This window comes from Ornithinimicrobium avium (assembly GCF_003351765.1).
Lineage (GTDB): Bacteria > Actinomycetota > Actinomycetes > Actinomycetales > Dermatophilaceae > Ornithinicoccus > Ornithinicoccus avius.
In genome coordinates this window covers 1,080,767-1,990,335 of the sequence record NZ_CP031229.1, presented here as the reverse complement: position 1 = coordinate 1,990,335, position 909,569 = coordinate 1,080,767, and the positions used below count along the sequence as shown (strand labels likewise).

Genomic DNA, 909,569 nt, shown 5'->3' with positions numbered 1-909,569 from the left:
GGGGACCACGAGCAGCGCCGCCAGCAGCGCCGCGAGGAGCAGGGCCAGGGAGAAGGGGAAGGACGCTGACGGGGACAACCGGGACGGACGGGGCATGCTCCCGAGTGTAGGGAGGCGGCATACCCTCGCGGGATGGACCCCGCGCCCCACCGACCCACGTCCTACCGGACCGTCGCCGCGCCCGTGGTGGCGAGCATCGAGGAGAAGCGGTCGCTGTTCGAGTGCTGGCTGCGCCGTGCGGAGGACGAGCCGGGCGCCAGGGCCGTGGTCGAGGAGGCGCGGGTCACGCACTGGGACGCGCGGCACCACTGCTCGGCGTTCGTGCTGGGGCCGGAGGGTGCTCTCGTCCGCAGCAACGACGACGGCGAGCCGGCCGGGACCGCGGGTACCCCCATGCTCGAGGTGCTCACCGGTGCGGGCCTCACCGACGTCGTCGCGGTCGTCACGCGGTGGTTCGGCGGGACGTTGCTGGGCACGGGCGGACTGGTGCGGGCCTACTCCGACGCGGTCCGCGCCGCGCTCGCCGAGGCCCGGGTGCTCACGCGCGTGCGCGTGGGGGAGGTGGACGTCCGGGTGTCCCACGCCACGGCGGGCCGCCTCGAGCACGACCTCCGGGCGCGTGGTGTCGCGGTCCCCGACGTCCGGTACGGCGAGCACGTCACCCTGCGGGTCCAGGTGCCCGTGGCCGAGCGGGACGAGCTTGCCGGCCTGCTCGCCTCGCTCACGTCCGGGGAGGCCGAGCTGGTGGCGGGCAGCGAGGCGGAGAGCTGGCTGGACGGGCCGGGCTGACAGCCGCGGCCGGTACGCTTCGCGCCATGTCCTTGCCCGACCCGTCCGCGCGTTTCGCCTCGACCGTGCCCTTCGTGCCGGTCGTGCTCGGCGGGGAGCTGGCGACCTACACCCTGGCCCGGGCCTTCCACGCCGAGCTGGGCGTGCGCACCACCGTGGTCACCCGCGGCGTCCCGTCCGCCGTGCGGGGGTCGGCGATCATCGACAACGTCCGCTGCCCCGGCATGGACGAGGACGAGGAGCTGCTCGCCTGCCTGCGGCGGGTCGCCGACGAACGCCCCGACCACCGCGTCCTGCTGCTGGGCACCGTCGACGTATGGGTGGACCGCATCGCCGGGCTGCGCGACCGGCTGGACGAGCGCTTCGTCGTGCCCTACCCCTCCGGCGCGCTCATCGACCGCCTCTCCGACAAGGAGGGCTTCGCCGCCCTGTGCGCCGAGCTGGGCGTCGCCCACCCGGTGACCCGCGCGGTGCCGGCCGACGCGCCCGAGGAGGCGGTGGCCCAGCTGCTCGAGGGCCTGCGCCCGCCGTTCGTGGTCAAGGCCGGCGACTCGGTGGCCTTCGGCGCGCTGCTCTACCAGGGCAAGCAGAAGGTCGCCTACTGCGCCGACCTCGAGGAGCTGCTCGCCCTGCGGCGGACGATGACGGCGGCCGGCTACGCCGGCGGCCTCGTCGTCCAGGAGCGCATCCCCGGCGGCGACGAGCAGATGAGGGTGCTCACCACCTACTCCGACCGGGAGGGAAGCGTCCGCTGGGGACGGCTCGGCCACGTCCTGCTCGAGGACCACGACCCGGCCATGATCGGCAACCCGCTCGCTGTCGTGCACGGCACCAGCGGGACGGCGGTGGCCGAGGCGGCGCGGCTGATGGAGCACGTCGGGTGGACCGGATACGCCAACTTCGACATCAAGGTCGACCCGCGCGACGGGACGGAGTACTTCTTCGAGCTCAACCCGCGGCTCGGGCGCTCGCACGCCTACCTCACCGCCGCGGGACACCCGGTCGTCACGCCGCTGGTGCGGGAGTACGTCGAGGGGCGCGACCCCTTCGACGACGTCCGGACCGGCCCCGAGACCGACGACTGGCTCTACTCGATCGTGCCGGTGCCCCTCCTGCGCCGCTACGTCACCGACCCGTCGACGCGCGAGCGGCTGACGCGCATCCGCCGGTCCGGGCGGGTGCTGCGACCGCTGCGGTATGCCGTGGACGGCGGCCGGGAGCGCGTGCTCGCCCAGCTCAAGAACGACGTGCTCTACACCAAGAACTTCGCCACCCACTACCGTCGGCCGGTGACCTCGTGAGCCCGGCGACGCAGGGCGGGGGCGCGGAGCGGCCGCTGCTCCCCGGCACCTGGGCAGGGCCGGTGCTCGGCGTGCTGGGCGGGATGGGCTCGGCCGCGACCGTGGCCTTCCTCGACGCGCTGGTGCGGGCGACGCCGGCGCGCACCGACCAGGAGCACATCGACTCCGTGGTGCTCAACCACGCGACCGTCCCCGACCGGACGGCCCGGCTGAACGACCCCTCGCAGCCCGACCCCACGCCCTACCTGCTGGGCGACCTGCAGCTGCTGGCCCGGCTGGGCGCTGACCGTGCGGTGATCCTGTGCAACACCGCGCACGCCTTCCTCGACGAGGAGGACCTGCCGCTGCCGCTGCTGAGCATCGTCGAGGTCGGTGCCGACGCGGTGATGGCCGTGGCCCGGGCGAGCGGCGGCGAGCGGCCCACCGTCACGGTCCTGGCGACCGACGGCACGCTGGCGAGCCGGCTCTACCAGGACGCGCTGGAGCGGCGCGGCGCCACCGTGCGGGTGCCCGGGGAGGCCGACCAGCCGCGGGTGATGAGCATGATCTACGACGGGGTGAAGGCTGACGTGCCGGTGCCGACCGAGGAGTTCGCCGCGCTGGTGGACGAGCTGGGGGCCGGCTCCGACGCCGTGCTCCTCGGCTGCACCGAGCTGTCGGTGCTCTTCGCGCAGGCGGCGACCGAGGACCGCCCGCTGCCCGACCGGGTCGTGGACGCGCAGAGCTCGCTGGTCGCCAGGGTCGTGGAGGACCTCGGGCCGCAGCGCTGAGCGCGTGGGCAACAGGCGGCAAGCCGGATCTGCGCAGGGGGACCAGCACTAGGGTTGGACCACCCCCGCCCCACCGAGAAGGAGCCCCGCGTGACCCCTCCCGTGCCCGACCCCGGACCACGGCCCCTGCACCTCGTCCTGATGGGGGTGTCGGGCACCGGCAAGAGCACGATCGCCGCCGCCCTGCGGGAGCTGCTGCGATGGGACTTCTGCGAGGGCGACGACCTGCACCCGCAGTCCAACATCGACAAGATGAGCCGCGGCGAGGCGCTCGACGACGAGGACCGCTGGCCCTGGCTCGAGGCGCTCGTCGACTGGACCGCCGAGCGCGAGCGCGGTGACAGGGACACGATCCTGACCTGCTCGGCGCTGAAGCGCTCCTACCGCGACGTGCTCCGTCGTGGCGGGCCCGGCACCTACTTCGTCCACCTCGTCGGCGACGACGAGCTGCTCGCCGGACGGATGAGCGTGCGCGAGCGGCACTTCATGCCGACCTCGCTGCTCGACTCCCAGCTCGAGACGCTCGAGCACCTCGAGAAGGACGAGCGCGGGATGATCGTCGACGTCGTCCAGGACCCGGAGAGCATCGCCCGGATGATCGTCGCCCAGGTCGGCGCGGTCGGGCAGCGTCAGCGCAGCTAGACCAGCTGGAGCTGGTCGGCGACCACCCGCCCCCGGTGCAGCACCGTTCGGTCCGGCAGCCGGTCCATGACCGCGGCCGTCGGGGTGTCGCCGGCGACGAGCAGCAGGTCCGCCCGGTCGCCGACCGCCAGCCCGGGCCGGTCGCCGACCCCGGACAGCCGGGGCAGCGACCGGTCCATGACCGAGGCGCCGCCGCGCGAGGCCACCGCCAGGGCATGCTCCACGAGCTCGTCGCGGCGGAAGCCGTGGGTGAACGCCAGCTGCCAGGTCCGGTCGAGCATGTCGGCGTTGCCGTAGGGCGACCAGTAGTCCCGCTGCCCGTCCTCGCCCAGCCCGACGCGCACGCCGTGCTCGGCCATCAGCTCCAGCGGCAGCGTCGCCCGCCCGCCCGGCGCGACGGTCGCGGTCGCCACGTCGGCCTCGGCGAACCGCTCGACGAGGTCCTGGGTCTGGCTCTCGGTCCCGTCCCACAGCCCGTAGCCGTGCGAGATCAGCACGTTGCCCTGCATCCCCAGCGCGAGGGTCCGCTCGATGATCAGGTCGGCCGAGAAGCGGCCCAGGTCTCCCGGCTCGTGCAGGTGGACGTCGACGGGCACGCCATACCGCTCCGCGAGGCCGAACACGATGTCGAGGTGGCGCACGGGGTCGCGGTCGAGCGTGCACGGGTCGATCCCGCCGACGACGTCGGCGCCGGCGCGCAGCGCGTCCTCGAGCACCTGCGGCGAGCCCTCCTCACGCAGCAGACCGGCCTGCGGGAAGGCGATGACCTGCACCTCTGCGCGGTCCCGGTGGGTCTCACGGGCGGAGAGGACGGCCTCGAGCCGCTCCAGCCCGGCGTCGACGTCGACCTGCGCGAAGGAGCGCACGCGCGTCGTCCCCCGGGCCACCATGAGGCCGAGGGTGTGCGCGACGCGCTCGACGATCCCGACCTCTGCCTCCCGCCAGTGGGCCCGGTCGTCGAGCATCATCGTCCACACGCCCGGTCCGCCGGTGTGCGGACGGAAGGGCAGCCCCAGGCGGGTCGAGTCGAGGTGCACGTGCACGTCGGCGAAGGACGGGAGCAGCAGTCGCCCGCGTCCGTCCACGTCGTCGGTATGGCGTGTGCCCGCTCCGGCGCCTGCCTCACCGGGGTCGTCGGTCGCCCCTGAACGGCGCACCTCGACGATCCTCTCGTCCTCGACCCGGAGGTCGGAGAGCTCAGCGCCCCACGGGCGCACGTTGCGGATCCACATGACGGTCAGGGTAGGGCCAGGTGCTGACAGGGTCGGGTGCGGGCAGGTCGGGTCTGGCCGGTCGTCGGTGCCGGGTGGCAGGCTGTGGCCATGCCCGACACCTCGCGCCCGTTCCAGGTCCTGCCGGCCGCCGCCGCCCGCGTCACCGACCTCGTCCGCGCCGTTCCTGACGACCGGTGGCGCCGACCGACGCCGTGCGAGGGGTGGGACGTGCGCGCCCTGGTCAACCACCTCACCGCCGAGCACCTCTGGGCGCCGCGCCTGCTGGCCGGCGAGTCGCTGGCGGAGGTGGGGGACGACTACGCCGGGGACGTCCTCGGCGACGACCCCGTGGCCGTCTGGCACCACGCCGTGACCACCTCGCTCCTGGCCTGGGCCGACGTCGCGCCCGAGGACGAGCTGCGCGAGATCGAGGTGTCGTCGGGGCCGATCACGCTGCGGGAGTACGCCGACCAGATGCTCGTCGACCTCGTCGTGCACGCCTGGGACCTGGCGGCAGCACTCGGGCTCCCGCACCTGCCGGTGGCGGAGGCGGTGCACCGGGCCACGGAGTACGAACGGCCCCGCACCGGGCACGGCCAGGGCATCGACGGCCTGTTCCGGCCGGCGGTGCCGACCACCTCGACGGACCCGCTGGACCGGCTGGTCGCGATGCTCGGCCGCGACCCCGGGTGGGGTGCGTGACGGGGCGTCGCCGGACGGCGCACCTCGCGCTGCCGCTCGCCCTCGCACTGACCCTCGGCGGCTGCGGCACGGTCGTCGACTGGCCCGCCCGTGTCCCGGAGGCGACCGTGCCCCCGGAGGCGGTCGGGTCGGCCCCGCAGGTCCCGGCCGCCGTCGACGAGGGCCTGCGCACCGACGGTCCCGCGCCGACCACGGAGGGGTCGACCGGGAAGGAGCCGACCGAGGAGCCGGTCGTCAGCAAGGTCAGCGGCCTGGTGCCGCTGGGCCGGGAGGACCTCGCCGACCTGGCCGCGGAGCTGGACCGCGCGCTGACCTCCGGCGACGAGGAGGAGTGGATCGCCTTCTTCGACGGCGACGAGGACCTGCTCGAGCAGCAGCGACGCTGGTTCCGAGGAGTGCAGGCGGTGCCGATGGACGTGCGTGAGATCCTGCCCGAGACGGTGGTGTCGTCGGACACGCCCGAGGGCACGGTGGTGCAGCTGGTCCTCGCCCACCAGATCAGCGGGGCCGACCCGGTGCCGGCGGTGGAGACCTACCGGGTGACGGTGCAGCGGCCGCCGGGCGGGGAGCCGCGGATCACCCGGATGGCGGGTCAGGACCGGCAGGACGGGCACCCGCAGCTGTGGGACCTGCAGGCGCTTGCCGTCACGGTCACCGACGACCTCGTCGTGCTCGCCCCGCAGGGCCGCGAGAGTGACGTGGCCGCCGTCCTTCCCGGGCTGGAGAGCGCCACGGCCAACGTCTTCCTCGACTTCGACGAGGGTCCGCGCGACCGGCTCGTCGTCCAGCTCGCCGACGCCGACGACCTGCGCGCGATCACCGATGACCAGGAACTCGCCGTCGACCCGGCCGGCGTGGCGATGACCAGTGCCGGGCTGGCGGAGCGCCCGGAGCGGGGCGAGGTCGGCGTGACCTACTCCCGCGACGAGCACGTCGACCGGATCGTGCTCGACCTCGACCTGCTCCCTGGCGACCTGACCTTCGGCACCCCACCGGGGGGCTTCGGGCTGATGCGGCACGAGGGCGTGCACGCCGTGGTCGACGGTGCCCCGGGCGTGCGGCCGCCGGTGTGGGTGTGGGAGGGCCTGGCGCAGTGGTACGGCTTCCGCCGCGACTACGTCCTCGACGACGCCTACCGCGCGGTGGTGACCGGCTCCTCCGGGCAGCCGCTGGAGCTTCCCGACTCCTTCGACGACTACTACTACGACTCTCCCGAGGCCGGTGATCTCGCCTACGCCTCCTCGGCGATGGTCTTCACGTTCCTGGAGCAGCGCTTCGGCTTCGAGACCGCCCGCGACGCCGGCGTGGGGCTGACCCAGGTCGACGGGTGGGTGGACACCTCGGACGCGGACGCGCTGCTCGGCCGCCTCACCGGGATGACGCTGGAGGGCCTGGAGCAGGAGTGGGCCGCCTGGGCGCTCGCCAGCTACGGGTGACTGGCGTGCGGGGCGGGCGGGCACGTCATACCCTGCAAGGATGCTGACCGAGGACCTGCCCAGGGACTGGTGGAAGGGCGTCGTCGTCTACCAGGTCTATCCCCGCAGCTTCGCCGACAGCGACGGGGACGGGGTCGGCGACATCCGCGGCGTCATCGAGCGGCTCGGCCACCTCGAGCGGCTCGGCGTCGACGTGCTGTGGCTCAGCCCGGTCTACTGCTCGCCGCAGGACGACAACGGCTACGACATCAGCGACTACCGCGGGATCGACCCGCTCTTCGGCACCCTCGAGGACGTCGACGAGCTGATCGCGCGGGCGCACGACGCCGGCATCCGGCTGGTCATGGACCTCGTCGTCAACCACACCTCCGACGAGCACGCGTGGTTCGTCGACTCGCGCTCCTCGCGAGACAGCGAGCACCGCGACTGGTACTGGTGGCGGCCGCCGCGCAAGGGCCACGTGGGCGGCGAGGCCGGCGCGGAGCCCAACAACTGGGGCTCGTTCTTCTCCGGCTCGGCCTGGGAGTGGGACGAGGCGACGGGGGAGTACTACCTGCATCTCTTCAGCCGCAAGCAGCCCGACCTGGTGTGGAGCAACCCGGACGTGCGCGCCGCCGTCTACGCGATGATGCGCTGGTGGCTCGCCCGGGGGGTGGACGGCTTCCGGATGGACGTCATCAACCTCATCGACAAGCCGGACGGGCTGCCCGACGGCGACAAGAAGCTCGGCGACCTGTGGGGCCAGGCGTTCCCGCTGGTCAGCACCGGTCCGCGCGTGCACGACTACCTGCAGGAGATGCACGGGCAGGTCTTCGCCGACCTCGGGCGCCCCTACCTGACGGTCGGGGAGATGCCCGGCGTGGACGCGGAGCAGGCGCGGCTGTTCACCGACCCGGCGCGGCGGGAGGTAGACATGGTCTTCCAGTTCGAGCACGTCGACCTCGACAAGGGGCCGTCGGGCAAGTTCGACATCGTGCCGCTGACCATGGCCGAGCTGCGCGCCAACCTCATGCGCTGGCAGGTCGAGCTGGACGACGTGGGCTGGAACTCCCTCTACTGGGACAACCACGACCAGCCGCGCGCGGTCAGCCGGTTCGGCGACGACGACCCGGTATGGCGTGAGCGCTCGGCCAAGACTCTGGGCACCGTGCTGCACACCCTGCGAGGGACGCCCTACGTCTACCAGGGCGAGGAGCTGGGCATGACCAACGTGCCGTTCTCCGCCCCCGAGGACTTCCGGGACATCGAGTCGGTCAACTACATCCGTGAGCAGACGGCGGCGGGCGTGCCGTTCAGCGACCTCCTGCCCGGGCTGCGCTTCCGCAGCCGTGACAACGCGCGCACGCCGGTGCAGTGGACCGCCGGGGAGCACGCCGGCTTCACCAGGGGCGAGCCGTGGATCCCGGTGACGCCCAACCACGAGGAGATCAACGCCGAGGCCCAGGTCGGGGTGGAGGGCTCGGTGTTCGAGCACTACCGTGCGCTCGTGGCGCTGCGGCACGAGGAGAGAGCCGTCTCGCACGGCACGGTCACGCCGCTGGCGATGGACCACCCGGACCTGTGGGCCTTCGGCCGCGAGCACGAGGGGACCCGGCTCCTCGTCCTGGCGTCCTTCACCCGCGAGCCCGTCGAGGTGCCGCCCGAGCTGCTCGAGGGCTGGGAGGGCGCCGAGGCGGTCGTCGCGACGTCCGGGGACGCGGCCGCCGGCGTGCTGACGCACGGCGTCCTGCCCGGCTGGGAGTCGGTCGTCCTGCGGTCGTCAGGCACACTGGCGGAGTGAGCACCCCCGACCCGGAGGCCAACCGCCGCACCCAGACCGAGCTCTACGGCGCGCCCGTCGCCGAGCTCGTCGGCACCGTGCGCGCGGTCACCGGGCTGACGCAGACGGCCCTGGCCAAGGTACTCGGGCTCTCGGCGCCGATGCTCAGCCAGCTGGTCTCGGGCCAGCGCATCAAGATCAGCAACCCCGCGGCGGTCGCCCGCCTCGAGGCGCTGCTCGACCTCGCTCACCGCGACGACCTCGACGCGGGGAAGCGGGAGGAGGAGATCGCCCGGATCGCGCGCGAGCAGCGGACGCTCACCAGCCAGCGGCGGGCGAGCGTGCCGGACCGGCACGAGGTGGTCGCAGCGCTGGTCGCGGCGGCGCCGGCCGAGGAGCTGGCCCGGGTCGCGCGGGCGGCGGATCAGGACGGCGAGCTCGCCCGGCTCCTCGACGAAGCGGCCCGTGCTGCCGCCCCGACCGCCGGGGCCCCCGGCGATGCCTGAGCGCGGTCCCGGGGCGACCGTGCGCGGCCAGGTGCTGGCGGGCCGCGTCGAGCTGCTGGACCCAGTCGGGGAGGGCGGCGGGAGCGTCGTCTGGCGGGCGCGGGACCTGCGGACCGGCGAGGTGGTGGCCGCCAAGCTGCTCCGGCAGGCCGAGGCCGGGTCGCTGCTGCGCTTCGTGCAGGAGTCGAGCACCCGGATCCGGCACGACCACGTGCTGGCGCCGATGACCTGGGTCGCCGAGGACGGGCAGGTGGCGCTGCTCATGGAGCTCGTCGGCGGAGGCTCCGTCGCGAGCCTCGTCGGGGACTTCGGCGCGCTGCCGCCCCTGCTGGCCGCCGAGCTGCTGCGCCAGGCCTGCGAAGGGCTGCAGGCGGTCCACGAGGCCGGCGTCGTGCACCGCGACGTCACCCCGGCCAACCTGCTGCTGCGCGCGACGGGCGCCGGCCGTCCGCACCTGCTGCTCTCCGACTTCGGCGTGGCCGTGCGGCTCGACGGGCCGCGGCTGACGCGCGTCGACCGCGTCGTCGGCACGCCCGGCTACAGCGCACCCGAGCAGGAGCGCGGAGGCGACCCCGCTCCCGCCCAGGACCTGTACGCACTCGGCAGGGTCGCCCACGAGATGCTCACCGGCCTGAGGCCGCAGCCGGACGTCCCGGACGTCGACCTGTCCGGCTCGCTGCCGCGGGAGGCGCCACCCGTGCTGCGGGACCTCGTGCGCAGCCTCCTGGCGCCGGACGTCCGCGACCGCCCCGTCTCTGCGTCGGACGCGCGGGCCAGGCTGGACCACCCGGACCTGGCGTGGCGCCAAGGCGCCATGGGCGAGGTCGAGGTGCTCGACCACCTGGCCGAGGAGGACCCGCCGCCCGAGGACCCCCTTCCCCGACCGGGAGCACGCTCCGCACGCGAGGTGACCGGGGAGCAGGCCGGTGGCCCGGTGGTGGCGCTCGCCGCGGTCGCGATTCTCAGCGCCGCGGTGCTGCTCTGGGCGCTGGTTCAGCTGCTCTGAGAGCGGCCCCGGTTGGCCGCGACCCAGAGGCCGCCGCCGGAGGCGAGGAGCACCGCGAGCGCCCCGCCGGCGACCCACCACAGCAGGGAGCGGTCGCTCTCGTCCTCGTCCGTGTCACCCACCGACGAGGCCTGCGGCGTCGGGGTCGCCGTGTCCGCCGAGGGGTCACCGGTGGTGCTGGTCGCGGTGTCGGTGGAGCCGGCGCCGTCGGTGCTGCTCGCGACCGCCCCGGTCGCTGCTGCGGCGGCGCCCTCGGGGAAGGACGGTACGCCCGTGATCTCGCCCTCGACGGCGACGGTGAACTCCACGGGGACCGGCCGGCCGTCCGCGTTGCCCTGGTACTTCGGCGGGACCGCGAGCGTGAAGTAGTAGGTGCCCGCCTCGGACACCCAGCGGGCCTCGGAGGGGTAGGAGTCCAGCGCGTTGCGGTAGCGGACCTCGGGCACGACCACGGCGTAGCGCTCCGGAGGGGAGCCCAGGTGGTAGGAGGCGTAGGCGCTCGCGTCGGGGTTGCTGACGGCGCGCCGGTCCGGCTCGTGGAAGGTCGCGTGCACCCACAGGTAGTCGTTGGCCTCGTCGCTGAGGTAGCTGTCGTCGGTCGGTCCCTCGACGATCAGCTGGGCGCTCTGGCCCCAGTCGACGGTGGTCGAGAAGTAGGCCTGCTCGCCGGGGACGAGGTGCTCCACGTAGGTGCCGGGCTCCAGCGGGACGGCGTCGCTGAAGCTGCCTCCGCCCACGACGGGCTCCACCTCGTCCTGCGTGGGGGCCAGCTCGTCGGGCACGGTGATCTCCCCGTACACGCCCGCAGGCAGGCTGTCGACGTCCTGGGCGACCGGCACCTCCCGCACGACCAGCTCCACGGGCGCCGGACGCTTCCCGTCCCCTCCGCGCTCGACCTTGAGGAGGAGCGGCTCGCCGGTGAGGCAGTCATCGTCGACGGTCAGGACCGTCGTCACCGCGCCGCTGAGGCCGAGGTCGTGAAACCTGAAGCCGTTCTCGTAGCCGCAGCTGTCCCCGTCCTGGTCCTGCACCTGCAGGGCGAAGGTCTCCTTGTCGAAGGAATCGCCGGTGGAGGGCGGGCGGCTGGTCACCGAGACCTGGAGCCGGTGGTCGCCGGTGGTGGGCGCGAGCGAGTAGTACTCGGCCGCCTTGGTGCCGGTCGTGATGCTGTCGGTGTACTGCCCCGGCTCCAGGACGGGGGCCTCGTCCGTGCTGGTGCGGTCGACCCCCTCGACCGGGGTGCCCTGGACGGCGAATCCGCGCAGCGCACGGGTGGACAGCTTGTCCAGGGCGATCTCCAGGCTCCCGGCGTCCGGGGCCGCCAGATAGGTGCCGCCCGTGGCCTCGGCGATGCAGCGCAGCTGGCTCTGCGCGGTCTCCTCGACGCCGTAGCCCACCGTGTCGATCTGCACCTCGATGCCGTCGGCGCCCAGCTGCTCGACGGTCTCGCACGGGTCGGGGTCGCAGGTCTCCTCGCCGTCGGAGACCAGGATGATGTGCCGGTTGTCCGCGTCGCCGAGGTCGTCCGCCGCCTGGGAGAGCGCGTAGGAGATCGGGGTGAACCCGGAGGGCTCCACGTCCTTGACGGCGTCCTTGAGCGCGGCCGGGTCCGACGGGCCGAGCGGGACGACCACCTGGGTGTCGGTGCACGCGGCCTCGGTCTTCTTCTCGTTGGGCTCGGTCGCACCGTAGACGCGCAGCCCCACCTCTGCGTCCTCGGGCAGGTTGTCGACCGCGTCGGTCAGGGCCTTGCGCGCGGCCTCCATGCGGGTGCCCCCGCCGCCGGCGTCGTCGGCGGCCATCGACCCCGAGGCGTCGAGGACGAGCATGATCGAGGCGGACTGCTGCGCCCTCTCCTGCTCGCTCGTCGTGCTCGCCCATGCTGGTGCGGCGGCCAGGGCCAGCGCCGTCGTGCTCGCGGCGGCCACCCAGCGACGGACTGCGCTCGCCGTCCGTCTCGTGCGCTGATCCCTCATCAGTTCTTCCTCCCTCGGTGCGGATTTGCAAGTGCGACAATAACGAGGACCTATTGCACTTGCAAATTTGACGCGCGTCGGCCCCGCGAGGCCATGACCTGGACGGTCACAGCCCCGCGAGGTCGCGGGTCATGAGGGGCTGACTCAGTCCTGCGGGCTCTGGTCCCAGGGCTTGCGCTCGCCCTCCGGACGCTCCCACGAGTGCGCGCCGGGCTGGTCGCGATGGGCGCCCTGGTCAGCCTGCTCGACCGGCGCCGGGTCGGCGGGGTCGTCCTTTTCCGGAAGGTCCGCGACGACCTGCTCCTGCTGCGGCAAGGTGCCCAGCTGGGCAGAGCCGGACGCACCAGGCTGGCGTGCCGCGGCGCGGGCCTTGCGGGCGGCCTCGGCCACCGCGGCCTCGGCCTCCTTGCCCGTGCGCTGCTTGGTCGCACCCTCGGCGTTGCGGGAGGCGTCCTCGGCCTCGGCCCGGGCACGGCGCAGCGCCTCACGGGGGTCTTCCAGGGTGGGCGCGTCGAGGTCGTCCAGCCCGGTGTAGCCGGCGTCGGCGCGCAGGCTCGCGCTGGGGCCGTCCAGGTAGGCCGAGCCAGAACTCTCACCGCCGCCGAGCGCCTTGCCGATGCCCGAGAGGGCGGCGGTGAGCTCGGTGGGCACCACCCACATCTGGTTGGACTCGCCCTTGGCGATCTCGGGCAGCATCTGCAGGTACTGGTAGGCCAGCAGCTTGCCGTCGGGGTTGCCCTTGTGGATGGCGTCGAAGACCTGCAGGATCGCCCGGGCCTCACCCTGGGACTCCAGGATCGCGGACTGGGCGGTGCCCTCGGCGCGCAGGATCTGGGCCTGCTTCTCACCCTCGGCCGTGAGGATCTGGGACTGCTTGACGCCCTCGGCGTTGAGGATCGTGGCGCGGCGGTCACGCTCGGCGCGCATCTGCTTCTCCATCGAGTCCTGCACGGAGGCCGGCGGGTCGATCGCCTTGAGCTCGACCCGGTTGACCCGGATGCCCCAGCGGCCGGTGGCCTCGTCGAGCACCCCACGCAGCTGGCCGTTGATCATGTCGCGGCTGGTCAGCGTCTGCTCCAGGTCCAGGGAGCCGATGACGTTGCGCAGCGTGGTGACGGTCAGCTGCTCGATGCCCTGGATGTAGTTGGCGATCTCGTAGGTCGCCGCCTTGGGGTCGGTGGGCTGGAAGTAGATGACGGTGTCGATGGAGACGACCAGGTTGTCGCTGGTGATCACCGGCTGCGGCGGGAAGCTGACGACCTGCTCGCGCAGGTCGACCACCGCGCGCGGCCGGTCGATGAACGGCAGCAGGAAGTGCAGGCCGGCGTCCAGGGTGCGGTCGTACTTGCCGAGGCGCTCCACGATCACCGCGGTCGCCTGCGGCACGATGCGGATGGCTCGGGCGATCGCGCTGATCACGAACAGCACGATGAGGGCTACGACTGCCCACACGATCAGGTTGACGGGGTCCATGAGGACTCTCCTTCGGGTCGGTCCTTGGTCAGGTCTGTCGGGCTGGGGGTATGACGTGAGCTCCCGGCCGGGGGTTGCGTCTGCCTCAGCGGTCGGTCGGGGGCTCGGCGTCGAACGGCTTGTCCTCGGGGGTGGCGGCGGTGACGACGGCGGTGGCGCCGTCGATCTTGACCACCGTCACCAGGTCGCCGGGCGCGTAGGTGAGCCCGGCCAGCTCGGACCGGGCGGTCCAGTGCTCGCCGCGCAGCTTGACCAGACCGGTGCGGTCGCTGACCTCCTCGACCACCGTCGCGGCGTGGCCGATGTGCGCCTCGATGCCCATCGGGCCGCCCTTGCCCTCCAGGTGCAGGTGCTTGAGGGCGATGGGGCGCAGGGCGAAGACGAACAGGCCGGCCGCCACCGCGAAGACGAGGACCTGGAGGACGAGCGGCAGCCCGACCCCCGCGACGATCGCGGCGACCAGCGCACCGAGCGCGAGCATGAGGAAGATGAGGTCGAGGGTGTTCATCTCGACGATGCCGAACGCCAGCGCGGCGCCGATCCACCACAGCCACTGCGGGCTGTTGCTCAACCACTCCGGCATGGCTGCTCCTTTCCCCTTGTCGTCCGATCCTACGTGGTGCTCGGCGCGCCGGTGCGTCTGGCCTGCGGCACGGTCAGGACGGCTCCGACCAGCAGCAGCACGGCGGAGAGCACCAGCCCGGCCCCCAGCGACCCGGACACGTCGGAGAACCAGCCGGTCAGCCAGGGCCCGGCCGTCTGACCGGCGCCGAAGGCCACGGTGGCGAACGCCAGGCCGGAGGTCCACAGGGTCGAGGGCAGCGACTCGCGCACGCCGACCGTCATCGCGGTGACGACCGACAGGAAGGTCCCGCCGACGACCGCGCCGGAGACGAAGAACGACCACGTCTGCGGGACGAGCACGGGCAGCGCGGTCCCGGCGGCGAGCACCACCAGCAGCACCGCCATCGAGCGGGCCCCGCCGAGCCGGCCGATCAGCCGGCCCCACGCCAGCCAGCCGCCGGACGCCGCGACGCCCACCACGACCCAGAACGCCGCCACCGTGCGCAGGCCGACGCCCGCCTCCTGGAGGAAGGCGATGATGAAGGTCAGGTAGGCGATGTAGCCCAGCCCGAAGAAGGTGTAGGCCGCCGACAGCCAGCCGATCCGTCGCTGGTCGAAGCGCTGCTCCTGCGCACGGGGCGGCTGCGGGTCGACGGTGTGCCGCAGCGCCCGGGCCGCGACCAGCGTCGCCACGACCGCCAGCGCGGTGAGCGTGAGCCAGCCCAGCTGCCAGCCGGCCAGGTGCAGCCCGGCGGAGGTGGCTGCGGAGGGTCCGCGGTCGAGCACCCAGGGGACGAGCAGCCCGGCGAGCGTCATCCCGCCGCCCGCCCCGCCGTAGTAGAGCCCGAGCATCAGGGCGGCCCGTCCCGGCGTGCCCCCGGCGCCGGCTGCCGCGACGAGCGCAGCCCCCAGCACGAACGCCCATGCCCCGCCGAGACCGGCGACGGTGCGGGCCACGAGGAGGACAGCATAGGCGCTGGTCAGTGCGGTGAGGAGCAGGGAGACCGTGGTGAGCGCGGCCCCGAGGAGGAAGGCGCGGCCGGTGCCGACCCGACGCGCGAGCGGGGCCGCCACCAGCGCGCCCACGAGGTAGCCAGCGGCGTTGGCCGTGTTGAGCGCCCCGGCCTGCGACCAGGACCAGCCCAGGTCGGCCGCCATGTCCGGCAGCAGCAGGGCGTAGGCGAAGCGGGCCAGCCCCAGCGCGATCAGCGGACCGGCCGACAGCGCGAGCGCCACGAGGAGGCGGTCGGCGCGGCTGGTCATGGCCGTCAGTGTGTCAGGCGGGTCGAAGGGTCCGCCGGCGCCCGTCGCCGTCAGTAGGCGGCAGGGGTGGGGCGGACGGCGCCCAGCGCGCCGACGTCCGTGGAGCCCTCGGCGACCCTGGCCCGGGGCGGCCGGTTCGCCGCCGGGACGGGTGCGCTGGCCAGCGCCCGCCCGACGATCCCGAAGACCTGCTCGGTCTCCACGAGGAAGGCGTCGTGCCCGTAGGGGGAGTCGATCGTGGCCAGCTCCCGGCAGGCGGGCGACCCGGCGACGACCTCGCCGTCGGCCGGCGTGAACAGGCGGTCGCTGGAGACCACCCCCACCGTCAGCTCGGCGGTGATCCGGCGCAGCGCCGCCTCGACCCCGCCCCGTCCGCGTCCCACGTCGTGGGAGTTCATCGCCTCGGTCAGCACCAGGTAGGAGTTGGCGTCGAAGCGACGCACCAGCTTGGTCCCGTGGTGCTCCAGGTAGGACTGCACCGCGTAGCGGCCGCCCCGCAGCGGGTCCTCGCCCTCCTGCTCGTCGCGGCCGAAGCGCAGCGACAGCTCGGTGGCCGACCGGTAGGTCGCGTGCGCGATCTGACGGGCGACCGCCAGGCCCTGCCTCGGCCCGGGACCGGGGTAGTAGTCCCCACCGTGGAAGCCGGGGTCCAGCCGGATCGCGTGCAGCTGCGGGACCGACCAGGCGATCTGGTCGGCGGTGGCGGCCGCCCCCGCTGCGAGCACGACGCAGCGCCTCACCCGGCCGGGGAGGGCGACCGCCCACTCGAGCGCCCGCATACCCCCGACCGAGCCGCCGACGACGAGGGCGAAGGCGTGGATGCCGAGCGCGTCGGCGAGCATCGCCTCGGCGCGCACCTGGTCGCGGACCGTGATCCGCGGGAAGGAGGACCCGTAGGGCCGGCCGTCCGGCGCCGGAGAGGACGGACCGGTGGTGCCGCCGCAGCCCCCGAGGACGGCCGGGGCGATCACGCAGTAGCGGTCGGTGTCGAGCGGGGCGCCGGGGCCGATCAGCCCCGGCCACCAGCCGGGGGTGGGCTGACCCGGCCCGCGCTCGCCGACGACGTGACTGTCGCCGGTGAGCGCGTGCAGGACCAGCACCGCGTTGTCGCGCGCCTCGTTCAGCCGGCCCCAGCTCTGCCAGCTGACCCGCAGGTCGTCGAGGACCTGCCCGGACTCCAGCGTGAGGGCGCCCAGGTGCTGGGAGCGGCGTCGCGAGGGGGACATCGCTCAGGCGGCTGACTCGTCGGCGGTGCCTGCGCCCGCAACTCTCGCCGCGGCCTCGAACCCGGTCTGCAGGTCGGCCAGGATGTCCTCGATGCCCTCGATGCCGACCGCCAGGCGGACCAGGCCCGGGGTGACTCCTGCCGCGAGCCGTGCCTCGTCGGAGAGCTGGCTGTGCGTCGTCGAGGCCGGGTGGATGACCAGGGAGCGGACGTCGCCGATGTTGGCCACGTGGCTGTGCAGCTCCAGGGCCGAGACGAAGGCCTTCCCGGCCTCGACGCCGCCCTTGATCTCGAAGGCCAGGACCGCGCCGGGGCCGCCGGGCAGGTACTTCCTGGCCAGCTCGTGCGAGGGGTGGGAGGGCAGCCCGGCGTAGATGACCTTCTCCACCTGGTCGTGACCGTCGAGCCACTCCACGACCTTGGCGGCGTTCTGCACGTGCCGCTCGACCCGCAGCGACAGCGTCTCGACGCCCTGGGCGATGAGGAAGGCGTTGAACGGCGAGATCGCCGGGCCGAGGTCGCGCAGCAGCTGGACGCGCGCCTTGAGGATGTAGGACAGGTTGACCCCGAAGATGCCGTCCTTGCCGAGGGCCTCGGCGTAGACCAGACCGTTGTAGGAGGCGTCCGGCTCGGTGAAGCCGGGGAAGCGGCCCTGCAGCTCGGCCGCGCCGTAGTCGAAGGTGCCCGCGTCGACGATCACGCCGCCGATCGAGGTGCCGTGGCCGCCGAGGTACTTCGTCGCCGAGTGCACCACGACGTCGGCCCCGTGCTCGATCGGGCGGGTGAGGAACGGGGTGGCGATCGTGTTGTCGACGATGAGCGGGACGCCGACCTCGTGGGCGACGCGCGCCACCTCCTCCACGTCCAGGACCCGGCCGTCGGGGTTGCCGATGGTCTCGCCGAAGAACGCCTTGGTGTTGTCCGCGGCGGCGGCGCGCCAGGACTCCGGGTCGGTCGGGTCCGCCACGAAGGCGACCTCGATGCCGAGCTTGGGCAGCGTGTGCGCGAACAGGTTCTGGGTGCCGCCGTAGAGGCTGGGGCTGGCCACGATCTGGTCGCCGGCCCCGGCCAGGTTGAGGACCGCCAGCGTGATCGCGCTCATCCCGGAGGCGACCAGCAGCGCGCCGACACCCCCCTCGAGGTCGGCCAGCCGGTTCTCGACGACCTCCTGGGTGGGGTTGTTGATCCGCGTGTAGATGGGGCCCAGCTCGGCCAGCGCGAAGCGGTTGGCGGCCTGCTCGGCGTCGGCGAAGACGAAGGAGGTGGTCTGGTGGATCGGCAGGGCCCGGGAGCCGGTGGTCGGGTCGGGCGTCTGGCCGGCGTGGATCTGGCGGGTGGCGAAGTCGGTGTAGGTCATGGGTGCGCTGTTCCTTGTCACGGAGGGCGGGTTGGGGCAGGTGCAGGGTGGGGATGACTCTGCTGGGCCCGCCTCGTCAGCGCTGGGGGTATGGCGTCAGGGTGCCGGTCGGCGCCCGGCCGTCGCGACGTCGCGGGGGCAGCTGCGAGGGGAAGGGCTCAGCAGCTGCGCATTCGGCGGCCTGGGGAGGTCATGGACCCAGGTCTAGCAGACCTCGCGAACCGAAGTCAATTCATGACACTAGGGCCTGCGTGAGGGAAGAATGAAGTGTCTTCCACGAATCGATGGTTGCGTGGAGAGTCTTCGTGAACGGAGTCTTCTCACGGCAGGTCGACCGCCCAACCGCCCTCCATACTGTGCAGGTCGAACCTCGCCAGTCCCTGCTGGTCCAGGATCCACAGCTCCTGACCGACCACGATCGTGCGCAGCGGGGCCTCGCCCCACTCCCTGCTCCCCGGGCCGGTCGCCACCCGGGCGACCTCGGCCAGGCGGTCCGCGCCGACGTCGAGCGCGACGAGGCCGCCGAAGCTCTCCGGCTCCCCGCGCGTGCTGTCGGCCTGCTCGGACCAGCTCATGAGCGGCACGAACGCCTGCCCGGTCGTGGGCCAGAGGGTGAACGCCCGGTGGTCCCACTCGACGGGGGAGGAGCCGTCCTTCCAGGTGAGCACCTCGGTCTGCTTCGGCGCAGAGAGGTCGCGGATGTCGAAGAGCGAGGCCTGCAGGCCGCGGGTCTGCCCGGTCCGCTCGTCCGCGTCCTGCCCGATCCCCAGCAGCCAGCCCTCGGCGACGGGGTGCAGGTAGGCCGAGTAGCCGGGGACCTTCAGCTCGCCGGCGACGCGGGGCGCGGTGGGGTCGGAGGTGTCGACCAGGTAGAGCGGGTCGGTCTGGCGGAAGGTCACCACGGCCGCCAGGTCCGGGCGCAGAAAGCGGACCGCCCGGACGTGCTCGGTCAGGCCCATCCCGTCCACCCGGCCGGTCTCGACCAGGCGCTCACCCTCCTCGCGCAGCACGACGAGGGCGGACTGCGAGGGCTCGGAGACGCCCGGCGGGTCGGTCGTGGTCGCGACCCGCACGACCCCGCCCTCCTCGTCGACCGCCCACTGGCTCAGCAGCCGCCCCTCGACCGAGCCGGACGCGGCATACCGGGTCGTGGCCGGGTCGGAGATGTCGAAGGCGTGCAGGTCGGTGCGGTTCACCGGCTCGCCCCCGGGCCAGATCGCCGCGTCGAGCGGACCGGCCCAGCGCCACAGGTCCCAGGGGCTGGTGGCGACGACGACACGGTCGGTGGAGGCGTAGACCGTGTCGCCGGAGGCCACCAGGCCGGCCCCGGAGGTCGGCCCGGGCGAGCCGGAGGTCAGGTCGAAGGTGAGCACGGACAGGGTCGACAGGCCCGCGGGGTCCCGAGGCCGGGAGATCTCCCCGCAGTCCAGCAGGCGCTCCGTGGAGGCGACCGTGCCGTCGGCGTCGAGGACCTGCACGTGCGGCACCCAGTCGTCGATGGAGGTGGCGCGGACCAGGGCGCGGTTCGTCTCCTCGGCCTCGGCCTCGGCCGCCATCGTGTTCTTGCGAGGCTGGGTCTGCTCGACGCCGGGAGGTTCGGTGACCATGACCATCCGCACCGTGCCGCCGACCATCCGCGCGGAGCGGTAGCTGCCCTCGACGCGCACCGACCCCACCGTCCTCGGCGCGGCCGGGTCGGACAGGTCGACCGTGACCACGTGGGTGCGGCTGGAGCCGAAGGGCAGGAAGCGGCCGTCCACCGGCTGGGCGTAGGACCACTCCTGGCCGAGCACGACGAGCGTGTCCCCGTGCAGCAGCAGCTCGGAGGGGGAGACCTGGTCGCGCCGGCCGGGCATCCGGACCTCGGAGACGACCTTGCGGCTGGCGACGTCCACCACGCGCACCCGGTTGTTGAGGACCGAGACGATGACGCGCCCGTCGGTCTTGACCATGTCGGCCTCGTCGACGCCCTCCTCCTGCACGTTGGTGCTCGAGTGCTCAGGCGCACCCGCGGACCCGGCGTCGTCGCCCGCCGCCGCCGCCGCGTCCTCGACGCCGCCCATGGTGTCGTCCGCGGCATACCCCATACCTCCGCCGAGCCCGTAGGGCGTGACCAGCTCGAGCGCGTTGGCCTGGTAGTAGGTGAGCAGGGCGTCGCAGTCCTCGAAGCCGGCGCGCAGCCCGAAGGACGCGGGCAGCGCCGTGACCGCAGCCCGGGCGGCGGTCTCGTCCCACGGTCCCGCGGCGGACACCTGCGCCGGGTCGGGCACCGCAGGGGCCGGCGAGCACGCGGTCAGCGCGAGCAGGGCGGCGAGCGGGAGGGCGGTCACGGCGGTCGGACGAGGCATCGGGGCCTCCTGGGTGCGGGCGGACGGCGGCGTCCGCGGCGGTGCGCTGTCGGGGGTATGACGCAACGTCAACCGGTGCGGTTCCCCTGGGGGGAGTAGCGTCGGAACGCATCCGGTCGGGACCGCCCCGGGCGGGTGCGGGAAGGAGCCCCACGTGCTGATCGGCGTGCCGCGCGAGGTGAAGGACCACGAGGACCGGGTGGCGCTCACGCCGGTGGGCGTGCACGAGCTGACGATCCGGGGTCATGAGGTGGTCGTGGAGAGCGGCGCGGGGATCGGTTCGCAGATCCTGGACGAGGAGTATGCCGCCTCCGGCGCCACCGTCGTGGGCTCCGCCGACGAGGCCTGGGCCGCCGAGCTGGTGCTCAAGGTGAAGGAGCCCGTGGAGCAGGAGTACCACCAGCTGCGCGAGGGGCTCGTGCTGTTCACCTACCTGCACCTGGCCGCCGACCGGCGGTTGACCGAGGAGCTGCTGGCCCGCCGGGTCACCGCGCTTGCCTACGAGACCGTGCAGCTGCCCTCCGGCTCGCTGCCGCTGCTCTACCCGATGTCGGAGGTGGCCGGCTGCCTGGCGCCCATGGTCGGTGCGCACACGCTGATGCGGGCACAGGGCGGTCGCGGCGTGCTGATGGGCGGGGTCGGCGGCGTCGCCAACGCCCGGGTCGTCATCATCGGTGCCGGTGTGTCGGGGCAGAACGCCGCGAACATCGCGCTCGGCATGGGGGCCGACGTCACGCTGCTGGACACCGACCTGGACAAGCTGCGGATGTCCTTCTGGCGCTACAACAACAGGGTGCACGGGCTGGCCTCCTCCGCGCTGGCGATCGAGCAGCAGGTGACCACCGCCGACCTGGTGATCGGGGCGGTGCTGCTGCCCGGAGCGGCCACGCCCACGCTGGTGAGCAACGACCTCGTCTCGCGGATGAAGCCCGGCTCGGTGCTGGTCGACATCGCCGTCGACCAGGGTGGCTGCTTCGAGGACACCCGTCCCACGACGCACTCGGACCCCACCTTCGAGGTGCACGGGTCGACCTTCTACTGCGTGGCCAACATGCCCGGCGCGGTGCCCACCACCGCGACCTACGCGCTGACCACCTCGACGCTGCCCTACGTGGTTGCGGTCGCCGACAAGGGCTGGGCGCAGGCGTGCCGGGACGACCCGAGCCTCGCCCTCGGGCTCAGCACCCACGCCGGGACGCTGACGTGTGCGCCGGTGGCGACGGAGCACGGCATACCCCTGACCGGTCTGGAGGAGGTGCTCGGGTGAGGCGGCCTGCCGACCGTCCGGCAGCTGTGTCATGCAGCGGCAGGGCGCGGACCCCGTGCCTGCCTGACACCGTTGCCTGACACGGCTGCGGGCGTCCCGGACTACTCGTCGATGCCCTTCTTCTTCCTGGCCGCGTAGACGACGTAGCCCACGATCGCGGCGGTGACCGCGACCGGCACCAGCCATCTGAGGCTGTCCAGCAGCGAGCTGATCATGCCGAGGGCGGAGATCCCGGCGAGGACGAGCAGGACGATCGACCCGGCGTTGCCGCCCTTGACGCCCTGCTCGACGTGCGTCTGCCCGGAGTCGTCAGGCAGCAGGGCCCAGGCGATCAGGTAGGCGGCCACGCCGCTGCCGAAGAACAGCGCCAGGGCCACCGCCACGATCCGGACGAGTGCGGGGGAGACACCCAGCTGTCGGGCGATGCCTGCGCAGACTCCCCCGATCATGCCGGCCGAGCTGTCCCGGCGCAGCGGGGAGGCCCGCAGCGCGGAGAGCCCGCGGTCGAGCTGAGAGCTGCCGGGCGGCGGAGTTCCCGGGGCGTCGCGCTGGCCCTGGTCGGGACCGGGATGTCCGGGACCGGGCTGCCCGTGCTCCTGCTGCCCATAGCCAGGCTGCGCCGGGCCGCCCAGGGCCGGCGGGCGCACCCCCCACACGTCGTCCTGAGGCTCTTGCTGCCGCGGCGGAGGGGGAGGCGCGGGTGAGGAGATCGGCGGTGGGGTCGAGGAGCGGCCGGGTGGCGGAGCCGGGCGGTCCGGGTGATCGGGGACGTCGTCGCTCATGACACCAGCATCTCGCGCCGGGCTGGGACCGCGCCACAGTTTTCGCCGGACCGCTGTCGTGCGCGTCGGCATGGACATGGCTGCGCCGGCGGACCCTCCCCTGGGGAGGTCCGCCGGCGCAGGGACGGATGCGGCGCGAGCCGCGGTCCGTCAGCCGTGGGTGTGGGCCGAGGAGCGTCCCTTCTTCCTCATCACCACGTAGACCACGGAGGCAGCGATCGCGACCGGGACCAGCCAGCCGAGACCGTCGAAGATCGTCGCGAGGATGCCCAGCCCCGCGAGGGTGCCCAGGGCGAGGACGGCCAGGCTGCCGGCGCGCCCGCTCCTGACGCCCTGCTCGGCGTGGGTGGTGCCGGTCTGGTCGGGCAGCAGCGCCCAGAGCAGGAGGTAGGCACCGACGCCGGTGCCGAAGAAGAGTGCGAGGGCCACGGTCGCGACGCGGACGGCGGCCACGGAGACGCCGGTGCGCTGCGCGATGCCCGCGCAGACGCCGCCGAGCACGCCCTGGGTGGTGTCGCGGTGCAGCGGCGCCTTCCTCAGGGCCGCGAAGCCGCGGTCCAGCGAGCTGGGGCCGGCCTGCGGACCGTGTCCGGAGCGGCTGCCCCCGCCGGACCAGCTGCCGGGTCCGGAGCTGCCGGAGCTGCCGGAGCTGCCGCCGGGCATGTCCTGCGGCTGCGTGCCGAGGGCGGGTGGGCGCTGGACGCCCCAGACGTCGTCGGGGCGCTCGCCCGGTCGCGGCGGGACGGCGGTCGGGGGCCGGGTGGTGTCGTGCTGGATCTCGTTCATGTCTCCATCGTGCTCGACCAGAGCGGCCCGGTCATCGGGGCTGACCTCCAGATCCGGGCGGGGGACAACCCCCGCCCGCGCGGCGGGGCCCGGGCGCCCGAGGCGCCCGGACCCCACCGGGCTCGGTCCGTCTCAGCCCTTGGGCGGGACCTCGCAGAGCGCGGTCGCGGTGTTGCCGGCCGCGTCGGTGACGGTCATGAGCGCATCACCCTTGAGCCGGAGCTTCCAGTCGACCGCGCCGACGAACGGCGTGGCCTTCGGGGTCGCACCGGGTGCCTGGGTGATCTTGAAGGTCGTCCCGTCCGCGTAGGCGCCGAAGAGCGCGTCCGACCCGGTGTCGTCGACCCAGACCTCCACGGCACCGTCGACGTTGTCGCTCGCGGTGACCATGAAGAACCCGTCGGCGTTGCCGCCCCGCGGGTAGTTGCCCGAGGGGTTGGGCCCCTGCTCGCAGGCGACCACGGGCGGCGTGACGTCGTTGACGTCCACGCTCACCGTCTGCACGAAGCCGTCACCGGCAGGTGTGCCGTTGAGGGTGAAGGCCACCTGGCAGCCCAGGGTGGCTCCCTGCTCGGCGTCCGCGGCGACCGTGATGGTCTCGGAGAAAGACGCGGCGTCGCCGCTGGTCACCGTCCGGGTGGCCGGGTCGAGCGTCGCGGAGAGCCCGGGGTCGCAGGTGGTGGTCGCACCGACCTCGACAGGGAGGGCGGTGATCCCGGCGAGGATCGTGTCGGCCAGGTCGCCGGCATCCACGCCGGAGTAGAGCGCGCCACCGGTGACGTCGGTGATCCGGGTCGCCTGGCCGGTCGCGTCGAGCCGGTCCGCGCCCACGCTCACGGCCAGCACGGTGGCCCCGGCGTCGACGAGCGAGCTGGTGGCGTCGGCCTCGGTGTGCCCGAGGCTGGGGTCGTGCCCAGGGGCGTCGCCGAACCAGACGACGATGCGCGAGGAGTCGGGCCGGAAGGCGACGGCGTCGCCCGTGTCGCCGATCTCCCAGAGGGCGTTGAGCTGCGCCTCGGGCTCGTCGCCGCCTCCGCAGAGCCGGATGCTGTTGACGGCCGCGACGGTCGCGGTCGTGTCGGCCCCGAGGTCGCTGTGCAGCAGGAAGGGGTCGGGCTCGCCGACGTCGCAGTAGCTCGCGACGGCCCACTGGGCGTCCGGCTGGGCCGCCTCGACGGTGCTGACGATGGTGGCCATGTTGGCCTTGACGTTGGTGATGGCCCCTCCCATGCTCCCGGTCCGGTCGACCAGGAGGACGATGTCGGGCTGGGGGAGGACCTCTGGCGTGGTGACCGTCTTGGTGATGGTCACCGACGCGCCCGGGTCGAGCGCGTCGGAGTAGGTGGGTGGGTCGACCGCGGCGTAGGCCGTGGTCGTGCCGATGACGAGGATCGCCGCGGTGGCCGCGGCGGCATGGCGCATGCGTGATCGCATGGTGACGCTCTCCTTCGAACGAGGAGCCCGGGGAGCCCGGGCGGTAGGACTGCACTTCTCCCGAGAACCTCGGTGCCCGTCGTCGGGCACGAGGTGACCTCCACCCCCCGCGGCCGTGTGCACCGCTTCCCCTGCGGTCCCGCGTGTCGTCCGGGTGGCAACACCCCGACCCTAGCCCGGCACGCGTCCCGTCCGCCACCATCGAGGAGGATGACGTCGGCATCTCCTCAGGTCCGACGTCGGCGGCGGCGAAGGGCCCCGGCCGGCCGCGTGCCGGTCGGGGCCTTCGTGCAGACCGAGCCTTCTAGAGGTTGATCATGTGCCCGGCGATGCCGTGCATGGCCTCCTTGAGCGCCTCGCCCAGGGTCGGGTGCGCGAAGACGACGCGGGAGACCTCGTCGGCGGTCAGGTCCCAGGTCTGCGCGACGTTGACCGCCGGCAGCAGCTCGGTGACGTCGGGGCCGATCATGTGCGTGCCGAGGATCTCGTTGTGCTCCGCGTCCGCCACGACCTTCACGAAGCCGACGCCCTCGCCCAGACCCATCGCCTTGCCGTTGGCGCTGAACGGGAACTGCGCGACCTTGACCTCGTGGCCGGCCTCCTTGGCCTGCGCCTCGGACATGCCCATCGAGGCGATCTGCGGGTGGCAGTACGTGGCCCGGGGGATGAAGCCGTAGTCGATCGGCATGGTCTCGGCGCCGGCGATGACCTCGGCGGCGACGACGCCCTGGGCCTCGGCGACGTGGGCCAGCATCAGCTTGGCGGTGACGTCGCCGATCGCGTAGACGTTCTCGACGTTGGTGCGCATGTAGTCGTCGATCGCGATGGCACCGCGGTCGGTGAGCTGCACGCCGGTGCTCTCCAGCCCGAAGCCCTCGGTGCGCGGTGCGAAGCCGATCGCCGAGAGCAGCCGGTCGGCCTCCAACGTCTGGGACCCGCCGCCGTCCCCTGCCGTGGAGACGGTGACCTTGACGCCGGAGCCGGTGTCCTCCACGCCCTCGACCTTGGTGCCGGTCAGGACCTTGACGCCGAGCTTCTTGTAGTGCCGGGCCAGCTCCTTGGAGACCGCCTCGTCCTCGGTGGGGACCATGCGGTCGAGGAACTCCACGATCGTGACGTCGACGCCGAAGTTGGCCATCACGTAGGCGAACTCCACGCCGATCGCGCCGGAGCCGGCGATGATGATCGAGCCGGGCAGCTGGTCGTCGAGGATCTGCTCCTCGTAGGTCACGACGTTCTTGCTCACCTCCACGCCGGGCAGCATCCGGGTCACCGAGCCGGTCGCGAGGATGAGGTTGTCGAAGGTGAGCTGCTGGGTCTCGCCGTCGTTGAGCGCGACGTCCATCGACGTCGGACCGGTCAGCGTGCCCCACCCGTCGATCTCGGTGATCGAGTTCTTCTTCATCAGGAAGTGGACGCCCTTGACGATGCCCGCCGAGACCTGGCGGCTGCGCGCGTGCGTCGGACCGTAGGACATCGTGGCGTCGCCCTCGATGCCGAACTTCTTCTTGTCGTGGGTGAGCGTGTGCGCGAGGTCGGCGTTCTTCAGCAGCGCCTTGGAGGGGATGCAGCCGACGTTGAGGCACACACCGCCCCAGTACTTCTTCTCGACGACGGCGACCTTCTTGCCCAGCTGGGACGCGCGGATCGCCGCGACATACCCGCCGGGACCGGCGCCCAGGACAACAACGTCATAGTGATCGGCCATGGAGGCAAGTATGCCGTCACCCGGGGGACTGCCGCCCCCCGGGCGCTCGCGGGGTAGGTCGTGCGCTCAGTCGTCGATGATCTCGCCGTCGGCGATCTCCTCCTCGTCCCAGGCGGCCGCGGTGTCCGCCCGCTCGTCGTCGCGGTCCACCTCGGCCTCGGCCAGCATCCGGTAGAGCTCGCGCCGGGTCCTGTCCAGCACCTCGGCGGCCTGGGTGCCCAGCTCCTCGTCGCCGGACTGGCCGACCGCCTGGGTGGCCATCGCCAGCCCGCCCAGCGCCTTCCACAGGACGGCGCCGGTGCGGCGCTGCCCGTGGCGGCCGCCGAAGCCGCGGCCTCCCGGACCGTGGCCCGGCCCGCGGCCACGGCGGGGTCCGCCCCAGCCAGGACCGCGCTGGTCGCCGCCCTCCTCGTCCCACGGGTCGTCCGGCTCGGAGCCGGAGCCACGGCCCCAGAGCAGGCTCGGTCCCTTGCCGGCGGCCTCGCGGCCGGCGTCGGTCAGCCGATAGGCCTTGCGTCCGTCGGCCTCGACCTGCTCGACCAGGCCCTCGTCCTCGAGCTGGGCCAGCGCCGGGTAGACCGCGCCGGAGCTGGGTGCCCAGGCGCCCTCGGTGGCCTCCGCGATGCCCTGCATGAGCTGGTAGCCGTTCATCGGCTCGCCCTGGAGGAGCTCCAGGATGGCCGCGCGCACGTCACCGCGCCGGGCCCGGCCGCGGCCGCCGCCGCGACCGCGACGGGCGCGCGGGTCGGGCTCGCCGGACCAGTGGCCGTGCCCCTGGCCCCAGCCGCCGCCGGTGCCGAAGGGTCCCGCGGGTCCGAAGATGCCGCCCGGGCCGAGGGGGCCGCGGGGGCCGAGCGGGCCGTCGGGCCCGAAGAATCGCTCGGGGTCGAAACCGGAGCCTGGGCCCCTGCCGCGGTAGGTCATGTCTCCTCCTGGAGGTCCTCTGCGGTGACCCTGACGACGCACCGCACCTATCCTAGAAGAATGACACGACCGGTCTCGACATGTCAACGACATATCGATAACTGAGTAGATGTGCCGTCGCTCACATATCCATGCAGAAGGGTTGACGTGGTGTCCGTTCTGGGGGAGGGTGGCCGACATGCACCTCTCCGCCCTCGTACTTATTAGCTCAGGACGCCGCACGGCCTAGTCACCAGCCGCGCCGCGTCCTCCCCTCGTCTGCCCTCCGGGCCGAGGGGTTTTTTGTTGCCCGACCCTCCGCACCCGTCCCACCCCCTTCGTCCCAGAGGAACCAAGACCATGACCCTCACGCACAGCGAGCCCGAGGCCGGCGCCGCCACGACCCAGCAGCGCTCGGGGGCCGAGACCCTCGTGGACACCCTGCGCCGCCTGGGGGTCGAACACATCTTCGGCCTGCCCGGGGGCGCAGTGCTCCCGCTCTACGACGCGCTCTACGGGGCGGAGGGCATCCGCCACGTCCTGGTCCGCCACGAGCAGGGTGGTGGCCACGCCGCCGAGGGCTACGCGCTGGCCACCGGCCGGGTCGGGGTGTGCCTGGCCACGAGCGGGCCGGGCGCGACCAACCTCGTCACCCCGCTGGCCAACGCCTACATGGACTCGACCCCGATCGTGGCGATCACCGGCAACGTGCCCAGCACCTCGATCGGCTCGGACGCTTTCCAGGAGGCCGACATCCGCTCGATCTCGATGCCGGTGACCAAGCACTCCTTCTTCGTCACCCGGGCCGAGGACGTCGCCCCGACGGTCGCCTCCGCGTTCCACCTGGCCCTCTCCGGGCGGCCCGGGCCGGTCCTGGTCGACATCACCAAGGACGCCTTCACCGGCATGGTCGGGGAGGGGCCGCTGCAGCTGGCGCTGCCCGGCTACCGCGTCCCGGAGCAGCCGGCGGCGGAGGCGGTCCGCGACGCGGTCGAGCTCATGGTGCGGGCGCGCCGGCCGGTCCTCTACGTCGGTGGCGGCACGGTCGCCTCCGGCGCGCAGGCGGAGCTGCGCTCGCTGGCCGAGCTCACCGGCATCCCGGTCGTCACCACGCTGATGGCGCGCGGGGTCTTCCCGGACAGCCACCCCCAGCACATGGGGATGCCGGGGATGCACGGCAGCGTCTCGGGCGTGGCCACCCTGCAGAAGTCCGACCTCATCGTCAGCCTGGGCGCCCGCTTCGACGACCGGGTCACCGGCGCCAAGCACACCTTCGCCCCGGGCGCCACGATCGTGCACGCCGACATCGACCCCGCGGAGATCGGCAAGAACTTCCCCACCGCGGTGGGGCTGGTCGGCGACGCCCGCGCGACGATCGGCCAGCTGATCACCGAGTGGACCCGCCGCACGGCGGCCGGTGCCGCCCCCGACTACGACGCGTGGGTCGCGCGCACCCAGGGCTGGAAGGCTCGCTACCCGCTCGGCTACGACACCCCGACCACCGGCGAGCTCGCGCCCCAGTACGTCATCGAGCGCCTCGGCGCCATCGTGGGGCCGGACGCCTACTACGCCTCGGGGGTCGGCCAGCACCAGATGTGGGCCAGCCACTACCTCGGCCACGAGAACCCTCGCCACTGGCTCAACTCCGGGGGGCTGGGGACGATGGGGTATGCCGTGCCCGCCGCCATGGGGGCCAAGGTCGCCCTGCCGGACGCCACCGTGTGGGCGATCGACGGCGACGGCTGCTTCCAGATGACCAACCAGGAGCTGGCCACCTGCGCCGTCGAGGGCATCCCGATCAAGGTCGCCATCATCAACAACGCCGCGCTGGGCATGGTCAAGCAGTGGCAGGCGCTGTTCTACTCCGAGCGCTTCAGCGCCTCCCAGCTGCCCTCGATGCAGGTGCCCGACTTCGTCACCCTGGCCCAGGCCTACGGCTGCGCCGGTCTGCGCTGCGACCGGCCCGAGGACGTCGACGCCACGATCGAGGCGGCGATGGAGATCGACGACCAGCCGGTCGTCGTGGACTTCCGGGTCAGCAAGGAGGCGATGGTCTGGCCGATGGTCCCCGCCGGCACCAGCAACGACGCCGTCCAGCACGCCCGCGACCTCACCCCGGACTTCGGGAGCGACGAATGACCCTCCTGCACGCCTACCCGCAGCCCGACGCGGACGTGCCCACCGCGGCCACCCCGTACCTACCCACCAGCACCTCCACCACCACTACCGTCGCTACCGGCGACACCGCACCGAAAGGCACCCCCATGTCCGACCGCACCCGCCACGCCCTGTCCGTCCTGGTCGAGAACAACCCGGGCGTGCTCGCGCGCGTCTCGGTCCTGTTCGCCCGGCGCAACTTCAACATCGACCACCTGGTCGTGGGTCCGACCGAGGACGCCAAGGTCTCCCGGATGACCATCGTGGTCAACGTCAGCGCCGAGCAGCTGCACAAGGTCACCAGCCAGCTGGACAAGCTCGTCGAGGTGATCCACATCGAGGAGCTGCCGGGCGCCGACGCGATCCGCACCCAGCTGTGGGCCATCAACGACCACGGCCCGCGGCCGGTGGGCGCCATGGCCGCCGCCGTCTTCTAGAGCGCAGCACCGGCCGCCCTCGTCCGACCCGGGCGCGGGGGCCGGCCCGGCACCACCCCATACTTGACGCAACGTCATCCCACCCCAGACAGACCAGGAGCTCAGAAGCAGATGGCCACCATGTACTACGACGACGACGCCGACCTCTCGATCATCCAGGGCCGCAAGGTCGCCGTCCTCGGCTACGGCAGCCAGGGCCACGCGCACGCCCTCTCCCTCCGCGACTCGGGGGTCGACGTGCGCGTGGGCCTGGCCGAGGGCAGCTCGAGCCGGGCCAAGGCCGAGGCCGAGGGCCTGCGGGTCGTCACGCCCGCGCAGGCGAGCGAGGAGGCCGACCTGATCATGGTGCTCGTGCCCGACCACGTGCAGCGGCACGTCTACGCCGAGGCGGTCGAGCCGCACCTGGCCGCCGGCAAGGCGCTGTTCTTCAGCCACGGATTCAACATCCGCTTCGGCTACATCAAGCCGCCGGCCGACGTCGACGTGTGCATGGTCGCCCCGAAGGGCCCCGGCCACCTGGTGCGCCGCGAGTACGTCGACGGCCGCGGGGTGCCCGTGCTCGTGGCCGTCGAGCAGGACGCCACCGGCAACGCCAAGGCGCTCGCCCTGTCCTACGCCGCCGCGATCGGCGGGCTGCGCGCGGGGGGCATCGAGACGACCTTCACCGAGGAGACCGAGACCGATCTCTTCGGTGAGCAGTCGGTGCTCTGCGGCGGCATGTCGCAGCTGGTGCAGTACGGCTTCGAGACGCTCACCGAGGCCGGCTACCAGCCGGAGGTCGCCTACTTCGAGTGCCTGCACGAGCTCAAGCTCATCGTCGACCTCATGTACGAGGGCGGCATCGCCAAGCAGCGCTGGTCGATCTCCGACACCGCCGAGTACGGCGACTACGTCTCCGGACCGCGGGTCATCGACGAGCGGGTCAAGGAGAACATGCAGGCGGTCCTGGAGGACATCCGCAACGGGTCCTTCGCCCAGCGCTTCATCGACGACCAGGACGCCGGCGCGCCGGAGTTCAAGGCGCTGCGCGAGAAGGGCGCCCAGCACCCCATCGAGGGCACCGGCAAGGAGCTGCGCGGGATGATGGCGTGGGTCAAGAGCCACGACACCGACTACGTGGAGGGCTCGGCCGCCCGTGACTGAGACGAGGGTCGACCCCAAGCCGCGCTCGCGGGACGTCACCGACGGGCTGGAGAAGACGGCCGCGCGCGGGATGCTGCGCGCGGTCGGGATGGGCGACGAGGACTGGGTCAAGCCCCAGGTCGGCGTCGCCAGCAGCTGGAACGAGATCACCCCGTGCAACCTGTCCCTGGACCGGCTGGCCAAGGCGGTCAAGGACGGCGTGCACGCGGCGGGCGGCTACCCGCTGGAGTTCGGGACGATCTCGGTCTCCGACGGGATCTCGATGGGTCACGAGGGCATGCACTACTCGCTGGTCTCCCGCGAGGTCATCGCCGACTCGGTGGAGACCGTCATGTCCGCCGAGCGGCTCGACGGGTCTGTCCTGCTGGCCGGGTGCGACAAGTCGCTGCCGGCGATGCTCATGGCCGCGGCGCGTCTGGACCTGGCCTCGGTCTTCGTCTACGCCGGCTCGATCCTGCCGGGCTACGCCAAGCTCTCCGACGGCTCGGAGCGCGAGGTGACGATCATCGACGCCTTCGAGGCGGTCGGGGCGTGCGCGCGCGGACTGATGTCCCGGGAGGACGTGGACGTCATCGAGCGGGCGATCTGCCCGGGGGAGGGTGCGTGCGGCGGCTTCTACACCGCCAACACGATGGCCGCCGCGGCCGAGGCGCTGGGTATGTCGTTGCCCGGGTCGGCCGCGCCGCCGGCCACCGACCGGCGCCGGGACGGGTTCGCCCGGCGCTCGGGCGAGGCGGTGGTGCAGATGCTGCGCACCGGGCTGACCGCCCGGCAGATCCTCACCAAGGAGGCCTTCGAGAACGCGATCGCGGTGACGATGGCCTTCGGCGGGTCGACCAACGCGGTGCTGCACCTGCTGGCGATCGCCGCCGAGGCCGAGGTCGAGCTCACGCTGGAGGACTTCCGCCGGATCGGCCGCACGGTCCCGCACCTGGCGGACGTCAAGCCGTTCGGGCAGCACGTCATGGTCGACATCGACCGGGTCGGCGGGATCCCGGTGGTCATGAAGGCGCTGCTCGACGCCGGCATGCTGCACGGTGAGGTGATGACCGTGACCGGCCGGACGCTCGCGCAGAACCTGGAGGACCTCGACGTCCCGCCGCTGGACGGCAAGGTCCTGCGCCAGCTGGACGACCCGATCCACGCCACCGGTGGCCTGACGATCCTCGAGGGGACCCTCGCGCCCGGCGGTGCGGTGGTGAAGTCGGCCGGCTTCGACTCCGACGTCTTCCGCGGGACCGCGCGGGTCTTCGACGGCGAGCGGGCCGCGATGGACGCCCTCGAGGACGGCACGATCACCGCCGGCGACGTGGTGGTCATCCGCTACGAGGGCCCCAAGGGCGGCCCGGGGATGCGCGAGATGCTCGCGATCACCGGGGCGATCAAGGGCGCCGGGCTGGGCAAGGACGTGCTCCTCGTCACCGACGGACGCTTCTCCGGCGGCACGACCGGGCTGTGCGTCGGTCACATCGCACCGGAGGCCACCGAGGGCGGTCCCGTCGCGCTCGTCGAGGACGGCGACCCGATCGTCCTGGACGTGGGCACCGGCCGCCTCGACCTGGAGGTCGACGAGGAGACCCTGGCCGCGCGGCGCAGCACCTGGGTAGCGCCGGAGCCGCCGGCGCGGGCTCGCCGCGGCGTGCTCAACAAGTACGTGCGGCTCGTGGGCTCCGCGTCCCAGGGAGCCGTCACGCACTGAGCAGGCGCCGTGGTGCGAAGGCGTGCCGCGCCCGTCCTCGTGACGGGCGCGGCACGCCGTTGTCGTGCAGCGGTGGAGCTCAGCCCACCTTGTAGGAGACGACCGAGCCCATGCCGCTCTGCAGATCGACGGTGGTCGCGTAGACCCTGTTGCCGTGCACCTCGACGTCCGAGGGGCCGGCGACGGAGAACAGTGTCTCGGCGGTGGTGCTGCCGCGGTGGATGACCGAGACCTCGCCGCCGAACATCTGGGCGACGACGATGTCCTTGCCGAGCAGCGCCAGGCCGGTCGCGCCGGACATGTCGCCGGCCAGCCACCGCACGGTGCCGGACCGCGGGTCGACCTGGTAGACCGAGCTCAGCGGCAGCGCCTCGCCGAGGCCACCGCCCAGGGTGGACACGTAGAGCATGCCGTCCCTGCCGATCTCGACGTCGGTCGGCACCGGTTCGGGCACGAAGTCGCGGCCGACGAGGCAGTCGGGCGCACCGGGGAGCGAGCTAGCCAGCAGTTCGGAGGTGACCGTCACCGGGGCCGGCGGCGGGATGACGGCGACCGTGCTGATCGCGCCGGTGCGGCCGCTGACCTTCAGGATGGCGTTGGCCGCGGCGTCCGCGACGTAGATGTCGCCCTTCCGCGTCACCGCGGTCTTGTAGGGGTGCGAGTCCAGGATCCCGGTGTACTCGACCAGGTGCGGCGCCTCCGGACCCTCGCCGCCGAGCGAGTCCTGGTAGCTCTGCAGCTGCGCCGTGCACTCGTCGCCAAGCCCCGTGAACCCGTAGTGGACGTCGCCGTCCGGGTTGTTGGCGTCCTCGTAGGCCATGAAGTCGTCGCTGACCGTGGTGACCTGGCCCTTCTTGCCGATCCGGTTGACGTGGCTGGAATGGGCGGCGAAGTCGGTGTTGATGTAGTAGGTCCCGTGCGGTCCGAGGCTGACGCCGACGACCTCGCCGGCCCCCGGGGTGCCCTGGTAGGACGCCAGGTCGGTCGTCCTGCCCTTCTTGTCGACGGAGGTGATGATGCCGGCGAAGCTCTGGTCGACGGTGATCTTGGCCGAGCCGTCGTGGACGGCCAGGCTCAGCGGGCCGACCAGGTCGTCGACGACCGTCTGCGGAGCGTGGTCGCGCTGGACGGCCTGGGAGGGTGCTGCTGCCACGAGCGTGGCGGCCATCGCGCCGGAACAGGCGAGGGCCAGGAGTGACGAACGACGCATGCGCGTGCTCCTCGAAGGTGTGGGTCCCTCGGGGCGGTCCCCTGTGGATCACGTACCGGCCGTCCCGCGGCTGAGGCTGGAGGTGGACCCGTCTCAGCGCTGGACAATCTATTCCTGAGGCAAAGATCTTGTAAAGACCTTTCCCGCGTTTTGTTTTCGGCGGGTGACGACGCCGTGGTCAGTCGTGCGTGCCGTCCTCGGTCTCGGCCAGGCCCTGCTCGATGGCGTGCTGAAGCGGGGCGTAGTGGCGCAGGACCGCCTCGTGGTAGGCCGGGACGTCGCCGGCCTCGAGCGCGTCGATCATCTCGCCGTGGGCCTCCACGGTGGTGGCGATCTCGGCCGAGGTCGCGATGCCGAGCATCGGCACCACGCTGGTGTGCACCTCCCAGAACGCGCCGACCAGCTGGCGCACGACCGTGTTGTCCAGCTGGCTGAGCAGCGCGCGGTGGAACTCCCCGTCCTCCTCGACGAAGGTCTCTCCGGCCTCGCTGCGCCGCCGCATCCGGCCGACCAGCTCGCGCAGGTCCTCGTTGGTGGTGCCGCGATAGGTGGAGACCAGCTCCTCGGCGACGGCCATGTCCAGGGCGATCCGCACCTGCACCACCTCGCGCAGGGTCCGGAAGGTCCCGTCCCGGTTGAGGGACCCGCGGAAGACCAGACCGGAGACCAGCGGCGACATCGACAGGCCCCCGACGAAACTGCCGTGCCCGTGCCGCACCTCGACGATGTCCAGCGAGCTGAGCGTGCGCATCGCCTCACGGACCGAGGAGCGGGAGACGCCGAGCTCCTCGCACAGCTCGTTCTCGGTGGGCAGCGGGTCCCCCGGCCTCAGGCCGTGCTCGCGGATGTAGTCCTTGATCTCCTCGACCGTGGACCAGCGCGCCTTGCGGCGTCCGGTGCTGCCGGTCGGTGCGGTCGTGCCGGGCGGGCGGGCGGGGTTCACGGGCGGACTCCTCCTGCGGTGGGCGGACCAGCTCCGGCGCTGGCACCGTTGACGTCGGTCCTGTCCCTACTATAGTCTCGGACCGACGTCAGATGTCCGATGTCATCCGTTGAGAGTCAGCGAGCGCGCTGCAGCGCCCGACGAGAGGTACGCGTACCAATGACGAACGCACTGAACCACCAGGCGAGCCGGCGCGGCTTCCTGCGGCTGACCGGCACCATGGGTCTGGCGGCAGGCCTGGCGGCCGGCCTGGCCGCCTGCGCACCCAAGGACGACAGCTCGGGCACGACCACCACGGACGCGGTCGGCGCCACCGGTGGCGGCGCCGCGGACGAGAACGGCACCATCACCGCCGCCATCTCCTACGAGCTGGGCACCAACGGCTACGACCCGATGACCACGACCGCGGCGCTGACCATCGCGGCCAACTGGCACACGATGGAGGGCCTGACCGAGCTCGACCCGGCCACCCGCGAGGTCTACCCCGCGCTGGCCACCGAGCTGCCGGTCGTCTCCGGGGGAGGGACCTCGGTCGACGTCACCCTGCGCGACGGCGCCGTCTTCCACGACGGCACGCCGGTCACCGCCGAGGACGTCGTCTACTCCTTCGAGCGGGTCCTCGACCCGGAGAACGCCTCGCTCTACGCCGGCTTCATCCCCTTCATCGACAAGGTCACCGCCAAGGACGACACGACGGTCACCATCGACCTGAAGTACCCCGTCGGCGTCCTCGCCGAGCGCCTCTCGGTGGTCAAGATCGTCCCCAAGGCCGCCGCCACCGGCGACAGCGAGGCCTTCGACGCCAACCCGGTCGGCACCGGGCCGTACACGATGACCGACAACGGCGCCGTGAGCAAGATCGTGACCTTCGAGCGCAACGAGGACTACACGGGCCCGCGCCCGGCGCGCGCCGCCACGATGAACTGGCAGATCATCCCCGACCCCGCCACCCGCACCAACGCCCTGCAGTCCAAGAGCGTGCAGGCGATCGACTCGGTCCCCTACCTCTCGATCGACCAGCTCAAGAGCTCCTCGCAGGTGGAGTCGGTGCAGGGCTTCGGGCTGCTCTTCGCGATGTTCAACAACACCGAGGACAACCCCTTCGCCGACGTCCGCGCGCGTCAGGCCTTCCTCTACTGCCTCGACCTGGACGCGATCATCTCCACCGGTCTGTCCGGCCAGGCCGAGGCCGCCACCTGCTTCGTGCAGAAGAACCACCCGGCCTACAAGGAGGCCAAGGTCGTCTACACCCAGGACCTGGAGAAGGCCAAGTCGCTCTTCGCCGAGGCGGGTGTGAGCAGCTTCCGGCTGCTGGCGACCAACCACGACTGGGTCAAGCAGTGCACCCCGATCATCGTGGAGAACCTCAAGGCCGCCGGCGTCGAGGTGAGCTTCGAGGAGAAGCAGTCGGCCGACGCCTACACCACCATCGACGGCCAGCCCGACGCCTACGACGCGTTCATCGCGCCCGGTGACCCCTCGGTCTTCGGCAACGACGCGGACCTGCTGCTGCGCTGGTGGTACGCCGCGGACATCTGGACCGACTCGCGCATGCACTGGAAGGGCAGCCAGAGCTACGACCAGGTCACCTCCTTGCTCGAGGAGGGCCTGCAGGCCACCGAGCAGGACGCCCAGCTGAGCGCCTGGCACGAGATCTTCGACGTGGTCTCCGAGGACGTCCCGCTCTACCCGCTGTTCCACCGCAAGACGCCGACCGCCTGGGACGGCGAGACCCTGGTCGACTTCACGCCGATCTCGCTGACCGGCCTGTCCTTCGTCGGGGTCGCCTCGACCCAGTAGGCCCCGCCACACCGTCCCGGCGGGCGGAGCCCCGAGCTCTGCCCGCCGGGCGCCCCCCGTGCCCGACGCCCGCGTCGAAGGAGATGCCCGTGTCCAACCTGCTCAGACTGATCGGTCGACGCCTGCTGGCGCTGCCGATCATGATCCTGGGTGTCACCCTGCTCGTCTTCCTGGTGATGTCCCTGTCACCGGCGGACCCGGCCCGGCTCGCCCTGGGGGAGTCGGCCTCGCAGGAGGCGCTCGAGAACTACCGGGAGCGCAACGGCCTCAACGACCCGCTCGTGACGCGCTACCTCGGCTTCCTCGCGGGCATGCTGCGCGGCGACCTGGGCACGACCAGCGGCAACGCGCCGGTCACCGACGTGGTCGCCAAGGCCTTCCCGATCACCCTGCAGCTGACCTTCATCGGGCTGGCCATCGCCATCGTCATCTCGCTGGTCCTGGGGGTCCTGGCCGCGCTCTACCGGGACGGGCTGGTCGACCAGGTGATCCGGGTGCTCTCGGTCGCCTCGCTGGCCACCCCCTCGTTCTGGCTGGCCATCCTGCTCATCCAGTGGCTGGGCGAGATCCCCGGCGGCTGGGGCGTCTTCCCCGCGCTGATCCTGCGCTGGGTGCCCTTCCTGGAGGACCCGGGCGTCTACACCAACAACATCTTCCTGCCGGCGGTCGCGCTGGCGGTGCCGGTGGCAGGCTCGCTCATCCGGGTCGTGCGCACCGCGATGGTCGAGGAGCTGGACCGGGACTACGTGCGCACCGCGATCGGCTCGGGCATCCCGCGTCGTGAGGTGATCGCGCGCAACGTCCTGCGCAACGCCCTGATCACCCCGTTGACCGTCCTCGGGCTGCGCGTCGGCTACCTGATGGGTGGCGCGGTCGTCATCGAGATCATCTTCAACATCCGCGCGATGGGCCAGCTCATCCTCGACGGCGTCACCCGCAACGACGTCTTCCTGGTGCAGGGGGTCACCCTCGTCGTCGCGATCGCCTTCATCCTCGTCAACATCGTCGTCGACCTGCTCTACGTGATGGTCAACCCACGGATCAGGAACGTGTGATGCGCCGCAAGCTCACCGACCGTCTCGTCGCCGCCCCGGGTGCCCGCCTGGCTGCGCTGCGGGACCTGCCCGTCGTCTCCAGGATCGCCCTGTCCTTCCTGGCGCTGCTCGCCCTCGTCGCGATCCTCGCCCCGGTGCTGGTGCCCGGAGGCCCCTACGCCACCGGGACACCGGTGCAGCCGCCCGGCGGCGAGCACTGGTTCGGCACCGACTCCACCGGACGTGACATCTTCGCCCGCATCGTCTACGGCGCCCGCTCCTCGCTGCTCATCGGCCTGCTGGCCACCGGCGGCGCCCTGCTGGCCGCGGCCGTGCTGGGCTCGGTCGCGGCCACCGCCGGCAAGGTGGTCTCCGAGGTGCTCATGCGTGTCCTCGACATCATCATGAGCTTCCCCGGCATCGCCCTGGCCGCCGTCTTCGTCGCGGTGTGGGGCAGCAGCGTTCCGGTCCTCGTCTTCGCCATCGGCTTCCTCTACATGCCGCAGCTCTCGCGCGTGGTGCGGGCCAACGTGCTCTCGCAGTTCGGCGAGGACTACGTCGCCGCCTCCCGGGTGCTGGGCGCCTCGACCCCGTGGATCCTGTTCAAGCACGTCGCCCGCAACACCCTCGCGCCCATCATGGTCTTCGCGACCGTCCTGGTCGCGGACGCGATCGTGCTGGAGGCCTCGCTGTCCTTCATCAACGCCGGGGTCCGGCCTCCGGACCCGTCCTGGGGCAACATCCTGGCCGAGGGCAAGCAGCTGCTGCTCTCCGGCTACTGGTGGCCGACCTTCTTCCCCGGCCTGATGATCCTGCTCACCGTGCTCTCCCTCAACGTCCTGGCCGAAGGCCTGACCGACACCCTGGCCAGCCCGCGCATCCGGCACAAGGTCGACGTCGAGGCCGACGAGGCGCGCACGGCGGAGCTGGCCCTGGACGCCAACCCGACCGGCGCGGCCTCCACCGGCACCGGGGAGGAGCTGCCCAGCAGCACCGCCACCGTGGGTGCGACCGGCAACGTCCTGCCCGTCCCGGTCCGCGGCGCCGACGAACGGCAGGGCGAGGAGGTCGGCGAGCAGACCGAGCAGGGCTTCGGCACCCGCGTGCTGGGGCTGACCGACGCCGCACGGGCGCGTGCCCTCCTGGACGAGAGTCTTCATACCCTGCGGGACGCCGAGGAGCGGCGCGCCGACCGCCTCGTCTACACCGACACCGCGGCTGAGCCGCTGCTCGACGTGCGCCACCTGTCGATCGCCTTCCCGCAGGCGCACGGCGACGTGGACATCGTCGACGACGTCTCCTTCTCCGTCCGGCCCGGGGAGACGATGGGCCTGGTCGGGGAGTCCGGCTGCGGCAAGTCCATCACCGCGATGTCGATCATGGGGCTGCTGCCCCCGACGTCGAGGATCACCGGCGAGGTCGTCTTCGACGGTCAGGACGTGCTCACCCTGGACGGCCACCGCCGCAACGCGCTGCGCGGGCACCACATGGCGATGGTCTACCAGGACGCGCTGTCCAGCCTCAACCCCTCGATGCTGGTCTCCGCCCAGCTGCGCCAGCTGATCCGCCGGGGTGGCAAGCGCTCGGCAGAGGAGCTGATGGAGCTGGTCGGGCTGGACCCGAAGAGGACCCTGAAGTCCTACCCGCACGAGCTCTCCGGTGGTCAGCGCCAGCGGGTGCTCATCGCGATGGCGCTGACCCGCAACCCGCGGCTGCTCATCGCCGACGAGCCGACCACCGCGCTCGACGTCACCGTGCAGCAGCAGGTCGTCGACCTGCTCAACGACCTGCGCCGCGAGCTCGGCTTCGCGATGGTCTTCGTCAGCCACGACCTCGCCCTCGTCGCCCAGCTCGCGCACCGGATCACGGTCATGTACGCCGGCCAGGTCGTCGAGCAGGGCGCCACCGGTGAGATCCTCACCGACCCGCGCCACGAGTACACCCGCGGGCTGCTCGGCTCGGTGCTGTCCATCGAGGCCGGGGCCGACCGGCTGCACCAGGTGCAGGGGACCGTGCCCTCGCCGCGCGACTTCGTCGCCGGCGACCGCTTCTCCCCTCGCTCGTCCTGGCCGGGCGTGGGCCAGGACACCCGGCCGGACCTGCGGCTGGTGCCGGGGACCACCCACCGCTATGCCTCCACCGCCGCGCTGGAGGCCGCCAAGGCGAAGGAGGCAGGACGATGAGCCAGAGCGCCCCCGTGATCGAGCTGCGCGACGTGCACGTCGTGCACAAGGCCCGCACCGGCAGCCTCTTCCGCCCCGACAAGGTGCACGCGGTCGCCGGCGTCGACTTCACGGTCGACCGGGGCGAGACCGTCGGCATCGTCGGCGAGTCCGGCTCCGGCAAGTCCACCCTCGCGCGGGTCATGGTCGGGCTGCAGCGACCGACCGCCGGGGAGGTCCTCTTCCGCGGCCGGCCGCTGCGCAGGGGCGCCCGCGCCCGGCACGAGCTGGGCCGCGTGGTGTCCGTCGTCTTCCAGGACCCGGCGACCGCGCTCAACCCACGCATGGTCGTGCGCGAGCAGCTGGTCGACCCGCTGCGCGTCCACGGCATCGGCGACGACCGTTCCCGGCAGGCGCGCGTGCGCGATCTCATCCAGCTCGTCGGCCTTCCCGTCTCCGCCCTGGACGTGCTGCCCCGGCAGATCTCCGGCGGCCAGCGCCAGCGGGTCGCGATCGCCCGCGCGCTCACCCTCGAGCCGGACGTCGTCGTCGCCGACGAGCCCACCTCGGCGCTCGACGTCTCGGTGCGCGCCCAGGTGCTCAACCTGCTCACCGACCTCAAGGACGAGCTCGGCCTGGGGCTGGTCTTCATCAGCCACGACATCAACACCGTGCGCTACGTCTCCGACCGCGTCGCGGTGATGCACGGCGGCAAGGTCGTCGAGACCGGCCCCGTCGCCCAGGTGCTGAGCAACCCCACCGACCCCTACACCCAGACCCTGCTCGCCGCGACACCCTCGCTGCTGTGAGCACCCTGCCCGAAAGGACCCCGATGACCACGCTGACCGGCGTCGTCCCGCCCGTGCTGACCCCGCTGACCGCAGAGGGCGAGGTGGACCGGCCCTCGCTGGAGCGGCTGGTCACGCGGATGATCGAGGCAGGGGTGGACGGTCTCTTCGCCCTCGGCTCCAGCAGCGAGACCGTCTACTTCGACGACCTGCGGCGCACCCAGGTGCTCGAGACGATCAGCGGTGTCGCGGCCGGGCAGGTGCCGGTCCTGGCCGGGGTCATCGAGCCCCAGCTGGACCGGGTCCTGACCCAGGTCCGGGTCGCCGAGCGGGTCGGCGCCGCCGGCGTCGTGGCCACCGCGCCGTTCTACGCGGTCACCGGCCCGGACGAGGTCGAGGCGCACTTCCGCGGGATCGCCGCCGCGACCGACCTGCCCGTCTGGGCCTACGACATCCCGGTGTGCACGCACTACAAGCTCGGTCCCGAGCTGCTCGTGCGACTCGGTTCGGAGGGTGTGCTGGCCGGCGTGAAGGACTCCTCCGGCGACGACGTGTCCTTCCGCCGCCTGGCCATGCAGAACCGGGCCGCCGGGGAGCGGCTCACCCTGCTGACCGGGCACGAGGTCGTCGTCGACGGCTCCTACCTGGCCGGCGCGCACGGCTCGGTGCCCGGCCTGGGCAACGTCGAGCCGGCCGGCTACGTGCGGATGGACCGTGCAGCGAGGGCAGGGGACTGGGCGGCGGTGCGGGCCGAGCAGGACCGGCTGGCCGCGCTCTTCGAGATCGTCTTCGTCCCCCGCGACAAGGTCGGACCCGCCGCCGGCATCGGTGCGTTCAAGACCGCGCTGCGCCACCTGGGCGTCATCGACACCAACGTCGTGGCGCGCCCGATGGTCGCGCTCGGCGACGAGCACGCGCGACGGATCGCCGAGATCTGCGAGGCGGCCGGGCTCGAGCCGCTCGCGCGTGCCTAGGACGCTCGCGGTCGACGTCGGCGGCAGCAAGCTGGCCGCCGCCGTCGTCGAGCTGCCCGAGGGGGGCGGCGAGCCGGTCATCACCCACCGCCGGACCGTGCCCACCCCCGCTCAGGACGGCGGACCGGCCGTCCTCGCCGCCGTCAGCGCGCTGGCCGTGCAGGTGCTCGCCGACGCAGGCCCGGGGATCGACGCAGGCCGGGACGCGGCAGCCGGGGAGCAGCCCGTCACGGCGGTCGGCGTCGCCAGCGCAGGGACCGTGCGGCCGGGGGACGGGACGATCACGCACGCCACCGGCACCCTGCCCGGCTGGGCCGGAACGCCCCTGGGGCAGCACCTCCGGCACCGGCTGGGGCTGCCGGTGACCGTCCTCAACGACGTCCACGCGCACGGGGTGGGCGAGGCCCTGCACGGCGCCGGTCGCGGCCACCGGACGGTCCTGGTCGTCGCCGTCGGCACCGGCGTCGGAGGCGCGCTGGTGATCGACGGCGAGCCGGTCGTCGGGACGCACGGGGTCGCCGGCCACGTGGGTCACCTTCCGGTCCCCGAGGCGGCGGGTATGCCGTGCACCTGCGGCCGCGAGGGCCACCTCGAGGGCTTCGCCTCCGGGCACGGGCTGCGCGCCGCGCACCTGGCCCGGACCGGGCACGACCTGCCCGCCCGCGAGGTCGCGGCGCTGGCGGCGTCCGGCGACGACGCGGCACGTGCGCTCCTCGCCGAGGCCGGGCGAGCCACCGGCCGCGCCGTCGGCGGGCTGCTCAACGTGCTCGACCCCGACGTCGTCGTCGTCGGGGGCGGGCTGGCCGCCGCCCCGGAACCCTGGCCGACCGCCCTGCGCGAGGGCGTGGCGCTCGAGGCGATGGACCCCGTCGCCGCGACCCCGGTGCTGCTCTCCGGCGCGGGGGCCGACGCCGCGCTCGTCGGTGCGGCCCGCGTCGCGCAGGCGCGGGCGCACGACGCGCGCGTGCACCGCATACCCTGATCCCGACCCGAACCGAGGAGCCCGGATGCCCCTGACCACCGAGGACCTGCTGACCAGGACGGCCGGCCGGCTCGTCGTCTCCTGCCAGGCCTACCCGGGCGAGCCGATGCGCACGCCGGAGACGATGGCGCGGGTGGCGCAGGCCGTGGTGGAGGGCGGCGCGGCCGCCGTGCGCGTGCAGGGGCTGGACGACGTGCGCGCCACCGTCGGGGCGGTGGACGTGCCGGTGATCGGGCTGTGGAAGGACGGGGACGAGGGGGTCTACATCACCCCGACCCTGCGGCACGCGCGCGCCGTCGCCGAGGCGGGCGCGCACGTGGTCGCGCTCGACGCGACCCTGCGCCCGCGCCCCGACGGCAGCACGGTGGCCGACCTGGTGCGGATGCTGCACGAGGAGTGCGGCGTGCTCGTCATGGCTGACTGCGACGACCTCTCCTCCGCCGTCGCCGCCGCGGAGGCCGGCGCCGACGTCGTGGGGACGACGCTGGCCGGCTACACCGGGGCGCGGCCGAGGACCGAGGGACCCGACCTGGAGCTGCTGCGCGCGGTGACCCGCGAGCTGGCGGAGCACCCGGTCTTCGCCGAGGGGCGGATCCACACCCACGAGCAGGCGCGTGCCGCGCTCGAGGCCGGGGCGCACGCCGTGTGCGTCGGGACGGCCATCACCCACCCCACCTCGCTGACCAGGTGGTTCGTCGACGCGATCGGAGCCGGATAGATGGAGGTCGTCATCCTCGAGGACGAGGAGCAGGTAGGCAGGGTCGGTGCGGACGCGGTCGCCCAGCACGTCCTCGCCGATCCCAGCAGCGTGCTCGGCCTGGCCACCGGCTCCAGCCCGCTCCCGGTCTACCAGGAGCTGGCGGCGAGGGTGCGGCGGGCAGAGCTGAGCCTGGCCGGGTGCCGGGCGTTCCTGCTCGACGAGTACGTCGGGCTGCCGCCCGGCCACCCGGAGTCCTATCGCGAGGTGATCATGCGGGACTTCGTCGACCACGTCGACCTCATCCCCGCGCAGGTGCAGGGCCCGGACGGGCTGGCCGAGGACGTGCGGGAGGCGTGCTCCGCCTACGAGCAGGCGATCGCCGACGCCGGGGGTGTCGACGTGCAGCTGCTCGGCGTCGGCAGCGACGGGCACGTCGCCTTCAACGAGCCGGGCTCCTCGCTCGGCTCGCGGACCCGCATCAAGACCCTGACCGGCCAGACCCGCCGGGACAACGCCCGCTTCTTCGGCGGCGACGTGGCCGCGGTGCCGCAGCACTGCATCACCCAGGGGATCGGCACGATCCTCGACGCGCGCCACCTGGTGCTGGTCGCCATGGGCGTGGCCAAGGCCGAGGCGGTGCACAGCCTGGTCGAGGGAGCGGTCAGCGCGCTCTGGCCGGCGTCTGCGCTCCAGCTGCACGCGCACGTGACGGTGATCCTGGACGGCGCGGCGGCCTCCCGGCTGCAGCTCAAGGACTACTACCGTGAGGCCTACGCGGTGAAGCCTGCCTGGCAGGGGTTCTAGCGGTGCCGGCCCTCGTCCGCGGTGACCGCGTCCTCACCCCGGACCGGGAGCTGGTCGACGGCTGGGTCGTGGTCGAGCAGGACCGGATCGTCGAGGTCGGCGGCGGCGCGGCTCCGGCCGGCCTGGCCGGGGGCCCGCGGCACGCCGTGCTCGCGCCCGGCTTCGTCGACGTGCACAACCACGGAGGTGGGGGGGCGGCCTTCGGGGACGGGCCGGAGGCGGCGATCGTCGCGCGGGACGCGCACCTGCGGAAGGGGACCACCACCGTCGTCGCCAGCCTGGTGACCGAGTCGATCGAGGTGCTGACCGAGCAGGTGCGGGCGCTGCGCCCGCTGGTCGAGGCGGGGGAGCTGGGCGGCATCCACCTCGAGGGGCCCTGGCTGTCCGAACGGTGGTGCGGGGCGCACCCGCCCGCTCTGCTCGTCGACCCGGCGACGGCCGACGTGGAGGCGCTGGCCGCCGCCGCCGGCGACGCGCTGGTGATGGTGACCCTGGCGCCCGAGCGGGACGGGGCGCTGGAGGCGACGCGGCTGCTCGTCTCGTGCGGGGTGCGGGTGGCGGTCGGGCACACCGACGCGACCTTCGACCAGACCCGGGCGGCCGTCGAGGCCGGCGCGAGCGTGGCCACGCACCTCTACAACGGGGAGCGGCCGCTGCACCACCGGGAGCCGGGGCCGACGCTGGCACTGCTGACCGACGAGCGGGTGTGGGTGGAGACGATCGCGGACGGCGTGCACCAGCACCCCGCGGTCGTGCGCGACACGGCCCGGCGGGCGGGAGGGCGCTGGGTGCTCGTCTCGGACGCGATGGCCGCCGCGCTCGCCGACGACGGCCGCTACCTCCTGGGCCGGCTCGACGTGCAGGTCCTCGACGGTGTCGCCAGGCTCGTCGGGGAGGACGGAGGGCCGGGCTCGATCGCCGGCAGCACGCTGAGCATGGACCGGGCGGTGCGCACGGCCGTCGCGGCGGGCGTGCCGCTGCTCCAGGCGGTGCACGCGGCCACGGCGGCACCGGCGGCCGCGATGGGCTGGTCCGACGTCGGGCGGCTCGAGGCGGGGCGGGTGGCCGACCTGGTGGGGCTGGACGACGAGCTGCACGTGCAGGGCGTCATGCGGGCGGGAGGCTGGGTCGCAGGCTGAGGCCGAGCAGTCTGCAGGGCAGGTCAGCGCGTGCGGCCGGGGGCGTGCTGCACGCAGGTGCGCGCGGTCGGTCGCACCTCCAGCCGGGCCGGGGCGATCGGCTGCCGGCACACCTCGCAGCGGCCGTAGGACCCCTGCGCGACCCGGTCCAGGGCGGCGTCGACCTCGGCCAGGTGCGCGACGGCCTGGTCGGTCACCGCCGCGAGCTGCGCGCGTTCGAAGGCGATCGTCTGGCCCTCGGGGTCGTGCTCGTCGTCGGCGTTGGAGTCCCGGGAGGACTCGACGATGACGCCCATCGCCTCCTGCAGCTGCCGGATGCGGGCGTGCAAGGAGGTGCGCTCGTCGAGCAGGAGGTCGGCAGCAGACACAGGCATGATGTGCCGTCCAACCGCCGTCCGGGGTCCTGCATTCCTGCGGACGGGTCCTGCGGCCTCCGGTCGGCGCCGACCGGAGGCGCGTGCGGTCCTGCTCCTCGTCCCCGCGCCAGGTCACCGGGTGGGAGACTGTCGCGCATGCCGCAGCGCCTCCTCGACCAGATCCTCGCCGACCCCTCCGGGCAGTCCTGGGCGATCCTGTGGCGCGAGGGCGAGGACCGGGCCGAGCTGATCCTGGGCGAGGTGGTCGACCTGGATCTGCTGCGCGACCTGCCGCGGCCCGAGGTCGGGGCACCGGTGCTCGCGCTCGTGCCCTACCGGCAGATCTCCGAGCGCGGCTTCGCCGTCCACGACGACCGAACCCCGCTGCGCGTGCTGCGGCCGGCGGACGCCACGGCCTACCGGAGGATCGCGCTGGAGGACCTGATCGAGGCGCTGCCGAGCGCCCCGGTCGCGGTCACCGACGAGAGCTTCAGCGTCAGCGACGACGACTACGCCGCCACGGTCCAGCGCGTCATCGAGGAGGAGATCGGCGACGGCGAGGGCGCCAACTTCGTCATCCGCCGCGACGTGGTCGCGCAGACCCACGCCGATCCTGCCACCGCCGCGCTGACCTGGCTACGGACCCTGCTCACCGACGAGCGCGGGGCCTACTGGACCTTCGCCGTGCACACCCCCGGCCACACGCTCGTCGGCGCGACGCCCGAGCGGCACGTCAGCGTCAGGGGCGGCCGGGTGTGGATGAACCCGATCTCCGGCACCTTCCGCCACCCCCAGGAGGAGGCCGAGCTCGAGCCGCGGTTCAGGAGCTTCGTCAAGGACACCAAGGAGACCGAGGAGCTCTTCATGGTGGTCGACGAGGAGATGAAGATGATGGCGCAGATCTGCTCGCACGGCGGGCGGATCACCGGGCCCTACCTCAAGCAGATGGCGCACCTGACGCACACGGAGTACCTCCTGGACGGCTCCAGCGAGGCCGACGTGCGCGACGTGCTGCGGGCCACGATGTTCGCGCCGACCGTGACCGGCTCGCCGATGGAGAACGCCTGCAGCGTGATCCGTCGCCACGAGCCGCAGGGACGCGGCTACTACTCGGGCGTGCTCGCGCTGGTCGACCTCGACGAGGAGGGCGGCGAGCGTCTCGACGCGCCGATCCTCATCCGCACCGCCCACGTCGATCACGCCGGCACGATCACGGTCAGCGCCGGGGCGACCCTGGTGCGCCACTCGGACCCCCGTTCCGAGGTCGCCGAGACCGCGGCCAAGGCGCGCGGCATGCTCGCCGCGCTGGGTCTGCGCCCCCGCCGCCGGCCCGGGTATGACGTGCAGCTCGCCTCCCTCCCCGGCGTCGCCGAGGACCTGGCCGCCCGCAACGAGTCGCTCTCGCCGTTCTGGCTGTCGCCGCAGGAATCGCGGCCCGACCCCGACCTCGCGGGCAGGCGGGTGCTGGTCGTCGACGCCGAGGACACCTGGACCCAGATGCTCGCCCACATGGTCCGGCACGTCGGGATGGTCGCCGAGGTGCGGCGGTGGGAGCGAGTCGGGCCGCAGGACGTCCTCGACCCCGGGTGGGACCTCGTCCTGCTCGGCCCGGGACCGGGCGACCCTGCGGACCTGGGCGACGAGCGGATCGTGCGGCTGCGCGAGCTGGCGCAGGCCCGGCTGGACGCCGGCACGCCGCTGCTGGCGGTGTGCCTCTCGCACCAGGTGCTGGCCGCGATGGCGGGGATGCAGATCGTCAAGCTGCCCCGGCCCAACCAGGGCGTGCAGCTTCCCGTGGACCTCTTTGGGCAGGTGCGGCGGATCGGGTTCTACAACACCTTCGTCGCGCAGCCCCCCGTCGGCCAGGTGTCGGTGGGCGGGCGCCCGCTCGAGGTGGCGGTGCACGAGCCGGACGACGCGGTGGTCGGGCTGCGCGGCCCCGGCGTCGCCACCATCCAGGGGCACGCCGAGTCGGTGCTGTCCAGGGACGGGCTCGTCACCCTGCATGGGCTGCTGCGGCACGCGCTGGCCTGAGCCTGCCCGCCGGCAGCACGTGCCATGCGGTGGCCCCGCCAGCCCGGCCCGGGCGCCCCGTCGCGGGGATCAGGCCTGGGAGGGCCGCTTCTCCCGCACGTAGAGCTGCTTGCGCACGCGGGCCACGACCGTGCCGTCGTCGGCGACCACGTCGGTGCTGAACCAGCGCAGCACCTTGGCGCCGCCGGCCGCGGCCTCGCGCAGCTCGTCGAGCACGTCCTCGGTGAGCCCGAACGTCGCGGTGAGCCTCCCGCGCCCGGGGGCGACGAACTCGATCTGCGCCGCCCTGTCCCACACCACGTAGTCCGGGCCCAGGTTGCGCAGGACCATGATCATCCAGAACGGGTCGGTCATCGCGAAGACCGACCCGCCGAAGGCGGTGCCCACGTAGTTGCTGGTGAGGGGCGTGTGCCTGAGCACGACCCGGGTGGAGCGGAAGTCGTCGGACAGGTGCTGCACCCGGATGCCGGTGAACAGGAACGGCGGCCAGAGGTTCATGCCGTGGCGCAGGCCGCGCCCCGACGTCGCCAGGGCCTTCAGCCGGCTGATCTGCTGATCGGGTCTGGCCGTCGTGGTGGGACCCGTCACGAGGGCAGCTCCGTCGCGAGCGCGTGCAGCGGGTCGGCCAGGTCCTCGGCGTACTGCTCCAGGAAGCGCCGCTGGTCGTGCCCGGGTGCGTGGAGCACCAGGTGGTCGAAGCCCGCGGCGACGTAGGGGCGCATCTGCTCGACGGCCTCGGCGGGGTCGCTGGCCACGATCCACCGTCGGGCCACCTGCTCGATCGGCAGCTGGTCGGCGAAGCGTTCCATCTCGACCGGGTCCTCGATGCTGTGCTTCTGCTCCGGCGTCAGCGACAACGGGGCCCAGAAGCGGGTGTTCTCCAGGGCCACGTCGTGGTCGCGGTCGTAGGAGATCTTGATCTCGATCATCTTCTCGATCGGCCGGTCGGGGTCCTTGGACGCCGACCGGCCCTCGGCGACCGCGGGCAGGAGCGTGTCGGTGTAGAGCTCCATCCCCTTGCCGCTGGTGCAGATGAAGCCGTCGCCGGCGCGCCCGGCGTACTTCGCCATGGTCGGCCCGCCCGCGGCGACGAAGACGGGCACCGGCCGGTCGGGCACGTCGTAGAGCGTCGCGCCGCCGGTGGAGTAGAACTCCCCCTCGAAGCTCGTCCGCTCCCCGCCCCACAGCTCGCGCACCAGGCGCACCGACTCGCGAAGCCGGGCGAAGCGCTCCTTGAAGTCGGGCCAGCCGCCCGGCAGGGACCCGGTGGCGATCTCGTTGAGCGCCTCGCCGGAGCCGACGCCGAGGATGATCCGCCCCGGGTAGAGGCAGCCCAGCGTCGCGAACGCCTGCGCCACGACGGCCGGGTTGTAGCGGAAGGTCGGTGTCATCACCGACGTGCCGAGCGTGATCCCGGTCGTGCGCTCGCCGACCGCGCCCAGCCACGCCAGGGCGAACGGCGCGTGCCCGCCCTCGTGCCGCCAGGGCTGGAAGTGGTCGGAGACGAAGGCGGACTGCATACCCGCCTCCTCGGCCGCGACGCCGAGCTCGACGAGCTCGCGCGGCGCGAACTGCTCCGCCGAGGCCTTGTAACCGATCTTCAGGCCGCTCACCGGAACGCCTGCTCCCCGGTCAGGACCTGGCCGATGGTCAGGGCGTGCATCTCGCTGGTCCCTTCGTAGGTGAGGACGGACTCGAGGTTGTTGGCGTGCCGCATCACCGGATACTCCGCGCTGATCCCGTTGGCGCCGAGGATCGTCCGGCTGGTGCGCGCGATCTGGATGGCCTCGCGCACGTTGTTGAGCTTGCCCAGGCTGATCTGCGCCGGCGCCGCGCCGTGCTCGTCCTTGATGCGGCCCAGGTGGAGCGCCAGGAGCAGGGCCTTGCCGTACTCGAGCGTCATATCGGCCAGCTTGGCCTGGGTGAGCTGGAAGGCGCCGATCGGCCGGTCGAACTGCACGCGCGTGCCCGCGTAGTCGAGCGCGGTCAGCAGGCAGTCCCGAGCCGCGCCGACGGCGCCGAAGACGATGCCGAAGCGCGCCTCGTTGAGGCAGCTCAGCGGGCCCTTCAGACCCTGGACGCCCGGCAGCTCGGCCGACGCCGGCAGCCGCACACCGTCGAGGACGAGCTCGCTGGTGACCGAGGCGCGCAGCGACATCTTGTGATGGATCGTGGTCGCGGTGAAACCGGGTGTGGACGTGGGCACGACGAAACCGCGCACGCCGTCGTCGGTCTGCGCCCAGACGACCGCGACCTGCGCCACCGAGCCGTTCGTGATCCAGGTCTTGGTGCCGTCGAGCACCCAGTCCGCGCCGTCACGGCGGGCGCGCGTGCGCATGCCTCCGGGGTTGGACCCGAAGTCGGGCTCGGTGAGCCCGAAGCAGCCGATCGCCTCGCCGGTCGCCATCCGGGGCAGCCACTCGTCCTTGTGCTCCTCGCTGCCGAACGCGTGGATCGCGAACATCGCCAGCGATCCCTGCACGCTGACCAGCGAGCGGACGCCGGAGTCGGCTGCCTCCACCTCCAGGCAGGCGAGCCCGTAGGCCGTGGCGCTCGTCCCCGCGCAGCCGTAGCCCTCGAGGTGCATCCCGAGCAGGCCGGCCCTGCCGAGCTCGAGCGCCAGCTCGCGCACCGGCAGCTCGCCGGCCTCGTACCAGCCCGCGACGTGCGGGCGGACGTGCTCGGCGACGACGTCCCGGGCCGTCGCCCGGATCGCACGCTCCTCCTCGTCGAGGAGGTGGTCGATCTCGAAGAGCTCGTCGGGGGTGACCGGCGGCTTCAGGCGTCGGGTCGGGGAGGCAGTCATCCTCCGAACATATCCGCCCCCGCGCACGCGAAAGCCCCGGGGGCATCAGGGGCGGCCCCGGGGCTTGTCGCTCGTGGCCAGGGGCGGGGTCGAACCGCCGACCTTCCGATTTTCAGTCGGACGCTCGTACCAACTGAGCTACCTGGCCGTGAGGAGTGCATCGGCGCGGTCCGGACCTCTCGGACCGGACCACGCCGCACGCTCTGCGACCCCGACGGGACTCGAACCCGCGACCTCCGCCGTGACAGGGCGGCGCGCTAACCAACTGCGCCACGGGGCCTCGTTCTTCAGGACGAGACCTGGTGTATCCCCAACGGGATTCGAACCCGTGTTACCGCCGTGAAAGGGCGGGGTCCTAGGCCACTAGACGATGGGGACCTGTCCTGCTGGGTCCCTCGCTTCGCAGCCCTGCTCGGATCCCCTGAGGACAGTGAGAGAGCATACGTGAAGGTCGGCGCAAGCACCAAAACGGGGGTCTGCGGTGCCCGTCTGCCCTGGTCAGGGGTTCGGCGCGGCCCACTCGAGGAGCGCCTCCAGCGGCCAGGTGTTGACGATCCGCCCGACCGGCACGCCATACCTCGCGGCCCGCTCGCAGCCGTGGTCGAGGAAGTCCAGCTGGCCCGGGGCGTGCGCGTCGGTGGACAGCGCGAAGACGCAGCCGAGCTCGACGGCCAGGGACAGCAGCTCCCCGGGCGGGTCCTGCCGCTCGGGGCGGGAGTTGATCTCGACGGCCGTCCCGGACTCGACGCACGCCTCGAAGACCGCCCGGGCGTCGAACTGGCTCGGCGCACGACCCTGCCGCCCGCCGCGCCGCCGGGCGGCGTCCCCGGCCCGGTCGCCCGCCCTGGGCATGACCATGCGTCCCGTGCAGTGACCGAGCACGGTGGTCAGCGGGTCGCGCACGGCGCTCACCATCCGGCGGGTCATCGCCTCGCGCTCCATCGCGAGCTTGGAGTGGACGGAGGCGACCCGGACGTCCAGCTGCGCCAGCAGGTCAGGATCCTGGTCCAGCCTCCCGTCGTCGAGGATGTCCACCTCGATCCCCCGCAGCAGACGGAAGCCGTCGCCGAGGTGGGCGTTGACCGCGTCGACCACCCCGAGCTGGCGGCGCAGCCGGGCCGGGCTCAGCCCGTTGGCGACCTTGAGCCGCGGCGAGTGGTCGGTCAGCGCCATGTACTCGTGCCCGAGCTCCATCGCGGTGGCGACCATCTCCTCGACCGGCGAGCCACCGTCGGACCAGTCGGAGTGGGTGTGCAGGTCACCGCGCAGGGCGGCGCGCACCTGCTCACCGCCGGTCGCCAGCGGCGCGTAGTCCGCCTCGAGCTCGGCCAGCCTGTCGGGCACCCGCCCGGCGCAGGCCTGCTCGATCACCGCCGAGGTCGACGGGCCGATCCCGGGCAGGTCCTGCAGCGTCCCGGCGGCCACCCTGCGGCGCACCTCGTCCTCGCCGAGCGGCAGGATCACCGCCGCGGCGTTGCGGTAGGCCTCCACGCGCCGCGTCTGCGCGCGGGTCCGCTCGAGCAGGAAGGCGATCCTGCGCAGCGCGTCGACGGGCTCGGGGGCGTCCGGGTCGTGCATAGGCTCCAGGGTATGCCGCACGTGCTCGCCTCCCGCCTGGTCGACCTCGACCCGCTCACCCTCTACCGGCTGCTGCGGCTGCGCGTCGACGTCTTCGTGGTCGAGCAGGAGTGCGCCTACCCCGAGCTCGACGGGGTCGACGCCGAGCCCACCACCGAGCACCTGTGGATCGAGGCCGACGGCGCGCCGGTGGCGACCCTGCGCACGTTCGTCGACGCCGACGGCCAGCACCACCTCGGCCGGGTCGCCACCGACGCCGCCCACCGGGGACGGGGGTATGCCGCGGCGCTGATCACCGAGGCGCTGCGCCGGACCGGCGGGGAGCCGGTCGAGATCGGCGCGCAGACCTACCTGGAGGACTGGTATGCCGGCTTCGGCTTCCGCCGCAGCGGCCCCGACTACGTCGAGGACGGCATACCCCACCTGCCGATGCGCAGCGAGGCTCGGGGGGGCTGACGGCGCGCCGTCAGTCCTGCTGCTCGCGCAGCCGCACCTGCTCCCCCCGCGAGGTGCGCAGCGAGGAGCGCAGGAAGTCCTCGCCGAGGTACTCCAGCGCCAGGCGCGCGAGCACCTGCTGCTCGGTGACGGTCCGCTCGGCCCGGTCGCGGCCCAGGAAGCTGATCGCCCAGTGCGCGAGCGTGGAGAGCTGGCTCTTGAAGCCGATGATGTAGAAGAGGTGCACCGCCAGCCAGGCCACCCACGCGGGCACACCGGTCAGCTCGATCCTGCCGCGCTTCATCACCGCCCGGAAACGGGAGATCGTGGCCATCGAGCCCTTGTCGAAGTACTCGAACGCCTGCCCGGTCTCCTCCCCGCGCACCCGCCGCAGGATCTGCCCGGCGGCGTGCCGGCCGGTCTGGATGGCGCCCTGCGCGACGCCGGGCAGCCCCTCCATGGAGACCATGTCGCCGATGACGAAGACCTCCGGGTGGCCGGGCAGGGTCAGGTCGGGGTTGGTGCTGATGCGGCCCGCGCGGTCGAGCTCGGCACCGGTCTGCTCGGAGAGCGTGCGCGTCAGCCGGTTGGCCTTCACTCCGGCTGCCCAGACCTTGGTCGAGCACTCGATCCGCTCCCGTGAACCGTCGTGGTGCTCCACCTCCAGGCCGGTCGCGTCGACGTCCACGACCTTGGCGCCGAGGTGGATCTCCACGCCGAGCTTCTCCAGGTCGCGGCGGGTGCGCCGGGCCAGGTCGTCGCCGAAGCTGCCGAGCACCTCCTGCGCCGCGTCCAGCAGGACGATCCGCGCGGTGGAGGGGTCGATGTGGCGGAACTCGTTGCTCAGCGTGCGGCGGCTCAGCTCGATCAGCTGGCCGGCCATCTCGACGCCGGTGGGCCCGGCGCCGACCACGACGAAGGTCATCAGGTCCCGGGCGTCCTCGTCCCGCCCGGCGGCGGCGGCGAGCTCGGCCAGCTCGAAGGCGCCGTAGATGCGCCCGCGCAGCTCCAGCGCGTCGTCGATCGTCTTCATGCCGGGCGCGAACTCGGCGAACTGGTCGTTGCCGAACCACGACTGGGTGGAGCCTGCCGCGACGACGAGGCTGTCGTAGCCGTAGGTCGTCCGGCCGGTCACCGAGCCGGCCGTCACGGTCCGCGCCACCAGGTCGATCTCCTCGACCTCGCCGAGCAGCACCTGGGCGTTGCGCTGCCGGGCGATGATGTCCCGCGTCGCCGGCGCGATGACGCCCTCGGACAGGATCCCGGTCGCCACCTGGTAGAGGAGCGGCTGGAAGAGGTGGTGCCCGGTGCGCGCGACCATCGTCACCGCGACCTCCGGGGCGTCGAGGGCCTTGGTGGTGAACAGCCCGCCGAAGCCGGAGCCGATCACCAGGACCTGGTGGCGCCGGCCCGCGTGCTCGGCGGGGGTGCGGCTGGAGTCAGTGCTGGGGACGACGCTCATGTATGGGGTACGCCCGCGCGGGCGCATTCCTTCCGCTACGACGAGGTTACGTTGATCACGGGGCGGGCGGCAGGCCCGCGCGGGCCCGGCACGGGCCAGACTTGGGGCATGACGAACCTCGACCCCAAGCCGCAGGAGCGGGTGTGCGGCGACGACGCCGTGCGCGCGGGCAGCACCATCATCGAACCGCGCGAGGTGCCGCTGGGCGGCCCGCGCGCGATGACGGTCCGCCGCACGCTGCCCGCGCGCCAGCGGAGCATGATCGGCGCCTACTGCTTCGTCGACCACTACGGGCCGGACGACGTCTCCACGACCGGCGGTATGGTCGTGCCGCCGCACCCGCACACCTCCCTGCAGACGGTGAGCTGGCTGTTCAGCGGGCAGATCGAGCACCGCGACAGCACCGGCGTCGTCGCGACCGTCGTGCCCGGCCAGCTCAACCTGATGACCGCGGGGCACGGGGTGTGCCACAGCGAGGTCTCGGTCGTCGAGCCCGGCGTCGAGCAGGTCCTGCACGGCGTGCAGCTGTGGACGGCCCTGCCCGCGGAGTCGGTCGACGTGGCGCCGCACTTCGACCACTTCGAGCCGGAGCCGGTGCGCGTCGACGGGGCGAGCGTGAGCGTCTTCCTGGGCCGCCTCACCCTCCCTGGCGGGCGGGAGGTCTCCTCGCCCGTCCCGACCTACACCCCGCTGCTGGGCGCGGAGATCCGGCTCGATCCGGGCGCGGAGCTGGTGCTCGGGCTCGACCGGGGCTTCGAGCACGGCGTGCTCCTGGACCGCGGCGGGCTGAACCTCGACGACGGCTGCGACCTGGCGCGCAGCCACCTGCTGCACGAGGCGCCCGGACCGGAGTCGATGACGCTGCGCGCCGGCGAGGAGGGCGCCGACCTCATCCTGCTCGGCGGGCCACCCTTCGGCGAGCAGATCGTCATGTGGTGGAACTTCGTCGGCCGCAGCCACGAGGACGTCGTCGCCGCGCGCGAGAGGTGGCAGGCCGAGCTCGGCCACGACCCGGACGGGCGCTTCGGGGCGTTCGACTACCCCGGCGGCGAGTCGCTGCCGGCGCCGGCGATGCCGCACGTGCGGCTGCGGCCGCGCGGGCTCGGCCCGCGGCGGTAGCCCGCGCCGGATAGTCTGCGCCCGTGGACTTCCCGGCACCGGTGCTGCTGGTCGACAACCTCGACAGCTTCACCTTCAACGTCGCCGACCTGATCCACCGTGTCCTGGGTGCGGCGCCCGTCGTGTGGCGGCACGACCACCCGGCGGACGAGGAGGACCTCGCGCGCTTCGCGGCGATCGTCGTCGGGCCGGGGCCGGGACGCCCCGGCGTCGCCGCAGACATGGGGCTGTCCGACCTGGCGCTGCGGCAGACGGCGGTGCCGGTGCTGGGCGTGTGCCTGGGCCACCAGGGGCTGGCGCACCTGCACGGGGGAGGCGTGCGGCAGATGGTCGTGCCCAGGCACGGCATCGTCAGCGAGGTCGCGCACGACGGCAGGGGGATCTTCGAGGGCGTGCCCTCGCCGGTGCGAGTCGTGCGCTACCACTCGCTCGAGGTCGCCGACCCCGTCCCGGCCGGACTGAGGCTCACCGCGCGGGCTCTCGACGACGGCTGTGTGATGGCCCTGGAGGACATGACCGCACCCCGCTGGGCCGTGCAGTTCCACCCCGAGTCGGTGCTCTCCGAGCACGGCGAGCGGATGCTGGCCAACTTCTTCGGGATGGCCGGGGTGCCGACGGCGGGGGACGAGGGTGCGGGCGGCGCGGTCGGGGTGGGCGACACCCTGGTGGCGCGGCGGCAGGCGCCGGGTCCCCGGCGCGCCCACCTCGGCGTGCGCAGGATCGTCGGCGGCTGCTCCGGTGACGCCTGGGACCTGCGCGAGCGGCTCGTCGGGGCCTCGCCCACCTCGGTGTGGCTGGACTCCTCCGACGGCTCCGGCTGGTCGCTGGTCGTGGACTCGGCCGGGCCGCTGGCGCACGAGCTGACGCACCGGGTGGGGCAGGGGCGGCCGCTGCTGGACCGGCTGGACGAGGAGCTGGACGGCTGGGAGCTGCTCGACGCTGCGGACCTGCCCTTCCCCTGGCGCCCGGGCTGGGTGGGCTGGTGGGGCTACGAGCTCAAGGCCGAGACCGGCGGCTCCGCGCAGCACCGCTCGCCCTGGCCCGACGCCTGGCTGACCTTCGCCGACCGCGGCGTCGTGCTCGACCACGCGAGCGGTGACGTGTGGGCGCTGTGGCTGGAGCCGGAGGGCGACGAGGCTCTCCTCGCGCAGCAGCGGCGCTGGGCCGACGGCGTCGCGGAGGTGGTCGCGCGGGGTGTCCCCGGACCTGGGCATCGAGCTTCGGGGGCCAGGCCGGCCCCTGCGCGGTCCATGTCTCACGGTCAGGCGGTGGCGCACCCGCGCGACGACGAGACGTCATACCTGGAGAAGGTGCGCGCGTGCCAGGAGGAGATCGCGCGGGGCGAGTCCTACGAGATCTGCCTGACGACCACCTGGTCGGCGCGGGGGACCGGCGTGGGGGAGGCCGAGCTCTACCGGGCGATGCGCGAGGTCAGCCCGGTGCCGCACGGGGCGTGGCTGCGGACGCCCGGCGTGAGCGTGCTCGGGTGCTCGCCGGAGCGGTTCGTGTCCGTCGACGCCCGAGGGCGGGTGGAGTCGCGGCCGATCAAGGGGACGCGCCCGCGCGGAGCGACGCCCCAGGAGGACGCGGCGCTCGCGGCCGACCTGGCCACGGCGGTGAAGGACCGCGCGGAGAACCTGATGATCGTCGACCTGCTGCGCAACGACCTGCACCGGGTGTGCCGCTCGGGGAGCGTCCACGTGCCGGAGCTGTTCGCGGTGGAGAGCTATGCGACGGTGCACCAGCTGGTCTCCACCGTGCGCGGCCAGCTGGTGGCGGGCATGCGACCCACGGACGTCCTGCGCGCGTGCTTCCCGGGCGGGTCGATGACGGGGGCGCCGAAGGTGCGGACGATGGAGATCCTGGACCGGCTGGAGGGGGCCGCCCGGGGGATCTACTCGGGGGCGGTCGGGTGGATCGGCCTGGACGGGTCGATGGACACCTCCATCGTGATCCGGACGGCGACCTGGTCGCCGGCGGAGGACGGAGGCACGGGCGGCGAGGTGACCTTCGGGGTGGGCGGCGCCGTCACCGCGCTGTCGGACCCGGCGGAGGAGCACGCGGAGATGCTGGCCAAGGCAGGCTCGGTGCTGCGGGCGCTCAGTCTGGCTGGTCCGGGCCCACGAGCAGCAGAGTGACCGGGTGGCGTCCGGGGACGCCGGAGAGGAAGAGCGAGAGGCCCCCGGCGGAGCGCTCCCAGGAGCCCACCACGACGGCATGCTTGGTGTCGAGCGCGCGCAGCACCCTGCTCAGCGCGGCCGGCGAGGCGGAGACGGCGAGGAAGGCGGTGCCGTCGGCCATCCGCACGCGCGCCACGCCGCCGACGGGGCCGGGCTCCACGAGGCGGAACGGCACGCGCCGGCTCACCAGCCCGGGCAGCAGGACCTGGAGGCGGTCGACCCGGGCCCGGTCCGCCGCCGTCCACTCCTCCGGGTCCCCGGTCGGCATGCCCCCAGTCTGACCGTAGGGTGGGGCGATGACCACTCAGCCCATGCTCGAGCTCAACAACGGTGTCCGGATCCCCCAGCTGGGTTTCGGCACGTTCCGCGTCGACGAGGCGCAGACCCAGCGCGTGGTGGAGACCGCCCTGGAGGTGGGTTACCGCCACGTCGACACCGCCGCCGGCTACTACAACGAGGCCGGGGTCGGTGCGGCCCTGAGGGCCAGCGGACTGCCGCGCGAGGAGGTCTTCCTCACCACCAAGCTGCGCAACGGGGACCAGGGACATGACCGCGCGCTGCGCGCCTTCGAGGACAGCCGCGCCGCCCTGGGCGTGGACGTGGTCGACCTCTACCTGATCCACTGGCCGGTGCCCGCCAAGGGGCTCTACAAGGAGACCTGGCGGGCGCTGGAGAAGCTCTACGCCGACGGCGCCGTCCGCGCGATCGGCATCTCCAACTTCCTGCCCGAGCACGTCGAGGACCTGCTCCGGGACGCCGAGGTCACGCCTGCGGTCGACCAGATCGAGGTGCATCCCTCCTTCCAGCAGCGCGACGCCCAGCGGGCGGCGACCGACGCGGGGATGGTCGTGGAGGCCTACGCGCCCCTCGGGCAGGCCGAGGACCTGGCGCTGCCCGGCGTCGTCGCCGTCGCCGAGGAGCTCGGCGTCACCCCCGCGCAGGTGGTGCTGCGCTGGCAGCTGCAGCAGGGCCGCGTCGCCCTGCCCAAGTCGGTCACGCCGGAGCGGATCACGACCAACTTCGACGTGCTGGGTTTCGAGCTCGACGAGGCGCAGATGGCCACGCTCGACGGGTTGGACTCCGACGTGCGGATGTTTCCCGACCCGCGCACCGCGCAGTTCACCCAGTTCAGGGACTGAGCAGCGCGGCGAGCCCCCCCCCGGACAGCACCGCACCCCCCACCGCCAGGGCGGTGGGGGGTGCGGCTCACCGGAGGTGAGGGGGACAGGCTCCCGGGGAGAAGGATGCGCCTCAGGCGGCCTTGATCGCCGAGACCTCGAACTCCAGGGTGGCCTTCTCGGAGACGAGCACGCCACCGGTCTCCAGTGCGGCGTTCCAGGTCAGACCGAAGTCCTTGCGGTTGACCACGGTCGAGCCCTCGAAGCCGACGCGGGTGTTGCCGAAGGGGTCCTCGGCGGAGCCGGCGTAGTCGAAGTCGATGGTCACCGGCCGGGTGACGTCCTTGATGGTCAGGTCGCCGGTCACGCGCAGGGTGTCGGCGTCCACGGCCTTGACGTCGGTGGAGACGAAGGTCAGGTTGGGGTAGGTCTCGACGTCGAAGAAGTCGGCGGACTTCAGGTGACCGTCGCGGTCCGCGCTGCGGGTGTCCACGCTCGCGGCCTTGATCGTCAGCTCGATCTTGGCGTCCTGCAGGTTCTCGCCGGTGGTGGCGGAGCCGGCGACGTCGTTGAAGGCGCCGCGCACCTTGGTGACCATCGCGTGCCGGGTGGAGAAGCCGACCCGGGTGTGCGAGGGGTCGATGGTGTAGGTGCCGTTGAGGTTCTGGAGCGACATGCTGGGATCCTTGTCGGGTAGGGGTCTTGATGACGTGTCACCCATATTAGGCACAACTGGTTGACATGTCAAGTAGGCACGGGGAACTGCATGACATGTCAAGCAACTGCTAGGATGGGGGCATGACCGAGCATGACGTTCCCTGGCTGGACGAGCGGGAGATGCGGGTCTGGCGGCGCTGGTTGCGCGTCCAGACCGACCTCCAGGCTGCCCTGGGGCGGGAGCTGAGCCGGGACAGCGGACTGTCCCTCCAGGACTTCGAGACCCTCGTGTGGCTCTCCGAGGCTCCCGACGAGCGTCTGCGCATCTCGGCGCTGGCCGAACGGATGCACTGGGAGCGCAGCCGGCTTTCCCACCACCTGCGCCGGATGTCCGCGCGGGGGCTGGTCGGCAAGGAGGGATGCAAGGAGGACGGACGCGGTTCGTTCGTCCAGCTCACGGACGCGGGCCGCAAGGCTCTGGACGAGGCGGCCCCCGAGCACGTGCGCGCCGTGCGGCGGCTCTTCCTCGACGGCGTGGAGGGGCGGGAGCTGGAGGTGCTCGAGGGATTCCTGGAGCGGGTGCTGGAGCGCGTCGCAGAGACCGAGACCGAGACCGAGACCGAGGTCGCCGTCGGCTGACGGCGGGGCCGCGGCGGGGGCGTCGTCAGCGGCGGCGGGTGGCGACCGCGAGCAGGCCTCCGGCGAGGCCGAGGTTCTTGAGGAACTGGATGCGCTGCCCGGCGCGGGCCGCCGCGTCCTCGTGGTCCCAGAACCGGTGCCCGGCGAGGGTGGTCGGCACGAGCGAGACGACCAGGCCCGCGGCGGCCGTGCGGGGAAGGACGTTCGCGACCAGTGCCGCGCCGCCGGCGACCATCGCGGCGCCGTTGGCGCGCACCATCAGCTCGGGCTCGGGCAGCCCGACCGAGGCTGCGGCGTCGACCCGCGCCCCTGGCTCGGCGGCGGCCTGGTAGCCGAGGTAGACGAAGGGGATGCCCAGGGCGATCTGCGCCGCTCGTCGTAGCACTGTCGGATCCTCCCGATCTGTGGTCCGGTACGCGCAGGAGTCTAGCCACCGGGCCCGCCGACCTACCCGTCCTGGACCCGCATCATGGTGGCGACCATGGTGGCGCAGTGGGTCCGCCCCTCGGTGCCGACGGAGTGCACGTCGCCCTGGCAGACCGTGATCGTGCGTCCCGAACGCAGGACCCGGCCGAGGGCGACCAACCGCTCGCCGCGGGCGGGGGCCAGCAGGTTGATCTTGAACTCGACGGACAGCACCTCCGAGCCGGGCGGCATCAGCGTCAGGGCGGCGTAGCCGCACGCGCTGTCCACGACCGAGGTCGTCACCCCGGCGTGGAAGAGGCCGTGCTGCTGGGTCAGCTCGCTGCGGAAGGGCACCTCGATCCGGACCTGCCCCGGGGAGACGTCGGCCAGCTCGGCGCCGAGGTGGCCCATCAGTCCCTGCCTGGCGAAGGAGAGGCGCACCACGTCCTCGAAGGCTTCGTTCCTGACCACCATCTGCGTCATGGCTGCATCCTCCCAGGGCGTGGCCGGCGAGCGGGGGACCGCGCGCTGGGCCACCACCGCGAACAGGCATGATCTGCGGTATGCCGTATCACGTCCGTCAGCGCGACCGCGCGCCGTCGTCCGAGCCGCCGCCCCCGACCCGGACCTTCCGCGGGCCGCCGTGATCGGGGCCGGCTCCTGCGGTCTGGCCGCGACCAAGGCGCTCGCCGGGGCCGGTGTCCCGGTCGACTGCTTCGAGGCCGGCAGCGTCGTCGGAGGCAACTGGGTGATCCACAACCCCAACGGGATCTCCGGCTGCTACGAGACGCTGGAGATGAACACCTCCGGCCCGCGGATGGCCTTCTCCGACTTCCCGATGCCTGCGGACGTCCCGCCGTACCCGGCGCACCACCACGTGGCGGACTACCTCGAGGCCTACGTCGACCACTTCGGCTTCCGCGACCGCATCGTGCTGGACACGACCGTGACCACGGTCGAGCCGGTCGAGGGCGGCCGCTGGTCGGTGACGACGCGCGGCCCGCAGGGTGCGCGCACCGAGGTCTACGACGCCGTCCTGGTGGCCAACGGCCACCACTGGGACCCCAGCTGGCCGGAACCGGCATACCCCGGGTCCTTCGACGGGGACCAGATCCACGCTCACGACTACCGCTCGGGGGAGCAGCTGCGCGGTCGCGACGTGGTCGTCGTGGGCGCCGGGAACTCGGCGATGGACATCGCCGTGGAGGCCGGGCGGGTGGCGCGCAGCGCGACCCTCTCGCAGCGTCGCGGGCAGTGGGTCCTGCCCAAGTACGCGTTCGGCCGCCCCCGCGACCAGGTGACGATGCCGGGCTGGGCGCCCTGGAGGACGACCGCGCTCCGTCTCCGCCTCGCCGCCGTCCTGGCCGGCAGCACGGCCGACCTCGGCCTGCCGCAGCCGCAGCACGCCCCGGGCCGCTCCCACCCGGTCCAGTGCGAGGAGATCCGCTCCACCCTGCGCGACGGCGCGGTGCGCCCGGCGCCCGGGATCGAGCGGCTGGCCCGGGACCGCGTGGTGTTCACCGACGGCAGCGAGGCGGTCGCCGACCTCATCGTCTGGGCGACCGGCTACCGGGTGAGCTTCCCCTTCCTGGACCCCGCGCTCGTCGCGGCGCCCGGCAACGACCTGCCGCTGTGGCGGCGCACGGTCCACCCCGACCTGCCGGGGCTGTTCTTCGTCGGACTCCTGCAACCGTCAGCGCGGGATGCCGCTGGCCCAGGCGCAGGGGGAGTGGGTCGCCGAGCAGCTCACCGGGCGCTACCTGCCGCCCCCGCCGGAGGTGGTGCGCCGGGAGACGGCGGTCGACCACGCGCGCAGCCGGGGCCGTTTCTACGCCTCGCCGCGCCACACGATGGAGGTCGACTTCGACCGCTACCTGTGGGAGCTGGGCCGGGAGCGTCGCCGGGGTGCGCGGCGCGCCGCGGCAGCCGGGGGTATGCCGTCACGCGTCCGCGCCGCCCGCGCCGTCCGCGCCGGGAAGCCGCGGTGATCGCGGTGGGCGGGCGGTCGCGCGGCGGTGCCGTGGTGACCGGTGCCGGGCAGGGCCTGGGGCGTCAGATCGCGGTGCGGCTCGCGCGCGCCGGCTTCGAGGTGCACCTCACCGACGTCGACGCTGACCTGGCCGCGCGTGCGGCGCAGGAGATCGCCGCGGAGATCGCGAGGCAGGCCGCCGGGGACGTGGGTGGGAGCCAGGCGGCTGGCCCTGCCCGGGTCCTCGCCGCCGCGCTCGACGTGCGCGACCAGGACGCCTGCCGCCGGGTGGCGGCCAGCGCGGTCGAGGAGTCGGGCACGCTCGCCCTCTGGGTCAACAACGCCGGTGTCCTGGCGACCGGGCCCGCGTGGGAGCACACGGACGGCGAGCGTCGCCTCATGCTCGAGGTCAACGCGCTCGGGACGATGCACGGCACCGTCGCCGCGCTGGAGCAGATGCGCCCCGCCGGCCGGGGGCACGTGGTCAACGTCGCCTCCCTCGCCGCGCTCGCGCCGGTGCCCGGCGAGGCGGTCTACGCGGCGTCCAAGCACGCCGTCCTCGGGCTGAGCCTGTCGATGCTCGCGGACCTGCGGGTCGCCGGCGAGAAGGGCGTCCGCATCAGCTGCGTCTGCCCGGACGGGATGTGGACGCCGATGCTCCAGGAGCGGCTGGACGACCCGGGCGCCGCGATGTCGTTCTCCGGCGTCCTGCTGCGGCCCGAGCAGGTGGCCGACCTCGTCATGCGCGTGGTGGAGCGCCCGCGCGCGGTCGTCACCGCCCCGCGGTGGCGCGGCCTGGAGGCCAGGGTCCTCGACCTGGCGCCCGGTCTCGCCGTGCGTCTGGCCCCGCTCGTCGTCCGTGTCGCGCGTCGCCAGCAGTCGGCGACCGCCCGCAGGCTCCGGCGGGTCAGCCCAGCCGCTCGAGCGCCTGCTGCACGTCCGTGACCAGGTCCGCCTCGTCCTCGATGCCGGTCGAGAGCCGGATGATGTTGTCCGCCACCTCCAGCTCCGTGCCCCGCACGGAGGCGTGCGTCATCTCGGCGGGGTAGTTCACCAAGGACTCCACCCCGCCGAGAGACTCGGCCAGCTGGAACAGGCTCGTCGACTCGGCGAACCTCCGCGCCGCCGCGGCGCCGCCGGCCAGGGCGAGGGAGACCATGCCGCCGAAGCCGCTCATCTGCCGGGCGGCGATCTCGTGACCGGGGTGGTCGGGCAGTCCCGGGTAGTAGACCCGCTCCACGGCCGGGTGGTCGACCAGCGTCCGGGCGATCGCCGCCGCGTTGGAGCTGTGCCGCTCCATGCGCAGCGCGAGGGTCTTGATGCCCCGGATCGTCAGGAACACCTCCCACGGTGCGGACACGGCGCCCGCGGCGAACTGGAGGAACTGGATCTTCTCGCCGGCCTCCTCGGTCGCGGTGACGACGACGCCGCCCAGCACGTCGGAGTGGCCGCCGAGGTACTTCGTGGCCGAGTGCACCACCACGTCGGCGCCGAGCGCGATCGGCGTCTGCAGCGCGGGCGAGGCGAAGGTGTTGTCGACGACCACGGTCAGCCCGTGCTCGTGACCCAGCGCCGCGACCGCCTCGACGTCGGTGACCTTCATCAGGGGGTTGCTGGGGGTCTCCAGCCAGAGCATCCTCGTCTCCGGCCGGATCGCCGCGCGCACGGCGTCGAGGTCGGTCATCTCGACGGTGCTGAGCTGCAGCCCCCACGGGGCGAGGATCTTCCTGACCAGCCGGTGCGTGCCGCCGTAGACGTCGTTGCCCATGAGCACGTGGTCGCCCGGGGCCAGCAGGGCCCGCAGGGTCGCGTCCTCGGCGGCCAGGCCGGAGGCGAAGGACAGTCCCTGCGCGCCGCCCTCGAGATCGGCCACCAGCTCCTGCAGGACGTCCCGGGTCGGGTTCGTGCCGCGCGTGTACTCGTAGCCCTCGCGCAGCCCGCCGACGCGCTCCTGCACGAACGTGGAGGTCTGGTAGACGGGCGGGTTCACCGCGCCGGTCCTGGGGTCGAACGCCTGACCGGCATGGATGGCGCGGGTGGCGAAACCGGGCATGTCTTTCCTCGCGATCACTGGGAGACGAAGGTGAGCAGGTCGGGGCGGGTCAGCACGGCGACCGGCTTGCCGCCCTCGGTGACCAGGAGGGCGTCGGCCTCGGCGAACGCCTCGCGCGCGGCGGTGACCGAGTCGTTGACGCCGATGAGCGGCAGCGGCGCCCCGGTCAGGTCGGCGACCGCGTCGGTCAGCCTGGTGGTGCCGTGGAAGACGGCGTCGAGCAGGTCGCGCTCGGTGAGCGCGCCGGTGACCTCGCCCATGGTGACGGGAGGCTCGGCGCCGAGGACGAGCAGCTGGGACACGCCATACTCCGCCATGATGTCGATGGCGTCGCGGACGGTGTCGGTGGGGTGGACGTGCACGAGGTCGGGGAGCCGGCCGGTCTTGACGGAGAGCACCTCCCGGACGGTCCGCTCCTCCTCGGGCACCGGGCTGAAGCCGTAGCGGCGCATCCACTGTTCGTTGAAGATCTTGCCCAGGTAGCCGCGGCCGCCGTCGGGCAGCAGGACCACCACGACGTCGTCCGGGCCCAGGTCCTTGGCCGCCTCGAGGGCCGCGACCACGGCCATGCCCGACGAGCCGCCGACGAGCAGCCCCTCCTCCCGGGCCAGCCGGAGGGTCATGTCGAAGGAGGCTGCGTCGCTCACCGCGATGACCCGCTCGGGCACCGAGGTGTCGTAGGCGCCGGGCCACATGTCCTCGCCCACGCCCTCGACCAGGTAGGGGCGGCCGGTGCCGCCGGAGTAGACGGACCCCTCGGGGTCGGCGCCGATTACCGTGACGCCGCCGACCTCCTTGAGGAAGCGGCCCGTGCCGGAGATGGTGCCGCCGGTCCCGACGCCGGCCACGAAGTGCGTGACCCTGCCGTCGGTGTCCCGCCAGATCTCCGGACCGGTGGACTCGTAGTGGGAGGCCGGGCCGTTGAGGTTCTCGTACTGGTTGGGCTTGTAGGCGCCCTCGATCTCGGCGGCGAGCCGGTCGCTGACGCTGTAGTAGGAGTCCGGGTGCTCGGGCGGGACCGCGGTCGGGGTGATGACGATCTCGGCGCCGTAGGCCCGCAGGACGTCGATCTTGTCCTTGCCGACCTTGTCGGGGCAGACGAAGATGCACCGGTAGCCGCGCTGCTGGGCGACCAGCGCCAGGCCGACGCCGGTGTTGCCCGAGGTCGGCTCCACGATCGTGCCCCCCGGGCGCAGCTTGCCCTCCGCCTCGGCGGCGTCGATGATCCTGACCGCGATGCGGTCCTTGACCGAGCCGCCCGGGTTGACGTACTCGACCTTGGCCAGGACGGTGGCGGAGAGGCCCTCCGTCACGCGGTTGAGCCGGACGAGCGGCGTGTTGCCGATCGTGTCGAGGATGGTGTCGGCGACGCGCATCACTGGTCTGCTCCCGGAGTCGAGTGCGGCTGGTGGCCCTCAGGGTAGGCGACCACCGTCGTCACGCCGCCGGGGTGGTGGCGTGCCGGAGGGGTCTGCCTCCGTCGGGCGGCCGTGCGATCAGGTGCGGCCGGTCTCATGAGCCCACATGGCGAGCTCGACCCGATTCCGCGCGCCGAGCTTGCGCATCACGCTGGCCACGTGGGTCTTGACGGTGCTCGCACTGATGTGGAGATCGGCGGCCAGCAGGCGGACGGTGACGCTGGGAGCGATCAGGGCATCACCGTCGGCTGCCGCGTGGATCGCCTGTGTCAGCAGCGCGGGTCCGGCGTCCTTGAGCAGGAAGCCCCGGGCACCGGCCTTCAACGCCCATGGACGTACGCGTCGAGGTCGAAGGTGGTGATCACGACGATCGGCAGCGGGTCGGTGACGTCGGGTCCGGCGAGCAGGCGGGTGGCTTCGATGCCGTCCATCAGAGGCATCCGGATGTCGAACAGGCAGACGTCAGGGCGCAGCTCACGTGCCAGGCTCACCGCTTCTCGCCCATCGACGGCGGCGCCCACGACCTCGATGTCGGGCTGGGCGTTCAGCAGCATCGTCAGGCCGGTGCGCACGATGTCCTGGTCATCGGCGACCAGCACCCGGATGCTCATGAGGAGGCCCGCACCTGGGGCAGCATCGCCTCGACGCGCCAACCACCGCGAGCGGCCGGTCCGGCGTGGAACGAGCCGCCCAGCAGCGTGGTGCGTTCCCGCATACCGACCAGACCATAGCCCCCCGCGCTGCCGCCTGCGGGACTGGGAGCCCCGTCGTCTGCGACGGTCAGCCGGTCGTCCGCGACGCGGAGGGTGCCTCGGCCATCCCGGTCCGGCCGACGAAGAGCGAGATGGTGGCCGGGACCAGGATGATCGCCGTACCCGCAGCCGCCTCTCGACCGGAGCCCCACCGCAAGAGTGAGTAGGGCAGCAGCATGAGGTAGAGCGTCGTGTACATGTCCAGGGCCGGGGCGTCGAGGGCGATGAGGACGAAGTCCACGACCGCGACCACGCCGAAGGCGGTCGCGACCACTGCGAGCGGGTGGGTACGTCGCCAGGGCAGCAGCAGCGCCAGCCCGATCGTCAGCACCACTGACAGCCCCGGTAGCGGCAGGTCCTCACGCAGGACACTCTCCAGCGCTCCGGAGACCGTCACGACCGACAGCAGCGCCCAGTCCCGTCATACCCGAACCGGCGGGAGCGACGACCGGGGTTCCTCCAGCAGGGAACGCAGCGGATTGTCCACCCCCTCAGCGTAGGGATGGAGCGACGACGAGGGATCAGCCGAAAACACGAGACGGCGACCGCCTGTTCGGCCAGGGGAACTCCGGCCCGGGGGCCGATGTGCCCGCCGCCGGCCTCGGCGATCGTGGCACCCGATCCTCACCGCAACAAGGGAGCCCATGATGAGAACCCGTCAACCCTCAGCCGTGCTGGAGACCCTGCGCATACCCGTGCAGGCCAAGCTCGCGGCAGCCTGGACCAGCTTCATGTTTCTCTACGCCTACGTCGACATCCTGGGTTTCTACAGGCCCGGCCATCTCGAGGAGATCCTGGGTGGCTCCGTCCACGAGTTCCAGACCGGCCCGACCTTCATGTCCCTTGCGCTCACCGCTCTGGCCGTCCCGATCCTCATGCCCCTGCTCTCCACGACCCTGCCCGCTCGCGTCAACCGCACCCTGAATCTCGTCGTCGCGACGCTCTACATCCCGTTCTCGCTCTACAACGTCAGTGGGGAGCAGACCTGGGACTACTCCTCCTTCTTCGGCCTCTCCATCGGACTCGAGGTGCTGCTCCTGGCCTTCATCCTGCGTTCCGCCTGGACCTGGCCCCGCCGCACGTCGCCGCCGGCGACCCTGGCGCCCAGCGCTGACCGTGAGGCCGCTCGCATCTAGGTGCAAGCGGCGACCGAGCAGGTCGCGCCCGGGACGCCCTTTTAATCCGTAGGTTGTGGGTTCGAGCCCCACGGGGGTGGGTGGCCCCATTTGCAGGGCTGACCTGCACAAACGCCGCTCATTAGCGCAGCAGGAGCACGATGTTCTGAACCTGTCACGGCCTACTGACGGCCTACGCCAGCGAACACATGGCCTTAAGATCCGCGCGGTTGGCTACAGCCGGACAGGTGGCTCTACGTCGGTGTGGACGCATCGCAGCAACGTGCGCCTCGGGTCAGTGGCGACCGTATACGTCGCGACGGTGCTCGACGCGCAGCACGACGACTTCGCGAGCCTGCTCGTTGATCCGGTAGAGGACTCGATAGGTCCCCCGGCGTGCGGAACGGATGCCGGCGAGCTCGCCGCGAAGGGGCTTGCCCACTCGCTGGGGGTTGTCGATGAGGGCCCCGGTGAAAAACTCGACGACTGCCGCAGCCACGGACTCGGGTAGACCCCGCTGGATCGCCCGGGTAGCCGGGGGGGTCAGGACAAGCTCGAAAGGGAGCGTCACGGGAGCAATGCCCGGACCGCATCTGCTCCGCGGACCACGTCTCCTGCCTGGTATGCGAGGTCGGCTTCGCGGATGTCGGCCAGCGCCTCAGGGTCACTGAGGACGGCCAGGGTCTCTTCGAGCTCGGCCAGGTCTTCCGGGCTGAGGATGACCGCTGCTGCCTTGCCGTTGCGCGTCACCGTGACCCGCTCGTGCTCGCGCTGCACTCGGTCGACAACGTCGCTGAAGTGATCGCGGACCTCGCGCAGGGACTCGATGCTCATGGCCACAATTGTGGCGCGGCCGCTTCGGAGAGTCAACCGGACCGATGCCGCGCGCAGCGGCAGAAGAGCGCGCTGGGGCTTCTGCAACCAGAGCTTCAGGCTCGAAGACCCTTTGCAGGCTGGCTAGCAGGGGAAACCATGCCGGGAGCTTCGTTTCCCTGTGCCACCAGGTCCGCCGCACCGGCCACGAGCCCGTCCCATGAGCCGGCGCCCAGGTCGTACAGCGCGAGAAGATCGCCGAAAACGCTCCAGGCTGTTGAACTTGTGCTGAGCCTAGGTCCATGCTGACGGCGGCAATAGCAGACGGGACTCGGTGTCAAGGTGATGGGTGCCCTTTACGGGGGTCCGGATGCGGCGCAGCATCGTTCCCCAGCGCCCGACCCTTCACCACCGGCTGCGCCAGCGCCGCGGTCTCGTCTGCCCGTCGGGCGCGCTCGACGTGGTCGACGTGCAGTTGCACCACCGGGTGCTCGTGGAACTGACCTTCCAACACCGGTCCGCCGTGGAGATACATGTCGATGGAGCGACCACCCTTCTGCCAATTAGCGGTGAAGCGGTAATCTTCGCCCTCGCGCCGTATCTCGTCCATCGGCTCACCCGCCATTTCGACAAAACGGGCGCGCAGCTCCTCAGCCAGCCCGGGCACGACGTCCTCCCGTAGTCCGTGCCACAGGAACCAGCTGATGCCGACGAACTCGTTCTCGAAGACGTGCCAGCCTACGGCAGGCCACGGGGCGCCCGGGTCACCGCTGTGCCAAGACTCGCTCCCGTGCTCTTCCCGCAATCGTTCGGCGCCCTCTGTCGCAATGCCGTGTCGCTCGAACCACGCGCTCCGCTCGCTCAGCGTCGTCGGCCATTCCGAGTCGACCAGCTCGCCGACGAGCCTGGCGATCTCCTCAACCGACGGTACGACCTGCTCCCCGTTCTCGCCCATGACCGGCAGCGTAGGCCCGCGCGCCGACAAGGGCACCCAGTCCGGGGGTGTATTCGTCCGCTCTGGATCTGTTGCGGCACTAACCCCGGTCATTCATGAGCTCGGGCTGGCGGGGGGTTCTCGAGGGCGTGATCGTCGAGAGCGTCGTGATGGGGCGCACCGGGCATGCGTAGCACCGGCTGGCGCTGCCGGGCTGCGATTCTCCGGGTGGTGATGTCGTGGGTGGACGGGCTTGGTCAGGCAGGTTGTGGGATCGCGGCGATGTTGGCGAAGACGGCTACGATCGAGGCGGCCCACGGCCAGGTGGACGGGATCCGTAACCGTCGGCGGCGACTGCCGTGGGTGAGTCGGGCGGGCACCTGCAGGAAGCGGTATCGCAGCGCCTTGGGTTCGCAGGAGGCGAGAGTCTTTGCCTCGCCGGTGAGCACCAGCAGCCGGGTCCAGGCCACCAGGTCCGCGGCGATGCCGACCAGCAGCAGCCACGCGGCGTTGATCGCGAACTATCGGGAGGGGAAGCGTCCCAGCCCCGAGTCTTTGGCGTGCCGGATGCGGTCCTCGACCCGGGCGTGAGCTCGGTGCCGGGCCTCCAGGAACGCCAGGTGCCCGGTGGTGGTGTTGGTGACGAAGGCTTGGTAGCGCCACCCGTCACCCTCCTCGAACTGGGACAGCTGCGCGCCGGGATGGGGCCGCTCACGCCGGACAACGACCCGCATCCCCGCTGGCCACTTCCCCAGCAGCCGCGGTGCGAGCAGGTCGCTCAGCTCAGCCACGTCCCCGCCGGACCGCACCTTGCCGTCGACGTCCAGCGCGGGCGTCCAGACGTCCTCGGGGACCAGGCTGATCGCCGCGCGGAGCTGCTCGGTGATCGCGAACCCGCGAACCGCCCACCGCCGACGATGCTTTCGTCGGCGGTCATGACCTCGATCGTGACGCTGCGCTTGTGCGGGTCCATCCCGATCACGACCCGCGGGGGACTCCTGCTCGTCCATTGCTCGTGCTCCCTTGCTCGCGACAACTGGTGGTGTCGAGCTGGGAGGGCACCGCTACGGACGGCTGGGCATACCCCTCTTGAGCCTCTCGCAGCCCTGGCGGTGACCGGGACGACGCACGCCAATTGTGAGCCTCACACCAGAAGCGTGGGCAGCCGCGAAGAGAACGACCGCCCCGGCCACCTAGAACCGAGCCTGGCCGGGCCCGATCCTGACGTCAACGAAACACGTAGCCGCAGCGAGGACGCGTAGCGTCCGACCATGCCGCATCCTGCACCGTCGTGCTGGAGGACATCTTCCTGATGCCGGGTTTTCGTTATACGATTTTGCCATGTCAGATGACGACCAGGTGACGGACGAGCAGATCCAGAAGTGGGCTGACGAGGCCGAGTCTGGCTATGACGTCGAGGAGCTCAAACGCCGCGGCCGGGGCCGTCCCGGGCGCGGGGCCGAACCAACGCAGGTGATCGCCGTGCGGCTCACGGCCGAGGAGATCGCGGCGCTCGACGCGTACGCCGCCCGGGAGCACCTGTCCCGCTCCGAGGCGATCCGACGTGCGCTGGCCGGCTACGCCGCGTGAAGGTCCACCGCAGCGCGCTTAGGCACGGGGTCGTTCCCGAGGACGCGGTCCAGGCTGCGGACCTGTCGTTGTGGGTCGAGCCGCTGGAGGACGACGAGTGGCCCCACCGCGAGCTGCGGCTCGGCTTCGACACCCAGGCACGGTTGCTGGAGACGGTCGTGCTCGTCTTCGGCGTTGTGGATCCTCAGTTAGTCGTGAGGGACCTGACGTAGGCGCCGAAGCCTGGGACGGTGAACTGGAGCATTCCGTGGGCCGGTGCGTCCAGGATGCCCTTGTCGAGCAGTGACTGTCGTGCCATGGACAGGGCAGTCGTTCCTACACGTAGCCGTTCGGCGATGGCGCGGCGTGGGACAGGGCCTTCGGGGTGGTTGGCCATGGCCGTGAGGATGTCGCGTTCGCGTGCGGTGGCTCTGGCCCATCGGGTGCGGTACAGCTCGGTCAAGTCGACCTCGACACGTTCCTGGGCGGCGTTGACGTCGGCGAGGGTGAGTTGACCGCCGGCGTCGGGGTTGCCGGCGGCGTGCCATGCCTCATCCCCGTAGACCTGGACGAAGTAGGGATACCCCTGGGCGCGTTCGACGACGGCTGTCAGGGCGTCGGTGGTCCAGGAGACTCCTAGGGCGGCGCTGGGAGCGGTCAGGGCCTCCCGGGTCTCGTGCGGTTCGAGATCGCGCATCGGACGGTACTGGAAGCGCTCGGCGTGAGTGACTGCGCGCGTGACGACGTCAGGGGTGTGGGACAGTCCAGCGGCCAGGAGCGCAGCCGGGACGGGGCTGTCGGAGGCCTGCAACTCCTGCCAGGCGTAGGCGATCGTGCGCAGGGAGTCGGGGTCGGCGGCCTGGAGTTCGTCGATGAGCAAGAGGACTCCCCTGTGGTCGCCGTCCTGTGCCGCGGCCTGGGCGGTGTGGGCGATGAGCTCACGGAACGCGCGCGTGGCTTCGGGAGCTGGGCGTTGCCTGCCCGTGAGTTCGAGGTGACCGACTCCGGGGACACCGGCCGAGAGCTTGACCTGGCTGACCCGCTCTGTCAGCACGTCGCCGTGTCCCCAGGCGCGGGTGAGCTGGTGAACCTCATCGGCGATCACCGCTGTCAGGGTGCCGTTGCCGGCGGTGACGAACACCGACGCCAGGCCGAGGTCGTGCGCCGTACGTTGGGCACGCCGCAGCAGGCTGGTCTTTCCCACACCACGCGGACCGACGTCCACGCGCACGCGGCCGGCGAAGCGCCCCTCGAGGGCGACCCGACCCAGCAGCCCTGTGATGTCGGTGAGCTGGGTCTCCCGCCCGGGGATCTCGCGAGCGGTCTCACCTGGCGTGTAGGGACTGGGCTGCACGAGCTGCTCCTCTTCACTCAGAAGATACGTCCTTATAGACTTCCTCAACTATAAACCCTGATCAGCTGACCGTCGGAAGCTGATGCAACGGATCGGACTGGGGTCCGGTGGCCTGATGGTGGCCAAGGACACCATGCCAAAGGGGACCCGTGACGGAACTCTCGGCCGCGTCAGGGCCCTGACCTGCAGAAACAACGGTGGGCCCCGTGGGGCTCGAACCCACAACCTACGGATTAAAAGTCCGGAGCTCTACCGATTGAGCTAGAGGCCCTGGCCCGAGCAGCGGTACGGCCGTGCGGGCGCCCGACGTAGTCTACGGGCACCGGACCCCGCACCCAGGTGCCGGAAGGAGCCTCGCGATGACCTACCCCACGGCCCGGACGGTCCAGGACTTCACCCGCCACCTCGCCGACGTCCGCTCCCGGGTCGCCGCGGCGGCCGAACGGGCAGGCCGCGCAGCGTCCGAGGTGCGCCTGCTGCCGGTGAGCAAGACGGTCCCCGAGGACCGCGTCCGCCTGGCCGTGCAGGCCGGCTGCCACGAGCTGGGGGAGAACAAGGTCCAGGAGGCCGCCCGCAAGCACCGCGAGCTCGCCGACCTCGACGTCTCCTGGTCGATCATCGGCCACCTGCAGCGCAACAAGGCCCGGGACGTCGCGGCCTTCGCCACCGAGTTCCAGGCGCTCGACTCCCGGCGGATAGCCCCGGACACCGCACGGGTCCGCGAGTGCTTCCGGCTGCTGCGCACCCTTCGCGACCGGGCCCGCCAGACCGACCCGGACCTGATCGGCCCCGGCGAGCTGTCGATGGGCATGTCGGGCGACTACGAGGCGGCCGTCGAGGAGGGTGCGACGGTCGTCCGGGTGGGGCAGACCGTCTTCGGGCAGCGGGCCACGCCCGACAGCTACTACTGGCCGCCGACCTCCTCTCGGGTCTGACCCAGGGGTACGACGTGCGCCGAGCCCCCGCGCGCGCCCGCGCGCGCGTCACGGTGTGCAAGAGTGCAGGTCATGAGCGAGCAGCACGAGGGCACGACCCTCACCACCGCCGAGCGGACCCTGGTGGAGACCACCGGCATCGAGGTCATCGACGAGTCGGAGCGCACCGCCAAGCCCTCGGACCTGTTCTGGCCGTGGTTCGCGGCCAACGTGTCCGTGTTCGGGATGAGCTACGCCGCGTTCGTCTACGGCTTCGGCATCTCCTTCCCCCAGGCGATCGTCGTGACCGTCCTCGGCGTGGTCCTGTCCTTCCTGCTCTGCGGCATCATCGCCATCGCCGGCAAGCGGGGCTCGGCGCCGACGATGATCCTCTCCCGCGCGGCCTTCGGCGTCACCGGGCAGAAGGTGCCCGGCGTCGTGTCCTGGCTGGTGTCGATCGGCTGGGAGACCTTCCTGGCGATCATGGCGGTGCTGGCCACGGCGACCGTCTTCCGCGAGCTCGGCTGGGCCAGCGGCACCGCGACCAAGGTGATCGCCACCCTGGTCGTCACCGCCCTCATCGTCCTTGCCTCGGTCGCCGGCTACCACACGATCATGCGGCTGCAGTCGGTGCTGACCTGGGTCACCGGCGTGATCACCGTCGTCTACATCGCGATGACCTTCCACCTGGTCGACCTGTCCACCGTCACCACCCGCGAGGGTGGGTCGCTGGAGTCGGTCATCGGGGCGCTGGTCATGGTGATGACCGGCTTCGGGCTGGGCTGGATCAACATCGCCGCCGACTGGTCGCGCTACCAGCGCCGCGACGCCTCCGGCGGCTCGATCGTCTTCTGGAACACCCTCGGCGGGGCGCTGCCGGTGGTGCTGCTCGTCGGCTACGGCCTGCTGCTCGTCGGCTCCCGGCCCGACCTCGAGGACGGGATCGCCGCCGACCCCATCGGCACGCTCGCCACGATCCTGCCCAACTGGTTCCTCGTGCCCTTCCTGCTCGCCGCGGTGCTCGCGCTGGTCAGCGGCGCGGTCCTGGGCATCTACTCCTCGGGCCTGACCCTCCTGTCGCTGGGCGTCAAGATCCCGCGGCCGGCCGCCGCCGGCATCGACGGGGTCATCCTGACGATCGGCACGATCTGGGTCGTCTTCTTCGCCCAGGACTTCCTCGGCCCGTTCCAGAGCTTCCTCATCACCCTCGGCGTCCCGCTGGCGGCGTGGGCCGGCATCCTGATCGCCGACATCGCGCTGCGGCGACGCGACTACGACGACCGGGCGCTGTTCGACCCGCGCGGCCGCTACGGGGCCTGGGACTGGACCGCGGTCGGGACCATGGTCGTCGCCTCGGTCATCGGGTGGGGTCTGGTCATCAACCTCTTCGCCGAGGACGCCGCGTGGAACAACTGGCAGGGCTACCTGCTGGGCCCGCTCGGCGGCAAGGACGGCACGTGGGCCTACGCCAACATCGGCGTCCTCGTCGCGCTCGTCCTCGGCTTCGTGGTCACCCTGCTCGCGCGCCGCGGCACGGTCCGTCGCCAGGAGGAGGGGGCGTATGACGTCGCGCCCGCCGAGCTGGGTGACCGGCGGTGATCGCCCCCTGGCTCGTCGTCATCGACGCGCAGAACATCTTCGCCGACCCCGCCTCGCAGTGGGTGGCGCCCCGCTTCGAGCAGACCGTCGGGCCGATCCGCGAGCTGGTCGCCGAGCACGGTGAGCGCAGCGTGGTCACCCGCTGGGTGCCGCCGGTCACCAAGGAGGGCTCGTGGGTGCCCTACTTCCAGACCTTCCCGTTCGCCGACCAGCCGCCCGAGCACCCCCTCTTCGACCTCGTCCCCCAGGTGGCCGACCTCGGGGTCCGCCACGTCGTCTCCGAGCCGACCTTCGGCAAGTGGGGGCCGGGCCTGGCCGCGGTCACCGGCGAGCACGCCCACCTGGTGCTCGCCGGGGTTGCCACGGACTGCTGCGTGCTCTCCACGGCGCTGGCCGCCGCCGACGCCGGCTGCACCGTCGAGGTGGTCGCCGCCGCCTGCGCGGGCTCCAGCGACGAGGCGCACGAACGTGCGCTGGAGGCGATGAAGCTCTACGCCCCGCAGATCAGGGTCCGCGGCTAGCGCGCGCTACGGGGTGCGGTGACGCAGCACCTCCAGCAGCGCCAGGCCGTAGGCCTGCTCCGCGTCCCGGTGCCGGAAGGTCTGCGGCGCGCCGTCGACGAGCGCGACCACGGCATACCCGGAGCCGTCGGTGCCGAGCCCGACGAAGTCGTGGTCGAGGACCGAGCGCAGCTGGTCCTCCCGCGGCAGCCACAGGGTCTCCTCGAGGGCGACCGAGTCCAGAGCCCACTCGGCGACGCCGTTGAACCCGATGACCGCTCCGCCGACGAACTCGTGCACCTCGACCGTCATGTCGGCCAGGTAGTAGACGTCGTCGGCCACCCCGGGGCGGTCGACGACGAAGCGGTCGCCGGGCATCGGCGACCAGTTCAGGCCGGCGTCGAGGAGGTCCCGGGCGAGGTCGGTGGAGAGCACCTGACCAGTATGGCTGTCCTCGCCGAGGGTCGCGGTTCGATGAACACCGGTCGGACAGGGCACAATGGCTGCCCGTGAGTCCCGAACTCCTGATCCTGTTGCTGGTCATCACCACGGCGCTGGCCTTCGACTTCACCAACGGCTTCCACGACACAGCCAACGCGATGGCGACCTCGATCGCCACCAAGGCCCTCCAGCCCAAGACCGCGGTCGCCCTCTCGGCCGTCCTCAATCTCGTGGGCGCCTTCCTGTCCATCGAGGTCGCGCTGACCGTGACCAACGCGGTCATCAACATCCAGAACGCGGACGGCTCGCCCAAGCCGGAGCTGATCGGGGACGGCGGGCTCTCGCTGCTGCTCATCCTCCTGGCCGGGCTCGTCGGCGCGATCCTGTGGAACGTGGTGACCTGGCTCTTCGGGCTGCCGTCCTCGTCCTCGCACGCGCTGTTCGGGGGGATGATCGGCGCCACGGTGGCCTCGCTGGGCTGGTCGGGCGTGAAGTGGGTCGGCGACGGCAGCAAGCTGGACGGGGTCATCGGCAAGGTGGTGCTCCCCGCCTTCATCTCCCCGGCCATCGCCCTCGTCGTGGCCGGCGTCGGGACGTGGCTCGTCTTCAAGGTGACCGAGGGGGTGGCCAAGAAGTACCGCGAGGCGGGGTTCCGCTGGGGCCAGATCGGCTCGGCCTCGCTCGTCTCGCTGGCGCACGGCACCAACGACGCGCAGAAGACCATGGGCATCATCACGCTCGCGCTGCTGGCCACCGGTCACTGGGAGGACACGCACAGCGTCCCCTTCTGGGTCAAGGTCGCCTGCGCGCTGGCCATCGCCATCGGCACCTACCTCGGCGGCTGGCGCATCATCCGCACCCTGGGGCAGGGCCTGGTGAAGATCTCCTCGCCGCAGGGCATGGCGGCCGAGAGCGCGTCGGCCTCGGTGATCCTGGCCGCCAGCCACCTCGGCTTCGCGATCTCCACCACCCACGTGGCCACCGGCTCGATCCTCGGGTCCGGGGTGGGCAGACCGGGTGCCGAGGTGCGCTGGAGCGTGGCGGTGCGGATGGTCACCGCCTGGCTCATCACCCTGCCGATGGCCGGTGCGGCCGGCGCGCTGACCTGGTTCATCGGCCACCTGCTCGGCGGCGGCCTGGCGGCCGCCCTGGCCATGGTGGTGCTCCTGCTCGCAGCGGTGATCTACATGTGGCGGCACTCGCGCAGGGAGCCGGTCGACCACACGAACGTCAACGACGAGTGGTCCGACGAGAAGGACGCCGACCGCTCGGACAAGGAGGTCGGCTGATGGGTTCGCTGCTGGTGCTGACCGCGCAGGGTGCGGTCCAGCTGCTGATCGCCGGTCTGCTGCTCGGCGCCGGCCTGCCGCTGGTCTTCGCGCTGGGGATCCGGTCCCTGGCCTGGGCCGAGGGCGGCAAGGCGGAGAGGTCCCGGGCGCAGCCGCGGCCGGTCGGCAAGTTCCTGGCCTGGCTGTGCTTCGGGGTGGTGATCGTCGGGATCGTCGTCGGCCTGCTGATCATCATCTCCTCCGGGCTGGGGCTCGAGGTCGAGTTCCGGGGTATTCTGCCGACCCTGACGCGGGAGGACTGAGATGACTGAGCAGCAGCGGGAAGAGCAGCGCACGGGGTTCCTGCGCAAGATCGTGGGGTGGCTGCGGGCCGGCTATCCGGAGGGTGTGCCGGACGGCGATTACGTGGCGCTCTTCGGGGTGCTGCGCCGCAAGCTGACCGACGAGGACATCGAGGCGATCGTCGAGGAGCTGACCGCGGACCGGCCGGAGGCGATCACCCACGAGGAGATCCACGACTTCATCCTCGCCCACGCCATGCAGCAGCCGAAGAAGAAGGACATCGCCCGGGTCTCGGCGCGACTGGCCGCCGGCGGCTGGCCGCTGGGCGACCCGGACGAGGAGCAGGGCGGCGAGGACGACGAGCCCGGGACCGGCGAGGCCGACGGCCCGACGACGGGTCGTATCTGAGCGGCCGTCCCGGTCTCCTTGAAGGGCATCAGCCCTTCAGGAGGTCACAGACATGAGCATCGACGTGCAGCAGCCCAGGCGCCACGACATCGTGGGCCGGACGGTCCTGGTCGCGGGTACGGCCGGCGGGGCCTTCGAGGCCAGCTACGTCGTCCGGGTGACGGACGGTCACGACGAGGTCACCCAGGCCTTCATGGCCGGGGACGGCGTCGGCGGCCACGGGCAGTTCCAGGTCCGCGTGGACGTCTCGGGCGCCGGCTTCAGCCGTGCCAAGGCCAAGGTCGAGGTCTTCCACAGCTCGGCCCGTGACGGCTCCGAGCTCGACCGCGTGGTCGTGCCGGTCGTCCTGGGCGGCCAGGTGGTGTCCGGCTACACCTCCTACCTGGAGCACGTGGTGGTGGCGGGGGAGACGCTCTGGGCGATCGCCCAGCACTACTACGGCGACGGGGCCCGGTACCACCGGCTGGTGACCGCCAACCCGCGCATCACCGACCCGGACGTGATCCATCCCGGCGACGTCCTTCGGGTCCCACGCGCCCTCTGACGCGCAGTCCTCGCGCGAGTCGGACCTGTCCGACGGGCCCCTGCCGACCGGCGGTGCCCGGCATACCGGAGAATGGCCGGGATGCCTGCCGACCCGAGCACGACCGAGCCCACCCTGACCGACCTCGTCCCTCCCGGGGACGCGGCGCGAGACCCTGACGCCCTCTACGAGGTCTTCGCGGGCTGGGCGGCGGACCGTGGGACGCCGCTCTACCCGCACCAGGAGGAGTCGCTGCTGCACCTGCTGGACGGCAGCAACCTGGTGCTCTCCACCCCGACCGGCAGCGGCAAGTCGCTGGTGGCGACGGCCGCCGCCTTCATCGCGACGGCGGAGGAACGGGTGACCTTCTACACCGCGCCCATCAAGGCGCTGGTCAGCGAGAAGTTCTTCGAGCTGTGCCGGATCTTCGGTGCCGACGACGTCGGCATGCTCACCGGCGACGCCACGGTCAACGCCGACGCCCCGATCGTGGTGTGCACCGCCGAGGTCCTGGCCAACATCGCGCTGCGCGAGGGCGAGGGCGCCGACATCGGCATGGTCGTCATGGACGAGTTCCACTACTACGCCGAGGCGGACCGCGGGTGGGCCTGGCAGGTGCCGCTGCTCACCCTGCCGCAGGCGCAGTTCGTGCTGATGTCGGCCACGCTGGGCGACATCACCCCGATCGTGGAGGACCTGACCCGCCGCACCGGCCGCGAGACCGCCGAGGTCACCGGCGTGCAGCGCCCGGTCCCGCTGCACTTCGACTGGGTGATGACCCCGGTCAACGAGACCGTCGCCGAGCTGCTGGAGCAGGACAGGGCACCGGTCTACGTCGTCCACTTCACCCAGAAGGACGCCCTGGACCGTGCCCAGGCGCTGATGTCGGTGCAGCTGCTGTCCAAGGAGGAGAAGGAGGCCGTCCGGGACAAGATCGGCGCCTTCCGGTTCACCGCCGGGTTCGGTCGCACCCTGTCCAAGCTGGTGCGCCACGGTGTCGGGGTCCACCACGCCGGGATGCTGCCGCGCTACCGGCGGCTCGTCGAGCAGCTGGCCCAGGACGGTCTGCTCAAGGTCATCTGCGGCACCGACACCCTGGGCGTGGGCATCAACGTGCCGATCCGCACCGTGCTGTTCACCGGGCTGGCCAAGTTCGACGGCACCCGGCAGCGGATCCTGCGCGCCCGGGAGTTCCACCAGATCGCGGGGCGCGCCGGCCGGGCGGGCTACGACACCGTGGGGTATGTCGTGGTGCAGGCCCCCGAGCACGCCATCGAGAACGCGCGCGCGATCGCCAAGGCGGGGGACGACCCCAAGAAGCAGCGCAAGGTGCAGCGCAGGAAGCCGCCGGACGGCTTCGTCTCGTGGACGAAGGAGACCTTCGACAAGCTGGTCGGCGCGCCCCCCGAGCCGCTGGTCTCCCGGATGAAGGTCGACCACTCGGTCATCATCAACACCGTCGCCCGCCGCGGCGACCCGGTCGCCCACCTGGCCCGGCTGCTGCGCGACAACCACGAGGACCCCAGGCGGCAGGCAGGGCTGGCCCGCAAGGCCGTCGCGCTCGGCCGCTCGATGCTCGACAGTGGCATCCTGGTCCGCCTGGCGTCCGCGGGCGAGGACGGCAGGACCGTCGACCTGGCCCCCGGCGTCCAGGAGAACTTCGCCCTCAACCAGCCCCTGGCGCCCTTCGCGCTCGCGGCCGCGGAGCTGTTCGACAAGGACGACGACTCCTACGCCCTCGACCTGGTCTCCGTCGTCGAGGCGGTCCTCGACGACCCGATGCCGGTGCTGCGCGCCCAGCGCTACCGGGCCAGGGGCGAGGCGGTGGCCCGGATGAAGGCCGACGGCCTCGACTACGACGAGCGGATGGCCGAGCTGGAGGAGGTCACCTGGCCGCGTCCGCTGGCCGAGCTGCTCGAGGGCACGCTGGAGATCTACCGCCAGTCCCAGCCGTGGGTGCCGGTGGACGCGCTGTCGCCGAAGTCGGTGGTGCGCGACATGTGGGAGCGGGCGATGAGCTTCACCGAGTTCGTCGGCTACTACGAGCTGGCCCGCTCCGAGGGGGTGCTCCTGCGCTACCTCACCTCGGCCTACCGCACGCTGCGCCAGACCCTGCCCGAGGCGGCGATGACCGAGGAGCTGGAGGACCTGGTCCACTGGCTCGGGGAGACGATCCGGCAGACCGACTCCTCGCTGCTGGAGGAGTGGGAGGCGCTGACCGATCCCGAGCTGGTCGCGGCCGCCGCCGAGCGGGCGGCCTCCGGCGCCCCGGTGGTGCCGACCCGGCCGATCACGAGCAACGAGCGGGCCTTCCGGGTGATGGTGCGCAACGCGCTCTGGCGGCGGGTCGAGCTGGTGGCCGACGACGGCTGGGAGGCGCTGGGCGACCTCGAGGCGCAGGTCGCCGCGCTGCCGGAGCCGCCGCTGGACCCGGTGATGACCCGGGCGGACTGGGACGACGCGCTCGAGGCCTACTACGACGACCACGGGTCGGTGGTGCTGGACGCCGACGCGCGCGGACCGCAGCGGCTGCGCGTGGAGGTGCTGCCGGGGGAGCGCTCGACCCTCACCGACGGCCGCCCGGGCCGGGTGTGGCAGGTCGCACAGACCGTCACCGACCCCGAGGGCGACCTGGACTGGGTGGTCGAGGCCGAGTGCGACCTCGACGCCTCCGACCTCGTCGGCGAGCCGGTGCTGCTCGCGACCGCGATGCGCCGGCTCGGCGGCTGAGCCCTCAGCCGGTCCGGCCTGGCGGCCTCCGCGCCTCCGAGCCGCCTCCCGGCCCGCCGAGCCGCTCGGTGAGGGAGCCGAGGACGGCGCTCCAGCCGCGGCGCGGACTGTCCGTGCCGTCCGACTCGACCGCCATGGCGTGCGTCAGCTCCACCAGGGTGCTGTCGCCGCCCAGGTCGGTGAATCCCACGTGCACGAGGTCCTCCTGCTCGCCCGCCCCCCACGCCCAGGTCATCAGGATGGCGGGCTCCTGGGTGCCGCCGAGGTGCAGGTAGGTCCCCTCGGCCCGCAGTCCGGCCCGCTCGGACCAGATCCGGAACCGGCCCCCCTCCCGGGCGTCGATCTCGAAGCGGGTGTCTGGGTGCTCGGGCCACCACCAGGTGGCCAGGAGGTCGGGGTCCAGCCAGGCGGCATACACGTCGGCCGCCGGGGCGGCCACCATCTGGCTGAGGAAGAGCTGCGGGCCGGGGAGCTCGTCCAGCCGGTTCAGCTCCGGCCCGCGCGGGGCGAGGGTCGAGGCGAGGTTGGCCAGCACGAGCTCCCACCCCGCCCGGTAGTCGTCCACACCCGCCGCGCGGGTCCGGTGCCGCACGGTGACGAGGGTGCGACCGTCGTGCTCCGTCAGCTCGACGCGCACCCGGTCCTGCGCGGCCTCACCCGCCCAGGCCCACGACAGCTCGAGCAGCCGCGGCTGCTCGACGGTGAGCACCTCGCCCTCGACGCCGGTGTCGCCCTCGGCGCTGCGGGCCGACCACCGCCCTCCCGCACGCGCCTCCATCTCGTATGCCGTGTCCTGCCAGTGCGGCCACCACCATCGGGCGAGGCCCCCGGGGGTGGTCCAGGCCGTCCAGACCTGCTCGGGCGTGGCGTCCACGGTCCGGGTCAGGACCAGCTCGGTGGTGCTCTCCTCGGTCGGTGCGCTCATCGTCGGTCCTCCGTGGCGTCGGTGTCGTGCGTGCCGTCGGTGTCGGCGGCGGGCTCGGCACGGTCGTCGTGCGTGCTGTCGTCGGTCGCGAAGCTCGCGGCGAGGGCCTCGAGCCGCTCGGTCCACAGGGAGCGGGTGCGCCGTAGCCAGGCCTCCGAGCCGGCCAGCGTCTCCGGCTGGAGACGCACCGTGACCGTGCGCCCGCGCTTGGTCCGCGAGACGAGCCCGGCCTCCTCGAGCACGCGCACGTGCTTGAGCGTGGCCGGGAGGCTGATCGCCGCCTCGGCGGCCAGCTCGGAGACCGAGGCCTCGGTCGTGGACAGCCGCTGCACCATCGTGCTGCGCGACCGTTCGCCGAGCGCGGCGAAGACCGCCACGTGGTTAACCATGTGGTTAAGTGTGCGCCCGCCCCGGCGTGCCGTCAAGCGCGCCGGTGCCGAGGCGCGCCGGGGGCGACCTGGGCTCACCACCCTGGCGCTGCCGGCGCCTGGCCGCCCGTCTCGGGGTCGGCGCTCAGTCGCGGGCGTGCGAGCGCGCGTGCAGCGCGCGCACGGGCTCGGCGAGTTCGGGCACCGGGCCAGCCACGACCGCCGACGGCACCACGGTCGTGATCGGCAGCGGCGCGACAGGAGCGGGCGGCGCCCCCAGCTCGCCCAGCCAGCCGGTGAGCTGCTCTGAGCTGGAGGCGATGACGATCCGGCCCAGCCCGACCCAGCCGTGCGCCGCGGCGCACATCGGGCAGTGCTCGCCGGAGGTGTAGACCGTCGCCCCCGCCCGCTCCACCGGTGTCAGGTGGTCGACCGCCCACAGCGCGATCGCCAGCTCGGGATGCCGGGTGAGGTCCCCGCCGGAGACGTGGTTGTGGTCCTCGAGCAGCACCTCGCCCTCCTGGCCGACCAGCACCGACCCGAACGGCTCGTCCCCGGCCTCGACCGCCCGGGTCGCCAGCTCGACGCAGCGGCGCAGGTGGACGAGGTCCTGCTCGGTGATCATGGATGCGCTCATGGGCACAGCATCGCAGGAGGCCGTCGAGATGGTCGAGCCCCGAGGTGCGCACGGCCGGCCCGGCCCGTCACCGGCCTGCGCTCTTGCCCGCCCGGGCGCGGCTGGGCAGGAAGTGGAAGATCGTCCAGTAGAGCACGCCGATCATCAGGCCGCCGCCGACGATGTTGCCCAGCGTCACCGGCAGCAGGTTGTCGACGTAGAAGGCCGACCAGGTCAGGTCGGCGAAGTCGCTCTGCTCCAGCCCCGTGCTGCTCCAGAATCCCGCGCCCGCGTCGTTCTTGACGAGGATCGCCAGCGGGATCATGAACATGTTGGCCACCGAGTGCTCGAAACCGGTCGCCACGAAGAGCGCGATCGGCATGGTGACGGCCAGGATCTTGTCGGTCGTCGTGCGCCCGGAGTAGGCGGCCCAGACCGCCAGGCAGACCATCAGGTTGCACAGCACGCCGAGCACGAAGGCCTCGAGGAAGGTGTGGTGCACCTTGTGCAGCGCGGTGCTGAGGACGACCGCACCCCAGCCCCCTTCCGCGCTCTCCCAGGTCCCGCCGACGAAGACGAGCGCCACGATGGTCAGCGCCCCGAGGAAGTTGGCGACGTAGACCACGACCCAGTTGACCAGCAGCTGGGTCCAGGTGATGCGGCCGCTGGCCCGCGCGGTCAGGGTCAGGGTGGAGCTGGTGAACAGCTCGGCCCCGGTGAGCACGACGAGCGCCAGGCCGGTGGAGAAGACGATCCCGCCCATCACCTTGGCCACCCCGTAGGGGAGGTCGGCCGCCCCGACCTGGCTGGTCGTGAAGAAGACGAAGCCCAGCGCGATGTAGCCGCCCGCGGTCAGGCCCAGCAGGAAGGACTTCAGCGGTCCGCCGGTGGCCTTGGCGTAGGCGGCGTCCTCGGCCGCCCTGGCCATCTGGTCGGGCGAGAGGATCGTGACGGAGTCGGACATCGGCTGCTCCCCGGGGTGCACGGCCCGCCCGGACGGCGAGCAATCTACTACATAGAATAGTAAGGAGCGGGTTCCGTCAAATCCACCCGCGACGTGACGTACGACACCCCCGCCGGTCCGGGTGGACCGACGGGGGTGTCGTGAGGTGCGTCAGGCGCGCGGTCGGTGGCTCATTCGGAGCCGGGCAGCGCGGGGAGCACGTCGGGGTTCGCCTCGAGCCAGGCCTCGACCGCCTCGGCCTCCTTGCCCTCGCCGTACTCGTTGACGACCATGTCCTCCAGGGAGCCGTACTGGTCGTCGTCCAGCTTGAGCTGGCCGATCCAGTCGGCGGCCTCCGGGAACTCCTCGGCGAAGCCCTTGTTGCCCAGGAAGTGCAGGCCCTCGGGCTCGCCCATGGCACCCTTCGGGTCCTCCAGGTCGCGCACGGGGAAGGAGCTGTTGGCCCAGAACGGGCGCCACAGGGTGACGACGATCGGCTTCTCGTCGTCGACCGCGCCCTGCAGCTCGGAGAGCATCGCGGTGGTGGAGGAGGTGACCAGCTCGTAGCTGTCCTCGAGGCCGTAGGCCGGCATCATCTCCTCGGAGGTCACGCGGGTCAGGCCGGCGCCGGGCTCGATCCCGATGATCTTGCCGCCGAACATGTCGGCGTTGTCGGCCAGCTCGTCCAGCGAGGTGATCTCGACGTAGTCGGGCACCGCGATGGTCAGCTTGGCGTTGCCGTAGTAGGTGCCGAGGTCCTCGATGTCGTCGCCGAACTCCTCCATGTAGTCGGCGTGCGTGACCTCGGGCCACGCGGAGGGGTACATGTTGACGTCACCCGCGGCCACGCCGGCGTAGAGCAGCGCAGCCTCGGAGACGGTCTGCATCTCGACGGTGTAGCCCATCTCCTCCAGCTGGTTCTGCAGCAGGTAGGCCATGCTCAGACCGTCGGTCCAGGCGGGCAGGAAGCCCATCGTGATGGTGCCGGAGACGTCGCCGCCGGCCGCGGCGCCGTCAGCCTCGGACGCGCTCTGGGTGTCCTCGGCGCCGGTGCTGCCGGTGTCGGTCCCGCCGTCGCTGCCGCAGGCGGCCAGGACGAGGCTGGCGGTGGCGAGCGTGGCCAGCGTGGCCACGGAGCGGCGCTTCATCGTGGTGGTCCTCATGTCGTGTGTTCCTTTCAGTCGGAAGGGGGGTTCAGATGTTCGAGATCGGCAGCTGCTTCGGTGGGGCGGTGGACGTAGCCTCCTCGGCGGCGTCCTCTGCCTCCTCGACCGGGCGCCTGCGCCCGCTCCGGCGTCGGAGGAGGGCCAGCAGCGAGCCGGGGTGCTTGCCGGGCGTGCCCAGCGCGGCGGTGACGCGGTCCAGGAAGATCGCCAGGATCACCACGGCGATGCCGGCCTCCACGCCCAGCGAGGTGTTGAGCCGGGCGATCGAGGAGACGATCAGCTTGCCCAGGCCGTCGGCGCCGGTCATGCCGGCGATGACCGCCATCGACAGGGCCAGCATGATGACCTGGTTGATGCCGGCCATGATCGTCGGCACCGCCAGCGGCAGCTGGATGCCACGGAGGATCTGCCAGGGCGAGGCGCCGAAGGCCTGCCCCGCCTCGACGGTCTCCTGGTCCACCTGCCGGATGCCCAGCTCGGTGAGCCGGACGCCCGGCGGCAGCGCGAAGATGATCGTGGCGAAGGCACCGGGCACCAGGCCGATCGAGAAGAAGATGACGGCGGGGATCAGGTAGACGAAGGCCGGCATCGTCTGCATGAAGTCCAGGATCGGCCGCACGATCGCGCTCACCGTGTCGTTGCGGGCGGCGAGCACCCCTACGGGGACGGCGACGATGACGGCGATCAGGGTGGCGATGATGACCAGCGCCAGGGTCTGCATGGCCGCCAGCCACATGTCCATCGAGATGATGAGCATGAAGCCGATGGCCGTCCCCAGCGCCAGCTTCCAGGAGCTGACGAGCCAGCCGACCAGGGCGAAGATGACGACCATCACCAGGGCCGGCGGCCAGGTGAGCACGTCGATGAGCCCGTTGACCACGGTGCTCACCAGCGTGCTGAACCCGTCGAGCAGGAAGGTGAGGTTGTCGTCGATCCAGTCGAAGGCCTGGTCGGCCCAGTCTCCGATCGGTACCTGGGGCAGCAGGCTCTCCTCGGCGGTGCTCATGCCGGGACCTCCTCACCGGTCGTCGGGGCGTGGGGATCGCGGGCCTCGCCCGAGGGAGGCGCGTCCACCCCGTTGGGCTCGTGGGAGAGCGCCGCGAGCAACGTCACCCTGGGGATGAGCCCGGCCAGCCGGCCCTGCTCGTCCACGACCAGCAACGGCGACTCGCGCCGTGCGGCGTCGGCCAGCAGGTCGGCCAGCGGTGTCTGCAGGGTCACGGTGGTGGCGCTGCGCTCGGTCAGGGGCAGGACCGCGCTGCCCTCGCGCACGGCGCGGGCGATCTCGCCCGGCAGCACCACGCCGACCGGGGTGCGGTCGCGGTTGACCACCGGAAGCGCGTTGAGCTGGTGCTCGCGGATGAGCTTGTGCGCCTGCTGCGGACCCTGCTCGGCGCCGATGACCACCGCGGGCGGCTCCATCACCGAGCCGGCCGTGAGGACCTTCGCCCGGTCCACGTCGTGGACGAACTTGGCGACGTAGTTGTTCTTGGGGTCGTTGAGGATCTGCTCAGCCGTGCCGATCTGCTCGATCCGCCCGTCGCGCATCATCGCGATCCGGTCGCCCAGTCGCATCGCCTCGTTGAGGTCGTGGGTGATGAACAGGATCGTCTTGTCCAGCCGCTGCTGCAGCTCGACGAGCTGGTCCTGCATCTCGCGGCGGATGAGCGGGTCCAGGGCGCTGAACGCCTCGTCCATGAGCATGATGTCGGTCTCGGAGGCCAGCGCGCGGGCCAGGCCGACGCGCTGCTGCATACCTCCGGACAGCTCCCCGGGCATCGAGCCACCCCAGCCGGACAGGCCCACCATGGACAGCGCCCTGGTGGCGCGCGCCTCGCGGTCGGCGCGGTTGATGCCCTGCACCTTCAGGCCGTAGGCGGCGTTCTCGCCGACGGTGCGGTGCGGCAGGAGGGCGAAGTGCTGGAAGACCATCGAGATCTTCTCCCGGCGCACGCGGCGCAGCGCCTCGCCCTTGAGCCGGGCGAGGTTCGCCCCGTCGATGACGACGTCGCCCGCGGTGGCGGGGTGCAGACCGTTGATCATCCGGATGAGGGTCGACTTGCCCGACCCGGACAGGCCCATCACCACGAAGATCTCGCCCGGGGCGACGTCGAAGCTCGCGTCGATGACGGCCGGGGTGAGCCCCTCGGCGCGCAGCTCCTCGCGGGTGGCGCCACGCTCGAGGGCCTCGACGCCGCGTTGCGGGCGTCGGCCGAAGACCTTGTAGAGATGTTGTGCGGAGATCAGTGGCAAGGGCTGGGTCCCTCCTCGGGAGCGGTCTCGGCCCGGCTGGGCCCGGTCCTCACGCGGGTCCCGGGCGGCGATGCACCCGGACGGTCACGGAAGGTCCGGGAGCCAGGCCGTACTCGACCGTAGGACCGTGCGGGTGATGCGCGCCACTCGCTGCCCCCCAAAACAAGGTTTCGTGATCCTTCCGTGATCCTTTCGTTGCTGAGTCGTGATCGAGGTATGCGGTATCACGCGGGCCCGGGCGCGCGCGCCCGCGCGCGGGGTCGCGTGCGGCACCGGCCTCAGCGCAGCAGCGGCCCCAGCCAGCGCTCGGCCTCCTGCAGGGTCCAGCCCTTGCGGTCGGCGTAGTCCTGCACCTGGTCGGCGTCGATCCGGCCGACGGCGAAGTAGCGCGAGCCCGGGTGGCCGATGATCAGCCCGGAGACCGAGCTGTTCGGGCGCATCGCGCCGTGCTCGGTCAGCTCCATCCCGGCGGCGCGCTCCACGTCGAGCAGACGCCACAGGGTGTGCTTCTCGGTGTGGTCCGGCTGGGCCGGGTAGCCCGGCGCCGGGCGGATCCCGTCGTAGCGCTCCTTGATGAGGTCGTGGACCGGCAGGTCCTCGTCCGGCGCGTAGCCCCACAGCCGGGTGCGCACCTCCCGGTGGGCCCACTCGGCGAACGCCTCGGCGAGCCGGTCCGCCAGGACCTGGACCATGATCGCGCCGTAGTCGTCGTGCTCCTCCTCGCGCAGCCGTGCCGCGAGCTCCTCCGCGCCATGCACCGAGACCGCGAAGGCACCCACGTGGTCGCCGGCGGGCGCGACGAAGTCGGCGAGCGCGGCATACCCGCCCTGGGCGCGGTGCCGCTGCTGACGAAGGGTGTGCAGCACCACCCGCTCCGCCGTGCCTGCGTCCTCGCCGACGGGCACCTCGAGCACGATGTCGTCGCCCTCACGGTGCGCGGGCCACAGCCCCACGACTCCGCGCGGGGTGAGCAGGCCCTTCTCGAGCAGCCGGCGCAGCCAGGCCTGCCCGTCGGCCCAGGTGGCCCTGGCCTGCTCCCCGACCTTGGGGTCCTCGAGGATGCGTGGGTAGGAGCCGCGCAGCTCCCAGGCGGTGAAGAACGGCGTCCAGTCGACGATCTCGACGAGCCCCTCCAGCGAGGGCGCGAGCACCCGGGTGCCGACGAAGGTGGGAGGGACGGGCACCGGGTCGCTCACCGCGCGGCTGGAGGAGCGGGCCTGCTGGAGGCTGACCAGCCGCACGTCCTTGGCGCCGTGGCGCTCGCGCAGCTGCGCGTACTGCACGCCGACCCGCTCGCGCAGCTTGTCCTCGTGGTTGATCGCGTCGGCGGCGATGCCCACCGCGCGCGAGGCGTCGACGACGTGCACGACCGTGCCCTCGTAGGCCGGGTCGATCTTGACCGCGGTGTGCGCCGCAGAGGTCGTGGCGCCGCCGACGAGCAGCGGGGTGGTCAGCCCTCGGCGCTGCATCTCGGTGGCCAGCGAGACCATCTCGTCCAGGCTGGGCGTGATGAGGCCGGAGACCCCGACGAGGTCGGCGCCGAGCTCGTCGGCGGCGTCGAGCAGCTGCTCGGCGGGCACCATGACGCCCAGGTCGGTGACCTCGTAGCCGTTGCAGCCCAGGACGACGCCGACGATGTTCTTGCCGATGTCGTGCACGTCGCCCTTGACCGTGGCCATCACGATCCTGCCCTTGCCCGAGGAGGCGCCCACACCGTCGGCCAGCTTCTGGGCCTCCAGGTAGGGGGTGAGGTGGGCGACCGCCTTCTTCATCACCCGGGCGGACTTGACCACCTGCGGCAGGAACATCTTGCCCGCGCCGAACAGGTCGCCGACGACGTCCATCCCGGCCATCAGCGGGCCCTCGATGACCTGCAGCGCCGAGCCGAGCTCGACGTAGGCCTCCTCGGCGTCCTCGACGGCGAAGGTGTCGATCCCGTGCACCAGGGCGTGCCGGAGGCGCTCGGCGACGGGTGCGTCGCGCCAGGCCAGCCTGGCCGCGGCGGCCGCCGACCCGCCGCCGCCCTCGCCGGTCTGCTCGGCCTTGATCTTCTCGGCGAGCGCGACGAGCCGCTCGGTGGCGTCCTCACGGCGGGCGAGCACGACGTCCTCGACCACCTCGCGCAGCTCGGGCTCGATCTCCTCGTAGACGCCGAGCATGCCGGCGTTGACGATGCCCATGTCCAGCCCGGCGCGGATCGCGTGGTAGAGGAAGACGGTGTGCATCGCCTCGCGCACGACGTCGTTGCCCCGGAAGCTGAAGGAGACGTTGGACACGCCGCCGGAGACCAGTGCGCCGGGCAGGTTCGCCTTGATCCACGCGGTCGCCTCGATGAAGTCCAGCGCGTAGCGGTCGTGCTCGCTCATGCCGGTGGCGACGGTGAGGATGTTGGGGTCGAAGATGATGTCGTGCGCCGGGAACGGGTCCGGCAACGCCTCCGAGCCGGTGGTGAGCAGCCGGTAGGCACGCGCGCAGACCGCGACCCGCCGCTCGAAGGAGTCGGCCTGGCCGGTCTCGTCGAAGGCCATCACCACGACCGCCGCGCCGTGGCGCCGCACCACCGCGGCCCGCCGCAGCAGCTCGGCCTCGCCGTCCTTGAGCGAGATGGAGTTGACCACGCCCTTGCCCTGGAGGCAGCGCAGCCCGGCCTCGAGGGCCTCCCAGCGCGAGGAGTCGATCATCACCGGCACCCGGCAGACGTCGGGCTCCCCGGCGAGCAGGTTGAGGAAGTGCGTCATCGTGGCCGGGCCGTCGAGCATGCCCTCGTCGACGTTGACGTCCACCAGCTGCGCGCCCGCCTCGACCTGCTGGCGCGCGATCGCCACAGCGGCGTCCCAGTCGCCCTCGGTCACCGCCCTCTTGAACCTGGGCGAGCCGGTGATGTTGGTCCGCTCGCCGACGTTGACGAAGTTGACCTCCGGGCTCACCGTGAAGGCCTCGAGCCCGGACACCCGCAGGTATGGGGTGCCGCTCGCGTCGGTCGGTCGCGGCGTCACCCCGTCCACGGCCGCCGCGATCGCGGCGATGTGCTCGGGGGTGGTGCCGCAGCAGCCGCCGACGACGTTGAGCAGCCCGTCGCGGGCCATCTCGCCCAGGACCTGGGCCATCTCCTCGGGGGTGTCGTCGTAGCCGCCGAAGGCGTTGGGCAGGCCTGCGTTGGGGTGGACCGAGGTGAGCACGCCGGGCAGGGCGGCGTGGCCGATCTCGCGCAGGTGCGGGCGCATGGCCGCCGCGCCGAGCGCGCAGTTGAGGCCGATGGAGAAGAGGTCGGCGTGCTCGGTGGAGACCGCGAAGGCCTCCGGCGTCTGGCCGGACAGCGTGCGACCGGAGGCGTCGGTGATGGTGCCGGAGAGCATGACCGGGACGCGCGGCATACCCCGTGCCTCCCGGTCGGCCTGCACGTCGGCGACCGCGTGCAGCGCAGCCTTGGCGTTGAGGGTGTCGAAGACGGTCTCGACGAGGATCAGGTCGGCGCCGCCCTCGAGGAGCGCGGCGGCCTGCTCGGTGTAGGCCCCGCGCAGCTGGTCGTAGGTGATCGTGCGGTGCTCCGGACGCCCGACGTCGGGGGACAGGGAGGCGGTCCGGTTGGTCGGGCCGACCGACCCGGCGACGAAGCGGGGGCGCCCGTCCTGCGCCTGCACCTCGTCGGCGACCTGCCGGGCGAGCCGCGCGGCGGCGACGTTGACGTCGCGGACCAGCCCCTGGGTGCCGTAGTCGGCCTGGGCGACCGAGGTGGAGCTGAAGGTGTTGGTGGTCAGGATGTCGGCGCCCGCGCGCAGGTAGGCGCGGTGCACGTCGGCGACCACGTCGGGGCGGGTCAGCCCGAGCAGGTCGAAGTTGCCCTTCAGTGCAGTGCCCTCGTGCGCCTCCCAGGCCGGGCCGGACCCGTGGAAGTCTGCCTCGACGAGCTCGACCTGTTGAAGCATCGACCCGTAACCACCGTCGAGGACGAGGATCCTTCGGTCTGCCTCGGCCCTGAGGGGGTGCGCATGGGCGGATGCTTCGGTGACGAGAGTCTCGGGCGGCACTCCCACACTCTAGAGCGGCCACCCCACGACCGGCGACACGCTCGGTCCGCCCGGGGCGAGCGCCCCGGTCCGGTCGATGCGCCGCGGCCAGGGCCGAGGGCAACCGGGGCGACTGCCCCGGTTCGGTCGATCAGGTGAAGAGGCGCTCGCCCCGCAGATACCGGTCCGCGCGGTCGGCCAGTGCTTCGCGTTCCTCGGCGTCGAGCTCCGCGAAGGTGCACGCCACGTCCAGGGCCGGCAGCCACCACTCCTGGAGCCGCTTCTCCAGCTCCGGCGGGTAGGAGGTCTGGGCCTCGTCCTCGGGCGTCGGCACGGGCGGCGCGCAGCAGCGCCACAGCAGGTCGAAGGAGTTGGTGCGCTTGTCCAGGTAGTACAGCCAGTAGGGGAACCGCTGGTCCAGCGCCTGCGCGTAGGCCCGCACCTGCGGGACCTCGTGGAGCTCGGTGTCGCTCCTGCCGTAGCCGTGGAAGGAGAGGGAGACCCGCTCCAGGAACGTGCGTGAGGTCGTCCGTGAGTGCAGGAGCTGGGTGAGCAGGCCCAGCGGGACCGAGAGGTCCATGGTCTCGACCTCGTGGCCGGAGACGACGACGTGCAGGTAGTCGGTGCCCGAGAGGTCGACGTCGGTGGGGGTGTCGTGGTGCTCGTGCGGGATCGGGCCGTCGCCGGGGACGTCGTGCGGCGCGCGTCCGCTGTCCAGGATGGCCATGGCCAGGGCGGTGGCGTTGGTCGGGGTGCCGAGCGGGCGCAGGATCCAGTAGCCGTCGTGCGGCAGGCTGACGTGCACGCAGTCCCCGTCGGCGTCCTCGCGCGCGGACGCGCGCACCACGTCCGACAGGGCGAAGCCGTCGGTGAACGCATAGCCGGCGCGGCTGTCGACGCAGAGGAGCCGCGCGGTCGTCACCACGAAGAGGTCGTGGTCCAGGTCGGGACGCGCGCCACCGAGGAAGGTCAGCTCCTCACCCGGGTGGAGCCGCTGCCGGAGCTGGAAGAGGTGCCGCGCGATGGACCGCTCGTCGAGACCGTCTCCCACAACGAGGTGCATACGGCCGGACTCTACTGGCTGCACGGTGGGGCCCGCTGCTCGCGACCCTGTCAGACTGGTCGGGCCATGACGACCTACGACCGCACCGAGCGCCGCCCGCTGACCGCCACCTACCGGATGCAGCTGAACTCCGGTTTCACCTGCGACGACGCGCAGAGCGTCCTGCCCTACGTCGAGGCGCTCGGCGCCAGCCACGTCTACCTCTCGCCGGTGCTGACCGCGGTGCCGGGCAGCGAGCACGGCTACGACGTGCTGGACCACACGCAGGTCAGCCCCGAGCTCGGCGGGCGGGAGGCCCTCGAGCGGCTCGCCGAGGACGCGCACCGGCGGGGGATGGGCGTGATCGTCGACGTGGTCCCCAACCACATGGCCCTCGTGCCCCAGGTATGGCGCAACGCACCCCTGTGGGAGGTCCTCCGTGAGGGCCCGAACTCCCCGCGCGCCCACTGGTTCGACGTCGACTGGGCGCACCTGGGCCAGCGGTTCGGCCTGCCGGTGCTCGGCCAGCCGCTCCAGGAGGTGCTCGCGGCCGGCGAGATCACCGTCGGCACCGGGGGCGAGGACGAAGGCCCGGCCGCCGGTCAGCGGGTCGTGCGCTACCACGAGCACGTCCTGCCGCTCGCCCTCGGCACCGAGCACCTCGCCGACGGCGGCGACCTCGCCGCCCTGCTGGACCAGCAGCACTGGCTGCTCGCCCACTGGCTCCAGGCGCCCGAGGTCCTCAACTACCGCCGGTTCTTCGAGGTCGACGGGCTCATCGGCGTCCGCGTCGAGGAGGCCGACGTCTTCGAGGCCACCCACGCCGAGCTGCTCGACCTGCACCACCGGGGAGTGATCGACGGCTTCCGCATCGACCACCCCGACGGGCTCGCCGACCCGCAGGGCTACCTGGAGATGCTCGCCGAGAGCACCCGCCCCGGCACGCCGGTCTGGGTGGAGAAGATCCTCGAGGGCGACGAGCGCCTCCCGGCGTCGTGGGCCTGCCAGGGCACCACCGGCTACGACGCCAACGCCGCGCTCACCGCGGCCCTCGTCGACCCGACCACCGCGGACGTCGTCAGCACCGCCTGGTTCGCCACCGGCGGCGAGCCCGACCTCGACGTCGAGGTCGAGCGCTGCAAGCGCCAGGCGGTGGACGCGCTGCTGCAGCCCGAGGTCAACCGGCTCCTGCGCCGCGCCGTCGAGGCGCTGCCGCACCTTGACGAGCACCGGCTGCGCGCCGCGCTGGTCGAGCTGCTCGTCGACGTGCACGTCTACCGCGCCTACGTCCGTCCCGGAGACCCCGGCAGCGAGGACGACGAGAGCCTGCACCGCCCCCTCGTCGACGCGCTCGAGCGTGCCCGCGCCGCACGTCCTGACCTGCTCACCGAGGTCGACGCGCTCGGCGAGGTCCTGCTCCACCCGGACGGCTGCGCGACCGACCCGGGCGCCGCGACCGACCTGTGCGTCCGCTTCCAGCAGACGACCGGCCCGGTCATGGCCAAGGGCATCGAGGACACCGCCTTCTACCGCTGGCACCGGCTGGTCGCGCTCAACGAGGTCGGCGCCGACCCCAGCGTCGGCGAGCGGCCCGAGGAGGCGGTGGCGGCGCTGCACACCTGGGCCGCCCACCAGGCCGAGCACTGGCCGCTCGGGATGACCACCCTGTCCACCCACGACACCAAGCGCAGCGAGGACGTGCGCGCGCGGATCCTCGCCGTCGCCGGCGACGCCGACGCCTGGCGCGGGCTGTCGCAGGCCGGGGCCGCCGCGGCCCAGCGGCACGGCGTCGACGCGCCGACCGCCCACCTCGTCTGGCAGACGCTGGTCGGCGCGGGGAGGGTGTCGCCGCAGCGGCTGCGCGACTACCTGACCAAGGCGCTGCGCGAGGCCAAGCTGCACACCGCCTGGGTCGAGCCCGACGAGGACTACGAGGGTCGGGTCCTCGCGCTCGCGGACGAGATGGTCTCGCACGGCGGCCCCGTCGACGCGGCCATCGGCGCGGCCGTGGGCGACAACGCGCTCACCATCCGCACGCTCACCCTGGCGCAGAAGATCATCCAGCTCACCCTGCCCGGCGTCCCCGACACCTACCAGGGCTCCGGCCTGGTCGACCTCTCCCTCGTCGACCCCGACAACCGCCGCCCCGTCGACTACCGCGAGCGGGTGGAGCGGCTGGTCCGCCTCGACGCCGAGGGCCGTCCGCAGGACCTCTCCGACGAGATCCTCTGGGTCACCTCCCGCCTGCTGCGCCTGCGCACCTGGCTGCCGCAGGCCTACGGCCCCGGCGCCGGGTATGCCGCTCTCGACGCCGGCGAGCACGTGCTCGGCTTCGTGCGCGGCGGGGTGGCCGCGACGCTGACCATCCGGGCGCCCCGCGCGCTCGGCGCCCGCGGCGGCCTGGGGGACACGCGCATCCCGCTGCCGCCCGGCCACTGGCGCGACGCGCTCACCGGCGCCGACCATCGGGTCGGCGACGAGGGCCTTGCGGCGGTGGACGTCTTCGCGGTGTCCCCGGCGGCGCTGCTGGTGCGGGCGGAGGACCTCGAGGAAGGCCCGCGATGAGCCACCCCTACCGGCTCTGGGCGCCGGAGGCCGACCGCGTCGAGGTGCGCCTCGGCGCCGACGGCGCGACCGGCGTGCCGATGGCACCCGTCGGCGGCGGCTGGTGGCAGGCGAGCACGGACCCGCTCGACGGGCGCTACGCGTTCGCGATCGACGGGCGCCCGCCCGTCCCGGACCCGCGCTCGCGCCGACAGCCGGACGGCGTCCACGCCGCCAGCGCGCTCGTGGACACCTCGACGTTCGACTGGACGGACCAGGGCTGGCGCGGGGTCCCGCTCGAGGGCGCCGCGGTCTACGAGCTGCACGTGGGCACCTTCACCCCGCAGCGCACCTTCGACGGCGTGGTCGAGTACCTCGACCACCTCGTGGACCTGGGGGTCTCCGTCGTCGAGCTCATGCCGGTGGCCGCCTTCCCCGGGCGGCACGGGTGGGGCTACGACGGCGTCTGCCTGTATGCGGTGCACGAGCCCTACGGGGGGCCCGTCGGCCTGGCCCGCCTCGTCGACGCCGCGCACGCCCGCGGCCTGGCGGTCTGGCTGGACGTCGTCTACAACCACCTCGGCCCGAGCGGCAACTACCTCTCGCAGTCCGGCCCCTACTTCACCGACCGCCACCACACGCCCTGGGGCGAGGCGCTCAACCTCGACGGGCCGGGCAGCGACGAGGTGCGCGCCTACGTCCTCGACAACGTCGCGATGTGGCTGGAGGACTACCACCTCGACGGGCTGCGGCTCGACGCCGTGCACGCCCTCCACGACGAGCGCGCACTGCCGCTGCTGGAGGAGCTGGCCGAGCTGGCCGACGAGATCGGGGAGCGCAGCGGCATACCCCGCACGCTCGTCGCCGAGTCGGACCGCAACGACCCCGCCACGGTGGCCCCGCTCGCGTCCGGGGGCCTCGGCGGGCAGGGGCTGCACGGGCAGTGGGCCGACGACGTCCACCACGCGCTGCACGTCGCGCTGACCGGGGAGACGCAGGGCTACTTCGCCGACTTCGCCGACCCGGGGGCGCTGGCCAAGGTCCTGGCGGACACCCCGTTCTTCCACGACGGCACCTTCTCCACCTTCCGCGGGCGCCGGCACGGGCGGCCGGTCGACCCGGAGGTGACGCCCGGCTGGCGCTTCGTCGCCTCCCTGCAGACCCACGACCAGGTCGGCAACCGGGCCGCCGGGGACCGGCTGGTGCACGGCATACCCCTGGGGCGGGCCGCGCTCGGGGCCGCGCTGCTGCTGACCTCCCCGTGGACGCCGATGCTGTTCATGGGCGAGGAGTGGGGTGCCTCGACGCCGTGGCAGTACTTCACCGACCACGCCGAGGACTGGCTGGCGCAGTCGATCCGCGAGGGGCGCGAGCGGGAGTTCGCCGAGCACGGCTGGGCCGGGGAGGTGCCCGATCCCCAGGACGAGGGGACGGTCGAGGCCTCGACCCTGCGCTGGGAGGAGGTGGGGCACGGCGACCACGCGCGGCTGCTCGACTGGTACCGCACCCTGCTGCGGCTGCGCCGCGAGCTGCCCGGGCTGAGCACCCCGCTCGGGCAGGGAGAGGTGCTGCGCGAGCCCGCCGGCGGGGGCGAACTGATCACGGTGCGGCGCGGGTCCGTCCTCGTGCTCGCGACGCTCGGGGAGCGGGCCGGCGCGACGGTGCCGCTGAGCGGTGGCATCGTGACCTCGTTCGGCTCCGTCGAGGACCGTGAGGGGCAGCTGGTGCTCGGCGCGGACTCGGTGGCGGTCGTCCACGGAGAGCCCGAGGGCGCAGCCGGGCAGGAAGGACGAGGATGAGCGAGGACGCGGGACGCAGGGCCTTCCACCGGCCGGTCTACCGACCTGCCGAGTCGCTGGAGAGCGTCGTCGGAGGGATCGACCCGCTGGAGCAGGTCGAGGCCGCCCACCGCACCGCCGAGATCGTCGTGGGCCGCGGACGTGACACCGACGACCCCGAGCTCACCGCGCGGCTGGTCGGGCTGGTGCGCGAGCTGGGGCTGGCCACCGTCGCCGAGATGTGGTCCGACCGGCCCGCCCGCACCCTGCCGGGGGCGCTGTGGCGGCTCTACCTGCTGCACGAGTGGGTGCAGCGCCGGCCCGACGAGGTGCGGCGCCTGTGGACCGCGGGGGAGGGCCGCGCCGAGGTCTACCGGGTGATCGTCGGCGTCGCCGAGCCGCCGGACCCCATGGCGCTGGCCGCGATGACCGGGGAGGTGCTCACCGGCGTCTTCAGCGGCGACCTCGCGGTCGCCCTGGAGCGGGCCGCGGCGTTCTGCCACGTCATGGCGGTCGGGCTGGTCGAGCCCGGCGTGGACGACATCCCGCCCGAGCAGGTGACGCGGGCGGCGCGGATGCGCGACACCGCCGACGACCTCACCGCCTGCGCACGGCTGTGGCGGCTGGACGCCCTCCACTGAGCGGGGCGCGGTCGCGACCGTCCCGGCCGGCCCGGACCCGGTGATCTCACCGGCGCGAAGGGGAGGTGCGGCCCGGCACCGTGGAGGCAGGTCCGGAGGAACCGGACCCCCACCGACCGAGGAGCCACCCATGGACGTTCTGGACCGTCTCACCCTCCACCACCTCGAGCACGAACGCCTCCTGCGCGACCGACACCAGGACCGTCAGGCGGACCTGCGCGAGAGGACGACCCACCAGGTCCCACGGACACGCCGCGCGGGCACCGGCGTGGTGGGACGCCTGCCGCAGCTCGCGCGGTCGCCGCTCAGTCCAGCGTTGCGTGCGCCAGCTCGGCCCGGGAGGTGATCCCCAGCTTGGTGAACACGTTGCGCAGGTGGAAGTCGACCGTGCGGGGGCTGACGAAGAGCGCCGTGGCCACGTCGCGGGTGGGCAGCCCCTGCGCGACCAGCGTGGCGACCCGGCGCTCGGTGGGGGTCAGGCGCGGCATGCTCGCGTCCGCGGCCGTCCGCCTCCTCGCGCGCTCACCGGACGCTCGCAACTCGTCGGCGGCGCGGTCGGCCCATCGGCTCGCGCCGACGTCCTCGAAGGTCTGCAGCGCCGCGCGCAGGTGCGGTCGGGCGTCGACCCGGCGCCGCGCTCGCCGGAGCCACTGGCCGTAGGCGAGGTGGGTCCGGGCGGCGTCCATCCTGCGAAGCGATTCGGCGTGCAGCGCCAGGGCGCTCAGGAAGTGGTGGTCGCTCTCCCCGGACCCGGCCAGCAGGGCCATCCCGTGCTCCGTGACGGCGCCCGCCCAGGGCGAGCCCGTCGCCCCGGCGAAGGCGGCCAGGTGGTCCACCCACCGCTGGGCGAGGTCCCGACGTCCGGCGAGGACGGCCGTCTCGATGCGGTCCAGGGCGATCAGCCGCTCCGCGAAACCGTGCGTCATCTGCTCGTAGTGGTGCAGGGCCGAGGCTGGGGAGCCGGCGAGCTCGGCGCGGATCCACAGCACCTGGTCCTTGACCGTCGCTTCCGTGGACCCCAGCGGTCCCGAGGCGATGGTCTGCTCCAGGTCGGCCAGCAGGTCGGCTGCGTCCGGTCCCCCGCGCAGCGCGCTCACCAGCGCGAGCCAGGCCTGCGGCATGGCCGCCAGCGAGGGTCGGCCGGTCGCGTGAGCCAGGTCCAGCGACTCCCGGGCGCCGGAGGCGAGCTCGTCCCACCTGCCGAGGACGACATCCAGCCCGCCACGGCGGGTCAGCGCGTAGAGGACCATGATGAGAGCGCCCTCGTTCCGCGCCCGGGCCAGGAGCCGCTCGTGCAGGCGGAGGGCGACGTCGTCGACGGCGAGGTGCATCGCGGCCAGTGCCAGGTTGGGCAGCAGCCCGTCGAGCGTCGTCTGCGCGTGGTCGACCTCGGTCTCGGCCGACCGGACCGCCCGCACGGCCTCGAGCCACTCGTGGCGCGAGACGTGGACGAAGGCGCTCAGCACCTGGGCCACGCAACGGTCCCGGGGGCTGGCCGGTGCTCCCACCAGCTGGAGCAGGTCGGCCGTCGGCTCCACGGCGACCATGGCGCCCAGGGCCGCGGCGAACATCCCCATCTCGCGCGCGCGGTCGGGATCGTGAGGTAGGACGGTGAAGGCTTCGGACACCAGGCGCCGGTGCGCCGCCTCGGCCGAGCCGGTGTTCCACTCGACCCTGGCCCGCAGGAGCGCCGCGTCGGCCCGGAGCAGGGGATCGTCGAGGGAGGACAGTGCGGCGTCGGCGAGGGTGGCCGCCCGGTCGGGCTGTCCCACGGTCCAGGCTGACGCTGCGGCCCGGTGCAGGCGATTGCCGCGTGCGGCGGGGTCGCGCGTCAGCTCGGCCGCCCGCTCCCAGGCCGCCGAGGCAGCCTCGTGCCCGCCGGTGGCGGCCGACCGTCGGGCGGCGGCCTCGAGCTCGGCGACCACCTCCTCGTCGGGCTGGTCGGTCGCCGCGGCACGGTGCCAGGCGCGACGGTCGGCGTCCTGCGGCCCGGGGAGCGCGGCGGCGAGAGCTGCGTGGGCGCTGCGCCGCTCACCGGTGCTCGCTCCCGCGTAGACGGCTGACCGCACCAGCGGGTGGTGAAGCTCGACCTGCGAGCCCTCGCGGCGGACCAGACCGGAGCGCTCGGCCGCCTCGACGGCGGTCTCGTCCAGGCCGAGGGCGTGCACGGCCCGGCCCAGCACGGCGAGGTCGCCCGAGTCGTCGGCCGCGGCGACGAGCAGCACCGTCCTCGCAGCCGGCTCCAGCCGCCGGTAGCGGTCCAGGAAGGCCGTCTCGACCGCCCGGGTCACCGGCAGCGTCCGCGGGAGGGGCGCACGCCCCGTGAGCACGTCGAGGCTCAGCTCACGGGCCAGCTCGGCGAGCGCGAGCGCGTTACCTGCGGTGCTCGCGTGCAGCCGCTCGGCCACCTCTCGTGGCACCTCGGCACCGCTCCGCGCCGCCAGCAGGTCGCGGGCGTCGACCTCGGGCAGCGGACCCACGGTCAGCACCGGCAGGTCGGCGGCGTCGAGGGCCAGGACGTCCCGGGCGGCCAGCAGCACCGCCAGATGCTCTCCCTCGGTCCGGCGGGCGACGAAGAGAAGCGCCTCGCGCGAGGCGGCGTCCACCCAGTGGAGGTCGTCCACGACCACGACGGTGGGAACGGCGGCCGAGGTGTCCGACAGGAGGGTCAGGACGGCCAGGTAGACCAGGAACCGGTCGGTACCCACGGGATCGGCCCCCTCACCCATGCCCAGGGCACCGCGGAGCGCGGCGGCCTGTCCGGGCGGGAGCGCCTTCAGCCCGGGCAGGAGCGGTCGGAGCAGCCGGTGCAGCGCGGCGAAGCCCAGCGGCGACTCGGACTCGACGCCACGGATCCGCAGGACGCGCAGGTCGGGGGTGGCGGCGACGGCGTCGGTCAGGAGCGTCGATTTGCCCGCCCCCGGCTCGCCGCGCAGCAGCAGCGCGGCCCCACGACCTGCCCTGGTCGCCCCGAGCGCCTCTGCCAGCGCCGCCTTCTCGCGCTCCCGCCCGACGATCACGGGACACAGCGTAGACCCGCGCGGCGGCGCACCGGCGGGCCGGACCGGAGGAAATCCAGGCAGTTTCACCGGCGCGGGGACCGCCTGCGCGCAGAGAGCCTCGAAGGGTCACTCCAACCGATCACCAAGGAGCACGCCAGTGATGTCCTCCACCCCGCGGATCTTCGTCGGCACGGCCACCGTGCGCGTGGCCGACGCGGTCTGCGGTCACTGCCTGGACGCGGTCCAGGCAGCCGTGCGCCAGGTTCCCGGCATCCGTTCGGTCGCCGTGGACCAGCTCACCGCCACCGTCACCGTCGTCACCGACCAGCCGGTCGACCGGACCGACGTGGACGCGGCGGTCGTCAGCACCGGCCACACCGTCCGCCCCACCCACTGAACACCTACCGAAAGCAGGCATCATGCTCAGCACACCCACCGTCCGTACCACCGCACCCCCCGTCGGTCCGTCGGGGGCGCATCCCGCCACTCGCCCCCCGGCGGCGTCCGCCACCGGCCTGGTCAAGGCCTACGGTCGCGGCGCGACGGAGGTCCGTGCCCTCGACGGTGCGACCCTCGTCATCCCCGCCGGTCGGCTGACCGCGGTGATGGGACCGTCCGGCTCGGGCAAGTCCACCCTCATGCACGCCATGGCCGGGCTGGACTCCGTGGACGAGGGCTCGATCCGCCTCGGCGAGACCGAGGTGAGCCAGCTCTCCGAGCGGCAGCGCACGCTGATGCGCCGTCAGCGCATCGGGTTCGTCTTCCAGAGCTTCAACCTCGTCCCGTCCCTGACGGCCCAGGAGAACATCACCCTGCCGCTGCGCCTCGCGCGGCGTACCGCGGACGCGGCCTGGCTGGAGGAGCTGGTCTCCACCCTGGGGCTGGGGGACCGCCTGACGCACCGGCCCGGTGAGCTGTCCGGCGGCCAGCAGCAGCGGGTGGCCGTCGCCAGGGCGCTGGTGACCCGGCCAGACATCGTGTTCGCCGACGAGCCCACCGGCAACCTGGACTCGCGACACGGCCACGTCCTGCTCGCCTTCCTGCAGAAGGCGGCCCGCGACCTGGGCCAGACCGTCGTCATGGTCACCCACGACCCGACGGCCGCCTCCTACGCAGACCAGGTCGTCTTCCTCGCGGACGGCCGCGTCGCCGGCGAGCTGCCCGACCCCACCGTCCCCACCGTCCTGGCCGCGATGGCCGGGCTCGAGCAGCCCGCTACGCGGGCGGAGAGCTGAGCTGGCCATGTGGCACCTGACCCTGCGCAACGTCCTGGCCCACCGGGGCCGGTTCGCCCTGACCCTCCTCGCCGTCGTGCTGGCGGTGACCTTCGTGGCCGGCAGCCTCATGCTGACGGGCACCTCCGAAAAGCTGCTCGACGAGCAGTTCCGCACCGCCACGGCCGGCGTCGACATCACCGTCCGCGACGCGGCAGCCTTCGACTCGGCGATGGGCGTCGAGGTCGACCGCGACCCGCTGCCCGGCGACGTCACCGACCGCCTCCTTGACGTCCCGGGTGTCGCGGCCGCGCTGCCCGCCGTGGACGGGCAGGGTCTGCTCGTCGTCGACGGCAGACCCGTCGTCCCGTCGGGCGCATCCGTCCTCGCCTCCTGGTCCCCTGCCCCGTTCGGCGCCTTCGAGCTGCGCGAGGGCCGGGCGCCGGGGGCCGCCGGTGAGGTGGCCGTCGACCTTGCCACCGCCCGCACGGCCGGCATCAGCATCGGGGACACCGTCGACGTGGCCACTGACTCGCGCACCTCGCTCCGCGTCGTCGGCCTGGTCGGCTTCGCCGACGCGGACGGTATGACCGGCGCGACCGTCGCCCTGGTGACCCTTGGCCAGGCCCAGCGCATGCTGGGCCTCGGCGACGGCCTCTCCGAGGTGCTCCTCACGACGTCGGGGCCGCAGTCGGTCGACGAGGTCGTCGACGCCGTCCGCTCCGCCCTCGGCGAGGAGTATGCGGTCGCCTCCTCCCGGGACACCGCCGCCGCCAGCGCGGAGGCGGCGCAGGAGCAGCTGGGCCCGCTCGGGATGGTGCTCACCGTCATGTCGGCGGCCGCGCTGCTGGTCGGCTCCCTGCTCATCGCCAACACGTTCGCCATCGTCACCAGCCAGCGGCGTCGCGAGATCGCCCTGATCAGGGCGGCCGGCGCGACCACCGGTCAGGTCACGCGCGCCGTGCTTGCCGAGGCCCTGATCGTCGGGGCGGTCGGGTCGGTCATCGGCACGGGGCTCGGCGTCGTGGCCGCCGACGGCCTGCGGGAACTGGTGGGGGTGTTCGGCACCAACCTGCCCGAAGGCCGCGCCGTCGTCTCCGCGTCCACCATCACGCTCTCTGTCCTCCTCGGTCTGCTGGTCACGGTCCTGTCCGCGGTGGCAGCGGCGCGTGGGGCCGCCCGCATCACTCCGGTGGAGGCCCTGCGGGCCTCGGCGGAGATCCAGCCCGCCGCGCGCGGGCGGCGCCGGCTGCGGTTCGCGGCCCGGCTCGCGCCGCTGGTGGCCGGACTCGCGGGCGTCTCGGCGGTCGTCGCCGGCGCCCCGGTGCTCCTGCTCGTGCCCGCTGCGCTGCTGACCGTCGCGGGCACCGCCCTCCAGGGACGGGCCGTGACGCCGGTCCTCGCTCGGTTCGTGGGTGCGCCCCTGGCCAGGACGGGGGTCCCCGGTCACCTGGCACGGGAGTCCGCGGCGCGGGCGCCGCGGCGGACGACCTCAACCGCGATGGCCCTGGCCCTCAGCCTGGCGCTCATCGCCTTCATGACGGTGGTCGCGACCTCGCTCAGGGACGGTCTGTCCGGCACCTACCGCGAGACGGTCACGGCGGACCTCGTGGTCGAGAGCGCCCGTGGCGAGATGCTCGGAGGCCTCTCGCCGCAGGTGGCCGAGGAGCTGGCGGCGCTGCCGGAGGTCGCGCACCTCTCCCGGGTCCGCTACGGCCACTGGCTGGACGACGGCACGACGAGCGCCCTGTCCGCCGTCGACCCGGCGACGCTGCCGCTGGTGGCGGAGCTCGACCTCGTCGAGGGCTCGCTCCAGGCCTTGGAGGACGGTGGTGTCGTGATCGCGCAGTCCGTCGCCGCGGAGCGCGACCTGTCCGTGGGCGACGAGGTCACGATGACCTTCTCCTACACCGGTGATCAGCGGCTGCCGGTGGTCGGGATCCTCGACTCGCTCGACGCGCAGGCGCTGTCGACGAGCTGGTTCGTCTCGCTGGACACCTACGCACGCAACTTCACCGAGGACGTGGATGCCAGCGTGCTGGTCCGGCTGGTCGACGGTGCGGACGTCGGCCGGGCGACGGCGCAGGTCGAGGCGGCGCTCGAGGACCACCCGACCGCCGACGTACGGAACCAGGCGGCCGCCGCGGCGGCCCGCGGAGCCACGGTCGAGCAGGTGCTCGGACTGGTGACGGTCCTGCTGGTGCTCACCGTGATCATCGCGCTGCTGGGGATCACGAACACCCTGGCCCTGTCCGTCTCCGAGCGGACGCGTGAGATCGGCCTGCTCCGGGCGGTCGGAGCCGACCGCCGCCAGGTCGGCGGGATGATCCGTGCCGAGGCCGTCCTGGTCGCGGCGCTGGCCGGAGTCCTCGGACTCGGCCTGGGTGTCGGCCTGGCAGCCGTCACGGTCTCCGCGCTGGGTCGGGTGGCCCCGCTGGCGATCTCGCTGCCGGTCGGGCGCCTCGCGCTGGTCGCGATGCTCGCCGTCGCCGCAGGGCTCGTCGCCGGGCTGCTGCCGGCCCGGCGCGCAGCTCGCATGGACGTGCTGCAGGCGATCGCCACCCAGTAGCCGCGCGCCGTGCCGCACGCCCCGACGTGACCCTGGTGATCTCACCGGCGCGACCGACCGGGCGTGCGGCACAACCTGGCAGGACAGGACGAACCCCACCCAAGGAGAAGAAACCATGACCGTCGACCACCGTCGGGCCGGAGCGACCCACCACCAGGCCCCGCGTCCCCGACCTGCCACCGTGACCCTGCGACGGGCGGGCGCGGCGGATGCCGACACCGTCCAGAGGCTCGTCGAGGAGATCGCTGCGCACGAGGGTGACCTCGAGCACGTCCAGGTGACCGCCGCCCGGTGGCGCGAGCTTCTCGACCGGGACGACGTGGTCGTCCTGCTCGCCGAGCGGGAGGGCCGTGCGGTGGGCTTCGCCTCCGCCGTGCGCCGGCTGCACCTGTGGAGCGGCGGGGACCTGCTGGCCGTGGACGACGTCTTCGTCCGTGCCGACGCCCGTGACGGGGGAGTGGGGCGGCAGCTCCTCCTCGGGATGGCGCAGCTCGCCTCCGGTAGGGACCTGCTCATCACCTGGGGCGTCGAGACCGACAACACCGGTGCGCAACGCTTCTACCGCCGGCTCGGTGCCGCCCTGCGCCCCAAAGTGCTCGCGAGGTGGGCGCCCGCTGCCTACCGGCCCCTGCTGGGGCAGGACGCCACCGGGGGGCGGGCATGAGCACCGCTAGCGCGCGCGTGGCGGTCCGGCGTCCTCAGGACGTCCCGGAAGGCACACCGCGGACCAGGCGCCGGGCCGCGCTGGCGCTGCTGGTCTCGGCGCAGTTCGTCGTCATGCTCGACACGTCGGTGGTCAACGTCGCGCTGCCGTCGGTGCAGCGTGATCTCGGGCTCGGTCCTGCGGGGCTCGCCTGGGTGGTCAACGCCTACGTCCTGGCCTTCGGCGGCCTGCTTCTGCTCGCGGGCAGGGCCGCGGACGTCCTGGGCCGGCGCCGGATGTTCGTGGTCGGGTCGGCCGTCTTTACGGTCGGCAGCCTCCTGGCAGGGTCGTCGGCCACCGAGGTCGGCCTCGTCGCCGGCCGCATCGTGCAGGGCGTCGGTGCGGCCAGCCTGAGCACGGCGGCGATGTCGCTGCTGCTCGTGATGTTCCCCGGGCCGGCACGGGCCGGCGCGATGAGCGCCTGGGGCGCCGCCTCCACCCTGGGTGGCGCGAGCGGTGTCGTGGTCGGTGGTGTGCTGACCGGGACCCACGGGTGGCCGTGGGCGTTCTTCGTGACCGTGCCGGTGACCGCGTTCGCCGGGCTCCTGGCCCTCCGGGTGCTCGACCCGTCACCGGGCGCCGGCGCTGCCCGACGGTTCGACGGTCTGGGCGCCGCGCTGGTCACCGGCGGGGTGCTGGCGCTCTCGCACGCGGCCCTCAGCCTGCCGCAGCACGGTCTGACCTCTCCGTCGGTGCTCGCCGGGACGGTGCTGGCCGTCGTGTTGCTGGTCGCCTTCGCGCTGGTCGAGAGCATCGTGCCGGACCCGCTCGTCCCGTTGTCGGTCTTCCGTTCCCGGGCGCTGACGGCCGGGGTGCTGACTGCAGTGCTGGGTGGAGCGGCGCGCGCCTCCACCTTCGTGCTGGTCGCGCTCTATCTGCAGCAGGTCATGCACCTTGCGCCGCAGACCGCCGGCCTGGCGATGCTCCCCACCTCGGTGACGGGGTTCGCCGCGTCCCTGGTGCTGCTGCCCAGGGTGCTGCGGGCGCTCGGGCCGGAGCGGACCATGACGGGCGGTCTGGTGGTTCTCGCCCTGGGCCACCTGTGGCTCGCGCGCACCCCGGCCGCGGCGCTCTACCTACTGGACGTACTGCCCGGGCTGCTGCTGGTGGCCGTCGGCGTCGCACTCAGCTTCACGCCGACCACGATGGTCGTCGCCGCTGCGCTGCCGGCAGCGCGCGCGGGGCTGACCTCCGGGCTGGCGAGCTCCTCCACGCAGGTCGGGTCCTGCCTGGGTCTGGCCACGCTCACCGCCGTTGCGATCGCCGCCGGCGGGGCCCCGGACCCGGCACCGTCGTCGCTGACCGGTGAGGGGTTCGCGGCCGCCTTCCGGGCGGCGGCAGCCGTCGCGCTGACCACCGGCCTGCTCGCCTGCACCCTCCCACGGCCGCGGCGGTAGGCATCCCGGCGACCACCGGTCTCCTCAGCAGGCTGCGCCGAGCTCCCGGGCCGGAAGTGCCGCCATCACACCGGCGGCCGGCACGGTCGGCGGCCCAGCCTTCTTCAGCATCCGCAGGGCGCGGTCCCCGAGCGAGGTCGTGGCGGTCGATCGGGGTGACGAGGTGTCGTCGACGAGGGCCAGCAGCCCGCGGCGCAGGTCCTGACCGTGGCGGCGCAGGTGAGGCGACCAGGTCATCGACGCGTGGTGCTGCCGGTGGCCGCACGCGCGCACGGGGCAGGAATCGTGGTTGCGCGCCGGACCGGGAGCGCCTCTCGGCGTGTGGCCGCTCGAAGCGGCATGTGTTGGAGCCCGGGGCTGCCGCGGTCCGGCGCGCAGTGAGGTCCAACGAGGACCCCGGGAGGATTGTTCCATGCACCCGGCGTGAGCCGCATCACGAGGAGGTCAGGACGGCGGGCGGTGGCGCTCGACCGCGACCACGCGGGCGTCCTTCCCCGCGCCGACCATCGTGCAGGCCAGCACCTCGCCCTTGTCCATCGGCGTCTCGACCAGCCGCTTGAGCATCCGGCGGGTGCCGCGCGGGACCTCCTTGCCGGCGCGGCGCCACACCTCCTGGAGCACGGTCGGCAGCAGGGGACGGTGCGTGCACAGGGCGACGGGGGCGGCGTCGTCCATCAGGGAGCGCAGCGTGCGCGCCGCCTTGGTCGGGTCGACCTCGAAGCCCTCCTCCGACAGGCCTTTCCTGGTCACGAGGGGCACGCCGCTAGCCTCCGCCCAGGGCCGCACCGTGGAGGCGCAGCGGACCGACGGGCTGGACAGCACCCGCTCCGGGGCGTAGGCACCCAGCACCCCGCCCAGCCGGCGCAGCTGGGCCTGCCCCGCCTTCGACAGCGGGCGGGCGGGGTCGGGCCCGTCCCAGGAGCCGCGGGGCACGGCGTGCGCGTGCCGCACGAGGAGGAAGGGCCAGGTGTGCAGCCGGTCGGAGTCGTGCAGCTCCACGAGCGCCGCGAGCTGCTCCCGGTCGCGGGGTAGCTGAGCCGCTGCGCCGCGGCCCGCGGGGCGAGCCAGGCCACCTCGTCGACCTCGTGCTCCAGGGCACCGTCGCCGCCGAGCACCTGCCCGACCCAGTAGCGCACCTGCTTGTCCGCGCCGCCGTTGCCGTGGTTGAGGTAGCGCGACTCCGGCAACGGCGCGCCGAGCCGCACGAGCAGCCCGGTCTCCTCGAGCGTCTCGCGGACCGCGGCCGGCGCCCAGTCCTCGCCGGGGTCCAGCTTGCCCTTGGGCCAGGACCAGTCGTCGTAGTGCGGCCGGTGGACCAGCCCGACGCGCAGCCTCCCCTTCCGCACCCGGTAGGGCACGACGCCGGCGGCCCGGACGAGGCGGCGGCTCACGAGCCGGCGGCTCCGGCGGCATACATGACGTCGACGGCGGAGCGCTCGAAGCCGAGGTGGGAGTAGGTCGCGATCGCGGCCGCGTTGTCGCCGTCGACGTAGAGGGTGGCGGCGTCGGCCCCGACCGCGCGCAGGTGCTGCAGCCCCAGGAGCGTGGCGGCGCGGCCGAGGCCGCGGCCCTGGTAGTCCGGGTCGACGCCCACGACGTAGACCTCGCCGGTCACCGGGCCGCCCGCCTGCGGCGGCTCCACCTTGGTCCAGTGGAACGCGGCCAGCCGCGGCCGGCCGTCGGGGTCGGTCCGGGTGAGGTCCTCGATCAGCAGGAACCCCTGCGGGTCGAACCACGGCTCCTGCTGACGCTCGCGCAGGTCCGTCAGGGTCATGCGTCCCTGCTCGGCGTGGTGGGCGAAGGCGCGCGCGTTGACCGCGAGCCAGGGGGCCCCGTCCTCCCCGACGCGGAAGGGGCGCACCGCGAAGCCCTCGGGCAGCTCGACGTGGTCGGGCAGCTCGGCCCACTCCCCGTCCAGGGGACGCCCCATCTGCCACAGCTCGCGGACCACCGACAGGCGACGGGAGGTGTAGAGACGCCGCGCGTCCTGCAGGTCCCCGTGCGACCACAGGCGCACCTGCGGCCAGTCCTCGAGGACGTGGTCGAGCAGCATCCCGCCGAGGCCCTCGCGCCGGTGGGCGGGGTCGACCACCAGCTCGCCGGAGGGAGCCTGCGGGTCGGAGTGGTCGACGTGCCCGTAGGCCAGGACCTTGGCGCCGGGCTCCTCCGCCCGGTCCAGGACCACCAGGTGCGTGGAGCCGGCTGTCGGGTTCTCCTCGGGCAGGCGTCGCGCCTGGAGCACGGTCTGCTCCGACAACGGCCGCACGCCGTCGTGCTGGGCGGCGCGCACCGCCAGCGCGAGCACGTCCCCGGAGAGACGTGGTGGCAGGGAGGGCAGCACCTCGACGGTGGGGTTCTGGCCTGGCATGGGCCTAGTCTGGCACGACGTTCAGCGTTCGCCACCGCGCGGGCCACTGAAGCGGTAGCCGACCCCCCGGATGGTGTGGATCAGCGACTCCCGCTCCGCCCCGAGCTTGGCCCGCAGCCGTCTGACGTGCACGTCCACGGTCCGCGTCCCCCCGTAGTAGTCCTGTCCCCAGACCTCCTGGAGCAGCTGGTCGCGGGTGAAGACGCGCCCCGGATGCTGCACCAGGTGGCGCAGCAGCTCGAACTCCTTGAACGTCAGGTCCAGCCGTGCGCCCCCGGCCCGCACGGTCCAGGCCGCCTCGTCGACGACCACGTCCGCCACCCTGATCTCCCCGCGCTCCTGCGGGTATGAGGTGCGCCCGCCCCCGTGCTCCGGCCTCGGCGGGCGAGGGGTGGTGCGGGCGAGGAGGCGGCGGACCCGGGCGGCGAGCTCGGCGGCGCCGACGGTGGTCAGGACCAGGTCGTCGGTGGGCCACTGCTCGTCGAGCACCGCCAGGCCGTCGGCGTCGAGGACGGTCAGGACCGGCCACCCGGTGCCCGCGGCGGCAAGGGTGCGCAGCAGGCCGCGGGCCGCGAGCGGCCCGGTCACGGCGTCGACCACGACGAGGTCCGGCTCGGGGCCGGCCAGCAGCGGGCCGAGGTCCGGGCCGAGCACGCGCACGCTGTGGGGGAGCAGGGCCAGACCGGGCGCGACCCGCGGCACCGCGGCCTCGGCCGGGGCGCACGCGGTGAGCAGGACCAGGTCGGCCACCGGCACAGATTAGTACCCCCTGGTGATAATGGGTGCATGTCAGTGCCGTCGCCAGCGTCGTCGTCCTCGGGGTCCGGGGCCCGACCGGAGCCGCTCGCGGACCCGGGGTCGGCCGCAAGGGCTCCGCGGCCGCCCCGCCGCCCCCGGGTGCCGCAGCTCTCCACGGCTGTGCACGTGGCCTCCTTCGCGGTCGTGACCGCGGTGGTCCTGGCCGTGGCCGCGCTGGCCTCCCCGGTGATGCTCGCGGTCGCGGTCGCCGCGTGCACGGTCGTCCTGGCGTGGGGCTGGGCCGGCGCCCTCGGTCTGCCGGCACCGCGCGGTTCCTTCGTCGTCATCCTGCTCGGCTCGCTGGCCCTGGTGCTGGCCGTCGCCGCCCGGGACTCCGAGCCGTGGCTGGTGTGGGTGCCCGCGGCGCTGAGCATCGGGATGATCGTGGCCTTCGGGCACCAGCTGCTGCGCGTGGACGGCCGGCCCCGGCTCACCGAGTCGGTCAGCTCGGTCGTGCTCGCGCTCTGGCTCGCGGCCAGCGGCGCGCTGCTCGTCCCGCCGGTCCACAGCGCGGAGGGCCGGGCCCTGGTCGTCGCCGCGGTCGCCGCCGCCCTGGCGTCGGCGCTCACCGACCTGCTCGGCCGCGTCCCGGCCGTGGAGCAGTGGCTGTCGGCCGTGGCGATGGTGGCCGGCGGCGCGGTGGCGGTCGTCGTCGCCCTCGCGACGGACCAGCCCTGGACGACCTGGCTGCTCGTCGGCGTGGTCGCCGCCGCGCTCAGCCAGGCCACGCGCGCGGTCATGGCCCCGCTGCCGACCATGGCGCTGACCCGCCCCCGGCTGGTCTCCGCGGTCGCCTCGGTGCTGGTCGTCGGCGTCGTGCCCTACCTGGTCGCCCTGGTCTTCGTGGGCGAGGCCCTGACCGGCTGACCGGGTCCGCCTACGATGGGGGCGTGCCCATCGAGATCGATCCCACCATGCACCCGCAGTGCGCCCCCCTGGCCTGGATGCTCGGCTCCTGGGCCGGCGCCGGCGTCGTCGGCTACCCCTCCATCGAGTCGCGCCACTTCGGCCAGGAGGTCGACGTCACCCACGACGGACGTCCCTTCCTGGTGTGGACCTCCCGGGCCTGGCTGCTCGACGCCGACGGCAACAAGGAGAAGGCCGCCGCCGTCGAGACCGGCTTCTGGCGTCCGCAGGAGGACGGCAAGGAGGTCGAGCTGCTGCTGGCCCACCCGACCGGCATCGTGGAGATGTACGTCGGGGAGATGTCGCCGGCCAAGGTGGAGCTGCAGACCGACGGCGTCATGCGCAGCCCGCACGCCAAGGAGTACTCCGCCGCCCACCGCCTCTACGGCTACGTCGGCGGCAACATGATGTGGGTGATGGACATGGCGGCCACCGGCCACCCGCTCCAGTCGCACGTCTCCGCCGAGCTCAAGCGCGTCTGAGGCAGGGCCTCCCCGCCCTGCCTCGGACCTGGCCCGTGCCTCAGCCGCAGTTCCCGGCGAAGCCCGCCTTGGGCGAGACGTCGTCGACGTAGGTGTCCATCGTGTCGTTGCGCAGGTGCTCGCTCAGCCTGGCCATCTGAGAGTCGGCCATCAGCACGATCGAGCCGGCCACCGGGTGCATGTCGATCCCGCACCACGGACCCTGCCAGAAGTGGATGTCGCCGCCGCGCACGTCGCGCATCGAGATGGCCAGGTTGCGCATGTCGGAGACCTTGAGGCTGTCGTCGACGGTGAGGTTGGTGGTGGCCGCGTCGACGAGGTTGGCCAGCCGCACCGGGTTGGTCAGGGTGTCCCGGGACAGGGCCTTGCCCAGCACCGCCTTGATGAACTGCATCTGACGCTCGCCGCGGGAGATGTCGCCCTGCGAGAGCGACTTGCGCTCGCGGACGAAGCGCAGCCCCTGCTCGCCGTCCATGTGCTGCACGCCGGCGGAGAAGCCGCCGCCGGACTCGGTCACCGTCACGTCCACGCCGCCGATGGCGTCGGTCATCGCCTTGAAGCTCTCGAAGTCGACGATGGCCACGTGGTCGATCGGCACGTTGATCAGCGGCTGCAGGGTCTGGATCAGCAGCGGCGCGCCGCCGTAGGAGTAGGAGGCGTTGATCTTCGAGCTGCCGCCGGTCCCGGCGATCGGCACGAACAGGTCGCGCGGGAAGTGGATGAGGTCGACCCGGTCGCGGGCGTCGTCGACGTGCGCGAGCACGATCACGTCCGAGCGGCCGCGCTCGACCGACAGGTCGCGGCTGTCGCTGCCGATGATGAGGAAGTTGAGCGCGTCGCCGGCCGCCGCGTCGCGGTCCGGGGTGGTCACCGGCACCGTGGTGCCGTCCACGTCGAGGGCCTTGCCGTCCTCGCCGACGATCGGGGCCGTCCCGTCCTCGCCGTCGGTGTCGACCTCGGCGCCGTCGCCGGTCTGCTGGGCGTCGTCCTGGCCCGGCTGGCGGGCGCCGTCCGGCGAGATCGTGATCTCGGTCTGCTTGTCGGCCTTGAGGTCCTCGTGCTCGACGTTGCCCGCGACCGTGCGCTGCAGGTAGAACAGGTAGCCGCCGACGGCGACCACGGCCAGCAGGACCAGCACGCCGACCGAGCGGGCGGCGATGCCCAGCGGGCCCGCCCTGCGCCGGCCCCGCCCGGAGCGTCGAGGGCCGTGCCCGCCGCGTCGCGGACCGCTGTCCGTGGAAGTGTCGTCGAACCCCATGGGCGTGCAGTCTAGGGCCACCTTCTGGGAGGCCCCCGCACGTGACGTACCGTGGCGGCATGAGCGTGCTGCTGAGTCGTCCGGGGGCCGTCGAGGGCAGGGGCGTCGACGCGGGTGTCGCGGCCCACTACGGCGCTCCGCACAAGGAGCAGGTGCTCCTCGAGGAGGGCCTGGCCGTCGTCGACCTGTCGCACCGCGGCGTGGTCACCGTCACCGGTCCGGACCGCCTCACCTGGCTGCACTCGTTGACCAGCCAGCACCTGGCCGCGCTGGCCCCCCGCACCTCGGTGGAGACCCTGATCCTCTCGCCCAAGGGACACGTCGAGCACGCGCTGCACCTCGTCGACGACGGGGAGAGGACCTGGATGACGACGGAGCCGGGCGACGCGCCCGCCGTGGTCGCCTGGCTGGACTCGATGCGCTTCATGCTGCGGGTCGAGGTCGCCGACGTCTCCGACCGGTATGCCGTGCTCGGCGAGCCCGTGGGCGCCGAGTCCGCCGTGGGCGAGCCGGTCGCCTGGGTCGACCCCTGGCCCGGGGTGGTCGGCGACTCGCACGCCTACGGCCCGCAGGGCGAGGAGCACCCCGGCCACGGGCGGAGGTGGCGCGAGCTGGTCGTCCCCCGCGAGGACCTCGCCACCGCGGTCGGCGACCGTCCCCTGGCCGGCACGTGGGCCGCGGAGGCGCTGCGGGTGGCCGCCTGGCGTCCGCGGGCCGGGATCGACACCGACCACCGCACCATCCCGCACGAGCTGGACTGGCTGCGCACCGCCGTGCACCTGTCCAAGGGCTGCTACCGCGGCCAGGAGACCGTCGCCCGGGTCAAGAACCTCGGTCGGCCGCCGCGCCGCGTGGTCTTCCTGCACCTGGACGGCTCCGGGCACGTGCCGCCCGAGCCGGGCACCGAGCTCGTCCCGGCCGAGGGCGGCCGGGCGGTGGGCCGGCTCACCAGCGTGGCCCAGCACCACGAGGACGGGCCGATCGCGCTGGCCGTGGTCAAGTACACGACCGACCCCGCCGCCGTCCTCCTGGCCGGCGAGGTGTCCGCCGCCCAGACCGAGATCCTGCCCGCCAGCACCGAGCGCCCGACCACACGTCCCCGCCTGCGCTGAGCGCCACCACGGCTGGCAGGATCGGGGCCATGCCTTCGACCCTCATCACCGTGGCGCCGACCGGCGCCGAGACCGCCAGGGCTGACTTCCCGCAGCTGCCGACCACGCTGCAGGAGCTGGTCGAGACCGCGCAGCGCTGCGAGGGCGCCGGGGCGGGGCTGATCCACGTGCACGTGCGCGACCCCGAGGCCGGCCACGCGCCGACGCTGGACCCGGTGCGCCTGCGCGACACCGTCCAGGCGCTGCGCGAGGCCACCGACCTGGTGGTCCAGCTCTCCACCGGAGGCTCGGTCAGGGACCCGCTGGAGAAGCGACTGACCGTGCTCGACGCCGAGCCCGACTCGTGCTCGCTGACCTGCGGCACCGTCAACTTCGGCGACGACGTCTTCCTCAACCCGCACGGGTTCATGAGCGACCTGTACGTGCGTGCCCAGGAGCAGGAGGTGGTGCCGGAGTTCGAGATCTTCGAGCTCGGCCACCTCGCGTCGCTCTCCCGGCTGATCGACGCGCACGGCCTGCCCTTCGGCGGCAAGGTCCACGTCGACTTCGTCACCAACGTCCCGGGCGCCATGCCCGGCACCGTCGAGGCGCTGGTCGCCGGGGCGCAGATGCTGCCCGCCGAGGTCACCAGCTGGTCGGCGACCGGCATCGGCCGCGCGCACCTGCCCATCGCGGCCGCCGCGCTCGCGATGGGCGGGCACCTGCGGGTCGGCATGGAGGACAACCTGATGATGGCGCGCGGCCAGCAGGTGCAGCACAACGCCGAGCTGGTCGAGCGCGCCGCGAGCCTGGCCACCACCATGCAGCGACCGCCGATGAGCACCGACGAGGCGCGCGAGCTGCTGGCGGTCAAGGACCGGAGGGACCGGTGAGCACGGGTATGCAGTCTCCCGCCCCCAGCCCGCTGGCCTCCGCGCCGGTGGTCGCCGAGGTGGTGCGCAACGGCTTCGTGGAGTCCGTCCACCACGGCGTCGTCGCCGCCGTCGGTCCCGACGGGGCTTCCGTCGTCTCCGTCGGGCCGGTCGGCGCCACGATCCTGCCGCGGTCCTCGCTCAAGCCGATGCAGGCGATCGCGATGCTGCGGGCCGGTGCCGACCTGTCCGGCGAGCTGCTGGCACTGGCCAGCTCCAGCCACTCCGGCGAGGACTTCCACGTCGAGGGCGCCCGGCGGATCCTCGCCTCGGTCGGCCTGGAGGAGTCCGCGCTGCAGAACACCCCCGACCGCCCCCTCGACCAGGCCGAGCGCGAGCGCTGGATCGCGGCGGGGCGCGGGCCGTCCTCGCTGGGCCAGAACTGCTCCGGCAAGCACGCCGGGATGCTCGCCGCGTGCGTCGCCGCCGGCTGGGACACCACCACCTACCGCGACCCCGGGCACCCGCTGCAGCAGCTCATCGTCCGGGTCGTCGAGGAGCTGACCGGGGACACCGTCGAGGTCGTCACCGTCGACGGCTGCGGGGCTCCCGCGCTCGGCGTCACCACCCTCGGGCTGGCCCGCGCGTTCGGCCGGATCGCCGCCGCCGACCCCACCACCCCCGAGGGGTGCGTGGCCGAGGCGATCAGGACCCACCCCGGGTGGCTCGGCGGCACCGGCCGCGACGTCACCGACCTGATCCGGGGCGTGCCCGGCCTGATCGCCAAGGACGGCGCGGAGTCCGTCTACGCCGTCGGCCTGGCCGACGGTGGCGGCGTGACGGTCAAGATCACCGACGGTCACGACCGGGCACGGGTGGGCGTCGCGACCGCGGCGCTGCGCCGCCTGGGGGTCCTGGACCTGGGGCCGGACGTCGCCGGCGTGCTCGACGAGCTCGACGCCCGCGCGGTCGTGCGCGGCCACGGGCAGCGCGTCGGTGCCGTGCGGGCCGTGCCGCTGCCGTGAGGGCGGTCCTGCAGCGGGTGAGCCGCGCGAGCGTCACCGTGGAGGGCGAGGTCGTCGGCGCGGTCGGCCCCGGCGTGCTCGCGCTGGTCGCCGCCACCCACGACGACGGCCCGGCCGACGTGGAGACCGTGGCCCGCAAGATCGCCGAGCTGCGGATCCTGCCGGAGGAGACCTCGGTCGTCGACGCCGGGGCGGCGGTGCTCGTCGTCAGCCAGTTCACGCTCTACGGAGACACCAAGAAGGGTCGCCGCCCCTCCTGGTCGAAGGCCGCCCCCGGCGACGTCGCCGCGCCTCTCGTGGACGCGGTCGCCGACGCGCTGCGGGCGCGCGGGATCGAGGTGGCCACCGGCCGCTTCGGCGCCATGATGCAGGTAGAGCTGGTCAACGACGGGCCGTTCACGGTCATCGTCGACACCTGAGGGGAGACCAGGCGCCGGGGCGCGTCCACGCCGCACCCAGGCGCACCGCATACCCTGGGAGCATGCCCGCCCTCTACGGAGCCCAGAACCTGCTGATGACCGCCGTCGGCGTCGCCGTCCTGGCCATGATGGTGTGGGCGCTGGTCGACTGCGCCCGGACGCGGGCCGACGCCTTCGTCGCTGCCGGCAAGCGCACCAAGAACTTCTGGCTGCTGCTGACCGGCGTGGCGACGGTGATCGGGTTCATCTTCGTGCTGCACCCGTTCAACCTGTTCAACCTGGCCGCGATCGTCGCCGCCGGGGTCTACCACGCCGACGTCAAGCCGGCGCTGAAGGCGGTCCTGGGCCGGTCCCGCGGCGGCGGCGACCACATGGGCCCCTACGGGCCGTGGTGAGACCGGGCGTCCCACGCACCGAGCTCGTCCCCGGCCCGGACGGCGACCTGGAGGTCCTCACCACCGGCCGCGGCGAGCCGCGCTCGCTGTTCGTCCACGGGCTCGCGGGGTCGATCGCGACCACGCGGCCGTACGCCTCGAAGGTCCCCGGCACCCGCACCTTCGTGCACCTGCGCGGGCACGGCGCCTCGTTCGCGCCGACGGACGACGACTGGGGGTATGCCGAGCTCGCCGCCGAGGTCTGGTCGGTCGCCGACCGCCTCGGTGCCGACCGCGCGCTGGGGATCAGCATGGGGGCCGGTGCCCTGCTGGCCGGGCTGGTGCAGCACCCGGACCGCTTCTCCCGGATCGTGCTCGTGCTGCCCGCCGCGATCGACCGGCCGCGCGAGGACGATGCCATGCGGCGCCTGGAGCGGCTCGCGGTGCGCGTCGAGGCCGGCGACGTGCGCCCGGTCGCGGCGCACCTGCTCGCCGAGCAGCCCGCGGCGGTCCGCGACGACCCCGGCGTGGTGCGCTGGTGCCGCGAGCAGGCGGAGGCGCTGGTCACCACCGGCGTCGCGGCCGCGCTGCGGGTCCTGCCGCACCGGGTGCCGGTCCTCGACCGGGCCGAGCTGGCGCGGGTGAGGTGTCCCGTGCTGGTGCTCGGGCAGGAGGGTGATGCCACCCACCCGGCCGACGTCGCCCGCGAGCTCGCCGGCCTCTTCCCCCGCGGGACCGTGCACGTGTCGGGGCCGGATGGCATCATGTGGGGGCACCGCGCACAGACCCGTGATCGCGTGGGTGCCTTCCTCGCAGGGTCGTGAGGAGCGCAGGGAGAGTCGCAGGGGCGTGCAGGGCGCCCCGGAGGAGGGCCAGTGTCGCAGCCGATCGAGAACTTCGCCGTCACGTCGCGTGACCGCACGCAGGACGTGTTCGTCGCGGAGCGGCCGTGGGGGCGCTTCCAGCAGTTCGCCACCAACGAGCCGGTGACCGTCAAGACCATCACCGTGGAGCCCGGGCACCGGCTCTCGCTGCAGACCCACGGCCATCGCGGCGAGATGTGGCACGTGCTCGAGGGCGCCGCCGACGTTCAGGTCGACGACGAGGCGTGGGTGGCCCGACCGGGGGACCATGTCTGGGTGCCGCCGGGCGCCCGGCACCGTCTGGGAAACTCCGGAGACACCCGGGTGCGGATCCTCGAGCTGGCCTTCGGCGACTTCGACGAGGCCGACATCGTCCGCCTGGACGACGACTACGCCCGCTGAGGGTCAGAGCGGCGCCACCGATTCCCACGCGACGCTGAGCTCACCGAGCCGCCACCGGGACGGACCGTGCATCACCGGCCAGCCCTCGTCCTGCAGATCCTGGGCGCAGGCCACGAACCGCTGACGGGCGCCGAAGCCGGCCAGCGGGGCCTGCCGCGCCCAGGCGGCGTCGAGGGCTCCCATGAGCGCGTGCACGCCCTCGCCGGGGACGTTGCGGTGGATGAGCACCTTGGGCAGGCGCTCGGCCACGACGGAAGGACGGTCGAGACCGGCGAGGCGCCACGCGAGGGTGAGCGAGCGGGGAAGCGGCGACCCGTCCCCGCCGCGCCGCACCTCGACCCACGCCGCCAGTCGGCCGACCTCGTCGCAGGTCCCCTCGACGAGCACGCCGCCCGCGGCCAGCCGCCCGACCACCTCCGACCACGCGGCGGGCACCTCGCCCTCGGCATACTGCCGCAGCACGTTGAACGCCCTCACCACGTGCGGAGCCGACCCGCCCGGCACCGGGAGCTCGAAGCCGCCCAGCACGAACACCACCCTCGGCGGGTCGGCCACCGCCTCGCCCCGTGCCACCCGCCGGGGGTCGATCTCGATCCCGACGACCCGCACGTCCGGCCGCACCCGGCCCAGGCGGTCGGCGAGCTCGAGCACGGTCACGGGGGACGCGCCATACCCCAGGTCGACGACCACCGGCGGACCGGCGGGGGCGCGCAGGACGTCCCGCAGCGCCCAGCCCATCCACCGGTCCACGCGGCGCAGCCGGTTGGGGTTGGTGGTCCCGCGCGTGACCGTGCCGACCGGACGGCTGCGGGGGCGGGAGGTCACGTGCCCAGGGTAGGCGTGGCAGCGCGTGCGAGACTGGGACGGTGACCAGCCAGGACCTCCCCGTCGACGGTGCACCGGGTCGCACCCGGGGGCTGCGGCACGTCGCGATGGTGACGGTCCACACCTCCCCGCTGGAGCGCCCGGGGACCGGTGACGCCGGCGGCCTCAACGTGTACGTCGTGGAGACCGCCACCCGCCTCGCCCGCCGCGGGGTGCTGGTCGAGGTCTTCACCCGGGCCACCTCTCGCTCCCAGGGCGAGCGCGTTCGGCTCGCTCCCGGGGTCACGGTCCACCACGTCACCGCAGGCCCGCTGGAGGGCCTGGGCAAGGCGGACCTGCCGGGGCAGCTGTGCGCCTTCGCCGCGGACTTCTCCCACCACCTGGCCGGCAGGCCGGACGGGCAGCTCGACGTCATCCACGCGCACTACTGGCTCTCCGGGCAGGTCGGCTGGGTCACCTCCGACCGCTTCGACGTCCCGCTCGTGCAGACCATGCACACGATGGCCAAGGTCAAGAACCGCGCTCTCGCCGCCGGTGACGACCCCGAGCCGCGCGGCCGCGAGATCGGCGAGGAGCAGGTGGTCGAGGTCGCCGACGCGCTCGTGGCCAACACGCCGGACGAGGCGCGCCAGCTCGTCGAGCTCTACGGCGCCGACCCGGCGAGCGTGCACGTGGTCGCTCCGGGCGTGGCGGTGGAGACCTTCCGCCCCGGGCCGCAGGACGAGGCCCGCCGCGCCGTGGGCCTGCCCCAGGACGCGGTCGTCCTGCTCTTCGTCGGCCGGATCCAGCCGCTCAAGGCGCCCGACGTCCTCGTCCGCGCCGCCGGTGAACTGGTCCGTCGCGACCCCTCCTTGCGCGACCGTCTGGTCGTGGCCGTGCTCGGCGGGCTGTCCGGCTCGGGCATCTCCCGCCCCGACGCCCTGCGACGGGTCGCCGACGAGGAGGGCCTGGCGGACGTGCTGCGCGTCGGGCCGCCGGTCTCCCGGGAGGACCTGGCGCAGTGGTACCGCGCCGCCGACCTCGTCGCCGTCCCCTCCTACAGCGAGTCCTTCGGGCTGGTCGCCGTCGAGGCCCTGGCCAGCGGCACGCCGGTGGTCGCCGCCCGGGTGGGCGGGCTGCCGTGGGCCGTCGGTGACGCCGGCGTGCTCGTCGACGGGCACGACCCGGCCGACTGGGCCGACGCGCTCGGGGCCGCCCTCGAGAGACTCTCCCGCCCCGGCCAGCGCGAGGTATGGGGTGCCCGCGCCGCCGCGCACGCAGCGCAGTTCTCGTGGGAGAACACCGTCGACGCCCTCGTCGACGTCTACGCCGATGCGGTCGAGGCACGCCGTAGCGGCAGCCAGCACCACGCCACCAGGGAGAGCGCATGACCACCGTCGGCACCGACCACCTGGCGCGGGTGCGCCAGCACCTGCACGCGCTGGAGCTCGAGCCGGAGGTGGGCGCGCACGAGGGCGAGCTCGTCGTCAGCCTGCCGGGGGAGCGCAAGCTGCGCACCGTCGTCTCGCTCGTCGTCGGCGCACGGGTCATGGAGGTGCGTGCCTTCGTCGTGCGCAACCCCGACGAGAACCACGAGGACTTCTACCGCCACCTGCTGCGCCGCAACCTGCGCACCGCCGGGCTGGCCTACGCGATCGACCGCTCCGGGGACGTCTACGTCACCGGCCGGGTGCTGCTCGCCGGGCTGGACGAGCAGGCGCTCGACGAGCTGCTCGGCGGCGTGCTCACCGCCGCCGACGAGCCGTTCAACGAGCTGCTGCGTCTGGGCTTCTGGACCGCGATCCGCCGCGAGTGGGCCTGGCGGCTCTCCCGGGGCGAGCCGACGGCCAACCTCGAGGCCTTCCGCGCCGAGCTGGAGGCGCTGGACGCCGCAGGGAACGACATACCCCCGTCCCAGTAGTCTGGGAGCCATGACGGACGCCGCGCACACGCTCATCCTGCTCCGCCACGGCGAGAGCGACTGGAACGCCAAGAACCTCTTCACCGGCTGGGTCGACGTCGACCTCACCGAGAAGGGCCGCGCCGAGGCGGTGCGCGCCGGCGAGCTGATGGTCGCCGAGGGACTGCTGCCCGACGTGCTGCACACCTCGCTGCTGCGCCGGGCGATCACCACCGCCAACCTCGCGCTCGACGTCGCCGACCGGCACTGGATCCCGGTGCACCGCTCCTGGCGGCTCAACGAGCGGCACTACGGCGCGCTGCAGGGGCTCGACAAGGCCGAGACCCGCGAGAAGTACGGCGAGGAGCAGTTCATGCTGTGGCGCCGCAGCTTCGACACCCCGCCGCCGCCGATCGAGGACGACGCCGAGTACTCCCAGGCCGGCGACCCCCGCTACGCCGACCTGGGGGCGCAGATGCCCCGGACGGAGTGTCTCAAGGACGTCATCGCCCGGATGCTGCCCTACTGGGACTCCGACATCGTGCCCGACCTGCGCGCCGGCAGGACGGTCGTCGTCGCCGCGCACGGCAACAGCCTGCGGGCCCTGGTCAAGCACCTCGACGGCATCTCCGACGACGACATCGTCGGCCTCAACATCCCGACCGGCATCCCGCTGCACTACGAGCTGGACGCCGACCTGGCGCCGGTGACCCGCGGCGGGCGCTACCTCGACCCCGACGCCGCGGCCGCGGCGATCCAGCAGGTCGCGAACCAGGGCAAGAAGTAGTCGCGGGGTTCCGGAGTCCCTACGCGGGCGAGCCACTCATGTGGGTGGGTCGTGCACGGCAGTTCCGTGCTCGGCGTCGGCCCGCGGAGGCTCAGTGGTCGGCGGCGCCCTCGTCGGCCGGGTGCGGCGCGACCGTGCCGCCCGCCTGGTCGGCGAACTGCTCGTAGGGGCCGTGGGGCAGCAGGACGGGTGCGTTGCCGGCCAGCGTCTCCTCGCCGGTGGTCAGGCGCACCTCGACGCTCTGCCCGGCCGGCGCCTCCAGCGCCGGGACGGTGACAGGGTCGACCTCGCTGCCGTCGGGCTGGACGCCGTCCAGGCGGACGGAGGCACCGGGGTCGACCGTGACCTCTGCGTCGAGCTGCTGGCCGGCCACGGAGACCGTGACCGTCAGCGGCTCGGTGCCGCTGTTGATCAGCGAGCCCGAGACGACGGCGGGGGAGCCGTTGCCGTGGGAGACCACCAGCAGGTCTCGCACGTCCAGCGAGGGGCCGTCCAGCTGGATCCCGTCCGCGGGGGCGTAGTCGATCATGGTCGACACCGGGCTGGCCACCTCGCAGCCGGCGAGGGCCAGGGAGCCCGTCGCGACGGCGACGAGCAGGGCGGCGGAACGGCGCTGGCGGGAGGCACGTGCGGTGATCACGGGCACAGCCTATCGGAGGGTGCGCCGGGAGGCCCGCAGCCCGTCGTGACCTGCGGGGACGTGTCCTGCCTGCGCCCGTCCCGGAGACACCCGGCAAGGGGGTCGCAGCACACTTCGGGCCCATTTGCAAGTCCCTGACCTGCGACGATGCGAGGGATCTGATTCCGTGACGTGGCTCACTCATGCTATCCTTGGGGTCCGCGAAAGGGGCTAACTCAAGATGACGTTCAAGGTCGGCGAGACTGTCGTGTACCCGCATCACGGCGCCGCTCTCATCGAAGAGATGAAGACACGCACCATCAAGGGCGAGGAGAAGATCTACCTCAAGCTGAAGGTGGCCCAGGGTGACCTCACCATCGAGGTCCCGGCGGAGAACTGCGACCTGGTCGGCGTGCGTGACGTCGTCGGCAAGGAGGGCCTGGACAAGGTCTTCGCCGTGCTGCGCGCCGAGCACACCGAGGAGCCCACCAACTGGTCGCGCCGCTACAAGGCCAACCTCGAGAAGCTCGCCTCCGGCGACGTGATCAAGGTGGCCGAGGTCGTCCGCGACCTGTGGCGCCGGGACAAGGACCGGGGCCTGTCCACCGGCGAGAAGCGCCTGCTGAGCAAGGCCCGCCAGATCCTGGTCTCCGAGCTCGCGCTCGCCGAGAAGACCAACGAGGTCGCCGCCGAGGCCACGCTCGACGAGGTCCTCGCCTCCTGACGGCAGAGGGGACGCCGCCGGCCGTGACGCCCGGTGGCGTCGGGCTCGTCCTGGTCGCCGCCGGTGCCGGCACCCGCCTCGGTGCCGGCCGTCCCAAGGCACTGGTGCCGCTGGGCCACGGCGCCCATGCGGCTCCCGTCGTCGTCCACGCGCTGCGCGGTGCCCTGCGCTGCGCAGCCCTCTCCCACGTGGTCGTCGTCGCTCCCGCGGACCACGAGGGTATGGGGCAGCTGGCTGACGCAGTCCGCTCCGTCGCGGTCCCCGCGGGGGTGGGGGTGTCGGTCGTCGCCGGTGGCGCCGAGCGCACCGACTCCGTCCTCCACGGGTTGCATGCGCTGTCGCCCGAGGTCGGAGTGGTCCTCGTCCACGACGCCGCCCGCGCGCTCACGCCGGTGGCGGTCTTCGACCGCGTCGTCCACGCTGTCCACGCCGGGCATCCCGCCGTCACCCCGGCCCTGCCGGTGACCGACACCGTCAAGCAGGTGGCCGCCGACGCGCGCGGTGTCGAGCACGTCGTGGCCACTCTCGACCGGTCCGTCCTGCGCGCGGTGCAGACGCCGCAGGGGTTCCTGCGCGAGACCCTGGAGCGTGCCCACGCCGAGGCTGCGCGCGCCGGTGCCCGGCCCGCGACGGACGACTGCGGCCTCGTCGAGGCGCACGGGGGTTGGGTCACCGTCGTCGAAGGGTCGCCCCGCGCGCTGAAGATCACCACGCCGCACGACCTGGAGGTCGCGGCCTGCTGGCTGGTGGACGGGGAGCCGGCGGACACGGAGCAGGTGCCGCGCCCGCCCGCCCTCGTCGTCCTCTCCGGACTGCCCGGCGTCGGCAAGACCACGGTCGCACGGGCCCTGTGCCGGCGCCTCCGCGCGGCGCACCTGCGGGTCGACACGGTCGAGCAGGGCCTGCTCCGTGCCGGGCTGGCCGAGGGTGCCACGGCCCCGTACGGCTACACCGCGACGTACGGGGTGGCCGCAGACCAGCTCGCCGTGGGTCTGTCGGTGGTGGCCGACATGGTCAACGGCCTCCCCGTGGTGCGCGCGGCCTGGGACGAGGTGGGCGCGGCGGCCGGCGCGCGGGTGGTCCGGGTGCTTCTCGAGTGTTCCGACGCCGGGATGCACCGACGACGGGTCGAGGGGCGCTCCGCCGACATCGAGGGCCACCGCCTGCCGGGCTGGGCCGACGTGCGGGACCGGGAGCTCGAGCCCTGGCCGGAGGCCGACCTGAGCCTGGACACCGCGAGCCTGACGGCCGCGGAGGTCGTCGACCGGATCGTCGCGCTGGTGGAGGAGGAGAGATGACGAGCAGCACCCCATACCCGCTGCCCCGCACGGGGGTCGGGACCGACGTCCACGCCTGGGCGTCCGAGGGGGAGGAGCGTCCCCTGTGGCTGGGCTGCGTCGAGTGGCCCGGGGAGCGCGGCATCGTGGGGCACTCCGACGGTGACGTCGCCGCCCACGCCGCCTGCAACGCGCTGCTCTCCGCCGCGGGGCTGGGTGACCTGGGCTCGGTATTCGGCACCGACCGGCCGGAGACGGCCGGCGCCTCCGGGGCGCAGATGCTGGCCCACGTGCGCGGGCTGCTGGAGGCCGACGGCTGGCGGGTCGGCAACGTCGCCGTCCAGGTGGTGGCCCCGCGCCCGAAGGTCGGCCCGCGCCGCGCCGAGATGGAGGCGGCCATGTCGGCGGCGCTCGGCGGGGCGTCGGTGTCGGTGAGCGCCGCCACGACCGACGGCCTCGGCCTCGTCGGGCGGGGTGAGGGACTGGTCGGGATCGCGACCGCCCTCGTCGCCCGCCGCTGAGGCGTCGGGCTACGGTGGGCGCCAGCAGCCCATCCCGACCAAGGAGTGTCATGTCGCAGATCGTCAAGGGCGTCATCGCCCGCAGTGAGGGAGCCGACGTCGAGGTCGTCGACATCGTCGTCCCCGACCCTGGACCGGGGGAGGCAGTCGTCAAGGTCGAGGCCTGCGGGGTCTGCCACACCGACCTCCACTACCGTGAGGGCGGGATCAACGACGAGTTCCCCTTCCTGCTCGGGCACGAGGCCGCCGGCGTCGTCGAGGCGGTCGGGGAGGGGGTCACCGAGGTCCAGCCCGGTGACTTCGTCATCCTCAACTGGCGCGCCGTCTGCGGCCAGTGCCGGGCCTGCGCCAAGGGCGAGCCGTGGTACTGCTTCAACACCCACAACGCCACCCAGAAGATGACCCTCGCCGAGGGCGACCCGATGGCCGGGACCGAGCTGAGCCCGGCCCTGGGCATCGGCGCGTTCATCGAGAAGACCCTCGTCCACGCAGGCCAGTGCACCAAGGTCGACCGTGAGGCCTCGGCCGTCGCGGCGGGCCTGCTCGGCTGCGGCGTGATGGCCGGCTTCGGCGCCGCCGTCAACACCGGCGGGGTCACCCGCGGGGACTCGGTGGCGGTCATCGGCTGCGGCGGCGTGGGCAGCGCGGCCATCGCCGGGGCCTCGCTCGCCGGGGCCACCAAGGTCATCGCGATCGACGTCGACGAGCGCAAGCTCGAGGGAGCCCGCCGGTTCGGCGCCACGCACGTGGTCAACTCCTCCGGCGTCGACCCGGTCGAGGCGGTCCAGCAGCTCACCGACGGCGTCGGCGCGGACGTCGTCATCGACGCCGTGGGCCGGCCGGAGACCTACCGCCAGGCGTTCTACGCCCGCGACCTGGCCGGCACCGTGGTGCTCGTCGGCGTCCCCACCCCGGACATGGAGATCACCCTGCCGCTGCTCGACGTGTTCGGCCGCGGCGGCTCGCTGAAGTCCAGCTGGTACGGCGACTGCCTACCCTCCCGCGACTTCCCGATGCTCATCGACCTCTACCGCCAGGGCCGCTTCGACCTCGACGCCTTCGTCACCGAGACGGTCGAGCTGGGCGACGTCGAGCAGGCCTTCGACCGGATGAACGCCGGCGAGGTGCTCCGCTCGGTCGTCGTCCTGGACCAGTCCCAGCTCACCAAGGAGGAGCCTGCATGAACGCCCGCATCGACCACACCGTGACCAGCGGTACCTTCAGCCTCGACGGCGGGACCTGGGAGGTGGACAACAACGTGTGGGTGGTCGGCGACGACACCGAGTGCGTCGTCATCGACGCCCCGCACGACGCCGAGGCGATCCTGGCGCTCGTCGGGGACCGCACCGTGCGCGCGTTGATCCTCACGCACGGCCACGACGATCACATCGACGCCGCAGTGGAGGTGGCCGGGCGCACCGGCGCCACGACCTACCTGCACCCGGAGGACCGGATGCTGTGGGACCGCGTCCACCAGGAGGCGCCCGGCGCCGAGCTCGCCCACGGGCAGACCTTCGAGGTCGCGGGGACCACGCTGCAGGTGCTGCACACGCCGGGGCACAGCCCGGGCGCGTGCAGCCTCTACGCGCCGGAGCTGGGCGTGCTCTTCAGCGGCGACACCCTCTTCCAGGGCGGGCCCGGTGCGACGGGCCGCTCGTTCAGCGACTTCCCGACGATCGTCGCCTCCATCACCGACAAGATCCTCACCCTGCCGGAGGACACGGTGGTACACACCGGCCACGGCGACAGCACGACGGTCGGCGCGGAGAAGCCCCACCGTCAGGAGTGGATCGACCGCGGGCACTGAGGCGGGGAGTCGCTGAGCCAGGACCGTCGGCGAGGTATCGGCGCGCCACGGATCTGCCCTCCGCGGGGGGCAGATCCGTGGCGGCTCTCGCTCCCCGCCGCGCCGCCCGCCCCCGGCCGGTCAGGTGCTTGCGGTCGCGCCGCCGGCGAACACCGCGGTCATCACCGCGGCGTTGACGTCCTGCATCGCCTTGTGCACCGCCTCGCCCGCCCACCGTCCGCGCGAGACCTCCTTGGCGGACCGCTTGATCTCACGCATCGTCAGACCGCCGCGTGCCTCCTTGGGCAGACCCCGGCCGAGCTGGTCGGTCGCGAGCAGCAGGGAGAGCAGCGTCCCGGTGCGCAGGTCGGCCCCGCGGCGCCCGGCGAGCACGTCGACCAGCTCCGAGCGGAGACGCTCGGCGGGCTCCTCGTCGAGCGGTCGCCAGCTGGTCCACAGCGTCACGCCGAGCGCGCCGTGCTCCCGCGGCTCGACCAGCTCGGCCCGGGCCAGCTGCTCGTAGGCGCGCTTGGCCATCCCCTTGCCGACCTTCTGGACGGCCGGCTCCGGCTTGCGGCCGACCTGATCGCCCAGGCGGACCATCGCCTCGTCGAGGAGCGCGTCCCCGGTGCCGGTGCTGTCCAGCGTCCGGATCCGCCCCCGCTCGTCGAGGTCCACGCGCTCGGTCCCGGCGAGCTCGGCGAGCAGGGCGCCGCCCACGGCTGTGTCGGCCACGGTAAGGCCGTTGCTGCCGTTGTCGCGGGTGAGCAGCAGGAGCAGGTCCTCGGCGATCGTCGTCATGGGCACGACGCTAGCCGCACCGAGACCCTGCGCACATCGGACCACGGGAGGAGGGCCGCCGTCCGTCGCAGGATGCAGACCGCACCCGGCCGCGGGCGGTAGGGTGCGACCGTGAGCACCCGGTCCGAGCACCTGCCCCTCCCGGGCCTGCTGCTGCCGCTGCTCACCGCGGTGGTCCTCCTGTCGGCCACCGCCCCGGACCACCTCCTGATCACCCTGGCCCTGGCCGGACTGGCGGCGCTCGCCGTCTCCACCGGCGCGCTGCCGGTGACTGGCCAGGTGGTCTCGGTCCGGCGCCGCAGCGAGGTGTGCCGCAGCGCCGGCGTGCGCTCCAGCGACCCGGACCGGCCCGGTCTCCCGCGCCCTCGAGCACCGGGGCTGGACTCCTAGCGGCGTGCCCGGACGGGCGGCGCCGCAGACGCCTGCCCTCCCGCACGCCTTACCCCAGGAGTCCGCCGTGTTCGCCTTCCTCGACCCGCTGCTCGTCCCCGTCCACGACCTGCTCGCCCTCCTCTCCCCGGTCCTGCCGGCCGCGCTCATGATCGTGCTCATCACGCTGGCCGTGCGTGCCGCCCTGCACCCCACCAACCGTCGCAACCAGCGCCTGGCGGTCCGCCGCCGCGATCTCCAGCCGCAGATCGCCGAGCTGCGCAAGAAGCACAAGGACGACGCCCAGGCGCTCCAGCGGGAGGTGATGGCCCTGCACAAGGAGGAGCAGGTGCCGATGGCTCCCGGCTGCCTGTCGATGCTCATCCAGCTGCCGGTCTTCGGCATGGTCTACCGGCTCTTCACGGCTCCCGAGCTGGCCGGCCACCACAACCAGCTGCTCGACCACGCCTTCCTCGGCGTGCCCCTCTCGGAGCGGATGGGGGCTGCCACGCCCGGACAGCGCTGGGTCTTCTTCGCCCTCATCGGCCTCACCGTCGCGGTCGCCGCCTTCGCCGCCTGGCAGATGCGCCGGCACATGGCCGAGGACCGGGCCGCCCAGCACGCGGCGCAGTCCGCCACCAAGCTCAGCGCCCAGCAGCAGCAGATGGCCGACACGATGGAGCGGGCCACCAAGGTGATGCCCCTGATGTCCTTCATGACGGTGATGGCGGTGGCCTCGGTGCCGCTGGCGGCGGGGCTCTACCTGGTGACCAGCTCGACCTGGGGCCTGCTGGAGCGTGCCAGCCTGCGCCGGGTGCGTCACGCGGCGGCTCCCGCGGCGGGTCGGAGCCAGCCCGCCTGACGCCCTGCTGCTCGCGCCGGCCAGGCTTTCGTCGCATCGGGCGTGGCTTCATCGCATCGGGCGTGCTTCGTGGCGCCGGGCACCCCCTTGTGCAACGTTCGGGGACGTGTGCAACGTTGCCAACGCTGTCTGAGGTGCTGCACGTTGTCCATCCCGGTGGGCCCAGGCGCGGCATCGACCGGCAGCTCATGCCATGGCGGCGGCGCGTGCCTCGGCGCGGCCGATCGCACCGAGGATGCGCCGGCGGACCAGGTGCGGCCGGGCCAGGTCGGCCCAGCGCACCCTGACCACCTCGTAGCCCAACCTCCGCAGCCTGTCCTCGCGGTCCTTCTCGGCGACGAGCGCGCCGTCCTCGTCGTACTTCCCCGTGCCGTCGAACTCCACCAGCACGGCCCAGCGGTCCAGCTTGAGGTCGGCCCGGCCGACCAGGTCGCGACCCTCCTGCACGGGGAACTGGGGCGTCATCGGCCCGAACCCGAGCGTCCGCAGCAGCCAGCGGGTGCGGCTCTCACCTGCCGACTCGGAGCGGCCGTCGGCCAGGTCGACGACCAGCGTGACCGTCGGACGAGCCGGTCCCCAGCCCAGAGCGAGGGCAGCCGTGACCTGTCGGCGGGCCTCCGCGCTCTCCGGCCCGTCGCGGCGACCCGTGCTCTCCAGGTCGCGCACCTGTGCCTGGTGCAGCACGCCGTCGAGGGCGACCAGGCCCGCCTCTGGCCCATGGGTCGCCGCGACCTGCAGCGCGGCCAGCACGGGCCTGATCACCCGGAGGCCGTCGACGTCCACCACCCAGTCGGGGTCCTGCGGTCTGTGCACCCAGATGGTGCCGTCGCGGCGTCCGCGACGCCCGTCGGTCCGGACGAGGTGGATCAGACCGTCCTCGCCGAAGTAGGGGAGGTCCAGGATCATCAGTGAGCTCTCGTGGCTGAGCGCATAGGCCGGACCGGCCGCGTCCTGGCCGGAGCCTGGGGTGGAGGGTGTTCCCGCACGTGCCGGCGGCACCGTGGGCGCCAGACTGAGTCCCACTGCTCGGGCCTCCAGCGCTCGCCGGGCCCAGGGTGTGGCGCCGGCGAGGGCCGTTCCCAGGACCAGGGCGTCCTTGCGCACGGCCACCAGCACGCGCCGACGGATCATCGCCTCGATGCTCCTTCGTGGATAACCGGCCTCCTTGAGCTGGCGGCGGCTCGCCGCACCGCCCTGGGCCTCGAACACCTTGATGATCCCCTCCACCGACATCGGCCCAGTGTGTCCCCTCGCAGGGCCCGGCACCCGAGTCTGTCCACAGGCCCCCGACCTGGGTGCGCCGGGCGATGGACAACGTGCGGCACCTGGAGACAACGTAGGCGACGTGGTCTGCGTCCCGCAAAGTTGTCCGTGCCCGCGGCAAGGGCGAGGTCGGCAGGGAAGGGCGCGGCCCGTGCGCGTCGGGCGGAACCCCATGCCCCCGGTAACCTTGACCGGGTGAGCCTGCACCTGTACGACACCGCCACCCGAGAGCTGCGGCGCTTCGAGCCGCTCGAGCCGGGCAGGGTCGGCATGTACATCTGCGGCCTCACCACCCAGGGCAGCCCGCACATCGGCCACGTCCGCTTCGCGGTCGCCTTCGACATCCTGCGCCGCTGGCTGGAGCGCGGGCACGGCTACGACGTCACGCTGGTGCGCAACGTCACCGACATCGACGACAAGATCCTGGCGAAGTCGGCCGAGGCCGACGAACCGTGGTGGGCGTGGTCCTACCAGCACGAGCGGGAGACCAGCCACGCGCTGGAGCTGCTCGGGGTGCGGCCGCCGACCTACGAGCCGCGCGCGACCGGGCACATCACCGAGATGGTCGAGATGATCGGCACGCTCGTGGACAAGGGCCACGCCTACGCGGCGGAGGACGGCAGCGGCGACGTCTACTTCGACGTGCGCTCCTGGCCCTCCTACGGCGAGCTGACCCGGCAGAGGATCGAGGACATGGAGGCCGCCACCGACGCCGACCCGCGCGGCAAGCGCGACCCGCGGGACTTCGCGCTGTGGAAGGGGCACAAGCCCGGCGAGCCGGACACCGCCTCCTGGCCGACGCCGTGGGGCCGCGGCCGGCCCGGCTGGCACCTGGAGTGCTCGGCGATGGCCCGCAAGTACCTCGGCGACACCTTCGACATCCACGGCGGCGGCGTCGACCTGCGCTTCCCGCACCACGAGAACGAGCAGGCCCAGTCGCGCGCGGCCGGGCTCGGCTTCGCCCGGCTGTGGATGCACAACGCCTGGGTGACGGTCAAGGGCTCCAAGATGGGCAAGTCGCTGGGCAACGCGCTCGCGGTGACCGAGCTGACCCGGACCGTGCGTCCGCTCGTGCTGCGCTACTACCTCGGCGCCGCGCACTACCGCTCCACCGTGGAGTACGGCGACGGCAGCCTGGAGGAGGCGCTGGCCGCCGTCGAGCGGATCGAGGGGTATGTCGCACGCGCCCTCGAGGTGGTCGGGGAAGCCTCCGACCCGCTCCTGGCGGAGTCGCGGGCGATGCCCGTCGACGAGGCCTTCCCGCAGGCCTTCCGCGCCGCGCTGGACGACGACGTCAACGTGCCCGAGGCGCTGGCCGTCGTCTTCGGCACGGTGCGCGAGGGCAACAGGGCGCTCGACGCGGCGCCCGACGGGGTCGACCAGCAGGGCACACGGCATACCCTCCTTCAGCTCGTCGCGATGCTCGACGTGCTCGGCGTCAACCCGCTGGACCCCTCGTGGGGCGGCGGGGCGGCCGGGGAGGACCGCGCCGGCGAGGTGCTCGCCGCGCTCGTGCAGGACCGGCTGGACGCGCGGGCGAAGGCTCGCGCCGACAAGGACTTCGCGACGGCCGACGCCGTGCGTGACCAGCTCGCGGCGCTCGGCGTCGTCGTCGAGGACACCCCCGCCGGCGCCCGCTGGGCGCTGGGCTGAACAGGGAGAGACGTGGCAGGCAACCAGCAGCGGCGCAACGCGCGCACCACCAACAAGAAGGGCGCCCTCGTCGGCTCCGGCGGACAGCGGCGCAAGCAGCTCAAGGGCAAGGGCCCCACGCCCCGCGCCGAGGAGCGGGTCGGTCATCCGGCCGCCCGGCGGGCCTCCCGCGACGCACGGGCGGGGCAGGGCGGCCCCCGCGGCGGACGCGGCCACCAGCGTCGCGGCAGCACCCGCGGCGCCAGCGAGGTCGTCGCCGGGCGCAACTCGGTGCTCGAGGCGCTGCGCACGCAGATCCCGGCCTCGACGCTCTACGTCGCCTCCCGGCTGGAGTCCGACGACCGGGTGCGCGAGGCCGTCACCCTCGCCACCGAGCAGGACATCGCCGTGCTCGAGGCCCCCCGCACCGAGCTGGACCGGATCACCGACGGCGCCGTGCACCAGGGGCTCGCGCTGCAGGTCCCGGCCTACGAGTACGCCCACCCCGACGACCTCCTCGACGTCGAGCTGCCCGGCACGCCGCTGATCGTGGCGCTCGACGGCATCACCGACCCGAGGAACCTCGGGGCGATCATCCGTTCCGTCGGCGCCTTCGGCGGGCACGGCGTGGTCGTGCCGACCCGGCGCTCGGCGGGGATGACCGCCTCGGCCTGGAAGACCGCGGCGGGCGCCGCCGCGCGGGTGCCGGTGGCCCAGGCGACCAACCTGACCCGGGCGCTGGAGTCCTACCGCAAGGCCGGCTTCTTCGTGATCGGGCTCGACGCCGACGGCGACGTCGCGCTGCCCGGCCTGGAGCTGGCCGACCAGCCGCTCGTCGTGGTGGTCGGCTCGGAGGGCAAGGGCCTGTCGAGGCTGGTGCGCGAGACCTGCGACCAGGTCGTCTCCATCCCGATGGCCGCCGCGACGGAGTCGCTCAACGCAGGGATCGCCACCGCCGTCGCGCTCTACGAGATCGCGCGCACCCGGCAGGGCTGATCCGGTGCCCCTCGTCCGGCCCGCCACGCGCGGCCTCGTCGTGGCGCAGGACCGGCTCCTGGTCACGGTGATGCGCGGACGCACCGGGGAGTTCTGGCTGACGCCCGGCGGCGGCCAGGACTTCGGGGAGTCCAAGGTCGACAACGTGGCGCGCGAGGTGCTCGAGGAGACCGGCTACCGGGTGCGGGTGGGAGCGCTGGCCTGCGGGCGCGACTACATCGGTGCGCACCACTTCCCGGAGTGGGACACCGGCTTCCAGCAGACCGAGCTGTGGTTCTGGTGCGAGCTGCTCGGGCACGAGGGTGGGGTGCCCCACGAGGAGCTGCCGCTGAAGGCAGCGGTGCTGCCCGACGCCGCCCAGACCGCGGTGCGCTGGGTGCCGCTCGGGGAGCTCGTCGGCTCGCCGCTCTACCCGCGCCGGCTGGCCAGCTGGCTCACCGAGGACCCGGCGACCAGGCCGGTCTGGCTCGGCGACGTCAACTGATCCGGCGGGGTCAGCCCTCCAGGTGCGCCTGGATCGGGATCTCCTGCGTGTCGACGCCGACGACCGCGACCTCGTCGGGACGGCCGGGCAGGACCGTGCCCACGTAGTCGGCGACGGTGTCCTCCAGGGAGGTGTCGTGGCCGGCCCGCTCGGAGAGGTACCAGCGGTGCTCGAGCAGCTCGTGGAAGAGCTCGGCCGGCTCCAGCTTGGCGCGCAGCTCGCGGGGTACCGACCGGGTGACCGGCTGGTAGACCCGGGCCAGCCAGTCGTGGGCCACCAGCTCCTCGTCCTCGCCCTGGCGGTCCGTGGCGGCACGGTAGGAGTCGAGGTCGTTGAGCAGGCGCCGGGCCTGGTTCTCCTCGACGTCGAGCCCGGTGAGGTGCATGAGCCGGCGGGAGTGGTGGCCGGCGTCGACCACCTTGGGCTCGATCCGGATGTGGGTGCCGTCGACGTCGGTGCTCATCTCCAGCTCGTCGATGTCGAAGCCGAGGTTGTTGAGCCGGCGGATCCGCTCGTCCACGCGCCACCGGTCGCCCTGCTCGAAGCGCTCCTCGCCGGTGAGCTCGTTCCACAGCAGGTCGTAGCGGTGCATGATCAGGTCGGCGATCTCGACGGGGTCCTCGCCCTCGTCCAGCTGTCCTCCGGCCTCGAGGTCCATCAGCTCGCCGGCGATGTTGCCGTGCGCGATGACCAGGTCGTGCTCGCGCTGCCCGGGGGAGAGGGCGGGGTGGATCTCGGCCGTCTCGGCGTCCACCAGGTAGGCCGCGAACTCGCCCGCGTCCCGGCGGAAGAGCGTGTTGGACAGCGACACGTCGCCCCAGAAGCAGCCGGCCAGGTGCAGCCGGACCAGCAGCACCGCCAGGGCGTCGAGGGTGCGCCGGGCGGTGTCGGGACGCAGCCGCTGGGAGAACACGGCCCGGTAGGGCAGCGAGAAGCGCAGGTGGCGAGTGACCAGGCAGGCGTCCAGCGGCTCGTCGGCCCCGTCCGTGCGCCCCGAGACCACGGCGAGCGGCTCGACCGCGGGCAGGTCCAGCCGGCGCAGGTTGCGCAGGGTGTGGAACTCGCGCCGGGCCAGCGGCTCGCTGATCTCCTTGACCGCCACCACCTGGCCGGAGAGCCGGGCGAAGCGCACGACGTGCCGGGAGATCCCGCGGGGGAGGGCGGCCAGGTGCTCCTCGGGCCAGTCCTCCAGCGGCAGCGACCAGGGCAGGTCGAGCAGGGCCGGGTCCGGCTTGACGGCGGTGAGGTCGAGCGGCATCCGCCCAGCGTACTCAGCCCCGCTGACGCGCCGGCGCGTCTTGACGGGATGCCGGTTCTATGGTTCATTAGTCATGTAATGAACAGATGAAGATGACGAAGGTACAGCGATGGGGACCGACCCGGTGACCGAGCCGTTCGACGACCGGACGCCGATCTACCAGCAGATCGCCGAACGGCTGCGCGACGCCATCCTCGCCGGCGACCTGCAGGAGGAGGACCAGGTCATGTCGACCACGCAGTACGCCACCACCTACCGGATCAACCCGGCGACCGCGGCCAGGGCGATGAGCGCGCTCGTCGACGAGGGGCTGCTGCACAAGCGCCGCGGGCTGGGGATGTTCGTCTCGCCAGGGGCGCGCGAACGGCTGCGGACGCAGCGGCGAGCCACCTTCTGGCAGGACGCGCTGGGCCCGGTCCTTGCGGAGGCGCGAGCGCTGGGGATCACCACCGAGCAGATCGTCGACCACATCAAGGAGCAGTCATGAACGCGCCGCTGGGCGTCGAGCTCGACGCCGTCACCCACCGCTTCGGTAGGACCGAGGCGCTCACCGACGTCAGCCTCACGCTGCGCCCCGGGGTCGTCACCGGCCTGGTCGGGCGCAACGGAGCAGGCAAGACCACGCTCCTCTCGCTCGTCGCCGGCCTGCGCCCGGCGCAGCACGGCTCCGTCAGGGTGGGGGGCCGCGACGTCTGGGAGGACCCGGCGGTCACCTCGCGGGTCGCCCTGGTGCGCGACCGCGGCGGGGTGCTCGAGGACCAGCGGATACGGCATACCCTCACGATCCACCGGGCGCTGCGCCCGCACTGGGACGAGGAGTATGCGGTGCACCTGCTCGAGCGCTTCGGGGTCCCGTCGCGCAGGAGGCCCGAGCAGCTGTCCACCGGTCAGCGCTCGAGCCTGAGCGCCGTGCTGGCGCTCGCCTCGCGGGCCGAGGTGACGCTGCTCGACGAGGTCTACCTCGGCATGGACGCCGTCGCCCGCCGGATGTTCTACGAGGAGCTGATGGCCGACTACGCCGCGCACCCCCGCACGATCGTGCTGTCCTCGCACCTGCTCGACGAGGTCGAGGACCTCTTCGAGGACGTCGTCGTGCTGGACCGCGGACGTGTCGTGGCCGCCGGCGACGCCGACACCGTGCGCCAGCAGCACTCCACGGGGGACCACCTCGCCTCGCTCACCGACGTGCTGGTGCAGGTCAGCAGCTCCAGCAGTCCCAGCACCCCAGGAAGGACCGCACGATGACCACCACGCACGCGGAGGCAGCCCGCCAGGACCACGCAGTCCAGTGGGTCCGGGTGGCCCGGCTGCTCACGACCGAGGCGCTGCGGCACCTGTTCTGGGCGATCGGTGTCCTGGTCGCCATCGTCGTCGTGGGCAGCCTGGTCGCGTGGTGGCAGGGCTGGGAGATCGTGCCGGCCGACGTGGGGCCGGCCGAGCTGTTCGTCCAGGTCACGGCGGACACGAGCGGTGTGCGGATCGTCGCCTCCTGGGTCGTCTTCGTGGTCGGCGCCGCCATCGCGGCGATCGTCAACCAGGCCGTGCTCGCCAGCAGGACACGCGTCCTGGTCGGTGCCGGTGCCACGCGTCGCTCGGTCGCGACCGGGCTGGTGTCCTCGATGCTGGCCATGACGGCGCTGGTGCTCGTGTACGCGGGCGTGGTGCTGCTCGTCGTCGGCGCGGGCCACGGGCCTGGTGTCGCTGCGGCCGGCGCGAGCAGCGGCTCCGGGCTGCTGCTCCTCATGGTCCGTCTCACGGGCGCGCTGGTGCTGGGCATGACCGGCGCCATGCTCGTCGTGGCGCTCTTCCAGCGCTGGCAGTGGTGGGTGGGAGCGGTCGTGCTCGCGGTCTTCTTCTGGGTGGCGCCGGCGCTGCTGGCGATCGTCCTCCCGCCGGTGTGGGCGTGGCTCGAGGCGGCGGCGGGCTGGTGGGGCTCGAACCTGGTGCTTGCCGTGGGGACGCTCGTCGTCTACTGGCTGGTCGCCCGCCGGGTGCCGGTGCGCTGAGCCGCCCCGGCTCAGCCGTTGCGCCGGGCGAAGGCGTCGAGGACCTCCCCCGGGATCCGCCCGCGGTCGGAGACGGCATACCCCTGCTGGCGGGCCCACACCCGGACCTCTGCGGGGCTCGGGGCGGCCGCCGACGGCAGCGGGGAGGCCTCGGTCTGCGCGTGCACGGTCTCGCCGGCGTGGACCAGCGCCGCCGCCAGGAACCGATAGGTCCACTCCTGCGCCAGGGCCCGCGTCTCGCAGAAGACGACCGGCACGCCGGGGAAGCGTGCCTGGCACTCGCCGAGGGCATCGGCGACCGTGGCGGGACGGACCCGGTCGAGCTTGAAGACGGCCGAGTAGCGGTCCTCCACGACCACCGCGGCCGAGGGCAGGGTCGCCAGGTCGGCGAGCAGGTAGCGCATCTTCCCGCTGGTCAGCGTGGCCACCAGGTCCTGCAGCGACTTGCGCTCCACCGAGGCCACGACCTGGTCCCCCGCGAGGACGGCGTAGTCGCCGGACCGCAGCGCCCGCCGGACGGTCGTGGCCTGCTGGTGCTCGAACTTCCAGGCGTAGCGCTCGTGGCTGTCGACGACGATCTCCAGCCCGGCGACGCCCCAGCCGCGCGCGGTCGGCAGGGACACGGACGGCCGGGCCTGCTTGGAGGTCCGCGCCGTCTGCCAGAAGATCGCCTCCCGCCCGCCGCGCACGCGGGTGAGGACGAACTGGGAGCGGTTCTCGCGCCCGCGGTCCAGGACCAGGTCGATCGCCGCCCCGCGGCGCACGCACGAGCGCACCGGCACCCGCTCGAGGATCTCCGGCTCGCGCGGCCACCCCACCGCGCGGTGGCAGTAGACCTTGCCGGTCCGTGGCCACGTCTCCTTCGCCTTGAGCACGATCCCGTCGGGGCCCAGCGGGATGCGCAGCAGGAAGGGCAGCGTCGTGCCCTCCTCCGGGTTCCGGGCGATGAGGAAGTCGTCCAGCACCCCCTCAGCCTAGGACGCGCGTAGGGTCCGGCCATGGACCGGAACACGCCTACCGCCACCGTCACCGCGTTCACCGACATCATGTGCGGATGGTCGACGCTGGCCTTCCACCGCTTCTACCGGGCGCGCAGCGCCGCGGGGCTCGACGGGCGGGTCTTCCTGGACCCCCAGCTGTTCCTGCTCGAGGACGTCAACGCGACCGCGTGGAACAGCGCGGTGACCGAGGGGGAGAAGCCGGTGCTCGTGGCGCTGGAGGAGGGGCTGGAGCTCCGGCCCTGGCAGCGTGATCCCTCGGAGTTCCCCGTGACCAGCCTGCCGGCGAACGAGGCGGTGCACGCCGCCAAGGAGCAGTCGCCCACGGCCGCCGAGCAGCTCGACATGGCGCTGCGGATGGCCTTCTGGCGGGACGGCCGGTGCATCAGCATGGGGCACGAGATCCTCGACGTGGCTGCCGGCTGCGACGCGGTGGACGTCGACCGGCTGGGCGAGGCGCTCGACGACGGCCGCGCCCGCGGGGCGATGATGCGGGCCTACCGCACCCGCAGCGAGCGGGTCCGGGGCAGTGCGCACTTCTTCCTGCCGGACGGCAGCGACGTCCACAACCCCGGCATCGCGATGCACGAGGTCGGGGAGACCGGCTACCTCGTGGTCGACTCCGACGACCCGACCGTCTACGAGGAGATGCTGCGACGGGTGGCGACCGCCGCGGGCCTGGACTGACTGTGGTCAGCCCAGGATCTGCGCCAGCCGCATCGCGTCGTGCGGGGCGTGCACCTTGGCGTCGTTGTCGAGGTAGACGTAGACGTCCGCCTCCCGCGCCCACCCGCGGATCCGGCCGGCCCACCGCCGCAGCGCCTCCTCGGAGTAGCCGCTGACGTAGAGCTCGGTGTCGCCGTGCAGCCGCACGTAGACGACGTCGCTGGTCACGGCGTCCAGGACCGGGAAGCGGCCCGCCGAGTCCGCGACCACCACCCCGACGCCCTGGCGCCTCATCAGGTCGAGGAAACCGGGGTCCTGCGCGAAGCTCGGGTGCCGCACCTCGAGCACGTGCTCCAGCGCTCGTCCGGGGTCGGCGACCTTCAGGTATGCCGTCTCCCGCAACCGGTCGTCGTGGCCGCGTGCCAGGGCGGCCGCCTCGCCGTGGGTGCGGGGCAGCAGGGTGAGGAAGTGGCCCAGCTGCTCCGCGTCATACCGGTGGGCGGGACCCAGCTGCCAGAGCACCGGGCCGAGCTTCGCGCCCAGGGCGAGCACGCCGGAGGCGAGGAAGTTGGCGAGCGCTGTGTCGACGTCCCGCAGCTTCTTCAGGTGCGTGATGAAGCGGCTGCCCTTCACGGCGAAGACGAAGTCCTCCGGGGTCTGCGCCGCCCAGGTCGCATAGCTGCTGGGCCGCTGGAGCGAGTAGAACGACCCGTTGATCTCCACGGTCGACAGCCGGGAGGCAGCGTGCTCCAGCTCGCTGCGCTGGGGGAGACCGGGTGGGTAGAAGACGCCGCGCCACCGCGGGTAGCGCCACCCGGAGATCCCGACCCTGATCGGGTGGTCGGCGGTGGGCACCTGTCCAGTGACTCACGGAAAGCAGGGTCTTGACAACCGCTCGTCGCGGGGCGGCGGCGACGAGGCGGCGGCCGCAGGCCGATGATGGGTGCATGGACACCTCGGAGCGGCAGACAATCGGTTTCCTCGGTCTCGGCCCCATGGGGATGCCGATGGCCCAGGCCCTGGCGGACGGCGGCTTTCGCGTCGTGGCATGGAACCGGACCGCCAGCAAGGTCGGCCAGCTGCAGGAACGCGCACCGTCGGTAACCGCGGCGCACACTCCGCGGGAGGTGGCGCGGGGGGCGCGCACCGTGGTGGCGATGCTGCCCGACCTTCCCCAGCTGGAGGCACTGCTCGACGGCCCGGACGGGCTGCTGGTGGGGTGGGAGGGCGACGGCGGGCGCGGGGGAGACGGCGGGAGCGGCGGAGGCGAGGCCACCGGGTCCCAGGAGCCACCGCTCCTCGTCGTCACCAGCACGGTGAGCCCGGTGCGCGTCGCGGAGCTGGGCAGCGAGCTACGGAGCCGAGGGGTCCGTCTCGTCGATGCGCCGGTGAGCGGCGGGCCGGGTGGCGCGGAGAGCCGGGGGCTGTCCGTCATGGTCGGCGGCGACCCGGATGACGTGGAGCGGCTGGCGCCGGTGCTTGCCGCGATGGGCAGCACGGTGCGACACCTCGGTCCGCTCGGGGCTGGCTCGCTGACCAAGGCCTGCAACCAGGCGGTCGTCGGCGCCACGCTGGTCGCCCTCGGCGAGGCGGTCCGCCTGGCGCAGGCAGGAGGACTCGACGTCGCGACCGTGCTGGAGGTGCTCGGCGGAGGCCTCGCCGGCTCGGCCGTGCTGCGGCAGAAGGGCGAGCGCTACCTCACCGGGGACTTCAGCGGTGGGGGCAACTGCCGCAACCAGCTCAAGGACCACTCGATCATCCTCGAGGCAGGACGCAGGTACGGCGTCCGGCAGCCGGTCTCCGAGGTCACCCGGGACCTCTACGCGGAGGTGGTCGAGCGCGGGGGCGGCGACCTCGACCACACGGGCGTGATCACCGTCCTGTGAGGAGTCGTCGCGGGGATGCGCTCTAGGACCGGGGCCCGGCCAGCCGCTCCCGGACCACGTGGACACCGTCCCCGCCGAGCTGGTCCAGGTAGGCGGTGCGTCCGGTCATCGTCATGGCCAGCGCCTCGGTCGTCCCCGCGACGACGGGACCTTCACCCCATACCCGGTCGGCGTCGGTCGCCGCCCAGCTCACCCCGTCGAGGAAGCCCCGCGCGGGAAGGAAGGACTCCTGGCCGCGGGGAGAGGTGACGACGTCCACGACGGCCTCCCGCCGTTCGACCGGCACGGTGACGTCCATCCCCCGGGGCTGGGTGAGGTCGCGCAGGTGGATGCAGCTGTCGGCAAAGGGGCCCGCCGCGCCGATGTACCAGGGCCTCGACCTCTCGCCCGCCCGCCGCCGCAGCTCGCCGGCCACCGCGGCCAGCGGCCGGTCGGAGAGCCTGGCCGCGATCACGTCGCAGGCCCGGGCCATCGAGCGCACCCGCGCAGCCGTGAGCAGGAAGCGCCAGGAGGGCACCCTGATCGGCTGGAGCAGGTGGCCCGTCAGGGTGCGCACGTCCCAGCCCTCGCACAGCGTCGGGTCGCCGGCGTGCGCCTCGCCCAGGGCGTCGGCGCTGTCGGCGAAGAGCAGGCGGTGCTCGCTGGTCCAGGCGAGCAGCTGCTCCTCGCTCCGGGTCGTCGAGGCGTCCATTGTCCTACCCTGGCACGAGGGCGCGCAGGGCGGGACCCGCACCGTGCCACCATGTCCGCATGAGAGCAGTGGTGTGGGACGGGCCGGGTCAGCCGATGCGTGTCGAGGAGGTGCCCGTCCCGCGCCCGGGTCCGGGTGAGGTGCTGATCAGGGTGGCCGCGACAGGCGTGTGCCACACCGACCTGCACGTCATCAAGGGAGAGGTGGCCTTCCCGGCCCCCGGGGTCCTGGGTCACGAGACCTCTGGCACGGTCGAGCAGCTCGGTGCCGACGTCACCGACCTGTCGGTGGGCGACCGGGTCGTCGCCGCGTTCATCATGCCGTGCGGCACCTGCCGCCAGTGCGAGGCCGGTCGCGACGACATGTGCGTGCCGTTCTTCGAGCAGAACCGGCTGCGCGGCAACCTGCTCGACGGCACCTCACGGCTCACCCGGGCGGACGGCTCCCGCCTGTCGATGTACTCCATGGCGGCGCTGGCCGAGTATGCCGTGGTGCCCGCCACCGCACTCGCGCGCCTCCCGGAGGGACTGCCGCTGGAGGAGTCGGCGGTGCTGGGCTGCGCGGCGTTCACGGCGTACGGTGCCGTCGCCCGCACGGAGACCGACCTGCGCGGCCGGTCCGTGGCCGTGGTGGCGGTCGGCGGTGTCGGCTCCAGCGTGCTCCAGCTCGCCGCGCACCTCGGCGCTGAGCCGCTCGTCGCCGTCGACGTCGACGACGCCAAGCTCGCCCGGGCGCACGAGCTGGGGGCGACCGTGACCGTCAACTCGCGCAGCGACGACGCGCGGGCGGCGGTGGACGAGGCCACCGGTGGGGCCGGGGCCGAGGTGGTCATCGAGGTGCTGGGTCGGCCCGAGACGGTCGAGCTGGGCTTCTCGCTGCTGCGCGACGGCGGACGCATGGTGGTCGTCGGCATCGCCCCCGGGAGCGCCACCGCAGCGATCCCGATCACCGCCCTCGTGCGGCGGGGTATGTCCGTCGCCGGTTCCTACGGTGCCCGCACCCGGCGTGACCTTCCCGAGGTGGTCCGCCTCGCCGCCGAGGGGGCCTACGACGTCCGCCGGGCGGTGAGCCGCCGGTTCAGTCTGGAGGAGGCGCCGCTGGCCTACGAGCTGCTCGACGCCGGATCGATCCAGGGTCGCGCGATCGTCACGATGGGCTGAGCCGGCTCGGCCTGCGCCGGGCCCCGGCGAGCGTCAGCCGCGCCGGCTGAAGGCGCCGTCCTGCAGGGCGTCCTGCTCGAGGGCGTGCACCTTGGTCGACCCGGTCGACGGCGAGGCTGAGGCTGACCGCGAGACGAGCCGCAGCGGGCGCTCCTCCCCGTGCTGGGCCAGCGCCCTGGGCAGGTTGAGCGCCATGAACGGCCAGGCGCCCTGGTTCTCCGGCTCGTTCTGGACCCAGACCAGCTCGGCGTTCGGGTACTTCTTGGTCAGTGCCGCCAGCTGGGCCCCGGGGACCGGGTAGAGCTGCTCCACGCGCAGGATCGCGGTGCTGGTGTCCTCGCGCTGGTGACGGTCGTCCTCCAGGTCCCACACCAGCTTGCTGGAGGCGAGGAGCACCCGGTCCACCGACTCCGCGTCCAGCTGTGCGCTGTCCGGGAGGACCGGCTCGAAGGTGCCGCTGGTGAAGTCCTCCGGGCTGCTGGCTGCGGACTTCAGCCGCAGCATGGCCTTGGGCGTGAACACGACCAACGGCTTGCGCGGGCGCGCCGTGGCATGCCTGCGCAGCAGGTGGAAGTAGCTGGCCGGCGTCGAGGGGTAGGCCACCGTCATGTTGTCCTCGGCGCACAGCTGCAGGTAGCGCTCGATCCGTGCCGAGGAGTGGTCCGGGCCCTGACCCTCGTAGCCGTGCGGAAGGAGCAGGACGACGCTGGAGCGCTGGTCCCACTTCTGCTCGGAGGAGGAGACGAACTCGTCGATGATCGTCTGGGCGCCGTTGGCGAAGTCGCCGAACTGTGCCTCCCACAGCACGAGTGCGTCGGTCCGCTCCACCGAGTAGCCGTACTCGAAGCCCATCGCGGCGTACTCCGAGAGCAGGGAGTCGAAGACCTCGAAACGGGCCTGGTCCTGGCTCAGGTGGTGCAGCGGGGTCCAGGTCGCGGCCGTCTTGTGGTCGGTGAGCACCGCGTGCCGCTGCACGAAGGTCCCCCGGCGCGAGTCCTGCCCGGAGAGCCGGACCGGCGTGCCCTCGACCACCAGGGACCCCAGGGCCAGCAGCTCGCCCATGGCCCAGTCGATGCCGCCCTCGCGGCTCATCTGCTGCCGGTGGGTCATCAGCTTGGCCAGCTTGGGGTGGATGGTGAACCCGTCGGGCACCGAGGCGAAGGAGTCGCCGATGGTGTGCAGCAGCTCCTCGCTGATCGCGGTGGGCCGCTGATGGGTGCCCATGTCACCCTCGTCCTGGGCTTGCGGGCGCTCCAGGCCGCGGGTGCCGTCACCCTCGCCCTTGAGAGCGGCCTTGGTCTCGGTGAAGACCTGCTCCAGCTGCTTCTGGTAGTCGCGCAGCGCCTCCTCGGCCTCCTCCACCGTGATGTCGCCACGGCCGATGAGGGACTCGGTGTAGAGCTTGCGGACCGAGCGCTTGGCCTCGATGAGGTCGTACATCAGTGGCTGGGTCATCGACGGGTCGTCGCCCTCGTTGTGCCCCCGGCGCCGGTAGCAGACCATGTCGATAGCGACGTCCTTGTGGAACTTCTGGCGGTACTCGTAGGCCAGCTCGGCGACCCGCACCACCGCCTCGGGGTCGTCGCCGTTGACGTGGAAGATCGGCGCCTGGATGGTGCGTGCCACGTCGGTGCAGTAGACCGAGGAGCGGGAGTGGTACGGGGCGGTGGTGAAGCCGACCTGGTTGTTGATGACGACGTGGATCGTGCCGCCGGTGCGGTAACCGGGCAGCTGCGACATCTGCAGCGTCTCCAGCACCACGCCCTGGCCGGCGAAGGCGGCGTCGCCGTGCATGAGCACGGGCAGGACGCTGTAGTCCTTGTCGCCGCCGTCGTGCTCGAGCTTGAGGCGGTCGTGCTTGGCACGGGTGATGCCCTCCAGGACCGGGTCGACGGCCTCCAGGTGCGAGGGGTTGGCCGCCAGGTAGACCCGCGTGCTCTTGCCCTCCTCGCTGCGGAACTCGCCCTCGGTGCCCAGGTGGTACTTCACGTCGCCCGAGCCCTGCACCGAACCGGGGGTCGAGCGACCCTCGAACTCGCGGAAGATCTGCCCGTAGGACTTGCCGGCCAGGTTCGCCAGCACGTTGAGACGGCCGCGGTGCGGCATCCCGATGGTCACCTCCGACAGGTCGTCCTCGGCGGCGTTGGACAGCACCTTGTCGAGCAGGGCGATGACCGCCTCCCCGCCCTCGAGGGAGAAGCGCTTCTGCCCGACGAACTTGGTCTGCAGGAAGGTCTCGAAAGCCTCCGCCGCGTTGAGCCTGCGCAGGATGCGCAGCTGCTCGGCCGGGGCCGGCTTGTCGTACTTGACCTCGAGCTTCTCCTGGAACCAGGCCCGCTCCTCGGGGTCCTGGATGTGCATGTACTCCACACCGGTGGTCCGGCAGTAGGAGTCGCGCAGCACGCCCAGGATGCTGCGCAGGGTCATCCGGGGCTTGCCCCCGAAGCCGCCCGTGGGCACCTCCCGGTCGAGGTCCCACAGGGTCAGGCCGTGGTTCTCGATCTCCAGGTCGGGGTGGGTGCGCTGGACGTACTCGAGCGGGTCGATGTCGGCCATCAGGTGGCCGCGCGTGCGGTAGGCGTGGATGAGCTGCTGGATGCGGCTCGCCTTGGAGATGTCGTCGTCGTGGGTCGCCGCGATGTCCGGGGCCCACCGGATCGGCATGTAGGGGATCCGCAGCGAGGTGAAGATCTCGTCGTAGAAGCCGTCCTGGCCCAGCAGCAGGTGGTGGATCCGGCGGAGGAACTCCCCGGACTGGGCGCCCTGGATGATGCGGTGGTCATAGGTCGAGGTCAGCGTCAGGATCTTGCTCACCGCCGCGGCGGTGATCCGCTCCAGCGCGGCGCCCTGCCACTCGGCCGGGTAGTCGAGGGCACCGACGCCGACGATCGCGCCCTGGCCCTTCATCAGCCGGGGGACCGAGTGCAGCGTGCCGATGCCGCCGGGGTTGGTCAGCGAGATCGTGGTGCCCTGGAAGTCCTCGACGGTGAGCTTGCCGTCACGCGCCTTGCGGACGACCTTCTCGTAGGCGGACCAGAACTCGAAGAACGTCATGTTCTCGGCGCTCTTGATGTTGGGCACCAGGAGCTGGCGGCTGCCGTCCGGCTTGGGCACGTCGATCGCCAGGCCGAGGTTGATGTGCGCCGGCTCGACGAGGACGGGCTTGCCGTCGGCGGTGGTGAAGCCGTTGTTCATCTCCGGCATCGCCTTGATGGCCTTGACCATGGCGTAGCCGATGAGGTGGGTGAAGGACACCTTGCCGCCGCGGGAGCGGGCCAGGTGGTTGTTGATGACGATGCGGTTGTCGATGAGGAGCTTGGCCGGCAGGTTGCGCGCGCTGGTGGCGGTCGGCACCTCCAGGCTGCTCTCCATGTTGGTGACCACGCGGGCCACGGCGCCGCGCAGCGGGGTCATGGTGCCGTCGGTCTGCGGACCGGCCTTCTTCGGGGCCGGCGAGTCGCGCGGAGTGGGGCTCTCCTTGGTTGGGGCCTGCTTCGCGGGATCGGCCTCGGAGGGCTGGGAGGTGGTGGACGTCGCAGCCTTCGCCGGCTGGGACGCGGCGGGCGTCGACTGCGCCTGCTTCTGCTCGGGCCGCGCCTGGGCAGGGACCTGGCTGCTGCGGGGCGGAGCCGGGGCGACCCGGGGGCCCGGGGCGGGCCGCTGGGGCGCGGCCGGCCGTGGTGCATCCTCGGACCGCTGGGCGGCCGGGGCCGTGGTGCTGGGTGAGGCTGTGCTGGGTGAGGCTGTGCCGGGTGAGGCTGACGCTCCGTTGGAGCTGCTGGCACCTCCCTCGAAATAGCTACGCCAGGAGGGGTCTACGGACCCTGGGTCCTGGTCGAATCGCTCGCGCATCTCCTCGACGAGCCACTCGTTGGCTCCGAAGTCCTCGAGGGTCTTGTCGCTGCTCGGGGGGTTGGCCACGGAATTGCGCCTCTTCTCGATCCGTCGGGCTGCCTGACGATGCACGCAGAATGCACCTCGGTCACAGCCTAGCTGCAAGGAGAAGGAGGTCGCGGACCCGGGTTGGCGGCTCCGGTCGGCGTGTCGACCGGAGCCGCGGCGGCCCTCGCGCGGGTCTTTTCGGGTCTGTCAGCCCACGTCGCGGCGCTGGGTGAGCACCCAGCCGATGAGCGTCATCACGGCGGCATAACCGAGCAGCACCAGGGCCGCGACCCACCAGCTGAGCTGGTCGGGATTGCCGCCGGCCTGCTCGATCGTGGTGGCGTCCATCCCCTGGAAGAGGCTCAGGGCGGCCGAGCTGGCCTGGCTCGGGAAGAACCGGGCCACGTCGGCCAACGAGTCGACCATGCCGATGAAGACGCCCAGCAGGGGCTCGATGAGGAAGGCGAAGGCCACCCCCACGAAGAGCGCCGCCACCTGGTTGGGGATCAGCACCCCGAGCCCCAGTCCCATCAGGCCCCAGAGGACGAGCACGAGCAGCAGTCGGGCCAGCACGCCGATCAGGTCGCCCGCGTCGGGGAAGACCGCCCTGTCGGCCGCCATGAGCATCGCGCCGCCGGTGATCAGAGCCCCGGCCAGGTGCGCCAGGCCGTTGATCACGACCACGAGGGTCAGCGCCACGACCTTGGAGGTGATCACCCGGCCCCGGCGTGGGGAGGCCAGGAAGGTGGCGGTCAGGGTCTTGTGGCGGTACTCGGTGCCCATCGACAGGATGCCCAGCACCAGGCTGAGCAGGTAACCCACCTGAAGACCGCCGGTATAAATGGTCCGCGCGAGCACCGCCGGGTCCAGGGAGTCGGCCAGCGGCGCGCCGCCCCCCTCGCCCGTCGGCCCGGGCACCGAGACGAAGAGCATGAACGTGGCCGTGATCCCGACGAAGACCGCGGCGAGCAGGAACTGGGCCAGCGGCATGCCCCACCCCGTGCGGGTGGTGAAGGCCTTGCGCAGCTCGGATCGGATCAGGCCGGTCATCGGGTCTTCTCCTGCAGGTTGCGGTTGCGGTGCTCGGGCGACTCGGTCAGCTCCAGGAACAGCCGTTCCAGGTCGGTGCGCAGCGCGCGCAGCTCGTGCACCGGCTGGCCTGCCGCCAGCGCCACGTCGCCGACGCGGGCCAGGTCGCCGCCTGCACCCTCGACCTGCAGGGCGTCGGGACCGTGCTCGGGTGAGGGGTGCGCGGTCAGGCCGGCCCGGCCGAGCTCCGCCGCGAGCGCCGCGGCGTCGTCCGTGCGCACCAGCGCGGTCTGCTCCCCGTGCAGCTCCTCGATCGTGCCCTGGCTGACGACCTGGCCGTTGGCGATGATGACCACGTCGTCGACGGTCTGCTCGACCTCGGAGAGCATGTGGCTGCTGACCACGATCGTGCGGCCCTCGTTCTCGGCCAGGTGCCGAAGGAACCCGCGCATCCACCGGATGCCCTCCGGGTCCAGTCCGTTGGCCGGCTCGTCGAGCAGCAGCACGCCGGGGTCGCCGAGGAGGCCGGCCGCCAGACCGAGGCGCTGCCGCATACCCATCGAGTAGGCGCCCGCCCGCTTGCGCGCGGCGGCGGGGATCCCGACCAGCTCGAGCAGCTGGTCGACCCGGCTGTCCGGGATGCCGTGGGTGGCCGCGAGCACGCGCAGGTGGTCGCGCCCCGAACGGCCGGGGTGGAAGCCGGTGGCCTCCAGCGCGGAGCCGACGACGTTCATCGGCCGGGGCAGGTCGGCGTAGCGCAGCCCTCCGATCAGGGCCTCGCCGGAGGTGGGCCGCACCAGGCCGAGGAGCATGCGCAGCGTGGTGGTCTTGCCGGCCCCGTTGGGGCCGAGGAAGCCGGTCACGCGGCCGGGGCGGATGTCGAAGGTCAGGTCGTCGACGGCACGGAGCGTTCCGAAGGTCTTGGTGAGCCCCCGGATGCTGATCCCCGTGCCCTCGTGCAGGGCGACGTCGGTCATGGTCACAGTCAACCAGGCTCACCCGGCGCGCACATCCAACCTCCGACGGAGATGCGCCTCCTCCCTCGGACGGGTATGCGGTGCGCCCGGTCAGCCCAGCCTCATCACCACGGTCTTGGTCTGGGTGAAGTGGTCCAGCGCCTCGACGCCCTTCTCCCGGCCGTAGCCCGACTTCTTGACGCCGCCGAAGGGCAGCTCGACGCCGCCCCCGGCGCCGTAGGTGTTGACGAAGACCTGCCCCGCCTCCAGCTCGGCCGCCGCCCGGTGCGCCCGGGACAGGTCACGGGTCCACACCGCTGCGAGCAGGCCGTAGTCGGTCGCGTTGGCGAGGCTGATCGCCTCGTCCTCGTCGGCGAAGGGCATCGTGACCAGAACCGGTCCGAAGACCTCCTCCTGGGCGATGGCGGAGCCCGGGTCGACCCCGTCGATGAGGGTCGGCAGCCAGTACGAGCCGCCCGCGAGACGCTCGTCCTCGGGCGCGGAGCCTCCGGTGACGACCTCCCCCGAGCGGGCGCCCTCCACATACCCCCGGACCCGCTCCTGCTGCTGGGCGGACACGAGGGGGCCGAGGTCCGGGTCCTCCAGGCCGGGGCCGATGGTGGTGGCGCGCAGCCGGGCGGCCACCTTCTCGACGAGCTCGGCCCGCACGCTCTCGTGGACGACGAGGCGGGAGCCGGCCGAGCAGGTCTGGCCGGCGTTCTGCAGGATCGCCCTGGCGACGAAGCCGGCTGTCAGGTCCAGGTCGGCGTCGGCGAAGACGACGTGGGCGGACTTGCCACCCAGCTCGAGGATGGTCGGCACGACCCGGTCGGCCGCCGCGTGCGCGATCGAGGAGCCGGTCACGGTCGAGCCGACGAATCCCAGGTGGGCCACGCCCGGGTGCTGCGCGAGCGCCGCCCCCGCCTCGGCGCCCAGGCCGGTGACCACGTTGAACAGGCCGGCAGGCATCCCCGCCTCGATCGCCAGCCGGGCGACCTCGACGGCGGTGCGCGGGGTCTCGTCGGCGGGCTTGACCACCACCGCGTTGCCGGTGGCGGTCGACGCGGCGACCGCCCGCGAGAGCAGTTGCATGGGGTAGTTCCACGCGACGACGCTGCCGACGACGCCGTAGGGCTCGCGGCGGGTGTAGACGTGCAGGTCCGGCCCGAGCGGGATCGTCGTGCCGTAGTAGGCGTCGATCGCGTGGCCGTAGAAGCGGAAGTAGCGCGCGCACACCGTCGCGTCGGTCCGGGCCTGGCCCAGCGGCTTGCCGGTGTCCTGCGACTCCAGGCGGGCGAGGCGCTCGCGGTCCCGGTCGACGAGGTCGGCGAGCCTGGTGAGGACGGTGCTGCGCTGCTCCGGCGTGGTCCGCGCCCACGCCCTCTGCGCCGCTGCGGCGGCCCCGACGGCCGCGTCGACCTCGCGCACGCCGCCCCGGCCGACCCCGCCGATGACCGAGCCGTCGGCCGGGTCGACGTTGTCGAACGTGTCGTCGGCGGGCAGGTCGGCACCCGCGACGAAGGAGTGGGTCACGGTCGGGGGGCCGGGAGTCATGGTGCGAACGTACCCCGCCCTCCGACGGGCAGGGCCGGTGCTCCGCGGAGCACCGGCCCTGTCCTGTTGCGCCCCCGGCAGGATTCGAACCTGCGCTCCCGCCTCCGGAGGGCGGTGCTCTATCCCCTGAGCTACGGGGGCAACGGCGTGAAACGATACCAGCCAGGAGGGCAGGCGCCGTAACGCCGCCCGTCGGGGGCAGGGCGCGCACGCCACTAGACTCGCGGGGGTGACCCCCGAGCAGCTCGCCGATGCCATTCACGCCGCCCTGACCGCGGCCGCCGCCGACGGTGTGGCGATGCAGGTGCCCGACCGCGGGCGGGTGCGTGTGGAGCGTCCCCGCAGCCGGGAGCACGGCGACTGGTCGACCAACGTCGCGCTCCAGCTGGCCAAGGGGGCGGGTATGCCGCCGCGCCAGCTCGCCCAGCAGCTGGCCGAGCGTCTGGGCGCGGTCCCGGGGGTGGCCCGGGTCGACGTCGCCGGCCCCGGCTTCCTCAACATCACCCTCGACGCGGCGTCCGCGGGCGAGCTGGCGCGGTCGGTGGTCGAGCAGGGTGAGCGCTACGGCACCAACGACACCCTGGCCGGGCACGTGGTCAACCTCGAGTTCGTCTCGGCGAACCCGACCGGGCCCCTCCACATCGGCCACACCCGGTGGGCGGCGCTCGGCGACGCCCTGAACCGGCTCCTGACGGCCAGCGGCGCGGACGTGACCGCCGAGCACTACATCAACGACGCCGGCTCCCAGATGGACAAGTTCGGCGCCTCGATCGTGGCGACGGCGCGCGGCACCGCCGTGCCCGAGGGTGGTTACTCAGGCCCGTGGATCGACGACCTCGCCCGGCAGATGCTCGCCGAGCGCCCCGACCTGCTCGAGCTGCCCGAGGCGCAGGCCAGCGCGCTCGCCCGGACCCGTGGCTACGAGCTGCAGCTGGCGCAGATCCAGCAGACGCTCGAGGACTTCAACGTCCACTTCGACGTGTGGTTCAGCGAGAAGTGGCTGCACGACACAGGCAAGGTCGAGGAGGCGGTCGCGCGGCTGCGCGAGCAGGGCCACGTCTTCGACCAGGACGGCGCGGTGTGGCTGCGCACCACCGAGTTCGGCGACGACAAGGACCGGGTGCTGATCCGCGCCAACGGCGAGCCCACCTACTTCGCCGCGGACTGCGCGTACTACCTGTCCAAGAAGGATCGCGGGTTCCCCCAGAAGGTCTACATGCTCGGCGCGGACCACCACGGCTACGTCGGGCGGCTCAAGGCGATCGCGGCCTGCGCCGGCGACGACCCCGAGGCCAACATCGAGGTGCTCATCGGCCAGCTGATCAACATCAGCGGCGAGCGGATGGGCAAGCGCCGCGGCAACGCGGTGTTCCTCTCCGACCTCCTGGAGTGGATCGGCACCGACCCGGTCCGCTACTCCCTGGCGAGGTTCCCTGCGGACACCCCGCTGGACCTGGACGGCGAGGAGCTGCGCAAGCGGTCCAACGACAACCCGGTCTACTACGTGCAGTACGCCCATGCGCGCACCTGCAACGTCGCCCGGCTCGCCGGCGAGGACGGCGTGCTGCGCGAGGACGGCTTCGACCCCTCCCTGCTGCAGCACGAGACCGAGGCGACGCTGCTGGCCACGCTCGGCGACTTCCCCCGCGTGGTGTCCCAGGCGGCGCAGCTGCGCGAGCCGCACCGGGTCGCCCGCTACCTCGAGGAGCTCGCGAGCGACTTCCACAAGTGGTACGACGAGTGCCGCGTCCGGCCGCTCTCCGCGGACGAGGAGATCACCGACCTGCACCGTTCGAGGCTGTGGCTCAACGACGCCACCCGACAGGTTCTCGCCAACGGGCTCACGCTGCTCGGCGTCTCGGCGCCCGAGCGCATGTGAGCCGCATACCCACCCAGGAGACCCCATGAGCCCCCAGCCCCTGCGCGTCGCCCTGCTCGGAGCCGGCACCGTCGGCGCCGCCACCGCCCGCCTCCTGCAGGGGCGCGCCGATCTGCTGGCCGCGCGCTGCGGCCGCCCCCTGGAGCTGGCCGGGGTCGCCGTGCGCGACGCCTCCCGCCCGCGCGACGGCGTCGACCCCCAGCTGCTGACGACCGACGTCGAGGCACTCGTCGACGGTGCCGACGTCGTCGTGGAGGTGATGGGCGGGATCGAGCCGGCCCGCACCCTGATCGAGCGCGCGCTGCGGCGCGGGGTGCCGGTCGTCACCGCCAACAAGCAGCTCATCGCCCAGCGCGGCCCCGAGCTGCACGCCGTCGCCGACGGTGCGGGGGCGGGGCTGCACTACGAGGGGGCGGTGATGGCGGCGGTCCCCGTCATGGCGGTCGTCCGCGAGAGCCTGGCCGGTGACGAGATCACCTCGATCTCCGGGGTGGTCAACGGCTCGACCAACTACGTGCTCGACCTCGTGGCGCGCAAGGGCGTGCCGTTCCAGGACGCGGTGCGGCAGGCGGGGGAGCTGGGCTACCTGGAGGCGGACCCGACCGAGGACCTGGAGGGGCTCGACGCGGCCGCCAAGATCGTCATCCTGGCCCGGACCGCGTGGGACCTTCCCGTCGCGCTCGAGGACGTGCAGCGCCAGGGGATCAGCAGGCTGACCGACGCCGACTTCCGGCAGGCGGCGGCCCACGGCACCGTGGTCAAGCTGGTCGCCTCCGCCTGGCGCTCGCGCGCCGGCGGCCTCGACCGGGTCGAGGTGGCGGTCCGTCCGGTCGCGCTGCCCCAGGACGACCCGCTGGCGCAGGTGCGCGAGAGCGTCAACGTCGTGGTGATCGAGGCGCGCTCGGCCGGCACGCTGCGGCTGCAGGGAGCAGGCGCCGGCGGCGACGAGACGGCCTCGGCCGTGCTCGGCGACCTGGTCCGCGCCGTGCGCAGCCTGCCCTGAGACACGCCCGGCCGAGGATCACGGCGGGGTGTGGTGCCAGGGCGTGGTCGTGTTATCTTGAGGGTGCCCCGTGAGCGCGGGCGGTCCTTCGTTGGCCGGCTCCGGAGCATCACCATCCACGGACCTGGGCCGTCGTGTCGACGTCTTCGCATCGTTGTCGACGTGGCCGGCGCGCCCGTCATCCGGTCCGTGGCACGTCTCCCGTCCAGCCGACGTCGAAGTGCGCTGGACCACCACCCGAGAACCCCGTGCACCGGACGAGCGTCCGGCGGAGGGGGAAGGACAGTACGTGACCGACATCACCGAGGCTGCAGCGACCAAGACCGGCGCGCTCAGCACACTTCGTCTGGCCGAGCTCCAGCAGCTCGCCTCCAGCATGGGCATCAGCGTCAACGCCAAGATGCGCAAGGCCGACCTAGTCTCGGCCATCCGTGAGCAGCAGCGCGGGGGCCGCGGAGCCGCCAGCGTGGCCGGCAAGAACGGCGCGCAGGCCGCCAGCCGGCCCGCTGCCGCGGCGACGGCTGAGAAGCCGGCCGCTGAGAAGCCGGCCGACAAGCCGGCCGACAAGCCGGCCGCTGAGAAGCCGGCCGACAAGCCGGCCGCTGAGAAGCCCGCCGACAAGCCGGCCGCTGAGAAGCCCGCCGACGAGCAGTCCCGCCAGCAGACTCGTGCGGAGTCCGCAGGCGAGACTCGCGAGGAGACTGGTCAGACCGGTGGCGAGGGCGGCGCCGCCGCCCTCGAGGCGGCGCTGGACCGCGCCCAGGCCGAGCGGGAGTCGGGTCGCACCCGGCGCTCGCGCCGCGCCGGCTCCGGTGCCGGTGCTCCGCGTGCGGTGGAGGGCCGCTCCGAGCAGGGTGGCCAGCAGCAGGGCCGTGGCGACCAGCAGGGCCAGCACGGTGACCAGCAGCGCCGTCAGCAGGGCGACCGTCAGCAGGACCGTCAGCAGAACCAGGGCGACCGCCAGCAGGGCGACCGTCAGCAGGAGCGTCAGCAGAACCAGGGCGGCGGCCAGCAGCAGGACCGTCAGCAGAACCAGGGCGGCGGCCAGCAGCAGGACCGTCAGCAGAACCAGGGCGGCGGCCAGCAGCAGGACCGTCAGCAGGGCCAGGACGGCCAGCAGCAGGGTGGCTACGACGACGAGGAGGGCGGCGGCCGCCGTCGCCGCAGCCGTCAGCGGGGCCGGGACCGCAAGCGCGGCCGCACCGGTCCGGGCGTCCAGGGCCAGCAGGGCGGGCAGCAGCGTGAGGACGAGGAGACCTACACCGACGAGGACGTGCTCGTCCCCGTCGGCGGCGTCCTCGACGTCCTCGACAACTACGCCTTCATCCGCACCACCGGCTACCTGCCGGGGCCGACGGACATCTACGTGCCGCTCAACATCGTGCGCCGCTACGGCCTGCGCAAGGGCGACGCGGTCCAGGGCGCCATCAAGGCGCCGGCCGAGGGGCAGGACAACCAGCACACCATCTCCTCGACCGGGCACAAGCGCGACCGGGGCAAGTTCAGCGCCCTCGTCCGGCTGGACGCCATCAACGGCCGCACGCCCGAGGAGTCCCGCACGCGTCCCGAGTTCGGCAAGCTCACGCCGCTCTACCCGCAGGACCGCCTGCGCCTGGAGACCGACCAGAAGAACCTCACCACGCGGGTCATCGACCTGGTCGCCCCGATCGGCAAGGGCCAGCGCGGCCTGCTCGTCGCCCCGGCCAAGGCCGGCAAGACGCTGATCCTGCAGGCGATCGCCAACGCGATCACGGCCAACAACCCGGAGTGCCACCTCATGGTCGTCCTCGTCGACGAGCGTCCCGAGGAGGTCACCGACATGGAGCGAGCGGTCAAGGGCGAGGTCATCTCCTCCACCTTCGACCGCCCGGCCGAGGACCACACCACGGTCGCCGAGCTGGCGATCGAGCGCGCCAAGCGCCTCGTCGAGCTCGGCGGCGACGTCGTCGTGCTCCTCGACTCGATCACCCGCCTGGGCCGCGCCTACAACCTGGCGGCCCCGGCCTCCGGCCGGATCCTCTCCGGTGGTGTCGACTCCGCGGCGCTCTACCCGCCCAAGCGGTTCTTCGGCGCAGCCCGCAACATCGAGAACGGCGGCTCGCTGACCATCCTGGCGACCGCTCTGGTGGAGACCGGCTCCAAGATGGACGAGGTCATCTTCGAGGAGTTCAAGGGCACCGGCAACATGGAGCTCAAGCTGGACCGCCAGCTGGCCAACCGCCGCATCTTCCCGGCCGTGGACGTCAACGCCTCCGGCACCCGCCGCGAGGAGATCCTGATGGGCTCCGAGGAGCTCAAGGTCATGTGGAAGCTGCGCCGGGTGCTCGCCGCGCTCGACCAGCAGCAGGCACTCGAGCTGCTCCTGGACCGGCTGCGCAAGACCAAGCACAACTACGAGTTCCTCACCCAGGTCCAGCAGACCTCCTCGATCAGGCTGGACGACGAGGACTGAGTCCCCCGGGAATGCCAGCCTCCGGCACGACGTTTTCGTCCGTGCCGCACACATCTGGCAGAATCTCCCCTCGGCCCACCGGTTCACGGCGCGCACCAGGCGATGCCGACCCGGGGGACACACCACCTACAGGAGTGACATGAAGAAGGACATCCACCCGGAGTACGTCGAGACCCAGGTGACCTGCACCTGTGGCGCGTCGTTCACGACCCGCAGCACCGCCCCGTCGGGCAAGATCAACGCCGACGTCTGCTCCAACTGCCACCCGTTCTACACGGGCAAGCAGAAGCTCATGGACACCGGTGGTCGGGTCGCCCGCTTCCAGCAGCGCTACGGCAAGAAGGCCGACGCCAAGTAAGTCTTGGGCACGCCGGTCCCGCGACTCACGGTCGCGGGACCGGCGTTCGCCTTTTCCGACCACCACGAGAGGGGTATGGCGTGTCCTCCTCGGACTTCGCCTCAGCGCTCCCGCTGCTCGCCGAGCACGCGGACATCGAGCGGCAGCTGGCCGACCCTGCGGTGCACGGTGACCCGAGTGCGCTCAAGCGTCTCAACAAGCGGTATGCCGCGCTCGGACCGACGGTGGCCGCCTACCGGGCCTGGGAGCGCGTCTCCGACGACCTGGACACCGCCCGCGAGCTCGCCGCCGAGGACGCCTCCTTCGCCGAGGAGGTCCCCGGGCTGGAGGCGGCCGAGGCGCAGACCGCCGAGCACCTGCGCCGCCAGCTGGTGCCGCGCGACCCCGACGACGACCGCGACGTGATCCTCGAGGTGAAGGCGGGGGAGGGCGGCGAGGAGTCGGCGCTGTTCGCCGGCGACCTGGTGCGGATGTACCTGCGCTACGCCGAGCGCCGCGGCTGGCGTACCGAGATCCTCGACACCACAGCCTCCGACCTGGGCGGCTACAAGGACGCGCGGGTGGCGATCCAGGCGACCGGCACGCCGATCCCGGGCGAGGCGCCGTGGGCGCGGCTGAAGTACGAGGGCGGGGTGCACCGCGTCCAGCGCGTCCCCGTCACCGAGAGCCAGGGCCGCATCCACACCTCGGCCGCGGGCGTCCTGGTGATGCCCGACCTGGACGACCCGGGCGAGGTTGAGCTCGACCCGCACGACCTCAAGGTCGACGTCTTCCGCTCCTCCGGCCCCGGCGGCCAGTCGGTCAACACCACCGACTCCGCGGTGCGCCTCACGCACCTGCCTACCGGGCTGGTCGTGTCCTGCCAGAACGAGAAGTCCCAGCTGCAGAACAAGGAGTCCGCGCTGCGCGTCCTGCGTGCCCGGCTGCACCAGATCGCCGTCGAGGAGGCCCAGGCCGCCGCGAGCGAGCAGCGCCGCAGCCAGGTGCGCACGGTCGACCGCAGCGAGCGGATCCGCACCTACAACTTCCCGGAGAACCGGATCGCCGACCACCGCACCGGCTACAAGGCCTACAACCTCGACCACGTCCTCGACGGCGACCTCGACCCGGTCGTGCAGTCGGCCGTCGACGCCGACGAGGCCGAGCGGCTGGCCCACGTGGCCGACGGGTGAGGACAGACCGGTGGTCGTGACCCTCGACCGGCTCCTGCGCACGGCCACCGCGAGCCTCGCTCAGGCCGGCGTCCCCAGTCCGGCGGTCGACGCCGAGCTCCTGCTCGCTCACGTCCTGGACCGGGACCTCGGCGACGTGCGCCGGGCCCGCGTCCTGGGTGAGGACGTCCAGGACGGCGCGCGGACGGCATACCTGGAGCTGGTGGGCCGCAGGGCCTCCCGGGTGCCGCTGCAGCACCTGACCGGCACCGCCCACTTCGCCGGCCTGGAGCTGGCGGTCGGCCCTGGAGTCTTCGTGCCGCGGCCGGAGACCGAGGTGCTGGTCGGGCTGGCCCTGGAGGCGCTCGAGGGCGTCGAGCGACCCACCGTCGTCGACCTGTGCACCGGCAGCGGCGCGGTGGCGCTCGCGGTCGCACGCGCGCGGTCGGACGCGCGCGTGGGGGCTGTGGAGCTGTCCGCGAAGGCCCACGGGTATGCCGTCACCAACGTCCGGCGGACCGCACTGCCGGTCGACCTGCGGCTCGGGCGGGCGCAGGAGGCGTTCCCCGAGCTGGTGGGGGCGGTCGACGTGGTGACCGCCAACCCGCCGTACATCCCGCCCGACGCGGTCCCCGTCGACGTCGAGGTGCGCGAGCACGACCCGGAGCTGGCGCTCTACGGCGGCGGCGAGGACGGGCTGGAGGTCCCGCTGCAGGTGGCCGCGCGGGCCGCGCTGCTGCTGCGTCCCGGCGGGGTGCTGCTGATGGAGCACGCCGACGTGCAGGGGGAGAGCCTGAGCGCCGCGCTGGCCGCACAGGGGACCTGGAGCCAGGTCGAGGACCACGCCGACCTCAACGGCCGCCCGCGGGTCGCGCGGGCCGTGCGCGGCTGACCCGCCAGCCGTCCCGGTCAGGACATCCCTGTCAGGGAAGCGCGCTGCCCCGGTGCCGCGCTGGGCGGCGACCGGGGCAGCGCTGTGGGTGAGGTTGACCTACTAGAAGATCCAGATCAGCAGGGCGATGATGAGCAGGATGCCCACGATCGTCCAGATCAGTCCGCTTCCACGCATGAGTCTCACTCTCCTCGGGGGTTGACGTCGGCACGCTCTGCGCCGACGGCATCACCTGGACACTCTGTGCGACCGTCCAGGTGTGCGCAACTCTAACCGCCACCACCCCACGCGGTGACTCTCGGGTGTCCGGGGCAGGAGGTGAGAAGTGACAGACTTGGCGTCGGCGTCGGCGCGCGGCCGTCCCACACCAGACCTACAGGAGGATCCATGGCCCAGGGGGCGCACCCGCTGCAGGACCGGCTGCTGGACTGCACCGGGCCGGACGCGCGTGAGGGGGCGCTGGAGCGGGCCGCGGCGGCGGTCCGCGCCGGCAAGGTCGTGGTGCTGCCGACGGACACCGTCTACGGGGTGGGCGCCGACGCCTTCGACGTCGTGGCCGTCGCGATGGTGCTCGCGGCCAAGCACCGCGGACGGGACATGCCCCCACCTGTGCTGGTGCCCGCGCCGAGCACGGTCGAGGGTCTGGCCGTCGACGTGCCGATGTACGCCCGCATCCTGATGCGCCAGTTCTGGCCCGGCCCGCTGACCCTCGTCGTGCGGGCCCAGCCCTCGCTGCAGTGGGACCTGGGCGAGACCAACGGCACCGTCGCCCTGCGGATGCCCGACGACGAGGTCGCCCTGGCCCTGCTCTCGGAGGTCGGTCCGATGGCGGTGACCAGCGCCAACCTCACGGGCAGCCCGGCGGCGACCACCGGGCAGGAGGCCCTGGAGCAGCTCGGCGGCGCGGTGGCGGTCTACCTCGAGGACGGGCCCCGCACCGGGGGCCTTGCCTCGACGATCGTCGACTGCACCCGCGAGGAGCCCGTCGTGCTGCGCCACGGCGCCCTGTCCGCCGACGAGCTCCGCGGCGTGCTGGGGAGCACCGTGCTGCACGACGCGCCCCCGTCGCCGGAGGGGCCCGTGGACGACGAGCCCGGGGACCGGGCGGGAGACCACGCCGACGGCCAGGTCGACGGCCACGGCGAGGAGGTCGTCGGTGCTCGGCTGGTCGGCAGCGTCGTGCCCAGCGGCGTCACCGCGCCCCGCTCGGCGGTGCGCACCCTGACGGACCGAGCAGGAGCTGCACGCACGCCCTAGAGTTGCTCCATGACCACCGCCGTGAACCCCGACACCTACTACGGCCCGAGCTTCGCCGCGCTGCTGGACCAGGACCCCGAGATCGCCGGGCTCCTGGTCTCCGAGCTCGACCGTCAGCGTACCGGCCTGCAGCTCATCGCCAGTGAGAACCAGACCAGTCCCGCGGTGCTCGCGGCGGTCGGTTCCACACTGTCCAACAAGTACGCCGAGGGCTACCCCCACGCCCGCTACTACGGGGGATGCTCGGAGGTCGACAAGGTCGAGGACCTGGCGATCGAGCGCGCGAAGAAGCTGTTCGGCGCCGACCACGCCAACGTCCAGCCGCACTCCGGCGCGAGCGCCAACATCGCCGTCTACGGGGCGTTCACCGCCCCCGGCGACACCGTCCTGGCGATGTCCCTGGACCACGGCGGCCACCTCACCCACGGCTTCAAGGTCAGCTTCTCCGGCAAGTGGTTCAACGCCGTCCACTACGGCGTGGACAAGGACACCGAGGACATCGACTACGACCAGATGGAGGCGCTGGCCAAGGAGCACCGGCCCACGATGATCTGCGCCGGCGGCTCGGCCATCCCGCGGCTCATCGACTTCGAGCGCATCCGGGCGATCTGCGACGAGGTCGGGGCGATCATGTGGATCGACGCGGCCCACTTCATCGGTCTGGTCGCCGGCAAGGTCATCCCCTCGCCGGTGCCCTACGCCGACGTCGTCTCCTTCACCACGCACAAGGTGCTGCGCGGCCCCCGCGGCGGCGCCATCGTGTGCAAGGAGGAGCACGGCAAGAAGATCGACCGTGCGGTCTTCCCGATGATGCAGGGCGGCCCGCTCATGCACGGCGTGGCCGGCAAGGCGGTCAACTTCGCCGAGTGCATGACCCCGGCCTACCAGGCCTACGCCCAGCAGGTCGTCGACAACGCCCGCGTGCTTGCCGAGTCGCTCGGGGAGAAGGGGATCCGCCCGATCACCGGCGGCACCGACACCCACCTCTCGCTGCACGACCTGCGCGGGGTCGGGGTCACCGGCGTCGACGCGGAGGCGCGCTGCGACGCTGCCGGGATCGTGCTCAACAAGAACGCGATCCCGTTCGACCCGGAGAAGCCCAACGTGGCCTCCGGCGTCCGGGTGGGCAGCCCGTCGCTCACCACCCAGGGGATGGGACCCGAGCAGATGAAGGTCGTCGCCGACCTCATCCACCGCGCGGTGACCGAGGGCGACGCCGACCCGGAGCACGCGGTCTCCCAGGAGGTCCACGCCCAGGTCGCCGAGCTGCTCACCAGCTACCCGGCCTACCCGGAGCCGGCGGCCGGCTGACCGGCGGCTCCGCCGCACACCCCGGGTATGCGGTGGAGCAGGGAGACCCCACGTGCGCGAGTTCCTCATGGTGCTGCTGACAGCAGCGGTGGTGACCTATGTCGCGACCCCGCTGGTCCGCAGGCTCGCGCTCGCGGTGGGGGCGATGACCGCGGTGCGCGACCGCGACGTGCACACCGTCCCGATCCCGCGGCTGGGCGGGGTGGCGATGCTCGTGGGCTTCGCCGCGGCGGTGCTGCTCGGCTCGCAGCTGCCCTATCTCGGGCAGCTCTTCGACACCTCCCCCCAGCTCTACGGCGTGCTCGTCGCCGCCGCGATCATCACCCTGCTCGGGGCGGTGGACGACGTGCGCGAGCTGGACTGGATGACCAAGCTCGCCGGTCAGGTGATCGCCGGGGGAGTGATGGCCTTCTTCGGTGTCCAGCTGCTGTCCCTGCCGATCGGCGGGGTGACGGTGCTGCCGGAGCCGGTCATGGTCACGCTGACGATCCTGGTCGTGGTCGTCTCGACCAACGCGGTCAACTTCATCGACGGGCTGGACGGGCTGGCGGCCGGGGTCGTGCTCATCTCCGCCTCGGCCTTCTTCGGCTGGTCCTACCTGGTCAGCACCGACTTCGACCCGCCCAACGTCTTCTCGATGGCGACCTTCATCAGCGCCGCGCTGATCGGGGTGTGCGCCGGCTTCCTGCCGCACAACTTCCACCCGGCGCGGCTCTTCATGGGCGACGCGGGGGCGCTGCTGCTCGGGCTGCTGCTCGCCGCGGCCACCATCTCGATGACCGGCTCGGTCGACCCCAGCTCCTCGCTGGCCAGCGCGTCCGCGGCCGCGGCGATCCTGCTCCCGCTGGCCATCCCGGTGGCGATCATGGCGCTTCCCTTCCTCGACATCGTGCTCGCCGTCCTGCGCCGCACCAGGGCCGGTCAGATGCCGTGGAAGCCGGACCGCGGCCACCTGCACCACCGGCTGCTGGACATCGGGCACAGCCACCGGCGGGCGGTGGTGCTGCTCTACCTGTGGTCGGCGCTGATCGCGGTGGGCGTGGTCTCCTTCGCCTACCTGCCGCCGTGGGCCTCTGTGGTCGGCATCCTGCTGCTGCTCGTCGTCGCGACCGTCCTCACGCGGCGCCCGTCCGGCCCCGGGACGGCCTCCAGACCTGCGGTTTCGTCCCACGGACCCACCTTGTGATAACTTTCACAAGCGCCCCCCGACCCCCTGGCAGGAGCATCCCCCATGACCGCGACAGCGATGCCACGCGCCGTGCGTGAGCCCGCGCTCCCCGCGGTGCGTCCGATGCTCGTGGGCGGGCTGGCGCCCTCGCTGCCCGTCGTGGTGCTGCTGCCCCTCCTGACCTGGGCCGCGGCCGGTGGCTTCGCGGCCGTCTCCGCGCTGCTGGGCGCGGTCGTCTCGGTGGTCGTCTTCGCTCTGGGCGTCCTCGGCATCCGCGGCGTCCTCGCCGGCCCGACGGCCACCACCATGGCCGGGGCGTTCGGCGTCTTCGTCGTCCAGCTCGCGTTGCTCGGCGCCGTCATCTGGTCCCTGGGCCAGACCACCTGGCTGCAGATCGTGCCCCTGGCGGTCGGTTTCCTGGTCGCCGGGCTCGTCTTCCAGGCCGGCCTGGTCGTCGGCTACCTCCGCACCCGCGCGGTGCTGGACGTCGAGCTGCCGGGGGAGGGCCGTTGAGCTACCCCGAGCCCGAGGTCGAGGGCATGGCACGGCAGACCGACATGGCCAACAAGGTCATCGGCTACCTGCTCGGCGGCCCGCTGGCGTTCGGCGGCCTCGGCCTGCTGGGCGACCGGCTGCTCGACACCTGGTTCCTGCTGCCCGTCGGGGCGGTGCTGGGCATGGGTCTGTCCTTGTACACCATCTGGCTCAGGTACGGTAGGTCATGACGTCGGCGCCCCTGATGGGTCGCGTGCGGCCCGGAGGCATGCCGCACCGTGCCCGTGACCGTGATCCTGGCCCACCGTCCCAAGAACACCCTGTGGAGGAGAACGCGTGAGTGCGACCATGGCGGCCGTAGGCCTCATCCTGCCGATGGCGGAGGGCGAGCACTTCCCGCCCACGCCCGGCAGTTTCTGGCAGCCCCTGTTCGCGATCCCGGGCACGGACTACGCCTTCACCCGTCCGATGCTGCTGATCGCCATCTCCGGCGTCGTCCTGGCGGTCTGGCTGTGGTTGACCACCCGCCACGCCGCCGTCGTCCCGGGCCGCGGCCAGTGGTACACCGAGCAGGTCTACAACTTCGCCCGCAACGGCATCGCGCGCGACATGATCGGCAGCAAGGACTTCATGCGGTTCGTGCCGTTCCTGTTCTCGCTGTTCGTCTTCATCCTGCTCAACAACCTCTTCGGCGTCATCCCGGGCTTCCAGAACCCGACCATGGCCCGCATCGGCTTCCCGATCGGGCTGACCCTCATCGTCTACGTGATGTACCACTGGGTCGGCCTGCGCAAGGCCGGCAGCATCGGTGCGTACCTCGGCGGGCTGCTGCCCAGCGGGCTGCCCGGCTGGATCAAGCCGATGATCATGTTCCTGGAGCTCATCACCTTCTTCATCACCCGGCCGCTCACGCTGGCCCTGCGACTCTTCGGCAACATGTTCGCCGGTCACATGCTCCTCGTCGTCTTCATCGTCGGCGGCTGGTACCTGTTCAAGACCTGGGACCCGGCCCTCATGGCCGTCGCGATCCCCGCCTGGATCCTGGGCGCGGCGCTGACCGCCTTCGAGGCCCTGGTGCAGTTCCTGCAGGCCTACGTCTTCGCCCTGCTGGCCGCCTCCTACCTCGGCGGCGCGCTGGCCGACGAGCACTGAGCCACGGCTCAGGGCACGACCCACAACTGAATACGCAACGAAGCCTCCGGCTGGGCGCCGCTCCGCCGGGACATCACACAGAAAGAGATTCGACGTGACTGGTGACATCACCCTGCTCGGCTACGGCGTGTCCGCGATCGGGCCGGCCATCGCCATCGGCCTCATCTTCGCGGCCTACATCAACGGTGTGGCCCGCCAGCCCGAGGCGCAGGGCAAGCTGCAGCCGATCGCCATCCTGGGCTTCGCGCTCGCGGAGGCGCTGGCCATCTTCGGCCTGGTGCTCTTCTTCATCGCCTTCTTCGTCGGCTGACGAAAACCTTCGCCCATCCAGACCAGTCCCTCAGCGCCTCCCGGCCCACCCGGCCGGCAGCATGACGGACACGTACACGTGAGGAGTCGCGCGTGGAGTTCACCACGATCGCGTCGGGCGTCCTGAAGGCTGCCGCGGAGTCCGAGCCGATGGGAGCCGGGGTCGACGCTGTCCCGATCTATCCCTACCTCCCCGAGCTCATCTTCGGCACCATCGTCTTCGCGCTCTTCTGGTGGTTCACCGCCAAGAAGATCGTCCCGAGCCTGGAGAAGGCCTACGCCGAGCGTACGGCCGCTATCGAGGGCGGGATGCAGGCTGCCGAGAAGGCCCAGGCCGAGGCTGCCGCGGCCAAGAAGCAGTACGAGGACCAGCTCGGGGACGCCCGTGCCGAGGCGGCCCGCATCCGCGAGCATGCCAAGGAGCAGGGCGCCCAGATCGTCGCCGAGATGCGCGAGCAGGCCCAGGCCGAGGCCAACCGGATCACCCAGACCGCGCACAAGCAGGTGGAGGCCGAGCGGCAGCAGGCGATGGTCCAGCTGCGCGGCGAGGTGGGCACCATCTCCACCGCCCTGGCGAGCAAGATCGTCGGCGAGTCGCTGGAGGACGAGACGCGTCAGCGCGGGATCGTCGACCGGTTCCTGGCCGACCTTGAGGCTGGCGACGTCCAGCCCGAGAAGCTCGGCGCGGGCAGCGAGCAGGGTTCCTGATGGACGCCACCTTCCGCAGGGCCTACCACGAGGCCGAGCAGGCTCTCGCGCAGGCGCTGGCCCCCGAGCGCGGCGCGGACGCGGCCCGGCTGGGCGAGGACCTCTGGGCCGTGGCCCGGGCGGTCGACGCCAGCCCGTCGCTGCGGCGCAACCTGGCGGACCCCTCGCGTGAGGCGGCCGACAAGGCGGGGCTGGCCCAGCGACTGCTCTCCGGCAAGGTCGGCGACGACGTGCTGGGCGTCGTCGGTGTCACGGTCGGGCAGCGCTGGGCGCAGCCCGGTGACGTGATCGGCGCGCTGGAGCGCCTGGGTGTCGAGGCCGTCCTGACCCACGCCCAGCGCAACGGGCGTCTGGCCCAGGTCGAGGACGAGCTGTTCCGCTTCGGCCGGGTCGTCGCCTCCAGCTCCGAGCTGCAGGGCGCGCTGGGCGACCGGCGGGCCGACGCGGCCGCGAGGAGCACGCTGGTGGACCGGCTGCTGTCGGTCAAGGCCGCGCCGGAGTCGGTGCGGCTGGCCAAGCAGGCGGTCTCCGGCACCCGCGGGCGCCGCTTCGACCACGCGCTCGAGGCCTTCCTCGAGCAGGCCGCGGCCCACCAGGACCAGGTCACCGCGACCGTCACCAGCGCGGTGCAGCTGAGCCAGGAGCAGCACGACCGCCTGGCGCGCGCCCTGAGCACGCAGTACGGCCGCCAGGTCCACACCCAGGTGGTCATCGACGAGGACGTCGTCGGTGGCATCCGGGTGGAGATCGGCGACGAGGTCATCGACGGCACGGTCAGCCACCGGCTGGCCGAGGCGCACCGGCTGCTGACCAGCTGACCACACCGCATACCCCCGAGCACGACCCATCCGGTCCGCCACAGACGAGCACGGACCTACGACGAGGAGAAGATGATGACGGAGCTTTCGATCCGTCCGGAAGAGATCCGCGACGCACTGGACCAGTTCGTCCAGTCCTACGAGCCGAGCGCCGCCTCCCGCGAGGAGGTCGGGCGCGTGGTGGACGCCGGCGACGGCATCGCCCACGTCGAGGGTCTGCCCTCGGTCATGACCAACGAGCTGCTCGAGTTCGAGGACGGCACGCTCGGCCTGGCGCTGAACCTCGACGTGCACGAGGTCGGTGTCATCGTCCTGGGTGACTTCTCCGGCCTCGGCGAGGGCCAGCCGGTCCGCCGCACGGGCGAGGTCCTGTCGGTCTCCGTCGGCGACGGCTTCCTCGGTCGGGTCGTGGACCCGCTGGGCAACCCGATCGACGGGCTCGGCGAGATCGAGACCGAGGACCGCCGCGCGCTGGAGCTGCAGGCTCCCGGCGTGATGGCGCGCAAGTCGGTGCACGAGCCGCTGCAGACCGGTATCAAGGCGATCGACTCGATGATCCCGATCGGCCGTGGCCAGCGCCAGCTGATCATCGGCGACCGGCAGACCGGCAAGACCACGGTCGCCGTCGACACGATCCTGAACCAGAAGTCCAACTGGGAGTCCGGCGACCCGGACAAGCAGGTGCGCTGCATCTACGTGGCGATCGGCCAGAAGGGCTCGACCATCGCCTCGGTGCGCAGCACCCTGGAGGAGAACGGCGCGCTGGAGTACACCACGATCGTGGCGGCGCCCGCCTCGGACTCCGCGGGCTTCAAGTACCTCGCTCCCTACACCGGCTCGGCCATCGGCCAGCACTGGATGTACCAGGGCAAGCACGTCCTCATCGTCTTCGACGACCTGTCCAAGCAGGCCGAGGCCTACCGCGCCGTGTCGTTGCTGCTGCGTCGCCCCCCGGGCCGCGAGGCCTACCCCGGCGACGTGTTCTACCTGCACAGCCGGCTGCTGGAGCGCTGCGCCAAGCTCTCCGACGAGATGGGCGCGGGCTCGATGACCGGCCTGCCGATCATCGAGACCAAGGCCGGTGACGTGTCGGCCTACATCCCGACCAACGTCATCTCGATCACCGACGGCCAGATCTACCTGCAGTCGGACCTGTTCAACTCCAACGTCCGCCCGGCGATCGACGTGGGTGTCTCGGTCTCCCGCGTCGGTGGCGCCGCGCAGATCAAGGCGATGAAGTCGGTCTCGGGCCGCCTCAAGGTCGACCTCGCCCAGTTCCGGGAGATGGAGGCCTTCGCGATGTTCGCCTCCGACCTCGACGCCGCGTCCAAGGCGCAGCTCGAGCGCGGTGCGCGGATGGTCGAGATCCTCAAGCAGCCGCAGTCCTCGCCGGTCCCGGTCGAGGAGCAGGTCGCGATCATCTGGGCCGGCACCAACGGCCACATCGACAGCGTGCCGGTCTCCGACGTGCGCCGCTTCGAGGCCGACTGGGTGGACTACCTGCGCCGCGAGCAGCAGGGTCTGCTGGACGGCATCCGCGAGTCCGGCAAGCTGGGCGACGACACCGAGGCCACCCTGGTGGAGTCGATGGAGTCCTTCAAGCAGGAGTTCGACCCGGACAGCAGCCGTGAGGTCCGCACCGGATCGGACGAGGACTTCGACAACATCGACGGCCTGGAGTCCGAGGACGTCGACCAGGAGCAGATCAAGGTCCGCCGGCGCTGAGGCACCAGGAGGTATGACGCGGGGCCGGCCGGTCCCGCCCGCCGGCTCCACGTCATACCCCACCAGCACCGACCACCACCCTCGACGCACGAGTCCAACGAGAGAGGCGAGATATGGGAGCGCAGCAGCGGGAGTACCGCCAGCGCAGCCGGTCCGTCCAGTCGACCAAGAAGATCACGCGGGCGATGGAGCTCATCGCCGCCTCACGCGTGGTCAAGGCCCGCCAGCGCGTGGCGCAGACGACGCCCTACGCCAACGCGATCACCCGTGCGGTGTCCGCCGTCGCCAGCTATGCCGACGTCGAGCACCCGCTGACGACCGAGCGGGAGACCGTCCGGCGCGCCGGTGTGCTCATCATCACCAGCGACCGCGGCCTCGCCGGCGCCTACTCGGGCAACGTGCTCAAGCGCAGCGAGCAGCTGCGCGAGCTGCTGGTGGAGGACGAGGGCAAGGAGATGGTGCCCTACCTGACCGGGCGCAAGGCCGAGGGCTACTTCAAGTTCCGCGGCCGCTCCTTCGAGCAGAGCTGGTCGGGCTTCTCCGACGCCCCGACCTTCGAGCTGGCGCGCGAGATCGCCCAGCGGCTGACGGCGGACTTCGTCGCCGGGTCCGAGAACGGCGGCGTGGACGAGATCCACGTCGTCTCCACCCGGTTCATCACGATGGTGACCCAGGAGGTGCAGGTCGTCCGCCTGCTGCCGCTGGAGGTCGTCGAGGACGAGGCTCCGGAGCAGGCCGAGGACATCTACCCGCTCTACGAGTTCGAGCCGGACGGTCCGCAGGTGCTCGACGCGCTGCTGCCGAAGTACGTCACCTCCCGGATCTGGAACGCGCTGCTGCAGGCGTCCGCCTCCGAGCTGGCTGCCCGACAGCGGGCGATGAAGTCGGCGACGGACAACGCCGAGGAGCTCATCAAGACCTACACCCGGCTGGCGAACCAGGCCCGCCAGGCCGAGATCACCCAAGAGATCAGCGAAATCGTGGGCGGCGCGAGCGCCCTCGCGGACGCCAAGTGAGAAGGAAGCAACAGTCATGACTGCTACCACTGACGCTCCGGCCAGCGACGCCGGGCAGACGCAGGGCGGCGTGGGTCGCCTGTCCCGGATCATCGGGCCGGTCGTCGACGTCGAGTTCCCCCCCGGCCAGATGCCTGCGCTCTACAACCTGCTCAAGACCGAGGTCGACCTGGGCGACGGGCCCAAGACGATCAACCTCGAGGTCGCCCAGGGCATCGGCGACAACATGGTCCGCGCGATCTCCCTGCAGCCCACCGACGGCCTCGTCCGCGGCGCCGCGGTGCAGGACACCGGCGGCCCGATCACCGTCCCGGTGGGTGACGTGACCCTCGGCCACGTGTTCAACGCCACCGGTGACGTGCTCGACCTGCCGGAGGGGGAGACCCTCGAGATCACCGAGCGCTGGGGCATCCACCGCTCGGCGCCGGCCTTCGACCAGCTGGAGCCCAAGACCCAGATGTTCGAGACCGGCATCAAGGTCATCGACCTGCTCACCCCCTACGTGCTGGGCGGCAAGATCGGCCTGTTCGGCGGCGCCGGCGTGGGCAAGACGGTGCTCATCCAGGAGATGATCGCCCGTGTCGCCCGCGACCACGGTGGTGTCTCGGTGTTCGCCGGCGTCGGCGAGCGCACCCGCGAGGGCAACGACCTCATCGTCGAGATGGAGGAGGCCGGGGTCCTCGGCCAGACCGCCCTGGTCTTCGGCCAGATGGACGAGCCGCCGGGCACCCGCCTGCGGGTGGCGCTGTCCGCACTGACGATGGCGGAGTACTTCCGCGACGTGCAGAAGCAGGACGTGCTGCTCTTCATCGACAACATCTTCCGGTTCACCCAGGCCGGCTCGGAGGTCTCCACGCTGCTGGGACGCATGCCGTCCGCGGTGGGCTACCAGCCCAACCTGGCCGACGAGATGGGCACCCTGCAGGAGCGGATCACCTCCACCCGTGGTCACTCGATCACCTCGATGCAGGCGATCTACGTGCCGGCGGACGACTACACCGACCCGGCCCCGGCCACGACCTTCGCCCACCTCGACGCGACGACCGAGCTCTCCCGCCCGATCGCCTCGATGGGGATCTACCCGGCCGTGGACCCGCTGACCTCGACCAGCCGGATCCTGGACCCGCGCTACATCACCCGCGAGCACTACGACACGGCGGTCCGGGTCAAGTCGATCCTGCAGCGCTACAAGGAGCTGCAGGACATCATCGCGATCCTCGGTATCGACGAGCTGTCCGAGGAGGACAAGATCCTCGTCGGCCGCGCGCGCCGCATCCAGCGCTTCCTGTCGCAGAACACCTACGTCGCCAAGCAGTTCACCGGCATCGAGGGTTCGACGGTCCCGCTCTCCGACACCATCGAGGCCTTCACCAAGGTCGCGGACGGCGAGTACGACCACGTGCCGGAGCAGGCCTTCTTCATGTGCGGTGGCCTCGACGACGTCGAGCGCCAGGCCGCCGAGCTGGAGAAGAACAGCTGAGCGCCTGAACCCTTTCGTCGCTGACGCGGGGCCGGTGAGTCGCAAAGACTCACCGGCCCTTCGTCATACCCCCGCCCACGAGGGGTTCCTACGTGACGTAGGAGGATAATGGGCCCGTGATCACCGTCGACACCGCGACCCTGGGGGCCGAGCTGCGCGCCCTGCCCGAGAGCCCGCGCGTCGTCGCGTCCGGCAACCACAGCATCCCCTGGGAGCTGGTGCGGCTGCTGGACGAGCACGTGGAGCGCTACGTGCTCAACACGCTCAACGGACCGCCCGGGCTGCCGGAGCGGGAGGGCGTGGTCATGGAGACGAGCTTCGTCGGGGCGGGCCAGCGCCGGCACCCGGGGCTGCGCTACATACCCTCCCGGCTGTCGCTGGTGCCGGTGCTCCTGCGGCGCTCGCTGCCGGTGGACGCGGTCCTGCTGCACTGCTCGCCGCCCCGCGACGGCGTGGTCTCGCTCGGGATCGAGGTCAATGTGCTGCCGGCCGCGATCGAGGCGTGCCGGGAGCGTGGCGGGCTCGTCGTGGCCCAGGTCAACGACCGGATGCCCTACACCTACGGCGACGCGCTGGTGCCGGTCGAGCACATCGACGTGGCGCTCGAGGTGAGCAGCCTGCTGCCGACGCCGCCGCCGCCGGGGCCGCTCGGCGACGACGCCCGGACCATCGGTGCACGGGTGGCGGCGGTGGTGCCGGACGGCGCCACCCTGCAGATGGGGATCGGCGCGGTCCCGGACGCGGTGCTCGCCGCCCTCACCGGGCACCGGGGTCTGCGGCTGTGGACCGAGATGTTCTCCGACGGACTGCTGGCGCTCGAGGCCGCCGGCGCGCTCGACCCCGACCACCCGCTGACGACGTCCTTCCTCTTCGGCACCCAGGACCTGTACGACTGGCTGGACCGCAACCGGCGGGTCCACCTGCTGCGCACCGAGCGCACGAACGACCCGGCGCTCATCGCCCGCCAGCGCCAGATGACCTCGATCAACACGGCGCTGGAGGTCGACCTCTTCGGCCAGGCCAACGCCTCGCGCATCGGCGCGCGGATCCACAGCGGCTTCGGCGGGCAGACGGACTTCATCGTCGGGGCGCTGCACTCCCAGGGCGGGCAGGCGATCATGGCGCTGCGCTCCTGGCACCCCAGGGCGGACGTGTCGACGATCGTGCCGATGGTCGAGGAGCCGGTGACCTCCTTCCAGTCCTCGGCGATCATCACCGAGCAGGGGACCGCGCCGCTGCTGGGACACTCCGAGAAGGAGCAGGCCGCTCATCTCATCGAGCAGGCGGCCCACCCGCGCGTGCGCGAGGAGCTGTGGGAGGAGGCTCACCACCTCGGCCTGGCGTAGAGCGGTGGGCGGGGCCGGGAGTGGCCGACGACGGGCGCGCGTGGGCGCCCGCGAGGACCGGTAGACTGGATCCACCTGTCTGACGTCTCCGCTGAGAGGACACAACCGCTGTGAGTGCACTGAGGGTCGAGCTCGTCGCCGCCGACCGCAAGGTCTGGGAGGGCGAGGCCGCGAGCGTCAGCGCCCGGAGCATCGACGGGGAGCTCGGGATCCTGCCGGGGCACACGCCCCTGCTGGGGGTCCTGGTGACCGGTGATGTCCGCATCCACACCGGCGGCGGCGACGAGACCGTCACCATCGACAGCGGCTTCCTGTCCGTCGACCACGACCGCGTGGTCATCGTCGCCGACAACGTCGACGCCGCCTCTCTGACCTCCTCGCAGACCGCCTGAGCAGAGCATGTCGGAGAGCCTCTTCCTGGTGATCCTCGCCGCGCTGGGCGCGCTGATGATCGTGGCTCTCGGGCTGATCCTGTTCCGGCTGTTCGGCGACCAGGGTCTGATCTGTCCGCCGATGCCGGCGGCCTACCGCGGCGAGAGCAGCGGAGACACGTGGCGCCGTGGCACCCTGCGCTTCACCGAGGACCGTCTGACCCTGCGCGGGTCGGGCGGTCTTTCCGTCGGCCCCTGGCTGCGCGCCCACCTCGACCTGGGCATCGCCAGCGCGGTGACGGGGCCGGAGGCCGACGAGCTGGGCCGGGCCGACCTCATCCAGGTGCCGGTGAGCTACGGCACGTCCTCCTTCGACCTGGCCCTGGGTGAGGGGCACTACACCGCTCTGCGCGCGTGGGTCGAGGCCGTGCCGCCCGGATGGCGCGGCGCCCGCGTCGCCTGAAGGTGGACCGGGCGCGCACGCCATACCCCCTGATCAGTCCTGCGGCAGGGGAGCCGGGGCCTCCGGGCCGCTGTAGCGGGCCGAGGGACGGAAGATGCGCGGGCTGGCCGTCTGCTCGAGGATGTGCGCGCCCCAGCCGACCACGCGTGCGGTGGCGAAGGTCGGCGTGAACATTTCGCGCGGGATGCCGCACTGCTCCATGACGACCCCGGCGTAGTACTCGACGTTGGTGTGCAGCTCGCGGCCGGGCTTGAGCTCGGCGAGCGCGGCGACGACCTCCTCCTCGACCCGGACCGCGAGGTCGGCGAGCGGGCCGCCGAGCTCCAGGGCGATCCCGCGCAGCAGCGCCGCCCGTGGGTCCGTGGTGCGGTAGACGGCGTGCCCGAAGCCCATGATGCGCTCCCCGGCGGCGACCCGCCCGCGCACCCACCCCCTGGCTCTCCCAGGGGCGCCGATCTCGTCGAGCGCGTCCAGCGCCCGGTCGGGGGCGCCGCCGTGCAACGGCCCGGCGAAGGTGCCGATCGCGGCGCAGACCGCCGAGGCGACGTCGCTGCCGGCGGAGGTCACCACGCGGGCGGCGAACGTCGAGGCGCTGAAGCCGTGGTCGATCGTGCTGGTCAGGTATGCCGTGATCGCCGCCCGGTGCTCCGGCGCCGGCAGGCGGCCGGTGAGCATCCACAGCCAGCTGCCGGCGGCGCCGAGCTCGGGGCGCGGGGCGAGCGGCTCCTCGCCGCGGCGGAGCCGGAAGAGCGCGGCCTGGATCGTCGGCACCGCCGCCACCAGGCGCAGCACGTCAGCACGCACGCGCTCGGCGTCGGAGCCCCAGGTGGGCGGGAACTGCTCCAGGGCGCCGAGGTGGGAGACGACGGTGCGCAGCCGGGCGAGGGAGGCGCGGCCGGCCCCGGTGCGGGCGACGGCCGGCAGCAGCTCGTCCAGCTCCGGCGGGAGCCAGGAGAGGCCGGACAGGCGCTCGCGGAAGGCGGCCGACTCCTGCGGCGTCGGCAGGTGCCCCTCGAGCATGAGGTGGCAGACGTCCTCGAAGGAGCGCTGCCGCGCGAGCTCGACGGCGGAGTACTGCCGGAAGTGGTAGAAACCCTGCTGCCCTCGCACGTCGCCGGTCGCGGTGTCCGCGACGACGACGCCCTTGAGTCCGGCCGGGGCGATGATCGTGTCCATGGGTCGAGGTTCGCGCTAGTATTGAGTGTCTGTCAACGTTGATCGGGTCAAGGTGGGAGCGCAGCGATGACCCCGGACGGCACGCTGAGCACGGTCCAGGTCGCGGCCTACCTGGGGGTGAAGGTCGAGACGGTCTACGCCTACGTGAGCCGCGGCGTGCTCACGCCGGTGCGACGCGGCGGGCCGGGAGGCAGCCTCTTCGACGCCGAGGAGGTGGCGGACCTGCGCGACGGGGTCCGGCGGCCCGCCGCCCGCGCGGCCGCCGGGGCTTCGGTGGAGGTGCGCACACGGCTGACCCAGGTGATGACCGGCCCTGACCGGCTCGCGTACCGGGGCAGGGACGTCGTGCAGCTGTCGCGGACCGCGACCTTCGAGGAGGTCTGCACCCTGCTGTGGCAGCAGGAGGAGCCGGTGCCCGTGCCGACGGCGCAGGAGAGCGAGGAGCTGGCGCGGCTGCTCGCGGCGCTGCCGCCGCAGACCTCCGCGCTCGACCGCTTCAAGCACGCGGTGCTGCTCGAGGGCGGCACCGACCACGGCCGGCACGACCGGCGGCCCGGGGCGTTCGTGGCCGCGGGCGCGCGGATCATGGGTCTGCTGGTGCGCGCGCTGGCGGAGGGGACCGGCGCGGCGGCTCCGGCTGCTGAGCGCGGCACCGTGGCGGCGCGGGTGGCGGCAGCGCTCGGGACCGACCGGGTCGAGGACGTCGACGCGACGCTGGTGCTGCTGGCCGACCACGACATGGCCGTCTCGACGACGGCGCTGCGGGTCGCGGTCTCGGGCGGGGCCGACCTGTCCACCGCGCTGCTCGCGGCGCTCGCCGCCGCCGACAGCCCGCTGCACGTGGGTGCCCCGTCGGTGGCCCACGGCTGGCTGCGGGCGGCGCTGGAGGACCCGCGCGCGGCGCTCGGTGCCGCGCTGGCCGCCGAGCGGCCGCCGGCCGGCTTCGGGCACGTCGTCTACCGGGAGGCTGACCCGCGTGCGGACGAGCTCTACCGGCGACTGCGGGAGCGGTGCCCGGGCGAGGTCGTCGAGGCGGTCGACCTGCTGGCCGGGGAGCTGCTGGAGCGGCGCGGGTGGCCGATGACGGTGGATCTGCCCCTCGCGCTGTGGGCGCTGGTCGACGGACTGCCGCGGGAGACCGGCTCGGCGGTCTTCGCGCTCGCGCGGACGGCCGGGTGGGTCGCGCACGCGGTCGAGGAGCTGGCCGAGCCGGGGATGCGGTTCCGCCTCACGGGGCTCTACACGGGGGAGCGCTGAGGACAGCGCCTGCCGGTCTCGGGGTGCGCCGCGGACCTCGGTCGTGCTCAGGCGTCGTCGTCGATCGGGTCGTCGGTCTGCCTCGCGCCCGCCCGCGCAGCAGCTCGCTGCGCCCGCGAGGGCGGTGGCGTCAGCTCGGGACGGTTGCCGCCGGGTCGCCAGAGCACGTCGCCCTCGCCGGAGCGGTTGGCCACCCGGGCCAGGATGAAGAGCAGGTCGGAGAGGCGGTTGAGGTACTTCGCGGCCAGCGGGTTGACCCCCCCGACCCCCTTGGGGTCGCCGTCGGCCGCCGGCTGGTCGCCGTGCGCGTCCAGCGCCGCCCACGCGGCCCGCTCGGCACGTCGGGACACCGTGCGCGCGACGTGCAGGTGCGCCGAGCCCGGCGTCCCGCCCGGCAGGATGAACGAGCGCAGCTTGTCCAGGCCGGCGTTGAACCGGTCGCAGTCGGCCTCCAGCTCCTCCACCCACCCGGGCTGCGTCCGCAGCGGCTCCCACTCGTAGCTCGCCCGCAGCGGCATCGCCAGGTCGGCGCCCACGTCGAAGAGGTCGTTCTGGATCCGGGTGAGCACCTCCTGCACGTCCCTGGGCAGGTTGCCGCACGCCAGCGCGACGCCGAGGAAGGAGTTGGTCTCGTCGGTGTCCGCGTAGGCGGCGAGCCGCGGGTCGTTCTTCGAGGTGCGACCGAGATCCCCCAGCGCCGTCGTGCCGTCGTCGCCGGTCCGGGTGTAGACACGCGTCACGTTGACCATGCTGGCATCGTCCCACGGGTGGGCAGGCACGGCGACAGGGGTTCGGTCGAAGGCCCGCGCAGTGGTGGACGTCGCAGGTCAGTGGGTCTGTCAGTGGTCGGTGGTCGAGTGTGAGCATGTCGATCAGGAGCAGTCGGGCGGGTGTCGAGGAGGAGTTCTTCGACCCCGGCGACCGGCTGCCCGCAGCGGACCCGGTCACCGTGGCACAAGCTGCTGCTGCCGAGGCGGTGGCGGCGGAGCAGCTGGCTCTCCTCAACGCCGCCGCCGCTGACGGCGTCGACGGGGTGGACGTGCCGGGCAGTCCCGCTGCGGAGGCTGCGTGGGCCGACATCGTCGCGACGTTGGAGGCGGACCTGCTCGACCCGGGCCGGCTGGGCTGGGCCCCGGAGGTCCTGTCCTCGTGCCTGTCGCAGGCGGGGACCGCGTTGGACGTCGCGACCGGGCTGGAGGACGGGGACCTGACGCGGTTGATGGACGAGGCGGTCCGGGACGCGGTCCAGGAGGCCGGGCGCCTGTCGACCCGCACCGAGCGCCTCACGTACGCCCTCGCGGTGCAGGTGCACGCCCGGGGCCTGCACACCGGGGTCGGCCTGTCGTTGGTGGACTGGGTGCGGGCCCGCTGCCCCTTCATGTCCCTGCAGCAGGGGTCGGCCCTGAAGCAGGTCGTGGAGGCCGGCACCCACCACTGGGGTGCACCGCTGGACCGGGCGGTGCGGGAGGGACGCACGTCGCTGGCGAGGGCGGGCAGGGTCGCCCGGGTCATGCTTCGCCTGCGCCGGGCGCTGGACCCCGACCAGGCCGAGGCCTACGCCCAGATCGCCACCGGCGCCGCCTGCAGCACGAAGATCAGTGATGCGGACCTGGGCAAGGTCTGCACCCGGCTGCTGACCGACCTGCTCGACGAGGACCCGGACAGGGGCGAGGACCCCGACGACAGGACCGGCCCCGAGCCGGCACGCCAGGCGTTGCGGTGCGTGACCCGCACCCCGCTGGGCGAGGGCATGGTCCGCTACACCGTCGACGCACCCGTCGAGGACGCACCGATGTTCGACGGCATCCTCTTCGGGCCGCTGGCGACACCGGTGCCCCGGCCGGAGGGGGAGAAGGACTCCCGTGACGCCGGGCAGCGCCAGTACGACGCGGTCAAGACCGTCGTCTCCCGTGGCCTGGCCAACCCCGGGGCCCCCGCCTCGTCGGCGCGGGCGTCGGTGATCCTCACCGTGAAGGCCGATCCGCGGACGGGCCGGCCGACGGGGACCGCGGAGTCCGCGACCGGTGGCACGTGGTTCACCTCCACCGCCGCGGGCAGGTACGCCTGCATGGGGGACCTGACCCCCGTCGTCCTGGGCGAGATGGGTGAACCCCTCGACCTCGGCCGGACACAGAGGTTGGCGTCCCCGGGCCAGTTCAAGGCGCTCCTGGTCAGGGACAAGCACTGCACGTATCCCGGGTGCACGATCCCCGGGACCTGGTGCGAGGTCCACCACCTGATCTGGTGGTGCCGTCACGGAGACACCGACATCGTTCTCCTCGTCCTGCTCTGCCCGAGGCACCACACCGTGGTCCACACCGAGGACCTGATGGCCACCGTCGTCGGCGACGTCGTCACCTGGCACCTGTGACCACCACGCCCCGGCCGGCCCCGCGCGGGCCGAGTCACAGTCATGCCCAGGGGCGGCTCCGGACCATCCGGACACCGGCGAGAACGCGACGAGGTCCGCCGTGCCCCTGGTCGACGCTCAGGTCACCAGCGTCGCGGCCGCGCGGCGCGGGTCGGCGCCTGCCTCGAGGACCCCGTTCGGGCGCAGGACCGCGCCGCCGACGCCGCCGAAGTACATGACCTGGGGCGGGTGCTCGAACCGGGCCATCCCAGCGGCGTCCAGGCTGGCCGCGATCGTGGCGTCCTGCTCGTGCTCGATCTGCGAGGTCCCGTCCGGCAGCCGCCGTGGATGCATCCGTGGCCGGTCGATGGCGGTCTGCAGGCTCTCGCCGTGCCGCGCCAGGTGCAGGATGACCTGCGCCAGCGCCGTGGTGATCCGGTCCGCGCCGGGCGTGCCCAGCGCCATGACCGTCCCGTCGGCGAGGCGGGCGGTGGTGGGCGACATGTTCGAGGCGAGCCGGGTGCCCGGCGCCAGGGCGTGCAGCCCCAGCCGGTTGAGCTCGAGCTCCCCGAGGGCGTTGTTGGCCATCAGGCCGGTCCCGGCGATCGTCATGCCCGAGCCGTAGCCGGCGGAGGCGGTGAGGGCGCACGCCATACCCTCGGCGTCGACGACCGAGACGTGCGCCGTGGAGGCCGACGTGGGCAGCCCGGTGGAGCCGATGCTGTGCAGGGTGTCGAGCAGCTCGGCCCCGGCGGCGGCCAGGTCCTCGGCCGTGTCGATCCGGTCCAAGCGGATGTCGAGGACGTCCTTCATCACCTGGGCCGCGCGGGCGGGGGTGATCTCCTCCTCGTTCGCGTGGAGCAGCCGCAGGATCGCGGTGAGCACGGGCCCGCCGATCGCGGGCGGCGGGTTGCAGGCGAGGTCCCAGGCTCCCAGGCGGCTGCGCAGCGCCGGCCGCACGACGGGGGTGTAGGCCGCCAGGTCGGTCGCGGAGAGCAGACCGCCGCGCTCGCGCATGTCCGTGTCGATGGTGGCCGCGAGGTCCCCCGTGTAGAGGGTCCGCCAACCCTCGGCGCCGATCTGCTCCAGCGTCTCGGCCAGCAGCGGGTCGGCGAGCAGGTGGCCCACCTGCGGGGAGGTGCCGTCGACGGTGAGCAGCTCACGGGTCGCGGGGTCCCAGGCCATGATGGTGCCGGCGACCAGCACGAGGTAGGACTGCGCGGTCCGGCTCAGCGCGAACCCGTTGCGGGTCACGTCGGCCGCGGGCTGGACCAGTGCCGCCCACGGCGCCGCGCCGAAGCGCTCGTGCGCGCAGCCCATCCCGGCGAGCATGCCCGGCGTCGCCACGGAGCCTGGCCCCACGTAGGTGACCATCCCGCCGCCGTACTCCGAGGCCGCCTCGATCAGGCCGGCGCCGAAGCGTTCCTCCGGCTGTCCGCGCCCGGGCATCTCCACGTTGGCGTCGATGACCACCGGCTCGCCGTCGACCGGCCACACGTTGAGGTAGCACCCTCCCAGCGGCGCCACCACCCCCGGCTCGGTGACGGTGGAGACGATCATCGCCGCGATCGCGGCGTCGACCGCCGTGCCCCCCTCGGAGAGCGCGTGCTCGGCGGCGCTCGTGGCGTGCGCGTTGGGGGCGGCGATCGCGGCTCGACGGACCATGGGGACCATCCTGCCGCAGCGCGACATCTCGGGTAGTCAGGAGCAGACTTCTGCCATGACGGTCGATGAGGTCGATGCCTACCTGGCAGCGCTCGAGGAGCCAGGACGGACCACGCTGGAAGCGCTGCGCCGGTCGATCCGGGCCGTGCTCCCGCACGCCGAGGAGGGCATCTCCTACGGCGTGCCGGCCTTCCGGGTCGAGGGGAAGGTGGTCGCAGGCTTCGCGGCGTTCACGCACCACCTGGCCTACCTGCCGCACAGCGGAGAGGTGCTCCCGACGCTCGCCGACCGCCTCACCTCCTACGAGCGCACCAAGAGCTCGCTGCACTTCCCGGCCGACGCTCCGCTGCCGGACGAGCTGGTCAGAAGCCTGGTCGAGGCCAAGCTCGACATCCTCGGCCGGTGAGGTCGGACGCAGTCCCAGTCAAAGGGGCGTGCGGTCGAGCCCGGTGCGGGCGTGCGTGACCAGGTTCGAAGCCACGCCGTGGTCTTCCCGGCGTGCACGATGGCGGAACAGGGCGCATCGTCCCTGGTCGCTCGGATCGTGCACGCCGCACGAAACCGCCCGCCCCGCTCGCAGGCGTCGTCGTCCGGAGGTCGCCGCTCAGAACAGCCGCGACTCCGCGTCGTCCCGGCCCCGGAGCGCCTCGTAGTCCAGCGTCACGCACCGGATGCCGCGGTCGGTCGCCAGGACCCTGGCCTGCGGCTTGATCACCTGGGCGGCGAAGACGCCCTGCACCGGCGCCAGGTGCGGGTCGCGGTTGAGCAGCTCGAGGTAGCGGGTCAGCTGCTCGACGCCGTCGATGTCGCCGCGCCGCTTGATCTCCACGGCGACCGTGGCACCGGCGCCGTCCTTGCACAGGATGTCGACCGGCCCGATGGCGGTCATGTACTCCCGGCGCAGCAGCGTCCAGCCCTCCCCGAGAGTCACGATGTGCTCGGCCAGCAGCGCCTGGAGCTGAGCCTCGACGCCGTCCTTGACCAGCCCCGGGTCGATCCCGAGGTCGTGCGAGCTGTCCGAGAGGACCTCGTGCAGCCGGATGCGCAGGAAGTCCTCGCGCTTGCCGTGCTGGACCAGCCAGACCGACCGCACGCCCTCCTCGCGCTCCAGCTCGTCCGGCTCCTGCTCGGTCATCGAGCAGGGCGGCGCCATCCAGTTCAGCGGCTTGTAGGAACCGCCGTCGGAGTGGATGAGCACCGAGCCGTCCGCCTTGACCATCAGCAGCCGGGTGGCCAGGGGCAGGTGCGCCACCAGGGCACCCTGGTAGTCGACGGAGCACCGGGCGATCACGACACGCACGCCGGTCACCCTAACCCGGGCGCACCGCGTACCCGCAGGGGCGGGGACCTGCGCGTCTGCGCCGGCCTGGGCGTCTGAGAGGATCGGGGCATGCGTGAGATCAGCACCGTCGGGGTCATCGGACTGGGCACCATGGGTGCCGGCATCGTCGAGGTGTTCGCGAGGGGTGGGTTGCAGGTCGTCGGCGTGGAGACGACGCAGGAGTACGCCGAGCACGGCCGCGCGATCCTGCAGGGCTCCACCGACCGCGCGGTGGCCAAGGGGCGGCTCGACGAGGCCGGGCAGGCGGAGATCCTGGGCCGGATCACGATCAGCACCGAGCTGGGGGACCTCAAGGACTGCGACCTGGTGGTCGAGGCGGTGCCGGAGGTGCTCAGCCTCAAGCACGAGGTCTTCGGCAAGCTCGACGACATCGTCGACGCCGGCGCCGTGCTCGCCAGCAACACCTCGAGCCTGTCGATCACCGAGATCGCCGCGCCCACGCGGCACCCGGAGCGGGTGCTGGGCCTGCACTTCTTCAACCCCGCCCCGGTGCTCAAGCTCGTCGAGGTCATCACCACCCTGCGCACCGACGCCGCCGTGCGCGACGCCGTCGTGGCCGTCGCGGACAAGCTCGGCAAGAAGCCGGTCGTGGTCGGCGACCGCGCCGGGTTCGTGGCCAACTACCTGCTGTTCGGCTACTTCACCTCCGCGCTGCGGATGCTCGAGCACGGCCACGTCTCCCGCGAGGACCTGGACACCGCGATGCGCGTGGGTGCCGGCCTGCCGATGGGTCCGTGCACGCTCATGGACCTCGTCGGCCTGGACGTCTGCGACCACATCGGCGAGGTGATCTACGCCCACACCCGCTCGCAGATGCACGCGCCCAGCCCGATGCTCGGCCGGATGGTCACCTCCGGGCTGCTCGGACGCAAGAGCGGCCGCGGCTTCTACACCTACGCAAGGCCCGGCAGCGGTCAGGTGGTCGAGGACGACCTGACGCCGGTCGCCACCGAGCCGGCCGAGGCCGGGTCGGTCGGAGTGGTCGGCACCGGGGACCTGGCCAGCGAGCTGGTGGACCGCCTCGAGGAGGGCGGGTATGCCGTGGTGCACGTCTCCGACGCCGAGGACTCCGAGGAGCTCGCCTCGCTCGCCGGGGCGGACGTCGTCATCGAGGCCCAGGACCTGGACACCGACGTCGACGACCTCGAGGAGCTCGAGCTCGACCTCGAGGCGGACGAGGACCTGGACGACCTGCTGCCGGGGCGCGACCTGGACGACCTCTTCGCCGAGCTCGGCGAGATCACCGGACCGGACACGGTGCTGGCCACCGTCAACAGCGCGGCCGCCGTCGCGCTCGGGGCGGTGAGCGGCCGCCCCGGCCGCAGCCTCGTGCTGCGCGTGCACGCCCCGACCGGCAACGGCCAGGTCGTCGAGATCGGCCGCACCAGCGCCACCGAGGACGACGCCGTGCAGTCCATGCGCGAGCTCGTCGCGCGGCTGGGCGCCGAGCCCGTGGTGTGCCGCGACCGCGCCGGCCTCGTGGTCGACGCCCTGCTCGTGCCGCACCTCAACGACGCGGTCCGGATGCTCGACGAGGGCTATGCCTCGGTGGCCGACATCGACACCGCCCTGCAGCACGGGCTCGGCTACCCGACGGGTCCGTTCGCGATGATCGACCAGATCGGCGCCGACGAGGTGCTCGCCGTGTGCGAGGAGCTGGCCTCCGGCAGCTCGGGCCTCCCGCGGGACTCCGTCGAGGCATCCCCGCTGCTCGTCGAGCACGTCATCCTGGACCGCCCCTTCATCTCCTGAGGGCGGGTCGTCCGTGCCCCGCTCCAACCGCCGGCGCCGCTCGGGGCGACCCGTGCGCAGGGTGGGGGGCGGCGGTACGCCCCCGCCGTTGCGGGAGCCGACCGTCACCGAGGTGCGCTGGGCCGGGCAGGTCTGGGCGGCCCGGCAGGTGCGGGCCAGCACGACCGGCCGGGTCTACCGGTGCCCCGGGTGTCAGAGCGAGGTGGGTGCGGACACTGCGCACACCGTCGCCTGGCCGGTGGAGACGATGAACCAGGTGGACAACCGCCGGCACTGGCACAGCGTGTGCTGGGCCGCTCGCGACCGTCGTCGGCCCGGCGGCTCCTGGGCCTGACGGAGCTGCTCGCACCGGCGGGGCCTCCTGGACCCGTGCAGCCAGGAGCTCAGGCGCGCTCCTGCCGCGGGACGAGCACCTCGTGGTAGATGAGCAGGAGTCCGGCCGCGACCGGGATCGCGATGAGGGCGCCGAGCACGCCGAGCAGCGTTCCGCCGACGAGGACCGCCACCACGGTCACCGCGCCCGGGACCGACACGGTGCGCCGCATGATGTTGGGCACGATGACGTAGTTCTCGAACTGCTGGTAGATGATGTAGTAGACGACGACGATCAACGCGGTCGTGGGGCTGACGGTCAGCGCGGCCAGGGCGACCACGACCGCCCCGAGAGTCGCGCCGACGAGCGGGATGAGGCCGAGCAGCCCGACGAGGACCGCGAGCATCTCCGGGTAGGGGACGTCGAGGATCTTCATCATGATCCACGAGCAGACGCCGTTGATCGTGGCGACGGCACCCTGCCCGAGGGCGTAGCTGCCGACGCGGCGCATGATCTCCTCGGCGATGACCCGCACGCCGCGACGACGGCTGCGCGGGACCATCCGGAAGGCCGCGTCCTTGACCGAGGGCAGGGTCGCCAGCATGTAGAGCGTGAGGATCCCCGAGGTCAGGACACCCACGAGGCTGCCCGCCACCCAGCCGGCGGCGCCCAGGACGCCGCCGAAGACCGTGGAGATGGTGGCGCGGTCCACCGCGAAGCTCTCGATCTCCTCGGTGATCCGCCCGAAGACGTCGTGCTGGGCGTCCAGCTCGGCGATCCACGGGGTGGTCGTGATGCGCTGCACGTAATCGGGGGTCTTGTCCACCAGCATCGCGGCCTGCGAGGCGATCGGCGGCACGACGAGGGAGGCGACGAGGGCCACCGCGCCCACGAGCCCGAGGAAGACGACGAAGACGGCGCCGAACCGGGGTACGCCGTGGCGGGTCAGCCACTGCACGATCGGCTCCAGCGCGAGGGTGAGGAAGACCGCGACCAGCAGGAAGGTGAGCACCGAGGTCAGCCGCGTGAGGTTCTCGACCAGCAGCCAGGCGACGAGCGCCCCGAGGGCGAAGGTGAAGCCGACGTAGAAGGGGGAGGCCAGCGACGTCGCCCGCACGCCCCGCGGATCGTCGGCGCCGGGACCGGGACCTGCGGCCCCAGGGTCGGCACCCGTGGGCACGGCCACGCCCACGTCGGTGGCGTCGCCCCCGTGGGCGGCGGCGCGACCCTGGGTGGTGCCGCCCGTCCGGGCCGTGCCCGTGCCCGTGCCCGTACGAGGATGCACGACGTGGTCGTGCAGCTCGCGCTGCAGCCGGTTGCTCTCGGCGAGCAGCGCCAGCTGCCGCTCCCGGTAGTCCTGCCAGCGCCGCACGGCGTGCCGGCCCGCCCGTGGGACGTGCTGCGGGCGGAGCCGGGTGAGCAGGCTCCTGCGCCGCCTGGGCGGCGGGGCCTCGACGGGCTCCGGTGGTCGCGGCTGGCTCACCCGGCGGGCTCCACGAGCTCGACCAGGACGCCCCCGGCGTCCTTGGGATGCACGAAGTTGATCCGCGAGCCGGCCGTCCCGCGCCGCGGCTCGTCGTAGAGCATCCGCACCCCGCGCCCGCGCAGGACCTCGGCGGCGGCCTCGACGTCGGCGACCCGGTAGGCCAGCTGCTGCAGGCCGGGTCCGTTGCGGTCGATGAACCTGGCGATCGTGGACTCCGGCCCCGTGGGTGCCAGCAGCTGGATCATCGTGCCCGGCTGTCCGCCGCCGGTGTCGGCCGGCCCGACGGCCACCATCGCCTCGCGCACACCCTGCTCGGTGTTCGTCTCCTGGTGCACCAGACGGTTGCCCAGCACCTGCTCGTGGAAGGCGATGGCCTCGTCCAGGTCGGGCACGGCCAGCCCCACGTGGTCGACGGCGAGGAGCAGCTGGCCGAGTCCCTCGGTCAGGCTCCCGCCGCGGGGCGTCTCGTCCGGGGCGGCAGGTGTGGAGCTCATGGCCGCAAGCCTAGGCCCGACCACCGACGCGGACGGTGGGGACGTGCGGTTAGCGTTGCCCCCCATGCACGACCTCCTGCTGCGCGACGTGCGCCTGGTCGATCTCGACGGCGCCGGGACCCAGGCCGAGCCGGTCGACGTCCTCGTCCTCGACGGCGTCGTCGCGCAGGTCGGACCCCGCCCGGCGACGCGGGAGGGGAGGGGCGGGAACGACGTGCCGGAGCACGCCATACCCGTGCTCGAGGGAGCCGGCCGCTGGGCGGTGCCGGGCCTGTGGGACCACCACGTGCACCTGCAGCAGTGGGGCCTGACCAGAGCACGGCTGGACCTGTCCGCCGCGGGCTCGGTCGAGGACGCGCTCGAGACGGTCCGCGGGGCGCTCGCGAGCGGGTCCCTGCCGCCGACCGGTGTGCTCACCGGGTTCGGGCACCGCTCGGCGACCTGGGCCGAGCAGCCGACCCGCGCGGCGCTGGACGGGGTGACCGGGGAGGTCCCCGTCGTGCTGATCAGCGCGGACTGCCACCACGGCTGGCTCAACGGTGCGGCGCTGCACAGGCTGGGCCTGCCGCCGGGCGACGGCGTGGTCTGTGAGGCGGAGTGGTTCCGGGCCTACGACCTGCTGACCGACCTGCCGGGCTCGGGCACCCAGACCGCGGCCGCCGTGTCCGCCGCGGTCCGCGACGCGCTCGCGCGCGGGGTGGTGGGTGTGACCGACCTGGAGTTCGGGCGTCCGTGGGAGCTGTGGCGCGACCGGCACGAGGCGGGGGGGCAGGTGCTGCGCGCCCGGGTCGGCGTCTATCCCGAGCACCTCCAGCACGTCCTCGACGCCGGCGCGCGGACCGGCGGGCCGGTCGCCGGCACCGGAGGGCTGGTCACCATGGGGCCGCTGAAGATCATCAGCGACGGCTCGTTGAACACCCGCACGGCCTGGTGCCACCAGCCCTACGCCGACGGGCACCTGCTGGCCCACCCCCGCGGGGCCGCCAACCACGACGCCGCCCAGGTGCGCGACCTGCTCGCCACCGCAACGGGCGCAGGGCTCGAGGTCGCGCTGCACGCGATCGGTGACGCCGCGGTCCACCAGGCGCTCGTCGCCTTCGCGCAGACCGGGGCGCGCGGGGGGATCGAGCACGCCCAGCTCGTCGACCCCGCCGACCTGCCCCTGTGGGCCGGTCTGCCGGTGCGCGCGAGCGTGCAGCCGGCGCACCTGCTGGACGACCGTGCCGTGACCGAGCAGTGCTGGCCGGACCGGGCCGACCGCACCTTCACCCTGCGCAGCTTCCTCGACCACGGGATCGAGCTGGTCCTCGGCTCCGACGCCCCCGTCGCGCCGCTCGACCCGTGGCTGGCGATGGCGGCCGCGGTCCACCGGGGGCCGGTCGAGGAGGACAGCTGGCACCCCGAGCAGGCGCTCACGCCGCGCGAGGCGCTCGCCGCCTCCGTCGACGGTCGAAGGCTGTGCCCCGGGGCGCCCGGCGACGTCGTCCTCCTCGACGCCGACCCGCTCGCACCTGCAGGTATGCCGTCGCGCGAGCAGGCGCGCGCACTGCGTTCGGCATCGGTCTCCGCGACCGTGCTCGCCGGCCAGCTCGTGCACGGCCGCTGACCCGGGGACCCGGCTCCCTGGCGCCCCCCGTCCGCACTACGATGGGCCAGGAGCACCCCTCCCCACGACTGCCGCTGGAGGCACATCATGAGCACCCCGACCACCACGTCCGTCCTCGTCGCCGGGGCACGCACCCCGATGGGCCGGCTGCTCGGCTCGCTGTCCGGCTTCAGCGCCGCCGAGCTGGGCGGGTTCGCCATCGAGGGCGCCCTGGAGAAGGCCGGTATCACCGGTGACCAGGTCGACTACGTGATCATGGGCCAGGTCCTCACCGCCGGCGCCGGGCAGATCCCGGCCCGCCAGGCCGCGGTCAAGGGCGGCATCCCGATGGACGTGCCCGCGCTGACCATCAACAAGGTCTGCCTCTCCGGCCTCGACGCGATCGCGCTGGCCGACCAGCTCATCCGCGCCGGCGAGGTCGAGATCGTCGTCGCCGGCGGCCAGGAGTCGATGTCCCAGGCCCCTCACCTGCTGGAGAAGTCCCGCAGCGGCTACAAGTACGGCGACGTCACCGTGCGCGACCACATGGCCTACGACGGCCTGTGGGACGCCTTCACCGACCAGGCGATGGGCGGCCTCACCGAGGACGCCAACACCGCGGACCGCGAGTTCACCCGCGAGGAGCAGGACGCCTTCTCCGCCCGCAGCCACCAGCGCGCGGCCGCGGCGTGGGAGGCCGGCCTGTTCGACGAGGAGGTCGTCGCCGTGGACATCCCCCAGCGCAAGGGCGACCCGGTGTCCTTCAAGACCGACGAGGGGATCCGCGCCGAGACCACGACCGAGTCCCTCGGCAAGCTGCGTCCGGCCTTCTCCAAGGACGGCACCATCACCGCCGGGTCCGCCTCGCAGATCTCCGACGGCGCCGCCGCGGTCGTGGTCATGAGCAGGGCCAAGGCGGAGGAGCTCGGGCTGACCTGGCTCGCCGAGATCGGCGCCCACGGGATCGTCGCCGGTCCCGACTCCACGCTGCAGAGCCAGCCGGCCAACGCCATCGTGGCGGCCTGCAAGAAGGAGGGCATCGAGCCCACCGACCTCGACCTGCTGGAGATCAACGAGGCCTTCGCCGCGGTCGGGCTCGCCTCGACCAAGGAGCTGGGCGTGGACCCGGAGCGGGTCAACGTCAACGGGGGCGCCATCGCGCTGGGCCACCCGATCGGGATGTCCGGGGCGCGGCTCGTCCTGCACCTGGCCCTGGAGCTGCAGCGGCGCGGCGGTGGCGTCGGTGCCGCCTCGCTGTGCGGCGGCGGCGGGCAGGGCGACGCGCTCGTCGTGCGCGTCCCGGCCGGGCAGCCGGCCTGACCGCCCACCGCGCGGGTGTGCGGTGCGGTCGACCGGGCCTCCCGGTCGCCGCACCGCCCTGCGGGCCGCGACGGGGGAGCTGAGCGTGCGCTCCCGCCGGGAGGTCGACGTGCCCGCGCTGGTCGAGGCGGCCAGGGCGGGCAGCCCGCGTGCCCTCGGCCGGCTGATCACGCTCGTGGAGAACGCCGACCCGGCCCTGCGCGAGGTCATGGCCGCGCTGGCCCCGCACACCGGGCGGGCGCGGGTCGTCGGGCTCACCGGCAGCCCCGGCGTCGGCAAGTCGACCAGCACCTCGATGCTCGTCGGCGAGCTGCGCGCGAAGGGGCTGCGGGTGGGGGTGCTCGCGGTCGACCCCTCCAGCCCGTTCTCCGGCGGGGCGCTGCTGGGCGACCGGATCAGGCTGACCGAGCACGCGCTGGACCCTGAGGTCTTCATCCGCTCGATGGCCTCCCGCGGTCATCTCGGCGGGCTCTCCCGCGCCACCCCGCAGGCGCTGCGCGTCATGGACGCGGCCGGGTGCGAGGTCATCCTGGTCGAGACCGTCGGCGTGGGACAGAGCGAGGTGGAGGTCGCCGGGCTGGCCGACACCACGGTGGTGCTGCTGGCCCCGGGGATGGGCGACGGCGTGCAGGCGGCCAAGGCCGGGATCCTCGAGATCGGCGACGTGTTCGTGGTCAACAAGGCCGACCGCGACGGGGCGCCGGCCACCGCGCGCGAGCTGCGCCACATGATCTCCCTGGGGGAGAGGCTCGGCCCGCAGGACTGGCGCCCGCCGGTGCTGATGACCGTGGCCGCCGACGGCGAGGGCGGCACCGAGGTGGTCGAGGCGCTCGACAAGCACCTGGTCTGGCTGCAGCAGCACGGCGAGCTGGAGCAGCGGCGCCGGGTACGGGCCGCGCGCGAGGTCGAGGCGCTGGCTCTGCACGAGCTGCGCGGCCGGATGGGTGGGCTGTCCGCGGACGGCGACGGCGTGCTCGGCGAGGCGGCCGAGGAGGTGCTCGCCGGGCGCCTGGACCCCTACGCCGCGGCGGACCGGGTGGTCGCCGAGCTCAGCGGCCGCGGCTGACCCGCAGCCGTCCGGCCGCTCTCCTGGTCGTTACGCTGGCGGCATGGCTCTCTTCGCGTTCTCCGTCGCACCCTCTGCCGCCGACGGGACCGGCTCGGTCAGCGCCGCCGTCGCCGACGCCGTCCGGGTGGTCCGGGACTCCGGCCTTCCGTACGAGCTGACCTCGATGTTCACCACGATCGAGGGAGACTGGGACGAGGTCATGCCCGTCATCAAGGCCGCCTGCGCCGCGGTCGGCGAGCACGGGCCGCGCGTCTCGCTGGTGCTCAAGGCCGACATCCGTCCCGGTCGCACCGAGCAGCTCACCGCCAAGGTCGAGCGCGTCAGCACCCGGCTGAGCCAGGACGAGGGGTGAGCGGACGGGAGACCGGCGCGACCGCATACCTCCTCAGGGAGCCGGCCGCCGGGGACGTCGAGGGCTTCGCCGAGCTGCACGTGCGGGTGTGGCGGGAGGCCTACCGCGGCCTGATGGCCGACGAGGTCGTCGACGCGCTGTCGGTCGAGACCTTCCGGCCGATCTGGTCCTCGATCGCCAGGGCGCACGCCGAGGGCGCGGTCGTCGACGACGGGCGCGCGATGCTGGTCGCGGTGCTGGGGGAGGAGCCGGTGGGGTTCGTCATGGTCGGCCCGGCGCGGGACGAGGACGCGCCCGCGCCGCGCCAGGTGTGGTCGCTCAACGTCGCCCCGGAGCACCAGGGCAGCGGGGTGGCCCAGCGGCTGCTCGACGAGGCCTTCGGCGACGGACCTGGTTACCTGTGGGTGGCGCAGCGCAACTCCCGCGCGATCCGCTTCTACGAGCGCAACGGCTTCGCGCTCGACGGGACGCAGGCGCAGGACCGGCACGACGGCGTCACCGAGCTGCGGATGGTGCGCCCGGACTGAGCAGACCCGCCTACCGGTCCGCGCTAGCCGACCAGCCCGGCCAGGGTGAGCACGAAGAGCACGGCGAAACCGGTCAGGAAGAACAGTCCGGTCCAGGCGAGCGACCGCAGAACGGGGGAGATGGTCCGCGTGCGGCGGATCAGGCTGAAGTTCAGCCAGGCGAAGACGGGGGCGGTGATGAAGGCGCTGATCATGGCGAAGTTGAGCATGGTCGCCAGCTCGGCCCCCATCCACAGCACGATCGCCAGCCCGACGAGCCCGATGACCACGATCCAGGTGTCCTTGGCGCGACGCTCCAGCTCGGGACGGCCGCGCAGCAGCCGGATCGACTCGCCGACCAGGCGCGCGTAGCCGTCGACCACCGTGATGACGGTGCCGAACATCGCGGCGAAGCCGATGAAGGCCATGAGCGGTACCGCCCACCGGCCGATCGCGTCGGCGTACATCTCCATCAGCTGGGGGATGTAGGCCCCGCCGGAGCGCTGCAGCTCCTCGCCGCTGCCGTACTGGACGAGCACGCCCAGACCGAGGAAGAAGAGCGCGAGCACGGCGGAGGTGAGGAAGCCGACGTTGAAGTCGAACAGGATGTCCCGGGTGGCCAGGCGCCGGTCCTGCTGCTTGGCCTTGACCCACATCGAGTTCATCGCGCTGACCTCGATCGGCGCGGGCATCCAGCCGACGAGGGCGACGAGGAAGGGCAGCGTCGCCAGGTTCCACGGCGAGGGGTCCACGAAGCCGGCCTGGCGCACCGAGGGGTGGGCTGCGGCCATCCCGACGGCGACCACGGTGCTCACCGCCAGCGAGACGACGATGAGCTTGGTCAGACCGTCCAGGGCCTTGTAGTGGCCGGCCAGCAGCAGCACGAGGGTGGCGGCCATGATGATCACCGCCAGCACGGGTACCCCGGTCGCCCAGCTCGCGGGGAGCAGGAAGGAGAGGATGACGACGCACAGCAGCACCACGCCGGCGGTGGAGACGATGCCGGCGAAGATGCTCAGGAGCAGGAAGACCCACAGGTAGGGCTTGCCCTTCTGCGCGTAGCCCTCGACCAGGCTCAGCCCGGTCTCGCCGGCGAACTGGGGCCCGAACCGGAAGAACGGGTACTTCAGCACGTTGGCCAGCACGATCACCAGCGCCAGCTGCCAGCCGAAGAGCGCGCCGGCCTGCGTCGAGGACACCAGGTGGGAGGCGCCGATGGCCGCGGACGCGGCGAGCAGGCCGGGGCCGAGGGCGCCGATCCGGGTGCGCCAGGTGCTGACGGGCTCGGCCTGGACGAGGGGGGAGCTGGGGAGGGCCATGGACGCGGACGCTACCAGCGGGGCTTGACGCGGCGTCACCTCGTGCCCGGTGTGGCCTCGGCGGCCGTCGGCGCCCCTGTGCGCCGTGATAGAGAAGGAACGTGAGCCAGCTGCGGACCTTCTATCCCGAGATCGAGCCCTACGAGACCCTCATGCTGCCGGTCGGCGACGGGCACGAGATCTACGTCGAGCAGTCGGGCAACCCCCACGGCAAGCCGGTGGTGTTCCTGCACGGGGGGCCCGGCAGCGGCACCAGCCCTACCCAGCGCCGCGTCTTCGACCCCGGCCGCTACCGCATCGTCCTGGTCGACCAGCGGATGGCCGGCCGCTCCACCCCGCACGCGTCGACCACGCTGGACCCGCAGGCCTGGGCCACGAACACCACCTGGCACCTCGTCGCCGACCTGGAGCGCGTCCGCGAGCACCTGGGGATCGAGCGGTGGCAGGTCTTCGGCGGCTCGTGGGGCTCGTGCCTGGCGCTCGCCTACGCCCAGACGCACCCGGAGCGGGTGACCGAGCTGGTGCTGCGCGGCATCTTCACGCTGCGCTCCGAGGAGCTGGCCTGGATGTACGAGCGCGGCCACCTCGAGCACGTCTACCCCGACCTCTGGGCGGGGTTCGTGGCGCCCGTCGCGCCAGAGCGCCGCCACGAGATGCAGGTCGCCTACCACGAGCTCCTCTTCGACCCCGACCCTGCCGTGCACGTGCCGGCGGGCAAGGCGTGGAGCGGCTGGGAGGCACGCGTCATCTCGGTGCTGCCCGACGAGGCGGGCTACCGCAGGGCGACGCAGGACGCCCAGGCGGTCGCCTTCGCCCGGATCGAGAACCACTTCTTCGTGCACGGCGGGTGGATGCGGGAAGGACAGCTCATCGCCGACGCCCCCGGCATCGCCCACATCCCGACGACGATCGTGCAGGGACGGCTGGACATGTGCACCCCGGCACGCACGGCCTTCGACCTGGCAGGCAGGCTGCCGGACGCCCGTCTCGTGGTCGTGCCCGACGCCGGCCACGCCTTCTCCGAGCCCGGCACGCTCGACCAGCTGGTGCGCGCCACCGAGGCCTACGCGGGGGCCTGAGAGGGGGTCCGGGACCGACCCTGGGAGATCGCTGATTTGGGGCCGGTGTCCCGGCGTTGTTACCGTTTTGTTATGAAGCTCTCCCGACAGACCGCCGCGGCCGTCCTGGCCTCGGCCCTCGTGCTGACCGCCTGCACGGGTGATGGTGCCACCCCCCAGGACACCACCAGCCCCTCCGCAGCCAGCACGACGACCGAGGACCAGGCCGCGACGGCCGGTCCGGACGAGGACGCCGCGACGACGTCCGCCGCACCGGAGGCCGCCGGTTCCACCGCCGGCCCGACCGATGACGCCGCCAGCTCCACCGCCGAGATGACCACCGACCCCGCCCGCGCCGCGATGAGCGTGGAGGACGCCGAGGCGGTCGCCAGCACCGTCCTGGACGCCCGGCTCAAAGCTCTGCAGACCAACGGCAAGAAGGCCCGCGAGGCCCGGCGCGACGCCTTCGGCCTCGCCGCCCGCATCGCAGCCGCGGGGGCCGACAAGACCGAGAAGGTCTTCGGGCGACCGGCCGAGGCCAAGGACGACCAGGCCGCCACCCCCAACGTGCTGGCGATCAGCCGCGCCGACGGCGAGCTGCCCGTCGTCCTGCTCGTGCAGACCGTGCGCGGCAAGAAGACGGCGCCCGTCCTGCACCTGATGACCAGCTCCACGGGCAAGGCCGAGGACTTCCGGATCACCTGGGAGGCCAGGATGCTGCCCGGCACCGAGCTGCCCGTCTTCGACCGCCGCTCCGTGGGCTCGCCCGTGCTGCGCAAGGGTGCCGGCGACCTGCAGGCCTCGCCGCGCAAGTCCCTGAGCCGGCTGGCCGCCTCGCTGACCTGGCCCCGGCAGGAGGACCTTGCCGACTTCCGCACCAACGGCTACGGGCCGGCGGTGCGCCGCGCCAACAACGAGCAGGCCAACGCGGTGGCCCGGCAGGCCACCATGCGCGAGAAGAACCGTGTGCGCAAGGACGGTACGACCACGCTCGTCTTCGAGGACGGCTCGGCGTTCGTCACCGGAACGATCCGGCGCGACACCACCTTCCGGGTCAAGAACAACAGCATCCTCAACCCGCCGGACTCCTTCAGGGTCTTCGTCGACGACGGCGAGCTGACCGACGAGGCGGTGCTGCGCACCTCGGTCATGGTCGGGCTGCGGGTGCCCGCCGAGGACCAGAGCTTCAAGCCCGAGGTCATCGCGGTGACCGAGCAGCTCGTCGACGCCTGGGGGTCCTGAGCCCGGGCGCACCGCCTACCCTTGGGCAGGGTGCGTCCCCGCACGCACCCCGGACCCGTCCCCCTCCAGGAGGAGCACCATGTCCCAGCAGCCGTTCAGCCCCGCCGCGCTCCGCGGTGCCGTCGACCTGTCCGGGCTCAAGGCCCGAGGGACCCAGCCTCCCGGGGCCGCGCCCGGCGTGTCGGCCGGTGCGCCGGGAGCCACCGGGCCGGACGGCAGCAGCGGGGTCCCCGGGCGCAGCGGGGCGCTGGTGCACGCGACGGACGAGACCTTCGAGAGCGTCGTCAACGCCAGCCTGACCACCCCGCTCGTCCTGGTCCTGTGGACGCCGCAGGTGCCCGAGTCGCTGCAGCACCTGCGCGAGCTGGCCGGGGCCGCCCGGGCGGCGGACGGCCGCTTCCAGGTCGTCGCCGTCGACCTGGCGACCAGCCCAGGGATCATGCAGGCCCTCACCCCCGTGCTCCAGCAGGCCTTCGGGCAGGTCTCCGCGCTCCCCGTGGTCGTGGGCCTCCTCTCGGGCCAGCCGATGCCCTTCTACGTCGGCGTCCAGCCGATGGAGCAGGTGGACCAGCTGGTCGAGAAGTTCCTCGAGGCTGCGGTCACCAACGCGGTCACCGGTCGCGTCGAGATCGGCCCCGACGACGACGGCGCCCAGGAGGACGGAGCAGCCGAGGACGGCGAGGGGCCCGCGCTGCCGCCCCTGCACCAGGCCGCCTACGAGGCGATCGACCGCGGCGACTGGGCCGCCGCCGTGACCTCCTACGAGCAGGCGCTGGAGCAGGACCCGAGCGACGAGATGGCCAGGCTCGGCCTGGGCCAGGTGCGGCTCCTGGAGCGCACCAGCGGCCTCGACCTCACTGCCGTCCGGCAGGCCGCCGCCGACCGCCCCGAGGACGTCCAGGCGCAGATCCAGGCCGCTGACGTGGACCTCGTCGGTGGGCACGTGGAGGACGGCTTCCTGCGTCTGATCGACCTCGTCCGGCGCACCTCCGAGGAGGACCGGGACGCCGCCCGCAAGCACCTGATCGAGCTCTTCGAGGTCGTCGGAGCGCACGACCCCCGGGTGCAGAAGGCCCGCTCCGCGCTCATGAGCGCCCTGTTCTGAGGGTCAGCCGGCCCGAGCGTCGCGGTGCTCGTCGCCGACGCGGAACCGCGCCACCTGCGGGTGGCTGAGCGCCACCACCAGGACCGCGAGCACGCAGAGCACCCCGCCGCTCGTCGCCGCCACCGCCGGTGAGGTCCAGCCGGCCACCACCCCGGCCCGGAAGTTGCCCAGGTCCGGACCGGCGACGGCGATGACGTGCTCCACCGAGGCCACCCGGCCCAGCACCCGGTCGTCGGTGTCCAGCTGCACCATCGCCGCCCGCGTGGTCACCGACGTGGTGTCGGCCGCGCCGGCCAGGGCCAGCATCGCCAGGGCCAGCCACAGCGGTCCGGCGAGCCCGAAGCCGGCCAGCGCCAGACCCCATACCGAGGCGGCGAGGAGCTGGATCCACCCCAGGCGGGCCGCGCGGGTGACCGACCCGGACCAGACGCCCGCCAGCAGGCCGCCGACCGCCAGCGCGGAGAGAAACAGGCCGAGCGTGGTCGGGTCGCCGCCGAACCTGAGCTCGTTGACCATCGGGAACAGCGCGACCGGGAAGGCCAGCAGGGTCGCGGCGAGGTCGGTCAGGAAGCTCCCGCGCAGCACCGGACGGCGCACCGTCGTGCGCACGCCCTCGACGAGGGAGGAGAGCACGGGGCGCAGACGCAGCCGTGGGGACCTGCGCTCCCCCTCACGCGTGGCGGAGAACCCGGGCGGCATCGGCGGGAGCCGGTGGACCGCCCAGAGCGAGACGAGGAAGCCGACCGCGTTCAGGGCGTAGCAGGCACCGACGCCGAGGGCCCCGATCGCCAGCCCGCCGAGCGCCGGCCCGACCATCATGGCGGCCTGGAAGCCGATCATGTGCAGCGCGATCCCGGCAGCCAGGAGCCGCGGCGGCAGCAGCCTGCTGACGAACGTCCTGCGGGCCGGTGCACCCAGGGCGCCGGCTCCCGACTGTAGCGCGACCAGCCCCAGGACGAGGGCCAGCGAGCCGACGTCGAGGACGGCCTGCAGAGCCAGCGCGAGGGCCACGAGCGACTGGAGCGCGGTCGTGCGGACCACCACGGCGCGGCGGTCCAGGGCGTCGGCGACCGCGCCGCCGACCAGCCCCAGGACGATCATCGGGACCGCTTGCACCAGTCCGATCGTGCCGACCCAGACCGGGCTGCGGGTCATCTCCCAGACCTGGTAGAGCACGGCCACGACCGACATCTGCATCGCCAGCCCGGAGACCAGTCCGCCGGCCCACAGCCGCCGGAAGTCCGGGCTGGCGCCGAGCGGGCGCAGGTCGATCAGGCCGCGGCGCAGCCTGTTCACCGGGCCCGGACCCGGGCCGTTGCGAGCGGACGCGCCTCAGCCGCGCAGGGCGGCGTCCACGACCTCCTGCGCCTCGCGCTGCACCTGGGCGAGGTGCTGGGGTCCCTGGAACGACTCGGCATAGATCTTGTAGACATCCTCGGTCCCGGACGGGCGGGCGGCGAACCATGCCGACGCGGTCGTCACCTTGAGCCCGCCGATGGCGGCACCGTTGCCCGGCGCCTGCGTGAGCACGGCCGTGATCGGCTCGCCCCCCAGCGCGTCGGCGGCGACGTCCTCGGCGGAGAGCTTCTTGAGCTTGGCCTTGGCCTCGCGGTCCGCGGGGGCGTCCACCCGCGCGTAGGCGGGGTCGCCGTGCTCGGTGACCAGCTCGGCATACCGCTGGGAGGGGGTCCGGCCGGTGCGCGCGATGATCTCGGCGGCCAGCAGGGCCAGGATGATCCCGTCCTTGTCCGTGGACCACACCGACCCGTCCCGGCACAGGAACGAGGCGCCCGCCGACTCCTCGCCGCCGAAGCCGATCGAGCCCTCGAGCAGCCCGGGCACGAACCACTTGAAGCCCACCGGCACCTCCAGCAGCCTACGGCCGAGCGCCTCGACGACCCGGTCGATCATCGAGGAGGACACCAGGGTCTTGCCGACCGCGACGTCCTGCGGCCACTCCGGCCTGGCCCCGCCGTAGAGATAGTCGATCGCGACGGCCAGGTAGTGGTTGGGGTTCATCAGTCCGCCGTCCGGCGTGACGATCCCGTGCCGGTCGGCGTCCGCGTCGTTGCCGGTGGCGACGTCGTAGGTGGCGCCGTCCTCCATCGCCCCGATGAGCGAGGCCATCGCGTCGGGGGAGGAGCAGTCCATCCGGATCTTGCCGTCCCAGTCCAGCGTCATGAAGCGCCAGGTGGGATCGACGTCGGGGTTGACGACCGTGAGGTCCAGGCCGTGCTCGTCGGCGATCGCCTGCCAGTAGTGCACGGACGCGCCGCCCAGCGGGTCGGCCCCGATCCGCACGCCCGCCTCGCGGATGGCGTCGAGGTCGACGACGCGGGGCAGGGCGCGGACGTACTCGCCCATGAAGTCGTAGGGCTCCACCGCCCCCAGCGCCTCCTCGAGCGGGACCCGGCGCACACCCTCGAGCCCCAAGCGCAGCAGCTCGTTGGCGCGGTCGGCGATCCACCCGGTGGCGTCGGTGTCGGCCGGCCCGCCGTGCGGCGGGTTGTACTTGAAGCCGCCGTCGCGCGGCGGGTTGTGCGACGGCGTGACCACGATGCCGTCCGCCGTGCCGGTGGCACCCGGCCTCTCTCGGTTGTGCGCCAGGATCGCCCGGGACACCGCCGGCGTCGGGGTGTAGGCCGCCTCGCCCTCCCGGTCGACGCGCACGTCGACGCCGTTGGCCACGAGCACCTCCAGCGCGCTGCGCCAGGCCGGGGCGGACAGCGCGTGGGTGTCCTTGCCGATGAACAACGGCCCCTCGGTGCCCTGCTCCAGGCGGTACTCGCAGATCGCCTGCGTCGTGGCCAGGATGTGGTGCTCGTTGAAGGCCGCGTCCAGCGCGCTGCCGCGGTGGCCGGAGGTGCCGAAGGCGACCTGCTGGTCGACGTCGTCGGGGTCGGGGACGATCTGCGTGTAGGCCCGGACAAGAGCCTCCACGTCGACCAGGTCCTGTTCCTGCGCGGGCTGTCCTGCGCGCTCGTGGCGTGCCATCGTGCGTCCTCCTCAGCGCTCGTCGTCCTCGGGGTATGCCGTGGGCCGGCGCTCCCCGTCCGTCTCCTCGGCGGTCATGTCCTCGGTGGCCGCCTCCTCCGGGGCATCCGCGGCGTCGGACGCAGCTGCCTCCTGGGTGCCGTCCTCGACGTCCACGTCCGGGCTCGCCTCGACGGGCTCGGGGCTGTCGGCTTCGGCGGGGTCGGTGACCTCCTCCACGGCGGCCTCGTCGACGGCGGGGTCCTCGACCTCCGGTGCCTCGACCACAGGTGCCTCGACCACAGGTGCCTCGACGACCGGCTCGGGATCGGGCACGAGCCACACGGCGCCCAGCGGCGGCACGGTGACCAGCGCGGAGAAGGGCTGACGCTGGTGCTCCACGTCGTAGGCCTGGACGAAGCCCAGGTTGCCCTGGCCGGAGCCGCCGTAGACCTGGGCGTCGGTGTTGAGCGCCTCGCGCCAGCGACCGCCGTAGGGCAGTCCGACGTGCACGTTCTCCTGCGCGATCCCGGAGAAGTTGACCAGGACCGCGACCACCGGGCGCAGTCCGTCAGCACCCTCGTTGCCCCACCGCAGGTAGGTGTAGAGGTTGCGACCGGCGGCGTTGGCGTCGAGCCAGGCGAAGCCGTCCTCGTGGTGGTCGATCTGCCACAGCGCGGGGAGCTCGTCGTAGAGCCGGTTGAGGTCGCGCACCAGGTGCTGGACCCCGGCGTGGGCCGGCTGCTCGGTGAGCTCCCACGACAGCGTGCTGCCGTCGGCCCACTCGCGCGACTGGGCGAACTCGCTCCCCATGAACAGCAGCTGCTTGCCCGGGTGCGACCACTGGTAGGCCAGGAAGGCGCGCGTGGTCGCGAACCTCTGCCACGGGTCGCCGGACATCTTGCGCAACAGCGAGCCCTTGCCGTGCACGACCTCGTCGTGGCTGATCGGCAGGATGTACTTCTCGCTGAAGGCGTAGACCAGCGAGAAGGTCAGCGTGTGGTGGTGGTGCGCCCGCGAGTAGGGACGCTGCGCCAGGTAGTCGAGGGTGTCGTGCATCCACCCCATGTTCCACTTGAAGCCGAAGCCCAGGCCGCCCTTGTCGGTCGGCGCGGTGACGCCCGGCCAGGAGGTCGACTCCTCGGCGATCATCATCACGCCGGGGTTGCGGCGGTAGGCCGTGGCGTTCGTCTCCTGCAGCAGCGTGACCGCCTCGAGGTTCTCGCGGCCGCCGTTGGCGTTGGGGATCCACTGGCCCGGCTGGCGGGAGTAGTCCAGGTAGAGCATCGAGGCCACGCCGTCCACGCGCAGCCCGTCGGCGTGGAACTCCTCCAGCCAGTAGGTCGCGTTGGCGACGAGGAAGTTGCGCACCTGCGGCCGGCCGTAGTCGAAGATGTAGGAGCCCCACTCCGGGTGCCAGCCCTTGCGGGGGTCCGGGTGCTCGTAGATCGGGGTCCCGTCGAAGCGGGCCAGCGCCCACGGGTCCGTGGCGAAGTGTCCCGGCACCCAGTCCAGGATGACGCCGACGCCGGCCTGGTGGAGCCGGTCGATGAGCAGGCGCAGGCCGTCCTCGTGGCCGAACCGGCTGTCCGCGGCGTAGTAGCCGGTGACGTGGTATCCCCAGGACGGGCCGTAGGGGTGCTGCATGACCGGCATCAGCTCGACGTGCGTGAAACCCATCCGGCTGACGTAGTCGACGAGCTGGTCGGCCAGCTCCTCGTAGCCCAGCCCCTGGCGCCAGGAGCCCAGGTGCACCTCGTAGATGCTCATCGGCCCGTGGTGCGGGTCGGTCTGGGCACGGCGCGCCATCCACGCCGCGTCCCCGTCGCTCCACCGGTGCGTGGAGGCGGTGACCACCGAGTTGTTGAACGGCGGCACCTCGCTGGCGCGGGCCATCGGGTCGGACTTGGCCCGGCGCGTGCCGTCCGGGCCGGTGATGTCGAACTTGTAGTGCGCGCCCGCGCCGACGCCGGGGACGAAGAGCTCCCACACGCCGACGGTCTCGTGCACCCGCAGCGCGTGGGTCGTGCCGTCCCAGTCGTTGAAGTCGCCGATGACGTGCACGGCCAGCGCGTTCGGCGCCCACACGGCGAAGTGCGTGCCGCTCACCTCGCCGATGCTGTCGCGCACGGTGCGCACGTGCGCGCCGAGCACCCGCCACAGCTCCTCGTGGCGGCCCTCGCCGATCAGGTGCAGGTCGGCCTCGCCGAGGACCGGCTCGTGCCGGTAGGCCTCGTCGACGACGCGCTGCCGCCCATCCCGGGTGACCGAGAGCCGGTAGTCAGGGACCTGCTCCTGCTGCACGACCGCGACCCAGATGCCGCCGGTCTCGGCGGTCATCGCCAGCTCGCTGCCGTCGGCCAGCCGCACGCTGACCGCGTCCGCGCTGGGCTGCACGGTGCGGATGGTGACGTGCCCCTCGTGGGCGTGCGGGCCCAGGACGGTGTGCGGGCTGCGGTGCAGCCCGTGCACGACGTCGGTCGCCTCGTCGAGGTCGAGAGGACGGGTATGCGGTGCCGACGGTGCCGTGGGCGGCGCCAGCTGGACCCGGCGCACGACCGTGCTGCGGGTGCCGGGCACGCCGTGCTCGTCGGCCGCGGAGCCCCCGCCGGCCACCCGTCCGGTGACCACCGCGGGGGAGGAGAGCGCGTCGGCCCAGGCCTGCTCCCGCATCGCCTCGGGGTCGACGGGCAGCCCGTCGGGGCCCAGGGCCGGGACGCTGCCACTGGCGGACGGCCGGTCGGCCGTCCCGGCCGCCGCGCTGCGGTCCACCGATGGGCCAGGCTCGTGGCTGACCACGACCTGCTCGCCCTCTGAGCCGGGGGCGCCGCCCGCGGGCGCGAGCCCTGCGGCGGCCAGCATCTGCGCCGGCGCCGGGACGGGTGCGTGCGGGTAGCCGCCGCTGGCGCCGCGCGGGCCTCCGCTCGCGGGCGGGAGGGGTGAGGTCGGTGGGACCGGGGCGGGCGCCCCGTGCGTAGCGGCCTGGTGCGACTCGTCCGTGCTGGTCATCTCAGCCGTGGCGGTGGTCTCGTCCGGGCCGGCCGCCTCGGGCGAGGTCTCGGTCGCGCCCTCCTCGTCCTCGGCGTCACGTGGCGAGGGGCCCTCGGCCGCCGGGTCCAGGTGGGGCAGGGTGCTCTGCGGTGCGGGTGTGGCGGCGTAGTCCTCGGGCAGCGCGGCCGTGCGCAGCCGCCCGGACTCGTCGGTCAACGAGGAGGCACCGTGCCCCGGCAGGTCGGGGGCGACGCCGAAGTCGCCGGCGACGGGCCCTTCGGAGCCGGCCGCCGTGCCCGCCCCTGCGGGGATGTCCTCCGGGGCCCGGTGCCGGCCGACGGACCCGTCGTCCTGCCCGTCCCCGCCCGCGCCGGTGCGCCCGGCCTCGTCCGCCGCATGGTGGCGGCCGGCCCGGCCGCCGGAGGCCAGGCGCTGGACGGCCCCGACGGGGATCGGCATCCAGTCCGGACGGTTACGTGCCTCGTAGACCACCTCGTAGAGCGCCTTGTCCAGCTCCAGCGCGTCGAGCACGTCGTGCAGCTCGCGGGCATCGAGGTCCTCACCGCTGGCCTCGGCGTAGCCCTGCAGGAACTCGGCGCGGGCGTCCTGCGCCCAGCTGGTGCGCTCCGAGGTCTGGGTGGTCCCCTCCTCCAGGTCGGCGGAGGCGGCGGCGTAGTCGAAGGAGCGCAGCATGCCGGCGACGTCGCGCAGGGCCAGGTCGGGAGCGCTGCGCTCCGCCAGCGGCCGCAGCGGCTCACCCTCGAAGTCGACCAGGACCCAGCCGCGGTCGGGCACGTCGAGCACCTGGCCGAGGTGCAGGTCCCCGTGGATCCGCTGCAGCGGCGGCAGGTCGAGGTCCTCGAGGCGGGCGTAGACGGCGTCCACGTCCGCGCGGTAGGCGGCCAGCTCGGGCACCGCGGCGAAGGCCGCCTCGGCGCGGCTGCGCATCTGGTCCAGCAGCGTCCCGCGGACCGCGGCACCGCCGACGGCGTCCGTGGGCAGCGCCTGGCGGAGCGCGGCGTGCACCTGGGCGGTGGCCCCGCCCAGCGCGCGGGCGCGCCCGCCGAAGCTGTCGTGCGAGCGCGCCGCCTCCAGGGCGGTCCGCCACGCGTCCTGGGTGCCGGCGAGGAACTCCTGGGCGAACGCGAGGTGACCCCGCGCCTCGGTGCCGTCCGGCAGCGGCCAACGACCCTCCACGTACCCGATCGGCCCGGCGACCATGCGGTTGCCCAGCGGGGCGACCGCGCTGGGCACGGTGACGTCGGGGTTGGCCCCGGCCTGCAGGACCCGGAAGACCTTCACGATGACCGGGCGGGTCTCGCCGTGGGCCTCCACCACGATGGAGGTGTTCGACTGCTCGCCGGAGAGGACCCGGGAGGCCTTCAGGGCCGGGGCCGCGCCCCCGGCGACCACCCGCCGGGCGAGCGCGGAGGGGACGTCGTGCTCGGCATACATGTGCTGGAGCAGGACCTGGGCGAAGACCGGGTCGTGGGTCGCGTCGTAGATGTAACGGGTGCCCAGCTCGTCGTGCTCGGCGACGGCGACGAGCGCGTCGGCCATGAAGTCCACCGGCTCGGCGCGGTAGGACAGGGGGACCTGGTAGACGACGTCCTCGGGGCCCGAGGAGTCCACGAGGAGGTGGTCCTCCAGACCCACCTCGCCGAGCGGGTCCTCCCACCGGATCGCGGCCAGCAGGTGCAGCTGCGGGTCGCGGCCGGTGCCGCGGTACCAGCGCTGACCGGCGATCCACGGCGGCAGAAAGTCACCGAAGGTGGGGGTGAGGGATGCCATCAGGAGTCCTCCTCGAGAGGGTTGAGACCGAGCCAGAAGAAGTCTCGGGAGCCGAGCGTGAGCCGGCAGGTGCCGTCCGGCTGGACCGGCTGGAAACCGTCGCCGCCGAAGAGGTCGACGACCTCCGCGCCGGCCAGCCGCTCCGGCAGCGTGACGGTGACCGCCTGCGGCCGTGAGGACAGGTTGTTGACGCACAGCACGGCGGGGTGGCCGTCGCGCGGGCCCTCGTCCTCGTGGGGCAGCACGCGGGCGAAGGCGAGGACCGCCTCGTTGTCCGCCTCGCAGAGATGGAACTCGCCCAGGCCGAACACCTCGTGCGCCGAGCGGACCTGCAGCATGCCGCGGGTCCAGTGCAGCAGGGAGCCGCCGCTGGCCATCTGAGCCTCGACGTTGACGCTGTTGTAGTGGTAGACGAGCGAGCTGACCACCGGCAGGTAGAGCTTGCCCGGGTCGGCGGTGGAGAAGCCGGCGTTGCGGTCCGGCGTCCACTGCATCGGGGTGCGCACCGCGTCCCGGTCGTCGAGCCAGATGTTGTCGCCCATCCCGATCTCGTCGCCGTAGTAGAGGCAGGGGCTGCCGGGCAGCGAGAGCAGCAGCGCGTTGATCAGCTCGAGCTCCTTGCGGGCGTTGTCCAGCAGGGGCGCGAGGCGACGGCGGATCCCGACGTTGGCCCGCATCCTCGGGTCGGGGGCGTACCAGCCGTACATCGCCGAGCGCTCCTCGGCGGTGACCATCTCCAGGGTGAGCTCGTCGTGGTTGCGCAGGAAGGTGCCCCACTGAGTGCCCTCCGGGATGGCAGGGGTCTCCTGCATCACGCGCACGACGGGCTCGGCCTTCTCCTCGCGCAGGGCGTAGTAGAGGCGCGGCATGACCGGGAAGTGGAAGCACATGTGGCACTCGGGCGCCTCGGCGGTGCCGAAGTAGTCGACGACCTCGGCGGGCATCTGGTTGGCCTCGGCCAGCAGCACCCGTCCGGGGAACTCCTCGTCGACCATGGCGCGCAGCGAGGCGAGGAACTCATGGGTGCGCGGCAGGTTCTCGCAGCTGGTGCCCTCCTCCTCGAACAGGTAGGGGACCGCGTCCAGCCGGAAGCCGTCGATGCCCATGTCCATCCAGAAGCGCACGACGTCGAACATCGCCTCTGCGACCGCCGGGTTCTCGAAGTTGAGGTCGGGCTGGTGGGAGAAGAAGCGGTGCCAGAAGAACTGGCGGCGCACGGCGTCGAAGGTCCAGTTGGAGGTCTCGGTGTCGACGAAGATGATCCGCGCGTCGGTGTACTTCTCGTCGGTGTCGGACCACACGTAGAAGTCGCCGTAGGGACCTTCGGGGTCGCTGCGGCTGGCCTGGAACCACGGGTGCTGGTCGCTGGTGTGGTTCATCACCAGGTCGGTGATGATCCGGATGCCGCGGGCGTGCGCCTGGCTGATGAGCTCGCGGAACTCCGGCAGCGTCCCGAACTCGGGCAGCACGGCGGTGTAGTCGGCCACGTCGTAGCCGCCGTCCCGCAGCGGGGAGGCGTAGAAGGGAGGCAGCCACAGGCAGTCCACGCCCAGCCACTGCAGGTAGTCCAGTTGGCCGACCAGCCCGCTGAAGTCCCCGGAGCCGGAGCCGGTGGAGTCGTCGAAGGCGCGCACCAGCACCTCGTAGAAGACCGCCTTGCGGAACCAGTCGGGGTCGTTCTTCAGGCCGGGCTGGTAGAGGTTCAGTCCCCGCATGAGGCCGCCTTCCTTCAGTTCCGCGTGACGTGGACGATGTGCACAGGCTCCTCGCCGTAGCCAGGCCCGAGCCGCACGTACGGCGACTCGTCCCAGCGCCAGCGGCCACCGGTGATCAGGTCGTGCGCGGCGAAGGTCTGCCCCCAGCCGATCCCGAGGCCGAGCGCCGGCAGGTCCAGGTGCAGCCGGGTCTGGCGGACGGAGTGCGGGTCGAGGTTGGCCACGACCAGCACCGTGTCCTGGTCGGACCCGTCGTGGGCGCCGCCGCCGTGCTTGGAGAAGACCAGGACGTTCGTGTCCTCGGCGTCGTGGAAGGTGACGTTGCGCAGCCAGTGCAGGCTCGGGTGCTGGGTCCGGATCCGGTTGAGCATCGTCAGCCAGCCCGCCAGGTCGGCCCGGCCGGGCACGTGCTGGCCCCACCTGCGGTCCTTGAACTCGTACTTCTCGTTGTCGAGGTGCTCCTCGGCGCCGGGGCGCGGCCGGTTCTCGACGTGCTCGAAACCGGCGTAGATGCCGTAGGTCGGCACGAGCGTGGCGGCCAGGGCGGAACGGACCAGGTGGGCGGTCACCCCGCCGTGCTGCATGTACGGCGTGAGGATGTCGTGCGTCGTGGGCCAGAAGCTGGGGCGCATGTAGGGCGCGGTCTCGGTCGCCAGCTCGGTCACGTACTCGCGCAGCTCGGCGGCGGTGTTGCGCCAGGCGTAGTAGGTGTAGGACTGCTGGAAGCCGACCTTGGCCAGGGTGCGCATCATCATCGGCTTGGTGAACGCCTCGGCCAGCCAGATGACCTCGGGGTGGTCGACCGCGACGTCGGCGATGAGCCACTGCCAGAACTCGACCGGCTTGGTGTGCGGGTTGTCGACCCGGAAGATCTTGACGCCGTGGTCGATCCAGACCTGGACCACCCGCCGGACCTCGGCGTAGATCTTGTCGGGGGAGACGTCGAAGTTGAGCGGGTAGATGTCCTGGTACTTCTTCGGGGGGTTCTCCGCGTAGGCGATCGTGCCGTCCGCGCGGGTGGTGAAGAAGTCGGGGTGCTCGGTGGCCCACGGGTGGTCGGGGGAGGCCTGCAGCGCGAGGTCGAGCGCCACCTGCAGGCCGAGCTCCTCGGACCTGGCCACGAAGGCGTCGAAGTCGTCCCACCCGCCCAGGTCGGGGTGCAGGGCGTCGTGCCCGCCCTGCGCCGCGCCGATCGCGTACGGGGAGCCGGGGTCGTGCTCCGTCGCGGTCAGCGAGTTGTTGCGGCCCTTGCGGTTGGTCGAGCCGATCGGGTGCACCGGGGTCAGGTAGACGACGTCGAAGCCCATCCCGGCGATGGCGGGCAGCCGCTCGGCGGCGGTGGCGAAGGTGCCGGTGGTCCACAGCCCGGTGTCCGGGTCCTGCCGCGCCCCTTCCGAGCGGGGGAAGATCTCGTACCAGGCGCCGGTGAGGGCCAGCGGCCGCTCGACCCACCAGGTGTAGCTCGGGCTGGCGGTGACCATGTCGCGCAGCGGCGCCGCGGCGAGGACCTGCCGCACCTGCGGGCTGACGCCGGCGGAGAGACGCTCCTCGATGTCCAGGGCGCTGGAGCGGAGGGCGACGATCGCCCCGTCGAGGACCTCGCGGTGCTCCGCGGGGCGCTCGACCTCGTCGATCGCCCGTTCCAGGACGCGCGCGCCCTCCTCGAGCATCAGCTCGACGTCGACCCCCGCGTGCACCTTGATCGGGCCGTCGTGGAACCAGGTCGCGTAGGGATCGCTCCAGCCCTCGACGCGAAAGCTCCACACCCCCTCCCGGTCGGCGTAGACCTCGGTCCGCCAGTGCGACAGGCCGGGATTGACCTGGGTCATCGGGACGTGGTGCTCCACCTCGTCGGGGTCGACGAGCACCGCGGTGGCGCTGACCGCGTCGTGCCCCTCGCGGAAGACGGTGGCGCTGAGCGTGAACAGCTCGCCGGTCACCGACCTCGTCGGGCGACGGCCGCCGTCGACGACCGGCTGCACGTCCAGGACCGGGATCCGCCCCAGCGGGTCCTGGCCGAAGAGCGCCAGGACGGAACGGTCGATGGTGCTCGGGTGCGGTGCGGAGGGGGCGGCGGGCGCGGGCGGGTGCTCGGTCACGCGGCTCACGCTACCTGTGAACGTGACCGTGGGTCATCCTCAGGGCCGGGCGGGGCCGGTCCCCGGCCGACGTGCAGCACCGGGTGCAAGATCTTGCACACCGGTCGCCTATCCTCTCGACTCGTGAAGGCTATCCGTCGGCTGCACGTACGCACCGTCCTCCCAGAGACCCTTGCCCCGCTGCACGAGCTCGCGCTCAACCTGCGGTGGTCCTGGCACCCCCCGACCCGCGACCTGTTCGCCAGCATCGACCCCGAGCTGTGGGACTCGACCGGTCAGGACCCCCGCGCGGTGCTCTCCTCGCTGCGCTCGGACGACATGGAGCGGCTCGCCCAGGACGAGGAGTTCGCGGCGCGGGTGCGCGACGCGCACGAGGACCTGCAGCGCTACCTGACCCGTCCGCGCTGGTACCACGAGCAGGGGGCAGGCGGCCAGGACGGACGGACCCTGGAGTCCATCGCCTACTTCTCCCCGGAGTTCGGCATCACCTCCGTGCTGCCGCAGTACTCCGGCGGCCTGGGCATCCTCGCCGGCGACCACCTCAAGGCCGCCTCGGACCAGGGCATCCCGATCGTGGGCGTCGGCCTGTTCTACACCTCCGGCTACTTCGCGCAGCGGTTCAACGCCGAGGGCTGGCAGCTGGAGTCCTACCCGGTCCTCGACCCTGACGACCTGCCGCTGTCGCTGCTGCGCGAGGAGGACGGCTCGCCGGTCGTCATCCGGCTGGACATGCCGCACGGCGGCCACCTCGACGCGCACGTGTGGCGGGCGCAGGTGGGCCGCGTCCCGCTGCTGCTGCTCGACTCCGACGTCGAGTCCAACGACTCCGCCCGTCGCGAGGTCACCAACCGGCTCTACGGCGGCGGCGGCGACCAGCGCCTCGAGCAGGAGATGCTGCTGGGCATCGGCGGCGTGCGCGCCCTGCGCGCGTTCTCCCGGATCACCGGAGCCCCGGAGCCGACCGTCTACCACACCAACGAGGGCCACGCCGGCTTCCAGGGCGTGGAGCGGATCAGCGAGCTGGTCACCGGGTCCGGCCTGGCCTTCGGCGAGGCCGTCCGCGCGGTGCGCGCCGGGACCGTGTTCACCACGCACACCCCGGTGCCGGCCGGCATCGACCGCTTCGACGTCGGGGCCATCCGCTCCCACTTCGGCGACGAGTCCTGCGCGCTGCCCGGCATCCCGCTCGACGAGCTGCTCCAGCTCGGTGCCGAGGACTACGAGGGCGGCTCCGCCGGCGTGTTCAACATGGCCGTCATGGGGATGCGCCTGGCCCAGCGGGTCAACGGCGTCTCCAAGCTGCACGGTGCCGTGAGCCGGGAGATGTTCCAGGGCCTGTGGCCCGACTTCGACGTCGAGGAGGTGCCGATCGGCTCGATCACCAACGGCGTGCACGCCGGCACCTGGGTCGACCGCCGTCTCTACGACCTCGCGCGCGACCACCTCGGGCCGGAGGTGTCCGGGCGCCGGGTGTTCAACCGGATCCACGAGGTGCCGATCGAGGACTTCTGGTCGACCAAGCGCGAGCTGCGCGAGCAGCTCATCTCCGACGCGCGCCGGCGCCTGCGCCGCTCGCAGCTGGACCGTGGCGCGACCGAGGCCGAGCTGGGCTGGACCGATGACGTCCTCGACCCCGACGCCCTGACGATCGGCTTCGCCCGGCGCGGCGCGACGTACAAGCGCCTCACCCTGATGCTGCGCGACCCCGAGCGCCTGAAGAAGCTGCTCACCGACCCCGAGCGTCCGGTCCAGGTGATCATCGCGGGCAAGGCGCACCCGGCCGACGACACCGGCAAGTCGCTCATCCAGGAGATGGTGCGCTTCACCGACGACCCGGAGATCCGGGGCAAGCTCATCTACCTGCCCAACTACGACATCGCGATGGCGCAGAGGCTCTACCCCGGCTGCGACGTGTGGCTCAACAACCCGCTGCGCCCGTTCGAGGCGTGCGGCACCTCCGGCATGAAGGCCGCGCTCAACGGCGCCCTCAACCTCTCCATCCTCGACGGCTGGTGGGACGAGTGGTACGACGGCCAGAACGGCTGGGCGATCCCGACCGCCGACGGGGTGGACGACCCCGACCGCCGCGACGACCTGGAGGCCTCGGCCCTCTACGAGCTGCTCGAGAAGACGGTCGTGCCGACCTTCTACGAGCGCGACGGCAGCGGCCTGCCGGAGCGCTGGCTCGACATGGTCAGCCACACGCTGTCCACGCTCGGGCCCAAGGTGCTGGCGGACCGCATGGTGCGCGAGTACACCGAGACGTACTACTGGCCGGCTGCGCACGCCGCCTGGGCGGTCGAGGCGGACGACCACGCCGGGGCGCGCTCCCTGGCCGGCTACGTCGCCGACGTCCAGCGCTGCTGGCCCGACCTGCACATCGACCACGTCGACGCGCAGGGTCTGACCGACGCGCCGCAGATCGGCGAGGACGTCGAGGTGCACGCCTTCGTCACGCTCGGCGACCTCGACCCGCGCCAGGTCCGCGTGCAGATGGCCTACGGGCGCGCCAACGCCGAGGACACGCTCACCGACGTCGAGTTCGTCGACCTCTCGCCGACGCAGTCCTACGGCGAGGGACGCCACCGCTTCGACGGCCGGGTGCGGCTCGCGCGGACCGGTGCCCTCGGCTGGACGGTGCGCGTCCTGCCCGCGCACGAGCATCTCTCGGGCGCTGCGGAGCTGGGCCTGGTCACCCTGCCCTGACCTGCTAGGCGGGAGAGCCGACGAGCACGGTCAGGCTGCGGGCCACGACCTGGATCGGCTGGCCGGGCGCCACCGGCGACCCGGCCGGCGCGCCGTCGCTGCTCCAGCGCAGCCGCCAGCCGGTCACCCCCTCGACCTTGGGTGCCACGACGTCGAGGGGGTCCGCCCCGGCGTGCATGACCAGCGCGACCGCTGCCCCCTCCGGCTGGTGCAGCGTGTCGTGCAGCACCACCAGGGTGCGCCGCCACGGGTCGCCCCAGGCGGCGGCGGGCAGCTCCAGGCCCTGCTCCTCGAACCAGCGCAGCCGGGTCCGGCCGGCGACCGGGCCGGGCGTCGGTGCCGCGGCCGGGCGCAGCAGCGCCAGCTCGCGCCGCAGTGCGAGCAGCTCCCGCGTCTGCTCCAGCAGCGCCTCCTGCGCGGGGCTGCGCCGCCACGAGAGCCACGAGGTGGAGTTGTCCTGGTTGTAGGCGTTGTTGTTGCCGCCCTGGGTCCGCCCCGCCTCGTCGCCGGCGGCCAGCATCGGCACGCCGGGGGAGAGCAGCACGGTCGCGAGCAGGTTGCGCACCGAGCGTTCGCGCTCGGCCAGCACCGCGGCGTCGGTGGTGGCGCCCTCGACCCCGTGGTTCCACGAGCGGTTGTCGCCGTGGCCGTCCCGGTTGTCCTCCCCGTTGGGCAGGTTGTTCTTCTGCTCGTACGCCGTCAGGTCGGCCAGCGTGAAGCCGTCGTGGGCGGCGACGAAGTTGACCGAGGCCAGCGGAGCGCGGTGCTCGTGCCCGAAGAGGTCGGCCGACCCCGCGAGCCGGGAGGCCAGCTCGCGCAGCCCGGCGCCGGGGGCGCCGCGCTGGGCACCCGCGGCGTCGGCGAGCCAGAAGGAGCGCACCGAGTCTCGGAACCGGTCGTTCCACTCGGCCAGCGGCGGCGGGAACTGCCCGGTGCGCCACCCGTGCACGCCGACGTCCCACGGCTCGGCGATCAGCTTGACGCCGGACAGGACGGGGTCGGTGCGCAGCGCCACGTGGAAGGGGTGGTCGCGCTGGTAGGCGTCGTCGTCCCCGCGGACCAGGGCGGGCGCCAGGTCGAAGCGGAAACCGTCGACGTGGTACTCCTGCACCCAGTGGCGCAGGGAGTCCAGCACCATCCGGGTGACGAGGGGGTCGCGCAGGTCGACGGTGTTGCCGGTGCCGGTCACGTCGACGTCGCGTCCCTGCGCGTCCAGCCGGTAGTAGGTGCGGTTGTCCAGGCCGCGCCACGACAGCGTCGGGCCGCGGTCGGAGGCCTGCTCGGCGGTGTGGTTGTAGACGACGTCGAGCACCACCTCGATGCCGGCGGCGTGCAGCGCCCGGACCGCCCCCTTGAGCTCGTCGACCACGCCCTGCGGGTGGTCGGCGGCGGCGTAGCCCGGGTGCGGGGCGAAGAAGCCGAGGGTGTTGTAGCCCCAGTAGTTGTAGCGGCCGCGCCTCACCAGGTCCGGCTCCGAGGCGTAGGCGTGCACCGGCAGCAGCTCCAGCGTGGTCACGCCGAGGGAGACGAGGTGCTGCAGGACCGCCGGGTGTCCGAGCGCGGCATACGTCCCCTGCAGCTGCGGCGGGACGTCGGGGTGGCGCATGGTCAGCCCGCGCACGTGCGCCTCGTAGACCACCGTGTCGGTCCAGGGGACCGCGGGCGCCACGTCGCCCTGCCAGTCGAAGCCGTGGTCGACCACCACCGAGCGGGGCACGAACGGCGCCGAGTCGCGCTCGTCGCGCACGTCCGGCCGCGCGTGCCCGCCCTCGTCGACGGCGTGGCCGTAGACCGCCGGCGCCCAGCGCACCCAGCCGTCGACCGCGTGGCCGTAAGGGTCGAGCAGCAGCTTGTGCGGGTTGTGCCGGTGCCCCTGCGCCGGCGACCAGGGGCCGTCCACCCGGAAGCCGTAGCGGGTCCCCGGGCTCAGGTCCGGCACCAGGTCCCACCAGACCCCGTGCGCCGAGCGGCGCAGCGGCACGCGCTCCTCCGCGTCGCCGTCGAAGACGCACAGGTCCACGGCCGTCGCGTGCCGGGCCAGGACCGCCGCCTCGGTGCCGAGCGCGGACCTGCTCACGCCCGGCGGAGGCGGGGTCTGGCTGCTGCGACGGGGACGGGCGGCGACGTGCACGCCCAGCAGGGTATGCCGTGCCGCGCACCGCCGTGCGCACCCGGCCCGGCGTGCTGGATATCCGCGAGGGTCTGCACGCCGGCGCAGGGTCGCAGACGTCGTCGCAGATCACTCCTCGGAGTGACGCGGTCGCGGTCGTGGCGGACGACCGTGGAGGCATGGACAGCACACGCATCCGCCGGGCCGCCGTCGCCGCCGCACTCGTCTCCTTCGTCTTCTTCGGGGTCAAGGACCTCGTCATGGCCGCCGCCGGCGGCGTGGGTCGCACCTGGTGGGAGAACCCACCCTTCTACATCGCCTTCGTCCTCGCGCTGGTCTCCCTGGTGCTGACCGGTCTGGTCGCCTGTCGGGGGCGGACCTGGATCGCCCGCCTGGGCCTGGTGCTGGTGATGCTCCTGTTCTGCGCAGCCGCGGCGGGCGTCGGCGTCCTGGTCGTGGGCGTCGTGCAGCCGGCGGACCCCGGCTGGATCTGGGGCGAGCTGAACCTCTTCATGCTCCCGCTGAGCGCGCTGGCGCTCGCCCTCGTGCTCCCGAGGTGGCCGGTGGCGCAGCTCCCCGGGCGGGCTGGGACCGGGCGCGGGGCGGCAGGTACGTTGGGGGTATGACGGATCCCACCTCCTTCCCCAACTTCCCGCCACCGCCGCAGGACCGCCCGCTGACCGGTCGCGTGCTCGACGCCCTGCAGGACCTGCAGATGAGCCCGAACCTGGACAAGGAGGGCGACGTCGCCTTCGAGGTGCGTGACCAGCGGCTGTTCGTCAAGGTCGTCACCGGCGAGCAGTTCGACATCATGCGCGTCTTCGGCCAGTGGCAGATCGCCCAGAGCGTCCCCGAGGACCTGCTGACCCGCCTCAACGGCTGCAACGACGTGACCCTCGGCGTCAACCTCGTCAAGGCCGGCATCGCCAACGGCAACCTGGTGCTGGCGGTCGAGCAGATCATCGCCCGCCAGGAGGACCCGAAGGCCAAGGTCCAGATCGCGACCGGCCTCGTCCTCCAGGCGCTGTCCCTGTGGCACCGCAACGTCGTGGCCAAGTCCAAGGTCGAGGCCGGCCTGGAGCCCGAGCTGCCCGCCGACGCCCCCGAGGGCACCGAGGTCGGGCCCTGGCTGTCCGTGGGCCAGGGTCAGCGGCCGGGCACCCAGGGCGGCACGCAGGAGGATGAGCGGTGAGCAGGACCGTCGCCACCGCGAGCGAGTTCGTCCGGGTCGAGATCGACTCGAGCATCGCCACCATCCGGGTCGACCGCCCGAAGATGAACCCGCTGTCCACCCAGATCCAGGACGCCCTGGGCGAGGCGGCCGGCATCGTCTCCGCCGACGACGAGGTCGCCGCCGTCGTGCTCTACGGCGGGGAGAAGGTCTTCGCCGCCGGCGCGGACATCAAGGAGATGGAGACCATGTCCTACACGGACATGGTCCAGCGCGCCCCACTCATCCAGGCCGCCTTCTCCCGCGTCGCCCGGATCCCCAAGCCGACGGTCGCGGCGATCGAGGGCTACGCCCTCGGCGCGGGCTGCGAGCTGGCGATGTGCTGCGACTTCAGGGTCGCGGCCAGCGACGCCAGGCTCGGCCAGCCCGAGATCCTGCTCGGCGTGATCCCCGGTGCCGGCGGCACGCAGCGCCTGGCCCGTCTCGTCGGCGCCTCGCGCGCCAAGGACCTGGTCTTCACCGGCCGGATGGTCGACGCCGAGGAGGCCGAGCGGATCGGTCTGGTCGACGAGGTCAGCGAGCCCGGCGGCGCCCACGCCGCGGCCGTGGAGCGGGTGCAGCGCTACGTGCACGGTCCCGCCTTCGCCCTCCGCGCCGCCAAGGAGGCCATCGACCGCGGCCTGGACAACGACCTGGAGACCGGCCTGGCGATCGAGGCGATGCAGTTCGCCGGCGTCTTCGCCACCAAGGACCGGCAGATCGGCATGACCTCCTTCGTCAAGGACGGTCCGGGCAAGGCGGAGTTCGAGGGCCGCTGACCGGCAGGGCGCCGACCGGCGCCCACCCCGACCCACGAGGCCGGGTGCTCCGCGGAGCACCCGGCCTCCGGCCTGCCCGCATCCCCTCCGTCGGACCGGAGCCTTGTGTGGCCAACTAGTTGACATCTCTGACTAGTCAGCTTTACTGTCTACTCATGGACGAGGATCACTGGCCGAGCGAGTGGCTGCGGGGCGTGCTGGGCGTATGCGTCCTGCGCGTGCTGCTCGACGGCCCCAGCTACGGCTACGCGATCATCCAGCGCCTGGCGGCGGCCGGCCTGGGCGACATCAAGGGCGGCACGCTCTACCCGCTCCTGGGCCGGCTGGAGGAGTCCGGCGACGTCGAGGTGGAGTGGCGCCCCGGTGAGGGCGGGCCGGGCCGCAAGTACTTCGCGCTCACCGCCGCAGGTCGCGAGCGCGCGCACGACCAGGCTGCCCGATGGGCGGCCTTCACCACGACCACGCGGACGCTCACCGACGCAGCGCTCGCGGGCACGAGCGGGAGGAACTGAGATGAAGCAGACGACCGACTACCACCGACTGGCGCCCAGCGCGGAGAAGGACTGGGTCGAGGCGTTCGTCCTCGAGCAGCGGCTGCTCGGTGTGCCCGGCGACCGGATCGGTGACGCGCTCGCCGTGGTCGAGAGCCATGTCGCCGAGTCGGGGGAGGGGGCGCAGGAGGCCTTCGGGGAGGCCAGGGCCTACGCCCGTCAGACGGCCGACGGCCGCAAGGTCGACGACCTCGCGCCCGCCTGGGTCGCCGGTGTCGTCCTGGGCCTGCTCGGCATGCTCGTCACGCTGGCCGGCGTCAGCCCGTGGCTGGCGGGGGAGGCCAGGCTGGAGATCACCCTCGGATGGGTCGCGACGCTGGTGCTGACGCTGGCCGGGGCCGGGGCCCTCGTCCTGGCCACCGAGACCGTCCTGCGCCTCGCCGTCGACCGGCCCTGGGCCGGCGCCGGGATCGTCGCGGCCTTCTTCGTGGTGACCGTCGTGCTGGCGGTGGCCCTGCGGCAGCCGGTGGCCGACGTCCCGGTGGTCGCCGTCGTCGTCGTCGGGGCGGCGATGCTGGCGCTCAGCACTGCGCTGGAGCTGCGCGAGGTCCTCCGGGGGGAGGTCGAGGACCCGATCCTCGGACCGGGCGAGACGGCGCCGCTGCGCAGGGTCACCGGCTCCGGCGTGCTCACCGCGTGCCTCATGCCGCTCCTGACCGTCCTGCTGGTCACCCTCGACTGGGCCGTCACGGCGCTCGCGTGAGCGACGCCATACCCGAGTCCGTCCGTCCCGCGCTGTTACCGGGACGGACGGTACCGGGTTTGTCGCCGTGCGTGGACGGGTGACAAGATGGCGGCAACCGACCCCACAACTGCGAGGACGTGACGCGTGAACATCGTCGTCTTGGTCAAGTACGTGCCTGACGCCCAGGGTGACCGGAGCTTCGAGGCTGACAACACCACCGACCGCGAGGGGGTGGACGGCCTGCTCTCCGAGCTGGACGAGTACGCCGTGGAGGAGGCGCTCACGCTCGTCGAGTCCGGCGACGGTGAGGTGACGGTGCTCACCATGGGCCCCGACGACGCCGCCGCCGCGGTCAAGAAGGGCCTGCAGATGGGCGCTCACAAGGGAGTGCACGTGTGCGACGACGCGCTCGCCGGCTCCGACGCGGTGGCGACCTCGCTCGTGCTGGCCGAGGCGATCAGGAAGCTCGGCCAGGTCGACCTGGTGCTCACCGGGCTGGCCTCGACCGACGGGTCGATGTCGGTGGTGCCGGCGATGCTGGCCGAGCGGCTCGGTCTGCCGCAGGTGACCTTCGCCTCCGAGCTGTCCGTCGACGGCTCGACCCTCACCGCGCGCCGCGACGACGAGTCGGCCTCGCTGACCGTGGAGGCGAGCCTGCCGGCGGTCGTGTCCGTGACCGACCAGATCAACGAGCCGCGCTACCCCAGCTTCAAGGGGATCATGGCCGCCAAGAAGAAGCCGGTGGAGACCTGGTCGCTGGCCGACCTCGGCGTCGACGTCGCGCAGGTCGGCCTGGACGCCTCCTGGTCCCCGGTGACCGCGGTCGAGGCCCGGCCGCCGCGCTCGCAGGGCGAGGTCGTCACCGACGAGGGCGAGGGCGGCAAGGCCCTGGCCGAGTTCCTCGCCTCCCGCAAGTTCGTCTGACCCCGACCGGCTAGCACAAGGAGACACCGACAATGGCTGAAGTTCTCGTCCTGGTCGACCACGTCGACGGCGACGTCCGCAAGTCCACCGCCGAGCTGCTGACCGCGGCCGCCCGCCTGGGCGAGCCGTCCGCGGTCTTCGTCGGCGCCGGCGCCCAGGAGGCCGCCGAGTTCCTGGGGCGCTACGGCGCCGCCAAGGTGTATGCCGTGGAGTCCGCCGAGGTGACCGACCACCTGGTGGCCCCGGTCGCCGAGGTCCTCGCCTCCCTCGTGGAGAAGACCTCTCCGGCGGCGGTGCTGCTGCCCGCCAGCAACGACGGTCGGGAGATCGGCGCCCGGCTGGCGCTCAAGACCTCCTCGGGCCTGATCACCGACGCGGTGGACGTGACGCCCGCGGACGGCGGCGTGCAGACCGTGCAGTCCGTCTTCGCCGGCTCCTACACGGTCACCTCGGTGGTGACCCAGGGCAGCCCGGTCATCACCCTGAAGCCCAACTCGGTGCCGGTGGCCGAGGCGCAGGGCGCCGCGACCGTGGAGGCCCTCGAGGCCCAGGTCTCCGACGCGGCCAAGTCCGCACGGATCACCGAGCGCAAGGAGAAGGCCGCCTCCGGGCGCCCCTCGCTGACCGAGGCCGCGATCGTGGTCTCCGGCGGCCGCGGGACCGCGGGCGACTTCAGCCCGGTCGAGGCGTTCGCCGACTCCCTCGGCGCCGCCGTCGGTGCCTCGCGCGCGGCGGTCGACGCCGGCTGGTACCCGCACTCGGCGCAGGTCGGTCAGACCGGTGTCTCGGTCAGCCCGCAGCTCTACGTCGCGGCCGGCATCTCCGGGGCGATCCAGCACCGGGCCGGGATGCAGACCTCCAAGACGATCGTCGCGGTCAACAAGGACGCCGAGGCCCCGATCTTCGAGCTCGTCGACTACGGCGTGGTCGGCGACCTGTTCGCCGTCCTGCCCCAGGCGACGCAGGAGATCCAGGCGCGCAAGGGCTGACCTCCGGCCCCCGACGACAGAACCGGCCGACCGTGGAGCGTTGGTGTCGCCAGGACGACACCAACGCTCCTCACCGCCGCCCGGGTCACGCCCGCCCCGGACGTAGACTCGTCCGGTGCCCTCTGCCACCCACTACCTCGACCACACCGCGACCACGCCGGTGCTGGACGAGGTCGTCGACGTCGTGACCGCGGCGATGCGCCGCACCGGCAACGCCAGCTCGCTGCACACGCCCGGCCGCGAGGCGCGCCGCGTCGTGGAGGAGTCGCGCGAGCGGGTCGCCGAGGCGCTGCGGGTCCGCCCCTCCGAGGTGGTCTTCACCTCCGGGGGCACCGAGTCGGACAACCTTGCCGTCAAGGGCACGTATGCCGCCCGCCGCGCCGCCGACCCCGCCCGCGACCGGCTCGTGGTCAGCGGGATCGAGCACCACGCCGTCCTCGACCCGGTCGAGCACCTCGTGGCCCACGAGGGCGCCCGCGTCACCTTCGTCGAGCCGGACGGCGACGGCCTGGTCGCGCCGGCCGCGCTCGCCGCGGCGCTGGCCGCCGACGGCGGCCCGGGCACCGTCGCCCTGGCCAGCGTGATGTGGGCCAACAACGAGGTCGGCACCGTCCAGCCGGTCCCCGGGCTCGCGGCCGTGGCGCACGAGCACGGCATACCCTTCCACTCCGACGCGGTGCAGGCCCTCGGGCAGGTGCCGCTGGACCTGTCGGTCGTCGACCTCGGCGTCGTCACCGGGCACAAGATCGGCGGTCCGCTGGGCGTCGGCGTGCTCACCGCCGGCCGCGACCAGTCGCCCGTGCCGCTGACCCACGGCGGCGGGCAGGAGCGGCGACTGCGCTCTGGCACCCTCGACACCCCGGGCATCGCCGGGCTGGCCGAGGCGGTCGTGCACGCCGCCGAGCACCAGGCCAGCCACGCGCGGCACCTGGCGGTCCTGCGCGACGCCCTGATCGAGGGGGCGCTGGCCCTGGACGACGGCATCCGCGTCAGCGGCCCGTGGTCGCCGGGCGACACCACGCGCCGGCTCGCCGGCAACGCCCACCTGCGGGTGCCCGACGCCGAGGGCGACTCCCTGCTCTACCTTCTCGACGCCGCCGGCATCGCCTGCTCCACCGGCTCGGCGTGCCAGGCCGGCGTGCCGCGCGCGAGCCACGTGCTGCTGGCGATGGGCGTGCCCGAGGAGGAGGCCCGCGGCGCGCTGCGGCTGACCCTGGGCCACGGTTCGACCACGGCCGACGTCGACGCCTTCCTCGCCGCGCTGCCCCAGGCCCTGGAGCGGGCCCGCCGGGCGCACGCGGCGTCCTCGAGGGTGCGGGCGTGAGGGGGCAGCCATGAGAGTGGTCGCCGCGATGAGCGGGGGGGTGGACTCGGCCATCGCCGCGGCCCGGATGCTCGACGCCGGGCACGAGGTCGTCGGGGTCCACCTCGCGCTGGCCCAGTCCGCCGCCACGCTGCGCGAGAGCGCGCGCGGGTGCTGCACGATCGAGGACGCCGGCGACGCGCGCCGCGTCGCCGACCGGCTCGGCATCCCGTTCTACGTGTGGGACATGGCCGAGCGCTTCCGCGAGGACGTCGTCGAGGACTTCGTCGCCGAGTACGCCGCCGGCCGCACCCCCAACCCCTGCCTGCGCTGCAACGAGAAGATCAAGTTCGCCGCGCTCCTCGACAAGGCCCTCGCGCTGGGCTTCGACGCCGTCGCGACCGGGCACTACGCCCAGGTCGTCGAGGTCGTGGACGCCGCGGCGCCGGGCGGCGTGCGGCGCGAGCTGCACCGCGCGGTCGACGCGGCCAAGGACCAGTCCTACGTCCTCGGTGTGCTCGACGCCGCCCAGCTCGCGCGGGCCTTCTTCCCGCTCGGCGACACGACCAAGCCGCAGATCCGCGAGGAGGCCGCCGCCCGGGGGTTCAGCGTCGCCAAGAAGCCCGACAGCCACGACATCTGCTTCATCGCGGACGGCGACACTCGCGGCTGGCTCGCCCGGCGGCTCGGCGAGCGGCCCGGCCCGATCGTCGATGACGAGGGCACCGTGCTGGGGGAGCACGGCGGCGCGCACGGCTACACCGTCGGCCAGCGGCGCGGCCTGGGCCTGAAGGTCCCGCCCCCGGACGGCTCCAAGAGGTATGTGGTGTCCACCGACATCAGCACCAACACCGTGGTGGTCGGTCCCGAGGAGCTGCTCGGGGTGGACCTGGTCACGGCCGACCACGTGCGCTGGTGCGGCCCGGCCCCCGAGGGTGAGCTGCGGCTCGGCGCCCAGATCCGGGCGCACGGCCAGGAGTACCCCGCGACCGCGCGGGTCGAGGGCCAGCAGCTGACCGTGCACCTGGACGAGCGGGTCCGCGGCGTCGCGCCGGGCCAGTCGGTCGTGCTCTACGACGGCACCCGAGTCGTCGGGTCGGCCACGATCGCCCGCGCCGGCCGGGCCGCGCCGCGCGTGCCGACGAGCTGAGGCGGGTCCTCGAGCGGCTGCTCGCGGAGAGCCGCCGCGGCTACCTCGCTCTGCTCCTCGCCGCCGCACCGCTGCTGCCGTCGGCCATCCTGACCCGCCCGGAGACCGGCGTGTGGGCCTGGGCGACCGACCACGTCTTCGTCTTCTTCGCGACCTACCTGGTGCTCTACGTGGTGCTCACCGCCGCCGCCTTCACGTTGGTGCCGCAGCGACGCGTCAGCGCCTGGGCGGCCCGCACGACGCCCGGCACCTGGGTCGACCACGTCCTCCGCGGCAACCGGCCGGGCCCCGGGCAGGCCGCGATGCTCAGCCTGGTGGCGCTGGTCTCCGTCCTGGCCTGGCACACCGCCGAGCCGCAGCACGGCTGGCTGGCCCCCGGGTGGCGCGCCGTCGTCTCGGTCGCGCTCCTCGCCGCCGCGTGGTGCGCCGTGCTCCTGACGTATGCCGTGGCCTACCTGTGCCAGGACGCCCGCTCCGGACGTCGGGAGCTGGAGTTCCCTGGCGGGGCGGAGCCGGTGTGGGGCGACTACCTCTATGCCGCCGTCGGGGTGTCGACGACCTTCGGCACGACGGACGTCACGGTCGTTGCTGCGGCCATGCGCCGCACCGTCACGGTCCACGCGGTCCTGGCCTTCTTCTTCAACACCGTGATCATCGTCACCGCGGTCACGCTGCTGCTCGGTTGAGGGTGTCGACTACGCTCGCCGCCATGACGACGAGGGAGGGCTCATGACCTACGAATCCGCACCGGGCATGCCGGAGCACGGCCAGCACGTCACCGGGCAGGTGGTGGAAAGACCGCAGAGCGTCTCGCTGGCGCAGAAGCTGATGTACGGCGGTGCCGCCGTCACGCTCGTGAGCGGCGTGCTGGGCCTGTTCGGCGACAAGGACGCGCTGCGCGAGCAGACCCGGAAGCAGCTCGAGGCGGCCGGCCAGGCCGTCGACGACGCCACGCTCGACTCTGCCCTGCAGATCGGGCTGGTGACCGGCGTCGGGGTCATGGTGGTCAGCGTCGTGCTCTGGCTGCTGCTGGGCTGGCTGAACGGCCGGGGCGTGGGCTGGGCCCGCATCGTGGCCACGGTCCTGGGCATCCTGGGCGTGCTGTCGACGGTGGTCGGCCTGGCCGGCTCGGCGATCCTGCCCGGCGGTGCCGCCGGAGGCGCGCTCACCATGGCGCTCTCGGTCCTCACCGGCCTCATCGCGCTGGCCGTGGTGATCCTCCTCTGGCGCCCCGACGCGGGCCGGTTCTTCGCGGCGCACAAGCAGCGCTGAGCCAGGGCCCGGGGCGCCGCGTCCTCAGGTGAGCAGCGCCACGGCCACGGTGAAGCTCACGAAGCTGAGCACCGTCGAGACGAGGATGACCCGGGCGACGCGCCCGTTGTCGGCGCCGAAGCGCTCGGCGAGCAGGCTGACGTTGGCCGCCGCCGGGAGCGCGGCGACCAGCACGAGCACGGTGAGCGCGAACGGGTCCAGCGGCAGGCCGGCCGCCACCGCCGCGAGCCCCAGGAGCCAGACGGCCAGCGGGTGGGCGAGCAGCTTGACGGTCGCCAGCCAGTAGACGTCGCCCCAGGCCACCACGCCGGTCCGCACCCGTCCGGGCGGAGAGTCCGCGGCTGCCCGCGCCAGGACGGCGCCGATCGTGAACAGCGCCACCGGGGAGGCGGCGGTCGACAGCATCGTGACGACGTCGTCGACCGGCCCCGGGAGGTGCAGCCCGGTCATCCCGAACAGCGCGCCCAGGACCAGTGCCCACGGCAGCGGGTTGCGGGCCACCCGCCCCATGGCCCCGCCCAGCTCGGCGAGAACGCCGCCGCTGCGCGCGGCGCCGCGGTGGGACAGGGCGATCGCCGCGGACTGGACGACGATCCCGTCGGCCAGCAGGGTCGCGCCGATCGGCCCGGTGGCGGCCGCGCCGAGGAGCGCGATGAGGAGCGGCACCCCCATGAAGCCCGAGTTGGACATCACCGACACCATGCCGCCGAAGGAGGAGTCCAGCCAGCTCCGGCCGCCGCGCCTGGCGGTCGCGGTGGCCAGCGCCAGGCAGACGAACGACGCGCCCAGCCACACCGCGAGCACCACGGGGTCGACCAGCTGCTGGATCGGCGTCTCCGAGGCGAGCTTGAAGAGCATCGCGGTGAGCGCGAAGTAGAGGACGAAGATGTTCAGCCCCGGCACCGAGGCCATCGGCAGCGCACCGGTCCGGGCCGCGAGGTAGCCGATCCCCACCAGCGCGAAGAAGGGGGAGGTCACCCCGAGGATGTCGAGCACCGGGCGATCGTCTCAGACACACCCCGACGGCACGGCCGCCCGCCGACCGTAGGCTGGGGCGGTGCCCGACCCCGCTGCCCACGAGCCCACCGTCGTCGCCACCGGCATCGGCTCGTGGCCCGGTACCGACGTCCGCGAGGCGCTGCGGGTCGTCCGCGGCGAGCTCGCCGCGTCGGCGCCCGAGGGGGTCACGGGTATGCCGTACCTGTCCGAGCTGCCCGCCCGCGGCCCCGGCGCGGACCTGCTCGGCCGCACCGCCCACCTGCTCGTCGACCTGCCCGTCGACCTGCAGCCGCAGGGCTGGCGGCTGGTCGCCCGACCAGGCCGGGACCACGAGCGGGCGGGCTCGTGGTGGCGCCAGGACCTCGACGAGCTCGCGGAGGCGTTCGACGGCTGGGCCGGACCGCTCAAGGTCCAGGTCGCCGGGCCGTGGACCCTCGCAGCGGGGCTCTGGCTGCCGCTCGGCGACCGCGTGCTCTCCGACCGGGGCGCGACCCGCGACCTCGTCGGGTCGCTGGCCGAGGGCGTCGCTGCCCACGTCGCGGACGTGCGCCGGCTGGTGCCGGGCGCGCAGGTCGTCCTGCAGGTCGACGAGCCGACGCTGCCCACGGTGCTGCTGGGTCGGGTCCGCTCGGACAGCGGCTTCCGGGTGCTGCGCACGCCCGGGCGCGGCGAGGTCGTCGCGGCGCTGCGGACCGTGCTGGAGGGCGGCGGAGCCGACCTCGCCGTCCTGCACACCTGCGCCTCCGACCCGCCCGTCGACGTGCTCGTCCAGGCCGGCGCGGGGGCCCTCGCGCTCGACGTCGCGCAGCTGGACCGCCGTCGCTGGGAGGAGCTGGCCCCCACCCTCGAGGCGGGCACGGCGCTGTGGGCCGGGCTCCTGCCGACGTCCGGCGAGGCGCCTGCCCCGGACGCCGCGCTCGCACCGCTGCTGCGGGGCTGGCACGAGCTCGGTCTCGAACCCCGCGACCTGGCCCGGGTGGCGGTCACGCCCGCCTGCGGCCTGGCCGGGGCCACGCCGGACCAGGCCCGGGCGCTGACCGGCGCGACGGTGACCACCGCCGCCCGGCTGGCCGAGGTGGCCGCGGACTGAGGCCTGTCGTGGGCCGGTGGGAGGATGTCCCCGTGCCCAACGGTCCCGTGAGCCGGACCGCCACCCCGTGGCAGGTCTGGTACGTCGCGCTCGCCCTCGTCTGGGGCTCGAGCTACCTGCTGATGAAGCTCGGCCTCGGCGTGCTCACCGGCGTCCAGGTCGCCTCGCTGCGCATCGTCTGCGGGGCGGCCGTGCTGCTGCTGCTCCTCGCGCTCACCCGCACCCGGCTGCCGCGCGGGCGCCGCACCTGGGGACACCTCCTGGTCACCGGCACGCTGCTGTGCACGCTGCCGTGGACGCTCTTCGCGGTCGGTGAGGAGCGCGTCAGCTCGGCCGTCGCGGGCATCGCCAACGCGACGACACCCCTCGCTGCCGTGATCACGACCGCGCTCATGCTTCCCGGCGAGCCGGTCGGCCGGCGCCGGCAGGTCGGCGTCGCGGTCGGCTTCCTCGGCGTGCTGCTCATCGCCCAGCCGTGGTCGCTGAAGCACGGCCCCGACCTCGTCGGCTTCCTCATGGTGCTGGCCGCGTCGGCGAGCTACGGCGTGGGCTGGACCTACGTGCGCCGCTTCCTCCACGGCGTCGACCCCGGCGGTCTGTCGATGCCGACCGCGCAGGTCCTCGTCGCCGCCGTGCAGGTGCCGCTGCTGCTCCTCCTCGACGGCTGGCGGCGCGGCGCGGACGCCGGTGCCGTGCCGCCCGGCGCGGCGGACGCCGCGGGCTGGGAGCGCTGGGGCCCGGTGCTGGCCGTGGTGGTCCTCGGCGTGGTCGGCACCGGTCTGGCCCAGGCGATGCAGTATGCCGTCGTCCGCGCCGCCGGCCCGACGGTCGCCACGAGCGTGACCTACCCGATCGTCGTCGTCTCGGTGGTCCTGGGCGTGCTGCTGCTCGACGAGCACGTGGGCCCGGCCGTCCTGCTGGGGGCGGGCGTGGTGCTGGTCGGCTCGGTCCTCATCACCGGGGCCCGCCCGCGGCGACGACGGGGGAGCGGGAGGAAGCGCCATACCCCTGGCCTGTCGGCGGACCCTGCGAAGATGGGCGGGTGAGCCAGAGCACCCCCCAGCCACCCACCGACGACGTCCCCGACGAGGCCCGCCACGCGTGGACCGAGCTGGCCGAGGAGATCCGCGAGCACCAGTTCGCCTACTACGTCAAGGACGCGCCGCTCGTCAGCGACGGGGAGTTCGACGCGCTGCTGCGCCGGCTGGAGGCGATGGAGGACGAGCACCCCGCGCTGCGCGTGCCCGAGAGCCCCACGCAGCAGGTGGGCGGGACCTTCTCCACCGACTTCACCGCCGTGGACCACCTCGAGCGGATGCTCAGCCTGGACAACGCCTTCTCCCTCGAGGAGCTCGACGAGTGGGCCGCGCGGATCGAGCGCGAGGCGGGGGGCTCGCAGGTCAGCTACCTGTGCGAGCTCAAGATCGACGGGCTCGCCGTCAACCTCCTGTACGAGGAGGGGCGTCTGGTCCGCGCGCTCACCCGCGGCGACGGGCGCACCGGCGAGGACGTGACCCTCAACGTGCGCACGATCGAGGGCGTCCCGCACCAGCTCCGCGCGCCCGAGCACCAGGAGGCGTCCGGCGTCGTCGAGGAGGGCGCCGTGGTGCAGGACGGTGCGGACGCCGAGGAGCCGGTCCCGGTGCCGCGGCTGGTCGAGGTGCGCGGAGAGGTGTTCTTCCCCGTGGAGGCGTTCGAGGAGCTCAACGCCGCGCTGGTCGAGGCCGGCAAGCCGCCGTTCGCCAACCCGCGCAACACCGCGGCCGGCTCGCTGCGGCAGAAGGACCCGCGCGTCACCGCCTCGCGTGGGCTGCGGATGCTCGTGCACGGCATCGGGGCCCGCGAGGGCTTCGAGGTCGCCCGGCAGTCCGGCGCCTACGAGGCGCTCGCGGCCTGGGGGCTGCCGGTCTCGGACCGGGCCAAGGTGGTCGGGACGATGGAGGAGGTGCGCGAGTTCGTCGCCTACTACGGCGAGCACCGCCACGACGTGGAGCACGAGCTCGACGGGGTCGTGGTCAAGGTCGACGAGGTGGCGGTGCAGCGCCGGCTCGGGACGACCTCGCGGGCGCCGCGGTGGGCGATCGCCTTCAAGTACCCGCCCGAGGAGGTCACCACCAAGCTCCTGGACATCCGGGTGGACGTCGGCCGGACCGGGCGGGTGACGCCGTGGGGCCTGATGGAGCCGGTGCAGGTGGCCGGGTCGACGGTCGAGCGGGCCACCCTGCACAACCAGCACGAGGTCGAGCGCAAGGGTGTGCTCATCGGCGACACCGTGGTGCTGCGCAAGGCGGGTGACGTCATCCCCGAGATCCTCGGGCCGGTGGTGGACAAGCGCGACGGCAGCGAGGTCGCGTTCGTCATGCCCACGCACTGTCCCTCGTGCGGCACCCCGCTGCGCCCCGAGAAGGAGGGCGACAAGGACATCCGCTGCCCCAACAGCAAGGAGTGCCCCGCCCAGCTGCGCGAGCGGCTCTACTCCCTGGCCGGCCGGGGCGCCTTCGACATCGAGGCGCTCGGCGGCGAGGGGGTGGGTGCGTTGCTCGACGCCGGCGTGCTGACCAACGAGGCCACGCTGTTCTCGCTGACCGCGCAGGACATCGCGACCGTGCCGCTCTACACGCGCGCGGCGAGGAAGAACGACCCGCCGGAGAGCGTCGTCGAGGGCCGCGTGCTGTCCGCGAACGGCGTCAAGCTCGCCGACAACCTGCAGGAGGCCAGGAAGCAGCCGCTGTGGCGGGTGCTGGTCGCGCTGTCGATCCGGCACGTCGGTCCGACGGCCGCGCGGGCGCTGGCCACCGAGTTCGGGTCGATGGACGCGATCCGGGCAGCCTCGTTGGAGGAGCTGGCGGCGACCGAGGGGGTGGGGCCGGTCATCGCCGAGTCGGTGACGGCGTGGTTCGACGTCGACTGGCACCGTGAGATCGTCGAGCGCTGGGCGGCGGACGGGGTGCGGATGGCCGACGAGCGCGACGCGACGGTCGAGCGGACGCTCGAGGGTCTCACCGTGGTCGTGACCGGCTCGCTGGAGGGCTTCAGCCGGGACGAGTCCAAGGAGGCCATAGTCACCCGCGGAGGGAAGGCGGCCGGGTCGGTGAGCAGGAAGACCGACTACGTCGTCGTCGGCGCCAATGCCGGGTCCAAGGCCGCCAAGGCCGAGGAGCTGGGGCTGACGATCCTCGACGAGGCCGGCTTCGTGCGGCTGCTGGAGACCGGGCCCGCAGACTGAGCGAGATGATGCGAGTGCTATCGCATCATGATGCTAGGGTTCATGCATGAGGACGACGATCACGATCGCCGAAGACGTCTACGCCGAGATGGAGCGCCTACGGCGTGAGGAGGGCCTGGGGCCGAGCGAGGCGCTGAACGCGCTGGCACGACGTGGGATGTCGACCCGGCGGTCACGGCCGGACTATGTGCACGCCAGCGCCGACCTCGGGATCTCCGTCGACGTCAGCAACGTGGCCGAGGTGCTGGACCTGCTCGACCAGGAGGGCTGAGGTGATCATCGACGCCAACGTCCTGCTCTACGCGGTCGACTCGGCCTCGGTCCACCACGCCCCGGCCGCGGCCTGGCTCGTGGAGGCGCTCAACGGCGACGTGCGTGTCGGGCTGCCGTGGCAGTCTCTCGGTGCCTTCGTCCGGATCGCCACGCATCCGCGGGTCAGCGCCCGTCCTCTGACGGCGGCCGCCGCGCAGGACCATGTCGACTCCTGGCTCGCCGCCGGGCCGGCCTGGGTGCCGCCGGCGACCGAGCGCACCGCGGAGGTCTATGCCCGGCTGGCGCGGAGGCACCATGTCACTGCCAACCTGGTGCCGGATGCCCAGCTTGCCGCACTGGCGCTCGAGCTCGGGGTGCCCGTCGTGTCCGCGGACTCGGACTTCGCGCGCTTCGACGAGGTGAGGTGGATCAATCCGCTGGCGCCCGCGCGCGGCGCCTCATCCAAATAGGTTTAAACTCGGTCCGTCAGGTGGCGGGGCGCGTCCCGCCGCGTTCACGGATGAACGGGAGGACCCGCGATGGAGCTGCTCAAGGTCGAGGATGCCGAGGTCCGCCGCCCGCCGGCGCCCAACAGCCCGACGATCACCGTCTACTTCGGCGGCGAGGAGGGCGGCCCCGACGTCGGCCTGCTCAAGGTCAGCGTGCCGGTCGGTGCCCGGATGGGCGAGCACGTGCACGCCGGCTCCGACGTCATCCTCACCGGTCTGACCGGCCGCGCCCAGATCATCAAGGGCGAGGAGGTCGCAGAGATCGGCCCCGGCGACGCCGTCCTGGTCGGCAAGGAGGAAGGTGTCGGGCTGGCCAACCCCGGCGACGAGGTCGCCGAGGTGCTCGTCGCCGTCGGTCCCGCCAACTTCGTCGCCGCGGTGCGCGGCATGCCCGCCGCCGTCACCTCCGACGTGCACTGACCGGCGCGGCCCGACCGGCGTGCAGGACTGCTCCGCGGAGCACCACCGCCGCTGCTCCGCGGAGCACCGCTGCGCGCTCCCTGCGAGACTGCCGGCGGTGGTCGCCACCGCGGCGGTCCGGACGAGGAGGACTCATGACGCGCCAGCTCACCGACGAGGACTACCTGTCCTTCGTCGACACCGCCCTGGACGGGATGCTGCAGACCTGCCGCGAGCTCGGTGACCGGCTGGCCAACGAGAGGCTGTCGCCGCCGGGCAGCAACACGCCATACGCGATCGTCGTGCACTGCGTCGGGGTGATGGACTTCTGGGGCGGCCACAAGGTGGCCGGCCGGCCCAACCACCGCGACCGGGACGCGGAGTTCCGCGCCAGCGGGACGCTCGACCAGCTGGAGGCGCTGGTGCGCCAGGGCCGGGCCCGGCTGGCGGAGACGGTCGCGGGCGCCGACTGGTCCGCCCCGTGCGTCGGCCAGGACCGTCCCGAGACGCACGCCCGACCCGCGGGTCGCACCCAGGGCGGCGCGTTGGTCCACGTCCTGGAGGAGGTGGTCCAGCACCGCGGCCAGCTCGAGGTCACCGCCGACGTGCTGCGGTCCCGCTGAGCGGGGGGACGGCTCGAGGACGCACAGCCGGCCGTGGGCATACTGGGGCCATGCGTCGCCTCTGGATCGTCCTGCTCGCCCTCGTGGTGCTCGTGGTGGCGACCTCGGTGGCCCAGCGCGACTACGTCTTCGCCCTCGGCTACGCCGTCGGCGGCCTGCTGCTCGTCTGGTGGACCGCCCCCTGGCGCGGCGGGCGCACCACCACCCACCAGGAGGTCCTCGCCATGTCCGACACCGAGCGCCAGGTCGTCATCTACTGGCGGCCCGGCTGCGGCTACTGCCAGCGCCTCAAGGGCGCCCTCGGCAAGGACGGCCAGAGGGCGACGTGGGTCAACATCTGGCAGGACGACGACGCCGCCGCCTACGTGCGCAGCGTCAACGACGGCAACGAGACCGTGCCCACCGTGGTGATCGACGGCACCCCGCACACCAACCCGCGCCCCGGCCTGGTCAAGGAGAGGCTGGCGTCGTGACGAGCGTGCACACCCGCCGCGTCCACGACCACCTCCACGGCCCCGGGGAGGCCGAGGGCTACGTCGTCCTGGTCGACCGGCTCTGGCCGCGCGGCGTGAAGAAGGAGGCGCTGCCCCACGACCTGTGGGCCAAGGAGGTCGCCCCGAGCAACGAGCTGCGGCAGTGGTTCCACGGGTTGTCCGCCGCGGAACAGGCCGAGCGGTTCGACCAGTTCGTGGAGCGCTACCGCGCCGAGCTGTCCGGGGAGTCCGCCGACGCCCTCGACGAGCTGGTCGAGCAGCTGCGCGGCAAGGACACCGTCACGCTGCTCTTCGGGCTCAGGGACGTCGAGCACAACCACGCCAAGATCCTGGCGCAGCGGCTGCGCAGCCGGCTCCGGTAGGAGGGAAGGGCGGTGCGGGGGCGCCTGCCCGCCCGCGGTCGAGGTGCCGCGCCGGGTCGAGGTAATGGAGGGCCGCCGGGCGGGTGCTGCATACCGCGACCCGTGGCAGCCGGCCGCGGTTCGAGGTATGCCGCTGCCGTCGGGCGGTGGCGCTTTACCTCGACCGGGGGGAAGGGGGAGGGGAGGGGGAGGGAAGGGGGCGCGGCCGGCCGCGCCTCGACCGGCTCAGGTAGCGCCGGTGGGCAACCTTAGACTTGCCCTCATGTCCAACCTCTCGCGCGACGAGGTCGCGCACGTCGCCATGCTGGCGCGCATCCAGCTCGATGACCACGAGCTCGACCGCCTCGCCGGTCAGCTCGACCAGATCGTCGGCTGGGTCGGTCAGGTCAACGAGGTCGCCGCCGACGACGTGCCCCCGATGTCGCACCCCCTGCCCCTGGTCAACGTCGTCCGCCCCGACGAGGTGCGGCCCAGCCTGAGCCAGGAGCAGGCGCTGTCCAACGCGCCCGACGCCGAGGACGGCCGCTTCGGCGTGCCGCGGATCCTGGACGAGGAGTGAGGCGGATGACGACCAGCGACCTGACCCGCCTCACCGCCGTCCAGATGGCCGACGGCCTGGCTGCCGGCGACTTCACCGCCGTCGAGCTGACGCAGGCCCACCTGGACCGGATCGAGCGGCTCAACCCGGCGCTCAACGCCTTCCTGCTCGTCGACGCCGAGGGCGCGCTCGCGACCGCGGCGAACGTCGACGAGGCCAGGGCCGCCGGTGAGGACCTGCCCCGCCTGGCCGGCGTCCCGGTCGCCGTCAAGGACATCGCCTGCACGCAGGGCCTGACCACGACGGCCGGCAGCCGGATGCTCGAGCACTTCGTCCCGCCCTACGACGCGACGATCGTGACGCGGCTCAAGGACGCCCGGATGCCCATCCTCGGCAAGACCAACATGGACGAGTTCGCGATGGGGTCCTCCACCGAGCACGCCGCCTTCGGCCCCACCCGCAACCCCTGGGACCTCGACCGCATCCCCGGCGGGTCCGGCGGCGGCTCCTCCGCGGCGGTCGCGGCATACCTGGCCCCGCTCGCGATCGGCTCCGACACCGGCGGCTCGATCCGCCAGCCGGCCGCCGTGACCGGCTCGGTGGGCGTCAAGCCCACCTACGGCGGGGTGAGCCGCTACGGCGTCATCGCGCTCGCCTCCAGCCTGGACCAGATCGGCCCGTGCGCCCGGACAGTCACCGACGCGGCGCTGCTGCACGAGGTGCTCGGCGGCCACGACCCGATGGACTCCACCTCGATCGACGCCCCCGTGCCGCCGGTCCTCGCCGCGGCGTCCGGCACCCGCGACCTGACCGGCATGAAGGTCGGCGTCGTCACGGAGATCGGCGGCGAGGGCTACCAGGACGGCGTCCTCGCCCGGTTCGAGGAGGCGCTGGACCACCTGCGCGCCCTCGGTGCGCAGGTCGTCGAGGTCTCCTGCCCGCACTTCGTCTACGCGATGGCGGCCTACTACCTCATCCAGCCCTCCGAGGCCTCCAGCAACCTGGCCCGCTACGACGCGATGCGCTACGGCGCCCGCACCACCCCGGACGGCGACCCGAGCGCCGAGCAGGTGATGGCCGCCAGCCGTGAGGCGGCCTTCGGCGAGGAGGTCAAGCGCCGCATCGTCCTGGGCACCTACGCCCTGTCCAGCGGCTACTACGACGCCTACTACGGCCAGGCGCAGAAGGTCCGCACGCTCATCGCCGGCGACTTCGAGGCGGCCTTCGGGCAGGTCGACGTGCTGGTCAGCCCGACCGCGCCGACCACCGCCTTCAAGATCGGCGACAAGCTCGACGACCCGATGGCGATGTACCTCAACGACATCGCCACCATCCCCGCCAACCTGGCCGGCATCCCGGGCATGTCGATCCCCTCCGGGCTGGCGGAGGAGGACGGGCTGCCCGTCGGCGTCCAGCTCCTCGCCCCGGCGATGGAGGACCAGCGCCTGTATGCGGTGGGCGCGGCGCTGGAGGAACGGCTCCGCGAGGCGCAGGGCGGCTACGTCCTCGACAACGCCCCGCAGATCGAGGAGGTGCGCGCATGAACGACACGACGGTGCCCTACGAGGAGGCGCTGACCCGCTACGAGCCAGCGATGGGCCTGGAGGTCCACGTCGAGCTGTCCACCGCGACCAAGATGTTCTGCGGCTGCGCCACGGAGTTCGGGGCCGAGCCCAACACCCAGACCTGCCCGGTCTGCCTCGGCCTGCCCGGCGCGCTGCCGGTCGTCAACGGCGCGGCCGTCGAGTCGGCGATCCGCATCGGCCTGGCGCTCAACTGCCAGATCGCGCAGTGGTGCCGCTTCGCCCGGAAGAACTACTTCTACCCGGACATGCCGAAGAACTTCCAGACCTCCCAGTACGACGAGCCGATCGCCTTCGACGGCTGGCTGGACGTCGAGGTGCCGGCCAACGAGGCCGGCGAGCCGGCCTTCACCTTCCGGGTCGAGATCGAGCGCGCCCACATGGAGGAGGACACCGGCAAGTCCACCCACATGGGCGGGGCCACCGGGCGCATCCACGGCGCCGAGTACTCCGTCGTCGACTACAACCGCGCCGGTATCCCGCTCATCGAGATCGTCACCAAGCCGCTCCTCGGCGCGGGGGAGCGGGCGCCGGAGGTGGCGCGGGCCTACGTCTCGGTGCTGCGCGACCTGCTGCGGGCCCTCGACGTGACGCACGGCCGCATGGAGCAGGGCAACATCCGCTGCGACGCCAACGTCTCGCTGATGCCGATCGGGTCCGAGGTCCTCGGCACCCGCACCGAGACCAAGAACGTCAACAGCCTGCGCTCGATCGAGCGTGCCGTCCGCTACGAGATCACCCGGCACGCCGCGGTCCTGGACGCAGGGCGGTCGATCCTGCAGGAGACGCGGCACTGGCACGAGGACACCGGCATCACCACCTCGGGGCGGCCCAAGTCCGACGCCGACGACTACCGCTACTTCCCCGAGCCCGACCTCGTCCCCGTGGCCCCGAGCCGCGAGGAGGTCGAGCGGCTGCGGGCGACGCTGCCGGAGGACCCGGCGCAGCGCCGCCGCCGGCTGCAGTCGGACTGGGGCTACTCAGACCTGGAGATGCGCGACGTCGTCAACGCCGGCGCGGTCGAGGTCATCGAGGAGACGGTCGCCGCCGGTGCCTCGCCGGCCGCGGCCCGCAAGTGGTGGACCGGAGACCTGGCCCGCCGCGCCAACGCCGACGGCGTCGCGGTCACCGACCTGGGCGTCACCCCGGCGCACATCGCCGAGCTCGACGGCCTCGTCACCGGGGGCCGGCTCAACGACTCGATGGCGCGCCTGGTCCTCGACGGCGTCGTCGCCGGCGAGGGCGGCCCGACGCAGGTCGCCGACGCGCACGGCCTGGAGCTGGTCCAGGACGACGGTGCGCTGCAGGCCGCCGTCGAGGCGGTCATCGCCTCCAACGCCGGCGTCGTGGAGAAGATCCGGGGCGGCAAGGTCCAGGCGGTCGGCGCGCTCATCGGCCAGGTCATGAAGGAGATGCGCGGCCAGGCCGACGCGGCCAGGGCGCGCGAGCTCATCCTCGCCACGCTCGGCGTCGAGGGTGAAGTCGGATGACCTCGCCCGTCGCCGCGGTGCCGCTGCCCTTCCTGCCGCACCTGCCCGTCGTCGAGGGCGTCGAGGTGCTGCCCTACGACCCGACGGACATGGACACCCTGCCCGGCGACGGGCGGGAGGTCGACGTCCTGTCGCTGCCGTTCGTCGCCGGCCGCTGGATGACGCGGATGGACGAGGTGCCCGGGCTGCGTGCCGTCGTCCTGGCCAGCGCCGGCTACGAGCACGCGCTGCCGCACCTGCCGTCCGGGGTCGACCTGGCCAACGCGGTCGGCGTGCACGACACCGCCACCGCCGAGCTGGCGGTGGCGATCATGCTCGCCGCGCAGCGGGCGCTGCCGACCTACGCGCACACCCAGGCGGCGGGCCGCTGGGACCGCTCCGGGGCGGGCCAGCGGCGCTCGCTCGCCGACTCCCACGTGCTCGTCGTCGGTTACGGCGGCGTGGGGCGTGCCGTCGCCCGGCGCCTGGTCGCCAGCGAGTGCCAGGTCGTGGCGGTCGCCAGCCGGGAGCGCGAGGGCGACGAGCTCGTCGAGCGGGTCCACGGCATCGACGCGCTGCCGACCCTCCTGCCCGGCGCGGACGTCGTCGTCCTGGCCGTGCCGCTGACCGACGCCACCCGCGGGCTGGTCGGCGCGCAGGAGCTGGCGCTGCTGCCCGACGACGCGCTCGTCGTCAACGTCGCCCGCGGGGGAGTCATGGACAACGAGGCCCTGCGCGTCGAGTGCGCGGCCGGTCGCCTGCGCGCCGCGCTGGACGTCACCGACCCCGAGCCGCTGCCCGACGACCACCCGCTGTGGTCCACGCCTGGCGTGCTGATCACCCCCCACGTCGGCGGGGGCACGCCCGCGTCCTACCCGCGGATGGGGACCTACCTGGGTCGCCAGCTCGCCACATACCGGGACACGGGCCACCTGGAGAACGTCGTCGCGACCGGCTGAGGGCGGCTGGGGGTAGCGTCGTGCCCGGTCGGCACACGGTGGTGCCGCCGAGGGAAGGAGCCCTGGTGTGATGGTCGCCCCTCTTCGACGACAGGCACGTCGCCGTGGCTTCGGCGGGTGAGGCCTACTACCTCCGGCAGGTCGCGCAGATGTATGGCGTGAAGGATCCGCCGGGAGGTCGAGGTCGACCCGGCGAAGTACCCGTCCGACGGCTGCCCCCGCTGCCGCCCGCGATATCCTAGGAGCAGCCCCGGCGCCATCCACATGGATGGCGTATGGAGTCTGTTGGAGTATGGTGGGGCGACCGCACCACGACAGGAGTTCCCGATGGCCCTTCCGGGGGAAGCTGACAAGACCGAGAAGATCACCATCAATCTCGGGCTGATCGACCTCGGCCAGATCGACCTGCTGGTCACCGAGGGCTTCTTCAGCAACCGCACGGACTTCATCCGCACGGCGATCCGCACCGAGCTCGCCAACCGGGCGCACGCGGTGAACCAGACCGTCGCGCGCAAGACACTGGTGCTCGGCACGCGCCACCTGACCAGGACCGAGCTCGAAGCCCTGCAGGACCGGGGTGAGCAGCTCGAGCTCCGCGTGCTGGGCCTGGCGACCATCGCCAGCGACGTCACTCCCGAGCTCGCTCTGGCCACCATCAGTCATGTCGAGGTGCTCGGCGCGTTCCGGGCGAGCGCGGCCGTCAAGGCAGCCCTGCGACCACGCACCGCGTAAGCACCCCCCACCCTCCCGATCGAACGGACGCCCGCACCATGCTCCAGAACCTTCGCTCCTCCCTGCCCGTTTCCTCCCTGCCCGGCTCGCCGGACCCGGCGATGACCGAGGCCACCCGACTCGTCCGCACCGGGCGACTCTCCGACGCCACCGCCCTGATCCGGCGCACGCTGGACGGCCAGCCCTCGACAGCAGCCGGCGCGCCGAACCTGACTGTGGCTCAGGGGCCTGCCGGCGGCCGGACAGGCCGCCTAGACAGAGTGCTGCGCCAGCTCCCCGATGTGCGCGCACACATGACGGGAGCGACGTCTCGCGCTGAGGTCCCGACCACGCTGCCCGGGAGCGTGCGGACCGGGGTGCACCGCAGCGCCGCCGGCAAGCGTCCCTACCGGCTGTATGTCCCGAGCACCGGTGCCACTTCCCCCCGGCCCCTGCTCGTGATGCTGCACGGCGGGACCCAGGACGGCGCCACCTTCGCCGGCTCGACCGGCATGGACGCGGTCGCGCAGGAGCACGGACTGCTCGTGGTCTATCCCGAGCAGGTGACCTCGGCGAACCCGATGCGCTACTGGAACTGGTTCTCCGACCAGCAGCGGACCAGCGGAGAGCCGGCGATCATCGCCGGCATCATCTCGGAGATGGTGGCGACCGAGGATGCCGATCCATCCCGGGTCTACGTGGCAGGCTTCTCCGCCGGTGCGGCGATGGCGGCAGTGCTGGCCGGCACGCACCCCGACGTGGTCGCTGCCGTGGGCATCCACTCCGGCCTGGCGGCCGGAGCAGCCGACGACGTGTCCTCGGCCTTCGCCGCGATGCGTTCCCCCGGCCCGGCCCGGCGCCTGGCCCGGCCCGTCCCGGCGATCACCTTCCACGGCGACTCCGACCCGACGGTCAGCATCGCGAACTCCGGCAGGCTGACCGACCAGTTCGGACCCGGCACCAGACCTGAGATCCAGCGCGGCACGGTCGCTGGCGGCCGGAGCTACACGGTGAGCCGCCACGACGACGGCAACGGCACGATGCTCGAGCAGTGGGTGGTCCACGGCATGGCGCACGCCTGGTCCGGCGGGGCAGCCGGGCATTCCTACACCGACCCCTCCGGCCCGGACGCCTCGGGGGAGATGGTGCGGTTCTTCCTCGACCACCATCGCTGAGGACGGGGCAGGGACCCGGGCACTACCGTGGCCCCATGACCCGCACGCTCGTCATCGTCCGCCACGCCAAGACTGAGCGGGAGCACCGCGACGGCGACCACGAGCGTGAGCTGGTGCTGCGGGGCGTCGCGGACGCCACGGTGCTCGGCCGCTGGCTGGCCGAGCAGGAGCTGCTGCCCGACCTGGTGCTGGTCTCCACCGCGGCGCGTGCCCGGCAGACGGCCGAGCACGTGCTCGAGGGGGCCGGGGCCGCCGACGCCCAGAGGTGGCCGGGCCGCGACCTCTACGACCGCGGGGTCAGGGGAGCGCTGGGTGCCGTGCGCGAGGCGCCCGAGGACGCGGCGACCGTGTGGGTCGTCGGCCACCAGCCGACCATGGGCACCCTCGCGCTCGCGCTGACCGACCGGCGGACCTCGGACCGGGCGGCGCTGAGCATCCTCGAGGACGGGTTCCCGACCGCGAGCGCCGCGGTGCTGCGGACCGAGGTCGCCTGGGATCTGCTCCAGTCCGGCCTGGGCAGCCTCGTGGCCTTCCACACCGCACGGGCCTGACGGACCGCCCGCCTACAGTGGCCGGTATGACGATCAGGATCGGTGCGCACGTCGACCAGGCCGACCCGGTGGCGGAGGCGCTGGCGAGGGGGACCACCCTCGTGCAGCACTTCCTCGGCGACCCGCAGGGCTACAAGGGCCCGGAGGTGCACTACCCGGGCGGGGCCCCCGCGCTACGGGCAGCGGCCGAGGAGGCGGGCGTGGACCTCTACGTCCACGCGCCCTACATCGTCAACGTCGCCACCACCAACAACCGGATCCGGATCCCCAGCCGCAAGCTGCTCCAGCAGCACGTGGACGCCGCCGCCGAGATCGGCGCCAGGGGGCTCATCGTGCACGGCGGCCACGTCAACGCCGGCGACGACCCCGACAAGGGCGCCGACAACTGGCGCAAGGCGGTCGAGGCCACCGACCTCAAGGTGCCGCTGCTGCTGGAGAACACCGCCGGCGGCGACAACGCGATGGCCCGCCACCTGGACCGGATCGCGGCCACCTGGGCGGCGATCCAGGCGGCCGACGGCGCGCAGATGGTCGGCTTCTGCCTCGACACCTGCCACGCGTGGGCCGGCGGCATCCCGTTGGCCGAGGCGGTGGAGCGGATCCACGCCATCACCGGGAGGATCGACCTGGTGCACGCCAACGACAGCCGCGACGCCGCCGGCTCCGGCGCGGACCGGCACACCACCTTCGGCGAGGGTCAGATCGACCCCGACGAGCTGGCCTCGGTGGTCCGCGACGCCGGCGCCCCGGTGATCTGCGAGACGCCCGGCGGCGCCGAGCAGCACCGGGCCGACTTCGCCTGGCTGCGCGAGCGACTCTGAGACGGCAGGACCCTTTGGGGTCCTCGGACCTGCGACGTAGAGTGCTCCGACGTGACGAGACCGGTGATCAGGGCACGGGGCCTGCGCAAGATGTACGGCGACTTCGCCGCCGTGGACGGCATCGACTTCGAGGTGGCGCCGGGGGAGAGCTTCGGGCTGCTCGGCCCCAACGGGGCCGGCAAGTCGACGACGATGCGGATGATCGGCGGCACCCTGGACCGCACCGGCGGCGAGCTGAGCGTGCTGGACATGGACCCGGCCGACCGCGGCCCCGAGGTCCGGGCGCACCTGGGCGTGGTGCCGCAGCAGGACAACCTCGACGAGGAGCTGAGGGTCCGGGAGAACATCGTCATGTACGGCCGCTACTTCGGCCTGCCGCGCTCCTACCTGCTGCCCAGGTCCGAGGAGCTGCTCGCCTTCGCCCAGCTCGAGGCCAAGGCGGGGGAGAAGGTCGGCAACCTCTCCGGCGGCATGAAAAGGCGCCTCACCATCGCCCGCGGCCTGGTCAACGAGCCCAAGATCCTCCTCCTCGACGAGCCCACCACGGGCCTTGACCCTCAGGCCAGGCACATCCTGTGGGACCGGCTCTTCCGGCTCAAGGAGGCCGGCACCACCCTGGTCGTCACCACCCACTTCATGGACGAGGCCGAGCAGCTGTGCGACCGGCTGATCGTGGTCGACCACGGCGCCATCATGGCGCAGGGCACCCCGCGCGAGCTGATCCGCGAGCACTCCACCCGGGAGGTCGTCGAGCTGCGCTTCGGCTCCGACCGCAACGCCCAGGTCGTCGACCAGCTCGAGGGCGTGGGGGCCCGCAACGAGGTGCTGCCCGACCGGATCCTCATCTACGCCGACGACGGCGAGGCGGCCCTGGAGGAGGTCGGCCGGCGCGGGCTGCGACCGGTCACCTCCCTGGTGCGCCGCTCCTCCCTGGAGGACGTCTTCCTCCGGCTGACCGGGAGGTCCCTCGTTGACTGACCGCACGCGGGAGGGCGTCGACGCCCACGCCCTCGCCTCCTCCGGGTCGGCACCCTCGCACACCGTGATGGCGGCGCGCGCCCGCGCACTCGGCGTCTGGTACTACGCCGAGACCGTCCTGCGCGGCATGCGCGCCTACTTCTGGCCGATCATGCTGTATGCCGCGGGCCAGCCGGTCCTCTACATGGTCGCCATGGGCATCGGCCTGGGCACGCTCGTGGACTCCGGCGCCGGCTCGGTGGGCGGGGTGGACTACCTGACCTTCGTCGCGCCGGCGCTGCTGGTCTCCACGGTGGTGATGTCGGTCTCCGGCGAGATGACCTACCCGGTCATGTCCGGCTTCAAGTGGCAGCGGCTCTACTACGGCCCGGCGGCCAGCGCCCTGGAGCCGGGGCAGATCGCGCTGGGCCACCTGGTCGCCGTCGTCATCCGCTTCGTGGTGCAGTCGCTGATCTTCTGGGCGGTGATGCTGGTCTTCGGCGCGACCACCGCGCCGTGGTGGCAGTCCTGGCTGGTGGTGCCGGTCGGCGTGCTGACCGCCACCGCGTTCGGGGCGCCGCTGCAGGCCTACGCCTCGACGCTCACCGACGAGGGCTTCCAGTTCAGCTTCATCCAGCGCTTCGTGGTGATGCCGATGTTCCTCTTCGCCGGCACCTTCTTCCCGCTCTCGGCGATGCCGACCTACCTGCACTGGATCGGCTGGGTCTCGCCGGTCTGGCACGGCACCGAGCTGGCCCGCCTGGCCAGCTACGGCGCCCCGCTGAGCCCGACGATGCTCGCGGTCCACCTCGGGTTCCTGGTCCTGTGCACCGTCGCCGGGCTCCTGCTCGCCGTCCGCTCCTACACCCGGAGGCTGCACTCGTGACCGCCCCCATGTCCCTGCGGGCCCTGTCCTCGGGCAACGTGCGCGCCGTCCTCGAGCGCGGCTTCACGGTCATCAAGAACCAGAACTGGATGATCCTGGTCTCCGGCTTCTTCGAGCCGGTCTTCTACCTGGTCGCGATGGGCGTGGGCATGGGCGGACTGGTCGGCCAGGTCGAGGGCCCCGGAGGGCAGCCCACGACGTACGCCGCCTACATCGCCCCGGCTCTCCTGGCCACCTCGGCGATGAACGGCGCGATCTACGACTCGACGTGGAACGTGTTCTTCAAGCTGCGCTTCGCCAAGCTCTACCAGGCCATGCTGCAGACCTCCCTGGGCCCGCTGGACGTGGCCCTCGGGGAGATCCTGATGGCGCTCTTCCGCGGCTTCATCTACGCCCTGGGCTTCCTGGGCGTGCTCGCCGTGATGGGCCTGGTCACCTCCTGGTGGGCGCTGGCGATGGTCCCGGTGGCGGTGCTGGTCGCCTTCGGCTTCGCGGCCCTGGGGATGGGGATCACCAGCTACATGACCTCCTTCCAGCAGATGGACCTCATCAACTTCGCGCTGCTGCCGATGTTCCTCTTCTCGGCCACGCTCTACCCGATCTCGGTCTACCCCGATCCGATCCAGTGGGTCGTCATGGCGATGCCGCTGTGGCACGCCGTGGAGCTCATGCGCCAGCTCTCGGTCGGCTACCTGACGGGTATGACGCTCGTCCACGTCGGCTACTTCCTGGTCATGACCGCGGCCGGCCTGTGGCTGACGACCGTGCGGCTGCGCAGGCTCTTCCTGCGCTGACCCCGTGGGTGCCGCGCCGCCCGCGCCGTAGGCTGGTGCCATGACCACCGTCCTCGACCCGGAGTCGGCCGACCTGACGCTGCTGCAGGACCGCCAGGTCGCGGTCCTGGGGTTCGACGCCGTGGCCGCCGCGCACGCGCTCAACCTGCGCGACAGCGGCGTCGACGTCTGGATCGGCACCAGCCCCGACGGCCGGGGCGCGGCCCGCGCAGAGACGGAGGGGCTGGCTGTCTCGACCCCGGAGGAGGCCGTCTCCCGGTGCGACATCGTGCTGGTCCCGGTGGGCGCGCTCGGCCACGGGGAGCACGACCTGGAGATGGTGCAGCGGCTCCTGCTCGAGCACACCGAGCCGGGCGACCTGGTCGTGGTCACCGGCGGCGAGCCCGTGCGCACCGGACGGTTGAGCGTGCCGGACGGCGTCGACCTCGCGATGCTCCGGTGCGTCGGGGACGGCGACCGCGTGCGGGAGGAGTATCTCGACGGCCGCGGGAGCCCGGCGCTGGTGGCGGTGGCGCGCGACGAGAGCGGCGCCGCCTGGGCGACCCTGACCGCATACGCGGCAGCCATGGGGTCCCTGCGCTCCGGGGCGATCGTCACCACCCTGGACCACGAGGCGGAGGCGCGGCAGTATGCGGAGTCGCACGTCTTCGCCCCGCTCCGCACCAGCGTCGAGAAGGCCTTCGAGACGCTCGTCGACCGCGGCGTCGAGGAGGAGGTCGCCTACCTCGCGGTCGTGCACGACCTCAAGACGCGGGTCGACCAGATCTACCAGGCCGGCCTCGCCACCCAGTACGGTCCCGACGCCCGGCCCGGCACCGAGCCCGCGGAAGGGGCGCGGAGCCGGCGCGCGGCCCAGCGTGCCGCGCACCCCCTGGAGCACGTGGGGCGGCGGGTCCGGTCGATGATGAGCTGGATCAGGTGACGGCATACCCTGACCCCATGACCATGACGCCGTCGTCCACGTCCTTCGCCGTCACCGAGAACGCTGACCGCGCCACGCCCGAGCAGATCACCACGGTCCTGCAGGACCCGGGCTTCGGCTCGCACTTCACCGACCACATGGCGATGATCGACTGGGGCAGGGGCGAGGGCTGGCACGACCCGCGCGTCGTGCCCTACGGCCCCCTGCAGCTCGACCCCTCCGCCGCGGTGTTCCACTACGGTCAGGAGATCTTCGAGGGCATGAAGGCCTACCGGCACGCGGACGGGTCGGTGTGGACCTTCCGTCCCGAGCGCAACGCCGAGCGCCTCAACAACTCGGCCCGCCGGCTGGCGCTGCCCGAGCTGCCGCCGACGATGTTCCTCGACGCCGTCAAGGAGCTCGTCGCCATCGACCAGGCGTGGGTGCCCTCGGCCGACTCGGGGGAGACCTCGCTCTACATCCGTCCGTTCATGATCGCCACCGAGGAGGCGCTCGGCGTGCGGCCCAGCAACAGGGTGCTGTTCTCGGTGATCGCCTCCCCGGCCGGCGCCTACTTCACCGGCGGTCTGAAGCCGGTGAGCCTGTGGGTCAGCGAGCTCTACGTGCGCGCCGCGGCCGGCGGGACCGGCGAGGCCAAGTGCGGCGGCAACTACGCCGCCTCGCTCGCCTCGCAGGCCGAGGGGATCGAGAACGGCTGCGACCAGGTCGTCTTCCTCGACGCCGTGGAGCGCCGCTACGTCGAGGAGCTCGGCGGCATGAACCTGTTCTTCGTCCACGCCGACGGTCGCATCGTCACCCCCGAGCTGACCGGCACCATCCTGCCGGGCGTCACCCGGTCCTCGCTGCTGGAGCTCGCCCGCGAGCGGGGGCTGCAGGTCGAGGAGCGTCGGTTCACGATCGACGAGTGGCGCGAGGGTGCGGCCAGCGGGGAGATCAGCGAGGTCTTCGCCTGCGGCACCGCGGCCGTCATCACGCCCGTGGGGCGCCTGGCCTGGAACGGCGGCGAGGTGGCGATGCCCGGCACCCACGAGCTGACGATGTCGCTGCGCGAGGAGCTGCTCGACATCCAGTACGGCCGCGCCGAGGACCGGCACGGCTGGATGTACCAGCTGGTCTGAGGGAGGGCGCCGGGACGCTCAGGGCGCCGGCGTCAGCCTGTCGAGCACGTCCAGCAGCTCTCGGCGCAGCGCGTTGGACCGCACCGTGAACGCGCGCTGGGCGGCGACGTACTCGGCCTTGCCCTCGGCCGTCTCGATCCGCACCGGCTGGTAGCCCAGCTCCCGCAGGTCGTAGGGCGCCGCCCTCATGTCCAGCTCCCGCACCTCCCTGGCCAGCTCGAAGGCGCGCAGGGTGAGATCGCCGGGCACGGCCGGGCTGAGCTTGAACGCCCACTTGTAGAGGTCCATCGCGGCGTGCAGGCAGCCGGGCTGCTCGGTGGCCACCTGTCCCTCGCGCGTCGGCGACAGGGTGTTGCGCGCAGCAGCGTCCGGGGTGAAGAAGCGGAAGGCGTCGAAGTGCGAGCAGGCCACCGTGTGCGACTCCACGACCGCGTCCGTCCCTTCGCGCCCGAGCCGCAACGGCCACCCCTGGTGGCGCAGCCCGTCCTCGCCGGCGCGGTAGACCATCGCCCACTCGTGCAGCCCGAAGCAGCCGAACCGCCCGGGCCGCGACAGGGTCGCGCGGAGCAGGTCCCGCACGAAGGTGATCGTCCGCCCGCGCTCCTGCGCGAACCGCTCCGCGTCCAGGTATGCGGTGCCGCCGGTCACCGTGTAGAAGCGCCAGCCCGCGCGCTCCTCCGCGCCCTCCAGCCCGGTGCGGGGGCCGGGGTGCCAGCGGGCGAGCTGGGCGGGACGGAACGGGTAGTACTCCCAGAGGAAGTCGTCGACCGGGTGCCTGCGTCCCTCCACGCGACGGGCGAGCCGGCCGGCGGAGCGCTGCTCGACGGCGGCGGAGTGCGCGGCGGCGAGGGCACGCCATACCTGCTCCTGGAGGACCTCCACGGGCACCCAGCGTAGATCGCGCGGGCCTCTTGGCAGGATGGGGCACATGCCGACCGACGCCTGGGCCGCGACCCGCCCGCTCTCCGAGGACTTCACCACCCCGGTCGCCGACCGGTGGTTCGAGGACTACACCGAGGGGGACGTGCGCACCTACGGCACGATCGCCCTCTCCGAGGAGGAGATCGTCGCCTTCGCCCGCGACTACGACCCGCAGCGCATCCACACCGACCCGGCGTGGGCGGCCACCGGCCCCTTCCAGGGACTGATCGCCAGCGGCATCCAGACGATCGGGGTGTTCATGCGGCTCTACGCCGACCACTACCTGACCCACTGCGGGTCGCTGGCCTCCCCGGGGGTGGACGAGGTGCGGTGGACGCGACCGGTCCGGCCCGGCGACGAGCTGCGACTGCGGGTCGAGACGCTGCGGACGCGCCCGTCCCGCTCCAAGCCCGACCGGGGGCTGGTGGTCACGCTCGCCGAGCTGTTCAACCAGGACGACGAGCTCGTGCTCTCCCAGAAGGTGATGAACCTGGTGGCAGTCCGACCCGCGCGCTAGCCGTGCTCCGCGGAGCAGTCCTGGCCGGGGACGGCGACCCCGGGTCTGTCGGTGCGCGGTCCTAGCGTGGTCGGCACGAGCCGGGGGAGGGCCCGGGCCAGGGAGGAGAGGGACCGATGGGGGACGAGGACAGGGACAGGACCGCACAGGCGCAGGACGGGCACGCCGGTCCGCAGCCGGAGGACAGGGCGGTCGCGGAGGAGGAGGCGGGGGAGCCGCCGCTGCGTCGACCAGTGGCGCAACAGCGGCCGCACGTTCGGGCTCTACGCCGACCCCAACCCGCCGTGGCAGGACCTGTCCAGGTCCGTGGCGGACAGGTGGGCGCAGCGGTACGGCTCGGCGGCGCAGGCCGACGCGGCCTGAGTGCTGCGGCCGAGGACGCGGCAGTGCGAGGATGACCACATGGAGCTGGATCGGCTCGACCGTCCCGCCGAGAACGAGACGAAGGAACGCACCGCATGACCGTCACGACAAGCACGCAGGCACTGATCACGCAGGCCGTCCGGGAACGTCTCGAGGCCGACTACGTCCATCTGCACGCCCACCCCGAGCTCAGCATGCAGGAGCACCAGACCGCAGCCTTCATCGAGGAGCGGCTGACCTCCCTGGAGATCGAGCACTTCCGCTGCGGGGGGACCGGCGTCGTCGGCATCGTGCGCAACGGCAGCGGCCCGACCGTGGCGTTCCGCGCGGACACCGACGGGCTGCCGATCGCGGAGGACACGGGTCTGGACTACGCCAGCACCGCGCGGGGCACCCTCGACGACGGCACCGACGTGCCGGTCATGCACGGCTGCGGCCACGACGCGCACGTGTCCGTGGCCCTCTCGCTCGCGCAGGTGCTCACCGGGCGGCGCGACCTATGGGCGGGAACCGTCGTGCTGATCCTCCAGCCGGGGGAGGAGACCGCTGCCGGCGCCGCGGCGATGGTCGACGACGGACTGTGGGACCGGGCGCTGCGGCCCGAGGTGGTCTACGGCCAGCACGTCATGCCCGGGCTCGCCGGCACGGTCTCCGTGACGCGCGGGACCGCGATGGCGATGGCCGACTCCTGGCGGATCACCCTGCACGGGCAGCAGGCGCACGGCTCGCAGCCGCACAGCTCGATCGACCCGATCGTGCTCGGCGCGCACGTCGTGACCCGCCTCCAGTCGGTGGTCTCGCGCACGGTCAACCCGCTCGACATGGCGGTCGTCACCGTCGGCACCTTCCACGCGGGGCTCAAGGAGAACATCATCCCCGCCAGTGCCGAGCTCGCCCTCAACGTGCGGACCTTCGAGCCCGAGGTCCGCCAGCTGGTGCTCGACGGCATCAGGCGCACCGTCGACGGCGAGGTCCTGGCCTCCGGCGCCCCGCCGGCGGAGATCGAGGAGCTCTACCGCTTCCCCCAGTGCATCAACGACCCGGAGGAGACCGACCGGGTCCTGTCGGTGCTGCAGGCCGAGCTGGGTGAGGAGTCGGCGACCCTGGCCCCGCCGCTGTCCGGCAGCGAGGACTTCGGGCACCTGGCGGCCGTCCTGGGCGTGCCCTCGGTCTTCTGGCTCTTCGGCGGTTACCCGCAGGAGGTGCTGGACGGCGGTCAGGTCTACGGCAACCACAGCCCCCACTTCGCACCCGTGGTCCAGCCCACCCTGGACACCGGCCTGCGCGCTGCGCTCGCGGTGCTGCTCTCGCGGGTCGGGGTCTGATCCGGGAGCGCGGGCCCCGCACCCGAGGGGCCGGCGCACCCCATACCCTTGTCGCATGCGCATCTGCCGATTCACCACCGGGGAGGACCCACGCTTCGGGCTCGTGGACGGGGCAGGGGAGAAGATCGCCGAGATCAGCGGCGACCCCCTCTACACCCGGATCGAGCTGACCGGGGAGACCTTCCGCGTGGACGAGGTGCGCCTCCTCGCGCCGGTCATCCCGCGCAGCAAGGTCGTCGCGGTGGGGCGCAACTACGCCGACCACGCCCGCGAGATGGGCACCGAGCTGCCCGCCGAGCCGATGATGTTCCTCATCCCCAACACCTCGGTGTGCGGCCCGGACGACCCCGTGGTGATCCCGTCCTTCGCCACCGAGATCTCCTACGAGGCAGAGCTGGCGGTCGTCGTCGGGCGGGTCGCCAAGGACGTGGCGGTCGAGGACGCCCAGGGGGTGATCTTCGGCTACACCGTCGCCAACGACGTCACCGCACGTGACCTGCAGCGCGCCGACGGGCAGTGGGCCCGCGCCAAGGGCATGGACACCTTCACCCCGCTCGGGCCGTGGATCGAGACCGAGCTGGACGTGTCCGACCTGCGGATCAGCTCGCGCGTCGACGGGGAGACCAGGCAGGAGGGCACGACCAAGGACATGGCCTTCGGCGTGGCGCAGATCGTGGCGCACGCCTCCGCCGCCTTCACCCTCCTGCCCGGCGACGTCCTGCTCACCGGCACCCCGGCCGGCGTAGGGCCGATCGCCGCCGGGCAGCGCTGCGAGGTGGAGGTCGAGGGGATCGGGACGATGGGCAACCCGTTCGTGTCGGCCTCCGGCCGCGAGCAGGACTGACCCCACGCGCATGACCGGCTCCCCGATCGGGGTCTTCGACTCCGGGCTCGGCGGGCTCACCGTGGCCCGCGAGATCCTCGACCAGCTCCCGCAGGAGTCGGTCCTCTACCTGGGCGACACCGCGCGTACGCCCTACGGGCCGCGCCCGATCGCGCAGGTGCGCCGCTACGCCCTGGAGTGCCTCGACCGGCTCGTCGACCACGGCGTCAAGGCGCTGGTCATCGCGTGCAACAGCGCCTCCGCGGCGGTCCTGGCCGACGCCCGCGAGCGGTATGACGTGCCCGTCGTCGAGGTCATCCGACCAGCGGTCCGTCGCTCGATGGCGGTCACCCGGTCGGGGCGGATCGGCGTGATCTCCACCCAGGCCACCCACCAGTCGCGGGCTTACCTCGACAGCTTCGTCGCGGCACCGCCGGGGGTGCAGGTCTGGTCGCAGCCGTGCCCGCGCTTCGTCGAGCTCGTGGAGGAGGGGGTCACCAGCGGTCCGGAGGTCATCGAGACCGCGCGCGCCTACCTCGCGCCGCTGCAGGAGCAGCAGATCGACACCCTCATCCTGGGCTGCACGCACTACCCGCTGCTGACCTCGGCCCTGCAGTACGTCCTCGGCGAGGAGGTCACGCTCGTCAGCTCGGCGGCCGCCACCGCCGCCGACCTGTTCCGGGTGCTCACCGACGGCGGGCTGCTGGCCGGGCCCGACCACCGCCCGGAGCACCAGTGGCTGACCACCGGCGACCCGCAGGGCTTCACCTTCCTCGCCCGGCGTTTCCTCGGCCCCGAGGTGGAGCAGGTGCACCGGGCGTTCGTGGGGAGGGCCGAGGAGCGGGTCTAGCCCGGGCCGGGGTGGGCCCCCGCGGCGCTGATCACTCCCGGTGCTGCCCGGCCCGGGTCGTGCGGTCCAGGTCGGTCAGGGGCCGACCGGGCTGCTCGTCCCACGGGTAGATGCCCTGCTCCAGCCCGCTCGCCATCGAGGTGATCGCCTGCCGGGTCTGCGGCCAGGTCCCGACCTCGGTCTCCCAGACCGCGCGCAGGTCCGTGGTGACCTCGACGATCCAGTGCCGGCCGAGCAGGACCCTGGTCAGGGCGAGCACCGGCACCAGGAGCAGCAGCAGCGCGAGCTCCGCCGCCGCCACGACCGCCATCACGAGCGTGGGGAGCGCGACGACGAGCGTGATCGCCGTCGGCAGCAGGTCCTCACCGCTGCTCCTCCAGAAGGTCCCTACTGGATCGGACATGCGCGGCAGCATCGTCCTGCGCCGCCACGGCACCCAGCGGCGACTCACCCGCCAGACGCGGCCCTGCGGATCGGTCACCCTCATCGTTGCTCCCCTCCGTCGTCCGCCGAGGCTAGCGAGTCCGGGAGGGGCCTTCCCCGACGTGTCCACAGCCGACCGTCACCGGGGAGGCTCGCTTCGCCATCACCTAGTACTTGACAATGATTGGTACTAGGTCAAGTATGTCCTGCATGGGCACACACGATGCACAGATGCTCAAGGGCGTCCTCGCCCTTCTGCTGCTCAGCCTGCTGTCCACCGAGGACGGCTACGGCTACGGGATCGTCACGCGTCTGCGGGGGGCCGGCTTCGACGGCCTCGCGGAGGGCACGGTCTACCCGGCGCTCACCAGGCTCGAGACCGCAGGGTTCCTCGAGTCCTACCTCTCCCGGTCCGAGTCAGGACCGGCCCGGAAGTACTACCGCACCACTGACCAGGGACGTGCCGAGCTGGCGCGCCGCGGCCGGGCCTGGGACGACCTCGTCCTCTCCGTGGGCCGGGTCACCGCACTTCAGGACTCCACCACCACGACCCAGGGGGCATGAGCCATGGGACTGATCGACACGCTCCGCATCGAAGACACCGTCCAGAGGTACGACTTCTGGCTGGAGATGCGCGGCACCGGCTGGCGCCGGCGCAAGGAGCTGCGCCGTGAGCTGCGCGCCAACCTGCGCGCCGCGACCGAAGACGTCGGCGCGACGCAGGCGCTCCTCAACGTCGGCGCCCCGAAGGAGCTGGCACGCGAGGCCACCGACGGCGAGTACCAGCGCCGGCCGCAGTGGTCCAGGGCAGGCTTCTACGCCGCGCTCACCCTCGGCGCCGTGCTCTTCGCCGTCGTCTACACCGCGACGACCTTCACCGCCGGCGTCGAGGCGGCGGGGATGGTCGGCCAGGATGTCACGGGCCGGGTCTTCCCCTGGCCGTGGGTCGAGTTCCACGCGCGCATCGAGGAGGGACGTGGCGGGCTCACCACAGGTGCCTCCGGCGCGGGCTGGCCGGTGGTCGTCCTGCCGCTGGTCGTCTTCGTGCTGACCGCCCGCCCGTGGCGGGTGCTCACTGCACGCTCCGGGCAGGTCGGCGAGCAGGTCGGGTGAGCTGACCGGAGGCGCACGGGCCCCCCGCGTCCAACAACGGGCACGATGGGGTCATGGACCTGACGATCGTCGGCTGCACCGGCTCGGTGCCCGGGCCCGACTCACCCGCCAGCTGCTACCTCCTCCGTGCCGAGCACGAGGGCCGCACCTGGCAGCTGCTGCTCGACCTGGGCTCGGGCGCCCTGGGCGCGCTGCAGCGGCATACCGACCCCCTGTCCATCGACGCCGTGGTGCTCTCCCACCTGCACCCCGACCACTGCCTCGACCTCACCGGACTGCAGGTGATGCGCCAGCACGGCCCGGTGCCCGCCGAGGAGGACCTGCCCGTCCACGCGCCCGCGGGCGCCGCGGACCGGATGGCTCGCGCCTACGGGGTCGTCGAACCCCAAGAGCTGAGGGGTATGGCGTTCGCCGACCTGGTCGACTCGGTCCCGTTCGCGGTCGGGCCGTTCACCGTCACGCCCTACGCGGTGCTGCACCCGGTGCCGGCCTACGGGCTGCGGGTCGAGGCCGGGGGAGCGGTGCTCGGCTTCACCGGCGACACCGACACCTGCCCTGGGCTGGATCCGTTGCTGGCCGACGCGGACCTGGCCCTGTGCGAGGCCTCCTTCCTCGAGGGGCGTGACGCCGCACGGGGGGTGCACCTGACGGCCCGGCGAGCCGCGGGCGCGGCGGTCCGAGCTGGGGCCCGCAGGCTGATGCTCACCCACCTGCCGCCGTGGACGCCGCCGGAGGAGGCCAGGGCCGAGGCTGAGCAGGTGTGGAGCGGAGAGGTGGAGCTGGCGACCCCAGGTGCCGTCGTGGAGGTGCTCGCGACACGCGAGTGACCTGAGAGCGCGCTGGGAGCGCGTACGGTGCAGACGTGGCCGCGGCCACACCCGTAACGCTGTCTTCCACAAGGAGCAACGCATGGACACCTGGCGCGACTACGACTGGGTCGGCCTGCTGGAGAAGGTCGCCATCGCGATCGTCATCCTCATCGCCACCTGGATCATCGCCCGCATCGTGAAGTGGGCGATCGGCAAGCTCGTGAGCAGGGTGACCTTCCTGCAGCGCGAGTCGCACGACGGAGAGTCGCTCGGCGAGGCGATCGGCACGATCGCCTCACTGCTCGTCTGGCTGTTCGGTCTCATAGCGATCCTGCAGGTCTTCGCCCTCGACCGCGTCCTGACCCCGATCCAGGAGATGCTCGGCGGGGTCCTCACCTACATCCCGAACATCATCGGGGCCGGGTTCGTCTTCTTCATCGGCTTCGTCATCGCCAGGATCGTCAAGCAGATCACCGAGACGGCCCTCGACTCGGCCGGTCTGGACCGGGCGGTGGCGCGCCTCAACGACCGCGCCGCGCAGGAGGGTCTGACCGGCCGGGCGGACGAGGCTGCGGCCGCCGACGCGGCGGGCACCAGCACCAGGACCAGCACCAGCACCCGGCTGTCGACGATCCTGGCCAACCTGCTCTTCGCGGTGATCCTCATCGTCGTGGCGATCGCGGCGCTGCAGATCCTGGGCATCTCGGCGATCTCCGACCCCGCGCAGAGCATGCTGCAGGTCATCCTCGACGCGATCCCGCGGATCATCGCGGCCGTCCTGCTGCTGGGCATCGGCTACGTCATCGCCCGGTTCGTCGGCCAGCTGCTCGAGTCCACGCTGCGCGGGCTCGGCGCCGACCGCACGATCGCCGGCATGGGCATCGTGCCCGAGGGCCGCAGCGCCTCGGCGATCATCGCCAAGATCGCCCAGCTGGCGATCCTGCTGTTCTTCGCCGTGATGGCCGCCCAGATGCTGGAGTTCCCGGCGATCACCGACATCCTGCAGGAGATCCTCCACCTGGGTGGCCGTGTGCTCTTCGGCGGCGCGATCATCGCGGCCGGCGTCATCATCGCCGGCCTGCTGCGCCGCACCATCGGCTCCGGCACGGCGGGCACCGTCATCTACTGGGCGACCACCGCGCTGTTCGTGGCGATGGGCCTGAAGTACATGGGCATCGCCGACTCGATCATCAACCTCGCCTTCGGCGCGGTCGTGGTCGGCGCCGCCCTCGCCGCGGCCCTGGCCTACGGCCTCGGCGGGCGCGAGGCGGCCGCCCGGTCGCTGCAGAAGGTGGAGTCCAAGGTCGACAGCCGGCCGACGACGGACCTGTCCTCGACCCCGCCGACGACCTGACCGTCGTCGCGCACGGCAGGACCCGGGCGCCCCGGACCGCAGCAGCGGTCCGGGGCGCCCGACGGTCGGGGTCACAGCCGCAGCGCCAGCGCGTTCGCGGTGAGACCGGCCGCCGTGCCGCAGAGCACGACGACGTCGCCCCTCCCCACGCGACCTGAGCCGAGACAGTCCGCGAGCACGTAGGGCACCGAGGCGGAGACCATGTTGCCGAGCTCGTCCACCCGGTCCGCGTAGCGCTCCGTCGGGATGCCGATGCGGCGCATCATCAGGCCGAGGGCACGGCTGGCCTGGTGCGGGACGAAGAGGTCGACGTCCTCCCGGCCCAGGCCCGCGTGCTGCTCCAGCCGGTCGAAGAACTCCGCGAAGAACTCGGGCAGCACGCCCACCATGCTGTGCAGCGCGCGGCGCCCGTCCATGTCGAAGAGGTGGTCCCCCGGTGCGTGCAGCGGGTAGTCGCGCGCCGGGAGCAGCGAGCCGCCGCCCCGGATCTCGGTGTCGTGGGCGTGCTCGGCCCAGGTCCGCTGCAGGCTGGTGAGCACGCCGCGGCCCGCGTCCTCGGTGCGGGTCAGCACCACGGCCGCGGCGGCGTCGGAGAAGAGCTCGCGGCTCTCGGCCTGCTCGGCGTTGAGGAAGCGCGAGCCGACGTCGCCGGAGACGACGAGGACGCGCTCGTACTCCCCGTCGGCCAGGTAGCGGGAGGCGACGTCCACCGCCGTGACGAAGCTCGTGCACGTGGAGTTGACGTCGAACGCGGCGACCCTGGACCGGGGCGCGAGCCGCTCCCAGAGGAGGGCGGCCGTGCACGGGATGGGTTGCAGGTCCGCGGCGACGGCGCCGATCACGCAGTCGACGTCGCCAGCCTCCAGCCCGGCCCGGTCGAGCGCGCCGCGCGCCGCGCGCTCGAGCATGTCCAGCTGGGTGACGCCGTCGGTCACCCGGTAGCGGGTCTGGTCGCCGAAGGTGACCACCCGCTCGGCCAGGTAGCTGCCCCATCCCGCGATCTCGCAGTTGCGCACCAGGTCCCCTGCCGGTCGGTCCCCGCGGACGACCCGTGTCGCCCGCCGGGCCGCAGCATACGCCGGGGCGGGCGCGAGGAGACCACGCGTCAGTGCAGCAGGTCGACGCCGGTCGGGTGCTCGTCGTGGGCGAAGAGCAGCCGCAGCCCGCCGCGCTCGGCCTCGAGGAGGAGGCGGCTGGTGGCCAGGTGGGCCGCGTCGTCGTGGGTGATCCATCGGGGCAGCCGCCGCAGCCGCTGCGCCGCGGGGAGCAGGTCGCGTCCCCACGCGGCGTCGCCGGCGAGCAGGGCCGTGCCCTCGACGAGCGCCCCGAGGTGGCCGCGCGCGTGACCGGGGAGGTCGACGAGCAGGTAGCGGCCGTCGCCGAAGAGGTCGTGGGTGGCCAGCCCCCACGGGCCCGGCGTGAAGCTGTCGATGACGACGGCGCGGTCCCGCACCGCGTCGTCGAACCACCCCGGCAGGAGCCCGCGCAGGAGGCCGTCCCGCAGCCGCGGCGACCGCACGGTCTCCAGCTGCCCGCGGTGGAGCACCAGCGTCGCGTCGGGGAAGTGGCGCAGACCCCCGACGTGGTCGGGGTGCAGGTGGGAGAGCACCACGTGGGTGACGCTCGAGGGGTCGACCTGCTCGGCCACGTCCTGCCCTGCCGGCAGCTCGGGAGGCAGCAGCCGCCGGTAGAGGCGCCCGGTCAGCCCGGTGTCCCACGGCTGCGGGGCGTAGCCGGTGTCGAAGAGCACCACGTGGTCCCCGTCGCGGTAGCAGAACACCGTGGACGGGAAGCGTCGGCGCCCGCGGGGGTGGCCCGCCACGAGGCCCGCCATCTCGTGGTGGGTGTGCCCGCACACGTGGGCGTGCAGCTCACCGGGCATAGGAGGCCAGGCTCTCGTCCAGGCTGACCAGCGGGCGGTAGCCGAGCTGCTCGCGCGCCCGGCTGATGTCGAGCGTCTGGGAGAAGGCGACGGTGCTGAGGGTGTAGCGCATGAGCGGCGGCTCGGGGTGGCCGGGGAGCGCGCCGCAGACGCCCTCCATGAGCCCGGCGAGGGCGTACAGCGGTCGGGTCGGCAGCCGGCGGTAGCGGGGCGTGCGGCCGAGGAGGGCGAACAGCTGGTCGATCAGGCTCCGGAAGGGCCGGGGGTCGTCGTTGGTGATGTTGTAGACGCCGCCGGCCACGCCGGGGGTCTCGGCCGCCAGCCGGGCGGCGGTCGCGACGTTCTGCACCGAGGTGAGGTCGACCAGGGCGCGCCCGCCGTCGAGGAGCGGGATCCCGATGCGTTCGTGCACCTCCAGCAGCCGGGGGACGAGGCTGGGGTCGCCCGCGCCGATGATGCCGCGCGGGCGCAGGACGACCACCTCCGGGCCACCCTGCCGCTCCTGCTCGCGCCGGAGCAGCGCCTCGGCGGCGATCTTGGAGCGGATGTAGCCGGTGAGCCGGTTCTCCGGGTCGACCTGGTCCTCGGTGATGCCGATCGCGTGGCGCGGGGCGGCATAGATGCTGGGCGAGGAGATGTGCACCACCCGGTGGACGCCGTTGCGACGGGCGTGGTCGAGGACCCGGGCGGTCCCGGTCACGTTGGCGTGCTCCAGGTCCGGCCACCGCGCCCACGGCGTCGACAGCGCCGCGCAGTGCACGACGACGTCGGCCGGCGCGTCGGCCCCGGCCAGCGCGTCCAGGTCGCCGACGAGGGTCGGTCCGCCCGTGGGGAGGGCGGCGGCGTTGCGTCCGTTGCTGATCACCCGGTAGCCGTGGGCTCGCAGCTCGGCGACGACGTGCCCGCCGAGGAAGCCGCTCGCCCCGGTGACAAGTGCCGTCGTCGTCATCCGGGCATCCTACGGACGGGTAGGTTCGGGTCCGTGCGCGTGGCCCTGGTGACCGACTACTACCTGCCGACCCTCGGCGGGGTCCAGACGGCGGTCGGGGCGCTGCGCGAGGGGCTGGAGCGGGGCGGGCACGAGGTGACCGTGTGCTGCCCCCGTGACCGTGACCGTGACCACGAGCCGGAGCCCGGCGTCGTGGGACTCCCCGTCTCACCGGTCTTCCGCCCGGACGGCTATCCCTTCGCGTGGTCGCCGCGCCGGGTGCGCCGGGTGCTCCGCGAGGAGCTCGCCGCCCGCCGCGTCGAGGTGGTGCACACCCACTCCGAGATGTTCGCAGCCCTCTCGGGCGTCCGGGTCGCGCGCGAGCTCGGGCTGCCGGTCGTGCACACGATGCACGGGCGGATCGACGTCTACACCGACAAGGTGCTGCCGGTCCCGGCGCTCTCCACCGCGCTGCTCGCCTGGCTGCACCACCGGCAGGTGCCGCACTCCGACGTGCGCGTGGCCGCCACGCCCTGGACGCAGAGCAGGGTGGCGCGGCGGATGTGGCGGCTGATGGCCGCCCAGGCCAAGGCCAGCGACCACGTCGTCGTCCCCTCGGCCCACTTCGCCGCCAAGCTGGCCCGCGTGGGTGTGCGGACGCCCACCACGGTCGTCTCCAACGGCGTCGCCGTGGGAGTGATGGAGCAGGAGGACGGGCCGACGCTGCGCACGCTGGGGCCGCAGGACGAGCTGCGGGCGCTCTGGGTGGGCCGGCTCTCCCCGGAGAAGCGGCCCGAGGTGTTCGTCGACGCGGTCCGCCGGACCGGCCACGGGGTGCTCGGGACCGTGCTCGGAGACGGCGTGTCCCGCAGGGACGTGGCTCGGGCCGCGGCCGGTGCCCCGGTCCGCCTCGAGGGCTCGGTGCCGCAGTCGCAGGTGCTCGCCCGGATGCGGGAGAGCCACGTCCTGGTGAGCTCGTCGGTGGACTTCGACAACCAGCCGATGGTCATCCTCGAGGCGGTCGCCTCGGGGCTGCCGGTCCTGCATGCGGACCCCGACCTCGCCGAGGTGGTGCCCGACGGGGGCGGGTTCGCGGCGGACACGCCCGACGCGGCCGGGCTCGCGGCCGTGCTGGGACGCCTGCGCCGCGAGCCGGACCTGGTCCGGCGCGCCAGCGCCGCGATGCTCGCCGCGCGCGGCGCAGCAGCGGTCCCGGTGGCGGCGATGGAGCAGGTCTACCGCGGCGTGGTCGCGGCGCACGGCGGTCAGAGGTAACTACATTCCGTAGTAGAATGGGTGGTTCACCGAGGAAGAGGAAGGACCACGACCATGGGAGACTTCGACAGCAGGACAGCCCTGGTGACCGGCGCGGGTTCGGGCATCGGCGCGGCCTGCGCCAAGGACCTGGCGGCGCTGGGCGCCTCGGTGCTCGTCACCGACATCGACGAGGCGGCGGCGCAGCGCGTCGCCGACGAGATCGTGGCGGCGGGCGGCACCGCGTCCGCGCTGCGGCAGGACACCTCGGTCCCCGAGCAGAACGAGGAGGCCGTGCGGGTCGCGGTCGAGCGCTACGGGGCCCTGCACCTGGCGGTCAACAACGCCGGCGTCGGCGCCGGTCCGGACCCGGCCGGCGAGCTCGACCTGGCGGACTGGAAGCAGGTCATCGACATCAACCTCAACGGCGTGCTCTACGGGATGCGTTACCAGCTGCCCGCGATCGAGGAAGCCGGCGGCGGCGCGATCGTCAACATGGCCTCGATCCACGGGACGGTGGCCACGGGCCTGGGCGCCTCCGCCTACACCGCCGCCAAGCACGGCGTCGTCGGCCTCACCAAGCAGGCGGGCGTCGACTACGGCCAGCGTGGCGTGCGCGTCAACGCGGTCGGCCCGGCCTACATCGACACCCCGCTGCTGGCGCAGATCCCCGACGAGGTGCGCGAGGCCCTGGTCGCCAAGCACCCGGTCGGTCGCCTGGGCCGCTCCGAGGAGGTCGCCGCCCTCGTCAGCTTCCTGCTCTCGGACCGGGCCTCCTTCATCACCGGCGGCTACTACCTGGTCGACGGCGGATACACCGCGGTATGAGGTGAGCCCCGCCCCGCCCGGCACCCGCCGGGCGGGGCGACGAGGCCGGCGGCTGCCACCGCATACCCTGGTGCCATGACCCGTCACGACGGTCGGGACACCGACCAGCTCCGCGAGATCCGCATCACCCGCAACTGGCTCGACCACGCCGAGGGCAGCGTCCTCGTCGAGTTCGGGCGCACCCGCGTGCTGTGCGCCGCCTCCTTCACCGCCGGTGTGCCGCGCTGGCGCAAGGGCAGCGGCAAGGGGTGGACGACCGCGGAGTACGCCATGCTCCCGCGCGCCACCCACACCCGCTCCGACCGCGAGTCGGTCAGGGGCCGGATCGGCGGGCGCACCCACGAGATCAGCCGCCTCATCGGACGGTCGCTGCGCGCGGTCGTCGACCTCGACGCGCTGGGGGAGAACACCATCCAGCTCGACTGCGACGTCCTCCAGGCCGACGGCGGGACGCGCACCGCGGCCATCACCGGGGCCTACGTCGCGCTCGTCGACGCGGTCGAGACCGCCCGCGCCCAGGGGCTGATCAAGGCCGACGCCGAGCCGATCGTCGGCACCGTGTGCGCGGTGAGCGTGGGGATCGTCGCCGGCGAGCCGCTGCTGGACCTCGACTACGAGGAGGACTCGACCGCCGAGACCGACATGAACGTCGTGATGACCGGCGACGGCCGCTTCGTGGAGGTCCAGGGGACCGCCGAGGGGGTGCCCTTCGACCGCGAGCTGCTGGACGCGATGCTCGACGCCGCCGCCGAGGGCTGCGCGGAGCTCACCGCCCGCCAGGCGGCCGCGTTCGGGGGCGACGACATCGGCGGCTCCGACGCGGAGGAGGCCGGCGCGGACGTGGACCAGGGCCCGCCGACGTGGTGAGGCGCCGGTGAGCGGTCGCCGGCTGGTGCTGGCCACCCGCAACGACCACAAGGTCGTCGAGCTGCGCCAGGTCCTCGCCTCCGTCCTGGGGCGCACGGGCCTCGGGCTCGTCGGGCTCGACGCCTTCGAGGGGCTGGAGGACGTCGTCGAGTCCGGCGTCACCTTCGCCGACAACGCCCTCCTCAAGGCGAGGTATGCAGCAGCCGCCACCGGGCTGCCGGCGCTCGCCGACGACTCGGGGCTGGCCGTCGACGTCCTCGGCGGGGCGCCCGGCGTGTTCTCGGCGCGCTGGGCCGGGCCGCTCGCCGGGGCGGCCGGCCTGGACAAGGACGAGGCCAACAACCGGCTGCTGCTCGCCCAGCTCGCCGACGTGCCCGACGAGCACCGGGCCGCCGCCTTCGTGTGCGCGGCCGCGCTCGTGCTGCCCGGTGACGAGCCCGGCACGACGGGCGCCGAGGTCGTGCGCGAGGGCCGGTGCCGCGGCGTCGTGGGCCGCGAGCCCCGGGGGACCAACGGCTTCGGCTACGACCCGCTGCTAGTGCGCCCGGACGGGCGCACGCTGGCCGAGCACTCCGCGGAGGAGAAGAACGCGGTCTCCCACCGGGGCGAGGCGTTCCGGGCGCTGGCTCAGGACGTCGAGGCGCTGCTCGGCTGAAGGCTCAGCCGACCACGTCGATCCGGAACCCGGCCTCGCCGTCGGTCGCCTCGAGCTCGCCCTCGGCGGGCAGGTCCACGGCGTCGCACCCGGTGACGCCGCCCCCGACCTCGTCCGGCCACCGGCAGACGCCGTACTCCCCGGGCGGCACCGCGACCCGGAAGCCGCCCGCGTCGTCGATCGGGACCACCGTGCCCCCCAGCTCGGCGACCTGCGCCTCGCTCAGCGGGAACGCCAGGTAGGACCAACCCCTCGGGTCGTCGACCCGCTCCTGCCCCGTGAGGCCCCAGAAACGGTCGTCCATGGCCTCGACCGGGATCACCGCCAGCCCGCCGCCCCCGAGGGCCGGGTCGCCGGGCTGGCCCGCCACGTCGGACGTGCCGGACATGTGCCCGACCAGTCCTCCCGACACGACCGGTCCGGTCGAACCGGACGGACCGGCCGGGCCTGTCGAACCGGACGGCTCGGCCGGGCCTGTCGAACCGGACGGCTCGGCCGGGCCGACCGTGTGCGTGCCGCAGGCCGCCGGAAGACCCGCCGCGAGAGTCAGGGCGACAGTCACCAGGCACCGGCGGCCGGCGGACGAGCTCATCGGAAGACCAGGTCGAACTCGTGCACAGACATGTCGTCGAGGACCACCCGGAAGGTGCGCGTGGTCCCGGCCCACTCCCTCGGCGTGGCGGCGTTGACGTGCCACGTGGCGCCGCTGCGCACCAGGTCGTAGGTGGCACCGCCGTCCGTGAAGGAGCCGGACACCACCGTCGTGTCACTCACGTCGGTGCCGGTGACGGTCCACTTGATCGGTATGGTCCGGCCGGCGTTGACGCTGCCGTCCGGGGACACGGGCGGCTCGAAGCCTCCGAAGACGTAGTCCGACGGCGGCTCGGCCGCCGCCACGCGCTGCACCGTGACCGTGACGCTGGCGCTGGCCGTGGCGCCGCCGGAGTCGGTCACGGTCGCCGTGATCGTGTGGGTGCCCTCGCTCAGCAGGTCGTCGCGCTGCACCAACGAGGCGCCGGTCCCGAGCCGGCCATCGAGGTCCGAGCTCCAGACGACCGAGGCGCCCAGCTGACCGTCCTCGGCGTCGACCGCGGTCGCGGCGAGCTGGATCATCTGTGCCCCGGTCGCCACGAATCCGTCGGCAGGCCTGTCGACCGCCACCGTCGGCGCGAGGTTCGGCAGGGCGAACGCCGGCGAGGTGTGCGTCGTGCTGCGCAGACCGTCGCTCGCGATGACCCTGATCCGCGCCGCGCTGCTCCCGGGCAGGGACCACCTGGCGACGGACATCGAGGTGCCCCTCAGGTCGATGCCGATCGGGCTCCACGTCTGGCCGTCGTCCGGGCTGTAGAGCACGGTGTGACGAAGCTCGTCCTGGTCCGCGTCCGACGACGACCAGGTGATGGTGAGCCGGTCGGCGGTGCCGGACTGCGGCGCCGGGACAGACACCTCCGGCGCGCTGGTGGAGACGGTGCGGTCGGCCAGCGTCGTACCGCCCGCGAGCAGCTCGACCCGTGCGGCCCCCGCCAGCCCCTCGGGGACCACGACGTTGAAGATCGAGGGTGAGGCTGCGACGTCGCCGCCGGTCTCGGGCTCCCCGTGGGAGGCCACCGGGGTGAAGCGGGTCCGCCACAGCTCGCCCCCGGCGGCGTCCCGGAGGACCAGCGCGTGCGTGCCCGTCGGGTCGTCCGCGACCGGCGCGAGGTCGACCCCGAGCGCGGGCCTGAGCTCGGCGCTCTGCCCGTCCGCCGCGATGACGCCACGGATCATGTCGCCGGCCCCGGCGTCGGGGTCGTCGCTGATCGGTTCGTGGTCGTCGGTCAGCAGCTGCACGTAGTCGCGCTTGCCGATCCACCGTGCCTGCCCCGACTGGTCGGTCCCCCGGCAGTAGGACATGAGCGAGGTGTTCGTGTGTGGCGCGGACAGCAGCAGGTCCTCGTCCGAGTCGAGGTAGCGCGGGTCCACGCCCCAGATCTCGGTCTGCGGGTCACCCACAGGCCCCAGGGCAGCGACGGTCCGGGCGCCCATGCTTGTCCAGTCCGGGTAGTCCGCGGCGCTGCCGTCGGCCACCTCGTCGCACCAGCCCCTCTTCATGTCGTCGAAGATCCAGAGGATCTTCGTCCAGCCGTTCTGGGCGGCGTTCACGCTGTGGTGCAGCCCGTAGGAGTGACCGAGCTCGTGCACCACCCGGTTGCGGGCGTGTCCGCCCTCGCGCTCGCCCTCGAGGTCGGCGTCGAACCCCGAGGCCACCCGGCCCGACGACAGGCCGCCCTCGGTCCCGTCGTCGAAGTCCGGGATGACCCCGTACCAGCGTTGTTCCTGCGGGGCGTCGGCGAGCTCCTTCGCCGTCTGGAGCGTCTCGTTCATGTCGCCCAGGTCGGTCGGACGCTCGTCGACGGTGAGGTTCTGGAAGCCGATGCTGTAGTTCCCGCCGACCGGGAACTGCGCGAAGAACCGGTCGTTCTGCTCCCACAGGTCGGCATGCGTGGGCTCGACGACGGACTCGTCCTCCTCGAAGCTGATCCCGCGGTACTGCACGTCCGGTGCGAAGTCACCCCGAAGCCGACGGTCTCCGAGCACTGCGCGCTGGTGCCGCTCAGCTCCGGGTCGCAGGTGACACCGCCGGGCAGCTCCACGGCGAGCTCCAGGGAGTCCTGAAAGGTCCAGTTGAGCGGGAGCTGGAAGTTGAGGCTGTCCGCCATCGTGCTGCGATCCGCGACCGCGTCCTCGTCCACGAGCACACACCAGTGTCTCCAGGAAGACCCGCACCAGGGTCGTGCGCCCCTGGACGAGCGGCACGCTGTTGTCCCAGTCCTGGATCGCCTGGTTGACCTCGATCGCCTCCACCTGCAGGGGATCACTGAGGCACCCGGAGACGAGCGAGGTGAACTCCGCGGTCGTTCGGGCCACGGTGACGGTCCCGTCCCCGAAGACGTACGGCCCGTACGCGGCGATCGCTGCGGCGGCGGTGAAGGCGCCGTCCTCGATGGCGACGACGCCGTAGCGGTCCACGCCGCCCGCCCGGGCGTAGGACGTCGCGGACGCCATGGCGCGCGGCCCGGGCTGAGCCGGTTCAAGGTTCCCCCCTGGTGAGTGCAGATGCACAGCGAACGAGTCGACAGCGTCATCCAAGCACAGAAGGTGGTCGCCTGGTGGAGTTCCGGGAAATCTCCCTGGGGCCGTCCGCGGGAGCACCGTGTGCCCGCCCACGCGCGCCACCTCATACCCTTGTCCCGAGCACCCCCGACCCGAGAAGAAGAGGCACCATGGCGCACCAGTGGCGCGGCGTGATCGCGGAGTACGCCGACCGTCTGCCCGCGACGATCACCGAGCGCGTCGTCACGCTGCGCGAGGGCGGCACGCCGCTGATCCCCGCCGAGCACCTCTCCGGGCTCACCGGCGCGCAGGTGCACGTCAAGTACGAGGGCCTCAACCCGACCGGCTCCTTCAAGGACCGCGGGATGACCGCGGCGATCTCCGCGGCCGCGGCCAAGGGCGCCAAGGCCGTCATCTGCGCGTCGACGGGCAACACGTCCGCGAGCGCCGCGGCCTACGCGACCAAGGCCGGCATGGCGTGCGGGGTGCTCGTCCCGGAGGGCAAGATCGCGATGGGCAAGCTGTCCCAGGCGGTCGCGCACGGGGCCACCCTCATCCAGGTCGACGGCAACTTCGACGACTGCCTCGACCTGGCGCGCAAGCTGGCCGAGGCCTACCCGGTGGAGCTGGTCAACTCGGTCAACCCGGCCCGCATCGAGGGGCAGAAGACCGCCTCCTTCGAGGTCGTCGACGCGCTCGGCGACGCGCCGGACATCCACTGTCTGCCGGTCGGCAACGCCGGCAACATCACCGCCTACTGGAAGGGCTACACGGAGTACGCCGCCGACGGTCCGGCCACCCGGCGCCCGCAGATGTTCGGCTTCCAGGCTGCTGGCGCGGCGCCGATCGTGCTCGGCCACCCGGTCGCCGACCCGGAGACGATCGCGACCGCGATCCGCATCGGCAACCCGGCCTCCTGGTCGCAGGCCGAGGCGGCGCGCGACGAGTCCGGCGGGCTCATCGACTCGGTCACCGACGAGGAGATCCTCGTGGCGCACCGGCTGCTCTCCGCGCGCGAGGGGATCTTCGTCGAGCCGGCCTCGGCCGCCTCGGTCGCCGGGCTGCTCAAGGCCCACGCGGCGGGACGCGTGCCGGCGGGGGCGACCGTGGTCTGCACGGTCACCGGTCACGGGCTGAAGGACCCGCAGTGGGCGCTGCGCGACGCCTCCGGGGCGGACGTGGAGCCGGTGAGGGTCAGCGTCGACGTCGTCAGCGCTGCTGCCGCGCTCGGCCTGGAGTGATGCCGCCCCTGCAGCCGGGGCTGCGGGTGCGGATCACCGTGCCCGCCAGCACCGCCAACCTCGGTCCCGGGTTCGACGCCGTCGGGCTCGCGCTGGGGATGCTCGACGGGTATGACGTGGAGGTGCTCCCCGAGCCGGGTCACCTGGAGGTGGCCCTCGAGGGGGAGGGTGCCCGCCGCCTGCCGCGGGACGGCTCGCACCTGGTGGCCCGCCGTCTGCGGGACGCGCTGGGGGCGTGCGGCATCGGCTGGCTCGAGGGCTACGGGCTGCGGCTGACCTGTCGCAACACGATCCCGATGTCGGCGGGCCTGGGCTCGTCGGCGACCGCGATCGTGGCGGGACTCGGGCTCGGCTTCGCGCTGGCGCGAGGGGGCGACCTGACCGAGGCCGACCTGGGCCTGGTGAACACGCACGCCGGGATCGCCGAGGGACACCCGGACAACTCCTCGGCGTCCGTCTTCGGCGGTCTGACCGTGTCGTGGATGCCCTCGCTGCTGGTGGTGCGCACGGCGCGGCCGGTCCTGCACCCGGACGTCGTCCCCGTCGTGCTCGTCCCGGTGGACCAGCGGCTGGACACCGCGACGGCGCGCGCCGTGCTCGGCCCGCAGGTGGCCCGCGCCGAGGCGGTGCAGCAGGCGGGCCGCGCGGCGCTCCTAGTCCACGCGCTCACCGCCGAGCCGGCGCTCCTGCTCGACGCCACGCAGGACTGGCTGCACCAGGAGCAGCGACGACCCGCCTACCCGGTGACGATGGGCGCGGTCGACACACTGCGCGGGCTGGGCCACGCCGCAGTCGTCTCCGGCGCCGGCCCGACCGTGCTCTGCCTGACGACCACCGAGCTCGCCGGGGCCGTCGTCGGCGAGGCGCGCACGTGGGGCCGGGGCTGGCGGGTTCTCACCCCTGGGGTGCCGGACGTGGGCCTGCAGGTCCTGGGCTCGGGGGGCGCCCGCGGCTGAGGGGTGCCAGGATGGTGCCGTGACCTCCTCGACGCGGATGGTGGCCCTGGGCTTCGGCACGTTCGCCCGTGCCGACCGGATCTACGCCCTCGAGCGGATCAGCGGCGACGAGCGTGGCGAACGGAGCCGCACGAGGGTGTGGGTCGAGGGGGTGGCCGAGCCCCTGGTCGCCTCCCGCACCGAGGCCACGATCCTGCGCGACATGGGGCAGGGCGCCGCGGTCGCCGCACCGGAGCTGGACGAGGCGCTGGACCTGGCCCAGCGGCTCGCGACCGCGGCCGAGGCCGGGCGGGTGGACCTCAGCGACCTCGGACGACGGGCCCGGCGTCTGCTGGCCTCGACCACCCGGACCGCCAAGGACTGAGGGCCCCGCAGAATGAGGGCATGACCGCGACCGATCCGCACGCGCCCAGAGCCTTCCGCCAGGTCGACGTCTTCGGGGGCGGGTCCGGTCTCTCGGGCAACCCGCTGGCGGTCGTCCACGACGCGCAGGGCCTGGGCGAGGAGACCCTCGCCGCGTTCGCCCGCTGGACCAACCTGTCCGAGACGACCTTCCTGCTGCCGCCGACCCACCCGGACGCGGACTACCGGGTGCGGATCTTCACGACCGCCGGCGAGCTGCCCTTCGCCGGTCACCCCACGCTCGGCTCCGCGCACGCCTGGCTCGAGGCCGGCGGCCGGCCGAGGCACGCCGACCGCGTCGTGCAGGAGTGCGGCGCCGGGCTGGTCCCGGTGCGGTTGGCGCCGCAGCTGGCCTTCGCCGCACCGGCGCTGCTGCGCTCCGGGCCGGTCGACCGGGACCGGGCCGCTCTCGTCAGGGCCGCGTTAGGCCTCGGCCAGGAGGAGATCGTCGCGATGGAGTGGATCGACAACGGCCCCGGCTGGCTCGGCGTCGAGCTCGCCGACGCCCGGGCGGTGCTGGCGGTCGAGCCGGTCGCCGAGCACTTCGCCGCGCCCGGCACCGACGGTGACGTCCTCGGCCTGGCGCTCGGGATCGTGGGCCGGTGGCCCGACCCTGGCGCCGTCGGCAAGGACGTCGAGGTGCGTGCCTTCTTCCGCGACGGGGGCGCGGTCGTCGAGGACCCCGTCACAGGGAGCCTCAACGCCGGCATCGGACAGTGGCTGGGCGGGGCTGGTCGGCTCCCCGCGCGCTACGTCGCCGGACAGGGTTCGCGCCTGCGGCGCGACGGTCGGGTGTCCGTCGAGCTGGAGGGCGACGACGTCTGGGTCGGCGGCCGGGTCAGCACGACCATCCGCGGCGAGGCGCTGCTCGGCTGATCAGGGTGACGGCGCGAGTCAGGCTGACGGCGCGAGCGAGGGGAGCAGCCCATACCACTCCTCGATCGTCCCGGTCCAACCATGAGGGGTGACGGCGAAGACGTCGCCGTGCAGGGCCACGGTCAGGTGGCCGCTGCAGCGCCACGCAGGGAAGAACCGGTGCTCGTCGGCGGTGCTGACGTCTCTGCCGTCGCGGCGGACCACCGTGACACGACATCCGTCCATCGCGCACCACCGTCCGCCCTCGAACGTGCGCTCTGGTGCGAGGTCGCAGGCGATCTCCCGCAGCTGGTCGCTCAGGTCGGCCATCCCGTGGCCCGCGGCCGTCTCGCCAGACCCGCGGTAGGGCACAGGCGTCGCGATCGTGCGTACTCACGCGCCTGCTGGGGATCGCGGCCGACAAGCGCGATGTGGGTCATGCCGGCCTCCGTGATCCGACGAGGAGACCACGATGGGCTACAGCACGCACTACTTGGGGGCGTTCCGGATCGACCCACCGCTCAACCCCGAGGAGACGGCCTGGCTGCGGTCCTTCCGGCGCTCCCACCGGCCGCTGTTCACCGATCCGCACGAGGTGCCGATGAATCCTGGCGTAGTCCCGACGGACCACCCCCTCGTCACCCTGTGGGCAGCGGTGCTGCCTTCTCTGGTGCAGAGCGGGGCGGGCCGTCCACGTGCGATTGGGAGCCGTCCGTCGACGGTCGACAGCTGCTGTGGGACGGGCGGTTGTTCCTGCTCGCCGCAGCCGACAACCACATCGACGAGGTGGTCCTCGAGGAGCAGGCGTGGGCCGACGGCGTGCTCGGGTCGGGGCAGCCTCCGCAGGGTGAGGGATGAGCGGGATCACGCTGGACGCCGGGCCGCTGATCCAGCTCGACCGGGGCGACCGCAGGGTCATCCTGCTGCTCGCGCGCGCCGAGAGCGTCGGCGCGCGGGTCGTGATCCCCCGGCGTCTGCGCTGGCGCAGGCCGTCCGAGACACCGCCCGACAGGCCAGGCTGGCGAGGTTGCTCCGCCAGCCACTGACCGAGGTGGTCCCGTTGGACCGGGTCGAGGCCACGAGGATCGGGCGCCTCCTGGCGCACCGCCGTACCCGTGACATAGCGGACGCCCACGTCGTGGTCTGTGCCCGTCGCTCAGGGACTGCCGTCGTCACCACCGACCCCGACGACCTGCGTGCGCTCGACCCGGACCTCCGGCTGCATGCGCGCTGACCCTCGCCCATGTCAGACATCTGTGTCAGGCATCCGCAGGGCCGGAGCCCCGGCATTGCCTGACACGGCTGCCCGACACAGGCCTGTCGACCGGACCCGCCCTGTGCACCCCCGACCACCTGATCTCTCAGCTGGCCGGGGGCGCGTGAGGACAAGCGAGCGTGGTGGCGCTACGTGAGCTCGACCAGTGCCTCGGTCAGAGCCGGGAGCGCCGCCTCCTCGTGCACCGCGAGGCCGCGCCGGGCCATGGCGGGCGCGAGCTCGGGGTCCCAGGACGCCTCGACGCGGGTGCCGTGCAGCGGCAGCCGGGCGGGCAGGGCGAGGTAGTCGTCAGCCGACATCCGCCACGGCCGGGCGCCGAAGCGTCGGACCACGTCCCGCGCCATCGCGAGCCCGGCCCAGTCGAAGTCGCCGTGGTAGCGCAGCAGCGCGCCGGCGTCCCGCAGCCTGGCCAGCACCTCGAGGGTCACCAGCGCGGGGCGGCCGCTGGTGCAGACCAGCCCGACCCCGGACGGCCCGGACGCGGCGGCCGACTCGACCACCCGCGGGTTCTCGCAGACCAGGACGCTCTGCCCGGGGGCGAGGGCCAACCCCTCGTCGACGTCGCGCCAGGTGAGGTGCAGGACCGCACGCGCCTCGGCATACGCCCCGACCCGCTGCGCCAGCGGCCCCTCGCCGGAGGGCAGCAGACCGAGCGTCAGGCAGGTGGAGGAGATCCGGTCGGTCAGGACACCCACCGACTCCCACTCCTCCCGCGCAGAGCGGGGCTCCTCACCAGCCCCAGCCCCAGCCCCGTCCCCGGCCCCGTCCCCGTCCCTGGCCGTCCCGACATCCTCGCGCAGGAGCCGGGCCGCGCGCAGCACCACGGCGCCCAGCCGGCGGTCGTCGTCGAGGGCGTGGGCGTCCCCGAGCAGCCGGGCCGCCAGCTCGGTGCGGGCGACGGGCGGGGCGGCGATGGCACCGGCGCCGCCACGGCCCAGGTGGTCCCGCTGGTGCCACAGCACCGCCAGCGCGTCCCCGACCAGGGCCGCCGGGTCGGCGTCGCGACCGAGCACCCCGTCCCGGCGCAGCGCGGCCAGCCAGTCGTCGAGCCGGTCGTCGAGGCCGGCGTCGGCGGCACCGGGATGGGCATCGCGCCAGGCGGCGAAGACGGCATACGGCTCCTCCTGCCGGGCCGCCCGCGCCGCCCGGGCGGCAGGACGGTCCGCGAGCGGACGCCCGAGCACGGCGCTGGCCGCCGCGACGAGGTCGGTGCCTGCCCGCTCGCGCAGGCGCCGGTCCACGGCCGCCAGGTCCACCCGGACCCGCCCGGTCAGCACGCTGCGGCCCAGCAGGTCGGACAGGGCGCGCTGCTCCTCACGATCCAGGTCGGGCACGGTGACCAGCCCGCGGGCCTCCAGGCCCTCCCGCTCCAGCCGCTCGGCGAGGAGCGCCCAGGTGCGGGACAGGGCCGGCGCGGCCCACCAGGTGCTGCTCACTCAGTGCGCTCCGACGGCGGTGAGCTGCTGCCCGTCCCAGCGGTGCTCGAACTGGGCGATGCCCCGCTGCGCCGGGCTGCGCAGCGCCTCGTAGATGGCCAGCGAGGGCACGCTCGCGTGCGTCCCCCACAGCCGTTCGCTGGTCATGACGAAGTCCAGGTCGAGGTCGACGAGCAGCCCGAACAGCCGCGGGTGGGTGCGGGCGTCGATCTTGGGGAAGGCGTCGTCGAGCAGCACGAAGCGCGGCGCGTGCGGCGCGGCCCCGGCCAGCGAGGTGAAGTGCGCGGCGGCCGCGGCGAACAGCGGCAGGTAGCACAGCACCTTCTGCTCGCCCTGGGACAGGGCGCTCTTGCGGTGCAGGTCGCGCCACTGCTGCACCTCGGGGCGGAGGTACTGGACGGTGAAGGCGAACCACTGCCGGTAGTCCAGCGCCCGCTCCAGGTGCTCGGCGTAGGAGTCCTCGGGGGCCTCCGAGCGGGACAGGTCGATGAGCCGGTGCAGAGCCTCGCGCAGCTCGGTCCGCTCGTCCGGGAGAAGCGCTCCGAGGGGCTGGCCGAGCAGCTCGACGGCGCGGCGCGCATCGGTGGGGATGTCCTCGCGCAGCCGCCAGCGCAGCCGGACCCGGATGCCCTGGGAGGTGGTGACGGTGGTGAGCTGGTCGTTCATCGCCGCCACCAGCTCCTCGGCCTGGCGGCGGACGCCCCGCAGCGCGTCGCCGAGCTGGCTGAGCACATGGGTCTCGAAGAGGTCCCGTTCGCGCTCGGTGAGCAGCTCCCGGTCGGTGGCCACCCGGGTCGAGAGCACCTCCGCGAGCCGGGCGACCGGCTGGTCGCCGGCGCTGTCGTCGCGGGCCACCGCGGCGAACACGTCGCCAGGACCGGTCTGCACCAGGCGCGGCTCGTGCGTGGACGCCGGCCCGCTCTGCAGCGCGGTCATCGCCTGCAGCACCTCGTTGCTGGTGCGGTGGCCGGAGCCGCTGCGCCCGACGAGCTCCTTGACCTCGTCCCGGTCCGCCGGTGGGCGGTCGGGGTCGGCGCCCACGTCGGCCGACGCGACCAGACCGGGTATGGCGTGCAGCGCCCGGAGCGCCTCGAAGGCCTCCTCCCGGCGCGGCTCGGCGTCGGCGAGCGCCGCCCGCTCGCCGTCCAGCCGCCCCTCGACGGTGCCCTGCGCGGTGAGCAGGGCGTCCCGTGACCTCGCCTGCGCGGCCTGCTCCGCGGCGGCGGCCTCCTCGGCGCGGCGCAGCTCGGTGATCCGGCGCTCCAGGTCGGCGATCTCGGCCCCGGCCGCAGCCGCGAGCTCCTCGTGCTCGGCGTGCACGGGCTGCCAGGCGGCCCCCGCCCGCTCGTGCGCGGACCGCCGCGCGTCGAGCTGCTCGGCGTCCTCCCGGGCCCGCTCGGCACGCTCTCGCCAGGTCGCCAGCTCGCCGGTCAGCGCCGCGGCCGCCCGTTCGAGGCCCGACAGCGCCTCCTCGGCGGACCGCGCCAGCTCGCGGCGGGCGTCGAGCTCCTGCGCGGTGACGGGCAGGTCGTGCCGCTGCGCCAGCGCGACCAGCTCGGTATGCCGTGCCGCTGCCCGCTCCCGTGCCTCCCGGGCGCGGTCCAGGGCGGCACGCAGCTCGGTCTCGGCGCGCTCCAGGTGCTCCCGGTCAGACTCCTCGCGGGCCCACGCGGCGAGCACCCGGTCGTGGCGGGGGCGGGCCGCGAGCCAGGCCTGCAGGGCGGCCAGCAGGTCGCGGGCAGCCTGTGCGGCGGCCGCCGCCGCGTCCCGCCCGGTCTCCTGCTCGGCGATGAGCGCGTCCAGCTCGGCGGCGCGCCGGGCCCGCTCAGCGGCGCGGGCGCTGGCCCCGATGAACTGCGCGGTGTCCTTGCTGGTGCGGCCGTGCGCCGGTCCGACGACCCAGGCGCCCACGGTCGAGACGGCCACCGGCACCCCCTGCGCCGACGCGCCGTCGTCGAGCAGGCCGACGCGGCGCAGCACCCGGACGACCACCTCCGGGGCGACCAGGTCCGACGCGTCCGGGTCGGGCGCGAGGACGGCGCCCAGGCCGTCCCGGTCCTCGCCCGCACCGGTGCGGGCGGCGGCCGTGAGCACGACGTCCTGCCGGTCACCGTCGAGCAGCGCACCCCCCGGGGTGACCCACGCGTCGAGCAGGCCGGCGCCCTCGAGTGCCGCCTCCAGACGCGCGCGGTCGGAGGCGGGCACGTCCTCGCGGAAGTCGACCAGCCGCCACAGCGGCGCCCCGGGCAGCTCGTCGCGCGCGTCCCGGCGCCAGGGCGGGGGAGCGGGCGCCGGGTCGACCTCCCGGTCGACGGCGGCGCGGCGCTCCCGCAGGTCCGCCAGCAGGGTCCGGGCAGCTGACTCCTGCTGCTCGGCCGCCGCCAGGCTGCGCCCGACCTCGGCCTGCCGCGGGGCCGCGGCCGCGGCGACGAAGGACTCCAGGCCCGCCAGCCCGTCACGGCTCAGCTCGGGCAGCTCCAGCGGCACGGCCACAGGGTCGGAGCGCCACGAGCCCAGCGCCTCCGACAGCTCGGTCTCGGCCGCGCGCACCGCGCGCTCCGCCTCCGTGACGAGCGCGCGCGCCGCCTCCGTGCGCGACTGCACCGCCTCCGCGGACTCCTCCGCGCGGCGCGCGTCGGCCTGGGCGGCCTCGCCGGCGCGCCGGGCCTCCTCGACGACCTGGACGGCGGCCTTCACCTGGCCGACGAGCGTGCGCACCTGCGCCGCCCAGCCGGTGTGCGTCTCGCCGGCGGCCGCGAGCTGGTCCTGCGTGGTCGCCAGGTCCGCCGGCGCGGCCCAGACCGGCGCGGAGCTCAGGACCGCCGCCGTTGGGGCCGGCCCCGGGCGGGCGCCGGCGCGCGAGGCCGCCCCGGCTGCCTCGCCGGTCGCCCGATGCAGCGCCTGGGTCCGCCGGTGGACGGCGGTGCACCCCGCGTCCGCATGGTCGCCGCTGCGCACGGCCCTGCCCGCCGCCTGGTCGACGTCCGTGGACGCCCGCTCCAGGGCCGACCCGAGGTCGGCGGCCCGCCGGCCAAGCTCGACCAGGCGGTCGCGGGACCGCGCCTCGGGGCCGGACTCCAGGGCGGCGCGGCGCGCCTGGGACCCGGCGCGCTCCTGCTCGGCCGCGGCGATGGCCTCGGTCGCCGAGGTCAGCCGCTGCGCGACCTCCTCCAGCTCGCGCTCGCTCCCGCGCACCCGGCGCCGCGCGCCGGTGACGGCGCTCGCCGCGTCGAGGGCCGCCTGTCCCCGGTCGGCGATGACCGACCGGGCATAACCGGCATACGTCTGCACGAAGTCCGTCAGCGCGAGGGCGGCGCGTTCGCGCCGGTCGAGGTCCTCGCCGAAGGCCTCCAGCTCGTCGAAGGTCGCGCCGGCGTCGCTGACCGTGCCGGAGTCGAGCACCGGAAGCGCGTTGACCAGCTGCTCGGCCAGCCGGCGCGGGTCGATGTCCTCGCCGACCTGGGGCTGGCGCAGCCAGTAGATGAGCCGCAGGAGGGAGTCGTACTGCTCCGGTGGCAGCCCGAAGAGGATCTGCCCGACGTGCTCGCGGTAGCGCCGCGCGCTGTCGAAGACCTGCCCGAGCTCGTCGTCCTCGAGCGCGGCGGCCAGCGCGGACTGGCCCAGCGGCCCTGCCGAGTCGTCCAGCGCCAGGTCCTCACCCACCCGCCTGGAGGAGGTGAAGAACCACGAGCTGGCCCGCTTGGCCGAGGCGGTCGCCCGCATCCCCACCCCGCAGGTGAGCGTCTGCGGCTCGCCGTCCTCCCCGGTCCGGGCGAACTCCAGCCAGACGTAGCCGGTGCGCGCCTGCCCCTCGTAGCCGTCCAGCAGCAGCCACACCAGGCTGGTGTGGTGCCGGCCCGAGGCGGTGAGCCGGGAGGCGTCCCCGTCGATGACGAAGGGCAGCAGCATCTCCAGCGTCTTGGACTTGCCGGCGCCGTTGGTCCCGCGCAGCAGCAGTCGTCCGTCGGCAAAGTCGAAGACCTGCTCGTCGTACTGCCAGACGTTGAGGACCCCCGCCCGGTTCATCCGGTAGCGGTCCTGCCCGCTCGTCGCGGTCGTCGTCATGCCCTCACTCCTCGTCGCCGGCGTCGCCGGTGTCGTCGAACAGGGACCGCTCCCCGGTGGTGCTCGCCTCGGCCAGCGTGACCTGCGGCGCGTAGCGGGTGGCGGCAGCGTGCACGAGCAGCTGCGCCCCGTCGCGACGGACCAGGCCGAAGCGCACGAGCACCTCCAGGGCGTCCCGTACCGCCCCGTCGGGGTCCTCGCGCTGGTCCCGCCGGAGCCGGTCGATCCAGGTCCGGTGCACCTCGAGCGACTGGTCGAGGGCAGTGGTGGAGGGTATGGCGCGCCAGGCACGGTCGTCCCCGCCGCCTCCGCTCGCGACGGTATCGGCGAGGCGCTCGAGGACCAGGAGCGCGAGCTGCCGGGTCTTGTCGGCCCCCGGGAAGGACTCGTCGGTGAAGCCGTCGTCCGGGTCCACGAGCACGGCGCCCTCGGCCCGCAGCTCCAGCTGGAGCCCGAAGCGGGAGTCGTACCAGTCGCGCTCGCGGTTGCGGTTGCGCCGCCACCACTCCGCGTGCTCCTCCGGCAGCTCCTCAAGAGTCAGCAGCGGCGACTCCAGGAGCCGGCGCCGGGTCTCGCGCCGGGCACCGCCGACCGCCGAGGGCAGCGCCGCCTGCTCGAGCACCTCGCCCGGGCTGCGCGCGGCGGACAGCGGTGCGCTGACCAGCTGGCCGAGCAGGTCGCGGCGGACGTCGAGCAGCGACTGGGTGCGCTGGTCGACCCAGTGCTCCAGGTCACCGTCCCGCTCGCGCAGCACGCCGTGACCGACGAGCACGAGCAGGGCCGCGTGCAGCGACCGGCGGTCGGCGACACCGTCGAGGTCGACCTCCATGCCGGCGTCGACGGCGGCCGAGCGCACCTGCTGGACCAGCTCGTCGACGAGCAGCTGGCTGCGCGCGCGGGTGAGCGCGGCGACGGTCAGGCACAGGAAGGCGTAGGCGCGGGGCGTGAACGGGGCGCCGCTGCGCCGGCGGAGCGGCCGGGTTGGGTCGGCGCCGAGCCCGGCCTTGTAGAGGCGGGCGGAGGTGGGGTCGACCTGCAGCCGGTAGCCCAGCCCCTCGGCGAACATCTTGGTCAGCTCGCCCTGGTGCCGCCGCACCAGGCGCAGGTCGTCGGCGTCCGGCCCGTGGGCCGTGAGCAGCGGACGCAGCATCAGCGCCCGGGCGGCGCGCTGCCGCTCGGCGAGGTCCTGCGGGTCGATGGCCGTCGCGTGGGTCGTGGTGGTGTCGTCGGTCATCCGGTCGCCTCCGTCGAGGAGGTATGGGGTCGCTCGAGCCGGACCTCCAGGCTGCGGCCCACGAGGGTCAGCCGGCCGGAGGGGCTGGCCACCACCGTCCGGGCCGCCGGGTCGGAGTGGACGACCAGCTGCGCCGCCGCGCCCGGGATGCCGGTGACCGGGGGACCGGTGCCGTCGGCGCCCACGGCGAGCGCGTCTGCATACAGGTCGAGCAGGACCTCCCGCGCGGCGTCGCTGACGCGCACGCGCTCCATCCGGCCGGGGTGGGCGAGGATCTCGGCGACCGCGGCGGCGCGGGCCCGCTCGGCCGCCGCCCGCTCGGCCAGGCGCGCCGACTTGGCGGCGGCGAAGTCCTCGCGCTGGGCGCTGCGGCCGCTCACCGTGCGCTTGCCCTGCGTGCGCAGCATCACCGGGACCTCCGCGCGCGGCGCCCGCCACCACGACGTGGTCGGGGCAGGGCGCGCTCGGGGTCGTCGGCGACGAACCCGAGGTGGCGTGCTCCATACAGCCCGAAGACCCCGGCCCACAGCGCGTGGGCGGTGTCGTCGTCGGCGGTGTCGAACCAGGAGGCGAGCCGGACCAGGTCGGCGTACCGGCCGTGCTCCCGGTCGGCCGAGGAGGCGATGCGACGCAGGTTGGTCAGCAGCGAGCGCATCGCGGCGGTGGCGAGGTGGCGGACGCCGTCGGCGTCGCTGGCTCGCGTCCCGTCGCCTGCGAACCAGGCGCGCAGGCTGTGCCAGTCCTCGACCTGGAGGCCGGCCGACCGGCGCGCGGCGCGCCCGTGCAGGTCGAGCAGTCGCTCGCCGGCACCGGCGCGGGCGACGAGCGCGGGGACGGCCGGCTGGATCCGCCGCACCACCTCGGCCAGCTGCGGCATGTGCCGGGAGACCTCGTCGACGAAGCGCTGGAGGTAGTCGATGAGCGCGGTCTTGAAGAGCTGGAACTCGGCCCGGTCCAGGTCGAAGCGGGAGAGCACCTGGGTGAGGTAGGTGTAGAACTCCCGCGTGCTGCGCACCAGCTCGTCGAACTGGGCGAAGATTGTGGTGATGTCGCGGGCCAGCGCGTCGGGGTCGACCTGCCCGAGCTGGCGCGGGTCGAGTTCGACGAGGGCGGTGAGCCCCGCCAGGATGCCGCCGAGCAGCTGGCTGGAGACCTCCCGCGCCGACTCGGTGTGGCCGAGCAGCTCCTCGACCTGGCGGTGGACCAGCTCGCCGCGCTGGGTCAGCTGGTAGCGGGCCCGGTTGCGCAGGTAGTCGGCCAGCGTGCGCGCCTCGGCCTCGCGCGGGCTGCGGGCCAGGTTGCCGTGCTCGACGAGGTAGCTGAGCCGGTCGTCGACGGTGTCGAGGTCGAGCTCGATCCCCTGCTCGGCCAGGCTGGCCTGCACCTCGGCAGCGCCCTGGTCGGACATGAGCCCGGACAGGCCGCCGGTGAAGATCCGCATGATCGCGACGTACTGGACCGCCTCGTCGTTGACGGCATAGCGCAGCGCCTCGAGCCGGTGGCGGTCGACCGGCGTCGAGCGTGCTGCGGGCCCGTGCTGCGTCACGGGCTCTAGCGTAGGCAGTACCCCCGACAGACCTGCCGAGGGTGCCGCCGTCAGCGTCGCAGGCTGTTGGGGTTGATCTGCGAGCGCAGCGCCACGCCGTACTCGTGCTGGCCGTCGACGTTCGGGTGGAAGGGCGCCGGGTCCAGGACGCCGAAGAGGTAGGCGTCGGGCGAGTTCACGCCGTGACCCTTGAACCGCCTCGTGACGTCGACGAACTGGAAGCCGTGCGCCTCCGCCGTGGTGCGGATCGTCGCGTTGAGCAGGTCGGCGGCGTCGTTCATCATCTGCTGCTCGGCGACGGACGCCTCGAGCGAGGAGTCCGGGCTGAGCGGCACCGTGTAGGCGCCGTACTCCGGGGAGAAGAGGCGGGGGTAGCCGGTGACGACCACGTGTGCGTCCGGTGCTGCCGCGCGCACCTGCGTGTAGGCCGCTTCCAGCAGGGCGGGCAGCCCGGCCGTGATCCCCTGCTCCACCTGTGCGACGGCAGCGGCGCACACCGGGTCCGGCCGCGCCAGGCAGGCGAGGACCACCTGTCCCCATTCGATGTCGTTGCCGCCGACCGTGATCGTCACCACGTCGGTGTCCTCGTCCAGCGTGCCGAGCTGCCCCGTCAGCATGGTCTGGACCGTGGCGCCCGAGACGGCGACGAAGTCGTCCAGGGCGATCTTCATCCTGCCGTCGAGCACGTTGGGGTAGGCCTGGCTCGGGTCGACGCCCGTGCCGGCCGCGAAGGAGTCGCCCAGCGCGTCGTAGTCGTAGGTCTTCGGTGCGGCGTTACCCGGAAGGACGCTCCCGACAGAGAGCGCGAACGTAGAGAGCGCGACGGCGGTGAGCCGGATCCTGCCTGCAACACGTGAGTCCATGCCTGGACGTTAGTGCAGGTCATGGCGGGTGTCTATAGCCCGGCAGCTAGTCTTGACCCTCGCGCGCCCGTGGTGGAACTGGTAGACACGCAGGATTTAGGTTCCTGTGCCTCGCGGTGTGCGGGTTCGAGTCCCGCCGGGCGCACCGTCCTCCCGTCCCGGCCGGACGAGACCCGTCTCGTAGGCCAGGACCACCGCCTGCACCCTCGAGGTGAGGCCCAACTTGCCCAGGATCCGGTTGACGTGGGTCTTGACGGTCGCGGGCGAGACGACCAGCGCGTCCTGGATCTGCGCGTTCGACAGCCCGCCGGCCATCAGCCGCAGGACGTCCAGCTCGCGGGGGGTGAGCCCGAGCAGCTCCGCTGGAGTGCCCTCGTGCGGGGGCGGGCCGAGCACGTGCTCCTCGATCAGCCGGCGGGTCAGCGACGGGGCCAGGAGCGACTCGCCGGCGGCGACGGTGGCGATGCCATCGACGAGCCGGTCCGGCGGGGTGGTCTTCAGCAGGAAGCCGGCCGCTCCCGCCCGCAGAGCGCCGTAGACGTAGGAGTCCAGGTCGAAGGTGGTCAGCACCAGCACCCGGGTGGGGCAGCCCAGCCGCGTCAGCTCTGCGGTCGCGGCCACGCCGTCCAGCACCGGCATGCGGATGTCCATCAGGCACACGTCGGGTCCCGTCCTGCGGACCACCTCCACCGCCTGCCGCCCGTCCGCGGCGGTCCCGACCACCTCCACGCCGCGCCCGGTGAGGACCATCTCGAGCCCGGACCGGACGAGGTCCTGGTCGTCGGCGACGACGACCCGCCGCGGGGCGAGCCCGTCGGTCACGGCCCGACCGGGAGGCGGACGTCGAGCTCGAACCGGCCGCCGCGGGTCCCGTGCTCCAGCGTCCCGCCGAGCAGATGCACCCGCTCGGCGAGCCCGAGCAGCCCCAGGCCCGCGCCGACGCTCTCGGGGTCGGTCGTGCCCGCCGCGTTGCTCGTCCGGATGTCGAGGCGGTCGCGCAGCGTCGTGACCGACACCGACGCGCGGTGGTCGGCCGCATAGCGCAGCGCGTTGGTCAGCCCCTCCTGCACGACCCGGTATGCCGACACGTCCGTCCCCGCGGGCAGCGCCGGGAGCTCGGTCGGCAGGTTCAGGTCGACGTCCAGGCCCTCGGCCCGGAAGGCCTCGACGAGCGCGGGAACCTGTGCCAGGCCGGGCACCGGGCCGAGCCCCAGCTCGTCGTCGGGGTCGCGCAGGAGATGGAGCAGCCGACCGGTGTCGGACAGCGCGCGCCGACCGGTGTCCGACACGCCGGCGAGCACCGAGCGGGCCCGCAGGGGGTCGCTGGCGAGCAGCTCGCGGGCCGCGTCGGTCTGCACGACCATGGCGCTGATCGAGTGCGCCACGACGTCGTGCAGCTCGCGGGCGACCCGTTGCCGCTCGGCGTGCACGGCCGCCCGGCGCACCGCCTCCTGCGCGTCCCGCAGCTCCTCGGCCTGGTCGGCCAGGCGCCGGGTGACGCGGCCGAAGACGTAGGGCGGCAGGATCAGCGTCCCGAGGAAGATCACGTCGCCCACCCCGTGCACGCGCTCGTCGACGAGCAGGTAGTCCACCGCGAAGGCGGCCGCGATCACGGCCACGCCCCACAGGCCGCGGTAGGAGCGCACCCAGCGGCCGAGGGTGTAGCCGCAGACCGCGCAGAACAGGATCGGGGCGGCCGCCTCGTCCAGCTGCGGACCGATCCAGGGCATCTGGAGCAGCACGAGCGCGGCGAGGGTGGCCGTCAACAGACCGGCGGCGCGACGCCATACCAGGATGAGGGCGGCGACCACCTCGAGGGCGGCGGCCGCGGCCCAGCCGGAGGGCCGCAGGGCGACCAGCTCCGCCACGCCGATCGTGGCCAGCCCGGCGGGGAGCAGGACGTCCCACGGGCGCAAGGACCGCACGCTGAGGTGCACGCCTCCGAGCGTACGAGCATCCGGGGCCGGACGCCTCAACCCAGGGGTTGAGAGCGGTCCGACCCGCAGGGCGACGACCGCGCCCGGGCGCGTCCCTAGCGTCGGGAGAGCACGGCCCGGTCCACGGGCCCCCACGACCCGGAGGTCGCCATGGCACGCACGTTCCTGTCCACCGAGCAGTCCCAGCAGGCCGTCGGTCGGTTCGCCTGGGCAGCCGCCTGGGCGGGCCTGGTCCTCGGCCAGCTGCACGCCCTCGCCCGCCACAACACCGTCGACGGCCAGGGCGACCTGCAGCAGCCGCTGACCAGGTGGTGGTCCGACCCGGCCAGGCGGGTCCTGCGGCCGCTGCTCGACTGGGCCGACCCCGACACCGTCTACCTGACCTACGGCAAGGTGTGGCTCCCGGTCTTCCTGGCCTTCACCCTGTGCGCGGTCGTCGTCTACCGGAGGCGCCGGCCCACGGGGTGGGAACGGCTGGCATGGCGCGTGCTGCTCGGCGGCTACGCGCTGGCGTGCGTGGCCGTCCTCATCGACTACTGGACCCAGTGGACCGGCTACAACCGGTTCGCCCAGGCGTCCTTCTTCGTGCTGACCGTCCCCAGTCTCGCGCTCGTCCTCCTGGGCGGGACCGTGCTCGGCAGCACGCTGCTGGTGCGGCGCTACCGTCCGCTGCTGCCTGCGCTGCTGCTGGCTCTGCAGGTCCCGCTGGCGCTCGGCATCCTGTCGTTCACCTCGATGGGCAGCGCGGCGCTGCCGACGATGTTCGCCTTCGCGGTGCTCGGGCGGCGCGTGGCACTGGCGCTGCCGGTCGACGGTCGTCGTCGGTCAGGCAGCAGGCAGCCCGACCCCCAGCTGCTTGGCCAGTGAGGCCACGTGGCCCTTGGCCCGCACGTTGTACCTCGCCAGCTCGACCACGCCCCGCTCGTCGAGGACGAACGTCGAGCGGATCACCCCGGTGACGGTCTTGCCGTACAGCTTCTTCTCCCCGAAGGCGCCGTACGCGGTGAGCACCTCCTTGGACTCGTCGGAGACGAGCGGGAAGGTCAGACCCTCCTTCTCGATGAACTTCGCCAGCTTCTCCGGCGAGTCGGGGGAGATCCCGACCACGGCATACCCCGCCCGTTGGAGGACGGCGAGGTTGTCGCGGAAGTCGCACGCCTGGGTGGTGCAGCCGGGCGTCATTGCCGCCGGGTAGACGTAGAGGATGACCTTCTGCCCGGCGAGGTCGGACAGGCTCAGCTCCTTGCCGTCAGCGGTGGGCAGCGTCCAGGCGGGGGCGGGCTGACCGGGCTCGAGGCGGGACATGCGGGTGACCTCCAGGGTTCGGGGACGGACGTTCTGCGTTATCGTCTCAGCAGTACCGCCGACCATCTACCCGAGGGGCACGACGCACATGGCAGGAAAGCAGCCCGCCCGTTCCGTGACCGAGATCGAGGCCGACCTCACAGCCACCCGCAACCGGATGTCTCGCACGGTCGACGAGCTCGCCTACAGGGTCAGCCCCGACACTCTCAAGGCCAACGCGATCGCCTCGCTCAAGGGCAAGGCCAACGACGCCGCCTTCGACGCCGACGGCAACCCCCGCCTGGACCGCCTCGCGGTCGTGCTCGGCGGCGTCGCCGGCACCGCGATCCTGCTGGGTCTGCTGCGCCGGGCCTTCCACCGGGGTTGAGACACCGCGCGGGTATGGGGTGATCGTCGACCAGGCGGTCTACCGCGACGGACAGCGTCAGGACTGCGGCGACCTCAGCGAGGCGCTCGCCGCCCTGCGCGCCGACGGAGCCCCGGACAGCGACTTCGTCTGGGTCGGGCTCAAGGACCCCACCGCCGAGGAGTTCTCCTTCGTCGCCGCCGAGCTCGACCTCCACCCGCTGGCGGTCGAGGACATCCTCTCGGGCAACCAGCGCGCCAAGGTCGAGGTCTACGACAAGACGATCTTCGCCGTGGTCAAGACGCTGCGCTACGACGACTCGACCTCCGACATCGAGACCGGTGAGCTGATGGCGGTCATCGGCGAGCACTTCGCCGTCACCCTGCGCCACGGCGACGTCGCGCCCCTGCACAACGTGCGCAAACGCCTGGAGCGGCACGAGCAGGAGCTGCTGCGAGAGGGGCCGCTGTCGGTGCTGCACGGTCTGGTCGACAAGGTCGTGGACACCTACCAGAACGTCGACGAGGAGGTCGGCAAGGACCTCCAGGACATCGAGCGCGAGGTCTTCGGCGGCAGCAACCGCGCGCACTCCACCACGATCTACCGGCTCAAGCGGGAGGTCCTGGAGTTCCGCCGTGCCGCCCTGCCGCTGCAGATGCCGCTGCGCCAGCTCACCGAGAAGGAGGGTTTCGTGCACTCCAACGAGCTGCGCCTGCAGTTCCGCGACGTGTCCGACCACCTGTCCTCGGTGCTGGCGGACATCGAGTCCTACGACGCGCTGCTCACCGACGCCCTGGCCACCCACCTCTCCCAGATCGGCGTCCAGCAGAACTCCGACATGCGCAAGATCTCGGCCTGGGCGGCGATGATCACCATCCCCACCCTGATCGCGGGCATCTACGGGATGAACTTCGACCACATGCCCGAGCTGCACTGGATCGTCGGCTATCCCCTCGCGGTCTCGGTGATGGCCCTCGTGGTGCTGGTGCTCTGGCGCTCCTTCAAGCGCTCCGGCTGGCTCTGAGACACTCGGGTGGTGAGCACCACCACCCCGACCCCGACCCGCACCACCGCGACCGGCCTGGCCTACCGGGTCCAGGGGGCGCCGGACGGCGTCCCCGTGGTCGCCCTCCACGGCACCCCCGGCTCCCGCTTCAGCGGCACCCCCGGCAGGGACGTGCTGCACGCGCTCGGCCTGCGGGTGGTCAGCTACGACCGTCCCGGGTATGGCGAGTCGCCCGGCTCCGAGGCCCGTCCCGTCCGTGATCTGGCCGCCGACGTCGTGGCCGTGCTGGATGCGGCGGGGATCGAGGGTCCGGTGGGTGTCTTCGCCGGCTCCGGCGGCACCGGCGCGGCGCTCGCCCTGGCTGCCCTGCACCCGGAGCGGGTCGCGGCGCTGACCCTGGTCTGGCCGCTGGCGCCGCGCGGCGCCGATGAGGGCAGTCCCGGCATGGGTGAGCGGGAGTGGCTGCGCGACATGGACGAGCAGCAGCGGATGCTGCACGCGCTGGCGCTGCAGGACCCGGTCTTCCTGCGCGACCAGCTCGAGGTCGGGCTCGGTCAGCACGCCGGGGCGGAGGGCATCGTGACCGACATGGTCCAGGTGCAGGAGCCGTGGGGGCTGGACCCCGCCGACGTGCGCTGCCCCGTGGACCTGTGGTGGGGCGTGGACTCGCAGGTCAGCCCTGCCGGGCATGCCACCTGGCTGGCTGACCGGCTCACGGGCGCCACGGTGACGCGCCACGAGCAGCACGAGCACCGGTGGCACGTGCGCCGGCTCGTGGACGTCTTCGTCCGGCTCGGCGAGCAGGTCGGTGCCCGGCCCCGCTCCGCGGAGGAGCTGGCCGCCGTCACCGCCGGGGCGATGGACACCGACGGTTGTGGCGGCGGGAGCCTGGGCGGCTGCGCCTGCGGCGCCGGCGGCTGCGGCAGCTGACGGGAGAGGCGGGTCAGCCGACCGGCTCGAGGGCCTCCGACTCCGGCAGCTGCTCGCCCGGCTCCGGGGCGAGCGGGTGCCCACGGGCGGCTGCTGCCGCCCTCCGCAGGGTGCGAGCCCCGGAGAGAGCGAGGGTGAGCGCGAGCGCGGTCGCGGCGATCGTGACCGCGAACGCCGGCCGGTGACCGCCGACGTCGGCGAGCTGACCCGCGACGGCGGCGCCCACGGCATACCCGGCACCGGTGGCGGCGGCGAGCAGCGTCATCGCGGCGCCCACGCGGCGCAGCGGGGTGATCCGCTCGGCGAGCGCGAAGGTGGTGATCATCGTCGGCGCGACCGCCAGGCCCAGGCCGAGGAGGGCCAGGGTGAGGCCGGTGAGCGAGTCGACGAGCAGCAGCGGCAGGGCCAGGAGCAGCAGCGCGGCGGTGAACAGCCGCAGGCGACGCTCGTGGGTGAAGGTCTCGGGCACGGCCACGACCGCGAGGCCGGCCAGCACGCTGCCGACGCCGAGAAGGGCGTGCAGCAGGCCGGTCATCCCGGGGACGCCTGCCTGGGTGGCCAGCACCGAGGTGCCGGTCTGGACCGAGCCGAAGACCATGCCGACGGAGAGCTGGGTGGCGGCGAGGATGACCAGGGCCGGCGTGAGCAGCCGTGCGACCGCGCCCGTGCCGGCGGGGGCGGGTCCGACGAGCGCGCCGGTCGGGTGCAGGGCGAACCAGGTGCCGAACGATCCGAGGAGCAGGGCGGCGACGACGAGGGAGGCGACCGGGTCCGCGACCGCGGCGATGACGCCGACGAGCGCCGGGCCCAGGACGAAGGAGGCCTCGTCCGCGGCGCCCTCGTAGGAGAACGCGGCGTCGATCATCCGCGGGTCCTCGTCGCTGCGGCGCCGACTGATCGGGCGCCAGCGCACGCGGGCCATGGTGCCGACCTGCGGGACGAAAGCGCCGCCCAGAGCGGCGACCAGGGGAAGTGGCCACCAGGGCTGGCCGGGGTCGTGCAGCACGGTCAGGGCGGCGAGGGCGGCCAGGCCGACGGTGCCGACGACGCTCTGCACGAGCAGGACGGGGCGCTGGCCGAGCCGGTCGCTCAGCGCCCCCGCGACCGGGGCGAAGATCGCGTTGGCCACGGCCAGCGCACCGGCGGTCGCGCCGCCGGCGGCGTAGGAGCCGGTCGCGGCCGTGACGGCCAGGAGCGAGGCGATCTGGGACATCGCCAGCGGGATGCGGCCGACGAAGGCCACGAGGACGTAGAGGGGACCGGTCAGGGCGAACAGGCGCCGGTAGGACTGGACGGGCGACAGGGCGGGCACACCTTTCGTGCGGTGCGCGCCGTCCCAGCCACCCGGCGCGCGAAACCCTTGATCGGCACGTCAACTATACCGCACGGCCGCGGGTCTCCCGACCGTCCTGGCGGGGGCAAGAGCAGCGCGGACGGAGGTCAGCCGACCTCGTCCCGTGCGGCCCTGAACGCCTCGACGCAGGCGCGCACGTCGTCCTCGGAGTGGGCGGCCGAGAGCTGCACCCGGATGCGGGCCTGGCCCTTGGGGACGACCGGGAAGGAGAAGGCGATCACGTAGACGCCGCGCCCGAGCATCGCGTCGGCGACCTGCGAGGCCTTGCGGGCGCCGTCCTCGCCGGGGAACATCACGGGGACGATCGGGTGCTCGCCCGGCAGCAGCTCGAAGCCGGCCTCGGACATCAGGGAGCGGAAGAGCTCGGCGTTGCGGCGCAGCACCCGGCGCGGCTCGTCGGAGTCGCGGGCCAGCTCGAGCGCCTTGGCCGAACCGGCGACCACCGCCGGGGCGACCGCGTTGGAGAACAGGTAGGGCCGGCCGCGCTGCTTGAGCAGGTCCACGACCTCCTGCGGGCCCGCGACGAAGCCGCCCGAGCCGCCGCCGAGCGCCTTGCCCAGCGTGCCGGTCAGGATGTCGACGCGGTCCAGGACCCCGCACGCCTCGTGCGAGCCGCGGCCGTGCTCGCCGACGAAGCCGGTCGCGTGCGAGTCGTCGACCACGACCATCGCGCCGAACTCCTCGGCGAGGTCGCAGATCTGCTCCAGCGGCGCCAGGTAGCCGTCCATCGAGAACGCGCCGTCGGTGACGATCATCACCCGGCGGGCGTCCCCCTCCCGGGCGGCCTCCAGCTGGGAGCGCAGGTCGTCCATGTCGCGGTTGTGGTAGCGGAAGCGCCGGGCCTTGGACAGCCGGACGCCGTCGATGATCGAGGCGTGGTTGAGCTCGTCGGAGATCACCGCGTCCTCGGCGCCGAGCAGCACCTCGAAGATCGCGCCGTTGGCGTCGAAGCAGGAGGGGAAGAGGATGGCGTCCTGCGTCCCGACGAAGTCGGCGATCGCCCGCTCCAGGTCGCGGTGCTGGGTCTGCGTGCCGCAGATGAAGCGGACCGAGGCCATCCCGAAGCCCCACTCGTCCAGGGCCTCCCGCGCGGCGTCGACGACCTGCGGATGGTTGGCCAGGCCCAGGTAGTTGTTGGCGCAGAAGTTGAGGGCGTCCCCCTGGGTGGTGCCGATGTGCGCGGACTGCGGCGTGGTGATCAGCCGCTCGTTCTTGGTCAGCCCGTCGGCCTCGATCTGGTCGAGCTCGGCACGCAGCTGGTCCTTGACTCCATACATGTTGGTCTCCTCAGCTCCAGTCCATGATGACCTTGCCGACCTGGCCGGAGCGGGCCGCGTCGAAGGCCTCCTGCCACTGCTCGGCAGGGTAGCGGTGGGTGATGACCGACCGGACCCGGTCGCGCAGCAGCTCGGAGGTCTGCAGCATCGCGGTCATCTTGTACCAGGTCTCGTACATCTCCCGGCCGTAGATGCCCTTGAGCGTGATCATGTGCGTGATCACCTTGCCCCAGTCGATCGCGAACGGCTCCGCCGGGAGCCCGAGCATCGCCACCTTCGCGCCGTGCGTGCAGTTGTCGATCAGCTCGGGCATCGCGCGCGGGCTGCCCGACATCTCCAGCACCACGTCGAAGCCCTCGGTCATCCCGAGCCGCTCCTGCGCCTGGCGGATCCGCTCGCGCCCCACGTTGACGACCACGTCGGCGCCGGACGCCACCGCCTGCTCCAGCCGTGCGTCGGACAGGTCGGTGACCACGACGTGCCGCGCCCCCGCGTGCCGGACCACGGCGGTGGCCATGAGCCCGATCGGGCCGGCCCCGGTGATGAGCACGTCCTCACCCTCCAGCGGGAAGGACAGGGCCGTGTGCACGGCGTTGCCCAGCGGGTCGAAGACCGCGCCCAGGTCTGGGTCGATGAGGTCGGGCTGGACCCACACGTTGCTGTGCGGCACCACCACGTGGTCGGCGAAGCAGCCGTCCCGGTTGACGCCCAGGTTGGAGGTGTTGACGCACATGTGCCGGCGCCCCGCCCGACAGTTGCGGCAGTGGCCGCACACCACGTGGCCCTCGACCGAGACCCGGTCGCCGACGTGCAGCCCGTAGCGCTCGTCGGTGGGGACGCCCTCGCCGAGCGCGACGATCTCGCCGTAGAACTCGTGCCCCACCACCAGCGGTGGCTTCAGCATCGAGGCGGCCCAGTCGTCCCAGGCCTCGATGTGCAGGTCGGTGCCGCACAGCCCGGCCCGCAGCACCCGGATCTTGACCTCTCCGAGTCCTGGTTCGGGCTCGGGGACGTCGGTCAGCTCCAGTCCTGGCCCGGGAGCGGGCTTCACCAGTGCGCGCATGCTCCCCATCCTCGCGTATGCGGCGTCCTCCCCGCGCGGCGACCCTCGCCGTCGAGGATTTGGATGCCGGGCGCGAGGCAGGTTAGAGTTGTCCGCTGTCGCGCCTATAGCTCAATTGGCAGAGCAGCTGGCTCTTAACCAGCGGGTTCGGGGTTCGAGTCCCTGTGGGCGCACCATCAGCAAGGGGCAGGTCGAGCAGACCTGCCCCTTGCTGCATACCCATGATTGACTGGCCGCGTGAGTGAGACCGTGCACCCCCAGACCGTCGAGCGTGGACCCGACAGCCCCACCGACCTTCCGGCGAGGCACTGGAAGTCGGTGCTCAAGCGCACCGTGTCGGAGTTCGGCAGGGACGGCGGGCCCGACCTGGGTGCCGCGCTCACCTACTTCTCGATCATGTCGCTGGCCCCGATGCTGCTGGCACTGTCGACCTCGCTGGCCTTCCTGGGGCAGGGCGGGGCGACGAAGCAGGCGGTCGGCGACCTCGGGCGGGACCTCGGCCTGGAGGAGAGCACGATCGAGACGATCACCGGCTACCTCGACAGCATGGCCGAGTCCGGCGGCGCGGGCATCCTGCTGGTCGTCGGCCTGCTCGGCGCGTTCTGGTCCGCGTCCAACTACGTCAACGCCTTCAGCCGGATGATGAACAAGGTCTACAACATCGAGGAGGGGCGGCCGATCTGGAAGCTGCGCCCCTGGCTGCTCGCGCTGACCCTGCTGGTCGTCATCGGGCTCATGGTGATCATCCTGTCCGTCACCCTCTCCGGCAGACTGTCCGAGCTGATCTTCGGGTTCGTCGGGCTCTCCGGGGTGGCCACCGCCGTCTGGAACTGGGCCAAGTGGCCGTTCATCCTGCTCGTGCTCATGGGCATCGTGGCGCTGCTCTACTGGGGCACGCCCAACGTGCGGCAGCCGAAGTTCCGCTGGCTCAGCCCCGGCTCGGCCCTCGCGGTGATCGTCTCGATCGTCGCCGCGGGCGGGTTCTTCATCTACCTCACCGGCTTCGGCGGGGAGGACAGCTACAACGCCACCTACGGCGCCATCGGTGGTGTGATCATCCTGCTGCTGATGATCTTCATCATCAACAACGTCCTGGTCCTCGGTGCCGAGCTGGACGCCGAGCTGGAGCGTGGGCGCGAGCTCGCCGCCGGCCTTCCGGCCGAGAAGGAGATCCAGCTCCCGCCGCGCGACGTCAAGGGCACGAAGAGGAAGGCCGCCAAGGAGGCAGAGGTGGTGCGACAGGCGCGCCAGCTGCGGATGGAGGCCGCGACGCAGCGGTCCGAGGCCGGTAAGAACGGCGGTCCGAAGGACCGGGGAGGCGACTGATCCGGACGATTCTGCGGTCCGGCACCTCTCGGGTACGATGGTCCGCGTTGTCCACGCGCCCTCGGGCGTGCAGGTCGGCATGGTGGGTGTAGCTCAGCAGGTAGAGCGCCGCGTTGTGGTCGCGGATGTCGCGGGTTCAAGTCCCGTCACTCACCCGTAGAGGAATGACGTGATTCACGTCACAGCAGGTCAGGCCCCCGATTCCGCGCAACGGTGCGGAATCCGGGGCCTTGGCTTGTTGAGCAGATGTGGGCAGACGTAGGCTCGTTCGGGCACCCGATTTGTCACAGGGTTGTCACGAGGCACCGACCTGCGGAGGTGGCTAGCTTGCCCACGAAGGAGTCCAGACTGCCCAGGGGCATCACCCTGTACCGGGGCCGCTACCGGGTCAGGTTGCACCACGAGGGCACGACGCACGCGCTCGGTGTGTTTGAGACGCTCATCGATGCCCGTGCCGCACTGGACATCGCTCGCGCCGACGTCGCACGGGGCCTCTTCGTGCCGCCGGCCGAGCGCCGAGCCGCGCGCAAGGCTGACGAAGTGCGAGCCGAGGCCGAGGGCATGACGCTGCGACGGTGGTCCGAGAAGTGGCTGGCCGCCCTGGAGGCCAACCCGGACAGGTCTCAAGGGACGGTGGTCGCCTACCGGTCGGTTCTCAAGAACCACGTTGTTCCCCAGCTCGGGGAGGTGCGGCTCGTCGACCTGACCACCGAGCTGGTGGCCGAGCACCTGGCTGCTCTCGCCGCGTTGCCCAGCAAGAGGCACAAGGGTGCGCGCACGAACGGCATCGCGCCCAACGCGGCCATAGTCCTCCGTTCGTGCATCAACGCCGCTGTGAAGTCCCGTGCCGGTGGACTGGAAGCGTTCACGTTCCCAGAGGCGCCGAAGCACCGCCGGGTCCGCCCGGAGGACGAGCAGGGCGACGTCGCCAGCGCTGAGGAGGTGAGGGCGCTTGGGGAGGCGATGCCAGATCATCTCCGGATCGCGGTGCCGCTGGCCGCGTGGTGCGCACTGCGCATGGGGGAAGTCCTGGGGCTGCAGCGGCGGGACCTGGAGCGCCTTGACAACCCGGACAGGGCGACGCTACACATCCGACGTCAATGGAACAGCCAGGCCAAGGCGCTGACCCCGCCCAAGGCTGGAAGCACACGGAGCATAGCCATACCCGCCGCACTGCTGCCGGCGTTGACGGCGCACCTGAGCGCGTACACCGGGGCCGAGCCGATTGCGGCAGTCGTATGTGGTCCGCGCGGGAATCGAGTCAGCCAGTCGACGCTGGACCGTTACTGGCGCGAAGCTCGCGACAGCGCAGGTCGCCCAGGCTTCCACTTCCACAACCTGCGGCACACGGGCCTGAGCGCGTACGCGGTCCAAGGCGCGACTCTGGCCGAGTTGTTGCACCGGGGTGGCCACACCGACGTGACAGTAGCGCTGCGGTACCAACATGCGACCGCCCAGCGGGACAGGGCGCTGACCGAGCGGTTGAGCAAGGAGATCGACCTCTAGCTGTGCCAGCTGGCAGTGGGGATACGCGTCAGAAGCTTGTCGACATCGTCGGGTTCGACCCGGATGACGCGTCGCCCGCTGCGGTAGGCGGGTAGTTTCCCCTCCGCGATTCTGCGGCGCAGGGTGTAGGTGCTCAGGCCTGTCCGTTCGGCTGCCTCGGAGAGGGACTCGAACCGCCGCTTGGTAGTCGTGTCAATGCGTCGCTTGCTCATGCACCCCTAAGCGGAGAGGGCAGACCAGGGTCTCAATGGAGGGCGGCAGGCGGGGCGCAGCCACCTCTATATTGCTACCGTGGACCGGTCGGAGTCAGGGGTGGACGGCAAGGCGTACGCGAGGGTACCGCTGGACGTTCATCGTCTGCGCGATCTGCGACTACGCAAGGGATGGACGCAGCACACACTCTCTGTGATGGTGGGCGTTCAGGGGGCTGCTGCGGTTTCGGCGTGGGAGAGGGGCCTTGCGGTGCCGAGGCCGGGCACACTGCTGCGCATTGCTCGGGCTCTGGGGGTGGAACCAGTCGACCTCCTGCGGCGAGGCGATGTTGAGGCCATGACGCTACGAGAGTTGCGAGTCGTCCGAGGGATGAGCCTAAGAGAGCTCGCCGTAGCCGCCGGCACGTCGTCGTCGACCCTGCGACGGTGGGAGAGCGGAGACTTCGTGAGAGCGCCAGGCGCGGATGCCATTCGTGCCCTAGCTAATGCCCTGGACGTCGGTCCCGCACGGGTTGAGGAGCTGCTGACGATGGCTCGCAGTCGTGCTGGCGCGCGGTCTCGACCATAGGAGGCACCGTGTCGCCGGCCTTGGTAAAGGTTTGGTAAGAACGCTCGCCGCGGCTGGGTTCGGCCCCTAGGCTCGAGATCACCAGAGTCCTGGAGGGGAGCCCAGCGTGCTGCTTCGCGTTATCCACAGGTCGTTGAAAGCGGCAGCTGACCGCCGGGAACTAGCGGTAATGTGCCAACTTGTGCGGACGTGAGACCCAGACCGCAGGTCGGGCGCTTTGGTAGGTGTGGAAGGAAACAGGACATGGCGAGCACTCGGGTCAGACTGATGGGCTGGCTTGCTGCCGGGACGTTTGCACTGGCCGGCTGCACCGACGAGCCCGTCGACGAGAGCCGCGCACCGGCGCCCACCACCGCTGACCAAAGCGCCGTGACGAGGCAGGCGCCGCCAGACGATGACGCGGTGCAGACCACCGCGGCCGGTCCCACCGCCGCCGAGCTCGATGACCAGGGCCAGCTGAACGCCGCCGAGGCCGTCGAAGAAGCCTGGGCGATGATCGACAGGACTCGTCAAGACCCGGAGCTTGAGGTCGGCGAGCTGGCCAGGGTCGCCCGCGGCCAGGCGGTCGCGCAGTGGGTCTCCAACCTTCAGATGGCCCGCAAAGAGGGAATGATCCAGTCCGGTGACACGAAGGTGACCATCACCGGGGTGGAGACGATCAGCGAGGGGGAGGAGTACGAGGTCACCGCCTGCCTGGACTGGTCGGAGGTGAAGTTCAACGACGTCAAGCCCGACCGGGGCGAGCTCGGTGACCGCCAGCAGATCACCTACGTGGTCCGTCCCGACGCGGGCAGTCCTGAGCTGTTCGTCACCGATGATCCGTTGGAGTACGAGGCATGCGACGACTGACGGGGGGAGTGTGGCTGGCTGTCCTGGCCCTGGGTGCTGCCCCGGCCCAGGTCGCGGTTGCCGGTTCTGCGGGAGGGCTGCTGAGTGCGCCACCGGTCGAGTGCGGCCCTGGCGAGGTGTACGACCCGAGCTTGGGGACGTGCATCATCATCATCGAGGGGCCCGGCCAACCGGGGGCTCCCGACCCTGGACCCGTGGACCCGCCTGAGGAAGGCGGCGGGGGAGGGGTGCCGCCGGGGGAGATCGCCTGCACCGAGACGATCAAGGACCAGGAGGTGCCCTGCGAACTGCCGGGAGGGTGGCACTGGGTCCAGGGGTGGAACGCCTACGCGCGCCTTGCGGACCCCCAGCCACCCCGCAGTGACCCGGTGTGGGAGGGCAACGCCGAGGGCGCGATCTACGACCGCGGCATCTGGCTTGGGGACCCGTCCCTAGACCCGAGTCTGGAGGACCAGGTGTGGTCAGCCGGCCCGCCATGGGAAGACTTGCCCAACCCCCTGGTACTGGCTTACCAGGCGGTCGCGGCGATGAACCTCAAGGCGGTCAGCATCGGGATCGTGCCCGAGGACGGGCCGGGCCGGATCGGCCTCCTCGGCCTGCCGACCTGGATGTGGGCAGAGACACCTTCGGCAGACACCGTGGGGCCGATAACGCGGTCGGCCTCGGCCGGTGGGTACACGGTCACGGCCACCGGCCGCGTCGAGCAGATCGTGTGGGACATGGGGGATGGGACCTCGGTGGTCTGCGCCACCCCGGGCACCCCGTACGAGGACCGCTTCGGTGCCATGGACAGCCCGGACTGCGGACACCGGTACACCGAGCAGGGCCACTACCCGATCTCGGCCACCTCGTACTGGGTCATCAGCTGGGCCGGGCTGGACCAGTCGGGAACCATCGAGATGGAGCTGATCCAAGACGGCCAGATCGTGATGGGGGAGGCGCAGGTGCTGAGCCAGTAAGGCGCCAGCGGGCGCGCAGCGAGCCCTTCGGGCAAAGGATGCCTCGCACAAGTCAGCAAGGTCGAGACGGGAAGAGACGCACATGGCAAAGAAGTTCAGCGCGACCGACGGGCAGGGCGGCGCCGGAGGGTCCTTGCCGTATCCGCCCACACCACCCACGACGGGGACGACCGCGGTGGCGGCACCACCGAAGCTGCGTCGCCGTCCGTTGCTGGCTCTGGTGGGTCTGGGCCTGGTGGTGACGGGCGCCCTGCTGGCCGTGTGGGTCTACCTGTCCAACACCGACGCCACGAGTGCGGTGGCGGTGCGGGACACGGTGATGCGGGGGGAGACGATCACCGCAGCGGACCTGATGACGGTCCAGGTGACCCCGGACCCGGCCCTGCAGCTCGTCCCCGCCGGCGACCTGGACTCCTTCGTCGGCCAGCGTGCTGCCCGCGACCTGTCCGCCGGGGCGCTGCTGACCCCCGACGCGGCCGCTGCGCAGGTCGTCCCCGGGGCAGGTGAGTCCGTGGTGGGTCTGGCGCTGACGTCCGGGCTGATGCCCGGCGAACCGTTGATGGTGGGGGACCGGGTGCGGGTGGTGGGCACACCCGGCCAGGCCGGGGACCCGGCGGCGTTCGAGTCCGCAGACACCGTCTTCGCGGCCGAGGTGGTCGGCGTGACCGCCTCCCTGGAGTCCCCGCAGACGGTGGTCTCGGTCCTGGTCCCGGAGCAGGACGCGGCACAGATTGCGCAATGGGCCTCCGCGGGTCGGGCCGCGCTGGTGCTGGACAGCCGGGAGGGCGGCTGAGATGGCGGTCATCACGCTGACGTCGGCCTCCGGTTCCCCGGGTGTGACGACGACCGCCCTGGGGTGGGCGCTGTCCCGGGGGCGGCCCACCGTCCTGGTGGACGCCGACCCCACCGGCGGGGCATCCATGCTGGCCGGGTACCTGCGCGGGCAGTTGGTGCCCCCGGACGCGCTGCTGGAGCTGTGGACGGCCCAGCAGCAGGGCCGGCTGCGGTCGGCGCTGCCGTCCCTGACCATGTCCCTGCCCGACTCTGCGGTGGAGCTTCTGCCGGGTACCCGCTCGCACGCCCAGGCCCGGGCACTGGTCGGCCTGTGGGAGCCGTTGCTGGCCGCGTTCAAGGCGTTGGAGGGCACGGGGCAGGACGTCATCGTCGACGTGGGGCGGCTGGGCCTGACCGGGTCGCCCACGCCGTTGCTGCACGGGGCCGACCTGGCCCTGGTGGTGTGCCGCTCCGACCTGGTCTCGTTGTCCGCCCTGCGGTCGTGGCTGGCCACCCTGCACACCGAGCTCGAGGAGGTCGGTGGGGCGACGTCGCTGGGCGTGGTGCTCGTCGGACCCGGTCGGCCCTACAGCGAGGCCGAGGTCGGCAAGGTCCTGGCCCCGGCGTGCGGCGGGCGGCCCCCGGTCCTGGGGTCCGTGGCTTGGGACCCCAGGGCCGCTGCCGCGTTCTCCGCCGGCACCCCGGTGCGACGACTGGGCTCGAGCCAGCTCGTGGCCGGCCTGCGGCACCTCGACGAAGCCGCCCGGAAACGGATCGCGAGCAACACCCACGACCTGAGCGAGGTGTCGTCGTGAGCATCGAGAACCACGCAGAGCAGCCCGAGGAGACAGCCAGCTCCGACCCGACCGGGCTGCCACTGTTCACTACCCCGCCCACCACTGGGGGCAGCACCCGCGGATCCTCCCGGGGCCGCCGACGCGGGGGATTCACCCTGAACCAGGGCACGGACGAGCAGTCCAGCCACCCCCCGGCACGTGGTGCTGCACCCGTGCCGGAGCCGGGGCGGGGCGACAACGTCGTGCCGCTACAGACCCGGGACGCGGGTCGGTCGGGCTGGCACGGCCGGTCCCAGGACGGCCTGGACTGGGAGCTGGTCGCCAGCCTGCGGCAGCAGACCGCGGACCGCCTGTCCCAGGAAGGGACCCCCACCGGGGAGGAGGACCGGGGTGCCCAGCAGGAGCGGGGACGGGCGATCATCACCGAACTGCTGGGGCAGGAGGCCACCGAGCGCCTGCGTGCCGGGACCGAGGCCTGGGACATCGAGGAGCAGCACGACCTGGCCCGGGCCGTGTTCGACGCGGTGTTCGGGCTGGGACGCCTGCAGCCGCTGGTCGATGACCCGCAGGTGGAGAACATCATGATCTTCGGCCACGACCAGGTCACCGTGGAGCTCACCGGTGGCCGGCAGGTCACGTCCCCGCCGGTGGCCGACTCCGACCAGGAGCTGGTGGACTTCCTGGCCTTCGTGGCATCCCGCTCGGAGGTCAACGCCCGCCCGTTCTCCCGGTCCCACCCCGAGCTGCACCTGCGCCTCGACGGTGGTGCCCGCCTGGCGGCGCAGGCGTGGGTGACGCCCCGGCCGCAGGTGGTGATCCGCCGCCACCGGATGACGCAGGTGTCCCTGCAGGACCTGGTCGACCTGGGCGCGCTGACCCCGGTCGCCGCCTCGTTCCTGGCCGCGGTGGTCCGCTCCGGCCGGTCGATCGTGGTCTCCGGCGCGCAGGGCGCCGGCAAGACCACGATGGTGCGGGCGCTGTGCAACGAGATCCCCCGGTATGAGGTCATCGGCACCTTCGAGACCGAGCACGAGCTGCACCTGCACCAGATGCCCGAGCGGCATCCGTACGTGTTCGCCTGGGAGGCCCGGCCCGGGTCGGGTGAGGTCGGCCCGGACGGGTCACGGGCGGGGGAGTACACGCTGGACCAGGCGCTGCACGGCAGCTTCCGGATGAACCTGAACCGGCAGATCGTCGGCGAGGTCCGCGGCCCGGAGGCCGCGGCGATGCTCAAGGCCATGCAGTCGGGGTCGGGGTCCATCTCCACCACCCACGCGGCCCATGCGGTCGGTGCGGTGGAGAAGCTGGTGACCTGTGTCATGGAATCGGGGCAGCACGCGACCCACGACTTCGCCCTCCGCGCGGTCGCCTCCGGTGTCGACGTCGTCGTCCACGTCACGAAGGAGACCCTGCCGGCGCCCGACGGGAGCGCGCAGGTGTCCCGGTTCGTGTCCGAGATCATCGCCGTCGCCCTGGGGGAGGAGCAGACCGGCTACGCGGTCACGCACGTGTTCAAGGCCGACCCCGGCTCGGCGACCGCACGGCCGTACGTCCTGCCCGACGACTACCGCGACCTGACCCGGTTCGGTTTCGACCTGGCCGGCTTCACCGAAGCACAGGAAGGGACCGGTGCATGAGCACCCTGCTCGTCGCTGTCTCCGGTGCGCTGGTCGCCGGTGGGCTGCTCGCACTGGTCGCCGGGCTGGTAGCCCGGCCCGTCCCACCGGCCCGGCCACGCCGGGCCGGCACCCGGCGTGCCCGGTTGAGCCCGCGGACCCGGATGCTGGCAGGCATCGGTCTGGGCATCGGTGTCCTGGTCGCGGTGCTGACCGGGTGGGTGATCGCCGTGGTCATCGCCCCGCTGGCCCTGGCCGGTATCCCGGTGCTGCTGGCCGCACCCCCCGCGCAGCGGGAGGTGGCGCGGCTGGAGGCGATGGAGGAGTGGGTGCGGACCGTGGCCGGCACCCTGGGGGCAGGGGTCGGGCTGGAGCAGGCGCTGCTGCGGTCTCTGCGCTCCACGCCTGAGCCGATCAAGCCGGAGGTGACCCGCCTGGCGGGCCGGTTGCGGGCCCGGTGGAGGACCGAGGACGCGCTGCGGGCCTTCGCCGACGACCTGGACGACCCGACCGGGGACCTGATCGCCGCCAACCTGGCCCTGGGGGCCCGCCGCCGCGGCGGCGGCCTGGCCACGGTGCTGGGCGCGCTGGCGCAGTCCGTAGGTGAGGACGTGCGTGCCCGGCGGGAGATCGAGTCCGACCGGGCCAAGCCGCGGGCCAACGCCCGTCTGATCACCGGCATCACCCTGTCGGTCCTGGTCTTCCTGTCCCTGTCCGGAAACTACATCGCCCCCTACGGGAGCCCGATCGGGCAGGTGCTGCTCGGCTCCTTCCTGGCCCTGTACGTCGGGATGCTGATCTGGCTGCGGACGATGGCCCGCGGCAAGCCGATGCCGCGCTTCATCGGCACCTCCGTGCGGGAGCGTGCGGCATGACCGCGCTGCAGCTGCTGCTGGCCGCCGGCGGGCTCGTCGGGGCCGGCCTGGCCCTGGTGCTGTTCCAGCTGGTCCCCTCCCACCCCGACCTGGAGCAGGCGCTGGCCCGGCTCTCCCCGACCGGCGCCCGGGAGGCCCAGGACGCGGCCCGGGCCCTCACCCGGCCCCGAGTCAAGGGTGTCGACGAGGACCGCGACGTGCGCGACGTACTCGGTGCCTGGGGTGCCCGGCACCTGCCGGCCAGTCTGTGGGGCAGGGTGGCGCCCGCCGACCTGGCCGTGCTGGGGATGAGCCCGTCGCGGTTCTACGGCGAGAAGATCCTGTACGCCTTCATCGGCCTGGTCGCCGGGCCCGTCCTGTCCGCCGCGGCCATGTTCTCCTTCTCCATCCCGGTGTACGTCCCGGTCCTGGCCACCCTCGTGCTGACCGTGGCGCTGTGGTTCGTCCCGACCTACAACGTGGTCACCGACGCCCGCGACGCCCGGGTCGAGTTCGCCCGTTCCCTGGGCGCGTTCGTCGACCTGGTCGCCCTGGAGATGGCGTCCGGGTCCGGCCCGAGACAGGCGATGGAGGCCGCGGCCGCGGTCGGCGACTCCTGGGTCTTCCGCCGGATGCGGGAGGAGCTGGCACGCACCCGCTGGTCGGGGATCACCCCCTGGGACGCGCTGCGGCACCTGGGCAACGAGATCGACATGCCCGACCTGCACGAGCTCGCCGACATCATGCGCCTCTCCGGTGAGGAAGGTGGACGTGTCTACCCCCAGCTGAAGGCCCGGGCGGCCAGCATGCGCTCGGCGATCCTGTCCGCGCAGAAGACCCGCGCCAACGAGGTCAGCGAACGGATGACCCTGCCGATGACCCTGCTCGGGATGATCTTCCTGCTCATCCTCATCACCCCCCAGGTCCTGCGCATGGTGGGGAGCTGATCGACACGACACCACCACAGAGCCGCCGCCAGGACACCCGCCCAACGACCCATGAACCATCCGCACCGTCACGAAGGGGAGAACCCATGAAGAAGTCCACTTTTCACTACAGCACCCAGGTCGCGGCCTACCCGCAGCGTCTGCGCCAGGAGATCATCGCCCGCGGTGAGCGGGGGTCGATCTCGGTGGAGACAGTCGTCATCGCCCTGGGCCTGTTCGCCCTGGCCACTCTGATCGTGGGCCTGCTGACCGCCTGGGCGACCGGCAAGCTGGGTGGCCTGAGCTGATGAGCGCCGGGCTCGGCCTGCGGCCCCGGGGGGTGGCGCGTGTTCTGCGTGCCACCCCCCGGGACCGTGGTTCGAGCTCGGTGGAGGTCGTCGTCCTGCTGCCGCTGGTCTTCCTGCTGCTCTTCGCGATGGTCCAGGGCGGCCTGTGGTTCCACGCCCGCGCGGTCGCCCTGGGCGCGGCCACCGAGGGTGCCCGCGTCGCCGCCGCCGAGAGCTCCTCGGCCGGCGCCGGCATCTCCGCAGCATCGTCGTTCATCGCCGACGCCGGCGACGGCGTGGTGCTCGACCCGGCCGTCACCGGGTCGCGGTCGGCCACGACCGCGACAGTGACCGTCACCGGCCAGGCGCAGAGCCTGGTCCCCTTCCTGAACCCCTCGGTCGCCCAGTCGGCCAGCTTCCCGACCGAGAGGATCACCGGATGATCCGCGCGCGCAGGTCCGGGCGTGACCGGGGGTCGGTCTCAGTGGAGATGGTGATCCTGGGCCCGGTCCTGCTGTTCTTCGTCCTGGCGGTGTTCTTCGCCGGCCGGTACGCCCTGGCTCAGCAGTCCGTCCAGGCCGCGGCCGCCGAGGCGGCCCGGGCCGCCTCGATCGCCCGCTCGGCCGGGGAGGCGTCCGGCTCCGCGACCGGGGCAGCGTCGGCCTCCCTGACCAACCAGGACGTGCGCTGCGTGACCCAGTCGGTGTCGGTGGACACCAGCGCCTTCGGCCAGGAGCCCGGCACACCCGGGCTGGTCACCGCGACCGTGTCGTGCCAGGTCGACATGTCCGACCTGGCCTTCCCAGGAATCCCCGGCAACCGCACCCTGGAGGCCACCATGTCCTCCCCGATCGACACCTACCGCTCGAGGCAGGGATGAACGCGGTGACCCAAAAAAGGGTGAGGGCTGGCCAGCGGGAGCAGACAGAGCGCGGTTCGGTGGGGGTGTTCGTCATCGTCATCGCGGCCTCGTTCCTGATCATGGTCGGGCTGGCGGTGGACGTCTCCGGTCACCTGCACGCCATGCAGGAGGCCCGCGCGACCGCCCGTGAGGCCGCCCGCGTCGGGGGCCAGCAGCTGCAGACGCCCACCGGGGTCCGCGGCCTGGGGGCGGTAGCCGACCCCGGCCAGGCGGCGGCGGCCGCGCAGGCGTACCTGGCCAGCGCCGGAGTCGCCGGTTCGGCGTCCGTGACCGGCCCGGCCAGCATCAGCGTCGACGTCACCTCGGTCTACCCGACCAAGTTCCTGTCGATCGTCGGCGTACCCAGCCTGAGCGCGACCGGCACGGCAGAGGCACGGATCACCCGATCCGTGGGAGGAGTGGAGCAATGAAAGTCCGTCAACGCCTCATCGGACTGGGCGCCCTGGTCGTCCTGGCCGGCATCCTGGTGGGTCTGCCCGCCCTGCTGCTGGCCCTCGGCGGAAATCCGCTGCCGGAGACCCTCCCCAGCCTGGACCAGGTCCGCGACGCCCTGCTGACCCCAGACGACGGCACCCTGGCCCTGACCGGGGCCAAGCTCCTCGGCTGGGTGGTCTGGGCCGCCCTGAGCCTGAGCATCGTCGTCGAGGCCGTCTCGGCCCTGCGTGGCGTCCGAGCTCCGAGGCTGCCGGCCCTGTCCCTGCCCCAGTCGGGGATGCGGCCCTTGGTCCTCGCCGCGTTGGCCCTGTTCATCGCCGCCCCCGGCGGGGTCGTTCCGGAGGCCTCAGCGGCACCCGCCCCGGTCACCGCGCCGGCGGTTGCTTCTGTCCCGGTGACGGCCGGGGCCGACACCGGCCCCGCCCCGGTGACGACGACCGCTGCAGCCACCACCGAGCAGGAACCCACCCGTGCCTACGTGGTGCGCCCGGGGGACACGCTGTGGTCCATCGCTGCCCAGCACCTGGGCTCCGGGCACGACTACCACCGCATCGTCGACCTCAACCCGGAGCGCCTGGCCGGTGGTGCCGACTGGGTCACCCCCGGCATGGTGCTGCAGCTCCCCGCGCCCGGGGCCGGGGCAGGCACCGGTGAGCAGGCCGCTCAGGAGCAGGACGTGGTCGTGCAGACCGGCGACACCCTCAGCGGCCTGGCTGCCGAGCACCTGGGCCAGGCCACCCGGTGGCCCGAGATCTACGAGGCCTCCACCGGCACCGTCCAGCCGGACGGGCGACGCCTGAGCGACCCCGACCTGATCTATCCAGGCTGGCGCCTGGACCTGCCCGAGGCAGCCGGAGGCCAGGAACGGCCGGCGCCCACCACCGCGGGCGCGCGGACCGCCGTCGACGCCGGCACTGCCCCGGCGACCCAACCAGACACCCCCGACGCAGCCGAGCCGGAGCAGCAGGTCGAGGCGAGCCCGGCAGGTGGCGCGGCCGCCCGGTCGGGTATCACCCTGGGTGCCGCCGCGGGCGCCACCTCGATCGACGACAGCGCCGTTGACGCCGGACCGGACACAGACGGAGACCTCGGTCGTGGCGTCGACGGGGACGCTGCCGGGGACGGCAGAGACGTTGGCGGGGACGGCAGAGACGTTGGCGGGGACGGCAGAGACGTTGGCGGGGACGGCAGAGACGCTGGGGGAGACCTCGAGGATGACGCCCCTTCGGCGTGGCTGCTGGAGGGCATCGTCGGGTCCGGTGCCCTGCTGGGAGGGGCGCTGTTCCTCGCCCTGACCCTGCGCCGCCGTTCCCGGTTCCGGACCCGCCGCCCCGGCCGGGCCCTCGCCCCGCCCGACCCGCTCCTGGCCCCCGTGGAGAAGACGATCCAGACCCGCGGCCGGTCGGCGGCTCACACCCTGGAGCAGCTGGACCAGGCCCTGCGCCGCCTCGGTGGGGCGTGCGCCACCACCGGGGCTCCCGTCCCGGCCGTGGCGGCCGTGCAGCTGGCCGGTGACGGCCTGTGGCTGCACCTGTGGCGACCGGCCGACCTGAGCGCCCCGTGGCAGGACACCGGGGACGGCCAGCACTGGTTCCTGCCCGCGGGCACCGCGGTGGAACAGATCGGCCCGCTCGAGCAGGACGCTCCTGCACCGTTCCCGCTGCTGGTCTGCGTCGGCGCCGGGGACGACGGGTCGGCCTGGCTGCTGAACCTGGAGGACCTGGAGGTGGCCCTGACCGGCCAGGCCGAGTACGTGGACGACCTGGCCCGCTACCTGGCTGCGGAGGTCGCGGTGAACCCGTGGTCGGCCGGGGTGCGGCTCGACTGCGTCGGAATCGCCTCCGAGGTCGCTGCGATGAACCCGGCCCGGGTGAGCGTCGCCGACGACGGCGCGCTCGAGGACCTGGTCGCCGAGGTAGTCGGCGTGATCGACCGGGTGGGGACCAGGGACGTGCCCACCGCCCGGGTGCGCCAGGACGGTGAGGACACCTGGCCGGCCCGGATGGTCCTGCTCAGCACCGACGGTGCGGCGCCTGCGGCCACCGACCAGCTGCGCCACCTGCTGGCCCAGCACGCCGGGAGCACGGGCGCCTGTCTGGTCGTGCGCAGCGGCACCCCCACCGACACCGCGATGCACATCGAAGCCACCGCCGACGGGCGGGTCCGCATCCCCGCCGCGGGCCTGGACCTGGTCGGCGTGGGCCTGACCGCAGACGAGGCGGCCGGGTGCGCGGCGCTGCTGGCCCAGTCGCACGCCGAGCCCGACGTGCCGATGCCGGCAGCCACCCCCGACAGCGATGAGTACCAGGAGGACCGGCGGGGCTGGAGCGACCAGGCCGGTGCCATCCGCCCTGAGCACAGCACCGGGCGGGAGGCGGCCGTCGACCACCAGGACCTGGCGACGCTGCTGCCCGAGGGGGATGAGGTCTACGAGCAGGAGGCGGCCACCACCGCGCAGGACCTCTCGACGCTGGCCCCGCGGGTGGAGCCCGACGTCGCCCGCCAGGTGCTGCAGGCCGACCCGACCCTGGACGCGGACCTGGCCGCCTGGTGGGACCCGGCTGTCCGCGTCCCCCGGCTCACCCTCCTGGGCCCGGTCAAGGCCAAGGCGTGGGGCAAACCGCTGGCCGAGCGCAAGGGGTACATGACCGAGCTGCTGGCCTACCTGGCGGTGCACCCGCACGGGGTCACGACCGCGCAGACGGCGGAGGCGTTCGGGATCACCGAGGCCAGGACCCGCGACTACATCGGCCGCTGCCGTGACTGGCTCGGCACCGACCCGGTCACCGGGCAGCTGCACATCCCGCACGCCCAGGAGGCCCCCGCCACCCGCGCCCGCGGCGTGAACGTCTACCAGGTGCTCGGGCTGCTGGTCGACGTCGACCTCTTCCGCCGGCTCCGCACCCGGGCCGTGGCCCGCGGCGGCACCGAGGGCATCGAGGATCTCAAGGCTGCGCTGCGCCTGGTGCAGGGACGCCCCTTCGACCAGCTTCGCCGCGGCGGCTGGGGCTGGCTGTTCGAGGGGGACCGGCTCGACCACCACATGACCTGCGCGGTGGTCGACGTCGCCCACATCGTCGCCACCCACGACCTGCAGACCGGCGACCTGGCCGGGGCACGGGCAGCGGCGGAGATCGCCCTCCTCGCCGCACCGGAGGAGGAGATCCCCACGCTGGACCTGGTCGCGGTCACCGCCCGGGAGGGCAACACGGCCGAAGCGGTCCGCCTGCTGCAGACCGACGTCTGCAACCGCACCGACGACCCCGACCTCCCGCCGGGCGACCTGCCCGAACGCACCCAGCGGATCCTGGATCGCCACGGCTGGCTGGAGGACAGGAAGGAAGCCGTCTAAACCAGCGAACCCCACCGGCAGCAACCCCCACGCAACTCTCCCCAGAGTCTCCCCCCTCGCGTGGGGGTTGCTCTATGCCCCGGAATGAGGACCCGGGCACGTCCGGGGTCGGGTTGCGGGCAGTTGGCAAGGGGTCAGCACAAACTTTTCCAGAGACGTCCGGAGACGCGGCCTGACCTGCGGTTTCGTGGCGTCTCCCCCTTGGGGCACCCGCCGGATCGGTCCTGGCAGAGACGGAACCGGGAGCGCCCTCTGGCGACCTTTCTCGTCGTGATCGCACGACGAGAGGAGCTTGAGATGACCCTGGCGACGCAGCTTGGTCTGGAGCAGCCGCACGGGGACCTGCTGGTCTCCGCGCAGGGTCGGTGGCACGAGTGGCAGGACACCCACCCGGTGCTGGGTGTGTGTGAGGACCTCCTGGATCTACCGGGCTGGGTCAGGCAGGCGACCCCGGCGGAGGCGAACGAGGTGCTGCTGGCGCTGGCCGAGCTGGGGGCGGCGGACGGTGGGGACGACCCGGCCGCGGCCGCGGCGTTGGTGTGGCTGCTGATCCCGGGCGCTGTCGGGATCGCCCGTGCCCTGATGCCGTTGAGCGAACGGGTCGACGAGCTCATGGCTGCCCAGCTGTGGATCTGCGCACGCACCGTCAGCTGGGCCAAAGGAGTTCGGGTGGCCGCGACGGTCCTGATGAACGCACGACGGGGGGTGATGACCGACCTGGGGTTGTCGGCGGACGCGCGGGCGTCCCGCACCGAGGTGCCCTCGGCGGACCTCGCGCTCGGCGTCGGGAGGTTCGCCTCGGCAACACCGGTCGGCACCAGCCACCCGCCGGACGTGTGGGCCACTGATGACGCCTTCCTGCTGCGCCGCCTGCTGGACGAGGCCGTCACCGGTGGCGTCGTGAGCCGTGACGACGTCCGCCTGCTGCTGCACCTGGCGCAGGCCGCGGACACGCCCCGGGCCGGCCGCGGCCGCGGTGGGCTGCTCGCACGGACCACCTCCACCGACGTGGCCCGGGAGCGGGGCGTGTCCCGTGCCTCGGTGGCACGCCAGGCCGACAGAGCGCTGCGCGCTCTGCGGCAGACCTACGCCCGCGATGTCCGCGCCGCGTGAGACCCAACGGTCCACCGCCCCGCTTTGGGAGTCATGGTGAGAGATTCAGACGGCGAGGCTGACGTCGAGCGGCTGCTCCAGGTGTCCGCTGACGGGCCGTACCGGCTGGCAGACCTGCTGGACGCCTGCGTGGAGCACCTGCGCGCGGTGGAGTCAGCCCGCGCCGCTCTGCGGCATCTGCCCCCTGAACAAGTCCGGGCGGCCATCACCCGCCGACGCCATCTCCTCGGTGACGGTGACAAGCCGTGACCGTGATCAGCGTCGCCGAGCTGCGGCGCGCCTGGCACGCCGTTCAGGACGGCCGGTTCCGACCCGGGTCCACCGACCTGCCGTCGCGCCGCATGCACGCACCCAAGGACGGAGCGGGCGAGGGCGTCCACTGGAACCCTGGCGTGCCCGTGCTGCCCGTCCTGGGCTGCCACGGGTCGGCCGGGGCCACCACGGTCGCGGCGGCGGTCGCGACCGCGCTCGAGCTCGCGGTGCGGGTGGTCGAGGCCGGTCCGGCCGGGACGAGCGGCCTGACCGGGTTCGCCACCGCCGAGCTGGGGGAGACCGGGTCGGGGTGGGTGCGTGGCCACCGCGACCTGCTGGTCCTGGACCGGCTGCTTGACGGGTCCGCCTCACCCGAGGAGATCCCGGTCCCCGACCAGGACCCGCACCACGAGCTGGCCCTGAACGTCCTCGACGCCGGATGGCCCACAGGCACCCTCCTGCGCTGCGCCGGATGGGTCCGCTCGAGCGTGCTCGACGCCGACCGCCTCGTGCTGGTCACCACCGCCACCGTCCCCGGTCTGCGCCGGCTCGAGGCAGTGCTGCACGACCTCGACCCGGCCCCCGGACAGGTAGCCGTGGCCGTCCGGGGGCCACGCCGCCGTCGGTGGCCCCGAGAGGTGACCGGCGACATCGGCACCCGCACCCGAACCCTGCTCGAGGAGACCCTCGTCGAGGTGCCGCACGACCCCGGGCTGGCCGTCCGGGGCCTGGACACCTCACCCCTGCCAGAGGGCGTGCTGAGCGCCGCCACCACGATCACCCAGCTCCTGCAGCTGGTCAGCAGTCCTGTCCACCACCAGAAGGGAACCATCCAGCATGTTCGCTAACCTCTCCGACGCCGGCCTGCACGCCGCCACGGTGGTCGCCGCCGTCTGCCCCCAGGCGCCCCCCGGCGCGCAGGTCCACGTCGACACCATCCTCGGCTACGTCCTGTGGGGCGTGGGCATCCTGTTCTTCCTCGGCCTGATCATCGGGGTCGGGGCCATCGCCGGCGGGCGGATGTTCGGTATGCCGCACGCCAGCACCGCCGGGATCATCGGCCTGGTCATCGTCTTCATCGCCGTGATCGCCTACCTGATCCTGCCGGGGATCCTCGACGCGATGTTGGGCTCGGGGTGCGTCTGAGATGACGGCCACCACGCCCGCTGCGTGGGGGCGGGGCAAGCTCCTGGCCATCCTGGCAGCCGCCCTCGCCGCCGGGACAGCCCTGCTGGTCGGCCTCGGCCTGTTCCTCTGGCAGGTCCTGGCCCACGACGGCCTGCCCGAGACCCCTACCTCGCAGGGGCCTGCAACGGCGCCCGTCGCGCTCGAGGAGACCACGTTGGCCCAGGACGGGCCGGCACGGCGCGAGCAGATCGCGCAGGCGCAGATGCTGGCCGTGGACGACCCACGCGCCTACCGCGAGGGCCACGTCGCCACCACCGTCGCCGATCCCCTGGCCGTCCCCTCGCCGACGACAACCGGTCCGCTGGACATCCCGACCGGGTACCCCCAGACCCCGCAGGGAGCGGTGGGCCAGCTGGCGGCGATCGACGTCGCCGTCATCCAGGCCATGTCCGTCCCGGCCACGCACGAGATCTACCGGACCTGGTCCACCGGCGAGCCCGACCCCGCCGGCTGGGTGATGACCGCCAACGTCACCGACTTCCTCACCGCCGCCCAGCAGAGCGGCCAGAGCGCCGAGAGCGGCCTGGTCGTGACCGCGGTCCCGGCCGCCGGCCAGGTCAAGGGCAGCGACGGGCAGGACTGGACGGTGGTCTGCGTCCTGCTGGAGCTGCACGCACACCTCGTGGAGGAGGCCCGCGTCGCCTACGGGCACTGCGAGGCCATGACCTGGACCGGCGACCGCTGGGTGATCGACCCGACCTACCCGGTCTCCCCGGCACCCTCGACGTGGCCCGGGACCGAACTGGCCGCCCGGGCCGGGTGGCGCCCCTGGGTCGACAACCACCGGTAGGACGAGAGGGAGTCTGTTCATGTTCGGTATCCCGAACCCGTTCGAGTACCTGGCCGGCAAGGCCGTCGGCGAGCTGGCCGCGGACGTCTGGACCTCCATCATGCTGGGGATCTGGTCCGCAGGACTGTGGTTCCTGCGCACCGTCCTGGGCTTCGTGGACGCCATCCTCACCCCCGACGTCACCGCAGCCGGACCCGCCGGGCAGGTGTACCGGACCACGTTCTGGCTGGCCCTGGCACTGGTCCTCATCCTGGCGATGGCCCAGCTGGGCCTGGCCGCGTGGCGGCGCGACGGCGCAGACCTGGCCCAGGCCGCGGTCGGGGTCGCGCAGTTCGTGGTCGTCTTCGCCGGCTGGATCGGTTACTGCGTGATGATCCTGGCCGCCGCGCAGGGCCTGACCCGTTCTCTGATGCGGGCCATGTTCGGCGTGGAGCTGTTCGCCCACTGGGAACCCTCCGAGGTGTTCGTCATCGCAGGAGAGGACATCACCGACACGCTGCTGGCCACCGTCCTGGGATTCATGGGCCTGGTCCTGTGGCTGGCCGCGATCGGGTTCCTGCTGGTCATGCTGACCCGGGCCGGGGCCCTCCTGGTGCTGGTCGCCACCGGCCCCATCGCCGCGGCCGGCCTGGCCAGCGGGTTCTCCCGGTCCTGGTTCTGGAAATCGTTCCGGTGGTTCCACGCGGCCGCATTCACCCCGGTCCTGGTCGCCCTGGTACTCGGCCTGGGCACCTCGTTGACCACCGGCATCATCGAAGGCGAGGCCGACGGGCCGGCAAAGACGATCGGCACCGCCATCCCCGGGGTCTTCCTGATCTGCATCGCCGCGTTCTCCCCCCTCGCCCTGTTCAAGCTCCTGGCCTTCGTCGACCCCGGCACCTCCTCCGGGGCCGCCATGCGCGCCGGGTACGAAGCACAGGGAGGGCTGCGCGGGTTGGCCGGCCGTGCGACCCGAACGTCCAACGCCGCCTCGAGCGTGGACAGTCACGGCCGCTCGGCCAGCGAGGTCTCCCAGGAGGGGCAGGCCAACCAGCGGGCCGCGCAAGCCACGAGCTCCCTGGCTTCCAAGGGCGGGTCCGCCATCGGACCGGTGGCCGGTGGGATCGGCGCCGCGGTCGGGGTCGGGGTCGGGCTCATGGTGTCCGCCGGCACCCGGGGCGCGGCCGTCGGCGCGGACGTGGCCAACCAGATGGGGGCCGGGCACAACACCTACGTCCCCGACTTCCAGCCGACCCGCCGCACCGGGGACCGGCACCGCCTCACCCACCCCGAGCAACGAGGCGAGGACACCGGCGCGAGCAGCGGCGGCAACGGTGAGACCGGCGGGGCAGCGGTGCAGGCACCGCCCCCGGCGCAGACCAGCCCGAGCACCGGAGCCGGGCCGGTCGCCCCCTCCACCGGTGGCGGTGCGGCCAGCGGGGCTGCAGGAACCGGTGCGGCAGGAGCCGCGGCCGCCGGTGCGGGTAAGTGATGAGTCCCTGGCAGCCGCAGGCCCGCTTAAGGAAGCGACCGACCGAACCCGCCCGCAGGAGGACCCCAAGATGACCGTCTACCGCGACTACACCCGCGCCCGCATCGGGTGGTTCTTCGGCCTCACCGGCCCGCAGCTCGCCCTCCTGGCCACCGCGGTCCTCCCTGTCGCCTGGGCGATCTCCAAGCAGGACTGGGCCTCGGCGGCCCTGTCCCTGCTGCTGTGGGCAGCGCTGTTCGCTCTCGTGGCCGTGCCGGTCAGGGGCCGGTCGATGACCGGGTGGATCCTCGCCACCCTGGCCCTGGCGGCCGGCGCCTTGGCCGGGTGGACCCGGTTCCGGGCGCGGGCAGCCACCGGGCAGGCACTCCCGCAGGAGCAGGTGGACCTGCCGGGGGCCCTGTCCAGCATCGTCATCCACGAAGGCCCACCGACCGGGCACCACCACCGTCGGGTCGCCCTGATCCAGAACCACGCCACCAGGACCTGGGCCGTGACCGCCTCGATCATCCACCCCGGGCTGGGCATGGCCGAGCTCGAGGACCGGGACGTCTACGGCCAGGGTCTGAGCGAGCTGCTCGACGCGGCCGTCCGGGCCGAGCTGGCCTGCGAGGTGATCTTCATGGTCCGCACCGTCCCCGAGGACGGCGCCGAGCGGGCCGACTGGGTGCGGCGCCACCGCGCGAACACCGCCCCGGTACAGGTCAGCCGCATCAACGACGACCTGCACGAGTCGCTGACCGCCGCGACCGTCCGCACCGAGCAGTACGTCACCGTCGTGGTGCCCGAGTCGCGCCTGGGCAAGGTGGCCCGGGAGTACGGCGGGGGCGTCAACGGTCGCGCCAGAGCGATGTACGCAGCCGTCGCCGAGGTCGAGTCCCACCTGCGCGGGGGACTGGGCGTCTCGAGCGTGGAGTGGCTCACCAGTGCCCAGCTGGCCCATGCGTGCCGGACCGGGTTCGCCCCGGGTGACCGTGCCGCCATCATCGACGCGCTGGCCGCCGCGCAGACCGACGACGACGTGAACACCTGTGTGCCGTGGGAGATGGCCGGCCCCTCCGGCGCCGACGCGGCCGTGCGGCACTACTCCCACGACGCCTGGAACTCGGTCTCCTGCACGATCAAGCTGCCGGTCAAGGGGGCCGCGATGGGGGCACTGGCCCCCGTCCTGTCGGCACGGGAGGACGGGGAGCGGCGCAGCTTCATGGTCTGCTACCCACTCGTGCCGCCGGGCCGTGCCGACCGGCAGTCGGCCAACAGCGAGTTCGGTGCCGACCTGGGGCAGTCGTTGCGGGTCGCGGCACGGATGAAGCAGCGCACCAAGAACGTCGACGAGAGCGAGAAGGTGCGTGCTCTGGAGTCCAAGCTGGCCCGCGGCAACTCCCTGACCGTGCCCTATGCGGTGGCCACGGTCACGGTGCCCAAGACGGTCCGGGCAGCCGAGGCCGGCCGCCGCCTGGACTCCTCGATCCGCCAGGCCGGGTTCGCCCCGCTGCGCCTGGACCTGGCCCACGACGTGGCCTTCGCCGCCTCGGTCGTGCCGATGGGCGTCAGCCTCACCCGGAAGGCAGGCTGAGCATGAGCGCCTCACGCGGTCGAATCCATGGCGGCCACCGGGCGAGCACCGGCCGTGACGTAGCACGCCTGCTGGCCGACTTCGGTCACGACGCCCCACCGGCACCGATGCCCGCAAAGCAGGAGCGGGAGCCGCGGGTGTTCCGGCCCACCAGCCCCAGAGGACCACGGAAGGCAGATCGCGGTTGGGCCCCGGCGAGGGCGCCGGTGGCGACCTGGCGGATGACCAGCGACCAGGCCCCCGCATTCTGGCCCTTCATCCCGACCCCGGCCCTGCCCCCGACCGGGGCACAGATGGGGATCGACGTCGCTTCCGGGGCCGCGTTCCACTGCGACCCGCTCGGTTGGGTCGTCCGGGACGACGTGCCGATCAGCAACCCCAACATCATGTGCTTCGGCAAACCTGGCACGGGCAAGTCCGGCACCACCAAGGCCTTCATCCTGCGGATGATGGACTTCGGGTACCGGGCCCTGATCCTGGGCGACACCAAGGACGAGTACGAAGCCGTGTGCGCCTTCCTCGGGGTGGCTCCGATCGCCCTCGGCGCCGGCCTACCCGCACGGGTCAACCCCCTGGCTCTCGGTCCGCTGGGTCACGGCTGGGACCAGCTGGACGCCGTCGAGGCGCAACGTCGCGCCCAGTCCGTGTTCTCCCGCTGGTTGACCCTGGTCCGGGCCCTGGTCGGGTCCCAGCAGATCGGGGAGGACCTGGTCCCGTTCGGGCCTACGGACGAGACGGTGGTCCGCACCGCACTGGCCGACCTGACCGGCTACGCCGCTGGCGCCACCTCCTTGACCGAGACGACGCTGCCCGGGCTGTGGCACGCGCTGGACAACCCTGCCCCTGAGATGGTGGCGGCGACCCGGTTCGAGAACACACGGCAGTTCATGGACGAGACCCGGCTGCTGCGCGACGCCCTGGGCCAGCTGGTCAACGGAACCTTGGCAGGCATGTTCGACGCGCACACGAACGTCGACATCGACTGGCTCGCGCCGATCCAGTCCCTGTCCCTGTCCCGGCTGCCGCAGGAGGCCGTGGGTATCGCCCTGACGTGCCTGGGTTCGTGGGGTGCCGGGCAGCGCGAGGTGGTCTCCCGGGCCGACCAGCGCGTGGTCGTCCGCGACGAGGCGTGGCGCCAGCTGCGGCTGGGCCCGGAGGCGGTCAAGGCCTTCGACGCCGACATGCGCCTGTCCCGCGGCTTCGCCGGCCAGGGCGGGGACATCCAGTACGCCGTCGCGCACAAACCCTCCGACCTGCTCTCCGCCGGCGACGAAGGCACCCAGGCGCAGATGATCGCACGGGACATGCTGCACCTGGCAGACATCAAGATCCTGCACGGGCAGGGGCCCAAGGTGGCTGCCGAGCTCGACGAGATCCTCGGCCTGGGGCCGCTGGCGGTGCATGCCATCACCACCTGGGCCCGCCAGGAACCCGGCCGTGCCGTCTGGCAGGTCGGCGAACGACTCTACAAGGTCCAGACCGTCCTGCACCCGCTCGAGGCCGCACTGGCCAACACCAACCTCGGCATCGAATCGGTTCGGTGACCCGGGGTGAAAGGTGTCCTCGCCGTCCTGGCCGCTCTCGCGTTGCTGCTGGGATCTCCTCTGGTCACCGCGGTGCTCGTGGCGTCGGTGGCCACCCCCGCGATGGACCAGGAGCACCGCACCCTCTTCTGCGAGAGGACCCTGCCGGTCACCGGGCACTGGCGGCCACCGTACGAGACCGCCTATGCCCTGACCCCGGGGTCGGGGTTCGGGCACCGTTTCCACCCGATCCACAAGGAGTGGCGCCTGCACGCCGGTGTCGACATGACCTCCCAGCCGGCGGGCGCCACGGTGGTCGCCGCCGCGGCCGGCACGGTGACCGCGGCCGGGTGGACAGGCGGGGGAGGGAACGCGGTCACCATCGACCACGGCGGCGGGACCAGCACCCGGTACCTGCACCTGGCGGCACCCAGCCCGCTGACCGCCGGACAGGCCGTCCACCAGGGTCAGCGGATCGGTCTGGAGGGATCCACCGGTGACTCCACCGGTTCGCACCTGCACTTCGAGGTCCACGTCCGGGGGGAGCCGACCGACCCGGTGCCGTTCATGGCGCAGCGTGGCGCGGCCCTGACCGGCGTGGCCGTCGCACCACCACCAGCGCCCGAACAGGTCCCGGACCTGCCCGAGGCCGGGGAGGGTGGCATCGGTTTCGAACTGCCTGCCCCCGGGCACCCCCGCCAGGACTCCCTGCACAACCCGCCGCTGCCGATCCCCCCGGCCATCCAGGAGCTGTACGAGCGGGCCGGGTCGGAGTACGCAATCCCGTGGACCCTGCTGGCCGGGATCGGCATGGCCGAGACCGCCCACGGAGCCAACACCGCGACCAGCTCCGCCGGCGCGCGGGGCCTCATGCAGTTCATGCCAGCCACCTTCGCCGCCTACGGCATCGACGGGGACGGCGACGGGCTGACCCAGATCGACAACGAAGCCGACTCGATCTTCTCCGCCGCCAACTACCTGACCGCCTCCGGGGTGCACCGCGGCGACCCGGGGGTGCGCGCCGCGCTCCTCGCCTACAACCACGCCCAGTGGTACGTCAACGACGTCCTCTTCTACGCACACGCCTACGGGGGCGGGCTGGTGCTGGGCGACCCGCTGCACTGCGACGGCCAGGGCGGCAACCCCGACCTGCCCCCGGTCAGCAACGAGCGGGTGGCCAAGATGCTGGCGTTCGCCGCCGCGCAGGAGGGGGACTCCTACGTCCTGGGCGCCGGCGGTCCCGACGCCTGGGACTGCTCCTCCCTGACCCAGACCGCGATGGCCCAGATCGGGATCACCGCCCCCCGCACCGCCCAGGCCCAGCGGGACTGGCTGGCGATGGGCAACGGGTTCCGCGTCCCGCTCGAGGCGGCCCGACCAGGGGACCTGTTCTTCTTCGACTCCTACCTGGGCCCGCACACCATCGGGCACGTCGGGTTCGTCCGGGACCCGGCCACCTACACCTCAATCGAGGCCGCCAACCCCACCAAGGGGGTCGGGCACTTCAGCTACGAGCACGCCCTGGACAACAACATCTTCGAGATCTGGCGCCTGGGCAACATCGACGACAACCCGAAAGCACCCAGCTGAGTCCCTGGGCCGTCCTCGTCCGCTTCAGGAAACAGAACGACCCGTCCAATCGCCGGAGGAGAGAGAGTGCGATGCAGCAGGACAGACTCAAGAACCCGCACCCGTGGACCTACGAGATCCCCCTTGCGATCGCGGTCACCCTGGTGCTGGTCGCGGTGCTGGGCGTGCACACCGGGCGGGCCGTGGCCAACCTCCTCGCCGGCGGCGGCTGGGGCTGGCCCCCCGCCACCGAGCTGTTCAGCAGCATCCCCGGCCTATGGCACGGAGACGCCGGCGCCGGACTGACCAACCCCGGCGTCGTCGCCGAACCTGGCCCACTGCGGGCCTGGGCACTCAGCACTACTGCACTCACCCTGGTCCACGCGCTGATCCTGGCCGTCGTGGTCTACCGGCGCTGGGGACCCGGCCGGCTGCGGGGCATGGCCTCACGGACCGAGGCCGCGTCGCTGCTGGGACGGCCCCGGCTGCGCAAGCACCGCGCCGTCATCCGGCCCGACCTGTTCGGAAGGGACCCGCGATGATCCTGCCCAGCCCCTTCGGTCGCCCTCGTTCTTTCGACCCACGGGACGCGGGGTGGAACCTCGGACGGTCCGCCGCACCCGCCGGCGTCGACCTGTGGGTGCCGTGGGACCGCACCGCAGGGGTCATCGGACCCCAAGGCTCGGGCAAGACCCTGGACCTGCTCACCCCAGCCCTGCTCGACGCACCCGGCGCCGCCCTGGTCACCCTCACCAAACCCGACGACCTGCTCCTGACCTTGACCGCCCGCTCCAGCGACGGGCGACCCTGCGTCGTGCTCGACCCCTTCGGGCTGGTGCCCGGACTGCCCGAGCTCGTGTGGGACCCGATCGAGGGGTGCGTGGACGCCATCGTGGCCGAGCGTCGTGCCAAGGCGTTCACCGCCGGCACGATCAAGGGTGCTGTGGCCGAGGGGTACGGCGACCAGGCCGCCCGGTTCTACGCCGCGGAGGCCGCCAAGGTCATCCAGGCCTACTTCCACGCGGCCGCCCTGGCCGGCCGCACCCTCGACGACGTGCTGGAGTGGGTCGCCGACCCGCGCTCCACGGTCGAACCCTCGGAGATCCTGCGCACCCACCCCCAGGCCGCCCGGTTCTGGCACGGACTGCTCCACGGGGCCCTGCACGGAGACGAACGGACCGCCGGCAACACCGTCACCACGGTGCAGCAGGCACTGTCGTTGTTCTTCCAGGAACCGATGCGCAGACGCTGCGTCCCCGGGCCCGGCCGGCCACCGACCAACATCGAGGACGTGATCGCCGCAGGCGGCACCATCTACCTGCTCGGCCGCGAAGACCCCTACGCCTCGGCCTCCCCGCTGATGACAGCCCTGGCCGAGCACGTCCTGGACACAGCCCTGGGCATGGCCCAACGGTCCCCGTGGGGCAGGTTGTGCCCACCGATGCTCGCCTGCCTGGACGAGCTGCCGTCGACCGCGCCACTACCCACCCTGCGCACCCGCCTGGCCAACGAACGAGCCCTGGGACTCTCATTCATCTGGGCCGCGCAGACCCGGGCCCAGCTGGACTCCATCTTCGGCCAGCAGGAAGCCCGCGCCGTGCTCGGCCTGACCAACAACCTCGTCCTGTTCGGCGGCTCGAAGGACGTCGCCTTCAACCAGGAGATCTCCGACCTCGTCGGCAAGGTCCGCGTCGGCCGGGCCACCTGGAACACCGGACACCGCGGCGGGCGCACCTACTCGGCCGAGGACATCCCCGTCCTGACCGGTTCCGAGATCCGTCAGATCAAGGAACGGCACGCCCTGGTCATCTCCGAGAACGGCAAACCGATGATGGCCCGGCTCCGCCGCTGCATCGACGGCAGACCCGGCAAGCAGCTCCTGACCGACCAGGCCATGCTCCGGGACCAGATCGGTGGGCACCGGCGTGCCACCATCCGCCCCGAGGCCCGTGCCACCGCCGCCCTGGCCGTCGCCCGTCAGCACGGTCTCACCACAGCGGAGTACGACCGGTGAGCACGACCCACCAGGCAGGAGAACAGGGACGGGGACGATACCCGCTGGCCAGGCCCTTCCCGGCCCCCGGGCCGTTGATCGTCCACGCCTACCGGGAGCTCGACATCGCCCTCAACGGCGACGACGCAGCGCGCAGGGCGGTCGGCCACCCCAGCAAGCTGCCCCGGCCGTGGGACCCCGGCTCCATCGACGACCCGCCCATGCGGGCCGAGCTGTGGGAATGGCTCGAGGCCGTCGTCGAATGGGTCAACAGCGAGCACGTCTGGGACCCCTCCTACCTCGTCCCGCCGTGCTGGCCCGCCCACCCCCACCTCATCCACGAGATCGCCGTCCTGGCCGACCAGCGCCGCAAGGCCGGGCAGGCCATCGCCAGCGACGCCCTCGAGGAGTGGCACCGCTACGCACTGCCCGCCTTCTTCGACCGCCGCAAGACCCGGCTGCGCACGGCCTGCGACAGCCGCCACCACGACTGGCCTGCCCGACCCGCCCACGTCCGCTTCCAGGACGCCCACGACCACCGCTGCCGGCATTACACCGGCGACGTCGACCACCACCGTCAGCTGCTGCAACCCCCCGACCAGACCCAGCAGACCCCACGATTGCACGTCGTCGACGGTCACCGGGTCGACCCACTTACCGGTGAGGTGTACTAGGTGAGAGGCTCGGCGACTAAAGGGAGCGGTTGGTGGATCACCTTGCACTCGCGACCGGTCATTTGCGGACGCGCTTGAGACGTTGAAGACAGGCGGCTCGGTTGACCGCTCTCGAGACGGGTGCGTTCGTACAGCCTGGAGGCGGAGCGGAACGATTTCTTGACTCCGGTGGACGGGTTGGCCGAGTGCGAACGGGCCGGGGTGCAGGGTGATTCCATGCCGAGGTGCAGCCGCTCCCCGTACTATCGGTCTCGACGCTCGCCTCTCCCGTCCAGATGGCGGTGGGGTCAGGGATGGGTGCCCTTCTGCGTCGCCCGTGTCGAGAACGCAGATGGACCCCCGCCCAAGGGCCCGTGACAGGACTGGGCGGGGGTCTCTTAAGAGAGCGGGGGCTCACCTGACTTGGGCCAGGTAGTGGGGCGATCGTGGGTCGCGACGTCGTGGTGGTCCTCGGCCCAGTCATCACCCACGAACAACATCGCGTTCTCTCCTTCGCCTCGGGGCAGTCAGTTGCAGCAGCGAGGAGGAGGACTCCCGGCGATCTAGGTCAAGTGCTCACCCGGACGATCTGGAGGCACCTCATCCCAGCAGCGGTCACGCCTCCTCACGACCGGGGCCCCGCGGTCTGCCGCAAGACCTCAACGATCAGATTCGGAGAGTGCTGAACCGCCGGCCGCTACCGGAACCAAGCCTGCCTGCCAGGGGATCGGTACAAGCCAATCGGTACAACCCATCAGATCCGTGCGTCCGCAGCCCGCGTCACTTGCGGTGAAATGACGCGTGCCCGCACACGACTCGCGGGAGGTGTCTTGCGTCCCCAGCTCCCACGCTTGTGAAGGAACGGGCGGGCCTGAGGCCACGCATGACCACGAACGCGGCGGCGCCGCAGTGGGTTCCGCACGCCGAGACGCGTGTCAGTCGGGCCAGGTAGCCTCGGCAGGGCACAGGCGCAGGACGAAGGAGTGGGCCATGATGGAGCACCTGTCGACGGCTGGGGTGGTGCTGCGCAAGGTGCTGGAGCGTGAGCTGGGCGCCCACCATCACAGTGTCAACATCTCGCACGAGTTGTCGAAGGAATCGATCCAATGAGTGTCCTATACCGAGCCCTCTGGTCCGACCAAACTCAGGCAGAGCCAGACGTCTTCATCGACCTGGCAAGGGCCAAGTTCACCTGCTGGGCGTTGGACGATCTGGAGGCTCGTCCGCTCCCGGACGGCACGGCTGAAGTAGTCCTCCCGCCCGACCGAGCCCGTGTCATCGAGATCCGAACCGTCGACGGCGAAGACACCCTGGCAGGTTGGGGACTCGAGTGCGTTACCCGCGACACCACCGCAGGCGGTGACAACAACGCGACCGTGTGGACCACGGTGATGCGCGTGGTGGCCAACGAGGAGGGCGTGAGCGTCTGGATCGAAAATCAAGTCGAGTCGGATGACGTCGCCCAACGTGTGAAGGTGGGTCGCCCCCGCCTGGTGGACGACCTGCTGTCGCTCCCGGGCAAGCCGCACCTCGCCGGATCGGGACTGTTTATCGACGTTCAGTCGATCACGGCAGATCAGGTCCCCGTGCTCATCGAGCACCTACAGTCGGCCAGTCGCAGTTTGCCCGTCATCGTGTGCAGCGAACCAGGTGGCGAGCACGACGGACGGTGGCAGATCTGGGCCGAGCGGATAGCAAGACGTGGCGGGGGGATCGCCAGTGTGTTCACGCTCGACGCAGACGCCGTGACCGCATTCCGCCGAGACATCGGGCCCCTGGCGGTCTGGGGTGGAGGAGTTCGCACCTACATGCCCGGGCCGGTCAGCGACCCCTCGGACGGGTGGCGCCACCGCTACGTCCTCGGCCATCTCATGGCCTCTCGTGAGGACTCCATGATCGACCGCATCGTGTATGGGGTTGCTCAAGCATCCACCCGTCGCCGCGTGCCGGACACCTTCCTCCGTTTCACCGCCATCCCTCCAGCCGCGGAGGCCGACACCGAATCCCGGGAGGCTCGGGAAAAGGAGCTGGCGAGGGAACGCTCCTCCTGGGAAACGGCGCTCGAGGACGAGATCGCCCAAACAAATGCGGCGGAGCGGGAGCTCAATCAGAAGATCGGTCATCTCGACCGGATCCGATCGGCCCTCGAGGGGCAAGCACTCCACGATCTGTTCTGGGGCACTTTGCATGAGACAGGCGACGAAATACCCGACGAGGTTCAAGACACCTCCGAGGCAGTCATGGCTGCACAGATGTACCTGACGGACCGAGTCGTAGTGCACGACGACGCAGCCAGGGATCTGGACGGCATCGACACATGCCCGCAGGCCTACGCGTGGGGAAACAAAGCGTGGCGCGGGTTCAGGGCCTTCGCTGCGTACGCCGAATCGAGAGCCTCCGGCTTCCGAGGAGGGTTCTGGGAGTGGTGCCGCGAGGGCGGTCCCTTCGCATGGCCAGCCAACTCTAAGCACCTGTCCATGACCGAGTCCGAATCCGTGCGGAACAACGAGAAGCTAAGCCGATTTCGAGTGCTCCCTGTCTCGTCCGAAGTAAGTCTTGGCGGCACGCTCACCATGCTGAGCCACCTCAAGATTGCTGAAGGCGGCGGGGACCTCGCGCCTAGGATTTACTTCTACGATGACACCGGTGGGCACACTGGCCGGGTGCACGTGGGGTTCGTCGGGCCTCACTACTTGATGCCAAACACCAAATCGTGAGCGAGTATGGGACTCAGAAGACCCATGAGCTTTTGGACTCGTAGACGTCGTGGCTACGGTCTATCATTTCTTCGTGATCTCCGAACATCTCTCTGCGATGAAGCCGTACCTCTGGAAGAAGGGCTCTTCTCTAAAGCCCTGGCCGCTGCGGACGCTCACAATCTCTGGGCCTTCTTGAATGGATCTTGCGCTTGTTCCGCCCAAATGCTGCGGGTCTGTGGCCGCCTGACTCGGTACATTCCGTTGGCGCGTGAACACCTAACGACTGCCCGGCGCATACCTGGCTTTTACAAGATTGGCAAGCAGGCCCTCCTACTGGTAGCGCCAATTCTCGTCGTACTGTTCGTTGTCCACCTGGGCTGCCTCGTGCTCAGACAACCTCTCCTGCAGAAACGATTCGTACTCGTGGAGGTATGTCATTAGTCCTCCCTCGATCATTTGTGCCGCCCCATGCAACTCAGTGATTGCGTTCTCCAGGTCCATGACCATCAGGGTGGGGCGCACGGGTGCCCAGTGTGCCGACTCACCCTTGCCAACCTTGCGGCTGGCGTATCTGAACGCTAGCCCGCGCTCGTCCTGATCATGGAGGTACTTGAGCGCGTCCTTGGTCTCAGGTGGCAGCTCGCCGGACCCCCCGGAGTCGATCCCGCCGGTCAACGTGCTCAACAACTCGACCAACCTGGCGATCGAGTGCGTCTGGCCAAGCCTGTCCTGAAGATCCGCCGGTCTGACATCCTCCCCGTACCCGAGGTAGCGGCTGAACCCGACAAGCTCAGCCGCCTTCTCGCAGGCTGCCTTCAAGAGTAACTCGATTGCGTGCCGGTAGGTCTGAACGATAGGTATGGCCAACCGGTCCCGGTCAGAGGACGCGTGACTGGCCAGCCACAACTCTCCCAGAGCGTCGGCAGCCTCAAGGAACGAGCTTCCAAGGGCTTCTGATGTCTCTAGCCTCTCCCCCACCCAGACGCAGGCAGACTCCGGCGTCGACCCGACCCGCGCGAACAACGTTGGTCTTGGCATGCGCGACAGTCTCATGCCAAGAGCATGCCCTACTGAACTGAAGGCACTGGCGCGCGCCCCGCCGGGCATCGCTGCCCTTCATGCCGATCATCATTGGCGCCACCAGACATAGCTGCCCCGCGCGAACGTGGCGCCCAGACGTCGGGCAACGCACGGCGTGGACGAGCCCATCGGCCGCCCTGGCGACAAGGCGAATTCGCGGCGAAAGGACGCGCTGGCGGATGTTGACCTCCTGACGATGTCCTGTGTGGTCGTTGGGTCTGGCTGCGGCGTGGTTCAGCTCCGCGGAACGCCGGTGTCGCTGGCGTTGGCCATGTGCCTACCTCCTCCGCCGCAAGCTCGTGGCGTGACTGCGACACAAGAGCGACAAACGCTCGCTATCCTCTGGCCACCTACCAAGGAGGTCCTTGTGCGCATCGTCACACCGTGGTCCTGGTTCGTCTCTGCCGTCGCCAGTCTCGGGCTGCTGACGGTAGGAGGTGGAGCGGCGCAGTCGATGGACGAGGACCGTCCGTCCGCGCCGGTCGTGCATTTCGTGGTCGACGTGTCGGGATCGATGTCTGGAACTCCGCTGGAGATGGCCAAGGAGGCAGTATCTGCCGCGGCGACATCGCTGCCCGAGGGCACTGCCATGGGCCTGCGGTCTTATGCAGGTTCTTGCGACCAGTCTTCGGTAGCGCCCATCGTGCCGATCGACGTGGGCACCGCAGCAGAGGTGGAGTCGGCGGTCCTGGGGCTGGTCGCTGGTGGTGGGACACCGACGACTTCAGCTCTGGGCCAGGCTGCCGCCGACATCCGCGAGTACGGAAGTGACGGCGAGCAGCGCATCGTCCTGCTCACGGACGGGGACACCAGTTGCGGGATCTCGATCTGTGAGTACGTCAAGGGGAGCGCGTTCGACGGCATCGACGTCGCGCTCTACTCCGTCGGTCTGCAGGTCTCGGGGACCACGGCGGCGGATCTGTCGTGCGCGGCTGATGCCACGAACGGGGCGTACATTCCGGCGGGCGACCCCGGTGCGCTCGTCGACGCCCTCCTGCAGGCCACCGGGGGTGTCCTGGACGTGGACGAGGATGGGCTTCCGGACCCGTGGGAGGACAGTCGCCGGGACCTCGGGTATGGGGTTTTCTCCACCGCTCTGCATGACCTTGGCGCGGGCAGCGACAAGAAGGACGTCGTCCTGGTCGTCGAGGCGCAGAAGGGCGTCATGCCCAACGAGGACGTGTGGGAGCGTCTCGTCGACGCCTTCGCAGCAGCCCCGGTTGCCAACCCCGACGGATCGCAGGGGATCCGGCTGCACGTCGTTCAGAAGTCGACACCCCTGACAGCGGAGCAGGGCGATGAGATCGGGTCCCTTGCTACGCAAGCCGACAACGACTGGAGTTTCGCGTTGGAGCGGCTCTCGACGGATGAGCGAGGGTGGGCGCACTACATGGCGTCAATCCACTCTGCTCAGGCTGATTTTAAGGGTCGGGCCCAAGCTCGTGGCCAGGCGCTTGTGGTCAACTTCTGCGCGGGAGAGTCCGGGAAAGGGACACCTCAGAAGTGTCGTGGGAGCGCCAAAAAGCAGGCAGCTGTCATCATGCACGAACTGGGCCACAACTTCGGTCTGCAGCACGGGGGCGTCGTCGAGGGTGAGTGTCCCGGCGCGTCGACGGACTTGGCGTGCGAGGCGTTCAACGCGCACAAGCCGAACTACCTGTCGGTGATGAACTACGACTACATGAACCATGGAGAGATCCCCGGGGCCGGTGTCGACTACTCCCGGTGGGGTCCTGGCGTGGTGTACACCCTGAACGAGTTGAACCTGAACGAGACCGTGGGGCTCTGGATGTCCGGCGCCGACACCGGTGGCGTCAACAAGGTTCTCTACCACTGCGAGGACGGCAACCTGCAGAGAGTGAACTCGAAGGGCGCGATCAACTGGGACTGTTCGGACGAGTGGTTCCCCTGGGAAAAGTACCAGGACGGCGTCAGCGCAAACATCGACCTGGTGCGACCCCCGTACTACGAGTACAACGAGGCCATGATGGACTTCCTCGGGGAGAAGATCGTCATGACCCCGTTCGACGACTGGGCATACATCGACCAGAACAGCCGTCAGCTCAACGGAGGCGAGATCGGGAAGGTGCCGTACCTGCCACCCGACTCTCCCACCGCGTGAAACGGTCGCGCAACGTTACTCTTCCTGCCGATTTGTGACGACGGCATGGAGGGCGCACCTTCCAAGCGACCGTTCGTTCGGATCAGTGGTCGCGAATGGTTAGCCGAGCGAGATCGGGCTCGATCATCCTAGCTAGCTGATAGGCCATGAGGTGGGGCATCGCCTCGGTAGGCGGCCAGCCACCGGCCGGAGCGTGGGAGAGGTCAATGTGGAGCACGCGCAGCGCAGCGAGCATGAACGACATTGACGTCGAGGAGCGCAGGCTGATGGTGGGCCGTCGAGGCGATGGCCTACCGTGACCGCCGGCAAAGGCTTGGTGGCGCGGGCTGAGCACCGTTCGTGCGGTGAGGAGGTCTGTCATGTTGCTTCAGGCGCCCTTGGGCCCCTCGGCTCTGGTAGTGGCGATCGACCCGGGGAAGGTGATGAACCGGGTCTGGGTCTGTGACGGTCAGGGTCTGGTGACCGAGCCGTCCTCGATGCCGGTCTCGCGCGCCGGGATCGGGGATCTGGAGAGCACGGTCACCTCGCAGGTGGCCGGTCACGACGCTCTGGTGATCGCGATCGAGGCGACCGGCAGCCTGCACCGTGCCTGGGCGAGCGAGCTGGAGCGGTTGCACCCCGGATCGGTGCGGCTGTTCGCGCCCTCGGAGACGAAGGCGGCACGCACCCAGCTGGGGTCGGGCCGGTTCAAGACCGATGACCGCGACTGCGCCGCGCTGACAGGCCGCGCGTGATCTGCAGTCTGGGCGACTACTGCCAGGCCGGTCAGCTCGACGCTGGAGGTGTCCCTCATGCCGAGGACGCACCGAGGCGGACCGCGACTTCGTCCTGGATCCGAGATCTCCAAGATCGTCGCTCCTGACGACCCCTGGGGCGCCAGGCACCCGTGGCGTCGATGAGCTGGATCTTGCCCTTGCGGCGCGGCAGCCCGGCCACCGGCACCGCCGCGGCCACGCGGGCGGAGCTTGGTGGCGCCTCGGGGTCGTCCACTGCCACCGCGAACATGATGGCGTCCATCAGATCTACGACAAGCTCGTCGACGCGCTGGCCAAGCTGAGTGCGATCGTGCACGGGACGGAGGCGGCCTGAGACCTACCTGGCCAGGCAAGGAGCGGGACGGGCCCAGGCGCGGGAGTCGGTCGTGGATGAGCTGTGCGCCGCGGTCCGGCACCGACGCGGTCTGGTCGCCGACCGCAAGAAGGCGCAGCAGCGGCTGCACGACCAGCTCAACGCCCTCGTCCCCGGGCTGTCGGCACCGGCCGGGCACGGCCGCTCGCTCGCGGTCGAAGGAGCGACCGGTCAGGCGGTGCTGGCCTGCGCGGTGGCGTTCGCCGGACGGCCGGCATCTGTCCGTTCCCTGACCGCCAGGTCACCGGGCCGGATCGGCCCGGCCACCGCACGCTACTGGGCCGACCGGTGGCGCGGGGCCCTGCCCCCGCCACCGGACGCGCAGGCACGCGCCAGCCGTCTGTGCCGGGACCTGGGCCGCTACCGGACCCTGCAGGCCGACATCACGGCACTGGAGGAGGAGATCACGATGCTGCTGGCGCGCACCGACGGGCAGGTGCTCACCACCCTGCCCGGCGTGGCCACGGTCCGGGCGGCGGCGTTCGCGGCGCACAGCCTGCCGATCGACCGGTTCCCCGACGCCGAGCACCTGTACTCGGCGACCGGGCTGGCACCGGCGATGTATGAGTCGGCGACCCTGCGACGGCGCGGACGGATCTCCCGGCAGGGCCTGGCCGAGCACCGCGACGCGCTGATGGGCATCGCCTGGGGCCTGTCCCGGTTCTCCCCTGCGTTCGCCGAACGTGACGCCCAGCTGCGCGCCCGCGGCATGGCGCCGATTCAGGCCCGCGTGGCGCTGGCCCGCAAACGCCTGCCGCCTGACCTACCGGATGCTCCTGACCCAGCGCCCCTTCGATGAGGAGGCGTATCGTCGAGGAAGGCTCAGCCGCGGACGGTGACGGCCACGTTAGCTATGCCGCACGACGGCGCAACCTAGCTTGCCGCCCGTCCGCGCTGGGCCGCCCCCCGCCACAGCGCACACGAGAGCCTGCCGCCTGACGGCGCCTGATCAGCCTGCCGAACTCGGCGGCCCATAGCACGGAACCTCCCCGACCCCCACCTCCTCATTGCCCCCGCCGTGCGCAGCATCCACACCCTGGTGCACGGCCGATGACGCACGCCCGAACCAACCTCTTGACACGAAGCGCGAAAGCTAGCGGCGGCGCGTCACCGTCGTGGTCGGCGTCGATCGCGGCGCGGTGACGCACCGCCGGCACTTCCGACTCGCGGCAGTAGCGTGCGACCACGCTCAGTCCGGCGGCTCCGCACCCATGGGTGACCCCAAGCACGCCGGTCTTCTCAGTCGACGAGCGGAGGGAACTGGCAGGGCTTCCTGCGGTTAGTTCCGACAAGTTGGCCCCACTGACTACATGCGCGGCTGAAGACGGCGACGCACACTTTACCAGTCACTGCGAGACGAGAACTCGAGTATTCACCGGATTTTCAGCCCCCAGGATTACGTATGACCCATCCTGTAGTCGTTTCGATCGCATGAGCATGAGTTCAAGGATATCTGTCGACCCCCAGTCGGTTCCATTGTCCCAACGAGCCCCGACAAGGTTGCTCCGGCCAAGGACCGATCCAACTAGGATGGCCCCTCGGAGGTCCGCGTCAGCGAGGTCAGAATCGTACAGCCGACTATGCGATAAGTCAGCCTGCTTGAGAGTGGCATGTGCAAGCGACGCGCCATCGATCTTGGTAGCCGACAGGTTCGAAGCTGTCAAATTAGCTTTGCGGAAGTTCGTCTTCCGTATAAGTGCCGCCCGCAGGTCGGCACCTTGGAGGTCGGCACCCTCGAAGGACGCCTCAACCAGATTAGCAGAACCAAGATAACTTCCCCGCAGTCGCGCCCGAGAGAAGGACGCATGCGAAAGGACCGCTGACGTCAGGTCTGCGCCCGTTAGGTCCGCATATTCGAAGTGTGCGCCAGAAGCGTGCGCCCAGGAGAGGACGGCGCTCTGCAGCTTCGCGTCCGCAAACTTGGCGGCCGTCGCATCCGCACCGAACAAGTTTGCCTCACTCATGAGCGCGGCCGTGAGATGAGCTCCAGACAGATTCGCAGATGAGAGATCAGCCCGACTCAAGATGGCGCTGTTCAGTAATGCGCGCTCAAGAAAAGCACCCTGCAAGTCCGCGCTACTCAGATTCGCCCCAGTCAGATCGATGCCCTCTGGTGGCATCGAGTGGGTGCCTTGGTGCGGAATCTTGTCCAGCAGGTTCCGTACGGCACGGCCTAACCTCGGATTGCGCGCCCCATACGTTGTGACAAGGGCCGTTGGGTCCGTGACAATTGCGGGATCGTCATCAAACTCCAGAGGTTCCCATGGCTCAATTTCTGGAGGATCTTCGGGATCAGTGGGCGCGGGGGTGGGCGCAGGGGCCGGCGTGTCCTCGTCCCCCTCCTCTCTTTCGGGGTCTGCACCTTCCCCTTCGTCATCTTCCGGTGAGCCTTCATTCTCCGTCAACTGACGTCCCCGCTACCCGAAACGCAGGGCTAAGGTCGCCCAGGCAGCCAATTGCAGGAGTACTAGGAGAACGAACGCTCGATATCGGAAGTGCACCGCCTGCAGGCTACGTTCATTGAACAACTGCATGCGACGAGCCTGTTGTGTGACGCGCTCGTAGAACTTCGCGGCCGACCTGAGCTTCCCATCTTTTGCCACTACCCAACCGGCGAGGGTGTCACCACGAAGATCAAACATGAACGTTAATTTGTGCTCGACTCGGAAGGGAAAGGGCTTTGACCCAGGGAGTCTTCGCACTACTCCCGGCCTCCCCGTGAGAAGGGACATCAAAAGGAGTACGGCCGCCACCGCCAATACGCAGGCCACCACAAGACCCGAAACGTAGAGCGCATCGTCACGCGCACCAGTCCCTGCCCCGTTTCTTCCAACTATGGTTGTCACGAGAAAGGCCGTGGCTGCGCCGAGGAACGCTACAATGTGAACGGCGCGCGTCCGCGTGGTCGTCAACTCTTGCTCCTGGGACTTGAGGGTTTCCAAGGAACGATGAGCGGCGAACTCATAAAGCTCCGGCCTGTCGGCCGCTATGCCACGGGGCCTTGCCGGATCAGGATCCGCAGGGTAGATTGGCACCACCGAAGTCGGCGCATCGTGCCTCATCATCTCTCCTCATGGCCACGTGAACTAGGTCACGTCAGTCTACTCCAACTCCGGTGAGCATCGGCCAGGGGAGGTCGATTGGCACGCTAGCCGGGCTAGCCGAACAGCCACCCGGCTGTCCGCGGCGCGTGCTCACATGCTGGAGCGCTTAGTGGCCGCGGGCGTTCGAGCACCTACCCCCGCGCTCATCTCACCGTGGCCCCTCGGCGGTGGGGCGGTCCCGCTCGTCCCGTGGCGGTCGGCCCTCTTCGCTTGTTCGGCGGTCGGCACTTCGCGCAGGGACGCCGCTGCTTGACGATCGCTCGTCGACATGAGAGCGAGAAGGTGCGCGCTCCCGGGTAGACCCTTCTGGGCGATGTGACGCTGCCCCGTAGTGGGCGGAAGGACGCGCGTCTGGCGCGGCGGTAACGCATTCGGACGGACGAGCGGCTCACGGCAGTAGAGGATGCCTACAGCTCGTCGAGTAATGCGAGGTCGTGGAGGTCCACGGCGCGCAGGCGATAGCCACTTCGAAGCTGACGGGCTCGCTCGGCGCTAGCCACGGCGACTGCTTGACCGTCGATGAGGCCGACGACTCTCTGCTCAGAAGGGTGGAGGTACACGTCGTCGTCGAGACCTTGCTGGACCCCGTCGCAGGCCGGGTCCAAGCGCATTGCGTGGACGTCTACTTGCCCCAGGGGACTCGATAACTGCACGCGGACTGGTCGCCAATCCTCGGTGACCCGGTAGCCCGGGGAGGTGAGCCAGGCCATGAAGTCGGCTTCGTGAACTTCGTCGATGAACACGTCGAGATCTTGGTGAGGGCGCGTCTGTCGTCCCACCAGCGCATCGACGCCCCATCCGCCGTTGATCTGATAGACCACCCCGTTGGCGTCAAGCCAGGCGACGATCTGCACCACCTCGGCGGCGGTCATCTGAGAGGAGTTCTCCATAGGAGAAGTCTGCCCTCCCGTCCACCAGGTTATCGCGACCCGCGGCATGATCGGACGCGCCGCAGGCTAGCGTCCTCAGCGCGGCATGATCGGACGCGCCGCAGGCTAGCGTCCTCAGCGCGGCAGATGCGGGCGTCCACGGCCTGGCGGTGCTCCGTCCAGCAGGTAGCGTTTCGGGCATGTCCGACGCACTCGAGATCCCCGTCCTGACCGGTCCCGGTGTGTCCCTTCGACCGCACACGATGGACGACCTCGGGCCAGTCCTTGAGCGGTGTATCGATCCCGAGACTGTCCGTTGGACCACGGTGCCGAGGCCCTACTCGAAGGAGATGGCAAAGGAGTACCTCGCGGAGATGATCGAGCCGTCGCCCGATCGTGTCTCTTGGGCGATCGAGAAAGATGGGGCGTATGCCGGCACGATCGATCTACGCTCCGGAGGGGGCGAGGGAAAGCATGCCTCGGGGGATGTTGGCTACGTTACCCACCCACGGACCCGTGGCCGGGGCGCCATGACCGGGGCTGTGGCGCTAGCGCTTGACCATGCCTTCGGCTCGCTCGGCTGGGAGCTGCTGGTCTGGCAAGCGAACGTGGGGAACGTCGCAAGCTACAAGCCAATGTGGCGAAACGGATTTCCCCTGCCGCTCGCCGTCCCGGCGCTGCTGAACCACCGCGGCGTGATGCGGGACGGTTGGCACTCCGTTCTGGAACCGGGGATGGCGCGAGTACCAGCGCAGACCTGGAACGAGGCGCACGCTGCGCTGCTGGTGGACGTCGAGATGGCGCGCCGTCCTGGGTAACGCTTGCTGGTTCCATCGGAAGGGCTCGTGTCGGGGTGCGCCCAAGCGTGAACTCGGTTCTGCTGTCCCCGCAGCGGCACGGTCGAGCAGCAGGCGACCAGCGGCAGATGAGGGCGTCCCGAGGGGTGCGCCGGGTGTCCCTCTTGGTCTAGCCTGTGCGGTGTCGCGACCTCGGTGGGTGTGACCCGTGCGGGCAGAATCGTCGACCTTTATCGAAAGGACGACGACATGTCGCGATCTTCCTCCACCTTTCCGTTTGTGGTTCCCTCTTGGGCGCTGATCCCTAGGGTTCCTTCCCGCACCTCTCCGGCCTGTGTCCCCCGATTAGTGACCTGGTCGAGTTGGGGATCCGGGGCGGAGGGTGACCTCCGTGCCGAAGTTGTTCACCGGGGCGGCACGGTCGACGGCGAGCAGCGGTTCACCGGGCGCGTGCAGGCGGGGTTCCCACGGTGTCCGCCACGGGGCCGAATGGTCGCCCGCGACGGCTCTCCGCACACCGATCCTGGCCTCGGCGGCTTGCAGCTGAGCACCGGTCCCGATCCGCTCGGAGGATGAACGGCATGCACCCCAACCTGCTCCGGCTGGACGACCTCGCCGTGCACGTGTCCACCGACCCGCACGTCAAGGCGGTCCTGGGCCTGGGCTCGGCCGGGGTCCAGACGCACCGGTTCGACGACCACTCTGAGGTGTTTCAGCGTTAATGTCCGCTTCGGGCGTGCGGATCAAACCACATCCGGGTCCTCTGGGTTGGGTTGATTCTTCCGTTGGTTCCGGTTGTAGGCAAGTCGTGCCTGGGCTGCTCGTGCGAGCCCGTCGCGGCGGGCCTGTCGGATGGCCTCGCCGCGGCCGTGGTGCTCGTCGTCCGGAGTCACGTAGCCCAGCGCGGAGTGCAACCTGGTGGTGTTGTACTCGGTCCGGGCGACGTCGAGCTCGGCACGCAGGACGGCCGGGTCGGTGATCTTCGTCAGGTGCGGCCACTCGGCCTTGACGGTCCCGTTGAGGGACTCCACCCAGGCCTGGTCGGTCGGCGTCGAGGGCCGGCCGAAGTGCTGGGCGATGGCGTACATGGCCATGAACTTGCGGGTGTTCGCCGAGATCATCTGGGAACCGTTGTCGGAGACGGCGAGCAGGATCGGGGTGAGCTCGTCCTCCCCGTCCAGTTCCAGGTCCCGGCCCAGCGCCTCGGCCCGTTCCAGCGCCGGCTCCAGCAGCCCCTCGACCTCCAGGGCCTGCTCGAACGCGAGCTGGACCTGGGTGTGGGTCTCCTCGGCGGAGACGACGGTGGTGATCCACTTGCGCGAGACGAGGTCCTCGACGAACAGGGCACCCACGCCGGCGGCGGTGAAGTGCGTCGTGTCGTAGATCCAGATCGACCCAGGGGTGTGAGAGGCCCAGTCCGGGAACGGGCGCCGCTGACCGCGTGGCGGCCGCGGTGGGTGACGAAACCGCAGGTCATGGTCGTTCAGGACGTGCCGCACCGTGGACGGGGCGGCCCAGAACAAGCCCTCGTAGGAGCCGCGGTGCGCCAGCCGGCGGTGGGAGAAGTCCTTCTCGCCGAAGGTCTCGAACGCGGACACGATCGCCTCGACCTCGGCCGGCCTCAGCGCGTTGACGCTCGCGCCGGGACGAGCATCGACCAGCCCGGCGGCGGCGTCGGTCTCCCGACGGCGGGTCCACCGGCGGGCCCGGCGCACGTCCAGGCCGAGCACCGCGCACGCCTTCTCCACCGGCCAGCCACGATCGGTGGCATGCTCGACCAGGCCCAGCAGAGCGCCCTTCGTGGCGGCGTCGACCCGGGCCGGCACGGGTGCCGTGGGCGTCAAACCGACCCCCCTTTTCCCTCGACGAGCGTCAGCTTCACCGCCAGCTCCTTCACCGCCTCCGAGAGCCGTGCGATCTCGGCGTTGGCCTCCTCCAGCTCGAAGTCCCGCTGGCTCTTGCCCGGCGAGCCGGGCCGGGAGGCGGCCAGCGCAGCCAGCGCACCGTCCTTGGCGACCTGCCGGACCCGGATGACCGTCGACCGGTCCACCCCGGCCTCGGTCGCGGCCTGGGCGATCGTGACCTCGCCACGGACCAGCCGCAACCAGATCTCATACTTCGCCGACGGCGACAGGACCTTCTTCGGTCGCCGCTTCCTCGGTACCGAGGCATCGTTGCTGCTCATCGTGCACCCTCCTGAAGGTGTCACGAGGACCGTACCGATGTGGTCTGATCCAGCGCGTCAAACCGGACACGAACGCTCAATCAACTCAACTCCGACATCGACTTCTTCCTCATCACCGACACCACCGACACCAAGGACCGGTACCTGCAGGACACCAGCTGGCTCCAGGGTTTCGGTGGCCAGGTCGCGTACAGCTTCGTCAACGACCCGAACGGGAGAAAGGCACTCCTGGCCGACGGGCTGTTCCTGGAGTATGCGATCTTCACCCCGGAGCAGCTCGCCGCCCTGCCGGTCACCGGTGCGCGTGTGGTCTGGTCACGTGGACGGGTGGACCCGCTCGCCCTCGGGGCGGCCTTGCCGGCCGCCACCGCGATGGACACCGTGGACTTCCACCTCAACGAGGCCCTGACCAACCTCTACGTCGGTCTGCACCGTGAGCTGCGGGGTGAGCACCTGGCCGCCATGCGGTTCATCCAGGTATACGCCGTCGACCGCGTCCTGGCGCTGGTGCGGCTCGACCCCGCCACGGAGCTGGACCACCCGGACCCCTTCGAGGCGACCCGCCGCATCGAGAATGCCTCTCTACCCGGAGGTCTCCCGCTGCACCAGATGATCCCTGGCTACACGGACAACCTCAACGCCGCACGAGCAGTCCTGGCATGGCTCACCACTCACCACCACACCGACCCCGCCATCGTCGCAGCGATCCGGGAACTGACCACGACGCTCGAAACCCAGAGCCAGACCGACAACGCATAGTGCCACCTGCGGCATGACAGTGAACCGGCCCGGGCGCTCGAACGACTGGCGGTACCCTGATATTGAGCCCGCCCAAGGCGCACCTACCCGGTAAGGGTGCGTCCCGCCCGTCGCATGGTGAGGGTGGCTGCCCGTTCAAGCCGGGCCGGGTCCGGGGAGCCCACTGCTCGACGGGAGCTGTCGGGGTTCCCACTGCGCAGGCAGACGGACCCGAACGCCGCACTGCGGACGCCACCGCGTCCGCAGTGCGGCAGAAGGGCGCCTTCGCCCACGCGGCGGTGGGACGCACCCAGGATGGGTGCCGACGAGGTCAGAGCGTGCTGCCACGCCTAGTGCGGCAGGAACGGACGTCGCAGCACGCGTCCCTTGCGGCGGAACGAGGCACGTCGAGGCTTCTGCCTGACGCGCCGCAATACCGGATGCCGCACATGGCTGGCCCCTTGGTGCTCGACGTCGTTCGCGCCACTGGTCGCCCGACGGCCGGGTGGCGTGGCGAGCTTGAGCGAAAGGTCGGTCCTGCTGGGCTGCCAAATAGTCCCCGAGACCTTGTCAGGACCCAGCGCCATACTCCGGAGGCATGGACCTACTGGTAGCCCTTGACCCGTTACAGCAGGCAGATTCCGCCACAGTGTGGGCGGGGGTGTCGGCGTTGGCAGCCGTGGTCACGACGTTGGTAGCGATTTTCTCGCTGAACCAGATCCGCAAAGACAGTCGTGATGCTATTCGACCCGTAGTGGTCGCTGAGCTCCGGGATGAACCCCTTGTCACGGCCACGGCGACATTGGTGGTGCGCAACGTAGGCCGGTCCGTGGCCCGCGACGTGGTGATCTATTTCGATCCACCACTTCCCGAGGTCAACAGCGCACAGGAGGGTCTGGTCCACCCCATCAACCGGCGTTACGCGGACCCGATCCCGACGCTGACACCAGGCATGAGACTGGACAACGTCTGGCGCTTCAGGGGTGACGCAGACGAACGGCACATGGCGGTGCCAGCCGACCGGGTCGTTGCCACCGCCACCTACGAGGACACGCGCGGGCGCACCTATGAAGATCGGTATGTATTGGCGACGGACGTCTTCGAGTCGGGTACGTACCCCGAGCCAGGCGGCACGGACCAGGCTGCCATGGGGAAGCGAACAGCCAAGGCTCTCGAGGCCATCGCGCGGACACTGGCCCGCTGAGCCGTCAGCGCAAGGCGGCATGATCGGACGAGCGTAGCCGTCCTCCACGCGGCACTAGCGTGCGTCCCACGCTCCACGCGGCATGATCGGATGCGGCATCATGAACGTGTGACTGAGCCGAGGCCGATGCCATCAGGTGCTGAGCGTCAGCAGCGCTCCCTCGAACGTAGTGCTTTGGCCGTTGGCCTGGGAGGGGTCGCCGCCTTCCAAGTTGCGCTTGCTGCCGGGGTCCCCTGGGGCCGTGCCAGTTACGGCGGCGCTCACCCCGGCGTGCTGCCCAGCCGCCTCAGAGTGGTGAGCGCAGGCGCCGCGCTTCTCTATAGCGGGCTGTCTGTCGCGGTCGTGAGCCGTCGCACTCCGGTGAGGGTGCGCCGCCACGTGTTGACCGGCGTCACCACCTTGATGGGCGTTGGCGCCGTCATGAACGGCATCTCGCCGTCCTGGCCCGAGCGGGCCATCTGGACCCCCACGACTGCCGTGCTGACGGCACTGGCCTGGCGAGCACGCAGGGACTTCTGAAGGTGGTCGTCCTCCTGGCGGCATGAGCGGACGGGTTCTCAAGGCGGGCATCGGAGCCACGTGCTCCAGCTGCCTGCCGTCATGGGCCAGGACGGCTAGCCCCTTGGGTCTTCGTCCAATCCACCCGACGAGACATCGACCGTGCCACGGAACCGCAATGCGACGCTCATCGACAACAGGGTGGGCGACTTCCGCGTTGACCCGGAGGATGCAGTAATTGATCCATCTCCCACGGCCAGGCCAAAGCCTCCTCACGCCGCTGTCCAGGACGCCACCGGCGCCCTCTGTCCTCACGGACCCGGCGTCGGCCTCGGGGTGCCCGCTCGGCAGCGAAGGCAGCACTGCAGGTCGGTAGTCGAGGGCGTCGTCATCCAGTGGTCCACCGCCACCTCCCAGCATCGCCCATTCGTGTCCGTGCCGGGCCAGGACCCAGGTCTCCGCGACGTTGCACCCGACGCTGCGGCGAGCGAACATCGTGACCGCGATGTCATCGGCGACAGCCACGGCCATGGGGACGTAGCGTCGGCGTCGGCTCAACCTCGTCGCCGGCGTGAGCTCACGAGATGCGACGAGCCGACGACTCTCGGCTACCGCGTCGTATGCCATCCTCCGAACCTACGTCTACAAGGACCCCAACTTCCGGAGCGCCGCCCCCGGAGCGGCATAACCGGATGGACGGCCGGCTGCGGGGGTGGCTGCAACGATCGCGACAGCGGTTACGGGGAAGCCTCTTCCTCGGCGTCGTCTTCGCCCTTTGGCAAGAAGATGATCCCGCGCTCGAGATCCACCCCAGCAGCATGAGGATCGTAATCGGCCTCCGAACCGGGCAGTTGAGCCTCGATCCGCTTCCGCTCACGCTCTTCGGCCAGATGCTTATGGCCAGGGTTGAACATCTCGATCAGGTCGTCCCAGCTCATGGCGCCACCCTTCCTGGCCCTGACCCTAGCGTCGGACGCCGAGAGCGGGGCGGGGTGCGCAAGAGCAACCCACCGCAGGGGCGGGGAGTGTTCCGCGGAACACTCTTGGCCGTAAACCGGTCAACCGACAGGCGGCAGATGAGTGCGCGTCACTCGTAGCCTGTGGCTGCCACAACCATCTCGGCGAACAGCTTCCAGCTGGCGTGCTCCTGATCCGCCCGACCGATCACGCGGTCTTCGGCGAACGATGCGAGTGCCTCCAAGAAGCGGTCGAGGCTCGAGTTCTCCCACTCCGACTCACCCCCGCCCAGTCGAAGATCTCCGAGAACGACCTCCAGGAAGTCCCCAAAGCTGTCGCGATCAGTCACCAAAGACGGGTCGGCGGTGGTCGAACGTCCGGTCTCGCATGCCACGCGAGATTCCTATCACGCGCATCCGGCGCGGCGCGCTCTTCGGCACGAACGTCCGCCCTATCCGCGGCAAAGTCGGGCGAGCGTAGCCGTCCTCCATGCGGTAGTAGCGTGACGGATCCACTCCGACCGACTCTCGGCGTGAGGGTACTGTCACGCACCTCGACGGGGGAGCGTGTCAGGTGTGGAAATCGCTCAGGGCTTCGGGCCTTCGTTCCGGCCTGGGACCTGCGCTGCCCGTTGTTCGTCTTCGGGCCGTGGGTGTGGCTGTGTTCGTTGGCCCGGGGTGATGTTGTGGGTGGCTGGCCTGGCTTGGGCGCGGTCGGGGACGGCTGTGGCGGGGGACAGCAGTCGTGGTCGGCCGGCCGCGTGCGCGGTGGCGGCCAGGACCAGAAGGAGGAGTTCGTCGTCCAGGCCGGAGAGGTCGTTGGACAGGTCGACCGGGTGGTCGGGCGAGCCCATCGAGACGGCGATGTTGAGGAGCCTTCGTTCGCCGCCGGAGAAGACGCTCAGCTCGTGGTGCAGCCGGTCCCAGTCGACGCAACGCAGTGAGGAGGAGGGCCAGGGGCGCTGGATCCATGGTTGTGTCTCGCGGGCGAAGCGTCCGCCCTTGGCGCGGATGAGCAGCTCGACGGCTGCTTCGGTGGGGTAGTCGCCTTGGGCCCATGCCCTGAGCTCGGGTGCGGGGACGGTCATGACCTGACTCCTTCTGGGTGATGGGTTTCTCTTGCTCACCGCGGTACGCCCCCGGAGCGGTCTGGTCCGTGGGTGAGGATGCGGTCGTCTTCGTCTCGTCGTGGCTGCCAGTTGTTGGCGGGCACGTGGCGGGGGTCAGGCACGGTGGAGGTGCTGGTGGCGGCGAGGCGGGCGCGCAGCGCCTGCGCGGGGCGGGAGGACACGAGTGGCTCGTGGGTGATGCTGGCCCGGGCCAGGGTCTCGACGTCGTGGCCTTCGTCGTGCAGTTGCTGCATGGTGGTAGCCAGTGCCGGCCAGTCCTCCTGGGCGGTGAGGCGTGGGTCGAGCCGGTCGGCGAGGGAAGTCCAGCGCTGTTCGGGGGCCGGCCGGGCGGCTGCCTCCAGACGGGCGCGGAGCTCGCGGGTGTTGTCCAGCTGCTGGGTGACCACCGCGTGGGGGTCGTCGTGCCAGGTGTGGACGGCGTGGTGCAGAGCCCGGCGGGCCGTGTCTTCGTCGGTGCCGAGCCGGCCGGCGATCTGCGTGCAGGCGCGGTCCCAGCTGGACGGGTCGGCGGTGGCTAGGGCCCGCGCCGCCGGCTCGAGCGCCTCGTCGACGGGCAGGTGGGTCAGCCGCTCTTCCATCAGGACCTCTGCCAGGGGGGAGGAGCCCAGGATCGCGCCGGTCAGTGCGTCGGCGCCCTGGTCGTGGAGCATGTCTGCGGGGTCGGTTCCTTGCGGCAGGGGTGCGGTGAAGGTGGGGACGTTGTGCTGGGCGAGGAGCCAGTGGGCACGTTCGGCGGCCATGCGGCCGGCCAGGTCGGCGTCGGTGGCCATGATGACCGGGCCGCCGAGCTGGGCCAGCTGCGCGGCCTGGTCTTCGGTGAGGGCGGTGCCCAGCGGAGCGAGGCCGACGTACATGCCGCGGGTGGCCAGGGTGATGGCGTGGGCGTCCATCGGGCCCTCGACGAGGACGGGGGTGGCCCCGGTCGCCATGAGGCCAGCGTCGGTGCCGTAGAGCTGGTGGCCCTTGGAGTACAGGGGGGTGGTGGGGGTATTGAGGTACTTGGGACCGGCGTGCGGGGCGTCCTCGTCGACGGAAGGGTTGCGGCGGCCGACGAACCCGAGAACATCACCGTCCTGGTCGGTGATGGGGAAGACGACCCGGTCGCGGAACCGGTCGATGAGCCGGCCGTCCTTGGTGGTGGTGGCCAGCCCGGTGGTCTGTAGCTCGGTGTCGCTGACGCCTTGGCTGCGAAGGTGGTCGGCCAGCCGGGTCCACCCGGCCGGGGCGTACCCGGGGCGGACGTGCGGGTGGCCGGCGACGTCCTGGCCGAACCGGTCGGCCAGGTATGCGCGGGCCCAGCCGCCGGCGGTCAGCTGCTCCTCGTAGTAGCGCAGCGCCATCGCGTTGACCTGGACCAGCCGCTTCACGGGCACGGGCGACTCCTGCGCCTGCACAGCGCGGTCGTAGGCCCGGTCCAGGTCGGCCTGGGTCGGGTCCAGCGGCCCCATGAGCCGGCGGTACTGACCGGCCCAGGCCAAGGAGGCATCGACTCCCGCAGCGTCCAGGTCGTCCTGCTGGTCGACGGGGCCGCTGGAAGGGACAGCGGCAGTGATGATGTCGAGGTACTGGCGGTACTCGGCGTCGGTGGCCTGCACCGAGACCGGGTCCGGGTCGAGGGCAGCCGCGGCAACGTCGAGGTCCTCCTGCTGAGGAGCGACGCTCTGGTGCAGGTGGGTCGGGTCGTCCAGGAGGGTGCTGATGGTCCAGGTCATGGCCGCGGCGTCGTCGACGTCGGACCCGGGTGCGGGGGCGGTGGCGGCGAGGTCGTCCAGGGCCCAGCCGCGCTGCAGGGCGCGGTCGACGGTGGTGACCAGCGCCGGCCACCAGGGGCTGTTCTGCATCGCCCGGGCCCGGTCGTCCCCGAGCTTGCTGGTCAGGGTCGGCACCCACGCGGTGGACAGGAGCTGGTCGGGCCCGGCGGTGTTGTCCACGGCCGGGGTCAGGTGCTGCGCGACGCGCCACCAGAGCGCGGCCGCGGCGTGGTCGTCCGGCAGGGCCTTGGTGCCGGCGGCGTCCCGGACCAGGGCGGCGGCGCCGATCCCGGCCCGGGTGGCGGCGGCCAGCCGCTCGGCCAGGACGGCGGCGAAGGGGTCCTTGACCGTCCCCGGGGCGACCTGGGCCAGCAGCGGTCCCCACTCGGCCAGTGCGGGGGAGCGGTCGCCCTGGATCTTGGAGGCCAGCTGGCGCTGGTAGGTCGCTGCGGCCTTGGAGGCGTGGGCCGGGCCGGTGGGGCGCAGGTCGGCGGGGTCGACCTGGTTCGCGGCCCGCCAGACGGCGACAGCTGCGAGCACGTCGTCGGCCGGGCGAGCGGTGCCCTGTGCGGCCCACTGGGGGGTGGCGGCGGTGACCGCGTGCTCGGCGACGTCCTGGGCGAGGTCGGTGATGCGCTGGGCGCGGGCGGCCAGGTAGGGCCCCCAGGTCTGGTCGTCGGTCAGGGGGGCGGGGATGCCGGGGATCCACGGCAGCGGCCCGGGGGTGGTGTTGCGCATCCCGGTGTCGTCCAGGCGCCAGTCGAGGACGGCGGCGGGGTCGGCGGCGGTGTCGACCTCCCGCGCAGTCACTGCATCACGCAGCACCGGTATCGGGTTCTGCCCGCCTGCGGCCATGAGGGTCAGGTGTGCCCGCAGGGTCGGCCACGCCGGCGCGTCGCTCATGCCGGGGACCAGGTGCTCGGCGGCTTCGTCGAGGCGCTGGAGGCGCTGGGTGCCGACCGTGGTGGCGGCGGCGGTGTAGAGCGCGTCGACGTACCGGGCGGACGCCTGCCCGAGCAGGAGGGCCGGGTCGTCGGCCTCGCGCAGCAGGGTGGACGCCGAGGCGGGTGCCTCGTCCCGGGCCAGGATGGCCTCGAGCAGGTCGGTGGCGGTGCGCGGGCTGACCGTACCCGGCTTGGTCGCGTCGTGCTCGTCGCCTGTGCCGACGACCTGCAGGTAGACGTGGTTGGCGTCCCGGCCGCGGGTCATCATCGTGTAGAGCTGCTGGCGGGACTCGGCCCCGGTGGCCAGTCCGTGGGTCACGTCGACCGAGACGCCCTGGGCGGTGTGCACGGTGGAGGCGTACCCCAGCTCCACCGACTCCAGTACGTAGTCGGCCGGCAGGGCGATCTTGCGGTGGGTGCGGGTGTGAGCCACGACCAGAGCCCCGGCGCCGGTGGTGTCCAGCACGGTCCACCGGTCACCGTTCTTGACCCAGTCGGTCGGGGCGGTCTGGAGGCGGCGGTCGTTGCGGCGGGTGATGACGGTGTCCCCGACCGAGGCGTGGTTGCCGTCGGACAGGGCGACCTCGTCGGCGGGTCGGGGGGCTCCCTCCAGGCGGTGGTCGCGGGCACGTTGGTTGAGCTCGGCGACGAGCTCCCGGGTGGGGGCGAGCATGATCGCGTCCTTGCCGCGGGCCCGGTCGGCGGACCAGGCACCGAAGACTTCTTCCGTCATGGTGGCCAGGTCTCCGACGTGCACCCGGCCGGCGTCGAGGTAGAAGCCCAGGGCGGAGGGGCGTCCGTCGCGCAGCTCCAGGGAGGCGCCACCCTCGGCGGCCCCGGTGAAGCGCATCAGCTCGGTCAGGTGCAGGGCGCCGTGGGTGGCGCGGATGTCGCGCAGCACCCCGCCGGCGCCGACTGCGGCCAGTTGCTGGTCGTCCCCGACCAGCCGTACCGACGCGCCCCGGGAGGTGATGAAGGCCACCGCCTTGTCCAGGGACAGGGTGTCGACCATCCCGGCCTCGTCGATGACCACCAGGGTCGCCTCGTCGATGCCCTGAGCCCAAGCGGGGAGCTGCTCGGGGTCGTGCTCCAGGTGCCAGACCAGCTTGGCCAGGGTGTCGGCCTGGGTGTCGGCGTTCTCCCGCAGCACCGCGGCGGCCGCCGCGGACGGGGCCAGCCCGACGACGGTGCCGCCGGAGGACTCCCACGCTCGCGCCAGGGCCCGCAGGGCGGTCGTCTTCCCGGACCCGGCGGGGGCGATCGCCAGCTGCACCCGCGCCCCGGAGGTCGCCATGCCCTTGACCAGGGCAGCCTGCCCGGCGTTGAGCTCGACGCCGTTGGCGACCGACTCCAGCAGGGCCAAGTCCACGTCCTGCTCGCACGCGCGCCGCCCGTCCATGACGCCGGCGGCAGCGACCAGCCGCTCCTCGGCCTCCACGACCGCGGTAGAGGTGAACAGCTGCGATCCTGTGACGGTGTAGACGCTGGTCCCGTCGGTCCGACGCAGCGGCTGAGGCTCGCTGATCGTGTCCGCCCTGGCCGAGGTCATGGCCCTGCTGCCTGCCAGCGCCGCCTGAGTGAGCTGCTCGACCAGGTCCTCGACCTGCTCGGCCGGGACGTCCGCGGCGCGGACACGACGCTGGGCCTCGGCGCGCACGTGCCACACCTGCCACGTCGACCGGGACCCTTGCACGGTGCCCACCACGCGCGCCGCGCTCCGCTCGACCCACTGCCCGTCGACCCGCTCACCGAACCCGTGCGTGCGGGCGCCGGTCAGGGCCGCGTCCACCATCGAGTCCAGCGCGTCCTGGTCACCGAGGACGGACAGGGCCTCGGCCCGCCACGTCTGCCGCTGCTGCGCCTCGGAGCGGGGTTCGTGCTTGGCCTCGCGGGTCTCCAGGGTGGCCTGCTGAGCGAGCTGGATCGACTCCACCGGGGTCGGCGGCCGACCGTGCCGGTCCTGGAACGCCCGGGCCAGCTCGCTGCGCCGCGCCTGGATGCTCGCCCGCCGGGTCGACCACGCCTGGTTGAGCCGGTCGTCGACACCGACGACCTCGCGCACCGGCCGCTTGCGGGCCTCCGGTCCCGTAGCCTGCGTCCTGGGGGCGAAGGCGAGGCCCAGGGGGCGCAGGTGCTTCTCCAGGGCCGTGTTGTAGACCTCGGAGGCGGACACGACCGCCTTGAACAGGACCCGCCCGTCGATCGACAACCAACGCCCGTCGGTGACTGTCTGGACCTTGTTGGCCACCGCGACGTGGGTGTGCAGGTCCGGGTCCCCGGCGCGGGAGTCGCGGTGGGTGAACGCCGTGGCGACCATGCCGCGCACGTCCACCTGCTGCACGCCGTCCTTGCCGGTGCGGGTGAACAGGGCGTGCTTCTCGATGTAGGCCAGGGCGTCGCGGACCGCGGCCTGGTGGGCGGCCTCGATCTGCTTGCCCAGGGGACGGTCGGCCACGGCCCACAGGGTGGAGACCGACTTCACGGGGGAGAAGGTCAGGTCGAACCCGGCGACGGCGGTGGTCCGCGGCCGCGACTGCCTGGCGATGAGCCCGGCCAGCTCCCGGTCGTCGAAAGGCTCACGGCCGTGCTCGGTGCGGAACATCTCCAGGGCGACCTGGGTGCGGATGCTCGCGCGGTCATCCACGGGGATGGGGTGGTCCGCCGGCAGCCCGAGAGCCTTGTTGTGCTTCTCGCACCGGCGCGCCACCTCGATGCGGTACGGGGTCACGTCGTCGCGTCCGCCGTACACCCGGAAGGGCCGACCCAGGCTGTAACCCGACGCATCACCCAGCGGGTGCTCGCCCGTGCCGAACAGGCGGGTCATGTGCTCGGCGGTGACCTCATCGCCAACGGCCAGGCCGGCGATCCCGGTCATGCCGGAGCCGACCCAGACGCCGGGAGCCTCGCCCTTGGCGGTGTAGTAGCTGCCCAGCCCGGAGTGGCCGACCTCGGTGGCGTCCTGCCGGGCGACCTGACGGGTCAGGTAGTCATACCCCGACCCTGCGGTCAGCTTGTGGATGGTCGCCGCCATACCTACATAAGCGGAGGACCAAGCCTCAGGGACTCACCTGCGGGCGATTTTCTGGTGCGCCAATCGCCCGTTCAGCGGGCTCGGTGGGGGAGGGGGCGCAGGTAGGGGCGCGAGTCAACTTTAAGTGGATAATGCCTGGTTAACTGGTGGCCCGGTGTGAACAACGGGTGCGAGTGGGCAGGCCGGCAGAGCCTCGGCCAGGGGGTCTACTCGTCATCAGAGCAGACGCTGCGCAGCCACTCTTCGCCAGCTTGGACCATCGGGTTGTCTTCGGAGTCTGTGTCGCCGAGGCGAGGTGGAACGACGATCCCTGGCTGGATACCTTCAGGGAAGCGGTTGCCCTCGACATCGACCATCCAGGCGGTCGTCAGCAGGATGCGTGCGCCGTCCTCCAAGGCCTGAGACACGTTGCCAGTGGCCAGTCCAGCGGTTCTCTGGCCGATGATCTGGGTGTCGGGCTGGGCGTGAAACGCGGTTGTGACGGCCTCGGCCGCACTCGCGGTGCGTTGATCGATCAGCACGGCTACCGGTTGGTCCACGTCCAGCTGCGGGTCGTAGACGAAGCGGAAGTCTTCATCTTGAGAGACCCAGCCGGGTCCGTGGTCGACAGCCAGACGGGTGCCGTCGCGCTCACGGAAGCCACCGAGGGAACCGTCGGGCAGCAGCGGCGCGACGGCGGCGAGCATGGACCACGAGGTCCCGCCCCCGTTGTCCCGAAGGTCGATCACCCAGCCGCAGTCGGTGCTCTCCTTCACCCGGTGGATGGCATCGAGTCCGGCGCGGGCGTAGCGGGTGTAGGCCTCCACGTCCGCGCCACCTCCCTCAGGTAGGACCACGCGGCTGATTCCGTGTCCGGTGGTGACCGTAGGCAACCGGAAGGCCGGGGTGAACCCGGAGTCGCCGGGGGCGAGGTAGTGGCTGTGCCTGCCTCCAGCAGTGCTGACGAGACCCGCGACCTCGGCACGCAGGACGGTCAGTGTGTTCCGTTCGGAAAGAGCACGTTGGGCGGCGTCCACGTCCTGTGCCCAGCTCGATAGGTCGACGAGCAAGCCGTTGCTCCCTAGCCACCCCGCAACGGTCTCGAGGTACTCCCTGCGTCCGTCGGCGGTGGTGACGTCGCCGGTACCCTCGAGCGCCTTCGGGGCATGGACGCTGACCGAGAACGTACCCGCTGGCGCGGTTGTGGCCACGACGCCGGATGGTCGCCCCTCCGGGCTGGCGAGTGCATGGTCGCCGCCGCCCTGGGAGTGGGTCGACAACGAGCTGTCCGGCGAACTCCCCCCAGCCGCGCACGCCGAGAGCACGAGCGCAGCGACACAGGCGAGGCCCGCACCCATGCGCTTCATCACGGCTCCCTTCCACCGGCCTCGATCTAGACCGTAACAACGCTAGGAGTGCGACGGAGACCGTCAAGGAGTCCGATCATCGGTTCGCTTCCGCAGCGTCCGCCGAGGGACGCGACGGCGTCCGCTCGTGCCGTTGGTTGGTCAGGGCCCGAGCCCGTCGGTCAGGTGGACTGGGCGCGGCTGGCTGCGTATCTGGCCCAGGTGGCGGCGGCCTCCTTGCTGCGGCGCTCGGTGGTGGTGGTGGCGTAGCCGAGCATCTGGCTGATGATGGCCGGTGGTGCTTGCGCGGCGAGGTGCCGCAGGGCGCCGATCCGGGCGGCGGCCGGGGCCAGCCCGAGGTGCTGGAGGCGCAGCCGCAGGCTGTTCGGGTGCAGGGGCAGGGTGGCGTGGCGTCCGGGGAAGAGCCAGAGGCTGTGCGGGTTGCCGGTGGTGACGGGGACGGCGTGCTGGAGGTAGTCGAGGAAGACACGGTCGAAGGGCGCGGTCACGGGGGCGGGCGGGTCCCCGAGGTTGATCGCGAGCCGGCCGTCGTGGTCGAGGGTCAGGTCGGTCAGCTTCAGTCGGCTGATCGTGGGGACGGGCTGGGCGTACAGCAGGAGCAGGAGGATCACGACGGCGTCGACGGGGTCGACCTGCGGGTCGTGCACGGCTCGTCGGATCCACCGGATCCGCTCGGCCTGTCCGATGGGCGGCACCTGCTGGTGCAGTGGCAGGGGCACCTCGACCTGCGGGCTCAGCCCGGTCCTGGCGGTCCAGGCCAGGAAGGCGCGGACGGCGGTGCGCTGGCCGCTGGTCGCGGTGGTGGCCCAGGCGTCGAGGTCGGCCTGGGCCAGGCCGTCCAGGCCACCGGGCCGGGCGCGTGCCCAGGTCAGGAACTCGTGGGCCTGGCGGAGCTGGTAGCGGTGGTTGGTGTCGCGTCCGGGGAGCAGCGGGCCGGCGCGGGCCGTGTGCTCGAGGCGCCTGTGCAGGACCCACCGGTCGTAGCGTTGCAGGACCCGGCGCTCCTCCTCGCTCGTGAGGTCGGCCAGGTAGTCGGCCGCCCAGACGGTGGTGCGGTTCAGCGTCGCGTCGACCGGGGTGAGGACGCCGGCGGCGATGAGCAGGTGGCGTAGGTGGGCGACGGCCCTGGGCGGGGACAGCTGGTCCATGCCGTGGTGGGTCAGCGGGACGCGACCGTGGGCGAGCTCGTCCAGGAGCCGGCGGGTGTGGGGCTTGGTCAGCCACAGGATCCCGGTGCGGGGCCTGGGCATCGCGGCCAGGTAGGTCAGCAGCGGGACCAGCGGTGGGCTGACCTGGCCGGTGTCGTCGGTCAGGGCATCGGTGAGCCGGTCGGTCAGGACGCACCGGCCGCAGACCTTCCGGTAGTGGTTCCACCCTTCCTTCCCGCAGCGGCTGCAGGTGAAGTCGCCCAGACCGCCGGCGCAGTCGGTGCAGACCGGCCGGCCCCTGGTGTCCCGCCCCGGCAGCAGCCGGTGGGTGCCGCAGCCGGGGCAGGTGCCGTAGGTCTCGCAGGCGGTCGCGAAGCACCCGGAGCAGACCGGGCCCTCGGGCCAGGACCGGACGGCGACGACCGCGCCGTCGGGGTCGCGCCGCCGGGGCGTGCCGCGCGGGGCCGGTGGGCGCAAGGACCGGCGGCACCTGGCGCAGCATGCTGTGCCCGCCGGCCCGGTGTCGCTCACAACTGGTCGTCGGGCCGGTGGACCTGGGCGCGGACGGGCCGGATGACCGGCGTCCTGGGGGTGCGCCGCGGCTTCTCACCGGTGGTGCCGACCGCCCGCAGCCTGGACCCGATGAGCTGGGTGTCGGTGTCGATGAGCTCGTCCGGGCTGACGGCCAGGATGTGGCACAACGCGGCCAGGACGCTCAGGTTGAGCCGTTCGGGGGTACCGGTGACCAGCCGGTGGGCCTGGGAGGTGGACAGGGTGATCCCGTGCTCGGCCAGCGGGCCGATGATGTCGGAGGTGGCGTGCATGCCGTCGCGGGCCATCAGCTCGCGCAGCCGCCAGGTGTAGGTCACGTTCCACAGCTGGGTCATGGATGCTCCTGAACGGTGGGTGGGGTGCGGATCTGTGCGGCGGTGGCGTCCAGGACCCGGCGCAGGGTGCGGGTGCGGAAGTCGGAGGACACGCACGTGTACAGGCTGGTGGTCGAGGCGTGCTCGTGACCGACCTGGTCCTGGACGAAGCGGGGGTCCCAGTCCTGCTCGAACAGGATCGTCACGTAGGAGCGGCGGAAGGAGTGGAACCCCAGGGCGGGGTCGAGCCCGAGCTCGTCGCAGTACCCGCGCAGCCGCCGGTTCAACGCGTTGGCCGAGACCCGCGGGCCGCGCTCGGAGGGGAACAGGGCGGGGCTGTCGTGATGCTCCATCATCGGGCGGACCTGCTCGACCCACTGCGCCAGGACGTCGGCGGTCCAGGGCCACACGGTCAGCACCCCGCGCCGCTTGGGCGCCGAGCCCCGCTGGGCCTTGCCGTGCCGGACGGCCAGCACCCCGCGCCGCTTGGGCGCCGAGCCCCGCTGGGCCTTGCCGTGCCGGACGGCCAGCACCCCGTAGTCCCCGAACTCCGACGCCTTCGGGTTTGGCGACAGGTCGACCAGGTCCAGCATCCGGGTCTCGTTGCGGCGGGTCCCGAACCCGTAGGCGACCTTGAACATGACCGAGTCCCGGAAGACGGTGGCCCACCCCTTGACGCCCTCTGCCTGGCGCGCGCAGGCCTGGGCGTCGACGTGCTCGAACAGGGTCGCCAGCTCGGTGCGGGTGAACGCCCGCCGCACGGGGGAGCCCTCGTAGTCCGCGACGTGCGCGGCCCTGTTCGCCTCGGTGATCGGCTGGATCGGGTGGCTTCCGAAGTGCTGCTCGCAGACGGCCGGCCACTGGTAGGCCGGGTCGGTGAGGTACTCGCAGAACTGCCGGATGCTCACCTGCAGGCTGCGGATCGTGGACCGGGCCACCCCCTTGACCGAGCGCAGGTCGGCGAACCACTCATCCACCGTCGCCAGCGACCAGGCCCACGGGTACTCGTTCGCGTGCTCGACCAATGCACGGACCTGCCGCAGCCGCGGCTCGACCGTCCCCCGGGACAGGTTCCGGGCCAGCATCTGCTGACGCCACCCCGTCAGCATCGCCTCCAGCACCCGCTCCTCCGGGTGGACCCATCCCACGCCGGCGATGAGGAAGTCACGTGCCGAGGTGAGGGCCGGGGGGTCTTCGGCTGCCACGGGACACCACCTCCTCACATCCCGTTAGAAGGGAGATTATCCCCTCTAACGGGATGTTGCAACGGTGCCCGCGGCCGACCTGCGACGACGCCCGCAGCGCGCCCCGGAGGCGGCCGGAGCCCACTCGCGGGCCCATGGACGTGCCCGCCCCTGGCCTGCGGAAACACCGAAGGGTGCGAGTCCCGTCCGTTAGCACTCGCACGGGTTGGCCCGGCAATGCAAGAGGTGTGTGGCACATGAGCATGGTGGTTTCGGTCAGGCTCGGCGTCGGTGAGCCTGCGCGGGGGCGCGATCGGCTCAGGGTCGGTGAGCCTGCGTGGGTCGTGCTCGGCCTGGCGATGGCGAGGGGGTGGTCGCAGGCAGTGAGTCCCCTGGGAGTGTTCGTCCGCTTTGGGTGGGTGTCAGAAGTTCTTCCTGGATTGAAGGAGAGTCGCATGGATCAGTTGGTGAGACAGCAGGCTCGGGCGCGTGCTCGGCAGGCTCGGGCGAGGGTGCGTCGGGAGCAGGCGAAGCGCGAGCGGCGGTTCGCGAAGTGGGGTGAGGCGGTGGCCGTGGCGCTGGCGGAGCGAGACGCGATGGTGAGCGACTGCGAGCAACGAGCAGGACGGGCGCTGCGGTTCTTGATCGAGGAAGCAGGGCTCAGCACGCAGGAGGCGTTGGCGTGGTGCGGCGATGACGCGCTCACGGGACGGGAGGTCTACCGGCTCATCCGGGGCATCGCTGACGAGGACGAGGGTGGCACCGGCGGTGATGAGGACCAGGGCAAGGACTCGCCCGCGGATGCGCCGGCCCCAATGGGGCCGGCTGAGTGCCTGCCGGAGTGAGTGCGCAGCGGTTGTCCGAGCCCGGCCCAGCGGCACCGTCGGCGGCGCTGGGTGACCCTGGACGCGGCGAACTGGTGGAAGGTCGTGAGTATCAACGGTTCGGCCAGGCCGGTGGTGCAGCCATTGTCGGCGGCAGCCATTGCGACCATGAGTCGAGGAGTCGCTGTGCAGGAGGCGGATCGTCATCGTTACCGCACGCCAATTTCGCCGGAAGCGCGCGTCAGTCACCGGTTGAGGAGTTCTGGATCAACGATCGTCTGGTTGACGGTAGGAGACGGTAGTTCATGAAACTGCTGGTCAGAGCCGTGTCGGGTTGGTGGGTGCGTTGGTTGGAGGTGGTACGAAACGATCCTGCTGCGGACTCGTTGCGGACTGGCGGCGGACTGCTCGTGTGGGAGGACGCCTCGGCGGTGAGCAGCCCCGGTGCTGATCGGGACGTCGGCGCTTCCAGCGTCGAGTGAGAGTCCCCGATGCGGTAGGGGTGGTGAGTGGGAGTCGTCCGTGGAGCACCGGGGCGGTGGAGTGTCGACCTGATCCCTGGGCATGATGCACGGGGCCTCGAACCTTGAGCCAGCTCTTCACGGACCACAACTTCGAGGCGGTCCGGGCGACCGCGGCATTTGCCTGCGTGGTCGAGGCTGGGTAGGTGAGGCCTCCTGCTCGACCGAGGCCTTGCTGTTGGTCCCCGAAGGGGGTGGCTGCTCGGGTACAGTGCGCGATAGATCGTCACTAGGGCGTGGCGAGCAGGAGAGCGGGGCATGGGTATGCGTTGGTTGGCCAGTTTCGTGGCAGCGTGCATTGTGGTCGGGCTGGTGCCGTCGGTGGTCCATGCCGACGTGACGCCGGTGACGCGGTCCGGGTGGTCGCAGTGGTCGGGTGAGGACCGGTACGCGACGGGCGTCGCGGTCTCGGAGGCGACGTTCACCGGGACGGTGCCGCACGTGTTCGTCGCCTCCGGGGTGAACTTCCCTGATGCGCTGGCCGCCGGGCCGGTGGCTGGGTTGGCCCAGGGACCGATCCTGCTGACCAGACCGGGGAGCCTTCCGAGCGTGGTCGCCGCGGAGCTGGCACGTCTCCGGCCGGAGACGGTCACGGTGGTGGGTGGACCGACCGCGGTCAGCGTCGAGACCGTCGCTGCTATCCGGGCGGCCTCTGGGGCGCAGGTCGTGCGGGTCGGCGGGGCGAACAGGTACGGCACGGCTGCGGCGGTCGCCGCGCAGGTCGAGTCCTTGGACACGGTGTACCTGGCCTCGGGCCAGGCGTTCCCGGACGCCCTGGCAGCTGGTCCTGCGGCGGGCAGGCGCGGCGCGGCGGTCCTTCTGTCAAGGCCCGGGAGTTTGCCGGAGGAGACCCGTGCATTCCTTGTGGAGCGGCAGCCGAGCCGGGTCGTGCTGGTCGGTGGCACAGCAGCCTTGTCGGCTGACGTCAGGGACGCGGTGGTCAGGGCTTTGCCCGGTGCCCAGGTCGTCCGGCTCGCCGGGACGGACCGGTACGACACAGCCCGCCGGGTGGCGCTGGAGGCCTGGCCGGGCGGGACCAGGACGGTGTTCTACGCCCCTGGCACGAACTTCCCGGACGCGTTGTCCGCCTCCCCGGCGGCGGTCGTCAACGACGCCCCGTTGCTGCTGACGCGGGAGGGTTGCCAGCCGTACGAGGCGGCGGTCGGCAGCGACTTCCTCAGTCCGACGTCCAAGGTCGCGGTCGGGGGCAAGACCTATACGGGCAGCACGGTGTGCGGGCCGAAGCCCAGCTATCCGTTCCCCGCCGACCTGGACTGCGTGGACTTCGCCTCCCAGCGGAAGGCGCAGGACTGGTACGACTACTGGTACCCCAAGGTCGGGGACATCTACCGCTTGGACGGCGACAAGGACGGCAAGGTCTGCGAGGTGTGGCCACCCCGGTGACGCTGCCCGATGCTCGCCTGAACGGAGGGTCGTCATCGGTGCCGTCACGTCAGAGGCCCCGGTGACGCCGGGCGCGACAGGGGGCGCCGCCTGGGCTGGTAGATCCGTCCCGGCCTGGGCGGGCAGCCGACGGGGGAGACCTCGAGTGGTGCGCACCCCGGCGCGGTTCCTGACGGGCGGGGGTGTGTCGGGGGCGAGTGGGAAGGTCCTGTCATGGGCCGGTCGGTCCAGCGGTCGACGAAGGAGTCGTGAATGAAGAACTTGACGCGCAGGCTCGCGGCGTTTGCTGCCGCGGTCGGGCTGGTCGCAGCACCGGCGACAGGGGCCGCGGTGGTGGCGGCCGAGGAGCAGGCCCAGGTGTCGGCGACTGTGCAGAGCACCGAGCGGCTGTGGGGGAGCAACCGGTACGCCACCGCGGTCTCTGTCTCTGAGCACCTGTACCCCTCTGGTGCCGAGGTCGTCGTCGTGGCTCTGGGCACCACGTTTCCCGACGCCCTGGCCGGTGGGCCCGCGGCCGCCCGCCTGGGTGCCCCGGTCCTGCTGATCAACAGCCCCACGTCCGTGCCTGCTGTCGTCCAGGAGGAGCTCGCCCGCCTGGACCCGAGGCAGATCGTCGTCCTCGGCGGTGAGCAGGCCGTCGGCAGGGCCGCGGTGCAGGTCCTCGACGACCACGCGCCCGTTACCAGGCTGGCCGGGCAGGACCGCTACGCCACCGCCGCCGCCGTCGCCTCACTGTGGACCACGGGCAGCGGCACCGTCTACGTCGCATCGGGGCGCTCCTACCCCGACGCGCTGGCCGGAGGAGCAGCCGCAGCCCACCAGGGTGCCCCGGTCCTGCTGTCGACCGCGACCAGCCTGACCGCCGAGACCGTGGAGCGGCTGCGGGTCCTGGACCCCGGCAAGGTCGTGGTCCTCGGTGGCAAGGCCGCGGTACCCACCACCGTCGTGGACAAGATCCGTCAGACCGTCCCGGGCGCCTCGATCACCCGGTACGCCGGAGCTGACCGGTACGCCACCGCAGCCGCGGTCGCCACCAACGTGTGGACGGCGGGAACGGATGAGGCGTTCTACGCCACCGGTGCCCACTTCGCCGACGCCCTGGCCGGGGTGCCCGCCGCGGCAGCGCACGGCTCGCCGCTGCTGCTGGTCAGGCAGGCATGCGCCCCCGCGCAGACCATGAGCGCCACCGACGAGCTGGGCGTCACCACCCGGTTCGTCCTCGGCGGCCCGGCCGCCGTCGCCGACGGAGCCACGACGACCCCGTGCCGCCCACCGGCTGGCTCGGTCATCTCCGTCCTGAACGACCTACCCGTCAAGGGACGCGCACCCAAGACCGGGTACGACCGTGACCTCTTCGGACCGGCCTGGACGGACGCGGTCGACGTTCAGGGCGGTCGCAACGGGTGCGACACCCGCAACGACGTGCTGCGCCGCGACCTCGACGACCTGGTGGTGCGCACCGGGACCAACGGATGCGTCGCCCAGACCGGGTGGCTCAACGAGCCCTTCAGCGGCCAGAAGCTGTGGTTCGAGCGCGGCGTGACCAGCTCCGGCATCCACATCGACCACCTGGTCGCCCTCTCGGACGCCTGGCAGAAAGGCGCCCAGCAGATCACTCCTGAGCAGCGGAAGAACTTCGCCAACGACCCGCTGAACCTGTGGGCCGTCGACGGCGGCCTGAACATGCAGAAGGGCGACGGTGACGCCGCCACCTGGCTGCCGCCCAACAAGTCCGTGCGCTGCGACTACGTCGCCTACCAGGTCGCGGTCAAGGCCAAGTACAAGCTGTGGGTGACACAAGCCGAGAAAGACGCCATCACCACCGTCGTGAACGGGTCCTGCCCGAACAAGAAGATCCCGATCGCAAACGATGTGCCAGCACTCCGGCCCTGACCGGCTTTCAGCCGGGCACAGCCATGGCCTGTGGACGGCCGACGTCACGACCATGGCCTGTGCGGCACGATGCCTTCATGACGTCACACGACCCTGAAAACGGAGCTTCGGCACGCCACGAGCACCAGAAGCTGGAGGCCGTAGAGGACGCCGCCGCAGCGCTGGCCCGTGCGGTTGAAGCCGAGCGTCGAGCTCGCGGCGTGCGTGACAGGGTTGTGCGTGCCGCCGTGAAGGCCGGGGTCATGCCGTCACGGGTGGCCGAGGCGGCAGGGATCAGTCCAGGGAGGGTGACTCACCTGACGGTGGCACCCAGGCCGTAGGCGTGAGATCTCTCATCCATAGGCCTCCGAGCCACCCATGACCTGGTGTGTCAGTTGTCCCATCTAGGTTTCCTGCATGACGAGGCGCAACAGGTTGGAGTTGCACTGGCAGGTGCGCACGTGCGCACGATGTGGTGGTCAGCGAACGGCCAAGCGTCCATGCCCCGACTGCGGTGCTCGGGCGGAAGCATATGAGATCCAGCCGGATCTCGACCGCCGTTCTCAGATCGTGCGGCGACTCCGGGATGAACGTCGGGCAGTCACGCCGAGACGTCCCCCCGAGGACGTGGCTGGGACGTTCACCGATGTGCTTGACGAAGTCTTGGGCGCCCTCGCAGCGGCCGCTCGCGGTGGTCGGGACGCAACGTCGATGCTCGAGGCCTTCGAGAAGCTCGACCAGCTCGTGGCTGATTTGTCGATCCCGCTGTTGCGACCTGACCGGAATCGCGGCTTTGACCTGCTGGACGGTGTGTGCCTGGTGCGCGAGGGTGTGGAGAAACTGGTGGAAACCTTGACAGCTCCGGACATCGCAGAGGCGCAACGCCTGGATGCAGAAGGTCAGGCGCTCATCGAACTTGGCAGCAGGGAGCTGGAACCCTCACGGCACGACAAGATCAGGGCACTGGCTGAGAAGGAGGAGCTCTCAGCCTTCGAGGCCTTGGGCTTGGATCACCATCGCGGGCTCTCCCGCGGGCCGCTAAGCGGCCTGGGGGAGGGCCTGAAGGAAGTCACGGGACTGCCTGGCGACGACGTCGGGCTACATGTCGCGATCGAAGGCCTGGACTTGGCCTCCTCCTTGGTCGATCGTAGGCGGTATCTGCGACTGTGCCATGCCGTGGAAGAACTGCTCCTGGCCTGTGAGGACGTCCTCGACCACTCTGCGACGTTGCTGGAACTGCAGGTCGCCCTGCTCCAGGTCGGAGCGCGCCAGGCGACCTTTGCGACCGCGGTGGAGTCAGGCGAGGACGACCTCACACTCACCGGTCTGGCGCTCGACCTGGTGAAGTCAGTACGCGAGCGAGGACTTCGCGCTGCGCTGATACCCATCCTTGCCGCCGTCACGGGGGAGCCGGTCGAAAACATCTGGCGGTGGCGGACCGGACGTCTACTGAAAGAAGCCACCGCTCGGGTTCCGCAGCTCGAGCTGGACGTGATGGACCGGGTGCTCAGGGACAGCTCGGCACACGAGGACTACGGGTTCGAGGACGGCGAGGTCCTCCTCCAAGGCGGATCAGTGCGTCTCACGACGGATGAACTGCTGGACCGGGTCCTCGAGGTCCTCGAGTTCTTCACGGGGATGACACGGGGAATCCTGGTCGCCCTGCTCAGGTCGGGGCGTCCTCTGCCTGCTGTCGAGCGCATGCCTCGGCGGGCGCGGTCGGAGCTCATTCGCTACTTCGCCGGACTGCACGGTCTCCGCGACGTCGAGCTTGAGCAGACACATGGGACCGTCAGGCTCTCCGCTGTCGGCTCGCTGACGTCCTGGCCGGGCTTGGTTGGCGCGATCTTCCCGCTGCTCTCCAACGATGCAGTCACGTTGGAGGGAAGGTTCCGTGCACCGGATGGACGCGACGCCCAAGCCACAGCAGACCTCGATGCTTACCGCGCGACGATGCTCCAGCGGCACGAGGAACCTGAGTGCTGCGCAGAACTGCTCAAGTTCTTGCCTCTCTTCGCCACGACTCAGTACGAGGGGGATCACCTGCTCGGAGACCAGGATTGGTTGAACGTGGCGACTCACCTCGTATCCGCGCATGTTGACGACCTGTCGCTCATCGAGAGGCTGCGGCGGGGCAAGGAGGTAATGGCTAGGGCGAGCCAGGCTGGAGCCGACGCCCGCCCTATCGGAGAGCTCATGGCCCGCGTACGTAACCTGGGCTCCGCACAGGGTGCCTCACGGGCCAAGCTCTGGCAGGTCCCGTTGTCCGGGAGTTCCTGCCCTGACATCCGTTCGACGCAATGGTGAGATGCGCGGCGACAGGACGCCGCAGACCCCCGTGTCCAGACGGGACCAAGCACCGCCAGGTGGTTGCCCCAGGCGACCGCTTGAACATGCGCGAACTCGTCACCGCTCTGGTTCCTCCGCTCAGACTGGATGACGTCCGCCAAACGTACGCGACAGCCCGGGCAGCTGCACCAGGGTCCTCCGGTCCCAGTTCTACGGCAGGATGGGCGGCATGGGCCGGTTCGACTGGACGTACGACGAGGTCGTGCTTGCCGCTGATCTCGTCGCACGGAACGACTGGGGCGGGCTGCGGGCGTACAACCCGAAGGTCATGGATCTCTCATCCCTTCTGCGCTCAGCATCCATCCACGCGAACGAAGGCCGCCCTGAGAACTTCCGTAGCGTCAGTAGCGTCCAGCGCAAGACCTTCGACATCGCGACCCAGCACCCGGGCTACCACGGCCGTCCCACACGTGGAGGCAGTCACGAGAGCCGTGTGGTGACGGAGTTCATCGAAGAACCCGAGCGGATGTCTGCTCTCGCACGGACGATCCGTGCCCAGCTCCAGGCCGCTGACTCTCTTGAGGCGGTGGACGAGCCAGACCTGGAGGCGTTGAGTGCTCACGAGGGCCGTGTCCTTGCCGCCACTCACCTCCGCCGTGAGAGGGACCCTCGTCTGCGGCAGGCAAAGTTGGATGCCGTGGTCGCCCAGGGCCTGGCCATCTCCTGCGAGGTGTGCGGTTTCGACTTCGCCGACCGGTACGGAGGTCTGGGGGATGGCTACATCGAGGTCCACCATGTGCTCCCCTTACATGCCTCGGGTCCGGTCATCACTCGGCTGAGGGATCTCGCACTGCTCTGCTCCAACTGCCACCGGATGATCCATCGGGCACGGCCTTGGCTGACCCCTGGCGAGCTCCGGAGAGTCTTGGATCGCTCAGACATCGGGAACCCGGGTCAGGCTCGCCATGACCGACGTCACGGGTGACTGGTCGCAACGACAGTGTCCTGACACAGAAATCCTCAAGGAGACTCATGGATGGGCGGCAACTCTCTTGGTCCAAGCGGGTGCGCGGCCTGCTGCTGGGGCTCACCCTGGGAGACGCGGTGGGAACGTCTCCCAGCGGTCTTCCTGCCAGCTCGCCGCTCCGGGCGGGCGTGAGCAGCCAGTTGGCGGCGTTCACGACGGAGGGATTGATCAGGGCCTCCGTCCGCTTCGCCCACAAGGGCATCTGCCACCCACCGACCGTCGTGTGGCACGCCTGCTGCCGGTGGGCCTACCTGCAAGGCATCGAGCCGGAACTGATGCGGGAGCAGTGGGGACCTGGTTCTTCCCACAGTTGGCCTGACGGCTGGCTGGCGAGAGTTCCAGCCCTCGCCCAACGCAGGGGGAGTGCCCCGGCCACCGTCACCGCGCTCAAGGAATCTGCCCCCGGCACGGCGGAGCACCCCACGACGACCAGTGCGGGTCACCACGCGGTGACCACGACCCTTCCTGGCGCAGCTCTTGTCTCCTGGAAGGACGGCGGGTTCTCCCTCGACCTCGTCCGAGAGCTGGCCGCTCAGACGCACGGATCTCCGGAGGCGCACGAGGCAGCGGCCGTCGCGGCAGCTGTGGCCGTTCACTTCATCGACCGCGGCGAGCTCGATCAGCTGCCTGACGTGGTGGCAAACGCCTCGATGTCTGCCGACGTGGTCGACACTGCGTGCAGGGCCTGGAGCGCGGGGAGAGAGACCCCCGGCAGCGGCGTGCTGCTCGCCAGGCTCGCGCCCCACGCCACCGCCCTTGCCGCACTGTCCGGAAGCCTGTACGTGCTCGCATCTTTCCCCGAGCCCGAGCAGTTGACGCACGCGCTGACCCTCGCTTCGCAGTCGCACCGTCGGGCGGCGGTGACACCCCTGGCCGGTGCCCTGCTCGGGGCCCGTCATGGCGCGGACGCACTGCCGGTGGACCTGGTCAGCAGATCGGAGCTGGCCTGGGTGATGGACACCCTGGCCAGAGACCTCGCCCTGGAGCTCTCCGAGGGCCCGGGCGGCTCGGAGTATTCGCCGCCCACGGACCCGAGCTGGTGGAGCCGCTACCCCGGGTGGTGACGACGGCGGTTCCCGGGCGTCGCAGACGGGTGCCTGGTCCCGTTGGCATACTCAGCGCCATGGACCTTGCCGGAATGAGTTCTCGGGAACTGCTGAGGACCTACGCGTCCATCCTGACCGAGCTCGTGAAGAGGGGTGTGACCCGCTCGCGTAACGCCCCTGTCGGGGAGCTTGCCGAGCTGCTCGTGCAACGAGCCTACGGCGGGATCCTGGCTCCGTCGAACGCGAAGAGCTGGGACGTCGAATCCGCCGACGGTCGCAACATCCAGGTCAAGGCCAGGCTCGTCGTCCCGGGGGCGACACGTGCCGAGCAGTACTCACCGTTCAGGAGCTGGGACTTCGACGTGTGCGTCTTCATCACCTTCGACGCCCACACCTACGACGTGCTCCTCGCCCTCGAGGTCCCAGCGGTCGAGGTGCAGCAACTGGCCACAGCTGTTCCGCACGTCGGTGCCACAGCGGCCCGTGTCAGCACCCGGACACCTCTTGGTGCAGCGCCGGGCGCGGTCGACGTGACACCGCAGGTCCGCGCCGCCATGAGCGAGCTCGAGTAGCCGTCCTCCTTCTTGACCGCTTCCCGCCCAGGGGATCTGCATACCGCTAGAACGGGTTGATGCTAGGACGTCGGGGATCAAGGTGAGCGACCTGTCCGGGTCGCTGCGCGACGCCGCTGAGACGGCGAAGCTGAGGATGGAAGTTCTGGTGCAGAAGTCTCGGCGCCAGCGAGCTGGGCGAATACCCGTCCTAAGGGCTACGCCTCGATGCTGGTGCGCCAGGTTCCGTCGGGGCCGTCGTCGGGGAGAGGGCGGAGCAAGTCCACCGGTGCGCAGCCGCGTGCCGGACCTGGGTGGGGGCTACGTGGTGCTGGGCACAGCCAGGAGCCAGGCGTCCAGCGTGAGCTCAGCGTCCTTGCCCTCGCCGCGATGTACCTCGACGTGCCAGCGGGGCCCGTCAGACAGGGCGTGCAGCGCTCCTGCCGTGGCCTCCCGACACTGCTCGAGAGAATCCAGCGGAACCAGGCCTTCTTCCGTGGCGGTGGTCCACCGCTTGTACCTCAGGCCCCATCGCGCCAGGGCGATGTAGGGGGTCCAGAGCAGGATGAGCGTGGGGACGTTGGGCCCCGCCTTGGCAAGCTTGGCGACGTCGGCCGCCAGCCCGTTACGTCCGTTGACGACCCAGTCGGTCGCGCGGGCAAGGTCGGTGGCGTACCGCATCTTGGCCTCGACCGCGGCAAAGGTCATGCCCGAGCCCATCTCGACCAGGTGCAGGTCGACGCGTCTGAGCTGACCCCGAGTGGCCTCGCGCTCGCACAGCCACCCCTGTGGTCGCACGAGACGGTTGACCGCGTGCCGAAGGCGGTCGTTGAGCTCGGGCTCGGCACTGGTGCGGCAGGTCTCGTAGACCTCGTCGGTGGTGAGGCCGTCCAGGCAGTGGGGGAGGGCGGCCACGAAGGGCGCAGCGGCCCGCTCGCAGGGCCCGGCGATCACGGTCATGAAGGAAACCTAGCCGCTGCACGGCCGTCCCGGGTGGATCGCCGACACCGTGTGAGATCCTGCGTGGCCAGCACGGCAGACGGTGTGCGGGCGCTACTGTTCCCGCATGGGTGACAGGGATGAGATGGGAGCCGGAGGCCGGGCAGCCGCCGGGGAGACGCAGTACGAGACCAAGGTCGTGCAGGCGATCCGCGGCACCGAGAAGAGGGCTGAGGCCAAGTGGCGCAAGCAGGGCTGGGAGCTGGTGAGTCAGGATCCGGGCACCCTGCGCACGCAGATGACGTTCCGGCGCACCAAACCCAAGACGCTCGGCACCTACCTGGCTCAGGGCTACACGGCGTTCCGCGGCCTGAGGCCGAAGACCCAGCGAGTCGTGGCGGCTGCCGTAGGCGGCCTGCTCCTGGTGCTGGTCACCGGCGGGATCGTCGCCGCAACGCTGGGTGACGACGACTCAGCGGACACGGCCTCGACACCCACCGCGACCGCGGCGGCCCCCACCCAGGAGTCAGCTGCCCCGTCGACGGTGACGCTGGAGGCGGCGGAAGAGTCTGCGGAGGACACCGCGGCGGAGGAAGAGAGAGCAGTGGCCGAGCCTGAGCCGTACACCTACGCCGGGCCGGACTACGAGACCGTCGCGGTCGACGAGGACGTGATCCTGGGCGAGCTGGACCAGCACTGGGTCCTCGTGCGCTCGCTCGATGCCTCGGCCGAGGACTTCGAGGACCAGGTGAAGCTGATCATCGCTGACGTTGCGCACGAAGAGGGGACCGCCGAAATCTCGGTCTCGGTCGTCACGGACCCGGAGATCGCCGCGTACCGCTCCGGCGTCACGGGGCAAGGTTTCGTGGCGGAGCACGGGCAGGACTACGTCGACCAGGTCGTCCGCCCGAAGGAGCAAGCGGGCTACCTGGCTTGGTACACCGGCGGGGTCGACCCCAGCAGCCAAGAGCTCAGCGAATCCGACGCCGCGTACGAAGTGCTCTGGTTGCCAGCTTCCGACTCCCCGGGCCTTGAGAACTGGAAGCCCAGCCTGGGGGCGTCCTGACCGTACGACCCTGCCCGGCCCGGCACGGTGGGCGACCGGCAGGACCAAGGACTGGCGCGGGAGCGCGGTGAGCGCAGCTCCGGTGCGACCGCGGTGAGACCCGGTCGTGGCGCTGCTGGTCGGGAGCCCGGTGGTCGGAGGTGGTGTCCGATCCTCCGGACCGCTGCCTGTCAAGCACCCAGGTTCGTCGGTGGTCCTGGGCATGCTGCTGACCATGGAGTGGATCGATGGGGTCTTGACGTTTGTGAACCTCGGGCTGGCGGGCCTGGTCGGGTACGTGGCCAGTGGGCGGCGTGCGCGGCAGTCCGAGGCTCGTGCGGCTCGTTCGGCGGCGGTGACCGAGCTGCGCGTGGCGTTGAGGGCGCTGCGCGACGTGGCACGGCGGTGGGGCAGGAGCCCGGGGGTGCTGGACGAGGACGTCCGGGCCGCGGTGACGGAGTGGGACCAGGTGCTGGAGTTGCACCGTCACCGCCTGCCGCACGAGATGTCGGCCGCGCTGAGGAGCGTCAGGTCCGCGGCGGGCGAGGTGTTCGGGATCTCCGTTCTGGCCTACGTGCTTCCCCAGTTCGAGGAGGCACCGTTGGTGGAGCGGGATGAGACGTGGCAGGACCTGCTGGTCGAGTACGTGGGCTACGTCCTCGCGCACCTGGGTCGGTGGGGGGACGGTGACCACCGGGCCGGGTCGGACGTCTTGGACTTCGACAGGTGGCGCCAGCGGCGATCCGCGGCGTGCGGTGAGGCCTCGTGAGCCGAGGTTTGAGGCTTTGGCAGGATCAGGGCATGTCGACGACGATCTACGAGGTGCTGGAAGAGCTGCGGGGGACCGCGACGTCGGAGGCGGACAAGGGGGCCAAGCTCGAGCAGCTGATGGTCTCCTACCTGCGCACCGACCCGGTGTATGCGGAGCAGTTCAGCGACGTATGGCTGTGGCAGGACTGGCCTGGACGGGACGGCAAGCACGACACAGGCATCGACCTGGTCGCGGTGGACCGGCTCACCGGCGCGAACGTGGCGATCCAGTGCAAGTTCTACGCACCGACGTCGACGATCAGCAAGGGTGACATCGACTCGTTCCTGTCGGCATCGGGCAAGGAGGGGTTCGCCCAGCGGATCATCGTCTCGACCACGGACAGGTGGAACGCCCACGCCGAGGACGCGCTGCAGGGCCAGCAGGTCCCGGTGCGGCGCATCGGGCTGGCCGACCTGGAGGCCTCAGGGATCGACTGGGGGCAGTTCTCCTGGGCGGCCCCGCAGGACCTGACTGTCACCGAGGGCAAACGGCTGCGCCCCCACCAGGTGGAGGCGATCGACGCCGTCACGGCCGGTCTGACGACCGGTGACCGGGGCAAGCTGATCATGGCCTGCGGGACAGGCAAGACGTTCACCTCGCTGCGGCTGGCCGAGGAGATGGTCGGAGCCGGAGGCAGCGTCCTGTTCCTGGTCCCCTCGATCAGCCTGCTGTCGCAGACCCTGCGGGAGTGGGCAAGCGAGGCGCAGGTGCCGCTCGCCCCGGTCGCGGTGTGCTCGGACCGCAAGGCCACGGCCCGCTCCAAGGCGGTGGACGAGGACATCTCCGCGGTCGACCTGGCCCTGCCGTCCACGACGAACGTGGCGGTGCTGGAGGCCCGGTTGAACCAGGCCCTGGGCGATTCCTCGTCGATGACGGTGGTCTTCTCCACGTACCAGTCGATCGACGTGGTTGCCCAGGCCCAGTCCCAGGGCGGACTGGGGCCGTTCGACCTGATCGTCTGCGACGAGGCGCACCGCACCACCGGGGTGACTCTGGCGGGGGAGGACGAGTCCCCGTTCGTCCGGGTCCACGACGACACCTACCTGCGAGGACGCAAGCGGTTGTACATGACCGCGACCCCGCGCCTGTACGACGACACCTCCAAGGCCAAGGCCGGGGAAGCGGCCGCGGTGCTGGCGTCGATGGACGACGAGGAGGTCTTCGGGCCCGAGCTGCACCGCCTCTCCTTCGGCGAGGCGGTCTCGCGCGACCTGCTGACCGACTACAAGGTCCTCGTCCTCGCGGTGGACGAGGCGAGCGTGTCGCGCACCTTCCAGCTGCAGCTCGCCGACGACGGCAACGAGCTGCGCCTGGACGACGCCGCCAAGATCGTCGGGTGCTGGAACGGGCTGGCCAAACGGGGCTCTGCCGAGCACTCCTTCGAGACTGACCCGGCCCCGATGCGGCGAGCGGTCGCGTTCGCCGGGACGATCAAGGACTCCAAAGCCATCGAGTCCCTCTTCGCCGAGACCATCAAGCAGTACGCCGCCGCGCACGACCTCGAGGACGCCGGTGGAGACCCGGTCCTGGCCTGCGAGATCCGCCACGTGGACGGCTCCTTCAACGCGCTAGAGCGCAACACCCGCCTGGACTGGCTCCGGGCACCCGTCCCGGACGGGACCTGCCGCATCCTGACCAACGCACGTTGCCTGTCCGAAGGGGTGGACGTGCCCGCCCTGGACGCGGTCATGTTCCTCTCCCCGCGCAAGTCGGTCGTCGACATCGTCCAGTCCGTCGGCCGGGTCATGCGCAAGGCACCGGGCAAGGAGTTCGGCTACATCATCCTTCCCGTCGGGATCCCGGCCGGGATGAGCCCGGAAGAAGCCTTGCGGGACAACAAGAAGTACGCCGTCGTCTGGGAGGTCCTGCAGGCCCTGCGCGCCCACGACGAACGCTTCAACGCGATGGTCAACCGGATCGAGCTGGTCAAGCAGCGCGACGACAAGGTCAACGTCATCGGCGTCCCCGGCCACGGTGAAGGTGGCGACCGGGACGGGCAGGGCTCCCAGGGCGCGCTGCCGCTGGCGTTCCTGGACGAGTGGCGCGAGGCGATCTACGCCAAGGTCGTCGCCAAGGTCGGCTCCCGCCGGTACTGGCAGGAGTGGGCCAAGGACATCGCCGACATCGCCACCCGGCACACCACCCGCATCACCGCACTCCTGGACGGCGGCGACCCGAAGGTCACGGCTCAGTTCGACGACTTCCTCGACGGGCTGCGGGGCATCCTCAACGAGGGCATCACCCGTGCCGACGCTATCGACATGCTCGCCCAGCACCTCATCACCCGGCCCGTGTTCGAGGCCCTTTTCGCCGGGTACGCCTTCACCGAGCACAACCCCGTCGCCCAGACCATGGAGAAGATGCTCACCGTCCTGGACGAGCACAACCTCGACGACGAGAACCACTCCCTGGCCAAGTTCTACGACTCGGTCCGCATGCGCGTCCAAGGCGTCGACACCGCCGAGGGACGGCAGAAACTCATCGTCCAGCTCTACGACACCTTCTTCGCCACCGCCTTCAAGAAGACCGTCGACCGGCTCGGCATCGTCTACACGCCCGTCGAGATCGTTGACTTCATCCTCCGCTCCGCGGACGACGTGCTCCGCGACCACTTCGGCCAGGGCCTGACCGACGAGGGCGTGCACATCCTGGACGGGTTCACCGGCACCGGCACCTTCATCGTCCGCCTCCTCCAGCTCGGCCTGATCGAGCCGCACGATCTGGCCCGCAAGTACGCGACCGAGCTGCACGCCAACGAGATCCTCCTTCTGGCCTACTACATCGCTGCCGTCAACATCGAGTCGACCTACCAGGACGTCGTCCGTGGGCGACTCGACGACGCCGGGTACGAGCCGTTCCCTGGTCTCGTCCTGACGGACACGTTCCAGTCCTACGAGGACGGCGACACCGACGCCTTGACCGTCTTCCCCGCCACCAGCGCCCGCATCGCACGCCAACGGGAACTCCCGATCACCGTGGTCGTGGGCAACCCGCCCTACTCCGTCGGCCAGGACTCAGCCAATGACGACAACGCTAACCAGTCCTATCCCCACCTGGACGCCTCGATCCGCGACACGTACGCCGCTCGATCGACGGCAACGCTGCTGCGCAACCTGTACGACTCGTACATCCGCGCCATCCGCTGGGCCTCCCTACGCATCGGGGACCGCGGCGTCGTCACCTACGTCACCAACGGTGGCTGGCTCGACTCCAACGCCATGGACGGTATGCGCCTCACCCTCGCCGAAGAGTTCAGCGCCATCCATGTCTACAACCTCCGCGGCAACCAGCGCACCGCCGGTGAGCAGTCCCGCATGGAAGGCGGCAAGATCTTCGGCGGCGGTTCACGGGCTACCGTCGCCATCACCGTCCTCGTCAAGGACCCGACCCGCACGGGACCAGCCGCGATCCAGTACACCGACATCGGCGACTACCTCACGCGCGACGAGAAACTGACCCGAATCGCCGAAGCTGGCTCCGTCACCAGGCTGTCCGCCACGGCCATCGCCCCGAACGAACAGGGGGACTGGCTTAACCAACGGTCTGCAGCCTTCACGACGTTCGCTTCCCTAGATGATGAGGTCTTTGCGACTCGAACCCTCGGCTACTCAACCTCACGTGACGCTTGGGTCTCCGGCTACTCATCCAAGGACGTGAGTGCAAACGTCGCCCGAATGCTCGTCGCATACCATCAGGCCCTCCTAGCTGGTGACGAAAAGGCAGCCGACCCGCACGAGATCAGTTGGTCAAGGGGGCTGCGCGACTTGCTGGGTCGGAGGCAGCCCATACCCATGCCGTCCACCCCCCCGGTACCGACCTCCTACCGGCCGTTCACGAAGCAGTTTCTGCTTCCAGACTCCTCCCTAATCGAGCGACTTGGCCCCACGGTGTCCCAAGCACGTCTCGGCGGAATATTCATTTACACGGTCGGGCGCAGTTCTGCCGTGCCCTTCTCGGCATTGATTACCGATGTCGCACCCAACCTGCATCTCACCGGGGCCGGGAGCGGGGGAGCAGTCTGGAGCCGATGGCGGTACGAAAAGGTCGAGGATGACGGCCTATTGCCCCTCGATTCGGACGAGGGCGAGGTCATCGACGGCTACCGGAAGATCGACAACATCACAGACCATGCCCTGCGCATGTTCTGGGACGCCTACGGCGATCGGGTCACCAAGGACGACATTTTTCACTACTGCTACGGACTGCTCCACTCACCGGACTACCGTGAGTCGTACGCAGCTGACCTGAAGAAGTCCCTGCCGCGCATCCCGCTCGTGGCCGACCCCACGCCATACATGGAGGCCGGTCGACGCCTGAGCGACCTGCACCTCGGCTACGAGACCATCACGCCATACCCCCTGGATGGGCTCGACGTCGAAGGACCCGGTGGCGACCCTGCGTACGACTTCTTCCGCGTGGAGAAGATGCGCTTCGCCAAGGTGCGCGACCCGCAGAACAAGAAGTTGGTGGCGGACCGGTCGTGCATCGTCTACAACTCGAGGATCACTCTGAGCGGAATCCCCGAAGAGGCGTACCGGTACATGCTCGGGTCGCGGTCGGCGGTCGACTGGATCATGGATCGGTACCAGGTGAAGACCGACAAGGCCTCCGGCATCGTCAACGACCCCAACGACTGGTCACGCGAGGTCGCCGACCCCCGTTACATCCTCGATCTGCTGGCCCGCATCGTCACCGTGAGCGTGGAGACGATGAAGGCGGTCGATGCCTTACCCAAGCTGAAGGTTCTGACCGACCCCACGTGGAAGGAGGCCTGAGATGACGATCCCGGACTTTCAGAGCCTGATGCGCCCGGTCCTGGCTCACCTCGGGGACGGGCAGGTGGTCCGGTCGCGTGCTGTGAAGGACTCGATGGTCACGGAGTTCGCGCTGACACCGGAGGAGCGGGAGCAGATGATCCCCAGCGGTCGTCAGCGGGTGATGGACAACCGCGTCAGCTGGGCACTGACCTACCTCGCACAGGCTGGCCTGATCGAGCGGCCGGTCCGGGGGCAGGTGGAGATCACCCCGCAGGGCCGTGCAGCCCTGACACATCACCCGGAGCGCATCGACATGAAGGTGCTCGAGGACTACCCGGGCTACCGGGCGTTCAAGGAGCGGACCAAGGTGGTCGCCGACACACCCTCCGGGGTCGAGACTGCACAGGACGCGATGGCCACCCCGCAGGAGCTTGTCCAGGCCGCTGTCTCGCAGAACAGGGCGGCGCTGGAGGTCGAGGTTCTGAACCGCGCGCTGGCGCTGAGCCCGACCGGGTTTGAGGACCTGGTGATGGTCCTGCTCGAGAAGATGGGCTACGGACGGCTGGGGACCATCGCCCGGACCAGTGCTTCTGGCGACGCCGGGGTGGACGGCATCATCAGCCAGGACCCGCTCGGGCTGGATCGGATCTACGTGCAGGCCAAGCGCTACGCCCTCGACCGCACCGTCGACCGACCCCGCATCCACGAGTTCGCCGGAGCGCTGCTCGGCAAGCAGGGCGACCGCGGAGTGTACATCACCACCTCCAGCTTCACCACCGGCGCGCGGTCGGAGGCCGAGCGGATCAACGCGCGCATCGAGCTCATCGACGGCGCGCTGCTGGCCGAGCTGCTGGTCCGCTACGAGGTCGGCGTGCAGGTCGAGCAGCGGGTCGCCCTGCACAGGATGGACGAGGACTTCTTCGACAGCATCGGGTGACCACTCGAACGGTGCAGAGGTTTGTCTCCCCCTGTGATCGGATACCCGATCCGATCGCGGACGCCCTGACCAGCGGCCGAGCACCGCGCACTCACCGATGCACGGTCCGGTCTCACGAGCGGTCACGCGCGGAACGGCAAGGATCGAGCTCGTTCTGGGAGGGACCTGGCCGTGGAGCCGGAGGACATGGCCGCCCCGACCGTTTGCGTCTCGAGCTGGACCCTGCGCCGACCGCCGATCGAAACCCACTTCTCGGACCTCTCGGTGCCATACGCGCGTTGCCCACAGCGTGCGTCGGGCGTGCGCCCGCCGACACGTGGGACCCTGCCCGGCCCGCGCACCAGCCGTTCAGCGAGTCCAAGGGCCACCCTCTGACCCGCTGGATCGTCTCAGGGTTGTCCGCGGGTGTCCCGGCACACGGCACGCCGGGGTCAGCCATGTCCAGACCCGTCCTCGGGGACGTCCGGGTCATCGTGCGGTCCTGGCGGTGGCTGCGGCAGTGACGCGACCCGCGTGGTGAGGCGCCACAACTGCGCGATGATGATCGCGCCGATGACTGTCTCGGAGTCGAGAGGGAGGCCACCAGGCGACAGCCAACTGCCGACAACGTGGACGGCGACCTGGAAGAGGAAGGAGTGGTCGTTGGACTCCTGATCGTTGGACTTCTTCTCGTTGGTGTTCACGCCTGAATCGTCCGAAGGACCACTGACTGACCCCCCGCGTCCGGTGACAACTCCTGTCACTTCTGTCTCATAGATCACAGATTTGTATGCCCTCACCCGGTCTGCCCGCAACAAATCTCGACCCGACCAGTAAGTGCACAGACCCCCGTGATCGCCCTCAACCCGCGGCTGCTGTCGGAGATCCGGTAGAAGACTCCGTCCTGCGCGACATCCCTGGGATCGCCACAGTTCGCCCCGGTCGTCGACGATGTCGACGTTCTGCGGCGCGGCCGTGCCCATCACCATGATCTCAAGCGTGAAGTGCTCCCGGTGACGAACTTGTGGACGATCTCCTGAACCGCGCCGTGGCTGTCTTTGAGCTCGGTCGCCGAGAACCGCTCGAATTCGACCCTGTACGCGTCCACCTCAGCCTAGTCGTGGATCTTCTCGTAAAGGGGCCGGTTGAAACGCAACGGACACCACCTCTTGGTGAAGCCACTGACGGGGACCATGACCCGCAGAGGTCTGTGGACGCGGCTGACGCGTCCAAAGACCATGTCGTCAGCCTATGCGGCCGACGCCCTGCGCTGCCCCTTGCCCACCGTCCTGCGGGCTGGTTCTCGATCTCGCCGTTCCTAGGGGAGCCGATCTGGCTCGTCCCCCTAACTCGTCCCGGTTGACGGGGTCTGTCTCCAGACCTGGACTTTCGTCCTCGTCGCGATCCGCAGGCCCAGAGTCTGGACCAGCCTGCCGTACCTGGCCTCGAGCCGGTCGTGGAGGGTGTTCGTGTGTTTCCCGTTGAGCAGCTCGGGCAGGAGAAGGAAGTCGAAGGCGGCGGACTCGATCCACCCCACGTCCTTGGCGTACCCGACAACGGCCCGGAACCCGGTGGCCTGGCAGAACTGCCTCAGGTCCTCCTCGAAGCTTCGGCCTCGTCCCGCCAGGACGCTGCACGAGCCGAGGTAGAGGATCTTGCCGTCGCCCCTGACGTCGACCATCTCGACGAGGTCGTCGAGGGTGATGTCCTCGTCACTTGGCAGGGCAAGGGTCCGTCTCTCTCCGTGGAAGGCGAGATAACCGACGGTGTAGGCACCGTAGCCGCGCCCAAGCCAGGTCTGGAGGTAGTACTCGAAGTCCTTGCGCGTGGCGACGTCCCGGTGGATCACCGCGGCGCACTCACCCGGCCTCTTTGAGCATGTCCAACTGCGGCTCGACGCTGAGCCGACTGCGCAGATTCCTGTCCCACTCGCCCTCGAGGCAGAAGACACCGGTACCGCTCATCGCCCGAACATAGCGCGGCTCAGGGATCCTCCGCCGGAAGCGGTGACGGGCTGGAACGATGGGATCGGATCTCCGATCACTGTCACCCTGACCTGCGCGGACGAGCGGGCGTCTCACGGTGGGCTCTGCACTCTCACCGCGCAACGTCCGCGTTTGGAAGAGGCATTCTGCGCCGGCGACGGTTGTTTCGGGCCGCGCACGACCTGCTGCAGAACCGGCGTCGGGCGGCTGCGATGAGCGGGCAGAACTCGACGCCGCACCATTCGCAGACGACGACGGTCCCGGACCGGTAGAGCCCGCGGCGGTCCCTGCCTGCTTGTCGGATCGCTGCGAGGCCGGCGGGCGAGATGGCATTGGGGCCGCTACGCTGCGCCGCGCTGGCGGCGGCGGGGTCGCGGGCCTGGATGAACCGTTCCCGGGTGCTCATGGTCCATCGCGCGTTGGCGGCGATCGTCTGCGCGGTCTCCTTGGCGACGAGGCCGCGACGGCTCAGGCCGTGCGCTCGCCGGTACTCGTCGGCGGTCAGGTCGTGGGCCTTGGACACGTGCAGCCCGAGGTGGGTGAACCGGCGGCCGCACTCGTGGCACAGCAGGCCGTCGGCCGTCTCGTCGACCATGCCGTACCGGCCGTGCCCGTCAGGCTGTCCCACTCGCAGCTGCACGAGCCCATGGTCCCGCGCGCAGATGGCGGTGTCATCCCACAGGGCGCAGCATGGTGAGCCCGCACGAGTGGTGGACTGGCGTTCGATATCGTGGCTGGGTGGCAGGAGGTGCGTACCCGCGTCGGGGTCCTGGTGTTCCGCTCGCGGACCGGGGAGTGGGCAAGGGGCAGGACCCGGCGAGGCCCTGGCTGCGGCCTGTGCGGGAGGACCCGGTGATGCCTCGTCGGCGCCATGCCTGGGTGCGGCTGCCCGGCCGGTCCGGCCCGCAGGCGGCTCTGGTGCTCACGTGGGTCCGGGACGCGGACGGGTGGTCGGCGTGGGTTGTCGTGGCTGAGGAGGACGGTCGCGTCGAGCTCCTCCAGGTCGGCGCGGCGCAGCTGCGACCCGCCTGAGGTCATCCGGCATGGGGACAACCCCCAGCCGTGAGGGCTCCACGGTTGGCTGAGACCCGCGGGGGCTGCTGGGGCGCTTCAGGTCGTATGAGGCGGACGAATCGCGGCCGGCGATGATCTGGGCGGGCTGCCGACCGGGGCACACGGTGGCCGACTGCGTGGACGTGCACGCGGGCCGGGAGCACACGCGCCAGCCCTGCGTCCGTCAGCGCCGGGCCCCGGACCGCCGGGGCGGTGGCCCTCCCTGCACTGCCCGGGGCGATGCGCGAGGACCGTCCGCATGACTGACCGTGGGGGTCCGCCGTCGGTGGAGCGGCTGCCGGGCTGGTACCGGGAGGAGACGGTCGCGGCGCTGACGGGCTTGCGTCACGTGCTGGCTCGGGCCGGGGAGGGGATCCAGGAGCTGCAGGACGGTATCGCGCGCGCGGCCCGCCGGCTGGAGGACGTCGACTGGGCCCAGCGTGGCGGTGACTGGCCACCGGCCGTGGACCGTCGGATGCTGCTGTCCGAGTTCGCCGACCTGTGCGAGGCCGCGGCCAGGGCCGGTACGCGGGTGGCCTCAGACCTGTCGCTGGCCCAGGAAGGACTGACCTCGGCACGGCACGCCGTGCAGGAGTGGCAGCCACGCACGGAACCGGACCGTCAGGAGCGGGCACGGCTGCACCATACGGCGCTGGGGTTGCACCGGTTGCTGGAGGAGGCCCGACTGGAACTGGACCGCACGAGCGCGGCCCTGGGCCGCTCGGGGGCCGAGGCACGGGAGGCCGTCCCGGCCGACCGGTCCAGGGTCGAACCCGTCCACGTCGACCTGCTCGCCCAGACCCTGCGGGCGGCTGCGGGGGAGGGGCACCGGGTCGACGCAGCGTTCTCCCGCGTGACCAGCCAGACCCGGACCGCGGTGCCACCGGGCGACGACACCTCCCGGGCCGCGCGCGAACGGATGCACGCCCACCGGCACGGCACCGGCCGCCCATCCTGGCCCTCACCGGGGATCGGCCCGTGAACCCCATGCGCCCGGCCGGGCCGCATCCGCACGGAAAGGCCCAGCACGCAGACCCGTCCTGGGAGAGAAGGAAGGAGCCAGAGATGAGCACGCAGAACCCGGAGGCAGGGCCCCTGGCCCGCGCCGGCATCGACCTGCACGAGGCCAGGCAGGCCGCCGCGAGGGTGGAGGAGCTGCTGGAGCAGGTCGAGACGGACCTGCGGGCGGTGCTGGAGGTGGAAGGGCATGAGTGAGCCGGGCGGGCCGTTGGACCGGGATGGGTGGGAGCGGGTCTCCTCCAGGACCCGGTCCGCGCTGAGGGAGGCTGGCGACAGGGTCGCGGTCGCCCAGGACGCCGCCCGCGGCATGGAGAACCTCACCTCCCAGGCCCTCTGGGCCCTGTCGAGGGTGGTCCTCGTGCAGGAACGTGGCCAGGAACGGTCGCGCGAGGCCGAGCTGCGTGCGCCCCTGCACCAGTTGGCCGAGGCCTGTCAGGACGCCGTGCTGATCGGCCGGCAGATCCACCGGCTCCTCGGCGAGGCCGTCGAGGAGATCCGCACCGCCACCGCCACGATGGCGGCGGTCCGCCCGGACCTCGCCGGGCAGGACCTGGTCCACCACGTCACCCTCGGCGCGAGGCTGGCGGTCCTGGAGGAGGGACTGGTCCGTTGCCGTCCCGTGCTCGAGCAGGCCGTGGTCCGCCTGACGTCGGCGGCCGAGCACGCCCACCAGAGCGTCCCTGCATCGGAGGGGACCGTGCCGCGGTTCCCGGTCGAGGCCGTGGACCGTCGCCTGTCCGTGGCTCTCGAGGTCGGCGAGACGCTGCGGCGGGACCTGGCCGCCGCGCAGGCCGACAGCGGCCGTGCCCGTGGCCGGGTAGACACATTGTGCCGGGCCGCCACGGCCCGGATGGCCGCGCACCACGCCCGGGCCCCGTTCCCGGACCAGACCGCTACCGCGCCGGGGGTTGGCAGATGAACCCGGAGGCACCGACCCAGGCCCCTGGCCTGTCGCGGCTGCGTGACCAGGTCGGTGCAGCCGCCGACCGGTATGCCGCCTGGGTCGACCAGCTCGGTAGGTCCCGGGCGCTGGATGCTGGGGTGGTGATCGACGAGGCCGAGGAGCTGCGGCGCCAGCTGCGCACGGCAGCCGGCTCCGCCCACGACCTCGGCGCCCGGGACAGGGAGACCGCGGCGTCCGCGTCGGCACAGGTGCGGGCGAACCGTGGGGTCGGCACGGCGGCGGCAGCCCTGGACGCGGCAGCGCGCGCCCTCCACCCGGTCTCGTCCGGGCTGCGCGGCGACGACGACCTCGCCGGGGTCGCCCACGCGTCCGCCCGGGCGACCGGACGCTTCCTCCGATCCGCCCTCCAGGCCCTCGACCAGACCGACGGACCAGGCCGTCAGAAGGACCCGGGGGCCGGAGAGGCACGCACGGGCCTCGGCACGCCCACGGTCGGGCATGAACATGCAGACGTCGAGCACCACGGGAGAGGACGACCGCAGATGAGCGAGGAGGCTGCACGCCACAGGCGGCACCGGATCGACGAGCGACGGGTGGCCCGGGCGGCGGAGGCCCGCTCCGCGGCCCGGCTGCGCCAGGCGCAGGAACGGCAGGACCAGGACGTGCTGACCGAGGAGCCCGGTGAAGACCGGTCGCTCGGGGCCGGGTGACGCGAGCCTGCTGCATGTCCTGTCTGACCGACCCGGGCGGTGCAGACCCCTCGGATCAGAAAGGGCCAGCACCATCATGACTGATGCACCAGGACGATTCGGCGGTATCGACTCGCACAAGGACACCATCCACGTGGCCGTCATCACCAAGGTCTGCCAGCACGTGGAGGACAAGGAGTTCCCGACCACCCAGGCCGGTTACCGGCGCACAGTTGCCTGGCTCATCGGCCACGGCCCCCTGGCCGCGGTCGGAGTGGAGGGCACCAGCAGCTACGGCCGCGGCATTGCCACCGAGCTGACTGGAGCCGGGATCCGGGTCGTGGAGGTCAACCGGACCCGTCCGGCCGAACGCCGCAAGCAGGGCAGGACCGACGCCTTGGACGCCTAGCGTGCCGCCCGCTCCGTGCTCTCCGGCGAGGCCCGCACCGACCCCAAGTCCGCTAGCATCGAGCCCCTGCGCGCGCTGAACATCACTCGACGCTCGGCCATCAAGGCCCAGCAGGCCACCTGGCGCCAGATCGGCTGCGTGCTCGTCAACGCCCCCGCCGCCGTCCGCGACCGTTACCGGAACCTGCCGGACGCCAAGCTGCTGAGTGTCCTGGCCGGCCTGCGACCAGGCCGGTGCCTCGACCCTGACGAGGCGGACCTGCTGTACTCCCTGCGCGTCCTGGCACGCCGCCACCGCGACCTGGGCACCGAGATCAAGGACATCGAGGCCCGGATGCTCGCCCGCGCCACCCGGGCCAACCCCGGACTGATGGCCATCAAGGGCGTCGGACCCGTCACCGGGACCCAGCTGCTCATCACTGCCGGCGACAATCCCGACCGGCTGCGCAGCTCGGCCTCGTTCGCCGCCCTGTGCGGGACCTCACCCATGCCCGTCAGCTCCGGACGCACCGATCGCCACCGGCTCTCCCGCGGAGGCGACCGGCAGGCGAACTCTGCCCTGCACCGGATCGCGAAGAACCGCATGACCCACGACCCGGCCACCCGCGCATACCGCGACAGCCACCTGGACAAGGGATGGACGCTGCCCGCGGTGTACCGGGCGCTCAAGCGCGCAGTCGCCCGCGAGATCTTCCAGGCCCTCACCGGCCACTGCTCTGTCCCGGACTACTCCGACCTGCGACCGAGCAGGCAGGCCAAGAACATCACCCTCACCAACGCGGCCACAGCCCTGGGCGTCTGGCCCGCACGAGTAGGAGAGCTCGAGCTCAGCAGGCGCCGCGACGACGACTTCGCCGACCGCTACCGGGCATGGCTTGCCGCGGCTTGACACCCCATAGGAGCATCAGTCCCTACTTGAGCGGGTGGGCCTGGGTACGTGAGAGCTCGTGGCTCCAGGCATGCTGATGGTATCTGACCACCTTCAGCTGATGGAGCCACGAGCATGTCTGCCGATGCGTTAGTGCTGATCGGTCTGGAGGACGGGTTCGTCGTCAACGGTGTTCGAGCGGGAAGCCGGCGACCGGGTGCGGGTCGTGATCGAGATGATGGCACGGGAGGACGCCTGCCCGGCCTGCGGGGTCCTGCCCTCGACGGTGACCCCGCTGCCCGGTCGCCTGTGACAACTCCAGGACCACCGATGAGCTTGCACCGTGCAGGGTTGCTGCACTGTCACAGGACTGGCACACGCTTCATGGTGCCTATTGCCGCAGGTCAGGGCGTTCTGAGCGCGTTTTCCGCCACCTCCACCCACGTGTCTCACGCCGTGCAACTCGTGCCACAGTCCCCGGTCTCCGCGCAACGACGCGGAGATCGGGGGTTTTGTCGTGGGAGCCTGCGTGGAGCAGGTCGAGCCGGTCGGGTCGCTGCGACACAACTGCGACAGTCACCCGCTAGTGTCTGCAATCAAACCCTTGTGGTCGGTGCGACTGTTGCCTAGGTGGGTGCGAGTGCTATGACGAGGTTCGTCAATCCGTACAACTTCGTTCCCCTTGCGGGTGACGTCGATTCTCGGCGTGAGCGCCCGCGCGGGCATCGCCACGCGAAGGGTGCGCTCAGCGGCTGGCTCGACGTGACGATGGAGGCCACGACACCGATCTCCACGCAGACGGTCGCGGGTACGGCACGACCGGAGGAGATGCCGATCCGGGGGTCGTCGTTGCGGGGGGCGCTGCGGTCCATGCACGAGGCGTTGACGGGTAGCTGCCTGCGCGTCTTCGACACCGAGTTCGTCCCCGTCTACCGCGAGCACATGTCCACGGCGGCGGGGCGCACCCTGGCGCTGGTCCAACAGGTGCGGCACAAGCCCGGAACGGGGGAGGTACTGTCCCTGGACCTGTACCTGCCTCCTGCCCGGGACGTCGTGTCTGTGCCGATGAGCGCGTGTCCGGGACTGCCGACGGACCGTGACGGGGTCCGGACAGGGACCAGGCTGTCGGTCGTCGGGGTGCGGGGCGAGGAATGGTCTGGGCGGGTGGCGACGCAGGTGACGCTCTCGGCCGATGGTGATCATGTTCTGCTCGTCTCGAGCACTGCGGCCCGACCGCCGGACAAGGTCGACAGGTGGAAGTTCCGGGCGGTCAAGGCACCAGGGAGCATCGAGGAGGAGGAGCTGAAGCAACGCTCCCGTTCCGTGGGGAGGCTGGTCCTCACGACCCTGAACGCTGCGGCGGGCTCGATGGTCGACCGCAAGATCACACCGGTACTTCGGGATCCTGTCATGGGGCCGGACGGCTGGACCTATGACGGAGTCGGTAACGACGCGTACAACCGGGGTGCGGGCGGCGTGCTGTTCGGTCGCCGCCTCGTGGCTTGTGGTCCGGACCGTGAGCTCCTCAAAGACGGACAGCCGGTTTGGGTGAACCTGGACGAGCACGGCCAGATCGCACGGGTCGGCCTGTCGCAGATCTGGCGGGCCCCGGGGGAAGGTCGTGCGGGGGAACGGGCGGGTGAGGCGACGCCGTGCCGCGGCCCGGAGCTGTGCCCGTCCTGCCGGGTGTTCGGGTCGGTCGAGCACCTCACACCGGACGAGAAGGCAGATGTGGTGGCCAACCGGGGCGCGGAGCAGAACTCGTACATGGGGCACGTGTGGATCGGATCGGCCGACTATGCCGAGATCCCTCAGGTCCACCTCGTCGACCTTCCTCGTGTGGACGCGCCTCGTCCGGGAGCAGGTCAGTTCTACCTGGTTGACCGCACCATCGACGTCCACGACAAATCAGCCAGCCGTCTTCCCGAGCGCGGTCAGGCACGTCGCGAGTGGGGGTCCGCGGCGGACAGGGGGCGACCGCGGGAACTGCGTGGCAGGAAACGCTACTGGACGACGTCGCAGACCCCTCGGGTCACCGAGGTGACCGGGGAGATCTCGGCGGACGACCATGTCAGCCGTCGTGCTTGTGTTCCAGCAGGTACGAGGTTCACCTGGCGGGTGGTGTTCGAGGGTTTGTCCCCGGAGCAGGTCGGGGGTCTGGTCGGGGCATGCGCTCCACGACTGTGGCTGGAGGCGTGGCAGGGGCACGAGGGGGATCCAGCCGACGCCAGGTTCCGTCTCGGTGGCGGCCAACCGTTCGGGTTGGGGGCAGCCATCGGCGAGGTAGAGCTGCACGTGGAGGATATGCGGAAGCGGTGGACCGGCCTGCCTGGGGACGCAACTGCCCAGGTCGTGGATCTGAGAACGCTGGTCGAGGAGTTCGTCGCCTCGGCTCCGCAGAAGGTGCGGGAGACGTGGCTGGCGCTGGCCAACCTCGTGAGCCAGGACCACGTCGACCCTGACATGGTGTCCTATCCCCGTCACGGCGGTGTGCCGATGGAGGAAGCGCCCTTCTACTTCTGGAAGGGGTCAGTCGGTCGGAGGCGCACGAACCGCGACGGGACCCGGATCACCCCCTTCATCGCGCTGCCGACGGCCGACCTGGCAGGCGACAGCCAGGTGCTTGACACTGCCACGGCCACCGTCCCCGAGGGCAAGAAGCTGGGGGGAGGCCGGGCATGAGTGGCTTCTACTTCGTAGACGTCGGGGTCGGGGGGATCCAGCAGTGGCTCAGCCGCAGCTCGAACCTGCAGGGGCTGCGAGGCGCCTCGTCCATGCTCGCCGGGGCTACCGACATGCGGGCATGGGCTGCACGGCTGAAGGAGGACGGCACGGGATGGGAGTGGAACGCGGAGGCGGGGAATGTCTCGGGTGTGGTCAGCCTCCGGGCAGCGACGCCCACGGTGAAGGCAGAGCATCAGGCCGCCCAGGTGCTGCAGGTCCTGCGCAACGCCTTGCCCGCGGCTACGCTCCAGGCACACTGGTCACCTAAGCCACAGGGCTCCTACGCACAGTTCAGGGTCGACACGGCGAGGCAGGCGTCGTCCCGGTCGCAACCGGCACTCATGGAGAACCCTGCAGCCCGTCCCTGCAGCGACTGCAGGCAGAGCGCTGCTTCCCCTCGCGGAAACCGAGCCTCCCCGCGGCTGGGATCCGGTGAGGAGCGTTGTGACGACTGCTGGGCACGGGACGAGCACGCTCTTCTGCGGGCCCGGGAGCGAGCGTGGTCTCTGCGCCCGCTGTGGGGGGACCTGAAGATGTCTCGCGAAGGACTGAACCTGAGGGTTCCGGACGACCTTGGGGCTCTGGCACGGCTGGGGGAGCAGAAGACAGGGTCCCGTCCAGGGGATGCCTCGACACGGGTCGCCGTCGTCAGCGCCGACGGGAACGCGGTCGGGCAGTTCGTCGCAGAGGCGTCATCACTGGCCAATAAGGACAAGGTGGCACTGATCATCGACACGGCCACCCGGGAGGCCATCCTGGCAGCGACCGGGCGTCACTGCCTGGTCCACGACCCGGCACGTCCCGGAACGTGTGACGTGGCCATGATCCCGCACATCGTGGGCGGTGACGACATCCTTGCCTCGGTCAGCGCACACGTCGTCTGGGACTTCGTCAACACCTTGTGGACGGAGTTCAGCGCCCGGATGGACCAGCACTGGAAGCAACTCGGCATTCGGAGGAGCATCAAGCTGCCGACGTTGTCGGTCGGGGTCGCGATCCACCACGCAAGGCGGCCTCTGCGGACGGCGATCGAGGACGCTGAGCACTGCCTGGCCTCGGCGAAGCGGTCCGGCGAGGGCGCCTGGCTGGCATGGTCGGACTCGGTGGCAGGGGACTCCTCACTGGCCCCGCCGGCTCCTCGGCCGGCGGCCTGGGTGGACCGGAACCTGGCAGCACTGCGGCAGCTGGCCTCGACCCCGCTCGCGCACCGGGCGATGCTGCGGACGGTCCTGAACGATGTCGAGGATCGTGAGGAGGCGGTGCAGGTCATCAGCGAGGTGACCCGACGCCATGGGACCAGGGAATGCATGGACGCGCTAGTCGGGCCCGAGGACTCTTCCGGAGTCAAGCTCGGTGCCTGGAGGTGGGCACTGCAGATCGCCACAGACCTGACCCCGGAGGCGACCGCATGAACCGACTGCGATTCACCATGTCCTTCCACTCCGCGTTCCTCAGCGCGACTGGCCAAGCGGCCGACGGCTACGACCTCACTCTCGACCTGGAGAATCCCGTCCGCGAGAGTCACCTGAAAGGTGTCATGAGCGATGCAGCCGCCCGCGTCTTGCGATTCCCCCCGGCCAGGATCGAACAGATCTTCGGGTCACCTGCGCAGGAGAGTCCGTGGCGGTGGCAGGTCACCGAGCAGCAATGCGCACGGGCCGTGGTGCGCCACCGCGTCGGGATCGACGATGACACCCACTGCGCCCACCAGGACATGCTCGTGCGTGCCCGGGCTGGTCACCTGGACACCGTGGCGTTCGAGGTCTACCGGGTCACGGATCCGGAGGACCTGATGGAACGGACGGCCATCACCTGCTCGGCGAGGGCGGTGCACCGACTGGGCGGGCAACGTCGTCGCGGGTTCGGCTGGGTCGGCGTCGAGGGTGGGGACGATCTCGACACCACCAGTCTATCGAGGCTGCGGACGTGGGTGAGCACGGCGTGAACGACTACTGGTATTCGATCACCGCGACCCTCGACCAAGCAGCCACGCTCGGCCGAGGGCCGAGCGGAGGCTCGACCCGACTGACACTCAGGCACGTCCCCGGGTCGGTCCTGCGGGGGGCGTTGGCCAAGTCGTGGATCGACCGCCACGGGCCGCCGAGCACTGCCGCCCCCGCGGAGCGCCGTCAGTTCGAGGCTCTCTTCGAGGGTGGAGCAGTGTTCCGCCCCCTGTTCACCTCCGGGCCGCCCGTGCCGCTGTCGGTCAGGTTCCACAAGAGGACTCCCCGACAGGGCTGCACCCTCACGTGGGACGCGGCACTCAGCGACGCTGACCTCCCGGCGACCTGCCCCACGTGCAGAGGGCCGCTGACCTCGTCCAAAGGTGAGCTGCCCGAGACACTGCAGTCCCTGGTCGCCGGTCTCGACGACCCTGCCCCAGCCGCACCTGTCACCCGGCGTGACCTGCACGTGCAGATCTCCCGGACGGGAGATACCCAGGTCACCGGCAACCTCTTCGAGCAACACGTCGTGCGCCGCGGGACCACCGTCACCGGCCGGCTCGCCACCACACCTGAGGCGGCCGAGGTGCTGCATACCCTGATCGCCTCGTGCGAGGGCAAGATCGTCCTGGGTGGTTCCCGGTCCACCCAAGGGGCGGCGACCCTGGTAGTCAGTGACGCACCCACGCCCACTCTGGAGCGGGTCGGCGGGACCACCGATCAGGTGATCGTCCGGCTGGCAGCGCCAGGGGTGTTCGTGGACCGCCTCGGGCGCCCGGCCGCAGCACCTTACGGGGCAGAGCTCCGACAGCAGCTGGGTTCGCCGGTCACGGTCACCCGGGCGTGGTCGGACAGGTGGACGGTGGAGGGCGGCTGGCACGCGGCCTCGGGACTGCCCAAACCGCAGGAACGGTGCGTCGCGGCGGGTGCGTCCTACGTGCTGGCCAGTCAGAACCCAGTCACTGACGATGCGCTCACCCGACTTGCGATGCGCGGCGTCGGCCTGCGCCGGTACGAGGGCTTCGGAGCTCTGGCCGTGACCGAACGAGCGGAGAGCTGGTCATGACGGACCTCGAGCAGGCGGCTCCTCTGGACGCCTTGACCCTCTTCACCCTCCGGCTCCGACTGGTCACCTCGACCGCGGTCGCCACTCCGAAACTGCCGTCTGCCGCACCGGACGCGGACGAACCCGACTCCGTCCCAGTCATGGACGCCGACGGCCACCCTATCCTGCCCGGCACGTCCCTGGCAGGCAGCTTCCACCGTCACCTCGCCAGACGGGTCGACGCCGACCAGTTGACCAAGCTCCTCGGACGTGGCGGCACGGACGCCGTCGCCGGCACCCTGCACATCTACGACGCGACCCTCACAGGGCCGCACCGCTGGCTCGACGAGCACTCCACCGCGATCGACCGTCACACCGCGGCAGCGAAGGAGAGCACCAAACGACACGTCAGACGGGTCGCACGTGGTGCGGAGTTCATCACGCACTGGCGGCTGGACAACCCCACCGGGACCGATGAGCAGGCCGTTGTTCAGGCACTGTCCACTTGGGCCCCGCTCCTTGGCCAGAGCGTGACCAACGGCCACGGTGACGTCATCTTCCTCTCGGTCACCCACGGGTCCCTCGACCTGACCGAAGACGATGACCTCCTGACCTACCTGACGCTGCACGGACCGGCACTGCACGAGCAGGTAGCAACGCATCCTGTCGACTCTCCAGAGCCGACGACGCGCGAGAGGTTCACCCTGCCGCTGCGGATCGTCGAGCCGCTCCATGCCGGGACCGGGCAGGCGGACCGGGGCACGACTGACGCCCCGAAGGTGAACAGGGTCGCCCGGGACGGCGGCCAGTTCGTCCTTCGCGGCAGCTCCGTCCGCGGAGTGCTGCGGTCCCGGATCGACTACCTGCTCCACTCCCTGGATCTGGCCGAGTGCCCCGAGCAGCGATGCGGGACGTGCCTGACCTGCAAGATCTTCGGCTTCACCAACGCCGAGGCTGCAAGGAGGGGGTCAGTGCGCTTCCTCGACGTGATCGTCACCGGGGCCCCACCGGAGCCGGATCAGATCCAGCACGTCGCCCTCGACCGGTTCACCGGCGGTGCCCGGGACACGGCACTGTTCACCGACGAGGTCGTCCCGACCGGCGACATCGACGTGGTCGTGGAGGACCTGGACTCCAGCTCGCAGCAGTGGCGCCAGCTCGGCGCCCTGCTTCGGCTGGTCGCAGCCGACATCGACGACGGGTTCGTAAGGCTCGGCGGTGGAGGGTCCCGTGGGTACGGCCGCATGCAGTTGCGCGCCGAGGACCTGCCAACCTCAGGACTCCCACAGCTCAAGGACGCCCAGGCGCTGATCTCGGGCATGATCCCGGCAGAAGGAGAAGGAGCGTGATCCACTACCTGGTCGGCGAGGTCTTGGACAGCTGGGAGCGGGTTCGAGACCTGTTCCCCGACCACACCTGCCAGTGGCAGGACCTGGACGGCTTCCACCACGCCCCGATGCCACCGACCCCACCGAGCACCTCGCTCCTGCACGGATGGGACTCCGAGGGCACAACACTGATCCGGGTGCGCTGGGACGGGGACCGCGCTTTCGTCGCACGACTGAGCCAGGACCCGGAACCGCTGGGCAAGAGGAAACCGGAAGAGGTACAGGTGCGTACCGGAACCACCGTGGCGTGGGGTGCTCTGGGCCAGGTCGCACAGGCAAGGGGCCCGGCGGCCCAGGTACGTCACCAGGTCTTCGAGCACCTGGAGGTTCCTGACACCGGCCAGGGCGGCCTGCTGTTCATCCGGCCAGGCGCTCTCCCATGATCAAGAAGCGCGTACCCCCGCGGCTCCAGCACTGGTTGCTCGCGAACCGCTGGCTGCTGCTCATCACCATCGGCATCGTGGCGCTGGGCACCAGCAGCATCGCCGCGCTGGTGATCGAGGACTGGACGGTGGACCGAGAAGGGGTGCGTGTGACAGCCGTGGTCCTCGGCGGCATCTTCCTGGTCATCCTGTACTTGGCGTCCTGGTACGTGACCAAGCGTCGCGGCACCCTGTACTACGTCCGACTCCTGGAGGAGTGGATGCCGGACCTCTACCGGGACATGCAGTCCCAGTTCGGCGCTGAGTACAGCAACGAGATGGTCGTCGCCGAGCACCTCACGGCCCGGTCGAACAGGGGAGTCCTCGACATTGCCGACCAGGTCACCTCGGTGACCCGACGACTGCAGATGCTGATGTCCGGCGACGACCTCCGGACCAGCTACGACGTCGCGCCCAACATGATCTGGCCGGCAGCCCTCGCAGCCGGCTACCACATGCACTTCCCGTTGGAGACCAGGCTGATCGAGTTCGCCGGGGAGAAGATGGGCTGGAAGCTCCGCTCACGGGCCAACAGCCCCGCAGGGCACGACCCGAGGCTGCGGGTTCATCCAACACTGCCCTCAGAACCAGACCCTGACGTGGGGTCTGTCCTCCTGACCGTGTACATGACACCGACCAAGGACCCCACCCGGCCAGCCGGGCTCACCGTGGACAGGGAGCACACCTTCGGAGCCCTGGACGAGGCGGACCGGCCCCGAGCGGTCCTGATCGTCAAGAAGCCCACCAAGAGCGCCAGCGGCGAGGTGGCCGTCGAGGCGCGAACCGGCACCACCGCCCTGGTCGAGACGATCACCCAGACCCTGGCGGCATACCCGAACGCCAGCGTGTTCCTGTTCGCGCGGGTCGCGAAGACCGTGGCCCTGGGCGCGGGGCACGGTCTGAGCGGTCCGGGACGTGCAGACCAGATGAAGCGGGAGATGCCCGTAGAGTCCAGACGGCCGTGGACCAGGCTCGTCCCGGTGAACGTCGTCCAGGCCTACCCACACAACCCGCGCGACCCCTCTCCAGCATGCGACCTGGTCCGCGCAGCACCCGGCCAACCCCCGTCGGACCAGCTCGCCCGACTGGCCCAGAAGCACGGACTGTGGCCAAGACCCTGTGACCCGAAGACCGTGCCCGCACAGCCGGAGGACGCCCTCGATGAGCGCTGAACGGGAACGACCCGCACGCATCGTCAACCTCACACCCCACCCCGTGCGGCTGTACGTCGACGAGACCATCACCGCCACCTGGGAGCCCGAAGGACTTGCCCGGGTCACGGACGTGCTCCAGGAGCAGACACCGCTCCGTACCCAGGACGGGGACGTACCGTTCCTACGGATCTCAGGGGACGGTTCCACCACCGGTCTGCCGGCACCGGAGGAAGGGGTGGTGTACCTCGTCTCCCGGCTGATGGCCATGGCCATCGAACGGGACGACGTCGTCTTCCCCTTCGACGAACACCGGGACGAGCAGGGCCGAGTCGACGGGTGCCGTGCGCTCGCACGGTGGGTGCTCCCAGACCACCACGGTGACGTCGATGCCTAGCGCGTGGCAGGTCGGGATCGAGTACGTCGTCCCGACGAATTCTTGCCTACCGGGTACACCGGCATGTTGACCGCCCTGCCTGACCCTGTGCCTGGAGCCCAGTTCATCGCGTCCACGACCACCCCCGCTGCCAGCCCGCAGCGTGGAGACCAGGTCTTCCCCATCGAGAAACGCGATGGCGGCGGGCGGGTCGTCGGCTGCTCCGGGTTCGGCACGTTCGCAGCAGCCCCGGAGGCGGTGGGGTAGGTGCCGAGCCGATGGTGGATCCCGGTCGAGGGCGTCGACATGTCGTGCGTGCGCATCGAGCACGTCCACGCTGCGATCTCGCGATGGTTCGACCGCTCTCTGGCCGAGCATCACAGCGGGTCGAAGCCATACACCATCTCGCCGCCGGCCACCGACGATGAGGGGCGCTCCGGCATCGAGCTGTCCGTCTTGAGCGACGAGGCGCACCGACGCTTCTTCCAAGGGGCGGAGGTCGGTGCGGCGATCCGGCTCGGGCACCAGCAGGGCGCCATCGGTATGCCTATCTCCATGCACCGTCACTCGTGGGCCGACATGGCTCAGTCCGTGGTCGCTCGTGCGTGGAATGTAGATCTGATCACGCCGACGACGTTCCGCAACGGCGATCGATCCAGCCCGCTGCCGAACGTGCGCACCATCATGACCAGCCTGTCCCAGTCGTGGGCGACCTGGGGGGCCACTCCTGCACCAGACTCGCTGACTGCCACCCGCGGCACCTGGGTGTCGGGTCTCGAGCTCAGCTCGACCAGCGTGTCCTTCCCGGTCAACCAGCGCGGCAAGCGCACCATCGCGGAGGTGGTGGGGTCGCTGGGCACCTTGCAGCTGATGGCCACGGAGGAAGCCGCGAGGGCCACCGGTCCGCTCCTGCAGTGGGCCGCCTACACCGGTCTGGGTGGGATGACACGCAGAGGGCTGGGGATGGTGCGCATCGAGCCTCTCGCGGTCGGATCACATGGCCGCCCCGGCTAACCCCTTCACCCCGGACCTGCTGCGGACCGCGTGGAAGGGCGTCCGGGACGGGGTCGACGAACGCGAAGCACCCAGTCCTGCGATCGCCAGGTTCGAGCAAGACCTCGACGCCAACCTGGAGCTCCACGACCGAGAACTGTCCACGTGTGAGTACCGACCGCGCGACCTCACCCAGGTGGCTCTCACCGAGTCTGACCGCGTCAGGGTGCTGTCGGTTCCTGCTGTCCGTGATCGGGTCGTGGCGCGTGCCGTGCTGGCAATCGCGACACCGGTCGTAGACCCGCTTCTCGGTCCTGCTGCATACGCGTTCAGGCCGGGGCTGGGTGTCTCGGACGCGGTCCAGGCGGTGGCCAGGCTCCGGGACGACGGCAACGAGTGGGCTGCACGGCTGGACGTGGACGAATGCTTCCCGACGATCCCCGTCGCATATGCCCGCCGTCTGCTGCAGGCAGCCCTGGACGGCCAGGACCATGTCCTGTCGGTGGTTGACTTTCTGCTCGATCGCCTCGTCGTCGTGCCGAGGAAGGGCAGACGCCACCAACTCGGCCTACCGCAAGGCTGCCCGCTCTCACCACTGCTGGCCAACCTCGTCCTCGCGGAGTTCGACAGCGATCTGCTGGACCAAGGCTTCCCTGTGGTCAGGTATGCCGACGACATCTGCATACCCGTCGCCGACGAACAGGATGCCTGGGAAGCACTCCGGGAGGCCCATCATTCACTGAGGAGGCTCGACATGGCCCCTGGAGCAGAAGACTCCCAGGTGATGTCCTTCGCCCAAGGCTTCAGCTTCCTGGGCGAAGACTTCGGCCCTCGCTACCCGCCTGCGATCGAGGAGCTCCGTGTTGCCGAGCCGGCCGCGAAGACGCTCTACGCAGCACGGCAAGGAGGAAGGGTCCGGATCGCCTCCGGCCGCGTCATCGTCGAGGACAAGAAGAGCAACAGCCTGGTCGACGTCCCCCAGTCCCACGTCGGAAGGATCGTCTGCTTCGGCTCGATGGGCCTCAGCGCCGGTGTCCGGGCCTGGGCGCTGAGCAACGACGTCGAGGTCGTCCTCGCATCGCGACGAGGCACCTACCTCGGAGCGATGGTGGGCGCAGGGACCGCCAGGGCATCACGCATCCGAGGGCAGATCATCGCCGCAGGGTCCGAACGCGCACAGGCGATCGCCACGGCCATGGTTGAGGCCAAGATCCGCAATCAGATTGTCGCCCTGCAAAGGTTCGGACGCAGGGCGCACAAAGAGCAGGTCGAGCCCGCGATCAGGAGCATGCGACGGCTCCTGCCGATGACCAGCGAGGCAGGAACCCGGTCCGAGCTCATGGGCCTTGAGGGTGCCGCCGCAGCAGCCTACTTCCCCGCCCTGGGGGCTCTGGTCCCCGAGACCCTGAGATTCGACCGCAGGTCGCGGCAGCCACCCCTGGACGTACCGAACGCCGCACTGTCCTTCCTGTACACGATCCTGCACGGCGAATGCATCACCGCACTGCACTCGGTGGGTCTCGAACCAGCCTTCGGCGTGCTCCACAGCGAGGCGGACGACCGGCCAGCGCTCAGCCTCGACCTGATGGAGGAGTTCCGCCCACTGGTCGTCGACCAGGTCGTCCTCCGACTGTGCCGTTCCGGTGCGCTCACCCCTGCGTCCGCACGGACCGAGAAGAACCGGAGCGGCATCTGGCTGACCAAGACTGCTCGGGCGAGCATCTTGCACAGCTACGAGACCCGGATGCTGTCACGGACGAGCGGCGGACTGCCAGGCTTCACCGGAACCCTGCGCCGGCACGTCTATCGTCAGGCGCAACGACTGGCGTTGGCCCTCACCGACTCGTCCAAGACCTGGACCGGGATCTCCTGGCGATGATCGTCGTGGCCGCCTACGATGTCCGAGCAGACGAGCGACGAAGCCGCATCGCTGCCACCCTGCAAGCATGGGGCGACCGGATACAGAAGTCAGTCTTCGTGCTCGACATCTCGAGCGAGGACCTGGATGAGTTGTGCAGCCGCATCGGCGCCGTGATGGACCCGGACGAGGACTCCTTCTACGTCTTCACGCAGTGTGGCACCTGCTGGTCCAGCACCCGGTGCATCGGACAGGCGAACAAGCCAGAACAGACCCTGTACTGGCTCGCTCTATGAGCACCAGGGAGTCCCGATCCTGGGTGGGCGCACCGCCAAGCCTCTCACCCGCGAAGTGTACAAGCCCATGACCAGGCCTGATGCCGTTCAGGCTCCAGGTGCTGCCCCCGTCCCCGCTCAACAGCGACCCAACTGTGCAGAACCTCGACGAACACGCTGGTCAGAGGGGTCTCATCTAGGGTAGGGTCAGGAAGCATCCGCCATCACAAGGCGAATAGAAACGTCTCGCAGAGCTCCATCGGGCCGTTGAGGTCGACGTCAGGAAGCATCCGCCATCACAAGGCGAATAGAAACGCTCCGAGGTCGTCGGCTCCGGCTCCGAGGTCGTCGTCAGGAAGCATCCGCCATCACAAGGCGAATAGAAACGGGGCAGTCGAGCTCCCCCGCCGTGTAGACATGAGTGCCGGTCAGGAAGCATCCGCCATCACAAGGCGAATAGAAACGCCATCCACACCGGGTCACACCACGACTGGTCGTGTCAGGAAGCATCCGCCATCACAAGGCGAATAGAAACGCCACTCGGGGCAGCCATCAGCGATGACGAGGTTGTCAGGAAGCATCCGCCATCACAAGGCGAATAGAAACCGCCGGGCGAGGCGGCACACCCGCTCGTCCTCGCGTCAGGAAGCATCCGCCATCACAAGGCGAATAGAAACCAGCGTCGGGTGCCGGAGTGACCTGGACGTACTGTCAGGAAGCATCCGCCATCACAAGGCGAATAGAAACGAGGCCGCTGAGCGTCTCGAGCTGCTCGTAGAGCTTGCGGCCGAGTCAGGAAGCATCCGCCATCACAAGGCGAATAGAAACTCGGCGGGGTCGTAGCCGTCCCAGTCGCGCTCGGGTCAGGAAGCATCCGCCATCACAAGGCGAATAGAAACAGGCCGAGACCGACCTTGGCGCTGATACTCAGTCAGGAAGCATCCGCCATCACAAGGCGAATAGAAACCGCCGAGCCGCGATGGGTGGTCTGCCGGGATTGTGCGAGGTCAGGAAGCATCCGCCATCACAAGGCGAATAGAAACCGATGTGGGCGAAGCCCTCGTCGTCGAGCACCATGTGGGTCAGGAAGCATCCGCCATCACAAGGCGAATAGAAACCGTCGAGCCCATCATGAGGAGCGGCAGTAGGAGCAGGAGTCAGGAAGCATCCGCCATCACAAGGCGAATAGAAACGAAGTCGTCCTTGTTGAGGTTGGTCAACTTCTGCGAGTCAGGAAGCATCCGCCATCACAAGGCGAATAGAAACAAGAACAAGGCGCGGGCTCCCCGCGCAGACAAGTAGTCAGGAAGCATCCGCCATCACAAGGCGAATAGAAACGCGACGAGGGTGGTGGCGACCGTCTGCGCGGTCCGGGGTCAGGAAGCATCCGCCATCACAAGGCGAATAGAAACCAGCCTCGAGGAACTTGTGGCCGAACTGGCAGAGTCAGGAAGCATCCGCCATCACAAGGCGAATAGAAACTTGCACCAGTAGCCGGCCTGCTGGAGGGTCATGTCAGGAAGCATCCGCCATCACAAGGCGAATAGAAACCAGGTGCGGCAGCCCCGGTCAGGAAGCATCCGCCATCACAAGGCGAATAAAAACGCATCGGCCCGACCAGCTGGATGTGGATGTAGCTGCCGTCAGGAAGCATCCGCCATCACAAGGCGAATAAAAACGGTGCAGTTGATGTTTTACCTCTCTGCGGCTGGTGAAGTCAGGAAGCATCCGCCATCACAAGGCGAATAGAAACGTAGATTAGGATCCAGCTGCTGAGCGGTAGCTCATCGTTGAGTCAGGAAGCATCCGCCATCACAAGGCGAATAGAAACGTCGGTGATCAGCACCTGTTCCTCGACCTCGCCGGTGAGTCAGGAAGCATCCGCCATCACAAGGCGAATAGAAACGATTAGCTGCTAGTGTTGCGCAGTGCACCATCTCACGCGTCAGGAAGCATCCGCCATCACAAGGCGAATAGAAACGCCTCGCCCAGCCCGAACGCCGTGCCCTTCACCGAGTCAGGAAGCATCCGCCATCACAAGGCGAATAGAAACAACATCGGAGCCGAAGCTTCCGACCCTGCAGCGCGTCAGGAAGCATCCGCCATCACAAGGCGAATAGAAACGGAGGAGGCGGCGGCGTGTAGACCGGGGGCGGCGAGCTTGTCAGGAAGCATCCGCCATCACAAGGCGAATAGAAACATCTCCACGTCCCGGCCACCGACCATCACCTGGTCAGGAAGCATCCGCCATCACAAGGCGAATAGAAACGGAACCACTGCCCGGGATCGGTCAGGCTGAGGGTGATGTCAGGAAGCATCCGCCATCACAAGGCGAATAGAAACTCCCCAGGCGGACTAGTCGTCTCCTCCACAGGGGTCGAGTCAGGAAGCATCCGCCATCACAAGGCGAATAGAAACAGGTTGTCGACGACGGGCGAGTTGTTGACCGTGATGTCAGGAAGCATCCGCCATCACAAGGCGAATAGAAACAAGCCATCGCCAGCGGTACGGACTGCTCGCCGACGGTCAGGAAGCATCCGCCATCACAAGGCGAATAGAAAGAACAGGCAGCCTCCGTCGATCAGCGTCTGCAGATCACGTCAGGAAGCATCCGCCATCACAAGGCGAATAGAAACAGTAGGGACAGAAGTGTTGACTTAGCCGCAGACGGGTCAGGAAGCATCCGCCATCACAAGGCGAATAGAAACGAGGTCGCCGTCGCGCGAGTAGTCAAACTCGCGGACGTCAGGAAGCATCCGCCATCACAAGGCGAATAGAAACGGAGGAGGCGGCGGCGTGTAGAGCGGGGGCGGCGAGCTTGTCAGGAAGCATCCGCCATCACAAGGCGAATAGAAACGATTTCGCCGCTCTTGATGACTGCGAGGACGGTCCTGGTCAGGAAGCATCCGCCATCACAAGGCGAATAGAAACAGCTGCCCTTTCCGCCATGAGGACTCCTGCTGGATGGGTCAGGAAGCATCCGCCATCACAAGGCGAATAGAAACGTGGCGCCGTAGCGCCTCCTGGACTGAACGGTGTCAGGAAGCATCCGCCATCACAAGGCGAATAGAAACTCAGCCTCAGGCGGACAGCACGTCGAGCGCCTTCTGTCAGGAAGCATCCGCCATCACAAGGCGAATAGAAACGGGATGACGGGAATCGAACCCGCGATCTCAGGTGTCAGGAAGCGTCCGCCATCACAAGGCGAATGGAAACCATCTTCTTGGCTGCGTTGATCGCCTGGTCCTTGGTCAGGAAGCATCCGCCATCACAAGGTCGATGCCGAGGCGGCAACGGCCGAAGAAGATCCTGTCACCATCGGCGAAGTATGAGATCTGGCTGCGGCTGGTCCGGGTCGATCGGGCGAGCATCAGCCCGCACCCGGTTCACGTTGTCCCCGAAGCACCGGATCGAGCCGGTCCACCCGACCCGCTCGGCGAGCACCGTAGCGGGCATGTCCGGGGTCTCCGCCAGCAACGCCCGCACCTGAGCCTCGAACGGCGTGAACGACGTCGGCCCGCTCTTGCGGACGTACCGCGGCGGCCCCTCGGAGTTGGCGGCCTTGATGACCGTGGTCCTCGAGATGCCCAGCTGTCGGGCGATCGCCGCCTTCGGCACACCGTCCCGAGCCAGCCTCCTGATCAGCGCCCAGTCCTCCATAGTGATCACTCTCCAATCGTTGTTGGGGTGTCCACTTTTCGAGCGCCGTGACCGTCCAGTTCTCAAGCGCCGCTGACAGCGTGCAGGGTCTGTGCGTCACGAGCAATGATCAGAACCTGGTGTGCCACGAACGTCGGAGGTGCGATGTGTAGGTAGTCGTTGCTGAGGACGGTGCTGTGCAGCTGATGAAGGAAGGCCCTTCGGAGTCGCCCTGCGTGGGGGAGGCTCCAAACCGCCTCATGCTGCCCTGGCTGCAAGGCCGGGGTGGTGAGCGATGAGGAGAAGGCACCGGTTGAGGTGTCAGGTAGGGATCAGGAAGGCGAACGTGAGTGAATCGCCGTTGAAGTGTCGAGATGATAATCAACACGACATCGAAACCGGGGTTTCAGGTTGTCCCCGGGATGAGCCTGGCGGGAGCCCGCTGACTGGCCAGGTGGTGTCCGGCATGAAGGCGACGCGAGCCTGGTCTGCGGCTGCTGCACGGAACGTGGGAAGGCCCATCCCGATACGTCTACCCGTGGGGGTGGAGAGAGGAAGACCACCAAGCAGCAGAAACTGCGAGGTGCTGAGTACCGATGCGGGATGGGTTGGCGGACTGGCTCGTAGTAGCGGCGAAGTGCCTGTAATGGGCGTGGAGCGAAGGGGCCAGGCCACCGTGATCTGTTCGTCGGGTCAACCACAAGGGTGGGAGGAACCGCGGTGAGCACGTCACTGACGGAAGGCAAGTCGTTCGAGATCTCCAAGTGGGAGGTGTGGCAGGCGTATGAGCGGGTGAAGGCGAACAAGGGCGCTTCGGGGGTGGATGAGGTGACCATCGAGGAGTTCGAGGCCGATCTACGGGGCAACCTGTACAAGGTTTGGAATCGGATGTCCTCGGGGTCCTACTTCCCGCCGCCGGTGCGCGCGGTGCCGATCCCCAAGCCTGACGGCAAGGTCAGGGTGCTCGGGGTACCAACTGTCGCGGACAGGATCGCCCAGACCGTGGTCGCGGCCCGGCTGGAGGCCAGGGTGGAACCGATGTTCCACCCTGACTCCTACGGGTACCGGCCGCGGCGGTCGGCCCTGGATGCGGTAGCGGTGACCCGGCGACGATGCTGGAGCAAGGACTGGGTGCTCGATCTGGACATCCGCGCGTTCTTCGACAGCGTCGACCATGACCTGCTGCTCAAGGCGGTGGAGGCCAACACCGAGGACCGTTGGGTGGTGCTGTACGTGCGGCGCTGGTTGGCTGCGCCGATGGTGCATCCCGACGGCAGCGTTCAGGACCGAGACCGTGGCACCCCGCAGGGGTCCGCGGTTTCACCGGTCCTGGCGAACCTGTTTCTGCACTATGCGTTCGATGCCTGGATGGCCCGGGAGTTCCCCTCCGTCCAGTTCGAACGCTACGTCGATGACGTGGTGGTGCATGCCGCCACACGCGGCCACGCAGAGCGGCTGCGTTCGGCGATCGCTGCCCGGATGATCGAGGTCGGGCTGGAACTGCACCCGGACAAGACCAAGATCGTGTACTGCAAGGACGACAACCGGCGCGGCTCTCACGAGCACGAGTCGTTCACGTTCTTGGGCTACACCTTCCGGACCCGGTCGGCGCGGAACAAGCACGGGCGGAAGTTCGCCTCGTTCTTGCCCGCGGTGTCCCGGGAAGCCCTGGTGGCGATGGGCAGACAGGTTCGCAGGTGGCGCATCCACCTGCGCACCGGTGGAAGCCTTACCGACCTCGCCCGATGGATGAATCCCATCGTGCGGGGCTGGATGCAGTACTACGGGGCGTTCTATCGCTCTGAGTTGTATCCCCTGCTGCGCCGCATCAACACCTATCTGGTGCGGTGGGCCCGCAAGAAGTATCGAGCGTTGCATGGGTTCAAGAAGGTCAAGGCATGGTGGCGGGCGCTGGTCGCTCGCTACCCGCGTGGGTTCGCCCACTGGGCCTGGACCCGGGACTTCCTTCCGACAGGGTGGTAAGAGCCGTGTGACGGGAGACTGTCACGCACGGTTCTGTGGGAGCCGGGGGGTGAGATTCCCCCCGGCCACCCGACTGGATGGCCCTCGGCGGGGTGACGTGAAAGTGGCGTACCTCCCGAGCAAGATCTGAAAGCCCATAGAAGTTCTGATCAGGGTCGGCGTTGGCGCGCCGGCTCGGGAAGGTACGCCCATGCTCAAGGTAGTCCAGGAGAGCACCGAGTCCAACGTCGACGCGACCGCTGGGGGGTGGGTCGCTGCTGGATGAGATCGTGCGCGACGGCGCCAGGCAGATGCTCGCGGCCGCACTGCAGGCCGAGGTCGCCGCCTACGTCGAGCGGTACGCGCACGAGGTCGATGAGCACGGCCACCGGCTGGTGGTGCGTAACGGGTACCACGCGCCCCGGGTGGTGACCACCGCCGCTGGTGCGGTCCCGGTGCGCCAGCCGCGGGTCAACGACCGGCGGGTGGATGAGGCCACCGGTGAGCGCAAGCGGTTCGCCTCGGCGATTCTGCCCGCGTGGGCCCGCAAGAGCCCGCAGCTGGCCGAGGTGCTGCCGTTGCTGTACCTGCACGGCCTGTCCTCCAGCGACTTCGCCCCGGCGCTGACCCAGTTCCTCGGCACCGCCTCGGGGCTGTCGGCCAAGGCGATCACCCGGCTGACCGAGCAGTGGCAAGCCGAGGCCGCCGCGTTCAACAAGCGGTCGCTGGCCGAGACCGACTACGTGTACGTGTGGGTCGACGGGATCCACCTCAAGGTCCGCCTGACCCAGGACAAGGTCTGCCTGCTGGTCATGGTCGGCGTCCGCGCCGACGGCACCAAGGAGCTCGTCGCGCTCGAGGACGGGCACCGCGAGTTCACCGAGTCCTGGGCCGACCTGCTGCGCTCGTGCAAGCGCCGCGGCATGGCGGTTCTTCGACTTTGAGCGTGGTGGGGGCCCTGAAGGAGGGCTCGCGGCCCTGCGCCAGCATGGGTGTTGTCAAGGCATCCAAGTAGCGAGGACCGCGAGCGTGCACAAGCCTACGTTCGACGTCGATGCGGCGTCGATCCTGTTCAACCTGCCCGGCTACCAGGTGGTCTCGGCCAGCCCTGCCGTCGGCGACCAGCCGCGGCAGGTGATCGTCGAGACCATCGCGTCCGAGGGCGCCTGCCCGTCCTGCGGGGTGCTGTCCTGCCGGGTCCAGGCCCGCCCGGTCCAGCACGTCAAGGACGTGCCCTGCGGGGGTGAGCGCCTCGACGTCGTCGTGCGCAAGCGCCGCTACGCCTGCACCGAGGAGCTCTGCCCGCGCCGCTCGTTCACCGAGGAGACCGACCAGCTGCCGGTCCGGGCCAGGGTAACGGGCTCTTCACAATCGAGGGTGTAGTTGGGGTCTGAATCCACCGGCCTCGAGGAGTGCTCGGGCGATGTAGTGGGTGAGGTTGCGGAAGCCGAGGGCCAGGCCGCGGAGATGCTCAAGGCGACCGTTGATCGCTTCGCTGGGTCCGTTGCTGGTGCGGGGCCGCTCGAAGTAGGCCAGGACGTCGCAGGCGCGTCTGGCCAGGGTGCGGCCCAGCTTGCGCAGCTCGACCAGCCGGGCGGGGACGCCGCTGCTCAGCGCTTCGATGACCGAGGCCATCTCTGCCCGGCCGGCGGTCCGGTCCGGGGCGCGGTAGGCGTAGATCATCCGCTGGTAGATGCCCCAGGTGCACTCCACCTCGGTGTGCTGCTCGGTGGCGAAGAGCTTCTCGACGCGCTCGTGCTGGCGGTCGGTGAGCAGGTCGGCGCCGGTGTGCAGGGTCCGTCGCGCGGAGTACAGCGGGTCGCCCTTGCGGCCCCGGTGGCCGTGCAGCTCCTGCTGCACCCGGCGCCGGCACTCGTCCAGTGCCTCCCCGCCCAGGCGGACCACGTGGAACGGATCCATCACCGGCACAGCGTCTGGCAGCTCTTCGCTGGTCGCCGTCTTGAAGCCGGAGAAGCCGTCCATGGCCACGACCTCGATCCCCTCGCGCCAGGCCTGGTCGCGCTCGGCCAGCCAGGTCTTGAACGCCTTCTTGCTGCGGCCCTCGACCATGTCGAGCAGCCGCGCGGGGCCGGTGCCGTCGCGGACCGGGGTGAGGTCGATGATGACGGTGACGTACTTGTCGCCCCGGCGGGTGTGCCGCCAACAGTGCTCGTCGACGCCAACGACGCGCACGCCCTCGAGGCGGGCCGGGTCGTCGATCAGCAGCCGCTGGCCTTCGGCCAGGACGGCGTCGTTGGCGGTGTTCCAGGAGACCGCCAGTCCCTCGGCGACGCGGGCCATCGACAGGTGCTGGACCACGATGCCGACCAGTCCCCACCGCAGCCCGGCGCGGGAGATCTTCGCCCGCGGCGGCGCCGCGGCGGTGGTGTCCTGGCGCCACACGTGAGAGCACCCGGTACACCGGTACCGCCGGACCGTGATGAGCAGGATGGTGGGTCGCCACCCGAACGGCACGTGCGCCAGCTGCCTGGTCACGGTGTCGCGCGGCACGCCCTGGCACCCGCACCGACGGCACCAGTCATCCGGCTCCAGGACCCGGCAGGCCAGGACCGCCCGGTCGGGCTCGAGCAGCTGCCCAGTAGCCGCCAGGCCGAGGGCGTCCAGCCCGGTGAAAGTAGTCAGGTCGGGGCGCGTGAAGGTAGCGTCGTGCACGTCGAGGTCTTTCGGATGGCTGCGTGTAGGAACCTCCATCTTCGGAAGACCTCGACGCCTACCCCCGTACCGACGCGCCGATCCCGCTCACGCCACCCCTACACCCTCGTTTGTGAAGAGCCGCCATACCTACTCCTCATCGAACAGGGTCCCGCCGCGTAGTTGGCGTCGAGTTCTTCGCCGAACAGTCACCACATGCGGGAACATCCCAAGCCCCCCTGCTGGCGAGGCTGGGAAGATCATCGATAAAAGTCGGGCAAATGCTGGAAGACACGCCGAGGCCATCCCCGATCATTCTTATGGGGGCTGGCGGCAACAATGCCTGGGACGCTGGCTACCTCAGCCTCGATCCGCCGACTCTGTTTTCTTGAGCGGGGTGGAGTACTGCTGAAGGGGATCGGTGGACCGGTTGTGCATCTGGGCATGGCGGACCTGCCGGTCTGTCCGGCTTTTCCACTTGGGGTCGTTCCTCGTCGGGGCGGGGGGTCGGCGCCAGGCGGGGTTGAGAATGACAAGTCCATTTGGCCCCACTGTGCTGTTCTGATTTGGCCCCACCCTCGGGGGGTTGGGGCGTGCGGGTCGGTCAGCCCGTTGGGGCGTGCCCGACCTGGTGGTCAGGTGGTGGCGGCTCCTTTCTTGGCTGCGCGGGTCGCGGTGAGGCGGTAGGAGTCGGTGCCGGTGTTGATGATGTGGGCGCGGAAGGTGAGGCGGTCCACGACAGCGGCGGCCAGGCGGGGGTCGGTGAAGGTGGAGCCCCACTCACTGAAGGGTGCGTTGGAGGCACAGGCGATCGAGGCCCGTTCCTCGCGGGCTGTGATGATCTGGAAGAGCAGCTCGGCGCCGCGGGGATCGAGGCTGACGTAGCCGATTTCGTCCAGGCACAGCAGGTCCAGGCGGGTGTAACGGCCGACCAGGCGGGAGAGTTGTTTCTCATCGGCGGCTTCGACGAGTTCGTTGACCAGGGCCGCGGTGGTGACGTACCGCACGCGGCGGCCTTGCTCGGCGGCTGCGGTGCCCAGCCCGATGAGCAGGTGCGTTTTCCCGGTGCCGGAGTCCCCGAGCAGGACCAGGGGTTCTCCGGCGTCGATCCAGGCTCCGCCGGGGACGACCTTGCCGGGTGGAACCTGCACCGGATGGTCTGGGTCGCCGACCGCGGCTTCGCCACGGCCACCAACCGGGCCTACCTCACCAAGGGCGGCGGGCCCTACATCCACGCCGAGAAGCTGCGGCACACCAACACCGAAGCGAGGGCTGCGCTGGCCCGGGCCGGCCGGTACAAGACGGTCGCGGGCAACCTGCGCCTCAAGGAGGTCCACGTCAACCCGAACGACCCCGCCACCGGCGGGGACGGCGACGGTGGGATGCGCGCGCAACGGTTCGTGATCGCTCACAACCCCGAGCAGGCCGACCGCGACGAGGCTGTCCGGGCCAACCTGGTCAAGCACCTGGAAGGGTTGATCGCCGGCTCCGACGACTGGACCGCCCGCAAGCGAGACGAGCTGGTCGGGTCGCTGAAAGCCAAGCCCGGCCTGCGCCGCTACCTGCGCCGCACCGCCTCCGGGCTGCTACGCATCGACCAGGGCGCGATCAAGACCGAGGCGCACCTGGACGGCAAGTGGCTGCTACGCACCTGCGACCCCACCCTGTCCCCCGAGGACCTGGCCGCGGCGTACAAGCAGCTCCTGGCGGTCGAGCGCGGCTGGCGCGACATGAAGGGCCACCTCGGGCTGCGCCCGGTGTTCCACCACCGCGAGGATCGCATCCCCGCCCACGTCCAGCTGTGCTGGCTGGCGCTGCTGTTGATCCGCGTCGTCGAGAACGCGACCGGCGACACGTGGCGCAACGTCCGCCACGAGCTCGACCGCCTGCACCTGGTCACCCTGGCCACCGGTGCCGGCACCGTGGCCCAACGCACCGCCCTGACCGCCGGGCACAAGAACATCCTTGCCGCGCTCGACCTCCCCGAACCACGCCGCTACCACGACTTCAGCACCACGACCTGAGGCCAGCGCGCGCCTCCTGCCCACCGGCACTTGCCGGCGGCCTGTAGTAACACAACCCTCGCACGCCCGAGGGCCGCTATTCCGCGCCATCACCGGGAAGAACGCCGATCCGCGTGCCTACCATCTGCGGAACTCCGGCCTGATGACCGGCACGGGGAGCAAGCATCGAAGGGTGATCCAAGTTGAGGACCCTACAGACGCCCGCTCGCTCGCGGCGCACCAGCAGTGCTGGCGGCCCAGCGTGCCGCGCGAAGCATAGCGACGCACGCGCCGAGGAGTCCGATAACTCCCGACGGCTCCAGAAGGCGCGGACGCGCCGGGAGCATGAGGAGCTGGCCAGGGAGGGCGCCAGGCCGGGAGCGGGCGGCGCGACCCACAAGGCACCACTCGTCAGCGACCCGTCGTGCTGAGCAGGTCCTGCGCGCCCGGTGGACCGGCCGTGAAGGCCGAGGGCTGGTGCTGCTGCTGGGGGTGCCGTAGTCGCACGGCGCGGTCGCGGGTGTGGTCGTCGGTGAAGGTCGCCGTCAGCAGGTCTGCGTAGACGCCGGCCAGGTCGTGCTGCAGGAGGTACTGGTCACCGACCTGGGCGCGGGCGCGGTCCCAGGACCGTATGGCCCACCAGGTGGCGAGAACGACGACCATGACGACGGTGGAGACGTACATGGCAGGGTCCTCGGTGACCCCCAGCCAGATCCCTACGCCGGCGTTGATGACCAGGCACGCCACCATCACCCGGTGGCTCAAGAAGGTCGAGGCGATGCCCCACATGATGGCGATCCACGTGATCCAGATCTTCCACGGTGCCAGCAGGACCATCATGGCTGGGTCGTGACGGGTCAGCCCGGAGCGCATCACCCCGACCTCGTGCGCGATGAGCGCCGCTGCCTGCTGTGGTCGCCGCTGCCCTGACCAGAGCGCGTCGACCAAGCCTTTGCTCACCACGACGGTCCGCCGGCCGAGCGCGGTGACGTCCACCTGCTGGCAGGGGCCGACCAGCAGCTCGAGCTGCTGGGGTGGGACACCGTGGCGTAGCAGGACCTGGGCCACGGGCGCCAACGCGTGCCGTTGGTGGAGCCGGTGTGCGCGTGCACGCAGGAAGACGCGGGCCAGCCACCGCTCCCCGGGCCTGGTGTCGGCGGCCGCGGCCAGCAGGAGCACGGCCACCACTGTCAGGGTCGCCGTCCCGTACCGCCCCAGGTGACGGACGGGGTCGTACCAGCCCAGAGCCCCCTCACCGATGACCAACCACATCGGGCCACTCATGAGCATCGGCACGACCAGGGCCCTGGCCCGTGCCCGCCGTGCCCTGCGCACTGCTGTCATCGCGTCACCTCCCTGAGCGACCCACGCCCCTGGGTGCCGACCAGCCACGTTCGGATCGGTGAGTCCCAGGCTTTCCGTCCCCCGCTTTGGGGGTCATGAACAGCGTGCACGCCGGCACCGACAACCCGCAGGGCTTGTCCACAGGCCGGCCCGTCCGGCTCCTCCTCCCCAGGCGGGGCCAGACCTGGTCCGTTCCCCTGCCCGACCACGTAGCCAGGGACCGGATGCCGTCACGAACGAGACACGAGAAGGGGAGCGACCACATGAGCGACACGACACCCCAGGCCGCCCGGGTCCTGGTGCAGATGCACCAGCTGCTGCGGCAGGCAGGCGCCGAGGCCTACCGGCGGGCCCGGCAGAGCCTCGACCTGGACACGGTGGCACTGGCGAGCAACCTGACGTACGCCTGCGACCTGGTGTTCCACCTGGTCCCTGAGCCATACCGAGATGCGCTCGTGGACGGGCCGGAGGTGGACGGAGCCGATCCTGTCGAACTGGCCCGACGGGCCGAGGAGCTGAGCCGGACGGCACCGGTCAACCACTTTCCCCCCGGCATGGTGCCGGTCGTCGAGATCCTCATCGAGACGGTGCGGGAGTTCTCGTGAGCCGGCGACGCCAGCCCACGACCTACCCGCCCAGCGCGGGAGAGCTGATGGACCGCGCCAACGTCCTGGCCCGCGGCCTGCTGTACGAGGCACCCCATCTGGACGGGCGGGCAATGCTGCAGGCCTGGGGAGAGGTCGTCGAAGGAGCCAGCGAGCTGTGGCGCCAGCTCCCGCAACGCTCGGACCTGCCCGGTAGCGGCAGGCAGGTCATCGACCAGCTCGAACGGTCGGCCAGGACGCTGCACCGTTCGGCCGGTGGGGGGATCGACGTGGACCCCACGCTGCAGGAGATCGGCCAGATGTTCACCGAGGCTGGCGAACTGATCACCCGCAGCGGCGTCGCCGAGCGCCGCGAGCCGGACCGGTGGACCGACGCCCAGCTGCGCGACTCCTTCGCCGCGCGCGTCAACATCATGCACACCCTCTACGTCGCTTCCCACGCCGTCTCCGTCGGCCTTGCCCAGACCGCGCTGGCAGAGCAGTTCGACCCCCGTCTGCGGGTGCACCGGGTGACCGCTGAGGAACTTCGCCACCAGGTCCTCGGCATCGAGGAGATCACCTACTCCTACATCAAGGGCCACTACCCCCAGGCGCTCGACGGGAGGCACCGCGAACCGACGGACGACACCAGGATCCCCGGCGCCATCGCCGCCTGGGACGTCCACGCACAACGGGCCCTGACCCGGGAACCCACGACCCACGCGATGACCCGGGTGGCTGGGGCAGCGTTCAGCGCGTCCGTACACGTGCACGCGCTGTGGCGTGCCGCCGTCCAGACCGGACACGTCGACCCCTGGACCTTCGACAACGAGATCAGTCCAGCGCTGGAGACCATGATCGAGACGTGGGGCGAGGCACATACCTACTTCCAGCAGCTCACCCACCATCAGGACTCGAGCCCCCTCGCGCTGAGCAGGGCAGGGTGGGAACTGGCGGACGCCATGCGCGAAGTCACCGCCACCGGGCGCATGCCCGCCTCGGTCCAGGACATGAGTGATCGTGTCGACGGGGAGTCCTTGGTCAAGTCCCTCCACCGGTTCCACGCCACCCTGACCGGCGTGGCCGGGGTCTTTCACGACGCCACCCGCAACGCCCCGCTGCTCGTGGACGCCAGAGTGGCCAACGACATACTGCGGGCCACGCCCGAGGACAACGGCCCGGGGACCCCACCCGTTCCGGACGCCACGGTCGCCCCGCGCGACGTCCTGCACAAACGCGCCATCCCACTCCCAAGAACGATCCGAGGTCGCGCCGAGGAGATCGGCCGCCAAGCGACCATGGCGACACGCGCCGCCATGCGCTCCACCCTGGCAGCAAGCGACGGCAAGCCTGACGCCATGAGCCTCCCCGCCAGCTGGACCCGCCCCGTCGAGACTGCTGGCCGGCTGTCCAACGGCCGGAGGTATGAGCGCCTCGGTGCGGCAGGAGGCAAGGTGCGTGCCATCACCGGGCAGGTGCCCGGCTGACGCATACGGAGGACCCTTGCGGCTCCGCGCCGACGAGTGGACCATCCGCTCAATAGCGGCCCCGACGTAAGTATGGCCGCCCGATCACGGACGGGGAGAGCCAGTATCCCGGGTTACCGTGGGGCGCATGCTGGCCGGGGATGACGCACTGAAGGTGAGACGTGCGGTTGAGCGCGTCGAGGAGGCGGGCCGGGAGCTGGAGGTTGCGCGCGCCAGAGTCGTGCTCCACGCGGACGTCGCGATCGCCGCCGGGGCCACTCTTTCAGCCGTCGCAGCGGCAGCAGGCTTGCGGCCCGCGACATTGCACGCATGGCTGCGTGGCCGCAGGACGCTCCCGCCAGTGTGACAGTGTCTTTCGCTTGGATCGTAATGCTTTCGGGCCTGCCCGGCGTCCGAGGCGGGGCGCGACGGTGGAGGCGCGTAGTTGAATGGCCCAGGAGCCGCGGCACCCTACGGCGCCCGCCGGGTGCACGCGGTCCTCACCCGCAGCGACGACCCGCGGGTCGGAAGCGCCGGGCTCGACCTGGTCCGCGACATCATGCGCCAGGAAGGCCTGGTCGCCGCGCCACCACGACGCTGGACCTCGGCCCGGCACGCCAGTCGGGAGTCGTCGGGCAGCGTGGCGAACTGTCACACTGCTGACACGGACCGCGTAGTGGCTGCAGCGTCGCAGGTCAGCGAGATTCAGGTGAGATTCCCGTCACTCACCCGTAGAGGAATGACGTGATCCACGTCACAGCAGGTCAGGCCCCCGATTCCGCGCAACGGTGCGGAATCCGGGGTCTTTCCGCCTACGGGCCGCAGCGCCTACGCGGTTCGAGGCGCGACTCCGGCTGACCGGTCTCAGCACGCGACGGCCCCCGAGGTCTTGCGACGAGATCGTCACTGCGGTGGAATCTGTCTCACGGCAAGCCCGGTCTCGGGTCGGCCAGACGGAAGGGGACTGCTCATGTCGGAGGAACTGCGGCGCCGCTCGACGAAGGAGGTCTTCGAGGACCACCTTCGGCTCGCCGGCGAGCACCGCTTCGAGGACGACATCGCGCGCAACGTCTCACCGGACTGTGTCGTGCTCGAGCGACGAGGAGTGTTCCGTGGACGCGAGGGGGTGCGCGAGCTGGCCCGACTGCTGTCGGAGGAACTCCCGAACGCGCCGTACACCTACACCAACGTGCTGTGCGACGGGAAGGTCGCATTTCTCGAGTGGACCGCCGAGAGCGACCACGCCCGCGTCGGCCGGTCAGGACGTGGAGCGCACTGCGCCGGACGTAGCGTCGTCGGCGAGCACGTCACCACGGCGGTCACGCGGCGCCTGCCCGCGCCCGCGGCCACCGGGAGAGGCCGTGGCTGGTCAGGAAGTAGAAGACCGGAAGGGCCAGCAGCACCACGAGCGGCACCGCGACGGGGGTCAGGAATCCCAGCACGCCCGCTGCGGCATAGCCCACCACGCCGGTCCATGCACGCAGCCTCTCCCGGGCGAAGAACGAGGAGTCCACGCCCACCAGGAGATGCGAGTGACGGTTGAGGTAGGAGAAGATCAGCAGCCACGAGGCGCACATCAACCCTGCGACCAGGGCGTAGAGCGCGACGGCCACACTGATGTTGCGCGGGTCGCCGTCCTGCGTCGCGGTCGCGAGCACGGAGGTGGGGAAGGGCAGGACCACCGTGGTGAGCAACAGGGTGAGGTTGGTCAGGTTGAGGCCCTTGTCGACCCGTTGGACACGGTTGAACAGGGCATGGTGGTTGAGCCAGATGACACCGACGTAGAGGAACGAGGTCAGGTAGCCCAGGTATGCCGGCCACTGCGCCAGAAGGTCCCTCAGCAGGCCGGACGGCTCGGAGTCGGGCGCGCGCAGGTCCAGGACCAGCAGCGTGATGACGATCGCGAACACGCCGTCGCTGAAGGCCTCGACGCGTCCGGTCTCGGCCAGTCGCGCCGGGTCCATGAAGTCAGCTGGTCCTGCATCCATCACTGTCCGCTTCCGCTCCAGGACTGTGGGGGAGATGTTGCCGCGTCAGCGGAGGTGGTCCAGGCGGGACGGATCGTCCTCCAGCGACTCCCTGTCCCACCCGCCCAGATCGGCGGCGGCCTCGTAGGTGGACTGCAAGAACTCCAGCAGCGTCCGGTCGGGGTCGGGCGCGGTGCGCACCACCTCGTACGGCAGGAGGAACTGACCGAACTCCTGGCTGAAGAAGGCTCCCTCGGGGCCGACGGGGTGATCGGCGAAACCGTCCGGGCCCGGGTAGGCGTAGGAGTAGAACGCACCCTCCTCCCCGCCCCCTGGCCAGAACCCGCAGCTGCTCAGCTCGTGGGAGTAGCCCTCCTCCATCACCCAGTCAGCACAGTTGGGGGCGCCACCGGGGTGCGTGGGCGCCGTCCCGCCGGAGAAGCGGGTGCAGGCCAGGTCCATGGCGCCCCAGAAGAAGTGCACCGGGCTGACCTTGCCGAGGAAGTGCGCCCGGAACTGGTGGAGCACACGGTCGGCCTGGACCAGCTGCCGCCAGAACAGGTGCGCGGCCTCGGCGTCGTAGGAGGCGTGCTCGTAGTCCTCGGCGAACGGGATGGCCGGGTCGACCTCGTTGGGTCCCGACTGGATCTGTGTCTGCAGGCCCAGCTCCTCAAGCGCCTTCATGACCTCGGCGTGGAACACCGCCACCGGCTAGGGCGCCAGTGCGACCGTCCGGGTCCGACCGTCGTCGAGGCGGATGCGCAGCTGGTGGTCGACGAAGTCGAACTCGATGTCGAAGGCACGTGCGCCGTACGGGATCGTCGATGTCGTCAGTCCGCGCGGGCTGACGTACAGCGTCACCTGCCGCCAGTGATTGACCAGTGGTGCGTGGGCCAGCCGGATCTTGCCCACGATCTGGGTCCACATGTGCAAGGTGTCGCGGGTCGCGGTCCAGTCCTCCACCCGCAGGCTCGGCCACACCTGCTCGGTCTGCGTGGTCTGTCCAGTCATGATTCGTCTTCCATGCTCATCGACGCCCAGTCGGCGAACGAGGTCCAGGATAGGTCGGGGTGGGCGCCGTGCAGCGCGGGCAGGTCGACGCGGTAGCCCTTGTCCGCCAGGAACCGCCACATGGCGTGCATGTCCGGGTCGTCGATCGAGCTCAGCGGTATCTCCTCGTGCCGCACCTGTCGGCCGAGCGCCGACCCCAGGGCGGTCGCCATCCGGGCCGGAGTGGGATCGTCGCTGGCCAGCTCGATGCGCCGCCCCGCGAACGCCTCCGGCGAGAGCAGCACCGCAGCGGCGAACCGGCCCAGGTCGCGGCGGGCGAGCTGCTGCAGCGGGCGGTCCGCGGGCAGCGGAAGCTCCAGGACCCCTTCGAGGATCTGCCTCTTCCCACCCAGCGCGTTGTCGAAGAAGTAGACGGGACCCAGGATGGTGTGCGGCACCTGCCCCGCCACGAGCTCGCGCTCGATGACGGCCTTGCTCTCGAAGTGCGGCACGCCGCTGTCCTCGTCGGCACCCGCCACCGAGCTCAGCACCAGGTGCGGCACGCGAGCGTCCCCTGCCGCTCCCAGGATCGCACGTCCCTGGGCGACCTCCGCCTCCGCGCCCGCCTCGAACGGGGTCGTCACGGCGAAGACGTTGGCGACGCCACGCATGGCGGTGCTCAGCGAATCGCGGTCGTCGAGGGAGCCGGGAACCACCTCCACGCCCCTCGACCGCAGACGGCGCGCCGCGGGCGAGGCAGGGTCGCGGACCAGGGCCCGGACCGGGGACCGGTGGGTCAGGAGCGCGTCGACGACGGCTCCACCCTGGCCGCCGGTCGCGCCCAGCACCAGCACCGGGGGTCGCGTCTGCTGCACAGCAGTTCCTCTCCTGGCTCGCGGGATGGGTCACCCGACATTACCGTCAGGCGGAAAATGCGGTGTCCTACCGGTGCCAGGACCGGGTGCGCGCTCGCTAGCGCTCCGGGGAGCGGACCTGCAGCCACAGCCGGTGGGCGGAGATGACGCAGAGCGCCCAGGCCGCGCCCACCAGCCACCCGCCGAACACGTCGGTCAGCCAGTGCTGGCCCAGGTAGACCCGGCTCAGTCCGACGCCTGCGGCGAGCACCACCGCCCCGACGACCATGGCCGTGCGAAGGACCCGTCCGCGCACGGTCACCAGCACGAGGTAGCCGACGATGACGGCCAGGGCGGTGGCGTTGAGGGTGTGTCCGCTGGGGAAGGACGGGGACGTCTCGTAGGGCGGGAGGGCGAGCGCGGCCGGCGGACGGACGCGGCCCACGTAGCTCTTGCCCGAGACGGTGAGCAGCAGGGACCCGCCCATGGTGGCGCCGATCAGGGCCAGCGGGGTCCAGTCTCTGCGGCGCCACCACAGCAGCGCCAGGGCCAGGAGCGCGAGCAGCGGGGCACCGACCCTGCCCCCGAGCAGGGTCAGCGCCACCGCGAGGTTCGTCAGGGCGGGAGAGCGCAGCTCGACGGCCCGGTTCAGGACCGGGTGGTCGACCGCCGCGACCCCGTCCCCCTCGGTGACCGCCTCGTAGAGCTCGTGCCCCAGGTAGCTCAGCGCGATCACCAGGCCGAGCAGGACGGTGAGGGTGACGGCGAAGACGAGAGTCGCGCGCGTCCATCGAGAGGTCCCGCTCGGGGATGGTGGGACGGGCACCCGTGCAGTGTCCCACGTGGCCGGGCGCCGGGCCCACAGGGCAGGCGGCGCTCAGCCCTCGACGTGCGTGTGCCGGGCGGCGATCGCCTTGAGCGCGACGCTGTCCAGACCGGGGGGTGGCAGGAAGACCGCCTCGCGGTAGTAGCGCAGCTCGGCGATGCTGTCCAGGATGTCGCCGAGCGCCCGGTGACCGCCGGTCTTGGGCGGGGAGGCGAAGTAGGCGCGGGGATACCAGCGCCGGGCGAGCTCCTTGACCGAGGAGACGTCGATGATCCGGTAGTGCAGGTGCGCCTCGAGCTCGGGCATGTCGCGCGCCAGGAAGACGCGGTCCGTGCTCACCGTGTTGCCTCCCAGCGGAGCCCTGCGGCCCTCCGGGACGTGCTCGCGCACGTAGGCGAGCACCCGGGCCTGCGCGTCCTGCAGGGTGATGCCGGACTCCAGCTCGGGCAGCAGGCCGGAGCGGGTGTGCATCTCGCGGACGAAGTCGCCCATCTGCTCCAGCGCCTCCTGCGGCGGCCGGATCACCACGTCCACGCCCTCGCCCAGCACGTTGAGCTCGGCGTCGGTCACCAGGCAGGCCACCTCGACCAGGGCGTCGTCCTGCGTGTCCAGCCCCGTCATCTCGCAGTCGATCCACACGATCCGCTCGTCAGTCACGGACCCGAGCGTAGCCATCCCCGGTTCGCGATAGCCTCGCGGCCATGCCTCCGCCCGCCCCGACGCCCACGTCGCCCCCGCCAGCGGGACCGCCGCACCCGGACGGCTCGCCGCATACCCCCGGGCAGCAGGGGGACGCCTGGCAGCGCGTGATGGCCCTCCAGCCGCAGGCCCCCTCGCCCCGCAACGCCACCCGGCGCCCGCTCATCCGGCGGATCATCGTCACCAGCGCGGTCGTGACCGTCTTCGGGCTGGCGGCGCTGGTGATGGGCGGCCTCGTCTTCGACCTGCTGGGTCTGACCGCTGCGGGGCTGGCGCTCGTCAGCGCCTCGATCGCGATCGGGGTGGTCGTGCCCACCTTCCTGTGGGTGGACCGCCTGGAGCAGGAGCCCGGGCGGCTGCTGTGGTTCGCCTTCCTCTGGGGCGCGCTCATCTCCACCCTCCTGGCGCTGGTCCTCAACGAGCTCGGCGTCGCCTTCTTCGCCGGCCTGCACGCCGAGGACCCGCTCGTGCTCGGCGCGGTGGTCGTGGCACCGGTCGTGGAGGAAATGGCCAAGGGGCTGGGAGTGCTGCTGATCTTCTGGCGCGCGCGGCGGGAGTTCAACGGCGTGGCCGACGGGATCGTCTATGCCGGCATCGTGGCGGCCGGGTTCGCCTTCGTCGAGAACATCCTCTACCTGGGCAGCGCCTACGTGGAGATGGGCACCCCCGGCCTGGTCGGGCTGTTCGTCGTGCGCTGCCTGGTCAGTCCGTTCGCCCACCCGATGTTCACGGTCTGCACCGGGCTGGCGCTCGGCCTGGTCGCGCACCGGCGTCGTTGGTCCTCGGCATGGATCGTCCTCATCGGCCTGGCTGCGGCCATCTTCCTGCACGCGCTGTGGAACTACAGCGCGGTCGTGGCGGCCGACGCCTACCTGGAGATCTTCGTCGTCGTGCAGGTGCCGCTCTTCGTCGCCTTCCTCCTGCTGCTGCGCTGGGCCCGCCGCCGCGAGTCGCGGATCCTGCGCGACTCGCTCACCGGTTACGGCCTCGCCGGCTGGTACACCCCCGCCGAGGTCGCCATGCTGGCCGACCCGGGCGAGCGGCGCCGGGCCCGCCGGTGGGCGCGCGCCGCCGGCGGACGCCCCGCGCAGGCCGCGATGACCGCCTTCCAGGACGAGAGCGGCGAGCTGGCGATGGTGCGCCACCACCTCGAGCAGGAGGGGGGCGGCGACGTCGAGTGGCTGCGCCGCGAGCGGGTGCTGCTGGAGACGGTCACGGCCCACCGCCGGGTGTTCGTCCCGGGGGTATGACGTGGACCGCCCGGCCGGTGCCGGGCGCGGGCCACGCCGACTGCGCCGCTCAGTCCTCGATCGGCGCCCTGCCCTCGCGCTGCAGGGCGGCGAGCCCCTCTCGCATCGTCTGCACCTCCTCCGGACGGTGGCCGACCCAGCGGGTCAGCTCACCCACGACGCGCACCGGCTCGCGGGTCCGGAAGGACCGGGTCGGATTGCCCGGGAACTTCTTGTCCGTGACGTTGGGGTCGTCCTCGAAGTCGCCCGTCGGCTCGACGACGTAGATGCGGCCCCGGCCCTGACCGGCGGCCAGTTCCGCACCCCAGGTCGCCGCGTCCAGGGTCTGGGTGAAGTAGACGTGGTTCATGAGCCGACCCGCCTGGAAGTTCGATTCTCGGCCGGGCGTGAGCATCTCTCCGACAGCCAGGCTCGCCTTCGTGCCGTGTAGGTAGACACCCTCCTGGTAGACCTCGAAGGGCACCGGCTCGGTCGCCTCGTCCACGGGCCCGACACTAGCGGTCCCGACCCCCTGGTGGCTCGCACGACCAACCCGGTCAGGTCGTCGGTCCGGCGGGCACGACCCAGATCGCGCCGACCTCCTCCGCGGTCAGCCCCGTCGGGTGCCCACCTCCGCGGCCGGGTCGAACGACCCCACCGGCCGCCGCACGCAGGTGTGCGCCCGGGGCCACGCCCCGCCGGCTGAGCCGGACCAGCACTCCAGGATCGCTGTCGGAGACGCGGACGACGACGTACTCGCCCTGCGACACGTCCGCGAGGGGCGCCGCCCCCGGTGGTCGGTGCACCTTTCCCGTGGCGCTGGGTATGGGGTCTCCGTGCGGGTCTGCCTCGGGATGGCCGAGCAGGGCGGAGATGCGCTCGATCATGGTGTCGGAGACGGCGTGCTCGAGGCGCTCGGCCTCGTCGTGCACCTCCTCCCAGCGGTAGCCGAGGCTGGTGACCAGGAAGGTCTCCAGCAGACGGTGGCGGCGGACCATCGCGACGGCATACCGCTCGCCCAGGGTGGTCAGCGCCACCGGGCGGTACGGCGTGTACTCCACCAGCCCCTGGCTGGCCAGCCGCCTGAGGGTGTCGGTCACGTTGGGCGCGGTGGTGCCCATCCGGCGCGCGAGACCGGTCGTCGTGATGGCGGCTCCGGCCCACTCGGTCGCCGACCAGATGACCTTGAGGTAGTCCTGGGCGACAGGGGTGATCTCGCTCAGCTCCACGGCAACAAGGCTAGCCATGCCAGCGGTCAGCCGCCGCCGGCCGCGGTCAGGACGAGCAGCGCGAGGTTCAGTGCCACGATCAGCGCGACCACGACCCAGGCGACGACGCTGACGCAGGCGCGGTTGACGAACACCCCCATCACTGCCCGGTCGCCGGTCAGCCGGACCAGCGGGACCAGCGCGAACGGGATGCCGAGGCTGAGCAGCACCTGGGACAGCACGAGCGCCCAGGTCGGGTCGACGCCGGCGGCGATGACCACCAGTGCCGGGACCAGCGTGATGAGCCGGCGCGTGAAGACGCTGAGCCGCACGTGCAGCAGGCCACCCATGATCGCCGAGCCCGCGTAGCAGCCCACCGACGTGGACGCGAGCCCGGAGGCCAGCAGGCCGACGCCGAAGGCGATGCCCACACCAGGTCCCAGGGCCGCGACGATCGCGGCGTGGGCGCCCTCGATGCTGTCCGTCCCCGGCACGCCGGACAGGTTGCCCGCAGCGAGGAGCAGCATCGCGATGTTGACCGAACCGGCCACCAGCAAGGAGAGCAGCACGTCCCACCGGGTCGCGGTCAGCAGCTGCGGCAGCGCCGCACGGGCAGGTGGGAGACCGTGCCGGTCCCGAGCCAGGGCAGAGTGGGCGTAGATCGCGTGCGGCATCACCGTCGCCCCCAGCATGCTGGCCGCCAGCAGCACCGTCGGGGTGCCCTCCAGCCTGGGGAGCACGCCGGCCACCGCCTCGCCCCAGTCGACCGGGCCGAGGAACAGACCGGTCACGAACCCCACGGTGATGATGGCGAGCAGACCGCTCATGACGAACTCGAAGTGCCGCGGGCCGCGGTGCGTCTGCACCGCCAGCAGCAGCATCGAGACCACCCCGACGATCACCCCTCCGGCCAGCAGCGGGATGCCGAAGAGGATGTGCAGGGCGATCGCGCCGCCGATCACCTCCGCCAGGTCGGTCGCGGCAGCCACCACCTCGGCCTGCGCCCAGAAGGCCAGCCGGCGACCGCGCGGCAGCCGCTCGCCCAGCTGAAGCGCCCCAGGTTCTCTGCCGCTCTCATACGGGCTGCGGCTCGGGGTTGAGGGCAGCATAGTGGGCTTGCTCGTACTCGATCGGTGGGACGTTGCCCAGCGACCCGTGGAGCCGACGGGTGTTGTACCAGTCGACCCAGCCGGCGGTGGCGTACTCCACGTCGGCGAGGGTCTTGTAGGGCCCCGCGTGGAAGACCGTGGTGCGGATGCACTCGGCCTTGTAGAGCCCGTTGACCGTCTCCATGAGCGCGTTGTCGTACGCGTCGCCCACGGACCCGATCGAGGGCCGGATCTCCTCCAGCGCGAGATGCTCGGTGAGGCGGATCGAGGTGTACTGGCTGCCCGCATCACTGTGATGTATCAGCTGCCCGGGCACCCTGGGGTGGCCGTCCCGTTCTCGTTGCCAGATCGCCATCCGCAGCGGGATCATGACCAGGTCGGTGTGCTTGGTGCTGGCGGCGTGCCAGGCCACGATCCGCTGGGAGAACACGTCCAGGATGAACGCGACGTAGACGAACCCGGCCCACGTCCTGGCGTAGGTGAAGTCCGTGACCCACACGAGGTTCGGTGCGTTGGCGGTGAAGTCACGATTCAGCAGGTCACCGGCCCGGATGCCGTCCTTGGCCGGGATCGTGGTCCGGGTGCCCTTGTCGCGGCGCACCCCGACCAGCCCGAGGGTCCTCATGGCCCGGTCCACGGCCCCGGCAGACGCCGCGGGCATCGTCGTGCGGCGCACGTACGCGGTCATCTTCCGGCGCCCGTACAGGCCCTCCGGGGCCAACTTGCGGCGCCCGTGCGGCGTGGTGGTCCAGGCGATGTCACGCACCGCGTCCACAACCTGGGCGTCGGTCACCGTACGTGCCGCGATCGTTCGACCGGTCTGCTTCCAGGATCGGTAGGTCCGCGCGGCAACCTGGCAGCCCTGCTCACGCAGCACCACACAGACCGACTCGACCGCGTGGCCCTGGGCTCTCATGGTGTGGATGAATCCCATGATCATCGGTTGCGGGGGTCGAGCTCCCCGACGAAGAAAACCGTCGCGGCCTTCAGGATCGCGTTGTCCTCCTCCAACCGGCGGACCCTGGACTTCAAGGACTTGATCTGCTCCAGCTCCTCACTGGTCACACCGTCGCGGCCACCGGCATCGACCTGGGCCTGGATGACCCAGCGACGCACGGACTCCCTCCCGACACCCAGCTGCTTGGCCACCGCGGCCGAAGCGGCCGTCAACGACGGGTACTCGGACAGGTGCTCGGTGACCAGACGCACAGCGCGGGCCTTCAACTCTGGATCGATCTTCTTGGGCATGGTGCTCATCCTCCTGGACTCAAACAGGAGCGGCATCGAACCTGGGGCGCTTCACCGCCTTCGACCTGCTCCGCAAGCGCGCCCGCTCCAGCCGCCAACGACTCGCCGATGTCGCGTTGGCCATACTCAACGAATAGCCCCGACACCTCACTGGCTCTTCACAGTTGAGCGAGCAGGCCCGGCGCCCGCCCTGACGTGAGTTGCCCGTGACCTCGGTGAGCATGGTGGTGTCAAGACCGGCTGCTCGGGGCTGGAGGGAGTCGCGGTCCAGTCGAGGTGGGTGACGTCCTATCCTGCCTCGGAGAGCAACTGATCAGGCGGGTGCTGCGGCACTCGACGAGCAGGAGCCGCACGCTGTGGCGCGCAGGAGGGGCTGCCGCCCGCTGAAGGCGATGGCGGCGAACTCCAGGCTGGCCTGCGCGTCGTCGTCAAGCAGCTGGGCGTGGTCGTCGTCAAGCAGCTGGGCGTGGTCGGCGACGACACGGGACTTGGAAATGAGTTCAGTATGCCCAGCGCGCTGGTGCTGTCGGGTCGAGGGCCTCACCCTGGTGCTGTCCTGCCTGGGGCTTGATCGATGGTGCGCTCGGGGCGTCTGTGTCAGTTCCAGGGGCGTGCTGATGCCGATACCCAGCAAGAGTGAGCAGAAGGCTGCTAGGAGTGTCACAGAACTGGCGCGCGTCGCACAGGCCCCGCATCGTCGCAGGTCAGAGCATTCGTGGTGCGTTTAACGCCACCTCGAGGAGCGTCTTTCAGGCTGCGCGATACCACCTTGGGAGCGCCGAAAATCCGCACAACGACGCGGGTTTTCGGTCATGCGCAAGAGGTGTGGTGAACGTGATTGAAGAAACCAAAGTGCACGGTTCCGCCGGTCGTTCTGGCACACAGGTGGCTAACGAGCGCGTCGAAGAACCCAGCGGGCGACCTCCCGCTGACGGCGTGCCGCCAGTTCGACAGCGAGGGTGTCCACGCCTACGACGACAGGCGTTCCGCGCGGAGGCGGCGGATCCTGGCGGTGGGGCGGTGGGGCGGTGGGACGGTGGGACGGTGGGACGGTGGGACGGTGGGACGGTGGGACGGTGGGGCGGTGGGACGGTGGGGGGATGGGGCAGCGGCGGCAGCCAGGGATGCCGCCTCTGGCTCCATGCCAGTTCCCGCCACGGCAAGTGAGGCACAACGGCAACATCCTCGCCGGGGACTGACCACCAAACCGTGCTTCTGGCCTGACGCTCCGGCTCAGTTGGCGGGGGAGGTCAGAGGATGACCGGGAGATCTCAAGCATGGGCTCGAGGCCCAGGGAGGCGAAGAAGACGACCTCGTGCAGTGTGAACCGAGCGGTCCGCGGTCCGGGAACTGGTCAGGCTGCATCCGCGCCGCGAAGGGTGTTCCCGCTCCTGTCCTCCACGTTGCCCAGCGGTGACCGCACCCTGGCTCGGCGTCGGTGAGGTCGGTCGCTGCCGCCGGGTCCCCGGCCAGACCGGCGCCAACCAATGCGGCCATCGTGGTCACGGGACCCGAAACAACGAGTGAAGTCCTCGTCCACAGAGACTCCGACAGCCCTTTGGGGGCGTCGGGCGCGATGCGCGGTTTGGTTCGGCCAGTGATCCGGCAAAGACTGGGCACACAGAACAAGGGAGAACGTCGTGGAGATCAGTTGGACCCGCACCGCCGGATCTGCTTTGGGGGCCGTGTCCTCTGCGGTTCTCCTATCCACCTTGGGTGTCGCGGGGACACTGATCGGTGCGGCCCTGGGGAGTTTGATCATCACGATTGGTGGGGCGATGTACTCCAACACCCTGCAGGCGACCCAGGAGCGGGTCCGCAAGGCTGCGGGAGTCCGCGCCGGCAAACCCGGAACCCGCGTGCGAGGAAGTCGCGACCCTGACGCTGGCGATGCTGGCCCGTCGCAGGAGCAGGCGTCGCTGCCGGAGCCCGCAGAAGACGGCGCCTCCCCGAGCACCTCGTGGAGCGAACGGCTTCACGACCTGCCGTGGAAGCGCCTCACCGGGGCCACCGTCGCGGTCTTCGTGGTCGCGATGGGGTTGATCCTGGCCTTCGAACTGACGACGGGCCGCGCGGTGTCTTCGTACACCGGCGGCAGCAGCAAGAGCACTGGCACCTCCGTCCCGGGGTTCGACGGCCGTAGCGACACGAGCACTGATCTCGACCCGGAACAGCAGGATGAGCTGCCCCAGGACACGCAGCTCGAAGACGCGCCGCAGGAGCGGGACGAGGTGCCGCAGAACACACAGCAGGAGGAGCAAGCGCCCCGGGAGGTACTCCCGCCCGACCCGGCACCTCAGCCGGCGGAGCCCGAGGAGTAGCCCGCGCACGACCTACATCACCCAGCGCCGCTGCCTCGTGCCGCAGTCGGGCGACCGCGGCTGAGCCTGGTTGTGAAGAGTCGATTATCGTGCGGTTCGGCATCCGTGCGCGCCAAAGAACTCTCATCTTGAGCGGCTTCGTCCACCAAACGGGCCACGAACGTGTCAATGGCACGCAGCTACGCTGCCGAGAGCGGTCTGCGGCTCCTCTACTACTGGGTGGTCTCGGCCGACGCCGCCGCGATCGGCTTCGCCGAGCGGAGTCTGATTACGTCCGAAGGCGAAGCGTCGACCGGTCCGGGTCGCCGATGGCGCGAGCGAGAAGGAGCGGGCGGTGGCCATCTGGTCGCCAAGGACACCACGTCAAGTTGGCCCGTGACCCAACTGCGTCCGTGTCAAGGCGCTCACCAGCCCAAACAGGGCGCCCCCGGCGCGACTCGAACGCGCAACCTACGGATTAGAAGGCCGGTGCTCTATCCATTGAGCTACGGGGGCTGACCGGTCCGAGTGTAGGTGAGCGGCGCCGTAGGATCGGCTGCCATGACCGACCCGCTGGCCGCGCTGCGCGCACAGATCGACGACGTCGACGGACAGATCATCGAGCTGCTCGCCCGCCGCCTCGAGCTCGTCACCCAGGTGGGCGAGGTCAAGGGCCGCCACGGCCTGCCGATCTACGCCCCCGAGCGTGAGCGGGCGATGATCGCCGCCAAGCGCGCCGTCGCCCACGAGCGCGGGGTCCCCCCGGACCTCGTCGAGGACGTGCTGCGCCGGTGCATGCGCGAGGCGTACGGGCACGAGAAGAACATGGGCTTCACCCGCCAGGCCCCCCATCTCGGGCCGGTGGTCGTGGTCGGCGGGCGCGGACGGATGGGCTCGCTCTTCGGCCGGCTGCTGACGCTCTCGGGGTATGACGTGCGCGTCGTCGAGCGCGACGACACCCCCGCGCAGGTGGCGGACGCGGTGGCCGACGCGGGGCTGGTGCTCGTCTCGGTGCCGATCCACGAGACGGTCGCGGTGCTGCGCTCTCTCCCTCCGCTGCCGACCGACTGCCTGCTCGTGGACCTGACCTCGACCAAGCGGGAGGCGATGGCCGCGATGCTCGAGGTTCATCCCGGCCCGGTGCTGGGGCTGCACCCGATGTTCGGCCCCGACGTGGACTCGCTGGCCAAGCAGGTGGTCGCGGTGGTGCCGGGGCGCGACGCCGAGGCGTCCGCCTGGCTGGTGGAACAGATGCGGTTGTGGGGCGCGCGGCTGCACGAGGTCTCCGCCGAGGACCATGATCAGCTCATGGGCCTCATCCAGGCCCTGCGGCACTTCTCCACCTTCGTCTACGGCTGGCACCTGGCGCACGAGGACCACGACCTGTCCGAGCTGCTCGCGCTGTCCTCGCCGATCTACCGGCTCGAGCTGGTCATGGTCGGTCGGCTCTTCGCCCAGGACGCCGAGCTCTACTACGACATCATCACCGCCTCCCCGGACGTGGTGGCTCTGATCCAGCGCTACCTGACCCGCTACGCGCAGGCCTTCGAGCTGCTGCTGCGCGGGGACCGCGAGGAGTTCGTCGCCCGGTTCGCCGAGATCGGCGAGTGGTTCGGTCGCTCCGCCCAGGACTTCCTGGGGGAGTCCCGGGCGCTGCTGGCCCACGCCGACTCCGCCCGGTAGCACAGGAGCAGCCTGGCGTGCACCGGCGGTTCGTCTTGGTGGGTGCCCCCCGCTTTGGGACACTGGCCGGGTGACAGACAAGGACCACGCCGCGCTGCTGGCAGCCGTCGAACGGCTCAGGGAGGCCGCGGGCGGGGTCGACCTGCCGCTCGACCTGGACGGCGTGCAGGAGGCCCGCGGTTCGCGCACGGAGCTGGTCCAGCAGCTCGACGACTACGTGCTGCCCCGCCTGCGCTCCCTCGACGCACCCCTGCTCGCGGTGGTGGGGGGCTCCACCGGCGCGGGCAAGTCGACGCTGGTCAACTCGATCGTCGGCGAGGAGGTCAGCCGCCCCGGCGTCATCCGCCCAACCACGCGCGCCTCGGTCCTCGTGCACCACCAGGAGGACACCCGCTGGTTCACCGGCAAGCGGGTCCTGCCCGACCTGTCCCGGGTCGCCGGCGGCGAGGGTGCCGCGGACGACCCCGGCTCGGTGCGCCTGGTCACCAGCGACGCCCTGCCTGCGGGCCTCGCCCTGCTCGACGCCCCCGACATCGACTCCGTCGTGCGGGCCAACCGCTCGTTGTCCCGCCAGCTGCTGGCCGCCGCCGACCTCTGGCTCTTCGTCACCACCGCCGCGAGGTATGCCGACGCCGTCCCCTGGGACCTGCTGCGCGCCGCCTCCGAGCGGGGGACCTCGGTCGCGATCGTGCTCAACCGCGTGCCCCCGGAGGCCCTGCAGCAGGTCCGGGTGCACCTGGCCTCCCTGCTGCGCGACCAGGGGCTGGGCCAGTCGCCCATCTTCACCGTGCTCGAGGTAGACCTCGAGGACGGCCGCGTCCCGGCCGCGCACGTGCAGCGGCTGAGCGGCTGGCTGGACTCCCTCGCCAGCGACGCCCGCGCCCGCTCGGTGGTCATCCGCCGCACCCTGGCCGGCACGCTCCGCTCCCTGGAGGAGCGCGCCGACGGCGTCGCGGACGCCGGGGCCGCCCAGGTCGCCGCCCGGGAGGTGCTCGAGGAGGCGCCGCGCACGGCCTACCAGGACGCCCTGAAGGCGGTGGCCGAGGGGATGCAGGACGGCACGCTGCTGCGCGGCGAGGTGCTCGCCCGCTGGCAGGAGCTGGTCGGCACCGGTGAGTTCCTGCGCTCGGTCGAGGCCGGCGTCGGTCGGCTGCGCGACCGCATCGGCGCCTGGTTCAGCGGCAAGCAGGTCACCTCCGAGCCGCTCGGCGAAGCCCTGCAGACCGGCGCCGCGGCACTCATCACCTCGCACGGGCAGGTGGCATCGAGCACGGCGGCCCGCGCCTGGAAGCAGGCGCCCGGCGGCGCCGACATCGTGCGGGAGCAGCCTGGCCTGGCCAAGGCCTCGCCCGACCTGCCCGAGCGGGTCGAGCGGCTGATGCGCGACTGGCAGGGCGAGGTCCTGGAGCTCGTGCGCGACGAGGCGGGCTCGCGGCGTGCGACCGCGCGCTACCTGGCGTTCGGTGTCAACGGGCTGGCGGTGCTGCTGATGATCGTCGCCTTCAGCATGACCGGGGGGCTGCTCGGCACCGAGATCGCGATCGCCGGCGGTTCGGCGGTCCTCGCCCAGCGGCTGCTGGAGGCGATCTTCGGCGACCAGGCGGTGCGGTCCATGGCCACCAAGGCCAGGGAGGCACTGCTCGCGCACGTCGAGCGGCTCTACGACGACGAGAGGGCGCGGTTCGACCGCGTCCTGGAGGAGGTGCCGGTGCGCGAGCAGTCGGTCACGGCGCTGCGGCAGGCCGCGGGACAGGTGGAGGCGGCACGATGATCGGCCGACGCAGGAAGGACGCCCCGGCCGTGCCGCTGGCGGAGCGCGCCGAGCGGCTGCGCTCGGCGCTCGACGTCGGGGGCGAGGAGCTCGACCCCGACGCGGCCGAGCACGCCCGCGGCGTGGTGCAGCGGGTGCAGGAGCGGTGGGCGCTGAAGGGTGGGCGCACCGTGGTTGCGCTCGCCGGAGCGACGGGTTCGGGCAAGTCGAGCGTCTTCAACGCGCTCGCCGGGGCGGACGTCGCGATGATCAGCCCGCGCCGGCCGACGACGGCGGAGGCCTCCGCGGCGGTCTGGGGCGAGGAGCCGGCGGGCGAGCTGCTCGACTGGCTCGGCGTCCACGAGCGTTACCACGTCGAGGACGGCGAGGCGCAGCTCGACGGGCTGGTGCTCGTCGACCTGCCCGACTTCGACTCCCGCGAGGTGCGCCACCGCGTCGAGGCCGACCGGATCCTGGAGCGGGCCGACGTCTTCGTCTGGGTGGCCGACCCGCAGAAGTACGCCGACGCGCGACTGCACGACGACTACCTGCAGCCGTTGCGGCACCACGAGACCGTGATGCTCGTCGTGCTCAACCAGATCGACCGCCTCCGCGAGCGCGACGACGTGGAGCGGGTGCGCGAGGACCTGCGCCGGCTCGTGCAGAGCGACGGGGCCGGCGACCACGAGGTCATCGCCACCTCTGCGCGCACCGGCGAGGGCATCGACGTGCTGCGCTCGCGGATCGCCGCGGTCGTCGGCGCCCGCAACGCGGCCGAGGCGCGCCTGGTCGGCGACGTGCGCACCAGCGCCGAGAGCGTGGGCCAGAGCGTGGGGCAGAGCACTCCCCAGCTGGCCGACTCGGCCGACCAGCGCCTGCACACCGCGCTGAAGGCGGCCTCCGGGGTGCCGGTCGTCCTGGACGCGGTGGAGCGCGACTACGTGCGTCAGGCCAACGCCCGCGCTGGCTGGCCGTTCACCCGGTGGGTCGCCTCGCTGCGCCCCGACCCGCTCAAGCGGCTGCGGCTGGGCGACGACTCGCCCGGGCCTGCCGGCATCGCCCCCTCCGACGTGCGGGCCGTCCTGGGTCGCTCCTCGCTGCCGTCGCCCACCCCCGCGGCGCGGGCCAACGTCCAGCTCGCCACCCGGCAGGTCGCCGAGGACGCCGGCGCGCAGCTGCCGGTGCGCTGGCAGGAGGCGCTGCTGGAGGCCGCCGGCCCCACGGGCGAGGACCTGGCCGACTCCCTCGACCAGGCGATCGTCGCCACACCCCTGCGCGCCCGTTCCCCCGTGTGGTGGTCGGTGCTCGGCATCCTGCAGATCGTGCTCGCGCTGGCCGCCGCGGCGGGGCTGCTGTGGCTGGTGCTCGTCGCCGCCCTCGGCTGGGCCGGCATGCCGGTCGACACGCCTTTCTGGGGACCGGTGCCTGTCCCGCTCGCCCTCCTCGTCGGCGGCCTGCTCGGCGGGCTGCTGCTGGCGCTGCTGGCCCGGCTGCTCGCCCAGGTCGGAGCTCGCCGTCGACGCCGCAACGTCGAGGAGCGGCTGGACGAAGCGGTCGAGGAGGTCGCCTACCAGCGCGTCCACCGGCCGGTCCTCACCGTGCTCGAGCGCCACGAGAAGACACGCGAGCTGCTCGAGCGCGCCGCGTCGTGAGGCGCAGCCCGGGGAGGCGTGTCGGTCTCGCCCGTGCCGCCCATCGGCCGCGCCGCCTCCCTGCGGCCGGGTAGCCTGCCTGCTACCCGACCACGAGGAGCCACGATGGCCATCGGCTGCACCCACCTGGACCAGGTGAAGGACGTCCGCCCGTCGGCGCAGGGCTGCGAGGACTGCCTGCGCACGGGCGACCGCTGGGTCCACCTGCGCATCTGTATGACGTGCGGTCACGTCGGCTGCTGCGACAGCTCGCCCAACCGGCACGCCACCGCACACTTCCACGCGACCACGCACCCGCTGGTCCGGTCCTTCGAGCCCGGCGAGGACTGGTGGTGGTGCTACGCCGACGAGCTGGCCTTCGAGGTGCCCGACGCGCCGAAGGCGCCGTCCCACGCCTGAGCGGCGGTAGGTCGCGCGCCCCCGGCCGTGCACATCCTGACCGGCGTGCCCTCCGTCGTCCACAGGCTCGCATCCGCACCTTCCCCCGGCAGCTCCTGGAGCGACAGGCTGGAGCGCACACGACCCGTCGCCGACGGGTGCGACCAAGGAGGGGAAGCACATGCTCAACGACATCAGGATGACCGTCTCCGGCAACGTCACCCGCGAGCCCGAGGTGAAGTACCGCCGGTCTGACGGCCGACCGTTCGCGGTGGTGCCGATCGCGGTGAACGAGCGCCGCTTCGACCCGGCCACCCAGCAGTACGTCCAGGCCGGCGTCACCTACTACGACATCATCTGCCCGGGTTCGCTGGGGGCCAACGCGCTGCACTCGCTCGCGATCGGCACCCCGGTGGTCGCGCACGGCCGCTTCAGCGTGCACGAGTGGACGAGCGAGACCGCGCGCGGCGCCCGCCCGCAGGTGCGCGCCGACAGCATCGGTGTCGACCTGACCTGGGGGACCACGAGCTACACCAAGGGCAGCCGCGGCTACCCCGAGCTCGAGGACGAGTACGGGACCGCGACGCCCCCGCAGTCCGAGGGCGGCCCGGCCGACCGTGGCCCGTCGCCGGACTTCATCGACGAGGACGACGACCTGCCCGCCGGCCTCACGGTCGACGCGAACGGGGAGGTCCACGGCGAGGCCCACGAGGAGGTCGAGGAGGAGCCGAGCCGGGCCGCCTGACGCCGGGACCGGGACCGGGACCGAGACCCCGGACGTCCGCTCGCGGGCGGTGTCCCGCCGCATGAGGCCGACCTGGGAGGAGGTCGGGCGATTCGGAGGGGCACCGCCTGCCGGATACCCTGGGAGCCATGGCCGAATTCATCTACACCATGACGCGTGCCCGCAAGGCGGTCGGCGACAAGCTGATCCTCGATGACGTCACGATGTCCTTCTACCCCGGCGCCAAGATCGGTGTCGTGGGCCCCAACGGCGCCGGCAAGTCGACCATCCTGAAGATCATGGCAGGGATGGACCAGCCCTCCAACGGCGAGGCCCGGCTCAGCCCGGGCTACTCGGTGGGGATCCTGCTGCAGGAGCCCCCGCTGAACGAGGACAAGACGGTCCTGGGCAACGTGGAGGAGGGCCTGGGTGACATCAAGGCCAAGGTGGACCGGTTCAACGAGATCGGCGACCTGATGGCGGATCCGGACGCCGACTTCGAGGCACTGATGGCCGAGATGGGCCAGCTCCAGGAGGAGATCGACCACGCCGACGCGTGGGACCTGGACGCCCAGCTGGAGCAGGCGATGGACGCCCTGCGCTGCCCGCCGCCGGACGCCGACGTCACCGTCCTCTCCGGCGGTGAGCGCCGCCGCGTCGCGCTGTGCAAGCTGCTGCTGTCCAAGCCCGACCTGCTGCTCCTCGACGAGCCCACCAACCACCTGGACGCCGAGTCCGTGCAGTGGCTCGAGGCGCACCTGGCCGCCTACCACGGCGCCGTCCTGGCCGTCACCCACGACCGGTACTTCCTGGACAACGTGGCGCAGTGGATCGCCGAGGTCGACCGCGGCCGCCTCTACCCCTACGAGGGCAACTACTCCACCTACCTGGAGAAGAAGCGCGAGCGTCTCGAGGTCGCCGGCAAGAAGGACGCCAAGCTGGCCAAGCGGCTGGAGAAGGAGCTGGAGTGGGTCCGCTCCAACGCCAAGGCCAAGCAGACCAAGAACAAGGCCCGACTGTCCCGCTACGAGGAGATGGCCGCCGAGGCCGAGCGCACCCGCAAGCTCGACTTCGAGGAGATCCAGATCCCGCCGGGTCCCCGCCTGGGTTCGCAGGTCATCGAGGTCAAGGACCTCAAGAAGGGCTTCGGCGAGCGCGTCCTCATCGACGGGCTGTCCTTCACCCTGCCCCGCAACGGGATCGTGGGCGTCATCGGCCCCAACGGGGTGGGCAAGACCACGCTGTTCAAGACGATCGTCGGCCTCGAGGAGCCTGACTCCGGCACCGTGAAGGTCGGCGACACGGTCAAGATCAGCTACGTCGACCAGAACCGGGCCAACATCGACCCGGAGAAGTCTCTGTGGGAGGTCGTCTCCGACGGCAACGACTTCATCCAGGTCGGCAACGTCGAGATCCCCAGCCGCGCCTACGTCAGCCAGTTCGGTTTCAAGGGCCCCGACCAGCAGAAGAAGGCCGGCGTCCTCTCCGGCGGCGAGCGCAACCGTCTGAACCTGGCGCTGACGCTCAAGGAGGGCGGCAACCTGCTGCTCCTGGACGAGCCGACCAACGACCTCGACGTGGAGACCCTCGGCTCCCTGGAGAACGCGCTGGACTCCTTCCCCGGCTGCGCGGTGGTCATCAGCCACGACCGGTGGTTCCTGGACCGCGTCGCCACCCACATCCTGGCCTGGGAGGGCACCGACGCCGACCCCGCCACCTGGTACTGGTTCGAGGGCAACTTCGGCGCCTACGAGGAGAACAAGGTCGAGCGGCTCGGCCCCGAGGCGGCCCGTCCGCACCGGGTCACCTACCGCCGGCTCACCCGCGACTGACCCGTGCCGCGCCGCCGTCGGCCCGGGCCGCCGCTCCCTCCCCGGGACGGGCTCGGGCCGGCGCGCGTCCGGATGCCGCACGTCCACCGGTGCTCCGCGGAGCAGTCCTTCGCCACCGTGGTCGACTTCCTCCTCCACGTCACCGGCGACGAGGACGGGGTGTGGCGTCGCCTCCGCGCCGGTGAGGTGCTCCGGGGCGACGGCACCCGGGTGGGGGAGCGCACCCCGTACCGTGCGGGCGCGTCCGTCTACCTCTACCGGGACCTTCCCGTGGAGGCGGAGGTGCCCGGGGCGCTGACCGTGCTGCTGCACGACGAGGCGACCGGGCTGCTCGCGGTCGACAAGCCGCCCTTCCTGGCCACGATGCCGCGGGGCCGGCACGTCGCGCAGACCGCTGTCGTCCGGCTGCGCCGCGAGCTCGACCTGCCCGAGCTGTCGCCGATGCACCGGCTCGACCGGCTGACCAGCGGGGTTCTGCTGATGACGACCCGGCGCGAGGTGCGGGGCGCCTACCAGCGCATGGTCCAGGCAGGCGGGCTGGCCAAGACCTACCTCGCGCTGGCGCCGCTGCCCGACGACCTCGACCTGCCTGTCCTCGTGCGCAACCGGATGGTCAAGCAGCGCGGGGAGCTCCAGTGCGCGGTGGTGCCCGGCCAGGTCAACGCCCAGACTCTCGTGGAGCTGGACGAGGTCCTCGGCGCGGGGGCCGACGGGCGGCCGGTCGGCCGCTACCGACTGACGCCGACGACGGGGCGGACCCACCAGCTGCGCGTGCACCTCGCCGGGCTGGGCGTGCCGGTCCTGGGCGACCCGCTCTACCCGCGGGTGCGGGACGTCGCCCCGGACGACTTCTCCACGCCGCTGCAGCTGCTGGCCGCCGGGGTGTCCTTCACCGACCCGGTCAGCGGCGTCGGGCGGCACGTCGCCTCGCGGCGGGCCCTGCCTCTCACGCCGTCCGGCTGAGCCACCGACGGCCCCTACTTCCTTATGGCCCGTCGCCCGCTCAGCATGCCGAGCAGCGGCGAGCCGGCGCCGAGGAGGAAGCCGAGGTCGTACCAGTTGCCGACGCGGTCGACGTCGTAGACGGGGAAGCGGTCCCACGCGCCGAAGACGTGCGCGATCAGCACGACCCAGGCCGTGATGCCGTTCCAGAGTCCCCAGAGCAGGTCCTGCCACCACATACGACCATGCAAGCACGGGCGGCGCGGCTGGACCAGGGGGATGTCCCCCCTGTCCACGCGGGGCGGCACCAGTCTGGCGCGCATGACGCAGCCCCGGGTCCTGTGCGCCACCTGCGGCGTCGAGAACGACAGCGGCGAGGAGGTCTGCACGGTCTGCGCCGACGAGCGCCAGTACCTCCCGTCCGGCGGCCAGCGGTGGACGACGCTGGCCGAGCTGGCGGCCGGGGGCTGCCGGGTCGAGGTCATCGAGCGCGATGCTCGTGCGCACCGACGGCGGCAACCTGCTCTGGAGGCGCCCGGCTTCCTCGACGACGCGGCTGGGTGACGTTCATGCGGTCCTACCCCAACGCCATACCCCTCTCCGCGGTGGTGGTCGCCCGGGTCGCCCGCGCGGTGGACGGGCTGACCTTCGAGCGGCTCTACGCGCTACGTCTCCTGGGTCCGCGGCGACCACGACGACCTCGCCTGAGCGGCGTGGGCCGGGCGCCCGCGCGCACCGGTGCGCCTCCTGAGACGATGGGCAGATGCCCGAGGATGCTGCTGACCCCACGCCGACCCCGATCGGCGACTACGCCTTCATCGGCGACCTGCGCACCGCCGCGCTGATCTCGCCGGAGGGCTGCCTGGACTGGCTCTGCCTGCCGCGCTTCGACTCACCGTCGGTGTTCACCGCGCTGCTGGGCACCCGGGACAACGGCCGCTGGCGGATCGGCGTCGTCGACGGCGAGGTCGAGGAGCGCAGCTACGTCGGCGACAGCTTCGTGCTGCGCACCACGTGGAGCGCGCCGCGCGGGCGGGCGGAGTCGCTGGACTTCATGCCGGTCGACGGGACGCGCTCGGACGTGGTCCGCCGGGTGCGCTGCACCGAAGGGACCGTCGACGTCGACCACGAGCTGTGCATCCGCTTCGCCTACGGCAAGATCGTGCCGTGGGTGCACCGGGTGCCGGCCAGCCGGGACGACGGGCGCGAGGAGCAGGTGCTCTACGCCGTCGGCGGCCCGTCCGCGCTGGCGCTGCACGGTCCGCTGCCGCAGGCGGTGCCAGGAGAGCGACGCCACGCTGCGCGGCATACCCTGCGGGCGGGGGAGGAGCTGACCTGGGTGCTCACGGGGCAGGACTCCTGGCGCGAGGTGCCGACCGCGATCGACGTGGAGCAGCACCTGGAGGACACGCTCGCGGACTGGCGGGACTGGGCGCGTCCGATCGAGGTGCGCGGGCCGTGGGCGCAGCAGGTCCGGCGCTCGCTCCTCGTGCTGCGCGCGCTGACCCATACCGACACCGGCGGCATCGTCGCGGCGGCGACCACGTCCCTGCCGGAGGACCTCGGCGGCAGCCGCAACTGGGACTACCGCTTCACCTGGCTGCGCGACTCGGCGCTGACCCTGGAGGCGATGATGGCGCACGGCTTCGACGGTGGCGCCGCCGCCTGGCGCGCGTGGCTGCTGAGGGCGGTCGCCGGCGACCCCCAGGACCTGCTCATCATGTACGGGCTCGGCGGGGAGCGGGACCTCGTCGAGCGCGAGCTGGACCACCTCCCCGGCTACGCCGGGTCGCGGCCCGTGCGGGTCGGCAACGGCGCGGTCGGGCAGTACCAGGCCGACGTCGTCGGGGAGGTCCTCATCGCGCTCGGCCAGCTGCGGGACAGCGGCGAGCAGGAGGACCGCTACTCCTGGGGCCTGCAGCTGGCGATGCTCGAGCTGCAGATCCGGCGTTTCGACCACCCCGACCACGGCATCTGGGAGATGCGCGGCGACCCGCACTTCTTCACCCACGGCCGGGTGATGATGTGGGCCGGCTTCGACCAGGCGATCCGTGGGGTGGAGGAGCACGGCCTCGACGGCGACGTCGAGCGGTGGAAGGAGCTGCGCGAGAAGCTGCGGCGCGAGGTCGAGGAGCAGGGGGTCGGGCCGGACGGGGCCTTCCGGCAGACCTACGACAACGACGAGGTCGACGCCTCCCTGCTGCAGATCCCGCAGACCGGCTTCTGCGACTACGACGACCCCCGGATGCTCGCCACGGTGGAGCGGATCGAGAAGGAGCTGGTCGGCGACGGGGGGATGGTGCACCGCTACCGCACCAGCCACGGCACCGACGGCCTGCCCGGCGACGAGGGGTCCTTCCTCATCTGCAGCTTCTGGCTGGTGGAGCAGTACGCCCACACCGACCGGCTCGACGACGCCGAGGAGCTGATGGAGCGGCTGGTCGGCATCGCCGACGGACTGGGCCTGCTCGCCGAGGAGTACGACCACGGCACCGGCCAGATGCTCGGCAACTACCCGCAGGCGTTCAGCCACCTCGGCCTGATCCGCGCCTCGGACGCCATCTCGGTCTGCCGCGGCAGCGTGGAGGCCGAGCGGCACGGCGGACGCTACGGCACCTCGGCGCGCACCTGAGGCGAGGGCGCTGCGCCCTTCATCCGGACCATGCCCTCCTGGGCGACCGTGGCGAGCAGGCGGCCGTCGGTGGCGAACATGTGGCCCAGCCCGAGCCCCCGGCCCGAGCCGGCCGACGGCGAGGACTGGGTGTAGAGCAGCCACTGGTCGGCCCGCGCCGGACGGTGGAACCACATCGCGTGGTCGAGGCTGGCGGGACGCAGGCGGGGGTCGGCCCAGCCGATGCCGTGCCGGCGCAGGATCGGCTCGAGCAGCACGTAGTCGGAGGCGTAGGCCAGCACCGCGGCATGCAGCAGGTCGTCGTCGGGCAGGTCCTGCTGGACCTTCATCCACACCGCCTGCTCCGCCGGGCCGGGCTCGGCCGGGCCGAGCAGCAGGCGCTCCACGTGCCGGACGTCGACCGCCTGCCGGTGCGCCCGGTGCTGGGCGACGGGGTGGTCGATCTTGGCCAGGACCTCCCGGTCCGAGCGCAGCGTCTCGGGGTCCGGCGCCGACGGCATGGGCAGGTCGTGCTCCAGACCCTGCGCCGGCTCCTGGAAGGAGGCCGTCATCGACAGCAGGATGCGGCCCTCCTGCATGGCGTGCACCCGTCGCGCGGAGAAGCTGCGCCCGTCACGCATCCGCTCCACGACGAACTCGATCGACTGCTTGTCGTCGCCGGGGCGCAGGAAGTAGGCGTGCATGGAGTGGATGGCACGCTCCAGGCCGCTCTCGTCGGGCTCGACCGTGCGGCCCGCCGCGATCACCGACTGGGCCAGCACCTGCCCGCCGAAGGCGCGGCCGTGCGGCTGGGGCTGGCTGCGGCCGCGGAAGACGTCACCGGCGACGGCACCCAGGTCGATCGACAGCCCCTCCGGCGCGGCGGCGTGGATGGTAGTCGGCCCCTCCCACGACAGGTCGAGCACGTCGAGGAGGTCGTCGATCGGGTCGAGGTCGGGTCCGTCGCTCACCCGGCAGAGCGTAGTCGGCGGGAAGGCCCGCGGCGGACCCAGGTGAGCCGGACCGGGGCCGGCGGCGACACAATGGGCCGCATGAGCCCGCTGCCCGAGGTCCCCGCCGCCGCCGGCGTCTACCCGATCACCGTGCGGTGGTCCGACATGGACGCCTACCGGCACGTCAACAACGTGCAGTACCTGCGGCTCTTCGAGGAGGCGCGCGTCTACGCCTTCAAGGACTGGTTCGGGGCGGACCGCGACCTCATCGACGAGGGCCTGCTCGTGGTCTCCCAGGCGATCGACTACCTGGTCCCGATGGAGTTCGCCTACGCGCCGGCCCGGGTCGCGATCTGGTGCAGCGGGACGGGCGCGGCCTCCTTCGACCTGGGGTATGCCGTGGCCGGGCCGGAGGGGGACGACACCGTCTACGCGCGGGGGCGGGTGACGCTGGTGGCCTACGACCTTCTCGAGCAGCGCCCACGACGCCTCGGGGAGGCCGAGCGGGAGGTCCTGGGCACCGTCCGCGGCGAGCCGCCGGCGCTGCGCGGCGACCGGTCCGCGGCCGGGAGCAGGGGGCACCGGTGAGCCCCTCGCGGCACGCCACCCTGACCTTCACCGACGCCGAGTCCCTGCTCGACCTGTCGACCTTCGTCAGCCGCGCCCGGGCCTACGACGCGACCGGTGCGGTCCGGCTCCAGGCCGTGGGTGCCGTCCTGGCCGCGTGGGTCAGCGTCCTGCCGGGGCGGGACCTGGTGGGCACCGGCGCAGTCCTCGGCCTGCGCACGACGCCGCTGGAGGGGCACCACGAGCTCGACGCGACCGTGCTGCTGGCCGCCCTGACCGACCGCTTCGCCCGCCGGTCGGTCACCCAGGACACCAGCACCGTGCTCGCGGTGCCGCCGGCGACGGTGAGCCCGCCGTGGAGCGGCGTCATGCCGCCGCGCGCGGGCTGGGAGCCGGTCGGGCAGATCTCCTCCACGAGCCTGCTGTCCGCCGCGCGCACCGGCGTGGCCGAGGTCGCCGAGGGGACGCCGGACACCGCCGGAGGACCGGCTGTCGCGGCGCTGCGGGCGGCCGTGTGGGGCCGCCCGCTCGAGCACGACGTCCCGGCCGGGGCCGGCCTGGCCGCGCTGGCCCTCGGTTTCGCCGCGGAGTCCCAGCCCCAGCAGGCGAGCGTGCACCGCAGCGGTCCCTGGACCCGGGTGAGCCTGCCCGCCGGCTACGTCGTCTGCAGGTAGGGCTGCGGTGCCTCAGCGGCCCGTGCGGCGCTGGCTGGTGTCGGGGTGCAGCGAGAGGAAGAAGGACCACGGCTGGGCGTCGGGGTCGCGAGGGCGGTCGTGGAACTCCATGATCAGCGCGTGGAGCCGGTCCCGGAACTCCTCCATCTGCTCCTCGGGCAGGCGCAGGCCGAGCCTGGTCATCGCGCCCCGCTCATCCTCGGGCACGAGCGCGATCTCGGCCAGGAAGGCCTCGAGCATCGAGCTGGCGCCCACCGGGCTGCGGGTGTACCACGACTTGCCGGTCGCCCGGTAGGGGATCTCGCGGGCCCCGCGCCGTCCCCGGCGGACCTCCAGCGCCTCGAGGAAGCCGGTGTCGACCAGGGTGCGCACGTGGTGCAGGCAGGTGGCGGGGTTGAGGTCGAGCGCCTCGGCGATCTCCCGGTTGGTCAGCGGCTCGTCGAGCGTGGCCCGCAGGATCCGCAGCCGCACCCCGGAGGCCAGCGCCCTGGCCTCGGCGTCGGTGGCGTCGCGGTGCTCGTGCAAGCCCGCGGGCGGTCCGCCCGCGACGTCGTCCCCCGCCCCGGTCACGGCGCCACCGCCCCGGAGCGTCGGAAGAGCTCGGCGAGGAGGGCGGCATACCCGCGGGCGTCGTCGATGGCGCGGTGGCTGTGCGGCACGTCGCCGTACCACTCGGGAGGCAGGGTGTGGGGGGAGATCTCACCGACCGGGCGACCGGTGACCGCGGCGGCGTAGCTGCGGATGCACACCGCGCCGTGGTCGAAGAGCGGGTTGGTCTCGTAGGGACCGGAGACCACGCCGCAGCGGGTGAACCGCCGCAGGTAGTAGTCCATCCAGATCCCGTCGAAGATGATCGGCGAGGCCGCGAAGGCCCTCGGTCGGGGGAGCCCCCGCACCCAGGACACCCAGCGGTCGAGCACCTGCGGGACCGGCTCGGGGTCGGTGGTCGCGGCGGCCCAGGCCTCCGGGTGCGTCTGGAACCAGGCGTAGGTGTCCGGGTCGGGCGCCGCGCCGGGCAGCGGCTCGAGCACCGCCTCGAACTCGTCGTGCACCGAGCCGTCCGCGCCGACCGCCACCGAGGCGAGGGCGAGCATCGAGCTCGGCCCGGGCCAGGGGCCGTCGACCTCCACGTCGGTGACCACGTAGAGCCAGGGGTCGTCGCTGCTCACGAGCCTCACCCTAGCAGTGATTGACAAAACCCAACCGGTGTTCCACGATAGTGGTCGGCAAGGGCCGATCACTCAAGGCAGGACCGCCGTGGACCGTGCACCCAGCACCGCAGCACCCAGCACCGCCGCAGCGACGCACCGACGCACCCTGTTGCGCCACCACGACTTCCGCCAGCTGTGGATGGGCGACACGGTGTCGGTCTTCGGTGTGCAGTTCGTCGGCTTCGCCCTCCCGCTGCTGGCCGTCCAGCTCCTGCACGCGGACGCCTTCGAGATGGGGGTGCTGGCGATGCTGGAGTCGCTGGCCTTCCTGCTCATCAGCCTGCCGGCCGGCGCCTGGGTCGACCGCTGGCGCAAGAAGCGCGTCATCGTCGCCGGTGACCTGCTGCGCGCCGCCCTGCTCGTGACGATCCCGGCGGCCTGGCTGCTCGACGTGCTGACGATGGGCCAGCTGTTCGTGGTGGCCTTTGCGGTGGGCTGCATCACCGTCTTCTTCGACGTCGCCAACCAGTCCTACCTGCCCGAGATCGTCGAGGGCGAGCAGATCAGCGAGGGCAACGGCAAGCTGCAGGCCAGCCAGCAGACCGCACACGTGGCCGGGCCCGCCGCCGCCGCGGCGCTGGTCCGCCTCGTCGGCTCGCCGCTGACCATCCTCGCCACCGCGGTCTGCATGGCTCTGTCCTCGCTCTTCGTCAGCCGGATCCGGCACCGCGAGCAGCGCCCCGACCCGGCGGCCCGACGGCCCCTGGTGGAGGAGATCAAGGAGGGCCTGGCCTTCGTCCTGCGCCATCCCCTGCTGCGCCGGATCGTCGCCTGCACCGGCACCTCCAACCTCGCCTCCTCGGCGGTCTTCGCGCTCTTCGTCCTCTACGTCGTCCGCACCCTCGGCCTGTCGGAGACCACCCTCGGCCTGGTCCTGTCCCTCGGCGCCGTCGGCGGCCTGCTCGGCGCGGTGAGCTCGGACCGCTTCGGCCGGCTCGTCGGCGAGGGCCGCGCCATCCCGCTGTCCGCGCTGCTGGGCGGCCTGACCATGCTGGCCATCCCGCTGGCCTCGGTGCTGCCGGCCGTGCCGACCCTGCTCGTCGGCAACTTCCTGCTCTCCTGGTCGGTCGTCGTCTACAACATCGCCCAGGTCAGCTTCCGCCAGCGGCTGTGCCCCAAGCCGCTGCTGGGGCGGATGAACGCCTCGATCCGCTTCCTGGTCTGGGGCCCGATGCCGATCGGCGCGCTGCTCGGGGGGTGCTCGGCCGGGGCCTGGGCATCGTGCCGACGCTGTGGCTCTTCTCCGCCGTCTCCATCCTCGCCGCGGTGCCGGTGCTCCTCTCCCCGCTGCTGGGGATGCGCGAGCTGCCGCGGTCGCTGGACGCGCTCGCCGGTGACCAGAAGGACGCTCCGGCCACGGCGAGCGGGCCGACGGAGCAGGAGACGGACCCGCTCGACTGAGCTGCACCACCCCATACCCTTCTCGGTATGGACGCCACCCTCCTGACCAACATCGCGCTCGTCCTGCTGTTCGTGCTCATCGGCGGCGTCTTCGCGGCGACCGAGATGGCGATCGTCTCCCTGCGTCCCAGCCAGGTCGACCAGATCGAGCGCGCGGGCGGCAGCGGGCCGCGCATCGCCAAGCTCGTCCGCGACCCCAACACCTTCCTCTCCGCGGTCCAGGTCGGCGTGACCGTCGCCGGGTTCTTCTCCTCGGCCTTCGGCGGTGCCACGATCGCTCCCTACGTCTCCCGGTGGCTGCAGTCGGCCGGTCTGGGCACGGGCGTCGCGGACCCCCTCGCGCTGGTGCTCATGACGCTCATGATCGCCTACCTCTCGCTGGTGCTCGGGGAGCTGGCGCCCAAGCGGCTGGCGATGCAGAGGTCGGCGGGGTTCACCAAGGTGCTGGCCCCGCCGCTCGGGTTCTTCGCGACCGCGCTCAAGCCGGTCATCTGGCTGTTGTCGGTATCGACCAACGCGGTCGTCCGGCTGCTCGGCGGCGATCCCGGTGGCAGCGGTGAGGAGATGTCGATCGAGGAGCTGCGCCGCGTCGTCGAGGACAACAGCGGGCTGCGGCCCTACAGCAGGGAGATCCTCTCCGACGTCTTCCGGGCCTCCGAGCGCACCCTCGGCGACGTCCTCCGGCCCCGCCCGGACGTGGAGTTCCTCCACGCCGGCCAGAGCGTGGCGGAGATCGAGGAGTTCCTGCGCACCTCCACCCACAGCCGCTACCCGGTGATCGCGCGGACCGTCGACGACGTCGTCGGCTTCGTCCACATCCGTGACCTGCTCACCGTCGACGAGGACGAGCGCGCCGGGGTGCGGGTCGGCGACCTGGCCCGCGAGATCGTCGCGATGCCGGTCACCAAGCCGGTCCTACCAGCGCTGCACGCGCTGCGCGCGGACCAGCAGCACCTGGCCCTCGTCGTCGACGAGCACGGCGGCACCGAGGGGATCGTCACGATCGAGGACCTCATCGAGGAGCTGGTCGGCGAGATCTACGACGAGTACGACACCGGCCTCGACCCGGAGGACTCGCTCGTCCAGGAGGGCGGCAGCGCCCGCGTCTCCGGCGGGCTCATCGTCGAGGAGCTCGAGGACGCCCTTGAGCTGAACCTGCCGCACGGTTCCTACGAGACCGTGGCCGGACTGGTGCTGGCGCTGCTCGGCCGGGTCGCCAGTGAGGGCGACGAGGTCGAGGTCGACGGCGTCCGGCTGCGCGTGGTGAGGATGGAGGGTATGCGGATCCGCGAGGTCGAGGTCACCCGCGAGGCACCCTCGGAGCAGGAGCAGTAGGAACGTCAGGCAGCTGTGTCAGGCGCTGCCGGGGCTCCCACCCCGGGGCTGCCTGACACAGCGGCCTGACTCAGGCCAGCCACGCGGTGCAGTCCTGCGGGAGCAGCCCGTCCTCGAGACGGCCGCTGGTGAGCAGCACCTCGAGACCCTCCGGCAGCGCGACCGGGTCGGCGCCCAGGTTGGTCAGCACGGTCAGCGCACGGCCGCCGGGGCGGCTGTTCGTGAAGGCCACCACGGCCGGGTCGTAGCCCCCGAGCCACTCCAGCTCGCCCATGCCGAGGTCGTCCTCGCGGCGGAGGCGCAACATCGTGCGGTAGAGCTCGAGGGTCGAGCCGGCCACGCCCTCCTGGCGGTCCACCGCCAGCGGCCCGTAGACCAGCGGCTGGGGCAGCCAGCTGCGCTCCTGCGGCGAGAAGCCGTAGGCGGGGGCGTCGGCCACCCAGGGCACCGGCACCCGGCAGCCGTCACGCCCGGTCTCCTCGCCCTTGGTGCGCCGGAACGCCGGGTCCTGCCGGGCGCGGGCCGGCAGGGCGGTGTGGTCGGGCAGGCCGAGCTCCTCGCCGTTGTAGAGGTAGGCGCTGCCGGGCAGGGCCAGCATGAGCGCGGTCGCGGCCCGGGCCCGGCGCAGGCCCAGCACGGAGTTGGGCTGCTCGTCGCCCGGTCCGATGCCGTTGGGGCGATGGGTGCCGACGGGCAGCCCCAGGCGCGAGGCGTGGCGCACCACGTCGTGGTTGGACAGCACCCAGGTCGTCGGGGCGCCGACGGCGCCCGCCTCGACCAGCGACTCCTCGATCACCTCGCGCAGGTCCTCGGCGCGCCACGCGGTCTCCAGGAAGTGGAAGTTGAACGCCTGGTGCATCTCGTCCTCGCGCACGAAGCGCATGGTGCGCCGCTGGTGCGGCAGCCATGCCTCGGCGACGAGGATCCGCTCGCCCGTCCCTGGCGCGCTCTGCCCGTAGGAGTCGAGGACCTCGCGCCAGCCGCGGTAGACCTCGTGCACCTCGTCCTGGTCCCACATCGGCCCGAGGTTGGCGTGCGCGGCGTCGTCGGCGGCGCCGGCCATCACCGCCCGCTCGTTCCAGTCCGGCAGCCCCTCGGCCTTGATCAGCGAGTGGGCCACGTCGACCCGGAAGCCGTCGACGCCGCGGTCCAGCCAGAAGCGCAGGATGGCGTGGAACTCCTCCACCACCTCCGGGTTGCGCCAGTCGAGGTCGGGCTGCTTGTCGTCGAAGAGGTGCAGGTACCACTGCCCGGGCGACCCGTCGGCCTCGGTGACGCGCGTCCAGGCGATGCCGCCGAAGACCGACCTCCAGTTGTTCGGCGGCTGCCCGCCGTCCTCGCCCCTGCCGTCGCGGAAGACGTAGCGCGCCCGCTCCGGCGACCCGGGCGCCGCGGCCAGCGCGGCCCGGAACCACGCGTGCTCGTCACTGGTGTGGTTGGGCACCAGGTCGACGATCACCCGGATCCCCAGCTCGTGCGCCCGCGCGAGCAGCGCGTCGGCGTCGGCGAGCGACCCGAAGAGAGGGTCGACGTCGCGGTAGTCGGCCACGTCATACCCGGCGTCCGCCATGGGGGAGACGTAGAACGGGCTGATCCAGATCGCGTCCACGCCCAGCTCCGCCAGGTAGGGCAGGCGCGAGGCGATGCCCGGCAGGTCGCCCACGCCGTCGCCGTCGCTGTCGGCGAAGCTGCGCGGGTAGACCTGGTAGATGACGGCGTGGCGCCACCAGGGCGCGTCGGTCGCGGAGAAGTGGGAGGTCATGGTCGCCCAGGGTATGCGGTGCGCCCGGGGCGGGCGCACACCAGCGCCGTGCTCACTCCTCGAGGGCGTTGACCATCGCCTCGGCGGCCCGGTCCATGTAGTCGCGCATCATGAGCTCGTCGCTCGCGCTCAGCCGGTCGCCGATGCTGTCGATGGCGGCGTGCATGTGCCGCAGCCACCGGTCGCGCTGGGTCGGCGTCACCCGGTAGGGGACGTGCCGCATCCGCAGGCGCGGGTGGCCGCGGGTCTCCTGGTAGGTGCTGGGCCCGCCCCAGTACTGCTCGAGGAAGAGCCGGAGCCGGTCCTCGGCCGGGCCGAGGTCCTCCTCCGGATAGATCTCCCGCAGGGGCGGGTCGCCGGCGACGCCCAGGTAGAACTCGTGGACGAGCCGGCGGAAGGTCTCGTGGCCGCCGACGCGCTCGTAGAACGTCGTGGTGTCGGTCTGCTGGGTCACGTGGTCCAGTGTCTCAGGGGCCCGCTCAGCCGGGAGCCAGCACCTCCACGGTGAACTCCTCGTAGTCCTCCACCACGACGGTCAGCTCGCGCTCGGCCTCGCCCTCGGAGAAGGTCAGGTCGACCTCGGAGACGACCGGCTCGTCGGTCCAGCTCGACCACCATCCGCCGGAGTCCCACAGGTTGTCCGCGTCGTGGTCGCCGATCAGGAAGCGGATCCGGCCCCGGCCCTCCGTCGTGACCCGGGCCGCGACCGGGCCGTGGGCGGGCAGGTCCAGGCTCGCGCTGCCGTCCTCGAGGTCCTCGGGACCGATGACGGCCAGGGGCTGGACGCCGGGGTAGCTGGCGGTCGGGGGCGGCTCGGCCCCCACGGTCCACGAGCCGGGCGGCACGGAGGCGGTGGCGAAGTCGAAGTCCTCGTAGGGCACGGGCTCGTAGACGAGCAGCAGGGCCTCGCCCCCGTCGGGGACCGCCGGGGCCGAGGCGTGGAGCGCGCCCCCGCCGTCGAGGGGGAGCCGCTGGCCCCAGCCCTGCTGCAGGGACTGCAGGCCGGAGGCGACGTCGGAGGCCAACCACAGCTCGACCGCCTGCCCGCCGCGGTCGACGACACCTGTCCAGCCCCACATCACGATCCCTGGCCGGTCGGCCGGCAGGACGCCCACGGCCGCCAGCGGACCGGTCGTCGCGGAGGCGCCCAGCAGCTCGCGACGATGGCCGTCGAGAGGCAGCCGCCAGGCGCCGACCAGGCGGTGGCCCCCGACCAGGGCAGGTGCCCGCGGCGCTTGCTCGGCCTGCACCGGACCGGTGTCGACCCGCACCCTCGCCGCGTCGAGGACCGCGACCTGGAGATGCTCCTCCATGTTCTCGACGACGACCTCGACGGTGACCGTGGCGCGCTCGCCCGGCGCCGGCCGGACGGCGTCGGGCAGGTCGAAGGTCCGAACCTCCCCGGGCACCCAGGCCAGCCACCTGCCCCAGCGCAGGTCGGCCTGCTGCGTGCGCCAGTCCGGCCGGTCGGGCTGCGAGCCTTCGGGGCCGCCGTCGCGTGCCAGCCGTTCCCGCGCCGCCCTCACGTCCCCGTCGTCCGTCGCCGGCGCGCCACCCACGTCCACCGCCACCGCACCGGAGCGCCCGACCCAGACCCGGACCGCGCTGTCGTGCCCCACCTCGACGGACACGGGCCGCAGCGCACGGCGTCCCGGGCCGTAGTCAGGTGTCGGCACCGTGTCCGTCGGGTCCAGCACGACGCTGCCCTCCGGGGCCTCAGGGGCGTCGCCCAGGCTGCCGCGGGGTAGCGGTGCGTCGGCGGAGCCGGCCTCGTTGTAGATCGCGAGGGTGGCCCCCCCGCCGGGCGGCAGGTCGCCCTCGAGCCGGACCTGTCCGGATCCGCCCGGAGGCAGGGGCACGAGCCCGGTGACGGGTGGGGACCCGTCGCGGCCCGCGCAGGGCAGCGGGACCTCGTCCGCGCCCACGGCGAGCGTCGCCGAGGGCACGGTGAGGTGGGCGTCCTGCGCCGGCGGCATGTCGCACCAGAGCACGGCGAAGCTGGCGTCGGCGTTCATCGGCGCCGGCCAGGAGACCTCCTGGGCAGGGTCGCGGGCACCGAGGGCGAGGACCCTGGCCACCGCCAGCCCCGTCGCCGCCCGGGGTGGCTCGCCGTCCTCGTCCAGCTTCCAGCCGGCGGCGGTGAGGTCGGGGCGCGGGCCGTCGTCGGGTCCCGCCGTCACCGACGGCCGGTCCTCGGCCTCGTCCGGGCCGCCGGTCACGGCGGCCCAGCCGGCCAGCACCGCGAGCGGGACGGCCGCCGCCACGAGCCACCGCCACCGTCTGCGGTCCCCGCCCGAGGTCGGTGGGGTCGCCACCCGCAGCTCGTCGTCGAGCTCCCGGGTCAGGTCGGCGCCGGTCAGCGCGTGCTGGTCGGCGACCGCGGCCAGGGCGGTCCCGAGGCCGGGCGCCGCGGGGACGAGGGCGTCGACCCGATGCGGGCGGACGCCGACGGCCCGCGCGACCGACGCCGTGTCCCAGTCCTCCACCAGGCGCAGGACCGAGGCCGCACGGGCCCGTGGGCGCAGCGTCCGCAGGAGGTCACCGGCGTCCCGTGCCCGGCTCGGCTCGGCTCGCTCCCGACGGCGCGGCGCGGTGCGCAGGTAGAGGCGGACGAGGTCGACCCCGAGCTGAGGTTCCTGTGCCGCCGGTGCCTGGTCGCCGGCGGCCAGGAGAGTGCGGGCGACGAGGGCGGTGGCGGCGTCGGTGCTGCCGCTGAGCATCGCGGCGAGGCGGTGCAGGTGGGCACCGTGGGTGGCGGCGAGCGCCGGGGCGGCGTCCCCCGACGCGTGCCCGGTCGCCGACCTCCCCGTCATGGGGGCAAGTCTGGCACGGGGAGGACCCGCGCCAGAGGGCGTCAGGCCTACGCGCCGTGGTAGGGCGGGAGGGTCGGGCCGCGCACCCCGGCCCGGTCGAAGGCCTCCTTGGCGCGCTCGCGGATCTCCCGGGGTATGGCGTACTGCTCGCCCGGCCGGGTCTTGGCGAAGACGCGCAGGGTCATGGTCCCGCCGGTGACGGACTCGACCCCGGCGACCGACGGGGTCTCGAGCAGCCTGTCGGACCAGTCTGGGTCCTGGGCCACCTTGGCGACCACCTGCTCCAGGATCGGCAGCACCCGGCGCGGCTCCTCGTCGTAGGCGACCGGCACGTCGATCGTGGCCATCGCCCAGCCCTGGCTCTTGTTGCCGATCCGCACGATCTCGCCGTTGCGGATGAACCAGACGACGCCGCTGGCGTCCCGTAGCCGGGTGACGCGCAGGGACACCTCCTCCACGGTGCCGACCGCCTCGCCGGTGTCGACGACGTCGCCCACGCCGTACTGGTCCTCGATGATCATGAAGATCCCCGACAGGAAGTCCTTGACCAGCGACTGGGCGCCGAAGCCGAGGGCCACGCCGCCGATGCCGGCCGAGGTCAGCAGCGGCGCCAGCGGCACCCCCAGCTCGGCCATCACGGTCAGCAGCGCGATGGTCCCGATGACGAAGGTGGCGATGCTGCGCAGCAGCGAACCCATCGTCAGGGCGCGCTGTCGCCGGCGTTCCAGGTCCGTCCCGGCCGCCCGGTCCAGCATCCGCTCGAAGCTGGTGCGCTCGTGGTCGTCGGCGCGCTCCGCCGCGCGCTGGACGAGCGAGCGGATCGAGCGGTGCACCAGCCAGCGCACCACGACGGCGGCCAGCAGCACGAGCAGGATGCGCAGGGGAGCTCCCGCCAGCCAGGCCAAGAAGCTGTCCCAGCCGTCGAAGGGGGCGCGGAGCATCTGCATACCCCCATTAGACAGGAGGAGGTGCTGGTCGCCGGGGGACGTGCAGCTTCCCGCGTGTGGGTGCCCGACCACGGCGGCGGGCCTGAGAGACTAGGCGTCGACGTCCGACGCCCGTCCCGCTCCCGCCCCGTACCCATGGAAAGGTCGACCGTGACCGAGCTGACCCCCCGCCTGACCGAGCTGGCCCACGCCCACGGCGTCGCCACGCAGTTCTGGGACTGGCAGGGCCGCCACACGGAGGTCTCGACGCAGACCGTGGTCGCCGTCCTGGCCGCACTCGGGGTGGACGTCGCCGACGAGGAGGGCGTCGAGCGTGCGCTGGCCGAGGCCGAGCTGCGGCCCTGGCGACGCGTGCTGCCGCCGGTGGTCGTCACGGTGCAGGGCACGGCGCCCGAGGTCCCGGTGCACGTGGCCCGGGGGGTGCGCTTCGAGGCCCGGCTGGTGCTCGAGGACGGCACCGAGCGCGAGCTCGGGGCAGCGGGACAGCCGCAAACCCGTGAGGTGGACGGCGAGCCGGTGGCGCGGGTCCTGCTCGACGTCGGGGACGACCTGCCGCTGGGCTGGCACACCGTGCGGGCCACCTGCGGCGAGCGCACCCGCACCATGCCGCTGGTCGTCACGCCCGCCGCCCTCGTGCTGCCCGAGGCGCTCGCGGGGGACGGCGCGCAGTCGTGGGGGCTGATGACCCAGCTCTACGCGATGCGCTCGGCCGAGTCCTGGGGGATCGGCGACCTCGCCGACCTGGGCGACGCCGGTGCCTGGGCGGCCGGCATGGGTGCCGACTTCGTGCTGGTCAACCCGCTGCACGCGGCCGAGCCGGTGCCGCCCGTCGAGCCCTCGCCCTACCTGCCGACCAGCCGGCGCTTCGTCAGCCCCCTCTACATCCGGGTCGAGGACGTGCCCGAGGTCGGCTACCTGTCCGCCGCCGAGCGGCAGCTGGTCGAGTGGCACTCCGACGACGCCCGCGCCTACCTCGACCTCGACTTCATCGAGCGGGACGCGGTGTGGATGGCCAAGGAGGCCGCGCTGCGGATGATCTTCCGCCAGCGGCGCTCGCTGCGGAGGGCACGCTCCTTCCACGCCTTCGTCGAGCGGGAGGGGGAGGGCCTGGTCGACTTCGCCACCTGGTGCGCGCTGTGCCAGCTCCACGGGACCTCCTGGCGGCAGTGGCCCGAGGAGCTGCAGGACCCGCGCTCGGCCGCGGTCGAGACCTTCCGCGAGAAGCACGCCGAGGAGGTCGAGTTCCACCTGTGGCTGCAGTGGATCCTCGACGACCAGCTCGCCCGGGTGCAGCGCGACCTGCTCGACACCGGTATGTCGCTCGGCGTCCTCGCCGACCTGGCCGTCGGGGTGCACCCCGACGGCGCCGACGCCTGGTCCCTCGGCTCGGCGCTGGCGCGCGGCGTGACCGTCGGTGCCCCGGCCGACCAGTACAACCAGGTGGGCCAGGACTGGAGCCAGCCGCCGTGGCGGCCGGACGAGCTGGCCGAGCTGGGCTACGCGCCCTACCGCGACATGGTGCGGGCGGCGCTGCGGCACAGCGGCGGGCTGCGCGTCGACCACGTGCTCGGGCTCTTCCGGCTGTGGTGGATCCCGCAGGGGATGAAGCCGTTCCAGGGCACCTACGTGCGCTACGACCACGAGGCGATGATCGGCATCCTGCTGCTCGAGGCGCACCGCGCCGGGTCCGTCGTCATCGGGGAGGACCTCGGGACCGTCGAGCCGTGGGTGCGTGACTACCTGCGCGACCGGGGCGTGATGGGGACCTCGATCCTGTGGTTCGAGCGCGACTGGGACGGCGACGGCGGCCTGCTGGACCCGGAGCAGTGGCGCGAGCTGTGCCTGGCGACCGTGACCACCCACGACCTGCCGCCGACCGCGGGCTACCTCGAGGGCGTGCACGTCGAGCTGCGCCACCGCCTCGGGCTGCTCGAGCGCAGCCTGGAGGAGGAGCAGGCGGAGGACGCGCGCTCCCGCGAGGAGGTCCTGGCCGACCTGCGCCGCCGTGGTCTGCTGCGCGAGGGCGGCGGCGTCCCCCAGCAGGTGGAGGCGCTGCACTCCTTCCTCACCCGCACCCCGGCACGGCTCGTCGGCGTGAGCGTCAGCGACCTGGCCGGCGACAAGCGGGTCATCAACCAGCCGGGCACCGACGAGGAGTACCCCAACTGGCGGGTGCCGCTCGCCGGCCCCGACGGCAGCCGGGTGCTCCTCGAGGAGCTGTTCACCTGGCGCTCCGCGCGGCGCCTGGCCCGCACCGCCAGCCAGGACGACTAGGGCCTGACGATGCCCTGGTCACCCCCCGACGGGCCCGAGGAGCGCGACCCGCGCCTCGACCCCTACCGCGACCGCGCCGGGGTCGTCCTCGACGAGGTCGGTCAGGAGGTGGCGCGGGTCTTCCTGCGCGCCGAGACCTCCTGGCTGCGCACCTCCGGGCACCTGTGGTGGTCCACCTGGTCCCCGCCCCACGAGTCGATGCGCGTGTGGGTGCGCGACGACACCGGCCGGGTCACCGAGCGGATCTCCGCCGGCGCCGAGCTGGAGCGCGACCTGGCGGAGTGGACCCGCGACGTCTTGACGACGACCGACGGGACCTATCGGGTGACCTGGCTGGACGACGAGGCCTCCTCCCGGGAGCGGCTGGAGACGTTCGGGCTCGAGGACTGACCTGCGACCGGACCGGTGCGACTGCCCTGGTTCGGTCGATGGTTCGCTCACCCGACCGACCGAACGGGCGCGAGTGCCCCGGTCCGGTCGGCGAGCCCCCTCGCTCAGCCGCGAGCGTCGGCCGCCTGCGCCCGGACGGCGCGGGCGACGGCGTCGCGGTTCTCGGCGAGGGTTCGGCGCAGGGAGCTGGGCACGTCGGGGTGCGCGGCCAGCCACGCCTCGGTGGTGTCGCGCAGCTGCGGCGTAGCCACGGCGAGAGGGTAGAACCCGGTGGCCAGCGACTCTGCGATGTGGTGGGTCCGCTCGCCCCAGACCCGCTCGATGACCTCGTGGTAGCGGGCCACGTAGGGCTCGAGCAGCTCGCTGTCGTGCACCCAGCCGAAGCCGAGGGCCATCGCCGCCAGCACCGAGTTGGACAGGCCGTCCTGCTCGACGGCAGCCACCCAGGCCGCCTCCTTGGCCTCCGGGGTGGGCAGCGCCGCGCGGGCCCTGGCGGCCCGCTCCCGACCGGTGGCGGTGTTGTCCCGCTCTAGCTCCGCGGCGACCTGCTCCTCCTCGGCGGCCCCGGCGGCGGCGAGCGAGGTCAGCAGGGTCCAGCGCATGTCCTGGTCCAGCTCCAGGCCCTCCAGGACCTGACCGCCGTCCAGCAGCGCGCGGATGCGGGCGACGTCCTCCTCCGAGCGGGCCAGCGCCGCCCACGCGGTGACCAGCTGCAGCTGCGCGTCGCTGCCCGGTCCGGCCGCCTCGGCGGCGGCGCGCACGCCGGCGGTCAGCTCGGCCACCACCTCGGCCCGGTGCTCCGGCGCCGTGTAGGTCAGCGCGGCCGTCGTCACCTGCTGCACGAGCACCCGCAGCAGCGTCGAGTCGCTCTCGCCGGGCAGCGCCCGGAGCACCAGCCGGACATAGTCGGTGGCCGGCATCTCGCCGTCGCGGGTCATGTCCCACGCGGCGCCGAGCACGAGGGCCCGGGGGAGGGACTGCTCGAACGCCCGCACGTGCTGCAGCGCGGTCGCCAGCGAGCGCTCGTCCAGTCGGATCTTGGCGTAGGCCAGGTCGTCGTCGTTGACCAGGAGCAGGTCCGGCACCGGCCGGCCCACCAGGCCGCTCACCTCGGTGCGCTCCCCGTCGACGTCGAGCTCCACGCGGTGCGTGCGCACCAGCGCGCCGTCGACGAGGTCGTAGCAGCCGACCGCCAGCCGGTGCGGGCGCAGCGTCGGGTGCTCGGCCGGCGCGGTCTGCACGACCGACAGCGCCGAGATGGTCCCGTCCTCACCGACCGACACCTGCGGCGTCAGCGTGTTGACCCCGGCGGTCTCCAGCCACAGCTCCGACCAGCCGCGCAGCTCGCGCCCGGAGGTCTTCTCCAGCTCCACGAGCAGGTCGGTCAGGGTGGTGCTGCCCCACGCGTGGTGGGCGAAGTAGGCCCGCAGCCCGTCCCGGAACGGCTCGCGACCGACATACGCGACCAGCTGCTTGAGAACCGAGGCGCCCTTGGCGTAGGTGATGCCGTCGAAGTTCACCTCGACCGCGGCCAGGTCGACCATGTCCGCGGCGACCGGGTGGGTGGTCGAGAGCTGGTCCTGCTTGTAGGCCCACGCCTTCTCCGAGGTGCCGAAGGTCGTCCACGCGTCCGTCCACCGGGTGGCCTCGGCCTGGCAGGTCGTCGAGGCCCACTCGGCGAAGGACTCGTTGAGCCACAGGTCGTCCCACCACCTCATCGTGACCAGGTCGCCGAACCACATGTGCGCCAGCTCGTGCAGGATGGTCAGCGCCCGGCGCTCGACGATCGCCTCGCTGACCTTGGAGCGGAAGACGTAGCTCTCCACGATGGTCACGCAGCCGGCGTTCTCCATCGCGCCCATGTTGTACTCCGGCGTGAAGATCTGGTCGTACTTGCTGAACGGGTAGGGCTGGTCGAACTCCTCCTCGAAGAAGGTGAACCCCTGCTTGGTCACCTCCAGGATGTTGTCGGCGTCGAGGTATGGGGTGAGGCTGCGTCGGCAGAACACGCCCAGGGGGACCTCGCCCGCGCGGGTGGCGACGCGCTCGCGCACCACGTCGTAGGGCCCGGCGACGAGCGCGGTGATGTAGGAGGAGATGCGCGGGGTCGCGGCGAACTCCCAGCGCGCCGCCTCGACCTCGCTCGTGCCGTCGAGGGTCCCGGTGCCGGCCGGCGCGGGCTCGGGGGTCGGCTCGTTGGAGATGACCTGCCAGTGGGCCGGTGCGGTCACGGTGAAGGCGAAGGTGGCCTTGAGGTCGGGCTGCTCGAACACGGCGTACATCCGGCGGCTGTCCGGGACCTCGAACTGGCTGTAGAGGTAGACCTCGCCGTCCGCCGGGTCGACGAACCGGTGCAGGCCCTCGCCGGTGTTCATGTAGTCGCCGGTGGCCACGACGGTCAGCTCGTTGTCCGCGGCGAGGTCGGGCAGGGCGATCCGGCCCTCGGTCCACAGCTGCGCCGGGTCCAGCTCGCGGCCGTTGAGCACGACGGACTCCACGGAGCGCCCCACGAAGTCGATCCAGGTCTGCGCGCCCGGCTCGGCGCAGGTGAAGCGCACGGTGCTCGTGGTGCGGAACGTCTCCGGGCCCGTGGTCAGGTCGAGCGCCACCTGGTAGGACTCGGTGGCGATGAGCTGTGAACGCTGAGTCGCCTCGTCGCGGGTCAGGTTCGTTCCGGGCATGCGGCGACCTCCTGGGTCGGTCGGGGGTACGGAGTGACACGATGGTGCCATGACTGAGAGCACCGCACCTAGCCGCGACCGCGCGGAGATGTTCTTCGACCCCGTGTGCCCGTGGGCGTGGATGACGTCCCGCTGGCTGATGGAGGTCGAGCAGGTCCGCGACCTGGACGTCACCTGGTCGGTGATGAGCCTGTCGGTGCTCAACGAGGGCCGGCACCTGGACGAGGGCTACCGCACCATGCTCGACCGGTCCTGGACCCCGGTGCGCGCGATCGTCGCGGCGACCGACGACCTGCCCGAGGAGGAGGCCAACGTGCTGCGCAAGAAGATGTACGACGCCCTCGGCCGGCGCATCCACCTGGACGGGCGCGGGACCGAGCACCTCGAGCAGTGCCTGGCCGAGGTCGTCGAGGAGCTGGGCCTGGACCCGGCGATCAACGAGGTCGCGGCCACCACCGAGGTGGACGACGCGCTGCGCGCCAGCCACCAGCGGGCCATCGACCTGGTCGGCGACGACGTGGGCACCCCGGTCATCTCGGTCAACGACATCGCCTTCTTCGGTCCCGTCGTCACGCCCGCGCCCAGGGGCGAGGCGGCCGGCAGGCTGTGGGACGGCTGCGTGCTCGTCGCCGGCACCCCGGGCTTCTACGAGCTCAAGCGCACCCGCGACGCGCACCCGGACTTCAGCTGATGCGCGTCCACATCGGCGGCGATCACGCGGCCTACGAGCTGCAGCGCGACCTGGTGGCCTGGCTGGCGCAGGAGGGCCACGAGGTCGTGGACCACGGGCCGGCCGACTACGACGCCCAGGACGACTACCCCGTCTACGTGCTGCGCGCGGCGGAGGGCGTGGCCGCCGACGAGGACCCGACCAGCCTGGGCATCGTGCTCGGCGGCTCGGGCAACGGCGAGCAGATGGCGGCCAACAAGGTGGCCGGCATCCGTGCCGGCCTGGCCTGGACCCCGGAGCTCGCGCGGCTGACCCGCGAGCACAACGACGCCCGCGTGCTCTCCCTCGGCGCCCGCTTCCTCTCCCTGGAGGAGGGTCGGGAGATCGCGGCGGCCTTCCTGGGGACGCCGTTCTCGGGTGAGGAGCGCCACCAGCGGCGCATCGACATGGTCAGCGACTACGAGTCGGAGGGCATCCTCCCGCCGCTCCCGTGAGCCGGGCGCGCCGCACGCGCGAGCAGCAGCAGGAGCAGACCCGGCAGGCGGTCCGCGAGGCGCGACTGCGGCGGGCCGGGGACGCCGAACGGCTGCGCGCGATCCTGCACGGGGCCGACCTGCCGCTCGTCGTCGACGAGCTGGAGCGGATGAACACCCGGCAGCGGGCCACCGCCTTCCGGATGCTGCCGCGCGACAGCTCGGTGCGCGCGCTGCAGATGCTCGAGCCCGCCGTCCAGGCCGAGCTCGTCGAGGCGCTGCCCGACGCCCAGGCTCGTCTCCTGGTCGCCGAGCTGGACCCGGACGACCGGGCCCGGCTCCTCGACGGCCTGCCCATGGACCTGTCCGAGAGGCTGCTGCGCAGCCTCACGCCGCAGGAGTGGGAGGCGACCGCCGCGGTCCTCTCCCACCGGCCCGAGACCGTCGGCCGGTGGAGCACGCCGCGGCTGGTCAGCGTGTCCCAGGAGGCCACGGTCGCCGACGCCCTGCGCGCCGTGCGGGCGGACACCGGCGACGCCGAGACGGTCTACGCCGTGCCGGTCGTCGACGCCGAGCACCGCGTGGTCGGGGTCGTCTCGTTGCGACGGCTGCTCGCCACCGACCCCGGCAGACCGGTGCACGAGGTCATGCGCGAGCCGATCAGCGTCTACGCCTCCGACGACCAGGAGGACGCCGCACGCGTCGTCCGCGACCACGGCGCGCTCGCCGTCCCCGTCCTCGACGACGACCACCGCCTGGTGGGGATGTTCACGGTCGACGACGCGATGCGGGTCCTGCAGATCGAGGAGGCCGAGGACGAGGCCCGCGCGGTCGGTCGTGAGCGGCTGGACAGGCCCTACCTGACGACCTCCTTCCTGGCCCTGGCCCGGGGACGCATCACCTGGCTGCTCATCCTCATCGTGGCCGCCACGCTGACCGTCAACGTGCTCGACCACTTCGAGGACCAGCTGCAGCAGGTGGTCTCGCTCGCACTGTTCATCCCGCTGCTCATCGGCACCGGCGGCAACATCGGCGCCCAGGCGGCGAGCACGATGATCCGCGCGCTGGCGATCGACGACGTGCGGCCCGGCGACGTCTTCCGGGTCATGGTCAAGGAGCTCACGACCGGTCTGACGCTCGGGGTGGCGCTGGCCGTCTTCGCCTATCTGCCCGCGCAGTTCTTCACCGAGAGCCGGGTCGCTCTGGTCATCAGCCTCTCGCTCGTCGTCGTGTGCGGGCTGGCCGCCACCGCCGGCGGGGTCATCCCGCTGGTCGCCCGTCGGCTCGGGGTGGACCCCGCCGTGGTGAGCGCGCCGTTCATCACCACCTTCGTCGACGCGACCGGACTGGTCGTCTACTTCCTCATCGCGGGGGCCGTGCTGGGGCTGTGAGGCGACCGGCCGAGGCCCACGCCGGGACCGGTCCGCACCTGCCTACCCTTGGGACCATGTCCCCGACCTACGACGACCTCGTGCAGCAGCTGCTCCCCGCCGACCTGATCGCCACCTTCCGGGAGCGTGCCGCCGGCTACGACCGCGACAACCGCTTCTTCACCGAGACCCTGGACGACCTGCGCGGGCGCGGCTACCTGCGGCTGTTCGTGCCGGAGGAGCTCGGGGGCCTGGGCGCCTCCGTGGTGGACGTCACCCGCCTGCAGCGGCGACTGGCCGGTGCCGACCCGTCGGCGGCGCTGGGCATCAACATGCACCTGGTCGTCACCGGCGCCGCGCTGGTGGCCGGCCGCCGCGGCCTGGGGAGCGCGCGGGCGGTCCTCGAGGCGGCCGCGGGGGACGAGCTGTTCGCCTTCGGCATCTCCGAGGCGGGCAACGACGTCATGCTCTTCGACGCGTGGACCAGCGCCGAGCCGGACGGGCAGGGCGGCTACGCGCTCAGCGGCACCAAGATCTTCACCTCCATGTCCCCGGCCTGGGACCGGCTGATCACCCACGCCAAGGTCGCCGGTGCGCAGGGCAGGGAGGACCAGCTGGTCTTCGGCGTCCTGCACCGCGGCGAGGGCGTGCGCAGCCTGGACGACTGGGACACCCACGGCATGCGCGCCTCGCAGTCCTGCACGACCGTCCTGGAGTCGGCGCCCCTGGCAGGTGCCGACGTCCTGGACCTGACCCCTGTCGGACCCACCCAGGACCCGCTGCGCTTCGGCATCTTCGGCGTCTTCGAGCTCACCGTCGCGGCGGTCTACTGCGGCGTCGCCGAGCGGGCGGTCGCCGTGGCCCGGGACGTCGCCCTCGAGCGCGTCTCGCGCAGCAAGGGCATCGTCCACGCCGACGACCCCGACATCCGCTGGCGGCTGGCCGACGCCGCCATGGGCCTGGACGGAGCCGTCCTGCAGATCGAGAAGCTGGCTGCCGACCTCGACGCCGTGGGTGCGACCGAGCCGGTCCCCGGCACGACCGAGCACGGCCCCCGCTGGTACCTCCAGCTCTCCGGAGTCAAGTCCCGCGTCACCGAGACCGCGCTGCACGCGGTCGACCAGTGCCTGCGCGCCTCCGGCGGACGGCACTTCTCCCGCGGCTCGGAGCTGGAGAGACTGTCCCGGGACGTGCGTGCCGGTCTCTACCAGCCCTCCGACGAGGAGTCGGTGCACGCCTCCTACGCCCGTGGGCTGCTGGGGGACGTCGGCGCCGAGCGCTGAGACGCAAAGAAGGGCCCGGGCGCAGTGCCCGGGCCCTCCTTCGCGACGACGGGGATCAGGCCTTGTCGGCCTCGCCCGTCGCCGCGCCGAAGTCGTCGTCCTTGCCGTCGAGGCCGTCCAGCCCGTCGCGCAGGCGGTCGCCACCCTCGTCGAGCTGGCCGTCGAAACGACCCCCCGTCCTGTCGCTGACGAAGTCGGAGCCCTGGTCGATGCCCTGGTCGATCCGGTCCGCGTGCTGGTCGACCGCGTCGGTGACCCGGTCACCGTGCTGGTCCCAGGCCCCGGACGCCTTCTCGTCCAGGTCGGTCTTGTCGAGCAGCTTGTCGGCCTGCTCCTTGGCCTTGTCGAGGAAACCCATGTCATGTCCTTCCGACGAGCGTCGCACCGGAGGTTCCGGTGCCCGTACGACGTCAACAGCACCACACCTGTCGGGGTGATGTCGAGCGGACACCCCGCGTCGGGCCCCTCAGGCCTCCAGCTGCCAGGCCACCTCGACGGCCGCCGTCACCTCGTGCTCGGCCGGGTCGACGACGGGGCCGGCAGCCACCGCCATGCGTGCCCCGTGGTCGGCCGGCGGCCGCGGTCCGCCGGTCCCCGGCTCGCGGACCCGACGCACCCCGAGGAGCACCCGGCCGGCGAGCTCGGCGTACTGCTCCGCCCGCTCGACCGCGTCGCCGAACGCCCGCTCGCGCGCCTGCCGCAGCAGGGCCGCCGTGTCGGCCACCTCGTGGCGCACGCCCTCGACACCCAGCGCGTCGCCGACGGCCTCGCCGAGCACCTGCACCAGCTCGCCGGCGCGCGCCGGGTCGCCGGTGCGCAGCTGCAGGGACTGGTATGCCGTGTGCCCCGACCTCTCGCCCTGCCGGTCGTGGCGCGGGTGCACGCCCAGCCCGTGCGTGCGCAGCGTCTCCCCGGGGAGGGCGTCGTGGCAGGCGCGGGAGGCCCTGGTCAGAGCCGTGAGCGCCTCGCCCACGGTGTGGCCGTGGCCCTCGAGGCGCAGGTCGAGGACCAGGACGTCGGGGGCGGCGGAGGCCCGGCCGGTCCCGGTCACGACCACGGTGTCGTCGTCGGAGGTCATGGGGCGATCGTAGGCCTCCCGCAGGAAGGCCGTAGTGCGGACCAGGTGGAGCGGGTGACGGGAATCGAACCCGCGTAGCCAGTTTGGAAGACTGGGGCTCTACCATTGAGCTACACCCGCACGTCGGCCGTGCCCGGGGTGGTCCGGGCGGTGCGACCGAGCCGATAGTCTAGCCCTCGGCCCACCGTGCTCCGGCACCGGGAGCCACGGGGTATGGCGCAGCTTGGTAGCGCGTCCGCTTTGGGAGCGGAAGGCCGCCGGTTCGAATCCGGCTACCCCGACCACCTAGCATGGTGACGAAACAGTCGTGCCCGCGGGCACGGCATACCCCCACAACAACCCTGGAGCACCACCAGTGAAGAGCGCTGTCGAGACACTGACCCCGACCCGGGTCAAGCTGACCGTCGAGGTCCCCGCCGCCGACCTCAAGCCGCGTCTGGACGCGGCCTACCGCGCCATCGGCGCCCAGGTGCAGGTGCCCGGCTTCCGCAAGGGCAAGGTCCCCAACCGGATCATCGACCAGCGCTTCGGCCGCGGCTCGGTGGTGCAGGAGGCCGTCAACGAGGCGCTCCCGGAGTTCTACACCCAGGCCGTCGCCGAGCACGACCTCAAGCCGATCGGCCAGCCGGACGTCAACCTGACCCAGCTCCCCCTCGAGGAGGGCCAGGACCTCGCCTTCGACGCCGAGGTCGACATCGTCCCCGAGTTCGAGGTGCCCGACTTCTCCGGCATCTCCGTCGAGGTGGACCCGGCCGGCGCGACCGACGAGGACGTCGAGACCCGGATGGAGGCGCTGCGCGGCCGTTTCGCGACCCTGACGCCGATCACCCGCAAGGCCAAGACCGGCGACCACACCACCATCGACCTGTCCGCCAGGATCGGCGAGGAGGAGATCGACTCCGTCACCGGTGTCTCCTACGAGATCGGCGCCGGCAACATGCTCGAGGGCCTGGACAAGGCGCTGCGCGGCACGAAGGCCGGCGAGACCGTCGAGTTCAAGGCCCCGCTCGCCGGTGGCGACCGCGCGGGCGAGGAGGCGGACGTCACCGTCACCGTGACCGCCGTCAAGGCACGCGAGCTGCCCGAGCTGGACGACGAGTTCGCCCAGCTGGCCAGCCCGCACGACACCCTGGAGGAGCTGCGCGAGGACCTGCGCAAGCAGGCCGACCAGGCCGCCCGCTTCGAGCAGGGCGTCAGCGCGCGCGACAAGGTCCTCGACGCGATGCTGGCGATGGTCGAGATCCCGGTGCCCGAGAACCTCGTCGAGGCCGAGGTGCACCGTCACCTCGAGGGCGAGAGCCGCCTGGAGGACGACGAGCACCGTGCCGAGGTCACCGAGTCCACGACCAAGGCGATGCGGACCCAGTTCCTGCTCGACGCCCTCGTCGAGCGCGACTCCGTCGAGGTCGACCAGGGCGAGCTCATCGAGTACATCATGATGACCGCCCAGCAGTACGGCATGAACCCCCAGGAGTTCGCCCAGCAGATCGACCAGGCGGGCCAGGTCTCCTCCATGGTCAGCGAGGTCGGCCGCCGCAAGGCGCTGGCCTCGGTGCTCGAGTCCGCGACCGTGACCGACACCGACGGCAACGTCGTCGACCTGGACGCGATCGACCCGGAGGACGACGAGGACGAGGACGAGGACCTGGCCGAGGACGCCGACGCGGACCTCGAGGACGTCGCCGTCCAGGACCTCGCCGACGAGACCGACGAGGACGCTGCCGAGGTCGTCGCCGAGCCGGAGGCCGACGAGGCCAAGGCCTGAGCCCCGAGCTCACCGCGACACCACCGCGACCCCCGACCTTCCTTGCGAAGGCCGGGGGTCGCGGTGGCTCGGTGCCTCGCGGCGGGGGGGGGGGGGGGGGGGGGGGGGGGGGGGGGGGGGGGGGGGGGGGGGGGGGGGGGGGGGGGGGGGGGGTCAGCGGCGTGCCGGCTCCCGCCACGAGCCGGCGCGCGGGCCGGGGACGACGGCCGGGATCGCGGAGCGCTGCTCGTGCAGCGCCAGGGCCACCACGCTGGCCAGCACGACCGCCATCCCCAGCCACTGGGTGGCCGTCGGTCGGGTGCCGAAGGCGAGCACGCCGACGACCGCCGCGGTGAGCGGGAAGGCCAGCTCGGCCAGCGTCGCGCGCGAGGCGGGCGTGCGCCCCAGCGCCAGGTAGTAGAGGACCATCGCGGCCAGGCCGGGCAGGAGCGCCAGCAGGGCGATGGAGGGTGCCGCGGACCACGGGACCGCCAGCGGCGTCGAGGTGGCCGCCGCGAGGACGGCGAGCGTGACCAGTCCGACCGCGAAGCGCAGCGCCACCAGGTCGCGGAAGCGCAGCTCCGCGCTGGCCCCGCGACCGAGCACGGTCCCGGCCGCCCACAGCGTCGCCGCGCCGACCGCCAGCAGCGCCGCCTGCGCGCCGGCGACCGTGACCCCGAGCGGGTCGGCGAAGGCCAGCAGCCAGGCGCCGACGAGCGCGGGGACCAGGAAGAGCAGGTACCGCGCCCGCACCCGCTCGCCCAGCAGCAGCGCGGCGAGCGCGAGCGCGACGAGCGGCTGGAGCTTCTGCAGGACCTGCGGCGTGATCGGGTCGCCGAGCCGGAAGGCCGCGGTGAAGAGCACGGTGGCCAGGGCCGAGGAGCCGGCGCCGATCACCAGCACGGCGGCCTGCGTGCGCCAGGACGCGGCGAGCACCCGGCGGACCGCCGGCACCAGCCACGGGCTGACCAGCACGACGAGCAGCACGTGCTCCCAGAAGACGATCGCCAGCGGGGGCAGCTCCCGGGCGAGCGGGTCGCGCCACAGGGCCGACAGGCCCCAGAGGGACGCGGCCAGCGCCACCATCCAGGTGCGGTCGGTGCGGGTCGCGGGCGCGGTCACGGTCGTCACCATCTCACGGGGTCCGGACACCGCCCCGGCGCGCTGCGCTCAGGGCGAACACGGCCGACCTGCGGGAGTGTCCGGCGCGGGGCGGGCGTTAGGGTCACTGAGAGGCCCCGCCAACCAGCCGGAGGCGAGCGGTGCACGCACCGCACCTGCACGGCATACCAGGAACGAGGACGACACATGACCAGCGGGAACGAGACGAGTCCGACCATGGCTGACCGCCCGGTCGCCGGGCTGGACGACCAGATCTACAACCGGCTCCTGAAGGAGCGGATCATCTTCCTCGGCTCGGACGTGCGCGACGACAACGCGAACGCGATCTGCGCCCAGCTGCTGCTGCTCTCCGCGGAGGACCCCGAGAGCGACATCTGGCTCTACATCAACAGCCCCGGTGGCTCGGTGACCGCCGGGATGGCGATCTTCGACACCATGAAGTGGGTCCCCAACGACGTCGCGACCGTGGCGATGGGGCTGGCCGCCTCGATGGGCCAGTTCCTGTTGTCGGCCGGCACCAAGGGCAAGCGCTACGCGACCCCCCACGCCCGGGTGATGATGCACCAGCCCTCCGGCGGCATCGGCGGCACCGCCTCGGACATCAAGATCCAGGCCGAGCAGATGCTGCACATCAAGAAGCAGATGGCCGAGCTGATCGCCGAGCACACCGGGCAGAGCATCGATCAGATCGAGAGGGACTCCGACCGCGACCGCTGGTTCACCGCCGCGGAGGCCAAGGAGTACGGCTTCGTCGACCACGTCTACGAGGCCTCGACGGACGCCACCCCCGAGCGCTGACCGGCCCGCGAGCAGAGAAGAGCTGACACCATGACCATCAACCCCTACGCAGGCGGCGCCTGGGCGCCGACCGCAGGCACCGGCCGGGCCCCCGCGGGCCCGTCTAGCCGCTACATCCTGCCGCAGTTCGAGGAGCGCACCGCCTACGGGATGAAGCGCCAGGACCCCTACACCAAGCTGTTCGAGGACCGCATCATCTTCCTCGGCGTGCAGGTGGACGACGCCTCGGCGGACGACATCATCGCCCAGCTGATCGTGCTGGAGTCCCAGGACCCTGACCGCGACATCCTGATGTACATCAACAGCCCCGGCGGCTCGTTCACCGCGCTCACCGCGATCTACGACACCATGCAGTACATCAAGCCGGACGTGCAGACGTTCGTCATCGGCCAGGCCGCCTCCGCGGCCGCCGTGCTGCTGGCCGCCGGCGCACCGGGCAAGCGTTTCGCGCTGCCCAACGCCCGGGTGCTCATCCACCAGCCGGCCCTGGCCGGCGGTGACTACGGGCAGGCCTCCGACATCGAGATCCAGGCCAACGAGGTGCTGCGGATGCGCGCCTGGCTGGAGGAGACCTGGGCCCTGCACTCCGGCAAGACGGTCGAGCAGGTCCAGAAGGACATCGAGCGGGACAAGATCCTCACCGCCGCCGAGGCCAAGGAGTACGGCCTCGTCGACGAGGTCCTCGCCTCGCGCAAGGCGTCCCAGGACGACTGAGCACGGGTATGCCGTGAGGCGTCCGTCCGGAGCCCGTCACCCCTCGGGGGTGGCGGGCTCCGTCGTGCCCGGAGTGGTGTCCAGCCGAGCGAGCGTGGAGCGGGCGAGAGCGAGCGTGGCCGCCCGGCGGTCGCCCGGGGGCAGCGGCAGGCTGTCGGCCAGCGCGAGCGTGACGAAGCCGTGGACGATGCTCCACGCGGCCAGGCCGAGGACGGGGATGCCGTTCCCGCCGTCGGGCGTGGGCACCGTGCCGTCCAGGCTCTCCACGAGCGCGTGGCGCAGGCCGCCGAGCGCCGCCTCGTGGGCCGGGTCGGCGGTGTCGACCAGCTCTGGGCGGAACATCACCTGGTAGTGGGCGCCGTGGTCGAGCGCCCACCCGACGTAGGCGACGCCGACGTCGAGGAACGTCCCGCCCGAGCCGGCGCGGCGCAGGGCGAGGGCCAGGTCGTCGTACCCCTGTGCGGCGAGGGCGGTCACGACGCCGCGCTTGTCGCCGAAGTGGTGGCGCGGCGCGGTGTGGCTGACGCCGACCTCCTGGGCGAGCGAGCGCAGGCTCAGCGCGGCGACGCCGTCGCGGCCGACCGCGGTGGCGGCCGCGGCGAGGATGGCCTGGGGCAGGTCGCCGTGGTGATAGGGAGCGGGAGCGTGCACCATCCAAACTTACCACTGGACACATCTCGGTGCGGCACCTAAACTTGCCAGTGGCAACATTCACCGACCGAACGGAGCCTCCCGTGCTCTCCCCGACGGCTGCCACCACCGGTGGCGTGGTCCTGCTCACCGTCGTCGCCGTCGCCTACGGCGGCACCTTCCTCCTGCGCGTGGTCGGCGGAGGGGTGCCGGCCAACGCGCTGCAGCAGAGCTACTTCCGGGCGGGGCACGCCCACGCGGGGGTGCTTGTCATCCTCGGCCTGCTGGTCACCCTCTTCGTCGACCTGGCCGGCGTGGCCGCGCCCTGGCGCCCGCTGTCCGGGCTGGTGCTCCTCGCCGCGATCCTCATGCCGGCCGGCTTCTTCCTCTCCGCCGTGGGTCGCGACCCGGCAGCGCCCAACGGCCTGCGCGCGCTGATCTGGGCCGGGGCCGCCTGCCTGGTCCTCGGCGTCGTCGCCGCGGGGGTCGGGCTGCTGCTCGTCTGAGCCGTTGCGCTGAGAGCGGACACCTGGCAACACGCCTGCGCCAGGGGCGCAAAACACTGTGCCCCGGCAGCAGGGCAAGGTACCGTCGGGGGACAGGCACGACGGGACCGACGACGAAGGGACGTCCGAGTGGCACGCATGGGTGAGAGCAGCGACCTGCTCAAGTGCTCCTTCTGCGGGAAGAGCCAGAAGCAGGTCAAGAAGCTGATCGCCGGCCCCGGCGTCTATATCTGCGACGAGTGCATCGACCTGTGCAACGAGATCATCGAGGAGGAGCTCGCCGAGTCCTCCGACCTCGGCCTGGGCCAGCTGCCCAAGCCGCGGGAGATCTTCGACTTCCTCCAGCAGTACGTCGTCGGGCAGGACCCGGCCAAGCGCGCGCTGGCGGTCGCGGTCTACAACCACTACAAGCGGATCCAGGCCGGGGAGAGCCGCTCCGCCGACGACGGCATCGAGATCGCCAAGTCCAACATCCTGCTCGTGGGCCCCACCGGCTGCGGCAAGACCTACCTGGCCCAGACCCTCGCCCGCATGCTCAACGTGCCCTTCGCGATCGCCGACGCGACAGCGCTCACCGAGGCCGGCTACGTCGGCGAGGACGTCGAGAACATCCTGCTCAAGCTCATCCAGGCCGCGGACTTCGACGTCAAGAAGGCCGAGACCGGCATCATCTACATCGACGAGATCGACAAGATCGCGCGCAAGAGCGAGAACCCCTCGATCACGCGTGACGTCTCCGGCGAGGGGGTGCAGCAGGCGCTGCTGAAGATCCTCGAGGGCACGGTCGCCTCCGTCCCCCCGCAGGGCGGCCGCAAGCACCCGCACCAGGAGTTCATCCAGATCGACACCGGCAACGTGCTGTTCATCGTGGGCGGCGCGTTCGCCGGCATGGAGAAGATCATCGAGGCCCGCACCGGCAAGCAGGGCCTCGGTTTCGGCGCCGAGCTGCGCTCCGCCAAGGACGCCAACGAGCAGTTCGCCGACGTGCTGCCCGAGGACCTGATGAAGTTCGGCCTCATCCCCGAGTTCATCGGCCGGCTGCCGGTCATCACCAGCGTCTCCCCGCTCGACCGGGACGCGCTGGTGAACATCCTCACGGAGCCCCGCAACGCCCTGGTCAAGCAGTACCAGCGGATGTTCGAGATCGACGGCGTGGAGCTGGAGTTCGACGACGGGGCCCTGGAGGCCATCGCCGACCAGGCGCTCCTGCGCGGCACCGGCGCCCGCGGGCTGCGCGCCATCCTCGAGGAGGTGCTGCTGCCGGTGATGTTCGACGTCCCCTCCGACGACGAGATCGCCAAGGTCGGCATCACCCAGCAGGTCGTCCTGGAGAACGTCAACCCCACGATCGTGCGCCGCGACGTCACCCCCCGCAAGCGCCAGCAGCGCAAGGAGAGCGCCTGACCGTTGACGATTGTCCCGAGGGGGGGGTAACGTCCCAAACACCACCGGGCGACGGGGTCCGGTCTCAGGAATGGGATGGGCGATGAAGAAGATACTTCGGACGACGTTTGCGTCACTGGCCCTCGCAGCGATGGTCTTGGCGCCCTCGGTCTTGAGTGGTGCGACGGCAGAGGCGGCTGGCTGCCGGAACTGGGCGAACACGCCGTATGCTTCAGGATCGAGCGTGTACGGGAAGTATGGGCGCAGCGACTGCTCCTCCGCTACGACGGTCACTGGCGAACTGCGTCACTTCTACCCCTATTGGACCGACCCGCTGGTGGCGAAGGGCTCCTTCTATCTTGCTACGGGCAGTCGGCTGGTCTCTGCTGCGGGGGTCAGCGGCTGGGACTACTACACCAAAGCCATCGGTACGCCCAACAGCTACCAGTCGGCGAACTTCCGCTTCGGCAACAGTTGAGCGCACCTGCGCTGCCGCGGGTCCCAATCGGAGGAGCGCATGCTGCAGGCTGACGGTGTCACCGTGCGACGCGGCGGCAAGGTAGTGATCGATGACGTCAGCCTGCAGCTGCCCGTCGGGCTGACCGGTCTTCTGGGGCCCAATGGCGCTGGAAAGACCACGCTCATGACGGTGCTCGCCGGAATGAGAAGGCCGGCTCGCGGCTCGCTCACCTTCGACGGTGAACGCCTCTCGGATCAACCTGATGGGGGCGAGCTGGCATATTTCTCGAAAGTGGGATACCTGCCACAACGTTTCCGCCTGATGGGTCTCAAGTCCTGCGACGACAACGTCATGTATGCGGCCTGGGCGCGCGGAGTGCCCAAGAACATGCTGGCTGAACGCACCGCGTCTGTCCTGGCGATCGTCGATCTCGCAGATCGGACGGATGTGCGTGCCCGTGCTCTTTCCGGAGGAATGAGACAACGGCTAGGAATCGCGTGTGCTCTCGCGCATGATCCCAGTGTCCTCCTGCTCGACGAGCCCACTGTTGGCCTGGATCCCGCGCAACGAGCCTCCTTGCGTGCTCTCCTCGGAGAGCTTGCGGAGACACGAACCGTCCTTCTTAGCACGCACATCCTAGAGGATTTGACGCCGATCGCTCAGAGATTGGTCGTGCTCGATCATGGGAAGGTCCGCTTTGCGGGACAGACAGGTGAGCTGTCGCCTCATGAGGAGGGGACGCAGGGTCTTGAATCGGCATACCTGCGCCTCGTCGGCGGCTGAGACCCTCCGTGTTGCATCGTCGTCCGTCAACGAGAATCGCCCTGACGCAGGCAGGTGTCATCCTCCTGTTGGGGCTGACTGTCTTCCCGGTCTGGGGATGGCCACCGACGACATGGGGGCGTCTGGTCGTGGTCGCCCGGGACTACCAGGTGCTGCCAGGTGCGGTGTCGGCGATCGTGGCAGCCGGAGTGTCTTCGGGATGGTCGCCGAACTCGGTGGTGCCAGGGAGGGCTGGGAACGCCTGGGCTGGCGTGGCAAGACTTGTCGCACCAATCTGTGGCGGTGCAGCCTTCGGTCACATCCTGGCGCTGTCACCCGGTATTTTTCAGGCAGTGGCCGGGTCGAGACTCGTCCCGCTGCGAGCGACCGACCTCATGGGACTCGTCGCCGCCCTGCTGTCGTTCCTGCTGTGGCCATTGGCCGGCACTCTCGCGGGCCTGATGGTGGGTCGTGCCGGGATGCTCGCGGCGCCCCTCCTTGTCGCGTGCTACCTGGCGCCCGCTCAGATCGGCGGCAAGATCCCGCCTTGGGCGCCATTTTGGGGAACAGGCTCCCCCAATGCCGGCCAGGAGCTCGTTCTGAGCACGGAGATCATGCGAGTCGGGCTGTATGCCGCAGTGCTGATCGCTGGCACGTCAGGAGTCGCGGCGCAACTGCTTCCCAGGCGTGGTCGCGTTCTGCGCAACGCGCTGACAGGGGCCGCAGCCATGATCACCGGCGCCGGGAGTCTGCTAACGGTCCCGCTTTACTGGGACGACCCTTCGCCCACTCGCTGGTGCCACAGCATCGCCGAGACCAACTACTGCGATCTTGTCGAGCACCGAGGTGAGGTGATGGTGTGGTCACCATCGGTCGCTGAGCTCGTCTCGATACTCCCGCCTGACGTTCGGCCACGTTCGGTGGAAGGCTCGGCGTTGAACGCCTTGGCTGAGAAGAACGGGGAGTCCAGGCAAGGCATCATGGTCGTGAGCGGCTATGCTGTGGGATCACGAGAGAACACCGCCTTCCAGAGCACGTATCCCGTCGCCGTGGAGTTGTCCGGTGTCCTGGCCTGCACCCAGCACGTCGATGCAGTCACGGGGGCTCCCCTTCCCGGGTATGGGGAGCCGTCCGCCGTCGCGGATGCGGTCCTCGCAAGGTTGATGTCCCGCGCCGGTTTGCCGGCGCCCTCGGCTGCCGACGAGGCGGGCGTGGGTGCCCTGGACGACCCTGCTTTCGAGGAGTGGTTCGCTCGCGAGCTCCCCGCACTGACCCAGTGCCAAGCTGAAGAACCGGAAAGCCGGAATCGTGGCTGAGTGGGGCCGTGGCCGCTATCTCCTTGTCCTTCCTGGTGTCGTTGCGGCAACCTTCCTGCTCTCTTTGGCCTCATGGTTCGTCCAGACAAGGCTCGCGGTGGCAGGAATAGAGGGGAGAGCGGTCCTCGGGTGGGAGTGGACGGCGCTGTTGCTGACCCCCTTCTCCCTTCTCGCCGTCGAACCACGACTGATCGACTTCGAGGGCGGCCGGAGGACGTGGCCTCACGACGCCGTCGGTGGCGCTGCGGCGGTCGTGGCGGTGCCAGCTGGACTGCTGGCGTCGTTCCTGGTCCTGCGGATCCAGGATGGGAACGGCCTCGCGCGCCACGAACAGTTTGGCTTCATTCTGGAATTCCGGGGACTCTATACGGACGTCGCCACCACAATGGTTCTGTTGAACGCGGTGACGCTCGGATGCGTCTCGATGCTAGCCATCCGATTCTTGGGATCGATCGTCGGCGTGCTGACGGCGTGGGGCTTGGGCTTGGCCATGTTCGTCGTCCAGGGTCTAGAAGACTTTCGACCGTGGGTTCCGCTACAGGACGACCCCGCCAACTGGTCCATCGCTCGAGCCACCGTTTCGGTCTTGCTCGCCACGACTGCGATCCGGACATGGGCGGTGCGTGGGAACCCGGCAAGGTGGCGCAACGTACGGCCAGCCGAGGGCCCCCCTCCTCAGGTGTGTGGCGAAGGCGACTCCAGATCGGCCGCTCAGCCGGAACATCCGTTCTAGCGCGACGACCCCACGTTCCGCAGACAGGCCACCAGGCACCCCGCCGCCAGCGCCAGGCCGACGATCCCCGGGACCGCCCCGCCCGCCCCGGTGGCGAGCGCGACGAGGACGCCGGCCGCACCCCATACCCCCGTCGTCACAGCCGCCACCAGACCGGTCCTCAGCGACCAGCGCCGCAGCACCGAGGCGGGCAGCGGCGCCTGGGCGGGCACCGACGCGGCGAGAGCCGTGCCGACGTGCACGAGGAGCAGGCCGAGCGCGGCGGGCAGCAGCGCCCAGTGCCAGGGGCCGTCCACCCCGACCCACCACGAGGCGGCCGCGAAGACCACGAAGAGCGCGGGGGCGATCGTGTGCGGCTGCACGACCACGAGCAGCGAGAGCAGCACCAGGCCGGCCCACGACACCGGCCCGCCGCCGCCGGCGAGCACGAACGACCCGGTGAAGAGGAGGGCCCCGATGAGGCCGGCCCCCCGGACGGTGAGCTGGGCGCGGCTGGCCGAGCGCAGGTCGGTCCACAGGTCGGTCACGACAGCCTCCCGACCCGACCGCGCCGCCCGAGCTGCAGCAGCACGACGTCCAGGCTGCCCGGGCCCAGCCAGGGCACGACCGGCACCCCCTGCGCCTGGACGGCACGGATCTCCCGGTCGCGCTCGAGCATGCGGATCCGCCAGGCCGCCCGGGCCAGGGCGTCGCGCTCGGCGGTCTCGACCACGGTGCCCTCCTCGGGGTCGACCAAGGCGTCGACGACCACGACGGACAACCCGCGACTGGCCAGCATCGCGGCCTGCATGATCGCGTCGGGGGAGACCAGCGCCGAGATCATCACGACCAGCGAGCCGGCGTCCACACCGAGGTGGACGCGGCGCGGGTCGACCTGCTCCACGACGCCGGGCACCACCCGGCAGAGGGTGTCGAGGATGCGCACCCCGTGCCGCCTGCCGGTGCCGGCCGGCACGGTCAGGGGAGTGCGCGCGGAGAGCACCCGCAGGCTCACCCGGTCGCCCTGCTGCAGGAAGTGCTCGGCCACGGCGCCGGCGGCCCGCACCGAGCGGTCCAACGAGCTCGCCCGGCCCCCGACGCCACCGGAGCGGCCCAGGTCGTAGTGCGCGTCGACGAGCAGCGCGACGTGGGTGTCCTGGTCGGCATAGCTGGAGGTCACGTAGAGCTCACCGCCGCCCCTCGTCGACCGCGGCCAGTGGATGCGCCGCAGCCGGTCACCGACCTGGAAGGGCCGCAGCGTCGCGAACTCGGTCCCCTCGCCCGGGCGCGCCGAGCGGTGCGCCCCGACCAGCCCGCGCGGTCGCGGCGCCGGTGCGGAGGAGTCGAAGGCGGTGGGCTCGGGCAGCACGCGCAGCCCCAGCGCCTCCTGCCGCACCGGCCCCCACCGGTAGGAACCCCACGCGCTCACCGCGGCCACCTGGACCGGGCCGATCCGCCGCACGCCCCAGCGCGTCACCCGCACGCCGACGACCAGCCGGCGCAGCCCATCGACGAGCGGTCCGTGCGCGTCCTCGACGGCGCTGGCGTGCAGGACCGGCAGCCCGTCGGCGTCCTCCACCCGGGCGTGGCGCTCGACGGCCACCCCCTCGACGAAGGGCGCCGGCGACAGGGCGGTGGCGACCAGGTCGGTCCCCACGACCGGCTCCACGTCGACCAGCGCCAGGACCTGCTCTCCCTCGCGGACCTGGGCGTGGGACAGCGCGAAGCGCCGCTCGGGCACCTTCCGCGGCCGCGTCACCACGCTCCAGGCCAGCACGACCGCGCACGGCGTCGCCAGCACCAGCAGGTCGGGGCGGCGCCACAGCAGCGCGACGGGCACGGTGAGCACGACGAGCGCCACCGCCCGCACCAGCGCGGGGGTGGGGCGCCACCGGTCCTCGACGGAGCTGCTCATGTCGCTGGTATGCCGTGCGCCGCGCTCAGGCGTCCGTCGCCGTGGTCGCTGCCGAGGCGCCGGTGCGGGCGCCGGGCACCGGCACCTGGCCCAGCGCGGCGTCGACGACCGCCGCACCGCCGGTGTCGGACATCCACAGCTCGGGCTTGATCGAGATGCGGTGGTCCAGGACGGCGTGCGCGACCGCCTTGACGTCCTCGGGGGCGACGTAGTCGCGGCCCTGCACCACGGCATACGCCCTCGAGGTGAGCATGAGGGCGAGGGACCCGCGCGGGGAGGCGCCGACGAGGACCGCGCGGTGGCGGCGGGTGGCGGTGGCCAGCTCGACGCAGTAGCGGGAGATGTCCTCCTCGACCGGGACCGTCTCGACCGCCTCCTGCATGGCGGCGAGGCCGGCGGCGTCGGTGACCGGCGCGAGGTGCTGGTCCTCGGTCCGTCGACCGAGGCGGCGGCGCAGCACGTCCCACTCCTGCTCCGGGGAGGGGTAGCCGAACGACACGCGCATGAGGAAGCGGTCCAGCTGGGCCTCGGGGAGGGGATAGGTGCCCTCGTACTCGACCGGGTTGGCGGTGGCGAGCACGTGGAAGGGCTGCGGGAGGGCGAAGGTCTGGCCCTCGACGGTGACCTGGTGCTCCTGCATCGCCTCCAGCAGCGCCGACTGGGTCTTGGGCGGGGTGCGGTTGATCTCGTCGGCGAGCAGCAGCCCGGTGAAGAGCGGGCCCGGCCGGAAGACGAACTCGGTCTGCTTCTGGTCGAAGACGAAGGAGCCGGTCAGGTCCGAGGGCAGCAGGTCGGGGGTGAACTGCGCACGGGTGAAGTCCAGGCCGAGGGTCTGGGCGAAGGACCGGGCGGCGAGGGTCTTGCCCAGGCCGGGGAAGTCCTCGAACAACACATGGCCGCCCGACAGGATCGTGGTGAGGACCAGCGTCAGCGCCTCGCGCTTGCCGACGACGGCCTGCTCGACGCGGTCGAGCACCTCGCCCGCACGGGCCGCCACCTGCGCGACGGTGAGGACCTCGGTGGTCTGCGTCATAGCTTCTCGATCCCTTCGATGGCGGTGCGCAGCGAGGTGCGGCTGCGCTTGCGGGTGTCCACGGGCGGGGTGGTCAGGTAGCGCCACAGGTGCGCGTCCACGGCGGCCCGGGCGCGCTCGGGCTCGGCGTCCAGGTCGATGCCGTGGCGGGCGCGCAGGCGCTCGGCGGCCAGCTCGCGCAGCACCGGGTAGATCTCGTCGGTGCGGTCGTCCCGCTCGACCGCGTCGCGCAGGTCGCGGCGCAGGCGCACGAGGCGGTAGTCGAGGGCGTCCGGGGGCGCGACCTCCTGGCGGGTGGTCGAGACCCAGTAGGCGCGCTCGGCGCTGCCCCCGGTCGCGGCGATCACCCACGGGACCAGCGCGACGACCAGGGCGCCGAGCAGCACGACCGCGACGGCCTCGGCGACGGAGTAGCGCAACGACCCGACGTAGAAGGCGAGCCCGCCGGCGACGAGCACGAGGGCGGCCAGCAGCAGGGCGCCGCCGCGAGGGTCGCCCGGTGCGCGGGCCTGCCCCTGGAGAGGTATGGGGTGGCGCCGGGTCCGTGCGCCGCGGCCCCGGGGGATGATGCTCACCGGGCGTCCTCCTCGCCGGTGGGCGTGGCGACGCCGCCGGTGGTGGCCGCGCCGGAGGCGTGTGCCGCGGCACGTCGGCGCAGGTCGACGTGGATGCGCTCCAGGGCGTTCACCGCGAGGCTGCGCTGCTCCTCGGTGACCGGGTGGCGGGAGAAGCGGGCCTCGCGATAGGCCTGCGACAGCGTGGTGATGGCCGACGGGTCGACGTCCCAGCGTGCCAGGACGCGGTGCGCCAGCTCGGTCGCGGTCGCGGAGCGGTCCTGCGCGAGGCCGGAGCGGTGCACGGCGTCCTCGAGCGCCACCCAGCAGGCGACGACGGCGTTGCGCGGGTCACCTTCGGACAGCGCCTGGTAGCGGACCTCGTCGCTGGTCGCGTCGAGCAGCGCGACGAGCTCCTCCTCCTCGGCGACCGCCAGGCGCTCCAGCCCGTCCACGCGCTGTCGGCCGAGCCACTTGACGACGAAGGTGAGCGTGGCGACCAGGGCGGCGAGCCACAGGAGCAGCGCGAGGTTGAACGACCACCGGGTGAGGTCCTCCGAGCCCTCCTGCCCGCCCTGCTGCTGCGGGCCGGGGTCGACCACCGTGGTGACCGAGGCGGTCGCCTCGGCGCGGGGCGGCCCCCAGCTGCCCTGCGGCGCGCTGACCAGCGGTGTGCCGTTGCCGGCGCTCCACACGAGCAGCAGCAGGAGCGCCGTCGCGGTCACGACGGCGACGACGACCGTCGAGCTGGTGCCCCTGCGCATGGGGCCAACCCTATGCGCCGGCGGGCTCGCTCACGAGCACGACGTCGCTGACGGCGAGCGTCTCGGCCGGCTCGAGGCGGATCTCCCCGGTGACCTTGCCCGCCGCCCGCAGGTCGGGCAGCGCCGCGCGCACGCGGTCGAGCTCCTGCTGCGGCCCGCAGACGGTGGCCGCGGAGATCTCGGTGCGCATCTTGACCTTGGCCTCCGACTTGGCCCGGCGCAGACCGCTGAGGGCCTCGCCGACCGTCCCGAGCAGTCCGGCGTCCGCGCCGTCGGTCGCCGCCGCCAGCTCCTCGACCACCGGCCAGGGCTGGGTGTGCACCGAGGAGCCTTCCTCGTGCCACCAGCTCCAGACCTCCTCGGCGGCGAAGGACAGCACCGGCGCGAGCAGGCGCAGCTGCACCGAGAGCCCCAGCCGCAGGGCGGCCCGGGCGGACAGCGTCTGCGGCGTCGGGTCGGTGACCGGTCCGTGCTCGGAGAAGGGCCCGCCGTAGGCGCGCTCCTTGACCAGCTCGAGGTAGTCGTCGCAGAAGGACCAGAAGAACGCCTCGGTCGCGTCGAGCGCGGTGGAGTAGTCGAAGTTCTCGTAGGAGGCGGTCGCCCGCTCCACGACGGCGGCCAGCCCGGCCAGCATCGCGCGGTCGATCGGCTCGGTGACCAGGGCGCCGGCCTCGGCCGCCCGCCCGTCATCCCCCGCGGGCAGCTCGCCGAAGCTCAGCGCGAACTTGCTGGCGTTGAGCAGCTTGATCGCCAGCCGGCGGCCGACCTTGATCTGGCCCGGGTCGTCGATGGTGTCCACGCCGGGGCGTGCGGCGGCGGCCCAGTAGCGGACCGCGTCGGTGCCGTGCTGCTCGAGCATCCCGATGGGTGTGGTCGCGTTGCCCTTGGACTTGGACATCTTCTTGCGGTCCGGGTCCAGGATCCAGCCGTTGATGTAGGCGTCGCTCCACGGCAGCGAGCCGTGCTCGAAGTGGGCCCGCACGACGGTCGCGAACAGCCAGGTGCGGATGATGTCGTGGCCCTGCGGGCGCATGTCGAAGGGGAAGATCTTGGCGAACAGCCCGCTGTCGTTGCCCAGCTCGCCGTCCGGGCGGCCGGCGACCGGCCAGCCGGCCGCGATCTGCGGGCTCAGCGACGACGTCGCCCACGTGTCGAGGATGTCCGGATCGCCGGTGAAGCCGCCCGGCTGATCCCGCTGGTCCGCGGTGTAGCCCGCGGGGACGTCCGACATCGGGTCCACCGGCAGCCGGTCCTCGGCGGGGACGAGCACCGTGTCGTAGTCGGTCTGGCCGTCGGCGTGCACGCCGTACCAGACCGGGATCTGGACGCCGAAGAAGCGCTGGCGGCTGACCAGCCAGTCGCCGTTGAGGCCCTCGACCCAGTTGCGGTAGCGGGCGCGCATGAACGCCGGGTGGAAGTCCAGCTCCTCGCCGCGCGCGAGCAGCTGCTCGCGGATCGACTCGTCCTTGCCGCCGTTGCGGATGAACCACTGGCGGCTGGTGACGATCTCCAGCGGCTTGTCGCCCTTCTCGAAGAAGTTGGCCTTGCGCTGGGTCGTGGTCGGCTCACCGTCCAGGTCGCCGGACTCGCGCAGCGCGGCGACGGTGGCCTCGCGGGCGGAGTGGGTGGTCTTCCCGGCCAGCGCGGCGGCATACAGCTCCTCGCCCGGACCGCCGGCCACCCAGGCGGGCGTCTCGGACTGGAACCGGCCGCTGCGGGTGATGACCGAGCGGGTGGGCAGGCTCAGCTCGCGCCACCACTGCACGTCGGTCATGTCGCCGAAGGTGCAGCACATCGCGATGCCCGCGCCCTTGTCCATCTCGGCCATCGGGTGCGCGAGCACCGGGACCTCGACCCCGAACAGCGGCGAGGTGACCGTGGTGCCGAACAGTGCGGCATACCGCTCGTCGTCGGGGTGCGCGATGAGCGCGACCACCGAGCAGATGAGCTCGGGACGGGTGGTCTCGATGTAGACCGGGCCGGCGCCGTCCGTGCGGTGGAAGGCGACACGGTGGTAGGCCCCCGGGTAGTCGCGGGCCTCGAGCTCGGCCTGGGCGACCGCGGTCTGGAAGGTGATGTCCCACAGGCCCGGCGCCTCGGCCTGGTAGGCCTCGCCGCGCGCGAGGTTGCGCAGGAAGGCCTGCTGGGCGACGGCGCGGGAGCGGTCGTCGATCGTGCGGTACTGGACGTTCCAGTCCAGGGCCAGCCCCAGGCGGCGGAAGGTGTCCTCGAAGGTCTTCTCGTCCAGGACCGTGAGCTCCTCGCAGAGCTCGATGAAGTTGGCGCGGCCGACCGGCTGCTGGTCCGCGGCGCGGGTGCTCCGGCCCTCCCCACCCTGCTGCGGCGGGGCGAACCCCGGGTCGAAGGGCAGGGTCGCGTCGCCGCGCACGCCGTAGTAGTTCTGGACGCGGCGCTCGGTCGGCAGCCCGTTGTCGTCCCAGCCGATCGGGTAGAAGACGTGCTTGCCCGTCATCCGGTGGTAGCGCGCCAGGCAGTCGGCCTGGGTATAGCCGAAGACGTGGCCCAGGTGCAGGCTGCCGGACGCCGTCGGCGGCGGGGTGTCGACGGCGAAGATCTGGCTGCGCTCGGCGGCCAGCGCGGCGTCCCGGTCGAAGCGGTAGACGTCGCGGTCCTTCCATACCTGCGCCCACTTCTCCTCCAGGCCGTCGACGGACGGGCGCTCGGGCAGGGTCGCCGGGCGCGAGGGATCGAGTGAGCGTGCAGTCATACCCTGCATTGTCCCAGACGGCTCACCGTGCTCCGCCCCGCGCCGGGACCGGCTCAGGCGGCCCGGCGGGCGGCGACGCGCCGCACCGTCCTGGCCAGCATGAGCACCAGCAGCAGGATGCCCACGTAGCCGTTGATGACGTAGACGACGTTGACCATCTGGGAGAACGGCACGAGCAGCCCGATGAAGGTGCCCAGCGCCGCCAGCCCGACGGCCAGCAGCCGGAAGTGCGGGCTGCGGTCGACGAAGAAGCGCGCGGCGACGGTCCACAGCAGCGGCACGGCCGTGGTGTAGATGCCGGCGACGATGATGATCGAGAAGGTGCTCGCCAGCGCAGGGCTGACGTCCCGGGCGAGGGCGAGCATCGGGATCTCCATCCCGGCGACCGTGTCGATGTTGGCCAGCAGGCCCAGCCCCACCACGATGCACGCGACGGAGAACGCCGCAGCGCCCAGGGAGCCGCCGACGGCGGCCTCCTTGCTGCTGCGGGTCGTCCGGCCCATCGCCGCGAGGAAGGCGGCCAGCCAGAGCATGCAGAACCCGACGTAGGACAGCCCGGCGAGGAACCAGTTGTCCGAGGCGGTCGTGAGGTCCAGGCTCGGCAGTGCGGCGTGGCCCTCGGCGACGCCGCCCGGGTTGCGCAGGACGGCGGCCAGGCCCAGGCCGATCGCGAGGACGACGATGACCGGCCCGATCCGGCCGATGACGTCGGTGAGCCGGGTCAGGCCGAAGCCGACGGTGACCACGGCGACCACCGCCAGGCCGATGCCGCCGGAGGCGACGGGCAGGTCGTACTGCTCCTTGAAGAGCGCGCCCATCCCCGCGACCATGACGGTGAAGGAGAGGAAGATGAACACGATCGAGAAGTAGTCGTAGAAGGTCCCGAGGACCTTGCCGCCGTAGTAGTGGTAGATCAGGCCGGGCCGCTCGAACTGCTGCTCCTGCCCCGCCTGGAGGAACTCCACGCACACGTAGGTCATCAGCACGAGCACCACCAGTCCGGTGCCGAAGACGCCCCAGTAGCCGTAGGAGGCGAAGTACTGCAGGATCTCCTGGCCGGTGGCGAAGCCCGAGCCGATGAGGAAGGCGATGATCGCGCCGGCGATGACGATCACCCGCCCCCAGCGGACCCCCGTGGGCTCGGCGGTGGTGGTCGTGGCGGTACGGACGGTCTCCGGGCTCATCCTCGGGCCTCAAGATCTCTCTACTCGGCAATGAGTCGACAACTTATATATGAGTTGTTCCACCGAGTATGCCCGGACCTGCGGACAGAGTCAACGGCCCCCGGTCGCTCAGGCGATGCCGCGGCCCGGGTTCATGATGCCCAACGGGTCGAAGAGCGCCTTGACCGTGCGCTGGCGCGCCACCTCGGCCTCGCCGAGCTCCTCGGCCAGCCACGGCACCTTCTGCTGGCCGACGCCGTGCTCGCCGGTGACCGTCCCGCCCAGCGCCCAGGCGGCCCGCACGAGGTCGTCGAACGCCTGCTCGGCCGCGGCGACGCTGGCCGGGTCGGCGTCGTCGTAGAAGAAGCACGGGTGCAGGTTGCCGTCGCCCGCGTGCCCGCTGCACGTCGCCTCCAGCCCGTGCCGGTCGGCGACCGCGTGCACCTGCTCCACGAGCTCGCCGAGCCGGGCCACCGGCACGCACACGTCCTCGATGAAGCGGGGGCCCCTGGCCTTCAGGGCGGGGTTGAGCACCCGCCGGCCCTCCAGCAGCAGGTCGGCCTCGGCCCGGTCCTCGGCCACGGCCACCTCGGTGGCGCCGGCGGCGGTGAGCGCAGCGGCATACGCGTGGACGTCCTCGAGCGCGTGGCCCGCGCGGTCGGACTGCACCAGCAGCACCCCGCCGCTGCCGGTCGGGAAGCCGTAGTCGCCGTAGGCCGAGATGGCGTCGACGCTGGGGCCGTCGAGCAGCTCGACCAGGCTCGGGGTATGCCGTTGCTCCCGCAGGGCGGCGACGCCCGCCATCGTGGTGGCCAGGGTGGGGAAGACGGCGAGCACGGTCAGTGCCGGGTCGCCGAGCGGCACCATCCTGAGCACCGCCTCGGTGACCACGCCCAGCGTGCCCTCCGACCCCACGAACAGCCCGGTGAGGTCGTAGCCGGCCACCCCCTTGGCGGTGCGCCGGCCGGTGCGGACCACGTCGCCGCCGGGCAGCACGACCTCGAGCCCGCGGACGTAGTCGGCGGTGACGCCGTACTTCACGCAGCACAGGCCGCCGGCGTTGGTCGCGACGTTGCCGCCGATCGAGCACATCGCGCTGCTCGCGGGGTCCGGCGGGTAGGCCAGTCCGTGCTCGGCCGCCGCCGCCTTGAGGTCGGTGTTGACGACGCCCGGGCCGACCACCGCGATCCGCTCGACCGAGTCGATCTCGACGGTGCGCATGAGCTCGGTGGACAGCACGATGCCGCCGGGCAGGGCGCAGGCGGCGCCGGTCGTGGCGGTCCGCGCGCCCTGCGGGACGACCGGGACCCGGTGCTCCGCGGCATACCGGAGCGTGGTGACGACGTCCTCGCGCGAGCGGGCGCGCACGACGGTGAACTCCTCTCCCGTCAGCGTCGCCGCCTGCGGGTAGGCGTCGGCCCCGTAGCCGGCCGCGACCGAGGGATCGGTGACCACCCGGTCGCCCAGCAGGTCGTGCAGGCCGGCGGTCACGGAACTCATCCTGCGAGCCTAGCGACCAAGGATCGCTAGGGCGTTGCTGGTGGCGCGGTCCCGGTGGCCGTTGTCGACTTAAGCTCCGCCACGCACAGGTAGGACCCGACCCCTCCTGACGGGAACGAGTGTCGGTCCACCCTGTCCACCCTTGTCGCGGGACGTGTGCCGCGCCGAACGAAGAGGGCTGCTATCCGGAACGTGCTGCGGGGCCAATGCATAGGCACGTCCAGTCCCTCTTGCCCGCACGCGAGCCAGCCATGCAGGTTCCTCCGGTGATGTGATGGGGAGTCCCAGTTCGCTGGGGCGTCCCAGTGAACGACCCACTCTTCGATCTGTATGGCCACCGGGTGCGTGCCGACCGGGCTCATATAAGTGCCGACGTGAGGATACGGGATTCTGATCAAGGGAAACGCAGCCACCGGAGTGGCTCGATCAGAAGAATGATCGTCCATGTGCACCAGCGCGAGGGGATGATGGGCGACCGCCCCAACCCGCAGATCCAGGCTTTGATCCTGGATTTGCCATGCCGGTATCATGCAAGGGTGCCTTAGCGTTTCAAATGTTTGCTGCATTCTTCACCCAGTCGGGGCAGCGCGGCCAGTACCCAAGGCAATAGGAGGTGACGACTCCTTTTGGATCGCCGTCCGTGAGGACCCGTCTGTCGTGCACTGTGCGCACTGTCGTGCTGCCAACGACCTTGCACGTCCGCCAAGGACCCCAGCCTGTGCATTCGTACTTGTGGACCACCTGGTAATATACGGTGGACGATGCTTGGTCCTCCCAGTTGGGTGTGTATGCGGTGGCTGCTCGGACGGCGCGCGTGGTGAGGTTGTGTTTTCCTGAATACTTGGCGTAGCCCCAGCCGCTATCTCCACCCGGGTCCCAGTATCCGAGCCGCACCTGAATCTTGCGACCTCGATAGTCCGTCCAGCTCGACAGCCGTTGATAAATCCCGGTCCCCATCGGCTCCATGTCGGTGTCCTCGTCAGCCCATGCGCCAGCCCCATCGGTCATGGCGCGGTCGATGTCTGCAGAACTGATTCCGATCGCTTGGAGGTCATGCATGGACACGGAGTTGTCGGCTGCCACCGGTACGTCTCCGAAGGCCGAGAAGGAGACAGCTCCGTAGTTATTGGGGTCCGCATCCAGGCTTGCGAGGACTGGTGGCGGTCCAGAAGCCATCATGCCTACGAAGACCCCTAGTGCCAAGGCGCCTCGACGGACGGCGGTGAACCAGGCGAAGTCCTTCACCCTGAGCGAACTACCTCCCTTGTAGCGAGTCCCTGACGTGGATGTGGCCACGCACTTGGTCCTGCCCGGCGAGCCTAGCGCCGGGGAGACGACGGTGCACGAGAAGCACCCTGCCTGCGACATCGGTCGTTCGCCTGGCGAGGGTGGCCGCGGTTGGTCGCACCGCGCATCCAGCCGTACCATGGGCGGCACAGGCGTCCGAGCCGTCATCAGCGGCGAGCCTGCGGAAGAACGGCCCCCGCACGACCGGCGGGTGCGCCTACTAGACCCGCACGGGGCAGGCCCGTCACAGCCGCAGCAGTGAGTGGCACGTCGCCATCGGCGTGCAAGCGAGGTGGTACCGCGGTGCCCGCCCGGCCCAGCCGGGGGAGCGTCGTCCTCAGCAGTGACACGGCAGAGACCGCATACCCCAGAAGACCGCACCACTCACGAGGAGCCGCCCCGATGGCCTACCCGCTCACCAGCACCTCCGGCGCCGCGCTGACCAGCTCTCCGCGCTTCCCGGAGATCGAGGAGGCGGTGCTCGCCTACTGGAAGGAGCACGGGACCTTCGTCAGGAGCGTCGAGCAGCGCCCCGCCGGGCAGGACGGCGACAACGAGTACGTCTTCTACGACGGCCCGCCCTTCGCCAACGGCCTGCCGCACTACGGCCACCTGCTCACCGGCTACGTCAAGGACGTCGTGCCGCGCTACCAGACGATGCGCGGGCGCCGGGTCGAGCGCCGCTTCGGCTGGGACACGCACGGGCTGCCGGCCGAGCTCGAGGCGATGGCCCAGCTGGGCATCAAGACCAAGGAGGAGATCCTCGAGCTGGGGATCGAGGCGTTCAACGCCAAGTGCCGCGAGTCGGTCCTGCAGTACACCAGCGACTGGGAGGACTACGTCACCCGCCAGGCGCGCTGGGTCGACTTCGAGGGCGACTACAAGACGCTCAACGTCGGCTACATGGAGTCGGTGCTGTGGGCGTTCAAGAGCCTCTACGACAAGGGCCTGGTCTACGAGGGCTTCCGCGTGCTGCCTTACTGCTGGAACGACCAGACGCCGCTGTCCAACCACGAGCTGCGGATGGACGACGAGGTCTACCAGGTGCGCCAGGACCCGGCGGTCACCGTCGGCGTGCGGCTGCTGCCGGGCGACTCTCCCGACCCGGTGCTCGACGGCGCGCTCGCGCTCGTCTGGACGACGACCCCGTGGACGCTGCCGGCCAACCTGGCGGTCATGGTCGGTGAGGACATCGAGTATGTCGTGGTGCGTGCCCCGCTCCCCGGAGCCGGGGAGGACGCCGAGCCGGCGCGCTACCTGATCGCCAAGGAGCGGCTCACGGCATACAGCAGCGAGCTCGGAGGTGAGGACGCAGCGCCCGAGGTCCTCGCGACCTACGCCGGCAAGGAGCTGGCGGGACGCTCCTACGTGCCGCCGTTCACCTACTACCAGGGCTGGCAGCGGGCGCACCGCGTCGTCGTCGCCGAGTTCGTCACGACCACGGACGGCACCGGGCTGGTCCACACGGCCGGCGCCTTCGGTGAGGACGACAAGGTGGTCACCGACCGCGAGGGCATCGAGCCGGTCATGCCGGTCGGCCCGGACGGTGCCTTCCTGCACCCGGTCGACGAGTACGCGGGCATGCTGGTCTTCGACGCCAACGCACCGATCCAGGAGCACCTGAGGGCGGCGACGCTCAACCAGCTGCCCCGCACCGACGAGCACCCCGTCCTGCTCGACCAGGGCGCGGTCGCCGCCGGCACGGTGCTGCTGCGCCGCGAGACCTACGCCCACTCCTACCCGCACTGCTGGCGCTGCCGGCAGCCGCTGATCTACAAGGCCGTCTCGTCCTGGTTCGTCGAGGTGACGAAGCTCAAGGACGACATGCTGGCCACCAACGAGCAGATCACCTGGGTGCCCGAGCACGTCAAGCACGGCCAGTTCGGCAAGTGGCTGGAGAACGCGCGCGACTGGTCCATCAGCCGCAACCGCTTCTGGGGCAGCCCGATCCCGGTGTGGCGCAGCGACGACCCCGAGCATCCCCGCATCGACGTCTACGGCTCGCTGGCGCAGCTCGAGGCCGACTTCGGACAGCTCCCGCGGGACCGCGAGGGCAACGTCGACCTGCACCGGCCGTTCGTCGACGAGCTGACCCGGCCCAACCCCGACGACCCGTCGGGGAGGAGCACGATGCGGCGCGTCGAGGACGTCCTCGACGTGTGGTTCGACTCCGGCTCGATGAGCTACGCCCAGGTGCACTACCCGTTCGAGAACGCCGAGTGGTTTGAGCACCACTTCCCGGCCGACTTCATCGTCGAGTACATCGGCCAGACCCGCGGGTGGTTCTACACGCTGCACATCCTGGCCACGGCACTCTTCGACCGGCCGGCCTTCCAGAACTGCATCAGCCACGGCATCGTCCTGGGTAACGACGGGCAGAAGATGTCCAAGTCGCTGCGGAACTACCCGGACGTGCGCGAGGTCTTCGCCCGCGACGGCGCCGATGCGATGCGCTGGTTCCTGATGTCCTCGCCGATCCTGCGCGGCGGCAACCTGGTCGTCACCGAGCAGGGCATCCGCGACGGCGTGCGCCAGACGATGATCCCGCTGTGGAACGCCTGGTACTTCTACGGGCTCTACGCCAACGCCGCGGGCTACGAGGCGTCGTGGTCGACGGGGTCCACCCACGAGCTGGACCGCTACGTCCTGGCCAAGACCCGCGACTTCGTGGACACGGCGCAGGGCGCCTACGACCGCAACGACATCGCGACCGCCGCCGACGCGATCCGCGAGTTCGTCGACGTCCTCACCAACTGGTACATCCGCCGCTCCCGCGACCGCTTCTGGGCCGAGGACCACGAGGCGTTCGACACGCTCTACACCGTGCTCGAGGTCACCTGCCGGGTCGCCGCCCCGCTGCTCCCGCTGCTCACCGAGGAGGTATGGCGCGGGCTCACCGGTGGTGAGTCGGTCCACCTCACGGACTGGCCGGACGCCGAGGACCTGCCCGCCGACGCCGACCTGGTCGCGGCCATGGACACGGTGCGCGAGGTGTGCTCGGCCGCGCTCGCGCTGCGCAAGGGTGAGGGGCTGCGGGTCCGCCTGCCGCTGGCGTCGCTGACCGTGGTCACGCCGCACGCCGAGATGCTGGAGGGCCGCCCGGCCCTGGCCGACCTCGTGCGCGACGAGGTCAACGTGCGGGAGCTGGTCCTCCTCGACCCCGCCGCGCTGGGTGCCGAGGACGAGGTGCAGGTCGAGCAGCGGCTCACCGTCAACGCCCGGGCGGCAGGACCGCGCCTGGGCAGGGACGTCCAGGCCGCGATCCGGGGCTCCAAGACCGGTGACTGGTCGGTCGCCGAGGACGGGACCGTGACCTCCGGCGGTCTCCAGCTGCTCGAGGGCGAGTACGCCCTGGAGACCGTGGTGTCCGACGAGCACGGCGCCTCCCGCGCGACCGCGATGCTGCGCGGGCAGGGCGGCGGTTTCGTCGTCCTCGACACCGAGGTCACCGAGGACCTGGCCCGCGAGGGACTGGCCCGCGACCTCGTCCGCGGCGTCCAGGGTGCCCGCAAGGAGGCTGGTCTGGACATCACCGACCGGATCAGCCTGACCGTCGTGGGCGACGACGAGGTCTGGGACGCGGCGACCGCCCACCAGAGGCTGGTCATGGACGAGACGCTCGCCGTACAGTTCGGCGCAGCGGGCGCCGGCACGCCGCTGCCGAGGGCCAAGCACCACGGGCTGGGCGGCGGGAGCGACCCCGACGGCGGGACGCAGCCGCGCCCCACCGCATACACGACGACCGCCGACCTCGGCGGCGGCCACGAGGTGGAGCTGATGATCGTCAAGGTGGAGGCACGATGAGCGACCAGTTCTTCGACGGCAACGAGCTGCCGCTCTCGCCCGCCGCGGCGGTGCCGGACGTCCCCGTCCGCCGGGGCGCCGAGCCGCCGGTCGACCCGGCGCTGCGGGCACGCTACGACCAGGTGGTCCAGGACATCCTGGCCCGCACGCCGGAGCACATGCCCGAGCCGACCCTGCACCGGGTGGCGCGGGTGATGGAGCTCATGGGCGACCCGCAGCGGGCGTTCCCGATGATCCACCTGACGGGCACCAACGGCAAGACGTCGACGACCCGGATCGTCGAGCGGATCCTGCGTGAGGCCGGGCTGCGCACGGGCCGGTTCACCAGCCCGCACCTGCACGACATGCGCGAGCGGATCAGCCTGGACGGCGAGCCGGTCGGGATCGAGGCCTTCCTCGCCGCCTACGAGGAGGTCATGCCCTTCGTGGAGATGGTGGACGCCGAGTCGATGGCGAGCCAGGCCGAGCAGCGGCACGTGCGGATGACCTACTTCGAGGTCGTCGTCTGCCTGGCCTTCGCCGCCTTCGCCGACGCCCCGGTCGACGTGGCCGTCGTCGAGGTCGGGCTGGGCGGCGTCTGGGACGCGACCTCGGTCGCCGACGGGACCGTCGCGGTCGTCACCCCGATCAGCCTGGACCACACCCGGCTGCTCGGCTCGACGATCGAGGAGATCGCCACCGAGAAGGCCGGGATCATCAAGGCGGGCGCGATCGCCGTCGTCGGCGTGCAGGAGCCGGAGGCGATGAGCATCCTGACCGCGCGCTGCGAGGAGGTCTCCGCGACCCTGCAGGCCGAGGGCGTCAGCTTCGGCGTGCTGGCCCGCGAGGTCGGCGTCGGCGGCCAGCAGATCTCGCTGCGCGGGCTCGCGGCCGACTACCCGGACCTGTTCCTGCCGCTCTTCGGCGAGCACCAGGCCCACAACGCCGCGATCGCGGTGGCCGCCGTGGAGGCCTTCCTCGGCGGCGGGGAGCAGCCGCTGACGGCCGACGTCCTGCACGCGGGGCTCGCCGGCGTGACCTCGCCCGGGCGCCTGGAGATCGTCCGCCGCTCGCCGACCGTGATCGTCGACGCCGGACACAACCCCGCCGGGATCCAGGCGCTGGTCGAGGCGGTGCGCGAGTCCTTCACCTTCACCCGGCTGGTCGGCGTGCTGGCCGTGCTGGAGGACAAGGACGCCGAGCCCATGGTCCAGGCCCTCGAGCAGGTCCTCGACCACGTCGTGGTGACCCGGACCACCTCGCCGCGGGCGATCCGTCCGGCGCGCCTCGGCGAGCTCGTGGCCGAGTACTTCGGCGAGGACCGCGTCACCGTCGTGCCGGACCTGCCCGACGCGCTCGACGTCGCGGCAGCGCTGGCCGACGAGGGCGGCGGCGTGGGCGGGGCGGTGCTGGCCACCGGGTCGGTGACGACCGCCGCCGAGGTGCGCGCGCTGCTGGGCGTCACCACGACCTGATGTCAGGCGCCTGTGTCAGGCATCCACAGGGCTCGGACCCTGGCAGTGCCTGACACAGGTGCAGGACACCGTCGCGGGCCGCTCAGCCGCCGTGGCCCTCGGGCCCGCCGGTGCTCAGGTCCAGGTCCTGGGTCGCGCCCGGGGCGGGGGCCGTGGCCGCGGCACCGTCCTCCAGCCAGGCCGACACGTCCTCGCGGGGCTGCGAGCCGCGCTCGACGAGCATGTCGTTCATCAGCCGGATCTCCCCGACCTGCGCGACGGACATCCGCTCGGCGGCCGCCAGCACGCGGGGGTCCTCGGCCAGGTCGAGGGCGGCCTCGGCCATCTCGACGCCGGCGAGGTGGTGGGTGAGCATCAGCTGCAGGAAGAGCACCTCGGCCTCCTCGCCGGAGGCCTCCGTGAGCTGCTGCAGCTCGGTCGGGGAGGCCATGCCGGCCATCGCCACGCCGGGGGGCAGGTCCATGTCCATGTGATCGGTGCCCATCCAGGCCATCCGCGCCTCGCCGCGCGCCCGGGGCAGACCCCATTCGCCCAGCCAGGTGGCCATCATGCCGCGCTCGAAGCCCTGGTTGTTGTCGATGTCGACGGCCAGGCGGCGCACAGCCTCGTCGTCGGTGCGCTGCATGACCAGCTGGGACATCTCCACGGCCTGCGCGTGGTGCTCGCTCATGTCACGGGCGAAGCCCGCATCGGCGCTGGAGTCTGCGGGACGGTGCGGGCCGAAGGCCACCCACCCCAGCAGCACGCCGAGGCAGAGGGAGACGATCGTGACGGCTGCGAGCGCGGGCGCGCCGAAGGTGCGCCACCTCTCGCGCGTGCTGCCCGACCCAGGCTCTGCGTCCGCAGGCACGACCGCCGCCTCCGGGCCGCCGACCGGCTCGGTCACGACCCGGCCACCAGGCTCACGTCGGTCCCGCCGGTGCACGCGGCGCCCGGCTCGGGAGTCTGCGGGCCCTGCTTGTACTCGCGGATGAACGCCTTGAGCGTCTTCTCCTCCGCGGAGTCCAGGCTCAGCTGGTGGTCCCAGGCGGTGGCGATCACCGGCGACTCCTGGTCCTCGACCGGGGAGACCAGCATGTAGTCCTCGTCGCCCAGCTCCTCCAGCAGCGCGACCTGGTCGGCCGGCAGGTCGGGCCGGTAGCTCAGCCACACCGCGCCGTGCTCCAGGGAGTGCACGGCGTGCTCGGTGCGGACCGGCTCGGAGTAGACCCCGCAGTTCCACCAGGCAGGGTGGTGCGGGCCGCCCGCGGGCACCGCGGAGTCGTAGTCGATCGGGGTCGTGCGGTGGTCGCCGCCGGTGTTCTCGGACACCGTGACCGCCGACAGGTCGGCGGTCGCCGGGCTCTCCCTGATGATGACGAAGGCCACGGAGCCGACGATGGCCGCCACGACGAGGGCGGCCACGCCCCAGATGAGAGCACCGCGGGTGCGCTCGGCCGAGCGGGACGCCTTCTGGATCTGGGCGACCTTCGCCGCGCGTGCGTCGGTCGGCTTCGTGCTGCGGTCGGGTCGGGGCACGGCTGCTCCTGGTGGTGACGCGGGGGAGCGGCGGGCCGGCTCCCGGGGACAGGCGCACAAGAATAAGTGGTCCCGCTGACAGGGGGCTGGGGCCGGGGTCTGGGAGAATCACCCGGTGACCTCATCGACGCACCCGGACGTGCTGCGACCGCCCGCGCGCCCCGGCCCCACCACCCGCCGGCTGTGCGGGGCCGCTCTCGTCGCGCAGGCGCTCAGCGTCTTCCTCGGCTCCCTCGTCGCCTGGCGGCTGGCGAGCACGCTCGACAGCGGCTCGGGGACGACGCTGCTGTTGGCCGGCGTCGGCCTCGCCGTCCTCTGCCTGGTGACCGTCGGCGCGCTGCGCACGAGCGCCGGGATCTGGCTGGGGTGGCTGTGTCAGGTGCTCACGCTGGCCAGCGCGTTCCTGCTGCCGGCGATGCTGGTCGTCGGCCTCATCTTCGCCGTGCTGTGGTGGGTCTGCCTGTCCAACGGGCTGCGCATCGACGCGGACAAGGCACGGTTCGCCGCCGAGGCCGGCTGACGGTGGACTTCCTCACCGCCGCGATCCTCGGTCTCGTGCAGGGTCTCACCGAGTTCCTGCCCGTCTCCTCCAGCGCGCACATCTCCATCGTCGGGCGTCTCCTGGGCCAGGAGGACCCGGGCGCCGCGTTCACCGCGATCAGCCAGCTCGGCACCGAGGCGGCGGTGCTCCTCTACTTCTGGCGCGACATCGTGCGGATCATCAGGGCATGGTTCGCCTCGCTGGCCGGGCGGGTGCCGCGCAACCACCCCGACGCCATGCTCGGCTGGTGGGTGATCCTGGGCACCCTGCCGATCGGGCTGCTCGGCCTGTTCCTGCAGGACTGGATCGAGACCGACCTGCGCAGCCTGTGGCTCACCGCCACGATGCTGCTCGTCTTCGCGCTGGTGATCCTCGCCGCCGAGCGCGTCGGGACGCAGCGGCGCGAGCTGTCCGAGCTGACCTGGCAGCACGGCCTGGCTTTCGGCTTCTGGCAGGCGCTGGCGCTCGTGCCCGGCGTCTCGCGCAGCGGCGGCACCATCGCCGGTGGTCTGTTCATGGGCTACACGCGTGAGGCCGCGGCCCGCTACTCCTTCCTGCTGGCGATCCCGGCGGTCCTGGCCTCCGGGAGTCTGCAGGTGGTCAAGGTCGCCACCGGTGACGCGATCGGCAGCGGCACCGCGTGGGGACCCATCTGGCTGGCCACCGCGATCGCCTTCCTCGTCGGGTATGCCGTGATCGCGTGGTTCATGCGCTACATCACCACGCACACGTTCACGCCGTTCATGATCTACCGGATCGTGCTGGCGCTGGTGCTCTTCGGCCTGCTGGGCACCGGGGTGCTGGCCGCCTGACCCCGGCGGCTGGCTAGCCTTGACCCCGTGACCGAGACCCCGCAGACCGAACGCTCCCTCGTCCTCGTCAAGCCCGACGGCTACCGCCGGGGGCTCACCGGCGAGGTGCTGCGCCGCATCGAGGCCAAGGGCTACACCCTCGCCGCGCTCGCGGTCGTGAGCCCGACCCGTGAGCAGCTCGCCGCGCACTACGCCGAGCACGAGGGTAAGCCCTTCTACGAGCCGCTCCTGGAGTTCATGTCCTCCGGTCCGGTGACCGCGGCCGTCGTCGAGGGCAACGGCTGCATCGCCGGCTTCCGGGCGCTCGCCGGGGCGACCGACCCGACCGCGGCCGCGCCGGGCACCATCCGCGGCGACCTGGGCCGCGACTGGGGCGTGCAGGTCCAGCAGAACATCGTCCACGGCTCCGACTCCGCACGGTCCGCGGCGCGGGAGACGGCCATCTGGTTCCCCGAGCTCGGCTGAACCCACCGCGCAGGCAGTGACCGCAGACGGTCCCTGCCCGACCCTTCTCCTCAGCCCGATGTATCTGGCGGGCGGCTCGTCCCTCTGACCCGGGCAGCAGGTGCGCCATCACCACTACGCTGTGAGCCACCTGGGACCGAGGGAAGGACCACCCGATGACGATGCGAGACCACGTGCTCCCGCGCGTGCACCCCTGGGCCCTGGCGCAGTACGACGCCCGGGTCCTCGACCCGGACTCCGACCTGCGGCCTGCCGGCTCGGACCCGTGGTCGGGGGGGCTGGCTCCCACCGCATACCGCCGCTCGACCCTGCTGGTCAGCGGTCTGCCCGGCGGACGGGCCGCCGGGACCGTCGAGCGGCTGCGGGGCGTCGTCGAGCAGCGTGGGCTCGCTGTCACGCTGGACGTCGACCCGCGGGACGAGGCCGTGGAGAAGCGCACCGGTGAGCTGGAGGGCGACCTGCGCGAGCTCGTGGACCGCCTCTACCGGACCCGGGTGCTGCTGACCCCGGCCTCGGACGGGCCGAGCCGCCCGGTGGACGCCTGGGAGATCCTCCTCGCCGCCCGGGCCGAGCTGGGCACCGAGGTGGAGGTCGACCTCGAGCACCTGATGCTCGCCTGCCCCGACGGCACGGACGACGCGTCCGCCGGTCCCGCGAAGGCGGCGGGCGGCACGAAGGACGGCGGCACCGGCGGCGTCATCCCGCTGGAGGTGCAGCCGCAGGGCTACTGGGAGAGCCACGGGACCAAGCCCGGGCCGAAGCCGCAGGGCTACTGGGAGAGCCACATCGCCGACCTCGGGGGTGGGCGGGCCGCCGACGGCGCCGCGCCGCAGGACGCCGAGAAGCAGCAACCCCAGGGCTACTGGGAGAGCCACCGCGTGTCCCACCCCGACGCGAGGACCCCGCGCGGTGACGCCCAGGCCGGTGCCTCGACCGGTGAGCAGGGCTGGGGGACCCAGGGCTACTGGGAGAGCCACGGCTACTGGGAGAGTCACGGCGGGACCGGCAGCGCCGGCGTCGCGCCGCGCACGCCGGTCGCGCTGGTCGTCGCCGACCCGGCACCTCGGGACAGGCCGAAGTCGCGCACGCCGGTGGTCGCCGTGCCGGACACCGGCCTCGGCCCGCACCCGTGGTTCGGCGACGCCTCCCGGTCCTTGGTCACCAGGACGCTGGCCGGGTTCCCGCTGGCCGTGCCGCCCGGCCCCGACCCGGAGACGGTCGGCGTCGAGGACGACCTGGTCGGTCTGCGCGCCCCGAAGAGCGGGCACGGCACCTTCGTCGCCGGTGTCGTCCGCCAGACGGCACCCTCCGCCCGGCTCCTCGCGCTGCCGGTCCTCGACATCAGCGGCGCGGCCGCCGAGGGGGACGTCCACCAGGCCCTGGTCGCGCTGCTCGTGGGCCACTGCATCGCCCAGGACGCGTCATCGCCGGACCTGTCGGCCGACGGCACGGTCGTGGACGTCCTGTCCATGTCGCTCGGTTTCTACCACCAGTCCGCCACCCTGCTGACCGCCCACCCGGTGCTGGACCTGCTGCGGGCCTTCGCCGACCGCGGGGTGGTCGTCGTGGCGGCGGTCGGCAACGACTCGACCCGCAGGCCGCTCTACCCGGCCGCCTGGGCCCATGGTCCGGGACGCCCCGAGCACAAGGACCTGCCGGTCCTCGCCGTCGGGGCCCTCAACCCCGACGGGCGCAGCGTGGCGACCTTCTCCAACTCCGGCCCGTGGGTCACCGCCTTCCGCGAGGGCGTGCACGTGGTGAGCACGCTGCCCTGCCTCGACGCCTCCGCCCGGCCGGCGATCGCGCTGGAGGCAGACGGCCACCCGCGCGCGACCGTCGACCCGGACGACCTGCGCGGCGGCTTCGGGGTGTGGAGCGGCACGAGCTTCGCCACGCCGGTGCTCGCCGGACGGCTGGCCGGTCGGCTGCACGCGGCCGGCGCCGAGGACGTCAGGCCGCAGGCCATGGTGGAGCGGGCCTGGAAGGGTCTGGACGAGGAGCTGGGGTGGACGACATGAGCGCGGGACCGGAGGCGGCCCACCAGCGGGTGGCCGAGGCGTTCGCGGCCTACCGGGCCGGGCAGACCGAGGCGATGGCCGAGCTGGTCGACTCCCTGACCCCGCTGCTGTGGCACGTCGCCCGCTCCCACGGATGCGCCCGCGAGGGCGCCGAGGACGTCGTCCAGACGGCGTGGCTGCGCCTGGTGGACCACGCCGAGGAGATCCGCGAGCCGGAAGCGGTCGTGGGCTGGCTCGTCGTGGCCGTCAAGCGCGAGGCCTGGCGGGTCTCCCGCCAGGACCGGCAGACCGAGCACGACGAGACGGGCACGGTGGACCCGGGGGCCACCGACCCCGGCCCCGAGGTGCTGGCGGTGCTGACCGAGCAGCAGCGGCTCCTGTGGGAGCACGTGCACGGGCTGCCGGAACGCTGCCACCAGCTCCTGCGGGTGGTGGCCTTCTGGCACCGCCCGGACTACGAGCAGGTGTCCGCGGCCCTGGGCATGCCGCGCGGGAGCATCGGACCCACCCGGGGCCGGTGCCTGGACAAGCTGCGCACCGCACTGACGAGCGACCCGCGATGGGGAGGACGAGGATAACGATGAGCAGAGACACCGCACTGGAGCCCATGGACTCCGTCGACCACGAGATCCTGGAAGCGCTGCACTCCCTGTGGTCGCACACCGATCCCTGCCCGGCGGACCTCGTCGACCGGATCGGTTTCGCGCTGACCGTCCGGGAGATGCACGCCGAGGTGGCCCGGCTGACCGAGGAGCCGCTCGCCCTGACGCGTGCTGCCGTGACCGACCCGACCGAGGCGCGCACGGTGAGCTTCAGCACCGACGAGCTGTCGATCATGGTCACGCTCAGCGAGGTGGGCCGTGACCGCGCCCGGCTCGACGGCTGGCTGACCTGGGGCGGCGCCGAGGTGGAGGTGAGCACGGCCGACGGGACGACCCTGCAGGTCCGGGCCGACGGGTCCGGCAGGTTCGTCGCCGACGACCTGCCGCACGGCCAGACCCGGCTCCTCGTCCGGGACGGGGACCGGCGCCCGGTGATCACGCCCAGCTTCGAGGTCTGACCGGGCGCAGCGCCCGCACCGCGGGACCGGCGCACCGGTAGCATTCGCCTCGTCCGTCACCCGTCCGCGCCGCTGAGGAGGGACCGAGCCTGGCACCGTCGGTCGAGGACCTGGTCGCGCGCGGGCGTGCGGCCAACTCAGCCGGTCGCCCGGCAGAGGCCGAGCGGCTGCTCGGTGCTGCCCTGGAGCGGCTGGACGGCGACCGGTCGCCGGAGGCGGTCGAGCTGCAGGTGCGGGCCCTGCTCGCGCTGAGCGGCACCCGGGCCGAGCGGCAGGGCACCGAGGACGCCCTCGCGCTCTCGCACCGGGCGCTGGCCCTGGCCGAGGCGCACCTCGGCCCGGACCTCGTCGCGATCTGCCACTCCCAGACCGCGATGCTCCTGGGCCGCTCCGGCCGCCCCCTCGAGGCGTTGACCGAGCTGGATCTGGCTATCGCCGGTGGCACGGGTATGGCGCCCCGCGACCGGTTCGTGGTGCTCCTGTCCCGGGGGATGGTCCGCATGGAACTGGGGCGGGCCGCGGGGGCGGCAGAGGACTTCGCCGAGGCCGCGGCGCTGTCGGCCGAGCACGCCATGGTGCGCCAGGAGTTCATGGCGCGGCACAACCTGGGCTGCGCCGCGCAGCTGGCCGGGGACCTGCCGCGCGCGCTGCGGATCATGCTCGAGGCGGACCGGCTCCCGGTAGACATCTCCCGCGCGGTGGCCTGGCTGGACCGTGGCCGGGTCCTGCTCGAGGCCGGCCTGGTCAGCGAGGCCGTCGAGCTGCTGGACCGGGCGGCCGACGAGGGCCGGGACCGCGAGCAGCACCAGGTCCAGGGCGAGATCGAGCTCGAGCTGGCCCGGGCCCTGATCCTGCTGGGCGACCCGGCCGAGGCGCTGGCCCGGGCGCGACGGGCCCGCCGGGAGTTCGGCAGGCGGGGCGTGACCGGCTGGCAGCGGCGCGCCGAGGTCATCATGCTGCAGGCCCGTGGCGCGCAGGCGCGTCCGTCCAGGGGCCTGGCCGCGGACGCGCTCGCCCTCGCCGAGGACCTGGGCAGCTCAGGGGACCCGCGCCGCCTCTACGAGGCACGTCTGATGGCCGCGGAGGCGGCGGCCCGCACCGGCGACTGGGACACCGTCTCCGCCCTGGCCGCGCGGCTCTCCCGGCACGCGGGGCGGGGCGGCCTGGAGACCCGGATGCGCTGGCGGCGGGTGTCGGCGATGGCCGCCGGGCACCGCGGCGACCACGCGGCGGCGGCGCGGCAGCTGCGGGTGGCGGCCGACGACCTGCGCAGGTCCCGCTCGGTGAGCAGCAGCCTGGACCTGCGGGCGGCGGTGACGCTGCACGCGGGCCCGCTGGAGCAGCTGGACGTCGAGCTGGCCCGCTCCGCCCGCCCTCCGGCGCTCCTCGTGGCCCTGGAACGGTGGCGCTCCCTCGCCAGCGAGCCGCCCCCGGTGCGGCCGCCGGCCGACCCCGAGCTGGCCGAGGGCGTCGTGACGCTGCGCCGGCTGCGCGCGGAGGCACGCTCCGACCCGGGCGACGCGGAGGTCCTCGAGCGGATCCGGTCCCTGGAGATCGACCTGGCCGGGCGGTTCTGGTCGGCGCAGGGCACCCGGACGCCGACGTCCGGGCCCTCCGGGCAGACCGCCTCCGGGCAGACCGCCTCCGGTCGGGCCACCTCCGCGGCACGACCGCGGGACGTCGTCCGGCGCGTCGTCGCGGAGCTCGGCGAGCGGGACACGGACCTGGCGGCGTTCGTGCGGGGTCGAGGCTCGCTGGCGGCCGTGGTCGTGCGTCGCGGCCGCAGCCGGCTGGTGGAGCTGGGCACGGACGCCGACCTGGACGAGCTGGCGCGCCGCCTCGGCGCCGACCTCTCGGCGGCGGCCTCGGTGCTCGACGGGCCCCTCGCCGGGGTCGTGCGCGCCTCGCTGGCGAGCACGCTGCAGCGCTACCGCGACACGGTGCTGGCGCCCCTGGACCTGGGGGAGCGGGCCGTCGTCGTCCCGTGCGACGGGCTGACCTCGGTGCCCTGGGGCATGGTGCCGGGGCGGGTCGGGCTGCCGACCACCGTGGTGCCGAGCCTGAGCGCCTGGCTCGACGGCACCACGAGGGTCCGCTCGCCGCGGGTCAGCGTCGTCGCCGGTCCCGGCCTGCCCTCGGCGGCGGAGGAGGCGGAGCGGGTGGCCGCGGCCTGGGAGGACGACCGGCCCTGCCTGCCGGACCTGGACGCAGCCGCCCAGGACGTGCGCGCGGCCCTGGAGTCCAGCGACGTGGTGCACGTGTCCGCCCACGGCACGCACCACCCGGAGAGCCCGGTCTTCTCCTCGCTGTGGATGGCGGACGGCCCCGTCTTCCTCTGCGACCTGGAGGGCGCGCAGATCCGGTCCTCGCTCGTGGTCATCTCCGCCTGCGAGGCGGGGCGCTCCCGTCGCCGTGCGCCGGTCTCCCACCTCGGCCTGGCGACCGGGCTGCTCACGCTCGGCGTCGGCAGTGTCGTGGCCTCGCCCTGCAAGGTGCCCGACGCGACCGCGGCGGCGGTGATGGGGGACTACCACGAGCGGCTGCGGGCCGGCGAGGACGGCGCCGATGCCCTCGCGCTCGCGGCGGCCGGCTGCGATGACCCCATGGCCGGCGCCTTCCAGACGCTCGGCGGCTCCTGGCGCGCCGACTCCTGACCGTCGCGCCCGCGGCGAGGTATATGCGGGCCGCCGGCCCCGACCCGACCGGTTCCGGTTGCGCAGCCCCCGTGGGCTGAGCACAGTGAGGACGGACGGCGGCACCCCGCCGTCCCGCACGCACAGGAGGCGCAGCATGAGCACCCAGGACGAGCAGCCGGTCGAGCGGGGCACGGGGGAGTTCCGTGACTCGGGGCTGGACCAGGACCACGTGGCGGACGCCTTCGAGTCGATGCAGGCGGCGCCGGGGGGCGGTGCCCTGCTCGAGGGCGAGACGGCCGAGACCACCGGCGGCGAGGAGGAGCGGGCCGGGGACGCCGACGGCGGTGCCGACGTCGCCTCCGGCGGCGGCGAGGGCGAACGCGAGGCCACCACCGGCGCCGTCGGGGAGAGGGAGGGTGAGGACAGCGACGCGGACGACCGCTAGCCGTTCCGACCCCGGCGGCCCGGGTCCCGGCCCGCCCGGCGCGTCCCCGGCCGCTCTCCGACCTCTTGCACGCGGCTGACACACTGGCGGACATGGCCACTCCCGACCCCGCCGCGACCCGGCCCGGGCCGCGCTGCAGCGACGCCGCGCGCGAGCGCCAGGACCCGATGGTGGGCACCGCACCGTGGCAGGCCAGGTTCCTGCTCGTGGAGCAGGAGAGCGGCTGGGCCTACGACGGCTTCCCCTCGACGCCGCTGCCGGACGACGTCAAGGCGGAGGTCCTGGAGCGGGCGGCCGCGCTCGGGGCGCGCGTCATGCTGATCCGGCGGCCCGGGCGGCAGAGCTCCTCGGTCTGCTACCTGCGCGCCTGGTGCGTCGTCGACACCCTCGCGCCGGCCGGTCACCGCGTCACCTGGGGGACGTACGCCTACCCGGCCGAGCTGCTCGCCGGCCTGGACCGGCTGGACCAGTTGGCCCGCTGGCAGGAGGAGGGCACCGACGTCGGCGCGACCGGCGTGCCCGGCGGGGACGACGAACCCATCGTGCTGGTCTGCACGCACGCCAAGAAGGACGTCTGCTGCGCAGTGCGCGGCCGCCCCGTCGCGAGCGCGCTGGCCGCCTCCCGGCCGGAGCAGACTTGGGAGTGCTCGCACACCGGCGGCGACCGGTTCGCCGCCAACATGGTGCTGCTGCCCGACGGCGCGACCTACGGCGGCCTCGACGTCGCTGCCGCCGAGCGGGTGCTGGAGGCGCACGGGCACGGGACGCCGGACACGGCACACCTAAGGGGTGTGGTGGGCCGCCCACGTCCGGTGCAGGCGGCGGTCGTCGCGGTGCACGACCAGCTCGGCCCGCTGCCCTGGGGGTCGGTGGTGCCGACCGGGACCGAGCCGCTGGAGCCTGCGGACGGCGAGGCGACCGCGACCCTCGTGCGGCTGCGCGTGGGAGACGGTCGCGAGGTCGAGGTCGAGGTGCGCGAGCACGACCGCGAGCCGGCCCGCCTCACCTGCCTGGCCGCCGGTCCCAAGGTCTCCAGGGTGCCGGTCGCCGGCACCGTGCGGACCGTCGTCCCGGGCTGACTCGTCCCGAGCAACGGTCCGCCCGCGAGCCCCCGGCGATCCGTCGGCGGCGTTGTCTACGATCTCCGGGTGGGCACGGCAGCGGGCGGGACCGACGGGGGGAGGCTGCTGCTGGGCCGCGACCTCGCCGTCGACCTCGGCACCGCGACCACGCAGGTGCACGTCCGCGGCCGCGGGGTCGTCCTCGACGAGCCGAGCCTGGTCGCCGTCGACACCCGTACCGGCCGCCTGGTCGCCGCCGGCACGGCCGCCCAGGAGATGCTCGGCCGCACCCCGGAGCGCGTCGTCACCCTGCGGCCGCTGTCCGACGGCGTCGTCACCGACGCCGAGGTCACCGAGCAGATGCTGCGCCACTTCGTCGGCCGCGTGCGCCCCTCCCGGCTGGTGCGGCCGCGCACCGTCGTAGGCGTGCCCAGCGGCGTCACCGCGGTCGAGCGCCGGGCCCTGGAGGACGCGGCCCTGCGCTGCGGCGCCCGCAGCGTGCACGTCGTCGAGGAGGTCATGGCCGCCGCGATCGGTGCCGGGCTGCCGGTGGAGTCGTCCACGGCCTCGCTCGTCGTCGACATGGGCGGCGGCACGACCGACGTGGCCGTCATCTCCCTGGGCGGCGTGGTCAACGCCCGCAGCCTGCGCGTCGGCGGCGACGAGGTCGCCGAGGCGGTCGTCCGCGGCGTCAAGGAGAGCCACGACCTGCTGCTCGGCGAGCGCTCGGCCGAGGACATCAAGGTCCGCGCGGGGTCGGTCTGGCCGCTGGCCGAGGAGCTGACGGTGCGGGTGCGCGGCCGCGACCTGTCCACCGGCCTGCCGCGCACCGTCGAGCTGGGCGGCGAGGAGGTGCGCCGGATGATCGAGCCGGTCACCGCCCAGGTCGTGGAGGTGGTCCGGCTGGTCCTCGACGTCTGCCCGCCGGAGCTCGCCGGTGACCTGCTCGACAGCGGCGTCGTCCTCACCGGCGGCGGGGCGCTGCTGCGCGGCTGGACCGAGCGGCTGCGCCACGAGCTGGGGGTCCCGGTCCGCGTCGCCGACGAGCCCCAGCACGCCGTCGTCCGCGGCGCCGGCGCCTGCGTGGACGACCTGCGGGTCCTGCACCGCACCGTCCTGGGCTCGGCCACCCGCTAGGGGCCAGGTATGCAGCCGCGCCGCCCCCTCCTCCGCCTCACCGCCGTCGTCCTCACCCTGCTCACCGCCGGCGCGCTCGTCGTCGACCTCGCCCGTCCCGGGACCTCCGACCCGGTGCGCGCCGCGGTCGCCACCGTCGCCGCCCCGGTGCAGTCGACCCTGACCCGCTGGGACGACGGGCGGGTCGCCGAGCTCACCGCGCAGCGGGACCGCCTGGCCCTCGAGGTCGCCGGGCTGCGTGCGCAGCTCCGCGGCCAGGACCAGCTGGACGACCTGTCCCGGTCCGCGGGCTGGGACCTCGGCGGGAAGCACCGGCTGCTGCCGGCGCGGGTGGTCGCCTTCGCCCCGCCGACCTCGCCCGTCGGAGGCCGGATGGTGACTATCGACAGGGGTGAGGAGGAGGGTGTCCGCGAGGACCTGACCGTCGTCGCCGCGCAGGGGCTGGTCGGACGGGTCGTGCGCACCGCGGCGCACAGCGCCGACGTGCTCCTGCTCGGCGACCCGGACGCGGTCGTCGCGGTCCGCTTCGGTGCCCGGGGCGCGCTGGGCAGCGTGGCGGTCGCTCCCGAGCCCGGCCTGCCGCCCCGCCGGTCCGGGCAGCTCACGCTCACCGCGCTCGGCGACAGCACGGTCTCCGTGGGGGACGAGGTCAGCACCCTCGGCAGCCCGGACGACCGCCCCTACGCCGCGCGCGTGCCGCTGGGGACCGTCACCTCGGTGGACCCGGACCGCGGGCGGCTGGGGCGCACCGCGGTCGTCACGCCGCACGTCGACGGTGACACCCTGGACCTGGTCGCCGTGGTCCTCGACGGGCAGGAGCCGTGACCGCGCCCGTCCGCGCGCTGCTGCGCGGCCTGCTCCTTCTCCTCGCGGTCCTGCTGCCCGCCGTCTGGCCGTCGGGAGCGCCGCGGCCGGACCTCGTCGTGCTCGTCGTCGCGGCGGCCGCGCTGGGCCGCGGTCCGCTCACCGGCCTGCTCACCGGTCTCGCCGGGGGCTGGCTGATCGACCTGGTGCCCCCGGGGGCCGAGCCGCTCGGGGCCGGGGCTCTCGCCTACGCCGCCGTCGGGGCCGTCCTCGGCTCCGCCCGCAGGTATGCCGCCCTCTCGCCGCTGGTCCCCTGGGTCGCCGCCGTCGTCGGGTCCGGACTCGTGCTCGGGGTCCGGTGGGTCAGTGCCGCCGCCGGTGCGGGCCGCGCCGAACCGGCCGAGCTGCTGCGGACCTGGGGGGTGACCGCGGTGGTGGCGGTGGTCCTGGTGCCGGTGCTCCGCTCGCTGGAGCGCCGGGTGCGCCCCCGTGCCGAGAGGGACGCGCCGTGCTGAGCGGCCGGGGACCGGGCGGCGTCTCGCGTCGCCGTCCGCCCGTGCGCGTGCCCCGCCCGACCGTCACCCCGCCCCGGGTCCGCCGGCGCCTGCCGGTCGGCCCGACGTGGGCGCTGCTCCTGTGCGTGCTGATGCTCATGGGCACGCTCGTGGGCCGGCTGGGGCAGGTCCAGCTCGCTCCCGGCGAGCAGGCGTCCGCGCTCGCGGCCGAGGAGACCCGGGAGGTCACCACCCCGGCGCTGCGCGGCCGGCTGCTGGCCGCCGACGGGACCCCGCTGGCGACCAACGCGCCGTCCACGGTGGTGACCGTCGAGCCCGAGGTCCTGCTGGAGTCCGCGGACGGGGGGCGCGGGCTCGTCGAGAAGGTCGCCCGGGGGCTGGGCCTTTCCGGCGAGCAGCTGTGGGGCAGGACCCTCGTCTGCGGGGGGCCGGAGGCGCCGCCGGTGCCGCTGTGCTTCTCCGGGTCGCCCTACGAACCGGTGCCGCTGGCCTACGGCGTGGACCCGGAGCGCGCGCTCGCCCTGCTGGAGCGCCCCGAGGAGCTGCCCGGGATCGGCGTGGGGACGGTCCCGGTGCGGGACTACCCGGCCCCCGACGGCGTGGTGGCCGCCCACGTGCTCGGCTACCTCGGCGCCCCCACCCAGGAGGAGGTGGACGGCTCCGAGGGACTGGTCACCGCGCAGACCCGGGTGGGCCGCGCCGGCCTGGAGGAGGTCTACGACGAGGTCCTGCGCGGCTCCCCGGGCCGGAGGGTCGTCAACGTCGACCCGCGCGGGGTGGTCACCGGGCAGGTCTCGCAGGCGGACCCGGTGCCGGGCGCCGACGTGCGCACCCACCTGGACGTGCAGGTGCAGGCCGCCGCCGAGAAGGCGGTCGCCGGTGCGGTGCAGGACGCGCGGAGGCGGGGCTCGCCCGCCCGCTCGGCGGCGGCCGTGGTCCTGCGCCCCGACAGCGGGGCGGTCGTCGCGGCCGCGAGCTGGCCGACCTTCGACCCCGCGATGTGGACCTCGGGCATCAGCCAGGAGGAGTATGCCGCGCTCCTCGACCCCGAGGGTGGCCGGCCGCTCGTCGACCGCGTCGTCGCGCAGACCTTCCCCCCGGCCTCGACCTACAAGGTCGTCTCCCTGCCCGCCGCGGTGCAGACCGGCGTGGACCCCGGCGGCCGCTACGCCTGCCCCGCGTCGGTGAGCATCGGCGGCCAGACGTTCCGCAACTACGAGTCGCAGGCCCACGGCCTGCTCACGCTGCCGGAGATCGTCGAGGTGTCCTGCGACACCTCCTTCTACCGGTGGGCCTACGACCAGTGGCGGTCGCTGGGCGGCCTGGCGCAGGAGTCGGACGCGGGCGACCGCTTCGTCGCGGTCGCCCGCGGCTTCGGCCTGGGCAGGGCCACCGGGGTCGACCTGCCCGGCGAGGCACCCGGGCGCGTGCCGTCCAGGGAGTGGAAGCGCGACTACTGGGAGGCCACCCGCGAGGAGTCCTGCCGGCGGGCCGAGGACGGCTACCCCGAGGTGAAGGACCGCGAGCACCGCGAGTTTCTCGAGCAGCTGGCCCGGGAGAGCTGCGAGGACGGCTGGCAGTGGCGGCCCGGTGACGCCGTCAACGCCTCGATCGGGCAGGGCGACGTCGCCGTCACCCCGCTGCAGCTGGCGGTGGTCTACGCCGCGGTCGCGCAGGACGGGCGTCTGTGGCAGCCGCACGTGGCCGCGGACGTGCAGGACCGGGACGGTGCCCTGCTCGAGCGGGTCGAGCCGGTCCCGCTCGGGCGGGTCTCGATCGCACCCGAGGTGCTCGACGTCCTCCGCGAGGGCCTCGAGGGCGTCAACGTGCGCGGCACCGCGGCCTCCGCGTTCCGCGGGTGGCCGCACACCGTCTACCCCCTCGCGGGCAAGACCGGCTCGGCGGAGGTGCTCGGCCAGGACGCGACGTCCTGGTACGCCTCCTACGGGCCGGCCGACCATCCCGAGTACGTCGTCGTGGTGATGGTCGAGGAGGGCGGGCTCGGCGGCGACACTGCCGCCCCGGCGGCCCGGGACATCTGGGAGGTGCTGCGCGCGCGGTCCTAGGACCGCGCCGCGGCTCCCCGGTGCTGGCCTCCCCGGCCCCGGACGGGGACAATGGGGGCATGCTGCTGGAGCGGATCTATGACGAGGACCTGTCGCAGGCGAGCTATGTGGTGGGTTGTCAGGGCAGCGGTGAGGCGGTGGTGGTCGATCCTCGGCGCGACGTCGGGGTCTACCTGGGTCTGGCCGAGCGGCACGGGCTGGCGATCGTGGCGGTGACCGAGACGCACGTGCACGCGGACTATCTCTCCGGCACCCGCGAGCTGGCCGCGGCGACCGGCGCGCAGGTCTATCTCTCCGGTGAGGGCGGGGCGGACTGGCAGTACGGTTTCGCGGGGAGGCGGCTGCACGACGGCGAGGCCCTCACCGTGGGCGAGGTGACCCTCACGGCGCTGCACACTCCCGGGCACACGCCCGAGCACCTGTCCTTCCTGGTCACCGACGGCGCGTTCGCGGGGGAGGCGGGCTATCTGCTCTCGGGCGACTTCGTCTTCGCCGGTGACCTGGGTCGTCCCGACCTGCTGGACGAGGTTGCCGGTGGGGTGGAGACCCGTTTCGCCGGTGCCGGGCAGGTCTTCGGTTCGTTGCGGGAGAAGTTCCTCACCCTGCCCGACCATGTCCAGGTCTTCCCCGCGCACGGTGCGGGGTCGGCGTGCGGGAAGGCGCTGGGTGCGTTGCCCTCGACGACGGTGGGCTACGAGCGGCGTTACGCGTGGTGGGCGCCCTACCTGGCGGCTGGTGACCAGGAGGGTTTCGTCGCCGAGCTGCTGGCGGGCCAGCCCGACGCGCACGCCTACTTCGCCCGGATGAAGCGGCAGAACCTGGCCGGTCCGGTCGTGCTGGGGCGGCGGGCGCCGTTGGCCGAGCTGGCGGGCGAGGCCGTGCGCGCGGACCTGGAGGCCGACCGGGTCACCTTCGTGGACACCCGGAGCGTCGGGGCGGTGCACGCGGGCACGGTGCCCGGCTCGTTGTCGGTGCCGGTGCCGGAGAGGGCCGCGACCTACGGCGCCTGGGCCTACGACCCCGAGACGGACAGCCGGCCGTTGGTCCTGCTGGCCCGCGGGCAGGACCAGGCCCAGGACCTCTGGGACCATCTGGTGCGGGTCGGCGTCGACGACGTCGTGGGCTACGTGAGCAGTCTGGAGGGGCTGCCGTTGGTGCAGCCGGGCACGGTCTGCCCGGCCGGGCTCGAGGGTATGGAGCACGCGGTGCTGCTCGACGTGCGCAACCGCAGCGAGCACGCCGCGGGCACCATCCCCGGCGCCGAGCAGCTGTCCGCGGGCAGGGTGCTGTGGCACCAGGACGAGCTGCCGGCCCGGGGGCGGATCGTGACCTTCTGCCAGAGCGGCGTGCGCAACGCGGTGGCCTCGGCGGCCCTGCGCCGGGCAGGATTCGACGTCGTCGAGCTCGAGGGCAGCTACGACGGCTGGCTGCAGGAACAGGCCCGGCGCAGGGCCGCCTCGTCCTGACACCGCCCCGGGGACGGCGCGGCGGTTGCCGTAGGGTCGGGGACCGTGAACGAGCCCGACGCGACACACCCCCCGGCCGACGCCGGCCAGCAGGCCCCGGCACCGCACGACCCGATCAGCCCCGAGCTGCGCGCGGACGTCCGGCGCCTGTCGACCCTGCTCGGCCAGGCCCTGGTGCGCCACCACGGCCAGGAGCTGCTCGACACGGTCGAGCAGGTGCGGCTGACGACCAAGGCCAGCCAGGAGGGTGACGACGCCGCCGCCGAGCAGGTGCGCCAGGTGCTCGCCGGGCTCCCGCTGGACACCGCCTCCTCCCTCGTCCGGGCCTTCTCCGCCTACTTCCACCTGGCCAACGCCGCCGAGCAGGTCCACCGGGTGCGGACGCTGACCTCGCGCCCCGAGTCCGAGGGGTGGCTCACCGCGGCCGTCCGCGACGTCGTCGCCGCCGGCGGGCCGGAGCTGCTGGCCAGCACGGTCGAGGAGCTCGACGTGCGCCCCGTCTTCACCGCGCACCCCACCGAGGCCTCCCGCCGCAGCGTGCTGACCAAGATCCGGCACCTGTCCGACCTGCTCGCGGTCGGCACCGAGCCCGACACCGTCGCGCGCCGCCGCCAGGACCACGACCTGGCCGAGCTCATCGACCTCATCTGGCAGACCGACGAGCTGCGGCAGAGCCGGCCCACGCCGATGGACGAGGCCCGCAACGCCATGTACTACCTCGAGGAGGTCCTCGGCACGACCGTGCCGGAGCTGCTGGGCGAGCTGGGCGACCTGCTGGCCGAGCACGGCGTCGACGTCGACCCGACGCGCCCGCCGGTCCGCTTCGGCTCCTGGATCGGCGGCGACCGGGACGGCAACCCGTTCGTCACCCCCGAGGTCACCCGCGAGGTCCTCCAGCTCCACGGGCGGCACGCGGTCGGCGTGGCGGTCTCGCTCGTCGACGTGCTCATCTCCCGGCTGTCCTCCTCCACCGACGTGGTGCAGGTGGACCCACGGCTGGAGGAGTCGGTGCGCCTCGACCTGGAGCACCTGCCGGGCCTGGACCCGCGCGTGCTCGAGCTCAACGCCCACGAGCCCTACCGGCTCAAGCTGACCTGCGTGCGCGCCAAGCTGCTCAACACCGGCCGCCGGCTCGAGCAGGGCACCCCCCACGAGCCGGGCCGCGACTACGCCGACGTCCAGGACATCCTCGCCGACCTCGAGGTCGTCGCCCAGTCCCTGCGGAGCCACGGCGGCGGGCTCGTCGCCGACGGCGGCCTGGCGCGCGCCACCCAGACGCTCGCCGGCACCGGGCTGCACCTGGCCACCCTCGACGTGCGCGAGCACGCCGAGAAGCACCACGAGGCGATCGCCCCCCTCCTGGACGCCGCCGGCGCGACCGGGCCCGAGGGGTATGCCGTGCTGGACGGCCCGGCGCGCACCGGCCTGCTCGCCGAGGAGCTGGGCTCGCGCCGCCCCCTGCTCACCCGTGCCGCCGCCCGCTCGCAGACACTCGCGGTCTTCGACGAGATCCGGGAGGCGCTGGACACCTACGGCGACGAGGCGATCGAGACCTACGTCATCTCGATGACCCAGGGACCGGACGACGTGCTCGCCGCGGCGGTGCTCGCCCGAGAGGCGGGCCTGGTGGACCTGCACGGCAGCACGGGGGAGAACGGCGCCTTCGCCCGGATCGGTTTCGCGCCCCTGCTGGAGACGATCGACGAGCTGGCCGGCGCCGCCGAGCTGGTCGGCACGCTGCTGTCCACCCCGTCCTACCGCGAGCTGGTGCGGCTGCGCGGCGACGTGCAGGAGGTCATGCTCGGCTACTCCGACTCCAACAAGCAGGCCGGCGTGCTCACCAGCCAGTGGGGCATCCACCAGGCGCAGCGCGCGCTGCGCGACGTCGCCGCCGAGCACGGCGTGCGGCTGCGGCTCTTCCACGGCCGGGGCGGCTCCGTGGGTCGCGGGGGCGGCCCGACCTACGAGGCGATCCTGGCCCAGCCCAACGGGGTGCTCGAGGGCGAGATCAAGTTCACCGAGCAGGGTGAGGTCATCTCCGACAAGTACTCCCTGCCCGCGCTGGCCAAGGAGAACCTCGAGCTCTCCGTCGCGGCCGTCCTGCGCGCCTCCGCCCTGCACCGCGACCCGCGGACCACCGCGGCCGAGCGCGAGCGCTTCGGCGAGGTCATGGAGCTCGCCTCGGACGCGGCGTTCACGGCATACCGCCGGCTCATCGAGGACCCGGACCTGCCGGCCTACTTCGTGGCCGCCACCCCGGTGGACCAGCTCGGTGCGCTCAACATCGGCTCCCGCCCCAGCAAGCGGCCGGACACCGGCAAGGGTCTGGAGGGGCTGCGCGCGATCCCGTGGGTCTTCGGCTGGACCCAGACGCGGCAGATCGTCCCGGGCTGGTACGGCGTGGGCTCTGGCCTGCGCGCCGCCCGCGAGGCCGGCCACGGCGACACCCTCAAGGAGATGCTCGAGCGCTGGCACTTCTTCGCCGCGGTGGTCTCCAACGTGGAGATGACCGTGGTCAAGACCGACCTCGGCATCGCCGCGCACTACGTCGGGTCCCTGGTGCCGCCGGAGCTGCGGCACGTCTTCGACGACATCCGCGCCGAGCTGGAGCTGACCGTCGCCGAGCTGCGGCTGCTCACCGGCGAGGAGGAGCTGCTCGACGACCAGCCCGTCCTGCAGCGCACCCTGGCGGTGCGGGACAACTACCTGGACCCGATCTCCTACCTGCAGGTGGAGCTCCTGCGGCGGTTGCGCGAGGAGGACGGCGCGGACGCGGCCACCACCGCCCAGCTGCAGAGGGCGCTGCTGGCGACCGTGAACGGGGTGGCTGCCGGGCTGCGCAACACGGGGTGACCGGGGCCGGCTCCGGCGCGGGACCGCCGATGAGAGCCGTCTCATGAGAGGCCCCCTCACGATCGGCTGTCACGGTGGAGCCATGAACACGCAGACGAACCGGACCCTGACCGCAGCCCTGGCCCTGGCGCTCGCCGTGGGCCTCTCCGCCTGCGGGGGTGAGGGCGACGCCGGCGACGGCGTGAACCCGCAGACCCCCACGGCGACCCAGCCGGCCGAGGACACGAGCGCCGAGCCGACCACCGACGACGCCGAGGACGACACCTCCGAGGCGACGGAGGAGGACCAGCAGACCTCGGCCACCGACGCCGGCGACCTCACGGCCACCGCCCTCCTCGCGATCGGCACCGCCGAGGACGAGACCGGGGGCAGCGCCTACGAGATCGACGACCAGGGCGACGACGGCACCTGGGAGGTCGACGTGGCCGTGGACGGCCGCTCCATCGAGGTCACCGTCTCCGCCGACGGCACCACCGTGGTCGGCACCGAGGACGACGACCTGGACGAGGACGACAAGGCCGGCCTGGCCGCCGCCACGATCACGCTCCAGGAGGCGATCCAGATCGCGATCGACGAGGTCGGCGGCGTGCTGGACGACGCCGAGCTGGAGGAGGAGGGCGGTGCTCACCACTGGGAGGTCGAGGTCGACGGCACCGACCGCGGCGACGACGTGGAGGTCAACGTCTCGGTCGACGGCAAGGTCCTCTCGGTCGAGCGCTGACCGCGACACCACGCACACCACCCCACCGCAGGGGCACCGCATACCGCGTCCCGCGCAGCGGCCTGAGACGATGGCCGCATGCCCGAGGGACACACGCTGCACCGGCTGGCGCGAGCCGTCGACGACGCCTTCGGGCGGACCACGCCGGAGGTGAGCAGCCCGCAGGGCCGCTTCGCCGAGGGCGCCGCGCTCCTGCACGGGACCGTGCTGGAGGGCGCGTGGGCGCACGGCAAGCTGCTCTTCGTCGACTTCGCCCAGGACCGCACCCTCTACGTCCACCTCGGCCTCATCGGCAAGTGGTTCGTGCTCCCGGTCGACCCCGTCCACGCCGAGACCGGCCCGCCGGTCGTCGGCGAGGTCCGGCTGCGGATCGCCGACGAGCATCACGTCGCCGACCTGCGCGGACCGATGGCCTGCACGGTGGTCCACCAGGAGGAGGTCGCCCGCCTGGTCGACCGGCAGGGCCCCGACCCCCTGCAGCCGGTGGGCGGGCACAACGACCCGGACGCGGCCTACCGCAAGATCTCCGGTTCGGGCAAGACCGTGGCCGAGCTGCTCATGGACCAGACGGTGCTGGCCGGGGTGGGCAACATCTACCGCTGCGAGGTGCTCTGGCGCCACCGGCTGCACCCGCTCAAGCCCGGCCGATCGCTCAAGCGCGCCTCGTGGCAGCTCATCTGGGACGACCTGGTCCACCTCATGCCGTGGGGCGTGCGGACCGGCTCGATCATCACCCTCGACGACGTGCTCGAGGACGTGCGCGCGGCGCTCGACGGCGGGGCGGCGGTGCAGGTGCCCCGCGAGTTCGCGGTCTACCAGCGCACGGGTATGCCGTGCCTGCGCTGCGGGTCCACCGTGCGTGCGAAGGTGGTCGCCGGGCGCAACCTCTTCTGGTGCGGCGGCTGCCAGCGGCGGACCTGATCTGCGCGCCGTCGGCCCGGCCGCGGCCCCGGCTCAGCGGGGGTGCACCCGCGCCGCCCAGCGGTAGCGGCCCTCGGCCTGCGGGTCCGCCAGCATCTCGCCCAGCAGGTCGCGCGGCGCCGGGTAGTCCGGTCCCAGGGCCGCCAGGTACTCACGGTGCGCCTCCAACGAGGCGACCGCCTGCTCGAAGGTGTCCGTCACGTCGACCGTGTGGGTCGGGTCGGCCGCGGCGGACACGGCGATCCAGCGCACCCCGTCCCAGGGCTGGTGACCCTCGGCCAGCAGGTCGGGGAAGATCCACCGGTTGCCGGCGGCCGCGACCGCGTCGAGCACCGACAGCCCGACCGCACGGTGGTCGGCCTGGTTGAGGTTGCCGTTGGCGAAGGACTCCGCGTGGGTCAGCGTGGTCACCAGCTCGGGGCGGAAGCGTCGGACCTCCCGCGCCAGCGCCCGCCGCAGGTCCAGGTCCGCCTCGAGGACGCCGTCGGCGAAGCCCTCCAGGAAGTGCACCTCGCTCACCCCCACCTCGGCGGCGCCGTCGCGCTCCTCCTGCTCGCGCAGCGGCCCGGCCTGCGCGGGCTCCATGGTGGAGATCCCGGCCTCCCCACGGGTGGCCAGCAGGTAGGTGACCTCCTTGCCGGCGGCCGTCCAGCCGGCGACCGCCGCCGCGGTGCCGTACTCCAGGTCGTCGGGGTGCGCCACGATGCACAGGGCGCGCTGCCAGTCGGTGGGGAACGACTCGAGGGTGCTCATGGGAATATCGTGGCATGCGGCGGGTGGCACGGGGCGCGAGAGGGCCTCCCGGCGCGATTAGGGTGCGCGGGCGGCTCGCTGATATTCTGGCGGGTGCCGTCTGAACGGCCGCGGATTCCAGAGTGCCCCGGTGGACCTGCCCGGGATGCGCCGCGCAACGAGAGTAAGGAGTCGCCCTATGGCGATGGACACTGCTGCCAAGCAGGACGTCATCAAGGAGTACGCCACGACCGAGGGCGACACCGGTTCGCCCGAGGTGCAGGTGGCTCTGCTGACCGCCCGCATCAAGGAGCTCACCGAGCACTCCCGTGAGCACAAGCACGACCACCACAGCCGCCGCGGGCTGCTGCTGCTGGTCGGCAAGCGCAAGCGTCTCCTCCGCTACCTGGAGGACACCGACATCGAGCGCTACCGGTCGCTGATCAAGCGACTCGGCCTGCGCCGCTGAGTTTCGCAGGGGAGCGGTTCCCGTCACGGGGACCGCTCCTTTGCGCATGACGTGACCGGCAGCAGCCGGTGACGTCACGGGGGAACTGCCGGGACGGCAGACCCCTTCAAGAAGGACACAGCCGGGCACAACGATGATGCTCCGAGCTGCGAGAGAAGACACGTAAAGGAGGGCCCATGGAGGGTCCAGAGATCACCTTCGCCGAAGCCACGATCGACAACGGCAGCTTCGGCACCCGCACCGTCCGGTTCGAGACCGGGCGCCTGGCGAGGCAGGCCGGCGGTGCTGTCACCGCCTACCTCGACGAGGACACGATGCTGCTGTCCACCACGACGGCCAGCAAGCACCCCAAGGAGCACTTCGACTTCTTCCCGCTGACGGTGGACGTCGAGGAGCGCATGTATGCCGCGGGCAAGATCCCCGGCAGCTTCTTCCGTCGCGAGGGTCGTCCCTCGACCGACGCCATCCTCACCTGCCGGCTGATCGACCGCCCGCTGCGCCCGACCTTCGCCAAGGGCCTGCGCAACGAGGTCCAGGTCGTCATCACCGTGCTCTCGCTCAACCCCGACCACCAGTACGACGTGCTGGCGATCAACGCCGCCTCGTTGTCCACCCAGATCTCCGGCCTGCCCTTCAGCGGCCCGATCGGTGGCGTGCGGATGTCCTACATCGAGGGCCAGTGGGTCGCCTTCCCCAACTTCTCCGACAGCGCGCGCTCGACCTTCGACATGGTCGTGGCCGGTCGCGTGGTCGCCGACGGCTCGGACGTCGCCATCATGATGGTCGAGGCCGAGTCCACCCTGGCGACCTGGAACCTGGTCAGCGAGGGCGGACAGGCCCCGACCGAGGACATCGTCGCCCAGGGCTTGGAGGAGTCCAAGAAGTTCATCAAGGTGCTGTGCGAGGCGCAGACCGAGGTGGCGACCAAGGCCGCCAAGGACGTCCAGGAGTTCCCGCGGTTCCTCGACTACGAGGACGACGCCTACGGCGCCGTCGAGGAGGCGACCTCCGCCGATCTTGCGCAGGCGCTGCAGATCGGCGGCAAGCAGGAGCGCGAGTCCCGGATCGATGAGATCAAGGCCGCGATGAAGGGCAGGCTTCTCGGCCTGCAGATGGGCCAGGACGGTGCCGCAGCCGGGTCGTCGGTGAGCGAGGACGCCCCCTTCGCGGGACGCGACAAGGAGATCGACGCCGCCTACCGGGCCGTCCAGAAGAAGCTCATCCGCGAGCGCATCCTGCGCGACGAGGTCCGCATCGACGGCCGCGGGCTGCGTGACATCCGTGCGCTGTCCGCCGAGGTCGAGGTGATCCCGCGGGCGCACGGCTCGGCGATCTTCGAGCGCGGTGAGACTCAGATCATGGGCATCACCACGCTGAACATGCTGCGCATGGAGCAGCAGCTGGACACCCTCTCCCCGGAGACCCGCAAGCGCTACATGCACAACTACAACTTCCCGCCCTACAGCACCGGCGAGACCGGTCGCGTGGGTTCCCCGAAGCGTCGCGAGATCGGCCACGGCGCGCTCGCCGAGCGCGCCCTGCTGCCGGTGCTGCCGACCCGCGAGGAGTTCCCCTACGCGATCCGCCAGGTGTCCGAGGCGCTCGGCTCCAACGGCTCGACCTCGATGGGCTCGGTCTGCGCGTCCACGATGGCGCTGCTCAACGCCGGTGTGCCGCTGCGCGCCCCGGTCGCGGGCATCGCGATGGGCCTGGTCTCCGCGGAGGTCGACGGACAGACGCAGTACGCGGCGCTGACCGACATCCTCGGTGCCGAGGACGCCTTCGGCGACATGGACTTCAAGGTCGCCGGCACCAAGGAGTTCATCACCGCGATCCAGCTGGACACCAAGCTGGACGGCATCCCCGCCGACGTCCTGGCCGGTGCGCTGACCCAGGCCCGCGAGGCCCGGCTGCACATCCTGGACGTGATGAACGAGGCCATCGACGCCCCGGACGAGATGAGCCCCTACGCTCCTCGGGTCATCTCGGTGAAGGTGCCGGTCGACAAGATCGGCGAGGTCATCGGCCCGAAGGGCAAGATGATCAACCAGATCCAGGAGGACACCGGCGCCGACATCTCGATCGAGGACGACGGCACCGTCTACATCGGTGCGACCGACGGTCCCTCGGCCGAGGCTGCGCGGGCCGCGGTCAACGCGATCGCCAACCCGCAGATGCCGGAGATCGGTGAGCGCTTCCTGGGCACCGTGGTCAAGACGACGACCTTCGGGGCGTTCGTCTCCCTGCTGCCGGGCAAGGACGGCCTGCTGCACATCTCCGAGATCCGCAAGCTCGTCGGCGGCCGTCGCATCGACGCCGTCGAGGACGTGCTCAACGTGGGTCAGAAGGTCCAGGTCGAGCTCAAGGAGATCGACCCCCGCGGCAAGCTCTCCCTGGCCGCCGTCGTGGCCGACGAGGGCAACGCCCCGGCCGGCGACGCCGCTGCCGCCGAGGGCGCCCCGGCGGACGCCGCCCCTGCGGAGGCTGCCCCGACCGCGGATGCGAGCGCGGTCGAGGCGCCCCAGGCGGCTGCTGCCGCCGAGGCCCCCGAGCTGCCCGGCGTCGACACCGCGGCGCCGGTCGCCGAGGGTGACGGCTCCGCGGACGGCCAGGACGGCGAGGGCGAGGGTGGCGACCGCCCCCGTCGCCAGCGTCGTCGTCGCGGTGGCCGTGGTCGCGGCAGCAACGCCGCTGAGGGCGGTGGCGGCGACAGCAACGGCGAGGGTGGCGAGCCCACCGACGCCTGACGGCTGACCGCCTGACGCACGAGGCGGGCCCGGGAATCGTCCCGGGCCCGCCTCGTCGTGCGTGGCGGGCACGGGGTCACCGCGTAGCGCCGTGTCACCACGCCCCCGTGGGACACGGGGACGCCCCGGGGGTCAGTCCGGTCGGCTCGCCGCCGGCACGGGCAGCGGGACCAGCCGGGTGGTGGCGGAGACCATGGCCTCCAGCGGGCCGCGCGTCGGCACCGCGGCGAAGGCGGCTCCGACGACGAGCGCGAGCACCGTGTGGACGAGCAGGGCGACCTCGCCGCGGGCGCCGAACGGGCTGGCCAGCACGACCACGTGCGTGGAGTAGAGCGTCAGGGTCATCGCCCCGGCGCCGGCCAGGACGCGCCAGGGCAGCGCGGGGACCAGCCGCACCAGCCATAGCGCCAGGCCGAGCACGAGCAGCGCGCAGCCGGTGGTGTGGGCCAGGTCCACGACGCTGCCGCTGTGCGGGGACCAGACGCCGAGCCACCAGCCCGAGCCTGCTGGGTGGGTGCCGTGCAGGCCGCGGCGCAGCTGGGTGTCCAGCTGCGCCCAGTCGCCGGTCGCCAGCCCCTGGTCGGCGAGCAGCGCCGAGCGGACCCCCGGCGCCGAGGTGAGCAGCGCCGAGGTCGCGAGCGCCAGCGTGGCCAGCCAGGCCCCGGTCAGCGCGAGGCGCGGCCCGGCCGTGGCGCGCCGCAGGTCGAGGCGGCCCACCGCCATACCCGCGAACAGGTAGGTCGCCCAGGTGAGCACCGGGTAGTAGCCGGTGAGCAGCAGCTCGAGGCCCAGCTCGCCCGGGTGGGCCAGGTCGGGCAGGGAGGGCACGATCTTGCCCGGCGCGCCGACGAGCCGGCGCAGCAGCAGGCTGACCACCGGTGAGGCCAGCCCCCACGCGAGCGCGAGCACGGCCAGCGAGCGGGCCCGCCAGGTGAGCACCGGCAGCGCGCACAGGAAGAGCACGCCGTAGAAGGCGAGGATGACCGCCAGCCCGCTGGGCAGGCCGCCGAGCGCCAGGCCGACGAGCGCGACCAGGCCCGAGCGCACGACGAGACGCAGCCGGTGCCCGGCGGGGTCTGCGGCCGCGCCGCGGCTCGCCAGCGCGATCCCGACCCCCGCCAGCAGCGCGAAGAGCGCCGAGGACCGCCCGGCCACGACCTGGAAGAGCGCGTCCACCCCGCCCGGGCCACGGGGGTCGGCCGGGCTGATGAGGTGCGCGGCGAACATCCCCACGAGCGCGGCGAGCCGGGCCAGGTCGACGCCGACCACCCGGGTCATGTCCAGAGGCGTACCAGCGCCGCCGTCACCGCCGCGACCGCCACGACGAGGAGGAAGGGCGCGCGCAGCAGCAGCGCGACCACGGCCGCGGCCACCCCGGCGGCGCGGGCGTCGAGCACGAAGGTGCCCGACGGGGAGAGGAAGGCCTGGGTCACCACGAGCGAGGACAGCAGCGCGACCGGCAGCAGCGGCGTGACGCGTGAGACCCACGGGATCTCCAGCACCCGCTCGGGAACCAGGTAGCCGCACAGCTTGAGCAGGTAGGCCAGGGCGCAGGCGGCCAGCACCGTGCCCCAGGCCGTCATGCCACCACCTGCGTCCGGTCGCGCCGACGGGGCAGGCCGACCACGAGGGCGGCCAGCGCCGCGACGAGCACGGGGACGCCGGGCGTGGTCACCGGGGCCACCACGACGGTGAGCACGACCGCCAGGGCGGCGGCCGCGAGCGGGTCCCGCCCCTGCAGCCGGGGCCACAGCAGCGCCACGAACGCGCCGGCCGCGGCGGCGTCCAGCCCCCAGGCGCGGGGGTCGCCGAGGGCGTCGCCGAGCAGCGCGCCGAGCAGCGTCATCAGGTTCCACAGCACGAACACGGCCAGGCCGGCCGCCCAGAACCCGGTCCGCTGGCCGCGCCGGTCGACCTGGGAGATGGCCACCGCGGTGGACTCGTCGATCGTCAGGTGCGCCGCCACCAGCCGGCGCCAGCCGCGCGCCTCGAGCAGCCGCACCAGCTGCAGCCCGTAGAACATGTTGCGCACTCCCAGCAGCGTCGAGGTCCCCACCGCCGCGACCGCCCCGCCTCCGGTGGCGACCACCCCGAAGAAGGCGAACTGCGAGCCGCCGCTGAACAGCAGCAGCGAGGTCGCCATCGTCTGCCACACGGTCAGCCCGGCGGCCACCCCCAGCGCGCCGCAGCTGATGCCGTAGGCGCCGGTCGCCGCGCCCACCGCCAGCCCCTCGCGTCCGGCGGGGGTCCGCCACCACCGCACGGGGTCGGAGGTCACGGCTCGTCGAGCCTCGACACGAGCCGCACCTCGCGCGCCGTGCCGCCCTCGTCGTCGACGACCCGGTCGCGCCAGGCACCGTCGGGGGAGAACCCGGCGTCCTGGAGGAAGGCGCGGGTGCTCGCGGCGTCGGCGAGCACCCAGGTGGCGACCGCGACCAGCGTGCCCGCGGAGTCGCCCGCGCGGAGCGTGTCGATCGCGGCGTTGAGCAGCCGGGACCCGTGGCCGGAGCGGCGGGCCTCGGGGTGCACGCCGCCGTCGTAGATCATCGCGGTGGCACCGGCAGGCTCCAGGCCCGGCTCGTCGCCGGCCGGCCCGATCGCGGCGTAGCCGACGACGGTCGCCCCGGCCGTGGCCACGAGCAGCCGGTGGCGGGGGGTCGGCGGCTGCTCGAGGGAGCGGCGCCACACCGACCCCAGCTGCGGGCCGGTCATCGCCGCGAGGGCCTCGGCGGGCAGGGTGCCGGCGTACTCGTGCTGGTAGACGAAGGCCTGGACGAAGCCGACGGCGGGGCCGTCGCTCGGGCGGCCGGTGCGCACCGCGGCGTCGGCGAGCGGGCCGGGCCGGTCGGCGGAGTGCTCCTGGGCGGGCCCGTGGTCGTGAGCGTGGTCGTGCCCGTGGTCGTGAGGATGTGCGTGGGCGTCAGCCATGGCGGCCAGTCTTCCACGGGCGTCCCGGGGCCTGGACGAGGGATCCGGGCCCCGCCGCGCTATGACAGCGGGAGCGGCGTCCGACGGCTGACCTGTCATAAGGAGGAGTGCTCTGGCAGACTGGAGACATGTACGGCAACGACTTCGGGCCACGCGACGACGCACCGCTGAACGCCGCAGAGACGGAGGACTACACCCAGGCCCTCCAGGACTACTTCGACGGGTTGATCGAGGAGGACTCGCGCATCGAGCCGCGCGACGCGATGCCGGAGGCCTACCGCACGACGCTGATCCGCCAGATCGCCCAGCACGCCCACTCCGAGATCATCGGCATGCAGCCGGAGGGCAGCTGGATCACCCGCGCGCCCAGCCTGCGCCGCAAGGCGATCCTGATGGCCAAGGTCCAGGACGAGGCCGGCCACGGGCTCTACCTCTACTCCGCGGCGGAGACGCTCGGCGTGGACCGTGCCGAGCTGCTGGACAAGCTGCACACCGGTCGGCAGAAGTACTCCTCGATCTTCAACTACCCCACGCTGACCTGGGCCGACGCGGGCGCGATCGGCTGGCTGGTCGACGGCGCCGCGATCATGAACCAGGTGCCGCTGTGCCGGTGCTCCTACGGCCCCTACGCCCGCGCGATGATCCGGGTGTGCAAGGAGGAGTCCTTCCACCAGCGCCAGGGCTACGAGATCCTCTGGACCCTGTCCAGGGGCACCGAGTCGCAGCAGGCGATGCTCCAGGACGCGGCCAACCGCTGGTGGTGGCCCGCCCTGATGATGTTCGGCCCGCCGGACTCCGGGGAGCGGGCCAAGGACGGTCACACCGCCCAGAACATGGCCTGGGGCATCAAGCGCTTCACCAACGACGACCTGCGCCAGAAGTTCGTCGACATGACCGTGCCGCAGGCCATCAAGCTCGGCATCACCCTGCCCGACCCAGACCTTCGGTGGGACGCCGAGGCCGGGCACTGGGAGTTCGGTGAGATCGACTGGGAGGAGTTCTGGCGGGTCCTCAAGGGCGACGGCCCCTGCAACGCCCAGCGCGTCGCCACCCGCGTCGCCGCCCACGAGGAGGGCGCCTGGGTCCGCGAGGCCGCCCTCGCCCACGCCGCCCGGCACGAGACGCAGGAGGAGGTCGCATGACGCAGGCCAGCTGGCCCCTGTGGGAGGTCTTCGTCCGCGCCCGCAGGGGTTTGTCGCACACGCACGTGGGCTCCCTGCACGCCCCCGACGCGCAGATGGCGCTGCGCAACGCGCGCGACGTCTACACCCGTCGGCAGGAGGGCGTCTCCATCTGGGTGGTCGCCTCCGAGGAGATCACCGCCTCCAGCCCCGAGGAGCGCGACAGCTTCTTCGACCCGGCCGCGGACAAGGTCTACCGCCACCCCACCTTCTACGAGGTGCCCGAGGACGTGGAGTACCTGTGAGCGCGCCCACGCACGACTACTCCGGCGCGACCGTCGCGGCGCCCCGCGAGGCGCCGGAGCCGGACGCGCGCGGCCAGCACGCAGCATACCTGCTCAGCCTGGGCGACGACGCGCTGATCTACGCCCAGCGGCTGGGGGAGTGGATGACCCACGCCCCCCAGATCGAGGAGGACATGGCGCTGGGCAACGTCGGGCTGGACCTGCTCGGCCAGGGACGGGCGCTGCTGACACGCGCCGGCGAGGTCGAGGGGCAGGGCCGCGACGAGGACGCCCTGGCGATGCTGCGCGACGAGCGCGAGTTCCGCAACGTCCACCTCGTGGAGCAGCCCCGCGGCGACTTCGGCCAGGAGATGGCCCGGATGCTGTGGTTCGCCAGCTACCAGCACGAGCTCTACTCCGCACTGCTCGGCTCGGCCGACGAGACCCTCGCCGGCGTCGCCCAGAAGGCGGTCAAGGAGGTCGACTACCACCGTGACCACGCGACCCAGTGGGTGCTGCGGCTCGGTGACGGGACCGAGCTCAGCCACGAGCGCATGCAGGCCGCGCTGGACTGGGTGCATCCCTACGTCGCCGAGCTCGGCGAGGACTTCGCGGCGGCCCGGTGGGCCTCGGAGCAGGGCGTCGGGGTGCTCCCGTCCACGCTGACCGACGCGGTCAACTCCTACGTCTGCGGCGTCGTGGAGCACGCGACCCTGACCATGCCCGAGCAGCCTCGCTGGCGCGCCCGCGGCGGCCGCGAGGGCGTGCACTCCGAACCGATGGGCTTCCTGCTCGCCGAGCTCCAGCACATCGCGCGCAGCCACCCCGGCGCCACCTGGTGAGGGGAGGAGGACCGGGTATGCCGACGCACGCGCCCTCCCCGGAGGTCACCACCTCGCCCGACCTGCTCGAGCAGGTCGAGCGCGAGGTGCGGGCCGTGCGCGACCCGGAGATCCCGGTGATCTCCCTGGACGACCTGGGCGTGGTCCGCGACGTCGAGCGGGTCGGCGACGGCCTGCGGGTGACGATGACGCCGACCTACTCCGGCTGCCCCGCGATGAAGGTCATGGAGGACGACGTGCGCGCGGTCGGCGCCCGGCACGGCGTGGCCGTCGAGGTCGTCACCCGGCTCTCCCCGGCGTGGACCACCGACTGGATGAGCGAGCAGGGCCGGGAGTCGCTGCGCCGCTTCGGTATCGCGCCGCCCACCGGCGAGCGCGCCCACCACAGCGGCCCGGTCGGCCTCCGGCTGCAGGTGCGCCGCGTCACCTGCCCCCTGTGCGGCTCGCCGCAGACCGAGGAGATCTCGCGCTTCGGGTCCACGGCCTGCAAGGCGCTGCGCCGGTGCCTCTCCTGCAGGGAGCCGTTCGACGAGTTCAAGACCCTCTGACCGGGGCTCCGCCCCGGAGCCGACGACGACCGAGCACCACGACATACCAGACGAGGAGCGCACGTGGCCCTGATCCAGCAGCCGACCCGTCGGCGCGCGACCTTCCACGACCTGACCGTGAGCAAGGTGGACCGGCTCACCGACGACGCCGTCGCCATCTCCTTCGCGGTGCCCGAGGAGCTTCGTGAGGAGTTCCGGTTCGAGCCCGGCCAGCACCTGACCGTCCGCGCGACGATCGACGGTCAGGACGTGCGCCGCTCCTACTCCTGCTGCATCTCCCGGGCGGAGTCGCAGGAGCGGGGCGTGGTGCGGGTGGCCTCCGCGCGGCTACCGGGCGGCGCCATGTCGAGCTGGCTCAACGAGCACGTGCAGGCAGGTGACACGCTCGAGGTGATGACGCCGCTGGGCTCCTTCGTCTGCCCGACCGACCCGACCGCGACCAAGCACCACGTGGCGGTCGCCGCCGGGTCCGGGATCACCCCGGTGCTCTCCCTGCTCTCCACGGTGCTCGAGGAGGAGCCGGCGTCGCGGGCCACGCTGATCTTCGGCAACCGGCGCACCGACTCCATCATGTTCCTGGAGGAGCTGATGGACCTCAAGAACCGCTACCCCTCCAGGTTGTCCCTGTTCAACGTGCTCTCCCGCGAGCCGCAGGCGCTCGAGCTGCTCACCGGCCGCATCGACCGGGAGAAGTTCGAGGAGTTCCTGGCCACCTTCGTGCCCGAGGACGAGGTGGACGAGTGGTACCTGTGCGGGCCGTTCGGCATGGTCGAGGCGGTCCGCGAGGTGCTCGGCGAGCGGGGCGTGGACTCCCAGCACGTGCACCACGAGATCTTCCACGTCGACGACAGCGGCGGCATCGCGCCCGGACCGGCCGTGGAGATCGACGAGAGCGCGCCCGCCGAGGCCGTGGTGACCGTGACGCTGGGCGGGCGGACGACGACCGTGCCGATGCCCACCCGCCGCGAGACCATCCTCGATGCGACTCTGCGGGCGCGGGCCGACGCGCCCTTCTCCTGCACCAACGGGGTGTGCGGGACCTGCCGGGCCAGGGTCGTCAGCGGCCAGGTGGAGATGGACCGCAACTACGCCCTGGAGCCCGACGAGGTCCGGCGGGGCTACCGGCTGATGTGCCAGTCGCACCCGGTCAGCGACACGGTCGAGATCGACTACGACGCCTGACCACGGCGCCTGAGGGAGGGACCGGTCCGTCCCGACGCCTCGCCGGGACCGGTCCGAGCGGGACGGGTGGCCGGTGGTGCCGGCCCGGCTCAGCGGGCGGCGGCGCTGTCCCGGCGCAGGCGCGTGGGCGCCCAGGACAGCTTGCGCAGCGGGTCGAACGGGGTGAGGGCCGCAGGGACCTGCCCGGTGGTGATCTGCTCGGCCAGGAGCTGGCCGGTGACGGGACCGAGGGTGATGCCCCACATGCCGTGACCGCCGGCGACGAAGACGCGCTCGCTCGAGGTGGCACCGACCAGCGGCAGGCCGTCGGCGGTGACCGGGCGCGAGCCCACCCACTCGTCCTGGCGGTCGTCGAGGTCCGCGCCGCGCAGCAGCGGCCGGGTCGCCTCGACGATCGCCGTGATGCGACGCGGGTCGAGGGGGGCGTCCGGGCGGCGGAACTCCATCATCCCGGCCACCCGCAGCCGGTCTCCCAGCGGCGTCAGCGCCACCCGGGTCGCCGGGAAGTAGAGCGGTCCGGCGGGCATCTGCTCGGTGGGCACGCTGAAGGAGTAGCCGCGACCGGCCTGGACGACGTGACGCACGCCGAAGGGCTCCACCAGGTCGCCCAGCCAGGCGCCGCTGGCCACGACCACGGCGTCGTAGACGCCCGCGCCCTCGCCGCTGGCGTCCACGCGCACGCCCGCACTGCCGAGGTCCTCCAGGCCGAGCACCTCGGTGCCGGTGAGCAGCTGCGCACCGCGCTCGCGCACGGACGCGCCGAGCGCCTCGACGAAGTCGACGGGCCGGATGTAGCGCTGGCCGCGGATGAAGATCGCGGCCTGGACGGCGTCGGAGAGCGCCGGTTCCCGCCGCCGCGCCTCGTCGCCGCCGACCAGCTCGTGGTCGACATGACCGCCGGACCGCTCGATCTGGGCGAACTCCTCCAGCAGGACCTGTACGTCCCCGGCCCGCTCGTAGGCGGCGGTGAACGGCTCGGCCGGGTAGACCTCGGCGGACACCCCGTGGGTGGCCAGGTGGTCGAAGGCGGCCAGCGACTGCTCGTTGACCGGGATGAGCGCGCGCATGGCCTTGTCCCAGCGGCTGCCGGTGCTGTGCCGCGCGAAGCCGGCGACGAAGCGCGCCAGGCGCGGGTCCGCGGTCGGCGGCACGTAGACGGGTGAGTTGGGCGAGAGCACCGCCCGCAGCCCGTAGCGCAGCACCGCCGGCTCCGGCAGCGGCGTCGCGATCGCCGGCGTCAGCCAGCCCGCGTTGCCCCACGAGGCCCCCGCCGCCACCCCTTCCCGGTCGAGGACGGTGACCTCGACGTCCCGCTCCTGCAGGTACCAGGCCGTCGCCAGCCCGACCATCCCCGCACCGACCACCGCAACCCTGCGTGCACCCACAGCCACCACGAACTCCTTGCCGGGCCAAGTCCCGTTGTCCAGACCAGTCCCTGCCGGACCACGTCGTCGCGACCCATCGTCTCACCCTCCGGGCACACCCTCCAGCCGGGGTCCGGGTACGCCGTGCGCGCTCACTCGGGCTCGTTGTCGGCCGGCCCGCCGACGAGGAAGGGGGTGCTCACCCCTTCGTACATCAGGTGCGTGACCAGGCCCTCTCTGGCGTGGGGGAGGTTGTGGCAGTGGTCCATCCAGATCCCCGGGTTGTCGGCCGCGAACGCGATCTCGTAGGTCTGCCCGTCCGGCACGTCGAGCGAGTCGACCCACCACGGGCTGCCTGTCGAGGGCACGCCGTCGCGGCTGAGCACCAGCGCGTGGTGGCCGTGCAGGTGCATCGGGTGCACCTCGCCGCTGTAGTTGGACATGGTCATCACCACGACGTCGCCCTCGGCGACCATGAACATCGGCACGTCCGGGAAGAGGTGGTCGTTGATCGTCCACCACAGCCCCGGCCGGCCGTCGAGGAGGCCGAAGCGGCGGCTGATCACGTAGTCGAAGCGCCGGTCGGCCCGCGCCGGGTCGAACCCGGGGTCGGCCGGCGTGCCGTAGGAGAGCAGGTCGAGGGCCTCGGAAGGGGCTGGCGTGGTGGGCGCCGTCGCGCCCGCGGGGCCGAGGACGAGGGAGACGCCCGGCGCCTGCACGCGGGCCGCGCCCGTGGCCGGCACCTCGACCTCGAGGTCCACCCGGGCGCCCGCGGTCAGCGTGACCCGCCGACCCTGCACCGGGGTCGGCCCGTTCAGGTCCTGGCCGTCGACCGCCAGGACGCGGTATGCCGCGCCGCTGACCCAGATCTGGGTCGGCCCGTCGTCGGTGTTGACCAGCCGGACCCGGGCGGGCTGGCCGGGGGCGAGGGGGACCGGCGTGTCGCCGGTGCTGCCGTTGACCGTCCTGCCCACGCCGGCGTAGGTGTGCAGGAGCGCCAGGACGTCGGTCGTGGGCGGCCCGTCGGCATCGGGAGCCTCGGCGGAGGGGGCCGGGTGCACGACGACGGCGCCCAGCAGCCCCCGCACGACCTGCTCGTGGGAGATCTGGTGCGAGTGGTACCAGTAGGTGCCGGGCTCGTCGGCGACGAACCGGTAGACGTGCTCGCCGCCGGCCGGGACCGCGTCCTGGGTCACCCCGGCGACGCCGTCCTCGCCGTTGGGCACGTCCATGCCGTGCCAGTGCAGCGTCGTGCCCTCCGCCACGTCCTCGTTGCGCAGGACCACCTGCACCAGGTCGCCCTGCGTCGCCTCGACCACCGGCCCGGGCGAGGTCCCGTTGACCGTGTAGCCGCCGTCCGGGCGCTGGGCCACGGTGAGGGTGTAGCTGACGTCGGGCGAGCGGGAACGGTCGCCGACCAGGTCCCTCACGGAGACCGGGTCGGCGACCGTCGTGCCGGGGGCGGCCACCGGCGCCGTCCCGGCGCCGTGGTGGTGCCCGCCGGGTCCGGCGGCGGAGGTGGGACCGGTGCCGTGGTCGGCATACCCCATGTCCATCACCGAGTAGGTGCCCGGCACGAGGCTGCCGACCCAGAACCACCCGACGACGGCGACCACCGCGAGGGCCAGCACGGTGCTGACCAGCAGGGGCCGCCGTCGGGTCATCGCCTCAGACCCGCGCCCCGACGCGAGCCTCGGGGGTGCGCTCGACCGGCGCCTCCAGCCTGCTGCGCGCCGCGACGAGGGCGGCGGCGAACAGGAGGAGGGCGTTGAGGCCGTGCAGCATCGCCGCCAGGCTCAGGCCGTGGCCGAACATGCCCAGGGCGACCTGGAGCACGGTCAGGCCCAGCACCGTGGCGCCCAGGACGATGCCGCGGCGCGTGCGGGTGAGCAGGCCGACGACGAGCAGCACGAGCGCGAGCACGGGGATGACCATCATCCCGTTCATGCCGTGGATCATCATGCCGGTCACCTCGGCGAACGGCGGGGCGGCCTCGCTCTCCAGGACGCTCTTGTCGAGGACGCCGCCCTCGGAGACCCAGATGAACAGGCCGGAGTCCATCCAGGCGATCGCGGCCGCCTGGACGGCGATCAGGGCGCAGATGACGTAGGCGATGATGCGGAAGGCTGAGCGCATGACTTCTCCTTGGTGGTGCGGATGCGAGGTGGTGCGTCGGTCAGAGCCTGGGCCCCTGACGCAGATACACGTGCGGCCCGACGTCATCCATCGCACCCCTCGCCGGAGAGGGTGTCGTCACTCTGCAGGTGGGTCAGCATCCTCCTGGAGGATGGTTCCGCGCGGGCGGTCAGCGCCGAAGGTCGTGCCAGAGCAGGCCTGCCTCCAGCAGGAGCTCGCGCAGCAGGGGCAGGCTGACGCCGACCACGGCGTGGTGGTCGCCCTCGATCGAGGTGACGTAGGGCCCGCCGAGGCCGTCGACGGTGAAGGCGCCCGCCACGTGCAGCGGCTCCCCGGTCGCGACGTAGGCCTCGATCTCGGTGTCGGACAGGTCGGCGAAGTGCACCACCGTGGAGGCGGTCGCGCCGAGGGTGGCTCCGGTGCCGCCCTCGCGGTTGTCGACCACCCAGTGCCCGGTGTGCAGCGTGCCGGACCGTCCGCGCATCGCCCGCCAGCGCGCGGCGGCCGTGGCGGCGTCGCCCGGCTTGCCGTGGACCTGCCCGTCCAGCTCGAGCACCGAGTCGCAGCCGAGCACGAGCGCGTCGCGGTCCTCCTGCTCCACGACGGCCTCGCACTTGGCCCGGGCGAGGGTGAGCGCGACGTCCGCGGGGCGGAGCACGCCATACCTGTCCTGCGCGCGGGCGAGAGCCGCCTCCTCGTCGACGCCGGACACGACGACCTCGGGGTCCACACCGGCGGACCGGAGCGTGGACAGGCGGGCGGGTGAGGCCGAGGCCAGGACGAGCGGGATCACGGGCGTCAGGGTATGCGGTGCGCGCCGCCCGCCCCGCGTCAGGGCGTGCGCGTGGCGCGCCACTCCTGCGCGGTGAGGACGTGGAGGCGGTGGGCGACCAGGTCGGGGTAGGCGGTGGGGTCGACGCGGGGGTGGTCGAAGTCGCCCGCGGGGTCGCGTCGCAGGCCGATCTTCTCCATCACCCGCAGCGAGGCGCGGTTGCCGGCCGCCGTGAACGACACGATCTGCGCCAGCCCGACCTCCTCGAAGCCGAACCGCAGCGCCTCCCGGGCGGCCTCCGGCGCGTAGCCGTGGCCCCAGGCGTGGGCGGCCAGCCGCCAGCCCACCTCGACGCCCGGCCCGGACGGCAGGAAGTCGGCCGGCCACAGGCCCGTGTAGCCGAGGAACTCACCGGTGGCGAGCAGCTCCAGCGCCCACAGCCCCCAGCCGTGCTGCGCCCAGCACGCGTCGATGCGGTCCACGAACGCGTCGGAGCGCTCCCGGCCCAGCGGCCCCTGCAGGTGCCGGGTGACGAGCGGGTCGGCGTTGAGCGCCGCGAACGGCTCCCGGTCGGCGTCCCGCAGGCCGCGCAGGAGCAGCCGCTGCGTCCGCAGCTCCGGGACGGTCGACACGGCGCCCGCCCCGGGCTCAGAGCTCGCCGAGGACCGCGGCGCGCAGGGTGTCCAGGCCGACCCCGCCGACGTCGAGGGCGCGGCGGTGGAAGGCCTTGAGGTCGAAGTCCTCGCCCTCGCGCTCGCGGACCTCCTCGCGCAGCTGGAGCCAGAGCCGCTCGCCGATCTTGTAGGCGGGCGCCTGGCCCGGCCAGCCCAGGTAGCGGTCCAGCTCGAAGCGGGTGAAGCCCTCGTCCATGTTGGTGTGCGCGTCGAGCAGCGCCCACGCCTTGTCGTAGGTCCACTCGCCCCCACCCACCTCCTCGGGCGCCTCGAAGCCGCAGTGCACGCCGATGTCGATGACGACGCGTGCGGCGCGGAGGGCCTGGGCGTCGAGCAGACCCATCCGGTTGCCCGGGTCGTCCATGTAGCCCAGGTCGGCCATCAGCCACTCGCTGTAGAGCGCCCAGCCCTCCCCTTGCCCGGAGGTCCAGGAGGCCAGCCGGCGCCAGCGGTTGAGCAGCTCGGAGCGGTAGACGGTCTGCCCGATCTGCAGGTGGTGGCCGGGGACGCCCTCGTGGTAGACGGTCGTCAGCTCGCGCCACGTGGAGAACCGGGTCACGCCCTTGGGCACCGACCACCACATGCGGCCGGGCCGGGAGAAGTCCTCGGAGGGGGCGGTGTAGTAGATGCCGCCGGTCTGGCTCGGCGCGATCATGCACTCGATCCGCCGGACCGGCCCCGGGACGTCGAAGTGGACGTCGGCCAGGTCGGCCACCGCCTCGTCCGCCTTCTCCTGCATCCACGCGCGCAGGGCGTCGGTGCCGTCGAGCTGGTAGGCGGGATCTTCGTCGAGGACCGCCACCGCCTCCTTGACGGTGGCGCCGGGCCGGATCTGCTCGGCCGTCTCCTCCATCAGCACGGTGATGCGGGCCAGCTCCTCCTGCCCCCAGCGGTAGGTCTCCTCCAGGTCGATCGTGGCCCCGAGGAAGGAGCGGGAGCGCAGCTGGTAGAGCTCGCGGCCGGAGGCGTCGGACCTCGGGGCCTTCGGGGCCAGCTCGTCGAGGTAGGTCGCCAGCGCGCCGAACGCGGACCGGGCCGAGCCCACGGCGGCGTCGAGCAGCCCGCGGACCTCCTCGGGCTGGCCCTCGGCCTCGCGGAGCAGCGCCTGGAAGGTGCTGGTGTCCTCGGCAGCCTGGTCCCGGCACTGCTCGGCGACCTTCTCCACCTGGCGGCGCGGGACGACCTGGCCGCGCTCGGCCGACCAGGCGAGGGCCGAGGCGTACTGCTGCAGGGCGATCGGCACCGCGTCGAGGCGGGCGGCGATGGTGCGCCACTGCTCCTCGGTGTCCTTGCCCATGATGTCGAAGATGTCGCGCACCGCCTGCGGGGCGGAGGCGATGACGTTGAGGTCGACCGGCGCGCGGCCCTCCAGCACCAGGTCCAGCTCCTCGACCTCCAGGCCGAGCCGCTCGCGCAGGGCGGCGGCGGTGACCCTGTCCACGTCGTCCTGCGGCGTGCGCCGGCCCAGCTGCTCGAGGGTGTCGGCGGACAGGTCCCGGCGGGCCCGCAGGCCGTCCACGGACAGGTCGTCCAGCCGGTCGTCCTGCCCGGCGACGCCCAGGTAGGTGGCCTCCATCGGGCTGTGGACGACCACGGCGTCGAGGTGGTCCTCGGCGAGGCGGTCGATCTCGGTCTGCTCACGCGTCTGCTCGATCACGAGGGGCAAACCTACCCGGCCGGACGTCCCGGTGCCAGACGTGTGCCGCAGCGAGGACGACATACGGTGTGGCCATGAGTCCCCGCGTCCGGTCCACCAACCTGGCCCGCCCGAAGCCGGAGCCGGGCGGCAGGCCCTACCTGACCGGCATCGACAAGCGGCCGGTCGAGCGGCTCGAGGTCTTCGAGCCCGGCCCGCACTACGGCGACGGGCCGGGCGTCGTGGGCGACCACGTCGGAGACCTCGAGCACCACAGCGGGGCCAACAAGGCGGTCTACGCCTACGCCCGCGAGGAGCTCGACCGGTGGGGGCGTGAGCTGGGCCGGGACCTCACCGACGGGTGGTTCGGGGAGAACCTCACCACCGAGGGCATCGTCCTGGAGGAGCTGCTCGTCAACCAGCAGCTGCGGGTCGGCCCGCACGTGGTCCTGGAGGTCTCGGTGCCGCGCACGCCGTGCGCCACCTTCGCCGGCCACGTGGGCGAGCCCGGATGGGTGCGGCGCTTCGCCGCGCACGGTCGGTGCGGGACCTACCTGCGGGTGGTGGTGCCCGGCACGGTGCGGACCGGGGACACGATCGTGCCGCTGGAGCGCCCGGAGCACGACGTCGACATGCTCACGGCCTTCGCCGCGGCGATGGGCGACGACGCGGCCGGCCGGCGGGTGCTGGAGGCGCACTGCCTGCCGCAGATGTACCACCAGCGCTACGTGCGGAAGTTCTCGGCCAGGGCCTGATCCGCGGCGGGCCTCCCTGGGCGCGTGAGGGGAGGCCTCAGCGTGGCAGCGCGGAGGCCCGCCAGCCGCCGGGGCCGACCGTGGGACGGGTCCGGGAGAAGGGGGCCCGGGCCCTCCACAGCGAGGTGGGCGTCGCGCGCTGGTCGGTGCCGCTGCCGGAGGAGGCCGCGGTGAGCACCACGGTCAGCGCCGCCAGCTGCTCGGGCGTGGGGTTGCCGCGCTCGACGAGGATCACCGGCGTCGCCGGCGCGGCCTCGCCGCCGGTGACCGTGACCGCCTGCTCCTCGGCGCTCACAGCGGGATGTTCCCGTGCTTGCGGGGCGCCCGGTCGGCGCGCTTGGAGCGGAGCATGCGCAGCGCCCGGGAGACCTGGACCCGCGTCTGCGAGGGGGCGATGACGGCGTCGACGTAGCCGCGCTCGGCGGCGATGTAGGGGTTGGCGAGGGTGTCCTCGTACTCCTGGACCCGGCGGGCTCGCTCGGCCTCCACGTCCCCGCCCTCGGCGGCGACCCTGGCCAGCTCGCGGCGGTAGAGGATGTTGGCCGCGCCCTGGGCGCCCATGACCGCGATCTGCGCGGTGGGCCAGGCCAGGTTGACGTCGGCGCCGAGGTGCTTGGAGCCCATGACGTCGTAGGCACCCCCGTAGGCCTTGCGGGTGATCACGGTGACCAGGGGCACGGTCGCCTCGGCGTAGGCGAAGAGCAGCTTGGCGCCGCGACGGATGATGCCGCCGAACTCCTGGTCGGTGCCGGGCAGGAAGCCGGGGACGTCGACGAAGGTCAGGATCGGGACGTTGAAGGCGTCGCAGGTGCGCACGAACCGGGCGGCCTTCTCCGAGGCGTCGATGTCCAGGGTGCCCGCCAGCTGCATGGGCTGGTTGGCCACGACACCGACCGAGCGGCCCTCGACCCGGCCGAAGCCGATGACGATGTTGGGGGCGAACAGCTCCTGGACCTCCAGGAAGTCCTCGTCGTCCAGCACGGCCCGGATCGCGGTCTTGATGTCGTAGGGCATGTTGGTCGAGTCCGGCACGAGGGCGTCCAGCGCGAGGTCGGCGTCGGTGGGCTCGTCGTCGGTGGGCTCGTCGTCGAAGACCGGCGGCTCCTCGAGGTTGTTCTGCGGGAGGAAGCCGATGAGCTCGCGCACGTAGTCCAGCGCGTCGTCCTCGTCGCTGGCCATGTAGTGCGCCACGCCCGAGACGGTGTTGTGCGTCCGCGCGCCGCCGAGGTCCTCGAAGGTCACGTCCTCGCCGGTGACCGTCTTGATGACGTCCGGCCCGGTGATGAACATGTGCGAGGTCTGGTCGACCATGACGACGAAGTCGGTGATCGCGGGGGAGTAGACCGCCCCGCCCGCGCACGGGCCCATGACCAGGGAGATCTGCGGGATGACGCCCGAGGCGTCGACGTTGCGCCGGAAGATCTCGGCGTAGAGGCCCAGCGCCACCACGCCCTCCTGGATCCGGGCGCCGCCGGAGTCGTTGATGCCCACGACCGGGCAGCCGACCTTCATCGCCAGGTCCATGACCTTGACGATCTTCTCCCCGAAGACCTCGCCCAGGGACCCGCCGAAGACGGTGAAGTCCTGGGAGAAGACCGCGACCGGGCGCCCGTCGACGGTGCCGTAGCCGGTGACCACACCGTCGCCGTAGGGCCGGTTGCGCTCCTGGCCGAAGGCGGTGGAGCGGTGCCGGGCCAGGGCGTCCAGCTCGGTGAAGCTGCCCTCGTCGAGCAGGCCCTCGATGCGCTCGCGCGCGGTCCTCTTGCCCTTGGCGTGCTGCTTCTCCACGGCCTTGGCCGAGCCGGCGTGCACCGCCTCGTCCATCCGCTCCTGGTGGTCGGCGAGCCGGCCGGAGGTGGTCCGCAGGTCGGGGCCGGTGTCGTCGGCGGCGCTGGCGGTGTCGGTCATGGGGACCAACTTAACGTTGTCCCATGGACACGCTGCGCTGGGCCGCGCCGGAGCACCACGAGTCGGTGGGCTCGACCAACGAGCTGGCGCTCGCCGACCCCCGCCCCGGGCGGGTCGTCGTCGCCGACCACCAGACCGCCGGGCGCGGGCGCCGCGGGCGCGTCTGGTCCTCGCCGCCGGGGACGGGTATGGCGATCTCCGCCGTGGTGCCGCCCGTCGCCCCCGCGCTCATGGGCTGGGTCCCGCTCGTCGCGGGGCTGGCCCTCGCCGAGGGGCTCCGGGCGAGCAGGTGGCCCGTCGACGCGGTGCTCAAGTGGCCCAACGACGTGCTGCTCCCGCTGCGGGGGGCCGGCGGCGAGGACCGGGACCACGGCAAGGTCGCAGGCGTCCTGGCCCAGGTGGCCCGCGACGGCAGCATCGTCGTGGGCACCGGTCTGAACGTCGACCACGAGACCGACCAGCTGCCGGTGCCGGCGGCCACCTCCTGGCGGCTCGTCCGGGGAGGCGCCCCGCTTCCGCAGGCGGCCCGCGAGGGGCTGCTGAGCGACTACCTGGACCGGCTGGCCCGCTGGCACGAGGCGCTGACGCAGGAGGACCTCAGGGCGGTGCGCACGGCATACCAGGGACGCTGCGCGACCATCGGCCGGGCGGTCGTGGTGCACCGGCCGGACGGCGGGAGGACCACCGGCACCGCCGTCGGCGTGGACGACTCCGGGGCGCTGCTCGTGGAGGGGGAGGCGGGCCGCACCCTCCACCACGCCGGTGACGTGGAGCACCTGCGTTCCCAGTAGCCTGCCCCCATGGACGCACCCACGATGCTGCAGGTCATCCGGCACGGTGAGGGCGGGCACGTCGTCGAGCTGTCCCTGGACCGGCCGGGGTCGATGAACGCGATCAGCACCGCCTTCAGCGAGGAGATCACCGCCACCACCGCCGCGCTGGGCGCCGACCCCTCGGTGCGCGCCGTCGTCGTGACCAGCACGCACGACCGGGCGTTCTGCGTCGGCGCCGACCTCAAGGAGCGCAACGGCTTCACCGACGCCCAGATGATGGACCACCGGCTGGTCTCCAGGCTGGCCTACCGCGGCGTGCTCGACCTGCCGGTCCCCGCGGTCGCGGCGGTGGAGGGCTACGCGCTGGGGGGAGGGATGGAGATCGCGCTGTCCTGCGACCTGGTCGTCGCCGGCGAGCGCGCCACGCTGGGGCTGCCCGAGGTCGGCGTCGGCGTCATCCCGGGCGGCGGCGGCACCCAGCTGCTCACCCGCCGGGTGGGCTGGTCGCGGGCCGCGTCGATGATCTTCACCGCCCGCCGGCTGACGGCCGCGGAGGCCCGCGACCTGGGGGTCGTCGACGAGCTGGTCCCCGCCGGAGACGCCCGGGACCGGGCGCTGCAGATCGCCACCGGGATCGCCGCGAACTCGCCGGTCGCGGTGCGCAACGCCAAGAAGGCCATGCGCCTGGGCCAGGGCACCGACCTGGCCGCCGGGCTGGAGATCGAGGACGGCTGCTGGCGGGCCACCGCGTTCAGCCGGGACCGTGCCGAGGGGGTGGCCGCCTTCGTGGAGAAGCGGACGCCGGCATGGCCCGGGACCTGAGCGGAGGACATACAGTCGGGTGGCGACGAAGGAGGACGCGGACATGACCAGGGTGCTGCTGGCCGAGGACGACCCCACCATCTCTGAGCCGCTCGCGAGGGCGCTGCGGAGGGAGGGCTACGTGGTGACGATCGCCGACGACGGGCGGGCCGCGCTGAGCGAGGCCGTCCAGGAGCCGGCGCACGACCTGGTGATCCTCGACCTCGGCCTGCCGCACATCGACGGGGTGGACGTGTGCCGCGCCGTCCGCGACGCCGGCGTCCGGACGCCGGTGCTCATGCTCACCGCGCGCAGCGAGGAGGTGGACACCGTCGTCGGGCTCGACGCGGGCGCCGACGACTACGTGACCAAGCCGTTCCGGCTCGGCGAGCTGCTGGCCCGGGTGCGGGCCCTGCTGCGGCGCGGACCGGAGCCGCTGGCCACCCGCGAGGGCGCGGCGCTGCGGATGGACGTGCAGGCCCGTCGGGTCTTCCTGCACGACCAGGAGGTGCGGCTGACGACCAAGGAGTTCGACCTGCTGCGCGTCCTGATGCGCGAGGAGGGCAGGGTCGTGCCCCGCGAGCTGCTCATGCGCGAGGTGTGGGACAGCTGGTTCGGCTCGACCAAGACGCTCGACATGCACGTGTCCGTGCTGCGCCGCAAGATCGGCGACGACGCGCACGACCCCCGCCACATCGTCACGGTGCGCGGTGTCGGCTTCCGCTTCCAGGACGACCCCGCCGACGCGGACGACGTCGGGACGGACTGACCCCTCGTGCGCGAGGTCCTGCGCGAGCTCGCGCTGCGCGTCCTGCTCGTCGTCACCGGCGTGGTCGCCGGGACGACCGGCCTGGTGGTGTGGATCCTCGTCGCGCTCGAGGAGAGACTCGGGCCGGTCCCGCTGTGGGCGCTCCTGCTCACCGTCGTGGGCGGGTCCCTGGCCACCGTCGGCGCTGTCGCCTGGGCCCTGCGCCCGCTGGCGGACCGCACCGCCGAGGTGGTGGCCGACCCGCTGCGCCGGCTGGCCCACCGCACCGACGAGATGGCTTCCGGCGGCTTCGCGCTGGACCCGCAGACCCGTCCCGGGCGACTGGTCGAGCCGCCCCCCTGGCGGGGCGGCATCAGGGAGATCGACGCGGTCGCCCGGGAGATCGACCGGCACCACAGCACCTTCGCCCGGGCCCTGGTCTCCGAGCGGTCCTTCGCCGCCGACGCCTCCCACCAGCTGCGTACCCCGCTGGCGGCCCTGCTGCTGCGGCTGGAGGAGATCGCCCAGGCCGAGGACGCGGCGGTGGCCCGCACCGAGGCCGAGATCGCCATCGGCCAGGTGGAGCGGCTGACCGGCGTCGTCGCCGAGCTGCTGCGCCGCACCCGGGTCGGTCACGCCAGCGGCGGTGCGCTCAGCGCCGTCGACCACGTCCTCGCCGGCCTCGACGAGGAGTGGACGCCCGCGTTCGCCGAGCAGGAGCGGGAGATCGTGCTCAGCAGCGAGCGCGGCATCATCGTCGAGGCCAGCGCCCCGGCGGTCTCGCAGGTGCTCAACACGCTCGTCGAGAACGCCCTCGTCCACGGCCGCGGCCGGGTCGAGGTGCACGTCGGCAGGTCCGGACCCTCGGCGGTGTTCACGGTGGCCGACCAGGGGGCGGGCATCCCCGACCAGATGGCGCGCTCGGTCTTCGAGCGGGCGGTCACGACGGGGTCGGGCACCGGTCTGGGCCTGGCGGTGGCGCGGGAGACCGCCGAGACCATGGGCGGGCGGCTGGAGCTGACGCGGGTGCGGCCGCCGGTGTTCTCGCTCTACCTGCCGCTGGCCACGACGCCCTGACCCTCGGGCGCCAGGCCCTCCTCGGCCTCCAGCTCGGCCCGGAAGACGAACGTGCGGTAGGCCCAGAACCGGAAGAGGGTCCCGAGCACCAGCCCGACGCCGTTGCCGGAGAGGTTGTCGGCCAGCTGGCTGTGCAGGTCGAGCACGTAGCGGGAGAAGCCCAGGCAGGCCAGCGCGATCGCCAGTCCGACGGCGTTGAAGAAGAGGAACAGCACGAACTCGCGGCCGACCGCCACCCGCCGCCGGTGCCGGAAGGTCCACAGCCGGTTGCCGAGCCAGGAGAAGACCGTTGCGATGCTCGTGGAGAGCACCTTGCCCAGCAGGGGCTGGTCGGCCATCGCGCCGTCGACCACGCCGGGCACGCCGAAGACGAGGACGTTGTAGAGCACGGTGTCGAGCAGGAAGGCCAGCGCCCCGACGGTGCCGAACTTGGCGACCTCGTGGGCGAGCGTGTCGTAGAGACGCCGCAGCCGCGCGACGAGGGTGGGCTGCGGGGTCACCTGCGCGAGTCTACGTGCGGCCTGTGGGTAGGGTCTGACCGTGCATCCGACGACACCCACGCCCGCCCCCGACGAGTCCTCCGCGCCCGCTCCCCCGCTGCGCGCCGAGGGCGGCTTCCCGGTCGTCGGGATCGTCGGCGGGGGCCAGCTGGCCAGGATGTGCCAGCCGCCCGCGGTCGCGCTGTCGCTGACCCTGTCGGTGCTCGCCGAGTCCCGGACCGCCGCCGCCGCCCTCGTCGTGCCGCACAGCCCGGTCGGCGAGCACACCGACCTGGAGGCGCTGCGCGTCTGGGCCCGGCACTGCGACGTGGTCACCTTCGACCACGAGCACGTGCCCCAGGAGGTCCTGGCTGCACTCGCCGAGGACGGCGTCGAGCTGCACCCCGCCCCCGCGGCCCTGGTCTACGCCCAGGACAAGCTCGCGATGCGCGAGCGGCTCACCGAGCTCGGTCTGCCCTGCCCCCGATGGGCGCGGGCCCGCACCGCCCAGGAGGTGGAGGCCTTCGCCGCCCAGGTGGGCTGGCCGATCGTGGTCAAGACCCCGCGCGGGGGCTACGACGGCAAGGGCGTCCAGGTATGCCGTGGCCCGGCCGAGGTGGCGCCGTGGCTCGCCGGCGTCGGGCAGGCCGGCCTGTCCGACGGTCTGCTGCTGGAGGAGGCGGTCGAGTTCACCCGCGAGCTGTCGATCATGGTGGGGCGCAGCCCGTCCGGACAGGCGGCCGCGTGGCCGGTCGTGGAGACCGTCCAGGAGGACGGCATCAACACCGAGGTGCTCGCCCCGGCGCCCGGTCTGGACCCGGCCCTGGCCACCTCGCTCACCCAGGGCGCGCTGCGGATCGCCGGCGAGCTCGGCGTCACGGGCGTCATGGCCGTGGAGGCCTTCGAGGTGAGGGACCCGCAGACCGGCGCCACCACATACCTCGTCAACGAGCTCGCCATGCGCCCGCACAACAGCGGCCACTGGACGATCGACGGCTCGGTGACCAGCCAGTTCGAGCAGCACCTGCGCGCGGTGCTGGACCTGCCGCTGGGCGACCCGTCGGCGCGGGACCCGTGGACCGCGTCGGCCAACGTGCTCGGCGGTGACTACCCGGGGCTCTACGGGACCTACCGGCACCTGATGGCGCGCGACCCGGGGCTGAAGATCCACCTCTACGGCAAGGGCGTGCGCCCGGGCCGCAAGCTGGGCCACGTCACCGTCTTCGGGGGTGACGGCTCCGCGGAGTCCCTCGAGGAGCTGCGCGGACGGGCCCGGCACGCCGCGGACTACCTGCAAGGAGTGGTGACCGAATGACCGGCGACACGATCGGCACCGGGCCCGCACCCCTCGTCGGGCTGGTGATGGGCAGCGACAGCGACTGGCCGGTGATGGAGGCCGCCGCGCAGGCGCTGGAGGAGTTCGGCGTGCCCTACGAGGCGGACGTCGTCTCCGCGCACCGGATGCCGACCGAGATGATCGCCTACGGGCAGGGCGCGGCCGACCGCGGCCTGAGGGTGATCGTCGCGGGCGCGGGCGGGGCGGCGCACCTGCCGGGGATGCTGGCGTCGGTGACGGTGCTGCCGGTCATCGGGGTCCCGGTGCCGCTGAAGCACCTGGACGGGATGGACTCGTTGCTCTCGATCGTGCAGATGCCCGCCGGGATCCCCGTCGCGACCGTGTCGGTGGGCGGTGCGCGCAACGCCGGTCTGCTGGCGGTGCGGGTGCTCGCGGCCGGGGAGGGCGAGCTGGCGGAGCGGCTGGGGGTGCAGCTGGCGACCTTCGCCGCGGACCTGAGCGACCAGGCCCACGCCAAGGGCGAGAAGCTGCGGCAGCGGCGCGGGGGCTGAGCCGCCCACGTCCGTGAGGCGTGCACGTTCTCCGGGTGGTCGGGCGGCACCGTCCCGCGGGCACTTCTCAACCGTGGCGTGGGTCCCACCATGCGGGCACCTGCGTGTGAGGCACCTGGGCGTCGCGGAATCTTGACGGGCGCGTCAGCCGTCGTCCACGGGCCAGTACGCTGTGGGGCATGACCGACTTCGACCTGTTCCGGATCAACGAGGACCACGAGGCGTTGCGGGAGGCCATCCGGGAGATCGCCGACGAGCAGATCGCGCCGCACGCGGCGGCGGTGGACGAGGAGAGCAGGTTTCCCGAGGAGGCGCTCAAGGCGCTGGTCGCGACCGACATGCACGCCCCGCACATCGCCGAGGAGTACGACGGCGTCGGGGCTGACGCCCTCGCGACCTGCATCGTCATCGAGGAGGTCGCGCGGGCCTGCGCAAGCTCCTCGCTGATCCCGGCCGTCAACAAGCTCGGCACGATGCCGCTGATCCTGGCCGCCAGCGACGAGATCAAGGCGAAGTACCTCCCGCCCGTCGCGCGCGGTGAGGCGATGTTCTCCTACGGCCTGTCCGAGGCCGGCGCCGGCTCGGACACCGCGGGTATGACGTGCAAGGCCATCGAGCAGCCCGACGGGTCGTTCGTGCTCAACGGGCAGAAGTCGTGGATCACCAACGCCGGGGTCTCGGAGTACTACACCGTCCTGGCCGTGACCGACCCCGACGGCCAGCGGGGCCGCAACGTGACCGCCTTCGTCGTGGAGAAGTCCGACGAGGGCTTCACCTTCGGGGCCAAGGAGAAGAAGCTGGGCATCAAGGGCAGCCCCACCCGCGAGCTGCACTTCGACAACTGCGTCATCCCCGGCGACCGGATGGTCGGCGAGCGCGGCGAGGGTCTGAAGATCGCGCTGCGCACCCTGGACCACACCCGCGTCACCATCGGCGCGCAGGCCGTCGGCATCGCCCAGGGCGCGCTCGACGCGGCGCTGGCCTACGTCAAGGAGCGCCAGCAGTTCGGCAAGGCGATCGCCGAGTTCCAGGGCGTGCAGTTCATGCTCGCGGACATGGGCATGAAGCTGGAGGTCGCCCGGCAGATGGTCTACGTCGCGGCGGCCAGGTCCGAGCGCGGCGACACCGACCTGCCCTTCTTCGGGGCCGCCGCGAAGTGCTTCGCCTCCGACGCGGCGATGGAGATCACCACCGACGCGGTGCAGCTCTTCGGCGGCTACGGCTACACCAAGGACTTCCCCGTCGAGCGGATGATGCGCGACGCCAAGATCACCCAGATCTACGAGGGGACCAACCAGGTCCAGCGCATCGTCATGGCTCGCCAGCTGCTCAAGGGCTGAACGGCCCCGTCCGGAGGCCGTCCAGACCGTGCGGGTCGGCCCGGACGGCGACGAGCGGGATGTCGTGCTCGGCGGCCCAGGCCTGCCACTCGGCGGCGGTGCGCCCGGAGAAGGCCCGGCCCAGCCGCTCCCGGGTGCAGTCCTGCGGCTCCAGCCCCAGGGCCGCCAGCAGGGTCGCGGCGAAGTGCGGTTCCAGGGCGGCCACCGCGATCCTGCCCTCCCGGGTGTCGTAGGTGCCGTAGACCGACAGACCGCCGCCGAGCGGCTGCCCGGGCCCGGTCAGGCCGGCCCGCAGCGGACCGGAGAACGTCTGCGCCAGGTCCGACAGGGGCACCTCGCGGCGGACACCCTCGCCGACGCGGGCGCGAGCGACGAGCGAGGCGCAGGCCTCCGCCGCCGCCCGCTCGGCGCCGGCGAGGTCGACGGTGAGGGTCGAGGGCATCCGCCCGCCGGCGATCAGGCCGTGGGCCGCCTGGTAGGTCAGGTCGTGGCCGGCGGCCTCCGCCGCGTCCCCGGGGTAGCCGACGATGTCGACCTGGCAGACCTGCGGGTGCCGCTCGTGCACGCGCGCGAAGTCCAGGCCCATCCGCTCCAGCGCCGACGGCCGCGACGAGGTGACCAGGACGTCGGCGGTCGCGAGCAGCCCCTCGACCTCGGCCCGGCCGGCCTCCGTCCTGAGGTCGGCGGTCCGCAGGTCCTGACCGGAGTGCAACTCCTCGAAGTAGGCCGGTGCGTACCTCTGCAGCGGGTCCCCGCCAGGCGGCAGCACGGTGACGGCGGACGCACCCAGGGCCACCAGCCGCGCGACCGCAGCCGGGCCCGGCAGGTTGATCGCGACCGAGACGATCCTGATGCCGTCGAGAGGTTCTGCGCCAGTCACGATGCTCCTCCTCCGCGGCGCAGGTCCTCCTGGCGCGTGTGGGAGGAAACCCGACCACGCTCGGTGGACCTGCGGGACCGTACAGGTGCATGGTAGTTGTGCAAGCATCGTGTCGCGAGGGGACGACTGCTGACCCGATGGAGATGCACATGCTCGCGCCCGCCCCCTACCGCTCACCCTGGATGACCGAGGACCTCGACGACGTTCGCGCGCTCGCCCGGACCTTCTTCGAGCGGGAGCTCACCCCGCACGTCGACCGCTGGTCCAAGGCCGGCGCGGTCGACCGCGAGTTCTGGAACAGGGCGGGGGAGGCCGGCCTGCTGTGCATGTCGATCCCCGAGGAGTACGGCGGTGGCGGGGGCACCTTCGCCCACGAGGCGGTCATCGCCGAGGAGCAGGCCCGCGCGGTCGACGACGGCTGGGGCAGCCAGGTCCACAGCGCTATCGTCGCGCACTACATCCTCGCCTACGGCACCGAGGAGCAGAAGCAGCGCTGGCTGCCCGGGATGGCCTCGGGCGAGCTCGTCGGCGCGATCGCGATGACCGAGCCGGGAGCCGGTTCGGACCTGCAGGCGCTGCGCACCTCGGCCAGCCTGGACGGCGAGCACTACGTGGTCGACGGCTCCAAGACCTTCGTCTCCAACGGACTGCACGCAGACCTGGTCGTCATCGTCGTCCGCACCGGTGGCGAGGGCGGTCGGGGACTGTCCCTCATCGTCGCCGAGACCACGGACCTGCCGGGCTTCTCCCGCGGCCGCCAGCTGGAGAAGGTCGGCCTGAAGTACCAGGACACGATGGAGCTGTTCTTCGAGGACATGCGTGTCCCGGCCGACAACGTCCTGGGCGGGGAGGCGGGCCTGGGGCGGGGATTCGTCCAGCTCATGCAGCAGCTCGGGCAGGAGCGCCTCATCATCGCCGTCACCGCGGTCGCCGCCGCGGAGACCGCGGTGCGCCTGGCCGTCGACTACGCCAAGGAGCGCGAGGCCTTCGGGCGCCCGATCCTCGCCTTCCAGAACCTGCGCTTCGAGCTGGCCGAGTGCACGACCGAGGCCCTCGCCACCCGCACCCTCGTCGATCACTGCATCGGGCTGCACCTCCAGGGCAGGCTCGACCCCGCCACCGCCTCGATGGCCAAGTATTTCGCCACCGACAAGCAGTGCGAGCTGATCGACCGGGCCCTGCAGGTCTTCGGCGGCTACGGCTTCATGACCGAGTACCCGATCGCGCGCATGTACGCCTCGGCCCGCGTGCAGAAGATCTACGGCGGCACCAACGAGATCATGAAGGAGCTCATCGGGCGCAGCCTCTGAGGCTCAGCCCCCGGAACCCCGGCCCTTGCCGTTGTTGCCCTTGCCGTTGTCGTTCTTGGCCTGGCCGCTGTTCCCGCGCGTGTCGGAGGGATGGGCTGCGTCCGCCGGGTCGGGGGCGTGTGCCGGGTCCACCGCGGGCGCGGAGGCGGCGTCCCCGGTGCCGTCGGACCCCGCGTCGCCGTCCCCCGCGTCGCCGTCCCCCGCGTCGCCGGACCCCGCGTGCTCGTCGGTGCCCCCCGTGGTGATGACCGGGTCGCTCGTGGTGCGGGAGACGATGAGCGGGGCGGCTCCGCCCTCGGGCCGGGCGACGACCAGGACCTCCTGCTGCGCGTAGCGGACGTCCCCGTAGTAGTACTCCACGTCGGTGGTCACCTCCACCGAGCCGTCGGCCTGCGGCACGGGGTCGACCCGGTTCCAGCTCACCCTCGTGAGGCCGTCCGCGATCTCCGGGTCGACGGCCGCGTCCGGGCCGAGGTAGCCGCGGGCCGCCTCCAGCCCTTCGGTGGCCAGCGCTTCGTAGAACGTCCGGACCAGCTGTCCCGCCTCGTCCGCGGTGACGGCCGAGCCGGACTGCGAGCTGGTGGTCTCCGACGAGCCGTCGGTGCCGCCGCCCGGGCCGTCGCCGGCGATCGTCCACACCAACCAGGCGAGCGCGGCGGCGAGCAGGACGCCGATCAGCCACCCGAGGACGACGCCCGGGCGGACGCCGCGCCGCCGGTGCTGCAGAGCACCCCCCCGCCCGGCGTAGGACGCGGCCGCCCGGGGCGGCCGACGTCCGGCCGTGGCGGCGGGGGTCTCGCCCTGGACGGGCACCTGCCGGGTCGTCCCGGCGGCGTCCACCGCCTGGGTGGGGTCGCCCTGGGGGTATGCCGTGCGCTGGCCGGCGTCGGAGGCCGCGGCTCCGGCCGCTGCCCCACCTGCGACGCCGACGCCGGGCCATCCCTGCGCATCGTCGTCGGCGGGCAGGCCCCGGGCCGCACCGGTCAGCGCGCGGGCCGCCCGGTCGGCGGTCCAGCGCGTGGCGGGGTCGGGGTCGAGCATGCCGCGCAGGACCGGCGCGAGGACACCGGCCCGCTCCGGCGGCGTCGGCTCGCCGCGGGCGATCGCGTGCAGCTGGGCGACGGCGTTGCCGGCGTCCGGGAAGGGACGGTGCCCCTCCACCGCCGTGTAGAGGGTCGCGCCCAGCGCCCACACGTCGGAGGCCGGTGAGGGGTCCTCGCCGCGGGCCATCTCGGGGGAGAAGTAGGCGGCGGTGCCAGAAACCATGCCGGTGCGGGTGAGCTTCTGGTCCTCCTCGGCCCGGGCGATGCCGAAGTCGGTGAGCTTGGCGTCGCTGCCGTCGTCGTCGGTGAGCAGGACGTTGCCCGGCTTGACGTCCCGGTGGACCACGCCGGCGCCGTGGGCCGCCGCGAGGGCCGTGGCCATCTGGGCACCGATCCGGGCCACGGTCGCCACCGGCAGGGAGCGGCCGCCCTCGAGCAGGGAGGAGAGCGACGGGCCGGCGACGTGCTCCATGACGATCCACGGCACGCCCTCGTGGACGAAGGCGTCGTAGACCCGCACCACGTGGTCGTGGGCGAGGGTGGCGCTGGTGCGCGCCTCGCGCAGGCCGCGGGTGACCAGCAGCTCGGCGTCGGTCTCGCCCGAGACCCGCTTGAGCGCCACCTCGCGGCCGAGGTGCTCGTCGAGGGCGAGCCAGACGATCCCGCCGCCGCCGCGGCCGAGGGTGCGCAGGATGCGGTAGCGGCCGGCGACGACCTCGGGGTCCTCGCCGACCGGGGTCTGGCGGGTCGTCTCGAGGTCGGGGTCGTCGTGCTCGTCGTGCACGTCGGGCACGGGGCATCTCCTCCGGGTGGTGGTCCTGGTCAGAGCCTAGGGCTGGACGCTGATCGGGTCACCCCTGCGGAGGGCGTCGAAGAGCGCGGCGGCCCCCTGCTCGTTCCACAGCACGGTGCTGCCGACGCCCGTCATGTAGTTGACGTCGGCCACCGGCACCGTCACCGACTGGCCGTTGCCGTTGGAGATGGCGCGCATGGCCAGGGCGATCCGGCCCGCCTCCAGCATCGAGGTGTTCTCACCCAACGAGAGGGCGCGCCCGGTCGCGGTGCCGACGGAGTGGAGGCGCACCGGGTTGAGGAGGGTGGCCGGACCGGTCATCTCCTCGACCAGCGCCGCGAGGAACTGGCGCTGCCGCTCGACGCGCCCCAGGTCGCCCCGCGAGTCGTTGTAGCGCATCCGGACGTAGCCCAGCGCCTCCGGGCCGGTCAGGTCCTGGCAGCCGGCCTGCAGGTCGACGTGGGCCTTCTTGTCCTTGGCGGGCGCGGCCAGGCACATGTGCACGCCACCGACCTTGTCGACGACCTGCACGAAGCCGCCGAAACCGATCTCCAGGTAGCCGTCGATGCGGATCCCGGTCGCCTGCTCGACGGTGTCCACCAGCAGCGGCGGGCCGCCGATCGAGTGGGCGGCGTTGAGCTTGTTCTGACCGTGGTCGCGGATCGTGACGAAGGAGTCGCGCGGGAGGCTGACCAGCGTCGGGTCGCCGATGGTGGGGACGTGCAGCAGCATCACCGTGTCCGCGCGGTGGCCCTCGGCGAAACCGGTGCCGAACGCGGACTGCTGCTCCTGGGTCAGCTGCTCTCGGCTGTCGGTGCCGACCAGCAGGTAGGACGCGCCGGAGGACGCTCCGGGCCGGTCGGCGACCCGGGGCGTGGCTTCGACGCGGCCGACGCTGCCCCAGACCATCGCGACGACCACCGCCATCGACACCACGTAGGCCACGACCAGCAGCATGAGGGTGGCCATGAACCGGCGGAAGCCGTAGCGGGGCCGGCGTCGCCGCGGCGGTCGGGGAGGAGGCGACCCGCGTCCGTCGTACGCCTCCGCGTACCGGTCGTCCGGTGAGGCGTCCCGGTACCGGTCCGCCCAGCCGTCGTCGCGTGACTGCGGCAGCGCGCGGGTGCGCCCGTCGTCCCAGCCGTCGTCCCAGTCGTCGTCCCCGGGCGCGGCGCGCCGGTCGTCGCGGCGGCCGTCGCCACGTCCGCGCGCGGAGGAGCGCGGCACGGGGCGGGACCAGTCGTCCTGGGGGTGGTGGGGCACGGCGACCAAGCGTAGGGCAGGGACCTGTCCCGCCCCTGGGAGGTCGACGGCGTTTCCCCCGCGTCGCCGACCGCGCCGCCGTCCGGGGGACGCGGACCGGTAGCCTCTCCCGCGTGAGCGCCACCTCCCCGGACACCGGCACGCCATACCCTCCCGTCTCGGTGGTGATGCCCGTCCGTCACGAGGAGCACCACCTGCGCGAGGCGGTCGGCTCGGTGCTCGCCCAGGACTACCCCGGGGAGATGGAAGTGGTCGTGGCCGTCGGCCCGGGCCGCGACCGCACCCGCGAGGTGGCCGACGCGATGGCAGCGGAGGACCCGCGCATCCTGGTCGTCGACAACCCCTCTGGCCGTACGCCGGACGGGCTCAACGCGGCGATCGCCGCCTCGCACCACGGGGTCGTGGTGCGGATGGACGGCCACGGCGCGCTGTCCGAGGGCTACGTGCGCCGCGCGGTCGAGGTCCTCGAGGAGACCGGCGCCGCCAACGTCGGCGGCGTCATGCTCGCCGAGGGCGTCGGGGACCTGCAGCAGGCGGTGGCCGTGGCGATGCGCTCGCCCTTCGGCATCGGCGCCGCTCGCTTCCACGTCGGCGGCGGGGCCGGGCCGGCCGACACCGTCTACCTGGGGGTGTTCCGGCGTGAGTGGCTGGACCGGGTCGGCGGTTACGACACGACCTTCACCCGGGCCCAGGACTGGGAGCTCAACCACCGGATCCGGGAGTCCGGGGGCACGGTGTGGTTCACGCCCGACCTCACCGTCACCTACCGGCCGCGCGCCTCGCTGGGGGACCTGGCGCGCCAGTTCTACACCACAGGTCAGTGGCGCCGGCAGGTCGTGCGCGCCCACCCCGGGACCCTCAACCTGCGCTACCTGGCACCGCCGGTCGCGACCGCCCTGGTCGCCGGGGGCGCGGTGGGTGGACTTCTGTGGCGTCCCCTGTGGGCGCTGCCGCTCGGGTATGCCGTCGCGGCCACCCTGGGTGGCGCGTGGATCGCGCGGGACCAGCGCCCGGGCGTCGTGGCCCGGATGCCGGCCGTCGTGGCCACCATGCACCTGACGTGGGGCGCAGGCTTCCTCCGCGGGACCGGCGCCCCACGTCGGAGCCGCTGACGGGTCAGTCGGTGACGGGCGCGACCGGGTCGGGGGTGGGCTCGTCGACGGCGACCCTCAGCTCGGGCTCGGTCTTGTCCACGACCTCCTCGACGGTGACGTCGGGCGCGACCTCGCGCAGCACGAGGCCCTCGGGGGTGACGTCGATGACGGCCAGGTCGGTGATGATCCGCTGCACGACCTGCAGGCCGGTGATGGGCAGCGAGCACTCCTTGACGATCTTGTAGCTGCCGTCCTTGGCGACGTGGTCCATCAGCACGATGACCTTCTTGGCGCCCAGGACCAGGTCCATCGCCCCGCCCATGCCCTTGACCATCTTGCCCGGGATCATCCAGTTGGCGATGTCGCCGGCCTGGGAGACCTGCATCGCACCGAGGATCGCCGCGTCGACCTTGCCGCCGCGGATCATCCCGAAGCTGGTGGCCGAGTCGAAGATCGAGGCACCCGGGCGCAGGGTGACGGTCTCCTTCCCGGCGTTGATCAGGTCGGGATCCTCCTCGCCCTCGTAGGGGTAGGCGCCGACGCCGAGGATGCCGTTCTCCGACTGGAGCACCAGCTCCACATCGTCGGGCACGTAGTTGGGCACCAGGGTCGGCATGCCGATGCCGAGGTTGACGTAGTCGCCGTCCTGCAGCTCGCGGGCGGCGCGGGCCGCCATCTCCTCACGGGTCAGTGCCATGGCTCAGGCCTCCTGCGTGGTGGTGGCGTCCGGCCGCGGCCGGGTGGTGCGCTTCTCGATGTCCTTGGCCGCGACCTGCTCGCGGGTCAGCGGCAGGACGCGCTGGACGTAGATGCCCGGCAGGTGCACCTCGTCGGGGTCGATCTCGCCCGGCTCGACGAGCTCCTCGACCTCCGCGACGGAGATTCCGGCAGCCATCGCGCACAGCGGGTTGAAGTTGCGCGCCGAACGGTTGAACACCAGGTTGCCGTGCCGGTCGCCCTTGGCGGCGCGGACCAGGCCGAAGTCGGCGAAGATCGAGTCCTCCAGCACGTACTCGCGGGTCTGGCCGCGGACGGTGTACTCACGCTTCTCCTTCGGCGGCGAGGACTTGACGACGTTGCCCTCGGAGTCGTAGCGCCACGGCATACCACCCTCCGAGACCAGCGATCCCACGCCGGTCGGCGTCCAGAAGGCGGGGATCCCGGCGCCGGCCGAACGCATCCGCTCGGCGAGCGTGCCCTGCGGGGTCAGCTCGAGCTCGAGCTCGCCGTGGAGGTACTGCCGCGCGAACTCCTTGTTCTCGCCGACGTAGGAGGCGATGACGCGGCTGATCCTGCGGGCGTCCAGGAGCACACCGAGGCCGGCGCCGTCGATCCCGCAGTTGTTGGAGACGACCTCCAGGTCGGTGGTGCCGCGCTCGAGCACGGCGTCGATCAGCACGCTCGGGATCCCGGAGATCCCGAAGCCCCCGACCGTCACGGTCATGCCGTCCTGCAGACCCTCGAGAGCCTCGGCGGCGTGGGAAACGACTTTGTCCATGCTGGGCAGGCTACCTGCCCAGCAGGTGGGGCCGGGCGGCCCCCCTCGGGTCAGGCGGGGGAGGTGGTGGCGCAGCGGTGGTCCACGCCCTCGGCGGTCAGCCGGGAGTCGTCGTCGGCGGGGACGCCGCCGCGGACGAGCACCGCCGAGCCGCGGGCGTCCAGCACCTGAAGGACCTGGCGCACGAACGTGCCCGGGTCGGTCGTGGTCAGCAGGCTACGGGCGCCCTGGGGCACCTCGCCCGGGTCCGGCAGCAGCTCCGCGTAGGTAGTGCGCTCGCCGCCGTGCACCAGCGCGGTGTCGTCGGGGTCCGGATCGTCCCAGGCGGTGAAGTCGTCGGCGTAGCTGGCCAGCTCGGCGGCCTCGTCCATGACGCCGGAGCGCAGCTCCCGGCCGAAGTCCCGGGACAGCGCGGGCAGCGCGACGGCGACCACCTCGTCGCTGTCCTCGGCGAGGTCGCCGTCCGGGTCGGCGGTCACGAGCACGTCGGCCCCCTCGTGGGCGTCGACGGTCAGGGTCGCCCCCACGGACCAGACGGCCAGGGCCCAGTAGGCCAGCCGCCAGTGCGGGGCGGGCAGGTCGACCAGGACGACGGAGCCCGGCTGGACGTCGAGGCCCTCCTGGAGCGCGTTGGCCGCCTTGGCGACCCACGTGGCGAGGACGCGCCGGGAGAGCTCGATGCGCTCGCCACGACCGTCAGGGGTGTCGTCGTAGAAGGTGAGGGCCGGGCGGGTCGCGTCGGCGGCCACGGCGGCGGCGAGCACCTGGGGTGGGAACTGCACGGCTACACGCTAACCGGTGCGGGGAGGGGCTTGCGCATGCCCCGTCCGGCGATGCACAGTGTCGCCTGTGACAGCCGCGCAGCCGGCGCGCGAGCACGACGCGCCACGGTCGACGCCGCCGCCCTCCTGCCGGTCCGCCCGACGGGCGTGGCGCGCGGCGTGGCCCGTCGACGTCCGCGCCACGTGGGGCGTCCTGCGCCGTGGCGCCGGCGACCCCGCCTGGCGCGTCGTCGGCGGGACGCTCTTTCGCGGGGTACGCACTCCGGACGGCCCGGTGACGCTGCGGGTGGGCGCCCGGCCGGCCGAGGGCGTCGTCCTGGCCGAGGGGTGGGGCCCGGGCGCGGCCTGGGCCATGGGCCGGCTGCCCGAGATGCTCGGTGAGGACGACGACGCGGCCGGGTTCGTGGCGCACCACGCGCCCGTGGCGCAGGCGCTGCGTCGGCACCCCGGCTGGCGGGTGCCGCGCACCGGTCTGGTCCTGGAGTCGCTGGTCCCGGCGGTCCTCGAGCAGAAGGTCACCGGGCAGGAGGCCTTCTCCGGGTGGCGGCGGGTGGTGCACCGCTTCGGGGAGCCGGCACCCGGGCCGGGCGCCTCACTGGGCCTCTACGTGCCGCCCGCGGCGGCGACGCTCGCCTCGGTCCCGTCCTGGGAGTGGTTGCGTGCCGGGGTCGGCCCGCAGCGCTCGGACACGGTGATGCGCGTGGCTCGCCTCGCCGACCGGCTCGAGGAGCTGCCCGGGCTCGACCTGGTCGCCGCCCGGCGCCGGCTGGTGAGCATCCCCGGGGTCGGGGTGTGGACGGCCGCGGAGACGGCGCACCGCGCGCTCGGCGACCCCGACGCCGTGAGCTTCGGCGACTACCACGTGGCGGCCAACATCGGATGGGCCCTGACCGGGAGGCCGGTCGACGACCACGGCCTGGTCGAGCTGCTGCGGCCCTACGCCGGGCAGCGGTACCGGGTCCAGCGCCTCCTGGAGCTGTCCGGGGCGCTGAGGCCGCGCCGCGGGCCGAGGATGGCTCCGCGCCGGCACCTGCCGGTGGGCTGACGGGGGCCGGTGCCCGGCCGGCGGCCGGGCTCAGCCGCGCCGCACCTCGACGCGTGCCAAGACCTGCTCCCCGGCCAGGGCGACCTCGAGGCGGGCGGCCACCCGGCCGGTGAGGACCGGGTCGGGGGAGTGCACGGCATACCCCTCGGCGGGCGAGCCCAAGACCCGCGCGTCCTGATGCCCGAGGAGCGCCAGGCGCACCGCCCTCGCCCCGCGCGCGTCGTCCGGCTCCGGGGCCGCCGCGGGCACGCCGACCTCCCGCGCCTGCGCGGTCGCGGGTGCGGCGCCGAGGGCCGCGCGCACGGCCTCGGCCCGACCCAGCCCGAACCAGTCGCCAGGGCCGGTGCGCACCAGCGAGCGGGCTCCCGGCCCCTCCCCGAGGTGGGGCCCGAGCCCGCGCACGAGGGCAGCGGCCACGCCGCCCGCCTTGCCCTTGACGAGGTCCGCAGCCGAGGCCACCTCGTCGGCGACCGCCCGCGCGGTCACGGCGAGGTCACGACCGTCGGCGTCGGTCCCGCCGCGCAGGTCGTCCAGCACGAGCAGGCCGTGCGAGCCCAGGGCCAGGTCGACCTGGCCCTGGCGCCAGGCGCGGCCCGCGGTGTCGCTGAGGACGACGGCGACGCGTGCCCCGGGCGGCACGGCACCGTGCTGCCGGAGGGACGCGTGCAGGTCGGTGGCGGCGGCGTCAGGATCCGCGGGCAGCACCAGCACGCCGCCGGTGGGACCGGTGTTGGAGGTGTCCAGCCCGGCGGCGGCCATGACCGGGCCCGCGACCGCCTCGACGATCCGGGTCGTTCCCGTCGTGGTGGCGCGCTCGGCCACCACCCTGCGGGAGTGGCGCAGCACGAGCTCCTGGCGGTCCTCGGCAGGGACGTCCTCGCGCAGGCCGAGGGCCTTGGAGACGACCTTGCTGGAGACGACGAGGACGTCGCCGTCCCGCAGGCCACCCAGCGGTGCGAGCGCCGCCGCGAGCAGCGCTGCGAGGTCGTCGCCGGCCACCACCTCGGGCACGCCCACGACCGGCAGCAGGACGACGGCGCCCGGGGGGAGCGTCCGGTCGTGCGGGCTCATCGCAGCTCGTCGGCGAGGTCGAGGGCGGCGCCGGCGATCCGGGCCGCGCCGTCGACGTCCCGCATGAGCAGGTCGAGGGAGCGCACGCTCGTCCCGGCCGGGTAGGACGCGCCGGCGTCCGCGTCGTCGACCAGCCAGCCGTCGAGCAGGTCGGCGTAGAGGCCGGCGACGCCCGCGGCGGAGACCTCCACGCCCAGCGGCGCGAGGCAGGCGTCCGCGTGGCCGCGCACCGGCCGGCCGCCGACGAGCGGGCTCACGCCGACCACGGGCGCCCGGGTACCGCGCAGCGCGTCACGCACGCCGGGGACGCCGAGGATGATCCCGATCGAGACCACCGGGTTGCTCGGCGGCAGGATGACGACGTCCGCCTCGCGCAGCGCCTCGAGCACGCCGGGGGCGGGCCTGGCCTGCTGCAGTCCCGCGACGGTGAAGCGCACAGCCGGCAGCGCGGCGCCGTGGCGCACCCACCACTCCTGGAAGTGGATGGCGCGCTCCCCGCCCTCCTCGTCGTCGACCACCACGTGCGTCTCGATGGGGGTGTCGGTCGCCGGCAGCAGGCGGACCCCCTGCCCGGACAGGCCCCAGCGCTCGGCGAGGCGGGCGGTCACCTCGCTCAGCGTCGCCCCCTGACCGAGCCACAGGCTGCGCGCGACGTGGGTGCCGAGGTCCTTGTCGCCCAGGCCGAACCACTGCGGCTGCACTCCCAGCGCCGCCAGCTCACCGACGAGGTGGCGGGTGTCTGCCTCGCGGCCCCAGCCTTGCTCCTCGTCCACGCCGCCGCCCAGCGTGTAGAGCAGCGAGTCGAGGTCGGGGCACACCCGCAGGCCGAAGAGGGTGATGTCGTCGCCGGTGTTGCCGACGACGGTGACGGTGTGGGCCGGGGCCTCGTGGGCGGCCTGCGGGTCAACCCTCCGGCGGAGCGTGTGGAGGAGTCCGCGGACGAATCTGGCGCCGCCGACGCCGCCGGCGAGAACGGTGATCTGCATGCGCCCATTGTGCGAGGAAGGAGGTGTCTATCAGATCTGGGGTTGACTATCCGGGATGACACGCGTGTAATTCAGGTGACGTGGTCCTGTGCCGGGAGGCAGCCCGGGCCCGGGACCACGGTCCGACACGTGTAGGCCAACAGGTCGAGGAGGAGCCATGCACGAGCTGGAGATGATGTCGTTGCTGAACGGGACCGACGATGGCGAGGAGCTGTCGTGGCAGGAGCGCGCGCTGTGCGCGCAGACGGACCCGGAGGCGTTCTTCCCCGAGAAGGGCGGCTCGACCCGCGACGCGAAGAAGGTGTGCCTCAGCTGCGAGGTGCGCGCCGAGTGCCTGGAGTACGCCCTGTCGAACGACGAGCGCTTCGGTATCTGGGGCGGGCTGTCCGAGCGGGAGCGCCGCAAGCTGAAGAAGCGCGCTGTCTGACGGCCCGGGCACCCAGCCCGCTGCCGGACCGGCGCCAGTGACCCCGACGGACACCGCCCGCGCGCCGATGCCGGGGGTGACCCGTCCGGGCCGGGTGCGCGTCGACGACGTCAGCGTCGTCGTGCTCACCGGACCCGACGGCGCCCCGCTGGAGCAGCTGCTCGACGCGCTCGCGGCGCAGACCCGACTCCCGCAGCGTCTCCTCGTCACCGGACTCGACCCCGACGACGAGGAGGCTGCGGCGCTGCGCGCCCACCCCCTCGTGGCGCGGCTCCGGGTGCCGCTCCTCGTGCGGGCTCCGCTGGTGATGATGGCGTCTGAGGTCGGCGCGGGCCGGCCCACCCCCGGACGCGTCCTCGAGGACGCCAGGACGGCGCTCCCGGTGCACGAGCACCACTGGTTGTGGGTGCTCCACGACGACTCGGTCCCCGAGCCGGGCGCCCTCGCCGCCCTGGAGGGGGCCGTCCTCCGCAACAGCCGGACGGGCGTCGTGGGTCCCAAGCTGGTCCGGCTGGACGACCCGCGCCTGCTCGTCGGGGTCGGGCATCACCTCACCGTCGGCGGCCGCGCGACCGACGCCCCGCAGGCGGCCCTCGTCGACCAGGGCCAGCTCGACCTGCGCCGGGACGTCATCGGGGTCCCGCTGGCCGGCTCGCTCCTGCGCAGCGACGTCCTCGCCGAGGCAGGCGGTCTCGACCCGGCCTTCGGCGACGACGGCGTGGCCGGCCTGGACGTGGGCTGGCGCAGCCACCTGGTCGGGCAGCGCGTCGTCGTCGCCCCCGAGGCGGTCGTCCGACAGGGCGAGACAGGCCTGGGCGTGCTGGAGCCGCGGCGCACCCGCGTGCGCCAGCGCCAGCTCGCGCTGGCCCGCGGCTCGGGATGGGCCGCGCCGTGGCGCGGGCTCGGCATCGTGGTCACCTCGGCGCTCGCCGCGCTGCTCCTGCTCCTCGTCAAGCGCCCCGAGGCAGCCGCGGACGAGTGGGCGGACGTCCGCGCTGTGCTGAGCCCGGGGCGCTCCCTGGGGGCGCGTGCCCGGTTCCGGTCGCGCCGGACGGTGCGGCCCCGAGACCTGCGCAGCCTGTTCGTCCCGCCCGGTGCCGGCTGGCGGGCCGTCGCCGACACTGTCACCGAGGCGCTCGACCCGCGCGAGCGCGCCCGCCCGGGGGAGACCCTGCCGGGCCGCTCCAGGGGCGGAGTGGAGACCGGACCGGTCTCCGACGAGTTCGCAGAGCTCGGAGCCGACCGCGGACGCCCCCGGATCTGGAGCTGGCCGCTGTGCCTGGCCCTCGTGGTCGCGACCGTGCTGGCAGGGTGGTGGTGGCGCGACCTGCTGCCGGCGCTCACCCCGGAGGGGACGGGCGTGGCCGGCGGCGAGCTCGGGCCCGCCACGACCGACGCCGCCGGGCTGTGGCGCTCGGCACTCGACGGCTGGCGGGGCGGCGGGCTCGGGGACGACCGGGTCGCCGAGGCGTGGCTGCTGCCGCTGGCCCTGCTCGCCCGGATGGTCGAGGCGGTGCCGGGCACGGGGTGGGCGCCGTCCACCGCCGGCGTCGCTCTGGGCTGGCTGCTGCTGGCCTCGGTCCCGGCGAGCGTGCTGACGGCCTACCTCGCCCTGCGGCGGGCCACCCGTCGCCGATGGCTGCGGGCCGGCCTGGCGCTGGGCTGGGCCGGTGCGGCGCCGCTGGCGGTCGCCGTCGGCGACGGCCGGGCGGGTCCTGTCGTCGTGCACGTGCTCGCCCCGCTCCTCCTCGCGGGGTATGCCGTGTGCGCCACCCGCGCGGGCGGCGCACGGCGTACCGCCGCGCTGTTCGCCACCGTGCTCGGCGTGGCCCTGGCGGCCCAGTGGGTGCCGCTGGTGCTGCCCGTCGCGACGCTGGGAGGGGCGGCGCTGGTCGTGCTCGGCCGCGGTTCGGCCCGTTGGCGGGGAGTGGCCCTGGCCGTGCTGCCCTGGCCGCTGCTGCTCCCGTGGCTGCCCGCGGCGGTGTCCGGGCCCGTCCAGCTGCTGGGCGGGGCCGGGGCGACGGTCGCGGACGTCGGCTTCCCCGTCCCCGTCGCGCCGTGGCAGACGCTGCTGCTGCGGCCGGGCCCGGGGGTCCCGCTCGCCTCGGCCGCCGAAGCCCTCGCTCCCGACGCCATGCTGCTCTGGCTCGCCGTTCCGATGTGGCTGGCCGCGCTGGGAGCTCTGGCCCTGCGGGGCCGGCGCGGGCGCCGCGCCGCCGTCCTGGTGGCCGCCGCCCTCGTGCTCGTCGGCCTGGCGGCGCTCGTGGGCCGGCTCTCGCTCGGGGTCCTGCCCCAGGCGTACGACGAGGCCGGCAGCGACGTCGTCGTGTGGGACGGCACGCTCCTGTCGCTGGCAGGAGCTGCGGTGCTGATCGCTGGAGCGGTGGCGCTGGACAGGTTGCTGGCGGTGGACCGGGCGCGTCGCCCACAGGCGGAGCTGGCTCCCGGAGCCACGGAGACCGTCGGGGCGGGAGAGAGCGGGGAGGGCGAGGTCCCCGGGACGGACGACCATCACGGGGCGGGCCGTCGTCGCGCCCGGCCTGCACCACTCCTGGCCGGCGTGCTCACCGGGGCTGTGGTCCTCGCCGGTCTCGCCTCGCTCGGGGCGGTGACGATGTTCCTGGGCACAGGTGAGCTGGAGCCGGCCGTCGAGGACCTGCCTGCGGTAGCGCTCGAGCAGGCCCGTGGACCGGCGGCCCAGCGCACGCTCGTGCTCGTCCCGCTCGATGAGGACCGTGGCGCGGCGGGCTCCGAGGGCGTCGTCGCCGTCGCGGCCGACCTGCGGGGTGCCGAGGCGGAGCCGCCGCGGATCCTGCGCGACCGCACGCGTGACCTCGGGGTCGGCGTGCCCGACCATGGCCCCGTCGTCGAGGTCGTCGCGGCGATGACCGGCGACGGCGAGCCAGCCGCGGTCCGCGGCATGCTCGAGCGACTCGGCGTGGGCTACGTCCTGGTCGAGGCGTCCGCGGACGCTCCGCTGGCCACCCAGGTGGACCTGGTGCCCGGGCTGACCCGCGTGAGCAGCCCCGAGGGCCAGGTCGTGTGGCGGATGACCAGCAACGAGGCGGCGCGGGTGCGGGTGCTCGCCGCCGACGGCCAGTCCCTGGGCCGGCTGGAGGCAACAGGTCCCCACGCCGCCTCGGCGGGGACGCTGAAGGACCTGCCCGAGGGGGCGGTGCTCGAGGTGGCCGAGGGCCAGGGCTGGTCCCGCTACGCCAGCGTCGACGTCGACGGCCACCCGGTCGGCGTCGGGCGCGGCAACCACGTCCTGCTGCCCGCCGGCACGCACGAGGTGGACGTGGAGGTCCGCACGCCCAGGCTTGCCTGGCACGTGCTCGCGCTCGTGCTGGCAGCCGTCGTCGCCTTCCTCGCCCTGCCGTTCGGGCGCAACGAGACCGACCCGGAGGAGCAGACCCGATGAGCGGGGAGCACGACGAGGACCTCCCGATGGCGCCGGCCGACGACGGGGCCACCGGTCAGGGGCTGACCAAGCACGGGACGACCTTTTACGACGGGACGACGGACGAGGGGACGACGGTGACCGCCGACCCGGTGACCGGGCAGGGGTCCAGGTCCCGCAGGACGGCGGTGCTCCGGCGGGGCTGGCGGCCGGCGCTCGCGGTCGCCGCGGCAGCCGCCCTCGTCTGGGGCCTCGGCGCCGCCCAGGGCGGAGCCAGGCTGGGCGACCGCGGCGCGGGTGGCGGCGATCCGGCCGGGGTGACCGGCGGGCCGCCCGAGCAGGCGCTGGTGGAGTCGGCGGCCATGGCCTGCCCTGGTCCGGAGCCGTTCCTGGCTCAGGACGGGACGACGGCGGAGGTGCGCGCCCTGGCCGTGGGTGCGCCGAGGTCCGTGCTGGACGCCGTGCCGCCACGGCTGGAGGGTGCGGCGACGGACGACGCCGCCACCACCGGCAGGCCGGGCACCGCGGGGTCGGCCACCAGCTCCTCGCCCGGAGGGGAGAGCGGGGGAGAGAACGACGCCGCAGCGCGTACCGATGCGCCGCCGTCGGACGACGCCGCAGCGCGTACCGACGCGCCGCCGTCGGACGGCGCCGCAGCGCGTACCGACGCGCCGCCGTCGGACGGCGCCGCAGCACCGGGCGTCTCCCTGCTGCGGACCACCGACGGTGCCGCGCAGGAGGACCTGGAGCACGGCATACCCGTCGAGGTGACGCTCCAGGACGCCGCGTCGGCCGTGGTGACCGCGCACGCGGACCTCGCCCCCGCGGTGCTGGGCGGGCTGCTCGGGGTCGGGACCGCCCCAGGCGCGCGCGGTGCCGCGCTGGCGGCCTGCGCGCCGCAGGCGGAGACCGTGTGGCTGGTGGGCGGCGACGACGCGCCGGGACGGACCGAGCAGCTCGTGCTCACCAACCCCGGGACGGACACGGTGACCGTCGAGGTGTCCGTGTGGGGTGGGGACGGCCCGGTGGCCACGACCGGTTCCTCGGCCGTCGTGGTGCCCGCCGGCGGGCGCAGCGTCGAGGTCCTCGACGCTCTCGCGCCCGGTGCAACAGCGCCGGTGCTGCGGGTGCGGGCGAGCGGCGGGCCGGTCGTGGCTCAGCTGGCGGAGTACTACCGCGACGGGACCACCGACCGGGGCGCCGAGCTGGTGTCGCCTGCTGCGGTCCCCTCGACCGACCTCGTGGTGCCAGCCCTGCCGCCGGTCCCCGAGGGCCTCGCCGGCCAGGTCGTGCTGCGGCTGGCCGCGCCGGGGACCGCCGAGGCCGTGGTGGACGTGACCGCGCTGACCGTCGACGGTGCCCAGCGCCTGGCCGACCGCGTCACCCGGGTGCCCGCCGGCAGCACGGTGGACGTGGTGCTCGACGAGCTGCCCGAGGGGGCGGTGGCGCTGCGGCTGCGCTCCGACGAGCCCGTCGTGGCCGGCGCGCGGCTCGAGGTGCTGCCGGTGGACGACGAGCCGGTCGTGCTGCCCGGCGATGCCGGCGACGAGGCCGTGCGCACCGGGGGCGGGAAGAACGCGCGCGACGCCGACACGACGGACGACGCCGACAGGACGGACGACGCCGACAGGACGGACGGCGGGGGAGCGGAGCGGGCTCCTCGGGACCAGGCGGAGCCCCTCGTGCGACCCGCCGGCGAGACCGCCTGGGTCGCCGCGACGCTGCCCTCGACGTCGCCGACGGGTATCGCGCTGCCGGAGCGTGCCGCGGTGCCGGACGGGTCGGCGCAGCTGGCGCTCACCGCCGTCGACGGCACCACGGCCTGGGTGACCTGGGTGGACGCCGAGGGCGCGGAGACCGCCCGCTGGGTGGACCTCGCCAACGACACCACGGTCGTCCTGCCCGTCCCCGAGGACGCGCGTGCGGTGTGGGTCGTCGGTGCGGGTCCCGCGGGTGTCGTCTCGGCGCTGCACGTCGCCGGCGCCGACGAGCTCGGCCCGTACCTGGCGGCCGCGACCCTCCCGCAGCTGCCGTGGATGCGTCACCTCACCGACGTGCGACCGGTCCTGCCCTGAGGACGGATGCAGGATCGCTCAGGCGAGGTCCTCGGGGTCGCGGCCCAGCATCCTGGCGATCTGCTCCGCCACGACCTCGTAGATGATCGCGGCCAGGTCCGTCTCGTCGTGGGCCCGCTGCTCGACCGGACGCCGGTAGACCACGAGCCGGGCCGGAAGCCCGCGCTCGGCGGGAAAGAGCCGCCCCAGCGCCACCCCGTGCTCCCACGGCGCGGGGTCGGAGGGCGGGACCTCCTCGACCGCCAGCTCCGTCCCGAGCGGGTGGCCGAGCCGGTCCTCCACCGCCTCGGCGGCGTCCAGGACCAGCTCGTCGAAGCGGTCCCGTCGGGGCACCATCGCCGGCAGCGGCGGCCACGCCAGCGGGCCGCGCAGCCCGCGGCCCCGTCGGTCCCTGCGCCTGCTCACGACTCGACACTATCCCGGGCCGTGCCCCATCGGAGTGGTGCCGCAGGTTTGTCGTGGCAGGCGCCTAGAGTGTGGTTCCGTGACCGTCACCCGCCACTGCAGCAAGACCGCGTGCTCCCGTTCCGCCGCGTGGACGCTCACGTACGTCTACGCGGAGCAGACGGCGGTGCTGGGTCCGCTGGCGACGCACGCGGAGCCGCACTCCTACGACCTGTGCGAGGAGCACGCCGGCCGGCTGACCGTGCCCCGCGGCTGGGACGTCGTGCGCATCGACCTACCGGAGGGTGAGACGCGGGCCCCGGCGGACGACCTGGCCGCGCTCGCCGACGCCGTCCGCGAGCACCGCAGCGGCATCGTGCACGTCGAGGCCGGCACCCGCGACGAGCAGTCCCGCGCCGCGGTGATCGAGATCGCGCGCCGCGGTCATCTGCGCGTGCTGCGGGACCGCTGAGGAACGCTCCCTCCGGCCGTCAGCGACCGGCTCACGGCCGGCCCCGCCGCGGCAACGGTCGAGGGCCGCCGGAATCCCGTGCGCACGTCGGTAGGCTTGTCTCTCGTGACCTCCGTCGACCTCTCCGGCCTCGTCAAGGCCTACGACGTGCGCGGGACCGTTCCCGACCAGCTCGACGGCCGGGTGGTGCGGGCCCTCGGCTCGGCCTTCGCCCAGGTCGTCGTGCTCCCCGAGGGCGAGCATGGGGTCGTCGTCGGGCACGACATGCGTGACTCCTCGCCCGGGCTGGCCCGCGAGTTCGCCGCGGGCGTCGCCGGGCACGGGGTCGACGTGACGATGATCGGCCTGTGCTCCACCGACGGGCTCTACCACGCGAGCGGCTCGCTGGACCTGGCCGGCGCGATGTTCACCGCGAGCCACAACCCGGCCCGGTACAACGGGATCAAGCTCTGTCGCCGTGCCGCCCGGCCGGTCGGGCAGGAGACGGGTCTGGCCGAGATCCGGGACCTGGCGCAGTGGCTCCTCGACCGCGGGTCCCTGCACGACCTGACCACGGCCGGGAGGCCGGGAACGCTCAGCGAGACCGACACGCTCGCCGGCTACGCGGCATACCTCCGGTCCCTGGTCGACCTGGGCGGCAGCCGACGGCTGAAGGTGGTCGTCGACGCGGGCAACGGGATGGCGGGGCTGACCGTCCCGGCGGTGCTGGGGGAGGGGGACCTGCCCGTGGAGGTGGTGCCGCTCTTCTTCGAGCTCGACGGGACGTTCCCGAACCACGAGGCCAACCCCCTGGTCCCCGAGAACCTGCTCGACCTGCAGGCGGCCGTCGTGGAGCACGGCGCCGACCTCGGCCTGGCCTTCGACGGGGACGCCGACCGCTGCTTCGTCGTCGACGAGCGCGGGCTTGCGGTGAGCCCCAGCACGATCACCGCTCTCGTCGCCGACAGGGAGATCGCGCGCGAGGTCGCCGCGGGGAGCGACCCGGCCGACGTGGCCGTCGTGCACAACCTCATCGTGTCCGCCGCCGTGCCCGAGACGGTCTCCAGGGCGGGGGCGCGCGCGGTGCGCACCCGGGTGGGGCACAGCTTCGTCAAGTCGGTCATGGCCGAGCACGGGGCGGTCTTCGGGGGGGAGCACTCGGCCCACTACTACTTCCGCGACTTCTGGTACGCCGACACCGGGATGCTCGCGGCCCTGCACGTGCTCGCGGCGCTGGGCGAGCAGGACCTTCCGCTCTCCGAGCTCGTCGCCGCCTACGACCGCTACGTCGGCTCGGGGGAGATCAACTCCACCGTCGAGGACGTGACCGCGGCGACCGCGCGGGCACGTGCCTGGGCGGAGGGCCAGGATGCCGTCGCCGACACCCTCGACGGGCTGACGATGACCCGTGAGCAGGCGCCGGCGTGGTGGTTCTCGCTGCGTCCCAGCAACACCGAGCCGCTGCTGCGGCTCAACGTCGAGAGCGCCGACCGCGCGACCATGGAACAGGTCCGGGACACCGTGCTCGGGCTGGTACGACAGGAGAGCTGAGATGGCACGTCCGCAGTACGAGTCCTGGGTCCGGGAGATCCTTCGCTGCCCCGTCGGCGGGCACCCGCTGCTCGACGTGGTGGACGACCATGGCGCGCCGGCCCTGCAGTGCGCCGAGGACTGCGACGGGACGGGTCGACGCCGCCGCTACCCGGTGACCGACGGCATCCCCGTCCTGCTCGCCGACGACGCCGTCGTCGTCACCGTCTGAGAGGGGGACTGCGATGGCTCCCTACATCGACGAGGCGCTGCTGGACGACCCCGACGAGCTGGGGCGCAAGGACTCCCGCGGCACGCTGCGCGCGCTGGCCTCGGCCGGTGCCCAGGTGCGCGAGGCGCTCGAACTGGCCCGGGAGGCCGGCATCGACCGCCTCACCGAGGAAGACCGGCCCCGCTCGGTCCTTGTCGCCGCGGTCGGGGGCAGCTCCCTGGTCTCCGACGTGCTCGAGCTGCTCGCCGAACCGGGGTCGCCGGTGCCGGTCCAGGCGCGGCGCAACCTGCCGCTACCCGGCTGGGTGGGTCCGCTCGACCTCGTCGTGGCGGTCTCCCTCTCCGGCCGGGCGCACGGGCCGCTGGCGGTCGCGGCCGAGGCGGCCCGCCGTGGGGCCTCGCTGCTGACCGTGGGAGCGGACGACTCGCCGCTGGCCGAGGTGTCCCGACGGGCCCGGGGGATCCACGTCGACGTCGGTCGGCAGCGGATCAGCTCGCGCACCTCCCTGTGGACGCTGCTCACCCCCGTCCTCGTCGGGGCCGACCGGCTCGGGCTCCTCGACGCCCCCGAGGCCGTCCTCACGGCGGTCGCCGACCGGCTCGACGAGCGGGCCACGGAACTGCGGCCGTCGTCGGAGTCGTTCGTCAACCCGGCCAAGCTGCTCGCCATGCAGCTGGCCGAGACCGTCCCCGTCGTCCTCGGTGACGGCCCGCTCGGCGGGGTCGCGGCGCAGCGCGCCTCCTCGATGCTCGCCCGCACCGCCCGGATCCCGGCCCTGTGCGGGGAGCTGCCGGACGCGGCCAGCAGCATCGTCGCGTGCTTCGACGGCCCCTACACGGCGGTCGGCGGCAGACGCCCCGGCACCTACGACGAGCGGCGCATCCGGCTGGGCGACATCGACACCAGCCAGTGGGAGCCGCACCACTTCGACGAGCCCGACGGGGAGCTCATGGAGCGGCGGCGCGGCCCCGAGGAGGAGGCCGGGCAGGACATCTTCGCCGACCCGTTCCTCGACGGGCCCTCGCTGCCCAGGCTGGGCCTGCTCATGCTGCGTGACGCCCCCGCCGAACCGCCCACCCCGGAGTCGCAACAGGCGGAGATGCTCACCGAGGCGGTGCTGACGACGGCCCGGGAGGCCGGGGCGCGCGTCATGGAGGTGCGAGCCGGCACCGGTGCCCCGGTCGTGCGGCTGGCCGACCACATCGCGATGGTCGACTTCGCTGCGACCTACCTGTCGATCGGTCTCGGCCTCGACCCCTCGGTCAGCCCGCACGTCGCGGACCTGCGGGACCGGACCAGCTGAGCCCCGAGGTGCGGCACGCAGGCCGGGGCACCGGCGGTGCCGCACAACCGACGACCACGTAGGCCGTGCGCCCGCCTCAGCAGGCCTCCTCCTCCTCGCCCCGCGCCTCATCCGGGACCCCTGGGAGCGCGCCGGCCCCGGCCTTCCACCACGGCTGCCGGGCGCCGTGGGCACGGGCACCCAGGTCGTCCGTCGTGTCCAGCAGGGGCGGTGGCTGGGAGTAGGCGGTCTGCCCGTAGCGGGTGCGGACCCGCACCGCCCGCGAGCCGTCGGCCGCCGTCACCACCTCGGTGCTCAGCGCCTCGGCCTCCTTGTCCAGGTTGCAGGCCCGGCACAGCCCCTGGCCGTTGCCCGCCGTGGTGCCACCGCCGTCCCTGGCGCGCTCCACGTGGTCCACGTCCTGGATCGGCGCGGTGCAGTAGGGCATCGCGCAGACCTGGTCGCGGGTGAGCACGAACCGGCGCAGCGGCCCCGAGAACAGCCGGCGGCCGGGGTCGAGGTCGGCCAGGGTGGAGTCGACCGGGTCGAGCACAAGCCGTCGGACCCAGGCCCTCGCCGCCGACACCTCGCCCTCGCGGGAGCTGCCCAGCGCCGCGATCATCCGGGCCAGCGCGGCGGGCACCGGGCCGTAGCCCGGGACCCGGGCGCTGTCGTCGCCGTCACCCAGGAGCGCCCGGTCGCTCATGATCAGGCCGATCTCCACGGGGAAGCCCTGCTGGGCGGGGTCGACCCCCGTGACCAGGTGCACGAGCCGGTCGGCGCACAGCTGCTGCTTCGTCCGCTCGTCCCCGGAGGCCCTGGCTCGGGCGGCGTGCTCGGTCAGCGCCTTGTCCACCGCCACCCCCTCCCCCAGCGGGAGCAGCGCGGAGAGCCGCACCATGCCCTCGGGGGCCGGCCGGACCGAGACGAACCGGTCCCTCACCGCCCTGGCGTGCCGGGCCAGGAAGCCGCGCTTGTCCGCCTCGTAGGCCAACGCCGCGGCCCGCTTCTGCAGTCGTCCCTCCGAGCAGCTGCCGAGCGTGGGCGCCAGGCCCTCGTCCACCCGCCGCGCCTGCTCGTCGGTCAGCTCCTTGGTCTCCCTGACCACCAGCGTGGCGGCCCACTCGCTCACCCGCCCCGACCGGAAGGCCGCCAGGGTGTGCGGCAGGCGGTCGTGCAGGGCCTTGGTCAGCTCGATCAGGCTGCGCGAGCGCTGAGGGGAGACCCTGCGGGCCACCGTCACCTCCAGGGTCACGCCCTCCCGCTCCCGCCGGCGGTGGCCCATCTCCCCGGCGCTCGCCTGCCGGTCGAGCGCGGCCTGCTCGTGCAGGTCGAGCGTCACGGCGGCCTGCGCGCCGGCGCAGACGTTCTTGAGCGTCTCCAGCTCGGAGATCAGGCTCACGCGCTCCTCCTGGGACATCGCCGGCCCCTCCCCGGCCAGCCGCCCGGTCAGGCTGCGCACCTGGACCAGCAGGTCCGGTGTCGCGCCCGCCAGGCGCAGGCCGGGCCCGGGCAGCACGGCGACCGCTGCCCCGCCCGGCGCTGCCCCGCCCGGCGCTGCCCCGCCCGGTGGCGCCCCGCCCGGCGCTGGCCCGCCCGGCGCTGACCCGCCCGGCGGAGCCGGTCCGCCTCCTGATGCGATCGACATACCGCACACCCCTCCTCGGTGCCTCCGGCCGGCGCCTCCCGCCGTCCGGTCCATCTGCTCCGCATGCTAGGGGAGACCACCGACAGACCCGCCGACCTGGGCGGACGCGCTCACACGACCGGCTCGGGCGCCTCCAGCACCTGGTGCAGCAGCGGCGTGGTCGCCCCGACCGCCAGCCGGACGACCAGCAGCCCCAGCCCCAGCGCGCCGACGACGGCCAGCAGCGTCATCGGGTCCAGGACCAGCGCGGCTCCCGTCAGGGGCAGGACCGTGACCGCACCGGCGGCCGCGGACACCACGCACACGGTGAACAGCGGGCGTAGGACGACCTGGCGCCGGGTGCGCTCCAGCTGCCCCCGGGGCGTGCCGAGCCGGTCGAGCGCCACGTAGAGGTCCCGCCGGTCGAGGACCTCGGCGGCGGCGTGCACCGTGATCGAGGCGGCCAGCGTGGCGAAGGCGATCGCGATCGTCAGCAGGATCCCGGTCCGCAGGTCCTCGGTCAGCATGGCGTCCGCAGGGCTCCGATCGGTGGCCGCGGTGATGTTGGCCAGCGCCAGCCCCGCCCCGACGATCACGCTGATGTAGGAGACCATCGCCACGCCGCTCACCTGCCGCCACACGGCACGTGGGTCGTCGAGGACGGTGCGGGCGGCCAGCAGCCGCGTCACCGCGCCGGGGCCCGCGCCGCCCCGGCGGACCGAGCGGCGGGCCATCAGCCGCAGCAGCCAGGGGCCGAGGACGTTGAGCACGGCCAGCCCCGCGCCGAGCATCCCCACGACCACCAGGACGGCCACCAGCAGGGAGCCCACCGCACCGAGGGAACGCCCGGCCACCGAGACGGCGCCGACCACCACCAGCGTCACGACAGCCCGGACCCAGTGGGCACCGGCCGGCAGTTCGCGGGTGCGCACGCCCAGCGGGGTGATCGCGACCTTCTGCAGGCCCAGCGCCGCCGCGACGACCGCCGTGCCGACGAGCGCCGCGACGGTGAGGAGCGCGACGGGGAGGGAGGGGACCACCGCGGCGGTGCCGATCGGGCCGCCGACGAAGCTGACCGTCCCGACCACCGGCGCCAGGACGAGGTGGCCGACCACGCCGACCAGCGCGCCCGCGAGCGCCAGCCCGCCGGCCTCCAGGACGCTGAGGCGGACGAGGAGGCGCCGGGGCGCGCCCAGCAGCCGCATCGAGGAGAGCCGGGTGTCCCGGCGACGCGTCGACAGGCGCACGGCCGAGCCGCAGAGGGCCAGGAGCGGCACGGCGAGGACGACCAGCGCGACGCACGCGAGCGCCGCGTACAGGCCCTGGTAGGAGCTGTCCACGCCGACCTCGTCCAGCCGGAGGAAGAACTCAGCGCCGCTGGCGACGGTCAGCGTCAGGGCGGTCACGACCGCGAAGGCCACGACCGGGAGCAGCTGGCTGCGCCGGTCCGCGGGTCCGCCGCGCAGCAGGAGCGGCGCGAGGTCGCGCAGCCGGACCCGACCACCCAGCTCGGGGGTATGCAGCTGGGCCGCCGGGGCGCTCATCGCCCGCCCCCGCGCACGACGAAGCCGTCGGCGAGGTGGACGACGCGGTCGCAGGTGTCTGCGACGAGCGGGTCGTGGCTGACGACGACCAGGGTGCGGCCGCGGTCCCGCGTGCTCGACAGGAGAGCCGACATGACCTCTCCCGACGTCGAGGAGTCCAGCGCGCCCGTGGGCTCGTCGGCGAAGACCACCACCGGGTCGGACACCTGCGCGCGGGCGATGGCCACCCGCTGCTGCTGGCCGCCGGAGAGCTGGCCCAGGCGTCGCTCCTCCAGGCCGGTGAGACCCAGCGCCGCCATCCACCGCGCCGCCCGAGCCTGCGCGGCACGACGCTCGACGCCGCCGAGCATCAGGGGGAGGGCGACGTTCTCGACCGCGGTCAGCTCCGGCAGCAGCAGCCCCTGCTGGAAGACGAAGCCGAAGCTGCGCAGCCGCACCGCCGCCCGCTCCTCGGCGTCCAGCCCGGCCAGGTCCAGCGATCCGTGCCGCGGGTCGTGCAGGACAACGGCCCCGGAGTCCGGGGCGAGGACGCCCGCCAGGCAGTGCAGCAGCGTGCTCTTGCCCGAGCCGGACGCGCCCATGACGGCCACGGCCTCCCCGGGCCACAGCTCGATGCCGACGCCCGCGAGTGCGACGGTCGGACCGTAGGTCTTGGTCAGGCCGCGTGCGTCCAGGGCGGGTCGCGCAGATCCGGTGCGGCTCGGGGGTCCGGGACGGATTCCGTGGGCTGGGTGGTGGCGGTGCAGGTCGGAGTTCGTGATCATGCACCCACCGTCGGTGCAGCGACCCGCACGCGTCGTCCGCTCACGGTCGGATGTCTGGCCGCCGCGCGTACGACCCGAGTCTGGCGTGAGGCACCGGTCGCTGTCCGCAGGACGACAGGGTCGCCGGGCGGTGGACCGCCCGGCGCCCCTGGTGGTGTCGCGACCCGGTGCTACTCCCAGGCGAGGTCCGCGATCGCCTGCGCGACCTCCGCGCCGACTGCGGCCTCTCCGCCGAGGACCGTCACCGCCGCGGGACTTCCGCCCAGCAGCGCTGCGGCGGTGGCCTGCGGCAGGGACCCTGGCCGGGTCAGCAGGATCGCGCCGTCCTCGCGTCCGGCCAGCGGAGCGGCGGACAGGGCGTCGGCGAAGCCGAGGCCGCTGGCCACCCAGGCGTGCGGGAAGCCCGCCTCGCCGTGCAACGCGGCCACGGCGGCAGCCGTCCCGTAGCGGTCGGTCCCACCGACTCTGACGACCGTCAGGCCCAGGGCCTCGATCTGGTCGACGACCGAGTCGGAGACCGCAGTGGTCCCGCCGAGGACGTACACCGTGTCGGGCTGGTGCCGCACCAGCTCGGCCGCGGCGACGGCGGGGAGGGTGTCCTGACGGGTCAGCAGCACCGGGGCGGCCGCGGCTCCGGCCGCACCGGCGCCGGCGAGCGCATCCGGGTAGCCCAGCCCGGAGGCGACGAAGGCCGAGTCGGCCGGGTCGAGCTGGGCGCTGACCGCCGCGGCGGTGGCGTAGCGGTTGCTGCCGAAGAGCCGGGTCGTGTCGAGACCGAGCGCCGTGACCTCCTCGAGGACGGGCTCGGCGACCGCGGCCGGCCCGCCGAGGACGACGACGTGCTGGGGAGCGAGGGTCCGCAGCGCGGACCGGGTGGCATCGGGCAGACGGTCCGGCCTGGTCAGCAGGACCGGGGCGTCCTGGGCGCCTGCCAGCGCCGCGCCGGCCAGGGCGTCGGGGAACTGCCGCCCGGAGGCCAGGTAGACCGTGTCCAGGCCCGGTGCGTAGTCCGCCAGCACGACGCTGGCGGCCGTCCCGTAGCGGTCCTCGCCCTGGACCCGGTCGATGGCGGGTGCCGGGTCCGGTGTCGCGTCGGCCGGCAGGCCGTAGTTGTGGGTGACCTCGCCGTCGGGGAAGGTCGTCAGAGCAGGCAGGACACGCACCGCTAGCTCACCGTCAGCCTCCAGCAGCCACTGATATGTCGGGTCGTCGTCGGGGACGACCCACATTCCTGCCTCGTCCTTGGTCGGCGTCGGAACGCTGACGACGTCCATGTCGACGGGGTCGAAGTCGGTGCCGCACAGGGCAGAGTGGGTGCTCTGTCCGAGGACACGGCCCGTCTCCGGGTCCAGGATCCGCCACGAGACCGGCCCCAGCTCCGGATGCTCGTCCCAGACGCCCCAAGTCTCGGCTGGGCTCACGGACCAGAACATGGGCTGCACATCTGCCATCTGGCCTGGGTCGTCGCCATAGACGACCAGCCCCAGAGGCGTCCACGTCCCGTCGCGGAGCGCCTGCTCGACAGCGAATCCTCGCCTGAGCTCCGGAGACGACACGAGGACCCCGGGCGGCCCCGCATCACCCATGCCGGACGAGCACGAGAAGGACAGGACACGGGCGACGTCGATCGAGCCGGGGGCCTGCCCGAAATCCACGACCGAGGCGTCGATCGGGGAGCTGCCGATGTCGCCGTGCATGTCCAGCCAGGAAAACCAGTGGGGGGCACTGGCGACCGCGCTGAGCCTGCCAGTGTCATCGAGGTGCCAGGAGACGACGTCATTGGAGACCGGCATCGTCCAACCGCCGTCCTGAGACGTGGGGTAGTTGGGGACCGCGATCCATTCGGGGAGCGAGGGACATCCGGCCACAACGGCCTGCGCGAACGTCTCGCTCGTAGCCGGGTCCTGCACGCGGATGTCGTACGGCGGGGTCAAGCCGTTGGAGACGAGTCGCGTCCCGTCGGTGCTCGCCCCCGACGAGCCTGCGGAATAGAAAAGGTAGTGCTCGAAAGTCGCACCGTTGGCGCCCGTGGCCGTGTAGGGGATGAAAGTGCTGGACTGGAACCGGTCCGTGTCCAGTATCAAGTTCTGATGTATGTCCTGGCAGCCCAGGCGAACGGTGTCGGCAGCATGGGCCGGGAGGGCACCCATGCTGCCCAGGCCAGGCCCCACGAGGGCCAGGGCGGCGGCTGCTCCCAGCCATCGGGAAGTAGGTCGGACAGGTCGCATGGCACTCCTCCGGCAGGTGGGTCAGGGGCGCCTCGGACCGTAGAGGCCTTGTGTCGCACCTGCGTCGCAGACACCGGGCCGAGCCCGTCCTACACTCGGGAACGTGAGCAACGACGCCCGTGACACCGCCGACGACCCCGTCGCACGCCATACCCGCTCGGTCCGTGACCTGGAGCAGGGGATCGAGCAGGACTTCGGCCGCAACCTCTCCTACGGGGAGTACCTCGACCTGCACAAGGTGCTCGACGCGCAGCACCCGCGCGCCGTCCCGCCCCGCCACGACGAGCTGCTGTTCATCATCCAGCACCAGACCTCCGAGCTCTGGCTCAAGCTCATGCTCCACGAGCTCAGCTCGGCCCGCGAGCTGGTCCGCAGCGACGACCTGCAGCCCGCGCTCAAGCGGATCGCGCGGGTCAAGCACATCCAGCACACGCTCGCCGAGCAGTGGTCGGTGCTGGCCACCCTCACCCCCAGCGAGTACGCCCAGTTCCGGTCCTTCCTGGCGACCGGCTCGGGCTTCCAGTCCTGGCAGTACCGCGCCGTCGAGTTCTCCCTGGGCAACAAGAACCCGGACATGCTGCGCGTCTTCGAGCACGACCGCCGGGTCCACGACGACCTGGAGCGGCTGCTGCACGAGCCGAGCCTCTACGACGAGGTGCTGCGCTGGCTGGCCCGCCGCGGCCACCCGGTGCCGCAGGAGGTGCTCGACCGCGACGTCACCCAGCCCTACGAGGCCCACGAAGGCGTCGTCGACGTCTTCGCGGCCGTCTACGAGGACCCGGCCCACCACTGGGTCGAGTACCACGTCGCCGAGGACCTCGTCGACGTCGAGGACAACTTCCAGGTATGGCGCTTCCGCCACCTCAGGACGGTCGAGCGGATCATCGGCTCCAAGCGGGGGACCGGCGGCTCCTCGGGCGTGCCCTTCCTGCGCCGCGCCCTGGACCTGACCTTCTTCCCCGAGCTCTACGACGTGCGCGCCCGCGTCCAGGACGTCACGGCCGACGGCTACCACGGGGGTGACGGGTCGTGAACGCACCGACCACCGGGCAGCGGACGCCCACGCGGGCCGACGCGGAGGCCCTGGACGCGGCCGACCCGCTGGCCGCCTATCCCGACCGGTTCGAGCGCGCCGAGGGCGTGGTCGCCTACCTCGACGGCAACTCCCTGGGCCGCCCCGTGGTCGGCGCCGCCGAGGAGATGGCCCGCTTCGTGCGCGAGGACTGGGGCACCCGGCTGATCCGCAGCTGGGACGAGGGCTGGATGACCTGGCCCGAGGACCTCGGCGACCTCGTCGGTCGCGCCGCGCTCGGGGCCTGCCCCGGCCAGACGGTCGTGGCCGACTCGACCACCGTCCTGCTCTACAAGATGCTGCGGGCGTTGGCCGACCACCAGGTCGCCCTCGACCCGGCCCGCACCGAGATCGTGCTCGACCGCGACAACTTCCCGACCGACCGCTACGTCGCCGAGGGCGTCGCCGCCGAACGGGGTATGACGTTGCGCTGGATCGACGTCGACCTCGCCGCAGGCGTCACCCCGGAGCTGGTCGCCGGCATGGTCGGCGACCGCACCGCGGTCGTGCTGCTCTCGCACGTGGCCTACCGCTCCGGCTGGGTCGCCGACGCCGAGGCGATCACCAAGGTGGTGCACCGGGCCGGCGGGATGGTCCTGTGGGACACCTGCCACTCCGCCGGCTCGGTGCCGATCAGGGCCGACCGGTGGCGGTGGGACGCGGCCGTGGGCTGCGACTACAAGTACCTCAACGGCGGGCCGGGAGCGCCCGCGCACGCCTACCTCGCGGCCCGGCTGCACGACATACCGACACTGCGCCAGCCGGTCCAGGGTTGGTGGGGGCGGCGCGACCAGTTCCTCATGGAGCAGGGCTACCAGCCCGAGCCGGGCGTGCGCTCGCTGGTGAGCGGCACCGCGCCGGTGCTGGCCATGGTCCCGGTGCGGATGGGCGTGGAGATGCTCGCCGAGGCAGGGATCGAGGCGGTGCGCGCCAAGTCGCTGAGGCTGACCGACCTGGCCTGGTCGGTCGTGGAGTCCTGGCCCGCCGACCTCGGCGTGACGATCGCCAGCCCGAAGGCCCACGAGCGACGCGGCGGGCACATCACCCTGCGTCACCCGCGGTTCGCCGAGGTCAACCGACGGCTGTGGCGCCGTGGCGTCATCCCCGACTTCCGTGCCCCCGACGGGTTGCGGCTCGGCCTGGCGCCGCTGTCGACGCGGTTCGTGGAGCTCTGGGACGGCCTGGTCGCCGTCCGCGAGGAGCTGGAGCGGCTCGGCTGAGGTGACCGTGCCGGCCTGGGTGCTGCACGTCGACCTCGACCAGTTCATTGCGGCCGTGGAGGTGCTGCGCCGTCCCGGGCTGGCCGGCCGGCAGGTGATCGTGGGCGGTCGCGGCGACCCGACCGAGCGCGGCGTCGTCGCGACCGCCTCCTACGAGGCACGTGAGCTCGGCGTCGGGTCCGGCATGCCCCTGCGCGTCGCGGCGCGCCGGGCCCCGCAGGCGGTCTTCCTGCCGGTGGACAAGCCTGCCTACGAGGCCGCGTCGGCGCAGGTGATGGCGGTGCTGCGCGCCCTGCCCGGGGTGCAGGTGCAGGTGCTCGGCTGGGACGAGGCGTTCGTCGGCGCCCGCACCGACGACCCTGAGGCACTGGCGCGCCGCCTCCAGGAGGACGTGCTCGCCAGCACCCGGCTGCACTGCTCGGTGGGCATCGGCGACACGACGGTGCGGGCCAAGGTCGCGACCGGCTTCGGCAAGCCGCGCGGGGTCTTCCGCCTCACCCGGGAGAACTGGCTGGAGGTCATGGGGGAGCGGCCAGCTCGCGAGCTGTGGGGCGTCGGAGCCAAGGTCTCGGCCCGGCTCGCCCGCCACGGGGTCGCGACCGTCTCCCAGCTCGTGCACGCCGACCGAGCGGTGCTCGTCGAGGAGTTCGGGCCCCGGATGGGTCCGTGGTACCTCCAGCTCGGCCGCGGCGAGGGCGCCCGCGAGGTCGACCCGACCCCGTGGGTGGCGCGCGGTCACAGCCGGGAGCGCACCTTCCAGGAGGACATCACCGGGCACCAGCGGGCCCGTGAGGAGGTCGCCGACCTCGTCGCCGCGGCCCTCGACGACGTCGCCGCCGAGGGCCGTCCGGTGGTGCGCGTCACGCTCAAGGTCCGCTACGCCCCCTTCCTCACCCGCAGCCACGCCCGCACGGTTGAGCCGACCCACGACCGGTCCGCGGTCACCGCCACCGCCCTCGATCTCGTCGGTCGGACCGACGCGGAGCGGCCGGTGCGGCTGCTGGGGGTGCACCTGGAGATGGCGCTGCCCGCAGGCGCCCGGGAGGGCACGACGCCCACACGCGGGGCGTGGTGAGTCGGAGCCTAGGCTGGGCGTCGTGAGCGACAGCACCCACTACGACCTCGTCATCATCGGCAGCGGCTCGGGCAACTCGCTGGTCACGCCCGAGCTGGAGTCCGGACGCACCGCCGTCGTGGACCGCGGCGTCGGCAGCACCGACGCCTTCGGCGGCACCTGCCTCAACGTGGGCTGCATCCCCACCAAGATGTTCGTGTATGCGGCCGACGTCGCCCGCACCGTCGTCGATGCCGGCCGCTTCGGGGTGGACGCCACCCTCGACGGAGTGCGCTGGCGCGACATCCGCGACCGGGTCTTCGGACGGATCGACCCGATCAGCGAGGGCGGGCGCGACTACCGCGTCGAGGCGGACCACACCGAGGCCTACCTCGGGCACGCCCGGTTCGTCGGGGACCGGGAGCTCGAGGTGGAGATCACCCAGCCCGGCGGCCACCACGAGGTCGGCAGCGTCCAGCGGATCACCGGGGACCAGGTGGTGATCGCCACCGGCTCACGGCCGCGCATCCCCCAGCCGGTCCTGGACTCCGGCGTGCCGTTCCACACCTCCGACTCGATCATGCGCATCGAGGAGCTGCCGGGGAGCATCGTCGTCGTGGGCGGCGGCGTGATCGCGGCAGAGTTCGCGCACGTCTTCTCCGCGCTGGGCGTGCGGGTCACCGTGGTGACGCGGACCGAGCGGCTGCTGCGCGTCATGGACCAGGAGATCTCACAGGCGTTCACCGACCTGGCCCGCGGGCGGTGGCACCTGCACACCGGGGCGCGGCCCACCGCGGTCCGCCGGGGCGGCGAGGGCGTCGAGCTCGACCTGGCCGACGGCACGACCGTCTCCGGGGAGCTCCTGCTCGTCGCCACCGGCCGGGTGCCCAACAGCGAGGACCTGGGCCTCGAGGCCGCCGGGGTCCGCGTCCACGGCGACGGCCGGATCGAGGTCGACGAGCACGGCCGGACCACGGCTCCCGGCGTCTGGACCCTCGGCGACGTCAGCTCGGAGTACCAGCTCAAGCACGTCGCCAACCAGGAGGCGCGGGTCGTCGCGCACAACCTGACCCACCCCGGCGACCTGCGCTCCTTCGACCACCGCTACGTGCCGTCGGCGGTCTTCTCCGACCCGCAGCTGGCGATGGTCGGACTCACCGAGGACCAGGCCCGGGCGAAGGGGTACGAGGTGACCGCCAAGACCCAGCGCTACGGGGACGTGGCCTACGGCTGGGCGATGGAGGACAGCACCGGCCTGTTCAAGGTCGTCGCTGACCGGCGCACCGGCCACCTGCTCGGCGCGCACGTCATGGGTCCGCACGCCTCCAGCCTGATCCAGCCCGTCATCCAGGCGCTGAGCCTGGGCGGCCCCACCGGCCCGCTCACCGCCGCCCAGCTGGCCCGGGGGCAGTACTGGATCCACCCCGCGCTGGCCGAGGTCCTCGAGAACGCCCTGCTCGGCCTGGAGGTCGCGCCGCACCACGACGTGACCGCCGACTACGACCCGGAGGGCGCGGCGGACGCCTGAGCCGCAGGAGCACCCCATACCCCTCACGTAGCATGAGCGCCATGTCCGCCACGACGCCCCCGTCTCCGAGGCTGCCGACCGACCCGGCGCTGCCCTACAAGGTGCGCGACCTGGGGCTGGCCGAGCAGGGCCGCCACCAGATCCGCCTGGCCGAGCACGAGATGCCCGGCCTGATGTCGCTGCGCGAGCGCTTCTCCGGCAGCCAGCCGCTGGCCGGGGCGCGCATCGCCGGATCGCTGCACATGACGGTGCAGACCGCGGTGCTCATCGAGACCCTCGTGGCGCTCGGCGCTCAGGTGCGCTGGGCCTCCTGCAACATCTTCTCCACCCAGGACGAGGCCGCTGCCGCGGTCGCCGTGGGCCCCGACGGCACGCCGGAGGACCCGCAGGGCGTGCCGGTGTTCGCCTGGAAGGGCGAGACCCTGGAGGAGTACTGGTGGTGCGCCACCCAGATCATGCTCTGGCCGGAGGGCGAGGGCCCCAACATGATCCTCGACGACGGCGGTGACGCCACCCTGCTGGTGCACAAGGGCCGCGAGTGGGAGGGCCTCGGCGCGGTCCCGTCGGCCCAGCCGGAGGACCCCGAGGAGTGGAAGGTCATCCTGGAGACGGTGCGCGCCGGCCTCGCCGAGCACCCCACCCGGTGGACCGACGTCGCGGCCGGGGTGCGCGGGGTCACCGAGGAGACGACGACCGGGGTGCACCGCCTCTACCAGCTGCACGAGGCCGGCGAGCTGGTCTTCCCGGCGATCAACGTCAACGACTCGGTCACCAAGAGCAAGTTCGACAACGTCTACGGCATCCGCCACAGCCTTCTGGACGGCATCAACCGGGCCACCGACATGCTCATCGGAGGCAAGGTCGCGGTGGTCTGCGGCTACGGCGACGTCGGCAAGGGGTGCGCGGAGTCGCTGCGCGGGCAGGGCGCCCGCGTCGTCGTCACCGAGGTCGACCCGATCTGCGCGCTGCAGGCGGCGATGGACGGCTACCAGGTCGCGACCCTCGAGGACGTGGTCGGCCAGGCCGACTTCGTCATCACCGCGACCGGATGCAAGGACGTCGTCACCGCCGAGCACATGCGCCGGCTCAAGGACAAGGCGGTCGTGGGCAACATCGGCCACTTCGACAACGAGATCGACATGGCCGGCCTGGCCCGGGTGCCCGGCGTGCGGCGCACCGAGATCAAGCCCCAGGTGCACGAGTGGACGCTGGCGGCGGAGCACCTCGACGGCACCCAGCGACCGGAGCGCTCGATCATCGTGCTCTCCGAGGGACGGCTGCTCAACCTGGGCAACGCCACCGGCCACCCGAGCTTCGTGATGTCGGCCAGCTTCTCCAACCAGGTGCTGGCCCAGGTCGAGCTGTTCACCCGCCCCGACGACTACCCGCTGGGCGTGCACACGCTGCGCAAGGAGCTCGACGAGGATGTGGCCAGGCTGCACCTGGGGGCACTGGGGGCCGACCTGACCGAGCTGACCAAGGAGCAGGCCGCCTATCTCGGGGTGGACGTGGCCGGCCCCTACAAACCCGATCCCTACCGGTACTGACCTACCTTTAGGCACGACGCCAGTTCACGAACAGGCGGGTGACGGCGCAGGGGCGCCGCCCGCGACCACCGAGCAGGAGGAACCCGTGGCCCCCAGCGTGCTCGTCGTCGACGACGACCAGGCCCTCGCCGAGATGCTCGGCATCGTGCTGCGCAAGGAGGGCTACGACGTGGCCACCTGCGGCGACGGCGGGCGGGCGCTCGCGATGTTCCGCGAGCTGCGCCCGGACCTCGTGCTGCTCGACGTCATGCTGCCCACGATGGACGGCATCGAGGTGGCCCGCCAGCTGCGCATCGACTCGGGCGTGCCCATCGTGATGCTCACCGCCCGCACCGACACCAAGGACGTGGTGGCGGGGCTCGAGGCCGGAGCCGACGACTACGTGGTCAAGCCGTTCAAGCCCCAGGAGCTGCTCGCCCGCATCCGGGCCCGGCTGCGACGGGTCGACCGCGGCCAGGACGGCCGGCTCCAGGTCGGCGACGTCGTCATCGACGTCGCGGGCCACGAGGTGTCCCGTGGCACCGAGACGATCCCCCTGACGCCGCTGGAGTTCGACCTGCTCGTCGCCCTGGCGAGCAAGCCGACGCAGGTCTTCGACCGCGAGTCGCTGCTGGAGCAGGTATGGGGCTACCGGCACGCCGGCGACACCCGCCTGGTCAACGTGCACGTGCAGCGTCTGCGCTCCAAGATCGAGAAGGACCCCGAGAACCCCCAGATCGTGGTGACCGTGCGTGGCGTCGGTTACAAGGCCGGCCATCCCTGACCCCGCCCCCGAGCGGGACGGCGCGGACGGCGCGGACGGGGCGTCGCCGGTGCGGCCCCGTCCCGGGGACGACGCGTCGTCCTCCCCGCTGCGCGGGCTGTTCGAGTGGTGGGAGCACTCCCTGCGGGTGCGCGTCATCACCACGACGGTCCTGGTCGGGCTGGCGCTGGCCGCGCTGCTCGGCACCGTCCTGTTCCACCAGGTCGCCGAGGGACTGGTCGACCAGGCGGTGGACAACGCCGAACGCGACGCCTCCCAGCAGGTGGCGCTGGCCCAGGACGCCTTCGACTCCACCGACCGCCGCGACGACGCCGGCCTGACCGTGACCGCCAACGACCAGGTGCAGGCGATGGCCGGCGGCAACCCGGAGGAGGGGCGCCGGGTGCTGCTCTGGCCCGCCCTCGACAACGACCGGGACAGCCCCGTGCAGGGGATGGGCGTGGGCGGCGTCAACGTCGGGGACCTTCCCGAGAGCCTGCGGGAGGCGCTCGTGCGGGACCCGGCCAACCAGCAGGTGGTGGTGGTGCCGATGGAGCTCGCCGGCCTGGAGGGTCCGGTGACCTCGGTCGTCGTCGGCTCGCGCATCAGCCTGCTGCGCGCAGGCGCCTACGACGTGTTCCTCGTCTACCCGATGGTGCGCGAGCAGGAGACCCTCGACCTGCTGCGCCAGCTCTTCGTCGCGGCCGGCCTGGGTCTGGTGCTGCTCGTCGCCGGCGTCGGCTGGCTGGCCACCCGGATGGTGACGCGGCCGGTGGAGGAGGCGGCCGCCGTCTCCCAGCAGCTGGCGCTCGGTCACCTCGACGAGCGGCTGCCGGTCAAGGGCACCGACGAGCTGGCCCAGCTGGCCACCTCGTTCAACACGATGGCCGACTCGATCCAGCTGCAGATCCGCGAGCTGCGCTCGCTGTCGCGGCTGCAGCAGCGCTTCGTCTCCGACGTCTCCCACGAGCTGCGCACCCCGCTGACCACGATCCGGATGGCGGGGGAGATGCTGCACGCCTCCCGAGGCGACTTCACGCTGCCGGTGGCCCGCTCGGCCGAGCTGCTGCAGCAGGAGCTCGACCGCTTCGAGGAGCTGCTCAACGAGCTGCTGGAGATCAGCAGGTACGACTCGGGAGCCGCTGTCCTGGAGCGCCACCCCGAGGACCTCGTCGCCGTCGTGCACGGTGCGGTCGAGGGCGTGAAGACGCTGGCCGCTCGTCTGGGCACGCGCCTCGACGTGCACCTGCCCGCCGAGCCGGTGATCGTCCGCATGGACGGCCGCCGTGTCTCGCGCATCCTGCGCAACCTGCTCGCCAACGCGATCGAGCACAGCGAGAGCCGGCCGGTCGTGGTCACCGTCGCCGCCGAGGATCAGGTGGTGGCGGTGAGCGTGCGCGACCACGGCATCGGCCTGGACGAGCAGCAGCAGGCGCACGTCTTCGACCGCTTCTGGCGGGCCGACCCCTCCCGCGACCGGACGACCGGTGGCACCGGGCTGGGCCTGGCGATCGCCCAGGAGGACGCTCGGGTCCACGGCGGGTGGCTGCAGGTCGGCAGCGCGCCGGGGGAGGGCACCTGCTTCCGCCTCGTGCTGCCGCGAGGGGCGACCTACGTCGTCGCCGAGCCACCGCCGCCGGTCGGTCCGCCGCCCCCCGCGGGCGAGCCCACCGGCGACGACCGGGTGCCCCCCGTCGTGCTCGCGCTCGCGTCCCGGGACAAGGGGGAGGTATGAGGCACCGGCTCACCGTGCTCCTCGTCGCGCTGGTCACGCTGCTGACAGCGTGCAGCACCGCGCTGCCCACCGCACCGGCCCCCCGACCGGGGCTGCCCGTGGACGTCCAGCCCCAGCAGGACGTCCAGCACTTCCTGTCCTCGCCGCAGCCCGGCGCCTCCCCGCGGGAGATCGTCGAAGGCTTCCTGCGCGCCAACGTCGGGTTCGCCGCCGACGACGACGTGGCGCGCGAGTTCCTCACGCCGGACCTGGCCAGCGCCTGGGTCCCGACCGCAGACGTCGTCGTCATCGACGCCACGCCGCAGCTGCGCGTGACGGACGAGGGCGAGGTCACGGTCACCGCGCCGGCGGCGGGGCACATCGACGCCGAGGGGCGGCTGGTCGAGCGCACCGGCGAGGTCTCGGAGACCTTCGAGCTGACCAGGCTGGACGGACAGTGGCGCATCGACGGCTTCCCCGAGGACTTCGGCCTGTGGCTGTCCAAGCCGGACCTGGACCGGGCCTTCCGCGACACGCTCGTCTACTACCTCAGTCCGCAGCAGGGCTACTTCGTGCCCGAGCAGCGCTGGCTGCCGCGCGGCGAGGGACTGACCACGGCGGTCGCCCGCACCCAGCTCGGACCGGTGCCGACCTACCTCGAGGGTGCCGTGCGCACCGGCGCCTCCCCGGACGTGCACCTGGCGGTCGGGGCCGTCCCCGTCGACCCCGTCACCCAGCTCGCGACCGTCAACCTGCAGGGTGCCGGGCTCGGCGAGGACACCCGGCGGATCCACGACCTGCGCGCCCAGCTGGGGCACGCGCTGCTCGGTCTGTCGGGCGTCGCGGCCGTCGAGCTGCGCCTCGACGGGCGCAGCCTGCTGCCGGACGAGGGCGCGGTCAACCTCGGTTCCGACCTGGGCTACGAGGACCTGGTCCGCACCACCCAGCGAGCCCTGCTCAGGGTCGGCGAGTCCTTCACGCTGGTGGACCCTCGCCCCTACAACCTGCGCAACCTGCCGCCGAGCGAGACCAGCGGCGTGGAGCTGCCGCGGCTGGGTCTGAGCTGGACCGGGGTGGCGGTCACCGCCGACCTCTCCGAGTTCGCCGCCGTCTCCACCGACCGGAGCCGGCTGTGGCGGTGGCGCGACGGGGACGAGGCCATCAACGAGGGGATCGGGGACCGGCTCACCGACCCCAGCTACGACGTCTACGGCGGGCTGTGGATCGCCGGGGACACCCGGGGCGGCGGCCCGCCGCGGGTGTGGGTGGTCGAGGGACGTTCCCTCAACGCGACCGCCCGGCTGGTGGACGTGCCGTGGATCGACGCCGCCGCGCGCATCACCGACTTCCGGGTCTCACCGGAGGGCACGCGGGCGCTGCTGGTGGTGCAGCGCAGCGACGGTCGCGGTCAGCGCCTCCTCGTGGCCGGCATCGTTCGGGACCGCGAGGGCCGCCCGACCGCGCTCACCTCGCCGCTGGAGGTGGCGCCCACGCTCGTCGAGGTCGGCTCGGCCCGCTGGGCCTCGACGTCCTCCATCGTGGCGGCCGCCCGCCGTGCCCAGGACCAGCGGCTCCTGCCCTACAGCGTGCCCCTGGGCGGCTGGCTGGAGGACCTGGGCGAACAGCCGGGCCTGGTGGACGTGGTGGCGGTCCCGACCGGCCAGGGCTACGCACCGGTGGTCCGCACCGACGACGGCCGGTTCCACACCCGCGAAGGAAACCGAGGCTGGCTGCGCGCCCGCAACGGGGACGAGCTGATCATCCCCGGCACCTGACCGCTGCGTCCTGTGGACGACGGCCCCGGCACGCGCGCCTCGTGGGGCACCCTTGAGGTATGTCGTGGCGCCCGTGGGAGGACGTGCTCGCCCTCGTGGAGCTTGCGGCGCCGACGCAGTGCGCCGGCTGCGACCGTCCGCAGAGCCGGTGGTGCGGACGGTGCGACAGGGAGCTCCTGCGCGCACGACCGGGTAGGTGGTCGCCGACGCCGTGCCCGCCCGGGCTGCCGCCGACCTGGTCGGGGCCGGCCTACGACGGCGTCGTGCGACAGGCCGTCGTGGCCTGGAAGGACGCGGGCCGCGCCGACCTCACAGCGGTGCTGGCACCGGTGCTGCGCGGGGTGCTGAGCGCCGCGCTCGAGGGCTCGCCGGAGCACCGTGCCGACCTGGCGGCGGGCCACCCGGTCCTCGTGCTCCCGGCGCCGTCGGGACGGGGAAGCACCCGGCGGCGCGGCGAGCACCGCGTGCGCGCCCTGGCGCTGGCCGCCGTCGGCCCGGCCCGGTCACGGCTGCCGGTCCTCGACGGGCTGCGGCTGGCGCGCGCGGTCGTCGACCAGGCCGGGCTCGGGGCCGACGACCGCGCGCGCAACCTCTGCGGGGCGGTGCGGGTGCGCGACCGACTGGTGTCCCGGCTGCAGGGACGTCCGTGCGTGCTCGTCGACGACGTGGTCACGACCGGCGCGACCCTGCAGGAGTGCGCCCGCGCACTACGCGCGGCCGGCTGCGGACCGGTCGTGGCCGTCACGCTCGCGGCGACCAGACGGCATACCCGGAGCGTCGGTCCGGACGGTCCGACGGCGTCCACGGACTCGCACGCGGCCCCCCTGCAGAACGTCAGAGGTGCGGACTAGTGTGGGTGCATGGAGCACCTCTCGCGGGACGCAAGGGGGTGAGGCCGTTGGACCAGGCGCCGTGACGACGCCATCGAGCCACACCCCTTTTTCACTTGCATGGAGGACCCATGGAACTCATCGTGACCGGTCGCAAGAAGGACATCTCCGAGCGCTTCCGGCGTCATCTCGAGGAGAAGCTCGAGAAGGTCCCGCAGCTGGCGCCGCGGGTACGCCGCACCGAGGTCGTCCTGACCCACCAGGCCAATCCTCGTCAGGCCAAGGAGGCCGAGCGCTGCGAGATCACGTGCTTCGTCGGACGCACCGTGATCCGCGCCGAGGCCGCCGCTGACGACGAGTACGCCGCCGTCGACCTGGCCATGACCAAGCTGACCGAGCGGCTCCGCCGCCTGCACGACAGGCGCCGGATCAGCCGCACCGGCAAGCACCGCCCCGCCTCGGTCGCCGAGGCCACCTTCGGGCTGCCGACCGAGCCGCTGGCCACGACGTCCAAGGACGGGCACCACGAGCAGCCCTCCACCGAGGAGGCCTTGGACGCCGCGCTGCAGACCGAGGGCAACAGCCCCATCGAGATCCGTGAGAAGGTCCACCCCTCCAGCCCGATGACCGTAGGGGAGGCGTTGTCCCGGATGGAGCTGGTCGGGCACGACTTCTTCCTCTTCCACGACGTCGACCTCGACCGTCCCAGCGTCGTCTACCGTCGGCGCGGCTGGTCCTACGGCGTGCTGCGCCTTGACCTGGACGGCCACGCACCGGCTGACGAGGACGATGTCGCCGACGAGGCCGGCGACCTCGACGAGGAGCGGGACGCCGTCGCCTCCTGACCCCCGCCCGGTCCCCGCGGGGCCCGTCACCACCAGCGGTGACGGGCCCCGCGCCCGCGCGCATGTGACCAGCGCGTGGCACAGTGGCTCGCCATGAGCAGGTCGGTCCCCACGCTCAGCGTCGCCCAGGCACGCCGCCTCGCCCTGGTGGCGCAGGGGTTCGCCGACGCGCGTCCCGCACCCGGTGCGGCGACGGCGCGGCACCTGACCAGGGCGGTCGGTCGGATGCAGCTCGTGCAGATCGACAGCGTCAACGTGCTCACCCGCTCGCAGTACCTCCCCTTCTTCTCCCGCCTCGGCCCCTACGACACCGCGCTGCTGGACCGGGCCCGCGACGGATCCGGGCCGCGCTCGCGCCGACCGCGCGACCTCGTCGAGTACTGGGCGCACGAGGCCTCGCTCCTGCCGCCGACGACGTGGCCGTTGCTGGCCTTCCGGATGGACCAGGCGCGGCACCGGGCGTGGAGCCGGTCGGTGGCGCAGACTCATCCCGGGCTGCTCGACGCGGTCCTGACCACCGTCGCCGAGCACGGCCCGCTGACCTCCCGGGAGGTGGAGGTCCACCTGCCGCACGGCGCAGAACGCCGGGGCGGGGAGTGGGGCTGGAACTGGACGGCCGTCAAGCGCTGTCTGGAGCTGCTCTTCCGGTCCGGTCAGATCACCTCCGCCGGTCGCACGCCCGCCTTCGAGCGCAGGTATGCCGTGCCGGCCCTCGTCCTGCCCCCGAGCTGGTCGCACGACGGGACGAGCTGCTCGAGGAGGACCCCCAGGCCGCGTTCACCGAGCTGCTCGCCCTGTAGCTGCGGGCGCACGGGCTGGGAACCCAGCGCTGCCTGGCCGACTACTTCCGGCTGCGGGGGCCCCGGGTCGGGCGCGGGCTCGCCCAGCTCGAGGCGCGCGAGGAGGCCGAGCAGGTCAGGGTGCCGGGCTGGACCGACCGGCCGGTCTGGCGCCAGGTCGGGGCGCGGGTCCCTCGCACGGTGCCCGGGGCCGCTCTGCTCAGCCCGTTCGACCCGCTCGTCTGGCAGCGCGACCGCACCGAGGCGCTGTGGGGGATGCGCTACCGGCTGGAGATCTACGTCCCGGCGCCGCAGCGCGTCCATGGCTACTACGTGCTGCCCTTCCTGCTCGACGAGGAGCTGGTCGCCAGGGTGGACCTCAAGGCCGACCGCGCGGCCGGTCGTCTTCTGGTCCGCGCGCTGCACTGGGAGACCGGTGTCGACCGGGCGCGGGCGCAGCCGGCGCTGGAGGAGGAGCTCGCCTCGATGGCCGACTGGCTGGGGCTGACGAGGATCGACCTCGCCGACCGGTGATCCGGTTGCGCACCACGCCGACGTCGATTCGAGCGGACGGGCACCTCCGTGGGACATAGTGTCCGGATGGGTGCGACGCTGCGCCCACCCCTCCCCGAATGAGAAGGACCCGTGCAATGAGGCATTCCTCCCGGCCAAGAACGGGCGTCGCGGTGGCAGGAGCGGTAGCGCTCCTGGCCAGCGTTCTGACCCCGATCGCGGCGACCGCCGCAGACGGCGACGTCTTCATCAGTGAGATCCACTACGACAACGCCAGCACCGACGTCGGTGAGGCGATCGAGGTGCAGGCCCCGGTCGGTTCGGACCTGACCGGCTGGTCGGTCGTGCTCTACAACGGGGACAACGGCGCCGTCTACGACACCGACGCCCTCACCGGCACCGTGCCGGACGCAGGGGTGGTGGTCGTCAACTACCCGGAGAACGGGATCCAGAACGGCGCGCCGGACGGCATCGCCCTGGTGGACGCCGCAGGCGGAGTGGTGGAGTTCCTCTCCTACGAGGGCACCATGACCGCGCTCGGCGGGCCGGCCGACGGCCGGACGAGCACCGACATCGGCGTCCAGGAGGGTTCGTCGACACCGGTCGGCCACTCGCTGCAGAAGATCGACGGCGTCTGGACCGGCCCGGCAACCTCCAGCTTCGGCATGATCAACGGGGGTGGAGGAGGGGCCGACCCGGGGCCCGTCTCCGCGTTCATCAGCGAGATCCACTACGACAACGCCAGCACCGACGTCGGTGAGGCGATCGAGGTGCAGGCCCCGGTCGGTTCGGACCTGACCGGCTGGTCGGTCGTGCTCTACAACGGGGACAACGGCGCCGTCTACGACACCGACGCCCTCACCGGCACCGTGCCGGACGCAGGGGTGGTGGTCGTCAACTACCCGGAGAACGGGATCCAGAACGGCGCGCCGGACGGCATCGCCCTGGTGGACGCCGCCGGCAACGTGGTCGAGTTCCTCTCCTACGAGGGCACCATGACCGCGCTCGGCGGGCCGGCCGACGGCCGGACGAGCACCGACATCGGCGTCCAGGAGGGTTCGTCGACACCGGTCGGCCACTCGCTGCAGAAGATCGCCGGCGTCTGGACCGGCCCGATCGCCGCGACCTTCGGCATCCGCAACTCGGAGGGCGGCGGCGAAGACCCCGGAGACCCCGGCGCCCAGGTGTGTGACGTCACGGACCTGACGCTCGTCGGCGCGGTCCAGGGCAGCGGGGCCTCCACGCCGATGCCTGGCGCGTCGGTGACCGTGCGCGGCACGGTCGTGGGGTACTTCCCCGACTTCAAGGGCTTCTTCCTCCAGGACGACGGTGACACCGACCCCGCCACCTCGGACGGCATCTTCGTCTTCACCGACGGTCCGGCTGACGTCTCGGTCGGTGACGAGGTCGCCGTGACCGGGACCGCCAAGGAAGCTTTCACCGTGACCCAGCTCGCCGACCCCAGCTACGAGGTCTGCGCGTCGGAGACGCAGCTGCCGGAGCCGACCGAGGTGACGATGCCGCTGGTCGACCACGAGCCGTACGAGAGCATGTACATCACCTTCCCCCAGGACCTGGCGATCCAGGAGTACTACGGCTACGGCCGGTACGGCGAGATCGTCCTCGGTCTCGGCGACGACATGCTGCGGCAGTACCAGCCGACCGCCGTCTACGAGCCCGGCTCGGCCGAGGCGGCCGCCCTGGCGGAGTACAACGCCGCCAACCGGATCACCCTGGACGACGGGCTGAGCGGCCAGAACCCGGCCTTCCTGCGGCACCCGAACGGTGAGGCATTCACCCTGGACAACCGCTTCCGCGGCGGGGACCTGGTGACCGACGCGACCGGCGTGCTGGACTACCGCTTCAACCTGTGGCGGATCCAACCCACCGAGGGCGCGACCTACACCGCGGCCAACCCGCGACCTGCCGTCCCGGAGGTCGGCGGCACCACGACCGTGGGGTCGTTCAACGTGCTGAACTACTTCACCACCCTGACCTCGCAGGACCCGAACGCGCGCGGTGCGGACACGCCGGAGGAGTTCGCGCGTCAGCAGGCCAAGATCGTCGCTGCCATCAACGCCATGGACGCCGACGTCGTCGGCCTGATCGAGATCGAGAACAACGGCGACGTCGCGGTCAGCGCCCTCGTCGAGGCGCTCAACGCGGCCGCCGGTGAGGACCGCTGGGACTACGTGCCCACGGGCAAGATCGGCACCGACGCCATCACCACGGCGTTCATCTACCAGCCCGAGCTGGTGGAGCCGGTCGGTGACTTCGCGATCCTCGACTCCACCGTCGACGCACGCTTCCTGGACGACAAGAACCGGCCGGCGCTCGCGCAGACCTTCGCCGATCTGGAGAACGACGGACAGGTCACCGTGGTCGTCAACCACCTGAAGTCCAAGGGCTCGGCCTGCGACGACGTCGGTGACCCGCAGGACCCGGACGGCCAGGGCAACTGCAACCTCACCAGGACGAACGCGGCCGACGCCCTCGGCGACTGGGCGAACGGCGACCCGACGGAGACCGGCACCGACGACGTGCTGATCATCGGCGACCTGAACTCCTACGACAAGGAGGACCCGATCGACGCCCTGAAGGCAGACGGCTTCTCCGACCTGCTCCTGGAGCACGTGGGTGAGTTCGCCTACAGCTACGTCTTCGACGGCATGCTCGGCTACCTGGACTACGCCATGGCCAGCGCGTCGCTCGACGACAAGGTCACCGGAGCGCAGGCGTGGCACATCAACGCCGACGAGCCCAGCGTCCTGGACTACGACATGTCGTTCAAGCCGCCGGCTCAGGACGTCCTCTGGGCGCCGGACGCCTACCGGTCCAGCGACCACGACCCGGTCCTGGTCGGGCTAGAGCTGGGCGTGGTCGCCCCGCCCTCGGTCGAGGTCGACCGTTGGGGCGGCGACGACCGCTACGGAACGGCCGCGAAGGTCGCCGAGCAGTTCGGCGAAGTCAACACGGTCTACGTGGCGTCCGGCCTGGCCGCCGCGGACGCGCTCGTGGGCGCCTCGCCGGCCGCCAACGGACTGCTCCCCGAGGGCATGGCCGGCATGGCCAGCGCTCCCGACGGCTCGGCTGCGCCGGTCCTGCTGACCAGGACCGACCGGCTGCCTGCCGCCACGGCCTCGCTGCTCGAGGCGATCAGCCCGGCCGACATCGTGCTGCTCGGCGGGACCTCCGCGGTGAACGCCTCGGTCGAGACCGAGCTCCAGCAGTACGGCGACGTCGTCCGGGTGCCGGGTCAGGACCGGTACGACACCGCGGCGATGCTCGCTGACCTGTTCGACCCGGCCGGTCAGGACGTGGTCTTCCTGGCCGCGGGCAACCAGGGTGCCTTCGCCGATGCGCTCACGGGCTCGGCGGCGGCCGGCAGCCTCGGCAGCCCGGTGCTGCTGACCCGCACCGACCGACTCCCTGCCGCGACGGCGGACGCCCTGGTCGAGATGGACCCCTCGCGGGTGGTCGTCCTCGGTGGCGAGTCGGCGGTGACGGACGCGGTCCTGGACCAGGTCCGCGCCGCCGTCGACTCCGACATCGAGCGGATCTTCGGAGATGACCGCTACCAGACGGCAATCGCTGTCTCCACGAGGTTCGTGGAGTCCAGCGACGTGGTCCTGGTGGCCTCGGGCCGGAAGTTCCCCGACGCCCTGACGGGTGCGGCCTACGCCGGTGCGGTCGATGCGCCGGTGCTGCTGACCCGACCGGATGAGCTGCCGGCCGGCCTGCTGGCCGAGCTCGACCGGCTGGCTCCGAGCCGGGTCGTGGTTCTCGGCGGGACGACAGCCGTCTCCTCCGAGGTCCAGCAGGCGCTGGAGGACTGGGCCGCACAACCCTGATCCTCTCCGTGACGGGGTGCGGGTGACCACAGGTCGCCCGCACCCCGTCCGCCGTCCCTGCGCCACCCCATACCTCCGTGCGGCCCCCGGCTGTGCGCGTCCTGGCAGGACGGCCGGTTAGCCTAGGCGGGTGGCAAACCTCTTCGAGAAGATCCTGCGCGCCGGCGAGAAGTCCGCGCTGCGCCGCCTTGAGAACATCGCCAAGCAGGTCAACGCGCTCGAGAGCGACTTCGAGGGCCTGACCGACGCTGAGCTGCGCGAGGAGACCGACAAGTTCAAGCAGCGGCTGGCGGACGGGCAGACGCTGGACCAGCTCCTGCCCGAGGCTTTCGCGGCCGTGCGCGAGGCGTCCAAACGGACCATCGGCAAACGGCACTTCGACGTCCAGCTCATGGGCGGTGCGGCGCTGCACCAGGGCAACGTGGCCGAGATGCGCACCGGTGAGGGCAAGACCCTCGTCGCCACCCTGCCGTCCTACCTCAACGCCCTCACCGGCAAGGGCGTCCACATCATCACCACCAACGACTACCTCGCCCAGTACCAGTCCGAGCTGATGGGCCGCGTCCACCGCGCCCTCGGCCTGGAGACCGGCGTCATCCTGTCCAAGATGACGCCCGCGGAGCGCCGCGAGCAGTACGCCATGGACATCACCTACGGCACCAACAACGAGTTCGGCTTCGACTACCTGCGCGACAACATGGCGTGGTCGATGAAGGACCTCGTCCAGCGCGAGCACAACTACGCGATCGTCGACGAGGTCGACTCGATCCTCATCGACGAGGCGCGCACGCCGCTGATCATCTCCGGGCCGGCCGACCAGGCGACCAAGTGGTACACCGAGTTCGCCAAGCTCGTCCGGCGGCTGCAGCGCGGGGAGGCCGCCGACCGGTTGCGGGGGATCGAGGCCTCCGGCGACTACGAGGTCGACGAGAAGAAGAAGACGGTCGGCGTCCTGGAGCAGGGGATCGAGAAGGTCGAGGACTACCTCGGCATCGACAACCTCTACGAGTCGGCCAACACACCGCTCATCGGCTACCTCAACAACGCGATCAAGGCCAAGGAGCTCTTCGACCGCGACAAGGACTACGTCGTCATGGACGGCCAGGTCATGATCGTCGACGAGCACACCGGACGCATCCTGCCGGGCCGCCGCTACAACGAGGGCATGCACCAGGCGATCGAGGCCAAGGAGGGGGTCGACATCAAGAACGAGAACCAGACCCTGGCCACGGTGACCCTGCAGAACTACTTCCGCATGTACGACAAGCTCGCCGGGATGACGGGCACCGCCCAGACCGAGGCGGCCGAGCTGCACCAGATCTACAAGGTGGGCGTGCTGTCGATCCCCACCAACATGCCGATGATCCGCAAGGACCAGTCCGACCTCGTCTACCGGACCGAGGACGCGAAGTTCAAGGCCGTCGTCGACGACATCGCCAGCCGCTACAAGATGGGCCAGCCGGTCCTCGTCGGCACGACGAGCGTGGCGAAGTCGGAGCACCTGTCCGAGGCGCTGCGCCGGCGCGGCGTCAAGCACGAGGTCCTCAACGCCAAGCACCACGAGCGGGAGGCCTCGATCGTGGCCGAGGCGGGTCGCCGCGGCGCGGTGACCGTGTCGACCAACATGGCCGGACGAGGCACCGACATCATGCTCGGGGGCAACCCCGAGTTCCGTGCGGTGGCGGCGCTCAAGGCGCAGGGACTCGACCCGCACGAGACGCCCGAGGAGTATGAGGCGGCCTGGGACCGGGCGCTCGAGCAGGCCGAGCGCTCGGTCGCCGCCGAGCACGACCAGGTCACCGAGCTCGGAGGCCTGTACGTCCTGGGCACCGAGCGGCACGAGTCCCGCCGCATCGACAACCAGCTGCGTGGACGCGCCGGACGTCAGGGCGACCCGGGCGAGAGCCGCTTCTACCTGTCCCTCCAGGACGACCTGATGCGGATGTTCAACGCCGCGATGGTCGACCGGGTCATGGCGACCACAGGCCTGTCCGACGACGTGCCGATCGAGTCACGGATGGTCTCCCGCTCGATCGCCAGCGCGCAGTCGCAGGTGGAGGCCCAGCACTTCGAGACCCGCAAGAACGTGCTGAAGTACGACGACGTCCTCAACCGTCAGCGTGAGGTCATCTACGGCGAGCGGCGCCGGGTGCTCGAGGGGGAGGACCTGCAGGAGCAGATCCGCATCTTCATCAACGACGTCGTCACCGACTTCGTCACCGCTGCCGGCGGCTCCGGGATGGCCGACGGGCTGGACCTCGAGCAGCTCTGGACCGACCTCAAGCAGCTCTACCCGGTGCAGGTGAGCGTCGAGGAGATCGTGGAGCAGGCCGGTGGCCGCAACGCCGTGTCGACCGACCTGCTCGTCGAGGAGCTCACCTCCGACGCCCAGCACGCCTACGACGAGCGCGAGGAGGAGGTCGGCGCGGAGACGATGCGCGACGTCGAGCGCAGGGTGGTGCTCCAGGTCCTGGACCGCAAGTGGCGCGAGCACCTCTACGAGATGGACTACCTCAAGGAGGGTATCGGGCTGCGCGCCATGGCCCAGCGCGAGCCGCTCGTGGAGTACCAGCGTGAGGGCTACCAGCTCTTCCAGGCGGTCATGGAGGCCATCAAGGAGGAGTCGGTGCGCTTCCTCTTCCGCGCCGAGATCAAGCCGGCGGCCGAGCCCGAGCCGCAGCCGCAGCAGCAGCTCACCTTCCTCGCGCCCGGCGAGGACGGCTCCGCCGAGGCCCGCCGGGTCCGTGCCGACGGCAGCCTGCCCGAGGAGGACGGCGCCCCCGTCCAGTCCTCGTCGTCGGCGCCGACCGGCAACCGGGCGGAGCGGCGCCGGGCCGAGCGCAGCCGCTGACGCGGGCGGACGGGCGTCGTCCGGCCCGCTCGCTCGCTCCCGTGCGACCTTGCGGCAGCTCAGCCGACCTCGAGAGCGCTGATCAACCAGCGCCCGTCCACACCCGTCATCCGCAGCGCCATGGCCCGGACCTTGCCCTCGGCCCAGACGACGGCGGAGATCTCGCAGACCCCCTCGGCGGGGAAGGTCGGGTGGATGGAACGCACCACCGGTGGCCGGGTGGTGCGCCGCCCACGCCGCCGGGCCAGCAGTCCCCGCCGGCGGGCGCGGTCCCGTATCTCGGGGGTCACCCACCGGGAGAGCTGGTCGGCCCGACGCGTGCCGTCGTAGGTCTCCAGGAGCGCCTGGACCATTCGCCTGGCCCAGGCCGTGGCCTCGGGCAGGTCCGGGGTCGCGGTGGGCTGAGGACCGAAGAAGGCGTCGTCGTCGGGGCCGGGGCGCAGGTCGACGGGCAGGCGCCCCTGCACGAAGGGGGAGGGCGCCGGGGGCTCGGCCCCGCCCCAGTCCAGCCCCTCGGACGCCGGGTCGGTGCTCGGGGCCGGCAGCACGCGCAGGACCGGTGGTGCGGTGCGCGGTGCATCACCGCTGGCCGGCGCGGAGCCCGTCCGCGGCAGGGTGCCGGGGCTGGCCAGGGCGCTGGTGCCCTCGACGACGGCCGTGCCGGTGCCCGGTGCGGTGCTCACCGGTCGCCCTCCTCGGTCGGTGCCACCAGCTGCTGGCCGGGCCTGATGAGGTCGGGGTCCTCGCCGATCGTGGCGCGGTTCGCGGCGTACCACCGCGGCCACGCCTCGGCGACGTCCTGGTCGGTGGCCCGCTCGCCCAGGGCACGGGCCGCGATGTCCCACAGGGTGTCGCCGGCATGGACCACGACCACCTCGTCCGCAGCAGGTCGCGATGCGCCCGGAGCGGTGCTGACCAGGCCGACCTCGCCGACCGTGCCCGTGCGAGGTGAGCGTGCGGCGGCCGTCGGGGTCCATCCCGGCACGGGCACCTCGACGGCACCGACGTCATCAGCAGTCGATCCCATCATGGTCGTGACCCCCGAGCGTGCGGGCATCGCCGAGCCTGAGGGGACCGGGGAGGTCGCCGCAGCGACGCCCGGCGCGGCCTCTGCGAGCCCCGCGGACCGTGCGACCGGCACGGACTGCGCAGTGGCCACCGGGGCAGCGGAGACCGCGCCCGCCTGCGCCGCGCCCAGGGTGGCGGCCAGCAGCAGGCCCGCCGTGAGCCGGCCGGTCAGCCCGCCGCGTGCTCCGACCTGCCGCCCGCGGACCGCGTCTGCCGCCAGGGCGATGGTCGCCCTCGCCAGCAGGAGAGCAGCCCAGCCGGCGACGGCGGCAGCCGCCGCGCAGACAAGCGCGGTGAAGGACTCCTCGACCGCGACCGTCCTCAGCGCTCCGGGCCAGTGGGCGACCGTCCCGCTCGCGAGCCACCACGCGAGCCATCCCGTCGCGACCGTCGCCGCTCCGCCCAGAGCGGCCGCCCTTGCCGACGCCCCGACCATGGTCATCACCCCTTCGTGCACCGTGCCCTAAGGCTTGTGCGTTCATTTGCGTACGTTTGCGTGTGATGACGGCAATCTACGTCCGTTCGATCGCGGATGGCAACCTGGGTGGGCGAGCTGTGGACGGAACGGAGGCGAGCGGGGCCGGGCCTGGCACGATGGGGCCATGCGCTGGGAGAACCTGTTCGCCGACCTCGCCGCCCAGCAGGAGCAGCTCGAGCGGCGGGAGCGAGTGCTGGAGGTGGCCGAGCACACCCGGGCCGAGCGCGGCCAGGTGCAGCTGCTCGCCCGTCTGGTGGCCGCGGAGGGCAGCACGCTGCGGCTGGGTGTCGTCGGCGTCGGGCGGGTCGAGGCGCTGCTGCGCGACACCGGCACCGACTGGCTGCTGCTCGACCACGGAGGTTCGCTCGAGGGGCGGGGCCGGGAGGCCATCGTGCCGCTCGCCGCCGTCGCCTCCGTCGACGGTCTGCCCCGGAGGGTGGCCACGGACCAGGAGGCCGGCCGTCGTCTCGGGCTTGCCTCGGCACTGCGGGCCGTGAGCCGGGACCGGGCGGTGGTCCGTGTCCACGACCGCTGGGGCGACCACCTCAGCGGCACGATCGACGCTGTCCTGGCCGACCACCTCGACCTGAGCCGGCACGCGGACGACACCCCGCGGCGGCCCGCGGCCGTCCGTGGCCGGGTGAGCCTGCCCTACGCGGCGCTGGCGATGGTGCGCCGGCTCTGAGCGGGGCCGGGCCCGACGGCCGGGACCGGATGAGCCGTCGGACGGGCTCCTCGCCGCGGGCGGCGGTCAGTCCAGCTCGGTCGATCCCTGACGGATGCTCTCGCGGGTCTGGGCGTACATCCGCTGGATGTAGGCCTCGAGCTCCGAGCTCTCCACGCGCCAGACGCCCCGTCCCCCGAGCTTGACGCCGAGGAGGTCCCCGGAGCGGACGAGGGCCTTCACCTGCGACAGGGAGACGTTGAGGGTCTCGGCGACGTCGGTGAGGGTGAGGAAGCGAGGTGCGGGCACGTCCGGGGTCCTTTCGCAGACTTGACCAGGATTTTACCGATTCCTGGCCCACTCTTGACCTGCCTGTGGACAAGATGGGTGGTGCCGCGTGCGCGACGGGTAGCGTGCCGCCGACCAGGGGACCCGAGGGGCGTCCCGAGCCACACCCAGGAGTGACCATGCTGATGCCCGCCACGAGGCAGACGACCACGGACGCGAGCGTCGCAACCAGGAGCGCCCGACGGCTGCGCCGGCCCGGCTGGCGCGACCTGCGGCTGGTCGTGGGGCTGCTGCTCGTCCTCCTCTCGGTCGCGGGCGGGATCCGGCTGGTGGGGAGCCTGGACGACACGACGCCGGTCTACGCCGCAGCCCACGACCTGCTGCCCGGCCAGCAGGTGGGCGCCGACGACCTCGTCACCGTGCACGCGCGCCTGGGCGACCAGACCGCCAGCTACGTCGACGGGTCGGCGCCGCTGGCGCCGGGCACCCACCTGGTGCGCCAGGTGGGCCAGGGAGAGCTGGTCCCCGCCAGCGCGCTGGGGACCGCGCGGCAGGCGCTGGACAAGTCGGTCGGGGTGCCCGTGGACACCGTGGCAGCGCGCTCACTGGTCAGCGGGACGACCGTCGACGTCTGGGTCAGCCACCGGGACGACGAGGCGGTGGGGGAGAGCTATCTCGACCCGGAGCTGCTGCTCGCCGGGGCGCTGGTGGACTCCGTCCCGGCCCAGACCAGCGGGCTGGGCGCCGGCCTGGGGCGCACCGCCGTGCAGGTCGTCGTGCCTGCCGACCAGGTCGGTAGGGTCATCGCGGCGGTCGACCAGGACGCGCGCATCACGCTCGTGCCCTCGCCCCGTCCGGACGCAGGCTCCGGCCGGTGAGCCTGCCGCTGCTCACCGCCGTCGCGCCCCGCTGGGAGGCCGCGCTGGCCGGGCTGCTCGACGCCTCGCGCCGGGTGCACGTCGCCCGCCGCTGCGCCGACGTCGCCGAGCTGCTCGGCGTCGCGGCCGCCGGGACCGGACGGCTGGCGGTCGTCTCGGCCGACCTGCGCGGCCTGGACCGGTCGGTGGTGGAGGACCTGCGCGGACATGGCCTGCTCGTCCTCGGTGTGCACCCGCCCGAGGACGAGGCTGCCCGACGGCTGCTGCTGCGCTGGGGCGTGCCCGTCGTGGTCCCGGCCGACGTCGCGGCGGCCGGCCTCGATGAGGCGCTCCGGCTGCTGCTGGAGGAGTCCGAGGGCGTCGGACCGGCGGACGACGAGCGCACCGACGCGCAGGTGGCACGGCGTCGGAGGGGGGCCGGGTCGGCCGTTCCCGCCCCGACCTCGGACCTGGACGCCACGACGACCGGTGGCACGACCGGGGGCGAGGTGCCCGCCACCGGTCAGGGGGGCCGGCCCGAGGGCGCGCGGACCGCAGATCCCGACGGGCCGCCCGGAGCACCCGAGGACGCCCATGCCGGGCCCGACGACGAGCCGGACGCGCAGGGTGAGGTCGTCGTCGTGTGGGGACCGACGGGCAGCCCCGGGCGCACGACGCTCGCGGTCAACCTCGCCGTCGAGCTGGCCGACCCGCTCTCCCCGACGGTGCTCGTGGACGCCGACACCTACGGGGCCAGCGCGGCCCAGGTGCTGGCCGTGCTCGACGAGGTGCCCGGCGTCGCCGCAGCCGCCCGGGCCGCCGACCAGGGCACGCTGACGCGCGGGGGGCTGGCCCAGCTGGCGCCGGAGGTGCGACCGGGACTGCGCCTGCTCACCGGTCTGCCCCGCGCCGACCGCTGGCCCGAGGTGCGAGACGTGGCTCTGGCCGACGTCCTGGACCGCTGCCGCGCCCTGGCGCGGTGGGTCGTCGTCGACGTGGCCGCGCCGGTGGAGCAGGACGAGGACCTCTCCTTCGACACGACGGCACCGCGCCGCAACGGTGCCACGCTCACCGCCCTGGAGGCCGCGGACCGCGTCGTGGTGGTGGGCACCGGTGACCCCGTCGGGCTGCAGCGGCTGGTCCGCGGCCTCGACCTGCTGACCGGGGCCACCACGGCTCCGCGCACGGTCGTGGTCACCCGCGTGCGGCCCGGGCCGGTCGGGCCCGAGCCCGGTCGACGCATCCAGGAGGCACTCGACCGGTTCGCCGCGGTCGGCCCGGTGCACCTGGTCCCCGAGGACCAGGACGCCCTCGACACCGCCCTCCTGCACGGCCGGGCCCTGGTCGAGGTGCGTCCCCGCAGCCCCGCCCGGCTCGCCATCGCCGAGCTGGCCAGGCACCTGGCCGGACCCGAGGCCGCGCCCGTCCCCGGACGCGCCGCGGGCCGTCGTCGCCCCTGGTGGGGGCGGCGCACCGCGACCGCCTGAGCGCACCGCACGGCGCCGTCGCAGGTGCTGCCGCCGTCTGAGACGATGGTGGCGAACAGGGCCACGGACACGGCCGTCCAGGCCGACGGTCGGAAGGAGAGTGCGATGACGACGGTCCGGTGCTACCTGCCGGTCACCCCCGAGCAGCTGCGCAGGCTCCGCGACGAGCGCCGGCTCGCCGGGCCGCTGCCCGCCTATGCGGTGACCGCGTCGGTGCAGGCCGCCCACGCCGGCGCCGACCTGGACGAGTGGGAGTTCGTCGCGCTGCAGGAGGCCGCCCGCAGCCAGCTCGCCGGTGGAGCGCCCGTCATCGTCGCTGCCGCCGACGTCGTCGAGGAGGGTGTGCGCCGACGGGAGGACCGGGCCTCGGGCGCGCGCGTCGAGGTCGGCGACGTCGACCTGCCGCGGGTCGCGGCCCTCCACCTGGGTGACGACGTCGTCACCGGCCGGGCAGGGGCTGCCGCCGACGGACCCCAGGGCATCGAGCTGTCCTGGTACGACACCACCGAGATCGCGCACGTCGCCGAGCTCGCGGCCGCGCTCGACGGCACCCCCGCCGGCGACTGAGCCGGCGCGACACCCCATACCCCCGACCAGAAGACGAGGACTCAGACACCATGACGACGGACGCCTTCACCGACGTTCCCGCCCCGGTCAACGAGCCGGTGCTCACCTACGCGCCCGGGACCCCCGAGCGGGCCGAGCTGGAGAAGACGCTGGCCGAGATGGCCGGCAGCGCGATCGACCTGCCGCACGTGATCGGCGGTGAGGAGGTGACCGGCACGGGGGAGGAGATCCAGGTCGTCCAGCCGCACGCGCACGCCGAGGTGCTCGGCAGCCTGCGCGACGGCACCACCGGGGACGCCGAGCGGGCCGTCCAGGCCTCCCTCGCGGCCGGGGACGGCTGGCGGGCGATGTCCTTCGAGGACCGGGCCTCGGTCTTGCTCAAGGCCGCCGACCTGCTCGCCGGGCCCTGGCGCGCACGCGTCAACGCCGCGACCATGCTCGGGCAGTCCAAGACCGTGCAGCAGGCCGAGATCGACTCGGCGTGCGAGCTGGCCGACTTCTGGCGCTTCAACGTGCACTTCGCCCGGCAGCTGCTGGCCGAGCAGCCCGTGCACAACTCGCCGGGCACGTGGAACCGGGCCGACCACCGGCCGCTGGAGGGCTTCGTCTACGCGGTCACGCCGTTCAACTTCACCGCGATCTCCGGCAACCTGCCGACCGCCCCGGCGCTGATGGGCAACACCGTCGTGTGGAAGCCGGCCCCGACCCAGCAGCGCGCCGCGACCGAGCTGATGCGGCTGCTGCTGGCGGCGGGGCTGCCCGACGGGGTCATCAACATGGTCACCGGCACCGGCCCGGCCATCTCCGACGTCGTGATGGCCCACCCCGACTTCGCGGGCCTGCACTTCACCGGGTCCACCCCGGTCTTCCAGTCGCTGTGGCAGCAGACCGGCACCCACCTGAAGAACTACCGCTCCTACCCTCGGATCGTCGGGGAGACCGGCGGCAAGGACTTCATCGTCGCCCACCCCAGCGCCGACCTCGACGTGCTGCGCACCGCGATGGTGCGCGGGGCGTTCGAGTACCAGGGCCAGAAGTGCTCGGCCGCCTCCCGCGCCTACGTCCCGGCCTCGCTGTGGAAGCAGCTGCGCGACCCGCTCGTGGCCGACACCGAGGGCCTGAGCATGGGCGACGTGCGCGACCTGTCCAACTTCATGGGCGCGGTCATCGATGCCAAGGCCTTCGCCAAGCACAAGAAGGTCATCGACGACGCGCGGGACGACGACGGCGTGGAGATCGTGGCCGGCGGCACCTACGACGACTCGCAGGGCTGGTTCGTGCGCCCGACGATCGCCACGGTGGCCGACCCCGCCCACCAGATGTTCACCACCGAGTACTTCGGCCCCATCCTCACCGTCCACGTCTACCAGGACGCGGACTGGAGCAGCATGCTGGAGCAGATGGAGTCGGTGGCGCCCTACGGCCTCACCGGCGCGGTCATCGCCCAGGACCGGGGCGCGGTCGCCGAGGCCACCTCGACGCTGCGCTTCGCGGCGGGCAACTTCTACGTCAACGACAAGCCGACCGGTGCGGTCGTGGGCCAGCAGCCGTTCGGCGGTTCCCGTGCGTCGGGCACCAACGACAAGGCCGGCAGCATGGCCAACCTGCAGCGGTGGGCCAGCACGCGGATCATCAAGGAGACCTTCGTGCCGGCGACGGACTACCGCTACCCGCACATGGGCTGACCACGGTCCGCGCGAGGATCCTCCCGCGGCTCAGGTATGGGGCGCCCGCCGCCTCAGCGGGCGGCCAGCCACTCCCGGGAGACCTCCTGCTCGATCCGCATGATCGCGCTGATCCGCGGGGCCACCGCCTGCTCGATGCGGTGGCCCAGCAGCGGCACGTTGGCCTCCAGGTCGCCGTCGAGGACCTGGTCGGTGGTGCCCTCCTGGGCGCCGCGGCGCAGGTGCGTCCCGCCGGTGAAGGCCACCGGCAGGCCGGGCAGCTCCAGCGACACGGCGGCCTCGCGCTCCCCGTCCTCGTCGGCCGAGCCCCAGCGCACCATCTCCACGAGCAGCAGGGTCGGACCGACGAAGGCGCGGGCGAAGTCGGGCACCCCGTCGCTGGGCAGGTGGCGGCGGGTGGTGACCACGGTGGCCTGGCCCTCCTGCTCGACGCCCACCGTCTGGTCGGTGGCTCCCGAGCGGCGGCAGCGCAGCTCCTGGTAGGTCGGGTCGGTGAGCATCTCGAAGGTGGCCCACGGGTCGGTGGGGTGCACGACCGTCTCGGTGATCCGCATACCCCTCAACCTAGCGCCCGGGAATCGACCCTCCGCCGCGCCCCTCAGCCCAGCGACCGCAGGCGACGCGACAGAGCGTTGACCCGGCGCACCACCAGACCCCGGGCGGACGGGCTCAGCTGTCCGCCGCGCGGGGTGTCCGCGACCTGGATGAGCAGGTCGGCCAGCTTCTCGGCGACCACCCCCGCAGGCGGCGCCCAGACCGGAGCACCCGCTGCGAGCACCGCGGAGACCCGACCCAGCGCCGCGGCCGCGACCCGGCAGGAGGCGTGGTCCACCGGCCGTGCCGGGCCGCCGATCGCGCCGACCACCCGCGGGCGGGGCGTCGGGGCCGAGGAGCCCTCGGCCAGGTCGACCAGGAGGTGCCCCAGGTCGTCGACGACCGCGTCGACCAGTCCGGTCGCCTCGTCCATCCCCAGGTCCGCCGCCGCGTCCTGCAGATCGTCGAGGGCGGCGAGCGCGGCGGCGCGCGAGGCTGCCGGTCGGGCCGGCGCGACGCCGGTCCCGGGCTGCGGACGGTCCATGGCACCACTCTAGGCAGGTTCGGAGCCCCGGCCCGTCCGTCGTCCCCAGGCCGGGTCCGCCGGCGTCAGGTGCCCCCGGCGGCCCGCCCTCCCCGGTCTCTCCCCGCCGAGTAGGCTGGACGCGGACGTCCGCCGAGGTGCGTCCCGCGCACGTCGGCGTGCGCAGGCTGGGAGCACGAGCAACGAGGCAAGGAGCGCTTAGGACGATGGCCGAGACGCTGGTCGACAGGTTCTACCACCACGCACCTGAGGAGGCCTCGCGGCGCGACCCGGACCAGCGCGAGGCGCTCGCCCGCTCGCTGGCCGAGCTCTCCAGGTCGCGGACGCCGGGGCAGGCCGCGGTGCGGGTCGTCAACCCCACGCAGGACCAGCAGGGCTTCACCAGCCGCCGCACCTTCGTCCAGGTCGTCACCGACGACATGCCCTTCCTGGTGGACTCCGTGCTCGGCGAGATCTCCCAGCACGGCCTCGCCGCCCGCCAGCTCCTGCACCCTCAGATGGTCGTCGACGAGGCGACGGGCGAGGTCGTCGGCACCGACCCCCGCGAGGCCGGGGACGGCCGGCGGGCCGAGTCCTGGATCGTCGTCGAGGTCGACCGGGTCACCGACGAGGGCGCGCGGGAGAAGCTGCGCACCGACCTGGAGCGCGTCCTGGACGACGTGCACCGGGCGGTCGCGGACTGGCCCGCGATGCGCGAGCGGGCACGGACGATCATCGCCGACCTGCGGGACGCCCCGCCCAGCACGGTCGACCAGTCCTCGGTCGGGCCGACCGTCGACTTCCTCACCTGGATGGACGACAACCACTTCACCTACCTGGGCTACCGCACCTACGACCTCGTCGAGGAGGGCGACGAGGCCTACCTGCGCTCGGTGCCCGGCAGCGGCCTGGGGATCCTGCGCGAGGCGGAGGGCACGGCCACCTCGCTCAGCCCGCTGCGGCCCGAGGCCGCCGAGACGGCGCGCGAGGCCCGCCTGCTCACCGTGACCAAGGCCAACACCCGCGCCACCGTGCACCGCCCCGTGCCGCTGGACTACGTCGGGATCCGCAGGTTCGACGGCCAGGGCCGGGTGATCGGGGAGCAGCGCTTCCTGGGCCTGTTCACCCAGAGCGCCTACGCCGAGGCGGCCATCCGGCTGCCGATCGCCGGTGACAAGGTGAGGCAGGTGCTGAGGCACAGCGGCTACGCCCCCTCGAGCCACTCGGGCAAGGACCTCGTCAGCGTGCTGGAGAGCTTTCCGCGCGACGAGCTCTTCCAGGCGCCGGTCGGCTACCTGGAGGACATCGCCCAGGCGGTGCTGCGCCTGGAGGAGCGCCCCCAGGCCCGGGCCTTCGTCCGCAAGGACGAGTTCGGCCGGTTCGTCAGCGCGCTGATCTTCCTGCCGCGGGACCGCTACAACTCGACCAACCGGCTGCGCGTCCAGAAGCTGCTCGAGGACAGCTACGGCGGGGCGATGACCGACTACAGCACGCGGGTGGGCGACGGGCCGCTGGCCCAGCTGCACTTCACCATCAAGCTGCCCAAGGACCGCCCGGCCGAGACCGAGCCGGCCGAGCTGGAGCGAGCGCTGCAGGAGGTCACCCGCACCTGGACCGAGGACCTGACCGACGCCGTCGCCGAGCAGGTCGAGGACGAGGGGGAGGCCGGGGACCTGCTGGCGACCTACTCCGGCGTCTTCCCCGAGGCCTACAAGGAGGACTTCGGCGGGCAGGACGCCTACTTCGACATCACCCGCCTGGCCACGCTGGGCCGGGCGACGAGCGCCGCCCGGCCGCACCTCTACCGTGCCGCCGGTGACGGCGCCGGCGAACGCCGGATCAAGCTCTACCGCACCCGGCCGATGTCCCTGACCGACGTCCTTCCCGTCTTTTCCCACCTCGGCGTCGAGGTCACGGTGCAACGACCCTACGAGGTCGAACTGGGCACGGGCACGGCCCACGTCTACGACTTCGGGCTGCGCGCCGACGAGGAGTCCCGCTGGACCGGGGACGGGGAGCGCACCGAGGAGGAGGTCGCCGCCGCCTTCGAGGAGGCCTTCGTCGCGGTATGGCGCGGGGCCGCCGAGTCCGACCGGCTCAACTCCCTCGTCCTGACCGCCGGGCTGGACTGGCGCCGCGTGGTGGTCCTGCGCACCCTGGCCCGCTACGTGCGCCAGGTCGTCACCTCCAGCCTGGGCTACGTCGAGCAGGCCCTGGTGGACAACCCGGAGGTCGCGCGGACGCTCGTGGACCTGTTCGCCACCCGCTACGACCCCGACCTCGACCTGGACGCCGAGGGCCGGGACGGGCGCGCCGCCGAGCTGGTGGCCGCCATCGAGAAGGAGCTCGAGTCGGTCGCCAGCCTGGACGAGGACCGGATCCTGCGCACCTGCACCGCCGTGGTGGAGGCCAGCCTGCGCACGAACTTCTACCAGCGCGACGAGGACGGCGAGCACAAGGCGCACGTCTCGCTCAAGCTGCGCCCCAGCGAGCTGCCGATGCTGCCCGAGCCGCGTCCCGCGTACGAGATCTGGGTCTACGCCCCCCGCGTGGAGGGTTCCCACCTGCGCTTCGGCGCCGTCGCCCGCGGAGGGCTGCGCTGGAGCGACCGGCGCGAGGACTTCCGCACCGAGGTGCTGGGCCTGGTGAAGGCCCAGATGGTCAAGAACGCGGTGATCGTCCCGACCGGCTCCAAGGGGGCCTTCTTCGCCAAGGCGCTGCCGGACCCGAACGTGGACCGCGACGCCTGGCTCGCCGAGGGCAAGGAGGCCTACACGACCTTCATCCGGGGCATGCTCGACATCACCGACAACAGGGTCGGCGGCGAGGTGGTGGCGCCGGAGCGGGTCGTGCGCCGCGACGGTGACGACACCTACCTGGTCGTCGCCGCGGACAAGGGGACGGCCAGCTTCTCCGACCTGGCCAACAGCATCGCGCAGTCCTACGGCTTCTGGCTCGACGACGCCTTCGCCTCGGGCGGCTCGGCCGGCTACGACCACAAGGAGATGGGCATCACCGCCCGCGGCGCGTGGGAGTCGGTCAAGCGCCACTTCCGCGAGCTGGGTCTGGACACCCAGGAGGAGGACTTCACCGTCGTCGGGATCGGGGACATGAGCGGCGACGTCTTCGGCAACGGCATGCTGCTCTCCGAGCACATCCGCCTGGTCGCCGCCTTCGACCACCGGCACGTGTTCATCGACCCCGACCCGGACGCGGCGAGCTCCTTCGCCGAGCGCAAGCGGCTGTTCGAGCTGCCGCGCTCCAGCTGGGCGGACTACGACACCTCCTTGATCAGCGAGGGCGGCGGCGTCTGGCCGCGCACCGCCAAGTCGGTACCGGTCAGCCCGCAGGCCCGCGCCGCCCTGGGGCTGGAGGAGGACGTGACCAGCATGACGCCGGCCGAGCTGCTCAGGGCGATCCTGCGCGCGCCGGTCGACCTGCTGTGGAACGGCGGCATCGGCACCTACGTCAAGAGCTCCCGGCAGAGCGACGCCGAGATCGGCGACCGCGCCAACGACGCGATCCGCGTCGACGGCCGCGAGCTGAGGGTCCGCGTCGTCGGGGAGGGCGGCAACCTCGGCTGCAGCCAGCTGGGCCGGATCGAGGCGGCGCTGTCGGGAGTGCACATCAACACCGACGCCATCGACAACTCCGCCGGGGTCGACAGCTCCGACCACGAGGTCAACATCAAGATCGCCCTGACCCCGCTGGTGCAGGACGGCGCGATGACCCTCGAGCAGCGCAACGAGCTGCTCGAGTCCATGACCGAGGACGTCGCCGACAAGGTGCTGCGGCACAACTACGAGCAGAACGTGCTGCTGGGCAACGCTCGCCACCAGGGCGACCTGATGGCGCCGGTCCACCGGCGGCTGGTCGACTACCTCGCCGAGAGCGCCGGCCTGGACCCCGAGCTGGAGTTCCTGCCCGACACCAAGGAGTGGGAGCGGCGCGAGCGCGAGAACCTCGGCCTGACGAGCCCGGAGTTCGCGGTGCTGATCGCCTACTCCAAGCTGGGGCTGAAGGACGCGCTGGTCGACAGCCCGCTGCCGGACGACCCGGCGATGGACTCGGCGGTGCACCACTACTTCCCCGCACCGCTCGTCGACGCCTGCGGGTCCACCCTGCGCGACCACCCGCTGCGGCGCGAGATCATCGTCAACGAGATCGCCAACGCGATGGTCAACCGGGGCGGCGTGAGCTTCGCCTACCGGGCCCTGGACGAGACCGGCGCTACCCTCGTCCAGATCGCCCGCGCCTTCCACGTGGTGCGCGAGGTCTTCGGGCTGGCCGCGTACACGGACGCGGTCGAGGCCCTCGACAACGAGGTGGACACCGACACGCAGTCCGAGCTCTACCTGGAGTTCCGCCGCCTCATCGACCGGGCCGTGCGCTGGTTCCTGCACAACCGCTCGCTCAGCGGCGGCATGACCGCCGAGATCGACCGGTTCGCCGGGGCCGTCCGCACGATGGTGCCGATGCTGCCCGACCTGCTCCAGGGCAGCGAGCGCGAGCGGATGGAGCAGCAGGTCGAGTGGGCCACCGCCAACGGGGTGCCCGAGGAGCTCGCCAGGGCCTACGCAACCTGCCTGGACAGCTTCTCGCTGCTCGACATCACCGAGCTGGCGATGGGCATGGACCGCGACGTGGAGGAGGTCGCCGCGGTCTACTTCGGCGTCTCCGAGGCGTTCCGGTTCGACTCCCTGCTCACCCACGTCTCCGAGCTGCCGCGCCAGGACCGGTGGTCCTCGCTGGCCCGCGGCGCGCTGCGCGACGACATCTACGGCGTGATGCGCGGGCTGACCGGCACCATCGCCGAGCGCACCACCGACGGGACGGTGTCGCAGGAGCGGGTCCACGCCTGGATGGCCGAGAACCGCGCCGCCCTCACCCGCACCAGTCAGGTGCTGCGCACGGTCGGCGAGATGGACCACCCGGACCTGGCACCGCTGTCCGTGGCCCTGCGCACCCTGCGCGGACTGGTGCGCCAGGGGTCCGCCGGCGACTGAGCGGCCCTGCCGCCCCACCAGCGGCCGCCGCGCCCACGTCCCGGGGCGCGGCGGCTCCCGTCGACCGGGGCCGGATCGGCACCGCGCGGGTTAGAGTTCCCCCGTGCCGACCCTGCGTGACACCCTCTCCCGGACGGCGCTGTCCGCCGCGGACGTCGACTGGCTGCACCGCCTGGTAGGCGACTGGCAGATGGTGGCCGACCTGTCCTTCGCCGACCTGACCCTGTGGATCCCGGTCGGGGCCGACGACGAGCAGGACCCGCACGTCTCGCCCTGGTTCCTCGCCTCGCACGCCCGGCCGACGACCGGTCCGAACTTCTACCACGAGGACGTCATCGGCTCGCCCGCCTCGGCCGATCGCGAGCGCTGGCTGGGCCACGTCCTGAGCACCGGCCGGTCGGTGACGCCGGAGGAGCTGGGCTACGTCCGCGAGCAGTACGTCCCGGTCGTCCACGGCGGCCGCACGATCGCGGTGCTGGTGCGGCATACCGACCTGCAGAACATGCGACAGCAGGGCGGCCTGGAGGTCAACTACCTGCAGATCAGCCAGCAGCTGTTCGGGATGGTCGCTGAGGGCGGCTTCCCGATCGACGGCGCTGCGACCGGCGTGGGCCGCGGCACCCCCCGGGTGGGCGACGGCGTGGTGCGGCTGACCGCCGACGGGCTCATCGACTACGCCAGTCCCAACGCCGTCTCGGCGCTGCGTCGGCTGGGCCACACCGACCAGGTCAATGGCGCCGACCTGTCCGAGATCGTCACCAGCCGGCTGCTGCCCGGCACGACCATCGACGAGGCCGTGCCGCTCGTGCTGACGGGGCGTGCGCCGTGGGGCACCGAGATCGAGACGGGCGGCACGAACCTGACCCTGCGGGCCGTGCCGCTCACCCGGTCGGGGACCCGCATCGGTGCCCTCCTGCTGCTGCGCGACGTCAGCGAGATCCGCCGCCGCGAGCGCGAGCTGCTGAGCAAGGACGCGACGATCCGGGAGATCCACCACAGGGTCAAGAACAACCTGCAGACGGTCGCCGCGCTGCTGCGCATCCAGTCGCGCCGGCTGGAGGACGCCGGCGCCCGCGAGGCGCTGGCGGAGGCCGGACGCAGGCTGTCGACGGTAGCGCTCGTGCACGACACGCTGAGCCAGGGCATGTCCGAACACATGGAGTTCGACGAGGTCGCCAACCGCGTCCTGCGGGCCACCGTGGAGGTCGCCTCCACGGGCAGCGTGGTGGCCACCGAGCTGCGGGGCTCCTTCGGCCGGCTGATGGCCGAGGACTCCACCCACCTGGCGATGGTGCTGGCCGAGCTGGTGCACAACGCGGTGGAGCACGGGTTCGAGGAGCGCCGCGACGGTGCCGGTCCGCGCGCGGACCGGGCCGCGCCGCGGGTCGTGGTCGAGGCGCGACGGCACCGGGTCGAGGACCAGGACGTCATCGACGTCACGGTCAGCGACAACGGTCAGGGCCTGCCCGAGAGGACCGACGGGCCGGACCGCTCAGGGCTGGGTATGCAGATCGTCGAGGCGCTCATCAGCGACCTGCGCGGCACGATCAGCTGGGAGGCGGTGCAGCCGCACGGCACCGTCGTGCGGTTCACCGTGCGGCTGCGGTCCTCGACCTACGACTGAGGGGCCGGAGACGACTCAGGGACTGGAGACGACCGTAGTGCTGGGGGGCGGGTCAGCCGGCGCGGCGGGCGCGGGCCTTGCGGCGCTTGAGCGCGCGGCGCTCGTCCTCGGATAGACCGCCCCACACCCCGGCGTCCTGTCCGTTCTCCAGCGCGAACCGCAGACACTCGTCGATCACGGGGCAGGTGCGGCAGATGGCCTTCGCATCCTCGATCTGCTGCAGGGCGGGCCCGGTGTTCCCGATGGGGAAGAACAGCTCGGGATCCTCGTCCAGGCAGGCTGCGCGATCGCGCCAGTCCATCAGTCGTGCTCCTTGGTCCGCGCCCGGTGCCGGGCAGCAAATCGTGGTCACCGCGCCGTCCGGGGAACTGGGTCCACCACCGGGTCGGCGGGCGACACGTCGGTGTATCGGTCTCGACCACCTCGCAGGGTGAGGTCGTCTCGCGCTTCGTCTGTGCCAACGCGAGGCGTCCGCTCAGTGTTCCCCATCCTCCCAGAGGGGAGGCGGCCAGCACAAGGGATCTGCCCGGTCCATTACGCGCCGGTAGGTGAGGCGTCCATCACATCCGGCGGTGCGTAGGGTGGGCGGTGGGCGTCGAGCCACGACGACCAGCCCCGGAGCAAGGAGACAGCAGATGACCCAGGACCGCCCGATCGCACTCCTCGGAGGCCGCGTCGTGACGATCGACCAGGAGCCGCTGGAGGACGGTGCCGTCCTGCTGCGGGACGGCCGGGTGGAGGCGGTCGGCGGCCGGGCGGACGTGGCGGTGCCCGAGGACGCCGAGGTCGTCGACTGCACCGGCGGCTGGCTGCTGCCGGGGCTCGTGGACGCGCACGTGCACCTCGGCGTGTGGGAGGAGGGCGAGGGCTGGGCCGGCCAGGACACCAACGAGATGACCGACCCCGTCATGGCCGCGGCCCGCGCGATCGACGCCATCAACCCCCGCGAGCAGGGCTTCGACGACGCCCTCATGGGCGGGATCACGACCGTCAACGTCAACCCCGGCTCCGGCAACCCGATCGGCGGCCAGGCCGTGGCGCTGAAGACCTACGGGCGCTACGTCGACGAGATGGTCCTGCGCAACCCCTCCGGCGTGAAGTCGGCGCTGGGAGAGAACCCCAAGCGGGTCTACGGCGAGCAGAACAAGACCCCTGCCACCCGGCTCGGCGTGGCGCTGGTGCTGCGCAAGGCCTTCGCGGCCGCCCGCTCCTACCGGGCGCGCGTCGAGGCGGCCGACGCCCCCGTGGACACCGACCTGGTCGGCGACATCCTGGTCAGGGTGCTGGAGCGGGAGATCCCGTGGCGACAGCACTGCCACCGCGCCGACGACATCGCCACCGCGCTGCGGCTGGCCGACGAGTTCGGCTACCGGCTCGTGCTCGACCACGGCACGGAGAGCTACCTGCTCGCCGACCTGCTGGCCGAGAAGGGTGTGCCGGTCCTCTACGGCCCGCTCATCGTCAGCCGCTCCAAGGTCGAGGTGCGCGAGCGCTCGCTGCGGGCGCCAGGAATCCTGGACCGGGCGGGCGTGGAGGTCTCGATCATCACCGACCACCCGGTCGTGCCGATCGAGTACCTCATCACCCAGGCCGCGCTCGCGGTCCGCGAGGGGATGGACCGCGACGCCGCACTGCGGGCCGTGACGATCAACCCGGCACGGGTCCTGGGTGTCGACGACCGGGTCGGCAGCATCACCCCGGGCAAGGACGCGGACGTCGTGCTGTGGTCCGGGGACCCCCTCGCGCTGAGCTCGCGGGTGCTGCGCACCTACCTCGACGGGGTCGAGGTCTACGCCTTCGACGAGGGGACCGGCACCGGCGGCGTGCGCCCGCGCTGATCCGCACGTGGCCCGAGCCAGCTCAGTGCCCCGGGGTCACCTCGCCGGCGCGGGAGGGCGCGAGCACGCAGTCGGGGCACAGTCCGTGCCCGGGCAGCCGGTAGAACACGCAGCACCCCGAGCGCAGGAACGCCTCGTCGGCCTGCTCCATCGCGCCGCCCACCCCGTCGGGCAGCGAGGCAGCGGCGACCCTCGCGCCTCCGTCGGCGACCTGGGGGAGGTCGAGCAGGGCTCGGGCGAGGGCCCAGGCGGCGGGCCCCTGGCGCGGCCGCAGGCCCGCGAGCACGCGGGCGCCACCGACCAGGGCCGAGGTCGCGTTGCTCGTCAGCACCCTGCGCGGGGTGCGGCCCGTGCGAGCGCACGCATCGGCGAGCAGGGTCAGCGAGGGCAGGACCGCGCCCGCCACGACCGACGCGGCGGCCGCGGCGTCGCCGCCGACGGCCGGCACGGCATACCCCGGGCCCTGGCGCCCGACCCCGAGCGGGACCGGGCCGCGATGACCGGGGGAGGCCAGCAGGTTGGCCGGGGAGAGGTCGGGCAGCCAGCCGTGCAGGACCGCGCCGGCGAGCGCGACCGACCAGAGCCGGGAGGCGAGCCCGACCTGCGTCGCGGAGACCGCCACCTTGAGGTCCACCTGATCGAGGGGCAGGCCGCTGCTGGCCGCGAGCGCCGCGCGCACGGTGGCGAACCGTGCGCGGAGAGCCTCGTCGGCCAGCGCGTCGGCCCAGGGGAGGGCGTCGGTGCCTGGGGAAGGGGGCGCCGCGAGCACGAAGAAGCCGCCGAGCGCGGCCAGGTCGGCGACGACCTGACCGCACCCGCCGTCAGCGTCCGGGGTCACCCCGCCTGCTGGCCGTCCAGCACCGCGCGCGCGGCCGCGAAGCGGGCGATCGGCACCCGGTAGGGCGAGCAGGAGACGTAGCTCAGGCCGAGCTCCTCGAAGAGCGCGACGGAGGCGGGGTCGCCGCCGTGCTCGCCGCAGACGCCCACCTTGAGGTCGGGCTTGACGGAGCGGCCCCGCTCGGTGCCGATCCGGACCAGGCCGCCGACGCCGTCGCGGTCGATCGACTCGAACGGGTTGGCCGGGATGACCTCGTCGGAGACGTAGGCGGACAGGAACCCGCCCTCGGCGTCGTCGCGGCTGATCCCGATGCCGGTCTGGGTCAGGTCGTTGGTGCCGAAGGAGAAGAAGTCGGCGTACTCGGCGATCTGGTCGGCCACCATCACGGCCCGGGGCAGCTCGATCATCGTGCCGACCCGCACGTCCAGCTGCTCGCCGGCGGCCTCCAGCTCCTCGGCGACCGTGCGCTCGACGATCTCACGGTGCGCCCGCAGCTCGCTGGCGTAGGCCACCAGCGGGATCATCACCTCCACCTGCGCGGTCTCGCCCTCGCGCTGGCGGACCGCGAGCGCGGCGCGCACGATCGCGCGGGTCTGCATCTCGGGGATCTCCGGGTAGAGCATGCCGAGGCGGCAGCCGCGGGTGCCGAGCATCGGGTTCTGCTCGTGCAGCCGCTTGACCTGGCCGAGGAGGGTGCGGGCCGTGCTCAGCTCGTCCTGGTCGCCACCGGTCAGCTCCAGACGCTGGACGTGCAGGGACTGCTCGACGAGGTCGGGCAGGAACTCGTGCAGCGGCGGGTCGAGCAGGCGCACGGTGACCGGCAGGCCCTTCATCGCGGCGAAGATGCCCTCGAAGTCCTCCTGCTGCATCGGCAGGATGCGCTCCAGCGCCTCGGCGCGGTCCTCCACCGACTCCGCCAGGATCATCTCGCGCACCGCCGGGAGCCGGTCGGCGGCCATGAACATGTGCTCGGTGCGGCACAGGCCGATGCCCTCCGCGCCCAGCTCGCGCGCGCGGGCGGCGTCCTCGGCGGTGTCGGCGTTGGCGCGCACCCCGAGGCGGCGCACCTCGTCGGCCCAGCCGACGATCGCGCTGAAGTCCTCGTTGATCTGCGGCGGGACCAGCTCCAGGGCCTCGCCGTAGACGTCACCGGTGGACCCGTCCAGGGTGATGACGTCGCCCTCGTGGAAGACGTCCTCGCCCACGGTCAGCGTCTTCTCGGCGGTGTTGATCCGGATGCCCTGGGCACCGGCGACGCACGGCTTGCCCATGCCACGGGCGACGACGGCGGCGTGCGAGGTCATGCCGCCGTGCGCGGTGAGCACGCCCTGGGCGCCGATGACGCCGTGGATGTCGTCCGGCGTGGTCTCGTAGCGCACCAGCACGACCGGCTCGTCGGCCCGGCCCCTCTCGGCGGCGGTGTCGGCGTCGAAGACGACCGCGCCGACGGCCGCGCCGGGCGAGGCGGGCAGGCCGCGGGTCAGCGGGGTGCGGCCGTGGTCGGGGTCGATCGCCGGGTGCAGCAGCTGGTCCAGCTGGCTGGGCGCGATCCGGGTGAGGGCCTCCTCGCGGGTCAGCACACCCTCCTCGACCAGGTCGCGGGCGACCCGCAGCGCGGCGGCGGCGGTGCGCTTGCCGTTGCGGGTCTGCAGGAGGTAGAGCGTGCCGTCCTCGACGGTGAACTCGATGTCCTGCATGTCCTTGTAGTGCTTCTCCAGGTCCTGCATCGTCTGCATGAGCTGGGCGTAGGCCTCGGGAAGCACCTCCTCCATCTCCGCCAGCTCGCGCGGGGTGCGGATGCCGGCGACGACGTCCTCGCCCTGGGCGTTGAGCAGGAACTCGCCGTAGAGCTCGTGCACGCCGGTGGAGGGGTTGCGGGTGAAGCAGACGCCGGTGGCGGAGGTGTCGCCCAGGTTGCCGAAGACCATCTGCATGATGTTGACGGCCGTCCCCAGGTCGTCGGGGATGTCGTTGGCCCTGCGGTACACCCGCGCCCGCGGCGTGTCCCAGCTGCGGAAGACCGCGTCCACGGCGCCGCGCAGCTGCTCCCGTGGGTCGCTGGGCAGGTCGCGGCCCAGCTCCTTGCGGGAGACGTCCTTGTAGGTGGCGACCAGCTCCTGCAGGTCCTCGGCGGTGAGGTCGGTGTCCTGCTCGACGCCGCGGCGGGCCTTGATCGCGGTGAGCTCGTCCTCGAAGACGTGCGGGGCCACGCCCTCGACGACCTCGCCGTACATCTGCAGGAAGCGGCGGTAGGAGTCCCAGGCGAAGCGCGGGCTGCCCGACTCCGCGGCGAGGGCCTCCACCGTCTCGTCGCCGATGCCCAGGTTGAGGATGGTGTCCATCATCCCGGGCATGGACACGACCGCCCCGGAGCGGACGGAGACCAGCAGCGGCTTCTCGGCGCCGCCCAGGGTCCGCCCGGTCCGCTGCTCGAGCCGCTCGAGCCGCTCGAGGACGTCCTCCCAGAGGTGCTCGGGCCACTCGCCCCCCGCCTCCATGCTGGCCACGCACGCCTCGGTGCTGATCGTGAAGCCGTCCGGGACGGGGATGCCCAGACGTTTCATCTCGGCGAGGTTGGCGCCCTTGCCGCCGAGCAACTTCTTCATCGACGCGTCGCCCTCGGACATGTCGTAGAGGTACGTGGTCTGGCTCATCTCGGTCCGCTCTCCTTCGATACGCCCGGGGCTCCTGCCCTGGTGGCCCTCACGCCGCACTTTAGCGTCAGCGTGCCCCCGTGCCCGCCGCGGCCTCCTTGCGCTTCTGCACCAGCTCGATCACCCTGCCCGCCGCCTCCTCCAGCGCCAGGTTCGTGGTGTCGATCACGGGGCAGCCGAGACTGCGCTGCACCCCGGCGACCTCGTCCAGCTCGTCGAAGATCCGCACGAGCTCGGTGTAGCCGTCGCGCTGGAGCGCGTGCGAGCCCATCGCCCGCACCCTCCGGGTGCGGATCTCCGAGAGCCGCTCGGGGTCGATGGTCAGGCCGACGATCTTCCAGCGCTGGACCTGGGCGAGCTGCTCGGGAGCAGGGATGCCCGGGACCAGCGGGATGTTGGCGGTCTTGTAGCCCAGGTAGCCCAGGTACATCGACAGCGGGGTCTTGCCCGAGCGGCTCACCCCGATGAGCACGATGTCGGCCTCGCGCAGGTGGTTGGACAGGTGCCCGTCGTCGTTGGCGATCGAGAACTCCATGGCCTGGACCCGCTTGAAGTAGTCCTCGCTCACCCCGACCGGCGTGACCACCCGCGAGGGGTCGCGCCCGGTGACCTCGCGCAGGGCCCCCACGGCCGGCTCGAGCAGGTCGGCGTGCGGCAGCCCGCGGTCCTTGCACAGCTGGGAGACCAGCCGTCTGAGCACCTCGTCGACGACCGTGGAGAAGACGACGGTCCGCGCCCGGTCCGGGCGCATCCGCGCGAACGCGTCGTGCAGCCCGTCGGCCGTCGACTGCCGGGGGTGGCGGATGATGCGGACGTCGTAGCCGACGTACTGGGCCGCCGCGGCACGGGCCACGCGTGCGGCGGTGTCGCCGGTGGAGTCGGCGATGATGTGGACCTCGATCGGGGTGTCGACCATGGGTGCCAGGGTATGGGGTGCAGGCCCCCCGGCGCGGTCGGACCGGTTCGTTGCGCTCACGGGGCGGGACCGCGTCGCCGGTGCCCTCCGCGTCCCCGCTGTCCTCGGTCTCCTCGACGCCCTCGGCCTCGGGACCTCGGGTCCTGCCCGGCGGCGAGGACCCGCTCTGGGCGGACGGTGACAGGATGGCAGACGTGTCCGCCCCGCCGTCCGACCCCGCCCACGGCGCGCCGTCTTCCTCCGGCGGCGGGCGGGCCGTCGTGGCCGTGGTCGGCCCCACTGCCACCGGCAAGTCCGACCTCGGGGTCGAGCTGGCGGTCCAGCTCGGCGGAGAGGTCGTCAACGCCGACGCCTCCCAGCTCTACCGGGGCATGGACGTCGGCACCGCGAAGCTGACCGGGGCGGAGCGGCACGGCATACCGCACCACCAGCTGGACGTGCTGGACGTGAGGCAGGAGGCGAGCGTCGCGGCATACCAGGGTGCCGCGCGGGCGGACCTGGCGGCGATCCGGGAGCGGGGCGCGGTGCCGGTGGTGGTGGGCGGCTCCGGGCTCTACGTGCGCGCTCTGCTGGACCGGCTCGAGATCCCGCCGACCGACCCCGACGTTCGCGCCCGGCTCGAGGCCCGGCTCGAGGCGGAGGGGGTCGAGTCGCTGGGGTCGGAGCTGGCGGCGCGCGACCCCGAGGCGGCGGCACGGATCGAGCGGCGCAACGGACGGCGGATCGTCCGGGCCCTGGAGGTGATCGAGCTGACCGGCCGGCCGTTCAGCGCCACCATGCCCACGCGCGAGCACGTCGAGCCGACGGTGACGATCGGGCTGCGTGCCGACCGCGAGGTGCTCGACGAGCGGATCGCCGCCCGGGCGTCGGCGATGTGGGGGGCGGGTCTGGTCGGCGAGGTCCGTGGCCTGGTGGAGGCCGGGCTGCGCGAGGGGCGCACCGCCTCGCGCGCCGTCGGTTACGCCCAGGTGCTGCGCCAGCTCGACGGCGAGCTGACCGAGGAGGCGGCCGTGGCCGAGACGGTCATGGCCACCCGGCGGCTGGCGCGCCGGCAGGAGCGCTGGTTCGGGCGCGACCCCCGGGTCGTGTGGCTCGAGCACGACGCGCCGGACCTGCTGGGGCAGGCGCTCGCAGCGGTACGGTCCGCCGACGCGAGGTGCGGCTGACCGCTCTTCCCGTCGGGGCCGCCCGCCGGCCCGCGCGAAGGGGTAGCGTGTGGTGACAGCCGATCCTCCGACGAAGGAGAGCCAGATGTCAGAGCAGACCACAGGACCACGCGGGAGCAAGCTCGCCGGTCGTGTCGCCCTCGTGACCGGGGGGACCCGGGGCATCGGCGCCGCGATCAGCCGAAGCTTCGCCGACCAGGGAGCCACCGTCGCCATGGGCTACGGCCGCGACCAGGAGCGGGCCCAGGAGTTCCTGGGTCAGCTGCAGGAACAGTTCCCCGGGTCGAGCTTCTCGGTGCACCAGGGCAACGTGGCCACGGCGGACGACTGCCGCCGCACCGTCGAGGAGGTCATCTCCCAGCACGGCCAGCTCGACATCCTCGTCAACAACGCCGGCATCACCCGTGACCGCACGGTGCTGAAGATGCAGGACGACGACTGGGACTCCGTGCTGGCGGTCAATCTGTCCGGCACCTTCTACATGGCCCAGGCGGCCCTGAAGCACATGGTGGAGCGGGGCACCGGCCGCATCGTCAACGTCTCCTCGATCATCGGGGAGATGGGCAACATCGGCCAGGCCAACTACGCCGCGTCCAAGTCCGGACTGTTCGGTCTGACCAAGACGCTGGCCCGCGAGGCCGTCTTCCACCTGCAGCGTGCCGGCAAGCTCGACACCGGCTCGATCGGGCTGACCGTCAACACGGTGACGCCGGGCTACGTCAACACCGAGATGGTCGAGGCGGTGCCGGAGAAGGTGCTCGACAAGATCAAGGGCCAGATCCCGATGGCCCGGCTGGCCCACCCGGACGAGATCGCCCGCGTCGTGCACTTCCTGTGCGCGGACAAGTCCGCCTACATCACCGGCCAGGTCTGGGGCGTCAACGGCGGCATGGACATGTGAGCTCAGCACGCCCCGGCACGCCGCCCCGGCTTCACCCACCGGTGCCATGCGCCGGCGTGGCGTGCACGACGACGAGGTGCGCTGCGGCGTGTCGGTCGTCCTGGCCGCCACCTGGCGCAAGCGGCGGCCAGGTCCGACCTCAGGCCTTCTTGGGGCTGTCCTTCCTCGCCGTCGAGGGCTTGGCCACAGGCGTGCTGGCCGGCTCGGTCTTGGCGGTGGGCGCTGTCTGAACCGGTGCCTTCTTCGCCGGTGCCTTCTTCGCCGGTGCCTTCTTCGCCGCCGAGGTCTTCGGCGCGGATGCCGGCTTCGGAGCCGGCTTGCTCTGCGCGGGGGCGACCGCGGTCTTCTCGCGGACGCTCCTGAACAGCGGGGCCCAGTGCTCCTTGAGCGCGCGTCGGCCCATGAACAGGCCCAGATGGCCGGCCTCGACGAAGTGGCTGCTCACGTCCTCGGGCGGGGTCGACACGTGCTCGGCCAGGGCCCAGACCTGTCCGGGCGGCGTGATGTGGTCGCCGGTGCCGGCCAGCAGGTTGACCGGCATCGTGATCCGACCCAGGTCGACCGTCTCGTCGCCGACCTGCAGGGTGCCCGCGACGAGCTCGTTGTTGAGGAACAGGTGCTCGACGGTCCAGAGGTAGAACGCGCCGGGCATGTCCTGCGGGGTCTCGAACCACGAGACGAAGCGACGGTAGCGCTCCACGTGCTCCGGGTCGCCGACGTTGGCCCAGAGGTCGGCCAGGCGGGTCAGCTCGCCGGCCGGCTCCATCATCTTGAAGCCGTTGACCTGCAGCTCCCCACGGTGGACCCCGCCGTTGGCCTCGACCAGCAGCCGGTAGCCCAGCATCGGGTCCTCCTCGCTGCCCATCGAGTCGACCCAGTCCTGGATCGCGCCGGCGCCGGCGTGGAAGTCGATGGGGGCCGCGCCGATCGTCAGGGAGGCGACGGACCCGGGGCGCAGCGCCGCGTAGATCGTGGCCAGCCAGCCGCCCTGGCAGTCGCCCACCAGGTTGGCCCGGCCGCCGAGCTGTGCGAGCGTCTCGTCCAGGACCTTCACGTAGTCCTCGACGGTGGTGTCCTTGGTCGCCGTCGTGGCGCCCAGCCAGTCCACGACGAACAGGCGGGTCAGGCCTTCCTCGAGGGCGGTGACGACCTGGCTCTGGCCAGGAGCGTGGTCGACGATCGTCGACGCATGCCCCGCCTGCGGCGGCAGGAAGACGGTCGGGACGACGTCGGAGCCGGGCTCGGTGGAGAAGTCGAGGAGGCGCGCGACGGGCCACTCGCGCACGACCCGGAAGGGCGTGGACCAGGCGGGCTGCTTCCGCTCGGTCGCGACCGACCAGAAGCGCTGCGCGTCCGCGAGCACCCCTAGCGGGGTGCTGCCGCGGCGCACGGCGTTCGTGGTCCAGTCCACCCACCCCTTGGTCCAGGCCGCAGCCACGTCGAACGGCGCGAACGTCCAGCGCACGTCCTGCGGCTCGGCGGAGTGCTCCAGGTGGGCGCCGACGCCCGGCTCGAACGGAACGTCCGTCCGTCGGTCGGACACGGGGGCGGGTGCGGTCGCGGCGTCAGTCATGTGCGGCAAGCTCCTGTCAGCGGTTCACGGGGGTGGTGCACGTGCCGGTCAGGCGCGTGGCGGGGCCACGAGCCGGCCGGCATGCCAGCGGCCCGCAGATCCTAGCCGGAGCCTGCGGGCCAGCATGCCTGAGGGAAGGGTGCCGTCGAGACGGACCCTTCCCTCAGCAGGTGGTGCTGCGAGTCACTTCAGGGCGTCGCGGGCGGCGCCGGTGAAGACCCGGGTGATCGAGGTGATGTAGTCGCTGTGCGCCTTGGTGATGGCGGAGATGACGTCGTTCTGGGTCGAGTCCGCGGCCTGCTGCGAGAACTGCAGCATGTCGGCCAGGGCCTTCTCGTAGACGTCCAGCGAGACGTTGCCGTTCTTCTTCGAGGCCTCGATGAGCTGCTCGTTGAGCTCGCGGATGCGGGTCGCGGTGGCCTCGAGGTCCGGGGTGGTCGGGGTGCGCTTGGCGTCAGCCATGGTGATCTCCTTCAGCTAGGGGTTGTTCTTCGTCCTGCGGGGAGGTCGGGTGCCTCCCTGCTGCGTTAGCAATGTTAGCAGGCATCTGCTAACACCACCAAACCGAGAGGGTATGCCGTGCGTCGCCGCAGGTCAGCGCACGTAGTCGCCCGGGGCGTCGGTCAGGGCCGGGTGCTTCTCGCTGCCGAGGGGCGGCGGGTCGACCATCGTGCCGGCGCGCTTGGTGCTCCACCTGGTCCAGTCCTCCCACCAGGTGCCCGCGGTCCGCGTGGCCGAGGCGCGCCACGACTCGGGGGTGCCCGTGGTGCTGTCCTTGCCGGCCGGCAGCGCCTCGTACCACGCCTTGGGGCCGGGCGGGTTGACGACCCCGGCGATGTGGCCTCCGTTGCTCAGCACGTAGCGCACCTTGCCGCCGGTCAGCCCGGTCACGGCGAAGGAGGAGGTCCACGGGACGATGTGGTCGTTGATCGCGCCGACGACGTAGCTGTCGACGGTCACGTCCTTGAGGTCGAGCTGCTGGCCGCCGAGCTCGTAGTCGCCGCGGGCCAGCCGGTTCTGGCCGTAGAGCGCCTCGAGGTACTCGGTGTGCATGGTCGCCGGCATCCGCACGGAGTCGGCGTTCCAGACCAGCACGTCGAAGGCCGGCGACTTCTCGCCCATGAGCCACCGGCCGGGCACGTAGCGGAAGACCAGGTCACGGGCCCGGAGCAGGTCGAACGTGCGCGCCATGTCGCTGGCCGGCAGCACCCCTCCGCGCTCGAGCATGCGGTCCCGCACGCGCCTGAGCGTCTCCGCGTCGGTGAAGATGCCCAGCTCACCGGGCTCGGAGTAGTCGATGAGGGTGTTGAGCGTGGTCAGGCTGTTGACCCGCTCGTCGCCCCCGGCGGCGAGGCTGGCCACTGCCATCGTCGCCATCGCGCCGCCGAGGCAGAGCCCCACGAGGTCGACCTTGGGGGACCCGGTGATCTCCTCGACGACGTCGAGCGCGGACAGCACGCCCTGGCGCAGGTAGTCGTCCATCGTCAGGTGGCCGAGCTCCACGCCCGGGTCGCGGTAGCTGATCATGAAGACGGTGCGGCCGTGACCGACCATCCACTCCACGAGGCTGCGGTCCGGGGCCAGGTCCATGACGTAGAACTTGTTGATCCACGGCGGGCTGCACAGGATCGGGACCTCGTGCACCTGGTCGGTCTGCGGGGCGTACTGGATGAGCTCGATCAGGTCGTTGCGGAAGACGACCTTGCCAGGGGTGGCCGCGAGGTTCTCCCCGAGCGCGAAGCCGGACGCGTCGACCTGCTCGGGCATCCCGCCGCGCTTGACGTAGTCCTCGAGCATGTTGGACGCACCCTGGACCAGCGACTGGCCGCCGGTCTGGAAGGCCCGGATCATCGCCTCGGGGTTGGTGCCGGCGAAGTTCGTGGGGGACAGGCTCTCGGTCACCAGCCGGACCAGGAAGGCGGCCTTGCGGTCGTCGAGGTCGTCGGCGTCGCCGCTGGACCCCGCCTCGAGCACGTCCTCGGCGAAGCGGCAGGCGAGCAGGTAGGACTGCTGCAGCGCGAAGAAGGCCGGGTTGTCCTCCCAGGTGCGCTCCTTGAACCGTCGGTCTGTGGCCTCGGGAGCCAGGACCGGGTCGGTCCGCACGCCCAGAGCCTTGGCGGTGGAGGCCACCTGCAGCTGGACCATCCCCTGGGACAGCCGGGCGTAGGCGTGCATCATCGCCATCGGGTTGGCCAGCGCCCGCTGCAGGACCGTGACCGTGGCGGGTGCCAGGCCGAGCGGGTCGTTGCGGCCGAGGAACTCGATGACCGGTGCCATCGCCTCGACCAGCCGGGGGTCGGGTGCGGTGTCCTCGGGGCTGACCAGCCGCATGAACGGCGCGCCGCCCATGGAGAAGGGCGCACCGCCCATCGGGAAGGGTCCGGTGGACCCGGGCATACCGGACATGTGCGGCATACCGGGCATTCCTGGGATCGACATCTCTCAGCCCTCCTCGGGGCGCAGGTAGCGGAAGAGAACGTCGGCCACGCAGCCCGGGCGCGAGGCGCCGGGCACGCTGATCGTGGCCGTGTAGGCGAGCTGGTAGCCGCCGGTCACGGGGGTGACCGCGGTGACCTCGACGTCCATGACCAGCTCGGAGCCGACCGGGACGGGGGAGACGAAACGGACGCGGTCCAGACCGTAGTTGACGACGCTGCCCGCGCCGACGACCCGGAGGACGTCCCACAGCAGCGAGGTCTGCAGCGCCAGCGTGAGGTAGCCGTGCGCGACGGTGGTGCCGAACGGCCCGCGAGCCGCTCGGGCCGGGTCGGTGTGCAGCCACTGCCGGTCGTGGGTGGCCGCGGCGAAGGCGTCCACCTGCTCCTGGGTGATCCGGACCGGACGGGATGGCCCGAGCCGCTGGCCCACCAGGCCCGGAAGCTCCTCCAGCGAGACCGTGCGCGTCCCGGACGCGGTGGTTCCCAGCTCTGACCTCACGGGTCGACCTTCCTTCACGTCCGAGGGCTATCCGGCCACAGTAGCCTCCGGCGGTATCCTTTGGCGATGTCCTCCGTCCCCCCGACGCTCGGCGCGCTCATCCGTCAGCAGCGGGAGCTGGCCGCCCTGCCCATGCGGCAGCTGGCCGCGATGTCGGGGATCTCGGGCCCCTACCTCTCGCAGATCGAGAACGGTCTGCGCAGACCGAGCGACCACGTGCTGCGCAGCATCGCGACCATCCTGGGGGTCGACCCCGAGGAGCTCGTGGGCGAGACGCGCACCGAGGACGAGCTCGAGGCGGCCCGCCGGCGCACCCGCGCCGCGCTGGAGGAGGACCCCAACCTGACGCCGGCCCAGCGACGCACCGTGCTCGACGTCTACGCAGCGATGGTGGGCGGCGTCGAGCCCGGAGCCTGAGCCCCACCCGCACGAGGAGCAGCCATGACCAGCAGCCGCATCCCCGGCTTCCGCGACCTCACGGTCGAGCAGCGACGGCAGGCGGTGGCCGAACAGGCCGGCCTGGCCGTCGCCGACCTCGCCGCCCTGGATCCCGGCGGGTTCTCGCTGGAGGACGCGGCGACGATGAGCGAGAACGTGGTCGGCGCCTTCTCCCTCCCGGTCGGGGTCGCGGCCAACCTCGTGGTCAACGGGCGCGACGTGCTCGTGCCGATGGTCACCGAGGAGGCCTCCGTGGTCGCCGCGGCCAGCAACGGCGCCCGGATGGCCCGCGCGCTCGGCGGTTTCCGCACGTCCAGCACCGGTCCGCTCATGCAGGCCCAGGTCCAGCTCGTGGACGTGGTCGACCCGCTCGCCGCCCGGCTGCGCATCCTCGAGGCCAGGGATGAGCTGGTCGCGCTCGCCGACGCGCAGGACCCGCGGCTCGTGGAGGTCGGCGGCGGTGTCCGCGACCTGGTCGTCCGCGTCGTCGACGCCGACGGTGAGAGGTATGTGGTCGCGCACCTGGTCGTCGACGTGCGGGACGCCATGGGCGCCAACGCGGTCAACACGATGGCCGAGGCGGTGGCCGACCGGGTCGCCGAGATCGGCGGCGGCCGCGCGGTGCTGCGCATCCTCACCAACAAGGCCGACCTGCGCCTGGCCCGGGCCCGGGCGGTGTGCGACGTGCAGACCCTGGGGGGCCGGCGGGTCGTCGAGGACATGGTCCACGCCTACAAGCTGGCGGCCGCGGATCCCTACCGCGCCGCCACGCACAACAAGGGCATCATGAACGGCGTCAGCGCCGTGGTGCTCGCGACCGGCAACGACACCCGGGCGGTCGAGGCGGGGGCACACTCCCACGCGATCTCCCCGGAGGGCCGCTACACCTCGTTGTCGACCTTCGAGAAGGACGCCGACGACAACCTCGTGGCGACCCTCGAGCTGCCGATGCCGGTCGGGCTCGTGGGCGGAGCGACCGCCACGCATGCCGGCGCCCGGGCCGCGGTCGCGATGACCGGCGTGCGCTCGGCCGCAGAGCTGGCCGAGCTGATCACCGCGGTCGGCCTGGCCCAGAACATCGCGGCACTGCGGGTGCTGGCCGGTGAGGGCGTCCAGCGGGGCCACATGTCGTTGCACGCCAAGAACATCGCCGTGGCGGTGGGGGCCGGGCCGGACGAGGTCGGCCCGCTGGTGGAGCGGCTGGTCGCCGAGAAGGCTTTCCGCCACGACCGCGCCGAGCAGGTGCTCGCGCAGATCCGGGGCGCCCGCTGAAGCGGCCCTCGTCCTCGTCCGAACCTCAGGCGCGGGTGACGCGCAGCACCCGGAAACCCTTGCTCGTCGCCTCGCGGGCCACGGTCACCGGGTCCATGAGGTCGGGCAGCGTGCGCGCCAACCACGCCTGCAGGCTGTCGCCGCCCAGGTTCTTCTGCACCACGAGGTAGGCCGTCCCGCCCGCCGCGAGCCGCCGGAGCCAGGTGGTCAGCATCCCGTGCAGCACCGCCTTGCCGACCCGGATCGGCGGGTTGGACCAGATCAGGTCGTAGCCGGTGTCCGGGTCGACCTCGTCCGGCGTCGACGCGACGAGGCGGGTGCAGCCCAGCGTCCGCGCGTTGCGGCGGCACAGGTCGAGGGCGCGTTCGTTGACGTCGACCGCCTGCACGGTGGCCTCCGGGGACTGCAGCGCCAGGGTCAGCGCGAGCGGCCCCCAGCCGCAGCCCAGGTCCAGGAAGGCGCCCTCCGCCGGCGGCGGAGGAACCTCTGCGAGCAGCACGCGGGTGCCTCGGTCGAGGCCGCCTGGTGAGAAGACACCACCCGCGGTGACGACCTCCACCTCGCGGCCGGCCAGGCGCACCGGCACCCGGCGCAGCTCGCCGTCGGAGGCGGGGTGGGCGGTGAAGTAGTGGTCCTCGGGCACGGCGCGAGTCTAGTGAGCAGCGCCGCTTCAGGCCTCGGCGTCGTCCTCGTCGTCGTCCTGGTCGCGGCGCAGGTGCACGGAACGGACCCCGTCGACCTCGTGCAGGGTGGGGATGAGCTGGTGCAGCGGTGCCCCACCCTTGAAGCGGACGTCCACCTCCACCAGGTCGGAGCCGTCCTGACGGCGTGTGCCCAGGACGAAGGCGCTGAAGCCCACGGTGGTCGCCTCCGCGAGCAGCCGGCGCAGCACGCCGCGGCCGTCGACGTAGATGATCCGCAGGACCCGGTTGGAGTCGCGGGTGGGCAGGCGCAGGGCAAGCGGTCCGACGACGACGAGCGCGAACAGGTGCAGGAACGTCAGGCCGACCGCCAGCGACACCATGCCCGCGCCCGAGGCCATCCCGACGGCGGCGGCCACCCAGATGGTCGCCGCGGTGGTCAGACCGCGGACGAAGTCCTCCCGGGTGAAGATCACCCCGGCGCCCAGGAAGCCGATCCCCGAGACGATCTGCGCGGCGATCCTCGACGGGTCGAGGACGACGTCCTCCCCCAGCACCGGGGCGAAGCCGAAGGCCGAGACCAGGGTGAACCCGGCTGACCCGGTGCCGACCAGGACGTGGGTGCGGAAGCCGGCGGCCTTCTGGCGGTACTGCCGCTCCAGCCCGATGAGCGAGCAGAGCACGAACGCCAGCGCGAGCAGGCCCAGCTGCAGCCACGAGGTCGTCGTCCACAGCTGCACCCGTTCACCCTATCGCCGAGCGGGCCAGTGGCGGCGCCGCGCGTCGACGCCGCGGAGGGGGCCGGCCCGGTCGAGCCGTCTGGTGAGAAGACACCCCGGCGGTTCTCGGGCGCGGCGACGAGGGCGAGGGCGGCTTGAAGTGCCCAGTAGGCAATCTTGCGCAATGGGCAATGAATGTGTTCTGCTGTGCGTCTGCCCACCACGTCCCCGACCGAGAGGCGCTCCCCGTGTCCATCCTTCTCGCGCGCCTCGGCGCCGGCTCCTTCCGCCATCCCGTGGTGGTCCTGCTGCTGTGGGCACTCCTGCTGGTCGGCGTGGTCGGCCTGGCGGGCACCGCCGACACCCAGGTCTCCACGAGCATCACGGTCGGCGACACCTCCGCGCAGCAGGTCCTCGACCGGGTCCAGGCCGAGCTGCCGGAGGCCGCGGGTGCGCAGGGGACCGTCGTCTTCCGGGCCGAGGAGGGCCGGGTCGACCAGGGCCGCGCGGCGGAGGGCGTCGCCGCCGCCCTGAAGGCCGGGGTGGACACCGGCCGCGTCGTCGACCGGGAGGCGATGCGTGCCGAGCAGGAGGCCGAGCTGCGCGCGAAGGCGACCGAGTCCGCGACCGCCCGGACGGGCGAGGAGATCACCCGGGGCCTGGAGGGCATGGGTGCCGGGCTCCTGGAGGTGGACGAGGTCCTGCGCAACCGCTCGGAGGACGTCGCCGTCCAGCTGGCGCTGCTCGCGACCGGCCAGCCCCCGCCGCTCCAGCCCTGGCAGCAGGAGCAGCTGGCCGGCAGCGGCGCCCCGGCACCGACGAGCCCCGCGCAGCTGGGCCTCCTGCTGGAGGACATGCAGGGGCAGCTCGACACCAGGGCCGAGGAGCTCGCCGGGATCGGGACGAGCGTGGTCGAGCTGCTGGCGGCGCCCGTCGAGCAGCAGCTGGACGGGGTGGTCCAGCTGTCCTCCCGGGTCCAGGAACTGACCGAGGCGGACCCCGCAGCCGCAGAGATGCTGCGGGCCGGCAGCGCGGACGGCACGTCCTTGCTGCTGACCAGCGGGCAGGACCCGCGGGAGCAGATCGAGGAGAAGGTCGACGAGCAGGTGGCCGCGGTCATGGGCGATCTCGGTCGGCTCCAGGGCGGGACCTCGCCGGCCGGCCGGCCGCTGGTGGTCGACGGCGAGCAGGTGCCCGGGGCGACGGTGAGCGCGGACGGGACGATCGCGGTCCTCCAGGTGCAGCTGACCGAGCAGCTCGACGACCTGCCCGCGGGGGCCGCCGAGGAGGTCGTGACGGCGCTCACCGGCGGGGCCGCCGCCGCTGGCCTGCAGGCCTACCCCAGCGACTCGTTGCAACCGCTGGAGCCGCCGGTGGGTGGTCACGAGGCGCTGGGGCTGCTCGTGGCGGGCGTCGTCCTGCTGCTCACCCTCGGCTCGCTGGTGGCTGCCGGGCTGCCGCTCCTCACCGCGCTGCTCGGCGTCGCGATCGGGGTCGGCGGGGCATTCGGACTCTCGGAGTTCTACGACATGACGTCCACGACCCCGGTGCTCGCGCTCATGCTGGGCCTGGCCGTCGGGATCGACTACGCGCTGTTCATCCTCGACAAGCAGCGGCGGCTCATCCTCGAGCGGGGCATGAGCGCCCGGGAGGCGGCCGCGACGGCCGTCGGGACCGCCGGCTCCGCGGTGCTCTTCGCCGGGCTCACCGTGATCGTCGCCCTGCTGGGGCTGCTCGTGCTCGACATCGGCTTCGTCACGACGATGGCCGTCGCTGCGTCCGCGACCGTGGGCCTGGCGGTCCTGGTCTCCCTGACAGCCCTGCCCGCCCTGCTCGGCCTGGCCGGCGAGCGCATCGTCAGCCGTCGCGCCAGGGCCCGCAGCCGCGGCGCGCACCGGTCGCCGACCGGTGGCGCCGCGCGCCGCTGGGCAGGGGTCGTCACCGCCCGGCCGTGGCTCGTCGTGGTCGCCGTCGTCGCGCTCCTGGGGCTGGCTGCCCTGCCCGCCGCGGACATGCGCCTGGGCATGCCGGGCGGGGCCTCCGCCTCGGCCGGGTCCCCGGAGCGCCTCAACGCCGACCTCACCGCCCAGGCGCTCGGCCCCGGGGCCACCGGGCCGCTGCTGGTCACGGTCGAGCGTCCCGCCGGCACCGACAGCCACCTCGACCGGATCGGCGCCACGCTCGAGGATCTGGCCCGGGTCGACGGGGTGGCCGACGCCGCCCTGCGCGGCACCGACAAGGACGGCACGCTCGAGATCTACGCGGTGACTCCGGAGGAGGGACCGATGGACCCGAGCACGGAGGAGCTCGTGCACACGCTGCGTCAGCCCGAGGTCGTGGACGGCGTCGACGAGCTTGGGGTGACCGGCCTCACCGCGATCAACATCGACCTCTCCCAGCGGCTGGCCGAGGCGGTCCCGGTCTACCTGGGCGTCGTCGTGGTCCTGGCGCTGTTCATCCTGCTGCTCGTCTTCCGGTCCCTGGTGATCCCGCTCGTGGCGACCCTCGGCTTCCTGCTGACCGTCGGCGCGAGCTTCGGACTGACCACCGCCGTCTTCGGCACGGCCACGCTCGGATGGCTCGCCGGCGTGGACCGGCCCGGCGTCGTGCTCAGCTTCCTGCCGATCATGGCGACCGGCATCCTCTACGGCCTGGCGATGGACTACCAGGTGTTCCTCACCACCGCGATGCGGGAGGCGCACGTGCACGGCTCGGCGGGTCGCGGAGCGGTCGCCGAGGGCTTCGCCCACGCCAGCCGGGTCGTGGTCGCCGCAGCCGTCATCATGGTCTCGGTCTTCGCCGTCTTCGTGCTGACCGACGACCCGGTCATCACCCAGTTCGGCTTCGCCCTGGCGGTCGGCGTCCTGATCGACGCCTTCCTGGTCCGGATGACCCTGATGCCCGCCCTGCTGCACGCCGTCGGCGACGCAGCCTGGTGGCTGCCGCCCCGGCTCGACCGGCTCCTGCCCGAGCTGGACGTGGAAGGCTCCCGGCTCGAGCGTGCGCCGGGCCCCGCGACCCCGGACCCCCGACCCGCCGGGAGCGGCGAGCCGGAAGCCGGGGCGGTGGGCGACGCCATACCCGTGCGATCCTGATGTCGATGGGTGAGACGAGCCTGCGGGAGGTCAAGCGCGCAGCGACCCGCCGCGCGCTGGCCCGGACGACCTACGAGATGGTGCTGGAGCGCGGCCTGGACGACGTCACCGTCGACGAGGTCACCAGCGCCGTCCAGCTCTCGCGGCGGACGTTCTCCAACTACTTCGCGGGCAAGGAGGAGGCCGTCGCGGAGGTGCTGGTCCTCACCGTGCAGGACGGTCTGGCCGGGTGGACGACCCCGGCCGGCGGCGACCTGCTGACCGGCGTGCGGTCGTTGGTCGAGCACCAGTTCGCCGGGGACTTACCCAACGTGCTCGCCTCCTTCCGCCGGCTGTGCGCGGACCACCCCCAGCTGGTCCCCTTCTGGAACGACGCGCTGTGGCGCACGTGGAGCCTGGCCGTCGGCCACCTGCGCTCCACCGTGCGGCCTGGCGGAGACGGTGTGGACGCCGATCTGGCGATGGTCACCGGTGCCGTCTACGGGGTGGTCTCCAGGCACTTCGGCATGGCCGCCGAGGAGCACGCGCACGACCCGGGTGCCGGCTCGCTCGACGCCGTCGTGACCGGGTTGACCAGGGTGCTGGCCCGGCTCGAGGTCGCGCTCGGCCCTGAGGGCGACGCGGCGGTGCGCGCGGCCGAGACCGCCGGTGGGGCAGAAATCGCTCGCCGCGCGCGTTGACGAGGTGAGAGGCTGGGGAGAGTCCGCCGTGCGTGTGCACGGCGCATCCCCACCACCCGACGAGAAAAGGACTGCATGACAGCCACCCCGCACGCCGACCACAACGGGCGCGGCACGCGCCCCTCGGTGCTGGAGCGCCGGGCCCAGGCCCTCGACGACGACCACGAGAGCGAGCTGCGCGAGCGCCGGGAGACCTGGGGCGGGGACGGGGGCGAGAGCTTCGACGGGGACCAGCTGGACCGTGAGGAGCGCGCGGCGCTGCGCCGCGTCGCCGGCCTGTCCACCGAGCTCGAGGACGTCAGCGAGGTCGAGTACCGCCAGCTGCGGCTGGAGCGCGTGGTCCTGGCCGCCGTCTGGACCGACGACGGCCGCACCACCGCCGAGGACGCCGAGAATTCCATGCGTGAGCTCGCGGCGCTCGCCGAGACCGCCGGCTCGCAGGTGCTCGACGGCGTGATCCAGCGCCGCCTCAAGCCCGACCCCGCCACCTATCTCGGCTCGGGCAAGGCCAAGGAGCTGCGCGAGATCGTCGTGGCGCAGGGCGCCGACACGGTCATCGCCGACGGCGAGCTCGGTCCCTCCCAGCGGCGTGCCCTCGAGGACGTCGTCGGGGTCAAGGTGATCGACCGCACCGCCCTGATCCTCGACATCTTCGCCCAGCACGCCAAGAGCAAGGAGGGCCGCGCGCAGGTCGAGCTGGCCCAGCTGCAGTACCTCCTGCCGCGTCTGCGCGGCTGGGGCGAGTCGATGTCACGACAGGCCGGTGGCCGGGTGGCCGGCGGCGAGGGCATCGGCTCGCGCGGACCCGGCGAGACCAAGATCGAGCTGGACCGGCGCCGGATCAACACCCGCATCTCCAAGCTGCGCCGCGACATCACCGCGATGAAGACCGTGCGCGACACCAAGCGCGGCTCCCGCCGCGCCAACAAGGTGCCGAGCGTGGCGATCGTGGGCTACACCAACGCCGGCAAGTCCTCCCTGCTCAACCGGCTCACCGGCGCCGGCGTGCTCGTCCAGGACCAGCTCTTCGCCACCCTGGACCCGACCGTGCGGCGCACCGAGACCGAGGACGGACGGGACTACACCCTCGTCGACACCGTCGGCTTCGTGCGGCACCTGCCGCACCAGCTGGTCGAGGCGTTCCGCTCCACGCTGGAGGAGGCGGCCCTGGCCGACGTGCTGCTGCACGTCGTCGACGGCTCCCACCCCGACCCGGAGAGCCAGATCCAGGCGGTCCACGAGGTGCTCGCCGAGGTCGACGAGGGCGCAGCGCTGCAGCTGCCCGAGATCCTCGCGGTCAACAAGGCCGACCTCGCCGACCCCGACGTGCTCGCGCGCCTGGAGCGGATGCACGAGCGCGTGGTCGTGGTCTCCGCCCGGACCGGCCAGGGCATCGAGGAGCTGGAGCAGCTGGTCGCCCGGGTGCTGCCCCGCCCCGAGATCCTCGTCGACGTGCTCGTGCCCTACGAGCGGGGCGACCTGGTCGCGCGGCTGCACGAGGAGGGCGAGGTGCTCTCCGAGGAGCACACCGGGGAGGGCACCCGGTTGCGCGCCAAGGTGGACGAGGACCTGCACGGCCACCTCGGCTCCTACGCCGTCTGAGCCGGACCGGCGCGAAAGGGCCCCCTCCCGTCCCGCGGGGCGGGGCGGGCGCGCTGTGGCAGGGTTGGTCCGTGACTGCCGAGCACCAGCGCCTGTCCGACTCCGCCGACTCCCGCGCCGCCTGGCGCCGCTGGGGGCCCTACGTCTCGGCCCGCCAGTGGGGCACCGTCCGGGAGGACTACTCCGCCGACGGCGACGCGTGGGCCTACCTGCCCTTCGAGCACTCGCACCTGCGCGCCTACCGCTGGGGCGAGGACGGGCTGGCCGGGCTGTGCGACGTCGACGGCTACCTCAACCTGGGGCTCGCGCTGTGGAACGGCAGGGACGACCGGCTCAAGGAGCGGATCTTCGGGCTGACCAACCCGCAGGGCAACCACGGCGAGGACGCCAAGGAGTACTGGTGGGCGCTGGACGGCACGCCCACGCACAGCTACGCCAGCTGGCTCTACCGCTACCCGCAGGCGGCCTACCCCTACGAGGAGCTGGTGCGCGTCAACGGCCGGCGCGGCCACGGCGAGGAGGAGTACGAGCTGGCGGACACCGGCATCCTGGACCAGGACCGGTTCTTCGACGTCACCGTCACCCACGCCAAGGCCAGCCCCGGCGACGTCTGCGTCGAGATCACCGCCACCAACCACGGGCCCGACCCGGCACCGCTGCACCTGCTGCCCCAGGTCTGGTTCCGCAACACGTGGAGCTGGGGCCTGGACGACCGCCGCCCCCAGCTGTGGCTGGACGAGGGCGACGCCGGTGCGGGGCCGGTGCGCGTGCTCGCCCGGCACCACGAGCTGGGCAGCCTGCAGGTGGTGGCCGAGGACTCGCCCGTCCGGCCGCGGGTCCTCTTCTGCGACAACGAGACCAACCTGGCGACCCTCTACGGCGAGGGCGCCGTGCCGGAGGACTACACCGCATACCCCGTCGACGCGGTGGACCGCGCGGTGGTGCACGGGCAGGCGGACGCGTGCGACCCTCGGCAGCGGGGGACCAAGATGGCGTTCTGGTGGCACGTCGAGCAGGTCGCCCCGGGGGAGAGCGTCACGGTGCGGCTGCGGCTGACCGAGCTGCAGGGCCGCCCCGACCCCGAGACGCCCCTGAGCGAGGTGGTCGCACGGCGCAAGCAGGAGGCCGTCGAGTTCTACGCGGACGTCCTGCCGGAGGGGACCAGCGAGGAGGACGCGCTCATCGCGCGGCGCGCGTTCGCCGGGCTGCAGTGGGGCAAGCAGCTCTACCTGTATGACGTGCCGCGCTGGCTGGCCGGCGACCCCGCCCAGCCGGCACCGCCGCGCTCGCGGCTGGACGGGCGCAACAAGCACTGGCAGCACCTCAACCTGGCCGAGGTCATCTCGATGCCCGACGAGTGGGAGTACCCCTGGTTCGCCACCTGGGACCTGGCCTTCCACTGCGTCCCGCTGGCGCACGTCGACCCCTGGTTCGCCAAGTGGCAGCTGCTGCTCATGTGCCGCGAGTGGGCGATGCACCCCAACGGCCAGCTGGCGGCCTACGAGTGGAACTTCTCCGACGTCAACCCGCCGGTGCACCCGTGGGCCGCGTGGCAGGTCTACGCGATCGACGGCAACCAGGACCGCGACTTCCTCCAGCGCATCGTCATCAAGATGCTGCTCAACTTCCCGTGGTGGGTGAACCGCAAGGACCCGGAGGGCTCCAACATCTTCGAGGGCGGCTTCCTCGGGATGGACAACGTCGGGCTCTTCGACCGCTCCGAGCCGCTGCCGGACGGGCAGCGGTTGGAGCAGTCCGACGCGACGGCGTGGATGGGCATGTTCTGCCTGCGGATGCTGCGGATGGCGATCGAGCTCGCGCGCGAGGACCCGGCCTGGGACGAGGTCGCCACCAAGTTCCTCGTCCACTTCCTCGCGATCGCCCAGGCGATGGAGGACGTCGGCAGCGGGCACGTCTCGCTCTGGGACGCCGAGGACGAGTTCTTCCACGACGTGCTCGTCGACGAGAACGGGCACACCTTCCCCCTACCGGTGCGCTCGATGGTGGGGCTGCTGCCGCTGACCGGCGTGGCGATGGTCCCCAACTGGGTGGCCTACGAGCTGCCCGACCTCACCGACTTCTTCGACGGGTGGACCAGCCGGCGCCCGGAGCTGGCCGATGCGCTGCTGCACACCAACCGCCGCGGGCACAGCCTGCGGACGTTGTCGATGGTGGACCGCGGACAGTGGCGGGCGACCGTGCGCCGGCTGCTGGACGAGGGGGAGTTCCTCTCCCCGCACGGGATCCGATCGCTGTCGGCGGCGCACCGCGACGGCATCACGGTGTCCGTGCACGGCCGCGACATGTCGCTGAAGTACGTGCCGGGGGAGTCCGACTCCGGCATGTTCGGCGGCAACTCCAACTGGCGCGGACCGGTCTGGTTCCCGGTCAACGCCCTGCTCGTCGACGCGCTGCGCAACTACGGCCGGGCGGCGGGCGCGGGGGAGACCGTGGAGATGCCGACGGGGTCGGGCCGCCAGCTGACGGTCACCGAGGTGGCCGACGAGATCGAGGACCGGCTCGTCGGGATGTTCCGCCCGGGCCCCGACGGACGTCGCCCGGCCACCCCGCGCCACCACCCCTCGGGCGAGCTCTGGGACGCCCATCCGACGTTCAGCGAGTACTTCCACGGCGACACCGGAGCCGGCCTGGGGGCCTCCCACCAGACCGGCTGGACAGCACTGGTGGCGCACTTCATCTGCAGCCCGGACGGGATCCCGAACCGCTGAGGAGCCGGCTCTCCTGCCGGTCCAGGGTCCGGCGGCGGCCCTGACCGGTGCGCGGGACGACCGCGGCGGCGCACGGCATACCCTGGCCGCATGGTGAAGGTCACGCAGCGTCGCCGCGTCACGCGGCTCACCGCGGGCGGCGAGGTGCGCGAGCGCGCCGACGTGCTGGCCGGGGAGGAGCCGCTGGAGGTCCGCGTCAACGCCAGGTCGCTGTCGGTGACGATGCGGACGCCGGGGGACGACTTCGACCTGGCGGTCGGCTTCCTGCACGGCGAGGGGATGCTCGCCGGGTGGGAGGAGGTCGCGCAGATCGACTACCGCTCCGGGATCGGGGCGGACGGGCAGCGGGACTACAACGTCGTGGACGTCACGCTGGCCGAGGGGGTCGCCCCGCCGGACCCGTCGCTGGAGCGGCACGTCTACACCTCCAGCTCCTGCGGCGTGTGCGGGACGTCCTCGATCGAGGCCGTCCGGCGCGTCGGCCGGCACGACCTGGCCGCGGACGTCGCCGCGCACCCGCTGGCGGAGCTGCTCGCGCTGCCGGACCGGCTTCGGGAGGGGCAGGCGGTCTTCGAGCGCACCGGTGGCGTCCACGCCGCGGGGCTGTTCCTGCCCGGGGCGGGCGGCCTGGAGCTGGCCTGCCTGCGCGAGGACGTCGGCCGGCACAACGCCGTGGACAAGGTCGTGGGCTGGGCGCTGCGCGAGCACGTCCTGCCGTTGCCCGGCGCGGTCCTGCAGGTATCCGGCAGGGCGTCCTTCGAGCTGGTGCAGAAGGCCGCGATGGCCGGGATCCCGACGCTGTCGGCCGTGTCCGCGCCGTCCTCGCTGGCGGCGGAGCTCGCCGAGGAGAGCGGGCTGACGCTGGTCGGCTTCAACCGGGGCTCCTCGCTCAACGTCTACACGGGGCGGCAGCGGGTGCGCTGATGCGACCTGGTGGCGTGCTCCGACCGCCCGTCCTCCCAGCGGGCGGGTGCATGATGGGCCGATGACCAGCACGACCGAGGCGGCGCGACCGGCCGCGACCGGCCCGCCGGAGCGTGCCACGAGCAGCCCCGGCGGGCCCGGCCCGGCCCTGGTCGGCGTGGCCGCGGGCGCGGTGACCGTCGGGGTGGCCGAGCTCCTGGCCGGCGCCCTGCTGCGCGTCCTGGGGGGCCAGGGCACGCCCTCGCCGTTGCTGGCGGTGGGCGGAGCCTTCGTCGACCTCACCCCGCACTGGCTCAAGGACTGGGCGGTAGCCACCTTCGGCACGGCGGACAAGCTCGTGCTCGGGATCGGCATCGTCGTGACCCTGCTCGTGCTCGCGCTGCTCGTCGGGCGGCTCGGGGTGGTCTCCCGGACGGCCGCGGCCGCCGTGCTCCTCCTGCTCGGCGCCGTCGCCCTGGCGGCGGTCGCCACCCGGCCGTCCTTCGCCCCGCTGGACCTCGTGCCGACCCTCGTCGGGCTGGCGGTCGGAGCCTGCGTGCTCTGGGTGCTGCTGGGCCGGCTTCGCGCCGCGCCTGCGGCACCGAGGCCCGGCGTGGGTGCCGGGCGCGAACGGCATACCCACCCCGAGGCCGTGCGCACCGACCACCGTCCGGCACCGACCCGTCGCGGGGTGCTGGGCGCGGCCGCCGGCATCGGCGTGCTGGGCGTGCTGGGGGTGGTCGCCGGCCAGGCGCTCGCGCGCACCGGGCGGGCCGCCGGAGACGCCGTCGCCCGGCTGGGGCTGCCGACGCCGCGACGGAGCGTGAAGGTGCCGGCGGAAGCGCTGTCCGACGTTCCCGGACAGACGACGTTCCTCACCCCCAACGCGGACTTCTACCGGATCGACACCGCGCTCTTCGCGCCGCGCGTGGACGTCGGCCGGTGGCGGCTGCGGGTCACCGGGATGGTCGACCAGGAGATCGAGCTGGACTGGGCCGAGCTGCTCGCCCAGGACCACGTCGAGGCCCTGGTCACCCTCGCGTGCGTGTCCAACACCGTCGGCGGCGAGCTCGTCGGCAACGCGCGGTGGACCGGGTGGCCGGTGCGCGAGCTGCTGGCCCGCGCGGGCGTGCAGGAGGGGGCCGACATGGTGCTCTCCCGCAGCGTCGACGGGTTCACCGCGGGCACGCCGCTGGAGGTCCTGACCGACGACCGCGACGCCCTGATCGCCGTGGCGATGAACGGCGAGCCGCTGCCGGTCGAGCACGGCTACCCGGTGCGGCTGGTGGTGCCCGGTCTCTACGGCTACGTGTCGGCGACGAAGTGGCTCACCGAGCTCAAGGTCACCCGCTTCGACGCCGACGAGGGCTACTGGACGCCCCGCGGGTGGGCGGCGCTCGGGCCGGTCAAGACCGCCTCGCGCATCGACGTGCCCCGCCGGGAGGCGCCGGCCGGCCCGGTCACCGTCGCGGGGGTCGCCTGGGCGCAGCACCGGGGCATCTCCAAGGTCGAGGTCCGGGTCGACGACGGGGTATGGAGCGAGGCCACCCTCCTCGCCGAGCCCACCGTCGACGCGTGGCGGCTGTGGACGTGGGAGTGGTCGGACGCAGAGGCGGGGCAGCACGAGCTGACCGTGCGCGCCACCGACGGCACCGGCGAGCTGCAGACCGACCGGACCGCGCCGCCGGCGCCGGACGGTGCATCGGGCTGGCACACGGTGCGGGTGACCGTGCGCTGAGGCCGCCGGAGGCCCCGGACTGCGGCTGGCCGGCCTGCGGATTGGGCCTGCGACGCGGGGCGGTCCGACGGAACGGGTGCGAGTGCCCCGGATCGGTCGACGCCACGCGCGGTCGAGGGACGGAACCGGGGCGAGTGCCCCGGATCGGTCGACGCCAGGCGCGGTCGAGGGACGGGGCGGGTGTGAGGCGCGGGAGGTGCAGCTTCGCCTCCCGAGGGGCTGACCTGTGGACGGCCGACCGCGGACGTCGGCGGCACGGCATACCCTGAACCCCATGCCTGACGTCCCCGACCTCGACACGCTGCTCCACGCCGCGGTGACCGCGGTCGGCGGCACCGAGCGTCCCGGCCAGGTCGCGATGGCGCAGGCGGTGGAGCGCGCCGTGGAGCGCGAGGAGCACCTGCTCGTCCAGGCGGGGACGGGGACCGGCAAGTCGCTGGCCTACCTGGTGCCGGCGGTCGCGCACGCCATGCGGACCGGCAGGCCGAGCGTCGTGGCGACCGCGACCCTGGCGCTGCAGGCCCAGATCGTCGACCGCGACCTGCCGCGCGTCGCCGACGCGCTCGAGCCGCTGGTGGGGCGACGACCGACGTTCGCCCTGGTCAAGGGGCGGTCCAACTACCTGTGCCAGCACAAGCTGGTCGGCGGCTTCCCCGACGACGACGAGGACGCGTTGCTCAGCATGGGGTCGGTCGACCGGGAGCGCTCGCGCACCGGCGAGGAGGTGGTGCGCCTGCGCGAGTGGGCCGAGATCACCGAGTCCGGGGACCGCGACGAGCTCGTGCCCGGCGTGAGCAACCGCGCCTGGCGGCAGGTCTCGGTCACCGCGCACGAGTGTCTGGGCAGCCGCTGCCCGGTCTTTGCCGAGTGCTTCGTCGAGCGCTCGCGGGAGGCGGCCAAGGAGGTCGACGTCATCGTCACCAACCACTCCTTCATGGCCATCGACGCCTTCGAGGGGCGGTTCATGCTCCCCGAGCACGACCTGCTCGTCGTCGACGAGGCGCACGAGCTGACCGACCGCGTCACCTCCACGATCACCGACGAGCTGACCTCCGGCACGGTCACGGCGGCCGCCCGTCGGGCCGGCAAGGGCGAGGCGTCGGCCCGCCTGGACCAGACCAGCGAGCTGGTCGCCGACACCCTCGCCGACCTGCCCGAGGGCAAGCTGGGCCAGCTGCCCGAGCGGCTGGTCACCACCCTGCAGCTGGTCCGCGACGCGGCCCGCGAGACGCTCTCGCAGATCAAGCCCGACAAGGGCGCCGAGGTCGACGGGGGCCGGCAGATGGCGCTCGCCGCGGTCGAGGAGGTCCAGGACACCGCAGCCCGCGTGCTCGAGGAGCGCGACCTCGACGTGGTCTGGGTCAGCCACGACCAGCGCCGCGGCGCTGTGCTGCGCGTGGCGCCGATGAGCGTGGCGATGCTGGTGCGCGACAAGATCTTCGAGGGGCGCACCGTCGTGCTGACGTCGGCCACCCTCGAGCTGGGCGGCTCCTTCGACGCGGTCGCCGGCACCATGGGGCTGCGCGGGGCCGGGTCGCCGGCGTGGGAGGGCCTGGACGTGGGCTCGCCGTTCGACTACCCGCAGCAGGCCATCGCCTACGTCGCCTCCCGCCTCCCGCCGCCCGGGCGCGACGGGGCGGCACCGGTGGTCTTCGACGAGATCGAGGCCCTCGTGCGGGCGGCCGGCGGGAGGACCCTCGGCCTGTTCAGCTCGCGCCGTGCCGCGGAGGCCGCCGCCGAGGAGATGCGCACCCGCCTGGCCGACGTCGGCATCACCGTGCTGTGCCAGGGCGAGGACCAGACGCCCACGCTGGTGCGCCGGTTCGCCTCGGACGCCACGACCTGCCTGTTCGGCACGATGTCGCTCTGGCAGGGGGTCGACGTGCCCGGGCCGGCCTGCCAGCTGGTCATCATCGACCGGATCCCCTTCCCGCGCCCCGACGACCCGCTGTCCTCGGCCCGGACCGAGGCGATCTCGCGGATGGGCGGCAACGGGTTCATGCAGGTGTCGGCCACCCACGCCGCGCTCCGCCTGGCCCAGGGTGCGGGACGCCTGGTGCGCAGCTCCTCCGACCGCGGCGTCGTGGCCTTCCTCGACTCGCGGATGATGTCCGCCCGCTACGCACCGTTCCTGCAGAAGTCACTGCCGCCGTTCTGGCCCACCGACGACCGGGCGCTCGTGCTCAAGGCGCTGGCCCGCCTGGACGCCACCGCCGGGGAGGTGCTGCCCGTGGCCGCGCCGGCGGCGCGCGGGCTCGGTGGTGCGCCGCTGGTGTCCCCCGGCCCGGTCCCCGTCGCCCGCTCGCCGCGCACCGCGGTCACCGGCGGCCACGCCTGGACCGACGAGCAGGACGAGGAGCTGCGCGACGGCCTCGAGGCGGGGGTCGCGGTCGAGGAGCTCGCCGAGCACCTCGAGCTGGCGCCGGACCTGGTCACCGCCCGCCTCAACCAGCTGGGCCTGCAGGTCGGGGTATGACGTCCGCGCCCGACCCCGCGCCGGCCGCGCCGGGCGCCGAGGCCGCCGAGGCCGCCGAGGACCGTCCGCTGTGGCACCTGGCCGAGGAGGTGCACTGGCAGGAGGCGCTGCGGGCGGGCAGCTACGAGCGCTCCACCCGCGGGGCGAGCCTGGCCGAGGTCGGGTTCATCCACGCCTCCTGGCCCGAGCAGCTGCCCGGCGTGGCCAAGCTGCTCTACGCCCGGGCCGCCGAGCCGCTCGTCGTCCTGGAGATCGACCCGAGGGCGCTCGCGCAGGCCGGTGTCGAGGTGCGGGAGGAGCCCGGCGATCCCGACGACCCGGCGTCCCCGCTCTTCCCCCACCTCTACGGGCCGCTGCCGGTGGCCGCCGTGACGCGCACCCGGCCGGCCGCGGTGCAGAAGGGCTGGCTCGACCTCGGCCCCTGGCAGGACGTGGCAGCCTGCTGACCAGCCCGGTCAGGCCGGCAGGACCCCCCTGACGATCGCCGAGGCGGCGTGCGCGTGCACCCGGTGCGTGCTCGTGATCTCGACGTCGGCGAAGCCGGCCTCCAGCAGCACCGCCCGGAACTGCTTCTCGGTCAGGGCCCCGGCGATGCACCCGGTCCACTGCGCCACGTCCGCGCGGGTGGCCTCGTCCATGTCCTCGTCGGCGACCACGTCGGAGACCGCGAGCCGGCCACCCGGCCGCAGCACCCGTGCCGCTTCGGCCAGGACGACCCGCTTGTCGGCCGCGAGATTGATGACGCAGTTGGAGATGACCACGTCCACGCTGTCGTCGGGCAGCGGCACCTCCTCGAGGTAGCCCTGGAGGAACTCCACGTTGTCCACGCCCGCGGCCTCGGCGTTGCGCCTCGCCAGGTCCAGCATCTCCGGCGTCATGTCCAGGCCGATCGCCCGTCCCCCGGGGGAGACGCGCCCGGCGGAGATGAGGACGTCCCCTCCTGCTCCTGATCCCAGGTCGAGGACGACCTCGCCGGGGTGCAGGTCGGCGACGGCGGTCGGCACGCCGCAGCCCAGCGAGAGCTCGACGGCGTCCGCCATGCCCTGACCCCGGGTCTCCTCGTCCGAGGCGTAGAGGTCGCGACCGAAGACGGCACGGCCCTCCGCGTCCCGGTTCAGCGCGGCGAAGGCCGTGCCGGCACCAGGTGCGCAGCACGAGGCTCCGGGGGTCGGGGTGCCCGCGGCCCGTGCGGCGTCGGCGTAGCGGTCGCGGACGGTCTCTCGGATGTCGGTCATGGTCGCTCCTGGGTCAGGGTGCGGGCGGCGGTTCCAGACAGGTCGGTCAGCGTCGGCGAGCAGCAGATGCCCGAGGCGCCGGCCATGATCTGGTCGGCGGCGGTCGGCAGCGCGCTGAGGCAGCTCGGGTTGACCGTGTAGTAGGTGCTCGTCCCCTCCTTCGTCGCGACGACGAAGCAGGTGCGGGCGAGCACGGCGAGGTGGTGGCTGACCGTGGACTGCGACAGCGGCAAGGCGTCGACCACGTCGCGGACGGGCACCGGCCGGTCCTGGCGGGCCAGCCACGCCAGCAGCTGGACGCGGGTGGGGTCGGCGAGCGTGCGGAACCAGTCCGCATACTCCTCGGCGACGTCGCGGGACAGGATCCTGGTGGCATTCATCGATCATCGACGATAGTCGATGTTTCATCCTCGCACAAGACCTGGGGGATCACCTCCCGGCCTGTCGGTGGCGCGTGGCAGGCTGGTCCCGTGACGTCACCGCTGGAGCTCGCCCTCATCACCGGGCCCGAGGAGATCCTCGCCGAGCGCGGGGTGGATTCGGTGCTCCACGCCGTCCGCACGGTCGAGCCGGAGGCTGAGGTCGTCAAGCTCTACGCCGCCGGCTACCAGCCGGGCGAGCTGCTCGTGCACGCCAGCCCCAGCCTGTTCGGCGGCTGGACCGTCATCGTCGTGCACGACATGGACGAGGCCGACGACCCGCTGGTGGAGGACCTGCTCGGCTACCTGGCCCAGCCCGCCGACATGGTCACCCTCGTCGTGCGGCACAAGAGCGGCAACCGCGGCAAGAAGGTGCTCGACACCCTCAAGAAGCAGGGCGCCCGGGTCATCGAGGCCAAGGCGGTGAAGGCGGAGGGCGACAAGCACGCCTTCGTCAAGCACGAGTTCCGCACCGCCCGACGGCGGATCGCCGACGACGCGGTCGGCGCGCTGGTGCAGGCCTTGGGCAGGGACCTGCGCGAGCTGGCCGGCGCCTGCGCGCAGCTGGTCCGCGACGTCGAGGGCACCGTGGAGGTGGAGCACGTCACCACCTACTACGGCGAGAAGGTGGAGACGACGGGCTTCAAGGTCGCCGAGGCCGCGCTGGCCGGGGACGAGGCCACGGCGCTGGGGCTCCTGCGCCACGCGATGCTCGGCGGGCTGGACCCGGTGCCGATCGTCGCGGTGCTCGCCATGCAGCTGCGCCAGGTCGGCAAGGTCGCCGCCGCCGGCCGGGGGAGCAGCGGGCAGGTCGCCCGGGACCTCGGCATGGCCCCGTGGCAGGTCGACCAGGCCCGCCGGGTCGCGCGAGGCTGGGACGGGCCCAGCCTCGGCCGGGCCATCCAGGCGGTCGCGCGGGCCGACGTCGACGTCAAGGGCGGCCTGCGCACCGAGGCCGCCGTGCGCAGCCCGGAGTATGCCGTGGAGCGCGCCGTCCTCGACGTCTGCCGGGCGCGCGACCGCTGAGCCGGACGTGAGCCGGGTGCTGCGCGTCCGACGGCGACGCTCCGGCGCCCGCCGCGCCGTGGCGCAGGGACGCTCGGACCGTCACCGCCGGACCGGGCACGACCGTCGGGGTCAGCGACGGCCGCCAACGCTCAGCGGGTCGCCGGGACGTTGCTGTCGGTCTGGGTGCCCTGCGGCCGCTGCGCGGGCGCCGGGCTGGACCCGAACAGCGTCTGCAGCTGGGTCTCGACGCTCGGGTTCACGGCGGTGGTGCCGCCGACGATCGTGATGAGCGGGTAGGGCGTGCTGGAGATGAGCCGGTCGATCTCGTCCATGATCCCCGCGGGCACGGCCGCCGGCCTGGTCAGCGCGACCCCTGCGCCGGTCCGTGCGGCGACCGGCACCGAGGTCAGGGCGTCCGGGAACGCCTGGCCGCTGGCCACCATGACCTTGCCCTCTGCCGGGAACTGCTCGAGGACCTGCTCGGCCGTCCCGTAGCGGTCGTCACCCGCGTAGCGGGTCACCGGCACCCCGTCGGCGGCGGCGTCGAGGACGTCGTCGGAGAGCACCGTGGGTCCGCCGGCGGCGTACAGGGCGTCGTAGGACAGGCCTGCCAGCGCCGTGGCCGTGGCGGCGGGCAGCGAGGTGCCCCGGGTCAGCACGAGCGGCGCCTGGTGGCGGGCCGCCAGGGCGCTGAGGACCAGCGCGTCCGGGAAGTCCTGGCCGGAGGCGACGAAGACCTCCGCCGAGCTGTCCTGGACGACTTGGCTCGCGACCATCCCGGCCGTGGCGTAGCGGTCGGCGCCGCCGACGCGGTCCACGACCGCCGTCGGGAGGGCGGCCTGGACGTCGTCCAGCACGTCCTGCCCCAGCGCGGTGGGGCCGCCGACGACGATGACGCGAGAGGGCTGGAGCCGCGTGAGCTCGGCGGTGGCCACCGCCGACAGCCCGCCGGGGCGGCTCAGCAGCAGCGGCGCGCCGAGCTGGGCGGCCCACGGCGCTGCGGCCAGCGCGTCCGGGAAGGCGCGGGAGCTGGCGATGAGGACGGTGTCGGCCGCCACGAACTTCTGCTGGGACAGCAGCGCGGCGGTCTCGATCCGGTCGGCACCGCCGATCCGCTCGATGTCGAAGCTGCAGGGGCCGTCGACGTCCTCGGGGAAGAAGGGGTCGTCGCTGCTCAGGGTGGCGACCGGGTCCCCGGAGCCGTCGATGTCGACGATCTCGATGCCCACGCCAGGTGCGCCGGTGCCGTAGAGGCCGACGAAGGAGAGGAAGGCGGTGACGTCCATCGTCGTCCCGACCGCTACCTCGGTGTCCCTGGCGTCCTTGAGGATGCCGTCGTCCCAGACCTGGACGCGAATCTTGTCGAAGCCGCCGCCGTCGTCGGTGTCGCCGGTCACCGAGCCCTTGACGACGTACTCGTTGCGGCTGCAGTCGCCGTTGACGAACTGGACCCCGGTGATGTCGTAGTCCCCCAGGGTGGCCGCGCGTGCCGGGACGGCGCCCACGACACCGACGGTGGCGGTGGCCAGCGCGGCGACGGCGGCGGTGCGCCGCCGTGCGCGGACGGTGGTGCCTGCGTGAAGGTCGTTCATGGTTCTTCCCTCCGAGTGGTGGCGCCGCGGAGTGCGGCGTCACTACACAGAGCGGGGAATCGCCGCACGGATACATCGGGTGCCCGTGCCCGAGCGTCCGGCCGGCGCCGACTTGGGCCGGACGGCGGACCGCTGGTAGATTGGTCCACTGCGTGCGCGCCCGGTCGTGCGCGCACCGCAGCAGCACCCCGCACGGGCCACTCGCCAGGGCATCCCCACGCCTCTCGTTCTGGACCGTGCGACCGTCGCCCTCACGACATCCGACCACCACTTTCGCAGGAAGACACTTCGTGGCAAACATCAAGTCCCAGATCAAGCGCGTCAAGACCAACGCCAAGCGCACCGAGCGCAACCGCGCCCACAAGTCCGAGCTGCGCACCTGGATCCGCAAGTTCCGCGAGGCAGTGGACAGCGGCGACCGGGCCAAGGCCGCGGACGCGCTGCAGCTGGCCTCCAAGAAGCTGGACAAGGCCGTCTCCAAGGGCGTCCTGCACTCCAACCAGGCCGCCAACAAGAAGTCGGCCATGGCCAAGCGCCTCAACTCGATCGGCGCCTGAGCGTTCCGCGCTGACGTCGGCAGGGCGCTCACCTCTCGGGGTGGGCGCCCTGCTGCGCTAGGATCGGTCCATCATGACGACCCGTTGCGTGCTCCTCCTTACCCAGCCGCGCTGACGACGCACACCCGGCGCGGCTGACCCCTCCACGCGCGAGGGGCTTTTTTGTGCACCGAGGCACGATCGAGCACGAACGAGAGGACGAGGAGAAGATGAACGAGCGGATCCCCGAGCACCGCTACACCGCTCAGCTGGCGGGCCGGATCGAGGCGCGGTGGCAGGACCGCTGGGAGGCCGAGGGGACGTTCCGGTCGGCCAACCCTGCCGGGCCCTGGGCCGAGCCGGACGACCCGCGCATCGTCCGCGGGCACCGCTACGTCATGGACATGTTCCCCTACCCCTCCGGGGCGGGCCTGCACGTCGGGCACCCGCTGGGGTTCATCGCCACCGACGTGCACGCCCGCTACCTGCGCACGACCGGGATGAACGTCCTGCACACCATGGGCTTCGACGCCTTCGGCCTGCCCGCCGAGCAGTATGCGGTGCAGACCGGTCAGCACCCCCGGGTCACCACCGAGGCCAACATGGAGGTCTACCGCGCCCAGCTGCGCCGGCTGGGGATGGGCCATGAGCAGCGCCGCAGCTTGGCCACCATCGACCCCGGCTACTACCGGTGGACCCAGTGGATCTTCACCCAGATCCGGGAGTCCTGGTACGACCCGGAGGCGACCTCGCGCGACGGGAGGGGCACCGGGCGGGCGCGCCCCATCTCCGAGCTGGTCGCCCAGCTGGCGTCGGGGGAGCGGGCCACACCGGACGGGCGGACCTGGGCCGAGCTGAGCCCGGTCGAGCAGGCCGACGTGCTGGACTCCTACCGCCTGGCCTACGTCACCGCCGCGCCGGTCAACTGGGCGCCCGGGCTGGGCACGGTGCTGTCCAACGAGGAGGTCACCGCAGACGGGCGTTCCGAGCGCGGCGACTTCCCCGTCTTCAAGCGCAACCTGAGCCAGTGGATGATGCGGATCACCGCCTTCGCCGACCGGCTCGTGGACGACCTGGACCGGCTGGACTGGCCGGAGAAGGTCAAGCTGATCCAGCGCAACTGGATCGGCCGCTCCACCGGCGCCAACGTCGCCTTCGTCGTCGGGACGTCCGAGGGCACCCAGGAGACGCTGCGGGTCTTCACCACCCGGCCCGACACGCTGTTCGGCGCGACCTTCATGGTCCTCGCCCCCGAGCACCCGCTGCTGGAGTCGATCGTGCCGCAGGAGTGGCCGGAGGGCACCGACCCCGCCTGGCACCAGGGTGAGGAGTCCCCGCGGGCCGCGGTGACCGCATACCAGCGCAGCGCCGCCACCAAGAGCGACGTGGAGCGGCAGGCCGACGCCAAGACCAAGACCGGCGTCTTCACCGGCGCGTTCGCGACCAACCCGGTCAACGGCGCCCGGATCCCGGTCTTCGTGGCCGACTACGTGCTGATGGGCTACGGCACCGGCGCGATCATGGCCGTGCCCGGGCAGGACCAGCGCGACTGGGACTTCGCCCAGACCTACCGGCTGCCGATCGTCCGCACCGTGCAGCCGACCGAGGGGCACCCGCAGGACCAGGCGTTCACCGGCGAGGGACCGGCGATCAACTCCCACAACGACGAGGTCAGCCTGGACGGGCTGGGCGTCGTCGAGGCCAAGGAGCGGATCGTGGAGTGGCTGGCCGGCCGGGGCCTGGCCGAGCCGACGACCACCTACCGCCTGCGGGACTGGCTGTTCAGCCGGCAGCGCTACTGGGGCGAGCCGTTCCCCGTGCTGTGGGACGAGGACGGCGTCGCGCACAGCGTGCCCGACCACCTGCTGCCCGTCGAGCTGCCGGAGGTGCCCGACTACAGCCCGCGGACCTACGACCCGCAGGACGCGCAGAGCTCGCCCGAGGCGCCGCTGGCCCGCGCGCGCGACTGGGTCGAGGTCGAGCTCGACCTGGGCGACGGCCGGGGCGTGCGGACGTACCGACGGGAGACCAACACCATGCCCAACTGGGCCGGGTCGTGCTGGTACCACCTGCGCTACCTGGACCCCGCCAACGAGGACGCGCCGGTCGACCCGACCGTGGAGCGCTACTGGATCGGCCCGCGGCCGGAGCCGGTGGCCGGGGCGCCGGCCGGGGCCGTCGACCCCGGCGGCGTCGACCTGTACGTCGGCGGCGTCGAGCACGCGGTGCTGCACCTGCTGTACGCCCGCTTCTGGCACAAGGTGCTCTACGACCTGGGCTACGTCTCCTCCGAGGAGCCGTTCCGCAGGCTGATCAACCAGGGCATGATCGAGGCCTACGTCTACCGCGACGAACGGGGCTTCCCCGTCCCTGCCGCGGAGGTCGAGGAGCACGTGCCCGCCGACGGCGGAGCCTCCTCATACACCTGGGACGGCGAGCCCGTGACCCAGGAGTACGGGAAGATGGGCAAGTCGCTGAAGAACGTCGTCACGCCGGACGAGATGTGCGAGCAGTACGGCGCCGACACCTTCCGGGTCTACGAGATGTCGATGGGTCCGCTGGAGCAGTACCGCCCGTGGGAGACCCGCGCGGTCGTCGGCTCCATGCGTTTCCTGCAGCGGCTGTGGCGCAACGTGGTCGACGAGGAGACGGGCGAGGTCACGGTCAGCGACGAGCCGATGTCGGAGGAGACCGACAAGGCGCTGCACCGCACGATCGACGGCGTCCGCGCCGACTACGAGGCGCTGCGGACCAACACCGCGGTCGCCAAGATGATCGAGCTGAACAACCACCTGACCAAGCTGGACGTCGTCCCGCGCGCGGCCGTCGAGCCGCTGGTGCTCATGGTCGCGCCCGTGGCGCCGCACATCGCCGAGGAGCTGTGGTCGCGGCTGGGCCACGAGGGCACGCTGGCCTACGTGCCCTTCCCGCAGGCCGACCCGGCCAAGCTGGTCGAGGACACCGTGACCTGCGTCGTGCAGGTCCGGGGCAAGGTCCGTGACCGCATGGAGGTACCCGCGGACATCGACGGCGAGGCGCTGCAGGAGCTGGCCCTGGCCAGCGAGAAGGTGCAGTCGTTCATCGACGGTGCCCCGGTGCGCAAGGTGATCGTGCGCGCTCCCGGGCTGGTCAACGTGGTCGTCTGAGCTCGTGCCGATGACCACCCAGCTGGTGACCGACACCACGGCCTGCCTGCCCGCCGACCTGGCGGAGGAGGCCGGGGTGACGGTCGTCCCGCTGCACGTCACCGTCAGCGGCCGCGGCACCGTGCGAGCCCGGGAGACCAGCCCGGGCGAGGTCGCCGACATCCTCGCGCGCGGCAAGGAACGCGTCTCCACCTCGCGTCCGTCGCCCGGGGAGTTCGTCGAGGCCTACCGCGACCTGGCCGGGCGCACCGGGTGCGAGGAGATCGTCTCGGTGCACCTCTCGGCGGCGGTCAGCGGCACCGTCGAGGCAGCCGAGTCGGCGCGCGAGGAGCTGTCCGGGGAGCTGGCGGTCGAGGTCGTCGACTCCCGCGTGCTCGGCATGGGCATGGGGTATGCCGTGTGCGCCGGCGCCCGGGCCGCCGCCGGGGGCGCCCCCGCCGCCAGGGTCGCGGACCTGGTGCGCCGGCACGCAGCGGCGAGCAGCACCTGGTTCTACGTCGACACTCTCGAGCACCTGCGCCGGGGCGGGCGGATCGGCCGCGCCGCGGCACTGGTCGGGTCGGCCCTGGCGATCAAGCCGCTGCTGACGCTGCGCGACGGCGAGGTGCACCCCTCCGACCGGGTCCGCACCAGGGCCAAGGCACTCGCCCGCCTCGTCGACCACGTCGCCGCCGCGGTCGACGAGGCGCGCGGTGACGGGCTGGCGGTCCGGGTGGCCGTGCACCAGCTGGCGGCCGAGGAGGCGGCCGAGCAGCTGGCCGCCACCCTGCAGGAGCGCACCGGCGTCGTGGCCGACCTGACCGAGCTGGACCCCGTCGTCAGCGTGCACACCGGCCCCGGCACCCTCGGCGTGGCGGTGGCGCCCCAGCCGCAGGAGTAGCGCCGCGCGACGACCGTGCGCGGCCGGGCGACCGCGAGGAGCCTGCGACCGGCGACACGGTCGGCCCGCGGTCAGCTCGCGTAGCGCTTCGGGCATCCTCGAGAGGGGGACGGCTCTTCGCGTGTGCAGGAGCAACCCGCGCGGAGACGGTGTCCCTCCACACGACGTCGGCGTGGTCTCGCTGCCCACAGCCCCACCTGCGACCGGACGCCGTCCACAGGATGACCCGCGGCCCTGGGAGGCGGGCCGCTACGTCCCTAGCGTCGGGTGTCTCATGGTTTCCCGTCGGCCGAGCCTCCCGCCGTCCGACCGCCTCGCCCGGCTCCTGCAGGAGACCGGTGACGACGCGGCGGGCGCTGCGGGCACGCCCCGGGACGGACAGACCCATGACGAGGGCGAGGGCAGGAGACCGCTCGACCAGGACGACGGCTGGAACCTGCTGGACCCGCATGACGACTGGGAACATCTGGATCCGGACGACGGAGTCCTGCCGGGCGGGCGCCACCGGCGGGTGGCTGCCCCGTCCTCCCGCGTCCCGCTGCTCAGCGTGCCCGCGGCGCTGCGGTCTGCGCAGCTCGCCGTCGGGTCGCGGGCCGTGCGTGGGCTGCTGGTGCTGGCCGCCGTGGCCGTGCTCGTGCTCGGCGGCCGTTGGCTCTGGTCGCAGCGCCCGGCTCAGGCGTCGGGCGTCGACCGCGTGGCCGAGCTCGAGGTCGGGCAGGGCGGTGGTGCGCCGGGGCAGGCTGGTCCGGACGAGGCGGCGGACACCGCAGGTTTCGCGAAGGACGGCACCGCGGACGCGGCCGCGCCCGCCGAGGAGGGTGGGAAGGAGGGCGGGGGTGCCGACACCGCCGGTGAGCCGGCCGCTGTCCTGGTGGTTCACGTCACCGGGCAGGTCGGGAAGCCAGGGGTCGTCGAGCTTCCGGCGGGCTCGAGGGTCGTGGACGGGGTGCGGGCGGCAGGTGGGCTGACCGACGGCGCGGACCAGTCGTCGGTGAACCTCGCCCGGCCCCTGGTGGACGGCGAGCAGCTGTGGGTGGGCCGGCCTGGCGAGGAGCCGCCGGCCGGGTGGGTGTCCCCGGGTGTTCCTGGTGGCCGGGGCGGTGGTCCCGCTGGCGGTGGCCCCGCCGCGGACGCGGCCGGCCCGGTCCCGATCGACCTCAACACGGCCACCCAGGCGGCCCTCGAGGAGCTGCCTGGGGTCGGTCCGGTGACGGCGGGACACATCCTGGCGTGGCGGGACGAGCACGGTCGTTTCTCCCGCGTCGACGAGCTGCTCGAGGTCAGCGGCATCGGCGAGAAGACCCTCACCCAGCTCGAGCCTTACGTGACGGTCGGTGGTTAGCGTGGGAGTCACAGCGAGGCCGGCGGCCGGGGAGGCGACGGTGGGGGAGGTGACCACCGGGGAGGTGACCACCGGGCAGAGTTCCACCGAAGAGCGGAAGCTCGACCTTCGGCTGCTGCTCCCGGCGCTCCTGGCGTGGGCGGTGCTGGCGGCCCTGGTGCCAGCACCGGCCTGGGTCCTCGGCCTCGTCGGCGCGGGAGCCGCGGCCGGGGCGCTAGCTCGGCTCCATGGCTGCCGCAGGGGCGTCTGGCGAGCCCAGCTGGCCGGCGGCCTCGCCACCGTCGCGCTGGTCTGCCTGGCGGGCGCGGGCCACGTGGCGCGGGACCGGTCCGGGCCGGTGACCGGCTGGGCGGAGGAGGGAGCGACAGCCACCGTCGTCGCCACGGTCACGACGGAGCCGCGCCTGATCACCCGCGGGGACGAGCGCAAGCAGCTGGTCGTCGTCGAGCTGCGGCTGCGCGAGGTGAGCGCCCGCGGCCGGACCGTGCGCAGCGCCGCCCCGGTGGTGGTGATGGCGACGGCGCAGGAGGGATGGCAGGACCTGCGGTGGCACAGCACGGTGCGCGCCGACGGCCGGCTGCGGCCCACCGAGCCGGGTGACCGGGCGGTGGCCCTCCTCGTGCCGCGTGGCGCGCCGGTCATGCAGGAGCGACCAGGCGTGGTGCTGCGCGCGGCGGACCACGTGCGGGACCGGTTCCGCATCGCGGTGTCGCCGCTGCCTTCGGACCCACGTGGCCTCGTCCCCGGCCTCGTCATCGGCGACACCTCGTTGACGCCGGAGGAGCTCACGGAGGACATGCGGGCCACGGGGCTGACTCACCTTTCGGCCGTCAGCGGCAGCAACGTCGCCCTCGTCACCGGCGCGGTCGCCGTGCTGGTGGCCCGGCTCGGGGTGGGACGGCGCTGGCGGACGCCTCTCGTCCTGCTGGCGCTGGGTGGCTTCGTCCTGCTCTGCCGTCCCGAGCCGTCGGTCCTGAGGGCAGGAGTCATGGGCACGGTGGGGCTGCTCGCTCTGTCCTCGGCCCGCCGCCGGGACAGCCTGCCCGCGCTGGCGGCGGCCATCCTGGGCCTGCTGTGCCTCGACCCGTGGCTGGCCCGCTCCTACGGCTTCGCGCTGTCCACCCTGGCCACCCTTGGTCTGGTCGTCTGGTCGCGCCCGTGGGGGGACGCCATCGCCGCCCGCCTGCCGGGGCGCGTCTCCCTTCTCGGCGACGCGGTGTCCGTGCCTCTGGCCGCTCAGGTCGCCTGCGCGCCGGTCATCGTCATGCTCCAGGGCAGCATCACCCTCGTCGCCGTGCCCGCCAACCTGCTGGCCGCTCCGCTGGTGGCACCCACCACCGTGCTCGGCGTCGTGGCCGCGGTCGTCTCGCCGCTGTCGGTGACGCTGGCTGGCGCGGTGGCCTGGCTGGCCGCCCTGCCCGCCTGGCTCCTCGCCCTCGTCGCCCACGCCGGCGCAGACCTGCCCTGGGGGACGCTCGGCTGGGTCGAGGGCGGTCCGGGCGCGCTGCTGCTGGCGACTGTGACCCTCGCTGCCCTGACGACCGGACCGTGGTGGCGCGAGCTGCTGCGCCGCCGGCCGGCGCTGGCCCTCGGCGCCCTCGGTGCCCTGGCCGGGCTGCTGTGGCCGGCACCCACCCTGGGCGGCTGGCCCCCGCCCGGCTGGGTCGTCGTGGGCTGCGACGTGGGCCAGGGCGACGCGTTCGTGCTGCGCACCGGGCCCGGCTCGGTCCTCGTGGTCGACACCGGTCCGGACCCCGACCCGGTCGCGCGCTGCCTGCGCGACCTCGGCGTCGACCAGGTCCCGGCACTCTTCCTCAGCCACTTCCACGCCGACCACGTCGGCGGGCTGGAGGGGGTGCTGGACGAGGCAGCGGTGGGCACCGCCTACCTGACCTCCGTGCGCGACCCGCCGCACGAGGCCGCCGCGACCCTCGCGCAGCTCACGGCCGCCGGGGTGCCGACGGTGGTGGCGCGTGCCGGCGATCGTCTCCAGGTCGGCGCGGCCACGGTCGAGGTCGTCTCGCCCGGGGTACGGCCGGTGGTCGGTGGCTCCGCGGCCAACAACGCCAGCCTGGTGCTCGACGTGACCGTGGGCGGCACGCGGGTCCTGCTCACCGGCGACATCGAACCGGAGGCCGCGCGGGCGGTGCGGCAGGCGGTGGCGGGACGCGACTACGACGTGCTCAAGGTGGCCCATCACGGGTCGGCCGCCCAGGACGCCGACCTCGTGGACGGCGCCCGGGCGGAGGTGGCGCTCATCGGCGTCGGGGCGGACAACACCTTCGGGCATCCCGCGCCGCGCACGCTGGAGCTGCTGCGGCGTTCAGGGGCGCTCGTCCTGCGCACCGACCTCGACGGGGACCTCGCGGTCGGCCGGGACGCCACCGGGTTGTTCGTGGTCCGGCGCGAGAGGTGAGCCGCCCACCGCCGCTGGCCGTGGCCCTCGCCAGCCTCGCCCGAGGGGCCGACCCCGTCTCGGGGGCGGGCAGTGGCAGCGGTGTGCCGGAGGCGCTCGTCGGCGTCGTCGCCATCACCGTTCACTCAGCATCCCCACAGCCTGACGCGCTCACCCTTGGTGCATGAGAACCAGGCGGACCGCCCGCCGCAGTATTGCGGCGGCGTCCATGGTGGCAATTCTGATGACAGCGGCGTGCGCAGGCTCGCCCGGCGGCGTTGGTGCACCGTCCTCCTCCGCTGCGACGACCGGTCCTTCCGCGCAGTGCTCGAGCCCGGGGACCGTGGAGCACGTCACCTTCGACGACTCCAGTCAGGGAGCCTTCGGCGACTACCAGGTCTACCTCCTGCCCTGCTACGCCACGGACACGGCCTCCAGATACCCGGTGGTGTACCTGCTCCACGGCTCCGGACACGACGACGCCTACTGGCTCGCGGTGGGGATCGTGGGCGCGGCGGACGAGGCCATCGAGCAGGGGAAGGTTTCGCCCATGATCGTCGTCATGCCGGACGGAGGGGTCACCTTCTCGCCGGGGAGGGACGGCGTGACGTTCACCACCTTCCTCACTGACGAACTCGTTCCCCGCGTGGACGGCTCGTTCCGCACCATCGCCGAGCGCTCCGGAAGGGCGGTGGGCGGCATCTCGCTGGGTGGTGGGCTCGCGCTCAGCATCGCCGCGAAGAGACCGACGTTGTTCACCGCCGTCGGGGGTCACAGCCCCGCTGTGTTCGACACGGCCCCGTTGGCCGCCAAGCTCAAGGCGGGTGGCGAGCGCGTCTGGCTCGACGTCGGAGCCGGCGACTCCCTGAGGAACGGATCCGTGGTACTGGACAAGGAGTTGCGCGCGCTCGGTGGGGACGTCCGCTTCGAGATGCCCGAGGGCAAACACGTGGAGAGCTACTGGAGCGCCCACCTGATGGAGTACCTGGACTTCTACGACCAGTCGTTCCGGGCCAGGGGCTGATACTCAGGGTCCTCCTGGCCGACTGACGCGCCGGGCGGACGACACCGGGCTGTTCGTGGTCCGGCGGGAGAGGCGAGCCCCCTGGGCGGAGAGGTCGTGCGCCGCCGATCAGACCACGGTCACCGGGGTCGCCGCCTCCAGCTCGGCGGCGCTGCGCTGCAGCGCCTCGACCGTCACGGCGACCGACGGCACCCGGATCAGGTCGGGGGTGGTGACGAGCTGGACCACGCGGCGCGAGGGAGGGACGACCGGACGCACGACGACGTCGGGGTGGGACACCGAGTTGAGGATGAGGCGGGGCGCGAGCGCGACGCCCAGACCTGCGGCGATCAGGCCGAGAACCGCCACGTAGTCCTCGGTCTCGAAGGTGACGTCAGGCTCGAAGCCGGCCCCGTGGGCGAGCGAGAGCAGGTGCCCCCGGCAGCGTGTGCAGCCGGCGATCCACGGGTCGCCGGACAGGTCGGCCAGGTCCACCTCCTCCTGCGCGGCCAGCCGGTGGTCCTTGGGCAGGACGAGCATCACGGGGTCGGTGAGCACGTCGATGACCTCCAGACCGGCGAGGTCGTCCACGCCCCGGCCCGGGTCGGTGCCCTCGTAGGAGAACGCCACCGCCAGGTCGACCTCGCCGCTGCGCAGCGCGGCCAGGGACTGCGGCGGCTCCGCCTCGGCGAACTTCACCGTGATCCGCGGGTGCGCGGCGCGCAGCTCGGCCAGCGCGCGCGGCACCAGGACGGCGGAGGAGGAGGGGAAGGCCATCAGGCGCACCACGCCCTGCTGCAGGCCGGCGATCGCCGAGACCTCGGTCTCGGCGCGCTCGAGCGCGTCGAGGATGCCGACCGCGTGCCTGGCCAGGACACGGCCGGCCTCGGTGAGCCGCACCGTGCGCCCGGCGCGCTCGACCAGCACGGTGCCGGTGCGCTCTTCAAGCCGGCGCACCATCTGGCTCACCGCGGGCTGGGTGTAGCCCAGCGAGGTGGCGGCGGCCGTGAAGGTGCCCTCCTCGGCGATCGCCCTCATCACGCGCAGCCCTGCAGCATCGAGCATGCCGCGAGCCTAACCGGTCGGCCCGCGAGGAGGTCCCTGCACAGGGGGAGCGCGTCGTCGCGCACGGCGGGAGAGTCCCCCCGAGAGCGGGACCAAGGTCCCTCCCAGGTCCGGACCTCCTCCTCTACTACGGTGCGTCGGAAGTTGAGAGGCTGGTATCAGCAACAACAGGAACACTGACAAGGAGATGGTTCAGATGACCACACGTTCCGAGTACCGCGTGGACCCCACGCTCGACACCGTCGCGCACGAGGACCACCACATTCTACCGACCGCGGGTGGCTACGCCCTGGGGGTCCTGCGGATCGCCTTCGGGTTCACCTTCCTGTGGGCCTTCGTCGACAAGCTGTTCGGTTTCGGCTTCGCCACCCCGGCGGAGCGCGCGGTCGTCAACGGCGGCTCTCCCACCACCGGCTACCTGTCCGGCGTCGAGGGTCCGCTCGCGTCCTTCTACCACGGGATGGCCGGCAGCGGACTCGTCGACTTCCTGTTCATGGCTGGCCTGCTGGGGATCGGCCTGACGCTGATCCTGGGTGCGGGCGCCCGGATCGGTGCGCTGGCCGGAGTGCTGATGTACGTGTTCATGTACGGGGCTTCCCTGCCGACGGTCACGAACCCGTTCCTCGACGACCACCTCACCGGAGCGCTCGTCCTCGTGGTCATCGCCACCATCCCCGCGGCATGGTCCTACCTGGGCATGGGGTCCTGGTGGGCCCGCATCGCCCCGGCCTGGCTGCGCTGAGCCCGCCGTGAGCGCCACGGTGCAGGCCTCCGGGTCGGTGCTGGTCGGCGTGGACGGATCGGCGCACAACGCCTCCGCGGTCGCCTGGGCGGCCGCGGAGGCGCTGTCATCCTCAGCCACGCTGGTGCTGGTGCACGACGACGGAGGCGTAGGAGGAGCGGCGGCGCGGGCCACGCTGGAACGCGCCACAGCTGGTGCCCTGCAGGTCGACAAGGACCTGCAGGTGGTCGCCCGGGTCGCCGGCGCGTCGGGCCCGGCGGCCGGTCTGGTCCGCACGGCCCGCGAACAGGTCCGGGACGCGCAGGACGAGGGCGTCGGCGCCGAGCCGATGCTCGTCGTGGGTCGGCGCGGGGCCGGCGGGTTCCGGGAGATGACCCTGGGGTCCACCGCCCGTCGGCTGGCTCACGAGACGGACGGCCCGGTCACGGTGATCGTCCCCAGCGGCTGGGACCCGGGAACGCTCGAGCCGGCCGCACCCGTGGTCGTCGAGGCGGTCTCCGACAGGGCACTGGCCGCGGCGACAGCCAGGGCGGTCCGCCTGGGTCGTCCGCTCGTGGCGGTCGCCACCTGGTCGGTCCCGGCCGACGAGGCGATGATCGGCAGGACCATCCCGCAGGTCTGGTCCGAGCACGCCGACCGGGCCGAGAGCGGTCTGGAGGAGGCGCTGCGACCGTGGCGCGCGGCATACCCCGGTCTGGAGATGGTGGCGTTGGCCACCGACCGTCACCCGGTGGCGGCGCTGCTCGACCAGGCCTCCGGCGCCGAGGTGCTCATGGTCCCTCGTGGGGCCACCGCGGCCGCGGTCGTGGAGCACGCTGAGTGCCCGGTCTTGGTCCTGTGAGGGCGGAAGGAAGGGCCGTCGGGAGCATCCCGGCGGCCCTTCCGCACGTCGGCACCGTGCCTGCGGGGTCGGGCGTGGGGGCGCCGTGGCGGCCGGGCGTGGATGATGGGGGGATGGAAACCGACCATCTCCCGCCCCGCACCGCGGTGGACGAGCATCGGTATGCCGTGCTGCGCGACCTGCTCGCCGACGGCGGGGTCGTGGTGCTCAGCGGCGCGGGCATGTCGACCGCCTCGGGGATCCCGGACTACCGCGGACCCGACGGCCTGCGTCGGGTCCAGCCGATGCAGCACGCAGAGTTCGCCGGCTCCGCGCAGGGTCGGCAGCGCTACTGGGCGCGCGCCTACACCGGGTGGGAGCGCTTCGACGCGGCCCGGCCCAACGCCGCCCACGTCTCGGTCGCCGACCTGCAGGCCGCCGGGCTCGTCACGGGCATCATCACCCAGAACGTCGACGGGCTGCACCAGCGCGCCGGCGCCACCGGTGTCGTCGAGCTGCACGGCAACCTCGGCCGGGTGGTCTGCCTCGACTGCGGGGAGACCTACGACCGCGAGCAGGTGCACGCGTGGCTGGCAGTGGCCAACCCCGACTTCGACCCGGGGACCGTCGCCGAGGTGCGACCCGACGGCGACGTGGTCCTGCCCGAGGACCTCGTCCGCACCTTCCGCGCGCCCCGGTGCCTGGTCTGCGGGCACGACCGGCTCAAGCCGGACGTCGTCTTCTTCGGCGGGTCGGTGCCGCGGGAGGTCGTCGAGGAGGCGTTCGAGGTGACCGGCCGGGCGGACATGCTCCTGGTGCTCGGCTCATCCCTGCAGGTGATGAGTGGTTACCGGTTCGTGCGCAGGGCCGCGCGTGACGGCATACCCGTGGGCGTGGTGACGCGCGGCCGGACGCGCGGCGACGCCGAGGCGACCGTGCAGCTGGACGCTCTGCTCGACGACGTCCTGCCCCGCCTGGTCGAGGACCTCGTCGATACCGGCGGTGCTGAGGGTGCGGCAACGCGCTGAGCGTGGTGCGATGAGGGGAGCAGCGCGCCCCCCGGCGCGCCCGGAAGGCTGGAGGAGCGACGTGGACGTGACGCAGGAAGAGATCGACGGCCTCTACGACCTCGAGGTGCGCAGCGTCGACGGCGACCGGCTGGGACCGGTGCGCCAGGTCTACCTGGACGATCGGACTGGTCGGCCGGCCTGGATCGCGGTGCACACCGGGTGGTTCGGCCACCGTGAGCACCCCGTGCCGCTCTCCGGCGCCGAGCGCACCGAGGAAGGTCTGCGCGTGTCGGTCTCCGGCGAGGAGGTGCGCGAGGCGCCCACCGTCGAGCCTGACGAGCACCTCGGGCCCGAGCTGGTCGCCGAGCTGCGGCGCTACTACGCGCTGGAGGAGGGCGAGGAGAGCGCGGACGCTCCGCTCGGCGGGGACGGCCCCGGGGTATGGCGCGAGGAGGGCTCGGACGTCGTCGGCGACGGGACGCTGACCCCCGAGCAGGCTGTGACCGGCGCCCCGCTCAACATCCTGCGCGGCGACCCCGACGAACTCGCGGAGCGGCCCGTGCTGCGGCGCCACGAGCGTCCCTGACCCGCGGCGCCGGGACGGAATTGGCACCTGGCCCTCAGGTGTGGTCTGCTCATCCTTGGCCGTCTCGCGAGCGGCGGCCGAGGAACCAGGAGGATGACGTGATCTCGCAGGAGCAGCTCAACGCCCTGTACGACGCCGAGGTGGTGGACCAGGGCGGCGAGAAGGTCGGCACGATGGGCCAGGTCTACCTGGACAACAAGACTGGCGAACCTGCCTGGGTCACGGTGCGGACCGGGTGGTTCGGCGGCCGACGGGTCTTCGTCCCGCTGAGCACCGCCGAGATCGTCCACACCCAGATCCGGGTGCCCTACAGCACCGCGATGATCAAGGGCGCCCCCGACATCCCGTGCGACGGGCACCTGTCCGAGGACGACGAGCAGGACCTGTTCGAGTACTACGTCGTCGACGACGGTCCGGCGCCCTCCGCCTGAGCCGGTCCGCACAGCGGACGCCGCACACCCGGGCAGCACAACGCCGCCCCGGTCGAGTGGGGCGGCGCTGCGGGGTCGCCCGACGCACGTGGCAGCCGGCGTCGGACGAGGCTCGTCGGTCCGGTCAGACGCGTCGCAGGACGGCGGTGACCTTGCCCAGCACGACGGCGTGGTCGCCGTCGATCGGCTCGTAGGCCGGGTTGTGCGGCATGAGCCAGACCTTCTCCTTGCTCTTCTTGTAGGTCTTGACCGTCGCCTCGTTGTCGAGCATCGCGGCGACGATGTCGCCGTTGACCGCAGTGGGCTGTCGGCGCACCACGACCCAGTCGCCGTCGCAGATCGCCGCGTCGACCATCGAGTCGCCCACGACCTTGAGCAGGAAGAGCTCGCCCTCGCCGACGATCTGGCGGGGCAGCGGGAAGACGTCCTCGATGGCCTCCTCGGCCAGGATCGGCCCGCCGGCGGCGATCCGCCCGACGACGGGGACGTAGGACGCCTCGGGACGGGCGTCGCCGATGCCCGTCTCGTCGTAGGCGTCCGCAGCCGGCTCATTGCGCTGCGAGCCCGCGGTGGCGCGCCGGTAGCCCACGCCGTCGCCGGACCCGGGCACGACGACCTCGATCGCCCGGGGGCGGTGGGGGTCGCGGCGCAGGAAGCCCTTGCGCTCGAGCATCTTGAGCTGGTGGGCGACCGAGCTGGGTGAGGTCAGGCCCACCGCCTCGCCGATCTCGCGCAGGCTGGGCGGGTAGCCCCTGGCGTCGACCGAGTCGCGGATGACCGCCAGCACGCGCTGCTGACGGTTGGTGAGCTTGGCGCCCCCGTCGCGGTCGGGCATCTCGTGGATCGTTGCCATGTCCTTCTTCCCCGTCTCCTCCGGCTGCCAGGTCCTGACCGTCAGGCCAGGTCAGAGGGTTTGTCAGTGGTCGCTGATTGAGTTCCTGACATGCACACAGCGTACGGCGCACGGAGGGATCGAGCAAACATCTGTTCGATCGGCGTGTCGACAAAGCCGGACACTCGTGCTAGACATAGGACAGACGTGCTATCGCACACGCGTCTGATGACCACGAGGAGGACCACCATGAGCACAGCAGTCGTCGACCTGTTCCCCGTCGCCGGTGCCGAGCCGTTCGGCGTCCCGGCCTCCCGGCGTCGGGGTGGCCACCTGCGCGTCGTCGCTCCGCACGAGCGGGTCGCCGGGACGACGGATCCTCTGCGCATCACCCGGCGCGGACGGCTGACCCTGACCAGCACCGTCGTGCTCGTCCTGGTCCTGGCCGTGGCCTCCCTCGTCAGCGCGCTGGGACCAGCCGGTGCCAGCAGTGCCGTGACCGTGGAGCCGGGGATGACCCTCTCGCAGCTCGCCGCGGAGCAGCTGCCCGAGGTTCCGCTGAGCCAGGCCGTCACCGACATCCAGCGCGCCAACCGGCTGAGCACGACCGACATCGCAGCGGGCCAGACCCTCGTGATCCCCGGCCGCTGACGCGGCAGGCGGCCGCTCTCTGATGCGGCTGCCGCCGGCTCGCAGAGCCGCGGTCCGGTCCGCTCAGCCCGGTTCGCTGCCCTGCTCCTCGCCGGCGGAAATGGCCTGCCACACCACCGGCAGCTGCTCGGTGGAGATGAAGTAGCCGGTCAGGTGCGGGTCGAACATGAGCCCGGCGATCTCGGCCGAGAGGTAGACGTCGGCGGAGCTCACGACTTCCTGCGGCTCCAGCGAGATCGCCCGCATGTCCTCGTCCGCGCGGATCATGCCGTTCTGCACCGCGAAGTGCCGGGCCCGCTCGGCGTTGGTGAAGGTCAGCAGCATCAGCTGGTCGTCGATCTCGGCAGCCGCCGGCGACTCGAGCCCTTCCTCGCCGACCGCGATGAACCACCAGCTGGGCAGGCCCATCGTGGCCCGCCACAGCGCGGTCATCCCCTCGTGGTCCTCGGGCCCCTCGACGCGTGCGGCGAGCAGGTCGGTCTCGGTCTCGGCCGGGGGGAGCAGGCCGGAGGGTAGAGACTCCTCGGGCGCCACGCCGGGGTCGTCCTGAGGTGCCCCGTCGCGGCGTGCGTCGTCCTGGAAGGGCATCGAGGTGGGCTCGGTCATGATTCCATGGCACCACACCCGCAGCGCCAGACCCAATCCCGGCGCGCGCCTGTGGATGTGCCGACGTGGTTGTCGGAGGAGGCGGTTACGGTCGGGGCATGACGCGCAGCGAGGACCCGGCAGGAGCCACCATGGTCGAGGGAGCGGGTGTCGGCACCCCCGACGAGACGCTGGTGGCCACGGCCCACGACGCGTTGCGCCGCCTGGTCGGCAGCCCCGGTGCGCAGTTCCGGGACGGGCAGCTCGACGCCGTGCTCGCCCTGGTGCAGGAGCGCTCGCGGGTGCTCGTCGTGCAGCGCACCGGGTGGGGCAAGTCCGCGGTCTACTTCGTGGCGACCGCGTTGCGGCGGGCCCAGCACGCCGGACCCACGATCATCGTCTCCCCCCTGCTGGCCCTGATGCGCGACCAGATCGCCGCGGCCGCCCGGGCCGGCGTCCGGGCGGTGACGATGAACTCGGCCAACGCCACCGAGTGGGACACCGTGCGGGCGGCCCTGGCGGCCGACGAGGTCGACGTCCTCCTGGTCAGTCCGGAGCGGCTCAACAACCCGCGCTTCCGCGAGGAGCAGCTGCCCGACCTCGCGGCCCGCTGCGGGCTTCTGGTCGTCGACGAGGCGCACTGCATCAGCGACTGGGGTCACGACTTCCGTCCGGACTACCGGCGTATCCGGACCCTCCTCGACGCGCTCCCGGAGGGCACGCCGGTCCTGGCGACGACGGCCACCGCCAACGAGCGGGTCGTCGAGGACGTCGTCGAGCAGCTCGGCGTCGGGGGTGCGGTCGTGCGCACCGTCCGTGGTCCGTTGGCGCGGGCCTCACTGCGCCTGGGCGTGCTGCCCCGGCTCACCCCGGAGCAACGGCTGGGCTGGATCGTCGCCCACCTGACCGATCTGCCGGGCAGCGGCATCGTCTACTGCCTGACGGTGGCCGCCGCCGAGGACGTCGCCGAGGCGCTACGGACCGCGGGGCACGAGGTAGCGGCCTACACGGGGCGCACCGACCCCGAGGAGCGCGAACGTCTGGAGACCGCGCTCAGGGAGAACCAGGTCAAGGCGCTCGTGGCGACCAGCGCCCTCGGCATGGGCTTCGACAAGCCCGACCTCGGCTTCGTCGTGCATCTGGGCGCGCCGAGCTCGCCGGTGGCCTACTACCAGCAGGTCGGTCGTGCCGGTCGCGCCACCGATCGCGCCGACGTGCTGCTCCTGCCCGGCTCGGAGGACCGGGACATCTGGTCCTACTTCGCGACGGTGTCGATGCCCCGCCAGGACCAGGCGGACGCCGTCCTGACCGCCCTGGCCGAGGCGCGACGTCCGCTGTCCACGCCCGCGCTGGAGACGATGGTCGACGTGCGCCGCACCAGGCTCGAGCTGCTGCTCAAGGTGCTCGACGTCGAGGGCGCGGTCGACAAGGTCCAGGGCGGGTGGGTCGGCACCGGCCAGCCCTGGGTCTACGACCGTGAGCGTTACCAGCGGGTGGCCGACGCACGCGTGCGCGAGGCCGAGCTGATGGTCGCCTACCAGCAGACCTCGAAGTGCCGGATGGCCTTCCTCCAGGAGACCCTCGACGACCCCACGGCCAGCCCGTGCGGGAGGTGCGACAACTGCGCCGGGGTCTGGTACCCGACCGAGATCCCGGACGAGGCGGTCGGGGCGGCACGGACCCAGCTCGGCGGTGTCGGCGTGCGGGTCGACCCCCGGGCGCAGTGGCCGACCGGCATGCCGAGGCTGGGCGTCGACGTCAAGGGCCGGATCGCCGCGGAGGAACAGGCCGAGCCCGGCCGTGCCCTGGCCCGGCTCTCCGACCTGGGTTGGGGACAGCGGTTGCGCACGGCCCTGGCCGAGGGCACCCGTGTCGTCGACCCGGAGGACCCGGACGCGGCGGAGCAGCCCGGACGGCCGGTGCCGCCGGAGGTCGTGCGGGCCGTGGTGCAGGTGCTGGCCGGCTGGGACTGGGCGGCCCGCCCGGTCGGCGTGGTGGCGATGCCCTCGCGCCGCCGTCCGGCCGTCGTCAGTTCCCTCGCCGAGCAGATCAGCCAGATCGGCCGGCTGCCGATGCTCGGCAGGCTGGACTACGCCGATGGCGGCCCGGTGGGAGAGCCGGGCGGCAACAGCGCGTTCCGGCTGGCCAACGTGTGGGACCGCATCACCGTCGGTCCCGAGCTGCGCGAAGCTCTGGCCTCGGCGCGCGGCCCGGTCCTGCTGGTCGACGACGTCGTGGACTCGCGCTGGACCCTGACGATCGCCTCCCGCGCGCTGCGCCTCGCCGGGGCCGGGGCCGTGCTCCCACTGGTGCTGGCTGTCGACGGCTGACCGGCGCCCGGGAGGGCCTGGCGGAAAACCCGTGGCGCTCCAGCCGCCGCTGAGCCATCATGGTCCGACGCCCGGAGGCACGCGGCCGCGGCCGGCACCACGTCCCGGCACCGTTGTCCCGCACCTGGCCACCGGTCGCGTACAGGACGTGGACTCCACGATCTGGCAAGCGCCTTCCAGCGCACGGGTTCGACTCCCTACCGGCGGCGCCGACCGGAGATCTCCGCAGGCTGGGCCCTGCGACCACTCCCTGACAGGACGTGGCCCCGCCCGGCCCGCGGACCGGTCGGCGAAGCCACGGGCGTCGGTCCCGGGTACCGTCCGGCGACCCGCAGCCTGCAGAACCCGCAGCCTGCACCACCGCACCAAGACCGCCCCCGGAAGGAGGCACCGACCATGCTCCGACACCTTCTCGTCCACCCCTCCACCACCGCCCTGGAGTACCGCCGCGGGGAGTTCGCCCGCGCCCTCGAGCCCGGCCGCCACCCGGTGCCGCTGCGCGCCACGCACGTGGCGGTCGACCTGCGTGAGCAGCTGCTGGCGGTCGCCCCGCAGGAGATCCTCACCGCCGACGGCCTGTCCGTCCGCGTGACCTCCGCGGTCCGCCTGGCGGTCGGAGACGCGCGGGCCTTCCACGAGGTGGCCTTCGACCCGCACGCGCTGGTCTACCTGGCCACCCAGGTCGCGCTGCGCGAGGCGCTCGGCGGGCTCACCGTGGAGGAGCTGACGCGGCGCGGCGCCTCGCTGCCGGTCACCGAGCTCACCGCGGCCGCCGACGCCGCCGCCCGCCCGGTCGGCCTCGTCGTGCGCGAGGTCGTCGTCAAGGACGTGATCCTCCCGCCCGAGGTGCGGGCTGCCGCGGTCGAGCTGGCCACGGCCAAGGCGCGGGGCATGGCGCGGCTGGAGGCGGCGCGCGCCGAGAACGCGTCCCTGCGCTCGCTGGCCAACGCGGCCAAGGTCCTGGAGGCGCACCCGGCGCTGGCGCGGCTGCGCATGGTGCAGGAGGCACGTCCCGGCACCACCCTCGTCGTCCGGCTGGACGACGAGCGGGCCCCCGTCGTCACGCCGGCCGAGGCAGGCTGAGCGCGAGCGGTCCGCGTCGACCGGGACAGCATGGGCCGTGGTGGATCGGTGTCGTCGTGGGCGACACCGATCCACCACGCGGTCAGCGGCGACAGCGTGGTCGGTCAGTAGAGGAAGATCGGGAAGGCCGCGGGGTCGTGCGCGTGGACGATCGCGAGGAAGACGATCGCGTCGAAGAGCAGGTGGATGAGCACGACATACCCCAGCGAGCGGGTGCGGGTGAAGATCCAGCCCTGCAGCAGCGCGAAGGGGACGGTGAGCAGCGGGCCCCACTCCCGGTAGCCCAGCTCCCACAGGAACGACACGAAGATCGTCGCCTGGAGCAGGTTGGCCAGCCAGACCGGGAAGTGCCGCCGCAGCAGCACGAAGCACACGCAGATGAAGAACAGCTCGTCCCACAGCCCGACCGCGTTGACGCCGACGAAGAAGCGGCCGTACTCGCTGGCCGTGCCGATCGCGGGCCAGTTCTGGTAGGCGCCGGAGCGGATGAAGTAGACCGGCAGGATCAGCCAGCCCAGCACCGGCACGGCCACGACGTAACCCCACTGCAGGCGGCTCCAGCGGTCTCCAGCCACCCACGGGAAGCGGATCGCGCGGCGCCGGTAGACCAGCCGGTCCACCGCGACCGGCACCGCCACCGCCGCGGCCAGCACGAACCCGAGCCGGAAGAACATCGGCCAGCTGATGTCGGCCTCCACCGAGGTCGTCGAGACGACCGCGATCCCCAGGCCGACCAGCAGCAGGTCGCGGCACAGGGCCCTGGCCACCAGGCGCGCGGCGACCACGCTGAGCACCAGCAGCACCAGACCCTGCCACCGCGCCTGGAGACCGAAGACCAGGAAGGCGGACACCGACACCCCGACGGCCGGCAGCACGCGTGCCACGGTCGGCCGGGGGACGGTCTGCTCGGGCGGAGCCTTCGGCTCGGAGACGGGCAGGGGCACGCGGAGAGCCTAGTCGGCGAGGCGGTCCAGGACCTCGACGAGCGCGTCCGCGTCCTCCTGCGTGGTGTAGAGGTGGAAGCTCACCCGCACCGAGCCCGCCCGGACCGCGGCACGGACGCCGTGCCCGGCCAGCCGGTCGGCCAGGCCGGGGGCGTGGAGGGCGACGATCGAGGAGTTCGACGGCTCCATCCCCGCCGCCGCCCGGACCTGGTTGGCCAGTCCCACGCAGTGCTGCTCCACCGCGGCCATCTCCAGCCCCGCCAGCCACGGCATCGAGACCGCGGCGCCGAGCACGGTGAACCACGCCGGCGAGGTGTCGAACCGCCGGGCGTCCGGCGCCAGCAGGGCGGGGAAGGTGTAGATCTGCGACCAGGGGTCCGGGCCGGAGTACCAGCCCGCCGCATGCGGCACGGTCTGCCCGGCCAGCGCCCCGCTGAGCGCCATCCAGGCCGCCCCACGGGGCGCGAGCAACCACTTGTAGCTGCCGCCGACCACGGCGTCGGCCCAGGCCACGTCGAGGTCCATCCACCCCATCGCCTGCGTGACGTCCAGCAGCACGAGGGTGTCCCGGTCGCGGACCGCCGAGCGGAGCCGGCCGGTGTCCAGGACCCGGCCGTCGGCCGACTGCACGAGGCTGGCGGCGACGACGTCGAACTCGCCGGCCCTCGCCTCCAGGTCGCCCGGCGCCAGCGTGGTGACCGAGACGCCGCGCGCCGCCTGGGTGGTGAAGGGTGCCGTGACGCTGGTGAACTCGCCGGGCAGCGTCGCGACCCGTGCGCCGTCCGGCACGGACGCCGCAACCAGGCCCACGAGCGCGGAGACGCTGCCGCCCATCGCCACCGTCGCGACGGGGACCCCGGCCAGGCTGGCGAAGGCGGCCCTCGAGGCCGCCACCGGCTCGTCGAACTCCGCACCCGACATCTCGCCGGACTCCCAGCGGGCCAGCCGCTCCCGGAGGACGCCCAGCTGGCGCCGGGACGGCAGCCCGTAGGTCGCCGAGTTGAGGAACCCCCTGGCCCCCTCGAACTCCTCGCCGTAGATCTCGCGCACCGCTCCAGCCACCTGCGCACCTCCTTCCTGGTCCCACGCTAGCGGTGCCGCGGCAGCTGTCCTTGACCGTGCACCGGCGCGGCGGGGATGCTGCAGCGGTGAGCGGCACGACATACCACCTGGCCCCCGAGCGGGGCTGGCTCAACGACCCCAACGGCATGGTGCGGCGCGCCGGGCGGTGGCACGTCTTCTTCCAGCACAACCCCGCAGGGCCGGTCCACGACGCGATCGCGTGGGGCCACGCCAGCAGCGGGGACCTCGCGCGCTGGGACCTGCACCCGGTCGCCTTCGGCCCGACGCCAGGGGGCCCCGACGCGTTCGGCTGCTGGTCGGGCTGCTGGCTGCCGGGGGAGAAGCCGGCGGTCGCCTACTCGGGCATCGCCGACGAGGCGCCGCACAGCACCGTCTGCGTCCGGGAGGGCAGCGAGGACCTGCTCACCTGGTCAGCGCCGCGCGTGGTGGCGCGCACGCCGCCGGAGGTGGAGGTGATGCGCGACCCGTTCGTCCTCGAGCACCGCGGTCGTCGCCTGGCGATCCAGGGCGCCGGTCTGCCCGGCGGCGAGCCGGCGATCCTCCTGCATGACGTGGGCTCGCCGTCGCGGTGGGACTACCTCGGTGTGTGGTTGCGGGGGCACGAGGGCGTGCTGGCCGCCGCCGGTCCCGCGGACGTGTGGGAGTGCCCGCAGCTGGTGCCGGTCGAGGACCGATGGGTGCTGCTCCTGTCCCTGCACGACCGCGGCGTCCTCGGGTCGGTCGTGGCCTGCGTCGGCGACCTGGTCGAGGAGGACGGGCAGCCGCGGTTCGTGCCGGAGCGCGTCGACCTGCTCGACGGGGGCAACTGCTTCTACGCTCCCCAGGCGGCGCTCGACGGGCAGGCTGCGCCGTGGGTGATGGGCTGGGCGAGGGAGGACGCGCAGGACCCAGCGGTGCGGGACCGGGCGGGCTGCATGACGCTGCCGCGACGGCTGGTCCTGCACGAGGGGCGGCCCGTGCTCGTCCTCGACCAGGGCGCCGCGGCCGTGCTCTGCGGCGGGGCGCCGAGCCCGGTGGAGGAGGCGGAGAAGGTGCTCCGCGGAGCAATCGTGGTCACCGTCGGTGCCTCGGCAGCCGTCCTCGCGCACCCGGAGCTGGGCGAGGTCGAGCTGACTGCCGGAAGCCAGGTATGGGTGGACGCGGACCTCGTGGAGGTCTACCCGGGCGACGGCTCGAGGGCCTCGACCTGGCGGGACGACCGGCCGTGGACGCTGCGGTCGGCGCCGCGCACCGCCGTGGCCGAGACGGTCGGGCCCCGACCGGGGTGAGCTGGCCACCGGGCGCCGCTGCCGGGCAGGTCGTCCACGTCGCAACCGCAAGGAGCCCAGGATCATCCGGGGTGTGCCTGCCGCCAGTGCTCCTCGCGGCCCGCGGCCGTCGTGAGGTCGACCTCGTTGCCCTCGGGGTCGGCCACCGTCCACCAGATCGGCCCGGCGTCGTGCACGACCGTGCCGCCGGCGGCCAACGCCGCCTCGAGCCGTTCGTGCAGGAGGTCGTCGGGCAGGAAGACGTCGACGTGGATCCGGTTGCGCTGGGCGCGCCGCGCCGTCTCCGAGACGTCCAGGTCCTGGAGGAAGACGGTCGTGTTGAGCTGGCGCGGGTCGACGAGATCGGTCACCCCGGTGCGCGGGTCCTGCTCGTAGCCCAGGGCCGCCCGCCAGAACGCCCGCGCGGCCGGCACGTCCACCGCGTCGATGCCGACCTGGACGAACCGGGCGAGGGCGGGGTCGGAGACCAGACCCAGGCCCCGGGCGGCCAGCTGCACCCGGGCCGCGAGCGCCTCATACCGCCCGTCGGTCTCCCAGGCGTCCTTGGCGGTGGCGACCGTGACCAGCCCTGGTCGTACGTCGACGTTGAGCGGCAGGCCGGCGTCGTCGGCGAGCGCGGCGGCGGCGGTGACGAGCCCGGCCGCCTCGCCGGCGGCGGTGGTGGGGTAGCAGGCGAGGGCCGCGAAGACCAGCCGCCAGTCCTCGGTCCCGGGCGCCTGCCAGGGCTGCTCCGGCCAGTCCTCCAGCTCCAGCAGGTCCACCTCGTTGCCCTCGGCGTCGGCGACGGTGGCGTAGAAGCCGTGCGGCACCACCCGCGCGCCGCGAGCCTGCACCGTGGCCAGGACGGCCTCGGCCACCGGGCGCGGGGTGACGGCGTCGAGGTGCAGCCGGTTGCGCAGCGGTCGCGGACCCTCGGTGCCCAGGTCCTGGAACCAGATCGGCGGGTGGCGCCGTGCCGGGTCCACCAGGTCCTCGTCACCGACCCTCGCGTAGCCCAGCACCGTCTCCCAGAACGGGCTCACCGCGGCCTGGTCGAGCACGTCGAAGGTCAGCTGGACGTCCTGGAGCCCGGCCGGGTCGGCCGCCAGCCCCAGCTCGGCCGCCAGCGCGGAGACCTCCCGGGCGGTGGCCAGGTGGTCCGTCGTCCACCCGTCGTCCTCGGGGGTGAGGGGTATGCGGACACGCACCCCTCGCGCGCGCACGTCCAGGTCGAGCGGGGTCACGGTCCGGTCGGCGAGCTCGAGCACGCGCCCGGCGAGGGTGGCGCCCCGCGCGTGCGAGTCCGTGAGGAACCAGGCGGCAGCGCCCGTGCCCAGGACCCTCCAGTCGTCTGCGCCCTCCGACTGCTGCAGCTCGCGGGCGGTCAGGCTCTTCGGCGGATCGACCATGAGGACAGCATGGCAGCCGACGCGGACGGAGGTTGTCCTCAGCCGCCCGCGGTCATCCCCCAGGCCTGCGCCAGCAGCCGGAAGGAGCGGCGGCGCAGCTCGGGGTCGTAGGCGTAGGTCGTCAGGATCAGTTCGTCGAGCTCGTGCTCGGCGGCGAACTCCTCGAGCCGCTCGGCGACCAGCTCCGGCGGGCCGACCGCCCGGACGGCCTGGTGCGCGCCGGCCAGGGCGAGCAGCTGCTCGGGGACGGCGTCGGCCAGCGACTCCACCGGCGGGTCGAGCGGCCCGGGCTGCCCGCTGCGGATGCGGATCGCCATCAGCTGGGCGGTGGTGAACAGGTGGTCGGCCTCCTCCTGGGTGGGTGCGACCAGCACGTTGACGCCGGCCATCACGGTGGGCCGGTCCACCTGCGCGGTCTGCGCGTCGGCGCGGAACCGGTCGCGGTAGACCAGCAGCGCCTCGCGGATCTGGTCCGGCGCGAAGTGCGAGGCGAAGCTGAACGGCAGCCCGAGCGCGGCCGCGACCTGGGCCCCGCCCGTGGAGGAGCCGAGCATCCACAACGGCACGTGCGTGCCCTCCCCGGGGAGGGCACGCACGACGCCGCGGCCGTGCGGCAGGCTCGGCGTGTCGCCCAGGTAGTCGCGCAGCGCGGCCACCTCGGAGGCGAAGTCCTGGAGCTGCCCGCTCGACCTGGCGAGCGCGGCGGCGGTCATCGGATCGGTGCCGGGCGCCCGGCCGAGCCCGAGGTCGAAGCGGTCGCCGTGGAGGGTGGCGAGGGTGCCGTAGTACTCGGCGACCATGAGCGGGGAGTGGTTGGGCAGCATGACGCCGCCGGCGCCCAGACGGATGCGGTCGGTGTGGTGCGCCATGTGTCCCAGGAGCAGCGCGGTCGCCGAGGACATGAAGGTCTCCGAGCCGTGGTGCTCGGCCATCCAGTAGCGGTGGTAGCCCAGCCGGTCCACCTCCTGGGCCAGCCTCGTCGACTCCTGCAGCGCCTGCTGCGGCGTCATGCCCTGCGAGCGGGGCGCGAGGTCGAGGACGGACAGGGGCACGCGACGGGTGGGGATGGGCATGTCTGCGGCAACGTCCGGGGAGGGCCCGGTATGCCGTCGCGCCCGCGTCCCGGGGACCGGGTTCCGGTATCTGGCCGGTGGCAAGGTGCTCCTCTTCTCAGGGGCGTCCTCCAGGGACGGGGTTCGTCCCCGTGACCCGGCCCAGGGGGTCGGGCGGAGCGACAGGGAGCAGGAGACATGGGTGATGTCCAGGGTATGGAGGTCGCGCGCCGCTCGGCGTCGGCGAGGGAGCTCTACCGAGGGTGCCGGGGGTCCGACGTGATCGCCCTGCAGCGACGGATGGCCGGGCTGGGCTACTGGTGCGGGCGGCGGACGGCGACTTCGGCGAGCTGACGCAGCAGGCGGTGTGGGCCGTGCAGAAGCACAACGGCCTGGAGCGCGACGCGGTCGTCGGGCCGATCACGCGCGCGGCGCTCGACGCGGGAAGCGTGCCGGCACCGGTGGGCGGTTCCGGCTCACGCGTCGAGGTGCACCTGGCCGCGCAGCTGCTCCTCGTCGTGCGCGGCGGCCGGACCCGGCGGGTGCTGAGCACGAGCACCGGCAGCGGTGAGTACTACTGGCTCGACGGACGCCGCTACCGCGCGACGACACCGACCGGCTCGTGGCGGGTCTACTCGACGTGGTCGCAGGGATGGCAGTCCGGACCGCTGGGACCGATGTGGCGGCCGATGTACTACGACGGAGGCTTCGCCGTCCACGGCTCGAGCTCCATACCCCCGTGGCCGGCGTCGCACGGGTGCAGCCGGCTGTCGACGCGGGCGATGGACATGCTCTGGAGCACGGGCTATCTGCAGCTCGGCACGAGGGTCGGCGTGGTGGACGCCTGAGGTCCCCCTCGGCACGGCGGTGTCCGGCACAATGGGGCATGGACCGGACCCGGATCGCCGTCCCCCTCCTCGGGGTGTTCGCCGCCGTGCTGCTGTCCGGGTGCATCGCGGGGGAGGTGCCCGAGCGCGGGGGCGGGATCGGCGTCTCCGTCGACGCCCAGGAGCGGGCGGTCGTCGTCGTGCACGCCTGCGAGCCCGCGCCGCTGACGGTGAGCCTGGCGCTCGGACGCGAGGGCCTCGCGCCCGGGGAGACGAACGAGGCGGTCGGCGCCTGGACCGCGTCGGCGCCGGTGGCGGCCACCACCGAGCTGGCGCTGCACGACCCTGGTGCTGGGTGGGAGGGCGACCCCGTGGAGCTGCTGGGGGCGCGCTCCTACGTCGCCGACGGTTCCGTAGGCGGGCAGGGGTCGCTGGGGACGGTGGCCTTCCGCTACGCGGACCTGGCGAGGATGGAGCCGGGGAGCGTCTACGTCAACGGGACCGACCCGGACGCGGTCGAGATGGTCCGGCTGAGCGTCGAGGAGTTCGCGTCGCGGGCGTGCCCGTCCTGACCGACGCGGTCGGTGGCACCCCTAGCGCTGCGCGTTCAGGTACTCCTGCAGGGCGGTGACGGTGCGGTCGTTCAGGCCGCCCGAGCCGTCCCGGCTGATCCCCAGGAAGTCCTGGAGAGCGGCCTGGGAGCGCGGCCCCCAGTCGCCGTCGATCGACGTCCCGACCGTGCGCTGCAGCGTCTTGCGCGTGTGGGCGTCCCAGCGACCGGTGGCGGTGACCCGCAGGTAGACCTGCAGCGCGCTCACCGTGGTGGGGTCCAGCTGCCCGGTCTCGTTCAGCCGGGAGTACTGCCGCAGCAGCCCGAGGGATTCCTTCACCTTCAGGACGCGCAGCGCCGAGGCGTCGACCTTGTCACGGAAGGCGGAGCTGGTCTGCGCCCGGGCCAGGACCGCGTCCACCATGGCCGGCACGTCGGAGGTGCTGCCGGTGAGCACGACGTCCCCGCCGGCGTCGATGAAGTCGACCGCACGGGTCCCCGGGCTCCAGGCCTGCACCTGTGCCGCGTTGCCGAGGTCGTCGCTGATGACCATCCCGTCGTAACCCATCTGCTCGCGCAGCAGCCCGGTGATGATGGTCCGCGAGAACGCTGCCGGGTGGTCGGGATCGATCTGGGAGTAGTAGGCGGTCGAGACCATCACCGACTCGGTCCCGTGCGCGACCGCCGCGCGGAACGGGTCGAGGTATGACGAGCTGGTCGTCGTCCTGGAGTCGACGACGCCGGAGTGGGTGTCGGTGTTGTAGCGCACCCGACCCAGCGTGGGGAAGTGCTTGACGGTCGCCCCCACGTTGCGCGACTCCATACCCTCCAGGAAGGCGAGCCCCTTGTCGGTGACCCGGCCGGAGCTGTGGCCGTACTCGCGGTCGTACTGCCCGATCGGCTCGTTGTACGGGGCCCATGCTGCGGTGACCTTGTCCAGGACCGGCGCCAGGTTGAGGTTCACCCCGGCGCCGCGCAGCTGGGCCGACCACGTCGCGGCGCGCGACCGCAGGGTCGATCTGCTCCACGTGCCCTGGGTGAGGGCGGTCGGGATGCGGGAGATGCCGGGCCCCGAGAGCACCTGGACGTAGCCGCCCTCCTGGTCGGTGGCGACGAGCAGGGCGGTGTTGTCGGTGCGGCTCACCGTGGAGAGCCGCTGCAGCCGGTCGGCGAGGTGGCGGGTGTCGATGAGCCCGTCGCTGCTGCGGCCGCTGAGGTAGGCGTTGCCGACGTGGTGGTCGGTGATCGCCCGGACGGTCCCGGAGGTGGCGCCGGTGGCCGGGGAGGCCACCATGAACAGCTGGCCCACCCGTTGCTCCAGGCTCATCCCGGCCAGGGCCTCCGACGCGCTCCGGTCGGTGACGCCGGACGCTGACCGGGACGCGGGGACGGAGGCCGGCCGGGTGGCGGCCGGCTGGACGGCCGCCGACGTGACGGCTGCTGACGTGATGGCTGCTGACGTGATGGGCGGTGCGGCCGGGCACAGCAGGCCGGCCAGGAGGGTCGTGGTCGCGATCAGCTTGAACATCCGGGGTGCTCCTGCCTCGTGGGTCGTGGATCAGCAGGCTCCCCGTGAAGCGCGAGGGGTCGTCGACCTTCTCCCTCAAGAGTAAGGACGTGACGGGCGGTGGCGCAGGTTGCGGGGGTGCTCGCGGGTCCGGCGTCAGTTGTCGTAGAGGCGGTTCTTGGAGGCGAGGACCCGCAGCGGCGCTGCCGGCCCGGCGACGGTGGCTGAGCTGGGGATGGTGGTCCACTCACCGCCGTCCACGCTGACCTCGCCGCCGTACTCGACGGTGATGTGGGGCGACACCTCGGCTGACCGCTCGTAGGTGTGCGTGACGTCGCCGTCGGGGTAGCCGCCGCCGAGGCTCGTCGTCGGACCGATGCTCGAGCCGTCGCCGGTGACGTAGGTCGCCCCGATGAGGGTGGGGCGGATGCGCACCTCGTGGCCGACGAGGGTGGTGGTGTCGACCTCGTCGGGCTCGAAGCCGGCTGCAGGCCAGTCCAGCTGGAAGTAGACCGGCAGGTTGACCAGCGTCGACCCGTCCGGCGGCTGGATCACGGCCCGCGGGAGCGCGAAGTCGGTGCGGTGGAACTGCTCGACGATCATCGCCTCGGTGAGCTCGACCGCGGGCGAGCCGGAGGCGGCAGGGACGGAGTCGGTCCAGCAGGTGCGGCCGATCTCGGACCAGTCGCCGGGTGAGCTGCCGTCAGGCTCGGCCGTGCGGCGATAGATGATGGAGTACGGCCCGCTGGAGTCGGGGACATTCTCGAGGCAGAAGTTCACGGAGGCGTCGCAGATCTCCAGCCGTGGCTGCTCAGGTGAGTTCGGTGCGCAGTTGATCACTGCGACGTACTGGTAGATGGAGGTAGGGATCTCCGCGCTCGAGCCGGGTGGGTAGGTCTGCGCGAGTGCGGTGGTCTTGTCCTGCGTAAAGCCGGTGTAGATGCCATCGCCGTCACCGATGTCAGAGAAGAAGTCGTCGTCTCCTGGATCATCTGGGGGAGGGTCCGTGACGCCTGACATCGTCAGCGAGAGCGCTAATAGGATCGCGATGCTCATGCCTTGGCCTGCACAGCAGAGACTCTCCATGCGGAGTCCCATTCCAGCGTGAAGTAGGCCGTACCCGAGGTGGATCCATCCACGACCGCCACTTGCACTGTGGCTAAGAGGCTCGACATGGTGGCGCTCTCCACGTCGTACTCCAGGGGGTCAGAGCTGCCTGATGTGGCGCTTTCCTCAAAGTTTCGGCAGGACTCGCATTCTTCGGTCGCCAAGCGCTGGAGCTCGCTGGCGTCTCTCGAAGCGCGGGCCGCGTTAAGTGTGTTCAGGTAGTACTCTACGAACGCCTCCGCTCCCGCTTCAGTCTGTTCCGTCGCCTCCTCCGGCATCTGCGGCGGGCCGTCGGCCTCGGGCTCCTCAGTCTCGGCAGCGTCCGTGGGCGGGGCCTCGCTCGTCGCCTCGCTCTTGTCCGGCGTGGACGTCGTCAGCGCGTCCTCGCTGGATGGCGGCGGGCTCGGCTCGGGCGTCTGGCTGCAGCCGGACAGCACGGCCAGGCACAGGCCGACGGCGACGATGGCGGATCGCTTCACTACATACCCCTCACGGCGCGGCGCCCGCGTGTCATCAGCGGGGCATCGGTCGCCGTCCAGTGTGCCCGACGGATCGTCAAGTTTCGGTTGTCCACAGGTAAAAACTTGGTAAGGATCGGCCGGTCGGCACGCCCGTGAGCGCTGCCTCGTCACGCCAGCAGCAGGGCCCGGTAGCGCCCGACCTCCGGCTTGACGTCGCTGAGCAAGCGGAACAGCGCGGCCCGCAGCATGGCCTGCCGCTGCTTGCCGCTGGTCCACCCAGCCAGCACGTCGGGGTCGGCACCGAGCCACAGGACCGCGTCCAGGACCACCACCGCTTCGGCCCACAGCGACGGACGCCAGCAGGGCGCGACGTCGATCACCACCGGCAGCCCCGCGGAGTCGAGCAGGACGTTGCCGGCGAGGTCGCCGTGCACGAGCTGGTCCGGGCCGAGGTCGGCTACCTCCCACTCCGCCGCGAGGTCACGGCCGAGGACGCCCAGGGGTGGCTCCGGCCCGAAGGTCGCCTGCTCGGCGCGGGACCACCGGTCCTCCCGGGCGGCGAGCGCCGTCGGCCTTGATGCGACCACGCCCGCAAGGTGCGCGTGCAGCAGGCGGGCGGTGGCTAGCAGGACGTCCAGGTCCCGGCACGGCCGGGCGTCGGGCTCGGAGCGGCTCGCTCCCCATCCGTCGACGACCCAGCGCAGGTCGCGCGACGGGATCGGCATGGCGATCCGCAGCGACCTCGGCTCCTCGTGGTCCAGCCGGGCCGCGAGGCGGGCGAGGACCGGGTTGAGCCAGGCCGCGGTCGCCGCGTCCCGCCCGGGCGAGAGCACGAGGTCACCGGCGCGGACGCTGTGTCCACGGCCCCCGTCGACCGGCACAGGATCCGCCGGCACCGCGAACAGGTCGAAGATCTCGGGCGGGGGGCGCACGGCGTCACGCTGCTGGAGGGGGTACGCCACGGTCAGCCGCTCACCTCGGCCGTGGAGACCTTCCGGTCCTCGGCCAGCGAGATCGTCAGCGCCTCCGCCGTGGCGATCGAGGTCAGCGCCGCCTGCCCGTCCGTCAGCCCCGCCAGCGCGCGCTCCGGCTCCAGCCGACCGGCGACGACGTCCTCGAACCACTCGAGCTCCTCGCGCATGATCCGCCGCAGCCAGCCCGGCGGCCGCGCCCCGGGCGCCCCGTAGGTGACGCCTCCGCCGCCGGAGGCTGCGGCATACTCCTCGCGCCGCTCGGCGTCCTCCGCCCAGCTGCTGTGCAGGGGCCAGGTGGTGGTCCCGCGCTCGGTGCGCATCGTGACGCCCACGTCCTGCAGGTCCACCCGGATCGCGCCGAGCGTCCCCTGGAAGGTCACGTGATGCTCGGGCCAGCGGTACGCCGACCCCCACTGCAGCTGCGAGCGGCTCCCGTCCTCGTGCTCGAGCACGGCCAGCAGCACGTCGTCCTCGTCGCCGTGCCCGGCGCCCCGGTGCGCGAGGTTCCCGCCGGACATCACCACGCGCTCGGCCGCGCCCATCACCGCCAGGACCAGGTCCAGCTCGTGGATGTGGTGGAAGAGGTGGCCGCCGGAGCGCTCGCGCATCTTCTTCCAGCTCACCTGCTCCGCCGGCGGCTCCCACCCCGTGCGCGCGGCCTGCGCGACGAGCAGCCGCCCGATCTCGCCGTCCGCGATCCGGCGACGGGCCTCGCGCACCCCGTGCATGAACTGCGTCACGTGCCCCGCCATGAACGTCACGCCCGCGGTCCGCGCCGCCCCCACCATCGACGCCGCGTCGGCGTAGGACAGCGCGACCGGCTTCTCGCAGAACACGTGCTTGCCCGCCGCCGCCGCGGCCAGCGCCGGCTCGACGTGCACGTCGTTGGGGCTGGCGACGATCACCGCCTCGACGTCGTCCGCGATGCACACCTCCAGCGCGTCGGCCGCCACCTGTGCCCCGACCTCCTGCGCGAGCGGTATGGCGTGCTCCGGGGAGTACACGCGCGTCACCGCTCCCTCGGGCAGGGCTGCGGCGACGCGCGCCAGCTCCGCCCCGAAGTAGCCGGTGCCGACGATCCCGTAGCGCATGAGGTTGATGCTACGGCTGGGCCGCCGCCGGGTCCCTGCACGGACGACCTGGGCAGGGCTAGGGCCGCGAGTAAAGACTTGGTAAGGACTTGCCGGTAGCCGTTGCCGTGGTCGACCAGCCTCGCCTAGCGTCATCGCCAGACATCAAACGTCTGATGTCTTATATCGAGAGGATCCCCGAGCTCATGACCCGCACGTCGACGACGACCCGCACCCGCGCCCTGCGTCTGCTGGCGGCCGCAGGCGCCCTGTCGCTCCTGTTCCCGGCCGCCGCCAGCGCGGCGCATCTGGAGCCTCACCCCGACTACGACGCCACCCCCTTCTGGGCAGGCAACCCGACCTACACCGAGCAGGACCTCGCGGTCCCCGGCGTGGGCGGGTTCCCGAACTACCGCATCCCGGCGCTGACCGTGACCAACGACGGCACGCTGCTCGCGTCCTACGACGGACGCCCGACCGGCGGCGACGCACCCGGGCCCAACTCCATACTCCAGCGGGTGTCGCGCGACGGCGGCCAGACCTGGCAGGAGCAGACGGTCGTCCACGGCGGGGTGCCGGGCGCGGAGAAGGTCGGCTACTCCGACCCCAGCTACATCGTCGACCGGGAGACCGGACACATCTTCAACTTCCACGTGAAGTCCTACGACCAAGGCTTCGCCGGCTCGCGCCCCGGTGTCGACCCCGACGACCGCAACGTGCTGCACGCCGAGGTCAGCGTGTCCGTCGACGGCGGCACGACGTGGGAGCACCAGGTGATCACCGCCGACATCACGCCCGACCTGTCGTGGCGCTCACGCTTCGCAGCCAGCGGCCAGGGCATCCAGCTCAAGTACGGCCCGCATGCCGGCCGCCTGATCCAGCAGTACACGATCATCAACGGTGCGGGCACCTTCCAGGCGGTCTCCGTCTACTCCGACGACCACGGGCAGACCTGGCAGGCGGGGGAGCCGGTCGGCACCGGCATGGATGAGAACAAGACCGTCGAGCTCTCCGACGGCCGCGTCATGCTCAACTCGCGCGACTCGGCGGGGTCGAAGTTCCGCAAGGTCGCGATCAGCGAGGACGGCGGTGTCACCTACGGCGAGGTCCGGATCGACACCGAGCTGCCGGACCCCACCAACAACGCTTCGATCGTCCGCGCCTTCCCCAACGCCGACGAGGACAGCGCACGCGCCAAGGTCCTGCTCTTCTCCAACGCCGACAGCCAGAGCGGCCGCACCAACGGCACGGTCCGCGCCAGCTGCGACGACGGCGAGAACTGGCCCATCGCCAAGGCGTTCGCACCGGGCGCGGCGACCGCATACTCCACGCTGGCCACCCTGCCGGACGGCAACGTCGGCCTCCTCTACGAGCCGGGCCACTCGAGCATCAGGTTTGCAGAGTTCAACCTCGCGTGGCTCGAGGGCCTGTGCGCACCGCTCGTTGCCGAGGAGCTGAGCATCGAGCGTGGGACCGCCGCGACCTCCACGGTGGTGGTGACCAACCAGCTCGGCCCGGTGATCAAGGACGCGACGGTCGTCGCCGACGCCCCGCAGGGCTGGACGGTCGAGATCTCCGAGGTGCCCAGGCGTCTGACGCCGGGCCGCAGCGCCGAGCTCTCGGTAGACGTCGACGTGCCGGCGAGCGCCAGCGGAGGGACCTACCGCATCCCGCTCACCCTCACCGACTCATCCGGGCGCAGCTCGCAGGGCACCCTCGTCGCCGTGGTGCCCAAGAGCGCGGACGAGGTCGACGGGCGGATCAGCGTGACGGGGGGAACGGTCCTGCATCCCAAGACCGAGCCGTATGTCGTGGGTGACCGCATCTCCTTCCACTACCGCGTCACCAACCTCAGCGACGCCGCGACCACGGTCGTCCCCAGCGGCAACCTGCGCGACCTCGACCCTGCGGTCGACTCCCGCAACTGCCGCTGGCGCAACCTGCCGGCCCACGACGCCTACAACTGCAACTTCCCCTACCACGTGGTGACGGCGGAGGACCTGGAAGCTGGATCGTTCACGCCGAGGACGACGTGGACCTCCACCTCCGGGGAGGACGTGACCGCCGTCGCGCTCGACGGGCCGGCGGTGCAGCTGCCCTGACGCGATGGTGCGCCACTGAGTGTCCCGCGAGAGAGCGTCCCGTGGGAGTGCTGCGCCGTGCAGCACTCTCACGGGACGCTCTTGTGGAGCACGAGCGGGCCAACCGTGTCGCCGGTCGGGGGAGGGGCTAGCGCAGCGCCTCCCGGCGGGCCAGCAGCACTGCGCCGACGAGCTCGGCACGGATGCCGAGGGCGGCGGGCACGACCTCGAGGTTGCGGGCGATGGCGGGCTGGGCCAGCTGGTCGATGGCACCGCGGACGCCCTTGACGAAGGCGTCGGCGTGGCCGCTGCCGAGGACCCCGCCGGTGACGACGAGGGCAGGGTTGAGCGCGTTGCAGATGGGCGCGAGGATGGCGCCGACGGCGCGGCCGCCGTCGGTGACCACGCGGTCCACGACCGGGTCGCCGACGCTGGGGGAGCTGAGCGACTCCGGGCCGTAGGGAGCGGGCAGCTCGGCGGCCAGGCCGTCCACGCCGGCCACGGTCTCCATGCAGCCCCGGTTGCCGCACCGGCAGCGGGCCGTGGCGTCCTGGAGGCGGGTGTGGCCGATCTCGCCGGCCAGGCCGTCGGCGCCGCGGTGGATCCGGCCGCCCAGCACCACGGCGGCGCCCACGCCGTGCGAGGCCTTGACGAAGATGAAGTCCTCCACGCCGACCGCCGCCCCGGCGAGCATCTCGCCGTAGGCGCCCAGCACCGTGTCGTTGAACGTCGGCACCGGCATCCCCAGCAGCTCGGACAGCGCCTTGGCCGGTTGCATGATCTTGCCGTTGCCCAGCAGGGAGGGGATCTGCACGACCCCCTCGACGCTCATCGGGCCGGGCATCCCGGCGGCCGTCTGCACCACGCCGGAGAGGTCGGTGCCCTCCTCGGCGAGCAGCTCGACGGCGACGTCGCGCGCCTGGCGCAGCACGCGCAGCGGATCCTCGTCCACGCTCGCGTCCACGGTGCGCTCGCGCAGGATCTGCCCCGAGGGCGCACCCACCGCGACCCCCAGGTGGTTGTGCCCGAAGTCCAGCCCCAGGAGCAGCCCCTGCGGGTCGGCCCTGCGGAGCAGCTGCGCCGGACGCCCCCGACCGCCCGCGCTGGGCCGGCTCTCGGCCACCACGCCCTCCTCGACCAGGCGCGCCACCGCGTCGGCCACGGTGCTGCGCGAGAGCCCGGTCAGCTCGGCGACCTGCTGGCGCGTCAGCTGCGTCTTTTCATCCAACATCCGGAGGATATCGGCCTCGCTTCCGCGGCCACGCCGCGCGGACAGCGCAAGTGGCGCCTCCGCAGGCCGGTCTTTTTCCATGAACCGGAAGATAACACATCGATAACCGTCGTTGACAGGCTTAATTCATCCGGTTAGCGTCAGCCCTGACTCCTCGACCGGCAGCCCTGTCGGTCACGACAAGGACGTGGAAGGGAAGTGCCATGAAGCGCAGGACGACGACACGTCGCAGCTCGCTGCTGGTCGCTCTCGTCGCCACGGGGAGCCTCGTGCTCTCCGCGTGCGGCGGCGGTGGTGACGGCGGGAGCACCGACGGCGAGGGCGGCACCGCAGCCGCAGGTGGCGGCGACGCCAGCGAGGTCCAGGTCATGACCTGGTGGGCCCAGGGCTCGGAGAAGGCCGGACTGGAGGCGCTCGTCGAGGTCTTCAACGAGCAGCACCCGGACACCGAGTTCGTCAACGCCGCGCTCGCCGGCGGCGCCGGCTCGCAGGCCAAGCAGAAGCTGCAGGCCGACCTGCAGGCCGGCAACCCGCCGGACAGCTTCCAGGCGCACGCCGGGGCCGAGCTGCAGGACTACATCGACGCCGGCCAGATCGAGGACGTCTCCGCGCTCTACGACGAGTTCGGCCTGACCGACGTCTTCCCCGACACGCTCATGGAGCGGCTGACCAACGACGGCAAGATCTACTCCATCCCGTCCAACATCCACCGCTCCAACGTGGTGTGGGTCAACCCGGCGGTCCTGGAGGAGGTCGGGATCGACCCGAGCACCCCGCCGGCCGACCTGGACGCCTGGATGGCCGACATGCAGAAGGTCGCGGACGCGGGCAAGACCCCGGTCTCCCTCGGCATGGACTGGACCCAGACCCAGCTGCTCGAGAACGTCCTGCTCGCCGAGCTGGGTGCCGAGGGCTACAACGGCCTGTGGAACGGCGACACCGACTGGGCCGGTGGCGAGGTGAACTCGGCGCTGACCAAGTTCGGCAAGATCGTCGAGTGGTCCAACGAGGACCGCGACGGCCTCGACTGGGAGCCGGCGCTGCAGAAGGTCATGGCCGGTGACGCCGCCTACAACGTGATGGGTGACTGGGCGGTCGCCGCCTACGACGCGCAGGAGATGACGGCGCCGGATGACTACGCCTACTGGCCGGTGCCCGGCACCGACGGTGTGTTCAACTTCCTGGCCGACTCCTTCACGATGCCGGTCGGCGCCGCCCACCCCGGCGGCACCAAGGCGTGGCTGGACACGATCTCCTCGGCCGAGGGCCAGCTGGCCTTCAACAAGGTCAAGGGCTCCATCCCGGCGCGCACCGACATCGAGGCCAGCGAGTTCCCGGCCTACCAGCAGTCGGCGATGGAGGACTTCTCCAGCGACACGATCGTCAGCTCGCTGGCGCACGGCGCCGCCGCCCCGGTCGCGGTGCTCACCGCCGTCAACCAGGCGGTCGTGAAGTTCAGCCAGGGCGCCTCGGACGTCGACACGCTCCAGAGCGAGCTGGTCAGCGCCACCGAGCCCCTCGCGGGCTGACCCCGCCCGGCCGGGCGCCCGACGCGACGTCGGGCGCCCGGCCGCGTGCACGGCATACGCTCAGACAGACCGAGGCACCCACGAAAGGTGAGCCGATGAGCACCAAGCTCAAGTCCTGGGGTCCGGGACTGCTCCTGATCAGCCCCTCGCTGGTCCTCATGGCCGTCTTCGTCTACGGCTTCATCGGCATCAGCTTCCAGCAGTCGATGACCGACAGCCACACCGCCGGGCAGGCCACCGGCAGGGCCCCGGTAAGCTTCGTGGGGCTGGCCAACTACTGGGCGCTGCTGCAGACCCCCGCCTTCCAGCACTCGCTGCGCAACCTGCTCGTCTTCACCGTCGTCTTCCTCCTGGGCACCCTGGTCATCGGCTTCTGCTGGGCCTGGGTGATGGACCGCCCGATCCGCGGGGAGGGCATCTTCCGCTCGGTCTACCTCTTCCCGATGGCGGTCAGCTTCGTCGCCTCCGGCGTGGTGTGGAAGTGGCTGCTCAACGCCAACCAGGGCGAGAGCGCCTCCGGCCTGAACCGGCTCTTCCAGATGCTCGGGCTGGACTTCCTCCAGAACTCCTGGTGGGCCGACGCGACCTGGGGCATCCTCGCCATCGCGCTGCCCGCGATCTGGCAGCTGTCCGGCTACGTCATGGCGCTCTTCCTCGCCGGGTTCCGCGGGATCCCCGAGGAGCTGCGCGAGGCAGCCCGGGTCGACGGTGCCACCGAGATGCAGCTCTACCGGCACGTGATCTTCCCCCAGCTCTCGCCGGTCGCGCTCTCCGCGCTGGTGATCATCGGCCACATGTCGCTGAAGTCCTTCGACCTCATCATGTCCATCGCCAACCAGTCGTCCTACTCGACCAAGGTCCCCGCGATCGACATGTACAACTACGCGACCGTCTACGACTACGCCAACTCGGCCGCCGTGGGGATCATCCTGCTGGTCCTCGTCGCGCTCGCCGTCGTGCCCTACCTCTGGTACGACGCCAGGACCCGCAAGGAGGGCCGATGACCAGCGTCACCGCCGAGCCCAGGACCGAGGAGGTCCTGGCGCCCAGGCCCGCCTCGCCCCGCCCGCGACGAGCAGGCTGGCGCACCTTCAGGTATGCGGTGCTCATCCTCTCCCTGCTGGTCGTCCTGATCCCGGTCTACGTGCTGTTCGTGACCAGCTTCAAGGGGATGGGCGACGCGACCCCGGCCCGGACCTGGTTCTTTCCCCGGACCTGGACCCTGGAGAACTGGGTCGAGGCGTGGACGGCGCTGTCGCCGGCGCTGCTGCGCACCTTCGCGATGGTCATCCCGGCCGCGGTCATCTCCTCGCTGCTGGGCTCGATGAACGGCTTCGTGCTCTCCCGGTGGCGCTTCCCGCACGCCAACCTGGTCTTCACGCTCATCCTCTTCGGGATGTTCATCCCCTACCAGGCGGTGATGATCCCGCTCGTCCAGCTGATGATCGACCTGGGCGTGCCCAACGGCATCCCCTCGCTGATCCTGCTGCACGTCGTCTACGGCATCCCGATCTGCACGCTGATCTTCCGCAACTACTACGAGACCGTGCCGATGGAGCTCATCGAGTCCGCCCGGGTGGACGGTGCCGGCCTGCTGCGCACCTACTTCTCGGTGGTGCTGCCGATCTCCATCCCCAGCTTCGTCGTCGTCCTGCTGTGGCAGTTCACCTCGGCGTGGAACGACTTCCTCTTCGCGATCTTCTTCTCCAGCGCCAGCAACGGGCCGGTGACGATGGCCCTGAACAACCTGGCCAACGGCGCGATGCTGTCCAACTACGGCGTCTCGATGGCCGGTGCGCTGATCGCCAGCCTGCCCACGCTGCTGGTCTACATCCTGCTCGGCCGCTACTTCGTGGGCGGACTGATGGCGGGCTCGGTCAAGGGCTGAGGCCCGGGCCCGGGCGCCCGCCCCGGGTCACGATCTGGCAACAACCCGCTCAGTACTATTGCACTGGCATCGGCCCGCTGCCATCATCAGTTCCGACTCGACGACGACTCACTGAGAGGGATCACATGTCCTCATCCACCACGCCGCGGCGCAGGGCCGCGGCTACCCTCACCATCGCCGCCGCGACGGCCCTCATCCTCGCCAGCTGCTCCGGCGGCGTCGGCGGCGACGGGGGCGGCAGCGACGAAGGTCCCATCAAGCTCGGCATGCTGGCCCCGTTCTCCGGCTCGGAGGCGGCGTTCGGCGACTACATGAAGAACGGCGCCCAGCTGGCGATCGACGAGATCAACGACGACGGCGGCGTCGACGGCCGTGACCTCGAGCTGGTCGTCGAGGACGACGCCTGCGACGCGACCGCCTCGGTCGCCGCTGCGCAGAAGCTGGTCACCGCGGGCGTGCTCGCCTCGGTCGGGGGCTACTGCTCCGGAGCGACGCTGCCGACCATCCCGGTCTTCAGCGACGCCGACATCCCGATGGTCATCCCGGCCGCCAACTCCAACGCGATCGTGGGCCAGGGCGCCTTCATGATCAACGGCACCGGCGCGCAGCAGGCGGAGGCGGGCATCAAGTTCGCCACCAAGCTCGGCGTGACCAAGGTCGCGGCGGTCAACGACCAGACCGACTACTCCAAGGACCTGGCGGACACCTTCATCGCCGACGCCGAGGAGGCAGGCGGCTTCGAGGTCGTCCTCGACGGGGCGGTCAACCCCGACGACAAGGACTTCTCCGCCAACGTCAAGGCGATCATCGACGCCGAGCCGGAGTTCGTCTACTGGACCGGCTACTACCAGGCCGGCGGCCTGCTGGTCCGCCAGCTGCGCGAGGCCGGCTACGAGGGCACCGTCCTGGTCGGTGACGGCACCGTCGACGCCCAGTTCGCGGAGATCGCCGGCGACGGCTTCACCGACGACGTGTTCGGCACCTTCACCAAGACGCCGGACATGCTCGAGGGCGCCGACGACTGGATCGCGGCCTACAAGGACGTCTCCGGCGGCGAGGCTCCCGGGCCCTACTCGATCCAGTCCTACGACGCCGTGCGTGTCGTCGCCGAGGGCATGAAGGACGCCGGCAGCACCGACGGCAAGGCCGTCAACGAGGCGATCGCCGCCATCGACGGCCTGGAGCTGTCCTCCGGCCCGCTGAAGTTCACCGAGGACCGCACCCTCTCCGGCGGTGGCTTCGTCATCGTCGAGGTGGGCCCCGAGGGCGACTTCGTCCTCCACGACGACCTGCAGGACTGACGCACTGCCCATCCGGGGCGCGGCGCACCTCGCCGCGCCCCGGAGGCACGCGCAACCCCAAGGAGCCCACGTGAGTCAACTCATCTGGAACGGCCTGTTCGTCGGCTCGTTCTACGCGCTCATCGCGCTCGGCTACAGCATGGTCTACGGCATCATCAAGCTGCTGAACTTCGCCCACGGCGACATCTACATGCTCGGCGCCTTCTTCTCCTTCGTCGTGCTCGGCGGCATGAGCGGCCTGCTCGGCATCGGCTCGATCCCGGTGCTGCTGCTCGTCATGCTCATCGCGATGCTGTTCACCGGCTTCATGGGCGTGTTCATCGAGCGCGTCGCCTACCGTCCGTTGCGCGGCAGCCCCCGGCTCTCGGTGCTCATCACCGCGGTGGGCGTCTCCTTCACCCTGGAGTACGCCGTCCGCCAGATCTTCGGCCCCAACCCCGAGGTCTTCCCGATCCGGCTCTCCGGCACCCCGATCACGATCCTGGGAGCCCGGATCACCCTGCCCCAGGTCGTGCTGATGATCGTCGCGGCGCTGCTGATGTTCGGCCTGCAGCGCTACATCATGCACACCCGCGAGGGCCGGGCGATGCGCGCCATCGCCCTGGACCAGACCGCCTCCCTGCTCATGGGGGTCAACGTCAACAAGGTCATCTCCCGCACCTTCTTCATCGGCTCCGCGCTCGCCGGCGCCGCCGGGGTGATGGCCGCGGCCTACTACGGCTCGATCGACTTCCTGATGGGCTTCGTCATCGGGCTCAAGGCGTTCACCGCCGCCGTCATCGGCGGCATCGGCAACATCTACGGCGCGATGCTCGGCGGCCTGGTGCTCGGCCTGCTCGAGTCCTTCGGCACCCACCTCTTCGGCGGCGAGTGGCGCGACGTCTTCGCCTTCGGCTTCCTCATCCTCTTCCTGACCTTCCGTCCCACGGGCATCCTGGGCGAGCGCGTCACCGAGAGGGTGTGACCCGATGACCACCGACAGCACCCGCCTGCACGCCCCGGCCCCGTTCATCGACCGGGCGCCGCAGCCCTCCGGGATCCTCGCGCCGAACACGTTCATGAAGACCCTCGGAGCGGTCTGCTTCGTCACGGCGCTCGTCCTGCCGTTCATCTCGGCGACGCCCTACCTCATCTCCATCCTCACCAGCGCCTTCATCTACATCGTGCTGGCGATGGGCCTCAACGTCGTCGTCGGCTACGCCGGCCTGCTCGACCTGGGCTACATCGCCTTCATGGCGGTCGGCGCCTACACCTCGGGCATCCTGACCACCCGGTTCGGCTTCTCGATGCTGGAGACGATCCCGTTCGTCGTGGTCGCCTGCATCATCGCCGGAGTCATCATCGGCGGGCCCACGCTTCGGCTGCGCACCGACTACCTGGCGATCGTCACCCTCGGCTTCGGCGAGATCGTGCGTATCACCGCCAACAACCTGACCGTGACCGGCGGACCGACCGGCATCCACGGCATACCCACGTGGTCGTTCTTCGGCTGGTCCTTCGCCGACGGCGTGACGATCGGCGGGCTCTACTTCAACTCCAAGATCCTCTTCTACTACTTCGTGCTGGTCGTCGGCGTCGGCGGCGCGGTCGTCGCGGCGGCGCGGCTGGGCAAGGGGAAGATGGGCCGGGCGTGGAAGTCGATCCGCGACGACGAGGACGTCTCCGAGGCGATGGGGATCAACGGCTACCGCACCAAGCTGATGGCCTACGTCATCGGCGCCATCTGGGGCGGTTTCGCCGGCACGCTCATGGGCGCGCACCTCACCGCGATCTCGCCCAACAGCTTCCTGTTCCTCTACTCCGCGCTGGTCCTGATGGCCGTCGTGCTCGGCGGCATGGCGTCCACGCCCGGTGTCATCATCGGTGCCCTCTTCGTCTCCCTGGCCCCCGAGTTCCTGCGGGAGTTCTCCGAATGGCGCTTCCTGCTCTTCGGCCTGCTCCTGGTGGTGACGATGGTCTTCCGGCCCAAGGGCATCTGGCCCGAGAACGCGGTGCTGCCGTTCCTGAAGAAACGGCAGGTCCCCGCCCACGAACCCGTCGGTGCGACCGGGCCCGTCGCCGAGCCGGAGGAGGCGTCATGACCCTGCTGCAGGTGGAGGACCTGGCGATCAGCTTCGGCGGGATCAAGGCCGTCGACGGCCTGTCGTTCTCGGTGTCGCAGGGCGAGATCGTCTCGGTGATCGGGCCCAACGGCGCCGGCAAGACCTCGGCGTTCAACTGCATCTCCGGGTTCTACCGGCCCAACCAGGGCAAGATCCACTTCGACGGTGAGTCGATCATCCGGCGCAAGCCGTCCTACATCACCCGCGCGGGGATGGCCCGGACCTTCCAGAACGTGCGCCTGTTCAAGGACATGGACGTGCTGGAGAACGTCAAGACCGGGATGCACTCCCGGCTGCGGCAGAACGTCCTCGACATCATGCTGCACACGCCGCGCTACCACCGCAGCGAGGCGGCCTGCACGCAGGACGCCCGCGGGTGGCTGGACTTCGTCGGCTTCCGCGCCGACGACGAGCTGCTGGTCACCCAGCTTCCCTACGGCGAGCAGCGCCGGGTGGAGATCGCCCGCGCGCTGGCCACGCAGCCCAAGCTGCTGCTCCTCGACGAGCCGGGCGCCGGGCTCAACCACTCCGAGAAGAACGAGCTCATGGAGCTGATCCGCAAGGTCCGCGACGCGGGCATCGGGATCGTGCTCATCGAGCACGACATGGGCCTGGTCATGCAGGTCTCCGAGCGGATCGTGGTGCTCAACCACGGCAGGGAGATCGCCGACGGCACCCCGGAGGAGATCAAGAACGACCCGGTGGTCATCGCAGCCTACCTGGGGGAGGAGGAGACGGTATGAGGCTCACCCTCGACTCGGTCGACCTGTTCTACCACCGCGTGCACGCGCTGCGCGAGCTCTCCCTCGTGGTCGAGGACGGCGAGATCGTCTCGCTCCTGGGCAACAACGGCGCCGGCAAGACCTCGACGCTCTCGCTCATCTCCGGGCTGGTCAAGGCCAGGTCGGGAGAGGTGACGTGGGGCGAGCACGACCTGACCAGGATGCGTCCCTGGGACATGGTCGGCGCCGGACTCATCCACGTGCCCGAGGGCCGGCGGATCTTCTCCACGATGAGCGTGCACGAGAACCTCCTGCTCGGCGGCTACCTCGTCGACGACGCCCAGCTCGTGCGCGACCGCACCGAGCACGCCTACGAGCTGATGCCGCGCCTGGCCGAGCGGCGCAACCAGCAGGGCGGCACGCTCTCCGGCGGCGAGCAGCAGATGCTGGCGGTCGGGCGTGCGCTGGTCAGCGGGCCCAAGCTGCTCCTGCTGGACGAGCCGTCCATGGGGCTGGCGCCGCTCGTCGTCAAGCAGGTGATGGAGGTCATCGAGGCGATCAACGCCGAGGGCACCACCGTCCTGCTCGTGGAGCAGAACGCCCGCGCCGCGCTCAAGATCGCCCACCGCGCCTACGTGCTGGAGTCCGGCCGGGTGACGATGGAGGGTCCGGCGTCCGAGCTGGCGCAGGACCCCAAGGTGATCGAGGCCTACCTGGGGGTGTGAGTCCCGCCGCGGGGCGGGCCCGTCGACGGAACCGGGGCAGTCGCCCCGTCTTGGTCGCCGGCTGGGGCGCCTCGTCGACGAAAGCCGTGCACTCGCCGCTCGGGTCCGCCTGTGTGATGTCCCTCTCGATGACGCCGCCGTGCCCGTTCTTCAAGCTCCCGGCGGATAGGATCGGCTTCGCCGGGTCGTCCCGGAATCCACCCTCGGGGAAAGCAGGGCAACGGTGCCTTCGTTCGTTTCGGTCGTGGCGACGCTGGTCGCCGGCAGCGTGGTCGTCGTCGGTGGAGGCGCGGTCTACGGCGCCATGAGAGACGTGCCCGGCGCGGACCGGGCGGTCGTCGTCGGGGTGGTCGACGGGGACACCCTCGACGTGCACTACGACGGGACGGACCACCGGATCCGGCTGCTCAACGTCGACACCCCCGAGACCAAGCACCCCGCCAAGGCGGTCGAGTGCCTCGGCCCGGAGGCCACCTCATACCTGGAGCGGGTGCTCGAGCCGGGCGACGAGGTGCGGCTGGAGTTCGACGTCGAGCTGCTCGACCGCTACGACCGTGAACTGGCCGGCGTCTTCGAGGATGACGTGCTGATCAACGCCGAGATCGCCCGGCACGGGCTGGGGGTGCCGGTGCTCTACGAGCCCAACGAGAAGTTCTACGACGAGGTGGTCGCCGCCTACGAGGAGGCGAAGAGGGCGGGGGAGGGGATGTTCAGCGCTGACCTGACCTGCACCTTCGAGGCGCGGACCCAGGGGTATGCCGCAGCCGTCGCCGCCCTCGAGGGGCAGCTCGACACGGACGAGCCGGCGGACGTCGGCAGGGAGGCGGCCGCGGCGGTCGCGGCCGGGTCGGCCCTGCTGGCGCTGATCGGGGGAGCCGACCCGGGCAGCCTGGAGGCCGCCGGCCTGACCGGGCCCGAGCTGGACGGCCTGCGCGCCGAGGTCACCGGGCTGCGTCGGCGGGCCCAGGACGTGGAGGCCTCGGCGGAGGAGAAGGTCGAGCGGCTGGCCGCCGAGAAGGCGGAGGCGGAGCGCAGGGCGAAGGAGAAGGCGGAGCGCAAGAAGCAGGTGGAGGCCGAGCGGAAGGCTGCCGAGGAGGCGGAGCGCCAGGCGGAGGCCGAGCGCCAGGCCGCCGCGGAGGCGGAGCGGAAGGCAGAGGCCGAGCGCCAGGCCGCCTCCGAGGCCGAGCGCGAGGCGCAGCAGGCGGCCGCCGAGGAGGAGGCCAGGCGACGCCAGCAGGAGCAGTCGCAGATCCAGCCGTTCGCGCCCCAGCCGCCGCCGGCACCGGCCCCCGCGCCGGCACCGGCCCCGGTCGCCGTCTGGTACCAGAACTGCACCGCCGCGAGGGCCGCCGGAGCGGCGCCCGTCTATGTCGGGCAGCCGGGCTACGGCAAGCACCTGGACCGGGACGGCGACGGCGTCGGCTGTGAATGAGAAGATGAATTCAGCAATTCGGTAGGACAAAGGCGCGACCCGGGAGAATCGATGCGCCGTGTTTTGCCTTCCTGCGACACAAGTCTGGTTATGCTCACCCCATGATCGGCGAGCGCCTGAAGGAATTGCGCACCTCACACAAGCTGTCGCTGCGCGACCTCGGGTCGGCGACCGGGCTCTCGGCCACGTTGCTCAGCCAGATCGAGCGTGGCGTGACCAACCCGAGCCTGAAGACGCTGCGCCTGCTTGCGGACCACTTCGGGCAGTCGATCTCGACCCTGTTCGAGAACGCACCCTCGATCGACGTCGCCCAGGTCACCAGGCCGGGGGAGCGCACGTCCATCGCCGCCGACGGGCTGGTCCACTACGAGCGGGTCACGCACGGCAACGGCAAGCTCGAGGTGCTGCACGGGCGGCTGCAGGTCGGGGAGGCCTCCAGCGAGGACCCGTGGAGCCACGAGGCGGTCGAGTGCGCCTACGTGCTCTCCGGGCAGCTGACCGTCGAGGTCGACGGCGAGGTCCACACGCTGGGCCCGGGGGAGGCGGTCACGCTGCTCTCGACCTCGCCGCACCGCTACGTCAACCGGGGCGAGGACGTCGCCGAGTACCTCCTGTCGGTCACCCCGCCGACCCCCTGACGGCGGGGGCCCAGGCGCGCCGACCCCAGCCGACCGCACCGTCCACCCTTGTGCAGGAATGCCGTGACACGCCGGTACGCCACCGTACCGGCGTGTCACGGCACCGCCGCACGAAGGCTCTCCAGAGGAGCCCACCCACGCCGGCGGTTCAGCCCAGCTCGTGCTCCAGCACCCGCTCCAGCAGCGGCAGCGGCGGCGAGCCGTGGGCGAGCAGCGCGTCGTGCAGCCGGCCCAGCGGCATGCCCGCCCCGAAGCGCTCCCGCAGCCGGTGGAACAGGTCGCGCCCGAGCACGTAGGTCGAGGGGTAGGTCGGGTTGTCGTGCCGGGTGTAGCGGTCCACCTCCCCGGTGGCCATCCGCCGGTCCATCCCGGTGCGCCCCATGAGCAGCGCGACCGCCTCCTCGTGGTCCGTCCGCCCGGTGTGCAGCCCCGTGTCGATGACCACCCGCAGTGCCCGCCACAGCCGGTTGCGCCGCGCGAAGAGCGCCTGCGGGCCACGTCCGAACGCGGTCTCCTCCAGCAGGTCCTCGACGTAGAGGCCCCAGCCCTCCACGAACAGCGGCATCCGGAAGAACCGCAGGAACGACTCCTCGTCGGTGCCGAGCTGGTGGTGCACCGACTGCAGGTGGTGGCCGGGGTAGGTCTCGTGCCCGACGATCGAGCGGACGAAGGTCGGGCAGTTCTCCCGCTCGTGCCCGGCCCGCCGCTCCGGCGTCGCGTGAGGGTCGACCGGCGTGATGAAGAACCGGCTCACGTGCTCGCGCGCATAGGCGGGCACCGTGCGCATCTCGCCCAGCGGCAGCCCCGCGCGCCGGAACTCCGGCAGCGGCTCCACCACGCACGCCTCCTCCGGCGGGACGGTGAGCAGGTCGTGCTCGAGGGTGATCCGGCGGGCCCGCTCCGTCTCGCTCCGGTATGCCGTGAGGAACTCCTGCGCCGGCGTCCGCTCCGCGCGCAGCGCGGCCACCTGCTCCTGCCAGGTCCGGCCGGGGTCGAGCTCGGCGGCCAGCTCGACCAGGCCCTCCTCGGCGGCGCGCACGCCGGCCCAGCCGTGCTCCCACAGCTCGTCCACGCCCAGGTCCAGGCAGTGGTAGTCGCGCAGCAGCCCGGTGAAGACCGCCTCCCCCACCGCCCAGGTGCCGCCGCCGGTGGACGCCAGGGTGCGGCTGTGCTCCAGGAGGTCCTCGACCGCCGCCGCCAGGGCGCGCAGCAGCAGCTCGGCGAGGGTATGCAGCCCGCCGGGCAGCCGCGGGGTCAGCGCGGCGAGGTCGGTGGTCACCATCGAGCGCAGCCCCTCCGCGGCCGGCACCGCCAGCTCGGCCCACAGCGGCGGGACGTCGGCGGCGTGCAGCTGCTCCCGCGCCCCGGCGAGGAACCCCGCGGCGGAGCGGAGCAGGTGGACGTAGGAGGCGGCATACCCCTCGTCGGGCAGCAGGTCGGGGCGGACGGCGGCGAGGGCGTCGCCGAGGGTCTCGACGTACCAGTAGGGGGCGCGCGCCCACGGGCGGGCGACGCGCAGCTCGACCAGGCGCACGGCGACCTCGGCGCCGACGCAGCGCTGCTCGAGCCAGGCTGGGGTGCCGGGCGCGGCGGTCGCCTCCCCGGACCAGGAGAGCAGGAGCGCCTCGAGGCCGGCGAGGTGCTCGGGGTCGGTGCGCGGCAGGTCCAGGGTGGGCGCGCCGGTGCGGGGGTCGAGGGCGCCGACGCGGCGGGCGGTGACCGGGTCGGCGGCGACGAGGGCCGCGGCGAGCTCATGCACGGGCGGCCTCCGCCAGGGTCGCGCGCAGGGGGGCCATGCCCATCGGCCCGAGGGAGAGGGCCTGCGCGTGGAAGGCGTGCTCGTCGAGCCCGCGGGTGAGCGCGGCCTCGCGGGCGTCCTCCCAGAGCCGCGCGCCCAGGGCGAAGGCGAGCGCCTGGCCGGGCCAGCCGAGGTAGCGCACGACCTCGAAACGCGCGGTCTCCTCGTCGCAGCCGGCCGCCTGCGTCAGCACCTCGACGCCGACGCCGGGCTCCCAGCGGGTGGCCTGCGTGAAGGGGTTCGCGGGGACGGGCAGGTCCAGGTGCAGCCCCATGTCGACGACGATCCGGGCCGCGCGCCACCGCTGGGCCAGGACGGTCCCGAGCTGCTCCGCGGGGTCCTCGAGCAGTCCCCACGCCCCGGCGCGGCCCTCCACGTAGTGCGCCCAGCCCTCGGCGTGGCCGTGCACGTGGCACAGGTGGCGCTGCCAGGGGTGCAACGTCGTCGTGGCGGCGGTCACCGCGTGCTGGAGGTGGTGGCCGGGCACGCCCTCGTGCAGCACCGTGCTGACCTCGCGCCAGACCGGCACGCGCTGCGCACCGGTCGGGGTGGACCAGACCACGCGCCCGGGCCGGGTCCCTGCGGGGTCGGGCGGGGAGTAGTAGATCGACCCCGATCCCGGCGCGGCGAGCACCGCCTCGAGCGGGATGGCCGCGGGCACGTCCAGGACGACCCCGTCGAGGGTGCGCGCGGCGCGGGCCGTGCGCTCCTCGACCCAGGCGACCAGCTCGGGACCGACGGGGACCAGCCCCTCGGGCCGGGCGTCGAGCAGCGCCTCGGCCTCCGCGAGACCGGAGCAGCCCAGCGCGAGGGCCAGCCCCTCGGCGCGCGCCGTGAGCTCGTCGAGCAGCTCCCACCCGTAGGCGTAGGTCTCGTCCAGGTCGACCTCGGTGCCCAGGAAGGCGCCCGCGGTGGTCCGGTAGAGCCCGGCGCCCACCGCGTCGGTCGCACTGCCGCGCGGTGCGTGCGCGGTCAGCAGCCAGGAGGCCAGGTCGCGGCACGCCTCGCGCGCCCGTTCGAGGCGGGTATGGGGTGCGCTCCCCTCCGGTGCGCCGGTGCGGGTGAGCAGCCGGCCCAGGCGGTCGTCGGCGGCCGGGTCGGCCCAGCGCAGCAGCTGGGCGGCCAGGGTGCGCGACTGGCGGGCGGGCGCGACATACCCGTGCGCGGCGGCGGCCTCCAGGCGCTCGGCGTAGGCGCCGAGCGCGGCGGGGACCTCGGCGAGGCCCTCGAGCAGCCGGTCGGGCTCGCGGACGGCGGACTCCAGGCCGGAGAGGACCGCGTGCGCGGGCGAGGCCAGGGGAGCCACGAGGCCGGGGGTGAAACCGCTGTCGTGCAGCTCCAGGTCGCTGGTGAGCCGCTCGGTCAGAGCACGACGGAGGACCTCGGCGGGCCCGGTCTGCACACCGGTGGCGTGCAGGTCGGCGAGCGCCGTGCGGGCGAGGTCGGCGCGGGTCTCCACGGCGTCCGGCCCCGGGTCGGCCCAGAGCCGGTCGGTGGGCAGGCCGACGGCCTGCGCGGCGCGCGGGTCGAGGTCGGCGAGCCCGGCCACCAGTGAGTCTGCCGCCCGGCCGGGTGCGCCGAGGGCACGGCTGAGGCTCATCGTGCTCCTTGGGAGGGGTTGTGCGCACCCTAACTGCACGGGGGGAGGGGTCCGCACCCGGGTTTCGGCAGGAGCAGGCCCGGCCGGGTGCGGCGACACGCCGGGCTGGGCGAGAAGTTGGCGACGGCGTGTCCCCAGCAACGGCGCGGGGAGCGGTGCGGAGGGGGAAGGGCACGGGCGTGGCGGGTGTTGCATCTAGTAGGCCCGCAACCTAGGATCCCTAGATGTAGTAGTTACAGCACTGTGGTTCATCCACATGTTGTGCACAGCCGAGGGCGTGTCACGCACACGTCGTCCACAGACTGTCCCCAGCACCACCCACAGGCGGCACCTCGACGAGGGGCTGCTCCACGACGTCGAGGAGGCGTGAGATGCACTGTCCGTTCTGCCGCCACACCGACTCGCGCGTGGTCGACAGCAGGGTCCAGGAGGAGGGCACGGTCATCCGCCGGCGCCGGCAGTGCCCCGAGTGCGGGCGCCGCTTCGGCACGCTGGAGACGGCGACCCTCTCGGTCATCAAGCGCTCCGGCGCGACCGAGCCGTTCAGCCGGGACAAGGTCATCACCGGGGCGCGGAAGGCCTGCCAGGGCCGGCCGGTGACCGAGGACCAGCTCCAGCTGCTGGCCCAGCAGGTCGAGGAGACGATCCGCGGCCTGGGCCAGGCCGAGGTCGATGCGCACGAGGTGGGCCTGGCGATCCTGGGGCCGCTGCGGCACCTGGACGAGGTGGCCTACCTGCGCTTCGCCAGCGTCTACCAGGCGTTCGACTCGCTGGCGGACTTCGAGCAGGCGATCACGCTGCTGCGCAGCGAGAACGACGCGCAGAGCGGTGCCACCGGACACACCACCCAGGGTGTGTCGGTGGGCGCTGCTGAACTGCATACCAAGAGCTAGAACGCACCACACCACACACCGCTCAACCATCGAAGGAGAGAGCTCATGACGGAGACGACCGGGGCGAAGCCGCGCACCCGACGTGGCGGCAAGGGCCTGAAGATCGACCGGATCTTCACCACCCCAGGCGTCCACCCCTACGACCAGGTGACCTGGGAGAAGCGGGACGTCGTCCAGACCAACTGGAAGACGGGGGAGACGATCTTCGAGCAGCGCGGCGTGGAGTACCCCGACTTCTGGTCGGCGAACGCCTCGACGATCGTGACCACGAAGTACTTCCGCGGTGCGGTGGGGACGGCGCAGCGCGAGCAGAGCCTCAAGCAGCTGGTCGACCGGGTGGTGCTCACCTACACGCAGTCCGGCAAGGACAACGGCTACTTCGCCTCCGAGGAGGACGCCGAGATCTTCGAGCACGAGCTGACGTATGCCCTCGTGCACCAGATCTTCTCCTTCAACTCCCCGGTGTGGTTCAACGTGGGCACCAAGAGCCCGCAGCAGGTGTCGGCGTGCTTCATCCTGTCGGTCGAGGACTCGATGGACTCGATCCTCAACTGGTACCGAGAGGAGGGCAAGATCTTCCAGGGCGGCTCCGGGGCCGGCCTCAACCTCTCGCGCATCCGCTCCTCCAAGGAGCTGCTCTCCTCCGGCGGCACCGCCTCCGGCCCGGTCTCCTTCATGCGCGGTGCCGACGCGTCCGCGGGGACGATCAAGTCCGGCGGTGCGACCCGCCGCGCGGCCAAGATGGTCGTGCTCGACGTCGACCACCCCGACATCGAGGAGTTCATCGAGACCAAGGCGCGCGAGGAGGACAAGATCCGCGCGCTGCGCGACGCCGGCTTCGACATGGACCTGGGCGGCAAGGACATCGTCTCCGTGCAGTACCAGAACGCCAACAACTCGGTGCGCGTCTCCGACGAGTTCATGCGTGCGGTCGAGGAGGGCGCCGACTTCGGCCTGACCTCCCGCCTGGACGGCTCGGTCATCGACACCGTCGACGCCCGCGAGCTCTTCGAGAAGATGGCCAAGGCCGCGTGGGAGTGCGCCGACCCGGGGCTGCAGTACGACGACACGATCAACGACTGGCACACCAACCCGGAAACCGGACGTATCACTGCATCTAATCCATGCAGTGAGTATCTGTCGTTGGACAACAGCTCCTGCAACCTGGCGTCGATCAACCTGCTGAAGTTCCTGCGCGAGGACGACACCTTCGACGTGGAGACCTTCGAGAAGGTCACCGAGCTGGTCTTCACCGCGATGGACATCTCGATCTGCTTCGCCGACTTCCCGACCGAGGCGATCGGCCAGACCACGCGCGACTACCGCCAGCTGGGCATCGGCTACGCCAACCTCGGCGCGCTGCTCATGGCGACCGGCCACGGCTACGACTCCGAGGGCGGCCGCGCGGTCGCCGGCGCGATCACCTCGCTGATGACGGGTGCCGGCTACAAGCGCTCCGCCGAGCTCGCCGCCGTCGTCGGCCCCTACGCCGGCTACGCCCGCAACGCCGACGCGCACAAGCGCGTCATGCGCAAGCACCAGGCGGCCAACGACGAGCTGCGCACCCTGGGTGCGATGGACTCCGGGATCCACAAGGCCGCCACGAAGGCCTGGGACCAGGTCGTCAAGCTCGGCGAGAAGAACGGCTTCCGCAACGCCCAGGCCTCGCTGCTGGCCCCGACCGGGACCATCGGCTTCATGATGGACTGCGACACCACCGGCATCGAGCCGGACTTCTCGCTGGTGAAGTTCAAGAAGCTCGTCGGCGGCGGCTCGATGCAGATCGTCAACCAGACGATCCCGCGCGCGCTGAAGCGGATGGGCTACACCGAGGAGACCATCGAGGCGATCGTGGAGTACATCGCCGAGAACGGTCACGTCATCGACGCCCCGGGGCTGCGCCCCGAGCACTACGAGGTCTTCGACACCGCGATGGGCGCCCGGGCCATCCAGCCGATGGGCCACGTGCGGATGATGGCGGCTGTCCAGCCGTTCCTGTCCGGCGCGATCTCCAAGACGGTCAACCTGCCCGAGTCGGCCACCGTCGAGGAGATCGAGGAGGTCTACCTGCAGGGCTGGAAGCTCGGCCTGAAGGCCCTGGCCGTCTACCGCGACATGTGCAAGGTGGGCCAGCCGCTCTCCGACGGCAAGGCGGGCAAGAGCGACAAGAAGGCCGAGAACGAGGCCGAGCCCACCGTCGAGAAGATCGTGGAGTACCGTCCCGTCCGCAAGCGCCTGCCCAAGCGCCGCGCCTCCCAGACCACGAGCTTCGCGGTCGGCGGCGCCGAGGGCTACCTGACGGCAGGCACCTACGACAGCGGCGACCTGGGCGAGATCTTCCTCAAGTTCGGCAAGCAGGGATCCACCCTGGCCGGCGTGATGGACGCCTTCTCGATCGCGGTGTCGATCGGCCTGCAGTACGGCGTGCCGCTGGAGACCTTCGTGGAGAAGTTCACCAACCTGCGCTTCGAGCCGGCCGGCCTCACGGACGACCCGGACGTGCGCATGGCGCAGTCGATCATGGACTACGTCTTCCGCCGCCTGGCGCTGGACTACATGGACTTCGAGTCCCGCTCCTTCATGGGTATCCACACCGCCGACGAGCGGGCCCGACAGCTGGAGACCGGCTCCTACGCCCCCGTCACGCCGAACAACGGCTCGGACGAGGACGTCGACGACCAGCTCGAGTCCTTCAGCCAGAGCGCGGCCGTGAGGGCCGAGCCCAAGGCGAAGAAGGCCGACCAGGTCGAGGACAAGTCCGGCGCCGGTGCCGCCGACGCCCGTGAGGTCCAGGGCGTGCACTCCTCGGCCGAGCTCATGGAGCAGTTCGCCGGCAAGATGAACGACGCCCCGATCTGCATGACCTGCGGCACGAAGATGCGGCCGGCCGGGTCCTGCTACGTCTGCGAGGGCTGCGGGAGCACCAGCGGCTGCAGCTGACTCGCTCACGCGACGAACGGGGTGACGCCCACCAGGGCGCCGCCCCGTTCGTCGTGTCCGCCGGGTGGGTCAGTCCCCTCCGGTCTACTGGGTCCAGGAGCGAGGGAGGAAGCGCGATGGGTCTTGCGGGCGACGAGTTGGTGGCGACGCGCAGGCGGACTGGTCCCGCTGTCCGACCTCGGCGTGCAGACCGTGACGAGCGAACTCCTAGAGCTCTGCTTCGGCGACGGCTCGCAGGTGCGCTGCACGCCGGACCACACCTTCACGCCCGTCGACGGACGGTCGGTACGTGCGGATACTCTGCGCCCGGAAGACCGAGTCCCGCGGAGCGTCGCCTACGTCCCACGCAACGAGTGCCCTGAGCTACTGCCGGAGGCGGCCGTGGCGGTCGCCAGGCGATCGAAGCTTCGAGGTGCCCGAAATGTGGGACGAGGATCTCGCCCACTACCTGGGCTGGCTCGTGGGCGACGGCAACTTCAGCCATCGCCGGGCAGTCACGATCTACGGCTCCCAGGACGACATCGGCGAGATCATGCCGCAGCACCGCATGCTGCTAACGAGGTGGACCCGCTTCGAGTCGAAGCCCAGCCTGCAGATCAACGGCACGGTCCAGCTCCGGCTCAACCGCCGCGACTTTGTCGACTACCTCTCCGGCCTCGGTGTCGTGCAGAAGAAGTCCGCGGAGAAGCTCGTGCCGGAGGCTGTCCTCACCGCTCCCGAGGAGGCACTGGTCGCCTTTCTCCGCGGGCTGTTCGACGCCGACGGCTGCGTCGTGAACGATCCAGGCACTGCTCGGGTCTCTCGGCATCTGGTGTCGGACCTACCGGTCTGATCGTCAGAAGGCCTGTATCGAGTACACGCGGAAGGACGGCAGCCGCGACCTACTCGTCGTCCGGTCCGTCGTTCGACCTGCGCGTCACCGGCCGGTCGTTCCGCCGAGTTTGCCGTCCTCGTGGACTTCAGGCTCGGTGCTCAACGGCTCAAACTCCTTGATCTGATCGACTCGCACGGCTGGTACGCCACCCGCGAGTCCGTGAAACTGCGCCGGATGAGATCACTCCCGGCTTCGCCTGCCGTCGCAGGGTAGAGACCCCTCCTCTCTGGATCCCTGTCCCTGCACTCTGGCAAGCTGAGCCCCGTGGAGCCGGGAATCTACGAGCAGCTGGTCACCGCAGACCTACAGGAGCGACTCGGCCAGGCCCTGGTCCGTGCGCGGCTCGGGGACGTCGACGAGGCTGACCTGCCTCACGTGCTCGGCCGTCATGTCCAGGAGGTCGTCACTGCACGCCTACGCTCGACCCGCGGCAGCGAGGAACGGCTGCGCCTCATCAACGGCATGCTCGATCTGCTCGAGTCCGCGGACGAGGAAGTGCAGCACCCTCCCCGACAGCTCCTCAGCATCGCTTCGGGCGCTGCTCCGACTGTCCGCAGGGTCGGGCTGGCCCGTCCTGCGACGCCGCTCAGCGACGCAGCGCTGCTGACCAATGCCCGCGGCGAGCCGAACCTCGGAGCCGAGATCAAGACAGAGCTCGAGTCATCGGACGAGGTCGACCTGCTGATCGCTTTCGTGAAATGGCACGGATTGCGGCTCCTGACGCCAGAACTTGAGCGGCTGCATGAGCGAGGCGTGCCGCTCCGCGTTATCACGACCACCTACATGGGCGCGACCGAGCGGGCTGCGGTCGACCGACTCGTGCGCGAGTTCGGGGCGCAGGTGCGCATCCAGTACGACGCCCAGCGGACGCGCCTGCATGCCAAGGCATGGATGTTTCGTCGGCGCACGACCTTCGACACTGCCTATGTCGGCTCATCCAACCTGTCGCGGGCAGCCCTCCTTGACGGCGTGGAGTGGAACGTCCGCCTGTCCAGGGTGGCGACACCGGCGCTCCTGGAGAAGTTTCGGGCGACCTTCGAGACCTATTGGTACGACGACTCGTACGAGCTCTACGACCCGGACCGGGACCGCGACAGGCTCGACGACGCGCTGGCCGAGGCGTCCGGTCGCAAGCAGGGGAGCGGTGTCACGATCACGCTCTCCGGTCTGGAGGTGCGTCCCTTCCCCTACCAGCTCGAGATGCTCGAGGCGCTCGAGGCCGAGCGGGTCGTGCACGACCGGCACCGCAACCTCGTGGTGGCCGCAACCGGCACCGGCAAGACGGTGGTGGCCGCGCTCGACTATCGCAACCTCGCTCACCAGGCAGGCGGACGGCCGAGCCTGCTGTTCGTCGCCCACCGCAAGGAGATCCTCGAGCAGTCACTCCGGACCTACCGCGAGGTCCTCGCCGACGGAGACTTCGGCGAGCTGTATGTGAGTGGTGCCCGGCCCGAGCGCTGGCGCCACGTCTTCGCCAGTGTCCAGTCCTTGACGTCATACGGTGTCGACCAGATTCCGTCCGACACCTACGAGATCCTGGTGATCGACGAGTTCCACCACGCCCAGGCGGCAACCTACCGGCGCCTGATCCAGCACTTCGAGCCGGTGGAGCTCCTCGGCCTGACAGCCACTCCCGAGCGGTCCGACGGAGTGGACGTCAGGGACTTCTTCGACGGTCGGACTGCGGTGGAGCTGCGCCTCTGGGACGCGCTCGGCGCAGACCTCCTGTGCCCCTTCCACTACTTCGCTGTCGCCGACAACACCGATCTGCGCGACGTGAAGTGGACGCGCGGGAGGTATGACGAGGCGGAACTGGAGTCGCTCTACACCGGTAACGACGTCCGGGCCCAGATCGTCCTGGCCCAGCTGCGCGACAAAGTGCTCGATCCCGGCATCATGCGCGCCCTGGGCTTCTGCGTGGGTGTCGACCATGCCCGCTACATGGCCTCCGTCTTCCAGCGGGCCGGCATCCCTGCCCGGGCGGTCAGCGGAGACACACCCCTTCACGAGCGGGAGCAGGCACTGCGGGACCTGCGAGACCGGCGGCTCAACATTCTCTTCGCTGCCGACCTCTTCAATGAGGGGCTGGATATGCCGGAGGTGGACACCGTCCTTTTCCTCCGGCCAACCGAGAGCGCCACCGTCTTCCTGCAGCAGCTGGGGCGTGGGCTGAGGCGGACGAAAGACAAGGCCGTCCTGACCGCTCTGGACTTTGTGGGCCACCACCGGAAGGAGTTCCGCTTCGACCAGAAGTACCGAGCCCTCACCGGCAGCAGCAGACGTGCGCTCACCGATGGCATCGAACGAGGCTTCCCTTTCCTGCCGTCGGGCTGCCAGATCGTCATGGACAGGCAGGTCCAGAAGATCGTGCTGGACAACATCAGGTCGCAGATCTCCAGCCGCTGGCCCCAGATAGTCTCCGAGCTCCGAAACTACGGCGAGCTGGAACTGAGTCGTTTCCTGGAGGAGTCCAGCTTGGAGCTCGCCGACGTCCTCCGGAAAGGGCAGCGATCGTGGACGCAGCTGCGGCGAGCCGCCGGCCTGCCGACCCGAGCGGGGTCACCCCTGGAGGAGAAGCTGCTAAGGCGAGTGCGTGCATTCGCGCACGTCGACGACAAGCCTCGCGCCGAGGTTTACCGGCTCTTGCTCTCAGACGCAGCTCCCGCCTATGCTGACCTTTCGTCTGGGGAGCGCAGAATGGCGGAGATGATGTTCTTTTCCCTCTGGCCGGACGGGGGAGGGCATCCCTCCTACGACGCGGGGATGCGAGCTCTGCGTGAGCAGGAAGCGCTCCGCGACGAGTTACGAGCTGTGGTCGACCTCTCCTTCGAGGCGGCACGCCACCAGGCTTTCGCCCTTGAGGGCATACTGCGAGACGTCCCACTCCGCGTGCACGCCCGCTACCAGCGAGAGGAGGTCCTCGCCGCCCTCGACTATGTGTCGCCAGCCTCTCGTAAGCCGAATTCTTTTCGAGAGGGTGTGCTCTACGTCCAGGACCGGAACGTCGACGCGTTCTTCGTCACGCTCAGGAAGTCCGAGGCGGACTTTTCGCCGACGACCCTGTACCGCGACTATCCGATCAGTCCTACGCTCTTCCACTGGGAGTCGCAGTCCACAACCTCAGTGGGCTCCGCGACCGGACACAGGTACCTCAGCAGCGCCAGCACGGTCCTACTCTTCGTCCGTGAAGAGAAGGAGGACGAATTCGGCACCAGTCCCTACCTTTTCGCCGGGCCGATGCGTTACGTGAGCCACCAGGGCAACAGGCCGATCGCGATCACGTGGCAGCTCGAGCATGCGCTCCCGGCAGACTTCTTCTCGGCGGCGACCGTAGTTGCTAAGCTAAAGAGGGATGCCTGCGCGATGAACATGCTTCGGGCAGCGGCCGTAGACGCGCGGGGGTGGTCAGTGGATGAGGCTTTCGAGCAGGGCCTGCCGTTCGAGCACGGCGTGACTCGTCGGGTGGGAATGGAGCGGCACGCTCGAAGCTGGAGTACACGAACCTCGCACTGAGGTTCGTCCCCCAGACGTTCACCGTCCCCGAACTGCAGGCGGTCTGCGCGAAGCCGCTCGACGATCGTGAGGGATGGTACGTCGGGACTCAGGCCTAGCATGGCCTCAGGTCCCAGCCCACCTGAGGAGAGTCTCGTGCCCGTGCAGCACATCGTCACGGCGGCGAGATGCGCAGACTTGCCGAGCACATTCTCGTCGAGGGCCGCACGAGGTTACTGTGCCTGATTTTCGTCCGCGGGCTGCACTACTGGCAGCCGCCAGGTGGGCATCCGCCGGAGCTCTCGAGCGTGCGCCTGCACGACGACGCACGATCGTGAAGGCTGGCGCTGGCGGGCAGCATCGCCAGGTGCGTGCTGCCGTGAGTCGCGGGTGAGCCTCGACCTGCGGTTCCTCGCCGCCCTCGCGCCGATCGTCCTGGTCCTGGTCCTGCTCGTGGTGCGGGTCCCGTCCATGCGGGCCGGTGTCGTCGGGCTCGTCGGCGCGCTCGTGGTGGGGGCGACGGCCTTCCCGATCGGCAGGCCCGAGGCGCTCGCCGTCCTGGGGGACATGGGGCCGCTGGTCGTGGAGATCGCGGTCATCCTCCTGGGCGGCGTCGGCCTGGCCCAGGTGATGACGCGCGGCGGTGCGCAGGGGCGGATCGCCGAGTGGCTGGAGGAGGCCGAGCGCGGCGCCGACCGAACCCTGACGCTCCTGCTCCTGGTCTTCGGGCTGACGCCGTTCATGGAGTCGGTCACCGGCTTCGGGCTCGGCGTCGTCATCACCGCCCCGCTGCTGGTCCGGCTGGGCCTGACCCCGGTGCGGGCGGTGGTCACCGGCATGCTGGGCATGGTCCTCGTGCCGTGGGGCTCGATGGCTCCTGGGCTGCTCGTCGCCGCACAGCTCGGCGGGCAGGACTTCGTCGAGCTCGGGGTGTGGACGGCGGTGCTCACCCTGCCCGTCCTGGTGGTCGGCATGGTCGGAGTGCTCGCGCTCAACGTCGGCCGCCCGCGGCCCCCGCAGCTGCTCCTCGCGACCGTGGTGGTCCTCGTCCAGTGGGCGGTGCTGATCCCCTCGAACCTGCTCGGGCCGCCGCTGGCCGGCGTCCTGGCCTCCGCCGCGATCATCGCCCTTCTCCTGGGCGTCACCCGCCTCGCGCGCGGTCCGTTGCCCCCGGTGACACGCGAGCTGCTCACCGCCCTCGTCCCGTATGTCGTGCTCGTCGCCGGCATCCTCGCGGCCACCGCGCTCCTCGCGCTGGCAGGTGACGGCACACCTGGGTGGATCACCAGCCCGGCGCTCTGGCTCGTGGTCGCCGCAGCTGTCGCCACCGCCACGGTCGACCTGCCTTCCGCGGACCGATGGGCACTGGTCGCCGGGACGCTGCGGCGGTGGGTGCCCATCGCCGGCAACGCGATCGTCTTCATGCTCATCGGGATCGTCATGGCCGGCACGGGGATGGCCGAGCACCTGGCCGTCACCGCGGCGGGCGCGGGCTACGGGTTCGTCGCCGCTGTGCCTGCCGTCGGGGCGCTCGGCGGCTACCTGACCGGGTCCAACACGGGCTCGGCCGCGATGTTCTCCGCCGCCACGACGAACGGGGCAGCCACCCTGGGCGCGGACCCGCTCGTCGCGCTCGCCGGCCAGAACGTCGCCGGCTCGATCGCGATCATCGCCTCGCCGCCGCGGGTGGCCCTGGCGACCGGGGTGGTGCTGGAGCCGGGGGAGCGGCTTCCCCCACGGGCGGTCGCGGTCCTGCTGGGAGTCGTCCTCGCCTCGACCGTCATCCTCGGCCTTGTCGTCCTCGCGCTGGCCTGACGGCGCGGGTGGCTACGGCACCATGCGCAGCGCGTCGAGGAAGACGACCGGCCGCAAGGCCCCGTGGATCGGGTCCTGACCGGGCAGGACATAGGTCGGGATGCTCGTGACGCCACGGTCGCCGGCTCGTGCTCTGTCCTGCCGGACCGCGTCCGCGTACCGCCCGCTCAGGAGCGCCTCGCGCGTAACGGCCGCGTCCAGACCGACGTCCGCCCCGAGCGCGACGAGTCCGTCGACCTGGCGCAGCTCGTGGCCGTGCTCGAAGTAGGCCGTGAAGAGAGCATCCAGCACAAGGCCCTGCACGCCGTGGGCCTTGCCGTGGTGCAGCAGCTGGTGGGCCAGGAAGGTGCTGGTGTGCCGGACCGCGTCGAAGTCGTAGTCCAGGCCCAGCCGGGCTCCCGTGCTGACCACCTGCCTGATCCTCCGCAGGTCGGCGCCTGCTGCCTTCGTGCCGGGGTAGAGCCGGCGCAGGAACTCCGCCTCCGTGCCGACGTAGTCGTCCGGCAGGTCCGGCGCCAGCTCGAAGGAGTGGTACTCGACGGTGACAGGCCGGTCGTGCTGGGCCGCGGCCTCCTCGAAGCGTCGCTTGGCGATCCGGCACCAGGGGCAGGCGATGTTCGTCCCACCAGGGGCTGGTCCTCTGCCCAGCACGTGACTGCTCAGGCGGCGCCCGACGTGCGCGGTTGCCATACTGGGGCGCTCCCTCCAGGAAGAAGGCACATGCTCGAGGCGCTCAACGCCTTCATCGAGGCGAACGCCGACTCGGCGTGGCTGCTGCCGATCGTGCTGCTGCTGTGCATCCTCGACGGCGTGCTGCCGCCGGTGCCGTCCGAGGCGACGCTGGTGGCGCTCGGTGCGGTGGCGGGCGCGGAGGGTGACCCCAACATCGCGGCGCTCATCGCCGTGGCTGCCCTCGGAAGCTTCCTCGGTGACAACCTGACCTACACCATCGGCAGGCACACGCGGCTCGGTCGGCTCCGGGACAGCAAGCGGCCCAAGGTGCGCGGCTTCGTCAACTGGGTGGTCAAGATGCTGGACCGGCGCGGCGGCACGATCGTCATCGCCTGCCGCTACGTGCCGGGCGGCCGACAGCTCGTGAACCTGACCGCCGGCGCCACCGAGTTCCCCCGCCCGCGGTTCATGCTCTTCGACGGCATCGGCGTCACCACGTGGTCCGCCTACAACGTGGGCGTCGGCGCCCTGGCCGGCAGCTGGCTGGAGGAGCAGCCCCTCCTGGGCCTGGTCATCGCCATCGTTCTCGCCCTGGTGCTGGGCTGGTTCGCCGAGCTCGGCGCCAAGCGGTGGCGGTCCCGCACCGAGCGCCGGGTCGGGGTCGCGAGCTGAGGAGCCGGCCCGCTCAGGGCACGGTCGCGACCGCGGCCCGCGCCAGCGCTCCCAGCGTGAAGCTCCCCTCCCGAGGGCCGAGACGCTCGAGGTATGCCGTGCGCAGCGCCTCCTGCTGCTCGCCGGGCAGCGCCGCGAGGTAGGCGCCGGCGGGGCCGACGCCGAGCCTCAGGCTGGACCAGAGCTCGTCGACGTCCTCGTATCTTGCCTCGACGGCGACGGTCTCCTCGACGACGTCCACGAGGCCTGCTCCGCGGAGCAGCGCGGCAAGCTCGTCGGGGTGTCCGAACCGCATCGTCCGCAGCTCCTCGGGAGCAGCGGCGTCGACGTCGTTACCGGCCTGCCAGAACAGACGCAGCATCTCCATGCCGCCGAGGGCGTCCCACACGCACACCGCGACCCTGCCGCCCGGCACGGTGACGCGCGCCATCTCGGCGACCCCGCGCTCCGGGTCGGGGACGAAGTGGAGGACGAGCTGGGCCAGGCAGACGTCGACGCTGTCGTCCTCGAAGGGCAGGTCCTCGGCGCTGGCCTGCCGCACGTCGACGCCGGGGCAGCGGGCCCGGGCGGCCGCGAGCTGGGCGGGTGCGGGGTCGCACGCGGCGACGTTGTCGACGCCGAGCCGGCCGACGAGCTCCGCGGTCAGCATCCCGGTGCCGCAGCCGACGTCCAGGGCCCGCTGGCCCTCGGTCACGCCAGCCAGGTCGGCGAACGCCGGCGCGAGCGGCGCCGCATACCGGCCCATGAAGAAGTCGTACGCCTCGCCGCCGGAGCGGAAGGTGGCGGAGCCGGTGCCCGGTGCCATGAGGCCCTCCTGCAGGGTTCCCGATGCTGTCGTCCCCCATTGTCCACCCGACGGCGCTGGCCTGGGTGCTGTTGCGTCCGGCGCGCACGATGGTCGAAAGTGCCGCGAATGGCCAGGACGGGCTGGATCGTGCACGCCGGGCGAAACATCTCGACGCAGGGTCGCGCTCTCGCGGCGATGGCACCACACTGGATAGCGACGGCCGGCACACCGACCCGAGCGCCCGAGGAGACCACCGTGGAGAAGCACTCATTGACCGCCCTGGCCCGGACTCTGCTCGAGGGGGCCAGGTCGTCCTCGACGGGGCGAAGTGCGCGGACGGTCTACGGCGGGCACGAGCACTTCCTGCGCCAGACCATGGTCGCCCTGCTCGAGGGCCGCGCGCTCGACGACCACGACGGCCCGGGCGAGGCCACCCTCCACGTCCTCAGCGGTCGGGTCCGGCTCGTCGGCGAGGACGCGGAGTGGGAGGGCATCGCCGGCGACCTGCTCGTCGTCCCCACCGCCCGCCACCGGCTCGACGCGCTCCAGGACAGCGCGTTCCTGCTCACCGTGTGCACGCGCTCCTGACCGCACGCCGGCCGTGATCGCGGAGTTCGAGTCGGGTACCGCTGGGCCGCGAGCTTGACGCAGAACCGCCGCTCCTGCGGGCTTTTCCGCCGCATCGGGAGGGGCTCCCGGCGGGGTGGGCCATACTGGAGGTGTGAAAAGTCGGTCCGGATCCCAGCGGCGTCATCTCGCCACCAGCCCCTTCAAGCAGAAGGTCGAGCCCGAGGTTCCCCGCTTCGCGCTGCACGACCGCGTGTCACACCAGTCCTACGGACTCGGGCGCGTCATCAACGAGGAGCAGGCGGCGGTGACCGTCGACTTCGGAGACTCGACCCACCGCATCGTCAGCCCGTTCCACAAGCTCGAGCGCCTCTAGTCCAGAGCCCCAGCCAGCCGGCAGCCCCACCCCGACCGGCCCTACAGAAGGGTCAGACGGCGTTGCCCCGCCCGGCACGCCTGAAGTCGCCGGGCCCGCCGGTGACGCGGTAGGACAGCCCGAGGGCCAGGCCCAGCACGAGGCCGACCGCGATCATGCTCCACCGGTCCGTGGCAAGGGACAGCGCGAGACCGATCGCCATGCCGACGGCGATCGCGACAGCGAGGCGCTGCCGCCGGATGTCGGCGTCCCGGTCCCCACGGTCACCCACGTCTTCCAGTCTGGCAGCGGTGGTGCGTCCGCGCAGGTCCGGAGGCGCCCGACCGCCAGGCCCGACGTCATACCCTGACCGACGGCTCGGAAGGGCGGCCGGCAGGGCCCGGCGAGGTGGGCGCCGGGTGGTCACGCAGCTGCCGGACCAGGTAGACCGCGTAGGCGGTGCTGACGGCCACGACCACCGCGGCCAGGACGAGGTCCGACCGCCCGGACCCGGCCGACACGCTGCCCACGATGTTGAACACGACGTGGAAGGCCACGCCCGGCAGGATCGAGCCGGTCAGCGCGACCAGGAGCGCCAGCACGACGCCGACGGCGATGGCCACGACGATCTGGACCAGCTGCTCCACTCCCGTGTAGCCGCGGGCCAGGTTGAGGATGTGGCCGAGACCGAAGGTGAGGCCCGAGACGACGACCGCCGCAGTGACGCCGCGACGGGCCGCGACCGCCTGGTAGAGGAAGCCGCGGAAGAGCAGCTCCTCGAGGAAGCCGACGCCGATCATCACCGCCACGACGAGGAGCACGTCCGGGGCGTCCAGCCGGCGGTCGACTCCGGTGGTCAGCTGGAGCAGCGCGATGACCAGCAGCGGCAGGAAGTAGAGCGCGGGGGTCAGCGTCGCGCGGCGGGGGAGCCGCACACCGAGGTGCGCCAGCCGCCCCTCGGCACGCAGGCCCAGCACGAGCCCGGCGGACAGCAGCAGCAGCAACGGTGCGGTCGCCGACCCCGGCTGCCCGAGCGTGGCCGAGACCCCCTCACCCACGTTGAAGACGACGATGTAGACCGCGATCCAGGCGACCGCGTGCCAGACCGGGTGCGCCTCCCTCAGCCTCGTCAGCACGGTTCCCGACCTCCTCACGGGGACGTCGCCCGCGGGACGGGTGGCCGACGGTGCGGCATCTCCTACAGTATGTAGTTTAGTCGCTTTTCTGCTGGGTGGTGAAGGTCGGCGCCGAGTCCGGGGACGTGGCAGAGTCGACCCGTCCAGGACGGCACCACAAGGAGACTTCCCATGGCACGCAAGGTCACCGCCCACCTGTTCAGCTCGGTGAACGGGGTGGTCGAGTCACCCGACCGGTGGCAGTTCGACTCGTTCGGCCCCGACGACATGGCGGGCATGGGGGCGGCCATCGCCGACGTGACCGACGTCGTCCTCGGCCGCAAGCTGTGGCAGGAGTGGGCGGACTACTGGCCCGGCGCCGACGACCCGTTCGGCGCCTTCATCAACCCGGTGCGCAAGCACGTGATCACCTCCACGCTGGACGACGTGTCCCGCTGGCAGGGCTCCTCGATCGTGGAGGGCGACCCGGTGGACTACCTCCGGGCCCTCGCGGCGAACGGCGAGACCGGGACGATCGCCGTCAACGGCGGCGTCGAGACGGTGCGCTCGCTCTTCCTGGCGGGCGTGATCGACGCGCTGACGCTCACGACCCACCCGGTCGTCGGCGTGGGCCGGCGGCTCTTCGACGAGACGGTGCCGGTCACGCGCCTGGAGCTGGTCGAGGGGCGGACGACGTCGACGGGCAACGCCTCGCTGACCTACCGGCTGCGGGCCTGACCCGGATCAGGCGAGGCTGCAGAAGAGGTCGGTCCGCAGGGTCGCCGGGTCGGACTCCGGGGTCGGCTCGGTGACGTAGACCTCCCACATCGGCCCCGCGGGTGTGAGCCCCTGCTCGTCGACCCACGTCGTCAGCCGCTGCCACGAGGCCGGGAGGTCGTCGTAGGGACCGGTGTGCACGAGATGCGCGGCCCGGCCGCCCGGGAGGCTGGACGGTGTGACGTCACCGTCCACCTCGAAGGCACCGTTGACGAGCATCCCCACCTCCAGCTCGACGCCGTCGGCGGGCGGGGCGAGGAAGAGACCGTAGGCCGCCGAGGGAGTGATCCCCTGCTGCGCCACGGCCTTGGCCACCGTGCCGAAGGAGCGGTCGTAGAAGTCGCGGAGCTCGGCCATCGTCACCGTGCCGCGGACGGCCACGGTCGGCGTGGGCTCCAGGTCGACGATCTCGGGCTGCGCGCTCATGACCGGCGTGCCCTCCGGCTGCTGACCGCCAGCCAGATCCCGGCGAGCAGCACCAGGGGCCCGACCACGGCCCAGAGGGTGACCCCGGTCATGGAGCTGCCCTGCAGGTACCCCAGGCCCTGCAGGGTCCAGACGGCACCCGCCGCGGCGAGCAGCAGTCCGATGACCAGTCTCACGACGGGGCTGCGCATGCCCCCACTGTAGGCGCCGCAGGCTCCCTGCGGCGGCCCACGGTGGCGAGTTCACATGAGCATCATCAGGACCAGGAAGAGCAGGAAGCCTCCGGCGGCCATCGCGATGGTGCCCGCGCTCTCCTTGATCTCGTAGGCCTCGACCAGCAGCTCGGCTACCGCGGTGAACAGCAGGGCCGCGGCACCGAACGCCAGCCCGGCCACCAGCAACGTCGAGGACACGCCGGCGAAGACCAGCGCACCAAGCACAGCACCCACCGGCATCATCACGGCGACGAAGGCACCGACACCCACGGCCGTGGCGACCGTGCCGCCGGCACCCCGGGTCGACCCCGCGACGGAGGCGGCGACGAAGAGCAGCTCGATGGACAGCGCGATCGCGATCAGCAGGGCTGCCGCACCGCCGGCGGAGAGCGCGACACCGATGATCGCTCCGTCGATCAGGACGACGACCGCCAGGGCGATGGCCAGGCGCAGGTTCACACCGGCGACGACCTGGGGCCTCGCGGCAAGCGCGGTGCCGCCGCCGTGACCTGCGTGGTCCTCGTGGTCGTGACCCTCACCGGCAGCGTGCCCGTGCCCGAAGCGGTTGAGAACCGCGCGAAGCGCCAGCATGAACGCCGTGCCGACCACGAACCCGACGATCAGCGGCCACCCACCGCCGAGCGCCAGGGCCTCCGGCAGCAGGTCCAGTGTCGCCGCCGCGATGATGAGCCCGGCAGCGAAGTGCTGCACGTAGCTGGTCAGCGTCGACGTCGAGCCCCGCGTCGCCAGCGCGGCCACCACGGCCCCGACCACACCCGCCACCAGCCCTATCGTCCCGAGCCCGAGCGCCTGTCCGAACAGTTCCATGTCTCTTCCATCCCTCTTCGTATGTCGTGTGCCGGGCGGAGTCCTCTCACGCCCTGACACCCCGAACGTACGGAGGAACAGCCCGGCACTCCATGACGCGGGTCAAGCCTGCTCGGGAATACGGGGGCTCGGGGCTCAGCCGGCCCCGCGCCACATCACGTGCGGTTGCCGGGAGGCGGGAGCGGGACCGGCAGCGCGACGCGATCTGCTGGACGCCTTCGGCGGTCTCTAGCCCCCAGCCTCGTAACGTGGCAGTTCCACGTCGTCGCCCACCCGGCGCGCGGCCAGCCGGGTGACGAACGGTACCGACGCGATGCGTACGCCCAGCTCCTGCACCGCTAGGGCCAGCGCGTCGCTCGGTGCGAAGAAGCCCAGCATCCGCAGCGCTGACCGCTGCTTGGTGGTGACGAAGTCCCGGAGCCGGTCCTCGTAGGCGCGCAGCCCGGCGGGTATGTCGTCCACGTGCCGGGCCAGCTCGCCGGCCAGCACGTAGGCCTCGATCATCGCCAGTCCGGTGCCCTCGCCGGCGAGCAGCGAGGCGCACGCCGCCGCGTCACCGACCAGCGCGACCCGGCCCGTCGACCAGCTCGGCAGATGGATCTGGCTGACCCGGTCGCAGTAGAAGTCTTCCGCCGTCTCGAGGCGGGCGAGAATCTCCGGCGTCTCCCACCCCATACCTGCGAACGCGTGCCGCAGGGCGGCCCGCTGCTCGGCGGGTGTCGGCTCGGGAGCGGAGGGGCGCCCGAATGCGTCCGGCCCCGCGACGTCGTCGCGGCAGATCAGCAGGCTGAGGGTCTCGCCGTCGCGCATCGAGAACCGGGAAGCCTGGCGGCGTGGCACGGTGTGCAGGACGTAGACCAGCTCGTCCCGGTGCGGGTAGTCCTCCATCCGCACCGCGGCCACGACGGCGCCGAGCGGCTTCTCGAACTGCTCCGCGGGGCCGAACGCGAGGGACCGCACGTGCGAGTGCAGCCCGTCGGCGCCGACGACGAGGTCGAAGCGGTCGGTGCGCCCGTCCGAGAGCGTCACGTCCACGCCCCCGGCGTCCTGCGCCAGGTCCTCGACCCACACTCCGAAGTGCGTCACCACGTCCCCGCACGCGGCGAGCACCATCGCCGAGAGGTCGCTGCGCCGGGCGCTGAGGAAGCGCTCGCCGAGCGCCTCACGCATCGGTCTGAGGTCGATGCTGGCCCTCGTCCGGCCGGTTGCGTCCACCGTCCGCAGCTCCTCGACCAGGTACCCGCGCTCGCGCAGCTCGGGCAGCACGCCCATGCGGTCGGCGAGCTCGTACCCCCTACCCCAGAAGTCGATGACGTAGCCGCCGGTGCGCAGCGCGGGCGCCCGCTCGAAGAGCACCGGCTCGTGGCCGGACCTGCGCAACCAGTAGGCAAGCGCCGGGCCGGCCACGCCGACGCCGTTGATGGCGACCCTCATCCGTCCAGCGTAGGACGGACGGCAGCTCCCTGGCCGATCATGTTCCGGCCGGCGTGCACGATCACGGGATCGCCCACGAAACCCCAGGTGAGGGTCGATCGTGCACGCCGGGCGGAACCGAGCACGAGGCGATCAGTGCCGGCCGGCCATCCCCAGGACCTTGTCGAGGTGGAGGTGCAGCGGCAGCCGTCTCTCGGTCACCATCGCCTCGCGGAACTCTTCCCAGTCCGGGTGCTCCCCGGCGACCGAGCGGTAGATGTCCACGAGCTCGTCGGCGCTGGCGTCGTGCGGGTCGGTGGTCACCGGCAGCACCTCCGCCCGGAACTCCGCGGCGGCGTAGGCCCAGCCTCCAGGACCTTGCACGAGCAGCGTCCCGCGCGGGTCGCGCCGCAGGTTGGCGGTCTTGGCACGGGAGTCGGTCACCGAGACGCGGACCATGTCGCGCCCGCGGTCGTAGGCGTAGGTGACCTGCGACAGCTGGGGCCGTCCGTCCTTGCGGATCGTGGCGATGACGCACAGCTTGCCGCCGGCGATGATGTCGTGAAGGGCGTCGTCAGTCATGCCGTCCATGATGCGCTGCGCGCCCGGACGAACGGCGGGCCGGCACACCTTGTGTTGACACAACCCAACCCCTTGTGCCAACCTTTGTGTCAACCACTCAGGGAGGTCCACATGCTGGTCGACGCGATCGTCCTGCTCGTCGTGGGAGCCGTCGCGCTGCTGCTGCCGTCCTTCGGCCCCTACCGCGCCCACCTGCGCCGGGCGTTCGCCCGCAAGGCCGGAGCGCAGGTGCCCGCCGACCAGGAGGCCCGGCTCGAGGCGCGCCTCGGGTTCCGCTCCCGCGGCGCCGGTATGGGGATCCTCCTCGCCGGCCTCGTCGCGCTCGTCCTTGCCCGGACCTGGGAGGGGGCCGACCAGGCCGCGGGCGGGTTCTTCGTGCTCTCGGTGATGTTCGTCGTCGGCGCCGCCGGTGCCGCGCTGGCCGACCTCGCCCGGCCCGGGGTGCTGGCCGAGGGCCCGCGCACCGCGCGGGCGACGACCCCGACGCTGGAGGACTACCTGCCGCCCTACCTGCGGACGCTCGGGCGGGGCTTCGTCGGACTCGGGATGGTGGCCCTCGTCGGCGCCCTGCTGCTCGGCGGCACCGAGTGGTTCGACGCGGGCACCGTCCTGCTCAGCCCGGTGCCCGTGCTCGCCGTCGGCATCCCCGTCGTCGTCCTGCTCTCCTGGCTGGCGACCCGACGCGTGCTCGACTCGCCGCAGCCGGCCCGGGACGAGGTCGAGCTCTACTGGCAGGACGCGGTCCGTGCCGACACCCTCAGCTCGCTGTCGATGGCGGCCCCGATCCTCAGCCTGCTCGCCCTGGCCGCTACCGGCAACGTCCTCGACGACGCCGCGTCGACGGCGGCGGTGGTGTCCGGCCAGATCGGGCCCGGCTGGAGCCTGGCGGTGCTGGTGGCGGGCTACCTGCTGCCCGTCGTCCTGGTGGGAGTCGCGCTGCTCGTCGCCGCTGGGCCGGGGCGCCGCACCGAGGCGCAGCACGTCCGCGACCGGCTCTGGGGCGGCCGTGCCCCGACCGGCGACCCGCACGGGGCGGGCGCGTGATGCTTCGCATCGACCCGACTTCCGCCGAACCGCCCTTCGCCCAGCTGCGTGGGCAGATCATCGCCCAGGTCTCCGAGGGCGTCCTCGCCCCCGGGGACCGGCTGCCCACCGTCCGCCGGCTGGCCGGTGACCTCGGCATCGCGCCGAACACGGTCGCCCGGGCCTACCGCGAGCTCGAGGCCGACGGCGTGCTCGAGGGAAGGGGTCGCGCAGGCACCTTCGTGCGCGCCACCGTCACCGCCGGCCGGGCGGCGCCCGCAGCCGTCTCCGCGCGGGCGGCCGCCGAGAGGTATGCCGAGCTCAGCCGCACCCTCGGACTCGAGCCGGCGGCGGCTCTGGCCCTCGTGAGGCAGGCGCTGGAGGCCTGACCTCCGCTGCGAGGGCCGCCGGTGCCCCTATGCTCGCGTCCATGAGCGACGGAGCTTATGCAGGCAGGGGTTCGACATGGCCGCGCGACTGATCCCGGCGGAGCCCACCTTCGTCAACAACGCGGAGCGCGAGGTGTGCGAGCGGCTCGTCGGCCAGCTGGGCCCCGATGACATCGTGCTGGCCAACCAGCGGCTCACCGACCACGAGCAGGACCACGAGGCCGACCTCGTGGTGCTGATGCCCGACGTCGGGGTGGTCGTCGTCGAGGTCAAGGGCGGCAGCGTCAAGGTCGACGGCCAGGGCCGCTGGTGGCAGCACGGCGGGGGAGGGTCGCGCACGATCGACCCGGTCGGTCAGGCGCGCCGGAGCAAGCACGCGCTGCGCACCTACGTGCAGGCCGACCCGCGCTGGCGCGACTCCTCGCGCACCAGGGTGCGGTGGGCGCACGCCGTCGTGACGCCATACAGCACGGTGCCGGATGACTTCGCCCAGCCCGAATGCCCCCGCGACATGATCCACGGCAAGGGTGACCAGCAGCGCCTGGGCGACCGACTCCGCGCGGTCGCGGGAACGCAGGAGACCAACTACCGCGTGCCGGACCACGACGACGTCGACCTGATCGTGGAGGTCCTGTCCGGGCGTCACCCGATGCAGCGCGAGGTGTCGGCCGAGGCCGACGACCGGGCGGCGCGGGCGGACCGGCTCACCCAGGAGCAGGCGATGATCCTGGAGGTGACGCGGCTGCTGGACCGGGTCGAGCTGCGCGGCGGCGCGGGCAGCGGCAAGACCGTGCTGGCGATGACCCAGGCCAAGCAGCTCACCCGTGGTCTGCGCGAGCGCAAGGCGCAGCGGGTGGCTCTGCTCTGCTACTCGATCGGTCTGGGGGAGTGGTTCAAGCGGGCGTTCCAGGGCGAGTCGCGCAAGTCGCGGCCGGCGTTCATCGGGCGGTTCGAGGAGCTGGGGCGCGAGTGGGGCGCGCAGATCGACGCGGACCGCAACGACTCGGAGTTCTGGGAGAAGGAGCTGCCCGCGCAGATGGCCCGGCTCGCGGAGGAGCTGCCCGAGGCCAAGAAGTTCGACGCGATCATCGTCGACGAGGCGCAGGACTTCGCCGAGGACTGGTGGGTGCCGCTGATGGCGGCGCTGAAGGACCCCGAGGAGGGCGGGCTCTACGTCTACTCCGACGAGAACCAGCGCGTCTTCGCCCGGTTCGGTCGGCCGCCGGTCGCGCTGGTGCCGCTCGTGCTCGACCACAACCTGCGCAACACCAGGCAGATCGCCGAGTCCTTCGGGCCGCTCACCCCGATGCGGATGCGGGCGCTCGGCGACGAAGGCCCGGCGGTCGAGTTCGTCCAGGCGTCCGCGGAGGAGGCGGTGGGCGTCGCCGACGACGAGGTGGACAAGCTCCTCGTCGCGGACTGGCCGCCCGAGCACGTCGCGCTGATCACCACCGGGACACGCCATCCCGAGCAGAAGGCGCGACAGGAGGACCTGGGCGAGGAGGGGTACTGGCGGACCTTCTGGGACGTCGACGACGTCTTCTACGGCCACGTGCTCGGGTGCAAGGGGCTCGAGCGGCGCGCCGTCGTCCTGTGCTTCAACGAGGCGGAGCCCCGCGACCGGGCCAGGGAGCGCCTCTACGTCGGCCTCTCGCGGGCCACCGACCAACTGGTCGTGGTCGGGGACGCCGCGACGGTCCGGCAGAGTGCGGGGGAGGAGCTGCTCCGCGCGCTGCAGCGCACGAAGGACCGCTGACCCGGATCCCCGGCTGCGCCGGGCGGCTCGAGGTCAGGCGGGCAGAACCGTCCTGGTCCCCGTGAGGTGACGCCACGCCCCGGCCAGGATGGGGTCGGTGCTCACCTCCGGCGTGAGCGACCCACGCAGGCGCGTCGTCCACGACCCGATGTCCTCGCGCAGGGTGGCCACGGCCACCGAGACGTGGTCCCTGCTGAAACCACGGCTGCCCAGGTCCATGACGGCGCCGAGGGTGAAGACCCGGCTGGCGATCGCGCCGATCTCGACGAGGCGCCGCTGCGCGGGTCGCTCATCGACGTCGAACTCCAGCTGGGCACCGGCGAGGTCGGCGCCGGCCGCCGTCACCGGGTCCCGGGAGAGCAGCTCGCGCAGGTTGGTGGTGCCGGCCCGGCGCACCTGGTCGGCGACCTTGGCGCCCATCTGGGCATACAGCACGTCGTTGGAACCCTCGAAGATCTGGAACGGGCGCGAGTCGACGACCGCCCTCCCGGCGACGTGGTCGAGAGCGTAACCCTTGGCGCCGACCAGCTGCAGCAGGGACTGCGCCGACTCCTGCAGGTAGTCCGAGGCGACCGTCTTGATCGCGCTGGCGGCCTGCCCTGCCCTGGACAGGTCGGTCGACAGTCCGGCGTTCTCCGAGCTCCACAGGCTCAGGGCGCTGGCACACGCCCACTGCCCCTGGAGGCGGGCGATGCGGGCCCGCACCTGGTCGTAGTCGATCAGCCTCTGACCCGAGACGACCCGCCCGGTGCAGTGCTCGACCGCCTCGTCGACCATCCGGTGGATGAAGCCGACCGCATTTCCGGCGAAGCTGGATCGCGACCTGTTCAGCAGATCCATCATCAGCCGCAGGCCGCCCCGGTCGCCCTGCAGGCGGTGGGAGAGGGGCACCCGCACGTCGACCTCGTTGCGGCCGTAGGGGATCCCGTAGAGCCCGAGCGAAGGGTACTTCTCCACCAGTTCGATCTGGTGGTCCGGGTCGTCCTGCTCGCACACGAACAGGTCGATGCCGTTGCCGAGGTCACCGTCCTCCTTACCGGGGCGGGCCATGACCAGCCAGTAGTCGGCCCAGCCGGAGAGCCCGGCCCAGTGCTTGGTCCCCATCACGCGGTAGTGCTGCCCCTCCCGCCGCCAGGCGGTGCGCATCGACAAGGCGTCCGTGCCGTGGCCGGGCTCGGTGATCATCAGGCCGCCGAGCCTGCCGTCCTCGGCCAGGCGCGGCAGGATCCGTCCCGCCACCTCGGGGTTGGCGTACTTCGCGACGGGTTGGGCGAAGAGCCCCCCGCTGATGCCCATGGTCAGTCCGAGCGCGAGCGAGTGGTAGGCCGCGGTCTCCATCACTTCCTGGCTCGGAGCCAGGCTGTCACCGAACCCGCCGAAGCGGGTCGGCAGGAATGCTCGCATCGGCTCCTCCGCGAGCACGTCGCGCAGGACGAACGGCGGCAGCCCCCGCCCCTGGCCGATCACGTCGAGGTCGGCACGGTGCCCGAACGTGCGCGCCACGGCGTCGCGGAACCGCCCGACCAGCTGGCTCGCGCCGCTCGCCTCCGTGCCGGCCTCATCTCCGGCGAGGGCCAGTTCTGGTCCTGCACTCCGGGTCACGGACACGTCCGTGTCGCGCTCTTGCACCTGCACACCCATGAAAAAACCTCACTCCTGTGTTCCGTAAAGGCTCCTAGGCTGCCCTTACCTACGGTTACGTTACCGTAGGTTTCTGGGAGCCGGGCCTGGGCGGAGGGCGCACAGCGGCGTGCGGCCGGGTCTGTCAGACCGTGGTGCCAGTCTGCTCTTGGACGGAGGGAAGCCTCCGCCGCGCTCTCCCGGATGGGCGCCTGGGACTGAGTGACAGCGAGCAGGTTGAGCAGCTCGCCGACGTGACGAGTACGTCCTCGAGCGGCACTGCGTCGGTCGGCCGGCCTACGCGACGAGGAGGAACCCCGTCGTCGCGACGGCGGAGACGAGCACCGTGGCGAACGCGCCGAGGACGAACGGCCGCGCTCCCGCGGCTTTCAGCATGCTCACGTGCACACCCAGCCCGAGCGCGAACATCGCGGCCGAGAGCAGCAGGACCTGCAGCAGGTGCGCCGCGTCGAGGACGAGGTCCGGCAGCGGCACGACGGTGCGCAGCAGCGCTGCGGCGAGGAAGCCGACGACGAAGAGTGGCACCAGCGGCGGGCGCTTGGCCCCCGCAGGCACGGCCTCGCCGGCGTGACGCCGCTCCAGCAGCCCCAGCACGGTGACGACCGGAGCCAGCATGAGCACGCGCGCGAGCTTGACCAGGACCGCGGTCGCCAGCGCGCCGCCGCCGATGATCCCGCCGGCGGCAACGACCTGGGCCACCTCGTGGATGGAGCCGCCGGCGATCATGCCCTTCACCTCGAGCGGCAGCCCGGTGAGGGCCAGCACCGCGGGGACCACGCCGATCATCAGCGTGCCGAAGACGACCACGAGAGCGATGGCGGTCGCCACGTCCTCGTCCTCGCGCTCGACGCTGCCCTCCACGGCGGCGACGGCAGCTGCCCCGCAGATCGAGAAGCCCGCGGCGATCAGGACCGACTGGCCGTGGGTCAGACCCAGCCGGCGGCCCACGAGCACGGTCCCGACGAGCCCCGCCGAGACGACGGCCACGACCACGGCGATGGTCCCCCACCCGAGCGCGAGGATGTCGTCGAGCGCCAGCTGGAAGCCGAGCAGGACGATCCCCAGGCGCAGCAGCCGCTTGCCCGACACCGCGATGCCCGGCTGCAGCGACCTGGGCAGGGCGACGGCGTGCGCGACGGCCACCCCGAGAAGGATCGCCACGAGCAGCGCGCTCAGTCCCGGCACCAGTTGCTGGATGCCGAGGGCCACGAGCGCGGCGGCCAGGCAGGCGAGCAGACCGGGCCAGAGCGGCGCCTTGTGCTGGGTATGGGGTGCATCGTCCAGGACGGTGGTGGGGCCGGCGATGTCGGGCTGTGGGCGCATACCTTCCATGGAACTCGCGCCCGGGGGTCGCCGGTAGCCCCGACCTGGGCATCGCAGGCATATCGTGACGATATGACTCTTGACCGCTGGCCCGACCTCGCCGTCATCGAGCTGCTGGTCGGCGTCGAGGAGCACGGCAGCATCGGCGCCGCCGCCGCGGCTGTCGGCATGGCCCAGCCCAACGCCAGCCGGGCGCTGCAGCGGCTCGAGCGCCGCAGCGGCGTGCCCCTGCTCCTCCGCTCGACCCGGGGGACCGTGCTCACCCCCGAGGCGGCGCTCGTCGTCGACTGGGGGCGGGAGGTGCTCGCGGCCGCCGAGCGGTTGACCGCCAGCATGGCCGCCCTGGGGACGACGCGCGCCTCCCGGCTCAAGGTCGCCGCCAGCCAGACCGTCGCGGAGTACCTGCTGCCGGGCTGGCTTGCGGACTACCGGGAACGACCACGTGCTGTCGAGGTCCAGCTCGAGGTGGGCAACTCGGTGCAGGTGACCGCTGCGGTCGTGGAGGGCAGGGCCGATCTCGGCTTCGTCGAGACCTCGCACCTGGGCAGGGGAGTGCGTTCCCGACGCGTCGGCACCGACCATCTCGTCGTCGTCGTGGCACCCGGCCACTCGTGGGCGCGTCGTCGTTCCCCCCTGGACGCGGCGCGGCTGGCCGGCACCGCGCTCGTCGTGCGCGAGGACGGTTCCGGCACGCGCGACGCGCTCGAGCACGCCCTGGCCCGTCACGACCTCGCCGTCGCCGAGCCGGCGCAGGCTCTGGGCAGCAACGCCGCGGTGCGGGTGGCAGCGATGGCCGGCGTGGCGCCGGCCGTGCTGTCCGAGCACGCGGTCCGCGAGGCGCTCGACTCCGGGCGGCTCGTGCGCGTCCCGGTCGACGGCGTCGACCTCTCCCGGCCACTGCGGGCGGTGTGGCGCGACGGCGCCCGGCCCCCCGAGGCTGCCGGGGACCTGCTAGGGGCGGTGCGCGGCGACGAGCCCGCCCGCGCAGCTGTCCGGTGACGGAGGCGTGACCTCCCCCGCGCGTGGTGGGCCGGGACGAGCGTGCCGGGCGCCGTCGCTCACTCCTTGGGACGACGCAGGACCGCCAGGACGATCACCAGCGCCAGGAGGAGGACGACGCCGAGCGCGCCGAAGAGCAGCAAGAAGGAGGCCGAGGTGCGCTCCGGGTCGAGGTCCGGCGCGGTCGCCCGCCCGGGTGTCCGCTGCGCCGAGTCCGCGGCGATCAGCAGCGCGGTCGTCAGCGTCAGGGTGGCGGGGGCAGGGATGGACAGGGCAGTCTCCTTCGGCTCGGCGGGTGCGTGAGCCCAACGTAGGACGTCGGGCCAGCGAGGGTCCAGCCGCGCCCCTGCGTCGAGAGCGTCCGAGGTCGGGTACCGCCGCCACCGGTGGGCGAGTGGCGCGACGGAGGCGCGTATGACTGCGTGGGAACGACATACCGTCGTAGTGGAAAGAGGACCCGTGAAGATCACCGACAACGGACCGGCGCCCAACGCCTTCGACATCGAGACCGCGACCCGGGAGAACACGGCATACCGGACCGTGGCCTGGACCGGCACCTACCTGCAGGTCACGCTCATGTCCATCCCGCCCGGGGAGTCGATCGGGATGGAGGTCCACCCCGACACCGACCAGTTCTTGCGCCTGGACGCCGGTCGTGGACGCTGCGTCATGGGTCCGGCGCAGGACGAGCTGACCTTCGAGCAGGACGTCGAGGACGGCTGGTCGATCCAGGTCCCCGCCGGCACCTGGCACGACGTCATCAACACCGGGGACGAGGACCTGCGGGTGTATGCGGTGTACGCGCCGGTCCACCACGCGCCCGGTGTCGTGCAGGACACCGCCGAGGAGGCGGAGCGCGACGAGGAGTCCGGTGCCGACGAGCCGCCGGAGTGGAGCGTCCAGCCGGAGGAGACCGCGCAGGACGGCACGGCCTGAGGGGGGCGACGGGACGGACGCGCGTCCGTCCCGTCAGCCGGTCGTGGCGCTGACCGGCACGTCCTTGATCGGCTCGAAGCCGGGCACCTCCACCGAGAGCGTCTGCGGGTCGGCGTCCTGGCCCAGCGGGCCGTAGAGGGCGCTGAGGATCTGACCGTTCGGCGGAATCTCGCCGTTCAGGCTCGAGCACAGGCAACGGAAGCGCTCGGTGGCGTCCACCTGCTCGTCGTCCATCGGGCTGTAGACCGTGGGCAGCGCGTAGCGGTCGGCCTCGTCGTCGACCAGCCTGATGCCGTCGACGAAGGTCTGTTCACCGTCCAGCGACAGGGAGCGGTGCTCGTCCGCGGACAACCGGGTCTCCTGCTCATAGCTGAGCCGCACGCGGAGGAGATAGCCACCGTCCTCGGTCCGCTCCAGCTGCAGCACGTCCAGCGTGCCCCCTGGGGGCAGTCCCGCGGTCTGCGACGCGGTCGAGGCGATCGGCGAGTCCTCCGCTGCCACGGCGGCGTCGAGCTCGGCGACGACCTCGTCGGGGATGATCGGGGCGGCGACCGGCTCGCTCGACACGGCTGAGTCGTCGGTGGGGCCGGCGGTGGTGTCCGGGCCTGTCGACGGCTCCTGCGTGTCCGCAGCGGTGGTCGTCGTGTCCGGACCGGTGCCGCCGCCGTCGCAGGCGGCCAGGGCCAGGCCGCAGGCGAGGGCCAGCACCCAGATGCGTGCGGTGGTCTGCTTCCTCATCAGCGGCCTCCCTCGGCGACGCCCTCGAGGGTGATGGTGACGCGACGGTTCAGCGCCCGCCCCTCGTCGGTCTTGTTGCTGGCGATCGGCTCGTGCCAGCCCCGGCCCTCCACCGTGAACGTGACGCCGGGCAGGCGCTTGGACAGCTCCTTCTCGACTGCCCGGGCGCGGTTCTCCGACAAGGTCTGGTTGTAGTCCTCGGTGCCCTGACCGTCGGTGTGGCCGACCACGGTGGCCGTCGTGACGTCGGCGTCCCCGATCTGCTCGGCCACGTCGTCCAGGACGGCGTCGGCCTTGCTGGTGACCTGGTACTTGTCGAAGTCGAACAGGACGTCGGCGGCCACGTCGATCTGGCGCACGTCGCCGGAGTCGCGCTGCGCCCAGGACCCGTCGGCGGCACCGGAGCGCTCGGCGAGGACCCACACGGCGCCCAGGGTGCGGGCGTCCTCGGCGCGGGCGATCTCGTCGGCCGGGGGAGGCGTGGGCCAGCCCTGTCCGGAGGCGGTCCACTGGTCCGCCGGGACTTGCGGCTCCGGCAGGGGACCGTCCTGCACCGGCACGTCCGGCAGGATGGCGCCGTAGCCGTCGACGTTCATGTCGACGGTCGTGACGTCCGGGGGGAGCTCGGGGAACACGGCGTAGACGAGCTGCCACCCGTCGGAGATCTTGGCGGCCTCGTGGTCCTTCAGACCCATCTGCGTCACGTTGGTGCACAGGCAGGTCTCGGTGGTCTCGTCCAGCAGGACGGGGTAGAGCTCGCCAGAGACCGACGAGGCCAGCGAGGTCTCGGTGAACCCCGGCGGACTCGTCACGTTCGCGACGCCGCCGCGCAAGGCGTGCGCCGTGCTGGTCAGCGAGCGCTCATCACCCTCCGTCGGCCGGTGGCGCACCGACCAGTAGGCGATCGTGCCGCCGTCGATCCGCCACACGCCGTGCAGGACCTCGTCGAACCGGCTGAGCTTGCCTCCCCATGCGGACTGGGCCGGGAGCGCGCCGACGACCGGCAGCGGCGTGTCGGTGCGCGGTGGGGTGCCGTCCTCCGCCGCCGACGCACCGAGCGGCGCTAGGAGCAGGAGCGCCGCGAGCGCAGCCCCCTTCGACCAGGCCTTGGCCATGAGATCCTCTTTCCCTCCCGGACGCACGACAGCGCCAACCTTGCAGGAAGTGCGGCTACCGCGTCAACCTGGGTTGGGTGGCCGGCAGGGCCTGGGCGACGAACCTTCCGCGAGAGCTCGCCTGGCCAGGGAGAGCGTCGGCTCGGATCAGGCGGCCTAGAACCTCGAGCTGCTCCCGGCCCCGCTGAAGCTGCCGCCCCCGCTGTAGCCCGACGTGCTGCCGCCACCGGAGGAGCGGGAAGCCTCGACGTCGGACCTGCCGCTGGAGAACCCGGTGCGGAACGACCCCACGTCGAACCAGGTCCACGCGGGGTAGGAGTAGCTGATGATGGTCGGCTCCGAGCGGCGCTGGGACCGCTGTTCGGACATCGCGCGTTCCATCGCCTGCTGCTCGGCGGCGTCCTCGCCGAACTCCTGGGCGACCGTCCGCCCGAGCGCGTAGAGCCGCCCGCCCAGGTCGTCCCTGGTGGTGCGCAGCCGGTCCAGCGCGTCGTCCGGGCTGACCGAGCGGTCCTCGAGGGCGCCGCGGAGGCGGTCCAGCTCGGTCCGCACGCCGGAGGCGTAGGTGCGCACCTCCTGCGCCTCGGGCAGTCCGCGCAGCTCCTTCGGCAGCTCCGCCAGCATCTCCTCCACCTGGTCCAGGTCCGTGCGGATCGGCTCCACCTGGCGCTGCCACGCCTCGAGCCAGGCACGGTCGTGGTTGAGGAAGGCGGCGGTGTCGGCGATGACGTCGTCCAGCTCGTCCATCGCGACCGCCTTGTCCCGGTATGCCGTCAGGACCCGCAGCGTCTCCTTGCGGTCGTAGTCCTTCTCGTCCACGGCACGGGCCTGGTTGCCGAGGTCGGTCAGCTCGCGGAAGCCGGAGCGGTACTCGTCGTAGCGGCGCAGCATCAGCCCGCCGTAGCGGGAGCCCTCCGGGATCAACCGGGCGTGCAGCTCGGTCACCTCATAGTCGGCCACGACCTCGGCCATCCGGCGGTCGCCATCGGCCCGGGCGCGCCGGCTCCGACCGGCCCGGACCGCGCCGACACCTACCCAGCCGCCGGCGCCGAACAGCGTGGCCAGCGAGGCGACGGACAGACCGACCACGCCCCCGCCGCGACGCACCGCCGGGGCGTTGATCCTCGAGGCTGCTTCCTCGATGCCGGCGACCGTCCCGGCCGTCCACTGGCCGGCGCGGAAGTCAGGCTTGGCCGCCTCCTGGATCTTCTGCTGTGAGTCGGTCGAGACCTTGCGGTCCTCGCCGAAGTAGGTGCCCACGAGACGGCCCTCAGGGTCGACGGCGAAGAGGAACAGTCCGTCGGCGAACTTCTGCCCGTCGGCGCTCACCCAGTCGCCCTGCTCCAGGGCGTAGTCACGGACGGCGTTGTTCAGCGCGTGGTCGTTCGTCAGCGCGTCCGCACCGCCGCGGTGGGTGTAGACCGCGACCTCGGTGGGCTCGTGGAAGCGCAGGTCCTGCACCGCGGCCTGCAGGTCCGGCTCGTAGAGCACGTCAGCGGTGTCGACCACCTCCAGACCGGTGGCCGTCTGGTCGGGCGCGCTCGCGGCATACCAGCCGACGCTGCCGCCGGCGACGCCCAGGGTGGCCAGGGTGCCCAGCACCACCCGCTGACGGACCGACATACCTGCTCCTCCCACGGCCACGACCCCCGCGACCGCGACCATGGTCGCACGCGGGCCTCCGTCGCAGCCTGGGAGGGCTGATGTATGGGGTCAGCGCGGCAGGACGGTCAGCACCCGCTCGACGTGGTCGCGGAACTCCTGCATGTAGCCGGTGAGGATCTTCTCCAGACCGGGGTCGGAGACCGAGCCGTCGTCGGACCACACCTCGGGACGGAACTGGGTGTAGGCCTCCGGCGCGGTCATCTGGCGGGCGTTGCAGAAGCTCAGCACCCTGCGCAGGCTCTGCTGCGCCAGCGCCGTCCCGATGCCGCTGGGCGAGGCGCCGATCACGCCGACGGGCACGTGGTCGAAGGAGTTCTGGCCCCATGGGCGCGAGGCCCAGTCGATCGCGTTCTTCAGGGGGCGGGGGCGACCGGGCCGCAGCCCACGCGCTGCCGCGTCCGGTCCGCGCGCCTACGCTGGTCGCTGATGCCGTCTCTCGTCCCGCCGCACCCAGGTGCCTCCTCGCCACAGGTGTCCGCCCGGATGTCCCTCGCTCTCCGGCGCGACACCGCGCCGGAGCTGGCGCTGCGCCGGGCGCTGCACGCGGCCGGCTACCGCTACCGGGTGGTGCACCCGGTGCCGGGCAACCGCCGGCGTTCCATCGACATCGCCTTCACCCGCGCCAGGGTCGCGGTCTTCGTCGACGGCTGCTTCTGGCACGGCTGCCCGGAGCACGGCTCGCAGCCTCGCGCCAACAGCGTGTGGTGGGCCGCCAAGCTGGCCGCCAACCACGCCCGCGACCAGGACACCGACCGGCTGCTGCGCGAGGCGGGCTGGCAGGTCGTGCGGGTGTGGGAGCACGCCAGGATCGAGGACGCGGTCGCGGCAGTGCGGTCGGCGCTGGAGGCCGGCGGCCCTACTGGTAGGAGATGAAGTCCGGCAGCGGGTCGACCTGGGAGACCGTCTCCTCCGGGGAGAGCATCGGCTGGTCCTCGTCGTAGAAGTTCTTCCAGCCCCAGTACTTCACCGACGGCGCGTACTGGTGCAGCACCCGCCAGGTGTCCTGCTTGGCGCCCTGGGGGCCTTGTCCGTCGGCGTGGATGAGCACCGCGAGCTCGGAGCGCGACTGGTCCACCTGGTCCACGTCGGGGATCATCCGGGTCTGGAACATGTGCAGCACCAGCACCTTCTGCGGCAGGTCGTGCTCGCGGGTCAGGTCGGCCAGGTAGTCCACGACCTGGTTCACCTCATCGACGCTGGTCTGGCCGATCTGCGTCATGTGCACCTGGTCCGAGCCCAGCCGCCACTCGGGATCGAGGGCCAGACCGACGTTGGGCCGCAGCAGCAGCTCCTCGTAGATCTTGGCCTGGCTGACGAAGTCCGCGCGGCCGGGCTGCAGGTCGAGCACGACGTACTGCCCGTGCTCGGCAGCCAGGTCGACCAGCTCGACGAAGCTCTCGACCGGCAGCTCGTTGGAGTAGTTCCCGTCCGGGGTCGCCTCGGCGGCTGCGACGGTCACGATGATCTCCAGGCTGGGCACGACCGTCTCCTCGACCAGGGGGGCGTACCACCCCGCGTGCTCCTCGGCCCGGGCGATCGTCTCGGCAGCAGGCTGCTCCCCGAGCACGCCGAGCGCGCCGGTGCTGGGCGTGCCGTAGAGCGCGACGTAGGTCTTGCCGGGCAGCGCCAGCTGACCGCCGCCGGGCAGCTCGACACCGGTCGCCGCGGTGCGGCTGCGCCACGCGAGCGTGTCCGCGTCGCCGAAGTCGGCGCCGAGGCCGACGACCGTGGTCGGTGCTGCGGCCGCGATCGCCTGGACGCTCTCGCTGGTGGCACGAGGATCGGTATGCGGTCCCACGAGCAGCTGCGCGCCCGCCGCCCGCGCGGTCCCCAGGGCGGCGAGGTCCGCGTCGCGCCCCGTGCTCAGCACGGTCACCGTCGCTGCCGGCTCCGGCCGCGTCGTCGAGGGCAGCTCGTCGCGGTCGCTCTCCAGGGCCGGGGGAGTCGTGGGCGCTGCGGCGCCCGTCGCCTCGTCGCCGGACGTGGTGCCGGCCGTGTCGCCGGTCGTCTCGGTGTCGTCGCCGGGGGTCGGGGCGACGACCGAGCCGTCGGGCACGAGGAGCTGCGGGTCCGCCAGGTCCAGGTCGGCCAGCCGCGCCGCGCCGTCGTCCGGCGCGACCTGCACCGGGTCGCCGGCGCCGATGAGGGTGGCGAGCTGCGCGTCGTCCTGCGGCACGACGACGTCGATGCCCGGGTCCGCCACCGGGCCGATCGCCAGCGCGACCTCGGCGTCCAGCCGGTTGATCTCGTCCTTGACGTCCGGCCCGTCGATGAGCACCGGCACGCCGAGCACCGCCCCGGCCGAGGCGGCGCGCAGCTGCTCGCCCTCGCCGGCCAGGACCACGACGGGCGCGGTGTCGAAGAACGTCTGGCTCGCGGCCGCCGACAGCTCGCCGGCGCCGTCCTGGGCCAGGACCACGGCCGGCTCGCCGGGGTCGCGGACGGTCGCCGACACCGCGTCGGGCTCACCGCCGCCGAGGCCCAGGAAGCCGCCGCCGTCGTTCTTCTCCCCGCTCTGGCCGGCGCTGTCGCCGCCGTTGAAGTCGCAGGCGCTGGTCAGCGCCAGGCCGGCGCAGACCAGCACGGACAGCGTGGCACGTGTCAGACGTGGCCCCCGAGTCGACATGACACTTCCTCCCGTGTGGCGCTGGTGACCTGGCCACCATACGGACCCGGGCTGACAAGTGCGGCTCGCGGACCCCGGCGCGCCGTCAGTGGCTGAGCCGGGCGGTGAGCTCGACGATCGTGCGCTCGCGGTGCGGGTCGCGGTCGAGCGGCTCAGCGGCATACGCCCCCGCGACCGGCTGGACCATCACCTCGGTGACGTCGTGCTCGGCCGCGAGCGCGCGCACCTGCTCGGCGACCTCCTCAGCGGTGCCGAGCAGCCACGGCCGGGTGACGGCCTCGAAGGCCTCCGGCAGGATCGGGGGCAGCGGCGCGGCGACCGCCTCGTCGACAGGCATCAGCGGACGGCGCTGCAGGGGGCCCGGCAGCTTGAGGCTGGCCATCATGTGCTGGAACGGCAGCGCGAGCCGCCGGGCCTCCTCCAGGGAGTCGGCGACCACCGCGTTGACGGTGAGGAAGGTCTGCGGCTCGCCCGGACCGGCGAACGTCGAGCGGTAGAGCTGGAGCGCCTCGGCGGTGCCCCGGCCGGCGAAGTGGTGGGCGAAGACGTAGGGCAGGCCGAGCTGGGCGGCCAGCCGCGCGGAGTAGTCGGAGGAACCGAGCAGCCACACCGGCGGAGCCTGCACGGCGTTCGGCGTGGAGAGGACCTCGTGCCGGTGGCCGCCGACCTCGATGGCGGCGCCGCCGGGGGACATGAAGGCCATGACCTGCTGGACGTACTCGGGGAAGCGCTGGACCACGTCCTGGTCGGTGGCCCCGCTGCGCAGCGCCCAGCTGGTCACCGGGTCGGTCCCCGGCGCGCGGCCGATCCCCAGGTCGATGCGTCCAGGGTAGGCGGCCTCCAGCAGGGCGAACTGCTCGGCCACCGCGAGCGAGGCGTGGTTGGGCAGCATGACCCCGCCGGAGCCGACCCGCATCCGCGAGGTGGCGGCGGCGATCACGCCGATGCCGACCGGCGGCGAGGCCGAGGCCACCGAGAGCGTGTTGTGGTGCTCGGCCAGCCAGTAGCGGCGCACCCCCGCATCGTCGGCGGCCCGCGCCAGCGAGCGCGCCGCGTCGAGCGCCTGGGCGGTGGTCTGCCCGGACCGCACCGGGAGCAGGTCGAGCACGGACACGGCGATGGGTGACATGTCTCCTACTCTAGGTGGGCCAACCGTGTCGCCGGTCGGCCGGGCCAACCGTGTCGCCGGTCAGCCGCCGGTCAGCCGCCGAGCAGGTCGCCCAGGCCGCCGCTGCGGCCGGTGCGCTCGCCGGCGCCGCTGGTCCGCTCGTTCTCGGCCGGCTGCACGAGGACGTGGCCCTCGCCGCTGAAGGTCATCTGGATGGTCTCGCCGGTGCCGCCGCGGATCAGCGAGCCGAGCCCGCCGGTGTCGACCCGCACGTCCATCCTCACCCCGGCCGTCCACAGCACCACGGCATGCGCGTCGGCGAACGTGGGCGCCTGGGCGACGTCGAGGGCGACGGGCTCGCCCTTGCTGGTCACGGCGACGTAGCCCGAGCCGCGCAGCGAGACGTTGAACAGGCCGCCGGCCATCATGCCGCCGCGCACGGCGACCCGGTGGATGTCCCAGTCGATCGAGGAGCTGAAGGCCAGCACGTTGGCGCCGTTGACCGAGATCATGTCGTTGTCCAGGTAGAGCACCTGGACGTCGGAGGCGTCGTCGGCGAGGAAGAGCTCGCCCTGCCCCGAGGCCTCCATGATCGGCACTCCCTCACCGGTCATCGCCTTCTTGAGCATCTTGTCCAGCCCGCCGGAGCCGCGGTTGGCGAAGCGGACGTCGCCCTGGTAGGCCACCATCGAGCCCAGCCGGGCGCTGACGGGGCCGTAGTCCATCCGGACCTTGAGCAGCTTGGAGTTCTGCCGCACGAACTGGTCACGGGACTCGGTCTCGCGGAAGTCCTCGAACAGGGAGCCATGGATCGCCATTGATGCTTCTCCTCGGGTCGGTGCCGCCCGGACCCTGCGCCCGGCCGGCTCGCGGTGGGGTCGCCCGGGAAGCCCCCGCCCGACCCATCCGACGAGTATGGTCGTTCGTCCAGGCAGTTGTCACCCGAGGAGGGGCACGTGGGATTCTTCGACAAGGCCATGAAGACGGCCAACGAGCTGGCCGGCAAGGCCGAGACCGCACTTTCGCAGAGCGGGCTCAACGTGCCCGGCACGCCGGGCGGTGAGGCGGCCAAGCTCTACCAGGAGCTGGGGCGGCTCGTGCACGCCGAGCACCGCGGCGAGCCCGCGGACCCGGCACGCCGCTCCGAGCTGCTGCAGCGGCTGGACACGCTGGCCGAGCAGGCCGCCTCCGCACCGCCGCCCCCGGGCGCGCCCCCGCCCCCGGGCTCGTCCGCCCCCAGCACCCCGCCGCCCGGGCCGTCCTCGGGACCTCCACCGGGGCCGTCCTCGCCCCCGCAGCCCGGGCCGTCCTCGCCGCCGCCTCCGCCCCCGCCGCCGCCCGGCAGCTGAGGCGACAGGCTCTACCGCACGTGCGCCCTCTGAGCTCGCCTCTCCGCATGGGGGAGCGCGTGGCGGTGACCGGTGCGACCGGGGGGATCGGCTACTTCGTCGCCGAGCAGCTGGCAGGGCTGGGGCACCCGGTGGTGCTCCTGGCCCGCAGCCCGGCGAAGGCGGCGGCGGCCACCGCCAGTATCCGGCGCCTCGTGCCGGACGCCGAGCTGGACGTGGTGCCCCTCGACCTGGCCGACCTCACCTCCGTGGCGCGGGCGGCCGACCGGCTGGCGGGTGGACGGCCGCTGGCCGCGCTCGTCGCGGACGCGGCGGTGGTCAGCTACGGGCTCGTGCCGAGCCGACCGCGGCTGTCTACCGACGGGCTCGAGGTGCACCTGGCCACCGCGCACCTGGGTCACTACGCGCTGCTCGCGCGGCTCCTGCCCAGGCTCCAGGAGTGGGGCGCGCGCGCGGTGCACGTCGGCAGCCTGAGCCACCGCATGCCGCTGGGGCGCGACCCGTGGGGACGGCTGACCCGGCCGCGGCGGGAGCCCTCCTTCGTCGGCTACGCCCGCTCCAAGGTCGCGGTGGCGCTGTTCGCCCTGGAGCTGGCCGCCCGGCTCGCGGCGGCGGGGTCGGCCGCGTCCTCGGTGCTCGCGCACCCCGGGACGGCGGTGGACGTGCTGACGCCCGTGCGCGACGGCATACCCGCCTCGCAGCCGACCGACCTCGGCCCCGTCGGCCGGGTGCTCGTGCGCGGGATGCACGGCAAGGACGGGGGCGCCGCCGTCCTCGTCCGGGCGGCGGTCGACCCGTCGGTGGGCAACGGTCAGGTATGGGGTCCCGCCGGCCGGTGGCAGCTGGCCGGGGCGCCGGAGCGGGTCGGGGCACCACGGCCGCGACGGCCCGGGCTGACGGCGGAGCTGCTGCGCGTGAGCGAGGAGCTGACCGGCCTGCCGCTGGGCCTCAGCCCTGTCCCCCCAGGTCGACCGAGAACGCCTCGTAGATCAGGTCGTTGACCCGCTGCCGGTGTCGCACCAGGTCGCCGACCAGCGTGGTCAGCTCCTCGCGGAAGGCCGGCAGGGCCTCCGGCGGGACCACCGCCTCGAGCGTGGCCAGGCTCCCGGCGACGCGCTGGCCCAGCTCGTCGTGCTCGTGCCGCTGCTGCTCGACCGCGGGGGAGAGCCGGGTGTCCTCGGCCAGCACCGTCTCGAAGAGGCCGTCCTCGCCCTCGGTGAGCTCGACGTGGTCGCGCAGGTCGTGCTCCAGCTCGACGAGGGCGGTGTGCACCCGCTCCCGCCACCTCGCCGTGCCGAGCGGGCGGGCGAGGGCCTCGTCGACCGCCGCGACCGCCTCGCGCAGCTCCGCGCGCTGGGCCTGGACACGGGCGAGGTAGGCCTCGAAGGCGGTGCGCTGGGCGGGGTCCATGCCCCATGGTCGGCCACGCGCAGGCCGTCCGTCCAGCCCGTGGCCGCCACGGTCGTGCAGGAATGCCGTGACACGGCGGTACGCAGACGTACCACCGTGTCACGGCGCGCCGAGTCGCCTACCAGTCGGTCGGCTTCTCCCCGGTGAAGAGCCACACCTCGAAGAAGTGGTCCAGGTCCTGCGCGGAGACCTCCTCGGCCAGCGCCATGTAGTCCGCGGTCGAGGCGGTGCTGCCGGAGAAGTCCTGCGTCCACCGCAACCGGTGGGTGGGAGCCTGCCGTCCGGTCTTCACAGGATCTGCACACGGCATACCCGTGCCTGGCCCCCGCCTCCTCCTACGCTCGAACCATGACCGAGGACACCGCGCCGCCCGCCGCGCGCACCCTGCTGGTCGTCGAGGACGACCCGACGATCAACCAGGCGCTCACCGACCGGCTGACCGCCGAGGGCTTCCGCGTGGAGCGGGCGTTCGACGGACCCGGCGCGCTGGAGGCGTTCGCCCGGCTCGCTCCCGACCTGCTCCTCCTCGACCTCATGCTCCCCGGCATGGACGGCCTGGAGGTATGCCGTCGCGTCCAGGCCGAGCGTCCCGTCCCCGTCCTCATGCTCACCGCGCGCGTGGACGAGACCGACGTGCTGGTCGGGCTCGGGGTGGGGGCGGACGACTACGTGACCAAGCCGTTCCGGATGCGGGAGGTGGTCGCGCGGGTCCGGGCGCTGCTGCGCCGGGTGGACCGCGCCGCGGACCTCGTGGCCGCAGCCCCGCCCGCGCTGCGCGTGGGGGACCTGGTCGTGGACCGGGCCGGCCGCCGGGCGAGCCTCGCCGGGTCGGCGGTGCACCTGACACCGCTGGAGTTCGACCTGCTCGCGGTCCTGGCCGAGCAGCCCGGCACGGTGCGCACCCGCGAGACCCTCATGGAGGAGGTGTGGGGATGGTCCGACGCCCGCGGCACCCGCACCCTGGACAGCCACGTGAAGTCCCTGCGCGCCAAGATCGGCGCGGGCCGGGTGCGGACCGCGCACGGCGTCGGCTACGCGCTGGAGGCCTGAGCGGTGGCCGCACGCACCGCGAGCCCGCTGGACGGCGTCGCCTCGATCAAGGTCAAGATCGGCCTGCTCGTGGCGCTCAGCATCCTGGTCGCCGCGGTCGTGCTGCAGGTCGGCAGCCGGGCCGGCGTCCCCGCCTGGCTCACGCTGCCGGTCACGCTGGCCGCCGCGCTGGGCGTCACCCAGCTCTTCGCCCGCGGCATGACCGCACCGCTGCGGCAGATGACCCGTGCCGCGGGGCGGATGGCGGGCGGCGACTACTCGGTCCGGGTGGCGGCCACCTCCGCCGACGAGGTCGGCACGCTGGGCCGCGCGTTCAACCGGATGGCCGGCGACCTCGACGACGCCGACCGGCAGCGCCGTCAGCTGCTGGCCACCGTCTCCCACGAGCTGCGCACCCCGCTGGCCGCCCAGCGCGCGCTGCTGGAGAACCTCGTCGACGGTGTCGTGCGCCCCGACGACGCCGCCCTGCAGTCGGCCCTGGCCCAGTCCGAGCGGCTCAGCGCCCTCGTCGGCGACCTGCTCGAGGTGAGCCGGGTCGACGGGGGAGCGGTGCCCCTGCAGCTGGAGCAGGTCGAGGTGCGTGCGCTGCTGGACGCCGCCGTGGCCGAGACCGGCGTCGGCGGCCGCGGGGTGCACGTCGAGTCCGTCGTCGAGCCGGCCGGCCTCGTCGTCGCCGGCGACCCCGCCCGCCTGGCCCAGGTCGTGGCCAACCTGCTCGACAACGCGGTGCGGCACAGCCCCGCCGGAGGCACCGTGCGCGTCCGGGCCGCGCTCGTCCCCGACGACGCCAGCGCCCCGGCCAGCGACCCGTCTGCGCCGGCCACCCAGGGTGCCCGCTGGTCCCTCGAGGTCGCCGACGAGGGCCCCGGGATCGCGCCGGAGCTCGCCGAACGGGTGCTGACCCGCTACGGCGTCGGCGACGACGCCAGCGGCGGCACCGGGCTGGGCCTGGCCATCGCCGGCTGGGTCTGCCAGCTGCACGGCGGCACCCTCGAGGTGCTGCCGCCCGGGCCGGGCCGCGCCGGCGCCCGCGTGCGCGCGCTGCTGCCGGTCGCGCCCCGCCCGGCTCCGGAGCGGGCCCTCGCAGCCGCAGCTGCGCCCCATACCCCGACAGGACCGGTCACCACGGCCGGGCCGGAGCGCAAGGAGACCCCCGTGACCACCGCCCAGCACGCCGCCTCGCTGCCCCCGTCGGACGACCTGCCCGGACACACCGCCGTCGACGCGCTGTTCGGACGGCTGTGGCCCGAGCGTGCCGACACCCTGCGCACCGCGCCGCTGCCCCTCGTCGCCTCGCTCGTCATCGGCGCCGTCGCCGCGGCGGTGCTGCCCTACCGCAACCTGGGGCTAGGGACGGCGCTGGTGCTGCTCGCCGCCGGTGGGCTGGTCCTGGCGCTGTCGGTGCACCGCCGGCGGGCGTGGACGGTGCTGTCCGCGGTGCTCTGCGTCGGCCTGTGCTCGATGGTGGTCCTGCGCGCGGCCGAGTGGCTCGCGGTCGTCTCGGTGCTCGCGGCGGCCGTCCTGGTCACCACGGCGCTGACCGACGCGCGGCGGCTGACGGCCGTCCTCGCCGGCGGGGCGGCGTGGGTGCTCAGCGGGATCCGCGGGCTGCCGCTGCTGGGACGTACCCTCTCCGCGGCCAGCCGCCACCAGGTGCTCTGGCCGGTGGTGCGCACCGCAGCGGTCTCGCTCGTCGCGCTCGTGGTCTTCGGCGGGCTGTTCGCCTCCGGCGACGCGGTCTTCGGCTCGTGGGCGCGGCAGGTGCTGCCCAGCGTGCACCTGGCCGACAGCCTGGTGCTGCGGGTGTTCGTGTGGTTCTTCGTCGGCGGCGTGGTGCTGGCCGCGTGCTACCTCGCCCTCAACCCGCCGCGCGTGGACCGCCTCGCGCTGCCCGAGGCTCGCCCGGTCGCGCGGGCCTGGGAGTGGCTGGTGCCGGTCGGGGTCGTGCTGGCGGTCTTCGTCGTCTTCATGGTCGCGCAGGCCTCGGCGATGTGGGGCGGGCACGAGTTCGTGCTGCGCACCACCGGGATGAGCTACGCCGACTACGTCCACCAGGGTATGGGGCAGCTCACCGTCGCCACCGCCCTCACCCTCCTGACGGTCGCGCTCACGGTCCGCAAGGCGCCGCGGGCCACGACCGCCCAGCGGACGCTGCTGCGGGTCGTGCTCGGGGCGCTGTGCCTGCTGACGCTCGTCGTCGTGGCCTCGGCGCTGTACCGGATGGCGGTCTACCAGCAGGCCTTCGGGTTCACCGTGCTGCGCGTGCTCGCCGACGCCTTCGAGCTCTGGCTGGGGCTGGTCGTGGTCATGGTCATCGTCTCCGGGGTGCGGCTCTCCGGGGCCTGGCTGCCGCGCGCGGCGCTGGCCACCGGCGCGGCGATGGTGCTGGCGCTCGGCGTGGGCAACCCCGAGGCGTGGATCGCCCAGCAGAACATCCAGCGCTACGAGCAGACCGGCAAGGTCGACCTGGGCTACCTGGCCACGCTCGGGCCGGACGCCACGCCGGTCATCGAGGACGGGCTGCCGGCGCAGATGGCCCAGGACGTGCTCGGTCGCCAGCACGTGCCCTCGCCGGACGACTGGCTGGGCTGGAACCTGGGCCGGGCGCGCGCCGGCGCGCTGGCCCCGCGCCCTTAGGGGACAGACAACGTCCTGCACCACAGGCAGTGTCGGCAACGCTGTCTGCGGTGCAGGACGTTGTCTGTCTGGCGGGGGCTGGCCCAGCGCTGGGGCCGGCTCGGCGCCCGGGCCGGCCCGGCGCCGGGAGCAGGCTCAGCCCTCGCGCCGCAGCACCAGCCGGGTCCAGCCGCCCAGGAAGACCCGGTCGTCCTCGTCGACCTCGACCCGCACGCCCTGGCCGAGGGGCTCGGTCGGCAGCGGCTCGCCCACCGTCCCGACGTAGGTGCCGTTGGCGGTGTCCAGGTCCTCGACCCACCAGCGGTGCCCGTCGCTGGTGAGCTGGACGTGGCGCACCGACACCCCGGCGTCGGTGCCCGCGTCGAGGTCGGGGTGCAGGCCCCGCTCGAGATTGGTGCGGCCCACGATCAGGTTGTCCGTGGTCAGCCGCACCACCTCGGGCGGGCCGGCGTCCGGCACCGGCTGGTCGGAGTCCCGGGTGGCGGCCCAGGCGTGGTCGACCCAGAGCTCGGCCACCCAGCCGCTGTCCCGCTCGCGCGAGGGCGGCCGGTGGGCGGGCCGTTCGTGCGCCTCGTGCGCCTGCCCCGACGGCGGGGGCGTGGGCGGCGGGACCGTCGGTCGACGCTCGAGGTCGGCCTCGTCCAGCCCGAGCTCCTCGGCGGTCGTGGGCAGCTCGATGTCGTCGGCGTCGCGCCGCGGGTCGATGGAGGCCTCCAGCGGCTCGGCGGCCTGCAGCGAGGTGGCCAGCGGCTCGGCCGGCTCATCGGAGTCGTCCCCGTCGTCCGACGGGACGGCGCCGCCCTCGTCGGCGGCCTCCGGTCCAGGGGCGCCCATCGGCGAGGAGCCGGTCACGAAGTCGTAGCCGCACGACCCGCAGAACGCCACGTCCCCCACCGAGGTCGCGTGGCAGTTCGGGCACTCGCGCACCTCGGTCGCGCCGTCGTGGGCCCCGCGCGCCGGCTCGACGTCGCGCGCCGGCTCGACCCGGTGGCCGCGCTCGTCCTCCTCGGCGTTCACGCGTCCGGCCTCAGCTGGGCGAGGTAGGCCTCCTGGGCGGCGATCAGCGCCGAGGCCCGCTGGATGTCGGCCGGCTTCGTGTGCAGCGACTCCTTGGCCGCGGTGAGCATCCCGGCCAGGTCGACGCTGGTCGGCGCCCCGCAGCCGGCGAGCGTCTTGGCGAGCCGCTCGGCGCGGTCGGCGAGGTCGGCATACTCCGCCAGCGCCGCGGAGTAGGTCGCGTGCGCCTGGTCCAGCGCCCTGCCCACGCGTTCCAGGTTGACGACGTAGGCCTCCAGCGCGCCGTCCTCCTCCGGCACCCCGCCCAGTGCCGTGACGTCGGGTATGCCGAGTCGGGGGGCCGGCCGCAGGTCGTTCAGCACCCGCTGGGCCAGGCTGCGCACGGCCTCGCCGCGGGCGACCAGGTGCGCGCGCTCGGCCTGCGCCTGGTCCCGGTCGGCGTGCGCGTGGGCGTGGCTCGCGGCGGTGACGATGAGCTCGCGGTCCACCGCCGCGAGGGCGGACTCGGCCGCGCCGATGTCGGCGATGGCCGGCTCGTCCTGCCCGTGGAGGGCTGCCACCTGTGCATCGAGCGCGTCCAGCGCCCCGGCCAGGTCGTGCGCGGCGGCGCCGTCGTGCTCGGCCAGGACCTGGCGGAGCCGCTCCAGGTCCATCTCAAGCCCGGCCAGCCGCTCGCCCGGGTCCGCCTCGCCGTCTGGGTCGACGCGGGCCCGCAACGACCCCGCCAGGACGTCGGAGAGCCGCAGGGCGTCCGGCAGGCTCACCGCGAGCGCCTCGGCGTCGCCGTCGGGCAGCTCGAGCATCCCCCAGATCAGCTGGGCCACCCACTCGCGCTCGCCCCCGCCGCCGTGGACGTCCTCCCAGGTGGCGAGCAGCAGGTCGTGGCGCTGGGCGACGGCGTGGAAGAGCGTCATCGAGGAGGTGAGGTCGGCCTCCAGCGCGGTGCGCTCGGGGTGGCTGCGGGTCAGCTCGTCCAGCGCCCGCAGCTCGTGCTCGCGGCGCAGCCGCCACCGCGCCAGCTCGGAGAGGTAGCGGTCGGTCGCGTCGTCCGGGGGCAGCAGTCCCGGCTCCACCGGCGGGGGCGGGGCGACGGCATACCTGCTCACCCGACCTCCTGGGTCTCGTGGTCGGGGTCGGGCTGGTCGGGGACCGGCAGCCGGGGTATGCCGTCCTCGCCCACCTCCAGCCCGTGGTCGTGGACGACGCCGTCGTCGAGGTCCTCGGGGCAGATGCCGACGGGCTCGGCCAGCGAGGCCGGCCGGGTGCGCGCGGGGAACCGCTCGAGGAGCACGTCCAGCTGGCCGCGCACGGCCTGCCCGTCGCCGCGGCGGGCGCCGTCGTAGGCCCGGTCCAGCGTCAGGCCGAGCAGGTCCAGCTGGTCCACGGTGCGCAGCAGCGGGGCGTGCTCGCCGAGGACCGCGTGCCCGCTGGCGAACGCGCGCGGCAGGCGCTGGAAGGCGCCGACCGACTCCGCGACCCAGGCCACGGCGCGGCCGGCGACCTCGCGGACGGGCTCCTCGGCGGAGAGCTCGAGCAGGTCCCGCGTGCTGTCCAGCACCCGGCGCACACGGGCCCGCACCACGTCGGAGACGTCGGGGCCGGTGAGCAGGCCGCCCTGCTCGTCGAGGGCGCGCCGCAGGTGGTCGGCGTCGAGCGGGGCCTCCTGGTCGTCGTGGGTCGGCGACCCGTGGTGGGGCTGCTCCATGTCGTCGGTGCCTCCGGTCGGCAGGGTGTGGTCTGTCGTTCGTGCGGACCCCGGCCCCACCCTACGTGGGGCGGGTCGGTGCCCGGGGCGGGCTCGGGATGCGCTCGCGGGAGCGGGGTGGTCTCGTGGAGGCATGGCCTCCCAGGACGACACGACGCAGCACAAGGACCAGCTGACCTTCGACGACCCGGTGACCCGTCACCCGGACATCACCCCACCGGTGCAGCACCAGCCCAAGCCCGGCCTGGACGCCGAGCTGATGCCCACGACCGACCGGGGACAGACCTCGTACAGGGGGACCGGTCGGCTGGAGGGCCGCCGCGCACTGATCACCGGCGGCGACTCCGGTATCGGCGGGGCGGTGGCGATCGCGTACGCCCGGGAGGGCGCGGACGTGGCGATCAACTACCTGCCCGAGGAGGAGGAGGACGCGGACCTGGTCGCCGGGCTGGTCGAGGCGGAGGGCCGCACCTGCGTGCGGATCCCCGCCGACCTGCGCGAGCGCGAAGCCTGCGACGCGATCGTGGCGAAGGCGGTGGAGGGTCTCGGCGGGCTCGACGCGCTCGTGGTCAACGCCGGGCGCCAGACATGGTCCGAGGCGATCGTCGACATCAGCGACGAGCAGTTCGACAACACCGTCAGGACCAACATCTACGCGATGTTCTGGATCTGCCGGGCCGCGGTGCCGCACCTGCAGCCCGGGTCGACGATCGTCATGTCGACCTCGGTCCAGGCCTACAGCCCCAGCGAGACGCTGCTGGACTACGCGATGACCAAGGCGGCGATCAACACCTTCGCCAAGGGCCTGGCCAAGCAGCTGGCGCCCGAGGGTGTGCGCGTCAACGCGGTCGCCCCGGGGCCCGTCTGGACGCCGCTGCAGGTGGCCGAGGGCCAGCCCAAGAAAAAGCTGCCCACGTTCGGGCAGGGGCAGCCGATCGGGCGCGCGGCGCAGCCGGTCGAGCTGGCCCCGGCCTACGTCTTCCTCGCCTCGCCCGAGAGCTCCTACGTGATCGGCGAGACGCTCAACGTCAACGGCGGCGCGGACTCGCCCTGATGCCCGCCCCGGTCGCCCTCACGCCCTACGTGCGGCGGTTCGTCAACCCGCTCACCGTCCACCTGGCCGGGCACGGCTGGTTCGTCGAGCTCGAGCACGTCGGCCGCCGCAGCGGCACCGTCCGGCGCACCCCGATGTTCGCCTTCCGGCACGGTGAGCTGGTGACCATCGCGCTCACCTACGGCCCCGACGTGCAGTGGCTGAAGAACGTGCGCGCCGCGGGCGGGTGCCGGATGCACCAGGGCCGTTCCATGCTGGCGCTCGGCCCGCCGCGCTCCCTCACCACGCAGGAGGGGATCGCCCGGATGCCTCAGCCGATCCGCTGGGTGCTCGCCCGCACCGGCGCGTGCGAGGACTTCGTGGAGCTGCCGGTGCTGGGGGAGCGGCCCTTCCACCAGCGGGCCTGAGGTGCGCCAGGGGGCGGCGCCCGCTGTGCCGGCGCACGGCATACCGCCGCGTCGTCCCGGGGACCGGGGCGCCGGTGCGACACAATCGGGACCATCTGACCTGAGGAGGCCCGAAGCGTGAACGCCCTGCCGCGCCGGATCGACGAGCTGCAGCGCCGCCGTCCGTGGCTGGGCGTCCCGGTGGCGGTCGTGTTCAAGTTCTTCGACGACCACGGGGTCTACCTCTCGGTGCTCATCACCTACTACGGGTTCCTGGCGCTGTTCCCGATGATGATGCTGCTGACCTCGGCGCTCGGCTTCGTCCTGGAGGATCAGCCCGAGCTGCGCCGGCAGATCATGTCCACGGCGGTCGGGCAGTTCCCCGTCATCGGCACCCAGATCAGCCGGGAGGGCTTCGGCGGCAGCACGACCGCGCTGGTGGTCGGGGCGCTGGTGGCGGTGTGGGCGGCCGTGCGCGCCTCGCAGGCCACGCTGCACATGATGAACATCTGCTGGGCCGTGCCCCGCCACCAGCGGCCCGACCCGATCCGCTCGCCGATCAGGGCGCTGCCGCTCATCGCGATCGCCGGGCTGATGCTCGTCGGCACCACCGTCGGCACGGTGCTGACCACCGAGGCCGGCGCCTACGGGGTGGAGCTGCGACGGGTCGTGCCCTACGTGGTGGTGGCGATCAGCTTCGTCGTCGCGGTCCTGGTGTTCAGCCTCGGGATGTGGGTGGGGACGAGCTATCCGCTGAACTTCTCCCAGGCGCTGCCCGGTGCCTTCGTCGCCGCCGTCGGGTGGCTGCTGCTCCAGCGCTTCGGGATCACCTACGCCAACCAGATCGTCTCGCGCACCAACGACACGTACGGGGTGTTCGCGGTGGTGCTGGGCCTGCTCGTGTTCATCTTCGTCGCGGCCCAGCTGGTGGTCTTCGCCGTGGAGGTCAACGTGGTGCTGGTCAAGCGCCTGTGGCCGCGGGCGCTGCTGGGGCCGTTCACCACCTCGGTGTCGCTCACCGAGGCGGACCTGCAGACCTACCGCGACGCGGCGGTGTCGACACAGATCAAGGACTACCAGGACGTCGAGGTGACCTTCGACCACCCGTTGGGGCCACCGGACGAGCCGACCGAGCGTCCGCCGGACGAGACTGGCGGGCAGGCCGGCGAGAACGAGGGTCCCGCCTGAAGGCTCCGGCCCGGGCCGAACGCTCGTGCAGGATGCCGCCGTCGCGTCAGCGGCGCTCGTCGCCGTCCGCGTCGGGGTGGTCCTGCGGCGCGGCGTACGGGTCGGACCGGGGCGGCGGGGGAGGCGGTGCGGACTGCCAGCCGCCCGAGCCGGGCGGGGGCGGCGGGTCCTGGGGCGTGCCGTACGGGGGCTGGCCGGAGCCGTAGGACTGCTCCGCGGAGCCATACCCCCCGCCCTGCGCGCCGTAGCCGGGGGCACCGGGGCCGCCGTAGCCCCCCGGCCCCGGGTAGCCGCTGGCCGCCAGGGCCGCCTTCTTGTCCCTGCTGCGGCCCACGAGCCACAGGATCAGGCCGACGAGCGTCAGCAGCACCAGCGGGAAGAGCGCGAGAAAGGCGATGCCGGCCGCGACGATGCCGGTGACGTCGTCGAGGCCGAGGGACGGGCTGACCATCGCGGCAGCGTCGCAGCTGACCGTGTGGTCGCCGTCCTGCTCCGCGGTGAAGGTGCCGACCACGGTCACCCCCTGGCTGCCGGCGGCGTCGAAGGCCGGGTCCTGGGTGAGCGGCAGCTCGGTGCCGTCCGGCGAGGTCACCGTGCAGCTGGGATGGTCACCCGTGTCCGCCAGGACCAGCCGCACGTGGTCGGTCTGCATCGGCACGGTCACCGGCTCACCGGCCTGCACCTGGACCGCGTCCGCCTGCATGGTCGAGGCGGTGCGCACGGTGGTGGTGACACCCCATACCGCGACGGCGACCGCGACGATCGACAGGAGGAGGCCGATGAAGAAGAGGACCTTGCCCGGCGTGGTCATCGCGCTCTTGCGCGGGGGGACCGCCGCCTGGCCGTACGCGTAGTCGCTGGGTGGCATGCTCACAGCACCAACCTAACGTCCCCGGCGACGCTGCAGGACCCGACCCGGCGTGCCTGTGGACGACGGGCCCCGCTCAGCGGTAGGTGTCACGGGTCGCGGCCTGGTCGAAGGGCTCGTCCTCGTGCGACATCCCGCCCTCGTCGTCGACGAAGACCAGGGCCCCGGCGGCGAGCAGCTCGGCGATCTCCTCCTCCGACATGGCCGCCAGCTCCTCGTCGCTCAGCTCGACGTAGCCGTCCCCGTCCGCCCCGGGGCCGGGCGTGCCGCTCGGGTCGGCCTCCTCGTCCGGCCCGACAGGGGCAGCGCCCTCGTCGGCGCGGTCGTCCGGGTCGGCGGGCCGGCCGTGGTTGTCCTCGTCCGGCTCGAGCAGCGCGGCCGGGCCGTGCGCCTCCTCCTCCCACCACTCCTCGGCGCCCTCGGAGGGCGGCTCACCGGCGTCTCCCACGACATACCCATCGTCCTCCTGGTCGTCGGTGCCGTGCCGGACCACGAGCAGCAGCGCGCCGCCGATGAGCAGGAGCGTCGCCCCGGCCAGGGTGCCCATGCTGCCGAGCATGAGCCCGCCCAGGCGGAGCAGCCCGTCCGCGGGACTGACCTCGGGCGCGACGACGACGCCGCGGCCGGTGCACTCGATCGTGTGCTCCCCGGCAGCCTGGGCGCGGAAGGAGCCGACCACCTGGAAGCGCGCCAGCGGGTTGTCCAGACCGACCCGACGGCCCTCGTCGGACAGGTGCTTGACCGGAACCTCACCGCCTGGTCCGACGACCGTGCAGACGACCTGGTCGACCGGGGTCGGCGCGCTCTCGCCGGGGGCGACGAGCCCGCCGGTGAGGTACAGCGTCCGCTCCGAACCCGCCGACAGAGTGGTCGTCGTGGTGCCGTCGAGCAGCTCGGCGGAGTTGTCGCGCAGGTTGTTGATCAGGCTGCGGGTGGTCAGCCCGGACACGAGCAGGACCACCACGGAGATCGCGAGCAGCAGCGCACCGACGCGCACCAGCGCCTGGCCGGAACGGCGCAGCCGTCCACGGTTGGTGCGCGGGCGGCCGTGCGTGACGGTCTGCTCGGAGGACATGCCCCGACTCTAGGCGCCCCGGCCCTCCCGGCGGAACCCCGCGGCGCGCCGCAGGCCGCCCTCAGCCGGTGCCGTGCTGCTCGGAGCCGGTCGCCGGCCTGAGCACCAGCCGCGTCCACGCGCCCAGGTAGACCCGGTCGTCCCGGTCCAGCTCGACCCGCTGGCCCGGGGTCAGGGGTGCGGAGGGGAGCGGCTCGCCGACCGTCCCGACGAACGTTCCGTTGCTGCTGCCCAGGTCCTCGATCCACCACCGCCGACCGTCGCTCGTCAGCTGCGCGTGCCTGCGCGAGACCGCGCTGTCGACGCCGGCGTCGACGTCCGGCCGTGCGCCCAGGCTGCCCGAGGGCCGCCCGATCAGCGCGTTGCTGCGGGTCAGCAGCACGGTGTCCGGGACGCCGGGGCTGGGGATGTCCTCGGCGGTCTGCTGCACGGCATACCAGTCGGGGTCGACCCACAGCTCCACCACCCACGCCTGGGCGAGCTCGCGCGAGGGAGGGGTATGGCGTGCCCGGTGCTGCGGGGGAGAGGTCCGGTCCTCCTGGGGGACCGGCTGCGGCGGAAGGGCCGGCTCGACGTCGGGCCCGGGCTCGGCCTCGGGCTGCGGGTCCTCGTCCGCTACGGCACCCGCCCGGGGGTCGGGCTCCTCGTCCGGTGCCGGCAGGTCCTGATCCGGGGTGTCTGCCGGCTCCGGTTCGTCCCGCGGTTCGTCCGGCTCGTCGGCGGGCTCGGTCTGTCCGACCACGTCCGGGGCCTCGACCTGCCCGACCTCCTCGGAGTCCTGCGCGGTCTCCGGCTCCTCCTCCGTCGGCGGTCCCGAGCCCGTCGGCGGCGTCCCGGTCGTGAAGTCGTAGCCGCACGCCTCGCAGAAGAGCGCGTCGGCGACGTTGAGCGCCCCGCAGTGCGGGCAGGTCTGCGGCTCCGGACCCAGGTCGACCTCGGTCCCGGCCGCCCCCGGCTGAGGCACCGCCGTCCCCACTGCTGCTGCGGGCGCGGAGGCGGGAGCGCCGGCCATGGGGGACCCGCACGTGTCGCAGTAGTCCAGCGACCGGCTCAGGTGGCCCTCCGGGCAGCGGGCGCTCACTGCTGGCGCACCCGGGTCGTCTTGGTGGAGGCGGTGTCCAGCTCCATCTCGTCCAGCTTGTCGACGTTGCGCCGCAGCGTCACCCGCCCGGTCGCGGCGTCCTCGATCTCCACGACGCGCGCCAGCCGCGAGGTCGCCGCCTCGTCACCGGTCTCGCGCGCCAGCTGCACCGCACGGCCCAGCTTGGAGGTCGCCGTGGCGTCGTCCCCCAGCGCCTTGGCGCGCAGCCCGTCCTGGATCGCCGAGGCCAGCTCGGTCTGACCGGTGTAGTGCGCCACCTCCGGGCTGATCTGCGCGGTGAGCAGGCTGTCGCCGGACCACCTGGCCTTGACCAGCCCCTGGGCCACGACCTCCTCGCCGAGCGCCAGCTGCACCCGGGAGGCCAGCTGCTCCTGGCCGACCGCCTTGGGCGCCAGACGCACCGCCACGTGGAAGTCGCGGGTCTCGTCGCCCCAGGCGCCGGTGTCGTAGCCGCCGGTCAGCGCGTTGACCTCGGTCCGTCGCGAGGAGAGGTCCTCCAGGGTGGGGGAGACCTGCTTGACGAAGAGCACCTCGGCCCCCTGCGGCGCCCACACCCGCAGCTGGGCATCGGTGACGCCGCGGCCCATCGACTGCTCCATGAGCGCGGCGAAGTCCTCCGGCAGCCCGTCCCAGGTGCGGATCAGGTCGACGCTGCCCATCAGCGCCTGCGCGATCCGGCGCACCTCCTCGACCTGCCACGCCGCGCCCAGCCCGCGGCAGTCCGCCTGGAAGCGGCCACGCACCTGCTCGATCGCCCAGCTCAGCTCCTGCGGCGTCTCGTGCTGGTTGGCGCCGTCGGTGAGCAGGATGGCGTGCTTCTTGCTCAGCGTCGGCACCGAGCCGAAGAGCTGCCCGGCGGCCAGCAGCCACCGGCCCATCGCGGTGCCGCCGCCCGGCGCCAGCCGCTGCAGCGAGCGCTTGGCCTCCAGCCGCGTCTGCGGCGACATCCGCACCATCGCCGCCGACGTCCCGTCGGGATAGCACAGCGCCGCCTCGTGGTTGCCGGCGATGATCGCGAACCAGACGCCGTCGACGATCTGGTCCAGCGCGGCCGATGCCGCGTACGCCGCGGCCCGCACGCCCTGCACGTCCATGGACCCGGAGACGTCGACGATGATGATCTCGCCCGCCCCGCCGGACGCCGAGCTCATCGGCGTCACCGTCCCGGCCCCGGTGCAGGTGACCGAGACGATGGCGTGCACGTCGGTGCCGGCGTCGGGCAGGAACTCGTTCTGGTAGACCGTCGCGGTGAACTCAGGCATGCGTCCCATCCTGCCCCGCGGTCGGGGTGTCGTTCGGCTGCGGGTATGCCGTCTCCACCGTCGGTTCGGCGTCCCCGGCGGGCCGGTCGGTCGCGCCGCCCCCGGTGCGGGCCAGCGCCACGGTGATGTTGTCGGCGCCGCCGCGGCCGTTGGCCCACGCGACGAGCGCCTGCGCCAGGACCAGCGGGTCGCGACCCACCCGGCGCTCCTCGGCGCGGACGACCGCGCGCAGGTCCGCCGGCTCGGAGGCGTAGTTCCACAACCCGTCCGAGCAGAGCAGCACCCAGCCGGGCTCGTCCACGTCGGCGGTCGTGATCTCGGGGGTGTGGTCGGGCCCGTCGGGTCCCAGCCAGCGGGTGATCGTGTGCGCCAGGGGACTGGTCTCGGCGCTGGCCCGGTCCATGCCGGCCCGGACCTGCTCCTCGGCCATGGAGTCGTCGGTGGTCAGCCGGTGCGCCTCGCCCTGGTCCGGCAGCCAGTAGCCGCGGCTGTCACCCACCGACCCGACGGTGGCGGTGCCGTCCTCGACCACCGCCGCGACGAAGGTGCACGACGGGGCGGAGTCGGGGAAGTCGAGGCCGACCTGGTCGACGGCGGCCGCCGCCGCCGAGGTCGCCGTGACAAGGCGCTCGGGCGGGGCGTCGGTGCTCGACGAGAGCACCTGCACGGCCGCGTCCGCCGCGGCCAGACTGGCCTCGGCCGAGCGGGCGGCGGTGCTCACGCCGTCGCAGACGACCAGTGCCACGCGGCCCTCCTCATCGGCCCACACGGCCATCGCGTCCTCGTTGTCGGTGTGCCGGACGCCACGGTCGCACACGGCGGCGACGGCCGGGGACGCCTGCGCGGTGAAGTGGTGGCGGGGGTCCGGGCGGCGCTCGCCGCACTCGGTGCACCAGCCGTCGGCGTCGAACTTCCCGCCGCAGCGGCAGGTGCCGTGGTCGACCTGTTCCGGATCCGGTGCGGGGGCCGGCTCCTCCGGCAGCGTGCCGTCGAGCACGAGCATCGGGGTCGGCAGCGGTGGTGGCCCGTCGGAGAAGGGCTCGGGCTCCTCCTCGACGGTCTCCCCGGCCTCCGGGGTGTGCGGCGGCGCCGTGTGCTGCGTGCCGAGCGTGTCGCCGGTCGCCTGGGGGGTGCCCGGCGGAGCCGTGTGCTGCGGGCCGACCGTGTCGCCGGTCGGGTCGGCGTGCTCGGGCTTGGGCTCGGTCGTCATGTCCAGCTCCAGGGTCGGACGGCGTTGGCACGGTCGACGAGCGCGGCGCGCTCGACGGGGTCGGGGGTGTAGTCGGCGAGGACGTGGTACTCCTGCTCGAGGGCGCGGCGCAGCGCGTCCCGGGTCAGCGCGACCTCGCCGAGGCGCCAGTCCGGCCGCTCGCCGTCCTGGGCGATGCGGCCCAGTGCCTGCTCGTAGGTGGTGGCGTTGAACATCGCGCGCTGGCGCGGGTCCAGGGTCAGGCGCGAGACCGCGTGCACGGACTCCCGCAGGTCGGCCAGCGTGCCGCGGCCGCGCAGCAGCTCCGCCCGCAGCCAGCGGGCACGGGGGTGCGCGCGGCTGCCGGCCGGCACCGAGTCCAGCGCCCGGATCGCGCCCTCGACGTCGCCGCGGCCCAGCCGGACGCGGTGCAGACCGAAGGCGGCGGGTGCGACATACCCGGCGTCCGTGCGCCAGGCGCGCTCGTAGTCCAGCTCGGCGGCCTTGGCGTAGCCGGCCAGCTCGCTGGCCAGCGCCAGCGCCAGGCGCGGGGCGACCTCCCCGGGCAGCGCGTCGCGGACCGCGGCGAAGTGCCCGGCGGCGTCCCGCCCGCAGGTGCGCCGACGCTCCTCCTCGGTGCCCGCCTGCGAGAGCTCCCAGAGCCCGCGCAGCCAGGAGGCGCGCCAGTCCCAGGGGTCCTCGTCCAGGAGCTGGCGCAGCGCCTCGTCCACCCAGGAGGCCTGGCCGACGCGGATCCCGGCGTGCGCGCGGGCGACGAGCACCTCGGAGGTCTGGTCGGGCAGCGTGAGCAGCGCCTGGTGGCGGGCCACCGGGTCGGTGTCCGGCACCGTCGAGAGCCGGTCGAGCATCGGGTCGGCCTCGTCCCGCTTGAGCTGCGGCAGCTCCCACCAGGACAGGGTCTCGCCGGTGGACACCGGCGCCTCGAAGGCCGTCGAGTGCGCCGAGAGGGTCGCGGCGTGGTCGGCGCGCGCCGCCACCACCTGGCGCAGCACGCCGACCATCTGCGTGCGCAGCTCCTCGACGGTGAGGAAGCGGTCGTTCGGGTCCGGTGCGCAGCACCGCGCCACCAGCCGGTAGAACGCGTCGTACTCGACGAACGGGGCCACCTGGGAGGTCGGCGGCAGACTGTCGACGTACTCGGACTGGTAGCCGCGGAACTCGAAGGTGAGCACGCACAGGGTGCGCCCGACCGTGTAGATGTCCGAGGCCACGGACGGGCCCACCTCGGCCACCTCCGGCGCCTGGTAGCCGACCGTGCCGTAGATCGGCGACTCCAGGTCGTCCTGGCGCCGCACCCCGCCGAGGTCGATGAGCTTGACCCCGTCGCCCTCCTGGATGAGGTTGTCCGGCTTGAAGTCGCAGTAGAGCAGGCCCAGGTCGTGCAGGTGCGCGAAGGCCGGCAGCACCTCGAGCACGAACGCCAGCGCCTGGTCGACCGGGAACGGGTCGTAGCGACCGGTCGTGGCCATCCGCTGCTTGAGCATCTGCTTCAGGCTGGTGCCGCCGACGTGCTCCATGACCGTGTAGGCGTCGCCGTCGTGGGTGACCACGTTGTAGATCTCGACGATGAGCGGGTGCTTGACCTGGGCGAGGAACTGCTGCTCGGCCACCGCCGCGTCGAGGGCGTCGGCGTCACCGGTGTTGAGCAGCCCCTTGAGCACGACCCACCGGTCGGAGACGTTCTTGTCCCTGGCCAGGTAGATCCACCCCATGCCGCCGTGCGCCAGGGCGCCGACGACCTCGTACTGCCCGGCGACCAGCTCGCCCGGCTCCAGCTTGGGGGTGAAGGAGTAGGGCGCCCGGCACTGGGGGCAGAAGCCCTGCTGGCGGCCCTCGGCCTCGCCGGCGGCCTGCCCGACCTTGGCTCCGCAGCTGGGGCACACGCGGCGCGCCTCGGGGACCTGCGGGTCGGTCATCACCGCGGCGGTGGGGTCGCCGACCGGCACCGGCGGGACCTGGGTCAGCCCCATCCCCAGGCGCGAGCGGCGTCCGGCGGCGTTGGCGCGCTGGCGGCGGACGGCGGCCGCGCGCACCGCCTCGCGGGAGCGTCCGGGGCCGGGGGTCTCCACGTGCGAGCCGCCCGAGCCCTGGCCCGGCACCGGGTCACCGTCGGCCCCGTCGGAGGAGCCGGCCGCGTCGTCCCCCCCGTCCCCGGACGCGGCAGCCCCCGCCGCGGCCCCGACGGGGACGGCCTCGGCCGAGGAGGCCTCCAGGGGTGTGGCGGCGACCGGTGCGGCGACCGGCTCGGGGGAGCCGCAGACGTTGCACCAGCCGTCCTCGTAGGAGCCGGTGCAGCCCGGCTCGACGCAGTGGTTCACGTGGCCACCCCCATCGTCCGGGCGAAGGCCTCCTGCGCCTGGACGAGCGCCTCGAGCCTGGTCAGGTCGGTGGGGCGGGCGTCGAGGAGCGCCTGCACCTGCTCGGCGAGCCCGCTCATCGCGGCACCGGCCCCGCTGCCGGCCAGCGCCTCGTGCACGGAGCGTGCGCGCAGCGCCAGCTCCTCGCGCCGGGCCAGGGCCTCGGCGTAGCTGCCCTGCGCCACCCTCAGCGCCCGGTCCACCCGGGCCAGGCGTGCGAGGTATGCGGTGAGCTCGTCGGGGTCGGCCGGCACCGGTCCGAGCTGGGTCACGTCGGGCACGCCGAGCGTCGGGGCCGGTGAGACCAGGGTGCGGGCGCGCCCGGCCAGGGCCCGTACCGCCTCGCCGCGGGCGGTCAGCTCGGCCACCTCGCGGGTGGCCTGGGCATGGTCGGCCTTGGCGTGCGCCCGGGCCGAGGCGGCCACGATGAGGTCCCGCTCGGCGCTCGCGGCGCGGGACTCCAGGGGGCCGAGGAGCCCGCCGACGTCCGCCCCGCGGCGGGCCCGCCCCTCCACGTCGTCCAGGCGCCCGTCCAGCTCCTCGTAGACCGCGGCCGCCGAGCCGCGCCGGCTCTCCGGGACGAGCGCGACCTGGTCGGCGATCCGCTCCACCTGCTGGCGCAGGGAGCGCAGCCGGCCGGCCACGTCGGGGTCGGAGCCGTCCAGGCGCAGCCGGGAGCGCAGCGAGGAGGCCAGCGAGTCCGACAGCCGGCAGGCCTCGGGCAGCGAGACCGCCAGGGCCTGCGCGCCGCCGTGCGAGCCGGGCTGCTCCAGCGTCCCCCACACGAGCGTGGTGATCCGGCGGCGCTCGCTCTCGCCCACGCGGCCGCTGTCCCAGGTGGCCACGAGCAGCTCGACCCGATCGGCCACCGCCTGCCACAGCGCCATCGACAGCGTCACGTCCGGGGTCACCGCCGCGCGGTCCTTCGGGTCCGCCAGCTCCATCGCGGCCTGGTCCAGCGCGGACAGCTCGGTCCGGCGCCGGTCCCGCCAGCGCAGCATGGCGTCCAGGTAGGCCAGCAGCTCACGGTCCGCGACGTCCGCGCCGAGGGACCCGGGAGCCGGCGGCGCGACGGCATACTGCGTGGTCACGGGGTGCGCCCCCGCCCGCGGGAGAGGGCCACGCCCAGCCCGCCCAGGACCGCAGCACCGGCGCCGAGACCGGCAGCCAGGCCCCAGCGCGAGCCGGAGCGCTCCAGCGCCGCGAGCAGGTCGGCCCGTGCCCTCCCCACCGCCGGACCCCGGGCCTCCATGCCCTCGCGGGCGGCCTGGACCAGCTCGAGCGCCTTCTGCTCCGTGGCCTCCTCGCCCTGCTCCATGGCGCCGGCCATGTCCTCGCGCACCGCGAGATAGGCCTCGGTGCCGGGAGCCTGGTCCTCGCCGTAGAAGGGGTCGTCGGTCCAGAACTCGGGTCGTCGGTCGTAGGAGGAGGTGGTGATCCCGTAGGCCACCCTCAGGTCGCGGCCCACCTGGTCGTAGAGGTCGTCCACGGCGTCGTCGGCCGCCTCGTGCGCGGCGGCCGTGGCGCCGACCGCGGCGTCGTGGGCGGCGACGGCGGAGAGCGCGGCGACCGCCAGGCCGGTGGCCACGACCAGCACCGGCAGCGAGACCCAGGACCGGGCGACCAGGGCGAGCACCGCCAGGGCCGCCAGGCCCAGCACGCCGACGGCGAGGAGGACGTAGGTCCAGGCGCCAGGGCCGCGCGAGTCCTCGACGATGTCCTCGACCTCCCAGGAGCCCACCGCGTAGCCGGCCGTGTCGTGCAGCTCGTTCCACAGGGTGAGGGAGCGGACCTCGGAGGTGTCCGCAGCCAGCATCGTCGCGGTGTTCTCCTCGGTCCGCTCGACGTAGCGGTCGGCGGCGTAGATCTCGCCGGCCTCCCGGGCCAGCCGCACGTTCTCGTAGGTGCCGTCCGCACCCGTCGGGACGTCCTGGCCCGCCATCCGCCGCGCGATCTGCTCGTCGGCGGCGCTGCCGGACCGCAGCCACACCACGCGCGCGCGGTCGGCGTCGTCGATCTCCGCACGCACGTCCGGGCCCCCGCCCGGGACGGCGGTCAGCAGCCCCACGGCCAGGGCTGCCGCGGCCGCGGTCGCCAGGCCGACCACCCGGCCGGAGCGGCGCAGCCCGCGCTGGCTCAGCGGGGGCCTGGCGACCTTGCTGACCAGCCGTTCCTCCGGCGTCCCGCCGCTGGCCGTCACCGTCCGCCGCAGTTTCGCCTCGCGCTCGAAGAGCGTGCGCTGCGTGTCGTCCAGCTCGCGCTGGCGGGCCGCGAGCTCGCGCTCCTTCTGCTGCTCCAGCGCGGCGATCTCCTTCTCGGCCTCGCGACGCCGGCGCTCGATCTCCTCCTGCGCCCGGCGGCGGGCCTCCGCGATCTCGCGCTCGGCCTCCTCCTGCTGACGGCGCAGCTCCTCGGGCGTGGTGTCCTCCACGTCCGGGAGGTCCTCGCCGAGGATGAGCATCGGTCGCTCGTCCCCGCCTCCCCTGGCGTCCTCGTCGGTGCTGCTCACCGGCGTCCCTCCCTGCTCCGTCGTGCCGCTCATCGGTAGTCCCTCAGCCTGCGGGTCAGCCCGGTCCACGCCGCGGCGGCCGCGACCAGTCCCAGCACCAGGGCCAGGCCGGCGGTGACCGATGCCCAGCGTCCCATCGTGAGGTCCGTGGAGCTGACCTGCTCGTTGAGCCGGCCCTCCACCGCGGTGAACTGCTCCTGCACGGCCTCGACCGCGGCCAGGCGCTCGGCCGACCCGTCCGTCTTCGTGAGGTCCTGCTGGGCGCCGTAGACCTGGGCCCACTGCTCGGTCAGCGTCCGGTCGCCCACGACCCTCAGCGCGGCCGTCGCCGCGGTCACCGCCTCGTCGGCGGTGCCCTGGTCCATCACCTGGGCGTACTGGGCCGCGCGGGCGACCCGCACCTCCTGCAGCGCCTGGGCCGTGGCCGACCGGGTCGTCACCTGCTCGTCGAGGTCGAGCGGCAGGGCGGCCGGGTTGAGGGAGACGTAGGTCAGCCCGGCGGTGATCGCGGTGGCGAGGAGCAGCGGCACGTTGACGATCCGCCGGGTCAGCAGCGCGAGCCACACCATGACCCCCACCAGCAGCAGCGTGGCGAGCCCGCCGACGAGGGAGGTGAGCATCGAGCGCGAGCCGGTCTTCAGCGCCTGCGCCCGGTCCCTGGCGACCTCGTCGGTGACGTCCAGGGCGGTCCGGGTGGGCTCGGCCATCTCCTGGTATGCCCTCGCAGCCGCCTTCGGGTCCTTCGCCGCCGCGCGCACGGCGCGGTCCCCGTCGACCGCGAGGTCGACGATGCCGGCGGAGGTGGTGACGCCGGTCCGGGAGAGCTCCTCGGCGGCCCCCGCGAGGTGCGCGCTGAGCTGGTCCGCGGACGCGGCAGTGTCGACGGAGCCGACGCCATCTCCGGCCGAGGCCCGAGCCACGGTGCGGGCGAGCTCGAGGTCGGCGGCGGCCACCTGCGTGCCGGCCTGCTCGGCCGCCTGCCACTGGGCGGCGACGACGTTGGGCGTGGCGTTGATGCCGCTGGTGTCGAAGGTGCCCGTGGCGACCACGCCGGTGAGCAGCGCGGCCGCGGTCGCCAGGCCGCGCGCCAGCCGCAGCCGGGCCGGGCTGCTGGAGCGCTGCGACGCGCCCCGGGCAGCGGTCGTGCCCTGCTGCTGGGTCGCGGGGGCGGCCGCCTGCTGCTGGGTCGCGGGGGCGGCGGCCTGCTGCTGGGTCGCGGGGGCGGCGGCCTGCTGCTGGGTCGCGGGGGCGGCGGCCTGCTGCGGTGCGCCGGGCGAGGACGGGCCGCTCACCGCGGCTCCTCGTCGGTCGTCGGCTGCCCGTCCGGAGCCGTGTCCGCTTCCGTGCCCGACGGCCGCAGCTGCTCCTGCTCCACCGACAGGTCCGCCCCGTCGCGGTCCTCGAAGTCCTGCCGCTCCAGGGTGCGCAGCTCCTGCACGCCGACGTCCTCGACGTCGCGCAGCCGCCACGCGTGCCGGCCGATCGCGGCCTCGAGCATGTTGCGGGAGAAGCGGCCGTTGCCGAAGCTCGGGCCACGAGGCGTCGCGGCCAGGATCTCCCGGAACCGCCCGCAGGCCTCCTGCGAGACGTCGTAGTCCATCTTCTCGGCGAGCACCTGCTGGATCGCGACCAGCTCGTCGTCGGTGTAGTCGTCGAACTCGATGATGGTGCGGAAGCGGCTCTCCAGCCCGGGGTTCATCGCGACGAACTCGGCCATCGGCTCGGGGTAGCCGGCCACGATGACCACCAGCTCCTCGCGGTGGTCCTCCATCTCCTTGACGAGGGTGTCGACGGCCTCCTTGCCGTACTGGTCGCCGCCCAGGCTGTAGGCCTCGTCGATGAACAGCACGCCGCCGAGCGCCGACCCCACGACCTCGGCGGTCTTGGCGGCCGTCTGCCCCAGGTAGCCGGCGACCAGCTCGGAGCGGTCCACCTCGACCAGCTGTCCCTTGCTCAGCAGCCCCAGCGCCCGGTAGATCCCGCCGACCAGCCGCGCCACGGTCGTCTTGCCGGTGCCCGGGTTGCCGACGAAGACCAGGTGCCGGGTCAGCGTGGCGACCTTCAGACCCGCCTCCTGGCGCCGCGCGTCCATCCTGAGCACGGCGACCTGCCGGTGGATCTCGGCCTTGACCCGCTCCAGCCCGATGAGGGCGTCGAGCTCGGCGAGCAGCTCCTCGACCGGGCGCTCCGGCTCGGCCGGCTCCTCGGGCTCGGGGGCGGCGGCCTGCTCGGGGCCGTCCTGGGTCGCCGTGGGCGCCCCGGGGTATGGCGTGCCGCCGGGCCCCGGGACCGGCGCGGGGGGGACGGTGCCCGCCGTGGGGTCCTCGAACGTCGACGGCGGGTAGGGCGGCAGGTGCCCGCCCGGGCCGCCGGCCTGTCCCAGGCGGCCCATCTCGCCGAGCATCTGGCGCACCCGCTCGGACTGCTCCTGGGCGCGGTGCAGCAGCTCGGAGGACCAGGCGCGCAGCTGGTGGTCGTCCTGCGGCACGGAGGGCGCCGCCGCGCCAGGAGGCAGCGCCGGTCCGGGGTGCCCGGCCGCCCCGGCCGCGGCGAGCTGGGTGCGGGCGGTGACGGTGGCGCGGCCGACCGTGCCCGCGTCGGCGCCGGTGAGCGTGCACGCCGAGGTGGCGACGTCGGCCAGCGCCTGCGCGTAGCCGGCCGCGCGCGGGCTGGACTCGGCCACGAGCGTGCCGAGCAGGGTGGTGGGGATCGAGCCGTAACGACGCCCGCGGGGCGCCATCCCGAAGAAGTCGCTCGCCGGCAGGTTGAAGGTGCGCCCCCAGGCCTGCGCGACCGGCATGACGTCGGTGCCGCGCTCGAGGACGGCGGCGGCGAGCGCCATACCCTCCGAGCGGACGGCACCCTCGTCCAGGCCGGCCTCCCGGCCCACGCGGGCGAGCACCTCGACGGCGTCGTGGAGCTGGCTGGTCACGCGGTCCCTCCCGGCGGGGCGAGTCGGTGCGGGTCGGCCTGACCGGTCGGGCCGGTCGGGTCCTCGGGCAGGTCGGGCAGCGGGGCGTCGTCGTCGGCGTCGATGCGCAGGCTGCCGCCGCGGCCCGCGCCGCCGAACTTCTCGGCGATGAACCTGCCCTGGGCGACCAGCTCGCGCGCGTCGTCGCGGTAGACCGCGTCGAAGACCCGGTCCATCGTCATCCCGAGCAGGTCGAGCTGGTCGACGAGCACCATGAGCGAGGTCTTGGCGCCGTCGACGGGACGGGTGTCGGCGTAGCGGCGGGGAAGGCGCTGGTAGGCGCCGAGGGCCTCGGGCAGGTAGTCGGTGGCGGTCGCCACGACCGTGTAGCCCAGGTCGCTGCCGCTGACCCGCTTCAGGCGGGGGACGGTGTCGCGGCAGGTGGCCACGATCCGCTCGGCCCGGGCGACCACGACCGAGGGCAGCGCGCTGGAGACGAGCAGGGACTCGGTGCCCTCGAGCGCGGCATACACGTCCTCGGCGGTGGGTGGCGGGGGCAGCACCAGACGCTCCTCCGGCTGCGCGGGGGCACGCCCGAGCATCCGGTCGAGCAGGTCGGAGAAGCCCATGCGCTCAGTGCTTCGTCGGCGCGACGTCGCCCAGGTCCAGCTCGCCGCCCACCAGACGGCTGTCGGTCTTCTTCGCGCGGTCCAGGTAGCTGCGGGACTTCTGCACCTCGCCCTCGAGCACGCCGATGGTCTGCGCCATCGAGTCCAGGGCCTGGCCGCGGAAGGCGTCGATGGCGTCCATCGTCTCGTAGATGTTGGCGAAGGCCGCCTGGAGCTGGTCCAGGCCCAGCGTCGAGGAGGCCGCCTGCTCCTGGATCGCCACCGAGTTGTCGCGCAGCATCTCCGAGGTGCGCTGGATCATGTCGGAGGTGGTGACGTTGAGCGCGGTGATCTGGTCCAGGACCAGCTTCTGGTTGTTGAGCGCCTGCGCGACCAGGACCGCGGTGCGCAGGGCGCTGATCGTCGTGGTCGAGGCGCGGTCGACACCCTTGATGAGCTCGATGTTGTTCTTCATGATGATGTCGATGGCCAGGTAGTTCTGGATCGACACCGCGAGCTGGGTGAGCAGGTCCTGGTGCTTCTGGCGCACGTAGAACAGGACGTCCTCGCGCATCGCCTTGGCCTTGTCCGGGTCGCTCGTCTCCAGCTCGGCGACGTGCGCGGAGACCTTGGCGTCCAGCTGCTCGGCGATGTAGACGTACTGGTTGAGCCGGCCCATGGAGTCCCAGAGCTGCTGCTTCTCCATGTTGAGCGCGGCGTTGTCCTTGCTCAGCTCGTCCTGGCCGCTGCGCAGCGCGTGCAGGATGCCGTCGAGGTGGCTCTCGGCCGACTCGTACTTGCGGAAGTAGTCGCGCAGCCGGTCCCCGAACGGGATCATCCCGAGGATCTTCTTGGTGCCCCTGGCCTCGGCCGGGTCGAGGTCCTCGACCGTGCGGCGCAGCTCCATCAGGGTGCGTCCGACCTTGGACTCCTTGGAGACCCCGCCCTCCTGCAGCGCGCGGACCGGCGACTTGAGCAGCCGGTTGGAGGTCTCGGCGGCGCTGCGGATCTCCGCGTCGCCCATCGTGCGCACGTCGGCCGCGCGCTTGGCGAACTCGGGGGAGCGGGTCTCGCTCCGGGTCAGGCCCTGGAGGAAGTCCTCGACCTTCTTGTCCAGCGCGGGGATCGCCTGCGGGTCGACCTGCGGCGCCATCTTCGGCGCGGCGGTGTCGGCCACCGGCTCCGAGGGGGCGGGTGCGGTGAGGGTGAGCGGCCCCGGCTCGGGCAGGGGCTGCGGCGCGGCGAGCTGCTGGTCGGTCATCGTGGCACTCCTCTGTGTTCGGCGGCGGCCGGGGTCCCCCCAGGCGTACCCGGTCACGGGTCGGACGGCCCCATTCTGCCGTGGGTTCCAGCCTCGCACACGGGGGCTGCCCCACCGAAAGGGCTGGACCCCCGAGACGCCGCCGGCGGGCAGCAGCTGTCCGCCGGCGGCGCTAGCGTCTCCTCCATGAGCGAGGAGCACCGCCCCTTCGCCGAGCGCCACCTCGACGTGCTCGAGGAGCGGCTCGGTGGCTGACCTGGAGTTCACCGGCGAGGTCGTCGAGTGGCGCGGCCCGGCGCCCTTCCACTTCCTTGTCACGCCGCCGGCGGAGTCGGAGTGGCTGCAGGAGATCATGCGGGACGTCACCTACGGCTGGGGCATGATCCCGGTCACCGGCAGGATCGGCGGGACGGAGTTCGCCACGTCGCTGTGGCCGCGCAAGGGCTCCTTCTGGCTGCCGGTCAAGGACTCGGTGCGTGCCGCCGAGAAGATCGAGCTGGGCGACGTGGTCACGGTGGGGCTGAGCATCAGGGGATGACGGACCCGGCGGTGACAGCTCACCGGCGGGACCGCTGTCAGTCCCAGGTGCCGAGGTCCCGTGGAAGAGCGTCCCGCGAGACTGCTGCGGGGCGCAGCTTTCCCACGGGACGCTCTTCCACGGGACGGGGCCACCGGCGGGGAGCTGCGGGCGGCGCCGCTCGTCGTGACATCGATCCTTGGCGCGGCCTGCGTTCCAGGAGCCGGCCACGACGCTGCCGAGGTGACTGCGGGGCCGGCGAGTGATGCGTCACGCCCGCACGAGCTGCACGAGCGCGTTGAGCAGCTCGCCGACCGCGAGGGCGGCGGCGACGAGCGTCACCGCGGCGGGGACACGACCGTCGCGCAGGATGCGGTCGAAGCTCGGCTCGTCGGGGTGCGCCGAGGCGTAGCGCCGGCCCCGCAGGGTGACGCTGACCACCCAGGCGGCGAGCACGAAGGCCACCGCGGCCGGCACGACGACCGCCGTGCCCAGCGTGTCCAGGGTCAGCCGGGTGAGCAGGAGCGCGCCGACCGACAGGGCCAGGCCGGTGCGGCGCCAGGCCAGGGCGGTGCGTTCCTGCTGCAGCCCGGGGTCGCGCGCCGGGACATCTGGGCTCACGACAGGCCGCGGAGGAGGCTCGCCCCGACGAGGACCAGGCCGGCCAGCGCCACCCCGGCCACCACGACCACGCCGGCCGCGTTGCCCGGCAGCGGCCGGTCCTCGCGCATGGCGGTCTCGGTGCGGGCCCAGCCGCGCCACGCGTGTCCCGCGGCCGCCAGCCCGGTGAGCGCCAGCACCGCCGCGAGCAGCGCCTGCGCGCGCGGCCCGATCCCCAGGGAAAGGGCGTCCACGGCGACCGCGACCGCCAGCAGCGCGAGGCTGGTGCGGATCCAGGCCAGGAACGTGCGTTCGTTGGCCAGCGAGAAGCGCGGGTCGGGCTCGCGCCCGGTGCCGTAGACGGCGGTCGGCCAGCGCTTGGAGGTCACACGCCGATGGTAGGGGCGGTCGGCCGCTCCGCCGCCGGGTAGGGTCCGCGCCATGAACGACCTGACGATCTTGCACAACCCGCGCTGCTCCACCTCACGGCACGCGGTCGACGCCCTCGCGGGGACGGGCGGCGAGGCGGAGGTGGTGCACTACCTGCGGACGCCGCTGGACCGAGAACAGCTCCTCGACCTCCTCGGCAAGCTGGAGGACCCGGCCGCCGACCTGGTCCGCAAGGACGCGTTCTTCACCGAGCTGGGCCTGTCCGCCGCGGACCACACGACCCCGGAGCAGGTGGCCGACCTGCTCGCGGAGCACCCGCGGCTCATGCAGAGGCCGGTCCTCGTCCGCGGCGACCGGGCGATCATCGGCCGTCCGAAGAGCCGCGCGGACGACTTCCTCGCCGGCTGAGACCTCGGGGGCCGTGCGGAGGCACGGTCCCGACGGCCAGGCCGAGCAGGCAGGGAAGGGCGTGGTAGTCCCGGCCGGCGGCCACCACGGCCACGCACGCCAGGGCGACCAGCGCGGCCGGCACGGCGTGGCTCCGCGTCCGGCCCAGGAGGGCGTTGGTGACGAGCGCGCCCCCGAGGGCGAAGGTCGCCATCGAGCTGCCGGCCCCGACCGGCTCCAGCACGGGACCGACGACGAGGTTGGCCGCGACCGCGCCGAGCCAGAACGTCGCCCAGGTGCGGGACGCCGACCAGTACTCCTGCGCGGCCACCGCCACCACGGCCAGCGCGAAGAGGTTGAACACCGTCCCGGCCACGCCGCCGTCCTGCACCACGACCGAGGTGGCCAGCCGCCACACCTGACCGCCGGCGACCAGGCGCCAGTCCCGCTCCAGGGCGGCGAGCAGCCCGGGGACGCACGTCTGCAGGACCGAGGGGACCGCGACGAGCAGCCACAGCGTGACGGTGGCCGGGCGGGGGCGCGGCGGGCCCTCCAGGCCGTCCGGGTGCGCGGCCCGCAGGGCGGTGGCGGCGCACGCCACGGCAAGCGCCCAGAACGAGACCGCGACGGCCGTGCTCACGGCCGTCTCCCGGTCCGGTCCCTCAGGCGCGCAGCTCGTCCTCGACCGGACGGTCGGCGAGCTGGCCCAGGCCGGTCTCGGGCGCGAGCAGCCCGACGCCCCACAGGGCCAGCAGCACCCCCGCGCCCAGCTGCAGGACGACGGAGACCTGTGAGAGGACCAGGGCCGCCCTCATGGACCCGGTCGACGTCGCGCCGATCATCGTGCCGGGGACGAGCACCGTCTCCACGAGCACGGCCAGCACCCAGGCACCGATCCCGCACAGCAGCAGCGAGCGGTGCGGTCCGAGCACCGGCAGCCGGCCGGTGAGGGCGACCAGCACGCCGAGCGCGAGCATCGCCGCGCCGGCCGTCAGGACCAGCGAGGCCACCATGGGCACGAACCCGAGGAGAGAGGTGGCGCCCCGGCTCATCGGCGTCACCGGGGCGGTCAGCGGGGGCACGACGAAGGCGGTGAGCACGGCGATCCCGGAGGCGACCAGCAGCGCACCCACGAGGGCGATCTTGCGTCCCATCCTTCGACGCTACCGCAGGGCCGGGGACCCCGGAGGCGCGGGGACCGGACGGCACGCAGACGTGCTCAGGCCGGCTCGCCCGCGATGTTCACCATCCAGCCGATCCCGAACCGGTCGGTCAGCATGCCGAAGTGGTCGCCCCACGGCGCCTTCTCCAGCGGGACGCCGGGCGTGGCGTCCTCGCTGAGCCGTGCGAAGAAGCCGCGCAGCTCGTCCTCGTCCTCGGCAGGACCGCTGAGCGAGATGCTGATGTTGTCTCCGGGGTTGTGGGGCACCCCGTCCGGGGTGTCCGCGGCCATCAGCGTGAACCCGGCGGGGGTGACGAGCATCGCGTGCATGACCTGGTCCAGGTCCGGGACGCCCTCGGTGAACCCGGACTCGCCGAAGGTGCTGATGGTCAGCTCCCCGCCGAAGACCGACTGGTAGAAGGTCATCGCCTCGCGCGCGGCGCCGTCGAAGCTGAGGTAGGGGTTGAGCGTGGCCATCGAGGTCTCCTCGGGTCCTGCGGCCGCCGGGTGCGACCGTGCGGGACAAGTCTTCACCCGACCACCGACCGACGTCGAGGCCCGGCCGGTCCTCCGCCCGGGCGTCAGGCCCGGAAGCGCACCTGCTGCCCCGGGCGCAGCTGGGCGCAGCGGTCCACGTCGGGCTCGCCGACGTACGCGACCACCGGGTAGCCGCCGGTCACCGGGTGGTCGGAGAGGAAGAGCACCGGCAGGCCGGAAGGAGGCACCTGCAGCGCGCCGCGCAGCATCCCCTCGCTGACCAGCTCGCCGTCGCGCAGCCGGGGGAGCGGATGCCCGCCGAGGCGCACCCCGACCCGGTTGGAGTCGCTGCCGACCGTCCAGCCCTGCCCGGTGAGCAGCTCCCACGCGTCGTCGCCGAACCAGTCGCGGCGGGGACCGGGCGTGACGCGGACGAGCAGCGGGTCGTTGGTCGGCTCCGGGGCCGGCGCCACGTCGACGCCGGGCAGGGGCCGGGGCGTCGTCCCGACCGGCAGCACGTCACCGGCCGCCACCACGGCCGGCCCGAGCCCGGAGAGCAGGTCGGTGGCCCGGGACCCGAGCACCGGCTCCACGTCCAGGCCGCCGCGCACCGCGACGTAGGTCCGCAGCCCCGCGACGGGCGCGCCCAGCCGGAGGCGCTCCCCGGCGGCGACGACGAACGGCGCGAGGTGGGCGGCGGGGCGCGTCCCGTCCCGGCCCTCGACGACCATCTCGCAACGGGCCCCGGAGGTCACCACGAGCACCTCGTGGTCGGGGCTCACCACGAGCCCGCCGAAGGTCACCTCGAGGGTGGCCAGGGTCGGGTGGTTGCCCACGAGGGCGTTGGCGAGCCGGTGTGCGCCGCGGTCGCAGGCGCCCGAGCGACCCACGCCCAGCGAGGCCTGCCCCGGCCGCCCGAAGTCCTGCACCGTGGTGAGGGGACCGGGGTCGAGGACGGTGAGCGACGTCATACCCCGACCTCCACGAAGCGGACCCGGGCCCCGGGGACCAGCAGCGCCGGCGGGTCGCGGCGCAGGTCGAAGGCCTCCACCAGCGCCCGCCCGAGCAGCTGCCAGCCGCCGGGCGACTCGCGCGGGTAGACGCCGGTGAACTCCCCGGCCAGCGCCACCGACCCGGACGGCACCCTCGTGCGCGGCGTCGCCCGGCGCGGCACGTCCCAGGCGTAGCGCTCGCCGGTGAGGTAGCCGAAGCCCGGGGCGAACCCGCAGAACGCCACCGTCCACCGCTCGTCCTGGTGCCGCCGCCGCAGCTCGGCGGCGTCCAGCCCGAGCAGCCCGGCCGCCTCTGCCAGGTCCTCGCCGTCGTAGACGACCGGCACCTCCACCTCGGGGGCGTCGTCGCGCACGTGCTCGCGCGGGGGCACCGCCCGGACCGCGGCAGCCAGGTCCGGCAGGCTCGCGCCGCGGTCGGCGACGAGCAGGATCGTGCGGCCGGCGGGGACCAGGTCGAGCACCGGCAGGTCGGCCTCGCGCAGCGCGGCGTAGCGGCCCAGCACCTCCTCGATGGAGTCGAGCTCCAGGAGCAGCCCCTGGGTGCCGCTGGGCAGGATGCGCACGGCTCACACCGCCCGGGCGAAGGGCGCCAGGTCCGCGCCCGCCTCGCGCAGCGCCGCGCGCACGGCACGGGCGATCCCCAGCGCGCCAGGCGTGTCGCCGTGCACGCAGATCGAGTCGGCGCGCACCAGCAGCCGGTCGCCGTTGACGTCGGTGATCGCCTCGCCGGTCGCCATCGCCACGCAGCGCCGCGCGATCTCCGCCGGGTCGTGCAGGACCGCGCCCTCCTGGGTCCGGGGGACGAGGTGACCCTCCGGTGTGTACGCGCGGTCGGCGAAGGCCTCCTGCGCGGTCCGCAGGCCGGCCGCCTCGGCCAGCCGCAGCACCACCGAGCCGGGCAGCCCGAGCAGCACCAGGTCGGAGGAGTATGCGGTGACCCCGGCGACCACCGCGGCCGCCTGGGCCTCGTGGGTCACGATCGCGTTGTAGAGGCCGCCGTGCGGCTTGACGTAGGTGACCCGGGTGCCGGCCCTGCGGGCGAAGGCGTCCAGCGCCGCCACCTGGTAGAGGACCTCGTCGGCGAGGACGTGCGGGTCCATGTCGATGAACCGGCGCCCGAAGCCCTCCTTGTCGTCGTAGGCGACGTGCGCCCCGACGGCCACCCCGGTGCGCGCCGCGTGCGCGGTGACGCCGCGCATGGTCGAGGGGCCACCGGCGTGGAAGCCGCAGGCGACGTTGGCGCTGGTGACGACCTCCAGGAGGTCGTCGTCGAGGCGGGAGCTGGGACCGCCGACGCCCTCGCCGAGGTCGGAGTTGAGGTCGATGGGGCTCACGGTCTCCTCCTCAGCCGGCGGTCAGGTCGATGGCGGGACGGTTCGGGTCGAACGCCGGGTCGTCGGTCAGCACCCATGCTGCCGTACCGAGGGCGGCCGGCCCAGCCCGTCGTAGTGACTAGGCTCTGTGCGTGACCACGCTGACCACCGACGCCCCCAGGCACGTCGACGACGCCACCCGGCGCGCCGGGCTGCGCCGCATGCGCATGGTCGCGACCGGCCTGCTCGTGCTCATGGCGGTGATCTACCTGCTCACGCACGGCCGGGTCGGTGGGTGGGCGTTCGTCAACGCCGGCGCCGAGGCGGGGATGGTGGGCGCGATCGCCGACTGGTTCGCGGTCACGGCGCTCTTCCGCCACCCGCTCGGGCTGCCGATCCCGCACACCGCACTGGTCCGGCGCCGCAAGGACGACCTGGGCGCCAGCCTGGAGCAGTTCGTCAGCGAGAACTTCCTCACCCCGCAGGTGATGCGCGAGAAGGTCCTGGACGCCGAGGTGGTGCGGCGCCTGGGGGAGTGGGTCTCCCACCCGGAGAACGCCGAGCGCGTCGTCTCCGAGGTGGTGCCCTTCCTCGTGCGGGCCGTCGAGCGGGTCGACGAGGCCGAGCTGCGCACCCTCGTCGAGGACGTGATCATCCCGCGCGTGCGCCGCGAGGACCTCTCGCCGCTGGCCGGCCACCTGCTCGAGCGGGTCGTCGAGGACGGCTCCCACCACGGCCTGGTCGACCTCGTCGCGCGCGAGCTGCACGCCTGGCTGGCGCTGCACCAGGACGAGGTCGAGGCGATCGTGCGCTCCCGCGCCCCGTCCTGGGCGCCGACCTGGGTCAACGACCAGGTCACCCGCCGCGTCTACCAGGAGGTCCTGCGCTGGGGCCGCGACATCAAGGACGACCCGCAGCACAACGTCCGCGCTGCGCTCGACTCCTACCTGGCGGACCTGGCCACGGACCTGCAGCGCGACCGGATGACGATGGCCCGCTTCGAGTCGCTCAAGGAGCGGCTGCTGGACCACCCGCAGGTCAGCGCCACCGGCGTGCGCCTGGGCGAGACGCTGCGGGCCACGGTCCTGGAGGCGCTGACCGACCCCACCGGCCACGTCCGCACCCGGATGGCCGCCGAGCTCTGCGGCCTGGGCACCCGCGTCCTCGCCGACGACGCGATGCGCTCCAGGCTCGAGGCGTGGACCGCGGACCTGGTCGTGGGTCTGGTGGAGCGCTACGGCCCGGAGATCACCTCCGTCATCTCCTCGACGATCCACCGCTGGGACGCCCAGGAGGCCTCCGACAAGATCGAGCTGCACGTCGGCCGCGACCTGCAGTTCATTCGGCTCAACGGAACGATCGTCGGTGCGCTCGTCGGGCTGGTCATCCACTCGGTCTCGCTGCTGCTCTGACGTGGGGTCGCGACCGGCAGGGTGAGGCCCGCAGGCCGGACGGCCCCGGCCGGTGGTTGTGGATAACTTCTGCGGCGGGAGGGCCGTCCTCGGCACGCTTCGGTGCATGAGCTTCCACGACCTGCCCCAAGACTGGCCCACCCGTTCCCTCGCCGACCCGGCCTTCGCCGCCGACGTCCTGGACCTGTGCGTCAGCGACGACGACAGAACCGCCGGCGGCCTGAGCGTCCTGCTCTGCCGGCCCGACGGGTCGCTGTCCCAGCCGATCTTCGTCGCCGACGTGCCGCGCCCGGCAGCCCTCCTCGAGGCGGTCTCGGCCGTCGTGCTCGGCAGCCTGCACCTTCCTGGCGTCGACGGCCTGGTCCTCGCCGTCGCCCGGGCCCGCGGCGGCGTGAACGACGACGACCGCCGGCTGCACCAGCACGCCATCGAGGTATGCCGCCGCGCGCTGCTCACCCTCCACGGCACCTTCCTGGTCACGACCGCCGGCGTCTTTCACCTGCCCGTCGCCGGACAGCTGCGGTCGGCGCAGCCGAGGGACGTCGCCTGACGCGTCCTGCTGTGCCGGCCTACGGCCCCGACGTGCCGCTGCCCGCCGACCGCTGAGGCTCGGCCGCCTCGCCGGCCAGGAACTCCATCACCTCGGCGGCGTGCCTGACCAGGACGCCCACGTGCCCCGCGTCCGGGTCCTCGACCAGCAGGGCTCCGAGCGCGGCCGCGAGGGCGCGACCCTCGGCGACCGGGACCGACCGGTCGGGCGTGCCGTGCCAGACCGTCAGCGGCAGGGGGTCGCCCGCCGCCGCGCGCGCGTCCATCGCCTCCCGCGCCGAGGTGACCAGCGGTCCCCAGTCCTCGCCCAGCACCCCGAGCTCGTGCCGCCAGCCGGCGGCGCCGTGCCGCAGGGCGTGCTGCGCGGCGGCGACGAGGGTGCGCACGGTGCGTGGCGTGGGCACCCGACCGCGCAGCGGGGGCAGGCGCCGGGCCGCGCCGGCTGCCTTCCCCGCCAGGGTCACCAGCCCGGGCACCCCGGCGAGGGTGGCCAGCAGGCTGCTCGAGGCGGTCTCCAGCCAGCCGCCCACGCCGTGGCCGTGCCCAGGCCCGGCCGGGGCGACCAGAGCGACCCGGCTGATCCGGTCAGGGAGCGCTGCCACACAGGCCAGTGCGTAGACCCCGCCGCCGGACCACCCGACCACGGCGAACCGGTCCAGACCCAACCGGTCGGCCAGCCGCTCGACCCGCACCGGCCAGTTCTCGAGCCGGGGGGAGCCGGGCAGCGGCGTCTGTCCGAACCCGGGCCGGTCGACGCCGATCAGCCGGACGCCCGCGCGACGCGCCGCGTCGGCCAGCAGGCGCGACTCGACCCGCGAGCCCGGCGTGCCGTGGAGGTAGAGCACCGCGACGCCGTGCGGGTCGCCGTGCTCGACCCGGTCCGCCGGGCCGGGGGCGGGCCCGTTCACTGTCCATCCGGTCGTGCGGGGTGGGCCGATCGTGTCGCCGGTCGTGCGGGGTGGGGCGATCGTGTCGCAGGTCGAGTGGGGTGGGGCGCGTCGGACGTACGGTGAAGCGTGCACGGCCTGGTTCGTGCACGGGGCCGTCGGACGAGGTCAGGAGACAGACGGATGAAGCTGCGGGCGGCGCAGGGGTGGGACGCGGTGCTGCGGCACCTGCGGGGTGCGCCGGTGTCGGTCGCGCTGGCGGTCGTCGTGCTGGGCGTCGCCCTCGCCACGGCCTGGACCGCCGGCCCGGTGCGGCCGCTCGTGCTCGAGGACCTGCCCGGGGCCTGGCCGCACCTGCTCACCTCACCAGTGTCCACCCCCGACCTGCTGCGCGCGCTCGCCGCGGCGCTCGGGGTGCTCGTCCTCGGCGGCGCCGCCGAGCGCAGGCTGGGACCGGCACGCTTCCTGGGGTCCTTCGTCGGGGGCCAGATGGTGGCGCTCCTGCTCACCTGGGCCCTGGCCCGGGCCGTCACCCTCGTCGACCCCGTCTGGGGCACCCACCTGCTCACCGCCCCGGTCGGGTCGCCCTGGCCCGGGGTGTGGGCGGCCGCGGTCGCGGCGTCGGTGCCGATGCACTCGCTGTGGCGTCGCCGGGTCTGGTCGGCGGCCTTCCCGCTCCTGCTGGTCGCGGCCGCCTTCGCCGGGGAGCCCCAGGACGTCGCGGTGCTGCTGGCCGCCGGCCTCGGGGTGCTGCTCGGCGCCTGGTTCTTCCCGGGCCAGATCCGGCGCGCGCGCGTGGTCGGCAGCCGGCACGAGATCCGCGTGCTCACCGCGACCTCGGTGGCGGCCGTGGCCGTCGGCATCCTGCTGTCGCTGGGCAGCCCCCACCTGGTGGGACCGCTGTCCGCGACGCGGTTCCTGTTCGCCGGGGCCGCCTACACGCCCGGGGAGGTCCTGGCGCTGTGCGCCGACCGGGCCCGGGAGAACGAGTGCGACCGGGCGGTCTACGTGCTGCGGGAGACCGGGGTCGGGACCACCCTGCTCTCGGTCCTGCCGCTGCTCCTGCAGCTGGTCCTCGCCGAGGGGCTGCGCCGGGGCCGGCGCGCGGCCCTCGTCGGCACGCTCGTGCTCCAGGGGCTCCTCGCCGTGCTGGCGGCCGCCCACCTGTTCATCGGCGTCCGCTACGACGGCTCCCTGCCCGGCAACCACCTCGCCGTGGCGCCCGGGTCGATGCTGCCCGGTGCGCGCCTGATCGTGCCCGTGCTGGTGCCCCTGCTCCTGGCCGGCGCCGTCCTGGCCAACCGTCGGTCCTTCCGGGTCCGTGCGCAGGAAGGCACCTACCGCCGCTTCTGGGTCGGCGTCCTGGTCGTCACGGCGGCCGTGGCCGCCACGATCGTGGTCGGCGGGCTCGCGGTGCGAGAGCAGTTCGTGCCCGACGCGACCCTGCGCGGGCTGCTCTCGGACGTGGGGGTCGCCCTGCTGCCCTCTACCGCGCTCACCGTGCTCACGCCGCTGTCGCTGCCCGACGGCACGCTGGCCAAGGTGCTGGTCCAGTGGCTGCCGATCCTGCCCTGGGCGGTCTCCTGCGTGCTGCTCGCGCGCTCCTTCCGGCCAGTCGAGGAGGGGACCGCCGACCAGGACGCCTACCGGCGCACCGTGCGCGAGGTCGCCCCCGTCACGAGCACGCTGTCCTGGCTGGGCACCTGGGCCGGCAACCAGACGTGGACCTCCGCGGACCGGCGCGCGGCGGTGGCCTACCGGACGTCGGGGGGTGTGGCGCTCACCGTCGGCGACCCGGTCTGCGCGCCCGAGGACCTCGAGGCCGTCGTCCGCGAGTTCGCCGAGCACTGCGCCTCCCGGGCGCTCGTCCCCGCCCTGTACTCCGTCCACCCCGGCACCGAGGCGGTGACGGCCCGGCTCGGCTGGACCAGCGTCCAGGTGGCGCAGGAGGCCCTGCTGGCGCTGGGCGAGGTCGGCTTCCGCGGCAAGGCCTTCCAGGACGTGCGCACCGCCCTCAACCGGGCCGGGCGGGACGGCGTGGTCGCCCGCTGGACGACCTGGCAGGACGCCTCGGAGGGCAGGCGCGAGCAGCTGCGGGAGATCTCGCGCGCCTGGCTGGCCGACAAGGCGCTCCCCGAGATGGGCTTCACCCTCGGCGGGCTCGCCGAGATGGATGACCCGCAGGTCCGGCTGCTCCTCGCCGAGGACGGCGAGGGGCGCGTCCACGGCGTGACCTCCTGGCTGCCGGTCCACGACGGCGGCGAGGTGGTCGGCCTCACCCTCGACGTCATGCGTCGCCGGGAGGACGGCTTCCGGTCGGTGATGGAGTTCCTCATCGCCCGGGCGGCGCTGGACGCCCAGGAGGAGGGTATGCGGCTCCTCTCCCTCTCGGGCGCCCCGCTCGCCCACGCGGGCCGGCCCGACGGCGAGGCCGCCACGACCGCCGAGGACGGCAGCGGGGACGGGAGCGGCGGCCGTGACCAGGCGCTGCTCACCGACGTCCTGGACTGGCTCGGCCGGGTCCTGGAGCCGGCCTACGGCTTCCGCAGCCTGCACGCCTTCAAGGCGAAGTTCGGGGTGAGCGAGGAGCCGCTCTACCTGTGCCTGCCCGACCCCGGCGACCTGCCGCTGGTGGGCCGGGCGGTCGCGCACGCCTACCTGCCGCACCTGCGCGTGGTGGACGGAGTGCGGCTGGGCCGCACGCTGACGAGGGCGGACCGGTGAAGGACCTTGTCGGCTCGGTCCCCCTGCTGCACCCCGTCGTCGGGCCGGTGGCGCTGGCCGTCCTCGCCGGCGTGGTCCTCCTGCTCTGGTGGCGGCGGACCAGGCGGCTGCGGGCCCGCACCCAGGTCGTGCTCGTCCTCGTCGCCCTGGCGCTCGCCGTCGGCCTCTGGTGGGGCGTCGACCGGGTCTGGCGGCCGGTCCCGGACGAGATCGGCGTCTTCACCTGGACGATGATCGGCACCCTGACCCTGGTCCTCCTCCAGGCCCTGGCCGGGCCGTGGCGCACGGGGAGGCGGGTGCGGCAGGCAGCAGGCTCGGTGGGCGCGGCCGCGCTGGCCCTGCTGGCCGTCATGGTGGCTCTCAACGCGCACTTCTCCACCTATGCCACGGTGGGGGTCGCGCTGCGCCTGGACCTGCACCCGGTGCCCCTGGAGCAGGTCGACGTCGCCCCGGTCGCCGACCCCGCGACCGGGAGCGGCACGACATACACCTGGTGGACCGCCCCGCCCGACCTGCCGGCCGCGGGGACCGTGGTGCGGACGCCGATCCCGGCCTCGGACCCGGGGTTCTCCCCGCGCGAGGCCTACGTCTACCTGCCCCCCGCCTACCTGATCCGGAGGCGCCCGCTCCTGCCCGTCCTGGTGCTGGTGGCCGGGGTGCCCGGCAGTCCTTCGGACTGGCTCACCGGCGGGGAGCTGACCGCGACGATGGACGCCTTCGCCGCCGCGCACCACGGCCTGGCCCCGGTGGTGGTCGTGCCGGACGACCTCGGCGGGAGCCTGACCAACCCGCTGTGCTCCGACGCGTGGAAGGGCGACGTGGCGACCTACCTGCAGCAGGACGTCCCCGCGTGGGTCACCGCCCACCTGCAGGTCGACACCGACCACGCGCACTGGGCCGTCGGCGGCATCTCCAACGGCGGGACCTGCGCGCTCCAGGTGGCCACGCGGGCGCCGCGGGTCTTCCCGACCTTCCTCGACATGTCCGGCGAGCTCCACCCGACCCTGGGCACCCCGGGACGCACGCTCGAGCGCGGCTTCGGCGGCGACGAGGCGGCGCTGGAGGTCAACGACCCGCTCACGCTCATGGCGCGGCAGCGCTACCCGCAGGTCGCGGGGATCGTCTCGGTGGGCAGCGACGACCACGTCTACCGGCAGGACGCGCACCAGGTCTACGAGGCCGCCCGGGCGGCGGGGATGGACGTACAGCTGCGCGAGCATCCCGGCGGTCACGCCTGGACGACCTGGGCCGCGGCCCTGGCCGACCAGCTGCCGTGGCTCGCCCGGCGTCAGGGCCTCATCCCGCCCCCTGGGTAGTCGCGCGTACCGACCGTGTCGCCGGTCAGCCGTTCGGCCGCTGCTCCTCGGTGTGTGCCTCCCAGGCCTGCACGGCCGCCGCGCCGACGTCGGGGTGGTCGGTGAAGAAGCCGTCGACGCCCACCTGCAGGAAGGCGCTGATCTGCCCGGCCAGGTCGCCGTGGGCGCCCGGGTCGTCGCCGACGCGGAAGTCGGTCAGGAGGAAGGTGTTCTCGGCGCGGAAGGTCCAGGGGTGGACGAGCAGTCCCGCCCGGTGGGCCCGCTCGACGAGACCGGTGTCCTGCCCGCACGACCCGTCTGGCCTGCGGGAGAGGACCATCGTCAGGTCCGGGCCGATCCCGTCGACCCCCGCCCGGACGACCTCCCGCAGGCTCTCGCCGGCGACGACCGGGTCGTGGGGCGAGCCCGACCCCTCCAGCAGGAAGATGCTGCGCGTGCGCAGCCCCAGACGGTGGCGCAGGTCGGCCAGGTTGGCCAGCTCGAAGGACTGCACGAAGACGGGGGCGTCCGGCCGGTTCAGCCCGTGCTCCGCGAGCGCGGCCACCAGCGGTTCCTCGAGCGCCAGGCCGATCCCCGCGAAGTAGCTCGGGTGCTTGGTCTCGGGGTAGACGCCGACCTCGCGCCCCAGCTCGGCCGACAGCCGCTCGCGCAGCGCAAGGATCTCCGCGAAGGTCGGGACCTCGAACAGCCCGTCGTACTCGGTGTTGCCCGGCCGCACCCGCGGCAGCCGCTCGACCGCGCGCAGGGTCTTCAGCTCGGCGAGCGTCAGGTCCTCGGTGAACCAGCCGGTCACCTCGGTGCCGTCGACGACCTTCGTCGTGCGCCGGTCGGCGAGCTCGGGGTGCTCCGCGACGTCGGTGGTGCCGGTGATGTCGTTCTCGTGCCGCGCGACGAGCACGCCGTCCCTGGTCGGGACGAGGTCCGGCTCGATGAGGTCGGCGCCCATTCGCGCGGCCAGCTCGTAGGAGGCCAGCGTGTGCTCCGGCCGGTGGCCGCTCGCGCCGCGGTGGCCGATGACGAGCGGGACGCCGGAGAGGGGCAGGGCCATGACGGGGCACGCTACGCCCCCGTCGGGCCCGCAGCCCCGCGCCCGGGCCGCGCACCGCCGGCGAAACCGGCTCGGTCGCCGCCGGCCACCGACGTACCATGGCGCAATGCCCGAGCCCCGCCCCGCCCAGCGCCGGGGCGCGCAGCTGGTCGCGGCCAGGAGGGCGGCGCTGCCGGCCCCGGACGCGCTGCACTACCCACCCGAGCTGCCGGTCAGCGAGCGGCGCGCCGACCTGCTCGCGACGATCCGGGACCACCAGGTCGTGGTCGTCGCCGGCGAGACCGGGTCGGGCAAGACCACCCAGCTGCCCAAGATCTGCCTGGAGCTGGGCCGCGGGGTGGAGGGGCAGATCGGCCACACCCAGCCGCGGCGGATCGCGGCGCGCTCGGTCGCCGAGCGGATCAGCGAGGAGCTCGGCGTGGAGCTGGGGACCACGGTCGGCTACCAGGTGCGGTTCACCGACCGGTCCCGTGCGGACACGCTGGTCAAGGTGATGACCGACGGCATCCTGCTCTCCGAGCTGCAGCGGGACCGGATGCTGCGGCGCTACGACACGATCATCATCGACGAGGCGCACGAGCGCAGCCTCAACATCGACTTCATCCTCGGCTATCTCAGGAACCTGCTGCCGCAGCGCCCCGACCTCAAGGTGATCATCACCTCGGCGACGATCGACGTGGACCGCTTCGCCGCGCACTTCGCCGACGCGCAGGGCCGCCCCGCCCCGGTCGTCGAGGTCAGCGGGCGCACCTACCCGGTCGAGGTGCGCTACCGGCCGCTGGTGCGCGAGAGCGCGCCGGCCCGCGGCGGTGCCGACGCCGAGCCGGTCCTCGTCGAGGTCGACCAGGTCACCGGCGTCGTCGAGGCCGTCGAGGAGCTGTGGACCGAGGCCTCCGGCCGCGACGGGCGGGGGGAGGACGTCCTGGTCTTCTGCTCCGGCGAGCGCGAGATCCGCGACGTCGTCGACGCCCTCGAGGGCATGGACCTGCCCGGCACCGAGGTGCTGCCGCTCTACGGGCGGCTGTCCGCGGCCGAGCAGCACCGGGTCTTCTCCCGGCACGCCGGGCGGCGGATCGTGGTGTCGACCAACGTCGCCGAGACCTCGCTGACCATCCCCGGCATCCGGTACGTCGTGGACACCGGCACCGCGCGCATCTCGCGCTACTCCCAGCGCCTGAAGGTCCAGCGGCTGCCGATCGAGCCGATCAGCCAGGCCTCGGCCAACCAGCGCGCCGGCCGCGCCGGCCGGCTCGCGGACGGGATCGCGGTGCGGCTCTACTCCGAGGAGGACTTCGAGGGGCGCCCGGAGTTCACCGACCCCGAGATCCTGCGCACCAACCTGGCCAGCGTCGTGCTGCAGATGACCAGCCTGGGACTGGGGGAGATCGAGAAGTTCCCCTTCGTCGAGCCGCCGGACTCCCGGCAGGTCGCCGACGGTGTGCGGCTGCTCACCGAGCTCCAGGCGATCGACCCGACCGCGCCGGCGCACGTCCCGCGCGAGCGGATCACCCCCTACGGGCGGGCGATCGTCGCGCTGCCGGTCGACCCGCGCCTGGCGCGGATGCTCGTCGAGGCCGAGAAGCAGGGCGCGCTCAAGGAGGTCATGGTCATCGTCGCGGCGCTGTCCATGCAGGACGTCCGCGAGCGGCCCACCGAGCAGCGCGAACGCGCCGACCAGCTGCACGCGCGCTTCCGGCGGGTCGGGGGCGTGCCCACGCACGGCGGTCCTGACGCCGACCTCTCCGCCCGCGGCGCCGACGGCGGCGAGGGCAGGCCGGTGCGGGTCCAGGGTGCCGGCGGCCGCGGCCCCCGCAAGGACGTCCGTCCGGGGGGCGGTCGGGGGGCGGAGCCTCCCGACCGGGTGGACTCCGACTTCCTCGTCCTGCTCAACCTGTGGAAGTACCTGCAGCGCGAGCAGAAGCGCCTCTCCGGCAGCGCCTTCCGCCGGCTGTGCAAGGCGGAGTTCCTGCACTACCTGCGGGTGCGCGAGTGGCAGGACCTGCACACCCAGCTGCGCAGGGCGGCCAGGAGCCTGAACCTGCAGGTCAACGAGCACCCCGCCAGCGCCGACCAGGTCCACCAGAGCCTGCTGGCGGGCCTGCTCTCGCACGTCGGGTTGTGGGAGCGGGAGAAGCGCGACTACCTCGGCGCGCGCGGCGCCCGCTTCGTCCTCCAGCCGGGCTCGGTGCTGCACCGCCGCAACCCCGAGTGGGTGATGACCGCCGAGCTGGTCGAGACCTCCCGGCTGTGGGCGCGCACCAACGCCGTCGTCGACCCCGCCTGGGTGGAGGCCGCGGCCCAGCACCTGGTCAGGCGTTCCTACTCCGAGCCCCGCTGGTCGCGCTCCGCCGGGGGAGCGGTGGCCGAGGAGCAGGTGACGCTCTACGGCATACCCCTCGTGGCCGGGCGACCGGTGCCCCTGGGCCGGATCGACCCGCAGACCGCCCGCGACCTGTTCATCCGGACCGCGCTGGTGGAGGGCGACTGGGAGACCCGGCACGAGTTCTTCCACGCCAACCGGCGGCTGCTCGACGACCTCGGCCAGCTCGAGGCGCGGGCGCGACGCCGCGACATCCTCGTCGACGACGAGACGCTCGTGGAGTTCTACGACGCGCGGATCCCCGCCGAGGTCGTCTCCGGGACGCACTTCGACACCTGGTGGAAGCAGGCCCGCCGCGAGGACCCCGACCTGCTGACCTTCACCGAGGACCTGCTCGTCGCCGACGCGGGCGCGGTGAGCGCGCAGGACTTCCCGACGACGTGGGCGCAGGGGGAGCTGACGTTCGGGCTCACCTACCAGTTCGACCCTGGCGGCGCGGCGGACGGCGTCACCCTGCACGTGCCCGTCGAGGTGCTCAACCAGGTCGAGGACACCGGGTTCGACTGGCTGGTGCCCGGGCTGCGCGAGGACCTGGTCACCGCGCTGCCCAAGGACCTGCGGCGCAACTTCGTCCCCGCGCCCGACCACGCGCGGGCGGCGTTGCGAGGTATGGAGTCGGCCGGCACCGTGGGCACGATCCCCGTCGCGGAGGCCCTCGCCGAGGAGCTGACCCGCCGCGGGCTGGTGCGCGTGCACGCCGAGGACGTGGCGTGGGAGCGCGTGCCCGACCACCTGCGCATGACCTTCAGCGTCGAGCGGGCGGTGCGGGCCAAGGGCCGGGGGCGCGGTCGCGGCGGGCGGGTCGAGGTGCTCGGCGAGGGCAAGGACCTGGCGGCGCTGCAGGCCGAGCTGGCCGGACAGGTGCGCACCACGATGGCGGCGGCCGCCTCCGGGGTGGAGCGCACGGGGCTGACCACGTGGCCGGCCGACCTCGACCCGCTGCCGGAGACGTTCAGCAGGCAGGTCGGGCCGCGCACGGTGCAGGGCTTCCCGGCGCTGGTCGACACCGGTGCGGCGGTCGACGTGCGGGTGCTGGCCACCCGGTCCGAGGCCGCCCGCGAGACGCTCCGTGGCATCCGCCGGCTGCTGCTGCTCAACACCCAGCCTCCGTGGAAGCGGCTGCTGGCCCTGCTCACCAACGCCCAGAAGCTCTCGCTGGGCCACAACCCGCACGGCTCCGTGCCGGCCCTCCTGGAGGACGCGCTCGCGGCGGCCGTCGACTCGGTCGTCGCCGACCTGCCCGGGGCCACGGTGCGGACACCGGCGCAGTTCGAGGCCGCCCTGGTGGCGGTCCGTCAGCAGGCCGTGCCGCGCGTGCTGGAGATCGTCGAGGCGCTCGTGCCGATCCTGGACACCGCGCGCGAGGTCTCGCTGCGGCTGCAGCAGCTGACCACGCCGGCCGCGGCCGAGATGGCGCTGGACCTGCGCAGCCAGCTCGACCGGCTGGTGCGGCCCGGGTTCGTCACCGAGGTCGGCCGCCCCCGCCTGCCCCGCATGGTCGTCTGGTTGCGGGGGATGGCCGAGCGGCTCGACAAGGGCGTGCAGGACCTGCCCCGGGACCGGAAGCGCACGCAGGAGGTGCAGGTCGTGGAGGAGGAGCTGGGGAGGTTCCTCGAGGGTCTGCCGCCGCACCGGCGCCACGACCCCGACGTCCTCGAGATCGTCTGGTCGCTGCAGGAGCTGCGCGTCTCGCTCTTCGCCCAGCGGCTCGGGACGGCCGGACCGGTGTCGGCCAAGCGCATCTACGCGGCGATGGACGCGGCCGAGGACGCCACGGCGACCGGGTGACCTCCCTCCACGTCGCCGAGTGCTCAGCCGCCGCCGGCGGGCGGTGCTCCTCAAGCTCGCCGCGTCCCTGCCGGGCCCGCACCGCATACCCTCGTGCCCATGCTTCTCGTGGGACTCTCCGGCGGGATCGGGTCGGGTAAGTCGACCGTGTCCCGGCGGCTCGCCGCGCTCGGGGCCGTCGTCGTCGACGCCGACCGGGTGGCCCGCGAGGTGGTCGAGCCGGGCACACCGGCGCTCGCCGAGATCGCCGCGCGCTTCGGGACGCACCTGGTCGCCGCCGACGGGACCCTGGACCGGCCGGCACTGGGCGCCGTGGTCTTCGGCGACGAGGGCGCCCGCAAGCAGCTCGAGGCGATCACCCACCCGAGGATCACCGAGCGCACCCGCGAGCTCGTCGCAGCCGCGCCGGACGACGCGGTGGTCGTGCACGACATCCCGCTGCTGGTGGAGCTGGACCGGACCGGTGACTACGCGCTGACCGTGATCGTCGACGTGCCGGCGGAGGTGCGCCTGCGCCGGCTCGTCGAGCTGCGGGGGATGGAGGAGGCGGCGGCCAGGGCGCGGATCGCCGCCCAGGCGGACGACGCGCGGCGACGGGCGGCGGCCGACGTGCTGCTGCCCAACGCTGGCAGCATCCAGGAGCTGCAGACGCGGGTCGAGCGGCTCTGGCACGAGCGGCTCGTGCCCTTCGAGGCCAACCTGCGCCGCGGTCGGACCGCGCGGCGCAGCGAGGTCCTCGCGGTGGTCGACCACGACCCGGCGTGGGCGGCGCAGGCCGACCGGCTACGCGCCCGGCTGCGCCACGCGCTCGGTGGCGCGGCGGTGCGCGTGGACCACGTGGGCTCCACGGCGGTGCCGGGGCTCCCGGCCAAGGACGTCGTGGACCTGCAGGTCGTCGTGCCCTCGCTGGAGGTGCTCGACGACGCCCACGTGGTCGGGCGGCTCGGGCGGGTCGGCTTCCTGGCGCCGCGCGAGGGCTGGGACCACGGCCCGGGACCGGACGTCGACCGGCTGCCCAAGCGGCTGTGGGGCTCCGGCGACCCCGGGCGGGTGGTGCACGTGCACGGCCGCGCCGCGGACGGGCCGGGCTGGCGCCTGGCGCTGCTGATGCGCGACTGGCTGCGCGCGGACGCGCAGGCCCGGGCGGACTACCTGCACCTCAAGCAGTCGCTCGTGGCGGCCGGCCTGACGACCAGCGACTACGCCGAGGCCAAGGAGCCGTGGTTCGCGCGGGCCTTCCCCCGCGCGCAGGAGTGGGCGGCGCGCACCGGGTGGCGGCCGACCTGACAGGCCGGTCCCGCGGTGGCACGCTGGTGGCCATGAACGAGGACCAGCGACTCTCGACCGACCCCGAGCTGGGCGCCTGGCGGGTGCTGCTCGGTCGGCTCGTCTCGCGGTGGGCGACCGGCAGCTTCAGCACAGGGGCCGAGTTCGCCTCGCGGATCGCCGCCGCGGCCGACGAGCTGAACCACCACCCCGACGTCGACCTGCGCTACCCGCACGTGACCGTGACCACGGTCAGCCATGACGTCGGCCGGCTCACCGACCGGGACCGTCGGCTCGCGCTCGCGGTCAGCCGGATCGCCGAGGAGCTGGGTGTCGAGCCCGCCCCGCCGGGGGCGCTGGCCGAGCTGGAGATCGGTCTGGACGTCATGGTGCAGGCCGACGTCGAGCCGTTCTGGCGGGCCGTGCTGGGTTACGAGGGCACGGGTGGCGCCGACGGCGGCGAGCTCGTGGACCCCTCGGGCCGGCAGCCGACGCTGTGGTTCCAGCAGATGGACGAGCCGCGCACGCAGCGCAACCGCTTCCACCTGGACCTGACCGTCCCGCACGACGTCGCGCAGGAGCGGCTGGCCCGTGCGATCGAGGCGGGCGGGCGGCTCGTCTCCGCCGAGCACGCCCCGTCGTGGTGGGTGCTGGCCGACGCCGAGGGCAACGAGGTCTGCATCTGCACCTGGCAGGGCCGCGGCACCGCCTGAGGCGAGCGCCCCTTCCTCTCCGGTCGCGGCTCCGGTCGCGACGTCACCGCAGACGAGACAGCCCCGGCTCCCGATGGATGTCGCGGATCGTCGACGTGCACGGTGGTCGACGATCCGCGACATCTCCGCCGAGCCGGGCTTGTCCCGGCGTCGCGACGCCTCCACCGCGGACCGGCCGTCCTCGCTGGCCGGGACCCCGCCGACGTCGCGCGTCGCTCAGTCAGCCCTTCGCGTCCTCCGCCGGCGCGGTCAGCCCGAGCACCGGCGGCAGCTCGCGCGGCTCCTTCCCGAGGACGTGCTCGGCGAGGAAGGCGCAGACCACGGCATACCAGATCTTGGCGTGCTGGGGGGAGAGGATCCAGTGGTTCTCGGCCGGGAAGTAGAGGAACCGGTGGACCGTGGAGCCGTCTTCGCCGGCGGGCAGGCCGGAGCGGGAGAGCAGCTCGTACCACAGCCGCAGGCCCTCGCCGATCGGCACGCGGTAGTCCTTGTCGCCGTGGATCACCAGCATCGGGGTGACGATCTGCTCGACGAACCGGTGCGGGCTGTTGGCCAGGCTCATCTGCGGGGTCATCTCGCGCTGCCAGTAGAAGGCGGCGTCGGTCGTCGGCCCGAAGCCCTCCAGCTCCCACAGCGAGGCGTGCGTGACGATCGCCCTGAAGCGGTCGGTGTGCCCGGCGACCCAGTTGGCCATGTAGCCGCCGAACGAGCCGCCCATCGCCGCGGTCCGGGAGGCGTCGACGTCGTCCCGGGCGACCACGGCGTCGGTGATCGCCATCAGGTCGGTGTAGGGCGCCTCCCCCCACGCGCCCCAGCCACGCTGGATGAAGTCCTGCCCGTATCCGGTGGACAGCGCGGGGTCGGGCAGCAGCACGGCGTAGCCCTGGGCCACGAGGATCCACGGGTTCCACCGCCAGGACCAGGCGTTCCACGAGCCGAGCGGGCCGCCGTGGATCCACAGCAGCAGCGGGTGCCCCTCGGCGGGCGCGTCGCCCTCGGGCAGCGCCAGCCAACCGCGCACGCGCGTCCCGTCCTCGGCCGTGGTCCCGACGTCCTCGAGCCGCCCCGGGACGGCGGGGCGCTCCACCGGTCCCGGCAGCGCGGTGACCTCTCCGGTCTCCAGGTCCAGCCGCGCCGGCTCGCTGGGGAAGAGGTAGGAGCTGCGCAGCCCGTAGGCCACCCGCCCCTCGGGATCGACCACCAGCTCGCTCCAGGCGTCGTCGTCGTGCGTGAGCTGGGTGACCTCACCGGTGGCCACCTCGATCCGGAAGACCGGGCGCCGTCCGTCCTGGTCGGCCAGCGCCAGCACCGCCGACCCGTCCGGCGTCCAGGCCGCCGGGGTGGGCCACGCGTCCCAGTCCGGGGCCAACGGCGTCGTCTCGCCCGTGGTCGTGTCCATCAGGTGCAGGCGCGGGTGCGGCGGGTCGGTCGGGGTGGTCACCCGGTCGGTGACGACCACCGCGCGGGTCCCGTCCGGACTGACCGGGCCGCTGTCCACCTCGGTGCCCTCCAGGTCCAGGAGGGTATGCCGTTCGCCGGACGCCACGTCGATGCGCACCAGCGCGGAGCGCTGCTCGGCGCGGGCCATCGGCACCGGGACCGCCAGCAGCGCGAAGGTGCCGTCGGGGGAGAGCACCGGGTGCGGCTCGTGCAGCGGGAGGGCCAGGTCGCCGGTGAGCCGGCGCAGGCGGTGCGGCGCGGTCCGGTCGAGCGTGCCGGGCAGCGGCGCGGGGGCCTCGTCCTCGGCGTCCGTCGCCTCCGCCTCGCCCTCCGCGGGCCCGGCGGCACCCTCCTCGAGCACGAAGACGTGCGGGCGGGCCGGCCCCAGGTCGTGGTCCCAGAAGCGCACCGGGTAGCCGCTGTGCAGGATCGCCTCGACCCCGGCCTCCTTGCGGGCCGCGACCAGCCTCGCGTCCTGCTCCTCGTCAACGGCTCCCGGCAGGACCGCGGCGGTGACGAGCACGACGTCGGCGTCGGGGGCGCAGGTGACCGCGTCGACCCCGCCGGGCCGGCCGAGCACGACGCGTGCCTCGCCGCCGTGGGCGGGGATCAGCCACAGGGCGGCCCGCGGCTCGTCCTCCTCGGCGTCCGGGTCGGGCCGCGCGGAGGTGAAGTAGAGGTCGCCGCCCGCGCCGAACGCCGCGCCCGTCTCGCCCTTGGCGCTGCGGGTGAGCCGGTGCGCGGGCCGCTCGCCGGTCGGGTCGACCTCCCACACCGCCGAGGAGTAGCCCGTACCCTTCCGGTTGAGGGTGGCCACCGTCGTCACCAGCCGGCGGCCGTCCGGCGACAGCGCCAGCCCGGAGAGCCGCGGGACGGCGACGTAGTGGTCGAGGTCGTGGAAGACGGTCGGCGGTGCGCTCATGGGACCTTCCTAACATCCGCCACCCACCGGCGCGCGTGCACCTGCGACGATGCACCCCATACCTCCCGGAATCAAACCCGACCGTCACCACGTTGCACCACGTGGAGAGAGGAGACTGAGACCCGTGACGACGCACTCACCGCTGTTCCGCCTGGAGGCAGACGCCGAGCGCCAGCCCCAGCCCGCCCCGCTGCTCTTCGTGGCGCTCGAGGGGTTCCTCGACGCCGGGCAGGTCCGCAGCGCGCTGGCCGAGCACCTGCTGGACACCCTCGAGCACGAGGTGGTGGCCAGCTTCGCCGTCGACGAACTGGTCGACTACCGCTCGCGCCGACCGCTCATGACCTTCGACTCCGACCACTACGCCGACTACGACGACCCCTCGCTCATCCTCTACCGGATGACCGACGCCGCGGGCGAGCCGTTCCTGCTCCTGCACGGTGTCGAGCCGGACTTCCGCTGGGAGGGCTTCGTGGAGGCGGTGCGCCAGCTGGGACTGGCCTTCGGCGTGCGCCGCGTCGTGAGCGCGCACGGCATCCCGATGGCGGTGCCGCACACCCGGCCGGTGGGGATGACCCGCTTCGCCAGCGACCGGGAGCTGCTCGGCGACCACACCCCGATCTTCGGCTCGGTCAAGATCCCCGGCAGCGCCGAGGCGCTGCTGCACCTGCGGCTGGCAGAGGCCGGGCTGACCACGATGGGCGTGGCCGTCCACGTGCCGCACTACCTGGCCGAGACGCAGTTCGGCGACGCGGTCGTGGCAGCGGCCGACGCGGTCATGGACCTCACCGGGCTGGTGCTGCCGACCGCCGAGCTCGTCTCCGCCGCCGCTCTCACCCGCGGCCGCATCGAGGCCGAGCTCGAGCAGAACGAGGAGGCCCGCGAGGTCGTGGAGGGGCTGGAGCAGCGCTACGACCACTTCGTCGAGGGCCAGCGCCGCCGCAGCCTGCTCGCCGCGGAGGCGGCCAAGCTGCCCAGCGCAGACGAGATCGGGGAGGCACTGGAGGCGTTCCTGGCCGACCCGGGCGTCGCCGGTCCCGCACCCCAGGAGCCCGGCGAGGGCACCGAGGAGCCCGGCTGAGGCGACCCCGGGCCCAGCAGGACCCACGGGGTATGGCGTGCGCACGCCATACCCCGTCCTCTCACCCCTTGCCGTCCCGGTCGGGAGCGGCGGTCTGCGTGGGCGGGGTCGTGGACGGACCCGGGTCGAGCCGGCGCGCGGGAACCCGGAAGGACTCCATCCGGCGGCGGCGCGCGCCGGCGACCAGCACCCAGCCCTCGAGCGCCAGCCCGAGGACGAGCAGCGTCGTGCCGGCCAGGACGCCGGCCGTGCCCCGCAGACCCGTGCTCGAGGCGGCCTGCGCGGGCGGTCCGACCCGGAACTCCTGGGCGGGCTCGCAGGAGACCACGACCTCGCCGGTCAGACCCTGGGGGCTGCGCGCCAGCTCGTGGTAGGTCGCGCCGTCCACCTCCACCCCGTAGCCGGACACCGGTCGCAGCAGCGTGCGGTCGTCCGCGGTGCACACCGCCGTCGCGAAGGCGGACGCGTCGGGAGACCAGAGCGAGAAGCCGCCCGCCCCCGCGTCGACCGTCGTCCTGTGCGTCGCCGCGCCCAGCTGCACGTCCGGCGCCTCGGTCAGTCCCCGCAGACCGAGCCAGAGCAGCGCGGCGCCGGCCAGCACCATCAGCGCGGCGATCGCGGCCAGCAGGCGCCCGCGTGTCGTCCCGTACCCCGTCGGCATGACGGGAAACCTAGCCCACGCCGTGTCAGGATGTGAGCCGACATCCCCGACCCTAGGAGGACCCATGGGCCTGTTCGGCTCCGACGACCGCCCGGCACACCGGGAGGCCGACCTGCCGGCACCCGAGGACGCCGGTCCGCTGGACTCGATCGCCAACGCCTTCGTCAACCGGATCATGGACACGGGGATCGACGGCATCGGCCCGTTCTCCTCGTCCTCCAAGGTGGCGGCCGACGCGCTGGCCAAGCACCGCGGCGACGTCCGGAAGGCGGTCCGCGAGGTCGTCTCCGACCATGTCAAGCTGGCCGGCGCGGGCGGTTTCGCCACCGGCGTCGGCGGCATCATCACCATGCCGGTGTCGCTGCCGGCCAACGTGCTGGGCTTCTACGCGATCGCCACCCGCATGGTGGCCGCCGTCGCCGAGCTGCGGGGGTATGACGTCTCATCCCCGGGGGCCCGGGCGGCGGTCCTGCTCTCGCTCGTCGGCGCGGACGCCGACGACCTGCTGCAGAAGGCGGGGCTGGGCGCCGTCACCGGGATGACCGGCTCCGGCCGGCTGGCCCGGATGGCGGTCTCCAGGATGCCCAAGGCCGCCGGGATGATGATCAACAAGGCCGTCGGGTTCCGGCTGCTCACGACCGTGGGCGGCAAGGCCCTGGCCCGGTTCGTCCGGTTCGTGCCGATCGCCGGCGGCATCGTCGGCGCCGGCCTGGACGGGATCCTGATGAAGCGGATCGCCGACCACGCGCGCAAGGAGTTCGTGCCCCGCCCCGCCGGGGAAGGATCCGTCCACACCCCCTGACCCGGGCGCGCGTCGTCCACAGATCGTCGGCGAGGGGCTGCCGGCGGCAGCCCCTCGCCGTCACCGTTGGCGCATGGACGACATCACGGAGACGGAGACCACTGCGAAGCCCACCACCTGCGAGAGCACCCGGCGAGGGGAGGAGGCGGGGGAGGGGCCGGTGCTGCTCTCGGGCACCGAGCACCTGCTCGCGGCGCTGCCGCACGTGCTCGGCTACCACCCGCGCCGCTCGGTGGTGCTGGTCGCGACCGCCCCGGGCGCCCGCGACGCCCCCCACCGGCGCCACGCGGTCCTGACCGCGCGGGTGGACCTGCCGCCCGGCGAGGACGCGGACGTGGTGCTCCAGGCGTTCGCGGGGCCGCTGGCCCGGGTGGCCCGCGAGCAGGCCGGCGCCGGGGGAGGTGGCGCGGGTCGGGCCGGCGTGCCCGAGGGGCTGGACGGTCTGCTGCTGCACGTCTTCGTGCACGACGCACCTCCGCAGGTCGCCGACGCGGTGGCCTGCGCGGTCTGGACCCTGGCCTCGGCCGGCGGGCACGGCCTGCACGACCTGCTGCTCGTGGAGGGGGAGCGCTACCTGCCGCTCGTGGCCGACGGGGTCGCTGGCGGGCGGATCCTGCGGCTGGTCCTTGGCCTCGACCCTGCCGATGAGGTCGTGGCGGGGACCGGGGGCGCAGGTGGCGCAGGGGGCGCTTCCCGGGGAGCCGACGGCACGGCTGCTGACAGTGCCTGGGGCTGGCGTCCCGTCCCCGTGCCCGCGGACGTGCCCGGTGTGGCCGACCTCGTCCTGCGCGGGAGGTCGGCCCTGCCCGGACGGGACGACGTCGTGGCCGGCGTGCGCCGTCACGACCCTGACGCCGCGGCGCAGACCGGCTCGGCCCTGGACGCGCTCCGTCGCGGCACGGACGGCTCCGGCCGCACGAGGCAGCACCAGCTGTCCGCGCTGGCGTGCCTGAGCCGCTGGGTGGTCGACGGAGAGGACGAGCCGGACCCCGCGCAGCGGGCCCGCGTCGTCCTGGCGCTGTCGGACCGCACCCTGCGCGACGCGCTCCTGGCGCGGTGGCTGCCCGAGCTGTTCAGCGTGGAGGAGGTGCTGTCCGCCGAGGACGCGCGGGACCTGCGGCGTTCGGTCCGTGCGTGGCCCGCCCGGGACGCCGGAGCGCTGGACCGGCTGCTGGGGGTGGCCGCCGCGGTGCCCCGTCCGGTAGCCGCCCCGCTGCTGACCGTGGCCGGCGTCGTCGCCTGGGGACAGGGGGAGGGGACGGTCGCCAACGAGACGGTCGACCTCGCCCTGGAGATCGACCCCGGCTACCGCATGGCGCTGCTGGTGCAGGCGGCGCTGGAGCGGGGCATCCCGCCCTGGCGACGGGGGGCGAAGGCGGCCTGACCTGCGCTGCTGGGGACGCGGCACCGGGCGTGCGGGGGTGCCCACCTCGGGCCGTGCGGACGGAGACGACGGTGTAGCCTCCCTTCCAGGATTCCCAGAGTTTCCCCACAGCGAGGAGAGCGTCCCCATGTCGGTCATCGTCGGCTATATCCCCACGCGTGAAGGCCGTGCGGCCCTGCGCGCCGCCCGTGCCGAGGCACTGCTGCGTGAGACCAAGCTGATCGTCGTCAACTCCCACCGCGGCGGTCGCGACTTCGACGCCGTGGAGGCCCAGCGCTTCGAGGAAGAGCTGACCACCGTGCAGCACGACCTGGACGAGGCCGGCATCCAGCACGAGGTCCGCGCGCTGGTGCGCGGCAACGAGCCGGCCGAGGACCTGGTGCAGGTCGCCGACGAGAGCGACGGCATGCTCATCGTGATCGGGCTGCGCCGCCGCACCCCGATCGGCAAGCTGATCCTGGGCTCCAACGCCCAGCGGATCCTGCTCGAGGCGACCTGCCCGGTGCTGGCGGTCAAGGCCGGCGAGGACGACTGAACGCGAGGTCCACGGCATACCTTCCGGGCCGTCGCAGCGGGCGAGAAACGCCCGCTGCGACGGCCTGGGCATATCTCTTGGAGGGTCGACGTTTTATAATGGCAGGGTCGCCCGCCGTCGACACGGGTCTACCACCGCTTCCGAACTCGTCACGACGACTCCTCCCTGCCCCGCCGCCGCCCTGACCGCGCCAGAAATGAGTTGGTTCTTCCAGTGACCGCCAAGACCTCCCGTAACCCCGCCCCGACCGAGCTTCCGCCCGCCTTCGAGCACAAGGCTCTCAAGTCTCTCCTGGCGCAGGGCACGCAGGACGGTCACGTGGCGATGTCGCAGGTCCGGGACGCGCTCCACGAGGCCGAGGTCTCCACGTCCGCCGCCCAGAAGAAGGTGCTCCGCGTGTTCAGCGACCAGGCGATCGAGGTCCGCGACGACGGGACCTCAAAGGCCGCCGCGCCCCGGCGCGCCGCCCGCAAGACCGCGGCCAAGACGACGGCCGCGCCCGCCGCGAAGACGGCTGCCAAGAAGTCGGCCAGCAAGACCGGCGCCAGCAAGACCGCGGCCAGCAAGACCACGGCCAGCAAGACCACCGTCGCCGAGACGTCCGCGGAGGCCGCGGGCGAGGGCGCACCCGCGGCGAAGGCTGCTGCCCCCAGGACAGCCGCCAGGAAGACCGCGGCCAAGACCACCGCGGCGTCCAAGACCGCTGCCAAGACCACCGCTGCCAAGACCGCTGCGTCGAAGACCGCGGCCAAGGACGCCGACACCCCAGCGCAGGAGGCCACCACCGCGACCACGCGCCGCACCGCCACGAAGAAGGCGGCCACCACGCGCGCCGCCGCCGGTGCCGCCGCGGGCGACAAGCCGGCGCCCCGCAAGCGTGCGGCCAAGAAGGCCACCGCCGCCAGGACCACCGCCGTCGAGAAGCCGGACGAGGACGTCGAGGTCGACGACGAGGACGCCGACGAGGAGGACGCCGAGGCCGACAAGCCGGTCACCGCCAAGAAGGCGTCCGACAAGGACGACGACAGCTTCGTGCTGTCCTCGGCCGACGACGACGACGCACCGGCCCAGCAGGTCGTGACCGCCGGCGCCACCGCGGACCCGGTCAAGGACTACCTCAAGCAGATCGGCAAGGTCGCCCTCCTCAACGCCGAGCAGGAGGTCGAGCTCGCCAAGCGGATCGAGGCCGGCCTGTTCGCCGAGGAGAAGCTGAAGTCCGGCGAAAAGGTCGAGGCCAAGCTCAAGCGCGAGCTGTGGTGGATCTCCCAGGACGGCAAGAACGCCAAGAACCACCTGCTCGAGGCCAACCTGCGCCTCGTGGTCAGCCTCGCCAAGCGCTACACCGGCCGTGGCATGCTCTTCCTCGACCTCATCCAGGAGGGCAACCTCGGTCTCATCCGTGCGGTCGAGAAGTTCGACTACACCAAGGGCTACAAGTTCTCCACCTACGCCACCTGGTGGATCCGCCAGGCGATCACCCGGGCGATGGCCGACCAGGCACGCACCATCCGCATCCCGGTGCACATGGTCGAGGTCATCAACAAGCTCGCCCGCGTCCAGCGCCAGATGCTCCAGGACCTGGGCCGCGAGCCCACCCCGGACGAGCTGGCCAAGGAGCTGGACATGACGCCCGAGAAGGTCGTCGAGGTCCAGAAGTACGGCCGCGAGCCGATCTCCCTGCACACCCCGCTGGGCGAGGACGGCGACAGCGAGTTCGGCGACCTCATCGAGGACTCCGAGGCCGTCGTGCCCGCCGACGCGGTGTCGTTCACCCTGCTGCAGGAGCAGCTGCACTCGGTGCTGGACACGCTCTCCGAGCGTGAGGCCGGAGTGGTCTCGATGCGCTTCGGCCTCTCCGACGGCCAGCCCAAGACGCTGGACGAGATCGGCAAGGTCTACGGCGTGACCCGCGAGCGGATCCGGCAGATCGAGTCCAAGACGATGAGCAAGCTGCGCCACCCCTCGCGCTCGCAGGTCCTGCGGGACTACCTGGACTGAGGCCGTGCGCGCACCTGCGGGCCGGAGCCCCCGCGCGCTCGAGGGCATGTATGTCGTCCGCCTCACCCCGGAGGACTGGCGCAGCTACGCCGAGCTGCGGGTGGGCATGCTCACCGACGCCCCGGACGCGTTCTGGACGACGCTGGCCGAGGTGCAGGAGCGCACCGAGGAGGAGTGGCGACGCAGCAGCAACGGCCACACCCTCCAGGCGCGCGACGCCGGCGGACGGCCGGTGGGGACGGTGACGGTGCTCACCCCGGAGGTCCCGCCGCACGTCGGGCTGCTGCCCGGCGCCGGGGACGCGCTCGTGCTGGCCGTGTACGTCATACCCGATGCGCGCGGGCGGGGCGTGGTCGACGCGCTCCTGGAGGCGGCGCGGGCCCTGGCCCGGGACGTGCTCGGCGCGGACCGGCTGGTGCTGCAGGTGACCGAGACGAACGTGGCCGCCCTCCGGGTCTACGAGCGGCACGGCTACGCGCTGACCGGGCACTCGCTGCCGCACCCGCGCCAGCCGGGCGTGCGCGACCTGGAGATGGCCCGACCCGTCTGAGCCGTCCGTCCACGCGGTCCGGGCCGGCGGCGGTCGGTGCAGCGGGATGGCGATCACCTGGCCGGCGCTCCGTCACGCCTCTGCCTTGCCCCGCACGAGGTGCAGACCCTCGGAGACCTCCCAGCCGGTGTCGTCGGAGAAGTGGCGCAGGTACCAGGCCACCGCCTCAGCTCGGCCGCGCACCCGGAGCTTGCGGTAGATCGCCGAGGTGTGGTGCATGACGGTCTTGGCGCTGATGCCGAGGTCGACGGAGATGTCCCGGTTGGTGCCGCCGGAGACGAGCCGTGCCAGGACGTCCAGCTCGCGCCCGGTCAGCTCGTGCCCGGTCAGCTCGTGCCCGCTGCGGGAGGACGCTGAGACCTCGCCCGGGCGGGCAGGCTCCCGTTCCCGCCCGAGCAACGGACGGGAGGCGGGGACGGCAGGGCTCGTCCGGCGCACCTGCGCGGCGTAGTCCAGCGCGGCGTCGATCGCCTCGTCGAGGTCGAGCCGGCCGCCCCAGGCGAGGTGCGTGCTCGCCTCCGGGTGCGTCGCGGCGGCCGTGTCCAGGCCGCGGACCGCCCGGTCGTAGGCGTCGGCCACCAGCAGCGGGAGGGAGGGGCGCAGCAGCGCGTCGTGGTGCAGGAGGATCCCCCGCAGCCGCCAGGCCCACTGCAGGTCCCCGGTGCGCACCGCCAGCAGGAACAGGCACAGCAGCGGCGGTCCGGAACGCTGCCGCGTGCCGTGCGTGCGCACCCGGCGCAGCGTCGTGGCGCAGTGCTCGGCGGCCCTGGCCGGGTCGTCCGCGGTGAGGGCGCCGAAGGCCGCGGTCGGCTCCAGCCAGTCCAGCACGGCGAGGTCACCGCAGTCGTGGGCGAGCCGCACCAGCTGGTCCAGGGAGGGCAGGTCGTGCGGACGTCCGTGCTCCGTGGGCAGACCGCGCAGCAGGATGGAGGGGCGCAGCACCAGGGCGGGATCGTCCAGGTGGTGGCTGCGCTCCAGCGCCTGGCGCGCCCACCGGGCAGCGGCCACGAAGTCCCCCCGCTGGTGGGCGAACATCCCGCACCAGGTCTCCAGCCTCGAGAGCCGGACCTCGTCCCCGAGCCGTTCGGCCAGCCGGCGGCCCTCGTGCGCCCACTCCTCGAGGCGTGTCCGCTCGACCATCGAACGGGCCGCCTGGACCGCCAAGCAGGTGATCTCCAGCAGAGCGCGCTCCCCCAGGGAGCGGGCCCGCTCGCGGACCTCGGCCAGGGCGTCCGCCGCGGCCGTGGTCGCGGCCGGTGACTCGGCGGACTCCGCGCGCAGCAGCTCGCGCCAGGCGGTGAGCACCAGCACGTCGCTCGGATCGGACATCCCGGCCCCCTCGGTCCCGGCGCACAGGTCCAGGACGGTGCCTGTCAGACCGAGCACCTCCGGCGTCGTGCCGCGTCCGGCCCGCACGGGCAGCAGCGCCAGGAGCAGGACGCTGGCGTCGGACGCGTCGCGGTGCCGCAGCGCCCGCCCCAGTGCCGCCTCGAGGTCCTCCTCCAGGGGTGCGACGAGCTCCCGGGCGGCGGTCGGCCGGCCGGCGCGTTCCAGGGCGACGGCCTCCTCGGCCACCCGGCGTGCCCACCGGCGGTGCCGGCCGAGGAGCTGGGGCGACGAGGGGCTGTACGCGGTGCCGTCCGCGGTGCCGTCCGCGGTGCCGCCCAGGTGCCCCCGGAGCAGCGGCGGCAGGGAGAAGCGGCTGCCCCGCTGGTCGTGGTGGGGCTCCACGAGGTGGACGTCGACGAGGGCGGAGAGCTCGTCGACCACCTCCGCGCGTCCGCAGACCTCCGCGAGGGCCTCGATCCCGACGGGGCCGTGGAAGACGGCCAGGTCCTCCAGCAGGGCCCGCTCTCCGGGCTCCACCAGGGAGATGCTCAGCGCCACCGCGGCGAAGAGGTCGTGGGTGTCGTCCTGCCCCGCCACGGCCCTGGCCCGCAGCAGCCGGCCGGGCTCGCGCGCCAGCAGGCTCACGAGGGTGGCGGGGGAGTAGGTCGCGGTGCGTGCCGCCACCAGGCTGATCGCCCCCGGCAGACCGCCCAGCGCGCCGCAGATCCGGGCGACGTGGCCGATCGCGGCGTCCTCCATCTCGGCGGCCGTCCCGGTGCGCGAGGCCACGTCGAGGAAGATCTGGACCGCCGGATGGTGCCGCAGCACGTCCGGGTCCTCCGTGGGGTCCGGCGCCTCGAGGGGCGCCAGGCGCACGACGACCTCGTCGGCCAGCCCCGAGGGGGTGCGGGAGACCAGCAGCACCCTGCGCCCGGGCTGCGCGTCGCGCAGGTGCCGCACCACCTCGCGGGCCCCGGTCACGTGGTCCGCGTCGTCCACGAGGACCAGCCCGGCCGGTGGGACGACCTCCAGGGCGGCACGCAGGGCGCCAGGCAGCGTCGTGCGCCGACCCTCGACACGGTGGTGCTCGGGTCCCGCGACCTCGACGGCCGCCCGCGCCACGCTCGTGCGGCCCGACCCCGGCAGCCCGGTGATGGTGACCAGCGAGCCCGGCTCGCCCAGCGCGGTGGCGACCGACCGCAACGCCTCGTCGCGACCGTACAGCCTCACGGCACGCATCTTGCGAGTATGGCAGCGATCGGCGGCCTCGTATAGGGCGGTCGCCCTAGACGAGTTGTCCACCCGTCGGGAACTGGGGCATCCGCCCGATGCGCAACCTGTGCAGATCCTGGTAGGCCTGTCCGTCGGGACCGCTCCTGCTCCGGGGGCGGTCCGGCTCCGGCGGCAGAGGGAACGATCATGGCGACGACGTCCAGGTCCCCGAGGATCACCCGCGCGCTCGGGGTGGCGGTGGCTGCGAGCATGGCGGTGGCCGGCCTGACCGTGCCCGTCCTGGGCACCGCCGGCCCGGTGGTGGCCGCGGACGACACCCTGGGCCGGGAGGCGGTGCTCACTCCGGAGCAGCTGGGGACCGGCGGGCTCGACGGGCTGCAGTACGCCGACCCCACCGAGGCTCTGTCCCTCATCGACCCGCCGACGGCCGGCAGCCGTGGCGGTGCCAGCCTGTCCTACCCGCTGCTCGTCCCGCCCGGACGCGGCATCACCCCCGACCTCTCGCTCACCTACGGCTCGGAGGGGGACGACGGCTGGACGGGTATGGGGTGGGACCTGTCGGTCGGCGAGGTCGCCGTGGACACCACCTTCGGTGCGCCGTGGTTCGACGCGGACGAGGAGAGCGAGTCCTACACCCTCGACGGCGACGAGCTCGTGCCCAACGCGGTGCGCGACGACTGGGAGCCGCGCGTCGCCGAGCGCCAGGACTGGACCCGTCAGGTCGAGACCGGCTACGAGCAGATCATCCGGCACGGGGACAGCCCCACGACCTACTTCTGGGAGGTCCGCGACAAGCAGGGCAACGTGCGCTGGTACGGCGGCACGCCCGACTCCGGCGGTCCCGTCCCGGAGGTGGCGGCCACGATCGACCCCTCGGCCATCGTCACCGACCTCGACGGCAACGGCGTGCGCTGGCTGCTCTCCGCCCAGCGCGACGTCGGCGTCAACCTCATCACCTACCACTACGAGACGCTGCGCTACGAGAGCAGCGACAGCGGCTGGGACGCCGTGGACACGTGCACGCACCCGTCGAGGATCTGCGGGAGCCACACCTTCCTGAGCCGCATCGACTACACCGCCAAGGCGACGGCGGACGGGCCGGAGGACCCCGCCTACCAGGTGCGCTTCGAGCTCGAGGACGGCGACCGGCTCGACCCCGTCGTCGACGCCACCGGCGGCTACGTCGACGTGCTCGCGCAGCGGCTGGCCACCGTCAAGGTGCTCCACGGCGACCCTGCCGACCAGCCGCGCACCTCCGACGACACCTACGGCGACCTGGCCGTGCGCTACGACCTCGCCTACCTCGAGGACACGCCGTTCGACAAGTCGCTGCTCGGCAGCCTCACGCAGAGCGGTGGCGACCCGGACGAGACGGCCGTGCACACCTTCGGCTACTTCGACGACGTGCGCGCCGGCGACGGCACGTACGCAGGCTTCGGGGAGAGCGCGACGTGGCTCACGGGCGACGACCTGAGGACCCGCTCGATGCTGGACAAGAAGGTCGCCCCGGGGGCCCTGGGGGCCTCGGAGTCGAACTCGGCCGAGGGGCACGCCTACATCGGGTTCAACCCCGAGATCCCGCAGAAGGTCGGCTCCTTCGGCGGCAGCATCCAGGTCGGCGGCGGGGAGACCAAGGCGCTCTCGGAGTGGATGGACATCAACGGCGACGACCTGCCGGACAAGGTGTGGCTGGACGGGCGCACCGTCTCCTACCGGCTCAACCAGAACGGCCCGAAGGGCACCACCGAGTTCGCCGGCCCGCAGGACACCTCCGGCATCGACTCGCTCTCCTTCGACCAGAACGTCGACGTCCAGCTCTCCGTGGAGGCCTACCTCGGCGTCACCGTCTCCTTCGGTCTGGGCACGAGCGTGTCGTGGAGCAACTCCTACTTCAGCGACGTCAACTCCGACGGGCTGCCCGACCTCGTCAACGACGGCACGGTGCTGTTCAACCACCTCGACGACCAGGGCCGGCCGACCTTCGAGAGCTCGAGCACCAACACCGTCGTGCCCCTGCCCACCGGCAGCGGCCCGGCCGCGCCGCCGAGCAGCGACCTGCTCCAGCAGATCCAGGACCAGCTCGAGGAGAGCTCGCCCCTGGTCGACACGGTGCGCCGCTGGACGGCGCCAGCCTGCGGACGGGTCGTGATCGAGGCACCCGTGACGCTGACGCCGGTCGACGGCGACTCCCTCGACGGCGTGCGCGTCGCGGTGCAGCTGGGCGACGACGAGCTGGCCTTCGACGAGCTCACGGTCGACGGCACGACCACGGCCTTCGAGGCCGCCGGCCCGGTCGACCCCGCCGAGCACGACGACGACAGCGGCACGGCATACACCTGCCCGGCCGACGAGCCGGTGGACCTGCCGAGCGAGGCGGACCAGGCGACCCCGGGCGGGGTGGCCTTCCCTCTCGTGCTCGACGTGGCCGCCGGCGACGCGATCTACTTCCGCGTCGGCTCGGTCGACGACGGCGCCGGGGACCAGGTGACCTGGTCCCCGGTGATCAGCTACGCCGAGGTCGCGGGCTTCGGGTCCGCCGCCGACGTGCCGCCGGACGTCAACGGGCTCTCGCAGACCGTCTACGACGCGGCCGCGGACTTCACCACCGTCGGGCGGCCGGACACCCGGGTCGGTATGCCGTACGCCGGCACCGTCTCCTTCTCCGCCACCATCGAGAAGTCCGCCGAGACCTCCGACGACCTCGACCTCGTGCTCGAGCACGGCGGCGTCCCCGTGGACCTCGGCGCCGACGCCCACCTGACTGCCGACTTCACGGGCACCCGGACGGTCACGGCGAGCTTCGACGTCACGGCCCCGCCGCTGCCCGACCCGGACCACCCCGAGCAGCAGGTCGGGGCGCCCGACACCGTCGGCGCCCACCTGGCCGTCGACACCCCGATCGACCTCGGCGCGGTGGAGTGGTCCTCCTCGCTCACCTACACCGCTGCGACCGGTCCCGACGGGACTGCCCTGGACGTCGCTGACGCCGACGGCGACCCGAGGATGGTCATGGACCTGACGCCGGAGGTCGACATCTACCCCCAGCGGCGCCCCGCCGGTGTGTCGGTGCCGTGGACCTCCAGCGTCGGCGGGACCTTCGACGCCGTCGTGGGCCTGACCCAGGACACCGGTCAGGTCGGCGGTCCGGTGACCGTGTCGGTCAAGGACGCCGACGGCGTCGTCGCGCAGGCGACGCTGAAGCTGGACCCCAACCCCGTGCCCTTCGCCCTCGCCTCGGTGCACACGGTGCAGCTCGACGCGGCCCTGACCTCGGACACCGACTACTGGGTCGAGGTGACGATGAGCGACCCGTCGGTCTCCGAGACGACCGAGCTGACCTCCTTCGCGCTGCGGCCGGACGGCGCGAGCGACGGCTCCGGCGACGTCGCGCTCGACGTGCCGGTGCTGGCCAGCGGGCTGCAGGGCATCTTCCCGCTGCCCTACCGCGGCTGGGCGGTCGCCGGCTACCGGGCCGGCGGGGACCTGGCGACCCGGCCGATCCAGGAGGACGCCTTCGTCGTCGACCCCGACGACTACCCCGACGACGCCGACACGCAGAGGCCGGACGGCTTCGACGACGTCGCCGACGGTGCCCCGACCACCGAGCGCGCCTACGCCTACCTGGGCCTGGCCGACCCGCCCGGGGTGCCCGCCGAGCTCGCCGCCGACTTCCCGCGGCGCGGGCCGCTGGCGGGCCCGGTCTGGCAGGGCACGAGGGAGAACCTGGCCGCCAGCGCCACCAGCATGCGCTCCTCGCGCCTCGGCGCGGACAGCATCGACCTGGGCGTCGCGGGCGGCTCCGGCCGGGCCGTGACCCGCGTCTCGGTCACCGCCCCGGCGGCCGCCCTGGCGATCGGCCTCGGCCCGCTCGGCGGCAGCCTGGGCGTCTCGCCGAGCTTCGGCCTGGTCGACCTGGAGGACCTCAACGGCGACGGCTACCCCGACGTGGTCACCGACACGCAGGTGCAGTACACCCGCCAGCGCGGCGGCTTCGCGCCGGACAGCGTGGGCTTCGACGGAGAGACCGAGGCACAGAACCTCACCGCCTCGGCCTCCCTGGGCCTGAGCATCGGCCTGGTCGACATCAACGCCAACGCCAAGGGGCAGACCAACGCCACCGAGGGTGACTCCGCCGGCAAGGGCGGCGACGCCAACGAGAGCGGCGTCGGCCTCGGCGTCGACCTGGGCGTCAGCGGCAGCTGGACCAACCCGACCACCTCCGGCGGCTCCGGGGACACCGGCGTGCCCGGCGTCCCGACCAACCCGGCGCAGGAGTACGGCGAGGACTTCACCGACGCCGCGGGCGAGGCGACCGACGGCGGCTCGACGACCCAGAGGGCGCTCGCCGACGTCAACGGCGACGGGCTGCCCGACGTGGTCCGCGGCACGCCCGACGGCGTCTTCGTCCGCTACAACCTGGGCTATGCCTTCACCGAGGGCGAGCTCAGGCTGGGCAGCGGAGGCTTCGGGACCCGCGACTCCTACGCCGGGTCGACCGGCGGCGGCTTCTCCACGCCGTGGGCGGAGTTCGCCGGCGGGGTCACGCTCGACTGGAACTACGACATGGCACGCTGGTCCTGGCAGGACCTCAACGGCGACGGGATCCTCGACCAGGTCCACAAGGGCGCGATCGACGGTCCTCCCACGGTCCGTTTCGGCACCGGCAGCGGGCTGCGCGACGCCGTGACCTACGGTCCGATGCAGTCCGGGCAGCCGGCGATGGGCTCCATCGACGTGGGCCAGCAGGCCTCCTTCGACCGGTCCAGCAGCGTCGGCGGCGGCTTCAACTTCACCGTCTACGTGGGACCGCTGTGCCTGCCCACACCGCTGTGCTACATCGTCATCAACCCCGGAGCCAGCTACCAGAACTCGCTGTCCAGCAGCGAGGTGACGCTGGCCGACGTCAACGGCGACGGCTATGCGGACTCGCTGGCCACCACCGACGACGCGGCCCTGCAGGTGATGCTCAACACGCACGGGCGGACCAACCTGCTGCACACCGTCGACAACCCCCTCGGCGGCACCGTCGAGCTCGACTACGAGCGCAAGGGCAACACCGTGGAGCACCCGGGCTCGGTGTGGGTGATGAGCAGCGTGAGGGTCGACGACGGCCACCCCGGGGTCGTCGACGGCGTCGACACGGACGGCGCCGACGTGCTGCAGCGCACCTTCGACTACGACGGGCTGCGCTTCGACCGGGTGCACCGCCAGTCGCTGGGCTTCGCCACGGTCACCGAGCACGAGGTCGACGCCTCCGACGGCACCGTGATCCGCAGCACCGAGCGCAGCTACCTCAACGACAACGTCTTCGACGCCGGGCTGGCCACCACGGTGGTCCAGTACGACGCCTCCATCGGCCGGGGCGAGGGCAACATCCAGGGCGCCACCATGGAGTGGGGCTTCCGCGACGCCCGCGACGCCCTGGGGGACATCCATGCCCCGGTGACCACGGTCGACGCCGCCGGCCTGCCCGGCGCGATCGAGGTGACCGGTGTCGGCTCGCTCGGCACGTCCGTCGCACCGCTGCTTCTCGAGGTCGGCGAGCAGCAGTACGACGGTGCCCAGGTCGGTCAGGAGACGCTGAGCGTCTACGCCTACGACGGCCTCGGCAACGTCCTGACCCAGCTCGACGAGGGTGAGACCGAGACGACCGCCGACGACGTGCTGACCCGGATCGTCTACAGCACCTGCAACATCTCCTCCACGATCGGCTGCCCGACCGCGCCGGCCGCGCCGAGCCCGCTGTGGGACCAGGACGTCTGCCCGACCTGGGTCAGCCTGCCTGCCGAGATCACGCTGACCAACGGCGCGAGCGGGGCCTCCGAGATCGTCTACGGCCACCGTGACGGGCGCGCCGCGCTGTGCGACAACGCCTCGGTCACCCACCTGGAGGAGCAGATCGACGGCACCGGCGCCACCGCCGTGACCGACCTGGCCTACAACGAGTGGGGCGCCTACGACCGCATCGTCCACCCCGCGGGCAAGGACGGCGTCCGGTATGCGGTGCAGTACACCTACGACGCCGACCGGCACTCCGACGTCGCCCGGGTGGCGGAGTACGACCTGGCCACCGACGCCGCCGTCGCCGCCTTCATCGCCACCGGCGACACGAGCGGCGCGCTGCGCACCGGGGTGACCTCCTCGGCCACCTTCGACCCGCTCTCCGGGCGCGTCGCCTCGCGCACCAACGCGCCGGGGTGGACCACCAGCTACACCTACGACACCCTCGGACGGATCGTGGCGATCAGCCAGATCGGGGAGAGCGAGGCGCTGGTCAGCTTCGACTACGCGCCCAGCGACCCGGACTACGGGTATGCCGTCGCGCACCACACCGACGCGCTCCACCCGGGCGACACGATCGACACCGTCACCTTCGTCGACGGGCTGGGCCGCACCACGCAGACCAAGCGCGACGTGAGCCTGCACACCGCCGTCGGCGAGCCCGGCGTGGCGGGGCGCAGCGTCAGCGGCGCAGTGGCCTACGACGCCCTCGGGCGCGTGGTGAGCGACCACTACCCGACCGTGGACCAGCAGCCCGAGCTCACGGCATACGACCTGAGCGTCCCGGACCCGGCCGCCGCCACGGTGACCGTCCTGGACCTGTGGGACGCGCCGGACGAGGTGACCCAGCCCGGTGGCCGGGTGACGACGAACGTCTACACCTACACCGAGCTGCCCGGCTCCGACCCGGCGACGGTCGTCTACGAGACGGTCAGCACCGACCCGCGCGGTCGGGCCACCACGACGTGGACCGACATGCGCGGCCGGGTGCTGCAGATCGACGACGAGCCGGCGGGCGAGCCGAGGCTGACGTCGACCTACGACTACGCCGGGACCGGTGCGCTGCTGAGCTTCACCGACTCCTCGGGCGAGGTGACCACGCACGCCTACGACATGCTCGGGCGGCGCACCTCCACCGACACCCCGGACGCCGGCCTGGTGGAGATGACCTACGACGACGAGGGCCGGCTGACCAGCCGGGTCACGCCCAACCTGCGCGCCGCGGGCACGGCCACCACCTACGACTACCAGCTGGGCAGGCTCGTGACCATCGACCACCCGGACGGGACGCCCGACGTGTCCTACACGTACGGCGCCATGGGTGCCGACGGCAACGGCGCGGGGCGCATCACCCGCGTGGAGGACGGCACGCGCATCCTCGACCTCGGCTACAGCCGCGGCGGGACCGTGGTGAAGCAGGCCGCGCAGGTCAAGCTGCACAACTGGGACCCGGCCAGGGCGCAGGACTTCACCTGGACCACCACGTGGGACTACGACGGGCTGGGCCGGCTGCTGCACATGACCTACCCGGACAGCGAGCGGCTGACCTACGACTACGACGCCGGCGGTCTGGTGCGCGCCGTGACCGGTGAGGAGGACGGCTACGAGGACGTCATCATCGGCTTCGACGAGGAGGGCGAGCCGATCGTCGAGCGTCGTCCGCGGACGTGGCACTACGACTACCTGCTCGGGTCGACCTACGACGAGTTCCTCTCGCCGCGCTCCTCGGAGTACGGCAACGCCGTCACGACCGAGTGGGCCTACGACCCCGCGACCCGGTGGCTGGACCGTCAGCGGACGATCTCTGCGGACCGCAAGGTCAAGAAGCCCGCGCAGACCGAGATCCAGGACCTCAACTACGACTACGACGCCGTCGGCAACGTCCTGGCGTACCGCAACGAGCTGCCCGCCCCCGAGCCGAGCCTGTTCGGCGGCCCGAGCCGGCAGACCTACGAGCTCGACGCCTACGACCGGCTGGTCGGGGCGCAGGGCCAGTGGGACGTCGACACGAAGGCCACGCGCGCCTACGCGTTGGACCTGGAGCTGGACGAGCACCGCAACGTGGTCGCCAAGAACCAGCGCGACGTCATACGCAAGGGCAAGAAGGAGCTCGTCCAGGACGAGACGACCTACACCTTCGACCGGACCTACTCCGACGCCGCGCCGGGGCTGGCCGAGTCCGCCGACGGGACCGTGGGACCGCGCAGCTACCACTTCGACGCCGACGGCAACCTGCTCGGGACCAAGGACTCCAAGGGCAGGTGGATCCGACAGCTGACCTGGGACGCCACCGACCGGCTCACCCTCGTGGACGACTCGTCGGCGAGCACGACCTACAAGTACGACGACTCGGGCCAGCGGATGATCGAGCGCGGACCCAACGGGGAGACGGCCTTCGTCAACCCGTGGTTCACGCTGCGCAACGGCACCGAGATCTACAAGCACGTGTGGGCCGGCGACAACCGCATCGCCACCCAGCGCGACGACGGCGGCGAGGAGGAGCTGACGCGCTACTTCCTGCACCAGGACCTGCAGGGCAGCACCAACATGGTCACCGACTACCGCGGAGAGACCTTCCAGCACCTGGAGTACTTCCCGGGCGGGGAGATCTGGTTCATGGAGAACAGCACGGTCTACCGCACGCCGTACCTCTTCGGCGGGCACTACTACGACGAGCGGCGCGACCTGCTCGACGTCGGCCCGCGGTGGTACGACACCCGCGAGGAGATGCTCTACTCGCCCGACCCGCTGCTGGCCGGCGACCCGACCGCGGTCGTGGCCAACCCCGAGCTGCGGGCGGCGTACTCCTTCGCGGGGTCCAACCCGGTGAGCTTCATCGACCCCTCCGGGCAGGCGTTCATCTGGACCAAGACGCGCCAGAACGCCCAGATGGAGGAGATCAAGAAGTACCGTGCCGCCCTCGACGCGACGCCGGCGCTGCGTGCCCAGGCGCTCGCCGACCTGCAGCGCACGCTGCCGAGCTCGTTCGCGAAGTATGCGATCAGCAAGCACACCGCGCGCATCCAGAAGCTGGACCAGGTGCTCAGCGCGGTGCCGCTGGTCGAGGTCAACGTCTCGACCGGGACGGTCAAGCTGGGCTTCGTGGCCAGTCCGCAGGTGACGGTGCGCAAGGGGTCTGCGACCGGCGGCGACGACGCGTCCGGGGCAGCCCCGCCACGGCCCGACGCGGTGCTGCCCGGAGGCCCCGGTCCGGACGTGGGCGGCGACGCGGCGGCGGACAGCCTCACGCCGGCGCAGGTGCAGAAGCTCAAGCCGCTGCCGCCGCTGCCGCACAAGGCCGCCGCGGACGCCGGCGGGGACGCCACGGACGCCCACGCCCAGGCGGTTCAGCGGCAGAAGGCCAAGCCGTTGCCGCCCACGCCGGTCAAGCAGCAGGAGGCGGTGCCCAGGAGCGACGAGTAGCCCGCCCCCCACCCGACCGGCGACACGGTTGGCCCGCCCCCACCGCACTTCACGACGGTTGTCGTAAAGCACGACGGAAGTATCCGTCAGCCTCTACGACAACCGTCGTGGAGTCGTGCCGCGTCCCGCCGGCGCCCGTCAGTCGCTGCCCGTCGGGCGCGTGCGCCGCGCCTTGATCGCCGAGCGCCGCCGCTTGGCGTCGAGCCGGCGGCGCTGGGACCCGCGCGTCGGCTTCGTCGCCCTCCGCGGTGGCGGCGGGGGAGCGAGCGCCTCGCGGATCAGCTCGGCCAGGCGCTCGCGGGCCGCCTTGCGGTTGCGCCGCTGGGAGCGGTGCTCGGCCGCCACCACGCGCACCCGCCCACCGACGAGGTATGCCGTGAGCGCACCGGTCACCCGCTCGCGCTGGTGCGCGGTGAGGGTCGTGGAGGTGGCCGGGTCCCACCACAGCTCGACCCGGCTGTCGGTCGTGTTGACCCCCTGTCCCCCTGGGCCGCTCGCCCTGGTGAAGCGCTCCTCGAGCTCGCCCGCGGGCACGACGAGGCCGTGGCGCAGCCCCGGTCCGGGCGGCACCACGAGGTCGAGCTCTGCGGCAACGGGCATGGTTCTCAGTGTGGCAGCACGCGCTGAACGGGGCGATCCAACGGGTATGCGCCGCGAATGGGCGCCACACGCGATTTAACTTTGGAGCGTTTAGGTGTTTGAACGATCGACGGGTAAAGAAACGGCAAAGATCCATTTAGAATTTTGTGTGACCTGACCCGAACGAGGCAGGTAGCTACGCAATGGAGGCGTCGAGATTCATGAGCAATAGGCAGGTAGGCCGCGGTTGGTCGCGGGCGGCGCAGGGGAGTGGTCTGGCGCGACGGGGCGTCATGGCGCTGGTGGTGCCCGCGATGGCGGCTCATCAAACTTAACCGGGCAACTCGGTGATTCTGGCTGTGGCCCGCCGGTGTTGGCGGGTGCAGGCCCAGCGTATCCGGCGCCTCTGGTTGTCGGTGTTGCGGAACCCGAAGGCGTTGCGTCCTTGGTGCTTGGCCAGCCGGTTGTAGCCCTCGGAGCGGGCGTTGGAGTAGCCGGTGAGGATCGCGGCCTCCACGGCGGGCCACCAGGCCTCGATGGTGGCGGCGAGGCGGTGGATCTCCGGGGAGCGGGAGGAGGCGGCCTGCTCGTAGAAGAGCCACAGCCGGTGGGAGATCACCGACCGGTCCGGGTCCGTCCCGGACAGCGCGAGCAGCTCACGTAGGCGCTCCTTGACGGTGTAGGCGTACAGGACCTCCTGCCCGGGGTCGCCTGCGTCGATCAACCGGTTCCACATCCTGACGAACGAGGCCGACGAGAGGTTCTCGTGCGCGGTGAGCAGCCGGCGCCGCCCCGCCCACTCCGGGTCCTTCTTGCGGCCGCGTCGGCCGCGCACGTCGCGGGTGGCGCGCTGCCGCACCTCGGTCAGGGTCTGGTTGGCCAGGGCGACCAGGTGGAAACGGTCTGCCACCACGACCGCGTCCGGCAGCGCCTCGGTCACGGCCTTGAGGTAGGAGGCGGACAGGTCGATCGTGACGTGGGTGATGCCCGCCCGCCAGGAGTCAGGCTGGGCGAGCAGCCAGGCCTTCACCCCGGCCGAGGCGCGCCCATCGACGTGGCCGGGCAGCCCGCCGGTACCGGCGGCGTCCACGATCCCGCTCAGCCACCGGTCGGCCACCACCTGCCAGCGGCCGGTGTCAGGGTCCTGGGTCCACCGCACCTTCCCGCGACGGGTCTCATCGATCCCGAGCACGCACACCGGTGGTAGCGGCGCGCTCAGCGCCGGGCTCACGTGGTCGACGAACGCCGCGTGCGCGACCGGCCAGGACACCCCGTGGTATCGTGCAGCGGCCCTCACGTCTTTGAAGTCCTCGGCCACCCCGGCGCCGCACGCCTGGCGCAGCCTCGTGGTCAGCCGGGCCCGGGCCGGGACGCTGGGCAGTGCCTGGCGTGAACGAGCCCCTCGCGCACAGCCCCTCCCGGCACCGCCACCGCCGCTTGTGCCAGACCAGGCGCACCGGGTCCGTGCCGTAGGGCAGGTCCCGCGGCCTTGTCCTCGCCCGGCCCTTGAGCGAGGTGGAGATCACCCCGCACGCCGGGCACGCCGCAGCGGCCTCCACAGCGGTGGCCACGTGCACCACCCGTGCACCGTCGTCCTCGAGCTCGACCAGCTGGACCGCGACTCCTTCCAGCCCCAGCAACCGGTCGGCGCCGACCTCGACGTGCTGAACCTCAACCTGATGTTGCGTACCCTGGGACATGCCCGTGACCTCACCAACGCGGCCATGAACTGCTTGACACAGCCATGATCACCGAGGTCACGGGCACCTCACGTCAGGTCAGGCTCCCCGGGCGTGCCCGGTTAAGTTCGAAGAGCCGCGATGGCCATCGGCACGTTCACCGGGGTGGGACCAGCGCAGGCGGCTCCGGCTAATTCCGGCAGCGGGTTCACGCACGGGATCTGCAACGGCGTGGTGAACCAGCTCGCGCACCGAGGCGCGGTCCAGACCAACCTGCTGCGGGCCGCTGCTAGGCAGAACGCTGCAGCGATCGCCGAGCTCGAGGCGCAGCGTGCCGCTCTCGAGGCCGAGCGTGCCGCTCTTGTCGCGGACAGGTCCGACCTCGACCAGCGGATAGCAGATCTCGAGCTCGAGGAGCAGCATCTCAACGAGGCTATGGCCGCCGCCGAGAGCGCACTGGCCGAGCTCAACGCGAAGCCGCCGGCTGCGCCTCGTAGGACCTTCGTCCACACGCCCACGTGCGTCAGTGGCTTGTCCACAGATCGCCCTGGACCCGGGCGGCGCGGGGGCACGGCATCGCAGGCTGACCGGCATGGATTCTGCGCTCCGGGCTCACCTCGACCAGCACGGGGGAGTGCTTTCCACCAAGGCAGCTGCCCGCCTCGGCCTCTCCGGCAACGACCTGAGGGCGCTGGTGCGGGCCGGCGTCCTCACCCGCGTGGCCAGGGGCGCCTACGTGGAGACGAAGCTGCTCCAGGGCGTCAGTCCCGAGGAGCACCACCGGCGGCGCACCATCGGGATCGTGGTCAGCCGGCACGGCCGGCTGGCGGCCTGCCAGCAGAGCGCCGCGGTCCTGCACGGACTTCCGGTGCTCGACAAGGAGCTCGAGCTGGTGCACACCGTGCACACCCGGGAGGGGCAGGACGGGGGCCGCCGCTTCGACACCTACCGCATCTACCCGTTCCCCGGCGAGGACGCGCTGACCCACAAGGACGGGGTACCCACTGTGATTCCGGCTCTCGCCGTGCTCGGGACCTCGCTGCGGGCGGGGCTGTGGTCCGGCCAGGTGGCGACCGACGCAGCTCTTCGGGCAGGGCTGACCACGAAGGAGGAGCTGACGAGCTGGCTGGAGCGGATGCCGCGCCATCCCGGGATCGCGCGCGCCCGTCAGGTCGTCAACCAGGCAGACGCCCGCAGCGAGTCGGCGGGCGAGTCCATCCTGCGGCTGCTGCTCGCGGACCTCGGCTACATCGCCATTCCGCAGCACAAGGTCAAGGACGCCTCGGGCAAGGTCATCGCCCGTGTCGACTTCTACCTGCCGGAGATCGACGTCGTGGTGGAGTTCGACGGCATGGTGAAGTACGGCGGAAAGGACGGCAAGGATGCCCTCGAGGCGGAGCGGCAGCGTGAGCGTCGCATCCGCGGGCTCGGACACGGCGTCGCTCGGGTTGTCTGGGCGGACCTCTACAACGTGACCAGGATCAAGAACGAGATCCACGCCGCCTACCGGAGCCGCACGTCCACTTCACGACGTTAGTCGTAGAGCGCGACGGAAGTATCCGTCACTTTCTACGACAACCGTCGTGAAGTCGGTTGGGCGAGGCCGACGGCTCGGCGGGGTGTGGCACGGGCGGGGCGAGGCGGGAGGGAGGCCAGCCCTCAGCGCCGCCAGAGGCCGTCCCACCATGCCCGGATCCCGCTCAGCCCGCTCTGCGGCAGGACCGCCGCGTTGGCGCGCACGTTCCACGGGGTGGCCATCCGCACCTGCTCGACCACGGTCCGCACGTCCTCGCCCATCTGCTCGGCCGAGGAGTCGTCGAGGCCGGAGGGGTCGGCATACCGGGTCTGCTCCAGCGTGCCGGTGATGCGGCCGAGCGCGTCCTCGCCCTGGCGGTTCAGCGTCGTCGCCTCGTGATAGTGGCGCCGCATGCCGCGCGGGCTGCGGGCCGGGGGCGGGGACAGACCGAGGTCGGCCAGGCTGCGGGTCAGCAGCAGCCACTGGCCCTCGACCCGCTCGGCCGGCGTGCCCGCCGCGCGCAGCCCGGCCTCGCGGTAGCGCCGCCCCACCACCGGCACCAGCGTCATGAGCAGGCCGAGCGCCAGGACGACGAGCGCGGTGCGCCACAGCACCGGCCACAGCTGCTGCCACAGGCTCTCCTCCGCGGGGGCGCGGTCGGCTCGGCGGTCGGTGCGACGGTGCGGGTCGTCGTGGTCGTGGTGGTCTCGGACGCACTGGCGTCGGACTCCTGGCGCGCGTAGGCCGGCGGCGCCGAGCTGCGCACGCCCGGCGTCGGCTCGAACCGGGTCCACCCCAGCCCCTCGATCCACAGCTCGGGCCAGGTGTGCGCGTCGGAGGCGATGACCTTGCGGGTGCCGTCGGTCTGGATCTCACCCGGCAGGAAGCCCACCGCCATCCGCGCCGGGATGCCCTCGCTGCGCGCCATCATCACCATGGCCGTCGCGAACTGCACGCAGTAGCCCTGCCGCGTCTCCAGGAAGCCGCCGATCGGGTCGTCCGCGTCGGCCTCCGCAGCCGGCGCGAGCGTGAGCGAGTAGGTGTAGTCGCTGCCGCGCAGGTGGTCCTGGATGCGCACGGCGGCCTCCAGGGAGTTGGACGTGCCGCCGACGACCTCCTCGGTCAGCGCGGCCACCTCGTCGGCGGAGACGGGGTCGACCGTCAGCAGGTCCGCGTCGAAGCGCTCGGGGTCCGCGGGCTGGTCACCGACACCGGCAGGCAGCTCGGCCCGCCCGGCGAGGGAGAGGTAGCTGGCCGTGTAGCCCTGGGCAGGCTCCTGCAGCACCACCGTCGAGTCCGTCGGGTCGAAGCGGTATGACGCTCCGCCGCCGCTCAGCTGCAGCGCCGAGGGCGGGAACGGCAGCGCCAGGTGGGGGACCTCGAGGGCGTTGCCGGTGACGGTGACCCGCTGCTCCCGGGCCGGCACGTCCTGGCCCATCCCGTCGGGACGAGGGATCGGCGTGCCGGCGGGCAGCAGCTCCGAGCGCCGCCGCTCCGGCGCGACCCAGCGCCCGTCCTCCCACCGCTCGGTCGCGGTGACGCGCAGCGGCTCCAGCCGGACCGCGTCGGTGCGGTAGGTCAGCACGGGCGCCTGCGACTGGTTCTGCAGGTCCTGCGAGGGGTCCATCGTCTCGGTGAACGACACCTCGGCGCCGCCGTCCCCGACGGTGCGGGCCTGCGTGTTGCGGGCCAGTCCGTCGGCGAAGAAGGTCGGCGGCAGGTGCGGGATGACTGCGGCCCCGAGCACCGCCGCGACGAGGGTGAGTGCGCCGAGCACCTGGGTGAGCCCGTGGTAGTTCGGCACGCTCCTGGCCACGTCGTCACCACCGACCGCCTCGCGCCGGTCCGTCGAGGGCCACGCCGCCAGCACCCGGTGGCCCTGCTGGGCGAGCATGACGAGCCAGAGGATCGCGACGGCGCCGAAGTACCACGGCTCCATCGCCCGCCCGGAGTTGGACACCGAGACCAGAAAGCCGGCGGCCAGCGGGATGCCGGCGCTGGCAGGGGCCCGCCCGGTCACGCCCATCGAGTCGACCGAGACGGCCGTCAGGGTGAGCACCGAGACGATGAGGAAGGCCACGCCGGTCGTCGTCGGTGCCGGCGCGGCGTAGGTCTGCAGGACGGTGCCGGCCTCGCGCAGCAGCTCGCCCACCCGGTCTGCGGTCACGGGGGTCGGGACGACCCACCAGCGCAGCGTGTCGCGCAGGTAGATCTGGCTCACGCCGACCAGCCCGACGAGGAGCTGCCCCAGCGACACCACGCTGGGGGCGGCGTCGACCGTGCGCAGCACGGCGCCGACCAGGGCGACCAGCACCACCATGAGGACCGCCGGCACCAGCCAGTCCTTTTCGCGCAGCAGCTCGGTCAGCGGCCAGGCCACCGCCAGGGTGGCCAGCGCCGCGACGAGCCCCTCGGCCCACATCCCGCGGGCGAAGGCGTCGTGACCGGTGAGCTGGGCGAGGCGGCTGTCCTCGGGGTCCTGCCCCCGTCGGCGGTGGCTCTGGCCGGAGCCTGCAGAGCCTCCGTCGCCGAGATCACCGGCGGCCCCGCCGGGGCCGCTGGCGTGCTCGCGCTCCGAGACGCCCACGCCCACGCCGTCGACGTCGCTCATGACCGCATCCCCCCGCTGATCGCGGCCCACGCCCGCGGCATGTCGGTGTGCGGGCCGACGACGACCGTGCGCCAGCCCGAGTCGGCCAGCACGCCGGTCAGCGGCGCCTCCGGCTCGCGCTGGGCGGCACCACCGAACCGCGCCGGGTCGATGACGAACGCCAGCGCCCGTGAGCCGGGCTGGCGGGTGCTGGCCAGCTCGCGCAGACCGTCCTCGTCGTGCGCCACGACGGCCGCGACGACGAGCACCCCGCTCGTGGTGAAGGGCGCGGCGGCCGCGGCGAGCCGGTCGAGGCGCGAGTCCTGCTCGGGCTGCACGCGGGCGAGGGCGTCGAGCGCGGCGTCCAGCTCGACCGCGCGCTCGGTCGTGCCGTCGCGCAGGGTGGTGTCGGTGAGCAGATGGACCACCCACCCGTCCGCGGCCAGGTGCCGGGCGACCGAGGCCAGCGCCGAGACCGCCCACTCGTAGCCCGGCCGCACGCCGGTCCCCGGGTAGGCGGCGGCGCGCGAGTCGAGCACGAGCAGCGCGCGCCGACGGGCGGGCCGCTCCTCCTGGCGGACCATGAGCTCGCCGCGGTGCGCGGTCGCCGGCCAGTGCACCCGACGCAGCTCGTCGCCCTCGCGCCAGATCCGGATGCTCACGTCGTCCTCGCCGTGGAGGGCCAGCATCTGGGGCATCTCTCCCTCGCTGCCGGCCGAGGTGCCCCGGACCCGGCCGTCGCCCAGGCTGTGCACCCGCGGCAGCACGAGGATCTCCGAGCTCGAGGACAGCTGCAGGGTCATGAAGGTCAGCCCGAAGGGGTCGCGCTGGCGCAGCACGATCGGGCCCAGGCTGAAGGCTCCGCGGTGGCGGGAGCGGACGGCATACCGGAAGCGGCGCTCCTCACCGGCGGCCATCCGGGGCAGGACGAACCGGGGCCGGTCGCCGAGCTGGAGGTCGAGGTGCTCCTCGGCCAGGTAGAGCCGGGTCGGGCGCCGCCCCACGTTAGTGAACCGGACCCGCACCTCGCCGCGCGCGTCGGGCACCAGGCGGGAGGGCTGGACCTCGCGCAGCACGCGCACCTGCGGGGTCCGGCGCGGCATCAGCAGCAGGGTGAGCAGGGGCAGCGCGACCAGCACCAGGCCGATCCGCGTCACGTCCTCGTAGCCCAGCAGGATCCCCGCCGCGACCACGACCAGCCCGAGCACGGCGAAGATCCGCCCCCGGGCCGTCAGCACCGACCACGGCGATCTCATCGCGTCCCCTGCGCGCACCCCTGCGCCCGTCCTCAGCGGCCCGAGGGGACCGGCGTGCGGGTGACCAGGTCGCGGACCAGGTCGGCGGTGCTGTGCCGGGCCAGCGACGCCTCGCCGGTGGGCAGCACCCGGTGCGCCAGCACCGGCACCGCCATCGCCTGCACGTCCTCGGGGAGCACGTGGTCGCGGCCGGCCAGCGCGGCGTGCGCCCGGGCGGCGCGCAGCAGGTGCAGGCCGGCGCGCGGGGAGGCACCGAGCCGCAGCTGGCGGTGGTTGCGGGAGGCGGTGACCAGCTCGACGACGTACTGCCGCAGCGCGTCGGCCGTGTGCAGCAGCCGCACGGCCTCGATCTGGTGCTGCACGTCCTGCGCGGTCGCCACCGGCTCGAGCCGCTCGAGCGGGTTGACCGAGCCGTGCGAGGCGAGCATCGCCTTCTCCGCCGCCGCCGAGGGGTAGCCCATCGACAGCCGCGCCATGAAGCGGTCGCGCTGCGCCTCGGGCAGCGGGTAGGTGCCCTCCATCTCGATCGGGTTCTGGGTCGCCATCACCAGGAACGGCCGGGGGAGCGGATAGGTCGTCCCGTCCACCGTCACCTGCCGCTCCTCCATCGACTCCAGCAGCGCCGACTGGGTCTTGGGCGAGGCGCGGTTGATCTCGTCGCCGACCACCACGTTGGCGAAGATCGCCCCGCGCCGGAACTCGAACTCGCGGGTGTCCTGGTTGAACACGCTCACGCCGGTGATGTCGCTGGGCAGCAGGTCGGGGGTGAACTGCAGGCGTGAGACCTGGCAGTCGATCGCCCGGGCCAGCGCCTTGGCCAGCATCGTCTTGCCCACGCCGGGGACGTCCTCGACGAGCAGGTGCCCCTCGGCCAGCAGCACGGTCACGGCGGTCGAGACGACGTCGTCCTTGCCCTCGATCACCGTGGTGATGGCCTGGTGGACGGCGCCGACGACGGACTGCACGGCGTCGAGGTCGACGGTCTCTGGTGCCGGGGAGATGGCGGACATGGGTCGATCTTGCCAAACGGCGGGCCTTCCCGACGAGTGCGCTGGTCACGCGGCACCGTCGGGGCGCGGGGACGTCGCCGGAACGGGCGTCCTCCACCACGCACCACCCGCACGCCCCGCCGTCCTGCGACGCGCCGTTGACCTGCGGGTATGTCGTGCACGCCCGCCCCGTGCAGGTGCCCACGGGTCCCGGGGCAGCGCTTCGGCGACAGATGTCCTCCACCGACCGACATACCATCTGACCTGCGGTTTTCGAGGTCCATGACTCCAGACTCACGTCGTGGGGGCTTGCCAGGGGAGCATTGTGGAGTAAAGTGGAGCGTATTGGAGACGCAGACCCGTCGATCCGCGAGCAGAGGGGGTGGTCCGAGTGCTCTTCCTGGGGACCCACACGCCCAAGCTCGACGCGAAGGGGCGGATGTTCCTGCCCGCCAAGTTCCGCGGCAAGCTCGAGGACGGCCTCGTCATCACCCGCGGGCAGGACCGGAGCCTGGTCATCTACCCGCAGGCCGAGTTCGAGCGGCTCGTCGCGCAGTGGCAGCAGACCCCGACCTCCAACAAGGCGGTGCGGGACTACCAGCGCGTCTTCCTCTCCGGCGCCTCCGACGAGCGGCCCGACAGCCAGGGCCGCCTGACGATCCCGCAGGTCCTGCGCGACTACGCCGGGCTCAGGACCGAGTGCACCGTGATCGGTGCCGGCGAGCGCGTCGAGGTGTGGGACACCGAGAGGTGGACGACCTACCTGGCCGCCAGCGAGGCCGCCTTCGCCGAGCAGTCGGAGGAGGTGGTGCCCGGACTGATGTGAGCGGTGCTCCGCCGGCGCCCAGCGACCGGCACCCGACCCCGACCCCTGGCCTCCCCCCGTCCGACCCACGTCCCGGCACGACTTCCCCCGTGCCGGGCCACCCCGGAACCGACGCGACTTCCCCCGCGCCGGAGCCGACCGCCTCCCGGCACACTTCCCCGGTGCCGGAGGGCACCACGGACGGACGGTGGGGGACCAGGGGCCGGGACGAGAAGGACAGCACCGGTCACCTCCCCGGGCCACGGACCATGACCGACAGCCAGCCCCCAGCAGAGGAGACCGCGGACGCGGACGGCGCGGCCGGCGACCGGCACGTGCCGGTCATGCTCGGCCGCTGCGTCGACCTCCTCGCCCCCGCGCTCCAGCGCGAGGGCGCTGTCTACGTCGACGGCACGCTCGGCATGGGCGGGCACGCCGAGGCCGTCCTGGAGCGCTGCCCGCAGGCCCGCGCCGTCGGCATCGACCGCGACCCCCAGGCCCTCGCCCTGGCGGGGGAGCGGCTGGCCCGCTTCGGGGACCGGTTCACCGGCGTCCACGCGGTCAGCGACGACCTGCCCGCCGTGCTCGCCGACCTCGGCCTGGCCCGCGCGGACGCGGTCCTCTTCGACCTCGGCGTCTCCTCCCTCCAGCTGGACGAGGTCGGGCGGGGCTTCGCCTACCGCACCGACGCGCCGCTGGACATGCGGATGGACCAGACGACCGGCCCCACCGCCGCGGACGTGCTCAACGGGTATGACGCCCGCGACCTCGAGCGCGTGCTGCGCGACTACGGCGAGGAGCGGTTCGCGCGCAAGATCGCCCGCGCGGTGGTCCGGGAGCGCGAGGCGCAGCCGTTCACCGGCTCCGGCCGGCTGGTCGAGCTGCTGCACCGGGTGGTGCCCGCGGCCAGCCAGCGCAGCGGCGGCCACCCGGCCAAGCGCACCTTCCAGGCGCTGCGGATCGAGGTCAACGCCGAGCTGACCGTGTGGGAGCAGGCGCTGGACCGGGCGCTGCGCGCGCTGGCCGTCGGCGGCCGGATCGTCGTCCTGTCCTACCACTCCCTCGAGGACCGCCTCACCAAGCGAGGGCTGGCCGCCGGCGCCACGAGCACCGCGCCGCCGCAGATGCCGGTCGAGCTGCCCGAGCAGGCGCCGTGGCTGCGGCTGCTCGTCCGCGGCGCCGAGCAGGCCGACGCGGCCGAGGTGGCCGCCAACCCCCGCTCGGCCTCGGTGCGCCTGCGCGCCGCCGAGCGCACCCGGGCCACTCCCGACCAGGCGCCCGAGCGCGGCCGGACCACCGACCGGCGCGCACCGCATACCTCCGACCAGCCCCCGACCACGCAAGACGAGGTGACCCCGTGAGTCAGATGACGATCGCCCCCCGGCTCGGCCGGGCCGTGACGGCCCGACTGCCGCGCCCCACCGACATCCGCATCGGCGGGTCGGCGACGCGCACCCGCGTGGTCGACGCCGCGCCGGCCGTCGCGCACACCGGCTTCCGGCTGCTGTGCCTGGCCATCGTGCTCGCGGCGTGCGCGGCCGTGCTGCTGCTCAACACCCAGCGCGCCGAGGGCTCCTACACGCTGTCCCGGCTGGCGGCCGAGCAGACCACCCTGCACGACACGCGGGTGACCCTGGAGGCCCAGCTGTCCGACCTGCGCTCCTCGGAGACGCTGGCCGACAACGCCCGCAAGCTGCACATGGTGCCGTCCACCTCCACCGCGACCCTGCGGCTGTCGGACGGGTCCATCACCGGCGTGGCCTCCAAGGTCGACGGCGGCACGGCGATTACCGTGGACCTGCCCGCCACCGGCGTGGCCGTGGACGACGACTAGGCCCGACGCAGACAACGACCGACGCAGGACAGGGGTGAGCCTCAAGGTGAACGCAGCCCGCGCCCCCCGTCGAGGGACGGTCCGGCGTGGAGCGGTCCCTCCCGGCGTGGTCCACCCCCGCCGGCGGGCCCGCGTCCTGCTGCTCGGGACGCTCCTGGTGCTCAGCCTCTTCGCCGCCCAGCTGGTCCGGCTCCAGGGACTGGACGCCGCCAGCGTCTCCGCGGCGGCGATCAACAGCCGCCTGGAGGTGCAGGCCATCCCCGCCGCCCGGGGCACGATCACCGACGTCGACGGGGCCGAGCTCGCGGTCAGCGTCGAGCGCAAGCGCGTCGTCGCCGACCCGACGCTGCTGGACGACTTCGGCGTGCAGGACGACGACGACGAGGTCGACCCCCAGGACATCGAGGCCGCCGCGGACGCCGTCTCGGAGACGACCGGCGCCGACCGCGGGAAGGTCCTCGAGGCGCTGCTGGAGCCGCTGGGCACCAAGTACACGATCCTCGCCCGCGAGGTCACCCCGCAGCAGTGGCAGGACCTGCGCACGCGCAAGGTGCCCGGCGTCACCGCCGAGACGATCATGCGCAGGGAGTACCCCCTCGGCGAGGCCTCCGCCCCGCTCGTCGGCTGGATGGGAGCGGGGGAGATGCCGGCCGGCGGCGTGGAGCTGGTCCGCGACGAACCGCTCACCGGTGCCCCGGGCGAGGCGGTCTTCGAGGTCGGCGCGCTCGGCGAGCGGATCAGCACCGGCCTCTACCGGGAGGACCCGGCGGTGCCCGGGCAGGACATGCGGCTGAGCATCGACGCCGACCTGCAGTGGTACGCCTACGACGCCGTGCGCACCCGCGTCAAGGAGGCCGGCGCGCTCTCCGGCTACGCCACCGTCATCGACGTGCGGACCGGGCGGGTCGCGGCGCTGGCCAGCTACCCCAGCTTCGACCCCGCCGACGCCGAGCAGACCGCCGCCGGCATGCGCAACGCCGCGGTCGAGGACGTCTACGAGCCGGGCTCGACGAGCAAGCTCATCACCGCGGCGGCCGCCATCGAGGAGGGCCTGGTCGAGATCGACACGCCGGTCGAGGTCCCGGTCCGGCTGGTCCGCCACGGCACGACCTTCAAGGACGCCGAGGAGCACCCGGTCGAGCACCTCACGCTCGCCGGCGTGCTGGCCAAGTCCTCCAACATGGGCACGATCCTGTTCGGCGAGAAGCTCAGCGACGACGCGCTCTACGACTGGATGACGAAGTTCGGCCTGGGTGAGTGGACCGGCATCGGGCTGCCCGGGGAGTCCAAGGGCCTGCTGCCCGAGCCGAGCACCTGGTCGGGCACCACGCACTACACGCTGACCTACGGCCAGGGCGTCTCCAGCACCCTGCTCCAGCAGGCCTCGGTCTTCCAGACCGTCGCCAACGGCGGGGTCCGCATCAAGCCCTCGATCTTCGCCGGCAGCACCGACGGCGACGGCCGCTACCACGAGGAGCCGGTCCCCGCCGGCACACGGGTGATCTCCGAGGAGACCGCCGACACGCTCACCAAGATCATGGAGCAGGTCCCCACGGCCATGGGCACCGCGCCGGCCGCGGCGATCGACGGCTACCACGTGGCCGGCAAGACCAGCACCGCCTCGCGGATCAACCCCTCCACCGGCACCTACGCCGGCGGCGGGGTGACCTCCAGCTTCATGGGCTTCGCCCCGGCCGGCGACCCGAGGTACGTCGTCGCCGTCGCGATCCAGCGGCCCACCCGGATCAGCGAGTACGGCGGCGTCATCGCCGGCCCGGTCTTCCGCGACATCATGCGCTTCGCCCTCCAGGACGCCGGGATCGCGCCGGCCACCACGCCGCCGGACGAGGTGCCGATCACCTACGACCCGGAGAAGCAGGCGCCCGGCAAGGCGCGTGGTGTCACACTGGGGGACATCGCCATCAAGGACGAAGGGACCCCCTGAGTGATCCCCCTGACCCTGCGCGAGATCGCACAGGTGACCGGCGGTCGCGTCCACCCCGACACCCCCGGGGCCGGGCGGACCACCGTGACCGCGAGCGTGGTGACCGACTCCCGGGAGGTCGTGCCCGGCAGCCTCTACGTCGCCCGCCGCGGCGACCACGCCGACGGGCACGACTACCTCGGGTCCGCGGCCGAACGGGGCGCGGCCGGTGCGCTGACCAACCGGGAGAGCGACCTGCTGCCGTGCGTCGTCGTGCAGGAGGACCCCGGGCGCCTCTCGAGCCGGCCGGACCGGCCCCCCTACGACGCCGTCACCCGCGCCTTCGCCGCGCTCGCCCGCGAGGTCCACGACCGCTGCGAGGCATCCGGCGGCCTGCGCACCGTCGCGATCACCGGCTCCTCGGGCAAGACCTCCACCAAGGACCTCATGGCCCAGGTGCTCGAGCAGCTCGGGCCCACCCTGGCCCCGGAGGCCTCCTACAACTCCGAGGTCGGGGTCCCGCTGACGGTATGCCGTCTCACCCCGCAGACCGCCTACCTCGTCGCCGAGATGGGCGCCTCGGGCAGGGGGCACATCGCCCACCTCACGCAGATCGCGCCGCCGCTCGTCTCCGTCGTGCTCAACGTCGGCACCGCGCACCTGGGCGAGTTCGGCTCCCGGGAGGCGATCGGGCAGGCCAAGTCCGAGCTGGTCGCCGCGCTGCCGGCCGGGGGGCTGGCCGTGCTCAACGCCGACGACGATGTCGTCGCCGCGATGGGGTCCGTCGCCCGCGAGGTCGGTGCCCGCGTGCTCACCGTCGGCCGCGCCCAGCAGGCGCAGGTCCGTGCCGGCGACGTCACCCTCGACGAGCGCGGCCGCGCCTCCTTCCTGCTGCACCCGCCCCGCGGCGGCGCAGGGGACGGCCCCGAGCAGCCGCTGCCCGTCACCCTGCGCCTGGTCGGCGAGCACCACGTCGGCAACGCCCTGGCCGTCGCCGCCGTCGCCCACGAGTGGGGTATGTCGTGGCCGGACGTCGCCACCGCCCTCGGCGCGGCGGTGCCCCGGTCCCCGGGCCGGATGGAGGTCACCGAGCGGGCCGACGGCGTCACGGTCGTCAACGACGCCTACAACGCCAACCCGGACTCGATGCGGGCAGCCCTGCAGACCCTGGCCGCGATGCGCCGCACCGGCGGCCGCCTCGTCGCGGTCGTCGGCGGCATGCTCGAGCTGGGCGAGGACGGCCCGGCCGAGCACGCCGGCGTCGGGACCCTGGCCGCGCAGCTCGGGGTCGACCACCTCCTCACGGTGGGCGACCTCGCCCGACCGGCGCACACCGCATACCTGCGCGGCGGGGGAGCGCAGGCGACCCACGTCGCCGACCGGCACGAGGCGGCCGACCTGCTGGCCGGGCTGCTGCGCGCCGACGACGTGGTCCTGCTCAAGTCCAGCCGCGACTCCGGTCTGCGGCTCCTCGGGGACGAGCTCGCGCACGCCGACGTCGTCAGCACCGAGGAGACCGCCTGATGGTCAACGTCCTGCTCGCCGGCGCGGTCGCGATGGTCGTCGCGCTCTTCGGCACCCCGCTGTTCATCAAGTTCCTGGTGCGGCGCGGCTACGGCCAGTTCATCCGCGACGACGGGCCGACCTCCCACCACACCAAGCGCGGCACGCCGACGATGGGCGGCGCGGTGATCATCCTGGCCACGCTGCTGGGCTACACGCTCTCCCACCTGCTGCTGCTCATGCTCGACATGTCGGGGCTGGTCGAGGTGACGCACAGCCGGTTCACGATGAGCGCGGTCCTGGTGCTCTTCCTCATCACCGGGCTGGGGTTCATCGGGTTCCTGGACGACTACACCAAGATCTCCAAGCAGCGCAGCCTGGGCCTGACCTCGGTGGAGAAGCTGGCCGGGCAGACGGTCGTCGCGGTGATCTTCGCGATCGGCGCCCTGCAGACGCCCGGCGACAGCACCCGCAGCCCGGCCTCGACGGCGATCTCCTTCGTGCGCGACACCGGCTTCGACCTGGCGGTGGCCGGCCCGGTCATCGGCGTGATCCTCTTCATCGTCTGGGCCAACATCCTCATCGCCGGCGCCTCCAACGGGGTCAACCTCACCGACGGGCTCGACGGGCTGGCGACCGGCGCGTGCGTGATGGTCTTCGCCGCCTACTCGGTCATCGGCATCTGGCAGTACAACCAGAACTGCCAGCTGGCCCCCGGCCCCAACTGCTACGACGTGCGCGACGCCCTCGACCTGGCGGTCATCGCCTGCTCGGTCGCCGGCGCCTGCTTCGGCTTCCTGTGGTGGAACGCCTCCCCGGCCAAGATCTTCATGGGCGACACCGGCTCGCTCGCCCTGGGCGGCGGGCTGGCCGGCCTGGCGATCACCACCCACACCGAGCTGCTGCTGGCCGTGCTCGGCGGGCTGTTCGTCATCATCACCCTGTCGGTCATCATCCAGGTCGCCTCCTTCAAGATGACCCGCAAGCGGGTCTTCCGGATGGCGCCGCTGCAGCACCACTTCGAGCTGCTGGGCTGGGCCGAGGTGACGATCGTCATCCGGTTCTGGATCATCGCCGGCATCTGCGTGGCCACCGGGGTGGGCCTGTTCTACGGGGAGTGGGTGGCCAACCTGTGAGCCTGCTCGAGGAGCTGACCCACCGCGACGCCGACTGGGGCCGCCTGCGCGCCCTGGTCACCGGGCTGGGCGTCAGCGGCTTCGCCGCCGCCGACGCGCTGCTGCAGCACGAGGCGAGCGTCACCGTGCTCGACCGCGGCAACGGCACCGAGCGCCAGGAGACCCAGGCCGGGATCCTGGGCATCCTCGGCGCCGACGTGCGCCTCGGCGCCGAGCACGTGGCGGCCTGGCCGCTGGCCGCGGCCGGCGGGGACGGCACCGCGCCGCAGGCACCCCTGGAGGTCGACGTGGTCGTCACCTCGCCCGGTTGGCGCCCCGACCACCCGGTGCTGGTCGCGGCGGCGGAGCACGGCATACCCGTCTGGTCGGAGGTGGAGCTGGCCTGGCGGCTGCGCCCCCGCGTCGGGGCGGCGCCCTGGCTGGTGGTGACCGGGACCAACGGCAAGACGACGACCGTGCAGCTGCTCGAGAAGATCCTGCGCACCGCCGGGCTGCGCGCCGTGGCCACGGGCAACGTGGGCATCCCCGTGCTCGACGCCGTGCAGCACCCCGAGCCCTACGACGTGGTCGCGGTCGAGATGTCCAGCTTCCAGCTGCACTTCACGCACACGATGTCGCCGCTGGCCTCCTGCGTGCTCAACCTCGCGCCCGACCACCTGGACTGGCACGGGTCGCTGGAGGCCTACGCCGCGGACAAGGCACGGATCTACCAGCGCACGCAGGTCGCCTGCGTCTACAACGTGCAGGACCCGGCGACCGAGCGGATGGTCGAGGAGGCCGACGTGGTCGAGGGCTGCCGCGCGGTCGGGTTCACGCTCGGCACGCCGGGCCTGTCGATGCTCGGCGTGGTCGACGACCTGCTCGCCGACCGCGCCTTCGTCGCCGAGCGGGCCACCTCGGCCGCCGAGATCGGCACCCTGGCCGACCTGTCGCGCGCCTCCGGCGGCGACGGCAGCAGCATGCCCCCGCCGCACCTGGTGGCCGACTCCCTGGCCGCCGCCGCCCTCGCCCGGGCCGCGGGCGTCTCGGCGGCCGCCGTGCGCGACGGGCTGCGCGCCTTCCGCACCGACGCCCACCGCACCGCGGTCGTGGCCGAGAGCGAGGGCGTGACCTGGGTCGACGACTCCAAGGCGACCAACCCGCACGCCGCGCAGGCGGCGCTGGCCGCCTACCCCGACGTGGTCTGGGTGGCCGGCGGTCAGCTCAAGGGCGCCGAGGTCGAGGACCTGGTCGTGCGGTTCGCCGACCGGCTGCGCGGGGTGGTGCTGCTCGGCGCCGACCGGGCGCAGATCGCCCGCGCGCTGTCCCGACACGCGCCGAAGGTCCCCGTCCACGACGTCGGGGTCGCCGACCATGGGGACATGGACGCGCTGGACCGGATCATGGACGACGTGGTGGCCGCGGCCGCCGCGATGGCCAGCCCCGGCGACGTCGTCCTGCTCTCCCCGGCGGCCGCGTCGCTGGACATGTTCCCCAGCTACGGCTCGCGGGGCGAGACCTTCGCCCGGGCCGTGCTGCGCCACCTGGGCCGGGAGGAGGCGTGACCTCGCTGACGCGCGACGGGCGCGGCGCCGCGGCGACCCGCGGCGGGGCGCAGGAGTGGACGGTGGCCTCGGTCGGGGAGTGGCTGCGCTCCCCGGTCGCGCCCTACTACCTGGTGCTGGTCAGCGCGACGGTGCTCACCGGGCTCGGCCTGGTCATGGTGCTCTCGGCCAGCAGCGTCGGCTCCTACGCCACCAGCGGCAGCTCCTACACCGTCTTCCTCGACCAGCTGCTCTACGCCTCGCTCGGGATCGGGCTGGCGGTGGTCGCCTCCCGGCTGCCGGTGAGCTGGTGGAAGAAGCTGGCCTGGCCGGCGATCTTCGTCGCGCTGCTCCTCCAGGCGCTGGTCTTCACCTCGCTGGGGGTCGGGGAGTTCCAGGGCAACAACAACTGGATCAGCATCGGCGGGCGCACCATCCAGCCCTCGGAGTTCGGCAAGATCGCGCTCGTCGTCTTCGGCGCGGCGGTCCTGGCGACCAAGCGGCGGGTGATCCACCGGATCGGGCACGCGACGGTCCCGCTGGTCTTCCCCTTCGGCATCGTCCTGGTCGGGCTGGTCCTGCAGGGTCACGACCTGGGCACCGCGATGATCATGCTCGCGATCCTCGTCGGGATGCTCTGGGCCGCCGGGCTGCCGGCGAAGTGGTTCCTCGGCGTCGGCGCCGTCGCGGTCGCCGGGGTGGCCTTCCTGGCGGCCGGCAGCGCCAACCGGATGCAGCGGATCCAGGTGTGGATCGGCGGCATCTGCGACAACCCGCACGCCGCGACCGGCTGCTTCCAGAAGGTGCACGCCGAGTGGGCGCTGGCCGACGGGGGCTGGTGGGGCCTGGGCCTGGGGGAGTCCCGCGAGAAGTGGGGCCTGCTGCCCGAGCCGCACAACGACTTCATCCTGGCCATCATCGGCGAGGAGCTCGGCCTGGGCGGCACCGTCGCGGTGCTCGCGCTCTTCGCGGTGCTGGCCTACGCCTGCTACCGGATCGTCAGCCAGGCCGAGGACACCTTCGTCCGGCTGGCCGCCTCCGGCGTGATGATCTGGCTGCTGACCCAGGCGATGCTCAACATCGGCTCGGTCATCGGGATGCTGCCGATCATCGGCGTGCCGCTGCCGCTGGTCTCCAGCGGCGGGTCGGCGCTGGTCGCCGCCCTCATCGGCGTCGGCCTGCTGCTCTCGCTCGCCCGGGCCGTGCCCGGCGCGCGGGAGCGGCTCTCCCCGCGCACCTCGCGGCTGAGCCGCACCCTCGCCGCCCTGCCGACCCGTCGCACGACCGTCGCGGGGACCCGCGGCACGAGGAAGAGGTCGGGCAGCACGCACTCCGCGACCAAGCCCGGCAGCAGCCGGCGCACCGCGCCACCACCCACCTCCCGGGCCGCCCGCGGCCGGCGCGGCGCCTCGCCCGCCCGCTCCCGCGGCCCGCAGGGACGCACCGGCCGGAGGGGCCGGTGAACGCGCCGCTGTCCGTGGTCCTGGCCGGCGGCGGCTCGGCCGGCCACGTCAACCCGTTGCTGGCCACCGCCGACGCCCTGCGCCGCCGGGTGCCGGACGTGCGGATCAGGGTGCTCGGCACCGCCGAGGGCCTGGAGTCCAGGCTGGTGCCCGAGCGGGGCTACGAGCTGACGATGGTGCCCAAGGTGCCCTTCCCGCGCCGCCCGGACGCGGCGGTCCTGCGCTTCCCGACCGCGCTGCGCTCGGCGGTCGGCGCCGCCCAGAGCGCCCTGGCCGAGGCCGAGGCCGACGTCGTCGTCGGGTTCGGCGGCTACGTCGCCACCCCGGCCTACCTCGCCGCGCGCCGCGCCGAGGTGCCGATCGTCATCCACGAGCAGAACGCCCGGCCCGGCCTGGCCAACCGCCTCGGAGCCCGCTTCACCGCGCACGTGGCCACCACCTTCGCCAGCACCCAGCTGCCCGGCGCGACCCGGGTCGGGCTGCCGCTGCGCGCCGAGATCCGCGACCTGGACCGGGCCACGCTGCGCCCGGAGGCCCTGGCCCACTTCGGGCTCGCGGCCGACCTGCCCGCGCTGCTCGTCTTCGGCGGCTCGCTGGGTGCCCAGCGCCTCAACCAGGCCTTCTCCGGCGCCGCGGCCGACCTGCTCGGCGCCGGCGTGCAGGTGCTGCACCTCACCGGTGCGGGCAAGGACGTCGAGGTGCCGGCCGGCGCCCCCGGCGGCGCCCGCTACGTCGCGATGCACTACACCGACCGGATGGACCTGGCCTACGCGGTCGCCGACCTGGCCGTGTGCCGGGCCGGGGCCGGGACGGTCTGCGAGCTGTCCGCCGTCGGCGTGCCGGCGATCTACGTCCCGCTGCCGATCGGCAACGGCGAGCAGCGGCTCAACGCCGCCGGCGTCGTCGGGGCCGGCGGCGGCCTGCTCGTCGAGGACGCCGAGGTGAGCCCGGAGTGGGTGCGCACCACGGTGCTCCCGCTGATCACCGACGAGGCGCGCCTCGCGCAGATGGCCGCCGCGGCCGCCGAGCACGGGGAGCGCCACGCCGACGACCGGCTGGTCGACCTGATCCTGGCCGCCGCGGGCAGGGACACGTCCACCCCGGACGTGGACGCGCGGTGAGCGCCCCGTCCCCGGGGGCCGCGCACGCCCGCAGCCCCCGCTTCGACCTCACCGCGCCCGTGCCCCCGGCCGAGGAGCTCGGCGCGGTCCACCTGGTGGCGATCGGCGGCTCGGGCATGTCCGGCGTGGCCCGGATGCTGCTGGCCCGCGGTGTGCCGGTCTCCGGGTCCGACCGCACCGACAGCCCCACCCTGCGCGCGCTGGAGGCCGAGGGCGCCCGCGTCTTCGTCGGGCACGACCCGGCCCACCTCGACGGCGCGGACACCGTGGTGGTGAGCAGCGCCATACCCGAGACCAACCCCGAGCTGGCCGCCGCCCGGCGGCGCGGGCTGCGGGTGCTGCACCGTTCGCAGGGGATCGCCGCGCTGCTGCACGGGCGCGACGCCGTCGCGGTCGCCGGCGCCAACGGCAAGACGACCACGAGCGCGATGACCGCGGTCGCGCTGCGGGCGGCCGGCGCCGACCCCGCCTACGTCATCGGCGCCCCGCTGGCCGGCACCGGCAGCAACGCCGCCCCCGGCGGGCCGGGCGCGCCGGTCGTGGTCGAGGCCGACGAGAGCGACGGGACGTTCGTCGTCTACCGGCCGCTGGTCGCGGTCGTCACCAACGTCCAGCCCGACCACCTCGACTTCTGGGGCGACGCGGCGGGGGTGGAGGCCGGCTACGCGCGGTTCGCGGGCACGGTCCGCCCCGGCGGCCTGCTCGTCACCAACGCCGACGACCCCGGCGCGGTCCGCCTGGCTCATCGTGCCCGTGCCGACGGCGTGCGCGTGCTCACCTGGGGCTCGGTGCCGGGGGAGTGCGACGTGCTGGTCCGGGACGCCCGGTCCGACGGTATGTCGTCCTCGGCCACCCTGGTCTGGTCCGCCGACCTCAGCCCGGTCGTCGCCGGCACGCAGGCGCAGCTGGTGCTGCCGGTGCCGGGCGTGCACAACGTGCACAACGCGACCGCCGCGCTGCTCGCCGCGACCGCAGGGCTCGGGCTGGCGCTGGCGCCGGTGCTCGAGGGCCTGGCGGCCTTCCCCGGGGCGCACCGCCGCTTCGAGCCGAAGGGCAGCGCCGGCGGCGTGGAGGTCGTCGACGACTACGCGCACAACGCGCCCAAGGTGGCCGCGGTCGTCCAGGCGGGACGCTCCGCGGCGGCGGGGCGGCGCCTGGTCGTCGCCTTCCAGCCGCACCTGTTCTCCCGGACGAGGGACTTCGCCGAGGGCTTCGCCGCCGGGCTGGACGGGGCCGACGTGCTCCTGCTGCTGCCGGTCTACGGCGCACGGGAGACCCAGGAGCAGTTCCCGGGCGTGACCTCTGCGCTGCTGGCCGACCTCGTCCGAGGGCGGGGCACCGGGACGCAGGTGCACCTGCTGGAGGAGCGTGCGGGAGCGGCGCGCGCGCTGCATACCCTCGTCCGTCCCGGTGACCTGGTGGTCACGGTGGGCGCGGGGGACGTGACGGACGTGGGTCCGCAGCTGCTGGAGCTGCTGGGGGAGGACGAGGGGTGAGCGTGGACACGCAGGAACGAGGCACCGGTCTGGTGGAGCGCTGGCGGGACCGGCGGGACGTGTCGCGGCCGCCGCGCCGACCGGGTGCGTGGCGCCGTGCGGTGCTGCTGTGGGGCGTGCTGGTGACGCTGCTGGCCGCGGGGCTGGTCTTCCTGTTCTTCTTCTCCGCGGCGTTCGTCGTGCAGGACGTGCAGGTGGAGGGGGCCAAGGGAGAGCTCGCGGACAGCGTCGTCTTCGAGGCGGACATCCCGCAGGGGCGGCCCCTGGCGAGGGTGTCGGAGACCAGGCTGGCCGAGCGGGTGCTCGAGGGCGAGAAGCGGGTGCGCAGCGTGTCGCTGGACCGCAGGTGGCCCTCGACGATCGTCTACGAGGTGCAGCTGCGCGAGCCGGCGCTGGCCCTGCGCGGCGGGGGGACGACGTGGCTGGCGGACGCGGGCGGCGTCGTCTACGACTCGGTGGAGAAGGCCTCGCACAATCTGCCGGCGGTGACCGTCGCCGAGAAGCCGCAGGACGTGTCCACCGGGACGGTGCTGGGGCTGGTGGAGCTGTGGCGGCTGCGCCCGGACCCCGCTGAGCTCGAGGGCGAGATCTCCACGCCCCGCCTCGGTTCCAACGGAGACGTGACGATCCGCATCGACCAGCTGACGATCCGGTGGGGCCCGCCGGTCGAGGCGGAGAAGAAGTGGAAGGTCGTGCAGGCCCTCGTCGGGCAGGACGCCATCGACCCGCAGGGTGAGATCCCGCAGACGATCGACGTGAGCATCCCGGGCACGCCCGTGGTGACGGGGATCCCGCCGGCCCAGGGCTGAGCGTTGGACGACCTCGAGCGAGACCTCTACCTGAAGTCGAGGTTCAATCTCGGGGGTCCGAAGAGGGCTTGCGAATTATGATCGCGGGCAGAGCAAGCACCAGCTCGTCGTACCCGAACCGGAAGGTCCCACCTCGTGTCCGCTGCGCAGAACTATCTGGCCGTCATCAAGGTCGTCGGCATCGGGGGTGGTGGTGTCAACGCCATCAACCGGATGATCGAGGTCGGCCTCAAGGGTGTCGAGTTCATCGCCATCAACACCGACGCCCAGGCGCTGCTGATGAGCGACGCCGACGTCAAGCTCGACGTCGGCCGAGAGCTCACCCGCGGCCTCGGCGCCGGTGCGGACCCCGAGGTGGGGCGCCGCGCCGCCGAGGACCACACCGAGGAGATCGAGGAGGCGCTGCGCGGCGCCGACATGGTCTTCGTGACCGCCGGCGAGGGCGGCGGCACCGGCACCGGCGGTGCCCCCGTCGTGGCCAAGATCGCCAAGTCGCTGGGCGCCCTGACGATCGGTGTGGTGACCCGCCCCTTCACGTTCGAGGGCCGTCGTCGCGCCAACCAGGCCGAGACCGGCATCGCCTCCCTGCGCGAGGAGGTCGACACCCTCATCGTCATCCCCAACGACCGGCTGCTGTCGATCTCGGACCGCAGCGTGTCGATGCTGGACGCCTTCCGGTCGGCCGACCAGGTGCTGCTCTCCGGTGTCCAGGGCATCACCGACCTCATCACCACGCCGGGCCTGATCAACCTCGACTTCGCCGACGTCAAGTCGGTCATGCAGGGTGCCGGCTCGGCGCTCATGGGCATCGGCTCGGCCCGCGGCGAGGACCGCGCCGTGCAGGCCGCGGAGCTGGCCATCTCCTCGCCGCTGCTCGAGGCGAGCATCGAGGGCGCCCACGGGGTGCTCCTGTCGATCCAGGGCGGCTCGGACCTCGGACTGTTCGAGATCAACGAGGCCGCCCGCCTGGTCCAGGAGGCCGCCCACCCGGAGGCCAACATCATCTTCGGCGCGGTCATCGACGACTCCCTCGGCGACGAGGTGCGCGTCACGGTCATCGCGGCCGGCTTCGACGGCGGCGCCCCGCAGACGCGCGACAACGAGCGCGCGCTGGGCCAGGTGCAGGCCGGGGGCGGCACCCGTCCGCAGGCGAACCAGCAGGCGCAGCGCCCGGCGCAGGACGACCGGCAGCAGCAGGCGCAGCGCCCGGCCGGGGCGCCGGCCGCCGGGGCTCAGCAGCAGGGACAGGGCGACGGCGGGGCGACGACCCCGCAGGCCCAGCCCGCGCAGCAGCCGGCCCAGCCGCAGCGCCCGCCGGTGCAGCAGCCGCCGCGCCAGGTGACCTTCGAGGACGAGACCGACGACCTGGACGTGCCCGACTTCCTCAAGTGATCCGCTTGGCTCGACGGGGAGCGCCGCCGCGGCAGGGTTCCGGAAAGGTCCGGGTTTCAGCAGGTCAGGGCGCATGTGATGGCTCGGTCGGGATGTCGGGCGTGGTGGCGTAGGGCTTTGGCGATGTTGTCCCAGCCGGCCAGACGCAGGAGTCCGATCACCGCGTTGCGCAGGGAGGCCATGACGTGCGGGGCGCGACCGACGCGGACCTGGGAGTCGTCCTGTGCGAACGTGACGTCCCTGACATAGTGAAGGCGGTCCTCGATGGCCCAGTGACCGCGGACCCAGGCGGCCAGCACCGCTGGCGGTGCCAGGGCGTGGGTGGCGGAGGTGATCAGGTAGACCACCTCCACGGGCTTCTTCCCGTTGCTGGTGACGGTGCGGCGCAGCTGGGCTACCTGGGCCGCGCCGGGGAAGCCGACCCAGGCGGGGGCGTCGATGGCCTTGATGGTGCGGGTGACGCGGCGGCCGTGAGCGTGCTCGGTGGAGGTTGACCCGACCGGGACCGCGGCCCAGGGCAGCGTCTTCATGTCTGCCAGCAGCCTGGGCTGGTTGCCCTTGACGGTCAGGACGTAGTCGGCGCCGGCCTCGACGATGGCCTGGGCGGTGTCGGTCTGTGTATGCATCGCGTCTGCGGTAATGACGCATCCGTGCAGGTCAGTGGGATCGAAGCCGGCCAGCAGGTCTCGTAGCGCGGGGATCTCGTTGGACTTGGTGTCCACGGCGTGCTGCCGGGGGACGACCCCGGTGGCGTGGTCGAGGGCAGCCACCAGGTGCGGCGCGGCAGCGTGCGCGGTCCTGGCGCCCCGCACGGTCTTGCCGTCGATGGCGATGACCCGGCGTCCGGCGACGTGGGCAATGCGGGTCCATGCCAGGACCGCCAGCTGGCGATCCAGCGCGATCGTGTCGGGCCGGGCGAACAGCTTGCGCAGCGTGGACTCCTCCGGTGCCCGCCCCAGTCCCAGTGCTGCCAGCTGGGCCTGCTCCAGGTCCAGGGCCCGCTCCCCGATCGCGGCGAAGGAACGGGCACCGGCCAGCACTGCACAGACCGCGACGGCCAGCACCCCGACCAGCGGGTACCGCACCCCGCGCGGGTCCCGCGGATCGGGCACCCGGCCGAGCACGTCAAGCAGGGCGTGGTCGGCAGGGTCGCGCTTGGCAGGGATGATCGGCGAAGATGGCATGAGCAGGTGGTTTCGGCTGAGACGGGGCGCGTGAGAACCTCCATCTCAACCCTTGGGCCACACTCGCCACACGCGCCACGCCGATCACACCCCGAGGAACTCCCAGGTCACAGGCCTACCAGCCGACCTTTCCGGAGCCCTGGCCGCCGCGGCACCCGCGGCGGCGCTCCCGTGGTTCTAGGTTGGGCAAGGCCAGGTAAAGGGCTGGTAAAGACAACTGTCAACTGCTTCCATAGTACGACGGCCCCCGTTACCCAATCGTTACCTTGCCTACCTTGTGGTTTCCTGAGAACCGGTCCATGATCGACGTGCAGGAGCGGGGCACTCCACCTCGGGCCTGCAAGTCCCGACACCACCGGTGCAGGGCCTCTCGGGGCAGCCGGCACCTCTCACCCAAAGGAGCGGCTCATGGCTGCCATCTTCTACACCCTCGCCACACTCAAGGACCGTCTCGTCGAGGCCGACAAGGAGCGCGGTGCGACCGCGGTCGAGTACGGCCTGCTCGTGGCCCTGATCGCTGCCGTGATCATCGGCACCGTTGTTATCCTGGGCGGCCGGATCAACACTGCTTTCCAGACCATCGTCACCGCACTCCCCGGCGGCTGACCAATCGGGGTCGTGGTGGAGCCGTCCCTTGGACCGGCTCCACTACCGCATCGCGGATCGGTCTTGGCTGCTCCTAGCTACTACCAACGCAGATGGGGAAAGTCATGGGTTTCAAGACAACTTTGCGACGGTGTCTGGATGACGAACGTGGCGCCACCGCCGTCGAGTACGCGCTGCTCGTGGCTCTCATTGCCTCGGTCATCATCGGCGTCGTGACCACATTGGGGCTAGGGATTATCCCAGGATTTCAGGCCGTCATCGACGGCCTGCCGTGACCTCTTCTCCCCACTGTGTCTGCCGGGGCCACTAAGGATGCTGTAATGACCGAAGGACGGGAGCGCGGGGCCGCGGCCGTAGAATTCGCGATGATCGCGATCATCCTGCTCACTCTCGTGTTCGGGATTGCAGAGTTCGGCCGGCTGTGGATGATTCAGTCCACCCTCTCAGCAGCGGCGCGGGACGGAGCGCGGACGATGGCCGTGAAGAACGACCAAGACCCGGCCAGCCAGGCGGTCAAGGACGTGTTTTCGTCGATCAGTCCCTCCGGTCCGACGACGCTCACCATCGCGCCCGCCACGGGAGCATGTGACTCGGGCGGACAGGCCAAGGTCGACGCAACCTACGAGGCGCCGTGGCTGACCGGGTTCTTCGGCTCGGGAACGGTCACTCTCAAAGGCCAAGGAGTCATGAGATGCGGTGGTTGACCTACATCAGCAGGATCGCATCACGCGGTCGCGATCGTGGCGCCACGGCGGTCGTGACAGCGCTCCTGCTCATCGGCCTCGTGGGCTTCACCGGCCTGGCCGTGGACACGGGCGCCACGATGGCCACGCAGCAGGAGCTGCAGAACGGTGCTGACGCTGCCGCCTTGGCGGCCGCCCAGGAATGCGCGGAGAACGGTTGCGGGAGTATTGACGCGGTGGCCGGTCCCTATGGGGTCGCCAACGTGCGCAATGAGAAGGGCGAGGTGTCCACAACGCTCCAGCCAGACACCGGCGCGCAGACCGTGCAGGCCACTGTCTCGGGACGCAAGACGCACTGGTTCCTTCCCGTCGTGGGCATCGCAAGCTCCAACTTGGAGGCCACCGCGACCGCGTCTTGGTTCACACCCAAGAAGGGTCCGTCCATGCTTCCCCTGGCGATATCTCAATGTTCTTTCGAATACCAGGCCAGTGGGGCTCCGGTATCTGTCGGGGACACCATCGTCGTGTGGATACCGAAGGACAACAAGCATACTCCGGGGTGCCCCGACGACGCTTACCCCCCCGGAGGGTTTGGGTGGCTCGATCCCGTCGATGGAAAGTGCGAAGCCGATATCATCGTCGGGGGTTGGGTTGGGGGTGACACGGGTAACACGCCTAAGGGCGCGTGCGACTTCTCGGAGTATGTGGGAAAGACCGTCCTCATCCCCATCTTCAACGCCAAGAGAGGGACTGGTGAGGCGGCAGAGGTATTCGTGACCCAGTTCGCGGCCTTCGAGGTCGATCGGCTCGAGATCCAGACCAAGGGAGAGTGGGGAAATCTTCCGAAGTGTCCGAAGAATCCGGTCCCTAATGGATTGCACGACACCTGTCTTCGTGGCAAGTTCGTTGAGTATGTTACGTCTGCAGAAGGTTATGTAGGAGATAGTTCGGAGTCTGACGTGTCCGTGATCCGGTTGATCGACTGACGAACATCTTCTTGGCATATTTCCTAACGAATGTAAGGGCCTATAGTGATTCGTCGTGTGATCGCTGCACTTGTCGCCGTCATCCTGGCGGGTGTCGGCGTTGTCCTCGTGCTCAACTACGCCAACAGGGCTGACGAGCGAGCTTTGGAGGGCATGAAGACGGACAACGTCTACGTGGCCACCCAGGCCATCCCGATGGGCACATCCGGGGAGGACCTGGCAGACCGGGTCGAGACCAAGGCGGTGCCGCGCCAGTTCCAGGTCGAGGGCGCGGTGGATGATCTCGAGGATCTTGAGGGCCGGGTCTCACTGACCGACGTCTCCGCCGGAGAGCAGTTGCAGCGATCAAGGTTTGCGACTCCTGAGGAGCTGCGTGCCCGAGGGGAGTTCGCGCTGCCCGAGGAGGCGGAGGACCTGCACCAGCTGACCATCCCTCTGGACACGGCGCGGGCATTGGGCGGTGACGTGACCGCTGGAGACACCGTAGGAGTACTGATGTCCTTCGAAGCCACCTTCCAGCCCGGCCTCTACGTCGACAGCGACGGCACCGTGCGATGGAGCCCCGAGGTTGCCCAGGGACAGGAGGGCCAGAGTGGCACGCCGGAGGAGATCACCATCGACTTCACCAAGCTCACGCTCGAAAAGGTCTTGGTGACCAGGGTTCAGGGCGGATACGTGCCTGCGCCAGCAGCGGTGACCTCTCAGACCGAAGGATCGACCGACGACGAGGAAGGTCCCGCGGACCAGATCCTCGTGACGCTGGCTCTCGACGGAAGCCAGGCCGAGCAGCTGGTCTATGCGATGGAGTTCGGGACCGTGTGGCTCACCTACGAGCCCGAGACCGCCGAAGAGGATGCGGACGACATCAAGATGATCCGCCTGCCCGAGCGGGCCGGGGACGTGCTGGAGTGAGCGCCACCATCCTGGTCAGCCCTTCGGTCGACACCGCGAGGAAGGTGCGGATCGCGGTCGGCGATGACCTGACGGTGCTGCAACCGCAGCAGCTGCCCGCGACCGCGCCCCAGCTCCTGGCGATGGTGCCGGAGCCGGATGCCGTCCGCTCCGTCCTCATCGACGTGCGGGAGGGGGCGAGCCCGGAGTCGTCCGTGCTGGAGCTGGCAGGGAGGTTCTCTGAGAAGTACCCGTCAGTGAAGGTGCTGCTCCTCACCGACGAGGCAGAGCGGCTTGCGCTTGGAGCCCTGCGTCACGGGGTGACCGACCTCCTAGACCCCGACGCGTCCATCGAGGACCTGCGGCTGGTGCTGCGCAGATCGGCTAACGGTGGCGTCAACCACTCCGAGACCTTCAGCGGACGAGTCATCACGATCGCCTCGCCCAAGGGAGGTGTCGGCAAGACGACCCTGGCCACGAACGTGGCCGTCGGCCTGGCGGCCCAGGCGCCGAAGAGCACCGTCCTCGTCGACCTCGACATCCAGTTCGGCGACGTCGCCGCTGCTCTTGACCTCGACCCGACCTACACCCTGGGTGACATCGTGGTCGGACCTGGGTTGACGGACCCGATCGCGCTCAAGACGCTCCTGGCCCAGCACCCGAGCGGCCTCCAGGTCGTCTGTGGGGTGCACTCCCCGGCGGAGGCCGACGTGATCACGCCGCAGCACATCGACGCACTCCTGCGGTTGCTCAAGAAGGAGTTCCGTTATGTCGTCATCGACACCGCTCCCGGGATGAGCGAGCAGACCCTGGCGGCGATCGACCACGCCACAGATCTGGTGCTCGTCACCAGCCTGGACGTGCCCGGTGTGCGGGGGCTGCGCAAGGAGCTGCAGCTGCTCGACGACATCGAGCTGCAGCCGGCGACCCGCCACATCGTCATCAACTTCGAGGACGCCACGGGTGGCCTGACCGTCAAGGACGTCGAGGCCGCGATCGAGCGTCCGGTGGACCTGGTCCTCGAGCGTTCGGCAAAGGTGCCCAGGACGACGAACCAGGGGACGCCCATCATCGCGGCCATGCCTCGGGACAAGGTCAGTCGCACGATCAGTGAGCTGGTCTCACGCTTCGCGCACATCTCCGCCCCGCAGTCCCGCTGGGGCGGGCGGCACCGAGGGAGGCTCCGGCCATGAGACTGTCCGACCGGCTGAAGGCAGCCCAACTCCAGGACGAGCCCGGACGGCACCGCGACGGCGTTGCGGCTGCAGGGTCGTCGCTCGATGGGGCTGGCGAGGGGAGCCCCACCTCAGCTGAGCATTCGGAGCTGGCTCCTGCCGGTGCTGACGATGACGTGACAGTTCGCTCGCTCGTCGAGCCAGTCCCGGTACGTGCTACGCCGCGGTCAGCCCCGCCTGACGCGCTTGTCGCTTTCAAGACGAAGGCCAGAGAGGAGCTGTTTGCTCGCCTAGGTGGCCGGCTCACAGACTCCTCGCTGGCAGAGAACGACCTGCAAGCGCTGGTCCGCCGCGAGCTCACCTCCCTGGTCCAGGGCGCCGAGCTCGCACTGAAGCCGGACGAGCGGCGACAGCTCATCGCCGAGCTCACCGACGACGTCCTCGGCTACGGCCCCCTGCAGAAACTGCTGGAAGACGACGACGTCACCGAGATCATGGTCAACGGTCCTGACAACGTCTACGTCGAGGTGGCAGGTCGGATCACCCGGACCCCGGTCCACTTCACCAGTGAGGATCACCTGCGCCGTGTGATCGAGCGCATCGTCTCTCGTGTCGGTCGACGCATCGACGAGTCTTCTCCTCTGGTGGACGCCAGGCTTGAGGACGGGTCGCGCGTGAACGCCATCATCCCACCCCTCGCGTTCACCGGGCCAACGTTGACGATCCGCAAGTTCGGCAAAGTGCCGCTCACCGCAGAAGACCTCATGGCCAAAGGGTCTCTCTCCCCCCAGATGGTGCAGCTCCTGCAGGCGTGCGTCGAGGGCAAGCTCAACATCCTGGTCAGCGGGGGCACCGGCACCGGCAAGACCACCATGCTCAACGTCCTGTCGTCGTTCATCCCCCACGACGAGCGCATCGTCACGATCGAGGACGCCGTCGAGCTGCAGCTCCAGCAGGAGCATCTGGTGCGCCTGGAGAGTCGCCCTGCCAACATCGAGGGACGCGGCGAGGTCACGATCCGTGAGCTCGTCCGCAACTCGCTGCGCATGCGTCCGGACCGCATCATCGTCGGGGAGGTCCGTGGCGGCGAGAGCCTCGACATGCTCCAGGCGATGAACACGGGCCACGAGGGCAGCTTGTCCACGCTCCATGCCAATACCCCGCGCGATGCGATCTCGCGGCTGGAGACCATGGTCCTGATGGCCGGCATGGACCTGCCGTTGCGCGCCATCCGCGAGCAGATCGCCTCGGCGCTGGACGTGATCGTGCACCTGACCCGTCTTCGGGACGGCACGCGACGTGTCACGCACCTGACCGAAGTGCAGGGCATGGAGGGAGACATCATCACGTTGCAGGACGCTTTCGTCTTCGACTACGCCGCCGGGGTCGACCACAACGGCCGTTTCCTGGGCACGACTCGCCCAACGGGCGTGCGTCCAGGGTTCACGGAGCGGTTTGAGGACCTGGGGATCGAGCTGCCTGAGCACCTCTTCGAAGCTGATCTGGTGGGGCGGAGCCGGTGGTGACGCCCGGCTCGGTCAGCCCGCTGTGGCTAGGTGTCGGCGCGATCGCCCTGGCAGCGGGCCTCGTCGTCACCATCCTGGCGTGGCCTGTGACGGCGGTCGACGTCCAGCGCCGTCTAGGCGCTCGCACGCCGACGACGCTGCTCACCCGCAGCACCGATCGGGCCACCGGACTGATCGATCGTCTCGTGGGTCAGCGGGGCAGCCGAGCGTCTTGGGAGCGGGTGCTCGATCGTGCCGGCATCCAGCGGACGGTGCCAGAGTTCATCCTGCTGGTCGGTGCAGGCTCCTTGGTCGGTCTGGCCGTGGGGTATGTGGTCGGCGGACCGGTGGTGGGCGTGCTGCTCGCCGGGTTCGCCGTCGCAGGGGCGGTGCTGTGGGTGAGCCTCCGCTCGGACAAGCGCAAGGCCGACTTCGCCGACCAGCTCGATGACATTCTCACGCTGCTGGCCAGCAACCTTCGGGCTGGTCATAGTCTGCAGCACGCACTCGACGCCATGAGTCGGGAGGTCGAGCAGCCGGCCGCCTCGGAGATGGCGCGTGCGGTCACCCAGGTGCGCGTGGGCCGAGACCTCAGCGATGCTCTCGGGGATGTCGCCGACCGGATGGACAGCGACGACTTCAGGTGGATCACCCAAGCCATTGGCATCCATCGGCAGGTCGGCGGCAACCTGGCCGACGTGCTGGACACGGTCGCGGACACGATCCGTGAGCGCGGGCAGGTCCGACGCCAGGTGCAGGCGCTCAGCGCAGAAGGGCGGCTGTCCGCGTGGGTGCTCATCGCACTCCCGTTCTTCGTGATCCTCGCTCTGTCTTTCCTGAATCCGGGCTACCTTGCGGTGTTCACCGACAGCATGCTCGGCTATCTCTTGATGGCTGTCGCCGCGGTCCTGCTCGTGATCGGGATCTATTGGATGCGGATCATGGTCAAGGTCGAATTCTGATGGCCGGCGTTCTCCTGCCGGTCACTGCGGCCGCAACCGTCGCGCTGGCCGCTGTGCTCGCGACCTACGCGATGACCGCCCAGCCCGGTCGGGTGCGCGCGCAGAGCCTGGCCAACCTGCGGCGCGGGGATCGGCAAGCCGCCCGCGATGCCGACCTGGTCACCGGCGGCGGACTCGTGGGCCTGGCCCGCAAGCTCACGCCGGCGGGCCGCGTCCGTGGGCTGGACCTGCAGCTGTCCCGCGCCGGTCGGCCAGCGGCATGGCCGCTGGAGCGCGTCCTTGTCACCAAGGTGCTCGGCACGGCCGCGACAGCGGCACTGATGCTGCTGCTCTTCAGCGTCAGCCCGAGCCGGCGGCTCGTGGCCTTCGCGGTGGTGATGGTCGTCCTCGTGTGGTTCCTGCCGGAGATCCTGCTCTACAACACTGCGCAGAAGCGCAAGGTCGCCATCCAGCGCGCGCTGCCAGACACCCTCGACCAGATGACGATCGCGGTTGAGGCCGGCCTTGGGTTTGAGTCGGCGATGGCGCACGTAGCGAGGAACGGCAGCGGGCCCCTAGCCGAGGAGCTCATCCGCACGCTGCAGGACATCCAGGTCGGCCAACCACGTCGCGACGCCTACCGTGCGCTGGCCGAGCGAAGTCCCGAGGAGGACCTACGTCGATTCCTTCGCGCGGTCATCCAGGCAGAGCAGCACGGTGTCTCCATCGCCGGCGTCCTGTCGACCCAGGCCCAGGAGATGCGCATCAAGCGGCGTCAGCGGGCTGAGGAGAAGGCGATGCAGATCCCGGTCAAGGTGGTCTTCCCCCTGATCCTCACCATTCTGCCGGTGCTCTTCATCATCGTCATGGGGCCCGGAGTCATCAACATGATCGACGCCTTCTCAGGCCGGTAGACAGTCTCCCCAAAGTTCTCTCCCACCACACGAGGTGACAAGTGGCACTCCATCCCGACGACGTCGTCCGCAAGACGTTCCGCACGACGCAGCTTCGACGCGGCTACGACGAGGGTGAGGTCGACGCTTTCCTCGAGGAGGTCGTCGCCGAGCTGCGCCAGTTGCGCGACGAGGTCGACGAGCAGAAGGCGGAGATCGACCACCTCAGGGGGCAGCTGGAGCACGGTGACGAAGCCGCTCAGCGGCGCGCTTTGGAGGAGCAACAGCTTGACCAGGTCCGGCGCGAGCGCGACTCCGTGGTCCAGGAGCTGAAGGACGCCGATCGGCGCGTCGCGCAGGCACGGGCGGACGCCGAGGCTGCCGAGCGAGACCGGGAGGCAAGCCTGGAGGAGATCCGTGCCCGGTTCGACGACGACCTCTTTGCCCTGGAGAAGAAGGTCCACCAGGTCCGCGAGGAGGCCAACAGGGCGGAGGACGAGAGCCAGGAGCGCCAGCGCGCCGCCCAGGACCTGATGGCCCAGGTGCACCTCGAGGAGGAGCGGCTGGCCGCACGACTGACCGCGCTGCGCGAAGACGCGGTGCAGGCCTTGGGCGAGGAGCTCGGGTCGGACCGCGCCGACGAGCTCGCTGGCGCCGTAAGCGTGCCGGAGGCGGCTGGGCCCATGGCGGACCTGCGGTTCGTCGCCGCCCTGGCGTCCGCCGCGCGCAAGGAGCAGTCCGAGCGTGCGGTGCGGGACGCCGAGGCGGTGCGCACCGATGCGGCTGCGGAGCGGGAGCGGATGATCGGCGACGCTGCCACGCGCACCCAGGCACTGCTGGTCAACGCCCAGCGCGAGCACGACGAGTTGGTCGAGCAGGCGCGGAAGGCGCACGAGGAGCTGGTGCGCACCGCCCAGGAGCAGCACGACGAGCTGGTGGGTGCTGCGCAGGCAGAGCACGACCGATTGCTGGAGACGGGCAAGACGCAGCAGGCCCGCTTCGTCACCGACGGCACTCAGACTCGCGACGAGCTGCTTGCCGAGGGGCAGGCTGAGAACCAGCGCTTGATCAGGGCGGCCAAGGAGGTGCACGAGCGGATGATCCACGAGGCGACGGAGGAGCACCGTCGACTGCTCGACACCGGCCGGGCCGAGCACGACCGGCTGATCAGCGAGGCAGAGGAGCAGCGGGCCGGAGTCCTCGCGGACCTCAACGCTCGACGCGACCTGCTGCAGAGCAAGGTCGAGGAGCTCGACCGCTTCCAGGGCGAGTACCGTCAGCGGTTGCGCACCTACATGGCGGAGCAGATGAAGGTGCTCGACGACGATGCCTGGCACCGGTAGCCGAGGACCGCGGAGGTAGCCTGACGACCGTGTTCTTCTGGCGTGAGCGGATCGAGCCGAGCGGCGCCGCCTGCGGCGTGGAGTTGGCCTTCACCGACCGTCGGGGCGGGTCGAGCCAGGCGCCGTTCGACGGTCTCAACCTTGCCCTGCACGTGGGGGACCGCGACGACGCGGTGACCACCAACCGGCGCCGGCTCGCCAACGAGCTGGGCCTGCGGCTGGACGACCTGCGCTTCATGGACCAGGTCCACGGCTGCGCCGTCGCCCTGACGCCGGGCACCGTGCCCGGTGAGGGAGCCCCGCACGGCGCCGTGCCGCCGACAGCCGACGGCATCGTGTCCGGTCGCACGGACGAGGCGCTCGTCGTGATGGTCGCCGACTGCGTGCCCGTGCTCCTGCTCGACCGCACCGTCGGCCTCGTCGCGGCCGTGCACGCCGGGCGGGGAGGCCTCGTCAAGGGCGTCGTGCCGGCAGCCGTCTCGAGGCTTCGCGACCTCGGCGCACACGACCTCGAGGCCGTCCTCGGCCCGTCCATCTGCGCCGGGTGCTACGAGGTGCCTGCCGAGCTCCGGGACGAGGCCGCAAGCGTCGCTCCGGCCGCTGCTGCTGTCTCCTCGACCGGCACGCCCGCGATCGACGTCGCTGCGGGCGTGGTCGAGCAGCTGGGCCGCGACGGTGTCTCCGTGCGTCGGCTGCCCGGCTGCACCCGCGAGAACCCCGACCTCTACTCCTACCGCCGCGATGGCCGGACCGGCCGCTTCGTCGGCGTCGTCCGACTACTCGACCACGAGGAAGCCGCATGACCGGGACCGCCCGCCACGACGAGCTCGCCGCCAACCTGTCCGGCATGCGGGTCGACGTCGACGCCGCCTGCGCGGCCGCCGGGCGCGACCCCGCGGACGTCACGCTGATCGTGGTGACCAAGTTCTTCCCCGCCTCCGACGTCGAGGAGCTGGTCAGTCTGGGCGTCCGCCACATCGGCGAGAACCGTGACCAGGAGGTCGGCCCCAAGGTCGCCGACCTGCCCGAGGAGGTCCGTGGCCTGCTCACCGTGCACTTCGTCGGCCAGCTGCAGACCAACAAGGCCAACCGCGTCGCCCGCTACGCCGACGTCGTCCAGTCCGTCGACCGCGCCCGGCTCGTCACCGCCCTCGACCGCGGTGCCGGCATCGCGCTGGACGAGGGCCTACGGCAGGAGCCCATCGACGTCACGCTGCAGGTCGACCTGGGGGAGGGGGAGGACCGCGGCCGCGGCGGGGCTCTTCCCGAGGACCTGCCGGCGCTCGCCGACGCGACTGCCTCGGCCGAGCACCTGCGGCTGCGCGGGCTCATGGCCGTGGCGCCCAGGGACCAGGACGAGCCAGGGGTCAGGGCCGCGTTCGAGCGGCTCGCGCAGCTCGGCGAGGACCTTCGCAAGGATCATCCGGACGCCACCTGGATGTCCGCCGGAATGAGCGGCGACTTTGAAACTGCTGTGACATGTGGTGCGACTCACCTGCGTGTCGGCACCCGCATCATGGGCTCCCGGTTGTAGCGTCAGGAGCGACCGATCCACCACGGGAGACGCTCCCGTCTGCACCAAGGAGCTCGCTAGATGGCCGGGGCACTGCGCAAGACCATGGAGTACCTCGGACTCGCCGAGTCCGACGAGCGCTTCGACGACTACGACGCCTACCCCACCGAGGACGAGGCTCGCCACGAGGCGCCGGTGCAGCGCGACCCCGCGTCGGTGCGCGCGGTCCGCGACGAGGACGAGCGGGCGCACGGGGCCGAGGTCACGGCGCTGCCGCGCCGCACGCCGGTCAAGCAGGTCGTCCGGGAGGCGCAGATGAGCGAGCTGAACCGCATCACCACCATCCACCCGCGCACCTACAACGAGGCCAAGGACATCGGCGAGGCCTTCCGCTCCGGCGTCCCGGTGATCATGAACCTCACCGACATGGACGACTCCGACGCCAAGCGCCTGGTCGACTTCGCCGCCGGCCTGGCCTTCGGCCTGCGCGGATCCATCGAACGCGTGACGAGCAAGGTCTTCCTCCTGGGCCCCGAGCACGTGCACGTCGACAGCGGGCAGCCGGCCCCGGCGCCCCGTGCCGGGGGGCAGGGGCCGTTCAACCAGAGCTGACGTAGCCTTCCTCCCATGGTCGGCCAGATTCTCTCCTACGTCCTTGGCCTCTATCTGCTCGTCCTCATCGGACGGCTGGTCTTCGACTGGGTGCAGGTGTTCGCCAGGGACTGGCGCCCCAAGGGGCCGATCCTGGTCCTCGCCAACGGTCTCTACGCGCTCACCGACCCGCCGCTCAATGCCCTGCGCAAGGTGATCCCGCCGCTCCGGCTGGGCAACGTCGCGCTCGATCTCGCCTTCCTCGTCCTCTTCCTCGCCGTGAGCCTCGGGCGGTCCCTGGTGCGGCTGATCCCGTTCTGACCCGGTATGGGGTCGCGCCTCCCGTCGCCGTCGTGACCGGTGTGCTAGGCGTGGGTTAGAGTGGCCGGTGAACGTGCACGGAACCCGCACGTCATCGGCCATGCCCACTTGTGAACGGGGGGTGGTCGATGACTTCCTGATCGAGGTGAAAAATGGCGCTGTCCCCCGAGGACGTCATCAAGAAGAGTTTCAGCGCGACGCACCTGCGCCGAGGCTATGACGAGACCCAGGTCGACGACTTCCTCGACGAGGTCGTCGTCGAGCTGCGCCGGCTGGTCGCCGAGAACGACGGCCTGCGCTCCGACCTCGAGGACTGCCGCGCCGGTCAGGGCATCGGCGGCGCCGACCGGACCGACTCCTACGACGCGGCAGCGTTCGCCGGTGCCCCCGACGGCCGACGGGAGGAGCTGGAGGCCGAGCTCGAGGAGCTCCGTGCCCAGGTGGCGTCCGAGCGTGCGGCTGCCGACCAGGCCGAGGCGGAGGCTCGTGACCGCATCGCGGCTGCGCGCAGCTCCGCGGACGGGGCCGAGCAGGGCGCCGGTCAGCAGGCCGGTGCCGAGGTCGAGGACCTGCGCCGCCAGCTCGAGGAGTGCAAAGCCGCACGCGAGGCAGCCGAGCAGCGTGCCACCGCGGCGGAGCAGGCCCGCGACGAGGGCGCCCAGGGCTCTGCCGAGGTCGAGGACCTCCGGAGCAAGGTCGCCGCGGCGGACGAGCGCGTGCGCGAGCTGGAGGGGCAGCTGCAGCAGGCCCAGGAGCAGGCCCGCCAGGCCGAGGAGAGGGCCAGCGCCGCACCGGCCACCGTCTCCGCCCCCGGCGAGGACCCCACGACGATCATCTCCCTGGCGCAGCGGCTGCACGACCAGCACGTCGCCGAGGGCGAGACGACCAAGGTCCGTCTGGTGGAGGAGGCCGAGGGCTACCGCGACCGCGTGGTGACCGAGGCCGACACCAAGCGCAACGAGCTGCTGCAGACCGGGCAGGAGACCCACGACCGTCTGGTGCACGAGGGACAGAGCAAGCACGACGAGCTGGTCACCACCGGTCAGCAGACGCACGACCAGCTGGTCCAGGAGGGGCACGCCAAGCACGACGAGCTCGTCCAGACCGGCCAGCAGACCCACGACCACCTCGTGCAGGAGGGTCAGCAGGAGCGGGGTCGGCTCATCCACGAGGGCCAGACCCAGCACGACCAGCTGGTCCAGGAGGGCACGACCACGCGGGACACCCTCGTCAACGAGGGCACCAGCACCCGCGATCAGCTCGTCGGCGAGGCCGAGCAGCACCGTGCCGGCATCCTGGAGGACCTGAACAAGCAGCAGTCCTCGCTGACCGGTCGCATCGGCGACCTGCAGACGCAGGAGACCGACCTGCGCGACCGGCTGCGGGCTTTCCTCAGCGACCAGCTGTCGAAGGTCGACGGGACCTGACGCGCAGGTCCACCCACGCACCGAGAGGGCGTCCCGGCAACCGGCCGGGGCGCCCTCTCGTCGCCGTCCCCGGACCCTTGGCTGATTCGATGCGGGCGGTGCGCGGTCCTGCGTTGTGCTTGGCCCGGCAGTGGCCTATCCTTCCGGCACCAAGCCGGCACCGGCGCAGGGACCGGAGCGGCGTACCGCACAGAAGGGCACCTCGTGGCCAAGTCTGCGAAAACCACTACCACCACGACCACCGCCGTCGCATCGGTCCTCAGTGTGCGCGAGGGGGAGGAGCCGTGGACGGTCGAGGAGCTGGCGGAGGTGTGCACCGAGCTGGAGTCCGACGTGCAGCGCCTCACCGAAGAGCTGGACGAGGCCGAGGAGGACCTCGTGGAGCTGATGCGCAACTACGGCGACGGGGCCGGTGACGACCAGGCCGACGCCGGCGCCGCGACCTGGGAGCGGGAGCAGGAGCTCTCGCTGACCAACAACGCCCGCTCGCTGCTCGAGCAGACCCAGCACGCCGTCGAGCGGATCGAGGAGGGCACCTACGGAGACTGCGAGTCCTGCGGCACACCGATCGGCAAGATGCGGCTGCAGGCCTTTCCTCGTGCGACCCTATGCCTGACATGCAAGCAGAAGCAGGAACGACGCTGACCCCACGCCGCCGCCGCACGCTCGTCGTGCTGGGCATCGCCGCCGCCTGGGTCCTGATCGACCAGCTCACCAAGGCCTGGGCCGAGCGTGCCCTCGCCGACGGGGAGCCGGTCCAGGTGATCGGCGACCTGCTCCGCTTCCACCTGACCTACAACTCCGGCGCGGCCTTCTCTCTGGGGACCGGGTCGACGGGCATCCTGACCATGGTCGCCACCGCCATCGTGCTCGCCGTCCTCTGGCAGGCGTTCAAGGTGCGCAGCCTGCCGTGGGCGATCGCCCTGGGCCTGCTGCTCGGTGGCGCGCTGGGCAACCTGGTCGACCGCTACTTCCGGGCGCCCGCGCCGGGCCAGGGCCACGTCGTCGACTTCCTGCGGCTGCCCAACTTCCCGATCTTCAACGTCGCGGACATCGGCGTGACCAGCGCAGCCGTCCTCATCGCGCTGCTCGCGCTGCGCGGCCACCTGCCCGACGGCAGTCGCGAGGGACACCGCGGCGAGCACCGTGAGCACGACGAGACCGGCCGCGAGTCGCAGGCTCATAGGCCGGGGACGGGGTCCGTGCCGCATACCGCGAGCGACCAGGAGCACGGTCGGTGAGCGACTCCCGCACCTTCCTCGTGCCGCACGGGCTGGAGGGCGAGCGCGTGGACGCCGCCCTGGCCCGTCTGCTCGGCCTGTCCCGCTCCAAGGTCGCCGAGCTCGCCGCCGGAGGACACGTGCGCCAGGACGGCCGGGTGGTCGGCAAGTCCGACCGGGTCGTCGGCGGCAGCTTCGTCGAGATCGACCTGCCGCCCGTCGAGCCGCCGGCCGGGCTCGAGGTCGTGGCCGAGCCGGTGCCCGGCATGCGCATCGTCCACGACGACACCGAGATCGTTGTCGTCGACAAGCCGGCGAACGTCGCCGCCCACCCGAGCGTGGGCTGGAGCGGTCTCACCGTCGTCGGGGGGCTGCGCGCCGCCGGCTACCGGATCTCCACCTCGGGCGCTCCCGAGCGGCAGGGGATCGTCCAGCGCCTCGACGTCGGCACCTCCGGCCTGATGGTCGTGGCCAAGTCGGAGCGCGCCTACACGGTGCTCAAGCAGGCCTTCCGCGACCGCACGGTCGACAAGACCTACCACGCGCTCGTCCAGGGGCTGCCCGACCCGCACGAGGGCACGATCGACGCGCCCATCGGGCGTCATCCCGGGCACGACTACCGCTTCGCGGTGCGCCGTGAGGGCCGGGCGAGCATCACGCACTACGAGCTGATCGAGGCGCACCGGTCGGCCAGCCTGCTGGAGATCGAGCTCGAGACCGGCCGCACCCACCAGATCCGCGTCCACTTCTCGGCGCTGCGACACCCGTGCTGCGGCGACATCACCTACGGGGCCGACCCGGTGCTGGCCAAGCGGCTCGGGCTTGAGCGGCAGTGGCTCCATGCGGTCAAGCTGGGCTTCCTGCACCCGGGGAGCGGTGAGTACGTCCAGTTCGAGTCGGCCTACCCGGCGGACCTTGAGCGGGCGCTGGAGATGATCCGGGGCTGACATGCGGTCGGTGAGTCAGGACCTGCCGCTCGTCGACGACATCGGCTACCGGGTCGACTCCTTCCTCGGCGGCACCATCGACCGGTGGGCCGCCCACCCGCCGGTGGGGTGATCAGCTGGTGACGATCGGCTGAGGGTATGCCGCCACCCCCGAGGGTGCCCCGGACCACCTCGGTCCGGGGCACCGGTGCGTGTGCGGGACCGTTCAGATCAGGCTCGCCGCCCGGCTCTTCGCGCTGCGGCGCACGTGGCTGCGGGCGTGCTCCAGCGCGGGCGGGAAGCTGTCGAAGAGGTGGCGCCGGTCGCGCAGCGCCCCGATGACACCGACGGAGCGCATGAGGGCCATGTGCCGCTCGGGCACCCCCTTGATGAGCACGGTGACGCCCTGGCGCTCCAGGGCGCGGACGATCTCGGCCAGCGTGTTCGCGCCGGTGGCGTCCATCGTGCGCAGCTGGGAGAACGCCAGGATGACGACCTCGATGTCGCCCTCGGCCCGCACGTCGCCGCGCACCCGCTCGGCGGCGCCGAAGAACATCGATCCGGTGAGCCGGTAGACCGCGATCCGCGCGTCCGCGGGGTCGGCCGGTGCGTCGATCGGCTCGCGCCGCACGCCGCTGGAGCGTGCTACCGCGCGCAGCGCGAACACGGCGGCCACCGCGATCCCGAACTGGACGGCCTCGATGAGGTCGACCATCACGGTGATGACCATCGTCAGCAGGAGCACCGCGGCGTCGGAGCGGGTGGAGCGCAGGATCGTGCGCGCCTCGCGGAAGGGGATCATCCGCACCGCGGTCAGCATGAGCACCGCGGCCAGGGCGGACGTCGGGATGCGCGAGACCGGCCCGGACGCCAGGTAGATCACGCCGAGCAGCGCGACGGAGTGGGTGATCACCGACAGCCGGGTGCGCCCGCCCGCCCGCACGTTGACCGCGGTCCGCGCGATCGCCCCGGTGGCGGGTATGCCGCCGAACGCGCCCGAGGCGATGCACGCCATACCCTGCCCGACGAGCTCGCGGTCGGGGTTGTAGCGGGCGTCGCCGGAGAGGTCGACCGCCACCCGCGCGGACAGCAGGGACTCGATGGCCGACAGCGCCGCCACGGCGAGCGCGGCGGTGAGCAGCGTCTGCAGGAGCGCGGGGTCGACCGCGGGGATCGAGGGCAGCGGCAGCGAGGAGGGGATCTCCCCGATCCGGGCCAGCGGCAGGTGGAGCAGCTCGGCCAGCACGGTGACCAGGACGATCGCGACCAGGGAGACCGGGATGCGCTCGTCCCACAGCGGGAGGAGGAGCATGAGCCCGACGACGACGGCGACGGCGGCCAGCGGCCACACCGCGGCGGACCAGTCGGCGTGCTGCAGGGCGTGGAAGGCGGCGACGGCCGGGCGGGTGCCCAGCTCGTCGGCCGGCCCGAGGACGAGGGGCACCTGCTGCAGGAAGATGATCACGCCGATGCCCGCGGTGAAGCCGGCGATGACCGGCCAGGGCACCAGGCCGATGAGCTGCCCGAGCCGCAGCACGCCGGCGATCATCAGCATGATCCCGGCGAGGATCCCGACCACCGCCAGGGCGGCGACCCCGTGCTCGCCGACGATCGGCACCAGGACCACGGCCATGGCGCCGGTCGGCCCGGAGACCTGGACGTTGGAGCCGCCGAAGACCGCGGCGACCAGGCCCGCCACGACCGCGGTGACCAGCCCTGCGGCGGCGCCGGCGCCGGAGCTGATCCCGAACGCGAGGGCCAGGGGCAGGGCGACGATGCCGACGGTCGCGCCCGCCGCGATGTCGGCGCGCCAGTGCGTGGGCACGTCGGCGTAATCGCTCCTGCCCGGCAGCAGCCCCCGTAGCGCCGCCAGCCTCATCGGCCGCCCTCCGCCGCGACGGCGCTGGCCAGCTGGTCCTGCTGGGTGGCGAGCCGGTCCACCACGAACGAGCGCGCGACCCCCAGCAGGTCGGCGACCCGGGGCTGGGCCACCTCGTAGGTCACGGTGTTGCCGACGCGTCTGGAGACGACCACGTGGTGGCGGCGCAGCACGCCGAGGTGCTGGGAGAGCAGGGAGGCCTCGATGCCGAGGGTGTCCAGCAGGTCGCTGACCGGGCACGGGCCGTCCGCGTCGACGAGCAGCTCCAGGATGTGGACGCGCACGGGGTGGGCGAGGGCCTTGAACAGGTCGGCCTTGATCTCGTAGAGCGGCGCGTCTGGGGAGGAATAGGTCACAGGTGTGTTCCTTGAGGGCGTCAGGGGGTCCTGAAACAGTTTAGCAAAACATGAAGCGATCAACCATTCGGCTGTGGTCCGGGCCTATCCCCGCCAGCAGAGCGTGTGGGTTGCGCTCGGGGCGGTACCGCATACCAGGCAGGCGACCCGCCGGGTGTCCTCACCTCCGAGCGCGTTGCGTCACCGTGACCAGGTCACTACTATGAACGGTAGGAGATGGTGACGATGATCGTTCCCTCAGCCCAGGACGCAGGACGGGCCACGCCCGGCGGTGCCCGCCGGTGGCCACCGGGGACCCTGGTCGGGCTGGGCCTCGTCTACGGGGCGGGGGCCGGCACCGTCATCGGCATCGCCGTCGGGGGCGGGACCGGGCTCGCGCTGGGTGCGGCGGTCGGTGCCGGGCTCGGGGTGGTGGCCGGCGCGGTCGGTGACCTCTGGAGCAGGCATGACGCTCGCACCGCGACGACCCTCGACCCGTGACGTCCGTCGGCGCACGGGGGGCAGCGGGCGTGCTGAACGGCTCAGCGCCGGCGACCTGACCGTCCTGGCCACGGACGGCGGCGTGGTGCCCATGCAGATCGCCGCCGTCCTGACGCTGCCGCCCACGGAGCGGCCGGACCGCGACGAGCTCGTCGGTGTGCTGGCGGAGCGGCTGCGCGCGGTGCCCAGGCTGCGCCAGCGGCTCGTGCGCCCGCGCACCGGTCGCGGACGCCCGCGCTGGGTGGACGATCCGGACTTCGACCTGGACCGGCACCTGTGCGTCCTGGCGACGGCCGAGGGCCACGGGTTGCTCGACGTGGCCGCCGAGCTGGTCTGCGCCAGGCTCGACCGGCGGCGGCCTCTCTGGTGCGCCTGCCTGGTCGACGGTGGCCCGGAGGGGGCGCCCGGCCTTGTCATCGTCCTGCACCACGTGCTCGCCGACGGCCTCGGCGGCCTTGCGATCCTCGGTGCCCTGGCCGACCCGCCCCTGGCCGACCCGCCCCTGACCGCGGCATCGGCACGTCCCTCGCCGCCCCGGGCGGTCGCGGCCGCACGCCGCCGCGTGGCCCGGCTGCCGCGCGCCGTGCGGCGGGGCGTGGCCGGCCTCCGCGAGCTGGGCCTGGGCGAGCGTCCCAGGCTCGCGGCGCGCACCTCGCTGAACCGGCCCACCGGCCCGCGTCGGCGGATCGTGCGGGTGGCCGTGCCGCTGGCCGTGGTGAAGACGGCTGCCGTCGAAGCCGGCGGCACGGTCAACGACGTGGTGGTCTCGACGGTCGTCGGTGCGTTGCTGGACCTCCTGCACCGCCGGGGTGAGCGTCCGGGGTCGCTCGTGGTGTCGGTGCCCGTGTCGGCGCGACCCCGTGCAGACGTAGGTGCGCCGGGCAACGAGGTGGGCGTGCGGCCGGTCCGGGTGCCGGCGGTCGACGACGACCTCCGGCGTCTCCACGCTGTCGTGGCGCTGACCCGGGCCGCGGCCGACACGGCCCAGCGGGCCTCCTCGGCCGGCCCGCTGGGGCTTGCCTTCCGGGTGCTCGCGAAGGTCGGGGCCGTCGGCTGGTTCGTCAACCACCAGCGCCTCGTCCACACCTTCGTGACGAACCTGCGCGGCCCGCGGCAGCGCCTGCGCCTGGCCGGGCACGAGATCACCTCCATCACCCCGGTCGCGGTCAACCCGGGCAACGTGTCGGTGTCCTTCGACGTGCTGTCCTACGCCGGGGAGCTCGGCATCACCGTCGTGGTCGACCCTGACCTGGTGCCCGACCTGAGATCGCTGACGCGGAGCCTGGAGAACGGGCTCCGGCGCGTCACGAGGGCGACGGGGTGAGGTGCGCAGCGAGCATGCTGCCCCACTCCCGCGCCCGGTCGAGCTCGCCCGGCAGCAACGGACCCTCGTAGTCGTCGACCCAGAAGCTCGTCGGCTCGGTGACGACGGTGCAGCCGGCGCGGGTCAGACGCTTGGCGGCCTTGCGCGCCGCGGAGCCGGGCAGGTTGGGGTGCCGGACGTGGGTGTCGAAGGTCGCGACCCGCAGGCTCGCCGTGGTGGCGGCGTCGAGCCACTCGCGCACACCTGTGCTCAGCTGCGCGCCGCCGCGACGGTGCGCGTCCTGCCTCGTGCCGGCACGGCTGAGGCCGAACGCGTGGGTCGGGGCGCCGACCACCAGCAGGTCGACCTCCAGCCCTGCCAGGGCGGGTGCCCACTCGACGTCGACCACCTCGGTGGTCGCCGAGTCCTCCAGGCCCGCGGCCAGCGCCTCAGCGACGGCCCTGGTGTTCCCCCAGGCCGACTCGTAGACGATCAGTGCCTTCATCGCGGTCTCCTTCCTCCGTGGCGGCCGACGGCCGGCGGGGGAGTCCCGCCTGGCCGGCGGACGAAGCCACCTTTGATGCTACGTCGCGTAGTAGATGGATGGAAGCCCTGGGCGCCGCGTCGCGGGGTGTGTTCCTTGTCTCAGCGTCAGGTGGTTGCAAATGTACTACTGTGAGTAGTAAGAGAGAAGAAGGTGATGGCGATGACCACAGTCCTCGCTACGGGAACGGCTCCCGCATACCCCGTCCATCTCACGGCCCCACCCGTCCCGGACCGTCTCTCGAGAGGGTTGTGGCTGGTCAAGTGGATCCTGGTGGTCCCGCACGTGGTCGTGCTCGCGCTGCTGTGGCCCGCCTTCGTCGTGCTGTCGGCCGTCGCGCTCGTGTCGATCCTGGTCACGGGGCGCTACCCGCGGGCGATCTTCGACTTCAACGTCGGCGTCCTGCGGTGGACCTGGCGGGTGTCCTACTACTCCTACGGCGTGCTCGGCACCGACCGCTACCCGCCGTTCACGCTGCAGGACGTGCCCGACTACCCGGCACGTCTGGACATCGACTACCCCGGGCAGCTCTCGCGCGGGCGGGCGCTCGTCCAGTGGTGGCTCCTGGTGCTGCCGCACTACCTCGTCCTGGGGGCGTTCACCTACGCCGGTGTGCGGCTCGCCGACCAGCTGGGTCGGGCGGATCTCGTCCTCGACCTCGGGCTGGTGAGCGTCCTGACGCTCATCGTCGGCTTCGCGCTGCTCTTCACCGGCCGCTACCCGCAGGGCCTCTACGACCTCCTGCTCGGCATCAGCCGCTGGACGCTGCGCGTGGGCGGATACGCGGCCCTGATGACCGACGTCTACCCGCCGTTCCGGCTGGACCAGGGCGGTCGGGTCGAGCCGCAGGACACGCTGCCTCCGGCGGTGCAGCCGGCCGGGGCGGCGCCCGTCTGGTCGGCCGGCACGGTCACGGCCGTGGTCGCCGGCTCGGTCGCGGTGCTCCTCGGCGCAGGCCTGGGCGTGGGCGGCGGCATCCTGCTGGCCGCGCCGGAGGACGGCTTCGTCACCAGTCCCACGTTCACCGTCAGCAGCTCCGGGTATGCCGTGTCCACCGAGCCCGCGCTGCTCAAGGGCAGCGCCGTGGACGACGCGCTCGGGACCATCCGGGTGCGGGCCGAGACGACGGACGGCGAGGACGTCTTCGTCGGGATCGCCCCGGCGGCCGACGCCCAGGCCTACCTCGCGGGCGTGCAGCACACCGAGCTGACCGGCGCCTTCCCCGGCCGGGACCGTCAGGTGAACGGCCACGCCCCGGAGACGCTGCCCCAGCTGGCCGACGTCTGGGTGGCGAGCGCGTCCGGACCGGGCCGGCGGACCGCCGAGGTCGAGGCGCAGCCCGGCTCCTGGGTCGCCGTCGTGATGCCCGCCGACGGCAGCGCCGGCGTGAAGGCGGACGTGGACGTCGCGGCCACCCTGCCGTGGCTCACCCCCCTTGCGGGCGGGATGCTGGCGACCGGCGTGCTGCTCCTGGCGGGCGGTGCGGCGGCGCTCGCGCTCGCTGTCCGGGCCGCGTCGGAGAAGGCCAGGTAGGGCGCAGAAGCACGTGGGCGTCCTCCGTACCTGGCGGGTGCGGAGGACGCCCCGGCACGTGCCAGCCTGCGGGTGCGCCGCTGCCTTCCTGCGCCGCCGCCGCCCACGGCCGAGCCGTTGAGCAGCGACGTTCGCGCCCGGGGCGAGGCGGGCGCCATACCTGTCGGTGGTCCGATCTAGGATCGTCCCGATGCCAGCCCCAGCCAGCCCCGCGAAGAACTTCGTCCACCTGCACAACCACACCGAGTACTCGATGCTCGACGGTGCGGCGAGGATCGACGACCTGCTCGCCGGCGCGGCCGAGCTGGGGATGCCGGCCGTCGCGATGACCGACCACGGCTTCATCTTCGGCGCCTACGAGTTCTGGAAGAAGGCGCAGAAGTACGACGTCAAGCCGATCATCGGCCTCGAGGCCTACCTGACGCCGGGCACGCACCGCACCGACAAGACGCGGGTCAAGTACGGCGAGGGCGGGCGCGACGACGTCTCCGGGGGCGGCGCCTACACGCACATGACGATGCTGGCCCGCAACAACAACGGGATGCACAACCTTTTCCGGATGGCCTCGCTGGCCTCGATGGAGGGCTACTACTTCAAGCCGCGGATGGACCGCGAGCTGCTCGAGACCTACGGCCAGGGCCTCCTCGTCACCACCGGCTGCCCCTCCAGCGAGGTGCAGACCCGGCTGCGGCTCGGGCAGTACGACAAGGCCATCGGGTGGGCCGCGGACCTGAAGGACATCTTCGGCGCGGAGAACGTCTTCTGCGAGCTGATGGACCACGGGATCGCGATCGAGCGCCAGGTGCGCCAGGACCTGCTCAGGCTGGCCAAGGACCTCGACCTGCCGCTGCTGGCGACCAACGACCTGCACTACACCAAGCAGGAGGACGCGATCGCGCACGCGGCGCTGCTGTGCGTGCAGTCCGGGTCGACGATGCAGGACCCCAACCGGTTCAAGTTCGACGGGGACGGGTACTACCTCAAGACGGCCGAGGAGATGCGCCACATCTGGCGCGAGCTGCCCGAGGCGTGCGACAACACGCTCCTGGTGGCCGAGCGCTGCCAGATCTCCTTCACCGAGGGGGAGGGGCGCTACATGCCCAGGTTCCCCGTGCCGCAGGGCGAGGACGACGTCAGCTGGTTCGTCAAGGAAGTCGAGCGCGGCCTGCACCGGCGCTACCCCGAGGGCGTGCCGGACTACGCGAGCAAGCAGGCGGCATACGAGACCGAGGTGATCGTCGGGAAGGGCTACCCGTCCTACTTCCTCGTCGTCGCCGACTTCATCAACTGGGCCAAGGACAACGGGATCCGGGTGGGGCCGGGGCGGGGCTCCGGCGCCGGGTCGATGTGCGCCTACGCGATGGGGATCACCGACCTGGACCCCGTCCCGCACGGGTTGATCTTCGAGCGGTTCCTCAACCCCGAGCGCCAGTCGATGCCCGACTTCGACGTGGACTTCGACGACCGGCGCCGCTCGGAGGTGATCCGCTACGTCACCGAGAAGTACGGCGACGACCGGGTGGCGATGATCGTCACCTACGGCACGATCAAGGCCAAGCAGGCGCTCAAGGACGCCTCGCGGGTGATGGGCTACCCCTTCGCGATGGGGGAGAAGCTGACCAAGGCGATGCCGCCGGACGTCATGGGCAAGGGCATCCCGCTGACCGGCATCCACGACCCCGAGCACAAGAGGTATGGCGAGGCCGGGGAGTTCCGTGAGCTGCTCGCCGAGGACCCGCACGCCGCGGACGTCTTCGAGACCGCCAGCGGGCTGGAGGGGCTGAAGCGTCAGTGGGGCGTGCACGCCGCCGGCGTCATCATGTCCAGCGAGCCGCTCATCGACCTGATCCCGATCATGCGCCGTGAGCAGGACGGCCAGATCATCACCCAGTTCGACTACCCGACGTGCGAGGCGCTCGGGCTGGTCAAGATGGACTTCCTGGGGCTGCGCAACCTGACCGTCCTGGACGACGCGCTGACCAACATCAGGGACAACCGCGGGGAGGACATCGACCTGGACGCGCTGTCCAAGGACATGACCGACGAGGCGACCTACAAGCTGCTCGGCCGCGGCGACACGCTCGGGGTCTTCCAGCTGGACGGCAACGGCATGCGCCAGCTGCTGCGCCTCATGCAGCCGGACAACTTCGAGGACATCTCCGCGGCGCTCGCGCTCTACCGGCCCGGCCCGATGGGCGTCAACGCGCACACCAACTTCGCGCTGCGCAAGAACGGCAAGCAGGAGCTGACCCCGCTGGACCCGCAGCTGGACGGCAAGCTGCAGCCGCAGATGGTCGAGGCGCTCGAGCCGATCCTGGGTATAACGCACGGATTGGTGATCTACCAGGAGCAGGTGATGGAGATCGCCCAGAAGCTCGCCGGCTACACGCTGGGCAACGCCGACCTGCTCCGCCGGGCGATGGGCAAGAAGAAGAAGGAGGTCCTCGACGCCGAGTACGTCCCCTTCTCCGACGGGATGAAGGCCAACGGCTACAACGAGGCCTCGATCGCCGCGCTGTGGGGCGTGCTCGTGCCTTTCTCGGACTACGCGTTCAACAAGGCGCACACGGCGGCGTACGGGGTCATCTCCTACTGGACGGCCTATCTCAAGGCGAACTACCCGGCCGAGTACATGGCCGCGCTGCTGACCAGCGTCGGCGACGACAAGGACAAGACCGCGCTCTACCTGGCCGAGTGCCGGCGGATGGGCATCGCCGTGCTGCCGCCGGACGTCAACGCCTCCGTGGCCAACTTCGCCGCGGTCGGCGACGACATCCGCTTCGGGCTGTCGGCGATCCGCAACGTCGGGCACAACGTGGTCGGCGCGGTCGTCGCGGCGCGCGAGGAGAAGGGCGACTTCACCAGCTTCGAGGACTTCCTGCGCAAGTCGCCGGTCGTGGTGTGCAACAAGCGCACGATCGAGTCGTTGTGCAAGGCCGGGGCGTTCGACAGCCTCGGGCACACGCGGCAGGGCCTGGTCAGCGTGCACGAACGGTATGTCGAGGCGCTCGTGGACGAGAAGAAGCAGGAGGCCATCGGGCAGGACAGCCTCTTCTCCGGGTTCGGCTTCGGTGACGGGGGCGACGAGGGGGCTGGTATGCAGATCGTCACCCTGCCGGCCGTGCCTGACCTCGAGTGGGACAAGGCGGTGCTGCTGGCCTTCGAGCGGGAGATGCTCGGGCTCTACGTCTCCGACCACCCGCTCAACGGGATCGAGCACATCCTGTCCCAGCACGCCAGCGCCCCCATCCTGGAGATCGTGGGCGAAGAGGGTGCCAAGGACGGCGACTTCGTCACCGTCGCCGGGCTGATGACCAACCTGCAGCTGAAGCGGACCAAGAACGGCGACCCGTACGCGCGGCTGTCGGTGGAGGACATGGCCGGCTCGATCGACGTCGTCTTCTGGCCGCGGACCTACATGACGATCTCGACCATGCTCGCCGAGGACACCGTCGCGGTGGTCAAGGGCCGGCTGAAGAAGTCCGACGACGGCGTCGAGCTGATGGCCAACGAGCTCTCGCTGCCGGACATCAAGCAGGGGCCGCGCGGTCCGGTGATCCTGCAGATGCCGCTGACCCGGGCCACCGACGGGCTCGCGCACCGGCTCAAGGGCGTCCTGGCCAACCACCCCGGCGGCACCGAGGTGCACGTGAGGCTGACCCAGCCCGGCCGGACCGTGCTGCTGCGGCTGGACGAGACGCTGCGGGTGACGGCCTCGCCGGAGCTGTTCGGCGACCTCAAGGCGCTGCTCGGTCCGAACTGCATGAGCAGCTGAGAGGACGGTCGGCGCCCGGTTTCGGGTGACCGCGAGCCGACCGTGTCGCCGGTCGGGGTGGTATCTGGCGGTGGCCCTCGACCTCTTCCCAGGTAGGGCCGCGGCGAGGATACTGGCGGCACAGGTCGAGTGATCGGGGTGGCGCATGAGGCTGACGAGGCCGCCGGAGCCGGCAGTCCTCGCGAAGGCGCGGGGCCCGCTGGAGCGCGAGCTGCGCCGGGCCTGGGAGGACGGGCGCACGCACGGACCGAGGCCCGACGCGGTGCTCGACCACCCGGACGTCGTGACCGCGCTGCTGGAGATGACGCACCGGACCTGCGTCTACTGCGAGAAGTCGCTGGAGGTCGGCGGGCCCGAGCCCGTCGTGGTCACCCACCACCGCCCGAGGTGGGGAGCGGTCGGCACGTCCGGTGACGTCGACCCGCCCGCCTACTGGTGGCTCACCTACGCCTGGGACAACCTCTACCCGGCCTGCCCCGACTGCGTGCGCCTGCGCGGCAGCCGCTTCCCCGTGGCCGGCCCGCGGGCCACCGGTCCCGAGGGGCTCGCCGACGAGCGACCGCTGCTGCTGGACCCGCTGGCCGACGATCCCGACGAGCACCTGCGCTACCAGGCGGACGGGACCGTGGCGGCGTTCACCGAGCGCGGCCGCACCACCCACGACGTCCTGGGGCTCAACCGCGACTCGCTCGTGCGCGCGCGCACGGAGCTGCTGGACCAGGCCATGAAGGGCAAGGCCGACCCAGACGTCACCGCCTTCGTCTCCGCCCGCCGCCAGCTCGCCCCGTCGACGATCCGCGACATCGCCGCCGCGCCGGGGGCCCGGCGGCCATCGTCACAGTCCTCCCTCGCGGCCGGACCGACCCTGCCACCCGGTGCGGGAGCGGGACCCGGGCGCGCGGCATACGACCTGACCGCCACGATGGGTGAGCACCAGCGGGAGACCTACTTCGGGACCACCCAGTGGGTGGAGCGCGTGGTCATCAAGAACTTCCGCCCGATCCGCGACCTGGACATCGACCTGTCCCGCTCGACCAGCGAGCGCGGCCCGTGGCAGGTGATGCTCGGGGAGAACGGCTCGGGCAAGAGCTCGGTCCTGCACGCGGTCGCGCTGACGCTGATGGGCGGCGACCAGCGGCGTGCCCTGGGGATCGACGCCCGGAAGTACCTGCGCCACGGGGCACGCACGGGCCTGGTCCAGGTCTACCTGGCCGGCCGCACCGACCCCCTGGAGATGAGATGGGGCGCGGGGGACCGGGAGTTCGAGGGTCCCGAGCCGGTGCCGGCGCTGCTGCTGGGCTACGGCGCGACGCGGATCCTGCCGCGCGACGGCGGTGCGCCCGAGGACGACCGGGTGGTGCGCGTCGACAACCTCTTCGACCCGTTCGTCCCGCTCACCGACCCGACCACCTGGCTGCTCTCCCTCGACGACGAGACCTTCGCCGAGGTGGCCGAGGGCATCCACTCGCTGCTGGCCCTCGGATCCGACGACGAGCTGATCCGCACCCGGGACACGGTCCACCTGCGCCAGGGGAAGGGGCGCTCCGAGCTCCCCGCGCTCAGCGACGGCTACCAGTCGATGGTCGTGATGTCCTGCGACATCCTGCGCAGCGTCCTGACGATGTGGAGCCAGCCGGCGCTCGCCGAGGGGATCGTCCTCATCGACGAGGTCGGGGCGCACCTGCACCCGCGCTGGCGGATGCGGGTCGTCTCGGCCATGCGCGACCTGCTGCCGCGCGTGCAGTTCATCATCTCCACGCACGACCCGCTCTGCCTGCGCGGCGTCCTGGACGGCGAGGTCGTGGTCATCCGCCGCAACACCGAGGGCGACGTCGTGGCGATCACCGATCTCCCGTCGGTGACGGGGATGCGGATCGACCAGCTGCTGACCTCCGAGCACTTCGGGCTAGGCAGCACCGACGACCCCGAGGTCGCCGAGCTGTGGGAGACCTACTACCGGATCAAGGGGGCCACCCGGCCCACCGCCGAGCAGACCGCCGAGCTGGAGCGGGTCACCGTCCGGCTGGACCAGCTCGAGCAGCTCGGCACCACCGAGCGGGACCGGCTCGTCCTCGGCTCGGCCGCCGACTACATCGCCGAGCGCCGGGAGCGGGGCGACGCCGCACCGTCGAGCGACCAGGTGCGTCAGCGGCTTGCCGAGCTGTGGTCCCAGCACCTGCCAGGGGCTCCGGTATGAGGCGCGTCGCCCAGCCGCCCGAGCCGGCCAGCCTGTCCTCGGCCAGGACGCTCGCCGAGCGGGAGGAGGCGGCCGCCTTCTACGCCAGCTGGGACGGTGCCGCGAAGTACGACAAGTACCGCGCCTACAAGTCGCCCGACGTCCGCGCCGGCCTGGAGGCCGCGTTCGGGGGCAAGTGCGCGTACTGCGAGAGCTACTACGGCGCGACCCAGCCGGTGGCGATCGAGCACTTCCGGCCCAAGGGGGAGGTGGTCGTCGACGGCAAGCGGGTGCCGCCCGGCTACTACTGGCTGGCCAGCGTGTGGACCAACCTGCTGCCCTCGTGCACCGACTGCAACAGCCCGCGCAAGCAGGACCTGCCCACCGGGTCGGCGACCGCGGGCAAGGCCAACGCCTTCCCGCTGTCCCCGGAGAACACGCGCGCGAGGAGCCCGGGCGAGGAGGCCAAGGAGGCGCGGCTGCTGCTGCACCCCTACCTCGACCACCCGGAGAAGCACCTGGACTTCGTCTGGGGCACCGGCAGCGTCGACGACGGCTGGGTGCGGCCCGGGCGCAGCCCGTCGGGGCGCGCGAGCACCAAGGGACGGGTCACGATCGAGGTCTGCGCGCTGCAGCGCCGCGGCCTGGTCGCCGCCCGCCGTGCCAGGCTGCTCGAGCTCGTCGCCCACCTGGAGTCCGTCGTGGAGGCACACGACAACGTGGCGCGGCACCCCGACGACCCGGCCCTGCTCGACCAGTACGAACGCCGGCTCGCCGACGTCGCCCGCCTCGTCGACGACCACGCCCCCTACAGCGCGATGGCTCGTCAGGTCGTCGCCGCCTACCACGACCGGCTCTTCGGACCCTGAGGGAGAACGACCATGGACAGCGCCACCGCCGGCCCGCACGCGAGGCCCACCCTGGAGTGCGACATCGTCATGAAGGGCGGGATCACCAGCGGGGTCGTCTACCCGCGCGCGGTCGCCGAGCTGGCCCGCACCTACCGGCTGCGCTGCGTCGGCGGTGCCTCCGCGGGCGCGATCGCCGCGGCGGCCGCGGCCGCCGCCGAGCTGGGCCGGGACTCCGGCGGCTTCGAGCAGCTCGACCGGATGCCGCAGGCGCTCGCGGCCACCGGGCCGGACGGACGCTCCACCCTGGCCACATTCTTCCAGCCCACCGCGGCGGGCGCGCCGCTGTTCCGCCTCCTCGGCGCCACCGACGGCCGGTCGGGCACCGGTCTGTATGCCGCGCTCGTCGCCACCCTGCTCCGCGGCTACCCGGTCCGTGCCCTCGTCGGCGCCCTGCCCGGCGTCGTGCTGGTGGTCCTCAGCCTGCTCGGCCGCGGCCCCGCGCTGTGGGCCGGGCTCGTCGGCGGCCTGGTCACCCTGGTCCTCGGCGTCGCCCTCGCGCTGCTGCTGGGGGTCAAGGGCACGCTGGCGCGCGTGGCCGGCGACGGCTTCGGCCTGTGCACCGGGATGCCGGGGGTGGACTCCGGCGACGCCGCCGCACTGACTCCCTGGCTGCACGAGCAGATCCAGGCGATGGCCGGGCGCGGTCCCGACGCGCCGCCGCTGACCTTCGGCGACCTCGACGCCGCCGGGATCACGCTGCGGATGATGACCACCAACCTCGCCGCCGGCCAGCCGACGGCCATGCCCTGGGAGAGCCGGGAGTTCTTCTTCTCCCCGGCCAGGTTCCGCCGGCTCTTCCCCGACGACGTGGTCGACTGGATGATGGTCCACCCGCCTGCTCCGGAGGGTGGGCCGGCCGCCGTCTTCGGCACCCGGCTGCTGCGCGCCCAGGCGGACCGGGCCGGGCTGCGCCCGTGGCCCGCAGCGGCCGACCTGCCCGTGGTGGTGGCGACCCGGATGTCGCTGAGCTTCCCGGCGCTCATCTGCGCCGTGCCGCTGGCCGCCGTCGACTACGGACAGCCGGCCAACCGCGACGCCAAGGACGCCGGCGCGACGTGGCACCGCGAGCACCCTGAAGGCACCGTCGAGGAGGCCCTCGACGCGGTGGCCGCCCCGGCCTTCACCGACGTCTGGTTCACCGACGGCGGCCTGTGCGCCAACCTGCCCGTCCACTTCTTCGACACCCCGCTGCCCAAGCGGCCGACCTTCGCCTTCAACCTCGGCCCCTTCCCGCCCGGCCGGGAGAAGGACCCGGACCAGAGCAGGAACAGCTACCTGCCGACCCGCAACGGGGCCGGCCTCCAGACGGACTGGTACGCCATGCCCACCCAGGGCGCAGGCGCCTGGGCGGCCTTCGGCATGCGCCTGGTCAGCACCGCGCGCGAGTGGGTGGACGCCGCCCAGCTGGTGCTGCCCGGCTACCGCGACCGCATCGTCACCGTGCAGCACGACGCCTCCGAGGGCGGCATGAACCTGTCGATGCCCGAGCAGGTGGTCACCGAGCTCGCGGAGCGCGGGCGGCTCGGCGCGGTCAAGCTGGTCGACGCCTTCGCGGGGGACCGACCCGGCCAGGTGCCGGCCTGGGGCTGGGACAACCACCGCTGGGTCCGCTTCCGCACGGCCACCGCAGGCCTGTCCGGATGGCTGGCCCCGTTCCTGGCGAACTACCGGGACACCACCTCGGGCGGCACGCCCTACGACCAGCTGGCCGGGCCGGGCGCGGAGGCGACGCTGCCGTCGTACCCGCCGAGCGAGGGGGACCGGGAGCTGATCAACGCGCGCACCGGGACCCTGGTGAGCCTCGCCGAGGACTGGACCGGGGACGACGCGCTCACGGCCAGGGCCCCCCGGCCGCGGCCCAGGCTGCGGCTGGTCCCCGACGACGGCACCGCGGCCGGCCGGCAGACCGAGAAGGCGTAGGGCCGCACGACCGATCTCGCGTACGCTGGTCCGTTCGTGCGCCGCCGCCCCGACGCCTCCCGCCCCAGCGCCTCCCTAGGACAGCCATGCCCGACGCGACCCCCACCACCACGCAGCTGCCGGACGAGCCGCATACCCCCGTCGTGCCGGAGGCCGGGGAGCGGGAGACTTCCACCCGGGCGGCGCTGCGCAACCCGCGCCGGCTCAAGACCGAGGTCCTCGGCGGCCTGGTCGTCGCGCTCGCGCTGATCCCCGAGGCGATCTCGTTCTCGATCATCGCCGGAGTCGACCCGCGGGTCGGGCTGTTCTCCAGCTTCGTCATGGCCGTCACGATCGCCTTCGTCGGCGGCCGCCCCGCGATGATCTCCGCCGCGACCGGTGCTGTCGCGCTGGTCATCGCGCCGGTCGCGCGCGAGCACGGGATGGACTACTTCCTGGCCACGGTGATCCTGGCCGGCGTGCTGCAGATCGTCCTGGCCGTGCTCGGCGTGGCCAGGCTGATGCGGTTCATCCCGCGGATGGTCATGGTCGGCTTCGTCAACGCGCTGGCCATCCTCATCTTCGTCGCGCAGCTGCCGCACCTGCTGGGGGTGCCGTGGCTGGTCTACCCGATGGTCGCGCTCGGCCTGGCGATCATGGTGGGGCTGCCGCGGCTGACGACCGTCGTCCCGGCGCCGCTGGTCGCGATCGTGGTCATCACGGCGCTGGTCTGGGTCACCGGCTGGACGCTGCCGGACGTCTCCGACCAGGGCGAGCTGCCGACCTCGCTGCCCGAGCTGATCGTGCCGGACGTGCCGCTGACGCTGGAGACGCTGCAGATCATCGGCCCCTACGCGCTGGCGATGGCCCTCGTCGGGCTGCTCGAGTCGCTGATGACCGCCAAGCTCGTGGACGGCATCACCGACACGCACTCGGACAAGACCCGGGAGAGCTGGGGGCAGGGCGTGGCCAACATGCTCTCCGGCCTCCTCGGCGGGATGGGCGGCTGCGCGATGATCGGCCAGACGATGATCAACGTCAAGGTCTCCGGCGCCCGCACCCGGATCTCGACCTTCCTGGCCGGGGTGTTCCTGCTCGCGCTGGTCGTCGGCGCCGGCCCGACCGTCGGGATGATCCCGATGGCGGCGCTGGTCGCCGTGATGATCATGGTCTCTGCCGCGACCTTCGACTGGCACAGCGTGCGGCCCTCGACCCTGCGCCGGATGCCGCACAGCGAGAACATCGTCATGGCGCTCACCGTGCTCGTGACCGTGCTGACCAACAACCTCGCCTACGGGGTGATCGTCGGCGTCAACGCGGCGATGATCCTCTTCGCCCGGCGGGTGGCCCGCTTCGCCAGCGTCGACCGGGTCGTGGAGGACGACGTCGACGGCGACGGCCAGGTGGACGTGCGCACCTACAAGGTGTCCGGCGAGCTGTTCTTCGCGACCAGCAACGACCTCGTCTACCAGTTCGACTACGCCGGCGACCCCGCGCGCGTCGTCATCGACCTGTCCGACAGCCACGTCTGGGACGCCTCGACCGTCGCGGCGCTCGACGCGGTGCAGACCAAGTACGCCCGGCTGGGCAAGGAGGTCGAGATCGTCGGCCTCAACTGGTCCTCGGCCGCCCGCCACGAGCTGCTGACCGGTCAGCTCGGCGAGGGTCACTGAGGTGGCGCACGGCGACCAGGTGCGCCACGTGCGGCCCACCTGTCACAGGAGCGGTACCGCATACCTCGGTCATGGTGACTCACAGGTAGCGTTGGCCGGGTGACTGCCGAGACCACCCGACCGACACCGCCCGTCGCCGCGCGCCGGGACACCGTCCGCTCCCACCACGGGGAGGACGTGACCGACTCCTACGAGTGGCTGCGCGACAAGGAGGACGCGGAGGTCGTCGCCCACCTCGAGGCGGAGAACGCCTACACCGAGGAGATGACCGCGCACCTGGAGGGGCTGCGCTCGGCGGTCTTCGGCGAGATCAAGGGGCGCACCCAGGAGACCGACCTGTCCGTGCCGGTGCGGCACCGCGACTGGTGGTACTACTCGCGCACCGTCGAGGGGCAGCAGTATGCGGTGCACGGCCGGATCGCGGTCGGGGACGGCGAGCGGCCCGAGCTGGACCCGGGGCGGGCTCCGGAGGGCGAGCAGGTGCTGCTGGACGGCAACGCCGAGGCCGAGGGGCTGGAGTTCTTCTCGTTGGGCGCCTTCGACGTCAGCGCCTCGGGGGACCGGCTCGCGTATGCCGTGGACGCGACCGGCGACGAGCGCTTCGACCTGCGGATCAAGGACCTGACGACCGGGGAGATCGTCGACGACGCGGTGACCGGCATCGGCTACGGCACCGCGTGGTCGGCGGACACCGCCTACATCTTCTACACGCGCGTGGACGACGCGTGGCGACCCCACCAGGTGTGGCGGCACGAGGTCGGCACCGACGCGCACACGGACGTGCTGGTCTACCAGGAGGACGACGAGCGCTTCTGGATGGGCGTGGGCACCTCCCGCGACGACCGGCACGTCGTCATCGGGCTGGGCAGCAAGAACACCTCCGAGTTCAGGCTGCTGTCGGCCGAGGACCCGCTGGGGGAGTTCCGGGTCGTGGCGCCTCGCGAGGAGGGCGTCGAGTATGAGGTGGAGCCCGCCGGCAACCGGCTGTGGATCGTGCACAACCGCGCGCACCGCGACTTCGAGCTGGCCGTCGCCCCGCAGGGGAGCACGAGCGCCGAGGACTGGCGCACGGTCGTGCCGGGGGAGGACGGCGTGCGGGTCAGCGGGGTGGACGCGTTCTCCGGGCACCTGGCGCTCTCGCTGCGGCGGGACGGGCTGACGCAGGTGCAGATCCTGCCGTTGAGCTCGGCCGGGCTCCCGGTCGGCAGCGGCTACCAGGTGCCGGTGGAGGAGGAGGTCTACTCCATCGAGACCGGCGCCAACCCGACCTACGACACCGACACGCTGCAGGTCGTCGTCGAGTCGCTGGTGACGCCGCGCAGCATCTACGACCTGGACCTGGTCAGCGGCGACCTCGACCTGGTCAAGCGCCAGCCGGTGCTCGGCGGCTTCGACCCTGCCGACTACCAGCAGCACCGGCTCTGGGCGACCGCCGAGGACGGCACGCAGGTGCCGATCTCCCTCGTCGCCCGCAAGGACCTGGCCCCCGACGGGACCAACCCGGGCCTGCTCTACGGCTACGGCTCCTACGAGATCTCGATCGACCCCTACTTCTCCGTCTCCCGGCTGTCCTACCTGGACCGTGGGGTCGTCTACGCCATCGCGCACGTGCGCGGGGGCGGCGAGATGGGCCGCGGCTGGTACGAGCAGGGGCGGCTTGAGCACAAGCGCAACACCTTCACCGACTTCCTCGCCTGCGCAGACCACCTCGTGCAGTCGGGGTGGGTCGCGCCGGACCGGCTGGCCGCCGAGGGCCGCTCGGCCGGCGGTCTGCTCATGGGTGCGGTGCTCAACCTGGCCCCGGAGCGCTTCCGCGTCGTGCACGCCGGCGTGCCCTTCGTCGACGCGCTGACCACGATCCTCGACCCCTCGCTGCCGCTGACCGTCGGCGAGTGGGAGGAGTGGGGCAACCCGGTGGAGTCCGCGCAGATCTACGAGCTCATGCGCGGCTACACGCCCTACGAGAACATCCGCGCGGTGGACTACCCCGCGATCCTGGCCACCACCGGCCTGAACGACACCCGCGTCTTCTTCGTCGAGCCGGCCAAGTGGGTGGCGCGGCTGCGCGAGACCGTGACCAGCGACCCCGTCGAGCGGCCGGTGCTGCTCAAGACCGAGATGGTCGCCGGGCACGGCGGCAAGACCGGGCGCTACGACGCGTGGCACGAGACGGCGTTCGAGATCGCGTTCATGCTGGACCAGCTCGGGGTGGGCTGAGCAGGTCCGGCGATCGTGCGCCGGGCCATGTCCGCCGAAGCAGGACCGAGGGCGGTCCTGGGAAGCACACAGGTCCGGTCGAGAAGAGTACAGTGACGCATCCGAGCCGCTGCCATCCGATGTCTTTCGGGAGTGGGGCTGGGGCTCAACACGCTCGAAGGGGTCCGACATGAGTGACATCGACGTGAACCAAAGGCTGCGGAGCGCGCTGGAGTCCCAGTACGAGAAGTTCACGGACAAGGGGCAGACGTACTGGACTGTCGTCAATCACACCTGCCGCGGGTTCGACACCTCGAAGGTCTTGCTGAGATTGTTGGCCATCGATTATCCAGGGCTGTCGGAAAATGTCATCTCACAACCTGTCGTACTCTCCGATAACATCATCAGAAATCCGAGCTCGGCGACCGTCACCACGAACGTGGAGTACAACAAGTCGGTCACCGACACCTTTGGGTGGAACGTGTCAGCTGGCTTGAAGCTGGCAGCCTCAGCGAAGTTCCAGGCGGGTGTTCCGATCATCGGACAAGCCGAAGCCACGACCTCTGTGGAGATCAGTCTCAGCGGGGGCGTGCAAAGCTCCCACTCCGAGCAGACGACCTACAAGAGCAGCGTCCAGGTGAAGGTGGATCCCCACAGCAGTGTCAGGGTCAAGGCGATACTGACGCAAGGAAAGGTGGACGCCCTGCCGTTCAGGGCCACCCTGCAGGCCTATGGGTTGGTCGGCGCAGAGCGCGCCTACGGGGGCGGGACCGCTGGTCCGTCAAACTGGAACTGGGATTGGGCTGACCTTGACTCCGGGGGCTGGAAGGATCCCAACTTCAAGCAGCACCCACCTGTGCTGAAGGACGGAAGTGCACGAAAGTTCGTCCTTGACGGGCTGTTCAGTGCGACGTGCGGCCTCAGTACTCATGTGGTGACCGAAGACTTGGCGGAGGAAGAGCTCGCCAACGTCACCTCGAGCCAGGTCCTGCTCGCAGAGCCCGGCACCCTCGTGCTCGACTAGGCCCGCCCACCACCCCGCCTCCCCTGGGGGACCGTCGGCGCGCCTGCCATGCTGGTCGCATGCCTGCTGCTCCCTGCGCGTTCTGCCGCATCGTCGCAGGGGAGGCGTCGGCCGAGATCGTGCTCCGGACGCCGCAGGTCGTCGGCTTCCTCGACACCCGGCCCGTGTTCAAGGGGCACGTCCTGGTGGTGCCGCGCGACCACATACCCACGCTGACCGACCTGCCCGACGAGCTCGTGGTGCCGCTGTTCACCTCGGCGCGCGCGGTGGCGCGGGCGGTGCAGGAGGCGCTCGGGGCGCAGGGCAGCTTCGTGGCGATGAACAACGTGGTCAGCCAGTCCGTGCCGCACCTGCACGTGCACGTCGTGCCCCGCACCAAGGGCGACGGGCTGCGCGGGTTCTTCTGGCCGCGGACGAAGTACGCCGGCGGCGAGGCCGAGGAGTATGCCGCGCGCCTGCGGCAGGCCCTCGAGGGCACTCTGCCGCGCTGACCACCAAGCCTCCGGAGAGCGTCCGCATACCCCTGGGCAGCGCGGCGAAGGACAGCGTAGGCTCGCAGCACGCGACCGACAGGAGGACCTGATGGACCTGATGACCCGGGCCGAGTTCGAGGAGCTGGTGGGCGAGAGCGGAGCGACCAAGCTGTCGCTGTTCGCCCCCACGCACCGGGTGGCGACCGCGCGGGAGAGCGACGAGGACCGCCTGCGCTGGAAGAACCTGCTGACCACCGTCCAGGACGCGCTCGTGGAGCAGGGCGGTGAGCGCCGCGAGGTCGAGGACCTGCTCGCGCCGGCGTGGGAGCTGCACGGGGACGCGATGGCGTGGAGCCACATGGGCGACGGCCTGGCGATGTTCCTGCGCCCGGGCTGGTCGGCCTCCTACCGGGTGCCGCTGGAGGTGCCCGAGCTGGCGGCCTACGGCGGGGGATTCATCCTCAGCCCGGTGCTGCCGCTGCTGAGCGACCAGAACTACGTCGTCCTGGCGCTGAGCCAGAAGGCCGTGCGCGTGCTGCGCGGCAGCCGCACCCGGATCGGGGAGCTGGACCTGCCCGGAGTGCCGGAGGCGTTCGGGGAGCTGTACGACGACGGCCGCCAGCCCGACTCCGTCCCGCGGCCGAGCACAACCGGGCGGGCCGGCCAGGCCGTCTTCCACGGCCCCGGCGGGATGGACAACCTGCACAAGGAGGACGTGGTCGAGTTCTTCCGCGAGGTGAGCCGCGGCGTCGAGGAGCACCTGGCGGGACGCTCGATCCCGCTGATCCTCGCCGGGCTGCCCGAGTGGGTCGCGGTCTACCGCGAGCTCAACGGCTATCCGCACCTGGTCGACGGCGCGGTCGAGCGCAACCCCGACGACATGAGCGCCGACGACCTGCGCGGCGCGGCCTGGGACCTGGTCTCGCAGCGGCTGGCCGAGGAGAAGTCCCGGCTGCTGGACCGGCTCAACGAGCAGCGCGGGCACGGCAACGGCGTGGTCGACCCGCACGAGACGCTGACCGCGGCCCGCGAGGGCCGGGTCGACACGCTGCTGCTGGCTCCCGAGGGCTGCTACGGCCAGGCCCACGACGGGCGGGTGGTCCTGCTGCCCGCCGACGACGACGGCGACGTGTGCGCGCTCGCTGACGCCGCGGCACGGGCGACCCTGCGCAACGGCGGGGCGGTCCGGATGGTGGAGGGGCTGCCGGAGGACGCGACGGTCGGGGCGGTGCTGCGCTACTGAGGCCGGTGGCGGGTGCGCTGTGCGAGCGTGCGCGACCCCGCCCACCGCACTCGTGACACGCCGGTACGTGGCCGTACCGGCGTGTCACGGCATTCCTGCACGGCGGTCCTCCACAGGAGCGAGCGCGCTGGCCCCCTGTCCACAACAGCTGTCCGGGGTGGTGCTCCTGGTCCGCCCGGAGGGGACCGTGAGAGCATGTCACCCGGAACCCGACCAGCCCCAGCCTTTCCCTCCATCCCGGGCCAACGGGGCATGGCGACGGTGGGCCAGCTGCTGGAGCGCGGCTGGACCCTCACGCTGCTGCGCCGCTCACGGTCGGGCCGTTGGCAGGAGCCGATGCCGCGTGTGGTGGTGCCGCACCGAGGACCGGTGGACGCCCCGACCCGGCTGGTGGCCATGGCGCTGTGGGCGGGCAGGAAGTCCATCCTGACCGGCGCCGTCGCCCTGGCCGAGCTGGGACTCCAGCCGCGCCAGACACGGATGACGACGTTCGTCGTCCCGGACGGGTCGAGGGCCAAGCAGTACGGTCTGGTGCAAGTCGTCCGCTCCTCCCGGACGCCGGACCTCGCGATCAGGCGCGGGCCGGTCGGGGTGGCGAGAGCAGCACGCGCGGTCGCCGACGCAGCCGTCTACGAGCGGCACGCGGCCCCGGACCTGGAGCACCTGACGATCAGCGTCCTGCAGCGGGGGCTGGCCACGGCCGAGGAGCTGGAGCGCGAGCTCTGGCAGCGGCCGCGCGCCAGGGTGGGGCCCGTGTGGAAGGGCCTGGGCGCCTTCGTCCAGGGTGCATGGTCCCGGCCCGAGGGAGTGCTCCGGGAGGTGGTCGAGGGGGCTGGTGGGTTCCCGCCGCTGATCACCAACTGCCGGCTGGAGACCCTCGACGGCGGGAGAGGGGCACAACCGGCCCGGGTCGTCGGCCTTCCTGACGGCTACTTCGAGGACGCCGGCGTCGCCATCCAGGTGCACTCCCGGCAGTACCACCAGGGACATGACGACCGGGGGAGCGACCGCTGGGCGGAGACGGTGGAGAAGGACGGGGCGTTCGTCGAGCAGGGGGTCACGGTCGTGGCGGTGACGCCGTGGACGCTCTACCGGGCTCCTGGGCGGTTCGTCAAGCGGCTGCGCACGGTGGTGGAGAGGCAGCTCGCTTCGCCCGGGCCGTCGGTGCGCGTGGTGCGGCTGGACGAGAAGAACAGACGTGCAGAAATGCCGTGACACGCCGGTACGTGGCCGTACCGGCGTGTCACGGCATTCCTGCACAACGGTGGTGGAGGCCACGCACGACGACGGGGAGGGCGCTGCTCACGCCCTCCCGGCCGCCCCCCTCGATCAGATGTCGAAGTACATCTCGAACTCGTGCGGGTGCGGGCGCAGGCGGATCGGGTCGATCTCGTGCTGGCGCTTGTAGTCGACCCAGGTCTGGATGAGGTCCTCGGTGAACACGTCGCCCTCGGTGAGGTAGTCGTGGTCCTCCTCGAGCGCGACGAGCACCGCGGGCAGGGAGGTCGGCAGCTGCTCGATGCCGGCCATCTCCTCCGGGGGCAGCTCGTAGAGGTCCTTGTCCACCGGCTCCGGCGGCTCGATCCGGTTGCGGATGCCGTCCAGCCCGGCCATCAGCTGGGCGGCGAAGGCGAGGTAGGGGTTGGCCGAAGGGTCCGGCACGCGGTACTCGATGCGCTTGGCCTTCGGGCTGTTGCCGGTGATCGGGATGCGCACGCAGGCCGAGCGGTTCCGGGCCGAGTAGACCAGGTTGATCGGCGCCTCGTAGCCCGGCACCAGGCGGTGGTAGGAGTTCATCGAGGGGTTGGTGAACGCCAGCAGCGAGGGGCCGTGGGAGAGCAGGCCGCCGATGTACCAGCGCGCCACGTCGGACAGGCCCCCGTAGCCGTTCTCGTCGTAGAACAGCGGCTCGCCGTCCTTCCACAGGCTCTGGTGGGTGTGCATCCCCGATCCGTTGTCGCCGAACAGCGGCTTGGGCATGAAGGTCGCCGTCTTGCCGTGGCCCCAGGCGTTGTTCTTGATGACGTACTTGAACTTCATCATGTCGTCGCCGGAGTGCAGCAGGGTGTTGAACCGGTAGTTGATCTCCTGCTGCCCCGCGGTGCCGACCTCGTGGTGGGAGCGCTCGACGATCAGCCCCACGGAGGCCATGTCCAGGCACATCGAGTCGCGGATGTCGGCGAAGTGGTCCACCGGGGGCACGGGGAAGTAGCCGCCCTTGTAACGGGTCTTGTAGCCGCGGTTGCCGCCCTCCTCGGCGCGACCGGTGTTCCACGCCGCCTCGATGGAGTCGATGTGGTAGTAGCTGCCCTGCGGCGCCGACTCGAAACGGATGTCGTCGAAGACGTAGAACTCGGCCTCGGCGCCGAAGAACGCGGTGTCGGCGATCCCGGTGGAGCGCAGGTGCTCCTCGGCCCGTCGGGCGATCTGCCGCGGGTCGCGCTCGTAGGGCTCGTCGGTGAACGGGTCGACGATCGAGAAGTTCATGATGAGCGTCTTCTGCGTCCGGTACGGGTCCAGGTAGGCGGTGTGCGGGTCGGGGATGAGCTTCATGTCCGACTCGTGGATCGACTTGAAGCCCCGGATGGAGGAACCGTCGAACATCTGGCCGGTGTGGAAGGCGTCCTCGTCGAAGGTCGCCGCCGGCACGTTGAAGTGCTGCATGACACCCGGCAGGTCGCAGAACCTGATGTCGATGAACTTCACGTCCTCGTCCTTGATGAAGGCGAGGACCTCCTCGGCGTTGCTGAACATGCTGCCTCCTGGCATCCCGGTCGCTGGCTGGGCACGACAGTACCGCCCTGCCGTTTCACCGCCGTGACCCGAGTGTTTCCGGACTGTTTCGACAGTCGTTACCCTTGCGGGGTGACGATTCCGACGCAGCAGGGGCGTCCCCTGGAGCTGCCCGAGACGGGCGTGGGATCCGTCGCGCCCTTCGGCCGGCGTCTCCTCGCGCTGCTCGTCGACTGGATCCTGTGCCAGCTCATCGCCACCGCCCTCTTCGGTATGCAGTGGGGCCAGGTCGGCGGGACCGAGGCCTTCTACCCCCTCCTCCTGCTGCTCGTCGAGAACACCGTGCTCGTCGGCACGCTGGGCACGACCGTGGGCCACCGGCTCCTCGGCGTCCGGGTCGTCGACGTCCACGCCGCCTCCGTCGCGGCCGGGACGCCACCGACCATCGGCCGCTCGCTGGTGCGCGCGGTGCTGCTGTGCCTGTTCGTGCCGGCGCTGATCATGGACTCCCACGGCCGCGGCCTGCACGACCGCGCTGCCCGTACCGTCGTCGTGCGCGGACGCTGACCGGCGTGCTGCAACGGGCCGTCGCTCGGGGGCGCGCGCGCGAGCGCGCCGGGGCGCTGCTCCGCGCGCCCGTCGACCGCACCTTCGCGATCCTGCTGGTCGGGCTGGTGGTCAAGGCCACGGTCCTCGCCGAGGCCGTCGTCGGCCCCGGCTGGAGCGTCCTGCTCGCGGCCCCGGCCGCCGTCCCGCTCAGCCTCCTGCTGCTCGCGCCCGGGCTGGTGCTGCACGGAGCCCGGCGCACGGCATACCTGGTGGGCGTGGCGGCGGTGCTGTCGAGCGTGCTGCTGGCCGACCTCGTCAACGTCCGCGCCTTCGGCCGGCTGCTCAGCGTGACCATGATCGGTGCCGACGCCCCGCTCGACGGGCTGGGCGCCTCGGTCGTGGCGATGCTGCGGCCGGTCGACGCCCTCTTCTACGCCGACGTCGTGCTCGTCCTCGTGCTCGCGCTGCGCGGGGTGCTCGCCCGGCGGAGCGCGCCGGTGCGGGTGCGCGTGTGGCGGGCCCTGACCGTCGCGGTCGTGGGCACGGCGCTGTTCGCGGTGCAGGTGCTGACCATGACCTCCGACCCGGCTGCCCGGATCGTCTCCCTCTCCCCGCTGGGCTCGCACGTGCACGAGGCGTACGCCGAGCTGGTCGACACCAACCGGGTGCTCGACCCGGCCGAGCGGCGGCGGGTGGAGGACTGGTTCGCCGGCAACGCGGCATACCAGGACCCCGCGCCGGAGCACGCCGACCTGTTCGGGGCGCTGGCCGGCAAGGACGTCTTCGTCGTCCAGGTCGAGTCGCTCGAGGACGTGGTGGTCGGGCTGGAGGTGGAGGGCCAGGAGGTGACGCCGGTGCTGGACGGACTGCTCGAGGAGAGCATCCGCTTCACCGACGTCGTGCAGCAGACCCGCGACGGCAACACCGCCGACGCCGAGCTGCTCGTGCACGCCTCGGCCTACCCGGTGCAGGCGGGCGCGGCGTTCATGCGCTTCCCGGAGAACCGGGGCTACGCCTCGCTGCCGCGGCTGGCCGGGGACCACGGCTGGCACACGCAGGTGCTGCACGGGGACGTGGCCAGCTTCTGGAACCGCGACGAGGTCTACCCGCGGCTGGGCTGGGACGAGTACGTCTCCGAGGAGGACTTCGCCGACACCACCCAGATCGGGATGGGCACGGCCGACTCCGCCCTGTTCCACCAGGCGCTGCTGGAGCTCGAGGAGCACGCCGCCGACGGGCCGTCGCTGATGTACCTCTCGACGCTCACCTCGCACACGCCGTGGGACATGCCGCCGGAGCTGCAGGGGCTGGAGCTGACGGAGACCAACCACGGCGCCGGCTACCTGCAGAGCCTGCACTACACCGACGCCGCCTTCGGGGAGTTCTACCGCGCGCTGGAGGAGCAGGGCCGGCTGGACCGGTCGGCGTTCGTCTTCTTCGGCGACCACGAGGGGATCCACAAGTACTTCCCCGACGAGGCGCCGCCGCTGGTGCCGGACAACGACAAGCGGCTGCCGCTGATCGTGCACGTGCCCGGCATGGACGGCTTCGAGGTGGACAACCCCGGCGGGCAGGTCGACATCCTGCCGACCCTGGCCTTCCTGATGGGCGTGCCCCCGGACGAGTATGCCGACCGCGTCATGGGGCGCAACCTGCTCGGCGCGCAGTCGGGCTCGGGCGTGGACTCCGACGGTGCGATCACCTACGGGGTCGACGGCCTGGAGCTGCTCACGCAGGCGTATGAGGTGGCCGACCTGGCGGTCAGCGGCGACTTCTTCATGCGCTGACGCTGGGACCGGGCTCCCCGCGCGACTCACGTACGGTCCTTGTCGAGAACTCGGGATGCATCCGTCGTTCTCTACAGGAACCGTACGTGAGTGGGCGGCCGGGTGGCGGGTCGTGCTTGCCAGGTCAGGCGGAGACCGTCGGGCGCTCCACCGAGGTTGCGCGAGCAGCGGTGCGCCAGTGCTCCGGGGCGGAGCGCCACACCTCGACCGCGAGCGCGACGAACACCGCGACGTAGAGCAGCCCGCCCGCATAGCCCGTCCACTGCGAGAAGCCGCTGCCGACGAACTCCACCACCACCCAGAGGACGATCGCCGGCCCGACCCAGCGCGGGCCGACGTGGCCGCGCCAGAGCGACACGGCCAGCACGAGCAGGCCGAGGACGGTCCCGAGCAGTCCCGCCGCCATGAACGGCAGGCCGGCGCCCTGCTCGGTGCGGGCCAGCACCCCGGCGTGCACGTCGACCGCGGAGAGGTCCTGCGCCATCGACAGCATGGTGGCGCTGACGCCGCCGTAGACGGCGTGGCCGAAGCAGCCGAGCACGACGAGCACCGCGCCGGTCCAGGCGAGCACCGGTGTCCGGTCGGCCAGCAGGTGCGCCAGGCCCACGACCCCGCCGGCGAGGAAGAGCTGGGAGAGAGTGAATCCGAGCGCCGAGACCGTGGCCGTCCCGGGAGCGGCCGCGATGGCGGCGAGCCGGTCGGCGTGGCCGCCGGAGAAGTCCGGCATGAGCAGGACGCTGACGGCCGCGAGCACGGCGGCGAGGGCGAGGGATCCTGCGACGGTGGCGCGGGCGAGCAGGGCGGTGGTCATGGGAAGGCTCCTTGCCTGGTCCTGGCCGGCCCGTGCGGTCGGCTGACCCCGACGTTAGGCAGACCGCTGGTCGCGCCGGGTCGCCCGCGGGTCCCGACCCCATGGTCGAGCAGGCGCGTGCTCCATACCCGGAAGAGGGCACGGCGGTCAACTCCAGGATGAGGACAGGAGAGGGTCGCCACCCCTAGATTGACCTCGTGACGACGATGACGCGGGCGCGGTGGGCGCTCGACCTGGCCCTCGCCGCGCTGCTCGCCGTCCTGGGCCTGGTCGAGGTCTGGTTGCCGCTCGAGTCCGTCATGGGGGAGGGCTCGGCGGTCGTCAGCACCGTGGGCATCGTCGCCTTCGCCGCCCTGATGACCCAACGCCGAGCGCGGCCATGGCTGGCGCTGGCCTCCCTGCTGGTGTGGCCGGTGCTCGGGATCGCGCAGGGCGGCCAGATGCAGGTCCTCTTCTTCGGGCAGCTCGTGCCCGTCATGGTGCTGGTCTACTCGCTGGCGCGCCACGGGCAGGGCCGGCTGCGCTGGGTCGCGCCGCTGGCCGGGATCCTCTTCGTCAGCACCGCCGACCTCTACATCCCGCTGCTGCAGGAGCCGAGCGAGCTCATCTTCCACTGGGCCGGCGTGATCCTCAGCTTCCTCACGGGGCACTCGTTGCGGCTTGCCGAGGACCGCGCCGTCCGGGAGGCGGTGCGGGCGCAGGAGGCGAGGGTCTCGGCCCGGCAGCGAGCCATGGTCGCGGTGGCCGAGGAGCGGGCCAGGATCGCCCGCGAGCTGCACGACATCGTGGCGCACTCGGTAGGGATGATCGTCGTGCAGGCCGGGGCCGCCGAGCAGGTGGTCGAGGAGGACCCCGAGTTCGCCCGCCGGGCGCTGGGCACCATCCGCACCACGGGGTCCTCCGCGCTGGCCGAGATGCGCCGGCTCGTGGGCATGCTGCGCGCCCCGGACGCCGAGGTGGACTTCGCCCCGCAGCCCGGGATCGCCGCCCTCCCGGACCTGGTCGCCTCCTCGGGAGAGTCGGGGCTGGAGGTGTCGCTGACGACGAGGGGCGAGGGCCGCCGGCTGCCGCGCGGGGTGGAGCTGACGGCATACCGGGTCGTGCAGGAGGCGCTGACCAACGTCCGGCTGCACTCCGCCGCGACCCGCGCCGAGGTGGTCGTGGACGTGGGCGGCGACGCGCTGGAGGTGCAGATCAGGGACGAGGGGCCGGCGCTGCCCTCGGAGGAGCCGCCCGGGCACGGCCTGGTCGGCATGCGCGAGCGCGTCGCGCTCTACGGCGGCACCGTCACCTCCGAGCCGACCGAGTCGGGCTTCACCGTCCGCGCGGTCCTTCCCCTGGAGCAGGTATGACGTCGCCCCCGCACGAGCCGCGGCCCGCCCCTCTCCGGGTGCTGCTGGTCGACGACCAGGAGCTGGTCCGCGTCGGCTTCCGGCTGATTCTGGAGCGTGGCGGACTGGAGGTGGTCGGGGAGGCGGGCGACGGCGTGGAGGCGGTGGAGCTGGTGCGCCGGCTGCGACCGGACGTGGTGCTCATGGACGTCCGGATGCCGCGCCTGGACGGTGTGGAGGCCACCCGGCGCGTGATGGCGCTGGCGGGGGAGCGCCCGCGGGTGCTGGTGCTGACCACCTTCGACCTGGACGAGTACGTCTACGAGGCCGTCCGCGCCGGTGCCTCCGGCTTCCTCCTCAAGGACGTGGCCCCCGAGGACCTCGTCCACGCCGTGCGGGTGGTGGCGCGAGGGGAGACGATGCTCGCGCCCGCCCTGATCAGCCGGCTGCTGGAGCGCTTCACCTCGCGGCCGCTGGCTGGTGCGCCCGCCCTGCCCGTCGGGCTGACCGAGCGGGAGACCGAGGTCGCCCGGCTGATCGCCCGGGGGCTGTCCAACGTGGAGATCGGCTCGCGTCTCTACCTGTCCGAGGCGACGGTGAAGACCTACGTCTCCCGGCTGCTGACCAAGCTCGACCTGCGCGACCGGGTGCAGGTCGCGGTGCTCGCCTACCGGACGGGGCTGGTGTCGGTCGGGGACGACGAGGACTGAGGCCGCAGCAGGCGCCCGGCGTTGTCGCGGAGCGCCGATGTCCGTGGTCCCGCGCGTCGACGATCCGCGACATCGCCCCCGGAGCGAGGTATGGGGTGCCGCCTGCGGAGCCCCTCAGCGGCCGCGCAGCGCCTTGCGGCTCATCCGCGGCGCGCGGGTGGGGTCGATGCCCTTGGGGATCGGCGGGCGGTTCTTGCCGGCCAGGGCCTTGAGCCGCTGCTGGACGACGAGGGCCTCGTCGTTGGACAGCTTCTTGGGCAGCTTCTTCATCGTGGGGACGACCTTGCGCAGCGTGGTGTCCTCCTCGCCCTTGCCGATCGTGATGGTGTGCACCGGCACCTCCTCGCCGACGACGCGGGTGACGCGCTTGCGCTCGGCGGTGGCCAGGCGCTGAGCCGAGCCGCGGGGGCCCTCGGCGATGAGGACGACGCCGGGCCTGCCGACGGCGCGGAAGACCATCGCGGCGTTGTGCAGGTCGCGCATGCCGCGCATCTGGCCGCCGGCCTCGGCGGCCACCGGCTCCTGCTCGTAGAACCAGCCGCGGCGCAGCTGGCCGAGGACGGCCGAGGCGGCACCGGGCTGTCCCTCGATCTGGGCGAACGCAGCACGCTCGGCGCGCCGGCCCAGGATGATCACCGCGGCCAGGATCGCCAGCGGCAGGCCGATGATCAGCATGTAGACGACCTGGTCGATCCAGATGCCGACGAGCACCGCCACGACGAGCACGGCGAGGGCGGCCAGCAGCATCCACCAGACCGACGCGGGGTCGGCCTTGCGGGTCATCGTGAAGACCTGGCGCATCTGGGCGACGCGGCCCGGACCCTTGTTGGGGTCCTTGGCCTTCCGTCGTCGGCCGAAGAGGCCCTTCTTGGCCGGCTCGGCGGCGGTGCTCCTGCTGCTGGACATGGACATCAGGATACGTGGTGGCGCGGGTGGTCCCGGCCGCCGCTCAGCAGCCGGCGCGACCGAGCGTGCCGATCTCCTGGCGCGGGTCGCCGACGAGCCCCCTGGCCACGAGCGAGGCGGCCTCCTGGCGCGCGGGCACGTCGGCCTCGAGCTGCTCGCGCAGGTGCGAGAGGTGCTCGGGGACCTCGCGGCCCCACCGGCGCATCGCCGAGGCGTAGAGCTTGCCGGCCCGGTAGGAGCTGCGCACCAGCGGCCCGGCCATCACGCCCTTGAACCCGATCTGCTCGGCCAGGTCGGACCAGTGCAGGAACTCCTCGGGCTTGACCCACCTGTCGATCGGGTGGTGCAGCTTGGAGGGGCGCAGGTACTGGGTGATCGTCAGGATGTCGCAGCCCGCGTCGTGCAGGTCGTGCAGCGCCTGCTCGATCTCCTCCTCGCGCTCGCCCATGCCCAGGATGAGGTTGGACTTGGTGACCAGCTCGTCCGCGCGGGCCATCGACAGCACCTGCAGCGACTTGTCGTAGGTGAACGCGGGCCGGATCTTCTTGAAGATGCGCGGCACCGTCTCCAGGTTGTGCGCGAAGACCTCGGGCCGGGCGTCGAAGACCTGCTGGACCAGCTCGGGCACCGCACCGAAGTCGGGCGGGAGGATCTCCACGCCGGTGTTCGGGTTGAGCTCGTGCACCGTGCGGATGACCTCGGCGTAGAGCCAGGCCGCCCCGTCGGGCTGGTCGTCGCGGGCGACGCCGGTGATGGTCGCGTAGCGCAGCTCCATCGTGCGGATCGACTCGGCCACCTTGCGCGGCTCGTCCCGGTCCAGCGCGGTGGGCCGGCCGGTGGCGATGTCGCAGAAGTCGCAGCGCCGGGTGCAGATGTCGCCGCCGATGAGGAAGGTCGCCTCGCGGTCCTCCCAGCACTCGAAGATGTTGGGACAGCCGGCCTCCTGGCAGACCGTGTGCAGCCCTCCCTTGCGGACCATGGAGTGCAGCTCCTGGTATTCCGGACCCATCTTGGCGGTGGTCCGGATCCAGCCGGGCTTGCGCTCGATCGGCGTCTCTGCGTTGCGGGCCTCCACGCGCAGCAGGCGGCGGCCTTCCGGTGCGATGGTCACAGGTGCTCCTAGCTTCGGCGACGAAGCCCGCGGCGCGCGGGCCAGCACACCGTCAGCCTATCCGTCCGGCTCTCAGTCGACGTCCGCGGTCCGGAAACGTGCCCAGGCGAGCAGAGCGACCGCGGCGAGCAGCACCGCGAGCTCGACCGCGCCGTGCGTGCCGGTGATGCTGTGCTTCACCGGCACGCACTCCGAGAAGCCGGTGCAGTTGTCCCACGACTCCCACTGCGCCCCGTCGTTGACGAACGCGTCGATGTTGCGGCCGAGCAGGAACCGCTGCACCGAGAAGAACATGTTGCCGATGAAGCCCTCGGCCAGCACCAGGTAGCCCACGAGCACCCCGATCACCACCCCGCTGTGCTTGACGAGGAAGGCCGCGGCCGCGCCGAAGGCACCGGCGAGGGCCGCGACCACCACCACGCGCAGCGCCATCCACAGCAGGAAGCGCCAGTCGTCGGCCGGCACCCCGTCGTCGAGGTGGAACCAGCGGAAGACGGCCGGCACCCCGAGCAGGACGAGCACCATGCCGACCACGGTCATCGGCACCGCCGCGAGCGCCGGTGCGACGACCTTGGCCACGAAGACCCGGGTGCGCCGCGGCTCGAAGGTCAGCAGCGTGCCCATCGTGCGGTGCGAGAACTCGGCCGCCACCGCCGTCGACCCCATCGCCAGGGCCAGGAAGGCAAAGGGGTAGACCAGTCCGGTCAGGAGCATGCGGTACTGGTCGGTGAGGGCGGGCATCTGCCCGTACATGTCCTCGATCGAGGGTGGACGCATCTGCTCGCAGGAGAAGTCGACGGACGGGTCGCCCGAGCGCCGGCGCTCCTGGGCCTCCTCCAGCTTGCACTCCTCGATCATGCGCTCGTTGTCCTCCACCATCTGCTGGTAGGAGGCGTCCGCGCCGGACCGCGCGTGGTCGATCTGCCGGGCCTGGGTGAAGACGCCGAACAGGGTGACCAGGACGATCGCCACCGCGGCGAGGAGCGTGACCCAGACGACCTTGCGGGCCACGAGGCGGCCGAGCTCGACGCGCAGCAGGCGGGTCATGCGGACTCCTCCGGGGACGGCGTGGCGGACGGGTCGGCGGCAGAGCCCGGCGCCGGGTCCAGCCCCTCGCCGGCGGTCAGCTCGAGGAAGATCTGCTCCAGGCCGCGGCGGCTGGGCAGGAGCCGGTCCACCCACAGCCCCTGCTCGCCCAGGACGCGGCTGATCTCGGCCGGCTCGGCGCCGGTCACGGTGAGCAGCCCGCTCTCCTCGGAGGTGTCGTAGCCGCGCAGCCCGTCGGCGGCGTCGTGCCCGGTCGGCCGGGCCATCCACTCCGCGCTGAAGCCGGCCTCGCGCAGGATGCGCACCGCCGCCCCGGGGTGGCGCACGCCGACCTCGACGGTCTCGCCCCCGCCGCCGATCAGCCCGGCCACCGAGCCCTGCGCGAGCACCCGGCCGCGGCCGATGATCGAGACGGTGTCGGCGATCTGCTCGATCTCGGAGAGGATGTGGCTGCTGACCAGCACGGTGCGTCCCTCGTCGCCCAGCCGGCGCATCGTCTGCCGGATCTCGGAGATGCCCGCGGGGTCCAGGCCGTTGGTGGGCTCGTCGAAGATGAGCAGGTCGGGGGACTTCAGGAGGGTGGCCGCGATGGCGAGGCGCTGCTTCATACCCAGGCTGTAGGAGCGGAAGCGGTCGTGGCCGCGACCGCCCAGCCCGACGCTGTCCAGGACCTCGCCCACCCGTGCGCGGGGCGTGCCGATCGCGTCGGCCAGCAGGCGCAGGTTGCGCTCGCCGCTGAAGGTGGGGAAGAACTTCGGCGTCTCCACGATCGCCCCGACCCGGTCGACCACCGAGGGCAGCCGCTGCGGGACCCGGGTGCCGAAGATGTGCATGGTGCCGCTGTCGGCCGGCGTCAGCCCCAGCAGCATCCGGATGGTCGTGGTCTTGCCCGAGCCGTTGGGCCCGAGGAATCCGTGCACGCCCCCCGCGGGCACGTCCAGGTCCAGCCCGTGCACCGCCACGCGCGTGCCCCGCAGCGTGCGGAAGGTCTTGCGCAACCCCCGGGTGGCGACCGCCAGCCCCTCGTCCGATCCCACGGCGACGCTCATCGTCCTCCCGTCCCTGAGCGGCCACCCTGGCCGACCCCTGCGCTACACAGTCAACACCACGGGTATGTCGTTCACGGGCCACCTGTTGCACGCGCGTGTCCCGGCGGGTCGCGCCGGCGGGTCGTGCGGTCAGGTAGGGACGCCCTCCAGCACCCGCTCCAGGTGCGCGGTCGCCAGCGGCAGCACCTCGGCGACGCTCACGGCGCGGCCCAGCTCCTTGGACAGCGAGGTGACGCCGGCGTCGGCGATGCCGCAGGGGATCACCACGTCGGCGTAGCCCAGGTCGTTGTCGCAGTTGAGCGCGAACCCGTGCATCGTCACGTCGTGGCTGACCCGGATCCCGATCGCGCCGATCTTGCGCTCGGGGCGGGCGCGGTCGGCGGGCAGCCACACCCCCGAGCGGCCCTCGACGCGGGAGGTCTGCAGGCCCAGCTCACCGCATACCCCCATCATCATGTCCTCGAGGCGGCGCACGTGCCAGACCACGTCGACCGGCTGCGGCAGGTGCACGATCGGGTAGCCGACCAGCTGCCCCGGCCCGTGCCAGGTGATCTTGCCGCCCCGGTCGACGTCGATGACCGGCGTGCCGTCCAGCGGTCGCTCGTGCGGCTCGGTCCGCTTGCCGGCGGTGTAGACGGCGGCGTGCTCCAGCAGCAGCACGGTGTCCGGCAGCTCGCCGGCGACGACCCTGGCGTGGACCTCGCGCTGGTGGTCCCAGGCCTGCTGGTAGTCCACGTAGTCCGGCCCGAAACCGAGGTGCTCGAAGCGCATGGGCGTCACTCTACGCGCGTGCCTGTGGATAAGTTCTGCGGGCGGAGGAGCGGTGCTGGCACCGTGGTCGCCGTGGACAGTTCTGGGACGGAGCGGGCGCCCCTGGTGCCCGGGTATGACGTGCTCGAGCCGCTCGGCCACGGGGCCAGCGCCACGGTATGGCGCGCCCGGCGCCGCGCCGACGGCCTCGTCGTGGCGCTGAAGGTGCTGGAGCGGGCGGACGGGGACGTCGCCGCCGGGCTGCGGGAGGCGGGGCTGCTGGCGGGGGTGCGCCACCAGCACGTGGTGCGGCTCTACGACGTGCTGCCGCTGCCGGACCCGCAGACGGGACGACCCGCCGCGGTGGCGCTGGCGACCCAGCTGGCCGGGGGAGGATCCCTGGCGCAGGTGCTGTCCCGCCGGCGCCGGCTCTCCGCCGGGGAGCTGGTCACCGCGCTCCAGCCGGTCGCCGGGGCGCTGGTGGACCTGCACGGCCGGGGGATGGTGCACGGCGACCTGTCGACCGGCAACGTGCTGTTCACCGGCGACGGCATGCCGCTGCTCTCCGACCTCGGTGCTGCCCGCGTCGCCGGGTCGGCCCACGCCGGTCCGCTCGGGACCGGCGCGGACCAGGGTCTGGTCGCGCCCGAGGTGGTCGAGGGCTTCCCGGCGACGCAGGAGTCGGACGTCTACCAGCTCGGTGCGGTCTGCTGGCTGGCGCTGGCGGGCGAGCCGCCGGGGCCGGGGTGGGCCCGGGGCGACCTGGTCGAGCTCGCGCCCGCGCTGCCGGCGGGGCTGGCCGACCTCGTGACCCGCTGCCTGGCGCCGGAGCCGGGCGACCGGCCGGACGCGGAGGAGGTCGCCCTGGCGCTGCTGGCGACGGCCGCACCGGAGCCGGTCGAGGTGGCCCCGGACGCCGACCCGGGGCACGGCCTGACCGAGCGCCTGCGTCAGCAGGCCCGCGACGACCTTGCCGAGCGGGCCGACGCGGAGCCCACGAGGAGGCGTGGACTGCGGCTGCCGCGCCGGCGGCGTGAGCCGGTGGACGTCCGGCCGAGCGCCGGTGGGCGCTCCGGCCGGCGCGAGCCGCACGAGCGCAGGTCGGTGCCGGGCCGACCGGCGGAGCCTGCCCGGCGTGCCCGGGGCCAGCACCGGCAGGCGGTCCCGGACGGAACACGCGCCGGGGGCACCGGCCCGGGCGTGCGCGCAGCGGCGTGGGCCGGGCTCGCCGTGCTGGTCCTGGTCGGGGTCGTCGGCGCGGCGCGGCTCGTGGGGGTGGACCTCCGGAGCGCCCTGGCGGGCGGGCCGCCGGCCGCCACGGTGACCGTCGAGGAGGGAGCGGCCGCGGACGGCCCCGTGGAGCCGGTGGAGGCGGCGGTCGCGGAGGCCACCTCGGAGCCGGTGGAGGAGGCCGCCCTGCCGGGAGCCGGGACCGACCCTGCTGGTGACGAGGTCCTCCTGAGCACGGTGCAGGCCCTGGTCGACGCACGGGCGCTGGCCTGGGAGGAGGGGGACCCGGACCTGCTCGCCTCGGTCACGGCGCAGGGCTCACCGGCGCTGGCCGCCGAGGCCGACGCCCTGGAAGAGGCGCGCGCGCAGGGCGTCCGCTACGCAGAGGTCTCCTTCCGCGTCGAGCGCGCTGTCCTCGTCGAGGAGGCCGGGGACCGGCTCACCGTCGACGCCGCGGTGGCACGGGCGCCGCTGACCGGCACCGACACCTCGGGGCAGACCGTGGTCGAGGAGCCCGGGAGCACGGAGCGGGTGCGCCTCGTGCTGGCCCGCGACGAGGCAGGGTGGCTGCTGTGGTCGTGGGCGCCCCAGGACGAGAGCTCCACACGATGAGCCGGAAGCACGAGCGACGTCCCGATTGCCACCCCCGCCCTCCGGCACGGGTCGGTCGCCCCGGCCCTAGCCCGCCTTCTTGGCGCGCTTGCGCTGGGTGGTCAACCACTCCATCGCCACCCCCAGCTCGGAGTGGTCCCAGCCGAAGCCCGCGTGGCGCAGCACGGTGGGCAGCGCCCGCTGACTGGTCAGGATCTCGCCGGCCATCTCGCCCAGGACCAGGCGCAGCGCCACGGTCGGGGCAGGCACGATGGCCGGTCGGTTGAGCTTCTCGGCCAGCGTCTTGACCACCGCGGTCTGGGTGGCCGGATCGGGCCCGGTGAGATTCACCGGGCCGGTCAGCGAAGGGTGGTCGAGGAGGAAGACGACGGCGCGGACGTGGTCGTGCAGCGTGATCCAGGACCAGTACTGGTCCCCGCGGCCCAGCGGCCCCGCCAGGCCGGCCTTGGCCAGCGGCATGATCCGGGCGATCGCCCCGCCGTGCGGGGAGAGGACGATGCCGGTGCGCAGGTGGGCGACCGAGGCACCCGCGTGCTCGGCGGGCCAGGTCGCGTTCTCCCACTCGCGGCACAGCTCGGCGAGGAAGCCCTGGCCGTGCCCGCTCTCCTCCGTGAGCAGGTCGGTGCCCTGGTCGCCGTAGAAGCCGACCGCGGAGGCTGACAGCAGCCGAGGTCGCGAGCCGGCCGGGAGGGCGGCCACGGCCAGGGAGATCGTCTCGGTGCCCTCCAGGCGGGAGGACATGAGCAGCCGCTTGCGCGCCGCCGTCCACCGGTGGTCGCCGATGCCGGCGCCGGCCAGGTGCACCACGCCCTCGACGCCGTCGAGCACGGCGGGGTCCAGCCTGACCCCCGGCTCCCACCGGGCCTCCCGCACGCCGGGCGGCAGCTGCGGGTCCCCGGAGGCGCGAGGGGCGCGGCGGACCAGGTGCAGGACCTGGTCGCCGCGTCCTCGCAGCTCCTCGGACAGTGCGGAGCCGATCATGCCGCTGGCGCCGGTGAGGGCGACCGTGCGGCCGGTGGACGGGGGAACCTGTGTCGTCAAGGGGTGCTCCGTTTCGACCCGAACATGCTCAGACCTCGAAGTTGCCGTCCTCCAGACGCTCCTTCATGGTGGACAGGAAGCGGGCCGCGTCGGCGCCGTCCACCACCCGGTGGTCGTAGCTGAGCGCCAGGAAGACCATGTCCCGGATCGCGATGGTCTCCCCGCCGTCCTCGTCGCTGACCACGACCGGGCGCTTGACGACCGCGCCGGTGCCCAGGATCGCCACGTTGGGCTGGTTGATGATCGGCGTGTCGAACAGCGCCCCGCGCGACCCGGTGTTGGTCAGCGTGAAGGTCGCCCCGGACAGCTCGTCCGGACCCACCTTGTTGTCCCGGGTCCGCTCGGCCAGGTCCGCGATCTTGCGGGCCAGGCCGGCGATGTTGAGGTCGCCCGCGTCCTTGATGACCGGCACGAGCAGCCCGCGCGGGGTGTCCACGGCCACGCCCAGGTTCTCCGAGGCGTGGTAGGTGATCGTGTCGTCCTCGACGCTGGCGTTGACGATCGGGTGGTGCTTGAGCGCGTCGACCGCCGCCTGTGCGAAGAACGGCATGAAGGACAGCTTGGTGCCCTCGCGCGTGAGGAAGTCGTCCTTGGCACGCTTGCGCAGCCGGGCGATCTTGGTCACGTCGACCTCGAGCACCGTGGTCAGCTGCGCGCTGACCTGCAGCGACTCCACCATCCGGGTGGCGATGACCTTGCGCAGGCGCGACATCTTCTCCGTCGTGCCGCGCTTGGCCTCCGACTCGGCGCTGGGCGCCGCGCCGCCGGCCGGCTTCTGCTCCGCCTGGGCGGCGGGTGCCGGCTGCTGCTGGGCGGGTGCGGCCGGGGCCGCCTGGGCCTGCTCGGCCTGCTCGGCGGCCTTCGCCGCGTCGAGCACGTCCTGCTTGCGGATCCGGCCGCCGACACCGGTGCCCTGAAGGGAGGCGAGGTCGACGTTGTTCTGGGCCGCGAGCTTGCGCACGAGCGGGGTCACGTAGGCCGACACGTCCTGGCCGCCGGCCTGTGCCTGGCCGCCGGCCTGTGCCTGACCGCCGGCGGCCTGGCTGGTGCCGACCCCGGACGCCTGGCCCGGGTCCTGGTAGCTGGCGGTGCCGCCCTGGCGCGCCGACTCCTCGGCGGCACGCTCGTGCTCCTTGGCGATCCCGCCGAGGTCGTCCTCGGCCTCGGCGTCGCCACCGGAGCGCTCCGGCTGCTCGGTGGGTGCCTGGGACTCCGGCTGCGGCTCGGGGGCCGCCTCCTCCGCGGCGGCGGATCCGTGGGCCTGCGGCTGCCCGGCGGGCTCGGACGCGCCGGCACCCCCGCCTGCCTCGCCGCCGATGACGGCCAGCTCGCCGCCCACCTCGACCGTGTCGTCCTCCTGGGCCAGGATCTTGGTGAGCACGCCGGCCACGGGGGAGGGGATCTCGGTGTCGACCTTGTCGGTGGAGACCTCCAGCAGGGGCTCGTCGACCTCGACCTGGTCACCCTCGGCCTTGAGCCAGCGGGTGACTGTGCCCTCGGTCACGGACTCGCCGAGCGCGGGCATGGTGACGGTCTCGCCGCCGGAGACCTCGCCGCCCCCGGACGGGGCCGCCTGCTCGGTCTGCTCCTGGGCGGGCGGCTGCTCGCTCTGCCGCTCGGCCACCTGCTCAGGCTCCTGCTGAGCGGGCTCCTGCTGCTCAGGCTCCTGCTCCGGTGCGTCGTCGGCAGGCTGCTCGACCTGCTGCTCGTCGCCACCGCCGTCGCCGGAGCCCCCGGAGGACTCCGAGGCGTCACCGACGACGGCCAGGTCGGCGCCGACCTCGACGGTGTCGTCCTCCTGCGCGAGGATCTCCAGCAGCGTCCCGGCCACGGGGGAGGGGATCTCGGTGTCGACCTTGTCGGTCGAGACCTCCAGCAGCGGCTCGTCGACCTCGACGGCGTCGCCGACGCTCTTGAGCCAACGGGTCACTGTCCCCTCGGTGACGGACTCACCGAGGGCGGGCATCGCTACACGTTCCGACATGTCTCTTGTCTCTCCTCGTCCGGGGTTTCGAAGTCTACGCAGGTGTGGGCGGCGGGTCAGGCGTGGGCGTGCAGCGGCTTGCCGGACAGCGCCAGGTGGGCCTCGCCGAGCGCCTCGTTCTGGGTCGGGTGGGCGTGGATGAACTGCGCCACGTCCTCGGGCAGGGCCTCCCAGCTGACGATGAGCTGCGCCTCGCCGACCTGCTCGCCCATCCGGGCGCCGACCATGTGCACGCCCACGACCGGACCCTCCGGGCCGGAGCGCACCAGCTTGACGAAGCCGGTCGTGCCCAGGATCTGGGACTTGCCGTTGCCGCCGAGGTTGTACTCGTAGGTGCTCACCTGCTCGCCGTGGACCTCGCGGGCCTGCGCCTCGGTCAGGCCGACCGAGGCGATCTCCGGGTCGCAGTAGGTGACCTTGGGGATCAAGGAGTCGACGACCGGCGACGGGTCCAGCCCGGCGATGTCCTCGGCCACGAAGATGCCGTGCGCGAACCCGCGGTGCGCCAGCTGCGGCCCGGGCACCAGGTCGCCGACGGCGCGCACGCCCTCGACGTTGGTGCGCAGCCGCTCGTCGGTGGGCACGAAGCCGCGGTCGACCGTGACGCCGGCCTCCTCGAAGCCCATGCCCTCCGAGCGCGGCCCGCGGCCCACGGCCACGAGCAGCAGGTCGGCCTCGAGCACCTCGCCGCCCTCGAGCTCGACCCGCACGCCCTGGTCGTCCTGGGTGACGGAGGTGACCTTGACACCGGTCTTGGCGGTGATCTTGCGCCGGCGGAAGACCCGCTCCAGCGTCTTGGAGATCGCCGGGTCCTCGGCGGCGACGAGCCGGTCGAGCGCCTCCACGATCGTCACCTCGGACCCGAAGCTGCGCAGCACCGAGGCGAACTCCACCCCGATGACGCCGCCGCCGAGCACGATCGAGCGCGCCGGCACCTCCTCCAGGGTCAGCGCCTGGTCGCTGGTCATGATCCGCCCGCCGATCTCGATCCCGGGCAGCGTGCGCGCGTAGGAGCCGGTCGCGAGCACCACGTGCTTGCCGCGGAGCTCGCGATCCCCGACGGTGACGGTGCCGGCCGCGGTCAGCCGCCCCTCGCCCTCGACGTAGGTGATCCCGTCGGCGGCCTTGACCAGCCCCTGCAGCCCCCTGTGCAGGCGGCCGACCACACCGTCCTTGTACTTGTGCACCGCCGCGAGGTCGATCCCCTCCAGGGCGGCGTGCACGCCATACCGGGCGCCGTCGCGCACCGAGTCCGCGACCTCGGCGCTGTGCAGCATCGCCTTGGTAGGGATGCAGCCGTAATGCAGGCAGGTGCCTCCTAGCTTGTCCTTCTCCACCAGCGCGACGCGCTGTCCGAGCTGGGTGGCGCGCAGCGCGCAGGCATAGCCCCCGCTGCCGGCACCCAGGATGACGATGTCGAACTCTTCGGCAGCCATGCCGCCATCCTGCCACCCAGGAGCGTCCCGCGTCTCAGGGAGGTATGCCGTGCGCCCCCGTCCGGGGGCCGGCGCTCCTCCTGCGCCCCTTCCCTTCTGCGGCGTTGCCCTCCACACTGTGCGTGTGCGCACCACAGATCCCCTCCTGCAGCCCTACGACCTGCGGGGCCTGCGGCTGCGCAACCGGGTGGTGAGCACCTCGCACGAGCCGGCCTACAGCGAGGACGGGCTCCCCGGGGCGCGCTACCGCGCCTACCACGTGGAGAAGGCCCGCGGCGGGGTCGGCCTGACGATGATCGGCGGCTCGGCCGTGGTCTCGCCGGACAGCCCGCCGGCCTTCGGCAACCTCGAGCTCTACCGCGACGAGGCGGTGCCGGCGCTGCGCGACCTCGTCGAGGAGGTCCACGAGCACGGCGCCGCGGTGATGATCCAGCTGACCCACCTGGGCCGCCGGTCGAGCAACTACACCGGTGACTGGCTGCCGCTGGTCTACCCCTCCTCGCTGCGCGAACCGGCGCACCGGGCCTTCCCCAAGGTCGCCGAGGAGTGGGACCTGGACCGGATCGTGCAGGACTACGCCGACGCGGCCGCGCGCTGCCTCGAGGCGGGCCTGGACGGGATCGAGCTGGAGGCCTACGGGCACCTGCTCGACGGATTCCTCTCCCCGGCCACCAACCGGCGCACCGACGCGTGGGGCGGCAGCCTGGCGAACCGCGAGGCCTTCCCGCGACGGGTGCTGCGCGCGGTCCGCGAGGCGGTCGGACCGGACATGGTCGTCGGGATCCGGATGTCGATGGACGAGGACCGGCCCGGCGGGCTGGAGCGCGAGGAGGCCCTCGCCGCGCTGAGGGACTACGTGGGCGACGGCGTCGACTTCCTCAGCGTCATCCGCGGCACGATCGACAGCGACGCGACGCTGGCCAGGGTCATCCCGTCGATGGGCACGCCGGCCGCGCCCTTCCTCGAGTTCGTCGGGGAGATCCGTGCCGCCACCTCGGTGCCCGTCATGCACGCCTCCCGCATCGCCGACGTGGCCACCGCCCGGTATGCCGTGCAGGAGGGCCTCGTCGACCTCGTCGGCATGACCCGTGCCCAGATGGCCGACCCGCACCTGGTCGCCAAGGTCGCGCGCGGGGAGGAGGAGCAGATCCGTCCGTGCGTGGGCGCCAACTACTGCCTGGACGCGATCTACGAGTCGGGCGACGCCAAGTGCATCCACAACCCGGCCACCGGCCGGGAGCTGTCGCTGCCGCAGGTGCTGCGCCGCACCACCGGCCGGGTGCGGCGGGCCGTGGTCGTCGGGGCCGGCCCGGGCGGGCTCGAGGCGGCGCGCGTGCTCGGTGCGCGCGGCCACCACGTCGTGCTGCTCGAGGCCTCCGACGCGCCCGGCGGGCAGGTGCGCCTGGCCGCCGCCTCGACGCGGCGGCGCGACCTCGTCGGCATCGTGGACTGGCGGGTGGCCGAGGCCAGACGGACCGGGGTGGAGCTGCGCTTCGGCGTCTACGCCGAGGCCGGGGACGTCCTCGCCGAGGACCCGGACCTGGTCGTCGTGGCGACCGGGGGAGTGCCCGACCGCAGCTTCCTGGAGGAGGGGCAGGACCTCGTCAACGACACGTGGGACGTGATGGACGGCGGGCTGCGCACCGGCGGCGAGGTGCTCGTCTACGACGACAACGGCGCCGAGCCGGGCATGGACGCGGCCGAGCGGCTGGCGGCCGACGGTGCGCGGGTGCGCTTCGTCACGCCGGAGCGGATGCTCGCGCCGCTGGTCGGCAGCATGAACTCGCCGGCCTACCTGCGCGCCTTCGCCGAGCACGACGTCGTCGTGGAGCTGGCCCACCGGCTCACCGGCGTGCGCCGCGAGGACGGCCGGCTGGTGGCGACCCTGTGGAGCGAGTACACCGACCGCACCCACGAGCGCACCGTCGACCGCGTCGTCGTCGAGCACGGGACCCTGCCCAACGACGAGCTCTACCACGCGCTCGTCCCCGGCTCGAGCAACCTGGGGGAGGTCGACCACCGGGCTCTGATCGCCGGCCGGCCGCAGGAGGTGGCGACCAACCCCGACGGCGCCTACCAGCTCTTCCGGGTCGGCGACGCCGTGTCCAGCCGCAACATCCACGCCGCGGTCTACGACGCGCTGCGCCTGCTGCACCACGTCTGAGGGGGCCACGACCCCCGGCGCCGGCGACGGACCGTCGGAGCCCGCCGCAAACCTGGTGCGCGAGGGGCGCGGACGTGCGAGAGTAGCGGTGTCATGTCCCCGGGAGAAGGAGGTGGCCGTGAACGACAATCCGGTCACGGACGAGGTCAAGGCCAAGTTCCGCGAGGCACTGGCCAAGAAGCAGGCCCACGCCGGCACCGACGTCTCGGACAGCTCCGAGCACGGCAAGGTCGACGAGGCACGCAGGGCCAAGACCTCAGGGACCCAGCAGATGTTCCGCCGCAAGAGCGGCTGAGCCGACCTCAGTCCGCACGGACACGAAGGGCACCTCCCGGCTCGGGAGGTGCCCTTCGTGCGATGCGCGGTGCCGCTGCGGCGTGGTGGCTGGCTGTGGTCGAGGTGGGTCCGTCAGCCGGCGAGGCTGCGGGCCACCTCGACCAGCGCCCGCACGCCGGAGCCGGTCGCGCCCTTGGGGCTGTAGCCCCACGGCGTCTTCTCGTTGTAGGCCGGCCCGGCGATGTCCAGGTGCGCCCACGGGATGTCCGCGGCGTCCTCGCCCTCGCCGCGCTTGCCGACGAACTCGCGCAGGAAGGTGCCGGCCACGCTGGCGCCCGCCGAGCGCTCGCCGGTGTGCTTCAGGTCGGCGACCGGCGTGTCGAGCGCCGGCCGGATCTCCTCCGGCAGCGGCAGCGACCAGGCGGCGTCGCCGGCCTCGGTGGCCAGCCGGGCCACGGTGTCGCGCAGCTCGTCGTCGTTGCCCATCACGCCCATCGTCCGGTCGCCCAGGGCGATGATGCAGGCACCGGTGAGCGTGGCGATGTCCACGATCGCGTCGGGCTGCTGCTCGGTGGCCAGGGAGAGCCCGTCGGCCATGACCAGGCGGCCCTCGGCGTCGGTGTTGATGATCTCCACCGTCCGGCCGTCGCGCATGGTCACCACGTCGCCGGGACGCTGGGCCAGGTCGCCGGTCATGTTCTCGGCCAGGCACAGGTATGCCGTCACCCGGACCGGCAGGCCCAGCTCGGCGACCGCCTGGACGGCGGCGGCGGAGGCGGCGGCGCCGGCCATGTCCATCTTCATCGTCACCATCGAGGCGCCCGGCTTGATGCACAGGCCGCCGGAGTCGAAGGTGATGCCCTTGCCGACCAGAGCCAGGTGCTTGCTCGCGCCCTCCGGAGCGTAGCGCAGCGTCACCAGGCGTGGCCCGCGGGCCGAGCCGTTTCCGACGCCGAGGATGCCGCCGCAGCCCTCCTCCTGGAGCCGCTGCGGGTCCCAGACCTCGACGGAGACCTTGCCGCCGGCCAGACGCTCGGTGACCAGGTCGGCGAACGACTCGGGGTAGAGCACGTTGGGCGGGGTGTTGACCAGGTCGCGCGCCCAGCGCACGGCCCCCACGACCGTGGTGGCCGCGGCGGTGGCCGACTCCGCCTCCTCGGCGCCCACGCCGGTGACGACGGCCTCGCCCAGGGCCGGCTTGTCGCTCTCGGCCTTGCCCACGCCGTGGTGGCTGGCGAAGGTGTAGGCGCCCAGGGCCGCCCCCTGCGCGACGGCGGTCGCCTCCTCGGTGCCGGACTGGCCCAGCGCGAACACCGCGCGGCCGCGACCGGCCAGCCCGCGGGCGCCCACCCCGGCCGCCCGCCGCAGCCGTTCGGTGCGCGCGGCCGGGCCTGACGGCATACCGACGACGACCACGAGGGGGGCGGCGACGCCGGGCACGCCGGTGAGGCGCACCGCCTCCTCCGCCGAGGCCTCCGCCGCGAGGGAGGCCAGCGCCTGCTCCACGTGGGTCGCGGTCTGCTCCTCCAGCCCGTGGTCGGCGACCAGGACGACGCGCTCGCCGTCCTTGGTCGCGGCGAGGACGAGGGCGTCCGCCTCCAGCGATCCGGGAGCCTGGTCGGTGAGGGTGAGCGCGGTGCGGCTGGTCTCGGCCATGAGGAACGTCCTTGTCAGCGGGTGCGGGTGTGGAGCGGGTGCGGAGTATCCCGCCCACGAGGATAGGCCACCACGACAGTGGCTAGGCTGGCCTGCATGAGCGACTCCACGACAAAGACGTCGCCCCTCCACGACAAGCACGTGGAACTGGGCGCCAAGATGGCTGACTTCGGCGGCTGGTCCATGCCGATCGAGTATCCGGGCGGAGGGGTGGTCGCCGAGCACGCCGCCGTCCGGCAACGGGTGGGTCTGTTCGACGTCTCGCACCTGGGCACCGCGGAGGTGACCGGCGCGGGCGCCAAGGACTTCCTCAACTCCTGCTTCACCAACGACCTCGACCGGATCGAGCCGGGCAGGGCGCAGTACACGATGTGCTGCGACGAGAACGGCGGGGTCGTCGACGACCTCATCGTCTACCTACGGTCCGAGGAGGACCTCCTGCTCATCCCCAACGCGGCCAACACCGCCGAGGTGCTCCGCCGGCTGACCGAGGCGGCGCCCGAGGGCATCACCGTGGACAACACCCACGGTCAGCACGCGATCATGGCGGTCCAGGGCCCGAAGGCCGACGAGGTGCTCCAGTCGCTGGGGCTGCCGACCGGCCACAGCTACATGAGCTTCGTCGACGCGGAGTGGGAGGGCCACCCGATGACGGTGTGCCGCACCGGCTACACCGGCGAGCGCGGCTACGAGCTGGTCTGCGCGGTCGAGGACGCCTCGGCCCTGTGGGACGCCGTGGTCTCGGCGATGGAGCCGTTCGACGGTATGGCGTGCGGGCTCGGTTCGCGAGACACGCTGCGGACCGAGATGGGCTACCCGCTGCACGGCAACGACCTGTCCCTGGACATCACCCCGGTGATGGCGCGCGCGGCGTGGTCCGTGGGCTGGGACAAGGAGAGCTTCTGGGGCAAGGAGGCGCTCGCCGCCCAGCGCGCGGCCAAGGAGAGCCGCCTGTCCCGGGGGCTGCTCGTCACCGGCCGCGGCATCCCGCGCCCGGGCTACGCGGTGCTGGACGCCGACGGCAACACGATCGGAGAGGTCACCTCGGGCACCTTCTCGCCCACCCTGAAGCAGGGCATCGCGCTGGCGCTGCTGGACCGCGGCGTCCAGGACGGTCAGGAGGTGACGATCGACGTGCGCGGTCGCCAGATCGCCGCGGAGGTCAAGAAGCCGCCGTTCGTGGAGGGCGGCGCCGGGTCCTGACCGGAGCGACGCGACGCAGCAGGGGCGCCCCGCCGGCCGGCGGGGCGCCCCTGCTGCGTGGGCCGGAGGGTCAGACGACACCGACGACCGGGGAGGCGCTGAGGTCGAGCACCCGGCCGGCCATGGCGGCATACACCCGCATCGAGACCGCGGAGACGCGGTGGTTGACCTGGGCGAGCAGGTCGACGTAGAGCCGCTCGGCCGGGCTGTCGGGCAGCCGCGCCCAGGACGGGTCGTCGGTGACCGTGACGATGTCGAAGGGCACCGCACGCAGGGCGACGGAGAGCTCGTCGAGGCGGTCCTCCACCAGCTGGCGGGCGCGGTGCGGGTGCGACCACAGCATCTCCTCCTCGAGGGTGCCGCGCAGCCAGCCGCCGAGGTCGTCGATGAGGACCGGCTGCCGGGAGGCGAGGAGGGCCCGGGTCAGGTCGAGGGTCTCCACGGTGCGCCAGTGCTTGGGGCGGCGCTCCTGGTGGCGCGCGACCCGGGTCGCCAGGTCGGGGTCCTTGCCCGGGTCGGGCGCGCGGTGGGTGGCGACGAAGGTGACCTGCGGGTGGTGCGAGAGCAGAGCCTCGGCGTGCCGGGACTTGCCGCTGCGGGGGCCGCCCAGCACGAGGGTCGTGGTCATGGACAGGTTCTCCCTACGTCGTACGGTGTCGCGCGCACCGCTCGCGGACCGGTGGGTCGGCTCATCATAGCGACCCGCTCCGAGCCGTCGTCGGCCCCGTCCGGGCTCCCGCGGCTGCGCGGACCCGGGCCCGAGCAGCCACCGGGCAGCCGGTCGTTCCGGCAGGCGCCGGGGGTGGGGTCAGCGGCGCCCTCCGCCGAGGATGCTGCCGAGCACGTCGCCCAGGATCCCGCCGCCACCGGAGCCGGACTGCCGGCCGGTCACGCCGCCGAGGGCACCGCCCAGGACGTCCTGCAGGACGCTCGTCGGGTCGATGCCGCCGTCCTGCGCGGCCGAGCCGGCGGCCGGGTCGGGGCGTCCCTGGCCCAGCGGACCGTCGGGCTGGCTCGTCGTCGGCGCGCCGCCGCGGGGGGCGCCCTGCCCGCCCATGGCGCCCCCGACCTGCTTGGCCAGCCAGGAGAGCACGATCGGGGCCAGCAGCGGCAGCAGCTTGCGGACCAGGCCGCCCATCTGCCCCCCGCCGCCCAGGCCGCCGAGCTGGTTGACGACGGCGTCGGTGTTGCCGCCGAAGACGTGGCCGAGGATCTTCTCGCCGTCGGCCGGGTCGACCGCGTCGAGGCGGACGTCGTCGGCCAGGGAGTTCTGGTGCTGGCCGAGGGCGTCCAGCAGGGACCGGGCGCCGGTCTGGTCGTTGGCGTTGGCGCTGAGCCCGCCGAGCAGCGCCGGCAGCGCGGCCTGGACCGCCTTGCGGGTGGTGGCCTCGTCCTCGCCCACGGCCCGGGCGAGCTGGGAGGTCGGGATGGCGTTCATCAGCTGGTCGAGCATGGAGGTCCCTTCGTCGTCGGGCCCCGTGGCCGGGGCCCCTTCGCTGCGACTGTAGACGAGGGCGGGCCGGGGCGTGGCTCCGTCGGCCCGCTCGTCCTGGCCCGTGCGGTGCGTCAGCGCCGGGCACGGTAGGCGTCGACGGCGTCCTTGGCCTCCTTCAGTCCGGGCGCCGGTCTGGGTGCGGTACTCCTTGATCGCCCGGATCACCTCGCCACGGGCCACGAGGTCCGCCACCTCCGGAGCGGACCCGCCGACGCAGGGCGTCGATCTCCTGCTGCTTCTGCACACCGAACATGGCAGCGAGGCTAGCGGTGGATCCCGCGGCCGGCGACCGCCTACCGTGGGGCAGATGAGCGACAACTACACGTGGAGCTACGAGGACGCCCAGGGTGCCCCGATGGGGGAGCTGGGGATGGCGACGGTCGCCTTCCCGACGCAGGCCGACGCCGAGGCGTGGCTGTCGGAGGAGTGGGGCACGCTGGCCGACGCCGGCGTGCAGGCGGTGACGCTGCGCCGCGGCGAGGAGGTCGTCTACGGGCCGATGAGCCTGAGCCCCGCCGACTGACGGCCCGGACCGGGGACGGGCGGCTCAGCGGCGGTGGAGCTCCTCGCCCCGCTTCACCGCGGGACGCGGGACGCGGGAGCTGCGCATCTGGAAGGAGCGCAGCACGACATACCAGGCCGAACCGCGGCCCGGCTCCCTGCCGAAGGCCTGGACGAAGCGGGTCCTGGTCCGGCGCCACAGCAGCCAGGCGTCGACGATGCCGAAGATCATCACGCCGTAGGCCAGCAGGAAGAGCGAGCGGCTCCACTGGTAGGGCAGCAGCGACAGCGCCAGGATGATCACCATCGCGGGCAGCAGGATCTCGCCGGTGTTCCACCGCACGTCCACCGCGTCGCGCAGGAAGCGCCGCTCCGGACCGCGGTCGCGCTCCATGAGGTACTTCTCCTCGCCGCGCATCATGCCGTCTCGGGCCTTGGCGCGGTCGGCGCGGATCTTGGCCTTCTGCTCCGGGGACTTGCCCCTGGTGTCCTGCACCAGCGGCCGACGGTTGGCGGCCTCGGCGTCACGGCGCTTCGGGGTGGGCCGTCCCTTGCTCTGGGGACGTGCGGCGTCCACGGAGGTCTGCGCGGCGGCTGCGTTGGCCGCGGTCAGCTCCGCCGGCTCCTTCTTCTTCCCGAAAAGCACGTCCCCAGTGTAGGCGGGGCTGTTGGTGATCCCGGAACCCCGTCGCCGACGGTGCCATCGTCGCGGTCACGGGGCGGTGGGTAGGCTCGGCAGCGTGAGCGACCCCAGCAAGAACGACCCTGCCGACAGCGGCGCCTCCGACCTCGTCGCCCGCGTGCGCGACCTGATGCCCGGCGTGCGCTCCGACCTGGAGGCGCTCTCGCGCATCCCGTCGGTGTCGCTGTCCTCCTTCGACCAGCAGCACGTCGAGGACAGCGCGCGCACCGTGGCCGAGCTGCTGCAGGCCGAGGGACTGAGCGTGGAGATCGTCCGCGAGGGCGGGCGCCCGGCGGTCATCGGGCACCTGCCCGCGCCCGAGGGCGCACCGACGGTCCTGCTCTACGCCCACCACGACGTGCAGCCGCCCGGTGACGTCGGCTGGGACACCGAGCCGTTCGAGCCGACCCAGGTGGGGGAGCGGCTCTACGGCCGCGGCGTGGCCGACGACAAGGCCGGGGTGATGGCCCACGTGGCGGCGCTGCGCGCGCACGGCGGCCGGCCGCCGGTGGGCGTGACCGTCTTCGTCGAGGGCGAGGAGGAGGTCGGCTCGGAGAGCCTGCCGCGGATCCTGGAGCGGCACGGCGACAAGCTGCGGTGCGACGCGATCGTCCTGGCCGACTCGCACAACTGGAAGATCGGGGTGCCGGCCCTGACCACGACGCTGCGCGGCATGGTGCGGGTGGTCGTCGAGGTGACCGCGCTGGACCACGGCGTCCACTCCGGCCTCTACGGCGGGGCCGTCCCGGACGGCCTGACCGCGCTGTGCCGGCTGCTCGCGACGCTGCACGACGAGGCGGGGGACGTGGCCGTGCCGGGGCTGATGACGTCGGAGGCCGCGGACCTGGACTACACCGAGGAGGACCTGCGCGCCGACTCCGGCCTGGCCGACGGCGTCTCCCCGATCGGCACCGGCTCCTTCCTGACCCGCATGTGGACCAAGCCGTCCATGACCGTGATCGGCATCGACGCCCCGAGCGTGGACAAGGCCGCCAACCTGCTCACCCCCGTCGGCCGCGCCAAGCTCTCGATGCGCATCCACCCGGAGGAGTCTCCGCGCACCGCATACCTCGCCCTCAAGGCGCACCTGGAGAGCAACGCTCCCTGGGGGTGCGCGGTCAGCGTCGACCTCGAGGACGAGGGCAGCGGTTTCGCCGCGGACGCGCAGGGGCCGGTCTACGACGCGGCGCGCGCGGCGTTCCGCGACGCGTGGGAGGGCGTGGAGCCGGTCGACATCGGCGTCGGCGGGTCGATCCCGTTCGTGGCGGCGTTCGCCGAGAAGTTCCCGCAGGCGGCGATCCTGGTGACCGGGGTCGAGGACCCCGACACCCGCGCGCACGCGGCCAACGAGAGCCTGCACCTGGGCGAGTTCGAGCGGGTGTGCGCCGCCGAGGCGCTCCTGCTGGACCGGCTGGGCCGGCTCGGAGAGGATGAGGCATGACCCAGAGCAAGGAGCACGGCTCCTACGTCAGCGGCGGCGGCGACTACGAGCGCAAGACCCGCTACATCCCGACGCGGATCACGAAGGACGGCGGGGACGGGTATGCCGTGGAGCCGGGCCGCTACCGCCTCGCCGTCTCGCGGGCGTGCCCGTGGGCGCACCGCACGATCCTGACCCGCAAGCTGCTGGGCCTGGAGGACGTGCTGTCGATGGCGGTCGCCGGTCCGGTGCACGACGCGGACAGCTGGACCTTCGACCTGGACCCCGGAGGCGTCGACCCGGTCCTGGGCATCCCCAGGCTCAAGGACGCCTACGACAAGCGCCCCGACGGCTATCCCGAGTCGGGGATCACCGTGCCCGCGGTCGTGGACACCGCGACGGGCATGGTGGTGACCAACGACTTCGAGCAGATCGTCAAGGACATGGTCACGCAGTGGACGGAGTTCCAGCGCGAGGACGCCCCCGACCTGTGGCCGACCGAGCTGCGCGACGAGATCGAGGAGGTCTCGCACCGCAACTACACCGAGGTCAACAACGGCGTCTACCGGTGCGGGTTCGCGGGCAGCCAGGAGGCCTACGACGCTGCCTACGACCGGCTGTTCGCACGGCTGGACTGGCTCGAGGAGCACCTGTCGACGCGCCGCTACCTGGTGGGGGAGCGGCTCACGCTCGCCGACGTCCGGCTGTGGCCCACGCTGGTGCGCTTCGACGCGGCCTACCACGGGCACTTCAAGTGCAACCGGAGCAAGCTGACCGAGATGCCGGTGCTGTGGGCCTATGCGCGTGACCTGTGGCAGACGTGGGACTTCGGCTCGACGGTGAACTTCGAGCACATCAAGGCGCACTACTACGCGACGCACCTCGACATCAACCCGACCGGGATCGTGCCTAAGGGGCCGGAGACCTCCGGGTGGGAGGTGCCGGCTGGGCGGGAGGCGCTCAGCTGAGGCGAGGCACTAGGATCACTTGCGGACCAGGGACTCTTACTGCGCCGACCAGAAAGTGACTATGGGACTGCGTCCCATCAGATGAGTCGCTGTGCAAAGTCATTCGCCAATGGGAGGGGCTGCAGATGACGAGTGGTACGAGTGCAGACGCTTTGACAGACCAAACCCAACAACACAAGCGCTCATCCCAAGATCATGGGGTTAGCGCTTGCGTTGTTGGGTTTGGTCTGTTGGGTAGAAGACTCTGGCTATGGCCGACTATGCCGGGTTAGCAAAGCCGTCGCAGTTAGCGTCGGGGATCGCCGACGGAGTCTGCTGCGCCTGAGTGTCGACCACCTTCGTGCAGGTCGTTGCTTCGTACCAGCTGTACCAGACCTTGCCGACGAAATCAGAAGACGATCCGAGTCCGAAGAAGGCATACCACATCGTCGTCGACGTGCCCGCCGGAACCAGCACCTTCGAAGTGTTGCTGGCGATCGGCGAGATGCCCGGGCAGTCGGAGGTAGCGACGCCCGAAACGCAGTGTGACCCGTTCTCGCCGAACCCGAAGAAGCCGTAACCGCTTCCGGCGCTGCCGGCGGCAGGAGGCGAGGTTGGGTACGGCGTGCCGCCTCCATTGGCGGACCAGGCACCTTCGACGACGAAGATCATGTCACTGTCCGTGGTGTTGACCATTGTGATGGGCACCTGAAGGGCCTTCTTTTGCCCGGAGCACCCAAGACCATTTCCGACCGATCCGCATGCCCCACCCCAGTTGATGGAGGGCGGGGGTGGGCAACTGTTCGGGGAGCAAGCGGCATCCTGCGCCATCGCGGGTGCACCCATCGCCACGACAGGAACGCTCCACGCAGCCCCCTTGACCAGCGTGCGGCGGCTCGTCTTCAGGGCGCCGGTGTCCTGAGTGTTCATTAACTTTCCCCTTGCTTCACGGTGACTATGGAGCGCGAACGCTGGCCCCACCCTAGCGCGAACGCCATACACGTCAAGCCTGGGTGCTGGCCTGACCCGGCGCGTCGCCCTGAGAGATCCGCCACATCGTCACGCGCACCGCACGCTGGGGACCCGGCCTGCGAGAGGTGCTGCGAGTAGCATACCCTCGACCGTCCCGTAGCATCCACTGACGTGACCACGACCTCCGACGCGCCCCCGGACGACAGCTCCGACGCCCTCGCCGACTCCACGTCCGACGCCTCGCTGGCGCGCAGCATCGCGCGCTCGGCGCAGATCGGGAAGGACCTGGAGACCGACCCGGGCCAGTTCCGGATGCTGACCGGCGACCGGCCGACCGGGCACCTGCACCTGGGCCACTACTTCGGCAGCCTGCGCAACCGGGTCGCCCTGCAGGACAAGGGTGTGGAGACCTTCGTGCTCATCGCCGACTACCAGGTCATCACCGACCGGGACGGCGTGGACCACATGCGGGAGCGCGTGTTCTCGCTGCTGGCCGACTACCTGGCGCTCGGACTGGACCCGGCGCGCACCACGATCTTCACGCACAGCCAGATCCCCGCCCTCAACCAGCTCATGCTGCCCTTCCTCTCCCTGGTCACCGACAGCGAGCTGCGCCGCAACCCCACGGTCAAGGCCGAGCAGGAGGCGACGGGTGGGCGGCCGATGAGCGGGCTGATGCTCACCTACCCGGTGCACCAGGCCGCCGACATCCTCTTCTGCAAGGCCAACGTCGTCCCGGTGGGCAAGGACCAGCTGCCGCACCTGGAGCAGACCCGCGTCGTGGCCCGCCGCTTCGACGAGCGCTACGGCCGCGCCGGCGACAGGAGCGCGCCCGTCTTCCCGCAGCCCGACGCGCTCCTGTCCGAGGTCCCCAACCTGCTGGGCACCGACGGCACCAAGATGAGCAAGTCCAAGGGCAACGTCATCGAGCTGCGGATGAGCGCGGACGAGACCGCCAGGGCCATCAAGAAGGCCGTGACCGACTCCGACCGCCACATCACCTACGACCCGGCCAGCCGCCCGGAGGTCGCCAACCTCGTCCTGCTCGCCTCCCTCACCACCGGCCGCGACCCCCACACGATCGCCGAGGAGATCGGCGACGGCGGCTCCGGCGGTCTGAAGAAGCTGGTCACCGAGGCCGTCAACGAGCACCTGGCGCCGGTCCGCGCCCGCCGCGGGGAGCTCGAGGCGGACCCCGCGCACCTGCGCGCCGTGCTCGCCGAGGGCAACGGGCGCGCCGACGCGGTCGCGCAGGCCACGATCGCCGAGGTCCGCGAGGCCATGCAGATGGTCTACGCCTGAGGATGGCCGCCCCCCGCGTCGTCGTCGTCGCCGAGCGCGCCGACGGCCTGCCGCCGCACGAGGCCGCCCGCGCGGTCGCCTCCGGGTGGGCGAGACAGTCTCCGCACGTGCAGGTCGAGGCGCTCGCCTCGCACTCCGGCGGCGCCGGCTTCGCCGACGTCGTCGCCCGGACCCTGGGCGCGACGATCCAGCCCGTGGTCGTCCCGGGCCCGCTCGGGGAAGAGGTGCCTGCGGGCGTCGCGCTCGTCGAGGGACCGGGCGGCACCACCGCATACCTCGACACCGCGCAGGTGTGCGGCCGGCACCTGGTGGGCGAGGAGTCGCTGCGCGACCCGTGGGGTATGACGTCCGCCGGCGTCGGCCGTCTTCTCACGCGCGCGCGTGAGGCCGGGGCGGGGCGGATCGTCGTCGGCGTCGGCCCGCTCGCCTGCCACGACGGCGGCGTGGGGATGCTCGTTCAGCTCGGCGCGGGGGAGGACCTCGCGAACCTGCCCGCCGTGCGCGACGACTGGGCCGGGACCCGGCTCGTGCTGGCCACGACGACGGAGATGCCGCTGCTGGGCTTCAGCGGGCCGAGCGCGCTGCTGAGCGAGGAGCACGGCGTGCCGCGCGAGGTCACCCAGCGGCTCGAGACGCGCCTGGGGGAGCTGTCCGACCACGTCAACCGGGTCATGCCGCCGGCCACCGACCTGCTCACCGGGCAGCCCCTGCGGCCCGAGCGGCAGCGGGGGGCGGGCACCGGCGGCGGCGTGGGCTACGCGCTCCAGCTGCTCGGCGCCCGCACCGACACCGGGGCGCACCTGCTGCTCGACGAGCTGGGCATCCGCGAGCACCTGCCCGCCTCCCTGCTCGTGCTGGTGACCGACTCCTACGACGACGACGCGGTCTGGGAGGGCGTCGTCGTCGAGACCGCCCGCGCGGCCCTCGACACCGCCACGCCGACCGTGGTGCTGTCCCGGGAGGCGGTGCTGGGGCGCCGGGGCGGCATGGCGCTGGGCGTCAGCGGCTCCTACGCCCTGCGCCCGGACGAGCACCTGTCCGCGCTGGCCGCGCGCGTCGCCCGCACCTGGACCCCCGCGCCGCCCCCGGGTGGCGTAGTCTAAATAGTGGCAACGAGATCGCCCCAGGACCGGGAACATCCTCCACCCACGGCGACGTTGGCCCGGTAAGACTTCCCAGCAGGAGAGGACCGAACGCATGACGGACACCACCCAGAGCACCGCGACCCACGGCGTCACCCTGAGCCCGGTCGCCGCGGAGAAGGTCAAGAGCCTGCTGGCGCAGGAAGGCCGTGACGACCTGCGGCTGCGCATCGGCGTCCAGCCCGGCGGCTGCTCTGGCCTGATCTACCAGCTCTACTTCGACGAGCGCACCCTCGACGGGGACCTCGTGGCCGACTTCGACGGCGTCCAGGTCGTGGTCGACCGGATGAGCTCCCCCTACCTCGACGGGGCGAGCATCGACTTCGCCGACACGATCGAGAAGCAGGGCTTCACGATCGACAACCCCAATGCTGGCGGATCCTGCGCCTGCGGCGACTCCTTCGGCTGAGCGCGCCACGGCGCGACCGCAGAAGGCCCTGACCCCGCAGCCGCGCGCGGGGTCGGGCCTTCCTGCGTCCTGGGCGCCGGCGGAGCCGCCGCCCTCGCCCTGGCGGCTCACGGTGGAGGGCGCCGCGCCGGGGGAGGACCTCGTCGGCGTCGGCGCGGACCTCGCGCCCGGCACGATCCTGGAGGCCTACCGCTCCGGGATGTTCCCGATGGGCCTGGGCGAGCGCGGCGGTCCCCCCCTGGGCTGGTGGTCGCCGGACCCACGTGGTGTCCTGCTGCCCGGCGACCTGCACGTCAGCCGCTCGCTGCGCCGCTCCCTGCGCGGCTTCGAGATCACCTACGACACGGCCTTCGCCGACGTCCTCCTCGCCTGCGCCGACCCCACGCGCCCGGGCGCGTGGATCAGCCCGGCGGTCGCGACCGCCTACCTCGGTCTGCACGAGACCGGCTGGGCGCACTCGGTGGAGGTATGGCGGCAGGGTCGCCTCGCCGGTGGGCTCTACGGCCTCGCCCTCGGCCGGCTCTTCGCCGCCGAGTCCAAGTTCCACCACGTGACCGACGCCTCCAAGGCGGCGGTCGTCGGGCTGGTCGCGGCGATGGACGCGGACGGTCCGCACGCACGCCCGTGGCTGGTCGACGTGCAGTGGCGCACCGAGCACCTCGCCACGCTCGGGGTGCGCGAGGTGCGCCGCACGGCATACCTCGAGCTGCTCCGCACCGCGCTGACCGCGGAACCGCCGACACGGTGGCGTCGTGGCGCGGCCGATCGGGGGTCCCCACGTGGCACACTGTGACCCTGGTGGCGGTAAGGTTCACCAGGTCATGCCCGGTAGTCCGAGAAGTGTGAGGTGTCCCAGTGCAACGGCGTGAGGAGACGAGGCCCCGTCGGGCCGGCCGACGGGTGGCCCTGGCCGCCGTCGTCGGGGGGTCAGCTGTCCTGCTCACCGGCTGTGGTGAGGCCTTCCAGCGTGGCTACATGCCGCCGCCGATCACCACGTCCGCGACCGAGATCATGCACTTCTGGAACGCCATGTGGATCACCGCGCTGGCGGTCGGGGTGCTGGTCTGGGGGCTGATCCTGTGGTCGGTCTTCGCCTACCGGCGCCGCCGTGAGGACGACCTGCCGCCGCAGTTCCGCTACCACATCCCGCTCGAGATCCTCTACACCATCGTCCCGGTCCTGATGGTGGCCGCGATCTTCGGCAAGACGGTCGACGTGCAGAACACGATGTTCGAGATGGAGGACAACCCGGACGTCGTGGTCAACGTGGCCGCCAAGATGTGGAGCTGGGACTTCAACTACGTCAACGAGGACGTCTACGTGGCCGGCACCCAGGCCAGCGCCCTCAACGAGGCCAAGCCCGGGCTGCGCGAGACCCTGCCCACGATGGTGCTGCCGGTCGACAGCCGCGTGGAGTTCGTCCTGACCTCCCGCGACGTCGTTCACTCCTTCTGGGTCCCGTCCTTCCTGATGAAGATGGACGTCCTGCCCGGCCGGGTCAACAAGTTCCAGGTCACCACGACCGAGGAGGGCTCCTTCGACGGCAAGTGCGCCGAGCTCTGCGGCGCCTACCACTCGGAGATGCTCTTCAACGTCGACGTCGTCTCCCAGGACGAGTACGACGCCTTCATCGAGGACCTCCGCGCCCAGGGCCACTCCGGCCAGCTCGGGCACGACCTCGACCGCTACGAGCTCCAGCCGGACCAGAAGTCCAGGCTGCCCGAGCCGGCCGGACGCTAAGAGGAGAAAAGGGAACCATGGCGATCATCACCACGCCGAGGACGTCGCAGGAGCGGCCGCCCGTCCACGAGCGCGACTCCTTCGTGCGGCAGACGGTCACGGTCCTGACGACGACGGACCACAAGGTCATCGGCAACCTGTACTTCGCGACCACCATGGGGTGGTTCGTCATCGGCGGCATCATGGCGCTGCTGATCCGCTCCGAGCTCTTCACGCCGGGCCTGCAGATCGTCACCGACCCCGACCAGTTCAACCAGCTGTTCACGATGCACGGCACGATCATGCTGCTGATGTTCGCGACACCGTTGTTCGCGGGCTTCTCCAACGCGCTCATCCCCCTGCAGATCGGCGCGCCGGACGTCGCGTTCCCGCGGCTGAACATGCTGGCCTACTGGATGTTCACCTTCGGCAGCCTGGTGGCGGTCGGCGGCTTCCTCACCCCGGGCGGCGCCGCGTCGTTCGGCTGGTTCGCCTACCACCCGCTGGCCGGCCCGGCGCACAGCCCCGGTCTCGGCGGTGACCTGTGGGTCCTCGGCCTGGCGATCACCGGTTTCGCGACGATCTTCGGCGCGGTCAACTTCATCACCACGATCGTGTGCATGCGCGCCCCGGGCATGACGATGTTCCGGATGCCGATCTTCACCTGGAACGCCCTGGTCACCTCGATCATGGTGCTGATGGTGTTCCCGGTCCTGGCCGCGGCGTTCTTCGGGATGGCGGTCGACCGCATCTTCGGCTGGCACATCTACGACCCGACCAGCGGCGGTGCCATGCTCTGGCAGCACCTGTTCTGGTTCTTCGGCCATCCTGAGGTCTACATCATCGCGCTGCCGTTCTTCGGCATCATCACCGAGGTCATCCCGGTCTTCTCCCGCAAGCCGCTGTTCGGCTACAAGACGCTGGTCTTCGCCACCGTGGCCATCGCGGCCCTGTCGGTGACGGTGTGGGCGCACCACATGTACGCCACCGGCGCGGTCCTGCTGGAGTTCTTCGCGATCATGACGATGCTGATCGCGGTGCCCACGGGCGTGAAGTTCTTCAACTGGATCGGCACGATGTGGCGAGGCTCGGTCAAGCTGGACACGCCCATGCTCTGGGCGGTCGGCTTCCTGGTGACCTTCCTCTTCGGCGGCCTGACCGGTGTCATCCTGGCCAGCCCCGCGCTGGACTACCACGTGACCGACTCCTACTTCGTGGTGGCGCACTTCCACTACGTCGTCTTCGGCACCGTCGTCTTCGCGATGTTCTCCGGCTACTACTTCTGGTGGCCGAAGTTCACCGGGCACATGCTCGACGAGCGCCTGGGCAAGATCCACTTCTGGATGCTGTTCTTCGGCTTCCACGGCACCTTCCTCATCCAGCACTGGCTGGGTGTGGTCGGCATGCCGCGGCGCTACGCCGACTACATGCCCGACGAGGGGTTCACGCTGATGAACCAGGTCTCGACGGTGTCCTCCTTCCTCCTGGCCGCCTCGATGCTGCCGTTCTTCCTGGCGGTGTGGAAGAGCTTCCACACCCCCAAGGTCATGGTCGACGACCCGTGGGGCTGGGGCGGCTCGCTGGAGTGGGCCACCTCATGCCCGCCCCCGCGGCACAACTTCGAGTCGATCCCGCGGATCCGCTCCGAGCGTCCCGCCTTCGACCTGCACCACCCCGAGATCGGCACCCTGGAGTCGGCCGAGCCGGACAAGTCGATCTCCGAGCAGCTGCTCGGGGGTCCGGACACGGACCCGCACGGAGCTGTGGGCACCGAGACCGGTGGCACCACCGGAGAGGAGCGCTGACCCGTGCGTACCGAGACCAAGGTCTTCCTCGCCCTCGTCCCCTTCTTCCTCCTCGTCGGGGCCATCTACGCCTGGCAGACGACACCGACCGAGTGGGCCGGCTCCATCGCGCTGATCCTCACCGGCGTCATGGCCGGCTTCGTGGCGTGGTTCTTCTGGCTGTCCGGCAAGACGGTCGACGCCCGGCCCGAGGACGACCTCGACGGTGAGATCAGCGACCAGTCCGGCGACTACGGCCACTTCGCCCCCTACTCCTGGTGGCCGCTCTTCCTCGGCCTGTCCCTGACCGTCCTGGTGATGGGCATCGGCGTCGGCTGGTGGCTGTTCGTCATCGCCGCGCCGTTCGTCATCTGGTCCGTCGTGGGCTGGGCGCTGGAGTACTTCCACGGCGAGCAGGCCATCTGACGCCAGGCTCGCACGACGACGAGCCAAGGGCCCCCGGGTCGTCCCGGGGGCCTTCGTCATACCTGGTGGCAGGACGGGCGAGCCAGCTCAGGCAGAGCTGCCGGCCGACCGGACGGCGGCCTGGGTCGCGGCGACCCAGCGCTCGACGACGCGCAGGGCGCTGCCGTCGTCGATGGCCGCCTCGGCCCGGTCCATGCCGGCGCGCACCTGTACGTGCAGGTCGTCCACCGAGCTGGGGTGGCCGCCACCCTCCCCGGCCGCCAGCAGCGCCAGGGCGGTGCCGGCGTTGAGCAGGACGGCGTCACGCACGGCGCCGGTGGCGCCGGCGAACAGCTCGCGGGCGACGTCGGCGTTGTGCTCGGCGTCGCCGCCGCGCAGCGCGTCCACGGGACGCAGCCCCAGGCCGAGCCGCTCGGGGTCCAGGCTGAGCTCGACGACCGAGTCCCGAGCGCCGACCCACCACATGCGGGTGGTCGTCGCCGGGGTCACCTCGTCGAGCCCGTCGTCGCCCCGGAAGACCACGGCCCGGGTCCCGCGGGAGGCGAAGACCCCTGCCATCAACGGGGCCATGCGCGCGTCGGCCGAGCCGACCACGGCATACCTGGGCTGGGCGGGGTTGGTCAGCGGGCCGAGGAAGTTGAACGCGGTCGCGATGCCGAGGTCGCGGCGGACCACGGCGGCGTGCCGCATCGAGGGATGGAAGACGTTGGCGAAGGCGAAGGTGATGCCCACCCGGGGGGCCAGCGCGGCGACCTGGTCGGGGCGGAGGTCCAGGCGGACGCCGAGCGCCTCGAGCATGTCCGCCGACCCCGACCGGGAGGAGGAGGCCCGGTTGCCGTGCTTGACGACCACCGCGCCGGCGGCGGCCATGACCACGGCCGACATCGAGGAGATGTTGACCGTCATCGCCCGGTCCCCGCCGGTGCCGACGATGTCGATGGTCGGTCCCTCGACCTCGAAGCGGTGGGCGTGCTCGAGCATCATGCTGGCCAGGCCGGTCATCTCGTCCACGGTCTCGCCCTTGGCGCGCAACCCGGTCAGCAGGGAGGCCAGCTGCGCCGGTGTCGCCTCGCCGGACATGACCCGGTCCATGGCCCAGGCGGTCGACGCGCCGCTGAGGTCCTCACCCCGGCAGAGGGCGGTGAGCAGCTCGGGCCAGGTCTGCAGGGCGCCGTCGCCGGCCTGCCCCGCCCCGGTCCCGGTCACCGACGGGCGAGCTCGGCCACCGCTGCGGCCAGGCGTGCGGGGTCGAGCGGGCGGGGGACGGCGATGTCGGCCTGGGACCAGGTCGCCAGCCAGCCGTCCACCGGGCGTCCGGTCAGCACGATGATCGGGGGGCACTCGAAGATCTCGTTCTTCAGCTGCCGGCTGATGCCCATGCCGCCGTAGGGCTGCGCCTCGCCGTCGAGGATGAGGACGTCGAAGGCTCCGTCGCGCACCTCCATGAGGGTCATCTCGGAGGTGGCCGTCTCCAGCCAGGTCTCGACGACGACGTCGTCCGCCGGGCGGTCGCCAACCCCCAGGCGCACCGTGTCGCGGACCGTGCGGTCGTTGCTGAAGAGCAGTACCGAAATGGCCCTGGCGTCGGTCGTCGGAGGCTGCTGGGGCGCTGCGGGAGTGACGGTCATGGGGTCGATCGTAGCGAGGTCGGCACCCCGGGACGACCGAGGGGCGAGGCTCGCTGGCGGGGGGTCGCACATCCGGGCCCGACGTGGGCCATAATGTCGGGGTGGCGACGACACCTGCAGCAACGATGACCGACGCGGATCGGTTCCACGCGACGATGCATGGGCCGGCGACCCGGCCCAACATGACCGCGGTCGGGACGATGGTCTGGCTCTCCAGCGAGATCATGTTCTTCGCGGGGCTCTTCGCGATGTACTTCACCATCCGCTCCGTACGGCCCGAGCTGTGGACCGACCGCACCGCGATCCTCGACGTGCGCTTCGCGCTGATCAACACGATGATCCTGGTCATCTCCTCGCTGTGGTGCCAGTTCGGGGTGTGGAAGGCCGAGCGGGGGATCCCGCACCGGACCGGCAGCATCTTGCACATCGGCAACCCGCTGGGCCGCGAGGGCTGGGGCATGCGCGAGTGGTACGTCGTCACCTACCTCTTCGGCGCCACCTTCATCGCGGGCCAGGTCTGGGAGTACGCCACGCTCACCAGCGAGGGCGTGACGCCTACCGCCGACTCCTACGGCTCGGCGTTCTTCATCACGACCGGCTTCCACGGGCTGCACGTGATCGGCGGACTGCTCGCCTTCCTGCTCATCATCGCCCGCAGCTTCACCGCCAAGCGCTACACGCACGCCCAGGCCACGGGCGCGGTGGTGACCTCCTACTACTGGCACTTCGTCGACGTCGTGTGGATCGCGCTGTTCCTCGTGATCTACGTGCTGCAGTGATCCCTGTGGTGACGCCCGACCACGCGCCGACGACGGCGCCCACGCCCCACCCGACGACCACCGGAAGGACCGACGAGTGAGTTCCCTCGCCGCACTGCGCCGCAGCCCCATAGCGCTGCTGGTCGTGCTCCTGCTGGGCCTGACCTTCACCGGCACGGCCTACGCCGCGCTCCAGCCCAGCGCCCCCGGCGGCGCCGCCGCCGCGGCGGCCTCCGCCGACGACGTGAAGGAGGGGCACAAGCTGTTCCTGGCCAACTGCGCCACCTGTCACGGGACCAACGGCGAGGGCGTCACCGGCGCCGGCGAGGGAGAGGGTGCCTACGGGCCCTCCCTGGTCGGCGTGGGCGCCGCCGCCGTCGACTTCCAGGTCTCGACCGGCCGGATGCCGATGGCGGCCCCGGGCGTGCAGGCCCCGCAGAACCCCGGCAACGTCCTCCTCAGCGAGGAGCAGATCAGCCAGCTCTCCGCCTACGTCGCCTCCCTGGGCCCCGGCCCGGCGATCCCCGAGGTCAACCTCGAGGGGGCGGACCTCGCGGCCGGCGGTGCGGCATACCGGACCAACTGCGCGATGTGCCACAACGCCTCCGGTACCGGTGGTGCGCTGACGCGGGGCAAGTACGCCCCGACCCTGCACGGCGTCGATCCGGTGTACATGTACGAGGCGATGCTGACCGGACCGCAGTCGATGCCGGTCTTCAACGACCAGAACCTCACCCCTGAGGACAAGACCAACATCATCGCGTTCCTGAAGAACATCGAGGAGGGCGGCAACTCCTACGGCGGGGCCGGCCTCGGCTCCGTGGGGCCGGCCGGGGACGCGCTCTTCATCTGGACCCTGGGCATCGGCGCCCTGATCGCCCTGGCGGTCTGGATCGGACGGAAGGCAGCCTGACGTGAGCACGCACGACAACCTCCCGGCCGTGGTCGAGGAGCCCTCGCCGGACCGGTTCCCCAACCCCGGCATCGAGCCGCACCGGCCGCGGCGCTCGGACGTCTCCGAGGCGGCCGCGAACCGCTCCGCGATGCAGGTGGTGGCGATGTTCACCGCCTCCGCCCTGGCCTCCATCGCCTTCCTGGTCGTCTACTACGTGATCGACCCGCAGGCGAAGGCGACGATCGTCGGCCTCGGCGAGATGAGCCTCTACAACCTGCTGCTCGGCCTGACCATGGGCGTGTCGCTGCTCGGCATCGGCATGGGCGCCGTGCACTGGGCCAAGACGCTCATGCCCGACGAGGAGATCTCCGAGGAGCGGCACCCGCAGGCCTCTGACGAGGAGGACCGCGAGACCGTCGCCTGGCAGCTGTCCCACGGCTGGCGCAGCTCCCAGCTCAACCGGCGCAGCGCGCTGCTCGGCTCGGCCGGCGGGGCGCTGGGTCTCTTCGCCCTCCCGCTGGTCATCCCGGTCGTCGCCGGCCTGGGTCCGCGCCCGCGCGAGGAGCTGTTCGTCACCAACTGGGAGGCCGGCAAGCGGCTCATGATCGACCCCGCCGGTGCCCCGATCCGGGCTGCCGACGTCACCCAGGGATCGGTCTTCCACGTCATGCCCGAGGGGTACACCGGGGCCGCGGCCCACGAGCTGGACCCCGAGGTCCTGATGACCGCCAAGGCCAAGGACCCGATCATCCTGGTCAAGCTGAACCCGGCCAAGATCCGCAGCCAGAAGCAGCGGGACTGGGGCTATGACGGGATCGTGGCCTACTCCAAGGTGTGCACCCACGTCGGCTGCCCGGTGGCGCTCTACGAGCAGCAGACCCACCACCTGCTCTGCCCGTGCCACCAGTCCACCTTCGACATGACCGACGACTGCAAGGTGATCTTCGGTCCGGCCAAGCGGCCGCTGCCCCAGCTGCCGATCACCGTCGACGACGAGGGCTACCTCGTCGCCGCCGACGCCTTCCAGGAGCCGATCGGTCCGAGCTTCTTCGAGCGGGAGCGCCCGGGTCTGCTCATGGAGAACCCCGAGAAGTTGCCCTACCCGGTCGACGCGACGGAGGATGAGTGATGAGCACGCCCCGCCACCGGGTGCCGCAGGGCACCGACGGTCTGCGCGAGGAGCCCGGCACGGCCTACGGGACCGATACCCTGACCGTGTCGCCGTCCTCGCCCGACCAGGCCTCCCCGGACGCGCAGTTCCCCAAGGCCCTCGTGCCGATCGACGAGCGCACCGGCGCCGCCAAGGCGATCCGCTTCGGGCTGAGCAAGGTCTTCCCGGACCACTGGAGCTTCCTGCTCGGTGAGATCGCCATGTACTCGATGGTGATCTGCCTGATCACCGGGACCTTCCTGACGCTGTGGTTCGTGCCGAGCATGGGCCACGTGGTCTACGACGGCTCGTTCGTTCCGCTCAAGGGCATCGCGATGTCGGAGGCCTACGCCTCGACGCTGCACATCAGCTTCGAGATCAAGGGTGGTCTGCTGATCCGTCAGCTGCACCACTGGGCCGCGCTGTTCTTCATCGTCGGGATCGCCCTGCACGCCGCCCGCGTCTTCTTCACCGGCGCGTTCCGCAAGCCGCGCGAGATCAACTGGGTCATCGGCGTCGTGCTCTCGCTGCTGGCCTGCATCGAGGGCTTCGCCGGCTACTCCCTGCCGGACGACCTGCTCTCGGGCACCGGCATCCGGGCGATGAACGGCTTCATGATGTCCGCCCCGGTCATCGGCACCTGGATGACGTTCTTCGTCTTCGGCGGCGAGTTCCCCGGCGACCTGATCATCACGCGCCTCTACATCGCGCACGTGCTGCTGATCCCGGCCATCCTCGTGGGTCTGTTCGTCGCGCACCTGGCCTTCATCGTCATCCAGAAGCACACCCAGTACCCCGGCCCCGGCCGCACCAACAACAACGTGGTCGGCTTCCCGGTGATGCCGGTGTATGCCGCGAAGGCCGGCGGGTTCTTCTTCGTCGTCTTCGGCATCACCGCGCTGGTCTCGGCCCTGGTGCAGATCAACCCGGTATGGGCGTTCGGTCCCTACGACTCCTCGCAGGTGACCGCGGGCTCGCAGCCGGACTTCTACATGTGGTTCTCCGACGGCGCACTGCGGCTGCTGCCGGGCTGGCTGGAGTTCACGCTGTGGGGCACGACCTGGAGCATGAACATCTTCCTCGGCTCGCTGCTGCTGCTGCCGCTGGTGTGGACGATCATGGGCCTCTACCCGTTCATCGAGAACTGGGTCACCGGAGACCGGCGCGAGCACCACCTGCTGCAGCGTCCGCGCAACGCTCCGGTGCGCACCGCGATCGGCATGGCGGCGATCTCCATGTACGTGGTGCTGGCGCTGGCCTGCATCAACGACATCCTGGCGATCAAGCTGCACATGTCGATCAACGACCTGACGCACACCTTCCGCATCTCGTTCTTCGTGCTGCCCGTCGTCGTCTTCTTCCTCGTCAAGCGGCTGTGCCTCTCGCTGCAGCAGCACGACCGGGAGAAGGTGCTGCACGGCCACGAGACGGGCCGTGTCGTCCGTACGCCGGAGGGACGCTTCTTCGAGGTGCACGCCCCGATGGACGAGTACGAGCGCTGGCCTCTGGTGGACTACGAGACTCCCGTCCCGCTGGGTCTGAGGACGGGCCCGGACGTCGACGAGCACGGTGTGCGCCGGCCCGCCGGCCTGGCCGAGGGGCTGCGCGACAAGCTGTCGCACTTCTTCTACAAGGACGCGATCACCCCGGTCACGCCCGCCGAGCTGGCAGCCGCGCACGTGCACGCCGAGCACGAGGCGCTGGACACCCCCGAGGTGGCGGCTGCGATCACCCAGCACGGCGAGAGCGTCTCCGACGTCCCGGGGGCCGACCCCTCCGGCTACGCCGGTGACGACCCGGTCGGGGCGGGTCAGCATCGCTGACTCCCACCAGCACGACCCGCGCCCCGTCTCCCACCAGGGGGACGGGGCGCGGTCGTCGGACCCGGCTGCCCCGGCCGGGTGGCCGGACCCCGGCGGGTCGGCGCAGCCGGGCGACGACGGGCACCTGGGGCAGCACCCCGATCCGGTTCCCCTGGAGATGTCCCTGGCGGAGTTCGAGGACGCGGTCGGCGACGCGCTGGACCTGGTGCCTCAGGGCTTCATGGACCAGCTCGACAACGTGGTCTTCCTCGTCGAGGACGAGCCGCCCGCCGACGATCCGGAGCTGCTGGGCGTCTACGACGGCATCCCGCTGACCGAGCGAGACCTGCACTGGGGCGGGCACCTGCCCGACCGGATCACCATCTTCCGCGGTCCCCTGGTGCGGATGTGCGAGGACCGCGAGGAGCTGCTCGAGGAGATCGCGGTCACGGTGGTCCACGAGATCGCCCACCACTTCGGCATCGACGACGAGACGCTCCACGAGCTCGGCTGGGGCTGATGGCCGGGGGCCCGGCCCGTGGGTCGGGGGACGATCGCGGTGAGAGCTCGGGGCTGCGCCGGTCGGGACGGTGCTGACGATAGAGTGACGACGTGATTTCTGCCATCGTGTTGATCAAGGCTGACGTGGCCCGCATCCCCGAGGTCGCCCGGGAGATCGCCCAGATCGAGGGGATCCGGGAGGTCTACTCGGTCACCGGCGAGATCGATCTCGTGGCGGTGGCGAAGGTCAACCGGCACGAGGACTTCCACGACGTCATCGCCGACCGCCTCAACAAGGTGGCCGGGGTGCTGGAGACCAACACCCACATCGCCTTCCGGACCTACTCCGAGGAGGACCTCGACGCAGGCTACGACCTGGGTCTGGACGGCTGACTCCGCGGAAGCCGCAGTAGCGCCGTCGGCGGGGCCGCAGTAGCGCTGGCCGCGGGGCCGCAGCGGACGGACAGGTGGCCGGCCTCAGGGCGTGCCACCGCCCACGGCACCCACGGGGCGGTCCAGGGCACGTCCCGGCGAGGGGTCGAGGTGGTCGGTGCCCGACCACGTGCTCGCCTGCGGCTCGAGGACGGCCCTGCTCGCTCCCGCCCCGTCCACCGGGCAGGTCCAGGTGCCGTCGAGGTCGACCAGGCGGGTGCCGGGGGTCTCCAGCCAGCGCAGCACCAGCTCTGTCTCCTCGGGCAGGGTCGTCCCCGGCTCGACGACCTCGGCCGTCTGGCGGAGCGCGGCGATCACCGGGAGGGGGTCCGCACCGGCCGGGGTGACGCTCGCGCCGGCGAGCCGTCCGTGGCGCACGCAGACGATCTCCCAGCCGCCGCCGTCGCGGCGCCGGGCGGCGACGAGCTCGGAGGCCGAGGCCAGCGGGCGGATGCGCTGGGCCCTGGCCGCGGCCCGCACCAGCGCCATCATCCGGTCGCGCAGCGTGCCGGCCTCCTCGAAGCGCTCCTGCTCGGCCAGCACGTCGAGGCGGGTGCGCAGGGTGGACATGACCTGGCGCGAGCTGCCGCTCAGCGCGCTGACCGCCTGCTCGGCGACCAGGGCGTAGTCCTCGACGGACTGCTCGCCGATGCACGGGGCGCCGCACCGACCGAGGTCGAACAGGACGCAGGCCGAGCCGCGCGTGGTCCGCGCCGAGAGCCGGGTGGTGCACTGGCGCAGCGGCACCACCTCGTGCAGAGCGGTGACCGCGGCCTCGGCCGTGCGGCGGCTGGCGAACGGGCCGGCGTAGTGGGCGCCGTCCCCCCGGACCGCACGGACGACCGAGAGCCGGGGGAAGGGCTCGGCGGTCAGCTTGACCCACACCGACCGCTCCGGGTGTCGTGAGCGGCGGTTGTAGCGGGGCTTGTGCTCGGCGATGAGCCGCAGCTCGCGCACGGAGGCCTCCAGCGCGGTGGCGCACACGATCGGTGTGATCGACTCGGCCAGCCCGACCATCTCGGTCATCCGCCGCCGCGACTCCGAGGCGGTGAAGTAGCTGCGGGTGCGCCGGCGCAGGTCGGTGGCCGTGCCCACGTAGAGGGGCTCGCCACGGCCGTCCTTGAAGATGTAGACGCCGGGCGCCGAGGGCATCGCGTCGGCGAGGAAACGCTTGCGCCGCTGGGCCATGCTGACCCGCGAGGTGTAGGACTGCAGCTCCTCCAGGGTGTGCACGCCCAGGTTGCCCACCCGTGCGATGAGGCCGTGCAGCACGTCGACCGTGGCGCGGGCGTCGTGCAGGGCCCGGTGGTCCGGCGTGGTGGTGGCGCAGAACAGCCGGGCGAGGCTGGAGAGCTTGTGGTTGGGTGCTTCGTCCTTGTGGACCAGCTGCCGTGCCAGGCGCACCGTGTCGATGACCGCGAACCCGGGCCAGGCCTGTCCGGTCTCCGCCGCCGCGGCCTTGAGGAAGGACACGTCGAAGCCGGCGTTGTGCGCGACGAGCACCGACCCCCTGGCGAACTCGAGGAACTGAGGCATCACGGTCCGGATGCCTGGCGCGTCGGCGACCATCGTGTTGGTGATGCCGGTGAGCACGCTGATGAACGGGGGGATCGGCGTCGTGGGACGCACGAGGGTCTGGAACTCGCAGAGCACCTCGCCGCCGCGCACCTTCACGGCGCCGAACTCGGTGATCTGCGAGCCCGAGGGCGACCCGCCCGTGGTCTCGAGGTCGACGACGACGAAGGTGACGTCGGCCAGGGCGAGGCCCAGGTCCTCGAACGTCTCCTGCACCATCTGCATACCGACGAACGTAGACGGGGGCACCGACAGACCCCGGGAGACCCGCCGGGCGGTCGGGGTCCGCCGCGTGGGGTCTGTCGGTGCCGGTCCCTAGCGTCGTGGGTGAAGGAGGTGGACACCATGACCACGACCACCATCGACTGCGACACCTGCCCCGTCCGCGGGCGCCACTGCGGGGACTGCTTCGTCCCCGTGCTCGCCCGCCTGTGGCTGGAGGACCCGGCCCCGCGCGAGCAGGGCCGAGGAGCCGCCGCGCCGGACCAGGACGGGCCGTTCCCCGGCCTGCCGCTCGACTCCGACGAGCTGGCTGCCGTCAGCGCCTTCGTCCGCGCGGGGCTGGTGAGCCCGGAGGAGGCCGACCTGGCGCGAGCCGAGACGGCGACCTCCCACCGCGTCGCCACGGGCTAGCAGCCATTCCGGGGCACGGCGGCGCGTCGTGGACGTTCACGGCGCCGACCGTCGATGGTCAGCCGGCCGGGGCGTAGAGCGCGTCGATCACGTCCTTGAGACGCTCGTTGATCCGGCCTCGCACGAGCTTCAACGACGGCGTCAGCAGGCCGTTGTCCGTGGTGAAGTCCTCGTCCAGGATCACGAACTTGCGGACCGACTCGGCCCTGCTCACGTAGGTGTTGGCCTCGTCGATGGCGCCCTGGACCTCCGCGAGCACCTGCTCGTGGGTGCGGGCCTGCTCCGGCGTCAGGCCCTCCAGCCCGTGCGACGCCGCCCAGGCCGGCAGCATCTCCTCGTCCAGGGTGACCAGGGCGGCGACGAACGGCTGGGCGTCGCCGACCACCATGCACTGGGAGACCAGCGGGTGGGCGCGGATCCGGTCCTCCATCGGCCCCGGCGAGATGTTCTTGCCGCCGGCGGTGACGATGATCTCCTTCTTTCGGCCGGTGACCCGCAGGAACCCGTCGCGGTCCAGCTCGCCGAGGTCACCCGTGGCGAACCACCCGTCCCGCACGGCCTCGGTCGTCGCCTCCGCGTCGTCGTGGTAGGCCCGGAACAGGCCGACGCCGTTGAGCAGGATCTCGCCGTCCTCGGCCACCCGGACCGAGACACCCGGCAGTGGCCGTCCGACCGTGCCGATGCGGATCATGTCGGGGGTGTTGACGGTCGCCGGCGCGGTGGTCTCGGTCAGCCCGTAGCCCTCCAGGACGACCAGGCCGATGCCGCGGTAGAAGTGGCCCAGCCGCTCGCCCAGCGCCGCGCCGCCGGAGATCGCGTAGGCCACCTGACCGCCCATCACCGCGCGCAGCCGCGCGAAGACGAGCCGGTCGGCCGCCAGGTGCTGGGCCCGCAGCAGGACGCCAGGACCTCCGTCGTCCAGCGCCCGGCTGTAGTCGTGCGCGACCCGGGCGGCCCAGCGGAAGACCCTGCCGCGACCGCCGGCCTGCGCGGTGTGCTCGGCCGAGTTGTAGATCTTCTCGAAGACGCGCGGCACCGCGAGCAGGAAGGTGGGACGGAAGCCGGCCAGGTCGTCCAGCAGCGTCCTGGCGTCCGGGGTGTGGCCCATCCGGGCGCCGGTGTGCAGGCACACCACCTGGATGAAGCGGGCGAACACGTGGGCCAGCGGCAGGAAGAGCAGGGTCGCGCTGCCCGGCTCGAGGACGACGGCCGAGAGGCGCTCGGAGGCGTTCTCGGACAGGGCCATGAAGTTGTCGTGGGTCAGCTCGCAGCCCTTGGGCCGTCCGGTCGTGCCCGAGGTGTAGATGATCGTGGCCAGGTCCTCGCGCCGGACGGCGGCGCGCCGCTCCACGACCGTGCCCTCCTCGACGTCGGCCCCGGCGGTCACGAGCTCGTCCAGGGCCCCCGCGTCGATGCACCACAGGTCGCGCAGCTGCGGCAGCTCGTCCCGGACCGCCGCCAGCGTGGTCATCATGGTGGGGTCCTCGACGATCATCGCCACGGCGCCGGAGTCCTGGACGATCCACCGGACCTGGTCCTGGGAGCTGGTCTCGTAGACCGGCACCGGGACGGCGCCGATGCTCCACAGCGCCAGGTCCGCCAGCGTCCACTCGTAGCGGGTCCGGCTCATGATCGCCACCCGGTCCCGGACCTGGATACCGGCGGCGACGAAGCCCTTGGCCAGCGCGTCGACGTCCGTGCGCAGCCCGGCGGCGTCCACCTCCCGCCAGCTGGCGCCGTCGGCCGCCCGCAGGCTGACCAGCACACGCCCCGGCTCACGCTCGGCCCACTGCACCATGTAGTCGGAGATGCTCGAGGCGGACGGCGAGGAGATGAGCGGGGGGACGGTCACGTCCGTCAACGGGGGCCTCCTGGGACGTGCTGGGCGGCGGGCTGCTCCACGATACCCAGCAGGGTGCGGCGCAGGGGCAGCGCCACTGGTTAGGGTGGCCCATGACCTCGACCCCGTTGTCCGTCGGCGTCGACGTCGGCGGCTCGAGGATCAAGGCCGGACTGGTCGACGACCACGGCAGGGTCGTGCACGCGACCCGGCACGACACGCCCCACCGGACGACCGCGCCGAAGGACGTGGAGGACGCGGTCGTGGCGGTCGTCTCCGAGCTGGTGGCCCATCCGCAGGCCCGCGAGCGCGGCACCGCCGGCGTGGGGATCGGGGCGGCCGGGTTCGTCGCCGCCGACCGGGGGACCGTGGTCTTCGCGCCGCACCTGTCGTGGCGCGACGAACCCCTGCGGGAGAAGCTCTCCGGGCGGCTCGGGCTGCCGGTGGTCGTGGAGAACGACGCCAACGCCGCCGCCTGGGCCGAGCACCGCTTCGGGGCTGCGCGCGGGGAGAGCCACCTGGTCATGGTCACGCTCGGCACGGGCATCGGCGGCGCGATGCTCGTCGACGGGCGTCTCCAGCGCGGCCGGCACGGGCTGGCCGGCGAGTTCGGCCACATGACGGTGGTCCCCGACGGCCGCGCGTGCCCGTGCGGGCAGCGGGGCTGCTGGGAGCAGTACGCCTCCGGCACGGTGCTGCGCCGCGGCGCGCTGGAGGTCCTGGCAGCCGGGGGTCCGGACGCCGCAGCCCTGCTCGGTGCCTGCGGGGGAGACCCGGAGCAGCTGCGGGGCGAGGACGTCACGCGCCTGGCCGGCGCCGGTGACCGCGCCAGCACCGCGCTGGTGGCCGAGGTCGGGCGCTGGCTCGGCGCCGGTCTGGCCGCGGTGGTCGCCGCGCTCGACCCGGGGATGCTCGTCGTGGGCGGTGGCGGCAGCGAGGCCGGCGAGCTGCTGCTGGCACCGGCCAGGGCGGAGCTGGCGCGCCGGCTGCCCGGCCGCGGCTACCGCCCGGTGCCCCCGGTGCGGGCCGCCGAGCTGGGCGTGGGCGCCGGTCTCGTGGGCGCGGCCGACCTGGCGCGGCGCCCTCGGTAGGAGCAGCCCGAAGGCTCGGGGTGCACGGGGTGCGGTGCGACCCGCCACCGGCCGTGCGCGAGGATGGGTCCATGCCGCAGACCCCCGAGCACCGCCCGCTGCGCGTGGCGACCTACAACCTGCGCGGGCTCAAGGACGACGCAGACGTCGCCGCGCAGGTCGTCCGCAGGATCGATCCCGACGTGCTGCTCCTGCAGGAGGTGCCGCGCTACCCGGGCTCCAGCTATGCGATCGCGGCCTTCGCCAGGGCGGCCGGGATGCTGTGGTCGGGCCGCACGCGGCTCGTCAGCGGCACCAGCCTGATGACCAGCCTGCGGGTGATCTCCAGCGACTCCCAGGACCGACCCCTGCGGGTGGGGCTGCGCGAGAACCCGCGCAGCTACACCGTCGCTCGCCTCTCCGTCCCGGGCACGCCGAGCGTCACCGTGGTCTCGGTCCACCTCTCCCTCGTCGGCGAGCAGCGGGTCGAGCACATCGCGGCCGTGCTGCGCGAGCTCGCCGAGGACGACGCGCCGGTCGTGCTCGGCGGCGACCTCAACGAGAACCAGGCGGGCCCCGCCTGGGGCGTCGTCGCCGACCGGCTCGAGGAGGTCAGCGAGGACCGGCCGACCTTCCCGGCCTCCCGCCCGCAGCACCGCCTCGACGCGATCTTCTCCCGGGGTCACCGTTCCGCGGCCACCGGGGACCCGGCGCTGCTGGAGGGTATGCCGCTCGCGGCCGCCACCGACCACCTGCCGGTCTGGGTGGACCTCACGTTCTGAGCCGCGGGCCGCCGGCCACGCTCAGACGCGCGCGCCCCAGTCGCCGTCGTGGCGGCGGCGGCGCGGCTGGCGCAGCACGAGCAGCACGAAGCCGACCAGCGTCAGCACCGCCCCGACGCCGGTCCAGCCGGACGGCAGCACCGGCAGCACCGCGGAGAGGAAGATCAGCAGCGGGCCGACGACGAGCCCGACGAGGATGGCCCAGAAGTGCAGGTCGCCGGCCGGGAGCGGGTCGGGCCGCGGCGGGACGAAGTGGTCGTCCTCCTCGGGCGGCTCGTAGGAGCGGTGGTCGGTCGCCATGCCCTCCGGCGTGCCGGGGCCCAGATGCCGGGTGCTGGGAGGCAGCGGCGGCGGGTCGGGCAGGGGAGGAGGGGCCGGCAGCAGCGGCCGCCGCGGAGGCGGGTCCCCGGCCGAGGGCTGGTCGCCGGCGGAAGGGTCGCGCGGGGGCGCGTCCTGCGCGGCGCGGCCGGGACGCAGCTCCTGGTCCAGGCCGGCGACGATCTCGCGGAATCGGCGGTCGAGCTCCTCGCGGTCGCCCCCGCCCCCGTGGTCCTGACGGTCCGGCTCGCTCACCCGCGCGTCCCCCGGAGGCGGGCGCGCACGCCATACCCCCACCTCGCGGCGGAGGGCTGGACGGCGCGGCAGACAAGCACGCCGCCATCCTCGCACGCGAGCCTGGACGGGGAGCCCGGCGCGGTAGAGTCGGCGCCGGACCATCGCCCCCGACGAAGGAGCAGCACGGTGATCTACTGGATCCTGAAGCACTTCGTCGTCGGTCCACCGGTCAGGCTGGTCTTCCGGCCGTGGATCCGCGGCAAGCAGAACATCCCCGAGGAGGGTGCGGCCATCCTGGCCAGCAACCACCTGTCCTTCTCCGACTCGATCTTCCTGCCGCTGCTGGTCGACCGGCGGATCACCTTCCCCGCCAAGCAGGAGTACTTCGTCGGCACCGGCGTCAAGGGCTGGCTGAGCCGCATGTTCTTCACCGTGACCGGACAGATCCCCATCGACCGCTCCGGCGGGGAGGCGGCTCTCGCGGCCCTCGAGGCGGGTCTGGAGGTGCTGCGTCGCGGCGAGCTGTTCGGCATCTACCCCGAGGGCACGCGCTCCCCGGACGGGCGGCTCTACCGCGGCAAGACGGGGATGGCGCGGCTGGCCCTGGCCGCGGACGTCCCGATCGTGCCGTGCGCGATGATCGACACCGACAAGGCGCAGCCGACCGGGCAGAAGATCCCCAACATCGTCCGGGTCGGGGTGCGTGTCGGCCGGCCGATCCACCACCCCGAGCTGGCCGGGCGGACCGAGGACCACGAGGCGCTGCGGATGATCACCGACGAGGTGATGCGCGAGCTGCAGCGGCTCTCCGGCCAGGAGTACGTCGACGAGTACGCCGCGACGGTGAAGAAGCGGCTGGCCGAGCGGGCCCGCGTGGGACTGGACCGGGCGCGCGAGGACCTGGACCGGGCGCGCGAGAGCCTTGCCGACGCGGCCGGACGGGCACGGGAGGACCTGGACCGGGCGCGGGAGGGACTCGCGGAGGCGGCCGGACGGGCGCGGGAGGGGCTGGCCGCCCGCCGGCGCCACCAGGACGCGGCCGGGGACGAGCCGGCTGCGGGGGAGGTGCCCAGCCAGGACCGGCCGGAGGGCCAGGATCCGCCCGGGCGTGCGGAGGGGACCGCCTGACGCGGGGTCAGGGCCGGCCCGCGGGCGACCTATCATGGGCCGGGTGAGCACCGACACCGCCGCGATGGCGCCCGCGAGCACCACGATCGACTGGCCGGACCTTCCGGCCACGCAGCAGCCGAGCTGGGAGGACCCCGCCGAGCTCGCCGAGGTGCTCTCGGTGCTGGCGACCTACCCGCCGCTGGTCTTCGCCGGTGAGTGCGACGCGCTGCGGGACCGGATGGCCCAGGTGGCGGCCGGGCGCGCCTTCACCCTCCAGGGCGGCGACTGCGCCGAGACCCTCGCCGACGTCACCGGTCCCAACATCCGCGACCGGCTCAAGACGATCCTGCAGATGGCGGTGGTGCTCACCTACGGGGCGGGGATGCCGATCGTCAAGGTCGGGCGGATGGCCGGCCAGTTCGCCAAGCCGCGCAGCTCGGACGTCGAGACCCGCGACGGGGTGACGCTGCCGTCCTACCGCGGCGACATGGTCAACGGCTTCGAGTTCACCCCCGAGGCCCGCCGGCACGACCCCGGCCGGCTGCTGCGCGCCTACCACGCCAGCGCCTCCACCCTCAACCTCGTCCGCGGTTTCACCGGCGGCGGCCTGGCCGACCTGCGCAGCGTCCACTCGTGGAACAAGGGCTTCATCCAGGGGCCGGCGCAGGCGCGCTACGAGCAGATGGCCGCCCATATCGACCGGGCCGTGCGCTTCCTGGAGGCCTCCGGCGTCGCCGACAGCGAGGAGATGCGCCGGGTGGAGTTCTACTCCGCGCACGAGGCGCTCGTGCTCGACTACGAGCGGCCGATGGTCCGGCGGGACCACCGCACCGGCCAGCTCTACGACACCTCCGGCCACTTCGTCTGGGTGGGGGAGCGCACCCGCGACCTGGACGGCGCCCACCTCGACTTCGTCTCCCGCGTCCGCAACCCGATCGGCGTCAAGCTCGGCCCCGGCGCCGACCGCGACACCGTGCTGCGGATCATGGACAAGGTCGACCCGCACCGCGAGCCCGGCCGGCTGACCTTCGTCACCCGGATGGGAGCGTCGACGATCCGCGACAAGCTGCCCGCCCTGCTCACCTCCCTCGGCGACGAGGCGGGCCGGGTCAGCTGGGTGTGCGACCCGATGCACGGCAACACCTTCACCTCGCCCAGCGGCCACAAGACCCGCAGCTTCGAGGACGTGGTGGAGGAGGTGCGCGGGTTCTTCGCCGCGCACGCCGAGGCCGGCACCCACCCCGGCGGCATCCACGTCGAGCTCACCGGCAACGACGTCACCGAGTGCGTCGGCGGTGTCGACCCGGTCGACCTGGACGACCTGGGCCTGCGCTACCAGACGCTGTGCGACCCCCGCCTCAACCACCAGCAGAGCCTGGAGCTGGCCTTCGTCGTCGCCGAGATGCTCGAGGAGGCCGGTCGCTAGATGGCGCCCCGACCGGTCGTGGCGGACCTCCGCTCCGACACCGTCACCCGCCCCACCGACGCCATGCGCGCGGCGATGGTCGACGCCCCCGTCGGGGACGACGTCTACGGCGAGGACCCCACGGTCGCCCGGCTCGAGGAGCGGGTGGCCGCGCTGCTGGGCCACGAGGCCGCCCTGTTCATGCCCACCGGCTCGATGGCCAACCAGGTCGGGCTGCGGCTGCACGCCGGCCCCGGCCAGGAGGTCATCACCGACCACCTCGCCCACGTGCTGCGCGCCGAGCTGGGCGCCGCGGCAGCATACTCGGGGATCACCACCCGCAGCTGGGTCGCCGACCGCGGCCTGCTCGACGTGGACACCGCGCTGGAGGTCATGGTCGCCGACGGCGGCCCCTACCAGGTCAGCACCGCCTGCGTGGTCGTGGAGAACACGCACAACTTCGGCGGCGGCACCGTCCAGCCGATCGAGGACATGCGGCGGCTGCGCGAGGCCACCGCGGCGGCCGGTGTCGGCGTGCACCTCGACGGCGCCCGGCTGTGGAACGCGCACGTGGCCACCGGCGTGGCCCTCTCCGACTACGGCGCCTGCGCCGACACCGTCTCGGTCTGTCTGAGCAAGGGCCTGGGCGCGCCCGTCGGCTCCCTCCTCGCCTCCTCCGCCGCCCGCGTCGCGCAGGCGCGGGTATGGCGCAAGCGTCTCGGGGGCGGCATGCGCCAGGTGGGCATCCTGGCCGCCGCCGGGCTGCACGCCCTCGACCACCACGTCGAGCGGCTCGCCGAGGACCACGCCCGGACGCGCCGCGCCGCCGAGGCGCTCGCGGACGCGGTGCCCGGATCGGTGGACCCGGCCAGCGTGGAGACCAACATCCTCGTCGTGGACGTCGCCGCCGGTGCCTGGACCGGTCCCGGTCTCGTCGCCGCAGCCGCCGAGCAGGGCGTGCTGGGCTACCCCACCGACGTGCGGCACGCCCGCTTCGTCTGGCACCTGGACGTCGACGACGCCATGACCGACCACGCCGCCGAGCGGCTCTCCAGGCTGCTCGCCGCCGGTCCGGGAGAGTAGGACCCGTCGTGCCCGGCCCGGGACGCACCCCGGCGGAGGAGCTCGGCCTGCCACCGGGCCAGCGCGCCGCGCCGCGGTGGAAGCCCTCGCACTACGGCAGCGTGCCCGTTCTGCGGCCCGAGACCTGGCGCCTGGCGGTGGGCGGGGCCACCCGCAGCGGCGGGACGACCGTCCTCGACCTGGCCGCGCTGGCCGAGCTGCCCGCCGCCGAGCTGGTCGCGCCGCTGCACTGCGTGGACCGGCACTCGGTCCCGGCGGTCCGCTGGGGCGGCGTCCGGCTGGCCGAGGTCCTGGCCCTGGAGCCGCCGGAGGAGGGCGCGGAGCACGTGCTGCTCGCGGCCGCGCGCGGCTACTCCTCCTCGCTGCCGCTGGCCGAGCTGCGCCGCCCCGACGCCCTCCTGGCCACGCACGCCGACGGAGAGCCGCTCACCCCCGAGCACGGCTGGCCGGCCCGGGTGGTGCTGCCCCGTCTCTACGGCTTCAAGGGGCCGAAGTGGGTCGCCGAGATCACCTACCACCGCGAGCCGCAGCAGGGCTGGTGGGAGAGCCACGGCTACCACCCGCGCGGACGGGTCGACCTCGAGGAGCGCTGGGCGCACCAGGGTTAGCGCCGGCCGGGGCCGTCCGCGGTCCTCAGACGACCCGGACGACGACCTCCGTGCCGGTGGGCACCTCGGTGCCCGGCTCGACCGACTGCTCCCGCACGGTGCCGAAGAACCCGCCGGCGATGTCCTCGCGCCTGACCGTCAGTCCGAGCTCGGCGAGCATCGTCTCGGCCTGGCGGTACTGCTTGCCGACCAGGTCGGGCACCGTCACCAGCTCCGGGCCCTTGGAGACCACGACGGTGACCACGGTGCCCCGCGCCACGCTGGAGGGTCCGGGCGACTGGGAGACGACCGCGCCGTCGGGGACCTCGGGGTCGAAGACCCGCTCCGGGGCGACCTGGACGGTCAGCCCCGCCGCCTGGAGCAGCGCGGACGCCTGGTCCTGGGCCTTGCCGCTCACGTCCGGGACGTCGACGGGGGCCGGTCCGTCGCTGAGCACCACCGCCACCGCCGCGCCGGGCTTGAGCTGCTCCCCGGCCGCGGGGGAGGAGCTGATCACCTGGCCGGCGGGCACGGACTCGTCGTGCCGGGAGCTCTGCTCACCGAGCCTCAGGTGCGCCTCGTCCAGGGCGGCGCTCGCCTGCTCGAGCGTCGACCCGTCCAGGCGCGGCACGGCATACCGCTCCGGCCCCTGGGAGACGACGAGACCGACGTCGGTGCCGTGCCGGAGCCGCGTGCCGGGGTCGACCTCGGCCGAGACCACCGTGCCGGCCGCCACCGTCTCGGAGTAGTCGCGCGTCACCACCGGGTCCAGCTCCTGGGCGTCGAGCGCGCCGCGGGCCTCGCTCTCGGGCAGCCCGACGACCACCGGCATCGGGGAGTGCACGGCGGGCCCCTCGGTGAGATACCAGAACCCGTAGCCGCCACCCGCCGCGAGCAGCACCAGCAGCAGACCGAGCACCCACGCGGCCGCCCCTCCGCGCGAGCGCCCGCCCCTGCGTCGCGCGGGCCGGGCCGGCCGGGCGCCGGCGGTGCGGTTGCCGCTCGTCCGGGCGAACCGGGCGTCCCCCACCGGGGTCGGGGGCCGGGCTCGCGCACCGGGATCTGCCGGGTCGCCGTGGGGCCCGGGCCGGCCCGGCCCGGGCCGCCGGCGCCGCGCACCAGCTCGGTGCGATCGCCGCCGGTCGGCACCGGCGTGGTCGCGTCGGAGGGCTCCGGCACGGCGTCCAGCTCATCCTCCGACAGGGACCGCTCGAGCCGGCGCAGCTCGAGGAGCAGCTCGGAGGCGTCCGCGGGCCGGTCGTCCGGGTCGTTCGCCGCGGCGCGCAGGACGAGGTCCGCGACCGCCTCCGGGACGGTGGGGACGAGGTCGCGCGCGTGCGGCATACCCCCGTGGACGTGCTCGTAGGCGACCCGCAGCGGGTCGTCCCCGGGGAACGCCTTGGTGCCGGTGAGCAGCTCGTGGAGGAGCAGGCCCACCGCATACACGTCCGTGCGGGGGTCTGCGGTGCCGTGCTCGACCTGCTCGGGCGCGAGGTATGCCGCGGTGCCCCACAGCATCTCCGTCGTCGCGTTGGGGTGCCCGTCCAGCCGGGCCAGCCCGAAGTCGGTGACCTTGACGACCTGGCCGCGGTGGCTGATGAGGACGTTCTCGGGCTTGACGTCGCGGTGCACCAGCCCGTCGGCGTGCGCGACGGCGAGCGCCTCGGTGACCGGCACCACGATGGACAGCGCGCGGCGTGCGGACAGCGGGGCCCGGCGGGTGATGACGTCGCGCAGCGTGCTGCCCTCGACCAGCTCCATCGCCAGGAAGACGACGTGCTCGTCCTCGCCCTGGTCGTAGACGCCGACGATGTGCGGGTGCTGCAGGCGCGCGACGACCCGGGCCTCGTGGACGAAGCGCCGCACGAAGGTGTCGTCCCGGGCGAGGTCGTCCCGCATGACCTTCAGCGCCACGGCCCGGTCCAGGCGCAGGTCGCGGGCGCGGTAGACCGTGGCCATGCCGCCGCGGGCGATCTCCGCCTCGACCTGGTAGCGACCGTCGACGACCGAGTCGATGACGGGGTTGGTCGGGGCGCTCACGCCCTCCACTCTACGGAGCGCCGGTGGGCAACCGTGGGAGGTGAGGGGACCTCAGAGGGTGGTCATGAAGTAGCGGATGTTGCGCACGTACTGCTTGCTGTCGGGGAACAGCCCGTGCTGGCGGACGCTGCCCAGGCCCTGGTAGTAGCCGGCGATCGCGTGGTCGTCCTTGTCGGTCATGCTCAGCAGGGTCTTCATGATGACCACGCCGGCCTCGACGTTGTCGGCGGGGTCGAGCAGGTTGAGCTCGCGCCCCACGAGGGAGCTGGCCCACTGCCCGGAGGTCGGGATGACCTGCATGGCGCCGATCGCGTTGGCGGGCGAGACGGCCCGCATGTTCCAGCCCGACTCCTGGTAGGACAGGGCGAGCATGAGCTTGCTGTCCACGCCGTGGCGCTTGCTGGTCGAGACGATGAGCGTCTTCATCGCGTCGCGGGAGGGGACCTTGATGCTGGCGAGGTACTCGCGGTTGGCGGCGGCGGACCGGGCGACACCGTCGCTGTAGCGGTAGTGCAGGAAGGTGTCCTGCACCTTCTCGCCCTTCTTGTAGTCGCCGATGGTGCTGGCGTCGTAGGGACGGGTCACCGTGGCGGGCTTGCTGCTCGAGGAGCTCGTGCCCGGGCCGGCCGAACTCGCGCCGCCGGGCAGGCGCAGCTTCTGGCCCGGGTGGATGAAGGCGCTGGAGGAGATGCCGTTGGCCCGGGTGAGGGCGCTCACGCTGGTGCCGTGCCGGGCCGCGATCCCGGACAGCGTGTCGCCGGAGCGGACGGTCACCGTCCCGCCGGACCCCGAGGAGGACGCCTTGCCCGAGGACGTGGACCGGGAGGCCTCGGTGGCCGCCCCGCGCCCCGGCGCGGCCGCCCCGGGCAGCCTGAGGAGCTGGCCGGGGTAGATGATGCGCGTGTCGCGCAACCCGTTGGTCGAGGCGAGCGCGGCCACGGTGGTCCCGTGCCGCACGGCGATGTGGGAGAGCGTGTCACCGTGGCGGACGGTGACGGTGCCGCCCGAGCCCCTGCTGCTGGTGCCGGCGCCACCCGCCGTGGACGACTTCGCAGGGCTCCCCGGCGGGGAGGCGACGACGGGGCCGCCCTTGCCGGGGATCAGCAGCGTGGTCCCGGGCAGGATCCAGCGGCCGCCGTCCTTGAGGCCGTTGGCGCGCACGACCGACTGCGCCGAGACCCCGTAGCGGGCGGCGATGCCGTAGACGGTGTCGCCGGAGCGCACGGTGTGGGTCCCCGTGGTGCGCGCGAGCACGAGCTCGGAGCTGTGCAGCGCGGACGGCACGTAGGCGACGGTGGGCAGATCGGCGGGCGGCATCGCCGCGAAGAGCGGGCTCACGGTTGTGGGTCCTCCGGGGGCGTGGGAACGAGTGCAGGACAGCAGCCCCCGGGCGGCCGTGACTGGTGATGCGCAGCCGGACCACTGAGGCTGAAGGGACAGTACCCCGAAGTCGACCAGCGCACCAGCCGGTCGGCGTGTCGGACACGGACCCAGGTGTGTGTCTGTGGTAATGACACCGATGTCATTCATCGTCCCCTCGGGCGCCTTTCCCCTCGCGGTGAGGCCGCGCGCTCTCGGTGCGCCGGCTGTGCTTGACTTGCTGGCGTGGTAGCTGAGCACGTGACCGAGCCCGTCGAGTGGCTGACCGTCCCCGAGATCATGGAGCGCACCGGTGCGCCGCTGCAGGCGGTCAAGCGCTGGCTGCAGGACCGTGAGCTGGTCGGGGTGCGCCGAGGCCCGAACAGGGCGGTGATGGTCCCGGCGGGGTTCCTCCTCGACGACGGCCCTCTGCCGGCGCTGCGCGGCACGCTGACGGTGCTGTCCGACGGCGGCTTCTCCGACGCCGAGATCATCGCCTGGCTGCACGAGCCGGACGAGACGCTCATCGGAGGCAGCGCGATCGCCTCGCTGCGGACCGGCTCCAAGACCGAGGTCCGGCGCCGGGCCCAGGAGCGGGCCTTCTAGCGCCTGCCTCGACCGGCGGCGCGCGGCCGGGGCGGAGGTCCGTCCGGCCCGGGCCGTCTCAGGTCTGCCGGTCGGTGCAGATGGCGACGAGCCCGTCCAGCGCGGCCCGCCCCTCCCGGGTCAGGCCCTCCGCGGTCGCGAGCGACTCCCGCGCCGCGCGGGCCCCGGCAGCGATCATCTCCTCGGTGCGGGCCAGGGCTCCGGAGTCCTCGATGAGCCGGCGGCACCGCTCGACCGTGGCGTCGTCGAGGTCGGGGTCGCCCAGGCTGGCCGCGACCAGCTCCGCGTCGTCGGGGTCGGCGAGCTCCAGGGTGTGCGCGACGAGCGCAGTGAGCTTGCCCTCGCGCAGGTCGTCACCGGCCGGCTTGCCGGTGTGCTCGGGGTCGCCGAAGACCCCCAGCACGTCGTCGCGCAGCTGGAAGGCCTCGCCCAGGCCGGTGCCGTAGGCGGAGAGCGCCGCGAGCGTGGCCTCGTCGGCCCCGGCGGCGTGCGCACCGATGAGCAGCGGCTGCTCGACGGAGTACTTGGCGCTCTTGTAGCGGATCACCCTGCGGGACCGGGCCAGCCGCTCGGCGTATCCCAGCTCGCCCCAGCCGAGCGCACCCTCGAGCATGTCGAGGAACTGCCCGCCCATGAGCTGGGTGCGCATCCGGTCGAACTCCGGCCGCGCCCGCTCCAGGGCCTGCCGCGGCAGGCCGCTGGTGGAGAAGATCTCGTCGGTCCAGTTCAGGCACAGGTCGCCGGCGAGGATGGCCGCGGCGTGGCCGAAGCGTGCCGGGTCCCCGTTCCAGCCGTAGCGCTCGTGGGCGCGGGCGAAGGCACGGTGCGCGGTGGGTCGCCCCCGGCGCAGGTCGCTGTTGTCCATGACGTCGTCGTGCAGCAGGGCGGCGGCCTGGAAGACCTCCATCGAGGAGGCGGCCCGCACCACCGCATCGTCGTCGCTCCCGCCCAGCACGCGCCAGCCCCAGTAGAGGAAGGCGGCGCGCAGGCGCTTGCCGCCCGCGAGCAGCTCGGCGACGGAGTCGACGAGCGGGTCCATCGGGTCGCCGAGCTCGGCCAGGACCTCGCGCTGGCGCGCGAGGTGAGCCTCCAGGGCCTGCTGCACGCGGGCGCGCAGGTCGACGCCGTCCAAGGGATGGGCGTACGTCACAGGACCTCCTGGGCTCGGGGTGGCGTCCGCCCCGAGCCTACCCGCGCCGGGCCCGGGGTCCGGGCCATCCCCTCCCTGGCCCGGACCCGCGATCATCCTGCCCGTTCTGCCGACGGTGACCTGCGGGTTTTCCACAGGCGTGGGGTCAGGGGTTGAGGTTGTCGGTGCTGGCTCGTACATTTGTCTGTATCGAACACCGGTTCGAACAGATGGAGGGAGAGCGGGATGAGCAGGCGCTACCAGGACCCGGTCGAGGTCAGGGTCGGCGACCCGGTCGAGCACCGCGTGCGGCTGGAGCCCGGCTGGTGCCGCGGCGCGGAGCCGGCCGGCGGCGCGACGGACGTGCCCACCACCTTCCTGTGGCGGGGGCGGGTGCACCTCGTGCGCGGCGTGCTGGCCCGGTGGACCCAGCGGGTGCCCTGGTGGCGCCAGGAGGACCCGCCGTCGCGGACGGGTCCCCGTCTCGAGCAGGAGGTATGGCGTGTGGAGGCCACCGCGGGCCGCGCGCACGGGTCGGGCGTCTACGACCTGGTGCACGGCGAGGAGTGGCTCCTGGAGCGGGTCAGCGACTGAGTCGCGGCGCCCCACGGCGCAGGACAGGGCAGAGCAGAGCAGCGAGAGGACAGGACATGAGCACCACCACGACCGGCACGACCAGGACCGGCGACACGACCGGCAGGACCGGCGACACGACCGGCGACACGACCGGGACCGGCGACACGACCGGCGACACGACCGGCACGGGCCCGGGCCTGAGCGCGGGCGCCGTCCTGGACCTGCTCGACCGTTCCCGGGGTGGGCTGCTGCTCGCCTGCCACAGCGGCACGGCGGCCGAGCGCTACACCCAGGCGCACCTCGCGGCGCTGCGGGCCGGGGCGGCGCTGCTGGCCGCCCGCAGCGCACCGAGCCGGCGCACCCGGCCGCGCAGCGTGTGGGAGGTCCTGCCCACGGTCGCTCCCGAGCTGACCGAGTGGGCGGTCTTCTTCGCCACGTCGGGACGCCGCAGGCTCGCACTCGAGCGGGGCTCGGACCTGGTGACCGCCCGGGACGCCGACGACCTGGTCCGCTCGGCCGAGCACTTCCTGGAGCTGGTCCGGGCGGGGCTGCACCTGCCGTGCGGACTCCCGCTGCCCGGCGAGCTGGCCCCGGTCGCGAGGGGGTGAGCCCAGGTGCGCCCTCCCGACCCCCGGCCCGCCGTCCCTGGAGCTCTGTTCCCATCCATGCCCACCCATGACGACTTCGTCCACCTGCACGTCGCCTCGAGCGCCTCGATGCGCTACGGCGCCAGCCACCCTGCCGACCTCGTCGCCCGGGCCTCGGCCCTGGGGCAGCCCGCGCTCGCGCTGACCGACCGCGACGGGCTCTACGGTGCGGTCCGCTTCGTCCGGGCCTGCGGCGAGGCCGGTGTGGCCCCGGTGCTCGGGGTCGACCTGGCGATGGCGCCTGCCGGTGGCTGGTCGCCGGGCAGCCCGGAGGCCGCCCCGGGGCGGGTCGCGCTCAGCGGCGAGGCCGCGCTCGCCACCGGCCGGCGGCAGGGGCGCGTCCAACCGGTCAAGGGCGGCACGCTCGTCGACGACCAGCAGCCGCGCGTCGTCGTGCTGGCCCGGGGGCAGCAGGCGGGCCTGGCGCCGGGGGCGGGGTGGGCCAGGCTGTGCCGGCTCGTCACCCAGACCCACCTGGCGGGGGAGCGCGGCGTGCCGCGCACCCGCCACGACCTGCTCGCCCGCGCCAGCGCGCCCGTCGACGGCCTCGCCCCGGCGGTCGTGCTGCTCGGCCCCGACTCCGACGTCGGCCGCGCGGTCCTCGCGCGCCGCCAGGGCGTCGCGCGGACCCTCCTCCAGGCCTGGCAGCACGTGCTGCCCGCCGGCGCGCTCCGCGTCGAGGTCGTCTGCCACGGTGGCCCCGAGGGCACCCCGGCCAGCCTGGGGCACGCCAGCCGGATGTGGGCACTGGCACGCGAGTGCGGGGTGCCGGCGGTGCTCACGGCCGCCGTCCGGCACGCCACGCCTGAGCAGGCGAAGGTGGTCGACGTCCTCGACGCAGCCCGACGGATGGTCGCCCTGGACGAGCGCCACCTGGACCGGGTGAGCACCGCGGGCCACCTCGCCGACAGTGCGACCATGCACGCGCTGGCCCGTCACCTGGAGGAGGCCGGCGGCAGCGACGCCAGGGCCGCCGACCTGCTCGGCGACACCCTCGCGCTGGCGCAGGAGTGCCGTCAGGACGCCCGCTCCGACCTGGGGCTCGGCGCGGTCCACCTGCCTGAGCCGGAGGTTCTCGGCGTCAGCGGCGTCGGCCAGGCCCACCAGGTCCTCACCGGGCGCTGCCAGGACGCGGTGGCCACCCGCTACCCAGGCGCGAGCACGGCATACCTGGACCGGGTCCGCGCCCGGCTGGACGAGGAGCTCGGTGTCATCGCGGGGCTGGGCTACCCGACCTACTTCCTCACCGTCGCCCAGGTCTGCGACCTGATCCGCGACAACGGCGTGCGGGTCGCCGCGCGCGGGTCGGGGGCGGGAAGCCTGGTCACCTACCTGCTCGGGATCAGCGGCGTGGACCCGATGGAGCACGGGCTGCTCATGGAGCGGTTCTGCTCGCCGCTGCGCGCCCAGCTGCCCGACATCGACGTCGACGTGGAGTCGGCACGCCGGACCGAGATGTACGAACGGATCCTGGAGCGGTTCGGCTCCGAGCGGGTGACGTGCGTGTCGATGGCCGAGACCTACCGGGTGCGGCACGCCGTCCGGGACGTGGCCGCCACGCTGGGCATGCCACCGGGGGAGATCGACGTCATCGCCAAGGCGTTCCCGCACATCCGGGCCAGGGACGCCCGCGCCGCCATCCGCGACCTGCCCGAGCTGCGCCAGCAGGGGCTCGACGCACCGCGGATGCAGCTGCTGCTCGAGCTGGTCGAGTCTCTCGACGGGCTGCCGCGGCACATCGCGATGCACCCCTGCGGGGTGATCCTGTCCAACACCGGGCTGCTCGACCGGACCCCGGTCGAGGCGAGCTGGCTGGGCTTCCCGATGAGCCAGTTCGACAAGGAGGACGTCGAGGAGATGGGGCTGCTCAAGCTCGACGTCCTGGGCATCCGGATGCAGTCCTCGATGGCGCACGCGGTCGAGGAGGTCGAGCGGGTCGACGGGACGCGGATCGACCTGGACGACCGGGCGCAGGTGCCGCTGGACGACCCTGAGACCTTCGCCCTGATCCAGTCCACCCGGACCCTCGGCTGCTTCCAGATCGAGTCGCCGGGGCAGCGGGAGCTGGTCGGCAAGTTCGCCCCCGACTGCTTCGCCGACATCATCATCGACATCTCGCTGTTCCGTCCCGGGCCGGTGAAGTCGGACATGATCCGGCCCTTCCTCCACGCCCGGCAGGGGTGGGGCGAGCCGGAGTACCTCCACCCCAGCCTCGTGCCCTACCTGGAGCAGACGTGCGGGGTCGTCGTCTTCCACGAGCAGGTGCTGCAGCTCGTCGCCGAGACCACCGGCGTCAGCCTGGCCCAGGCCGACGAGGTGCGACGCGCGATGGGCACCCCGCAGGGTCAGCAGGAGGTGGAGGTGTGGTGGCGCGCCGCCGCCACCGCCCGCGGCTACCAGCCGGCCGACGTCGAGCGGATCTGGGAGGTGCTGGCCGCGTTCGCCTCCTTCGGCTTCTGCAAGGCGCACGCGGCGGCGTTCGCCCTACCCACCTACCAGTCGGCGTGGCTGAAGACCCACCACACCGCGGCGTTCCTGTCCGGCGTCCTCACCCACGACCCCGGCATGTACCCCAAGCGCCTCATCCTCGACGAGGCCCGCACCATGGGCGTGCACGTGCTCGGGCTCGACGTCAACGCCTCGGGCGCCGGCTACCGGGTCGAACGGGTCGAGCAGGACGACGACGACCTCCGCCTCGAGCCTGCTGCTCCGCGGAGCACCCCCGGTCCGGGGGCTGCTCCGCGGAGCACCTCCACGCTGGGCAGCCGTGGTGACCTGGTGCTGCCAGGACAGCGCGGATCCACCACGACCCCGGACCCGGTGGCGGTCAGCGACGGGGGCCGGCGGCCCGACCACGTCGACGAGGTGATGGCCGGGGTCGAGCGTCGGGCCGGGGACTACGGCATCCGGCTCTCGCTGTCCGACGTCAAGGGGATCACCGACGAGGAGGTGCACCGGATCGTCGCCGGCCAGCCCTACGCCGCGCTGGCCGACCTGTGGCAGCGGGCCCGTCCCAGCCGGCCGACGGCCGAGCGGCTCGTGCTGGCCGGCGGGCTCGACGAGCTGCACCGCGTCGGGCGCCACCACGTCCGCGGCGGGCTGACCCGCCGGGACCTGCTCCTGCACGTCCGCGAGCTGGACCGGTGGAGCCGACGCTCCACGACCGCGGCAGGACGTGGCCGTGCGGGCCGCCGGGTGCCCCCGCCGACGGTCCCGGGCGCGGCCGAGGGCGAGGTCGCGGCACGGACCAGGGCGCAGGCCGCCGGTCGGCGCACCTGGCACGAGCAGCGGCCGGTCGCCACCCAGCTCACCCTCCAGCTCGGCGACGAGCCCGAGCCGGTCCCGGGCAGCGGCCTGCCGGAGATGACCGAGCAGGAGCAGCTGCGGGCCGAGCTGGAGGTGCTGGGGCTGGACGTCAGCAGCCACGTCGTCGCCGGCTTCCGCACGATGCTCGCCGACCTGGGCGTCACTCCCGCACGGGACCTGCTCTCCCGGCGCAACGGCTCGGAGGTGCTCGTCGCCGGGGCCAAGGTCGCCACCCAGACACCGCCGGTGCGCTCGGGACGGCGGGTGGTCTTCCTCACCCTCGACGACGGCACCGGGCCGGCGGACGCGACCTTCTTCGAGGACGTCCAGGGTCCGTTCGCGGCGACCGTCTTCCACTCCTGGCTGCTGCTCGTGCGCGGCGTGCTGCGCCGCACCGGTCCGCGCGGGGTCACGCTGCGGGCCACCGGCGCGTGGGAGCTCGGCGCGGTGGCCGACGCCTGGCAGGAGGGCGGCGCGGACGGGGCCCGGGCGTTCATGGCGCAGACCGAGGAGCGGGTGCGCGCGCTGCTGGAGGAGTCCGAGGCGCTGGCCAGGCAGCAGGCGCAGGCGGCCGGTCAGGCCGGGCGGAGGGTGCTCGTCCACGCCTCCGGCTTCCGGCAGTCGCCCTACGCCGACATCCGGCCCGCGGGGGAGAGCCCCCTCGACGTGCCCGCCAAGCTGTGGCACTCCAGCCCGGGGAGCCCGGGGTGGTGAGCGTGGGGCCGGGCGTGGACGACGTCACGGTGCTGCACGTCGACATGGACGCGTTCTACGCCGCGGTGTCGCTGCTGGACCGCCCCGACCTGGCCGGCCTGCCCGTCGTGGTCGGCGGCGGGTGGCGCAGCGTGGTGCTCTCGGCGACCTACGAGGCGCGGGCCTTCGGCGTCCGGTCGGGCATGCCGATGGCCACCGCCCGGCGGCTGTGCCCGTCCGTGGTCGTGGTGCGCCCGGACCACGACCGCTACGCGCGGGTGTCCGAGGCGGTGATGGCGGTCTTCTCCGAGGTGACGCCCCGGATGGAGCCGGTGTCGGTGGAGGAGGCCTTCCTCGACGTCTCGGCCGCGGGCCGGCAGTGGGGCGGGCCGGCCGCGATCGGCCAGTGGATCCGCGACACCGTCGCCGACGAGCAGCGGATCACCTGCTCGGTCGGGGGCGCGCCGACGAAGGCGGTCGCCAAGATGGCCTCGCGCGCGGCCAAGCCGGACGGGATGCGGCTGGTCGGCCGCTCCGGGGTGGTGCCCTTCCTGCACCCGATGCCGGTCGGTGCGCTCTGGGGGGTGGGGGAGGCCACCGAGGCCGAGCTGCACCGGCTCGGGCTGCGCACGGTGGGACAGCTCGCGCACGTGCCGGAGGCGACGCTGCGCCGCGCCTTCGGGGAGCAGGGCGCGGCCCGCCTGCAGGCCCTGGCCTGGGGGCGGGACGGCGACCCGGTGACGCCAGGGCGGACCGAGCGCAGCGTGGGCTCCTCGGAGACCTTCGCCCACGACGTCGACGACCCCGACGTGGTCCGGCGCCAGCTGCTGCGCCTGGCCGGGCGGACGGCGAGCCGGATGCGGCACGCGCAGGTGCTCGGCCGCACGGTCGTCCTCACCGTGCGCTTCTCGGACTTCACCACGATCACCCGCTCCCGGACGGTGGCCGTGCCGACCGACGTCACCCGCGACGTGCACGCCACGGCCTGGACCCTCTACCAGGGACTGGGCCTGCAGCGGGCACGGGTCCGGCTGCTCGGCGTCCGCGTCGAGGGCATCACGGGCGCCGACGAGACGCTGGTGCAGGGGCGGCTGGACGAGCCCGAGCACGGCTGGCGGGAGGCCGAGCGCGCGGTCGACCGCGCCACCGCGCGGTTCGGGCGCGGCGCGGTGCGGCCGGCGAGCCTTCTCGTCGGCGGATGAGTGGAACTTCCTCGCCCGATGGGGGAACCTCCGCTACCGCTTCGGGCGTTAACTAGATAACCTAGGAGTTCTAGACATGGTCGTCGGCCCAGCCAGCCCGTGACCGATCCTGACCAGGAGGTCGCCCGTGCCGCTCTCTGAACACGAACAGCGCGTGCTCCAGCAGATGGAGAAGGCGCTCTATGCCGAAGACCCACGTCTGGCGAGCACGCTCAAGAGCAGCGTGCGCGGCGCCGGGCACGGCCTGGACCGACGCCGCGTCGCGCTCGGTGTCGTAGGGGCTCTGGTGGGACTGGGGCTCGTCGTCCTGGGGGTCATGTCGCAGACGATCTGGGTCGGGGCGATCGGCTTCCTGCTCATGGTCCTCGGCGGCGCGTGGGCGGCCAAGCCGCAGGGGCGTGCGCGCAAGAACGCCCAGGGCGGCGGTCACCCCCGCGCGGGGGCGGCGGTGGTGGCGGTGGTGGCGGGAACAGGCCCGTCTCCCCACGTCCTTCGGGCAACTTCATGGAGCGCATGGAGCAGCAGTGGGACAAGCGACGTGAGCAGGGGCCCTACTGAGTCTCGACGCCCCAGTCGGCAGATCCGAGCCGGGCAGACCTGCCCGGCTCGCTGCTGTCCCTGCCCCGTCGGCCGACGGGCCGGCGACGCTTCTGCTGCTGGTCGCCGCGCAGGACCGGGAGGCCTTCGCCCAGCTCTACGACGCCGTCGCCGCACGGGTCCACGGACTGGCCGTGCGCGTCGTGCGCGACCCGGCCATCGCCGAGGAGGTCACCCAGGAGGTCTTCCTGCAGGTATGGCGTGAGGCGTCCCGGTTCGACCCCGGCCGCGGGTCGGCTCTCGCCTGGCTCCTCACCCTGACCCACCGCCGGGCCGTCGACCGGGTCCGCTCGGAGCAGGCCCAATCCGATCGGCTGCGGCGCTACGAAGCACGTACATCGACCACGGCGTACGACTCGACCGCCGAGCAGGCGACCCAACGGATGGAGGCGGCCCGCGTCCGTCGAGCCCTCGACGACGTCGGCGAGCCGCACCGCAGCGCGCTGGAGCTCGCCTACTTCGAGGGCCTGACGCAGCGCGAGGTCGCCGAGCGGATGGGCGTCCCGCTCGGTACCGCCAAGACGAGGCTGCGGGACGGTCTGCGCAAGGTCCGGACCGCGATGAGAGGAGGTGAGGCGCGGTGAACGACGACCTGCACGACCTGGCCGTCGGCTACGCCCTCGACGCCCTCGACCTCCAGGAGCGGCGATCGTTCGAGACCCACCTGGACGGCTGCGCCGCGTGCCGCGCCGAGGTCGCCGAGCTGCAGGAGGCGGCGGCGGACCTGTCCGCCGGACTGGAGAGCGCACCGCCCCCCGACCTGCGCGGACGGATCCTCTCGCAGGTCCAGACCGAGCAGGTGCAGACCCATCAGGCCCCCGACCGTGCGGCCGGTCGTCACCGCTCGTCCGACCGTCGCCGCTGGCTGGCCGCGGCAGCAGCCGTGCTGGTCGTCGCCGGCGGCTGGGGCGCGAGCCAGCTGCTGAGCGGGCAGGAGGACCCGGCCCACCGCATCGTCCAGGCGCAGGACGCCCAGGAGCACGAGGCCGACACCGCCGACGGGGAGCTCATCGTCATCACCTCGGCGGCGGAGGACGCGGCCGTCCTCCAGGTGCCCGACCGCCTGACGGCCCCGCCGGAGGGCAGCGTCTACCAGGCCTGGTACGTCGGCCCGGACGGGGACGCCCGCTCCGCCGGCCTGCTCACCCCGGCCGTGCTCGACACCGGCGAGACCGTGCTCGAGGGGTCTCCGGGCGACGCCGCCGCGGTCGCGCTCACCGTCGAGCCGTCCGGCGGCTCGGACCAGCCCACGAGCGAGCCGTTCGCCGTCGTCCCCCTCGGCTGACCCCGCCCGCTGAGCGGCCCCGCCTGCGCATCCGGGCCCGTGGCCCGGCCCCGCGCAGGCGGGTTCAGGCCCCGGTGACCGCCCGCGCGTAGACCACGGTGTTGTCGACGTGGTGCCCGGTGCCCTCGTCGAAGTCGCCGCCGCAGGTGATCAGCCGCAGCTCGGGGCCCGGCGTGGGCCCGTACACCTCGACCGTCGGGAAGCTCGCCTTGGGATAGCGGTCCACGCGGTACACCTCGAAGACGACGGTGCTCCCGTCCTCGCGGTCCACCTCGACGCGGTCTCCCGGCGTCAGCCGGCCGAGCTCGAAGAACACCGACGGCTGGCCGGTGGCTCCCGTGACGTGCCCCTCGATCACGGACGGACCCTGCTCGCCGGGCGTGGGCGAGCCGGAGTACCAGGCCGCGTCGTCCACCAGGTCGCCCACCGGCACCTCCAGCGTGCCGTCGGCGGCCAGCCCCAGCGGGTGCACCGGACCGGACACGTCGATCGCGGGCACCCTGAGAGCCAGCGGTTCGGAGGCGGGTCGGGCCGGCGGAGCACCGGCCGGCTCCTCGGTGCCCGCGTCCTCGGTGGCGGCGTCCTGAGCAGCGGCCTCCTCGTGCCTGGCGGCCTCCCCCTGCGAGGCCGTCGGGTCGGAGGAGGGTCCCGGTATGCCGCTCCGCCGCTCCTGCGCGGGGCCACCGGGCGCGGAGGGCGTCGTGGCCGGTGCCTCGTCCTGCTGCCCGGCACCGTGGTGCGACCGGGCGGCGCCGGCGTGCGTCCCGGCCGGCCCGGGCGGGTCGGGGACCTGCCCAAAGATCGCCACGCCGATCAGGACCGCGCCCAGGACCAGGCCGAGCACCCCGAGCAGCCCCAGGACCGCGGACAGGCGCACCCGTCCGCGGTCCCGACCGGGCCCGGTCATCCTCAGCTCTCGTCGGTGCGGCGGCTGCGCACGGCGAGGAAGGCGACGCCGAGTCCCGCCAGGGCGCCACCACCGACGAGCAGGCCGAGGTCCTCCATCCCCTCGGTGCTCCCGCCGCCGGTCTGCACGCCCCCGGCGGGGGCCTGCATCTGGCTCACCACGAGCTCGCCGCAGAGGGCGGGGTCGGTGGCCTCCGTCGGCAGCGAGGGGTCCAGGTCGGACATCTGGTCGCCGTCGTAGGCGCCGCTGCCGTCGTGGTCGACGCCGTGCACGACGACGACCCCCTTGCCGTCGGCGAGCTGTGCGGCGACGTCCTCGGGGACCTCGATCGTGCGCTCGTAGGTGTAGCTGCCGGTGCCGGGGAAGTGGGCGACGTCCAGCGCGTGGTCGGCGTCGGTCATCGCCTCGCCGGTGGTCAGCGAGACGGCGACCATGCCGTAGGAGTCGACCGCGTCGGTGGTGCGGATCGCCCCGCCGGGGCCGCTGCCCTTCATCGAGGGGTCCGGGCAGCTGTTCGTCCCGCCGATGTGGATGTGCTGGGCGTGCGGTGCGTCGTCGAGCAGCCCCTGGACCTCCAGGGACAGCCACACGCTGGTGCCCTCGACCTTGGCCCAGGCGGTGCCGCTGCCCCCGCTGTCGTTGAGCTCGTCCAGGGTGGCCATGAGCTCGGTCTGGTGGTCGTCGGCCGTCGTGGGCGCGGCCATCGCCGGCGCGGCCAGCAGGGGCAGGGCGACCAGGGACGGTGCGGCCAGGACAGCCAGTGCGGTGGAGAACTTCTTGCGCATGACACGGCTCCTCTCGTTTCCGGCTGCCAGGACGGCTCGCCGGCGGGTGTCGAGAGAACTTCGGAGCCATCCGGTCCGCGGATGGCAGAACGTGACGCAGGTCACGTAAGGAAGATGACCGACACCGCCCAGACCGCCACGATGAGGAAGGCCGTGGTCAGCTCGATGAGGATGTTGGTGCCGACCGCGCGCAGCGCGTGCCCGGTGGCGCGCAACGCCTCGCGGTGGTCACGGGTCCGTGCGAGGGAGACCAGGAAGATCCCCAGCGGGAAGCCGACGAACAGCCCCACCACCGGGATGACGAACGCCATGATGACCGCCGTGACCACGCCGACCAGAAGCGTCGAGGTCGCCACCCCCGCCCGCCGCATCCTCCTGCCCGGCACCAGCCACTGCAGCACCAGGCCGGCGGCGTAGATCGCCAGGGCGACGGCCAGGACCACCCACCCCGTCGTCGAGCGCTCATCCAGGGCCCACAGCACCACCCCGGCCACGACCAGCAGCAGGCCCGGCAGCACCGGCACCACGATGCCGACGATCCCGACGACCATCAGCAGGGCGACCACCACCTCCATCGCACTCATCCCCGAATTGTGCCAGGGCAGCGGCCGCCGACACGCACGACCGCCCGCCACGCTGGTGCGTGACGGGCGGTCGCGAGGTCGGCCTGCTGGCCGTCCCTAGATCGTGGCCTGCTCCTCGGCGTGGAGACGGTGGGTCTCGTCGAGGATGTCGATGTCCTCCAGGTGGCGCAGCTTGTCCAGGTGCGCGCGGCCGTGGTGGGCGCAGAAGTGCAGCTCCAGGCCCTCGCCGAGCCTGGCTCGTACGTAGGCCTGCGCACCGCACCTGTCGCAGCGGTCCGCAGCGGTCAGCTCGGGGGTCAGGGTGGCGTTCACGGCGTCTCCTCTCCTGCACCAACCGGCTCAGGCCCGGTCGGTGCGTCATAGTCAAGCACGTCAACGGCACCGGACCCCGCCTTTGTGCCCGGCGTGGGCGCGGTTCCGCTCACCGCGTAGTCGGGAACACCTGCGCCGGCCGGTGGCAGCAGCCCCAGGCCCGTGCGCCTCCCGGGGCACGTCGGTGCCGCGGGCTACGCTGCGGGTGCAGACCATGACGACGAGTGGAGCGACCAGCCCGTGAGCACGACGACCGACTACTCCGCGCGGCACCTTCAGGTCCTGGAGGGCCTCGAGGCGGTCCGCAAGCGACCGGGGATGTACATCGGGTCGACCGACAGCCGCGGCCTCATGCACTGCCTGTGGGAGATCATCGACAACTCCGTCGACGAGGCGCTCGGGGGTCACGGCGAGCGCATCGAGGTCGTGCTGCACCAGGACGGCTCGGTCGAGGTGCGCGACCACGCCCGCGGCATCCCGGTCGACATCGAGCCCCGGACGGGCCTCTCGGGCGTCGAGGTGGTCTTCACCAAGCTGCACGCCGGCGGCAAGTTCGGCGGCGGCTCCTACGCGGCCTCCGGCGGGCTCCACGGCGTCGGCGCCTCGGTCGTCAACGCGCTGTCCCACCGGCTCGACGTCGAGGTGGACCGGGCGGGCAAGACCTACGGGATGAGCTTCCGCCGCGGCGAGCCCGGGCGCTTCGAGGACGGCCGGCGCGCGCCCTCCCCGGACAACGACTTCTCGCCGTTCGAGAAGAGCAGCGAGCTCGCGGTCGTCGGCAAGGCCAGGCGGGGCGTGACGGGCACCCGGGTGCGCTACTGGGCCGACCCGCAGGTGTTCATCAAGACCGCCCGGTTCGACTACGACGAGCTCGTCGCCCGCGCCCGGCAGACCGCCTTCCTGGTCCCGGGGCTGACGATGGTCGTCCGCGACGAGCGCCGGCTGCCCGGCACCCCGGGGGAGGAGGGGCCGGCCGAGGAGGTCTTCGCCTACTCCGGCGGGATCACCGAGTATGCCGAGTACCTCGCCCCGGACAGCGGGGTCACCGAGGTGTGGCGGCTGAAGGGCTCGGACAGCTTCACCGAGACGGTGCCGGTGCTGGACGACCGCGGGCACATGGTGAGCACCGAGGTGGAGCGGGAGTGCGAGGTCGACGTCGCGGTGCGGTGGGGCACCGGCTACGACACCACGCTGCGCAGCTTCGTCAACATCATCGCCACCCCCAAGGGCGGCACCCACCTGGCCGGCTTCGACCAGGCGCTGCTCAAGGTCTTCCGCAAGCAGCTGGAGCTCAACGCGCGCCGGCTCAAGGTCGGCAACGACAAGGTCGACAAGGACGACATCACCGCCGGCCTGACGGCCGTGGTGACCGTGCGCCTGGCCGAGCCGCAGTTCGAGGGCCAGACCAAGGAGGTGCTGGGCACCAGCGCCGTGCGCTCGATCGTCTCCCGGGTGGTGGAGAAGGAGCTGACCGAGCGGATCACCTCCAAGCACCGCGGCGACAAGGCGCAGGCCACCCTGCTGCTCGACAAGGTCGTCGCCGAGATGAAGTCGCGGATCTCCGCGCGCCTGCACAAGGAGACCCAGCGCCGCAAGAACGCCCTGGAGTCCTCCTCGCTGCCGGCCAAGCTGGCCGACTGCCGCAGCAACGACACCGCCCGCAGCGAGCTGTTCATCGTCGAGGGCGACAGCGCCCTGGGCACGGCCAAGCTGGCCCGCTCCAGCGACTACCAGGCGCTCCTGCCGATCCGCGGCAAGATCCTCAACGTGCAGAAGGCCTCGGTCTCGGACATGCTCTCCAACGCCGAGTGCGCCGCGATCATCCAGGTGGTCGGCGCCGGCTCGGGACGCTCCTTCGACCTGGACATGGCGCGCTACGGCAAGATCGTCATCATGACCGACGCCGACGTCGACGGCGCCCACATCCGCACCCTGCTGCTCACCCTCTTCTTCCGCTACATGCGGCCGCTCGTGCAGGCCGGCCGGGTCTACGCTGCGATGCCCCCGCTGCACCGCATCGAGGTCTCCGCCGGCCGCGGCCGCTCCGGCCGGGAGTACATCTACACCTACACCGAGCAGGAGATGCGCCGCACGGTCGGCGCCCTGCAGAAGAAGGGCCGCACCGTCAAGCAGCCGCTGCAGCGCTACAAGGGCCTGGGGGAGATGGACGCCGACCAGCTCGCCGAGACCACGATGGACCCGCGGCACCGGACGCTGCGCCGCATCACCCTGGCCGACGCGGCCCGGGCGGACGCGGTCTTCGACCTGCTGATGGGCTCGCAGGTGGCGCCCCGCAAGGAGTTCATCGTGGGGTCGGCCAACGAGCTGGACCGCGAGCGCATCGACGCCTGAGGGGGCCGGTTGTTCAGCCCTTGGTGCCGCCGGTCGTGATGCCCGCGACGAAGTGCTTCTGGCCGAGGAAGAACAGGATGATCATCGGGATGGTGGTGATCACGCTGGCGGTGACGACGATCTCCCAGTGCCACTCGCCGCCGAAGCCGAACTGGTCCAGCAGAGCCTTCAGCCCGCGGGCGATGGTGAAGTTGGAGGAGTCGCGCAGGTAGATGAGCGGACGCATCAGGTCGGTCCAGGCGGCCTGGAACTCGAAGAGCAGGGTCACCGCCAGCGCAGGGCGGCACAGCGGCAGGGCGATCCGCGTGAACAGCTGCCAGTGACCGGCCCCGTCGATGGTCGCCGCCTCGAACAGCTCGCGGGGCAGTCCCAGGAAGAACTGTCGGAGCAGGAAGATGTAGAAGGCGCTGCCGAAGAGGTTCCCGGCCCACAGCGGGGTCAGCGTGTCCACCTGGCCCAGGGAGTCCCAGATGAGGAAGACCGGGATCATCGTCACCGCGCCGGGCAGCATCATCGAGGACAGGACCAGCCCGAACAGCAGGTTGCGGCCGGGGAAGCGGTAGTAGGCGAAGGCCCAGGCCACCATGGCGCTGGTGACCGTCACGGCCGCCGCGGCGAGCACCGTCACCAGCAGGGTGTTGCCGATCCACAGCGCCAGGGGCGCCTCCTGCCAGACGGACACGTAGTTGTCCAGGGTGGCGACCTTGGGGACCAGGCGGTTGTCGAAGACGTCGCTGCGCGGCTTGAGCGAGGCACTGACCAGCCAGACGAAGGGGTAGGAGAAGAGCACGCTGAAGGCCAGGAGCAGCACGACGACGACGGCCCGGGAGAGGCGTCGGCGCAGGCGGAAGGACCGTGGCCCCGAGACCTCGGCCGCGGAGGTCGGGGTCACGCTCTCGGTGGAGGTCGGGGCGGGGGAGGTCATCGCGCGCCCCCCTCGTAGAAGACCAACCTCCTGGAGACCACGACCTGGACCGCGGTGATGACCATGATCACCAGGAAGAGCAGCCAGGCCAGCGCCGAGGCGTAGCCCATGTGGAGGAACTCGAAGGCCTGCCGGAAGACGTGGATCGCGTAGAGCTCGGCCGCCTCGTTGGAGTACGTGGTGTTGCCCACGCCGAAGAACGCGGTGTAGGCCTCGGTGAAGGACTGCAGGGCGGCGATCGTGTTGACGACGACGACGAAGAACAGCGCGCCGGAGATCATCGGGATCGTCACGTGCCAGGTCCGCCGCCAGAACCCCGCGCCGTCGACGAACGCGGCGTCGTACAGGTCCTGCGGCACCCCACGAAGCGCGGCGAACAGGATGATGACCGAGCCGCCCACGCTGAGCAGGCTCATCAGCACCAGGCCCGGCTTGATCCAGAACGGGTCCGTCGTCCAGTTCGGGCCGTTGATCCCGAACCAGGCGAGGACCTCGTTGAGCAGCCCGTCCTGGCCGTTGAACAGCAGGAGCAGGAGCACACCCGTGGCTACGGGCGGGGTCATGCTCGGCAGGAAGAAGACGGTGCGGAAGATGCCCGCGGTGCGGCCGACCACCTGGTTGAGCAGCAGCGCCAGCATCAGCGAGAACACCACGTAGAGCGGCACCTGCAGCACCGTGTAGACCATCGTGTTGTTCATCGCCCGCAGCGCGTCCTGGTCCTGGACGAGCCGCTGGTAGTTCTCCAGGCCCACGAAGCTCGGCGCGGTGAGCACGTCGTAGTCGGTGAGCGAGAGGTAGCCGGTGTAGATGACCGGCCACGCGGTGAAGACGGTGAACCCCACCACCCAGGGCGAGAGAAAGAGGAGCGCGGGTCGCCAGTCACCCCGGCGCACGCCGTCCCGCCATGACTGCTTTCGAGCGCCCTGGGCCGGGCGGTCGCCTTCGGTACCCGGCGGCAGGGTGGTGCCGGCGCGGGTGTCCTGCGCGCTGGTCATCGGCCCTGCTCGTCCCACTTCTTCCAGGCGGAGTCGAGCGCGGCCTGGGCCTTCTGCTGGGCGTCCCCGAGCGCCTCGGCCGGCTCCTGCTGGCCGTTGAGCACGCGGTTGACGGCGTCCTGCCAGGCGGTGCGGAACTCGGCGTCGGCGGGGTTGGCCGGGAAGGCGAAGGTGTGGTCGTTGGCGTCGTACATCGCCTCGACCGCGCCGTCCCAGTTCTCCTCGCCGCTGGGCTTGACCAGTTGCTCGCGGATCTGGGCGTCGGCCTCGGTGCTGCCGGTGAGCAGCCCGGTGAACTGCAGCCCGTCCTTCTCCCGCTGGGTCGCGCGCTCCTTGGCGGCGGCCATCCAGGAGTCGAGCGAGACCATCTCGGTGGCGAAGGTGCAGGCCGCCGCCGGGTTCTGGCTCGCGGTGGGGATCGCCCAGGCCGAGCCGTTGGCGTAGGCGACCGGCTCGCCGTCCTGGCCCCGCACGGCGTCGAAGACCACCGGGGCGTCGGGAGAAACCTCGTTGAGCACGTTGACGTACCACTGCTCCATCGGCATGGCGCCCAGGCTGTCGGAGGCGAACTGGTTGCCCGCGCCGAAGAAGTCGGCCGAGTCGCGGAACGCCTTGACGGTGCCGAAGCCGCCCTGGGCGTCGTAGATCGACACCGCCCACTCCAGCGCCTTCTCGACCTCTGGACTGTCCAGGCTCGCGGTGCGGCCGTCCTCGGAGATCATCCGCCCGCCGATGGCATGCACCCACAGGGGCAGGAACTCGGGCAGCTTGCTGTCGTAGCCGATGACCGTGAGCTTGCCGCCGGACTCCTCGTGGAGCGCCTCGGTGGCCTGGCTGACCGCGTCCCAGTCCGAGCCGTTCACGTCCTCGATCGTCAGCCCCGCCTTCTCGAGCAGGTCGCTGTTAGCCATCGTCAGCTGGACGGTGTTGAACTCGGGTATGCCGAAGATCTGGTCGTCGAAGGTCACCTGGCCGACGGCGGAGCCGACGAACTGCGAGGGGTCGATGCCCGCCTGACCAAGGCAGTCGCCGACCGGGCGGATCGCACCTCTGGAGGCCAGGGTGCCGATCTGGTTGCGGTCCGCGCGGATCAGCGCCGGGACGTCACCAGCTGCCACGGCGGAGAGGAACTGCTGCATGTCCAGGCCGCCCTCGGAGAGCTTGACGTCGGTGCCGGAGACCGCCTCCACGGCCCTGTCGTACCGGACCTGCGCCACCTCGTCGTCGAGCCCGAAACCCATGATCGTCAGGGGCGCGTCGGAGGTCGCGGTGGCCGCGAAGTCGTCGCCCGAGACGGGTTCGACGCTCCCGCCCGATCCCGTCGCGCAGCCCGCGACGCCCATTACTCCGGCCACGGCCACCATGGCGGTCCACCTCGTGCGCACGATCGGCTCCTTCCGTCGACAGACCTGCTCGCCCGACTCCCAGGGGGCGGGCACCCAGGTCCCTCCCGGGCGCCTTCTCGAAGAGTGCCGCGCAGCGAAGCGTTTCGCCCGTCGAAACGTCACCTGGCCCCGGACGTGCGGTGGTCCCGCTCGGTTGGGTCAGGAGGGGTCCGGTCCTGTAGACTTGACCGTCCCCCTCGGCCCGGAGCCAGGGGCACCACACGCCTCAGGGCGATCCGATCCTGAGGTCCGCGGGCGCCATGTCGCGCCTGGAGGTAGGTCCGGTCACGCCGATGGGCGTCGAGGCGAGAACCCACCTCGACACACCAGAAGAGCGAGTTGAGCCACCCATGGCCAAGACCGGTAACAGGGCTGTCGGCACGTCCGGCAAGAAGCCCCGGCACACCCCAGCGCAGAAGAGGGCGGCGCGCGAGGCGCGCGAGAAGCAGGCCCGCGCCCAGCTCAAGGGCAAGCGTCAGCGTCCGACCGGCGCGAGCAGGTACGCCGAGGAGGACCGCGGCGCTCGCAGCACCGAAGGCGGCGGCTACCCCAGACGTGACGACCGGGGCGGCTACCCCAAGCGTGACGACCGGGGCGGCTACCCCAAGCGTGACGACCGGGGCGGCTACCCCAGGCGTGACGACCGGGGCGGCTACCCCAAGCGTGACGACCGGGGCGGCTACCCCAAGCGTGACGACCGGGGCGGCTACCCCAAGCGTGACGACCGGGGCGGCTACCCCAAGCGCGACGAGCGGGGCGGCTACCAGGCCCGCGACGACCGTGGCCACGCCAGGCGCCGCTGGGCCGACGAGGACCGTTCGGGCTGGCGCGAGGAGCGTCGCGAGCGCGAGGCCCGCGTGGAGCGCGGCGGCCGCACCGAGCACGTGTGGCGCGCGCGCCGCGACGAGCGCGAGGGTCGCCAGGACCGCCGCGGCTTCCACGAGGGCCGGGGCTGGGAGGAGCGTCGCCACCGCGACGACGACCGCTTCGGCGAGCCGGAGCGCCGCGGGCCGCGCCGGGACGACCGTTTCGAGGACCGTCGGGGCGGACGCCGCTTCGAGGACCGCCGCGACGACAGCGCCGAGGCCTCCCCGGAGGACGAGCGCGAGGCGGCGGAGGCCGCATACCAGGAGCACCTGGCCAGCGGCGCCCAGGAGGACGCCACCGCGACGGTGACCGAGGACAACGGCTTCGCGGGGCTGGGCCTGCACGAGGACCTCGTCGCCGCGCTCGCGCGCACCGGCATCAGCCAGCCCTTCCCCATCCAGGCGGCGACGATCCCCGACGCGCTCGCCGGCAGGGACCTGCTCGGGCGCGGTCAGACCGGGTCGGGCAAGACGATGGCCTTCGGGCTGCCGATGCTGCACCGTCTCGCCGGCCGCCCGCGCGCCGTGCCGCACCGCCCGCGCGCGCTGATCCTGACGCCGACCCGCGAGCTGGCGATGCAGATCGTCGACGCGCTCGCGCCGCTCATGCGCGCGGTCGACAAGCGTTTCCTGCTGGTCGCCGGCGGTATGTCGTACACGCCGCAGCTGTCCGCGCTCGAGCGTGGCGTCGACGTGCTCGTCGCCACCCCGGGCCGGCTGATCGACCTGATCGAGCGTTCGGCCGCCGACCTGTCCGAGGTGGAGGTCGCCGTGCTCGACGAGGCCGACCACATGGCGGAGATGGGCTTCGTGGAGGCCATCAAGGAGATCCTCGACAAGACGCCGACCGACGGTCAGCGGCTGCTCTTCTCGGCCACCCTCGACCACGGCGTCGACCAGGTCGCCAGGGCCTACCTCACCGACCCGGTCACCCACTCGACCAACGACGTCGCCGCGTCCGTGGACACGATGGAGCACCACGTCTTCCTCGTCCACCCGCACCACAAGAAGCCGATCACCGCGGCGATCGCCAACCGGACCGGCCGCACGATCGTCTTCTGCCGGACCAAGCTCGGAGCGGACCGCGTCGCCCTGCAGCTGCGCGAGTCCGGCGTCTTCGCGGCCGCCCTGCACGGCGGCCTCAACCAGGCCCAGCGCACCCGCGTGCTGGACGCTTTCAAGAAGGGCACCCTGCCGGTGCTCGTGGCCACCGACGTCGCCGCCCGCGGCATCCACGTCGACTCCGTGTCCCTGGTCCTGCAGGTCGACCCGCCGGCCGACCACAAGGACTACCTGCACCGTGCCGGGCGGACCGCCCGCGCCGGTGACGAGGGCGTCGTGGTCACGCTGGCCCTGCCGCACCAGAAGAAGCAGGTCGCCCGGCTGCTGGACGCCGCCGGCGTGCAGACCGACGCTCTCACCGTCGCGCCCGAGGACGTGGCGATCATCGAGACCGCCGGCGGCTCGGTGCCGGACGGCGAGCCGATCCCGCAGAGCCGGCTGGACGAGGTGCTGCGCCCGCGGCGCCCGCAGCGCCAGGGCGGCGGCGGCCGCGGCCGGTACGGCGACCGTGGACCCAGCCGCGGCGGCTACCGCGGGGGCCGGGACGGCGACCGCGGCGGCTACCGCGGCAGCCGGGACCGCGACCGCGAGGGTGACCGGGGCGGCTACTCGCGCCGGCCGCGCCGCGACCCCGACGCGGCTCGCGACTCCCGCCCGGACTGGCGGCCGAGGGGCTGACGCCGATGGGCGTCCCGCCCGGCCTCGCGGAGCCGGAGCAGGTCGGCCGCGCCTTCGCCGAGGCGTGGGCCGACCGGGACGCCCGCGCGCTGGCGGGCCTCTTCGCCCAGGACGCCGACTTCGTCAACGTCGTCGGCCTGTGGTGGCGCAGCCGCGACCGGATCGAGCAGGCCCACGCCTACGGCTTCGAGCGGATCTTCGGCGCCAGCACCATGACCGTGCGCGCGCCCAGGACGCGCCGGCTCGGCACCTCGGCCGCCGTCGTGCACGTGTCCTGGGCGATCACCGGACAGGTCCGCCCCGACGGCTCGGCGGCGGGACCCCGCGCGGGGATCTTCCTCTTCGTGCTGGAGCGCGGCCCGGACGGCCGCTGGCTGGTCGTCGCCGCGCAGAACACCGACACCGTGCCCGGAGCCGACTCGCTGACCACCGACCCGGGAGGGTCCCCGGGGACCAGCGCCGCGGCATACCGGGACCCGTGACGTGAGAAGATCACGGGGAAGCGGTGCAGCATACCTATGCAGACTCTGGCATAAGATGGGCGCCCAAGCGGTCGCCGCGACCCCCGTTCCGCACCGCCTGATCATCCCCGACGCCGGAGGCAGCATGACGACGACCGCGACCACGTCGACCGGTCCCGCGATCGACAAGTCCCTGCAGCACGTCTACACCGAGGTGCTCCGCCGCAACCCCGGCGAGCACGAGTTCCACCAGGCCGTCGAGGAGGTGCTCACCACCCTCGGCCCCGTCGTCAAGCGGCACCCGCACTACCTGGCCGAGCGGGTCATCGAGCGTCTCTGCGAGCCGGAGCGGCAGATCATCTTCCGGGTCCCGTGGACCGACGACGCCGGCCAGGTGCAGATCAACCGCGGCTTCCGCGTCGAGTACTCCTCGGTCCTCGGCCCCTTCAAGGGCGGACTGCGCTTCCACCCCAGCGTGATGCTGGGCACGGTGAAGTTCCTGGGCTTCGAGCAGATCTTCAAGAACGCGCTGACCGGGCTGCCGATCGGCGGCGGCAAGGGCGGTTCCGACTTCGACCCCAAGGGCCGCTCGGACGCCGAGGTCATGCGCTTCTGCCAGTCGTTCATGACCGAGCTCTACCGGCACCTGGGGGAGTACACCGACGTCCCGGCCGGCGACATCGGCGTCGGCGGCCGCGAGATCGGCTACCTCTTCGGGCAGTACAAGCGCATCACCAACCGCTACGAGGCCGGCGTGCTCACCGGCAAGGGCCTGGCCTGGGGCGGCTCGCGCGCCCGCAAGGAGGCCACCGGCTACGGCGCCGTCTACTTCGCCAACGAGATGGCCCGCCACGCCGGACTGACCCTGGAGGGGCGCGACGTGGTGGTGTCCGGCTCGGGCAACGTCGCGATCTACGCCATCGAGAAGGTCACCGAGCTCGGCGGCAGGGTGGTGGCCTGCTCCGACTCCTCCGGCTACGTCGTCGACGAGGGCGGGATCGACCTCGACCTGGTCAAGGACATCAAGGAGGTCCGCCGCGAGCGGATCGGCCAGTACGCCAAGGAGCGGCGCGGGGGCAGCGCCCGGTTCGTCGAGCGGGGCAGCATCTGGGACGTCCCCTGCGAGATCGCGCTGCCCTGCGCCACCCAGAACGAGCTGGACGAGGACGCCGCGCACACGCTCGTGGGCCACGGCGTGGACATCGTCGCCGAGGGCGCCAACATGCCGTGCACCCCGGGAGCGCTGCGGGTCTTCAAGGAGGCCGGCGTGCTCTTCGGCCCGGGCAAGGCGGTCAACGCCGGCGGCGTGGCCACCTCGGCGCTGGAGATGCAGCAGAACGCCTCGCGCGACAGCTGGACCTTCGACTACACCGACAACCGGCTCGCGGCGATCATGCACAACATCCACGAGCGGGTCGTGACCACGGCCGAGGACTACGGCCGCCCCGGCGACTACGTCTTCGGCGCCAACGCCTCCGGCTTCACCGCCGTCGCCGACGCGATGCTGGCGATGGGCGTGATCTAGAGCGGTCGCTACCCTGCGGGGATGACGACCTCCCACGACGTCGTGATCGTCGGCGGCGGCCACAACGGCCTCGCTGCTGCTGCCTACCTGGCGAGGGCGGGACGCTCGGTGCTCCTCCTGGAGCGCCAGACCGCCCTGGGCGGGGCGACGGTCAGCGCCGAGCTCTTCGAGGGCGCGGGGGCGCGCATCTCGCGCTACTCCTACCTGGTCAGCCTGCTGCCCGAGCAGGTCGTCGACGACCTCGGCCTGCGGCTGCGGCTCGCGCGGCGGCGCTGGTCCTCCTACACCCCCGTCCCCGGCGCCGACACCGGTCTGCTCGTCGACAACCAGGACCCGGGCGCGACCGCGCGCTCGCTCACCTCGGTCGGGGCGGGCGGCGACGTCGGTGCCTGGGCGGAGTTCTCCGCGCGCACCGGCCGGCTGGCCGGGGCGGTGTGGCCGACGGTCACCGGACCGCTGCCGCGCCGCTCGGCGGTGGTCGGGCGGATCGGTGACCCCGGTCTGGTCCGCGACTTCCTCGACCGTCCGCTCGGGGAGGTCGTCGAGTCGACCTTCACGCACGACCTGGTGCGCGGCGTCGTGCTCACCGACGCGCTGATCTCCACCTTCGCCCACCCGCACGGGGCGGACCTGCGGCACAACGTCTGCTTCCTCTACCACGTCATGGGCGGCGGCACCGGCGACTGGGACGTGCCGGTCGGGGGGATGGGCCAGGTGCCCGCGCAGCTCGCCGAGGTCGCGCGCCGCGCCGGTGCCGACCTCCGGACCGGGGCCACCGCGACCGGCGTGGAGGAGGGGGCGGTCGCCTGGGTCGACGAGCAGGGTATGGAGCACCGCGCCACCGCGGGCACCGTCCTGTGGGCGGCGGCGCCCTCGGTCCTGGACGACCTGCTCGGCACGGACCACGCGCGGGTGGAGGGTGCGCAGGTCAAGGTCAACCTGCTGCTGTCCCGGCTGCCGCGGCTGCGCGAGCCCGGCGTCCCCCCGGAGGCGGCGTTCGGCGGCACCCTGCACGTCAACGAGACCTACTCCCAGCTCCTCGCCGCGCACGGCTCGGCCCTCGCCGGTCGGGTGCCCGAGCCGATGCCGCTGGAGGTCTACTGCCACTCCCTCAGCGACCCCTCGATCCTCAGCCCGGCGCTGCGCGAGGCCGGGGCGCACACGCTGACCGTCTTCACCCTGCAGACCCCCGACCGGCTCCTCGACGGCGCCGGCCCCGGGGCGCGGGAGGGGCTGGAGCGTGCCGTGCTGGACTCCCTGGGCTCGGTCCTGGCCGAGCCGGTGCAGGACGTGGTCCTGCGCCTGCCCGACGGGCGCCGCTGCGTGGAGACCAGGACGACCCGGGACCTGGAGGCCTCGTTGGCGATGCCGGGCGGCAACATCTTCCACGCCCCCCTGACCTGGCCGTGGGCGGACGACGACGAACCGCTCGACACCGCGGCCCGCAGGTGGGGGGTGGACACCCCATACCCCGGGGTGCTGCTGGCGGGAGCCGGCTCGCGGCGGGGCGGGGGCGTGAGCGCCCTCGGCGGCTACCACGCGGCACGGGCGGTGCTCGAGGGCTGAGGGGCCGGGACCGGGGCGGGCGACTCGCCGCGGGTTTCCCACCACGCCGGCCGCGTTGGGCGTAGGGTCGCTGCCGACAGCGTTCACTGGGACAAGGAGGTAGGCGATGGCGTCGACCGGCAGCACGGCGGTCGCCCCCGAGACGCGCGACACGTGGAGCTCACCCTCGGGCTTCATCCTCGCGGCCATCGGCTCGGCGGTCGGACTGGGCAACATCTGGCGCTTCCCCGGCGTCGCCTTCGAGAGCGGCGGCGGGGCGTTCATCGTCCCCTACCTGTGCGCGTTGCTGACGGCCGGGATCCCGATCCTGTTCCTGGACTACTCGATCGGGCACCGCTACCGGGCCGCAGCGCCGCTGGCCTTCCGGCGGATGAGCAGGCCCACCGAGGCGCTCGGCTGGTTCCAGATCATGCTGTCCTTCGTCATCGCCGTCTACTACGCCGCGGTGATCGCCTGGTCCATGAGCTACTTCGTCTACTCCTTCAACCTCAGCTGGGGCGAGGACACTCTGGCCTTCTTCACCGGCGAGTACCTCAAGGTCGGCGACCCCGGCGTCTCGGCCACCATCGTGCCGAGCGTGGCGATCCCGGTGGTCCTGGTCTGGGTCGCGGTCCTCGTGGTGCTGGCGCTCAAGGTCAGCGACGGCGTGCAGAAGGTCACCGTCGTCTTCATCCCGCTGCTGTTCGTCGCCTTCGCCGGGCTGGTGATCCGGGCGATCACGCTGCCGGGAGCGATGGACGGGCTCAACGCGCTGTTCACCCCCGACTGGTCGGCGCTCAGCAACCTCAACGTGTGGATCGCCGCCTACAGCCAGATCTTCTTCTCCCTCTCGATCGCCTTCGGCATCATGGTCACCTACGCCTCCTACCAGCGGCGCAAGACCAACATGACCACCTCCGGTCTGGTGGTCGCGTTCGCGAACTCCTCCTTCGAGATCCTGGCCGGCATCGGCGTCTTCGCCACCCTGGGCTTCATGGCCCACCAGCAGGACGTGGCCGTCGGCGATCTGGAGGGGCTGACCGGACCGATCCTGTCGTTCGTCACCTTCCCCGCGGTGATCAACCAGATGCCCGGCGGCAACATCTTCGGCGCCGTCTTCTTCGGCGCCCTGATCATGGCCGGCTTCACCTCGATCATCTCCATCCTGCTGGGCGTGGCCGCCTCGGTGCAGGAGAAGTTCGGGCTGAGCCGCACCGCCAGCGCCATCACCGTCTCGGCGGTCTGCGCGGTGATCTCCATCGCCCTCTTCTCGACCACCTCCGGCCTCATCGCCCTGGACACCGTCGACCAGTGGGCCAACAACGTCGGCATCATCACCTCGGCGATCGTCATGACGATCGTCGTGGTCTGGGTGGTGCGCAAGTCCGGCGTGCTCAACCGGCACCTCAACGCCGTCTCGACGTTCAAGATCGGCCGGGTCTGGGTCGTCCTCATCGGCGTCCTCGCCCCGATCTTCCTGACCGTCATGCTGGTCGACAAGCTCATCAGCCTGATCGGCGACGGCTACGAGGGCTACCCGCAGTGGTACCTCGCCCTCTTCGGCTGGGGCACGATCGCCTTCGTGGTCGTGGCCGCGCTGATCCTGACCGCGATACCCTGGAAGGGCCGCGACAACAAGGACTTCGTCGCGTGGCCCGACGTCGACGAGGAGGTCGAGCGATGAGCGGCAGCGCCGTCATGATGATGATCGTCGCCATGGTCGTGGTGTGGGGAGGGTTGATCGCGAGCATCCTGTTCCTCCGGGCCCGCCCGAAGGTGGACGACACTCTCCTGGAGGACCCCGACATGGTGCGCGAGGACACGGCGCGGCTGCACGAGCCGCACCCCACGCGCGACCTCTAGCCGCGATCCCCCGGTCCTCCGGCCGGGGCGGGGTCCGGCCCTGTGCCACCCTTGACCCATGACCCGGCGGATCCTCGTCCTCAACGGACCCAACCTCAACCTGCTCGGCACCCGCGAGCCCGAGCTCTACGGCACGGCGACGCTCGCCGACGTCGAGGAGGTGTGCGCCGCTGAGGCGCGCAGGCACGGCCTGGAGGTCACCTGCGTGCAGACCAACCACGAGGGCGGGCTGGTCGACGCGCTGCACGAGGCGGCGGCCGCCGGGGACGTGGTCGGCGTGGTGCTCAACGCGGCGGCCTACACCCACACCTCGGTCGCGCTGCTGGACGCGGTCAGGGCGACCCGGCTGCCGGTCGTGGAGGTGCACCTGACCAACCCGCACGCGCGTGAACCGTTCCGGCACGTGTCCTACGTCTCGCCGGTGGCCGTCGCGGTGGTGGCCGGAGCCGGCGTGGCCGGCTACCGCTACGCGGTGGACCTCCTGGCGGAGCGCTCCTCGGCGTGAGGGTGCCGCGTGCCCAGCCGGAGCACGCCGACCAGCAGCAGCGCCTGCGCCGGCACGTACGTCCCGATGACCACCAGCGAGCGCCAGCCGTCGCCGAGGTCGGACCCGCTGAAGCGCAGCCAGGCCAGGGACAGGTCGCTGACCATGAAGAGCAGGCCCCCGGCCACGCCCGGCCACCCGGCCGCGGTCGCGAGCAGAGCCACGGCCGTGAGCACGATGCCGTAGGCGACGACCACCGCCACCAGCGACCCGGCCAGCGGCGCGACGAGCAGCAGTCCCACCACCAGCAGGGCCACGTGCAGCAGCCCGCGGGGTCGCAGCGCCCACGAGCGGCGCCACGTCGGCAGCAACCCGACCAGGTAGGCCACGTGCCCGAGCAGGAACAGCCCGAGCAGCACCTCGAAGCCCAGCCACCCCAGCCCGTCGCCGAGCCAGCACAGCGCCAGACCGGCGAGCCACCAGCGGGAGAGCCGGGTGTGCAGCCAGCCCGACTGCACCAGGGCGAGCGCCAGCGGCGGCAGGTAGAGCCACTGCGCCACCCGCGCCAGCGGGTCCATGCCCAGGAAGGCCGCCGCCACGTTCACGACCCCCGCGAGGAGGGCGGCGGCGAGCAGCGCGGGCGTGCGGGACGGCATGACTGGGAAGTCTGGCAGTGCCGGCCGGTGCCGGGGCGCAGGCGCGCGGACCCGGGCGACGGTCCCGGCCTACAGTGAGCACATGGACCTGAGGCAGTGGTGGCGGCGGGTCACCGCAGGGCGTGCGTCCGCGACGGCCGCCGGCAGGACGGGCCAGGACCGCCCGCACGCCCACCAGGGCCGTGCGCGGAGCACCGGGAGGAGCGCGAAGGTGAGCGAGCGGGCGCAGCCCACGGGCCGGCCCGGTCGCCGGGCGCCGGTGGAGGAGTCGCTGCCGGTCATGGGCGTCGACGCCTGCCGCGGAGGCTGGGTCGGCGCGGTCCTGGACGCCTCGGGCCACGGCACCCCGCTCGTGCTCGTCGCCGCGACCGTGGCCGAGCTGGTCGCGGCCGCCGGGCCGGTGGCGGTGGTCGGCGTCGACATCCCGGTCGGGCTGCCCGACGGCACCCGCCGCGAGGCCGACGTGCAGACCCGTCGCTTCGTGGGTCCGCGCTCCTCCTCGGTGTTCACCACCCCGGTCCGCCAGGCCGTGTATGCCGACAGCTTCGGCCAGGCGAACGCGCTCAACCGCGAGCGCATCGGGGCGGGCGTCTCGCAGCAGGCGTGGGCGCTGCGCACCCGGATCGCCGAGGTGGACGCCTGGCTGCGCCAGGACCTGCCGTTCGTCGTGGTGGAGGTGCACCCGGAGGCGTCGTTCGCGCAGATGGCGGGCGCTCCCGCCGCCACCAGCAAACGGTCGGCCCAGGGCGCTGCCGAGCGCCGGCAGGTGCTGACCCGCTCCGGCGTCGCCCCGCCCGGGACGCTGCCCGTCGGGGTCGGCGTCGACGACCTGCTCGACGCGTGCGCGGCGGCATGGACCGCGCACCGGGTGAAGACGGGCGCCGGGCGCACCTTCCCCGAGACTCCCGAGACCTTCTCCGACGGCCTCCCGGCCGCGATCCACGTCTGACCCCGACCCGTCCCCGCGAGGAGCCACCGCAGATGACCGACACGACGAGCGCCACCACGGCGAACCAGACCACGACCCGGGACGGCAGCCTCGCCGCCGGGCTGCCCTACCCGACCGCCGAGGACGCGCAGCCGCGCGACTACGGCATGCTCGTCGGCGGGCAGTGGGTGGCGGCCGCCGCCGGGGAGACCATCGACGTCATCACGCCGCTGGACCGCTTCCGGGTCCTCGCGCGCACCCCAAGAGGCAGGGCCGAGGACGCCGACCGGGCCGTGCGCGCGGCGCGGGAGGCGTTCCCCGGGTGGGCGGCGCTGCCCTTCACGCAGCGGCAGCGGGCGCTCCTGAGGATCGCCGACGACCTCGAGCCGCTCGTCGAGGACCTCGCGCGGCTGACCGCCGTCGACACCGGCAACGCGATCCGCACCCAGGCCCGGCCGGAGGCGCAGCTGCTGGTCACCGCGTTCCGCTTCTTCGCCGGGCTCGCCGGCGAGGTCAAGGGCGTGAGCCTGCCGACCGGGGACGAGGCGCTGAGCTACACCCGACGGCTGCCGCTCGGGGTCGTCGCCGGGATCCTGCCGTGGAACTCCCCGCTGATGATCGCCGCCTTCAAGCTGCCCGCCGCCCTCGTCTCCGGCAACACGGTCGTGCTCAAGGCGGCCGAGGACGCACCGCTGACGATCCTGGAGCTGGCCGAGGTCTGCCAGCGGCACCTGCCCGACGGCGTGCTCAACGTCGTCACCGGCTACGGGCGGGAGGTCGGCGAGGCCCTCGTCGTGCACGAGGGTGTGGACAAGGTGTCCTTCACCGGCTCGACCGCCACCGGGTCCGGCGTCGCCTCCCGTGCGGGGGAGCGGCTCGCGCACGTCTCCCTCGAGCTCGGCGGCAAGTCGCCCTGCATCGTCTTCCCCGACTCCGACACGGACGCGGTGGTGGAGCAGGTGCTGCTGGCCACCCGCTTCGCCCGGCAGGGCCAGAGCTGCACCTCAGGCTCCCGTCTCTTCCTGCACGAGGACATCCACGACTCCTTCCTGGAGCGGCTCGTCGCCCGGGTCTCCCAGCTGCGGGTCGGCGATCCCCGGGACGAGGGCAGCGACATCGGCTGCATCATCAACGAGCGCCAGTGGCAGCGGGTGCAGGGCTACATCGAGGACGGCCTCGCGCAGGAGGGGGTGCAGGTCGCCTACGACGGCCGACCCGCGCTCACCGTCGGCGAGCCCGGCTTCTACCACGCGCCGATGATCCTGACCCAGGTGTCCAACGACTGGCGCATCGCCCGCGAGGAGATCTTCGGGCCGGTGCTCTCGGTCATCCGGTGGCGGGAGGAGGAGGAGGTGGTGGCGATGGCCAACGACTCGCACTACGGCCTGGCGGCCTTCGTCTTCTCCCGGGACGTGGGCGCCGCGCTGCGCACCGCGCACCGCGTCGAGTCCGGCTGGGTGCAGGTCAACCAGGGTGGCGGGCAGCAGGTCGGCCAGTCCTACGGCGGCATGAAGGCCAGCGGACAGGGGCGGGAGTTCTCCCTCGAGGGGATGCTCGAGGGCTTCACCCAGATCCAGCAGGTCAACGTGCGCCTGGTGTGAGCGCTGCGTGGCAGGTGCCCCCGGGTCCGTGCGTCCTGGGGCAGCAGGGCCGCGAGGCCGGTCTGGGACACTGGGGTCATGACAAAGTCTCCCGTCCTGCTCACCCTCCAGCTCTCGGCGCTGGTCACCGCCGGGCTCGCGCTGCTCCAGACGGTCCTGGGTTTCGTGATCGTCAGCGGCAGCTGGGTGTCCTGGCACGGTGACGTGGGCTATCTGACCTTCGTCGTGTCGCTGGTCGCGGCCGTCGCTGCCTTCCTGTGGATGCGGCGCAGCGGCAACAAGGGCATCTTCATGCACGCCGCCGGCATGGCCGTGCTGTTCCTGGTGCAGGTCGGTCTGGCCGAGATGGAGCTGAAGTGGGTGCACGTCGTCCTGGGCGTGCTGCTGCTGCTCGGCTCGGCGGCCCTGGCCACGCTCGCCTACCGCAGGCCGGGCGCGCTCCCGGAGCCGGTCAGCCCGGACCGTCTGGCCTGAGCAGTCCCGCCCTCGGCGGCCCGGGGGGGGGGGGGGGGGCACGCGCGACCGGCCGTCTACCGCCGGGCGGGCCGGTCGGGCCGCCGCAGGGCCGCGAGCTGCTCCCAGGCCTCGAGCAGCGAGGGGCCGTACCAGGTCAGCAGCCGCCCGCTCACCAGCCGGGTCGGCGTGCGGGTGAACGCCTCCGGGCCGTCCTGCGCGGTGAACTCGTAGGGCTCGTCCGGCAGCAGGACGACGTCGGCCCCGGAGCCGTCGACGTCCGCCACGTCGACGTGCGGGTAGCGGCCCTGGTGGTCCTCGAAGACGTTCTCCAGCCCGGCCCGTCGCAGCAGGTCGGAGGTGAAGTTGCGCGACCCGACGACCATCCACGGGTCCCGCCAGATCGGGACCGCGACCCGCGTCCGCTCGACCCGCTCCGACTGACGACCGGCCACGACGCCAGGACGGGGGACCTCCGGATCGGGCGAGGGGCCCCATACCCCCTCGACCGTCTCCAGCCATCCGGGCACGCCCCAGCCCAGCACGTCCTCGAAGAGCCGGCGCATCGCAGCCAGCGCCTGCGGCACCGACTCGATGACCATGACCCACACGGGGACCCCGGCCTCGCGCAGCCGGCGAACGTCGAGCTCGCGGTTCTCCTCCTGGACGACGAGGACCAGCTGCGGGTCGAGAGCCCGCACCGCGGCGCGGTCCGGGTTCTTGGTGCCGCGGACCCGCGCCACGTCGAGGTCGGCCGGACGGGTGCACCAGTCGGTGGCCCCGACCAGCGCCTCGCGGCGGGTGGCGGCGACCGCCTCGGTCAGCGACGGCACGAGCGAGACGACGCGTGCCACCTCCCCGTCGGGCAGCTCCACGGGGTGGCCGAGGTCGTCGGTGAGGGTGCGCGGCATACCCGCAACGGTAGGCGAACGCCGACGGGAGCGGGGCGGGCGGACCGGTTCCGCCGGTCGGGGCCGCGCCACCCGTGCCTCAGCCGGTCAGGACCGTCCCGTCGGGGACCTGGGAGGGGCCCTCGTCGGCGAGCACGACCTGCCCGACCACCTCCACGTCCGCGCCGAACGTCCAGTCGCCCTCGACGTCCAGGCGCCGCGCGCGCCGCAGCCCGGGCGCGCCGTGCGGGAAGCGCGCGTCCAGGTCGTCGACCATCGCGTAGTGCTCCTTGGCCAGCGTGATCACCGGCGCCTCGTCGACGGACCGGCGCAGCAGGTAGGCCGTGTCCTCGCCCACGTCGTAGACGTCCGAGCGCAGCAGCAGCAGCTCGTTGGTGGTCTTGACCGGGACGAAGCGCTCGCGGGTGACGCCCACGCAGACCGAGTCCTCGAACAGCTCGACCGCCCCGCCCATGGCCGTCTCGATCTGGACGACCGGCGTGGACGAGGGGTCGGTCGGGTCGACGGTCTTGGCGTTGCGGATGAGCGGCAGCTCCAGGACCCCGCCCCGCTCGCGCAGCATGTCGCGCAGCCGGGCCAGGTCCATCCACAGGTTGTTGGTGTGCACGAAGGGATGCTTGTCACCGTCCATGAAGTGGACGAGCTCCTCGGGGGCGGTCTGCGCGGTGTCGCGCAGGACGAGCCGGCCGTCGGAGCGGCGGCGCACCAGGTGCCCGCCCTTGCGGTCCATCTCCGTGCGCGGGCACACCTCGGCCGCGTAGCCGACGCCCGCCCCGGCGAACCAGGCCGCCAGCCGGGGGTCGGGCACCGCGCCCAGGTTGTCCACGTTGGAGACGAACGCCTGCGTGTAGCCCGCCTCGAGCAGCTGGTCCAGCAGCCCGCTGGCCAGCAGCGAGGGGTAGAGGTCGCCGTGCCCCGGGGGGCACCACTCCAGGCGCGGGTCGGCCGGCCACGCCACCGGCGTGAGGTCGTCGGCGCGCAGCTTGGGCTCGCGGCTCTGCAGGAAGTCCAGGGGCAGGTCGCCCACCGCCAGGCCGGGGTATGCCGTGAGCCGCTCCAGCGTCGCCTCCCTCGTGGCGAAGCTGTCCATCAGCAGCAGGGGGAGGCGGACCCCGAGCCGCTCGCGCAGCGCGAGCACCTGGCGCACGGTGATGTCCAGGAAGGTCAGGTCCCGGCGCACCGGGAGCAGCGACTTGGGTCCGGCCAGGCCCATCGAGGTGCCCAGCCCGCCGTTGAGCGTGATGACCACCGTGGTGTCCAGGGCGGCCCGGCGCGCCTCCTGCTGTGCCGGGTCCTCGGAGAGGTCGGCGAGGAAGACGTCCGGCGTGGCCGGCGCGACGTCCGCCTCGTGAATCAGGCCGGTGGCACCGGCTGCGAGGCGGTCGTACTGCAGGGCGAAGGTCGCCAGGGCGGGCTCGCTGGCGCCGTCGGCGCGCAGGCGCTCCAGGGAGAGGGTTCGTCCGTCGGTCATGGCGCCAACCTATCCGCCAGCCCCGACAGGCTCCCGGCGCCGTAGCCTGGGGGATGTGAGCACCGAGCGGGACCCGATCCGGGCGGCCCACCACCAGTGGGTCCGTCACGGCTGGGACGAGGCCGCCGACGGGATGGCGATGGTGACCTCGCTCGTCCGCGTCAACCAGCTCCTGCACGAGCGGATCGACGCCGTGCTCCGGCCCCTCGACCTCTCCTTCGCCCGCTACGAGGTGCTGCGGCTGCTGGCGTTCGTCGCCGAGGGCTCGGGGGAGATGGCGATGACCCGGCTGGGCTCCCTGCTGCAGGTGCACCCGACCAGCGTCACCAGCGCGGTGGACCGGCTGGTGCGCCAGGGCTACGTGCGCCGGGCGCGCAGCGCCACCGACCGGCGGGTCGTGCTCGCCTCGCTCACCGGTGCCGGCCGCGAGGTCGTCGAGGAAGCCACCGAGGGGCTCAACCGCGCGGTCTTCGAACGTCCCGGACTGCCGGCCGACGCGGTCCAGGAGCTGACCGACCTGCTCGGGCGGCTGCGCGCCGACGCCGGCGACCACGTCCGTCCCCGCCAGACCCCGTCGGCTTTTTCGCCGGGATAGTTGGATGTCCTAGTATTTGACCGTCGACCCCGCACGCCACCCGAGGAATCTCATGGCCGAGAACGCACGCACACCGCATACCCCGAAGAACCCGGTCCGCATCGTCAGCGCGGCCAGCCTGTTCGACGGGCACGACGCCTCGATCAACATCATGCGCCGGATCATGCAGAGCCAGGGTGCCGAGGTCGTCCACCTGGGACACAACCGTTCGGTCCAGGAGGTCGTCGACGCCGCGATCGACGAGGACGCCAACGCGGTGGCGATCTCCTCCTACCAGGGCGGGCACGTCGAGTACTTCGAGTACCTCGTCCAGCAGCTGGCCGCGCACGGCGCCCCGCACGTGAGGGTCGTGGGCGGGGGCGGCGGCGTCATCGTCCCGGCGGAGATCGCGCGGCTGCGCGAGGCCGGGGTGACGATCTTCTCGCCCGAGGACGGGCAGCGGCTGGGCCTGCCGGGCATGATCAACCAGGTCATCGAGGAGGCCGACTACGACCTGTGGGACCAGGGTGCGGCCGACGTCGACGCCGTCCTCGCCGGGGACCGGACCGCGATCGCGCGCGCGATCACGGGGGCCGAGACCGGTCGCCTCCCCGAGGAGGACAGGGCGAGGTATGCAGAGGCCGCCGCCTCCCGCACGGTCCCCGTCCTGGGGATCACCGGCACCGGCGGGTCGGGCAAGTCCTCGCTCACCGACGAGCTGCTGCGCCGCTTCCGCGTCGACCAGGGCGACCGCCTGCACGTCGCGGTCCTCGCGATCGACCCCACGCGGCGCAAGGGCGGCGGCGCGCTGCTCGGCGACCGGATCCGGATGAACTCCCTGGCCCCCTCGATCATCGCCGGGGCGGCCGCCGAGCAGGCGGCCGAGGACCGCGACCCGCACGCGATCGACCACGACCGCCCGCTGTTCCGCTCGATGGCCACCCGCGGCGAGCGGGAGGTGCCCGAGGCGGTGCCGGTCGCCCTCGACGTCCTCAAGGCTGCGGGTTTCGACCTGATCGTCGTGGAGACGCCCGGGATCGGCCAGGGCGACGCCGGGATCGTCCCGCTCGTCGACGTCTCGCTCTACGTGATGACGCCCGAGTTCGGCGCGGCCAGCCAGCTGGAGAAGATCGACATGCTCGACTTCGCCGACGTGGTCGCGATCAACAAGTTCGAGCGCCGCGGGGCGATGGACGCCCTGCGCGACGTGGGCCGCCAGATGGTCCGCAACCGCGAGGCGTTCGGCAAGAAGCCCCAGGACATGCCGGTCTTCGGCACCTCGGCGGCGACCTTCAACGACGACGGCGTGACCGCGCTCTACCAGGAGCTCCTGCGACGCCTCACCGAGCACGGCCTGCCCGTGGCCGAGGGGACGCTGCCGCGCGTCGACGTGCGCCACTCCTCGATGATCCGCCAGGTGGTGCCGCCCACCCGGGTCCGCTACCTGGCCGAGATCGCCGACACGGTCCGCGGCTACCACGCCGACACCGAGCGGTATGCCGACGCCGCCTCCCGGGTGCAGCGCCTGGAGTACACCGCGGACGAGCTCGCCTCACACTTCGGGCGGACGGGCGCGGCGGACCACGGCGTCGACGAGCTGCTGGAGGCCGCGAGGGCCGAGCTGCCGACCGAGGTCGCCGAGCTGCAGGAGAAGTGGCCCGAGATCGTCGCCGCATACTCCGGGGACGAGCACACGGTGCGCGTGCGCGACCGGGACATCACCACGAAGCTGACCAGGGAGTCGCTCTCCGGCACCAAGGTGCCGCGGGTGGCGGTGCCGCGCTACCGGGACGCGGGTGACCTGGTCCGCTTCTGGCGCCGGGAGAACCTGCCGGGCTTCTTCCCGTACACCGCCGGGGTGTTCGCGTTCAAGCGGGACAACGAGGACCCGGCGCGGATGTTCGCGGGGGAGGGCGACCCGTTCCGGACCAACCGGCGCTTCAAGCTGCTCTCCGAGGGGCAGCCGGCGACGCGCCTGTCCACCGCCTTCGACTCGGTCACCCTCTACGGGCGCGACCCCGACCTGCGTCCCGACATCTACGGCAAGGTCGGCACCTCAGGCGTCTCGGTCGCGACCCTGGACGACATGAAGACGCTCTACGACGGCTTCGACCTGCTCTCGCCGACGACCTCGGTGTCGATGACGATCAACGGCCCGGCGCCGACCGTGCTGGCGTTCTTCCTCAACACGGCCATCGACCAGCAGCTCGACGCCTTCCGCGAGCGGGAGGGGCGCGAGCCGTCCGGCGCCGAGGCCGAGGAGCTGCGGGCGCACGCGCTGGCCAACGTGCGCGGCACGGTGCAGGCCGACATCCTCAAGGAGGACCAGGGCCAGAACACCTGCCTGTTCACCACCGAGTTCTCGCTGCGGATGATGGGCGACATCCAGGAGTGGTTCATCGAGCACGGGGTGCGCAACTTCTACTCGGTCTCGATCTCCGGCTACCACATCGCCGAGGCCGGGGCCAACCCGCTGAGCCAGCTGGCGTTCACCCTGTCCAACGGGTTCACCTACGTGGAGTCCTACCTGGCGCGAGGGATGGACATCAACGACTTCGCGCCCAACCTGTCCTTCTTCTTCTCCAACGGGATGGACCCCGAGTACTCCGTCATCGGGCGGGTGGCCCGGCGGATCTGGGCCGTGGCGATGCGCGAGAAGTACGGCGCCAACGAGCGCAGCCAGAAGCTGAAGTACCACGTGCAGACCTCCGGGCGCTCGCTGCACGCCCAGGAGATGGACTTCAACGACATCCGGACCACGCTGCAGGCGCTCATCGCGATCTACGACAACGCCAACAGCCTGCACACCAACGCCTACGACGAGGCGGTCACCACGCCGTCCACGGAGTCGGTGCGCCGGGCCCTGGCGATCCAGCTCATCATCAACAAGGAGTGGGGCCTGGCGATGAACGAGAACCCCAACCAGGGCTCGTTCATCATCGAGGAGCTGACCGACCTCGTGGAGGAGGCGGTGCTGACCGAGTTCGACCGGATCTCCGAGCGCGGCGGCGTCCTCGGGGCGATGGAGACCGGGTACCAGCGCGGCAAGATCCAGGACGAGTCGATGCTCTACGAGCACCTGAAGCACGACGGGTCGCTGCCGATCGTCGGGGTCAACACCTTCCTGCGGCCCAGGAGCGAGGGCGAGGAGGACAAGACGGTCGAGCTGGCCCGCGCCACCGAGGACGAGAAGCGCTCGCAGCTGGAGCGCGTCGCCGACTTCCAGGAGCGGCACCGCGACGAGGCCGCCGAGGCGCTGGACCGGCTCAAGGAGGCCGCGATGTCGGGCGACAACGTCTTCGCGGTGCTCATGGACGCGGCCAGGGTCTGCTCGCTGCAGCAGGTGACCGAGGCGTTCTTCGAGGTCGGCGGGCAGTACCGGCGCAACGTCTGAGGACGGCGGCTGGGGTCGGACCACGGGTGACGGCCGGTGCCGGCGTCAGGTCAGGAGCAGGGTGTCGCCGTCCACCAGGCCGAGCTCCCTGGCGCGGTTGACCGCTGAGAGCCGGTCGCCGACGTCGAGCTTGGCGTAGATGCTGGCCAGGTGGTGGTGCACGGTCCGGGGCGAGCAGCCCGCCAGCCGGGCCATGCGGCTGGCGGTCAGCCCCTGGGAGAGCAGCTTCAGGATCGAGTCCTCGCGCTCGGTGAGCCGCACCAGGCGGGCGGTGGGTGTGGGCAGCGAGTCGAGGTCCAGGATGGCTACCAGCGCGCTCACCACGGGCTGGAGCTCGGTGAGCAGGCGCAGCTCGTCCTCGTCGAAGTCGAGGCCGTCCCTGCCGATGAGCACAGCCGTCGTCCGGACCCTGCCGCGCACCGGGACGGCGACGACCTCCCTGACACCCCAGTGCCGGACGAGCCGGGCGCGGAACTGGGCGCCGTGCCACCGTCCGGGGGTGTAGACGCGGGCGGCGGTCGTCACCGCGGTGGCGCCCGCCCGCAGGCGGTCGAAGAACGGCTGGTCGCCGGTCGTCACCCGCAGCACGGTGGCGGCATGCTCCTCGTGGCGGGCCGTGAGCCCCGACAGCGCACGCAGGTCCACGTCGTCGGCGCCCAGGCACGCGAGGATGCCCAGGTCCGCCCGGACCGCGCGCACCAACCCCTCGACGGCTGCGCCCAGGCGTTCCGTCGGTGTTCCCTGCGTGGCGGCTATGTTCTGCACCACATCGACCACGGCCGTGAATGACCGGGACGAGACCCCTTCGTCCATCGGAACACTATGCCGGAAGGTGGGACCGGTGTAAAGGGACGGTCAAGGCTCGATGAACGTGGCGCATGGTGGGCCGGGGCGGCCCTCAGGGTCTGTGGACGACCGTCGGGGTATGTCGGTCGCGGCGTCTAGCGTGTGGACATGCCGACCGACCTGACCTCCGCAGCCTGGGTGCTGGACGTGTCCCGGGAGCGTCTGGTCGAGGAGCTGGGGACGCTGACCGTCACCCGCGGCGAGGCCTACGTGGCCGAGGGCCGGGTGCGCACGCTGGTGGCCGCGCTCGGCGGGCAGCAGCTGCTGGCCACGGTCTCGGGTGCGGACCGCCACCTCTACCAGACGATCGTGCGGCGGGCCGGGACCGAGGGTGCGGACTGGAGCGGCCAGTGCAGCTGTCCCGTCGGGCTGGACTGCAAGCACACCGTCGCCACGGTCCTGGCCGCCCGCGACCGGTTGGAGACGACCGGCGCCGCGCGCCGGCCGAGCTGGGAGTCGGCCCTCGCGCCGCTGGTCCGCAGCACCACCTCGGCGCCCGCCGCGCCGCGGCACCGGCTGGCCCTGGAGGTGTCGGCGCGCCGCGGTTCCTACCGCGAGGAGGGACTGGTGGTGCTGCTCCGGCCCCTGCGCGACGGGGCCCGCTCGCGCTGGGTGCGCGGTGGGGTGGCCTGGCGCGACCTGACCTCGCCGTGGGCGACGCCCGAGGTCGACCCCGCGCAGCGCGCGGCACTGACCCAGCTGCACGGCCTCGCGCAGGGCCCCTCGTCCTACCACCTCTACGGCGCCGCCGAGCTCCCGCTCGGCGACCTCGGTCCCACCGCCTGGCACCTGCTGCGGCGGGCGCTGGTCACCGGCGTGGAGCTGGTCGCGGGCGAGGGAGCCGAGGACGTCACCCTGGCCCAGGGCGAGGCGGAGGTCGCGCTGGACCTGGCCCGCGACGACGACGGCGGGCTGACGCTGCGGCCGATGGTCACCTCGGTCGGCGCCCCGGGCGGCGAGGACGCCGACGACGTCGGCACCGACCCGGACGGCGGTCGCGCCTTCCTCCTCGGACGACCGCCGCACGGCCTGGCTCG

At 72.5% G+C, this 909,569-nt stretch carries 814 protein-coding genes, 11 tRNA genes, 11 pseudogenes and 1 CRISPR repeat array (2 of these 837 running past the window's edge); of the genes and pseudogenes, 517 read left to right on the top strand and 319 right to left on the bottom strand.

The features are described 5' to 3' along the window. Positions 1–96 carry the start of a copper resistance CopC family protein gene (locus DV701_RS09095; protein WP_114928026.1) on the bottom strand. The gene continues 561 nt to the left of window position 1, outside the view, so 96 of the gene's 657 nt are visible here — the first part of the coding sequence; the start codon lies at positions 94–96; its stop codon lies beyond the left edge, outside the window. A 36-nt stretch (positions 97–132) separates the two neighbouring features. Between DV701_RS09095 and DV701_RS09090 the strand changes: the two genes are divergently transcribed. The 4 genes from DV701_RS09090 (at position 133) to DV701_RS09075 (ending at position 3,502) form a co-directional block, all read left to right on the top strand. Further along, positions 133–789, top strand: coding sequence for an IMPACT family protein (locus DV701_RS09090; RefSeq protein WP_114928025.1), 657 nt, complete (start codon positions 133–135; stop codon positions 787–789). 26 nt (positions 790–815) lie between these two features. Next, a complete protein-coding gene (locus DV701_RS09085; protein WP_114928024.1) occupies positions 816–2,090 on the top strand; it encodes a carboxylate--amine ligase in 1,275 nt (424 codons plus the stop codon). Beyond that, the gene (locus tag DV701_RS09080) at positions 2,087–2,860 is read left to right on the top strand and encodes an aspartate/glutamate racemase family protein (RefSeq protein WP_228254959.1); all 774 of its coding nucleotides are present in this window, start codon (positions 2,087–2,089) and stop codon (positions 2,858–2,860) included. The genes DV701_RS09085 and DV701_RS09080 overlap by 4 nt, the downstream gene beginning before the upstream one ends. A gap of 90 nt (positions 2,861–2,950) precedes the next feature. After that, positions 2,951–3,502, top strand: coding sequence for a gluconokinase (locus DV701_RS09075; RefSeq protein ID WP_228254958.1), 552 nt, complete (start codon positions 2,951–2,953; stop codon positions 3,500–3,502). On the opposite strand, the gene DV701_RS09070 is transcribed toward DV701_RS09075, so the two are convergent. Then, a complete protein-coding gene (locus DV701_RS09070) occupies positions 3,499–4,734 on the bottom strand; it encodes an amidohydrolase family protein (RefSeq protein WP_114928023.1) in 1,236 nt (411 codons plus the stop codon). The two genes, DV701_RS09075 and DV701_RS09070, sit on opposite strands and share 4 nt — an antisense overlap. A 90-nt stretch (positions 4,735–4,824) precedes the next feature. Here DV701_RS09070 and DV701_RS09065 point away from each other — a divergent pair, with 90 nt between their 5' ends. From DV701_RS09065 to DV701_RS09045, 5 genes are read left to right on the top strand one after another with little or no spacing between them, the layout of a single operon-like run. Beyond that, complete coding sequence (locus tag DV701_RS09065) at positions 4,825–5,418, top strand: TIGR03086 family metal-binding protein (RefSeq protein ID WP_114930950.1); 594 nt, start codon at positions 4,825–4,827, stop codon at positions 5,416–5,418. Further along, complete coding sequence (locus DV701_RS09060) at positions 5,415–6,854, top strand: hypothetical protein (RefSeq protein WP_162802932.1); 1,440 nt, start codon at positions 5,415–5,417, stop codon at positions 6,852–6,854. Before DV701_RS09065 ends, DV701_RS09060 begins: the two co-directional genes overlap by 4 nt. 40 nt (positions 6,855–6,894) lie before the next feature. Further along, positions 6,895–8,634, top strand: a complete 1,740-nt coding sequence (locus tag DV701_RS09055) for an alpha-glucosidase (RefSeq protein ID WP_202863482.1) — start codon at positions 6,895–6,897, stop codon at positions 8,632–8,634. After that, a complete protein-coding gene (locus DV701_RS18765) occupies positions 8,631–9,119 on the top strand; it encodes a DNA-binding protein (RefSeq protein WP_114928021.1) in 489 nt (162 codons plus the stop codon). The genes DV701_RS09055 and DV701_RS18765 overlap by 4 nt, the downstream gene beginning before the upstream one ends. Then, positions 9,112–10,125, top strand: coding sequence for a serine/threonine-protein kinase (locus DV701_RS09045; RefSeq protein WP_162802931.1), 1,014 nt, complete (start codon positions 9,112–9,114; stop codon positions 10,123–10,125). Before DV701_RS18765 ends, DV701_RS09045 begins: the two co-directional genes overlap by 8 nt. Here DV701_RS09045 and DV701_RS18235 read toward each other — a convergent pair. The 7 genes from DV701_RS18235 to DV701_RS09005 all read right to left on the bottom strand — a co-directional run bounded on the left by DV701_RS18235 (position 10,113) and on the right by DV701_RS09005 (position 20,331). Beyond that, entirely contained in the window at positions 10,113–12,101 is a 1,989-nt protein-coding gene (locus DV701_RS18235; protein ID WP_162802930.1) for a vWA domain-containing protein, read from the bottom strand. The two genes, DV701_RS09045 and DV701_RS18235, sit on opposite strands and share 13 nt — an antisense overlap. Positions 12,102–12,245: 144 nt before the next feature. Continuing rightward, complete coding sequence (locus tag DV701_RS09030) at positions 12,246–13,574, bottom strand: SPFH domain-containing protein (protein ID WP_114928018.1); 1,329 nt, start codon at positions 13,572–13,574, stop codon at positions 12,246–12,248. 85 nt (positions 13,575–13,659) lie between these two features. After that, on the bottom strand, positions 13,660–14,157 hold the full coding sequence (locus DV701_RS09025) for an NfeD family protein (protein WP_114928017.1): 498 nt from the start codon (positions 14,155–14,157) through the stop codon (positions 13,660–13,662). A gap of 29 nt (positions 14,158–14,186) precedes the next feature. Next, positions 14,187–15,401, bottom strand: a complete 1,215-nt coding sequence (locus tag DV701_RS09020) for a YbfB/YjiJ family MFS transporter (protein WP_114928016.1) — start codon at positions 15,399–15,401, stop codon at positions 14,187–14,189. A gap of 50 nt (positions 15,402–15,451) precedes the next feature. Next, positions 15,452–16,627 carry a homoserine O-acetyltransferase MetX gene (gene metX / locus DV701_RS09015; RefSeq protein ID WP_114928015.1) on the bottom strand — a complete coding sequence of 392 codons (1,176 nt, stop codon included), beginning with the start codon at positions 16,625–16,627 and terminating at the stop codon, positions 15,452–15,454. A 3-nt stretch (positions 16,628–16,630) separates the two neighbouring features. Next, entirely contained in the window at positions 16,631–17,983 is a 1,353-nt protein-coding gene (locus tag DV701_RS09010; protein WP_114928014.1) for a bifunctional o-acetylhomoserine/o-acetylserine sulfhydrylase, read from the bottom strand. 320 nt (positions 17,984–18,303) lie between these two features. Next, complete coding sequence (locus DV701_RS09005) at positions 18,304–20,331, bottom strand: beta-propeller domain-containing protein (RefSeq protein WP_114928013.1); 2,028 nt, start codon at positions 20,329–20,331, stop codon at positions 18,304–18,306. A gap of 154 nt (positions 20,332–20,485) precedes the next feature. Here DV701_RS09005 and ald point away from each other — a divergent pair, with 154 nt between their 5' ends. Next, on the top strand, positions 20,486–21,598 hold the full coding sequence (gene ald, locus DV701_RS09000) for an alanine dehydrogenase (protein WP_114928012.1): 1,113 nt from the start codon (positions 20,486–20,488) through the stop codon (positions 21,596–21,598). 101 nt (positions 21,599–21,699) lie between these two features. Here ald and DV701_RS08995 read toward each other — a convergent pair whose 3' ends face one another. The 5 genes from DV701_RS08995 to DV701_RS08975 all read right to left on the bottom strand — a co-directional run bounded on the left by DV701_RS08995 (position 21,700) and on the right by DV701_RS08975 (position 27,232). Then, on the bottom strand, positions 21,700–22,245 hold the full coding sequence (locus DV701_RS08995) for a PspC domain-containing protein (protein ID WP_162802929.1): 546 nt from the start codon (positions 22,243–22,245) through the stop codon (positions 21,700–21,702). Between the two features lie 285 nt (positions 22,246–22,530). Then, entirely contained in the window at positions 22,531–23,166 is a 636-nt protein-coding gene (locus DV701_RS08990; protein ID WP_114928010.1) for a PspC domain-containing protein, read from the bottom strand. Positions 23,167–23,298: 132 nt separating this feature from the next. After that, positions 23,299–24,600 carry a vWA domain-containing protein gene (locus DV701_RS08985; RefSeq protein ID WP_162802928.1) on the bottom strand — a complete coding sequence of 434 codons (1,302 nt, stop codon included), beginning with the start codon at positions 24,598–24,600 and terminating at the stop codon, positions 23,299–23,301. Between the two features lie 304 nt (positions 24,601–24,904). After that, entirely contained in the window at positions 24,905–26,308 is a 1,404-nt protein-coding gene (gene lpdA, locus DV701_RS08980; RefSeq protein WP_114928008.1) for a dihydrolipoyl dehydrogenase, read from the bottom strand. A 66-nt stretch (positions 26,309–26,374) separates the two neighbouring features. After that, positions 26,375–27,232: a PadR family transcriptional regulator gene (locus DV701_RS08975; protein ID WP_114928007.1), complete on the bottom strand. Its 858-nt coding sequence runs from the start codon at positions 27,230–27,232 to the stop codon at positions 26,375–26,377. A 339-nt stretch (positions 27,233–27,571) separates the two neighbouring features. Between DV701_RS08975 and DV701_RS08970 the strand changes: the two genes are divergently transcribed. The 4 genes from DV701_RS08970 to ilvD all read left to right on the top strand — a co-directional run bounded on the left by DV701_RS08970 (position 27,572) and on the right by ilvD (position 32,647). Beyond that, entirely contained in the window at positions 27,572–29,350 is a 1,779-nt protein-coding gene (locus DV701_RS08970; RefSeq protein ID WP_114928006.1) for an acetolactate synthase large subunit, read from the top strand. Further along, entirely contained in the window at positions 29,347–29,805 is a 459-nt protein-coding gene (ilvN, locus tag DV701_RS08965; RefSeq protein WP_228254957.1) for an acetolactate synthase small subunit, read from the top strand. Before DV701_RS08970 ends, ilvN begins: the two co-directional genes overlap by 4 nt. 111 nt (positions 29,806–29,916) lie before the next feature. Next, positions 29,917–30,948, top strand: coding sequence for a ketol-acid reductoisomerase (gene ilvC / locus DV701_RS08960; RefSeq protein ID WP_114928005.1), 1,032 nt, complete (start codon positions 29,917–29,919; stop codon positions 30,946–30,948). Continuing rightward, complete coding sequence (ilvD, locus tag DV701_RS08955; protein ID WP_114928004.1) at positions 30,941–32,647, top strand: dihydroxy-acid dehydratase; 1,707 nt, start codon at positions 30,941–30,943, stop codon at positions 32,645–32,647. The genes ilvC and ilvD overlap by 8 nt, the downstream gene beginning before the upstream one ends. A 79-nt stretch (positions 32,648–32,726) precedes the next feature. On the opposite strand, the gene DV701_RS08950 is transcribed toward ilvD, so the two are convergent. Then, positions 32,727–33,857 carry a ScyD/ScyE family protein gene (locus DV701_RS08950; RefSeq protein ID WP_114928003.1) on the bottom strand — a complete coding sequence of 377 codons (1,131 nt, stop codon included), beginning with the start codon at positions 33,855–33,857 and terminating at the stop codon, positions 32,727–32,729. 178 nt (positions 33,858–34,035) lie between these two features. Further along, positions 34,036–34,800 carry a FadR/GntR family transcriptional regulator gene (locus DV701_RS08945; RefSeq protein WP_114928002.1) on the bottom strand — a complete coding sequence of 255 codons (765 nt, stop codon included), beginning with the start codon at positions 34,798–34,800 and terminating at the stop codon, positions 34,036–34,038. 159 nt (positions 34,801–34,959) lie between these two features. Between DV701_RS08945 and DV701_RS08940 the strand changes: the two genes are divergently transcribed. The 9 genes from DV701_RS08940 (at position 34,960) to DV701_RS08900 (ending at position 45,183) form a co-directional block, all read left to right on the top strand. Beyond that, the gene (locus DV701_RS08940; RefSeq protein WP_114928001.1) at positions 34,960–36,600 is read left to right on the top strand and encodes an ABC transporter substrate-binding protein; all 1,641 of its coding nucleotides are present in this window, start codon (positions 34,960–34,962) and stop codon (positions 36,598–36,600) included. Positions 36,601–36,689: 89 nt separating this feature from the next. Then, complete coding sequence (locus DV701_RS08935; protein ID WP_114928000.1) at positions 36,690–37,655, top strand: ABC transporter permease; 966 nt, start codon at positions 36,690–36,692, stop codon at positions 37,653–37,655. Continuing rightward, positions 37,655–39,817, top strand: a complete 2,163-nt coding sequence (locus tag DV701_RS08930) for a dipeptide/oligopeptide/nickel ABC transporter permease/ATP-binding protein (RefSeq protein ID WP_114927999.1) — start codon at positions 37,655–37,657, stop codon at positions 39,815–39,817. The genes DV701_RS08935 and DV701_RS08930 overlap by 1 nt, the downstream gene beginning before the upstream one ends. Next, a complete protein-coding gene (locus DV701_RS08925) occupies positions 39,814–40,605 on the top strand; it encodes an ABC transporter ATP-binding protein (protein ID WP_114927998.1) in 792 nt (263 codons plus the stop codon). The genes DV701_RS08930 and DV701_RS08925 overlap by 4 nt, the downstream gene beginning before the upstream one ends. Continuing rightward, positions 40,602–41,558, top strand: coding sequence for a dihydrodipicolinate synthase family protein (locus tag DV701_RS08920; protein WP_407669356.1), 957 nt, complete (start codon positions 40,602–40,604; stop codon positions 41,556–41,558). Before DV701_RS08925 ends, DV701_RS08920 begins: the two co-directional genes overlap by 4 nt. After that, a complete protein-coding gene (locus DV701_RS08915) occupies positions 41,551–42,540 on the top strand; it encodes an ROK family protein (RefSeq protein WP_114927996.1) in 990 nt (329 codons plus the stop codon). The genes DV701_RS08920 and DV701_RS08915 overlap by 8 nt, the downstream gene beginning before the upstream one ends. 25 nt (positions 42,541–42,565) lie before the next feature. Next, complete coding sequence (locus DV701_RS08910; RefSeq protein WP_114927995.1) at positions 42,566–43,258, top strand: N-acetylmannosamine-6-phosphate 2-epimerase; 693 nt, start codon at positions 42,566–42,568, stop codon at positions 43,256–43,258. Continuing rightward, positions 43,259–44,044, top strand: a complete 786-nt coding sequence (gene nagB / locus DV701_RS08905) for a glucosamine-6-phosphate deaminase (protein ID WP_114927994.1) — start codon at positions 43,259–43,261, stop codon at positions 44,042–44,044. A 2-nt stretch (positions 44,045–44,046) separates the two neighbouring features. Beyond that, positions 44,047–45,183 (top strand): N-acetylglucosamine-6-phosphate deacetylase, encoded by a 1,137-nt coding sequence (locus DV701_RS08900; protein WP_162802927.1) that lies wholly within the window; start codon positions 44,047–44,049, stop codon positions 45,181–45,183. 23 nt (positions 45,184–45,206) lie between these two features. Here the strand turns inward: DV701_RS08900 and DV701_RS08895 are convergent, their stop codons facing one another. After that, the gene (locus DV701_RS08895; protein WP_114927992.1) at positions 45,207–45,557 is read right to left on the bottom strand and encodes a TraR/DksA family transcriptional regulator; all 351 of its coding nucleotides are present in this window, start codon (positions 45,555–45,557) and stop codon (positions 45,207–45,209) included. Positions 45,558–45,695: 138 nt separating this feature from the next. Here DV701_RS08895 and DV701_RS08890 point away from each other — a divergent pair, with 138 nt between their 5' ends. Beyond that, complete coding sequence (locus DV701_RS08890) at positions 45,696–47,573, top strand: anthranilate synthase family protein (RefSeq protein ID WP_114927991.1); 1,878 nt, start codon at positions 45,696–45,698, stop codon at positions 47,571–47,573. Positions 47,574–47,642: 69 nt separating this feature from the next. On the opposite strand, the gene DV701_RS08885 is transcribed toward DV701_RS08890, so the two are convergent. The 7 genes from DV701_RS08885 to DV701_RS08855 form a co-directional block, all read right to left on the bottom strand. Further along, complete coding sequence (locus DV701_RS08885) at positions 47,643–48,161, bottom strand: DUF4442 domain-containing protein (RefSeq protein ID WP_228255291.1); 519 nt, start codon at positions 48,159–48,161, stop codon at positions 47,643–47,645. Next, positions 48,158–49,186 carry a glucose-6-phosphate dehydrogenase (coenzyme-F420) gene (fgd, locus tag DV701_RS08880; RefSeq protein WP_114927990.1) on the bottom strand — a complete coding sequence of 343 codons (1,029 nt, stop codon included), beginning with the start codon at positions 49,184–49,186 and terminating at the stop codon, positions 48,158–48,160. The genes DV701_RS08885 and fgd overlap by 4 nt, the downstream gene beginning before the upstream one ends. Continuing rightward, positions 49,183–50,379 carry an acyl-CoA dehydrogenase family protein gene (locus DV701_RS08875; RefSeq protein WP_114927989.1) on the bottom strand — a complete coding sequence of 399 codons (1,197 nt, stop codon included), beginning with the start codon at positions 50,377–50,379 and terminating at the stop codon, positions 49,183–49,185. Before DV701_RS08875 ends, fgd begins: the two co-directional genes overlap by 4 nt. 74 nt (positions 50,380–50,453) lie before the next feature. Then, a tRNA-Phe gene (locus DV701_RS08870) sits at positions 50,454–50,527 on the bottom strand. Positions 50,528–50,585: 58 nt separating this feature from the next. Continuing rightward, positions 50,586–50,659, bottom strand: a tRNA-Asp gene (locus DV701_RS08865). A gap of 25 nt (positions 50,660–50,684) precedes the next feature. Then, positions 50,685–50,757, bottom strand: a tRNA-Glu gene (locus DV701_RS08860). A 120-nt stretch (positions 50,758–50,877) separates the two neighbouring features. Then, complete coding sequence (locus DV701_RS08855; RefSeq protein ID WP_114927988.1) at positions 50,878–51,957, bottom strand: PHP domain-containing protein; 1,080 nt, start codon at positions 51,955–51,957, stop codon at positions 50,878–50,880. Between the two features lie 12 nt (positions 51,958–51,969). Here DV701_RS08855 and DV701_RS08850 point away from each other — a divergent pair, with 12 nt between their 5' ends. Beyond that, positions 51,970–52,413 (top strand): GNAT family N-acetyltransferase, encoded by a 444-nt coding sequence (locus DV701_RS08850; protein WP_114927987.1) that lies wholly within the window; start codon positions 51,970–51,972, stop codon positions 52,411–52,413. A gap of 10 nt (positions 52,414–52,423) precedes the next feature. Here DV701_RS08850 and DV701_RS08845 read toward each other — a convergent pair whose 3' ends face one another. Next, a complete protein-coding gene (locus tag DV701_RS08845; protein ID WP_114927986.1) occupies positions 52,424–53,854 on the bottom strand; it encodes an NAD(P)/FAD-dependent oxidoreductase in 1,431 nt (476 codons plus the stop codon). A gap of 108 nt (positions 53,855–53,962) precedes the next feature. On the opposite strand from DV701_RS08845, the gene DV701_RS08840 reads away from it, so the two are divergent. Further along, on the top strand, positions 53,963–54,973 hold the full coding sequence (locus tag DV701_RS08840) for a pirin family protein (RefSeq protein WP_114927985.1): 1,011 nt from the start codon (positions 53,963–53,965) through the stop codon (positions 54,971–54,973). Positions 54,974–54,996: 23 nt separating this feature from the next. Beyond that, the gene (pabB, locus tag DV701_RS08835) at positions 54,997–57,111 is read left to right on the top strand and encodes an aminodeoxychorismate synthase component I (protein WP_202863675.1); all 2,115 of its coding nucleotides are present in this window, start codon (positions 54,997–54,999) and stop codon (positions 57,109–57,111) included. Here pabB and DV701_RS08830 read toward each other — a convergent pair. After that, complete coding sequence (locus DV701_RS08830; RefSeq protein ID WP_114927984.1) at positions 57,074–57,421, bottom strand: hypothetical protein; 348 nt, start codon at positions 57,419–57,421, stop codon at positions 57,074–57,076. The genes pabB and DV701_RS08830 overlap by 38 nt on opposite strands. Positions 57,422–57,449: 28 nt before the next feature. On the opposite strand from DV701_RS08830, the gene DV701_RS08825 reads away from it, so the two are divergent. Next, positions 57,450–58,292, top strand: coding sequence for an aldo/keto reductase (locus tag DV701_RS08825; RefSeq protein ID WP_114927983.1), 843 nt, complete (start codon positions 57,450–57,452; stop codon positions 58,290–58,292). Between the two features lie 112 nt (positions 58,293–58,404). Here DV701_RS08825 and DV701_RS08820 read toward each other — a convergent pair whose 3' ends face one another. Next, complete coding sequence (locus DV701_RS08820) at positions 58,405–58,947, bottom strand: YceI family protein (RefSeq protein ID WP_202863674.1); 543 nt, start codon at positions 58,945–58,947, stop codon at positions 58,405–58,407. A 122-nt stretch (positions 58,948–59,069) separates the two neighbouring features. Here DV701_RS08820 and DV701_RS08815 point away from each other — a divergent pair, with 122 nt between their 5' ends. Continuing rightward, the gene (locus DV701_RS08815; RefSeq protein ID WP_114927981.1) at positions 59,070–59,567 is read left to right on the top strand and encodes a MarR family winged helix-turn-helix transcriptional regulator; all 498 of its coding nucleotides are present in this window, start codon (positions 59,070–59,072) and stop codon (positions 59,565–59,567) included. A 25-nt stretch (positions 59,568–59,592) separates the two neighbouring features. On the opposite strand, the gene DV701_RS08810 is transcribed toward DV701_RS08815, so the two are convergent. Both DV701_RS08810 and DV701_RS08805 read right to left on the bottom strand, forming a co-directional pair. Continuing rightward, complete coding sequence (locus tag DV701_RS08810) at positions 59,593–59,952, bottom strand: DoxX family protein (protein WP_114927980.1); 360 nt, start codon at positions 59,950–59,952, stop codon at positions 59,593–59,595. 62 nt (positions 59,953–60,014) lie between these two features. Beyond that, complete coding sequence (locus DV701_RS08805) at positions 60,015–60,455, bottom strand: PaaI family thioesterase (protein WP_114927979.1); 441 nt, start codon at positions 60,453–60,455, stop codon at positions 60,015–60,017. Between DV701_RS08805 and DV701_RS18760 the strand changes: the two genes are divergently transcribed. After that, positions 60,454–62,886, top strand: coding sequence for an SDR family NAD(P)-dependent oxidoreductase (locus tag DV701_RS18760; RefSeq protein ID WP_228255290.1), 2,433 nt, complete (start codon positions 60,454–60,456; stop codon positions 62,884–62,886). The two genes, DV701_RS08805 and DV701_RS18760, sit on opposite strands and share 2 nt — an antisense overlap. On the opposite strand, the gene DV701_RS08790 is transcribed toward DV701_RS18760, so the two are convergent. From DV701_RS08790 to DV701_RS18425, 4 genes and pseudogenes are all read right to left on the bottom strand, one after another. Then, complete coding sequence (locus tag DV701_RS08790) at positions 62,849–63,994, bottom strand: cystathionine gamma-synthase (RefSeq protein WP_114927977.1); 1,146 nt, start codon at positions 63,992–63,994, stop codon at positions 62,849–62,851. The genes DV701_RS18760 and DV701_RS08790 overlap by 38 nt on opposite strands. Before the next feature lie 14 nt (positions 63,995–64,008). Then, positions 64,009–65,370: a cystathionine beta-synthase gene (locus DV701_RS08785; RefSeq protein WP_114930941.1), complete on the bottom strand. Its 1,362-nt coding sequence runs from the start codon at positions 65,368–65,370 to the stop codon at positions 64,009–64,011. A 120-nt stretch (positions 65,371–65,490) separates the two neighbouring features. After that, positions 65,491–66,023, bottom strand: a pseudogene (locus DV701_RS08780) (response regulator). 169 nt (positions 66,024–66,192) lie between these two features. Then, the gene (locus DV701_RS18425; protein WP_202863673.1) at positions 66,193–66,561 is read right to left on the bottom strand and encodes a hypothetical protein; all 369 of its coding nucleotides are present in this window, start codon (positions 66,559–66,561) and stop codon (positions 66,193–66,195) included. A gap of 274 nt (positions 66,562–66,835) precedes the next feature. On the opposite strand from DV701_RS18425, the gene DV701_RS08770 reads away from it, so the two are divergent. Next, positions 66,836–67,300, top strand: coding sequence for a DUF6326 family protein (locus DV701_RS08770; RefSeq protein ID WP_228255289.1), 465 nt, complete (start codon positions 66,836–66,838; stop codon positions 67,298–67,300). Positions 67,301–67,574: 274 nt separating this feature from the next. Here DV701_RS08770 and DV701_RS08765 read toward each other — a convergent pair whose 3' ends face one another. The 5 genes from DV701_RS08765 to DV701_RS19210 all read right to left on the bottom strand — a co-directional run bounded on the left by DV701_RS08765 (position 67,575) and on the right by DV701_RS19210 (position 69,817). Next, complete coding sequence (locus tag DV701_RS08765; RefSeq protein ID WP_228255288.1) at positions 67,575–67,778, bottom strand: type II toxin-antitoxin system RelE family toxin; 204 nt, start codon at positions 67,776–67,778, stop codon at positions 67,575–67,577. Between the two features lie 68 nt (positions 67,779–67,846). Next, complete coding sequence (locus tag DV701_RS08760; RefSeq protein WP_114927974.1) at positions 67,847–68,113, bottom strand: type II toxin-antitoxin system Phd/YefM family antitoxin; 267 nt, start codon at positions 68,111–68,113, stop codon at positions 67,847–67,849. A gap of 316 nt (positions 68,114–68,429) precedes the next feature. After that, a complete protein-coding gene (locus DV701_RS08755; protein ID WP_162802925.1) occupies positions 68,430–69,047 on the bottom strand; it encodes a hypothetical protein in 618 nt (205 codons plus the stop codon). A gap of 236 nt (positions 69,048–69,283) precedes the next feature. Further along, entirely contained in the window at positions 69,284–69,541 is a 258-nt protein-coding gene (locus tag DV701_RS19215; protein ID WP_202863715.1) for a transposase, read from the bottom strand. A 6-nt stretch (positions 69,542–69,547) separates the two neighbouring features. Further along, positions 69,548–69,817, bottom strand: a complete 270-nt coding sequence (locus DV701_RS19210) for a hypothetical protein (RefSeq protein WP_324616622.1) — start codon at positions 69,815–69,817, stop codon at positions 69,548–69,550. A gap of 550 nt (positions 69,818–70,367) precedes the next feature. Here DV701_RS19210 and DV701_RS08740 point away from each other — a divergent pair. Both DV701_RS08740 and DV701_RS08735 read left to right on the top strand, forming a co-directional pair. Then, positions 70,368–70,616, top strand: a complete 249-nt coding sequence (locus DV701_RS08740; protein ID WP_114927972.1) for a ribbon-helix-helix protein, CopG family — start codon at positions 70,368–70,370, stop codon at positions 70,614–70,616. Further along, on the top strand, positions 70,613–70,828 hold the full coding sequence (locus DV701_RS08735; RefSeq protein WP_114927971.1) for a toxin: 216 nt from the start codon (positions 70,613–70,615) through the stop codon (positions 70,826–70,828). The genes DV701_RS08740 and DV701_RS08735 overlap by 4 nt, the downstream gene beginning before the upstream one ends. Here the strand turns inward: DV701_RS08735 and DV701_RS08730 are convergent. Further along, positions 70,801–71,949: an ATP-binding protein gene (locus DV701_RS08730; RefSeq protein WP_162802924.1), complete on the bottom strand. Its 1,149-nt coding sequence runs from the start codon at positions 71,947–71,949 to the stop codon at positions 70,801–70,803. The two genes, DV701_RS08735 and DV701_RS08730, sit on opposite strands and share 28 nt — an antisense overlap. Positions 71,950–72,147: 198 nt before the next feature. Beyond that, positions 72,148–72,220: transfer RNA gene (locus DV701_RS08725), tRNA-Lys, on the bottom strand. 88 nt (positions 72,221–72,308) lie between these two features. Between DV701_RS08725 and DV701_RS08720 the strand changes: the two genes are divergently transcribed. The 3 genes from DV701_RS08720 to DV701_RS08710 all read left to right on the top strand — a co-directional run bounded on the left by DV701_RS08720 (position 72,309) and on the right by DV701_RS08710 (position 74,983). After that, positions 72,309–72,884, top strand: coding sequence for a YggS family pyridoxal phosphate enzyme (locus DV701_RS08720; protein ID WP_114927969.1), 576 nt, complete (start codon positions 72,309–72,311; stop codon positions 72,882–72,884). Between the two features lie 72 nt (positions 72,885–72,956). Further along, positions 72,957–74,462 carry a purine-cytosine permease family protein gene (locus tag DV701_RS08715; RefSeq protein WP_114930939.1) on the top strand — a complete coding sequence of 502 codons (1,506 nt, stop codon included), beginning with the start codon at positions 72,957–72,959 and terminating at the stop codon, positions 74,460–74,462. Next, on the top strand, positions 74,459–74,983 hold the full coding sequence (locus DV701_RS08710; protein ID WP_114927968.1) for a cysteine hydrolase family protein: 525 nt from the start codon (positions 74,459–74,461) through the stop codon (positions 74,981–74,983). The genes DV701_RS08715 and DV701_RS08710 overlap by 4 nt, the downstream gene beginning before the upstream one ends. Positions 74,984–74,989: 6 nt before the next feature. On the opposite strand, the gene DV701_RS08705 is transcribed toward DV701_RS08710, so the two are convergent. Beyond that, the gene (locus DV701_RS08705; RefSeq protein WP_114927967.1) at positions 74,990–75,397 is read right to left on the bottom strand and encodes a hypothetical protein; all 408 of its coding nucleotides are present in this window, start codon (positions 75,395–75,397) and stop codon (positions 74,990–74,992) included. Between the two features lie 74 nt (positions 75,398–75,471). Between DV701_RS08705 and DV701_RS08700 the strand changes: the two genes are divergently transcribed. From DV701_RS08700 to DV701_RS08680, 5 genes are all read left to right on the top strand, one after another. Then, complete coding sequence (locus DV701_RS08700) at positions 75,472–76,692, top strand: inorganic phosphate transporter (RefSeq protein WP_114927966.1); 1,221 nt, start codon at positions 75,472–75,474, stop codon at positions 76,690–76,692. After that, the gene (locus DV701_RS08695; protein WP_114927965.1) at positions 76,692–76,994 is read left to right on the top strand and encodes a hypothetical protein; all 303 of its coding nucleotides are present in this window, start codon (positions 76,692–76,694) and stop codon (positions 76,992–76,994) included. The genes DV701_RS08700 and DV701_RS08695 overlap by 1 nt, the downstream gene beginning before the upstream one ends. A gap of 1 nt (position 76,995) precedes the next feature. Beyond that, complete coding sequence (locus DV701_RS08690; protein WP_114927964.1) at positions 76,996–77,382, top strand: DUF3349 domain-containing protein; 387 nt, start codon at positions 76,996–76,998, stop codon at positions 77,380–77,382. A gap of 52 nt (positions 77,383–77,434) precedes the next feature. After that, the gene (locus DV701_RS08685) at positions 77,435–77,926 is read left to right on the top strand and encodes a LysM peptidoglycan-binding domain-containing protein (RefSeq protein WP_114927963.1); all 492 of its coding nucleotides are present in this window, start codon (positions 77,435–77,437) and stop codon (positions 77,924–77,926) included. Between the two features lie 81 nt (positions 77,927–78,007). Beyond that, positions 78,008–80,635, top strand: coding sequence for a DEAD/DEAH box helicase (locus DV701_RS08680; RefSeq protein ID WP_114930937.1), 2,628 nt, complete (start codon positions 78,008–78,010; stop codon positions 80,633–80,635). 4 nt (positions 80,636–80,639) lie between these two features. Here DV701_RS08680 and DV701_RS08675 read toward each other — a convergent pair whose 3' ends face one another. The 9 genes from DV701_RS08675 to DV701_RS08635 all read right to left on the bottom strand — a co-directional run bounded on the left by DV701_RS08675 (position 80,640) and on the right by DV701_RS08635 (position 91,976). After that, the gene (locus tag DV701_RS08675) at positions 80,640–81,560 is read right to left on the bottom strand and encodes an SRPBCC family protein (RefSeq protein ID WP_114927962.1); all 921 of its coding nucleotides are present in this window, start codon (positions 81,558–81,560) and stop codon (positions 80,640–80,642) included. Then, positions 81,557–81,949 (bottom strand): ArsR/SmtB family transcription factor, encoded by a 393-nt coding sequence (locus DV701_RS08670; protein ID WP_114927961.1) that lies wholly within the window; start codon positions 81,947–81,949, stop codon positions 81,557–81,559. Before DV701_RS08670 ends, DV701_RS08675 begins: the two co-directional genes overlap by 4 nt. 124 nt (positions 81,950–82,073) lie before the next feature. Next, complete coding sequence (locus DV701_RS08665) at positions 82,074–82,565, bottom strand: nucleoside deaminase (protein ID WP_202863671.1); 492 nt, start codon at positions 82,563–82,565, stop codon at positions 82,074–82,076. 67 nt (positions 82,566–82,632) lie between these two features. After that, complete coding sequence (focA, locus tag DV701_RS08660; RefSeq protein ID WP_114927959.1) at positions 82,633–83,508, bottom strand: formate transporter FocA; 876 nt, start codon at positions 83,506–83,508, stop codon at positions 82,633–82,635. A gap of 170 nt (positions 83,509–83,678) precedes the next feature. Next, positions 83,679–84,650: a glycine betaine ABC transporter substrate-binding protein gene (locus DV701_RS08655; protein ID WP_228255287.1), complete on the bottom strand. Its 972-nt coding sequence runs from the start codon at positions 84,648–84,650 to the stop codon at positions 83,679–83,681. 31 nt (positions 84,651–84,681) lie between these two features. Next, complete coding sequence (locus DV701_RS08650; RefSeq protein WP_114927958.1) at positions 84,682–85,659, bottom strand: ABC transporter permease; 978 nt, start codon at positions 85,657–85,659, stop codon at positions 84,682–84,684. Beyond that, on the bottom strand, positions 85,656–86,906 hold the full coding sequence (locus DV701_RS08645) for a quaternary amine ABC transporter ATP-binding protein (protein WP_114927957.1): 1,251 nt from the start codon (positions 86,904–86,906) through the stop codon (positions 85,656–85,658). Before DV701_RS08645 ends, DV701_RS08650 begins: the two co-directional genes overlap by 4 nt. 278 nt (positions 86,907–87,184) lie before the next feature. Continuing rightward, positions 87,185–90,934: a methionine synthase gene (gene metH, locus DV701_RS08640; RefSeq protein ID WP_114927956.1), complete on the bottom strand. Its 3,750-nt coding sequence runs from the start codon at positions 90,932–90,934 to the stop codon at positions 87,185–87,187. A gap of 130 nt (positions 90,935–91,064) precedes the next feature. Next, entirely contained in the window at positions 91,065–91,976 is a 912-nt protein-coding gene (locus DV701_RS08635; RefSeq protein WP_162802923.1) for a hypothetical protein, read from the bottom strand. A 66-nt stretch (positions 91,977–92,042) separates the two neighbouring features. On the opposite strand from DV701_RS08635, the gene treY reads away from it, so the two are divergent. Genes treY through DV701_RS08620 form a run of 3 tightly spaced genes read left to right on the top strand, consistent with a single transcriptional unit; the run spans position 92,043 to position 96,918 of the window. Beyond that, positions 92,043–94,520, top strand: a complete 2,478-nt coding sequence (gene treY, locus DV701_RS08630) for a malto-oligosyltrehalose synthase (protein ID WP_114927954.1) — start codon at positions 92,043–92,045, stop codon at positions 94,518–94,520. After that, positions 94,517–96,298 (top strand): malto-oligosyltrehalose trehalohydrolase, encoded by a 1,782-nt coding sequence (gene treZ, locus DV701_RS08625; RefSeq protein ID WP_114927953.1) that lies wholly within the window; start codon positions 94,517–94,519, stop codon positions 96,296–96,298. Before treY ends, treZ begins: the two co-directional genes overlap by 4 nt. Next, a complete protein-coding gene (locus tag DV701_RS08620; RefSeq protein ID WP_114927952.1) occupies positions 96,295–96,918 on the top strand; it encodes a hypothetical protein in 624 nt (207 codons plus the stop codon). Before treZ ends, DV701_RS08620 begins: the two co-directional genes overlap by 4 nt. A 305-nt stretch (positions 96,919–97,223) precedes the next feature. Here DV701_RS08620 and DV701_RS08610 read toward each other — a convergent pair whose 3' ends face one another. Next, entirely contained in the window at positions 97,224–99,938 is a 2,715-nt protein-coding gene (locus tag DV701_RS08610) for a helix-turn-helix transcriptional regulator (protein WP_162802922.1), read from the bottom strand. A gap of 142 nt (positions 99,939–100,080) precedes the next feature. Between DV701_RS08610 and DV701_RS08605 the strand changes: the two genes are divergently transcribed. From DV701_RS08605 to DV701_RS08585, 5 genes are all read left to right on the top strand, one after another. After that, positions 100,081–100,317, top strand: coding sequence for a heavy-metal-associated domain-containing protein (locus DV701_RS08605; protein ID WP_202863670.1), 237 nt, complete (start codon positions 100,081–100,083; stop codon positions 100,315–100,317). Positions 100,318–100,339: 22 nt separating this feature from the next. After that, positions 100,340–101,155: an ABC transporter ATP-binding protein gene (locus DV701_RS08600; RefSeq protein ID WP_114927948.1), complete on the top strand. Its 816-nt coding sequence runs from the start codon at positions 100,340–100,342 to the stop codon at positions 101,153–101,155. 7 nt (positions 101,156–101,162) lie between these two features. Then, positions 101,163–103,703 carry an ABC transporter permease gene (locus DV701_RS08595; RefSeq protein WP_114927947.1) on the top strand — a complete coding sequence of 847 codons (2,541 nt, stop codon included), beginning with the start codon at positions 101,163–101,165 and terminating at the stop codon, positions 103,701–103,703. Positions 103,704–103,818: 115 nt separating this feature from the next. Then, on the top strand, positions 103,819–104,367 hold the full coding sequence (locus tag DV701_RS08590) for a GNAT family N-acetyltransferase (RefSeq protein WP_114927946.1): 549 nt from the start codon (positions 103,819–103,821) through the stop codon (positions 104,365–104,367). Further along, positions 104,364–105,803 (top strand): MFS transporter, encoded by a 1,440-nt coding sequence (locus DV701_RS08585; protein WP_114927945.1) that lies wholly within the window; start codon positions 104,364–104,366, stop codon positions 105,801–105,803. The genes DV701_RS08590 and DV701_RS08585 overlap by 4 nt, the downstream gene beginning before the upstream one ends. Positions 105,804–105,827: 24 nt before the next feature. Here DV701_RS08585 and DV701_RS08580 read toward each other — a convergent pair whose 3' ends face one another. The 5 genes and pseudogenes from DV701_RS08580 to DV701_RS08565 form a co-directional block, all read right to left on the bottom strand. After that, positions 105,828–106,040, bottom strand: a complete 213-nt coding sequence (locus DV701_RS08580) for a hypothetical protein (RefSeq protein ID WP_162802921.1) — start codon at positions 106,038–106,040, stop codon at positions 105,828–105,830. A gap of 207 nt (positions 106,041–106,247) precedes the next feature. Beyond that, positions 106,248–106,802 carry a SixA phosphatase family protein gene (locus tag DV701_RS18750; protein WP_228255286.1) on the bottom strand — a complete coding sequence of 185 codons (555 nt, stop codon included), beginning with the start codon at positions 106,800–106,802 and terminating at the stop codon, positions 106,248–106,250. Between the two features lie 101 nt (positions 106,803–106,903). After that, positions 106,904–107,149, bottom strand: a pseudogene (locus tag DV701_RS18745) (NUDIX hydrolase); the annotation flags it as partial. A 41-nt stretch (positions 107,150–107,190) separates the two neighbouring features. Further along, a complete protein-coding gene (mshD, locus tag DV701_RS08570) occupies positions 107,191–108,171 on the bottom strand; it encodes a mycothiol synthase (protein WP_114927943.1) in 981 nt (326 codons plus the stop codon). Between the two features lie 21 nt (positions 108,172–108,192). Next, positions 108,193–108,921, bottom strand: coding sequence for a winged helix-turn-helix transcriptional regulator (locus DV701_RS08565; RefSeq protein ID WP_114930933.1), 729 nt, complete (start codon positions 108,919–108,921; stop codon positions 108,193–108,195). Between the two features lie 174 nt (positions 108,922–109,095). On the opposite strand from DV701_RS08565, the gene DV701_RS08560 reads away from it, so the two are divergent. Continuing rightward, positions 109,096–109,836, top strand: a complete 741-nt coding sequence (locus tag DV701_RS08560) for a hypothetical protein (RefSeq protein ID WP_162802920.1) — start codon at positions 109,096–109,098, stop codon at positions 109,834–109,836. Between the two features lie 23 nt (positions 109,837–109,859). Next, positions 109,860–110,357, top strand: coding sequence for an FABP family protein (locus DV701_RS08555; protein ID WP_114927941.1), 498 nt, complete (start codon positions 109,860–109,862; stop codon positions 110,355–110,357). 40 nt (positions 110,358–110,397) lie between these two features. Here the strand turns inward: DV701_RS08555 and DV701_RS08550 are convergent, their stop codons facing one another. After that, entirely contained in the window at positions 110,398–111,615 is a 1,218-nt protein-coding gene (locus DV701_RS08550) for an LCP family protein (RefSeq protein ID WP_114927940.1), read from the bottom strand. A 59-nt stretch (positions 111,616–111,674) separates the two neighbouring features. Between DV701_RS08550 and ygfZ the strand changes: the two genes are divergently transcribed. From ygfZ to DV701_RS08515, 7 genes are all read left to right on the top strand, one after another. Continuing rightward, on the top strand, positions 111,675–112,727 hold the full coding sequence (gene ygfZ, locus DV701_RS08545; protein WP_114927939.1) for a CAF17-like 4Fe-4S cluster assembly/insertion protein YgfZ: 1,053 nt from the start codon (positions 111,675–111,677) through the stop codon (positions 112,725–112,727). 29 nt (positions 112,728–112,756) lie between these two features. After that, complete coding sequence (locus DV701_RS08540; RefSeq protein ID WP_114927938.1) at positions 112,757–113,599, top strand: BKACE family enzyme; 843 nt, start codon at positions 112,757–112,759, stop codon at positions 113,597–113,599. An 8-nt stretch (positions 113,600–113,607) separates the two neighbouring features. Next, positions 113,608–114,603, top strand: coding sequence for an asparaginase (locus DV701_RS08535; RefSeq protein WP_114927937.1), 996 nt, complete (start codon positions 113,608–113,610; stop codon positions 114,601–114,603). Next, positions 114,600–115,022, top strand: coding sequence for a D-aminoacyl-tRNA deacylase (gene dtd / locus DV701_RS08530; RefSeq protein WP_114927936.1), 423 nt, complete (start codon positions 114,600–114,602; stop codon positions 115,020–115,022). The genes DV701_RS08535 and dtd overlap by 4 nt, the downstream gene beginning before the upstream one ends. Positions 115,023–115,084: 62 nt before the next feature. Further along, a complete protein-coding gene (locus DV701_RS08525; protein ID WP_114927935.1) occupies positions 115,085–115,417 on the top strand; it encodes a DUF2516 family protein in 333 nt (110 codons plus the stop codon). Continuing rightward, positions 115,414–116,220, top strand: coding sequence for an alpha/beta fold hydrolase (locus tag DV701_RS08520; RefSeq protein WP_228255285.1), 807 nt, complete (start codon positions 115,414–115,416; stop codon positions 116,218–116,220). The genes DV701_RS08525 and DV701_RS08520 overlap by 4 nt, the downstream gene beginning before the upstream one ends. A gap of 51 nt (positions 116,221–116,271) precedes the next feature. Continuing rightward, on the top strand, positions 116,272–116,661 hold the full coding sequence (locus DV701_RS08515) for a phosphomannose isomerase type II C-terminal cupin domain (RefSeq protein WP_228255284.1): 390 nt from the start codon (positions 116,272–116,274) through the stop codon (positions 116,659–116,661). A 3-nt stretch (positions 116,662–116,664) separates the two neighbouring features. Here DV701_RS08515 and DV701_RS08510 read toward each other — a convergent pair whose 3' ends face one another. Then, positions 116,665–117,486: a class I SAM-dependent methyltransferase gene (locus DV701_RS08510; protein ID WP_114927933.1), complete on the bottom strand. Its 822-nt coding sequence runs from the start codon at positions 117,484–117,486 to the stop codon at positions 116,665–116,667. A gap of 107 nt (positions 117,487–117,593) precedes the next feature. On the opposite strand from DV701_RS08510, the gene mshA reads away from it, so the two are divergent. The 3 genes from mshA to DV701_RS08495 are packed head-to-tail and all read left to right on the top strand — an operon-like array spanning position 117,594 to position 120,152. After that, a complete protein-coding gene (gene mshA, locus DV701_RS08505) occupies positions 117,594–118,856 on the top strand; it encodes a D-inositol-3-phosphate glycosyltransferase (RefSeq protein WP_114930930.1) in 1,263 nt (420 codons plus the stop codon). Next, entirely contained in the window at positions 118,853–119,386 is a 534-nt protein-coding gene (locus tag DV701_RS08500; protein WP_114927932.1) for a YbjN domain-containing protein, read from the top strand. The genes mshA and DV701_RS08500 overlap by 4 nt, the downstream gene beginning before the upstream one ends. 10 nt (positions 119,387–119,396) lie before the next feature. Then, positions 119,397–120,152 carry a phosphoglyceromutase gene (locus DV701_RS08495; RefSeq protein WP_114927931.1) on the top strand — a complete coding sequence of 252 codons (756 nt, stop codon included), beginning with the start codon at positions 119,397–119,399 and terminating at the stop codon, positions 120,150–120,152. Positions 120,153–120,243: 91 nt separating this feature from the next. Here DV701_RS08495 and DV701_RS08490 read toward each other — a convergent pair whose 3' ends face one another. After that, the gene (locus tag DV701_RS08490) at positions 120,244–120,792 is read right to left on the bottom strand and encodes a hypothetical protein (protein WP_162802919.1); all 549 of its coding nucleotides are present in this window, start codon (positions 120,790–120,792) and stop codon (positions 120,244–120,246) included. A gap of 220 nt (positions 120,793–121,012) precedes the next feature. Between DV701_RS08490 and DV701_RS08485 the strand changes: the two genes are divergently transcribed. Genes DV701_RS08485 through DV701_RS08465 form a run of 5 tightly spaced genes read left to right on the top strand, consistent with a single transcriptional unit; the run spans position 121,013 to position 125,100 of the window. Then, positions 121,013–121,495: a CarD family transcriptional regulator gene (locus tag DV701_RS08485; RefSeq protein ID WP_114927929.1), complete on the top strand. Its 483-nt coding sequence runs from the start codon at positions 121,013–121,015 to the stop codon at positions 121,493–121,495. Positions 121,496–121,518: 23 nt separating this feature from the next. Then, entirely contained in the window at positions 121,519–122,793 is a 1,275-nt protein-coding gene (ispD, locus tag DV701_RS19205) for a 2-C-methyl-D-erythritol 4-phosphate cytidylyltransferase (protein ID WP_114927928.1), read from the top strand. Next, positions 122,790–123,293 carry a 2-C-methyl-D-erythritol 2,4-cyclodiphosphate synthase gene (gene ispF, locus DV701_RS08475; RefSeq protein WP_114927927.1) on the top strand — a complete coding sequence of 168 codons (504 nt, stop codon included), beginning with the start codon at positions 122,790–122,792 and terminating at the stop codon, positions 123,291–123,293. The genes ispD and ispF overlap by 4 nt, the downstream gene beginning before the upstream one ends. A gap of 50 nt (positions 123,294–123,343) precedes the next feature. Continuing rightward, complete coding sequence (locus DV701_RS08470; RefSeq protein WP_114927926.1) at positions 123,344–124,477, top strand: S-(hydroxymethyl)mycothiol dehydrogenase; 1,134 nt, start codon at positions 123,344–123,346, stop codon at positions 124,475–124,477. Beyond that, positions 124,474–125,100 (top strand): MBL fold metallo-hydrolase, encoded by a 627-nt coding sequence (locus DV701_RS08465; protein WP_114927925.1) that lies wholly within the window; start codon positions 124,474–124,476, stop codon positions 125,098–125,100. The genes DV701_RS08470 and DV701_RS08465 overlap by 4 nt, the downstream gene beginning before the upstream one ends. A 120-nt stretch (positions 125,101–125,220) precedes the next feature. Here the strand turns inward: DV701_RS08465 and DV701_RS18230 are convergent, their stop codons facing one another. Beyond that, the gene (locus DV701_RS18230) at positions 125,221–125,880 is read right to left on the bottom strand and encodes a GOLPH3/VPS74 family protein (protein ID WP_162802918.1); all 660 of its coding nucleotides are present in this window, start codon (positions 125,878–125,880) and stop codon (positions 125,221–125,223) included. Positions 125,881–125,991: 111 nt separating this feature from the next. Between DV701_RS18230 and DV701_RS18225 the strand changes: the two genes are divergently transcribed. Both DV701_RS18225 and DV701_RS08455 read left to right on the top strand, forming a co-directional pair. Then, a complete protein-coding gene (locus DV701_RS18225) occupies positions 125,992–126,270 on the top strand; it encodes a hypothetical protein (protein WP_162802917.1) in 279 nt (92 codons plus the stop codon). Positions 126,271–126,337: 67 nt separating this feature from the next. After that, complete coding sequence (locus DV701_RS08455; RefSeq protein ID WP_162802916.1) at positions 126,338–127,111, top strand: YidC/Oxa1 family membrane protein insertase; 774 nt, start codon at positions 126,338–126,340, stop codon at positions 127,109–127,111. 186 nt (positions 127,112–127,297) lie between these two features. On the opposite strand, the gene DV701_RS08450 is transcribed toward DV701_RS08455, so the two are convergent. Further along, the gene (locus tag DV701_RS08450) at positions 127,298–128,344 is read right to left on the bottom strand and encodes a hypothetical protein (protein ID WP_114927922.1); all 1,047 of its coding nucleotides are present in this window, start codon (positions 128,342–128,344) and stop codon (positions 127,298–127,300) included. Positions 128,345–128,569: 225 nt separating this feature from the next. Between DV701_RS08450 and cysS the strand changes: the two genes are divergently transcribed. Genes cysS through DV701_RS08435 form a run of 3 tightly spaced genes read left to right on the top strand, consistent with a single transcriptional unit; the run spans position 128,570 to position 131,486 of the window. Further along, a complete protein-coding gene (gene cysS, locus DV701_RS08445) occupies positions 128,570–130,027 on the top strand; it encodes a cysteine--tRNA ligase (RefSeq protein ID WP_114927921.1) in 1,458 nt (485 codons plus the stop codon). Between the two features lie 12 nt (positions 130,028–130,039). Continuing rightward, positions 130,040–131,002, top strand: a complete 963-nt coding sequence (gene rlmB / locus DV701_RS08440) for a 23S rRNA (guanosine(2251)-2'-O)-methyltransferase RlmB (protein ID WP_114927920.1) — start codon at positions 130,040–130,042, stop codon at positions 131,000–131,002. Between the two features lie 4 nt (positions 131,003–131,006). Beyond that, positions 131,007–131,486 carry an NUDIX domain-containing protein gene (locus DV701_RS08435; RefSeq protein WP_114927919.1) on the top strand — a complete coding sequence of 160 codons (480 nt, stop codon included), beginning with the start codon at positions 131,007–131,009 and terminating at the stop codon, positions 131,484–131,486. A 10-nt stretch (positions 131,487–131,496) separates the two neighbouring features. Here the strand turns inward: DV701_RS08435 and DV701_RS08430 are convergent, their stop codons facing one another. Further along, positions 131,497–132,744, bottom strand: coding sequence for a DUF4032 domain-containing protein (locus tag DV701_RS08430; RefSeq protein ID WP_114927918.1), 1,248 nt, complete (start codon positions 132,742–132,744; stop codon positions 131,497–131,499). A 109-nt stretch (positions 132,745–132,853) separates the two neighbouring features. On the opposite strand from DV701_RS08430, the gene DV701_RS08425 reads away from it, so the two are divergent. The 3 genes from DV701_RS08425 to DV701_RS08415 are packed head-to-tail and all read left to right on the top strand — an operon-like array spanning position 132,854 to position 134,750. Continuing rightward, on the top strand, positions 132,854–133,231 hold the full coding sequence (locus DV701_RS08425) for a GntR family transcriptional regulator (protein ID WP_114927917.1): 378 nt from the start codon (positions 132,854–132,856) through the stop codon (positions 133,229–133,231). Beyond that, positions 133,228–133,989: an ABC transporter ATP-binding protein gene (locus tag DV701_RS08420; RefSeq protein ID WP_114927916.1), complete on the top strand. Its 762-nt coding sequence runs from the start codon at positions 133,228–133,230 to the stop codon at positions 133,987–133,989. The genes DV701_RS08425 and DV701_RS08420 overlap by 4 nt, the downstream gene beginning before the upstream one ends. Continuing rightward, positions 133,986–134,750 (top strand): hypothetical protein, encoded by a 765-nt coding sequence (locus DV701_RS08415; RefSeq protein WP_114927915.1) that lies wholly within the window; start codon positions 133,986–133,988, stop codon positions 134,748–134,750. Before DV701_RS08420 ends, DV701_RS08415 begins: the two co-directional genes overlap by 4 nt. 11 nt (positions 134,751–134,761) lie before the next feature. Here the strand turns inward: DV701_RS08415 and DV701_RS08410 are convergent, their stop codons facing one another. Beyond that, positions 134,762–135,715 carry an ERCC4 domain-containing protein gene (locus DV701_RS08410; protein ID WP_114927914.1) on the bottom strand — a complete coding sequence of 318 codons (954 nt, stop codon included), beginning with the start codon at positions 135,713–135,715 and terminating at the stop codon, positions 134,762–134,764. 33 nt (positions 135,716–135,748) lie between these two features. On the opposite strand from DV701_RS08410, the gene DV701_RS08405 reads away from it, so the two are divergent. Next, positions 135,749–136,435, top strand: a complete 687-nt coding sequence (locus tag DV701_RS08405; protein WP_114927913.1) for a DsbA family oxidoreductase — start codon at positions 135,749–135,751, stop codon at positions 136,433–136,435. A 6-nt stretch (positions 136,436–136,441) separates the two neighbouring features. Here DV701_RS08405 and DV701_RS08400 read toward each other — a convergent pair whose 3' ends face one another. Beyond that, on the bottom strand, positions 136,442–137,269 hold the full coding sequence (locus DV701_RS08400) for a DUF72 domain-containing protein (protein ID WP_114927912.1): 828 nt from the start codon (positions 137,267–137,269) through the stop codon (positions 136,442–136,444). Between the two features lie 92 nt (positions 137,270–137,361). On the opposite strand from DV701_RS08400, the gene DV701_RS08395 reads away from it, so the two are divergent. Further along, positions 137,362–138,300: an NAD(P)-dependent oxidoreductase gene (locus DV701_RS08395; protein ID WP_114927911.1), complete on the top strand. Its 939-nt coding sequence runs from the start codon at positions 137,362–137,364 to the stop codon at positions 138,298–138,300. Positions 138,301–138,322: 22 nt separating this feature from the next. Here DV701_RS08395 and DV701_RS08390 read toward each other — a convergent pair whose 3' ends face one another. Further along, entirely contained in the window at positions 138,323–138,991 is a 669-nt protein-coding gene (locus DV701_RS08390; protein WP_114927910.1) for a maleylpyruvate isomerase mycothiol-dependent enzyme family protein, read from the bottom strand. Between the two features lie 59 nt (positions 138,992–139,050). Here DV701_RS08390 and DV701_RS08385 point away from each other — a divergent pair, with 59 nt between their 5' ends. After that, complete coding sequence (locus tag DV701_RS08385) at positions 139,051–140,151, top strand: alcohol dehydrogenase catalytic domain-containing protein (protein ID WP_114927909.1); 1,101 nt, start codon at positions 139,051–139,053, stop codon at positions 140,149–140,151. A gap of 33 nt (positions 140,152–140,184) precedes the next feature. Here the strand turns inward: DV701_RS08385 and DV701_RS08380 are convergent, their stop codons facing one another. The 5 genes from DV701_RS08380 to DV701_RS08360 form a co-directional block, all read right to left on the bottom strand. Beyond that, positions 140,185–144,003 carry a multifunctional oxoglutarate decarboxylase/oxoglutarate dehydrogenase thiamine pyrophosphate-binding subunit/dihydrolipoyllysine-residue succinyltransferase subunit gene (locus tag DV701_RS08380; RefSeq protein WP_407669368.1) on the bottom strand — a complete coding sequence of 1,273 codons (3,819 nt, stop codon included), beginning with the start codon at positions 144,001–144,003 and terminating at the stop codon, positions 140,185–140,187. Positions 144,004–144,240: 237 nt separating this feature from the next. Then, positions 144,241–145,083, bottom strand: coding sequence for an ABC transporter permease subunit (locus DV701_RS08375; RefSeq protein WP_114927907.1), 843 nt, complete (start codon positions 145,081–145,083; stop codon positions 144,241–144,243). Next, a complete protein-coding gene (locus tag DV701_RS08370; RefSeq protein ID WP_114930928.1) occupies positions 145,080–146,039 on the bottom strand; it encodes an ABC transporter ATP-binding protein in 960 nt (319 codons plus the stop codon). The genes DV701_RS08375 and DV701_RS08370 overlap by 4 nt, the downstream gene beginning before the upstream one ends. Positions 146,040–146,129: 90 nt before the next feature. Continuing rightward, a complete protein-coding gene (locus tag DV701_RS08365) occupies positions 146,130–147,572 on the bottom strand; it encodes an aldehyde dehydrogenase family protein (RefSeq protein WP_114927906.1) in 1,443 nt (480 codons plus the stop codon). A gap of 69 nt (positions 147,573–147,641) precedes the next feature. Further along, positions 147,642–147,713, bottom strand: a tRNA-Arg gene (locus DV701_RS08360). 88 nt (positions 147,714–147,801) lie between these two features. Here DV701_RS08360 and DV701_RS08355 point away from each other — a divergent pair. From DV701_RS08355 to DV701_RS08255, 21 genes are all read left to right on the top strand, one after another. Then, complete coding sequence (locus DV701_RS08355) at positions 147,802–149,451, top strand: arginine--tRNA ligase (protein ID WP_114927905.1); 1,650 nt, start codon at positions 147,802–147,804, stop codon at positions 149,449–149,451. Between the two features lie 25 nt (positions 149,452–149,476). After that, complete coding sequence (locus tag DV701_RS08350; protein ID WP_114927904.1) at positions 149,477–150,454, top strand: homoserine dehydrogenase; 978 nt, start codon at positions 149,477–149,479, stop codon at positions 150,452–150,454. A 289-nt stretch (positions 150,455–150,743) separates the two neighbouring features. After that, the gene (gene rho, locus DV701_RS08345; RefSeq protein ID WP_228255283.1) at positions 150,744–152,906 is read left to right on the top strand and encodes a transcription termination factor Rho; all 2,163 of its coding nucleotides are present in this window, start codon (positions 150,744–150,746) and stop codon (positions 152,904–152,906) included. A gap of 139 nt (positions 152,907–153,045) precedes the next feature. After that, the gene (gene rpmE / locus DV701_RS08340) at positions 153,046–153,264 is read left to right on the top strand and encodes a 50S ribosomal protein L31 (protein ID WP_114927902.1); all 219 of its coding nucleotides are present in this window, start codon (positions 153,046–153,048) and stop codon (positions 153,262–153,264) included. 80 nt (positions 153,265–153,344) lie between these two features. Next, entirely contained in the window at positions 153,345–154,436 is a 1,092-nt protein-coding gene (gene prfA, locus DV701_RS08335; protein ID WP_114927901.1) for a peptide chain release factor 1, read from the top strand. A gap of 10 nt (positions 154,437–154,446) precedes the next feature. Beyond that, positions 154,447–155,307, top strand: a complete 861-nt coding sequence (gene prmC, locus DV701_RS08330) for a peptide chain release factor N(5)-glutamine methyltransferase (protein ID WP_324616621.1) — start codon at positions 154,447–154,449, stop codon at positions 155,305–155,307. 387 nt (positions 155,308–155,694) lie between these two features. Continuing rightward, positions 155,695–156,564, top strand: a complete 870-nt coding sequence (locus DV701_RS08325; RefSeq protein WP_114927900.1) for an L-threonylcarbamoyladenylate synthase — start codon at positions 155,695–155,697, stop codon at positions 156,562–156,564. Positions 156,565–156,573: 9 nt separating this feature from the next. After that, entirely contained in the window at positions 156,574–157,875 is a 1,302-nt protein-coding gene (locus tag DV701_RS08320; RefSeq protein WP_114927899.1) for a serine hydroxymethyltransferase, read from the top strand. A 52-nt stretch (positions 157,876–157,927) separates the two neighbouring features. Next, the gene (locus tag DV701_RS08315; RefSeq protein WP_114927898.1) at positions 157,928–159,061 is read left to right on the top strand and encodes a glycosyltransferase family 4 protein; all 1,134 of its coding nucleotides are present in this window, start codon (positions 157,928–157,930) and stop codon (positions 159,059–159,061) included. 45 nt (positions 159,062–159,106) lie between these two features. Continuing rightward, a complete protein-coding gene (locus DV701_RS08310; RefSeq protein ID WP_114927897.1) occupies positions 159,107–159,556 on the top strand; it encodes a hypothetical protein in 450 nt (149 codons plus the stop codon). Next, positions 159,553–159,768 (top strand): hypothetical protein, encoded by a 216-nt coding sequence (locus DV701_RS08305; protein WP_228255282.1) that lies wholly within the window; start codon positions 159,553–159,555, stop codon positions 159,766–159,768. The genes DV701_RS08310 and DV701_RS08305 overlap by 4 nt, the downstream gene beginning before the upstream one ends. 106 nt (positions 159,769–159,874) lie before the next feature. Beyond that, entirely contained in the window at positions 159,875–160,690 is an 816-nt protein-coding gene (atpB, locus tag DV701_RS08300) for a F0F1 ATP synthase subunit A (RefSeq protein ID WP_228255281.1), read from the top strand. A 94-nt stretch (positions 160,691–160,784) separates the two neighbouring features. After that, positions 160,785–161,000 carry an ATP synthase F0 subunit C gene (locus DV701_RS08295; protein ID WP_114927895.1) on the top strand — a complete coding sequence of 72 codons (216 nt, stop codon included), beginning with the start codon at positions 160,785–160,787 and terminating at the stop codon, positions 160,998–161,000. A gap of 149 nt (positions 161,001–161,149) precedes the next feature. Further along, on the top strand, positions 161,150–161,707 hold the full coding sequence (locus DV701_RS08290; protein WP_114930922.1) for a F0F1 ATP synthase subunit B: 558 nt from the start codon (positions 161,150–161,152) through the stop codon (positions 161,705–161,707). Continuing rightward, complete coding sequence (locus tag DV701_RS08285) at positions 161,707–162,525, top strand: F0F1 ATP synthase subunit delta (RefSeq protein WP_114927894.1); 819 nt, start codon at positions 161,707–161,709, stop codon at positions 162,523–162,525. Before DV701_RS08290 ends, DV701_RS08285 begins: the two co-directional genes overlap by 1 nt. Positions 162,526–162,600: 75 nt before the next feature. Continuing rightward, positions 162,601–164,250, top strand: a complete 1,650-nt coding sequence (atpA, locus tag DV701_RS08280) for a F0F1 ATP synthase subunit alpha (protein WP_114927893.1) — start codon at positions 162,601–162,603, stop codon at positions 164,248–164,250. 113 nt (positions 164,251–164,363) lie between these two features. After that, on the top strand, positions 164,364–165,266 hold the full coding sequence (locus DV701_RS08275) for a F0F1 ATP synthase subunit gamma (RefSeq protein ID WP_114927892.1): 903 nt from the start codon (positions 164,364–164,366) through the stop codon (positions 165,264–165,266). Between the two features lie 16 nt (positions 165,267–165,282). Continuing rightward, positions 165,283–166,746 carry a F0F1 ATP synthase subunit beta gene (atpD, locus tag DV701_RS08270; RefSeq protein WP_114927891.1) on the top strand — a complete coding sequence of 488 codons (1,464 nt, stop codon included), beginning with the start codon at positions 165,283–165,285 and terminating at the stop codon, positions 166,744–166,746. A gap of 116 nt (positions 166,747–166,862) precedes the next feature. Next, a complete protein-coding gene (locus tag DV701_RS08265) occupies positions 166,863–168,092 on the top strand; it encodes an acetyl-CoA hydrolase/transferase family protein (protein WP_114927890.1) in 1,230 nt (409 codons plus the stop codon). 110 nt (positions 168,093–168,202) lie between these two features. Continuing rightward, a complete protein-coding gene (locus tag DV701_RS08260) occupies positions 168,203–168,484 on the top strand; it encodes a F0F1 ATP synthase subunit epsilon (protein ID WP_114927889.1) in 282 nt (93 codons plus the stop codon). A gap of 7 nt (positions 168,485–168,491) precedes the next feature. Continuing rightward, positions 168,492–168,926 carry a DUF2550 family protein gene (locus tag DV701_RS08255; protein ID WP_114927888.1) on the top strand — a complete coding sequence of 145 codons (435 nt, stop codon included), beginning with the start codon at positions 168,492–168,494 and terminating at the stop codon, positions 168,924–168,926. 33 nt (positions 168,927–168,959) lie between these two features. Here DV701_RS08255 and DV701_RS08250 read toward each other — a convergent pair whose 3' ends face one another. After that, entirely contained in the window at positions 168,960–170,102 is a 1,143-nt protein-coding gene (locus DV701_RS08250) for a citrate/2-methylcitrate synthase (RefSeq protein ID WP_114927887.1), read from the bottom strand. A gap of 66 nt (positions 170,103–170,168) precedes the next feature. Between DV701_RS08250 and DV701_RS08245 the strand changes: the two genes are divergently transcribed. Next, positions 170,169–171,359 carry a citrate/2-methylcitrate synthase gene (locus tag DV701_RS08245; RefSeq protein WP_114927886.1) on the top strand — a complete coding sequence of 397 codons (1,191 nt, stop codon included), beginning with the start codon at positions 170,169–170,171 and terminating at the stop codon, positions 171,357–171,359. Between the two features lie 47 nt (positions 171,360–171,406). On the opposite strand, the gene DV701_RS08240 is transcribed toward DV701_RS08245, so the two are convergent. Beyond that, the gene (locus DV701_RS08240) at positions 171,407–172,108 is read right to left on the bottom strand and encodes a cob(I)yrinic acid a,c-diamide adenosyltransferase (RefSeq protein WP_114927885.1); all 702 of its coding nucleotides are present in this window, start codon (positions 172,106–172,108) and stop codon (positions 171,407–171,409) included. A 116-nt stretch (positions 172,109–172,224) separates the two neighbouring features. Between DV701_RS08240 and DV701_RS08235 the strand changes: the two genes are divergently transcribed. After that, the gene (locus DV701_RS08235; protein WP_114927884.1) at positions 172,225–173,730 is read left to right on the top strand and encodes an HNH endonuclease signature motif containing protein; all 1,506 of its coding nucleotides are present in this window, start codon (positions 172,225–172,227) and stop codon (positions 173,728–173,730) included. A 117-nt stretch (positions 173,731–173,847) separates the two neighbouring features. Here the strand turns inward: DV701_RS08235 and DV701_RS08230 are convergent, their stop codons facing one another. Next, a complete protein-coding gene (locus DV701_RS08230) occupies positions 173,848–175,374 on the bottom strand; it encodes a gamma-glutamyltransferase (RefSeq protein WP_114927883.1) in 1,527 nt (508 codons plus the stop codon). 55 nt (positions 175,375–175,429) lie between these two features. On the opposite strand from DV701_RS08230, the gene DV701_RS08225 reads away from it, so the two are divergent. Continuing rightward, entirely contained in the window at positions 175,430–175,780 is a 351-nt protein-coding gene (locus tag DV701_RS08225; protein ID WP_162802915.1) for an iron chaperone, read from the top strand. 198 nt (positions 175,781–175,978) lie between these two features. Here the strand turns inward: DV701_RS08225 and nucS are convergent, their stop codons facing one another. Beyond that, on the bottom strand, positions 175,979–176,674 hold the full coding sequence (gene nucS, locus DV701_RS08220; RefSeq protein WP_114927881.1) for an endonuclease NucS: 696 nt from the start codon (positions 176,672–176,674) through the stop codon (positions 175,979–175,981). A 90-nt stretch (positions 176,675–176,764) separates the two neighbouring features. Here nucS and DV701_RS08215 point away from each other — a divergent pair, with 90 nt between their 5' ends. Continuing rightward, positions 176,765–178,468: a 3-hydroxybutyryl-CoA dehydrogenase gene (locus DV701_RS08215; protein WP_114927880.1), complete on the top strand. Its 1,704-nt coding sequence runs from the start codon at positions 176,765–176,767 to the stop codon at positions 178,466–178,468. Between the two features lie 88 nt (positions 178,469–178,556). Next, positions 178,557–178,802, top strand: coding sequence for an ATP/GTP-binding protein (locus DV701_RS08210; RefSeq protein ID WP_114927879.1), 246 nt, complete (start codon positions 178,557–178,559; stop codon positions 178,800–178,802). 49 nt (positions 178,803–178,851) lie between these two features. Here DV701_RS08210 and DV701_RS08205 read toward each other — a convergent pair whose 3' ends face one another. Together DV701_RS08205 and mce are read right to left on the bottom strand one after the other, a co-directional pair. Beyond that, positions 178,852–180,264 carry an AI-2E family transporter gene (locus DV701_RS08205; protein ID WP_114927878.1) on the bottom strand — a complete coding sequence of 471 codons (1,413 nt, stop codon included), beginning with the start codon at positions 180,262–180,264 and terminating at the stop codon, positions 178,852–178,854. Next, positions 180,261–180,761, bottom strand: coding sequence for a methylmalonyl-CoA epimerase (mce, locus tag DV701_RS08200; protein WP_114927877.1), 501 nt, complete (start codon positions 180,759–180,761; stop codon positions 180,261–180,263). Before mce ends, DV701_RS08205 begins: the two co-directional genes overlap by 4 nt. Positions 180,762–180,825: 64 nt before the next feature. On the opposite strand from mce, the gene DV701_RS08195 reads away from it, so the two are divergent. The 5 genes from DV701_RS08195 (at position 180,826) to DV701_RS08175 (ending at position 185,614) form a co-directional block, all read left to right on the top strand. Next, positions 180,826–182,367: an amidohydrolase gene (locus DV701_RS08195; RefSeq protein ID WP_114927876.1), complete on the top strand. Its 1,542-nt coding sequence runs from the start codon at positions 180,826–180,828 to the stop codon at positions 182,365–182,367. 87 nt (positions 182,368–182,454) lie between these two features. Continuing rightward, entirely contained in the window at positions 182,455–183,666 is a 1,212-nt protein-coding gene (locus tag DV701_RS08190) for an acetyl-CoA C-acetyltransferase (RefSeq protein WP_114927875.1), read from the top strand. 85 nt (positions 183,667–183,751) lie between these two features. Next, a complete protein-coding gene (meaB, locus tag DV701_RS08185) occupies positions 183,752–184,732 on the top strand; it encodes a methylmalonyl Co-A mutase-associated GTPase MeaB (protein WP_407669367.1) in 981 nt (326 codons plus the stop codon). A gap of 43 nt (positions 184,733–184,775) precedes the next feature. Continuing rightward, on the top strand, positions 184,776–185,087 hold the full coding sequence (locus DV701_RS08180; protein WP_114927874.1) for an MTH1187 family thiamine-binding protein: 312 nt from the start codon (positions 184,776–184,778) through the stop codon (positions 185,085–185,087). Then, positions 185,084–185,614 (top strand): GNAT family N-acetyltransferase, encoded by a 531-nt coding sequence (locus tag DV701_RS08175; protein ID WP_114927873.1) that lies wholly within the window; start codon positions 185,084–185,086, stop codon positions 185,612–185,614. Before DV701_RS08180 ends, DV701_RS08175 begins: the two co-directional genes overlap by 4 nt. 23 nt (positions 185,615–185,637) lie before the next feature. Here the strand turns inward: DV701_RS08175 and DV701_RS08170 are convergent, their stop codons facing one another. Next, positions 185,638–186,912 carry an NRAMP family divalent metal transporter gene (locus DV701_RS08170; protein ID WP_114927872.1) on the bottom strand — a complete coding sequence of 425 codons (1,275 nt, stop codon included), beginning with the start codon at positions 186,910–186,912 and terminating at the stop codon, positions 185,638–185,640. Between the two features lie 110 nt (positions 186,913–187,022). Between DV701_RS08170 and pip the strand changes: the two genes are divergently transcribed. The 3 genes from pip to DV701_RS08155 all read left to right on the top strand — a co-directional run bounded on the left by pip (position 187,023) and on the right by DV701_RS08155 (position 190,317). Continuing rightward, entirely contained in the window at positions 187,023–187,991 is a 969-nt protein-coding gene (pip, locus tag DV701_RS08165; protein WP_114930918.1) for a prolyl aminopeptidase, read from the top strand. Positions 187,992–188,063: 72 nt separating this feature from the next. Beyond that, positions 188,064–189,212, top strand: coding sequence for a hypothetical protein (locus tag DV701_RS08160; RefSeq protein ID WP_114927871.1), 1,149 nt, complete (start codon positions 188,064–188,066; stop codon positions 189,210–189,212). Between the two features lie 79 nt (positions 189,213–189,291). Next, the gene (locus tag DV701_RS08155) at positions 189,292–190,317 is read left to right on the top strand and encodes a tetratricopeptide repeat protein (RefSeq protein WP_114927870.1); all 1,026 of its coding nucleotides are present in this window, start codon (positions 189,292–189,294) and stop codon (positions 190,315–190,317) included. A gap of 3 nt (positions 190,318–190,320) precedes the next feature. On the opposite strand, the gene DV701_RS08150 is transcribed toward DV701_RS08155, so the two are convergent. Genes DV701_RS08150 through DV701_RS08130 form a run of 5 tightly spaced genes read right to left on the bottom strand, consistent with a single transcriptional unit; the run spans position 190,321 to position 201,886 of the window. After that, on the bottom strand, positions 190,321–191,613 hold the full coding sequence (locus DV701_RS08150) for an MFS transporter (protein ID WP_114927869.1): 1,293 nt from the start codon (positions 191,611–191,613) through the stop codon (positions 190,321–190,323). 36 nt (positions 191,614–191,649) lie between these two features. Beyond that, positions 191,650–193,311, bottom strand: a complete 1,662-nt coding sequence (pgm, locus tag DV701_RS08145; protein WP_114927868.1) for a phosphoglucomutase (alpha-D-glucose-1,6-bisphosphate-dependent) — start codon at positions 193,309–193,311, stop codon at positions 191,650–191,652. A gap of 12 nt (positions 193,312–193,323) precedes the next feature. Then, positions 193,324–198,072 (bottom strand): 1,4-alpha-glucan branching protein GlgB, encoded by a 4,749-nt coding sequence (gene glgB, locus DV701_RS18220; protein ID WP_162802914.1) that lies wholly within the window; start codon positions 198,070–198,072, stop codon positions 193,324–193,326. After that, positions 198,072–199,787: a maltose alpha-D-glucosyltransferase gene (gene treS, locus DV701_RS08135; RefSeq protein WP_114927867.1), complete on the bottom strand. Its 1,716-nt coding sequence runs from the start codon at positions 199,785–199,787 to the stop codon at positions 198,072–198,074. The genes glgB and treS overlap by 1 nt, the downstream gene beginning before the upstream one ends. Before the next feature lie 14 nt (positions 199,788–199,801). Beyond that, a complete protein-coding gene (locus DV701_RS08130) occupies positions 199,802–201,886 on the bottom strand; it encodes a maltotransferase domain-containing protein (protein WP_202863669.1) in 2,085 nt (694 codons plus the stop codon). 123 nt (positions 201,887–202,009) lie between these two features. Here DV701_RS08130 and glgP point away from each other — a divergent pair, with 123 nt between their 5' ends. Beyond that, positions 202,010–204,592 carry an alpha-glucan family phosphorylase gene (gene glgP, locus DV701_RS08125; protein WP_114927865.1) on the top strand — a complete coding sequence of 861 codons (2,583 nt, stop codon included), beginning with the start codon at positions 202,010–202,012 and terminating at the stop codon, positions 204,590–204,592. Between the two features lie 4 nt (positions 204,593–204,596). Here glgP and glgX read toward each other — a convergent pair whose 3' ends face one another. Then, the gene (glgX, locus tag DV701_RS08120; protein ID WP_324616620.1) at positions 204,597–206,723 is read right to left on the bottom strand and encodes a glycogen debranching protein GlgX; all 2,127 of its coding nucleotides are present in this window, start codon (positions 206,721–206,723) and stop codon (positions 204,597–204,599) included. A gap of 158 nt (positions 206,724–206,881) precedes the next feature. Between glgX and DV701_RS08115 the strand changes: the two genes are divergently transcribed. The 11 genes from DV701_RS08115 to DV701_RS08065 all read left to right on the top strand — a co-directional run bounded on the left by DV701_RS08115 (position 206,882) and on the right by DV701_RS08065 (position 215,565). Beyond that, positions 206,882–207,328, top strand: coding sequence for a hypothetical protein (locus DV701_RS08115; RefSeq protein WP_162802913.1), 447 nt, complete (start codon positions 206,882–206,884; stop codon positions 207,326–207,328). After that, positions 207,325–207,894, top strand: coding sequence for a hypothetical protein (locus DV701_RS08110; protein ID WP_202863668.1), 570 nt, complete (start codon positions 207,325–207,327; stop codon positions 207,892–207,894). The genes DV701_RS08115 and DV701_RS08110 overlap by 4 nt, the downstream gene beginning before the upstream one ends. Continuing rightward, positions 207,891–208,691: an enoyl-CoA hydratase/isomerase family protein gene (locus tag DV701_RS08105; protein WP_114927862.1), complete on the top strand. Its 801-nt coding sequence runs from the start codon at positions 207,891–207,893 to the stop codon at positions 208,689–208,691. Before DV701_RS08110 ends, DV701_RS08105 begins: the two co-directional genes overlap by 4 nt. Before the next feature lie 155 nt (positions 208,692–208,846). Continuing rightward, entirely contained in the window at positions 208,847–209,203 is a 357-nt protein-coding gene (locus DV701_RS08100) for a PadR family transcriptional regulator (RefSeq protein WP_114927861.1), read from the top strand. 1 nt (position 209,204) lies between these two features. Beyond that, positions 209,205–209,945, top strand: a complete 741-nt coding sequence (locus DV701_RS08095; RefSeq protein WP_114927860.1) for a hypothetical protein — start codon at positions 209,205–209,207, stop codon at positions 209,943–209,945. A gap of 126 nt (positions 209,946–210,071) precedes the next feature. Continuing rightward, positions 210,072–210,851 (top strand): electron transfer flavoprotein subunit beta/FixA family protein, encoded by a 780-nt coding sequence (locus tag DV701_RS08090; protein ID WP_114927859.1) that lies wholly within the window; start codon positions 210,072–210,074, stop codon positions 210,849–210,851. Positions 210,852–210,883: 32 nt separating this feature from the next. Continuing rightward, positions 210,884–211,840 carry an electron transfer flavoprotein subunit alpha/FixB family protein gene (locus DV701_RS08085; RefSeq protein WP_114927858.1) on the top strand — a complete coding sequence of 319 codons (957 nt, stop codon included), beginning with the start codon at positions 210,884–210,886 and terminating at the stop codon, positions 211,838–211,840. Between the two features lie 115 nt (positions 211,841–211,955). Beyond that, positions 211,956–213,164: a cysteine desulfurase family protein gene (locus DV701_RS08080; RefSeq protein ID WP_114927857.1), complete on the top strand. Its 1,209-nt coding sequence runs from the start codon at positions 211,956–211,958 to the stop codon at positions 213,162–213,164. A gap of 10 nt (positions 213,165–213,174) precedes the next feature. Beyond that, positions 213,175–214,293 (top strand): tRNA 2-thiouridine(34) synthase MnmA, encoded by a 1,119-nt coding sequence (gene mnmA, locus DV701_RS08075; protein WP_114927856.1) that lies wholly within the window; start codon positions 213,175–213,177, stop codon positions 214,291–214,293. Positions 214,294–214,403: 110 nt separating this feature from the next. Then, the gene (locus tag DV701_RS08070; RefSeq protein ID WP_162802912.1) at positions 214,404–214,979 is read left to right on the top strand and encodes a DUF1345 domain-containing protein; all 576 of its coding nucleotides are present in this window, start codon (positions 214,404–214,406) and stop codon (positions 214,977–214,979) included. Positions 214,980–215,022: 43 nt separating this feature from the next. Further along, positions 215,023–215,565: a hypothetical protein gene (locus tag DV701_RS08065; RefSeq protein ID WP_114927854.1), complete on the top strand. Its 543-nt coding sequence runs from the start codon at positions 215,023–215,025 to the stop codon at positions 215,563–215,565. 24 nt (positions 215,566–215,589) lie between these two features. Here DV701_RS08065 and DV701_RS08060 read toward each other — a convergent pair whose 3' ends face one another. Next, the gene (locus DV701_RS08060) at positions 215,590–216,561 is read right to left on the bottom strand and encodes an AEC family transporter (RefSeq protein ID WP_114927853.1); all 972 of its coding nucleotides are present in this window, start codon (positions 216,559–216,561) and stop codon (positions 215,590–215,592) included. A gap of 61 nt (positions 216,562–216,622) precedes the next feature. On the opposite strand from DV701_RS08060, the gene DV701_RS08055 reads away from it, so the two are divergent. From DV701_RS08055 to DV701_RS07950, 22 genes are all read left to right on the top strand, one after another. Further along, positions 216,623–217,654, top strand: coding sequence for a uroporphyrinogen decarboxylase/cobalamine-independent methonine synthase family protein (locus DV701_RS08055; protein WP_114927852.1), 1,032 nt, complete (start codon positions 216,623–216,625; stop codon positions 217,652–217,654). Between the two features lie 32 nt (positions 217,655–217,686). Continuing rightward, entirely contained in the window at positions 217,687–218,700 is a 1,014-nt protein-coding gene (locus DV701_RS08050; protein ID WP_228255280.1) for a DMT family transporter, read from the top strand. Continuing rightward, the gene (gene ligA / locus DV701_RS08045; RefSeq protein ID WP_114927851.1) at positions 218,697–220,880 is read left to right on the top strand and encodes an NAD-dependent DNA ligase LigA; all 2,184 of its coding nucleotides are present in this window, start codon (positions 218,697–218,699) and stop codon (positions 220,878–220,880) included. Before DV701_RS08050 ends, ligA begins: the two co-directional genes overlap by 4 nt. 46 nt (positions 220,881–220,926) lie before the next feature. Beyond that, on the top strand, positions 220,927–221,151 hold the full coding sequence (locus DV701_RS08040) for a CopG family transcriptional regulator (RefSeq protein WP_114927850.1): 225 nt from the start codon (positions 220,927–220,929) through the stop codon (positions 221,149–221,151). A 1-nt stretch (position 221,152) separates the two neighbouring features. Further along, positions 221,153–221,602, top strand: coding sequence for a TA system VapC family ribonuclease toxin (locus DV701_RS08035; protein ID WP_114927849.1), 450 nt, complete (start codon positions 221,153–221,155; stop codon positions 221,600–221,602). 69 nt (positions 221,603–221,671) lie between these two features. Then, positions 221,672–222,061, top strand: a complete 390-nt coding sequence (locus DV701_RS08030) for a cupin domain-containing protein (protein ID WP_114927848.1) — start codon at positions 221,672–221,674, stop codon at positions 222,059–222,061. A 134-nt stretch (positions 222,062–222,195) separates the two neighbouring features. After that, positions 222,196–222,663, top strand: coding sequence for a mycothiol transferase (locus DV701_RS08025; RefSeq protein ID WP_114927847.1), 468 nt, complete (start codon positions 222,196–222,198; stop codon positions 222,661–222,663). 224 nt (positions 222,664–222,887) lie between these two features. Further along, positions 222,888–223,136, top strand: coding sequence for a glutaredoxin domain-containing protein (locus DV701_RS08020; RefSeq protein WP_114930911.1), 249 nt, complete (start codon positions 222,888–222,890; stop codon positions 223,134–223,136). Continuing rightward, positions 223,133–223,519: a DUF488 domain-containing protein gene (locus DV701_RS08015; RefSeq protein WP_114927846.1), complete on the top strand. Its 387-nt coding sequence runs from the start codon at positions 223,133–223,135 to the stop codon at positions 223,517–223,519. The genes DV701_RS08020 and DV701_RS08015 overlap by 4 nt, the downstream gene beginning before the upstream one ends. Before the next feature lie 262 nt (positions 223,520–223,781). Further along, positions 223,782–224,078: an Asp-tRNA(Asn)/Glu-tRNA(Gln) amidotransferase subunit GatC gene (gene gatC / locus DV701_RS08010; protein ID WP_114927845.1), complete on the top strand. Its 297-nt coding sequence runs from the start codon at positions 223,782–223,784 to the stop codon at positions 224,076–224,078. A 5-nt stretch (positions 224,079–224,083) separates the two neighbouring features. Continuing rightward, on the top strand, positions 224,084–225,601 hold the full coding sequence (gatA, locus tag DV701_RS08005; protein WP_114927844.1) for an Asp-tRNA(Asn)/Glu-tRNA(Gln) amidotransferase subunit GatA: 1,518 nt from the start codon (positions 224,084–224,086) through the stop codon (positions 225,599–225,601). After that, positions 225,598–227,130, top strand: coding sequence for an Asp-tRNA(Asn)/Glu-tRNA(Gln) amidotransferase subunit GatB (gene gatB / locus DV701_RS08000; RefSeq protein ID WP_114927843.1), 1,533 nt, complete (start codon positions 225,598–225,600; stop codon positions 227,128–227,130). Before gatA ends, gatB begins: the two co-directional genes overlap by 4 nt. Then, complete coding sequence (locus tag DV701_RS07995) at positions 227,127–228,068, top strand: NAD(P)-dependent oxidoreductase (protein ID WP_114927842.1); 942 nt, start codon at positions 227,127–227,129, stop codon at positions 228,066–228,068. Before gatB ends, DV701_RS07995 begins: the two co-directional genes overlap by 4 nt. A 327-nt stretch (positions 228,069–228,395) precedes the next feature. Then, positions 228,396–228,800 carry a CopG family transcriptional regulator gene (locus DV701_RS07990; RefSeq protein WP_114927841.1) on the top strand — a complete coding sequence of 135 codons (405 nt, stop codon included), beginning with the start codon at positions 228,396–228,398 and terminating at the stop codon, positions 228,798–228,800. 293 nt (positions 228,801–229,093) lie between these two features. Then, complete coding sequence (locus DV701_RS07985) at positions 229,094–229,954, top strand: extracellular catalytic domain type 1 short-chain-length polyhydroxyalkanoate depolymerase (protein ID WP_202863667.1); 861 nt, start codon at positions 229,094–229,096, stop codon at positions 229,952–229,954. Between the two features lie 35 nt (positions 229,955–229,989). Further along, entirely contained in the window at positions 229,990–230,505 is a 516-nt protein-coding gene (locus tag DV701_RS07980; RefSeq protein WP_114927839.1) for a SixA phosphatase family protein, read from the top strand. Between the two features lie 26 nt (positions 230,506–230,531). Then, positions 230,532–231,326 carry a deoxyribonuclease IV gene (locus tag DV701_RS07975; RefSeq protein ID WP_114927838.1) on the top strand — a complete coding sequence of 265 codons (795 nt, stop codon included), beginning with the start codon at positions 230,532–230,534 and terminating at the stop codon, positions 231,324–231,326. Positions 231,327–231,416: 90 nt separating this feature from the next. After that, on the top strand, positions 231,417–232,304 hold the full coding sequence (locus tag DV701_RS07970; RefSeq protein ID WP_114930909.1) for an ABC transporter ATP-binding protein: 888 nt from the start codon (positions 231,417–231,419) through the stop codon (positions 232,302–232,304). After that, on the top strand, positions 232,297–233,169 hold the full coding sequence (locus DV701_RS07965; RefSeq protein ID WP_228255279.1) for an ABC transporter permease: 873 nt from the start codon (positions 232,297–232,299) through the stop codon (positions 233,167–233,169). Before DV701_RS07970 ends, DV701_RS07965 begins: the two co-directional genes overlap by 8 nt. 8 nt (positions 233,170–233,177) lie before the next feature. Next, positions 233,178–233,963, top strand: a complete 786-nt coding sequence (locus tag DV701_RS07960; protein WP_114930905.1) for an ABC transporter permease — start codon at positions 233,178–233,180, stop codon at positions 233,961–233,963. 40 nt (positions 233,964–234,003) lie between these two features. Further along, the gene (locus DV701_RS07955; RefSeq protein WP_114927837.1) at positions 234,004–234,885 is read left to right on the top strand and encodes a hypothetical protein; all 882 of its coding nucleotides are present in this window, start codon (positions 234,004–234,006) and stop codon (positions 234,883–234,885) included. A gap of 17 nt (positions 234,886–234,902) precedes the next feature. Beyond that, on the top strand, positions 234,903–236,003 hold the full coding sequence (locus DV701_RS07950) for a branched-chain amino acid aminotransferase (protein ID WP_114927836.1): 1,101 nt from the start codon (positions 234,903–234,905) through the stop codon (positions 236,001–236,003). Positions 236,004–236,021: 18 nt separating this feature from the next. Here the strand turns inward: DV701_RS07950 and DV701_RS07945 are convergent, their stop codons facing one another. Next, positions 236,022–236,885 carry a 3-methyladenine DNA glycosylase gene (locus tag DV701_RS07945; protein WP_202863666.1) on the bottom strand — a complete coding sequence of 288 codons (864 nt, stop codon included), beginning with the start codon at positions 236,883–236,885 and terminating at the stop codon, positions 236,022–236,024. 46 nt (positions 236,886–236,931) lie between these two features. On the opposite strand from DV701_RS07945, the gene DV701_RS07940 reads away from it, so the two are divergent. The 4 genes from DV701_RS07940 to murI all read left to right on the top strand — a co-directional run bounded on the left by DV701_RS07940 (position 236,932) and on the right by murI (position 240,802). Further along, positions 236,932–237,441 (top strand): MaoC family dehydratase, encoded by a 510-nt coding sequence (locus DV701_RS07940; RefSeq protein WP_114927835.1) that lies wholly within the window; start codon positions 236,932–236,934, stop codon positions 237,439–237,441. A 458-nt stretch (positions 237,442–237,899) separates the two neighbouring features. Further along, complete coding sequence (locus DV701_RS07930) at positions 237,900–239,129, top strand: amidohydrolase (protein ID WP_114927833.1); 1,230 nt, start codon at positions 237,900–237,902, stop codon at positions 239,127–239,129. Between the two features lie 55 nt (positions 239,130–239,184). After that, a complete protein-coding gene (locus DV701_RS07925; protein ID WP_114927832.1) occupies positions 239,185–239,973 on the top strand; it encodes a fumarylacetoacetate hydrolase family protein in 789 nt (262 codons plus the stop codon). A gap of 10 nt (positions 239,974–239,983) precedes the next feature. Continuing rightward, entirely contained in the window at positions 239,984–240,802 is an 819-nt protein-coding gene (gene murI / locus DV701_RS07920; protein ID WP_114927831.1) for a glutamate racemase, read from the top strand. A 31-nt stretch (positions 240,803–240,833) separates the two neighbouring features. On the opposite strand, the gene DV701_RS07915 is transcribed toward murI, so the two are convergent. Next, the gene (locus tag DV701_RS07915; RefSeq protein WP_162802911.1) at positions 240,834–241,289 is read right to left on the bottom strand and encodes a hypothetical protein; all 456 of its coding nucleotides are present in this window, start codon (positions 241,287–241,289) and stop codon (positions 240,834–240,836) included. A gap of 146 nt (positions 241,290–241,435) precedes the next feature. Between DV701_RS07915 and DV701_RS07910 the strand changes: the two genes are divergently transcribed. The 4 genes from DV701_RS07910 (at position 241,436) to DV701_RS07895 (ending at position 244,501) form a co-directional block, all read left to right on the top strand. After that, positions 241,436–241,789 carry a PadR family transcriptional regulator gene (locus DV701_RS07910; RefSeq protein WP_114927829.1) on the top strand — a complete coding sequence of 118 codons (354 nt, stop codon included), beginning with the start codon at positions 241,436–241,438 and terminating at the stop codon, positions 241,787–241,789. 3 nt (positions 241,790–241,792) lie between these two features. Further along, positions 241,793–242,338: a hypothetical protein gene (locus tag DV701_RS07905; protein ID WP_114927828.1), complete on the top strand. Its 546-nt coding sequence runs from the start codon at positions 241,793–241,795 to the stop codon at positions 242,336–242,338. 53 nt (positions 242,339–242,391) lie between these two features. After that, on the top strand, positions 242,392–243,165 hold the full coding sequence (locus tag DV701_RS07900) for an MBL fold metallo-hydrolase (protein WP_114927827.1): 774 nt from the start codon (positions 242,392–242,394) through the stop codon (positions 243,163–243,165). A gap of 82 nt (positions 243,166–243,247) precedes the next feature. Next, a complete protein-coding gene (locus tag DV701_RS07895; RefSeq protein WP_114927826.1) occupies positions 243,248–244,501 on the top strand; it encodes a mechanosensitive ion channel in 1,254 nt (417 codons plus the stop codon). Between the two features lie 71 nt (positions 244,502–244,572). Here the strand turns inward: DV701_RS07895 and DV701_RS07890 are convergent, their stop codons facing one another. From DV701_RS07890 to DV701_RS07880, 3 genes are all read right to left on the bottom strand, one after another. Next, positions 244,573–245,517, bottom strand: coding sequence for a 3-oxoacyl-[acyl-carrier-protein] synthase III C-terminal domain-containing protein (locus tag DV701_RS07890; RefSeq protein WP_114927825.1), 945 nt, complete (start codon positions 245,515–245,517; stop codon positions 244,573–244,575). Between the two features lie 89 nt (positions 245,518–245,606). Beyond that, the gene (locus tag DV701_RS07885) at positions 245,607–246,383 is read right to left on the bottom strand and encodes an MBL fold metallo-hydrolase (protein ID WP_114927824.1); all 777 of its coding nucleotides are present in this window, start codon (positions 246,381–246,383) and stop codon (positions 245,607–245,609) included. Next, positions 246,373–247,332, bottom strand: coding sequence for an NAD-dependent epimerase/dehydratase family protein (locus DV701_RS07880; protein WP_114927823.1), 960 nt, complete (start codon positions 247,330–247,332; stop codon positions 246,373–246,375). The genes DV701_RS07885 and DV701_RS07880 overlap by 11 nt, the downstream gene beginning before the upstream one ends. 33 nt (positions 247,333–247,365) lie before the next feature. Between DV701_RS07880 and DV701_RS07875 the strand changes: the two genes are divergently transcribed. The 4 genes from DV701_RS07875 to rdgB all read left to right on the top strand — a co-directional run bounded on the left by DV701_RS07875 (position 247,366) and on the right by rdgB (position 250,915). Then, a complete protein-coding gene (locus DV701_RS07875) occupies positions 247,366–248,586 on the top strand; it encodes a glycosyltransferase (protein WP_162802910.1) in 1,221 nt (406 codons plus the stop codon). 54 nt (positions 248,587–248,640) lie between these two features. Continuing rightward, a complete protein-coding gene (locus tag DV701_RS07870; RefSeq protein WP_114927821.1) occupies positions 248,641–249,393 on the top strand; it encodes an SDR family NAD(P)-dependent oxidoreductase in 753 nt (250 codons plus the stop codon). Positions 249,394–249,468: 75 nt separating this feature from the next. Next, positions 249,469–250,260 (top strand): ribonuclease PH, encoded by a 792-nt coding sequence (rph, locus tag DV701_RS07865; protein WP_114927820.1) that lies wholly within the window; start codon positions 249,469–249,471, stop codon positions 250,258–250,260. Between the two features lie 7 nt (positions 250,261–250,267). Next, positions 250,268–250,915 carry an RdgB/HAM1 family non-canonical purine NTP pyrophosphatase gene (gene rdgB, locus DV701_RS07860; protein WP_114927819.1) on the top strand — a complete coding sequence of 216 codons (648 nt, stop codon included), beginning with the start codon at positions 250,268–250,270 and terminating at the stop codon, positions 250,913–250,915. A 4-nt stretch (positions 250,916–250,919) separates the two neighbouring features. On the opposite strand, the gene DV701_RS07855 is transcribed toward rdgB, so the two are convergent. Together DV701_RS07855 and DV701_RS07850 are read right to left on the bottom strand one after the other, a co-directional pair. Next, on the bottom strand, positions 250,920–251,303 hold the full coding sequence (locus DV701_RS07855) for a hypothetical protein (RefSeq protein WP_162802909.1): 384 nt from the start codon (positions 251,301–251,303) through the stop codon (positions 250,920–250,922). Positions 251,304–251,503: 200 nt separating this feature from the next. Further along, on the bottom strand, positions 251,504–253,960 hold the full coding sequence (locus DV701_RS07850; RefSeq protein ID WP_162802908.1) for a hypothetical protein: 2,457 nt from the start codon (positions 253,958–253,960) through the stop codon (positions 251,504–251,506). Between the two features lie 218 nt (positions 253,961–254,178). On the opposite strand from DV701_RS07850, the gene thrC reads away from it, so the two are divergent. Genes thrC through DV701_RS07825 form a run of 4 tightly spaced genes read left to right on the top strand, consistent with a single transcriptional unit; the run spans position 254,179 to position 257,483 of the window. Beyond that, positions 254,179–255,249, top strand: a complete 1,071-nt coding sequence (gene thrC / locus DV701_RS07840; protein WP_114927815.1) for a threonine synthase — start codon at positions 254,179–254,181, stop codon at positions 255,247–255,249. Further along, on the top strand, positions 255,249–256,205 hold the full coding sequence (locus DV701_RS07835; RefSeq protein WP_114927814.1) for a homoserine kinase: 957 nt from the start codon (positions 255,249–255,251) through the stop codon (positions 256,203–256,205). Before thrC ends, DV701_RS07835 begins: the two co-directional genes overlap by 1 nt. 19 nt (positions 256,206–256,224) lie before the next feature. Beyond that, positions 256,225–256,569, top strand: a complete 345-nt coding sequence (locus DV701_RS07830; protein ID WP_114927813.1) for a hypothetical protein — start codon at positions 256,225–256,227, stop codon at positions 256,567–256,569. 20 nt (positions 256,570–256,589) lie between these two features. After that, on the top strand, positions 256,590–257,483 hold the full coding sequence (locus DV701_RS07825) for a PhzF family phenazine biosynthesis protein (protein ID WP_114927812.1): 894 nt from the start codon (positions 256,590–256,592) through the stop codon (positions 257,481–257,483). A gap of 18 nt (positions 257,484–257,501) precedes the next feature. Here the strand turns inward: DV701_RS07825 and DV701_RS07820 are convergent, their stop codons facing one another. Further along, a complete protein-coding gene (locus tag DV701_RS07820) occupies positions 257,502–257,834 on the bottom strand; it encodes a hypothetical protein (RefSeq protein ID WP_114927811.1) in 333 nt (110 codons plus the stop codon). Positions 257,835–258,316: 482 nt separating this feature from the next. On the opposite strand from DV701_RS07820, the gene DV701_RS18215 reads away from it, so the two are divergent. Next, positions 258,317–258,508, top strand: a complete 192-nt coding sequence (locus DV701_RS18215) for a hypothetical protein (protein ID WP_162802907.1) — start codon at positions 258,317–258,319, stop codon at positions 258,506–258,508. A gap of 5 nt (positions 258,509–258,513) precedes the next feature. Beyond that, positions 258,514–258,696 (top strand): PIN domain-containing protein, encoded by a 183-nt coding sequence (locus DV701_RS19360; protein ID WP_407669366.1) that lies wholly within the window; start codon positions 258,514–258,516, stop codon positions 258,694–258,696. A 170-nt stretch (positions 258,697–258,866) separates the two neighbouring features. Here the strand turns inward: DV701_RS19360 and DV701_RS07810 are convergent, their stop codons facing one another. From DV701_RS07810 to DV701_RS07785, 6 genes and pseudogenes are all read right to left on the bottom strand, one after another. Further along, positions 258,867–260,174 (bottom strand): TIGR02679 family protein, encoded by a 1,308-nt coding sequence (locus DV701_RS07810; protein ID WP_114927809.1) that lies wholly within the window; start codon positions 260,172–260,174, stop codon positions 258,867–258,869. Further along, positions 260,175–264,239, bottom strand: coding sequence for a TIGR02680 family protein (locus tag DV701_RS07805; protein ID WP_114927808.1), 4,065 nt, complete (start codon positions 264,237–264,239; stop codon positions 260,175–260,177). A gap of 4 nt (positions 264,240–264,243) precedes the next feature. Continuing rightward, on the bottom strand, positions 264,244–265,473 hold the full coding sequence (locus DV701_RS07800) for a TIGR02678 family protein (RefSeq protein ID WP_114927807.1): 1,230 nt from the start codon (positions 265,471–265,473) through the stop codon (positions 264,244–264,246). Next, positions 265,470–266,000, bottom strand: a complete 531-nt coding sequence (locus DV701_RS19130; protein WP_114927806.1) for a DUF2397 family protein — start codon at positions 265,998–266,000, stop codon at positions 265,470–265,472. The genes DV701_RS07800 and DV701_RS19130 overlap by 4 nt, the downstream gene beginning before the upstream one ends. After that, a pseudogene (locus tag DV701_RS19125) lies at positions 265,961–267,019 on the bottom strand (DUF2397 domain-containing protein); the annotation flags it as partial. The pseudogene DV701_RS19125 and the gene DV701_RS19130, both read right to left, overlap by 40 nt. Before the next feature lie 50 nt (positions 267,020–267,069). After that, on the bottom strand, positions 267,070–267,882 hold the full coding sequence (locus DV701_RS07785) for an SGNH/GDSL hydrolase family protein (RefSeq protein WP_114927804.1): 813 nt from the start codon (positions 267,880–267,882) through the stop codon (positions 267,070–267,072). Positions 267,883–267,945: 63 nt separating this feature from the next. Between DV701_RS07785 and DV701_RS07780 the strand changes: the two genes are divergently transcribed. Next, a tRNA-Leu gene (locus DV701_RS07780) sits at positions 267,946–268,027 on the top strand. On the opposite strand, the gene DV701_RS07775 is transcribed toward DV701_RS07780, so the two are convergent. Together DV701_RS07775 and DV701_RS07770 are read right to left on the bottom strand one after the other, a co-directional pair. Beyond that, positions 267,979–268,632 carry a response regulator gene (locus DV701_RS07775; RefSeq protein ID WP_162803124.1) on the bottom strand — a complete coding sequence of 218 codons (654 nt, stop codon included), beginning with the start codon at positions 268,630–268,632 and terminating at the stop codon, positions 267,979–267,981. The two genes, DV701_RS07780 and DV701_RS07775, sit on opposite strands and share 49 nt — an antisense overlap. A gap of 68 nt (positions 268,633–268,700) precedes the next feature. Further along, on the bottom strand, positions 268,701–269,819 hold the full coding sequence (locus DV701_RS07770; protein ID WP_114927803.1) for a sensor histidine kinase: 1,119 nt from the start codon (positions 269,817–269,819) through the stop codon (positions 268,701–268,703). A gap of 150 nt (positions 269,820–269,969) precedes the next feature. Between DV701_RS07770 and DV701_RS07765 the strand changes: the two genes are divergently transcribed. Continuing rightward, on the top strand, positions 269,970–270,686 hold the full coding sequence (locus tag DV701_RS07765; protein WP_114927802.1) for a hypothetical protein: 717 nt from the start codon (positions 269,970–269,972) through the stop codon (positions 270,684–270,686). Here the strand turns inward: DV701_RS07765 and bcp are convergent. Next, complete coding sequence (gene bcp / locus DV701_RS07760) at positions 270,645–271,124, bottom strand: thioredoxin-dependent thiol peroxidase (protein WP_114927801.1); 480 nt, start codon at positions 271,122–271,124, stop codon at positions 270,645–270,647. The genes DV701_RS07765 and bcp overlap by 42 nt on opposite strands. 115 nt (positions 271,125–271,239) lie before the next feature. Between bcp and DV701_RS07755 the strand changes: the two genes are divergently transcribed. Genes DV701_RS07755 through DV701_RS07745 form a run of 3 tightly spaced genes read left to right on the top strand, consistent with a single transcriptional unit; the run spans position 271,240 to position 273,406 of the window. Then, the gene (locus DV701_RS07755) at positions 271,240–271,491 is read left to right on the top strand and encodes a DUF3618 domain-containing protein (protein WP_162802905.1); all 252 of its coding nucleotides are present in this window, start codon (positions 271,240–271,242) and stop codon (positions 271,489–271,491) included. Between the two features lie 19 nt (positions 271,492–271,510). Then, positions 271,511–272,494, top strand: a complete 984-nt coding sequence (corA, locus tag DV701_RS07750) for a magnesium/cobalt transporter CorA (RefSeq protein WP_114927799.1) — start codon at positions 271,511–271,513, stop codon at positions 272,492–272,494. A gap of 12 nt (positions 272,495–272,506) precedes the next feature. Continuing rightward, on the top strand, positions 272,507–273,406 hold the full coding sequence (locus DV701_RS07745; protein ID WP_162802904.1) for an alpha/beta fold hydrolase: 900 nt from the start codon (positions 272,507–272,509) through the stop codon (positions 273,404–273,406). A gap of 13 nt (positions 273,407–273,419) precedes the next feature. Here DV701_RS07745 and DV701_RS07740 read toward each other — a convergent pair whose 3' ends face one another. The 3 genes from DV701_RS07740 to tdh all read right to left on the bottom strand — a co-directional run bounded on the left by DV701_RS07740 (position 273,420) and on the right by tdh (position 277,100). Beyond that, positions 273,420–274,718, bottom strand: a complete 1,299-nt coding sequence (locus DV701_RS07740; RefSeq protein ID WP_114927797.1) for an MFS transporter — start codon at positions 274,716–274,718, stop codon at positions 273,420–273,422. 128 nt (positions 274,719–274,846) lie between these two features. Beyond that, on the bottom strand, positions 274,847–276,037 hold the full coding sequence (locus tag DV701_RS07735; protein ID WP_114927796.1) for a glycine C-acetyltransferase: 1,191 nt from the start codon (positions 276,035–276,037) through the stop codon (positions 274,847–274,849). Between the two features lie 10 nt (positions 276,038–276,047). Next, positions 276,048–277,100 (bottom strand): L-threonine 3-dehydrogenase, encoded by a 1,053-nt coding sequence (tdh, locus tag DV701_RS07730; protein ID WP_114927795.1) that lies wholly within the window; start codon positions 277,098–277,100, stop codon positions 276,048–276,050. Between the two features lie 100 nt (positions 277,101–277,200). Here tdh and DV701_RS07725 point away from each other — a divergent pair. From DV701_RS07725 to DV701_RS07710, 4 genes are all read left to right on the top strand, one after another. Continuing rightward, positions 277,201–277,276 (top strand) — tRNA-Lys (locus DV701_RS07725). Between the two features lie 61 nt (positions 277,277–277,337). Continuing rightward, a complete protein-coding gene (locus tag DV701_RS07720) occupies positions 277,338–278,426 on the top strand; it encodes a YihY/virulence factor BrkB family protein (RefSeq protein WP_228255277.1) in 1,089 nt (362 codons plus the stop codon). Between the two features lie 82 nt (positions 278,427–278,508). Continuing rightward, positions 278,509–278,581, top strand: a tRNA-His gene (locus DV701_RS07715). A 172-nt stretch (positions 278,582–278,753) separates the two neighbouring features. Next, positions 278,754–279,932 carry a tyrosine-type recombinase/integrase gene (locus DV701_RS07710; RefSeq protein ID WP_162802903.1) on the top strand — a complete coding sequence of 393 codons (1,179 nt, stop codon included), beginning with the start codon at positions 278,754–278,756 and terminating at the stop codon, positions 279,930–279,932. On the opposite strand, the gene DV701_RS07705 is transcribed toward DV701_RS07710, so the two are convergent. Next, entirely contained in the window at positions 279,929–280,144 is a 216-nt protein-coding gene (locus tag DV701_RS07705) for a helix-turn-helix domain-containing protein (protein WP_114927792.1), read from the bottom strand. The genes DV701_RS07710 and DV701_RS07705 overlap by 4 nt on opposite strands. Positions 280,145–280,223: 79 nt before the next feature. Between DV701_RS07705 and DV701_RS19355 the strand changes: the two genes are divergently transcribed. The 26 genes from DV701_RS19355 (at position 280,224) to DV701_RS07575 (ending at position 307,325) form a co-directional block, all read left to right on the top strand. Next, on the top strand, positions 280,224–280,712 hold the full coding sequence (locus DV701_RS19355) for a helix-turn-helix domain-containing protein (protein ID WP_114927791.1): 489 nt from the start codon (positions 280,224–280,226) through the stop codon (positions 280,710–280,712). A gap of 189 nt (positions 280,713–280,901) precedes the next feature. Next, a complete protein-coding gene (locus tag DV701_RS07695) occupies positions 280,902–281,561 on the top strand; it encodes a hypothetical protein (RefSeq protein ID WP_162802902.1) in 660 nt (219 codons plus the stop codon). Between the two features lie 194 nt (positions 281,562–281,755). Next, positions 281,756–282,520, top strand: a complete 765-nt coding sequence (locus DV701_RS07690) for a hypothetical protein (protein WP_162802901.1) — start codon at positions 281,756–281,758, stop codon at positions 282,518–282,520. 82 nt (positions 282,521–282,602) lie between these two features. Continuing rightward, complete coding sequence (locus DV701_RS07685) at positions 282,603–283,313, top strand: SAF domain-containing protein (protein WP_162802900.1); 711 nt, start codon at positions 282,603–282,605, stop codon at positions 283,311–283,313. Between the two features lies 1 nt (position 283,314). Beyond that, a complete protein-coding gene (locus DV701_RS07680; protein ID WP_114927787.1) occupies positions 283,315–284,109 on the top strand; it encodes a ParA family protein in 795 nt (264 codons plus the stop codon). After that, entirely contained in the window at positions 284,106–285,728 is a 1,623-nt protein-coding gene (locus DV701_RS07675) for a CpaF family protein (protein ID WP_228255276.1), read from the top strand. The genes DV701_RS07680 and DV701_RS07675 overlap by 4 nt, the downstream gene beginning before the upstream one ends. Next, positions 285,725–286,582 (top strand): type II secretion system F family protein, encoded by an 858-nt coding sequence (locus DV701_RS07670; RefSeq protein ID WP_114927786.1) that lies wholly within the window; start codon positions 285,725–285,727, stop codon positions 286,580–286,582. Before DV701_RS07675 ends, DV701_RS07670 begins: the two co-directional genes overlap by 4 nt. After that, the gene (locus tag DV701_RS19120) at positions 286,579–287,508 is read left to right on the top strand and encodes a type II secretion system F family protein (protein WP_114927785.1); all 930 of its coding nucleotides are present in this window, start codon (positions 286,579–286,581) and stop codon (positions 287,506–287,508) included. Before DV701_RS07670 ends, DV701_RS19120 begins: the two co-directional genes overlap by 4 nt. Positions 287,509–287,594: 86 nt before the next feature. Then, positions 287,595–287,795: a hypothetical protein gene (locus DV701_RS07660; RefSeq protein ID WP_114927784.1), complete on the top strand. Its 201-nt coding sequence runs from the start codon at positions 287,595–287,597 to the stop codon at positions 287,793–287,795. Then, entirely contained in the window at positions 287,795–288,217 is a 423-nt protein-coding gene (locus DV701_RS07655; RefSeq protein WP_114927783.1) for a TadE/TadG family type IV pilus assembly protein, read from the top strand. Before DV701_RS07660 ends, DV701_RS07655 begins: the two co-directional genes overlap by 1 nt. Next, on the top strand, positions 288,214–288,654 hold the full coding sequence (locus DV701_RS07650; RefSeq protein WP_114927782.1) for a TadE/TadG family type IV pilus assembly protein: 441 nt from the start codon (positions 288,214–288,216) through the stop codon (positions 288,652–288,654). The genes DV701_RS07655 and DV701_RS07650 overlap by 4 nt, the downstream gene beginning before the upstream one ends. Continuing rightward, on the top strand, positions 288,651–289,106 hold the full coding sequence (locus tag DV701_RS07645) for a pilus assembly protein (RefSeq protein ID WP_228255275.1): 456 nt from the start codon (positions 288,651–288,653) through the stop codon (positions 289,104–289,106). Before DV701_RS07650 ends, DV701_RS07645 begins: the two co-directional genes overlap by 4 nt. Next, on the top strand, positions 289,103–292,483 hold the full coding sequence (locus DV701_RS07640) for a LysM peptidoglycan-binding domain-containing protein (protein ID WP_114927781.1): 3,381 nt from the start codon (positions 289,103–289,105) through the stop codon (positions 292,481–292,483). Before DV701_RS07645 ends, DV701_RS07640 begins: the two co-directional genes overlap by 4 nt. 297 nt (positions 292,484–292,780) lie before the next feature. Next, positions 292,781–293,596: a hypothetical protein gene (locus DV701_RS07635; RefSeq protein WP_114927780.1), complete on the top strand. Its 816-nt coding sequence runs from the start codon at positions 292,781–292,783 to the stop codon at positions 293,594–293,596. Between the two features lie 36 nt (positions 293,597–293,632). Continuing rightward, positions 293,633–293,845, top strand: coding sequence for a hypothetical protein (locus tag DV701_RS07630; protein ID WP_162802899.1), 213 nt, complete (start codon positions 293,633–293,635; stop codon positions 293,843–293,845). After that, a complete protein-coding gene (locus tag DV701_RS07625) occupies positions 293,842–294,696 on the top strand; it encodes a hypothetical protein (protein ID WP_114927778.1) in 855 nt (284 codons plus the stop codon). The genes DV701_RS07630 and DV701_RS07625 overlap by 4 nt, the downstream gene beginning before the upstream one ends. Beyond that, the gene (locus tag DV701_RS18205) at positions 294,686–294,994 is read left to right on the top strand and encodes a hypothetical protein (RefSeq protein ID WP_162802898.1); all 309 of its coding nucleotides are present in this window, start codon (positions 294,686–294,688) and stop codon (positions 294,992–294,994) included. Before DV701_RS07625 ends, DV701_RS18205 begins: the two co-directional genes overlap by 11 nt. Position 294,995: 1 nt before the next feature. Further along, a complete protein-coding gene (locus DV701_RS07615) occupies positions 294,996–295,826 on the top strand; it encodes a hypothetical protein (protein ID WP_114927776.1) in 831 nt (276 codons plus the stop codon). A gap of 19 nt (positions 295,827–295,845) precedes the next feature. Further along, a complete protein-coding gene (locus tag DV701_RS18200) occupies positions 295,846–297,297 on the top strand; it encodes a type IV secretion system protein (RefSeq protein WP_162802897.1) in 1,452 nt (483 codons plus the stop codon). Between the two features lie 70 nt (positions 297,298–297,367). Next, the gene (locus DV701_RS07605) at positions 297,368–298,870 is read left to right on the top strand and encodes an SCO6880 family protein (protein WP_114927775.1); all 1,503 of its coding nucleotides are present in this window, start codon (positions 297,368–297,370) and stop codon (positions 298,868–298,870) included. Between the two features lie 221 nt (positions 298,871–299,091). Beyond that, positions 299,092–300,414: an ATP-binding protein gene (locus DV701_RS07600; protein ID WP_228255274.1), complete on the top strand. Its 1,323-nt coding sequence runs from the start codon at positions 299,092–299,094 to the stop codon at positions 300,412–300,414. A gap of 6 nt (positions 300,415–300,420) precedes the next feature. After that, positions 300,421–301,983, top strand: a complete 1,563-nt coding sequence (locus DV701_RS07595; protein WP_162802896.1) for a peptidoglycan DD-metalloendopeptidase family protein — start codon at positions 300,421–300,423, stop codon at positions 301,981–301,983. A 71-nt stretch (positions 301,984–302,054) separates the two neighbouring features. Beyond that, the gene (locus DV701_RS07590) at positions 302,055–302,504 is read left to right on the top strand and encodes a hypothetical protein (protein WP_114927772.1); all 450 of its coding nucleotides are present in this window, start codon (positions 302,055–302,057) and stop codon (positions 302,502–302,504) included. Continuing rightward, positions 302,501–303,976, top strand: a complete 1,476-nt coding sequence (locus tag DV701_RS07585; RefSeq protein ID WP_114927771.1) for a type IV secretory system conjugative DNA transfer family protein — start codon at positions 302,501–302,503, stop codon at positions 303,974–303,976. The genes DV701_RS07590 and DV701_RS07585 overlap by 4 nt, the downstream gene beginning before the upstream one ends. Beyond that, on the top strand, positions 303,973–304,629 hold the full coding sequence (locus tag DV701_RS07580) for a hypothetical protein (protein WP_228255273.1): 657 nt from the start codon (positions 303,973–303,975) through the stop codon (positions 304,627–304,629). Before DV701_RS07585 ends, DV701_RS07580 begins: the two co-directional genes overlap by 4 nt. Positions 304,630–305,714: 1,085 nt before the next feature. Beyond that, complete coding sequence (locus tag DV701_RS07575; protein ID WP_114927770.1) at positions 305,715–307,325, top strand: hypothetical protein; 1,611 nt, start codon at positions 305,715–305,717, stop codon at positions 307,323–307,325. Positions 307,326–307,637: 312 nt separating this feature from the next. Here DV701_RS07575 and DV701_RS07570 read toward each other — a convergent pair whose 3' ends face one another. Further along, entirely contained in the window at positions 307,638–308,360 is a 723-nt protein-coding gene (locus DV701_RS07570; protein WP_162802895.1) for a hypothetical protein, read from the bottom strand. A 142-nt stretch (positions 308,361–308,502) separates the two neighbouring features. Between DV701_RS07570 and DV701_RS07565 the strand changes: the two genes are divergently transcribed. Beyond that, positions 308,503–310,509, top strand: a complete 2,007-nt coding sequence (locus DV701_RS07565) for a VWA domain-containing protein (protein ID WP_114927768.1) — start codon at positions 308,503–308,505, stop codon at positions 310,507–310,509. Between the two features lie 344 nt (positions 310,510–310,853). After that, a complete protein-coding gene (locus DV701_RS07560) occupies positions 310,854–311,243 on the top strand; it encodes a hypothetical protein (RefSeq protein ID WP_162802894.1) in 390 nt (129 codons plus the stop codon). Between the two features lie 55 nt (positions 311,244–311,298). On the opposite strand, the gene DV701_RS07555 is transcribed toward DV701_RS07560, so the two are convergent. Further along, on the bottom strand, positions 311,299–311,580 hold the full coding sequence (locus DV701_RS07555) for a hypothetical protein (protein ID WP_114927766.1): 282 nt from the start codon (positions 311,578–311,580) through the stop codon (positions 311,299–311,301). A gap of 70 nt (positions 311,581–311,650) precedes the next feature. Between DV701_RS07555 and DV701_RS07550 the strand changes: the two genes are divergently transcribed. Further along, positions 311,651–312,436, top strand: a complete 786-nt coding sequence (locus DV701_RS07550) for a transposase (RefSeq protein WP_114927765.1) — start codon at positions 311,651–311,653, stop codon at positions 312,434–312,436. 547 nt (positions 312,437–312,983) lie between these two features. Here the strand turns inward: DV701_RS07550 and DV701_RS19350 are convergent. Together DV701_RS19350 and DV701_RS07540 are read right to left on the bottom strand one after the other, a co-directional pair. Continuing rightward, complete coding sequence (locus DV701_RS19350) at positions 312,984–313,757, bottom strand: pentapeptide repeat-containing protein (protein WP_114927764.1); 774 nt, start codon at positions 313,755–313,757, stop codon at positions 312,984–312,986. A gap of 1,391 nt (positions 313,758–315,148) precedes the next feature. Then, the gene (locus DV701_RS07540; RefSeq protein WP_114927763.1) at positions 315,149–315,631 is read right to left on the bottom strand and encodes a nucleotidyltransferase domain-containing protein; all 483 of its coding nucleotides are present in this window, start codon (positions 315,629–315,631) and stop codon (positions 315,149–315,151) included. A gap of 179 nt (positions 315,632–315,810) precedes the next feature. On the opposite strand from DV701_RS07540, the gene DV701_RS07535 reads away from it, so the two are divergent. Further along, positions 315,811–316,428 (top strand): GNAT family N-acetyltransferase, encoded by a 618-nt coding sequence (locus DV701_RS07535; RefSeq protein ID WP_114927762.1) that lies wholly within the window; start codon positions 315,811–315,813, stop codon positions 316,426–316,428. Positions 316,429–316,988: 560 nt separating this feature from the next. Continuing rightward, the gene (locus DV701_RS18195) at positions 316,989–317,129 is read left to right on the top strand and encodes a hypothetical protein (RefSeq protein ID WP_162802892.1); all 141 of its coding nucleotides are present in this window, start codon (positions 316,989–316,991) and stop codon (positions 317,127–317,129) included. A 21-nt stretch (positions 317,130–317,150) separates the two neighbouring features. On the opposite strand, the gene DV701_RS07530 is transcribed toward DV701_RS18195, so the two are convergent. Further along, entirely contained in the window at positions 317,151–318,251 is a 1,101-nt protein-coding gene (locus DV701_RS07530) for an integrase core domain-containing protein (protein ID WP_202863665.1), read from the bottom strand. Beyond that, positions 318,248–318,592: a hypothetical protein gene (locus tag DV701_RS07525; RefSeq protein WP_114927761.1), complete on the bottom strand. Its 345-nt coding sequence runs from the start codon at positions 318,590–318,592 to the stop codon at positions 318,248–318,250. Before DV701_RS07525 ends, DV701_RS07530 begins: the two co-directional genes overlap by 4 nt. 327 nt (positions 318,593–318,919) lie before the next feature. Between DV701_RS07525 and DV701_RS07515 the strand changes: the two genes are divergently transcribed. Next, positions 318,920–319,351, top strand: coding sequence for a hypothetical protein (locus tag DV701_RS07515; RefSeq protein WP_114927759.1), 432 nt, complete (start codon positions 318,920–318,922; stop codon positions 319,349–319,351). 577 nt (positions 319,352–319,928) lie between these two features. Continuing rightward, complete coding sequence (locus DV701_RS07510) at positions 319,929–320,534, top strand: hypothetical protein (protein ID WP_114927758.1); 606 nt, start codon at positions 319,929–319,931, stop codon at positions 320,532–320,534. Positions 320,535–321,769: 1,235 nt separating this feature from the next. On the opposite strand, the gene DV701_RS07500 is transcribed toward DV701_RS07510, so the two are convergent. From DV701_RS07500 to DV701_RS07465, 8 genes are all read right to left on the bottom strand, one after another. Then, the gene (locus DV701_RS07500) at positions 321,770–321,970 is read right to left on the bottom strand and encodes a DUF6191 domain-containing protein (RefSeq protein WP_114927756.1); all 201 of its coding nucleotides are present in this window, start codon (positions 321,968–321,970) and stop codon (positions 321,770–321,772) included. Between the two features lie 149 nt (positions 321,971–322,119). After that, positions 322,120–322,383 (bottom strand): DUF7660 family protein, encoded by a 264-nt coding sequence (locus DV701_RS07495; RefSeq protein WP_114927755.1) that lies wholly within the window; start codon positions 322,381–322,383, stop codon positions 322,120–322,122. A 192-nt stretch (positions 322,384–322,575) separates the two neighbouring features. Next, on the bottom strand, positions 322,576–323,076 hold the full coding sequence (locus DV701_RS07490; protein WP_114927754.1) for a hypothetical protein: 501 nt from the start codon (positions 323,074–323,076) through the stop codon (positions 322,576–322,578). Positions 323,077–323,111: 35 nt separating this feature from the next. Beyond that, entirely contained in the window at positions 323,112–328,844 is a 5,733-nt protein-coding gene (gene mobF, locus DV701_RS07485) for a MobF family relaxase (protein ID WP_114927753.1), read from the bottom strand. Between the two features lie 206 nt (positions 328,845–329,050). Continuing rightward, positions 329,051–330,034 carry a S41 family peptidase gene (locus DV701_RS07480; protein WP_162802891.1) on the bottom strand — a complete coding sequence of 328 codons (984 nt, stop codon included), beginning with the start codon at positions 330,032–330,034 and terminating at the stop codon, positions 329,051–329,053. Between the two features lie 317 nt (positions 330,035–330,351). Next, positions 330,352–331,815: a hypothetical protein gene (locus DV701_RS07475; RefSeq protein WP_114927751.1), complete on the bottom strand. Its 1,464-nt coding sequence runs from the start codon at positions 331,813–331,815 to the stop codon at positions 330,352–330,354. A gap of 50 nt (positions 331,816–331,865) precedes the next feature. After that, positions 331,866–332,225: a helix-turn-helix domain-containing protein gene (locus DV701_RS07470; protein WP_114927750.1), complete on the bottom strand. Its 360-nt coding sequence runs from the start codon at positions 332,223–332,225 to the stop codon at positions 331,866–331,868. Further along, positions 332,222–333,409 carry a tyrosine-type recombinase/integrase gene (locus DV701_RS07465; protein ID WP_228255272.1) on the bottom strand — a complete coding sequence of 396 codons (1,188 nt, stop codon included), beginning with the start codon at positions 333,407–333,409 and terminating at the stop codon, positions 332,222–332,224. The genes DV701_RS07470 and DV701_RS07465 overlap by 4 nt, the downstream gene beginning before the upstream one ends. Before the next feature lie 491 nt (positions 333,410–333,900). Here DV701_RS07465 and DV701_RS18190 point away from each other — a divergent pair, with 491 nt between their 5' ends. The 7 genes from DV701_RS18190 to DV701_RS07430 all read left to right on the top strand — a co-directional run bounded on the left by DV701_RS18190 (position 333,901) and on the right by DV701_RS07430 (position 342,943). After that, positions 333,901–334,233: a hypothetical protein gene (locus DV701_RS18190; RefSeq protein ID WP_162802890.1), complete on the top strand. Its 333-nt coding sequence runs from the start codon at positions 333,901–333,903 to the stop codon at positions 334,231–334,233. 785 nt (positions 334,234–335,018) lie between these two features. Continuing rightward, on the top strand, positions 335,019–336,137 hold the full coding sequence (locus tag DV701_RS07455; protein ID WP_162802889.1) for a cell wall-binding repeat-containing protein: 1,119 nt from the start codon (positions 335,019–335,021) through the stop codon (positions 336,135–336,137). A gap of 252 nt (positions 336,138–336,389) precedes the next feature. Then, positions 336,390–338,030, top strand: coding sequence for a cell wall-binding repeat-containing protein (locus DV701_RS07450; protein ID WP_114927747.1), 1,641 nt, complete (start codon positions 336,390–336,392; stop codon positions 338,028–338,030). Positions 338,031–338,426: 396 nt separating this feature from the next. Beyond that, positions 338,427–340,316: a hypothetical protein gene (locus tag DV701_RS07445; RefSeq protein WP_162802888.1), complete on the top strand. Its 1,890-nt coding sequence runs from the start codon at positions 338,427–338,429 to the stop codon at positions 340,314–340,316. 211 nt (positions 340,317–340,527) lie between these two features. Further along, positions 340,528–341,283, top strand: a complete 756-nt coding sequence (locus DV701_RS07440) for an HNH endonuclease (RefSeq protein ID WP_162802887.1) — start codon at positions 340,528–340,530, stop codon at positions 341,281–341,283. A gap of 47 nt (positions 341,284–341,330) precedes the next feature. Next, complete coding sequence (locus tag DV701_RS07435; RefSeq protein ID WP_114927744.1) at positions 341,331–342,389, top strand: ADP-ribosylglycohydrolase family protein; 1,059 nt, start codon at positions 341,331–341,333, stop codon at positions 342,387–342,389. Positions 342,390–342,448: 59 nt separating this feature from the next. Further along, the gene (locus DV701_RS07430) at positions 342,449–342,943 is read left to right on the top strand and encodes a DUF6998 domain-containing protein (RefSeq protein WP_162802885.1); all 495 of its coding nucleotides are present in this window, start codon (positions 342,449–342,451) and stop codon (positions 342,941–342,943) included. A 300-nt stretch (positions 342,944–343,243) separates the two neighbouring features. Here DV701_RS07430 and DV701_RS07425 read toward each other — a convergent pair whose 3' ends face one another. Further along, a complete protein-coding gene (locus DV701_RS07425; protein ID WP_114927742.1) occupies positions 343,244–343,882 on the bottom strand; it encodes a hypothetical protein in 639 nt (212 codons plus the stop codon). A 178-nt stretch (positions 343,883–344,060) separates the two neighbouring features. Here DV701_RS07425 and DV701_RS07420 point away from each other — a divergent pair, with 178 nt between their 5' ends. The 4 genes from DV701_RS07420 (at position 344,061) to DV701_RS07405 (ending at position 351,411) form a co-directional block, all read left to right on the top strand. Then, positions 344,061–344,927, top strand: coding sequence for a hypothetical protein (locus DV701_RS07420; protein ID WP_228255271.1), 867 nt, complete (start codon positions 344,061–344,063; stop codon positions 344,925–344,927). A 235-nt stretch (positions 344,928–345,162) separates the two neighbouring features. Continuing rightward, entirely contained in the window at positions 345,163–345,675 is a 513-nt protein-coding gene (locus tag DV701_RS07415) for a hypothetical protein (RefSeq protein ID WP_162802881.1), read from the top strand. Between the two features lie 32 nt (positions 345,676–345,707). Then, positions 345,708–350,492 (top strand): DEAD/DEAH box helicase, encoded by a 4,785-nt coding sequence (locus tag DV701_RS07410; RefSeq protein WP_114927739.1) that lies wholly within the window; start codon positions 345,708–345,710, stop codon positions 350,490–350,492. Between the two features lies 1 nt (position 350,493). After that, positions 350,494–351,411 (top strand): restriction endonuclease, encoded by a 918-nt coding sequence (locus tag DV701_RS07405; protein WP_114927738.1) that lies wholly within the window; start codon positions 350,494–350,496, stop codon positions 351,409–351,411. 431 nt (positions 351,412–351,842) lie between these two features. Here the strand turns inward: DV701_RS07405 and DV701_RS07400 are convergent, their stop codons facing one another. From DV701_RS07400 to DV701_RS07390, 3 genes are all read right to left on the bottom strand, one after another. Further along, the gene (locus tag DV701_RS07400) at positions 351,843–352,094 is read right to left on the bottom strand and encodes a hypothetical protein (RefSeq protein ID WP_114927737.1); all 252 of its coding nucleotides are present in this window, start codon (positions 352,092–352,094) and stop codon (positions 351,843–351,845) included. A gap of 641 nt (positions 352,095–352,735) precedes the next feature. Next, complete coding sequence (locus DV701_RS07395; protein WP_114927736.1) at positions 352,736–353,239, bottom strand: DUF6642 family protein; 504 nt, start codon at positions 353,237–353,239, stop codon at positions 352,736–352,738. A gap of 248 nt (positions 353,240–353,487) precedes the next feature. Further along, positions 353,488–354,015, bottom strand: a complete 528-nt coding sequence (locus DV701_RS07390) for a MucR family transcriptional regulator (protein ID WP_114927735.1) — start codon at positions 354,013–354,015, stop codon at positions 353,488–353,490. 215 nt (positions 354,016–354,230) lie between these two features. On the opposite strand from DV701_RS07390, the gene DV701_RS18185 reads away from it, so the two are divergent. From DV701_RS18185 to cas2, 19 genes are all read left to right on the top strand, one after another. After that, a complete protein-coding gene (locus DV701_RS18185) occupies positions 354,231–354,407 on the top strand; it encodes a hypothetical protein (protein ID WP_162802879.1) in 177 nt (58 codons plus the stop codon). A 280-nt stretch (positions 354,408–354,687) separates the two neighbouring features. Next, on the top strand, positions 354,688–355,410 hold the full coding sequence (locus tag DV701_RS07385; RefSeq protein WP_162802878.1) for a hypothetical protein: 723 nt from the start codon (positions 354,688–354,690) through the stop codon (positions 355,408–355,410). 83 nt (positions 355,411–355,493) lie between these two features. Then, positions 355,494–355,643 carry a hypothetical protein gene (locus DV701_RS18180; RefSeq protein ID WP_162802876.1) on the top strand — a complete coding sequence of 50 codons (150 nt, stop codon included), beginning with the start codon at positions 355,494–355,496 and terminating at the stop codon, positions 355,641–355,643. Further along, positions 355,636–356,367 carry a hypothetical protein gene (locus DV701_RS07380; RefSeq protein ID WP_114927733.1) on the top strand — a complete coding sequence of 244 codons (732 nt, stop codon included), beginning with the start codon at positions 355,636–355,638 and terminating at the stop codon, positions 356,365–356,367. Before DV701_RS18180 ends, DV701_RS07380 begins: the two co-directional genes overlap by 8 nt. After that, on the top strand, positions 356,364–357,062 hold the full coding sequence (locus DV701_RS07375) for a hypothetical protein (RefSeq protein ID WP_114927732.1): 699 nt from the start codon (positions 356,364–356,366) through the stop codon (positions 357,060–357,062). Before DV701_RS07380 ends, DV701_RS07375 begins: the two co-directional genes overlap by 4 nt. A gap of 76 nt (positions 357,063–357,138) precedes the next feature. Further along, a complete protein-coding gene (locus DV701_RS07370) occupies positions 357,139–357,450 on the top strand; it encodes an IS110 family transposase (protein WP_114927731.1) in 312 nt (103 codons plus the stop codon). A gap of 15 nt (positions 357,451–357,465) precedes the next feature. Further along, a complete protein-coding gene (locus DV701_RS07365) occupies positions 357,466–358,338 on the top strand; it encodes a transposase (protein ID WP_114927730.1) in 873 nt (290 codons plus the stop codon). A gap of 169 nt (positions 358,339–358,507) precedes the next feature. Continuing rightward, a complete protein-coding gene (locus tag DV701_RS19115) occupies positions 358,508–358,630 on the top strand; it encodes a hypothetical protein (protein ID WP_267874140.1) in 123 nt (40 codons plus the stop codon). 332 nt (positions 358,631–358,962) lie between these two features. Next, a complete protein-coding gene (locus tag DV701_RS07360; RefSeq protein WP_114927729.1) occupies positions 358,963–360,999 on the top strand; it encodes an RAMP superfamily CRISPR-associated protein in 2,037 nt (678 codons plus the stop codon). Beyond that, positions 360,996–362,453 carry a Cas10/Cmr2 second palm domain-containing protein gene (locus tag DV701_RS07355; RefSeq protein ID WP_114927728.1) on the top strand — a complete coding sequence of 486 codons (1,458 nt, stop codon included), beginning with the start codon at positions 360,996–360,998 and terminating at the stop codon, positions 362,451–362,453. Before DV701_RS07360 ends, DV701_RS07355 begins: the two co-directional genes overlap by 4 nt. Continuing rightward, a complete protein-coding gene (locus DV701_RS18175; protein ID WP_162802874.1) occupies positions 362,450–362,986 on the top strand; it encodes a hypothetical protein in 537 nt (178 codons plus the stop codon). The genes DV701_RS07355 and DV701_RS18175 overlap by 4 nt, the downstream gene beginning before the upstream one ends. A 467-nt stretch (positions 362,987–363,453) precedes the next feature. Next, entirely contained in the window at positions 363,454–364,050 is a 597-nt protein-coding gene (locus DV701_RS18170) for a hypothetical protein (RefSeq protein WP_162802872.1), read from the top strand. Next, the gene (locus DV701_RS07345) at positions 364,047–365,378 is read left to right on the top strand and encodes an RAMP superfamily CRISPR-associated protein (RefSeq protein ID WP_114927726.1); all 1,332 of its coding nucleotides are present in this window, start codon (positions 364,047–364,049) and stop codon (positions 365,376–365,378) included. Before DV701_RS18170 ends, DV701_RS07345 begins: the two co-directional genes overlap by 4 nt. Further along, a complete protein-coding gene (locus DV701_RS07340; protein WP_114927725.1) occupies positions 365,375–365,800 on the top strand; it encodes a hypothetical protein in 426 nt (141 codons plus the stop codon). The genes DV701_RS07345 and DV701_RS07340 overlap by 4 nt, the downstream gene beginning before the upstream one ends. Then, positions 365,797–367,011: a hypothetical protein gene (locus tag DV701_RS07335; RefSeq protein ID WP_162802870.1), complete on the top strand. Its 1,215-nt coding sequence runs from the start codon at positions 365,797–365,799 to the stop codon at positions 367,009–367,011. The genes DV701_RS07340 and DV701_RS07335 overlap by 4 nt, the downstream gene beginning before the upstream one ends. Further along, positions 367,001–367,387, top strand: a complete 387-nt coding sequence (locus tag DV701_RS07330) for a hypothetical protein (protein ID WP_162802868.1) — start codon at positions 367,001–367,003, stop codon at positions 367,385–367,387. Before DV701_RS07335 ends, DV701_RS07330 begins: the two co-directional genes overlap by 11 nt. A 246-nt stretch (positions 367,388–367,633) precedes the next feature. Next, the gene (gene cas6 / locus DV701_RS07320; protein ID WP_114927721.1) at positions 367,634–368,380 is read left to right on the top strand and encodes a CRISPR system precrRNA processing endoribonuclease RAMP protein Cas6; all 747 of its coding nucleotides are present in this window, start codon (positions 367,634–367,636) and stop codon (positions 368,378–368,380) included. Continuing rightward, complete coding sequence (gene cas1 / locus DV701_RS07315; RefSeq protein ID WP_114927720.1) at positions 368,364–370,238, top strand: CRISPR-associated endonuclease Cas1; 1,875 nt, start codon at positions 368,364–368,366, stop codon at positions 370,236–370,238. The genes cas6 and cas1 overlap by 17 nt, the downstream gene beginning before the upstream one ends. Further along, the gene (gene cas2, locus DV701_RS07310; RefSeq protein WP_202863664.1) at positions 370,235–370,513 is read left to right on the top strand and encodes a CRISPR-associated endonuclease Cas2; all 279 of its coding nucleotides are present in this window, start codon (positions 370,235–370,237) and stop codon (positions 370,511–370,513) included. Before cas1 ends, cas2 begins: the two co-directional genes overlap by 4 nt. 185 nt (positions 370,514–370,698) lie before the next feature. Next, positions 370,699–373,708: a CRISPR direct-repeat array (repeat unit 37 nt; unit sequence GTCAGGAAGCATCCGCCATCACAAGGCGAATAGAAAC). A gap of 96 nt (positions 373,709–373,804) precedes the next feature. Here the strand turns inward: cas2 and DV701_RS07305 are convergent. After that, positions 373,805–374,152 (bottom strand): helix-turn-helix domain-containing protein, encoded by a 348-nt coding sequence (locus tag DV701_RS07305; RefSeq protein WP_228255331.1) that lies wholly within the window; start codon positions 374,150–374,152, stop codon positions 373,805–373,807. 699 nt (positions 374,153–374,851) lie between these two features. On the opposite strand from DV701_RS07305, the gene ltrA reads away from it, so the two are divergent. The 3 genes and pseudogenes from ltrA to DV701_RS07290 all read left to right on the top strand — a co-directional run bounded on the left by ltrA (position 374,852) and on the right by DV701_RS07290 (position 377,476). Next, complete coding sequence (gene ltrA / locus DV701_RS07300) at positions 374,852–376,114, top strand: group II intron reverse transcriptase/maturase (protein WP_202863662.1); 1,263 nt, start codon at positions 374,852–374,854, stop codon at positions 376,112–376,114. A 190-nt stretch (positions 376,115–376,304) separates the two neighbouring features. Next, positions 376,305–377,019 (top strand): annotated as a pseudogene (locus tag DV701_RS07295) (transposase); the annotation flags it as partial. 103 nt (positions 377,020–377,122) lie between these two features. Beyond that, on the top strand, positions 377,123–377,476 hold the full coding sequence (locus tag DV701_RS07290) for a transposase family protein (RefSeq protein WP_228255270.1): 354 nt from the start codon (positions 377,123–377,125) through the stop codon (positions 377,474–377,476). Here the strand turns inward: DV701_RS07290 and DV701_RS07285 are convergent. Together DV701_RS07285 and DV701_RS07280 are read right to left on the bottom strand one after the other, a co-directional pair. Then, positions 377,459–378,766, bottom strand: coding sequence for an ISL3 family transposase (locus DV701_RS07285; RefSeq protein WP_114927719.1), 1,308 nt, complete (start codon positions 378,764–378,766; stop codon positions 377,459–377,461). The two genes, DV701_RS07290 and DV701_RS07285, sit on opposite strands and share 18 nt — an antisense overlap. A 614-nt stretch (positions 378,767–379,380) precedes the next feature. Further along, positions 379,381–379,863: pseudogene (locus tag DV701_RS07280) on the bottom strand (ATP-binding protein); the annotation flags it as partial. Between the two features lie 36 nt (positions 379,864–379,899). Between DV701_RS07280 and DV701_RS07275 the strand changes: the two are divergent. Then, on the top strand, positions 379,900–380,769 hold the full coding sequence (locus DV701_RS07275; protein ID WP_202863661.1) for an IS1634 family transposase: 870 nt from the start codon (positions 379,900–379,902) through the stop codon (positions 380,767–380,769). A 390-nt stretch (positions 380,770–381,159) separates the two neighbouring features. Here DV701_RS07275 and DV701_RS07270 read toward each other — a convergent pair whose 3' ends face one another. Beyond that, positions 381,160–382,092, bottom strand: a complete 933-nt coding sequence (locus DV701_RS07270; RefSeq protein ID WP_162802866.1) for a hypothetical protein — start codon at positions 382,090–382,092, stop codon at positions 381,160–381,162. Positions 382,093–382,355: 263 nt separating this feature from the next. Here DV701_RS07270 and DV701_RS07265 point away from each other — a divergent pair, with 263 nt between their 5' ends. From DV701_RS07265 to DV701_RS19345, 3 genes and pseudogenes are all read left to right on the top strand, one after another. Further along, positions 382,356–382,697, top strand: a complete 342-nt coding sequence (locus DV701_RS07265) for a hypothetical protein (protein ID WP_114927717.1) — start codon at positions 382,356–382,358, stop codon at positions 382,695–382,697. Further along, on the top strand, positions 382,694–384,163 hold the full coding sequence (locus DV701_RS07260) for a hypothetical protein (RefSeq protein WP_162802865.1): 1,470 nt from the start codon (positions 382,694–382,696) through the stop codon (positions 384,161–384,163). The genes DV701_RS07265 and DV701_RS07260 overlap by 4 nt, the downstream gene beginning before the upstream one ends. A gap of 949 nt (positions 384,164–385,112) precedes the next feature. Then, a pseudogene (locus DV701_RS19345) lies at positions 385,113–385,415 on the top strand (nuclear transport factor 2 family protein); the annotation flags it as partial. Positions 385,416–385,461: 46 nt separating this feature from the next. Here DV701_RS19345 and DV701_RS07245 read toward each other — a convergent pair. The 5 genes and pseudogenes from DV701_RS07245 to orn all read right to left on the bottom strand — a co-directional run bounded on the left by DV701_RS07245 (position 385,462) and on the right by orn (position 389,454). After that, positions 385,462–386,130 (bottom strand): TMEM175 family protein, encoded by a 669-nt coding sequence (locus DV701_RS07245; RefSeq protein ID WP_228255269.1) that lies wholly within the window; start codon positions 386,128–386,130, stop codon positions 385,462–385,464. 45 nt (positions 386,131–386,175) lie between these two features. Continuing rightward, positions 386,176–387,120, bottom strand: a pseudogene (locus DV701_RS07240) (DUF5996 family protein). After that, the gene (locus DV701_RS07235; RefSeq protein ID WP_114927713.1) at positions 387,117–387,974 is read right to left on the bottom strand and encodes an NmrA/HSCARG family protein; all 858 of its coding nucleotides are present in this window, start codon (positions 387,972–387,974) and stop codon (positions 387,117–387,119) included. The pseudogene DV701_RS07240 and the gene DV701_RS07235 overlap by 4 nt, the downstream one beginning before the upstream one ends. A 97-nt stretch (positions 387,975–388,071) precedes the next feature. After that, on the bottom strand, positions 388,072–388,779 hold the full coding sequence (locus DV701_RS07230) for a phosphatase PAP2 family protein (RefSeq protein WP_114927712.1): 708 nt from the start codon (positions 388,777–388,779) through the stop codon (positions 388,072–388,074). A 51-nt stretch (positions 388,780–388,830) separates the two neighbouring features. Beyond that, positions 388,831–389,454, bottom strand: coding sequence for an oligoribonuclease (orn, locus tag DV701_RS07225; RefSeq protein WP_114927711.1), 624 nt, complete (start codon positions 389,452–389,454; stop codon positions 388,831–388,833). A gap of 26 nt (positions 389,455–389,480) precedes the next feature. Here orn and DV701_RS07220 point away from each other — a divergent pair, with 26 nt between their 5' ends. Then, positions 389,481–390,728 carry a PrsW family intramembrane metalloprotease gene (locus tag DV701_RS07220; protein WP_114927710.1) on the top strand — a complete coding sequence of 416 codons (1,248 nt, stop codon included), beginning with the start codon at positions 389,481–389,483 and terminating at the stop codon, positions 390,726–390,728. A gap of 49 nt (positions 390,729–390,777) precedes the next feature. On the opposite strand, the gene arr is transcribed toward DV701_RS07220, so the two are convergent. The 4 genes from arr to DV701_RS07200 all read right to left on the bottom strand — a co-directional run bounded on the left by arr (position 390,778) and on the right by DV701_RS07200 (position 394,272). After that, entirely contained in the window at positions 390,778–391,212 is a 435-nt protein-coding gene (arr, locus tag DV701_RS07215; protein ID WP_114927709.1) for an NAD(+)--rifampin ADP-ribosyltransferase, read from the bottom strand. A gap of 52 nt (positions 391,213–391,264) precedes the next feature. Further along, positions 391,265–391,936, bottom strand: coding sequence for a metal-dependent transcriptional regulator (locus DV701_RS07210; protein WP_114927708.1), 672 nt, complete (start codon positions 391,934–391,936; stop codon positions 391,265–391,267). Between the two features lie 26 nt (positions 391,937–391,962). Further along, the gene (locus DV701_RS07205) at positions 391,963–393,024 is read right to left on the bottom strand and encodes an Nramp family divalent metal transporter (protein ID WP_114927707.1); all 1,062 of its coding nucleotides are present in this window, start codon (positions 393,022–393,024) and stop codon (positions 391,963–391,965) included. Continuing rightward, positions 392,990–394,272, bottom strand: a protein-coding gene (locus tag DV701_RS07200) for an IS3 family transposase (RefSeq protein WP_114930887.1) whose coding sequence is annotated in 2 segments (ribosomal slippage) — positions 392,990–393,999 and positions 393,999–394,272 — 1,284 coding nt in all. Because the reading frame shifts where the segments join, the coding sequence is not laid out codon by codon here. The genes DV701_RS07205 and DV701_RS07200 overlap by 35 nt, the downstream gene beginning before the upstream one ends. Before the next feature lie 1,778 nt (positions 394,273–396,050). Between DV701_RS07200 and DV701_RS07190 the strand changes: the two genes are divergently transcribed. Then, a complete protein-coding gene (locus tag DV701_RS07190; RefSeq protein ID WP_162802861.1) occupies positions 396,051–396,593 on the top strand; it encodes a hypothetical protein in 543 nt (180 codons plus the stop codon). 422 nt (positions 396,594–397,015) lie between these two features. On the opposite strand, the gene DV701_RS07185 is transcribed toward DV701_RS07190, so the two are convergent. Further along, positions 397,016–397,088, bottom strand: a tRNA-Arg gene (locus DV701_RS07185). A 45-nt stretch (positions 397,089–397,133) separates the two neighbouring features. Between DV701_RS07185 and tyrA the strand changes: the two genes are divergently transcribed. From tyrA to DV701_RS07150, 7 genes are all read left to right on the top strand, one after another. Beyond that, positions 397,134–398,255, top strand: a complete 1,122-nt coding sequence (gene tyrA / locus DV701_RS07180) for a bifunctional chorismate mutase/prephenate dehydrogenase (RefSeq protein ID WP_114927704.1) — start codon at positions 397,134–397,136, stop codon at positions 398,253–398,255. Positions 398,256–398,325: 70 nt separating this feature from the next. Next, positions 398,326–400,026, top strand: a complete 1,701-nt coding sequence (locus DV701_RS07175) for a dynamin family protein (protein ID WP_114927703.1) — start codon at positions 398,326–398,328, stop codon at positions 400,024–400,026. Beyond that, positions 400,023–401,657, top strand: coding sequence for a YfjP family GTPase (locus DV701_RS07170; protein ID WP_114927702.1), 1,635 nt, complete (start codon positions 400,023–400,025; stop codon positions 401,655–401,657). The genes DV701_RS07175 and DV701_RS07170 overlap by 4 nt, the downstream gene beginning before the upstream one ends. Before the next feature lie 105 nt (positions 401,658–401,762). Further along, complete coding sequence (locus tag DV701_RS07165; protein WP_114927701.1) at positions 401,763–402,056, top strand: ubiquitin carboxyl-terminal hydrolase 14; 294 nt, start codon at positions 401,763–401,765, stop codon at positions 402,054–402,056. A 160-nt stretch (positions 402,057–402,216) separates the two neighbouring features. Further along, the gene (locus DV701_RS07160) at positions 402,217–402,780 is read left to right on the top strand and encodes a single-stranded DNA-binding protein (protein ID WP_114927700.1); all 564 of its coding nucleotides are present in this window, start codon (positions 402,217–402,219) and stop codon (positions 402,778–402,780) included. A gap of 128 nt (positions 402,781–402,908) precedes the next feature. Continuing rightward, positions 402,909–404,591, top strand: a complete 1,683-nt coding sequence (gene ettA / locus DV701_RS07155) for an energy-dependent translational throttle protein EttA (protein ID WP_114927699.1) — start codon at positions 402,909–402,911, stop codon at positions 404,589–404,591. Between the two features lie 72 nt (positions 404,592–404,663). Further along, positions 404,664–405,554 (top strand): pseudouridine synthase, encoded by an 891-nt coding sequence (locus tag DV701_RS07150; RefSeq protein ID WP_114927698.1) that lies wholly within the window; start codon positions 404,664–404,666, stop codon positions 405,552–405,554. Between the two features lie 14 nt (positions 405,555–405,568). Here DV701_RS07150 and DV701_RS07145 read toward each other — a convergent pair whose 3' ends face one another. Further along, entirely contained in the window at positions 405,569–405,772 is a 204-nt protein-coding gene (locus DV701_RS07145) for a hypothetical protein (protein ID WP_114927697.1), read from the bottom strand. A gap of 82 nt (positions 405,773–405,854) precedes the next feature. On the opposite strand from DV701_RS07145, the gene DV701_RS07140 reads away from it, so the two are divergent. Together DV701_RS07140 and DV701_RS07135 are read left to right on the top strand one after the other, a co-directional pair. Then, entirely contained in the window at positions 405,855–406,097 is a 243-nt protein-coding gene (locus DV701_RS07140) for a hypothetical protein (protein WP_162802723.1), read from the top strand. Between the two features lie 199 nt (positions 406,098–406,296). Next, positions 406,297–408,165 carry a glycoside hydrolase family 15 protein gene (locus DV701_RS07135; RefSeq protein ID WP_114927695.1) on the top strand — a complete coding sequence of 623 codons (1,869 nt, stop codon included), beginning with the start codon at positions 406,297–406,299 and terminating at the stop codon, positions 408,163–408,165. Here the strand turns inward: DV701_RS07135 and DV701_RS07130 are convergent. Continuing rightward, positions 408,141–409,115: an acyl-CoA thioesterase gene (locus tag DV701_RS07130; protein ID WP_114927694.1), complete on the bottom strand. Its 975-nt coding sequence runs from the start codon at positions 409,113–409,115 to the stop codon at positions 408,141–408,143. The two genes, DV701_RS07135 and DV701_RS07130, sit on opposite strands and share 25 nt — an antisense overlap. An 81-nt stretch (positions 409,116–409,196) precedes the next feature. Here DV701_RS07130 and DV701_RS07125 point away from each other — a divergent pair, with 81 nt between their 5' ends. Next, entirely contained in the window at positions 409,197–409,685 is a 489-nt protein-coding gene (locus DV701_RS07125) for an acyl-CoA thioesterase (RefSeq protein ID WP_114930885.1), read from the top strand. Then, positions 409,682–410,338: a hypothetical protein gene (locus tag DV701_RS07120; protein WP_114927693.1), complete on the top strand. Its 657-nt coding sequence runs from the start codon at positions 409,682–409,684 to the stop codon at positions 410,336–410,338. The genes DV701_RS07125 and DV701_RS07120 overlap by 4 nt, the downstream gene beginning before the upstream one ends. 12 nt (positions 410,339–410,350) lie before the next feature. On the opposite strand, the gene DV701_RS07115 is transcribed toward DV701_RS07120, so the two are convergent. Together DV701_RS07115 and DV701_RS07110 are read right to left on the bottom strand one after the other, a co-directional pair. After that, entirely contained in the window at positions 410,351–410,908 is a 558-nt protein-coding gene (locus DV701_RS07115) for a winged helix-turn-helix domain-containing protein (RefSeq protein ID WP_228255268.1), read from the bottom strand. Further along, complete coding sequence (locus DV701_RS07110) at positions 410,905–411,507, bottom strand: hypothetical protein (protein WP_114927692.1); 603 nt, start codon at positions 411,505–411,507, stop codon at positions 410,905–410,907. The genes DV701_RS07115 and DV701_RS07110 overlap by 4 nt, the downstream gene beginning before the upstream one ends. A gap of 88 nt (positions 411,508–411,595) precedes the next feature. On the opposite strand from DV701_RS07110, the gene DV701_RS07105 reads away from it, so the two are divergent. Both DV701_RS07105 and DV701_RS07100 read left to right on the top strand, forming a co-directional pair. Next, a complete protein-coding gene (locus DV701_RS07105; RefSeq protein WP_228255267.1) occupies positions 411,596–412,996 on the top strand; it encodes an MFS transporter in 1,401 nt (466 codons plus the stop codon). After that, on the top strand, positions 412,978–414,285 hold the full coding sequence (locus DV701_RS07100) for a hemolysin family protein (RefSeq protein WP_114927691.1): 1,308 nt from the start codon (positions 412,978–412,980) through the stop codon (positions 414,283–414,285). The genes DV701_RS07105 and DV701_RS07100 overlap by 19 nt, the downstream gene beginning before the upstream one ends. Before the next feature lie 70 nt (positions 414,286–414,355). On the opposite strand, the gene DV701_RS07095 is transcribed toward DV701_RS07100, so the two are convergent. The 4 genes from DV701_RS07095 to DV701_RS07080 are packed head-to-tail and all read right to left on the bottom strand — an operon-like array spanning position 414,356 to position 419,807. After that, a complete protein-coding gene (locus tag DV701_RS07095; RefSeq protein ID WP_114930881.1) occupies positions 414,356–416,047 on the bottom strand; it encodes a glycoside hydrolase family 13 protein in 1,692 nt (563 codons plus the stop codon). Positions 416,048–416,099: 52 nt separating this feature from the next. Further along, positions 416,100–416,501, bottom strand: coding sequence for a globin (locus DV701_RS07090; RefSeq protein WP_202863658.1), 402 nt, complete (start codon positions 416,499–416,501; stop codon positions 416,100–416,102). A 25-nt stretch (positions 416,502–416,526) separates the two neighbouring features. Further along, positions 416,527–418,860, bottom strand: a complete 2,334-nt coding sequence (locus DV701_RS07085) for a hypothetical protein (RefSeq protein WP_114927689.1) — start codon at positions 418,858–418,860, stop codon at positions 416,527–416,529. Positions 418,861–418,907: 47 nt separating this feature from the next. Continuing rightward, a complete protein-coding gene (locus DV701_RS07080; RefSeq protein ID WP_114927688.1) occupies positions 418,908–419,807 on the bottom strand; it encodes a mechanosensitive ion channel family protein in 900 nt (299 codons plus the stop codon). Between the two features lie 150 nt (positions 419,808–419,957). On the opposite strand from DV701_RS07080, the gene malQ reads away from it, so the two are divergent. Next, positions 419,958–422,081: a 4-alpha-glucanotransferase gene (malQ, locus tag DV701_RS07075; protein WP_114927687.1), complete on the top strand. Its 2,124-nt coding sequence runs from the start codon at positions 419,958–419,960 to the stop codon at positions 422,079–422,081. A gap of 9 nt (positions 422,082–422,090) precedes the next feature. Beyond that, positions 422,091–422,471, top strand: a complete 381-nt coding sequence (locus tag DV701_RS07070) for a hypothetical protein (protein WP_114927686.1) — start codon at positions 422,091–422,093, stop codon at positions 422,469–422,471. A 104-nt stretch (positions 422,472–422,575) separates the two neighbouring features. Here the strand turns inward: DV701_RS07070 and pepN are convergent, their stop codons facing one another. After that, positions 422,576–425,152 carry an aminopeptidase N gene (gene pepN / locus DV701_RS07065; protein ID WP_114927685.1) on the bottom strand — a complete coding sequence of 859 codons (2,577 nt, stop codon included), beginning with the start codon at positions 425,150–425,152 and terminating at the stop codon, positions 422,576–422,578. Positions 425,153–425,201: 49 nt separating this feature from the next. Between pepN and DV701_RS07060 the strand changes: the two genes are divergently transcribed. The 4 genes from DV701_RS07060 to DV701_RS07045 are packed head-to-tail and all read left to right on the top strand — an operon-like array spanning position 425,202 to position 428,948. Next, positions 425,202–425,843 carry a mycothiol-dependent nitroreductase Rv2466c family protein gene (locus DV701_RS07060; RefSeq protein ID WP_114927684.1) on the top strand — a complete coding sequence of 214 codons (642 nt, stop codon included), beginning with the start codon at positions 425,202–425,204 and terminating at the stop codon, positions 425,841–425,843. Continuing rightward, a complete protein-coding gene (locus DV701_RS07055; protein WP_114927683.1) occupies positions 425,843–426,316 on the top strand; it encodes a ribose-5-phosphate isomerase in 474 nt (157 codons plus the stop codon). The genes DV701_RS07060 and DV701_RS07055 overlap by 1 nt, the downstream gene beginning before the upstream one ends. After that, positions 426,313–427,686 (top strand): magnesium transporter, encoded by a 1,374-nt coding sequence (gene mgtE / locus DV701_RS07050; protein WP_114927682.1) that lies wholly within the window; start codon positions 426,313–426,315, stop codon positions 427,684–427,686. Before DV701_RS07055 ends, mgtE begins: the two co-directional genes overlap by 4 nt. A 56-nt stretch (positions 427,687–427,742) precedes the next feature. Then, positions 427,743–428,948: an acyl-CoA dehydrogenase family protein gene (locus tag DV701_RS07045; protein ID WP_114927681.1), complete on the top strand. Its 1,206-nt coding sequence runs from the start codon at positions 427,743–427,745 to the stop codon at positions 428,946–428,948. Between the two features lie 55 nt (positions 428,949–429,003). On the opposite strand, the gene DV701_RS07040 is transcribed toward DV701_RS07045, so the two are convergent. The 3 genes from DV701_RS07040 to DV701_RS07030 all read right to left on the bottom strand — a co-directional run bounded on the left by DV701_RS07040 (position 429,004) and on the right by DV701_RS07030 (position 430,146). Further along, complete coding sequence (locus tag DV701_RS07040) at positions 429,004–429,306, bottom strand: antitoxin (protein WP_114927680.1); 303 nt, start codon at positions 429,304–429,306, stop codon at positions 429,004–429,006. Positions 429,307–429,414: 108 nt separating this feature from the next. Next, positions 429,415–430,026, bottom strand: a complete 612-nt coding sequence (locus DV701_RS07035) for an SIMPL domain-containing protein (protein ID WP_114927679.1) — start codon at positions 430,024–430,026, stop codon at positions 429,415–429,417. Positions 430,027–430,072: 46 nt separating this feature from the next. Then, positions 430,073–430,146, bottom strand: a tRNA-Gly gene (locus DV701_RS07030). A gap of 87 nt (positions 430,147–430,233) precedes the next feature. Here DV701_RS07030 and DV701_RS07025 point away from each other — a divergent pair. Together DV701_RS07025 and tig are read left to right on the top strand one after the other, a co-directional pair. After that, positions 430,234–430,310, top strand: a tRNA-Pro gene (locus DV701_RS07025). A 71-nt stretch (positions 430,311–430,381) separates the two neighbouring features. Beyond that, the gene (gene tig, locus DV701_RS07020; RefSeq protein ID WP_114927678.1) at positions 430,382–431,791 is read left to right on the top strand and encodes a trigger factor; all 1,410 of its coding nucleotides are present in this window, start codon (positions 430,382–430,384) and stop codon (positions 431,789–431,791) included. 153 nt (positions 431,792–431,944) lie between these two features. Here the strand turns inward: tig and DV701_RS07015 are convergent, their stop codons facing one another. Further along, positions 431,945–432,892, bottom strand: a complete 948-nt coding sequence (locus DV701_RS07015) for a DMT family transporter (RefSeq protein WP_228255266.1) — start codon at positions 432,890–432,892, stop codon at positions 431,945–431,947. Between the two features lie 216 nt (positions 432,893–433,108). Between DV701_RS07015 and DV701_RS07010 the strand changes: the two genes are divergently transcribed. Then, positions 433,109–433,690, top strand: coding sequence for an ATP-dependent Clp protease proteolytic subunit (locus DV701_RS07010; protein WP_114930879.1), 582 nt, complete (start codon positions 433,109–433,111; stop codon positions 433,688–433,690). 30 nt (positions 433,691–433,720) lie between these two features. Next, complete coding sequence (locus DV701_RS07005) at positions 433,721–434,404, top strand: ATP-dependent Clp protease proteolytic subunit (protein ID WP_114927676.1); 684 nt, start codon at positions 433,721–433,723, stop codon at positions 434,402–434,404. Positions 434,405–434,440: 36 nt separating this feature from the next. Here the strand turns inward: DV701_RS07005 and DV701_RS07000 are convergent, their stop codons facing one another. After that, on the bottom strand, positions 434,441–435,058 hold the full coding sequence (locus tag DV701_RS07000; RefSeq protein WP_114927675.1) for a TetR/AcrR family transcriptional regulator: 618 nt from the start codon (positions 435,056–435,058) through the stop codon (positions 434,441–434,443). An 80-nt stretch (positions 435,059–435,138) separates the two neighbouring features. Here DV701_RS07000 and DV701_RS06995 point away from each other — a divergent pair, with 80 nt between their 5' ends. The 6 genes from DV701_RS06995 to DV701_RS06970 all read left to right on the top strand — a co-directional run bounded on the left by DV701_RS06995 (position 435,139) and on the right by DV701_RS06970 (position 440,194). Then, on the top strand, positions 435,139–435,540 hold the full coding sequence (locus tag DV701_RS06995; RefSeq protein ID WP_114927674.1) for a hypothetical protein: 402 nt from the start codon (positions 435,139–435,141) through the stop codon (positions 435,538–435,540). 129 nt (positions 435,541–435,669) lie between these two features. Continuing rightward, the gene (gene clpX / locus DV701_RS06990; RefSeq protein WP_114927673.1) at positions 435,670–436,944 is read left to right on the top strand and encodes an ATP-dependent Clp protease ATP-binding subunit ClpX; all 1,275 of its coding nucleotides are present in this window, start codon (positions 435,670–435,672) and stop codon (positions 436,942–436,944) included. Between the two features lie 223 nt (positions 436,945–437,167). Further along, entirely contained in the window at positions 437,168–437,401 is a 234-nt protein-coding gene (locus DV701_RS06985; RefSeq protein WP_114927672.1) for a hypothetical protein, read from the top strand. A 39-nt stretch (positions 437,402–437,440) separates the two neighbouring features. Further along, positions 437,441–438,166 (top strand): ABC transporter ATP-binding protein, encoded by a 726-nt coding sequence (locus DV701_RS06980; protein WP_114927671.1) that lies wholly within the window; start codon positions 437,441–437,443, stop codon positions 438,164–438,166. A gap of 374 nt (positions 438,167–438,540) precedes the next feature. Then, positions 438,541–439,461, top strand: coding sequence for a hypothetical protein (locus DV701_RS06975; protein ID WP_114927670.1), 921 nt, complete (start codon positions 438,541–438,543; stop codon positions 439,459–439,461). Next, positions 439,454–440,194: a hypothetical protein gene (locus tag DV701_RS06970; protein ID WP_114927669.1), complete on the top strand. Its 741-nt coding sequence runs from the start codon at positions 439,454–439,456 to the stop codon at positions 440,192–440,194. Before DV701_RS06975 ends, DV701_RS06970 begins: the two co-directional genes overlap by 8 nt. On the opposite strand, the gene DV701_RS06965 is transcribed toward DV701_RS06970, so the two are convergent. The 9 genes from DV701_RS06965 to DV701_RS18165 form a co-directional block, all read right to left on the bottom strand. Continuing rightward, the gene (locus DV701_RS06965; RefSeq protein WP_114927668.1) at positions 440,191–440,721 is read right to left on the bottom strand and encodes a hypothetical protein; all 531 of its coding nucleotides are present in this window, start codon (positions 440,719–440,721) and stop codon (positions 440,191–440,193) included. The two genes, DV701_RS06970 and DV701_RS06965, sit on opposite strands and share 4 nt — an antisense overlap. Continuing rightward, positions 440,718–442,088: a DUF58 domain-containing protein gene (locus DV701_RS06960; protein ID WP_114927667.1), complete on the bottom strand. Its 1,371-nt coding sequence runs from the start codon at positions 442,086–442,088 to the stop codon at positions 440,718–440,720. The genes DV701_RS06965 and DV701_RS06960 overlap by 4 nt, the downstream gene beginning before the upstream one ends. A gap of 25 nt (positions 442,089–442,113) precedes the next feature. Then, a complete protein-coding gene (locus tag DV701_RS06955) occupies positions 442,114–443,121 on the bottom strand; it encodes an AAA family ATPase (protein WP_114927666.1) in 1,008 nt (335 codons plus the stop codon). Further along, on the bottom strand, positions 443,118–443,696 hold the full coding sequence (locus tag DV701_RS06950) for a hypothetical protein (RefSeq protein WP_114927665.1): 579 nt from the start codon (positions 443,694–443,696) through the stop codon (positions 443,118–443,120). Before DV701_RS06950 ends, DV701_RS06955 begins: the two co-directional genes overlap by 4 nt. Further along, positions 443,693–444,439 carry a DUF4129 domain-containing protein gene (locus DV701_RS06945; RefSeq protein WP_114927664.1) on the bottom strand — a complete coding sequence of 249 codons (747 nt, stop codon included), beginning with the start codon at positions 444,437–444,439 and terminating at the stop codon, positions 443,693–443,695. The genes DV701_RS06950 and DV701_RS06945 overlap by 4 nt, the downstream gene beginning before the upstream one ends. A gap of 10 nt (positions 444,440–444,449) precedes the next feature. Next, positions 444,450–447,167 carry a valine--tRNA ligase gene (valS, locus tag DV701_RS06940; RefSeq protein ID WP_114927663.1) on the bottom strand — a complete coding sequence of 906 codons (2,718 nt, stop codon included), beginning with the start codon at positions 447,165–447,167 and terminating at the stop codon, positions 444,450–444,452. A gap of 53 nt (positions 447,168–447,220) precedes the next feature. Then, on the bottom strand, positions 447,221–448,351 hold the full coding sequence (locus DV701_RS06935) for a YkvI family membrane protein (protein WP_228255265.1): 1,131 nt from the start codon (positions 448,349–448,351) through the stop codon (positions 447,221–447,223). Positions 448,352–448,459: 108 nt separating this feature from the next. Continuing rightward, positions 448,460–449,830: an FAD-binding oxidoreductase gene (locus DV701_RS06930; RefSeq protein WP_114927662.1), complete on the bottom strand. Its 1,371-nt coding sequence runs from the start codon at positions 449,828–449,830 to the stop codon at positions 448,460–448,462. A gap of 549 nt (positions 449,831–450,379) precedes the next feature. Next, positions 450,380–451,075: a hypothetical protein gene (locus tag DV701_RS18165; protein ID WP_162802860.1), complete on the bottom strand. Its 696-nt coding sequence runs from the start codon at positions 451,073–451,075 to the stop codon at positions 450,380–450,382. A 444-nt stretch (positions 451,076–451,519) separates the two neighbouring features. On the opposite strand from DV701_RS18165, the gene ileS reads away from it, so the two are divergent. After that, the gene (gene ileS / locus DV701_RS06925; RefSeq protein WP_114927661.1) at positions 451,520–454,921 is read left to right on the top strand and encodes an isoleucine--tRNA ligase; all 3,402 of its coding nucleotides are present in this window, start codon (positions 451,520–451,522) and stop codon (positions 454,919–454,921) included. Then, positions 454,918–456,375, top strand: a complete 1,458-nt coding sequence (locus DV701_RS06920; RefSeq protein WP_114927660.1) for a bifunctional folylpolyglutamate synthase/dihydrofolate synthase — start codon at positions 454,918–454,920, stop codon at positions 456,373–456,375. The genes ileS and DV701_RS06920 overlap by 4 nt, the downstream gene beginning before the upstream one ends. Before the next feature lie 82 nt (positions 456,376–456,457). On the opposite strand, the gene DV701_RS06915 is transcribed toward DV701_RS06920, so the two are convergent. Both DV701_RS06915 and DV701_RS06910 read right to left on the bottom strand, forming a co-directional pair. Further along, a complete protein-coding gene (locus DV701_RS06915) occupies positions 456,458–457,261 on the bottom strand; it encodes a DUF305 domain-containing protein (protein ID WP_114927659.1) in 804 nt (267 codons plus the stop codon). Further along, positions 457,258–457,893, bottom strand: a complete 636-nt coding sequence (locus DV701_RS06910; RefSeq protein ID WP_114927658.1) for a DUF3105 domain-containing protein — start codon at positions 457,891–457,893, stop codon at positions 457,258–457,260. Before DV701_RS06910 ends, DV701_RS06915 begins: the two co-directional genes overlap by 4 nt. A 115-nt stretch (positions 457,894–458,008) precedes the next feature. On the opposite strand from DV701_RS06910, the gene DV701_RS06905 reads away from it, so the two are divergent. The 17 genes from DV701_RS06905 (at position 458,009) to DV701_RS06825 (ending at position 477,414) form a co-directional block, all read left to right on the top strand. Further along, positions 458,009–458,413, top strand: a complete 405-nt coding sequence (locus DV701_RS06905; protein ID WP_114927657.1) for a DUF4233 domain-containing protein — start codon at positions 458,009–458,011, stop codon at positions 458,411–458,413. A gap of 2 nt (positions 458,414–458,415) precedes the next feature. Beyond that, entirely contained in the window at positions 458,416–459,246 is an 831-nt protein-coding gene (locus tag DV701_RS06900) for an undecaprenyl-diphosphate phosphatase (RefSeq protein WP_114927656.1), read from the top strand. Between the two features lie 27 nt (positions 459,247–459,273). Then, positions 459,274–459,711, top strand: a complete 438-nt coding sequence (gene ndk / locus DV701_RS06895) for a nucleoside-diphosphate kinase (RefSeq protein ID WP_114927655.1) — start codon at positions 459,274–459,276, stop codon at positions 459,709–459,711. 155 nt (positions 459,712–459,866) lie between these two features. Then, complete coding sequence (locus DV701_RS06890; RefSeq protein ID WP_114927654.1) at positions 459,867–461,729, top strand: S8 family serine peptidase; 1,863 nt, start codon at positions 459,867–459,869, stop codon at positions 461,727–461,729. Next, positions 461,726–462,307 carry an RNA polymerase sigma factor gene (locus tag DV701_RS06885; RefSeq protein WP_114930876.1) on the top strand — a complete coding sequence of 194 codons (582 nt, stop codon included), beginning with the start codon at positions 461,726–461,728 and terminating at the stop codon, positions 462,305–462,307. The genes DV701_RS06890 and DV701_RS06885 overlap by 4 nt, the downstream gene beginning before the upstream one ends. Before the next feature lie 2 nt (positions 462,308–462,309). Beyond that, complete coding sequence (locus DV701_RS06880) at positions 462,310–462,789, top strand: hypothetical protein (protein WP_114927653.1); 480 nt, start codon at positions 462,310–462,312, stop codon at positions 462,787–462,789. Between the two features lie 230 nt (positions 462,790–463,019). Next, a complete protein-coding gene (locus DV701_RS06875) occupies positions 463,020–465,443 on the top strand; it encodes a CHAT domain-containing protein (protein WP_114927652.1) in 2,424 nt (807 codons plus the stop codon). 136 nt (positions 465,444–465,579) lie between these two features. Next, positions 465,580–465,870 (top strand): hypothetical protein, encoded by a 291-nt coding sequence (locus DV701_RS06870; RefSeq protein ID WP_114927651.1) that lies wholly within the window; start codon positions 465,580–465,582, stop codon positions 465,868–465,870. Between the two features lie 92 nt (positions 465,871–465,962). After that, on the top strand, positions 465,963–466,949 hold the full coding sequence (locus DV701_RS06865) for a sucrase ferredoxin (RefSeq protein WP_114927650.1): 987 nt from the start codon (positions 465,963–465,965) through the stop codon (positions 466,947–466,949). 69 nt (positions 466,950–467,018) lie between these two features. Beyond that, positions 467,019–468,068, top strand: coding sequence for a rod shape-determining protein (gene mreB, locus DV701_RS06860; RefSeq protein WP_228255264.1), 1,050 nt, complete (start codon positions 467,019–467,021; stop codon positions 468,066–468,068). Between the two features lie 9 nt (positions 468,069–468,077). After that, positions 468,078–468,893, top strand: a complete 816-nt coding sequence (gene mreC / locus DV701_RS06855; RefSeq protein WP_114927649.1) for a rod shape-determining protein MreC — start codon at positions 468,078–468,080, stop codon at positions 468,891–468,893. Beyond that, positions 468,890–469,387: a rod shape-determining protein MreD gene (gene mreD / locus DV701_RS06850; RefSeq protein ID WP_114927648.1), complete on the top strand. Its 498-nt coding sequence runs from the start codon at positions 468,890–468,892 to the stop codon at positions 469,385–469,387. Before mreC ends, mreD begins: the two co-directional genes overlap by 4 nt. Positions 469,388–469,428: 41 nt before the next feature. Then, complete coding sequence (gene mrdA, locus DV701_RS06845; protein WP_228255263.1) at positions 469,429–471,453, top strand: penicillin-binding protein 2; 2,025 nt, start codon at positions 469,429–469,431, stop codon at positions 471,451–471,453. Positions 471,454–471,512: 59 nt separating this feature from the next. Beyond that, complete coding sequence (locus DV701_RS06840) at positions 471,513–472,919, top strand: MBL fold metallo-hydrolase (protein ID WP_114927647.1); 1,407 nt, start codon at positions 471,513–471,515, stop codon at positions 472,917–472,919. Between the two features lie 114 nt (positions 472,920–473,033). Then, the gene (gene ppc / locus DV701_RS06835; protein WP_202863707.1) at positions 473,034–475,772 is read left to right on the top strand and encodes a phosphoenolpyruvate carboxylase; all 2,739 of its coding nucleotides are present in this window, start codon (positions 473,034–473,036) and stop codon (positions 475,770–475,772) included. An 82-nt stretch (positions 475,773–475,854) separates the two neighbouring features. Further along, complete coding sequence (locus DV701_RS06830; protein WP_114927645.1) at positions 475,855–476,493, top strand: PepSY domain-containing protein; 639 nt, start codon at positions 475,855–475,857, stop codon at positions 476,491–476,493. A 78-nt stretch (positions 476,494–476,571) separates the two neighbouring features. Next, on the top strand, positions 476,572–477,414 hold the full coding sequence (locus DV701_RS06825; RefSeq protein ID WP_114927644.1) for an Fpg/Nei family DNA glycosylase: 843 nt from the start codon (positions 476,572–476,574) through the stop codon (positions 477,412–477,414). A gap of 33 nt (positions 477,415–477,447) precedes the next feature. On the opposite strand, the gene DV701_RS06820 is transcribed toward DV701_RS06825, so the two are convergent. Continuing rightward, complete coding sequence (locus DV701_RS06820; protein WP_114927643.1) at positions 477,448–478,167, bottom strand: PIG-L deacetylase family protein; 720 nt, start codon at positions 478,165–478,167, stop codon at positions 477,448–477,450. A 178-nt stretch (positions 478,168–478,345) separates the two neighbouring features. Here DV701_RS06820 and rpsO point away from each other — a divergent pair, with 178 nt between their 5' ends. After that, on the top strand, positions 478,346–478,615 hold the full coding sequence (gene rpsO, locus DV701_RS06815) for a 30S ribosomal protein S15 (RefSeq protein ID WP_114927642.1): 270 nt from the start codon (positions 478,346–478,348) through the stop codon (positions 478,613–478,615). A 176-nt stretch (positions 478,616–478,791) separates the two neighbouring features. After that, entirely contained in the window at positions 478,792–481,362 is a 2,571-nt protein-coding gene (locus DV701_RS06810; RefSeq protein ID WP_114927641.1) for a polyribonucleotide nucleotidyltransferase, read from the top strand. Positions 481,363–481,494: 132 nt separating this feature from the next. Here DV701_RS06810 and DV701_RS06805 read toward each other — a convergent pair whose 3' ends face one another. From DV701_RS06805 to DV701_RS06790, 4 genes are read right to left on the bottom strand one after another with little or no spacing between them, the layout of a single operon-like run. Further along, complete coding sequence (locus tag DV701_RS06805; RefSeq protein WP_114927640.1) at positions 481,495–482,640, bottom strand: heparan-alpha-glucosaminide N-acetyltransferase domain-containing protein; 1,146 nt, start codon at positions 482,638–482,640, stop codon at positions 481,495–481,497. After that, a complete protein-coding gene (locus tag DV701_RS06800; RefSeq protein WP_114927639.1) occupies positions 482,637–482,945 on the bottom strand; it encodes an AzlD domain-containing protein in 309 nt (102 codons plus the stop codon). Before DV701_RS06800 ends, DV701_RS06805 begins: the two co-directional genes overlap by 4 nt. After that, the gene (locus DV701_RS06795; RefSeq protein WP_228255262.1) at positions 482,942–483,640 is read right to left on the bottom strand and encodes an AzlC family ABC transporter permease; all 699 of its coding nucleotides are present in this window, start codon (positions 483,638–483,640) and stop codon (positions 482,942–482,944) included. Before DV701_RS06795 ends, DV701_RS06800 begins: the two co-directional genes overlap by 4 nt. Then, entirely contained in the window at positions 483,637–484,290 is a 654-nt protein-coding gene (locus DV701_RS06790; protein ID WP_114927638.1) for a GNAT family N-acetyltransferase, read from the bottom strand. Before DV701_RS06790 ends, DV701_RS06795 begins: the two co-directional genes overlap by 4 nt. A 128-nt stretch (positions 484,291–484,418) precedes the next feature. Here DV701_RS06790 and paaA point away from each other — a divergent pair, with 128 nt between their 5' ends. The 5 genes from paaA (at position 484,419) to paaE (ending at position 488,267) form a co-directional block, all read left to right on the top strand. After that, a complete protein-coding gene (paaA, locus tag DV701_RS06785) occupies positions 484,419–485,432 on the top strand; it encodes a 1,2-phenylacetyl-CoA epoxidase subunit PaaA (protein ID WP_114927637.1) in 1,014 nt (337 codons plus the stop codon). Continuing rightward, positions 485,429–485,716 (top strand): 1,2-phenylacetyl-CoA epoxidase subunit PaaB, encoded by a 288-nt coding sequence (gene paaB / locus DV701_RS06780; protein WP_114927636.1) that lies wholly within the window; start codon positions 485,429–485,431, stop codon positions 485,714–485,716. The genes paaA and paaB overlap by 4 nt, the downstream gene beginning before the upstream one ends. Continuing rightward, on the top strand, positions 485,713–486,537 hold the full coding sequence (gene paaC / locus DV701_RS06775) for a 1,2-phenylacetyl-CoA epoxidase subunit PaaC (protein WP_114927635.1): 825 nt from the start codon (positions 485,713–485,715) through the stop codon (positions 486,535–486,537). The genes paaB and paaC overlap by 4 nt, the downstream gene beginning before the upstream one ends. 17 nt (positions 486,538–486,554) lie before the next feature. Further along, positions 486,555–487,085 (top strand): 1,2-phenylacetyl-CoA epoxidase subunit PaaD, encoded by a 531-nt coding sequence (gene paaD, locus DV701_RS06770; RefSeq protein ID WP_114927634.1) that lies wholly within the window; start codon positions 486,555–486,557, stop codon positions 487,083–487,085. 63 nt (positions 487,086–487,148) lie between these two features. Further along, complete coding sequence (gene paaE, locus DV701_RS06765) at positions 487,149–488,267, top strand: 1,2-phenylacetyl-CoA epoxidase subunit PaaE (RefSeq protein ID WP_114927633.1); 1,119 nt, start codon at positions 487,149–487,151, stop codon at positions 488,265–488,267. Positions 488,268–488,356: 89 nt separating this feature from the next. Here paaE and DV701_RS06760 read toward each other — a convergent pair whose 3' ends face one another. The 6 genes from DV701_RS06760 to DV701_RS06735 all read right to left on the bottom strand — a co-directional run bounded on the left by DV701_RS06760 (position 488,357) and on the right by DV701_RS06735 (position 494,867). Beyond that, the gene (locus DV701_RS06760) at positions 488,357–489,658 is read right to left on the bottom strand and encodes an NAD(P)/FAD-dependent oxidoreductase (RefSeq protein WP_228255261.1); all 1,302 of its coding nucleotides are present in this window, start codon (positions 489,656–489,658) and stop codon (positions 488,357–488,359) included. 125 nt (positions 489,659–489,783) lie between these two features. After that, positions 489,784–491,295, bottom strand: a complete 1,512-nt coding sequence (locus DV701_RS06755) for a multicopper oxidase family protein (protein WP_114927632.1) — start codon at positions 491,293–491,295, stop codon at positions 489,784–489,786. Positions 491,296–491,299: 4 nt separating this feature from the next. Next, a complete protein-coding gene (locus tag DV701_RS06750; protein ID WP_114927631.1) occupies positions 491,300–491,767 on the bottom strand; it encodes a hypothetical protein in 468 nt (155 codons plus the stop codon). A 169-nt stretch (positions 491,768–491,936) separates the two neighbouring features. Continuing rightward, positions 491,937–492,560 (bottom strand): Maf family protein, encoded by a 624-nt coding sequence (locus DV701_RS06745; RefSeq protein WP_114930867.1) that lies wholly within the window; start codon positions 492,558–492,560, stop codon positions 491,937–491,939. A gap of 38 nt (positions 492,561–492,598) precedes the next feature. Continuing rightward, positions 492,599–493,171: a GNAT family N-acetyltransferase gene (locus DV701_RS06740; RefSeq protein WP_228255260.1), complete on the bottom strand. Its 573-nt coding sequence runs from the start codon at positions 493,169–493,171 to the stop codon at positions 492,599–492,601. Positions 493,172–493,187: 16 nt separating this feature from the next. After that, positions 493,188–494,867, bottom strand: a complete 1,680-nt coding sequence (locus tag DV701_RS06735; protein ID WP_407669365.1) for a DUF885 domain-containing protein — start codon at positions 494,865–494,867, stop codon at positions 493,188–493,190. A 77-nt stretch (positions 494,868–494,944) separates the two neighbouring features. Here DV701_RS06735 and DV701_RS06730 point away from each other — a divergent pair, with 77 nt between their 5' ends. After that, positions 494,945–495,604, top strand: coding sequence for an MOSC domain-containing protein (locus DV701_RS06730; RefSeq protein WP_114927629.1), 660 nt, complete (start codon positions 494,945–494,947; stop codon positions 495,602–495,604). A gap of 37 nt (positions 495,605–495,641) precedes the next feature. Here the strand turns inward: DV701_RS06730 and DV701_RS06725 are convergent, their stop codons facing one another. Together DV701_RS06725 and DV701_RS06720 are read right to left on the bottom strand one after the other, a co-directional pair. Beyond that, positions 495,642–495,899 carry an acyl-CoA carboxylase subunit epsilon gene (locus tag DV701_RS06725; RefSeq protein ID WP_114927628.1) on the bottom strand — a complete coding sequence of 86 codons (258 nt, stop codon included), beginning with the start codon at positions 495,897–495,899 and terminating at the stop codon, positions 495,642–495,644. Continuing rightward, positions 495,896–497,512 (bottom strand): acyl-CoA carboxylase subunit beta, encoded by a 1,617-nt coding sequence (locus DV701_RS06720; protein WP_114927627.1) that lies wholly within the window; start codon positions 497,510–497,512, stop codon positions 495,896–495,898. The genes DV701_RS06725 and DV701_RS06720 overlap by 4 nt, the downstream gene beginning before the upstream one ends. Before the next feature lie 23 nt (positions 497,513–497,535). On the opposite strand from DV701_RS06720, the gene DV701_RS06715 reads away from it, so the two are divergent. Genes DV701_RS06715 through DV701_RS06700 form a run of 4 tightly spaced genes read left to right on the top strand, consistent with a single transcriptional unit; the run spans position 497,536 to position 500,911 of the window. After that, entirely contained in the window at positions 497,536–498,303 is a 768-nt protein-coding gene (locus DV701_RS06715; protein WP_114927626.1) for a biotin--[acetyl-CoA-carboxylase] ligase, read from the top strand. A gap of 9 nt (positions 498,304–498,312) precedes the next feature. After that, a complete protein-coding gene (locus tag DV701_RS06710) occupies positions 498,313–499,107 on the top strand; it encodes an enoyl-CoA hydratase/isomerase family protein (RefSeq protein WP_114927625.1) in 795 nt (264 codons plus the stop codon). Positions 499,108–499,150: 43 nt separating this feature from the next. After that, entirely contained in the window at positions 499,151–499,855 is a 705-nt protein-coding gene (locus DV701_RS06705; RefSeq protein ID WP_114930863.1) for a response regulator transcription factor, read from the top strand. A gap of 6 nt (positions 499,856–499,861) precedes the next feature. Further along, positions 499,862–500,911, top strand: a complete 1,050-nt coding sequence (locus DV701_RS06700; protein ID WP_114927624.1) for a sensor histidine kinase — start codon at positions 499,862–499,864, stop codon at positions 500,909–500,911. On the opposite strand, the gene DV701_RS06695 is transcribed toward DV701_RS06700, so the two are convergent. Further along, positions 500,884–501,411: a GtrA family protein gene (locus DV701_RS06695; RefSeq protein WP_114927623.1), complete on the bottom strand. Its 528-nt coding sequence runs from the start codon at positions 501,409–501,411 to the stop codon at positions 500,884–500,886. The genes DV701_RS06700 and DV701_RS06695 overlap by 28 nt on opposite strands. A 40-nt stretch (positions 501,412–501,451) precedes the next feature. On the opposite strand from DV701_RS06695, the gene DV701_RS06690 reads away from it, so the two are divergent. From DV701_RS06690 to DV701_RS06680, 3 genes are all read left to right on the top strand, one after another. Further along, positions 501,452–502,705 (top strand): 5-(carboxyamino)imidazole ribonucleotide synthase, encoded by a 1,254-nt coding sequence (locus tag DV701_RS06690; protein WP_114927622.1) that lies wholly within the window; start codon positions 501,452–501,454, stop codon positions 502,703–502,705. Next, positions 502,702–503,238 carry a 5-(carboxyamino)imidazole ribonucleotide mutase gene (gene purE / locus DV701_RS06685; protein WP_114927621.1) on the top strand — a complete coding sequence of 179 codons (537 nt, stop codon included), beginning with the start codon at positions 502,702–502,704 and terminating at the stop codon, positions 503,236–503,238. Before DV701_RS06690 ends, purE begins: the two co-directional genes overlap by 4 nt. A 179-nt stretch (positions 503,239–503,417) precedes the next feature. After that, a complete protein-coding gene (locus tag DV701_RS06680; RefSeq protein WP_114927620.1) occupies positions 503,418–504,578 on the top strand; it encodes an acyl-CoA dehydrogenase family protein in 1,161 nt (386 codons plus the stop codon). On the opposite strand, the gene DV701_RS06675 is transcribed toward DV701_RS06680, so the two are convergent. Continuing rightward, positions 504,568–505,458, bottom strand: a complete 891-nt coding sequence (locus DV701_RS06675) for a CoA transferase (RefSeq protein WP_228255258.1) — start codon at positions 505,456–505,458, stop codon at positions 504,568–504,570. The genes DV701_RS06680 and DV701_RS06675 overlap by 11 nt on opposite strands. A 143-nt stretch (positions 505,459–505,601) precedes the next feature. Here DV701_RS06675 and DV701_RS06670 point away from each other — a divergent pair, with 143 nt between their 5' ends. Further along, the gene (locus DV701_RS06670; protein ID WP_202863706.1) at positions 505,602–506,768 is read left to right on the top strand and encodes an acyl-CoA dehydrogenase family protein; all 1,167 of its coding nucleotides are present in this window, start codon (positions 505,602–505,604) and stop codon (positions 506,766–506,768) included. Between the two features lie 3 nt (positions 506,769–506,771). On the opposite strand, the gene DV701_RS06665 is transcribed toward DV701_RS06670, so the two are convergent. Then, positions 506,772–508,604 carry a serine/threonine-protein kinase gene (locus tag DV701_RS06665; protein WP_162802858.1) on the bottom strand — a complete coding sequence of 611 codons (1,833 nt, stop codon included), beginning with the start codon at positions 508,602–508,604 and terminating at the stop codon, positions 506,772–506,774. A gap of 36 nt (positions 508,605–508,640) precedes the next feature. Beyond that, on the bottom strand, positions 508,641–509,867 hold the full coding sequence (locus tag DV701_RS06660; RefSeq protein WP_114930860.1) for an LCP family protein: 1,227 nt from the start codon (positions 509,865–509,867) through the stop codon (positions 508,641–508,643). 113 nt (positions 509,868–509,980) lie between these two features. On the opposite strand from DV701_RS06660, the gene DV701_RS06655 reads away from it, so the two are divergent. Next, positions 509,981–510,979, top strand: coding sequence for a glycosyltransferase family 2 protein (locus DV701_RS06655; RefSeq protein WP_228255257.1), 999 nt, complete (start codon positions 509,981–509,983; stop codon positions 510,977–510,979). A gap of 4 nt (positions 510,980–510,983) precedes the next feature. Here the strand turns inward: DV701_RS06655 and DV701_RS06650 are convergent, their stop codons facing one another. From DV701_RS06650 to DV701_RS06640, 3 genes are read right to left on the bottom strand one after another with little or no spacing between them, the layout of a single operon-like run. Further along, the gene (locus DV701_RS06650) at positions 510,984–511,658 is read right to left on the bottom strand and encodes a CoA transferase subunit B (RefSeq protein WP_114927617.1); all 675 of its coding nucleotides are present in this window, start codon (positions 511,656–511,658) and stop codon (positions 510,984–510,986) included. A gap of 3 nt (positions 511,659–511,661) precedes the next feature. After that, the gene (locus DV701_RS06645; protein ID WP_114927616.1) at positions 511,662–512,459 is read right to left on the bottom strand and encodes a CoA transferase subunit A; all 798 of its coding nucleotides are present in this window, start codon (positions 512,457–512,459) and stop codon (positions 511,662–511,664) included. Between the two features lie 50 nt (positions 512,460–512,509). After that, a complete protein-coding gene (locus tag DV701_RS06640) occupies positions 512,510–513,241 on the bottom strand; it encodes a TIGR03089 family protein (protein ID WP_114927615.1) in 732 nt (243 codons plus the stop codon). A 67-nt stretch (positions 513,242–513,308) separates the two neighbouring features. Between DV701_RS06640 and DV701_RS06635 the strand changes: the two genes are divergently transcribed. Next, positions 513,309–514,286: a DNA-3-methyladenine glycosylase family protein gene (locus DV701_RS06635; protein WP_228255256.1), complete on the top strand. Its 978-nt coding sequence runs from the start codon at positions 513,309–513,311 to the stop codon at positions 514,284–514,286. Positions 514,287–514,316: 30 nt separating this feature from the next. Here DV701_RS06635 and cofE read toward each other — a convergent pair whose 3' ends face one another. Both cofE and cofD read right to left on the bottom strand, forming a co-directional pair. After that, positions 514,317–515,357, bottom strand: coding sequence for a coenzyme F420-0:L-glutamate ligase (gene cofE, locus DV701_RS06630; protein WP_114927613.1), 1,041 nt, complete (start codon positions 515,355–515,357; stop codon positions 514,317–514,319). Next, positions 515,354–516,343: a 2-phospho-L-lactate transferase gene (gene cofD / locus DV701_RS06625; protein ID WP_114927612.1), complete on the bottom strand. Its 990-nt coding sequence runs from the start codon at positions 516,341–516,343 to the stop codon at positions 515,354–515,356. The genes cofE and cofD overlap by 4 nt, the downstream gene beginning before the upstream one ends. Positions 516,344–516,500: 157 nt before the next feature. On the opposite strand from cofD, the gene DV701_RS06620 reads away from it, so the two are divergent. Genes DV701_RS06620 through DV701_RS06610 form a run of 3 tightly spaced genes read left to right on the top strand, consistent with a single transcriptional unit; the run spans position 516,501 to position 522,245 of the window. Continuing rightward, the gene (locus DV701_RS06620) at positions 516,501–516,770 is read left to right on the top strand and encodes a WhiB family transcriptional regulator (RefSeq protein WP_114927611.1); all 270 of its coding nucleotides are present in this window, start codon (positions 516,501–516,503) and stop codon (positions 516,768–516,770) included. A 37-nt stretch (positions 516,771–516,807) separates the two neighbouring features. Continuing rightward, the gene (locus DV701_RS06615) at positions 516,808–520,191 is read left to right on the top strand and encodes a glycosyltransferase (protein WP_114927610.1); all 3,384 of its coding nucleotides are present in this window, start codon (positions 516,808–516,810) and stop codon (positions 520,189–520,191) included. Next, a complete protein-coding gene (locus DV701_RS06610; protein ID WP_114927609.1) occupies positions 520,188–522,245 on the top strand; it encodes a DUF5719 family protein in 2,058 nt (685 codons plus the stop codon). The genes DV701_RS06615 and DV701_RS06610 overlap by 4 nt, the downstream gene beginning before the upstream one ends. Before the next feature lie 18 nt (positions 522,246–522,263). On the opposite strand, the gene DV701_RS06605 is transcribed toward DV701_RS06610, so the two are convergent. Then, the gene (locus DV701_RS06605) at positions 522,264–522,650 is read right to left on the bottom strand and encodes a metallopeptidase family protein (RefSeq protein ID WP_114927608.1); all 387 of its coding nucleotides are present in this window, start codon (positions 522,648–522,650) and stop codon (positions 522,264–522,266) included. 79 nt (positions 522,651–522,729) lie between these two features. Between DV701_RS06605 and DV701_RS06600 the strand changes: the two genes are divergently transcribed. From DV701_RS06600 to DV701_RS06585, 4 genes are all read left to right on the top strand, one after another. Continuing rightward, entirely contained in the window at positions 522,730–523,101 is a 372-nt protein-coding gene (locus tag DV701_RS06600; RefSeq protein ID WP_114927607.1) for a DUF3499 domain-containing protein, read from the top strand. Positions 523,102–523,206: 105 nt separating this feature from the next. Beyond that, positions 523,207–524,631, top strand: a complete 1,425-nt coding sequence (locus tag DV701_RS06595) for a phosphomannomutase/phosphoglucomutase (RefSeq protein WP_114927606.1) — start codon at positions 523,207–523,209, stop codon at positions 524,629–524,631. Position 524,632: 1 nt separating this feature from the next. Continuing rightward, positions 524,633–524,842 (top strand): Trm112 family protein, encoded by a 210-nt coding sequence (locus tag DV701_RS06590; RefSeq protein ID WP_114927605.1) that lies wholly within the window; start codon positions 524,633–524,635, stop codon positions 524,840–524,842. A 13-nt stretch (positions 524,843–524,855) separates the two neighbouring features. Further along, the gene (locus DV701_RS06585; RefSeq protein ID WP_114927604.1) at positions 524,856–526,145 is read left to right on the top strand and encodes an SIS domain-containing protein; all 1,290 of its coding nucleotides are present in this window, start codon (positions 524,856–524,858) and stop codon (positions 526,143–526,145) included. A 76-nt stretch (positions 526,146–526,221) separates the two neighbouring features. On the opposite strand, the gene DV701_RS06580 is transcribed toward DV701_RS06585, so the two are convergent. The 4 genes from DV701_RS06580 to DV701_RS18160 all read right to left on the bottom strand — a co-directional run bounded on the left by DV701_RS06580 (position 526,222) and on the right by DV701_RS18160 (position 531,480). Then, complete coding sequence (locus tag DV701_RS06580; protein ID WP_162802856.1) at positions 526,222–527,772, bottom strand: HNH endonuclease; 1,551 nt, start codon at positions 527,770–527,772, stop codon at positions 526,222–526,224. A 110-nt stretch (positions 527,773–527,882) separates the two neighbouring features. Beyond that, positions 527,883–529,295 (bottom strand): permease, encoded by a 1,413-nt coding sequence (locus DV701_RS06570; RefSeq protein WP_114927601.1) that lies wholly within the window; start codon positions 529,293–529,295, stop codon positions 527,883–527,885. After that, positions 529,292–530,059 (bottom strand): ABC transporter ATP-binding protein, encoded by a 768-nt coding sequence (locus DV701_RS06565; RefSeq protein WP_114927600.1) that lies wholly within the window; start codon positions 530,057–530,059, stop codon positions 529,292–529,294. Before DV701_RS06565 ends, DV701_RS06570 begins: the two co-directional genes overlap by 4 nt. A gap of 170 nt (positions 530,060–530,229) precedes the next feature. Further along, complete coding sequence (locus tag DV701_RS18160; RefSeq protein WP_162802855.1) at positions 530,230–531,480, bottom strand: cell wall-binding repeat-containing protein; 1,251 nt, start codon at positions 531,478–531,480, stop codon at positions 530,230–530,232. 910 nt (positions 531,481–532,390) lie between these two features. Between DV701_RS18160 and kynA the strand changes: the two genes are divergently transcribed. From kynA to DV701_RS19110, 11 genes and pseudogenes are all read left to right on the top strand, one after another. After that, a complete protein-coding gene (gene kynA, locus DV701_RS06555) occupies positions 532,391–533,320 on the top strand; it encodes a tryptophan 2,3-dioxygenase (RefSeq protein WP_114927598.1) in 930 nt (309 codons plus the stop codon). Further along, a complete protein-coding gene (locus tag DV701_RS06550) occupies positions 533,317–534,579 on the top strand; it encodes a kynureninase (protein ID WP_114927597.1) in 1,263 nt (420 codons plus the stop codon). The genes kynA and DV701_RS06550 overlap by 4 nt, the downstream gene beginning before the upstream one ends. Positions 534,580–534,586: 7 nt before the next feature. Further along, a complete protein-coding gene (locus DV701_RS06545) occupies positions 534,587–535,654 on the top strand; it encodes a DNA polymerase IV (RefSeq protein WP_407669364.1) in 1,068 nt (355 codons plus the stop codon). Between the two features lie 22 nt (positions 535,655–535,676). Next, positions 535,677–537,161 carry a mycothione reductase gene (locus tag DV701_RS06540; protein WP_114927596.1) on the top strand — a complete coding sequence of 495 codons (1,485 nt, stop codon included), beginning with the start codon at positions 535,677–535,679 and terminating at the stop codon, positions 537,159–537,161. A gap of 41 nt (positions 537,162–537,202) precedes the next feature. Further along, positions 537,203–538,708 (top strand): adenosylhomocysteinase, encoded by a 1,506-nt coding sequence (gene ahcY, locus DV701_RS06535; RefSeq protein WP_114930855.1) that lies wholly within the window; start codon positions 537,203–537,205, stop codon positions 538,706–538,708. An 85-nt stretch (positions 538,709–538,793) separates the two neighbouring features. Then, a complete protein-coding gene (mtrA, locus tag DV701_RS06530) occupies positions 538,794–539,471 on the top strand; it encodes an MtrAB system response regulator MtrA (protein ID WP_114927595.1) in 678 nt (225 codons plus the stop codon). Further along, a complete protein-coding gene (gene mtrB / locus DV701_RS06525; RefSeq protein ID WP_162802854.1) occupies positions 539,440–541,185 on the top strand; it encodes an MtrAB system histidine kinase MtrB in 1,746 nt (581 codons plus the stop codon). Before mtrA ends, mtrB begins: the two co-directional genes overlap by 32 nt. Further along, positions 541,182–542,939 carry an LpqB family beta-propeller domain-containing protein gene (locus DV701_RS06520; protein ID WP_114927593.1) on the top strand — a complete coding sequence of 586 codons (1,758 nt, stop codon included), beginning with the start codon at positions 541,182–541,184 and terminating at the stop codon, positions 542,937–542,939. The genes mtrB and DV701_RS06520 overlap by 4 nt, the downstream gene beginning before the upstream one ends. Before the next feature lie 59 nt (positions 542,940–542,998). Further along, complete coding sequence (locus DV701_RS18155; RefSeq protein ID WP_162802853.1) at positions 542,999–543,790, top strand: ComF family protein; 792 nt, start codon at positions 542,999–543,001, stop codon at positions 543,788–543,790. A 110-nt stretch (positions 543,791–543,900) separates the two neighbouring features. Then, a complete protein-coding gene (gene hpf / locus DV701_RS06505) occupies positions 543,901–544,614 on the top strand; it encodes a ribosome hibernation-promoting factor, HPF/YfiA family (RefSeq protein ID WP_114927590.1) in 714 nt (237 codons plus the stop codon). A 93-nt stretch (positions 544,615–544,707) separates the two neighbouring features. Further along, a pseudogene (locus tag DV701_RS19110) lies at positions 544,708–545,292 on the top strand (DNA glycosylase AlkZ-like family protein); the annotation flags it as partial. Here the strand turns inward: DV701_RS19110 and DV701_RS19105 are convergent. Next, positions 545,268–545,426, bottom strand: a complete 159-nt coding sequence (locus tag DV701_RS19105) for a hypothetical protein (protein WP_267874138.1) — start codon at positions 545,424–545,426, stop codon at positions 545,268–545,270. The pseudogene DV701_RS19110 and the gene DV701_RS19105 overlap by 25 nt on opposite strands. On the opposite strand from DV701_RS19105, the gene DV701_RS19100 reads away from it, so the two are divergent. The 3 genes from DV701_RS19100 (at position 545,415) to secA (ending at position 552,608) form a co-directional block, all read left to right on the top strand. Then, a complete protein-coding gene (locus DV701_RS19100) occupies positions 545,415–545,927 on the top strand; it encodes a DNA glycosylase AlkZ-like family protein (protein ID WP_324616625.1) in 513 nt (170 codons plus the stop codon). The two genes, DV701_RS19105 and DV701_RS19100, sit on opposite strands and share 12 nt — an antisense overlap. 116 nt (positions 545,928–546,043) lie before the next feature. Beyond that, a complete protein-coding gene (locus DV701_RS06495) occupies positions 546,044–549,757 on the top strand; it encodes an ExeM/NucH family extracellular endonuclease (protein WP_162802852.1) in 3,714 nt (1,237 codons plus the stop codon). A 130-nt stretch (positions 549,758–549,887) separates the two neighbouring features. Beyond that, the gene (secA, locus tag DV701_RS06490; protein ID WP_114927588.1) at positions 549,888–552,608 is read left to right on the top strand and encodes a preprotein translocase subunit SecA; all 2,721 of its coding nucleotides are present in this window, start codon (positions 549,888–549,890) and stop codon (positions 552,606–552,608) included. A 59-nt stretch (positions 552,609–552,667) separates the two neighbouring features. Here secA and DV701_RS06485 read toward each other — a convergent pair whose 3' ends face one another. Both DV701_RS06485 and DV701_RS06480 read right to left on the bottom strand, forming a co-directional pair. Continuing rightward, the gene (locus DV701_RS06485) at positions 552,668–553,291 is read right to left on the bottom strand and encodes an Rv3235 family protein (protein ID WP_114927587.1); all 624 of its coding nucleotides are present in this window, start codon (positions 553,289–553,291) and stop codon (positions 552,668–552,670) included. Further along, positions 553,288–554,118, bottom strand: a complete 831-nt coding sequence (locus DV701_RS06480) for a LysM peptidoglycan-binding domain-containing protein (RefSeq protein ID WP_114927586.1) — start codon at positions 554,116–554,118, stop codon at positions 553,288–553,290. Before DV701_RS06480 ends, DV701_RS06485 begins: the two co-directional genes overlap by 4 nt. Before the next feature lie 160 nt (positions 554,119–554,278). Between DV701_RS06480 and DV701_RS06475 the strand changes: the two genes are divergently transcribed. Continuing rightward, positions 554,279–554,839: a hypothetical protein gene (locus tag DV701_RS06475; RefSeq protein WP_114927585.1), complete on the top strand. Its 561-nt coding sequence runs from the start codon at positions 554,279–554,281 to the stop codon at positions 554,837–554,839. Positions 554,840–554,905: 66 nt separating this feature from the next. Here DV701_RS06475 and DV701_RS06470 read toward each other — a convergent pair whose 3' ends face one another. Next, a complete protein-coding gene (locus tag DV701_RS06470) occupies positions 554,906–555,127 on the bottom strand; it encodes a helix-turn-helix domain-containing protein (protein WP_114927584.1) in 222 nt (73 codons plus the stop codon). A 158-nt stretch (positions 555,128–555,285) separates the two neighbouring features. Here DV701_RS06470 and DV701_RS06465 point away from each other — a divergent pair, with 158 nt between their 5' ends. From DV701_RS06465 to pruA, 4 genes are all read left to right on the top strand, one after another. Next, positions 555,286–555,984, top strand: a complete 699-nt coding sequence (locus tag DV701_RS06465) for a hypothetical protein (protein ID WP_114927583.1) — start codon at positions 555,286–555,288, stop codon at positions 555,982–555,984. Beyond that, positions 555,981–557,450 (top strand): AAA family ATPase, encoded by a 1,470-nt coding sequence (locus DV701_RS06460; RefSeq protein ID WP_114927582.1) that lies wholly within the window; start codon positions 555,981–555,983, stop codon positions 557,448–557,450. Before DV701_RS06465 ends, DV701_RS06460 begins: the two co-directional genes overlap by 4 nt. A gap of 105 nt (positions 557,451–557,555) precedes the next feature. Beyond that, positions 557,556–558,017 (top strand): DUF6912 family protein, encoded by a 462-nt coding sequence (locus DV701_RS06455; protein WP_162802851.1) that lies wholly within the window; start codon positions 557,556–557,558, stop codon positions 558,015–558,017. 50 nt (positions 558,018–558,067) lie between these two features. Then, the gene (gene pruA / locus DV701_RS06450) at positions 558,068–559,702 is read left to right on the top strand and encodes an L-glutamate gamma-semialdehyde dehydrogenase (RefSeq protein WP_114927580.1); all 1,635 of its coding nucleotides are present in this window, start codon (positions 558,068–558,070) and stop codon (positions 559,700–559,702) included. Between the two features lie 53 nt (positions 559,703–559,755). Here pruA and DV701_RS06445 read toward each other — a convergent pair whose 3' ends face one another. Beyond that, a complete protein-coding gene (locus tag DV701_RS06445) occupies positions 559,756–560,256 on the bottom strand; it encodes a DUF2505 domain-containing protein (RefSeq protein WP_114927579.1) in 501 nt (166 codons plus the stop codon). 44 nt (positions 560,257–560,300) lie between these two features. Further along, positions 560,301–560,780 (bottom strand): hypothetical protein, encoded by a 480-nt coding sequence (locus tag DV701_RS06440; protein WP_114927578.1) that lies wholly within the window; start codon positions 560,778–560,780, stop codon positions 560,301–560,303. Between the two features lie 206 nt (positions 560,781–560,986). Here DV701_RS06440 and DV701_RS06435 point away from each other — a divergent pair, with 206 nt between their 5' ends. Both DV701_RS06435 and DV701_RS06430 read left to right on the top strand, forming a co-directional pair. Further along, a complete protein-coding gene (locus tag DV701_RS06435) occupies positions 560,987–565,765 on the top strand; it encodes an NAD-glutamate dehydrogenase (RefSeq protein ID WP_114927577.1) in 4,779 nt (1,592 codons plus the stop codon). A gap of 103 nt (positions 565,766–565,868) precedes the next feature. Beyond that, positions 565,869–567,389 carry a sensor histidine kinase gene (locus DV701_RS06430; protein WP_114927576.1) on the top strand — a complete coding sequence of 507 codons (1,521 nt, stop codon included), beginning with the start codon at positions 565,869–565,871 and terminating at the stop codon, positions 567,387–567,389. 52 nt (positions 567,390–567,441) lie between these two features. On the opposite strand, the gene DV701_RS06425 is transcribed toward DV701_RS06430, so the two are convergent. Beyond that, entirely contained in the window at positions 567,442–567,690 is a 249-nt protein-coding gene (locus DV701_RS06425; protein ID WP_114927575.1) for a WhiB family transcriptional regulator, read from the bottom strand. A gap of 334 nt (positions 567,691–568,024) precedes the next feature. Between DV701_RS06425 and DV701_RS06420 the strand changes: the two genes are divergently transcribed. Next, the gene (locus DV701_RS06420; protein WP_114927574.1) at positions 568,025–569,227 is read left to right on the top strand and encodes an amidohydrolase; all 1,203 of its coding nucleotides are present in this window, start codon (positions 568,025–568,027) and stop codon (positions 569,225–569,227) included. A gap of 22 nt (positions 569,228–569,249) precedes the next feature. Here DV701_RS06420 and DV701_RS06415 read toward each other — a convergent pair whose 3' ends face one another. The 3 genes from DV701_RS06415 to DV701_RS06405 all read right to left on the bottom strand — a co-directional run bounded on the left by DV701_RS06415 (position 569,250) and on the right by DV701_RS06405 (position 573,635). Then, entirely contained in the window at positions 569,250–570,065 is an 816-nt protein-coding gene (locus DV701_RS06415; protein WP_114927573.1) for a (2Fe-2S)-binding protein, read from the bottom strand. Then, positions 570,062–572,719, bottom strand: a complete 2,658-nt coding sequence (ppdK, locus tag DV701_RS06410; protein WP_114927572.1) for a pyruvate, phosphate dikinase — start codon at positions 572,717–572,719, stop codon at positions 570,062–570,064. Before ppdK ends, DV701_RS06415 begins: the two co-directional genes overlap by 4 nt. Positions 572,720–572,786: 67 nt before the next feature. Then, entirely contained in the window at positions 572,787–573,635 is an 849-nt protein-coding gene (locus tag DV701_RS06405) for a pyruvate, water dikinase regulatory protein (RefSeq protein ID WP_114927571.1), read from the bottom strand. Between the two features lie 185 nt (positions 573,636–573,820). Between DV701_RS06405 and miaA the strand changes: the two genes are divergently transcribed. Together miaA and DV701_RS06395 are read left to right on the top strand one after the other, a co-directional pair. Further along, a complete protein-coding gene (gene miaA, locus DV701_RS06400; protein ID WP_114930853.1) occupies positions 573,821–574,801 on the top strand; it encodes a tRNA (adenosine(37)-N6)-dimethylallyltransferase MiaA in 981 nt (326 codons plus the stop codon). Between the two features lie 85 nt (positions 574,802–574,886). Next, a complete protein-coding gene (locus DV701_RS06395; protein WP_114927570.1) occupies positions 574,887–575,702 on the top strand; it encodes a beta-ketoacyl-ACP reductase in 816 nt (271 codons plus the stop codon). A 139-nt stretch (positions 575,703–575,841) separates the two neighbouring features. Here the strand turns inward: DV701_RS06395 and DV701_RS06390 are convergent, their stop codons facing one another. The 4 genes from DV701_RS06390 to DV701_RS06375 form a co-directional block, all read right to left on the bottom strand. Next, the gene (locus DV701_RS06390) at positions 575,842–577,275 is read right to left on the bottom strand and encodes a DUF3141 domain-containing protein (RefSeq protein ID WP_114927569.1); all 1,434 of its coding nucleotides are present in this window, start codon (positions 577,273–577,275) and stop codon (positions 575,842–575,844) included. A 183-nt stretch (positions 577,276–577,458) separates the two neighbouring features. Further along, a complete protein-coding gene (locus DV701_RS06385) occupies positions 577,459–577,737 on the bottom strand; it encodes a hypothetical protein (RefSeq protein WP_114927568.1) in 279 nt (92 codons plus the stop codon). 132 nt (positions 577,738–577,869) lie between these two features. Further along, positions 577,870–579,714: a PHA/PHB synthase family protein gene (locus DV701_RS06380; protein WP_202863653.1), complete on the bottom strand. Its 1,845-nt coding sequence runs from the start codon at positions 579,712–579,714 to the stop codon at positions 577,870–577,872. Between the two features lie 3 nt (positions 579,715–579,717). Further along, the gene (locus DV701_RS06375; protein WP_228255254.1) at positions 579,718–580,212 is read right to left on the bottom strand and encodes a MaoC family dehydratase; all 495 of its coding nucleotides are present in this window, start codon (positions 580,210–580,212) and stop codon (positions 579,718–579,720) included. 66 nt (positions 580,213–580,278) lie between these two features. Here DV701_RS06375 and DV701_RS06370 point away from each other — a divergent pair, with 66 nt between their 5' ends. Together DV701_RS06370 and DV701_RS06365 are read left to right on the top strand one after the other, a co-directional pair. Continuing rightward, the gene (locus DV701_RS06370) at positions 580,279–580,629 is read left to right on the top strand and encodes a helix-turn-helix domain-containing protein (protein WP_114927567.1); all 351 of its coding nucleotides are present in this window, start codon (positions 580,279–580,281) and stop codon (positions 580,627–580,629) included. Between the two features lie 24 nt (positions 580,630–580,653). After that, complete coding sequence (locus DV701_RS06365) at positions 580,654–581,922, top strand: hydroxymethylglutaryl-CoA reductase, degradative (RefSeq protein ID WP_114927566.1); 1,269 nt, start codon at positions 580,654–580,656, stop codon at positions 581,920–581,922. A 25-nt stretch (positions 581,923–581,947) separates the two neighbouring features. Here DV701_RS06365 and DV701_RS06360 read toward each other — a convergent pair whose 3' ends face one another. Together DV701_RS06360 and DV701_RS06355 are read right to left on the bottom strand one after the other, a co-directional pair. Next, positions 581,948–582,565, bottom strand: a complete 618-nt coding sequence (locus DV701_RS06360) for a class I SAM-dependent methyltransferase (protein WP_114927565.1) — start codon at positions 582,563–582,565, stop codon at positions 581,948–581,950. A 27-nt stretch (positions 582,566–582,592) separates the two neighbouring features. Further along, positions 582,593–583,303, bottom strand: a complete 711-nt coding sequence (locus DV701_RS06355) for an MgtC/SapB family protein (RefSeq protein ID WP_114927564.1) — start codon at positions 583,301–583,303, stop codon at positions 582,593–582,595. A 227-nt stretch (positions 583,304–583,530) separates the two neighbouring features. Between DV701_RS06355 and DV701_RS06350 the strand changes: the two genes are divergently transcribed. The 8 genes from DV701_RS06350 to DV701_RS06315 all read left to right on the top strand — a co-directional run bounded on the left by DV701_RS06350 (position 583,531) and on the right by DV701_RS06315 (position 596,951). After that, positions 583,531–586,377, top strand: coding sequence for an MMPL family transporter (locus DV701_RS06350; RefSeq protein ID WP_114927563.1), 2,847 nt, complete (start codon positions 583,531–583,533; stop codon positions 586,375–586,377). Between the two features lie 5 nt (positions 586,378–586,382). After that, positions 586,383–587,057: a TetR/AcrR family transcriptional regulator gene (locus DV701_RS06345; protein WP_162802850.1), complete on the top strand. Its 675-nt coding sequence runs from the start codon at positions 586,383–586,385 to the stop codon at positions 587,055–587,057. 75 nt (positions 587,058–587,132) lie between these two features. Further along, positions 587,133–588,659, top strand: coding sequence for a GTPase HflX (hflX, locus tag DV701_RS06340; protein WP_114927561.1), 1,527 nt, complete (start codon positions 587,133–587,135; stop codon positions 588,657–588,659). 71 nt (positions 588,660–588,730) lie between these two features. Next, entirely contained in the window at positions 588,731–591,388 is a 2,658-nt protein-coding gene (locus tag DV701_RS06335) for an MGH1-like glycoside hydrolase domain-containing protein (RefSeq protein WP_202863652.1), read from the top strand. A 90-nt stretch (positions 591,389–591,478) separates the two neighbouring features. Continuing rightward, the gene (gene fdhD, locus DV701_RS06330; RefSeq protein WP_114927559.1) at positions 591,479–592,312 is read left to right on the top strand and encodes a formate dehydrogenase accessory sulfurtransferase FdhD; all 834 of its coding nucleotides are present in this window, start codon (positions 591,479–591,481) and stop codon (positions 592,310–592,312) included. Positions 592,313–592,373: 61 nt separating this feature from the next. Beyond that, positions 592,374–594,029, top strand: a complete 1,656-nt coding sequence (locus DV701_RS06325; protein ID WP_114927558.1) for a molybdopterin-dependent oxidoreductase — start codon at positions 592,374–592,376, stop codon at positions 594,027–594,029. Positions 594,030–594,303: 274 nt separating this feature from the next. Continuing rightward, positions 594,304–596,505 (top strand): ATP-dependent DNA helicase, encoded by a 2,202-nt coding sequence (locus tag DV701_RS06320; protein WP_114927557.1) that lies wholly within the window; start codon positions 594,304–594,306, stop codon positions 596,503–596,505. Then, a complete protein-coding gene (locus DV701_RS06315) occupies positions 596,502–596,951 on the top strand; it encodes a DUF952 domain-containing protein (RefSeq protein ID WP_114927556.1) in 450 nt (149 codons plus the stop codon). Before DV701_RS06320 ends, DV701_RS06315 begins: the two co-directional genes overlap by 4 nt. Before the next feature lie 9 nt (positions 596,952–596,960). Here DV701_RS06315 and arsM read toward each other — a convergent pair whose 3' ends face one another. Further along, positions 596,961–597,740 carry an arsenite methyltransferase gene (gene arsM / locus DV701_RS06310; protein WP_114927555.1) on the bottom strand — a complete coding sequence of 260 codons (780 nt, stop codon included), beginning with the start codon at positions 597,738–597,740 and terminating at the stop codon, positions 596,961–596,963. Beyond that, on the bottom strand, positions 597,737–598,120 hold the full coding sequence (locus DV701_RS06305; RefSeq protein WP_114927554.1) for an ArsR/SmtB family transcription factor: 384 nt from the start codon (positions 598,118–598,120) through the stop codon (positions 597,737–597,739). Before DV701_RS06305 ends, arsM begins: the two co-directional genes overlap by 4 nt. A 90-nt stretch (positions 598,121–598,210) precedes the next feature. Here DV701_RS06305 and holA point away from each other — a divergent pair, with 90 nt between their 5' ends. Beyond that, on the top strand, positions 598,211–599,185 hold the full coding sequence (gene holA, locus DV701_RS06300; protein ID WP_114927553.1) for a DNA polymerase III subunit delta: 975 nt from the start codon (positions 598,211–598,213) through the stop codon (positions 599,183–599,185). A 131-nt stretch (positions 599,186–599,316) separates the two neighbouring features. Here holA and DV701_RS06295 read toward each other — a convergent pair whose 3' ends face one another. Beyond that, entirely contained in the window at positions 599,317–600,759 is a 1,443-nt protein-coding gene (locus DV701_RS06295; protein ID WP_114927552.1) for a cell wall-binding repeat-containing protein, read from the bottom strand. Between the two features lie 290 nt (positions 600,760–601,049). Between DV701_RS06295 and rpsT the strand changes: the two genes are divergently transcribed. The 6 genes from rpsT (at position 601,050) to DV701_RS06265 (ending at position 610,082) form a co-directional block, all read left to right on the top strand. Further along, the gene (rpsT, locus tag DV701_RS06290) at positions 601,050–601,316 is read left to right on the top strand and encodes a 30S ribosomal protein S20 (protein WP_114927551.1); all 267 of its coding nucleotides are present in this window, start codon (positions 601,050–601,052) and stop codon (positions 601,314–601,316) included. Between the two features lie 209 nt (positions 601,317–601,525). Continuing rightward, complete coding sequence (gene leuS, locus DV701_RS06285) at positions 601,526–604,441, top strand: leucine--tRNA ligase (RefSeq protein WP_114930847.1); 2,916 nt, start codon at positions 601,526–601,528, stop codon at positions 604,439–604,441. Between the two features lie 10 nt (positions 604,442–604,451). Continuing rightward, a complete protein-coding gene (locus DV701_RS06280) occupies positions 604,452–605,321 on the top strand; it encodes a DegV family protein (protein WP_114927550.1) in 870 nt (289 codons plus the stop codon). 274 nt (positions 605,322–605,595) lie between these two features. Further along, the gene (locus DV701_RS06275) at positions 605,596–606,663 is read left to right on the top strand and encodes a helix-hairpin-helix domain-containing protein (RefSeq protein ID WP_114927549.1); all 1,068 of its coding nucleotides are present in this window, start codon (positions 605,596–605,598) and stop codon (positions 606,661–606,663) included. 1 nt (position 606,664) lies between these two features. Continuing rightward, a complete protein-coding gene (locus DV701_RS06270; protein ID WP_228255253.1) occupies positions 606,665–609,079 on the top strand; it encodes a ComEC/Rec2 family competence protein in 2,415 nt (804 codons plus the stop codon). Positions 609,080–609,401: 322 nt separating this feature from the next. Continuing rightward, a complete protein-coding gene (locus tag DV701_RS06265; protein WP_162802849.1) occupies positions 609,402–610,082 on the top strand; it encodes an alpha/beta hydrolase in 681 nt (226 codons plus the stop codon). Between the two features lie 108 nt (positions 610,083–610,190). Here DV701_RS06265 and DV701_RS06260 read toward each other — a convergent pair whose 3' ends face one another. Next, complete coding sequence (locus DV701_RS06260) at positions 610,191–611,126, bottom strand: LysR family transcriptional regulator (RefSeq protein WP_114927547.1); 936 nt, start codon at positions 611,124–611,126, stop codon at positions 610,191–610,193. 196 nt (positions 611,127–611,322) lie between these two features. Between DV701_RS06260 and DV701_RS06255 the strand changes: the two genes are divergently transcribed. The 5 genes from DV701_RS06255 (at position 611,323) to DV701_RS06235 (ending at position 614,715) form a co-directional block, all read left to right on the top strand. After that, complete coding sequence (locus tag DV701_RS06255; protein ID WP_228255252.1) at positions 611,323–611,868, top strand: hypothetical protein; 546 nt, start codon at positions 611,323–611,325, stop codon at positions 611,866–611,868. A gap of 7 nt (positions 611,869–611,875) precedes the next feature. Next, on the top strand, positions 611,876–612,709 hold the full coding sequence (locus DV701_RS06250) for a universal stress protein (protein ID WP_114927546.1): 834 nt from the start codon (positions 611,876–611,878) through the stop codon (positions 612,707–612,709). 113 nt (positions 612,710–612,822) lie between these two features. Further along, the gene (locus tag DV701_RS06245) at positions 612,823–613,716 is read left to right on the top strand and encodes a Sir2 family NAD-dependent protein deacetylase (RefSeq protein ID WP_114927545.1); all 894 of its coding nucleotides are present in this window, start codon (positions 612,823–612,825) and stop codon (positions 613,714–613,716) included. A gap of 67 nt (positions 613,717–613,783) precedes the next feature. After that, positions 613,784–614,284, top strand: a complete 501-nt coding sequence (locus DV701_RS06240) for a PRC-barrel domain-containing protein (protein WP_162802848.1) — start codon at positions 613,784–613,786, stop codon at positions 614,282–614,284. A gap of 98 nt (positions 614,285–614,382) precedes the next feature. Continuing rightward, positions 614,383–614,715: a PRC-barrel domain-containing protein gene (locus DV701_RS06235; RefSeq protein WP_114927543.1), complete on the top strand. Its 333-nt coding sequence runs from the start codon at positions 614,383–614,385 to the stop codon at positions 614,713–614,715. A gap of 124 nt (positions 614,716–614,839) precedes the next feature. Here DV701_RS06235 and lexA read toward each other — a convergent pair whose 3' ends face one another. Next, positions 614,840–615,568 carry a transcriptional repressor LexA gene (gene lexA / locus DV701_RS06230; RefSeq protein WP_114927542.1) on the bottom strand — a complete coding sequence of 243 codons (729 nt, stop codon included), beginning with the start codon at positions 615,566–615,568 and terminating at the stop codon, positions 614,840–614,842. A 228-nt stretch (positions 615,569–615,796) separates the two neighbouring features. Here lexA and DV701_RS06225 point away from each other — a divergent pair, with 228 nt between their 5' ends. Beyond that, the gene (locus DV701_RS06225) at positions 615,797–616,198 is read left to right on the top strand and encodes a LysM peptidoglycan-binding domain-containing protein (protein WP_162802847.1); all 402 of its coding nucleotides are present in this window, start codon (positions 615,797–615,799) and stop codon (positions 616,196–616,198) included. Positions 616,199–616,261: 63 nt separating this feature from the next. Here the strand turns inward: DV701_RS06225 and DV701_RS06220 are convergent, their stop codons facing one another. Beyond that, positions 616,262–616,804, bottom strand: a complete 543-nt coding sequence (locus DV701_RS06220) for a hypothetical protein (protein ID WP_114927540.1) — start codon at positions 616,802–616,804, stop codon at positions 616,262–616,264. 131 nt (positions 616,805–616,935) lie between these two features. Between DV701_RS06220 and DV701_RS06215 the strand changes: the two genes are divergently transcribed. Beyond that, positions 616,936–619,113, top strand: coding sequence for a RecQ family ATP-dependent DNA helicase (locus DV701_RS06215; RefSeq protein ID WP_202863703.1), 2,178 nt, complete (start codon positions 616,936–616,938; stop codon positions 619,111–619,113). Positions 619,114–619,509: 396 nt separating this feature from the next. Beyond that, positions 619,510–620,196, top strand: a complete 687-nt coding sequence (locus DV701_RS06210) for an SPFH domain-containing protein (protein ID WP_114927538.1) — start codon at positions 619,510–619,512, stop codon at positions 620,194–620,196. A gap of 104 nt (positions 620,197–620,300) precedes the next feature. On the opposite strand, the gene DV701_RS06205 is transcribed toward DV701_RS06210, so the two are convergent. Continuing rightward, positions 620,301–621,134 (bottom strand): CPBP family intramembrane glutamic endopeptidase, encoded by an 834-nt coding sequence (locus tag DV701_RS06205; RefSeq protein ID WP_162803123.1) that lies wholly within the window; start codon positions 621,132–621,134, stop codon positions 620,301–620,303. 15 nt (positions 621,135–621,149) lie between these two features. After that, entirely contained in the window at positions 621,150–622,202 is a 1,053-nt protein-coding gene (locus DV701_RS06200) for an aminotransferase class V-fold PLP-dependent enzyme (protein WP_202863651.1), read from the bottom strand. Between the two features lie 86 nt (positions 622,203–622,288). Between DV701_RS06200 and DV701_RS06195 the strand changes: the two genes are divergently transcribed. Continuing rightward, positions 622,289–623,491, top strand: a complete 1,203-nt coding sequence (locus tag DV701_RS06195) for a glycoside hydrolase family 32 protein (protein ID WP_162802846.1) — start codon at positions 622,289–622,291, stop codon at positions 623,489–623,491. Between the two features lie 62 nt (positions 623,492–623,553). Here DV701_RS06195 and DV701_RS06190 read toward each other — a convergent pair whose 3' ends face one another. Together DV701_RS06190 and DV701_RS06185 are read right to left on the bottom strand one after the other, a co-directional pair. After that, positions 623,554–624,879, bottom strand: a complete 1,326-nt coding sequence (locus tag DV701_RS06190) for a VOC family protein (protein ID WP_162802845.1) — start codon at positions 624,877–624,879, stop codon at positions 623,554–623,556. Positions 624,880–624,917: 38 nt separating this feature from the next. After that, on the bottom strand, positions 624,918–625,952 hold the full coding sequence (locus tag DV701_RS06185; protein WP_202863650.1) for an LLM class flavin-dependent oxidoreductase: 1,035 nt from the start codon (positions 625,950–625,952) through the stop codon (positions 624,918–624,920). 177 nt (positions 625,953–626,129) lie between these two features. On the opposite strand from DV701_RS06185, the gene DV701_RS18150 reads away from it, so the two are divergent. The 3 genes from DV701_RS18150 to DV701_RS06175 are packed head-to-tail and all read left to right on the top strand — an operon-like array spanning position 626,130 to position 627,330. Beyond that, entirely contained in the window at positions 626,130–626,285 is a 156-nt protein-coding gene (locus tag DV701_RS18150; protein ID WP_162802844.1) for a peptidoglycan-binding domain-containing protein, read from the top strand. After that, the gene (locus DV701_RS06180; RefSeq protein WP_162802843.1) at positions 626,252–626,779 is read left to right on the top strand and encodes a L,D-transpeptidase family protein; all 528 of its coding nucleotides are present in this window, start codon (positions 626,252–626,254) and stop codon (positions 626,777–626,779) included. The genes DV701_RS18150 and DV701_RS06180 overlap by 34 nt, the downstream gene beginning before the upstream one ends. A gap of 38 nt (positions 626,780–626,817) precedes the next feature. Next, positions 626,818–627,330 carry a hypothetical protein gene (locus DV701_RS06175; protein WP_114927534.1) on the top strand — a complete coding sequence of 171 codons (513 nt, stop codon included), beginning with the start codon at positions 626,818–626,820 and terminating at the stop codon, positions 627,328–627,330. Between the two features lie 21 nt (positions 627,331–627,351). On the opposite strand, the gene DV701_RS06170 is transcribed toward DV701_RS06175, so the two are convergent. The 5 genes from DV701_RS06170 to DV701_RS06150 form a co-directional block, all read right to left on the bottom strand. Then, entirely contained in the window at positions 627,352–628,836 is a 1,485-nt protein-coding gene (locus DV701_RS06170) for a glycoside hydrolase family 3 N-terminal domain-containing protein (protein WP_114927533.1), read from the bottom strand. Positions 628,837–628,971: 135 nt separating this feature from the next. Next, a complete protein-coding gene (locus DV701_RS06165) occupies positions 628,972–629,871 on the bottom strand; it encodes a hypothetical protein (protein ID WP_162802842.1) in 900 nt (299 codons plus the stop codon). Then, complete coding sequence (locus tag DV701_RS06160) at positions 629,868–630,401, bottom strand: DUF6318 family protein (RefSeq protein ID WP_114927531.1); 534 nt, start codon at positions 630,399–630,401, stop codon at positions 629,868–629,870. Before DV701_RS06160 ends, DV701_RS06165 begins: the two co-directional genes overlap by 4 nt. A gap of 149 nt (positions 630,402–630,550) precedes the next feature. Then, positions 630,551–631,345 carry an aminoglycoside phosphotransferase gene (locus DV701_RS06155; protein WP_228255251.1) on the bottom strand — a complete coding sequence of 265 codons (795 nt, stop codon included), beginning with the start codon at positions 631,343–631,345 and terminating at the stop codon, positions 630,551–630,553. Between the two features lie 2 nt (positions 631,346–631,347). Further along, positions 631,348–632,448, bottom strand: coding sequence for a Gfo/Idh/MocA family protein (locus tag DV701_RS06150; protein ID WP_228255250.1), 1,101 nt, complete (start codon positions 632,446–632,448; stop codon positions 631,348–631,350). A 155-nt stretch (positions 632,449–632,603) separates the two neighbouring features. Between DV701_RS06150 and DV701_RS06145 the strand changes: the two genes are divergently transcribed. Further along, positions 632,604–634,529, top strand: a complete 1,926-nt coding sequence (locus tag DV701_RS06145; protein WP_114927530.1) for a sialidase family protein — start codon at positions 632,604–632,606, stop codon at positions 634,527–634,529. A 127-nt stretch (positions 634,530–634,656) separates the two neighbouring features. Here DV701_RS06145 and DV701_RS06140 read toward each other — a convergent pair whose 3' ends face one another. After that, the gene (locus DV701_RS06140) at positions 634,657–635,820 is read right to left on the bottom strand and encodes an ROK family transcriptional regulator (RefSeq protein WP_114927529.1); all 1,164 of its coding nucleotides are present in this window, start codon (positions 635,818–635,820) and stop codon (positions 634,657–634,659) included. A gap of 122 nt (positions 635,821–635,942) precedes the next feature. Here DV701_RS06140 and DV701_RS06135 point away from each other — a divergent pair, with 122 nt between their 5' ends. From DV701_RS06135 to DV701_RS06090, 10 genes are all read left to right on the top strand, one after another. Then, on the top strand, positions 635,943–637,268 hold the full coding sequence (locus tag DV701_RS06135) for an ABC transporter substrate-binding protein (protein WP_114927528.1): 1,326 nt from the start codon (positions 635,943–635,945) through the stop codon (positions 637,266–637,268). 95 nt (positions 637,269–637,363) lie between these two features. Then, entirely contained in the window at positions 637,364–638,272 is a 909-nt protein-coding gene (locus DV701_RS06130; protein WP_114927527.1) for a carbohydrate ABC transporter permease, read from the top strand. Then, complete coding sequence (locus tag DV701_RS06125) at positions 638,269–639,156, top strand: carbohydrate ABC transporter permease (RefSeq protein ID WP_114927526.1); 888 nt, start codon at positions 638,269–638,271, stop codon at positions 639,154–639,156. Before DV701_RS06130 ends, DV701_RS06125 begins: the two co-directional genes overlap by 4 nt. A 125-nt stretch (positions 639,157–639,281) precedes the next feature. Further along, positions 639,282–640,457: a branched-chain amino acid ABC transporter substrate-binding protein gene (locus DV701_RS06120; RefSeq protein ID WP_114927525.1), complete on the top strand. Its 1,176-nt coding sequence runs from the start codon at positions 639,282–639,284 to the stop codon at positions 640,455–640,457. A gap of 70 nt (positions 640,458–640,527) precedes the next feature. Further along, positions 640,528–641,421, top strand: coding sequence for a branched-chain amino acid ABC transporter permease (locus DV701_RS06115; RefSeq protein ID WP_114927524.1), 894 nt, complete (start codon positions 640,528–640,530; stop codon positions 641,419–641,421). Between the two features lie 4 nt (positions 641,422–641,425). Beyond that, on the top strand, positions 641,426–642,538 hold the full coding sequence (locus tag DV701_RS06110; RefSeq protein WP_114927523.1) for a branched-chain amino acid ABC transporter permease: 1,113 nt from the start codon (positions 641,426–641,428) through the stop codon (positions 642,536–642,538). Further along, on the top strand, positions 642,535–643,302 hold the full coding sequence (locus tag DV701_RS06105) for an ABC transporter ATP-binding protein (RefSeq protein ID WP_114927522.1): 768 nt from the start codon (positions 642,535–642,537) through the stop codon (positions 643,300–643,302). The genes DV701_RS06110 and DV701_RS06105 overlap by 4 nt, the downstream gene beginning before the upstream one ends. After that, positions 643,299–644,006 (top strand): ABC transporter ATP-binding protein, encoded by a 708-nt coding sequence (locus tag DV701_RS06100; protein WP_114927521.1) that lies wholly within the window; start codon positions 643,299–643,301, stop codon positions 644,004–644,006. Before DV701_RS06105 ends, DV701_RS06100 begins: the two co-directional genes overlap by 4 nt. A 223-nt stretch (positions 644,007–644,229) precedes the next feature. Next, positions 644,230–645,438: an excalibur calcium-binding domain-containing protein gene (locus DV701_RS19095; protein WP_162802839.1), complete on the top strand. Its 1,209-nt coding sequence runs from the start codon at positions 644,230–644,232 to the stop codon at positions 645,436–645,438. 101 nt (positions 645,439–645,539) lie between these two features. Next, positions 645,540–646,076 carry a helix-turn-helix domain-containing protein gene (locus DV701_RS06090; RefSeq protein WP_114927519.1) on the top strand — a complete coding sequence of 179 codons (537 nt, stop codon included), beginning with the start codon at positions 645,540–645,542 and terminating at the stop codon, positions 646,074–646,076. A gap of 148 nt (positions 646,077–646,224) precedes the next feature. Here the strand turns inward: DV701_RS06090 and DV701_RS06085 are convergent, their stop codons facing one another. Together DV701_RS06085 and DV701_RS06080 are read right to left on the bottom strand one after the other, a co-directional pair. Next, a complete protein-coding gene (locus DV701_RS06085; protein WP_114927518.1) occupies positions 646,225–647,835 on the bottom strand; it encodes a DUF885 domain-containing protein in 1,611 nt (536 codons plus the stop codon). Further along, positions 647,828–649,474, bottom strand: coding sequence for a DUF885 domain-containing protein (locus tag DV701_RS06080; protein WP_114927517.1), 1,647 nt, complete (start codon positions 649,472–649,474; stop codon positions 647,828–647,830). Before DV701_RS06080 ends, DV701_RS06085 begins: the two co-directional genes overlap by 8 nt. A 371-nt stretch (positions 649,475–649,845) precedes the next feature. Here DV701_RS06080 and nrdR point away from each other — a divergent pair, with 371 nt between their 5' ends. From nrdR to DV701_RS06055, 5 genes are all read left to right on the top strand, one after another. Continuing rightward, positions 649,846–650,367, top strand: a complete 522-nt coding sequence (nrdR, locus tag DV701_RS06075) for a transcriptional regulator NrdR (RefSeq protein ID WP_114927516.1) — start codon at positions 649,846–649,848, stop codon at positions 650,365–650,367. Positions 650,368–650,412: 45 nt separating this feature from the next. After that, positions 650,413–653,307 (top strand): vitamin B12-dependent ribonucleotide reductase, encoded by a 2,895-nt coding sequence (locus DV701_RS06070; protein ID WP_114927515.1) that lies wholly within the window; start codon positions 650,413–650,415, stop codon positions 653,305–653,307. A gap of 421 nt (positions 653,308–653,728) precedes the next feature. Further along, the gene (locus DV701_RS06065) at positions 653,729–654,139 is read left to right on the top strand and encodes an LAGLIDADG family homing endonuclease (RefSeq protein WP_114927514.1); all 411 of its coding nucleotides are present in this window, start codon (positions 653,729–653,731) and stop codon (positions 654,137–654,139) included. A 306-nt stretch (positions 654,140–654,445) separates the two neighbouring features. After that, positions 654,446–657,694, top strand: a complete 3,249-nt coding sequence (locus DV701_RS06060) for a DUF3427 domain-containing protein (protein WP_114927513.1) — start codon at positions 654,446–654,448, stop codon at positions 657,692–657,694. Between the two features lie 369 nt (positions 657,695–658,063). Then, a complete protein-coding gene (locus tag DV701_RS06055; RefSeq protein ID WP_202863649.1) occupies positions 658,064–659,488 on the top strand; it encodes an L-lactate permease in 1,425 nt (474 codons plus the stop codon). A 12-nt stretch (positions 659,489–659,500) separates the two neighbouring features. Here DV701_RS06055 and DV701_RS06050 read toward each other — a convergent pair whose 3' ends face one another. Further along, positions 659,501–660,178, bottom strand: a complete 678-nt coding sequence (locus DV701_RS06050; RefSeq protein WP_114927512.1) for a DsbA family oxidoreductase — start codon at positions 660,176–660,178, stop codon at positions 659,501–659,503. Between the two features lie 30 nt (positions 660,179–660,208). Here DV701_RS06050 and DV701_RS06045 point away from each other — a divergent pair, with 30 nt between their 5' ends. Continuing rightward, entirely contained in the window at positions 660,209–660,832 is a 624-nt protein-coding gene (locus DV701_RS06045) for a DedA family protein (RefSeq protein WP_114927511.1), read from the top strand. Positions 660,833–660,845: 13 nt separating this feature from the next. Here the strand turns inward: DV701_RS06045 and DV701_RS06040 are convergent, their stop codons facing one another. Continuing rightward, positions 660,846–661,637 (bottom strand): class I SAM-dependent methyltransferase, encoded by a 792-nt coding sequence (locus DV701_RS06040; RefSeq protein ID WP_114927510.1) that lies wholly within the window; start codon positions 661,635–661,637, stop codon positions 660,846–660,848. 237 nt (positions 661,638–661,874) lie between these two features. Between DV701_RS06040 and DV701_RS06035 the strand changes: the two genes are divergently transcribed. Then, a complete protein-coding gene (locus DV701_RS06035) occupies positions 661,875–662,207 on the top strand; it encodes a cupin domain-containing protein (protein ID WP_114927509.1) in 333 nt (110 codons plus the stop codon). A 133-nt stretch (positions 662,208–662,340) separates the two neighbouring features. After that, complete coding sequence (locus tag DV701_RS06030; RefSeq protein ID WP_114927508.1) at positions 662,341–662,562, top strand: hypothetical protein; 222 nt, start codon at positions 662,341–662,343, stop codon at positions 662,560–662,562. Between the two features lie 52 nt (positions 662,563–662,614). On the opposite strand, the gene DV701_RS06025 is transcribed toward DV701_RS06030, so the two are convergent. Together DV701_RS06025 and DV701_RS06020 are read right to left on the bottom strand one after the other, a co-directional pair. After that, positions 662,615–662,833 (bottom strand): hypothetical protein, encoded by a 219-nt coding sequence (locus DV701_RS06025; RefSeq protein WP_114927507.1) that lies wholly within the window; start codon positions 662,831–662,833, stop codon positions 662,615–662,617. Positions 662,834–662,900: 67 nt separating this feature from the next. Continuing rightward, positions 662,901–663,677, bottom strand: coding sequence for a CPBP family intramembrane glutamic endopeptidase (locus tag DV701_RS06020; RefSeq protein WP_114927506.1), 777 nt, complete (start codon positions 663,675–663,677; stop codon positions 662,901–662,903). 171 nt (positions 663,678–663,848) lie between these two features. Between DV701_RS06020 and DV701_RS06015 the strand changes: the two genes are divergently transcribed. Continuing rightward, positions 663,849–664,394, top strand: a complete 546-nt coding sequence (locus DV701_RS06015; RefSeq protein WP_114927505.1) for a dihydrofolate reductase family protein — start codon at positions 663,849–663,851, stop codon at positions 664,392–664,394. A gap of 6 nt (positions 664,395–664,400) precedes the next feature. Here the strand turns inward: DV701_RS06015 and DV701_RS06010 are convergent, their stop codons facing one another. The 5 genes from DV701_RS06010 to DV701_RS05990 form a co-directional block, all read right to left on the bottom strand. Beyond that, the gene (locus DV701_RS06010) at positions 664,401–664,859 is read right to left on the bottom strand and encodes a GyrI-like domain-containing protein (RefSeq protein WP_114927504.1); all 459 of its coding nucleotides are present in this window, start codon (positions 664,857–664,859) and stop codon (positions 664,401–664,403) included. Next, positions 664,856–665,050 carry a hypothetical protein gene (locus DV701_RS06005; RefSeq protein WP_114927503.1) on the bottom strand — a complete coding sequence of 65 codons (195 nt, stop codon included), beginning with the start codon at positions 665,048–665,050 and terminating at the stop codon, positions 664,856–664,858. Before DV701_RS06005 ends, DV701_RS06010 begins: the two co-directional genes overlap by 4 nt. Before the next feature lie 51 nt (positions 665,051–665,101). Next, the gene (locus DV701_RS06000) at positions 665,102–665,902 is read right to left on the bottom strand and encodes a ZIP family metal transporter (protein ID WP_114927502.1); all 801 of its coding nucleotides are present in this window, start codon (positions 665,900–665,902) and stop codon (positions 665,102–665,104) included. Positions 665,903–666,130: 228 nt separating this feature from the next. Next, positions 666,131–667,336 carry an FAD-binding domain gene (locus DV701_RS05995; RefSeq protein WP_114927501.1) on the bottom strand — a complete coding sequence of 402 codons (1,206 nt, stop codon included), beginning with the start codon at positions 667,334–667,336 and terminating at the stop codon, positions 666,131–666,133. Between the two features lie 132 nt (positions 667,337–667,468). Next, positions 667,469–667,897: a PPOX class F420-dependent oxidoreductase gene (locus tag DV701_RS05990; RefSeq protein ID WP_114927500.1), complete on the bottom strand. Its 429-nt coding sequence runs from the start codon at positions 667,895–667,897 to the stop codon at positions 667,469–667,471. Between the two features lie 111 nt (positions 667,898–668,008). Here DV701_RS05990 and DV701_RS05985 point away from each other — a divergent pair, with 111 nt between their 5' ends. The 3 genes from DV701_RS05985 to DV701_RS05975 all read left to right on the top strand — a co-directional run bounded on the left by DV701_RS05985 (position 668,009) and on the right by DV701_RS05975 (position 671,065). Continuing rightward, complete coding sequence (locus DV701_RS05985; protein WP_114927499.1) at positions 668,009–668,941, top strand: hypothetical protein; 933 nt, start codon at positions 668,009–668,011, stop codon at positions 668,939–668,941. Next, on the top strand, positions 668,941–669,309 hold the full coding sequence (locus DV701_RS05980; RefSeq protein WP_114927498.1) for a GntR family transcriptional regulator: 369 nt from the start codon (positions 668,941–668,943) through the stop codon (positions 669,307–669,309). The genes DV701_RS05985 and DV701_RS05980 overlap by 1 nt, the downstream gene beginning before the upstream one ends. 76 nt (positions 669,310–669,385) lie before the next feature. Further along, entirely contained in the window at positions 669,386–671,065 is a 1,680-nt protein-coding gene (locus tag DV701_RS05975) for an NERD domain-containing protein (protein ID WP_114927497.1), read from the top strand. Positions 671,066–671,098: 33 nt separating this feature from the next. On the opposite strand, the gene DV701_RS05970 is transcribed toward DV701_RS05975, so the two are convergent. Together DV701_RS05970 and DV701_RS05965 are read right to left on the bottom strand one after the other, a co-directional pair. Further along, on the bottom strand, positions 671,099–672,706 hold the full coding sequence (locus tag DV701_RS05970; protein ID WP_114927496.1) for an acyl-CoA dehydrogenase family protein: 1,608 nt from the start codon (positions 672,704–672,706) through the stop codon (positions 671,099–671,101). Positions 672,707–672,982: 276 nt separating this feature from the next. Then, positions 672,983–674,029 (bottom strand): YeiH family protein, encoded by a 1,047-nt coding sequence (locus tag DV701_RS05965; protein WP_162802838.1) that lies wholly within the window; start codon positions 674,027–674,029, stop codon positions 672,983–672,985. A gap of 72 nt (positions 674,030–674,101) precedes the next feature. Between DV701_RS05965 and DV701_RS05960 the strand changes: the two genes are divergently transcribed. Then, positions 674,102–675,028, top strand: a complete 927-nt coding sequence (locus DV701_RS05960; protein WP_114927494.1) for a LysR family transcriptional regulator — start codon at positions 674,102–674,104, stop codon at positions 675,026–675,028. A gap of 59 nt (positions 675,029–675,087) precedes the next feature. On the opposite strand, the gene DV701_RS05955 is transcribed toward DV701_RS05960, so the two are convergent. Then, positions 675,088–675,504 (bottom strand): hypothetical protein, encoded by a 417-nt coding sequence (locus DV701_RS05955; RefSeq protein ID WP_162802837.1) that lies wholly within the window; start codon positions 675,502–675,504, stop codon positions 675,088–675,090. Here DV701_RS05955 and DV701_RS05950 point away from each other — a divergent pair. Continuing rightward, positions 675,488–675,964: a cupin domain-containing protein gene (locus DV701_RS05950; RefSeq protein ID WP_114927492.1), complete on the top strand. Its 477-nt coding sequence runs from the start codon at positions 675,488–675,490 to the stop codon at positions 675,962–675,964. The two genes, DV701_RS05955 and DV701_RS05950, sit on opposite strands and share 17 nt — an antisense overlap. 33 nt (positions 675,965–675,997) lie before the next feature. Here DV701_RS05950 and DV701_RS05945 read toward each other — a convergent pair whose 3' ends face one another. The 4 genes from DV701_RS05945 to DV701_RS05930 all read right to left on the bottom strand — a co-directional run bounded on the left by DV701_RS05945 (position 675,998) and on the right by DV701_RS05930 (position 679,839). Beyond that, positions 675,998–676,702, bottom strand: a complete 705-nt coding sequence (locus DV701_RS05945; protein ID WP_114927491.1) for a hypothetical protein — start codon at positions 676,700–676,702, stop codon at positions 675,998–676,000. Then, the gene (locus DV701_RS05940; protein ID WP_114927490.1) at positions 676,702–677,817 is read right to left on the bottom strand and encodes an OmpA family protein; all 1,116 of its coding nucleotides are present in this window, start codon (positions 677,815–677,817) and stop codon (positions 676,702–676,704) included. Before DV701_RS05940 ends, DV701_RS05945 begins: the two co-directional genes overlap by 1 nt. Before the next feature lie 156 nt (positions 677,818–677,973). Continuing rightward, entirely contained in the window at positions 677,974–679,440 is a 1,467-nt protein-coding gene (locus tag DV701_RS05935; RefSeq protein WP_162802836.1) for a DUF5129 domain-containing protein, read from the bottom strand. Positions 679,441–679,530: 90 nt separating this feature from the next. Then, complete coding sequence (locus tag DV701_RS05930) at positions 679,531–679,839, bottom strand: NADPH-dependent FMN reductase (RefSeq protein WP_267874146.1); 309 nt, start codon at positions 679,837–679,839, stop codon at positions 679,531–679,533. Positions 679,840–679,965: 126 nt separating this feature from the next. On the opposite strand from DV701_RS05930, the gene DV701_RS05925 reads away from it, so the two are divergent. Beyond that, positions 679,966–680,355 (top strand): very short patch repair endonuclease, encoded by a 390-nt coding sequence (locus DV701_RS05925; protein WP_202863648.1) that lies wholly within the window; start codon positions 679,966–679,968, stop codon positions 680,353–680,355. Here DV701_RS05925 and DV701_RS05920 read toward each other — a convergent pair. The 3 genes from DV701_RS05920 to DV701_RS05910 all read right to left on the bottom strand — a co-directional run bounded on the left by DV701_RS05920 (position 680,339) and on the right by DV701_RS05910 (position 684,034). Further along, on the bottom strand, positions 680,339–682,108 hold the full coding sequence (locus tag DV701_RS05920) for a hypothetical protein (RefSeq protein ID WP_114927486.1): 1,770 nt from the start codon (positions 682,106–682,108) through the stop codon (positions 680,339–680,341). The two genes, DV701_RS05925 and DV701_RS05920, sit on opposite strands and share 17 nt — an antisense overlap. A gap of 85 nt (positions 682,109–682,193) precedes the next feature. Further along, complete coding sequence (locus tag DV701_RS05915; protein WP_114927485.1) at positions 682,194–683,237, bottom strand: LLM class flavin-dependent oxidoreductase; 1,044 nt, start codon at positions 683,235–683,237, stop codon at positions 682,194–682,196. Positions 683,238–683,308: 71 nt separating this feature from the next. Further along, positions 683,309–684,034: an AIM24 family protein gene (locus DV701_RS05910; protein WP_114927484.1), complete on the bottom strand. Its 726-nt coding sequence runs from the start codon at positions 684,032–684,034 to the stop codon at positions 683,309–683,311. Between the two features lie 138 nt (positions 684,035–684,172). Between DV701_RS05910 and DV701_RS05905 the strand changes: the two genes are divergently transcribed. Beyond that, complete coding sequence (locus tag DV701_RS05905; protein WP_114927483.1) at positions 684,173–684,565, top strand: hypothetical protein; 393 nt, start codon at positions 684,173–684,175, stop codon at positions 684,563–684,565. Between the two features lie 47 nt (positions 684,566–684,612). After that, positions 684,613–685,566: an SDR family NAD(P)-dependent oxidoreductase gene (locus DV701_RS05900; RefSeq protein WP_114927482.1), complete on the top strand. Its 954-nt coding sequence runs from the start codon at positions 684,613–684,615 to the stop codon at positions 685,564–685,566. Here DV701_RS05900 and DV701_RS05895 read toward each other — a convergent pair. Both DV701_RS05895 and DV701_RS18145 read right to left on the bottom strand, forming a co-directional pair. Then, complete coding sequence (locus DV701_RS05895; protein ID WP_114927481.1) at positions 685,514–685,975, bottom strand: hypothetical protein; 462 nt, start codon at positions 685,973–685,975, stop codon at positions 685,514–685,516. The two genes, DV701_RS05900 and DV701_RS05895, sit on opposite strands and share 53 nt — an antisense overlap. A gap of 118 nt (positions 685,976–686,093) precedes the next feature. Beyond that, positions 686,094–686,267, bottom strand: a complete 174-nt coding sequence (locus DV701_RS18145) for a M1 family metallopeptidase (protein ID WP_162802835.1) — start codon at positions 686,265–686,267, stop codon at positions 686,094–686,096. 56 nt (positions 686,268–686,323) lie between these two features. Between DV701_RS18145 and DV701_RS05890 the strand changes: the two genes are divergently transcribed. Both DV701_RS05890 and DV701_RS05885 read left to right on the top strand, forming a co-directional pair. Beyond that, positions 686,324–687,025 (top strand): response regulator transcription factor, encoded by a 702-nt coding sequence (locus DV701_RS05890; RefSeq protein WP_114927480.1) that lies wholly within the window; start codon positions 686,324–686,326, stop codon positions 687,023–687,025. Between the two features lie 3 nt (positions 687,026–687,028). Continuing rightward, positions 687,029–689,662: a DUF4153 domain-containing protein gene (locus DV701_RS05885; protein ID WP_114927479.1), complete on the top strand. Its 2,634-nt coding sequence runs from the start codon at positions 687,029–687,031 to the stop codon at positions 689,660–689,662. 135 nt (positions 689,663–689,797) lie between these two features. Here DV701_RS05885 and DV701_RS05880 read toward each other — a convergent pair whose 3' ends face one another. From DV701_RS05880 to DV701_RS05870, 3 genes are read right to left on the bottom strand one after another with little or no spacing between them, the layout of a single operon-like run. Next, on the bottom strand, positions 689,798–690,679 hold the full coding sequence (locus tag DV701_RS05880; protein WP_228255249.1) for an FHA domain-containing protein: 882 nt from the start codon (positions 690,677–690,679) through the stop codon (positions 689,798–689,800). Then, the gene (locus tag DV701_RS05875) at positions 690,676–691,785 is read right to left on the bottom strand and encodes a hypothetical protein (RefSeq protein ID WP_114927478.1); all 1,110 of its coding nucleotides are present in this window, start codon (positions 691,783–691,785) and stop codon (positions 690,676–690,678) included. Before DV701_RS05875 ends, DV701_RS05880 begins: the two co-directional genes overlap by 4 nt. Next, positions 691,782–692,384, bottom strand: a complete 603-nt coding sequence (locus DV701_RS05870) for a hypothetical protein (RefSeq protein ID WP_114927477.1) — start codon at positions 692,382–692,384, stop codon at positions 691,782–691,784. Before DV701_RS05870 ends, DV701_RS05875 begins: the two co-directional genes overlap by 4 nt. Positions 692,385–692,517: 133 nt before the next feature. On the opposite strand from DV701_RS05870, the gene DV701_RS05865 reads away from it, so the two are divergent. From DV701_RS05865 to DV701_RS05855, 3 genes are all read left to right on the top strand, one after another. Beyond that, on the top strand, positions 692,518–693,438 hold the full coding sequence (locus DV701_RS05865) for an SDR family oxidoreductase (protein ID WP_114927476.1): 921 nt from the start codon (positions 692,518–692,520) through the stop codon (positions 693,436–693,438). Continuing rightward, positions 693,438–693,845, top strand: coding sequence for a nitroreductase family deazaflavin-dependent oxidoreductase (locus tag DV701_RS05860; protein ID WP_114927475.1), 408 nt, complete (start codon positions 693,438–693,440; stop codon positions 693,843–693,845). Before DV701_RS05865 ends, DV701_RS05860 begins: the two co-directional genes overlap by 1 nt. A 117-nt stretch (positions 693,846–693,962) precedes the next feature. Then, on the top strand, positions 693,963–695,012 hold the full coding sequence (locus DV701_RS05855) for a YihY/virulence factor BrkB family protein (protein WP_114927474.1): 1,050 nt from the start codon (positions 693,963–693,965) through the stop codon (positions 695,010–695,012). A 46-nt stretch (positions 695,013–695,058) separates the two neighbouring features. Here DV701_RS05855 and DV701_RS05850 read toward each other — a convergent pair whose 3' ends face one another. The 12 genes from DV701_RS05850 to DV701_RS05795 form a co-directional block, all read right to left on the bottom strand. Beyond that, positions 695,059–695,886 carry a hypothetical protein gene (locus tag DV701_RS05850; RefSeq protein WP_114927473.1) on the bottom strand — a complete coding sequence of 276 codons (828 nt, stop codon included), beginning with the start codon at positions 695,884–695,886 and terminating at the stop codon, positions 695,059–695,061. 70 nt (positions 695,887–695,956) lie between these two features. Continuing rightward, positions 695,957–696,955 carry a hypothetical protein gene (locus DV701_RS05845; protein WP_114927472.1) on the bottom strand — a complete coding sequence of 333 codons (999 nt, stop codon included), beginning with the start codon at positions 696,953–696,955 and terminating at the stop codon, positions 695,957–695,959. Between the two features lie 61 nt (positions 696,956–697,016). After that, complete coding sequence (locus DV701_RS05840; protein ID WP_229574887.1) at positions 697,017–697,967, bottom strand: FHA domain-containing protein; 951 nt, start codon at positions 697,965–697,967, stop codon at positions 697,017–697,019. A 65-nt stretch (positions 697,968–698,032) separates the two neighbouring features. Continuing rightward, positions 698,033–699,319 (bottom strand): VWA domain-containing protein, encoded by a 1,287-nt coding sequence (locus DV701_RS05835; protein ID WP_114927470.1) that lies wholly within the window; start codon positions 699,317–699,319, stop codon positions 698,033–698,035. Then, complete coding sequence (locus tag DV701_RS05830; protein ID WP_114927469.1) at positions 699,312–700,529, bottom strand: PP2C family protein-serine/threonine phosphatase; 1,218 nt, start codon at positions 700,527–700,529, stop codon at positions 699,312–699,314. Before DV701_RS05830 ends, DV701_RS05835 begins: the two co-directional genes overlap by 8 nt. Next, a complete protein-coding gene (locus DV701_RS05825; RefSeq protein WP_114927468.1) occupies positions 700,526–702,847 on the bottom strand; it encodes a serine/threonine-protein kinase in 2,322 nt (773 codons plus the stop codon). The genes DV701_RS05830 and DV701_RS05825 overlap by 4 nt, the downstream gene beginning before the upstream one ends. After that, entirely contained in the window at positions 702,844–703,977 is a 1,134-nt protein-coding gene (locus DV701_RS05820) for a hypothetical protein (RefSeq protein WP_114927467.1), read from the bottom strand. Before DV701_RS05820 ends, DV701_RS05825 begins: the two co-directional genes overlap by 4 nt. Then, positions 703,974–705,428, bottom strand: coding sequence for a hypothetical protein (locus DV701_RS05815; RefSeq protein WP_114927466.1), 1,455 nt, complete (start codon positions 705,426–705,428; stop codon positions 703,974–703,976). The genes DV701_RS05820 and DV701_RS05815 overlap by 4 nt, the downstream gene beginning before the upstream one ends. After that, positions 705,425–706,687 carry a hypothetical protein gene (locus tag DV701_RS05810; RefSeq protein ID WP_114927465.1) on the bottom strand — a complete coding sequence of 421 codons (1,263 nt, stop codon included), beginning with the start codon at positions 706,685–706,687 and terminating at the stop codon, positions 705,425–705,427. Before DV701_RS05810 ends, DV701_RS05815 begins: the two co-directional genes overlap by 4 nt. After that, positions 706,684–708,135, bottom strand: coding sequence for an AAA family ATPase (locus DV701_RS05805; protein ID WP_456093834.1), 1,452 nt, complete (start codon positions 708,133–708,135; stop codon positions 706,684–706,686). Before DV701_RS05805 ends, DV701_RS05810 begins: the two co-directional genes overlap by 4 nt. Positions 708,136–708,323: 188 nt before the next feature. Then, positions 708,324–708,935: a hypothetical protein gene (locus DV701_RS05800; RefSeq protein WP_202863647.1), complete on the bottom strand. Its 612-nt coding sequence runs from the start codon at positions 708,933–708,935 to the stop codon at positions 708,324–708,326. A 4-nt stretch (positions 708,936–708,939) separates the two neighbouring features. Then, positions 708,940–710,175, bottom strand: a complete 1,236-nt coding sequence (locus DV701_RS05795; RefSeq protein ID WP_114927464.1) for a toxic anion resistance protein — start codon at positions 710,173–710,175, stop codon at positions 708,940–708,942. A 247-nt stretch (positions 710,176–710,422) separates the two neighbouring features. Here DV701_RS05795 and DV701_RS05790 point away from each other — a divergent pair, with 247 nt between their 5' ends. After that, a complete protein-coding gene (locus tag DV701_RS05790) occupies positions 710,423–710,713 on the top strand; it encodes a DUF1905 domain-containing protein (RefSeq protein ID WP_114927463.1) in 291 nt (96 codons plus the stop codon). 249 nt (positions 710,714–710,962) lie between these two features. Here the strand turns inward: DV701_RS05790 and DV701_RS05785 are convergent, their stop codons facing one another. Next, the gene (locus DV701_RS05785; protein WP_114927462.1) at positions 710,963–711,313 is read right to left on the bottom strand and encodes a DUF202 domain-containing protein; all 351 of its coding nucleotides are present in this window, start codon (positions 711,311–711,313) and stop codon (positions 710,963–710,965) included. Continuing rightward, entirely contained in the window at positions 711,310–711,681 is a 372-nt protein-coding gene (locus DV701_RS05780) for a YidH family protein (protein ID WP_228255247.1), read from the bottom strand. Before DV701_RS05780 ends, DV701_RS05785 begins: the two co-directional genes overlap by 4 nt. Before the next feature lie 52 nt (positions 711,682–711,733). Between DV701_RS05780 and DV701_RS05775 the strand changes: the two genes are divergently transcribed. After that, the gene (locus DV701_RS05775) at positions 711,734–712,090 is read left to right on the top strand and encodes an ArsC/Spx/MgsR family protein (protein ID WP_114927460.1); all 357 of its coding nucleotides are present in this window, start codon (positions 711,734–711,736) and stop codon (positions 712,088–712,090) included. Here DV701_RS05775 and DV701_RS05770 read toward each other — a convergent pair. From DV701_RS05770 to DV701_RS05745, 6 genes are all read right to left on the bottom strand, one after another. Next, the gene (locus DV701_RS05770) at positions 712,044–712,709 is read right to left on the bottom strand and encodes a rhomboid family intramembrane serine protease (RefSeq protein WP_114927459.1); all 666 of its coding nucleotides are present in this window, start codon (positions 712,707–712,709) and stop codon (positions 712,044–712,046) included. The genes DV701_RS05775 and DV701_RS05770 overlap by 47 nt on opposite strands. A gap of 22 nt (positions 712,710–712,731) precedes the next feature. Next, positions 712,732–713,223 (bottom strand): hypothetical protein, encoded by a 492-nt coding sequence (locus DV701_RS05765; RefSeq protein ID WP_114927458.1) that lies wholly within the window; start codon positions 713,221–713,223, stop codon positions 712,732–712,734. Between the two features lie 65 nt (positions 713,224–713,288). Beyond that, positions 713,289–713,708, bottom strand: coding sequence for a VOC family protein (locus tag DV701_RS05760; RefSeq protein ID WP_114927457.1), 420 nt, complete (start codon positions 713,706–713,708; stop codon positions 713,289–713,291). Positions 713,709–713,812: 104 nt separating this feature from the next. Next, entirely contained in the window at positions 713,813–714,679 is an 867-nt protein-coding gene (locus tag DV701_RS05755) for a 5-oxoprolinase subunit C family protein (RefSeq protein WP_114927456.1), read from the bottom strand. Further along, complete coding sequence (locus DV701_RS05750; protein WP_114927455.1) at positions 714,676–715,284, bottom strand: 5-oxoprolinase subunit B family protein; 609 nt, start codon at positions 715,282–715,284, stop codon at positions 714,676–714,678. Before DV701_RS05750 ends, DV701_RS05755 begins: the two co-directional genes overlap by 4 nt. Positions 715,285–715,287: 3 nt before the next feature. Beyond that, a complete protein-coding gene (locus tag DV701_RS05745) occupies positions 715,288–716,055 on the bottom strand; it encodes a LamB/YcsF family protein (RefSeq protein ID WP_202863646.1) in 768 nt (255 codons plus the stop codon). 131 nt (positions 716,056–716,186) lie between these two features. Between DV701_RS05745 and DV701_RS05740 the strand changes: the two genes are divergently transcribed. Continuing rightward, a complete protein-coding gene (locus tag DV701_RS05740; RefSeq protein WP_228255246.1) occupies positions 716,187–717,446 on the top strand; it encodes a DUF445 domain-containing protein in 1,260 nt (419 codons plus the stop codon). A 106-nt stretch (positions 717,447–717,552) separates the two neighbouring features. Then, a complete protein-coding gene (locus DV701_RS05735) occupies positions 717,553–717,996 on the top strand; it encodes a hypothetical protein (RefSeq protein WP_114927454.1) in 444 nt (147 codons plus the stop codon). Between the two features lie 19 nt (positions 717,997–718,015). Here the strand turns inward: DV701_RS05735 and DV701_RS05730 are convergent, their stop codons facing one another. After that, positions 718,016–718,903, bottom strand: a complete 888-nt coding sequence (locus tag DV701_RS05730; RefSeq protein ID WP_162802834.1) for an alpha/beta fold hydrolase — start codon at positions 718,901–718,903, stop codon at positions 718,016–718,018. Between the two features lie 162 nt (positions 718,904–719,065). On the opposite strand from DV701_RS05730, the gene DV701_RS05725 reads away from it, so the two are divergent. Continuing rightward, positions 719,066–721,606 carry a bifunctional lysylphosphatidylglycerol flippase/synthetase MprF gene (locus DV701_RS05725; protein ID WP_114927452.1) on the top strand — a complete coding sequence of 847 codons (2,541 nt, stop codon included), beginning with the start codon at positions 719,066–719,068 and terminating at the stop codon, positions 721,604–721,606. Continuing rightward, on the top strand, positions 721,603–722,922 hold the full coding sequence (locus tag DV701_RS05720; protein ID WP_114927451.1) for an alpha/beta hydrolase: 1,320 nt from the start codon (positions 721,603–721,605) through the stop codon (positions 722,920–722,922). Before DV701_RS05725 ends, DV701_RS05720 begins: the two co-directional genes overlap by 4 nt. A gap of 25 nt (positions 722,923–722,947) precedes the next feature. Here the strand turns inward: DV701_RS05720 and DV701_RS05715 are convergent, their stop codons facing one another. Then, complete coding sequence (locus DV701_RS05715) at positions 722,948–723,970, bottom strand: glycerophosphodiester phosphodiesterase (protein ID WP_114927450.1); 1,023 nt, start codon at positions 723,968–723,970, stop codon at positions 722,948–722,950. Positions 723,971–724,076: 106 nt separating this feature from the next. Between DV701_RS05715 and hrpA the strand changes: the two genes are divergently transcribed. The 3 genes from hrpA (at position 724,077) to DV701_RS05700 (ending at position 730,117) form a co-directional block, all read left to right on the top strand. Then, positions 724,077–728,138, top strand: coding sequence for an ATP-dependent RNA helicase HrpA (gene hrpA, locus DV701_RS05710; RefSeq protein ID WP_228255245.1), 4,062 nt, complete (start codon positions 724,077–724,079; stop codon positions 728,136–728,138). A 99-nt stretch (positions 728,139–728,237) separates the two neighbouring features. Continuing rightward, positions 728,238–729,425 carry a dephospho-CoA kinase gene (gene coaE, locus DV701_RS05705; protein ID WP_114927448.1) on the top strand — a complete coding sequence of 396 codons (1,188 nt, stop codon included), beginning with the start codon at positions 728,238–728,240 and terminating at the stop codon, positions 729,423–729,425. Positions 729,426–729,457: 32 nt separating this feature from the next. Then, positions 729,458–730,117: a VOC family protein gene (locus DV701_RS05700; protein WP_114930821.1), complete on the top strand. Its 660-nt coding sequence runs from the start codon at positions 729,458–729,460 to the stop codon at positions 730,115–730,117. 220 nt (positions 730,118–730,337) lie between these two features. Here the strand turns inward: DV701_RS05700 and DV701_RS05695 are convergent, their stop codons facing one another. Continuing rightward, positions 730,338–732,479: a S9 family peptidase gene (locus DV701_RS05695; RefSeq protein WP_114927447.1), complete on the bottom strand. Its 2,142-nt coding sequence runs from the start codon at positions 732,477–732,479 to the stop codon at positions 730,338–730,340. A gap of 124 nt (positions 732,480–732,603) precedes the next feature. Here DV701_RS05695 and DV701_RS05690 point away from each other — a divergent pair, with 124 nt between their 5' ends. Beyond that, positions 732,604–733,557: a PAC2 family protein gene (locus tag DV701_RS05690; RefSeq protein ID WP_114927446.1), complete on the top strand. Its 954-nt coding sequence runs from the start codon at positions 732,604–732,606 to the stop codon at positions 733,555–733,557. Positions 733,558–733,618: 61 nt separating this feature from the next. Here DV701_RS05690 and DV701_RS05685 read toward each other — a convergent pair whose 3' ends face one another. Further along, on the bottom strand, positions 733,619–734,218 hold the full coding sequence (locus DV701_RS05685) for a hypothetical protein (RefSeq protein WP_114927445.1): 600 nt from the start codon (positions 734,216–734,218) through the stop codon (positions 733,619–733,621). A 64-nt stretch (positions 734,219–734,282) separates the two neighbouring features. On the opposite strand from DV701_RS05685, the gene DV701_RS05680 reads away from it, so the two are divergent. From DV701_RS05680 to DV701_RS05660, 5 genes are all read left to right on the top strand, one after another. Continuing rightward, the gene (locus DV701_RS05680) at positions 734,283–735,020 is read left to right on the top strand and encodes an EcsC family protein (protein WP_114927444.1); all 738 of its coding nucleotides are present in this window, start codon (positions 734,283–734,285) and stop codon (positions 735,018–735,020) included. Between the two features lie 73 nt (positions 735,021–735,093). Then, positions 735,094–736,404, top strand: a complete 1,311-nt coding sequence (locus DV701_RS05675; RefSeq protein WP_114927443.1) for a DUF4192 family protein — start codon at positions 735,094–735,096, stop codon at positions 736,402–736,404. Between the two features lie 127 nt (positions 736,405–736,531). Continuing rightward, positions 736,532–736,939 (top strand): universal stress protein, encoded by a 408-nt coding sequence (locus DV701_RS05670; protein ID WP_114927442.1) that lies wholly within the window; start codon positions 736,532–736,534, stop codon positions 736,937–736,939. Positions 736,940–737,152: 213 nt separating this feature from the next. Continuing rightward, positions 737,153–738,937, top strand: a complete 1,785-nt coding sequence (locus tag DV701_RS05665; protein ID WP_114927441.1) for an RNA polymerase sigma factor — start codon at positions 737,153–737,155, stop codon at positions 738,935–738,937. A 4-nt stretch (positions 738,938–738,941) separates the two neighbouring features. Then, positions 738,942–739,487, top strand: coding sequence for a GNAT family N-acetyltransferase (locus tag DV701_RS05660; RefSeq protein WP_162802833.1), 546 nt, complete (start codon positions 738,942–738,944; stop codon positions 739,485–739,487). A gap of 72 nt (positions 739,488–739,559) precedes the next feature. Here the strand turns inward: DV701_RS05660 and DV701_RS05655 are convergent, their stop codons facing one another. Further along, complete coding sequence (locus DV701_RS05655; RefSeq protein WP_162802832.1) at positions 739,560–742,046, bottom strand: LuxR C-terminal-related transcriptional regulator; 2,487 nt, start codon at positions 742,044–742,046, stop codon at positions 739,560–739,562. Positions 742,047–742,235: 189 nt separating this feature from the next. Here DV701_RS05655 and DV701_RS05650 point away from each other — a divergent pair, with 189 nt between their 5' ends. Then, a complete protein-coding gene (locus DV701_RS05650; protein WP_114927438.1) occupies positions 742,236–751,253 on the top strand; it encodes a SpvB/TcaC N-terminal domain-containing protein in 9,018 nt (3,005 codons plus the stop codon). A 138-nt stretch (positions 751,254–751,391) separates the two neighbouring features. Here DV701_RS05650 and arfB read toward each other — a convergent pair whose 3' ends face one another. The 3 genes and pseudogenes from arfB to DV701_RS19430 all read right to left on the bottom strand — a co-directional run. Further along, a complete protein-coding gene (gene arfB, locus DV701_RS05645; RefSeq protein ID WP_114927437.1) occupies positions 751,392–751,853 on the bottom strand; it encodes an alternative ribosome rescue aminoacyl-tRNA hydrolase ArfB in 462 nt (153 codons plus the stop codon). Positions 751,854–752,163: 310 nt separating this feature from the next. After that, positions 752,164–753,222 (bottom strand): annotated as a pseudogene (locus DV701_RS05640) (ISL3 family transposase); the annotation flags it as partial. 37 nt (positions 753,223–753,259) lie between these two features. Continuing rightward, positions 753,260–753,391 (bottom strand): annotated as a pseudogene (locus tag DV701_RS19430) (transposase family protein); the annotation flags it as partial. A gap of 12 nt (positions 753,392–753,403) precedes the next feature. Here DV701_RS19430 and DV701_RS18710 point away from each other — a divergent pair. Continuing rightward, positions 753,404–753,580, top strand: a complete 177-nt coding sequence (locus tag DV701_RS18710) for a hypothetical protein (RefSeq protein ID WP_228255244.1) — start codon at positions 753,404–753,406, stop codon at positions 753,578–753,580. Positions 753,581–753,610: 30 nt separating this feature from the next. Here DV701_RS18710 and DV701_RS05635 read toward each other — a convergent pair whose 3' ends face one another. Next, a complete protein-coding gene (locus DV701_RS05635) occupies positions 753,611–753,934 on the bottom strand; it encodes a hypothetical protein (RefSeq protein ID WP_162802831.1) in 324 nt (107 codons plus the stop codon). A gap of 169 nt (positions 753,935–754,103) precedes the next feature. Here DV701_RS05635 and DV701_RS05630 point away from each other — a divergent pair, with 169 nt between their 5' ends. Beyond that, positions 754,104–755,048 (top strand): type IV toxin-antitoxin system AbiEi family antitoxin domain-containing protein, encoded by a 945-nt coding sequence (locus tag DV701_RS05630; RefSeq protein WP_114927435.1) that lies wholly within the window; start codon positions 754,104–754,106, stop codon positions 755,046–755,048. A gap of 122 nt (positions 755,049–755,170) precedes the next feature. Here DV701_RS05630 and DV701_RS05625 read toward each other — a convergent pair whose 3' ends face one another. From DV701_RS05625 to DV701_RS05610, 4 genes are read right to left on the bottom strand one after another with little or no spacing between them, the layout of a single operon-like run. Next, positions 755,171–755,641: a hypothetical protein gene (locus DV701_RS05625; RefSeq protein ID WP_114927434.1), complete on the bottom strand. Its 471-nt coding sequence runs from the start codon at positions 755,639–755,641 to the stop codon at positions 755,171–755,173. Then, positions 755,593–757,638 (bottom strand): transglutaminase family protein, encoded by a 2,046-nt coding sequence (locus tag DV701_RS05620; protein ID WP_114927433.1) that lies wholly within the window; start codon positions 757,636–757,638, stop codon positions 755,593–755,595. Before DV701_RS05620 ends, DV701_RS05625 begins: the two co-directional genes overlap by 49 nt. Next, positions 757,635–758,873 carry a DUF58 domain-containing protein gene (locus tag DV701_RS05615; protein ID WP_114927432.1) on the bottom strand — a complete coding sequence of 413 codons (1,239 nt, stop codon included), beginning with the start codon at positions 758,871–758,873 and terminating at the stop codon, positions 757,635–757,637. The genes DV701_RS05620 and DV701_RS05615 overlap by 4 nt, the downstream gene beginning before the upstream one ends. Positions 758,874–758,905: 32 nt before the next feature. Further along, complete coding sequence (locus DV701_RS05610; protein ID WP_114927431.1) at positions 758,906–759,883, bottom strand: AAA family ATPase; 978 nt, start codon at positions 759,881–759,883, stop codon at positions 758,906–758,908. 370 nt (positions 759,884–760,253) lie between these two features. Here DV701_RS05610 and mraZ point away from each other — a divergent pair, with 370 nt between their 5' ends. From mraZ to ftsZ, 12 genes are all read left to right on the top strand, one after another. Then, positions 760,254–760,688: a division/cell wall cluster transcriptional repressor MraZ gene (gene mraZ / locus DV701_RS05605; protein WP_114927430.1), complete on the top strand. Its 435-nt coding sequence runs from the start codon at positions 760,254–760,256 to the stop codon at positions 760,686–760,688. 248 nt (positions 760,689–760,936) lie between these two features. Continuing rightward, a complete protein-coding gene (gene rsmH / locus DV701_RS05600) occupies positions 760,937–762,028 on the top strand; it encodes a 16S rRNA (cytosine(1402)-N(4))-methyltransferase RsmH (RefSeq protein ID WP_228255323.1) in 1,092 nt (363 codons plus the stop codon). Continuing rightward, positions 762,025–762,501, top strand: coding sequence for a hypothetical protein (locus tag DV701_RS05595; protein ID WP_162802830.1), 477 nt, complete (start codon positions 762,025–762,027; stop codon positions 762,499–762,501). Before rsmH ends, DV701_RS05595 begins: the two co-directional genes overlap by 4 nt. A 106-nt stretch (positions 762,502–762,607) precedes the next feature. Beyond that, positions 762,608–764,446: a peptidoglycan D,D-transpeptidase FtsI family protein gene (locus tag DV701_RS05590; RefSeq protein WP_162802829.1), complete on the top strand. Its 1,839-nt coding sequence runs from the start codon at positions 762,608–762,610 to the stop codon at positions 764,444–764,446. Beyond that, positions 764,447–765,949 carry a UDP-N-acetylmuramoyl-tripeptide--D-alanyl-D-alanine ligase gene (locus tag DV701_RS05585; RefSeq protein ID WP_114927427.1) on the top strand — a complete coding sequence of 501 codons (1,503 nt, stop codon included), beginning with the start codon at positions 764,447–764,449 and terminating at the stop codon, positions 765,947–765,949. Next, positions 765,949–767,064, top strand: coding sequence for a phospho-N-acetylmuramoyl-pentapeptide-transferase (gene mraY, locus DV701_RS05580; RefSeq protein ID WP_114927426.1), 1,116 nt, complete (start codon positions 765,949–765,951; stop codon positions 767,062–767,064). Before DV701_RS05585 ends, mraY begins: the two co-directional genes overlap by 1 nt. Then, entirely contained in the window at positions 767,061–768,608 is a 1,548-nt protein-coding gene (murD, locus tag DV701_RS05575; RefSeq protein ID WP_228255243.1) for a UDP-N-acetylmuramoyl-L-alanine--D-glutamate ligase, read from the top strand. The genes mraY and murD overlap by 4 nt, the downstream gene beginning before the upstream one ends. After that, a complete protein-coding gene (gene ftsW / locus DV701_RS05570) occupies positions 768,605–770,050 on the top strand; it encodes a putative lipid II flippase FtsW (protein ID WP_114927424.1) in 1,446 nt (481 codons plus the stop codon). The genes murD and ftsW overlap by 4 nt, the downstream gene beginning before the upstream one ends. Beyond that, on the top strand, positions 770,047–771,171 hold the full coding sequence (gene murG, locus DV701_RS05565; protein ID WP_114927423.1) for an undecaprenyldiphospho-muramoylpentapeptide beta-N-acetylglucosaminyltransferase: 1,125 nt from the start codon (positions 770,047–770,049) through the stop codon (positions 771,169–771,171). The genes ftsW and murG overlap by 4 nt, the downstream gene beginning before the upstream one ends. Next, on the top strand, positions 771,168–772,667 hold the full coding sequence (murC, locus tag DV701_RS05560) for a UDP-N-acetylmuramate--L-alanine ligase (protein ID WP_228255242.1): 1,500 nt from the start codon (positions 771,168–771,170) through the stop codon (positions 772,665–772,667). Before murG ends, murC begins: the two co-directional genes overlap by 4 nt. Further along, positions 772,664–773,476 carry a cell division protein FtsQ/DivIB gene (locus DV701_RS05555; protein WP_114927422.1) on the top strand — a complete coding sequence of 271 codons (813 nt, stop codon included), beginning with the start codon at positions 772,664–772,666 and terminating at the stop codon, positions 773,474–773,476. Before murC ends, DV701_RS05555 begins: the two co-directional genes overlap by 4 nt. Before the next feature lie 135 nt (positions 773,477–773,611). After that, positions 773,612–774,868: a cell division protein FtsZ gene (gene ftsZ / locus DV701_RS05550; protein ID WP_114927421.1), complete on the top strand. Its 1,257-nt coding sequence runs from the start codon at positions 773,612–773,614 to the stop codon at positions 774,866–774,868. A gap of 56 nt (positions 774,869–774,924) precedes the next feature. Here the strand turns inward: ftsZ and DV701_RS05545 are convergent, their stop codons facing one another. Then, positions 774,925–776,052, bottom strand: coding sequence for an ISAs1 family transposase (locus tag DV701_RS05545; protein WP_202863643.1), 1,128 nt, complete (start codon positions 776,050–776,052; stop codon positions 774,925–774,927). 408 nt (positions 776,053–776,460) lie between these two features. On the opposite strand from DV701_RS05545, the gene DV701_RS05540 reads away from it, so the two are divergent. The 18 genes from DV701_RS05540 to DV701_RS05455 all read left to right on the top strand — a co-directional run bounded on the left by DV701_RS05540 (position 776,461) and on the right by DV701_RS05455 (position 791,094). Then, entirely contained in the window at positions 776,461–776,658 is a 198-nt protein-coding gene (locus DV701_RS05540; RefSeq protein WP_114927420.1) for a Flp family type IVb pilin, read from the top strand. 104 nt (positions 776,659–776,762) lie between these two features. Then, positions 776,763–776,933, top strand: a complete 171-nt coding sequence (locus tag DV701_RS05535; RefSeq protein WP_202863642.1) for a Flp family type IVb pilin — start codon at positions 776,763–776,765, stop codon at positions 776,931–776,933. Positions 776,934–776,978: 45 nt separating this feature from the next. Continuing rightward, positions 776,979–777,362, top strand: a complete 384-nt coding sequence (locus tag DV701_RS05530) for a TadE/TadG family type IV pilus assembly protein (protein ID WP_114927418.1) — start codon at positions 776,979–776,981, stop codon at positions 777,360–777,362. Next, positions 777,359–778,327, top strand: a complete 969-nt coding sequence (locus DV701_RS05525) for a pilus assembly protein TadG-related protein (RefSeq protein WP_162802827.1) — start codon at positions 777,359–777,361, stop codon at positions 778,325–778,327. The genes DV701_RS05530 and DV701_RS05525 overlap by 4 nt, the downstream gene beginning before the upstream one ends. A 45-nt stretch (positions 778,328–778,372) precedes the next feature. Continuing rightward, positions 778,373–779,239, top strand: a complete 867-nt coding sequence (cpaB, locus tag DV701_RS05520; protein ID WP_162802826.1) for a Flp pilus assembly protein CpaB — start codon at positions 778,373–778,375, stop codon at positions 779,237–779,239. Continuing rightward, positions 779,236–780,411, top strand: a complete 1,176-nt coding sequence (locus tag DV701_RS05515; protein WP_202863641.1) for an AAA family ATPase — start codon at positions 779,236–779,238, stop codon at positions 780,409–780,411. The genes cpaB and DV701_RS05515 overlap by 4 nt, the downstream gene beginning before the upstream one ends. Next, positions 780,408–781,919 (top strand): CpaF family protein, encoded by a 1,512-nt coding sequence (locus DV701_RS05510; RefSeq protein ID WP_114927415.1) that lies wholly within the window; start codon positions 780,408–780,410, stop codon positions 781,917–781,919. Before DV701_RS05515 ends, DV701_RS05510 begins: the two co-directional genes overlap by 4 nt. Beyond that, positions 781,913–782,860, top strand: a complete 948-nt coding sequence (locus DV701_RS05505; RefSeq protein WP_162802825.1) for a type II secretion system F family protein — start codon at positions 781,913–781,915, stop codon at positions 782,858–782,860. Before DV701_RS05510 ends, DV701_RS05505 begins: the two co-directional genes overlap by 7 nt. Continuing rightward, positions 782,860–783,753, top strand: coding sequence for a type II secretion system F family protein (locus tag DV701_RS05500; protein ID WP_114927413.1), 894 nt, complete (start codon positions 782,860–782,862; stop codon positions 783,751–783,753). Before DV701_RS05505 ends, DV701_RS05500 begins: the two co-directional genes overlap by 1 nt. 41 nt (positions 783,754–783,794) lie before the next feature. Next, positions 783,795–785,075: a DivIVA domain-containing protein gene (locus tag DV701_RS05495; protein ID WP_114927412.1), complete on the top strand. Its 1,281-nt coding sequence runs from the start codon at positions 783,795–783,797 to the stop codon at positions 785,073–785,075. Between the two features lie 29 nt (positions 785,076–785,104). Further along, complete coding sequence (pgeF, locus tag DV701_RS05490) at positions 785,105–785,878, top strand: peptidoglycan editing factor PgeF (RefSeq protein WP_114927411.1); 774 nt, start codon at positions 785,105–785,107, stop codon at positions 785,876–785,878. Further along, entirely contained in the window at positions 785,875–786,609 is a 735-nt protein-coding gene (locus DV701_RS05485) for a YggS family pyridoxal phosphate-dependent enzyme (protein ID WP_114927410.1), read from the top strand. The genes pgeF and DV701_RS05485 overlap by 4 nt, the downstream gene beginning before the upstream one ends. 60 nt (positions 786,610–786,669) lie before the next feature. Further along, complete coding sequence (locus DV701_RS05480; RefSeq protein ID WP_114927409.1) at positions 786,670–787,200, top strand: cell division protein SepF; 531 nt, start codon at positions 786,670–786,672, stop codon at positions 787,198–787,200. 15 nt (positions 787,201–787,215) lie between these two features. Further along, entirely contained in the window at positions 787,216–787,500 is a 285-nt protein-coding gene (locus DV701_RS05475; protein ID WP_114927408.1) for a YggT family protein, read from the top strand. 152 nt (positions 787,501–787,652) lie between these two features. Next, positions 787,653–788,927, top strand: coding sequence for a DivIVA domain-containing protein (locus DV701_RS05470; protein WP_114927407.1), 1,275 nt, complete (start codon positions 787,653–787,655; stop codon positions 788,925–788,927). A gap of 204 nt (positions 788,928–789,131) precedes the next feature. Continuing rightward, positions 789,132–789,572 carry a TraR/DksA family transcriptional regulator gene (locus tag DV701_RS05465; protein ID WP_202863640.1) on the top strand — a complete coding sequence of 147 codons (441 nt, stop codon included), beginning with the start codon at positions 789,132–789,134 and terminating at the stop codon, positions 789,570–789,572. Further along, on the top strand, positions 789,545–790,168 hold the full coding sequence (gene lspA, locus DV701_RS05460) for a signal peptidase II (protein ID WP_114927405.1): 624 nt from the start codon (positions 789,545–789,547) through the stop codon (positions 790,166–790,168). The genes DV701_RS05465 and lspA overlap by 28 nt, the downstream gene beginning before the upstream one ends. Continuing rightward, entirely contained in the window at positions 790,165–791,094 is a 930-nt protein-coding gene (locus DV701_RS05455) for an RluA family pseudouridine synthase (protein WP_114927404.1), read from the top strand. The genes lspA and DV701_RS05455 overlap by 4 nt, the downstream gene beginning before the upstream one ends. 205 nt (positions 791,095–791,299) lie before the next feature. On the opposite strand, the gene DV701_RS05450 is transcribed toward DV701_RS05455, so the two are convergent. Continuing rightward, positions 791,300–792,952, bottom strand: a complete 1,653-nt coding sequence (locus DV701_RS05450; protein WP_114927403.1) for a SulP family inorganic anion transporter — start codon at positions 792,950–792,952, stop codon at positions 791,300–791,302. Next, positions 792,949–793,308 (bottom strand): ArsR/SmtB family transcription factor, encoded by a 360-nt coding sequence (locus DV701_RS05445; protein ID WP_114927402.1) that lies wholly within the window; start codon positions 793,306–793,308, stop codon positions 792,949–792,951. Before DV701_RS05445 ends, DV701_RS05450 begins: the two co-directional genes overlap by 4 nt. A 225-nt stretch (positions 793,309–793,533) precedes the next feature. Here DV701_RS05445 and DV701_RS05440 point away from each other — a divergent pair, with 225 nt between their 5' ends. Both DV701_RS05440 and DV701_RS05435 read left to right on the top strand, forming a co-directional pair. Next, the gene (locus DV701_RS05440; protein ID WP_162802824.1) at positions 793,534–793,788 is read left to right on the top strand and encodes a hypothetical protein; all 255 of its coding nucleotides are present in this window, start codon (positions 793,534–793,536) and stop codon (positions 793,786–793,788) included. Next, on the top strand, positions 793,754–795,112 hold the full coding sequence (locus DV701_RS05435; protein WP_114927400.1) for a wax ester/triacylglycerol synthase domain-containing protein: 1,359 nt from the start codon (positions 793,754–793,756) through the stop codon (positions 795,110–795,112). The genes DV701_RS05440 and DV701_RS05435 overlap by 35 nt, the downstream gene beginning before the upstream one ends. Here DV701_RS05435 and DV701_RS05430 read toward each other — a convergent pair. After that, the gene (locus tag DV701_RS05430; RefSeq protein ID WP_114927399.1) at positions 795,093–795,596 is read right to left on the bottom strand and encodes a flavodoxin family protein; all 504 of its coding nucleotides are present in this window, start codon (positions 795,594–795,596) and stop codon (positions 795,093–795,095) included. The genes DV701_RS05435 and DV701_RS05430 overlap by 20 nt on opposite strands. Positions 795,597–795,797: 201 nt before the next feature. On the opposite strand from DV701_RS05430, the gene DV701_RS05425 reads away from it, so the two are divergent. From DV701_RS05425 to DV701_RS05375, 11 genes are all read left to right on the top strand, one after another. After that, a complete protein-coding gene (locus DV701_RS05425) occupies positions 795,798–797,168 on the top strand; it encodes a DUF4389 domain-containing protein (RefSeq protein WP_114927398.1) in 1,371 nt (456 codons plus the stop codon). A 190-nt stretch (positions 797,169–797,358) separates the two neighbouring features. After that, on the top strand, positions 797,359–800,943 hold the full coding sequence (dnaE, locus tag DV701_RS05420) for a DNA polymerase III subunit alpha (RefSeq protein WP_114927397.1): 3,585 nt from the start codon (positions 797,359–797,361) through the stop codon (positions 800,941–800,943). 145 nt (positions 800,944–801,088) lie between these two features. Next, on the top strand, positions 801,089–803,140 hold the full coding sequence (locus DV701_RS05415) for an AAA family ATPase (protein WP_114927396.1): 2,052 nt from the start codon (positions 801,089–801,091) through the stop codon (positions 803,138–803,140). Then, positions 803,137–803,988: an HNH endonuclease family protein gene (locus DV701_RS05410; protein WP_114927395.1), complete on the top strand. Its 852-nt coding sequence runs from the start codon at positions 803,137–803,139 to the stop codon at positions 803,986–803,988. The genes DV701_RS05415 and DV701_RS05410 overlap by 4 nt, the downstream gene beginning before the upstream one ends. Positions 803,989–804,000: 12 nt before the next feature. Continuing rightward, positions 804,001–805,950 (top strand): patatin-like phospholipase family protein, encoded by a 1,950-nt coding sequence (locus tag DV701_RS05405; RefSeq protein WP_114927394.1) that lies wholly within the window; start codon positions 804,001–804,003, stop codon positions 805,948–805,950. 86 nt (positions 805,951–806,036) lie between these two features. Next, complete coding sequence (locus DV701_RS05400) at positions 806,037–807,602, top strand: SulP family inorganic anion transporter (protein ID WP_114927393.1); 1,566 nt, start codon at positions 806,037–806,039, stop codon at positions 807,600–807,602. A 99-nt stretch (positions 807,603–807,701) separates the two neighbouring features. Further along, a complete protein-coding gene (locus DV701_RS05395) occupies positions 807,702–809,819 on the top strand; it encodes a S9 family peptidase (RefSeq protein ID WP_114927392.1) in 2,118 nt (705 codons plus the stop codon). 169 nt (positions 809,820–809,988) lie between these two features. Next, on the top strand, positions 809,989–810,822 hold the full coding sequence (locus DV701_RS05390; RefSeq protein ID WP_114927391.1) for an ETX/MTX2 family pore-forming toxin: 834 nt from the start codon (positions 809,989–809,991) through the stop codon (positions 810,820–810,822). Positions 810,823–810,881: 59 nt separating this feature from the next. Then, complete coding sequence (locus DV701_RS05385; RefSeq protein ID WP_114927390.1) at positions 810,882–811,313, top strand: HIT family protein; 432 nt, start codon at positions 810,882–810,884, stop codon at positions 811,311–811,313. Between the two features lie 91 nt (positions 811,314–811,404). Beyond that, positions 811,405–812,538 (top strand): baeRF3 domain-containing protein, encoded by a 1,134-nt coding sequence (locus tag DV701_RS05380; protein WP_114927389.1) that lies wholly within the window; start codon positions 811,405–811,407, stop codon positions 812,536–812,538. 252 nt (positions 812,539–812,790) lie between these two features. Then, positions 812,791–813,753: a hypothetical protein gene (locus DV701_RS05375; protein WP_162802823.1), complete on the top strand. Its 963-nt coding sequence runs from the start codon at positions 812,791–812,793 to the stop codon at positions 813,751–813,753. A gap of 114 nt (positions 813,754–813,867) precedes the next feature. On the opposite strand, the gene glnA is transcribed toward DV701_RS05375, so the two are convergent. Beyond that, the gene (gene glnA / locus DV701_RS05370) at positions 813,868–815,292 is read right to left on the bottom strand and encodes a type I glutamate--ammonia ligase (RefSeq protein ID WP_114927387.1); all 1,425 of its coding nucleotides are present in this window, start codon (positions 815,290–815,292) and stop codon (positions 813,868–813,870) included. 111 nt (positions 815,293–815,403) lie between these two features. Between glnA and DV701_RS05365 the strand changes: the two genes are divergently transcribed. Next, positions 815,404–815,838, top strand: coding sequence for an RDD family protein (locus DV701_RS05365; protein WP_114927386.1), 435 nt, complete (start codon positions 815,404–815,406; stop codon positions 815,836–815,838). Between the two features lie 5 nt (positions 815,839–815,843). After that, positions 815,844–817,607 (top strand): LTA synthase family protein, encoded by a 1,764-nt coding sequence (locus tag DV701_RS05360; RefSeq protein ID WP_114927385.1) that lies wholly within the window; start codon positions 815,844–815,846, stop codon positions 817,605–817,607. A gap of 124 nt (positions 817,608–817,731) precedes the next feature. On the opposite strand, the gene DV701_RS05355 is transcribed toward DV701_RS05360, so the two are convergent. Then, a complete protein-coding gene (locus tag DV701_RS05355) occupies positions 817,732–818,418 on the bottom strand; it encodes a hypothetical protein (RefSeq protein ID WP_114927384.1) in 687 nt (228 codons plus the stop codon). 206 nt (positions 818,419–818,624) lie between these two features. Here DV701_RS05355 and DV701_RS05350 point away from each other — a divergent pair, with 206 nt between their 5' ends. Both DV701_RS05350 and DV701_RS05345 read left to right on the top strand, forming a co-directional pair. Further along, complete coding sequence (locus DV701_RS05350; protein WP_228255322.1) at positions 818,625–819,770, top strand: sensor histidine kinase; 1,146 nt, start codon at positions 818,625–818,627, stop codon at positions 819,768–819,770. Then, positions 819,767–820,459, top strand: coding sequence for a response regulator (locus tag DV701_RS05345; RefSeq protein WP_114927382.1), 693 nt, complete (start codon positions 819,767–819,769; stop codon positions 820,457–820,459). Before DV701_RS05350 ends, DV701_RS05345 begins: the two co-directional genes overlap by 4 nt. Positions 820,460–820,573: 114 nt before the next feature. Here the strand turns inward: DV701_RS05345 and DV701_RS05340 are convergent, their stop codons facing one another. The 5 genes from DV701_RS05340 to lipB form a co-directional block, all read right to left on the bottom strand. After that, the gene (locus DV701_RS05340; protein WP_114930811.1) at positions 820,574–821,365 is read right to left on the bottom strand and encodes a DUF4191 domain-containing protein; all 792 of its coding nucleotides are present in this window, start codon (positions 821,363–821,365) and stop codon (positions 820,574–820,576) included. A 43-nt stretch (positions 821,366–821,408) separates the two neighbouring features. Next, entirely contained in the window at positions 821,409–822,476 is a 1,068-nt protein-coding gene (gene lipA / locus DV701_RS05335; RefSeq protein WP_114927381.1) for a lipoyl synthase, read from the bottom strand. Positions 822,477–822,548: 72 nt separating this feature from the next. Further along, positions 822,549–823,523 (bottom strand): ABC transporter permease subunit, encoded by a 975-nt coding sequence (locus DV701_RS05330; protein WP_114927380.1) that lies wholly within the window; start codon positions 823,521–823,523, stop codon positions 822,549–822,551. Further along, positions 823,520–824,572, bottom strand: coding sequence for an ABC transporter ATP-binding protein (locus DV701_RS05325; protein WP_114927379.1), 1,053 nt, complete (start codon positions 824,570–824,572; stop codon positions 823,520–823,522). Before DV701_RS05325 ends, DV701_RS05330 begins: the two co-directional genes overlap by 4 nt. A gap of 129 nt (positions 824,573–824,701) precedes the next feature. Beyond that, complete coding sequence (lipB, locus tag DV701_RS05320) at positions 824,702–825,343, bottom strand: lipoyl(octanoyl) transferase LipB (protein ID WP_114927378.1); 642 nt, start codon at positions 825,341–825,343, stop codon at positions 824,702–824,704. A 72-nt stretch (positions 825,344–825,415) separates the two neighbouring features. On the opposite strand from lipB, the gene DV701_RS05315 reads away from it, so the two are divergent. Next, positions 825,416–827,164, top strand: coding sequence for a serine/threonine-protein kinase (locus tag DV701_RS05315; protein WP_162802822.1), 1,749 nt, complete (start codon positions 825,416–825,418; stop codon positions 827,162–827,164). Between the two features lie 66 nt (positions 827,165–827,230). Here DV701_RS05315 and DV701_RS05310 read toward each other — a convergent pair whose 3' ends face one another. From DV701_RS05310 to lpdA (DV701_RS05300), 3 genes are read right to left on the bottom strand one after another with little or no spacing between them, the layout of a single operon-like run. Further along, positions 827,231–828,205, bottom strand: a complete 975-nt coding sequence (locus tag DV701_RS05310) for a TIGR01777 family oxidoreductase (protein ID WP_228255241.1) — start codon at positions 828,203–828,205, stop codon at positions 827,231–827,233. Positions 828,206–828,233: 28 nt separating this feature from the next. Further along, positions 828,234–830,189 (bottom strand): 2-oxoglutarate dehydrogenase, E2 component, dihydrolipoamide succinyltransferase, encoded by a 1,956-nt coding sequence (gene sucB / locus DV701_RS05305; protein WP_114927376.1) that lies wholly within the window; start codon positions 830,187–830,189, stop codon positions 828,234–828,236. 56 nt (positions 830,190–830,245) lie between these two features. Beyond that, the gene (gene lpdA / locus DV701_RS05300) at positions 830,246–831,625 is read right to left on the bottom strand and encodes a dihydrolipoyl dehydrogenase (RefSeq protein WP_114927375.1); all 1,380 of its coding nucleotides are present in this window, start codon (positions 831,623–831,625) and stop codon (positions 830,246–830,248) included. 124 nt (positions 831,626–831,749) lie between these two features. On the opposite strand from lpdA (DV701_RS05300), the gene DV701_RS05295 reads away from it, so the two are divergent. Further along, complete coding sequence (locus DV701_RS05295) at positions 831,750–833,789, top strand: NADH:flavin oxidoreductase (protein ID WP_228255240.1); 2,040 nt, start codon at positions 831,750–831,752, stop codon at positions 833,787–833,789. 118 nt (positions 833,790–833,907) lie between these two features. Further along, on the top strand, positions 833,908–834,084 hold the full coding sequence (locus DV701_RS18140; protein ID WP_162802821.1) for a DUF5302 domain-containing protein: 177 nt from the start codon (positions 833,908–833,910) through the stop codon (positions 834,082–834,084). Between the two features lie 113 nt (positions 834,085–834,197). Here DV701_RS18140 and DV701_RS05290 read toward each other — a convergent pair whose 3' ends face one another. Further along, positions 834,198–835,721: a leucyl aminopeptidase gene (locus tag DV701_RS05290; protein WP_114927373.1), complete on the bottom strand. Its 1,524-nt coding sequence runs from the start codon at positions 835,719–835,721 to the stop codon at positions 834,198–834,200. A 96-nt stretch (positions 835,722–835,817) separates the two neighbouring features. On the opposite strand from DV701_RS05290, the gene gcvT reads away from it, so the two are divergent. After that, positions 835,818–836,924, top strand: coding sequence for a glycine cleavage system aminomethyltransferase GcvT (gene gcvT / locus DV701_RS05285; protein ID WP_114927372.1), 1,107 nt, complete (start codon positions 835,818–835,820; stop codon positions 836,922–836,924). 70 nt (positions 836,925–836,994) lie between these two features. Here gcvT and DV701_RS05280 read toward each other — a convergent pair whose 3' ends face one another. Beyond that, positions 836,995–837,552, bottom strand: a complete 558-nt coding sequence (locus tag DV701_RS05280; protein ID WP_114927371.1) for a bifunctional adenosylcobinamide kinase/adenosylcobinamide-phosphate guanylyltransferase — start codon at positions 837,550–837,552, stop codon at positions 836,995–836,997. Between the two features lie 180 nt (positions 837,553–837,732). Beyond that, the gene (locus DV701_RS05275; RefSeq protein ID WP_228255239.1) at positions 837,733–838,611 is read right to left on the bottom strand and encodes a DUF937 domain-containing protein; all 879 of its coding nucleotides are present in this window, start codon (positions 838,609–838,611) and stop codon (positions 837,733–837,735) included. 115 nt (positions 838,612–838,726) lie between these two features. On the opposite strand from DV701_RS05275, the gene DV701_RS05270 reads away from it, so the two are divergent. After that, positions 838,727–838,942 (top strand): hypothetical protein, encoded by a 216-nt coding sequence (locus tag DV701_RS05270; RefSeq protein WP_114927370.1) that lies wholly within the window; start codon positions 838,727–838,729, stop codon positions 838,940–838,942. Between the two features lie 24 nt (positions 838,943–838,966). Here DV701_RS05270 and DV701_RS05265 read toward each other — a convergent pair whose 3' ends face one another. Next, entirely contained in the window at positions 838,967–839,566 is a 600-nt protein-coding gene (locus DV701_RS05265; RefSeq protein WP_228255238.1) for a DUF3043 domain-containing protein, read from the bottom strand. Between the two features lie 94 nt (positions 839,567–839,660). Here DV701_RS05265 and DV701_RS05260 point away from each other — a divergent pair, with 94 nt between their 5' ends. Beyond that, positions 839,661–841,043, top strand: a complete 1,383-nt coding sequence (locus DV701_RS05260) for a dipeptidase (protein ID WP_202863639.1) — start codon at positions 839,661–839,663, stop codon at positions 841,041–841,043. Next, entirely contained in the window at positions 841,040–841,990 is a 951-nt protein-coding gene (locus DV701_RS05255; protein WP_114927369.1) for a glutathione S-transferase family protein, read from the top strand. The genes DV701_RS05260 and DV701_RS05255 overlap by 4 nt, the downstream gene beginning before the upstream one ends. 258 nt (positions 841,991–842,248) lie before the next feature. On the opposite strand, the gene DV701_RS18135 is transcribed toward DV701_RS05255, so the two are convergent. Continuing rightward, complete coding sequence (locus DV701_RS18135) at positions 842,249–842,899, bottom strand: hypothetical protein (protein ID WP_162802820.1); 651 nt, start codon at positions 842,897–842,899, stop codon at positions 842,249–842,251. Between the two features lie 213 nt (positions 842,900–843,112). Between DV701_RS18135 and trpS the strand changes: the two genes are divergently transcribed. The 7 genes from trpS (at position 843,113) to DV701_RS05215 (ending at position 849,723) form a co-directional block, all read left to right on the top strand. Continuing rightward, complete coding sequence (gene trpS, locus DV701_RS05245) at positions 843,113–844,243, top strand: tryptophan--tRNA ligase (RefSeq protein ID WP_114927367.1); 1,131 nt, start codon at positions 843,113–843,115, stop codon at positions 844,241–844,243. Between the two features lie 2 nt (positions 844,244–844,245). Further along, positions 844,246–845,346 carry a glycerate kinase gene (locus tag DV701_RS05240; protein WP_114927366.1) on the top strand — a complete coding sequence of 367 codons (1,101 nt, stop codon included), beginning with the start codon at positions 844,246–844,248 and terminating at the stop codon, positions 845,344–845,346. A gap of 94 nt (positions 845,347–845,440) precedes the next feature. Next, entirely contained in the window at positions 845,441–845,794 is a 354-nt protein-coding gene (locus DV701_RS05235) for a HesB/IscA family protein (RefSeq protein ID WP_114927365.1), read from the top strand. Between the two features lie 112 nt (positions 845,795–845,906). Continuing rightward, entirely contained in the window at positions 845,907–846,587 is a 681-nt protein-coding gene (gene aat / locus DV701_RS05230; protein WP_228255237.1) for a leucyl/phenylalanyl-tRNA--protein transferase, read from the top strand. A 62-nt stretch (positions 846,588–846,649) separates the two neighbouring features. Continuing rightward, positions 846,650–847,534, top strand: a complete 885-nt coding sequence (gene ctaC / locus DV701_RS05225; protein WP_202863638.1) for an aa3-type cytochrome oxidase subunit II — start codon at positions 846,650–846,652, stop codon at positions 847,532–847,534. Between the two features lie 17 nt (positions 847,535–847,551). After that, positions 847,552–849,318: an aa3-type cytochrome oxidase subunit I gene (gene ctaD, locus DV701_RS05220; RefSeq protein ID WP_114927363.1), complete on the top strand. Its 1,767-nt coding sequence runs from the start codon at positions 847,552–847,554 to the stop codon at positions 849,316–849,318. 3 nt (positions 849,319–849,321) lie between these two features. Then, entirely contained in the window at positions 849,322–849,723 is a 402-nt protein-coding gene (locus DV701_RS05215; RefSeq protein ID WP_114927362.1) for a cytochrome c oxidase subunit 4, read from the top strand. A gap of 87 nt (positions 849,724–849,810) precedes the next feature. Here the strand turns inward: DV701_RS05215 and trpD are convergent, their stop codons facing one another. Further along, positions 849,811–850,929 carry an anthranilate phosphoribosyltransferase gene (trpD, locus tag DV701_RS05210; protein ID WP_114927361.1) on the bottom strand — a complete coding sequence of 373 codons (1,119 nt, stop codon included), beginning with the start codon at positions 850,927–850,929 and terminating at the stop codon, positions 849,811–849,813. Continuing rightward, positions 850,926–851,351 carry a response regulator transcription factor gene (locus DV701_RS05205; protein WP_114927360.1) on the bottom strand — a complete coding sequence of 142 codons (426 nt, stop codon included), beginning with the start codon at positions 851,349–851,351 and terminating at the stop codon, positions 850,926–850,928. The genes trpD and DV701_RS05205 overlap by 4 nt, the downstream gene beginning before the upstream one ends. A 125-nt stretch (positions 851,352–851,476) precedes the next feature. Between DV701_RS05205 and ctaE the strand changes: the two genes are divergently transcribed. The 6 genes from ctaE (at position 851,477) to DV701_RS05175 (ending at position 856,850) form a co-directional block, all read left to right on the top strand. After that, positions 851,477–852,130 (top strand): aa3-type cytochrome oxidase subunit III, encoded by a 654-nt coding sequence (gene ctaE, locus DV701_RS05200; RefSeq protein WP_228255236.1) that lies wholly within the window; start codon positions 851,477–851,479, stop codon positions 852,128–852,130. Between the two features lie 76 nt (positions 852,131–852,206). Next, the gene (gene qcrC / locus DV701_RS05195) at positions 852,207–853,022 is read left to right on the top strand and encodes a cytochrome bc1 complex diheme cytochrome c subunit (protein WP_114927359.1); all 816 of its coding nucleotides are present in this window, start codon (positions 852,207–852,209) and stop codon (positions 853,020–853,022) included. 1 nt (position 853,023) lies between these two features. Beyond that, positions 853,024–854,133 carry a cytochrome bc1 complex Rieske iron-sulfur subunit gene (gene qcrA / locus DV701_RS05190; protein ID WP_228255235.1) on the top strand — a complete coding sequence of 370 codons (1,110 nt, stop codon included), beginning with the start codon at positions 853,024–853,026 and terminating at the stop codon, positions 854,131–854,133. Continuing rightward, positions 854,133–855,977: a cytochrome bc1 complex cytochrome b subunit gene (gene qcrB, locus DV701_RS05185; protein WP_114927358.1), complete on the top strand. Its 1,845-nt coding sequence runs from the start codon at positions 854,133–854,135 to the stop codon at positions 855,975–855,977. The genes qcrA and qcrB overlap by 1 nt, the downstream gene beginning before the upstream one ends. A 157-nt stretch (positions 855,978–856,134) precedes the next feature. Continuing rightward, the gene (locus DV701_RS05180) at positions 856,135–856,476 is read left to right on the top strand and encodes a metallopeptidase family protein (RefSeq protein ID WP_114930796.1); all 342 of its coding nucleotides are present in this window, start codon (positions 856,135–856,137) and stop codon (positions 856,474–856,476) included. A 92-nt stretch (positions 856,477–856,568) separates the two neighbouring features. Beyond that, a complete protein-coding gene (locus tag DV701_RS05175) occupies positions 856,569–856,850 on the top strand; it encodes an Lrp/AsnC family transcriptional regulator (RefSeq protein ID WP_114927357.1) in 282 nt (93 codons plus the stop codon). An 84-nt stretch (positions 856,851–856,934) separates the two neighbouring features. Here DV701_RS05175 and DV701_RS05170 read toward each other — a convergent pair whose 3' ends face one another. Further along, a complete protein-coding gene (locus DV701_RS05170) occupies positions 856,935–858,689 on the bottom strand; it encodes a DEDD exonuclease domain-containing protein (protein WP_114927356.1) in 1,755 nt (584 codons plus the stop codon). A gap of 120 nt (positions 858,690–858,809) precedes the next feature. Here DV701_RS05170 and DV701_RS05165 point away from each other — a divergent pair, with 120 nt between their 5' ends. Then, a complete protein-coding gene (locus tag DV701_RS05165) occupies positions 858,810–859,097 on the top strand; it encodes a hypothetical protein (RefSeq protein ID WP_114930794.1) in 288 nt (95 codons plus the stop codon). Between the two features lie 58 nt (positions 859,098–859,155). Here DV701_RS05165 and DV701_RS05160 read toward each other — a convergent pair whose 3' ends face one another. Continuing rightward, on the bottom strand, positions 859,156–860,949 hold the full coding sequence (locus DV701_RS05160) for an AMP-dependent synthetase/ligase (RefSeq protein WP_324616624.1): 1,794 nt from the start codon (positions 860,947–860,949) through the stop codon (positions 859,156–859,158). 101 nt (positions 860,950–861,050) lie between these two features. On the opposite strand from DV701_RS05160, the gene DV701_RS05155 reads away from it, so the two are divergent. Then, positions 861,051–862,028, top strand: a complete 978-nt coding sequence (locus DV701_RS05155) for an ROK family glucokinase (RefSeq protein WP_114927355.1) — start codon at positions 861,051–861,053, stop codon at positions 862,026–862,028. Between the two features lie 71 nt (positions 862,029–862,099). Next, positions 862,100–862,789, top strand: coding sequence for an endonuclease/exonuclease/phosphatase family protein (locus DV701_RS05150; protein ID WP_114927354.1), 690 nt, complete (start codon positions 862,100–862,102; stop codon positions 862,787–862,789). A gap of 21 nt (positions 862,790–862,810) precedes the next feature. Here the strand turns inward: DV701_RS05150 and DV701_RS05145 are convergent, their stop codons facing one another. After that, a complete protein-coding gene (locus DV701_RS05145; RefSeq protein ID WP_114927353.1) occupies positions 862,811–863,362 on the bottom strand; it encodes a DMT family transporter in 552 nt (183 codons plus the stop codon). Between the two features lie 168 nt (positions 863,363–863,530). On the opposite strand from DV701_RS05145, the gene DV701_RS05140 reads away from it, so the two are divergent. From DV701_RS05140 to DV701_RS05125, 4 genes are read left to right on the top strand one after another with little or no spacing between them, the layout of a single operon-like run. Continuing rightward, entirely contained in the window at positions 863,531–864,472 is a 942-nt protein-coding gene (locus tag DV701_RS05140) for a lysophospholipid acyltransferase family protein (protein WP_114927352.1), read from the top strand. Between the two features lie 34 nt (positions 864,473–864,506). Continuing rightward, entirely contained in the window at positions 864,507–865,880 is a 1,374-nt protein-coding gene (locus DV701_RS05135) for a class II 3-deoxy-7-phosphoheptulonate synthase (RefSeq protein WP_114927351.1), read from the top strand. After that, the gene (locus tag DV701_RS05130; RefSeq protein WP_114927350.1) at positions 865,881–866,942 is read left to right on the top strand and encodes a threonine aldolase family protein; all 1,062 of its coding nucleotides are present in this window, start codon (positions 865,881–865,883) and stop codon (positions 866,940–866,942) included. Positions 866,943–866,950: 8 nt separating this feature from the next. Next, the gene (locus tag DV701_RS05125) at positions 866,951–867,550 is read left to right on the top strand and encodes a molybdopterin-dependent oxidoreductase (protein WP_114927349.1); all 600 of its coding nucleotides are present in this window, start codon (positions 866,951–866,953) and stop codon (positions 867,548–867,550) included. A 25-nt stretch (positions 867,551–867,575) separates the two neighbouring features. Here DV701_RS05125 and DV701_RS05120 read toward each other — a convergent pair whose 3' ends face one another. From DV701_RS05120 to DV701_RS05110, 3 genes are read right to left on the bottom strand one after another with little or no spacing between them, the layout of a single operon-like run. Beyond that, a complete protein-coding gene (locus tag DV701_RS05120; protein WP_162802819.1) occupies positions 867,576–868,373 on the bottom strand; it encodes a Stk1 family PASTA domain-containing Ser/Thr kinase in 798 nt (265 codons plus the stop codon). Continuing rightward, positions 868,286–869,569 carry a protein kinase domain-containing protein gene (locus tag DV701_RS05115; RefSeq protein WP_114927347.1) on the bottom strand — a complete coding sequence of 428 codons (1,284 nt, stop codon included), beginning with the start codon at positions 869,567–869,569 and terminating at the stop codon, positions 868,286–868,288. Before DV701_RS05115 ends, DV701_RS05120 begins: the two co-directional genes overlap by 88 nt. Positions 869,570–869,620: 51 nt before the next feature. Continuing rightward, positions 869,621–870,907, bottom strand: a complete 1,287-nt coding sequence (locus DV701_RS05110) for a lytic transglycosylase domain-containing protein (RefSeq protein ID WP_162802818.1) — start codon at positions 870,905–870,907, stop codon at positions 869,621–869,623. 282 nt (positions 870,908–871,189) lie between these two features. Here DV701_RS05110 and DV701_RS05105 point away from each other — a divergent pair, with 282 nt between their 5' ends. Further along, a complete protein-coding gene (locus tag DV701_RS05105) occupies positions 871,190–871,534 on the top strand; it encodes an Rv2175c family DNA-binding protein (RefSeq protein WP_228255234.1) in 345 nt (114 codons plus the stop codon). A 58-nt stretch (positions 871,535–871,592) separates the two neighbouring features. Here the strand turns inward: DV701_RS05105 and DV701_RS05100 are convergent, their stop codons facing one another. Continuing rightward, entirely contained in the window at positions 871,593–872,666 is a 1,074-nt protein-coding gene (locus DV701_RS05100; protein ID WP_228255233.1) for a polyprenyl synthetase family protein, read from the bottom strand. A 243-nt stretch (positions 872,667–872,909) separates the two neighbouring features. On the opposite strand from DV701_RS05100, the gene DV701_RS05095 reads away from it, so the two are divergent. The 7 genes and pseudogenes from DV701_RS05095 (at position 872,910) to DV701_RS05065 (ending at position 880,969) form a co-directional block, all read left to right on the top strand. After that, a complete protein-coding gene (locus DV701_RS05095; RefSeq protein ID WP_114927344.1) occupies positions 872,910–873,257 on the top strand; it encodes a DUF6504 family protein in 348 nt (115 codons plus the stop codon). Positions 873,258–873,313: 56 nt separating this feature from the next. Further along, the gene (locus tag DV701_RS05090; protein ID WP_162802817.1) at positions 873,314–873,847 is read left to right on the top strand and encodes an SAV_6107 family HEPN domain-containing protein; all 534 of its coding nucleotides are present in this window, start codon (positions 873,314–873,316) and stop codon (positions 873,845–873,847) included. Positions 873,848–873,904: 57 nt separating this feature from the next. Further along, positions 873,905–877,906 (top strand): DNA polymerase III subunit alpha, encoded by a 4,002-nt coding sequence (locus DV701_RS05085; RefSeq protein ID WP_114927343.1) that lies wholly within the window; start codon positions 873,905–873,907, stop codon positions 877,904–877,906. Continuing rightward, positions 877,873–879,087, top strand: a complete 1,215-nt coding sequence (dinB, locus tag DV701_RS05080; protein ID WP_228255232.1) for a DNA polymerase IV — start codon at positions 877,873–877,875, stop codon at positions 879,085–879,087. The genes DV701_RS05085 and dinB overlap by 34 nt, the downstream gene beginning before the upstream one ends. A 166-nt stretch (positions 879,088–879,253) precedes the next feature. After that, positions 879,254–879,406, top strand: a pseudogene (locus DV701_RS19005) (DUF3040 domain-containing protein); the annotation flags it as partial. 331 nt (positions 879,407–879,737) lie between these two features. Beyond that, positions 879,738–880,268, top strand: a complete 531-nt coding sequence (gene sigK / locus DV701_RS05070; RefSeq protein WP_407669363.1) for an ECF RNA polymerase sigma factor SigK — start codon at positions 879,738–879,740, stop codon at positions 880,266–880,268. Beyond that, complete coding sequence (locus tag DV701_RS05065) at positions 880,265–880,969, top strand: anti-sigma factor (protein ID WP_114927341.1); 705 nt, start codon at positions 880,265–880,267, stop codon at positions 880,967–880,969. The genes sigK and DV701_RS05065 overlap by 4 nt, the downstream gene beginning before the upstream one ends. A gap of 64 nt (positions 880,970–881,033) precedes the next feature. On the opposite strand, the gene DV701_RS05060 is transcribed toward DV701_RS05065, so the two are convergent. The 4 genes from DV701_RS05060 to DV701_RS05045 form a co-directional block, all read right to left on the bottom strand. Next, positions 881,034–881,876, bottom strand: a complete 843-nt coding sequence (locus tag DV701_RS05060; protein ID WP_114927340.1) for a class F sortase — start codon at positions 881,874–881,876, stop codon at positions 881,034–881,036. A gap of 2 nt (positions 881,877–881,878) precedes the next feature. After that, positions 881,879–882,661 carry a CHRD domain-containing protein gene (locus tag DV701_RS05055; RefSeq protein ID WP_114927339.1) on the bottom strand — a complete coding sequence of 261 codons (783 nt, stop codon included), beginning with the start codon at positions 882,659–882,661 and terminating at the stop codon, positions 881,879–881,881. Between the two features lie 101 nt (positions 882,662–882,762). Then, entirely contained in the window at positions 882,763–883,245 is a 483-nt protein-coding gene (locus DV701_RS05050) for a DUF456 domain-containing protein (protein WP_114927338.1), read from the bottom strand. 96 nt (positions 883,246–883,341) lie between these two features. Continuing rightward, positions 883,342–883,557 carry a DUF7455 domain-containing protein gene (locus tag DV701_RS05045; RefSeq protein ID WP_114927337.1) on the bottom strand — a complete coding sequence of 72 codons (216 nt, stop codon included), beginning with the start codon at positions 883,555–883,557 and terminating at the stop codon, positions 883,342–883,344. 240 nt (positions 883,558–883,797) lie between these two features. Between DV701_RS05045 and DV701_RS05040 the strand changes: the two genes are divergently transcribed. Further along, complete coding sequence (locus DV701_RS05040) at positions 883,798–885,909, top strand: DNA gyrase/topoisomerase IV subunit B (protein ID WP_114930784.1); 2,112 nt, start codon at positions 883,798–883,800, stop codon at positions 885,907–885,909. A 13-nt stretch (positions 885,910–885,922) separates the two neighbouring features. Here DV701_RS05040 and DV701_RS05035 read toward each other — a convergent pair whose 3' ends face one another. Genes DV701_RS05035 through DV701_RS05025 form a run of 3 tightly spaced genes read right to left on the bottom strand, consistent with a single transcriptional unit; the run spans position 885,923 to position 889,214 of the window. Next, positions 885,923–886,834, bottom strand: a complete 912-nt coding sequence (locus DV701_RS05035) for a carbohydrate ABC transporter permease (RefSeq protein ID WP_114927336.1) — start codon at positions 886,832–886,834, stop codon at positions 885,923–885,925. Next, positions 886,831–887,829 carry a carbohydrate ABC transporter permease gene (locus DV701_RS05030; RefSeq protein WP_114927335.1) on the bottom strand — a complete coding sequence of 333 codons (999 nt, stop codon included), beginning with the start codon at positions 887,827–887,829 and terminating at the stop codon, positions 886,831–886,833. The genes DV701_RS05035 and DV701_RS05030 overlap by 4 nt, the downstream gene beginning before the upstream one ends. Then, complete coding sequence (locus tag DV701_RS05025; protein WP_228255231.1) at positions 887,826–889,214, bottom strand: ABC transporter substrate-binding protein; 1,389 nt, start codon at positions 889,212–889,214, stop codon at positions 887,826–887,828. The genes DV701_RS05030 and DV701_RS05025 overlap by 4 nt, the downstream gene beginning before the upstream one ends. 350 nt (positions 889,215–889,564) lie before the next feature. Between DV701_RS05025 and DV701_RS05020 the strand changes: the two genes are divergently transcribed. From DV701_RS05020 to aroQ, 7 genes are all read left to right on the top strand, one after another. Next, a complete protein-coding gene (locus DV701_RS05020; protein ID WP_114927333.1) occupies positions 889,565–891,820 on the top strand; it encodes a DEAD/DEAH box helicase in 2,256 nt (751 codons plus the stop codon). Positions 891,821–891,825: 5 nt separating this feature from the next. After that, the gene (locus DV701_RS05015) at positions 891,826–892,302 is read left to right on the top strand and encodes an SgcJ/EcaC family oxidoreductase (protein WP_114927332.1); all 477 of its coding nucleotides are present in this window, start codon (positions 891,826–891,828) and stop codon (positions 892,300–892,302) included. Between the two features lie 124 nt (positions 892,303–892,426). After that, a complete protein-coding gene (gene gdhA / locus DV701_RS05010) occupies positions 892,427–893,806 on the top strand; it encodes an NADP-specific glutamate dehydrogenase (protein ID WP_114930782.1) in 1,380 nt (459 codons plus the stop codon). Positions 893,807–893,827: 21 nt separating this feature from the next. After that, the gene (locus tag DV701_RS05005) at positions 893,828–895,372 is read left to right on the top strand and encodes a phytoene desaturase family protein (RefSeq protein WP_114927331.1); all 1,545 of its coding nucleotides are present in this window, start codon (positions 893,828–893,830) and stop codon (positions 895,370–895,372) included. Positions 895,373–895,478: 106 nt separating this feature from the next. Then, on the top strand, positions 895,479–897,035 hold the full coding sequence (locus DV701_RS05000) for a sodium-dependent transporter (protein WP_114927330.1): 1,557 nt from the start codon (positions 895,479–895,481) through the stop codon (positions 897,033–897,035). After that, positions 897,032–897,214, top strand: a complete 183-nt coding sequence (locus DV701_RS04995) for a methionine/alanine import family NSS transporter small subunit (protein WP_114927329.1) — start codon at positions 897,032–897,034, stop codon at positions 897,212–897,214. The genes DV701_RS05000 and DV701_RS04995 overlap by 4 nt, the downstream gene beginning before the upstream one ends. Before the next feature lie 58 nt (positions 897,215–897,272). Further along, positions 897,273–897,719, top strand: coding sequence for a type II 3-dehydroquinate dehydratase (gene aroQ / locus DV701_RS04990; RefSeq protein WP_114927328.1), 447 nt, complete (start codon positions 897,273–897,275; stop codon positions 897,717–897,719). Here the strand turns inward: aroQ and DV701_RS04985 are convergent. Then, a complete protein-coding gene (locus tag DV701_RS04985; RefSeq protein WP_114927327.1) occupies positions 897,680–898,354 on the bottom strand; it encodes a lysoplasmalogenase family protein in 675 nt (224 codons plus the stop codon). The genes aroQ and DV701_RS04985 overlap by 40 nt on opposite strands. Positions 898,355–898,436: 82 nt before the next feature. Here DV701_RS04985 and DV701_RS04980 point away from each other — a divergent pair, with 82 nt between their 5' ends. From DV701_RS04980 to DV701_RS04970, 3 genes are all read left to right on the top strand, one after another. Continuing rightward, the gene (locus DV701_RS04980; protein ID WP_162802816.1) at positions 898,437–899,303 is read left to right on the top strand and encodes a DUF429 domain-containing protein; all 867 of its coding nucleotides are present in this window, start codon (positions 898,437–898,439) and stop codon (positions 899,301–899,303) included. Positions 899,304–899,449: 146 nt separating this feature from the next. Beyond that, positions 899,450–900,883, top strand: a complete 1,434-nt coding sequence (locus tag DV701_RS04975) for an aldehyde dehydrogenase family protein (protein ID WP_228255320.1) — start codon at positions 899,450–899,452, stop codon at positions 900,881–900,883. 78 nt (positions 900,884–900,961) lie between these two features. Then, positions 900,962–901,357, top strand: coding sequence for a hypothetical protein (locus DV701_RS04970; RefSeq protein WP_114927324.1), 396 nt, complete (start codon positions 900,962–900,964; stop codon positions 901,355–901,357). Positions 901,358–901,413: 56 nt separating this feature from the next. Here the strand turns inward: DV701_RS04970 and DV701_RS04965 are convergent, their stop codons facing one another. Both DV701_RS04965 and DV701_RS04960 read right to left on the bottom strand, forming a co-directional pair. After that, positions 901,414–902,247 carry a helical backbone metal receptor gene (locus DV701_RS04965; RefSeq protein WP_202863637.1) on the bottom strand — a complete coding sequence of 278 codons (834 nt, stop codon included), beginning with the start codon at positions 902,245–902,247 and terminating at the stop codon, positions 901,414–901,416. A 79-nt stretch (positions 902,248–902,326) separates the two neighbouring features. Continuing rightward, positions 902,327–903,718, bottom strand: a complete 1,392-nt coding sequence (locus DV701_RS04960) for a UTP--glucose-1-phosphate uridylyltransferase (RefSeq protein ID WP_114927323.1) — start codon at positions 903,716–903,718, stop codon at positions 902,327–902,329. A gap of 55 nt (positions 903,719–903,773) precedes the next feature. Between DV701_RS04960 and DV701_RS04955 the strand changes: the two genes are divergently transcribed. Both DV701_RS04955 and icmF read left to right on the top strand, forming a co-directional pair. After that, positions 903,774–904,313, top strand: coding sequence for a MarR family winged helix-turn-helix transcriptional regulator (locus tag DV701_RS04955; protein WP_228255230.1), 540 nt, complete (start codon positions 903,774–903,776; stop codon positions 904,311–904,313). A gap of 52 nt (positions 904,314–904,365) precedes the next feature. After that, positions 904,366–907,686: a fused isobutyryl-CoA mutase/GTPase IcmF gene (gene icmF, locus DV701_RS04950; RefSeq protein ID WP_114927321.1), complete on the top strand. Its 3,321-nt coding sequence runs from the start codon at positions 904,366–904,368 to the stop codon at positions 907,684–907,686. A 45-nt stretch (positions 907,687–907,731) separates the two neighbouring features. Here the strand turns inward: icmF and DV701_RS04945 are convergent, their stop codons facing one another. Next, on the bottom strand, positions 907,732–908,451 hold the full coding sequence (locus DV701_RS04945; RefSeq protein ID WP_162802815.1) for a response regulator transcription factor: 720 nt from the start codon (positions 908,449–908,451) through the stop codon (positions 907,732–907,734). A gap of 189 nt (positions 908,452–908,640) precedes the next feature. On the opposite strand from DV701_RS04945, the gene DV701_RS04940 reads away from it, so the two are divergent. Continuing rightward, on the top strand, positions 908,641–909,569 hold the 5' end (the start) of the coding sequence (locus tag DV701_RS04940) for a DEAD/DEAH box helicase (protein ID WP_228255229.1). Its footprint extends 2,374 nt past the window's final position; the window shows 929 of its 3,303 coding nt (coding positions 1–929); its start codon is at positions 908,641–908,643; its stop codon lies off the right edge, out of view.

What these genes read in the sequence shown, in the direction of transcription:
- DV701_RS09090 (WP_114928025.1), top strand. Translation starts at nt 133, where the DNA reads ATGGACCCCGCGCCCCACCGACCCACGTCCTACCGGACCGTCGCCGCG.
- DV701_RS09085 (WP_114928024.1), top strand. Translation starts at nt 816, where the DNA reads ATGTCCTTGCCCGACCCGTCCGCGCGTTTCGCCTCGACCGTGCCCTTC.
- DV701_RS09070 (WP_114928023.1), bottom strand. Translation starts at nt 4,734, where the DNA reads ATGTGGATCCGCAACGTGCGCCCGTGGGGCGCTGAGCTCTCCGACCTC.
- DV701_RS09065 (WP_114930950.1), top strand. Translation starts at nt 4,825, where the DNA reads ATGCCCGACACCTCGCGCCCGTTCCAGGTCCTGCCGGCCGCCGCCGCC.
- DV701_RS09055 (WP_202863482.1), top strand. Translation starts at nt 6,895, where the DNA reads ATGCTGACCGAGGACCTGCCCAGGGACTGGTGGAAGGGCGTCGTCGTC.
- DV701_RS09045 (WP_162802931.1), top strand. Translation starts at nt 9,112, where the DNA reads ATGCCTGAGCGCGGTCCCGGGGCGACCGTGCGCGGCCAGGTGCTGGCG.
- DV701_RS18235 (WP_162802930.1), bottom strand. Translation starts at nt 12,101, where the DNA reads ATGAGGGATCAGCGCACGAGACGGACGGCGAGCGCAGTCCGTCGCTGG.
- DV701_RS09030 (WP_114928018.1), bottom strand. Translation starts at nt 13,574, where the DNA reads ATGGACCCCGTCAACCTGATCGTGTGGGCAGTCGTAGCCCTCATCGTG.
- DV701_RS09025 (WP_114928017.1), bottom strand. Translation starts at nt 14,157, where the DNA reads ATGCCGGAGTGGTTGAGCAACAGCCCGCAGTGGCTGTGGTGGATCGGC.
- DV701_RS09020 (WP_114928016.1), bottom strand. Translation starts at nt 15,401, where the DNA reads ATGACCAGCCGCGCCGACCGCCTCCTCGTGGCGCTCGCGCTGTCGGCC.
- metX (WP_114928015.1), bottom strand. Translation starts at nt 16,627, where the DNA reads ATGTCCCCCTCGCGACGCCGCTCCCAGCACCTGGGCGCCCTCACGCTG.
- DV701_RS09010 (WP_114928014.1), bottom strand. Translation starts at nt 17,983, where the DNA reads ATGACCTACACCGACTTCGCCACCCGCCAGATCCACGCCGGCCAGACG.
- DV701_RS09005 (WP_114928013.1), bottom strand. Translation starts at nt 20,331, where the DNA reads ATGCCTCGTCCGACCGCCGTGACCGCCCTCCCGCTCGCCGCCCTGCTC.
- DV701_RS08990 (WP_114928010.1), bottom strand. Translation starts at nt 23,166, where the DNA reads ATGAACGAGATCCAGCACGACACCACCCGGCCCCCGACCGCCGTCCCG.
- DV701_RS08985 (WP_162802928.1), bottom strand. Translation starts at nt 24,600, where the DNA reads ATGCGATCACGCATGCGCCATGCCGCCGCGGCCACCGCGGCGATCCTC.
- lpdA (WP_114928008.1), bottom strand. Translation starts at nt 26,308, where the DNA reads ATGGCCGATCACTATGACGTTGTTGTCCTGGGCGCCGGTCCCGGCGGG.
- DV701_RS08975 (WP_114928007.1), bottom strand. Translation starts at nt 27,232, where the DNA reads ATGACCTACCGCGGCAGGGGCCCAGGCTCCGGTTTCGACCCCGAGCGA.
- DV701_RS08970 (WP_114928006.1), top strand. Translation starts at nt 27,572, where the DNA reads ATGACCCTCACGCACAGCGAGCCCGAGGCCGGCGCCGCCACGACCCAG.
- ilvN (WP_228254957.1), top strand. Translation starts at nt 29,347, where the DNA reads ATGACCCTCCTGCACGCCTACCCGCAGCCCGACGCGGACGTGCCCACC.
- ilvC (WP_114928005.1), top strand. Translation starts at nt 29,917, where the DNA reads ATGGCCACCATGTACTACGACGACGACGCCGACCTCTCGATCATCCAG.
- DV701_RS08950 (WP_114928003.1), bottom strand. Translation starts at nt 33,857, where the DNA reads ATGCGTCGTTCGTCACTCCTGGCCCTCGCCTGTTCCGGCGCGATGGCC.
- DV701_RS08940 (WP_114928001.1), top strand. Translation starts at nt 34,960, where the DNA reads ATGACGAACGCACTGAACCACCAGGCGAGCCGGCGCGGCTTCCTGCGG.
- DV701_RS08930 (WP_114927999.1), top strand. Translation starts at nt 37,655, where the DNA reads ATGCGCCGCAAGCTCACCGACCGTCTCGTCGCCGCCCCGGGTGCCCGC.
- DV701_RS08925 (WP_114927998.1), top strand. Translation starts at nt 39,814, where the DNA reads ATGAGCCAGAGCGCCCCCGTGATCGAGCTGCGCGACGTGCACGTCGTG.
- DV701_RS08910 (WP_114927995.1), top strand. Translation starts at nt 42,566, where the DNA reads ATGCCCCTGACCACCGAGGACCTGCTGACCAGGACGGCCGGCCGGCTC.
- nagB (WP_114927994.1), top strand. Translation starts at nt 43,259, where the DNA reads ATGGAGGTCGTCATCCTCGAGGACGAGGAGCAGGTAGGCAGGGTCGGT.
- DV701_RS08895 (WP_114927992.1), bottom strand. Translation starts at nt 45,557, where the DNA reads ATGCCTGTGTCTGCTGCCGACCTCCTGCTCGACGAGCGCACCTCCTTG.
- DV701_RS08890 (WP_114927991.1), top strand. Translation starts at nt 45,696, where the DNA reads ATGCCGCAGCGCCTCCTCGACCAGATCCTCGCCGACCCCTCCGGGCAG.
- DV701_RS08875 (WP_114927989.1), bottom strand. Translation starts at nt 50,379, where the DNA reads ATGACTGCCTCCCCGACCCGACGCCTGAAGCCGCCGGTCACCCCCGAC.
- DV701_RS08855 (WP_114927988.1), bottom strand. Translation starts at nt 51,957, where the DNA reads ATGCACGACCCGGACGCCCCCGAGCCCGTCGACGCGCTGCGCAGGATC.
- DV701_RS08850 (WP_114927987.1), top strand. Translation starts at nt 51,970, where the DNA reads ATGCCGCACGTGCTCGCCTCCCGCCTGGTCGACCTCGACCCGCTCACC.
- DV701_RS08845 (WP_114927986.1), bottom strand. Translation starts at nt 53,854, where the DNA reads ATGAGCGTCGTCCCCAGCACTGACTCCAGCCGCACCCCCGCCGAGCAC.
- DV701_RS08840 (WP_114927985.1), top strand. Translation starts at nt 53,963, where the DNA reads ATGACGAACCTCGACCCCAAGCCGCAGGAGCGGGTGTGCGGCGACGAC.
- DV701_RS08830 (WP_114927984.1), bottom strand. Translation starts at nt 57,421, where the DNA reads ATGCCGACCGGGGACCCGGAGGAGTGGACGGCGGCGGACCGGGCCCGG.
- DV701_RS08825 (WP_114927983.1), top strand. Translation starts at nt 57,450, where the DNA reads ATGACCACTCAGCCCATGCTCGAGCTCAACAACGGTGTCCGGATCCCC.
- DV701_RS08820 (WP_202863674.1), bottom strand. Translation starts at nt 58,947, where the DNA reads ATGTCGCTCCAGAACCTCAACGGCACCTACACCATCGACCCCTCGCAC.
- DV701_RS08815 (WP_114927981.1), top strand. Translation starts at nt 59,070, where the DNA reads ATGACCGAGCATGACGTTCCCTGGCTGGACGAGCGGGAGATGCGGGTC.
- DV701_RS18760 (WP_228255290.1), top strand. Translation starts at nt 60,454, where the DNA reads ATGGCTGCATCCTCCCAGGGCGTGGCCGGCGAGCGGGGGACCGCGCGC.
- DV701_RS08805 (WP_114927979.1), bottom strand. Translation starts at nt 60,455, where the DNA reads ATGACGCAGATGGTGGTCAGGAACGAAGCCTTCGAGGACGTGGTGCGC.
- DV701_RS08790 (WP_114927977.1), bottom strand. Translation starts at nt 63,994, where the DNA reads ATGCCCGGTTTCGCCACCCGCGCCATCCATGCCGGTCAGGCGTTCGAC.
- DV701_RS08785 (WP_114930941.1), bottom strand. Translation starts at nt 65,370, where the DNA reads ATGCGCGTCGCCGACACCATCCTCGACACGATCGGCAACACGCCGCTC.
- DV701_RS08760 (WP_114927974.1), bottom strand. Translation starts at nt 68,113, where the DNA reads ATGAGCATCGAGTCCCTGCGCGAGGTCCGCGATCACTTCAGCGACGTT.
- DV701_RS08755 (WP_162802925.1), bottom strand. Translation starts at nt 69,047, where the DNA reads ATGGGCGAGAACGGGGAGCAGGTCGTACCGTCGGTTGAGGAGATCGCC.
- DV701_RS08740 (WP_114927972.1), top strand. Translation starts at nt 70,368, where the DNA reads ATGTCAGATGACGACCAGGTGACGGACGAGCAGATCCAGAAGTGGGCT.
- DV701_RS08720 (WP_114927969.1), top strand. Translation starts at nt 72,309, where the DNA reads ATGACCTACCCCACGGCCCGGACGGTCCAGGACTTCACCCGCCACCTC.
- DV701_RS08715 (WP_114930939.1), top strand. Translation starts at nt 72,957, where the DNA reads ATGAGCGAGCAGCACGAGGGCACGACCCTCACCACCGCCGAGCGGACC.
- DV701_RS08695 (WP_114927965.1), top strand. Translation starts at nt 76,692, where the DNA reads ATGGGTTCGCTGCTGGTGCTGACCGCGCAGGGTGCGGTCCAGCTGCTG.
- DV701_RS08690 (WP_114927964.1), top strand. Translation starts at nt 76,996, where the DNA reads ATGACTGAGCAGCAGCGGGAAGAGCAGCGCACGGGGTTCCTGCGCAAG.
- DV701_RS08685 (WP_114927963.1), top strand. Translation starts at nt 77,435, where the DNA reads ATGAGCATCGACGTGCAGCAGCCCAGGCGCCACGACATCGTGGGCCGG.
- DV701_RS08680 (WP_114930937.1), top strand. Translation starts at nt 78,008, where the DNA reads ATGCCTGCCGACCCGAGCACGACCGAGCCCACCCTGACCGACCTCGTC.
- DV701_RS08675 (WP_114927962.1), bottom strand. Translation starts at nt 81,560, where the DNA reads ATGAGCGCACCGACCGAGGAGAGCACCACCGAGCTGGTCCTGACCCGG.
- DV701_RS08670 (WP_114927961.1), bottom strand. Translation starts at nt 81,949, where the DNA reads ATGGTTAACCACGTGGCGGTCTTCGCCGCGCTCGGCGAACGGTCGCGC.
- DV701_RS08665 (WP_202863671.1), bottom strand. Translation starts at nt 82,565, where the DNA reads ATGAGCGCATCCATGATCACCGAGCAGGACCTCGTCCACCTGCGCCGC.
- focA (WP_114927959.1), bottom strand. Translation starts at nt 83,508, where the DNA reads ATGTCCGACTCCGTCACGATCCTCTCGCCCGACCAGATGGCCAGGGCG.
- DV701_RS08655 (WP_228255287.1), bottom strand. Translation starts at nt 84,650, where the DNA reads ATGAGGACCACCACGATGAAGCGCCGCTCCGTGGCCACGCTGGCCACG.
- DV701_RS08650 (WP_114927958.1), bottom strand. Translation starts at nt 85,659, where the DNA reads ATGAGCACCGCCGAGGAGAGCCTGCTGCCCCAGGTACCGATCGGAGAC.
- DV701_RS08635 (WP_162802923.1), bottom strand. Translation starts at nt 91,976, where the DNA reads ATGCACCTCGTTGTGGGAGACGGTCTCGACGAGCGGTCCATCGCGCGG.
- treY (WP_114927954.1), top strand. Translation starts at nt 92,043, where the DNA reads ATGACGACCTACGACCGCACCGAGCGCCGCCCGCTGACCGCCACCTAC.
- treZ (WP_114927953.1), top strand. Translation starts at nt 94,517, where the DNA reads ATGAGCCACCCCTACCGGCTCTGGGCGCCGGAGGCCGACCGCGTCGAG.
- DV701_RS08620 (WP_114927952.1), top strand. Translation starts at nt 96,295, where the DNA reads ATGAGCGAGGACGCGGGACGCAGGGCCTTCCACCGGCCGGTCTACCGA.
- DV701_RS08605 (WP_202863670.1), top strand. Translation starts at nt 100,081, where the DNA reads ATGTCCTCCACCCCGCGGATCTTCGTCGGCACGGCCACCGTGCGCGTG.
- DV701_RS08600 (WP_114927948.1), top strand. Translation starts at nt 100,340, where the DNA reads ATGCTCAGCACACCCACCGTCCGTACCACCGCACCCCCCGTCGGTCCG.
- DV701_RS08595 (WP_114927947.1), top strand. Translation starts at nt 101,163, where the DNA reads ATGTGGCACCTGACCCTGCGCAACGTCCTGGCCCACCGGGGCCGGTTC.
- DV701_RS08590 (WP_114927946.1), top strand. Translation starts at nt 103,819, where the DNA reads ATGACCGTCGACCACCGTCGGGCCGGAGCGACCCACCACCAGGCCCCG.
- DV701_RS08585 (WP_114927945.1), top strand. Translation starts at nt 104,364, where the DNA reads ATGAGCACCGCTAGCGCGCGCGTGGCGGTCCGGCGTCCTCAGGACGTC.
- DV701_RS08580 (WP_162802921.1), bottom strand. Translation starts at nt 106,040, where the DNA reads ATGACCTGGTCGCCTCACCTGCGCCGCCACGGTCAGGACCTGCGCCGC.
- mshD (WP_114927943.1), bottom strand. Translation starts at nt 108,171, where the DNA reads ATGCCAGGCCAGAACCCCACCGTCGAGGTGCTGCCCTCCCTGCCACCA.
- DV701_RS08550 (WP_114927940.1), bottom strand. Translation starts at nt 111,615, where the DNA reads ATGGGGTTCGACGACACTTCCACGGACAGCGGTCCGCGACGCGGCGGG.
- ygfZ (WP_114927939.1), top strand. Translation starts at nt 111,675, where the DNA reads ATGAGCGTGCTGCTGAGTCGTCCGGGGGCCGTCGAGGGCAGGGGCGTC.
- DV701_RS08540 (WP_114927938.1), top strand. Translation starts at nt 112,757, where the DNA reads ATGCCTTCGACCCTCATCACCGTGGCGCCGACCGGCGCCGAGACCGCC.
- DV701_RS08535 (WP_114927937.1), top strand. Translation starts at nt 113,608, where the DNA reads ATGCAGTCTCCCGCCCCCAGCCCGCTGGCCTCCGCGCCGGTGGTCGCC.
- DV701_RS08525 (WP_114927935.1), top strand. Translation starts at nt 115,085, where the DNA reads ATGCCCGCCCTCTACGGAGCCCAGAACCTGCTGATGACCGCCGTCGGC.
- mshA (WP_114930930.1), top strand. Translation starts at nt 117,594, where the DNA reads ATGGTGACGGTCCACACCTCCCCGCTGGAGCGCCCGGGGACCGGTGAC.
- DV701_RS08500 (WP_114927932.1), top strand. Translation starts at nt 118,853, where the DNA reads ATGACCACCGTCGGCACCGACCACCTGGCGCGGGTGCGCCAGCACCTG.
- DV701_RS08495 (WP_114927931.1), top strand. Translation starts at nt 119,397, where the DNA reads ATGACGGACGCCGCGCACACGCTCATCCTGCTCCGCCACGGCGAGAGC.
- DV701_RS08485 (WP_114927929.1), top strand. Translation starts at nt 121,013, where the DNA reads ATGACGTTCAAGGTCGGCGAGACTGTCGTGTACCCGCATCACGGCGCC.
- ispF (WP_114927927.1), top strand. Translation starts at nt 122,790, where the DNA reads ATGACGAGCAGCACCCCATACCCGCTGCCCCGCACGGGGGTCGGGACC.
- DV701_RS08470 (WP_114927926.1), top strand. Translation starts at nt 123,344, where the DNA reads ATGTCGCAGATCGTCAAGGGCGTCATCGCCCGCAGTGAGGGAGCCGAC.
- DV701_RS08465 (WP_114927925.1), top strand. Translation starts at nt 124,474, where the DNA reads ATGAACGCCCGCATCGACCACACCGTGACCAGCGGTACCTTCAGCCTC.
- DV701_RS18230 (WP_162802918.1), bottom strand. Translation starts at nt 125,880, where the DNA reads ATGACGACGATCGCCGAGGACCTGCTCCTGCTGCTCACCCGCGACAAC.
- DV701_RS08450 (WP_114927922.1), bottom strand. Translation starts at nt 128,344, where the DNA reads ATGTCGGTGGAGGGGATCATCAAGGTGTTCGAGGCCCAGGGCGGTGCG.
- DV701_RS08430 (WP_114927918.1), bottom strand. Translation starts at nt 132,744, where the DNA reads ATGCCGCTCGACCTCACCGCCGTCAAGCCGGACCCGGCCCTGCTCGAC.
- DV701_RS08425 (WP_114927917.1), top strand. Translation starts at nt 132,854, where the DNA reads ATGGGGACCGACCCGGTGACCGAGCCGTTCGACGACCGGACGCCGATC.
- DV701_RS08420 (WP_114927916.1), top strand. Translation starts at nt 133,228, where the DNA reads ATGAACGCGCCGCTGGGCGTCGAGCTCGACGCCGTCACCCACCGCTTC.
- DV701_RS08415 (WP_114927915.1), top strand. Translation starts at nt 133,986, where the DNA reads ATGACCACCACGCACGCGGAGGCAGCCCGCCAGGACCACGCAGTCCAG.
- DV701_RS08405 (WP_114927913.1), top strand. Translation starts at nt 135,749, where the DNA reads ATGGACCGGAACACGCCTACCGCCACCGTCACCGCGTTCACCGACATC.
- DV701_RS08395 (WP_114927911.1), top strand. Translation starts at nt 137,362, where the DNA reads ATGGACACCTCGGAGCGGCAGACAATCGGTTTCCTCGGTCTCGGCCCC.
- DV701_RS08390 (WP_114927910.1), bottom strand. Translation starts at nt 138,991, where the DNA reads ATGGACGCCTCGACGACCCGGAGCGAGGAGCAGCTGCTCGCCTGGACC.
- DV701_RS08385 (WP_114927909.1), top strand. Translation starts at nt 139,051, where the DNA reads ATGAGAGCAGTGGTGTGGGACGGGCCGGGTCAGCCGATGCGTGTCGAG.
- DV701_RS08380 (WP_407669368.1), bottom strand. Translation starts at nt 144,003, where the DNA reads ATGCGCGAGCGATTCGACCAGGACCCAGGGTCCGTAGACCCCTCCTGG.
- DV701_RS08375 (WP_114927907.1), bottom strand. Translation starts at nt 145,083, where the DNA reads ATGACCGGCCTGATCCGATCCGAGCTGCGCAAGGCCTTCACCACCCGC.
- DV701_RS08370 (WP_114930928.1), bottom strand. Translation starts at nt 146,039, where the DNA reads ATGACCGACGTCGCCCTGCACGAGGGCACGGGGATCAGCATCCGGGGG.
- DV701_RS08365 (WP_114927906.1), bottom strand. Translation starts at nt 147,572, where the DNA reads ATGACTCCCGGCCCCCCGACCGTGACCCACTCCTTCGTCGCGGGTGCC.
- DV701_RS08350 (WP_114927904.1), top strand. Translation starts at nt 149,477, where the DNA reads ATGAGCCCCCAGCCCCTGCGCGTCGCCCTGCTCGGAGCCGGCACCGTC.
- rpmE (WP_114927902.1), top strand. Translation starts at nt 153,046, where the DNA reads ATGAAGAAGGACATCCACCCGGAGTACGTCGAGACCCAGGTGACCTGC.
- DV701_RS08325 (WP_114927900.1), top strand. Translation starts at nt 155,695, where the DNA reads ATGGCCCAGGGGGCGCACCCGCTGCAGGACCGGCTGCTGGACTGCACC.
- DV701_RS08320 (WP_114927899.1), top strand. Translation starts at nt 156,574, where the DNA reads ATGACCACCGCCGTGAACCCCGACACCTACTACGGCCCGAGCTTCGCC.
- DV701_RS08310 (WP_114927897.1), top strand. Translation starts at nt 159,107, where the DNA reads ATGACCGCGACAGCGATGCCACGCGCCGTGCGTGAGCCCGCGCTCCCC.
- DV701_RS08290 (WP_114930922.1), top strand. Translation starts at nt 161,150, where the DNA reads ATGGGAGCCGGGGTCGACGCTGTCCCGATCTATCCCTACCTCCCCGAG.
- DV701_RS08285 (WP_114927894.1), top strand. Translation starts at nt 161,707, where the DNA reads ATGGACGCCACCTTCCGCAGGGCCTACCACGAGGCCGAGCAGGCTCTC.
- atpA (WP_114927893.1), top strand. Translation starts at nt 162,601, where the DNA reads ATGACGGAGCTTTCGATCCGTCCGGAAGAGATCCGCGACGCACTGGAC.
- DV701_RS08275 (WP_114927892.1), top strand. Translation starts at nt 164,364, where the DNA reads ATGGGAGCGCAGCAGCGGGAGTACCGCCAGCGCAGCCGGTCCGTCCAG.
- atpD (WP_114927891.1), top strand. Translation starts at nt 165,283, where the DNA reads ATGACTGCTACCACTGACGCTCCGGCCAGCGACGCCGGGCAGACGCAG.
- DV701_RS08255 (WP_114927888.1), top strand. Translation starts at nt 168,492, where the DNA reads ATGTCGGAGAGCCTCTTCCTGGTGATCCTCGCCGCGCTGGGCGCGCTG.
- DV701_RS08250 (WP_114927887.1), bottom strand. Translation starts at nt 170,102, where the DNA reads ATGGACACGATCATCGCCCCGGCCGGACTCAAGGGCGTCGTCGTCGCG.
- DV701_RS08245 (WP_114927886.1), top strand. Translation starts at nt 170,169, where the DNA reads ATGACCCCGGACGGCACGCTGAGCACGGTCCAGGTCGCGGCCTACCTG.
- DV701_RS08240 (WP_114927885.1), bottom strand. Translation starts at nt 172,108, where the DNA reads ATGGTCAACGTGACGCGTGTCTACACCCGGACCGGCGACGACGGCACG.
- DV701_RS08235 (WP_114927884.1), top strand. Translation starts at nt 172,225, where the DNA reads ATGTCGATCAGGAGCAGTCGGGCGGGTGTCGAGGAGGAGTTCTTCGAC.
- DV701_RS08230 (WP_114927883.1), bottom strand. Translation starts at nt 175,374, where the DNA reads ATGGTCCGTCGAGCCGCGATCGCCGCCCCCAACGCGCACGCCACGAGC.
- DV701_RS08225 (WP_162802915.1), top strand. Translation starts at nt 175,430, where the DNA reads ATGACGGTCGATGAGGTCGATGCCTACCTGGCAGCGCTCGAGGAGCCA.
- DV701_RS08215 (WP_114927880.1), top strand. Translation starts at nt 176,765, where the DNA reads ATGCGTGAGATCAGCACCGTCGGGGTCATCGGACTGGGCACCATGGGT.
- mce (WP_114927877.1), bottom strand. Translation starts at nt 180,761, where the DNA reads ATGAGCTCCACACCTGCCGCCCCGGACGAGACGCCCCGCGGCGGGAGC.
- DV701_RS08195 (WP_114927876.1), top strand. Translation starts at nt 180,826, where the DNA reads ATGCACGACCTCCTGCTGCGCGACGTGCGCCTGGTCGATCTCGACGGC.
- DV701_RS08190 (WP_114927875.1), top strand. Translation starts at nt 182,455, where the DNA reads ATGAGCACCCCGACCACCACGTCCGTCCTCGTCGCCGGGGCACGCACC.
- DV701_RS08180 (WP_114927874.1), top strand. Translation starts at nt 184,776, where the DNA reads ATGGCTCTCTTCGCGTTCTCCGTCGCACCCTCTGCCGCCGACGGGACC.
- DV701_RS08170 (WP_114927872.1), bottom strand. Translation starts at nt 186,912, where the DNA reads ATGGCCCTCCCCAGCTCCCCCCTCGTCCAGGCCGAGCCCGTCAGCACC.
- DV701_RS08160 (WP_114927871.1), top strand. Translation starts at nt 188,064, where the DNA reads ATGAAGCTCTCCCGACAGACCGCCGCGGCCGTCCTGGCCTCGGCCCTC.
- DV701_RS08155 (WP_114927870.1), top strand. Translation starts at nt 189,292, where the DNA reads ATGTCCCAGCAGCCGTTCAGCCCCGCCGCGCTCCGCGGTGCCGTCGAC.
- pgm (WP_114927868.1), bottom strand. Translation starts at nt 193,311, where the DNA reads ATGGCACGCCACGAGCGCGCAGGACAGCCCGCGCAGGAACAGGACCTG.
- glgB (WP_162802914.1), bottom strand. Translation starts at nt 198,072, where the DNA reads ATGGCATCCCTCACCCCCACCTTCGGTGACTTTCTGCCGCCGTGGATC.
- treS (WP_114927867.1), bottom strand. Translation starts at nt 199,787, where the DNA reads ATGCGGGGACTGAACCTCTACCAGCCCGGCCTGAAGAACGACCCCGAC.
- DV701_RS08115 (WP_162802913.1), top strand. Translation starts at nt 206,882, where the DNA reads ATGGACAGCACACGCATCCGCCGGGCCGCCGTCGCCGCCGCACTCGTC.
- DV701_RS08110 (WP_202863668.1), top strand. Translation starts at nt 207,325, where the DNA reads ATGACGGATCCCACCTCCTTCCCCAACTTCCCGCCACCGCCGCAGGAC.
- DV701_RS08100 (WP_114927861.1), top strand. Translation starts at nt 208,847, where the DNA reads ATGGACGAGGATCACTGGCCGAGCGAGTGGCTGCGGGGCGTGCTGGGC.
- DV701_RS08095 (WP_114927860.1), top strand. Translation starts at nt 209,205, where the DNA reads ATGAAGCAGACGACCGACTACCACCGACTGGCGCCCAGCGCGGAGAAG.
- DV701_RS08085 (WP_114927858.1), top strand. Translation starts at nt 210,884, where the DNA reads ATGGCTGAAGTTCTCGTCCTGGTCGACCACGTCGACGGCGACGTCCGC.
- mnmA (WP_114927856.1), top strand. Translation starts at nt 213,175, where the DNA reads ATGAGAGTGGTCGCCGCGATGAGCGGGGGGGTGGACTCGGCCATCGCC.
- DV701_RS08065 (WP_114927854.1), top strand. Translation starts at nt 215,023, where the DNA reads ATGACCTACGAATCCGCACCGGGCATGCCGGAGCACGGCCAGCACGTC.
- DV701_RS08040 (WP_114927850.1), top strand. Translation starts at nt 220,927, where the DNA reads ATGAGGACGACGATCACGATCGCCGAAGACGTCTACGCCGAGATGGAG.
- DV701_RS08030 (WP_114927848.1), top strand. Translation starts at nt 221,672, where the DNA reads ATGGAGCTGCTCAAGGTCGAGGATGCCGAGGTCCGCCGCCCGCCGGCG.
- DV701_RS08025 (WP_114927847.1), top strand. Translation starts at nt 222,196, where the DNA reads ATGACGCGCCAGCTCACCGACGAGGACTACCTGTCCTTCGTCGACACC.
- DV701_RS08020 (WP_114930911.1), top strand. Translation starts at nt 222,888, where the DNA reads ATGTCCGACACCGAGCGCCAGGTCGTCATCTACTGGCGGCCCGGCTGC.
- gatC (WP_114927845.1), top strand. Translation starts at nt 223,782, where the DNA reads ATGTCCAACCTCTCGCGCGACGAGGTCGCGCACGTCGCCATGCTGGCG.
- gatA (WP_114927844.1), top strand. Translation starts at nt 224,084, where the DNA reads ATGACGACCAGCGACCTGACCCGCCTCACCGCCGTCCAGATGGCCGAC.
- gatB (WP_114927843.1), top strand. Translation starts at nt 225,598, where the DNA reads ATGAACGACACGACGGTGCCCTACGAGGAGGCGCTGACCCGCTACGAG.
- DV701_RS07995 (WP_114927842.1), top strand. Translation starts at nt 227,127, where the DNA reads ATGACCTCGCCCGTCGCCGCGGTGCCGCTGCCCTTCCTGCCGCACCTG.
- DV701_RS07990 (WP_114927841.1), top strand. Translation starts at nt 228,396, where the DNA reads ATGGCCCTTCCGGGGGAAGCTGACAAGACCGAGAAGATCACCATCAAT.
- DV701_RS07985 (WP_202863667.1), top strand. Translation starts at nt 229,094, where the DNA reads ATGACGGGAGCGACGTCTCGCGCTGAGGTCCCGACCACGCTGCCCGGG.
- DV701_RS07980 (WP_114927839.1), top strand. Translation starts at nt 229,990, where the DNA reads ATGACCCGCACGCTCGTCATCGTCCGCCACGCCAAGACTGAGCGGGAG.
- DV701_RS07975 (WP_114927838.1), top strand. Translation starts at nt 230,532, where the DNA reads ATGACGATCAGGATCGGTGCGCACGTCGACCAGGCCGACCCGGTGGCG.
- DV701_RS07970 (WP_114930909.1), top strand. Translation starts at nt 231,417, where the DNA reads ATGTACGGCGACTTCGCCGCCGTGGACGGCATCGACTTCGAGGTGGCG.
- DV701_RS07960 (WP_114930905.1), top strand. Translation starts at nt 233,178, where the DNA reads ATGTCCCTGCGGGCCCTGTCCTCGGGCAACGTGCGCGCCGTCCTCGAG.
- DV701_RS07955 (WP_114927837.1), top strand. Translation starts at nt 234,004, where the DNA reads ATGACCACCGTCCTCGACCCGGAGTCGGCCGACCTGACGCTGCTGCAG.
- DV701_RS07950 (WP_114927836.1), top strand. Translation starts at nt 234,903, where the DNA reads ATGACCATGACGCCGTCGTCCACGTCCTTCGCCGTCACCGAGAACGCT.
- DV701_RS07940 (WP_114927835.1), top strand. Translation starts at nt 236,932, where the DNA reads ATGCCGACCGACGCCTGGGCCGCGACCCGCCCGCTCTCCGAGGACTTC.
- DV701_RS07930 (WP_114927833.1), top strand. Translation starts at nt 237,900, where the DNA reads ATGACCGTCACGACAAGCACGCAGGCACTGATCACGCAGGCCGTCCGG.
- DV701_RS07925 (WP_114927832.1), top strand. Translation starts at nt 239,185, where the DNA reads ATGCGCATCTGCCGATTCACCACCGGGGAGGACCCACGCTTCGGGCTC.
- murI (WP_114927831.1), top strand. Translation starts at nt 239,984, where the DNA reads ATGACCGGCTCCCCGATCGGGGTCTTCGACTCCGGGCTCGGCGGGCTC.
- DV701_RS07915 (WP_162802911.1), bottom strand. Translation starts at nt 241,289, where the DNA reads ATGAGGGTGACCGATCCGCAGGGCCGCGTCTGGCGGGTGAGTCGCCGC.
- DV701_RS07910 (WP_114927829.1), top strand. Translation starts at nt 241,436, where the DNA reads ATGGGCACACACGATGCACAGATGCTCAAGGGCGTCCTCGCCCTTCTG.
- DV701_RS07905 (WP_114927828.1), top strand. Translation starts at nt 241,793, where the DNA reads ATGGGACTGATCGACACGCTCCGCATCGAAGACACCGTCCAGAGGTAC.
- DV701_RS07900 (WP_114927827.1), top strand. Translation starts at nt 242,392, where the DNA reads ATGGACCTGACGATCGTCGGCTGCACCGGCTCGGTGCCCGGGCCCGAC.
- DV701_RS07895 (WP_114927826.1), top strand. Translation starts at nt 243,248, where the DNA reads ATGGACACCTGGCGCGACTACGACTGGGTCGGCCTGCTGGAGAAGGTC.
- DV701_RS07885 (WP_114927824.1), bottom strand. Translation starts at nt 246,383, where the DNA reads ATGCCCGGTGAGCTGCACGCCCACGTGTGCGGGCACACCCACCACGAG.
- DV701_RS07880 (WP_114927823.1), bottom strand. Translation starts at nt 247,332, where the DNA reads ATGACGACGACGGCACTTGTCACCGGGGCGAGCGGCTTCCTCGGCGGG.
- DV701_RS07870 (WP_114927821.1), top strand. Translation starts at nt 248,641, where the DNA reads ATGGGAGACTTCGACAGCAGGACAGCCCTGGTGACCGGCGCGGGTTCG.
- rph (WP_114927820.1), top strand. Translation starts at nt 249,469, where the DNA reads ATGACCCGTCACGACGGTCGGGACACCGACCAGCTCCGCGAGATCCGC.
- DV701_RS07855 (WP_162802909.1), bottom strand. Translation starts at nt 251,303, where the DNA reads ATGTCCGGCACGTCCGACGTGGCGGGCCAGCCCGGCGACCCGGCCCTC.
- DV701_RS07850 (WP_162802908.1), bottom strand. Translation starts at nt 253,960, where the DNA reads ATGGCGTCCGCGACGTCCTACGCCCGGGCGGGCGGCGTGGACCGCTAC.
- thrC (WP_114927815.1), top strand. Translation starts at nt 254,179, where the DNA reads ATGGCGCACCAGTGGCGCGGCGTGATCGCGGAGTACGCCGACCGTCTG.
- DV701_RS07835 (WP_114927814.1), top strand. Translation starts at nt 255,249, where the DNA reads ATGCCGCCCCTGCAGCCGGGGCTGCGGGTGCGGATCACCGTGCCCGCC.
- DV701_RS07825 (WP_114927812.1), top strand. Translation starts at nt 256,590, where the DNA reads ATGACCGCGACCGATCCGCACGCGCCCAGAGCCTTCCGCCAGGTCGAC.
- DV701_RS18215 (WP_162802907.1), top strand. Translation starts at nt 258,317, where the DNA reads ATGAGCGGGATCACGCTGGACGCCGGGCCGCTGATCCAGCTCGACCGG.
- DV701_RS07805 (WP_114927808.1), bottom strand. Translation starts at nt 264,239, where the DNA reads ATGACGACGACCGCGACGAGCGGGCAGGACCGCTACCGGATGAACCGG.
- DV701_RS07800 (WP_114927807.1), bottom strand. Translation starts at nt 265,473, where the DNA reads ATGACCGACGACACCACCACGACCCACGCGACGGCCATCGACCCGCAG.
- DV701_RS07785 (WP_114927804.1), bottom strand. Translation starts at nt 267,882, where the DNA reads ATGGACTCACGTGTTGCAGGCAGGATCCGGCTCACCGCCGTCGCGCTC.
- DV701_RS07775 (WP_162803124.1), bottom strand. Translation starts at nt 268,632, where the DNA reads ATGGTCCTCACCGGGCGCGGCGTGGAGGTGGTCGGGACCGCCGCGGAC.
- DV701_RS07765 (WP_114927802.1), top strand. Translation starts at nt 269,970, where the DNA reads ATGGCACGCACGTTCCTGTCCACCGAGCAGTCCCAGCAGGCCGTCGGT.
- bcp (WP_114927801.1), bottom strand. Translation starts at nt 271,124, where the DNA reads ATGTCCCGCCTCGAGCCCGGTCAGCCCGCCCCCGCCTGGACGCTGCCC.
- DV701_RS07735 (WP_114927796.1), bottom strand. Translation starts at nt 276,037, where the DNA reads ATGTATGGAGTCAAGGACCAGCTGCGTGCCGAGCTCGACCAGATCGAG.
- tdh (WP_114927795.1), bottom strand. Translation starts at nt 277,100, where the DNA reads ATGCGCGCACTGGTGAAGCCCGCTCCCGGGCCAGGACTGGAGCTGACC.
- DV701_RS07705 (WP_114927792.1), bottom strand. Translation starts at nt 280,144, where the DNA reads ATGAGCAAGCGACGCATTGACACGACTACCAAGCGGCGGTTCGAGTCC.
- DV701_RS07685 (WP_162802900.1), top strand. Translation starts at nt 282,603, where the DNA reads ATGGCAAAGAAGTTCAGCGCGACCGACGGGCAGGGCGGCGCCGGAGGG.
- DV701_RS07680 (WP_114927787.1), top strand. Translation starts at nt 283,315, where the DNA reads ATGGCGGTCATCACGCTGACGTCGGCCTCCGGTTCCCCGGGTGTGACG.
- DV701_RS07670 (WP_114927786.1), top strand. Translation starts at nt 285,725, where the DNA reads ATGAGCACCCTGCTCGTCGCTGTCTCCGGTGCGCTGGTCGCCGGTGGG.
- DV701_RS19120 (WP_114927785.1), top strand. Translation starts at nt 286,579, where the DNA reads ATGACCGCGCTGCAGCTGCTGCTGGCCGCCGGCGGGCTCGTCGGGGCC.
- DV701_RS07660 (WP_114927784.1), top strand. Translation starts at nt 287,595, where the DNA reads ATGAAGAAGTCCACTTTTCACTACAGCACCCAGGTCGCGGCCTACCCG.
- DV701_RS07655 (WP_114927783.1), top strand. Translation starts at nt 287,795, where the DNA reads ATGAGCGCCGGGCTCGGCCTGCGGCCCCGGGGGGTGGCGCGTGTTCTG.
- DV701_RS07650 (WP_114927782.1), top strand. Translation starts at nt 288,214, where the DNA reads ATGATCCGCGCGCGCAGGTCCGGGCGTGACCGGGGGTCGGTCTCAGTG.
- DV701_RS07645 (WP_228255275.1), top strand. Translation starts at nt 288,651, where the DNA reads ATGAACGCGGTGACCCAAAAAAGGGTGAGGGCTGGCCAGCGGGAGCAG.
- DV701_RS07640 (WP_114927781.1), top strand. Translation starts at nt 289,103, where the DNA reads ATGAAAGTCCGTCAACGCCTCATCGGACTGGGCGCCCTGGTCGTCCTG.
- DV701_RS07635 (WP_114927780.1), top strand. Translation starts at nt 292,781, where the DNA reads ATGACCCTGGCGACGCAGCTTGGTCTGGAGCAGCCGCACGGGGACCTG.
- DV701_RS18205 (WP_162802898.1), top strand. Translation starts at nt 294,686, where the DNA reads ATGTTCGCTAACCTCTCCGACGCCGGCCTGCACGCCGCCACGGTGGTC.
- DV701_RS07615 (WP_114927776.1), top strand. Translation starts at nt 294,996, where the DNA reads ATGACGGCCACCACGCCCGCTGCGTGGGGGCGGGGCAAGCTCCTGGCC.
- DV701_RS18200 (WP_162802897.1), top strand. Translation starts at nt 295,846, where the DNA reads ATGTTCGGTATCCCGAACCCGTTCGAGTACCTGGCCGGCAAGGCCGTC.
- DV701_RS07605 (WP_114927775.1), top strand. Translation starts at nt 297,368, where the DNA reads ATGACCGTCTACCGCGACTACACCCGCGCCCGCATCGGGTGGTTCTTC.
- DV701_RS07600 (WP_228255274.1), top strand. Translation starts at nt 299,092, where the DNA reads ATGACCAGCGACCAGGCCCCCGCATTCTGGCCCTTCATCCCGACCCCG.
- DV701_RS07590 (WP_114927772.1), top strand. Translation starts at nt 302,055, where the DNA reads ATGCAGCAGGACAGACTCAAGAACCCGCACCCGTGGACCTACGAGATC.
- DV701_RS07585 (WP_114927771.1), top strand. Translation starts at nt 302,501, where the DNA reads ATGATCCTGCCCAGCCCCTTCGGTCGCCCTCGTTCTTTCGACCCACGG.
- DV701_RS07575 (WP_114927770.1), top strand. Translation starts at nt 305,715, where the DNA reads ATGAGTGTCCTATACCGAGCCCTCTGGTCCGACCAAACTCAGGCAGAG.
- DV701_RS07570 (WP_162802895.1), bottom strand. Translation starts at nt 308,360, where the DNA reads ATGAGACTGTCGCGCATGCCAAGACCAACGTTGTTCGCGCGGGTCGGG.
- DV701_RS19350 (WP_114927764.1), bottom strand. Translation starts at nt 313,757, where the DNA reads ATGCCACCAGAGGGCATCGATCTGACTGGGGCGAATCTGAGTAGCGCG.
- DV701_RS07540 (WP_114927763.1), bottom strand. Translation starts at nt 315,631, where the DNA reads ATGGAGAACTCCTCTCAGATGACCGCCGCCGAGGTGGTGCAGATCGTC.
- DV701_RS07535 (WP_114927762.1), top strand. Translation starts at nt 315,811, where the DNA reads ATGTCCGACGCACTCGAGATCCCCGTCCTGACCGGTCCCGGTGTGTCC.
- DV701_RS18195 (WP_162802892.1), top strand. Translation starts at nt 316,989, where the DNA reads ATGCACCCCAACCTGCTCCGGCTGGACGACCTCGCCGTGCACGTGTCC.
- DV701_RS07525 (WP_114927761.1), bottom strand. Translation starts at nt 318,592, where the DNA reads ATGAGCAGCAACGATGCCTCGGTACCGAGGAAGCGGCGACCGAAGAAG.
- DV701_RS07510 (WP_114927758.1), top strand. Translation starts at nt 319,929, where the DNA reads ATGGACCTACTGGTAGCCCTTGACCCGTTACAGCAGGCAGATTCCGCC.
- DV701_RS07500 (WP_114927756.1), bottom strand. Translation starts at nt 321,970, where the DNA reads ATGAGCTGGGACGACCTGATCGAGATGTTCAACCCTGGCCATAAGCAT.
- DV701_RS07490 (WP_114927754.1), bottom strand. Translation starts at nt 323,076, where the DNA reads ATGACCGTCCCCGCACCCGAGCTCAGGGCATGGGCCCAAGGCGACTAC.
- mobF (WP_114927753.1), bottom strand. Translation starts at nt 328,844, where the DNA reads ATGGCGGCGACCATCCACAAGCTGACCGCAGGGTCGGGGTATGACTAC.
- DV701_RS07470 (WP_114927750.1), bottom strand. Translation starts at nt 332,225, where the DNA reads ATGACCCAGCTGTGGAACGTGACCTACACCTGGCGGCTGCGCGAGCTG.
- DV701_RS07450 (WP_114927747.1), top strand. Translation starts at nt 336,390, where the DNA reads ATGAAGAACTTGACGCGCAGGCTCGCGGCGTTTGCTGCCGCGGTCGGG.
- DV701_RS07445 (WP_162802888.1), top strand. Translation starts at nt 338,427, where the DNA reads ATGACGAGGCGCAACAGGTTGGAGTTGCACTGGCAGGTGCGCACGTGC.
- DV701_RS07440 (WP_162802887.1), top strand. Translation starts at nt 340,528, where the DNA reads ATGGGCCGGTTCGACTGGACGTACGACGAGGTCGTGCTTGCCGCTGAT.
- DV701_RS07435 (WP_114927744.1), top strand. Translation starts at nt 341,331, where the DNA reads ATGGATGGGCGGCAACTCTCTTGGTCCAAGCGGGTGCGCGGCCTGCTG.
- DV701_RS07430 (WP_162802885.1), top strand. Translation starts at nt 342,449, where the DNA reads ATGGACCTTGCCGGAATGAGTTCTCGGGAACTGCTGAGGACCTACGCG.
- DV701_RS07425 (WP_114927742.1), bottom strand. Translation starts at nt 343,882, where the DNA reads ATGACCGTGATCGCCGGGCCCTGCGAGCGGGCCGCTGCGCCCTTCGTG.
- DV701_RS07410 (WP_114927739.1), top strand. Translation starts at nt 345,708, where the DNA reads ATGTCGACGACGATCTACGAGGTGCTGGAAGAGCTGCGGGGGACCGCG.
- DV701_RS07405 (WP_114927738.1), top strand. Translation starts at nt 350,494, where the DNA reads ATGACGATCCCGGACTTTCAGAGCCTGATGCGCCCGGTCCTGGCTCAC.
- DV701_RS18185 (WP_162802879.1), top strand. Translation starts at nt 354,231, where the DNA reads ATGCCTCGTCGGCGCCATGCCTGGGTGCGGCTGCCCGGCCGGTCCGGC.
- DV701_RS07385 (WP_162802878.1), top strand. Translation starts at nt 354,688, where the DNA reads ATGACTGACCGTGGGGGTCCGCCGTCGGTGGAGCGGCTGCCGGGCTGG.
- DV701_RS18180 (WP_162802876.1), top strand. Translation starts at nt 355,494, where the DNA reads ATGAGCACGCAGAACCCGGAGGCAGGGCCCCTGGCCCGCGCCGGCATC.
- DV701_RS07380 (WP_114927733.1), top strand. Translation starts at nt 355,636, where the DNA reads ATGAGTGAGCCGGGCGGGCCGTTGGACCGGGATGGGTGGGAGCGGGTC.
- DV701_RS07375 (WP_114927732.1), top strand. Translation starts at nt 356,364, where the DNA reads ATGAACCCGGAGGCACCGACCCAGGCCCCTGGCCTGTCGCGGCTGCGT.
- DV701_RS07370 (WP_114927731.1), top strand. Translation starts at nt 357,139, where the DNA reads ATGACTGATGCACCAGGACGATTCGGCGGTATCGACTCGCACAAGGAC.
- DV701_RS07360 (WP_114927729.1), top strand. Translation starts at nt 358,963, where the DNA reads ATGACGAGGTTCGTCAATCCGTACAACTTCGTTCCCCTTGCGGGTGAC.
- DV701_RS07355 (WP_114927728.1), top strand. Translation starts at nt 360,996, where the DNA reads ATGAGTGGCTTCTACTTCGTAGACGTCGGGGTCGGGGGGATCCAGCAG.
- DV701_RS18175 (WP_162802874.1), top strand. Translation starts at nt 362,450, where the DNA reads ATGAACCGACTGCGATTCACCATGTCCTTCCACTCCGCGTTCCTCAGC.
- DV701_RS07345 (WP_114927726.1), top strand. Translation starts at nt 364,047, where the DNA reads ATGACGGACCTCGAGCAGGCGGCTCCTCTGGACGCCTTGACCCTCTTC.
- DV701_RS07335 (WP_162802870.1), top strand. Translation starts at nt 365,797, where the DNA reads ATGATCAAGAAGCGCGTACCCCCGCGGCTCCAGCACTGGTTGCTCGCG.
- DV701_RS07330 (WP_162802868.1), top strand. Translation starts at nt 367,001, where the DNA reads ATGAGCGCTGAACGGGAACGACCCGCACGCATCGTCAACCTCACACCC.
- cas1 (WP_114927720.1), top strand. Translation starts at nt 368,364, where the DNA reads ATGGCCGCCCCGGCTAACCCCTTCACCCCGGACCTGCTGCGGACCGCG.
- cas2 (WP_202863664.1), top strand. Translation starts at nt 370,235, where the DNA reads ATGATCGTCGTGGCCGCCTACGATGTCCGAGCAGACGAGCGACGAAGC.
- DV701_RS07305 (WP_228255331.1), bottom strand. Translation starts at nt 374,152, where the DNA reads ATGGAGGACTGGGCGCTGATCAGGAGGCTGGCTCGGGACGGTGTGCCG.
- DV701_RS07275 (WP_202863661.1), top strand. Translation starts at nt 379,900, where the DNA reads ATGGTCTGGGTCGCCGACCGCGGCTTCGCCACGGCCACCAACCGGGCC.
- DV701_RS07270 (WP_162802866.1), bottom strand. Translation starts at nt 382,092, where the DNA reads ATGACAGCAGTGCGCAGGGCACGGCGGGCACGGGCCAGGGCCCTGGTC.
- DV701_RS07265 (WP_114927717.1), top strand. Translation starts at nt 382,356, where the DNA reads ATGAGCGACACGACACCCCAGGCCGCCCGGGTCCTGGTGCAGATGCAC.
- DV701_RS07245 (WP_228255269.1), bottom strand. Translation starts at nt 386,130, where the DNA reads ATGGATGCAGGACCAGCTGACTTCATGGACCCGGCGCGACTGGCCGAG.
- orn (WP_114927711.1), bottom strand. Translation starts at nt 389,454, where the DNA reads ATGGCTACGCTCGGGTCCGTGACTGACGAGCGGATCGTGTGGATCGAC.
- DV701_RS07220 (WP_114927710.1), top strand. Translation starts at nt 389,481, where the DNA reads ATGCCTCCGCCCGCCCCGACGCCCACGTCGCCCCCGCCAGCGGGACCG.
- DV701_RS07205 (WP_114927707.1), bottom strand. Translation starts at nt 393,024, where the DNA reads ATGCTGCCCTCAACCCCGAGCCGCAGCCCGTATGAGAGCGGCAGAGAA.
- DV701_RS07190 (WP_162802861.1), top strand. Translation starts at nt 396,051, where the DNA reads ATGTACTCCAACACCCTGCAGGCGACCCAGGAGCGGGTCCGCAAGGCT.
- tyrA (WP_114927704.1), top strand. Translation starts at nt 397,134, where the DNA reads ATGACCGACCCGCTGGCCGCGCTGCGCGCACAGATCGACGACGTCGAC.
- DV701_RS07170 (WP_114927702.1), top strand. Translation starts at nt 400,023, where the DNA reads ATGATCGGCCGACGCAGGAAGGACGCCCCGGCCGTGCCGCTGGCGGAG.
- DV701_RS07165 (WP_114927701.1), top strand. Translation starts at nt 401,763, where the DNA reads ATGGCCATCGGCTGCACCCACCTGGACCAGGTGAAGGACGTCCGCCCG.
- DV701_RS07160 (WP_114927700.1), top strand. Translation starts at nt 402,217, where the DNA reads ATGCTCAACGACATCAGGATGACCGTCTCCGGCAACGTCACCCGCGAG.
- ettA (WP_114927699.1), top strand. Translation starts at nt 402,909, where the DNA reads ATGGCCGAATTCATCTACACCATGACGCGTGCCCGCAAGGCGGTCGGC.
- DV701_RS07150 (WP_114927698.1), top strand. Translation starts at nt 404,664, where the DNA reads ATGCCGCACGTCCACCGGTGCTCCGCGGAGCAGTCCTTCGCCACCGTG.
- DV701_RS07145 (WP_114927697.1), bottom strand. Translation starts at nt 405,772, where the DNA reads ATGTGGTGGCAGGACCTGCTCTGGGGACTCTGGAACGGCATCACGGCC.
- DV701_RS07140 (WP_162802723.1), top strand. Translation starts at nt 405,855, where the DNA reads ATGACGCAGCCCCGGGTCCTGTGCGCCACCTGCGGCGTCGAGAACGAC.
- DV701_RS07135 (WP_114927695.1), top strand. Translation starts at nt 406,297, where the DNA reads ATGCCCGAGGATGCTGCTGACCCCACGCCGACCCCGATCGGCGACTAC.
- DV701_RS07125 (WP_114930885.1), top strand. Translation starts at nt 409,197, where the DNA reads ATGAGCCCGCTGCCCGAGGTCCCCGCCGCCGCCGGCGTCTACCCGATC.
- DV701_RS07100 (WP_114927691.1), top strand. Translation starts at nt 412,978, where the DNA reads ATGGACGCCACCCTCCTGACCAACATCGCGCTCGTCCTGCTGTTCGTG.
- DV701_RS07095 (WP_114930881.1), bottom strand. Translation starts at nt 416,047, where the DNA reads ATGACCTCCCACTTCTCCGCGACCGACGCGCCCTGGTGGCGCCACGCC.
- DV701_RS07085 (WP_114927689.1), bottom strand. Translation starts at nt 418,860, where the DNA reads ATGACGGGGAGGTCGGCGACCGGGCACGCGTCGGGGGACGCCGCCCCG.
- DV701_RS07080 (WP_114927688.1), bottom strand. Translation starts at nt 419,807, where the DNA reads ATGCAGATGCTCCGCGCCCCCTTCGACGGCTGGGACAGCTTCTTGGCC.
- DV701_RS07070 (WP_114927686.1), top strand. Translation starts at nt 422,091, where the DNA reads ATGCCCTGGTCACCCCCCGACGGGCCCGAGGAGCGCGACCCGCGCCTC.
- pepN (WP_114927685.1), bottom strand. Translation starts at nt 425,152, where the DNA reads ATGCCCGGAACGAACCTGACCCGCGACGAGGCGACTCAGCGTTCACAG.
- DV701_RS07060 (WP_114927684.1), top strand. Translation starts at nt 425,202, where the DNA reads ATGACTGAGAGCACCGCACCTAGCCGCGACCGCGCGGAGATGTTCTTC.
- DV701_RS07055 (WP_114927683.1), top strand. Translation starts at nt 425,843, where the DNA reads ATGCGCGTCCACATCGGCGGCGATCACGCGGCCTACGAGCTGCAGCGC.
- DV701_RS07045 (WP_114927681.1), top strand. Translation starts at nt 427,743, where the DNA reads ATGTCCCCGACCTACGACGACCTCGTGCAGCAGCTGCTCCCCGCCGAC.
- DV701_RS07040 (WP_114927680.1), bottom strand. Translation starts at nt 429,306, where the DNA reads ATGGGTTTCCTCGACAAGGCCAAGGAGCAGGCCGACAAGCTGCTCGAC.
- DV701_RS07035 (WP_114927679.1), bottom strand. Translation starts at nt 430,026, where the DNA reads ATGACCTCCGACGACGACACCGTGGTCGTGACCGGGACCGGCCGGGCC.
- DV701_RS07010 (WP_114930879.1), top strand. Translation starts at nt 433,109, where the DNA reads ATGGCTGACCGCCCGGTCGCCGGGCTGGACGACCAGATCTACAACCGG.
- DV701_RS07005 (WP_114927676.1), top strand. Translation starts at nt 433,721, where the DNA reads ATGACCATCAACCCCTACGCAGGCGGCGCCTGGGCGCCGACCGCAGGC.
- DV701_RS07000 (WP_114927675.1), bottom strand. Translation starts at nt 435,058, where the DNA reads ATGGTGCACGCTCCCGCTCCCTATCACCACGGCGACCTGCCCCAGGCC.
- DV701_RS06980 (WP_114927671.1), top strand. Translation starts at nt 437,441, where the DNA reads ATGCTGCAGGCTGACGGTGTCACCGTGCGACGCGGCGGCAAGGTAGTG.
- DV701_RS06975 (WP_114927670.1), top strand. Translation starts at nt 438,541, where the DNA reads ATGGGACTCGTCGCCGCCCTGCTGTCGTTCCTGCTGTGGCCATTGGCC.
- DV701_RS06960 (WP_114927667.1), bottom strand. Translation starts at nt 442,088, where the DNA reads ATGAGCAGCTCCGTCGAGGACCGGTGGCGCCCCACCCCCGCGCTGGTG.
- DV701_RS06955 (WP_114927666.1), bottom strand. Translation starts at nt 443,121, where the DNA reads ATGACGCAGACCACCGAGGTCCTCACCGTCGCGCAGGTGGCGGCCCGT.
- DV701_RS06945 (WP_114927664.1), bottom strand. Translation starts at nt 444,439, where the DNA reads ATGCGCAGGGGCACCAGCTCGACGGTCGTCGTCGCCGTCGTGACCGCG.
- valS (WP_114927663.1), bottom strand. Translation starts at nt 447,167, where the DNA reads ATGACTGCACGCTCACTCGATCCCTCGCGCCCGGCGACCCTGCCCGAG.
- DV701_RS06935 (WP_228255265.1), bottom strand. Translation starts at nt 448,351, where the DNA reads ATGAGCCCGGAGACCGTCCGTACCGCCACGACCACCACCGCCGAGCCC.
- DV701_RS06930 (WP_114927662.1), bottom strand. Translation starts at nt 449,830, where the DNA reads ATGAGTTCCGTGACCGCCGGCCTGCACGACCTGCTGGGCGACCGGGTG.
- ileS (WP_114927661.1), top strand. Translation starts at nt 451,520, where the DNA reads ATGGCCTACCCGCTCACCAGCACCTCCGGCGCCGCGCTGACCAGCTCT.
- DV701_RS06920 (WP_114927660.1), top strand. Translation starts at nt 454,918, where the DNA reads ATGAGCGACCAGTTCTTCGACGGCAACGAGCTGCCGCTCTCGCCCGCC.
- DV701_RS06890 (WP_114927654.1), top strand. Translation starts at nt 459,867, where the DNA reads ATGACGATGCGAGACCACGTGCTCCCGCGCGTGCACCCCTGGGCCCTG.
- DV701_RS06885 (WP_114930876.1), top strand. Translation starts at nt 461,726, where the DNA reads ATGAGCGCGGGACCGGAGGCGGCCCACCAGCGGGTGGCCGAGGCGTTC.
- DV701_RS06880 (WP_114927653.1), top strand. Translation starts at nt 462,310, where the DNA reads ATGAGCAGAGACACCGCACTGGAGCCCATGGACTCCGTCGACCACGAG.
- DV701_RS06870 (WP_114927651.1), top strand. Translation starts at nt 465,580, where the DNA reads ATGAGCACCCAGGACGAGCAGCCGGTCGAGCGGGGCACGGGGGAGTTC.
- DV701_RS06865 (WP_114927650.1), top strand. Translation starts at nt 465,963, where the DNA reads ATGGCCACTCCCGACCCCGCCGCGACCCGGCCCGGGCCGCGCTGCAGC.
- mreC (WP_114927649.1), top strand. Translation starts at nt 468,078, where the DNA reads ATGCAGCCGCGCCGCCCCCTCCTCCGCCTCACCGCCGTCGTCCTCACC.
- DV701_RS06840 (WP_114927647.1), top strand. Translation starts at nt 471,513, where the DNA reads ATGCTGCTGGAGCGGATCTATGACGAGGACCTGTCGCAGGCGAGCTAT.
- DV701_RS06830 (WP_114927645.1), top strand. Translation starts at nt 475,855, where the DNA reads ATGAACACGCAGACGAACCGGACCCTGACCGCAGCCCTGGCCCTGGCG.
- DV701_RS06825 (WP_114927644.1), top strand. Translation starts at nt 476,572, where the DNA reads ATGCCCGAGGGACACACGCTGCACCGGCTGGCGCGAGCCGTCGACGAC.
- DV701_RS06820 (WP_114927643.1), bottom strand. Translation starts at nt 478,167, where the DNA reads ATGAGCACCCTCGAGTCGTTCCCCACCGACTGGCAGCGCGCCCTGTGC.
- rpsO (WP_114927642.1), top strand. Translation starts at nt 478,346, where the DNA reads ATGGCGATGGACACTGCTGCCAAGCAGGACGTCATCAAGGAGTACGCC.
- DV701_RS06810 (WP_114927641.1), top strand. Translation starts at nt 478,792, where the DNA reads ATGGAGGGTCCAGAGATCACCTTCGCCGAAGCCACGATCGACAACGGC.
- DV701_RS06805 (WP_114927640.1), bottom strand. Translation starts at nt 482,640, where the DNA reads ATGACCCGGGTGGTCGGCGTCGACCTGGCCCGGCTCGCCGCGCTCGTG.
- DV701_RS06800 (WP_114927639.1), bottom strand. Translation starts at nt 482,945, where the DNA reads ATGACGGCCTGGGGCACGGTGCTGGCCGCCTGCGCCCTGGCCTACCTG.
- DV701_RS06790 (WP_114927638.1), bottom strand. Translation starts at nt 484,290, where the DNA reads ATGGCTGACGCCCACGCACATCCTCACGACCACGGGCACGACCACGCT.
- paaA (WP_114927637.1), top strand. Translation starts at nt 484,419, where the DNA reads ATGTACGGCAACGACTTCGGGCCACGCGACGACGCACCGCTGAACGCC.
- paaB (WP_114927636.1), top strand. Translation starts at nt 485,429, where the DNA reads ATGACGCAGGCCAGCTGGCCCCTGTGGGAGGTCTTCGTCCGCGCCCGC.
- paaD (WP_114927634.1), top strand. Translation starts at nt 486,555, where the DNA reads ATGCCGACGCACGCGCCCTCCCCGGAGGTCACCACCTCGCCCGACCTG.
- DV701_RS06755 (WP_114927632.1), bottom strand. Translation starts at nt 491,295, where the DNA reads ATGACCCGACGGCGGCCCCTGCTGGTCAGCACCGTGCTGGCCCTCGCG.
- DV701_RS06750 (WP_114927631.1), bottom strand. Translation starts at nt 491,767, where the DNA reads ATGCGCTCAGCCTTCCGCATCATCGCCTACGTCATCTGCGCCCTGATC.
- DV701_RS06730 (WP_114927629.1), top strand. Translation starts at nt 494,945, where the DNA reads ATGAGTCCCCGCGTCCGGTCCACCAACCTGGCCCGCCCGAAGCCGGAG.
- DV701_RS06720 (WP_114927627.1), bottom strand. Translation starts at nt 497,512, where the DNA reads ATGACCGACACCGCCAGCGCCGCCGACGACACCGGCCCCGACCTGCGG.
- DV701_RS06715 (WP_114927626.1), top strand. Translation starts at nt 497,536, where the DNA reads ATGGACACGCTGCGCTGGGCCGCGCCGGAGCACCACGAGTCGGTGGGC.
- DV701_RS06710 (WP_114927625.1), top strand. Translation starts at nt 498,313, where the DNA reads ATGGACGCACCCACGATGCTGCAGGTCATCCGGCACGGTGAGGGCGGG.
- DV701_RS06705 (WP_114930863.1), top strand. Translation starts at nt 499,151, where the DNA reads ATGACCAGGGTGCTGCTGGCCGAGGACGACCCCACCATCTCTGAGCCG.
- purE (WP_114927621.1), top strand. Translation starts at nt 502,702, where the DNA reads ATGACCGGCGACACGATCGGCACCGGGCCCGCACCCCTCGTCGGGCTG.
- DV701_RS06680 (WP_114927620.1), top strand. Translation starts at nt 503,418, where the DNA reads ATGACCGACTTCGACCTGTTCCGGATCAACGAGGACCACGAGGCGTTG.
- DV701_RS06670 (WP_202863706.1), top strand. Translation starts at nt 505,602, where the DNA reads ATGCACATGCTCGCGCCCGCCCCCTACCGCTCACCCTGGATGACCGAG.
- DV701_RS06650 (WP_114927617.1), bottom strand. Translation starts at nt 511,658, where the DNA reads ATGGCACTGACCCGTGAGGAGATGGCGGCCCGCGCCGCCCGCGAGCTG.
- DV701_RS06645 (WP_114927616.1), bottom strand. Translation starts at nt 512,459, where the DNA reads ATGGACAAAGTCGTTTCCCACGCCGCCGAGGCTCTCGAGGGTCTGCAG.
- cofE (WP_114927613.1), bottom strand. Translation starts at nt 515,357, where the DNA reads ATGAGCCCGCACGACCGGACGCTCCCCCCGGGCGCCGTCGTCCTGCTG.
- cofD (WP_114927612.1), bottom strand. Translation starts at nt 516,343, where the DNA reads ATGCAGATCACCGTTCTCGCCGGCGGCGTCGGCGGCGCCAGATTCGTC.
- DV701_RS06620 (WP_114927611.1), top strand. Translation starts at nt 516,501, where the DNA reads ATGCACGAGCTGGAGATGATGTCGTTGCTGAACGGGACCGACGATGGC.
- DV701_RS06610 (WP_114927609.1), top strand. Translation starts at nt 520,188, where the DNA reads ATGAGCGGGGAGCACGACGAGGACCTCCCGATGGCGCCGGCCGACGAC.
- DV701_RS06590 (WP_114927605.1), top strand. Translation starts at nt 524,633, where the DNA reads ATGGCACGTCCGCAGTACGAGTCCTGGGTCCGGGAGATCCTTCGCTGC.
- DV701_RS06585 (WP_114927604.1), top strand. Translation starts at nt 524,856, where the DNA reads ATGGCTCCCTACATCGACGAGGCGCTGCTGGACGACCCCGACGAGCTG.
- DV701_RS06580 (WP_162802856.1), bottom strand. Translation starts at nt 527,772, where the DNA reads ATGTCGATCGCATCAGGAGGCGGACCGGCTCCGCCGGGCGGGTCAGCG.
- DV701_RS06570 (WP_114927601.1), bottom strand. Translation starts at nt 529,295, where the DNA reads ATGAGCGCCCCGGCGGCCCAGCTGCATACCCCCGAGCTGGGTGGTCGG.
- DV701_RS06565 (WP_114927600.1), bottom strand. Translation starts at nt 530,059, where the DNA reads ATGATCACGAACTCCGACCTGCACCGCCACCACCCAGCCCACGGAATC.
- ahcY (WP_114930855.1), top strand. Translation starts at nt 537,203, where the DNA reads ATGTCCGCCACGACGCCCCCGTCTCCGAGGCTGCCGACCGACCCGGCG.
- DV701_RS06520 (WP_114927593.1), top strand. Translation starts at nt 541,182, where the DNA reads ATGAGGCACCGGCTCACCGTGCTCCTCGTCGCGCTGGTCACGCTGCTG.
- DV701_RS18155 (WP_162802853.1), top strand. Translation starts at nt 542,999, where the DNA reads ATGTCGTGGCGCCCGTGGGAGGACGTGCTCGCCCTCGTGGAGCTTGCG.
- hpf (WP_114927590.1), top strand. Translation starts at nt 543,901, where the DNA reads ATGGAACTCATCGTGACCGGTCGCAAGAAGGACATCTCCGAGCGCTTC.
- DV701_RS06495 (WP_162802852.1), top strand. Translation starts at nt 546,044, where the DNA reads ATGAGGCATTCCTCCCGGCCAAGAACGGGCGTCGCGGTGGCAGGAGCG.
- DV701_RS06480 (WP_114927586.1), bottom strand. Translation starts at nt 554,118, where the DNA reads ATGACCATGGTCGGGGCGTCGGCAAGGGCGGCCGCTCTGGGCGGAGCG.
- DV701_RS06475 (WP_114927585.1), top strand. Translation starts at nt 554,279, where the DNA reads ATGCGCTGGGAGAACCTGTTCGCCGACCTCGCCGCCCAGCAGGAGCAG.
- DV701_RS06465 (WP_114927583.1), top strand. Translation starts at nt 555,286, where the DNA reads ATGCTGATGCCCGCCACGAGGCAGACGACCACGGACGCGAGCGTCGCA.
- DV701_RS06455 (WP_162802851.1), top strand. Translation starts at nt 557,556, where the DNA reads ATGACGACGGTCCGGTGCTACCTGCCGGTCACCCCCGAGCAGCTGCGC.
- pruA (WP_114927580.1), top strand. Translation starts at nt 558,068, where the DNA reads ATGACGACGGACGCCTTCACCGACGTTCCCGCCCCGGTCAACGAGCCG.
- DV701_RS06445 (WP_114927579.1), bottom strand. Translation starts at nt 560,256, where the DNA reads ATGCGGATCACCGAGACGGTCGTGCACCCCACCGACCCGTGGGCCACC.
- DV701_RS06440 (WP_114927578.1), bottom strand. Translation starts at nt 560,780, where the DNA reads ATGGACCGTCCGCAGCCCGGGACCGGCGTCGCGCCGGCCCGACCGGCA.
- DV701_RS06435 (WP_114927577.1), top strand. Translation starts at nt 560,987, where the DNA reads ATGGCCGAGACGCTGGTCGACAGGTTCTACCACCACGCACCTGAGGAG.
- DV701_RS06425 (WP_114927575.1), bottom strand. Translation starts at nt 567,690, where the DNA reads ATGGACTGGCGCGATCGCGCAGCCTGCCTGGACGAGGATCCCGAGCTG.
- DV701_RS06420 (WP_114927574.1), top strand. Translation starts at nt 568,025, where the DNA reads ATGACCCAGGACCGCCCGATCGCACTCCTCGGAGGCCGCGTCGTGACG.
- ppdK (WP_114927572.1), bottom strand. Translation starts at nt 572,719, where the DNA reads ATGAGCCAGACCACGTACCTCTACGACATGTCCGAGGGCGACGCGTCG.
- DV701_RS06405 (WP_114927571.1), bottom strand. Translation starts at nt 573,635, where the DNA reads ATGGTCGACACCCCGATCGAGGTCCACATCATCGCCGACTCCACCGGC.
- miaA (WP_114930853.1), top strand. Translation starts at nt 573,821, where the DNA reads ATGGCAGACGTGTCCGCCCCGCCGTCCGACCCCGCCCACGGCGCGCCG.
- DV701_RS06395 (WP_114927570.1), top strand. Translation starts at nt 574,887, where the DNA reads ATGTCAGAGCAGACCACAGGACCACGCGGGAGCAAGCTCGCCGGTCGT.
- DV701_RS06390 (WP_114927569.1), bottom strand. Translation starts at nt 577,275, where the DNA reads ATGACTGACGCCGCGACCGCACCCGCCCCCGTGTCCGACCGACGGACG.
- DV701_RS06385 (WP_114927568.1), bottom strand. Translation starts at nt 577,737, where the DNA reads ATGGCTGACGCCAAGCGCACCCCGACCACCCCGGACCTCGAGGCCACC.
- DV701_RS06380 (WP_202863653.1), bottom strand. Translation starts at nt 579,714, where the DNA reads ATGTCGATCCCAGGAATGCCCGGTATGCCGCACATGTCCGGTATGCCC.
- DV701_RS06370 (WP_114927567.1), top strand. Translation starts at nt 580,279, where the DNA reads ATGTCCTCCGTCCCCCCGACGCTCGGCGCGCTCATCCGTCAGCAGCGG.
- DV701_RS06365 (WP_114927566.1), top strand. Translation starts at nt 580,654, where the DNA reads ATGACCAGCAGCCGCATCCCCGGCTTCCGCGACCTCACGGTCGAGCAG.
- DV701_RS06345 (WP_162802850.1), top strand. Translation starts at nt 586,383, where the DNA reads ATGGGTGAGACGAGCCTGCGGGAGGTCAAGCGCGCAGCGACCCGCCGC.
- hflX (WP_114927561.1), top strand. Translation starts at nt 587,133, where the DNA reads ATGACAGCCACCCCGCACGCCGACCACAACGGGCGCGGCACGCGCCCC.
- fdhD (WP_114927559.1), top strand. Translation starts at nt 591,479, where the DNA reads ATGGTGAAGGTCACGCAGCGTCGCCGCGTCACGCGGCTCACCGCGGGC.
- DV701_RS06325 (WP_114927558.1), top strand. Translation starts at nt 592,374, where the DNA reads ATGACCAGCACGACCGAGGCGGCGCGACCGGCCGCGACCGGCCCGCCG.
- DV701_RS06320 (WP_114927557.1), top strand. Translation starts at nt 594,304, where the DNA reads ATGCCTGACGTCCCCGACCTCGACACGCTGCTCCACGCCGCGGTGACC.
- DV701_RS06315 (WP_114927556.1), top strand. Translation starts at nt 596,502, where the DNA reads ATGACGTCCGCGCCCGACCCCGCGCCGGCCGCGCCGGGCGCCGAGGCC.
- arsM (WP_114927555.1), bottom strand. Translation starts at nt 597,740, where the DNA reads ATGACCGACATCCGAGAGACCGTCCGCGACCGCTACGCCGACGCCGCA.
- DV701_RS06305 (WP_114927554.1), bottom strand. Translation starts at nt 598,120, where the DNA reads ATGAATGCCACCAGGATCCTGTCCCGCGACGTCGCCGAGGAGTATGCG.
- DV701_RS06295 (WP_114927552.1), bottom strand. Translation starts at nt 600,759, where the DNA reads ATGAACGACCTTCACGCAGGCACCACCGTCCGCGCACGGCGGCGCACC.
- leuS (WP_114930847.1), top strand. Translation starts at nt 601,526, where the DNA reads ATGAACGAGCGGATCCCCGAGCACCGCTACACCGCTCAGCTGGCGGGC.
- DV701_RS06280 (WP_114927550.1), top strand. Translation starts at nt 604,452, where the DNA reads ATGACCACCCAGCTGGTGACCGACACCACGGCCTGCCTGCCCGCCGAC.
- DV701_RS06275 (WP_114927549.1), top strand. Translation starts at nt 605,596, where the DNA reads ATGGTTTCCCGTCGGCCGAGCCTCCCGCCGTCCGACCGCCTCGCCCGG.
- DV701_RS06260 (WP_114927547.1), bottom strand. Translation starts at nt 611,126, where the DNA reads ATGCTCGATGCTGCAGGGCTGCGCGTGATGAGGGCGATCGCCGAGGAG.
- DV701_RS06255 (WP_228255252.1), top strand. Translation starts at nt 611,323, where the DNA reads ATGACCACACGTTCCGAGTACCGCGTGGACCCCACGCTCGACACCGTC.
- DV701_RS06245 (WP_114927545.1), top strand. Translation starts at nt 612,823, where the DNA reads ATGGAAACCGACCATCTCCCGCCCCGCACCGCGGTGGACGAGCATCGG.
- lexA (WP_114927542.1), bottom strand. Translation starts at nt 615,568, where the DNA reads ATGGCAACGATCCACGAGATGCCCGACCGCGACGGGGGCGCCAAGCTC.
- DV701_RS06225 (WP_162802847.1), top strand. Translation starts at nt 615,797, where the DNA reads ATGAGCACAGCAGTCGTCGACCTGTTCCCCGTCGCCGGTGCCGAGCCG.
- DV701_RS06220 (WP_114927540.1), bottom strand. Translation starts at nt 616,804, where the DNA reads ATGACCGAGCCCACCTCGATGCCCTTCCAGGACGACGCACGCCGCGAC.
- DV701_RS06215 (WP_202863703.1), top strand. Translation starts at nt 616,936, where the DNA reads ATGGTCGAGGGAGCGGGTGTCGGCACCCCCGACGAGACGCTGGTGGCC.
- DV701_RS06210 (WP_114927538.1), top strand. Translation starts at nt 619,510, where the DNA reads ATGCTCCGACACCTTCTCGTCCACCCCTCCACCACCGCCCTGGAGTAC.
- DV701_RS06190 (WP_162802845.1), bottom strand. Translation starts at nt 624,879, where the DNA reads ATGGTCGATCCGCCGAAGAGCCTGACCGCCCGCGAGCTGCAGCAGTCG.
- DV701_RS06185 (WP_202863650.1), bottom strand. Translation starts at nt 625,952, where the DNA reads ATGCCCATCCCCACCCGTCGCGTGCCCCTGTCCGTCCTCGACCTCGCG.
- DV701_RS18150 (WP_162802844.1), top strand. Translation starts at nt 626,130, where the DNA reads ATGGGTGATGTCCAGGGTATGGAGGTCGCGCGCCGCTCGGCGTCGGCG.
- DV701_RS06175 (WP_114927534.1), top strand. Translation starts at nt 626,818, where the DNA reads ATGGACCGGACCCGGATCGCCGTCCCCCTCCTCGGGGTGTTCGCCGCC.
- DV701_RS06170 (WP_114927533.1), bottom strand. Translation starts at nt 628,836, where the DNA reads ATGTTCAAGCTGATCGCGACCACGACCCTCCTGGCCGGCCTGCTGTGC.
- DV701_RS06165 (WP_162802842.1), bottom strand. Translation starts at nt 629,871, where the DNA reads ATGAGCATCGCGATCCTATTAGCGCTCTCGCTGACGATGTCAGGCGTC.
- DV701_RS06150 (WP_228255250.1), bottom strand. Translation starts at nt 632,448, where the DNA reads ATGCGCTACGGGATCGTCGGCACCGGCTACTTCGGGGCGGAGCTGGCG.
- DV701_RS06145 (WP_114927530.1), top strand. Translation starts at nt 632,604, where the DNA reads ATGTCTTATATCGAGAGGATCCCCGAGCTCATGACCCGCACGTCGACG.
- DV701_RS06140 (WP_114927529.1), bottom strand. Translation starts at nt 635,820, where the DNA reads ATGGAAAAAGACCGGCCTGCGGAGGCGCCACTTGCGCTGTCCGCGCGG.
- DV701_RS06135 (WP_114927528.1), top strand. Translation starts at nt 635,943, where the DNA reads ATGAAGCGCAGGACGACGACACGTCGCAGCTCGCTGCTGGTCGCTCTC.
- DV701_RS06130 (WP_114927527.1), top strand. Translation starts at nt 637,364, where the DNA reads ATGAGCACCAAGCTCAAGTCCTGGGGTCCGGGACTGCTCCTGATCAGC.
- DV701_RS06125 (WP_114927526.1), top strand. Translation starts at nt 638,269, where the DNA reads ATGACCAGCGTCACCGCCGAGCCCAGGACCGAGGAGGTCCTGGCGCCC.
- DV701_RS06120 (WP_114927525.1), top strand. Translation starts at nt 639,282, where the DNA reads ATGTCCTCATCCACCACGCCGCGGCGCAGGGCCGCGGCTACCCTCACC.
- DV701_RS06110 (WP_114927523.1), top strand. Translation starts at nt 641,426, where the DNA reads ATGACCACCGACAGCACCCGCCTGCACGCCCCGGCCCCGTTCATCGAC.
- DV701_RS06105 (WP_114927522.1), top strand. Translation starts at nt 642,535, where the DNA reads ATGACCCTGCTGCAGGTGGAGGACCTGGCGATCAGCTTCGGCGGGATC.
- DV701_RS06100 (WP_114927521.1), top strand. Translation starts at nt 643,299, where the DNA reads ATGAGGCTCACCCTCGACTCGGTCGACCTGTTCTACCACCGCGTGCAC.
- DV701_RS06090 (WP_114927519.1), top strand. Translation starts at nt 645,540, where the DNA reads ATGATCGGCGAGCGCCTGAAGGAATTGCGCACCTCACACAAGCTGTCG.
- DV701_RS06080 (WP_114927517.1), bottom strand. Translation starts at nt 649,474, where the DNA reads ATGAGCCTCAGCCGTGCCCTCGGCGCACCCGGCCGGGCGGCAGACTCA.
- nrdR (WP_114927516.1), top strand. Translation starts at nt 649,846, where the DNA reads ATGCACTGTCCGTTCTGCCGCCACACCGACTCGCGCGTGGTCGACAGC.
- DV701_RS06070 (WP_114927515.1), top strand. Translation starts at nt 650,413, where the DNA reads ATGACGGAGACGACCGGGGCGAAGCCGCGCACCCGACGTGGCGGCAAG.
- DV701_RS06065 (WP_114927514.1), top strand. Translation starts at nt 653,729, where the DNA reads ATGTGGGACGAGGATCTCGCCCACTACCTGGGCTGGCTCGTGGGCGAC.
- DV701_RS06050 (WP_114927512.1), bottom strand. Translation starts at nt 660,178, where the DNA reads ATGGCAACCGCGCACGTCGGGCGCCGCCTGAGCAGTCACGTGCTGGGC.
- DV701_RS06045 (WP_114927511.1), top strand. Translation starts at nt 660,209, where the DNA reads ATGCTCGAGGCGCTCAACGCCTTCATCGAGGCGAACGCCGACTCGGCG.
- DV701_RS06040 (WP_114927510.1), bottom strand. Translation starts at nt 661,637, where the DNA reads ATGGCACCGGGCACCGGCTCCGCCACCTTCCGCTCCGGCGGCGAGGCG.
- DV701_RS06015 (WP_114927505.1), top strand. Translation starts at nt 663,849, where the DNA reads ATGGCACGCAAGGTCACCGCCCACCTGTTCAGCTCGGTGAACGGGGTG.
- DV701_RS06010 (WP_114927504.1), bottom strand. Translation starts at nt 664,859, where the DNA reads ATGAGCGCGCAGCCCGAGATCGTCGACCTGGAGCCCACGCCGACCGTG.
- DV701_RS06005 (WP_114927503.1), bottom strand. Translation starts at nt 665,050, where the DNA reads ATGCGCAGCCCCGTCGTGAGACTGGTCATCGGACTGCTGCTCGCCGCG.
- DV701_RS06000 (WP_114927502.1), bottom strand. Translation starts at nt 665,902, where the DNA reads ATGGAACTGTTCGGACAGGCGCTCGGGCTCGGGACGATAGGGCTGGTG.
- DV701_RS05995 (WP_114927501.1), bottom strand. Translation starts at nt 667,336, where the DNA reads ATGAGGGTCGCCATCAACGGCGTCGGCGTGGCCGGCCCGGCGCTTGCC.
- DV701_RS05990 (WP_114927500.1), bottom strand. Translation starts at nt 667,897, where the DNA reads ATGACTGACGACGCCCTTCACGACATCATCGCCGGCGGCAAGCTGTGC.
- DV701_RS05985 (WP_114927499.1), top strand. Translation starts at nt 668,009, where the DNA reads ATGCTGGTCGACGCGATCGTCCTGCTCGTCGTGGGAGCCGTCGCGCTG.
- DV701_RS05980 (WP_114927498.1), top strand. Translation starts at nt 668,941, where the DNA reads ATGCTTCGCATCGACCCGACTTCCGCCGAACCGCCCTTCGCCCAGCTG.
- DV701_RS05975 (WP_114927497.1), top strand. Translation starts at nt 669,386, where the DNA reads ATGGCCGCGCGACTGATCCCGGCGGAGCCCACCTTCGTCAACAACGCG.
- DV701_RS05970 (WP_114927496.1), bottom strand. Translation starts at nt 672,706, where the DNA reads ATGGGTGTGCAGGTGCAAGAGCGCGACACGGACGTGTCCGTGACCCGG.
- DV701_RS05965 (WP_162802838.1), bottom strand. Translation starts at nt 674,029, where the DNA reads ATGCGCCCACAGCCCGACATCGCCGGCCCCACCACCGTCCTGGACGAT.
- DV701_RS05960 (WP_114927494.1), top strand. Translation starts at nt 674,102, where the DNA reads ATGACTCTTGACCGCTGGCCCGACCTCGCCGTCATCGAGCTGCTGGTC.
- DV701_RS05945 (WP_114927491.1), bottom strand. Translation starts at nt 676,702, where the DNA reads ATGAGGAAGCAGACCACCGCACGCATCTGGGTGCTGGCCCTCGCCTGC.
- DV701_RS05940 (WP_114927490.1), bottom strand. Translation starts at nt 677,817, where the DNA reads ATGGCCAAGGCCTGGTCGAAGGGGGCTGCGCTCGCGGCGCTCCTGCTC.
- DV701_RS05935 (WP_162802836.1), bottom strand. Translation starts at nt 679,440, where the DNA reads ATGTCGGTCCGTCAGCGGGTGGTGCTGGGCACCCTGGCCACCCTGGGC.
- DV701_RS05925 (WP_202863648.1), top strand. Translation starts at nt 679,966, where the DNA reads ATGTCCCTCGCTCTCCGGCGCGACACCGCGCCGGAGCTGGCGCTGCGC.
- DV701_RS05920 (WP_114927486.1), bottom strand. Translation starts at nt 682,108, where the DNA reads ATGTCGACTCGGGGGCCACGTCTGACACGTGCCACGCTGTCCGTGCTG.
- DV701_RS05915 (WP_114927485.1), bottom strand. Translation starts at nt 683,237, where the DNA reads ATGTCACCCATCGCCGTGTCCGTGCTCGACCTGCTCCCGGTGCGGTCC.
- DV701_RS05910 (WP_114927484.1), bottom strand. Translation starts at nt 684,034, where the DNA reads ATGGCGATCCATGGCTCCCTGTTCGAGGACTTCCGCGAGACCGAGTCC.
- DV701_RS05900 (WP_114927482.1), top strand. Translation starts at nt 684,613, where the DNA reads ATGGGGGAGCGCGTGGCGGTGACCGGTGCGACCGGGGGGATCGGCTAC.
- DV701_RS05895 (WP_114927481.1), bottom strand. Translation starts at nt 685,975, where the DNA reads ATGGACCCCGCCCAGCGCACCGCCTTCGAGGCCTACCTCGCCCGTGTC.
- DV701_RS05890 (WP_114927480.1), top strand. Translation starts at nt 686,324, where the DNA reads ATGACCGAGGACACCGCGCCGCCCGCCGCGCGCACCCTGCTGGTCGTC.
- DV701_RS05870 (WP_114927477.1), bottom strand. Translation starts at nt 692,384, where the DNA reads ATGGAGCAGCCCCACCACGGGTCGCCGACCCACGACGACCAGGAGGCC.
- DV701_RS05865 (WP_114927476.1), top strand. Translation starts at nt 692,518, where the DNA reads ATGGCCTCCCAGGACGACACGACGCAGCACAAGGACCAGCTGACCTTC.
- DV701_RS05860 (WP_114927475.1), top strand. Translation starts at nt 693,438, where the DNA reads ATGCCCGCCCCGGTCGCCCTCACGCCCTACGTGCGGCGGTTCGTCAAC.
- DV701_RS05845 (WP_114927472.1), bottom strand. Translation starts at nt 696,955, where the DNA reads ATGTCCTCCGAGCAGACCGTCACGCACGGCCGCCCGCGCACCAACCGT.
- DV701_RS05840 (WP_229574887.1), bottom strand. Translation starts at nt 697,967, where the DNA reads ATGGCCGGCGCTCCCGCCTCCGCGCCCGCAGCAGCAGTGGGGACGGCG.
- DV701_RS05835 (WP_114927470.1), bottom strand. Translation starts at nt 699,319, where the DNA reads ATGCCTGAGTTCACCGCGACGGTCTACCAGAACGAGTTCCTGCCCGAC.
- DV701_RS05830 (WP_114927469.1), bottom strand. Translation starts at nt 700,529, where the DNA reads ATGACGACCGAGCCCAAGCCCGAGCACGCCGACCCGACCGGCGACACG.
- DV701_RS05815 (WP_114927466.1), bottom strand. Translation starts at nt 705,428, where the DNA reads ATGAGCGGCACGACGGAGCAGGGAGGGACGCCGGTGAGCAGCACCGAC.
- DV701_RS05805 (WP_456093834.1), bottom strand. Translation starts at nt 708,135, where the DNA reads ATGGCGCCCCGCGGGCGTCGTTACGGCTCGATCCCCACCACCCTGCTC.
- DV701_RS05800 (WP_202863647.1), bottom strand. Translation starts at nt 708,935, where the DNA reads ATGGGCTTCTCCGACCTGCTCGACCGGATGCTCGGGCGTGCCCCCGCG.
- DV701_RS05795 (WP_114927464.1), bottom strand. Translation starts at nt 710,175, where the DNA reads ATGACCGACCAGCAGCTCGCCGCGCCGCAGCCCCTGCCCGAGCCGGGG.
- DV701_RS05775 (WP_114927460.1), top strand. Translation starts at nt 711,734, where the DNA reads ATGAACGACCTGACGATCTTGCACAACCCGCGCTGCTCCACCTCACGG.
- DV701_RS05765 (WP_114927458.1), bottom strand. Translation starts at nt 713,223, where the DNA reads ATGGGACGCAAGATCGCCCTCGTGGGTGCGCTGCTGGTCGCCTCCGGG.
- DV701_RS05760 (WP_114927457.1), bottom strand. Translation starts at nt 713,708, where the DNA reads ATGGCCACGCTCAACCCCTACCTCAGCTTCGACGGCGCCGCGCGCGAG.
- DV701_RS05755 (WP_114927456.1), bottom strand. Translation starts at nt 714,679, where the DNA reads ATGACGTCGCTCACCGTCCTCGACCCCGGTCCCCTCACCACGGTGCAG.
- DV701_RS05735 (WP_114927454.1), top strand. Translation starts at nt 717,553, where the DNA reads ATGAGCTTCCACGACCTGCCCCAAGACTGGCCCACCCGTTCCCTCGCC.
- DV701_RS05725 (WP_114927452.1), top strand. Translation starts at nt 719,066, where the DNA reads ATGAAGCTGCGGGCGGCGCAGGGGTGGGACGCGGTGCTGCGGCACCTG.
- DV701_RS05715 (WP_114927450.1), bottom strand. Translation starts at nt 723,970, where the DNA reads ATGGCCCTGCCCCTCTCCGGCGTCCCGCTCGTCATCGGCCACCGCGGC.
- hrpA (WP_228255245.1), top strand. Translation starts at nt 724,077, where the DNA reads ATGCCCGAGCCCCGCCCCGCCCAGCGCCGGGGCGCGCAGCTGGTCGCG.
- coaE (WP_114927448.1), top strand. Translation starts at nt 728,238, where the DNA reads ATGCTTCTCGTGGGACTCTCCGGCGGGATCGGGTCGGGTAAGTCGACC.
- DV701_RS05700 (WP_114930821.1), top strand. Translation starts at nt 729,458, where the DNA reads ATGAACGAGGACCAGCGACTCTCGACCGACCCCGAGCTGGGCGCCTGG.
- DV701_RS05695 (WP_114927447.1), bottom strand. Translation starts at nt 732,479, where the DNA reads ATGAGCGCACCGCCGACCGTCTTCCACGACCTCGACCACTACGTCGCC.
- DV701_RS05685 (WP_114927445.1), bottom strand. Translation starts at nt 734,218, where the DNA reads ATGCCGACGGGGTACGGGACGACACGCGGGCGCCTGCTGGCCGCGATC.
- DV701_RS05680 (WP_114927444.1), top strand. Translation starts at nt 734,283, where the DNA reads ATGGGCCTGTTCGGCTCCGACGACCGCCCGGCACACCGGGAGGCCGAC.
- DV701_RS05675 (WP_114927443.1), top strand. Translation starts at nt 735,094, where the DNA reads ATGGACGACATCACGGAGACGGAGACCACTGCGAAGCCCACCACCTGC.
- DV701_RS05670 (WP_114927442.1), top strand. Translation starts at nt 736,532, where the DNA reads ATGTCGGTCATCGTCGGCTATATCCCCACGCGTGAAGGCCGTGCGGCC.
- DV701_RS05650 (WP_114927438.1), top strand. Translation starts at nt 742,236, where the DNA reads ATGGCGACGACGTCCAGGTCCCCGAGGATCACCCGCGCGCTCGGGGTG.
- arfB (WP_114927437.1), bottom strand. Translation starts at nt 751,853, where the DNA reads ATGCCCGTTGCCGCAGAGCTCGACCTCGTGGTGCCGCCCGGACCGGGG.
- DV701_RS05635 (WP_162802831.1), bottom strand. Translation starts at nt 753,934, where the DNA reads ATGCTGCTCCTCGAGCTCGAGATCTGCTATCCGCTGGTCGAGGTCGGA.
- DV701_RS05630 (WP_114927435.1), top strand. Translation starts at nt 754,104, where the DNA reads ATGGATTCTGCGCTCCGGGCTCACCTCGACCAGCACGGGGGAGTGCTT.
- DV701_RS05620 (WP_114927433.1), bottom strand. Translation starts at nt 757,638, where the DNA reads ATGAGCGACGTCGACGGCGTGGGCGTGGGCGTCTCGGAGCGCGAGCAC.
- DV701_RS05615 (WP_114927432.1), bottom strand. Translation starts at nt 758,873, where the DNA reads ATGAGATCGCCGTGGTCGGTGCTGACGGCCCGGGGGCGGATCTTCGCC.
- DV701_RS05610 (WP_114927431.1), bottom strand. Translation starts at nt 759,883, where the DNA reads ATGTCCGCCATCTCCCCGGCACCAGAGACCGTCGACCTCGACGCCGTG.
- rsmH (WP_228255323.1), top strand. Translation starts at nt 760,937, where the DNA reads ATGACCGACAGCCAGCCCCCAGCAGAGGAGACCGCGGACGCGGACGGC.
- mraY (WP_114927426.1), top strand. Translation starts at nt 765,949, where the DNA reads ATGGTCAACGTCCTGCTCGCCGGCGCGGTCGCGATGGTCGTCGCGCTC.
- DV701_RS05545 (WP_202863643.1), bottom strand. Translation starts at nt 776,052, where the DNA reads ATGCCATCTTCGCCGATCATCCCTGCCAAGCGCGACCCTGCCGACCAC.
- DV701_RS05540 (WP_114927420.1), top strand. Translation starts at nt 776,461, where the DNA reads ATGGCTGCCATCTTCTACACCCTCGCCACACTCAAGGACCGTCTCGTC.
- DV701_RS05535 (WP_202863642.1), top strand. Translation starts at nt 776,763, where the DNA reads ATGGGTTTCAAGACAACTTTGCGACGGTGTCTGGATGACGAACGTGGC.
- DV701_RS05530 (WP_114927418.1), top strand. Translation starts at nt 776,979, where the DNA reads ATGACCGAAGGACGGGAGCGCGGGGCCGCGGCCGTAGAATTCGCGATG.
- DV701_RS05510 (WP_114927415.1), top strand. Translation starts at nt 780,408, where the DNA reads ATGAGACTGTCCGACCGGCTGAAGGCAGCCCAACTCCAGGACGAGCCC.
- DV701_RS05500 (WP_114927413.1), top strand. Translation starts at nt 782,860, where the DNA reads ATGGCCGGCGTTCTCCTGCCGGTCACTGCGGCCGCAACCGTCGCGCTG.
- DV701_RS05485 (WP_114927410.1), top strand. Translation starts at nt 785,875, where the DNA reads ATGACCGGGACCGCCCGCCACGACGAGCTCGCCGCCAACCTGTCCGGC.
- DV701_RS05480 (WP_114927409.1), top strand. Translation starts at nt 786,670, where the DNA reads ATGGCCGGGGCACTGCGCAAGACCATGGAGTACCTCGGACTCGCCGAG.
- DV701_RS05475 (WP_114927408.1), top strand. Translation starts at nt 787,216, where the DNA reads ATGGTCGGCCAGATTCTCTCCTACGTCCTTGGCCTCTATCTGCTCGTC.
- DV701_RS05470 (WP_114927407.1), top strand. Translation starts at nt 787,653, where the DNA reads ATGGCGCTGTCCCCCGAGGACGTCATCAAGAAGAGTTTCAGCGCGACG.
- lspA (WP_114927405.1), top strand. Translation starts at nt 789,545, where the DNA reads ATGCAAGCAGAAGCAGGAACGACGCTGACCCCACGCCGCCGCCGCACG.
- DV701_RS05450 (WP_114927403.1), bottom strand. Translation starts at nt 792,952, where the DNA reads ATGAGGCTGGCGGCGCTACGGGGGCTGCTGCCGGGCAGGAGCGATTAC.
- DV701_RS05440 (WP_162802824.1), top strand. Translation starts at nt 793,534, where the DNA reads ATGATCGTTCCCTCAGCCCAGGACGCAGGACGGGCCACGCCCGGCGGT.
- DV701_RS05435 (WP_114927400.1), top strand. Translation starts at nt 793,754, where the DNA reads ATGACGCTCGCACCGCGACGACCCTCGACCCGTGACGTCCGTCGGCGC.
- DV701_RS05430 (WP_114927399.1), bottom strand. Translation starts at nt 795,596, where the DNA reads ATGAAGGCACTGATCGTCTACGAGTCGGCCTGGGGGAACACCAGGGCC.
- DV701_RS05425 (WP_114927398.1), top strand. Translation starts at nt 795,798, where the DNA reads ATGACCACAGTCCTCGCTACGGGAACGGCTCCCGCATACCCCGTCCAT.
- dnaE (WP_114927397.1), top strand. Translation starts at nt 797,359, where the DNA reads ATGCCAGCCCCAGCCAGCCCCGCGAAGAACTTCGTCCACCTGCACAAC.
- DV701_RS05415 (WP_114927396.1), top strand. Translation starts at nt 801,089, where the DNA reads ATGAGGCTGACGAGGCCGCCGGAGCCGGCAGTCCTCGCGAAGGCGCGG.
- DV701_RS05410 (WP_114927395.1), top strand. Translation starts at nt 803,137, where the DNA reads ATGAGGCGCGTCGCCCAGCCGCCCGAGCCGGCCAGCCTGTCCTCGGCC.
- DV701_RS05405 (WP_114927394.1), top strand. Translation starts at nt 804,001, where the DNA reads ATGGACAGCGCCACCGCCGGCCCGCACGCGAGGCCCACCCTGGAGTGC.
- DV701_RS05400 (WP_114927393.1), top strand. Translation starts at nt 806,037, where the DNA reads ATGCCCGACGCGACCCCCACCACCACGCAGCTGCCGGACGAGCCGCAT.
- DV701_RS05390 (WP_114927391.1), top strand. Translation starts at nt 809,989, where the DNA reads ATGAGTGACATCGACGTGAACCAAAGGCTGCGGAGCGCGCTGGAGTCC.
- DV701_RS05385 (WP_114927390.1), top strand. Translation starts at nt 810,882, where the DNA reads ATGCCTGCTGCTCCCTGCGCGTTCTGCCGCATCGTCGCAGGGGAGGCG.
- DV701_RS05380 (WP_114927389.1), top strand. Translation starts at nt 811,405, where the DNA reads ATGGACCTGATGACCCGGGCCGAGTTCGAGGAGCTGGTGGGCGAGAGC.
- DV701_RS05375 (WP_162802823.1), top strand. Translation starts at nt 812,791, where the DNA reads ATGGCGACGGTGGGCCAGCTGCTGGAGCGCGGCTGGACCCTCACGCTG.
- glnA (WP_114927387.1), bottom strand. Translation starts at nt 815,292, where the DNA reads ATGTTCAGCAACGCCGAGGAGGTCCTCGCCTTCATCAAGGACGAGGAC.
- DV701_RS05355 (WP_114927384.1), bottom strand. Translation starts at nt 818,418, where the DNA reads ATGACCACCGCCCTGCTCGCCCGCGCCACCGTCGCAGGATCCCTCGCC.
- DV701_RS05350 (WP_228255322.1), top strand. Translation starts at nt 818,625, where the DNA reads ATGACGCGGGCGCGGTGGGCGCTCGACCTGGCCCTCGCCGCGCTGCTC.
- DV701_RS05345 (WP_114927382.1), top strand. Translation starts at nt 819,767, where the DNA reads ATGACGTCGCCCCCGCACGAGCCGCGGCCCGCCCCTCTCCGGGTGCTG.
- DV701_RS05340 (WP_114930811.1), bottom strand. Translation starts at nt 821,365, where the DNA reads ATGTCCAGCAGCAGGAGCACCGCCGCCGAGCCGGCCAAGAAGGGCCTC.
- DV701_RS05330 (WP_114927380.1), bottom strand. Translation starts at nt 823,523, where the DNA reads ATGACCCGCCTGCTGCGCGTCGAGCTCGGCCGCCTCGTGGCCCGCAAG.
- DV701_RS05325 (WP_114927379.1), bottom strand. Translation starts at nt 824,572, where the DNA reads ATGAGCGTCGCCGTGGGATCGGACGAGGGGCTGGCGGTCGCCACCCGG.
- lipB (WP_114927378.1), bottom strand. Translation starts at nt 825,343, where the DNA reads ATGCGCTTCGAGCACCTCGGTTTCGGGCCGGACTACGTGGACTACCAG.
- sucB (WP_114927376.1), bottom strand. Translation starts at nt 830,189, where the DNA reads ATGTCGGAACGTGTAGCGATGCCCGCCCTCGGTGAGTCCGTCACCGAG.
- lpdA (WP_114927375.1), bottom strand. Translation starts at nt 831,625, where the DNA reads ATGGCTGCCGAAGAGTTCGACATCGTCATCCTGGGTGCCGGCAGCGGG.
- DV701_RS05290 (WP_114927373.1), bottom strand. Translation starts at nt 835,721, where the DNA reads ATGGCCGAGACCAGCCGCACCGCGCTCACCCTCACCGACCAGGCTCCC.
- gcvT (WP_114927372.1), top strand. Translation starts at nt 835,818, where the DNA reads ATGAGCGACTCCACGACAAAGACGTCGCCCCTCCACGACAAGCACGTG.
- DV701_RS05280 (WP_114927371.1), bottom strand. Translation starts at nt 837,552, where the DNA reads ATGACCACGACCCTCGTGCTGGGCGGCCCCCGCAGCGGCAAGTCCCGG.
- DV701_RS05270 (WP_114927370.1), top strand. Translation starts at nt 838,727, where the DNA reads ATGAGCGACAACTACACGTGGAGCTACGAGGACGCCCAGGGTGCCCCG.
- DV701_RS05255 (WP_114927369.1), top strand. Translation starts at nt 841,040, where the DNA reads ATGACCCAGAGCAAGGAGCACGGCTCCTACGTCAGCGGCGGCGGCGAC.
- DV701_RS18135 (WP_162802820.1), bottom strand. Translation starts at nt 842,899, where the DNA reads ATGAACACTCAGGACACCGGCGCCCTGAAGACGAGCCGCCGCACGCTG.
- DV701_RS05240 (WP_114927366.1), top strand. Translation starts at nt 844,246, where the DNA reads ATGGCCGCCCCCCGCGTCGTCGTCGTCGCCGAGCGCGCCGACGGCCTG.
- DV701_RS05235 (WP_114927365.1), top strand. Translation starts at nt 845,441, where the DNA reads ATGACGGACACCACCCAGAGCACCGCGACCCACGGCGTCACCCTGAGC.
- ctaD (WP_114927363.1), top strand. Translation starts at nt 847,552, where the DNA reads ATGGCGATCATCACCACGCCGAGGACGTCGCAGGAGCGGCCGCCCGTC.
- DV701_RS05205 (WP_114927360.1), bottom strand. Translation starts at nt 851,351, where the DNA reads ATGACCGTCACTCCCGCAGCGCCCCAGCAGCCTCCGACGACCGACGCC.
- ctaE (WP_228255236.1), top strand. Translation starts at nt 851,477, where the DNA reads ATGACCGACGCGGATCGGTTCCACGCGACGATGCATGGGCCGGCGACC.
- qcrB (WP_114927358.1), top strand. Translation starts at nt 854,133, where the DNA reads ATGAGCACGCCCCGCCACCGGGTGCCGCAGGGCACCGACGGTCTGCGC.
- DV701_RS05180 (WP_114930796.1), top strand. Translation starts at nt 856,135, where the DNA reads ATGTCCCTGGCGGAGTTCGAGGACGCGGTCGGCGACGCGCTGGACCTG.
- DV701_RS05170 (WP_114927356.1), bottom strand. Translation starts at nt 858,689, where the DNA reads ATGCAGATGGTGCAGGAGACGTTCGAGGACCTGGGCCTCGCCCTGGCC.
- DV701_RS05165 (WP_114930794.1), top strand. Translation starts at nt 858,810, where the DNA reads ATGACCACGACCACCATCGACTGCGACACCTGCCCCGTCCGCGGGCGC.
- DV701_RS05155 (WP_114927355.1), top strand. Translation starts at nt 861,051, where the DNA reads ATGACCTCGACCCCGTTGTCCGTCGGCGTCGACGTCGGCGGCTCGAGG.
- DV701_RS05150 (WP_114927354.1), top strand. Translation starts at nt 862,100, where the DNA reads ATGCCGCAGACCCCCGAGCACCGCCCGCTGCGCGTGGCGACCTACAAC.
- DV701_RS05135 (WP_114927351.1), top strand. Translation starts at nt 864,507, where the DNA reads ATGGGCCGGGTGAGCACCGACACCGCCGCGATGGCGCCCGCGAGCACC.
- DV701_RS05130 (WP_114927350.1), top strand. Translation starts at nt 865,881, where the DNA reads ATGGCGCCCCGACCGGTCGTGGCGGACCTCCGCTCCGACACCGTCACC.
- DV701_RS05095 (WP_114927344.1), top strand. Translation starts at nt 872,910, where the DNA reads ATGAGCAGGCGCTACCAGGACCCGGTCGAGGTCAGGGTCGGCGACCCG.
- DV701_RS05090 (WP_162802817.1), top strand. Translation starts at nt 873,314, where the DNA reads ATGAGCACCACCACGACCGGCACGACCAGGACCGGCGACACGACCGGC.
- DV701_RS05085 (WP_114927343.1), top strand. Translation starts at nt 873,905, where the DNA reads ATGCCCACCCATGACGACTTCGTCCACCTGCACGTCGCCTCGAGCGCC.
- DV701_RS05060 (WP_114927340.1), bottom strand. Translation starts at nt 881,876, where the DNA reads ATGACCGGGCCCGGTCGGGACCGCGGACGGGTGCGCCTGTCCGCGGTC.
- DV701_RS05055 (WP_114927339.1), bottom strand. Translation starts at nt 882,661, where the DNA reads ATGCGCAAGAAGTTCTCCACCGCACTGGCTGTCCTGGCCGCACCGTCC.
- DV701_RS05050 (WP_114927338.1), bottom strand. Translation starts at nt 883,245, where the DNA reads ATGAGTGCGATGGAGGTGGTGGTCGCCCTGCTGATGGTCGTCGGGATC.
- DV701_RS05035 (WP_114927336.1), bottom strand. Translation starts at nt 886,834, where the DNA reads ATGACCTCCCCCGCCCCGACCTCCACCGAGAGCGTGACCCCGACCTCC.
- DV701_RS05030 (WP_114927335.1), bottom strand. Translation starts at nt 887,829, where the DNA reads ATGACCAGCGCGCAGGACACCCGCGCCGGCACCACCCTGCCGCCGGGT.
- DV701_RS05020 (WP_114927333.1), top strand. Translation starts at nt 889,565, where the DNA reads ATGGCCAAGACCGGTAACAGGGCTGTCGGCACGTCCGGCAAGAAGCCC.
- DV701_RS05015 (WP_114927332.1), top strand. Translation starts at nt 891,826, where the DNA reads ATGGGCGTCCCGCCCGGCCTCGCGGAGCCGGAGCAGGTCGGCCGCGCC.
- gdhA (WP_114930782.1), top strand. Translation starts at nt 892,427, where the DNA reads ATGACGACGACCGCGACCACGTCGACCGGTCCCGCGATCGACAAGTCC.
- DV701_RS05005 (WP_114927331.1), top strand. Translation starts at nt 893,828, where the DNA reads ATGACGACCTCCCACGACGTCGTGATCGTCGGCGGCGGCCACAACGGC.
- DV701_RS05000 (WP_114927330.1), top strand. Translation starts at nt 895,479, where the DNA reads ATGGCGTCGACCGGCAGCACGGCGGTCGCCCCCGAGACGCGCGACACG.
- DV701_RS04995 (WP_114927329.1), top strand. Translation starts at nt 897,032, where the DNA reads ATGAGCGGCAGCGCCGTCATGATGATGATCGTCGCCATGGTCGTGGTG.
- aroQ (WP_114927328.1), top strand. Translation starts at nt 897,273, where the DNA reads ATGACCCGGCGGATCCTCGTCCTCAACGGACCCAACCTCAACCTGCTC.
- DV701_RS04985 (WP_114927327.1), bottom strand. Translation starts at nt 898,354, where the DNA reads ATGCCGTCCCGCACGCCCGCGCTGCTCGCCGCCGCCCTCCTCGCGGGG.
- DV701_RS04980 (WP_162802816.1), top strand. Translation starts at nt 898,437, where the DNA reads ATGGACCTGAGGCAGTGGTGGCGGCGGGTCACCGCAGGGCGTGCGTCC.
- DV701_RS04975 (WP_228255320.1), top strand. Translation starts at nt 899,450, where the DNA reads ATGCTCGTCGGCGGGCAGTGGGTGGCGGCCGCCGCCGGGGAGACCATC.
- DV701_RS04970 (WP_114927324.1), top strand. Translation starts at nt 900,962, where the DNA reads ATGACAAAGTCTCCCGTCCTGCTCACCCTCCAGCTCTCGGCGCTGGTC.
- DV701_RS04965 (WP_202863637.1), bottom strand. Translation starts at nt 902,247, where the DNA reads ATGCCGCGCACCCTCACCGACGACCTCGGCCACCCCGTGGAGCTGCCC.
- DV701_RS04960 (WP_114927323.1), bottom strand. Translation starts at nt 903,718, where the DNA reads ATGACCGACGGACGAACCCTCTCCCTGGAGCGCCTGCGCGCCGACGGC.
- icmF (WP_114927321.1), top strand. Translation starts at nt 904,366, where the DNA reads ATGGCCGAGAACGCACGCACACCGCATACCCCGAAGAACCCGGTCCGC.